A 679,821-nucleotide genomic window follows, 5' to 3' on the forward strand; every position below is an offset into this window, starting at 1 on the left:
GTTTTTATCGAGTTTGAAGAAAATTCTTTCTCTTCAGGAGATTATAAAAATGTTTGAGAATCTATTTTGGAGGATGGCAAGAAAGAAGCTTGTCCCAAAGAGAAAAATTTCAAGAACACACCGTGAAAGAAACGGTGTGAAAAGGGTGGTTTGTGTTTCGTTCCCTCTGAATCAAACGTTCAGGTCCGCTGACGAATTCATAGATTCTCTCATGGAAATCATAAAGGAAGATTTGTTCTTTATCGATCTTTTGATATTTCCAAGACTAACTGGTAATCTCCTTATGGGCGTTTTTCCTTTCAAAACCGGAAAATTCGAAAAGCTAGAACCTTTCTATACGGATCTGCTTCGTTACATATCAAGAAATTTAAATGTTCCTGTGATATCACCTGGTGTGGAAACTTTCAAGATGCTTTCTGATGTCCTTGTGGTGAGAAATGGAGAAATCGTAAAAAGATACATTCCACAAAGCAAACGAGTAATCGTAGACCTGGGAAATTGGTTCGTATCGATCCTTGGAAAAGAGGATATCTTCTCCTCCAAGGTCTTGAGACCTATGGTAGAAAAAGAGGTGTTCACATTCATACACTTCGATTTGGAAACAGAAGAGAAAGACTGGTGGGAAGAAAAGAAAGGATTATGGGCCAGGTCCCAAAGTCTTGAAGTATTCGGTGTGAAACTTTCTCCTAGAGGGACATTTTTCAACAATTCGTATCACGGAAAGAGTTACATAAGTGCTCCAATACCTCTAACTCCAAATTTGACAGGTTTTTTGCGGCAGAATGGTGGTGTAAAGATATCCGCTGATCTCGAAATCAATCTTCTAAAAGAGAGAAGACATAAGATAGATGCAGTGAGGTATTTTCTGTTCAGAAGGTGAAAAGAGTTGGTTTTTCTTTATTTCGATGGATCAAGTAAACCCAACCCCGGGAAAATGAGAATAGGTTTTGTCATATTGGATGAAAACGGAAACGTCTTGAAAAGATGCTCGAAAACTCTCGCCTATGGAACCAACAACATGGCGGAGTATTTAGCTCTCTTGGAAGGGCTGGAAGAGGTATTGAGATTTGGAGAAAAAGAAGTGGTAGTTCGAGGAGATTCTCGACTTGTGATAAAGCAATTGAAAAATGAATACAAAGTGAAATCAGAGAATTTGAAACCAATCTATGAAAAAGTAAAGAACATCTTGAAAAAATTTGAGCGTGTTCACCTTGAGTGGGTAAGCGAGAAAGAGAACAAACTAGCACACGATCTTGCAAACATGGAGGTGTAAAACATGTTGGTGGATCTCATTAGAGAAAAAGTCACAAAAGTAATCACAGAGTTATACCAAGTGAAAATCGATTTTGAGGTTGAAATACCACCTAAGAAAGATTTTGGGGATCTCTCCACCAACGTTGCTATGAAACTTGCCAAGGTTTTAAAAAGAAACCCACGAGAGATAGCCCAAGAGATAATGAGAAAACTTGAGAAAGATCACACATTCAGCAAAACAGAAACCATGGGACCTGGATTCATAAACTTTTTTCTATCGAATGAAGTGTTGCAAGAAGTTGTTGGAACGATTCTCGTCCAAAAGGAAGCTTATGGGAAAGAGAATGTTGGAGATGGAACGAAGGTTCAATTTGAATATGGTAGTGCCAATCCTACGGGACCTTTCACGGTGGGTCACGGTAGGCAGATCGTGATAGGAGATGTGTTGTCAGAGGTATTCAAAGAGCTTGGTTACGATGTCACGAGAGAGATGTACATAAACGATGCCGGAAAACAGATAAAACTTTTGACACAATCTTTATGGGTACGGTACAACCAACTTCTTGGAGTTGAAAAAGAGATTCCAGAAGGAGGTTACAGAGGAGAATATCTCGTGGGGATAGCGAAAGATCTGATAAAAGAAGTGGGCGATAAGTACAAGAACATTTGGAATGAAGAAGTGGAAGCACTTTTCAGAGAAATAGCTTTGAACAGGATACTTTCCAGCATGAAAGATACTTTGAAAAGAATAGGTTCTTCGTTTGATGTTTACTATTCCGAGAAAAGCCTAATAGAAGATGGTACTGTAGAGGAAGTTTTGAGCTTTCTAAAAGAGAAAGGTCTGGTTTATGAGAAAGAGGGTGCTTTGTGGTTGAAAGTGTCTGTCTTCATAGAAGAAGACGACAAAGTTCTCGTTAGAAGTGACGGAACGTACACATATTTCATGACGGATATAGCCTACCATTACAAGAAGTACAAAAGAGGATTTAAAAAAGTCTACGACATATGGGGAAGTGACCACCACGGTCATATTCCTCGTATGAAAGCCGCTATGAAGGCTTTGGAAATACCTGATGATTTCTTCAACGTAATACTCCATCAATTCGTTACGTTGAAACGTGGTGGAGAAGTAGTTCGAATGTCTACAAGGGCTGGAGAGTTTATCACACTGGATGAGCTCCTAGATGAAGTTGGAAGAGATGCAACTCGGTATTTTTTCGCGATGGTAGATCCAGATACTCACATGGTATTTGATATAGATCTTGCCAAGGCGAAAACCATGGATAATCCTGTCTATTACGTTCAATACGCTCACGCAAGGATTTCGAATCTCTTCGTCAACGCAGAGAAAAAAGGTATCACATTTGAAGAAGGAAAACATCTTGAGCTTCTCGGAAACGATGAAGAAAGAACATTGATGAGGAACCTTGGAATGTTCAGTACCGCGTTGAAGGAAACCGCTACGATGTTCTCTCCCAACAGACTAACAAACTATCTTCAGAGATTGGCAGAATCGTTTCATGTGTTTTACACAAAGCATGTCATCGTCGATCCTGAGAATATACCTCTTTCAAATGCGAGGTTGAATCTCTCACTCGCAACTAAGATCGTCTTAAAGAAAGGTTTGGATTTGTTAGGAGTTTCAGCACCGGAGAGGATGTGACAAATGTTGGAACGAGTGAAGATAGACAAGATGGTCAACGGAGGATACGGTCTAGCCCATCTCTCCAATGGAAAGATAGTCTTCGTTGAAGGGGCTTATCCAGGAGAAGAGGTATTGGTGAAGCCTGTCCGAGAAAAGAAGGATTTCTCTTTCGGAAAAGTGATTTCCTTCCTCAGAGAATCAAAAAGCAGGGTAAAACCTGCTTGTAAGTACTTCGGGCGATGTGGTGGTTGTCATTGGATGGACATGAAATATGAAAATCAACTTATTTACAAAAGAGAAATTCTCATAGATCTTTTCGAACGTTCGGGGATAGCAGTTAATGTAGAAGAAGTTGAACCCAGTGATCTTGTGTATCATTACAGAACGAAGATGGAGTTTCATTTTCAGGGTAGAAAACTGGGGCTGAAACAACGTAAATCTGATACAGTAATTGATATAAAATCTTGCGAAATTGCACCTGAAGATACTACCGAAGTTTTGCAAACGGTCAGGGAAGCGGTTCAAGTGATGAACATTCCCACTTACAACTGGGCAACGAGGAAGGGGATTTTGAAACACCTTGTCGTCAGATATGCGTTCAGTACAGATCAACTCATGATCATCTTTGTAACGAAGACGGAATCGTTTCCATGGGGTCGAAGTTTGGTGCAAGCAATATTGAGAAAAGTTCCCAAGGTGTACTCTATAATTCATGTTATGAATTCGAAAGATTCTGTCATTTTGAGAGGTCCTTACAGAACTCTTTATGGAGAAGGAATTATTGTTGAAGAATTCGATTGGGAAAGATTTCAAATTCCTCCAACCGCCTTCTTTCAAAGCAATTACTCCGTTACATCCAAATTGATAGACCATGTATACAAAGAATTAGCCCTTCAAGGAAATGAAACGGTTCTCGACCTTTATGCGGGGATCGGAACTTTCTCCATCAGAACATCCTTTTCTTCTTCAAGAGTGATATCTGTCGAATCGAGTAGGATCGCTGTAAAAGCAGGAAAAGCTAATGCAAATGTAAACGGTAGAAGGAACATTGAATATGTGGAAAGCGATGTTTTAGAATTTTTGAGATCCTATCATGGGAGGGCAGACAAAGTAATATTGGATCCTCCCAGATCTGGGACAAGCCTGGAAACGGTTAAAGAAATCCTCAGACTCTCTCCTGAGAGGATCGTTTACGTCTCATGCGAACCTTCCACCCTTGTCAGAGACGTTAAATATTTTCTGGAGGGAGGATATTCAATAGAACGAGTGAAGCCTTTTGACATGTTTCCTCAGACTTACCACGTTGAAACCGTTGTCACTCTAGCGAAGGAGGAACAATGATGTTAGGGATAGGACTCTCTTTGATATTTGCCGTGCTGTCTTGGAAAGACGGTGTCCTCTTGTCAATACTTGTTCCTTTACTTTCTGGTCTCTTTCTTTGGAGCAAAGAAGATAAGAGTAAAACCATATTCAACATCAGTCTCGTTTTTCTTCTAGTTCTTGAAGGTTTTGAATACATAAAGAAAATCAACTACGACACTGCAGAAATGTATCTCGCGTTTTCTTTTATTCCGTTGGTAATGGGTGACTTTATGAAAAAAAGAATAGTCAGATCCGCTTTGAAGATCGTATTTTGGATACTTGTTGCCGTATCCCTTTGGAAAGTAGCGAGCCTAAAATACCCAAAAACTTCTTATCTTGTTTTCCTTGTTGTGGCTTTCATATCTTTGAGAGATATTTTCAGGAGGGAGAAAGATGGTAGAGAGGTACGTTTTGTCACCGATGAAGGATCTGTGGACGGAGGAAGCAAAATACAGAAGATGGCTGGAGGTGGAACTCGCAGTAACGAAGGCTTACGAGGAATTGGGGATGATACCAAAAGGAGTCACCGAGAAAATAAAGAGTAAAGTTGAAATAGATGTGGAATTGTTTAAAAGAATAGAAGAGAAGACCAATCACGATGTGGTGGCTTTCGTGGAAGGAATCGGAACAATGATTGGCGAGGATTCCAGGTATTTTCATTACGGACTTACCTCATCGGATGTCGTAGACACAGCCAATTCTTTGGCTCTCGTTGAAGCAGGTAGGATTCTTCTTAATGTTCTAAGAAAGCTGTGTGAAGTACTTTGGGAAGCTGCAAATCGCTACAAGTACACTCCCATTATTGGTAGAACGCATGGCGTACATGCTGAGCCTACTTCTTTTGGGTTGAAGATACTCGGTTGGTACTCGGAAATGAAGAGAAATACGGAACGTCTGAAGGAAGCAATAGAAGAAGTGGCCTTTGGGAAAATAAGTGGTGCCGTCGGAAATTATGCAAACATACCACCTGAAGTAGAAGAAAAAGCTTTATCCTACCTTGGACTCAAGCGAGAACCAGTCTCTACACAAGTTGTTCCAAGAGACAGACATGCTTTCTATCTGTCAGTTTTGGGCATCGTAGCAGCTGGTATAGAACGAATGGCTCTCGAGATAAGGCATCTTCAGCGAACAGAAGTTCTCGAAGTGGAAGAACCTTTCAAAGAGGGTCAAAGAGGCTCAAGTGCCATGCCCCATAAAAAAAATCCTATTACGTGTGAACGCTTGACAGGACTTTCAAGGATGATGAGAGCGTACGTGTCTCCTTCCTTTGAAAACATTGCTCTCTGGCACGAGAGAGACATATCACATTCTTCCGTAGAAAGATACATTTTTCCAGATGCCACACAAACTCTTCATTATATGATCGTCACTGCAACAAAAGTGATAAAGAATATGAAGGTGAACGAAGAGAGAATGAAGAAAAACATCGATCTAACAAAAGGACTCGTCTTTTCACAAAGAGTTCTTCTAAAACTCATAGAAAAAGGACTTACAAGAAAGGAAGCTTACGATATAGTACAGAGAAATGCTTTGAGGACCTGGAACTCAGAAAAAAGTTTCCTTGATCATCTCGTCGAAGACGTTGATGTGAAGAGGCTGATCACTAAAGAAGAACTCATGGAACTTTTCGATGCATCTTATTACTTGAGACATGTAGATTCCATTTTCAAACGATTTGAAGAGGAGTGAAGTGAATGAACAGAGTGGTCGTTGGCCTTCAGTGGGGAGACGAAGGAAAAGGAAAAGTTGTGACCTATCTCTCCAGATATCATGATATCGTTGCGCGATTTTCAGGAGGAGCTAATGCAGGTCACACGGTGAATTATGGCACGTTCAAAATGGTGCACCATCTTCTTCCTTCTGCGGATTTTACTAAGAACATAGGAATAGCGATTGGAAGCGGGGTTTTACTCGATCTTCAAGTGTTCGCAGAAGAGATAGAAGAACTGAGAAAGAGATTTCCCGATTACTCGGGAAAGATTCTCGTATCCGAGAACGCACACGTTGTTCTACCCGTTCATAAAGAAATGGATAAAAAAATAGACGAGCTGTTAAAAATAGGAACTACGAAGAGGGGAATTGGACCCGCATGTTCCGACAGAGTTATGAGATCAAATGTCAGAATTTCTGAACTCAGCGACGAGAAGAAAGCAAAAGAGTTGCTGGAAAAGAATCTCTCTCTTAAAAAGTTGTACGGTCTTAACTTTGATATAGAAATTGTTTTAGAAGATCTTCTGGAGTTTTACGAACTCATAAAACATTTCGTGATCTCTCCAATTCAGATGAAAAGATATTTAGAGGAAAGTTCTATTCTTTTTGAAGGTACCCAAGGGGTCCTTCTCGATATCGATGCAGGGACGTATCCTTACGTTACCAGTATGAACTGTTCCTCTGCTGGTGTGAGTGCAGGAATGGGATTTCCAGTGAAAGTGGACGAGATCTTAGGGGTCTTCAAGGCTTACACGACCAGGGTGGGTGAAGGTCCTTTCCCAACAGAACTCGTTGGAAAGGAAGGAGAAGCGTTGAGACGAGCAGGACATGAATACGGATCAACAACCGGCCGCCCAAGGAGATGTGGTTGGCTCGATCTCCCTCTCCTCAACTACGCGATAGAAATGGCGAACGTTGACACACTTGTTATGACGAAAGCAGACATTCTGAACGGTTTTGAAGAAATAAAAGTGTGTGTCAGGTACAAAGATGGAAAAGAGCTTCTTTCGCTGAAAGGTCTAGAGAAGAAAGAACCAGTGTACGAGTCTTTCACTGGTTGGAGAACACTTGAGGACAGCTCATTCGAGCGCTTTGTGAATTTCATAGAGAGAGAGACAGGAAAACCGATAAGGTACATATCAACCGGCGAAAAGGTTGAAGATATTGTGGAGGTGTGAAACGTGTCTGTCAACTTGAAAGGGAAGTCTCTTCTCACGCTTTTAGATTTCACCCCAGAGGAGATAAGATATTTGCTCGATGTGGCAAAGCAAGTGAAAATGGAAAGCCGTTCTAGATTGAAACAAGAGAGATTCAAAGGAATGACTCTTGCCATGATATTCGAGAAAAGATCCACACGAACACGACTCGCTTTCGAGACAGCTTTTGCTGAAGAAGGGGGACACCCCATATTTCTTTCCTTAAACGATATCCATCTCGGTGTAAAAGAATCTCTTGAGGATACCGCGCGTGTTCTTGGTAGAATGGTGAATGCCATCATGTTTCGTGGATACAAACAGGAGACCGTCGAAACACTCGCAAGATACTCGGGGGTGCCCGTTTACAATGGCCTCACGGATGACTTTCATCCCACACAGGCACTTGCCGATCTGATGACGATTGAAGAAAATTTCGGAAGTTTGAAAAGAATAAAAGTTGTCTTCATGGGAGATACGAGAAACAACGTGGCAACTTCTCTCATGATAGCCTGCGCAAAGATGGGAATGAATTTCGTTGCGTGCGGTCCAGAGGAGTTGAAACCGAATCCAGAGATACTCAAAAAATGTGAAGAGATAGCCAAAGAAAACAATACGAGCGTGGAGTTTATTCCGGATCCCAAACTCGCTCTGAAAAACGCAGATGTGGTTTACACGGATGTTTGGGTATCGATGGGAGAAGAGAAAGAGGCCAAAGAAAGGATGTCCATTCTGAAACCGTATCAAGTGAACGACGAAAAAATGGATATGACAGGAAATCCAGACACTATTTTCATGCATTGTTTACCAGCTGTAAAGGGGCAGGAAGTAACTTACGAAGTGATTGAAGGAAAACAGAGTAGAGTGTGGGATCAGGCGGAGAACAGGAAGCATACGATAAAAGCGGTCATGATAGCTACTTTACTGTGAGGTGAAAACTTGAACATTCTTTATTCACTCATAGCATTGGCAATTTATTTGATGTTCATGTTTTCGATCAACATTTTCAAAATAAGACGTTTTGAAAGAGCGATCTTTTTCCAATCTTTACTTGGATTGGCAGGTGCTGTAACGGCGTGTGCGGCCTTTCAATATCTTCCATCATTTAAATTGAGTCTAGCTGATTTTCATTGGTTTCTCATACTTCTTTCTGTAAACGTGTTTTTTATGAGAAATGGCGGAGCACATTTTCCTTCGTTTGCAAATTGGCTCATTGTAATGATCTCAGTTTCGTTCATATCCCCCTTATCCGAAGAACTTTTTTTCAGGGGAGTTCTTTTGAAACTGAACAACTACAACATATGGTTGAATGCATTCATCTTTTCTTTCCTACACTTATTCAATGTGATTGTAGGATTCGAAAAATTTTTCATAGTCAACTTGATTTACAGATTCATAGTTGCTCTCATTTTTGCCCATAGTGTGGTCATCAGTGGATCCCTTTTCCCAGCCATTTTCTACCATTCGATGAACAATCTTGTAGCTTTTATATTGATGACCAGGAGGGGAGGCAATGCTTATAAGTTTCGAAGGAATAGACGGTTGTGGGAAGAGCACACAAGCGAATCTTTTGACCCACTATCTGAAGAGAAAGGGACAGAAGGTGATTCTGAGGAGAGAACCGGGGGGGACGAAACCGGGAGAGAAGATCAGAAAGATTCTTCTGGAGGAGGAAGTGACTCCTAAAGCTGAACTCTTTTTGTTTCTCGCCTCGAGAAATTTACTTGTGGAAGAAGTGGTTCGCTATCTCTCCAAAGGATTTGTGATCATTTTTGATCGATACATAGATTCCAGCGTTGCATACCAGGGTTTTGGAAGAAATCTGGGGAAAAGTGTTGTGGAACAATTGAACATGTTTGCGACGAACGGATTGATCCCCGATCTCACCTTTTACATAGATATAAATGTCGAAACAGCACTCAAAAGAAAAGGAAAGCTGAACAGATTTGAACAGAAAGGATTTTTGGAACGGGTACGAGAAGGGTATCTTGTGCTCGCTAAAGAAAATCCTGAAAGAATAGTAATTTTGGACGGGAATAAACCTATAGAGAAGATACACGAAGAAGTGGTTCAGGAAGTTGAAAGAAGGTGGAAACTTGATCCTTAAATTCATGATCGTTGAACTCAAGAGGATTCTCAAAAGAAAAATGTCTCTTCTGACGATAATCGCTATGCCGGTATTGGTGGTGATAATCTCGCTTGTTTTCATGCAGGGATACAATCTCCAAACTATGAAGCTCGGTATATACAACGAAGACAACAGTATTTGGTCGTCGTTGATCATGAGATTCATCGGAACCATTTTGAGACAGGAAAACATCGTCAAGGTTAGTAAAGATTACGAATCTCTTCTAAAAAATGGAGAGCTGAATGCTGTTATTGTTATCCCGAAAGGTTTCGCATCAAAATTGTACACCAAGCAACAAACTCATATGGTTTTCATACCAAGTCCTGTGGATTTACATCTCGCCGCTGCTATATACAACGTCCTAGACTCTGTTTTGGCGGATTTCCAAGGTAGTGCTTTTTTCGATCCCAAGGTCCTAAAATACATTTTCACCGAGTCAGACTATCCTGTACCGAGATTGACTTTGAAAAATTCCGAACTCAAATTCTCAGATCTTGTCTCCCCTTTCATCATTTTTTTCACAGGAATTCTTGTCACAGTATCACTTGCCAGTGTTTCGACATTCTTAGACAGAGAAAAAAATCTCCATGAGATGTTCTTGGTGTACAATTTGACTTGGTGGGAATATGCTCTTGGTAAGATTTTCGCTTACACTGTACTCGGAGCTTCTGTGTCATTTTTGGCGTACATCTTGATAGGAATTATCACCGACAACAGAATGGGATTTACTCTCGTTTTCTCTTTGATAATTTTTAACACCTTTCTTCACACATCCGTTGGGTTTTTGGTTTCCTCTACTTCAACCGATAAAAGTCTTGCCAACATATTCGGGGTTTCTGTGATCGGTCTCTCTCTCTTTTCGAGTGGATTTGCCATTCCTGTGAGCAATCTCCCGGAGACTCTGAAACATATCACTATGATCACTCCTGTTTTTAGAACGATGTACGCCCTCAGGGTCTTTCAACTAGAACACTCGATAGATAAAGGTTCCGTTATCCTCGTCGGAATTTGGACCCTTGTTTTCTTCGTTGTTTCCATTTTTTCAGGGAAGTTCGTCATAAGGAGGGTATGAAATTGAAAATCGTTGTTCTTTCAGACACTCACGGTGAATTTTCAGCAACCAAAAGGGCACTTGAGCTTGCAGGAAAGTTCGATGAAATTTGGCATCTTGGTGATGTTTTGTATCATGGACCTAGGAATCCTCTACCTGCTGATTACAATCCGAAAGAGTTGACATCACTCCTGAAGAGATACCGTGTTAGATACATCCGTGGGAACTGTGATGCGGATGTAGATGTAAGATTCCTTGGTATTCCAGAGATGCCAAGGATAGGAATGGAGTTTCTCGAAGATGTAAAGGTACTTTTGTTGCACGGTGATCAGTTTGAGTACGAAGAAAGTGACACCGTGAAACTTGCCAAAACGTACAGATGTGACGTGATACTCTTCGGTCATACACACGTTCCCCTGATTGAAAGAAAAGAGGGGATACTCATACTGAATCCAGGATCTCCTTCATTACCCAAATCGAGTGTTGGTCCAACATTTGGTATTATCGATACAAAGAGCAAAAAATTTTATCTTTATTCGCTGGAAGGCACAATTTTGGAAGAGGTGAGTTTCGTTGACAGAAAGTGAGAGAAGGATAGTGAAAGAATTTCAAAAAAAATTGGGAATACATTTCAATGATGAAGAACTCCTCTTTCGTGCGTTATGCCATAGTTCCTATTCCAATGAACAAAAACAAGCTGGAAGAGAAAAAGTCGATTCGAATGAGAAATTAGAATTCTTAGGTGACGCAGTTTTGGAGTTGTTCGTTTGTGAAATATTATACCGGAAATATCCGGAATCGGAAGTGGGGGATTTGGCACGTGTGAAATCAGCTGTTGCAAGTGAAGAAGTGCTTGCAAGGGTTTCACGTCGATTGGGACTCGGTGAATATCTATTTCTAGGAAAAGGAGAAGAAAAAACAGGTGGAAGAAATCGAGACTCCATATTGGCTGATGCTTTTGAAGCTTTGCTGGCTGCAATTTATCTTGACCAAGGCTACCAGAAAATAAAGGAGTTTTTCGAAGATGAGTTCGAGTTTTACATCGATAAGATCATGAAAGGAGAGATGCTTTTCGACTACAAAACTGCTCTCCAAGAGCTCGTTCAAAAAGAACACAAGATACCACCAGATTACGTGTTGATAGGAACTGAGAAGGACGACAACGGAAAATTATTCATCGTTGAGGTTCGTATAAATGGTAAAACGCTAGCGATAGGTAAAGGAAGAACGAAAAAAGAAGCAGAAAAAGAGGCAGCAAAATTGGCTTATGAGAAATTGGTGGCTGGAGAAACATGAAGATCATACCGATATTTCTTCCCTATGCAGGATGCAAAAGGAAATGTGTTTTTTGTGATCAAATCAAAGCGACGGGGCAAAAGAAGGTCCCGTCTTTTAGCGATATTGCTCAAACTATTGCGGAGTACTCCAAGACATCCCAAGAATACGAAATAGGATTCTATGGTGGGACATTTACCGGTCTTTCAGAAGAAATGATGGAGAAGTATCTTAGATTCGTTAGAAAATTTCCAGTAGTGAAATCAATAAGGGTTTCTACACGTCCCGATGAAGTAAATGAACAGAAATTGATGATATTGAAGCGATATGGTGTAGAAACGATAGAAATAGGTGTTCAATCGTTTGTGGATGAAATTCTGGATGCTTCAAAACGAGGCTATACTGCGAAAGAGGCAGAAAAAACCTGCAAGTTGATAAAAAAATATGGTTTCACCTTGAGTGTTCACTTGATGGTGGGACTTCCAAGAAGCAAAAAAGAACATGAAATTCTTTCAGCTTTGAGAACAGTGGAATGCGGTGCCGATTTGGTGCGGATACATCCTACCCTTGTCTTTGAAGGCACAGAACTTCATGAGATGATGGACAGAGGAGAATACAGTCCACTAGATTTGAGAGAGGCAGTGGATGTTTGTTCAGACCTTGTAAGTATTTTAGAAGGATGGGGGATTAAAGTGATCAGGGTAGGCTATTACGTTCCCGTAGAACTCAGAAAACATGTGATCGGGGGACCTTTCGACCCTTCTCTTGGTGATAAGGTCAGAAAAGCTGTCATTACAAAAATCGTTGAAAGAATGAAACCAAGGAGGATAGTAGCACCGAAAAGGTATTTTTCTTGGTTCGACAAAGAAATAGCAAGAACGAGGATAGAAACAGGAGAAACTATCTATTTTGATGATCTTTCCTACACCGATGCTCTTTTTCATATTGGAAAAGAGGTGGTGGAAAAATGCTTGAACAACTGAGTTTGACGATAGTTTTAATAGGACTTTTAGGGATTTTCATCAATAAAGATCTCATAAAAAAGATCATATCGCTTGACATTATGGGAACAGGAGTAGTTAGTTTTTTTGTTGTCGCGTCGAGAAAACAAGGAAAGGAGGTCCCAATACCATTTCATGAAGGAACAACGGATCCCATACCACAAGCGTTGATAATCACCTCAATAGTGATAGGATTTGCAACAATATCGCTACTCGTTACGATAGCAAGTGTAATTTCCGCAAAATATTCTTCTCTTTCCTCCGACAAACTTGACAAAAATCAAGGGGGAGAGGAAACATGATTTTTCTTTACTACAATTTCTTTCTTATATCCCTTGGTATCGTCTGTCTTTCTCTCAAGAAAAAGGTTCCGAAATGGATTACATTTGTGAATCTTTCCTTTGTGCTCGGGATCATTTTATTCAACTACAGATTCGATATCACGTTCACGGGAGAATTTGGCGTTCATCTTTTGTTAGATCAAACATCACGATATTTTCTTCTTCTCAGCGCATTAGTTTTTACGGCAGTTTTCATGAAAGGAATGAGTTCTACTCTCTCAGGACTTTCTTCAATTCTACTTGGAATTCTCAATCTCGCGTTTGTAAGTTACGATTTGTTCAACATCTATGTTGTCGTGGAGGCAGTGTCCCTTGTCACTTTTCTAATGATCGTGGAAGGAAAAAGGAAAATTCAATATTGGTCTGCCTTTAAATATCTTGTTATAGGGACAGTTGGAATGAATTTATTCCTTATCGGTGTGGCCATTCTGTACTCGGAGAACGGTACACTTTCCATCTCGGATATATCGCGAGTGTCTCCCCTCGCATCTTCTCTGATTTTAGTGGGGCTTCTTTTGAGATCGGGTGTCTTTCTTTTTAGCATGTGGCTTCCTCAGGTTCATGCAGAATCAGAAACTGTGGTGTCCGCTCTTCTCTCCGGAGTTGTTGTAAAAAGTACAGTTTACGGACTTTTGAGGGTTCAAAATATTGTGAATTGGCAAGTGGTGAAAGATCTCGCTTTGTTTTCTGCTATATTTGGAGCTGTATTGGTTTTTCTATCGAAAGATTACAAGAGAATGCTTGCGTACAGTACACTCTCTCAGGTTGGAATCATTCTTGTTTCTCCCATCACTGCACCTGTTTATGCTCTTGCGCATGGCATCTCAAAGGCATGGCTTTTTCTGCTGAAAGATGATCTTCCTGGAAGAGATGTAACTAAGTGGAAGAAGATAAGTTTCCAAGTGTGGTTTTTCCTTGCAATAGCTACCTTATCTATCATGGGACTACCAGGGTTTGCGGGTTTTGTGAAGATATTGGTTCTTGATCAACTCCAGAGTTGGGAGAAATTCGTCTTGGAGCTAGCTTTCATCGGCACTGCCGCTTCTTTCTGGAGACTTCTCCTTAAAACTCCTGATTTTTCGAAACAGAAATTCCTTGGATTCTACAACCTGGTGTTACTTGTTTCATCCGTGTTGGTTGGCATCAGTTATGCCGAATGGAACGAGTCTTTTGAAACAATCCTTTCGATGGGGATAGGTTTTCTGATACATCTCGGATTCAACAGGTACAAAATAGATAAATATCCGTTGGAAGATTTCGAAGCCATGATGGGAAGTTACTTTTTAGGAGTGGTGATAGTATGTCTTTTGTCTCTGCAATTATAACTGGTACGATCTTTTTCATTGTTCTGACCCAAAAAGTAACATTCTCAACGATTTTTCTGGGAGTCCTCGTTAGTCTTATCGCTTACATGTTCACAAAACCCGTTTATTTCGAACGGTTTCCTATCCTTGTACTCAAACTTTTCTTCCACATTCCCAAAGCGGTCTTGGAAGCCGTATCTGTTCTTGCATCACACAAAGCAAGAAAAGTTTTTGAAATGCGTGTAAAAGACGAATGGGAAGAACTCGAAAAGACCCTTACTATTACTCTTACTCCAAAAACCTTGGTTGTTGTTTCGGAGGAAGGGTACATGGTAGTTCACAGAATGGGGGAAGAAGAATGAAATGGTTGATAATACTCCCTATCGTATTGAGTGTTTTTCAGGTACTACTAGGGAAAAATCATTGGGAAAAGCTTCTTGGAATCTCTTCTCTTTCCACAAAAGCGGGAATTGTGATATACGCTTTGTCCTACATATTTCCTACTCTTTCCCAAGTGAGGGATGTTGCGATCTTCTACTTCCTTGCAGGAGGAAGTGGTGTTGTCTTCTTCTCTTACTTTTTGAGGAGGGAGAAAGAATGATCTACATTGGGATGACTCTGATGTGTATAGGAACACTCTTTGCGATTCTAAAAAAGGACTTTTATCTGAAAATACACTTTGTAGGTATCTCGGATACAATAGGTTCTATCTTCGTAGTCCTCAACTTCCCAGAGGATTTGTCCAGAACGATACTCATGATCATTCTTCTTCTCATCTGGGGACCGTTTATCTCACATGTGATAGCTCGTATGTACACGGAGGGATCTTCTTGATAGAACGAATTGTTTTTCTTCTAATGATATTGATATCTCTCTATACTGTTTTCACACCAATAAAATTGAGTTCGGTTGTGGGGAGGACCGCCCTCAGTATTCTGGCGGTTCTCCTCTACGTGGTTCTTTCTGCACCAGACGTGGCAATAGCAGAAGCGTTACTTGGAGCTTTGCTAACAACGTTGGTTTATATCACCGCGCTCAAATCCAGAAGCGAGGTGAAAATAGGTTTTGTTCCCGTGAGATTGCTTTTTGAAAAGCTCGGCGATGCTTTCAGTGGTTTTGAATACGAGTTGTTGAAAAGTTTTTGTGAAAAGTACGACTATAAGATGGGATTCGTTGAATTCTCCTCTATAGAAGAATTACTGGATGCTTTGAATGAAGAAAAAATTGATATAGGTTGTGGAGGTATTTTCAGAGAGGATAACAAAGGGTATCTGAAGACTAAGATCTTTTACCTTGAAGACGGCAAACTGGATCTCTTAAGGTACGTTGAAAGAAAGTACAGAGGAGAAGATTTATCTCATATTTTTCAAAAAGATGGGAGTTATCACATCCTTTTCACCGACGATGAATTGAAAGTCAGGTTCAGAGAGTTTCTCAGGACAGAAAAAAATTTGGTTGAAAGGTTAAAAAAGAGGTATTTTGGGGAGGAAAAATCGTGAAAAAGTGGATGTGGGCAATTTTCCTTCTTGTTTTCGGATTCCTTCTGATCTATAATGGTTCCTTTGAAAAAACTCCGGTAGAACTCAAGAAACTCATTGTAAAAAATCCGGTTACTCAGGTGTACCTTTTGAATAGGGTTTACGACACTATCTTTGAAGTGTTGGTGTTTTCTCTTGCTGTGCTAGGAGTCTCCCTTCACATGTCACATCTTCCCACACCAGACAAAGTAAAAAGCATCTCAGACGTCTCCATCAGAATATTTACGAGATTCATAGCTTTTTTTCTCTTTGTTGGATCACTCTACCTTGCTGTTGAAGGACACACAAGTCCCGGTGGAGGATTTTCAGCAGGAGTGGCAGGTGGAACTGCTCTTGCGTTGATCGCAATGATAGAAGATTTCGACTATTTTGAAAGAAAATTCGAAAAGACACGAGCATATCTTTTGGAAAAATTCATTATGATACTATTTCTCATTCTTACGAGTTTTATACTTCTCGGAGAAAACCTCATAGTTTTTGCGAACGTAGTTGTTTATTTGAAAGTGATGCTAGGCAGTTGGATAATAGTCTATTTTTTTATAAAACACAGAGGGTTACTCTGAAACGCCAAGATCGTATGTGATATCACCTATAACTATAGAAAACACCTTACCATCCTGGGAAAAGTGAACTTCCTTTTCCGTTTCAAACAGATAATTGTTACCCTCACCGCTTAACCCTATTCGAACAACCCTGTAAATCCCGTCTTTGAGAATCACGATGTAGGTGATTCTTCCTTTCTTTCCTCTGTGATTTACATTGTAACTAAAACTATCTTTTGAGATGAAAAGAGATGGAGAGTTCGATCTCTTTACTTTATACTCATGTTTCATGAAGTCTACGGCGTAAAATTCATCGAGTGTCTTGTCGACATCCAATGTGAGACGAGCACGGGTTTCTGAAGCGAGAGCAACTGAGAGAAATCCGATCGCTATCACAATACAAAAACAAAAGATCAATCCTAAAAGCTCTACTAGGACATAACCACCAAAAAGATGCACCACGCACCCACCGTCGACTCTCCCGGACCGAGGCGTACGTGGTTGGAAAGCTCCGACCGGGCACCCCCACGGCACACGGAGGCACCTGCTTATGGCTGCTCCCTCCCGGGCCTGACCAGGTTCACAGGGCTCCGTTGCGTGGGACCCGATCTTCATCGCTTCCAAACCACGCCGTTTCCCGACCCGAGAGGCCTCGGGTGGGAATTCGGCCCCGCGTATGGCGGATTTCGGGTACAGGGGACCGCCAACCCCCCGCCTAGCGTGGTGCATCTCTATTTTATGACACTTCCCATGCCTTTTCAAGTTCAAAAAAGATTGTAATGTTTCCTCACCGGTTCTAGAACCTTCCACCTACATCTCAATCCTTTCGGAAAAGTGACGAGATCACCTTCTCCTATTACATACTTCTTGCCATCCTCTGTTGTCACTTCCACCTTTCCTTCGAGAATGTAACACGTTTCATTGGTGTCATAATACCAATCGAATTCGCTGACTTCTTTCTCCCATATAGGCCAGTTTTCCACTCCGAGCTCCCTGAGCTTCTCTGAAGTCGGCTTCTCTATCTTGACCTCCATACTTTTCACCTCCTCATTCGTTGAGTGTATCAATTTTCATTGTTTTTTTATTGAATACTCATTGAAAATTTCTTTGTTTTTCTTCCTAGTTTGACCGAAAAGAATAATGTTTTAGCTGTGGGAGGCGAATTTTATGCGGAAATGGGGATTGGGGGCCATCGTGTTCTTTCTTCTTTGCTCTGTATCATTCTCCATCACCACATACAAATATAACAAAGAAACCGGGAGGTGGGAACAGAAAGTAAAGGAAGATGTCCTGATGTTCCCCAGTATTCCAGAAAACATGTCGAGTAACGTTGTAACTTTGGAGGATACCAAGCGGGGTCAATGGTATTACTACATGGAATACGAATTGGGGAGTGGGGAAGAGCTGTTCAGTTTTTGGGCAGGGCAGACTACCAACGTGGGAACAGTTATCGTTTGGAACGACGACGAATACCTGTACAACAAGCTTGAACTGGGAGGAGGATGGCTTCTGGAGGAGGCACACTTGAATATCTTGTCGGAAAAGCCGCAGGGAAATCAAGCTCCAGGGCAGTTTCCTTATAAGAAAGAATTCGAAACACCCACTGCTTCTTACACATTTAAAATTCCCCTTTCAGATCTATTCAAAATTAGTTTAAAGAACACAAGAAAAGTAGAAAAGGTATATTACATACTTTTTCACGGAGTTGTTTCGAATGGTTCCAAGGAAGAAACCGCTTGGGCAGGAAGATGTTCAAATAGCGTATGGATCAAATTGAGTGCAACGAAAGTCAAGTGGTTGGTCAAAAAACCAGGAGTTTACGTGTCAAAAGTTCTGGAAGTTGAGGCGAGCAAAGACTTATCCATTTTTGTCAGTTTACCTAATCCTACGGGCGTGAACGAAGAAACATCTGTGGAATTGAAAATAGCAACTGGGGAAGAGATTCCAACAGAATGGTTTGACGAACTTGCGTTTACGGATGACGTCTTCTCGTTGTGGCAGAGGATCGATATTTCAAGGGATCTTCCCGCCGGAGATTACAAAAGTGTGGGTACCATAACCTTCACCATCAAAAACACAAAGTTGTATGTTGATATCTCACCGAAAAAAGGTGAGTAGAAGGAGGGGTTTGTATGAGAAAGTTACTCTGGTTAGTTTTGATGGGTGTACTGTTTTCTTTTGTCTTGGCACAGAGTCCATTAGAAGTTTGGAAGTACGAAGATGGGGTGTACATCAGCCTTCCCGCAACGAACGATCTTGCTAGAGCGTTCAGTGCGTTTCCAGCAGACGGATCTTGCAACAAACATCAATGGGAGATTGAATTTACAACAGAGGTTCAAGTTGCACAGTGGCTCGAATGGAGTCTCAACGCGACAAAATGGACATGGTTTGTTAGGAAACCTGGCGACTATTACGCGAATGCCATCGTTGGAACGGTTGCCAGCAACGGTGATGTTTTGATAACTTTCAGCGGTTTCGACGATCCGACGTACACAGGAACCTCGAGTGTGAACCCGACAATCGAAGCTTACTACACCGTACTGACGGGAGACGCGACACCAGATCTTGACGACTGGGTAAGAGCTCCAGATGTCAACAATCTCTCCTATACCCTCGAAGACAGTCAAGAACTTCATAATGGTATGGAATTCCACTTGTGGAACAGAATAAAAGTGGTTAATTGTAACTCTGCTTCCACTTACAGAGACACGGGATACATCTATCTCACGCTTCAAAACCAAAAACCGTGGATAGATGAAGAAGGAAATTACGTGGAGAATCTCGAGGACTTCGTAACTTCTGACAGATGGGAACGCGGAGAATACTGATATGAGTTGACATGATCTAATGTGTGTTCAGTTACAAACAATTGAGGAGGGGATTGGTATGAGAAAGTTTTTATTGATATTAATGGTTTTGATGATCAGTTCGTTATTCTTTGCTGAAGAGGTTGCAGTATATGCATATGAAGGCGACACCGGAAACGCTAGAGCTTTTATCAGTGATCCCATGAGTGGAAGCTGTAACAAACATCAATGGGAAATTCCTATGACGTTAGAAGTTCAAGTCGCCCAGTGGGTAAGATGGCAATTGACTGGTACAAAGTGGACCTGGTTTGTGAGAAAACCAGGAACTTATGTTGCGAACTGTATATCTGCCACTCTTCAAAGCAACAGCGATCTTGAAATCACCTTTAGCGGTTTTGATCACCTGAAGTACGCAACTGGTACGAGTGTTAATGACACTATACAAGTAGAATATGCTTTTGGACCTCAGCTACCGATACCAGAAGATATATGGACCCCTGCACCCGATCTCAACAATGTGACCCTAAATGTTCCCGACAGCCAAACCCTGCACAACGGAGTTGTATACAAACTTTGGAACAGAATTCATGTCGTAAGATGTAACTCTGCCTCCACTTACAGGGATTCAGGATATATCTATCTTACTCTGAAGAATCAAAAACCATGGATAGATGAAGAAGGAAATTACGTAGAAAATCTTGAAAGTTACGTTGACAGTTCCAGATAAGAAGAATCTTAAAAAAAAGACGGGGGTGTTCTCCCCCGTCTTTCATTTCTTTTGGGAGAGTGATGGGGATGAGAAGGATAAGTTTGATAATTTTGCTTTTAGCAGGAGTTTTTTTACTTGGTCAGGGTGTATCTGTGAGGATGGACCCAATTGTCGTTAGTAAAACGGTAAGTCCGGGCACGAGCTTCAATTACGAAATTTTTCTGGAGAACGATAATGAATTCAATCCAGTAACTTTCAAGGCTTTCGTTATGGACGTTGTAGAGACAGCTGATGGGGCCTACGATGTGAGACAGCCAGGAAGTACAAATTATTCGATCGCTCGATGGGTGAAAGTAGAGCCAGACATCATTACCGTGCCTCCAAAGACAACGAAATCAGTTTTGGTCACTGTGAATATTCCGCGTGGGGTATCCGGGGGACTTTACGGTGCCGTTGTTTTCGAAATCCAACCTCCACAAGAGCAAACGCAAAGACCTGCAGAAGAGGGAGCTTACGGTGAGGTTGAGTTTAGATACAGGATGGCGAGCTTTTTGGAAGTTGTTCTTTCAGGAACAAGACACAGAGTAGAGGCCTTCCCTGCGTATTTCAAAGTGGAGAGATCGGACGATATACCTTCGATAAGAATGCAAATAGGAGACGGTGCGCTCGTTTTTACTCTCGGTGTGCTCAACAAAAGCAACGTTCATATCGTTACCAAGGGAACTCTCACCATAAAAACAAAGGATGGAAGAACTATCGCCAGGATGCCTTTAGGGGGAGGAAGGGGAGTGATTCTACCCGAAGCAACCGTTGGGATGCGTACCATAACGAGAAGGTACTTTCCTCCTGGAGAATACATAGCAAGGGCTGTTGTGGACTACGGAGGAAGAAGACCGATAGTGGCGGAAACTCCTTTCACAATCACCGAAGAGAAGATAGAAACAGAAGAAGAGAAAACCGAGTCCGCTCCTGTCATGTTGAGCATAGAACCAGCAGATGTCGAGATCAAAGCAATCCCAGGTTCTTTCAGATCAGAAATAGTGAAAGTATCAAATTTAGGTAATGAGACGTTGAGTGTGAACGGAAAGGTATTACCTCTCAAATATGATCTCTACGGTGAATTATTGCCGGAAGAGGATAGAGGAAAAGCTCCCGAGTGGATCAGTCTCAGACCCTCTTCGTTCACTTTAAGACCTGGTCAATCGAGAAACGTACGTCTCTCTGTGAAAATTCCCAAGGATTTCACAGGAGCGTATTACGCGGACGTTCTTTTCCGAACAACGAAAGGACTCCAAACCGAGGCAGGTGCAAATTTATTGATATTCGCTGGGAAAGAGGAAAACATCACCAAGAGTGCTAGCGCGAGCGTATCTTACGAGATAAAGGAAAACGGAATTTACGTGGACATTGTCTTTGAAAACACCGGTAACTACCATCTCAACCCTCAAATTGCGTTTGGTTTGAACAAGATCATTCCTCAACAAGTAACAGATGAGGGTCTCATCATTCCAGAAAAGACGGAAGTGCTGATTCAGGAAAATATATCTTCTACAAATCCTGTTTTGCCAGGAACTAAAAGAATTTTCAGTGTGTTCATACCCATGATTCTCGAAAAAGGAAAGTATGAACTGCTCGTAAGGTGTGACTACGGTTCCAACCCGATACTGATCAAGGAACCTTTCCAAATAGAAGGGGGGAATGGGGAATGAGAAAAGCATTCCTTATATTCACAATCGTGTTTACAATTTTAGCACTTGCTCAAGAAGAACCGCTCGTGACGAATATATTCCAAGACACTTACATCTTAGACGCTTTGGCGGATATATCTGCCCAAACAGGTGTTCCCATAATAGCCGATACCACGGTGACGGGTTTTGTTACCATGGAATTGAATGAAGTTCCGCTTGAGCAAGCTTTGAGAATGATCCTCATGCCAGGTGGTTACGTCTTCAAAAAAATGGACGGTTTCTATCTTGTAGGATCTCCTGATCCTACGAATCCTGCGTTCAGATACCTTGCGGAAACGAAAACGTACAAATTGAAGTATGTCACAACTGTGGATGTTGAGGATCTTCTTCCTCCCATCTACAAGAATTACGTGAAATTCAATGAGAAGAACAACACTGTGTCTATTACCGCACCAGAAGAAATTATCAGAAGATTCGAGGAAGATTTGAAAAAAATAGACGTTCCAACTCCTCAGGTAAAAATCAGTGTGATAGTAACGGAAGTTTCGAAAGGTTACTCCAACGAACTGGGCCTCAGCAATTTGAACTATTCGTTCTCTGCCAACCAGCAATTCAACGAAAACTGGTCTACCGTGTTGGGGCTTGTAACCGGGTTACTGGATGTTCAAACGGATGTGTTCGGACAACTCCTCGCGCGGCTTAAGCTTCTTGAAGAAGACCAGAAAGCGAAGATCACTGCGGACCCTTGGATAGTTGTAAAAAGTGGTGAAAGTGCTTCTCTGTTTCTCGGTGAAAGACAAGTGGTCCTTTTAGAAACAGAGGGTGGAGGAAGCAGGATAGAGTCTATAGATGTTGGTGTAAGAGTGGACATACAACCTCGAGTAATGGATTCAAACGAGATCGAGCTGACGTTTTCTCCACGTGTGAGTCATTTTGCTGGTGAAAAGTTGGGAACGTTCACAGTAAAACAAAACGAGCTCTCCACCACTTTGCTCTTAAAAAATGGCCAGACGGTCGTGATATCTGGTGCAACAATAGAAGATACCTCACAAACTAGCTCGGGTATCCCCATTTTGAACAAAATACCACTGATTCGATACCTTTTTGGAGGAACAACTAAGAAAGATTCAGAAAAAGAACTTTACATATTCATAAAAGCAGAGATTCAGGGAAGTGAATGATCATGAAAGGAATGATCGTTCTCTTTTTAATACTCGCAACTATGGTAACAGGACAGATGGTCATGTATCAGCTCGTTGTTGCCGAAATGACCGACTCAAAGAGTCAGGATGTTATTTTGAAAGAATTGACTCTATACACAGAGAAATTCAATGAAAAGACTTTCTCTTATACCAACAACTCTTTTGAGTTGAAACTTTTTCCATTTTCGTTGAAAATCAGTCTTCCCGAGATCAAGAAATACTACAGAACGCTGTTTAAACCCTGGATCATTACACTACTCGGAAGAAACTCAACGATGAGAATGGGGAGAGATGAGCTTTCGCCAACACAAGAAATAATCACCACTCAAGAGATCTTTCTTTCCCTTACACCAAAAAGAATCAACGACGAAGGAGATGTCTTTTCTGTGATACAGGTGAGACTCAATGGAACTCAGTTGAACACCACACTATGGTTGTCGCAAGAAGATTTTCAACCGATCTTCTACGCAAATTTCAAATCTAACGAAGGAGAGAAAAAAGTTGTAGTTTTTTCCAGGGCTTTGGTTGTGAAATCACCCCCTGAGGAAAAAATCTTTGTCGCCGGAGATCTTTCAGGATTGGAAGAATTTCTTCCAAAACAAGAAGGAAGAGAGAAAAACAACATCACTCTTTCTTCCAAACCGGAGATCGAAATAGGTGTGTGGTTGAACAAAGATATCCACCTCTTTCTATCATCCTCCGAGGGTTTACTGTTAGAAAGCAAAATATTTGGAGAACCAATGAGAGCGGGTGTGATATTCTGGCGCTTTCAAAGATGGGGTGTTGGTTTTTCGGATTACTCGAAAATTGGCAAACTTCTTCTCTCCTCAGGAGTTTATGCACTGTTCAACTATGAAAACTTTTCAGGTGCGTTTTTCTGGGGTAGGGGGGATCTGCTTCTTGAAAATTTTTCAATATCCATGTCGTTCAAATCGCATTGGACGTTGAAAGAAATCAACAGTGAAATCGGATTGAGAGTAGGTTACAAGTTGTACTCTTGGTTGAATATTTTCGTTGGAGTAACGTACAACGTTCTTCAGAACACTGTATTCTTTGGGATAGAGTTAGAGTTTTAGCCGATCGTATATTGATCCTTCTCTATCCCCATTTCTCCCAATACATTTTTTAAGCGACTTTCCAAGACTGGGCGCCGCTGTTTCGCACAGTGTGCTAAAACACGAATCGAGTCATTTGTAAAGGTTATTATGTCTCCCTTTCGAAACAGCGGCGCCACTTTTTGCACCAGTTCTTTCATTGCTTCATTGATACTTCCTCTGAACTTCAGCTCCAATACCACAAAACCTTCTCCTCTTTTCCTAGTCTCAAGAAAAAGGATCTTCTCGAAAAAGTTGTTATCAACTATCAATGCTCTGTTTCCGTTCACCAAAGGATTTCCAGGAGTCTGTCTGGTTTTGACTAGGAGATCTTTGAATACAAACCTGGGTTTTATGCCTATCTCTCTCAGTCTCTTTGAAAGTCTATCGTATAATTTCTTAGCTCTGGAAATTTGGCCGCTCTTTGCAAACGCTTCGATTGCTTTGTAGTACACCTCTTCATCGTATGGTTCTCTATTCAAATAGGTTTTGATAACCTCGAAAGCATCTTCGTAATTTTCTTTTGAAAGGTAGAGCTCGAAAAGACTTTTTAGAACGTTTGAGTACCAAGTTTCGTACATTTCTCTTGCTTCTTGAACCCATTCAGCGAATGCATCCTCGATCAAAAAGGGGCCTGTGTAAATTTCGTACATCTTCTTCAAAAGTTTCTCACCTTCCATAACAGAAGGGATGCTTTGAAAAGATCTATAATATTCTTCGAACATATCGGCATCAATCGTCACTCGCTCGCTAGGACGAAAAACACACAAACTCCCTCTTATGTAAAGCTCTTCGGTTGATATTCCTGTTGTCCTTCGAATGAGATATAGCGTGGTGTTCAAGTTAGATCTGGCGAATGTTTCTTCCATTCCTTCCCAAAACAAGTCGTACAACTCTTCAACAGAAATTTCTTCGTTTCTTCTGAAAATTAAGTATCTGAACAAAGAAAAAGCTTTTTGCGATGGCCAATCTTTAGCATTGATGAATTCGTTTCCTTTGATGACTTTTGTTCCCCCAAATGTCTTTATGAGAATCTTCACACTCCCCTCTCCCTATTTCTTCCATTTAAGTTTTTTTCAATTGTTTTTAAATCTTTTTGTTATTATAGCACAATTTTCAGTAAAAGAGAAGTAAAAAAATAATAAAATGCAAAATAACCACTTAGATGATTATCGAAAATTTTTTTGTAAAGTTTCTCTTATAGTCTCTTGACATTTGCAACATTGATGTTATAAAATATCGATGCTGAGACAAGGGGGAGAGCTCAAGAGAAGCAACCCTCTCAAGGGTTGCTTTTGTATTTTTCGAAACTCCATAGTTGCTTTGTCGATTTCAAAATTTCAAGGGGGGTGTTGTTATGAGGAAATTTCTCGTCTTCGTGATGATACTATTCGTAATTATCGCTGCAGCAAAGGTCAAGATCCAGTTCTGGCATGCTATGGGTGGATGGAGGATCGAACTTCTTCAAAGCATGGCAGAAGATTTTATGAAGACACATCCTAATATCGAGGTAGAAGTTCAGTACACAGGAAGCTATAGAGATACTTTGAACAAACTGATAGCGGCAGTGAAGGGTGGAACTCCTCCACACGTTGTTCAAATTTACGAAATAGGAACTCAGTTCATGATCGACAGTGGAATAGCCGTTCCCATTGAAGAACTCATTGAAAACGATCCTTCCTTCGATATTGGAAAATTCCTCCCACAAGTTCTCGATTATTACAGAGTGAATGGGAAGCTCTATTCTATGCCTTTCAATTCATCGAATCCAATCCTTTACTACAACAAGACGCTCTTCAAAGAGGCGGGTCTCGATCCAGATAAGCCACCGAGAACGTTCAAAGAACTTATAGAGTATTGTCGAAAACTCACTGTCAAAGACGAAAACGGGAATATAGTTCGAGCAGGTATAACTTGGCCTCTTCATAGCTGGTTCTTTGAGCAATTTGTTGCTTTACAGAACGCACCACTCGTTGACAACAACAACGGAAGATCTGGTAGAGCAACAAGGGCTGTTTTCAATCACGAAGCTGCCCTAAGATTCTTGAAATTGTGGGATACTCTTACCAAGGAAGGACTCATGATCAACACCACAAAAGAAGACTGGACTGGAGCTAGACAACTTTTCATTTCTCAAAAGGTTGCTATGTTGATAAGCTCTACATCTGATGTGAAGCTAATGATGGATTCAGCAAAAGAGAATGGTTTTGAACTAGGAACAGCGTTCCTTCCAAGACCTGAAGGTGTAGAACTTGGCGGAACACCAATCGGTGGTGGCAGTTTGTGGATAATTGGTGGTCATCCTGAAGAAGAAATCAAGGCCGCATGGGAATTCGTGAAGTGGATGGCGGAACCTGAACAGCAAATTCGCTGGCATCTTGGGACGGGTTACTTCCCCGTAAGGAAAGACGCTGTGGAAATGCTTCTGTATCGTGGTTATTATGCTGAATACCCGCACCATCTTACGGCGATGCTACAACTGCTCCTATCTGTGCAAACTCCGAACACGAGAGGAGCCATCATAGGACCATTCCCGGAAATAAGAGATATTATAGAAACTGCCATAGAAAGGATGATAAACGGAGAAATAACACCCGAGAAAGCTCTTGAATGGGCTGAAAAAGAGGCAACAAAGGCAATACAGGAATACAACGAACTCTACGAGTGAGGGGGAAGCCCCCTCGCTCCTTTCTTCTTCCAATGGGGGGATTGAAGTTGAAAAAGCTGCTGCCTTATTTACTCCTTTTACCTACTTTCCTCATCATATCTCTTTTCATCTATTGGCCTGCTGCTTATTCCTTGAGGTTGAGTTTTTACAGGATCACACCTCTTGGAAACAGAATGGTGTTTGTTGGTATTAAGAATTTTCAAAGATTGTTTCAAAACCCTGAATACATCAATTCTATAAGGGTCACAGTTATCTATGTTTCTTCCTCTTTGATCGCGACCATCTTTCTTGCTTTCTTCATAGCTCTTCTTTTGAACATGAGCTTGCCGGGAAATAAAGTGTTTAGGGCTTTGATATTTACTCCTTATGCCATCTCTCCTGCAATAGCGGGTGTTCTTTGGTCTTTCCTGTTGAATCCCGTTGTGGGTCACGTAAATTATATCCTTTCCAAACTTTTTGGATTACAAATAGAATGGCTCACCACAAAACCTTACGCACTGATAGCGGTTATCGTTGCGACTGTCTGGAAAACTCTTCCTTTCGACATCATTTTTTATCTTGCAGGACTTCAAGATATTCCCCAAGAACTCTTGGAAGCTTCTATGGTAGAGGGAGCAAACTCTTGGATCAGAACCTGGAAAATAGTATTCCCACTGCTTTCACCGATTACTTTTTACCTTATAATCATGAATCTTGTAAGTTTTATGTTCTCCTCTTTTGCCATCATCGACGTAACAACGAAAGGTGGACCCGGGAATTCTACAACCACAATGATATACAGACTATATTTGGATGCGTTCGCCTTTCAGAAAACAGGACCAGCGGCTGCTCAGAGTGTTATTCTTTTCATTATAATGGCCGTCGTGACAATCTTTTACTTCAAATTCGGTGAGAGAAGAGTCCATTACCAATAATGGAGGAGGTAGGGTATGAAAAGAAAAAGAAGTCTTGTGATTTTCTACGAGGCGATACTCATACTGGTAACGATTGTTATGGCTTTACCCCTCTTTTTGGCTATAACGATCAGCTTACAAAAACCTGAGGTGGTTTTTTCATACCCTCCAAAATTCTTTCCTACAAGTTTTTACTGGAAAAACTATGTTGAGGCATTCAAATATGTACCACTTGCAAGGTTGCTCTTGAACAGTTTGATAGTTGCAACCCTTATAACACTGGGAAAACTCGCGACTGGAACGCTTGCAGGATTCGCTTTTTCACACTTCAATTTTAAAGGTAAAAGAGTCATGTTTGCAGCCTTGTTCGCGACTTTATTCTTACCAGCCGAAACCGTAATGATACTTCCCCTTTTCTTGATCATGAAATCTTTTGGATGGGTTAACACCTATTGGGCCTTAACGGTTCCTTTCATGGCAAGTGCAACCAACACTTTCCTCATGAGGCAACACTTTCTCACGATACCAAAGGAACTTCAGGATGCTGCGTTAATAGATGGTGCGAGCTACCTTCAGTTTTTCTGGAAGATACTCATACCACTTTCGAGACACATGTTGGCAGGAGCTTCCATCATAAACTTTGTGTACGCTTGGAACATGTATCTGTGGCCATTGATAGTGACTATGGAGGATAAGATGAAAACCGTCCAAGTTGGTGTAAAAATGCTTATGCAGTCAGAATCGGCAAACAATTGGGGAGTGATAATGGCCGGTACGGTAGTCGCGTTGGCACCAACTGTTATTATGTTTCTCGCCCTGCAAAATTTGTTTGTCAGAAGTCTTGTCCGAAGCGGAATGAAAGGCTGATCTTGCTTGTTATTGTTTGTTGTTTCCTTGAAGAGCCTGGGCGATCCAACTGCCCTGGGATTGAAGTTGTGCTATTACATCCTCCATCGCCGAGAACTTTCTCCAAAGTTCCTGTTCTCTACGGGAAAGCCGTTCAATCCAGTCAGCTATCTGGGTGGCAAGAAATCTCTGTTCTCTTTCGATTCTCCCACTAATTCCAGCAATTTGATCTATTCCACCGTTAAATTTTATCAATTCCCATAAATAATCGTCGAGCTGTGTGGCGAATCCGTTATCTCCTCCAAAGAATTCCCAAACCTTTTCTGGGTCTTTCTCGATGATTTCTCTCAATTTTTCTTCGTCTACTTCCAATCTGCCTTTCATCATATTTTCATAACCCGTTCCTATTTCCCCCGTTGATATACCGAGCTCCCATAGGTAATTTATATCTCCACTGACCTTGTAGGTGATGAAGCTTCTTAGTCTTCTGAAAACTCCTTCGAGAAAATCGTCTCCTTTCAAAACACCTTTCATTTTTTCTTCCTCTGACATCTCCTCTTCCGATTTGTCAGTAACGGGTTCTTCTGTCAATTTTTCGTTCAAATAATCCATTATTTCGTTCCATTTATCCACAAACTCTCTTATCTTCTCAACGATAGCATCGGTATCTACTTTGACGTCCACTGTCACAGTTTCTGAAGACATCCCCGAAACATGAAAAGTCACACCGTTGTATACCACATCGTTCGTATCGGAGTAGACATCTACCCAATTTGTACCATCGGTGCTTATCTGAAGGTGAGCCTTCTGTCCTACATAGAGACTATGAGTCTCTATCCCTAAGAGAGAAAAGACACCCGTTCCGTCGGTATCTTCCAACGTAATCGCTTGGGGACCCGAAGTGTCTGCCGTTATAATCAATTTGTTCATGTGGTAGTCGTAACTTGCAATCACTCCTGCACTGCTGTTGTTTATCTTCTCGATTAAAGAAGAAAGTGTATCGTTCTGATCTACACTGATTTCTACGTTGTTTATTTTTACTATTCCATTTATAATAGTTTTCGACGTGTAGCTAGCAATTTGGGTGAGTGTTTTCGAAGTTGAAAGAGAGCTCACGGAAGCAGTACTAGTCAGAGAGTAAGTGCTTCCATCGTAGTTCACAACAGATTCATCAAGATGGAATACCTTTGTGAAATTACCGGAGATATCTACAATCGAGAAATTTTTATCCGATGTGACGCTTAGTTTTCCTGTACTTGCGTCGTAGCTTGCGTTCCCCACTATTCCTAAGGAAGAGAGAGCGTTGTTCAATTTGTTCACGATATCATCTATTGTATCAGTTGAAAGAATCTGTACATCGTTGTAACTTCCCGTCTCGTTGTTATATATCCTCACCGTCCCTTCCTGTGGAATGTGCATATAGTCGAGTTCTCCAAACGTTTTTGTGGAATCCGGTGGAGGGACGATCTCGTTCGATCCTAAAAGAGTGGTGTAAGTCGCTGCTTGCACGATCCTTATATGGTAAATTCCTGTAACGGCTGTGGGGGAAGGAGTTGCAGATAAAAGGTTTTCGTTCGAAGAAGTTGCCGTTTTCTGAACAATTGTACTTTGAAGCTTGAAACTGTATACTAGATCCCTGAATTCTCCAAGTTTCGTCTTCAATTCTTCATACGCTTTTTGCATGAGTTCGTATTTCTCGTATTTCTCGGTAAGGCTTTGAAGAGGTTGACTTTCCGCCTCTAAGATGGCGTTTATGATGGACTGAGTATCGAGCCCACTAACGGCCCCCCCGACTTGAAATCCTCCGAGCTGGGAGTAATATCTCATATTTATGGTGCTCGCTATTTTGCTCAGATCCATATCATCACACCCTTTCGTCCATTAAGATACCTAGGAGCTCGTTTATACTCTTTGCAAGCTTCACCATCACTTCTGGAGGGATCTGTCGAATGAGTTCTCCTGTTTCAGTATCCCGTATCTTCACGATCACCATATTTATCTCTTTGTCGTATTTGAATTCTGCCTCTCCTCTGAATATCTTCCTCAATCTTTCCATCTTTTTAGAAAACTCTTCGATCGCTTTTTGAACATCTTCTTCTTGCTGCTTTTTCATAGCAACAACAGGTGTTTTTTCATCGTTTACGTGTATCTCCCTTCTTGTTATTTCTCCATGAAATACCATGTTTCCTCTCCCATCCATGGGATCAATTTTCATTTTGGATCCCTCCACAACTTACTTCTCCTGTCTTCCATACTTATATATCGATCATATTTTTGAAATTTTTAGATACCGATTATCACTGTTCTCTCAACCACTGTGTTTTCGTCCACTCTTATCTTTAGAATAACCTTTTTGTAAGTAACTTTCCCGTTTTTAATAGATACAGTTTCTTCCTGAACAGAATCCAGGCGGGGATAATTTCTCCCATTCCACTCTTTTCCCCAAAAGGCTGCATTAATATCTTGATAAATATCTTGAGGTATTTCGTTACCCACTCGAAACTCTGAGAGATAATCGTACGCAAAATTCAAAAGAAAAAAGGTCTTTGTTGCCTTCTCAGAAAGGGAAACATTTTTTGCTACTGTCAAAGCAGTTGTCATGATAATCATGGCAATTACCGTTGCCATGATCAAACTCACGAGTGTCTCCACAACCAGACTTCCCCTCATTTTCAATACACCTCTCTCAGCAATAAAACTAAGCTTTCCTCTTCTGTCGCGGGAGTTCCCGCTGCTGCTATCCCTTTTAAAACTCTCCAATCATAAACGTAATTTTTCCGATAACCTGTTAAAATTTGAGGTTTTTCTTTTTCCCAATAGAAGGTTCCAATAGGTCCCCTGACGTTTTGCATGAGGGACCCAAAAATGGTGAGCTCTCCTTTGGGTTTAATTGTGTCATAACCTTCTACATAAAAACTTCCATCGAAGGCGTATATACTAGCGAAGATCTTCATGTTTTTTCTCTTCTTTTTCACAACAACGTTTTCCATCGCGACGAGATTGAGAAAGTCATCAGATTTGTGATTCTTCAAAAGTTCGGCGTACTCTTCAGTTTCCACGTTTCCGTTTTTGTCCAAAGGTCTTATAACCGTCTCATCGGCTATTTTTTCTTCGGAAGAACTGTTTATACCTTGAGACGCAGCTATGGTTTCTAAAACCTCTCTGAAATCGTTGTATATGATGTGATCCATCACATAAATGTTTTTCGCAACGATCGTGTATTTTCCTTCGACGAACATGGGTTTTCCCGAATTACTCATGTTCTTTATGTAAACATCGGTATCCGTTTTGAGAACGCCGTTGAAATGTATATCGTAAGTTCCTTTATCCAAACCCAAAATTTCTCGAGCTTTTTGTCCAGTTACAACAAGATGATATTGATCACTGTTCGGTTTGGGTTTGATATGAAACAATTCTCTGAGATTGCCTTCTTCAGAACTAACAAACTCCCAGTTTTGTCCATCGGAACTTCTATAGGTTTTGTAAATCTCTTTGTATTTAACTTTTATGAGGTAATCGTTATCACTCTGCCCCCTGGGAGTGTTGAATTCTATCACATAAACTGGTTCAAAATATTTTCTGTAATACCACCAAAAATACTGCCATTCGTCAACCAACTCTCTTATTGTTGGCAGCTCTATACCCACATCTGAAGGGTAAACCACTGCTTCACTTGCGGGTTTCACTATCTCCCGAATTTTGGTTAAATAGTAGTTTTTTATTCTTTCCATGTTGTATTTCTCTATGTCTTCTTGTGTCAAATATTTAGGTGGAGGATTCTCATACCTGGGACCATTCCCTTCTTCTACGTCTATATCTTTGAATTCAACGCTTCCTTTGAAGAGAGGTTCCCCACTGACGTGTATCACATCGTTAGACCTGAAAGGACCATCGATGACGTCCTGCGTGATGAAGTGGATCTCCTCCCCGTTCCTTGTCTCTTTTTCGGTGAAATACACGTACTTGTTCAAGAAGTTCGAGGAGAGAAGAGCGTACTTATAGACAACAGCTCTTCCAACTTGAGACCTTGCAACGAGGAGTGTGTAGTAAGAATTTTGAAAGGGTAGAGCAATAACTTCCGTTTTTGAGAGTTCGTACTTCGACATTTCCTCTGAAAATCCTTCTTCCAAAGCAAGATCGTAATATTTATCTTCTTCCACCAATTCAAACATTTTCTTCCAAGCATCACCATCTGTCTGGGAAAAGACTCTCTTTTTGAAATCCTCGAGCCACTGGACTTTCCCGTTTTTCCAATCAACATCGATTCCTAGAATACCTTCGAAATGGACTTTTAAAAAGGATATACCCAAATTCAGAGCATTTGAAGCTCTGTAAGCTGCTTCGAGTCTTTGAGAAGTGTATTCTGCGTTCTTTTTATACTGCTGAAAATAAATGACCATCACCGTTGAAAAAACAGCTACTATCAACAACACAACGAGAGTCGTGATGAGTATGGAACCTTTCCTCATGGAAATCACCTCACTTTACGTTTGGCAGCGAAACGGAGACATAGAAAACTCTTTCGATATTGTTCTTTTTCTTCCCTATGAAAAACGAAACGGTACTAGAAGTCTGCGAGTAGAATGTACATGTGGAAATGTCAGTAGCGATCACTTTCTTCTCGTTTTCCTTCCAAATTTCTATTTTCGAATCCCTATAGATAATCGAGTATTTGTATTCTTTGGGGTAGTAGTTTTCATCTCCAAAAGGAACGTTTACAAAAAATTCAACTTTGTCTGGGTAGACGTTTATCTTTTCCACTCTCGGCCCCGCTTTTATGATCTCTTTTCTCAGTTCCATAGCAGTTTTCAGAAGATCATCTGAAAGTTCTACAACCGTTATGGATTGGGCGGTGGTGATCATAGCTCTTCCTAGAAGACCAATTGTAAAGAGAATCACTGTCAAAAGAATCGTCATCGTTATCAACATCTCCGTTATGGTGAATCCACTCTTCACAATTCCACCTCCAGTTTAATCATTAACAAAAAAATGTGGCAAAAGTGTGGCAAGTGATAGAATCTATTAAGAGGAGGTGAAAAAATGGTTATCTCGGAAAGGATCAGAAAAGCTCTCAACAATCAATTGAACAAGGAGATTTACTCATCTTATCTTTATCTTTCCATGGCAACCTACTTCGACGCGGAAGGTTTCAAAGGATTCGCTCACTGGATGAAAAAGCAGGCTCAGGAAGAGCTCAATCATGCTATGAAATTTTACAGTTACATTTATGACAGGGGAGGCAGAGTGGAACTTGAAACCATAGAAAAACCTCCATCAAAATGGGAAGGTGTAGAAGAAGCTTTTAAAGCTGCTTTGGAACACGAAGAATTTGTTACAAGGTCTATTTACGACATTTTAGAACTTGCCATGGAAGAGAAAGATCACGCTACCGTGAGTTTTCTCAAATGGTTTGTCGATGAACAAGTTGAGGAAGAAGAACAGGTAAGAGAGATTCTGGATCTCCTGAAAAAAGCAAGTGGCCATATTTCTTTGATATTCCAGCTCGACAGATATCTTGGACAGAGAGAATGAGGGGCAAAAAGCCCCTCATTCTTGTTCGGAGGTGAAAATGTGATACTGGTATTGGGTGTATTCAAAATAGAAGTAGAACCTATGCTGGAAGAGATGGAAGTACTCGAGAAGGGAAGAATCTTGAAAAGATATTACCAAAGGGGAATTGTCGGTAGAAATGAGGTGGTTGTGAGCTACGGCTTCATTGGAAAGGTAGAAGCGGCTCTCGTCACGCAAGCTTTTTTAGACAAATTCAGCATAGACGCTGTTTTTCTGACAGGAAATGCAGGGGGGTTAGAGGGCACAAAAGTGGGAGATGTGGTGATAGGTGATGCTTACGTGGAGTACGACTTTGAAACAGCTCTTGGTGATAAAGGTATCGAGATTTTAGGGAATGAGGAGCTAGAAGACAAAATTATTGCCTATTCGAACAGAGAGATTAAAACAGGTTTGATAGCTAGCGGTGATTCTTTTGTGACTACTGATGAAAGAGCAAAAGAGATAATGGAAAAAACAGGCGCGCTCTGTGTAGACATGGATTCTGCCGCTGTTGCAAAAGTGTGCCATGAAAACGAAAAAAAGTTCCTCGCGATAAAAACGATTGTAGATGTGTGTGGTAAAAACACCGAGGAAGAGTTCAAGAAGAATTATGAAAAATACGGCTTTCTTTCAAATCTTCTTCTCCTCGACGTTTTGAAGAAATGTGTGTTCTAAGCAAACAAAGAAGAAAGAACGATCGAATAGTATTTGGTCTCCTCCGAATCTGCTCTTGAAGTAAGAACAACCGGAACTCTTCCACCGAGAATAGTAGATGCCGATCTGGCTTTCGCTAAGAACACAAGAGCTTTATAAAAAATGTTGGCAGCTTCTATATTCGGAAGAATCAATATGTCCGCTGTTCCCGCCACGGGACTTTCTATTCCTTTCTTCTGCGCCGCTTCTTTCGATACTACATTGTCCAAAGCGAAAGGACCATCGACAATACAGCCCTTTATCTGTCCCCTTTGGTTCATTTTCGAAAGAACGGCCGCTTCCATAGTGATAGGCATTTTAGGATTCACCACTTCTATGGCCCCTACGATTGCTACTTTCGGGGTCTCTATTCCCAAAACCCTTGCTACACGAACACAGTGATCTATCATATCGATCTTTTGTTCAAGAGTTGGATTTATAACCATTCCAGGATCGGAAACAATGAGCGGTCTTCCAAAATCCGGGACTTCCATTACACTCACCATGGAAATGGTTTTCCCCGTTCGAAGACCGTATTCCTCTTTCAAATAAATCTTCATAAGATCACCCGTTTTTATCTTACCCTTCATCAGAAAATCACACTCACCCTCGGAAACAGCCTCCACAGCGAATTTTCCAGCGGTTTCTACTTTGCAGTCTACGATGTTCGGATCGATCCATTCGGGAGTGAATTCTCTTACGATTTTCAAAATCTCTTCTTTTGGGCCAAAAAGAACGGGATCACAGACGTTTTCTTTCCATGCTTTGAAAACAGACTGGATCACATTCTCGTCGTTTGCTACCGCAACCGCGAGTCTTTTATTCCTCCCCCGTGCCTTTTCAACCAACCTTTCCAAAAACATGCTACCATCCCCTCAGAAAATCTTCTTTGTTCTACCGTACTCAAGAACCACTTCCCTCAGTCTCTTCACACCTTCAACGATCTTTTCGTCGGGTGGGAGGCAGAAAGAGAGTCTCATAGAGGGACTGGGTTCATCGTACACTTTGAAAACTCTTCCAGGAACGTAGAAGATCTTCTTCTTTTTTGCATATTCGAACATCTCCCAGGTATCGAATCCTTCGGGAAGAGACAACCAAACGAAAAGCCCTCCTTCAGACTTAACCCATTTTGCTCCAGGAATGTCGGAGAAATTCTCTTCGAGGGCTTTGAGCATTACTTTCCTTTTCCTTCTGTAAATCTCTATAGTGGGTTTCAAATGTTCAAAAAGATCATATCTCTCAAGGTAACGAGCTGCAAGACGATGAGTGATCGCTGGACTACACAGATCAGCCGACTGTTTCGCTTGAACGATTCTTTTGATGAATTCTTTATCCCCCACCACCATACCAATTCTGAGACCAGGTGCGAGAACTTTACTGAAAGTGTTCAGCATAACTACCCTTTCTGGACCACCAATTTTGAAAATGGGATCGATCGTTTCTCCTTCGTATCTGAGGGCACCGTAAGGATCGTCCTCTATGATAAAAAGATCGTACCTCTCCGCGATTTCAACGAGCGCTTTCCTTTTTTCTAAAGAGGTTGTAACACCAGCAGGATTATGGAAATTAGAAACAACATATATGAATTTAACTCGCTTGATCTTGCCTCTCCTGTCCAACTCAGAGAGTTTCTTCTCTAAAACATCGATATTCATACCATCGTCCTCAAGGGGTACAACTATGAAATGTGCAAGGTATTGTTTAAAGGCGTTGATCGCTCCGAGATACGCTGGATCATCCAACACACAGTAACTTTCATCATCTAGGAAAATCTTCCCTATGAGATCTAATGCTTGTTGTGAACCAACGGTGAAAACTATGTTGTCCTCATCCAATCCTGTAATTCCGTACATTCTCTCCAAGAGTTTCAGAATTTGATGTTTCAACAACGGATCTCCTTCTGTTGTAGAGTATTGAAGTGTATAATGATACTCCTTTTCTATGATTTCCTTTGCGATCTCTGCGAGTTCTTTTCTTGGGAAAGTTTCGGGATCCGGTACCCCCCCACCAAAAGAAATTGCCTCTTCATCTGACGCAAACTTCAAAATCTCTCTAATGATGGAGGATTTCATGTTCCTACCTATCTTGGAAATCTTATTCTCTAGATTCACACGGAAACACCCCCTGTTTTTGGCTCGTCATCGGAATTATACTATAATTCATTCAAAATACAGAATACTCGGTCGATGTTTCAAAATTTTTGCTCTTTGGACCTGTTCTCTATTCTTCTCCCTCTGCTTCAGTAATCTTCTTGGGACTCTGCAAATAGGTTTTGACGACAGTTATGATTGTTGAGGGAACATTCATTTTCTACACTGCCGTAAGAGTTTTTCTAGAGGTGAAAAGATCTCGAAAAACATACGAAGAACAACTAAAAAATTTTGAAGAAATCCCAGTGAAAAAAAGAAAAAACAACGCATTTTTGGACATTCATACAATAGAAGGGACCCTCAGATGACTCTTTATGAATCGGTAAGGTTAGGAGACCTTTACTATTTCAAAATCCTCACAGAGAAATTCGTTGAGGAAAAATATGCAAAAAAGAGAATAAATCTTCCAAGGAAGGAGTTGATGAGAGTTTTCCACAAAGCTCTTAGAGAAATGAATAACAAGAAATTTAAGCAAGAGAAAAGTTTGAATTAAGATTCAAAAGGATTTCTTGACTTAGACGAAGCAAAGCAATAGAATACTTTAAAAAGACCATATTCTATGAGGGGAGGGAAAGAGCATGAAAAAGGTCATTTCGATGTTCCTGATTGTTTTGGTGGTTGCAAGTCTTTTCTCTGCCGTCAAAATCGGGGTTATTCTTCCTATGACAGGAGGTATTTCTGCGTTTGGAAGAATGGTTTGGGAAGGAATCCAGATAGCTCATGAAGAAAAGCCGAGTGTCCTTGGTGAAAAAATTGAACTGGTTCTCCTCGACACAAGAAGCGAAAAGACGGAAGCTGCAAACGCAGCCGCGAGAGCTATAGACAAAGAAAAAGTGCTCGCAATAATTGGAGAAGTCGCAAGTGCACATTCTCTCGCTATAGCGCCACTCGCTGAGGAGAACAAAGTGCCCATGATTTCACCTGCCTCCACAAATCCGCTTGTAACACAAGGAAGAAAATTTGTTTCTAGAGTCTGTTTCATCGATCCGTTCCAAGGAGCTGCAATGGCCGTCTTTGCATACAAGAATCTTGGCGTCAAAAGAGTCGTAGTGTTTACCGATGTCGAACAAGACTATAGTGTTGGTCTTACGAACTTCTTCATAAACAAATTCACCGCTCTCGGTGGGCAAGTGAAAAGAGTATACTTCAAGAGTGGAGATCAAGATTTCTCAGCTCAACTTTCTGTTGCAATGGCTTTCAATCCAGATGCCATTTATGTAACAGGTTACTATCCTGAGATAGCCTTGATCGCAAGGCAAGCAAGGCAACTTGGCTTTACTGGATACATACTTGCTGGTGATGGAGCGGATGCTCCAGAACTTATAGAAATCGGAGGAGAAGCTGTAGAAGGTCTTCTCTTCACTACTCATTATCATCCAAAAGCGGCGAGCAATCCTGTTGCTCAGAAATTCGTCGAGGTTTACAGAGAAAAATATGGCAAAGATCCTGCTGCTCTCAATGCGCTTGGATACGACGCTTACATGGTCCTCCTCGATGCAATAGAAAGAGCAGGGAGCTTTGATACGGAGAAAATAGCAGAGGAAATCAGGAAAACTAGAAATTTCGAAGGTGCAACCGGTATCATCAATATTGATGAGAATGGGAACGCTATCAAATCCGTCGTTGTGAATGTTGTAAAAAATGGAGCGTTCGATTTCGAAGCCGTTATAAACCCATCTGATATTGAGTGAACTAAGGATTTGAACTTATATTAGGCGAGGCCCCGGTCTGGGGCTTCGCTTCGTTTAGTTGAAGAAGGGAAGGTGAAAAGGTGGTATTCTTTCTTCAAAATCTTTTCAACGGGATAATGCTCGGTGGATTGTATGCATTGATCGCTATTGGATACACCATGGTCTACGGTATCTTGAGACTAATAAATTTTGCTCACGGTGACGTAATGATGATGGGAGTGTATTTCGCTTTTTATGCGGCTACCCTTCTTTCGTTGAGTCCGTTTTTTTCCGCGATAGTAGCGATTCTCGGAGCAGCGTTGCTTGGCTTCTTAATTGATAGAATCGCGTACAAGCCTTTGAGAAACGCCCCCAGAATTTCTGCTTTGATAACTGCAATCGGTGTTTCTTTCTTCCTGGAAAGTCTCGCTGTGGTGATTTTCGGTGCCATACCGAAATCCTTCCTCAACGTTTTCAGAGACAGAACAATATTGAACAAGGTGTTGATTGTTGCTGGTGCTCGAATTCCTCTCCTCACCTTCCTTGTAATTTTTATCACCGCAGCCATATTGGTGATTTTGTTTTTCATCGTCTATAAAACGAAGATAGGAATGGCTATGAGGGCGATTTCGATGGACATTCCAACAACAGCGCTCATGGGTGTGAATGTGGATGCGGTTATCGGTTTCACCTTTGCACTCGGGTCAGCACTCGCAGCTGCGAGCGGAATCATGTGGGCGATGAGATTTCCTAATGTGCATCCTTACATGGGTTTCATGCCAGGACTCAAAGCCTTCATAGCGGCAGTTTTCGGTGGAATAGGTTCAATTCCTGGTGCTGTGCTCGGGGGTGTTTTACTTGGATTGATCGAAATTTTCCTTGCTGCATACTTTCCTTCTTTCATGGGATACAGAGACGCTTTTGCCTTCATTGTACTCATAATAATACTCCTCGTCAAACCTTCTGGACTTCTCGGTAAAAAAATCACGGAGAAGGTGTGATAAAGATGGAGAAGAGATTGTCAAAACGCGCAAGTCTCACTCTCACGATAATTTTCATCCTTTTCATGGTAATCCTTCTCTATCTTGCCAATGAATATATGGACAGTTACAAGCTCAGAGTGGTAAGACTCATTGCAATATATGGAATCATGGCGGTGAGTTTGAACCTAATCAATGGAATCACGGGAATTTTCTCTCTTGGTCACGCGGGATTCATTTTGATAGGTGCATACACTGCCTCTCTGCTTACCCTTTCACCGGAACAAAAATCTATGTCTTTTATAATAGAACCTATTGTACCATGGCTTGCAAACGTGCACACTGATTTTCTGACGGCTACGATCACAGGAGGAGTTGTGGCAGCCATTTTTGCATTCTTGATAGGATGGCCAGTGTTGAGACTTTCAGGAGATTATTTGGCAATAGCGTCTCTTGGATTCGCAGAAGTAATAAGAATTGTGGCATTGAACGCCATAAGTATCACCAACGGGCCTTTAGGCTTAAAAGGCATACCGGAATACTCGAATATCTGGTGGTGTTATGGATGGTTGTTTGTCACCGTTTTGTTCGTTGCGAGTCTCGTAAACAGCAGCTATGGTAGGGCTTTGAAAGCTATAAGGGAAGATAGGATTGCCGCTGAGATGATGGGGATAAACGTCTTCAAACATCAGCTCCTTTCCTTTGTCATCGGAGCATTTTTTGCGGGAGTTTCGGGATCACTGTATGCTCATTGGCTTACCACAATAGATCCTAGAATAACAACACTTGGACCTATGCTCACTTTCTACGTTCTCATCATGATCGTTCTTGGAGGGCTGGGAAGCATTTCGGGATCACTTATAGGAGCTGCACTCTTTGCGATACTCTTTGAATGGCTAAGAGATTTGGAAGAACCTTTTACATTCTTCGGGATCCACGTCCCAGGTATAAAGGGAATGAGAATTTTGGTGATATCTGCTATATTCATTCTTGTTATGATCTTTTGGCAAAGGGGAATAATGGGAAGAGAAGAATTGACATGGAACAACCTCTATAAATGGATTTTCGCCCGCCGCAAAGGTGGTGATAAAGAATGACGATAACTGACCTTTCGAAGAGACCGCTTCTCGTATTGGATCACGTAACAATGCAGTTTGGAGGACTCGTGGCAGTCGATGACTTCACAAACGAGATAAGAGAAGGGGAACTCGTTGGTCTCATAGGTCCGAACGGAGCAGGAAAGACCACAGTCTTCAACGTGATAACGGGAATTTACAGTCCCACGAAAGGAAGAATAATCTTCGATGGAATAGACATAACCGGTTTGAAACCATATCAAATAACACATCTTGGAATAGCCAGAACCTTTCAAAATATTAGATTGTTCTCTGATATGACAGTTTTAGAAAATGTACTTGTAGCTCAACACCATGTTCTCTCAAACCCTGATGCGGACAGAATACTCATGAAGCATGAAAAGCCGAGAAAAGGAGAAGGCAGATTCTGGTTTTGGAAAGCGGTCATCAAGATAGGATACATGAAGAAAGAAAAAGAGATGTTAGAGAGAGCAAAAGATCTCTTGAAGAGGGTAGGGTTGGAAAAAGTAATGTTTGAAAAGGCTTCTTCTCTTCCGTACGGAGATCAAAGAAAATTGGAAATAGCCAGGGCCCTTGCCACAAATCCAAAATTGATTCTCTTGGATGAACCCGCTGCAGGTATGAACCCGAGAGAAACGGAAGATTTGATGGAGTTCATAAAACAAATTAGAAAGGATTTCAACCTGACGGTGTTTCTGATAGAACACGATATGAAAGTAGTAATGGGTATCTGTGAGCGAATCATTGTGATGGACTATGGTAGGATCATATCGGAAGGAACACCCAAAGACGTTCAAAATGATCCCAAGGTGATAGAGGCTTACCTTGGAAGGGAGTGGGAGAGTGTCTGACCTCGTTCTCGAGGTAAAATCTTTGCACGTTTATTACGGAGCGATTCACGCTCTGAAGGGAATAAATTTGGAAGTCCCAAAGGGAAAGATAGTCACACTCATCGGTGCAAACGGTGCGGGAAAAACTACCACACTTTCTTCTATAGCAGGATTAGTTCGATCGCAGAGGGGAAAGATTTTCTTCAATGGTCAAGATATTACAAATAAACCACCGCACGTGATAAACAAGCTCGGGATAGCTCTCGTTCCGGAAGGTAGAAGAATCTTTCCTGGGCTCACCGTTTATGAAAATTTGATGATGGGGGCATACACCAGAAAAGACAAAGAAGGAATAAAAAGAGATCTAGAATGGATATTTTCACTTTTTCCAAGGTTGAAAGAAAGACTGAAACAACTTGGAGGAACTCTTTCAGGCGGAGAACAACAGATGCTCGCCATAGGAAGGGCTTTGATGAGCAGGCCTCGTCTTCTCATGATGGACGAACCATCACTTGGTCTTGCTCCTATATTGGTTTCAGAAGTTTTTGAAGTGATCCAGAAGATAAATCAAGAGGGAACCACCATTCTCCTTGTGGAACAAAATGCCCTCGGTGCTCTTAAAATAGCTCACTATGGATATGTGCTTGAGACGGGAAAGATTGTTCTTGAAGGAGAAGCGAAAGATCTTTTGAATAATGAAATGGTTAAAAGAGCATATTTGGGAGTTGCATAAGGGGGGAATTGTATGTTGGTCAAAGACTTTATGACGAAAAATCCTATCACTATCGCACCCGAAACATCCTTTTCCGAAGCACTTAAACTCATGAAACAGAACAAGATAAAACGTCTCATCGTTATGAAAGATGAAAAAATAGTAGGGATAGTGACCGAAAAAGATCTTCTCTATGCTTCTCCATCCAAAGCCACCACTCTCAACGTGTGGGAACTCCATTATCTTCTGTCCAAGCTGAAAATAGAAGAAATCATGACAAAGAACGTGATTACGGTAAACGAGAACACCCCCGTTGAAGACGCTGCAAGAATCATGGAGGAGAACGATATAAGTGGACTCCCAGTTCTTAACGATATGGGACATCTCGTGGGAATAATCACTCAAACCGATATATTCAAAGTCTTTGTAGAAATATTCGGTACAAAGAGAGAAGGAACGATCAGGTACACCATGGAAATGCCCGACAAACCAGGAGAGCTTCTCGAAGTTACAAAGAGAATTTACGAAGCGGGCGGAAATATTATTTCAATTGCCACTCTCTTCGAAGAAGGTAAGGATTCTTATCTTGCAACACTCAGAGTTGAAAACATCGATCACGAAAAATTCGTAAATTCGTTAGAGGAAACAGGTGCAAAGCTTCTTTATTTCCACACAAACTGAAGGTTTTCCTTCTAAAGAGGGGGGAAGTTGTGATATAATTATTTTAGACTTTTTTGGTCGAAAAAGGAGGAAACCCATGAGTTTTGCCGTTGTAAAAGTGAGTTATTTGATGGCTTTGGGATACGGTCTGCTTGCTTTTTTTAGTCCTTGCGTATTACCACTGATTCCCGCCTTTCTGGGAGTTTTATTTGCCACAAAGGGCGATTTGATGAAGATCTTAGGATTTTTTGTTGGTATTTCTGCGCTTTTTTCCTTAATGGGGGTTGTTTTTGGAATTTTCGGGAATTTTGTACCCTCCTACGTACTGACTTGGATCTCTGGGACGGCTCTCTTGACATTCGGATTACTTTATCTATTCGATGTCGAAATTGTGAAAATGAAAAGGGGTCCCAACGTTTGGAAATTCAAAGGCGGAGGATTCATAAATGGATTTCTTCTCGGGGGAAGTGTAGGACTAGTTTGGATTCCATGTTCTAGTCCCATTTTAGGAAGCATTCTTGCAATCGTAGCGAGTGGTAGAGAACCATTGAAGGGAGGAATTCTTCTTTTCTTGTACTCTCTCGGAATATCGATACCGTTCATTCTGACCGGGGGAGTTGTGAGAAAGCTTCTCAATCAAATGAGTTTCAAGAAACCAAAGTGGATGAAATTCTTGAAAATCGTCGGTTCATTCTCTCTCATATTGGTAGGTATACTTGTCTTGACCGGCAAATTCATTACGTATTGACAGGAGGAGGAATTATGAGAAAAATCTTAATTTTTAGTTTGGTTCTTCTGAGTGTCCTATCTTCGGCTATCAGTCTCGATGAAGCTTACAAACTGGCAAATATAACGCACAGAAAGTTGGTAATCATGTTCTCGAGCCCAACTTGTTACTATTGTAATCTCTTCAAAAAAGAGGTATATCCCAAAGAAGACTTTCAAAAAATTTTGATACCGAATTTTGTTTTCGTTGAACTGTATGCTACAAACGAGAAATCGATCGTATTTGCAAAAGAAGTTTTGGGAGAAGATTCTGTCACATACAGAGAGCTTTTTCAGGGATTTGGTGTGAGAGGAACTCCCACGTTCTTTTTCTTCGATGGAAAGAAAGGGCTCGGTTATCTTCCTGGATACGTGGAAAAGGATCTTTTCATAAAGATACTGAAATATGTAGCCCAGGAGTTACAAGAAGATTTCGAAACATATATAAAGAAAGAGGATCCGTTCAAAGGTGTTCCGATGATAATCGAAATATCAAGATCCGACGCAGATTTCGTTCTAGAGAAAGACGAAAACGCATTGAGGATAGAGAAGGTTCCCGAAGAAGTTGAACTTGACAAAATATACATAACAGAAGATCCACAGGTAGCAGACGAATTGAAAAATAAAGGTGCAATAAGGGTTCTGTTGATTGTAGATTAAAATCCTCCTAACGACTTTGTACATCTGGTATCATTTGTACTAGAAAATGTCGCCGAAAAGGAGGTAAACAGTGTGGAAAAAATCAAAGTTAAAAACCCGATCGTCGAACTCGATGGAGACGAAATGGCTCGTGTTATGTGGAAAATGATTAAGGAACAGCTCATTTTTCCCTATCTCGATATTCCTCTTGTCTATTTCGATCTGGGGATAAAAAAGAGAGATGAAACAGACGATCAGATAACAATCGAAGCAGCAGAAGCTATAAAGGAATATCGTGTAGGCGTGAAATGTGCCACAATTACCCCAGATGCTGAAAGAGTAAAAGAATACAATCTTAAAAAAGCATGGAAGAGTCCCAACGCCACGATCAGAGCATACCTTGATGGAACTGTCTTCAGAAAACCTATTATGGTTAAGAACGTCCCTCCTCTTGTAAAAAGATGGAAAAAACCCATAATCATTGGCAGGCATGCCTATGGTGATATTTACAACGCAGTTGAAGCGAAAGTAGAAGGTCCCGCTGAAGTCGAACTTGTGGTGAAAAACACGGAAAACAAAGTCCTTCTTGTTCACAAATTCGAAGGTAACGGTGTTGTGCTGGCGATGCACAATTTAGAAAAATCTATCAGAAGTTTTGCGCAATCTTGTATAAATTATGCTATTTCTGAGAAAGTAGATATTTGGTTCTCAACGAAAGATACTATTTCCAAAATTTACCATGCTTACTTCAAAGATATTTTCCAGGAAGAGGTGAACAAGCGAAGGGAAGATCTTGAAAAGGCAGGTGTGAGCTATAGATACATGCTCATCGATGATGCAGCCGCTCAAATTTTGAGAAGTGAAGGCGGTATGCTTTGGGCGTGTATGAACTATGAAGGAGATATCATGTCAGATATGATCGCTTCCGGCTTTGGAAGTTTGGGCCTCATGACCTCCGTTCTAGTGTCACCAGACGGTGTCTACGAATTCGAAGCAGCGCATGGCACGGTTAGGAGGCATTACTACAGGTATCTAAAAGGTGAGAAAACATCCACTAACCCAACGGCCTCCATATTTGCTTGGACAGGAGCGATAAGAAAGAGAGGAGAATTGGACGGTACCCCGAAGGTGTGTGAATTTGCTGAAAATCTCGAAAAGGCTGTCATAAACACGATAGAATCTGGCGTTATCACAAAAGATTTGCAACCTTTTACGGAACCTCCGATCGGCAAGTACGTAACTCTAGAGGAATTCATAGCAGAAGTGAAGAAAAATCTTGAGAAACGTCTTTAAGCGGGGAGGTTCCCCGCTCCTTTAATATCTAACTCTAGGATCTATGAGAGCGTTTATCACATCAACCAAGATGCTTATCACCACAACAATCAAAGCAAAGAACACGACCGTTCCTTGAATAGCTGGAAAATCCCTGTATCTGATCTTCATAACGAGATAGCTCCCCAATCCAGGCCAAGAAAAGGTGGTTTCGGTGAGGACAGCTCCACCCAGAAGCAGAGCAAATTGAAGCCCCATCATCGTAAAAATAGGTACTAAAGCATTCTTTAGAGCGTATCTGAAAAGAACTACTCTCTCTTTCAAACCTCGAGCACGTGCAGCTTTAACAAAGTCCTGCCCTAGAGTTAGAACGGTGTTATTTCTCACCATTCTAACAAACACACTCGATATAACTAAACCCAAAGTGAGACCAGGAAGAATCAAATGCTCGAGAATATCCTTCAAAGCTTTCCAATTGCCTGTGAAAAGAGAGTCTATCAAGAAAACACCGGTGATCACTTTCAAGTTAACAGTAGGAGATATTCTACCTCCCACAGGAAGCCATCTCAGAACTATTCCGAAAATATACTGCATCATCAAACCAAACCAAAATACGGGAACAGCGTACATCACCATTGAAAACATGCGAGCACCTATATCTATTCCACTGTCCCTTTTGTAAGCAGCAAAACTACCCCAAAAAATTCCCACAAGAACAGCTATCACGAAAGAAAAAAGTGTCAATTCCAACGTCGCTGGAAATCTTTCTTTTATCTCATCCCAAACGGGTCTTCCAGTCAAAGTGGATTTCCCCAAATCTCCCTTCAGAAGATCTCCGATGTAATCGAAAAACTGAACAATTATGGGTTTGTCCAAACCGAGTTCGTGTCGCTTTTGTTCTATCACCTCTTTGGGAGCTTTACCACCCAATATAGCGAGTACAGGATCTCCTGGTATGATCCTGAGTACCAAAAAAATAAGAGCGAGCAAGATGAAAATCATCGGTATCGCGAGCACGATTCGTGTTATCACATAATTCTTCAGCGACATCCTGGCACCTCCAAAAGCCGTCCCCCTTAAGGGGACGGCGGGAAATCATTCTTCCCAATAGAGAATGTAGTATCTAAAAATCTGCGTAGGTTCGAGCAGTATTCCCTTCACTTGTTTTTTAGCAGCACAGGTTGCAACACCCTGCCAAAGTGGAATGTACGGTACATCCTGGGCAAGAATCTCCTGAACTTTATAATAGATTTCTGCTCTCTTCTCTTGATCAGTGAGTTTTCTCGCCTCGATCATGAGTTTTTCCACCTCAGGATTCGCGTAAAAACTACCCAAAGATTTTGCCCCGCTTTCACTCAAAAATGGCCACACGTAATCATCTGGATCAAGATAGTCGGGATACCATCCCAATAAGAACAAACCCATCGTACCGTTTAAGAAATATTCAACATAGGTTGACCACTCAGCGTACTTCAAGTTCACTTTTATGACACCTGTCTCTTCGAAGGCTTCTTTCAATACTTGAGCAACATCTGCTTCCGTTGTTCCATAGTGCGTTGGCGTGTACCACAAATCGATAACGAGAGGGTTGTTTTCATCGTAACCTACTTCTTTGAGAAGCGACTTTGCTTTTTGCAAATCTCTTTCTGGGAACACCGATTTGTGACCCCACATACCTTCAGGTATCATGGAGTAGAGCGGTTTTGCAAGTCCTGCAAACACGTCTTCTACGATCACAGATCTGTTTACCGCATAAGCAAGGGCTTGTCGCACATTCGCGTTGTCAAAAGGTGGCTGGGTTACGTTTATTACCAAATATCTAATTTGTGGACTGTTTCCTTTGTAAACAACGATATCTTCACGCCCTTCAAGATCTATGATGTCCCTTGGGTCGAGATGCCTATAAGCGACATCTACTTCTCCCGTCTCAAGCGCCAATCTGAGCGTAGAAGCACTTTCATAGAAATTTATGACAATCCTTTTGGTTTTCGGTTTTTCTCCAAAATAGTTTGGATTCTCCTCTAAAACTATCCTTACGTCCCTGATCCATTCCTTGATCCTGTACGGCCCAGAAGCAGAAGGGATTCCTTCATAGAAAGAGTCCACGGGATAGACTTTGGGATTAACAGGATACGCAACGGTGTATCCAAGGACAGAAACGAAAGCAGAGAAAGGATATTTCAATGTAACACGGAACGTATAATCGTCGACCACCTCTGTTTTTTCGATTATGTCCGAAAGCAAGAAAGCGGGATCTCCGTTGAGCCTGATAACCCTATCAAAGGAGTACTTGAACACATGAGCATCGATGGGTGTTCCATCCTCAAACTTGGCGTCTTTCCTGAGGTAGAATGTGTAAACGGTACCTGTCTCGTTCACTTCCCATCTTTTTGCTAGAACAGGTTTCAAATTACTGGTGCCGATCTCGTAGTCGACAAGACCGACCATGACATTTTGGAGAATGTTCGAAGAGAAGTAATCGTAACAATTTGCTGGATCCAGAGTTCTGATTTTATCCGTAGTTCCCACTACGATGACGTCTCTAGCTGCAAAAGACAGAGTTACCGCCAAGATCAGAAACAACCATACAAACCTTTTCATACCCACTACCTCCCTTCAGTTATAAAGGTGACATGCCACCTTATGGTTCTTTTCTAAAGTCCGGAGTTGCGGTTCTTCTTTCTCGCAGATATCCACCTTAAAGGGACATCTGGGATGAAATCTGCAGCCCGATGGTACCTCTATTGGATTGGGCGTTTCCCCTTCAGGTATGAACTTCTTCTTTTTTGTGAGTGTAGGTTCGGGAACAGCTGAGATCAACGCTTGTGTGTAAGGATGTTTAGGATTCAAGTAAATATCTTCAAAATCACCAATTTCCACAATTTTTCCTAGATACATGACCGCTATTTCGTCACATATGTACTTCGTAGTTGCAAGATCGTGTGTGATGAACAACATTGTAAGATTGAACTCTTTTCGAAGCTCCTGAAGTAGCTTCAGGAGTTGGGATCTTACGGAGACATCAAGCATGGCAACGGCTTCATCTGCAACCACGAATTGAGGCTTCAAAATCAAAGCTCGAGCTATAACTACCCTTTGCCTCTGACCTCCAGAGAGCTCTTTTGGATATCTTCTATAGAAATCCTCAGCTGGTTCTAGATTAACTCTTCTCAACATTTCAAGAACCATTTCTCTTCTGGAGGGTTTATCTCCTATTTTGTGTATTTCAAGAGCGTGTTCTATCGCCTTTCCTACTCTCATATAAGGATTCAAAGAAGCCATTGGATCTTGGAAAATAATTTGCATATCCTTCCTCAGTTTTCTCAATGCCTCTTTCGAAAGGTTTGTTATGTCTTTTCCACCGAATATGACACTACCGGATGTTGGCTCCTCGAGCCTTAATATCACTCTCCCAGTTGTTGTTTTCCCAGAACCAGATTCTCCAACGAGTCCTAGACTTTTTCCTCTCTCGATTTGAAAACTTATCCCATCAACAGCTTTCACGAACTTTTTTGGCTTTCTCAACATCACATCTACGAGTCCTTGTTTTACGGGAAAATATTTTTTCAAGTTTCTCACTTCAATTAAGGTCATCGGGATCTCCTCCATAAAGCCAACATTTCACACGTGTACCGTCAACCACAAAATCAGGAGGAACCTTTTCCCAACAAATTTTCTTTGCTTTCTGACATCTTGGAGCAAATCTACACCCTTTTGGTGGTCTTGAAAGATCCGGTGGAGAGCCGGGTATGTACTTTAGATCTCTGTCAGTAATGTTTGTGTTCGGTATGGATTCTAAAAGTCCAACAGTGTAAGGATGAAGAGGCTCCATGAAAATTCTTTCCTTAGTTGCCAATTCTACCAAATGACCCGCATACATTACTCCCACTCTATCTGCCGCTTCCGCTACTAGTCCCATATCGTGCGTTATCAAAACCATGGCAGTGTTGTGTTCTTTCGAAAGTTTTTCTAAAAGATTCATTATCTGCGCTTGAACTATTACGTCCAAAGAAGTCGTGGGTTCATCCGCTATAAGCACATCGGGATTCAACACAATAGACAAGGCTATCATCACTCTCTGCCTCATTCCCCCACTGAACTGAAATGGATAGTCTTTCAGCCTGTTCTTATTTATACCGACATCCTCTAAGGCTTTTGCTGCAAGTTCTCGAGCTTCTTCTCTGCTGATATCAGATCGATGCGCGAGAATCATTTCTACGAAGTGATCTTCTACCTTTAGAATCGGGTTGAGGGAGGTCATAGGATCCTGGAAGATCATCGAAACTTTCGAACCTCTGATTTGACGCATTCTATCTTCTGAAAGCGAGAGAATATCTTTCCCGTCCACCTTTATGCTTCCTTCCACAATCGTCCCTTTTGGGAGAAGTCGCATGATGGAAAAGCCGAGGGTGGATTTTCCGCATCCAGATTCACCTACCAAACCAAGGGTTTCTCCCTTTTCCAAATAGAAAGATACATTTTCAACGGCTTTCACAAAACTATTTTCCGTTCTATACGTCACATTGACATCCTCAAGTTCCAATACTTTCATTTACTTCTCTCCCCAACATTTGGATTGATGATTTCACTCAATCCTTCGCTGAACATAGAAAATCCAAGAACGGCCGTTACGATGGCAAGGCCAGGGAAAAGAACTCCCCACCATGCTTTGCTCAATATGAATCTCTGACCGTTACTCAAGTCAAATCCCCAATCTGGGGTGGGAGGAGCTATTCCAAGTCCGAGAAAACTGAGCCCCGCCTCCGTCATGATTGCGTCTGCAAGATTCATGGATAGAACAACTACAACGGAAGGGAGCACGTTTGGAAGAACGTACTTCAGAAGTATCTCCCAATCTCTGGCTCCCAACGCCCTGGCAGCCTCCACGTAAAGTTCACTTTTCACACTTGCAACCTGATTCCTCACAACTTTGAAGTAAGTAGGAGCGTAAACAACCGCTATTGAAATCGCTATGTTCATTATCCCAGGCCCGAGAACAGCAGCAACTGCTATCGCAAGGATCAGGCCAGGGAAAGAATATACAGCGTCCATGATCAACGTCAGTACACGATCAAAAATTCCTCCAATGTAGCCGGAGAAAAGACCAAGGGGTATTCCAACAGCAGATGCTATGAGAACAGCAAAGAATGCTACCATCAAAGCAATTCTAGAGCCGTATATAACTCTGCTGAGGATATCTCGCCCAAGATTATCTGTTCCAAACACATATTTCTCTGAGGGTGGTTGCAAAGATCTACCCACTCGAACGGTGGGATCGTAAGGTGCCAAGACAGGAGCGAAAATCGCCAGAAAAATGTAGAACATCAGAATTATCATTCCAATAAAGGTGAGAATACCGGTTCGGCGTTTAAACAATTTGAACATCGGTTTGAAGACTTTTTCAGAAATCACACTGACCAACTCCGTGCATCTTTTTCCAATAATAATACCATACAAAAGCATAAGGTTCAAATTCCTAATCATCTCTGATCTGCATCTTAGGAAAAATTCCCAATTCTTTTGAAACATTATAGTGTGCTATGATAATTTTCAGTATCATTTCTTCAGTTTACGCATACCGTGTTAGAGAGGTGATTAAATGAAAGTTGTTTCGCTCGTAGGAGCTAGACCTCAAATCATAAAGGAAGCAATACTTCACAAAAAATTCAAAGAAAGAGGTATAGAAGAAATTTTGGTTCATTCTGGTCAACATTACGATTACAACATGTCTGACGTGTTTTTTGAGATTCTTGAAATAAGAAAACCCACATACAATCTCAACGTTGGATCTGGAACACATGGAGAAATGACTGGAAAGATCATGATAAGGTTTGAAAGAATTCTCACAATGGAAAAGCCTGATCTTGTTCTAGTTTATGGTGATACAAACACAACACTTGCCGGTGCCATCGTTGCCGCGAAATTGAAAATTCCCGTTGCTCATGTAGAGGCTGGTATCAGACAACACCCAAAGAGCATGCCAGAAGAAATAAACAGAGTTGTTACAGATCATGTTTCTCAACTTCTTTTCTGTCCCAGTCGTCTCGCTGTTGAAAATTTGAAAAAGGAAGGTATAGAATCCGGTGTTTATTTCGTGGGAGATGTGATGTACGATCTCTTTCTGAAAATGGAGAATATGTTCAAGTATGAAACGTTCAAAAAGTTGAATCTAGAAGAAAACGGATTCATTCTCGTTACTCTTCACAGAGATTTTAATGTGGATAATCCGAAGAAGCTGAAGAAAATCCTTCTTCAGTTGGAAAGGTTAACAAAAATTAAGAAAATCGTCTTTCCTATTCACCCCAGAACAAAGAAAAGAATAAAAGAGTTCGGATTTGAGAGATTTCTTGAAAGAATGGAGATAATAGATCCTGTGGATTATTTAAACTTGATGGGGCTTTTAAAGAAATGCTGGAGAGTTATCACGGACAGTGGCGGATTACAAAAAGAAGCTTATTATGCGGGAAAAAAGGCAATTGTTGTTATGCCGGACACAGGTTGGAGAGAACTAATCGAACTAGGATGGAACAGATTGGCCAACGAGGAAAATCTTTTCGAAGTGACGATAGATGATTATGAAGTTGAATATCCAACTGGTGTATACGGCGACGGAAACGCTTCCGAAAAGATTATTGATGTCATAGAAAAAAGTGTTTAGTTAGAGAATCTTGAAATCGACTGCAATGTGTCAAACAATCAACTGGCGTTGAGAAACCACACTGTTTTCAATTGACCTTTTACGAAACTTGCAGGAAACTTTTTGCCATTCAGTATATCTACCAGTCTTCTTCTTTTCTCTGATCCTCTTATGATGAAAAAGACGTACTGCGATGTGTTCAGTGGGGTGAAAGTCATGGTGATTCTGGGCACATTCGGATTCCCTTGCGCGGGCACAGGAACCACCCATTTATTTTTTCTACCCGTTTCCAAGTCAAAAATCGATGCGACATGTCCATCTGGTCCCATTCCCAGAATTGACATATCAAATCGAAATGTAATTCGTTTTATTTCTTCCTCGTACCTTTTGCACGCTTTTTCAATAGGGAGAGATGTTTCGACAAAGTGAATGTTACTTTTGGGAATGTCTATCCTTTTGAAGAACGATTCTTCTATGTTCCTAAAATTACTGTGTTCAGAGAGCAAAGGCACGTACCTTTCATCACTCAGAAAAAAGTGTATTTTTTCCCAAGGAAGATTCGATTCTCCGAGTTTTTCATAGACTGGTATGGGAGTATTCCCGCCTGCAAGAACCACGAATATTTTCTCTTTTTCTCTCAAAAGTTCTTTCATCTTCCCTACAATTTTTTCTGTGACGAAATCCACGAAATTCTCTTCGAGAATGTATATTACGGTTTTCGCCATTTTCTTCCATCCCTCTCTATCAATTCATCGGCTGCCTTTGGCCCCCATGTCCCTGCAGGATAAATGTGCGGAGAAAAACGCTCTGGATTATTTTCCCATGTTTTCAATACGGGGTCCAAAAGTTTCCAGGATACTTCCAAATCATCTTTTCTCATAAAGAGCGTCGGATCCCCCAATATCACATCAAGAAGTAGTCTTTCGTAGGCTTCTGGTAACTTTACTCCAAAAAAATCTTCGTATTTGAAGTTCATGCTGAGCAATTGTGAGTACATTCCAGGACAAGGTCTCTTCACTTGAAATTCTAAAGCTATGCTCTCATCGGGTTGAATGGTAAACACGATTGCATTCGGTTCTATTTCTTCTGAAGGAACTTCGGGAAAGATAGAATGCGGGATTTTTTTGAAGATCACAGCCACTTCTGTTACTTTTTTGGGAAGCCTTTTTCCAGCCCTCAAGTAGAAAGGAACACCACTCCATCTCCAGTTGTCTATGAAAAGTTTCATAGCTACAAATGTTTCCACTGTGGAATCCTTTGCCACTCCTGATTCTTCTCTGTAAGCGGGTACAAATTTACCATTTACCGTTCCTCTTCCGTATTGTCCCCTAACTATCCACTCTTCGAGTTTTTCTAACGGAAATGGTCTTATCGATTTGAAAAGTTTCACACGTTCGTTTCGGAAACTTTCCCCATCAAAAGAGGCAGGAGGCTCCATGGCTACCAACGCCAGAATTTGAAGCATATGATTTTGAAAAATGTCCCTCAGAAGACCTGTGTTTTCAAAGTAACCTGCTCTGTGTTCCACTCCGATATCTTCCGCTATGGTGATCTGAACGTGATCTATAAATTTGTTGTTCCAAACCTCTTCAAATATGAAATTTGCAAATCTAAACACCAATATGTTTTGAACGGTTTCTTTCCCGAGATAATGGTCTATTCTGAATATTTGATGCTCTTTGAACGTTCTCTGTAGTGTTTCCTCGAGTTTTGTAGCGGAGTCCATGTCCTTCCCAAAAGGTTTTTCTACAACGATACGCGCCCATTCATGATTTAAACCAACTTTTGAAATGTTTTCCAAAATGGGAATGTAAAGATCCGGCGGAACTGCAAGATAATAAATGACACTTTCCGCGTTCGTTTTTTTCTTCAATTCCATAACTTTTCTTTTCAGCGTTTTAAAACTGGTAAGATCAGAATAGTCTACTCTTGTGTAATGGCAGCGTTTGGAAAATTCTGGTTGAACCTCAAACCTTTCCCTGAAATTTTCCTCACTCATTTGAGTTCTGGCAGATCCGAGCAGGAAGAATTCATCGGGGAAAATTTCGGCTTCGAAGAGTCGATGCAGTGCAGGAACTAGTTTTCTCTTAGTCAAATCTCCAGAAGCTCCAAATATCACTATTCCAAATGGTCTCCTCACCTTTGGAAAACACTTCAATGTTCCTAAAGAATCCTTAGGACACTTTTTCAACCCTAAATTACACTTCACAACACCACCTTCTTTCATTTAGAGATTTTACCACAGAAATAAGTTAAAACTTAGTAAAATCGTGTTAGAATTGATCTGAGAAAGGGGGAATTGTTGTGAAACAACTCAAACGTTCCAAAAAGAACAGGATTATAGCGGGAGTTTGTGGAGGAATTGCTGAGTACTTCGATGTTGATCCTACCCTGGTAAGGCTTATTTGGGTTCTTCTTACCCTCGCTTGGGGGGCAGGAATCCTATTGTACATAATCGCTTGGATAATCATGCCAGAAGAAGAGAGCGATGAAGAACAGAGAAGGGAAACGGTGTTCCAAAACATGGAGGGTTTAAAAGTGCTCCTTGGGGGACTTCTCATTCTGTTGGGATTGATCTTGTTTGTTTCAGCTTTTTTTCCCATTCTATTCAGCATTTCGTGGAAGATTCTACTGGCGATTTCTCTGATAATTTTTGGGGCTCTTCTTCTCTGGAGGAGGAATGAAAAATGAGGATGATCTTCGGAATTTTTCTCATCCTGGTCGGTATCTTGTTTCTTTTGTCAGTGTTCTCAGATATAGCTGGTTTTTCCCTCTTCTTAAGGATAGTTCACAATTTCCAGCTTTTCTGGCCACTCATATTGATAGTGATAGGGGTATACATCATCTATCTTGGGGTAAAAAAGAGATGGATATACTTTTTGAGCGTTGGTGTGTTTGTTGCCTTTCTTTTGTTTCTTCTAGTTTGGCCAAACGAAGATGTGTCTTACAAAGAACAGATGACTTTCAATGGAATAGGATCTATTTCTTTCGAAGGAGGAATAATGAAAGTGTACATTCTCGAAGGGGAAAATTTCAAAGTTCATACCTCCGAAGGAATAGAGGTTAAAAAAAGCGGGTCGAAGCTCTTGATAAAAGACTCAACCTGGCGAAAATTCGCCTCGAAGCTTGTAAAATTAGAGTTACCTCCTGATATATATGAAATATCTTTTGAAAATGGAGCTTTTACAGTGAACGGTGAATTGAATGAGAACCGCTTTTCTAGGATTCTAGTCAGAGATTGTGTCTTGAACATGAATTTCGAGTTTCTGAAAATGGACGTTCCACTCTATTTCAAAGCGGAAGATTGTGTTTTGGAATCGTCTTTAGAAGTGCCTGAAGGGACTTCCTACTTTGTGGAAAAGGGTGATGGCATTCTTTCAAAAACAGTAAGGGGAAAACTCCTCGAATCAAGTTTGGATCCAAAAATTCTCTTCGATTTCAGAGAAGGTGTTTTTCGAGTTCATCTCGAAGGGAGGTAACAGTCTGAAAGCATCAGCCATACGTCATGTAGAGATAGAAGATCTCGGCATAATGGAAGAAATCTTCAAGGAAAAAAAAGTGGGGTTTTGAATATCTCGATACACCCAAGGGAATGTACATTGAGAAGCCTTTGGAAGAGTATTCCCTAGTTGTTCTTCTCGGAGGGCCGATGGGGGCGTATGAGGAGGAAAAGTACCCATTTCTAAAATACGAATTTCACTTGATTGAAGAAGTGTTGAAAAAAGGAATTCCATTTCTTGGAATTTGCCTAGGATCACAAATGTTGGCCAAAGTGCTAGGATCGAATGTTTACAAAGGAAAAAAGGGAGAAGAAATCGGGTGGTATTCAGTCGAAAAAGTTGGAGAGCATCGGTTTTTCAAAGATTTTCCAGAAAAGATTCTTGTATTCCAATGGCACGGCGATACCTTCGATCTGCCAAAAGATGCTATTAGAGTTTTCTCGTCAGAAAAATACGAAAATCAGGGATTTGTTTACGAAAAAGCGGTGGGCTTACAGTTTCACATAGAAGTTGATTCTAAAACGATAAACCGTTGGGTAAAAGCCTACAAAGAAGAATTATCGACAAGGAGAATTGATCCCGAAAACCTGTTAAAAATCGCTAAACATGAAGAAAAAGACTCAAAAAAGATGTTGGAAGGTTTGATAAACAGAATGGTAGAAAGTTGAGGAGGTGTCGGAGATGACACCTCTTCGTGTAAACATTTTGGATTTGGATGGGGTGTATGAGGGACAAACCATCTTGAAATCGTTAGCATCTACCGTTGTTTCTGCGAAAATGAAGGGAGTTAGGTACATGCTGCTCCCAGAGAAACTGATAGAAATGGAGAAATTGATTTCTGGACTACACGGGATAATCTTTTTGGGAGATAGCGAATACCACCATTTTACCTATCTTTTCATCAAGAAACTCAAAGAACCTTTTGTTCTCCTAGTTTTCGATAATCATTTTGATGCGGCAGAAGGAGAAATCCTTGCATGTGACAACTGGATCAGAAAGGGTCTCAAATTGAAAAACTTGCGCAGAGTAATTGTGGTGGGGTGCCGAAGGGAGGAAAAAAAACACAGGGTATTGTTTGTAGAGGCAGATCCTTTGAAAATCAAAAAAGTAATAGGGAAATATCCTGTTTATCTTAGCATCGACAAAGACGTTTTGACTTTGGAAGTAACAAAATGGGGAAAAGGACAACTTCCTTTGGAAAGCTTTCTCGAAATAATTCTAAGCATCCCAAAGAGGAAAATTTTAGGAGTTGACATTTGTGGGGAACCAGATCCCACTGAAATATGGAAGATAAAAGAAAGTGAGAGGGTAAATCTTTCAATCCTTTCCGCCTTGCTTTTCGATGAGTCGAATTACAAATCGAGCCGCAAACATTTGGAATGGGAGCCAGCTTACGTGACTTGAGGGAATTCTTATTCTTTTGGGTTTGCCCAAATACTCCCATAGTATATCTCTTGTACTCTTTGGAAGTGCTTTATCGAAGATCGCCTCCAGCAACACGAATTTGGAGGAATCGATGAATTTAGCGTAAGCGATTGGATCGAGCTTCAGAAGTGGGTGTATATCAGAAGCTAACATCTCTTGAACTGTAGAAAATTCCTTCAATTTTTCTAGATTCCTCTTGTACACGTTATAAAAATCATTTTCAACGTTCATTCCATGCTCCCTTCCTTTTCCTCTTCTAAGTTCTCTTCTCACAAAAGACAGAGTGGGCGATTTCCAAAATAACGTGGCAAAATCCCCACCACTCATCATGAGCACCGTTTTCCTAAAGTCATCATTTAAAGCGTTGATCAGAACCGCTATCATTCCTCCCAGACAATATCCGAACAAGCAGTTTCTCTCGTGCCACATGTTCTGCTTTTTGAGAAGTTTTATTAAACTCAGTAAATCAACAACGGCATGTTCCCAAAATCTTGTCATTTTCTCTAGGTTTGAAGAAAAATAATCCTTTCCACTGACAGAGCCGTGAGCAACGCGGGTGAAATTTCCAGGAAGAATCGGAAGAAACACTTCTATTCTATGCTTAGAAAGATAATGTGCCATTCGAATAAGATAAATAACGTTTCTACTCCCAAGTCCTTGTAACAGCATGACAGAACCCTTTTTTTCTTTCCTGGGGGAAAAAACATAAACTTCCGCTGGATTCGTTCCTTTTTCGGCCCTTGGATAAGTTGATTCAAATTTCAAGAGAGAAATACGAGTCTTTTTCCCTCTGTGAACGTATCCCATCGAAAAATCGGAAGGAAGATCAACGTATTCAAACACCATTTTCACCTCTTCAGGAAAGAAATCGTTTCGTAGAGAAATCTTACTGTCAAGGAATCTTTTAGAACGAATTCGAAGCCGTGCTTTCCTTTGGGATGAAGGCAGAGCCGTGCTTTTACTTTGTTTTCTCTCAGTTTTTTGTACATTTTAACAGAAGAAATGTAGGGTACGACATCGTCTTTCATTCCATGAACCAAGATGGTAGGAGGCGCCTTTTCACTCACCCACGTTACCGGTGAATAGAACACATAATCTTCCTTCTTCCTGATGGGTGTTCCTTTCAACGTTGTTGTGACGGAAAATCTTGCAAACAGAGACGTTGTCTCCAAACTCCACAAGTCGAGAAGATCGCACGGAGCGTACCACGCTGCCACATGTCCGTCGAAGTCAGGGTACCTTTCCTTTGAAGATTTCATCGCATGAAGAAGTACCAAATGTCCTCCAGCGGAGAGTCCCATGAGGTTTAAAGTCCGAACCCTCAGTTTTTCTCTGTTTTGATTCAGAAAGAAAATGGCATCGTTTAAATCCTTGAGGATATCTTCTATGAAGTGAAAATATCCGTATCTGTAATCAAAAGTCGCAACAGCAAAACCATTCGCATTCAAAAACCTGTACCATGAAACATTGTTGGGTTGCCTTCTATAACCAGAGATCCATCCTCCACCGTGTGCAAAAAGAACAAATGGATAGCTTTCTCTTTTTACAGATGGATAGTAGATGTCCATTTTCAAACCAGTTTTGTACTCGAAAGTGAAAACCTTCCTTGTTACATTCCTTTTCAACTTCACTGGAAGTCTGCCGAGAAACACATTTCTGACAAGAGGAAGGGAAAGTACGAGAAAGAAAAACAGCCCTAGGAGGGCGTTGAAGAAAAAGATTACTACTGAGAACATAAAAAACGCTATCTTTAAAAGATTTTTCACCATTTCTCTCACTCTTCACGTTAAAATACTATGGACTACATAAAAGTATATCATTATCCCGCTAACATCGACTATCGTGGTGAGCAGCGGTCCAGCCATGAAAGCAGGATCTATCTTAAACACCCTAGCTACAAAGGGAAGGATTGCTCCCATTACATTTGCATACACTATCAATACTAACAAAGCGGTTGCAACGGCGAAATTCAAAAGTGAATCTGTGGATATCAAAAATGCTCTAAGGTAGAGAACGCCAGCCAAAATTAGACCAAGAACACCACCTATCATCAACTCCCTGAAAAGCACCTTCCACCAATCTCTCCCTTTCACCTCGTTCAAGGTGATTCCTCTTATCATGAGGGCAGAAGCTTGCGCTCCCGTATTACCTGCAGAACCAATCATCGTCGGAATGAAAGCTGCTATTACAGGTATGGAAGCCAAAAAACTCTCATATCGGGATATGATATTGCCGTTCACACTTTCAAGCAAGAGCAAAGCAACAAGCCAAGGTGATCTTTTCAATATCAATTTCCACCATGGAGTATGGAAATAAGAAGTGTAAGTAGCGCTCATGGAAGCCATCTTTTGTATATCTTCTGTCACCTCTTCTTCTATGACATCCACTATATCATCGAAAGTGATGACACCTATCAATCTCTCCTCACTATCGACAACGGGTAAAATCATCAAGTCATACTTTTTCATCAATTCTGCTGCAAGTTCTTGATCGTCTGTTGCATGAACAAAAATAGGTTCTTTATCCATGATTTCAGAGACCCTTTGACTGGGGTCAGCAATAATAAGATCACGAAGCTCAACAGTTCCTTTCAATTTCCTGGTCTTGTCTATCACCATGAGAGAGTAGATGTTTTCTTTCTCTTTTCCTTCTTTTCTAACTTTCTCTAGAGCCTTTTGAACTGACATGTCCTCGTATAGTTCCACATATTCTGTTGTTGCAAGTCTTGCTGCGGAGTCTTCAGGATAATTCAACACCATGAGGATATTTTCTCTTTCATTTGGAGGCAAATACGAAAGTAACTTTTTTACCACATTAGCCGGCATCTCTTCAAGAAGTTCCACTCGATCGTCGGGATCCATGGATTCAAAGATTTCTTTCAAGCGTTCCTCTCTGAAGAGTTTTATGAGTTCCATTTGATCATCCGGTTCAAGTTCACTGAAGACTTCAGCAGCTTTGTCTTTTGGAAGAAGTCTGAAAACAATTATCTTCAAATCGGGCGGGAGCTTTTCAATCATGTCTTTTACATCGGCAGGATCTTGTTGTTCCAAAACTCTCTTCAACGTTTTGAAATCTCCCTTTTCGATCAATTCTTGGAGATCGATCTCTACTTTGATCCTCATCCTCACACCTCCTCATTTTCGACTCTACGGAGGAAGACTAGTACTTTCCACTCAGGACTCACCTCCTAAAATAGTTTTCGCAAATCAATTCTAACACTACAGAATGGAGTTTACCAGTTAATAGAAAGAAATGGTTAATTTAAAAAAAGAGTATAATTTAGAATAGGAGGTGGGAGAATGAAAGTCACGTTTCTCGGTCATGCGGCTGTGTTGATCGAAGATAAAAAGAACATCATCATTGATCCTTTCATAACTGGTAATCCTGTTGCCTCTCTGAAGCTGGAAGATCTTCCAAAAATAGATTACATACTGGTAACCCATGGTCACGGAGATCATCTGGGTGATACCGTTGAAATCGCAAAGAAAAACGATGCAACGGTAATCTCCAATTACGAAATATGTCAGTACTTAAGCAAAAAGGGGTTAAAAACTCACGCTATGCACATAGGAGGCAGCTATTTGTTTGATTTTGGGAGAGTGAAGATGACCCCAGCCGTTCATGGCTCCAGCATAATTGAAGGAGAGAAGATAATCTATGGTGGAAACCCAGGAGGTTTTCTTGTAACCATCGATGACAAAAAAATATACCATGCTGGGGACACCGGTTTAACGAAAGAAATGGAACTTCTAACAAACGAAAATATTGACCTTGCTTTTCTTCCTATTGGTGGAAACTTCGTGATGGATGTTGAAGACGCTGTTTTAGCCGCTTCTATGATCAAGCCGAAAAAGGTGATTCCCATGCATTATGGTACTTGGGAGATCATCTTCGCAGATGTAGAACTGTTCAGGAAAAAAGTTGAGGATGAGGGAATAGAGTGTGTAATTTTGGAGCCCGGTGATTCGCTAGAGTTATGAGGAGTTGGAAAAGTGTACGTGTATCTATTGCTTGCTATTTCCCTTAGTATGCTCACGACAGCTGCGGTCCTTTTCTTCCTTATGAAGAAGAAAATAGCTTTCTATACAAGACTTGAAAAGAGTTTTGACATCATTGTAGAAGGATTGTCAAAACTTGATCCTGAAGCTCCAGAAGAAGAATTTTTCCAAAATATCCTGGATATCGCAATGAAGGTGGTACCCGAAGCGAACAAAGGTAGTGTGTCAAGAATCACCGAAGAAGGAGATTGGATCTTCGTCGCTTCAAAAGGACATACGGTTGATCTTTTTGGGAGAAAGTTTCCTGCCCGCTACCTTTTTCGAGCGGGAAAGGAACCCGTCGAAGTGAATTTTCTTGAGTATGATAATGGATTTCTCCCCGATGAGATGTGGGATTTTTTTAAAAAAACACTCCGTGGTACGAGGATGAGTCTCGTGGTGGGATTATTTGCAGGTGACGAATTTCTTGGAAACATCGCGCTCGACAGTCCTCGTGAGCATTTTTCTGATCTTTCAAAAAAGGTGCTCAAATCTCTGGGAAATTTGGCCAGTACCTATCTTTTATTGAAAAATACCTTGAAGAGGGAACAATATCTCCAAAGAGTATTGAAAACTATTTTCACACTCCTTCTTCTCTTCAGAAAACAAATTTCCATAGAAGATTTCTTGAATGAGGCACTCCAGAAAATCTTAGAATCCACTCACTATTTCGTTGGAGGTGCTGTCTTCAGGGAGAACGAAGTAATCTCATCCGTAGCTTTAGAAGAAATCCCGCAGATGATTCTCAAAAGTAAAGAAGGTACAGGGAAAATAGAAACTATAGAAGAAGGCGGTAAGTACTACGTGATCGTTCATCTGGAGGTAGAGGAACTTCCATCTTACTCGATTATCTTCACTTCCAAAACGAGTGTCGAGCCTTCTTTTTTGGGTGTGTTGAACACCTTTGCCGAAATAACAACTATTTACATTAAAGAACACCAACTCCATCAGAAATATCGGGAAATAGCCCTTCGAGACACTCTAACTGGAGCATACACACGTCACTACTTCAACGAATGGATCTACTCTCACATGGCATGGCTCAGGAGAAATCAGAAAACCTCCGTATTAGTCATCTTCGACTTAGACGGCCTTAAGATGATAAATGATACTTACGGGCATCTCATGGGAGACAAGACTTTAAAAGAGTTCGTCAGAATTTTGAAAGAGACAGTTCGAGAGTCCGATCCCATCTTCAGATACGGTGGAGACGAATTCCTCCTCGTTCTCGTTGACTCAAAAAAAGAAAACACACCTTTTACTATCAATAGGCTGAGGAAAAATTTGAGAAAAATTAACCTTCCTTTCGAAGTAGACTTCTCCGTGGGATACGAGGAGATAGATGGCTTTATACCAATAGAGAAAGCATTGGCAAGAGCAGATGATCTTCTGTATAGAGATAAATTCAGGAAAAGGGGTGAAAACAAATGAAAGACATCAGTATCGTCTTGAGTGGCGAAGCAGGCCAAGGAATACAGACCGTTGAATATATACTCACCCGTGTCCTGAAAAACTCTGGTCTTCATGTGTTTGCCACCAAAGAATACATGTCACGTGTAAGGGGTGGAAACAATACCACGGAGATCCGTGTTTCCTCCAAAAGGGTACGCTCTTTCGTGGAACGAATTGATGTGCTCGTTCCTTTGGGAAAAAACGCAACAGAAAGATTGAAAGAACGAATCACCGAAAAGACATTAGTGGTGGGGGAAAGGCAATTCATCGAAGAGACGAATGGTGAAAAAATAGTTGTGCCGTTTCTGGAGATAGCAAAACAAGCCGGGAACAGACTATACGTGAATTCAGCTGCCATAGGTTTCCTCTCTGGTTTACTCGGAGCTGACAAGAATGTCCTTGAGAATCAGATCAAAAAACAATTTGAAGAGAAAGGTGAAAAGATCGTCAAGGAAAATATTCAAGCTGCATTGGAAGGATACAAAAGAGGACAAGAACTTTCCCAGAGAATAGATATCATTGTTGAAAAAAATCCTGATGTAAGAGAAGAGATTCTACTGAACGGTGCAGAAGCGGTGGGAATTGGTGCCATTGCGGGTGGTTGTAATTTCGTTTCGTCTTATCCTATGTCACCCTCTACTTCCGTTCTGGTGTTCTTAGCCCAGCATAAGAACAACTTTGGAATTGTGGTTGAACAAGCGGAAGACGAAATAGCTGCCATGAACATGGTTATCGGATCATGGTACGCAGGAGCGCGCGGCCTTGTGACAACTTCCGGTGGAGGATTCGCTCTAATGGAAGAAGCACTGAGTCTTGCAGGAATGATCGAATCCCCTGTTGTTATACATCTTGCTCAAAGACCAGGACCTGCAACAGGCCTTCCCACGAGGACCGAACAAGGAGATTTGAACCTCGTACTTTACGCCGGCCATGGAGATTTTCCAAGAATCATCTATACACCGGGTAATATAGAAGAAGCGTTTTACCTGACTCAGAGGGCGTTCAACATGGCAGATAAATATCAAGTGCCCGTTTTTGTTTTAACGGATCAGTATCTCGTCGATTCGTTTTACAATCTGCCCGAGTTCGATCTGAGTGGTGTGAAAATCGAGAAACACATCGTCAAAACTTCCAAAAATTACGTAAGGTACGCCATCACCGAAGACGGTATTTCACCCCGCGGTGTCCCTGGATACGGTGAGGGCCTCGTAAGAGTGGACAGTGACGAACATGATGAATTCGGTCATATTACAGAGGATTTTGATACTCGAGCGAGAATGGTAGAAAAGCGCCTGAGAAAAGGAGAAACTATCAAGAAAGACATCGTAGATCCGAAACTGATAGGAGATGAAGATTATCGAACTTTGCTTATAGCTTGGGGATCAACATTAGAGGTTGTGAAAGAAGCAATAGAAGAAATGGAGGGAGTGGCTTTACTTCACTTTTCACAGGTATGGCCCATCAACGAATCTATAAAGAGATATTTTGAAAGAGCGGAAAGGGTTGTGGCTATAGAGGGAAATGCAACGGGACAGTTCGCAAATCTCATTCAACAAATAACGGGCTTCAGAATAAAAGATAGAATTTTGAAATACAATGGCCTTCAATTCTCTGTGGAAGAATTGAGAAAGAAGATTTCGGAGGTGATATAAATGAAGCTCACCGATTATATAAATCAAGAGATAGCATGGTGCCCGGGTTGTGGAAATTTTGGAATAAGAACCGCCCTCATGAAAACTCTTGAGGAAATGAACGTAGATCCTCGTAATGTCGTCATAGTCTCCGGAATAGGACAGGCAGCGAAAATGCCTCAGTATATTGGTGTGAACATGTTCAACGGACTCCATGGAAGGGCTCTCCCTGTGGCCACAGCTATAAAGACAGCGAATCCCAATCTTCTGGTTATCGCTGAAAGCGGAGACGGATGCATGTACGGTGAAGGCGGAAATCATTTTATTCACACCATTAGAAGAAACCCGGATATCGTAAACATAGTCCACAACAATCAAATTTACGGACTCACGAAAGGACAGGCGTCCCCCACAAGTCTAAAGGGTTTCAAAACGCCAGTCCAAGTTGACGGAGTGATCTTAGAACCTTTCAATCCCTTAGCAGTTGCTATTGCCCTTGACGCATCTTTCGTTGCGAGAACTTTCATAGGTGACATTGAGTTCACAAAGGAGATTTTGAAAGAAGCAATAAAACACAAAGGTTATGCACTTGTAGACATATTCCAACCGTGCGTTACTTTCAACAAGCTGAACACGTATGAGTGGTATAAAGAGAACACTTATTACCTTAAGAATCATGATCCGACAGATAGAGAACTTGCGTTCAAGAGGGCAACGGAAACCGAGAAATTCCCGCTTGGAATATTTTATATCAACAAAAATAAAGAAACTTTCGAAGAAGCAGCAAGAAAAGGTAATAGAACACCTCTCTATGAATATGAGGTGGATTTCAACAAATTGAAAAAGGTGATCGAAAGTAAAAGATCATGAAACTGGCGATCTATGTACACATCCCCTTTTGTAAGAGCAAGTGCCTATATTGCGATTTCTATTCGATTGTTTCCGACAGGTTTGAAGACTATCTTTTTGCTCTTCTCAAAGAGGTAGAACTTTATAAAAAAGTTTTGGAAGAGAGTGAAGTAGAGACCGTTTATTTTGGAGGGGGAACACCCTCTGTTGTTCCTCCTTCTTTTCTGTTGAAAGTTCTAGAATCCTTAGCTAGATTTTCCAAGAGATTCGCACCTTCAGAGGTCACAGTCGAAGTCAATCCCGAATCTATTGATCAGAAAAAGCTGAAAACTTACAAGAAAATTGGTATAAACAGAATCAGCCTGGGAGTTCAATCGTGCGACGACGACGTTCTAAAAAAGATTGGAAGGCTTTACAACGAAAAAACTCTCAGAAAAAAAGCAGATATCGTACTTTCATCCTTCGAAAATGTCAATTTCGATTTCATACTCGGTTTACCTGGTGAAACCGATAGAACGTTGGATAAAAACCTAAAGTTTCTGGAAAAATTCACCCCACAACACACTTCTCTCTATTTTCTAGAAATTGACGAAGGCACAAGACTTTTCAACCTTCTCAAGAAGAAAATAGTCGTCCTACCTGATGAGGAAGAAGTGGAAAAAAGGCACGATATCTTCGTTGAATTTTTGAAAAGAAAAGAATTCAAAAGGTATGAAATTTCAAATTTTTCGAAACCAGGCATGGAATCACAACACAACCTGTTCTATTGGAGAAATTGGAATTACCTTGGTCTTGGCGCCTCTGCCGGCGGACATATTGGAAAAGAGCGATATACAAATGTCTCCGATATCAAAAAATACGCGGAAATGGTAAATAGAAAGATTTTTCCGCGAGAATATTACCATGTAAATTCGGAAAAGGAAGAAGCATTAGAAACAATTTTTATGGGATTGAGAACGATAGAAGGGGTGGATTTAAAACGGGTGAAAATTCTACTTCCTTTGATTGAAAGGTTACAAGAGAAATACACTTGTTATGTGAAGGTGAAAAATGATAAAATTTTTTTGAGTGAAAGGGGAATGGACTACTCGAAAAAGATTTTCTCAGATCTCATCGAGTGGTACCAGGAGGGTGAGAAATGACACATATTATACACAAAGGACTCGATTTTTTCGTAAAACCAACAAAAGTTTTCCTTAACCTCAATATGAAAGTTGGAAGTGCGAAACTACATCCTGAAGATTTGAAAGTCTTGATGAAAAAAGTTCCCGTTTTCATGATGAGTTACTACGACGATAAAGCGTTTATGGAAAGAGAACTTGAAATTTCTTCAGCCGATTTTCCCAACGGAGTGATTTTCTTTTCGTATTACGAACCTGTACCTCCAGAGTTGAGCTGGGACATCGACAAAAAGCTTATTTTACAGCTTGCTAAATACTTTCATCTTTACGATTTGGTTTCTTCTATAAATTCACTCATAGATGAAACTGAAAGTTTCTCGATACACATAGGAACATATGAAGAATGGCTCGAAAAAACGATGGTCAAAGTGCCAAATGAAAACACAGAAAATTTAAGGAATTTACTCTCAAAATTTTCTCTGTTGTACACAACCAAAATCCTTTGGAAGATGTTCAAGGGGAACTTTGAAGAGTTGAAAAAAAGGACTCATGAGGTTGCGTACAAGTTCTATGAGATCTCCGGTTTTTGATTCCCTCCTTTTTCGATCCTCAAATTTGGTTAACACTGACATTATATTTTTTTACAAGAACATTTTTTAATTGACACCATCTTATAATCAACGTAGAATACTTGTGAAAGAAACCTCTCTGAGAGGAGGAGAAATTGTGTTGAAGAAATTGCCCGAGAACTTAAAGGAGATTGAAAAATTGGCCTACAATCTTTGGTGGAGTTGGTCTAGGCCAGCTCAGAGACTCTGGAGAAAGGTAAATCCTGAAGGTTGGGAAGAACATAGAAATCCCATTAAGATCCTGAAAGAAGTGTCCAAAGAGCGCCTTGAAGAGCTTTCAAAAGATGATGATTTCGTTGCTCTCTACGAACTCACAATCGAGAGGTTCAAAAATTACATGGAAGAGAAAGATACTTGGTTCAGTGTCAATTACCCCGAATGGGACGAAAAAATAGTCTATATGTGCATGGAATATGGGTTGACAAAAGCTCTTCCAATTTACTCAGGAGGATTGGGTATTCTCGCTGGTGATCACCTCAAGTCAGCAAGCGATCTCGGGCTTCCTTTAATTGCTGTAGGCCTCCTTTACAAACACGGTTATTTTACCCAACAAATTGATAAAGGCGGAAAGCAAATAGAGATTTTCCCAGAATACAACCCTGAAGATCTTCCTATGAAGCCTTTGAGAGACGAAGAGGGAAGACAAATAATCGTGGAAATTCCTATTGACAACAGCATTGTGAAAGCAAGGGTGTTTGAAGTGGATGTTGGAAGAATAAAATTGTATCTGTTAGATCCAGATTTGGAGGAGAACGATGATAAGTATAGAAAAATATGTGACTATCTTTACAATCCAGAACCCGATGTAAGACTCTCCCAAGAAATTCTCCTAGGTGTTGGTGGTATGAAACTTTTGAAGAAATTGAAAATAAAGCCTGGCGTGATTCATCTGAACGAAGGGCATCCCGCTTTCTCTTCTTTCGAAAGAATAAAAGATTACATAGAAGAAGGATTCACTTTCACAGAAGCCCTCGAAATCGTTAGACAAACGACCGTGTTCACTACTCATACTCCTGTTCCAGCAGGTCACGACAGATTTCCATACGAGTTCGTGGAAAGAAAATTCTCAAAGTTTTTCGAAGGATTCGCAGAAAAAGACCTTTTAATGAATCTTGGAAGAGACGAAAGTGGAAATTTCAACATGACCTATCTGGCATTAAGAACCTCCTCGTTTATAAACGGTGTAAGTAAACTCCATGCAGACGTCTCTAGGAAAATGTTCAAAAACGTATGGCGAGGCGTACCAACCGAGGAAATTCCCATAGAAGGGATTACAAACGGTGTACACATGGGAACTTGGATTAGCCATGAAATGAGAAAACTTTACGATAGATACCTTGGAAGAGTGTGGAGAAATCACACCGATCTTGAGGGAATATGGTACGGTATCGACAGGATACCAGATGAAGAACTTTGGGAAGCACATCTGAAAGCAAAAAGAAGATTTATAGACTACATAAAGGAATCCATTAAAAAGAGAAACGAAAGGCTGGGGATACAAGACCCCTTACCAGAAATCAACGAGAACGCACTCATTATAGGTTTCGCTAGAAGATTTGCAACTTACAAAAGAGCTGTGCTTCTCCTCACCGATCTAGAAAGGCTCAAAAACATATTGAGTGATCATGAAAGACCTGTTCACATAATTTTCGCAGGTAAAGCGCATCCAAAAGATGAAGCAGGAAAAGAGTTTCTGAAGCGAATCTACGAGGTCTCTCAGATGCCAGAATTTAAAAATAGAATAATCGTTCTTGAGAATTACGATATAGGAATGGCTCGTTTAATGATAGCAGGTGTGGATGTATGGCTCAATAATCCTAGAAGACCAATGGAGGCAAGTGGAACGAGCGGAATGAAAGCCGCAGCGAATGGTGTGTTGAACGCGAGTGTATACGACGGATGGTGGGTAGAAGGTTACAACGGTAGAAACGGGTGGGTAATAGGGGATGAAACTGTCCTTCCAGAGACGGAAGCCGACGACCCAAAGGATGCAGAATCTTTGTACGAACTTCTCGAAAATGAAATCATTCCCACGTACTATGGGAACAAAGAAAAATGGATCTTCATGATGAAAGAAAGTATAAAAAGTGTAGCACCCAAGTTTAGTACTACTCGGATGTTGAAAGAATACACAGAGAAGTTCTACATAAAAGGTCTTGTGAACAAGGAATGGCTCGAAAGAAAAGAAAACGTCAAGAAAGTTGGCAATTGGAAAGAGCGAATTCTTAAAAATTGGGACAAAATATCTATAGAAAGAATCGTGCTCGAGGATACTAAAAGTGTTGAGATAACAGTGAGACTGGGAGATCTAACACCAGAGGATATTTTCGTAGAACTCTTAATAGGTAGAGGAGATGATATTGAGACATTAGAAATTTGGAAGGCGATTCAGGTCAGACGATACAGAAAAGAAGGAGACACCTATGTGTACGCTTACACTAACGGAGCACTTGGTCACCTAGGTTCTCCCGGATGGTTTTATGCTGTGAGGGTTGCTCCTTACCATCCGAAACTTCCCATCAAGTTTCTTCCAGAAATACCCGTCGTATGGAAGAAAATACTCGGTTGAGGGGGCTGCAGCCCCTTGTTTCTATTCACAAAGGAAATTTTGAAATACCACCGTCTACAACGATAGTTTGTCCCGTAAGGTACGAGGCTCTCTCAGAACAAAGAAATGTTACAACACTCGATATCTCTTCCGGCCTTGCCATTCTTCCCATAGGGATCTGCTTTTCAACTTGTTTTTTCTTTTCCTCGGTTAACAGTTCTTTTACTCTTTCTGTTTCCGTCCATCCTGGTGCCACACAGTTTACCGTTACATTGTAAGGTGCTACTTCGAAAGAGAGAGTTTTTAAAAATCCTGTTAAGGCCAATCTGGCAGAATTCGATGTATAAAGATTCTCCAGAGGAGACACTACAGAAAACGAAGTGATAGCGATTATTCGTCCCCATCTTCTTTTTTTCATTCCAGGAAGATAGTTCTTCACCACCTTAATCATGTTCAGGAATAAACCTTCCACAGCTTCTTTGAAATCTTCCACCGTGAGATCATCCAACAAGCCTGGTTTGGGGCCACCCATGTTCAAAATCAATATGTCCGCCTCTTTCACACTCGAAAAAAGCTTCTCAACATCCTTTTTCAAATCGCAAACAACGTAATTGTGACCTGTCATTTTCAATCTTTCTTCATTTCTTGCACAAACTGTCACTAAAGCTCCTTCCTCCCGCAACGCATTTGCTACAGCTTTTCCAATACCCTTGCTAGCTGCAAGAACCAATGCTCTTTTACCCTTGATGCCTAGTTCCAAGATCCCCACCCCTTTCCAGAAATTCAACGAATCTTCTGACGATTTCAGGATCAAACTGTTTTCCAGCTTTATCTAAGAGTTCCTGAATGGATTCTTTTACGGTTCTTCCTCTTTTGTAAGGTCTGTCACTTCTCATCGCCTGATAGGAGTCAGCTACACACAGTATTCTGGCTTCAAATTCAATTTCTTCTCCCTTCAATCCATCCGGATAACCTTTCCCATCCCATCGTTCATGATGATGTCTTATCCAAAGTGCAACATCCTCAAATCCTTCTATTTCCTTGACTAACTCATATCCTTTCACAGGATGAATCTTTATAACATCGAACTCTCGAGCATCTAACTTCCCTGTTTTGTTCAATATGGCTTGTGGTACGTATATTTTACCTATATCATGAAGAAGTCCGGCCCAATAGAGTTTTTCAAGTTTTTCTCCGCTCAATCCAAACATCTTACCTATTTCTACCGCGTAGCGTGCAACTTCCTCCGAATGACCGCGTGTGTAGTAATCGTAGTATTCTAGAGCCTTCACCCATGTTCTGACGATATCTCTGTGAAGTTCCCTTTCTTTTTTTACAAGCTTTTTAAAGGCGTAAATAGCAGAAATAATTGTAAAAAGTGATTTCACCGTTTTTCTCTCTTCAATGGACAGTTCGCCTTCTATTTTAACTCGTCCATACTTCTCGTTACCATAAGCAATGTCAAAGGTTTCTCCATCCGCCTCTCCAACAACAACATTTTCAAGTTCTATCTTCACACCTTTAACTTCTAACAGCTCTTCCATCATAAGAAAAAGTTTTTGAGCAAAAATATTTGGATCTTTAACGAAAACAAGCTTTGAAAGTTCTCTTATTGAATTTCTGAATCTCTCGCTAAGTTCTTTCAGTTCCAAGTACAGCTTCTCTATCTCCTCCTGACTCGCAGATATCTCTTCATAGAGTGCTTCTATCTCTTGATTTTGAGCCCTTAATTCCTCGTTCGCCAACTCTAATTGTTCCGTCCTTTCCGCAACTTTTCTTCGAAGCAAGTAAACAAAAGAAAGAACCACACCCAACGCAATAGTGAAAAACGCTCCACTGTAAAGAACAAATTTGGTCACCCAAGATGGAATCACCAGAGCAACGGGTACGTAGTTTCCCAAGATTTCTTGTTTTTCTTTCTCTGATATCTTTGACAGACCAGAGTTAATAAGATCCAAAACGGATTTCTTTTCCTTCAAAGTAGCAACGTAAAGATAATTCGTTCCTAGATGAAGGGAGGTGAATCCGGAAGAGATGTTTTCTTTGGCCAAGTAGTAACGTGCCACCAAATCGTCTCCTAAAAACACAGAAATTCTTCCTTCTTTGAGCGCTTTCATGATAGAAGAATAATCTTTGAAGAATTCGAATCTCACATTGGGATTTTTTTCTTTCAGAATCCCAACCATACCTTCGCCTTTCAAGACACCAACAATATAGGAGGAAAGATCATCAAAATTTTTTATAGGAAGGTCTTTCTTGAAAAATACACAAGATTTCATCTCGAAAATCGGTTTGGAGAAGGAAAAAATTTTTTCACGTTCCGGTGTTTTAAAGATTTGATCAACGGCGTCAACGCGTCCATCCACAACCATTTGTTGCGCCGTTTGCCATTCTACGGGGACAAGCTCGATTTTTATTCCTGTTTTCTTCGAAAAGAGTTTCCAAAAGTCGACAGATATACCGACCAATTCTCCTTTTTCGTTGTAAAAGGAAAAAGGAGCATAATCTTTGTCCAAGGATATCCGAAGAGACTGAGAAAAGACAAAGATTGGAAAAATAAGAAGAAAAGAAAGGATACCTCTGATTTTATCACTCCCCTCCATCCAATGCTAAATTTTAACATCCTAGTGAGGAGTCTTCAAAATTTTGATCTGTTTCCCCTTTCTTCTTATGTACCCCTCCTCCTCAAGTTCTCGAAAGACTCTGGACAAAGCAGGCCGGGCACATCCAAATATCTTGGAGAGTTCTTCTATACTGACAGGAAGAATCACCTCTTTTTCGTCATTCGCGTGGTGCAGAAGATATTCTATGACTTTTTCTTTCAAAGTCTTCGTGGTGAGAAAGAAAAGTTTTTCTGAAATTATTTTGAAGTGTTCGGACACATCTTCGAGAAAGAACAGAAGAAGTTCTTCGTCGGACATGAGAAGTTCTAGAAATTTCTTTTTGGTTACGATAAGAATTTTCACATCGTTTTCTGCAACGATGTTCACTGGAAACCTTGGATTTTTAGAAAAAATGAGGCCAGATGCTACTATTTGAACGGGTTTTATTATATCAATCTCTAAAACTTTTCCACTTTCCGAAACGTGTTCCGTTTTCAAAGAACCCTCAATCAAAATCATGACATCATTTATCGGGTCTCCTTGATGTACTATCATCTGGCCTTTTCTGTAGGAAAAAATTTTTCCGTTTCTAAACAGTTTGTCTACGACCATTCTGATCACCCCGTAACAATTGTTACGGACATGATTATTCTAACCTAATTATACTCTAAGTGAAAGACTTAACAAAAGGAGGTACAAAGCATGCAAATGTTCTGTTACCAGTGTTCTCAAGCCGCCAAGGGTGTTGGTTGTACGGAGTACGGTGTGTGCGGGAAAAGCCCCACACTTGCCAGACTACAAGATAACTTGATATTCGCCATAAAAGGAATTGCCGCTTACTACTACCATGCAAGAGAACTTGGTTACGATGATACAGAAATAGCAGGATTCCTTGATGAAGCTCTTTACAGCACATTGACCAACGTGAACTTCGATGCCCAAGACTTTGTAGAGTACGCACTCGAGGCTGGAAGAATGAATCTGAAAGCGATGAAACTTCTGAAGAAAGCGCACATCGAAACTTATGGAGAACCTACGCCTGTCGAAGTGGAAACGGGAACGAAAAAAGGAAAGGGAATCATCGTCACTGGTCATAATTTAAAAGCTCTGGAAGAGCTTTTGAAACAGGTTGAAGGAACAAATGTTTACGTCTACACACATTCCGAGATGTTACCAGCCCACGGTTATCCTGGTCTCAGAAAGTACAGGAATCTTGTTGGAAATTTAGGGAAAGCTTGGTACGACCAAAGGAAACTCTTTGCTGAGTATCCTGTTGCTATACTTGGAACATCCAACTGTGTTTTGATACCGTCCGAATCTTACAAAGACAGAATGTTCACAACGAGTATCGCCAGACTCCCTGGAGTGAAGCACATCGACGGATACGATTACACTGAAGTTATAGAAAAGGCTAAAAGTTTGCCCGATCTTGAGGAAAAACCTGGTGTCTACAAACTCAAAACAGGGTTCTCCACCTCGGTTGTGGTTTCACTAGCAGATAAGATAAAGGAACTTGTCGAAGCAGGCAAAATAAAACACTTTTTAGTTGTAGGTGGATGCGATGTACCATTCAAGAGAAATGAATACTACAGAGAATTTGTACAGAAATTACCCAAAGAAACTGTTGTTATTACACTCGCCTGTGGAAAATTCAGGATAAACGACTTGGATCTTGGAGAAATAGAAGGTATTCCAAGACTCATCGATGTGGGACAATGTAACGACACGATCGTTGCCATCGAAATCGCCGAGGCTTTGGCAAAAACCTTCAATGTATCAGTTACAGAACTTCCTCTTACCCTCGTTTTAACTTGGATGGAGCAAAAAGCAGTTGCTATCTTGTGGACACTTCTCTCACTAGGATTGAAAAACATCTACATTGGCCCCGTGCTTCCAGCTTGGGTGAACGAGGATATTTTAAGGGTTCTCACCACAGAGTACGGAATAAAGATGATTTCGGAACCGGAGAAGGATATAAAAGAAATTCTGAAAGTCTGATTTACCCCGCCAGAGTGGCGGGGTTTCTTTCTATCTAAGAGTTTCTATAATATCTTTCAGCTCTTCAAAATTTCTAGCCACATGGCAGTTTTCGACAATAATGTTTATCTCAGGTGAAAAAAGAATGAAATCAATCCCTGCATTTCTCGCACCTTCTAAATCACTTTTCAGATCATCTCCCACATAGACGATCTCGCACTTTTTCAGATTCATTCTTTCGAGAGCTAACCAGAAGATCCTCGGATCTGGTTTTTCGAAACCGGCTTCCTCTGAGGTTAGAACGAACTCGAAGAACCTATCGAGATTTAACTTTCTACTTCTGTTTTCCTGGACGAACCTAATACCGTTCGTAACAGCGGCCATTCTGTAACCTTTTTCTTTCATCTCCTCAAGAAACTCTTCGGCTCCCGGCAAAAAATAGGCCTCTTCCGAAAGAGCTTCCAAATAATCAATTGCGATTTCTCTCGGATCGAACGGAACGTTTAGCTCTTTCAAAAATTCTTTGAATCTCGCAACCACCACTTTCTCTTTGGACATTTTACCTTCTGCTAGCATATTCCAAAATTTCCTGTTTATTCTAGTGTACAAAAAAACTTTCTCCTCATCGAGGAGGACTTTTCTTTTCAAAAAAACTTTTTTTAGTGCGATTTCTTCGCTCTTTTTGAAATCGAGGATGGTACCATCCAAGTCGAAAAGGATCGCTTTCTTCAAACAAGCCTCAGCTCCATTTCGTATTGTGTAAGTACCTTTTGAAAACCGTTTTTTTCTAAAGAGTGAGATAAGGGGTCATCCTCTGGAACGGCAGCACACGTTACAATTGTCTTTCTACTTTTTCTTTGTATATGATCAACACACTCTCTAACAAATTCGTCCATATCACCCCGAAGAGCAAAAGCATCAACTATGAAAGCACTTTGAGGAGTTTCACCCCACACGAGGTAACCTTCTCCATTCTTCCAACTGGCCCTCTCCATTTTGTATCGTCCATCAGCAAGAAGCAATGTTGTACACTCTCTCTGCCAGTTGGGACTCCTCCCGAAATCCGTCCTTGCCTTCAGAGAATACATGTGAATTCTTTTTTCATCCGTTTCGAAAAATCTCACACTACCCGTTCCCTCTATATTTTTGTCAAGGGCATAGCTGTAAAGTTCTCTTCTCTGTTTGAAGCCATTTTTCTCATAGAATCGTATGGCTCTTTGATCGGTCGAAACTACCTCGAGAACAACACTTTTCACGCCTTTCCACACAAGATGTTCCAAAGCGTGTTTCAATATCATGTCTGCTAGTCCTGTTCCTCTCTTTGGCTTCACCACTCCCATGGAATCTATCCTTCCACGATCTTTCCTTACACAAACCAAAATGAAACCCACTGGTGTATCGCCTTCGAAAAAGACGAAAGAATCTTCCAACGATATAGAGTTCTCTTTCACATCCAAACTGAAATTGTACACATCCCAATTCACTGGAACAGCATAATCTTTGAAGATTTCGTTCACCAAGCTGACGAGATCGATAACAGATACATCACTGGCTTTCTTTATGCTCACCCCATTAGATTCAGTCCCCCTTCTTTTTTCTTATTTGGGGTAGTAGTCACATTCCCTGCCTTCTTCATCGCTTCTTTCCATACTTCCAAAAGCTCCGATAGCATTCCTTCAACCTCTTCGATTTTCTCGATATCTTTTTTTACGTTCCCTTCCACCAGTCTCTGGAACATGTAGTTGTAGAGCGCTCTCAAATTTTGAGCAATTGTTCCTCCTTTTTCCATGTTCAAAGAAAGGTTGAGTTCAGTTATTATATCTTGAGCTTTTGCGACTCTCTCACTGAATTCCACGAATTTTTTCTCTTTCAAGAACTTTTTTGCCTCTTTCAAAACTTCTATAGCCTTTTCGTACAGCATCTGAACGAGTTTTGCTGGACTGGCTGTCATGATCATGTTTTCAAGATAGGGATTTTCTTTCATCATTTCACCTCTCATGATGGATTATTTTCAAGAAGGGTCTGAATTTTCTTAAAAAATTCCTCATAGTAAGCGAAAACATCCCTCAAATCACCGTCTATCAAATCGGCTATTTTCACCAGATCCTTATTTTGGAGTGCGTTTACAAAATCTGTGAGGATGTGAACCACCTTTTCTTCTTCCACTTTTAACCCTAGTTCTTTTGAGTTTATTCCCGTGATTTTTATTGTGTTCATTCTAACATTCTCCATCGCGTTGAGTCCCTCTGCAAGATCGTTTATACTTCTGTAACCCTCGGCAGTTCCTGCAACAACAACGTCCGCTACTCCTTTCAAAAGGGGCTCAACTCTTTTTATGTACCTGAGCACCTCCTTTATCGTCTCAAGAAGAAAGTCTTTCAAGGAAGAGAGCTCCAATTCTATCATCATGTCTTCTGTAAGTTCCATCTGTTTCAACTCTTCCAATCTAGAAAGAGAACATTCTTCACCGTTTATGACGATTTTCTTGACAACCCAATTTTCTTTATTTTCTCTCACTTTTCCAAGAAGATCACCGAAAGTTTTCACATTGTCAACTGTCAGTTCCTCACCGTTCACCCTGATCTTCATCTTATCACTCCCTTCGAAAAGAAAAAGCGTGTCAAAGCACAAACAGTCTTCGAGTCCTCGATTTCCAAATTTTTCAACATAGCGAGTACTTCTTCAATTGGTACCATCTTCACTTCGATGAATTCATCTGGATCTGTGTTTTGAACCGTCTTCTCTAGATCTTCTGCCACGAATATGTGTATAACTTCAGTGGTAAATCCAGGAGTTGTGAATATCTTCCCAAGATAAGAGAACTTTTTTGCTCGATATCCCGTCTCCTCTTCCAACTCTCTTCTTGCACAAATTTCTGGTGATTCTCCCGAATCCAGTTTTCCCGCTGGAAGTTCCAAGAGTGTCCGTTCAATCGGATACCTGTACTGTTCCACAAAAAGAAGTTTATCTCCCAGCACGGGTACAATCACCACCGCTCCGGGATGATCAACCACTTCTCGGATAGATTCTTTCCCATTCGGAAGTCTTACACGATCGACTCTCACACTTATCATTTTCCCTTCGAAAACTCTTTTACTATCTATCCTCTCTTCATAAAATTTCACCGTTACACCTCCAAAATTTTTTCTATTTCCACGGGTACGATAGCAGATACACCGTTTACCATTGTCACTCCATGTAGAAGATCAGCCGCCTCCATCACAATTTTATTGTGGGTGATCACCACAAATTGCGTTTGTTTCGAATTCTCTTTGAGCAATCTTTTGAATCTCTCTGCGTTGTAATCATCGAGAGGAGCATCAACCTCATCGAGTACATAGAAAGGACTCGGTTTAATTTCCATGAGGGCGAAAAGAAGGGCAATTCCAACGAGTGCCTTTTCTCCGCCAGACAATAAACTCAATTTTTGATCTCTTCTACCCGGCTTCCTTATGGATATTTCGAATCCCGCTTCGAGTATGCTTTTGGATTCCGAGATGATGCTAATTCTTCCTTCTCCCCCGAAGAAAAGAAGTGAAATCAAACGATTGAAACTCTCGTTTACTCTTTGATACACGTCAAAAAGTAGACTTTCCGCTTCTCGATCTGTTTTCTCTATGATATCCTCGAGTTTCCTTTTTGCTTCTTCGAGGTCTTCTTTTTGTTTGAGAATCTCTTCGTATTCTCCTCTTAGTTTTTCGTATTCATCAATGGCGGTGAGATCCACAGGGCCGAGGTACTTTATCTTGTTTTCCAAATCCCCCATGCTCTTATATATCTCTTCAAGTTTGTCATCGGGAAGATCTTCCACTTCCTTTTCTGAACCGTTGAACTCACCGAGAACATTGGATATCTTGAGTCTGCTCTCTTGCATAGCAAGCTCTATCTGATGAAGATGGTTTCGCAGCTTTTCTTTTTCATCTTTGAGTTCGTTCATCCTATTTTCTACGTCCTGTAATTCTCTCATTTTTTCCTCTTTTCCAACCCTGTGAAGTTTCATTGTTTCGAAAATATCGTCCATTTCTTTCTTAAGATGCTCTATTTCTCTTTCGTGTTCTCTTATAAACCTTCTGTACTTTTCTATTTCCTCTTCGAGATCAACCAGTTGATTTCTCAGAAGATCCATTTCTTCGCCAAATCTCTCGATCGCTTTTCTCACATCTTGCATTTCTTTTTCGTAACGTTCTTTTGTTTCAAGTAAACTCCCAACTTCCACTCGAAGGGTGAATATCTTTTCATTGAGCTCGTCCAGGGCTTTTCTCTCTTTCTCCAGCTCTTCAGAATACTCGGACAGAGACTTTTGTAGAATACCTTTTTGCTCTTTGAGTCGATCTATGTCTTCGAATATCCTTTCTCTTCGTGCATTGAAACCATTTTCCTTCGCTCTGTACTCTGCGAGCAGTTTTTCCAAGTTCTGTATTTCCTCTTGTATTTGGTTTATGCTTCTCAATATTTCGGAAAGAATTGTTTTCGTTGAAGACGATCTTTTGGAAAGTTCGAAAAGTTCTCTCTGAACTATCGTCTCTTGCTTCTTCAGGTCTTCTTGCTCCGTTTTTAAAGAAGCGAGCTCTTCTCTTTTCTCGAGTACGGTTCTTTCTATGTTTTCTATCTCTCCTTCTATGTGTTTCAACCTTATACGTCTCTCAAAGACGTTGTTGGTTCTCTCTTCTCTTCCTCCTGTGATCGCTCCTCTGCCGCTAACAAGTTCCCCGTCCAAGGTCGCTATTCTAGAACTGAGGTTATACTTTCTTTTCACTCTTATCGCGTCATCCAAGGTTTCAACTACGATGGAATTCCCGAACAGAAAACCGGCAACCACTTCAAGGTTTGGTGGGAGCTTAACCAAATCAACTGCATAACCGACGAATCCCCTTTCTTTTTCCAAACCCGGTACCTTTCGGAAGCTTCCATCTATCAAATCGAGCGGAAGAATGGTAACCCTTCCTGCCTCATTTTGCTTCAGAAACTCCACGATCGATTTTGCAGTTTCTACATCCTTCACGACAATGTTTTGGGACATCCCGCCGAGCAAGACACTGATCGCCATCGAATACTTTTCCTCCACTTCCAAAAGATTAGTCACAACGTCGATCAAACCTGGAAAATTCTCCCTTTGTTCGAAAACCGTTCTAACCGCTCTAGAAAATCCTCTGTACTCCCTTATATCTCTTTCGATCATCTCTTTCTCAAACTGAAGCTCTCTGGAGCGCTTTTCCAGACTCTCGATTTCGTGGGACAAAGTTTCTATCTTTCTTCCAATCTCCTCTATTCTCTCGCGAGTCACATTCAGCTCCTCAGTGAGTTTTCTTTCCTCTTCATCGAATTCTTCTATGCGCTTTGATATCTCTTTGAACTCTCCTTTTTTTTCTTCTAACTCCCTCGTTCTTGCGCTGATCTGGTTCTCTGCCATTCTCTTTCTCTTTTTCAAGTCCTCAAGTGCTTCTCCTATTCTCAAAAGCTCGTTTTCCAATTTGAGAATTTGTTTTTCGATGCTAGAGATTTCTTCTCTGATTTTCAAAAACTCCTTTTCCTTTTCACTGAACCTCGACAAGAGAATTTCTTTTTCTTTCTCTAGCTTGCTAAGTTCACTTGCTTTTTGTTCGTATTCACCCATTACACCTTTGAAAATGTATTCCATCTCTTCGAGACGTTTTCCGTACTCTTCCCTTCTCCTTTCTAACTCTTCGAATCGCGTGGAAACTTCTACATATTTATTCTCACCGTTCGCCAATTTGGAACTATAGAGATTCTTCATCTCCATAAGATCATTCTGCCTCTTCTTGTAATCTTCCAAGAGCTTTGTGTATCGATCTATCTCTTGATCCATTTCTCCGAACTCGTTTTTCAGAGAACTCCATCTCGTTTCAAGTTCGATCAATTCTTTCTGAATACCTCTTATCTTTTCGTTGGTTTTTCTCTCCTCTTCCTGGTAAAATTCGAGTTTTCTCTTCTCTCTTTTCAACACATTGCCGTAGTAGATTCTTCGAAGTCTCTCAAGTTGAGAAGAATATTCCTTGTATCTTTCAGCTCTCTTTGCCTTAAGATAGAGGGATTTCATCTGACGTTCCCTTTCGAAGAGAACATCCTTCACTCTGTCAAGATTGAGCTTCGTTCTTTCCAAGTTTACCTCTGTTTCCTTCTTCTTCTCTCTGTAGATAGAGATACCCGCCGCTTCTTCTAGGAGGAGTCGAAGTTCTTCAGGAGAAGCGTTGACGATTTTATCTATTTGGCCTTGGCCGACTATCGAATAAAAATCGACTCCAAGTCCTGTTCCTGCAAATCGATCCCTGATATCCTTGAGTCTAACAGGAACACCATTCAGATAGTAAGTGTTTTCACCGGTTCTTTTCAATTCACGCGCAACCGTTATCCCTTCATCTCCGTCTTCGAAAACGAGCTCCACGTAGGCAGACCCTGAAGGAGGAAGATTTTCAGAACCGGAAAATATCATATCGAATTTTTCGCTTGCCCGCAGTTCCTTCTTCGATTGCTCACCGAAAACCCATTTTATGGCATCTATGATGTTGGATTTCCCACTTCCGTTCGGGCCAACTATGGCGGTGATTCGATCTGAAAAAGTAAGGGAAGAAGGCCTTCCGAAAGATTTGAAGCCTTTTAAAAAAAGTTTCCTCAATCTCAAACCGATCCCCTCCCATATGTTAGATTTTATCATCTTGAAGTGTTAAAATTAATGCGTGAGGAGGTGTAAATATGCAGTATAGGGATTTCGGAAGAACTGGTGTAAAAACGTCCCTTCTTGGGTTTGGAGCGATGAGACTTCCTATCGTGGGGGAGGATCATTCTCTAATCGATGAAGAAAAGGCTATTGAGATGATTCGCTATGCGATCGATCATGGTGTAAACTACGTTGATACCGCCTATCCCTATCATGGTGGAAACAGTGAAAAAGTCGTGGGAAAGGCATTGAAAGATGGGTATCGTGAGAAGGTTTTTCTTGCCACCAAATCTCCTGTATGGCAAGTGGAAAAGCATGAGGATTTTTACCGTTATCTTGACGAGCAGCTCGAAAAACTCCAGACCGATCACGTTGACATGTATCTCATGCATGCCCTCAACAAGGAAAGATGGGAGAAAATAAAAGCCTTAAGATTTTTTGAGTTCTATGAGAAAGCGAAAGCTCAAGGAAAGATTAAGTTTGCAGGCTTTTCTTTCCACGACAAGTATCCTGTTTTCAAAGAGATCGTGGACGGTTATGATTGGAATTTCTGTCAAATTCAACTCAACTATATGGATGTCAATTATCAAGCTGGGTTGAGAGGGTTGAAATACGCTGGTTCCAAAGGATTGGCGGTTGTGATCATGGAGCCTCTCAAAGGTGGAAAGCTTGCAAGACTTCCCAAAAGGGTATTGGATATTCTCAATCGAAATGGCAAAAACTGGTCTGCTGTGGAATGGAGTTTCAGATGGATCGGTCACCATCCAGAGGTTTCTGTGATACTCAGCGGAATGAGTACACTAGAACAGGTGAAAGAAAACATTGAAATAATGAGTAAAATAGTTCCCAACAATCTTTCCGAAGAAGATCTGATGTTGATCGAGGAGGCAAAAAGAACACTCGAATCCTTCGCAGTTATAAATTGTACAGAGTGCGGATATTGTATGCCGTGTCCGAACGGAGTAGATATCCCTGGAAACTTCAGATTGTACAACGAGACCATCATGTTCGAAGATTGGGAAGGTGGTAGAGGAACTTACAGATGGTTTGAGAGTCAGAAATCTGCCGCTTCTTTCTGTGTTGAGTGTGGCGAATGTCTCAGCAAATGTCCACAAAAACTTGACATTCCAAATCTCCTCAAAAAAGTTCACAAGGAGTTGTCAAAAGCGAGATGAAACTTGCTCGTTGGATAATTCTCTTTCTGGGCATCATACTCATTTTTCTGTACAACTTGTTGAGTGGCACACCTTTACAAGTCAATCTGGATGTTCGGTGGGGAGAGATACTTTCCAGATCGATATTTCTTTTTGCGGCCTTCCTTTTGAACATCTTGTTTGCGAAGATCGATATGAACGTAGCTTTCTGGGGTTCTTTCCTTCTCTTTTTAGGAGCTTGGGAGCACTTTTTAGAAATTTTTTATCTCTTTCCGAATTGGATCGATATGTTGAAGATACTTCTCTACACGGCTGGTTCAGTGTTTATATTCGTGGAGATGTTCAAAATACTTTTGAAAGCAAAAAAGCTTCTCATCATGTTCAAAGGGCTTTTTCAAGAGAACAACGACATGGTCTTCTTCTACACTCCAGAAGGAAAAATCGTTGAGGTGAACCCCATTACAGAAAGGTTTCTCAAATATAAAAAAGAGGAATTGATCGGAAAAAATATCGAAGAAATAGCATGCCAAAACAGTGAAGATTCTTCAGCGAGAACTATTAATCTTTTTCAATTAAAAGATGCGTTTTTCATACCGGAGAAGATTTTTTTAAGCAAAGATGGAGAGATGCTTTTGTGTGAAAGCAAGATAATTCCTTTGTACGAAGGAAAGCAATTGATTTTGATACAAGAAATCGCAAGACCGATTATTGAAAGAAAAAAAGCGGAAGAACAACTGAAAGAAGAACGAAAAAAATTTCTTGCTTACTTCAACTCTCTCCCCATTCTAGGTATCATCTTGAATTATGACGGCACAGTAGCGTCAATAAACGAGACGGCCCGATCGTTTCTGGGAATAGACGTAGGAGCCAATTGGTTCGAAAAATTCCCCGAGAGTTTTCCACAGGAGATCCTCGAAAAAGCATTCAGAGAAAAGGTTGTTTACGAGGGAAATATCAGCACCAAAAAAGGTGAAAGAATTGTAAAATGGTTTTTCATACCCCTTAAAGGACAGTTATTATTGGCTGGTATAGATATCACTGAAGAGACTAGTAATCTGAGAAATCTCGAGAGAGACAGGAAATTCTACGATCTTCTCTTGAAAATTTCTGGGAATCTCCTTTCACTTGGCTGGAGCAATCTAGTGATAAAAGAATACTTTCCTTTGATCAGCGAAGTTTTCGAGGCAGAAAGCATGGCATTTTATGAAAAAGAAGACGGTATCCTTACTCTGAAGATCGCCTACAAAGGGGTGTTTGACTCTATCATATCGGATGTTCCAAAAGAAATCCACTTCTCCCATGGTATTTTGAACATACCCCTTGAATACGAAAGTGATATCTTCGCTTTGTTTTTAATCAAATACAAAGCGATTTCTAAAGAGATCATTGAAATTGCGGAAATTTTCAAAAATCAGCTTGAGTTGATTTATTGGAAGTTGAAAGGTGAAGAGAGAATTCTCTGGCTCGCTGAGCACGATCCATTGACACAGCTTTACAACAGGAAAGCGTTCGAAAGCAGACTGGCTTATCTGATAAATCTGTCGAAAAGATATGGGAGGAAACTCTCCTTTGTGTTCATAGACCTCGACAACTTCAAGAAAGTGAACGACACAATGGGACATCTTATAGGAGACCAGGTTTTGAAGGAATTTGCAAAAATTCTTTCTTTGCAGATGAGGAAATCTGATATCGCTGGAAGGCTTGGTGGCGATGAATTTGGACTGGTTCTTCCTGAGACTGACTATAATGGTGCGGAAAAACTGATGAACCGATTACAAGAAATACTAGAAAAACCTCTCAAAGTGAATGGAAAAGAATTCAAAATAGATTTCAGCTACGGAATAAGTATGTTTCCTGACGACGGTGAAAATATTGAGGAGCTCCTAAAAACAGCCGATGAAAGGATGTACACGAATAAATTCAAAAAGAAGGGGGAAAGAAGATATGTCCGACAGGCCAAGGAGATACAAGATATTCATGGAAAAAAAGAAGAGGATAGCTCTCATCGCACATGACAGAAGGAAAAGAGACCTTTTGGAGTGGGTGAGTTTCAATCTAGGAACTTTGTCACAACATGAGCTGTACGCCACCGGTACAACGGGCGCCCTTCTCCAAGAAAAGCTCGGTTTGAGGGTCCACCGATTAAAAAGCGGGCCCCTCGGTGGAGACCAACAAATAGGAGCGATGATAGCCGAGGGAAAAATAGATGTTCTCATCTTTTTCTGGGATCCTCTGGAACCACAAGCTCACGATGTGGATGTAAAAGCTCTTATCAGGATAGCGACTGTGTACAACATTCCTGTTGCTATAACAAGATCCACGGCAGATTTTCTCATCTCTTCTCCTCTCATGAACGATGTATACGAGAAAATACAAATAGACTATGAAGAGGAGTTGGAAAAAAGAATCAGAAAAGTCGTTGAAGGGAAGGAGGATTAACTACAACCAGAACATCCCCCACAGTTTCCGCCACACGAAGAAGAACTTGTGCCTCCTTGAACGGTGAAAGGAACTTTTTTGTACACCCTTTCTTTTTCTTTGGAATTACATTTAGGGCATTTTGCCTCTCCAATTTTGCTGTAAAATGTGAATATCGTGTAGACTTCTCCACAGTTTTTGCATTTGAAAGTGTAAGTGGGCATCGTTTTATCCCTCCATCACATAGTGTTTCCAGTAATTCTTTAGGAATATCAGAAAAGGAAGTGCTATGAGAACACCACCAAAACTGAAAAGATCCCCAAGAACGAGTATGGTGATCAGTATGATGAACCAATGGATATTAAGAGCGTTACTCTGTATCTTCGGTGCGAGTACCCACATCTCCAACTGATTAGCAGCCACAAGAATTATAGTCCCTATCAAAAGACCGTTCAAGCCGTGTACAGAGAACGCCAGCATTAAAAGTGGTATGGCTGAGATTATAACACCAAGATAAGGAACGAAATCTGTTACAAAAGCGAGCATTCCTAAAAAGAAGGCGCTGGGGATTTTGAACAAAAACGCTCCAAGTCCCACAAAAACGCCTACAAATATCGCGACAAGCACTTGTCCCCCTACGAATCTCTCGAACTCTTTGTAAGTTTCTACCATAAATCGTTTCCCGTCTTCAGGATCTTTCGGAAAGAGATAGAACACGTTTTCATTGATGAGCCTCTTGATAGATGACACGATAAAAGTTGTGATGACTATAACCACAGCAGATGTTATGAAAGATGGCACGTAGCCGATGATTTTGTTCACAAGGGAAAGAGCACCTTCGGAAAAGGAAGCACTGAGATTACTGAGGAGAGAAGTTATCCAATCAGGTATTTCCAAATTACCAAGTCCTGTTCTGATCTTATCTATCTCTGAAAAGACCTTCTGCGCTTCTTTAACGACGACAGGGAAGAAATTAACGGCGGAGTACGCAATCATCAGGAACACAAGGACGTTTGCGACAATTCTTGGGAGTGAAGATGGCTTCTTCATGAAAACGCCAAAGAATTTAGCCACATAATCAACGATTATGGATAGGTACAGACCCATGATCAAAGCGGTTATAATGAATGGGGAGAGCTTTGCCAACACCAAAAACATAATCAAATACAAAAGCGCAAAATGTTTGTTTTTCACTGTTTCACTCCTTTCGATATTTATTTTATCAGAGGTGAGAAATGTGGAATCACTGAAAGGCCTTTTGATTCTTTTTGTTGTATCTGCACACGCCATAATGAGCGTCTATGAAGATCTAACTCCTTTTCTCCCTGTTTTACGATTCATGGGACCTTGCGTTTTTGTTTTCGTATATCTCTTTGGTTACTCTCAAGGAAAAGTGAAAAAGAATCCTCTGAAAATTTTGAAAAAAGCGCTCATGTTTTTTCTTTTTTATTCGTTTTGGGCGTCTCTTTCTTTTTTGCTGTACACAACGCTCGGTGGTAGATACTCCGAAGTTTGGACCACACAAAGAGTTTTCAATATAAATGACTCTCTTTTGAAAAAGTACCTGATCACTCTTTTTTCTTTCACAGGATCCTGGCAGTACTACTTTGTCTTTGTCTTCCTCGTCTTGGTCATTCTTTCGATCTTAATAAACAATCCTGTGAAAATTTTCCCGCTCTCATTGATTGGAGCCCTTTTAAATTCGGCTTTTGTGAGTTTTTGGTTTTTAACCAAAGACAAACTCTTACCTCCCATTGAAGGAGCTTTTATTACCTATCTTAGCCCTGTCCATTGGTCTTTTCCCTATTTGCTTGGATACAGAGACGCTTATAAGGGAGAGCGCCCCTCTTTGAAAAAGAGAGTTCTGTTTTTTTACGCGGTATTTCTTATAGTTGGTTCTTTGGAATATTGGAACGCGTATCGAAAATTTCATTCTCTTGTTGGAATCGATCAATTTTCTTTACTTGGAATCGCTCTTGGAATCTACAGTGTGGGCATCTTTTACTGGATTGCACAGAAGATGAATTTTCGCGTTTTGAGGAAAGTAGGAAGATATTCTTTCTTACTCTTTATGATACACATGCCGTTCCAATGGATGGTGTACGTGTTTTTAGACACTTTCATTGATCTTCCAAGATTTCTCTGGGTGATACTCATGGTAACATTTTCTGTGATGATGATGGATATTCTTTTGAAAATCTCTCGGCATCTTCCAAAAGCTGTAAGAAAATTGATCGTAGGAGTTTAAACCACCCCCTTGAAATCCCTCGAATCATATAGTACAATTATCCCTGGAGGTTCCGGCGTAGCTCAATCGGTAGAGCGCCTGGCTGTTAACCAGGTGGTTGCAGGTTCGAGTCCTGCCGCCGTTGCCATAGCCATCATTTTGTACGCGGTGGAATCATATCGACCTGAGATAGTTACTAAGAGATCTTTGAACTCCCAAGAATTTAACAAGTAACCCTGTATTCAATTCAATGGTATGCTCGTCGGCGAAATTTGGGCGAGCGTAAGCGAGTCACATATCCGCCTGTTATATGACCAGAACGGAGTGAGGGCGAGGAGCGAAGCGACGAAGCGTTGCGAAGAGCGGGTACTCATTTTACATCTACTCCTCTATTTCTTAATTCGCGTATTGCACCATCTAAATCATCAAATACTACAAGATGATTTCTGAACATACCCTTTTTTAGAACGACTTTTAATGCTTCGGTTCTTGGAGGACATTTCCCCCATCTGATAACATCCCAAGATATTCTTCCGCCACGATATATTTCTCTGCTGATAGACTCAATATTCTTAAATTTGTAAAATTTTTACAATACCGCGGAGAAATGTAATCAAAATACCATCATCTGTTATCGTGCTTTTATATCCAAATACATAACCAATATTTGGATCCGGAAATTTCATAATTCATATCCCTCCTGTAAGTTTGAATACCGAATTATTCCGCTCTGAGCAATGTCGCCTAACGTTCTGGGGGTATGCGAAACCCGTAATAGTTTGGGTGAGTGACGTCGAACCGCATACCCGCTGTTAAGTGACCCCGATAGGGGCAAGGTGCGAAGCACCGCAGAGTGCCCAAGTCTGCCGATATTATATATTGACTCCAACATCTACTTTACCAGCTCCTCTACTTTTTTGTCCACCTAATTCTCTTATATTATTTATTGCTGGAATTAGTACTTCTTCAATTAGAATTTTCGCTCTTTTTTTCTTATCAGTTTCTCTCCAACTTTCCAACCATTTATCAATTATCACACCATCAATCTTTCTTGCATCACCAAACTGTATTCCCTGCATTTCCAATACCGGTTCGGAGATTACAATGCTTATATTGCCCTTAAATACTGTTCCCGGTTTTACTTGTTCACCCTCAACTTTTGCACCAGGGGCTGCAGTCTCTGTTTTTCTATCAATTCTTATATTTGTCTGGTCTATTACACTACCCTCACTTTCAGGATAGAAATTGCTAAATCTCAAGAATCCCATTAGACCAGCAGATCCCATAAAATAACATACAGGACAGATTCCAACATTTTGATCATTTATTTTAGGAATCCATATTTTATCATTATCAACACCAATTTGGCACCCTGCAATTTCTTTGTTTCCCAATTTTGCCTTTTTTCTATATTTCCCCAAGTTAATTAACTCTTCCTCAGCCTTTGTCGGTCTCGGAGATGGAATACAGGGCTTTAGTAGATTTTTTTTATTATCAGGTATATTAAATAGCTGTGCAAATTCATCAATTTTTTCAATAAATAGCAACTCTAACTGATGTCTCAATGCTCCTTTAAAGCTTGTTGCCGGTATTACAGGAGTTCTATCCACTTTAAAAACAGCACCCTTTTTCTCAGTCAATGGAGATGGCGCTGCACCAATATGTAAAAAGCTATCTTCAGCAACCTCTATTTTTACTGGAAGCTCCAAGACTCTCATTTTTCCTTCTCTTTTCATTTTAAATTCCTTTTCTTCTCCACCAACTTCTATTTTCATTATCTCACTCATTCTATCACCTCCCAATATTTTGTTAATGAATCAATTTTCCTTACGAAATATGCTATTTCTTCTGAGGAAATTCCTGCTGTATAAAGTTCTTTAACATATTCGAGGACTTTCTCCAATGCTTTATTTCGTGGATAAGAGGTTCTTTTTATTTTATCAACAAAATAATGTTCAACGACAGAAATATCATATCTCTCAATAACTCTTCCATACTGATCCATATTAGGCAATTTACACTCTACCACGCCATACCACTCCAGCTTTTCAAATAATTGTTTTAAAAGATGTGGTTTACTTTCAAATGCTGATTTTAACCATTTTGCTCGTTGCTTTAGCTCCTTAATTCTATCGTGACGCCATCTATTAGATCTTCCTTCTTGATTCTCTATTTCCCTAATTCTGCTGTTAATTTTCTCTATAAATTCATCCTTCCTACCTTCATTAAATAATCTCTCCAGTTCTTCCCAGCTCCTTCCTTCAAAGAGTTTTGGAATAGGTTCCCTTGTATCCCTATCATATGGACTATCAAATATTTCTCTATCATTCAACACTTTTTTAAATACTTCATCCATCTTACTCATCATAGTATGTCACCTCCTCTAATAAAATCTCAGGAGCTTTTACTAAACTGCCGGGGAATAAAGCTCTTTTGTAAACACCCCCAATAGAAAACTCATCAGGTTTGAACAGATAACCATAAATTGGAGAAATCGGAGTAATTTCAAACTCTCCAGCCTCCTCTTCAAATACTTTAACTTTTAAAATTCCTTGTTTTACCTTTGATTCTATTTTCTCTATTTGAACAATTTTCGTTTTCCCAAATCCTTTACTCTTTAAAGCACCCATCTGAAATTCAGCATTGTTTAGCTCGTTCTTAAAACCTGCAACTTTATCATAAGGAATATACACTTTTGCCTTAATTTTTCCATTCACATCTTTTGATCTCAAATAACATGTGGTTATAGGAACTTTTGATATATTAAGAAACTTATCCCTAACAGAGTATGTAAATTCATCAAATTCATAAGTGTCTTCTTCAAAAAATCCAACAGCAGGAACTTTAATACCAAAATAGTGTTTTAATGCTCCCTCAATAGTAGAGGAAGGAATTGTAGTCTGACAAGGTCTAAATACGCCACCTTTGAATCTTTCACCAATGATAACAGAATCAATTTCCAGATGTAATTCAAACAATTTAATGCCATTCATTTCTTCTCACCCCTTAGAAGCTTATAAAGACTCAAGAATTTTGATGGCTTTATTCCTTTTGAAAATAATTCATAAATTTCAGGGTATTTCTTCCTATTATTAAATATCTCAACAGACATATGAATCTCAGATCCAATCTTTTCCTCTAATTGAGCTAGTTTATGTAAAAACGAACTTGAAGTCTCTGTATTGATAACTTTATCCATGATAATCCTTAATTGCTCTTTTGCATACTTTTCAACAAATACTTTATGATATCTAATATTCAAGAAATTCTTATTACCTTCTTCAAAAAACCTCCAATGCTCTCTTATTGGATACTTAATATTAGCGATGCTCAGGGACAAACTTATAAGGGATTTCTCATCACTGGCACAATCTGGGAAATACTGCTCAAAGAGATTAAGGAAATTCTCAATAACCCTTTTTGTTAATTCCGGAGAATATTTAAATACACCCAGCTCGTCATATTCAGCAATTGGTTTTTTAACATCTTCTATTCCATCAAAATTTTCCCAGAACTTTTTCAGCATTTCTTTATAGTCTTTATTGAAATCTACCTGTAACGCAAGGGGTCTAAATTCATCTTTTAAAACATTTCCTTGCCTGAAATTGTAACTGTCAACATACTCTCCAAACGCCTTTTGCAGCCATTTTTCTAATTTATTTTGATCCAGAGAAAACTTAAACCAGCAAACTTTGACATTCTCTTCCTCCCACACAGTTGTATACTTTCTAAATGGTTCACCTAGGTCTCTTATTTCCTGACATTTATCGCAGATCCACTCCCTTATGGTTTCTTTTATTCGTTCTACTCCTCTCCTCTGCTGGCATATATCGCAAATAGGTGGATGTATTTCATCTGGAAGTTCGGGCATAAGATATTTTTTGTACACTTTGGTGCTTCTATTGTTTAGAACATTAAGTCGCTTCTCAAAATCTTCTTTTGGCTTTTTCTTACATTCCTCCCATTCTTCATGTTCTTCAACACATTTTCTTGCTTGCAGGGTTTTTTTATCCAATATTGAGCTCAATATTCCTAAATCAGTAAAAGTTTCCTCTACTTCTATGTAAAAACCCCAGTCCAGAAGTGGTTTGAGAATATTATTTAAGTCTTGATTTAATGGAAGAAACAAAGTGATAAAATCTGAAGTTGAAAATATAACCTCATCCTTATATTTGTTTGAAACAGAATTTATTAATTCTTCTCTTTTTCTGAGCAAGTTTATATCCTGTAATCTCACAAATGAGTGTGGAAACTTTATCCAGCATTTTACTATCCTTGCCTGCCATTTACCTTTATCAACATCTATGTTTCCAGTGGTTCTCTTACCACCCTCAGCCTCCTTTATTTTCTTTACCTTATCGCCGGAATACTCAATAGAAATAGAACCGTCTGCTTCCTTTACTAATCTTGTATTTTTCTTTAATACTCTAAAAATTTTACCCACAAGTTCAACATGTGTATAAAGTGATGTAACATTTCTTGGAATTGATTTGTCTTCAGGAGTAAGCAAAAGGTTTTCTTTGTATTTGTTTAAAAATGCCTCTCCAGATTGACAATTTTCAATTTCATCAAAAAGAGTCCTCAAATCATCTGTTGTTTTAAACGCAGCCCAATATTTTCCTTTTTGCTCCTCTCGTTGATAGAAATTTTTATTCCATAGCTTTAAGACTCCATCTTGAGGTGCCTGTTTTCTTTCAAGTTCTAAAGTTGCTCTTGAAACAGAAGATGCCAAATGATCTGCAAGTACGAGCAAAAATAGGTTGTATTTGTCTTCTTCTGAAGGAGTGTTTCCTAAAGTATCTTGCAAATTCCAATTGTTAATGTCTATTTCATTAATGCTTATGTGTACCCCCTGTTTTTGTTTTCTACGATCACAATCTACCCATTGGTTGGCACGATTATCATAACAAATATGGTGATATTGCCCCCACCAGGATGGAGACGTTGGTTGTGTAATTCCAAGATTTTGAAAATTAAAGTTAATGAATACATGACCTCTCCATGAATTTCCAAATTGATTTTGTAATCTATCTTTTACTTGATCATCAACCAATTTTCCAATATCGTGCAACTCGGGAATGAACTTTTTATCTACCATTATTTATTACCTCCATAAAGGCGGGCTTGGGCATTTCACTTAACGGTTTGGGGATATGTGAAGTCGCCGAAGGCGATTTGGGTGAGGGCTGAAAACCCGAACCAGATACCCGCTTGTTAAGTGAGGGCGTAAGCCCCCAGCAACCCGAAAGGTTGCGAGAGTGCCTGCCGTCGCCAGTCATTTTAGGATCCTTCTTATAAGTTCCAACATTTTGTGACCAACTCCATAATAAATCTCATCAGGCATACAATATCCAAACGACTGATGTAACTTTTTTTGTTGTAATATCCTATCTAGTCCTTACTCACCTCTCTTACATCTCTCGGTGTCGCAATCTCCTTCAAATACAGACATTCGTACTTGTACGTCCTTCGAAACCTCTCCATATATATGTTGTCTTTGTATCCTTTATTACCGTAACTCGCCTTTGAAAGTACTTTTACCATTCTCGTCCATAAATGCTCATAAATACTCTAAAAAATCCCTACTTAAAAATTGTTCCCCTATCATCTTTTCTTCTTTGATAGCTTCAATTTAGGTCTTTGTTTTAAATTCCGGTGAGTAGTTCTTCTTCTACCCATATGGCCCCCTTATTCACTTGGTATTTTAACTTATACCCCGGTACAACTTCCGAGGTTCACCTCAAATTGTATCACCATTTCCCCAATTTTATTGCACCTGAAGCTTAAACATCAAACATACAGATTCTAACTTTGAGTGTGTGTAAAATAAATGGATAGGAGTGTCAAGAGTGGAAGTTAAGAAGCTACTTGAACTTTCCAACTTTCTGTCATTTCGAGTCTTTCCCACCTATGTCATTTCGAGCGAATGTGAGAAATCTGGTATTGGCGTGTGGCTGGTAGCTTGTGTCACGTAGAAGTGTGGCAGGTAGCGGGTAGAATAAGATTTCTCCTCGCTAACGTTCGTCGAAATGACAGAAGAAGGGAGTGCTTGTTGAAATGACAGGAGAGGGGAAAAACTCGAAATGACGAAGGAGAGACCTCGAAATGGCAGAGGGGAAGGGCTCATCGAAATGATGGGAGAAAGGACGCGGAATGGAAGAAACTAAGGTATCATCCATTTTCTTGACAGAGACCGAGGGGCGAAAGTAGTTGACATGTTCTACACCTTGTGCTAAAATACAATTCGAAAGGTGGGGATTTAGAGGTTCCGGCGTAGCTCAATCGGTAGAGCGCCTGGCTGTTAACCAGGTGGTTGCAGGTTCGAGTCCTGCCGCCGGAGCCATTTTCTTTTTTTATAGGCTAGGCCGTTTCAAACTCTTTTAAAGTGTCTTCAATGAAGCCTAACCGCACCCGCCCCGAAAAGGAAAAGTTTTTTGAAAATTTGACTTTTTACTTTTCTTTGCTATATATTATTATGTGATCTTAAACGATGATAAACTCTGACAGGTTAAAAAGGAGTTAAACCTATGATGAAAGGTTTTCCTGAAATAATGACCCTTGAGGAGACCGCAAAATAGTTAAAAATTTAGGAAAATCTACCCTTAAATGGCAAGGGAAGGAAAAATCCCTGCTGTTAAAATTGAACCTAGAAGAAATAACAGGGTTATTGTCAAGATTCCATACAATCAGGAATTGGTAGATAAAATAAAGACAGAGAAAATATTAGGAAATTCCGTATGAAGAAGGTCTAATATCAAAGCTTAAAGCGAAAATCTTTCTATTGATCCATATAAGAAGGAGGAATTGACATGAATTAAAGAAATAGGAACACTGAAAGAGATGTTTTAGGTCGAGAGGTAAAAGATTTGAGCAGCACTCCCTGGTGGGGTATAGACAGAAAAGAAATAGAATGGTGGTATCCATCAATCAATTATGATAAATGTGCAGGCTGTGGTATATGTTTTATAAGTTGTGGTAGGAGAGTTTTTGATTGGAATATGGATGAGGATAAACCAATAGTAGCACGGTCATACAATTGTATGGTGGTATGTTAAACATGTGCGAATTTATGCCCTTGTGGAGCTATTGAATTTCCAGATATATCGGATATTAAAAAATTGATTGCAAAAGCTAAATTGGTTAAAAAGGCATTTGAGATTCTAGAACCCATAAGGAATAAAGAAAAAATAAACATAAAACAAACTCAAATGAAACCAAAAATGGAAAATGATTAAATGTCGCCCGCAACTCTCCATTTCGTTTCGGTGCTATCGCACTCGAACAACAGGCGGGTATTTGGTTTTGTACCTTCAACATCTCACTTAAATCTTTCCGCAACTTCTATAACCATGCTATCAGTTCACAGCTTATGAACGGAGAGACTTCAGGTACTCACTTGGACGTTGTCTGAAATTCGGATCGGCGGCTTTTAAAAAAGAGGTGGAAAAATGAAAGTGTTGATATTAATGATTCTATCCTTTTTACTAGTGGTGGGGAGTGCAAAGGGTAACTCGGGGGGTAACGGTCTTAATATCATATAGTTGATACCAACTAGAACCTTTGTTTCGATACAGTCAAGGTAATCCCATGCCCGGATCCAGGAAAACCCTTTTATGGACAGGATGTCCAATATCAAGGTAACCAGCCATGTTATGTGGACAATGGGAACGGTACCGTTACCGATTTGGTAACTGAACTAATGTGGACAAAAAGTCCGAACTGGAATGGAGATGGGGTAATCAATGCCTGACTTATTATGAAGCCGTTGAATCCATGAAAAAGTTAAATGAAGAAAGATACCTGGGATACGATGATTGGAGGTTTCCCACAATAAAGGAATTGTACTCTCTCATAGACTTTTCCGAAACAGACCCAAGTGGATACGTGGGCAAAAAGGTGCTAAAGTGGAACCATTTAAGGCCCCTTAAGGGTGTGGATTAACCTCTCAAGCTCCTCGGCAAAAACCCTTGCTTCCCCTTCCAGCCTTTTTCTGACCTTCACCCTTTCCATGAGGACTTCCTTCCCGTATATCTCCTTCATCTGCTTCAGGCACTTTCCCGGCCTCCCAGCACACGTGACAAAGAAAACGGCGTTCTTTATCTTTTCCCGATTTTGAAGGAGGTAGGTTCTTATGGCCGGCGTTAAACGGCCGTTCCACACAGGAGTGCCTACAACAACGAGGTCATATTCTGATGGATCCTTTGAGAATGTTATCTCGGTGGTCTTCTCCATTGTAGCGTCGTATCCAGCCCTTAAAAAGCCCAGAATTCCCTTGCGGTTCTTATTATCCACTACTTCATCGAGGTCCGCATTCAGGATCTTCCCGAGTATGTCAGCTGCTTTTCTCGTATGTCCGTCTCTGGAGTAAAAAGCAATGAGTATCTTCATTCGAATCCCCCCGATTCATTATTTCCTCCTTTTTGCTATGATATCAGACAAAAGTTCGTCGTCAACCCCAACGTTTTCAGAATCTGCCTCATGGATTATCACGCTTACGTGGTGCACCTTGTAGATCTCCCTAACGACCTCTGTGATCCTCTTCACGAGATTCCTTTTGATTTCCACGTCTACCCTTGGGCCCTTCAATTATCACGGTCGGCATGGGGAATCACTGGTATAAGTTTGTATCGAAGCTTAAAAAGCTTTTCAAAACGAAGAGGTTTCGTGAGAATTTTTCTTAACCTGAAAAGGATCCTGAATGATAAGGTAGATGCTGAATTTCTTGAGGGCGCCCCTTGCTCTTTATCATTTCTATTTCCGGTTCGTCCCTGAAGGTTCGCAAAGTTTCATACGAGTGAAATCATTTTCTTTTTTTATAGGCCGTTTCGAGGTCATTAAAAGAATCTTTCTGAGTTATCTACTTTAAAGAAATGCCCCTAATCTGTCCCTGTTTGTAACAATTCAATATAAACGAGCTGATTTTGATCATTGTTTTTGTCAATACTACCGCATCCAGTATAATTGCAGTGACAACAATAAACATCGAAGGTGATAAACATGGGTGTGATGAACAAAATACCTATTGAAGGCTTAATCTGCTTGGAAGCTGGAACGGGTGCAGGTAACATGACACGCTACCTTGTCGAAAGAGGAGCAAAGTTAGTTTATTCAATTAGTAACAATCAGGAACATCTTGATTACGCTCAAAAAAGGCTTCCCAAAAGATATCTCGAAAAGGTTGAGTTCATCAAAGCAGATTTGAGAAAATTGGACTTCTTGAAAGAAGGGGAAGTCGATCTTATTACCGCTCACATGCTTATTAATGTTGTCACAGCCGTGGATTTATTTTTCATATTCAAGGAATTAACAAGGGTAGCAAAAGATGGAGGAATAATGGTGATAAACGACTACAACCCCTTATCGAGCTATCGATCAGAGAGATCCCATCTCGTGGAGAAAATTTTTAAGATCGAAAATGCTGTCTCCTACCTCGTAGATGGTAAGCCTGCATTGGTATGGTATCCATTCAAATATGTTACTGATTTACTTGAACTTTTAGGCTGGAAAATCGAAAGTGTAGAGTTGATGTACGATAAAACACCCTGGAACAAAGATTTGCTCGAAGAACACCTCGAGATAATAGAAGAAAAATGCACAAAAATTAGCAACGAAAATCTGAGAAAAGCCTTACTGTGTGAAGCATTCGAAACCTTTAACCAGATTGATGAGGAGAAAGTAATATACGCAGGTACCATCTACAGCATCAAAGCAAGGAAAGGAAAATAACACAATGCTGCCTAACACCAAAAGGGGTCAACTATCAACTATTGTCGACAACGATATATCATTCTTCCGTGAAATAATCCAAGTCTATTTTTTTAATTTCATACGTTGCTACAGTGGAAACCCCCACGTTATATTCGATCATCAAATCGGCCAGTTTTTCACCATCTATGAGTATAATTTTGCTATCTATTTTGGAAACATACTCGATTGCAGACTTTGAAAAACTTGACGTCGTTATGAATACGCCTTTTTTCGCCCTTTGACCATGTAATGCCCCCACGAATTTCTGGATTTCCGGCCGGCCCACCGGATTGTTCCAACGTTTTGCTTGTATATAAATAATGTCTAATCCTAGCCTGTCTTCTTTTATAATTCCATCGATTCCTTCGTCACCCGTCCTTCCAATTGCCTTTCCTGCCTCTTCTCTCGAACCTCCATAACCCATCTTGACCAAAAGATCCACAACTAATTTTTCAAAAAAGCTTGGAGAACAGGACATTACTTTATCTAATAACTGTGCCACCAGCTCTTTACGCAATCTCTGATAACCTATGGCAATCAACTCTTCGGGAGTATTTTTGCTTGAATTTGATTCTTCCTTTGAAATTCCTCCCTTTTTTCTAAATTCAATAAATTCTGGAAATCTCAATAAATATTTGACATCAATCTTCTCAGGAGGATTTTTCAAAACCTCCAAACCTCTTTCTGTGATTTTGAAATAACCACGCCTAGTGGTGCAAAGCAATCCAGCCTTAGTTAAATATACCTTTGCCCATCCTACTCTACTTTCAAAGATAGTTTGTTGCCCACTGGGCAACATTATCTTTCTTTCCTCTTCAGTTAAACCGAATTTCCCCGCAAGATAATCTATTGCCTCTCTTCTACTGTGCTCTTTACCATCACTCGCAAACTCCAACAAAGGTAGCATTATAGTTTGGTAATCGGGAATCATACATCTCTACCTCCAGAGATTTTCCTAGCATTCCCTGTTAATAATACTAACACACAACGTTTGGCGAACAACTATTTTTATGTTGTATACTAATACACAGTTCAAGAGAGCAAAACGATGAGTGTGAGGATTTACGGTGGGGAGATCAAATGAATAGCAAACGAAATCAGTCAGAAAGAGAAGCTTTAGAAAAATTCATCTCTGACAATCCCGAACTAGAATTGTTAGAAGAAATCATCGACAGATTCAATATCTTTGCAGCGTTGAATATAGTAAATTATGAAATAAGATATTCTGCTTTCCTATCGTGGTTACTGAATCCCCAAGAGAATCATGGCCTAAGAGATTATTTTTTAAAAATTTTCCTTAAAAAGTTGATCTTAAAAGCTTCTATATTGGGGATGGAGAGAGTTTCGGTTTTTGACATAGACAGCTGGGATTTGGACGATACAGAAGTACTACGAGAGTGGCGAAACATTGACATATTAATAAAACACGATGAACGAAAGTTCGTGTGTGTAATAGAAAACAAAATGTACTCAAAAGATATAAAAGGATTATCAACAGCGAGTATTCATCGTATAGAAAAATGTTTGTTTATTTAACTATTGAAGGGAACATTCCATCCGATAGCGACTACATTCCTATGAGTTACAACGAAATAATCTCGCTAATAGAAGATCTCATAGAAAGAAAAGAAGAAAAGATCGGCCCAGAAATATTGATCTTTATAAAGCATTACAGAGATATGTTAAGGAGGTATATTGTGAGAGAATCTGAAATTCAAGAATTGTGTAGGAAAATTTACCAGAAGCACAAAAAGGCACTGGACTTAATCTTTGAATACAAATTGGATGATCTATTAGAAATATCAAGAATCCTGACTGAGATGATCGAGAAAGATGAAAATCTGATTCTAGATTCATCGAGCAAGTCCTATATAAGGTTTATCTCAAAGAATCTAGATTTTATTCCAAAAAAAGGTGAAGGATGGACAAAATCAGGAAGGATTTTGTTGTTTGAATTCCAGAATTTCAAGGCAAGATTGTCATTGAACTTGATCATCGGTCCCGGTCCAAGAGAAATCAGAGAAAAACTCTACGACAAAGCATGCGAAAAACCACAGTTGTTTAACGGGATCGCCAAAAGAAAACTAACCTCTCAATGGTTTACTGTCTACTCCTGTTTATTCTTAAGAAACTACGAAGATAAAAATCTTGAAGAAATAAAAAAGATCATCGAGGAAAAATTCGAAAAATTCAAGAAAAACGATCTTCCCCGCATTGAAAAAGAAATAAAGGTGTTGGAAGTAGAATTTCAAGATGAATCTCCATAAAATTACAAACAGAAATGTCCAATGAGAACAACACAATTTGATACTTTATTTAATTTAGTCAAGAAGTGATAACATGCACGGATTACCGTTTGAATCAAGAAATATCAAAATCTCAGGATTAGTAGATGATATCAGAAAGGGAATAATTGCTCTTCCCGACCTTCAAAGACCTTTTGTTTAGGATGCAAAAAAGGTTAGAGATCTTTTTGATTCTCCCTACAACGGGCTTCCCATAGGCACCATTATTCTATGGAAAGTTAGGGATGCAGAAAGTTTCAAAAAGATCAATTTAGAAGAGAACACAGTACCGGAATACTTGGTTATAGATGGACAACAAAGGTTAACATCGCTCTATTCAGTGATATACAACAAGCCTGTTTTGACGAAGAATTTTAAAGAAAAACCGCTGAATATCTCGTTCAATCCCATAATGGAAAAATTTGAAGTTACAAACGCAGCTATAGAAAAGGATCCAAGATGGATAAAAAACATAAGTGAGATACTACTACCTGAAAATTCAACTTACAAGGTGATCCAGAAATATCTGAGAGATCTTAAATCAAAATTGAGTGACGAAAGATACGATGAGGAAATCATAGCATCAAGAATAGAAAAATTGAGAAGAATTCTATCATATCCTCTCAATGTTATAGAACTTTCTCATACCCTAGATCCCGAAACCGTTGCAGAGATATTTGTAAGAATTAACAGCACAGGGAAATCTCTCAACCAGAGCGATTTCATTCTGACTCTTCTTTCCTTATACTGGAATGAAGGGAGGAAAGAGCTCGAAAAATTCTGTGAATCGTCAAGGATGTTCCCAGAAGATAACACAAGCTCTTCATACAACATAATAGGCATTAAGCCAGACCCTGAGTACCTGGTGAGAGCAACTGTGGGATATTCCTTTAGAAAGGGAAGACTGAGATACGCATATTTAATACTGAAGGGAAGAGATTTTGAAAATAAAACGATCTCTGAAAATTTGAGAGTTAAGAATATAAACCTCTACAAAGAAGGTCATCAAAAAGTTGTGAATCTAACGAATTGGCATGACTTTGTAAAAATAATTTACAGTTCTGGATTTGTCAACGATCGGCTGATAAATTCCAAAATAGCATTTTTTGTTTCCTACACCCTTTACCTTATCGGAAGATACGATTTCACAATTCATCACAAGGAGTTGGAATCAATAATAAGAAAATGGTTCGTCTTTTCTGTTCTGACGCAAAGGTATAATACATCAACCGAAACCTTAATAGAACAAGATTTTTCATCTCTGAAGAGTGATTTTATAGGAGATCTCAAGAAAATAATGGATGCAGAACTAACTCAAGATTTTTGGGGAATTACTCTTCCAGAAAGGCTCAATTCCTCCTCGATAGAGAATCCTGCGTTCAGGGTTTATACAGCAGCTCTTGTTTACAATGATGAGAACGTATTCTTGTCCGACATAAAATTGAGAGATTACTTAAGCCCTGCGGTTAAAAACGTTAGGAAAAAGATGATAGATCTTCATCATATATTCCCAAAAGCCTATCTGAAAAGAATAGGTTACAAAGAAAATAAGTTGATAAATCAAGTGGCCAATCTTGTTTATATAGAATACAAAGACAACTTAGAAATAAGCGACAAGCCACCCTATGAATATTGGAAAGAAATAACAAAATTTTATCCTGAAGATAAGATCGAAAATCACATAAGATCTCACGATATACCCAATGGGTTTTGGGGAATGACCTATGAAGAATTCCTTGCTGAAAGGCGAAAGATGATGGCTGCAAGAATAAGAAAATACTTCACCAAACTTTGAATATCACACCTTATATATTCTTTACAGTCCGATCAGTGCGGAAAAGATCAAGAAATGATTGACAATTATATTGAACATGGTGCTATATTACTCACAGTGAGTATGTTTTTTATTCTTAACAAAAGTGAGGTGAGAATATGAAGAAGAAAAGACGTTCAATAAAAACAGGGTTGCCACCAGGTACCCCCGTATACACAGGAATCGTAGAAAGAGAGACGGAGATTTCCATTATAGAGTACGATTCAGAAAATTATCGTGAAATGAAAGTAGAAAACATCGAAGAGAGTTTTCTTCACAAAAGCAAATCAACTGTTTCTTGGATAAATGTTGTAGGACTCTCCAACACAGATATTATTGAGAAGATCGGAAAGAATTTCCAAATACACCCACTTGTGATCGAAGACATCTTGAACGTCCACCAACGTCCTAAGTTAGAAGATTACGGAGATTACATATTCATTGTTCTGAAAATGATAACTTATGACGACAAAATTCATGAAATCGAATCCGAACAGGTAAGTGTGATTCTTGGTGACAATCTCGTTCTCACGTTTCAGGAGAAAAAAAGTGATGTTTTTGATCCTGTGAAAATTCGTATAAAGAACGACAAAAGCTTGATAAGAAAGATGGGGGCAGATTATTTGGTTTATGCTTTGATCGATGTCATCGTTGATAACTATTTTGTAGTTCTCGAAAAAATAGAAGAAGAGATAGAGGATCTCGAAGAAAAGGTCCTGATCGAACCAACCCCTGAGACATCCCAAAGAATCCACAGAGTTAAGAGAATCCTGATCGATTTTAGAAAAGCAATTTGGCCATTGAGAGAAGTTCTCAGCAATATTGGAAAGATAGAATCCAATCTGATCAAAAGTGCATCTTTATATTTCAGAGACGTGTACGATCACACGATTCAAGTTATAGATACTCTCGAAACGTTCAAAGAAATGGTGACCGATCTTTTGGACGTTTATCTGTCCAGCATAAGCAACAAAACTAACGAAATAATGAAAATGCTAACGATAATAGGGACAATCTTCATTCCGCTCACATTCATCACGGGGATCTACGGAATGAATTTCAGGTACATGCCAGAGCTCGAATGGAAATATGGCTATCCCACGGTCTTAGTCGCAATGTTTGTTATAGGAATATTAATGGTGTTATACTTTAAGAAGAAAAAATGGTTGTGAGTTCCAGGGCGGCAGAACTTGTGTGATTCCTTCCTTTTGCTTCATCCTACCAAGTGTACCTCCCGTACATCGAGTCCTGTCGTCTTGTGAAAATTCAAGGAGGCGACATTATGGAAAAGGCAAAATCCAGAAAGAGATGGATTACAGACTGGTGGCCAAACAGACTAAACCTGAAGATACTGAGGCAAAACTGTCCTACATCGAATCCGTACGGTGAAAGTTTCAACTACTTCAAAGAGGTCCAAACACTCGATGTTGACGCGGTAGTAGAAGATTTAAAGAATCTGATGAAGAATCCACAAGATTGGTGGCCTGCAGACTTTGGACACTATGGACCCCTCTTCATCCGACTTGCTTGGCATAGTTCGGGAAGTTACAGAATATACGATGGAAGAGGAGGAGCCAGAAACGGTAGTATCCGTTTTCCACCGCGAATAAATTGGCCGGACAACATAAACCTCGACAAAGCCATAAGACTACTTTGGCCTATCAAAAAAAAGTATGGCAAGAAACTCTCGTGGGCAGATTTGATCGTTCTAGCAGGAACTGTGGCATTGGAAGATATGGGTGTCAAGATCCTCGGATTCTCTCTTGGAAGAGAAGACATCTATGAACCCGATGAAAGTCCAGATTGGGGTGCTGAAGAAGAAATGCTCACGGGTGAAAAACGTTTCGATGGTAAGGAACTCAGAAAACCCTACGCGGCAACAGAAATGGGTTTGATTTACGTTAATCCCGCAGGACCCGGAGGGAATCCTGATCCTGTTGGCTCTGCGAAAGAAATAAGACTCGCTTTTGCAAGAATGGGGATGAACGATGAAGAGACCGTTGCTCTGATTGCAGGTGGACACTCCTTTGGGAAATGTCATGGAGCTGGGCCCAGTAAACATCTTGGACCAGATCCAAGTTCTTCTCCCATAGAACAGCAGGGATTGGGTTGGAAGTACGATTATGGAAGCGGAAAGGCCTCACACACTTACACATCTGGTTTCGAGGTCACATGGTCTTCAACCCCGACGAAATTCGGTTTGCAGTATCTTCAATTTCTCTTTAGATACGACTGGGAACTGGAGAAAAGCCCAGACGGAAAACCACAATGGGTAGCGAAAGACGCCCCAGAAATAGTACCCGATGCACATGATCCCAACAAGAAACACAAACCGAGAATGTTGACAGCAGACCTTGCTTTGAGGTTCGATCCCATTTATTCCAAGATAGCAAAAAGATTTCTCGAAAATCCTGATGAGTTCGAAAAGACTTTCGCAAGAGCCTGGTTTAAACTTACACATAGAGATATGGGGTCGAAATCATGTTATGTCGGCCCTTACGTTCCAAATGAAGAATTCGTTTGGCAGGATCCTCTACCAAAGCTAGATTACGAGCTAATTGAAGAGAAAGATGTTGAAGAACTGAAGAGAAAGATTCTAGAGTTCGGATTAGGCATATCCCAGCTTGTGTACACAGCTTGGTCCTCAGCTTCAACCTACAGAGATTCAGACAGAAGAGGTGGAGCAAACGGAGCCAGATTGAGGCTTTATCCAATGAACGAATGGAAAGTGAATCATCCTGAGGATCTGAAGAAAATAATCGAAATCTACGAGAAAATTCAGCGAGAATTCAACGAAAAGCAAGAAAAAGAAGGAAGCAACAAGAAAGTTTCCATAGCCGATTTGATCGTCCTTGGGGGATGTACAGCTGTAGAAGAAGCAGCTAGAAAAGCGGGATTCGATGTGAAAGTTCCTTTCACATCCGGCAGGGTGGATGCAACACAAGATCAGATCGAAGTAGAGTTTTACAAAGAAATCGAGCCTTTCGCTGATGGTTTCAGGAATTATTTCAAGAATCCAGCGGAATTCGATGAGAGCGATGTCTACACAACACCAGAATACTTCCTCGTGGACAAAGCTAACCTTCTGACGTTAACAATACCTGAAATTGTGGTACTCGTTGGAGGAATGAGAGTCCTGGGTGCTACTTACAAATATCAGAATTATGGAGTTTTCACAGACAAACCTGAAACGCTTACAAACGATTTCTTCGTGAATCTTCTTGACATGGGAATCGAATGGAGACAAGCAGACGATCATCGATACTTGTTCGAAGGGTATGAGAGAAAAAGCGAGAAGATCAAGTGGAAAGCAACGAGGGTTGATCTAGTTTTCGGACACCATGATGAATTGAGAGCAATCGCGGAAGTCTATGCGGGTGATGATGCGAAAGAAAAATTTGTCCACGATTTTATAAAGGCATGGGATAAAGTGATGAATTTGGATAGGTTCGACTTGAAATTCGGAGGGAGGTAAATGCGTTCATTGTCCTGAATCGATACTTTTTTGGTTTTTTTTTCATCTTGTACATAAGGTTATCCACTACTTCTAGAGTTTTCGCGAGAGATCCTTGGAATTTTGTTATTCCGTAGGAAAATGTGGGACGTGAAGGATGAGAGCAGTTGAAATCGTCGAGTATCTTCTGAAATATTCCGTGTGCTTTCTTCGTATTACAATTTCTCAAAACCACCAAAAACTCGTCGCCCCCCATTCTGATTATCAAATCGGAGCTTCTTATGTTTTCTTTTATTTTCTCCACAAGAAACCTCAGAATCTGATCTCCTACGTCATGACCATACACATCGTTTATCTTCTTGAAATCGTTTATATCTATGAAAACAAATGTATCATCGTCGCTGAATTGTACCTCTGTTAAGATCCCTCTATTGTAACCCCCCGTCAGAGGATCTATAAGGCTTTTTACGTGATCAACTGTTGCCTTGACATACATTTCTTTGTACTCGTTCACGAGAAAGTAGACGAGTCCAAAAAACATACCAATTACTCCGTAATTAGAGATGAGTTTCGATTCAATGGAAAGAGAGAGCACCATTCCATCGTGAAGTATACAAAGCGAGAAGAAAAAAGCGGCACCAGATAGAATTTTTGAGTAAGAAGCAAAACTATCAATCAGCAAATAAATACTGTCTACAAACAGTAAAATTGAAACAGTACTCGTTATTTTATCCAAAGCAACAAAGTCTCCGGTTATCCATACAATAATTCCTGATGTAAGGTTCAAAATCGCAAGAATTCTACCTACCTTCCTCATTTTTCCAAACAAAATCCTTTCGATTCCAACGATCAAAGCCGACAAACCAAGGTAAGCGGAACTCACAAGAAGTTTTCTGAAGAATAAAAGAAAATCCGAACCACCAACATCGATGAAATCCACTAAATCGAACATCCAAACAGCAGACAGAAATCCAGCAATAGCCAAATGAATGTAGTTTATTCTCTTTCCTTTGTGTAGGGATAAAGCTATTATGAGAATTATTGAGGATAAAGCTATAGAGAAACCGATGATCATCGGTGAAACGGTGTTGGTTAAAAACAATAAAGCGAGGTACCTCGAAAGATTCGAACGATCGATCAAATAAGCGCTTTCAATTCCTACTTCGTATATTCCACTGAGTTCAATGGAAAGCTCCCTGACACGGTTGGGTAACTCAAAAAACACGGGACGATACCAAAAATGTCCCGAACGCTTTTCTTCAAGACCCATTGCTCCGATTTTCAAGTCGTTCGCATAAACGGCCAAATACGAAAAATATGCCTGCGGGATGTAAAGGTATCTTTTTGAAGATTCAAACGCTTTTTCAGGGAGATTAGCTTTTATCAAAATCTCAATGGGTGTTTTGGAAACCAATCTAAAACCTGTGTTCAGATACCTAGATGTATTGATTGAAGATCTGAGTACTCTCCAAGTTTGTATTGGATATCCTCCCTCAGGATGCATCGTGTACACGAACAGAAAAGCCAACAAAACGAACACTGAAATTCCTGCTATCAAAGAAACAATGTGATATCCGACATGATACAAAAATTTTTTCAATAACACCACCTCGTTGGATGAAGAAACATCCTGAAAACAATTATAACAGTCACCGTAATATTACAGCTGGTTCTATCGTGTTTTTCTAAGGTGAAATGACCATTTTGGACTCATACTGAAAAGAAAAAGGGAGCACAAGCTCCCTTCAAATCTTTTGAACACCGTCTGCGCTTTCTATTTTATGGAAGGTGAGATCTATTTCAAAACGCTTCTTGTAGGATCTCGCCAAGTCTTCCTTTATTTTTTCGAAAACACCTTTCTTCGAGAGAACGATCACTCCTCCACCAAACCCACCGCCCACCATTCTGGCACCGAGAACGCCTTCTTTTTTTCTTAAAAACTCGACGATAAAATCTGTCTCCTCACAAGAAACTTCGTAAAGATCACGTAAGCTTTCATGAGAAGAAAAAAGCAGTTTTCCAAGCATTTCAAAGTCTCTTTTTCGTAAGGCTTGAACACTCTTTAAAACCCTCTCATTCTCTTCCAAAACGTGTTGGGCTCGTTTTTTTAACGTTCCAGGAAGTTTGCCCAGCTCTTCTAATTTCACTTCGCGAAAACTTTTCTTCCCAAGAATTCTCAACACCTCTTCACATTCTTGCCTTCTCTTGTTATATTCGGAAGATGAGAGTTCATGTTTTACGTTGGAATCGACTAGATTAATCTCAACTCCCTCCAGTTCAAGTGGGACGTATTCGTAATTCAAAGTCATGGTGTCCAGAAAAATTGCGTGACCTTTTTTTCCAAAAGCTGATGTGAACTGATCCATGATACCACATTTCACACCTACAAATTCTACTTCCGCTTCACGTGCGATTCTCACAAGTTCAAGTTTTGTCACGTTGAAACCAAAATGTTCGGATATCGCATACGCAGCGGCGACTTCGAGGGCTGCGGAACTCGACAATCCCACTCCAACGGGAAGATTGGAAGAGATCACAATTTTCACAGGAGGAACTACAAAACCTCTTTTCTCGAACGCTCTTATCACCCCAGAGATGTAATCAGTCCATTTGTTGAGCTTTTTTGGTTCATCCATTTCCACAGTCTCATTCATAGTTTCTGAATGAAAGATAAACTTTTTTGTCCTTTCTAGAGAAAGAAAAACGAACTTGTTAACTGCAAAAGGTAAAACGTAGCCATCGTTGTAATCAGTGTGTTCTCCGATGATGTTTACACGCCCTGGTGCCTTTACTTTCATATCTTCACCTCCACCTCTCTAAGTCGCTTTGCCGCTTTTTCAGGAACAACTGGGTTTATGAACGCCCAAGTACCCGTTTCAACGCTGGCCATCCATTTCAATTTGTCCTTGTCACGTTTCGGAGGATTGAATTCCACGTGGAAGTGAAAGAAATGTGAAACGTCTTCCCCATTGAAAGGTGCCTGGAAGAACATCATCATGTATGGAAATTCCTGCTCGAAAAGTTTGTCATATTTGGCAGTCACTACTTTTAGAACCTCTGCAAATTCCTTTTTTTCTTGTTTAGAGAGTTCCAAAAGGTTACTGACGTGTCTCTTCGGATAGACGTGGACCTCATATGGAAAGCGTGCATAAAAAGGAACAATCGCGAGAAAGTTGGCCGTTTCGTAAACTTTTCTCTCTTCTCCTTCGTTCTCAATGATCTCACATATAGTACACATTTTTTTCTTTTCATACCATTTTCTCATCGCTTCTATTTTCACTTCTATTCTTTTCGGAAGAAAAGGGAAAGCGTAGATCTGACCGTGAGGATGAGGAAGTGATGCTCCAACTTCTTTTCCACGGTTTTCAAAGATGAAAACGTACTTCACAAAATCATGCTGAGAAAGATCCCTGGTTCTGTCTACCCACATCTCCACGAGTTTTTCAATCTGCTTTATAGGCATACCCGGAAGTGCCGTGTTGTGATCAGAAGTGTAAACTACAACCTCGCAAACTCCACGAGATTCTTCTTTTTTGAAAGGGCCTCTTTCTTTCCAATCAACAGGTGGCGGATCCTTCTTGAGAGAAGGGTACCTATTTTCGAACGTCACAAGGTCGTATTCCTCAGGAAGTTCCAACCCTCCCACACATATGGGACACTCCGTCTTTGAAGGCTGAACGGGCCTTTTCTGGGTGGCCGCAGAGACGATTACCCACTCATCCGTGAGAGGATTGTACCTGAGCTCCATCATTCTTTATCACCCTCTTCGTAAAAATAGAAATTTCTTCCATCTTCTCTTCTTACGATTCTTTTTTTCAGCAAGGACTTTCCTTCCTTTTCCAGGTGGTATTCTCTATTTTCCAGGTCTACTGAAATCTTCACGTTTCCCGAATTTGTCCCAGATGAGACAATCTCGTATTTCATATCCGTTGTCAGAATGTCCTGAACACGAGGCTTCCCACCGAGAAGATCGAGAGTTTCTCTTAAAACCTCCCTCCCGTGGTCTTCCACAAGTGAAAGATCGTCACTTTCTACGATCATATTATCGAGAACCCCACAGGTGTAAGAGTAAAGTTCTCTCTCCTTCAGCGTTAGTTCCGTCTTTTCTTTTCTGAGGATGAGACAATCTGGATCATTGAGCCAGAGTCTATCGTGCATGAAATATCTTGTAATAGCGTTCCTCAAGGCCCATTTGGCAGCCGGTGTACCGTTGTCTTCCACATGGTCACCCCAGAAGGGAGCGGTATCGGGTCCTATTCTCATCCCATCCACGTAACCCACCGCAGGAAGAAGGGGGGAACCACAACCGAGAACAAAGGAATCCTCTCCAACTGCTTTTCTAATGGTTTCTATTCCCTTCCTGAAAGCTTGGATTGGCGTGATACTTTCTTTTCTTTCTCCAGGAATTGCCCCCGCGAAGAGGAAGTCTATCTTGAAATATCTGTATCCCATATTCTTCAAAGACTTGAAAATATCGAAAACCCAATTGAGCACTTCTTCATTTGAAAGATCGAGGGCGTATATCTTTTTGTTCCAATTCCTATAGGCTATCTTGGGTTCTCCATTCTCTTTTACTACCCAATCTGGGTGGGCATTGAATGTTTCAGAAGTTTCTGAAACGCTGAACGGTGCAGTCCATATTCCAGGAATGAAACCGCTTTCTTTTATTGTCCTAGCCATCTCTTCAACTGTAGGAAAACCATCCTTTGTGACAAGCCAATCACCGATATCCTTTTCGTAAGCGTCATCTATTTGAAAGACTTCAAACGGGAAACTTCTCGCAAGTTTCAGATTCTTCAAAGTTTCTTTCCAAGTGAGATCCAAAAAGTAATGATACCAGCTACACCAACCAACGGGAGTGTGTCTAGGAACTTTCGCTTTGTTTTCAAAACCAACAAGTTCTGCATATTTTTCCAAAAGAAGAGAGGTATTTGGATCTTCGAAAACGACGAGAGGTTCAAGTGGTACGAAATCATCAAAACGGGAATCGAAGTATTCCAGGTATGCAATTAAGTCTCCATTTTCTATGGTGAAAAACGGGTGGGCTATCTTGGAACTGAGAAAACCGTAAACCTTACCTTCTTCTGCGACAAAATAATCACTCTGAAGACTCTTTGTGAGAACATCTGGTACTATCGATGCAGTGTAACGCCAATTGGGATCTATTTCAGGCGGTGTGAAAGAATCAACATTCACTACCTTGCACGGTCCCCATGATTGCCAGTTGTTCACAAGAAGTTTCATAGGGACTTTTGTTCGAAAAATTTCCAGTCGTCCAGGGGCTCCTTTTACCCTTCCAGATACTTTGTATCCAAGATGAATCTTTTCCACCTTCCACTCGACAGTGTAGCCTTTTTCATCGAGAACGAAATTTCCCTCTTTGAGTATTTCCCCGAATATCCTCACACAGATCACCTCACGTAGATCGTTTTTCTTGTGTTCAAATTGGTCGAAATCAGGTGATCTCCCTTCGTTAATCCTTCAACTTCGAATCCAACAATCTCACTTCCGAAAGGAGGAACACCAACTCTCCTCGCTGAATATTCCTTCTCATCCACAAAAAGCGTGACAGATTCTTCTCTGCTCACAAACGAGTCGTTGGACACAATCAGAAACACTTTCAAGGCTTCGTTTTCTTCAGCAAGTTCTTTGTTCACTTTCATCTCCACACGAAGGTTCTCAGAGAATGAAGGAAGTTCTCTCCAAATTGGAATGTCACTACACACCTTCATCCTGAAGGTATAATGATAGAATCTTGGGAGAAGTCTATACTCGGGGTGCGGAAGTGCTCCCCAACTGTCATCTCCACCGAGTCCCATTTGCTTGTAATCGATGTTCACTGTGAGAAAGTTTCTCTCTGGAAGTTCGTTCACGTGTTCTGCAACTTCTAAATCTTCCATGGAGAAGGGCCAAACACTGAAGTCTATCTCTGGTATCCCTGAGACAAAGAAAAACACCTTTCCATTCGAGATAGAAAACCATCTCACTTCCGATCTGTTTCCTGTTTCCTGGGGTCGTACGTACCTATGTATCATTTCCGAAATTTCCTTCTTGTGAATCGCGAAAAAACCACTCTCCCTTCTGTCCCAGTACGTTTCGTGAGGTCCTCTTCCATACCACACAACTTCATTGAAATTTCTTCGCAGTTTAAACTGAACACCTATTCTGGGTATCTCAGGAACGTCCTCCCCGGGAATTAAAGAAAGGTCCACAAGTACATCCCCGCTTCCAAAGAGGGTGTAGGAGAGATAAACCCAGGAATTTCCAGGAACCTGATAAACGCTTTGAACGAACATTCTGTTGTTCTCTTTCCGCCAGAACATATTATGAAGTCTCTGTTTGTACGACGCTTCTTTCCAAATTGAAAGTCTTTCCGGCATCTTGTTTCCAAGATCGTTATCGGTGGGGACTCTCCAAAAATTCGGTTTTACAGGACTTTCAAGCAAATTTTCTCCTTTGTAGGCGATCTGCTCAAGAAGACCTGAAAGTTTTGAAAATACGAATTTCGCTTCGGTTGTTTCGATCTCAAGATGAGAGCCACGTTCAAAAAGATCAACTTTTTCATTGGTTAGAACATTTTTCAACTCGGCGGCCTTCAGTTGAAATTGTTCCCAAGCAACGACGTGTCCTTCTTTCGCCCAGAGAGTGTCTTTAGAAAGGGCAAAACATATTTCAAGAAAGTACTCTGCGTCGTCCATTTCGGGAAGATCTATTTTCATGATTTTCTTCCCCAAAGGTTCGATAGAAAGTTTGAAATCTTTCTCCAGCACTACTTCCCCATCTCTTCTGACTCTATAAATGCCATTGAATTCCTCAAGATTTGTAAACAAGTAACGATTCTCTATCTCGTAAGAATCATTTTTTAACTGTCGAATTTTTATGTTTTGGTATATCTTTTTCACCTCAAACAGTTCTGGCTCAGGTGTTCTGTCGGGAAGAACAACTCCATTACAGCAGAAATTCCCATCGTTTGGTTCATCTCCAAAATCACCACCGTACGCCCAAAATTCTCTTCCCTTCTCGTCAAACTTTTTTATTCCTTGATCTACCCAATCCCATATACATCCACCGTGAAGGTACGGATATTTCTCTATCACATCCCAGTAATCTTTTAGATCCCCCACACTGTTTCCCATAGCGTGAGCATATTCACACATAATGAATGGCTTTTTGCGCTCTTTTGAGGCATATTCGAGGAGAGTATCCACCTTGGGATACATCATCGAAAAGACATCGGTGTAGTAGCATTCTCCCTTTCGTGTAGCTCCTTCGTAGTGAACCAATCTTGTGTTGTCCTTGCTTTTTATCCAGAGAGCAGCTTTTTCAAAATTCACCCCGTCTCCTGCTTCGTTTCCAAGCGACCAAAAGACAACTGAAACATGATTTTTGTCACGTTCTACCATCCTCTGAACTCTGTCAAGATGAGCCTTTCCCCACTCTGGCCTGTTTGCGAGCGTCACATCTGGATCCCAACCGATTCCATGAGACTCGACATTTGCCTCATCTATCACGTAGATACCATAATAATCACATAGATCGTACCATTTCGTTTGATTAGGATAATGCGATGTTCTCACAGTGTTTATGTTATTTTGTTTCATCAGTTTTATGTCTTCTATCATTCTATTCACTGTTACCGCATGACCTCTTTCTGGATCGAACTCGTGTCTGTTCACTCCTTTGATATAAAGAGGTTTCCCATTCAAAAGAAGCTCTCCATTTTTGATCTCAACTTTTCTGAAGCCGAAATTGACTTTCTTTTCATCTTCTCCCGATCGTATTTTGAGAACGTAGAGATAAGGCTTTTCTGCAGACCACTTTTTTGGATTTTCAACGTCGAACGAGAAAGAAAGGGAAGAACTCTCTGGTTCGACTCTTTCCTTTATCAAGGTGACTTCGTTTCCTTCGGGATCTGTGAGTGTAACTTCGAGATACTTTCCGCGATCTTCGCCAAAATTTCTCAACTCTATGTCTACGAAAATTCTTCCATTTTTGTAATTCTCGTCCAGATCTGTTCTGACAAAGACGTCCCTCACGTGAAATTTGGGAAGTGTGTGCAAATAGACATCTCTGTAAATTCCTGCTAGCCACCACATGTCCTGGTCTTCTAGATAACTTCCATCGCTCCATTTCAGAACTTCAACGGCAATCAAATTTTTTCCAGGTTTCAAGTGCTCAGTCACTCTGAATTCTGCAGGAGTACAACTGTCCTTGCTGAAACCTATCCTTTTACCGTTTATCCATAAATAAAAGAAGGATCTCACCCCTTCGAAATGAAGAAATATCTCTTTCTCAAACCATTCTTTTGGGACTTCAATCCATTTCCTGTAGAGGCCGGTTGGATTGTCATCCTTTGGAACAAACGGGGGATTCGGTTCGAAAGGATAAACAACGTTCGTATAAATGGGCTTGCCGTAACCTTTCATCTCCCAGTTACTCGGGACTTCTATCTCATGCCAGTCTGTGTCGTCAAAACTTTCAAGGAAAAAGTTCTCAGGAACTTCGAAAGGATTTTTTGCAAAAAGAAAGCGCCAATTTCCATTCAGAGATAGAAAATCCTCTGGATATTCCCAGTCTCCTTTAAATGGATCAAAATACGGTATGAAAGTTGCATGGGGTTTTTCAGTTCCTTCACTCACAAGCTGCGGATTTTCCCACTCGTAATGCATGTTCTAACCTCCCACATGAAGGCATGAAACCCTGTGACCAGGTTTCACTTTTTGCGCAAATTTCACAAACGAGTGTTAGTCCACAGTTTCTAAAATCGTTGATGATTCGCTAATATTATCCAAAGTCACTGATCTATTGACATACACCAGTGCACATTTCTAAAATACCGCTGAGAAAGAGAATTTGCTTTCAAATATTTGGTTACCATTCTTAACTTGTTTCTTCCCATATAACCAAATCCATAGGTTCTATCTTTTCGCTACCTAGAACAACACGTGTATCCTTTGGAATTTCCAAAGGAATTTCTTCGGATGTGAAGTTGAAAACGAAAGTAAACCTTCCTCTTTTTTGCAGGCAAATTCCTTCTGGAAGTTTCTTCACAATGAGTCCTCTCTCAAGTGCCAGTTTTTCGAAGAAATCAGTAAGAAATTCCACGGGTGGCCAAAAACTCAAATAGAACACATTCTTGTTTTTGAACACTCCTCCTAAATTGTCTTCGAAACTCGCCAAAGTTTCAGGTACATCTGACCTCACCATTTCTCTCCATACATTCACGGAGTAGCTCTTTCCACCCCACCTCAAAGTTTCTGTGTGTTTCAAACCCATACTTTCCACCTGGATTACTTCGAGAGGTATTAATTTTTTCAAAGGACCTGGTGGCATTTCTTTGGGTATTCGAAAGCTTTCTGTCTTGCTTCCACTCCTTGGACCGAAAACGAGTAACCCTCCAACTTTCTCGAAAACGCTGAGATACTCTTCCCTTACGATGGGCAGACTGGGCACAACAACTAGCTTATAATCATCCAAAGAGACTCCAGGAGGAACCACATCAACGTTCAATCCGAGTCTCCTCAAGGCCGTGTAGAATCTTAAGACAAGATCGAGATAGTGCACGCCTTCACCATGAGGTTGTATGGAAAAAACCCAATCCGCTTCGTAATCGAAAACGAGCGCCACGTCGCTTTTCACAGACTCATGGAGATCGAGGGTGTTCAACTCTTCGAAGACCTTTTTTATTTCCTGGAAATACAATGTTGGTGTTGAATCCGGAGTTAGCAAACCTGAATGCATCTGTTCCTGTGCAAAGGGGGCTTGTCTCCATCTGAAGTAAGAAACGACTTCTGCCCCATGCGCAAACGCTTGCCAAGTCCAAAGACGAATAGCACCCTTCCCCGGCCAAAGATTGTAGGGCGCCCAATTCACTGGTCCCGCTTGTTGTTCCATCACCCAAAACTTTCCTTTCCCCATACCACGATAAAGATCATGCGAAAAAGAAATCAAATCGGGATAACCCGTTCTATCGAAAGGATTCTGCTCCATCCCTTTAAGCTTCATGAAAACAAGAGTATGTCCCAATGGATAGTTATCCCAGGAAGAAAAGTCCAAATCTCTGGAGAGTTTGTAATGATCGAAATCCGTAAACCCCGCCATAAAATTGTGTGTCACAAATCTTCCCGGTGAAAACTCCCTGATGATTTCTACCTGAAGTTTGTTGAACTCAACTACTTGATCGGAGGCAAACCTGTAATAATCGAGAACATGTGAAGGATTGGGATCCGCCGGTGTAAGATTAGGAAGTTCAATCTCCCTGAAAGATCTATACTCTTGACTCCAAAATACAGTTCCCCAAGCTTCATTCAACTTTCTAATGTCTCCCTCGTATTTTTTTTCTAACCACTTTTGAAAGGCTTCTTTACATTCTTGACAGTAACACCTCACTGTATCATGACAACCGTATTCGTTGTCCGTTTGCCACCCAACAACTGCAGGATGTTTTCCATAACGTCTGGCAATTATGAAAACTATTCTTTTTACCTCTTCACGATAAATTGGGCTGGAAAAACAATAGTGCCTTCTAGAACCAAAATTCTTCTTGTGACCGTATTTGTCAACGGGAAGAATCTCCGGGTGTTCGTCTATAAGCCATTTCGGGGGAGTCGCTGTGGGTGTTCCAAGAATGATCTTCAACCCCACTTTCTCGGCTATATCCAATGTCTCATCCAACCACTCCCAATTGAACTTTCCTCTCTCCGGTTCTATCCTGCTCCATGCAAACTCCCCTATCCTCACATACTCTATGCCGAGTTCTTTCATTCTTCTGAAATCCTCTTCTACCTTCTCTATCCCCCAATGTTCTGGATAATAACAAACACCCAGCATAGAATCACCTCATTCTTTTAATTTTTGGAGACGTCATCCTTTCACACTACCGATCGTCAAACCTTCTATGAAGTATCTCTGGAAGAAAAGGAACACCACAATGGGTACCAAAGCCGCAAGATTTGCGCCCGCAGCTATCACGTTCCAACTTGTGACCCATTGTCCTTGAAGTGTGGTAAGTCCCAGAGTAACAGGTTTCAAATGGTCACTCTGAATCAAGACAAGGGACCACAGGTAGTCGTTCCATATCCAAGTGAATTCCAATATTCCCAAAGCAGCGAGGGCAGGTAAAACAAGAGGCATAATTACCTTCCTGTAGATAAGAAAATCACCAGCTCCGTCTATCTTTGCGGCCTCGAATATGCTCTTTGGAATCGTTACCATGAAATTTCTCAGAAAGAATGTACAGAATCCTGTTTGAAAAGCAATGTGAAGCAAGATGACCCCCCAATAAGTGTCATATATTCCCAATTTTATTGAGAGCCTATAAACCGGGATCAGCAACATTTGAAAGGGTATAAGCATCCCTGCAACAAACATGATGAGAATAGGTCTACTCAGTTTGAAGTCGTACCAAGACAAAGCAAAAGCACTCAAACTAGAAACAAAAAGGGCTCCTACGACTGAAATTCCAGTGATTATGAGTGTATTCACAAAGTATCTTTTCATGTTGGCTTCTCTCCACGCAATCGCATAATTTTCAAGAGTGGGATGTTTAGGAGGATACCACCATCTCAATTCCAACATAACTTCGTCCATAGGTTTAAGAGAGGTGAACACAGATATTATGAATGGTGCCATCCAAATTAAAACCAGCAACGTAGAGAGAGAATAAAATACAATGGCCACAATCAATTTTCTTTTGTTCATACGACTTTTTCCTCCCTTCTAAGCGTGTAGAGAAGATAAACTATTATGAATCCCAAAGTAATGAGGAACTGAATAACTGCAATTGCAGAGCCGTATCCCATTCGATAATTATGGAAGGAATGAATGTACATGTAGTTCGCCAAGACACTCGAGGAATAAAACGGTCCTCCTCTCGTCATTACGTAGACAATATCGAATGCTCTCAAAGAGTCTATTATGTTCACCGTAATCGCTATGACCATAGCTGGCCTAAGGGAAGGAAGTATGACGTACCAGAATCTTTGCCATGCGTTAGCACCGTCCACATAAGCTGCTTCCACCAATTCCGGGGGAACGTTTTTCAAACCCGCAAGAAACAGAACTATAGCGTAAGCTATTTGCCTCCATAAAGCTGCCATTATAAGAGCATAAGTCACTATCTTCGGATCGCTCAACCACGGTTTTGCCAAACTTCCTAGACCTATCGTTCTCAAAAATTCATTCAGAGCACCATGTCTGGGTTCCAATATCCAAGACCATATCTGTCCTATTACAACAAAAGAAAGTGTCATAGGTAAATAAATGAGTGTCTTAAAAACCTTGTTACCGGGAAATTTCTGATCCATCAGCATCGCCATTCCCAAACCGGCAGGAATTGCTATCACAACAAAAGAAACGAGCCATTTTATATTGTTTTTTAAAGAAAGCCAGAAGTATGGATCGCTGAAAAGTCTTTTGTAATTATCCAAGCCTATTATTTTGAAACTCGAAGATACTCCATCCCAATCAGTGAAGCTCAGGTAAATAGTTTGAAAAATCGGGAAAATCACCCATATAAAATAAAGAGTCAACGGAAGAGCCAGGAAAGCGTAAGGAACCCATTTTCTTTTCGACACAAGTGTACGCCTCCTTATTATTGGTATTTGGTATGAGAATATTTGAAATGAGAATTCAAAAAAGGGAGGGCAGGTATTACTGCCCTCCGAATATTCTCTGTCTTTCTTTCTCAAGATTTTCGAGTATCTGATCCAACCTTTCAGGATAGATCATGAATTCAACAAATCCATTCATTCCAACGGTAGCCATTTCCGGATTAGTGTCTCTGTCGTAGAACTGTGTGACTCCATCAGATTCCAAAATCATCTGGAGACCTTTTCGAGCATGTTCGTCTGGTGGTTCAACATTCTTGTTCGCTGCGAGTCTTCCAAGTTTTTTGGCGAAGTACTCTTGAACATCTTTTCTCGCAATGTACTTCATAAAGACTTTTGCCCCTTCCTTATTCTTTGCTTTTGCGGGTACCATGAAGCCATCGATAGGTGTTTCTTCGAACAACCCTACATTCGGATCTATTACCGGGAATCTGAAGAAGTCGAGATCGTCTTTAACACTTGCTGGTGCAACATCCTTTATGAACTGACCAATCAAGTACATACCTGCCTCTCCTCTGAAAAGGAACGCCGCAGCTTCCTGCCATGTGTAAGATGAATGATTCTCTAGGAAGTAACCTTTTTCCACAAGTTGTTTCCAATATTCGAACACTTTTTTAACACGTGGATCGATGTATGGAATCTCTCCTGCAGTTAGTTCGGTGTGGAATTCAATTCCATTAACCCTTAAGTCGAGATAGTCAAACCAACCTGCTGCAGGCCAGAGATACTTCGTTCCGATCGTTATAGGTGTTATTCCGTTTTCTTTAAGAGTTTCGCAAACTTTCAAAAATTCGTCCCAAGTTTTTGGAGGAGTTATTCCGTACTTTTCAAACACAGACTTTCTGTAATAAACTCCCCACCAGTACCAGCTTTGAGGAATGAAGTAAATTTTTCCGTCGTATTCACAGGCACTCCTGAAAGCAGCTGGGAAGTAATCCTCGAAGGTTTCAGGTGCAAATATGTCATCGAGAGATGCTAAAAGACCTTTGCTGGCAAAATATCTCATTCTTTCTCCAGCAAACCAAGTAACCACATCCGGTGCTTCATCGGAATTCAACCAGGTTCTCAATAGAGTTTTGAAGTCTTCATGTGGGAAAGTGTTCACAACAACATCGTACTCTGGATGCTCTTTCTCGAACATCTGAACAAGTTCGGCAAAAACGATCCTAGGTACTGGGTCTGAGATGTACGAATTCACTACTATCTTTTCTTTCGCGAGCACGAAAAGACTTAGAAGAACCAAGGAGATCACCAAAAGAACACGATACTTCATGAGTACCACCCTCCCTTTTATAGAAGTGTTGGTTGATATTCCACATTGCGTTAATGATACCGTGAACGTTTAAGATTGATCAAATGTTAAAAAAGGTTGTTCAACGGAGAAATTTCCAAACAATCACTTATAAAAGATCATAATCGGTTACAAATCGAAGAATCCAAGGAAATCTACTTATGTGGTTTCCCGGACGACAAGTTCCACATCAAGGATGACTCTCTTCCTTCTTTTTCTTCTTCCTTTAATCTTTTGGAGAAGCATTCTGAAAGCTTCGAATCCCATTTCAAACTTCTTTATCCTTATTGTTGACAAAGGTGGACAGACTAAAGAAGAGTAAACAATATCATCGTATCCTATAACAGCCACATCCTCTGGTATTTGAAATCCTCTTTCTTTCAACGCTTTTATTACCCCAAAAGCCATCAAATCGTTGTAACAGAAAACCCCATCAAATTTGAGGCCCTCATTTAGAGCTTTTTGAACAGCCTGATAACCGTTTTCTATGTCTATATCCGTTACTATCACCATATCTTCTCTAAAAGGCATCCCGTGTTCTCTCAACGCTTTTTTATAACCCTCCAGTCTCATGTATGCAGCTGACTTGAAGAGATATCCGCTGATCATCAGAATATTTCTCTTTCCACGTTCGATGAGATGCTTTGTTGCTAAGTAACCACCCTTTATCTCGTCACTGTGTATCTCATCCACCTCAAATTCTTCGAAATGTCTTCCCACGATAACGAAGGGTACGTTCCTTTGCATCAAGGCTTTTATGTCCTCGGCTTTGTCTTGGACAGGAGTTATCAGAAGACCATCAACCCTTCTTTGAAGCAGTACATCGATGGCCTTTTCCTCGTTCTCATAAACTCTCTCGGTGTTCATAAGCATGATCTGATAACCATACTTTCTTGAAGCGGCTTCAATTCCTTTGAGGACCTCCGCATAGAATGGATTCGCACTGTCCGCAATAATCACACCCACGATATTCGTTTGTTTACTTCTAAGGGAAGAGGCCGTTGCGTTCTTCACATAACCAAGTTCCCTTGCTATTTTCAAGATTTTCTTTCGTGTTTCCTCACTGATATCTGGTTTATTGTTCAAAGCTCGTGAAACTGTGTTTATCGATACTCCCGCTCTTTCCGCTATATCTCTTATAGTAACGTACTTTTTTTTCATAAATCTTTCCTCCTTAGAAAACACATAAACACAACATACATGCTATTTATGATATCATACGTAAACGTTACCGTGAAAGTTATCGAAAGTCAAATCATATTTTACACAGATTTTTACCTTTAATCGATTTTAATCATCCATAAATGGGATTAATCATCGATATTCGCTGATTTTCATGTACTTTATTAAAAAAGTGGATCAATTTGGTTGAAATTCAAGCGCGCATATGGTATTCGTGCTGTTTTAATCTTTACTAATTAGGTTGACATTATACCATCGAAAGTTATAGAATTATTTCTGGATTGTTCTTGTGAAAACTTTCTCTTTCTTTCTCGAGGAGGTGTAAAGAGTGGGTGTTTTCGTCACCAGCTTGCTTGTGTGGCTTATGCTCACTAGATTTTCTTATTCTGAACTCGTTGTCGGAATAATAGTTTCACTGATTGCTTCCATGACGTTCCGTAAATTCCATGAAATAAAGTTCGATCGTAAGCTTCCGATGAGAGTTTTGTATTATTTGGTTTTCTTTCTTCCGGTGTTCGTGGTAGAAATGATCAAAGCTAATATCGATGTGGCTCTTAGAGTTTTGAATCCCCGCCTCCCGCTCAAACCTGGGTTTGTAAAGATAAAAACCAAACTGAAAGGAGAAGCTTCAAGATTGTTTCTTGCGAACAGCATTACTCTCACTCCCGGAACATTGAGTGTGGATGTAAAAAAGGATACCATATACGTTCATTGGATTGATGTAAAAGATACTCAACGGAAAGAAAAATACATCTCCCAAAGATTCGAAAAGTCTATCAAGGAGGTGTTCGAATGAGTCTTCTTTTTTTCATACTCATCGGTATAGGTGCAATTTTAAGTTTCATCAGAGTGATCATCGGTCCCACTTCTCCCGATAGAGTGGCTGCGTTGGACACAATGAATGTAATGCTCACAGGTCTTATAGTTGTTTTAGCGTACATCTTCGACAGGGCGTTGTACCTCGATATAGCCCTCGTTTACGCTTTGCTTTCCTTTTTAGAAACGATCATCGTATCCCGATACTTGGAGGGGAAAAAATGAACGTGATGATTGGAGAAATTCTCATAGCTATAGGAGCTTTCTTTTATTTTCTTGGAGGGCTGGGCGTGTTTAGAATGCCAGACGTGTACAACAGATTGCAAGCTGGTACTAAGGCTACAACACTTGGAACTTTTTCTACCGTTCTTGGTGTAGGAATATCAAAACCGGAATTTCTTTTGAAGGCGATTGTTATTATCGCCTTTGTTGCCCTCACAAATCCTGTGGGTAGTTCTGTCCTTGCTCGTGCTTCCTACTTGTCCGGTGTAAAACCATGTGAATGCACCACAATCGATGAGTACGAAGGTGGTGACGAAAAGTGAACTTATTGCTCTGGTTGACTGGTGGGATGATGCTAGCCGCGGCTATTTTCGCTGTCGAAGCGAAAAGTATGTTGGACAGCGTTATTTCAATATCCGCTTTGAGTTTGTTATCTGTTTTCTTTTTCCTTGTAATGAAAGCCCCAGACGTTGCTATAACCGAAGCATCTGTGGGAGCAGGTTTGGTTACAGCTGTTCTTCTCATCGCTCTTTTCAAAATGAGAAAGGGTGATGAAAGATGAAAAGATTCTTCGCTATTTTACTTTCAATCCTCTTTGTTTATATGATGATGACTTTTCTGAGTAATTTGGAACCTTACGGAAAAATAGATCTCTCCAAGAGAGTTTCTATCTATTTTCTAGCGAAAGATGTGAACAGTGTAGATCCAGATAAATGGGTCAAGGGAATGGAACAACTCCCCACCGAGAGAAGGATCTTCGGTGAAAAAAACTTGGAAGAAGGCAGTGCTAACACGGTTACCTCAATAGTTGTTAATTACAGATCTTTCGATACTTTAGGGGAAGTCACCGTGCTTTTCGCCGCGGCAATCGGTGTAGGACTCGTCTTGGGAGGAACCAAAAGGATGAGATACGGTAGAGAACCGAATTTCATTCTCAGAGTGAGCACCGGTATTCTCCTTCCTTTGATCATCATGTTCGGTGTTTACATATTCGTTCACGGACATCTTTCACCCGGTGGAGGTTTCCCTGGAGGTACCGTTTTAGCAGCTTCTGTTTTGCTACTCTATCTCTCAAACGAAGAATTTTCGGTTGGAAAGAATATCACCAAATTTTTGGAAGGTTTCTCAGGATCAATCTACATCATCGTCGGATTACTGGGATTGGTGCTTGGTGGTGCTTTCCTCTACAACTTCCTCCCCAACGGAGAAGTGGGCAGCCTCATCAGTGCTGGTGTCGTACCTGTTGTGTACGCAATCATAGGTCTGAAAGTCGGATCGGAATTGTCTGGTGTTATAGCTGAGATCCATCAAGAGAGGGAGTGATGAAGGATGGTGTTTTGGATATCCGTCTCATTAATCGGTGTGGGTATCTACGGCCTTCTCACACAAAAGAATCTTTTCAAGCATTTGATTTCTCTTTCCATAATAGATACCGCTGTAAACATTCTCATAGTCGCTTTAGGATACGTGGACGGTGGAGAAGCTCCTATATACACAGAAAAATTTTCGAATTTTTCTTTGAACAATTTTGTTGACCCACTACCCCAAGCACTTGTTCTAACTGCAATAGTTATCGGTGTGGGTGTCTTGGCTTTGGGAGCGTCACTACTTGTTCGCATCGAAGAGAAACACACTTCAATCGATGTTGAAGACATGAAAGGAGTGGAAAAATGATAAGCCTGCTCGTGGCCACTCCGCTTCTTCTGGCTTTCCTGTCTATCTTGTGGAAAAAACAAGCAGAGGTTATGTTATTTTTCGCTGCAGTTGTAAACGTACTTCTTCTCCTCGTAAAAGGATTCCCAAATGGCGTTGAAATACACGCCATGGGTAGTTGGAAGCCTCCTTTTGGCATAAATCTCGTTCTAGATAATGCAAGCTTTTATGCAGTTTTGGTAGTGAATCTTTTCTTTATGATGATTTCTATCCTCCCAGGAAAAATGAAAAAGAGTTACACAACATCTCTTCTACTCCTTTTGACAGCTGCCAACGGTTTCATTCTGACCGGTGATCTGTTCAACTCATTTGTTTTCATGGAGATAATGACGATAACAGCCGTCACAATAGCGTCAAAAAGAGATAACTTCTACAACTCCTACAAGTATTTGATACTCGGAGGTGTAGCTGGATCATTTTACCTTTTGGCAACAGTGTTCACCTATGCGGCAGCAGGAAGTCTGAACATGGCACATGTTGCGACATTAACCCTATCTTCGGGTGCCCTTCTGGCAGTAACCACCCTTTACACGGTCGGATTAGGGGTGGAAGCGAAACTTTTCCCGCTGAATGGTTGGGTATCAGGTGTATACAGTGGAAATGAACTCGCTCCACTTGTCTTGGGAACTTCCGTGACATTCGCCATTCTTTACATGGTCGGAAGATTGTTTGGAACAGTATTTCATGGGAATGGGTCGGAGACCCTTTACGTTTTAGCCTTAATAACGATTCTTGCAGGAGAGACAGCAGCCCTAAGACAAACCAATCTTCTAAAGACTTTTGCCTATTCCAGTGTTGCGCAAGCGGGAATAGTGATAGCGATGATTTCAAAAGGAACAGAAGAGGCCATTAATCTTGCTTATTTTCACCTGAGTAACGATGTTGTAGCGAAATTCACCATATTCCTCGTAGCTGGGTACCTAATTTATAACTACAAAGATTTGGATGGTGTTTTCAAAAAACACAAAGTTCTCGGAGTTGCATTCAGTGTAGCGAGTTTCTCTCTGATCGGGTTCCCCTTATTCGCTGGATTTCAAAGCAAGATCAGAATCATAATGGAGGCTTTTCTTTTGAAAGATTATCTACTGCCCGCCGTTGTTCTTCTCGGAACAATAATAGAGATCGGATATGTGATCAGATGGAACATGAGACTTTGGTTTGATGAAGAAAAAGAGGAAGAGAAAGTGAAAGTTCCCTTTGTTATAGGTTTCATTTCGATAATGCTAGCGATAATACTCGTCGTCGTCTTTCTGAATCCCAACGTGTTTCTTGAAGGAACTCAAAAGATGGCAAAAGCGATCGTTGATACGAAAAGCTATGCTCAAGGTGTTCTCTCCATAGCTAAAGGAGGGATGTGACGTGACAATGAGTGCCTTCTTAATAACACTTTTGCTATCGTCGATCGTTGTGTACTTTCTTTCAAAAGCGAGTTGGAAAGTGGGAGCTTTACTGAATATTGCGATAAGCCTATTTGCGCTCTTTTACGTATTCACTGTAGATGTGGGAACAACGGAGAAAATCGGCAATTTTTTTGGACAAAACCTCGTGCTTCAGTGGACAAATGTTTCCTTTTATTTTTCCTTGGTAAGTCTTTTGGTAATAATTTCTGTAATGATATTCTCTCTAAAATGGCTTGAAAGTCAAAAGTACAAAGCTTCCTTCAACATGTTCTTACTAATGGTAACGGCGAGTTCCATCGGTGTTTTCGCTGCAGGAGACCTTTTAACGCTGTACATCTTTTGGGAAATAGCTGTTCTTTCATCTTTATTGATCGTTCCCATGGGAAAAAAAGGATCCAGGAAGGCCTCCGTTCAGTACGCCGTTATGAGCGCAGTGGGAACGTACATGTTCATCTACGGTGCTTTTCTGCTGATGCAAAGGTATGGTACATTGAGATTACCTGAAATATCTCGGCATTTGATATCAGATCAATCAATGGGTTTCAAACTCGCAATCTTCCTCCTTTTGGTCGCAGCTGGTGTGGCGAAAAGTGGAATTTTCCCACTTCATACGTGGTTGAGAACAGCCCACGGAAAAGCACCTGATGCTTTTTCCGCCGTTCTTTCAGGACAACTTACAAAACTCGGTAGCTATATCTTTACCGTTTCCGTTGCCGTTGTTCCCTCTTTAAAAATTTTCTCAGACCTCACTGTTTACTCGGGAGTGCCTCTTCCAAATTACATCTTAATCATCTTGGGAAATATTTCCATAATCATTGGAACATTGATGGCCATAAAACAAGATGACATGAAGATGCTCATTGCTCTTTCTTCGGTCGCGAATGGTGGCTACATCCTGATAGGGCTCAGCACAGTGGATCCTCTGGGGTTTGAAGGCGGAATGTTTCACATTCTGAATCACGCTCTGGCTAGTGCAGTCATTTTCATGGCTTTCGCTGCAGTTGTTTATAGAACAAAAACAACAAAGATAAGTGAAATGGGTGGATTGATTCACAAGATGCCTGTTACTTTTCTCGTGTATCTCTTCTCTATAATTTCTCTTGCGGGTATTCCTCCTATGAGTGGCTTTATCTCAAAATGGATGATTTACCAGGCACTCGTTAGAAAGGGAATGTTCATAACCGCGTTTGTAGCTTTCTTCGGTTCAATAGGTTCTTTCTTGTACGTCTTCAGACCACTTGCCGGGGTGTTTCTCGGCCAACTTCCAAAGAAGTACAAAGATGTGAAAGAGGCACCTTTCATAATGCTGACTCCCATGGTGCTTCTCGTTCTTTTAAGTCTCTTTCTTGGAGTATGGCCTTTCCCGGTCCTTCAGCGCATAGAAGATATCAGAATGGATCTTGGAATAACCCCCTCTTTCAAAATAGTAGAGATTGATAAGTGGCTGATAAAAGGTTTTGCAGGAAGTTGGGATCCTGTCGTTGTGTTTTCGCTGTTCATGACAGGTTTCATTGTTGCCTACATCCTCTACTCATTATTCCCAAGGCCAAAGAAAGTTGACCTCCTTGCCCCACATGAGAAAGAAGGCACCCCTGTCAACATTTACACAGGAGGAGAATTCATATACAATCCCGATCTGTATCATTTCAACACAAGATTCTATGCAGGTTTTGAAAGAATGTACGAAAAACATCCATCGTGGGAAAAAGTACTCAACATGTTCGCAAAATTTTTCCATGACATTGGAGAGTGGATCCACAGTTGGTTCTTCAAGCCCTCTCCATCTGTTTATACTCTCTGGATGATCGTAACCATTTTGCTCGTATTCTGGGTGAGGTGGTGATAGAATGATGGCGTTTTACAAAGCTTTATTCAATCTCGTTTTTGCCTTCTTTCTCGTTGTGTCACTCGAAGGAATCGCTAGAAAGATAGTGGCGAGAGTTCAAAGGCGGATCGGCCCACCTTGGTATCAAAACTTCATAGATATATTCAAAGCCCTTTCTAAGCACCCTTTCAGTAATGGATGGATTTTTGACTTCGGTGTGATCATGGCTCTTGGTGGTTCCATAGCAACCGCCATGCTCATGCCACTTGGTTCTTTGAAGTGGACTCCGTTTCCAAACACAGATAATTTCTTCGTTATCGCATATCTGTTCACCGTTGGTGCCCTTGGAATGGCTATGGGTATGGTTGGAAGTGGAAATCCATGGGCGTCAATAGGAATCAGCAGAGCACTTACGCAGATGTTGGGATACGAACTACCCTTCCTCGTTACGATGTCTTCCGTAATATACAACTATAAAACAGCATCAATACATCAACTCATAAACCTTCAAAGCGATAAATGGAATCTGTTCAGTATGCCTCTTGCTGGTATCGTGGCGTTCATTTCTCTCATAGGTATGATGGGGAAGAAACCTTTCGATATAGCGATCGCACCTGCAGAAATAGCATCTGGACCCATGGTGGAACTGTCTGGAAAGTATCTCGGTCTTCTCCAAATAATGCATGATTTCTCTTTATTCAGCGAAATATCCCTCTTCGTCAACATTTTCCTCGGTGGAGGTAGCCTCGGATGGTTCCTTGTGAAGTTCGTAATAGTGTGGGTGTTGGCAGTGTTGATTTCATCGGTACTTCCACGATTCAGAATAGAACAGATGTTGAAGTTTTACTGGGGAGTACCGCTTGGACTGGCTTTTTTGAATGCTCTCCTAGTTCTCTTGGGTTGGACATTCTGAGGAGGTGGTTCAATGAAAGAAAGAACGATTTGGGAAAGAATAGCGGACAATCTTAGGTCAAGATCGATTTGGATGCTTCATTACTGTACTGGATGTGGTGCTGTAGAACTTCCGCCTTCCATGACATCACGATTCGATATGGAAAGGTTCGGAATAATGCCTATGGCAACTCCTAGACAAGCGGATATTCTCCTCATCACCGGATATTTGAACACCAAAACACTTAGAAGGGTAATCTACACCTATGAACAAATGCCGGATCCAAAATACGTTGTTGGGTTTGGAAGCTGTACGATAAATGGCGGTATATATTTCGATTCTTACGCAACGGTGAACAGGCTTGACTATTACATACCAGTTGATGTGTACATCGCCGGTTGTATGCCAAGACCCGAAGCTATTCTGGAGGCTTTCAACTATCTTATGGAAAAGATTAGAAAAGGCGAAGCAAATGGTTGGAAAAGATACAAAGAAAATTACGAATGGTACAAACAGAATCAAATTCGCTCCCTTGGGGAGGTGTACGTTCATGACGAATTCCATGAATGAAGCTATAGAGGCGCTAGGTGCGTTTCAACCGACCATAGAAGTGATAGATGAAAGAGAAATAAAAGTTTCAGTGTCTCCAGATAAAGTTATTTCAACTCTCGAACTTTTGAAATCTTTAGGGTATTCACATCTCTCTCTTTTGACGTGCATAGATTGGATCGATGATAACCAGTTCGAACTCGTTTATATCTTGTTCTCATGGAAAGATGGAGGGAAATTCATCGTTTCAACGAGAATAGACAGGAACAACCCGCGCTTTGTTACGGTGAAAGAAATATGGCCCGTGGCAAGATTTTACGAAAGAGAAATCCACGAATTCTTCGGAGTAAAATTCATTGGAAACGATGATATGAGGCCTCTCTTCCTAGAATTATGGGATGATAAACCTCCTCTGAGAAAAGATTTCGATCCTCTCGAGTACTCAAAAAAGAAATTTCCTGGAAGAGAATACAGGAAGGATGTTTTAGGTGAAGCAAAAAAGATATTCAGAGGTGAGATAAATGGGTGAGACGAAACTCTTTTTTGGCCCGAACCACCCGGGAATGCATGGGAATTTTTCTGTTCATATGTACGTAGAAGGAGATATCGTCAAAAGAGCTAGACCCGTTCCAGGATTCTTACACAGAGGTTTTGAAAAACTCATGGAACGCAGGTATTGGTACTCTAACATATCTCTCATCCCGAGAATATGTGTTCCAGAACCTGATATAAACGAAATTTGCTATGCTATGGCCGTGGAAAAGATCGCAAAGCTTGAAGTACCAGAGCGTGCTCAATGGATAAGAATGATTGTGCTCGAGCTTGCAAGAATAGCGAATCATATTTGGTCGGTTGGTGGTATAGGAGGTCCTCTTGGTCTTTACACCGCTTCCTATTGGGGAGTCGCAGATAGGGATCGTATACTTGACATTTTCGAAGCGCTTACCGGTGCAAGAATATACCACATGTACATCATCATTGGTGGAGTGAGAAAAAACATGACGCCGAAGATAGAAGACATGATATGGAAAACACTCGATTACATAGAATCGAGGCTACCAGATTACGAAAACCTCATTTTTAAAAACAGAATAGTGCATTCCAGACTCAAAGGTCGTCTCATCCTCACTCAAGAGCAAGCCTTAGAAATGGGAGTCACAGGAGTTGGTATAAGAGCCACTGGAGTGGAGTACGACATAAGAAAAGTTGATCCTTATCTTTTCTACGATAAGGTGGAATTCGAGGTCCCAACGGCAACGGATGGAGATGCTTTTAGCAGATTATATCTGAAATTCAAAGAAATTCTGCAAAGCATAAAGATCGTAAGGCAGGCATTGGAAAGAATGCCACAGAGTGATAAAGTAAACGTATCTTTGGGTAAAGGAAGTGGTCTCAGAAGAGTTGTCCCAAGAGGTATGGCTTACGCACACGTAGAATCCACTAGAGGTGAGTATGGTTTCTTTGTCGTGTCCGATGGAAAAAATAAACCTTATCGAGTAGCCGTGAGAGGGGCGTCGTATCCGCAGGGACTCTATGGAATAGAAAAGTATCTTCCAGGTACAAGAATAGAAGACGTCCCGATCTGGCTCGCCACGATGGATGTCTGTGCACCGGAAATAGACAGATGAGGGGTGAGAGAGATGGCAATGCAAAAATTACCTGAGAAGGATTTCTTTGCTCCTCTGAAAGCTTGGAAATTTTTAGGAAAAAAACCCGTTACCATACAGGTTCCAAATAAAGAAAAGAGAGAGGCCTCTGAAAGATATAGAGGATTTCATGTGAATGATTGGGGAAAATGTATAGGATGTGGAACATGCTCAAAAATTTGTCCTACAGATGCCATAACGATGATGGAAGTACCAGATTTGACCCAAGAAGACGGGAAATTGCCCCAGCGCCCTGTGATAGATTATGGTAGGTGTTCTTTCTGCGCTCTTTGCGTTGACATATGTACAACAGGATCACTTAAGATGACCAGAGAATACATTCACATTTCGGAGGATCCAGAGGACTTTATATACATGCCGACAGACAAAGGTTTGAATGCGAAAGGGGGTCTTTACAAATTTGGGGAGGCTCCCCTTGGATGGGTGAGAGACAAGGATTCCGAACTTTTGGATCTTGAAAGAGTCGAGATGCCAAAAGAGGAACCCAAGGTAAGAGTCAAATCCTTCATTGAAATAGTGAAAGGATACAGTAGAGAACAAGCTATGCAAGAGGCCGCAAGATGCGTTGAGTGTGGTATTTGTACGTACACCTGCCCGGAACATATGGATATTCCGCAATATATAAAAGCAATTTATGAAGACAATCTAAAGGAAGGACTCAGATGGCTCTACAAGACTAATCCCCTTTCTATGGTTTGTGGAAGAGTCTGTACTCATAGATGTGAAACTGCTTGTTCCGTGAGTGTTAGAGGAGAACCTATCGCCATTCAATGGCTGAAAAGATACATAGTAGACAGTATACCTCTTGAAGATTATGACAAAATATTGAACATAAGGCCAGAAAGGAAGGAAAAAAGTGTTGGAATAATAGGTTCTGGACCTGCAGGTTTGGCAGCTGCTTATTTCCTAGCAACCATGGGATACGACGTGACGATATATGAAGCAGAGTCAAGGCCAGGTGGAGTCATGAGGTATGGTATTCCGAAATACAGACTCCCAGATGAAGCCTTGGACAAGGATATTGCCTTTATTGAAGCACTTGGCGTGAGAATTCTTCTCAACACAAAGATCGGTCGCGATATACCTTTCGAAGAAGTAACGAAGAGGCACGATGCCGTATTTCTCGCAACGGGATTCGGCCTTGGCAGATCAACCAAAGTACCGGGCACAGATCATCCGAATGTAAAGCAGGCTCTCCCCGTTCTCAAAATGATTAGAGACTACCTCAGAGGAGATGGCCCAAAACCCCCTGTGCCTAGAAAACTCGTGGTTATCGGTGGTGGAAACGTAGCCATGGATATATCTAGATCTATGGCGCGGCTTCAAACTATGGAATATGGAGAAGTGAACATCCAAACGCTGTCCCTAGAAGGATGTTATGACGACATGCCTGCCGACATGGAAGAAATCGAAGAGGCAATCGAGGAAGGAGTTGTCATAAAACCAGGTTGGGGTCCCATAGAAATTGTTATAGAGAACGACGAAATAAAAGGTGTAAGATTCAAAAAATGCGTCAGAGTTTTCGATGATGAAGGACGCTTCAGTCCACAATTTGATGAGAGTAAACAAATATTTGTAGAAGCGGACATGGTAATCGAGGCAATAGGACAAGCTCCAGATTATTCCTACTTGCCGGAGGATATAAGAAACAAATTGGAATTCGTGAGAGGAAGAATCAAGACCAACGAATACAATCAAACTACGATAGAGTGGCTCTTTGCTGGTGGTGACATAGTTCACGGTCCAGATATCATCAATGGAATAGCGGATGGGCACAGAGCGGCAAAGGGGATAGATATGTACTTGGAAAGAAAGTGAAATAGAAGAGCCCCTCCGAGTGGAGGGGCTTTTCATAGTTGTTTCACAGAATCTCTTTCGACAATTTCTACAGGTAAAATTACCCTTCTTGCTACACCTTTCTTTCCCGATAATCTTTCGTAGAGTATCGCAAACGCCATCCTTCCTATTTCTTCTCTGGGTTGTCTTACGGTTGTCAAAGCTGGTACAGTGTAGCTGGATATTGGATCGTCGTCGAACCCCATGACGGAAATTTCGTCCGGTACAGCTATCCCCAAGTCATGAAGAGCTTTCATAACACCTATTGCAGAAAGATCATTTATAGCAAAGACAGCGGTAAAATCTCTACCATGTTTTTTCAAATATTTTTCCACAGCTTGATACCCATGTTCTGGGAAATATCCGCAAGAAACAGCTTTCACTTCCATTCCGTGCCTTGTTGCGTAGTTTATGAACCCTCTTTCTCTGTCTGAGAACGAATACACATCTTTTCTTCCTCTCAAGAGCAGAACTCTTTTATGTCCCTTCTCCAAAAGATACTTTGCGCACATCCTACCAGCTGCATAATTGTCTATTCCTACGTTGTCGATTCTGACTTCAGGTTCTTCCCTGTCCACAACGACCACAGGTATAGCACTTTTTATCAATCTTTCAAGTTGTTCCTCATCTTTTTTCGATGAACAAACAATGATACCGTCTACCCTTTTCGAAAAGAGGACCTCAAGTCTTTCCAGTTCCAAAGAAGTTCTGTGAAAGGTGGTTGAAATCATCAACGTGAAATCTCTTTTTATAGCTTCTTTTTCAATACCTGTTAATATCTCATTGTAATGAAAACCACCAAAGTTCGGCACCAAAACTCCCACTGTTCTTTTAAGAACGGCGGATTTTACAGAATAAACAGGGTGATAGTTGAGTTTTCTGATTGCATCGATGACTCTCTTTCTCGTTTCCTCGGATACGTTGTTGTAACCGTTTATCACCCGGGAAACAGTTGCAATGGAAACACCCGCGAGCTTGGCCACATCTTTGATCGAAGCCATACACTAACCTCCTGCTTTCAAGCAGAGCACCTTGTGATTTTCCTCCACTTCAACGAGTTCTGGTTTTTGAACAAGACATTTTCCATCTTTTATTGGACATCTATCGTAATACTTGCATGGAGCGTTGGAAGATCCAATAAGTTCTGGTATAAACCTTTTTCGGAGATCCCATTTCTTATCGATCTCTGGAACGGATTCGAGAAGCATTTTCGTGTAAGGATGAACGGGATTGTGGAACACTTTCTCTGTGTCTCCCATTTCTACAATGTTTCCCCTGTACATTATGAAAGTTTCGTCACTGATATAATACCCCAAGGAAAGGTCGTGTGTGATGAAAATGACAGACATCCCACGCTCTCTGAGATCACTGAGAAGATTCAATATATCCACCCTTGTGGAAGCATCGAGCATACTTATTATCTCATCAGCTATTAGGAGCTTAACGTTGAGAAGAAGAGTCCGTGCAATGAGTATTCTTTGAAGTTGGCCGCCACTCAACTGATGAGGGTATTTCCCCAAGATCTCCCTAGGATTCATTCCTACAGAAACGATGACTTCCTCAATCTTGGAGCGTCGCTCAGAAAAAGGTGTGCCAGGGAAAAATTCTTCGAAGACCATGTTGAACACTCTGTCTATTTTGTATATAGGATTGAAAGAAGAAAACGGGTCTTGAAAGACTCCTTGAACTTCTTTGTAGTATTCTTTGAGATCCTTTTTCTTAATCTGTGTTATATCTTTACCATCGACCAAAATTCTTCCAGACGAAGGCCTTACCAGTTTCAAAATGAGCTTCCCTATTGTGGTTTTTCCGCTTCCACTTTCACCTATCAAAGAAACTATTTTGGAACGGTCTATCTCAAAAGAAACGTTGTCAACAGCTTTCAATCTTTCACGTCCAAAAAATCCCAATGGAAATTCTTTCGTTAGATTCTGAACTTTCAGAAGACTCAATTTACATCACCTCTTTCGAAAAGCCAACACGAAACCTTTCTTCCATCCACATCGAATACAGGAGGATCTTGCTTACACTTTTCGAATGCATATGGACACCTGTCTTTGAATCTACAACCTGATCCTATGTTCAAAAGGCTAGGGGGATAACCGGGTATTCCTTTTAACTTGGTCTGGGAGTATCTCACACCTATTTTTGGAAGTGAAGAAAGAAGCATTTTCGTGTAAGGATGAAGGGGATCTTTGACGAGATCTTCTATCGGAGATATCTCCGCAACTCTACCTGCATATAAAACCATTACCTTGTCAGCTATCTGATAGAGAACTGATAGATCGTGTGTTATGAAAGCAAGGGACCCCATTATTTCTTTTTCCCTCATCTCGTAAAGCATCTGTATAACTGCTCGCTGAGAACTCACATCTAAAGCAGACGTGATTTCATCAGCGATCAAAATATCAGGGTTCATCAACGTGGATATCACCATAACCATTCTTTGCTTCATACCACCTGAAAGCTCTATAGGATACATATTGAGCACCCTTTTCCCAAGATTCACTATTTCAAGCCTTTCTTCTATGACATCCTTTTTTCTTTCAAAGCTTTCTCCATGTTCGTGCAGGAGGTCATCGATGATTTGCTTTATCTTTTTCGTTGGATTCATAGCATCCATTGCGTATTGGGGTATGATCGAAATCTTCTCGTATCGAATCTTCCTGAGTTCTTTCTGTGAAAGTGTCATTATGTTTTTCCCATCCAAAATAGCTTCTCCACTGATGTACTTCATAGGAGGCTTTAGAAGAATGAGGCCATTTCCCAACGTCGATTTTCCACAACCTGATTCCCCTGCGATTCCAAGAATTTCTCCTCTTTTTATATCGAAGCTTATTCCATCAACAGCTTTTACATAGCCATAAAGAGTTCTGTAGTAAATTTTCAAATCCTTGACATTTAGAACCACTTCTGCCACACCTATCACATCTCCCTGAGCTTAGGATTGAAGATTTCGTCAAGGCCAGCATTCATAACGTAAAGGGTAGCAACCATAAGGGTTATCACAGCACCAGGAGTGATAGCCCACCACCACATACCAAGTTGAATTGCATTCCAGAGAGTGGCCTGTTGCATCATGATACCCAAAGACATTCCTCTCGTCGGCCCCAAACCGATGAAATCAAGGCCTGTAGCAGCGAGAATTGCCCCACCAAATTGAAGAATGAACACCATGAAAACATAGGACATCATATTAGGCATTATTTCACCAAAAATGATCTTCATAGGGCTCCTGGCTGTGATTCTCGCAAGGTCGACAAACTCCCTTGTCTTCAAAGAAAGCGTCTGTGCCCTTACAGCTCTCGCTGTCCAAGGCCAAGCAGTGAACCCTATGATCACACTCTCTATGAAAACCCCTCTGTATGGGAGATAAGCAGCTATTATTATGAGAAGAGCGAGAGTTGGTATCACCATAAGAATGTTCGTAAACATCATGAGTATCTCATCGAACCAGCCGCCTCTGTATCCTGCAACAAATCCAACGAACAAACCTATAGTTGTTGCTAACGTACCACCAAGGAGCCCAACGAACAAAGAGCTTCTCAGACCGTAAACAAGCTGGGTGAATATGTCTTGACCGAACGTGTTGGTACCAAGCCAATGTTCTTTGCTTGGAGGTTGGTATCCTGGTCCTACAAAAGCAAGAGGATCCTTGTAAGGAGAGATGTAAGGCCCTATGAGGGCAAGAAGGATCAATCCTATGTATACACATATTGCAAAAATGACCTTTTTATTTTTTAAAAAGAAGTGGACAAATTCTTTTCGTGTCATGACTATCAAACCTCTCCTGAATAAGATTTTCTGATTCTCGGATCTATGATCACATAGAAAATATCAACTAGAAAATTGGCAAGAAGCACCCCAAGAATAATGAAAAGGAAACATCCCTGTATCAAGAAATAGTCTTGATTTAATATCCCCTGCATAAGTAAGTAACCTATCCCAGGATAAGAAAACACTATTTCAGTTGTGAGAGCTCCTGCCACCACCGTTCCAAGCTGAATAGCAAGCCCTGTCACTTGTGGAAGAATAGCATTTCTGTAAGCGTATCTCCTTATTAACCTCTGAGAAGATCCCAGAGCCTCAAGGTACCTTGAGTAGTTTGCTTCTAATTCGTATATGATCATATTTCTCATTCCAATTGCCCATCCACCTAACATCACAAGGAACAAAGAACCAAATGGAAGCACCCAATGATGAAGGAAATCGAGAATAAACTGCCAAGAAAAAGAAGGTGTTATGCCAAAACTGTAAGCTCCCGCCAATGGAAAAAGAGGAATTACAACACCGAATATCCACGCAAGGAGTATACCAAACCAAAAGTACGGTGAAGCTGTTAAAGTATAGAAAATTGGCAACGCGAAATTGTCAAGTTTCTTTTTCCTAGCAACGAAGGCACCGAATCTATTTCCTATCGCAAAACTCAATAGAACTGCTGGTAAAAGTATCACTAGAGAATACGGTAAGGCTTCTGCTATCACTTTAGCAACCGGTTGGGGATACATATAAATACTTATTCCCAAGTCACCGTTGAAAAGTGCTTTCCAGAAATTTACGTACTGCTCCCAAAGTGGTTTATCCAACCCGAAGGCTTGTGTAAAATAGCTTTGGAGAACCTTTACAGATTCTGGAAGACCCGCAAACCTTGATATCAGAAAATTGATAGGGTTACCTGGCATAAAACGAGGGATTGCCCAATCGATAGTAACAGCAAAAAAGAAGGTTAATATGTAGATCAGTGTCTTCTTGACGAGATATCTTCTCAAGACTCATACCTCCTTCTTTTTAAAACCCCGCCCCTCAGGGCGGGGAAACATTAAATCATTTTGCTTCAATTCCAAACAGTGTCTTGATACCGGTGAGTTGCCACCAACCGTTCCATCCTATGGGTACTGCGTATGGATTCTTTTCCGTTGGCCAGTTCGTCCAGACAGCGTTGGAAGCTTGGAACCAGGCTCCGTTGTACCAAAGTGGTATGAACGGCAGATCTTTGAGTAGGATCTCCGACAGTTTGGCTACCACTTCTTTAATTTTATCATCTTCTTTGCTTCTGTTGAGTTCATCGAGAAGTGTTTCAACCTCTGGATTAGAGTATCTTCCAAAGTTTCCAGCGTAGGAGTATTCGGACTCTACTGCATCTGGATAGAACACACCATTGAAGTAAGACCATATGGTAGCAGCGACTCCCGTTGTAAAGTTGTTAAGAATGAGGTCGAATTTTCCACCGTAGAGATCGTCTGCGTATTTAGAGTAGTCTGGATATTTAGGTTCTACGTTGATACCAACTTTAACGAGATCTTCAGCTATTGACTGAATGGACACCATCCAATCTGTCCAGCCGTAAGGACATTCTATAGTGAGCTTGAACGGCTTTCCGTTCGGATCTTCTCTGAAACCATCGCCGTTCGCATCTTTGAATCCAAGTTTATCAAGGATCTCTTTTGCTTTCTCTGGATTGTATGTGAAACCGTATTTTTCGATGACCTCTTTCGGGTAATACTTCATGTAGCCAGGAAGCGGCAATATACCGGCAGGATTCGCTGCTGTAACCATGTTTTCATATGCCCTATTCACTATTTTCGCCGGATCAATTGCAAAGGCCATTGCTCTTCTGAACTCTGGTATGCTGAGAGGATACTTGTTAACATTGACAAAGACACCTGCTGTGTTGGCAGGAAGCATGTAAGGAGGTTCATCGTACCAAGTAACAATTCCGTACGCTTTTTTCAAAACGGGGACTCCAGGAAGGAAGAAGTTACTCCAGTCGAGTTCACCTTTCATCAACATTCCCACAGCGACGTTGTTACTGAGAACTCTCAACTCAACAACTCTTTCAGGTTTAGGATCATATCCGAGTTCTCTTATACCCCACCAGTTCTCATTCTTCTTGAAAACACATCTGTCTTGTGTCCAACTTTCAACGTAGTAAGGTCCGGAACCAACAGGATATTCATTAGCACTCTGGAGAACTTCTTCTTCCGTTTTTTTCTCCCAAATGTGCTTCGGCACAATAGGAGTGTTGATAAGCATTTGTTTCCATTCCTGATATCTGGGATCGGAAAAGACGAACTTCAAAGTGAAATTGTCAATTTTTTCGATCCTGTCGAGCCAATTCCAAACAGGGCTGTAGCTGATTCCCGTGTACTTTTTGGCAATTTCAAAAGTGAATTTTACATCTTCCACCGTAAGAGGCATACCGTCCTGCCACCTGAGTCCTTTCCTGAGTTTGAGTACGTATTCGTTGTCACTGACCCATTCTCCACTCTCCGCCAGCCATGGTTCGAATTTGTCGTTCAATGGATCGTACAGGAACAAGGGTTCATAAACCAAACCTACCGTTCCAGCCACTGCGTTCCAAGGTGTAAATGGATTCCAGTTGGACGGAGGTGACCACAACGCACCGCCCCAATAAAGTGTTTTGTTTCTTTCGAATGCTTGTCCAAATACTGCAACCAAAGCTGAAACAAGAAGAAGTAATACTAAAAACTTTTTCACGGAGAACACCCCCTTAAAAAAGTTGATGCGATCTTACTCAAATGTAAAACTACTATGAAAATGTTTACATACCAAATTTGGTTACCTACAATTATCCAGATTTATTTCCGAATATTTTCGAAAAAGTTTTCTTAACTCGTTGCTGCTTTTTCTAGACGATTTTCTAATACGTAAACTGCCACACCAAACGCAATTACCGGTTCGCGAACATTTGAGAAACTTATATCAATTTCGGAGGCTTGAGTAGAGAACAATACAGACATAGAAGTTAGAAAATGGCATGCTAAACGGAATGACTTGCTTGTGTAGATCCTTACAGAGAAGGGAACAAGCGCTGGTAAAAATTTAACTCTTGGCAATTTGCTATGTTTTTTTATTAGATCCATGATTTCAACTATCCGGAGGCGAGAACAACACAGGTATCAACTGCCCCGCAACACATAATCCTTCCAGATCTACTCCTCTTCTGTTTCTATTGTTTCTATTTCACAGTTTGCACCTTTGTTGTAACAGCCGAGTTGAAAACTTTGGCACTCTTTGTGAGGATTCTCTTCTAAAATCGGATTTTCTTTACGATTTCATATCGAACTTGTATGACTTCCACAGAGGAATAGGAAGGCTCTCAACAAAAAACTTTCATTCCTTTACCTCCCCTTTTTGTAAAGACGGATGTTATCGATGTAAATGGGCCCTTCGTATTTCAAATGATCTCCTACAACACCTATGTGGAGTTCTTTTACGCCGGAAACCCTGTTGAATTCGATTTTTACATGGAACTTTCTGAATCTCTGTCCGTTGAACAAAACAATCTTTCCTCCTTTGTAATTCATGATGTTTTTATCGAGTCCTATTTTCACCCAACCCGGATTCAGAACGGCATATGGTCTCAGCCTCCCGGAGAGATCTTCCAGATCTGGAATATAAATATCGTACTCAAGAATTTCACATTCAAAGAGATCTTCGAAGTTTCTAGCCACTCTCACTTCTTCCCAATCGTTCTTACCAGACAACTTTACGTTTACTCTCAACGATCCTTCTCCAATCACGTTGCTCCACTCGATATCAGGCTTTTCAAATTCTGCCTGCCAAGTTCCACTATTCCACCATTTCTTTATTTCATCAGGATTAGAAAAATCCACTTTTTCTAAGAGAACGTACCGTGCTTTGTTTACAATTTTTACGCCAACGGTATCAGCCGCAACATCTCCACCAAAGCTAGCTTTGAGAAACAATTCGTACTCACCGTCGAGAAGTTGAGTTGTATCGAAAGTGATCCCATATATTCCGTATCCTAAAGCTTTCATTTGATCATCTGTGAAAACTCGTTCTCCTATCTTTACAACAAAGCTTTTAAGTGAACCATTGTAATCGAAAATTGCCACTCGCACTTTCACCTTTCCCTTGAGTTCTGCTTCATTTTTTGGTATAACGAATAAAGCAGTATTTTCTCTTACGCTTTCACCGTCGCTGAACAACCTCGTGTAATTCCTGAAAAGTGCAGCTTCTTCAGAATCATCGTTCACGATTCTAAAACCATCATAATCTGGATAATACCCTCTTTCGTCCTTATCTCTCCCTTCTCCAACACCAGCCAAAAACCAAAACATCGCACCATCTCCTCCAAGGTCGTATATGACATCATTCCATAATTTGTAAACAGCCACTCTATCAACAGGTGCAGATTTTGGAATCCCGTATTCCTCCAGAACAACTGGTTTCCCTAATTTTTTCGCTATCTTTATGTGATCCTCTATCCACTTTGCTCCCCACTGGGCGTAGTTTTCAGGTTTCACACCCCAATGCGACGGATAAAGGTGGAAAGTTCCAAAGTCTATGGTTTCGATCTCAAGGAGTTTCTTCCAGTCGACACCTGACCAGCCACTGTAAGTCCATCCCGCTTCTCCATCGTAAGGTTCGAACCCTTCATAGTTGTTGAAGAAGCCTTCATCCCCTATTGCTACAAGATGGTTCGGATCCAAATTTTTTATATAAGCGCTCATTTCCTTAACCCATTCTACAAGCGTTTCTCCGGACTTATCAGTTTCGCATCTCGGTTCGTTCGCCAGTTCCCATGCCATGATTGTTGGTTCATCCTTATAAGGAATCCCAGTGTAGATGTTCACCCTGTTTACGATGTACGAAACGTACCTTTTGTATTCTTCTTTTATATTTTTATCTCTATAGAAATCATCATGATGCCTTCCATTTAACCATTTAACATATTGATTCATCCCTCCAAAATCATCCCAATTGTTTACAAGTACAACAATAAGCTTTATTCCCAGCTCTTTTGCTCTCTTAATAGTGTAATCCAAGCGTTCGAAACCGTCTTGAACTCCAGATATATTCTCTGGGATCCCAAAAACACCAGGGGCGGGGTGCATATAGGTATTCTTCTCACGACAATAGTTTTCTCCATCGAGGAATCCCCAAATTCTAAGAACTTTTATTCCCATATCTTTTGCACTCTCAAGGACGTTGTCTATCATGTTGCTACTCTTGTAATGCATGTAGTAATTATTGCTTCCGATGAAGCGAAAATCTTGACCATTTAAAAAGAAGCGTCCATTTTTCACTCTCACAAATTCATCGTTTGAAAACAGGGTAAACGAGATCGTCATGGCCAATAAAATGAACATAATTCTACTCATAAGCATTCCTCCTACTAAGAATCATACTATCCTCCTATGATTAGAGCGAATTTTATCGTCTTCTAGAATCAAAAGCGGCTATGGAGGAGTATTTTCGAATTAGTACACAAAGTCTTAAAATTTCTTCGGTTTGAAAACACCTTCCAAGTTTTCGAAGTGCTTTTTCCTGTCTTGATAGATCTTTTGAAAGGTCTCTTTGAACAACACATCCACAACCGCAATTTCACCTATGTTTTCTCTTAGGAATTCGTAGGTTTCGTACTTAACGGGTGGACTTTGGAGCACAAGGTGGGCAACTTTGGCAAGTTCGGAGGCGGGATTAGTTGTGATGGCGATTGTTCTTGCTCCCATGTCTTTCGCAACTTGAGTGGATTTCACAGTATCTCGAATGTTTCCAGTGTGGCTGATAGAAATTACCACATCCTTGTTGCTCAAATTTACCGCTTCTATTACTTGCACATGTGGATCGTTAGAGAAGAATGTGGAGAATCCCAAAAGAGCGAATTTCAAACTGGCGTACTCCGATACTACCCCAGAAAGTCCTACCCCGAAGAAAAGTACCCGCCGAGCGGCAATAATCCAATTTACTGCTTTTTCCACGTTCTTAATATCTAGAGTCTCTTTCAAACGTTTCAAAATTTCGATTTCCTCATCTATGAAATCATGTTTTTCGAGGGATTCTTCGATTCCGCTCAGTTCTCTAGCAAGAGAAATTTTGAAGGTTTGATAACCTTCGAAATCCAACTTCTTTATCACCCTGTGCACCGTTGTTTCACTCACACCTACTATCTTTGCAAACTCCGTGATCGAATAATGAATGACATCATCTGGTTTATCGAGGATGTAATCTGCTACTTTTCGCTCGGCGGGGCTAAACTGAGTGTAGATGTTCAATATCCTATCTTTTATTTTCAAATCCCCATTCCTCCTTAAGGAACTTTTTCTTTTCCAAGAATACATCGAGCTGTCCATAGACACGTTTTTCGGCTTCTTCATCGGATAGAGATTTTACCTCTTCGGCAAAAGAAGCAGTTCGCGCAAAGTAAAAAGGTAAGAGCTCCTCGATTACTCGTTTATCCCTTGTTTCTCTGTAACGAATTGCACTTTTGAACAACACATCAGTCCATGAAGGGAGACTCAATGTTCCTGTTTTCCTCACCTCGGAAACAATTTCTTCGTCTACGTAATCCAAATTTACAACACTTTCTCTTGCAAGTTTCTTCAAATTTTCGATGTTGATTTCCATCGGCGGCACCTCTTCTTCCGGTGTCTCCCCATAAATGGTAACATCTTCTATCTTCCACACATCCTTCCATTTGTTCTCATAAATGATCATGAGTTCAAAAAGAGTCCCCACCACTTGAAGAAACATACCTTTCAAATGCTTCCCCGGATCTTTGACATCATGAATTTTCGCACCAAGAGCTGCTTGAATCACTTTGCCGGACTCGTTTATAGCGGTTGTTGTCATCCATATGTCGATACCGAATCTTGCTACATCTGTTTCCCATATCTCTTTTGGCTTACTCAAATATATCTCCAACAAATTCCTTCCAACACCGAAATCGCCGCCGATTGGTTGCCTCACCTTCTTCCCATAGAGAACGGCTGTCATAGGGAAACAAACATTATTCGTGATCGTTCCATCAAATCTGTGCCTTAGGTAAAAAGGTGTCACGTAGTCTGCTTCTTTTCTCAAGATAGGTCCTGCGAGTCTCTCAACCCACCAAGGTTTTACACTTCTGAGATCAGAATCCAAGAAAACAACTGCTTCCGCATTGTGTCTTAATGCAAACTCCATGATAGCTTTCATGGCACTGCCCTTCCCTGATATTCCTTCGTATATAAAACTTTCTTTTGGAACACCGAAAGTATCTGTTTCCATAAACCTTTCTCGCGTACCGTCGGATGATCCTCCATCAGAGTTAACAATCATGCCGTTGCCATCGAAGAAATCCACAATACCCTTGGCAGCTGTTTTTGCAACGTGAGAAATGGTTTCTACGTTGTTATAACTCGGTATTCCCACAACGATCTTCATGTTAATACCTCCTCGGCTAAGATTTTCTCCAATCTTTCCAAACTGAAATGTTTTTTTCCAATCTCGAAATTGTGTTCCACTATGTTTCTGTAAAGGATGGAATCGAACAGTATTTGAGAAAGATCATCAGCTGCTTTCGTTAGAACACTTTTCTCGACCCTCACAAACTCTTTCTCTCTCCAATATCTATCTCCTAAACTCGCGTATTTCAAACCTGAGGGTTTTATGTCTGATTTGAATACCTCGTACTCGAACAAAACGATAGGTTTCTTCGCAACCATTGCTTCAAGAAGTTGATTTCCCCATCCTTCGAGAATAGATGGATAAGTAACGAAATCGGCAACGTTGTAAAGTTTCCAAAAGAGCGTAGTATCTTTTTTCACTTCGTAACTCAAAACCATAAAAGGAACGTTCTTTGAAGAAGCGTATTCTAAGAGTTCCTCAAGGTACAATTCATCCTCACATATTCCAGAGAATACGAGGATTACTTCGCCATTGAAAAGGTCCCCATTGTAGAGACGTTCACCCCTCCTCATAACTAGTTTCTCCCTCAATGTTGAAACTAGGTCTATTGAAAGTTCTATTGCCTTCCTTCTATCTATTCTGGTTGCTTGAAGTGCCACAATTGTTCCAGGTTTTATTTGAAAATCCTCTCTCACAACTCGATACATTTTTTCCGATGTGATCGGTTTGCTAAAATCCATCACATTCGGTACCACAATTGAATCGATATTTCTTCGTCTCTTCAACTCCTTTTGAGCAATCGTGTTTATGACAATGTGTTTTATGTTCGGCAAATCAGGAGGGAAGTATCTTTCTAGAATGCTTTTCATCTTTTCGTTTTTCGGAATCAAGTGATTTCTTTCCCACCAAAAATCATGATGATGAGCAATAAATCTTTTGTCCAATCTTGCAAGTGCGAGTCCTAAAGGAGGGAAAAGCCCCAGAGACCAGACATTGTTCGGTACAACGAGATCGTAATCTATAAGTTTTTTATCCAAAATCTGAAAAAGCTCCTCCTCCTTTCCTTTAAGAAAATCCATGAATGATCTCTCATCAGCGAAATCTTCTATCCCTCCAAAGAAATTCCGATTCACCGTTTCAAAATCTGGATTTTCAAATCCGATTTCTTTTACAACAACATCCACACCTTCCTTTTCGTTGCCAGCAACTATGTCAACTTCATGACCCATCTTTGTGAGAACTCTCCTCCATTTCTCCATTTCTAATGAAACTCCATCCATGAGGCCTCCACGATAATGGAGCAACGCGATCTTCATGCTTTCTCCTCACTTTCTAGAAGCTCCAACACGTAGTCATAGGTTCTTCTTCTCATTCGAAACTCATTCAATTCTCTTGCCTTTTCTTTCACATCTTGGAGATACAGCAACGAAAGCTCTATTTCCTTTTTTGTTCTAGTAAGAGAAAGATAACGATGAACTGATTTTGGATCAGTTTCTTTTGCAAGTTCAGAAATTTCTTCATCGAGTTTTGAGATCATATCTTTTAAAGTGTTTAAAACATCCTCTTCTGGTTTTGATGTAATGTTTAGAACCGGAAACTTCGGAAAGTTCAGAAAGAAAACGTTCGATCTCCCTTCTTTTTTCGATAGTACATGCACCCTTCTGCTTGATATCTGAAGCGGCTTTGTACCATCTACTTCTTCGAGATAGGGATTGTAGACCCACAAGAAGTCTCTATCTTTTACACCGATCCACGGTAGTTCCGATTTGAAGAATACCCCTTCTTTTTCGTTTCCACCTGCCTTGACATCCAAAAGAAGGGGGGGATTTTCAAAAAGGGAATACCACCTGAAAAACTCTTTACTTCTTGGATGAAATGGGATTTCCATAAAGGCGAGTTTCACAGAAAAGGTTCCTTCACATTTTGCACCGGGCACATACATCAAAGGCCCAGCATCTCCTATTCGATTTTTCACATCTTTTGCGATCCATTCAACGGATCTCACGAGTGTCACATTTACCTTTCCTTCCTCTACCCAATATTCTCTCAAACCTTGAGCTAAGATAGATCTTGCAAACTTCCCATCGTACAAGGCTATGAATCCCTGGAAAGGGAACTCTCTAACTGCCCCCGTCTCTCTCGCTGCAAGAAGAATTCCTCTCAGATTCTCTGGAAGCACTTCTGGAAGCAGATAATCGTCTTCCTTGGCTCTTTCCACCACATCGAAAGGCATCTTCGATAAGATCTTCCCTTGTCCCGTCTCGTATATAATGGAGAGCTTGTAGTTTTTCCCTTTCGTGATCAAAGTCACGTTCCATTTTACAAGGGGAGTTTCATCGAAGATAATTCTTTCTCTCGTTTCAATATGGCTCGAGTGTGAATCAACGATTCTTTCCATTTCTACTACCATCGAACGACTCGTTCTCAAGATGATCCCGATTTTTTTCAGGGAAACAGAAAAATCTGTCTCTTCAGTGGAAGTTGTGTAAGTGTCTCCTTTTTCTTCAAAAAGCTTTAAGATTCCCAATCTCTTTCCATTTAAAACAAGTACTCCATCTTTCTCAAAATAAGCCTCGTAATAGTCGTTTTTCCATGAAAGTTCTTTTTCACTTTCTTCTCGTTCATCGAGCGAAACTACTTTGAAAAACCCAACTCCACTGGTTTTCAATGGTAAAGTTCTTTCGCCATCACAGTACCAGTGATCATAATCGAAGGGAGAAAGAGAAAACACATAAAGCCCTTTTTCTAGATTCGATTTCGAAGCAAGTTTTTTCATTTTTTCTTCTATGGATCCCTTTAGATAAAAGTACAGCCTTCTGTACGTTCTGTCCATGTTCTCATGAACCTTATCCACACAGACACCACAAATGTTGTCGTGTGCAAGCGTTTTGAGAAAATCTCTCCACAGAACTTCCTGTACATCTTCACCATTCAAAACAGAGAGCAGATCATTTGTCTTTAAAAGCTTTTCAACCAGATCGCTTTCGAGCTTCAAGTAGACTCTTGTGGAAAGTGTTCCAGGAAAAGTGCAGGCGTATCTTCCAGAAAGAAGTTCCCCGAAGAGTACGGAAACATTGTTTGGAAATTTCTCTGGGAAACTTTCAGGAGTAGCAAGTTCAACGTTCACATATTCACTCGGATCTTCTGGTGAAAGATCTATATCGTAGCCGTCCAAGAGGAGGATTTCATCGGATTTTGAAAACTTCTCGAGTTTTTTTATCTCATGCTTCAACCTTTTATCTGCTATATCTCTCGTTTCTTTCAAGTTGTATAAGTTTCTGTATCCACCAATGAGAAAGATTGCTTGAACAGCTGAACCATCACTTCCTTTCCAGATAAATTCCTGTGAAATGTTATCTTCTGGAAAAGAAACTCCTCGCCAAAGGAAAACCTTGTTTATTCCAAATAACCTATGGATTTGTGGCTCCTGGGAAACGTGACCGAAGTTATCAAGAAGCCACCCTACCTTCATGCACTTTCCAAAACGTTCAGCCTCCTTGACTCCGAGTTCCAAATTTTTCAATATTGCCGATTCTCCTGGTATCCTCCAGTCGATTTGAATATAATAAGGTCCGATGAGTATCCTCCCTGTTTCAACAAGTTTTCTGAGATCCTCTCCCAATTCCGGATTCGCTATAAGCAAATCCTCTATTACCGCAGTCTGGCCATCCATTACATAGGTGAACTGAGGATTCTTCTCACAGAGATCCTTCACTTTGATGAATACTTCTTTCAACCAAGAAGAAGTTATATCTTCTGTCGCAAACCATTCTCTATCCCAGTGATTGTGCACGATCACTTTTGCTTTCATAAGATTCTCTCCCCAGTTTTAGGATGGAAGAGATGAAGACGTCCAAGATCGAGAAAGAACGATATCTTTTCACCACTCTTGAAATCAACGTCTCCAGGGATCTTAGCAACGATTTTGTCGTTCCCTATGTTGATATGAAGAATCGTATCCGACATTAGTTTCTCGGCGAAATAAATTTCACCAGTTAGCTTTACAGTGTTGGGCTTTTCTTCAAGATATATGTTCTCCGGTCTGATTCCCATAACAACTTGCTTTACTTTTGGATCTGATTTCACCGGTATATCGATTCCATCTTTATGGAGTAGAATCTTCGTTCCTTCGGATTTCACTGTCATTTCCAAAAAGTTCATTTGTGGAGATCCAACGAATCCAGCAACGAAGATATTCACAGGATGATGATAAATTTCAGAAGGAGTTCCTACTTGCTGTAGTTTACCTTGATTCATTACGGCAATCCTATCTCCCATGGTCATCGCTTCTGTTTGATCGTGTGTGACATAAATTGTTGTGACACCAATTCTCTCTTGAAGTTTTTTCAACTCACTCCGCATCTTTACACGAAGAAGCGCGTCTAGGTTAGAGAGAGGTTCATCCATTAAAAGAACTTCCGGTTCGTGAACAATGGCTCGGGCGACTGCCACTCTCTGCCTCTGTCCCCCTGAAAGTTGAGCAGGATACCTGTCGAGGAGCTCCGAGATATGTAAAAGATCCGCGGCCCAATGTACTTTTTTCTCTATTTCCTCCTTCGGAACCTTCTTGAGTTTCAAAGGGTAGGCAATGTTGTCACGCACCTTCATGTGAGGCCATACCGCGTAACTCTGGAAAACCATAGAAATATTTCTATCTTTAGGAGCGAGGTTAGTCACTTCACGATCGTCGAAGAAAATTTTTCCATCAGTTACCTGTTCTAGCCCTGCTATACAGCGAAGGAGAGTGGTTTTCCCACATCCAGAAGGACCTAGGAGCACGAGGAACTCCCCTTCGTTCACAATGAGATCTATTCCATCGAGAGCTTTCACATTTCCGAAATATTTCTTTACGCTCTCTATTCTTACCCGTGCCAATTCAAATCACCTCTCATTTCAGGGTAATTCCCCACATACTCACAAGATACTTTCTTATGAAGAAGATAAACACCATGGCAGGTATTGCCATGATCGTTCCTGCAGCGAATTTGAAGTAGTCGGGTGATGCCATTGCCGTGTTCAGAATGTGTGCAGGAAGTGTCCTGTTCGTGAGAGTTAGTATGGAAGCGGCGAACACCTCGTTCCAAGACATGATGAAAGCAAATATAGCAGAAGCAGCGAGTCCTGGAAGTGCCAAAGGCAGTGTGATCCTCAGAAAAGCTTGAAAACGACTCAATCCGAAAACCATCCCTGCTTCTTCGTATTCAACAGAGATCCCAGAAAACACACTGGATGTGATCAAAACAACAAACGGAAGTATCATCGAAGCATGTGCAAGAGCTACTCCAAGAGTGGTATCGGCGAGATTCAACCTCATGTAAAGAACAACGAGAGGGACAGCAATTACTATGAGAGGAATAGACCTCGTCATGAGCATGGAAAGCCTGATAATGTTTTTCCCTGGGAAAATGTAGCGCGTCAAAGCATAACCTGCGGGAAGCCCCAATAGGAAAGAAACTCCTATCGAGATAAGAGCTACTTCTATACTCACCAAAGTAGCTTTACCACCACCTAAGGTGACAAAAAGTTTGTAAAGATGTTCCAGCGTGAGTCTACTGGGAAATATCTTGGTTGGATTGTAATAATCGGAAGATGGTGTGAGAGATGCCAAAACGATGAAAAAAACTGGTGTCAAAAACCACAGAGAAATAATAACCGAAAGAAAAATTATGAGGAATTTTTTCATCATCGCGCCCCCTCTAGGTGTTTTGCTCTGAGGAACGTGATGTAAAACCAACTAACGATGATCGTAACGAGGGCTATCACCAAAGCATACGCACTCGCCATGTTGGGATCGTTCATGAAGGTATACCAATAATATGTTTCCCCCGCAAGAACGGGAATATCTCTTCCAGCAAGCAACCATACGACACCGAATATTTGAAATGCAAAAAGAGTTCTCAAAAGGAGGGCAGACATGATTGAAGGTTTGAGAAGGGGTAAGATGATCTTTGTAAATTTTTTCCATTTCGAGAATCCAAACAAATCAGCTGCTTCCAAGTATTCTTTGTTTATCGATTGAAGACCCGCAAGAATAATGATGAACACAAGAGGTGTTGCTCTCCACACTTCCGTAAGAGCCACTACCCAGAATTCTCTGTTTTTGAACAGATATCCGAAAAAGTATATGGGTCTTTCTATCAAATGAAAGTTCATCAAAATCTTGTTGATGTAACCATTCGGTGAAAAGATGGTATAGCTCATGAGTGCCGCTGTCACATCACTCAACGCAAGAGGAATAGCTATGAAATAGAGAATTGTTGTGTAACCCTTGAATTTTTTATTCACAAAAAGAGCAAGCCCCAAGGCGAGAATCAGCTGAATAGGAACTATCACCACTGTCAAGAGGAGAGTATTCTTCATCGCGTTCCAAAATTGTCCACTTTCCACCAATCTCTTGAAGTTTCCAAAAACACCTTCGTTGCTCGTGAAGGCCAACCTAAATGTCTCGAAGAGTGGGTAACCCATCAAAAGCAGAAGATACAAAATTGCCGGCAATATAAGGAGAAAGGGAATCCATTTTCCTCTCATGATACACCCCCAGAAAGGGGCGGGGCCCCCGCCCCGGCTTATCAGAAGAGGCTGGCATCTGGTTCTGGTAGTTCCGCTCCTGTTTCTTTGAACATCTGTCTGATTCGCTCACCAAGCTCCTTCACAACCTTCGCTGGATCTTCACCCTGGAAAACGATCCTTGTGAAAGCCATTCTGTAGGTTTCTGTAAACTCTCCGCTCTTTGGACCCAAGCTTGGTATAAAGGATATGATGGAATCTTTCGCAGCGGATTGATTTATAACTCCTTGTGCCAAAACTTTCAAAGCTCCCTCAGGAATCGCACCGGCAGCCTCTTGTACAACAGGGAAGAATCCGACGTTTTTCAAAATTTCAACCTGCATTTCTGGAGAAGTGAGAAAGTCTATCACTTTAGATGGTTCATCGAAATCTGCACCTTTGGGTATGGCAAGTCCTACGAGAACGATGATGTACCCTCTTCCCATGGGGCCCCTCGGAACAGGAACGACGACGAAATCGTCTGGTTTCTCAACAATGGCGGGTTTCAACCTAGCAGTGTGATCCCAAGCAATCCAAACTTCTTCTCTCAGGAGTGGATCGGCCATTCCATCCCATGTGGTACTGGCAGGATGCACGTATTTGAAGAGTTCTTTCAGATAATTCCACATCTCGACCGCTCTTACACTGTCGAATTTCAAAGCCTGTGCTCCGGTGTAAGACGGATAAATGTAACCATGGAGGAATCTATGCCATAACCCTTTCGGCCCCACAGGAAATCCGAGTAAAGGTTGCCCAGTTTTTTCGTAGATATTCTTAGCCCACGCAAGGAGAGCATCATAAGTCCATTTCTCCGTTCCTTTGATCACATCTTCCTTCGAAAGGCCGCGTGGCAAGTAATCGAACGCCTTCTTGTTGACGGCCATCACGTAAGTTGCCTGGAGCCAAGGAATGAAAATCTTTTGACCGTTGACGTATGCGAATCTTTCAAGGGTTTCAATGAAAGTTTTCCCTTCGAACTTGAGATCTTTAAGATCGCTCAACAATCCTTCTGAAGCCATGATGTAAAGATTACCTTGTAAGTCTGCAACTAAATTCAAAGTGGTTTTTCCTGCCCTTACTTCTGCTTGAAGCCTGCTGAAAAGTTGTGGATACTCAAAATTGAGAAACTCTACATCGATGCCAGAAGATTTAGAAAATTCAGCGAGTTTGTTGAGCATGAACTCCCTCTCTGCAGCTGGTGTCATCTGAGTGGAAGCAAAATTCACTTTACCCAATACAACAGATGCCACAATCAAGAGAACCATCAAAAACAACCACTTTTTCACAGCAAACACCCCCTCAGAAAAAGTTTTTCATAAATTACCATTTTAAAGAAAATTTTCTACATATTTATCATAACAAAAAATTACTCCTTTGTCAAGTGATGTTAACATTAATTGGATTCATCTCACTTCCCACACTTCCACGAGATCCGGAGGTATTCTATCGATGAAATTTTCTCCGCTTCTCATGATGAATCTGTTTCCGCGGTAAGGATAAGAAGTACCGGCGATTTGATAGGATATGTAAAGGTGTTCTTTTGCCCTTGTTATGGCTACGTAAAAGATTCTTTCTTCTTCATCTAAGTTTCCTTCCACAATCGCAAAATAATTCGGGAAGTCACCCGGATTTACCGACACAACAAAAACAACTCTCCATTCGAGACCCTTTGCCTGATGAACAGTTGTTAAAGTAATCTTTCCTTCCCTCTGAAAAACATCTCTTTGAATCTCCACATCCTCTGTCACCGCAAGATCTGTCAAAAATTCCTCTAAATTTCTGTAGCGGGATGCGATCTCGATAAGCCTTTCAATATCCATTTCCCTTTCTCGGTAATCTGGATACCTTGCTTCAAGATACTCGGCGTAGAATGTTGAGAGAACGTGCTCGATCATTTCACCGGGCTGATCTAGTTGTTTCAAATGGTTCAAAATATCCACGAATTTCGTATATTCCCCTGAAAAATTCACCTTTCTTAACTCGTTGAAAGGATCCAATTCCTCTTCCACATAAGCACTCGCAAGATCTGCTATTTTGGAAGCCGTCCTGTCACCAATTCCATAGAAAAGTTTTGCAGCTCTCAACCAAGCGGATTTATCTCTCGGATTTTGAACGATCCTGAGGAACGCAAGAATATCCTTTACATGAGCACTTTCGGTGAACCTCGGTCCAGAAAGCACACGATAATCTATTTTACTTCTGGCAAGCTCCATCTGGAGCTCCAAAGAATGAGAATGCGATCTGTACAGTACTGCTATTTCTTCAGGTTTGAATCCTTCCTCAAAGAGTTCTAATATCCTTTGAGAGACGAACCTGGCCTCTTCGTATCTGTCCCACGTCTTAACAACAACCGGCTTCATTCCATCTTTCTTTACGGGTTTCAACTCTTTGGGAACCGACCTGGATGGAAGCATAGCATTTATGAATTTCACTATGTTCTCTGTGCTTCTGTAATTTGTTTGGATCTTGAAAATTTTGGTATCAGGTGTTTTGATGAAATCTTCCACATTCTCGTACCTAGCACCTCGAAAAGAATAAATGCTCTGTGCATCATCCCCAACAGCAAGAATGTTACCGTGTTTCGAAGACAATTGTTCGATCATCCTGTACTGTACGTAATTCGTATCCTGAAACTCATCGACAAGAATCCACAGAAATCTTTCAGCTTCTCTCTTACGTATTTCTTCATGTTCTTCAAAAAGCCTATACGCATAGAATAGTAGATCTTCGTAATCCACAACGTTTTGTGAACGTTTCTCTTGTTCGTAAAGTTCAAAAATTTCCGCTATCTCTTCCTTGTGATCGAGAAACTTTGGATTTTTAACGATGATACTTTCTCTCAAAGATTTCAGAGTGTTCTTCATGTAAGAATATATTGACATGAGAACCGAAGGTTGAGGGAAGTTTCTTCTTTCTTCCTTGTTTTTCTTTTCAAGAAATTTGCTTCTTGCATGCCTCATCAAGCTTTCTGCGTCCTCTCTGTCCAAGATAGAATAGTTTCTCTCCAAACCAACATAGGGTGCATATTTCCTCAAAAAATAATTGCTTACGTGATGGAATGTACCCGCGAGCATGTTAGAAAGTTCCTTTCCCGTTACCGCCTTTGCCCTTTCAACCATTTCTCTAGCCGCTGCCCGAGTAAACGTAACAAGCATGATTCTGGATGGATCTATTCCACACGCCAAAAGATAGGCGATTTTATAAGTAATAACGCGGGTCTTCCCCGAACCTGGACCCGCTATCACTATACATCTTCCCTTCGACTCAACAACTGCCTTTCTTTGCTCTTCGTCCAATTCTCTCAGAAACGAAAGATCTGATTCTCGAGGTTTTATTCTGTACTCTTTCATTGCTCCACCTCACCAAAGATGAAGACGCGCCGGAAAAAGATAAGCAACAAGCATACCCAATCCCAATCCCGCAAGGGCCTCTAACAAATTATGCCCCAAATCTTTCTTCACAGCTGGCCTTAAAACGATAGCGTCCATGAATACGATTATAAGAAAGATAGAAGCAATCGAAGTGTAAGGAGAATCGAAACCCGTATTTCGCGCAAGTGACCAAGCAAGACCAGATACGGTGGCAACGTGACCACTGGGCATTCCACCGTAACTTTTCAACATTTTCACGTCTCTTTTGATCAAAAATTTTATGAACTGTGCCAGAAGGAAAGATACAACAGCCGTTGTGAACGGCGTGCTGCGGAAGACTTTCCAAACATCAAGCACGGAATAAGAAATGAATCACATCCCCCTCTCTTAGAACGTAATCTTTTCCATGAGTTTCAACGGCTCCAGATTCACGTGCTTTTTTGAGAGAGCCGTACTCGAGGTATTTTTCGAAAGAAATTACCTCTACCTTCACAAAGCCTTTTTGTATATCGCTATGAATAAGTCCTGCTGCTTCGTAAGCGGTAGTTCCCCGCTTCGCAGTCCAGCATTTTGCTTCGTTATGTGTGGCCGTTAAAAATCTTATAAGATCGAGAAGTTTGAGAACCTTTTCGAAGAACTCCTTTTTCTTGTCACCATCGAGATTGTATTCCTCACGAAAAAGTTTTGCTTCTTCCTCCGGTAGAACTTTTAACTCTTCCTCCAGTTTCACATTTATTATAATGTACTCTTCATCCCTCTCTTTAATTATATCCTCTATGGTTCTTTTCTTTTCATCGTTCAATTCATCAACGTTGAAGACGAGTATTTGTGGTTTATCCGTTAAAAGAAAGAGTGAACGAACGATATTTTTCTCGAACTCGTCGTGTCTTGGAAACTTTGCGGCTCTTTTTCCTTGGGAGAGGAATTCTTTGAGTTCCTTTAGAAGTTCAACCTCTCTTCTGGCGTCTTTATCTCCTGCCCTTGCTACTTTGAAGCGTTTTTCCAATCGTTTCTCCACGGTTTCTAAATCTTTCAATATAAGTTCTGTTTCCACTATTTCTATATCTCTTTTTGGATCCACATTTTGATAAGGATGTGAAACTCTCTCATCGTTGAACATACGAACAACATGAGCTATGACATCCACTTTGCTTATATGATCAAGAAATTGATTTCCCAATCCTTCACCCTTGCTTGCTCCTTTTACGAGACCAGCTATATCAACTATTTCCACAAAGGGATGAACTATTTTTTTTGAACCTTCGTTTTTCGCTAATATCTCTATTCTGTTGTCTGGAACAACGAGGATCCCAACATTTGGTTCTATCGTACAAAAAGGGAAACTTTCCGCAGGAACGTTGTTTTCAGTTAGGAAATTGAAGAAAGATGATTTCCCTGCATTCGGAAGTCCTACAATTCCCACCCTCTCCAAGTTATCACCTCAGTACTCGTCTTCCTCGTCGTAGAAGTCTTCCTCGTCTTCCTCGTAAAAATCTTCCTCGTTGAAAAGATCGAAATCTTCATCTTCTTCGAAATCTTCTTCTTCCTCTTCAAATTCCTCAGTTTTTCTCTCTGTTTCTGTTTGATGAATAGATAACGGTTTCCTTGGATCCAGCATTCCATCGAAAACTTTCCTTTCCTTACCGTTGACTACAAGATATCCCTCTGCTTTGGCGGGTTTCCCATAAGCACTTATTACCAACATTATAAGTTCTTCGTCCACGTCGTGACCCGGTTTTGAAACAATAACGAGTGTGTCACCATCGTAATGAAGCTCGTTATGTACTTTCTCGGCATGACTTTGAATCTTCTTGTTTTTGAGTATTTCCTGAGCGGCCTCCTGATCAATGTGCACCCTCAAAATGTACCTGAAATCCACGTTCTTCACTCCCCTTCAGAAATTCTTTTACGCTTTTCGAATTATACAGTAGAAGCATTAAAAGTCAAGAGACTAAGTTGTTAAACCATTGTCCGCTTTATAATCACCATGGTTATGATATAATAACAAAGGTCCCGGGGAGTAGCTCAGACGGCCAGAGCGCCAGAATCGGGATCTGGAGGTCGCGGGTTCAAGTCCCGCCTCCCCGACCAAACGCGGGAGCTTATGCTCCCGTTTTTCTGTTTTTTTCAAAGAGTTTACCTCGAATGTAATTTTCATTCATGATAAAAATATAGAATTTTCAAAAAGGGTGGGGAGGCGAGTATGTGGTCTACGAAGGTAAAACAAAAATTGTTAGGATCGTCGGCGATCATGCTTTAATTGAATTCAAAGATGATATTACCGCCGGCGATGGTTTGAAACACGATGTTATATTGAACAAAGGCTCTATCTGCGCAGAAATAACCGCCATTCTTATGAATTTTCTCTCCGAAAAAGGGATCAAAACCCACCTCGTTGAATTCCTACCGCCAAATATATTAAAAACCGTTCCCCTGAAAATGTTCCCTCTCGAAGTTGTGGTGAGACTAAAAAAGGCAGGATCCTTTGTAAAGAGATACGGGGGAGTAGAAGGAGAAGAGCTACCGTTTCCTCTAGTTGAGTTCTTCATAAAAGACGACGAAAGACACGATCCTATGGTGTGTTTTGATCACTTAGAAATTTTGGGTATCTCTACCAAAAAACAAGCAGAGGAAATGAAAGAAATCTCCATAAAAGCGACTCTTGTTCTGAAAGAGTTTTTCGAAAAGGGTGATTTTGAGTTGTGGGATATAAAGTACGAATTTGGTCTCAGCAAAGATGGACAAATAATATTAGGAGATGAAATTTCGCCGGATACATTCCGATTGAGAAAAAAAGGAGAGATCTTCGATAAAGACGTTTACAGGAGGAATCTTGGAGATCCCATGAAAAAATACGAGGAGGTGCTGGAACTTTGCAGATCTTTAAGTTCGCAGTAGACGTTCAGTACAAGAGCAACGTTAGAGATCCTCGTGGAGAAACCATTGAGCGTGTTCTCAGAGAAGAGAAAAACTTACCCGTCAAAAAGTTGAGACTAGGAAAATCCATTCATTTGGAAGTAGAAGCAGAAAACAAAGAGAAAGCCTATGAAATCGTTAAAAAAGCTTGTGAAGAACTTTTGGTAAACCCCGTTGTAGAAGAGTATGAGGTGAGGGAACTGTGAGACCGAGAGCTTGTGTTGTAGTTTATCCTGGATCCAACTGTGATAGGGATGCTTATCACGCGTTGGAAATAAACGGATTTGAACCGAAGTTTGTGGGGCTAGATGATAGGTTGGACGATTATGAATTGATAATTCTTCCCGGGGGATTTTCCTATGGGGACTATCTCAGGCCCGGGGCTGTTGCAGCAAGAGAAAAGATTTCATATGAAATAGAAAAAGCCGCTGAAAAAGGGAAGTTGATAATGGGCATATGCAACGGTTTTCAAATACTCATAGAAATGGGATTATTGAAAGGGGCTCTTCTTCAAAATTCCTCTGGAAAATTCATATGCAAGTGGGTTGATTTGGTCGTCGAAGACACAGAAAACCCCTTCACAAACGCTTTCTATCCTGGTGAGATAATAAAAATCCCGATAGCTCACGGATTCGGAAGATACGTAAAGGTAGAAAATGTGAACGTCGTCCTTCGATATGTTGAAGATGTAAACGGATCTGATGAACGAATAGCAGGTATTCTAAACGAAGAAAAGAACGTTTTTGGTTTGATGCCCCACCCAGAAAGAGCCATTGAACAGCTCATCGGTGGAGAAGACGGTGTAAAGGTTTTCCAATCCATTCTCAATTATCTGAAGAGGTGATGAAATTGAGATATCTGGACATCTTGGAGAAGGAGCTTGGCAGGAAGCCTTCCTTCGTCGAACTTCAAGCGTTTTCTGTTATGTGGAGTGAACATTGTGGCTATTCTCACACGAAGAAGTACATAAGGAGATTGCCGAAGACTGGTTTCGAAGGAAATGCTGGGGTTGTGAATCTGGACGAATATTATTCGATCGCTTTCAAGATAGAGAGTCACAACCATCCAAGTGCTATTGAACCTTACAACGGAGCAGCAACAGGTGTTGGTGGAATAATCAGGGATGTTTTGGCAATGGGAGCTCGACCCACGGCAATATTCGATTCCCTACACATGTCTCGGATGATCGATGGAATAATAGAAGGAATAGCCGATTACGGGAATTCCATAGGCGTACCAACAGTGGGGGGAGAGCTAAGAATATCTCCTCTGTATGCACATAACCCTCTTGTAAACGTACTCGCTGCTGGCGTTGTAAAAAACAACATGCTGATCGATTCCAAAGCTATCAGACCCGGCCAAGTTATTGTGATCTTTGGAGGAGCAACTGGGAGAGATGGTATTCATGGAGCGTCTTTTGCTTCTGAAGATCTAACAGGAGAAAAAGCAACAAAACTCTCGATACAAGTTGGTGATCCATTCGCTGAAAAAATGCTGATAGAAGCTTTCCTGAAGATGGTAGAGGAAGGTCTCGTCGAAGGGGCACAGGATCTCGGAGCAGGTGGCGTACTATCTGCCACATCGGAGCTTGTGGCCAAGGGAAATCTCGGTGCTATCGTTCATCTCGATCGTGTCCCCTTGAGGGAACCTAACATGGAACCTTGGGAAATTCTCATAAGTGAAAGTCAAGAGAGAATGGCAGTGGTGACATCACCCTCCAAAGTAGACAGAATACTGGAAATAGCTAAAGAGCATTTACTGTTTGGAAACGTTGTGGCAGAAGTAGTGAAAGAACCGATTTATAGGGTTCTCTACGAAGATAGGCTCGTAATGGAAGTCCCCGTTCAACTGCTTGCAAACGCCCCGGAGGAAGAAGCACTCGACTACACTCCTGGAGATTTACCAAAATTCAAAAGAGTGGAGTTCGAGGACGTTAACGCAAGAGAAGTTTTTGAGCAATACGATTACATGGTAGGAACAGACACTGTTCTTCCACCTGGTTTCGGAACGGCTGTAATGAGAATAAAGAGAAACAGCGGTTATTCCCTCGTCACACACAGCAGAGCGGATTTGGCCTTACAAGATGTGTACTGGGGAACGTTCATTGCTGTGCTTGAAAGTGTGAGAAAAACGTTAAGTGTTGGAGCAGATCCACTGGCCATCACCAACTGTATAAATTACGGAGATCCTGATGAAGATCCGGTCGGTCTTTCGGCTATGATGAGAGCTCTGAAAAATGCATGTGAATTTACCAATGTGCCAGTTGCCTCTGGAAATGCTTCTCTCTATAACACATACCAAGGAAAACCCATACCCCCTACCCTCGTGATAGGTATGCTTGGTAAAGTGGACCCCCAGAGAGTTTCTATACCCAAACCTTCGAAGATCTTTGCAGTAGGGTGGCCGGATTTCGACTTGGAGAGAGAAAAAAAGCTTTGGGAAACCATAAAGAATCTCGTTGGTAGCGGAGCATTTGTACTTGCCTCTTCCCAACTCCTGACCAAAACACATGTGGAGACATTCAAAGAATACGGTTTGAAAGTAAACGTAAAACTTCCAAAAGTAGAACCAGCCCATCAAACTGTGCTCGTGTTTTCCACTAGCAAACCATCGGTTGATATCCCTATGAAAGAAGTAGGAACTCTTTCGAGGTGATAACGTGTGCGGAATCGCTGGTGTATGGAATGTGAAAGACGCTTTTTCCGTGCTCCATGATGTACTATTGGGCCTTCAACACAGAGGTCAGGAGAGCGTAGGGATTGTAGTTGATGGCTTCAAAACGATAAAGGGAAAAGGTCTCGTGGACACGGTGTTGACGGAAGATAAATGGGAAGATGCAGAGAAAGGAATAGGACACGTGAGATATTCCACTGCCGGTTCTCTTGAGGACATTCAACCTATTCTCGCTTTCACGAAAAAAGGAAGACTCGCCGTGGCACACAACGGCAATATTCCAAATGCAGACAAATGGATAGATTTGCTCCATGAGAAAGGAGCTGTTTTTCAAAGTACCTTGGATTCTGAAATATTCCTTCACCTTATTTCCATGAACGAAGGAGATTTAAAAAGTTCTATTGTCAAAGCGTTGAAGAAAGTACCACTCGCTTATTCCTTGTTGATACTTCACGAAGACTTTCTTGCAGCTGCACGTGATCCCTACGGCGTGCGTCCTCTCTTTTACGGAAGGTTCGACGAAGGAGTAGTAGTAGCTTCTGAAGACTCCGCACTGAGAGCCATTGGGGTAGAAGAAATAGAAGAAGTTCCTCCTGGAACGATTGTGTTTTTCACAACCGAGGGAGAAGAAAGAATAAAATTCGGCAGTCGGGGGAAGAAATTCTGTTCTTTTGAGTTTATCTATTTTGCAAGGCCAGATAGTCATTTTATGAGCCAAAGTGTTCATATTGTTCGTTACAGAATGGGTGAAGAACTTTTCCGAGAAAATCCCATAGAAGCCGATGTGGTTGTTCCTGTTCTTGACTCTGGTCTTTCGGGAGCAATGGGGTTTTCCAACGCTTCTGGAATCCCGCTGGATATCGGCCTCATGAGAAACAGGTACGTTGGTAGAAGTTTTATTATGCCTGCGAACAGAGAAAAAATTGTGAAGAAAAAACTTGTTCCAATTGAAGATGTGATCCGCGGAAAAAGGGTCGTGGTTATCGATGATTCGATTGTCAGAGGAACGACAATGGGCATCATCGTGAAGATATTGAGAGAAGCCGGAGCAAAAGAAGTTCATGTAGGTATTCATTCCCCCCCTGTTCGATATCCCTGCTTTTATGGAATAGATACTGCGAGAAAGAAAGAACTCGTTGCGGGAGAACATGACGTAGAAGAAATTAAAAAAATTGTCAATGCAGATTCCCTCTTCTACCTTTCGTTGTCTGGTTTGAAAAAAGCCATTAGGAGGAGTGAACTGTGTGTGGCATGTTTCAACGGAGAGTACTTCCACGAATAGTTGTTCTCGCCTCCGGAAACGGTAGTAATTTCGAGGCAATAGCGAATGCAACACAAAAGGGTCTTCTAAAGGCTGAAATACAAGCTCTTCTTGTTGATAGGGAATGTTTTGCTGTCGAAAGGGCAAAGAGGTTGGACATTCAATGGATCAGACTGGAAAAACCTTGGAACTCATCTCTCACAAAATATCTTGAAAGACTGAAACCAGATTTGATAGTTTTGGCTGGGTTCATGAGAATCCTCCCATCTGAAATTGTTAAAGAGTGGCAATGGAAGATCGTGAACATACATCCTTCACTCCTTCCCGCTTTTCCCGGTATGCACGCTATTGAAAAAGCGTACAACTACGGTGTAAAGGTATCTGGTATCACCATCCATTTCGTTGATGAAGGCGTAGACACCGGCCCTATAATCTTTCAAAAAGCATTGGAAATAAAGAGAGATTGGTCACTGAAAAAACTAGAAGAAGAAATTCACAAATTGGAACACCGCTACTATCCACTTGTTATTCAAAAGGTGTTGGAAAAAAAGTGGAAAATCGTAGGAAGGAGGGTTATTCTTGAAGAGGATATTGGTTAGTTTGTACGAAAAAGAAAAATTCCTAGGTGTACTGAAAGATCTCTACGAAAGCGGATGGGAAATATGGGCAAGTTCTGGTACGGCAAGGTTTTTGAAAGAGAATGGAATAAAAGCAAATGACGTGAGCTCTATTACAGGCTTTGAAAATCTTCTCGGAGGGCTCGTGAAAACTCTTCATCCCGAGATCTTTGCGGGTATTCTTGGACCGAATCCAAGGTGGGATGTTGTATTCGTTGACCTTTATCCTCCACCAGACATCGATATAGGAGGGGTTGCTCTTCTCAGAGCAGCTGCCAAAAATTGGAAAAATGTGAAACCTGCTTTCGACATGAAAACCTTGAAATTAGCCATAGAAAGAGATGATGAAGAAACAAGAAAGCGCCTCGCTGGAATGACTTTTGCCTTCACCAGTGTGTACGACTCTGTAAGAGCGAATCAACTTGTTGAAGGTATTTCAATGGCCTTTAGAAGAGAGGAGATTCAACTGAGATACGGTGAGAATCCTCATGAAAAGGCCTCTGTGTACGGAGAGCTTGCTTTCGAAATTCTCCATGAAGGAAAAACGATATCTTTCAACAACATTTTGGATGCAGAGAACGCATGGTTTGTTGCTAAGAATCTTCCAAAAATGGGGGCCGTTGTGGTAAAACATCAATCTCCCTGTGGAGCGGCAGTAGGTGAAAATAAGATCGAAGTTGTAAGAAAGGCTATTGAAGCAGACAGCGAATCGAGTTTTGGAGGAATCCTCGCTGTCAATTTTGAAATAGATGAAGAAATTGCAAGGTCTCTGAAGAAGTATCTGGAAGTAATAGTCGCCCCTTCCTTCACCACTGAAGCAGTAAACATCCTTTCCAAGAAAAAGGTAAGACTTTTGAAACCTAACAACTACATTCCAACAGCGGGGAAGATGGCTTTTGGTTCTCTGGTTTTGAGTGAAAGAAAATATCCAGAAGGAGAGTTCGAATTAGTCGTGGGAGATCCTCTCTCCGAAAAAGAGTTTGAAGACATAGATTTCGCTTACAGAGTAGTAGAAGGTGTAAAATCAAACGCTGTCCTCATCGTAAGAAACGGTGTAACAGTGGGAATAGGAAGTGGTCAACCTTCCAGAAAAAGATCCGCTTGGATCGCCACTGTGATGGCCGGTGATAAGGCAAAAGGAGCCGTGGCAGCTTCGGATGCGTTCTTTCCTTTTCCAGACTCCCTGGAAATATTGGCACAAGCCGGTGTGAAAGCAGTGGTGGCTCCTCTAGGATCGATAAGAGATGAAGAAGTTCTTTCAAAAGCAAAAGAACTCGGGTTGACTTTCTATAAAGCACCAAGCAGAGTATTCAGACACTGAGAGGTGAATGACTGTGAGAGTTCACGTTCTTGGTTCTGGTGGTAGAGAACATGCGATCGGATGGGCTTTTAGCCAACAAGGATACGAAGTCCATTTTTATCCGGGGAACGCTGGTACCAAGAGAGACGGTGTGAATCATCCTTACGAAGGTGAAAAAACGATAAAAAGCATTCCAGAAGAGGACTTGATTCTCCCGGGATCGGAGGAATTTCTAGTCGAAGGAGTAGCAAATTGGAAATCGAATGTCTTTGGACCGATCAAAGAAGTTGCAAGGTTAGAAGGATCCAAAGTATACGCAAAGTTCTTCATGAAAAAATACGGAATAAGAACCGCCCGTTTTGAAATAGCAGAAACTCCTGAAGAATTGAGAGAAAAAATAAAAAAATTTTCTTCTCCTTATGTGGTAAAAGCTGATGGCCTTGCTCGAGGAAAAGGTGTTTTGATTCTCGAAACAGAGGAAGAGGCAGTAGAGAAGGGATCAAAACTCATAGAAGGAAGTTTAATAAAAGGAGTTTCTGGTCCTGTTGTTTTGGACGAGTACATACCAGGTGAAGAACTCTCAGCCATGGCGATAGTCAATGGCAGAAACTTTGTGTTGCTTCCCTTTGTGAGGGATTACAAGCGACTTCTCACAGGAAACAAAGGCCCGAACACAGGTGGTATGGGATCTTGGGGTCCTGTGGATATATCCCCTGACACGGTATCAAAAATCGAAGAACTCTTCGATAAAACTCTTTGGGGAGTAGAGAAGGAAGGTTACATATATCGAGGTTTTTTGTATCTAGGTTTGATGCTCTACAATGGAGATCCTTATATTCTTGAGTACAATGTACGATTGGGGGATCCTGAAACTGAGGTAATTGTGACATTGAATCCTGAAGCTTTTGTTAACACCGTTTTAGAGGGATACAGAGGTGGTAGAATGGAAGCGATTTCTCCAAAAGGTTTTGCAGTAGATGTAGTTCTTGCTTCAAGAGGTTATCCAGACGCTCCGGAAAAAGGAAAAGAGATCACATTGCCAGAAGAGGGTCTTATATTCTTCGCGGGAGTTTCAGAAAAAGATGGAAAACTGGTTACAGCAGGAGGAAGGGTGCTTCATTGTATGGGCACCGGTTCGACCAAAGAAGAAGCGAGAAAAGATGCTTATGAACTTGTTAAAAAAGTGCATTTCGAGGGAAAGATGTACAGGGAGGACATAGCTCTATGAAGTACACTTACAAAAACGCTGGTGTAGATGTCGAAAGGGGAGAAAAGTTTTCCAAGAAAATAAAAGAAACCGTGAATCTTCCTGATTGGTTGCTGAAAGAACCGACGGGATACGCCGCCGTATTAGGAATTTCGAAACCACCCGTGGCCGTCACAGCAGATGGTATAGGAACGAAACTCATCCTTCATCGAAAGTATGGAACGTGGCGCTATGCGGCAGAAGATCTGGTGGGTATGAACTACAATGACTTGGTATGTGTGGGAGCAAGGCCCTTGGCTTTTCTAGATTACCTCGGTGTAGAGAAGATATCCGAAGAACATGAAAAATTCATTGAAGAGTTAATATCCGTCTTGGAAAGTGTGGGAATGAAATTAGTTGGGGGAGAAACTGCAGAAATGCCGGACGTCTATCGCAACGATTGGGATGCTGTTGGATTCGCGGTAGGAATTTTAGAAAGAAACATTCCCATCGATACGATAAAAGAAGGGGACATCATTATCGGTATCCCCTCTTCGGGTTTTCATTCAAACGGTTGGTCCCTGATAAGGAAAATTCTGAAAGAAGAAAATATAAAGCCTGAGAGTTTGCCTTTTGATCTTCTTAAGGGGACACGTATATACAGTGAAGTGATAGATGTGTTTGATTCAATAAAAGGTTTGGCCCACGTGACGGGTGGAGGTGTGTACAGGGCTCTGAAGAGAGTATTAAGAAACTCTGGAGCACACATTTCTCTTCCCAGAAGGGATTTCATCGACTGGATTTTGAGATACGTGGAGTTCGAGGAAGCAATAAACACCTTCAACATGGGAATTGGAATGTTCGTAATTGCGGAAAAAGACAAGTTAGAAAATATACTGAGTAGGTTGGAGAGTGGCATAGTAGTAGGGAAGGTTGATTGCGATTGGAGGATAGAGTACAGCAGCTAGTTAGGGGGGATGGACATGTTTGAAAGCTTTGTGAGAGGATTCCAGGAAGTAGTTCAAAACACAAAAGTCGCTATGGTGAGTATCATAGCAGTCGCTTTAGGAATCGTGGTAGAAGTACTCTATGTTTTCACGGGAAAATACGATTTCTTGGATTTAGACCTTTTCGCCATAAAGCTTTTTGAAGAAACTATGTTGGCTCTGTTTTTAGGATCTCTTGTCGTAAAATGGAAAAAAGAGAATTTGTTTAGCCTCCTTGTTTTCAGTGCATTTTATGGTATGACATTGGCATTGGGCTTTTCTATATTTGTTCTTCCAGGATTCATAGCGTTCATGTTTCTCCTTTTCACTCCTCTTCTTTCTGCCAAGTATGATTCGGTATCCACAGTGTTGACAGAGAGTTACAAAATGGTGTTCAATCAACAAAGGACAATCGAAGCATTCCTCGTCGCTGGAGTTGTGTTCATAGTCTGGTTTATTCCTTTCATAGGTTCCATCTTGTCGAATTTTTTGAGAATAGTTCTTGTGTACACTCTCTTTTCAATCTTGGAGGGATCATATGAAAAGACTGAGAGTAACCCTAGCTCAACTCAATCCGACGCTAGGTGACTTTGAAGGAAATCTAAAAAAAGCGATAGAAGCTTTGAAAACAGCTGAAGAACGGGAAAGCGATCTTCTCATCTTTCCTGAGTTGTTCTTACCAGGCTATCCACCGGAAGATCTCATGTTGAGGTTGTCTTTCCTGAAAGAGAACAAAAGATACCTCCAAAAGTTCGCATCCTATACCAAGAACTGCGAAGTTACAGTGCTCGTTGGTTTCATCGACAGTGATGAAGATGCGTACAACGCAGCTGCTGTTTTGAAAAGGGGAGAAATACTCGGAACGTACAGGAAGATGTTTCTGCCAAACTATGGTGTTTTCGACGAAAGGAGATACTTCAAACCTGGTGAGAATCTTCTCGTTCTGGAAATGGGCGATATAAAAATAGGAGTTACCATCTGTGAAGACATTTGGAACCCAGTGGAGCCGATTGCCACACTCTCTCTCGGAGAAGGAGTACACATCGTAGCGAATCTCTCGGCGTCTCCCTATCATGTGGGAAAACCTGCTTTGAGAAGAAGCTACCTATCGATGAGAGCGTACGATTATCACACAGCAATAGCGTATTGCAACATGGTTGGGGGACAAGATGAACTTGTTTTCGACGGTGGAAGTATAGTTGTAGATGCTTCGGGAGAAGCGATAAGCTACGGAAAGCTTTTTGAAGAAGAAATGATTACTGTGGATCTGGATCTCGACGAAAATCTCAGAACATCTTTGATAGATCCAAGAAGAAGGTATATGAAGACCCACAATTATCCATCGAAAGTCATAAAAGTTGGACACATTCGTGAAAAAACATCTTACTACGAATCAACTGTCAACCCAATTCCTTGCAGGGAAGAAGAGATGTTCAGAGCTTTGGTTGCAGGTGTGAGAGATTACGTAAAAAAGAACGGTTTCAAAAAAGTTCTTGTTGGTCTCAGCGGTGGAATGGATTCCTCTCTCGTCGCTGTCATAGCCACTGAAGCTTTGGGAAAAGAAAATGTTAAAGGAGTTTTGATGCCCTCTATGTACACCTCAAAATCTAGCATAGAAGATGCACAAATGCTTGCAAGAAATTTGGGGATAGAAACATTTGTGATACCAATAACTGAAGTGTTCAAGTCTTATCTCGAAGCTCTGAAAGATGTGTTCGCAGGTCGGGAACCTGACATAACTGAGGAGAACATACAAGCCAGGATAAGAGGAAATTACCTCATGGCCCTTTCGAACAAATTCGGATGGCTCGTTCTGACTACTGGAAACAAGAGTGAAATGGCAACAGGATACGCAACTCTTTATGGAGACATGGCAGGTGGTTTTGCTGTGATAAAAGACGTATACAAAACCGACGTATACAAAATAGGAAGATGGTACAACGAGTGGAAAGGAAAACAAATCATACCAGAAAACGTGTTCATCAAACCTCCTTCTGCGGAACTCAGACCAGGTCAAACAGACCAAGAAAAGTTGCCTCCATATGAAATCTTGGATGAAATACTGAAGCTTTACATAGAAGAAGGTCTTGATCCAGAAGAGATCGCACTCAAGGGATTCGACAAAAGGACGGTAATAGAGGTAACAGAAATGGTGAGAAGAAACGAATACAAAAGAAAACAGGCAGCTATCGGCACAAAAATCACTATCAGGGCTTTTGGAAAAGATTGGAGGATGCCCATAACCAACAAGTTCAAAGAACCTCTTTGAGAACTTTGAGAATTTCCTCAGGCCTTACTACTCTCGTTGCACCTGCTTCGAGCAGAGATTTTCCATCGTTCAAAGAGTGAACTACTCCGTACACTCTTTCTATACCGGCACCCAACGCTGCTTTTACTCCACTTTTTGAATCTTCAAAGACGATCACTTTTGAAGGATTCACTCTCAATTTTTTCAGCGCAAGCAAATATATCTCTGGATTTGGTTTTCCGTTTTTTACCTGATCACCAAAGACCATAACATCGAAGAATTTCTTCAGCTTCAGTTTCTCAAGCCTCTGAAGAGCTTCTTCTTTCGAGGTAGAAGTTGCAAGGGCGAGCTTTACACCTTTGCTTTTTGCGAAACTCAGCGCTTCCTTGATCCCTGGATTTTCCTTCAGCAATTCGGCAAAAACCCGGCTCTTTTCTTCTTGGATCTTTTTTCTGAATGTCTCAACATCCTCTTTTACATCGAGTTCTTTTATCAGGATGACGAGGCTTTCTTTCTCAGGAATTCCCATGATTTTCCTGTGAATTCCTTCCGTGTAAGGTTTCCCATAATTTTCTGCAACCCTTCTGTAAACCTCAAAATAGAGCGGTTCAGTGTCCATGAGCACTCCATCCATATCGAAAATCACAGCTTCCATTTCCAACTCCTCCTTTCGCTTCAAAGGATAACACAGGAAGTTTAAAATGCCTTGAATTCAACATATGTGGTAGTATTAAATATGAAAACACAATCAGGAGGGTTTCAGATGGTATCCAAGAAGATTTCGAAAATACCGGTGTCCAAGACAATGGAGTTGGATGCGAAAGCGAAGGAACTCATTAGAAAAGGAGAGGATGTTATAAATCTCACCGCTGGTGAACCCGATTTTCCCACTCCTGAACCTATCATTGACGCGGCAAAGAAGCTCTTGGAAAAAGGACACATAAAGTACACCGACCCAAGAGGCATCTTCGAACTGAGAAGGGCTATCGCTGAAAAGATAGGAAAAAAGTATGGGAAAGAGATAACTCCAGATCAAGTGATTGTGACAAACGGAGCAAAACAAGCACTTTTCAACACGTTTATGACCTTGCTCGATCCAGGTGATGAGGTGATCGTCTTCTCCCCGGTGTGGGTGAGCTACATACCACAGATTGTTCTCTCGGGTGGAGCAGCCAAGGTGGTGGAAACGTCTCTGAAAAGCGGCTTCCATCCGAGCATAGAAGAGTTGGAGAAGCTTGTCGATAGTAGAGTGAAGGCCGTTCTTATCAACTCCCCCAACAATCCTACTGGTGTGATTTATAGAGAAGATTTTTTGAAAAGACTCCTGGAACTTGCCAAAGAGAAAAATTTCTACGTGGTGAGCGATGAGGTGTACGATTCTTTGGTTTACACCGATGAATTTTCTTCCATCTTGAATGTGGGTAAAGATTTCGAAAGAATCGTTTACATAAACGGTTTCTCAAAATCTCATGCCATGACCGGTTGGAGAGTGGGTTACTTGATTTCCAATGCGGAAGTCGCCTCTGCTGTGGCGAAAATCCAGTCCCATACCACATCTTGCATCAACACGGTTGCACAGTATGCTGCCCTCGAAGCTCTAAATGTAGACAACTCTCACATGGTCCGAACCTTCAAAGAAAGAAGAGATTTCGTTGTGGATAGATTGAAAAAGATCGGTGTGAACTTTGTCGAACCTTCAGGTGCTTTTTACTTGTTTTTTGAAACACCCGGAGACGATCTAAGATTTTGTGAAAGGCTTCTTGAAGAGAAAAGAGTTGCTTTAGTACCAGGTTCCTCTTTTCTCAGGCCTGGCTTTGTAAGACTCTCTTTCGCTACTTCCACAGAAAAGCTCTCGGAGGCGTTGGATAGAATTGAAGACTTCCTCAATTCTCGCTGATTTTTTGAAGAAAAATTGGTATAAATACCTTTTCGGATTTCTGTCTCTTGTTACAGTAGACCTTTTGCAGGTCTATGTTCCTCGTGTAGTTGGAAGAATCGTAGACACTTTGAACACAGGAACCACAGATTTTGCAACGTTGAAGATAATGATAGGATGGATAATGGCAGCTGCTTCCGGAATGTTCATAGGAAGATTCTTGTGGAGATACTTCCTAGGTGGCGCTTCTAGGAAGTTTTTGTTGGAAACGATGAATATGATGTTCTCCAAGATGCTGAGCCTTACTCCAGGTTTCTTCGATAGGATAAAAAGTGGAGAGCTCATGGCAAGATTCACCAACGACCTGAGTTTACTAAGAAGAGTACTCGGCCAAGGGGCTATCTTGCTCTTCGATTCCTTCATTATGATCGTGATGGTCTTCATTTTCATGATAGGAAACGTTGGCTGGAAACTCTCGTGGATTAGTTTTGCTCCTCTTTTGCTCTTGATACCAACTTCCATGTCTTTCGGGAGGCTCATCCACAGAAAAGTGGCAGAGGTTCAAAAGTCTTTTTCAGGACTCTCAGGTTTCACAGAAGAGACGGTAAGTGGTATCCGTGTTGTAAAGAGTTTTTCCTCGGAAGATATTTCATTCAAATTGTTTGAAGAGAAAGCGAAAAAGAACTTCGGAGATACGATAGGATCCATAAAAATTTCCAGCATCTTTCGACCACTCATAAGTCTGATCGCCTTTTCATCATTCTTTCTCGCTCTCCTCTATGGTGGAAGAGCCGTCATAAACGAGACGATTTCCTTGGGTGATTTCATTGCTTTCAACTCGTATCTTGGGATGCTGGTATGGCCCATGATGGCATACGGTTTCATGGTAGATTTGTTCCAAAGAGGTAGGGCTGCTATGAAACGCCTGGATACAATCTTCACCGCTCAGCCTGAGGTAAAGGAACCAGAAAAACCTATCAGGATAGAACACTTCGAAGAATTCGTTATAAGGGATCTGACGTACAAGTACCCAATGTCCGATCGAGTGGTGTTGAAAAACATCTACATGGAGATAAAAAGAGGAGATATGATCGGAATTGTTGGAAGTGTTGGAAGCGGAAAAACCACTATAGCTAAACTTTTGATGAAACTCTACCCAGTAGAAAGAGGTAAGATATTCGTGAACGGGATAGACATAAACGATGTTTCTTCGGAGAATTTGAGGTCGTTGGTAACCCTCGTTCCTCAGGAAACTTTTCTCTTTTCAGACACGATAAGAAACAACATAACAATGGGAATGGAGAATGTTGACGAAGGAAAGATTGAAAAGGCAACGAAACTCGCAGCTGTGTACGACGATATTATGAATTTCCCTGAAAAGTTCGACACTATTGTGGGTGAGCGAGGTGTAACACTTTCAGGTGGTCAGAAGCAGAGGATTACCATAGCCCGAGCTTTGATCAGGGATTTTGAAATTTACATCTTCGACGATTGCCTCTCTGCCGTTGATCCAGAAACCGAGGAAAGAATCATAAACTCCATCAGAAACAAAATGAAAGGGAAGACGATCATAGTGATAACCCATCGTTTGAAAGTTCTGAAAGATGCGGACAAGATATACGTTCTCGACGATGGAACGATCGTAGAGGAGGGAACTCATGAAGAATTGATCAGAAAGAAAGGTGTGTACAGTAAGATGTACAGGAAACAGCTCATCGAGGAGGGATGATATGAAACAGATTGGAGTTGTTACGGGTATTTTTGAATCCAATCCTTACGAATTCTTCGTGAGAATGGTTTCCGAAAGAGGATATCAAGCGAGTGCACAGATAGAAGATATTGTAAAAATCGAGTACTCCACAGGGTACGGAAAAGTTCTCACTTACGGGGTAATTGTGGACATACAAAATAGATGGGACGGGGATTTAAAGAATGGTTACGAGGAAGATGTGGCTCTTGAAGGATTAAAACCCGCTTATCCAATCTACATCGCCAAAGTAAAAGTGACGAGATCTTTCCTGAAAAAAGGTGAACAACTCTCTGAAACAGCACCAGAAATTCCTCCTTCAATTGGTTCTCCCGTCTTTCTCGTTGAGGACGATGAGATAGACATCGCACTCGGCTTCGATGAATTGAAGAGAAAGAACGTGGCACTTCCTGTGGGGATTCTCAAAAACGGTAGACCCGCTTATTTGGATTTGAGATACATCTTAGGAGACAATGGAGCACACATCAATGTTTCGGGACAGTCCGGTGTGGCAGCGAAGACATCTTACACGACTTTTCTTGTGAAATCTATGATGGAGACTTCTAGAAAGCACGAAGGAGAGCTAATGGAACTGCTACGTGAAGCGAGGTATATTATATTCAACGTAAAAGGAGAAAGCTTAATGTTTCTCGATCGCATTTCGAAAGAATGGAAAGCGGAAAGGGAAAAATGGGACGAGATGTACAAATCACTGGATATCGAACCAACGCCGTTTGAAAACGTTGCCTTTTACGCACCAAGCAAGCGTAAGGGATCTTACAAACCAGATGTGAACAAACGAATGAGCGGTGTGAAAACTTACGGTTGGGACACCTTTGACATCGTTGAAATGGGACTCCTGGAACTCATGTTCGATCCCGATGAGATGGCCCGTAACCAGAACTTCCAATTGGCCGTATGGTCACTTCAAGAATTTCTCACCCAAAGAATGGAAGAAATTTATCAAGAATTTCTGAGCAGAGGTTACGTGAAAGACAAGGAACAGCTTCCTTCACAAGCTTTAAGAGAGATCGCTATGAAACACGGTGATGGTCTTATAAAAGACGAGATTCCTCTTGATCTCGACAGTTTAATAGAAGATCTGAAGAGAGACGACGGAAAGGCAAGAAGATATCTTTTGAGCGAACATGTGCAGTCACAAACTATCAGCATGTTAGTGCGTCGTTTGAAAACCGCCCAAAAAATGGATTTCGACAGACTTTGGATGAGACCACCCTTGGGGGTGACCGCAAGTCAAGTGGAATATCGAATAAATTGGAACGTACCAGGACGGGTCACCGTAATAGACATATCGAAACTGAGAACGCGTTCTCAAGCTTTCGTTGTGGGTGCCATTCTTTCCGAAGTTATGAGAGAGAAAGAAACCAACAACAGCTTCGTACATCCCGTCTTCATTTTCTTGGATGAGCTGAACAAGTATGCACCGAGACACGGAGGAGGAGCACTTGCGAACATTTTCAGAGATGTTGCCGAGCGTGGAAGATCTTTCAGAGTGATTCTCATTGGAGCAGAACAAACAGCTTCCGAAGTAGACTACAGAGTTATCACACAAGCAGCTACAGTAGTTGTTGGCAGACAAAAAGGTGCAGAACTCCTGAAACCAGAATACTCACACCTCACAGATCATTACAAGAGAAAAGCGGCTCTTTTGAAACAAGGAGAAGTGATAGTGGATCAACCTTTTCTGAACCTTCCGCTCACTGTGAAGTTTCCATTACCGGCTTGGTGTACGAGAGAGGACGGTTACGTGATGGAAAGCGAAAACGATGAAGACGAATACATCATCTGAATCGCACAGTGAATTCGGATCCTAAAAGCCAACGCGATTTAACTTCGAGTTTATATCCTATCATGTTACAGAGATGTTTAACTATAGAAAGGCCAAGTCCCGATCCGGGTGCCATCTTGAGGGCCTCAGCACCCCTGTAAAAACGTTCAAAAATCCTTTCTCGTTCTTCCTCTTTTATTCCTATTCCTTGATCTTTAACCGTCATTTTTTCTTTGGAAACGATGACTTCTACTTCGGATTTTGGGTAAGAGTATTTAACAGCATTTGAAATTAGATTTTTTAAAATTGTGTAGAAAACAAATCTATCTGTTTCGAGCTCATCAACTTCCAGTAAGAATTTCAACTTTATTTTCTTCGATTCAATCTTTCTTCGAAGATCCTCAAATATTTTCTCAAGAATTTCTTTTACTGAAACACTTTCCATTTTGAGTTCGTAGAGACCAAGTTGTACCATAGCAAGGACTTTGGATTGTCTAATGATGGTTTCCATCTTGTCAAGAGAACGTTCGATCTTTTCCAAAATTTGAAGTTTTTCGGAATCCTTCTCAAGATCTTTTAAGAGAAAAACATTTGCTTTGGAGGCAGAAAGGGGTGTGAAAAGTTCGTGCGATACAGCCATAACAAAATCAAGTTTGGCCTCATCCAATTTTTTTTCTTCCGTGAGGTCGTTCACAATTAAAAGTCCCTTTTTTGGATTGAAGTGGAAAGAGACAAATCTTTTCGCCTGAATTTCGAAAAAGTAGGCGTCTGTTTCAATGGAAAAATCCTTGTTTTTCTGTATTTTATCAACGATTTTGTCCATCTCTTTGCAAGTAAAAACGGAGAGCAAACTTTTGTCCTTTTTAAATCCGTATCTCTCACCTACGGTATTCGAAGCTCTTACTTTCAACCCTTCCAAAATCACTATCGCTTCTTTGAGATGGCTCAGATCCTCAACTTCTATCATTCTCATCACCTCGGGATGAAAACTTATATCCCAATCCCCTAACTGTTTTTATCCAACCTTTCCCAATCTTTGCTCGAATGGCACTTATATGTACATCTACCACCCTATCAGAAACGTATTCATCTTTCCAAACCCTGTCTAGAATCTCCTCTCGAGAGAAGACTTTGTTGGGAGTGATGGCTAGGAGTTTCAAAACTTCAAACTCTTTAGCGGTCATCTCAATGATTTTTCCATCGTACCTCACAAGATAGTCTTCGAGAAAGATCTCAAGTTTTCCAAACTTCAAAACTTTTTGTTCTTTTCCCATTCTTCTCAGGATGGCTTTTACCCTCGCTATTACCTCTCTAGGATTGAAAGGTTTCGTTATGTAGTCGTCTGCTCCAAGCTCTATTCCAAAGATTCGATCAAGATCTCTATCTCTCGCCGAAATTATGAGAATCGCCGTTTCAGGATGAGAAACTTTCATCTCTGGAATTTCATCCATAGCGATCCCATCGGGAAACATAAGGTCGAGAAGTACAACACTGTACACATTTTCCGATAGCTTCTTCTTCAAATCGAAAAGGGTTCCTACTTCATCACACTCGAATCCTTCAGCTTCTAGATATCTTTTCAGGACACTCCTAATATCTTCATCATCCTCAGCTATCAACACCCTTATTCCCACTTTCGACACCTCTCAGAAAGTCCTTCATATTCTTTCCTGTCACTATGTAGATCACTTCTTCACAAAGGTTGTTTGCATGATCACCTATTCTTTCTAGATCTCTGGCAATGAGAATGTAAACCAAAGCAAGTTCAGCGGGTATGCCATCTTCTTTGATTTTCTCGACGACGATCTCTCGGATCCTTTTCTCCATTTCGTCTATCGAATCATCAAACTTCCACAGCTTGAAAGCAGAATCCACGTCTTCATCAACAAAAGTCTTGAAGGAATCCTGTACCACTTTCAGCGTACTTCCAAACATATCTTTCAACTCTTTCAACATCTCAAACTTTATCTTCCTCTTGGAGAGGTACAAACACTTTTCCGCTATGTTACAAGAGAGATCGCCTATTCTTTCAAGGTCGTTGGAGAACTTTAAAATGGTAATGATGTACCTAAGTTGCTTCAAAATAGGGTTGTATCTTGCTATTATCTGATATGCTTTTTCTTCTATCTCCTTGTTCAAATCGTCTATCATATCGTCAGACTCAAGTACTCTTTTGGCCACTGCCGTGTTCATGGTTTCGAGACATTCTATCGCATCGTTTAAAGACTCAGAAACCAAAAAGAGCATCTTTGAAACATCGGATTTCAGAAGTGTCAATTCTCTTTCAAAATGAACATGGTCTACCATCTTTTCGCCTCCGTCATCCAATTTTCCCAGTCAGATACTCTTCTGTGAGACTGTTCTTAGGTCTTTCAACGATTTCTCTAGTGGGACCAAACTCCACCAATTCACCTCTGTACATGAAAGCAATGTAATCGGCTATTCTTATGGCTTGACCAATGTTGTGGGTAACTAAAACTATCGTGTAGTTCTGAGAGAGTTCCTCAAGAAGTTTCTCTATCCTTTGAGTTGCAATAGGATCCAAAGCGGAAGTGGGTTCGTCAAGAAGTATGACTTCTGGCTCTACCGCTATGGCTCTTGCTATGCAAAGCCTCTGTTGTTGACCACCTGAAAGCTTATTCCCTGGCTTGTTCAACTCCGATTTTACTTCATCCCAAAGTGCGGCTTTTTTCAGTGCTTCTTCGACTATTCTATCCAAAACGTGTCTACTCTTCACACCGTGTATCCTAGGGCCGAAGGCTACGTTGTCGTATACGGACATCGGAAACGGTGTAGGTTTTTGAAAGACCATCCCCACTCTTTTTCTATACTCTATCACGTTGAGCTTAGGATCGTACACATCCTGTCCCTTGAAATATATCTTACCTTCCACTCTGAAACCAGGTAAATGATCGTTCATCCTGTTGATACTTCTTAGAAGAGTGGTTTTTCCACAACCCGAAGGACCGATAATAGCGGTTATTTGATTCTTGAAAATCCTCATTGTCACGTTTTTCACTGCTATTTTGTCACCGTAATATGCACTGAAGTTTTCGATATCAATAATTGATTCCATCGTCTCTCCTCCTCAAAAGGAAAGCTATACCGTATACGATAGCAACGATTATCATCAAGAAAGCTGCTGTACCCTTCGCCATCCATTGAGCGGATTCTCCGTAAGCTGCCGTTATGTAATAGATATGAGTTGGAAGAGTCATAACCGGAGAAAGCAAGTTCTTAGGAAGCTGTGTCGAATAGAAGACAGCACCGGTGAGAAGTACAGGAGCAGTTTCACCTAACGCTCTACCACCTCCGACAAACACAGCAGTGAGAATTCCCTTTTTCGCTGCGGGTAATAGTACTTTGAAAATCACCTCTTCTTCCGTAGCTCCAAGGGCCAACGCTGCTTCTCGAATTTCAACAGGAATGGCCTTCAACGTTTCACGAGTTGAGGTCGCAATAACCGGTAGGACCATGAGTGATAACGTTAGAGAAGCTGCTATCATGGAAGTGCCAAATTTGAGAGCTACGCAGAAGAAAGCGAGCCCAAAAAGACCGTATACGACGGAAGGTATGCCACTGAGTGCCGAGAGAGAAACATCTATCCACTTTGCTACTGGATTGTTGCCATACTCTGCAAGAAATACCCCTGTAAACATTCCGAGTGGAACGGATATTAGAAACGTGAGAAGCATGAGATAAAAACTCCCCAATATGGCAGGAAAGATCCCTCCTTCGGTCATGCCGTTTCTTGGGTAATCTAGGAAAAAGGAGGCTGAGAAAAACCTTACTCCATCAACGAGAATCGCCATGAACATGATCAGAACCACAGCAAAAGCGACATAGCTAATTGCTCGAAAAATACCAGAGATGAACGCGTCTTTTCTCATCTTGTTTGCCTCCCCGATATGTATCTGGAAACACCCGTGAGAGTAAGAGAGATGGCTAGCAGGATAACACCGGCAGCAAATAGTACGTGGTAATGCATACTATCAACTGCCACCTCACCGATTTCGCTCGCTATAGCAGCTGTTAGAGGTTTTACAGGATCGAACAGAGATCGCGGAATGATAGCTGCTCCCCCTCCGACCATGAGAACAATCATAGTTTCGCCAACGACTCTGTTCACGGTAAGTACGAAAGCGTTGAGAATCCCGGAGAGTGCGGCTCTGGTTGTGATCTTTAAAGTGGTGGTAAATTTATCAGCACCAAGTGCCAACGCGCTCTCCTCAAGGGAAACATCAACTGAATCAAGGGCTTCAAGTGAAAGAGAAACAGTGTAAGGCAACGCTGTTAAAATAAGTCCAATAGATGCCATAAGAAAGTTCTCTGTTGACCAGATGTCGAAGCGAAGGAGAATTGGGGAAATGTAAGAAAGTACAAAGAGACCCATAACAACTGATGGAGTTCCTGCAAGAAACTCTACAGTGGTCCTTATAAGGTTCTTCTCTGCATTTGAAGCGTAAGTGTGTAGAAAGAACGCTATAAGATATCCAATGGGAAGAAGAATCAGTGAAGAAAAGCTCGTGAGAAGAAGGGTTCCCACGATCATTGCAAGCATACCGTATTCAGGCGGTTCAGACGTTGGATACCAATAAACACTTGTGAAAAGCTCGCCCCCAATTTCCACGAGGGCGGGCCAAGCTTCTTTCATCAGAAAAAACATGAGAAGAAATAACGCGAAAATACCACTTCCTGAAAATACGAGTATCACAATTTTTCTCAGGAAATTCGCCACTTTCCTTCCCAGATCAGATCCCTCCTCATTGACCGTAGGCTGCTATATAACCTGCTTTCTCTACTAGTTCCTGCCCTTTTTTAGAGAAGGCGAACATTATATACTCAAACACGAGACTTCCCATTTCCGGGAAACCTTTCGTTGCATCGACGAACATGAACAGCGGTCTTGCGAGAGGATATTTTCCTTTCAATACGTTCTCTTTCGTTGGATAAACTCCGTTGATTTTCAACACCTTTACACCTTCTGTAACGTAACCTACGCCAACGTAGGCGATCGCATACGGATTTTTTGCCACATTTTCTATTTCAAGTTGAGTACTTTCCACCATTCTGATGTCTGGAGCCATTCTTGCGCCGCCGAGAACTTTGTTTTCAAAAGTCTCGTAAGTTCCGGAAGCGGTATTTCTTGAGTAAACAACTATCCTCTTTTTAGGAAGATTCGGATTCACTTGGGACCAATACCTTATTTCTCCAGTGTATATCTTCTTCAAAGTCTCAATGGATATGTCCTCAATTTCAAGGTTCTTGTTGACGATCACGGCTATCCCATCGAAACCGACCAAGAACGGTATGAAGTACCTTCCCTCTCTGTGCATCCTTTCGATCTCTTCCGCTTTGAGCCACCTACTAGCATTTGCTATGTCCGTCGTTCCGTTGAACAAAGCGGCGATACCGGTGGAAGATCCCGCTCCTTCCAGAGTTACTTGGAGATCAGGATGAAACTTTTTAAACTCTTCGATCCACAATTGAGCGATGGGAAAAACTGTGTTTGAACCTTTGATAACAAGCCTTTCTGCACTTACAAAAATGGAAAAAACTATCAGGACAAACACGAGGAATCTTTTCACAAGGAACACCTCCTATGGTTGATTTTCATCGTTTATTACTCTCCAGATTTTTTTTAGGTGTCTTCTTTTCCTTTGTTAAGAAATGTTAAGTTGAATTACATTCGAAGAGAAATTACTGTTGAAACAATGGGTCACTGTGTGATATAATTTCATCAGAAAGTGATAAAAATCACAAACCTCCTGAGGTGGAGGGAGAAATCCTGACACCGGGGGAGGGGAATGGATAGAAGTATACCCCTCTCCCGGTACGTGGAGAGGGGGTTTTCATTTTGGAAAAAAGATTTTATATACTCACCATCGTCGTGGAAGATAGAGAAAGAGCCTATCGCCAAGTAAACGAACTTCTTCACAATTTTTCTGAAGACATTCTACTCAGAGTAGGTTATCCCGTCAAAGAAGAAAATGTGGCGATTATTTTCCTCGTTCTGAAAACAGATAACGATACGATCGGTGCCCTCTCTGGAAAACTTGGACAGATTTCCGGTGTTCGGGTGAAAACAGTCACTCTGAAGAGGTGATAAGCATGTATGTATTTGTAAGGGAACGTGTGGAAAGCAAGTCTTTCATTCCCGAAGAGAAGATCTTCGAACTCCTGGAAAAAACAAAAAATCCCGATCCTGTCAAGGTAAGAGAGATCATAAAGAAATCATTGGACAAAAACAGGCTCGAACCAGAAGAAACAGCCACTCTCTTGAACGTGGAAGACCCGAAACTTCTAGAGGAGATCTTCGAAGCGGCACGTACCCTGAAGGAAAGGATCTACGGTAACAGGATAGTGCTGTTCGCTCCTCTGTACATAGGGAACGATTGTGTTAACGATTGTGTGTACTGTGGTTTCAGAAGTTCGAACACCCTGGTTGAAAGAAAAACGCTGAACGATGATCAATTGAGAGAAGAAGTCAAAGCTCTTGTCTCACATGGGCACAAGAGATTGATCGTGGTTTATGGAGAACATCCGAAATACTCCCCGGAATTCATCGCAAAGACTATCGACATTGTGTACAACACGAAGTTTGGAAAAGGAGAGATAAGAAGAGTGAACGTTAACGCCGCTCCTCAAACTGTTGAAGGTTACAAGATAATAAAATCCGTTGGAATTGGTACCTTCCAAATCTTTCAAGAGACGTATCACAAAAAAACATACTTGAAACTTCATCCACGGGGACCGAAATCGAATTACAACTGGAGGTTGTACGGATTAGATCGAGCGATGATGGCTGGCATAGACGACGTGGGAATTGGAGCCCTTTTCGGTCTCTACAACTGGAAATTCGAAGTTATGGGTCTTCTCTACCACACAATACACCTTGAAGAAAGATTTGGAGTTGGACCACATACCATCTCCTTCCCGAGGATAAAACCCGCTATAAACACCCCGTACTCACAAAAACCTGAACATGCCGTAAACGATGAGGATTTCAAAAAACTAGTTGCTATCATCAGGCTCTCTGTACCTTATACGGGAATGATCCTCACTGCGAGAGAGCCTGCAAAACTTAGAGATGAGGTTATAAAGCTTGGAGTCTCGCAGATAGATGCGGGTTCAAGGATAGGAATAGGAGCGTATTCCCATAGAGAAGACGACGAAGACAGAAAAAGACAATTCACTTTGGAAGATCCAAGGCCACTGGATCAAGTAATAAGAAGTCTCTTGAAAGAAGGATTCGTTCCTTCCTTCTGTACAGCGTGTTACAGAGCGGGAAGGACGGGTGAGCATTTCATGGAGTTTGCCATACCTGGTTTCGTCAAAAACTTCTGTACTCCCAACGCCCTTTTCACACTTCAGGAGTATCTCTGCGATTATGCAACCACAGAAACAAGAAAAGTGGGTGAAAAAGTTATTGAAAAGGAACTCCAGAAGATGAATCCAAAGATCAGAGAAAAAGTGAGAGAAGGCCTCAAAAGAATAAAACTCGGTGAGAGAGATGTTAGATTTTAAAAAAATACTCGAAGAGATAGCTGAAAAGTACGACTGCAAAATCTGGATTTCGGAAAAAATCGGAAAGAGGTGGTCTTTCTATAAAGATTTGAAAGCGGGGAGAGAAAAATTCCTCCCCGCGGTGCTCCTACTGGAAAATGGAAAATTTGGCGTCTTCGCTGAGGATTTTCCAGAAGAGAAAAAAGGAGAAGTGCTTCCTATTCTGAAGAGATTACTGGAGGGATTGCATGAAGGACATCATTGAGAAACTAGAAAAAAGAGAATTCACTCGCGACGTTTTAAAACAAGCTCTTTCCATAAACGACAAAGTGTTCAACGATGAACTATTCAAATTGGCTGATCAGATGAGAAAAAAATACGTGGGTGACGAAGTGCACGTGAGAGCCATAATAGAATTCTCGAACGTGTGCCGGAAGAATTGTCTCTATTGTGGCCTTCGAAGAGATAACAAAAATTTGAAAAGGTATCGAATGACCCCTGAGGAAATTATTGAAAGGGCGAAACTCGCCGCTCAATTCGGTGCCAAGACGATCGTGCTTCAATCCGGTGAAGATCCTTACTACATGCCTGATGCAATAGTAGAGATTGTGAAAGAAATAAAAAAAATGGGTGTGGCTGTAACTCTGAGTCTTGGAGAATGGCCGAGAGAGTTCTACGAAAAGTGGAAAGAGGCGGGAGCAGATAGATACCTTCTCAGGCACGAAACGGCGAATCCGATGCTTCATAAAAAACTCCGGCCGGACACCTCGTTTGAAAACAGAGTGAAGTGTCTTTTAACCCTCAAAGAACTCGGCTACGAAACAGGTGCGGGATCCATGGTGGGATTGCCGGGACAAACGATAGAAGATCTCGTCGATGATCTGCTCTTTCTCAAAGAACACGATTTCGATATGGTGGGAATAGGTCCCTTCATACCACATCCAGACACTCCCCTTGCCAACGAGAAAAAGGGAGATTTCGTACTCACACTGAAGATGGTCGCACTCACACGAATTCTCATACCGGACTCGAACATCCCTGCAACTACAGCCATGGGAACGATCGTACCCGGTGGAAGAGAGATCACTCTCAAATGTGGAGCAAACGTAATCATGCCAAACTGGACTCCTTCTCCTTACAGGCATCTCTATCAGCTTTATCCAGGGAAAATTTGCGTTTTTGAAAAAGATACCGCTTGCATACCCTGTGTGATGAAAATGATCGAGCATCTGGGAAGAAAACCTGGAAGAGATTGGGGCAGTAGAAAAAAAGTCTTTGAAACTGTATGAACATAGGTTAAAATATGATTCGGTACACAAACACAACAGGAGGCTCACTCATGAACACAGATGACATCTTGTTCTCTCACGGTGAAGGGGATATTCCTTTCAAAGCACTGTCTTTTCCCATCTTTGAGACGACGAATTTCTATTTCGACAGTTTTGATGAGATGTCCAAAGCGTTAAGAAGTGGAGACTACGAGTACGTTTACAACAGGGGGAGTAACCCCACTACAAGACTGGTTGAAAAGAAACTTGCAGCGCTTGAAAAGTGCGAAGATGCCCGTCTCGTCTCTTCCGGTATGAGTGCTATTACGCTTTCCATCCTTCATTTTTTGAAGAGAGAAGATCATGTGGTGTGTGTGAACGAGGCGTATTCATGGGCCAAAAGATTTTTCAGATACCTTTCGAAAAAATTTGATGTCGAGGTTACATTTGTGCCTCCCAACGCCGATGAAGTACTGAGAGCTCTAACGAGAAAGACGAAACTGATCTACCTCGAAAGTCCCACGAGCATGAGGATGAAGGTATTGGATATAAGAAAAATAACAAAAGTTGCAAAGGAGCAAGGAATAAAAACCATCATCGACAACACGTGGGCATCTCCTATTTTTCAAAATCCAAAAGAACTTGGTGTAGATATAGTGGTACATTCCGCAACGAAGTACATTTCCGGCCACGGTGATGTAATGGCGGGAGCGATAGCAGGAAGCAAAGAAGACATGAACGGGATATTTCAAGACGAGTTCAAAAGTATAGGTTCGGTCCTTTCGCCGATAGAGTCGTGGCTCATCTTGAGAGGATTGAGAACGCTCGAAATTCGTATGAAAAGACACTATGAAAATGCACTCGTCGTATCTGACTTCCTGTTTGAACACCCTAAAGTTCTCGAGGTGAATTATCCAATGAATCCAAAGTCACAAGAATACGAACTTGCTTCTTCACAAATGAGTGGAGGATCTGGACTGATGAGTTTCAGATTGAAAACAAACAGTGTGGGAAAGGTGAAAGAGTTTGTGGAAAGTTTGAAAGTATTCAAACTCGCTGTGAGTTGGGGTAGTTACGAAAATCTGGTGGTTCCAAGAGCAGCTTACGGCGATTGTCCAAAAGAAGATGTAAATCTCATTAGGATCCATGTTGGTCTTGGAGATCCTTCAAAACTTGTGGAAGATTTAGAGCAAGCACTCAGAAAAATATAAAGCCCCCAGGCGGGGGCTTTTTCTTCTTTTGCCATGAAGATTACCACCAGAAGGCTTCTATTTTTTTTACAACCGCAACTTTTCCATTACCGTCAACATAAACACCTTCACTAGTGCTAGCATCAAAAGCGGGTGGATAAGTATTCCCACCATCTCCATATGTTTGAACAAGCGTTCCCTTAACAAGATCAGCCAGGGTGCCATTCCCCGTATCGTATTCTACAGCTATCACTATTTGGTTGTTGGCTGTATCAGGTATTGCTTCGGCCGTTCTTAAATTTGTATCGCTTAGTATTTGGGCATCAACAAATCCACCATCAGTCAATTTTGAAGAATCGCTTACAAAATTAATCTCAGTAGCGGGCGGCAACGTCGCCATCAAATACTGCTCGATTCCCTGCTCCAAATTTCTCAGTTGAACCGCTATTCTCGTTGCCCTTGCTTTCCTCATGGCACCCGCTGCAGTTGGAATGAGGACCGCCATCAAAGCAGCAATGATAGCCATGACGATCAAAAGTTCAATCAACGTGAAACCCGCTCTCTTTTTCATAAAATACACCTCCCGGGATTAAAATCTGTTAAATATTTGATTTACTTCTAGTTGATTATATAACAGCTTTTTGTAGAATGTCAAGTTACAAAATCACATAAAAAGTTTTATTAAACACCTAGAAAACTCTTCATTTTTGTTATCGACAATTTCATGACATTCCTTAGTAGACAATTATAACATCATCTTTGTTATAATCTTCCCGAGGAGGTGATCAATTTGGACTTCAGGAATCTAACAATAGAGGAGTGTTTGAAACTTTCAGAAAAGGAGAGAGAAAAGCTTCCAAGGCTTTCTTTGAAGACAATCAAAGAGCTCGACTCACACGTGAAAGCGTTCATCTCGTGGAAGGAAGAAGTTCAAGTAGAGAAGAACGGAGAGTATTGGGGAGTTCCTGTTGCTATTAAAGACAACATTCTCACCCTCGGGATGAAAACGACGTGTGCGTCCAAAATCCTAGAGAACTACGAATCCGTTTTCGATGCCACCGTTGTGAAGAAGCTCAAAAAACATGGTTTTGTCATTGTAGGAAAGACGAATCTCGACGAATTTGCAATGGGATCTAGCACGGAAAGATCCGCTTTCTTTCCAACGAGGAACCCTTGGGATCTTGAGAGAGTCCCCGGTGGTAGTAGTGGAGGATCCGCCGCTGCGGTTGCTGCAGGGATGGTCGTTGCCGCTCTTGGAAGTGACACGGGAGGATCGGTAAGACAACCTGCTTCGTTGTGTGGTGTCGTAGGATATAAACCCACTTACGGTCTCGTTTCAAGATACGGTCTTGTGGCGTTCGCGAGTTCTCTCGATCAGATTGGTCCCATAACCAAAACGGTGAGAGACGCTGCCATCCTCATGGAAATAATCTCAGGAAAAGACGAAAACGATGCCACCACAGTGGACAGAAAAGTGGATTTCCTTTCCGAAATCGAGGAAGGGGTTGCAGGAATGAAATTTGCAGTTCCTGAAGAGATCTTCGAGCACGACATCGAAGAAGGAGTTGCAGTTTCCTTCGAGGAAGCGCTGAAACTTTTGGAAAATCTCGGTGCGAAAGTGGAAAGAGTGAGTATTCCTCACATAAAATACTCGGTCGCCACTTATTACGTTATTGCTCCAGCTGAAGCGAGTTCCAACCTCGCACGCTTTGATGGCGTGAAATACGGTCTCAGGGTGAAAGAAAAGGGACTTAAAGAAATGTACATGAAGACGAGAAATGTAGGATTCGGTGAAGAAGTGAAAAGAAGGATCATGATCGGTACTTTCACACTCAGCGCAGCATATTATGAAGCTTACTTCAACAAAGCTATGAAAGTGAGAAAAAAAATTTCCGATGAACTCAACGATGTTCTTTCACGATACGACGCCATTCTCACTCCCACTTCTCCCGTTACCGCGTTCAAAATCGGTGAGATTAAAGACCCTCTGACTTACTATTTGATGGATATCTTCACGATACCAGCGAATCTTGCAGGACTTCCTGCGATCAGTGTACCCTTCGGATTTTCCAACAATCTGCCCGTTGGAGTTCAAGTGATAGGAAAGCGGTTTGCAGACGGCAAGGTTTTCAGAATAGCAAGAGCCATAGAAAAGAACTCTCCATACAACGAGAACGGTAGATTTCCGTTACCGGAGGTGAAAGCATGAGATACAAACCCGTGATAGGACTCGAAATCCACGTCCAACTTTCGACAAAAACAAAGGCCTTCTGTTCTTGTTCTGCAGACGTTTTCGACTTGCCACCAAACACCGCCATTTGTCCCGTCTGCACTGGACAGCCCGGTGCTCTTCCTGTTCCGAATGAAGAAATGGTTAGATTCGCAGTGAAAACTGCCCTTGCTTTGAACTGTAAAATTCACAAATATTCTCGCTTTGACAGAAAAAATTACTTTTATCCAGACCTTCCTAAGGGATATCAGATAAGTCAATATTTCTACCCAATCGCAACCGAAGGGTATCTCGAGATCGATGGAGACGAAGGAAAAAAGAAGGTTAGAATTAGAAGACTCCACATAGAGGAGGATGCAGGAAAACTCCTGCACGAAGGAGATTCCATAACACGTGCAAGTTACTCGCTCGTCGATATGAACAGATGTGGTGTGCCTCTCATAGAAATCGTTACAGAACCAGATATCTCTTCACCAAGGGAAGCGAGAATCTTCATGGAAAAGTTGAGAACGATCGTGAGGTATCTTGGTGTGAGTACAGGAGACATGGAAAAGGGAGCTCTTCGATGTGACGCGAACATCTCCGTCGTGGACACAGAGACGGGAAAACAAAGCAACAGAGTGGAAGTTAAGAACATGAACTCTTTCAGATTCGTAGAAAAAGCACTAGAATACGAATTCGAACGAATTGTAAAAGCAATGGAAAAAGGCGAAGACGTGGAGAGAGAAACAAGAGGATGGGTTGAATCTACCAAGACCACTGTTTCCATGCGTGGAAAAGAAGAAGAAAGCGATTACAGATACTTTCCAGAACCTGACATACCACCCGTTGTTTTGAGTGATGAGTATCTTGAAAGAGTGAAACAAGAACTTCCTGAACTTCCAGACGAAAAGGCAGAACGCTTCATGAGAGAATACGGTTTGCCGGAGTACGACGCGAAGGTTCTCACCGCTAGCAAAGAACTCGCTGAATTCTTCGAAAAATGTGTGAAAGTAGTTAAAAAGGCAAAGGAGCTCAGCAACTGGATCATGACAGAAGTTCTCAGAGAGCTGAATGAGAGAAACATAGAAATCACAGAATCAAAGCTCAAACCAGAACATTTCGCAGATCTCTTCAAACTGATGGATGAAGGGAAGATTTCCATAAAGATAGCAAAAGAGATATTCCCAGAAGTTTTTGAAACGGGGAAAATGCCATCACAGATAGTAGAAGAAAAAGGATTCGTCCAAATAAACGATGAAAAACTCATAGAAGAACTCGCTAAAAGAGCGATCGAGCAGAATCCGAAAGCAGTTCAGGACTACAAAGCTGGCAAGAAAAAAGCTATGGGATTCTTCGTGGGATTCGTTATGCGAGAAACGAAGGGAAAGGCAAATCCAGAAATCACAAACAGGATCGTGAAAAAACTCCTTGAAGAGGAGTGAAAATATGAGGAAGCTTTTTCTTCCCCTCCTTTTGATAGTGGGGGGACTTGTCTTTTCTCATTCCTTCGTATGGACATCAGATGGATACCGGGTAAAATTCGGTGAAACTCTCTTTCTAGAAGCCTTCAACGGCGGATGGGGCATTGGGGTTGAGCTCGAAAGATCCGCCGCAAATTTCCAAAAAATAGGCTTTTTGAAAGTGAAAACCTCCGAAGTCTCACTGAAAACTCGCCTTTCCTTCGGAAACGGCTGGAATTTCTCGTTCGTTGTTGATCAGAAAGATTTGGTACCTTTCCCAGGAACTCTTCACTACGAATTTTTCATCGGAAGATTCGGAGGGTACGCTTTGCTCGATCAGAAGTACGTTGCAAAGATTGGAGGATACAAACTTTCTACTGAAAATTTCTCGTATATGTCGAAGAATATAGTGATGTTTTGGAGCGGACATTTTTCCATGGGTAGTACCACCTTCTCTTACAGGACTTTGAACGATACTTTCCTTGTCGGGATCTCCGATCCAGACAACGTTGTCTTCCTTGGAATGGGAGGTTTGAATTGGAAACTCGCAGGCGGTGCGGGATTCAACTTTTCCGTTTCGAAGGATGTCGATTTGAAACTCCTTGCTTCGGTGGCGAAGGATGAATTCTCTTACGGATTTATGGTTCGTGTCAAGAAAGAAACGGAAGTGACGCTTGTAGTGAACACAAACAAGTTTTATATAAGCGTGAAATTTTGAGAAAATCCATAATATTTTTCTACAAACAGGGATATCTTCGGATATCCCTGTTTTTTTACTGAAAATCGGGTTTGCTCTTTTATGTAAACTTGACTATAATTCTAGTCAAGGAGTGGGAGAATGAATCTGAACGATCTTTTGTTTTATAGTCTGGCAGAGGCGAAAGCGAAATTTTCCCAGGTAGTCGAAGAAGCAAAGAAAAAAGATGTAGTCGTGACAAAAAATGGGGTACCAGCCGTTGTGATCATCGAATACGACAAATACAGAAAACTGATGGAATTTCTCGAAGAAATACTGGACAGTTATCTCTTGGACATCGGTAACGTGGAGAAATACTTGGAACTCAAAAAGTATTTTGAATTCAACGGTTCTCAGGAGGTGTGATGATGGCTCAGGTTGTGCTTGAAAACGTCACTAAGATCTACGATAACAAAGTCGTCGCCGTGAAAAACGCCAACCTTGTTGTTGAAGACAAAGAATTCGTTGTTTTGCTTGGACCATCTGGATGTGGAAAGACAACCACACTCAGAATGATCGCAGGCCTCGAGGAAATCACCGAAGGAAAGATTTATATCGATGGAAAAGTGGTTAACGACGTTGAACCAAAGGACAGAGACATCGCTATGGTGTTTCAGAACTACGCTCTGTATCCCCATATGACCGTTTATGAAAACATGGCTTTCGGTTTGAAGCTGAGAAAATACCCGAAAGATGAAATCGACAGGAGAGTTAGGGAAGCTGCTAAGATCCTAGGAATAGAAAACCTCCTGGATAGGAAGCCAAGGCAACTTTCCGGTGGTCAAAGGCAAAGGGTAGCAGTAGGAAGGGCGATCGTGAGAAACCCAAAGGTTTTCCTTTTCGACGAACCTCTTTCCAACCTCGATGCAAAGCTCAGGGTTCAGATGAGAAGCGAACTTAAAAAACTTCATCACAGACTTCAAGCGACGATCATCTACGTGACACACGATCAAGTGGAAGCTATGACCATGGCTGACAAGATAGTCGTTATGAAAGATGGAGAAATTCAACAGATTGGAACACCCCACGAGATATACAACAATCCTGCAAACATCTTTGTGGCGGGATTCATAGGTAGTCCTCCTATGAATTTCATCAATGCAAGAGTTGTGAGAGGAGAAGGAGGATTGTGGTTGCAGGCATCTGGTTTCAAAGTCAAAGTACCGAAAGAGTTTGAAGAGAAGCTTGAAAACTACATCGACAAGGAGATCATTTTTGGAATAAGACCTGAAGACATCTACGACAAACTCTTCGCGATAGCGCCATCGCCGGAGAACACGGTCACAGGTATCGTCGATGTTGTAGAACCACTAGGTAGCGAAACGATCCTCCATGTGAAAGTTGGAGACGATGTTATAACCGCTTCCGTCAATCCGAGAACCCAAGCGAAAGAAGAACAAAAGATTGATCTCGTGTTCGACATGACACGAATGCATGCCTTCGATAAAGAAACGGAGAAGGCCATCATCTGAGGGGGCCGGCCCCCTCACTTTTTTATTCTGAATTCCACCACATCTCCATCCTCCAAAGGATCTGTGAACATGGCTTTTTTACCGTTCTTGAGAAGTTCATAATCTTTGAGACCGTCTACCTTTATGTCTTTAAGAAGGTCTATTACCATTGGAGTGAAGTCCTTCACTTCAATTTTCGCCTCATCGATTTTTTGAATCGCTTTCATCGGAATCTTCTTTGGAACACCGTTGAATGTAACAACGATACACGGGATTTCCAAGGCTTCTTCTAAAGTTTTTTCTCCTTTTTCAACCAGAACGATTTCGTCGCCGAGTGATATTTCGTCATCATCTTTCAAGGGATTTCCGTCTTTCACAAGGTCGAATTCTACTATGGAGATCTTCTTTTTCTCTCCATTGATAACAAGTTCAATTTTGCCGTAGGATAATTTCTTCTTTATTTCCTCTACTTTTATTTTCTCTGGAAACGTGATCACGTCTTCTTCGTTTAAGGACTCCTCTGGTGAAGTAGAGCTACCATTCTTCAAAATCTGCGGGAAAATCTCCTCCGTCTCTCCGGTCGGGAGTTTTACCTTCACGGGTTTAACAAAGTCTTTCACAAAGAGTGATGTTGTTTTTTCTTCCACGTGTACATCTATTCTGTCACCATGTTTCACTTTTGAAGAGAGGTTGGCTTCCTCGCCGTTCACAAAAATTCTCACGGAAATCTTTCGTTTCGGTCTAAGGATGGTGTTCCCGTTCACAACAATTGGAACGACATCTCCACCGACGAGGGAAGAAAATTTATACCCCGCTTGTATGAGAACTTGCATGACAGAGTATCTTCCTACCGCTCCTATGAGCCTTACAGGAATTCCGTTCACCACAACCTGAGAGAAAACAGATCCCTTGTTTCTAAAAGCACTATAAGCTATTCCTAAAGGAGTCACGTATTCGCTTCCTCTGACCTTCCCCGTGAGGTCTTCCACTATCCCAGTGCTCTCAACATTTTTAAGAGATACCCTGTCCGCTGGTAGGTTTAGCCTTTTTGCAAGGTGTTCCACGAATCCCGGCACCTTCGCTCCTCCGCCAACAACTAGAACGACGGATGGAACACCACCGTTGAGCTCTATTACAACATCAGATATTTCCGTTGCGATTTGATCTAAGACCGGCTCTATTACACTTGCTACTTCCTCACTTGCGAGCTCAACCTCTCTGTCAAGAACATTCTTCACCTTCACTTTTCCATCGAAAAAAACTCTTCTTTTCACAAATTCCGCGGTTTGGAAATCCAAGAGGAAGTTCTTTCCAATAGCTTCCGTTATTTCATCACCGGCCATGGGTATCATTCCATAAGCGACAACAGTGCCATCTTTGGATATCGCGATGTCACTAGTTCCCGCTCCAACATCCACAAGGGCAATGTTCAGATACCTCAAATCTTCCGGAACTGTCAATTCCATGGCTGCTATGGGCTCCAACGTTACGTGTACGGGAACAAGACCAACTGTTTCTAAAACCCTCATCAGAGAATCTACAACGTGAACCGGTAGAAATGCAGAAACTACTTTCACGTAAGCTTTCCCGCCTCTATGTCCCTCCAACCGTTTCAACCACATTCCGTCCAACTTATATTCAACAACAGAATAACCGACACAGAAGAAATCTTCCTCCACATCTTTCTGGGCATTTCCAACAGCTTCTATTTCCAATTTCATCACATCTTCCTTTGTGATGTGTCCAACCTTTGAAAGATCCATCTCCGCTTCACCGATTTTTGTTTTCAAAAATCTTCCTGCCAACGCAACTGCCACATCTTTGAGTTCCACTTCATTTCGTGATTCAAGCTTTCTTTTCACCTCATCGACAATCTCTGCTACACCCATAACATCGTGAACCTGACCATCGAACATAGTACGAGATCTGTGCTCTATCAATTCCGAATCAACTATTCTCAATATTTTATTTTCCTCAACAACTATCAACCCCGCTATTTTACGGGTACCAACATCTAAAGCAAAGATCATGTTTCCACCTCCACAACTGTGACACCCGTTCCCCCCTCGGAAGGCATACCGAATCTGAAAGACTTCACTCTCTTGTCCTTTCTGAGAATATCCCAAACTCCCGTCGCAAGCCTACCAGTACCCTTACCATGTATTATGTAACCTTTTTTGATACCCGCCATGATCAAATCATCAATAAACTTTTTCACAACAGGTTCCGCTTCTTCCACGGTCATCCCTCTTATATCGATCTCTGTTCTAAAGGAAGAAGGTTTCTGAGGAGAAACGGATTTCTCTTCTTCACTTTTCTTCGCTGCTTTTCTTAGCTTCCCCGCAGGAACTTTCACCCTCAAAAATCCAAAATCTACCAGTGCTGTGTTTCCTTTTATTTCTACCACTCTTCCAACAGATGTTCCACCTTCAACCCTCACATGATCCCCAACACCTATATCTTCTTCGGGTTTCTCTTCCACAACTTTTCTCTCAAGATCCCTCTTCTCCCTCTCCAATGTTTTTGCGGTTTCTCTCATCTCCTCAATAGAACCTTTCTTCGCCACGTGTATCGCTTGATCTAGTTCCTTCCTTACCTTCCTGATATATTCGTTGAGTTCTTTCAATTCTCTGTCGAATTCTTCTATTTTCATTCTTCTGAGCTTTTTGTAGTTCTCTTCATACTTTAACTTCAATTTCAGAAACTCTTCACGCTCCTTCTGAAATTTCCTTTTTTCTTCTTCGAGGAGCGAAATTTTTTCGTGCAATGATCTTATTAGTCCCTCGAGCTCCATCTCTTCTTGAGAAAGTCTAGACTCCGCTCTTTCTATCACACGTTTATCGAGACCAAGTTTTTCCGCTATCTGAAAAGCATGAGAACCTCCAGGTACCCCCACAAGCACTCTGTAAGTCGGTGAGAGCGTCTCTGGATCGAACTCCATAGAGGCGTTGAGAAGCAAGGAATGATTCATTGCAAAGACTTTAACAGGCGTAAGATGTGTGGTGACGAACAAGGTGGCTCCTTTTTCCAAAAGTTCTTCTATTATGGCTATTGCAAGAGCTGCTCCTTCCGCAGGATCTGTTCCAGATCCTAATTCATCGAGTATGACAAGAGAATCACTATCAGCATCTTTCACGATATCAATGATCCTTTTCATGTGAGATGAGAAAGTACTCAAACTCTGTTCAATGCTTTGTTCTTCACCAATATCTGCCATAATTTTGGAGAATATTTTCAACTCCGTTCCCTCATCACACGGCAGAGGAAAGCCACTCATCATCATGGCAGTGAACAAACCAACGGTTTTGACGGTGACGGTTTTCCCACCCATGTTCGGTCCCGTTATCACGACACCCTTTTTGTTTGGAGGAAGTTCCAAGTTTATTGGGACCACCTTTTCTTTGGGTATCAGCGGATGTCTTGCATTTACCAGTTTTATTCTCGACGATGGTTTCACAACAATACCATTGAATTCTTTCGCAAACTTTGCACGCGCATAAAGTGAATCGAACCAAGAGATCAATTCGACGTTCTTTTTCAACTCTTTCATCCTCGAAAGGAGCATGTTCGTCAACCGACGAAGGATTCTGTTTATCTCTAATCTCTCCTCTTCTTCCAAAAGACGCATCTTGTTGTTCAACTCTACAAATTCTTCTGGTTCTATGAAAACCGTTGCCCCAGAAGAGGAGAGATGATGAACAATACCTTTCACGGAACCCTTCATAGAAGCTTTCACAGGAAACAAATACCTACCATCTCTGTAAACATACCTCTGCTCTTGCAAGATTTGTGAGTGAGTGTTCACAAAATTGTCTGCCTTTCTTTTTATCTCATTCGACAACCGTTTCTTTTCGTTCCTAATTTCTTTCAGCCTGGGACTCGCGTTATCCGAAATCTCCCCATCCGTTTCGATACACCTGTTCACTTCCTTTACAAATTCTCCAAAAAGGACGAGTTGTTCGAAGACTTCCTTCAATTTTTGATACTCTCTCCTTTCAAGATCGTTCCTCAATATTTCACAACCTTCGAGAAAATTTGCGATCTTTAGAAGTTCCCACGGCTCGAGGAGAGAACCTGCATCCAATTTTTCTATCTCCGATGTGATATCGTTCAATCCCTTTATAGGGGGTTCCCCAAATCTTATAAGATAGTTCAGAAGTTCTTCCACGAGTTCTAATTCGTCCCATGGATTTACTTTTGGTTTCAACGTGTCTAGGTGCCTTTTTCCAAGATCAGAAAAGGCATATCCCTTCACTAACTCTACAACTTTCACAAAATCGAGAGTATCCAAGTACTTATCCACTCTTTTCACCTCAATCTCAACAAAATGATACAATCGATCTAGAATGCCTTACCGAAACTATTGTACCTCAATGACTATGAACGGGAGAACTGTGTTTCCTCTGCAGGGGGTGAAAAAGTGATACTCCTCGGATGTGATGTGGGAGGAACGAAGACTCTTGCTGTACTCAGTGACGAAAATGGAAATATACTCGCACTTCACAAAGGGAAAGGAGCAAATTACCAAGTTGTTGGTATGGAGAATGCTTTAAAGAACCTCCGAGAGACTTTGAAAGAAGTCTTGAATAAAGCCAATAAAAGTGTTGAAGATATCGACTTCGCTTTCTTTGGATATGCGGGGGCAGATTTCGAACATGAAATGAAAATCGTCAGGAATATTCTCGAACAACTGGGGTTGAAAAAATTCGATTTTGACAACGATGGAAGGATCGCTTTGAGGTCTGGCACTTTCAACGATGTTGGTATCATGGTAAGCTGCGGAACAGGAAGTATATCTTATGCCTCCGATGGAAAGAACGTGAACAGAATAGGTGGACTCTCATTTTCTCTAGGAGAACGACTTGGATCTCATTACATAGCTGGACTTGTAACTTCCGCAGTTGTGAGAGCAAAAGATGGTAGAGACGATTGGACGATGTTGGTAGAAGAGGTGGAAAAGGAAATTGGTTTCGTTGAGAATCTTTTGAGATACGATTATGAAGGTGGTGATACTACAGAGATCGTAAAAAAAGTTAATCAAATCCTCTTCAAATGTGCAGGAAAAGGGGACACGGTCTCTCTCAGAATATTCAACGAGATAGTGACAGAGGTTAAAAAGATCGTCGACGCGCACATGAAGGTTCTGAATTTCTCACCACCGGTGATGCTGATTTTGGAGGGAAGTTTCTTCAAAAACGCTCCTTCTCTTCTTATAAAGATGATAGAGAGTTGCGTCGGGAAAGATTTTAAAATCATTGTCCCAAAACACGATCCGGTGATCGGTGCTTTGCTTTTTGCAATGGAACGATCTGGTGTGAAGATAACGGAAGATCTTTACAACAGACTGATTGAAAACTATCTTATGGAGGTGGAAAAATGAAGATTGCGGTAATAGGAGGAGGAAGTAGTTACACTCCTGAACTCATAAAAGGTCTTCTGGACGTTTCGAAAGAGATTCAAATCGATGAGGTTATATTCTACGATGTCAATGAAGAGAAGCAAAAAATCGTAGTTGAGTTTGTAAAAAAATTGGTCGGTGATAGATTCAAGGTTTTGATCAGTGACACCTTCGAAGAAGCCGTGATGGACGCAAAATATGTGATTTTTCAATTTAGACCAGGTGGATTGAAAGGAAGAGAGAACGATGAAAGCATTCCTCTCAAGTATGGTCTTATCGGACAAGAGACAACTGGAGTGGGTGGATTTTCTGCTGCCTTGAGAGCTTTCCCGATAATCGAGGAATACATTGATACTATAATTAAAACGTCAAAAGCAACGGTAATAAATTTCACCAATCCATCTGGTCATATCACAGAATTTGTCAAAAATTATCTCGGATATGAAAATTTCATCGGCCTCTGCAATGTCCCTATAAATTTCATTCGAGAGATAGCGGAAATGTTTTCGGCAGATTTGGAGGATGTCTTGCTCAAATACTATGGTCTCAACCATCTCAGTTTCGTGGAAAGGGTGTATGTGAAAGGAAAAGATGTCACTGAGGAAGTGCTTGAGAGTTTGAAAATCAAGTTGTCCAATATCCCAGAAGAAGATTTCCCAGCATGGTTTTACGACTCGGTAAGGCTTCTTGTTAACCCGTATTTGAGATACTATTTGATGAAAAAGAAGATGTTCAAAAAAATCACATCGCACGAGCTGAGATCTCGAGAAGTGATGAAAATAGAACAAGAACTCCTTGAAATATACAAAACTGCTGATAGGATACCTGAGGAACTCTCAAAACGTGGTGGAAGTATGTATTCAACCGCGGCTGCCCATCTTATAAGAGATCTCGAAGCAGACGAAGGGAAGATACACATAATCAACACAAGGAACAATGGGGCTGTATCTAACCTTCCAAATGATTACGTTTTAGAGATCCCTTGTTACGTGAGAGGAGGTCGAGTGTATCCTATTTCTCAAAGAGAAGGAGATCTCTTCGCACTCTCATTTGTCCACACGGTAAAAATGTATGAACGACTCACAATAGAAGCGTACATGAAGCGATCGAAAAAACTTGCACTGAAAGCCTTGCTTTCTCATCCTCTGGGTCCGGATGTGGAAGACGCAAAAGATCTTCTGGAGGAGATTCTTGAAAGAAACAAAGAATACGTGAAATTGGATTGAAAAAGTAAGAAAAGGGGGACATCCCCCCTTTCTTATTCATCGTGTGGTATACCACATCTCATTTCAATTGCAGAGAAGCTTTTAAAATACTCTAGGTTTCCTTTTCTTTCAAAACGATTCTCACATCATCGATGATGTAAGTGTTTCCAAGAGCACCCGTTGCACCCGAAAAGCCTAACCCTCCATACGTAGTGTCAAGCTCGCCATGCCACTCCAATATCTTCTTTCCGTCGACGAAGACTAGAACACCTTCCTTGTCGACCGATATCTTCACCCTGTGCCATTTACCGTCGTTTATCGAACCTCCTGCTACCATCAAATGTTTGTCAACACTATCTTTTATAAGTGCCACATGACCTATTGAGCTGTCCCATATGTTCTGCCAATCATCAAACTCGATACCGTATCCTGGAACAGATCCACGCTCTTTTCTTTCGAATCCAAGGTATCCACCTTCATAAGGTTCATAATCTGTCTTTTTGTAAAACATAAAGACCATGCCATCCGCAAAGCCTCCAGCTGTTTTACATTTGAACTCGACAGTGAATGGAGATCTCACAGGATTTTTGAACCAAATGATTCCTACTTCTCCTATACCAGAAACCAGAACAACGTAATCTTCTGTAGTATCTCTGTAAGCACTTCCCACATATCTCCACATTCCCGTATCCACTCTAAAATCATCGAAAAACATCTTGACACTTTCTTTAGATTCCATGACCTTTCTTTCAGCTTCCTCACTTGGAATCGTAACTACAACTTCATTAGAGAGAGGCCCCACGAATCCACTATCTGTTTTAGCAGCCACTGCAAAATAATAAGTTCCCGGTTGAAGTGAGATATCGAACTCATTGACATCCCCAACCTCAATCGATTCGGTGTAACTTTTAGAACCTGTCCCGTAGAACACCACGTATCCAGCAGGTTCCGAGCTTTCTCCAAATTTCGTCGGAACAATTTGCACGTTGTAAATTTTAAATTCATCGTAAGTTCCAAGCATGCTGTGTGGACCGTATGGCCAATACCCTGGATCTTGCCCTAATGAGAAACTCTTCGATGTGCATATGTCTCCTTTGTACTCACCTCTTGCCCATTCTTCTCCGTTAACGTAAAGAATGTTACCTTTTGGTCCCCATGTGACAGTGAACTTGTACCACTTGTTCGGATCCCATAACCATAACCTGTGTTTCGCTGACCAACTTAAATGAACCTTATTTCCAACAACTTTTGCAGAGAGAGTTGGCCTGTTTGAAAGGCCCTTGGAAGCGCTATGCCATTTTTTGCCATCCCACATCTCCCAAACTATACTGGAATTAGGAGAATCTGGTTTCTTCCAATCCAGAGGGACCAAATAAAAGTTGAAAGAACCTCTAGGTGCAGCTCTCCAACCTATGTTGTCGAGTAAGAATAAACCGCTTGGAGGAGTGTAATTTCGATAATTTTTCCAACTCTCGTGTCTGTAGGAGTATATCTCGTATATATTGTTGGGAGGTTTCCAATAAAACTCAATGGATCCCTCAGAAGCAGGTAGAACACGCTCAGGGTATCTTACAAAACTGTCATCGGATTCAAAGTAGACACCCAAACCTTCGTACCCCTCAACAAAGGTGATGTTTCCATTGTCATTACCATAGGTTTCTCCTTCAAAAGAATCGATGAATACAGGTTGTGGGCTCGACAAAACTGTTGATAGAGTTAGAAGTAGTGAAAAGATGAGAAACCTTACCCACATACTTCACACCCCTTTCAAATCTTAAAATTTTCCAGGTGTTGAAAATATATCCCACGTCGCTGATAAAATAGTGTGGTTGCGAAAACCAAAGATAATCTGGTTATTCTCCGATTTGTCCTTTCTTTGACAGGTTTTTCTTGCCTTTTTAGAACAGATTCGGAATCTTGTTAACTATTTCTTAATTATACATTATACTTTTATTATATCCTGTTTGCAAGTTGATGTGTAATATAAGAAAAACAAGGGAGGTGTCTTACTATGGTAGTAAAATCTTCCAAGATCACTTTCGAAAAGGTTTTGAACATGAGAGGAGGAAAAGGTGAAGTCGAAATGGCCCATCTTCTTTCGCAAGAAACTATGAGAAACAAATTGCGTCTTTTTGCACTTATGAAACTCCCACCCAACTCTTCCGTTGGACTTCACAAGCACGAAGGAGAATTCGAAATATATTACATCCTCTCTGGAGAGGGAGTCTTTCATGACAACGGGAAAGATGTACCTGTGAAGGCAGGAGATGTGTGCTTCACAGATTCAGGAGAGTCTCATTCTATAGAAAACACGGGAGACAAAAATTTGGAGTTTCTGGCTATGATCGTGTTACTTTAAATTTTCTCTGCTCTGATCACAACAAAGGCTCCCTTGCCATATCCATCTTTGACAGGTTCAACAACAAGAACTTCGGTTGGGTGTTTGAAAAGAGTTTGGACTATTTTGAAATTTCCAAAGCCGGTTGTTCTCAATAGATCCAAGAGGTTTTCAGTGGAGAAAAAACGAGCGTTTCTGTAGAAAACACTTTTTTCTTTGTTTGCTTCGTACTCTTTTCCAAGAAAACTTTCCCTGTCCACGATCCCAACGATCACATATCCTTCTCTTTTGACAACCCTGTGCACTTCTTCTAATGCCTTTCTTGGGTTGTCAACAAAACAAATAGTTGTCACCATTATTGCAAAATCGAAACTTTCATCTTTCAGCGGCAATTTCTCTGCTGTACCCTTCAAGACAAATATGCCTCTTTTCCTCGCAACCTCGGCCATTTTTTTGGAAGGTTCCACTCCGATCTTTATCCCAAGAGGCACAGCAAATCTCCCCGTTCCAACACCTATCTCGATACCTCTTCCTTTCGGTAAAATCGACTTTACTGCTCTGAGTTCGGAGAGATAAACTAATCTATTTTTTAAGAACCATTCATCGTACTTCTTAACAAATTGATCAAACATGCTCCACACACTCTCACCCGCTTTCTAGTAGAATATTGACTGTTCGAGGAGGTGATGATGTGTTCAAAAAATACGTGATCTTTGTTTCCAAGAATAGGAAAAAGCTTTTGATTTTGGTTTTGTTTCTCAATATAATATCACTCATTGGACTCTTCAGACTCAATTTTTCGGTAGACTTTTCAATATTCATGCCTCAAAACTCACATCAGAAGATGTTATACGAAAAGATGATGAAAACTTTCGGAAGCGGTGAACAAATAGTAGTTATGGTGAAAATGGATATAGATCCCCTCAGCAAAAACGGCATTTCAGAGATCTTCAAAATAAAAGAGTTGCTCTCTTCCGTCGAAGAAGTAAAGGTGGTTATCCCGCCCCTTCCAGAGAAATTTCCAGTGGGCTTCAAGTTGGTTGAGACCAAGAATTTGAGTGATGATCAGTATCGAGAATTCCTAGATTATGTTCAAAATATGGGGGATCTTTCGAATATTAAGAAAACAAAGGAAGGTTTTTATGCTCTTTTTGTGGTTTTACCAAAAGAAACCGTTTCAACGGAGAAGATCGAAAAAGTGTTGGGAGGATACGTTTTTTATCTTTCGGGTACCCAGTACTTGGAAGAAAGAATCTTTCGATACCTCCTCTTCATGATTTTTTCTATCCCTCCCTTTGCAGTTCTCTTACTTTTAGGCGTTTTCAGACTTCAAATGGGGAGTTTTAAATTCGCTTTATTCGCTTTGATACCAGCAGGACTCGCTGCTTTATGGACCTTAGGAACTATCATGGGATGGCTTGGGCAGGATCTTTCTGTGATTACCGTTTTGGTTCCCATCTTTACTATTGTAATGGGAAGTGCCGATGGTTTGCATTTTGTTTCCCACTTTCTAGAGAAGAAGAGAGAGGGAGAAACAACACTCGATGCGTTGGAAAAAACACTTGAAAGTGTGGGACGTGCTATGATTCTGACCACCTTAACCACGATGGCAGGTTTCTTATCCTTCCTCACACTGAACTCTCAATCGATGAAACAGATGGGAGTTCTAGCCGCAACAGGTGTGGGACTTGCCGGAATTTCTACTTGGATCGTGCTCCCTTTGATTCTAATGGGAATAGAAGAAGTGAAAATTTCTGAGAAGCAAAATTTCGTTTTTTCAATTTTTCAAAAATTATCAAAACATGCTTGGCTTGTGACGATTGGTGTGCTCTTACTCTTCATCCCCGGGCTGTTTTTACTGAGAGCTGATTTGAACATCCTGAAACTCTACAAGAGTTACACGGAAGTCAGGAGAAATGTCGAAAAGATAGAAGAAGTCTTTGGAAGAGCGTTACCTGTTTACGTAATATTCGAATCGCAAAACATCTTCGAACCATCCTTCGCGCAAAGGGTGTTAACACTCAGAGAAGAGCTTCGAGATCATGGTTACGCTATGTTCTCTGTTTACGACATTATAGAAAAACTGAACGAACGTCTTTTCAAGGAGAAAGGATATCCGAGATTACTTGCAAGAGCTTTGATCATAAAGAGATTTCTTCCAGAAGAATACCTCGAAAATTTCATCTCAGATAACAAAGGAAGAGCACTTATCTTTTTGAACGATTTGGATAAAGACACCCTTGAAGAAGTTTCAAATATCGTAAAAAAACACGGTCTTGAAGTAACCGGCATACCGTTTATAGTAAAAGAAATGAACGACACAATAGTTCCACAACAGGTTGAATCACTAATTTTGGCAATCGGTATGGTCTTTCTCTTACTCGTTTTGTTCCAGAAAAGCTTAATCCAATCTGCAAAAGCAATAGTTCCTGTAAGCATTTCTCTAGTTTCTTTATTCGGTTTCATGGGACTCACTGGAATCCCTCTCAATCTCATCACAGCCAATATGGGGGGAATCGTAATAGGAGTGGGAATAGATTACGCAATCCATGTTGTTGAACTATACAGGTATTACAAAAATATAGAGAAAACGGTGAGAATGGCCTCCATTCCTGTGCTCACAAACGCTTATGGTCTGGCTGTTGGTCTTTCCGCTCTTCTCCTGTCTCCTTTCACTTTTCATGCATATCTTGTTGCGATCATGTGGATAACGATGACTATAAGCTCCTTTACGAGTCTAGTGGTTTTACCAAAACTTCTTCAGAGGAGATATCGAGAATAAGCGTGATCAGCTTTGGCGTGAATTGTAGCAACCTCCCGAATTTGAGAGAAGGTGATGGATTTGATATTAGCGTGTGATACTTAAAACAAAAAAGCCTTCGGGGTACCCCGAAGGCTTTCAAGCTGGTAGCGGGGGTGGGATTTGAACCCACGACCTTTGGGTTATGAGCCCAACGAGCTACCAGACTGCTCCACCCCGCACCGTCTAATTCCGTTTTTATAATATAGCATCCCCTCTGGGAATTGTCAAGAACCGTACATTCTAAACACCTCTTCAAACGCGTTCAAGGATTCTTCGATGTCCCTTCGTGTTACATCTTTGTGTGTAACCAATCTCACTGTTGTGTCAGAGATCACACTCACAAGAATTTCGAAATCCTTCATAATTCTCTGAAATTCTCGAGCCGTGACCCTTATGTTATCAGTTCTCAGAAGAACTATGTTTGTTTCCACTTGATCTGGATCAACAATGTACCCAATCTTTCTTAGTTTTCCCGCTAAAAATTTTGCGTTCTCGTGATCCTCCTTGAGCCTGTCAACCATCTTTGTTAAGGCAACTATACCAGCTGCTGCTAGAACTCCCGCTTGTCTCATGCCACCTCCAACCATCTGCCTCATTTTTCTAGCTTTTTCAATGAAGTCTTTACTCCCTACCACCACAGAGCCCACTGGGGCACAGAGTCCTTTTGACAAGCAGAACATAACAGAATCAGCATATTTGGCGTACTCCTTAACTGATATCCCAGAAGCCACAGAAGCATTAAAGATCCTCGCGCCGTCCAAATGAACATTGAGGACACGTTCTTTTGCTATTTCGTAGATCTCTTTCATATTTTCTAAAGGAATGACCCTTCCCCCAGCGAAATTGTGTGTATTCTCTATCGCTATCAAAGAAGTTCGCGGACGATGAATATCGTAAAACACAATAGACTTCTTCACCATATCAGGATCCAGCACACCGTTTATCCCTGAAAGAGGATAGGGCATCACACCGCAGAGAGCAGAGATAGATCCCACTTCATACAAGAAAATGTGACTTTTGGCTTCAACAATCGCTGACTCTCCTCTTTGAGTAAGAGCCATGATACTCACCAAATTACCCATGGTGCCACTTGGAACGAAAAGAGCCGCCTCTTTGCCGAAAATTTCAGCAGCCAAAGTTTCGAGTTCGTTCACGGTTGGATCCTCACCGTACCCATCGTCACCAACCTTCGCCTCCATCATCGCTTTTCTCATTTCCAGTGTAGGCTTTGTGACGGTATCCGAACGAAGATCCACCATGATATCCCCTCCTTATAATCTAATCTTAACAGCTCAACTGTGTGATGAATCCCTTGAATCAACGGTTCAACATATGATAAAATACAAATTGAACAAGCGGGTGTAGCTCAGTTGGTAGAGCACCAGCTTCCCAAGCTGGGGGTCGCGGGTTCGAATCCCGTCGCCCGCTCCACTTTCCCGGCATGCGCCGGGGTATATTTTTGTGGTATAATCAACTTCGACCCCAACCTGGGATAAGCCTGGGTTGGAGGAGACTAAAGGGTGGAGGTGTTTTACGGTGGCTCTTGATCCTGAAAGAAAGAGCGAGATCATCAAAGAATTTCAGATTCATGAAAACGACACTGGATCTGTTGAGGTTCAAATCGCACTTCTCACAGCAAGAATTAAACATCTAACAGAACATTTGAAAGTTCATCCCAAGGATTTTCATTCCAGAAGAGGGCTCATGAAGATGATTGGAAGAAGAAGAAAACTTTTGAAATATCTCCGACGGACTAAACCAGAAGTTTATCGGGAACTGATCGCTAAGCTAGGAATTAGAAAATAAAATTCTGAGAAGGGGGAAGCGGGCACCATGCCCGCTTTCTGATTTGAATTATTCGTAGAACGAGGTGATGAAAGCATGAAAGAATGGCGAAGAGAGATTTTGGGAAAAGAACTCGTGGTGCAATATGGGAAAGTAGCAAAACAATCCAGTGGTTCTGCTCTTGTCAGATTCGGAGACACGGTTGTTTTAGCAACTGCCAATATTTCTGACAAAGTGATCGAAGGTATAGATTTCGTCCCACTGACCGTTGAATTTCAAGAAAGATTTTATGCAGCTGGAAAGATCCCCGGAGGTTTTATAAAAAGAGAAGGGAAACCTAGCGAATCTGCAATACTTTCTGCCCGATTGATCGACAGGCCGATCCGACCTTTGTTTCCCAAGAAACTCAGAAATGAAGTGCAAGTGGTTGTAACCGTCCTGTCAGCAGATCCAAACGTTCCGCCCGATGTGGTTGGGATATTTGCTGCTTCGCTCGCTTTGAATTTTTCCAAAGTTCCTTTCGAAGGAATCGTCGCCGGAATAAGAATAGGATACAAAGATGGTCAATTCATAGCATTGCCAAGTGAGGAAGAAGTCGAACAGGGATCAATGGATATCACGGTTGCCGGCACAAAAGATGCAGTTACTATGGTTGAAGGAGAAACCAAAGAAATTTCTGAAGAAGATATGGTCAAAGCATTGCGATTTGCACATTCAGTCATAAAAGAACTTGTCGCCTTTCAAGAAGAGATACTCGCAGGGTTCAACGTCGAAAAACTAGTTGTTGAAGAACCTGAACCTCCGGAAGGGCTTGTTGAAGTGTTCAACAGTCTTCTGAGTAAAGAAGAGATCGAAAAAAGGATTCTTGTGAAAGCAAAAAAAGAAAGGGAAAAAGCATTGAAAGAGTACGAAGAGACTCTCCTAAATCAAATTGCGGAGACATTGTCAGTAACAGATCCAGAGGAAATAAAACCATTCGTCTCGGATCTCTATGAGGAAGCGGTTAAGAAGACAATGAGAAGGATGATTGTGGAAAAAGGAATTAGAGCTGACGGAAGAAAGCCAACGGAAATCAGACCGATAACTTGTGAGGTGGGTCTCTTCCCGAGGACTCATGGTTCAGCTTTGTTCACAAGGGGAGAAACGCAGAGTCTGGGAATTGTAACCCTTGGCGCTCCAATGGATGTACAGATAATCGATACACTCCTCGAAGAGGGTGTGAAAAGGTTTATGCTCCACTACAACTTTCCACCATTTTGTACAGGTGAAGTCAAACCATTGAGGGGACCGAGTAGAAGGGAAATCGGCCACGGTCATTTGGCGGAAAGAGCACTGAAAAACGTGCTTCCCCCAGAGGAAGAGTTTCCCTACACCATAAGAGTTGTGTCCGAAATTCTCGAATCAAACGGATCCTCCTCGATGGCAACGGTATGCTCCGGTTCCCTTGCACTCATGGACGCGGGGGTTCCGATTAAAAAACATGTAGCAGGAATAGCAATGGGACTCATTCTCGAAGAAGATGCAGAAGTCATCCTCACAGATATCATTGGTATGGAAGATCATTACGGTGACATGGATTTCAAAGTGGCAGGAACAAGAGACGGAATCACCGCTTTCCAGATGGATTGCAAAGTCTCAGGTGTTTCCGATGAACTTTTGATGAAAGCACTCATGCAAGCTCGTGAAGCAAGAATGTACATACTCGATAAGATGTACGAAACGATATCTTCTCCAAGGCCTCACCTTTCTAAGTACGCACCGATAATAAAAGTTACTAAGATAGATCCAGAAAAAGTGGCAGACGTCATAGGACCTGGCGGCCGAGTTATAAAGAAGATCATAAAAGATTACGATGTGAAAGTGGAAATCGACGATGAGACCGGTTTGGTAAAAGTTGTTGGAAGTTCAGAAGAAAACGTTGATAAAGCCATATCCCTCATAAGGGAAATAGCGAAAGAAATCGAAGTAGGTGAGATTTTAGAAGGGAAGATCACGAGAATAGAACCTTATGGGTTGTTTATAGAGGTACGACCTGGTAAAATTGGACTGCTTCATCAAAGTAAAGTTGGAGAAGATATGAAGCAATTCTTGAAAAAAGTCAAAGTGGGTGATACGATAAAAGTACAAGTTATCAATATAGACGATCTCGGTAGATTGCAGTTCAAACGCGTTAGAGAGGAGGAAAAAACACTCCATGGAGAGTCACACAATAAACGGCGTTGAAGTTTTTATCATTCCATTCGACAAGGCGCGGACTGTTTCCTGCGCCTTTTTAATTAAAAAAGGGTCAGTTCATGAACCTGACGAACTCGCAGGAATATCTCACTTCATAGAGCACATGGCATTTAGGGGAACAAAAAATTATGACCATTTTTCTTTGAAATATACAGTGGAAGTGGTGGGAGGTAATCTGAACGCATTTACAGATAAACTCGTGACCGCTTACTACGCCAAAGTTCCAGAGTTTCATCTCGAAAAGACCGCAAATGTTTTGAAAGAGATCACGTTTCATCCCATCTTTTCTCCGGAGGACACGGAGATAGAAAGAAAAATCATACTCGAAGAATACAAAATGTCTCAAGACGATCCTACCAGTAAGTTGTTTGATACTCTAATAGAGACTGTTTGGCCAGGAGCGTACGGCAGGCCGGTTATAGGGCGTGAGGAGACAATAAAGAGGATTTCTGCGGAAGATCTCAGGAAATATCATCGAAGAAACTACAATCTTTCGAATACAAAGATTGTCCTCGCCGGGAAAGTTAATAACGATTCCTTGAAAATCCTTGAAAGGGAATTGAAAAATGTGAGAAAAGGTAGGAAAGAAAAAGCACAACCATCTTCTCCTGTTTTCCGTTACACCGATCCTAAATACATTCCGAGGAACGATTTGGAACAAGTGCACATTGCCGTCGCGAAGCCTGTCTGTGGCAGGAACGAAAGAGATTTTTATTCTCTCTTGGTTTTGAATACCGCTTTGGGAAGTGGGATGAGTTCCATTCTTTTCCACGAAATAAGAGAAAAAGAAGGTTTCGTTTATGAAATATTTTCTCAATTTTACACCTTGAAGGAAACAGGAGTTCTTCTCATTTATGCTGCCCTTTCTCCGGAGAAGATCGACGAATTTATGCAGAAGTTGAGGGAGATTTTATCTAAAGAGGAGCTTTTCATGAGAAACTTCGATTATGGAAAAATGAGATACCTTGGAAAGCTCGAAATGATAACAGATAATCCATCAGGAGTGATGAGTTTTGTGATCGACAATGTAACACACGATTCCACCGAAACTCTCGAAGAAAGAGTAGAGAAAATAAAATCCGTTTCACTAGGAGATTACAGGAAGGCTTTCGAACGGTTCATCACGGGAAAGTGGAGTGTATTTGGAATAGGGCCCGATTCCGGAAAAATCCTGGAAAGATACAATTTGATAGTTTAAGGAGGGATGTGATGAAAGAGGCACTAACTTTTGATGACGTTCTTTTAGTTCCTCAGTACAGCGAAGTGCTCCCAAAAGAGGTGAAGATAGATACTAGACTCACCAGACAACTTCGAATAAACATTCCACTTGTGAGTGCCGCGATGGATACTGTTACTGAAGCCTCTCTCGCGAAGGCTTTGGCGAGAGAAGGAGGAATAGGTATCATTCACAAAAATCTCACACCCGATGAGCAGGCTCATCAGGTTTCTATAGTAAAAAAGACAGAAAACGGGATCATTTACGATCCCATAACGGTAACACCTGATATGACAGTGAAAGAAGCGGTTGAGTTGATGGCCGAATATAAAATAGGGGGGTTACCTGTCGTCGATGAGAGTGGAAAGCTTGTCGGACTGCTTACGAACAGGGATATAAGGTTCGAGAGAAATCTTTCGAAAAAGATCAAAGACTTGATGACCCCCCGCGAAAAACTTATCGTGGCTTCTCCAGATATTTCTCTTGAAAAAGCGAAGGACATTTTACATGAACACAGAATTGAGAAACTTCCTCTGGTTTCGAAAGAAGAGAAGCTTGTTGGATTGATCACAATAAAAGACATTCTCAGTGTTATTGAGCATCCCAACGCTGCCCGGGACAACAAAGGGAGACTTCTCGTCGGTGCGGCCGTAGGAACGGGTCCAGATACTATGGAAAGAATTGAGAAGCTTGTTAAAGCGGATGTAGACGTGATAGTCATTGATACCGCACACGGTCATTCCAAGAGAGTCATAGAAACACTCGAAATGATAAAAGCAAATTACCCGGATCTTCCTGTGATCGCAGGAAACGTTGCCACTGCGGAAGGAACGGAAGCGTTGATAGAAGCAGGAGCAGATGCTGTGAAAGTTGGTGTCGGTCCAGGTTCCATTTGTACTACAAGAGTAGTGGCGGGAGTTGGTGTTCCACAGCTCACAGCTATCATGGAATGCTCCGAAGTAGCAAAGAAGTATAATATTCCAATAATAGCAGATGGTGGCATTCGATACTCTGGTGACATAGTCAAAGCTTTGGCTGCTGGTGCCGAGAGTGTTATGGTAGGGAGCATATTCGCTGGAACGGAAGAAGCTCCCGGTGAGACTATCTTGTATCAGGGAAGGAAGTACAAAGCGTACAGGGGAATGGGAAGTCTCGGAGCAATGAAATCTGGAAGTGCCGACAGATACGGACAGGAAGGAGAGAATAAATTTGTTCCCGAGGGAATAGAGGGGATGGTTCCTTACAAAGGCACCGTAAAAGATGTGGTCCACCAACTCGTAGGAGGTCTAAAAGCTGGTATGGGTTATGTAGGCGCAAAAAACATAAAAGAACTTCAGGAAAAAGCTGTTTTCGTTAAGATAACACCAGCAGGTGTGAAAGAGAGCCATCCACACGATATAATCATCACCAAAGAGGCTCCGAACTATTGGATTCAAACTTGAGAAAGCTTTTTTATGATTTCGTATTCTTTCATCGCTTCCTCGTGCATACCGAGCTCTTCATAAAGATGAGCAAGTTTGAGTCTGAGTTTTACGTTTTCAGGATACTTTTGGAGCAGCTTCAGATAAAGAGAAGCTGCTCTTTTTTTTGCACCGAAAATTCTATATATCTGTGCTCTGAAACGAGAGGAAAAAAAGAACAAGAAAGGCAGAAAAAGTATCAAAAGATAATAATAACGATGATCTTCACTATTTTCCCTTTTAACTTTTGAGGAGAAGACAAGCAGTTTTTTTCTGAGTTCCTCTTTGGGAATAGTTAACTTTTCATATTCAGTGACGAGTTCTTCCAACTCTTTAGGAGATGACGAAGCTGATAATTTCGCGGAGAGAAGAAAATAATTCCTGAGTTCTTCTTCCAAATCACTTGGTCGATTGTAACCTAGCATCCTGGCTATTTCAAAAAGTCTTAACATATAAGGATAGTTTTTCTCTTGCAAGGGCATTTTCTCAACGTTAGAAACAATTTTCTCTCCCAATTCTTTCGAATTTTCAATCTTAGAAAGTGCTGTTATGAATTCATAGGAAAGCAAAAAAGGATCCTCAAAAAACCTCTCGATGAGTTTTGAAACGAACGATTCAGGATCTTTTATTCTGAGAGGAATCCCCAATTTCCAAAAAGAAGGATAAATCAAGATATCTTCTACACTTTGAAGATCTTCTATGAACGATTTGAGATCCGGGAAAATCTTTTCTAGCAACTTCGTTTCTTTCGATGAAAATGTTTTGGGAAAAGTTTTTAACTTTTTCAGGAAACCTTTTAGATCCTCCGAAACGATCTCTTTGGCTAGAAAAGGATACTTCTCCACCAAGTGTTTCTTAGCAAACAGAAACTCCCCCACCTTTTCGATATCCGGATCTTTTGGATGTCCCTTCACATAATCAAGAAACATATCGATAGCTTTATCAAGATTTTCTCTCGAGATGTTCTTTATTTTATCAAGAGAAGTGGCAAAAAGAAGAGAAAAAGCAAGAAAAAAGAGAAAAACCACTTTTCTCAAAAAAATCACCCCGTCTCCAAAAGGGGTTCAAGAAATTTCCTCCAAAAAACTTTGAAAAATAGTGCCAAAGGAACTCCTACAAAGGATCCAAACATACCAAAAAGTTTCCCAAAGAACAAGATAGAAAGGATTATGTAAACAGGATTCAATTTCTCCAGTCCTTTCATCATTTGAATGAAAACGACAAACGCGACTGCATGAATGATGATGGCAAAAAGCACTATCAAAAGGAAACCTTTCAAACCAAGTGTGAGTGAAAAAAGCAGAACGGGAACGTATTCGAGAACTACTCCAACAATTGGTATGAAATTCGTCACAAACGCCCAAAGACTGATAATGGCACTGTATTTCAAATCAAAAATCTCAAACACTATCCAATAGGAAACTCCGATGATGAGGGCGTTTATAAATATAACTCTTATGTATCTTCCCATGCTACTGTAGACACTTAACAAGAAATTTTTCGCTTCCGTCCTGGCGCTTTTTGGGTAAATCATAATGAAAAAATCCGCGATTTCTCGCGTGTAAAACAGAGCGTACCCCAATCCAAAAAGTGTGAAAACGATCACGGTGGTAACGGAAAGAAAATTAGTGGTCGCAAGTGAGAAGACGTAGTTTAAAAGATCGTTGAGTTTTGGTTCTAAAAATGACATTATTTTGTCGAAAACAGGTATCAACGCAGGGGATTTTATGTAATCCTTCCAAACTTTATTTTCGAAGACTCCCGTTATGAATTCAATGAAGTTCCCGAATTCGTTGAAAACAGGCGGAATTATAACGTACAAAGAGTAGATCATGACGAAAAAGAACAGAAGAAGAGCTATTACTCGAGAGAAATGCCTCCCAAACTTTATTCTCTCTAGGAAACGAACCACTGGATCTAACAATAGAGTAAAGAACATCATCATGGTAGTGACCATGAACACGTCTGGAAACAACTTGAATATTACGAAAGCTATCAAAATATAAAGCGTGGTGAAGAAAAATGCTTTATCTTCGAGTATCTTTTTGAAAGCTATCAAATTATTCCCTCCCGAGTTTTTCAAGACTCCATTCTACGATCTTTCGATAGAACTCTTTGTGATGCTCTGGATCTTCAAACAATTCGTGATAACCTCCTGGAAATGCCACTAGATCTTTTTCAGTCTTTAAAGCTTCGTAAAACCTTTTACTCCCTTCGAAAGATACCACTCTGTCGTCCGTTCCGTGAAGTATAAGCACAGGAACTTTTATCTTTTCTGCATCGCGGTACACCTTCTTCATATGGGTTAACATATCCGACGCCAGCTTGAAAGAAATTCTATCGTGTACAAGAGGATCCTTTATGTAAGCCTCCACTGCTTCTTTGTTCCGAGAAAGATCGTTCGGATCTATGTTGTTGCTCATCGTGAGAAATGGGACAAAAAGAGAGAAAAACCTGACAAACATCACAAGAAAAGGTGAGGGGTGGTCTGGAAGAGAGAGTGCGGGGGCAGACAGGATTAACCCCTTCAAATTACCAGGCTGAAAAGTCTGAACATACCTCGCACTCAATAACCCCCCAAGACTGTGCCCAAAAAGAACGTACTTTTCGAGATTGCGGGTTATATCTTGGAGCACCTTGAAAACCTCTTCGAAAGGAGTATGACCTCGTTTTCCAGGTGCTTTTCCATGCCCCGGAAGATCGAACGTTATCACCTGAACTCCCTCTGATACGAACTCCCTTACAAGTCTTTTATATCTCCCTGAGTGTTCCCCGAGACCGTGAACTATCACAACGGTTCCTTTCCAATTTTCACCGTGCTTTTGCACGTTCATTTTCATCCCCCCAACGCCTTTTCTAGCCTTCTCATAAAAACATTTTTGCCGAGCAACGGAATCACATTAACGAGTTCGGGTCCCTCGTCCTTTCCTGTTAGGATCCTCCTCAATGTCATATAAAACTCTTTGGGTTTCACATCACTTTGCTTCATAACTTTTTTAAAAACTTTTACGATCTCGTTCATGTTCCATTCAACGTTTTTAATTTCTTCTTTGAGAGAAGCGAAGACGGGTTTGAGCCTTTCAGGAACGGACATGACTTCAGGATCTCTGAAGAAAAAGATCGCTTCTTCAGGTAAATCCGCTAGTGTTTCGGCCCTTTCCCTTGTGATCTCGATCACTCTTTTTAAAAACTCTTCATCTTCTACAATTATCCCTTTCCTCTCGAAAAAGGGTTTTGCGAGTGACACCACCTTTTCTATCGGCAGATTTCTCAAATAATATCCGTTCATCCACTTCAATTTCTGTGGATCGAAAATAGCCGGATTGGGGCTGAGCCTATCAAGAGAAAAGGCGGAAATCAGATCTTCCAAGCTCAGAATTTCCTTTCCTTCTGGATGTGACCATCCTAAGAGTGCAAGATAGTTCACCATCGCCTCAGAGAGGTACCCCATCTCTCTGAAAGCTTCTACCGAGGTGGCGCCGTGTCTTTTACTCAATTTTTTCCCGTCGGGTCCGAGTATGGTGGAAACGTGAGCAAAAATAGGAGGTTGTACACCGAAAGCCTCATAAATCGCCAGTTGTCGCAACGTATTGGAAAGGTGGTCGTCTCCTCTGATAACGTGTGTGATTTCCATAAGCATATCATCCACCACACACGCGAAATTATAGGTGGGAAGCCCGTTACTTCTCATTATCACAAAATCTCCAATAGATCCCCTTTTAAAGATGATCTCTCCTTTTACGACATCGTTTAATTTGTAATCTTTCTGAGGCATCTTGAAAAAGATTGCGGGTGATAACCCTTTTTCACTGTATTCCCTTCTTCTGTCGGGAGTGTTGTACTCTCCAAACATGTCTTGGGAGTAGTGAGGTGGCTTTCCCTCTGAAAGAAGCTTTTCCCTAATTTTCTCTATTTCCTCAGGATAGGCGTAAACGAAATATGCCTTTCCCTCGTCAACCAATTTATTTGCGTACTTCCTATAAATTTCGGCTCTTTCACTCTGACGATAAGGGCCGTAATCACCTCCCACATCGGGCCCCTCGTCCCAATTCAGTCCGAGCCATCTGAGGGAATCCATAAGATTTTCTTCGTATTCTCTTTCCGATCTTTCAACATCGGTATCTTCTATTCTCAAAATGAACTTTCCCTTCTCTTTTCTCGCAAGAAGAAAGTTGAACAAAGCAGTTCTTGCCCCTCCAACGTGAAGAAATCCTGTGGGACTCGGTGCAAATCTAACTCTTACCAATCCAAGCCACCTCCTAACGTGTAATCGCCCAAAAGAATTCCTTTTATAACATCTTCCGGGGAATTAGGATGATCATAGAGATCTATGTATCTTTTTCCTATATCCGACGGAAAGTGTGCATCCGATGTGACGATCACTCTATACCTTTTCTCCTCAGCTTTCTTTTTCCCCTCCTTGCTCACGACCTCTGCCACCGTAACCTCAAGGTCTGGAAAGAACCCGAGTTGGTACAAAACACCGAACCTCTTCTCAACATGTGCGTAAACCGGAAGTCCTTTAAAAGACAGAATTAGATCTACAGCTCGGGAAATTGTGAAATCTGTTGGAAATCCTAAAGGAACATCCTCATAACCTATGTAATTGCCCTTTTCATCAACAAGAAGTTGGTATCCCAATTTTTCATGATCATGTTTAATTCGGGGAAGATGCTCATAAACTATCTCTGTAACCATGAGGGCATCCTCTACTCTTGAAAAAAGCGCTAACAAATGTACATCCTCAACGGTTTGAATCTCGATGCCAGGAACCACGATCTTTTTCATCTTCATGAAAGATGGTGAGTTTCTTGCACTGTTGTGATCAACCACACCCAATATCTCAACCTTAGACGAAGCTTTCTCCACCACCGGAGGTATCATTAAAAGGTCAGCACATGGTGACAAACATGTGTGAATATGCAAATCTGCCCTCATCTCAACCCCAACTCGTACACCCTTCCAGATACCACAAAAGAGTTCTCTTCAGTCCTCAAAAGAACAATCCCATTTTCTTTGGCCTTTTCCACCGTCTCTTTTTCATACTCGTGTCCATCACAAAGAACGATCCCTTTTATTCCCACAACTGTTGCAACGGCAACGATGTTAACATGAGATTGGACTGTGATCCACAAAGTGGAAGGTTGCGCTTTACCCAGAACTTCGCTCAAAAGATCGCAGGTGAAACCGTGTTCCACTTCGGTGCTCAGGTCTCCACACACGTGTTCAAGGTTCAATTTCTCCACTATCTCCCCTATTTTCACATCTATCCCTCCTGAAAAAAACCATCTCAACTATTACACCCTTCCCTACTTCGGAAATGATGACCATCTTGTCAGAGTATCTCCTCATATTTGGAAGCCCCATTCCCGCCCCAAAACCAAGCTCCCTTATGTGATCTGGTGCCGTCGAATACCCTTCTTTCATGGCAAGCTCGAGGTTTTCTATACCCTTTCCTCTATCTTCGACTCTCACCGTTATCTTTTCATCATCTATGAAACAGTATATATACCCATCCGATTCACTGTGAATAACCACGTTTGCCTCCGCTTCATAGGTGGCAATGGCTACTTTTCTTGCTAGCTCTTCTTCTACCCCCTGGCTCAACAGGAATTTTTTCAACTTCGAAGCTCCCACTCCCACCATGTTCACATCGAAATAGTCTATATGAAAAACAAAATCCGCCTTTCCCTTCTCCAAAACTTCACCAGTTACAAGAGAAGTTCCTTTTTCGAGAACCTCTTCCATCCTCTTGTCGTGAAGATACATGATGCCAAGCTTTGCAAGCAAAAAGTAAATTATATCGTGCTTGGTGACGATTCCCACCAACTTTCCTTCTTCGTTCACCACCGGAAACCTGCCGTATCCATACCGCTCGAAAGTTTTCACAGCGTTCTGAAGCGTGTCTTCCTCTTTCAAACACACCACGCTTTTCGTCATACGGTTCCCTACTTTATCCTTTATATAACTTCCCTCCAAAGCTTTTATTATGTCTTCTAAACTGACAATTCCTATAACCCTCTTCTCATCGTCTACAACTGGAACTCCCGATATTCTTTTAATACGCATTATTTCCTTTACATGGAGTAGCGTTTTATCTGGATTCACATATATCACGTCGGGATTCATAAATTCCGAAACTTTGACATCCTGAAAAATCGTTTGAAGCTTATCTATGATGGAAACGCTCATCTTATCCTCTCCTGACAGGTTTTAAACCTCTCATAAAAAGTCTCCCACAGGTTTCGAACATGGAAAGATCGGTTGACAAGAGAGTAATGTTGTTATCTTTTGCGATTTCAACGATGTTCTCGGGGATATCCTTTTTACGAACAAAGAGAACAGCTGGGATGCCTACTACTATAGCCGTTCTCACCACTTGAGGTGAATGAAGACCTGTTATCAAAAGCACACCTGGCTCGGCGAAGGCAAGTACGTCACTCATGAGATCAGTTGCTACAACTCTCTCTACGTTCATGTTCCTATCTCCTGTGAGAATTTCTCCATTCACCACTGAAGCTATCTCCTCTATCGTCACAAGAACACCTCCTAAGTTATTTTGCTCACTATCTTTGGGGATTTCTTGGATTTGCTCCTGAAACGCAAGAGGTAGTAATATACAAACACTCCTCCCAGAGCGCTCAAAAATGTCACCCAATCTTTCCAATTCAGTGTGTATCCGAGTATCACGATACCTGCAAAAATCACGAGGGGAAGAAAGTACACTATCGTTGATATTTTCATAGGATCGTACTCTGGAATGTCCACCATCACGACATCGCCTGGTCTCAATTCTTCACTATTGTTCCACTCTATCTCTAACTTTATCTCTTCCCCGGAAAGACAGATGCTTTTCGCTGGACAGCTTCCACATGCACTCGTTCTGTTTTTGGAAACAACAACTTTACCGTCTTTTATTTCCTTCACAATCATCCTTTCGATCATAATTTCACCCTTTCACCACACCGACCGGCACCATTCGAGCAACCTTTCTCGATATTCCAAGCTCATGAACTATGTGAACCACTCTATCAACATCTTTATAGGCTTCCGGCGCCTCTTCGACAAGCGTTTTCTTGCTTTTGCTCATTACAACAATGTTCTTTCCTTCAAGCGCGCTCAAGACTTCCCTGTAACTCCATCTCTTCAAGGCAGCAGATCTCCCAAGCATTCTTCCCGCTCCATGAGCGGTGGAGCCGAACGTCTTCTCTTCGGCTTTTCTGGTTCCGACCAAAAGATAAGACGCGGTTCCCATATCACCCGGAATGATCACTGGTTGTCCAATCTCTCTGTAAGCTTCAGGAATTTTTTCGTTTCCCGGACCCAAAGAACGGGTAGCACCTTTCCTGTGAACGACCAGTTTCATTCTTTTCCCATCAATCTCGTATTCCTCTAGTTTAGCTATGTTGTGGGCAACATCATAAATGAGAGAGAGATTCGTTTCCCTGCCGAACACCTTCCAAAATGCTTTTCTCACAAGATGTCCGATAATTTCCCTGTTCGCGAAGGCGTAATTTGCAGCACAGTTCATAGCCGAATAGTAAGCCTGACCCAACGGATGCTCAAAAGGGGCGTTTATCAACTGTTTATCTGGAAGATCTTTGTTGTGTTCTTTCAACTTATCTCTCATGAGTCTTATGTAGTCCGTCGCCACTTGATGACCGAATCCTCTACTTCCAGAGTGAATCATTACAGTTACACTTCCAACTTCCAACCCGAAAGATCGTGCTAGCTCTTCGTCATAAACCTCTTCAACCATCTGAACTTCTATGAAATGGTTACCGGCACCGAGGGTTCCAAGTTCATCGCCACCTCTTTCAAAGGCTTCTTCGGACACGTAATTCGGGTCAGCTGGCTGTATCCTGCCATAATCCTCTATCTTTTCCAGATCTTCATCGAGTCCGTACCCTGCCTTTACAGCCCACACAGCTCCTTCCACCAATACTTTCCTGAGACTTTTTTTCCCGAGAACTATGTCTCCCGTTGATCCTACACCGGCAGGTACAAACTCGTAGATAGTCTCAACGAGTTTTCGCATTTTATCTCTTACATCTTCATATCTGAGATCCGTTATCATTAAACGAACTCCACAGTTTATATCGAAACCAACCCCACCTGGTGATATGATGCCTTCTTTAACATCGAAAGCAGCAACACCGCCTATGGGAAATCCGTAACCCCAATGTATATCGGGCATGGCAAGAGCGTATTTCACTATCCCCGGCAAGGTAGCAACATTCACAAGTTGTTTCATGGCTTCTCTAAATTGAGGATCGTTCACGCTCTCAGAATCAGTAAAGACAAAGGCATCTACCTTCATTTTCCCTTCTTTTGGAATTTTCCATACATATTTGTCCACTCTTACCACATTCATAAATTCCCCTCCTTCTAGTTTTTAGTTTATCATTAATGATAGAATTAAATGAGGGAAAAGAAAATGAGAAAATTACGATTTGTCGTCGATGGAAATCTAATACCACTTGCAAGAAAAATGAGAGTAATCGGAGTAGACGTAGCAGTCTTCTCGACAAATTCCCCACACGAAATGCTTCTGTTTTGCAGAAAGGAGCAGAGGATACTTCTCACGAAAAGTAGAACTTTTGCGAAGTTCTTCAAAAAGTACGATCAAAGCTTTTTTCTCATCGAAAAAGAAGAAGGGATCTTGGGGAAAGTAATAGAATACTTTGGCATAAAACCCTCTCACCCAAGGTGTCCTTTCTGTAACGTGGAACTCTCTCCTGTTTGTCATGAAGAGATTAAAGGCAGGGTTCCAATTTATGTGCTTCTGAGTGCAGAAAAATTTGCCCTCTGTAGAAAATGTGGAAGGGTATTTTGGAAAGGTTCTCATTTAAAATGGCTTGAGGAAGTGGTGAAAGATGAAGTTGGAAGAATTGAGGAAAATAGAAGGAATAGAAATTGTGAAAAATGAAAAAGCTGTCCCCAACGGAACAACTTCTGTAAGAGTCGCAAAGACCCTACTACTAGCCCATAATCATGTTGCTGAGAGAGTCGCAAAACTGTATAAAAGAACAGTAGTGTACGAAACGTTACTCTCTCTCTTCAAAACTTCCTGTACTCTTTCGAAAGAAGACTTTCTCAAACGTGCTCTTTCAAGGATAAAACTACTTCTCAACGCTGAAGAGGTATATCTTTTCGACTCCGGAAAATCATACTCCGCTTCAGGTAAAAAGCTTTCCCTTGATGAAGTGAAAAAAGAACATCAGAGTTGTTCTGTGAGAGAGCTGAAAAACAAACTGCATCTCGTTGTAGTAAGAAGAGAGAAATTGGATGAGGAAGATGATCTTCTTTGTAGAAAATTCTTGGAATTAGTCGCAATTTTGAGTGAAAGATTTTGGAATCTCAAAGAAGATGTCCAAAGGCTGAGAAAAAGGCAAGACGATCTAACACGATTGGTAGAAATCCAGAAAGAACATATAAAAAGGATGAGGATAATCTATTACGTCAGTCAAGCTATGAGATCAGTTTACGATTTGAAGAACCTATATCGCGTAATTCTACTGAGCCTTGTCTCTGAAAGAGGTTTCAATTTCGATCGCGCCATTCTTTTGAAAAAGGAGGATAGTACAAATTCTCTTGTAGTCGTCTCGGCGATAGGGGGAGACTCCTTACAAGAACACGAAGAGCTAAAACAGTATCTTAGAAGGAGAAACCTTCGATACACGGATCTCGTTCAATTTTTGAGGGAGGAATCTCTCACTTTTTCCTTTGAAACAAACTTCAACGAGAAAGTAAATGGGAAAAGATTTTACTTTCAAGAACATCCCATTTTTGAAAGGGTTGTCATGAGGAAAGCGATTGTCAGGATATCTAAAGAAGTTCTCAAAAGAATAAGACACGAGGTAAGCGACGTACTCGATATCTTGGAAAACAACGAGTTCGTCGTATTTCCACTTGTAGGGCGTTGGGATACGTTGGGAGCTGTTATAGTGGACAATAAATTCACTCAAAAAACCATAACTGATCTGGATCTCGACGTTCTGAAACTCTTTTCTGAAAGTGCAGGTCTTGCTCTGGAAAACGCTATAAGCTACGGGAATTTAAAAGAAAAAACACTTGCTCTTCAGCGACAAAACGAACTTGTAGAGAAACTGAGGAATTTTAGTGAAAGCATTTTAGAGAACCTAGAAACGGCTGTCATTACTGTGGATAAAGAAGGTCGCATAACGGAGTGGAATAGAAAAGCAACTTTGCTCTTTGGATTTGGAAAGGAAAGTGTCATTGGTAAAAAACTGAAAGATCTGCCTGGTTTCGAAGAAATCGGTGCCATTGCCGAAAGCGTTCTGGAAGAAAATGAACCCCTGTTTCTCAACTTTTACAAATTTGAAGACAAATTTTTCAATATGAGATTTTCCCCTTTAAAGGATACAAAAACACATTTACTTGACGGTGTTATCATTTCGATAGACGATGTAACGGAATTGTACAAATTTGAAGAAGAACGAAAGAGAAAAGAAAGACTCTCCATACTTGGAGAAATGGCTGCCCGCGTTGCACATGAGATAAGGAATCCCATAACCATAATAGGTGGATTCATAAAGCGAATGAGAAAACATATCGATGATCCCGACACCTTAAAGAAGTACATAGACATCGTTACGAACGAATTGGTTAGACTTGAGGGAATCGTGAAAGAGGTTTTAGAGTACAGTAAAGAAGAACAGATCTTAGAATTCACTGAATTCAATCTGAACGAATTAGTAAAAGAGGTATACATATTGTTTGAGGAAAAACTTAAAGAGATGAACATCGACTTTTGTTTCGAAACTGATAACGAAAATTTGATAGTCCAAGCTGATAGATCCAGAATAAAGCAGGTATTGATAAATCTTGTTCAGAACGCAATGGAAGCAACTGGGGAAAATGGTAAGATAAGAATAAAGTCGGAGGACATGTACGAGAAAGTCAGAGTGCAGGTATGGAACTCGGGACCTTCTATACCGGAGGAACTGAAAGAGAAGATCTTTTCACCATTCTTCACAACAAAGACCCAAGGAACGGGATTGGGGCTCCCTATATGCAGAAAGATTATTGAAGATGAACACGGGGGAAAGATATGGGTGGAAAATGTAGAAAATGGTGTTCTTTTTATCTTTGAAGTACCAAAAAGGCCCAGAAAAGGGGTGAAAGAATGAAGAAGATATTGATAGTGGACGATGAACCCAACATGAGAGAACTTCTGAAGGAAGAACTTACCGAGGAAGGATACACTGTGGAAACTGCTGAAGATGGAAAAGAAGCTTTGGAAAAGTTCCTCTCCGGTGATTACGACTTGGTGATTCTCGACATAGAAATGCCTGGAATGAACGGCTTGGAGGTGGCAGGAGAAATCAGAAGGAGGAAAAAAGATGCCAAGATAATCATACTTACTGCTTATTCGCACTACAAGTCGGACCTTTCTTCCTGGGCCGCTGATGAATACGTCGTGAAATCGTTCAATTTCGATGAGCTGAAAGAGAAAGTGAAAAAATTACTATCATGAAATGGGAGGTGTCGAAGAATTGGATTACAAGAACACGTTGAACCTACCGAAAACCAGTTTTCCAATGAGGGCGAATTTGGTAAGCAAAGAAGAAACGTTCTTGAAAAAATGGGAAGAGATGGACATTTACAACTACGTTCTCAAACAGAGAGAGGGAAAGCCTCTCTTTGTTCTCCATGATGGACCTCCTTACGCAAATGGTCATATCCACATTGGAACCGCTCTAAATAAAATTCTAAAAGACATAGTAGTCAAATACAAGACGATGAGAGGCTATAGGGCACCATACATCCCTGGGTGGGATACTCATGGTTTGCCCATAGAACACAGGGTCTCCCAGGAACTCGGCGAGAAAGCAAAAGAAATGACCCCTGCAGAGATAAGAAAAAAATGCGAAGAATTTGCTTTAAAATTTGTTGACATACAACGAGAAGAATTCAAGAGACTCGGTGTGCGTGGTGAATGGGATAACCCATACATAACTTTGAAACCAGATTACGAAGTGAAGATACTCGATGTTTTTAAGTCTCTTGTGGAACAGGGGAACGTGTATAGATCTCTCAAGCCTATCTATTGGTGTCCAAGATGCAGAACCGCTCTTGCAGAGGCGGAGATCGAATATCACGACCACAAATCTCCTTCTATATACGTAAAATTCAGGTCAAAAGAAGATCCTAACTTTTATATAGTGATATGGACTACCACTCCATGGACACTGCCGGCAAATGTTGGTGTAGCTCTCCATCCGGATTACGAGTACTCAGTGGTGAAAGTGGGAAACGAAAAGTGGGTGATCGCAACTGAACTCCTTGAATCTTTTTCAAAGGAAACAGGGATCGATTGTTCTGAAGTCGTTCAAAGAATAAAGGGTAAAGATTTAGAGGGAAAAGAATTTCAGCATCCCATCTTTGAAGAAAAAACATCACGGGTCATACTGGCGGATTATGTGTCATTGGAAACCGGAACAGGATGTGTCCATATCGCTCCAGGCCACGGTGAAGAAGACTACGTGTATGGTCATAAGAAGTATGGATTACCCGTTGTGTCTCCAGTGGACGAAGAAGGGCGTTTTACCGAGGAAGCAGGAAAGTACAAAGGTATGTTCATAGAAGATGCCAACGAGGTCATCATAAGAGATTTGAAAGAGAAAGGTATTCTTGTTCATGCTTCATCGATTACTCATTCATATCCACACTGTTGGAGATGCAAAGGTCCAGTTATTTTCCGAGCGACTGAGCAATGGTTCATTTCTGTGGATCACAACAATCTTCGTCAAAGAGTACTCGAAGAGATAGATAAAGTCAAGTGGGTTCCAGAGTGGGGTCGAAATAGGATCAGATCCATGGTAGAAGAAAGGCCGGATTGGTGTATTTCAAGGCAACGCGTTTGGGGTACACCCATTCCAGCTGTGCGCTGTAAAAGTTGCGGAGAAGTGATCCTTGATCCGAAAGTGATAGAACACTTCATGAGAATTGTCGAAAAAGAAGGCACCAATGCATGGTTTGAGAAAAACGTAGAAGAGTTGATTCCACAGGGTTTCAAATGCCCAAAATGTGGAAACAAATCCTTCGAGAAAATGCTCGATACGTTGGATGTATGGATCGATTCGGGAGCTTCTTTTGAATATATCACCACGAGAGAGGATCATCCATTTCCGCTTGACATGTATCTTGAAGGAAGCGATCAACATCGCGGATGGTTTCATTCTTCCATATTCCTCGCTGTTGCAAAGAGAGGAGCAGCACCGTATAAAGAAGTTTTGACACACGGTTTCATAAAAGACGAACTGGGAAGAAAGATGAGCAAATCTCTCGGGAACGTTGTCGATCCCATGGAAGTAGTGAAAAAATACGGTGCCGAGATTTTGAGACTTTGGCTTGCAAGCAGTGATTATTTCAACGATATAAAGATATCCATGAGAATCGTTGAACAACAAACGGAGGTTTACAAAAAGATAAGGAACACATTCCGATTTCTTCTTGGGAACTTGGAAGATTTCGATCCAGAAAGGGACAAAGTGTCTTTTGAAAAACTACTAGTTATTGACAAATGGGCTCTTGGGAGACTTCAGGATGTCATAAAACGTGCTACCGAATATTACGATGCTTACGAATTTTCAAAGGTCTACAATCTTGTGGTGAAGTACTGTACAACCGAGCTCAGTTCGCTTTATCTCGACATTGTGAAAGATAGACTCTACGTAGAAGCAAGAGATTCCATTTACAGAAGATCAGCCCAAACAGTGATGCACGAGATACTGATCGCTCTGATGAAGATTCTCACACCTATCATGACTTTTACTATGGAAGAAGTGTATTCTCACCTCCATGAAAAAGACAGAAAATACGAAACCGTACAGGCGGAATATTGGCCCGAATACAGAGAAGAACTTATAGACCAGAAGATATTAAGGGATTTCGAAAAGCTCTTTTCCATAAGAGAAGACGTTTTGAAAGCTCTAGAGGAAAAGAGACAAGAGGATATAATAGGTCATTCCCTCGACGCTGAAGTTTTTCTCACTCCGAAAAATGAATCCGTGAGATCGCTTCTTGAGGAATACAAAGATATTCTTGAAGAGTTTTTCATCGTCTCAAAAGTAACTCTGGTGGAAACACCTGGAGAGATGAAAGGAGATCTGGTAGAGGTTACGGTAAAACATGCAGAAGGGGAAAAATGTCAGAGATGCTGGAAATACACAACAGACATTTCTCAATCAGAAGAATTTCCCGGAGTGTGTCCACGGTGCCTTGCGGTTTTAAAAGGCGAAAGGAAGTGATAAGGTGGATGGAATGAGCGTTTCGCTCTTGAAGATCATTACTGAAGCTTATGGAATGAGGGCAACCGACGTGCACATCTCGGTTGGTTGTCCACCTTATTACCGTATAGATGGTAAACTAGTTCCGCAGGAGAAATACAACAGATTCATGAAAGAAGATATTATGAACGGTCTTAAGGAATTGTTCTCAAAGATAGGACATCCACTCCCTCAGAATCAAAAAGAAATAGATTTCTCCTTCTCAGTTGGAGAAGCCATAAGAGTCAGGGGAAATCTCTATTATGAAAGAAAAAATCCTGCTCTCGCCTTCAGGTTGATCCCGAAGAAGATCAGAACTTTTCAGGAATTGGGTCTTCCTGAGATTTTGAAAACTTTCGTTGAAAGAAAGTACGGTCTCATATTGGTCGCTGGGCCTACAGGTAGTGGTAAATCCACAACCCTCGCTGCTATGATAGATCACATCAACGAGAACTTCCCTCACCACATAATAACCATAGAAGATCCAATAGAATACGTCTTCACGAACAAAAAATCTGTGATACACCAAAGAGAACTTGGTTCTGACACAGATTCCTTTTACAACGGTTTGAAGTATGCTCTCAGGCAAGATCCAGACGTGATCCTTGTGGGTGAAATGAGAGATCTTGAAACGATGGCCTTGGCTTTGACAGCGGCTGAAACGGGACATTTAGTTCTCGCAACCGTCCACACAAACTCAGCAGCTTCCGCACCAGAAAGAATCATAGATGTCTTCCCTGCTCACCAACAACGGCAGGTAGCTCTGCAGCTTGCGAACACTCTGATAGCCGTTATATATCAAAGACTCGTACCGAAGGCGAACGGAATAGGATTCACACCTATCCTGGAGATAATGGTAGGGACACCAGCTGTTAGGAACTTGATAAGGGAAAACAAAATACATCAGTTGGAATCCGTGATTCAATCGGGAGCAAAACACGGTATGATTCTGTTCGATGATGCTCTTGTGAAAGCTGCATTGAAAGGAGATATTTCAAAAGAGGACGCGATTCAGTTTGCAAGAAATCAAGAGGAGGTGGCCAGGAGATTAGGAGTGAGAGTCTCATAAAAAAGATAGCCTCGGTCTTGAAAGAGAAAAAGAAAAGATTAGAAGAATTGCTCTCAAAGCCGGACTTAAATCCCGAAGAGATGAAAAAGTATGGTATAGAGTACGCAAGGATAGAAGAGATAGAAAATTTGGTGAAAAAGATAGAAGAGCATCAAGAATTCATAGAATTATTGAAGGAAGAAGGAAACGAATTGGAAATAGAGAAATATGAAAGTGAGTTAGATAAACTGTTTCAAGAACTCTTTTTACTCTTATCTCCACAAACTGGAGATAAGGCAATCGTGGAGATAAGACCGGGAACGGGTGGAGAAGAAGCGGCGTTGTTCGCAAGAGATTTGTTTAGGATGTACATTAGGTACGCTGAAAGAAAAGGATGGAGCGTAGAGATCGCTGAATCTCACGAAACCGATCTTGGTGGTTTCAAAGAGATAATCTTCTTCGTGAAAGGAAAGAACGCCTACAGTACCTTGAGGTACGAAAGCGGTGTTCATAGAGTTCAAAGGGTGCCAGTAACTGAATCGGGTGGTAGGATTCATACTTCAACCGCTACAGTGGCTGTTCTTCCTGAAATAGAAGAAAGAGAGATCGAAATAAAACCTGAAGAATTGAAAATAGAAACTTTCAGGGCATCTGGGCACGGCGGGCAGTACGTGAACAAAACAGAATCTGCTGTGAGAATCACACACATTCCTACGGGAATAGTAGTTTCTTGTCAGAATGAACGGTCACAGTATCAGAACAAACAAACTGCGTTGAGAATTCTGAGAGCTCGGCTTTATCAACTTCAAAAAGAAAAGATGGAAAGAGAGTTATCCCGGAAGAGGAAATCTCAGATAGGTACTGGAGAAAGAAGCGAAAAAATCAGAACCTACAACTTTCCCCAAAACAGAGTCACAGATCATAGGATAAACTACACCTCTTATAGATTACAAGAGATCCTCGATGGTGATCTGGACGAGATCGTATCTAAACTGATAGAACACGACATAGAGAACAATCTCGATGAAATATTAGGAACAAAAACGGTCGACGAAGAAAAGTAATAGTGGGGGTGTGAAGATGTTCAACTCGAACTTTTACACTTTGAAACAAGCAATGGATGTTTCTTTACTTCGCCAGAAAGTGTACTCCCTCAACATAGCAAACGTGAGTACACCGGGTTACAAGAGAAAATATGTGGCTTTTGAAGAGTATTTGAAAGAATCTGAAATGAAACTGAGACTTTCAACTACGAACGAAAAACACATAGACTCTTCCAAAAGAGATATCACACCTCGTATTCTGACTCAGAACAATACAACCATGAGAAACGATGGAAACAACGTGGACATCGATTACGAGATAGTTCAACTTGTAAAGAACGGTTTGAGATATCAAGTTTTAACGAGACTCATGTCTCTGAATATAGACAGGTACAACGCTGTGTTGAGAGGTGTTAGATGATGAATGAATTCGATATAATGAACATCAGCGCGACTGGTATGTCTGCCCAGAGACTTAGAGTGGAGATTGTCTCTACCAACATAGCTAATGCAGAAACTACTCGAACTGAAACAGGAGAACCGTATAGAAGGAAGGTCCCCGTTTTTGCCGAATATTTGAGAAGAGCGAAAAACGGTAGAATAGAGAACGTTGGTGTCAGAGTTGTTCAAATAAAGGAAGATCCCTCACCGTTCAAACTCGTTTACGACCCAACCCATCCTGATGCTGACGAAAATGGATACGTAAGAATGCCAAATGTAAACATAGTCAGAGAAATGGTAGATCTTATCAACGCTCAGAGAGCTTACGACGCGAACGTAGCTGCTTTTAATGTGACCAAAAACATGGTGAGTAGTGCCCTACAGATTGGGAGGGGGTAGTGAAACGTGATTGAGAGAATAGAAGGACTCGGTCCCGTAGAGAAAGGCGGAAAAATTCAAAAAGGAAGTGGAGCTGATTTTTCAAAAGCTCTCAAAGAAGCCCTCGAGAAAGTGAACGATTTACAGAAAAGAGCAGAAAAATTGTCGGATGATTTCGCTCAAGGCAAAATAAGCAACATTCACGAAGTTATAATAGAAGCCGAGAAGGCTTCGATTGCTCTGAGATTGACTGTGGAAGTTAGAAACAGAATAGTCGAAGCTTACAGAGATATCATGCGGATGCAAATTTAACGGTGATTTTGTCACCGTCCTTTATTTTTTTCAAATTCTCCATACCTTGAACGATTCTTCCTATCACGTTTACCGTGCTTGCCGGTCTTATCTTATCATCACTTATCGGGGTTTTCCCAAAGAAGAAGCATAAAGCTTTCCCCGGAGGCCAATAACCAACATCCCCAACTTCTACTGTTTCTCTAGGATTTTCCATCGTTGTAACATCAATAGAGATTGAAAAATAAATCTCCTCTCCCCAGGTGTTTGCCCTACTCTCAAATGGAATTTTCTCTGTAAGCTTTTTCACCACTTCGAAAGATTCCTCTAGTTCAAAAACACAAGTTCCTCCTTCAAATACAAGCTCCAGCTTCAAGGCTTTTCCCTCCCAACAAAAGTTGGAGGCACCTCTGAAGAGGTGCCTCATCCTATGGTGCCGGGGATCGGACTCGAACCGACACGGGGTTGTAAACCCCAGCGGATTTTAAGTCCGCTGCGTCTGCCAATTCCGCCACCCCGGCTCGCTTTTTATTATACCACAATCGCTTTTATTATTTCTTCCTTACAAAATCCATACAATACAGCCATTTATTGGTCTTATGATATAATTAATTAGGAAAACGTAAGAGGAGGGAGTATGATGTTAAAAATCACGGATCTTCACGCGAAGTTGAGAGATGAGGAGAAAGAGATATTGAAAGGAGTCAATTTAGAAATAGAGAAAGGAGAAGTACACATTCTCATGGGCCCGAATGGAAGTGGAAAATCAACACTTGCAAACGTCATAATGGGAAACCCGAAATACGTTGTTACAAAAGGTGATATTCTTTTCGAAAGTCGTTCTATAAAGGATCTTCCTCCAAACGAGAGAGCAAAACTTGGAATCATGATGACCTTTCAAAATCCCTACGAAATCGAAGGAGTCAAGCTCTCCCAATTCCTCATCACCGCTCACAGAAGAATCCATGGCGAAGAGAAAAATTACTTGGAACTGAGAAAGGATCTCGAAGAAATATTGATGAAACTTGGATTCAAAGAAGATTTCCTTGAAAGATATTTGAACGTCGGTTTCTCCGGTGGTGAGAAAAAGAGATCCGAAATTCTTCAAAGTCTTTTCTTGAAACCAAAATTTCTTATTCTCGATGAAATAGATTCAGGTCTCGATGTGGATGCGTTGAAACTCATAGCGAGTACGATAGCGAAACTCAACGACGAAGGAGTGACCCTTCTCATCATCACGCATTACAAAAGACTCTTGAACTATCTGAAAAAGATAGACAAAGTCCACATATATGTGGATGGCCGCATCGTAAGAAGTGGAGGGGCGGAACTGGCAGACGAGGTTGAAGAAAAAGGATACACACTGGAAGGAGTGAGATGATGGAAAGACTTATCATCGACGATTCAAAGTTCAATTTCGTTCCAAAAGTGAAAACAGCCTATAAAGCTCCTCCAGGACTCGATGAAAGGTTGATCGAAGAAATATCGATGGCGAAATCAGAACCAAAGTGGATGCTTGAACATAGATTGGAATCCCTCAAGATTTTCAAAGAATGGCATGATCCAAGATTCGGAGTCGACATTTCCAAACTAAATTTAGGAAAAATCGTTTCTTACATAAAACCCGATGCGAAGAAGGGAACTTCATGGGAAGAAGTACCGAAAGAAGTGAAAGAAGCTTTTGACAAACTGGGAATCCCCGAAGCTGAAAGGAAGTACCTTGCAGGTGTTGGAGCACAACTCGACTCTGAGGTAGTTTATCAAAACATCAGAAAAGAACTTGAAAAATTGGGTGTTATTTTCTTGGACATGGAAAGTGCCGTGAGGGAATATCCTGATCTTGTGAGAGAGTACTTCATGAAACTCGTTCCCAAAACAGATCACAAATTCGCTGCACTTCACGGAGCCATATGGAGCGGAGGAACTTTTCTTTATGTGCCAGCAGGTGTAAAGGTCCCCATGCCTCTCCAAGCGTACTTTCTCATGAGCAATCCAGGTATGGGACAGTTTGAACACACTATCATAGTTGCCGAAGAAGGTAGTGAGGTTACTTTCATCGAAGGCTGCTCTGCTCCGAGATACAATGTCATAAATCTCCATGCGGGAATGGTGGAGATATATGTTAAAAGAGGGGCAAAGGTCAAATACCTGACAATACAAAATTGGAGTAAAAACACCTACAACCTCAACACAAAGAGATCCATAGTGGATGAAGAAGGCTCAATGACATGGGTTTCGGGTTCTCTTGGCAGTCACAAGACGATGTTGTACCCGATGACCATTTTGAAAGGAAAAGGTGCAAGGGCGGAGAGTATGTCAATAACGTACGCAGGCCCAGGACAACATATGGACACAGGATCGAAAGTTGTACATTTAGCACCTTATACAAGTTCTTTAGTCAGTGCTAAGAGTATCTCGCTCGGGGGTGGTTGGGCATTCTACAGAGGACTTTTGAAGATCTCCAAAGATGCAAAAAAGAGCAAGGCCTCCGTGGAATGTGCTGCTCTGATGCTCGATAATAGATCGAAGAGTGATACCGTTCCAATCATAGAAGTAGAAACGGATAGCGCCGATGTAGGACACGAAGCGAGAATCGGTAGAATAGGTGAAGAACAAATATTTTACCTTATGAGTAGGGGACTTTCCGAACAAGAAGCAAAATCCCTGATTGTAAAAGGTTTCGTTGAACCTGTTGTGAAGGAGCTCCCCTTCGAGTACGCTGTTGAGTTAAACAAACTCCTTGAGTTGGAAATAGAGAAGAGCATAGGGTGAGGTGTTAATCATGGAAAAAACGTTAGTGATAGAGCATAATGGAGAAAAAGCTGTTGTTTGGGAACCACCTCAGATATTTTCCAAAAGCGATTACGATCTAAACGTTTTGGAAAAGGCGTTAGAAAAAACCGAAGGTCCTCTGAAGGAATGGAGAAAGAGGAAATTCCAAGAATACAAAGAATGGGGTTTTCCAAAGTGGAAAAGATGTACTCTCGACGGACTGAAACTTCCAGAGCTTTCCTTTGAGTATGTGAACGAGAATGTCAGGTTATCTCTTCTTGAGAACCTCGACTTTGAGGGTTCACACAGAAAATTTGTTCTGCTCGCCGACACATTCTTCACAAGCTTTAAAGTCTTCGGTGATGGTACTCACACAATCAGGTCCGAAAAAGACGGAATAGAAAACTATCTCATCACTGTGGAAAAAAATGCGAAGATTTTCAAGATATCTAAAACTAACAGATTCAAAGATTCCGTGATGAGGATCTTGGTGAAGAGAGGGGCAACTTTAAAATTCGTGAACGTAGATCTTTTCGGCGATTTTTCCTTCGATAACATCCTCATATTCCTAGAAGAAGGATCAACGTTGATATTCAGAGATTTCAAAGCTTTTGGGAACAGGAAAATAGGTCATGTCTTGGTGAAAATGGAAAAAAGAAGCACGGCAGATATGAAGTCATTTTTCTATCAAAACGGGAAAGGTATAACAGACGTTCTGTATCTCATGAGGTTCATAGGAGAAGAAGCGGAGGGAAAACTCAAAGGAAACGGTATTGTGGACGATTCGGGGAAAGTCGTTTTCAGGGGAATCCTTGATGTAAAGAGGGGGGCAAAAAACGCAGTGGCTGAAGAAGTTGAGCACACATTACTTCTGTCCCCGAACGCAAAAATGGACGCAATTCCTAGCCTGTGGGTAGATGAAAACGAAGTCACCGCTTCCCATTCAGCAAGTTCCTCTTCGCTGGACGAAAATGAGTTGTTCTACTTGATGTCAAGAGGCTTAGAAGAATTAGAGGCCAAAAAACTTATTGTAAGAGGTATCTTTTGCGAAATTCTCGATGAAATTGACGAACCTATGAGAGGAGAGGTGGAGGATGTTATCAACAGAATTGTCTGAAGAGTTTCCTTCCCTAAAATTAAAAATAAATGGGAAAAGACTTGTTTATCTCGACAACGCAGCCTCAACACTAAAACCAAAACGTGTAGTGGAGAAACTGAAAGATTTTTACTACAACAGTTACTCTAATGTTCACAGAGCAGTCCATACACTCGCTTCACGTGCAACAGTTGCGCTCGAGGAATCCAGGCAAAAATTTGCGGACTTTTTGGAGGCAAAACCGGAGGAGATTGTTTTCATTTCCGGTACCACAATGGCAATAAATCTTGTGGTCGTTTCTCTTGTGCGAAGTGGACTGTTGAAAGAAGATGATCTTGTCCTATTGTCGCTTGTGGAGCATCATGCAAATTTTGTTCCATGGTTGAGATTATCAAAATTTCATCGCTACAGAGTGGCGTACATAAAACCTTCTGGAAGATTCGGGACACTCGAATTGAATGATCTGATGAAATGGAAAGGAGAAAATCCAAAGATTATCGCGATAACAGGGCTTTCAAATGTGACCGGCCAAAGATTACCTATCGAGGATCTTAGAAACATTTTCCCGAAATCTATAATCGTTCTGGATGGAGCACAGTTGCTGCCACATGAGAACGTGAAACCAAAAGAGTTAGATGTGGACTTCCTTGCTTTCTCACTCCACAAGATGCTGGGACCTACAGGAGTCGGAGTGTTGTATGGAAGACGAGAACTCCTTGAACAGATGGAACCATTCTTGTATGGTGGTGAGATGATAGACAAAGTTACACTAGAGGACGTTACTTTCAATGAACTCCCTTACAAATTTGAAGCCGGAACTCCGAACGTGTCGGATATTGTGGCTTCCAAAGAGGCAATAGAATTCCTTCAAGAGATAGGTTTTGAGAACATACAGAAAAAGATAAAGAACTTGACAAAGCTCACGATCAACGGGTTGAAAGAAATAGACGGAGTGGAAATTTATGGACCGCTCGATGAAAGACAACATGGCATCGTTTCTTTCAACTTAAAAGGCATCCATCCTCACGATGTCGCTCACATCCTTGATCAAGAGTTCGGTGTGGCCTTGAGAAGTGGCCATCACTGTGCCCAACCGTTGATGAATTTGCTGAAGGAACAATCCCAGATGAACTTTCCAAACTCCACGTGTAGAGTCAGCTTCTATTTGTATAATACAGAAGAAGACGTCGAGATATTCTTAGAGGGCATAAAAAAGATAAAGGGGTGGTTCGGGAGATGATATATTCTGAAGCTATTCTGGATTATGCTAACTCAAAAAAGTACAAAGGAAAATTAGAAAACGCCACCGTCGTGGAGGAAGGAAAAAACATATCTTGTGGTGACGAAATAGTTCTTTACTTGAAAATCGAAAATGGTGAGATAAAAGATGCAAAGTTTGAAGGAATAGGCTGTGCGATCAGCCAGGCATCCGCATCCCTCATGATAGAAAGAATTCTAGGAAGGAAGGTAGAAGATGTAGAAAGCATACTGAAAGAAGCTGAAAAAATGGCAACGGGAAGCTCCTTTGATGAAAAGAAGCTTGGTAATGTTGCCATCATGTCAGACATCAAAAATTATCCCGCGAGAGTGAAGTGTTTTCTCCTCTCTTGGAAAACTCTGGAACAAGCCCTTAAAAGGTTCTCACAGCCTTAAGAAAATCAATAAGATAACCTTTCAAGTAAGATGCTGTTTTCCCTATGAGTTCCAAGGTATAACGTTTCAGGTTCGAAAGGTCACCTCTTTCATCTGCTTCTTTGAATTCCTCAACTGAAATCACAGTGAAACTTTCCAATTTTCCTTTTCTTTCTTTCAATTTTTCGCCGAATACTTTCTTTATCTCTCTATGAACTTTTGGGAAGTAAGACAAAGCAAGCTTCCTAATTTCCTGTACGAGATGCCATTCCGATTTCAGGAAAACGGGTTTAGCATTTTCGATAGTCTTAATCGTTTCTTCATCTCCCGAGTATATGAGATACGCAAGATAATCGTCGTAAACATAATGAGCGTTCATTAGCATTCTCGTTATGGAGTGGTCGAAGAGAGCTCGAAAGATCTCACCCAACTCTCCCGGTGTGTTGTGGTAAGGCTGAGAAAGATCTTCTATGTAGTGAAGCGCCCTTGCCAAAAATCTGTATCCCCAGTACCTATCACCTTTCCGAAAAGCTTCTTTAGAAAGATCGTGGAAATAGTAAAAACTCTTATCCGCCTCGAAAAACTCAAGACCCAAAATGCGGTATTTCATGTGTCTTACCCCTTGACTGTTCCCGATTAAGAATTGGTACGGAGAGAGATCCAGTCCCTGATCCATCCCCCAATCCGGTTCAGATGAATACACTGTAAGAATTTGCCAGGCAGGAACCTTCCCGTTCACTGGAGCCGGGTTCGGTGGTATAATGGCACCATCCCAAGCTTTTATTGTGTCCTTCCCACAAACATCCTCGAGGACAAGTTTTGAAAGATTGTAAACTCTTTTTTCCTGATAATTGTAAGGTGTGATTTTTACCAGTTCATCTGGTACAATATCTTTCACGATGTAGTAAGTTAGGCCCTCATGTCCACTCCACGAAAACAAAGAAATAACCATCAATACCAAAAAAACCAACGTAAGTGATTTCATTTCGTTCACCTCCATACAAAGTCTAACACAAAGAGGTGCATTCAGGTATGAAACTCTATTTAGTAAGACATGGAGAGACTTCGTGGAATGAAAAAGGTCTTTGGCAAGGTATAGCAGATGTTCCCTTGAATGAGAGAGGAAGAAATCAAGCAAAAAAATTGGCGGAAAGATTGAAAAAAGCAGACGCTGTGTACTCCAGCCCCCTCATGAGAAGTTTCGAAACCGCAAAAGAGATTGCTGAAAAATTCGAAAAAAAGGTCAAAATCGAAGAAGGATTGAAAGAATGCGAAATATCCCTGTGGAATGGTCTCACCGTTGAGGAAGCTATGAGAGAATACCCTTACGAATTCAAAAAATGGTCCACAGACCCAAACTTTGAGGTAGAGGGGCTTGAATCTATGAAAAATGTGCAGAAACGAGTGGTAAAATCCATGATAAAGATCGTGGCTCGAGAAAGGTTGAATGGATCAAATGATGTTGTAGTTGTGTCTCATTCGCTATCTCTGAGATCTTTTATTTGCTGGGTGTTAGGACTTCCTCTCCATCTTCATCGAAATTTCAAACTCGACAACGCTTCCCTGAGCATAGTAGAAATCGAAAGCAAGCCTAGACTTATTCTTCTGAACGACACGTGTCATTTGGAAAGCTCTTGAACACTTTCGAGTATGTGGTATCATATTTTATGTGGGTGGCGGCGTAGCCAAGCGGTCTAAGGCGGGGGTCTGCAAAATCCCTATTCGTGGGTTCGAATCCCACCGCCGCCTCCAGTGAGCCAGGCATCAAGGCCTGGCTTTTTATATTGAAGAAAGGAGGTAGTAGAAATGAAAAAATTCCTTCTCGCCTTGATTGTTGTAACGGCAACTATTCTCTTGGGAAAGGCAACACTTTACATTTACAACTGGGCGGATTACATTCCCGAAGATGTCATCAAAGCTTTCGAAGAAAAGTACAACTGTCGTGTTGTCTACGACACGTACGCATCCAACGAAGAAATGTATGCAAAATTCAAAGCCGGTGGTGGTAGAGGATACGATCTTATCTTTCCCTCCGGAGATTATGTCTCGATAATGTCAAAAGAAGGAATGCTACAAAAAATCGACCTCTCGAAGATACCTAATTTCAAATACCTCGATAAGGATATCCTTTCGAAAACCACGTACGACCCGAATCATGAATACAGTGTTCCATACATGATGGGATCAACGGTTGTGATAGTGAACAAGAAATACGTCAAAGAGTACGAAAAGTCGTGGTCTATATTCGAAAGAGAGGATCTCAGGGGAAGGATGACTCTTCTCGATGACATGAGAGAAGTACTGGGAGCCGCTCTGAAGTACCTTGGATATTCGGTGAATACGAAGAATCCAAAAGAACTTGAAGAGGCGAAACAGGTTGTTCTCAAATGGAAAAAGAACATCGCGAAATTCGATGCCACCTCTTATGCTGACGGAATTGTAGCCGGAGAATATTGGGTAGTACACGGATACGCCGAGGATGTTTATCAAAGAATACCTGAAGGAGAAGAACAATACTTCGATTTCTTCATACCAAAAGAAGGGGGAACACTCTGGATAGACAACATGGTGATACCTAAGGGAGCCAAAAATGTGGAACTTGCATACAAATTTATCAATTTCATTCTCGACCCTGTAAACGCTGCAAAGATCGCTGATTACCTTGGCCTTCCTTCTCCCAACGTCGAAGCAAGAAAATATATGAAAACAGAACCGATTTATACTATAGAAGAACTCAAGAACTGTGAATTTATCGAAGATGTCGGAGAAGCCCTTGAACTCTACAATAAAATTTGGCTTGAAATCATCATGTGATGGAGTGAAACGAATTGGTTGGCGGGGAAGTTTCTATAAAAAACGTTGATAAGTTCTTCGACGATTTCCATGTGTTGAAACACATTTCTCTTGACATAAAGAAAGGAGAATTTTACTCCATTCTTGGACCCTCAGGATGCGGGAAAACCACTTTGCTTCGTGTCATAGCAGGTTTTGAAGATGTGAAGAACGGAGATGTGCTACTGGATGGAAATTCAATCCTAGGCCTTCCTCCCAACAAGAGGCCCGTGAATATTATATTCCAAAATTACGCACTTTTTCCGCATCTTACAGTTTTCGAGAACATCGCTTTTCCTTTGAGACTGAAAAAGTTTTCCGAAAAAGAGATAAAGGAAAAAGTTGAAGAACTACTCTCGTTAATAAGAATGGAGGAACACGCTCAGAAGAGACCTTCTCAACTTTCAGGAGGTCAAAGACAAAGGGTAGCCATAGCGAGGGCCCTCGCAAACGAGCCGAGGGTCCTCCTTCTCGATGAACCGCTGAGTGCCCTGGATGCAAAATTGAGACAAGAGCTTCTTGTCGAGCTCGACAATCTTCATGATAAAGTTGGTATAACCTTCATTTATGTGACCCACGATCAAACAGAAGCGATCAGTGTATCAGACAGGGTAGCACTTATGAACGAGGGTGAGATTGTTCAAGTGGGAACACCTTATGAAATCTACGAAAGCCCTGCCAACGTCTTTGCAGCAACGTTCATTGGTGAAACCAACCTCATGAAGGTCGAAGTGATCGGCTCTGAGGAAGAATATTACATAGTGAAAAGCCACGGTGTAGGGGAGTTTAAGTGTTACAGAGACAAAGAAGCCAACAAAGGTGATAAGATGATCATCACTCTCAGGCCGGAAAAGATCAGAATTTCGAAGAAGAGACCACAATATGGTGATACCCTCAACATCTTCCATGGAGTCGTCGAAGAGGAGATTTACATGGGTTATCAAACCAAATACTTTGTTCGCCTAGATGAAGGTTATATTTTAAAAGTGTACAAACAGCATGCCAGATATATATTGGATGAACCCATCATAAAGTGGGAAGACGAGGTGTTCGTTAGTTGGGACCCAGATGATAGCTTTATCGTAGAGGTGCTGGAAGAATGAAATATGCATACATTCTTTGGTTGATGATTTTGTTCATAATACCCATTTCTATTATTTTCATTTTCAGCTTTTTGGAACCTCAGGTGTACGGCGGCGTTCGTTGGAGTTTTACTCTGGACGCTTACCGATATCTTCCACGGTACTTGAACCTCATCTGGAGATCCATCTGGATTTCCGGGATTGCCACTCTCATCACACTCGTTGTGGCTGTTCCCGTCTCCTTTTACATAGCGAAGAGCCGTTTGAAAAACTTCCTTCTCCTCTTGACCGTTATTCCTTTCTGGACGAATTCCTTGATAAGAATATACGCTTGGAAAATCGTTCTTGGAAACAATGGAATAGTAAATCAACTTCTCGGTGCTCTCGGGGTGGGTCCCATTCAATTTCTCTACAATCCGTTTGCTGTCATTCTAGTGATTGTTTATACATACCTTCCATTTGCCATCTTACCACTCTACGCTTCCATGGAGAAGATCGATGATAGTATATTGGAAGCTTCATTGGACCTAGGTGCTAGTAAATCTATTACTTTCATGAAGGTTCTTCTACCGAACGTACGGACGGGACTCTTAACCGCTTTCATTTTCGTTTTCGTTCCCGCACTGGGATCCTACGCAATACCAGATCTCGTTGGTGGCGTGAACTCAAAAATGATAGGGAATGAAATCGTCAGGCAACTCATGAGTGTAAGGAATTGGCCAGTGGCTTCTGCGATGTCGAATCTGTTAACTCTGATAGCGTTGATGAGTATCGTCATCGTTATGAAAAGGAGAGAGAAAAGTTGAGGCCAGGTAATTTCATTAAAACCGTTGTTATACTGACGATGATATTCTTTTATCTTCCACTTTTCATCGTGGTTCTAATGTCTTTCAACTCCGCCAAATCACCTGTGTGGAGCGGGTTCACTTTGACATGGTACATAAAGCTTTTCACACGAGAGTACTCGGTGTGGAATGCTTTCAAGAATTCTTTGATCGTCGCCATCATTTCGAGCACAATAGCAACCATCATCGGTTCCGTCACAGCCGTTGAACTTTATTGGAAAAAGACAAAACTCGAGAGTGCTCTCTGGTTCCTCACTTACTTACCCTTCGTGGTTCCTGATGTGATAATAGGAATTTCCCTTCTTTTGTTGTTTTCGACTATGAAAATTCAACTTGGACTCTTCACAATCATTCTTGCACACATAACTTTCTCCATTCCTTACACGATGATGGTTGTTTACTCAAGACTTCAAGATTTCGATAGAAACATTATAGAAGCAGCTTACGATCTCGGAAGTACAGACCTCCAAGTTTTCTACAAAGTGATAATTCCCAATCTTTTACCAGGCATATTCGCTGCCTTTCTGCTCGCCTTCACGCTATCCATTGATGATTTTGTTATCACCTTTTTCGTGGCGGGACCGGGTTCGACCACGCTCCCGATACAGATATACTCCATGATAAGGTTTGGCATTTCTCCCACAGTTAACGCCATATCGACCTTCATGATTCTCGGGACGATCTTTCTGGGGCTAGTTCTCAGAAGGTTCATAAGATATGTCTTCTGATAGAATTGGAATAAAGGGAGGGATAGAATGATCGATATAAAACTCATAAGACAGAATCCAGATATTGTCAAAGATGCCTTGAGAAAACGAGGGGAATCTATGAATATAATCGATGACATCTTAAGGGTCGATGGAGAGTGGCGCGACACAATAACAAAGATCAACGAACTCAGGGCGAGGAGAAACGAAATTTCCAAGAGTGTGGCGAGATTGAAAAAAGAAGGCAAAGATTCCGAAGCACAGTCTTTGATCGAAGAAGGAAAGAGGATCGGTGAGGAAATTAAAAAACTTGAAAGCAAAGAAAAAGAGTTACAATCCAAACTCAACGATCTTCTTTTGAGAATTCCGAACATACCGCATGAATCCGTACCGATTGGATCGGATGAATCACAGAATGTGGAAGTGAGGAGATGGGGAGAACCGAGAAAGTTTGATTTTTCCCCTCTTGCTCATTGGGATCTGGGCCCAGCTTGGAAGCTCATGGATTTTGAAAGGGCTTCTAAACTCAGTGGTTCTAGGTTCACAGTGATGTACGGAAAGCTTGCAAAACTCGAAAGGGCTCTCATAAGCTTCATGTTAGACGTTCACACGAAAGAACATGGATACACGGAAGTATGGGTTCCACATCTCGTTAAAAGAGAGACGATTACTATCACTGGACAGCTACCCAAATTTGAGGAAGAACTTTACTTGACAGAGAAGGATGATCTTTTCCTCATACCGACTGCTGAAGTTCCACTCGTTGCGCTTCACAGCAATGAAATTCTTGAAGAGAAAGAACTTCCAAGAAAATACGTTGCTTACACTCCGTGTTATAGGAGAGAAGCGGGAAGCTATGGAAAAGACGTACGCGGTATGATCAGACAGCATCAGTTCGACAAGGTGGAACTCGTTTGGATAACGACACCTGAAAGATCCTTTGATGATCTCGAACAACTCGTCAAAGATGCGGAAGTCATACTCCAAAAGTTAGAACTCCCGTATCGTATCGTTTCGCTTTGTACGGGGGATCTCGGTTTCACAGCTTCAAAGACGTATGACATAGAAGTTTGGTTACCATCCTACAATGCATACAAAGAGATCTCTTCGTGTAGTAATGTAACGGATTTTCAAGCACGAAGAGGAAACATTAGGTACAGAAGAAGATCCGATGGGAAACTCACGCTTGTTCATACTCTCAACGGATCGGGCATTGCTGTAGGAAGAGCGCTAGTTGCCATTCTCGAGAATTATCAACAGTCGGATGGAAGTGTAAAGGTCCCGGATGTTTTAGTACCATACACGGGTTTTGAGGTGATACCCTAAATGCCTCATCTTTTCTATGGAGTCGTCGAAGGAAATCGGATGTTGTTCGATGAAAGAGAAGCACATCACATGAGGGTCGTTCGTCTCAAGGAAGGTGACACGATCGAGACAACAGACGGGGAAGGATTTTCATACCTGTGTGTCATTGAAAGACTGAAAAAAGATGGAGCAATTGGCACAATATTGAAATCAGAAAAAAAGGAAGAAGAATCTCTCGAAAAGTTAAAAGTGATGGTTCCTATTGGACGATGGGAGAGAACACGACTTCTAATAGAAAAATGTGTGGAATTAGGTGTAGATAGTATTCTACTTCACAAATTTCAGAGATCACAACATGATCCCAATATAGAAAAAGCGAAAATCGTAGTCAGGGAAGCTGCCAAGCAATGCAGGAGGTATCTTTTCCCAGAGATAGAAATTATGAAGGAACTGAGCTTTTCAGGGAAAACCATAACACTCGACTTGTACGCCCAGAAAAGTTTACTCGAGGTAGATCCAGAGGGAGATTTAACGATAGTAGTAGGACCGGAAGGTGGTTTCTCTGAAGAAGAAAGAAAGATCTTGATGTCGAAGACGACAATGATAAATCTCGGGAGAAAGATACTCAGATTTGAAACAGCTGCCATTTTAACGGTAGGGTATATTGCTCTAAAAAAACACAAAATCTGAACGGAGGTGTTCAACATGAAAAAAGGAGAAAAGATGTTCTCGTTTGTGAAATATGAAAAGGAATTGATCGAAGATTACAGAAAGAAACTCCACGATGTGAAGAGAAGTGACGAAGTTGGAGATGTCTTCATCGAGTTCACCCTGAGATTTCTGGAAAAAGTTCTAGAAGATTTCAAAATAGAAGATTACACTGAGGACATCACCTTTGATCCAGAGAATAATAGATACATTCTGAGTGAAAGACTCAAAGAAAGAATAGGAAGAGAACTCCTTGAAAAGAGTGACCTTCCAGCTATAATACAACGCTTCTGTGAAACAGCAACACACAGATGGAGACAGTTGAAAGCAGATGAAGAAAAAACTGATTTCTTCAAAAGACCTGGCCACGAGGTGGGAAGAGAGTAAATGAAGGACGAAAAAATATTGGTTGTTAAAACAGAGGATGTGTTCAGAGAGTTTGGTAAGTTTGAAGGATTTTTAAAGGTCGATTTGGAGGAATTTCTGCGTTTTGTGAAACACTTTGGATTCTTCAGAAACAGATCTGAAGCAGAATATGACGAGACAACAAAACAGATCATACCTTACGTAGTCATATTGGATGGTGATAGAGTTCTTCTCACCAAAAGAACAACGAGACAGACAGAAAGAAGACTACATAATCTGTATTCGCTTGGAATAGGAGGACACATTCGCAAGGAAGATGGGGAAAACCCAGAAGAAGCTTTTCTAAAAGGTTTAGAAAGAGAGATAAACGAAGAAGTCGATGTGAGACTAAAAACTTTGGTTTTCCTTGGTTTGATCAACTCATCCGCCAGTGAAGTGAGCAGGGTACACCTTGGAGCTCTTTTCATAGGAGAAGGAAGGTTCCTCACAATAAGAGAAAAGGATCTGTTCGAATGGGAGCTTGTGAAACTCAGCGACTTGGAAAAGTATTTGGGAGTGATGGAAGGTTGGTCAAAGATAGCAGCGAGAGTTTTGTTGAACTTATCTCCTACGCAAAAATAAATCTTTATCTCGATGTTTTAAGCAAGCGTTCAGACGGTTATCATGATATACTTGGACTCTTTCAAACCATATCTCTTCACGACACACTTATGGTAAAGATCTGTGAAGAGGGTTTTGTTCTAAAAAGCAACGTGGAACTTCCAGAAGACAACACACTCAGAAAATCTTACGAAATTTTCAAAGAACAAACAAACAAAAATTTTGGTCTTGAAATCCTGCTTGAAAAGAGAATCCCAATGGGATCGGGACTTGGAGGTGGCAGTTCCAATGCAGCCGTCCTTCTGAAATATCTCGGCAAGATCTTCAATGTATCGTCCGAAAATCTCCGCGAAATAGCCATAAAAGTTGGAAGCGATGTACCTTTTTTTCTTTACGGTGGTACAGCAATTGTGCGAGGAAAAGGAGAAATTGTTGAAAAAGTTGAAGATATTTCCGGATATTCCGTAGATCTCCTCTTCCCAAATGTACATTCTTCCACAAAGGAAATGTACGATTCTCTCACCATCGAGATGTACAAAAAAGGTCCGAACAATCTGACAGAGCTTCACAAGGCTTACCTTGAAAGGGATTACGAAACGATAAGAAAGCTTTCTTATAACGTTTTTGAAGAAGTATTCTTAAAAAAACATCCCTACATAAAAGAGAGGGTTGAAACTTTTGGGAGAGATGCCATTCTAAAAATGATGACAGGAAGTGGGAGTACTTTCTTCGCCTTGTATCCGTCCGATCGAGGAGATTATTCTTTCGTAGGAGGTGTTTAAATTGGACCTGAAACAATTCATCAGAGATATCCCTGATTTTCCCCAGAAAGGTATTATATTCCGAGATATCACACCGCTTTTAAAAAACAACGAAGCTTTCAAAGAAGCGATCGACAGACTGTGCGATCTTGTCTCAGAAGAGGAATTCGAGCTGGTAGTTGCTCCAGAAGCGAGAGGATTCATAATCGGATCCGCCATGGCTTACAAATTGGGAAAAGGTTTCGTCCCTGTGAGAAAACCTGGGAAACTTCCATACAAAACGGTATACGAGGAATATCAACTCGAATATGGTACCGAGCAATTACACATACACGAAGATGCTATAGAAAGAGGACAAAGAATACTGATAGTTGACGATGTCCTTGCCACCGGAGGAACAGCAGAAGCGCTCATAAGACTTGTTAAGAAGTTAGGAGGAGAAGTTGCCGCTCTCACATTTTTGGTGGAACTTTCTTATCTGGAACCTAGAAAAAGACTGGAAGGTTACAATCTCAAAACATTAATCGTTTACTGAGGGGTGGAACAATGGCATTGAAGTTTGATTTTTCCAACCTTTTTGAACCTAACGTTTCTGATGGACTGACGGAGAAGGATATAAACGACGTCGAGGAAAAAGTATTGGAAGCTGTTGAAAATTTCTCCGAGAACACACCAGATTTTGCAAAATTAGAAAGGAGATGGATTGATTCTGTAAAAGAATTGGAAGACTGGATTGTAAACTTTGATACAGTAGTTGTTCTGGGCATAGGTGGTTCTGGTCTCGGGAATCTGGCCTTGCATTACTCGTTGAGGCCTTTGAACTGGAATGAAATGACAAAAGAAGAGAGGAATGGCTACGCAAGAGTTTTCGTGGTGGACAACGTCGATCCAGATTTTGTGTCATCCATACTAGAAAGAATAGATTTGAAAATGACCCTGTTCAACGTAATCTCAAAATCTGGCTCCACCGCAGAAGTCATGGCGAACTACTCCATAGCGAGAGGTATTTTGGAAGCGTACGGACTCGATCCCAGAGAACACATACTGGTCACAACCGATCCGGAGAAAGGTTTCCTTAGAAAGATCGTGAAGGAAGAAGGCTTCAGAAGTCTGGAGATTCCACCAGGAGTCGGAGGAAGGTTCAGCGTTTTAACACCCGTGGGCTTGCTTTCAGCTATGGCAGAAGGTATCGACATTGAAGAGCTACATGAAGGTGCTGGGGATGCTTTTGAGAAAAGCATGGAAAAGGATGTGTTCAAAAATCCCAGTGCTATGATCGCTCTCACACATTACCTTTATCTGAAGAAAGGTAAAAACATTTCCGTCATGATGGCTTACTCCAACAGGCTCACCTATCTTGTCGACTGGTACAGACAGCTATGGGCCGAGAGCCTGGGAAAGAGATGCAATCTGAAAGGCGAAGAGATTTTTACAGGACAAACTCCCGTGAAAGCGATAGGCGCAACTGATCAACATTCACAAATTCAGCTTTACAACGAAGGCCCAAACGATAAAGTGATAACCTTTTTGAGAGTTGAGAAATTTGATAGAGAGATAACCATACCTGAAACTGGAAGAGAAGAAATTTCTTACCTTTCAAGAAAACGACTCTCCGATCTTCTCCTAGCGGAGCAGACGGGAACGGAGGAATCGTTGAGAGAGAACGGAAGGCCCAACATGAAAGTCGTTTTTGACAAACTCACGCCCTACAACGTTGGACAATTCTTCGCTTATTACGAAGCAGCTACTGCTTTCATGGGGTACCTCCTCAATATCAATCCGTTTGATCAGCCTGGAGTTGAACTCGGAAAGAAAATCACATTCGCTCTCATGGGAAGGGAAGGTTATGAATATAAAGTTAAGGAAAAGTCCAAGAAGGTGATCATAGAATGAGTGTATTTGAGAGGGTAATGCATGAAGGAGAAATGGTTTTTTTCATAGAAGGAGGGCCGTTGGGAGAGGAAGGAACCTATATCATCGTTTCAGATGATCCCTCTGTTGAAGAAAGAATCACGGAAATAGTAGAAAATCTCAATACAAGAAGCATCATTTTCCTCGCAAAAGATGAATACGAAAGATTCAAGGAGGAGTTGAACAAGAAAGCGAAAAGAGTATGGTGATCGGCGTAACTGGAAAGATTGGAACTGGTAAATCTACGGTTTGCGAGATTCTGAAAAAAGAATACAACGCCTACGTCGTGAACGTAGACAACATAGGACACGAAACCTTGGAAGAGATGAAAGAGGAGATCGTGAAATTGTTTGGAACCTCGATCTTGAAAGAAGGAAAGATAGATAGAAAGAAACTGGGCGAAATAGTGTTCACTTCCGAAGAGAAACTGCGGCAACTTGAGCAGTTAATTCACCCTGTCATGAGAAAAAAAGTAGAGAATATCATAAAAGAAAAGAACGGCCTCGTCGTAATAGAAGCCGCACTTTTGAAAAGAATAGGACTCGACAAACTTTGTAATCATATCATTACAGTTGTTTCGAGTGAGAAAAAGATAATAGAGAGAAATAAGCTTGCGAAAGAACGATTAAAATTCCAAAGAGACGTAGTAACTCAAGGAATAGTGATACCAAATAATTCTTCAATCGAGGATCTCAAGAGAAAAGTAAAGGAAGTGATGATGCTTATATGGGAGAAACCCGCCTCACGGGTGGAAAACACAAAGGCCGAAAATTGAAGACAGGAGACTTCTTTAGACCAACCATGGCTTCTGTGAGAAGTGCTCTGTTCAATATGATAGACGTATCAGGAAAAAGCTTTCTTGAACTTTTCTGTGGAAGTTGTGTTGTGAGTTGCGAAGCGCTTAGTAGGGGTGCAAAAGAAGTCGTTTGTGTGGACAAATCCAAGAGAGCGTTGAAAATATGCAAGAAAAATCTTGAGACTATAGGAAAAAATGCTGAAGTGGTTCACGAAGATGCGATAGTTTTTTTGAAAAGGCACGATAAGAAGTTCGATATTGTCTTTTTCGATCCTCCATACGAAGAAATTGGAACAGTGAAGGAAGTTCTTCGACTCCTTCCGAAGGTTATGAAAGAAAACAGTCTGGCGATTCTCGAAAAGAGCAAAAGAGTGACAATCAACTTTGAAGGTTACGAAATAGTCAAAATCAGAGACTATGGAGAGACTGAACTTGTCTTCTTGAAGGTGAAAAAATGCTGTTGAGAGCCTGGGAGTATTACGATAGAGTAGCAGAAAAATACGACTCCATGTACGACAATCCAAGATGGCATCTCTACCATGAGCTCCTTCAATGTTTTTTAAAAGAACATTTGAAGGAACCGTGTAAAATTCTCGATCTTGGAGGTGGTACCGGCAGATGGAGCCTGTTTTTCCAAAACAGAAGATTTGACGTGGTAATGGTCGATCCATCGGAAAAGATGTTGAAAGTTGCCAAAGAAAAAGGAGTCAAAAATGTTATCAAAGCACGTGCTGAGTCGTTACCTTTTCCCTCTGAATCTTTCGATGGCGTGCTTGCTTTGGGTGACGTCCTCAGTTACGTTGAAAACAGAGACAAAGCATTCTCAGAAGTGAGAAGAGTTCTCAAACCAAAAGGTGTACTAGTGGCAATGGTCGATAACTTTTACACCTTTCTTCAACAAATTGTGGAAACAAATGGCTGGAATTGGATTCACCGCTTTGTAAGCACTCAAACGATCGAGATAGGAGATGTTGCGTTTTCTTTCAGATCTTATGCCTTCAAGCCGGAAGATTTTGAAGCTTTGGAAGGATTCGACATGGTGGATATTCGAGGAATCGGGGTGTTTAACTACACAGAAACACAAATTGAGAAGAATCGAGACATTATCATAGAACTGGAGAAAAAATTCTCAAAGGATGAACACATTTTATGGAAGGCTGAGCACATTTTCTTCGTACTAAGAAAGAAAGAGGAGCCGTTAGGCCCCTCAACTGGTGGGTGCGGCAGGGATTGAACCTGCGACCTCTTCCTCGTCAAGGAAGCGCTCTCCCACTGAGCTACGCACCCATCACCGTTCAATAATGATACCACAGTCGAACGATGACGTCAAGACGCAAAAGTGTTTTGAAAACAGAGATAAATTAGCAGCGAGTGACATAAAAGTGAGAACAATCTCATAGAGAAAAACCCTTGTGTTATCAAAAAAATCTCAAGACCTTAAAACTCACCGCCCAAAAATTAGAGATTTTATGTCTTCAAAACATATCGAATAATTCGGTATTATCACATCTGCTTTCGCTCTTAAAAGTCTTTCAACCTTTTTCATATCCCATGTATTTCTCTTGTATTCATCACAAGCAACACCTAATGTTAAAGCCTTGTACTTCCATCCAATCATAATTTCAACAGGGCCATCTCCGACTACAAGGAGTTCTCCCTCATTAAGATTAAATTCGTTTACTATCCTTTCTATAATTTCCCTTTTAGAGATTTCTTTCCTCTCATTCACCTTTTCCTCTAAAGAATCGAAATAATCATAAACTTCTAGGAATTTCGCTTCTTCTACAACATCCGATTTATCTGTTCCAGAAGCAAGAAACAACTTAATGCCTTTGTTCTTTAACAATCTTAGAAAATCTATGATGCCTTCTACTAAATAGTCTTGTTTTTTCTTCTTTCCATTAGTGATTTCCCGCATCCTTTTTTTCACAATTTCTTTCAATCTTTTCGTGTAGATTTTCTTGTACTCGGGAAAAGGCAATATTTCCTTTTCTGGAACCAAACCATATCCTCGAACAAGCTTTTCCAGGACTTTCATTTGAATAGAGGTTCTAACACCAGTGCTTCTATTTATTAAATTGTCCACTCTATCTGATATATCTCGATAAAGAGCATCAGGTATTTTCCTATTACCCATAATTGATTCCACCATAACTTCTTTCATAACGCTTTCCCATCCTCGTCTCAATAAAGAAATTGTTCCATCAAAATCGAAAAGAGCTACTTTTACATTTTTCTTCTTCAGTCTTTCAAAATTCAGCACAACTGTGTTTTCATTTTTGAGGGAAACAAACGGAACTTTCTCATAATTGTCCAGCAAGATATTCCATGTGATTTTCCCCGTCCTCGGCTGTTGAACGCAAATACTTCCACAATTGATTCCCAAATCCAATGCTTTTTGAAAATCACGACTTTGCAGAAAGTTTAAAACGAAACAACTGGTAAAAGCGTCTCCTGCTCCGCAAACATCGATAACATTTACCTTTTTGGAAGGCATTCTGAAAAGACAACCCTTTTCATTGATACCAACTGCTCCTTCATTTGACAAGGTGATCACGATAGGGTTTTTGAATTTTTCAAACAGTTTTTTACCATACACTTGGGAACAGAGTACTGGAGCCACTTTACACGTTTCTTCAACAGTTTCATCAAAAATTTCTTTGGCTATGTTGGATAATTCCTTAATGTTACATTTGATCATACAAAAATCCAAAAAATCTGTTGCCTTCTTTCTTGAATCGGCTATGAAAAGCTTTTTTGGATATTTTCTTTTAAGATCACGCAGATGGTTTATGACCCTAACACTGAATGTTCTAAATTTACCAGTCTCATATTGATCTATCAACAATACCGAATCTACTTCATCCATCAAAAAATTTAATCTTTCTATCAACATATCTTCTTCATCTTTTGTGATAGGAAAGAAATCATACCTGTCAATCCTTGGCTTATCTTCTTTCATGGTTTCGGAATTGAAGAATTTTGTGTAAAATCTAGTCACTCTTTGGGGTGATACGATCATATGAGAAGTTTCGATATTCAGATTTTTCAAGCAGTCGAGCAAGACTCTCCCTTCTTCATCATCACCAATTATCCCCAGCACATAAACTTTTGCCCCTAGCATGGCCATATTTTTTGCAACGTTTCCTGCAGCTCCTGGAGATGGTTCATATTCCGTAACCACGATTGGAGTTATACCGGTTTCCAAGCTTGGTTCCCCAAGTTTTGGATCGTAAATATAATACTTGTCCAGAAAGAAATCTCCCACAACGAGTATTTTCAGGTTTTCAAATCCTTTCAAGATTTCGTTTGTTTCCATACACTTTCACCTCAACCAATACTCCTATGAAGATATTCCCAAAGTGCAATCAAAGTTTCTCGATGATCTCCTTGGACGTAGACTCCCTCCCCCTCGAAAGCTTTCGGAATTCTAACTACGACACTCTTTATGTCTCTAAAGTAATACACGGGATTTCTTTCGTCACCAATTTCCACAGGCCTTACGGACTCAACTGGCTTCATATCGAAAACCGCTGTAAAAAGTTTGGAAGGAGGAGAACCCACATTCGCAGCCATCGATACTGCCTTCAGAAAATTCTCAACACCTATAACTTGGGAACCTATTAGAATACATACTCCTTCCTTTAAATGTGAAACTGTCTCTGCTAGTATGAGAAAATCACGAGCAGAACATCCTCCCGCTGCTTCACCTGAGAAAGAAGGATGCATATGAACAATGTCCGCGCCTATAGCAATATGAACAGTCAGAGGTACGTTATTTTTGTAAGAATTGTAAACAACCGAGATTTCTTTATGAGGAAATTCCAATTTACCAAATGATGGAAGCGTCAATTCATCAGAAAGCAACATTCCTATAGTTTCACCGTACCCAAGTTTCCGTTTGTTTCCTTCATTGATTGCTTCGTTTATAATATCTGCGGTTTCCTTTGCAAAGCCAAACTTCCCTTCTCCCAAAGCATTAGGGATGCTTTCAGATGTTTTCCCCACAAGAGCCAATTCAAGGTCATGGATTATGAACGCACCATTTACCGCTATATGATCAACCAAACCATTTTTTATGAGCCATATCAAAAATGTTCCAAGGCCATTTTTTATTATGTGTGCTCCTGAAATTATCAGAATTTTTTTGTTTTTTTCTTTTGCTTCCAAAATTTTTTCGGCAACTTTTTTGATCGTATTATCGAGTTTTTCACTTAAATTTGGTACCTTCACTTTTTCCAAATCAACAAGATCCTTCAGGCTAACTTTCGAAGGTCTTTCAAAGAGAGAATATCTTTTCAATCTTGAAGTATCAAAGATGCGCCAGCGCCCTTTGTATTCCATGATTTACGATCAACCTCCCATGAGTTCTTCCACAATTTGAGCCAAAACGTGTCCTAAAGTTATATGGGTTTCTTGAATCCGTGGGGTATCAGAACTTGGAACTACGAAGAGATAATCACAGTATTTCTTCATGGATTTTCCTATTTCCCCCGTGAAACCGATTGTCAAAGCCCCTATTTCCTTTGCCCTTTCAAGAGCTCTGATAACGTTCTGGGATTTCCCACTTGTACTTATTCCCACAACAACGTCTTTTTCGGTTGCGAAAGCTTCTATTTGTCTCACAAATGTGTTTTCAAAACCAAAATCGTTTCCAATCTCTGTAAGCAAAGCCCCGTTAGCATTTAAACAAATAGCAGGTATTGGATTTCTTACTTTGTAAAATTTCCCAACCAGTTCTAACGCTATATGTTGAGCATCACATGCGCTTCCACCGTTACCCATGAGGATAACTTTTCCTCCAGATTTCACTTTTTCAACAATTCTCCGGGCAACTTCCAGTATCATACCGGCAAATTCCTCGGCAAATTTTCTTTTGATCTCAGAACTTTCAAGAAATATCTCTCTGATCCTCTTCTCATCCATAGAGATCACCTCAATATTCGATGTTCTTCCAAGCAAATTGCGCAATTAAGAGAGCTGCTATGTCCCCCAATCTATCCTTCAGTTCGCTACGAACGATCCTGCAAACTTTCCTTGAATTTGACAAAGCTTCTTTCTCTACAACTTCAAAAGCCTTTTCTAACCAAATTTGTGGAAGTCTCCAACTCAGATTTCCAAGAACTATGGCATCAGGATTAAAAATATCTATAAGAATGGCAATACCGATACCAAGGTATTTTCCACTTTCTTTTAAAACTTCTATTGCATACTTATTTCCCTTGAAAGCTTGATCTGCTATCTCTTTGGTGGTCACATTCTCTTCGAAAATTTCTGGAAACATGAAATGAGCAAGCTTCGCTATACCTTTTCCGCTGCAGAAGGATTCCCAGGATCCCTCTTTTCCATAAACAATGGGGCCTTTCTCTGCTACACGAATGTGTCCAACCTCACCTGCAAAGCCTGTTGCTCCTCTGTAAAGTTTCCCGTCTATGATCAATCCTGCTCCAAGTCCCGTTCCAAGGGTAAGAAATATCATGTTTTTACAACCTCGTCCGGCTCCATATTTCCACTCTGCAAGAGCACAGGCTTTGGCATCATGTTCCACTTTTACAGGGCACTTAAAGATCTTCTCCAAAACTCCTTTTAAATTAACCTCCCCCCACGGAAGATGTGGAGGATTAAAGATAACCCCCTTTTCAGCGTCAAGAGGTCCCCCTATAGAAACACCTATGGCGTCTATTCCGTATCCTTTTACTATATCTTTAGCTTTACGTAATAACCGTTCAAGGAAATTTTTAAAACCTTTCTCTGGGTTGGTTTGAAAGGTTACTTTCTCAAGTATCTCGAGTTTTTCATTACCAACGATCACGGATGTCTTCGTTCCGCCTATATCAAAACCAATAAACACAATTTTCACCTCGTTACTCTTTCATAGCACCTGCTATAAGACCTTTTATAAAGAATTTTCCAAAGAAAAGAAGAACTAGTATACCTGGAATCGAAACGATGGCTGCACCTGCCATCAACATATTCCACTGTGCAACGTACGATCCTTTCAACCCTGCCACTACTGGTATAGCCAAACGAGTTGTAGGATCTCTACTCAAGGACAGAGCTATTATGAATTCGTTCCATATGTTAACGAAACTTAATACAGCAGCAGACATTAAACCAGATACAGAAATTGGTATAAGAATTTTGAAGTAAAAAATAACAGGCCCACATCCATCTAAAAAAGCAGCTTCCTGCAGTTCTTTAGGAATGGTTCTGAAAAACAGGGAAGTTATTAAAGTGGCCATAGGAGTGTTTAGAATAACGTATGAAAGAATCATCCCTGATAATGTGTTAAAAAGGCCAAGAGAAACTATCAATCTAGTTAAAGGAATTAGGAATATTTGATAGGGCAGAAATGTAACGATTGCAATCATAAAGAACAAACCATTTCTTCCTTTAAATTTGAATCTGGCTAAAGCATAACCACTCCAAGAGCCGATAAACACCGTTATAAAAGTGGCGCATAGGCTTACAATAAAGCTGTTTTTTAAGGGAAGTTTAAGAATATTAAAAGCTTGCTTCCAATTTTCAAATTGGAACCTTGTAGGAAAAGAAAGATAGTGACCGGTACTTACTTCAGCTAATGTTTTGAACGATGTAGTAAACATAACATAAACTGGTAGAATCCATGCGATTGCAAGGAAAACAATTATCACAATGATAACAGCATTTTTTAAAATATTCATTCCTCTATCCACCTCGCCATCATCCACTTTGATAAAGGAATTAAAATAACTATAGACAACATCAAAATAACAACTGCAACGGCGGCTCCCATTCCAACAAGAAGCTGTCTGAAAGTTATCCTATACATTAAATAAGGCAGAACCTCCGTTGCATACCCTGGCCCACCTCTCGTCATTATCCAAACCAAATCAAAGACTTTAAGAGTATAAAGAACTAATAGAGAAAATATTATCAATGTAGCGTGCCCTATTTCAGGGACCACGATATGAAAAAATATCTGACGCATATTGGCACCATCAACTTTTGCAGCTTCTATATGCTCCCTAGGGATTTCTCTTATGGCAGCCGTGTAAAGAACTAAAGCAAATCCCAAATTTTGCCATATACCTGCAACTATCATGCAATATACAGCAAGCTTTGGATCTGCTATCCATCCTGCTTTGAAATTGCTTAGATTAACAAGATCGAGTATTGAATTTAAAACACCCGATTGAGGATCGAAAAACCACGCCCATAGTGTCCCAGCAACAATTGGAGCCACCACTAGAGGGTAAAGATATATAGGCCGTACTATTCTGGAAATGCTAGGGAAGAGCTCCAAAAGATAAGCCAATATCATCCCAAACACACCAGTTGGTACCACAAAAACCACTAGCCAGATTATATTGTTTTTCATATTTACCCAGAATCTTGGCATACTAAAAAGTAATTTGTAATTCTTAAATCCAGCAAATTTCCATGTTGGATTCATACCAACCCAATCTGTCATTGAAACTACAACAGTCCAAAGTAACATGTAATAAAGAACTCCAATTATTACAAAAGCGGGCAATAAGAAGAAGAAAATAGTTCTTCTGCTGACTCTTATAAATCTCCCTCCTTTCTCACCTAACCTTAACAATTGAGGGGGAGAAATCCCCCTCAAATATGAAGATTTTGTGATTGCTATATCACTTTGTTTGCCAATACCACATGCTGTTTTCCTTTACTTTGTAAAATTTCATAGCGTTATCTATTTGGTTTAATACCCTATCAATATCTGGACTATAGAGGAAATTCACAAGAATGTCCTGATATTCACTCAAGAAAGATTCCGGTGCGAGAACACCATGTATAGAACTTGGAACTATCCGAGCATTTCTGAAATCTCTTATGTCTATCCTCCTTACTTCATCAGGATATGCTTCCACTGGTACCAGTTTGTGTGGTGCTATAGATCCCTTTATTATTGTAAATTCCTTCTCAGGTTCGGGTTCAGCTATAAACTTTAACCATTTTCTGGCTGCATCAACATTTTTGGCCTTCTTTGGGAGAGTAAATGTATCCACGATCATTAAGAAAACGTTTGGCTCTGCTGGAAATGGGACAGCCCCCCAATCAACGCCATATTTTTTACCCGTGGCTATCATATACCCAACCGCAAAATCCCCTATTACCATCATCACCCAATCCTTTCTTCCAAGAGCCTGATCCCAGGTTTGAGCACTGTGATATGGATAGATATACGGTACAAGTTCTGCAAAATATTCAAAGGCTTTTCTGAGAAGAGGTTCACTTTTGACATCAAGTTGACCTGTATAGAACTTTTCATAAATGTCAGGACCACCTACAGATAGCAATATAGTATCAAACAGAAATACAACAGTAAACTTGTCTCTTGTTCCGAGCGTTATAGGCCACAAATCCGGTCGTTTTTGTTTTATTGTTTTTGCTACTTCCAAGAGCTCTTCAACGTTCTTAGGTGGTTGTATATTTAATTCGTCGAATATCTTTTTGTTATACAACAACCAATTAGCTCGATGGATGCTCATTGGTATCGCGTAGACATGGCCATTAAATGTCACCATCTTTTTCATGAGAGGCGGGAAGTTTTCATCAAGATTTTGTTCTTTCCAAATATCATCAACAGGTGCTAGGTAGCCACCATCTACATAGTTTTTTAAGTCTGCACCACTAAGCGACTGGAAAGTATCAGGTGGCATACCAGCTGCGAGAAGCCCCATGAGGACGGTTCTTAATGTGGTGCCCCCTCCTCCAACAATTGGATTTTCAACAATTTCAATGTCTGGATAAGCTTTCTTGAACAATTCAAATAGTTTGTCTATAGCTTGCCTCTCACCACCAGCCGTCCACCAGTGATAGATTACCAATTTTTCGGAAGCTGAAACCACAAGCATTGCTGCTATCAAAATGAGTAGAGTTACAAACTTTCTCATGAAATATCCCCCCTTTTAGTATAGAATGGAGAAAATTCTTTTTGGGCTCGTTTTGTACTCTTTCATAATAATAAGTTTCTTCAGATACATAACAACAGCATGTGAGGCAGCTCCTAAAGGTATAGCCATATCTCCCAAATGTGAATATTGAATCTTGATCTTCGTTCCAAAAATTCCGTATTTTTTCACAATTTCTCTTATTTCCTCGATAAAAATATCCCCTAGAAGTTGATATTTTCCTCCTATGAATACATCGGGTATTCCTAGTGTGTGGACCAATGAAAGAATTAAAAGGCCAAAATCCTTAGCTATCTCTTTTATGAGTTCCTCCGCTTTTTTGTCTCCTTTTTTGACTCTTTCCGTTATATCCTGTAACTTCGAAATATTGCCATTTATCTCAGATTTTGCTTTCTCAATAACCACATCCATACCGTATGCATCTTCGAAATACACGAAGTTTCCATTCCTTTCAAGCAGAATGTGCCCTACCTCTCCTGCATAACCAATCTTTCCACGGTACAGGTGGTTGTCCACAATGATTCCAGCACCTACCCCTTCGCTTATATGAATGTATATAAGGTTGTTTATGGTTCTTCCTCCACCGTAACGTTTCTCTCCAAGTGCTGCCATATCTGCGTCATTTTCTATCCAAACGTCTATTCCGTATTTGTCGTAGAGCAATTGAACAAGGGGAATATTTTCGAAGTTAGAAAACTTAGGAGGCTTCAAAACCATACCTTTTATAGGATCCAAGGGGCCTGGTATACCAAGTCCTATTGTCTTCACTTTGAGAGACTCTTTATTTGCTTTTTCTAACAAATTATCGATAACATGCGTGATATTTTTGATGACTTCTTCAGCATTTTTCTTTTCAAACACAGGACTCATCTCATATAATAGAAGCTTCCCTTTAGCATCTATGAGGCATCCTATGGCTTGATGTCGAAGCACACCAACACCAATTGCATAGAGAGAAGAGGGAATGATCTCTAGGGGTATAGGCTTTCTTCCTGCACCTGGTACGTTTTTCCTCTTTCCCCTTTTCTCTTCTACAAAACCAAGATCTATAAATGTTTTCACAACATTTCCAACCGTTGTTCTGGTAAGGCCTGTTATTTCGGATATCTCTGATCTTGATACACTGTGATTCAACAACAACTCTAAAATTTCAAAAGCATTTCTATATTTTGTTGCTTTTCTCACAGAAAACATAATGTTACACTCCCATTTAATATATAAATTTCATTTACTATTGTCTTAAGAAGTGTACCATATATTTAAAATTCTGTCAACTATTTTACAAAGCAAAATGAATCGAACCACTCATTAGAGCAATCGGGCCAAATACAGGTTTTCATTCGAAAAGATATTGGGAACGAATCGTAATTGATCTTAAAGAAGCACAATGGAGTAATGAGCCAACAAGCTAATCCCACGTGTTTAAAAAGATAGTGTGACTAGCATTTTTAATGTATAAGCATTAACATAAGGATACAACATAATTGTTTAGGCAAATCAGATAGAAGATGACAGAGAGAAATGTTCTCGGAGAAAAGTAAAATGCCAAAACATCCTGAATCAAAAAATAAAGTATTGATGAGGTGCTAAGTGAAAACAAACTGCCCCTTCTTAGTTATAAAATTTCATAACGGTGCAGAAGATTACATGCGAAAATGTTCACAAATTTTTTTCTCGTTCTCTACAGATTTTTAACTAATGATCGAAAGATAAATTCTAAGATAATACACGATGAGAACTTTTAATATGGGATGCCGAAAGGGGTGAACTGTGTGAGTAAAGTAAAGGTGGAGATATGCGTTGGAACAACTTGTCATATAATGGGTTCTTATGCCTTGGTAGATACTCTGGAAAGTCTTCCAAGTTGGATAAAGGAAAAAATAGACTACAAATTATCCCCCTGTTTCGACGTTTGTCATGGACACATGAAACCACCTATTGTGAAAGTGGAAGGACAGTATTACGAGAATATGACTCCAGACGATCTGAAAAGAGTGATCATGGAAATACTAGAAAGGGGAGATAAAATTTGAGAAGACTTGTTCTTAATAACATAATAAAAACAAGACGAAGATTGTATATAGAACTGGCCAAAAGCTATTTAGAAGGAAAGTTGAAAAAAGTCCTTCCCAAGCTTCCAAGTATTTTGATACCGGAGAACTCATCTGACAAGGTAAGAATCTTTTATGAAAGGGAGATCCTCAAGGAGAAGGTGAAATTTGCTCTTGGCCTTGACTACTCTAAAGTGAGGGATTTAGAGTTATATGAAATAACAGATTTTCTTGATGAAATCGTTTCCGGAGAATCCGAACTCTTGGAGAAAGAAAATTTTGTGAACGTGATAGATAAAATATGCAGCGAATGTCCTGGTGGTAGATATTACGTAACAGATCTCTGCAGAAACTGCATAGCCCACTCTTGCGAGAACGTGTGTCCTAGGCGTGCAATTTCTATTGTGGATAACAGAGCTCAGATAGATTACAGCAAATGTGTGAACTGTGGTTTGTGTGCTTCTGCGTGCCCTTATCAAGCGATAATAAAACTCGAAAGGCCTTGTGAAAAAATGTGTTATGTCAATGCTATTCATCCATCAGAAGAAGGAAGTATGGAAATCGATCATAAAAAATGTTCTGCTTGTGGAGCTTGCTACATTGCTTGTCCTTTCGGTGCTATAGAGACACCTTCACAGCTTCTTCAGGTACTTCACGAACTTACATCGAACAAAAAGATCATAGGAATATATGCCCCATCTGCTGTTGCACAATTTGGTAGCAAGGTTTCTATAGCTCAATTCAGAGAAGCTTTGAAAAAAGCAGGATTTTCCGATATTTTTGAAGTAGCAATAGGAGCGGACATGGTAGCAGAAGCTGAGGCTGAGCACCTTCTGAAAAATAATGAATTGATGCTAACTTCCTGTTGCCCAGCATTCGTTCATTTTGTCAAGAACAACTTCCCAGATCTTGCAAATAACATATCACCAGTTCCATCACCTATGATCATGCTTTCCAGAAAGCTTAGAGAAGAATTCCCAGATCATAAAACAGTTTTCATAGGACCTTGTATAGCTAAAAAAATGGAAGCCAAAAACGCTGGAATACCAGATTACGTCATAACTTTCGAAGAAATAGGGGCGATATTCACAGCGTTCGGAATCGAACCTATGTCCCTTAAAGGAGAGAAACCAAGACCCGCTACTCCGTATGGATGGAATTTCGCCTACACCGGAGGAGTTGGAGAAGCAGTGCGTTACTATGTCAGGAAACTTGCTGATGATAAAGTTGCAGACTCTTTGATCCATGTGTTTGCAAACGGAATATCAGAATGCGCTCAACTCTTGAAAGACGTAAAAGATGGTAAACTGAAAGTAAATATATTTGAAGGCATGGGATGTGATGGAGGATGTGTGGCAGGCCCTGGCATCCTGATTGATCCCGCTGTTGCCAAAGCAAATCTTAAAAAGATGTTAACGCAGAAGGTGATAATGTGAAAAAGCTTTACGTATGCCTTGGAAGTGCTTGTCATCTCAAAGGAGCGGAAAAGATAGCTAAGATATTCGAGGAGATGATTGAGACACATGGTTTGAAAGACAAAATCATTTTAAAAGGTTCGTTCTGTTTGGGACCCTGTTTAGAAGCAGTTGTTATAAAGTTCGAAGATCGGATTATAAAAAATGTTACGCCAGAAAATGCCAAAGAAGTTTTTGAAAAAGAGATACTACCTCTATTGGAGGATTGAAAATGGAAAAGAGTATTTTGGAGCTGTTCTGGAAGTATGATCCCAACGGTCTTGTCATAGTGGACAAAGATATGAAGATAGTGGAATCAAATCCTTCATTTGAACACATGTTTCAGATAAAACACGAAAATGCCCGTGGTTTCTATATTGAAAGACTTTTAGGAAGAGCAGGTATAGATATTTTCAAAAAAGTCTTCGAATCTGGAGAATCAGTTACAAAAGATAAAATAGTCTTCCCATCGTACGGAGTCACAGTTAGATTCATAGCCTTCAAGATACCCGGTAAAGACCTCGCTGCGGGAATACTGGTCGATATAACTTCCGAAGAAAAAAAGAAAAAAGAACTCGCCGAAATAAAGTTAGGAACTATAAATAAGATAAACGATGTGATCTTGAAGCAAATGGAAGTTGCGCAGGAGATAGCGAGTCTTCTTGGAGAGACTGTTGCAGAAACAAAAGCGTCCCTTTTGAATCTTTTGAAGATAATCCAAGGAGGAAAAGAATAGTGATCAACATAATTCTCACGAATCCAGATAAATGCGTAAGATGTATGAGCTGTGTGAGAGCGTGTGAAGTTAATTCTAACATCGTGGAAGAAAGTCACGTGGATATAGTTCCGCAAATGTGCATTGTCTGTGGCGCATGCATCGAAGTTTGTCCAGAAGGTGCACGATCCTATTTAAAACAGATCGATATCTTCAGAAAGTGGTTGACAGAAGAAAAGGTCGTAGCAATTGTTGCACCATCCTACGTTGCTCATTATGATGAGCCGTACAAGTTCATAACCGCTCTCAAAAAGGTGGGAGCTATCGCAGTGCATGAGGTTGCTACAGGTGCTGAGCTCTCATCTATGGTGATTGCTGAAGAGATAAAATCAGGAAAGAAAGTCATAGCTTCGCCATGTCCAACTGTTGTCAATTACATAAAAAAATGGATTCCAGAACTCATTGATAGATTATCCACAGCAGTGAGTCCTATGATAGCTATAGCAAGGTATGCAAGAAAACAACATCCTGAAGCAAAGATTGTCTTCATAGGACCATGTATCTCCAAAAAATCGGAAATTGTCCAAGATGAAGTTAAAGGTGATGTCGATCTTGCACTGACTTTCGAAGAAGTAGATGAATTTTTTGAAAGTAGCAAGTTGAATTTGAAAATGTTGGAAGAATCTTTCCCAGATGAGTTCAATTCACTCTACGGTCTTTCATATCCTGTTGTGGGCGGACTTGCAAAAACCGTGGGCTATTACCTTCAAGAAGATTTTGATATGGTTCTAGATAAAGATGTTGTTGTTATTGAAGGAAAATGGAACATGGTTAAGTTTCTCAGAAAATACTTTAAGAACATTCAAAAAGGGCAAGATGATGAAAATCCTGTCCTAGCAGAAGTTCTTTACTGCGATGGTGGATGCATCGGAGGACCTGGTATAAGAAATGATCTTGAAATTTTTGAAAAAAGAAAAAGGGTGGTTGAGCATACTTTGAGGAAACTAAATAACAGGCGAGTGGAGTTGAAAAGATTGTATCAAGATCTCAATTTGACGAGGTGTTATAAACCAGAGAAAGTCGATTATAAGATCCCAAAAGAAGAGGAAATAAACGAGATATTGAAAAAAATAGGAATGTTAGAGAAACCCTTAAACTGTGGAGCTTGTGGTTACCATACTTGCAAGGACAGAGCCATTGCTGTTATAAATGGTTTGATACCATGGGATCTCTGCATCCAATATCAGTTCAGAAAAATTGAAGAAGAACACGAAAGGGAGCTTCTAAGAATAAGAGAGGAAACAATAGAAAAAGCGAAGAAAGTCATCAATAAACAAATGGAAATAGCACAAGAAATAGCAGGACTTCTTGGAGAGACTGTTGCAGAAACAAAAGCGTCCCTTTTGAAAGTACTCGATCTGATAACCAAAGAGGAGGAAACTGGATGACGGAAGTGAAGTACGAATGCTATTTCAAAAGTTTGAACAAATATAATGAAGAGTTGTGTGGAGATGTAGTAAAGACTCTCAACTCTCCAAACTCCTTTATAGCGGTTCTGTCAGATGGTCTTGGAAGCGGTGTAAAAGCCAATATTCTGGCAACTTTAACTTCCGAGATAATATCCACCATGCTAAAGGAAGGAGTGGATCTGACCGAAACTGTGGATACAGTAACAAAAACCCTTCCTATATGTAAAGAAAGAGGGATCGCTTACTCTACTTTTACGATCGTTCAAGGTCTTCCAAATGGAAATGTTAAGATAACGAATTTCGATAATCCCGATCCTATGATCATCGTTGATGGCGCTATCATCCTGGAAAAGCCGAAACAAAAAGTTTTCGCGGGGAAGATTGTTAAGATTTGGGAACTCAAGTTGGAACCCGGTGATTTCATAGGCTTGATAAGTGACGGTGTTATGTACGCTGGACTTGGTGAATTTTTAAATTTTGGATGGGGCTGGGAGAATGTTGCAGAATACATCCAAAAACTATTGAGAAAATACGGAAATCCAAGGCTTGTTGTTGAAAATGTTATTGATGTTGTCAACAATTACTACAATGGAAAGTGTGGAGATGATGCAACAGTAGTGGGAATTCTTGTTAAAGAAAAAGAAAATCTCATCGTATTCACAGGTCCCCCACTGAATAAAGAAGATGATGAGAAGATCGTTAAAAAATTCCTATCTCTCCCGGGGAAAAAGGTAGTTTGTGGTGGTACAACAGTCAATATAGTTTCAAGGATTCTTGGAAAAGAACCGGAGATGGATATATCCACAGCAAGGCCTGAAATTCCCCCAATGGGAAAGCTTGAGGGAATTGATCTCGTAACAGAAGGAGTTCTTACCATGACAAAAACCTTGGAATACTTGAAAACATCGGATTTCGACGAACTCAAACTTCCATCCGATAGAAATGCAGCTCTTGAACTTGCAAAACTTTTGATAAACGCAGATACCGTTCATATCATCATGGGGCAAAGTATAAATCCCTTTTATCAAAATCCAGATCTCCCTGCGAGTATTTCGATAAGAAAAAACATAGTCGAGGAGCTCGCAAGGATCCTTAGAGAACATGGAAAAGAGGTAACGATAGAATATTGTTGAACTCAATATTTTGTTTAAACCTGTTGAAAAAGAGTTATCTATTATAGTAGACATTTTTGCATACCAATGCTGATCATCTTTGATTCGTGCGAGAGCAGTACAGTAGAGCTATGAAAGTGCTGTAAGAATAACATCCGCTCAAAATTAAAACGCTGAACACACTTGACAATTTTTCATGGAATAGCCGATCATTTCTCCAAACATGAGGACTTGAAAAGAACAGGAAGATGTGTTAATATATATTCCGGAGTTGCCGAGGTGGTGGAACTGGCAGACACGCATGGTTGAGGGCCATGTGGGCTTCGGCCCGTGCGGGTTCAAGTCCCGCCCTCGGCACCAAAATAGATCAACCGGAGGCTTCTTCCTCCGGTTTTTTTGTTAGTCTGTTGATTCCGAGAAATATTCCGATCACTATGAACAAATAGTAATTGAAGAACCTCCAAACTAGCAAGGATATCATTGCTTCTGCTTTGGAAACGATGTTGGAATAAACTACATAATAAGCTATTTCAACCGCCCCACTGGCTCCCGGAGTGGGAACAAAATATACAACCAAACTCAAGGCAAGTTGAACACTGATAATTTGAAACAAGGACACCTCAACCTGTCCATTCACAGCCTTCAGAGAAAGATAAGTACTCGCGTGAATCAACACTATCATCAAAGCGGAAAGTAAAACGATGAAGAAAAATTTTATTCTTGAATCTTTCCAAAATGCTTTCACGGTGGAGACGTACCCGATGATTCTCTCTCTCACGAAACTTCTCACCTCTTCTTGAGCCTTTCTAGAGAAGAATCTTATGATTTTTAGAACAACTTTGGAAAGAAAGAATCTTTCTAGAAATCTCTGACTGAAAGAAAGAAAGATTATGAAAATGTAAAAGAAAAACGCGAGAACAATACCCACGAAGAAAAAATCCCCGATTATTCCCAAAGATCTGAAAATATCGAGATATAGAAGGAAAAAGACAAAACCAGAAACGATCGTGAAAGAAAATGAAGAGAAAAATCTCATAGCTATGGTAGAAGCGGCCTTTTCAAAGGGCACACCGGACTTCACAAGATGATATATTTGGAAAGGCTGACCCCCTGCCGCGAAAGGTGTTACCGCTCCAGCGTAAAAGCCCCACAGAGAATTCAAAACACACGTTTTGAAAGAAACATCCTTGAGAAGAATTTTCGTCCTGAGAGCATCGATAGAAACAATGGTAAAAAGGTTGAGAGAAAGCCAAAAGAGATAATCTAAGTTTAGATCTTGAAAGTCTTTCCAAACCTCTCTACTACCCGCAAGTGACATTATGAGGACTATCGCTCCAACGCCGATGACCAGCGAGAGTAGAATATTTTTTTTCATGATTCATCCCCTTTCTTTCAAGTTTCAGAACCCACTAAAGAAAAGATTAACACACCGTGGTAATATTTCTCTGGAGGAGGTGAACTAGATGTTCAATCTAGAAGAGTACACAGAAAAGGCTCAAAAGGTGATGATGAGTATACAAGATATAATGATGCGATACAGACAAAACCAACTTTCTAGTGAACACATTCTGCTTGCGATATTGGAGGAAGGAAACAACGTTGGGATAGAAATCTTGAAAGAGATAAACGTAGATATAAGAAGACTGAAAGACGAAGTTGAAACCTTTATAGGAAAATACGGTGTCAGACTCCCAGAAGGAACCACTGTTTCACAAATTTTCATAACACCCGACGCCAGACATGTCATAGAAAGGGCCAGAGAGGAAGCACGCAGGATGGGCGATACGAAAATAGGTACAGAACACCTCATACTTGGTATGGTCCTCTCTCCGGACTCCACAGCTTTCAGAATACTCTCGAGGTACGGTGTAACTCCAGAAAAGGTTTATGAGGCGATAAAACATGTAAGATCAACAGGAAAATCTGACGAAGCCGAAAATGTGGAAGCGTTGGCACGATTTACTGAGGATCTCACTCAGCTCGCTCGTGAAAGAAAGCTGATGCCTGTCGTAGACCGTGAAAGAGAAATCAGAAGGGTGATACAGATACTTTCTCGCCGAACAAAAAACAATCCCGTCCTCATAGGTGATCCAGGAGTAGGGAAAACAGCCGTTGTCGAAGGATTGGCCCAAAGAATTGTTGAAGGAAAAGTTCCACTCTTTCTGAGAAACGTTAGAATTCTGAAATTAGATATGGGAAGACTCATCGCTGGAACACGATTCAGAGGAGATTTTGAAGAAAGACTCAAGCGGTTGCTTGATGAACTCAAGAGAAAAAAAGGAGAAGTCATTCTTTTCATAGACGAAGTTCATACCGTCGTAGGAGCGGGGGCGGCCGAAGGAGCTCTCGATGCTGCGAATATCATGAAACCAGAGTTGACAACGGGAGAGATACAAATAATAGGCGCTACTACGGTTGAAGAGTACAGAAAATACATAGAGAAAGACAGAGCGCTTGAGAGAAGATTCCAACCGGTTTTAGTGGAAGAACCCACTGTGGAGCAAACGATAGAGATACTGAAAGGGCTCAGAAAAACGTTTGAAGAACACCACGGGGTGAAAATAACAGATAACGCGTTGGAAGCAGCGGCAAGATTGTCAGCTAGATATATAACAAACAGATTTCTTCCGGATAAAGCAGTCGATCTCATAGATGAAGCGGCAGCTTATGTGAGATTGGAGTCATCTTACCCCTCAGAAGAACTTCTGAAACTAGAAGAAGAGATGAGAACGCTAGAGGACAAAATCAACGATGCTGTGGTGAAAGGAGAATACGAGGAAGCAGCAAGATTAAAAATAGAGTATCAAAAATTGAAAGAAAAGTACGAAGAGATGAGAAAAACTCAAGAAAAGATAGAACCAGTAGTCGACGAAAGTGTTGTTGCAAAAGTTGTGGAACAGTGGACTGGAATACCTGTATCCCGTATCATGGAATCTGAAAAAGAAAAACTTATGAAGTTGGAAGAATTGATCCATCAACGATTGGTAAATCAAGAAGAAGCGGTGAAAATTGTAGCACGGACCATCAGACGCGCCAGAGTAGGGATAAAAAATCCGAAGAGACCGATAGGTGTCTTTCTCTTCCTCGGACCCACAGGAGTTGGAAAAACAGAGCTCGCAAAAACGCTCGCGGATGTACTTTTCGGTAGTGAAGATGCGATGATAAGATTGGATATGAGTGAATATATGGAGAAACATTCTGTTGCGAGACTCATCGGAGCCCCTCCTGGATACGTTGGTTACGAAGAGGGAGGCCAACTCACGGAGGCGGTAAGGAGAAGACCTTACAGCGTTGTTTTGCTCGACGAAATAGAAAAAGCTCACCCAGACGTATTCAATGTTCTCCTCCAGGTATTTGAAGATGGACGTTTAACTGATGGAAAAGGTAACACCGTTGATTTCAGAAACACGATAATAATAATGACAAGTAATATTGGTAGCGAAAAAATCGTTGAATTTTCAGAAAATGTTCGATTTGAAATAGAAAAAGAACTCCGAAAGACATTCAAACCGGAATTTCTGAACAGAATAGATGCTGTTGTCTTCTTCAAACCACTTAATGTTGATGAAGTTAAGAAAATTGTGGAAATAATGGTGAAACAACTGGAAGATCTTCTGAAAGAGAAGAAGATCACCCTTGAACTCACCGAAAAAGCCAAGGAATACCTGGCAGAGGCGGGTTACGTCCCGTCTCTTGGTGCAAGACCACTAAGAAGAATCATAGAGTTGGAACTCGAATCTATGATAGCAGATAAAATGTTGGAAGGAGAAATTCAAGAAGGTGATCATGTGATAGTGGACGCTGACGATTACGGCTTGAAATTGGAGAGGAGGTGAAGATCCATGGAAGAAAAGAAAGAAAAGCTCACCTTGAAGGATCTTATCCTCCTCTTTTTCAACACCATTAGCGCAAGATGCTGGGCAAGATTGGGACTAACGAGGGACGAATACGGTGACTACTATCAAGATCTAGACGAGGCACGATTGGGTATAGACACTTTGGACGCGGTATTCGGTAAGATCAAAGATCTCGTAGATGAAGAAACGCGCCGTGAAATGGAAGGTATTTTGTCCACTTTGAAGTTAAACTATTTCCATCAATACCAGAAAAAGAAGAAGGAGAAAGAAAAAATATGAATATCGCTGTATTGCTTGCTGCTGGGAAAGGTGAAAGATTTGGAGGAGAAGTTCCCAAACAATTTCTCATGATCGAAGGAAAGATGCTCTTTGAGTATCCACTTCGTACTTTTCTGGAAAGTGAATGTATAGACGGTATAGTGATAGTAACTCTCAAAGACTGGATAGATGTTGTGAAAGAGAGAACTTCTCACGAAAAGGTTCTGGGAGTTATAGAGGGAGGAAACACCCGTACTCAAAGCGTTAGAAACGCTCTCAATTTCTTGAAAAATATCTCACCATCGTACGTGATCATACACGACTCTGCACGTCCATTCTTGAGGAAAAAATATGTTGAAGAGGTTATAAGAAAAGCAAAAGAAACTGGGGTGGCAACACTTGCTTTGAAAAATTCAGACGCTTTGATAAGGGTGAAGAATTCGAAGGTTGAGTACGTATCGAGGGAAGGTATCTACAGGATCCAAACACCTCAAGCCTTTTCCTATGAGATTCTCAAAAAAGCACATGAAAACGGAGGGGAATGGTTCGACGATACCGAACCAGCCGTTCGCCGACTTGGAGTGAATTTTTCCATAGTTGAAGGTGACAGTTTCTGTTTCAAAGTAACTTTCAAGAGTGATTTCGAATTGGCGAGGGTTATAGCAAAGGAATGGGAGAGGATAGTATGATTTATTATGGAACGATCTTTGATCACAAAGTGAGATTTTCGATAGTCCGCATGAAAGAGGTTGTAGAAGAAGCGAGGAAACTCCACGAGCTATCCTATCTAGCAACTGTCGTCCTTGGGAGAGCACTCATCGGAGCCGCCTTGGTAACCCCTTGGCTTGGAGAAAAAGAAAGATGGACACTGGACATAGAGGGAGACGGTCCGATAAGAAGAGTAGTTGCTCAATCAACAAGCGAATTTACAGTCAGAGGATACGTAGCCAATCCTTCTGTGGAACTGCCCCTTAATGAAAAAGGAAAATTCGATGTGGCTGGGGCCATTGGAAAAGGTGTCCTTCGAGTGATAAGAGATCTTGGACTGAAAACTCCCTTCGTTTCGCAAGTTCCCTTGGTGAGCGGAGAAATTGCTGAAGATCTGGCTTATTACTTTACCGTGTCTGAGCAGATTCCGTCTGCTTTTTCACTTGGGGTACTTGTTGACACAACAGGTGTAAAAATAGCAGGGGGATTTGCCGTTCAAATCATAGACAAAACGCTCGAAAATGAAAAAGTGGAGATGATTGAAAAGAACATAAAAAACCTGCCTTACGTTACGAAACTTTTCCAAGAAGCAGAACCATTGGATGTTTTGGAAAGAATATTCGGGGAAAAAGTGGGCTTCGTTGAAATGGCAGAAATAACTTATAGATGCGATTGTAGTAAGGAAAAAGCTCGAGAAGCTCTCCTCGTATTGGATGAGAATGAGTTGGAAGACATGATTAAAGAAGGAAAAGGAGAGGTAATTTGTAAATGGTGTAGCAGAAGATACGTCTTTTCCGAGGAAGAGTTAAGGGAGCTTTTCAAGCTCAAGAAAGGCAATTCGCGTTCTTGAGGAATTGGAAATTTTCAAGAATTCTTCTGTAATTTCGAGTATGACTTTGTCACTTTCGAGACGGGCAAGAACACTTCTTAACTTCTTTGAAGGAAAAACCACCACAAAATTCTTGCCGGGTTCTACGAACAGTTCTGCCGTGTAATTCAGATTGTGTTGTTTCACCATAATCCTCATGACTTCCCCGATTCTTGAAAGAGTAGCATAGGATCCTTTCGAGAGCACAGCTGCTTTTCTTACAAGCTTGCTGAACACATCCTTTCTTGCCACAAGTTCTTCCACAGTTTTTGCGTTTAAAAAGGACTCCAAAGTTCTTTGCTCTTCCAGACTCACTTTGTCACCACAAATTTTCATGATCATCCGCGGGTACTTCACAACCAATTTGTCTTCTTTTTCGTAAAAATCGAGGGTTTGGATGTTCAACTTTTGAAGAGCCTTGAAAACATGTCGAACGGTTACATAAGGAATTTTCAAAGAAAAAGTAACCCTTGGCACAGCAGAAATCTGAGCGAATGTTACAACATCCGAAGATGGTCCAAACATGAAAACATCCTTTTCTTCGAACAGAAGAATCAAAAATTCTCCCTCATCTAAGTTTGCACTGGAAAAATTCAGGGCACTTTCAAATTCCCTTTTCACAAGGGTACAAAGAAATCTTTCTTCTCCATCCTCTTGAGGAACTTCTCCTACCTTGCATTTGACATCTAGGATTTCACTCCCCGCCTTCAAGGCGAGTCTATCTTGAGAGATTGTGATGTGAAGTTCTTTGACTTTTATATCACTCAAGAAGAATTTCACCAAATCAAGAGAAACGATTCTACTTCCTTCGAATTTCGGTATTTTTCCTAAAAATATTTCCAAACTCGCACAATTATCACTAGCACTGATCCAAAGACCTTCCCTGAAGAAAAAACTGATAAACCTCGCACTCGGTTCTGTTGTTCCAACGAGTTTATCAAGCAAATACACCCAATTTTTCAACTCTTCACCATTGACAATCAGTTCCATGAAATTTCACCTCAAGAGGTCCTCTAACTGTTCTAAAACCGTTTTGATCATCTCGGGACGTTTTCCGCCAGCTTGAGCAAAATTTTTTCTTCCACCTCCACTTCCTCCAAGTAGTTTTGCTATGTTTCGAGCGATTGTTGAGGCGTTGTATTTGTCCGTGAGTTCATCTGAAACCTTCACAACAAGTGATACTTTGTTTTCAAATCGACTGAACAGAACGACTATACCCCGATTCTTTTTCAATATGTTATCTGCTATTCCTCCCAAATGTCTTACGTCAACTTCGTCGAAGATGCCATAGTAGACTCGAATTCCATCCTCAAGTCGTCTTTCAGAAACAGTTTCTTCAGAGATCTTCCCCTGCGATAGTTTCTTTTCCAATTCTTTCACCTTTTTCTTCAGATTCAAAACCCTATCGACAATTTCGTCTTCTTTGCTTCCGAGAATTTCTTTCAAATGCGAAATTATAAACTCGTAGTCTCTCACCAACTTCAAGATCTCAAATCCTGTTACTGCTTCTATTCTTCTCACACCTGAGGACACCGATTCTTCCGATAGGATTTTGAAAAGTCCAATCTGCCCTGTGTTTCTAACATGGGTCCCTCCACAAAGTTCTTTGCTCACGCCGGGAACTTCAACCACTCTAACCACATCGCCGTATTTCTCAGTGAATAGGGCGATAACACCTGATTTTACAGCCTCTTCATAGCTGGTGTATCTCACTTCAACAGGGATCGCCTCCATGATCCATTCGTTAACCAAATTCTCAATTTGCATTATCTCTTCCTTCGAGAGAGATTTATAATGCGTGAAGTCGAATCTCAATCTTTCGGGAGCAACCAAAGACCCTGCTTGCCTCACATGAGGCCCGAGGATTCTTCTTAGAGCAGCATGGAGAAGGTGAGTCGCCGTGTGGTTTCTCATGGTAGCTTCCCTTCTCTTCTTATCAACCTTTAAAATAACTTTCTCTCCCTTTCGCAATTTCCCCTCCAATATTTTTATCCTGTGTACAACTATCCCTTCTGAAGCTTCGAAAACGTATTCTACAAAACCTTTCCCGTTTTTCCACTCGGCAACTCCAGTGTCGGCCACTTGTCCTCCTTTTTCTGCATAAAACGGCGTGACAGAGAATATCACTTCAGCTACATCCTTTTCATATGCTTCCTCAACTGTTCTACCCTCTTTAGCTATGAGTACAACTTCTGATTCATCTTCTAATTTTTCGTATCCAGTAAACTTAACTCTGAAAGAGGTAGGGAGTTCATCCAAATAATCGTATCTCTTGGCAAACTCCACATTTCCCGTGGCTAACCTAGATTTTTTCTGCTGTTCCGCCATGTATTTGTCAAAATCCTTCACATCAATTTCTACTCCCTTTTCCTTGGCAATCTCGAGAGTCAGCTCCAGAGGGAGACCGTATGTATCGTACAATTTGAACGCATCTTGAGATTCTATTTTCCCCTTTTGTTCAGCGAGCTCGTCGAAAACTCTCATCCCTTGTTCTAAAGTTCTCAAGAATCTACTTTCTTCCGCCGAAAGAACTTCTTTCACCATCTTCTCACCTTGAACAATTTCAGGGTAGATTTTCCCCATCTTATTCACAACTGCATCGACAATTTTGTAGAGGAACGGTTCGTTCATTCCAAGAAGTATCCCATGTCTCATGGCACGCCTTATGATCCTTCTGAGCACATAACCTCGACCTTCATTAGATGGAAAGATTCCCTCGCTGATCAAGAATGTGATAGCTCTGATATGATCTGCAATCACTCTGATGGAAATATCTTTCTTTTCATCCGTCTTGTATACGGCACTGGTTAAATCTTCTATGCGCTCTATTATTGGTTTGAACAGATCAGTATCAAAATTGCTGTAGACTCCTTGCATCATGGCGCAGAATCTTTCAAGACCCGCTCCTGTATCTATGTTCTTTCTGGACAAGGGATGCAGTTCTCCCTTTTCATCTTGGTAGTATTCCGTGAAGACGAGATTCCAAATTTCCACAAAACGCCCCTCAGAATTCGCAGGTGTGCATTCTTCACCATCTGGACATCCTTCAGAATATCCCGTGTCGTAAAAAATCTCCGTGTCCGGTCCACACGGTCCTGTTGGCCCAGCGGGTCCCCAGAAATTATCTTCCTTCCCCATTCTCAATATCTTCCGCTCCGGAAGCCCTATCTTTTCATTCCATATTCTGAAAGCTTCTTCGTCTTCTTCGTAAACGGATACCCAGAGTTTCTCTTCAGGGACACCGAGCACCTGTGTGAGAAATTCCCACGCCCATTCTATCGCCTCTTCCTTGAAATAATCTCCAAAAGAGAAGTTTCCGAGCATCTCGAAGAATGTGTGGTGTCTCGGTGTCTTTCCGACGTTCTCTATATCAACTGTTCTGAGACACTTTTGACAGGTGGCTATTCTCGTATAAACGGGTTCTACCTTCCCCCAGAAAATTGGTTTAAAAGGGACCATTCCTGCTACTGTAAACAAAAGCTGAGGATCATCTGGTATGAGAGAGGCACTGGGTAAAATCTTGTGACCTTTTTTCTCGAAAAATCTCAAAAAGGCTTCTCTTATTTCTTCGGAAGTCATGTATCTCATCCCATCACTCCCTCGAATATTTTGAAAACTATGTAACTAACAGGTGCAACAAAGAGCAATCCATCTATCCTGTCGAGCATTCCACCATGTCCCGGTAGAGTTTTCCCCGAATCTTTGACACCGTAGTATCTTTTCAAAGCAGACTCGAAGATATCACCGAAAGTATCTGCTACTGCCACCACAGCAGCAAACGGCAGAAAAGTTTTGTAGTTTATTACATCGATCGATAGCAGATTGTTGACGATCAATCGATATAGAAGTGTGTAAATCAAAACTCCTAGGAATCCTCCTATAACACCCTCTAAACTCTTCCTTGGACTGTAGTGAGGAGAAATTCTTATTTTTCCAAATTTAAGACCTGTAAAATAAGCGAAAGAATCGAATACCCATGTGGATGTAAGAACGAGCAACGCATTGGCCGCTCCGAAATCACGATACATCGGTATGAAAAAACTGAGAAAAGAGGCTACGTATATCAAAGCAATGGAGAAAGATGCTACTGTTTTGAACACTTGAGTTGGATTCTTATCGCTGGCTAAAGAGGATACAACTCCCAATATGAAAACGATGGAAAATGGTTGAAATGGTTCTTTAAAAATGATCCCGTACAGAATAGGATAAACTGCTAAAAGAATAACATAGAAGAATCTAGAATCTCTATCTTTCAGTTCAAGTGTGATCAATTCATATCCCGCGAGTATAACGATGGCCGAGACGAGCCCAACGAGACTTTCATAACTCACAAAACACAAAACAACGAACGGAGCAACAACTATTGCTGTTATCGTTCTAGTTTTTAATTCATCCATCGCTCAAACCCCCAAATCGCCTTTCCCGCTTTGAATAACTCTCTATAGCCCTTAAAAAATCTTTCTTTGTAAAATCTGGCCACAGCCTCTTTGTGAAGTACAACTCTGAGTAAGCAGATTGCCAGATCAAGAAATTGCTGAGTCTCATCTCTCCAGAAGTCCTTATTATCAAATCCGGGTCAGGAACGTCCGGTAGATAGAGATATCTTCGAAAAATTTCTTCTGTGAGAATTACCTCTTTTCCATTTCTGACCTCTCCGATTATGGATTCTACTGCATCTAGTATCTCTTTTCTCCCTCCGTAATTGAACGCTATAATGAGAGTCATTCTATCGAAGTTACAGGTTTTTTCTTCGACTTCATTCCACTTTTTCAACACGTTCTCCGGAAGACCTTTTTTTCGTCCAAGTATCTTCACCCTGACTCTTTCTTTTTTGAGAAGCTCCATTTCTCGGTCTACCATTTGAATGAATAGATTCATTAGAAACTCAACTTCCTCTTTAGGACGTTTCCAATTCTCCGTAGAGAAAGAATATGCTGTGAGATATTCTATTCCAAGTTCCAATGACCACTTTACTGTGTTGTGAAGTACCTGGGCACCCCTTTGGTGCCCTTTTATTCTAGGAAGTCCTCTCCTTTTAGCCCATCTTCCATTTCCATCCATTATGATCGCAACGTGACGCGGTATTTTCAAAATTCCATGATCTCCTCTTTCTTGATTTCAAAAACCTCATCCAACTTTTTTATGAACTCATCTGTGAGTTTTTGAATCTCGTTCTCCAGCCTCCTGGCATCATCTTCCGGTATGTTCCCTTCCTTTTGTTCCTCTTTGATTTTCTTTATTATCTCCCTCCGAATATTTCTGACAGCTATCTTTCCTTCTTCAACTATTTCTTTCGCCTTTTTGACCCACTTCTCCCTTTGCTCTGTGGTCGGTGACGGAAAAACGAGTCTGATAGTATTACCATCGTTTATGGGATTCAAGCCCAAGTCTGAAGCATTTATTGCCCTTTCTATAAGGCTTAAAACACTCCTATCCCAGGGTTTGATAACAAGAGATCTTTCCTCGGAAATAGATATCGTGGCGAGCTGATTAATGGGCGTTGGTACACCGTAGTATTCTACTTTTATCTCTTCCAAAATGGCGGGGGACGGCTTGCCTGTTCTCATTTTTTTAAGTTCTTCTTCAATTTTTTCCAAAGTTTTCTTCATTCTCTCTCTGGCTTCTTTTATAAACGGATTCACCATCTTTTCCCCTCCCTTTTGTTCGAAGATCCTGTTTATCATTCTCAATGGGTGTTGTATAATATTCCCAACATCCCTCAAAAATTATATCAGATTAAACTTTCCGTTTTCGAAATCTTTTGATATACGCGATTCATCACCCTGTAAAAATTGTAATGATATAATTAGTTAAAAAAATAACAAACTCACTATCTCAGAAAGGGGGAGTTTCATGGGAAACTTTCTCAAAAAACACTACATAATGGCACCCGGTCCGACTCCTGTTCCGAACGATATTTTAACAGAGGGAGCCAAGGAAACAATACATCACAGAACACCTCAGTTCGTTTCCATAATGGAAGAAACCCTTGAAGATGCAAAGTACATATTCCAAACTCAGAATAATGTTTATGCCTTCGCATCTACGGGAACAGGCGCGATGGAAGCGGCAGTGGCAAATCTTGTAAGCCCTGGTGACAAAGTTATCGTAGTCGTGGCTGGAAAATTTGGCGAAAGATGGAGAGACATCTGTAAAGCTTATGGTGCAGACACTGTTGAAATCGAACTCGAGTGGGGAGACGCAGTTACACCAGAACAAATAGGAGACGCTTTGAACAAACATCCAGATGCAAAGGTAGTATTCACCACCTACAGCGAAACTTCAACTGGAACGGTCATAGATCTTGAAGGTATAGCAAGAGTGACAAAGAACAAGGATGTGGTTTTGGTTACAGACGCTGTCAGCGCACTTGGAGCCGAACCGTTGAAAATGGATGAATGGGGAGTAGATGTTGTTGTTACGGGCTCTCAAAAAGGGCTCATGCTTCCCCCGGGTCTTGCTCTCATATCACTTAACGAAAAAGCGTGGAAACTGGTTGAAACATCTAAATCTCCCAGATATTATTTTGATCTTCGAGCTTACAAAAAATCTTATCCAGACAATCCCTATACACCCGCGGTCAACATGATATACATGTTGAGGAAAGCCATTAAAATGATAAAAGAAGAGGGAATAGAAAACGTATGGGAGAGGCACAGAATTCTTGGTGAGGCGACGAGAGCAGCAGTCAAAGCACTTGGATTAGAACTCCTCTCCAAGAGACCGGGTAATGTGGTCACAGCCGTCAAAGTTCCTGAAGGTGTGGATGGGAAGTTGATTCCAAAGATCATGAGAGATAAATACGGCGTTACTATCGCAGGTGGTCAAGGAAAGCTCAAGGGGAAAATCTTCAGAATAGCACACTTAGGATACATGTCACCGTTTGACACCATAACAGCTATAACCGCTCTAGAATTTACACTGAAAGAACTTGGATACAACTTTGAACTCGGTGCAGGCGTTAAAGCTGCTGAAAGGGTTTTCACCAAAGAATTTATAGGGGAGTGATGTAAATGGCGAAATACCGAGTGCATGTGAACGATCCTCTTGACGAAGAAGCCACGAAACTCCTCATGGGTAAAGAAGAACTGGAAGTGACATCCGAACATCTTGACAAAGAAAAACTGATGGAAATAATTCCAAACGTGGATGTTCTGGTGGTGAGAAGCGCTACAAAGGTTACAGCCGATATCATAGAGGCTGGTAAGAATCTAAAAATCATCGCACGAGCTGGTATAGGACTTGACAATATAGATCTGCAGAAAGCAAAAGAAAAAGGCGTAAAAGTTCTCAATACACCAGGAGCCAGCGCACCGTCGGTTGCCGAGTTAACAATAGGTTTGATGCTAGCCTGTGCACGTCACATTGCAAGAGCCACTATTTCGTTAAAAGAAGGAAAGTGGGAGAAAAAGGTTCTTAAAGGAAAAGAACTTTTGGGAAAGACACTCGGTCTCATTGGCTTTGGGAACATAGGTCGAGAAGTTGCAAAGCGAGCTCTTGGATTCAAAATGAAAGTAATCGCTTACGATCCTGCACGACCAGAAACAAATCTCCCAGTTGAGTATGTAGATCTCGATACTCTTCTCAAAGAAAGCGACATCATCTCCCTGCACGTTCCACTCAGTGAATCAACGAAACACATTATAAACAAGGAAAGTATCGCGAAGATGAAAGATGGCGTGATAATTATCAATACTTCGCGAGGTGGAACTATTGATGAAGAAGCTTTGTACGAAGCCCTTGTGAACGGAAAAGTCTATGCCGCTGGTTTGGACGTTTTTGAAGTCGAGCCGCCAAACGACGAGATCAGGAAGAAGCTCCTAAACCTTGACAACGTTGTGGCAACTCCTCATATAGGAGCTTCCACTGTAGAAGGCCAGAAAAGAGTGGGGAAAGAAATTGTGGAAAAAATTTTCAAGGAATTGGGAATTTGAGGCCGGGATTCGTTTCCCGGCTCCTTCTTCTTCTCTTAAACATTGAAATTACAGCGAACGAGACAATTTCATAAAGAAAGAGGAAAACACAGAAAAGAAGAATGACAAATTCCTTTGCTTTCCCCATTTCCATTTCCCTCCAATTTGTAGACTATTCGAGACCGGTACAAGTTCAAACTTGTTGACAAACTCAAAAGAATATTCTACAATTACACAGGTGTTCTAAAAATATATCTATAGATATATCGGGTGATATTATGAAAGAATTTAAAGGATACTTGAAGTTGATAGTTTTACACATTCTCTCCAAAAGACCCTCGCACGGTTATTCGATTATGAAAGAGATCTCGCAGATGTTAGGTAGTGAGCCTCCCAGTCCAGGAGCGCTGTATCCTGTTTTGGCTTCACTTAGACGTCAGAAATTAATACTGTTGCGCTCCGAGGGAAAGAAAAAGATATACAGCTTGACGGAGAAAGGAAGGGAGTTTTTGGAAAAACACAGCGACGAATACAAAGAAGCATTGGAACTAGCAAAGAAGCTAAGAGAATTCTCCGAAATAGGTGGTAAGGAACTGAAAGATGTAGCAAAGCTTATTTTCGAGAATCTTTCTTCGTTGAATTCTTCTCAAAAGGAAAAATTACAAAATGCCCTGCGAGAGCTGAAAAAAACTGTGCAGAGGATAATATACGGAGGTGAGTAAAATGGAAGATATAATCGTTGTCGAGAAACTCTCCAAAAGATTCGGTGACCTGGAAGCCGTCAAAGGCGTTTCTTTCTCGGTGAAAAAAGGAGAAATCTTCGCATTCTTAGGTCCGAACGGTGCAGGAAAAACCACCACCATAAACATGCTCACCACACTCTTGAAACCAACATCTGGAAAGGCTGTGGTAGCCGGTCATGACGTTGTTAAGGAACCAAAAGAAGTTCGAAAAAAAATAGGCATAGTTTTTCAAGACCAGTCTTTAGATCGAGAACTCACTGCGTATGAAAATATGTATATACACGGAAGAATATATGGCCACAGTGGAGAGAAACTGAAAAAGAAGATTCTAGAACTTCTAGAATTCGTTGAATTGCTGGATTTTAAAGATAAACCTGTGAAGACCTTCAGTGGAGGAATGGCGAGGAGGTTAGAAATAGCTCGCTCACTCATTCACGAACCAGAAGTGCTTTTTCTCGACGAACCCACAATAGGCCTCGATCCTCATACGAGAGCACACATATGGGAGTACATCTCCAAAATGAAAAAAGAACACAATATGACCATATTTCTTACGACGCACTACATGGATGAAGCAGAGCAACTAGCAGACAGGGTGGCAATTATAGATCATGGAAAAATCATCGCGTTAGGGAGCCCGGACGAATTGAAACAGTTAGTGGGAAAAGAAGTAATCTACGTGAAATTCGCCGATTCTGTAGATTGTATTGAAAGTGAAATCATAAAGGAATGCAAAAAACTTTCGGATGGAAGGTTGGAACTGAATGTAGAAAATTCCAGTACAGCCATTCCAAAAATATTCGAGATAGCGCAGAAGAAGGGAATAAGAATAGAAGAGATAACGTACCACAAACCAACCCTTAACGATGTTTTCTTGCATCTCACAGGAAGGGAACTTAGGGAAGAAGAAGCGGAAAATTTCTTCAAAACTGTTGCGCGAATGAGGATGCGGAGGTGAAAAAATGGCAGCTTTCACAACCATGATTTACAGACAATTCATCAGATTTTTGAGATCTCGTTCCAGAGTGATTGGTATGATTATAAATCCTCTGATATGGCTCGTGTTCTTCGGACTGGGATGGAGTAAGGTTTTCGACAATCCATGGGCCAAAGTAATGTTTGGAGGAGTAGATTATCTCACATATCTTGCTCCCGGCATATTCGCAATGACCATTTTCAACATGAGTTTCATAAGTGGAGTAAGTTTAATTTGGGATAAACAGTTCGGATTTTTCAAAGAAGTTTTGGTGGCACCATCCTCAAGAAGATTGAGCATCATAGGAAGAATCGTTGGCGATGGAATAGTTACAGTTCTTCAGGGTTTTATAATACTGTTCTTTACATATTTTCTTGCTGAAAACTTGAAAATATCCGGTTTGATTCCTGCATTAACAGTAGGATTTCTCATGTCGGTGACAATAGCGAGCCTCGGAATAACCCTGGCCTTGAAAATGGAAAGTACGGAAGGTTTTCAGATGATTATGATGACTCTGATGATGCCTTTGATTTTCTTGAGTGGAGCCATGTATCCTATAGACTCCATGCCCGATTGGATGAAAGTGATCGCTTATATTAATCCTTTGACTTACGCGGTTGATGCTTCGAGAGGATACCTGGTAGGAACCAAAACCATGAAATTTTCTTTCGGAGTGGACTGGGGAATTCTGAGTATTCTGATGATAGTAGGAATCATCCTGGCAACTGAAACTTTTGAAAGAGCAAGAATAAACTGAATTTGTATCTTTTTTTAAGTACTTGACATACTCAACACCAACATGTTATGATTGACAAGTACCATCTTTTGGTTAAGGAGGCATGTGTTATGAGAGGAAAGGTTAAGTGGTTTGACGCCAAGAAGGGTTACGGATTCATCACCAAAGACGAAGGAGGAGACGTTTTCGTACACTGGTCGGCTATCGAAATGGAAGGATTCAAGACGTTGAAAGAAGGTCAAGTTGTTGAGTTTGAGATTCAAGAAGGTAAGAAAGGTCCCCAAGCAGCACACGTGAAAGTTGTCGAGTAAAGAAACCAATCAGCCCCCTGACGGGGGCTTAAATTTTGTTTTCTATCTTGATTTTTGATAACATGTGTGGTAGTATTTGCCATGTGAGAAGTAACAACTTTTCTAGAGAGGTGAGGACACGGTGAAAAAGGGGATACATCCGGAAATGAAGCTTGTGACGGTCAAGTGTGCGTGTGGTGCTGAGCACACTTTTTACACGACAGTAGACAACATAAGAATCGACGTGTGTTCCAAGTGTCATCCATTCTATACCTCCGGAGGAAAAGGTGGAGTTCTTATTGTAGACACGGAGGGTAGAGTGGAGAAGTTTAGAAGAAAGTATGGAGACAATTACTGAGAGTGATACCATCTTTGTGAGGAGGGTTTTTTGTGAAAGTCGGTGATTTTGTTAAGGGAAAGATTTCTAAGATCGTGAAGTACGGAGCCTTCGTGGATATCGAAGGGGGGGAAAGAGGTTTTATACACATCTCGAAGATCTCAAAAGATTACGTCAAAAGAATTGAAGACTATCTGAAAGAAGGTCAAGAGATATCCGCGAAGGTAATAGGAAAGGCTCGAAACGGCGGATGGGAACTCTCTCTGAGAGATCTCGCTGAAAAGAATGCCGAGTCTAAAACTGAGAAATCTGAAAAGAAAGATATGGATTTCGAAAAGAAGTTATCGAGATTTTTGAAAGAAAGCAACCAGAAATTTTCCGAATATAGGAAAAGACTGGAGAAAAAAGGCAGAAGAAGTTCTTGGTAAAAAGAAAGCGGGGAACACTCCCCGCTTTCTTTTTTCAGTACAACCTCGTAGGAAAGTCTCCTTCCTCTTTTATCACCAACACCTCGGTTCCCACACCAACAAAAGCGTCTAGCTCCTCCACGTCTCTGTTGAACATTCTAATACACCCGTGCGATATTCTCTTCCCGATCTCCCAAGGTTTTGAAGTACCATGGATAGCATAAGTAGGGTTTGAAAGCTGAAGATATCTCGTACCGAGTCCGTTCAAAGGGGTTCTAGGCGATATGTACTCCCCAAACCAATAAAGAGCTGGATCTATTTCTTTTCGAAGTATCCAGTACTTCCCTGGAGGGGTGGCATCACTCCTCCCCAAAGCCACAGGATAAACTTTGAGAAGCATCCCATCGTAGTAAAGCCCCAGCTTCGAAGAGAACAAGTTCACAACAATAGTGACAGGATTTTCTTGGAAATTCACGCGTCCTATCTTTAAAATTTGCCCTGCCACTATTTTGTCTGGATCTTCTAAACGGTTTATTAAAACAAGATCTCCTACCCTCACACCATACTGATTTGCTATATTCCAGAGAGTTTCCCCTTTTTGTACAACATGTTTCCCGAATACAATGTAGCTGAACGTACCGTCTTCACCGCGCATTGGAACAGCTACACGTTTTATAACGTAAATTTCTTTATTCATGGAAAAGGAGTAACCATACGGTCCCTTGAATTCTATCTCAACAGTGTGGGGGCCATCTTTAAAAAAAGATCGGAAAATGCAGATCCACTTTCTTTCTAGGTTGAAGAATTTAAAGGATTGGCCTGTTGTTTTCAAAGAAACAGGTGCAATATCTTTCGGAGAATCTACCACCGTATAAACGAAAACTTCATTTTCCCTAATATCTGAAAAAATCTTTATCCGAGGTTTTTCCATCGGAAACTTCAAGAATGAAGGCGTAGCACGATTCATTCTTTTTCCAAAGGAGTTCACACCTTCAATTACAGGAACAAAAGGACCGCCGTAGTCCACTTCGAACACGTAATCATCACCGGATGATTTCTTGGGAAAAATGAACCCTGTTGGAGAATAGAGGAAGAATCTGTTTATTTCCCCGTCGTAAAGCCTCTTGACAGAAATTGTTATCTCATGGTCTTTTATATCCTTCAGCTCAAGAATATGATCCGCTTGCAAATAGTTCTGCCACAACATCAAGAATATCAGCAGCCACACCAACCTTGTCACTCTCATCAACCTTCTTGATGAATCCTTTTTTTCCATAGATAAACGCTTCTACTGTTTTTGAAGCAAAAGCTTTTCTTGCATCGTTGACAACTATAAGGTCCAAGTTTTTCTCCTTTAATTTCTTCATAGCATTACTTTCAAAGTTTTCAACTTCGGCCGCAAATCCAACTAGAATCTGATGCGTTTTTTTCTCTCCCAATTCTTTGAGAATATCTTTTGTCCTTTTGAGATGGAGTATCAAATCTTCTTCCGTTTTTTTGAGTTTTCCTTCATAGAACTCTTCAGGTCTGTAATCCCCAACAGCGGCGTTCATGATCACTACATCAAAGTCTTTGTACCTTTTCATCACCTCGTTGTACATTTCTTCCGAACTTTCAACTGTAACGAATTCGTCAATGAAATAAGGAGGTTTCAAGCAAGTTGGTCCAGATATTAAAGATACTTCCGCTCCCATCCGTTTAGCAACGGTCGCCAACGCATAACCCATTCGACCTGAACTCGCGTTGGTGACAAACCTGACGACGTCGATCCTCTCTCTCGTCGGTCCCGCTGTCACAAGAACACGTTTTCCCGTCAACTTTTTGGGGGTGGTGAGTAAATACACCGCTTCTACAATCTTCTCGTTATCGGGGTATCTTCCCTTTCCAACTTCTCCACATGCAAGATGGCCTTCTTCTGGTTCAACTATGAACCAACCGTGCTCTCTCAATTTGTCGAGATTTTCTTGAAACACCGGGTTTTCGTACATTCTGCAGTTCATGGTTGGAACTACGATCTTAGCCTTTTTATCAAAGCTCAAAGCAATCAGTGTGAGCAGATTGTCAGCCAATCCGTTGGCTATCTTCGAAATCGTATTCGCCGTTGCTGGTGCGATTAGAAGAACATCCGTTGTTCTGGAAATCTCCGTATGAGGAATCCAACCGTTTTCTACTCTCAGCCACTTGTGGTAAACAGGGCATCCCCCTACTGCTGAAAACACGGCTGGAGACACCAAACGAGTTGCATCTGGTGTCATCACCACGATCAGTTCGTGTTTTTCCTTTCGGAGTCTACTGACAAGATCAATCGCTTTGTAAATGGCAATTCCACTGCTAACACCCACTACGATTTTCATATCACTTCACCTTTGGAACGAGTGCTCTTAAAATTTCCTCATTCTTTATTCTTATGTATCCCTTGCTCAACTCCATGAAAGCTATACTAACAGGATTTTCGTCATCCGTGATCACGAAAGGTTTGGCATACTCTCTGATGGCTTCCGCTCGCTTGGCCACAACAACTGGTATAGCGTACTTGTAGGGAATTCTCTCCAAAAGTTCGTCGTACTTGATCTCGAGTCTCACAACTTTCTCCATCCTTTCACCTCCATTTTGAATCTTTCTATTTTCTCTGAATTCCTTGAAACACGGGCCCTCTCAGCTATCAGAATAGATACTACCCGCCTTACCGCATCGGAAAGAACCTTGTTTATCACAAGATAGTCAAATTCATCCATGAACATCAATTCCCACTTCGCATTTTCCAATCTTACGAGAATATCCGCTTCTTTTTCCGTTCCTCTTTTGAGTATCCTTTCTTTCAAATCACTATAAGAGGGAGGAGCAACATAGATAAAAACAGCCTTCGGGTAACTTTTCTTCACAGACAAAGCTCCTTGGACATCGATGTCCAAGATCACGTCTTTTCCTTCCTCAAGATGCTTTTCGACGAAAGATCGCAATGTCCCGTAGAGATAACCGTGAACGCGTGCCCACTCCAGAAATTCTCCCTTCTCAACACGATTCAAGAATTCCTCTTCAGTTATAAAAAAATAATCCTTCCCATCCTCTTCATGAGGACGCTTAGGCCTTGTGGTACACGAAACAGAAAAGACAACGTTATCTACGCTTTTGAGAACCTCTTTTATGATACTGGTCTTTCCTGCTCCGGAAGGACCGCAGATGACGAAAAGCTGGCCTTCCATTGTCCACACTCCTACTTCTTGTTCTCTTTCAGAATTCTCTCAATCTCATAGAAGTTTTCCATGAATCTTTGAGCGATCGTTTCAGGTTGTATAGCACTCAAAATGATATGATTGCTGTCTGTGATGATGATTGACCTTGTCTTTCGACCATAAGTTGCATCGATGAGTTTCCCTTCGAGCTTTGCTTCATCTTTCATTCTCTTCAGCGGTGAAGATTCCGGATTCACAATGGCTATTACTCTGTCTCCCGCTATAACATTTCCAAAACCTATGTTGATGAGACCATACATACTTCTCTCCCCCTCACTCGACGTTTTGAATCTGCTCCCTGAATTGGGAGACAAGGACCTTTCCCTCGAGGGCAAGGTTGGATAAATCACTAGAGATCGATTTTGAAAGGATGGTGTTCAACTCCCTCAACATTTCTTGACCTAGGAAATCTAGATTCAACCCCACAGGACCATCACCGTTCTCTACCAACTCGAAAGCCCGTTTTATATGACTTTTGAGCCTCGTTACTTCTTCTCTTATATCGGCCTTTGTTGCAATGAAAGCCACATGATTTTCCAAGATGTCCTCTCTCACCGATATTTCCTGGGGAAGTATTTTTTCAACTTCTTCCTTTATCTTTTCTCGATAAAGATGAGGGAGTTCCTTTGCTTTTTTTTCTATTCCCTCCACCTTGATTTTAAGATCGCTCAAAATTTTCTTCAGATCCGCTCCTATCTTTTCTCCTTCCTTTCTTCGTTCATCTACCAGTTTTTCTAGCGTTTTCCTAAAGATCGGTTCAAGATGATACCACACTCTTTCTACTTCATCATCAGACAGCTCCAATCGAAAAACTTCCTTAAAACTCAAAAGATCTGAGAGTTTCACGGGTTCTGGTAGAGAAAGAGAATTGACGATTTCTTCAAGCACGGAATGGTAGGCCTGTACCATCTTCTGATCTATCTCAAGAGTCTTTGGCGGTTCGAGAAACTTTACATGAATTCTGATCTGTACCTTTCCTCTCTTGATGTACTCTTGAACTATAGTATTCATCTCTATTTCTTTCATAGAAAGATATCCTGGTATTTGATTGATTAAGTTCAAACCTCTAGAGTTGAGGGATTTTATCTCAACTCTAAAACAATAAGGCCCCGCTACTTCCTCCACTCTGCTGAAACCCGTCATACTTTTTATCACTAGATATTCCTCCTTCTGGTTGAAATTATACCATTATCAACGATTATTTCCATTTATGTCCAAAAAACTCAGAATTTCTCTCAATTTTTCCAAAAAATAGTTCACTTCTTCCTCTGTGTTGTACTTGCAAAGGCTTATCCTTATAGCACCTCGGGCTATCTTAGGATCGACATTCATGGCTTTCAAAACATGACTAAGATTTTCATCTCTACTGGTACATGCAGAAGAAGTAGAGACGTAGATGTTGTAACCTGAAAGGAGATTCTGAAGGGTAGATCCCTTTAGACCTGGGAACGACACAGACAGAGTGTTAGGGAGGGATATATCGAGTGGCGTTATAATGTACGCACCGATTTCTTTTAAGCCCATGACAAGTTTTTCCCTAAGTCTTTTCATGTGAGATACTGCACTGTCGAGTTCTTCAACGGCAAATTTCATGGCATAGGCTGTAGCAACTATACCAGGAACGTTCTGCGTCCCCGATCTAAGACCTTTTTCCTGTCCCCCACCATGAACAAAGGGTCTTATGGGAACTCCCTTTCTTATATAAGCTATTCCTACTCCCTTTGGTCCATGGAATTTGTGGGCACTGAAACTTGCGTAATCAATATTAGCCCTTTCAAGAGTGAAATGAATCTTTCCAATAGTTTGTACAGCATCTACATGCACAAGAATATCCTTGTTCTTTCTTTTGACGACCTTCACGATTTCTTCCACCGGTTGCACTGTTCCCACTTCATTATTTGCCGCCATCACACTCACAAGGAACGTGTCTTCATCGACGGATCGTTCGAGTTCTTCCAAGTTGATTACTCCTTTAGAATCAACTGGAATATACTTTATTCTGAAGCCTTTGGTTGAAAGATACTTCAGAGTTTCCAAAACCGCCTTGTGTTCAATTGGCGTTGTGATAATCGTTCTTTTCCTTTTCTCGAATGTCTCCGCAACGGTTTTCAAAATCCAATTTATCGATTCTGTCGCACAAGAAGTGAAAAAGATTTCAGAGGGTGAAACCCCGAGGATCTTTGCCACGGTTTCCCTTGCTCTCTCAAGATGAAGATTGGCCTCTATTCCCATCCCATGAGCAGAATTGGGATTACCAAACTTCTCTCTGTAGAAAAAAACTATTTTCTCGAGAACACGGTCATCCATTTTTGTGGTCGCATTGTTATCGAAATACACCTTCATGTCGATTGCCCCCTCAATTCATCCACCCCTTGTTTGATGATTTCCTCAACATATTTTCTCAACTCTTCTTCATTGGAAAATTCTTCCGGATCGACGGGAGCATGTATCTTCAGATACACCTTCCCCGGGGTGAATGTCAGGCGCTTTTTCGGTATCAAATTATAAGTTCCCCAGATCGAAACGGGAAGGATAGGAACTTTCGCTTTCATAGCGATCATGAGGCTATCCTTCTTAAACGGAAGGACTCTTCCGTCTGGAGATCGCGTGCCTTCCGGAAAAACAATAAAAGTAACGCCATTTTTCAACTTTTGGATAACTTCTCTCAGCGCCTTCACAGCTTTTCTTGGATTCTTTCTATCAAGAAATACTCCGTTCAGGTATCTTATGTACCAATTCACCCCGGGAACTTTTTTGAGTTCTTCCTTTGCAATGAAAGCTCCGGTAGTAACGAAACCAAGAATCAAGGGAATGTCCATCAGACTTTGATGGTTGGCCACAACGATAAAATTTCTGTTCTTTGGTATGTTTTCACTGCCCCTGACGATAACCTCAGAGAAAAGCCATTTAAAAGCTCTTCTTCCAAATTTTTCGATCTCTTTTAATACGTAATCTCTCGCTCTTTTTTTGTCTCTTATCAACAAAGATCTGAACAATACGAATCCTCCGTAAAAGACAATGTATACAGTCGCTATAAAGTAAAAATAAAGGGTTACTAAAAGATCCCTCACTCTTTTCACTCTATCACCTCGACCCTCCTGCTCTTGAAAGCTTCTTCTTCGAGCTCTCTCAGATTTTGAACCCTTTGTTCCAAGTCCTCGAGAATGCTCGGATGGGATCTTGTAGCAGGGTTCTTTGGAGCAAAAAAAACACAGCTATCTTGATACGGTTTTATCGATATCTCGTAAGTCCCTATTTCCCTTGCTTTCTTCACAATCTCTGTTTTGTCAAAACCAGCGAGTGGTCTCACAACAGGCCTTGTTGTTACACTTTCAATGGACCACAAATTCTCCAGTGTTTGACTGGCAACCTGGCCAATGTTTTCCCCTGTGTAGAAGGCAATTGAATTCGTTTCTTCAGCTACTTTTTCTGCTATTCTGAACATCGATCTTCTGTACATGATCAGCGAGTATTTATCAGGCACAACCTTCTTGATCTCGAGTTGGACTTTTGTGAGATTAACCACGTGCAACCGCAAAGGATGTCCTCCGCTGTATTCTCTGAGGATCTTCAGAATATCTCTTACCTTCTCAACAGCTCCTTCTGACGTGAAAGGCGGAGAGACAAACGTAACAGATTCTATGAGCACCCCTCTTTTCAAGGCATACCAACCAGCAACTGGACTGTCTATACCACCTGAAAGAAGAAGGACAGCCTTTCCTCCCGTACCAACAGGAAGACCACCGTAACACTCCACTTTATCGGTGAACACCAAGATGCCTTCAGGTCTCACTTCTATTCCAAGAATAAAATCTGGGTTGTGTACATCCACGGAAAGATCTTTGAAATTTTTCAATATTAAGGCACCGAGTTCACTGTTCATTTCGTAAACGCCTTTCTTGTACTCTTTGAAAGCTTTCTTCGTCTGCACTTTGAAAGTCTTGTAATCTCCTTGCTCAAGCTTTTCCTTAACGGCAAGAAGCGCAGTCCGCTTTACCTCTTCGAAATCTTGGTTCACCAAAAATCCTCTGCTGAAATTCTGAATCCCGAAAACTTTTTTCAATTTTTCGTCGAGACTTGTGTCATCTTCCACGGGTATCAAGAAGCGTCCCCATTGTTTTTTCACATTCATACCAGTTACCTTCTCGATATTCCTCTTCAATGTTTCCTCAAATCTTTTCCTGTTCCTCCCTTTTAGACCAATCTCTGAATACCTTATGATGTAAACTCTCAAATTTTCCACCTCCGAATAGAATTTTAACAGATCGATCTGGAGTGTTGTTGGCTATGAGTGTATAATGTAAAATGAAGGTGAAACAAAAGTTTCAGGAGGGGTGAAGCATGGCAGAACATATAATAACTTTGGTTTTGTCCGATAGAAAAGTAGATATCACCACATCCACACCTTTTGTGGTAGCTTTGAGGGATATTCTTTACGAGGGTGATTGGGAAACTCTGAAAGAAGACATGAAAAAGAAAGAAAATATAATAAAGGAGATTAACACGTGCGAAAGATTAGAAAAAATAGTTCATCTTGATGAAACTGTTTATGAACCACTAATTTTTCAGGAGTTTCAGGAATGGCTTCAGGAGGAACACATAACTCCGAAGGATTTCAAGAAAGTATCCTTGAAAGGATTGTACGACCTTGCTTTGGAATATGCAGATCGGAATCTTTACGATGTGGCACATGAGATAATCAAGTTTATGCTCGATATCGACAATAATTACGCACCGGCTTATGAATTGAAAGGCTCACTACTCGTAGAGCAGGGAAAGATAGAAGAAGGGATAAAATATCTTGATAAAGCTGTAGAGATAGATCCGTGGCTTGTCCAGGCTTACGCTTCCCTTGGTGAGGCATACTACAATCTAAAAGATTACGAAAAAGCGGTTCATTACTGGGAAAAAGAGTTGGATTACGCCCCTGACGACAAACTCACCTACTTTATGCTAGCAGAAACCTATCGAGAAATGGGAAGAAAAGATCTCGCTATCGAAACATTGAAGAGGCTTTTAGAAAGGGATCCGAACAACATACCTGCCATGTACCAGATGGCAGAACTCTATAGGGAAATCGGAGAAGAAGAGAAAGCGCAGGAGATGGAAAAAAAGATCATGGAATGTAAACCTCAATATCTCACCGAATTAGAACCATGGGCTTTGGTGATGCTGAAGCACGGAAAATATGAAGAAGTAGTCCAAGAACTCGAAAAAGTTGTAGAATCTTCCCCATTGAACACCATCGCTCGCTTGCTGCTTGTGATACCCTATGTAAAACTTGGAAAAATAGAAAAAGCGAAGGAGATATTGGAGGATCTTTCACAAACAAATGTTTGGTACTATTATGGAAAGAAAGAAATATTCGATGAATTCCTTACAGAGGAGGAAAAAGCAATTTGCGGTATATCGTAAGTTTCGTACTTGGAATAATTATCGGCAGTTTTTTGAATGTGGTCATCTACAGAACTGCTAAGGAGGGTCTCAAACCATGGGATCCTCCTTATTCGTTCTGTCCCAATTGTAAAAGGAAACTGAAATGGTACGACAACATTCCCATTCTGAGTTATATCCTTTTGAAAGGAAGATGCAGGTATTGCGGTTGGAGAATACCCGCTAGATACCCAGTGGTGGAAATCTTAACAGGAATTACTTTCTTTTTGAACAGTATTTTCATAGATAGAATTCTCACTTTGATATTTTCCTGTATCGCCGTTTCTGCTCTGATTGCTATTTCGTTCATCGATTTGGAAACATATATGATTCCAGATTACTTGAACTTTACATTTCTTGGATCCGCTATCGTCGTAGCCCTAGAAAAATTTTTTCTGGATCATTTGATTTCATTCATTATTTTAACTTTCATATTTTTGCTGTTGAAACTCTTTTATAGAGAAGGATTGGGAACTGGGGATGTAATCCTCGCTATGGGAATAGGCTTTCTTCTTACACCCTTACCGGCTATTTTGGCCGTTTTACTCGCTTCCATCTCTGGTATTCTATTTGTCCTGGTGAAAAACAGGGGAAAGGTTGACGTAAAGGCCAAAATTCCCTTTGGTCCTTTTCTTTCTTTAGGTGGATATCTCTTGTTTCTCGTATCGCACGCAGCGGGGTGGTTGTAAGTGACAAAAGTCTTTCTCAAAAGAGTCAACAGAAGACTCTCGAGAGGTCATCTGTGGATTTACGACAATGAAATATCTAAGACGGAGGGTGATTACGAAAACGGAGACATAGTTGACATCTTCAGGCCAGATGGCACCTTTTTCGGGAAAGGGTACATAAATGACAACTCGAAAATCAGAGTGAGGATCCTCACTTGGAGAAATGACAGAGTAGATCGTTCTTTTATAGAAAAAAGGATAAAACTTGCGATCGAACGAAGAAAAAAACTTGTAAAAGATACGGACGCTTTCAGGGTAGTACACGGCGAAGGTGATTTTTTGCCGGGACTTATTGTTGATTTTTTCAACGGTTATCTGGTTATTCAGATAACAACCTTGGGAATGGAACGGATGAAAAGCTGGATTTTGGATTGCTTGATCAACATTTTCCAACCAAAAGGAATATACGAGAAATCTTCTGGACCTTTCAGAGGAAAAGAGGGCTTAGAGAACAACGAAGGGTGGATCTACGGTGAAGGGCCAGAGTTGATTGAATTCAGAATGAATGGGCTGAAATTTTTAGCAGACACAAGAGGTCAGAAGACAGGTTTCTTTTTGGATCAGAGGGAAAACGCTAGAATGGTGCTCGATATAGCCGATGGAAAAGTGTGTTTGGATGTGTTCTCTTACACTGGAAACTTTGCAGTTCATCTTTTGAAAGGAGGCGCAAAACACGTTACTCTCGTTGATTATTCTGAACGATCGTTGGAAATTGCGAAAGAAATTCTCAAAATGAACGGCTTCAAAGATCATGAAACGATTGTCGGAAATGCGTTCGATCTCCTGAAAAGTTTCGACAAAGATGGAAAAAGGTTTGATTTGGTGGTACTTGATCCTCCCTCTTTTGCGAAGAGCTCAAGAAGTCTTGAGAGTGCAAAGAGAGGTTACAAAGAAGTGAATCTTAGAGCGATGAGAATTTTGAAAAAACCAGGGGTTCTGGTGACTTCATCATGCACTCAAATAGTTTCTGAAGAGATATTCAGAGAAATTATCATGGAAGCTTCCTACGACACGAAAACTATACTGAGCGTTTTAAAAAGAGGTGGACAACCTTCCGATCATCCTGCTCTCATGAATGTTCCAGAAACACAATACTTGAAGTTTTATATCTTTCATGTTGACAAGAGGTGGTAGACGTGTTTTCGAAAAGGGTTTTGGAAACCCCTGAAAGCCCTATAAGAAAACTCGTTCCATACGCTGAAAGCGCAAAAAAACGCGGTATAAAGATATATCACTTAAACATTGGTCAACCGGATTTGAAGACACCGGAGGTGTTTTTCGAGAGTATTCAAAATCACAAACCTGAAGTAGTGTATTACTCGCACTCTGCAGGATTGTGGGAGTTGAGAAAAGCCTTTTCTTCGTACTACAAAAGAAGACAGAGAGCAAAAATCGACCCAGAACAAGTATTGGTTACAAATGGTGGGAGTGAAGCTATTCTTTTTTCCTTCGTAATAGTTGCAGATCCCGGCGATGAAATTTTGGTGCTAGAACCCTTTTATGCAAATTACCAATCTTTTGCAAGAGCAACCGGCGTGAAACTCGTACCAATAACAAGAGAAATGAGGAACAATTTTTCTATTCCAAAAAATTTGGACAAATTTGTATCCTCGAAAACCAAAGCGATTGTATTTTCGAATCCATGCAATCCCACAGGGGTTGTTTATGAAGAGGATGAGTTGAAATACCTTCTGGATTTTGTTGAAAAGAACAACCTCTTCATGATAGTTGACGAGGTGTACAGTGAGATCATCTTTCAAAAAACTTTCTTCAGTGCTTCAAGGTTGGATAGCAACAGGGTGATTGTTGTAGACAGCGTTTCGAAAAAGTTCAGCGCGTGTGGGGCAAGAGTAGGCTGTTTGATCACAAAGAACAGAGATGTAATAAACCATGCCATGAAATTAGCTCAGGGAAGGCTCGCACCCCCTCTCCTTGAGCAAATAGGTTCTATCGCCCTTCTGAACCTCGGAGACGAGTTCTTTGATTTCGTCCGGGAAACCTACAAAGAAAGAGTGAAAGTCGTTGAAAAAAAACTGGAGGATCATGGTATAAAGAGCTTTACGAAACCTTCAGGAGCTTTCTATGTAACTGTCAAGCTTCCCGTGGATGACGCCGAAGAGTTCGCTAAATGGATGCTAACAGATTTTAACTTAGATGGAGAAACAACCATGGTTGCTCCTCTCAGAGGGTTCTACCTCACACCGAAACTCGGAAGAAGCGAAATAAGAATCGCCTGCGTCCTCGAAAAAGAGGAACTGTCACGTGCTGTAGACATATTGATGGAAGGGTTGAAAACGTGGCAGAAAGTTTCTTCCTCAAAGTAACTCTTTTTTACTTAGTGTCTCTCTACCTTTCTTTAATGGAGAGGATCTCTTTCAAACCGAGAAAGTTTTTTCGTGCGCTTTTGACAGCCGCTCCCTACCTCCTTTCGGGAGTGAGCAATTTCTTGATAGTCTTTGCGAGTTCCTTTGCAATTGAAACCATCGGTTCGAACAGTTTTTGGATTTTGGTCGCTCTCCCTTTTGCATGGTTTGGAAAAATATATCTCTTCATTTCCCTCGTTCTAGTGATCTCTGTTGTTTTCATTATCAAATATGCAAGCAACCTGGAAAGAGTTTTATCTTTTCTAGATATTCTTCTCATCATGTTGATTTTGTATCTTTCTCTTTCAAAGTATCCTCAAATCGAGATCGCACTCGTTTCGTGTGTTTTTCTTGCTATTGTCACATATTTTCTCAGAAAGAGATGGAAAACATCATTGAAAAAAGACATTCAAACAAAGAACGAAGAACTTTCCGCCGTGAATCAAGAACTCATCGCTTTGAACCAGGAACTCACCGCTGTGAATCAAGAGCTGGAAGCTTCCTACGAAAGCTTACAAATTCTTTCAGAGCAACTGAACAGAACTATAGAATTTATGGGAAAGATAGACTTGAAATCGGACCCTTTTCCTTTTCTTGAAAAGATATTCCGAGATACTAAGAAACTATTAGAACCTCTTGCAGGGCTTGAACTTAGAAGAATGGATCGAAGGACTCTCATTGGCCAGAAAGCCGAGAAGTTTATACATAAATCATCGAAGGAAATCGAAGTGAAGCTTTTCTTTTTCAGAGATTTGGAAAGAGATGAAGAAAACTTCTTGAACTCCATCGTGAACTTTTCCTTCTTTCTTTTGAATGCGCACAACTCTCATTTAGAAGTTCTTCGCAACAATTCAACCCTTTCCACAATTCTTTCCTCTCTGGAAGAGATCCTTTCTGTTTCAAATAGGACACAACTTTTAGAGAAAGTGCTTCGATATCTCAAAGATATGTTCCCAAAAACTGTTTTATCTTCTCTTTCCATTTTTGAAAAGGAAACCGTAGAGACGTTTTTCATAAGGGATGGAAAGCTGGAGAGAGTTAGCCCCAAAAAGGGTATCGTTGTAAAAGCTCTCAAGGAAAAAAGAGATCTAATCTTAAACGATGTTTCTGATTTCCCCGAATTTTACGATGTCACAAACGGGAGAGCGAAAGCTGCTGCTGCCGTTTTCTTCGAGTACGAGGGTATTCCGGTTGTAATAGAAATAGAGAGAGAAACAGGCTTCACCGAGTTCGAATTTTCAACTCTGAGAATGATGGCAAGGATCTTCGCCATTTTCTTTTCAAGATTAAATCTTTACAGGGAGTTGAGAAAAACCTTCTTCCAAACCATAGAGGCGTTTTCCTATGCTGTGGAATTGAAAGATCCCTACACTAGTGGTCACAGTGTGAGGGTCTCCGAACACTCCCAAGAAATCGCTAGAAGAATGGGATTACCCAAACAAACGATTGAAAAAATAAAAATAGCTGCCCTCCTCCATGACATAGGGAAGATAGGAATTAGAGGGGCTATTCTCAACAAAACGTCGAAACTTACTGAAGAAGAGTACGAGGAAGTGAAAAAACATCCTGAATTGGGAGAAAGATTGATCAGTAAAATCGAAAGCTTCTCTGACATCGCCAAGATAGTAAGGCACCATCATGAATGGTACGGTGGAGGAGGATATCCCGATAACATATCTGGCGAAGAAATTCCCATTGAATCTCGTATAATCGCCGTGGCAGATGCTTTCGATGCTATGACCAGCAACAGACCTTATAGGAAAGCGATGAAGAAAGATGTTGCAATTAAAATTCTTGAAAAGAACGAAGGATTTCAATGGGACCCAAAAGTGTTGAGAGTTGCTCTGAAGTACTTCAAAAAGATCTGACATTGAAAAACTTCATGCCTATTTTTTCACAGACTCCATCGTTCACATCGTCGTCACCGTACATAATACAATCTTCGGGAGAAGCGTTTAGCTTCTCACAGATCTCAAGATAATAACGAGGATCTGGTTTACAGAAATGAAAGTTCTCCATGTCGGTGATGAGATCGAAATCACTCTCGGATAACCCTATCCAGTTCAAACGCTTGATTATGGCAAGCTTTGGGAACACTGGATTGGTCGCTAAAACGATCTTTCCTTCCTTTTTTCTTTCTTTCAGTAATTCCAAAACTTTCCCGATGGGCTTCAATGTTCCTTTAAGAGTATCAAAAAACTCTCCACTGTAAAACTCCATGAAAATTCTCTCCCATTCGCTTGCAATTTTTCCCGTTTTCTTTTCAAGACATTTTGTAAATCTTTCCATGTTCGTGAAACCATTCGGATTTTTCGTTATGTACTCAACACACTCTAGGATCAATTGTTTAGAAACAAAAACGTCTTCTTTCTCGAAAAAAAGCGCCAAGCTCTTAAAATAGCTCTCTGCAAAACCGTTATCTACAGCCAATGTTCCATCGTAATCGAAGAGAAATACCTTCATACAATTCCCTCCTTCGCTACAATTGTAGCATCCCAAGATAGTTCGATGATAGAATCAATTTGGAGGTGACGAAATTGGAAAGGGAGACAAGAGGAACCAAGTTACTGAGAGGCGATCCAACAAAAGCAATAGTGAAACTATCAATTCCCATGATGATAGCTATGTTAGTTCAAACCATTTATAATCTCGCGGACGGCATATGGGTAGCAGGATTGGGAACACGAGCTCTCGCATCTATTGGACTCTTTTTCCCCATATTCATGATCATCATTTCTCTCGCCGCCGGAATAGGAGTTGGAGCAAGTTCTGTTGTAGCTCAAAAGATAGGTGAGAGAAATAAAAAAGGGGCCGATTTTGCAGCTTCGATGTCTATAGCTTTGTCCATTGTCACAGGTTTAATCGGGATAGCAATTTTCTTGCCAACCATTTCATCGATACTCAAGTTCGCAGGGGCACATGGTGAAACCCTTTATTTAGCACTAGAATATTCAACCATCTTAATCTATGCTATTCCACTTATAATGTTCAACAACGTGGCAAACGGTGTTCTTCGTGGAGAGGGTGATACGAAACGTGCCATGATAGCCATCACCGTTGGATCGTTTCTAAACATAGCTCTCGACCCTGTCTTCATATACGTTTTCAAATTTGGAATAAGAGGAGCAGCCTACGCAACAGTTCTTTCTATTGCTTTCTCTTCTTTCCTTATTGCATACTGGTTGTTTTTCAAGAGAGATACATATGTCTCTTTTACTCTGGGATGGAGCGGTAAAATTCTTGGACAAATTCTGAAGATAGGAATACCTGCCTCACTCGCACAAGCCACCATGTCCATCGCCGTTTACGTGCTGAACATCTTCACCGTGAAAGCTGGTGGTGATAGCGGTATAGCGGTTTTCACCAGTGTCTGGCGGGTTATCAACTTTGGAACAGTGCCTCTCATCGGAATGGCCATGGCAGTGACTTCTGTCACCGGTGCCGCTTTTGGAGAAAGAAACATTGAAAAGCTCGAAACTGCTCATCTCTACGCTGTAAAGTTAGGTTTTCTCATAGGTGTTTCTGTCATGATCTTAATTCTTTTCCTTGCTCCACTCATCGCAAAAGTCTTCACTTACTCCCAAGAAGGGATGGAAATTTATAATGATCTGGTGACAGCTCTCAGGATACTCGGTCTTTTCCTTCCTGGGGTTCCGTTTGGTATGTTTACTTCCTCCATGTTCCAGGGTATTGGCAAAGGTTTACAGAGTTTGATCGTAACCATCATGAGAACTATCGTTATGCAAGTTTTTTTCTCGTGGTTCTTTGTCTTTGTTTTGAAAACAAACCTCATTGGAGTGTGGTGGGGAATTGTCCTCGGCAATACAGTTTCTGCTGCTATAACCTTTGTATGGGGAAGATTCACTGTGAAGAGCGTAAAGAAGATGTTTCAAACAAGCAGATCAAGTTGATATCTTTTCACCTCGATAATGTTTCCTTCTTCTATCTCCACAAGAAATGCGTTTCCCCAAGAACAGTTTATGAAATGTATACCGTTCCAAATCTCATGACCTGGAGATTCATGTATGTGTCCAAACGCATGCAGTAAAGGTCTTTTCTCAAAAACAAACTCTCTGATAGCAACGCTACCTAGATGTTTCATACTTCTTCCTCCTACATCCAGTATTCCGAACGGAGGAGCGTGCGAAACAAAGATGAAAGGTGTAGGAGGTTCCATTTCTTCTAACATTCTCTTAAGCTCTTCTTCTGTTTTCTCTCTATTCGTGTTGAACGGTGTGGTAGGTACGTACTCAAAGGGCACGAGCCATATCCCATCTATCTCTCTAGGCTCCGATAAGTGTCTAGGATGATACTCGAATACATAATCGTCGTTTCCAAAGATGAAGTAATGATCTATCCCTAAGGAATCCATGAATTCCAAATATTCCTTGAGATCCTCAGGATGTGTCTTTTTAAATGGACTGGTGATGCCACAAATATCTCCGCAGTTTATCAAAACATCGAATTCTTTCGCTATTCTCTCAAGTCCTCTCAAAAAAACGTGAGTGAAATGGAGATCAGAGACAAACAAAAATTTCACAACTCAATTCACCTCCTGATAAAATGTAACTGAGGAGGGATTTAAATGCTGAAACTAGAAGCTTCCTTTTCCACTATAGAGAAGATCGTCTTGAAAAGTACCGAAGGAATATCTCATTTTTCGCTGTCAAAGGATGAAGAAAGCATAATAGTGAAATTGAAACATGGATCTTTTCCCTTTTCCATATCTCTAAAAGTGAAGGTCCTTTCAACTCAAAAAAAACCAGAGGATCCAGTTATTCTAAAAGTAGGTATTCCTTCCTTCTTGATGGATATGTTCAAACAAAGATTGGAAAGAGAAGGATTAGAGATCTACGGCAACGAGATCTACATATACCCAAGGAAGATATCGAAAATTTTCGAAGATCTTATTGTCTCACGCCTAGAAATAGGGGAAGAGAAACTCATTGTTTATCTTGAAGAAGTATGAATTTGTTCTTCGGCAGCGAGGGGCTCGCAATTCCTGAGTATGAAATATTTGGAAGCTTCTATCTGTTGAATAGCTCTCACGTATCCATCCAAGCATTCTACGTAATTTCCGCCTTCCCCTGTTTTTTTGTTCAGGTAAAAACTCTTATCCAGTCTTCCATCCCACGAAACTATGAACACCCGTTCATCATCTATAAAAGAACCGTCCGGAACGTGATATCTTAGCGCCACAAATCCATGCTTCGTGTTCAAAAGATCTTGTCCCATGAAAAATCCTTCTTTGTACTCTATTCCCAAGATGTTCAAAATCGTGGGGAGAAAGTCGATTTGGCCTCCTACCGTTTCGACAACACGATGAATGTTGCTTCCCGGTACATGTATAGCAAAAGGAATATTGAGTGCTATATCAAAGGAGTATTCTTTACCTAGAAGCTTGGGCATGATTGATTTTACTTCCCGATTGAATGGATACAGTCCTGCATGGTCTCCATACAATATGATCACTGTATTGTCATACAGTCCAGAGCGTTTGAGTTCATCCAAAAAAATTCCGAAAGCTTCGTCTGCATAATGAACAGACTGAAGATAGTGACCAACAATTGTATCCCTGATTTCCTCTGGGAGATCCAATTTTCTGTGTTCTTCAGGTATGACAAAAGGAGTGTGACTGGAAATTGTAATCAAGAAAGCGTAGAAAGGTCTGGGGAAGTTTTTTAGCCTTTCCATTGACTGCTTGAAAAAAGAAACATCAGCCAATCCCATTCCAAATATTTCATCCGGCTTGAAATCCTCGAGACTCACAAATTCGTCAAACCCGATGTGTTTGTAAACTTCTTCTCTGTTCCAAAACCAAGCAACGTTTCCATGGAAAGCGATTGTGTGGTATCCGTTCGCTTTCATTATTTTCGGGAGTGTTGGAAGTTTTATGACGGGATATTCTTCGTAAACCACCGAGTCTCCTAAAGTATGAAGAGAAGTGTTAACAACAAACTCCGCATCTGCTGTGTTTCCACTTCCAACCTGCTGATAGCACTTCGAAAAGTACAGTGTATCGTTGTCTCTCAAAAAAGCGTTTATATTTGGGGTGATTTCCTGACCGTTTACTTCGAGACCAACGAGAAAATTCTGTAAAGATTCCATCTGAACAACTATTATGTTTTTCCCTCTCGCGATCCCGAAGAATCTCTCATGAGAGGATACAGGATTCTTTTCAACGATCGGTGAGCCGGTGTTCTCTTCCTTTTTCTTCTCCGAGAAGAAAAGATCGATTATATCTTGAAGGTGATAGTCGAACACACCGTATCTGTTGAAAACAAACTTCGAATCCAAACTCTGAGAAGTATGAATGGCACCAATAAAAACGAAGGAAAGAACCAAAGCTCCAATAAAAGGAAGGCCGAACTTTTCTCTTCTGGTTTCTTTAAAGAAAAGCCAGACGAACGGAAGATCCGCCAGGAAAAGAAGAGAATAAAAGTCGATGAAATACTTTATGTCTCTTCCCATTTCTCCCACTTGTGGAAGAAGGGTAATCGCCGTTATGGAAGGAAGATTTCCAAAATTTTGAAAATACAAGTAATCAATAAATAGCAAAATGGAGAGCACAGTGTATAGAAGTCTGTGCCCTCCTTTGAAAACCAAGAAGAGAATCGAGACCCACCCGATTGTACTAAAAACGACAGAAATCCCAAAAGAATTAAGTGTTGAAACGTAGAAAAGAACTAATTTTACAGCGAGAAGTATCATCAAAAAATAACCATTCATTTTCACTCACCCGTTGTTGTAGAAGGAGTAGATTCTTCAGTTTTCAATTCTTCTATAAGCGATTCCACCTTGTTGTAGGCAGACTCGTAATCCATGAAATTCGGATCGATTTCTTTCATCTCGTCGAGGTAAAGTTTCGCGGACGTAGGATCCTTCAATGCCACACTCATATCATAGAGCATGTAGTAAGAATCCAGTCTTATATTGGTAGCAGCGTCCGTCGCGTTGGCAACGGTGTAAAGCCCAAGCATAACTCTGAAAATCTGGTTCGTATCGTAACTACCGATTGATAGGTACGGTTTTATCTGGTTGTAAAGATTGGAATAATAGTTGTATCTGATGTTTATATCGCTGGGATTCATTTGATACGCGTACTCGAGAACATATGTGGAAGACGGATAATTTTCATAGAGATAATTCACAACCGCTCTTTTTCTCTCTTCTAACAGCTTCTTTCTGTTTTCTATCTCCGTTTTCCTTGATTTGATCTCGTTAATTGTGAGCTCTCCATACTTCTTTATGAGGTCCTCGTCTGGTCTCTGAGACTTTTCGAGAGAATCCTCATATTGAGTCAATTCTGTCATCTCTCTTGTGAGATTTTGGAGTTCTGTATCGACTAGTATCACATACAACGCTTTTAGTTCATCCGGTGTTTCCTCTACAAGTGTGTTGTTCTCAAAAAGAAGTGTACTCAAGTTCTCAAAAAGATTTTCCTTGTTTTTCAAATATTTCCACCAATATTCCAAGGATTTGTCATTGAACTCATAAGAAAGATTTTCCGATTTCATGAATTCTTCCAACCACTTCTGAAACTTCTCGTGTTCAAGCTGTGTTTTTACTTCATTGTATGCATCACTGTTTTGGAACACATCGTAATCGGAAAGTACGGAAGAAGTCTTTACTTTGAAGACGTACCATTGATCCAAAAAGTTGAAAGGACCAACAATCGATCCTGGAGTCGCACTGAAAAGAACGGCATCGATCTCATCTGGGAAAATACCTCTTGAAGCGTTGGAGAAAGGTTGGACTGTCAAACCTAAAGCCGAGGCCGCTTCATCGAAACCTAGCTCTTTCGCTCTGGATACAAATTCTTGAGCGGTTGAAGTACTATCGAACGAAATAGCTTCCAAGTCCACCTTATCGTATTTGTTCTGAAGAGTTTTCTTGTTTTCTTCAAAGTATTGCTTTATTTCTTCTTCTGACACTTCCCCAACTGTCTCTTGTACCTTCTTCACGGTGAGTTGAATACGTATCTGTGGTTCTAGATAATTTTTTTCATAGTTCGTTAGACTTCCATACTTCATCTTTATTTGATTGAGTTGATTTTGATCTTTCTCTATCGCGGCTATAACGTTCTTAACTTCCTGCTTCACTTCTTTGTCGGAAGGCTTCAAACCACTTTTTTCAGCATAATAAAGCACCACCTTCTGCTGAAGAAAAACATCCGCTATCAGGGCTTTGAGTCTAGGCTCTTCAAAAAGAGGATCTAAAGAGGTGAGCCTGTATGAACTCAGCAAGTTGGAATAATAATCGTTGACCTCCCAAGGCATAAGCCAGTATGTGGGATTGTCAAGAGCAGTACCATCCTTGGTGATGTAGGCGAGACTTTGGTCTATGGTGTAATTCGCTCGACTTCGTCCACTCCTCAAGTTTATTGCTACAGACCACCAAATCATTCCCACAACGAAAGCTATGGCTATTACCCAAATGATAACTCCCTGCCATTTTTTCATCCACCTTCTCATTCTTCGATCCCTCCTTCAAACTCCGCTTCTTCTTCTTCGAACTTTTTGGGTTTAACTAGAGGGAAAGGAATGATATCCCTTATCGTAGGGGAATCTGTAATGAACATGAACAATCTATCGAGTCCTATTCCTAACCCCCCAGTGGGCGGCATACCGTACTCTAATGCTCTCACGAAATCCATGTCCATCATGTGAGCCTCTTCATCACCTTCTTCCCTCATTCTAGCTTGCTCCAAAAATCTTTGGTACTGATCTACGGGATCGTTCAATTCACTAAAGGCATTAGCGATTTCTCTTCCAAATATTATAAGTTCGAAACGCTCTGTGAGCCGAGGATCTTCGCGATGTCTTTTGGCAAGAGGAGAGATCACCACTGGATGATCGATGACAAACGTAGGATTCACTAGTTCTTCTTCAACGATATCCCTGAGCTTATCTATCAAATGGGCCCTGTTCTTGATTTCTACCTCCACTCCATGCTCTTCCAATTTTTTCAAAAGAACCTCATCTCTATCTTCTAAAATGTCAACACCAAGTTTCTCCTGTAAGAATTCTCTCATTCGTACTCTTTTCCAAGGAGGTGTAAAGTCGATCTCTTTACCTTGGTAAACGACTTTCAAAGTCCCACAGGTCTTTTTCACCACCTCCACTATCAATTCTTCTGTGAGATCCATCATATCGTTGTAATCAGCGTATGCTTGATATATTTCAACGCTTGTGAACTCTGGACTGTGCTTGTACGATATCCCTTCATTTCTAAAATTCTTTCCTATTTCGTAGATTTTTTCAAACCCACCGACGATTAACCTTTTGAGATAAAGTTCCGGCGCTATTCTTAGATACATATCGATATCAAAAACGTTGAGATGTGTTACAAAAGGTCTTGCTTCAGCACCTCCCGTTACATAATGGAGTATCGGTGTTTCCACTTCCACAAAACCTCTGCTGTTTAAAAATTCCCTGATTATTTGAATAGCCTTGAATCGCTTCCTAAAACGTTCAATGGCTTCATCGTTAACAATCAACTCCAGATATCTCTGTCGATATATGATTTCCTTGTCCTTGATTCCATGCCACTTTTCTGGAAGAGGACGCAACGCTTTGCTCAAAAGAACATACTCCTCAACATATATCGTCAACTCTCCTGTTTTACTCTTAAAAGGAAAACCCTTGACCCCTATGAAATCCCCTATTTTCACGTGTTTTTTGAAAAGGTTCATCTTTTCTTTACCAACGGTATCACTTCTTATGTAAGATTGTATTCTTCCGGTATCATCCTTCAAATGAAAAAAAGCAGTTTTTCCATGGTGACGAACTGACATTACTCTACCGGCAAAACTTAATTTTTCGTTCTCTAAAACCTCTCCAGCTTGAAGATAATCATACTTTTCCTTTATTTCGCTAGCTGACATCTCCTTGACAAAACGATAGGGATAAGGGTTTATTTTCATAGAACGGAGTTCTTGGATCTCTTTGATTCGTTGTTCTTTGAACTCCTTGAGCACAAAATCACCTCCGTCACTTGCTTGCTATCGCTATAATTTGATATCTCTGTACACCACTTGGCGCTTTCACCTTTACAACGTCTCCAACCCTTCTGCCGAGAAGACTTTTCCCAAGAGGGGAATCCGAACTCAGTTTTTGAGAGAAGAAATCTGCTTCCTGGGGTGTGACTATTCTGAATTTGTGCTCCTCACCAGTATCCAGATTCTTGACGATCACCCATTTTCCCAATGTGACTTCATCTCCTTCTTCTGAATCTTCTATGATCTCTGCATTGCTCAGAATTTGCTCGATTTCCATGATCCTACTTCCTACACGACCTTGTTCGTTTTTCGCAGCTTCGTATTCTGAATTCTCAGAGAGATCTCCGAGTTCTCTAGCCTCCTTTATTCTTTCGGAAATCTCATACATGAATTTCCTTTTCAATTCTTCAAGCTCTTGTTTCAATTTTTCATACCCTTCACGCGTAAGACGGATCTTTTTCATTTTTCTTTGCCCTCCTTCTCCTTTTTGAGTTCTTTCACAATTTCTAGGAACTGATCAATTTCTCTGAAATCACGATAAACCGACGCAAACCTCACATAAGCGACTTGATCCAACCTCTTGAGTTCTTCCATAACCAATTCACCGATTTTTTTCGTCTCCACTTCAAAAAGACCTTCTTCTCTCAGTTTCAAACAAATTCTGTTCACTGCTTCTTCGATTTGTTCGTAGGTAACGGGTCTTTTCTCACAAGCTTTTATCATACCATTTTTTATCTTGTTTCTGTCGAATTTTTCCCTTCTTCCATCCTTTTTTATCACGAGCACGGGAGCTTCTTCGTACCTTTCATAAGTTGTGAATCTTCTCCCACACGCAACACATTCTCTTCTTCTTCTGATAGCAGCTCCATCGAGCGTTGGTCTTGAATCCAAAACCCTTGTATCCATAGACCCACAAAATGGGCATTTCATTTTACATCACCAAACCTTTCAGCCATTTTTATTATTCTTTTCAATTTGGAATACAATTGAGATTTTGTTAGATTCAATCTCTTACCTAGCTCTCTTAAGGAAAGTTCCTTGTTCCTCAATCGAGCCAATGCTACTTTTCTGAGATCTTCAGGAAGCTTGTCTAATCCGATCCTTTTTTTCACTAACTCTATCGCCTTTATCTGACGAGCGGTACTTTCTGCTGTTCTAACGGCGTTAGCCTCTATAAAGTTCACCGTCCTGTTCACATCACTTATTACCTTTCGTTCGGTTACAACTCGTTCTATCTCCTGAAGCTTCCTTTGCACACCGATTATCTCTAGAAAGACACCAATATCTTTTATCGACTTTATGTAAAGCTTATGTGCATTTTGAAGTTCTAAGATACCGGCTTTTATGTTAAAATATTTTTTCAAATGTTCTTTTGTGGATTCCAACACACCTTTTTCGAAAAGATTGATTTCCAAATGATAATGATACCTGGGATCTGTCATCGAACCTCCACTGAGGAACAACCCTCTTAGAAAAGAAGCGAACAATGCTACATCCGAAAACGGATCCACCATCATAAAACTTTCCGAATACTCACTCACAACTTTTATAAATCTTTTTTTTATATTGTGAGTTCTCTCCACAACTATTTCTAAAACAGGTACGGAGAGATGTTTCAGTAAATTCAAAAGCCGCCTTGAGGCGGCAAAAGAATGCAGAGAGAAAATGAGTTGCCTCCTTTTGAGATCGAAGTCGCCTCTCGACTTTATAAAACCGAGCAATTCAGCTCTAATTTCATCTTTGGTTCCAAAAGGAGCCCTCACAAGCTCCTCCTTCACTTCTTCAGAAAAAGTTCGACTCAAAGGTTCACCACCTCGAAATCCGCTCTATTAAGCTTGCCAGTTTCAAAGGATCGTGTCTCACTTTTTTTCTCCCGTCCGATGGATCGACTATTTCAATCAAAAGAGGTTCAGCAAGCACAACGTTTTGGAGATTCTCTACGTCTATTTCAACAAAATCACTGCCCTCATTCTTGTAACTTTCCAAAACTTCTGATGAGGGCTTCCTCGTATTTATTATCACAAAATCGACACTCTTTCCAAGATACTTCTCAAGTTCTTTCACGTGATCTGATACCCTGTATCCTTTTGTTTCTCCGGGTTGGGTCATCAGATTGCATACGTAAATTTTTTTAGCCTTTGAAGTTGCGAGCGACTCCCTAACACCATCTACTAGAACGTTCGTTATGATACTGGTATAGAGACTACCCGGTCCAAAAATTATCATCTCAGCTTCAGAGATGGCTTCAATCACTTCTGGAAGAGCTTTTATAGGCTTGTCAAGACGAACTTCCTCTATTTTCTTACCTTTCTTCACAATGTTCATCTCACCGATGACTTCTTCTCCATCATCGAATTTTGCCACGAGCCTCGCATGTTCTTCACTCACGGGTAGAACTCGACCTTTTAAAGCCAAAACTTTCTCTAGAGTCTTTATAGCCTCTGAAAAACTTCCTTCGATTTTCGTGAGTGCCGCTATGATAAGATTACCCAAACTGTGCCCCTTCAATGAACCTTCTGAAAACCGATAATTCATCAGTTTAGCCAGTAGATTCTCATCCTCTGCAAGTGCCACAATGTTGTTCCGCACATCCCCGGGCGGTGGTACGTTCAGTTCTTTTCTGAGCTTTCCGGAACTTCCTCCTTCATCTGTAACAGAAACAACAGCCGTTACCTCGAAAACAGGAAAGTGTTTCAATCCCTTTAGAAGAGTAGAAAGACCCGTTCCTCCTCCAATCGCAACCACTTTCATATCTACACCTTCTCTAAATCCCTATGTTTTTCAATCACCGAAATCCCTTCCTCTTTCAACATTTCCGATACTCTATGGGCGATATAGACAGATCTATGTTTACCACCTGTACACCCTATCCCTATTGTAACGACCCTCCTTCCGGTTTTCTTATACTCTTCTATCGCTACTTTCAATACCTCAAAGACGCGTTGAATGTATTTCTCAACGATAGGGTAATTTTTGAAGTATTCCTCAACCTCCCTATCTAGTCCTGTTTTCAGAGAGAGAGCGGGTACATAATGTGGATTCGGTAGAAAACGGGCGTCGAATATAAAATCTACGTCCATGGGTGTTCCGTATTTAAAGCCAAAACTCACTATTCTGACAGAAATCTTACCTGAATGGTTCATGAGCGATTGTGCCAATATTTCTCTCAATTGATGGGTATTCAATTTCGTCGTGTCCACAACAAGATCTGCTATTTCCTTTATGGGTGAAAGCACTTCAATTTCCTTCTCTATAGCTTCTTCTAAACCTATTTCCTCCCTTTGGAGAGGATGCCTCCTTCGTGTCAAAGCGTACCTTCTTAAAAGTTCTTCTTTTGTAGCCTCTAGAAATAAAACAAGAGCGTTGGTTGTTTCTTTTATTTTCTTTATCGTTTGAACGGGATCACCAAAGAGCTCACTCCGCACATCCACCGCTATGGCCATCCTTTCGAGATCAGAACTCATGAAGAGGCGCAAAAGCTCTTCTAAGATATTCCCTGGAACGTTATCAACACAAAAATATCCTAGGTCCTCCAAGAAACCCATAGCAGTTGTTTTACCTGCTCCAGAAAGTCCGGATACAACTACCAACCTTTTCAAAGCTTTTATTCACCGTCCTTCAAAAACTGTGAAAGTTTTTTCTTCAAGTTCCTAACTTCTTCCAGCATTTTCATGTTTTCCAACACGGTGTTTGCAAGCATAACAAAAAGTATGTAATCCATTCCCACTTCGTCAACAAACTCTTCGTACCGTCTGAAATCCTTCTCTATTTTCTCAATGGTTTTTCTAACAACTTCTGTATCCTCATCCGTAACCAGACTATAGGTCCGTTTTCCAAGCTTAATCGTTACTTTCTTCTTCATCTTCAATCATCCCCTGATTTGTAGTAAAAGAAAGAAATCTTTGAATCTTTTCCACCAAGGTATTGAGGGAACGTTTGTGATGCTCTATTGTTTTCTCAAGTTGCCTCTTTTCTTCCTCGAGAGAAACGACCTTTTTGTTGAGAGTTTCTATCTTTTCCCATAGCTCTTTGTTCTCTCTCTTGAGATTTTTGTAATCTTCGATTATCGCTTCGATCATCTTTTCCAGTTCTTCGAGCTCTTTCACGATACTCCCCCCTTCGATTCATTCACTATATTAACACATCCCGAACATCTTTTACCTCTATTCCTTCTGGGATTTTGGCACCATGAAGTAACAGTCTCACACCTTTTTCAGTATAAGTTGTTTTCACGAGATCCAATCCTGCGGTTTCGATCATTCTAAAAATATTGTTCAATTCCGAATAAGAAACCTCCACTTCGAACTCCTTTACAAGACTCAGATTCCTTATTCTCGACCCTTTCACGGCGAGTTCTGCAGCGAGGGAATAAGCTTCTATGAGCCCTCTCACACCCAACTTCACACCACCGAAGTACCTCGTGACAACGATGGCAACGTTCATCAGATCGTATTTTTTTAAAACCCCAAGGATAGGTCTTCCAGCCGTTCCACTAGGTTCTCCATCATCCGAAGAATGCTCTAAAATACCGTTTGTCGAGTAAATACGATAAGCCCAGCAGTTGTGAGTTGCATCTCTTCTCGATACCATTTTCAGTTTTTCCCGGAAGTCCCTCTCACCTTCCACCGGGAACGCCGTAGCATAGAATTCCGATCTTTTTATGTTTATTCTCTCGCTGTGAAAATCCGTCACCGTTTTCCATTCCACCAGATCTCTACCTCCGTTTCCAAATCAACACCATATTTTTCTTTTACTTTCTTTTTCACCACCTCTATCAAACGCATCACATCATTAAAAGTGGCATCCCCAAGGTTCACGATAAAACCTGCATGTTTCTCTGAAATCTGCGCGTTACCGATTTTGTAACCTTTCAATCCAAGAGATTCTATAGCACTACCAACGTAAAAGTCTGGTCTTGGACGCTTGAAAACACTGCCGGCGCTTGGAAGGTCAAGGGGTTGTTTCTCCAAACGACGTTTGAGAAAATTCATCATTTTTCTCCTTATCTCTTCTTTCTTGTCTTTTCTGAAACGCATCATAACACGGGTAATGATCACTTTTTCCTTTTTGAAGGAACTATCTCTGTAACCAAAAGATATTTCATTTTTTGAGAGCCAATATCTCTTTCCATCTTTCAAAACCTCAACTGCTTCAACGAATTCTCCAATCTCTCCGCCGTAGGCTCCAGCGTTCATGTACACAGCTCCCCCCACACTTCCTGGAATTCCGTAAGCAAACTCGAGCCCACCAAGCTCTGCTTCCATTAGAAAAAGGCACAATCTTTTTAAAGGAGTCCCGCACTCTACCGTTACTTTCCCTCTCTTTATCTCTATCTGGTTGAGTCTTTCCGTTTTCAAGACTACCATTTCAAGATCCTCGTCTTGAACCAAAAGGTTGGTTCCCAGTCCCATTATTTGAAAAGGGATATTGTTTCTCAGTAATCTTACAACCTTTTCCAGTGAAAGAACGTCGTTAGGAAGGGCAAGGTACTTAACTTTGCCTCCTATTTTTATACTCGTGTGACAGGAAAGCTTTTCAGATGTTTTCACATCACAACCTGATTTGAGAATGTCCACAAAAAGTTTATCCAAAACAAGATCCCTCCTAAACAAATATAGTATAATTTCAAACTGGGAGGTGTTGATTTGAAAAACTTACTCGACTTCTCTTACGAAGAGCTGGTCAACGAAATCACACGTCTAGGTTTAGAACGATATAGGGTAGATCAAATTTTGGATTGGGTATACGACAAAAAAGTGAACGATTTCGATGAGATGACGAACTTATCCAAGAAACATCGTGCGTTGTTGAAAGAGTACTTCGCTATTTCTTTTCTAAAACTCCTAGATAAGAGGGTATCCAAAATAGATGGTACCACTAAGTTCCTCTGGGAACTCGAAGATGGAAACACTATAGAATCTGTCATGCTTTTTCACCCCGACAGGATAACAGCCTGCATATCAACACAAGTCGGTTGTCCGGTGGGTTGTGTGTTCTGTGCCACCGGTATGAGTGGTTTTGTTCGGAATCTCTCGACAGGAGAAATTGTAGCTCAGATTTTATCCATGGAGAAAGAAGAGAGGAAGAAAATTGGGAATGTTGTCTACATGGGAATGGGAGAACCACTGTTGAATTACGAAAATACGGTAAAAAGTATAAGGATACTCAATCATAAAAAGATGGGTAACATAGGGATTAGAAGGATAACTGTTTCTACCGTCGGTATTCCGGAGAAGATCGTCCAGCTAGCCGAGGAAGACCTCGATGTGAAACTCGCCCTTTCTTTACATGCACCAACAAATTTCAAGAGAGATCAGCTTGTACCGTTGAACAGAAAATATTCGATCGAAGAAATCTTGAACGCTTTGAAAATTTATCAGAGAAAAACGGGGAAGAGAGTGACTATAGAGTACGTACTTATAAGAGGAGTGAACGATGAGATCAGCGACGCCAAGAAGCTTGCTGAAATCCTCAAGAATTTGAAGGTGTTTGTGAATCTAATACCTGTGAATCCGACCACGGAGACTATGAAGAAACCTTCAAGACAGAGGTTACTAGCCTTTAAAAGGATACTCCTCGAAAACGGTATAGAAGCCGAGATTAGGAAAGAAAAGGGTAGCGATATTGAGGCCGCTTGCGGACAACTGAGAATAAAAAGAAAATTTTCAATGCCATGAAGACCTTCTTTGGAATAGTAATAGGATTCGTAGCGGGAGGGTTATTTTTTCTTTTTGTAATCAAACTCTATCAAGATCAATTCGTAACAGTTCCCGATGTTACGGGGCTTTCTGGAACCGAAGCTTGTGAAAAGTTGAAAGAATTTGGTTTGATATGTGATAAGGTTGCTTCTGGTACTGTTATTGACACGTACCCTCATCCGGGATCCAAAGTAAAAAAAGGAAGAACCGTGAATCTATATTATGAAAATCCTTTGAAAAGAATCATTCCACATCTTTCGGGCATAAAACTTTCGGTAGCGGAAGAAATTTTGAAGAAATCAGGTTGGAAATACGAAATAATATATTTTCCATTCGGCGAAGAAGAGAGCAAAGTGCTCGCAATTTATCCGACGGAAGGAATTCCTCACAATGGAACCATTACCCTTTTGGTGGACACTGGAAAAAAGGACACGTATTTCTTTGTTCAGAACTACGTCGGGATGAAGTTTGAGGAGTTAAAAACGGAGGATCGCTTCATCTTTATTGGAAGAGGAAGTCGTGTTGTGGGGCAGTATCCTCCTCCAAATTCTATAGCAAAAGAAGTAATTTTGATACTCGGGGAGGAGTAAAGCTTGCGTAGAACAGGTGTAGTGGTGAGCTTCCATTCCAATATGGTGACAGTTGAAGACGAAAAGACGGGGGAAAGACTCCTCTGTAAATTGAGAGGAAAATTTCGTTTACAGAATCTGAAGATCTACGTTGGTGATAGAGTGGAATACACACCGGATGGTACGGGATCCGGTGTAATAGAAAATGTGTTCCACAGAAAGAATTTACTCGACAAACCTCATGTTGCAAACGTGGATCAGGTAATCTTGGTTGTCACGGTGAAAATGCCTGAAACTCCAACCTACATAATCGATAAATTTTTGGTACTCGCTGAAAAAAACAGTTTGGACACGATCATTGTCATTAACAAAATGGACCTTTACGATTCCGAAGATCTCAAAAAAGTAGAAGAGCTGTATAAAGTCTATTCAATCCTCTACCCAATTGTGAAAACCAGCGCAAGAACAGGATTGGGCATTGACGAGCTAAAGGGATATTTGAAAGGGAAAATAAGCACAATGGCCGGCCTTTCAGGTGTGGGGAAGAGTAGCTTGCTCAATGCGATCAATCCTGGGTTGAAACTTAGAGTGAGTGATGTTTCACAGAAGCTGAAGAGAGGTCGACACACTACAACCTCTGCCCAGCTTCTCAAATTTGATTTCGGTGGATATGTAGTCGATACTCCAGGCTTTGCAAACTTGGAAATAAGCGACATACCAGCAAATGAATTGAAGTACTATTTCAAAGAGTTTGAAAGCAGGCAGTGTTTCTTTTCTGACTGTAATCATGTGGATGAACCAGGCTGTGGAGTAAAAGAAGCCATGGAAACAGGAGAAATAGCAAGGAGTCGTTACGAAAATTACGTAAAAATGTTTTACGAGATTCTAGGGAGGGGGAAGAAGTAATGATAAAGGTAGCCGCCTCTATTCTTGCTTGCGATCTTGCAAGACTCGCAGATGAAGTCAAAAGGGTAGAAAAACACGTGGACATGATACATTTCGATGTCATGGACGGACACTTCGTTCCCAATATCTCCTTCGGTCTCCCCGTTCTTAAAGCTTTAAGAAAGGAAACCAAACTACCGATAAGTGTACATCTAATGATCACAAATCCAGAAGATTATGTTGATCGTTTTATTGAAGAAGGATCAGACATCATAGCTGTTCATTACGAAACAGCACCGCATCTTCACAGATTGGTTCACAAAATAAGAGACATGGGGGCACAAGCTTTTGTTGCCATCAATCCACACACGCCTGTTTTCCTTTTATCTGATATCATAATGGATATCGATGGAGTGCTCGTAATGAGTGTCAATCCTGGATTTTCCGGCCAGAGATTCATAGCGAGGAGCCTAGAAAAGATAAGGAATCTACGCAAAATGGTGAAAGAACTAGGTTTAGAGACAGAGATAATGGTCGATGGTGGTGTAAACGAAGAAAACGCTTCTATACTCATAAAGAACGGGGCCACTATTCTTGTTATGGGATACGGAATTTTCAAAAATGAAAATTACGTGGAATTGGTGAGATCCATTAAACAGGAAAGAGGGGAATTTGCTGATTAAACTTTTTCTTTTCCCTCCTCTTTCCATCATTCAGCTTGAAATTCTTTTCTATGATTTCTAGTGCTCTCTTTATAACGTTATCTGGAATACCGGCAATTTTGGCTACCTCAATTCCGTAGCTTTTGTCAGCCACCCCATTGACAACTTTATGTGTGAATATCACCTTGTCTTTCTCTTCCTTAACGAGGATAGTTTTGTTTTGAACTTGAGGGAAGCCCTTTTCAAGGTCCGTTAGTTCGGTAAAATGGGTTGCGAACAAAACTTTACAACCTCTCGAAATCAGTTCTTCTGAGATTGCCCAGGCAATACTGATTCCATCTTGGGTACTAGTTCCTCTACCTACTTCATCTAGTAACACCAGACTTCTTTTGGTAGCTTTCAGAAGAATCAACGCCATTTCGTTCATCTCGACGAGAAAGGTACTTCTGCCACCCGCAAGATCGTCTCTGGCACCCATCCTTGTGAAGATTCTATCAAATATCGGAAGAACAGCTCTTCGCGCGGGCACAAAAGAGCCAATTTGTGCCATGAGAGCTATCAATCCAATCTGCCTTATGAAAGTAGACTTCCCACTCATGTTCGGTCCAGTTATTACTAGAAATCTTTTCTCCTCATTCATGTACACATCATTTTCCACAAAATCTCTTGTGAATCTTTCGACAACAGGATGTCTTCCTCCCTCTATCTTCATTTCATTCTCGGAAAATTGAGGTCTTGTGTAACCATAAAGTATGGCATCATAAGCCAGAGTGGAGAGAGCATCTATTTTTGCAAGTTCATCAGATATGTTTAAAAGAGTTTCTTTATGTCTTTTTACCTCCTCACACACGTTTTTGAAAAGTTCTCTTTCCAACTCCTCAACCTTCTCTTTTGCAGCCATTATTTTTGTCTCAAACTTTTTCAGTTCTGGAGTTACAAATCTTTCCGAATTCACAAGTGTTTGCTTCCTTTCGTAATCATCGGGCACCTTATCCAAGTTGGCTTTCGTCACCTCGATGTAATAGCCAAAGACTTGATTGTACCCTACTCTCAACTTCTGTATCCCTGTTCTTTGCCGTTCTTTCTCCTCAAATTCTTTCAATTTGTCCTCAGAGTGTTCGAGAAGATCCCTATATTCATCCAGCTCTCGCGAAAAACCTCTCCTTATAACCTTCCCTTCGCCGGGGTTTCCTGTAGGATCATCTTCTATCGCCCTTTCCAAAAGATCGAGAAGATCTTTCGGGAACACCAGCTTATGCAAAGAAACAAAGGTAGAAATCTCTTCGTTCAGTTTCGGTAGAACTCTCAGAGTTTCCCTCAATGATACAAGATCTCTTGGAACAGCTCTGTTGTATTCTATCCTCGCAACGATCCTTTCAAGATCTCTCACATTCGAAAGCAACTCTCTTACTCTATCCAACTTGATCCTATCTTCTTTAAACCTTTCAACGATGTCGAGTCTCTCCTCTATCCTGTTTCTGTCAACGAGGGGATGTAAGATCCATTTTTTTAAAAGTCTCGCTCCCATAGCAGTTTCTGTGTGATTCAAAACGTCAAACAGGTTTTTTCCCTTTTCTCCGGGAACGAGAGAAAGATTCTCTACAGTTGCAGAATCTAAAAGCATAAAGTTCTTTTGAGACATGAGAACCGGTGGTTTCAGGTTAGGATTTTCTGTTATCATCGTGTACTTTACGTATTTTATTAACGCTGAAAGTGCTTTCAGAGATACCGCTGAAAGCTCAAAATGGTGAACATCTTCTACACCATACACCTTTTTCACTTCTTCTTCCGGGTTGGAGAAATACCAATCATCGATCACCTCGATATAAACACCTGGGAACCTTTCTCTGAGATCATCTACCAACTCTTTGGGACAGATTATCTCAGAAATGGAATAGGCCTTCATTAGGTCGAATACTTCTTGTTTATCAGTGTTCTCGTGCACCAACACTTCTCCGGTTGAAACATCGCAGAAGACGGCGCAATATTTGCCATTTTCGAATATGAAGACAGTCATATAGTTGTTCGTCTCTGTAAGAAATTCATCCTCTACTAGAGAACCAGGAGTCACAACTCGTGTAACTTCTCTTCTGATGAGCTTCTTAGATTTGGAAGGTTCTTCCATCTGATCACAAATAGCAACTTTGTATCCTGCCTCGACAAGTTTTTTCAAATAAGTGTTCAACGCATGATGAGGTATACCCGCCATAGGAGCATCTTGTCGTTTCGTTAGAACGATATTCAAAACCTTGGAAACCGTGTGTGCGTCTTCGAAGAACGCTTCGTAGAAATCTCCTAATCTGAAGAGAAGTATGGAATCTTTGTAACGTTCCTTTATCCTCAAGTATTGTTCCATGAGAGGAGTTATTTTCATCCTCCCACCACCTTCACCATCTTCACGTGCGGGATGTTCGCTTCGTAAAAAATATCACCTACCACCGTGTAACCAAGCTTCTCATAGAACCCTTTCACTCGTACTTGGGCGTTCAAAACGATTCTTTTTGCTCCTCTGGTCACAATTTCCTTCTCTATCTCTTTCATCAAATGTCTTCCATATCCCTTGTTTCGTTCTTCTTTGAGAATAGCCACACGTTCTATTTTAAAAGTATCCCTGTCGATCTTTCTCACTCTAGCAACTCCCACGAATTTTCCGCTGGTTTCTAAGAGAACGTGTAATGCCTCTGAATCTTTCCCATCCATCTCATCTTCCTCGGATACACCCTGCTCCTCTATGAAAACCTTCCTTCTTATTTTCAACGCTTCCTCAAAAAGATCCCTATTCGATTCAAAGAAAATAATTCTCATCTGTATCACCTCTCAAGATATTTTAACCCTAAGTGGTAGAATTTCCAGGTAGGGGGTGAGATACCATGAGGATTCTGTTGATTGTTTTAGTCATTTCCGGTACAGTTTTCTCTTCTCCCATATTGCTTCTTTTCCAAAATCAAGCGATTCTCATGAACCATGTGAAAGTAAACGGAATTGAAACGTTTCCTTTACCTCATGATTGGAGTGTGATGGATGTTCTCGGAGCGGAATCTTGGTACACAGAACCTGGCGAAAAGGTTGATTGGGAGGAAATTGTAAAAGGTCGTCTCGTGGAAATAGCAGACACCCCTCCTGATAAATGCGAGGTAGTGAGTCTTTCCCCTATCATCTTGAAAAAAGGTACAAAGCATTATTTTTACAACACATCTTTGAGAAAATGGTTAGTTTTTGATTACAGCCAAACCAGGAATGTAGAGGCAAAACTCGTTGTGAAAGCTCGAGGTGAAGTGACCGTTCTTCTTCAGTCTAATGGAAGCTGGAAGGCAGAATACTATCTCTTCGAAAGAAATCTTATAGGGAACGTCTTCCTGAACATTTCTAATGTGGAGAAAGCAGATGTTTTTCTTGTGTCTAGACCAATGACTGAAGAAGGGGGAAGAGTAATGTTCGCCAAAAGTAATTTAGTAGGCGAATCATTTCATGAAGAATTTGAAACAAACGAAGTAAAAATCTTCCATGTGGGTGAAGTAGAAGATATCAAGAAACCTCTCACGGTAGAATTTATATCAACCTCGATTTCCAATATAGATGAGTACTATTTCTACAGTTTTGGCGTGAATGAGGGAAGCTTTGGATTTCAGAAAAGCACTTTTATGAAGAAATTCAAAACTCCCACGGATCTCCCTGGTGGGACCGTAAATGTGGTCTCGAAAGTTTCGGGGGTGGACTTGATCATAGGAAAAACACAGATAAGCGATATCGCAAAAGATGCCGAAATAGAACTTCCAATTGCATCTTCTTGGGATGTTCGTGTCAGAGGTGAACTTGTTGAAGAAAGAGAATACAAAGATCTTCACGAACGCAGTTGGAGGGTGATCGTTCAGAATCTGAAAAAACGAGAAGTAAAGGCAAAGGTGATAATTCATGGAAGAGAACTCGAGATAGTCAAAAGTTCTCTCAAGCCATCTAAAGTCATGTCCGATATGATCGTTTTTGAATTGAATGTTCCGTCATCTTCAGAAAAGACATTCGAATTTACCGTGAAAAGCAGGTGGTAAAAATTGGTAAAGGCAATCCTGAGTCTTCTTTTTGTCACGTTCATATGGGGAGCCACGTTTCCACTTCAGAAAGTAGCATTGGAGGGAGTGTCACCCACTTTTTACATTGCTTTGAGATTTTTCATCGCCGCTTTCCTCTCCCTCCTTTTTTTTGGGAAAGGAAACTTCAAATACGGAATCATTCTTGGAATAGTTCTTGGAGTGGCATACACCACTCAAACCTGGGGGCTCATTTTGACTACCTCTACGAAAAGTGGTTTCATCACATCGTTGTACATTGTTTTCGTTCCCGTTTTTGCTTATTTCCTAGAGAAAGAGATTCCCACACTCTTTCAAATTTTCTCGTTTTTGATAGGAACATCAGGACTCTATTTAATCTCCGGAGGAATAGGAAACTTCAATTTGGGAGATCTTCTGACAGTTTTCTGTGCGGTGAGTTTTGCACTTCATCTCGTGTTGGTGACAAAATTTTCAAGACTCGTTAGCGAGAAAGATCTTCTTTTTCCCCAGTTTCTTGCAGTTTCTATCTTTGGTTTGATATTGAATATTTTCTTCAAAAACTGGAAGATTACCCCTGCCGCCACTGGAAGCGCTCTATTCACAGCAGTTTTCGCCACAATTCTTGCGATATACCTTCAAGCAAAGTATCAAAAGAAGATCGGTAACAATGTCTCGGCACTCGTTTTTCTCGGTGAACCTGTGTTCTCTGCTGTTCTCTCCTACTTCATCCTGGGAGAAACCATGTCACGAAAACAATTTTTTGGTTCGTTTCTCCTTCTGACTTCCATATTATTCTCAAGTCTTGAACGTGTTAAAATAGTTCGTAGTACGAACCAAAAAGGGAGGGATGGATGTGAAGACGTTACTTAAAGGTGCTACAATCTTTCCCATCACTTCGAATCCTTTCAAAGGAGACATTTTGATCTCGAACGGAAAAATAGAAAAGATTGGGGAAAATATTCAAGATCCAAACGCGGAAATCGTCGATCTAACAGGAAAGTTTCTCTTTCCCGGTTTCGTGGATGCTCACTCACATATCGGTCTTTTTGAAGAAGGAGTAGGCTATTACTATAGTGATGGAAACGAGGCAACGGATCCTGTAACTCCCCACGTGAAAGCACTCGATGGTTTCAATCCCCAGGATCCTGCCATTGAAAGGGCATTGGCAGGTGGAGTCACCACCGTTATGATCGTTCCTGGAAGTGCCAATCCGATAGGAGGTCAAGGGAGCGTCGTAAAGTTTAAGTCCATCATTGTGGAAGAGTGCGTTGTAAAAGATCCAGCAGGACTGAAGATGGCGTTTGGTGAAAATCCGAAGAGAGTATACGGTGAAAGAAAACAACAGACTCCCTCAACTAGAATGGGAACAGCAGGTGTGATAAGAGATTATTTTATCAAAGTGAAGAACTATATGAAGAAAAAAGAAATCGCCGAAAAAGAAGGAAAGGAGTTCACTGAAACGGATTTGAAAATGGAAATAGGTGAATTGGTGCTGAGAAAAAAGATACCTGCCCGGATTCATGCACATCGAGCAGATGACATACTCACCGCAATCAGAATAGCGGAGGAATTCGGTTTCAATTTGGTAATAGAGCATGGAACCGAAGCGTACAAGATCTCAAAGATACTGGCTGAAAAGAATATACCCGTCGTTGTTGGTCCACTCCTCACATTCAGAACGAAGCTGGAACTCAAGGATCTAACAATGGAAGTCATAGCAAAACTCGTGGAGGCTGGAGTAATGATCGCGTTGATGTGCGATCACCCTGTGATACCTCTCGAATACGCCACTGTTCAGGCAGCTACCGCTATGAGATATGGCGCAAGAGAAGAAGACCTCCTGAAGATTCTCACAATAAACCCAGCCAAGATCCTTGGCCTGGACAACACAATAGGATCAATTGAAGAAGGAAAAGATGCAGATTTGGTTGTGTGGAGTGATCATCCATTCAACATGAAATCGAAAGTTGAAAGAGTTTTCATCGAAGGGATGGAAGTGTTCAGAAGATGAGGGGCCTCAAATTGCGAGGCCCCCATCCACTACGATGACTTGTCCTGTGATGTAACTCGATTCATCGGAAGCAAGGAAAAGATACACATTAGCAACTTCTTCTGGCTTTCCAAATCTCCCAAGAGGAATTTGAGACAGTGTTGCCTCTCGAATTCTTTCCGGGAGTTTTTCGGTCATAGGTGTTTCTATGAAACCAGGAGCAACCGCATTCACTCTTATGTTCCTCCCCGCAAGTTCTTTTGCCCATGTTTTCGTCATACCGATAACTCCCGCCTTTGTGGCCGCGTAATTTGTCTGCCCTGCATTACCGTGGATTCCCACAACAGAGGAAGTGTTGATAATGGTACCACTTCTCTGTTTTATCATGTAAGGAACCACAGCTTGGGTAACATTGAAAACTCCTTTCAAATTCACACTTATCACCGCATCCCAATCTTCCTCTCTCATTCTAACAAGAAGAGCATCTCTTGTGATCCCGGCATTGTTCACCAGCACGTCAATACGGCCGTACTTTTGAACAACTCTTTCCACGACTTCTTTTACTTGATCCCTGTTTGTTACATCAAGAAGGTAGGGATCCACTTTTCCTGAAAGATCTTGTGCTTCATCAACAAGTACGTCGAGGTTCTCTTTGGAAACATCGCACGCTACGACAATGGCACCTTCCTGAGCGAAGAGGAGGGCTGCTGCCCTTCCTATACCGCTTGCGGCACCTGTAATCATGCACACTTTTCCTTCGAGCCTCATGTGAACACCTCCTACAGTGTTTTCTAAAATTGTACCATGCTTTTTTGATTAAAAAATGGGGAGTATAATTTATTTTCAGTGAGGAGATGAAAAAAATGAAGACATTTTTGACAATAACAGCACTTGCTATGATTGTGATATCCGGTTTGAAATTCTTAGACACCTATTTTTTTGTCGTTTCGGAAAAAGATTTGATATACAAGACCATTCAGAACGTGGAGAAAGAACAATTAGGAGATGAATTCACTTTTATCGTCTTCGGTGATAACAAAAATTCTGTTTCAACCTTTTCTAAGTTGATAGATGCGGTGAATAAAGAGAAAGCGATTGCTTTCGGTGTTAACACAGGTGACATGGTTTTCGATGGTTCCATGTTTAAATGGCAGCTCTACCTGAAGCAATTAAAGAGATTCAAAATTCCAGTTTTTCATGTCCCAGGGAATCACGATCTAGCAGACCATCCAGAGAACTATATGAAGATCTTCGGCCCTCTTTATTATTCTTTTCAGACTGGAAACTCTTATTTCATTGTGGTCAACAATGCCAATGAAGACATCGATGCGTATCAACTAGAATGGCTGAAAAATGAACTGGGAAAATCGCAATCTTGGAGATACCGTTTCGTTTTCATGCACGTACCTATATTCGACCCGAGGGTAAAGAAACAACCTGGCCATTCTATGAAGAATCTAAAGAAGGCTCAAGATCTCTTGAGTCTCCTAAAAAAGTACCATGTTACCAGAGTCTTCGCCGGTCACATCCATGGTTACTTTGAGGGAGAATGGGATGGTGTTCCATACACAATAACTGGAGGGGCCGGAGCAGAACTTTTCGGAATCGATCCTGAACACTACTTTTATCATTTCATAAAAGTTCACGTTACTCCAGAAAACGTGAGCTACGAAATAATAAAACTACCCACTCCCGATTTCAACATAATCGACAGGACAATTCATACCTTTTGGATATACACTTATTCTTTTGTGCTCCAGAATTACTGGATAGTACTTTTAGGAACCAGTCTTTTCCTGTTGAGTGCTGTTGTAGTATCTGGTAAAGAGAGGGAATTATTCGAACACTTGATGAAAAGAAAAATCGTCAGATTTGTTGCGAGAATCTGGCGCCTTCTCGGAAATCAAAAGTGATAAAGAATTAAAATTATAAAAATACTCAACTCGATTTTTTATCAAGAGGGAGGATGAATGTGAGAACGATAAAGATCGAGAGAGTGGTAATGGAGAAAGAAAAAACGATAGCGATCGCGAAAGAAAGTCCTTTTTATCCTGATGGGAAAGGCGGTCAACTGGGAGATAGAGGGAGAATTGGACCGGCAAATGTGATCAAGGTGAAAGAACAAGGAAAATACATTCTTCACTATCTGGATGCCCCGATCGAACCGGGTGAGTACGAGTACGAAATAGATCTCTCAAGGAGAAAAGATATCGCTTGCCAACATACCGCTCAACACATTCTTTCTGCAGCTTTTTTGAAGGTAGCTGATTTAGAAACGGTGAGTTTTCATATGGGGGAGGAGATTTCAACTATCGTTTTAAACGCTCCTTTCGTTTTAGAAGAGGTTTTGGAAGAAGTGGAGGATCTCGCGAACGATGTAGTAAGAGATTGTGAAAGAGTGGAGATCTCGGAGCTGACTTACGAAGAAGTGAGTGAGCTGAACCTTAGGAAGTTACCAATGGTTAAAGGAAAAATTCGAGTGGTGAAAATAGGGGATTTCGACATCACAGCGTGTGGTGGCTTCCATGTGGAAAACACGGGTGAAATCGGTTTGATCAAGATCATCGATTCTGAAAAAGTTAAAAGGACATTTACCAGAGTTTACTTCGTTGCGGGGAAACGTGCCTTGAAAGATTACAAAGAGAAAGATAGGATTCTAAAATTGCTGAGCAAAATACTCACTACATCATCTCAGGAATTGGTGAAGAGAGTGGAGAACCTTTTAAAAAGTGTGAAAGAAAAGAGCACAAAACTTGACAAACTCTCAGAAAAATATGCACAGCTTCTTTCCAAAACGATAAAACCAGAAAAGATAGGACGTTTCGACTTCTACTTTCTCAACAAAGTAGAAGAAGGAAAATTTCTTCCCAAGTTTCTTGCCGATCAAGAAAACGCCGTGATAGTTCTGGAGTATCCGGATCACATCGAGATAGTCTCAAACTGGGTGGATTGCAGGGAGATTTTCAAAAAGGTGAAAGAGAAGATGAACGTAAAAGGCGGAAGTGGTCAGAAAAGAGCTGCGATGTTCGTAGATTCCCCAGAAAAAGCCGTGGAAGAAATCAAGGAGATACTAAGATGGTTCTGAATTTTGTAGGAACTGGGAACCTCACGAGATTTTTTATAGAATGTTTGAAAGAACAATTTGAAATTGGATACATTCTATCTCGTGATCTGAGAAAGGCGACAAACCTTTCCAAAACTTGTGGTGGTCATCCCGCCACAATTGACAACCATCCAACTATGAGCGGTGTTGTTTTCGTGATAGTACCAGACAAGTACATAGAAGATGTTGCGAAACATTTGAAAATGGGGGATGCTGTACTCATGCATTGTTCTGGTTTTCTCAGCTCGGATATCTTCAAAAGAAAAAAGAGGGCATCCCTCCATCCAAATTTTTCTTTTTCAAATCTCAAAAAAGCCCTTGAAATGAGGAAGCAAATCATTTTTGGAATCGAAGGGGACGAAGAAGGAGTCGCCACTGCCATCGAAATTGTGAAAGCGATATCAGGAAAATACCTGCTGATTCCATCAGAGAAAAAAAAGATGTACCATCTTGCTGCTGTCATCGTGTCGAACTTCCCGATAGCTCTCGCTTCCATCTCCAAAAAGATCTACTCTCTTCTTGGAATAGAAAAACCGGAAGAACTCATTCATGCTCTCATGAAAGGAGTCGTTGACAACTTAAAAGAGATAGGTGTAGAAGGTGCTTTGACAGGGCCCGTAAAACGCGGTGATTGGGAAGTGGTTGAAGCAGAAAGGATGGTGTTTGAAAAGATTTTTGGAAGTTATACCCTTTACGACGAAATCGTAAAAATTTTGAAGGAGGTGGCAGGTAGTGAACGTGATGAAGTTAAAAAAGATGAAAGGTAAAGAAAAAATAGTGATGATTACAGCATACGATGCTCCTAGTGCTAGAATCGCTCAAGACGCTGGAATAGACATAATACTGGTTGGTGATTCCCTCGGAAATAACGTTCTTGGGTATAAAGATACAATACCTGTTACCATGGAAGAGATGCTAATCCACGTTGCCGCTGTGAGAAGAGGAGCACCAAATGCTTTCATAGTAGCTGATATGCCGTTTCTCTCTTATCAAATTTCGATGGAAAAAGCTGTAGAAAATGCTGGAAAATTCTTGAAAGTAGGAGCAAACGCGGTTAAGATAGAAGGTGGAGAGGAATTCGGTGATTTAGTCCAAAAACTCGTTGATTCCGGAATCCCTGTGATGGGTCATATTGGACTCACCCCACAATTCGTGAACCGCTTTGGAGGTTACAGAGTCCAAGGAAAGACAGAAGAAAGTGAGGAATACCTCCTTAGAAGTGCCAAAGAGTTGGAGAAAAGGGGGGCGTTCGCTATCGTTTTGGAACTTGTGGTCGAAAGAGTGGCTAAGGAGATCACTGAAAGCATTGCCATTCCCACCATAGGTATTGGAGCAGGTAGATTCTGTGACGGGCAAGTTCTCGTTTGGCATGATCTTCTAGGAATGAATCCAGACTTTTCCCCTCGGTTTTCCAAGAAATATTTAGATCTTTATTCTGTCATTCTAGACGCACTCCAAACTTTCAAAAAAGAGGTAAAAGAAGGATCTTTTCCATCAGAAGAACACATATTCACAGATAAATCCTAAAGGAGGTGTATGTTCATGAGAAAATTCCTGGTGATAGTCCTAATACTCAGTGCACTCATCGGTATCTCACAACAGTTCAAAGATGTTCCAGTGAACCACTGGGCTTATGAGGCGGTAACAGAAATGGCAAAACTCGGAGTACTCACCGGTTTGCCGGACGGTACCTTCCAAGGAAATTCTTACCTCACAAGGTATCAAGCTGCCGTCGCTTTCTACAGGCTCTACAACATTCTCAAACAACCATCTGCAAATATTTCTGGGCTCATAAACAAAGTCAGTACCCTCGAAGATCTCGTGAGCACCGCTTTGATGAAAGTGCAGAATCTTTCTGACAACTTTGGGGGAGTTACTTCCGATCTTGAGACTCTCAAGAACGATGTTGCGAACTTGAAATCCACACTCGTTGACCTCAAGAATCTCAGAATGGAAGTTATGAGTCAGGTTCAGAGTCAGTCCGATAGTATCAAAGAACTCGACAGCAAAGTTGGTGAGGCACTCTCTCGAATTGCCGCTTTGGAGGCCAAATTTGCTGAAGATTACGTCAAAAAGGATTACGTTGACTCCAGAATATCTCAAGTCATGTCGAAATTGAATGATCTTGAACAGAAAACACTGGCAGTTGAGAAAAAATCTACAGATCTCGAAGAACTCGTTGTGAACACAACAACTTCTTTGAAAGCTTACGTCGAAGATACTCTTAAGTCGTACACGAAGACTCTCGATCAAAAACTTTCAGAAGTATCTGCCACCCTCGACAAAAACAACACCATTCTGTCCGGTGAAATCGGGAATCTCAAAGTCCTCGTCTCCAAATTTCAAAGCGATCTTGAATCTCTGCAGAAAACAGCGAAAGCACTTGATGCTCGCGTGAGCGTTCTCGAGGGACAAGTCACTACCATTAACAGCCGCATGGAAAATTTGGAAAAGAGAGTTGCACAAGTTGAGTCCACAGCCGAAAAAGTGACTTCTCTCGAAAGGAATATAGGAGCGATCACCGCAAGGGTCACCAAGATAGAAGAAGAAGTCCAAAACCTCAGTCAGAGCAACACTGAACTCTCTCAAAAAGTCGGTGATGTTGTCTCTTCCAAACCTTGGATGGAAGACGTCAACAGCGTGAGTGCAACTCTCAGCAAGAAGATTTCCGACGTACAAACCATGGCACTGGCAGGAGTTGCCATAGGAATTTTGGGAGTGATAATAGGATTTGTAATGAGCGGCAGTACGAGTGGTGGCGGATGATACATGCTTAATTAAGCATTGAAGGGGCCGAAGGGCCCCTTTACTTTTTGAGTGGTATAATTTTTCAAGAAAAAGAAAAATCGAAGAGGTGAAACGGTGAGTGATTTTCTCACACCAGAGAGAACTATTTACGATTCCGGTGTCCAATTTCTGAGGCCAAAAACACTGGACGAATTCGTGGGACAAGAAAAGGTTAAAAAGAAGCTTTTTCTTGCGTTGGAGGCAGCAAAAATGCGAGGAGAGATTCTGGATCATGTCCTCCTCGCGGGTCCTCCGGGGCTTGGAAAAACAACCCTTGCCCACATCATAGCGAGTGAGCTTCAGACGAACATTCACGTAACGAGTGGACCTGTTCTTGCAAAACAAGGAGACATGGCCGCTATTCTCACCAGTTTGGAAAGAGGAGATGTACTCTTCATCGACGAAATACACAGGTTGAACAAGGCGGTAGAAGAACTCCTTTATTCAGCGATTGAGGACTTTCAAATCGACATAATGATAGGGAAAGGTCCCAGTGCGAAATCCATCAGAATAGACATTCAACCTTTCACTCTCGTTGGAGCCACCACTAGGAGTGGACTTCTGAGTTCTCCTCTCAGAAGTCGATTTGGAATCATTTTGGAACTCGACTTCTACACGATCGAAGAGTTGAAAGAAATCATAAAGAGGGCAGCCAGCTTGATGGAAGTAGACATAGAAGATGTTGCTGCCGAAATGATCGCTAAAAGATCCAGGGGAACACCACGAATAGCAATAAGACTCACAAAGAGAGTAAGAGACATGCTTACCATCGAGAAGGCCGACAAAATAGACATGGATATCGTAAGAAAAACGATGGAAGTACTCAACATAGACGAAGAGGGGTTGGACGATTTCGATAGAAAGATTTTGAAAACGATCATTGAGGTTTACAAGGGCGGACCAGTCGGTTTGAATGCTTTAGCAGCATCTCTAGGCATTGAACCGGATACGCTTACCGAAGTGTACGAACCCTATCTCCTTCAATCTGGTTTTCTCGCAAGGACTCCAAGAGGAAGAATCGCAACGGAGAAGGCTTACAAGCACCTCAACTACAATTTTCCGGAGAATCGCCTCTTCTGAGGTGAAGCCACATGGGATTGAAAGAAAATCTAGAAAACGTAATGAACAGGATAAAGGAAGCCGCACACCGTGCAGGTAGGGATCCTTCGGAAGTAAAACTCGTTGTTGCAACGAAGTACGCAGATGTTAAAAAAATGGAAGAACTCTTTCTTCTAGGTGTCCGAGAGTTTGGAGAAAACAGGGCTCAAGATCTCATCAGAAAGAGTGAATATTTCAAAGACAGGCCTATCGTTTGGCATTTTATAGGAAGGATCCAAACGAACAAGGTGAAGTATATTGTTCCAAGATGTGAATTGATACACTCGGTTTGGAGAGTTGAAGAACTCGAAGAGATAGAAAAAAGAGCGAAAAAACTGGGGAAAATCCAGAAAATTTTGATAGAAGTAAACGTTTTCGGAGAAAAAACAAAGGCCGGCCTATTGCTTCAAGAGGTGGAGGGGTTTTTGAAAATGTGCGAAACTTTCAAGCAAATAGAAGTTTTGGGGTTCATGACGATGGCACCGTACGTGGAAAACCCTGAAGAGGTGAGATGGGGATTTAGGATTCTCAAAGAACTGCGTGATGAACTTTCCAAGAAGTACAACAGTAACAATGTAAAACTGAAAGAACTCTCTATGGGTATGAGCAACGACTTCGAGGTTGCGATAGAGGAGGGAGCAACGATGGTAAGAATAGGAAGCGCTATATTCAAGGGAGGGAGATGAATGTTCGTGATAGCGAATTTTCTCAGAGCTCTGGCAGTAACCCTCAGAGTATTCATATACGTAGAGATCGTTTCTATATTGATTTCTGTGATTTTCAGTTGGGTTATGCCGTACTATTACCATCCCGCAAGGAGATTCTTTGAGGTTCTTTCTTCCCTGATTTTGAATCCTATAAGACGTTTTCTACCACCTATAGGACCCGTGGACATCTCACCGATGATAGCCATTTTTATTCTTCTTTTTTTAGACGGATTTCTTGTTGAAACTCTCTTCGATCTGGCGGTGAGGTTATCGTGAAAATAGCCATTCTGTACAGGGAAGAAAAAAGAAAGGAAGGAGAATTTTTGAAAAACAAGATTTCGAAAGAACATGATGTGGTAGTCTTTGGCGAAGAAAATGTACTAGACGATGTCGAAGCCGATTTGATAGTAGTGGTAGGTGGAGACGGCACAATGCTCAGAGCAGCCAAAAAAGCAGCAGATGGGACTCCTTTGGTTGGTTTCAAAGCGGGAAGACTTGGTTTTCTGACTTCTTACACCCTCGAAGAGGTAGATCAATTTCTCGAAGATCTGAAGAACAAGAGCTTCCGCGAAGAATTGAGATGGTTCATACGTGTAGATAGCGAGTTAGGTTCTCATTTGGCTTTGAACGATGTCGTAATGGAAAGGGATTTGAGCGGAAAAATGGTGGAAATAGAGGTGAACGTAGAACACCATTCCTCCATGTGGTTTTTTGCAGATGGCGTTGTAGTATCTTCTCCCACAGGTTCAACAGCGTACTCTCTGTCCATTGGTGGACCCATAATATTCCCGGAATGCGAAGTGTTGGAAATCTCACCGATCGCCCCACAGTTCTTTCTAACGAGAAGTGTGGTGATACCTTCCAATTTCAAAGTGGTAATCGACTGTCAAAGAGAAATCAATTTGCTGGTCGACGGTATGATGCTAGGAAAAACCAAGAAGGCCATTGTTCAAAAAGCAGATAGATACATCAAGATACTGCGCCCTACTAAATACGATTATGTAACAGTGATCAGAGATAAATTGGGCTATGGGAGGCGTATCGAGTGAATAAATTGCTGAACGAAAGGGTTGAAGAATTTAAGAAAGGTGTCCTAAAAGCGGGTTGGTTCATAGAAAAAATGTTCAGAAATTCCATATCTGCTCTCATCGAAAGGAATGAATCACTCGCGAGAGAAGTGGTTGCCGATGAAGAAGTTGTCGATCAGATGGAGGTAGAGATTCAGGAAAAAGCCATGGAGATATTGGGACTCTTCTCACCAATCGGGAAACCTCTTTTGACAGTGACTGCAGGGATAAGAGTAGCAGAACTCATAGAAAACATAGCAGACAAATGCCATGACATAGCAAAGAACGTGCTCGAACTGATGGAAGAACCTCCCTTGAAACCTCTCGAAGATATTCCTACTATGGCGAATCAAACATCGGAAATGTTGAAATTCGCCCTTCGAATGTTCGCGGATATAAACGTGGAAAAATCCTTTGAGGTTTGCAGAATGGATTCAAAAGTGGATGATTTGTACGAAAAGGTGAGAGAAGAACTTTTACTCTACATGATGGAGTCACCAAAGTACGTAAGAAGAGCCCTTCTCTTGCTCGAAATAGCAGGCTACATAGAGATCATCGCAGATTACGCTACAAACATCGTGGAAGTCTCAGTGTACATGGTTCAGGGAGAACCTTACAAGTGTTATCACGATGAGCTGCTTCTTTTCAAAAAATCCGGAGGGGTTCTCTTTGAAAGTACTGATTAAATACCTGATGAAACTCTCTGTTATTCCTTTTCTCGTTGGTCTAGCTGGATTCATAATCTTCGTCAGTATAGAGATACTCTACCAGCTCTCCGACTTGATAGTTCGTCACAGGGTGGGTATTGAGAAATTGTTTCTCCTTCTTTATTATTACCTACCTTACTTTGTTGCCATGGGTGTTCCCGTTGGGGTCCTTCTTGCTGTTTTCTGGGTTTTCTCGAAACTTTCGGAAGATAGAGAACTCATGGCTATTCAAGTCCATGGAATTTCCCAGAAAAATTTGATAGTCCCCTTCATCTTGTTAGGATCTTTGCTTTCCATCATTGTCTTTTTTCTGAACGACAGGATAGTTCCTGCATACCAATCTAAAGCCGAAGAGGCGATGTCTAAGTACGTTCTCAGAAAACCAGAAGTTTTTGTAGTTGAGAACGTCATATCGAAAATAGGAGAAGATCAATACTTCTACGTAGAAAAGTACGATGAGAAGACGAATACCCTTTGGAATGTTGTAATTTTCAAATACGGAAGTGAGGAGAAAATCGTTACAGCAAAAAGAGTCCAGAAAAAAGATGATAAATGGTATCTATTTGACGGTAGATACTACTCGATTGATAAGGATGGATTTTTGAAACTCGATGTCCATTTCTCCGAAATGGAACTCGATATCACGGAAGACATAGAAAATCTTCTACGAGTTGGAAAGACTCCCAGAGAAATGACTGGAAAAGAACTCAAAGAGAAGATAAACTTCTTCAGAAAGGTTGGAATAAAACCTTCACCTTGGATAGTTGAGCTCCACAGTAGATATGCAAATTCTCTGACCCCGATAGTGATAGTTTTAGTTGGAGTTCCTCTTTCGTTGCTCTTCCAGTTGAGGAGTAAATCCTGGGGTGTGATTTTCACCTTTGTTCTCGTCGTTTTGTATCAAGGGAGTGGAGCATGGTTAAGTGCCATGGGAAAGGAAAATCTTCTTGATCCTCTGTTAGCTCCATGGATTCCAAACATCGTTTTTACTGTGGTGGGAGGTATCCTTTTCATTCTCCTTGATACTGTCTTCGCCTACAGAATCAGGGAGTTTTTCACAAAGTTGTTTGTAGTTGGTGTATTTTTCTTGGCTTCTTCCCTCTTTTCTGCCCAACTCAATATCATAGCCGAAAAGGTGAACAAATATCCAGATACTTTCGTTTTCGAAGGTGGTGTGAAGATTCTCTACAAAGATGCATACGTGGAAGCAAACGAAGTTGTTGTCCATCTGAACGAAGAAGGAAAGGTGAAAGGTTTCGAAGCGACCGGTAAAGTTTCTTACAGAAAAGGAGATACCTTTCTGAAGAGCGAAAGATTGGTGTTCAAAACCGAGAAAGAGCAAAGCATTCTATACTACCTTCGAGGGAATACGAGGATAGAAGTGAACAAAGAGAAAAAGCAGATATATCTGTCTGGAGAAGAACTCACTTCCGAAGGATCGAAAACTGTGATGGAAAAGGGATACATTACCACTTGTTCTTCAAATCCACCACATTACAAACTCAAAGCACAGCACGTGGAAATAGTAGAAAACGAGTACCTTCTTGCAAAAGATGTGGTTTTTTATCTTCTGGGAATTCCCATATTCTATCAACCTATCTTTTTCACAAATCTTTCCGACAAACCCCAACCATTTTCCGTTGAGGTGGGAATGGGAGAAGAACCATATGTGAAAACATCGTACAACATTTCCTACGGTGAAGGGAATGTCTTTTTTCTAACGAAGAACGTGCTGAAGAAAGGAACATGGAAAGAACTCAAATGGAATCATTCTTTTGGAGTTTTCTCGGTCAATCTGGAATACACCGAATCACTTTCTGAACAAGGGGTCAAAGCAAAAATTTTCGACAAAGAGAATTCTTTTCTCTTCGAACAAGAAAACTCTAAAAGAGTCTATCAGTTTGATCATAACGGGAAATTGTTCAATGGAAGCATCAGTGTTAGACTGAAGAGAGAAGCGAATGAAGGCGGGGATGTACTGATCGCTCCACAACTTACTGTTAAAAATCTTTCCATTAAAGCAGATTGGGGAACTTTTCTTGTGAGCAATTTTTACCATGAAACGAAGATAGAGAAAGGAGAACGGACCTTTGGTACACTGAACTCCTCCTTTCGATCGAAACCTTTTTTCCTCATCCAATCTTTCAGTGTCAACACCGCCGGAAAGTATCTTTTCGAAAACAGTCAACTCAATCGAACCACAAGTTTTCTGAAAAGCGATACCATTTTGGATTTTCAAAATTTGTCCTTTGGAAAAATTCTCATTCTAGATGATAAAATATACGCTGGCATTTACGAATCATCTGAGGAAGGTTACCGTATTGGTAATTTCTTCACAACCTCTTTGAGATTACCAATAGGTCCCCTTTCTTTTGAAAGTTATTATAAGCTTTATACCCTTCAAGGAAAGAATCTTAGGAAATTTTCCCAAAACAAAGCTAAAAACGAACTCGATCTGAAATCAAAATTTTCCCTTGGGAATCTCTCTATCTCCGTTGAAACGACGTACGATTTCCTCAAAGAAGAATTTTCTGATCCCTATTTGAAGGTTTCTTCCTCTTTCAAAACCGGTATGATCACAAACGGATTAAACGCAACTACACGGTTCGTCTTGGACGATTTGCAAAAAAGTTACACCAAATGGGAATTCACACAAAAAACAGGGGCGGTTTACAACAAACTTTACTTCATTTATCACTACAAAAAACCACACGTTCAATACATCGAAGATCAGCTCAGAATTTATGGAAAAGAGTTCTTCTTCATGGAAAATCCAAGGATAACTGCCTACTCAAAGATAAAAGTCGACCCCTTTGAGTTGGAAAGATTTTGGATACGCGGAGGTTTCAAAAGAAATCAATCCTCGCACACGTTGAAAGCAGAATTCTATAAAGAGGATCTCGACCTCTCTTATGAAGTAAAAAACGACGATCCAACTTTTTCTGTCTCATTGAAACTAAAAGATTGGAATATAGAATCTTTTTCTTTCTCCATTGAAAAATCACTCCACTGCTTAGGAGCAAAAGCTTCGATGTCTTTTGGGAAGAATCTCTCTTTAAAGAATTTCTCACTATTTTTCTACATAAGAGACTTTCCAAACGAAGGAATCGGATTCGATACGAACGAAGGAATTGGATTGAACATGTTTTGAGAGGTGATAACATGCGCGTTCCTCCCCACAATTTGGAAGCAGAGATCGCCGTCCTCGGTAGTATATTGATCGATCCTTCTGTTATAAACGATGTGTTAGAAATTATCAGTTATGAAGATTTTTACCTCAAAAAACACCAGTACATTTTCAAAGCGATGGAGGAACTTTACGATGAAGGAAAACCAGTGGATGTCGTTTCCGTTTGCGACAAATTGCAGAGTATGGGAAAACTCGAAGAAGTCGGCGGAGACATTGAAGTTGCTCAATTAGCGGAGGCGGTACCGAGTTCTGCACATGCCGTTCACTATGCAGAGATTGTTAAGGAAAAATCCATTTTGAGAAAACTTATCGAAATTTCCAGAAAAATTTCTGAAAGCGCCTACATGGAAGAAGACGTAGACCTTCTTTTGGATAACGCGGAGAGAATGATATTCGAGATCTCAGAAATGAAAACAACGAAATCGTACGATCATCTTCGGAGTATCATGCATCATGTGTTCGAGAATTTGGAAAATTTCAGAGAAAAAGCTAACGTTATAGAACCCGGCGTTCTTGTAACAGGGCTCCCCACAGGATTCAAAAGTTTGGATAAACAAACTACGGGATTTCACAGTTCGGATTTGGTGATAATCGCAGCCAGACCATCTATGGGAAAGACATCTTTCGCTCTTTCAATAGCCAGAAACATGGCTGTTAATTTTGAGATACCAGTTGGCATATTCAGTCTCGAAATGTCGAAAGAACAACTTGCTCAAAGACTTCTCAGTATGGAATCTGGAGTCGATCTGTACAGTATAAGAACAGGATATCTCGATCAAGAACAATGGGAAAGACTCACCGTAGCGGCCTCCAAACTTTACAAAGCACCCATAGTAGTTGATGATGAGACACTTTTGGACCCAAGAACTTTGAGGGCCAAGACCAGAAGGATGAAGAAAGAGTTCGATATAAAGATCATCTTCGTCGATTATCTTCAACTCATGCACTTGAAGGGCAGGAAAGAAAGTCGTCAGCAAGAAATATCGGAGATCTCCCGATCTCTGAAACTCCTCGCAAGGGAATTAGACATTGTGGTGGTTGCTCTCTCACAGCTTTCAAGAGCTGTTGAACAGAGAGAGGACAAACGCCCAAGACTCAGCGATTTGAGAGAATCCGGAGCTATAGAGCAGGACGCGGATACAGTCATATTCATATACAGAGAAGAATATTACAAGAGTAAAAAAGAGAAAGAAGAGAGTAAACTTCACGAGCCCCATAAAGCAGAAATAATCATTGGAAAACAAAGAAATGGACCGGTTGGAACCATAACTCTTATCTTTGATCCAAGAACCGTCACATTCCACGAGGTTGATGTACTACACTCATGATAGAATCTCCTTAGAAAAGGTGGAAGAGGAGGTGTCTAAAGTGGATATAAAAACCTACAAGGAAAGAGTGGAGAAAGCTACCGAATACTTGAGGAATCATGTTGAAGAACCTCCGAAGATTGCCATTATATTGGGGTCAGGCCTCTCTGTGATTGCCGATGAAGTGGAAAAAGAAGGAAATTCCCAAAAAATCCCCTACAGTGAGATTCCAGGTTTTCCTATTTCCACAGCTCCTGGTCATAAAGGAGAATTGATATTCGGAAAGCTTTATGGGAAGAATGTTATGTTGATGAACGGGCGTTTCCATTATTACGAGGGTTATTCGATGAAGGAAGTTACCTTCCCGATCAGAGTGATGCAGCTCCTCGGAGTCGAAGTGTTGATAGTAACTAACGCTGCAGGCGGGCTCAATCCCGATTTTGAAGTAGGAAGACCCATGATCATAACCGACCACATAAACTTCATGGGAGATAATCCATTGATAGGTCCCAATGTGGATGAATGGGGACCTAGGTTTCCAGACATGTCAGAGCCTTACGATAAAGAACTCATAAATCTTGCTTACAACAGTGCAAAAGAACTTGGGATACCTGTCTATCAAGGTGTTTATGTGGCAGTGTCAGGTCCTTGCTTCGAGACTCCTGCAGAACTTAGAATGCTTAGAAGATTCGGTGCAGATGCAGTTGGAATGTCCACGGTCCCAGAAGTTATAGTAGCAAGGCATGGCCAAATAAGAGTCCTAGGAATTTCCGCTATTACAGACAGAGCGGTACCAGAAGACTTGAAGCCCTTGACGGCAGAAGAAGTGTTAGAAGTGGCGGAAAAAACGGGAAGAAAGATCGCACAGATAATATTCGAGGTTGCGAGAAAATTATGAAGGTGAAAGAATGGTTTTGAAAGGAATTCTATACAGTTTTGTTGCGGGAATGGCAACTTCTCTCGGAGCGTTGCCATTCCTTTTTTTAAAACCGCGTCAGACAAGCGATAAAACAATCGACTCGTTTCTAGGATTCGCCGCGGGTGTCATGATCGCCGCAAGTGCCTTCAGTTTGGTTGCTCCCGCTTTAGAAATGGGAGGTGTTATAAGATTCATTATCGGCTTCGTTCTGGGAGGACTTTTTGTCAATCTAGCAGACAAACTTATTCCTCATGAACACTTTCTTAAAGGATATGAAGGTCCCGACATAAAAAGGATAAAAGGAATCTGGCTTTTCATTATCGCTATAACCATACACAACTTTCCAGAAGGAATGGCAGTTGGTGTTTCTGCTTTTACCCCCCAAGCCCTTGCTATAGCAATAGCAATTGGTGTTCAAAACATACCAGAAGGTGCGGCAGTTATGGCTTCTTTGATACCGATGAAATACAAAAAGGGTAAAGCATTTCTGATCACCTTTCTCACGGGTCTTGTCGAAGCAATTGGTGGACTCTTTGGAGCAGGTATAGTCTCAATTTCTCAAAGACTTTTACCGTACATGATGGCATTCGCCGCCGGAGCCATGATTTACGTTGTGAGTGATGAAGTCATACCTGAGACGCATTCTAAAGGAAACGAACTTCTTTCCACATGGTGGATCATGATTGGATTTTTGGTTATGGCCTCCCTCGATGTAATATTGGGGTGATATGAATGCGTGTGGAGAGAATCGAAAACATTCAGAGCGAACTAGAAGAACATGTGTCAGATCAAACTTTTGTCGAAAGATCGAATTTCCTAGAAGATGATGAACAAGGTCAAGGAAAAACGCTCGAACGAATCATATTCGTCGATGGAAAGCGAAGAAGTTTCGTGCGAATAACAACCGATGAAGGATTCAGAGGAATATTTGCTGAACTTTGTGTGGGAGCCGTGATTTGGGAAAAGGATGTTGGGACTCGTCCCTTGTTTTCCCCTCATTCTCCTCCTGTCGTAGAGCGAGTGGTTGGATTTTCACAGAATTTTCCAGAAAGCGGAAACCAAGAAGTAGAAGGATTTGTTTTCAAGGTCATAAAGGATGGAAGGGATGCTATGGATTCGATCGATTCTTATTTACAAACTCTTGAAATACAGGAAGTGAAGAAATATCTCACTGGAAGTTCCCTCGTTGTGAAAGATGGTCCGGCCGTTCCAGAACTTCCTTTTAAAGAAAACGTTGGACCCATTGGACTTGTGAAAAACATAAGTTCCACGGATTTGAAAGGAGAAGATTTCAGAAAACTTCGTTTTCTCAAGAAAGGTGAACGTAGTAAGATGTTTGTCGTAGAAAAAAATACAGAAAGAAAATTGAAGAAAATAGGAACCTATGTGAAACTTGTTAACAGCGAAAGCACAAGAGGACTTGTTAGGTTGGAAACTTACATAGAAGACGATTCACAGATTCTTCACTTGAAAAGCATTTTCGACGATCTCGCAGCTACACTTCCTCTGCTCACTGCTGATTTACCCATTCCAAGGTTGCCAGAAAACATCCTTCCAATCCAGTTTCTTGAGAAGAATCTATCCTATTTTCTTACCGACAAACACTACATGAACACCAAATTGTTTGCATACCTTGGGAGATGACAAGATGGAAGAAATTTTTCGTTTTGACGTGGAAACCCGAAATCTATCGTCGGCTGTCCTAGCTTATATAGGAGATGCTGTTTTAGAACTCATGTTCCGTTTGAAATTCGTCGGAGATTGTAGAGTATCTTCCATTCATGAAAAAGTGAAAGGGTACACTTCGAAACATGGACAAGCCCAGATATTGGATTTTCTGTGGCCTCTCTTAACGGAGGAAGAGAGAGAAGTTGCAAAAAGAGCGATGAATTCGAAAACAGCCAAAAAGCACGGAAATGACATTCTTTACAGAAAAAGTACGGGATTTGAGGCTCTTGTGGGTTTTCTTTTTCTGAAAAGAGACTATCGGAGAATCGAAGAACTTCTACAGGTGGTGTTGAACTTTGAGAGTGTACGGCCGAAAAATTCTTCAGGAAGCTCTCAGAAATAACATTCCAATTAAAAGAGTTTTTTTCCAAAAACTGAAAAGTCCAAGTAGTCACTTTCTCTCGCTCATAGAAGAAATAGAAAGAAAAGGGATAAAATATTCATTCGAGACCGAAGAAAGACTGAGGAATCTTTCCGGAACAAAGAAACATCAAGGAGTTGTCTTCGATATTTATGAATACCGATACTGCTCAGTCGAAGAAATCTTGAAAATCAAATTTCCTCAATTGATAGTGATATTAGATCAGATCCAAGATCCACACAATTTGGGTGCTATAGTTAGAACCTCCGTTGGAGCAGGAGCGAACGGTATCATAATCCCAAAAGATAAATCTGTGAAAGTAACAGAAACTGTAGTGAAAGTATCCGCAGGGACTGTTTTTAGGTCTAGGATTGCAATTGTGACAAACATTGCAAGAACGATAGAAGAGTTGAAAGAACAAAACGTTTGGGTGTATGCGGCGGACACAAATGGTGATACGATATACGAAGAAGATCTCACGTTGCCAACGGCTTTCGTATTTGGGAACGAGGGAGAAGGCATCAGAAGGCTTGTAAAGGAAAAATGTGACAAAGCGGTAACGATACCGATGGAAAACGAAATAGACTCTCTGAATGTATCTGTCAGCGTGGGAATAATTTTGTTCGAAACGGTGAGACAAAGGAGGTTGAAAGGTGCTCGATAAGATAGACCTATTCATTCTGGACATGGATGGAACATTTTACCTGGATGATATCCTTCTCCCTGGTTCACTGGATTTCCTAGAGATATTGAAACAAAAGGGAAAAAGATACGTTTTTTTCACGAACAACTCTTCCCTTGGACCCACAGACTACGTGAGGAAACTGAGGAAAATGGGTGCACCTGTACTGAAAGGCTCCGTGATCACCTCCGGAGAAATAACCGCAGAGTACATATTACAGAAGTACGGTCGATGTAAAATTTTTCTTCTCGGAACACCACAGTTGAAAAGAGTCTTTGCATCCTATGGTCACGTGATGGAAGATGAAAAACCTGACTTCGTGGTTCTCGGTTTTGACAAAACACTTACGTACGAAAAGCTCAAAAAAGCATGTCTTTTTCTCAGAAAAGGAAAAAAATACCTTGCCACCCATCCAGACATAAATTGTCCTTCAAAAGAGGGCCCGATCCCCGATGCGGGAAGCCTTATAGCAGCTATTGAAGCCTCGACCGGTAGGAAGCCGGATCTCGTGTTAGGAAAACCGAACCCTATGGTTGTAGAGGTGATCTCAAGAAAACTCAATGTTCCTAAAGAAAAAATGGCGATGGTAGGTGATAGACTTTATACAGATGTAAAACTGGGAAAAAACGCCGGAATAGTTTCAATACTCGTTCTCACAGGCGAAACCACTCTAGACGATCTATCCAGATCGGATGTAAAACCTGATTTTGTCTTCAAAAATTTGTACGAATTATCCAAGGCTATCGAGTAGTCTCAACTCTTCTTCAGTGAGTTTTATCTTCGTTGAATCGAGGTTTTCTCTGAGATGTTCTATTCTACCCGCCTTTGGTATGGCTACAACATTCGGCTTTGAAAGCAACCATGCGAGCATGATCTGATAAACAGTGGCGTTGTGTTTCACCGCTATGTTTTCAAGTGTTTTCTTTACTCTTTCTGAAAGCAGTGTTCTTCTCAAAGGTGAGTAGGCAACCAGAGTGATGTTGTTTTTCTGACAAAACTCGAGCAAACCGTTTTGTTCAGGATCCCTGTCCTCGACGTTGTACTTAACTTGATCACAAACGATGGGCTCCGATGACTTGTTGATCGCTTCTTCCAAAAGCTTCCTATCAAAATTGGATACACCGATGTATCTTATCATTCCTTGTCTTACACCCTCTGCCATTGCAGAAAGGGTTTCTTCAAGTGGAACTTCAGGATTGGGCCAATGTATCAAGTACAGATCAACGTAATCCGTATCGAGTCGCTTCAGAGTATTTTCCAAAGAACGCAAAAGATCGTCTCTCCTTAAATGAGTTGGCCAAACCTTTGAAACTATGAACAGATCTTTTCTGTTGAAACTTTTAATAGCTCTTCCAACGAGTTCTTCCGTGTGTCCTCCACCGTAGTACTCGGCGGTATCTATGTGAGTGTATCCCATTTCTATTGCTTTTCTAAGAAGTTCTACCATTTCTTCATCCCTTGAGTAATCCGGTGTTTCGAACCCACCTATTCCCCAAGTGCCCAACCCTAAAGCTGGAATCTTTTCTCCCGTGTTATTGAGCTCTTTGTAGATCACCATAAACACCTCCCAAATTAGTCTAGTATTATTATAACTCAAAAACAGATAAATCTAATCCCACTGAATTCTTCACGTTTTTTTCACAATCGACGAGTTAGTATGAAGTTGAAAACCTTAGGTAGGAGGTGGTTGAGATGAGAAAATTTCTCGTGGTGATGATGGTTCTTACTGTTGCAATGGGCCTTTTCGCAGTGGGGTACGGAAACCCTGACAGACAACCGCTCATGGGTCAAGCTTACATGCACAAGCATCCTGAGCCACAGTTTGGAGTTCCCGGTCCCGAAAGAGAGAGAGCAAGATTGGAGAGAGGATTTGGATACGGTCTTAGGTTACAGCTCAGAGACGAAGAACAAATGGAACTCATGTTCAAAACAAGGATAGCAGAAACAATCAACCAACTTGATCTCAGTGACGAGCAATTGAACGAGATCTATGAAACAACAAAGGAAACCAAGGAAACCATAGACTCACTTCGAGAAAAATCCGAACAACTTCTTCAAGAATATTACAACGCTCTGGTTGAAAGAGACGAAAAGGAAGCAAAAGATTTGAAAGACCAAATGTGGGATTTGAAGGATGAGATAAGAGATGCGTACAGGGAGTTCGTAGAAAAAATTGACGATATTATCACGATAGATCAGTACAGAAGATTCAGAGGAATAGAAAAGATGCTTTTCGTTCTGCTCACAGATGAAGGATTCGAAGTACTGGAGGAAATGGTTCAAAGGTGAGTTTTCCCCACCATCCGGCGGGCCTTTCAAGGCCCGCTTTTTTGTTTTCCCAGCCCTCCAAATCGAGAAGAAAAATTTTTTTGAGATGAATGTTTCTATATGGTAATATTCATAATGGAACATCAACTAAAATTTTGTGTAACAAAATGTAAACCATAAAATGCGTCGGACATTTTCCTGAAAAATCGTTTGAAAGACTTAATTTTCTACTGAGATACAAGGCCCAAGCTGATGTTTTCAAATCCTCAAGGGGTGGAACAATGTACAGAATACTGGTTATAAACCCCGGTTCAACTTCAACGAAAGTGGCCATTTTTGAAGATGAAACGAAGATCTGCGAAGAGAGAATCACTCATTCTGTTGAAGAACTTATGAAATACGAAAGGATCATGGATCAAGAACCGATGAGAAGGGCTGTTGTAGAGAGATTCCTTGAAAATCACGGTTACAGTATGGAAGATATCGATGCCATCGGAGCACGAGGTGGAATTCTCGAACCTGTTCCCAGTGGAACTTACAAAGTGGACGAATACATGGTCGATTATCTCCTCCATCATTCCCCCGTTGAACACGTTTCCAATCTTGCAGCGGTAATAGGGTATAAACTTGGGAAACCTCACAACATTCCTTGTTTCATTACAGACCCCGTTTCTGTCGATGAGATGTGTGATGAAGCGAGATTTTCTGGCCTCCCAGATATAGAAAGAAAAAGCTACTCACACGCCTTGAACATAAAGGCAGTTGCCCGAAAAGTAGCAAAAGAAATGGGAAAACCTTATGAAAAGACTAAGATGGTTGTGGTTCATCTCGGTAGTGGAATTTCTGTCACCGCTCATCTCAACGGAAAAATGATAGATGTGAACAATGCTAACGATGAAGGGCCGTTCAGCGTTGAAAGAACGGGTGAACTTCCCGTCGGAGACGTTGTGAAAACGGCATATTCTGGAAAGTACACCGCAAGAGAGTTGAAGAAGCGATTCGTTGGAAAAGGAGGACTTGTTGCATATCTGGGAACGAACGATTTGAGAAGGGCTTTAGAAGAATCGAAAAATTCAGAAAAAGTGAGATTAGTCGTTGAGGCGATGGCCTATCAAATTGCGAAAGAGATTGGAGGAATGTGTGCAGTTCTTGGATCCAAGCCTGACGCAATAATCATTACGGGCGGAATGGCACACAGTTTAGAGTTCGTTGAGATGATAAGACAGTATGTTCGAAAATTTGGATCTTTGAGAATAGTGCCAGGAGAATTTGAAATGGAAGCACTGGCTCTCGGAGTTCTAAGAGTACTCAAAGGTGAAGAAAAACCGAAAGATTACAAAGAGATCGTGTGGAGGAGAAAGAATGCGGAAACTCGATGAGCTTTTCGATAAGATCGGTTCTTTTAAGAAAACCGTCAGACTAGCGGTTGCTGTTGGACATGATGAAGATATACTAAAATCCGTCACGGTAGCTTCTGAAAAGGGAATCGTGGAGGTGGTTCTTTTCGGGGACGCTGAAAGAACAAAATCATTGGCAAATGCTTTGAATCTCGACCTGAAAAAGGTTAATTTGGTTCACGTAGAAGATCCAATTGTAGCAGGAAGAATGGCGGTAGAGTCAATTTCAAAAGGAGAAGCTGATCTTTTAATGAAAGGAAAAATCAAGACTGGGGATCTGATGAGGATATTTCTCCAAAAAGAATACGGTCTCAGAACAGGAAGAACTCTCTCCGCGGTAAGCGTTTTTGAACTTCGAACTTACCATAAGCTTTTGATCGTTTCTGACGGAGGAATGGTCATATCTCCCGATCTTCAACAGAAAGTTGACATTATCGAGAATGCAGTCTTTGTAGCTCAAACCTTGGAAATAGATACCCCAAAAGTTGCGATAGTCGGAGCCATAGAGGTGGTTAATCCAAAGATGCCAATCACTCTAGATGCATCGATCCTATCAAAGATGAACGAAAGAGGTCAAATAAAGAATTGTATCGTAGATGGACCATTTGCCTTTGACAATGCTGTGAGTAAAGAAGCGGCTCTGATCAAAGGAATAAATAGCTCTGTTGCTGGTGATGCGGATATTTTGATTGTACCTGACATAGAATCTGGAAACATTCTCTCAAAGGCTCTCATCTATCTAGCCGGCGCAAAGGCTGCAACGGTAGTTGTTGGAGCCCGTGTTCCTGTCGTTCTTACTTCCAGGGCAGATAATGATGAGACGAAGCTTTTTTCTATAGCGTTGGGAGCCTTAATTTCTTTGAAAACGGGACATAAGGGGTGATATTGTGTTCCGCATTCTTACCATAAATCCAGGTTCTACATCAACAAAAGTTGCAATCTTTGAAGATGAGAAAATGATCAAGTTCCATAAGATTTCTCATTCGGTATCAGAACTCAAAAAATTTCAACGAATAATCGATCAACTTGAGTTCAGAGAAAAACTAGTGAGGGAATTTGTTACATCGTCCGGTTACGAATTATCTTCTTTCTCTGCTTTCGTTGGTCGTGGAGGTCTAATAGATCCCGTCCCGGGAGGAGTGTATCTTGTAGATACCTACATGATAGAAACTTTAAAGAATGCAAAAAACGGAGAACATGCCTCTAATTTGGGGGCTCTTATAGCCCACAACCTGGCTTCGGAAACGGGTGTTCCTGCCTACATAGTTGACCCTGTCGTAGTTGATGAAATGGAAAACATTGCCCGTATAAGTGGGCATCCCGACTATCAAAGAAGATCCATATTTCACGCTCTAAATCAAAAAGCTGTTGCCAGGGAAGTTGCCGAATCTTTTGGTAGGAAATACAACGAGGTAAATCTAATCGTAGCGCATATGGGAGGAGGCATTTCTATCGCCGCTCACAGAAAAGGGAGAGTGGTTGATGTCAACAATGCTCTAGATGGTGATGGACCTTTCACTCCAGAACGTAGTGGTACTCTCCCTTTAACGCAGCTCATAGATTTATGTTACAGCGGAGAGTATTCTTACGAGGAGATGAAAAAACGTATCGTTGGTAACGGAGGACTTGTTGCATATCTGGGCACAAATGATGCACAAGAAGTTCAAAGAAGGATAAAAGAAGGAGACAAATATGCAGAGATCGTCTACAAAGCCATGGCTTATCAAATAGCGAAATGGATTGGTAAGATGGCGGCTGTTTTGAAAGGTGAAGTTGATGCTGTTGTGCTCACGGGCGGGCTAGCATACGATAGAGAGTTTCTCGTTCCGTGGATCAGCGAAAGAGTGAACTTCATCGCACCGGTTGTTGTCATCCCAGGAAGTGACGAAGAAAAAGCTCTCGCTCTTTCCGTGCTCAGAGTCCTGAGGGGAGAAGAAAGGCCTAAAAATTACACACAAGAAGCGAAAGAATGGAGAGAGAAATATGGTGCATATATTGATGGGACCATTCGGTAGCGGAAAAACAGAAATTTCAATTAATTTGGCTCTTCGATTGAGAGAAATGGGAGAAAATGTGTCACTTGTGGACCTCGATGTTATCACCCCTTATTTCAGAATCAGGGATGTTGAGGACACGCTGAGGAAGAGAGGAATTTTAGTTGTGACGGTTGAAAATAGATTGAAGTACATGGACCTCCCCATAATACCCAAGCATATAGAAAGAGCTTTTTCAAGTGAAGAATCTCACGTTGTGATTGATCTGGGTGGAGACGATGATGGAGCAAGAGTCATCAGTTCATTGAAACCTTTGCTGAAAAATCGTGAAACAAAAACTTATTTTGTGATCAACGTCTTCAGACCGTTCAGCGAGAACGTGAGAGAAATAGTTCAGACGATGGAGAGACTCTCGAACCGATCAAGATTACACATCGATTTTCTTGTTAATAACTCCAATCTTGGACCCTTGAGCACAAAAGAAACACTACTGCAAGGAGAAAAAATTCTCACAGAGGTTTCCACAATCACGGGAATTCCAGTGAAATGGACTGTGGTGTTGGAAGATTTGGCTTCACGAATCGATGTTAATTCACTCAAGTATCCCGTTTTCAAAATAAAGAGATTCATGAAGACTTTGTGGGAGATAGGGAGGTGAAAGTATGGCAAAAGCGATGGGATACATTGAAATTGATTCAGAAAGATGTAAAGGTTGTGGATTGTGTGTGGACGCATGTCCAGTTAAGGTAATTGGATTTTCTAAGAAATACAATTCCAAAGGTTATCATCCTGCCGAATACAAGGGTGAAGGATGCATAGCATGTGGTTTTTGTTATTTGAGTTGCCCGGATGTGTGTATAACGGTTTTTCGAGAAGTCCAAAAGAAACTGAAGGTAAACGTCTGAGGGGTGAAATTTATGAGAAAGTTGATGATGAAAGGAAACGAAGCAATCGCAGAATCTGCAGTGAGAGCGGGATGCAGACTTTATTTCGCGTATCCTATAACTCCTCAGAGTGAAATAGCAGAGTACATGTCAAAGAGGCTTCCAGAAGTTGGTGGAACATTCCTTCAAACTGAAAGTGAAATAGCCACCGTAAACATGGTATACGGTGCTGCGTGTACGGGAAAAAGGGTTATGACCTCCACTTCTTCACCAGGTTTCAGCTTGATGCAGGAAGGTATCTCTTACATCGCTGGTGCGGAGCTTCCATGTGTCTTTGTAAACGTTGTTCGGGGTGGACCGGGACTTGGTGATATCCAACCGGCGCAGAGCGACTACTTCCAAGCGACCAAAGGTGGTGGTCACGGAGATTATAGATTGATTGTTCTCGCGCCTTCGACTCTCCAGGAAGCGGTGGATTTAACACAACTTGCTTTTGATCTTGCAGATAAATATCGAAATCCTGTTCTCATATTGGCAGATGGAATGATCGGTCAGATGATGGAACCTGTGGAATTACCTCCTATGAAGGATATTTCTTCTCTTCCAGATCATTCAAGTTGGGCATTAACGGGTGCCAATGGAAGAGAACCTCACAGAATAGCCGCATTCAATATAGACCCTCACGGTTTGGAAGAAATGAACAAACGCTACCAAGAGAAATACGCACGAATTTCACTTGAGGAACAAAGATGGGAAGAGTACAAAACGGAGGATGCCGAATTCCTCATGGTAGGGTATGGAACGATTGGAAGAATTCTTAAAAGCGTTGTAGACGACCTCAGAGAAAAGAATCTACCGGTTGGTTTGTTCAGACCCATAACACTTTGGCCGTTTCCTTACAAAAGGCTCGAAGAACTTTCGAAGAAGGTAAATTTTGTGCTCACCGTAGAGATGAGCAGTGGTCAAATGGTGGAAGATGTTCGACTCGCTGTAAATGGAAAAGCACCTGTATATTTCTACGGCAGGATGGGTGGCATAGTGCCCACACCGAACGAGATTCGATTTGCTTTTGAAAATCTCCTCAAGGAGGTGAAATAGTGGACAAGATGGTGATATTCAGCAGGCCAAAATCTCTCAGTGAAAAAGAATTCACGTATTGTCCCGGTTGTCATCATGGAATAGTTCATCGATTGATTGCTGAGGTCATAGATGAACTCGGAATTCAAGAGAAAACTATAATGGTTGCCCCTGTGGGATGTTCTGTCTTTGCATACGAATTTTTCAATGTGGACGGAACAGTAGCTCCACACGGTCGAGCCCTTGCTGTTGCCACTGGTATAAAAAGAGCGCTTCCTGATCGTGTGGTATTCACCTATCAAGGGGATGGAGATTTGGCGGCGATAGGAATTGGAGAGACAATCCACGCGGCCAATCGCGGAGAAAAGTTGACAACAATCTTTATAAACAATGCGGTGTACGGTATGACGGGTGGTCAAATGGCTCCCACTACCCTCCTCGGTCAGAAAACCACCACTACACCTTACGGGAGAAATCCAGAAAACGATGGATATCCGTTCCATGTTTCTGAGATTCTGAGTACTTTGCCCGGAGTAGCCTATCTCGAGCGAGTTACCGTGAGTACGCCTCAAAATATTCGGAACGCAAAGAAAGCCATTAGAAAAGCTTTTATTGCCCAGATAAAAGGTGTGGGATTCGGTTTAGTAGAGGTCCTCAGCACCTGCCCCACGAATTGGGGAATGAGCCCAGTCGAAGCCCAAAAATGGCTGTTGGAAAACATGACAAAAGAGTATCCTTTGGGAGTATTTGTGGACAAGGTGGGGGATTGAAATGGGATACCATGGGATAATAATAGCGGGTTTCGGTGGACAGGGTGTCATGCTCATGGGGCAAGTGCTTGCTACAGCCGCCGTTATTGAAGGGAAAAATACCACATGGCTTCCTTCGTATGGTCCAGAGATGCGAGGAGGTACTGCCAATTGTACAGTCGTGATAGATGAAAAACCTGTGACATCACCTATCATAGACCATCCAACGGAAGTGATTGCCATGAACCTTCCTTCAATGATAAAGTTTGGGCCAAGATTGAAAGCAGGAGGGATTCTCTTTGTAAACTCATCGGTGGTGGATAAAAAGCTCGAAAGGAAAGACGTAGAAATAATAGAGATACCTGCAAACGATATTGCGGAAGAAATAGGCCTGCAGAAAGTAGCAAACATGGTAATGTTGGGTGCCTTTATAGAAACAACAAAAGTAGTAAGATTTGAATCCATTGAAAAAGCTTTGGAAGAAAAACTCAAAGGGTCCAAACGCATGTTTCTGAGTGTCAACTTGGATGCGATAAGAAGGGGATCAGACTTTGTCAAAAACAAGTATAAAGTCAGAACGTAATCCATAAATCCCCCTTGACAACCACGACTTTTTCTGAGAAAATAGTAACCGGTTCAGGGGACGTGGTGCAGCCCGGTTAGCATGCCGGTCTGTCACACCGGTGGTCGCGGGTTCAAATCCCGTCGTCCCCGCCAAAAAGAAGAAGGGACTCATCGTCCCTTCTTCTTTTTTATTTCTTCCCTCACCTTGAATAATTCATCCCTTAGAATTGCCGCGTCTTCGTATCTCAACTCGCTGGCTGCTCGATACATTTCTTCTTCCAGCAAAGCTATGTATTCCTCGGGAGAGAGATTTTTTTTCAAGGCAAAGATATTCGAAAGCGTGTCTCCATACTTGACTGGTTCTTCCTTGACCATAAATTTTTCAAAGATTTCTATTTCGAGAGGTTTCACTATGGACTTCGGAGTGATACCGTGTTTTCGATTATATTCAAGCTGTATTTTCCTCCTTCTGTTCGTTTCTTCAATGGCTCTCTTCATGGCATTTGTTATCCTGTCTGCGTACATAATGACCTTACCGTTTACATTTCTTGCTGTTCTCCCTATAATCTGTATAAGAGTGGTCTCTGATCTCAAAAAACCTTCTACATCGGCATCCATGATTGCAACAAGCGATACCTCTGGAAGATCCAATCCTTCCCTTAGAAGGTTAACTCCAACCACTACATCCACATCTCCGCGCCGCAATTTTTTTAAAACTTCCACTCTTTCTATCGCATCAAGTTCTGAATGAAGATACAGAGATCTTATGCCAAGTTCGGTCAAATGTTCACTCAAAAGCTCCGCTGTTTTTTTAGTGAGAACTGTAACAAGTGCCCTTTCGCCTCTTCGTTTCACTTTTACAATCTCGTTAACCAAATCGTCTACCTGTCCTTTCGTAGGTCGTACTTCCACTTCCGGGTCAACGAGACCAGTTGGTCTTATGATCTGCTCTACAACCTGCTCAGAAACACTCAATTCGAAATCCCCTGGTGTGGCGGAAACAAAAATAATCTGTTTGACCTTTTTCAAAAATTCCTCGAAAGTTAGAGGCCTGTTATCGTAAGCAGAAGGAAGACGAAAACCGTATTCAACAAGATTTTTCTTCCTAGATCGATCCCCGTTGTACATCGCCCTCAATTGAGGGACAGTGATATGAGATTCGTCAATGAAAACTAGAAAATCTTCATCAAAGTAATCTAACAGGGTGTAGGGTGGTTCGCCTGGTTTTCTTCCATCAAAATGTCTGGAATAATTTTCTATACCAGGACAATAACCCATTGTTTCAAGAAGTTCTATATCGTTTAGTGTCCTCTGTTTGAGACGTTCGTACTCCAAAGTTTTTCCCTGTCTCTTGAGCTCTACAAGCCTTTCGTTGAGTTCTTCTTTTATAGATTCAATGGCCTTTTTCAGTTTCCTTTCAGTTGTAACAAATTCGACAGCCGGGTAAATTATGACCTTATCCAACCTCTCTACAGTAGTTCGATTCATTCTATCGATCAAAGTTATTGAATCTACTTCATCATCAAAGAATTCGATTCTTATTCCTTCATCTTGATAAGTGGGATAAATCTCCACGGTGTCTCCTCTTAGCCTGAAACACCCCGACAGAGAAACATCTTCCGTTCTCCGATAACCTATCTTTGCTAGTTTTTCTGCAAGCTCTAAGGTATCTATGTTATCGCCTACAGAGAGTTTTATGTTCATTCTATCGAAATCATTGGGATCCCCCGTCGCGTAGATACAAGAAACACTCGCAACCACGATCACATCTCTTCTTGTCCTCACCGACTTCAAAGTGGACATACGCATTCTCACAATCACATCGTTTATATCCGCATTCTTCTCTATGTAGAGGTCCTTCGTGGGAATATAAGCTTCTGGTTGATAGTAATCATAATAACTTATGAAAAACTCCACCCTGTTTTCTGGAAAAAAGGTTTTGAATTCTTGATAGAGTTGTGCGGCGAGGGTTTTATTCGGTGAGATAACGAGCGTCGGTCTGTTCACCCTAGCGATCACATTGGCCATGGTGAACGTCTTCCCGCTTCCTGTAACCCCAAGAAGTGTTTGAAATCTCATCCCTCTGTTTAATCCTTCAACAAGTTTTTCTATCGCTTGAGGCTGATCTCCGGTAGGTTCATATTCGCTTACCAGCTTGAACACAATTTTTTTCCTCCCTGAAAACTTTTTAACGTTACAATAATGGTAGAATTCTAAAAGATAATCTGGTCAATTCAATATTATGACCCAATCTCAGGAGGTGAGGTTTAACAATGTCAAGGTTTCCATATGAAAAACTTCCAAAGAGCGAATTAGAAGAATTAAAAGAACTCGGCAAACTCTGTCGGGGCGATATCTTGAAAATGACGTACATTGCCAATTCCGGTCATCCAGGTGGCTCCATGTCTTCTATTGATCTGTATCTAACCGTTTTCAAGTATGCAAAATTGAGGCCCATTGATGATCCAGCAAGAGATAGAGTTGTGATCAGCCATGGCCATACGTCTCCTGGTGTCTACGCCGCAATGTCAAGATTGGGGTTCGTTGATCTTGAAGAAGTACTGATCGGGTTCAGACATCCCGCCTCTGTTTTCGAAGGGCACGTAACAAGAGGGGTAGGGATAATTGATTGGACCACTGGAAACTTAGGTCAAGGTCTTTCTGCTGGTCTTGGTTTCGCGCTCGCCTCTAGATTCACCGGAAACGACTATCATGTCTTTGTTCTCATGAGCGATGCGGAACAAGCGAAAGGGCAGGTTGCCGAAGCGAGAAGGGTTGCAAAAAAATATGGTGTAACGAATCTCACGGTGATAATTGATTACAACGATGCTCAAATCAGCGGACGAGCAAGGGATATCATGCCTGTGAACATAAAGGAAAACTATCTTGCAGATGGTTGGAAAGTTATTGAAATCGATGGTCACGATTACGAACAGATCTACCTCGCTTTGAAAGAAGCTGTTGAAGATGAACTCAATCCCGTCGCTATTCTTGCAAAAACGGTGATGGGCAAAGGAGTTTCCTTCATGGAGAACGAAGTGAAATATCATGGGAAACCCTTGAACAGGGAAGAACTCGAAAGAGCTTTGTCAGAGTTGGGGATAGAAAACGATGTGGATATTTATATTGAGAAAAGAAAACAACTTCCGGTGAAAAAGCACGAAAAGGTTCATAAATTTTATCCGGTGAGAATCGATACGGGGAATCCAATTACTTACACCGAACCGCTTGACAACAGAACAGCCTTTGGAAAAGCGATTCTCGATATCGTCAGAAAGAACGCCAATGATCCAAACGCCACACCGATAGTTGCGGTAGATTGTGACTTGAAAAGTTCAGTGAAACTTGATCTCCTTGATAAAGAATTCCCCGAAAGAGTTTTAGAGGTTGGAGTCCAAGAACACAATGCTGCTGCAATGGCAGGGGCACTTTCTGCAGAGGGTGTAATCACTTTTTTCGCTGATTTTGGAGTATTCGGTATTTCTGAGACCTATAACCAGCACAGACTGAATGCCATAAACAGGACTAACTTAAAAGTTGTTGTTACTCATTGTGGAATCAACGTTGGAGAAGATGGAAAAACCCATCACGGCCTCGACTACATATCCGGTCCTATGAATTGGTACGGCTTCAAAGTAATCGTACCCGGTGATCCGAATCAAACCGACAGAGTTGTGAGATATGCCGCAAAAGAGTATGGAAATTTCGTGATCGCTATGGGGAGATCAAAGCTGCCTATCATCCTAAAAGAAGATGGAAAACCATTTTTCGGAGATAACTACACATTTGAGTACGGAAAAATAGATATTGTGAGGAAAGGTGAAGATGCCGTCATTTTGACCTACGGTTCCACACTTCATGTGGCAGTGGAAGCAGCAGAGGAACTAAAAAAGGAAGGGGTGAACGTGACGGTTTTGAACGTATCTTGCCCAGTAGATCTTGATATTGAGACGCTGAAAATGACTGATGGGAAACCTGTACTCGTTGTTGAAGATCACAACGTGTTTACTGGACTCGGCAGTTACCTTGGAACTGTACTCATCGAAAACGGTATCTTTCCGAAAAAGTACGTGAGGTTAGGATTGTCGGAGTTTGCAGTCTCTGGAAGCTACAAACTACTTTACAAAATATATGGCCTTGATAAAGAAGGTATCGTCTCGAAGGTCAAAGAAATTCTTTAATTGTAATGTTATGATAAAATTCTACGAGGGGAGCGAATCCCCTCGTAAATTTTGTTATAGGAGGTGTTTACATGATAGAAGTAGGTGACTTGAAAAAGGGTATGTTCATCGTTTATGATGGAGAGATATACAGGGTACTTGAAGCAAGCAAGCATTTTATGGGAAGAGGAAGTGGTCTTGTGAGAACAAAGCTCAAGAACGTGAAAACAGGTTTGGTCAGAGAAGTAAACTTTCCAAGTGGTGAAAAAGTACCAGAGGCGGAGCTTTCTTTCAGAAAGGCTCAATATCTTTACAGAGATGGCGATCATTATTATTTCATGACCTTGGATGATTACGAACAGTACGCTCTCAGCGAAGAGGAGATAGGAGATGCCAGATATTACATGATCGAAAATATGGAAGTGGATTTGGTCTTTTACGAAGGATCACCTATAGGTGTTGAGCTCCCAACCACCGTCGAATTGACAGTGGTGGAGACAGAACCATCTTTCAAAGGAGATACTGTATCGGGTGGTGGAAAACCAGCCGTTCTCGAAACAGGCCTCAAAATAACGGTGCCTTATTTTATCGAAGTTGGTGATAAAATAAAAGTTGACACAAGGACAGGTGAATACGTGGGAAGAGCATAAAAAAGGGGGGGGATCTGTATGTCGGAAGAATACAAGAATATCGAAATATCGGATGGAGTGATAAAGGAAATTGCAATCAGAAGCATCGAAGAGTTTCTGGGTGATGTGAGTTCCAAGGTAATCAAAAAAATTAGGAAAAGTCTCGATGTAACAAGAAATCCAGATGATAGTCTCATTATTGAATTCAAGATCGATGTGCCTTACGGTGAGCCAATTCCTGAGTACGTTTCCAAACTTACAGAAAAAGTGAAACACGACATCGAAATGATGACGTCCATGAATGTCGAATCTATAAATGTTGTGGTGGAGAATGTTTTCGAAAAAGAGGAAGAAATAGAAGAACCCGGAGGAGAGGAGGAAGAAAAGACCGAATAAAACGACTAGAAAGGAGTTCAAGATATGAAAACACCGAGGCGAAGAATGAGGCTTGCTGTCTTCAAAACACTTTTTCAGCATGAATTCAGAAAAGACGAGGATGTGGAACAGATTCTTGAGGAAATACTGGACGATAGTTATGATGAAAAAGCAAAAAGTGATGCTCGACGTTACATTCGAGGGATAAAAGAAAACCTAGAAAAAATAGATGAACTCATCTCCCGGTATCTTGAGAGATGGACGTTGGATCGCCTCTCAGCTGTTGATAGAAATATATTGAGGCTTGGTTGCTACGAGCTTCTCTATGAAAAAGATGTTCCTATAGAAGTAACGATAGACGAAGCTATCGAAATTGCCAAAAGATATGGTACCGAGAACAGTGGAAAATTTGTCAACGGTATTCTCGACAGGATAGCAAAAGAACATGCACCAAAAGAGAAATTCGAATTGTGAGGGTGAAAACAATGTTACCAATTGAAAAAATTGCGGAAGAATTGGGAATAGAAAAGGATTATCTATTCCCATATGGTCGTTATATTACAAAAATAGACCACAGACTATTGAAAAACCTCAAAGATAAAGATTGTGGAAAGCTTGTTCTCGTCACCGCAATCACTCCCACACCAGCAGGTGAGGGCAAAACAACCACAAGCATTGGACTCTCAATGGCGCTCAATCTTTTGGGAAAAAAATCGGTGGTCACTCTTCGTGAGCCCTCACTTGGACCCACTCTTGGATTGAAGGGCGGAGCCACTGGAGGAGGAAAATCAAGAGTTCTTCCTGCAAATGAGATAAATCTTCACTTCACTGGTGATATACATGCCGTAGCTTCTGCTCACAACTTACTTTCTGCTATCATAGATTCTCATATAAAACACGGGAATGAACTCGGTATAGATTTGACGAAGATCTTTTGGAAGAGAACAATGGATATGAACGATCGTTCATTGAGAAAGATCGTAGTTGGACTAGGAGGATCTCCGAACGGTTTCCCCAGAGAGGATGGATTTATAATAACCGCCGCATCGGAGATCATGGCGATTTTGAGTTTGGCAAAAGATTTGAAAGATTTGAAAGAAAGGATCGGGAGGATAGTTGTAGCTCTTAACTCGAAAGGAGAATTGATAAAAGCATCTGATCTTAATATCCAAGGAGCAATGACTGTTCTCTTAAAAGATGCGTTGAATCCAAACCTTGTTCAAACATCTGAAGGAACACCTGCCTTTGTTCATGGGGGTCCATTCGCCAATATCGCCCACGGAACAAATTCTCTTATCTCGACGGAGTTGGCTTTAAGACTCGGTGAGTACACTGTGACAGAATCTGGCTTTGGAGCTGATCTGGGAGCTGAAAAGTTCATAGATTTCGTTTCACGTGTAGGAGATTTGTATCCGAACGTAGTGGTGATTGTTGCGACGATCCGTGCTCTAAAATACCATGGAGGAGTCGATTTGAAAAATGTTCAAGAAAAAAATATAGAGGCTTTAGAACGGGGTTTTGAAAACTTAAAAGTACATGTAGAAAATCTGAAGAAGTTCAATCTGCCAGTTGTCGTGGCTTTGAACAAATTTGAAACTGATACCAACAAAGAGATCTCTTTTGTTGCGGAAAAATGTGAAAAACTTGGTGTCAAGGTGGCAATCAGTGAGGTTTTCGAAAAGGGCGGAGAAGGTGGGCTAGATCTTGCAAAGTTAGTTGTGGAGTCGGTGACAAATAGGAAACCCAGTTTTCTATATGATTGGGAAGATCCTCTTGAGAAAAAGATAGAAGTACTTGCAAAAGAAATCTACAGAGCAGGTGCGGTCGAATACACAGATGAAGCACGAAAGGCATTGAGATTCATCAAAAAACACGGTTTTGAAGGGTTGCCTATTATAGTCGCCAAAACTCCAAAGTCTATTTCTCACGATCCGAAACTCAGAGGAGCCCCCAAAGATTACACCTTCGTTGTGAGAGACGCTTACGTTTCTGCTGGAGCGGGTTTCATTGTAATCCTTTCAGGAGACGTGAACTTGATGCCTGGCCTTCCAAAAAATCCCAACGCTTTGAGCATGGATGTAGACGAAGATGGAAACATTCTAAACGTTCTGTGAGGGAGGAAAAAGGTGTGTGGATAGACTGTAAACCCCTGGCGAAGGCGATCGAAAAGAACATAAAAGAAAGAATAAACTCTTTAAACATCACACCGAAACTCGTCAGTGTGGTGAGTAAGGATGATCCATCTATAATGTCTTATCTAAAGTCCCAAGGGAAAAAAGCAGAAAAGTTGGGAATAAGTTTCGAGGTAATAAAAGTTCCTCCGAAAAGTCTTCTTTCCTCATTGAATGAACTTGCTAAAGATAAGAGTGTAAGTGGAATTTTCATTGCAAGACCTCTACCGGAAGAGTTAGAAGAAAAAGATGTTTTCGCCGCTGTACCTGTTGAAAAAGATGTTGAAGGGGTTAACCCTGCAAACCTTGGATCACTGATTTACGGCGAGGAACTTTTTCCACCTTGTACCGCTGAAGCGGTTGTGAAAATACTTGAAAACGTCACTGAACTTCCAGGTAAGAGAATTACAATAGTAGGAAGAAGTGTGACAGTTGGAAAACCCCTTTCGATAATGCTTCTCAAAAGAGGAAGGGATGCTACCGTCACGGTATGTCATTCAAAGACACAAAATCTAGTAAAGCTTACTAAGGAAAGCGATATAGTCGTCGTGGCAGTTGGAAAAGCACACTTTTTGAAGAAAGAGATGGTGAAAGAAGGAGCAGTGGTGATAGATGTTGGCATAAACTATGTGAATGGAAAATGGTGTGGAGATGTTGATCCCTCTGTGGAAAGGGTGGGGTATGTAACACCAGTCCCGGGTGGCGTGGGACAGATCACGACCATCTTACTGTTCGATCATGTCGTGAGAGCGGCAGAGAGGCAGACAGGATGAACGGGTACACTTACTCCGTTACGGAAATAAGTGAGTATATAAAAAAACTTATAGAAGGGGATCCGTACCTCACCAACGTGAGTGTTTATGGTGAAATTTCTAATGTGCGCCCTAGAAAGGGCCATATTTTTTTCTCACTGGTCGATCAAAATGCCAAATTGGACTGTGTCCTGTTCGGCGGAGACAATATGGGGATCCATCTTCAAGAGGGAAGGATAGCAATCGTTGAAGGAAGCATGAGTGTTTACATCCCTCATGGGACGTATCGATTCATCTGTTCGAGTATCAGGTATCTCAATCATATGGGACTTTACCAGATAAAATTTGAAACAACTTTGAAAAAACTTGTCGAAGAGGGTTTGCTTTCTCGTACTAAGAAGGCCCTTCCCAGATTTCCAAAAAGAATAGGTGTCATTACATCGAGAGACTCTGCAGCTTTCCAAGACGTGGTAAGGACAGCAAAAGAGAGAAAAGCCCCTGTTGAGATCTACCTTTTTCACACCTCGGTTCAAGGAGAGTCAGCCAAGGAGGAATTGATAAAGGTGTTGAGGAAAGTAAACGAATACGATTTGGATCTTGTTTTGATAGTCAGGGGTGGTGGTTCGAAGGAAGATCTTTGGGTGTTCAACGAAGAAGAAGTGGTAAGAGAAATATTGAAAGTAAAGCATCCTGTTGTGACGGGTATTGGACATGAAGTAGACCACGTCATAGCCGATTTGGTGGCAGACGTTTCGATGCATACTCCCACAGGTGCCGCCGAATTCGTTCTTCCCGATTTCAGCAGGATTCACGAAGATCTAGAGAAGCTCTTTGAAAGAGCAAAAAACGCTCTTCTTGAAAATATCGATCGGACTGAGGAAAAACTCAACATGTTTTACCGCTATCTTCTTTCGATAGGAAGAAAGAAGAGCGAAATAAACAAATTGCTGTCGGAAAAAGTCAAAGAATTGACTGCAAGGCTCAGAAAATCTCTTTTGAATTTCTTCAAACGAAACCAGGAAAAATTAGATCATCTCTCCAGAATGCTTGAAAATTTGAATCCTTTGAAACCTCTCGAAAAGGGGTTCGTTTTGGTTAGAAAGAACGGCGAAATTGTGAAAGAAGCTTCTAAGTTACAATCTGGAGAAATCGTAGAATTCGTCTTCAAAGACGGTCAGAAAAAAGCGAGGGTGATATGAAGTGGAATTCGAAAAAATGATGAAAGAACTAGAAGAGATAGTGAATAGATTGGAAAATGAAGATTTACCTCTAGAGGAATCAGTTCGTCTCTTTGAAAAAGGAATGAGACTTTACAAAAAATGTAAAGAGGTTCTTCAAAAAGAGCGCTTGAAGATAGTGGACGTTTTAAAAGAATTGGAAGGTGATGAGGATGCTGTTGGACGAAATCAGGAAGATGACTTATGAAGAGTTGAGCGAGCTCGCCGAAAAAATACGAAAGAAAATCGTGGACGTCGTGATGAAAAATGGAGGTCATCTTGCTTCAAATCTGGGAACGGTGGAACTGACTCTAGCTCTGTATCGCGTTTTCGATCCCCGAGAAGATGCCATCATCTGGGATACAGGACATCAAGCCTACACCCACAAAATTCTCACGGGACGCGATGAGATGTTTCACACAATAAGAACATTCGGTGGTCTCAGTGGTTTCGTCACAAGAAGAGAGTCTCCTCTAGATTGGTTCGGAACCGGTCACGCAGGAACCTCCATAGCGGCTGCACTGGGCTTTGAAAAGGCGTTCGAGTTTCTCAAAGAAAAAAAGCAAGCGGTTGTCATCATAGGAGACGGTGCTCTAACATCCGGGATGGCACTTGAAGCACTGAATCAGATGAAAAATCTGGGTTCTAAGTTGAGAATCATTCTCAATGACAATGGAATGTCCATATCGGAGAATGTAGGAGGACTCGCATATCACCTTTCGAAATTGAGGACGAGCCCGGTTTACCTAAAGGGAAAAAAGGCTTTGAAAAGAATTCTCGAGAAAACAGAGATAGGTTTCAGTGTAGAAGAAGAAATGAAGTATCTCAGAGATAGTTTGAAAGGTGTCATACAAGGGAATAATTTCTTCGAAGCCATCGGTTTGAAATATTTCGGTCCGTTCAATGGTCACAACATAGAAATCCTTGAGAAAATCTTGAAAAGAATAAAAGATTACGATTATCCAGTGGTTGTTCATGTGGTGACAAGGAAGGGAAAAGGTTTTCCAACAGCAGAAGAAGATCCTACAAGGTATCACAGTGCTTCTCCTGTTGGCAAGCCAGAACGTCTTTCCTATAGCTCACTTCTTGGACACACTGTTTCAAAGATCGCAGAAAGAGATAAAAGGATAGTAGCTATTACTGCTGCTATGGCTGATGGCACGGGACTTTCTGTATTCCAGAAAAGACATCCTGATCGCTTCTTTGACCTTGGAATAACTGAACAAACGTGTGTCACCTTCGGAGCTGCTCTTGGTCTTCAGGGAATGAAACCCGTTGTTGCTATTTATTCCACATTTCTTCAGAGAGCGTACGATCAACTCATTCACGATGTAGCCCTTCAGAATGCACCTATTCTCCTTGCAATAGACCGCTCTGGAGTAGTAGGAGAGGATGGTCCCACACATCATGGTCTTTTCGACATAAACTATCTTTTACCCATACCAAACGTGAAAATCATCTCCCCTTCATCTCCGCAGGAGTTTGTGAATGCAATCTACACGGTGCTGAAAAATCTTAATGGGCCAACTGCTGTGAGATATCCCAAAGAATCCTTCCATGGAAATCTCGAGGAATTGCTTTCTAACATGAAAGAAATAGACCTCGGGTGGAAAGTAATCAAGAAAGGAAAGGACGCCGCTGTGATAGCCACTGGTACCATTTTGGACGAAATCGTGAAGATTCCTTTGAATGTGACAGTTGTCAACGCTTTGACAATAAAACCTTTGGATATACGCGTGTTGAAAGAAATCGCTCAAAATCATGAACTCATATTCACAGTTGAAGAGGCAATGAAAATAGGAGGATTTGGTTCCTACGTGGCTCAGAGACTTCAGGAAATGGGATGGAAAGGAACCGTGGTAAACATCGGTGTGGATGACCATTTTGTACCTCATGGAAGCAGAAAAGAAGTTTTAGAGATGCTGGGGCTCAACGCAGAAGAACTTATGAAAACTATGCTAACATATATTAAGGTCAAGAGTAGGGAGGGGAAACTATGAAAATCATGCTCCAGAACGGAGAACTTGAAATAACGGTTGAAGCATTGAAAAAGATCGTGTATTTGGCTACTGCAGAAAGTTATGGAACAGTTGGTTTGGGGGATTCTCGATCTTTCTTTGAGAAGATCTTCGGTGGGGACAGAGGTATCAAGATTGAAGAACTCGAGGATTCTTCCTTGAACGTGGATGTTTACATCGAAGTCGAATATGGTGTGAACATCAGGGAGGTTGCCAAAAACATAGCAGACAACGTGGCTCACAAGTTGAAGACTTTAGCTGGGTGCGAGAAATTGAACATAACTGTTCATGTGGTAGGAATCAAGTGAAACGGAGGTAGAGAACTTGAAAAAGATCACAGGAAGATTCTTAAAAACGATTATCAAAAAAGCGACGGAGAATCTCCTAAAACATAAAGATGAAATCAATGCTTTGAATGTGTTTCCGGTTCCCGACGGGGACACGGGTTCCAACATGTCCTCTACCATGTTGGAAGCGTGTAAATATATTGACAACACTGATTCCGAAAATCTCACAGAAGTGTGGAGGGCCATCAAAGAAGGAGCCTTGATGGGAGCTCGGGGGAATTCAGGAGTCATTCTTTCGCAGATATTGAGAGGAATGGCAGATGCGTCTCCGGAAGATTTTATCACCCCACGGGATGTCGTAAGAATGATATCCAACGCCCGAAAAATTGCTTACAGTGCCGTTATGAGACCTGTGGAAGGTACGATGTTGACAGTCATAAGAGAACTCGATGAAAAGCTAAAGAACAAATCTTTTGAAACCTTTGAGGAGTTGTTCGATTGGATCGTTGAAACGGTGAAAGATACTGTGAGTAAAACTCCTCGCATGCTTCCGAAACTCAAAGAAGCGGGGGTTGTGGATGCAGGTGCGAAGGGACTTTATTACATCTTCGAAGGAATGAGAGACGCTATAAAAGGCGATATTGAAGTGAACCTGGAGCAAGTGGAACAAGCGTCCGTCGAAGAACTTCAAAAAATGGCTCTCGAAGAGATTACAAATCAATACTGTACAGAAGTAGCAGTCAGGAGAAACCGGGTGTTTGAAAAATCTGAATTGGAACATTTTCTAAATGAGATAGGTGATTCAGTTGTTCTTGTCGAACAGGATGACCTTTTTAGGCTTCACGTTCACACGAACCATCCCGGTCAAGTCTTAGAAAAGGTCTTGGAGTTCGGTGAAATAGTGAAAGTGAAGATAGATAACATGAAACTTCAACATGAACACATTATCTCGGCCCAAATCGAAAAAGAAGTTGGAGTCGTAGCGGTTTCTCCGGGGAGAGGCATTTCAGAGATTTTGAAGGGTTTGGGGGTAGACGTCGTTGTGCCAGGTGGACAAACCATGAACCCTAGTTTCGCTGACTTGAAAACTGCAGTTGAACAAACGCACGCCAAAGTTGTTTTTCTGTTTCCAAACAATGCAAATGTTCTTCTCACGGCAAAACAAGTGGCAGAAACTATCGATGATCGAGAGGTAATCGTCATTCCAACCTCTTACGTTCAAGAATGCGTAGCTGCGATGATAGAGTACGATCCAGATGAAGAACCCTCCGATCTTGTGAAGAGATTCGAGGAAGCTATAAATCAATGTGTTCCTATTTCCATAACTAAAGCTGTAAGAGATTCTAAATACGGAAGAAAACGTATAAAGAAAGGAGAATACCTCGTCTTTGTGAAAAAAGAACTCGCAGCTCATGGATTCGATCTCACTAAGGCTCTAAAAGCTGTTCTGGAAAAAGAAAACGCAAGAGAAAAAGAAATTCTCACAGTCTTTCTCGGAGACAATTACAGAAAGTCTGAACTCGAGTCGATACAGAAGCTTATTGGTGAAGAGTTTCCAAACTTAGATCTCGAAATCCACGAAGGAGAGCAACCACATTATCCGTTTTTGATACTTCTACAATGAGAGGTGACAAGGTATAAAAGCGATCGTGTATCTTCCTTTGGATCCAGACAAGGCAAAGCAGAATAACCTCCCGATAAAACTCCCTATTTTAGTGGAAGATCTTCCTAGAGTAGTGGAAGAGGACCGTATACCCCTCGATGTGATATTGAGGGGATTAGAAGCCCAGTACGAAGTTTCAAAAGATGAATACTACAAGAGTTATTATGTGTTTTTTCTCTACGAAAAATTCAAACGAGCCCTTCGCGAAGGAAACTTGAATGAAGCCGAAAAAATTTTGGAAAAGGCAAGAAGTGTGGAACACGATTATCGCTATCACTTTTACAAAGGGTTACTCCTGAAGCATCGAGGAGATCTGGGAACAGCAGAGGTAGAAATGAAAATTGCCATTTCAATGAACGAGTATTTTGCACCTGCCTATTTTGAACTTGCGAACATCTTAAGTGAAAAGGATGAGACAGAAGATAGCCTTTTGTTTTATGAAAAAGCTTATGAAGTCAACAAAGAATTTCTTTTACCACTTTTGAAAAAAGGAGATATTTTGCTGAAAGAAGGGAGATTGGAAGAAGCCATCGAAGAGTACAAGAGAATAATCGAAAAAGATCCCAACTTTGTAGAAGTTTACGAGAGATTGGGAGTTATATACAATCAACTACAAAGGTTCAAAGAAGCAGAAAAATTTTTTAGAAAGGCTCTAGAGATAGAAGAAAGAGATCATGTGAAGTTCAATCTTTCCTACACTCTCATAAAGCTTGGAAAACTTTTTGAAGCGCTTGGAATCCTGAAAGAATTACACAAAAAAAATCCTGACGATCCAATGGTGGCAAACGAATACGGCCTCCTCCTAAAAACACTTGGGTTGTACGAAGAAGCCCTAGAAGTTTTTGAAGATGCTTACAGCAAACATAAGGATGAAGAAATTTTGAAATACAACTACGCATCTGTTCTCCTGCATTTCGACAAAGGAACGGCTGTATCAATTCTCTCTGAGATTACCGGAGAGCTGAAAGAAAAGGCTGAACACCTTATCTCCCTTGTGGAAAGTAACGTAAAAATTCCACATTACGAAGAATTCGATTGGTTGAAAGATTACCTGTTCGAAGGAACGCTCGACGTGGTTGCTCTAGCAGAAGATTTGAGTTCTTCCAATGAGGAGGTTCAAAACAGGATAGAGAAACTCAGAAAAGGAGATTTTCCCTCTTACGACACAAAAATAGATACTTCTGAGATGCTGGAAACGATTCTGGGAATAATTTTTGTGTCACCAGATATCTTTAAAATGGAGGAGAACGTTGTAAAATTCGTTTCTGCATTCTTTGGAAGTTCAACCATGATTGCCGCATCGGTCGCTCTTGTAAGAGTTGTTCAATATCTTCTAGCATTCGGTGACATATTTGTAGAAGATCTCATGAAAGAGCTGGTCTTTGAAACACAAGATATAAACTGGCAATTCTCATTGAGGCTTTCAAGATTCAGATACACTGACAAATTCGATCTCAACAAATTTTCAGATCTTCTGATAGCACTGCTGCAATCACTCGAACAGGGCACACCCGTTGTGGACGATGAAAGACTAAAATATGTGATGGAAAAATTACACAGGAGGAGGGATGTCGATGTTTGATAAACAAGAGTTCGTATCGAAACTTGTCACAAAAAATGAAACAAAAATCGTTCTGCTTGTGATGGATGGATTAGGAGATATCCCTGTGAATGGAAAAACACCCCTTCAGGCTGCCAACACTCCAAATCTCGACGATCTTGCAAAAGAAAGTGATTTGGGACAAACAATACCCGTTCTTCCAGGCATAACCCCTGGAAGCGGACCAGGCCATCTTTCATTATTCGGATACGACCCTATAAAGTATCAAATCGGAAGAGGTATCCTCGAGGCACTCGGTATAGGCGTGGAAGTTGATGAAAAAGATGTGGTTGCCAGAGCGAACTTTGCCACATGGGATGGGAAAGTCGTACTCGATAGAAGGGCGGGAAGACCGGCTACAGAGGAATCTGCCAGAGTAGTGCAGCTTCTTTCCGAAAAGATTAAGGAGATAGAAGACGTTAAGATAACTTTTTATCCAGGAAAAGAACATAGATTTGTTGTTAAATTCACAGGTGAAGGGCTTGGAGATAAAGTAACAGACGCGGATCCTCAAAAGGAAGGCCATCCCATGGTTTGGGCAGAAGGCTTGGATGAACCTTCGAAAAAAACCGCTAGAATTGCAAACGAATTGATCAAGAAAATAGCGGAGGTTCTGAAGGATAACCCAAAGATAAATTTTGCTCTCATTAGAGGATTTTCCAAGTACCCCGATCTTCCAAAATTTCCAGAGATTTATAAAATGAAGGCTGGAGCCATCGCTACGTATCCAATGTATAAAGGTCTCGCAAAACTCGTAGGAATGGAGATCATAGAAACTGGACAGACGATCGCAGACGAGATACAAACCTTGAAGGAAAAGTGGAACGATTATGACTTTTTCTATGTTCACGTCAAGAAGACTGATTCTTATGGTGAAGATGGAAAATACGAAGAAAAGGTGAAAGTAATCGAAGAAGTTGATAAAGTGATTCCAGAGATTCTTTCTTTGAATCCAGATGTTTTTGTCGTCACGGGAGACCATTCTACACCTGTGCCCTTGAAAGCACACAGTTGGCATCCCGTACCGATTCTGATCAGATCGAAGTACACAAGGAGAGGGCTCTCTCAAGCTTTCAACGAATACGAATGTGCCCGTGGAACGCTTGGAACGATTCACGCAAGTGATGTCATGACCCTTGCTCTTGCATACGCCGGAAGGTTGGAGAAGTTCGGAGCATGATACTGGTATTCCTTTCTTTATGCTTGGGGGCGCTGCTAAGCGCCCTTTACCATTTTCCATGGTATTGGTACTTGCTGTTCTCCATTGGACTACTTCCATGGTCATTTTTCCGAAGAAAAAACAAGGAACCTTTGCTTATCGTATCTTCTTTTCTCCTCGGGGCTTTTCTTTTTTCTCTCAACGTTTTACCATCTGGAGAGTACGAGATCGTAGGTTTCAAGGTTGGTTCACGTATAACAAGCGGGAGAGTGTTCCGAGATGGAAAATGGAGAAAGGTTCGTTCTATGAAAATCGATTCGTCCGAAGAGGGTTACATCTATGCTGTCGGATATTTTGACGGAAAAGTTTTTCATCCAACTTATGTGAAAACAGTCAATAAACCTTCTTTGAAAACTCTGAAAAAATCCTTTTCTGAGAAATTATCTGGTTCTGCTGTTTCTTTACTTTTCGGAGAAAAGAACAGTGAGATATACAAAAGCGGTTTGGGACATTTTTATGCAGTGTCAGGGCTTCACATTGGAATCGCTTTTTCACTGTACACAACCGTTGTTTCTTTCTTCACTTGGAGGAGAGATATCCAGGAAAGTGTCGCCTTATTACTCTTGATCCCGTATGTGTTTTCTGTGGGAACTCCTTCTGTTATGAGAGCTTATCTGACGCTCGGGATGTGGAAAATCTTTCAAGCATTAGAATTCAAAACCACTTCCTCTTACATTACAGCAACGGTGGGATCTTTCATGATTCTACTGGATCCCACCGTGGTCTTCTCTCCCTCTTTTCTGTTATCGTTTTTTGTAACGTTGTGTATCCTAAACTCAAAAGGCATTTTCGACTTAACAATAAAAGCTTACTTATCTGCTCTCCCTTTTCTTTGTCTATTTTTTGGAGAGACTAACATTTCAACTTTGCTATTTTCCGTTCCTGTCTCCCTCATGATAATACCCGTAACGTGGTTTGCTCATTGCTCTTTCTTTTTGTTTTTGATAGGTCTGAAAGCTCCTGCCGCTCTCATGGCAAAATTTGCAAATGTACTGGCGATACCTTTGGACACAACTGTCAGATTGGCAAACTTGTTTCCTGTTATTCCTCTTCCAAAATTTCTTTATTTTATACTTATCTTGATCCCTCTTTCTCTGCTCTTTGACATTCGGGACATATTCCATAGAATTTCAAATCGTGCCAGTTTATGATGTACCCTGTTTTTTCTGAGATCTCAGACACAATTTTTTCCACTTGATCAGATTGAATCTCCATTATCTTTCCACATTTCTGGCAAATCACGTGTTGATGAGATTCTCGTGATGTCCTATCGACAAGTTCGTATCTATAGAGCCCTTCGCCAAAATTCAGCTTCCTCAAGAACCCAAGCTCCACTAGAAGTTCCACTGCTCTGTAAACCGTTGCTTTGCTTATCCTAACATTCCTGTTCAAAAGTTCCCTGTAGACTTCTTCAACACCCAAATGTTTCCCTCGAGACTCAAGGAATATCTTGAGGATCATCTCCCTTTGTGCTGTGATTCTGTATTTTCGCTTTTTCAGTTCATTTCTGAGTTCTTCGTACATTGGAGCACCTCCTCTACAATTTCATAAGTTCATGATAGGCTTGATATCGATCTTCCATCCCGTTAGTTTTGCTGCAAGTCTTGCGTTTTGCCCACCTTTTCCTATGGCCAAAGAAAGTTGAGTGGGCGGCACTAGAACACGTGCTGCTCTGTTTTCTTTATCGAGAATCTCTACCTCTATGACAGTAGCGGGCGCAAGAGCGTTTGCTATCAACTGTTTGGGATCATCGGACCACTTCAAAACATCGAGTTTTTCGCCTTTGAGTTCCCGGAGTATGGCCGCTATTCTTGCCCCTCCTTCACCTATACAGGCTCCGATTGGATCCACGTTAGGATTGTTTGACATCACAGCAACTTTCGTCCTCACCCCAGGTTCCCTAGCGATAGCTTTTATTTCCACTATTCCATTCTCTATCTCTGGTATTTCCAACTTCATCAAACCCAAAATGAACTCAGGAACCCTTCTACTAACCAGTATTTTGGGGCCTTTGGTGGTCTTTACAACATCGAGTATGTAAACTTTCACCAAATCACCTGGATTTATTTCTTCTCCAGGAATCCACTCTTTCTTTGGTAATCTCGTTTCAAGCTTTCCTATCCTGATGTCCGCCCATTCTCCCGTTACCCTTATAACCTCAGCAGTAGTCACCGTTCCCTTAAGCTCAGAGTATTTCTCAAATTGCTTTTCTTTCTCAAGTTCTCTGATTCTTTGAATGAGGACTTGCTTAGCCGTTTGGGCAGCTATCCTTCCAAAATTCTTGACGTTGAGTTCCTTCTTAACGATGGAACCTATTTCGGCAGACGGTTCAAACTTCCTTGCTTCTTCCAGTGAAATTTGAGTTGTTGGATCCTCCACTTCTTCTACTACTTCAAGAAGCTGATACACCTTTATATTCCCAGTGTTTCTGTCTATCACAACTTCAACGTTTTTCGAGCTTCCAAAATTCTTCCTGTACGCACTCACCAACGCTTTCTCCAATATGGGTATGACTTCTTCCTTGGAGATTCCCTTTTCTTCCTCCAACTGATCGAGGGCTTCGAGTAAACCTATGTTCATAACAACACCTCCTCAAAATTCTATTTCCAGGTTTGCTCTCTTCACGTCTTCGATATCTATCTCGTGCAATCCTTTTTCGTCAGATACGGTGATCGTTCCGTCGGAAAACGACTCAATTCTTCCTATGAACGTCTTACCATCCTTTGTGACTATTTTCGCAAGTTTTCCTACGAATCTGACGTAATCTTTCGGTCCCCTTAGAGGTCTGTCGAGCCCAGGCGAAGACACCTCAAGTGTGTAAGAGTGTGCTATGAAATCCTCTCTGTCCAAAAATTTTTCCAATTCTCTTGAGAATAACTCACAATCCCTTACACTCACGTATCCTACAGGGTTATCTATGATAATCCTGAGCACCCATCCTCTGCTTTCTCTCCTGTACTGGATATCAAAAATCTCCAATCCTTGTTCTTCTGCTATTCTTTCTGCTTCCTTTCTGACTTTCTCCACTACCATTTCCTCGAACACATTATCACCCACCCTTTAGTGAATGAAAAACCGGGACCAAGTAGTCCCGGTCTTTCTCTGGCGGAGAGGGTGGGATTTGAACCCACGGGTGGCTTTTGGCCACCACACGCTCTCCAGGCGTGCGCCTTAGACCCCTCGGCCACCTCTCCTCTCCACACCGTTGAAATATTATACACTCAATCACCGCTCTGTTCAAGTGGACTCATTCCAACCAAATGTTCTTCATTTTGTAAACCTCCAAACTTAGGGGTTCAGCTTTTACATCGATTATGTTGTAAGGGTACCTGGGATGAATTCTGAAGGAAAGCACCATCGAATTGTTTAAAAACACCTCCAGGGAACAACTATCTATGAAAATATCGATGTGATTTCGTTCTTTGAACTTTGCTCTAACTTTTTTCCTATCACCCTCGGAAATGCCGGAATTGGTCGTATCAATTACGAGATCCCCTTCGTTTGTACTTATCGCTATTTCTTCATTCGATTTATTTTTAAATACCACTTCAAGCCTTTCTTGAAAACTACAAACGACCTCGTAACTGTTCTCTTTCACATCTATCTTGTACGAACCCGGTGTCTCTATCTCCAAAATCTTCCTTCTTCTGAGACTCTTCAGTTCCTCAACCGGTTTTACCATCAATTCGCCATCCTTCAAATGCACTTCTCTCGGCAGGCTCATCACACCGTTCCAGCCTTCTTCTACCGTTGGATACTGTGCTTTCCAATTTTGAAGCCAACCGACAACTACTACCTTTTCGATTCCAAAAAACGTCTGAGCTGCGTAGAAATCAGTCCCATAATCCAAAAGATCTCTCTTTTCTGGAAAAAATTTTCCGTCCCTCATTTCCCCCAAAGCGTAAAACACACTGTTGTTTCTTGTCGTTGAGTAGATAAGAACTTCTTTCCCTCCTAGTTTTAAGAGATCAGGACATTCGATTTCCTTAGTACTCTTGTCCTCGAAAAGAATACCCTCATAATACCAGTGGATCAGGTCTTCGGAAAAGAAAAGGAGAACCTTACCTTCTTTCTCATTCATTCCAGCACCGATTACCATTTCCCATCTGTCACCGTTTTTCCTCACCTTCGGGTCACGAAACGCATGTGTTCCTGGTTCCGGGGATTTTGCGATCACTGGATTTCTCGTGTGTTCCTCGAAATTTATCCCATCTTTACTCATCGCTATACATTGAACTTCTTTCTCACCGATGTTGTGGCCCGGGTCCCTGTAATAAGTATAAAAAAGAACCATATTGCCATCTTTTTCAACAGCACTTCCCGAAAATACGCCGTGCGTCTTTTCCTTTGGATAGAGAGCAACAGGAAGATGCCTCCAATGGATCAAATCATCACTTACCGCATGTCCCCAATGAATATTTCCCCATTTGGTTTCCTTGGGATTGTATTGATAAAACATGTGATATTTGCCCTTCCAGAAAATCAACCCATTTGGATCGTTCATCCATCCTGTCACGGGAAAAAAGTGGTAATTTGGTTTGAAATGCATCTATAACTCCCCCTCAATTTCATGAACCACTTCATTGGTGATCTTCAGCACTTCTTCGTGAATGAGCCCATTGGAGAAAATGAAATTCTTTGAAAATACATTCACCTCTTTTCCGGCAAAGTCCGTTATTTTACCTCCCCCCTCTTTTACAATGATAAATCCGGCTGCTATATCCCAAGGATTTATTCTCCACGTAACAAAGAAATCAACCCTTCCTGCTCCTACGTAACATGCGTTTAAAGCAGCACTCCCCAAGATCCTTACTCGTCTTGTTCTTTTTTCCATTTTTCCAATGAATCTACCCGTAAAATCGACGTAACTTCCTGTGGATCCCACACATTCTTCGAGATTGGTGTTCTTTGACACATTTATCCTCTCTCCATTGAGATAGGCACCGTTTCCTTCTTCGGCGTAAAATGTTTCATTGAGCGCGGGAGCGTGAACGACCCCCATTTTCACTTCCCCGTTTTCAATGTAAGCAATGGATATGGAAAAGTTAGGTAAACCGTGAACAAAATTTATTGTTCCATCTATGGGATCTATTACCCAGAGCCTGTTTCCTTTTTCGAATATACCTTCTTCTGCCATTATACTGTCAGATGGAAACTTGCTTCTTATTTCTCTGACTATCATCTCTTGCGACTCTTTATCTATCTTCGTTACTATGTCCTTGAAACCTGTTTTCTTCTCCACCTCATCGACTCTTCCCCAATGGAGCATCAAAAAATGCCCCACCCTTCTCAGAAGTTTTATAGAGAAATTCAGTCTATCCAATTTCGATCCCTCCTCTCAAAAAAATTAATGGCTCCCTTCCCGGGAGCCCCTCTGGTGGGTGCGGCAGGATTCGAACCTGCGACCTCTTCCTCGTGAGGGAAGCGCTCTCCCCCTGAGCTACGCACCCGTCCGTTTATGGATTTTACAACAAATTGTGACTCATGTCAAAATCCCTTTTATTATCATTTCTGTTGCTTCTTCTTCTGTTAAGCCTTTTGCCATAAGAGTTTCAAGCTGTTTAGCATTAACCCTTCCTATGGAGGCCTCGTGGGTTAACTCTGAACTGTCGTTCTTCACCACAAGCACAGGTAAAGCTCTTACATCCACACCTTCTCCTTTCGTGATCTCCACACACTCCACATGTCCTTTCGTGTGAGGAGCATTTCCATAAACTTCGTTTATCACAGAAACTCTTGCTCTATTCAACGCAACTGCGTTCGTCTTTGCCAACCCCCTTGCTTCCTTTCCGTCGAGTTTCAAAACCTCTTTTATTTCCACGTCATCATCTTCTACGGCCTTCACTTTCGTGTAAAGTTCCCCAACAGCGCCTTTTTCCAGAGAAGCATCCATGAAAACCCTTAATGTGCCTATTCTGGTCTTCACGATGGTGAAAGTGTTTCTGTAAAAAGCTTTCTCTTTCACCTTGGCTACGGAACGTGTGATCAAGTTTATAGATCCCGTTTTACTGTGCATGTGTTCATCGTGATACTCCATCCAAGCTCCTTCTTCAAGTTCCACGTTCATCAAAGCATCATGAGTAAAATCTTCCGTCCACGGGAAGACACAGTGAGCCACAAAAATCGCTTTTGCGTTTTTTTCCAGTTTTATATTAAAAACAACCCTTTGAAATCCCTTCTTCTCCAGATATCCCGTGCACACATGAATTGGATACTCAACCACCGTTCTTTCCTTTATTTTCATATCTACCTGTACACCGTTTTCGATTCTTTTCGGAGTGAGCTCAACACCATCGATTCCATTCAATCCAATCACCTTATCGCCGTTTATTATTACCGAAGCGATTCTCCTGTCGAGAAATTTGGATACGTCACCTCCCGCCTTTTCATACGCTTTGGCGAGGGCTTCGAATTCTTTCCTGTAGTCTTTTACTATCATTCGATCATCTCCTTCTGAGGTTCGTTCGGGTGATCACACCTATCACAACTGCTTTTATAAAATTGAACGATGTCATCCGGTACTCCCTCTTTCAGAATAGCTCCGTGACAGATGAGATATGCGTAATCACTTTCGAGGGCTATCTCTTCTCGATGCGTAACCAATATAACAGACCCTCCATTGCTCACAAGTTCACTGAGAACGTTTTCTATCATCTCTAAACTCATGATATCGATCCCAGAATCTGGTTCATCTAAAATTGTGTATCTTGGTTTTAGGAGTAATATGCTAGCAAGTTCTACTCTTTTCCTCTCACCACCACTCAACTTTTCATCCACATATCTTTCTAGATAAAGATGGGGATTCAATCCCACAATTCTGAGTACCCGATAGAGTTCTTCATCAGGTACTGGCCTTCTTCCTCCTAAAGTTAGATAATCCTTGATTTTTATACCAGTGAAACGAGAGGGTTCTTGCCACATGAGGGTGATACCTCTTCTCGCGCGTTCTGTTACAGAGAAATCCGTTATATCCTCACCGTCTAGGAGAATCTTTCCTCTGGAGGGTCGGTAGCCCTCAAGCCCCATAATCAAGTAAGCCAAAGTGCTCTTCCCTGCACCGTTGGTTCCCAAAATTGCATAGACTTTTTGTTCTTCAAATTTGGCTTTTATTCCCTTCAAAATGGCTTTTCCTTCCACTTCATACCATACATCAACAAGTTCTAGCACGTTCATCACCTCAAGAAAAAGTCTAACATGAAATTCAACGATTCAGGAGAAGAAGCTCCACAAACTTTCCCACGGTGTAAATGTAAGATAGTATCGAGACAAAAACAAGAGCCGGGAGATACATTCCGAAAAGCGAAAAGATAAAAATCACAAAGAGTCGGACATCTCTTGAAGCAAAACCGGAAAGTCTTCCCATGAGGGCGGGATGTGTTCCAAAGACTTTTCCGGCACTATGAAGATAACTCACCATCAAACATCCGCTGATAGCAAAAAGCGACCATATTAACAAAGAAATAGTGACCCCACCTTCCATGGCTCCATAGATCGCCAACCCTAGGATGACTAAGATATCGACGAATCTGTCGAGCATGGTATCGAAGAATCCTCCCCAGTTTGAACTCATGTCTTTGGCGCGAGCAAGTTCTCCGTCGACACCATCCAATACGGATGAAATCTGAATCGTTATTCCAGCTAGCCAAGGTAACTTGAGAAGGTAGATGGGAAGCGCAGAAACTCCGATCAGAAAACTTATTAACGACATTTGATTCGGTGTTATATTCCAGTTTCTGCTGAGAATAAACTTCGTTATCTTCGTGGAAAATCTTCTGTTTATGAGAGAGGATACCCAACCATCAGTCGACTTTCTCAGCATGGTATCCCCTCCTTTATTCTCTGCATGAGTTCGAACACTTCATCTTTTAAATCTTTCGGTGAATCTATCTCTGTCCAAGAAACATCTTCAAAATCGAACGCCTTCACAATTAATCCCAAATCAACTGCTTTCTGTAAAACATGATAGAGAGATATTTCTTTTTCCCAGGAGAACGAATCTTTGAGGCGATAAACTTCGCGCGTCATGACGAAAACCCCGGTGTCATAAAAGTTATATTCAGTTATGTTCTTCCCTATTCTGATAATTCTACTGTCTTCGCCGACAAGAACTTTGCTTGCCTCATCTGGATCTATGAGATCCGATTTTTTGCTAACGCCGAGTTTTATATGAAATTCTTCGGGAGTAAAGGCGTTTTTCAAAGCTTCAGGGGGGAAGATAGAATCCCCACAAGCTAAAAAGAATTTGTCACACGTCACATATGGTTCACTTAGAAAGAAGGAGAAGGCGTTTCCAAGTTCTACTTTACTGTTTTCAACAACGACACCTTTCACACCGAGATCCTCTAGAACCTTTTCGCCAAAATTCTTGAACTCTCTTGAAACAACGAGGACGAATCTTTCAACACCGTTTTTTAGGAGTGAGATGATGGGGTATTTCACCAATTCACATCCATCGAATCTGTAAAACACCTTCGGTATATCTTTTGTGAGAGTTTTGAGTCTTTTCCCCATTCCCGATGCGAGTATCACCGCTTCTACCACCAGATCACCTCCACGATCAAAAAAAGGGGCAAAAGCCCCTTCTCACAGCCATTTTGGTTTCAAACCAGCCCAGATTCTCATTTTCTCGTAAGCTATGATCCTTGGTATGTTCTTCGCTTCCAATGGACCTGGATTCTTCATGTAGAAAGCGTTGATTGGGTACACGGTTCCGTACTCTCTTCTATCAAGAGCTATCTTCCCAAGTCTTACAAGATCCACTAAAAGACCTCCCAATGCAGGGCTGTCGTTTATCCTTCCGTTTATCATGAGTTCATCCGTCGCTCCGTTGAAACTCACATACTCTATGTGTACAGCTATGAATTTCTTATCTCCAAGTGGCTCAAGATATCCAGTGGGTTTTATATAGTGAGGAGCATCGTAACCAAGGATGTCCTTTACTATACTGGATTTGGTGAATTCTTTACTTTTGTTCTTTCCTTCGTCCGTGAGAGCCAAGAAATCCATGTTACCTCCTATGTTGAATTGCGCAACATCCTTTACGTACCTGTTTCTCTGGACTAGATGACTCAATACATCCGCTGTGAAGGGTGTGGCTCCCGTTGCTCCATCATCTCCGAGAACGATCAGTTTGTTTTCTTTTGCGAGTTCCACGAACGCCGGGTCGTTCGCTATGTAAGTTGGTATCACGTTTACAAAGACTGCTCCTCCTCTTTTGCTTGCGTATAAAGCTGCAGCATAAGCGTATACCTGTGTTGCGCTAAGTCTCTCTGTTTCGTTGTTTTCTATAGATTTCATCAAATCTTCTTTGTTATCGAACGGTTTGAACGCTTCAGTTGTACAAGTATTCACAATAACGTCTGGATCCAATTTGGTCCATTCGTCGACGAGCCTGTCGACCACTTCTTTCAGAGTCATTTTCTCCTCAAGCCCTTCAGCCTCAACGGGAAGTTTTTCCACACTTCCAAGATGGACACCTTGAGAAATGATAGGATCGTCTGAAAATGATTCCACATCGTTCCAATATCTTTTCACCACTTCACTGAGTTTTTTTCCTATCTTCGATTTGTCCACGTCGTAACTCCCAACGATCTTAATGTCTCCAAAACCAATGGGCAATTCATCGGCTAGAGGAACTCCATAAGGTTCAATCTCACCTTTCTTGAGTTTTTCAAGTCCAGCAACGAAGGTGCTAGCAACGTAACCTTGGCCAAGGATCAAAACTTTGACCATCGGTCATCACCTCCTGCTTTTTCTGATTTCTTCCAAACAGCTATCACGAAAGGGGGGATAAGGGAGAGTGTAATAAAAGCCATTTTTATTATACCATATCTTCACAATCATATATTTCGATTGCTTTTCACAAACGTTATTAAAACATAACAATTATTGTGATGAAAGTAACAATATGTTTTGCTCCTTATGGAGTAGAAAATAGAAGTTTTCGGAACTTTCGTAGAAAGCTGTGGATTCTCTTCACACGTAATTGCAAGTGATAAAATAGTGAGTGAAACAACTTTCAAAAAAGTTCTGGATGAGTTGTCTGAAGATAAGTAATTTACCTCACTTTCCGAGGGCTACTTTCGGATGTACAGAAAAGTGTTGGGATCGGTGCAAAAATCTCATATCTCTTCCTACGAAATAGCGAAGTTTCTTGAATCAATCCCGATCTTGTAAGAAAGGATCTCTCTTATTTGAAATGTCAGGGGAAACCTCGTGTTGGATACGATGTTGAGGAATTGAGAAAAGAATTGAACGAAATTTTTGGAATTAACACCTTCACGAGCATGATCATAGTTGGAGCAAACGAACTGGTGAGAGCCCTTTTGACGCTCGATTTTTCACAAGTGGGAGTAAAAGTGGTCGTACTAATACTGAAAGGGAAAATGTTGGAAAATTCATAGGAGAATTTGTTGCAAGGGAATTAGATGTGCTCGAAAGAGTAGTAAAGAGATTCAATGTAGAGATAGCCACCTTACAATAAAGTGAAGAAGTAAGGAGTCTTTTGACAAATTCTGAAAGGACGTTTCTTTTTTATGTGGTACAATTCTTACTGTAATCTTAATGTATTCTTCATAACTCGGAGAAGGAGGGCTCAGACATGAGAAGCATCGCTTCCAAGGTCCTTTTGGTGGGTGTTGTGGTAGTGGTGGCGTTCATTACAGCACAGTATATACTTTTGAATACAACTGTTTACGAATCGATTATGAACGAGAAGAAAGAAAAAACAAAAAATCTCGTCGAGACTGCATACGGCATTTTGGAAAAAGCCTACGAGATGGAACAAAAAGGAGAACTCACGAGGGATCAAGCTAAAGACTTGGCAAAATCATTGATAGGAAAGATCAGATACGATGATGGCAACTACTTTTGGATCAATGATACCCACCCAAGAATGATTTTCCATCCTATCAAGCCTGAGTTGAACGGCCAAGATCTCAGTGATTACAAAGATCCCAATGGAGTTTATTTATTCAACGAAATGGTGAAAGTCGCACAGGAAAAGGGAGAAGGCTTTGTGGAATATCACTGGCCCAAACCAGGAAGCGACAAACCGCAACCTAAAGTATCTTATGTGAAACTTTTCAAACCTTGGAATTGGATCGTTGGAACGGGAATATACGTAGACGATGTGAAGACAACGGTAAATTCTCTCGTTTGGGAAGGTACATTGATAGTCATCATAATCGGTATTGTCGTGATCGGAGTTATTCTGTTCTACGGGAGAGTCCTTTCAAGAAAAACAAGAACGATCCTTTCTTCGATTGAAAAGGTTGCGAGTGGAGATCTTTCTGTTTCAGTCGATGTGAAATCAAAAGATGAATTTGGTATTATCGCAAAAAGTTTGAACGAAATGGTAGATAACCTGAGAAAAATCGTTTCTGAAATAGACGAATCTCAAGATGAAATTGAAAGAGTCTCAGAAGAGACGTTCGCGCTTTCACAACAAATGAGAGGAGCTCTTGAGGAAATCGCCAGAGCTTCCGAAACGATAAGTAAAGAAGTACAGAATGCGTCTGCCTCAATCGAAGAAGTTACATCCGGTTCGGAAGAAGTTTCTGCAAATTCCCAGAATATTTCGAAATTGATTCAGGAAATCTCGGAAAACGCGGACAACATAGCACATTTTGCAAAGAACGGACAAAAAGTTTTGGAAGATGCCGTGAAAAAAGTAGAGGATGTATCGGAGAACTCCAAAAATACAGCGGAAGTTATATTGGAAGTCACGGAAAACGCAAGAAATATAGAAGAGATCGTGAGGACGATCCAGGGAATAGCAGAACAAACGAATTTGCTTGCTCTGAACGCAGCAATAGAAGCAGCACGCGCAGGAGAAGCAGGTAGAGGATTCGCCGTAGTAGCGGATGAAATCAGAAAGCTTGCCGAGGAAAGCCAAAGAGCAACTGAGGAAATCAGCCAGATATTAGGTAGCATTCGAGAAGGTGTAGAAAGAACGAATGAGATGTCCAAAAAGAATGTGGAACTTACAAGTGTTGCACGAGATCTCGTAGAAGAATCGTACGAGAACTTCAACCAAATTGTGAACAAAATAGAAGATCTCGCCACACGCATTGAGGGAATAGCAGCGAGCGCTCAAGAACTCAGCGCTGCTTCTGAAGAGATGAGCAGTGCCCTCGATGCAGTGGCAAAGACGACAACAACTGTTGCGGACGAGATAGAAGAAGTGTCCACCAACATCATCGAACAGGAAAAAGCGGCGAAAAGAATAGCGGAAATAGGTGAAGAGTTGAGAAGATTATCGGGGGAATTGAAAAAAGACGTGGAAAAGTTTAAAGTTTAACCCAATCTCTGGTAAAATTTCCTTCAGAGAGTAGAGAGAACCCTGGGGATATTTCCCTGGGGTTTTTCACTTTTCCAGGAGGGATGAGGATGGCGTACATTCTTTCTCTCGATCAAGGGACAACAAGTTCAAGGGCCATCGTTTTTGATGAAAGAGGGAACATCCTTTCAAAGGTGAACAAAGAATTCAAGCAGATCTATCCTAAACCAGGATGGGTCGAACACGATCCGTTAGAAATCTGGGAATCACAACTTGAAGTCGCTAAAAAAGCTCTGGAAGAGGCAAACATCAAGCCAGAGGAAATAGCCGCGATAGGTATTACGAACCAGAGAGAAACTACCATCGTATGGGATAAAAACACTGGAAAGCCGGTATACAACGCCATTGTATGGCAGTGTAGAAGAACCGCTCCTATCTGTGACGAGTTAAAAGAGAAAGGATACTCAGATTTCATCCGTGAAAGAACTGGCCTTGTGATAGACGCCTACTTTTCCGGAACGAAAATCAAATGGATTCTCGACAATGTTGAAGGAATCAGGGAAAAGGCAAAAAAAGGTGAGGTTCTTTTTGGAAACGTTGATACATGGCTTATCTGGAATCTCACTGGCGGAAAAGTTCACGTCACAGATTACTCCAACGCCTCTAGAACCATGATTTTCAACATCCATAAACTTGATTGGGATGACGAGATTCTTGAGCTGTTGAATATTCCCAGAGCGATGCTCCCCCAGGTGATGCCATCGAGTTACATTTACGGTTACACAAGCAAAGAACTTTTCGGAGTCGAAATACCCATTGCAGGAGACGCGGGTGATCAACAGGCGGCTCTCTTCGGTCAAGCATGTTTCCAACCTGGAATGGTCAAAAACACCTATGGAACAGGATGTTTCCTTCTGATGAACACAGGAAAGAAGGCATACGAATCCAAAGAAGGACTCCTAACAACCATTGCTTGGGGTATAAAAGATGAAGTCTATTACGCTCTGGAGGGTAGTATATTCATAACAGGAGCAGCTGTCCAATGGCTTAGAGACGGTTTGAAAATCATATCGAATGCTGCAGAAACGGAAGAACTTGCTACAAAAGTTCCGGATAACGGAGGAGTGTATTTTGTGCCCGCTTTCGTCGGTCTAGGAGCACCCTATTGGGATATGTATGCAAGGGGTCTGATCATAGGTATCACCAGGGGGACAACAAAAGAACACATTGTCAGAGCCGTGCTGGAATCTATATCTTACCAGACAAGAGATGTTTTGGAAGTTATGGAAAAAGACACCAACATAAAAGTCGAAACTCTTCGAGTCGATGGAGGCGCTGTCGTGAACAACTTTTTGATGCAGTTCCAGTCGGATATACTCGGTGTCCCCGTTGAAAGACCTGTTGTGAACGAAACAACTGCTTTGGGTGCAGCGTACCTTGCAGGACTAGCTGTTGGCTACTGGAAAGATCAAAACGAAATCGCACAACTCTGGCAATTAGATAGGAGATTTGAACCCTCTATGTCTCAAGAAGAGAGAGAGAGGTTGTATTCAAGGTGGAAAGAAGCAGTTGCAAGAGCATTGGGTTGGGAAAAACGGTGATTATGTAACTGTTGACTACAAACCCCGAAGTCAACAAGTTGTGAAGAGCTGTGGAATTTAATATAATACAAGAGAGAAAGAGAGAGCCATGTCCCACAAAGTGGGATGTGGCTCTTTTTTCTTTGAAAGAGGAGGTGGAAACCTTGAGAGTGGTCGTTATAGGAGCAGGTGTTTTTGGATCTCTCATAGCAAGAGAGCTTACAAAGTACGACGTGGAAGTGATTCTCATCGAGAAAAATCTTGATGTAGGTTGGGGTGTTACGAAGGCAAACTCTGCCATTGTACACGCAGGATATGACGACCCACCTGGAAGTGTTCGTGCCCAGTTCTGTGCGAAAGGAAACATGATGTACGAAGATCTTTCTAAGGAATTGGATTTCGACTTCAAGAGAATTGGATCGTTCGTCGTTGCTTTTAACGAAGAAGAATTGGAGGAGTTAGAGAAACTCCTTAAACAAGGTGAGGAAAATGGTGTACCAGGGCTCACTATATTAGAAAGAGACGAAATATTGTCCATGGAACCAAATTTGAATCCAGAGATCAAGTACGCTTTGTACGCACCAACGGCAGGTATAACGGAACCATGGATGGTCGCCATTGCCGCTGTGGAAAACGGAGTGAAGAATGGATTAAAATTGATCCTCGGTGAAAAAGTGGTAGGATTCGTCAAATCTAATGGAAGGATAACTGAACTCATAACGAATAAATCTCATTATCATGCGGACGTAGTTATAAACTGTGCAGGTCTTCATGGAGACGAAATCTCGAAAATGGCTGGTGCGGAATACGTTCCCCTTCATCCCAGAAAAGGAGAATACATACTCCTTGACAAGAAGCTCCAAGGTCTGGTGAGGAGGGTTATATTCCCTACTCCAACAAAGATATCAAAAGGCATTCTCGTTCTTCCAACTGTAGATGGTGGCATATTGCTCGGACCAACTGCTGAAGATCTTCCAGAAGATATGAAAGATAGACCTATCACCACAAAAGAAGGCTTGGAAAAAGTCCGAGAATTCACCAAAAGACTCGTTCCATCTCTTGATTTCTCACTCACCGTGAAGACCTTTTCAGGACTCAGACCGGAGAGCCCTCAAAAAGACTTCTTCATAAAAGCCAGTGATACGGTAAAAAATTTTGTGAACGTCATCGCCACAAGATCTCCAGGACTCACAGCCGCTCCAGCTGTAGCGAAATACGTTGTAGAAGAGCTCATTCAAGAGAAAATGAAGCTCCCCTTAATCAAGAAGAAAGATTTCGATCCAACGAGAGAGAGAATACCACACTACTCGTCTCTTCCCATAGAAAAATGGCAGGAGGAAATAAAAAAAGATCCACGTGCAGGAAGACTAGTTTGTTTCTGCAATGAAGTTACAGAAAAAGAGATTGTGGAAGCAATAAGAAGAGGAGCAAGAACACTCGATGGAATAAAATTCAGAACCCGTGCAATGTTTGGAAGATGCCAGGGAGGTTTTTGCATGGTGAGAATCCTTAAAATACTCGAGAAAGAACTAGAAGTGGATATGTCTGAGATCAGAATGAAGTCGGAAAACAGTTGGGTTGTAGATGGGAAGGTGAGAGAATGAAGGTAGATGTGATGGTAATAGGGGCGGGAGCCGCCGGAATGGCAGCTGCTTTGAAAGCAAAAGAAGAGGGAGCAGAAGTTCTCCTTGTCGAACGAGATGAAAGAACTGGTGGCATTCTGAACCAATGTATACACAATGGATTTGGTCTCCACTATTTTAAGCAAGAACTCACAGGCCCAGAGTACGCAGAAAGATTCCAGGAAAAAATGGAAAAATTGGGAATAAAAGTCCTGACTAACGCTTACGTAAAGAGTGTTGGAAACAAAGAAGTAATCGTGGTTACAGAAAATGGTATTGAAGAGGTGAGGGTCAAAGCACTGGTGTATGCAACAGGAGCAAGGGAAAGACCCTTCGGAAATCTCATGATTCCTGGAGATAGACCCTCTGGGATATTCACGGCGGGTGTCGCTCAAAGACTCATAAACATAGAGAATCGCCTTCCAGGAAAAAGAGCTCTCATACTCGGCTCAGGAGATATAGGCCTTATCATGGCAAGAAGACTCACCCTTGAAGGAATGGAAGTTGTAGGGGTAGTCGAACGTCTTCCGTACGCCGGCGGGCTCCTCAGAAATGTGATCCAATGTCTTGAAGATTACAACATACCCCTCTATCTTTCCAGTACGGTGGTTGAAGTGAGAGGAAGAGAAAGACTGGAAGAAGTTGTCGTCGCAAAGGTGGACGAACAATATAGACCGATCCCTGGTACCGAAAAAATCTTTAAGGTGGATACACTTGTTCTTTCGGTGGGTCTCATTCCTCAAGTAGAACTAATAGAAAACTTAGTGATAAAGAATCTCACCTCCAAAGGTATAGCAACTTCCAATATAGGTCAAACCTCTGAGGATTGGATCTTTTCTGCAGGGAACTGTACCGTTATATTCGATCTCGTCGATTACGTCAGTTACGAAGGTGAAACTGCTGGTCGATACGCTGCCATGCTCGCAAAAGGTGAGATTTTCGACCATAGAATTCCCGTGAAACCCGGTAAAAACGTTATGGTGGTACATCCCACTTGGTACTCTCCAGTTGATAACCTTACTCTTTATCTGAGAGTGAAAAAACCAATGGAGAGAGGTAGGTTGATGGTGGGTACTTATGAAAAGGTGTTCGAAGATATCGTTCCAAGTGAAATGTTGAGAGTGAAAATTCCGGAAAAAAATATCACAGGACTCGATGAAATCGTGGTGTCCGTAGAGGAGGTGGATTGATATGTTCAAAAATGTTGTTTGCGTTCAATGTCCAATAGGGTGTAAAATTAAGGTAGAGCTAACTGATGATGGTCATATAAAATCTATAACGGGGAACAAATGTCCAAGAGGTCTTGAATACGCAAAAGACGAAATACAAGATCCCAAAAGAGTCGTTCCAACAAGTATAAGGGTGCTAAACGGCGAATTACCGCTCGCTTCTGTAAAAACGGACAAACCGATCCCGAAAAGATTCATTCCAGAGCTCATGAAGATTGTCAAAGAAGTAAAAGTAGAAGCACCGGTTAAAGCAGGTGACGTTGTTTTAAAAGACCTTTTTGGAACAGGAGCAAACCTTGTTGTAACAAGGACCGTAAGGAGGTTAGAAAATGGATCCCAAAAATTTCAAGAAAATCGCGCTGGTGGGGGCAACGGTTAATCCCAGAAAGTACGGAAACATCATATTGAAAGATCTAATATCGAAAGGATACGAAGTTTTACCGGTTAATCCCAAATACGAAGAAATAGAAGGATTGAAAGTGTACAAAAGTGTAGAAAAACTACCGAAGGATGTAGACGTAATAGTGTTCGTTGTTCCGCCGAACGTTGCCCTAGAAGAGACGAAAAAGGCCTATAAGTCTGGATTCAGAAAGTTTTGGTATCAACCGGGTGCATTTTCCTCGGATATAAAGGAATTTCTGAGTAATCTAAAAGATGTAGAATATTCAACTGAAAAATGCATCATGGTTGCAACGTCAGATTCCATAGGTTTCTTGAGCTTGTAGAGATCGCACTGACGTGTTTCAAAATTTCTTGGGCTTCCTGAACGGTTTCAACAAGCCCGGCGGCAATTATCGTTCTGCCGGGTAACTTTTTGGCCACTTTCGGTGCAACAAGCCCCGGCAGAATCTCCACAACGTCGGCGTCGAGAGATTCAATCTGCTCTACACCCCTTTCAACAGCTTTTGAATCAAGAGCAAAGAATCTGAGAACGGCTGGAATTCCTTTCCTTTTGGCAACCATGTAGTTTTTTGGTTTGATTGTGATGATACCGTCAGCACCAGATTTCTTTACGAACAAAACTGCTTCTTCTCCTTCCCCTAGACCTTCTACAAAATCCATATCCACGAAGACCGTTTTTTCTCTGTCTTTCAATATTTTTATGTGAAATTTTAAATTCAATATATCACTTTTTAAGAGAAATACGACGTTCGGTTTTACTTCCCCCAGCGCGTCCATATCCCAAATTGCTGCGATTACTCCTTTGAACATTCAATTCCCCTCCTCCACATTTCATAGAGTTTTATGATTTCTTCCGTTGAAAGTTGTTCGGCCCGCTTTGAAAGATCTACGCCTTCGAAAATCGAGATAAACGGTTTTAGATTGTTTTTAAGCGTTTTCCTTTTCTTGGCAAAAATCATGGAGACGAACTTTCTGAACTTCGAGTAACACAGATTGGTCTGTTTCCTTGTCATCTCGATAACCGTTGAATCTACCTCTGGGTTTGGTATAAAGTGAGATTTCGAGACATCAAAAAGTTTTCTGACTACGTAAAAGGCCTGAACAACAACGGAAAGATATCCAAACACCTTCTTTCCAGGCTGTGCTAAGATTCTTTCACCTACTTCTTTCTGAACCATGATGATACCTTTTTTAAACTCCAGCTCTATGATTCTTTCTATTATCGGTCCTGTTATGTTATAGGGGATGTTGGAAACGCATACTGCTCCTTTGGGAATATCCCTCGCTTCGAGAAAATTCTCATACTTTATTTCCACATTCGAATATTTCGAGAGTCTCTCTTCGAGAATAGGAGAAAGGGTTTTATCTATTTCGTATGCAATAACCCTCGCTCCAGTCTTTGCCAACTCTTCAGTTAATGTACCTGCACCGGCTCCGATCTCCACAACCAAATCTTCAGGAGTGATTTTCGCTTCTCTCACAATACGTCTTGCCACACGATCATCCGACAGAAAAACCTGCCCCAAGTGTTTTTTAAGCTTTATGTTATGTTTTTTCAAGTAATAAGATGTCTTCAAATGACATCCCTCGCCATAACTCTGAAATTTATCTCAGGAAATATGGCATCCACCCATTCGTAATACTCCAAGACTTTTTCGTTTATTCTCCCACTCACGAGCTGATCGTAAAGGTCCAAGAATCTTTTTATATGCAGCCTCGTTCTGTTCACTGCGTATTCCACACTAGTCCTCGTGGTCATTATGAACGCCCAATCGCTCGATTGAGCCAAAAAGAGCTCTCTCAGCATCTGATTCAGAACCCTTTCAACTAGAGGATCTGCACTATTGTAGAACTTTCTAGATAAATCAACCATCCTCTCTATCATTTCGTGAAGATGCCTGTAGATCCAATCGTTTGTCCCGTTCAACCAAGTTTCATAGTAACCTCCTGCTCCCCAACTGGAATCCGCTGGGGTTACTATCTGAACCTCTTCGAGACTGTCTACGACTTCAGAAGCGGTGACGAGCTTCAGAAGCCTGGATTCGTTTACAAGCTCAAAGAATCTTTTCAAGAATTGAACCCCTTCGAACCACCAATGTCCGAAAAGTTCCGCATCGAAAGGTGCCACGATAACAGGTTCTACATCCATCACATTCATCAGATTTTCAACTTGCCTCTCTTTCTTATGAAGAAAATCCCACGCGTGTTCTTCAACTGCTTCCATGGCCTCATCTATATCATAGTAATCCTTCTGCGAAACATCGAGGCTTTTTGAAGTGATTTTGTGATACTTTATTCCCGTGTTCACCCTCACACCCGAAGGATCTATATAATCTTTTATATAATCTAACTCTCTGTCGAAACCGATATCTCTGTAAAATTCTCGATACCTGGAATCTCCAGGATAGCCAACTGTTGCGCTCCACACTTGTTCACTGGACTCAGGGTCTCTTGCGAAAACGAACACTCCATTCGGTGTCATGACAGGTCGATAAACACCATATCTTGGCTGTTCATCGGCGAACCAAAACGCATGGGAATCAACGAAAAAGTATTCTAAGTTATTTTGCGCCAAGTAGAGATCCAACCCCTGATAGTACCCGCTTTCCGCTAACCAAATGCCCCTTGGATGTTGTCCCATATGCTTCTCGTAGTTCTTTACACCAACAGCTATTTGAGCATTCACCACTTCAGGATACATTTGGTACAACGGCAGGAAAGCATGAGTGGCGTTACAAGTTACTATTTCCAGCTTACCAGCCTTCTGATATTTTTTGAACCCTTCCAATATGTTCCCACCGTAAGAGCGAAACACGTCCAAAACTTTCTGAAAGTGCTCTCTGTAAAATTTTGCCATTTTGTGCTTTCTCGGATGCTCAGACTTCGTCCTTTCAATCTCTTTCTCTGAAAGTTCGATGAGCTTTTTCATGTGCCTTTCGTACTTCTCTTGCAAATCTTTGGAAGAAAGCATTTCCATCAATGGAGGGGTGATGGACATTGTGAGTCTGAAATCTTTTATTTCATCAAACATCATCAAAAGGGGTATGTAAGTTTCCGTTATCGCTTCAAAAAGCCATCTCTCCTCTAGAAAATGATCGTGTTCGGGGTGGTGAACATAGGGAAGATGAGCGTGAAGAAATATTAAAATTTTCCCTCGCATAAGAAGATTACCTCCCACTCCTGAAAATTTCCCACATTATCCCTTGGCCCGATGGATTACTTGGGGAAGTCACTCCCCTTAATTTCTCCACATGTTTTATGAGAGAACCTTCGGAAAGAACCACTCTTCTCTTTTTATCTTTCAGGCTGTACCATCTTTCTCTCGAAGAGGTTGACGGTGACGCTGCTGGCGTCCTTACCACGTTGGATCTCAGAACCGGAACGAATTTTCCCTCTTCATCAATGTATCCCATTTCTGAGAGATAGTCTGCTTTCGGCATAGGAACCTGAAAGTAAAAGTTGGCTGCTTCCAACGTTGCTTCATCGAGCCTGTATTCGAATATTCTGTGTGCGTTCGTGCCATCGAACCTTATGAAAGTCACATCGTAGAGTCTAATAATCGCTCTTCCCTCTTTTGACTTTTGTTTCATCATGTGGTATGTTTCTTTATCAAAATCCCAATAAGCGAATACAACGTAAGGATTAACAGGCATTAAAACGAGTTTGTTTTTGTTATAGGTTCTTGGAAGGGTTAGATCTACTTTGATCTCTTTCATCTTGGAAGGAGTGGTTCCAGAAGAAGCGCTTGTCACGCCTGAGAGATTTTCTATATGATCTCTTATGAGTTTTATTACTTCTTTCTTTTTCATAGCCTTCTTTACTCTGAGACCCAAACTCTTAGCAAATTTTTTTAACTCTTGTATCGTGGGGTTTGAATCTAGCCATTTCAATATTTCGTTTTTTTTCATCATTTCACCTCCGTGTTAATCTCTGTTTTAGAAAATTATAACACTAGTGAACTAGGTTGTAAACACAAGATTTTTGAAGATTTTTTGTGTTAATTTCAAATAATTTTAGATAAAAAGCTCTTACAGAGAAAAAACGCTCCTTACAATAAATATTTTTTGAATGAGAAGAAAATTGGGATACAATATTCATAGAGGTGAAATAAGGTGCGAAGAGTTTCAGATTTCTTATATCGAATGAACGTCGAAGGTTCTCAAGAAGTACAAGAATCACTTCTTGATTTCATTGAGAAGAATCATGAAAAACTACTTCCAAACGAAATAGTGAAGGATATAAGAAACTTTTGTGCGAGAAAACCTATGGCAGTTCTAGAAAAAGTCGCTTCTTTTTTAGAAAAGAATCCTTCTAAAGAAGAATTGAAAAAATTCAGAATGTCTATCAAAGCTTCTTTCAATCGAACAGTTGAATACGCTGCTTCTTTCTTCAAGAGCAAGAAGATACTCACTTTGAGCAACAGTAAAACTCTTTTTCAAGTCTTTCTCAAAGCAAAGCCCCTATTTGTGTTCGTTCTAGAATCACGTCCCGGTGGAGAGGGAAAAGTACTGGTACAATCTTTACAGAAAGAAGGGATAAGAGCTGAAGTAATCGATGATCTTCTCGCGTACAAAATTTTGAAAAAAGTAGATCTGTGTGCTGTGGGAGCGGATTACGTGGACGAAAGCGGTAACGTTTTGAACAAGATAGGTTCCTCAGTTCTTGCGGTTCTCTGTAGAGAGCTTAAGAAACCTTTCTTAGTGATAGCGGATCCTTATAAATTTGGATCCAGAGCACTTGAAGATACTGATGTATTCGAAGTAGTACCATCGTATTTAATAACTGCTATTATAACCGATCCTGAAGGAGGGACAACATGTTGAGAACCCATACATGTGGCGAGCTCAGAGTGCGGGACGAAGGAAAACATGTGAAACTTTGTGGTTGGGTGGATCGAATCAGAGATCTCGGCGGTGTAAGATTCGTAGATCTAAGAGATAGGTATGGGGAAACACAGATTGTTTGCGATGTGAACAGCAAAGCCTACGAAGTAATAGATGATCTCACACGCGAATCCGTTATTCTGGTTGAAGGGACGGTAAGAAAAAGACCGAAAGGAACAGAGAATCCCAATATTTCCACCGGTGAGATAGAAGTCGTTGCTGAAAAAATAGAGATTCTTTCTGCGGCTCAACCTCTTCCTTTCTATCCCAATGAAAATCCGAAAGAAGAAATGAGACTCAAGTACCGTTACATAGACCTGAGATCGAAAAGAATGCAAAACAACATAATTTTGAGATACAAAGTGACCAGAACTATAAGAAACTATTTCGATGAATTGGGCTTTCTGGAAATAGAAACACCTTTTCTTACGAAGAGTACTCCGGAAGGGGCAAGAGACTTCCTCGTCCCTTCCAGACTCAGGCCAGGCAAGTTTTATGCCTTACCTCAGTCTCCACAGTTGTTCAAACAACTTCTCATGATTTCAGGATTCGATAGATATTTTCAAATAGTAAGATGTTTCAGAGATGAAGATCTGAGAGCAGATAGACAACCTGAGTTCACACAGGTTGATGTGGAAATGTCCTTCGTCGATGTGGAGGATGTGCTCTCTGTGAGTGAAGGAATGATAGCACGAGTTTTCAAAGAGGTCTTAGACGTGGATCTTTCTCTTCCGTTTGACAGGCTGCGCTACCACGAAGCAATGGAGAAGTACGGAACGGATAAACCAGACAGAAGATACGGTATGGAACTTCAAGACTTCGGCAATGCTTTCGAAGGAACGGACTTCAAAGTAATAAGAAAGGTTTTAGAAGAAGGTGGAAGCGTTAAAGGTTTCGTGGTGCCGAATTTTGCCCCTGAGATGAGCAGAAAAAGAGGAGACGAGTTAATGGAAAGAGCTAAAGAATTGGGACTTGGAGGACTTCTTTGGTTTAAAATCGAAAACGGACTCTCTTCACCTCACTTGAAACATCTCGAATCCGAATTCAAAACAATAGCAGAAAAAGCTGGAATGAAAGAAGGAGATGTTTGTTTGATAGCAGCTCATAAAGATAGGGCTCTTCTCAACGAGGCACTCGGAACGCTCAGATTGGAAATCGGAAAGGAGCATTTCTCTCACTTGGCGAAAGGGTTCGACGTTCTCTGGGTGATCGATTTTCCATACTTCGAGTGGAGCGAAGAAGAGGAAAGGTTTGTTGCACGTCATCATCCTTTCACAATGCCTGTTGAAGAAACTTTGGATAGTGACCACACAAAGGTTCGTGCGAAGGCTTACGACATCGTTATAAACGGTTATGAAGTAGGAGGAGGGAGCATAAGAATACACAAAAGGGAAATACAAGAAAAGATTTTCCAGCTTCTTGGGATAAGCAAAGAGGAAGCACAGAATAAGTTCGGATTTTTCCTTGAAGCCTTCAAATACGGTGTGCCTCCTCACGGGGGAATTGCTTTTGGCTTAGACCGACTTGTAAGTATCATCACAGGTGAGAATTCCATAAGGGAAGTCATTCCTTTTCCCAAAACAGGAAACGGTGTTTGTCTCCTAACTGGAGCTCCTTCAGAGGTCGACGAGAAGCAGCTCAAAGAACTCAGAATACGTGTAGAGGAGGGATAAGATGGATGGGTTAAAGCTTGAGAGAATAGAAGAGGATGACAAAATAGTTGTAAGAGTCTACGGTGAGATCGATGCTTACAACTCCTCAGAATTGAAAGAGCAATTGAGAAATCTAGTTTCATCAACCGAGAAAAAGAAGATCGTTTTGGACCTTTCTTCTGTTTCGTACATGGACAGTGCTGGACTCGGTACTTTGGTTGTGATTCTGAAAGATGCAAAGATCAACGGAAAAGAATTTATCCTCAGCTCCTTGAAAGAGAGTATAATGAGAATTTTCAAACTCACACATTTAGACAAAATCTTCAAAATTACTGACACCGCGGAGGAGGCTTGATATGGGTTTTCAAATAGCAATCGATGGACCCGCTGCCTCAGGAAAATCCACAATTGCGAAACTGTTGGCGATGAGATTGGGATTCGAGCATTTGAATACTGGTGCAACGTATCGTGCTGTCGCTGTTTACTTGAAAGAAAAAGGTTTGACACCCTCTTCTTCCCAAAAAAAATTGGAGGAACTCCTTAGAAATTTGAAAGTGGATTACAAAAACGGTAGAGTTTTTGTAAACGGAGTCGATTACACAGAAAAGATACAAAGCCCAGAGGCTGGAATTCTTGCTTCTAGTTTTGCGAAATTGGAGGTTGTAAGGAAACATCTTGTCAGAATTCAGAGAGAAATTTGTGACGATAAGAATATCGTGGTCGAAGGAAGGGATATTGGAACCGTTGTGCTACCCAAAGCAGCGCTGAAGATTTTTCTCACAGCATCACTCGATGCTCGTGTTGAAAGAAAGTTGAAAGAATACAGAAAAAGAGGTTTGAATGTTAAGAGAGAAGAGGTAGAAAGAGAGCTCATAGCTAGGGATGAGCAAGATTCTAAAAGGAGTGTGGCACCGCTGAAACCAGCGGAAGATGCTGTAATAATAGATACAACGGACATGACCGTAGAAGAGGTACTACAAAAGATCCAAAAACTCGTTGAGGAGAGGATGAAGTCTTGAAGATCATTGTCGCCAAAAGTATGGGATTTTGCTTTGGAGTGGAAAAAGCGATAAAAACAGTAGAAGAACTTTTGAACAACGGAAAAAAAGTTATAACAGATGGAGAAATAGTTCACAACAAACATGTGATGAACCATTTAATCGAGAAGGGATTGAGAATCGTGTCAAAAATATCAAAAGATGCTGACGCAGTATTCGCTGTTAGAGCACATGGAATACCAAAAGATAAATTGGAACAGCTCAAGAGGAACTATTCAAAAGTTGTAGATCTCACTTGTCCCATTGTACACCGACTTTTCAAAACTGCTCAAGAATATTCTTCAAAAGGAAAAATCATTGTTTTTGGGAAGGAAAATCATCCTGAGATGATCGCTCTAAAAGGTTATACTCCTGCGATAGTAACGAAGAAACCTTTCAGAACAACCGAAAAGAAAGTAGTTTTTCTTTCACAAACCACTTCTTCTATCGAAGAATACAAGAAATTCGTTGCAGAAATGATAAAAATGAACGATTTCGAAGAAGTCATCTATCTGAACACCATATGTCCTGTGACAATCGAACGAGAGAAGGAAATAGAAAAACTCTCAAAGATCTGTGACGTTTGTATTGTCATCGGCGGAAAACACAGTTCCAACACGGGGAAACTTTTTCAAATTGCGTCCAACAACACCAAGACCCTTTGGATAGAATCTCAAGATGAACTACCGAACGACGTAGTAAAATATGGTACGGTGTGTGTCTTCAGTGGGACTTCCACACCTATTTCTCTGATAGAAGATGTGATCAGAAAATTAAAAGAGATGGAGGGGAAGGATCATGGAACCAATGGAATTCAATGATGAGATTCTCGATCAATACGAACCCGAAGAGTTTAAGAGGGGGGACACGGTAAAAGGAACTGTTGTTGGTAAAGAAGAAGATGGTATTGTAGTGGATTTTGGTGGAAAAAGTGAAGGGTTTGTGCCTGAAAATGAACTCCTCAAACCAATAACCGAGTATAAAATTGGAGACGTTCTCGTTCTTCAAATACTGAAACTAAATTATGAGGAAAGATCCATATTATCTGAAAGACGTCCTGTTTTCAAAAATACCTTAGAGGAATTGAAAAAGGCTTATGAAGAAAAAAGTATCGTTAAAGCCAGAGTAGTGTCTCAAGTGAAAGGAGGATACACTGTCCTTCTCAAAGGAGTTGTTCCTGCCTTTCTTCCGGGTTCTCATTCGCTTTTGAAGAGAGATGAACCCCTTCCTCAAAAAGAAGTGGATGTTATCATACTCGATATGGTACAAACGCGGCGGGGAGTGAAGATCATTGTCTCGAGAAAAGCAGTACGAGACAAAAAAATCGAACAATTTTTTTCAGAGAAAAAGGTAGGAGACACTTTAGAATGCGAAGTGAGAAGGATCCATCAATCAGGAGTAGAAGTTGAGGTCCCAGGAGGGATAAGAGGTTTTATCCCAAGAAGCGAGTTGAGTTATGACGCAAAAGCACTTCCGGAGGATATCTTACAAACTGGTCAAAGCATAATGGCAAAGATCATAAGAATGGACAAAGACAAGAAAAATGTTATTCTTAGCCTGAAACAACTCATGCCAGATCCTTGGAATAAGATAGAGGAAAAATATCCAATCGGAAAAATAGTGACCGGTGAGGTTGTATCGATTCATCCGTTTGGATTCTTTGTGAGACTCGAACCCGGTGTAGAAGGTCTCGTACCTCGTTCAGAGGTGTTTTGGGGAAACACCAGAAAGAGTTTAGAAGACGTTGTAAAAGTAGGCGATTTGGTAAAAGTGGAAGTCATTGATTTAGATAAAGAAAATAGAAAACTCACTTTGAGTTATAGGAAAGCCAAAGGAGATCCTTGGGAAAATATAGAAGATAAATATTATATTGGTAATGTTACGACCGGGAAAGTCGTTGGTGTTGTGAGAAAAGGCATTTTCGTGGAGTTGGAAGAAGGAATAGAAGGGTTTGTTCCCATCCTCGAAATTTCATGGGAAAGGATCGATAATCCTGAGGAAATTGTGAAAATTGGCGAAAAGGTGAAAGTTAAGATAATGAACATAGATAAAGAAAACAGAAGAATTTCTCTCAGCATGAAGAGAACCCAGGAGAATCCTTGGGAACGTGCTTTAAGAGAACTAGAGAGAGATTCTATCGTCAAAGGTGTCGTGAAAAAAGTGGTGAACTCTGGTGCAGTTGTACGAGTCGAAGGATACGACGTGGAGGGCTTTGTACCAAACAGCCATCTGGTCAGTGAACCAAAGGAAGGAGAAACACTGAATTTGGTCGTTTTGAGAATCGATCCAGACGAGATTTTCGGTGGTAGGATGTTGTTGAGTGAGAAAAGATACGAAGAGCGTATGAATATAGAAGAGTACAAGAAAAAAGTGGAGAAAGAAAAGGCTCAAAAATCCCTAGGTGAATTGTTGGAGAAGAATGGAGAGTGAAGTATGGCAACTGTTTTAATAGTTGGTAAGCCCAACGTTGGCAAGTCAACTCTTTTTAATAAGTTAGTGAGAAAGAAAAAAGCGATCGTTGAAGATGAGGAAGGGGTCACTCGTGACCCCGTTCAAGACACTGTAGAATGGTATGGTAAATCTTTCAGACTAGTTGACACTTGTGGTGTGTTCGATAAACCACAGGATATTATTTCCAAAAAGATGAAAGAAGTTACACTGAATATGGTTAGAGAAGCGGATCTCGTTTTATTCGTCGTCGACGGAAAGACTGGTATAACGAAGGAAGACGAATCACTTGCAGAATTTCTGAGAAAATCACAAGTTGATGTACTCTTAGTGGCGAACAAAGCTGAAAACATCTGGAAATTTGAAAAAGAAGTAAAACCAGAGCTTTGCAGTTTGGGGTTTGGTGATCCTCTCCCCGTTTCTGCGGAACATAATGTAAATCTTGACATTTTAATTGAAACTGTCATAAAAAGGCTAGAAGAAAAAGGCATTGATTTAACTCCTAAACCAGAAATCGCAGATGCGATAAAAGTGGCCATTGTCGGAAGACCCAACGTTGGGAAATCCAGTCTTTTCAACGCCATCCTTAACAAAGAACGTGCCCTCGTTTCACCGATACCAGGTACAACGAGGGACCCTGTGGATGACGAAGTGCTCATTGATGGAAGGAAATATGTCTTCGTAGACACTGCTGGTTTGAGAAGAAAGTCTAGGATAGAACCAAGGACTGTTGAAAAATACAGTACCTATCGAGTCGTAGATAGCATAGAGAGAGCAGACGTTGTCATAATTGTCCTCGACGCTACTCAAGGTATCACAAGACAAGATCAAAGAATAGCAGGATTGGCTGAAAGAAGGGGAAAAGCTAGTGTTGTTGTATTCAACAAATGGGATCTCGTGGAACATAGGGAAAAAAGATACGACGAATTCACGAAACTTTTCAAAGAAAAGCTCTATTTCATCGATTACAGCCCCCTTCTTTTCACATCCGCAAATAAAGGTTGGGGCGTGGATAAGATCTTAGACGCCATCAACACAGCCTACTCTTCTTATACCACAAAAGTCCCATCAAGCGCCCTGAATTCAGCTCTTCAGAAAGTGTTAGCTTTCACGAATCTTCCGAAGGGCCTCAAAATCTTTTTTGGACTTCAAGTCGATGTGAAACCACCTACTTTCTTGTTTTTTGTGAACAACACGGAAAAAATCAAAAATCCGCAGAAGGTATTTCTTAGGAGATTAATCAGAGATTACGTCTTTTCGTTTGAAGGATCCCCAATATTCCTGAAATTCAAAAAGAGTAGGTGATATCGTGGAATGGTGGCTTTTCCCTTTAATTGGTTATCTTGTAGGTTCGATACCTTTCAGTTATTTGATACCCAAATGGTTGAAAGGCATTGACATAAGAAAGATTGGAAGTGGAAACGTTGGAGCAACAAATGCGATAAGAACCACGGGTCCAGCTATTGGTGGTCTATGTCTCCTGCTTGACGCCCTGAAAGGATTCTTCCCTGTATTTTTGACTGGGATTGTCTCCGAGGATCCAAAAATCATTTCTCTCACGGCAATATTCACGGTTTTAGGCCACGATTTCCCCGTATTTATGAGGTTCAAAGGGGGAAAAGGTGTTGCGTCAACTCTCGGTATAATCTTTTATCTAGCATGGCCTGTTGGTCTCGTATTCACTTCAGTGTGGATCCTTATAGTGTCTTTCACGAGATATGCTTCCCTCGGTTCCCTCGTTGGCCTCTACATCTCAGCACTTTTGGGATTTTTCTTCAGAGGATATGACACAGGTATGCTAATACTCATCCTCGCAGTTCTCTCTACTTTGAGACATTCCGAAAACATACGAAGACTTCTGAATGGAACGGAAAGAAAAGTGAGCTTGTTCAAGAGGTGAAACTGTGAGAAAAATTTGTTCTATCGTTTTGCTGGTTCTTCCTTTCCTGATATATTCTCAGAACACCCAGAGTGTGAAAGATATGTTTTCAGAAGCAATAATAGACTGGGCGAACGGACGTGTGAAGAATGCTGCCCAAAAAATGGAGGAGGCCTTTTACAAACCTATACCTGCAGAAGATCTGGCAGAGTTTTGGTATTTGAGAGCGAAAATTATGATAGAGTTAGGACAAGTGAGAGAAGCTTACGAAGATCTTAAGAACCTTCTTGTTGTGGTTCCAGATCAACCGGAAGTCCTCTCTCTCGTTCATAATCTCGAGTTTATCCTTCAAAACCGAAAAGAGAATTCTTTTTACATGAAAAAACTCAGGGATCTGGATGGTTTCAAAAATGGAATAGAGTATTTCTTCTCGCCGACGGATATCGCCGTTCTTGGAAAATATATATACATCGTAGATCCTCCAAACGCTCGACTTTTAATAACAGATGGATACACTTATACGGTGAAAAATCTCTCTTTCCATCCAGAGCAAGTATTCACCGACAAAGATGGTAATATCTTTCTCATATCGAGTGATGGAGAAGTTTACAAAAACGAAAGGAAGGTAGCGAATTTTCATCATCCTATAGGAGCAGGTGTTTTAGATACAGGAGAATTCGCCTTGGCGGACGTTGACAGAATTGTTCTGATCAACGATGGTGAAGTATCAAAAGAGATACCAATCGAAGGTAAACCTTTGATCGTTGACGCAGAGGTTTACAGAAGAAAAGTGATAGTTTTGGATGCATGGAGTAACACTCTCATAATAACTGACGTTGATTCTTCTGAGCAGCAAAGGATTTCCCTTCCTGTTCCTTCCCGGGCCTTCGAAATGTTCTACGATGGTTCCTTTCTTCTACTAGATCTATTCGGAACACTCTTTCATTTCGATGGAAGAACACTCAACGAAATAGGTTCGATGCCTCAGTATGTGAATATAGAGTACAATTATCCATTTCTCTTTGGAATGGATTGGAAAAACAAAAGAGTGGAAATCAATATTTTGAAATCGTTAGAACCCATCTTCGTTCACATTGACTCTTTCAAAATCACAACGGATAGGATGTATCTATTTGTGAGAGTGGAAAATGCTTTCGGAGAAGATATTCACCTTGCACATCTCTTTTCTGATTTACTTGAGGCACGGGGTAGAATCCCTTTCGAAGCATCCCACGAAACGAGGGAATATACGATTTACATCAGTGATGAAGAGTTTCTTCCAAAGAAAATTTTCCAGATAAACGATAGAGGAGGATATTGTGTTCTAGTACCACCTGAAACTCCCTTTTCGACCGAACAGCTTGCTGTTCTCAAATTGAAAAACGTTAAACTTTACACCAACCAGGATGCAACATCTTCTTTCAAGGAATTTTGTTACAAATCGGGTGGTGGGGTTGGTAAACCTCACTTTTTGAAACACAACTTGTGGGTATTCAGTTTCTCTTATGTTAAACCAATTTCTGAGGAAATCATTCCCATTTCTGTCACCTTCAAAACACCAGATATGAACTATTCAGACACCGTGTACGTCACAAAGAGGGTGATAGAACTTGAGCTCAAATGAATTCGAAGAAGCATATTTTGAGATGAAAGAGGGAAAGTTGGAAACCGCTTTGAAAAAGTTTTTGAAGATTGCGGAAAAAGAGTCTTCTGTGGAGATATGGGTTAACATAGGAAACATCTACAGAAGGATGAATTATCTTGCAAAAGCAATAGAGAGTTATAAAAAAGCGTTGGATCTGGATCCAAAAAATGCGATCGCACTTTTTAACATGGGATGCGCATACTATCAAATGGGAAAGTATTTCGAGGCTTTATCTTTAGTGGAAAAGGCGGAATCTTCAGGATTGAACGACTCTAGAGTAAAGGTTGTAAGGGCTCTTTGCAAAATCAAACTCAATTTTCCAAACGCCCTGGAAGATCTTAGTGAAGACCAAAAGAAAATTGTGAAAGACTTGGTGAGTAATGATTGAGATATTTCTAATCCCAAACGAGAGATTTTCCAGCACGAAAGGATACGTTTTCTATCCGTCGAGGGACACTCTACCTTCAGAAGAGATCGATTTGTCTCCAAATGTGAAAAAAAGGAGAATTGAGATCCTCTGGAGACTCTTAAAAGACGAGGATCTGAGGCTTGTTACTACTCTGAAAGCCCTCACTGAAAAATTGTTCTCTCCGAATTTCCTGAAGGAGAATTCCATAAGGATACGGTCGGCCTCGATACTGACTCTCCCTCCTGAGAAACTTGTGAGAATGGGGTATGAGCGTACTTTCACAGTCCAAGCACCGGGAGAGTTCTCCATAAGAGGTGGCATTGTCGACATCTTCTCCCCGGGGTACGATCATCCCATAAGAATTGAGTTGTTTGGAGATGAAGTAGAAGAGATCAGATTTTTCAACGTTGCTACTCAAAGATCCTTCCAGGCTACCAATGAAGTTGTTGTACTTCCGTTTATCGATGGATACGGAGACAACACACTTCTTGACTTCGCAAAGTCAGAAGTTCGTTTTGTATGTGAAGATAATAGGAAGGTATTGGAAGAGTTTAGAAAAATTCGAAAGGAGATGAAAGAACTTCTAGGAGACGAATATGAAAAATTCTTCGATGAGAGTGTTTTGGATAGGGTGTTGAAGAAGGTGGCCAAAAAAACCATCACGTTCGTCATTCCCCAAAATAAAGAAGAAGAGTCTCTTCCTATCTTAGATGTGGATGAAATAGCAGAAGGCGAACTCGTTGTTCATAGAGAACACGGAGTGGCTATCTTTGAAGGCATTGTTCGTTTGAAAGGGGTTCTGGGTGAGCGTGATTATTTGAAGCTAAAATACGAAGATTCCATTCTCTATGTACCTGTGGAAAAGATAGACAGAGTACACAAGTACATAGGTGATCCTTCTCAAGTGAAACTTGATAGGTTGAATAGGGGAAGATGGAAACAAACGTTGAAAAAAGTGAAAGAAAATATCGAACGCAAAATAAAGGAACTTGTCGAGCTTTACATGAAACGACAAGAAGCACGTGGAATACCACTACTTGGTGATCCAGAGTTAGAAGAAAAATTCTCAGAAACTTTTTCCTACATTGAAACCCCTGATCAAGAGCGATGTATAGAAGAAGTGCTAGCAGATTTAGCATCTGAAAAACCCATGGACAGACTACTTTGTGGTGATGCAGGTGTTGGAAAAACAGAAGTGGCACTTCGTGCTGCGTTCCGAACAGTGGTGTCTGGAAAACAAGTTGTTGTTCTCGTACCAACAACTGTACTTGCCAGACAACACTACGAAACGTTCAAAGAAAGGCTAGAGCCGTTTGGAATTAAAGTAGAATTGTTGGACAGCTCTAGGACATCTAGAGAAAGAAAAGAAGTAATTCAGGGATTGAAAAAAGGGGAAATAGATGTTGTAATAGGGACACACTCTCTCCTAAATAACAACGTGAAATTCGCTGATGTAGGACTCGTTATCATCGACGAAGAGCAAAAGTTTGGTGTTGAGCAAAAAGAACAATTCAAAAAGATGAGACTCAACGTGAACGTTCTTTCACTGAGCGCAACCCCTATTCCCCGGACACTTCACATGGCTCTTTCCGGAATGAAAGATTTTTCGGTTATCAACACCCCTCCTCCTGGTCGTAAACCTGTTCACATCTACGTTGCAGAATACAATGAGGATCTTATAAAGGGGGCTGTTGTGAGAGAAATAAACAGAGGTGGACAGGTGATTTATGTTCACAACAGAGTCGAGGAACTTCCAGAGGTTTTTGCAAAGTTGAAGAAGATGTTCCCGGAACTCAAAATCGAGGTAGCCCACGGTAGGATGTCAAGAAAAAACATGGAGAAAGTGATCCATGAATTTTATCAAGGAGAGATCGATGTTCTTCTGTGCACCACTATCATAGAAAACGGTGTGGACATTCCAAATGCAAACACTCTGATTGTCGATGACGCTCACAGATACGGACTTGCCCAGTTGTATCAGCTCAGAGGAAGAGTCGGTAGAAGTGATCGGAGAGCTTTCGCGTACTTCTTGTATCCGAAGAACGTTCCAAAGAACGCGCTGAAAAGATTGAAAATTTTTAGATCCCACACAGGACCAAACAGCGGACTTCAAATCGCCATGAAGGATATGGAATTGAGAGGTATAGGAGATGTCCTCGGACTTGAACAGCATGGAAACGTGGTTTCTATTGGTTTGAAGCTCTACAATGAGATGTTGAAAGAGACTGTGATGAAGATCAGAGGAGAACAAGTAGAATCGAAGCAAGCCATAAATGTCGAGATAGAAAATCCTCCCGGGAGATTCTTCATCCCGGAGGATTATGTACCAAACCCTGTGGAGAGGCTAAGAATGTACAGAAAACTTGCTTTCTCCGCTACAGAAGAAGATTTGGAAGATATTCGTGAAGAAATGAAAGACAGATTTGGAGAACCTCCCGAAGAGGTAAAACTTCTTCTGAACTACTTTAAATTGCGAATAAGGGCAGCTGAGCTTGGAATAAAAAAAATCAGGTTCGATCACTCCATGGTGGAACTTTTCCCGAGCAAAAGCTCATCGTTCTTGAAACATCCAAGATACAATCCAAGATCAGGAAGTGTCGTTCTCTACAAAAGAGGAAACCCTGTAGACTTTCTTCTAAGTTTTCTAAAAAATAACGAAGGGTGAGTTCCCTCACCCTTCGTTTTCATCCATCAGTGAAAGCAAGGATTTCAAATACTTACTCCTTGAAGGATGTCTCAACTTTCTAAGTGCTTTAACCTCTATCTGTCTTATTCTCTCCCTCGTCACGTTGAAATATTGGCCCACTTCTTCTAAGGTTTTGGGTTTTCCATCGAGCAAACCATATCTCATCCTGAGAACCATTGCTTCTCTAGGACTGAGGGTCTTCAACACTTTCTCCAACTCCTCACGCATCAACATCCTCATTGCTTCTTTTTTAGGAGAAGGTATGGATTCATCAGCTACGAAATCTTCTATGGAAGAATCTTCGTCTTCTCCTATTGGAGACTCAAGCGATATGGTTTCTTTTGCAGCTTCTAGTATATCCTTTATCTTCTCAGGTGGTTTCCCCATCATTTTTGCCAACTCTTCTATGGATGGTTCTTCACCGTGTTTTTGATAATATTCCCTTCTGAGCCGGTTCAATTTGTTTATGGTCTCCACCATGTGAACGGGTATCCTGATCGTTCTTGCTTGGTCAGCGATCGCTCTCGTAATAGCTTGCCTGATCCACCATGTGGCGTACGTGCTAAATTTGTAACCTTTTCTCCAGTCGAATTTCTCCACCGCCTTTAGTAAACCTATATTCCCCTCCTGTATGAGGTCTTGGAACGAAAGTCCCCGACCCATATAACGTTTGGCTATGCTGACAACGAGCCTCAAATTTGATGTAATGAGTTTCTCTTTTGCTTTCCTATCACCCATCTGGGCACGTCTTGCAAGCTCTCTTTCCTGAGCTGGTGTAAGCAATGGTATTTTCCCTATTTCTTTGAGATACATTTTTATAGAATCTCTCACATTGCTAGTATCATGAACTTCTGGGGATTCTTTCTCGAGAAGTTCTTCGAGTTCTTCGGTAGAAGTATCTTCCTCTACTGTATCGCTTTCGACAATATTGACTCCGTTCTTCTCTAACTCCTCGTATATTCTCTCTATCAAATTCGTATCGAACCCTTCGAAATCAGGTGGAAAAGCCTTGTCTATATCTTCGTAAGTGATGTAACCTTTCTTTTTGCCTTGACGGATGAGCTTTTTGATTCGTTTTTCTATCTCAGGAGGAAACTTATTCTCCTCTCTTGAATTCGTTTTGGTATTTACTTGTTGGTTTTCATTCATGATGATTTCCTTCTTTTCTGCCATACTCATCACCTCCTTTTCATCTTACGCAAGAGGTCCATTTTCATACTCAGAAGAATCCGCTTTTCTTCTTCGGAGGGGCTCCTTTTGATCCTCTCATCTATCTCCATTAGACGCTTTTCTAATCGTCGATTCTTCAATTTTTCAGAAATATCGCCGAGAAACTTTTCCGGGTCTTTGGGAGGAGGAATCTCTTCTAAAATTTTGAAAATCCAGTCCTTCATCTCTTTTGGGAAACTCTCTACCACGTCATTTGGGTCTTCGCCACCCATGATTTTCTCAAAGAAATCTTTTGCGTTCCCTTCCAGTACCTCCAAATCGAGGCTCAAGATCTTCTCTCTGAGGTCTTCATAATTCAAGAAAAGATAGACCAATGCTTCTTCTTCACCGTAAACTTTTGATATCCTCTTCTCGTGAACAAGCATATTGTTAGACCTATCACTTTCAAAAAAGTTCAACAACTGACTCTCAGGTATCTGTAAAAGAGAAGACACTTCCTTAATAAGATTGTCCACGTTTTTCAGGTATCCTTTTCTTCGCATCTTTTGGATCCATTTTTTCAAAAAAAGAAGGTAAGCTTTCACACCAGTGGAACTGTTTCTGTCGAAAAGCACATCTCCTGCTTTCACTAGAAAATATTCGAATACCACGGAGTTTTTAAGCATGTTTTTTAGAGAACCTTTCCCTTCTCTGGAAAAAAGTTCATCAGGATCTTTATAAGGTTCTGGAGAAGCAACAAGAACGTTGAATTCATACTCTAGAAGACTTTCCAGGGATGACAAAGTTGCTTTGAAGCCGGTTTTATCGTTGTCGAAACATAGAATGACATTTTTAGAATAAGCAGAAAGTTTCGAAATAGCCTCCCGAGAAAGGTTAGACCCAAGGACTGCCACGACGGTGGGAACACCATCTCGCTTGAAAGCCAAAGCGTCAAAGTAACCCTCAGTGATCACGAAAAAACCTACTTCTTTTGCGTGCTTTTTAGCCTCATCAAACAAAAATAATACTTTTCTTTTAGAAAAGTACTTGGTATCTGGGGAGTTCAAATACTTTGGATCTCCATCTCCCAGAATCCGCCCTCCAAAAGCAACAATATGACCACTATCATTTCTTATTGGAATGACTAATCTCCCTTCGAATCTATCAATCAACTGATTCCCCTTTCTCAGAGTTAATCCGTATTTTACTGTTTCTTCTTCTCCTAGTCCCATTCTTTTTGCCACTTCGAGGGCAATTTTTGATCCTCTTGGAACATATCCAAATCCTATCTCTTTCAACTCATTCAGTGTGTATCCTCTAGATTTTAGATACTCTTTCGCTTTTTCTGAACGTTCCAATTCGTTTACATATCTTTTCCATACCTCCTCGTAAAGACGAACATACTTAACATAGTCGGAGGGACCTCTTTCTTTGTAAACAGAGATATCGATACCGACTCTTTTGGCCAATCTTTCCAATGCTTCTTGAAAACTTATACCTTCCATCTCTTGGAGGAACTTTATAACGTCACCGCTTGCTCCACATCCAAAACAGTGGTATATTTTAAGGCCTGGATGTACATAGAAGGAAGGGTTTGTTTCCGCATGAAAAGGACAAAGCGCGCGGTAAGAAGAGCCGACTCTGGTGAGATTCACGTACTCCGAGATAACTTCCACAATGTCGACTTTTTCTTTTATTTCCTCGATCACCTCTCGAGGGATCACACTCTCTCACTCCTTAAGAATGAACAGAAGAAAAGAGGTCCGGGTTCTCCGGACCCCGAATTTTCTCCTCTCGATAGGAATCATCTCTTGGAGAACTGAGGAGCTCTTCTTGCTTTTTTCAAACCATACTTCTTCCTTTCGACTTCTCTTGGATCTCTTGTGAGCATCTTGTATTTTTTCAAAGTGGGTTTCAGATTCTCGTCGTACTGGAGGAGTGCTCTTGCTATTCCTAATCTCACAGCACCAGACTGACCAGAAAGACCTCCTCCGTTGACTCTGATCACAAGATCGAACTTTCCAAGAGTGTTTGTAACTTCAAGGGGTTCTATTGCATGCTTCGTCCAAGCAGGGTTTTTAAAGTAATCAGCTAAACTTTCGTATTCTTTCCCATTGATTTTAACTTTTCCGTCACCGGGTCTCAGATAAACCCTCGCGACAGCCGTTTTCCGCCTACCAGTTCCATAGTAACCAATCACATCAGCCATTCTTCTCCCTCCTTATAACTTACAGTTCAATAACTTCCGGTTTCTGAGCTTGATGTGGATGCTCAGAAGAGGCATAAATTTTGAGTCTTTTCAACATCTTTCTTCCCAGCTTGTTCTTTGGAAGCATTCTTTTAACAGCAAGCCATATGAGTCTTTCAGGATGTCTTTGAAGCATTTGTTTTGCGGTTATCGCTTTGAGCCCACCGGGGTATCCAGAATGTCTGTAGTAAATTTTTTGATCCAGTTTTTTACCGGTTAGTACTACCTTCTCAGCGTTCACAACAACAACATAGTCACCCATGTCAACGTACGGAGTGTAATTAGGTTTATGTTTTCCCATTAAAATCTTGGCTATCCTCGTTGCCAACCTTCCCAAGACTTTTCCAGAAGCATCTACAACGTACCATTTTCTCTCTACTTCTTCCGGTTTCATCATGGTCGTTTTTTGAACAGGGAAATACCTAGCCATTGTTGCTCCTCCCTTCTAACGTTTCTAACTTGAAAATACTGGAGATTTTCTTATAAACAAAGAGAGTCACCACAGAATCAATTCCAAACTTAACCAGATTGAACGCCAAGATAAACGGAAAGAACCTGAGGTAAAGTTCAAAAGGAGCTTTGAAATAAAGAGGAACTATGAAAGCATTCAAGCCGAGAGCGAATGCTGTTGTGAAGAGCGTTGCAAATGTCATACCCTTTACAGCTGAAACTTTACTTTTGTTTTTATGATAAACAAGACCCGCTATTCCTACAAATGACATACCGAGAACTGCGTTCATAGCTATTCCCACAGGATCCCCAGATTTCACAAGAAAAAAGATAACATCTTTGATCAATACAACGAGCATACCCACTCTTGGCCCCAAAAGAAAACTCACAATGAGGGCAGGTATTTCGCTCGGATCATACTTTAGAAAAGCTGCCTGTGGGAATATAGGAAACTCAAGAAACATAACAAGTGTAGCAAGGGCAGAGAATATTCCAACGAAAGAGATACGCTTTATATCGTTCACTTTCTCACTCCTCATAAACGCTCACATACTTCTTGTTGTTCTTTCTTTCAAATTTCACCTTGCCGTCTTTCAAAGCGAACAACGTGAAATCTCTTCCCATTCCCACGTTTTTTCCAGGATGAAATTTTGTTCCTCTCTGTCTCACCAAAATGTTTCCTGCTTTTACAAACTGACCGTCGCCTACCTTTACACCCAAATATTTTGGAAGACTATCCCTACCATTTTTTGCAACGCCACCACTTTTTTTATGAGCCATTCACGATCACCTCCACCTTGATTTGAGAAGGGAAGTCCCGCTCGATCTCTTTCAAAGATCTCGTAAATGCTGCGATCAACTTCAAACCACACTCATCCAAGTTCTTGAACTTGACCTTTAAATAGCCTGATGTTTTCTCCAAAACAGCTTTTCCTTCCGCTTTTAAAAAGTTAGCAACATGCTGGGTGAGAACACTAACTGAGGCACACACTACCTCGTTCGAAGAATGCCCCTTCACCTCAAAAAAAGAATCGGTAACCACCACTTTTATCATACTTCTATCTTTTCGATCTTGATGGCCGTGTACCACTGTCTGTGCCCTTTCTCCACCTTACTGTTCTTTCTGGGTCTGTACTTTACGGTTTTCACTTTTCTTGCTTTGGCATGTTCTAAAACTTTCCCGACAACCTTGGCACCTTCCACATAGGGTTTCCCAACGAGCACTTCATCATCTTTCCGGAGAAGAACCACTTTGTCAAAAACGATCTCGTCTCCTGGAGAGTAATCTGTTTGTTTCTCAGTGTAGAGAATCTTCCCTTCTTCCACTTTGTACTGCCTACCAGAAGTTTCCACGATGGCGTACAAAACTGTTCACCTCCTGTCGTTTTGGTATACAAACGCTGGGGTACGTACCCAAACGGGATTTATGACGCACCCCAAGCGCCAGCGAAGAGTATTCTACTACTCTTTTTTTTCGAATATTTTAAAAAAGAATTACTCTCCTCCTTCTTTGGGTATCAAACAGAGAAACTCAACTTCAGAGTTCGTATTGTTTCTGAAACCGTGTATTTCGTTCGGCTCCACGTAAATGCAATAACCTTCCTCTACTATGTTTTCACCACTCTCATTGAGCACTGTTAGTTGGCCTTTAAGAACGAATATTTCATGTTCCCAAGGATGAGAGTGCCTGTCTATAATCCCACCCGGTTCTACAGTGAAGAGTCTCATAACAAAATTTCTTGCCTCTTTAAGACCTATAAGAACCCTTTTTTGAACCCCTTTCACCTTATCTGTAGAAATTTCATGAGGGGTTACATCATATGCTCTCTTTAATATCATGTTTTCTCCTACCCTCCCGTCTTGAACCGTTGTATTCAATAACAACCCGTCTGTAAGGTTCAACTCCTATTGAATAGCTTATAACACCTTTGTATTTCTTCACCAACTTGTGAACTATCCTTCTCTCAAAAGCGAACATAGGATCGAGAACTACTTTTGTTTTCTCCGACAAAGCCTTCTTGACAGCTTCCTCCACTATTTTTTCAAGAGATTTTTTTCTTTTTTCTCTATAATCTCCCATATCGAGAATCACATTCAACTTCGTATCGCTCAATCTGTTCAGGAAAATCATTGTAATATGCTGAAGTGCCCCTAAAGTTTTGCCGTGTCTACCGATTAGTTTTCCAATGTTTTCACTCTTTACATCCACAAAAAAACTCTTTCCAGATGATTTCACTGACAACTGAACGCCAGGGTCTACTACACTCAATATATCCTTCAAGAACTCTTTCAATCTCCTTTCGAAGTAAGCTCTCTTGATCTGAACCTCGACCACCGCTTCTTTAGAGAAAAGACCAAATATTCCTTGAAATCCCTTTTCCAAAATATTGACCGTGTATTCGTCTTCCTGAAGGCCATATTTTTCGACTACTTTGTCTACAGCCTCATCAACTGTGGAAGCCTTTTCCACTACCTTTTTCATCTAATCCCCCCTCATGCCTTTTTAGGCAAACCAAGGAGTTCCCTTGTAGTGATTCCTTTTATCTTGTATCGTTTGTAAGTGTAATAAGTAACCGCAAGTTGAATCAGAGTGTTCGTTGTGTAATAGAGAAAGAGTCCACTTGGAAGTCCAACGAACAAAAACGGGAAAATGATGGACATTATGAGACCTTGCCACGCTGTTCTCACATCTTGGCTGGTGAGGAGTGTGGTATAGTAACTTGCAACTATGGTAATAACTAAAAAGAGCCAATTATTCGCAAATCCTCCAGCCGAAAGGTCTTTCCAAATGAGAAAACCACCGCTATAAGCAAACTCTTCTACGTAGTACCTGATAACCGACCAAAGAAGAATGAATATTGGGAATTGAATGAGAAGCATCAAACAACCACTAGCTGGATTAACTCCTGCCTCTCTATACAGTTTCAACAGAGCTTCTTGTTGCTTGGTAGGATCTTTGTATTTCTTTTTTATAGCCTCTATGCGAGGTTGGAGTTTCCTCATGTTTATAAGTGATTTGGTTTGAGCATGATAGAGTGGATACAGAATGAGTCTGACGATCAATGTGAACAACACAATTGCCCAACCAAAGCTCTTCGTCAAATCTTTGAGCCACCAGAAAAACCAAACTAACCCGTAAAATACGGAATCGTACCATTTATTGAAGCCGGGAACGTTTCCCAACGTTTTCATGAGGAATTCATAATCTTCAGGAAAAGCTTTTTTAATGAGAGTCCTTTTGTTCGGTCCTAGGAATACAGAAATCCGTTTGTGACCGCTCACTTTCAAAGTCTCTTCAAAGCTCAAACCTTCATCGTGCTTGATCAATACCAAAGTTCGAAGCTTGGGATTGAAAGATGCGAAATAATTCTCCATGTATCTGTCGGTAGAAGAATCGAGCGAAACTCTTGGAAGTGTTATCTCCACGGGTTTAGAGGATTCTATATCTACAAAGAAAAGGTAATTTTCATTGTTTTCTATCGTGAAAATCTTCTTCACGAATCCGTAATTGTACACAATCTGTACCTTGTTCGAGAATCCTTCAGAAGTTCTTCCCTCGCCGGTTATTATAGGTTCCTCAATAACTTTTAGAGGAGTTCCTTCATCCAACACATCGAATCCGTCGCTACCGTAAGTAAACACGTGTTTTCTGCCATCAACAAGAGTATAGAAATCCTTCAAAATACCCTTTTTCAGATCGAAATGGTACTCTTCGAATTTAGTTAAGACAACTATTTCTTCATCCGAACGGGTCACCTTGATAGGTTCAACTGCAAACAAGAACAAGGGAAGTACAGCAAATAGTATTGCTACAACTCTCCTCAAATCTACCGCCTCCTCAATTTGAACGAGAATTCTTCTGGTACTGGGTCGTATCCACCCTTGGAAAGAGGATTACAACGAAGAATTCGCCTGAGGCCCAGGAAAGTGCCCTTCAGAAATCCGTGTTTTTCCAACGCTTGTATGAAATAAGTAGAACAGGTTGGAGTAAACCTGCAAGTTGGAGGTTTGAGGGGAGAAATGTATTTCTGATAGAACCTAACCAACATTATGAGCAACTTTTTCATCGCCCAATCCTCTCTAAAAGACTCAACAATTTTTCCTTTACCGTCCAAAAATCGATTCTTTCAAATTCCTCAGATAATCTTTTCCTTGGAATCACAATTATGTCGAAACCTCTTAGAATCTTGTTTTTGTTTCTTCGAAAGATTTCACGAATCCATCTCTTCAGTTTATTTCTTTTGGTCGCCTTCCCGAACTTCTTTTTCACCACGATTCCTAATCTTGAAATATTCAAGTCATTCTCTTTAAAAAGAACGACGAAATATTCATTTTGAACACTATCTCCCTCTTTAAAAAGAGTTATGAAATCTCTCCTGAGCCTCAGGCGTTCCCTTTTGGTAAAACGTTCTGTCATACAGTGAGTCTCCAGCGACCTTTCTTCCTCCTGTTCCTGAGAACCCTTCTACCACCTGGTGTCCTTTTGCGAGCCAGAAAACCATGTGTTCTCTTTCTCTTTCTTCTCGAAGGTTGGTATGTTCTTTTCATATCATCTTGACCTCCTTCTTCGATGTTTGATTACGAAATTCTACTGTTTAGTATACCACAGATCTGTTCCCTCACGAGGGTTTTAGCTATTTCTCCAGCAAGCTTTGTGTTTTCTTCAAGCAGGGCTAAATTGGCTCTCAAAGTTCTTCCGCCGGTGAGTTCTACGAGTTTTCCAAGGAGTAAAGGCGTAACTTCCTTTCCCCTCACTTTCAAGTCTATTTTGCTCAAGATCCTCTCAATTTCCTCCCTAGGTATTTCGTGTTCCTTTGGAACAGGGTTCAATACCATGAGAGCTTTCCCGAGTTCCAATTCTTTCATCGTTTTGTAGAGCTGCACGATTTCATTCACGTTTTCTACTTTCGTGATTCTATATCCACTTTTTCGAGAAAAGAATAGCGGAAACTCTTCTGTTCTAAAACCCACCATTGGGATCTCAAGAGTTTCCAGCCTCTCGAAAGTGGCTTCCACATCGAGTATAGATTTGACTCCGCTCGATACAAGAATGACTCGCGAAGAAGCCATTTCTGTGAGATCTTGCGAGACATCAACACCACCGGGGTGAACACCACCGGTTCCACCCGTTACCACAACCTCTATTCCGAATTTTTTACACAGAAAAATAGTAGCACTCACGGTAGTTGCTGCGTTGAATTTTTTTGACACGGCAATTGGAATCTCTCTAGTTCCGATCTTCTCGGCGCCTTCTTCAATCATCATCTTCAACTCTTTTTCACTCATTCCAATAATTACTCTTCCCCTCAAAATTCCCACTACTGCGAGTTGAAAATTCATCTTTTTTGAAATCTCATTCGCTTTTTGAAAAAGAAGTAATGCCTCTTTTTTTGGTAGTCCATGAACGAACACAGTAGTTTCCATTCCTACCACTGGTTTCCCATCCGATAAACGATTCTCCACAACCATTTGCTCTCCCCCTAATTTCAAAATTCTATTCCCTTTCTTGCGGAAATTCCTTTCTTGTAATAATGTTTCACTTCTCTCATTTCTGTAACAAGATCGGCCCTTTCCATTAACCATTCAGGAGCGTATCTGCCCGTTATAACGAGCTCTACGTGTTCAGGCTTGGAGTTGAGAAGTGCCTCTATTTCCTCTCTAGAGAAAAACCCCAAATGTATGGCCACACATAGCTCGTCGAGCACAACAATATCATACTCTCCTGAAGAAATTCGTTTTTGAGCATCGTCTAATCCTTTTTTTGCCCTTTCTATTTGATCTTTTCGTGGTTTTCCAAAAACAAAATCTGGTGTACCATATTGAACGATCTCTATGTTTGAAAAAAACTCGTTTATTTTCAACTCAGATGTTTCAGATCCCTTCAAGAACTGACCTATGAATACTTTCAGGCCCGCACAAGCGGCTCTCACTGAAAGGCCGAGTGCCGCAGTTGTTTTTCCTTTTCCGTCTCCCGTATAAACTTGTACATAACCCCTCAATTTGTACACCTCCCTTCTGTATGTTAGCATAGAAAAGGGTGATAAAATGATCATAAAAGATGTGAAATTGGTCAAAGTATCGAAAGTTCCAGGTGATTATCCCCCACCGTTGAAAGGTGAAATAGCGTTCGTGGGGAGGTCGAATGTGGGGAAATCCTCCCTGTTGAATGCTATTTTCAACAAAAAGATCGCTTTCGTCAGTAAAACTCCTGGAAAAACTCGATCAATCAATTTCTATCTTGTAAACTCGAAATATTATTTCACTGATCTTCCAGGGTACGGGTACGCGAAGGTGTCCAAGAGAGAACGTATGTTGTGGAAAAAATTGGTAGAAGATTACTTTGTGAACAGATGGCCTCTTCAAATGGTTTTTCTTCTGGTGGACGGTAGAATTCCCCCACAAGAAAGTGACTTTATGATGATAGAATGGATGAGAAGTCTGAACGTCCCATTCACCATCGTCCTCACGAAGATAGACAAAGTAAAGAAATCTGAGAGAAAAAAGAAGCTAGAAGAACACAAAGAAGCGTTCTCGAGATACGGTGGCTATACGGTAATTCCTACTTCGTCCGTAACTGGCGAGGGCATAGATGTTCTCTTGGGTTTGATTTCCACTCTTTTAAAAGGGAATTGAAATTGCTAAAATAGGATAGGGGCAGGGGGGATTGAAAAGCGGAGTACCGAACAGCAAGAAATGTAGTAAGCGGAGATCCGGTAACAAGCGAAGACCTGAGATAAAGCAATGAAAGGGGGGGAAGCCATGAGAAAGCTCCTGAGGGTGGTCCTCGTTCTTGGAAGCTTGTTTGGAACCCTTCTGGCAATCGTCGGAAGCAATAGGGTTTGGTAACCTCTGATAGTCGGTTCTCGGAAAGTTTCCCCCCTGCTCCTTCATATCGAAGCAAGGAGTGAAATGGTGAAGAGAAGAAGAGAAAGAATCTTTCTTGTATATTCTTTGATAATTTTAAGTTTGTACATATGCTCGATTTTGACTTTTGGAACTTTAAACGTTGAGTTTCACGATTTCAGGTTTACCTTGTTTCTTTTTTTAATAAGTTTTCTCTTTGAAGTTTTGAGCATAAAAACCCTTCAATTCACTCATGGAAAAGTAGAGACATCCGCAAGCCTGATAGCAAACATAGCAGCGGTGTTCCTTTTGAACCCTTTAGAAGCTTCCCTTTTGAGTGCACTTTCTGGTATCACTTACAAATTGATCAGGATAACAAAGGAAAAGTATCCTGTGAGCCGATACATATTCAATTTCTCACAGGTGGCTTTAAGCTCCTATTTTGCAGGGATTACGTACCATACTCTGGCCGATCAAAGTGCAGTGTGGAACATCTTTGTTGTTCTAGTTTCTTCGTTGGTTTATTTTTCTTTCAACAATCTTTTTGTTCTCTTTGCTGTTTACATTCTTTCTGGAGAAGGTATCCATGAAACCATTTCGAAGGTCGTATCAGGTCCTGTCATGAGCATGGGGCTCCTCATACCTGTGATTGCTGTTGTTTACATTCTTTATCAATACGTGGGACTTTTGGCCATTCCTGTGTCTTTGGCTGCCGTGTTGTCTATCCAAATAGGAAACTACTACAGATACAAGTACTACGAGGCAAAACTTGAGCATTTAAAGCTTCTTGCAAAGAGTTTAGAGGAGAAAGATAAATACACTCGCGGGCACAGTGAAAGAGTAGCGGAACTCGCTCGGGCAATGGCAAAAAAACTCGGTTTCTCACCGAAGATGGTGGAAAGGATTTACAATGCAGCTTTTTTACATGATATTGGAAAAATAGGGATACCCGACCACATTTTGAAAAAACCTACCATTCTTTCGAAAGAAGAAATGACGGTTGTAAAATCACACCCTGTTATGGGAGAAGAGATTCTAGCAGAAGTGGACATCTTCAGAAATAGAGAGAGCAAATGGGTGAGGCATCATCATGAAAGATGGGATGGGACAGGCTATCCAGACGGTCTCAAAGGAGAGGAAATCCCTCTTCAATCTAGGATAATAGCGGTTGCTGATGTGTACGAAGCTTTAACCAGCGATAGACCTTACAGAAAAGCATTAACCAGAGACGAAGCGAAAGAAATCATGATGAAGATGAAAGGTACCGTCCTCGATCCAAAACTCGTAGACCTTCTGTTTGAAATACTCGACGAGAGGGAGGAGAAAGATCTATGATGATCGATGTATTTGTAATAGCGCTGATTCTCTCCCTTTTGACAAGAAATATCAAAAATGTCTTGAAGTACAAATATCGAGGACTCTATATTTTCATATTCCCCTTCATACTCCAGCTACTTCCATGGAAAAGCTTCACCGTTCCAATTTCTTTTGTGACACTTCTAATCTTCCTAGCGTTGAACAGACAACTTCCTGGATTCAAGCTCATGACAATTGGTGCCATTATGAATGGCTTCACTATGAGCGTTAATGGAGGTAAGATGCCAGTCTGGGAACCCACTCTTAAGCTTCTCAACTTAGGTCTCGATTTCAAACACAGTTCGTTCACGGAATTCTCCTGGCGAACTATTCTTGCCGATTATATTCCCGTGTATCTACCATGGGGAAGGAAGTTTGTCATCAGCATAGGTGATATCTTTGTGTTCGTTGGAGTTTTCATATTTTTCGTTCTAAAACCTCGATTCCAAAACCAACCGTCCCAGGTCCCACATGAGTTGTAATAACCTTTCCCATTGGAGATATTATTTCGTCGACGACATCATAACTTTTCCTGAGAATATTCAAAAGGTCAACAACACCTGCTTCATTATCTGCATGAACCCCTACAACTCTGAGTTTCGAACCATCAGGAGTATCTTCTCGCAGCTTTTCTATGAGGGCTTCTATTGCCCTTTTGTCACCTCTCACTTTTCTATAAGGTATCAATTCACCATCCCTTATATGCAAACACACCCTTATTTTAAGCAAGTTCCCTACAAACCCTTGAAACTTGGTTACCCTGCCTCCCTTGACGAGATAGTTGAAATCCGAAACATAAAAAATCGCTTTGAAATCGCTTTTCTTCATCCTTTCTTCTAATTTTTTCAGTGTTTCCTCAATGGATAGTCCTTTGTTCAGCATCTCCCGAGCCGAACGTGCGGGGAGAGAGATAACTCCAGAGGCGAGTAATGTATCAACAACATGAACGGGAATATCAACCTCCCTAGAAGCAAGAACAGCTGAGTTATAAGTTCCCGACAGTTTAGAAGATATGGTGAAGACCAAAACAGCATCGTATCCTTCTTCTTTGTATCTCAAATATTTTTTCTTGAAATCCTCCACACTGGGTTGAGATGTTTTCGGTACACTGGTAATTTCTTTTATCCTCCTGTAAAAGCTCTCTATCTCTTCCGGAGTTCTTTCATCGGGTTCGGTAGTTCCATCTCCCCACACAACGTACAACGGGATGCTGTCGATATCGTACTTTTCCATCCAGGAAAAAGGAATATCTGCTGTACTATCAACCAAGATCTTCACTTTCATGGTTCATCCTCCTATTCGTTCCTTGATTATGGAAGCCGCTCCAAGGATACCTGCATCCTCCACGAGTGGACTCGGAACGATCTCATAAGTTCCCACAAAAGAGGGCATGATGTAGTCTATTACCCTTTCCTTCAAAGGCACAAACAAAACGTCTCCTGCTTTGGATATTCCTCCACCTATAATAACCACCTCAGGGTTGAATATATGAATGTAACCTGCTATAGCCCTTGCCAATGCATCGACTACTCTGTCTCTTATCATGAGAGCGAATCTATCACCTTGTCTTGCTGCATCAAAAAGGTGTTTTGCATCAGCTTTCTCTGGTGTTCCCGCCAGTTTGTAAACAAGGGATTCATGATACTTCTTGTAACCTTCTCTGAGAAACCGCCTGATAGCCGTTGCAGAAGAGATCGCTTCTAAACATCCTCTCGTCCCGCAGTTACACATAGGACCGTTGGGTTCAACCACTACATGGCCCAGCTCCGCCCCTATTCCATCTTTTCCCGTCAAAAGATGTCCGTGAGTCACCACTCCACCGCCTATACCCGTTCCAAGAGTTAAAGCAACTATATGATCGTGTCCCTTACCAGCTCCAAACCACTTCTCACCGAGAACAAAAGCGTTCGCATCGTTTTCTAAAAAGACTTTTTTTCCCGTTCTTTTCGATATCTCTTCGGTCAAATGGACGTTATACCAATCAGGAAAATTCGGAGAAAATCTCACAATTCCCTTTTCTCTGTCTATGGATCCGGGAGACCCGATCCCAACATAGGGTGTCTCTTCATCAGACAATTCAAGAATGGCTTCCGATACTCTCCTAATAACATCGTCTTTCCCGTTTACAACCAATGTATCTCGAGTGATTTTTTTCAAAATCTTGCCATCTTCACTGACCAAGCCCACTGAGAACGTTGTTCCACCAAGATCGACACCTATTAGCTTCAAATCCAGCACCTCCTGGTCTGATCAATACCTTGCTTTTTCTTTATCTATTAACTTCAGAAACTCTTCATTCGAGGAAGTTTCGGCGAGTTTGTTCAAAATCAGTGTCAGACCTTCCTCTTCCGTCATAGCAGAAAGCATTCTACGAAGTAGCCAGACTTTCTTCAAGGTTTCTTCGTCCAAAAGCAATTCCTCTCTTCGTGTCCCAGAGAGTAGGAGATTGATAGCCGGAAATATTCTCTTGTTTGCAAGTTGTCTTGAAAGAACTAGTTCCATATTTCCTGTCCCTTTGAATTCTTCGAATATAACTTCATCCATTTTTGATCCTGTCTCTACTAAAGCAGTGGCTATGATCGTTAGGCTTCCCCCTTCTCGTGTGTTCCTAGCTGCTCCGAAGAATCTTTTCGGTTTATAGAGAGCAGCAGGATCCACTCCACCGGTTAGAAGTTTCCCACTCGGCGGTACCACAATATTGTAAACTCTTGCGAGCCTAGTCAAACTGTCTAGCAGAATAACAACATCGTAGTTGAATTCAACCAAGCGTTTTGCCATTTCAAGAGTCAATTCTGCTACCTTTACTTGTTTATCTGGAGGCATATCAAAGGGAGCGGCTATCACTATGGCATTGGTAGATTCCTTTATGTCAGTTACTTCCTCGGGCCTTTCGTCGATAAGGAGGATTATCCTAATGGTATCTGGATGATTTTCCGCGATACCATTTGCAATCTCCTTCAATATAGTGGTCTTTCCCGCTTTAGGAGGAGCCACTATCATACCTCTTTGTCCTTTTCCTACGGGGGCAAAGAGATCTATTAACCTGGTGGAATATATTTTGGGATCAGTTTCGAGTACGAAACGTTCTCTAGGATAATCTGGAGTGAGATTGTCAAAATTCACTCTTTCGTTCGCTGTCTCAACTGGACGATAGTTTATCGCTTCAATCTTTATCATAGCAAAGTATTTTTCGCCTTCTTTGGGCTTTCTTATAACTCCGGAAATGATATCTCCCGTGTTCAAATTGAATTTCCTAATTTGCGATGGAGATATGTATATATCGTCGTTGCTCGGAAGTAGGTTGTCTTCTATCCTTCGAAGAAAACCAAAACCCTCTGGATGTATTTCCAAAACACCTTCTCCGAAAAAATAACCGGTAGATTCTGTTTGCGCTTTTAGGATCGCAAAGATGAGATCTCTTTTTCTGAGAGAAGTATATCGCGGGATTCCGAGAGATTTTGCGATTTCATAGAGTTGTTTTATGTTCATAGACTCCAGCTCCGATATGCTTATAGTTTTCTGTTCTTCCGACAATTTTTCACCCCCTAGGATTATCTGGAAAGAAAGGAAGGTGGGAAAGAAAAAGGAGGCATCAGCCTTCCTGACTGGATGCCTCCACTAATTGAACAAGAGACATTTCAGCTGCGTCTCCCCTTCTAAAACCTATCCTCAAAACTCTTACGTATCCGCCTTTCCTTCCAACATAGTTCTTCGCTATTTCATCCACCAACTTGTTCGTTAGTTTTCTACTGCCAAGCACAGAATTTATCTGCCTTCTCAAATGGACGCTTCTAGCTTTATCCTCAGTTGTAGCAGCTTCCACCGCCTTGCTGATAAGCTTGTCCATAAACGTTTTCAACGCCTTAGCCTTGGCCGTAGTGGTAACTATCGAACCGTGTTCAACAATCTCTCTAGATAGGTTTCTTAAAAGACTCTTCCTATGACTTCCGTACCTTCCAAGCTTATGTTTTTTCATCCTATGTCTCATCGTTCATTCCCCCTTCCTGAGCTCCAATCCAAATTTCTCCTTCAACTTTTCTCTAACCTCATCGAGAGATTTCTGACCGAAATTTTTGATCTTTAAAAGATCTTCCTCCGTTTTACTCATCAGATCACCTATCGTTTCTATTTTTGCCCTTTTGAGACAGTTCAGAGATCTTACTGAAAGTTCGAGTTCATCGATTTTTTTGTTAAGAACATCAGAACCTTCTTTGGTTTCATGATCCTCGCTTTCAAAGGTTACAACACTTTCTTCTTCCTCTTCGGAAGTTATTATGTATTCTTCAGATATCTTCAATTCCGGAAGACCCTCCATGACTATTTTGAAATGATTTATCAGTATATCAGCCGCTTTGCGCAATGCTTCTTCTGGTTTTATGGATTTCTTCGTCCATATTTCGAGAATGAGTTTATCGTAATCCGTTCTCTTTCCCACTCTTACGTTCTCTGTTAGAAAATTCACTTTCATAACGGGACTGAACACACCATCGATGGGTATCCACCCAACTTCTGGCCTCTCTTCCCTTTCAGAAACTGGAACGAAACCTTTACCAACCTCAGCGTAAATTTCGAAGAAAAGATCGGCTTTCGAATTCAAAGTAGCTATGTGGAGATCAGGATTTGCTACTTCGATACCAGCAGGTGTTTTTATATCACCAGCAACTAGCTCTCCGGGCCCTTTCTTTTCCACTTCCATCTTCACCCTATCTTTGACAGTCACATTTACGCGAAACTGGATTTTCTTCAAATTCAAAATGATATCCAGTATATCTTCTTTCACTCCTTCGATGTAATCGTATTCGTGATACTTCTCAGGCTTTATGAATCTTACTCCTACAATCGCAAGAGAAGGTATGGAAGAAAGAAGGACTCTTCTTAAAGCATTACCGATGGTTATAGCGTATCCTCTTTCAAGGGGAGAAAGCGAATATCTTGCATAATAGTAATCCCTTTCTTCTCGTTCCTCTTCCACTTTCAATCTTTTCGGCATCACGAATTCTATCATTCTCATCACCTCGAGTAGAATTCGATAACGGTCTGTAGATCAACTGGAAGATCCGTGACTTCCTCGAGCTTAGGATATCTCAAGAAGATACCTTTGTAATTCTCGTAATCAACCTCTATCCAAGGAACTATATTCCTTTCTTTGTTGAATTCTATCGCTTTTTTGATCACTTCTAAGTCCCTGCTCTTTTCTCTCACCTCAATCACATCACTCGGTCTCAAAAGATAACTGGGTATATCTACTTTTTTACCGTTCACGAGAAAATGACCGTGGTTGACCAGTTGTCTTGCCTGCCTTCTGTTAACAGCAAAGCCCATTCTATAAACTACGTTGTCTAGTCTCGCTTCAAGGATCTGGATTAAATTTTCACGAGTATCACCTGCTTTTTTCATAGCTTTTTCAACATATCTCTCAAACTGCCTTTCTAGAATACCGTATATTCTCTTGACAGTTTGCTTTGCTCTGAGTTGGATTCCGTACTGAGTAAGCTTTCTCCTTCTCTGACCATGTTGACCGGGAGCGTACGGTCTTCTATCGAAAGGACATTTATCGGTGTAACATCTTTCTCCTTTAAGGTAGAGCTTCATACCTTCTCTTCTACAAAGCTTACAGACGGGTCCTGTGTATCTCGCCATCTTATTCCCTCCTCACACTCTTCTTCTCTTTTTAGGTCTACAGCCATTGAAAGGAATGGGGGTAACATCTTTTATCTGATTTATTTCAAGACCTGCTCCCTGCAAGGTTCTGATGGCAGGTTCTCTTCCTGGACCTGGCCCTTTGACAAGAACATCTACCCTTTTGATTCCCATCCTGAGCGCTTCCCTCGCTACTTTATCGGCAGCTAACTGGGCAGCGTATGGGGTACCCTTTCTGGTTCCTTCGAAACCAACCGTTCCCCCACTGGCCCAAGTTAGAGTGTTCCCGTCTTTGTCAGTAAGGGTTATTATGGTGTTGTTGAATGTGGATTTTATATGGACAACTCCATAATCAAAACTGAGTTTCTTTTGCTTTTTTTTGGTCGAAGATCTTTTCCTTGCCATTTATTTCCCTCCTTCGTCAAGACTTCTTCTTGGTCTTTATTCTACTCGGTCTCGGTCCTTTCCTAGTTCTAGCATTGGAACGAGTTTTTTGCCCCCTAACGGGAAGCCCGAGTTTGTGTCTTATTCCCCGATAACAACCTATTTCTATGAGTCTTCTGATGTTTCTTTCGACTTCGCTTCTCAATTCACCTTCAACTTTGAAATGATCTTGGATGTACTTGGTAATCTTGCTTATCTCTTCGTCAGTGAGCTCTCCAACTTTTTTATCTGGGTTTATTCCCGTGTTTTTCAGAATCTCAAGAGATCTGCTTCTTCCGATTCCGTAAATATAAGTCAACGCAACCCAGACTTTTTTGTTGTTGGGAAGCTCGACACCTACGATACGAGCCATTCATTTCCCTCCTTCTCAACCTTGCTTCTGATTGTGTTTAGGGTTGACCTTGCAAACAATATACACTCTTTTCTTCCTTCTAATCACTTTGCAATGTTCACACCTTTTTTTCACAGAAGCTCTCACTTTCATATTTTTTCACTCCTTTCGTTACTCTGGTTTCTTTCTATAAACGATTCGTCCTCGTGTAAGATCGTAAACAGACAACTCAACGATGACACGATCGCCAGGTACCAATCTTATGAAATGTTTTCTCATTTTTCCGGAAACATGTGCCAAAACCTTGTGACCATTGTCTAATTCTACTCTAAACATGGCGTTTGGTAAAGCCTCTATGATAGTTCCCTCCATTCTAATAACATCGTCTTTCCCCATTTCATCCCTCCTCGGTCAGTATAACCGCTCCATCTTCTGCTATCAAGATGGTATGTTCGAAATGAGCACATCTCGAACCATCTATTGTCACCGCCGTCCATCCATCATCTTTCACAACAACTCTCCAATCTCCTTCACTCACCATCGGTTCTATGGCCAAAGTCATTCCCTTCCGCAAGACTATTCCCGTTCCTGGTGTACCATAGTTTGGTACTTGGGGTTCTTCATGGAGTTCTCTTCCTATTCCATGACCAACGTAATCTCTGATCACATCGAAACCAGCAGATTCAACAAACTCTTGAATACAGTACGATAAATCCCCAAGTCTGATACCTGGTTTCACAGTTTCTATGGCCTTTTCAAGAGCTTTTTTCGTAACTTCCACCAGCTTTTGGCCTCTTTCGTCGGTTTCACCAACCACATAAGTAACCGCTGCATCCCCATAGAAACCTTGGTATACCGCTCCGGTGTCTATCGATACGATATCTCCCTCTTTGAAAATTTTTTCCTTCAAGGGTAAACCATGGACCACTTCCTCGTTGACGGAAACACATGTTGCATACCCGTAACCATTGTAACCTTTGAAAGCTGGTTTTACACCCAATCTCTTGAAAACGTCCAATACTAATCTTTCCACATCCCATGCACTCTTTCCCGGGACAACCACTTTCTTGGCTTCTTTCAAAGCAATCGCTACAGCCCTCCCAGCACGCTTCATTTTCTCGATCTCCGAAGGAGTCTTAATTCTTATCATTTACCACTCCACCTTATTATTTCGAGAACTTTTGACACTACGTTATCGATCCCTATGGTACCATCTACCCTTTTGAGCAACCCTTTGTTCTCATAGTATTCTATCACTGGCTCTGTTTTTTCGAGGTAAACTTTGTATCTGTGTCTGACAGTTTCCTCTTTATCATCGTCTCTTTGAATGAGCTTGACTTTACAATCGTCACACAACTCATCTTCTTTTGGCGGGAGAGAGAGCAAATTGTAAATCCTTCCACATTTCGGACATATTCTTCTCGATGTAAGCCTTTGGACAACCACCTCTTCTGGTACTTCAAAGAGAATAGCAGCAGTGATCTTCTTTTCTTGAGAGTCCAGAAAATCTTCCAGAAACTGTGCTTGAGCTACAGTTCTGGGATAGCCATCAAGAATGAATCCTTTCTCACAATCCTTTTCTGAGAGCCTTCTCTTAACCACCTCGTTAACCAACTCGTCAGGTACAAGTTCCCCTCTCTCCATAATTTCTTTTATTTTCTTTCCAAGCTCATCGTTCTCCTTCTTCACAATCTCCCTGAAGATGTCCCCGGTTGATATATGGGGAATGCCAGTAATCTCCTGAATTCTCTTTGCATAAGTTCCTTTTCCTGCGCCCGGAGGTCCTAAAAAGACCAAGTAAGCCATCATCTTCTCCCCCTTATTCTACCCTTCTTGATAAAACCTTCGTAATGTCTCATAACCATATGCGTTTCCATTTGCTGGATGATGTCGAGGGCAACACCAACCGCAATCAAGGCAGACGTTCCGCCTATCCATACATTCACCTTTATAGCTCCCTGAACAAGATACGGCAAAAGAGCTATTATAACTAAGAACACGGCTCCTATGAAGGTAACTCTGTTCAAAACCCTGTGGAGATACTGTTCGGTGGGTCTTCCAGGCCTCAAACCAGGAATGTATCCTCCGTATTTTTGTATATTCCCAGAAATTTCCTTTGGATCGAAAATCACAACACTGTAGAAATACGTAAAGAAGAAGACAAGAAGACCGTAAATGAGAAGATAGAGGAAACTCCCTGCTCTGAAAAGATTTTTCAAAGTCTCGTTGTTAGTCATAGAAGCTATCGCTGAAGGAATGGAAACAATAGCACTTGCGAAAATAATAGGAATCACACCACCTTGATTGACCTTTATCGGAAGATAGGTACTAGCTCCCCCATAGACTCTCCTTCCAGAAACTCTTCTGGCGTATTGAATAGTAATCCTTCTCTCGGCTTGTTGAACGAGTATGATCCCGAACACAGTAATGAGGGCTATTGCTATCAGGAATATCCACTCGATTATGTTAAGTCCTCCAAGGTAAGCTCTCCTGACGTAACTCGGATATCTCGCCACTATCCCAGCAAAAATCAAGACGGAGATCCCGTTTCCTATACCCTTCTCTGTAATCCTTTCACCAAGCCAAAGTAGGAACATCGTACCTGCGAGCATGGATATGGTAGAGAGTATAGTGAATTGAAGCGGTGTAACACCGAGCGCCACCATGTCTGGATTCGATCTTGCCAAAGAAAAAGAAATGAAAAAAGCTTGGAAACCACCTATCAAAAGAGTGAGACGTCTTGTGTACATTGCAAACTTCTTTCTTCCTTCTTCACCTTCTCTGAGCATTTCTTTCAAAGAAGGCATAACAGAGGCGAGAAGTTGCAAAATAATGGACGCTGTGATGTAAGGAGTAACACTCATGGTAAAAACAGAGAAACGACTCAGAGCACCTCCAGTGAAAACATCGTAAAAACTCAAAATACCTGCAACACCGGCCGTCTCAGCTATTTTTTTGAAAATTTCCCCCCATGCTTCCAAATTCAAACCAGGAACGGGGATATAGATCCCCATCCTGAAAACGATCAACGCAAGAAAGGTAAAGATGATCCTACTCCTCAACTCCGGAATTTTAAAAGCATTTCTCAAAGCTTGCCACATTTTATATCACCTCAGCCTTACCACCGGCACTTTCTATCTTCTCTATAGCGCTTTTGCTGAAAGCGTGTGCCTTAACGATCAGTGGCTTGGTTATTTCTCCATCGCCGAGAATTTTTATCCCATCCTTCACGTCTTTCACAATCTTTCTTTCGATGAGTTTTTCGGGAGTAACTTCTTCGTTTGCCTCAAACTTTTCCTCAAGAACTCCTACGTTCACCACAGCATAGACTTTCTTGTTTATATTCTTGAACCCCCTCTTTGGAAGCCTTCTTTGAAGAGGTGTCTGTCCACCTTCAAACCAGAGGTGAACTTTCCCCGTTCCTCTCGCTTTTTGGCCTTTATGCCCTTTTCCACTGGTCTTTCCATGGCCAGAACCCGGACCCCTTCCTACTCTTTTTCTCTTTTTCATCGCACCAGGAGTTGGTTTCAAATCTTCAAGTCTCATGCATCACTACCTCCTTCCTCGATTTCTTCCACTTCTAGAAGGTGCCTCACTTTTCTAATCATGCCTCTGATTTGAGGAGCATCATCTTTTATCACCACTTGATTAAGCTTCCTGAGTCCGAGCCTTTTTACTGTGTCTTTCTGATCCCATGAATAACCGATAGGACTTTTGACAAGTTTTATTCTCAATTTTTTAGGCATTATTCTCCCTCCTCGTTCCTTTGTACACTTCTTCAACTGTTATGTCTCTGAGCTTTGCAACTTTTTTCGGATCGAGGAGTTCTTTCAGACCATTCATCGTTGCCAAGGCAAGATTCAACGGATTGGTGGAGCCGAGTGCCTTGGTGAGAATGTTGTGTATTCCAGCGAGTTCCACAACCGCACGAACTGTTCCACCTGCGATGATACCGGTACCTGGAGCAGCCGGTTTCAAGAGAACTTTCGAGGCATCCTGTCTCCCTATGACTTCGTGTGGAATCGTACCGTTGATCACAGGAACTTCTATCACATTTCTCTTCGCTGCTGCAATAGCCTTCCTGATAGCTTCTGGAACTTCTCTGGCCTTTCCTATTCCCAAACCAACTTTACCATTCTTGTTTCCAACTATGGCAACTACCCTGAAACTGAGATTCTTTCCACCTTTCGTAACTTTGGAGGTTCTTCTGATCTCTATTATCTTTTCTTCGAACTCTTCGTATTGAATTTCCTTCATCACTCCCTGTGTTTCCACAGTACCACCCTCCTTTAAAATTCAAGTCCGGCTTCTCTAGCACCATCCGCCAAGGCTTTGACTCTTCCGTGGTACTTGTAACCTCCTCGATCGAAAACAACTTTTTTAATTCCCTTTTCTAGAGCCCTTTTTCCGATAAGAAGTCCTACTTCTTTTGCAGCTTCAACGTTCCAGGTTTTCTGAAGTTTCTCTCTCAGCTCAGGATCCAGTGTAGAAGCAGAAACGAGAGTGTGGCCTACGGTATCATCTATAATCTGGGCGTATATATGCTTATTGCTTCTGAACACACAGAGCCTTGGTCTTTCGGGCGTACCGAAAACTTTCTTTCTTACTCTTCTGTGCCTTCTGAGTCTCCTTACATTCTTCGACTCCTTCTTTATCATACAACAAACCCCCTTTATGCTTTCTTGCCTTCTTTCTGCCTCACCATTTCACCAACGTATCTTATACCCTTACCGGTGTACACATTAGGCGGCCTGAACGCCCTTATCTCGGCTGCCACTTGACCTACTCTTTGCTTATCGATACCAGAAACAACTATTCTGTTCGGTGCAGGCACTTCTATTCTCACATCACTTGGAATTTGGTAAACGACGGGGTGAGCGTATCCTAAATTCATCACAACGGTATTACCTTGTAATTGAGCCCTGTAGCCTATTCCCACTATCTCGAGTTCCTTTTTGTAACCTTCCGTAACACCTATTATCATATTTCTGATTAGTGACCAGTAGGTCCCTTGAAACATCCTTATCTTGCGCCAATCAGACTTCCTTCTGACCATTTCTTCATTGGGTTTCACCCAAACTTTTTCGTCTTCAACTACAACCTTCACGTAAGGAAGGAAATCCTGACTGAGTTCTCCTTTGGGCCCTTTGACTTTAACAATATTGTTCTGTACTTCAACCGATACACCCTGAGGTATATCTATAGGCTTCTTTGCGAGTCGGGACATTCATGACACCTCCTCACCAAACGTATGCAATTACTTCTCCACCGACTCCAAGCTGACGTGCTTCTTTGTCCGTGAGAACTCCCTTTGAAGTGGTCAATATGGCTATTCCTAAACCATTTTTCACTTTAGGAATATTGTCCTTATCGACGTAAACCCTTCTACCTGCATGAGAGACTCTGACTATTCCATGAATAACTCTTTCCCTATTTTTTCTCCCACCTTTGTATTTAAGATAAATCCTCAATATCCCCTGCTTCCCGTCTTCGATGTATTTGTAGTCAGCAATGAATCCTTCCCTCTTCAAAATCTCACAAATTTTCTTCTTAAGATTGGAGGCAGGTACATCCGTGTATTCTTTGAAAACCATATTGGCATTCCTGATTCTTGTTAGCATATCGGCAATTGGATCACTCCACACAGTAACATCCCTCCCTTACCAGCTTGCCTTCCGGACACCGGGGAGCTTCCCTTCCAAGGCGAGCTTCCTAAAACAAACTCTACAGAGTCCGAATTCTCGATAAACTGCTCTAGGACGTCCACAAATGTGGCACCTTGTATATTCGCGAACCTTATACTTTTTCGGTTTTTTCCATCTCTCTATCATTGCTTTTTTAGCCATTCATCTCACCTCCATTATCCTCTTTTAAAAGGCATCCCAAACAACTCAAGGAGTCTTTTGGCTTCTTGATCCGTTTTCGCCGTTGTGACTATAGTTATATCCATACCCTGTATTCTCCTGACTTCATCGGGGCTCAATTCAGGGAAGACCAATTGTTCAGACAGACCAAAAGAATAATTTCCTCTTCCGTCAAAAGAGTTTGGATCGAGACCCCTGAAGTCTCTCACTTTTGGCAGAACGATGTTTATAAGTTTGTAAAGGAAGTTGTACATCCTCGCTCCTCTGAGCGTGACCTTGACGCCGATTGGCATCCCCTTTCTTATCTTGAAGTTGGAAATACTTTTCCTCGCTCTTGTAATAACTGGCTTCTGCCCGGTTATTTTTGCGAGTTCATTCGCATGTTTCTCAATAAGATCGTAATTTCTTGCACCTTCACCAATTCCCATGTTCACAACTATCTTGACCAGTTTCGGAACTTGATGAATATTTTTGTAGTTGAACTCTTTCATAAGAGTAGGCACGATTTCTTTTTCATACTGTTCCTTCAGAGGAACGTATTCATATCTCATACCGATTCCTCCCTCAGTCCTTGTCAATGATCTCACCACACTTCTTACAGTATCTTACTTTCTTTCCATCATCAGTGAATTTATGACCAACTCTTGTTCTCTTGTCACAGGCTGGACACACAACCATAACCTTGGAAGCGTAAATGGGCGCTTCTCTTTCTATAATCCCTCCCTCACGCAGTTGAGGGATAGGTCTTTGGTGCTTCCTGACCATATTCACGCCTTCAACTATCACCTTATTCTCCTTAGGAAGTACTCTGAGAACTCTTCCTCTCTTTCCTTTGTCCTTGCCAGAAATTACCTCAACCAAGTCTCCCTTTTTTATCCTCATCTCCATATCACCTCACCAAACCTCGGGTGCGAGGGATACGATTTTCATAAATCCTTTTTCGCGAAGCTCCCTCGCAACTGGTCCAAAGATTCTAGTCCCTCTAGGAGCATTGAACTTGTCAATGAGAACAGCCGCGTTGTCATCGAATCTAATATATGTTCCATCTTTTCTCCTGATTTCCTTTTTCGTTCTCACTATAACGGCCCTAACTACATCTCCTTTTTTCACATCAGAATTTGGAATAGCTTCTCTAACAGAACACACAACAACATCCCCAACTGTTCCGTATTTCTTATGGAAACCTCCCAAGACCCTTATGACCCTGAGCTTCTTTGCTCCGGAATTATCGGCCACATTTAGATAGGTTTCCTGCTGTATCATGATTCAGCCCCTCCTTTTTCCTCAACCACTTCTTTCAACTCATCCTGGATCTCTTCTTTCTCTTTCATTACTCTTTCTGGTTCAAAGCGTTTTATGATCCTAACAACTCTCCACCTTTTGGTTTTGCTCAAAGGTCTGGTCTCCTCTATCTCAACGACATCTCCTATCCTACATTCGTTTCTCTCATCGTGGGCATGATATTTCTTTGTCCTCTTTATATATTTTTTGTAAAGCGGGTGCTGAACTAATCTTTCCACAGCGACAACGACTGTTTTGTCCATTTTGTCACTTACAACTATTCCCGTCATTCGTTTCCTGGGCATGAGTTCACCTCCTTATGCCTAGTTCCCTCTCTCTGAGAATGGTTTTGATCCTTGCTATATCTCTCTTTGTAAGCTTGATAAGGGATGTGTTTTTCAACTGTCCCATAGCGAGTTGGAATCTCAATTCCATGAGTTGCCTTTTTTTCTCCTCGAGTAAATTCCTCAATTCCTCATCAGTGTAATTCCTGAGTTCAGAAGCCTTCATACTGCCTCACCCCCAATATGGTGGCGGGGAACTACTTTCGTTGCTATTGGAAGTTTACTTGCAGCATATCTTAAAGCCTCATAGGCTGTTTCTTCATCGACTCCTGCTATTTCAAAGAGTATTTTCCCCGGTTTCACAACGGCAACCCATCCTTCGACATTACCTTTTCCCTTACCCATTCTCGACTCCGCTGGTTTCTTCGTATAAGGTTTGTCCGGAAAGATTCTTATCCAAATCTTACCTGCTCTTTTCATTACCCTCATCATCGCTATTCTACAAGCTTCTATTTGTTGAGCAGTTATCCACGCAGGTTCGAGAGCTTTGAGACCCCATTCTCCAAATTGAACTAGAGTTCCTCCTTTAGCTTTCCCTTTCATCCTTCCTCTCTGTTGTTTTCTATATTTAACTCTTCGCGGCATCAACATGGCGATTACCTCCTTTAAACATCAGCGTCTCCTTTGTAGATCCACACCTTAACCCCGATAGTTCCGTACTTGGTCCACGCAGTGGCTGTTCCATAGTCTATAATCGCCTTTATTTTCTGAAGCGGGAGTCTTCCCCTGAGATACCATTCTCTTCTGGCAATCTCTGCTCCTCCCAATCTTCCAGCAACCATCACCTTTATTCCTTGTGCTCCTTTGCGCATGGCGTTCGTGATGGCTCTTTTCATCGCAACCTTGTAAGAAGCTCTCTTTTCGATACGGGATGCTATAGATTCTGCAACAAGTTGTGCATCGAGTTCGGGCGTTTTTATCTCTTCAATATTTATTATCATTCTTCTATTGAACTTCCGTTCAAGCTCTTCCCTCAAAGTAGTAATCTCTGCACCTTTCCTTCCTATGATGATTCCTGGCCTTGCTGTTTTTACTGTGATGTTCACCCTTTCAGCATCTGGTCTTTCTATGTAGATCTCACTGATTCCAGCATGGTAGTATCTGTTTTTTATAATCTTTCTGATTTCTTCATCTTCCAAAAGCCACTCTTTGTAGTTCTTTTCATTGAACCATTTTGCTTGCCAATCAGCACTCAATCCCAATCTGAATCCTCGAGGATGTACTTTCTGTCCCACTTTATCACCTCACTCCTCAGATGATATTTTCCTTTCAAGTTCCTCCAGGGCTTTTTTATAATCCTCCTCCTTGCTGCGATCCCTTACAACAACAGTTATATGTGACATCCTCTTCAAAATGATATCTGCTCTTCCTCTTCCCCTAGGCCATATTCTCCTCAATCTTGGTCCATCGTTTACATAACACTCAGCAACGTAGAGATTATCCACATCTAATCCAAAATTGTTCTCAGCATTTGCAACAGCCGATCTCAAAACCTTCTCAATGATTCTAGCTGCTTTCTTTGGGGAGAAGGCGAGTATTTGGAAAGCTTCCTCAACAGATTTTCCTCTTATTGTGTTCGCCACTGCCCTAGCTTTCCTAGGAGAGATGCGGACGTACTTCGCTACGGCTTTGGCTTCTATCTTCGGTAAGGATGACAAGAGTTCTTTTCTTTTTCTATGGAAAAGTGAGCGCTTCAACCCGTTTCTTGGAATTTGAAGTTTCATCGTTTCCCTCCTCACTTCTTCAATTCGCCTTTTTTAGCTTTTTTATCGGCATGTCCACCAAATCTCCTGGTAGGCGCAAACTCTCCTAGTCTGTGTCCTATCATATTCTCTGTTATATAAACGGGTATATGTTTCATACCATTGTATACCGCTATCGTATGTCCTACCATTTCAGGTATTATCATGGATGCTCTGCTCCACGTTTTTATTATTTTCTTTTCTCCTGTTTCGTTGAGTTTCCTGATCTTCTCTAGAAGTTTCCTATCTACATAGGGGCCCTTTTTCTTGGAACGACCCACTCACTTCACCCCCTTACACTTCGTTTCTTCTTCTGACAATAAATTTGTCAGAAGGTCTCTTTCCGCGTCTCGTTTTGTATCCTTTCGTTGGCAATCCCCAAGGACTTGTTGGATGATGCCCTTTTCCTCTACCTTCACCACCACCATGTGGATGATCCACAGGGTTCATCGCAACTCCTCTAACATGCGGTCTTCTTCCCAACCATCTTACTCTTCCAGCTTTTCCGTGCACCTCGTTTTTGTGATCTTCGTTACCTACCACACCAATTGTTGCATAACATTTAACATGTATCTTTCTCAACTCTCCTGAAGGCATTCTGAGCAGAGCATAATTACCTTCTTTTGCCATTATTTGGCAAAAGGTACCAGCGGCTCTGGCAATTTGTCCGCCTTTACCAGGAGTGAATTCAACATTGTGCACCAGGGTCCCCACAGGTATTTTTTCCAGCGGCAAGGCGTTTCCAGGCCTTATTTCCGCATCCGGGCCACTCATGAGAGTGTCCCCAACATTTACGCCCTTCGGTGCGAGTATGTATCTCTTTTCTCCATCAGAGTACAGCAAAAGAGCGATCCTAGCGGATCTATTAGGATCGTATTCAATAGCCAGCACCTTGGCAGGTATTCCTGCCTTGTCGTATCTCTTGAAATCTATGATCCTGTATCTTCTTTTGTGTCCGCCACCTCTATGTCTCACAGTTACCCTACCATGATGATTTCTTCCACCAGTCTTTTTGAGAGGAGCGAGCAATGATTTTTCCGGTTCCGTCTTGGTGATATCGGCAAAGTCGGAAATTACCATGAAACGTCTCCCTGGGGTAACCGGTTTAAATCTTTTGAGTCCCATGACTTCACCCCTTTCAATGTTCACCTTCCAGCTCTTTGATTGTATAACCTTCTTTGAGAGTAACTATTGCTTTCTTCCAGCTCCTAGTTTTTCCTTCGAATATTCCTCTCCTCTTTGGTTTTGGTTTCATGTTAAGCACGTTTACCTTCTCTACTTTAACATTAAAGAGCTTTTCCACAGCCTCTTTTATTAGATTCTTGTTTGCAAGAGGGTTAACCTCGAAGATGTACTTTCTTTGTTCACGGAGTGTCAAAGCTTTTTCCGTGATTATAGGCCTGACTAGAACATCATGCAGTGAGAGCTTTTCTTGCTTCATTTCCGAGCACCTCCTCTATTTTGGAAACTGTATCCTTGGTGAGAACTAGATAATCGTATTTGAGCATATCAAAAACGTTGAGTCCATCTATTCTTATTGCTTTCTCGCCGTTCTTGTTATTGTTCGGATTATCTGCGATTATCACTTTCACATTGGGAAGATTACGACCAGAGAGTTTTACATTTTCATAGCCTTCTCTTTTCCATGGAAGAACAATGAGAGCTTTCTTGTCAGCAAGATTTAGACTTTGAAGGACTTCTTTCAAAGATTTTGTCTTCGGTCTTTCAAATTGTAAATCCTCCAGAACCAACAGCTTGTTCTCTCTGAATTTGACAGACAAAGCGGATCTTAGGGCTAACTTTTTCATTTTCTTGTTGAGTTTCTTGCTCCAATCCCTCGGTTTTGGCCCATGAGCCACTCCACCGTGCCTCCAAATAGGAGATCTTATTGAACCATGTCTAGCTCTCCCTGTATGTTTTTGCGGCCAAGGTTTTCTGCCTCCACCAGAGACCTCACCTCTTGTTTTTGTTGAAGCAGTTCCTGCTCTTCTGTTGGAAAGTTGCATATCTACATATCTCCACATCACATCATAGTTGGGATCGATGTTGAAAACATAATCACTTATCTCGAGGGTCCCAATTTTTTCCCCTTTCACATTGAAAAGATCCACCTGAGCCATTTTTTATCCTCCTCCACTGTTACTTTTTCGGGGCTTTGGCACTCCTGATCAAAACCAACCCGCCCCTCGCTCCAGGGACTCCACCCTTGATCGCTATGAGGTCGTTTTCAGGATCGATATCTACAATTTGAAGATTTCTAACTGTTATTCTTTCATTCCCATATCTTCCTGGCATCTTTTTACCTTTGAATATCCTCGCAGGTTCAGTGTGTTGACCAACAGAACCGAGCTCTCTGTGAAATTTAGATCCATGACTCTTTGGTCCACCACTGAACCCCCATCTCTTCATCGCGCCAGCGAATCCTCTTCCCTTAGACCAACCAGTGACATCGACATACTCACCCTTTTCGAAAACATCAACTTTTATTACCTGTCCTGGTTCGTACTCGTCAGGGTTGTCAACACGAAACTCTTTGAGCACTCTCATCGGTTCAACACCAAATTTCTTGAAGTGTCCTGCAAGGGGTCTGTTTACCTTCTTTGCTTTCTCAAATCCGAGTTGGACAGCGTTGTAACCGTCTTTATCGACAGTTTTCTTTTGGACCACAACGCACGGACCAGCTTTTATGACCGTGACAGGAATCGCCTCATTTCCAACAAAAACTCTCGTCATACCGATTTTCCTTCCTATGATCATCTTCATCAGAGACACCTCCGAGGATTACAGTTTGATCTCAACGTCGACACCTGCTGGGAGGTTTATTCTCATCAAAGCGTCAATGGTTTTTGGCGACGGATCTATTATGTCTATGAGTCTCTTATGGACTCTCTTCTCAAAATGTTCTCTGGAGTCCTTATGCTTCATAGGAGATCGTAAAACACAGTAAAGAGTCCTCTCTGTTGGTAAAGGAATCGGACCAGACACTTTAGAATTAGTTGATTTGGCAACTTCTACAATCTTTTTTGCAGATTCATCGAGGAGTTCGTGATCATAAGCTTTGAGTTTTATTCTTATCTTCTGTCTAGGCATATTCTAAGCACCCTCCCTCTTCTCTTAGGAAGGAGGGGGAAAACTCCCCCTCACTCAATAACTTCTGTAACAACTCCAGCTCCAACCGTTCTTCCGCCTTCTCTTATAGCAAATCTCTGTCCCTTCTCGATGGCGACAGGATAGATGAGTTCTATTTCCATCTCAACGTGATCTCCCGGCATGACCATTTCAACGCCTTCTGGAAGACCGACTATCTCTCCGGTAACGTCTGCTGTTCTTATGTAGAATTGAGGTTTGTAACCCTTGGTGAATGGTGTGTGTCTTCCGCCTTCTTCTTTTTTCAATACGTAGACTTCTGCCTTAAATCTCTTATGAGGCTTGATGCTTCCAGGAGCTGCAAGAACCTGACCTCTTTCAACTTCATCCTTGTCGATTCCCCTGAGCAAGCATCCAACGTTATCTCCAGCAATACCTTCATCGAGCTCTTTTCTGAACATCTCAACACTGGTAACAACTGTTTTGGTTATTTCGTAACTGAGACCTATGATTTCCACTTCGTCACCAGGTCTAATTCTTCCTCTTTCTATTCTTCCGGTGACAACCGTTCCCCTTCCTGTGATAGAAAAGACGTCTTCAATAGGCATGAGGAATGGTTTATCAACTTCTCTCTGAGGATCGGGAATGTAGTTATCCATGGCATCAAGCAATTCCTGAATCGGTTTGTATGCTTCATGATTCGGATCATCAGGTGCTTCAAGGGCTTTTAAAGCAGAACCTTTTATGACAGGTACCTCGTCACCAGGATATTCGTACTGGCTGAGAAGATCTCTTACTTCCATTTCAACAAGTTCGATGAGTTCAGGATCATCTACCATATCGGTTTTGTTGATGAAAACGATCATGTAAGGAACCTCAACTTGTCTGGCGAGAAGGACGTGCTCCCTAGTCTGAGGCATTGGTCCATCAGTTGCTGCCACAACGAGAATAGCTCCATCCATCTGAGCGGCACCTGTGATCATGTTCTTGATGTAGTCAGCATGACCAGGACAATCGATGTGAGCGTAGTGCCTCTTTTCCGTTTCGTACTCAACATGAGTGATGTTGATGGTGATTCCTCTTGCCTTTTCCTCAGGAGCCTTATCGATCTGATCGTACGGAACGTACTGAGCGAGCCCTTTGAGAGAAAGATACTTCGTGATAGCAGCCGTGAGCGTTGATTTTCCGTGGTCGATGTGACCTATCGTTCCAACATTAACGTGGGGCTTTGTTCTTACAAATTTTTCCTTTGCCATGTTCTCCCTCCTTAAACAACTTTAATGATCTTCTCGGCAATTTTCTCCGGTACTTCTTGATAGTGTGAAAATTGCATGATGTAACTTGCTCTTCCTTGACTCAACGATCTCAGAGTCGTAGCGTAGCCAAATGTCTCGGAGAGAGGCACTTTCGCAACAATAACCTTCAAGTGACCTCTTGTCTCCAGAGACTCTACTTTTGCTCTCCTCGAATTGAGATCAGATATTATGTTACCCATATACTCCTCCGGAGTAGTGATTTCCAATTTCATAATAGGTTCTAGAAGAACGGGTTGGGCCTTTTTCATGGCTTCTTTGAAAGCCATAGAAGCTGCTATTTTGAACGCCATTTCTGAAGAGTCAACCTCATGGTACGATCCGTCAAGTACTATCGCTCTTATCCTAACGACTGGATAACCCGCAAGAAGGCCCGACATCATCGCTTCTTTGATACCTGCTTCAATGGCGGGCATGTATTCTTTTGGAATGACTCCTCCAACTGTTTTGTCGATAAACTCGAAGTTCTTACCTTCCTCCTCTGGTATGGGCTCGATTCTGAGAATGACGTGTCCGTACTGTCCTCTTCCACCTGTTTGTCTGATGTATTTTCCTTCCGCTTCGGCCGGTTTCTTAATAGTCTCTCTGTACGCAACCTGAGGTTGTCCTACCCTTACATTTACACCAAATTCTCTTTTCAACCTATCAACGATTATTTCAAGATGTAGTTCTCCCATTCCAGAAATGATCGTTTCTCCTGTCTCCTTGTCCACTTTCACCTGAAGCGTGGGATCTTCTTCAGAGAGTGCAAGTAATGCTTTCACGAGTTTCTCCTCGTCTGCTCTCGTAGCTGGTTCTATAGCAAGAGATATAACCGGTTCTGGGAAATCTATCTTCTCAAGAACAACAGGTTCCTTTTCATCACAAAGAGTGTCTCCTGTCTGAGAAACTTTCAATCCCACCCCAGCAGCTATATCGCCAGGCCTAACATAATCAACTTCCTCTCTTTTATCCGCATGCATGAAAACTATTCTTGAAATTCTTTCCCTGACACCTTTTGTCGAATTGTAAACATAACTGCCCTTATCAAGCTTTCCAGAATAAACCCTAAAATACACAAGCTTTCCTATGTAAGGATCCACTTGAACTTTGAAAACGAGAGCGGTAAATGGTTCGTTTTCGTCAGGTTTCCTGTAAACAACTTCTCCATCGGAAATTCTCCATCCTTTAACCGGCGGAAGATCGAGAGGAGAAGGTAAGTAATCTATGATCGCATCTAAAAGCGGTTGAATACCTTTATTGATCTTTGCAGCACCACATAAAACTGGAACGGCTTTGTTTTCTATCGTGGCTTTTCTCAAAACCTTCTTTATCTCCTCCTCGGTAATTTCTTCGCCTTCAAGATACTTTTCAAGGATGGTTTCATCGAGTTCAGCTATCTTCTCGAGCATCTCTTCCCTTCTCAGCTCTGCCTCTTCTTTCAACTCTTCTGGTATATCCCGTTCTTCGTAAACAGAACCGTCCTCACTGATCCAATAAATGGCCTTCATTTTTATGAGATCTATAACTCCCTGAAAGTCTTTTTCGTTTCCTATTGGCATTTGGACAGGTATAGGGTTAGCTCGAAGTTTTGTAACAAGTGTCTCAACAGCCATGTAGAAGTCTGCTCCCACCTTGTCCATTTTGTTCATGAAAGCTATTCTAGGAACGTTGTACTTGTCAGCCTGCCTCCATACAGTCTCCGACTGCGGTTCGACTCCTGCTGTAGCATCAAAAACTGCCACTGCACCATCGAGGACGCGAAGTGCCCTCTCAACTTCAGCAGTAAAGTCAACGTGCCCGGGTGTATCAATTATGTTGATTCGATAACCTTTCCAAAAGCATGTTGTAGCAGCAGACTGTATTGTAATGCCTCTTTCCTTCTCTTGAGGCATCCAATCTGTGGTTGTATTTCCTTCGTCGACATCTCCTATGTAATGCTTTCTTCCCGTATAATACAGTATTCTCTCAGTCGTTGTAGTCTTTCCAGCATCAATGTGTGCCATTATACCAATATTTCTAAGCTTCTCCAGGTCGACATACTTCGCTTCCACACTCTGCATACTTTCTCACCACCTATAATGTGCAAAAGCTCTGTTTGCTTCCGCCATCCTGTGGGTGTCTTCTTTTTTCTTGATAGCTGCACCCGTGTTGTTGTAAGCTGCCATGATTTCATCAGCCAATTTTTCCTTCATCGGACGACCTTTTTTAGCCCTCGCGGCTTCCACAATCCATCTAATAGCGAGTGACGTCCTTCTGGGTTCCTGCACTTCTATGGGAACCTGATAAGTAGCACCTCCGACCCTTCTGGGTCTAACCTCAAGAACCGGCTTCACATTCTCTACAGCTTGTTTAAAAACCTCAAGAGGATCTTTTTTCATTTTTTCTTTGATGATATCAAAGGCACCATAGACAATTTTCTGAGCAATCGTCTTCTTCCCATCCCACATCACTTTGTTTATCAATTTCGCAACCAAGACATCCCCGTAAACCGGATCAGGAGGTACTTGTCTTACCTCGGCTCTTCTTCTACGCACTCACAGTCACCTCACTTCTTTTGGTCCTTTGGTTTCTTTGCACCGTATTTACTTCTGGATTGTCTCCTTCCTTCAACTCCAGCAGCATCTAGAGCTCCCCTAATGATTTTGTATCTAACACCCGGAAGGTCTTTAACCCTTCCTCCTCTGACAAGAACGACGGAATGTTCCTGAAGATTGTGTCCCTCTCCAGGAATGTAAGCTGTGACCTCTATTCCATTAGAAAGTCTTACTCTCGCTATTTTCCTGAGAGCCGAATTTGGCTTCTTTGGCGTCATGGTAGAAACTTTTATACAGACACCCCTTTTCTGAGGATTCCCTTGCAGTGCAGGAGCTTTGGATTTCTTCTTCTTCGGTTTTCTACCGTACCTGATCAGTTGATTAATAGTCGGCATCTCCATCCTCCCTTCCTCGTGTTCACATCAAGCCAGAACTTTATTCTACTCTCCAAATGAAGGATTGTCAACCGGTGTAAACAACCTCTGTTCAATTTATCATAAGTAGTTTAAGAGCCGGTTTAAGAAAAGGTGAATTTTGAGAGAACTATTTTTATGGCCTTTTCAGGATCATTCACATTCAACAACAATTTCTCAAATGGGCACAAATCTTTTCCGTCTTTGGACATTACGTAAGGGATCACTTTTTCATAGGTGAAGGGAATCCTCTGTTCTTTTAACAATTCGAAGGCGGGTTCACTTATGATCCGCGCGTGAACATGCGAAGGTTGCATTTTCAGTAGAAAGAAAGCAGCTGCTTTCCCAAGAAGCTTATCGATCACCGTACAACCTGATAAATCTCCAATCATTTTATACACTTTTATAATTGGTTTCAAGCCACTCTCTGAACTCTCGAAGAGAATATCACTCTCTCTGAACACCAACAAACTCAGTCCTTTTTCATCGAAGATTTTGAGCAGGTTTTTTAAAACGTCGTTCTTCAATTTTCATCCTCTCCTTGTTGTAGTATAATTTCCTTGAAATAGAGTATAACAGAATGGTTTGGAGGTGGAAGTACGAGTACTGTGAAAAAAGTCAGAATACCCCAAGATGTGGCCGTTTTGGAAATATTTGGACAGTACGACAAGCGTGCGAAGTATCTCAAGAAGATGTTCAACGTAGAGCTGTCCGTTCGGGACAGCGAAATTCTCATAATAGGGAATAACGCTGAAAACGTAGATGCAGCGCACCGTGTACTAGATGAGATCATAACTATCACAAGAGATGGCCATCTTTTAGATTGGACCGAGTTTGAATACCTGGTAGAAAAAGTGTCGAACTCTGAAAGTGTGAAAGAAGTTTTCTCAAAAAACAACGGTGGTCCTATTCTTGGTAGGAAAATAAAACCGAAAACTTTAGGACAGAAAAGGTACATTGAGGCGATTGAAAGAAACGATGTAATCTTTGTCATAGGACCAGCTGGCACAGGGAAAACTTATCTGGCAGTGGCCGTAGCTCTGGATTATCTGAAGTTAGGAAAAGTAAACAGGATCATTCTGACGAGACCAGCCGTTGAAGCCGGCGAAAAGCTTGGGTTTTTGCCAGGAGATTTGGCTGAAAAAGTGGAACCCTATCTCAGACCACTCTATGATGCCATCATTGATATCACTTCTCCAGACAAATTCAATAGCTATCGCGAAAGAGGAATCATAGAGATAGTTCCTCTTGCTTACATGAGAGGCAGAACGCTGAACAACTCTTTTATCATACTGGACGAAGCACAGAACACCACTTATCAACAAATGAAGATGTTTCTAACAAGACTCGGTTTCAACTCCAAAGCGATAGTAACTGGTGATATAACTCAGGTCGATATAGAAAAAGAAAGATCGGGTCTTATAGAGTGCCAGAAAATCCTAAAAGGAATACCGGGAATAGAGTTCGTATATTTGGATGAAAGCGATGTTGTGAGGCATCCTCTTGTGAAAAAAATAATCAAGGCATACGAAGAGTACGAAAGGTCGAGAAAGTCATGAAGGGTCGAAAGCGCATTTTAACAACTCTAATAACACTTACACTCACACTTTTGATATCACGTATTCGGATAGGATTCCGACCTCTGAGCTTTGCCTACGAAGTCGTTGTAATCTTCGTAATATGGTTTTCTCTAGTGGAAATGAGTGTCAAACATTTCAGAAAATATTCCTTAAGTGATGTCTTCTTCTACACACACCTGTCGTTGATCACACTTGGAGGAGCATTTATTGGATTGTCTTTACCGGAAATTGGCCCTTTCATGACACCTCTCTACGTACCTGTTGCGCTGATGAGTTTGTTGTTCAATTCTGAAATCGCTCTAACGAGTGGTTTGTTACTTTCCGCTATTGCCATGTATAGATGGCACATGGATGTAATGCTCACACTTCCTTTCTTTTTAACGGCCTTTATAGCCTCAAGAACTCTCTCGAGAGCAGACAGAAGACTCGATGTTTTGAAATCCTCTGTTTTGACTTCTCTGGTGCTTTTTGGAACGCATTTGTTCATGAAATTGGGAATGAAAATAGAGTACACCGACTACGATCTCGTGGCTGCTGTCCTCAACCCAATTTTCTCTGGGATTTTGGTACTGGGAATTCTTCCCTACGTTGAATACACAAGTCGCCTCTACTCCAATCTCGGACTCATCGAGTTCGGAAATTTAAACCACCCGCTGCTTAAGATGCTTGCCATGAAATCACCGGGTACTTATTATCACAGTGTCATAGTGGCAAATTTAGCGGAAGCGGCCGCAGAGAAGATAGGAGCAAACCCAATTTTAGCTAGAATAGGAGCTTATTACCACGACATAGGGAAGATGAAGAGACCTCATTTTTTCACAGAAAACATCAGAGATGGCAAAAATCCTCACGAAGAGATAACCCCTTCGTTGAGTCATCTCATTCTCAATGAACACGTTAAATATGGAGTGGAGCTGGCACGAAAATATCGCTTACCTCTTCTCGTAGAGTTCATAATACCACAACATCATGGGACAAGATCCCAGAAATACTTTTATTACAAAGCTAAGCAGAAATTCGAAGACATTGCTGAGGAGGAATTCAGATATCCAGGACCAAAACCGCAGTTCAAAGAAGCCGCTATCATAATGCTTGCCGATTCCGTGGAGGCAGCTTCGCGAAGCTTGAAAAATCCATCTGTATCCCAAATAAAAGAATGTGTGGAAGATGTCATATCGTCCATTTTCTTTGAAAGGCAACTCGATGAATCGGGAATCACTTTGAGCGAGTTAGAAAAAATCTCAGATGCGTTTCTTCAAGTTCTCGTTAATATTTTCAGTTCCAGAATAGAATATCCGGAAGAAGGAAAGAAACAAAAGGTGGTAAGGATAAATGATCAAAATTCTAGGTGAAGGGAAAGAGCTTTTAGAGAGAGTGAAAGAAAAACTTGAGGAGATAGCAAAGGAAGAGATAGGGGAAGTAAACGTGAACGTGGTTTTCGTAAATAAAAATGAAATAAGGAAAATGAACAAAGAGTTCCGTAATCAGGATTATCCAACCGATGTTCTTACTTTTCCTCTATTTGATGAAGATGTTTACGGGGAGATTTACGTATGCCTCGATGTGGTCAAAGAAAACGCCATCGAATACAATGTCCCTTTCGAAAGAGAATTGATAGAAGTGGTTGTACATGGGTTGTTACACCTTGCAGGATACGATCACGAATTTGAAGATAAAAATTCGAAAGAGATGTTCGAGAAACAGAAGAAATACACGGAGGAGGTTTGGAAGGAATGGAAATCAAACCCTTCAGAGGATTCAGGCCGAGGAAAGATGTAGCCAAAGATTTCGTTGCTAAACCTTACGACGTGATTTCTTTTCTTGAAGCCAAAGAGACTATCAGGAACAATCCGATTAGTTTCCTCAGAGTAACTCGCATTGAAGCAGAAATACACGAAATAGAAATGGATCCCACTCCTGAAGACATGGAAAAGGCCAGGAAAAATTTGGAAGACTTTATAGAAAAAGGAATCCTTGTACAAGAGGAAAAAGAAGCTTTTTACATCTACCGCCAGAAAATGGGGGATCATGTCCAGACGGGTCTGGTTGCTCTCTTTCCTGTGGAAGAGTATAAAAAAGGTCGAATTAAGAGACATGAACTCACCCGCAAAAAGAAGGAAGAAGAAAGAGTGCAACATATTTTAAGAACGAAAGCGCATACAGGCCAGGTTTTCTTGTTTTACAGATCCTTGAACGATCTTGACGAGAAATTGAAAAGACTTTCGGAATCCTTAGAACCACTTTACAGAATAGTCGATGATCTCGATGTTGTCCATGAATTTTTTGTCGTTTTAGACGATGAAGAGATCAGGAAAATAAAAAAACTTTTCGATGAAATAGATGAGCTTTACATAGCAGATGGCCATCATAGAGCAGCGGCAGCCGTTAGAGTAAGTGACATTCTCGATGCAGAAATAGGAAAAGGGCCTCATAACTATTTCATGGCTACCGTTTTCCCTCACAATCAACTCAGGATTTTTGACTACAACAGAGTGGTTCGAACCCATTATAAACCCGCTGAACTTCTAGAGAAAGTAAAAGAAAAGTTTGAAGTTTACAGGTCTTACGTACTACCTGCAAGACCTTCAAAAGAACACGAAATCACTATGTATACAGGAGATAAAAAATGGTACACCTTGACACCGAAGAAAATACCAAAAGACACAGTTGAAAGTCTAGATGTGAACATCCTACAAAAAGAACTGCTCGAACCGGTTTTTGGAATATCCAATCCCCGCGAGGACGATAGAATAGACTTCATAGGGGGAATAAAAGGCCTTTGTGAACTCGAAAGAATCGTTGACAGAGGAGAGTTCGATGTAGCTTTCGCTCTCTACCCTGTGAACATAGAAACACTCATGAGAGTCTCAGACGAAGGGAAAACAATGCCCCCAAAATCTACCTGGTTTGAACCGAAACTTTTGAGTGGTCTGGTGGTGCATGTGTTCGGCTAAGGGAGGTGAAACAGTGTTTTTCCTATTCGATCCGACCTTTATTATCCTCGTACCAGGACTTCTTTTGGCTCTTTGGGCACAGATGCGTGTCCAAGCTGCATACACAAAATATTCCAAAGTGAGATCTTCCCTGGGGCTCACAGGTTATGAGCTCGCAAGGAGATTGCTTGAAAATGCTGGCATTTACAATGTAAAAATAGAAATCGTATCAGGTTTTCTTACCGACCACTACGATCCTGTGAGAAAAGTACTCAGACTGTCTCCACAAAATTTCAAGGGTACTTCCGTCGCCTCTCTTGGAGTGGTGGCTCACGAGGTAGGACATGCCATCCAAGACGCAGAGAAATATCCTCTGCTTGCACTAAGAAACATGATGGTTCCTGCCGCCACAACAGGCTCTTACCTTGCTTGGATAATATTCGTTCTAGGGTTCCTTTTCTATACACCTTTCTTGATAAGATTGGGCATCATCTTGTTCTCATTGGTCGTGCTTTTCACCCTTGTTACACTCCCAGTAGAATTCAACGCCAGCAGACGAGCTGTGAAACTGTTGGAAACATCTATGTTGATGCCTGAATACGAACTGAAAGGCGTTAAAGAAGTTCTTGGGGCAGCAGCTCTCACTTATGTTGCATCGTCTTTAACAGCCTTTCTCCAGTTACTCAGAATGATAATTTTAGCAGGACTTTTCGGTGATAGAAGATGAAAACGAACGTAAGACTTCTCGCCTACCGACTTTTGAGAAAGTACGAAAAAGAAAAGTTCATCAACAGAGAGGACGTAGACAGCGTCCTCTCTGTTTTGAACGATAAAGACAGACGTTTCTTCAAGGAACTCGTTTGGGGAGTTGTGAGGAAAGAAGAGCTGCTGGACTGGTATATAAATCGGTTGCTCAAAAAAACTGACATTCCCCCTGCAGTGAGGGTAGCACTCAGAATGGGAGCCTATCAACTTCTTTTCATGGACAGCGTGCCAGATTACGCGGCTGTGAGTGAAACGGTGAAATTAGTAAAAAATACGAGTTTCAAAGGATTGGTTAATGCTGTTTTGAGAAAACTGAAAGTTCTGCCTGAACCTGAAGATATTCACCTCATATATTCCCATCCACGCTGGATTGTTGACTATTGGATGTCCTTTCTTCCGAAAGAGGCTGTATTGAGGATCATGAAGTGGAATCAAGAACCTCTCCCTGTTACTCTACGTGTGAATCCTCTCACCACTACTCGAGAAGAAGTTGTAAGGATACTTTCATCCGAAAGAAGCACTGCTACACACGGAAAACATGCACCCTTTTCTGTCGTTGTGAAGAAGGTAGGAACACCTTTAAACAATTCGATAGTCATAACGAAAGGACTTGCAAGCGTTCAAGGTGAATCTTCACAGCTCGTTCCTTTGCTCATGGATCTCAAACCGGGTTTGAAGGTTCTAGATGCTTGTGCAGCACCTGGCGGCAAGACCACGGCCATTGCAGAGCTGATGAGGGATGAGGGAGAAATTCTAGCAACTGATGTGACCACGGAGAGGTTACTACTTGTGGAAAAACACGCCAAACGTCTGAAACTTTCATCCATAAAAACGAAACTTGTCGATGCTGAGCGTGCCACAGAATACATCCAAACCAAATTCGACCGCGTTCTCCTAGACGCTCCCTGTTCCTCTTTGGGAACCGCCAGGAATCATCCAGAAGTACTTAGAAGGATGAAGAAAGAAGAGTTCAAAAGATTCGCCGAAAGACAATCCAGAATGATTTCTCAGGTATGGGAACTCTTAGTTGAAAGAGGAATCCTTTTGTACAGTACGTGTACTGTAACATGGGAGGAAAATACAGGAGTTGTAAAAGAATTCGTTGATCGAACAAAAAACGTGGAAATAATCGACGTTAGAGAGGAACTAAGAAGGTACGACGTGGAAGGAATTTGGGATGGATATGGATTTTTGATACTCCCCGACGAAACACTTACACCATTCTATATTTCAGCTCTTAGAAAAATAGGATGAATGGAAAAATCTCTTTCACTACTTCTATCCTTTTCTGAAGGAAAGAAGGAAGAGTAGAAATTCGTTGCTTTTACATCCAGTAAGAGTTGTTCTATGGAAAGGTTTTTATCTATAGGAAGCTCTGTTTTCTCAACAACTTTTCTATAGAGAGACATGTTTGTTATCACGGGAAGTTTAGACCTCTTCCTCATGACCGCCAGAATTTTTCTTCCCTTTTCTGTGAAACCAAGTATCCTGATGTACTGAGGTCCCTTCTTATTGCTCTTTTCAACAAACTCTTTCTTCATGTTAAAAACAGAAAAGAGCGCGAGTCTCCTTATTCGGGAAAAGGTAAATCTTTTCGCCTTAACACACTCGAGAAAATCCTTGTAGGAACCTACACACCTGGAACATACAAAGAATCTTTTCTCCAATCCTTCGGAAAATCCATGAATACTTTCAAAAAACTTCACGTCTTTCAATCTGAAGAAAGAAAGCATGAAATTTCCTACATTTTCAAGAAAGATAGGCCCTCTACCATTTACAATTTCCCTTCTGAGGATTTCATAGGACGTTTTAGGAAGAGAACTTTTCACCTCGGTCCACTTGTTTTCTCGGAGCAGATTCCTTATCGCTGTTGCACTCGAAAATTTGCCTTTGAAGGATGTATCTTTTTCTTCAGCTCCAACTCTTTTTATTGTGTGAAATTTGATTCGGGAACCTATTTGAAGGGCTGCACGCAAATATTCCACTCCCAAAATGTCGTTCGATTTTTCAAGCCTCAGAACATCTTTTTCGTTCCAGCCCTTCAAGGCAAAATATCTCATCAACGCAAATTTCCTGGCGTTCGGAAAAGAATATCCTTTTTTTAGCTCTTCATGGAGAAACCGTTGAAACTCCTCAGGCTGTTCAAAAAGCACATGAGATACTTTTTTAAGGAACTCTATATCATTGGATTCGCTACCAAAGACCACATCTGTTACAACACCAGTGGCATCTAACGTGCTCACCGCTCCCAACGCAAATCCCCCTGCATCTTGAACGGCGAAAACGGTGGGCAATTCCAGAACAACATCTACCCCCATCTTCAAAGCAATCTCAGTACGTGCAAATTTATCTATAACGGCAGGTTCTCCTCTTTGACAGAAATTTCCGCTCATTACTGCAACAACACAATCAGGATTCACCAACTTTTTAGCCGATTCCAAATGATAGAGATGGCCGTTATGAAACGGATTATACTCAACTACTATTCCCAAAACTCTCAGAATTCATCCCCTCCTAACTATCGTCAGAAAGAATGCAAGAGAAATCATTGTGAAGAAAAGTGACAGGAAGTAAAAAAGAGAAAACTTGGACAGGATATTCCACAGAGAATACAATCCGTAAACTTGACTTACAAAGGAGGGAAAAAGGACTAAAAATCCAACGACTACAAGCCATTTGCTTCCGGAAGAAACGTAATAATTCAGGAGCACGCCTGAACAGAAAAACGGTAGGAACCACATCAAAAGAACCAAAGGCAAAATCTCGGGGAAGGAAATGCTAAACAGTGATTGAAGATAAGGTGAAAAGAGATAAAAAACCATCAAACCCAACATTCCTGCAAACCCAATCAGGATGAGAAGAACGGACAAGAGCTGAGTTAAATATCTCAAGGTTTCACCTTCTTCAAGCAGTCTTCACACACTCCTTTTACGATCAACTCTACTTTCTCTCGCTTTCCATTGATTTCACCGAGTTCCAGTTTCTTTATCTCGACATCCTCTATTTTTCCACATTCTTTGCAAATAAAATGAGCATGAGGCTCCGGGTTGAAATCGAAAACTGTTTTCTGGCCATCACTGAAAGAATAAATCACGCCGAGTTCTTCCAAAAGATACAGAACACTATAAAGCGTAGCTATAGAAAGAGAGGGAATTTTCTTCGAGAGAACTGTGAAAAGATCCTTCACTTCAAAGTGCCCTTTTTTCATTTCAGATACAAATTTTATGACTTCCATTCTCTGAGTGGTGAGTTTTATCTTTTTTCTTTTCAAGCGCTCCACAATCTCTTCTAACGTCATATCTCTCATCTCCTCATATCAACACCGCAAGGGCGGTAAGAAATTCTGCGGCCTTTGGTATATACTCATCCTTTGGAAGAAAACGAGGATGATGAAGGCCGAATCTGTTTTTCCCCTCTCCCACCCCAAACCAAAAAGAAAGTGAAGGGAAGACGCGCGAGAAATATCCAAAATCTTCTCCTGTTCTCTTCATCTCACACTCAATAAATCTGAATCCTAATTTTCCACAAACAACTCTTAAAATCTCCAAAAGTTTTGAATCAACTCGAACTTCCGGATAAACACTGCCCTTTTTCAAAGAAAACGTAACTCCTGTTTTTCTTTTAAGAGAGATCAAAACCTTTTCCATCTCCGAGAGAATCGACTCCGTTATATTCAAAGACTCACTCCTTATAGTTCCTTCCAAAATCACTTCATCCGGAACAACGTTTCTGACACGCCCTCCTGAAATTCTGCCAACACCAACGAGAACATCCCACTTTTCGTTGTACAACCAATGCAGAAAAGATACTGCTGTTTTCAATGCATCTCGTCCTCTTTCGAAAAAAGCAATGTGAGCAGGTACTCCCTTAAAGTATACATCGAATTCTGTAGCTGAAGCAAACAAAACTCCTGAACGGGATGCCACTGTACCGAAATCGTATTCATCAGTTACATGAAATCCTATAGCCGCTTTTATATTGTACTCTTCTTTTAAAAAAGTAACTACCTCCTTTGCTCCTCCCCCAGTTTCTTCAGCGGGCTGAAAAACAAAAAGGAAGTTCTTCTTCGTATCTTTTAGACTTTTCATTGCACCATAGAGAGCACTCATATGAAAATCATGACCACAGGCATGCATGTTACTGTTTTGGGATGCATACTCCCAGTTTGTTTCTTCCTCTATGGGAAGAGCATCCATCTCTGCTCTCAAAACGACGTATGGTCCTTCTGTTTCCTTTTTTTCAACTACCAAACCGGTTTTTGCCACTTCCCGTATACTCGTATATCCTATTTCTTCTATCGCTTCCCGCAGTATTTTCTTCGTTTTGTACTCTTCAAACGATAGCTCCGGATTCATATGTAAAAGGTGTCTCAGTTCGATTTCGTTCATTTTCACATCACCACGTTCCTGAAAATGTCCAAGTCCGTTTCCCGCTTTCTTATAAGAGAGATAGTCCCGTCTTTCTTCACCAGAACTTCTGCGGGTCTAGTTGTTGAATTATAATTGTTCGCCATGGAATAACCGTATGCTCCTGTATTTTCTACAACTATCAAATCTCCTTTTTTAACGTCTGGAAGATAACGGTCGAGTGCGATGATATCACCACTTTCACACAAGGGCCCCACAACATCTGCTTTCAGTGAAAAGTTTCCTTTGTCCAATACAAAAACTCTGTGATGCGCTGAATATAAAGCAGGTCGTATGAGCACGTTCATACCACCGTTCACCACGACGAATACCTTGTCACCTCTTCTTTTAACGAGAATCACTTTCAACACGAGAAAACCAGCGGGTGCGATGACGAATCTTCCGATTTCAACAATTACTCTTTTGTATTCACGGAAAAGTGGGACAACACATTTTTTATACTCCTCAAGATCTAACTCTTTACCTTCATAATCGATTCCCCAACCGCCACCTATGTTTATCTCTTCGAAACCATATTTTTTTGACATCTCGACGACTCTTTCGTACGCTTCGAGAAAAGGTTCTACTTCTGTTATTTGGGAACCAATGTGAACATGAAGTCCCTTTATATTCATATCGCAAAACTCTCTCATAAAATCATCCAATGAATCCAAAGGTATTCCAAATTTGTGCTTTCTGAGACCTGTTGATATGTGGGGATGAGTTCGTGCATCTACTTCTGGGTTAACCCTAACGAAAAACTCAACTCCTTTCGGTCTGATCTCTTTCCAAATCTCCATCTCTTCAAAAGAATCTACATTGACAATCTTCACACCCTCTTCTAGAAGATAAAGCATGTCTTCTCTGCTCTTTCCATTTCCGTTCCAGACGATGGAAGTTGATGGCACACCCGCAAGTTTCGTTGCTATGAATTCTCCTCTTGTGACGATATCCATTCCAAAACCTTCCTCTTTCAGTATCTTTAGGAGTACAGGATTGTTGTTTGCCTTCACGGCGAATGTTGGAAAGAGATTCGTTCCTCGGAAAACTTCTTTTACTCTCGAAGCACGGTCACGTATAGTACTTTCAAAGTACACATAAAGAGGTGTGCCATACAAACTAGCAGCCTTTTTCAAAATCTCCATCATGCCACCTCACAGATTAAACTCTTTGATTACAGATTTTAAAGCTTCTTCCACTTTGCCCTCTGGTACGAGACAAGAGATTTTTATCTCGGAGGTGGTAACGAGCTCTGGTGCCACTCCTACTTTTTCCAAAGCCTCAAAAAATCTCGCTGCTACCCCTGGACTTGTCCTCATACCAACACCCACAATAGAGAGTTTGGCAAAACCACCCTCGTAGGAAGATTGCCATCCCTCTACACCTTTCAAAGCTTCTTTCAAAGCCTCGTCTAGTTCGTCTTTATGATCCTCCAATATTGTAAAAGATAGAAACACGTTTCCGTTGGAGGGCACCAACGATATCATGTCTACATTCAATGCTTTCTTTCCGACCTCTTCGAATATAGCAGTTACATACCTAACATCCTTTGGAAGGAAGGAAATGGAAACTTTTATTTGACCATGAGAAATCGCTGCGCCGGTGACAACCGGTTCTTCTAACCATTCGGGGAGCCTCTCTACCACCATAGTTCCCTCCTCTTCAATAAAAGAAGATGCACAATAAATAGGAATACCATACTTTTTCGCAATTTCGATGGATCTTGAATGAAGAACCTTCGCACCGAGAGCGGTGAGTTCCAACGCTTCATCGTAGGTTATATACTTAAGCTTTCTGGCTCTCGGATGAATTTTCGGGTCACATGTGTATATGCCGTCTACATCACTGTATATTTCACACGGTACTCGAAGTTTCGCAGCAAGAGCCACTGCGGAGGTGTCCGATCCCCCTCGACCAAGCGTGGTGAGATCCCCACTTTCGTTGATGCCTTGAAAACCTGTGACAACTAGAACATCGTAATTTTCGAAATTCTCTCGTATCACACTGTCATCTATGTCCATTATCCGGGCACTCGTATGATGAGAAGTGGTTTTTATCCTGATCTGAAATGCGTTAAAAGACTTCGCTTTAACACCAAGATCTTTCAAAGCCATTGAAAGAAGGGCAGCAGAAACCTGTTCTCCAGTTGCGAGAAGCATATCGAGTTCTCTTACATCGGGTTTTGGAGAAACCTCTTTTGCCAATTTTATGAGGTTATCAGTTGTTTTCCCCATTGCGGAAACTACAACCAACACTTTATAACCTTCATCAACTTTTTTTTTCACCCTTTTTGCGACATTCTTTATCCTTTCCGGAGTGGCAACAGAGCTACCTCCATATTTTTGAACTACGATCTTCATTTTCACAACCTCCACTCATTCATTCCAAATTTCTAAGTTCATCAACAATCTTCGTTTTCTCTTTCGTCTTCTCGTCTATTTGCTTGATCACACGAGCGGGAACTCCAGCAACTACAGTGTGGGGAGGCACGTCCTTTGTCACAACCGCACCGGCTGCAACAACCGCCCCTTTTCCGACAGTGATCCCCTCCAAAATCACCGCATTCGCACCTACAATCACCTCATCCTCTATGACGACAGGCTTCGCACTGGGAGGTTCTATAACGCCAGCAACAACTGCTCCCGCTCCAATGTGACATCTCTTCCCAATGATAGCTCTCCCACCGATAACCGCGTTCATATCGATCATGGTACCTTCTCCGATCACTGCTCCAACGTTTATAACAGCCCCCATCATGATCACCGCTCCTTCTCCTATTTCCACCATGTCTCTTATGATTGCACCTGGCTCTATTCTGGCTCTGTATCTCGTGAGATCCGCAAGTGGAAGGGCTGAGTTTCTCGCCTTCACTTCCAAATGGTAGTCTTCTATTCTGTCTCTGTGCGTTTCTAAAAGTTCTTTGAAATCTTCGTACTCTCCAAAAAGGATACCAAAGTTACTATTGCCAAAGAATTTGAATTTAGAAAAATCGATATCTGAGAGAGTCCCCTTTATGTAAGCAATTATGGGTGTCTTTTTCTTTGCTTTAGATATCATCTCTATGATTTCTTTGGCATCCAATTCACTCACCTCCAAACAATACTTCTTCGAAACTGTAAAGACCTGCCCTTCTGTTGACAACGAATTCTGCTGCTTTCAAAGCACCTATAGCGAAAACCGTCCGAGAAATCGCCCTGTGTTTTATTTCTATCGTCTCGCCGATGTTCCCGAAGACAACTACATGATCTCCAGGTACTCCCCCAATTCTCAAAGAATGAATTGTAATCTCTTTATCAAGAGCCTCCTTTAAAAGGATGGCTGTTCCGGAAGGAGCATCTTTTTTAAATCGATGATGCGTTTCCACTATTTCTACATCCCAGTCAGTCAGGATTTTCGAAATCTCCGCCAAAAATTTTTTTAAAACGTTTATACCTATCGAAAAATTGTAAGCCTGAACGACTGGTATTTCATTTGAAAGTTCTTTCAACAATTTGAAATGTTCATCCGTCAATCCCGTTGTTCCTAAAACGAGGCCTGATTTATATTTTCGACACAGATTCACAGTAGTAGTCAGAGCTTCGGGAGACGAGAAATCGACAATAACCTCTGGACTTCCTATTTCTTCTACTCCGTTCACGTCCACTTTCAAAACAAGTTCATGACCTTTTTCCGAAAAGACTTTCTGTATCTCTTGACCCATTCGACCTGAAAATCCAACAATTCCGTACTTCATAACAGACCACACTCCTTGAGAGTTCCCCTGAGCAATTCCATTGTCTTTTCACTTGCGGGGACGAGAGGTAATCTCAATTCATTTTCTATAAATCCCATGAGATAAAGTGCTGCCTTGACTGGTATAGGATTTGTTTCTACAAAAAGAGCCTTCATAAGAGGTCTAAATTTCCTGTGTATCTCTCTGGACTTCTCCAAATTCCCATTGAAAAATTCCGAGCAGAGGTTCACGATCTGCTTTGGAGCCACGTTAGATGCCACAGAAATAACACCATCTCCACCCGCGCACAAAAGATAGAAGGCCCTGTCGTCGTTACCGGACCAAACCATGAAGTCACTCCTGGCAGATTTCGCCAAGGATACTGTTCTGTCTATCTGATCTATATCTCCATTCGCTTCCTTTATTCCAACAACGTTCTTCAGCTCGGCTGCGATCCTTGCAGTGGTTTCCGGCAAAACATTCACCCCTGTTCTTCCAGGAACGTTGTACACGATGATCTTCAGATCCGTTCTTTCAGAGATGTATTTATAGTGCTGATATAGACCTTCTTGTGTCGGTTTGTTGTAGTAGGGTGTAACCACCAAAACACCGTTTGCTCCGAGATCTTCCGCTTGTTTAACAAGTTTTAGGGTTTTCTCTGTGGAATTCGTGCCCGCTCCAACTATCACAGGTATTCTCCCATTCACAAGTTCTAAAGTCTTCAAAATGAGTTTTTCTCTCTCTGTGTCACTCACCGTGGGTGCTTCTCCTGTCGTTCCCAAAACGATCAAGGCATTGATCCCACCTTCGAGTTGGTAATTGACAAGCTTTTCATAAGCTTCAAAGTCAATTTCTCCATTCTTGAACGGTGTGACTATGGCAGTTCCTACTCCTCTGAACATACTCTCACATCCCCCTTTAGAAAGATTTCCCCATTTTCTTCCTTCACATACAAAATGCCGCCTGGAACCTGCACTTTCATCATTTTCATACCTGTTTCATCTCTGTGGACTACAAAAACGGAGGTAATTCCAGTTCCACAGGCCTTCGTCTCTCGCTCAACACCACGTTCATAGGTTCGCACTTTTAAAAAGTCTGGAAACACTTGGTAGAAGTCTACGTTTGCTCCTGTTTTGGACCTGAGATACTTTCCCAATTTCTCTACATCGATTTCATCAACATTTTTCATTCTAATAACAAAGTGAGGTACACCAACTACTACGAGGTAACCACTGTAATCGTCAATGGCCAAACGCTTTTTTTCAGAAACCTTTGGCATTCTAACCCAGATACCATCCTCCACTAAAACCCTGATCTCACCTGCTCTTGAAAGAAAAGTGAACTTTTTGACGTTTATCAATCCCATATCCATGAGGTATTTCGAAAAAGCTCTCGCTCCGTTCCCACAAAAAGTAGCCATGCTTCCATCCCGATTGTAGTAGTCCATAAAGAACTTACTGTCTGCTTTTTCAACGAATATAACTCCATCCAATTCACCAACGTGCTTCTTTACAAAGTCTGGTTTTTCTTCTTCTGAAATGGTATTGTTCGTGTTGTCAACTATAAGAAAAGTGTTTCCATTTGCAGAATAACACCGCATTTTTTCACATCCTTCCGTTCATTTTTGCATGCTTCAAGAGAATTCTCACAGCGTTCGTTGCCGCTCCAACACGAATATTGTCAGCTACATTCCAGAAAAGTATGGTGTTTTCATCCCCTGCTCTCAATCTACAGACGTAAGTTTCATTTTTTCCAGTGACATCTACAGCAGTGATCAGTTCATCCGTCACAACAACATCTTCTCCGGAGGATATAACTTCTCTAACTCTCTCCAACGATTCAAAGGGTTTTCGAAATCGTACCATGATAGCCTCAGAATGTCCATAGAGAACGGGGACTCTCACCGTCGTTGGATAGACTTTTATTGAATAGTCATTCAATATTTTCCTCGTCTCGTTCACCATTTTCATTTCTTCTTGAGTGAAGAGATTATCTTGAATGTCCCCGATCAAGGGAATAACGTTTCTATGTATCGGTTTAGGGAAAACCTTCGAGATATTCTCCCCTCTCTCTTGCGCGAGAAGTTCTTCGATTCCTTTACGACCCGCACCGGAAACGGATTGATAGGTAGCCACAAAAATTTCTTTTATCCCGTAAACCTCATGTAATTTGTAAATGGAAAGTATCATTTGAATCGTAGAACAGTTTGGATTTGCTATTATCCCCGTGTACCCTTCAAGAAGATGGGAGTTCACTTCGGGCACAACGAGAGGAACATCCTTTTCCATTCTGAAGGCTGAGGAATTATCGATAACTGTTGCGCCGTTTTCTGAAGCGATCGGTGCAAACTTCCTAGACACACTGGCTCCCGCTGAGAATAAGAAATAATCACATTTCCATTTCATAGCGTCTTCCGTAAGCAGTTCTACCCTGATTTTTCTACCTTTAAATTCCAATTCTTTTCCTGCAGATCTTTCTGAGGCAAACAATCTTAATTCTGTAACAGGCACGTCGAATTCTTCGAGAACTTTCACCATTGTTCTACCAACTTCACCTGTGGCACCTACCACTCCTACCTTCACTCTCATCCCTCCTTACACCAATGAAAAAAGCGTCTCTTCACTCCCCGAAGAGACGCCCAATCAGGTCTGAAATCTTTTTTTGATTTCAGACCCGACCGGCTCTCCACGGAGAGGACTCTCCGTGACAGTGGTACGGGTATTCCCCGTACCCCCAGGCGTGTAGGGTGGGAGGAACCCTACACCCTTCGGCGCCCTCGCCTTTCAACTGCCCCCTATTCCTCCCCTGAAGGGACAGTCTACTCATCTCAGGCGCTCCTCCGTCGGGTCACTATATCATTTTAGCTCAATTGTATCAGCATTTCAAAAGGAAGACAATTAAAAAGAGGTTAACTTTGATGAAGTTGAATACTTGTCATTATTTTACAGCAGGTGTAAAATATATCTACGGTGATGATCATGAAAGATGTGAAGCAAAGGCGATTGAAAACCATTTTAGAAGTTCTTGAAAAAGCTCAAGAACCGATTAGTGGTTCTCAACTTTCAGAAAAACTCAAAGTTAGCAGACAAGTGATTGTCCAGGATATCGCTTATTTGAGGAGCCTCGGGTACAACATCATCTCTACCCCGAGGGGTTACGTACTCAGCGGAGGAAGGTCCAAAATTTCCAAGCTAATAGCTGTGAAACATTCACCAGAAAGCATAAAAGAAGAGTTACTTTGTATCGTGAGGAACGGTGGAAGGGTGGTAGACGTAATCGTCGAACATCCCGTATATGGCGAAATACGCGGAATAATAGACGTTTCATCCGAAGAAGAAGTTCTAAAATTCGTGAGTCTCATGGAAATGACAAAGACGGAACCCCTTTTAACACTCTCTGGTGGAGTACATCTTCACACTATAGAAGCTCCGGACGAAGAAACTATGGAGAAAATTTTAAAAGAGCTGAAAAAAAGAGGTTTTCTGGTAGGGGAGGAGTGAAAAAATGAGAATAGATGAAATCGTTGAAAAATACGTTGAAAGAAACACTCAGAGAAAGCTTCTGATATTCACTTCGATTGCTTGGATGTTTGATGCAGCCGGTGTTATGCTCCTTTCTTTCGTACTGCCCTACGTGATAAAAGAATGGAATCTCTCCCCCACCCAGGGAGCCACGATAGCAAGCGTTACTTTTATGGGAATGTTATTAGGTGCCCTTTCCGTTGGTTTCATAGCTGATTTCTTCGGAAGGAAGATATCAAATCTTATCTTTTTCATCGTTACCGTTACTTTCACCTTCTTGTCTGGATTCTCTCAATCACCTACCACACTAGCAATTTTGAGACTGTTGTCCGGATTTGGATACGGAGGTCTCATGCCATCTTTCAATGCTTACTTATCTGAATTCACGAGCACCGCTATCAGAGGAAGATATCTGGTTCTTTTAGAATCAAGTTGGGCGATTGGGAGCATTTTGATGGGTTTGTTCGCAGTAAACGTTCTTCCAAATTGGAGATGGATTTTTTGGATATTTGCTGTTGGTTATTTATTCATTCCCGTGTTTTTCAGAATGCCCGAAACACCCAAATATGCTTTTTTAAAAAGAGGAAAGGATGGATTAAGGAAGGTCTTGGGAGTTGACGTGAAAGAGGAAATAGAACTTCCAAAAAGAGAAAGAGTACCATTATTTTCTCTTCTGAAAAAGGAACATTTAAAAGATACGATAGTCATATGGATTACTTGGTTTACCGTTAGTTTTGTTTATTACGCGCTCTTCACATGGGCACCTCGGATATTTGCTTCTCAAGGAGTAAGTGTTGTCAAATCCTCTTGGTTCACCTTCTATATGATGGTGGCACAATTGCCTGGATATCTATCCGCGGCTTATTTTATTGAAAAATGGGGTAGAAAGCCTTCGCTTGCTGTGTATTTCATAGGAACGGGACTCGCTGCTCTGCTCTGGGCCAACGTGCAAAGCAATATTTCTTTACTCGTTTCGGCCATGATACTTTCCTTCTTCTGCCTTGGTGTATGGGGATTGGTCTACGCGTACACCCCTGAACTTTATCCAACGTCCCTCAGAGGAACAGGAAATGGAGCAGCAGGCGTCTGGGCGAGAATAGCAGGTATAATAGCACCCTATTACACTGGCTTTATGATGGAAAAAGGAAAAAGTATCGCAGAAACTCTTATATGGATTTCTGCGATGGCAATAGCTAGCGGAATAATTGTTCTGATTTTTGGAAGAGAGACGAAAGGCAAGTACGTAGATTAATCAGGTAAGATTGTGCTCCCCACTTTTTCCCCCTTTAAAGCCCTTAAAAGAGTGTTCGGTTCGAAGAAGTTGATAACTTTTACCACGATCTTCAACTTTCTACACAGAGCAAAAGCCTCTGCATCCATAACTTTAAGTCCCAGCCTCATTGCTTCTGTGAAAGTCAATCTGTCTATTTTTTTTGCATCGGGAAATCTCTTTGGATCTTTGTCGTAAACTCCATCCACTTTTGTTGCCTTCACTATAATCTCTGCACCCATTTCTTGAGCACGCAAGACCGCTGCGGTATCAGTTGTAAAAAACGGATTGCTCGTTCCACCCGCAAAAATAAGGATGAAATTATCTTGAAGGGCGGCTTCAATGGAATCGTAATTCACCTTTTCGATATCAGGGAGATTCACTATTTGTGAGAAGATTTTTGCTTTCAGTCCATTTTTTTCGAATCGATCTTTCAAGTATATAGCATTCATGATAGTTCCTAAAAGACCTATCTGGTCCGCTCTTTTCATGGAAAGATCCTTAAGCTCAATTCCTCTGAACAAGTTACCTGCACCTGTAACTATCCCAATTTTGTATCCTGCTTTAACTACTTTCTCTATCTCAGAAACCAAATATTTTATTTTTTCCTGATCGAATCCCTTGTTTCCCTCTCCCGAAAGTGCCTCCCCACTTATTTTCACCATCACTCTCATGATCTTACCTCCAAAAAAAGGGTGAGCATCTTGCTCACCCTTCTTCTCCGATTTCGTATCTTGTGAATCTTGAAACTCTTATATTCTCTCCTGTCTTCGCTATGAGTTCGTTTATTAGGTCTTTAACCTTCTTTGTCTCGTCGAATATGTAAGTCTGTTCGTACAAACACATTTGTTCGAAGAATTTCTCAAGCTTTCCTTCGACGATCTTCTCAACAACATGTTCTGGTTTGTCTTTTATTTGTGCCTTGTAAATCTCTTTTTCTTTCCTTATAACATCTTCTGGTACATCTTCTCTTCTAACATACTGTGGTTTCATCGCGGCTACCTGTTTGGCTAAGTTGTAAGCAAGTTCTTTGAACTCATCCGTTCTTGCTACGAAGTCCGTCTCACAGTTCATTTCAAGCAAAACACCGATTCTTCCGTTGAAATGAACGTACGCAACTATTATTCCTTCTCTTGTAGCCCTCCCTGCTTTCTTCTCGGCATAAGCAGCTCCCTTTTTTCTAAGGATTTCCACTGCTTTCTCGATATCTCCATCTGCCTCTTCGAGAGCCTTTTTGCAATCAAGTACACCGGCACCTGTCATTTCTCTGAGCTTCTTGATGAGATCCATGGATACTTCCATTTCACTTTCCTCCTTTCTTAGTCTTTACTATGAGTTCGTAAGAATTTGGATCACTCCAGCTGTAATCGAGTGTTACTTTTACCCTGTACTCTTTTTGCAGTCTTTTCACATCCTCTTTTTTAAAATAACCTGACATGTTAGGATGAACCTTTAAAATGATTTCTTCAGAACCTTTGAATTTTTTTAGATCTTCCCTTATTCTTTTCAGGATGATCCTTTGAGAGATCACTCTTCCTGTTCCAGAACATACAGGACATTTGGTAAAGAGGAGAGCATCCAAAGGTTTAACCGTTCTCTTCCTAGTTATTTCAAAAAGTCCCAAAGTTGTGAATCCAAAGATTTCGATTCTGCCACCGTCCTTTTTCGCAACCTCCCTGAAGTAATTAACTAATCTTTCGTAATTTCTAGGGTCTCGATGCTTGATGAAATCTATCACCACTATTCCTCCGATGTTTCTCAAAATCAACTGTCGAACAATTTCTTCAATTGCTTCCATGTTTGTCCTCAGCGCAAGTTCCTCTTGACTCTCCGCACTCGTGTAACTTTCGGAATTCACATCTATTACTGTGAGCGCTTCTGTTTTATCTATGATTATGTTCCCACCACTTTTCAGTGGGATAGTCCTTGAAAGAAGCCTTTTCAGTCGATCGTAAATGAAGTACTTTTCAAACAGATCTCCTTCTGTATAAATCAATTCTGGTTTTTTGGGAAGATTCTGAATATATTTTTCCAAGATTCCCAACAACGATCTGTCATTGTAAACCAGTTTGTCGATTTTTGAGTTGAGTTTTTCTCTTATGACCTGTTCTATTGGATTTTCTTCATACAAAACTTTGGGTTTTCTCGACCTCCTGAATTTTTGAAGAATGCGATGCCATTTTTCCAAAGTTTCTTGGAAGTTCTTTATTATCTCCTCTTCATCCACACTTTCTGCAGCCGTTCTCACAATAATTCCTACGTCGTACTTTTTCCTTAAATCAACAGCAAGCGATCTCAACCGGCGTCTCTCCATCTTGTCTTCTATCTTTCTGGAGACCCCTATTACTTTTTTGAAAGGAAAAATTACAACAAATCTATCAGCAACACCTATTTGACTTGTTACTTGAGGCCCTTTTTTACCGGAAGCATCCTTTTTCACCTGGACAAGAACTTTTGCCCCTTCTGTTATTTCTTGACCTCTTAAGATCGTTTTCTTGTACGACTCATTTACTTCGTTCAGTTTCAAAAATCCGTTCTTTCCCTTACCAATTTTCACGAAAGCTGCTTCAAGCCCAGGAACTATCCTCTCGACTCTTCCAAGATAAATTTTTCCTGTTATCGTCTCTATCTCATCAAAAAAAACTTCTTCAAGTTCCTCTTCGTTCAAAATAGCGTAGGAAAGGCTATCGGGCTGTACGTTTAATAGAAATTCCTTTATATCTTGAACACCTCCAAACTATTCGACCATTTCGATGAGATGAATGTCTCCATTTTCACCTTTGTAGAGCATGTTTATCTCTCCTGTGTTCACATTCCTAAAAACAAGGAATTTGTGGTTCAACTCTTCCAACTGCATGACGGCTTCGTCAAGATCCAAATTGAGGAGAGAAACTCTTCTTACAGAGGAAATCTTATCGGAGGGTGTAAACTCCCCCGGTTCTTCCGACTTTTTGGGCAACAAGGTTTTCCTATGATCATGATTCTTTATCCTCTCCTTGAGTCTTTTCACTTGTTTCTCGAGGGCATCACATGCATAATCGATCGCTGTATAAATGTCTGGATTCCTTTCCTCCACATTGATGATGTTGCCCTTCAAATTCATGTTGAATTTTACAACGTACTGATTTTTCCCGTCTCTCTCTATCCTAACATTGAAAGAGACAAGTTCATCGTCGTAAATAACCCTATCTACTTTATCGAGACGTTTCTCAAGGTAATTTTTGATGGCTTCCGATATCTCCACACCTTTCCCTGTTATTCTGTAATCCATGTGAACACCTCCCTATTCGAGTATGAGAATCCCTGCTCCGAACATTTTCGGCCCAGAATGCACAGCAAGAGTAGGGGGTAATCTGACCATGTCCACCCCTTTCACATCTTCATCTAACAGCTTCTCTTTCATATCCAAAATTATCTCTTTCATTTCTTCGCCAGCGTAGGCTAATCCTAATTTTTTTCTTCCTTTAACTTTCAAATCTCTCACAATCCTTTCAATCACACTCTTAAGACCCCGTTTTTTTGCAACGACTTTCAGTTCCCCATCTTCTATGCTCAATATAGGATAAATCTTCGCAAGATTACCAAGAATACCAACTACAGTCTTGACTCTTCCGCTTTTTATTAGATAGTTAAATTCGAGGACTGAGAATCGTATCTTTATTCTTCTGTTTATTTCATTTACCACTCTTTCTAAATCGTGCTCCCCTCTTTCTATAGCCTTCATCAACTCCAATAAAACGTATCCTGAACCGATCGATACTTGTCTAGTATCGATCACTTTGAAACTCACTTCTGGAAATTCTTTTTCTAAACGCTTTACCACACTCTTCATAACATTGTAGAAGGCACTCAGTTTGGATGAAAGATGGACACAGTAAATATGGGTGTAACCTTCAGAGATTATATCACGCAACACCCTCTCCATTTCAACCGGAGAGGGAACAGCCGTTCGAAACTCCTTTGCGTTTTTGAATAAGTTGTAAAAACTTTCTGAGTTAAGATCCACTCCATCTGTGTATTCTTTGTCATCCAAGTAAACCTTTATACCGATCGTTCGTATAGGGAAAGGAAGCTCCCAACCATCTCCTATAGTCACAGCACTGTCAATTACAAAGATTGGAAGAATTTTCTCACCCTTTCCACTCTCTCCCTTGCTTCCATGAATCTATCCGGTGAGATATCTTCTTCTTTTCCCGCTTCTTCAGTTATTATGATCACCTCTTTTCCATCACACCGAAGAAATCCCCCTGCAACTTTGAGGTGATATTCTTCTTCACCCGATTTAACCTTCACATCACACACAGAAAGCTGTGCGACTATGGGAGCCCTTTTTGGCAAGATACCCATGGCCCCCTCTATTGTTCGAAAGGACACAAAATCACTTTCCTTGTCGTACACAGTTCCATAAGGGGTTACTATCTTCACTTTCACGGTTTCAACTCCTCATCTCTTTGGCTCTTTCTTTGACCTCATCAATGTTCCCTGCCATGAGAAACGCCTGTTCAGGGACATCGTCAAGCTTTCCATCGAGTATCTCTTTGAATCCCCTTATAGTCTCCTGAATAGGTACGTATCTACCCGGTCTTCCTGTGAATCTCTCCGCAACATGGAAGGGTTGACTGAGAAATCTTTGGATTCTCCTAGCGCGATGAACGATGAGCTTATCCTCAGGAGACAATTCCTCAACTCCGAGTATCGCTATGATATCTTGAAGATCTTTGTACCTTTGGAGTACCTCCTGCACTCCACGCGCCACTTCATAATGTTCTCTCCCCACAACGGCGGGATCGAGTATTTTAGAAGAAGAATCGAGAGGATCGACAGCAGGATACAGACCAAGTTCTGCAATTCGTCTTGAGAGAACAACGGTGGCATCCAAGTGTGCAAAAGTAGTTGCCGGTGCAGGATCCGTTATGTCATCCGCAGGGACATATATCGCCTGAACAGACGTGATCGATCCCCTTCTCGTGGAAGTGATTCTCTCTTGAAGTTCTCCCATATCTGTTGCGAGGGTGGGCTGGTAACCAACAGCAGAAGGCATCCTTCCGAGCAGAGCGGAAACTTCACTTCCCGCTTGAACAAACCTGAAAATGTTGTCTATGAACAACAAAACATCTCTTCCTTCAATGTCTCTGAAATATTCAGCCACTGTGAGAGCTGTGAGGGCCACTCTAAACCTCGCTCCCGGCGGTTCGTTCATTTGACCGAAAACGAGAACGGTGTTTCCTAACACTCCACTTTCTTGCATTTCTAACCATAACTCGTTACCCTCTCTTGTTCTCTCTCCAACACCGGCGAAAACGGAGAACCCCTTATGTTCTATGGCAATATTCCTGATCAACTCCATAACGAGAACAGTTTTTCCAACACCGGCACCACCAAAAAACCCTATCTTACCACCTTTTGGGAATGGTGCTAGCAGATCGATTACCTTTATTCCTGTTTCCAAAATTTCTATTTCAGTCGATTGCTCCACAAGTTCCGGAGCCGGCCTATGAATTGGCCATCTCTCCTCAGCCTTTATCTCTCCCGCTTCATCCACAGGTTCTCCAATCACATTCAAAATTCTTCCAAGCACTTCTTTCCCTACGGGAACTGTTATCGCTTCACCTGTATCGACCACTTCCAACCCTTTTGTGAGACCATCCGTAGAATCCATTGCGACAGTCCTCACAACTCCATCTCCTATGAGTTGTTCCACTTCGAGAACAACCTTTTGACCCGTTTGAGGGTTCACAACTTCTAAAGCGTTGAATATATCAGGCAGATCTTCTTCCATGAATTTCACATCTACAACGGGACCCATAACACCCACTATGTAACCTTTCGAACCTTTAGCCATACAGTATCACCTCATTTTTCAATTTCCTTCAAAGCCTCTGCGCCTGTCACTATTTCCACAAGTTCCTGCGTGATGGAGGCTTGACGTGCCTTGTTGTAGGCCAGTGTCAATTCTCTGATTACTTCCTGGGCGTTGTCTGTTGCATTCTTCATCGCATTCTGCCTAGCGTAATATTCCCCGATCTTCGTTTGAAACATGAGGTCCATCAAGGTGGTTGATAAATAATAATGAAGTGCCACAGGAACGAGCCTTTCAGGTAAAGGTTCGTACTCGAAGTCTTCCTTCAACTTCTTTTCCTCGCGCTTAAGTGGCAAGAGATCGAAAGTTTCTGGTTTCTGAACGAGAATGTTTTTAAAACGACTGAACACCACCTTGACTTTTACAGGTTTGCCTTCCATGAAATCGAGTACATCCTCGACAATCGTTGAACCATTTCTGAAATCAGGTATCTCGTAAAACCTATCGTACATCTTCAGTATATTTCCAGATTTGAAATGATTTATGGCTTTGAGGCCTATAAGGATGAGATGAGGGTTTTTCGACTCAGATATTACTCGCTCAGCCTCTCTTATGATTTCACTGTTGAACGCTCCACAAAGTCCCATGTCACTGGTTATAACCACAATTATCTCTCTCTCTCCTTCTTCGAAGAAGACCGAATCCAAACTCTCCACTGGTACCGAAGCCCACAGTTTTTGGACTTCTTCATAGAAAGGTTTAAATTTTTGGTACTCTGCTTCTATCTTTCTCGACTTCGCGCGTGCCACCATTTCCATAGCACGTGTGATTTTCATTAAAGATTGAGTAGCATTTATTTTCCTCTTTATCTGCAACATTCGTCCTCTGCTCATCGTTCATCACACCCTGAAAGACGATTTGAACTCTTCAAGGGCTTTTTTGAGTTTTTCCTCCGTTTCTGGAGTGAGTTCTTTTCTCTCTTTAATGTCGTTGAGTACGTCTTGATATTTCTCGTGCATGAATCTCAAGAATTCCTTTTCAAATCTTCTGACCTCTTCTACCGGTAAATCGTCAAGATAACCTCTGACTCCAGCAAAAATAACCACAACTTGTTCCTCGACCGGCATGGGATTGTATTGTTCTTGTTTTAGAAGTTCCATGAGTCTCTGACCTCTTATAATTTGAGCGCGTGTTGTAGGATCTAGTTCAGTTGCAAATTGCGCAAAAGTTTCGAGTTCCCTGTATTGGGCCAGTTCTATCCTCAACATTCCAGCAACTTGTTTCATAGCCTTTATTTGAGCAGCACCACCAACCCTGGACACGGACAAACCTACGTTGATAGCAGGTCTCTGCCCAGCGTAGAACAAACCAGGTTCAAGATATATCTGTCCATCGGTAATAGATATCACGTTCGTAGGGATGTATGCAGAAATATCGTTTGCCTGTGTTTCAACAATAGGAAGCGCTGTCAAAGAACCCCCACCAAGTTTGTCGTTCAAACGAACGGCTCTCTCGAGAAGTCTAGAGTGCAGATAAAAGATATCTCCGGGATAAGCCTCCCTTCCTGGTGGTCTTCTCATGAGAAGAGAGAGTTGCCTGTAAGCAACCGCGTGCTTGGAAAGGTCATCGTATACCACGAGAGCATCTCTACCAGAATAGGCAAAGTATTCACCCATTGCACATCCTGCGTAAGGAGCTATGTACTGAAGGGAAGCAGGATCGGAGGCAGATGCCACTACTACCGTGGTGTATTCCATTGCCCCATATTGTTTGAGTTTATCGATGATTCTGGCTATAGCGGACCTTTTCTGACCAATCGCTACATATATACAGTACACTCCTTGTCCTTTCTGATTGATGATGGTATCTATAGCGATTGCCGTCTTCCCGGTTTGCCTGTCTCCTATGATCAACTCTCTTTGCCCTCTTCCAATAGGAATCATGGAATCTATAGCTTTTATACCTGTTTGAAGGGGTGTATCAACAGGTTTTCTGTAGATGACACCCGGTGCTTTAATTTCTATTGGCCTGAACTCCTTGGCATTTATGGGGCCCTTACCGTCGAGTGGTTCCCCCAAAGGATTGACAACTCTACCCAAAAGTTCTTCACCAACAGGTACCTCTATTATCCTTTTTAATCTTCTGACGGTATGACCTTCCTTTATATCCTTGTACTCACCAAGTATGATTATTCCCACGTTATCTTCTTCCAAATTGAAAGCCACACCTTTGACACCTGTTTCCACGAACTCTACAAGCTCACTCACCATCACCTTGTTCAATCCATATACCCGAGCGATACCATCTCCAACTTGTATAACTTTTCCAGTGTCTTCGAAATCTATTCTCTCTTCGAAACTCCTTATTTTTTCCTCGAGTACTTTCGTAATTTCTCCTGGATTTATTCTCAACTTATCTCACCCCTTCTGAGGGCTTCTCGAGAAATTTTTCTTAACCTTCCTCGCACAGTGGTATCCAACCTGAATCCTTCGAATTCTACGAGCGCCCCTGCTATCAAACTTTCATCCACAGAGATCCTGAACACGGGATCTCTGAGAGCGAATTTTCTAACAAGTTTTCTAAGAAGAGAGAGCTCCTTGTCATTTGGTTCGTGCGCCACTTGGAGATCCGCAGGTACTTTCTGCTCCGAGAGAATTTTCTCGTGCTCAAACAAATTTCGTATATTTCTAATGAGTTTCTGTCTCTTTTTCTCGAATAGAAGAATCAAGAATCTCTCTTGGAACTCATCCATTTTCCTTCCAAAATCCGCAAGTACGTTTCTTATCAAGGATACTTTCTTTTCTGGTTTTAAAATAGGATCGTCGAACAACTCATAGTTCGACTCGTAGATATTGCAGACAATTTCTAAAAAATCCAAATATTCATCTTCTTTCCCTTGTTCAATCGCCACGTTTAAAAGCGCTCTTGCATACCTCCCTGCCACTGCAGAAAGTCTCATGACTTCTCTATCTCCTCTTCGAGGATTTTGATTAGATACTCTCTTTTCAATCTCTCATCTTGGAACACCTTCTGCAAAAGCTTGGTAGCTAATACCACAGAGAGTTCCGCAGCACGCTTTTGAATCTCTTCCGTTGCCTTTTTGTACTCGATCTCTATCTGCGCTTTGGCGGAATCTACTATGTTCTGCGCTTCTTTTCTGGCTCTCTCTCTTGCTTCCTCCAAAATCGTCTCTGCCTCTTTCCGAGCACTTTCTACTATTTCATCTGCTCGTTGTCTAGACTCAGTCAAAAACTTTTCTGCTTCTTTCTTCATTCTCTCTGCTTCCTTTTTGAGTTCTTCAGCACTTTTCAAGTCGTTTTCTACTTTTCTTCTCCGTTTTTCTGCCATCTCGATGAACGGATTGTAAAGAAACTTGTTCAGAAAATATACCATCAGGATGAACAACATCAGCATAGCTGCTGAAGTCCAGTTTATCTCCAAAAAACCCAACGCTATCCCTCCTCACACCACGAGGAGGATCATGAAGGCTATAAGAAGTGAATATATACCTGTTGTCTCTGCAACGGCGTCTGCAAGAAGCATTCGTGTGGTTATTGTTCCTACCATCTCGGGTTGTCTCGCCATGGCATCCATTGCGTGAGCTCCTATGTTACCTTCTCCCATACCCGGTCCTATAGCTCCAAGACCCATACAAAGCCCTGCTCCAAGGTATTTTCCAAGAAGAGCCAATCCTTGCGCAAGATCTCCCAGATTCTCCATTTGCAATCCCTCCTCACGAAAGTTGTGAACTGATGTAAGCTACTGCTAACATGCTGAACACGAAAGCCTGAACCAAACCAACGAAGATACCGAAGAATCCCCAAAAGATTATAGGCGCGAAGAAATACTTTGTCATGTAAGACAAAATGTATACAAGGATTGCTCCTCCTCCTATGTTACCAAACAACCTCAAAGAATGTGAAATCGGCTTAGCCAACTCACCAATAAGGTTTATTGGAAACATAACAGGATTAGGGTAAAACCATCCCTTCAACCATTCTTTGAATCCTTTGGATTTTATAGCAAAAACGTGACTGACGACGAGAACAAACACTGCGTAGGTGAGATTGGTATTCAAATCCCCCGTAGGAGCTTGCCAAGTGTCGTTGAAAAGTGCTATTTTCTGAATCGAACCATCTCTGGCTGCGACAACACTTATTCCCGGCACTGCTCCACCGATCACATTGGACACCGCAATGAAGAGAAACAACGTGGTCGCTATTACAAAAGTGGGTTTCACAAACCGTTTGTCCGGAATGGATTCATCTACGATTTCGTAAAAAGTCTCCAGAATAGATTCTATAAGCGCCTGTTTTCTGTTGGGAATGATCTCAAATTTTCTCATCTTGTAAGCGAGTATTATGAGAAAAACAGCAATAATACTCCCCATTATAATCGTCATGGGATTGAACCTGAAACCGTTTATATCCACTATCCATCTCTTTCCGAGGCCTCCAAAGATCTCTTCCATAGGAGTCCTTTTCAATTGTTGGAAATTCAAGATGGACACGAGAATGTACAAAACCAGAAAGATTGTCAAAAATATCTTTTCTTTTCTGGTGAACATGATTTTCAATCCAGCCACCTCCAAGCGATGAAAGAGACGATTTTCAAATTCATCAACCCGACGAAAACCCCGATTAGAGTCTCAAATGAAACTAGACCACCTATCAAAAGCAAAGAAGCACTAAACAAATATCTTCCAAAGAATCCAACCATCCAACCTTTTGTTGTCTTTTTGTGAGCCATCTTTTCTATATCGTTTTTCAAAGAAAGAAGGTTCAACACCGCTCCTGTGCTTCCCAAGATCGGACCCCAGCTTTTTCCGATATCACATACAATCCCAAAAATAAGCGCTTCAATTGCTCCCATTATTATTATCGCCATTGTCATCTTTCTTGTTAACCTTTTCACTTTTATCATACCTCTCAGATTCTTTCAAAAGGATTTTAAAACCGTTATATAAACCCGAAAAAATTCCTAAAATTGTGAAAATGAAGAGTAAAACTCCGTTTTTGAAGGTCCATTTATCAATGTAATACCCCAAGAGAACACCTACAACAATGTTCGAGATCAAAGTAGTTGTGAACATGACGACCATATTGTACTTTCCAAAATCGCGAAAAATATTTTTTGAAATGCTCATCACCCTCCGTTTTTTACGGATAAATGAAGGTCGAAATCCTCCGCTGAGAACACAGAAATCGGCAATTTCAAAACAGCCCCGAAACTCTTTATCTTGAGATCCCTACCACTCACCACAGTGGGTGGTGTGATGTCAACGTGTTTCCCTAAACCTTCGAGTTTCATCGCTAACTTCCCAGCAGTCATGTTTCCGAGTTCTCCTATCGCGCTCATAGCGAGATCATCGAGTTGGTTGTACTCCATGCTCATCATAGCGGAGACGACTTTCAAGGCGGTTTCGGATGAAAAAGAATAAATCAGACTACCATCCAATCCTCCCGTTATTCCAATGACTGTTACCACCGAATGGGGAATACTTATGTGTGTAACAGCGCTTGGTCTTCCAAGTTTTGGCTCTACTCTTAAGACATCTCTTATGGTCTCGTACACCGACCCAATAAGAGCGTTCACAACTTTCGCATCCATGATGCTATAACCTCCTCAGGACCAAGTTTTATCTATGTTCACATCGACTTCTAAGGGAACAGAAAGTTTTACGACATTCGTCATTTTCTCTTTGACCAATTCCACGAGTATATCTTTTTCTTCGTGTGGTACTTCAAAGACGAGTTCATCATGAACCTGTATTATCATCTTAGATCGCATATTCCTCTTTCGTAATTCTCTGTCTATCTCTATCATCGCCAGTTTTATAATGTCTGCTGCTGTCCCTTGAATTGGGGTATTTATCGCTATTCGCTCACCTTCTGACTGAGTGTTTTTGTCTCTTGCCATGAGCTGAGGTATGTCCCTTTTTCTACCAAAAAGAGTTCGCACATAGCCCTTTTCTTTTGCTTCTGCAACAACACGTTGGATGTATTCTCTTACTTTAGGATACAAGACGAAATAGTTAACGATCATTTTCTCAGCTTCTTTTACGGGCACACCGAGCCTCACAGAAAGTCCATACGGAGTCACGCCATAAATTATGGAGAAATTCACCATTTTTCCTACTCGGCGCATCTCTTCTGTCACTTCTTCCGGTTTCACACCGTATATCCTAGAAGCAGTTAAGGCGTGTACATCCACCTTGTCTTCGAAAGCTTTGATTAAGTTTTCATCCCCACTCAAATGGGCTAATATCCTTAACTCTATCTGGGAATAATCCGCACTGATTATCCACCAATCGGGATTTTGTGGCACAATGGCTTTTCTTATCTCTTTACCTTCCTCACTCTTTGTTGGTAAGTTTTGAAGATTTGGATCGCTGCTGCTCAACCTTCCAGTTGCAGTTCCTGTTTGATGAAACGAAGCATGTATCCTGCCAGTTTTGGGATTCACCAGTTTCGGAAGAGTATCTATATAAGTCGATTTCAATTTTTGAATCTTTCTGTACTCCAAAATGAGAGGAATTATCTCGTGCTCGCTGGCTATCTCTTCCAAGATCTCTATTCTAGTAGAATAATCTCCTGTCTTTGTCGTTTTACCACGGGGTTTTATTCCCAACTTCTCAAAAAGAATTTTCGAAACTTGTTTTGGCGAATTGATGTTGAAAGGTTCTCCGGCCACTTTGTAGATATTTTCGGTGAGTTTTTCTAGCTTTTTTCCATATTCTTCAGAGAGCCTCTTCAAATATTCTGTATCCACGTACACTCCGTTCAGCTCCATTCTGGCAAGCACATTCACCAAAGGCATTTCTATCTTGTAAAAGACGTTCTCCAGATCTGCCTCGTGAAGTTTCACACTGAAGACCTTGTACAATCTGTAAGCTATGTCCGCATCTTCACATGAATAGTTTGCCGCCTTCTCTAAGGGAACATCCGCAAAGCTGAATCCGAACAAAGGAGAAGAAAAGGACATCAGTTCCTGGTAAGAGGTCATTCTGTATCCAAGAAACTTGAGAGCCAGATCTTCGAGGTTGAACTTCTTCTCATTGGGTTCCAAAAGGTGAGCAGCCACCATTGTGTCAAAGTGAGGTGGAACAGGATCTATTCCTTTTACCATGAGCACTTTGTAATCAAATTTCAAGTTTTGACCTACAATTTTCGAAGAAGGATCTTCAAGAATCTCCTTCAATACATTCAAAACCTTCTTTTCATCGAGATTTGTTGCATTTTTGTGATGCAGGGGTATGTAGTACCCCGTTTTGACTTTGAAAGAAAGGGAAATCCCTACAATTTCACAATTGAAAGGATCAAGCGAGGAAGTTTCCAGATCCAATGCGAACGAAGGAGCTTCCTTCAACTTTTTAACCAAATTCTCGAACATTCCAGAATCCTTTACAATTTCGTATCCCTTGGGCTCAGACTCTTCGTACAGATTCAATTCTCTCATTATAGAAGCAAATTCCAATTCTTTTAATACGGAGAGGAGTTTTTCTCTGTTGAACCCCTTGTACCGTAATTCTTCCCAATCCAGGTCTATGGGTACGTTGGTTTCCAAAGTAGTGAGTTTCTTGCTGAGAACAGCCGTTTCTCTATTTCTTAAAATGGCCTTTGCTACCTTATTTGGAAGCTCTCGGATGTGTTCGAAGATATCTTCGAGATTTTTGTATTTCTCCAGCAGTTGAGTAGCAGTTTTCTCCCCAACTCCGGGTACACCTGGAATGTTGTCAATATCGTCTCCCACTAAAGCAAGAAAGTCCGGTATTTGTCGAGGCTCAACACCATATTTTTCTTTCACTCTTTTTGCATCGTAAAGCTCCAAGTCAGATATGCCCTTCACAATTCGCCAAACCTTGATTTTCTCGTTTACAAGCTGCAACATATCCTTATCTCCCGTGATTATGAATATCTCGTCGAAAAACGAGAGCCCTTTCACAGCCAGAGTTGCAATGATATCATCAGCTTCATAACCTTCCATTTCAAGTACTTTGAATCCGAAAGCTTCGATCAACTTTTTGATGTACGGAAGTTGCTGAACTAGAAGATCCGGAGTTTTTGGCCTCTGAGCTTTGTAAGTTTCGAGAAGTTTGTGTCTGAAAGTCGCTGCCCTCTTGTCGAAGGCAACAGCTGCATAATCCTTGTCGATGATAATATGATCTTTTATGAATTTGACGATCATGCGTGCCACACCGTAAGTGGCATTCGTGGGAATACCGGTTGATGTGGAAAGAGATTTATCTAAGGCATAGTAAGCTCTATAAGCCAAGGCGGTACCATCAAAGAGAAATAGTCTCGCCATTTTTTTCCATCTCCCTTAACTCCTCTAGAAACTTCACCGCCCTTCTCAAATGAGGAATAACAATCGATCCCCCTACTACGAGAGCGACGTCAAAAGCTTCAAAAAACTCCTCGTCGCTGACACCTTCTTGAACGCATCTCACGAGATGATACTTTATACAATCATCACATCGAAGTACGAGAGACGCTACAAGTCCTATCAATTCTTTGGTCTTTACATCAAGCTTTCCTTCCCTGTATACAGCTCCATCCAAATTGAAAAAACGTTTTGTGTTCAATGTTCCCTTTGAAATCACCTTTTCGTTCAACTCGCGTCTGGTTTCGACAAATTCTTTATATTCCATAGATTTCACCTCAATTTCACAAAGATTTCCACCTCATCGGTAATCACACCATCTATATGATCTTTTATTTCTTGAAAGAATACTGGATCGTTCAAAGTCCAAACGAAAACTTTGATCCCCATATCTCTGAATTTTTTCACCAGCTCCACTGCTTCGTTCATTTCGAACAATTGGTAAGGAAGGTGTAAGGAATAAGGCCTTTCTCTTTCGACACGTTCTAGGAAGAACTCAACAGTGCCGTAGTTTTTATCATCCACAAGGTAACCATACTTCGTTCCTTTGAACTGTTCGTCCAGAAGGTCTAAATCGAAAGAAGAGAAAATAACATTCTTTCTATCTTTTGACAACTCAAGAACAGATCTTGCTACGCTTCTTTCTTTTATTTCAACATTGATGATCTTATCGTCCGAAATATGTGAATACACCTCATCAAGAGTGATTACTTTACCTCCTGTCAATCTTTTCAAATCTTCAACTGTGGCGTCCCTTATTTTCACATCTATATTGAAAAGCCTTCTCAGATCTTCGTCATGAAATACCACAATTTTTCCATCCTTTGAACTCCTCACATCCAATTCAATGCCGTCCGCTCCCGCTTCAATTGCTTTTAAAAACGCTTCCAACGTGTTCTCTAGATACTTCGCTGAGTACCCACGATGCCCTAACACTATCATCCTCTCAACACCTCGTAAACTTCATGAATATGCTTTACAAAATCTTCTACCCCATCTTTACCTTCAACGATGAACAACCAACTCTTTTTCCACCAAGCGACAATCTTTTTTCCTTCCAATATTGTAGAAAATTTTCCCATGTTCGGCAAATCTAGAATGCTTCTCACGGAGAAAAATCCCGTTTTTTTTCTTATCGTTTTCCAGATCTTCTTGGCGTCCTCCCCTTTATAAGCATAGAAGAAAATCACTCCATCTTTGGTTTCAAATACCGCCACCTTTCCAGGCATTGTGACCTCAGCGTATTGATCCACGTTCTTCAAATCCATGAGCGTGTATTCACGATTTTCGAGTATACGTATAGCCGTTTCCAAGGAATAAGATTCTGGTGGAACTTCTATTTTAAATAAAGCACAAGAGGATAAGAGAAACAAGAGTCCCATTAGGAAGACCCGTTTCATCTTTCATCACTCTCCCCTATCTTGAGAAGTGCAAGAAATGCTTCTTGAGGAATGGTAACACGTCCGATTTCTCTGAGTTTCTTTTTTCCTTCTTTTTGTTTTTCCAAAAGTTTCATCTTTCTCGTCACATCACCACCGTAACACTTCGCCAAAACATCCTTTCTGAGAGCTTTTATGTCAGCTCTTGCTATTATTCTACCGCCAGCCTTTGCCTGAATCGGAATCTGAAACTGATGCCTTGGTATCAACTCTTTCAATTTTTCCACCATCCTACGTGCCACTTGATATGCTTTCGACCTATGAACTATGAAAGAGAGGGCATCAACTGGTTCCTTGTTAACCAATATTGTTACCTTCACCAGATCACTCTTCCTGTATTCCTTAAATTCGTAATCCATCGACGCATAACCTCTACTTACTGCCTTCATTTTGTCAAAGAAATCGTATATTATTTCAGCTAAGGGAGCATCGAATCTTAGAATAACACGATTCCTTCCAGCGTTTTCGGTGGCTTTCAATTCACCTCTTTTCTCGTTCTGAACGAGATTAATCAATGCCCCAATATAATCGGTTGGAGTTATTATAGAAAGATCAACGTAAGGTTCATAAACCTCCAATATTTCTCCCTCATCAGGAAATTTCGAAGGATCAGTGATCTCAACCTCCTGGCCGTTTCTCAAGACAACCTTGTATCTAACATTCGGGGCTGTAAGAATGACCGCAAGATCAAATTCTCTTTCTATTCTCTCCCTCACCACATCCATATGGAGAGGCCCTAAAAATCCGCACCTGAAACCAAATCCCAAAGCAGGAGACATAGTAGGTTCAAAGGACAAAGCCGAATCGTTAAGCTTCAACTTTTCAAGTGCTTTTCTCAATTCCTCGTAGTACTCCGGAAGCCCTGGAAACATACCAGCAAACACCATGGGTTTTATCTCTCTGTAACCTGGAAGAGGTTCATCTACGGGATCGTCCGCCGAAGTTATGGTATCTCCCACTCGCGCGTCCACCACTTCTTTTATTCCTGCGATGATGTAACCTACCTCACCTGCACTCAAAGAATCTGAAGACACCATTTCTGGTGAGAAAACCCCAACTTCTTGGACTTCATAAATCTTCCCGTTGGAAAACGTCATTATACGATCTCCCGGCTTTACCTGTCCACCAAAAAGTCTAACGTGTACGATCACACCTTTGTAATTGTCATATTTGGCATCAAAAATCAACGCTTTCAACTTTTCATTGACATTTCCTCTTGGTGGAGGAACTCTCTCAACAATCGTTTCAAGAAGTTCTTTAACCCCAGTTCCTTCTTTTGCGCTCACAAGTAGAATCTCTTTTTCGTCAACCCCGAGGAGATCCTTTATTTCAAGCATCGTTTCCTCTATATTGGCATTGGGAAGATCTATTTTGTTGACCACTGGTATTATCTCTAAATCGTACTCTATAGCGAGATAAGTGTGTGCAACTGTTTGAGCCTCAACTCCCTGTGTCGCATCGACCAGTAGGATTGCACCCTCACAAGCGGCCATACTTCTTCCCACTTCGTACGAGAAATCTACGTGTCCCGGTGTATCGATTATGTTTATCTCATATACGTTCCCATCTTTTGCTTTGTACATAACCTTTACAGGTTGAGCTTTTATTGTGATACCTCTTTCTCTCTCTATGTCCATCATGTCAAGGTATTGCTCTCTCATTTTTCTCTTGTCGACGGTGTTTGTAATCTCGAGGATTCTATCTACAAGAGTTGTCTTCCCGTGATCTATATGGGCTATTATACAAATGTTTCTTATCAAGTCAGGTCTGTACACCTTTCAACCACCTCCGAAAAAATTAACCTCTCTTTTGAATTTTATCATTTTGTTTTTTCAAGGATTTTGTGTTATATATATGCAAGAGCATGTAAAAAAGGGGGCGATGTTGTGAAAAGAATAGGTCTCAACGGTGTGTGGAGAGTTAGAGACAGCGAAGGGGAACACACACTTTCTGGTACCGTACCGGGGGTCGTTCAAGCAGATCTGGTGAGAGAAAAAATTCTTCCTCATCCTTACATCGGAACGAACGAAGATCTTTTTGTAAAAATTGAAGACAAAGAATGGATTTATGAAAGAGAATTCAAGTTCGAGGAAGAACTTTCGGAGAAAGAACGTGTAGAACTTGTTTTTGAAGGGATAGACACCCTTTCCGATGTGTATTTGAACGGAGTTTACATAGGAAGTACCGAGAACATGTTTCTCGAGTATCGATTCGACATAAAGAGACTTTTGAAAAAAGAAAATCACCTGAGAGTCGTCATAAAGTCACCTGTGAGGATTCCCAAAACACTTGAACAAAATTATGGAGTTCTTGGTGGTCCAGAAGATAGCATAAGAGGGTACATCAGAAAGGCACAATATTCTTATGGCTGGGACTGGGGTGCCAGGATCGTCACGAGTGGTATATGGAAACCTGTTTACCTAGAAATCTACGAAGACGCTCGTCTTCAAGACTCAACCGCCTACATCCTTTCTATAGATGGAAAAGATGCTATCGTCAAAGTGAATGGTTTTGTTTATGGCGAAGGGAATTTGAGTGTGGAAGTTATTGTAAACAATGAAAAATTGGGAAATTTTCAAGTTTTCGAAAGGAACGGCGAAAAGCACTTTGAAGGGACGATAAAACTTAAAAATGTTAAACTTTGGTATCCATGGAATGTTGGAGAGCCTCATCTGTACAACTTCATTTTCGTATTGAAGAATTCGGGGAAGGAGATCTACAGGGAAGAAAAAAGGATTGGTCTGAGAAGGGTGAGAATTTTACAAGAACCCGATGAAGAAGGGAAAACCTTCATATTTGAAATAAACGGCGAAAAAGTTTTCGCGAAAGGTGCAAATTGGATACCTTCGGATAACATTCTAACGTGGCTGAAGGATGAAGATTACGAGAAACTGATAAAAATGGCTAGAGATGCGAATATGAACATGTTAAGGGTATGGGGAGGCGGTATATACGAGAACGAAACCTTCTACAGACTTTGCGACGAGCTTGGTATAATGGTTTGGCAAGATTTCATGTACGCGTGTTTGGAATACCCCGATCATTTACCGTGGTTCAGAAAAATCGCAAATGATGAAGCAAGAAAGATTGTAAGGAAACTGAGATACCATCCATCAATTGTGCTGTGGTGTGGTAACAACGAAAACAATTGGGGTTTCGACGAATGGGGAAATATGGCTAGAAAAGTAGATGGTATCAATCTTGGCAACAGATTGTACCTTTTCGACTTCCCGAAAATATGTGCTCAAGAAGATCCGGCGACCCCTTACTGGCCGTCCAGTCCTTACGGTGGGGAGAAAGCCAACAGCGAAAAAGAAGGAGACAGACACGTGTGGAATGTGTGGAGCGGTTGGATCAATTACGATCATTACGAAAAGGACACCGGAAGATTCATAAGTGAGTTTGGATTCCAAGGAGCTCCACACATGAAAACCATAGAATTTTTCTCAAAGCCGGAAGAAAGAGATGTTTTTCATCCTGTAATGTTGAAACACAACAAGCAAATAGAAGGACAAGAACGCTTGATCAGGTTCATATTTGGAAACTTTGGAAAATGCAGAAACTTCGAAGACTTTGTTTACTTGTCGCAAATAAATCAAGCAGAAGCCATAAAATTCGGTGTTGAACATTGGAGAAGTAGAAAATACAAAACTGCTGGCACCCTCTTTTGGCAATTGAACGACAGTTGGCCTGTTTTCAGTTGGTCTGCCGTTGATTATTTCAAAAGGCCAAAAGCTCTTTACTACTATGCAAAAAGATTCTTTACGGATGTTTTACCCGTTGTGAAAAAGAACGATGATAGGGTGGTTTTACTCGTTGTGAGCGATCTGAGAAAATCGAAAAAGGCTAAGGTCAGATTTTCAGCGTACGACTTTTTTGGAAAACAAATGTTCGAGAATTTTTACGAAATTAATCTACCGCCAGATAGTGTTACCATTGTGGACAAAGTTTCTTCTCCTATCGATTTTGTTTTCTTTGCTGAAGTAGAAATTGAAGGAAGTGTCTTCAGAAATTATAAACTTTTCAAAAAATGGAGAGAAGTGAATCTTACGGATCCAAAACTTTCTGTCAGAGATCATGACGAAACATTGGAAATAGTTGCTGAAAATCCTGCTTTCGGAATCAAAATTCTGTCTGAAGAGATTCCAGAAGATGACTTTATTTTCTTGGAACCGGGTAAGAGTTTCATCATGAGAAAACCGGAAGGCTTCTTTGGTGTGAGATCACTTTACGACTACTTGAAATGAAACCCTGAAAGATCACTCTAAAAGAAAAGCCCCCTTGGGGCTTTATTTCACATCCGTTTTTTTCTTTATTTGTGTTATCAGCTGTTTCAAGCGGCTCGCTTTTCTATAATCTTCGTTTTTTATTGCTTCAGTTAATTTTCGCTCCAGAAAGACGAGTTTTCTCCTGTTCAGTATGTTTTCTTTCTCGTGTGGAGACCAGATCTCCCCGAACATTTTTTCCAAAAGTTGTATAGGAACTTCTACGAACACTTTCATTTCTCCATCGAAAGAAAACTTGGTTATTCGCTTGAGTGAGTCCATCGATTCATCTGGTATACGTCTCGGTGAGAGACCATTTTTTAGAACTTCGACAAGACACTCATTACAATATGCTATCTCTCTTTCTACACCGTCTAGATTCACTTTATAAATCCTTGAAGTCTCACGGTTACATTTGAAACATTTCACGGTCTCACCTCTAAGGAATTGTAAATGGACATAGCTTTCTCGATTCCCTCGGTAATGATCACACCCAATGCTTCTTTGATCAATTTGAACACCTTCTGAAGAATCTCGAACTCTGTGTCCGTGAATTCACTCAATACAAAATCTACCAAGCTTACTCCTTTAGGCTTTTCACCTATACCTACCCTTATACGCTTTACTTCTTCCGTTCCGAGTACCTCTATGATGGATTTCATCCCATTGTGACCACCGTTTGATCCTTTTTTTCTGATGCGAATTTTCCCGAGCTTCAAACTCACGTCATCGTACACTATTATTATATCATCCACATTCACACCGAAAAAACTCATAACACTCGGCATGGCTATACCACTAAGGTTCATGTACGTCGTGGGTTTCACGAGAAGAACATCATGGTTCGCTATCCTTGTTTTATTCCATTCGAAGAGTTTTTCAGTTCGCCATCTCTTGGCTTCCAAATAGTCTAAAAACAAGAAACCCACGTTATGCCGTGTAAAGGCATAACGTGGGCCAGGATTTCCCAACCCTACGATAACCATTTATTCCTCTTCCTCTTCTTCCTTTCTCTTTATAACCTCTGGTTCTGCAGTTTCTTCCTCTTCTGCAGGAACTTCTTCTTCCACCGATATCTCTTTTGGAACAAGTACAGCCACAACCGCTTCTTCATCCTCAAAAAGGCACTTCACACCTTCGGGTAGCTTCAGATCTTTAGCGTAGACCACATCTCCCAGATCCAACGAAGAGACATCTATCTCTATCTCCTTAGGAATGTTATCGGGATCTGTTTCAACTGGGATCTCTTCATGGTAGATTTCAAGAAATCCTCCCTTTTCCACGCCAACAGGTTTTCCAACTGTTTTAACTGGCACGTTGATCCTCATTCTGTGACCTTTGCTCGGTTCGTAGAAGTCAACATGTACGACTTCTTCAGTGACTTTATCTCTTTGGATCATTTTCAAGAAGACCGTTTTCTCATCAATCACGTTCCCCGAGTCATCTTTGATAACGAGTTGGATAGGCGTGGTCTCCGTTACGGTATGAAACACCTTCTCAAAAGAGGATCTTTTGATGCTCACAGGGACAGGTTGCGTTGCGGGACCATAAACTATACCTGGTATCTCTCCCGCCTTTCTAAGACGTCTGGCAGTTCTTTTACCTTTCGGTTCTCTTACCTTGACCTCCAAACTTGCCATCTTTTCTCCCTCCTGTAGATCCTCACATTGTCATCTGAAGAGTATACTCACTGACAAGTGTTTTCTAATTCTCATAATAGCTTCGCCTATCAAATTCGCTACTGAAATAACCTTCACTTTACCTGGTAACCTCTCGTGATTTATCGTGTCGGTTATGTACACAGTATCAATTGGAGAATTTTCTATTCTTTCAAGAGCATTTTCAGAGAACACTCCGTGCGTTGCACAAGCTATGATCTTTTTTGCTCCAGCTCTTTTCAGAGCTTCTGCTCCCTTCACTATGGAGTGAGCAGTATCTATTATATCATCGAAGAGAATGACGAGTTTATTTTTCACTTCTCCAATGATGTTAACGACTTCTGCAACGTTGTCACTCGGTCTTCGCTTGTCAAGAATGGCAAGAGAAGTTTTCAATCTCTCGGCCATTCTTCTGGCCCTTCGTACACCACCAACGTCCGGAGATACAACAACAGTCTCTTCTGGAACGATATTTTCCCTTTTCTGAAGCTCTTCAGCAAAGACAGGATAGCTCCAAAGATTGTCAACAGGAATGTCGAAAAACCCTTGAATTTGCTCCGCGTGTAGGTCCACTGTCAAAACCCGTGTGGCTCCTGCAACGGTGAGCAAGTTCGCTACCAATTTGGCACTTATCGGATCTCTTCCTTTCGCTTTTCTGTCCTGTCGAGCGTATCCATAGTAAGGAATAACCACTGCTATCGTGTTCGCTGAAGCCCTCTTGAAAGCGTCGATCATTATGAGGAGTTCCATAAGATTTTCGTTAACGGGTGGTGAAGTAGATTGGATGAGGAATATATCATGACCTCTCACGGTTTCGTTTATTCGTACGTTTATTTCCCCATCCGCAAACCTCCCAACCTCACAGTCTCCAAGCTGAAGATTCAAATACTTGGCGATTCTCTCTGCAAGAGGTCTGTTGGAATTTCCAGCGAAAACCTTCATTTCGTTTGAAAAAGACATATCATTCCTCCTTTCTCTTCAACACCCATCCCTCTTTAACAATCTGACGAGCTCTTCCCAAACCCAAAGAATAAGGTGGAACATCTCGATTTATAACGGATCCAGCTCCCACGAGAGCTCCTTTCCCGATGCGGACGGGAGCTACCAGAGAAGTATTGCTCCCTATGAAAGCTTCATCTTCGATAAATGTGGGATTTTTCTTCTTTCCATCGTAATTACATGTGATGGTGCCAGCCCCTATGTTCACGTTACTTCCTACATAAGCATCTCCTATATAACTGAGATGTTGAGCTTTCGTTCCTTCTCCAATTGTACTTTTTTTGATTTCAACAAAGTTGCCAATCTTTGAAGATTTTTTCAAGATCGTTCCTTCCCGTAATCTAGCAAACGGTCCCACAGAAACACCATTCTCTATGAAACTTTTCACACATTCCGATCTTGTTATCTTCACATTGTTTCCTATCTTACAGTCAACTATGCGGGTCATCGGACCAATTTCACATCCTTCTCCGATTTCTGTCTCACCCTCTACAAAGGTCATTGGATAGATAATCGTATCCATTCCTATTTTCACAGAGTAGTGTATGTAGGTGGTGTTGGGATCGAGTATTGTAACACCTTCTTCCAAAAGTTCCTCTATCTTCCTCTTTCTCAGCTGTTCTTCAAGCCAAATCAGGGTTTTTCTCGTGTTCACTCCTGTTATTTCCAAAATGTCGTTGGTCTCAACAACCCTGACACTTTCCGCAAGGTTTATAGCATCGGTTAAATAGTACTCTCTCTTTGCATTGTTGTTCTTTATCTTTGGAAGTATGTTCAAAAGAAAATCTCCTGAGAAAACATAAAACCCAGTGTTCACGGTTTTAAGATCCTTCATATCTTCCGGCAGGTCCGCTTCTTCGATGATTCGATACTTCCCCCTCTCAAAAACAACCCGGCCGTATCCGTCAGGTGTATCCACATCTGCCACTAAAATTGTGACGTCAGCACCTTTCTTGTGTTCTTCTATCATCCTTCTCAATGTATCAACGCTTATCAACGGAACATCTCCATAGAGAATGATAACATCATCGTTTGGATCCAAGAAATCTCTTGCACACATGACAGCATGTGCTGTTCCCAATTGTTCCTCTTGAATGAAAACTTTCACCCATTCTGGAAGTACTCTTTTCACCTGATCCGCCCCGAACCCAAGAACAACACCTACTTCTCGGGAAAGTTTTCCAGCTGTTTCGACAACCCACTTTATCATAGGTTTCCCAGAAAGTTTGTGTAGTACCTTCGGTATATTAGATTTCATCCGCGTTCCTTTTCCGGCTGCAAGGATGAGGGTCTTCACATTCTTACCTCCTTCTCAACGAAAAGACATCATACCCAGTTTTTCTTTTCGATATCGAATTCATCTATTTCTCCATTCAAGAACAATTCGATTTCTTTTTGTGTTATATCATCTTCCACAAAAACTCTCTTGCTCCTAGGATAATCTTCGAAAATATGTTGAACAATGGGTTTCTGCAAAATTTCCATAGCAAACAAAATCATTTGAATTGCATCGTTTATTTCTTCATCAGAGTATCTCTTTCTGAAATGGTGTATATATTTTCCCATGGTATCTAAGATGTCTTCTTGACTTTCTTCGAGAACTCTCAAAATCTCGTCCAAAATGTTCACATTTTCCCCTCCAACATTTCTTTGAATTGTAAGGCATTTATAGCTGCTTGTCCTTTGTAACAATTGTTGAAAAAAACGTATGTTTCCTCAACTTTCTGTGAAATATCTTTAACATCCTTCAAAAGTAGATTCAACTCCTCTCTGCTGTAAAGATAATCGTAGCGCTCCTCCCCCTCGACTTCGAACCATCTGGGATTCCTCCCATGGAACCTGAAATAAGCCCGAGACGAAGTCACTAAGAGTTTATACGGGAAAAGACCAGAAAGCTTTGGTTCATCAACAATCACAAAAGTTATTCGATTTTCACTTAAAAAACTGTACACTTCTTCTCTATCCCATGAATAATGCCTGAATTCGACGGCAATCTCATGAGGGTAACCATCCCTTATCTTCTTCAAATATTCCATATTCCTAGCCGAGAACTTGAACGAAAACGGAAATTGTGCGAGAGAAGATTTCAACCTTCCTTCTTCAAGAAGTGGCCTTATCTCCTCAGAAAATTTTTCTATTTCACCTCTCGGATCAACACCTTCTTTCCAAAGAACATGTGTCACACTTCCTGGAAATTTTAAGGTAAAATAGAAATCAGGAGGGGTCTTTCTCAACATTTGAACGAAAGAACGCCAAGTTGGTTGTGTGTAATAAGTGAAATTCAGCTCGACGATTCTGAAACCGAGTACTGCCCAATAATATTTCAAGAATTGAGAGGGTTGCAAATATTCGGGATAAACCACTCCTCTCCAATCTTTGAAGGAAAAGCCACTTGTTCCCACGTACACCATCCGATTTTCCCTCCACGGGGATCTTCAACAATATGTATTGTACAACAAACGGAGGAGCATAAAATGAAAAGGTTGAGGTTTGAGCATCTGACAGAGGAACAATTGAAAAGATTGGCTGAAAAGATAGCAAGAAACTTGAGAGGAAGAGAAATTTTAATCCTCGCAGGAGGACTTGGTGTAGGAAAAACAACGTTCGTGAAAGGATTAGTGAAAGGACTGGGATTGAAGGAAAGTGTGGTGAAAAGTCCTACTTTCACCCTCATGAACGTTTACCCCGGTGTGAAAATGGTTTATCACCTCGATCTCTACCGCCTCCACGACCCGGATTTTCTTTTCCTAGATGTTGAAGACGTGTTAGAAGACGAAGATGGGATCCTGGTTGTGGAATGGGGAGATCTGTTTGAAAGTTTTTGGCCAGAGGATGCGATAAAAATAAAACTCGAAATGGTAGACGAAGTCCACAGAAATGTGGAGGTTCTGATACCTGAGGAGGTGAACTACCTTGCCGAAGCGCTCGAAGGATACAGGAAAGAGTTTCAAAATTCTTGAAAGATATGCCAGACAACAGGAAAAAGATCAAGAGATACCGAATTCCTTGCCATGTATACCGTTGAGAAACGGCGTTGGAGTCTTTCCGAACACAGTTGTCCCTTTTTATGTTGGAAGGATGAAGTCTCTAATGGCTTTGGAAGAAGCTATGGAAAAGTATAACAGGTTTCTTTTTGTAACCAACCAGATCGATCCATCGATTGAAGACCCAAAGCCTGAAGATCTTTATAGAGTGGGAACGATTGTGAAAGTGCTTCAAATAATGAAGCTTCCTGATGACACTTTCAAAGTTCTTGTGGAAGGATTGGAAAGAGCCCGTATAGAGGAATTTATGACCGTAGACCCTTTCTTTCTTACGAGGATCAATATATTGAAAGTCAAGTTCAGAAAAACAAAGAAATTGGAAGCCCTCATGAGAAGTGTAAAAGACAAAGCAATAAGATACTTTAACTTAACCCGTAGATTTCCCCAAGAAACTCTGGTTACATTGAAAGAAATGCAAGATCCAGATAAACTAGCTGATTTCATAGCATCTATACTTCCCGTTCCACTTGAGACAAAACAGGAACTTCTGGAAACTGTTCATCCTCTCCACAGGCTTGAAAAGATTCTATCTATTTTGGTGAAAGAGATAGAAATTTTGGAAATAGAAGAAGAAATAGAAAAGAAAGTCAAAGATAGGATAGAAAAAACACAAAGAGAATACGTCCTCAGAGAAAAGTTGAGAGCCATAAAGGAAGAGCTTGGCGCTGAAGAGGAATTAGAAATAAAAGAGTTCTACGAGAGAGTAGAAAAAGGGAATTACCCGGAATACGTCAAAGAAAAGGCCGTAAAAGAGATACAAAGACTCGAAAAGATGTCACCTTACAGTGCTGAAGCAACCGTTGTCAGAACGTACTTAGACTGGCTTTTAAATCTCCCATGGAACACGTTCACAGAAGACAGATTGGACATCAAGGAAGCCAAAAAGATACTGAATAAGAATCATTATGGTCTTGAAGAAGTAAAGGAGAGGATTTTAGAATATTTGGTTGCGAGAAAATTTTCCAAAAACTTGAAAGCTCCTATCTTGTGTTTGGTCGGTCCTCCTGGTGTAGGAAAAACTTCCCTGGGGAGGACAATCGCCGAGGCCATGGGAAGAAAATTCGGCAGGATGTCTTTGGGAGGTCTCAGGGACGAAGCAGAGATAAAAGGTCATCGTCGCACTTACGTTGGTGCACTGCCTGGAAGGATAATACAAATCATCAGAAGATTGGGAACGAAGAATCCTGTTATACTTTTGGACGAAGTGGATAAGATGGGTATCAGTTTCCAAGGTGATCCAGCATCTGCTCTCCTCGAAGTACTTGATCCAGAACAAAACAAGGATTTTGTCGATCACTACCTCGAAGTACCTTTCGATCTCTCGCAAGTCTTGTTCATCACCACAGCAAACGTTCTCCATACCATCCCCCCTGCACTTAGGGATAGGATGGAGATCATAGAAATACCTGGATATTCTGATCTAGAAAAGTATTACATTGCGAAAGACTACATTATTCCAAAGATAGCTAGTATGTACAATCTTTCCAAGGTAACTTTTACGCCGGGGGCTATCAAGAAGATGATCAGTGAATATACCAAAGAGGCGGGTGTAAGAAATCTAGAAAGAATAATAGAGAAAGTCATAAGGAAAAAACTTGTGAAGCATGAGTCAAAGTCTTTGAAAATTTCCTCAAGAGACATAAAAGAGTTGCTCGGTCCTTCCATGTTCAAAGAAGAAGAAACTCTCAGAGAAAATACCGTCGGAGCGGTTACAGGCCTTGCCTGGACACCATACGGCGGAAGTGTCCTCATCGTAGAAAGTCTTTTACTTCCCGGAAAAGGAAACCTCATATTGACTGGTAATATGGGCGATGTGATGAAAGAGTCCGCGCAGATTGCACTGAGTGTGGTAAGAAATATGTGTGGTGAAAAACACAGAGAAGTTTTCGAGAAAAGTGACATACATATTCATGTACCTGAAGGAGCCGTTCCAAAAGATGGACCTTCAGCAGGAATTACCATAACTACTGCTCTTTACTCGGCTGTTACCAAAAAGAAAGTGAGAAAAGATGTGGCGATGACGGGTGAGATTACTTTGAGAGGAAAAATTCTGCCAGTCGGTGGTGTTAGGGAAAAGCTCCTCGCCGCAAAAAGAGCTGGAGTGAAAAGGGTAATCTTGCCCGAGCGAAACAGATCAGACGTGGAGAAGATACCTAAGGAATACTTAAACGGTCTAGAGATCGTTTTTTGCGATGAAATAAAAGACGTTTTGAAGGAGGCAATCCTTGAATGAAGAAAGATATATTTTACGTAGCAATTCTCACAATATTCGCCGTGTTGTTCATTTTTACGTACTTTTCCTACAGATCTTTGGAAAAGAAATACGAACACGCAAAGGAAATCCTCAAGGCTTACGAACTGTATATTTTTTCCGATTACGAAAGTTTTGCAAATTACGTTGAGAAAGAAGGATTGGAAATAGATGGGATAGATATGCTGAAAGACAAAAAAGCTCGTTCTCTTCTTGCACAAGCAAAAGATCTCTACAAACTCGCCAATTACGGAGAAGCATTAGTGTTGTTTGAAAAGGCTATGAATCTTTCATCGAACGAAGAAATAAGGAAAATAGCGAGTTTTTACATCGAAGAATGCAAGAAAAAGTTGGCAGGTGAGTGATTTGAAAGATTTGAGATTGCTACATACTTCCGATTGGCACCTTGGAATAACTTCTTGGAATGGAACGAAACCTGTAGATCGCCGAAATGAGCTGAAAAAAGCCTTGGATAGAATAATAGAGGAAGCAGAGAAAAAAGATGTTGACCTGTTCTTGATAACCGGTGACCTCATTCACAACAGATCGAACCCTGGATTTCTTGCTATTCACGATGTAACCGAGTACCTGAAAAAGATGGTAAAAATTGCACCTGTTGTGGTTTTGTTGGGAAACCATGACTGGAGAGGACTGAAGGCTTTGGGGAACTTGATAAGCTCACTCTCCAGTGACCTTGTATTCTTGAGTTCCTATGAACCTGTAGACGTTGTCGCAAAACGGGGGCAAAAAGTGCGACTTCTTCCATTTCCTTATCCGGAGGAATCAGATTATCTCGAAGCGAAAGTGTTGAAAGGGAAAAGTCTCGACTCGTATCTCGAAACGAGGTTAGCTAAATTAAGAGAGGTGGGGAAAGAGGAGTTCGCCGTATTTTTAGGTCATTTCACCATCGAAGGTTTGGAACCTTACACAAGTAACGAGTTGGGAAGGGAGATCACCATAAAGAGAACTCTCCTTCCCTCTTTCTCGGATTACATCGCTCTGGGACACCTGCACAGTTTTCGAATAGTTCAGGAACAACCCCTCACCATTTATCCTGGTTCGTTGATAAGATTGGATTTTGGGGAAGAAAAAGACGAGAAAGGAGCCGTTTTCGTAACTGTGAGAAAGGGAGGAGAACCCATATGTAATCGAATTGATACACAACCTCTTCCATTGAAAACGTTGTTTTTCAAAACATTGGATACTCTAGCAAGAAAAGAGATAAGAGAATTTTGTGAAGACTTCCCTGGGTACGTACGAATCGTTTACGAAGAGGATCCTTTAAAACTCGCACATGAACTGTTGAGCACGGTAGAAAATGTGGTTAAAGTGGAGAAAAAAGCAGAAAGAATTCTACAAACCGACACGAGTGAAATCAGGGAGGAAATATCGAAGCTGGACTATTTTGAGCTTTTCAAAGAATATGTAAAGAACGAACATAAGGGAGGGGAAGATATTATAAGAATCCTTGACGATCTCCTCGAAGAGGTGAAAAAAGATGAAACCTGAAAAGCTGATCGCAAAGAATTTTTTAGGATTGAAGGAAGTGAACATAGATTTTGAAGAAGGTATCACCGTTATAGAGGGTCCAAACGGTGCCGGTAAATCTTCGATATTTGAAGCTATTACTTTTGCATTGTTTGGAGTGGGTATAAGGTACGGGAGTAATGTATATGATTATGTAAACACCACTTCAGGTAACGGGAAAGCTTACTTGGTTTTTCAATTTGAGCGCGGTGGGAAAAAGTATGAAATCGTCAGGGAAATAGATGCAGGAAGAAACAAACATTCTGCCGTCCTCATAGAAATATTAGAAAACGGAAAAAAAGCGAAGCATTCTGGCAGAGTGAGCGAGGTGAAAAAGAAAATCGAAGAAATATTAGGAGTAAGCCATCGTACTTTCATCAAGACGATATTCCTTCCCCAGGGAAGAATCGATGAACTCCTAAAATCAACTCCCGGGGAAATCTCTGAAATAGTTTCCGATGTATTCCAGGACAAAGAAGTTCTGGAAAAACTCAAAAAACTCCTCGATAGGAAAATGAAGGACTTAAACCAAGAGATAGCCGGGCAAGAAAGTCTTTATCGTCGTTTCTCCGATTTCCTCGATGAAAACAAATTGGATGTTCTGAAAGAGAAATTAACAACCATTTTGCAAAAGAGGGAAAAACTCCGCAAGGAAGAGAGAGAGCTACGCGAAAAAGAAAAGAACCTCTCCTTTCTCGTAGAGATATATCAAGAGCTGATGAACAAGAAAGAAAAGTTGAAAAAACTTCTTGAACGAAAAAAAACACTGGAGAAAGAGCTAGAAATTGAAAAGAGGATAAAAAAGGCGAAGGAAATAGAACCGTTGTTCAGAGAACTCTCAATCGAGGAGGAAAGAATAAAGAAGTTATCTGAAGACATCGAAAAGTACAAAAAACGTCTTGAGCATTTGGTACGGGAAAAAGTGGAAACCGAAAAGAAAGTAAAGGAAAGCACCCACATTCTATCAATTTTGACAGAACAGATCAACGAACTCAATAAAGAAGTGAAAACATGCGAAGAAGTGTTGGAAGCGTCGCAACCGCTCCTCGAAAAGAAAATAAGAATTTCTGAGAACTTAAAGCAAAATGAACAAGCTCTGGAAAGACTACAAAAAGAAAAAGAAATGAAAGAAAAAAATCTCATTTCCCTGGAAAGCGATATGAGAAAAACGAAAGAGAAATTACAGATTGTGGAGGAAAAGCTCTCCGAGTTGAGAAAAGATCGCCTTTCATGGCTCGCATATCAAGTGGCGTCTCAGCTAGAAGACGGTGACATTTGTCCGGTATGTGGTGGAGAGTTTCACGGAGAAGTAAAAGTGATAGAATTCGATAACGACCTGTTTGAGAAATTGGAGGAAAAGAAAAAAGTCATAGAAAATGAATTGTTGAGCCTTGAGGAAAAAGTACGAAATCAAAACGAAATTCTCGAGAATTTACAAAGAGAAATCAACGAAAAGAAACACATCCTGCAAACCTTGAAAGAAGAAAAAATGAAGATAGAAGAAAAACTCGAATCCATAGGCTACAAGGATGGTATCGAAAGAGATCTTAGAGAAAAAAGAAAACAACTTGAAAATCTGGAAAGGAAGAAACAGGGTATCTCTGAGATCATTGTCTCGGAAAAATCCAAGCTCTCTCAACTCGAAAGGCAAATCGACGATACGAAAAACGAAATAGAAACGAAGACAAAAGATCTCGAAGGCTTGAAATCAAATTTTGAAAACATACAAAGAGCCTTTTTAAAGGAACTGGAAAGTGCAAAAATATCTCCAAATGAATTCGAAACTCTCGTAAAAGAAAAACCCAGAGAAGTAGAAAAGGAACTTACAAAGATAGAGACGGAGATTCAATTGCTCAGCGAAAGTGTCGCAACTCTTGAGAGAGAAGAAGTGAAGGATGTGAGAGAGGAATACGAGGAAACAAAGAAACAATTGGATAACATCGCGTCAGAACTTTCCAAACTCGGTGTTGAAGAAGGAAGGTTGAGAAAAATCATCGAAGAAGTTTTGGAAAAAGAAAAAGAAATAGAAAGAATAGAAAAGAATATTCGAGAGTTAAGGAAAAAATACGAAAATCTGGAACTCTTGAAAGAACTCCTGTTCGACAAAAGGAAATTTCCCGCGTTTTTCACGGAAAGAGTTTTAGACACCGTCCTCAAAAGGGCAAACTCCTATCTTGAAATCCTCACTGAAGGAAGATTTGGAGTAGATTTTGTTTCTGGGAAAGGATTTGTTATATATGATAGAGGGGTAGAGAGACCCGCGAGTGGTCTCTCAGGAGGGGAGAGTTCTTTGATTGCCATATCACTCGCTATGTCTCTGGCGGAGGTGGCATCCGGTAGATTGGATGCCTTTTTCATAGATGAAGGTTTTTCAAGCTTGGATACAGGAAACAAAGCAAAAGTTGCTTCCGTACTGAAAGAATTGGAAAAATTGAATAAGGTCATCGTTTTCATAACACACGACAAGGAATTCTCTGAATCTTTTGATAGAAAACTGAAGATATCGGAAGGAGTTGTGATCTCGAATGGATGAAAGCAGGAAAAAGAAGGAAGAATTGGTCGAAAGAATTGTAAAAGAGAAAGGAGAAGAGGCCTTTCCGAAGCTGTTGAAACTTTTAGAGGATGATGATCCAGAGGTGAAAGAAATAGTTTCAGAAGTGTTCTACAGGCTCGGTGACAAGGCAAGGGAATTTCTTTTTGAAGAGATCCGAAAAAGGAGAGAAAAGGGGTTTGAAAAAAACAATATCACGAATCTCTACATAATAGATATTCTGGGAGATCTCGGAGAAAACAGAATGAAAAAAATTCTTTACGAGCTTATGGAAAAATACGATTCAGAAGAGGCTTTGCTTGTGATATACGAGGCACTCGCGAAGATCGGCGAAGGAGAAGTCTTCCTTCCAGAGTTGGAATACTTGATGTTTGAAGACAGCTATAGGAAAGAGATATGTGAACAAGTTGCAATGGTGCTGGCACACATCCCAAACGAGAGATCTTTGAAAATCCTTTTAAAAGCTCTCAAAAGCGAAGAATTTTCCGAAGAACAGAAAGAATTTTTCAGAAGGGCTATCGAAATGATTCTCTTCAAGAATCCTTCCCTTCACAAATTCTTAGGAGAGGAAGACAGGAAGGAGTTGGGACTATAGTCATTGTGGCGGAGAATTTGAAAAAATCCTATGGCAAAAAAGTCGTGTTAGATAGCCTTTCTTTCTCTTTAGAGGAAGGAAAAGCACTAGGTATAGTTGGACAAAATTCGTCTGGAAAGACCACTCTTTTGAAAATCCTGGCGACTATTATAAAACCAGACTCAGGAAAACTATTCCTTTTTGGGAAAAACGCCCTCAAAGATTTCAGAGACGTCCGCCGTGAGGTAGCTTTTGTTCCGGAATTCCCGTCTCTTGTCGAAGAGATATCCATTTACGAAAACCTTCTCTTTTTTTCACACCTTAAAAGAACACACCTTAAAGAAGATATAATAGTAGATCTTATGTTGGAACCATTCCTGGACACGATCGTTCAGAATGCCTCCAAAGGAGTGAAACAACGAACAGCAATAGCAGTTGCTTTGCTGGGAGAACCGAAATTGTTGATTTTGGATGAACCCACCAGTGGATTGGATTCGAAATCAACTGAAATTGTGAGAAATCTTTTGAAAAAGCTGAAGAAGAAAGGGGTTACAATGGTTGTTTCCTCTCACATAAAAGAGGACATAGAAGGTTTATGTGATGTAGTGTTGTCCATAAACAACGAGCACAAGGGGGATTGAAGATGAACGAGATCGTGAAAAAGGAAAAACTTGCGGGGGATATTGTTGATTTTTGGATTCGATCGCCTGTGATCGCGAAAGAATCGCAGCCTGGCCAATTCGTTGTTGTAAGAATTCATGAAAAAGGTGAGAGGATCCCGTTGACGATCGCAGATACGAAACCAAGTGAAGGAATGTTTAGGATGGTTGTTAAAGTGGTAGGAAAAACCACCCACCAGCTTTCGCTTTTAGAAGAAGGGGACACCATTCTCGACGTGGTGGGTCCACTCGGAAATCCCAGCGAAATTCGCCATTATGGGAGCGTTCTACTCGTTGGTGGTGGAGTGGGAATAGCCACTCTCTATCCAATAGCCCGTGCATTGAAAAAAGCCGGCAATCAGGTGACTACGATTCTAGGAGCTCGCTCAAAGGATTATCTGATAATGGTCAGGGAATTTGAGGAAATATCCGAAGTCTTTCTTGTGACGGACGATGGAAGTGTGGGAATGAAGGGAGTCGTCACCGATGCAATGGATATTCTTTTCAAGAAGAGAAATTTTGATATTTGCTGGGCAGTTGGTCCAACGATTATGATGAAGTTCTGCACTCTCAAAGCTAAAGAGTTTGGTGTCCCAATATGGGTATCACTGAATCCCATAATGGTCGACGGAACAGGTATGTGCGGGGCCTGTAGGGTCACGGTAGCAAACCAGATAAAATTCGCGTGTGTAGATGGTCCCGAGTTCAGAGGAGAGGAAGTAGATTGGGACGAATTGCTCAAGAGACTTTCACAATACAAAGAACAAGAAAAGTTGTCTTATGAAATATTTCTCAAGGCGGCAGGTGATAAGCAATGAAAAACAAAAAAACTCCTATGAGAGAACAGCCACCAGAAATCAGAAAAAGAAATTTCGAAGAGGTAGCATTGGGTTACTCTCTGGAAGAAGCTGTTACCGAAGCCCAAAGATGTCTCCAATGTCCAACGCATCCGTGCGTCTCTGGTTGTCCAGTAGGAATTGATATACCTGGATTCATAAAGAAACTAAAAGAGGGGAAACTGGAAGAATCTTATCGGATTTTGAAAAGTTACAACAATCTTCCGGCTATATGCGGAAGGGTTTGCCCACAAGAAGTTCAGTGCGAGTCGAGATGTGTCGTCGGTAAAATAAAAGACAGTGAACCCGTTGCTATAGGAAGGTTGGAAAGATTCGTAGCAGATTGGGCAGCGGATAATCTGAAAGAAGAAATGGAGAGCTCTCCCATTTCCCGAAAGGAAAAAGTAGCGGTCGTTGGATCAGGTCCTTCGGGGCTCACCGTTGCAGCGGATTTAGCGAAACTTGGTTACCAAGTGGATGTTTTCGAGGCTTTCCATAAGCCTGGCGGCGTTCTTGTATATGGAATACCAGAGTTTCGTCTTCCAAAAAAAATAGTAGAAAGAGAAGTGAATTACATAAGAAAACTCGGTGTGAAAATTCATACAAACGTGGTTGTAGGAAAAACCTTGAAAGTTGGAAGATTACTCAACGAATACGATGCCATTTTCATAGGAACGGGAGCAGGTACTCCAAGGTTCATGGGAATTCCAGGTACGAACTTGAACGGTGTTTATTCTGCAAACGAATTTCTCACCAGGGTGAATCTGATGAAAGCCTACTTGTTTCCAGAATATGATACACCGATACGTGTAGGAAAAACAGTGGCCGTAATAGGAGCGGGAAATACAGCTATGGATGCCGCAAGGAGTGCTTTGAGGTTGGGAGCCAAAAAGGTTTACATTGTTTACAGAAGAACGGAGCGGGAAATGCCAGCTAGGAGAGAAGAATACCATCATGCTTTAGAGGAAGGAATCGAATTTCTCTGGCTTACACTTCCAGTACGTTACCTCGGTGATGCCAATGGAAACGTGAGGGCGATGGAATGTGTGAAAATGGAACTCAAAGGCATTGACCGCTCCGGGAGACCCAAACCTGTTCCAATAGAGGGAAGCAACTTTTCTATAGAGGTTGATATGGTCATAGAAGCTATTGGTCAAGGTCCAAATCGGGTTCTACTTTCTGAATTCCCGGGTCTCGAACTCAACGAAAGAGGTTATATAAAAGCCGACAAGGATACCGGTGCAACGAGTGTGAGAGGTGTCTTCGCTGGTGGAGACATTGTTACAGGTGCGGCCACGGTTATAGAAGCAATGGGAGCCGGAAAACGGGCGGCACAGTTCATCCACGCATATTTATCGGGAGAATGGGATCCATGGAAACAAGAGTGATTTTCGTTTTTGCAATGGACTTAACAGGGAAAATAGCCTCTCCTCTGAAAGATTGGAATTCCAAAGAGGACAGAGAGAATTTTAAAGAAATCACCAAAAGAATAGGAAACGTGGTGATGGGGAGGGTAACGTTCGAAGAAATAGGAAGGCCCCTTCCAGAAAGGTTCAACGTGGTTCTCTCTCGCAGGACCTATTCTTCAAAGGACCCTCTTCTTACTTTTTTGAACGCTTCCCCTGAAGATGTGGTACAATTCTTAAAAGATAAAGGGTTCAAAGAGATAGCAGTAATAGGGGGAAAAACCGTGTTCACTGAGTTCCTGAAGAGAGGGATTGTAGACGAAATCTTTGTTACTTTGGAACCGTACATCTTCGGCGAAGGGATCTCCGCGTTTGGAGAATTTGAAAGGTGGTTTCCTCTAAAACTCTTGGAAACGAAGCGATTGAACGAAAAAGGTACGTTGTTTCTCAAATATTCTGTAGAAAAATCGCACCGTTAGGTGCGATACTTTTTTTCAGGAGGTGACGATTTTGAGAAATGATTTTCTTGGAAGAACTCTGGCTGTCATAGAAGATTTGAGTGTAGAAGAACAGATGTTTCTATACGAAAAAACTCGAGAATTGAAACAAAAATGGCACAATGGTGAGGATGTGTCCAGTTTCAAAATAAAAAAGAGAAACGTGGGGATATATATTGTGTTCGTTGAACCGAGTACCAGAACGAAGGAATCTTTCGTAAACGCAGCTAAGTTTCACTCTGGGCCAAATGTGAAAGTGAATGTCTTCAGTTCTGAACATTCTTCTTTCAACAAACAAGAGAGCTATGTGGATACCTTTTCCATGCTAACAAGCTACAGTGATTACTCCATATTCGTGGTTAGAACGAAGTTGGAAGGCGTTTGTAGGTTATTAGAAAGAAAGGTTTCTGAATTCGCTGCTAGAAACAAGATAGAAGTACCATCTTTCATAAATGCAGGAGATGGGAAACACGAACATCCTACTCAGGAACTTCTCGACGAATACACCTTCCTCGAGCAAAACAATTTCGACACCTCGTTCATTCACTTAGCCTTGGTAGGGGATCTACTCCACGGCAGGACAGTTCATTCGAAGGTGAACGGCCTCAAAATATTCAAAAGCGTGAAGGTAGATCTTGTTGCACCTGAGGAACTAGCCATGCCAGATCATTACGTAGAAAAAATGAAAGAAAATGGATTCGAAGTGAGAACATTCTCTTCAATAGAAGAATATTTGAAACAAGAAGATGTCGCCAAAATATGGTATTTCACAAGACTTCAGCTTGAGAGGATGGGAGAAGATATTCTGGAAAAGGTACACAAATTGAGAGAAGCGGTTACTTTCAAAAAAGAATTTTTGGAAAGACTTCCAGAAGGCGTTAAATTTTATCACCCTCTGCCCCGTCACAAACTCTACCCCACCATCCCAAATTTTCTGGATCATCTCTCCTTAAACGGATGGGAAACTCAAGCAAGAAACGGATATTGGGTGAGGATAGTCTTACTTTCCATGTTCGGTGGATCTATCACCGCTCCTTTCGATACTTCGAAAAGAAATGTAGAACCAGAAGACGACTTCATCATACCCGTCCCAGTTGTCCATGGAAACAAAGGTGTTCAAAAGGATGGTAAGAGAGGTATAAAGCCAATAGACAATGGAACGGTTATCGATCACATAGCAAAAGGGAAATCTCCAGAGGAAATATATGCCACAATATTGAAGATAAGGAAGATACTTCATCTGTACGATGTGGACAGCGCCGATGGGATCTTCAGATCAAGCGATGGGAACTTCAAAGGATATATAAGTTTACCCAGCAGGTATCTCTCAAAAAGGGAAATAAAAAAACTCGCCGCCATATCTCCGAACACCACAGTGAACATTATCAAGAACTGCTCTGTTGCAGAAAAGTATAGAATAAAGCTTCCACCGACGATTTACGGATTTGAAGAGCTCAGATGTAAGAACGAATACTGCATAACGAATCCCGTACATGGTGAAAATGTTTCTCCTTCTTTCGTGAGGAACAAGAAAGGGCAATTTATTTGCGAATACTGCGAAACTCCTCATTCATTCGAAGAAATCTGGAGTATTTGATTTTCAAATCAGTTTCAGCTTTTCCAGTGTTAACATCGTTTCAGGTGGTACGATTCTTTCAAGATCTTCTCTTTTTTCGAACGGTCTGTTCAGAATGATTTCTCTTGCGATCGCATTTCCAATACCTGGTATCGAAACGAGTTCTTCAAACGTTAAGGTATTTATAGATGTAGGATAACGAATACCCGTTACAGAACGCTCTCCGTGGGAGACCACAACAACGTCTATGATTTCATCATACTTTCCAGGAGCACCCACAAGAATGGGATAACTTCCCAGTTGTCTTCCGAAAGTGTATTTACCTTCTGAATATTCCGGTATCACTTTTTTCAAAACAGTTCCCACAGGAAAGACTCGTTTCAACATTTCGTGGTCTATCTCCTCTCTTATCTTCCTTTTCCACTTTTGATGGAGATGATTCTTGATTTTATGTTTCCTATTCCGAAAATACTCGTACACCGGTGTTAAGGGATGTACCAAGAGTTTCCTAATGTTGATCCTCCTAAGCAGATATCCAGCGTCCAGGATCTTTTTGAGATAGAGGTAATTTTTTCTCAGAGTGTCTTCCGTTTCTCCAGGAAGACCCAATATCAGATTCACACCAGGGAGAAGTTTGGGAACACCTTCCACACGAACACCACCTATCTCATTTACTATGGCAATCGCTTTCAAAAATTCCTCAGGCGAACCTTGGATATTGTTCTTCTTCAAAACAATTTCGTCAAAAGATTCAATACCGAAAGAAAAAACGTCACCTGGAGTGTTGTATTTCACAATGGTTTCAACGATCTTTTTACACTCCTTCTCGTAGGAAACAAGATAGGAAGGATTCGCATTGTCCGTGTGAAGAACCTCAAGTGAGGGAGCCACTTCTCTTGTACCAGAATAGAGTTCTTCTATCAACTTCGGAGATGGTTTTCCGCCGTTTCTGTCAGAACCATAAGCTAAAATGTTCGCTGTTCTTCCAAAGCGAAACGCTCTACACCCTGCCTTATAGAGAGATTTTATTTCCATTAGAATAGAATCCACACTGCGCGATCGCAATCTTCCGTGGAGGAGGGGTTCGGTGCAAAAAGTACAGAACGTTCTTCTCTCACATCCTTTTGACAATTCTATCTCGCATATCACATGTGGAAAATTCGGGTGTTTTTCAAGAATCACGGAACCGTAAGGAGCCACCATGTTTATAATCTCGTAATTACTCCTCGCGTTGGGATTTGGTTCGCCCTTGAAATATGAAAGGGCGAATGCTTCTATATCTCCAGAGACAACAAAATCCGCGTGAATTCCAAACTTCTTCGCAACCGTTCCACCTTTGAGTGAATATCCTTCAACGATCGGCCCTCCCACGATTTTCAACGGTTTTTTGGCGATACTCAGTATCCTCTCCAATTCAGAGAGACTCAAAGGAGTTCCACCTTTGTATCTTCCGGGTACGGTAAGACCTGCAACCACGAATAGATAATCGTAATCATTCACCCTTTCCCAAAGGTTTTCTTTTCTCAATTCGTCTATTGTTATGTAATCAACTTCCAGGTTGCAGAGAACCAGTGCTCCTGCGAGATATCTGACATAAGGACTCACATAAGGAGGAACACCAAAGACGGCCGGTTCGTCAACATAACCATCGAGAATCAATGCCTTCATTTTTCCAAAATCACCTTTATTTCGTTGAGAGTGTCTTTATCAGCAACTATAACTATTTCTAAACCATTTACAGTGATTTTGAATCCTTTCTTAGGAAGATCATTCCCTATGAAAATTTCCACCTTTTGTCCATTCTTGTAGATTCCTTCTATCTCAAGCCCAGAAGTTCCTTCTCTGATGATAATGAATTTGAAATTCTCAAGCACTTTTGCCAATTCTTTTGGAAATTCTATCTCAGATTCCAAAAACGAATATTCTTTCAACACCTCTTCTTTTGAAAGAGAAAGAGGCCTTATTTCATCGTAAATCAATTTACTCTTGGTGTTCATGTAGTTTCTCTCTATCTCCTTAGGAAGACCATCTTGGGTCAAGAAAACTCGGTATTCACCGGAATCATGAATGTCAATCTCGTACCCTTCCGAGGTCTCTTTTATTGAGAAATCCCTTCCTTGCAGTATTTCCTTGAAAGCCAAATCTTCGAGATCGAGTATCAACATAGGAGACTTTCTCAATTCCTTGGTTGAACCCATATAGCAGTTTGGGCCCAATCTAACCCACGTTACTTCAACAGGTTCGTACACATGGACCATCTTATCGGCGCCCCATTTGTAAACTTCCTCATATCTGAAACGTGTCTTAAGCCCTATTTCGATCATCACTCTTTTGGCGTAATAATTCGAATACATCCAACTTTCTACAACTTTGGGCAGCGCCAACCCAATCGAAGTAAGAAGAACTAGGATGATCAAAGAACATTTCCGCACACTATCACCATCCATCGTTTACCACTTCTACCGTCCTTATGTAATCGATGACTTCGTTAACACTCGGTTTCTGAGATTGAACCACTTCATGAGATGAAGGTGTGGGAAAGATATCGAGAACAAACGAAAGGAGGAGAACCGAAAAAATCGCCCCTGCGAGAATCGCCGACAACACCAATCTACTACGTTTTCGCGCTTTCAATATTTTTTTCATCAACCTGTCGCTCGGAATGTACTCACACCGAATCTTGTAGAGAGAAATGGCTGCCTTGTACATCCTGTACTCTTTCAAAATGTATTCCGGCAGATTCTCCAAAGGTTCCTCACCATCCAAAATTCTGTTCAACCTATCGTCCCTCAACACCTTCACCTTCTTTCAGCAACTCTCCCAGCCTTTTTCTTGCATAGTGAAGCCTACTCTTGACTGTTCCAAGTGGTTTTCGGAGAACGGAAGCTATTTCTTCGTAGCTCATGCCGTCTATGTCTCTGAGTTTTATAAGCAATCTATCTTCAGGTGATAATTTCTCCAAAGCCTTTTGGACTTTCTCCGCAGAAAGCGAACGCCATACCTCTTTTAGAACATCCTCATTAGCTTGCGGTTGTATGTAAACTTCATCTTCGTTGTCCGTTTCCTGAAAGTCTGTCAAGAATTCGTTCCTCTTTTTGTATTTTTGAAGATAATCCTTACAAACGTTCACCGCTATTCTGTAAATCCAAGTGGAAAGTTTTGAGTCTCCCCTGAACTTTTTAATTCCTTTGAATATCCTCATAAAGACATCCTGAACAACGTCATCCACATCATCCGTGTTCAAATAACTCTTCGCTATGCTTCCTATCTTTGGAGCAAATTCCCTGTACAAGACCTCGTAAGCCCAATTTTCCTTTCTTTTCAAGGCTTCTACGAGTCTTCTTTCATTCAAAGCGCTTTCCTCCTTGTATTAGGACTCAGCCGTCAAGGTGACGGTTCATAGATTTTCTCAACGAAGGGAGATGTCATTGCTTTTAAAAGGCAAGAGTAAGTCATTCTGAATCTGAACACGTCCCCTATTTTCACATCACCAATCTCTGTAACATCCAGAACAATATGGTCACTGGATGCATGTAGAACTTCTATACCTTCGTTCATCGGTATGAGACCTCTGCTATCTATATCTTGCTCTCCCAAAGCGCAAATAGCCCTTTTTCTTATACCCTTGTCAACGAACTCTACTCTTCTTCCGAAAACATCCAATCCTCTCTTTCCAACAGGAACAGAAGGTTTCTCTTTAACTTCTATAACTTCTGCTTCGATTATGAACGTATCTTGAGAAAGCCACTCTATAACACGATCGTTGGTAATATCTCTTCCGAGAACGATTGCTTCTCCTATCCTCAATTGATTTATACCTTCTGGAATCTCGTTTCTTTCAAGTGCATACAGAGTAGGGGTATTCCCCCCTGAAACTATTTCTATGTTGAATCCATACTCTTTTTCGAGCTTTTCTTTTACATCGAGAAGGACCTCAAACTTTTCCCTGGTGGGAATTATTCCGCCGTAACATCCAAAGTTCGTTCCTACTCCCGCAATATTTAAACCCTTGCATTGAGCAATTTCCTCAACAGCTCTTTCAAACCATACACCCTCTCTTAAGTCTCCTACATCTATCATGTATATGAGTTTTACGTCCCTTTTCATCTCTTTGGCTATTTCGTCTACCTTCTTAGCTACCTGGGGATCGGAAACCATTATGTAATCGAAGTGTTTGACATCTTCAACCAACTCGCTCATCATTGGAAGCCTCAACAACATGAAGGGTCCATCGATCCCCGCCTTCTTCATTCTTAAGACATTCTTTATCCGAGACTCTCCAAGTATTTTTATGCCGGCCTTCCGTAAAGTTTCTGCAAAACGGGGATCCCCCAACGTCACTTTGGTAACTCCTACCACTTCTATACCTTTAGCACCAGCCATTTCAACAACTTTTCTTGCGTTCTTCTCTATCTCCTTTAAATTTATCAAAACCCTTGGATACATGTTCAACACCTCTTTTGTAGTAGAATAGTTAAAAGGAGGTGATCGTTAAACCATGATAGAAAAAATCGAAATGATGAAAAAAATCGAAGAAGCAAGTTCCTATATAAGAGAGAAAATAGAGATTCCACCAGATATTCTTATTATTCTGGGATCTGGTTTTAGTTCTTTCGTAGATAGCATGTCAGATCCTATTACTATAGATTATAAAGAGATTCCCCACTTTCCACAACCCACAGTGGAAGGGCACAGGGGAAAACTGGTTTTTGGAAAGATTAAAGATCGCTCCGTTATGGTGATGGCTGGAAGATATCATCTCTACGAAGGTCACGAGCCACAAACTGTTGTCTTCCCGGTTTACGTCTCAAAGCAACTGGGAGCAAGAGGAGCGATAATAACAAATGCGGCCGGAGCGATAAATCCCACGTATAAACCGGGTGAAGTGATTTTAGTAAGAGACGTGATAAACTTTATGTTCAGAAATCCTTTGAGGGGACCGAACGATGAGCGGATTGGTCCAAGGTTTCCCGACATGTCTTCTATTGCTGATCCAGAATGGGTGAAGAAACTCAAAGGGAAAATAGATTTCAAGGAGGGAGTTTACATAGGAGTTCTTGGTCCGAGTTATGAAACCCCTGCAGAGATAAAAGCTTTCAAGAAATTCGGTGCGGATCTTGTTGGAATGTCAACCGTTCCTGAAGTGATAGCAGCAAAACATTGCGGATTGAAGTTGATCGTATTCTCTTGTGTAACGAACATGGCTGCCGGTATCACACATGGACGGCTTTCACATGAAGAAGTGGTCAGGACAACCAAGATGGTTCAAGGAAAGATCGAAAAAATTCTGAAAACGGCCGTGGAGGTGTTTTGAATGAACGAAATCATCGATGTAATATCCGGTCACAACAGAATACTCGTTGTGGGACATATAATGCCAGATGGAGATTGCATAAGCTCCGTCCTTAGTTTAACTATCGGATTGGAAAAAATCGGGAAGGAAGTAAAAGCAACTATCGATTACAAGGTTCCATATGTATTCGAAAACTTTCCCCACATAGAAAAAATAGAGGAGAATCCTACTATTGAACCAGATCTTATTCTCGTGGTTGACGCTTCATCACCGGATCGGATAGGGAGGTATCAGTATCTTTTGAAAGATATTCCGTCCGCTGTCATAGATCATCACTCAACGAACACACTTTTTGGAAAATGGAACTGGGTTGATCCATCATTTGCTGCCACTGCTCAAATGATTTTCAGATTGAACAGAGCAATGGGTGTGAAATACGATCCAAATCTGGCTACCTTGAACTATTTGGGAATAGCAACGGATACGGGCTTTTTTAGACATTCGAATGCAGACATCAGAGTGTTCGGTGATGCGTACGAACTTGTAAAAATGGGAGCAGATGCTCACTTTGTTGCAAAAGAGATCCTGGAAAATAAACGATTCGAGCAATTCAAACTTTTCGCAGAAGTCTTAGAAAGGTTGGAGCTCCTTGAAAACGGGAAAATCGCTTATTCTTACATTGATTATGATACTTATTTGAAACACAACTGCACAGACGAAGACAGTTCGGGTTTCGTAGGTGAGCTGAGATCGATCAGAGGAGTGGAAGTCGCTATCTTGTTCATGGAATTCCCAAGGGGAAAGATACATGTCAGTATGAGATCGAAGGATTGGTTCAATGTAAACGAAGTCGCTTTCGAATTGGGAGGAGGAGGGCATCCAAGAGCAGCCGGTGTAACCTTCGAAAATCGACCGATATCGGATGTAATATCGGAAGTCATAGAACATCTTTTGAGGAGATTCAAAGAAGGTGTGAGTCATGAAAGTGAAAAAACTTCTCAGAGAAACCTACTGGGGGGATGAGTTTCTCGTAGAGGAAGACGGTGAGGAAAAGATTCTAAAAATTGTGAACGCTTCAGTAGACAGATCCTTTCTTTTCAACGAGTATGCAAAGCTCAAAAGGCTTGGAATACCGAATGTTCTTATACCGGAAAAACTGAAGATATCAGAAGGGAAGTATTTGTTCTTTTATCCTTATTACGATTTGAGACCCGTTGAGACTCTTAGTGAAAACTTGGCAAAACAGCTCGTTGCTCTCTTTTCGTTTCTGGCAAAAGCGGGAATCATTGTTCCCTCATTGGGCATGGATGATCTGTTGTTGGGGGATCGCTTGTTTTTCGTTCCCGCCTTTGTTGATGATCTATCTAGAAAACCAGATAAAATTGTCTTTTTTAAAGAAAAAGACCCAGAAATAACTCAAAGGGTACTCTTTCGTTTTCTGAAAATTCATGGTTTGGAATACGTTGCACTGAAGGATGAAATTTTCGATTTTGAGGCAAATGTGTTTAAATTTCCATACTTGCACAGGGAAGAGGAAGAAAGAATAAAAGAAGATATAAAATCTTCTCCGCACTTCCCGTTGCTGATATTGGTATTCGGTGAACAAAGAGTAGGTAAAACAAAGATGGTCACCGTTCTGTCAGACAAATTGAGAGAAGATGGGTATTTGGTTCATCACATCACAACCCTTGAAGATCTGAAGATGTGGTACGGGGTCTCCAACGAAATAGATTTGATATCTCAATTGGATGATGGTCAAAGGAAAATATTGATACTTGACGACTTCTCAGAAGGGTCTGATTTGTTTTTGTTTGTAAAAGAGCTATCGCTTATAAAAACAAAAACAGATATAGCTGTCCTGGCCACGTCCACCAAAGAATACGACTTCTTTCATATAAAATACAGACTCTCTCCATTCTCCCTAGAAAAAACTCGCGTGCTCCTAGAAAAAGCCGTTGGCAATATCACGGACGATCAGGTGAAATTGCTTTACAATCTCAGTAGAGGGCTTCCTGGTTACATCGCAGAGATAGTGCGAGCCTTATACAAAACAGATGTAAAGAAATGTAGTATGCTCGAAGTCTTTGAACCCATTCTCAGAGAATGTGACTCCTCGGAAATCAGAGAACTGAGTGTTCTTGGACAAAAATTCTCAGGTTTGGAGGTTCAAGTTCTTGGAAAGATAACAGGGCGAGACTATCTGAGAGCCTTAGCGAAAGCTCAAAACAAAGGCGTTGTTCTCGTGGAGGATGGACTTTACAGATTCTCGCTTAAGGAATTTTGGAAATACTACTACGAAAAGATCGGAAAGAATGAAAGGATTCTTCTCCACAGAAAACTGATCGAGAACCTACCCGAACATCTCATAATAAAACACGTGTTCGCCATTGAAGACAAAGTCACCAGATCTCTTCAGATCTTAAGATACGTGAGAAAACATTTCTGGGATTATGAGAAAACTCGTTCAATGATCGAACATTTGAAAAAATTGGAGGAATTTCTTGAAAAACCCTATTATTTCATCGAAAGTTTAAAGACAAAGCTCCTTCTCAGAATAGATTATAGAAGTCTCGAAAAAGAAGAATTTCACTTTTCAAGGTTCAAAGAACTCAAAAAGAAGATGGTTACGGGTTCAGAAAATCTTTTGAAAAAGAAAGAATTTTCATTCGCCGATCTTTACAAACTCATAGTTGTTTTTCATCAGTACACAAGATTGGGTAAAAAAGTGCCGGAAGAATTAATCGAATCTGTGGAAAAATTGCTTAGGGAGAAAATATTCTCTACAAAAGAGAGGTTGTACCTGAAAGCACGTCTCCTCTGTGAAATGTTCCACATCACAGAAAAGCGAGAAAATCTTAAAGAAGCCATGCGAATCGCCTCCGAAGAGGGGTTTGTAGATGTGCAAATTCTCGGCTATAGAGCTCTTGGGATCGTTTCAAGGACCAGGGCCATGAGCAATTACTACTTCAATCTCTCCCTTGATCTGTCCAGAAAATTGGATCCAAATCTTGCCATTGTTGACGAAAGCAACTTGGTTTGGAGCCTCTTATACGAAGGAAAAATTTCGGAATTTTTGACCCAGCTTCAGCTTCTCAGAAAACAATCCGAACTCTTTGAAAACGCTTCCATTCTTTCATACACGTACTTTTTGGAGGGACTTTACCATCTCCACAGAAAAGATTACAAAAATGCGGAGAAAATTTTCAAGAAGGAACTTGAAATAGAAGAAAAACATCGTATCGAGAGGCGAGCACTTCGTGGTCTTGTGATAAACTACCTTTTCAGTGAGAATTTCAAGACTGCGGAGTCGTTATTGAAAAAAGATGAACCAGAATTCAACAGATTCGGTTTCAACTTTTTGAGGGATATGGTTCTCGCCAAAGATGACGCAGAATTTTTGAACGTTTGGAACAAAAGGAAGGAAAATCCTCATAAATTTTTCAACGAAGAAATCGCCTATATTTTCGCTGAAAGATTGGCAGGACTCGATCCGGAGGGTTTCGAAGAATTCATTCAAGAATTAGAAAGAGAAAACATAGAAAACTCTTCGAATCTTATGCTAGCATTAGTTTACGAAACCATGTACAAGTTCTATAGGTCCCTAAACCAAAATTTCAAAGCAAAACGATTCCTACGCAAGGCAATTCTGATTTACGATTTGATGGGGATGAGAGAAGTTGCAAGGAAGTTGGGAGAAATGGAAAACTCCCATCCTGCGAGAGATAAAAGCTATTTCCACGCATTTCTTTCATCTTTAGAACCCAACAGAGAATTCTCAGAAATCATGGAATTCGCCGCAGGAAAACTTTCGGAATCGATACCGTTCAAAAACTTTTCGATAAAACTAATAGAACGCTCTACGAACAAAGTTCTGGAAGAATTTTCCACATCTTTTTTGGAAACTCCCATCAAATCAGATTTCCTCGAAATTGCGCCTTTTAGAACAAGCATGTCGTTCAATTTGGATATGAAACATAACATGATGATGTATGTCGAGACAGACCTAGAGTGTGACGAGAAAGTAGCATGGGAAATGATAGAAATACTCGAACAGTTTGGGAACATGTTGTCCATCGCTCTCAGAGAACGTCTGTACAGAAGCAGAAGTATAAGAGATCAACTCACCAACGTCTTATCCAGATGGTATTTCATGGAGCGCTTTGAAGAAGAGGTTTACAAGTCAAACAGATACAGAATTCCTGTCTCTCTTATCATGTGTGACATCGATGATTTCAAAAAAATAAACGATCAATTCGGTCACACAATTGGTGACAAAGTGTTGAATTGGGTGGGTAAGAAATTATCTTCCATTCTGAGAAAGAGTGATCTGATCGGAAGGTATGGAGGAGAAGAGTTCATAATAGCGCTTCCCGGAACTCCTTTGGACGAGGCAAAAGTAGCAGCAGAGAAGGTGAGAAAACTCGTTAAAGAAGATGAAGGAAATCTCTACCACATCACCATGAGTTTCGGAGTAGCGGAGTATCTTCCTCCAGAAGATCCTTCTGAAACTATAAAGAGGGCCGATATGGCCCTCTATCTGGCGAAACAGCGTGGGAAGGACAGAGTAGTCACAGAGAAAGAATTTTCTCAACGATTTTCCTGAATTCTTCTTCTATGCTTGTTCCTCTTTTATAGACAACGATGGGTTTCCCCTCATCGGAAAGGGAAACAATATCTGGATCCATTGGTATTCTGGCAAGAAGGGATACATTGAACTCTTGCGCTATTTTCTCGGTTTCACCTTTTCCGAAGACGAATATCTTCTCTCCACAATTCGGGCAGACCAAATAAGACATATTCTCTACTATTCCTATCACCTTACCACCCAGCCTTTTTACAAAATTCATAGCTCTTCTCACATCGTCTCCTGCGACCTTTTGAGGTGTTGAAACAATGACAACACCGTCTGGTTTGATCACCTGAAAGGTTGAGAGCGCTTCGTCTCCAGTTCCTGGTGGAAGATCACAAACCAGATAATCAATCTCACCCCATTCAACGTCGTTTGCAAGCTGCTCTATGGCTTTGTGTTTCAACGGACCCCTCCAAATCACCGGAGCTCCTTCTTGCAAAATCATTGCGAGAGAGAATACTTTCAAAGAACTTCCATACTTTGCCGGTACTATCTTCTCACCTTCGGAGGGTGGAAGGGAAACTCCTAACATCCTTTGAACGTTGGGGCCATGGAGATCGAGATCGAGGAGTCCAACTTTGTAACCCTCTGCAGACAAAGAAACGGCCAAATTCACTGCAATTGTTGTCTTTCCAACCCCACCTTTTCCACTCATCACAGCAATTTTTTTTGTATTTTCCAACATCCAAAACACCTCACGATGCCAGCGCTTCTTTGGCTATCTTCACGTACTCTCTGAAAGCTTCCGGATCGTTAACAGCAAGTTCAGAAAGCATCTTTCGGTTTATAGATACTCCCGCTAATTTCAAACCATGAATGAATTCGCTATATTTCAAGCCTTCGTTTCGAGCAGCTATATTGATTCTTGCGATCCAAAGCTTCCGCATATCTCTCTTTTTCAACTTCCTTCCAACGTAGGAGTACCACTTTGACCTCACATACATCTGTTTTGCAAGTTTATATCTTCTACTGAGGGCACCTCTGTAACCCTTGGCTTCCTTTAAGAATTTTCTTCTTTTCTTTTTGGCATGTACGGATCTTTTCACTCGCATCGTTCATCCCTCCTCACTTTTTTCCAAGAAGTCTGAGAACCCTGTCTTTGTCTGCATTGGATACAACATCTTTTTTCCTTAAAGCTCTTAAAACGTTCCTTCTCTTTTTTCGTGTTTTATGACTTTTGTAAGCATGGTTCCTGATGATCTTTCCCTTTCTTGTAACTCTAAATCTTTTCGCTGCGCTTCTGTTTGTTTTCATCTTGGGCATTTCCAAGACCTCCCTTATGGATTTTTCGGTTTTAGCACCATCCACATGTCTCTTCCTTCAACCTTTGGAGGTTGTTCAACAATCGCAAGATCTTCTGTGTCCTTTATGACTCTCTCGAGGATCTCTTTTCCCTTGTCGGTAAACATCATCTCTCTTCCAATGAACATCACAACAACTCTGACTTTATGACCATCTTCTAAAAATCTTCTTATATGCTTCACCTTCGTTTGATAATCGTGCTCATCGATTTTCAGACGAAACTTCATCTGCTTCATTTGAACTGTCTTTTTCTTGTTTTCCTTCTGTTTTTTGGTAAGTTGATACTTGTACTTCCCATAATCCATTATCTTTGCAACCGGTGGATTCGCATTAGGAGCGACAAGAACCAAGTCCAATCCCCTATCTCTTGCCAGTTCCAAAGCTTTTCTCGTTGGCATGATACCGATTTGCTTCCCATTCTCGTCTACCACCCTGACTTTTGGGAACCTTATCTGTTCATTTCTTGGAAGATCCACGTTCGAACCGATACTGATCGCCTCCTTTACTTATAAAAAATAACGGGCAAAAAGCCCGCTTCCCTTAGAAGCTGTATCCTCGAGGGATATTTACCCTGGAAGCTCTTTGGCTCCAGGGTGGGAAGCCGGGCTGGCCTCCACTTGCTTTCCCAAAAAAATCTGGTGGGCCGTGCAGGACTCGAACCTGCAACCCCCTGATTAAGAATCAGGTGCTCTACCTGTTGAGCTAACGGCCCACCTCAATAACCCTTCCTCGTGGTGCCCCCGGGAGGAATCGAACCTCCATCTGCGGATTAGGAATCCGCCGTTCTATCCGTTGAACTACGGGGGCCCCCGCTGGTGGAGCCGATGGGACTTGAACCCACGACCTCTACCGTGCCATGGTAGCGCTCTCCCAACTGAGCTACGGCCCCACCTCATTCACATATTATAACATAGTCAATTTCTCTTGAAAAGACCCTTCTATCCAAACATGCCGGAAAAGATTATAACATGAAGAAATGTTTCGTTCAACCCTCAAACACTTGTCAATAATTTACAGCAGATGTAAAATTATCTTGGGGGTGTAAAGGATGAAACTCTTGATCATTGGTATGGGTAATATAGGAAAACAAATTTTTAGGATGGCCAGTTTCGAGAAAGCATACATCTTCGACAAGTATCAAAGGTTAACACTTCCGAACGCTTATCAACTTGAAACTTTCCATATCCCACCCGATGTTGATACCGTAATCGAATGTGCCTCACCTGAGGCGGTCAAAGAACTTTCCTTTCAAATTCTAGAAAGTAAAGTAAATTATCTCATCATCAGTACCAGTGCCTTTGCCGACAAAGTCTTCAGAGAAAAATTTTTCGAAACATTGAAACACTCACCAACAAAGGTTTTCTTTCCGTCAGGGGCAATAGGTGGAATCGATCTCATCTCTGCCATAAAGGATTCCGTAAAGCAGGTACACATCGAAACAAAGAAACATCCCAAGAATTTGGAATTGAATATCAAAGGCCAAACGGTTGTTTTTGATGGATCCGTGGAAGAAGCAGCCAAACGGTTCCCAAGGAATATAAACATTGCCTCGACCGTGGGCCTCGTGGTTGGTTTCGAAAAAGTGAAAGTGAGGATGATAGCAGACTCCTCCATTTCACACAACATCCACACTATCGAAGTCGACTCAGATGTGGGAAGATACGAATTCAAAATAGAGAATCTACCTTCTCCTGAAAATCCCAAAACTAGCATAATAACAGTTTATTCTATTCTGAGAACACTGAAAAATCTGGAGTCGAAAATCATCTTTGGCTAAGGAGGAAAAAACAATGGTGAACAAAATTCTTAAATTGAAAAAAGAAAAAGGCTACATCATCCTCGCACACAACTATCAGATACCAGAAATTCAAGATATAGCAGACTTTGTAGGAGATTCACTTCAACTTGCAAAGCTGGCTATCGAATTGGAGGAGAAAAGAATTCTTTTTCTCGGAGTGGATTTCATGGCAGAACTCGTAAAAATCTTGAATCCTGAAAAGAAGGTAATAATACCAGATAGAAATGCAACTTGTCCAATGGCAAATAGACTTACTCCAACAATTATAGAAGAATACAAAGAAAAATATCCTGAGGCATCTGTGGTACTCTATGTGAATAGTACTGCTGAATGTAAAGCCATGGCCGACGTTATTTGTACCTCTGCAAACGCAATAGATGTGATCGAGAAAGTAGATTCAGAAGTGATTCTTTTTGGCCCAGATAAGAATCTTGCAGAGTATGTAGCTGAAAAGACAGGAAAGAGAATAATTCCAATGCCAGCGAATGGGTATTGTCCTGTTCATCAATTTGACCCAACCTCTGTCGAAAAAGCAAGAAAAAAATTTCCGAACGCCAGAGTGGTGGTTCACCCAGAATGTCCAAAGGAAGTGAGAGATAATGCAGATTACGTAGGAAGTACAGGTCAGATGGAACAAATTCCAGAAATCGATCTTTCACAGACCTTTGTGGTAGGAACGGAAATTGGAATGGTACACAAATTGAGAAAGAAGTTTCCACATAAAAATTTTGTGCCGTTGGAAAATACGGTGTGTGTGAACATGAAGAAAAACACCCTAGAAAACTCTCTCTTGGCTTTGGAGACGGAGTCGTTTGAAGTAGTACTCCCAGATGACGTCCTTGAAAAAGCAAAAGCGCCAATTCTCAAGATGTTCGAAATTATGGGGTGAGGACATGGATAGGCTAATTCGTATTCTGATGAAACAAGTGGAAGAAGATGAAGGAAGTATAGACCTTGCCTCCTTTTCTTTGCGAGGCATCAAAACTGAAGCTTCCATAATCTTGAAAACCGAAAACGTAGTTGCCTCCGGAATCGAAATTATTCAACAGTTCACCGAAAGACAGGGCATTGCTACCATTTTTTTTGTAAAGGATGGAGATTTTATCACGAGAAAAGGTGAAATAGGGAAACTTTCAGGAGACGCGTACAAAATTCTTCTGACTGAAAGAACTCTGCTGAACACTTTGGCTTTGATGTTCTCGACCGCAACCGTTACCCGGAGATTTGCTCAGAAATTGAAACATGCAAAGATCGCAGCAACAAGAAAAGTGATTTTAGGTAGTAGTCTCTTTCAAAAACTCTCTGTGATCCACGGTGGAGGAGATTCCCATCGTTTCAACCTTAGCGAATGCGTTATGTTGAAAGACAACCATCTCAAAATTTACGGGAGTGTAGAGAAGGCTATTCGTGCAATCAGAAAGATGGTATCCTTTACCAAAAAAATAGAGGTTGAGGTTGAAAACTTGGAAAATGCTTTAGAAGCTGTTGAAGCTGGAGCCGACATTGTCATGTTGGATAATCTTACTCCAGAAGAAGTGAGAAAAATATCTGGAGAAGTTAAAAGAAAGAATCCAAATGTGATAATTGAAGTTTCCGGGGGCATCACGGAAGAGAATTTGACAGAATATGACCTAGAAACGGTGGATCTCATATCCACGAGCCGATTGACTTTTGGAGGCGTATTCGTAGATTTGTCACTCGAAATTCAACGGTAGAGGTTTAAAATCAGACCGTTGATTTCCTCTATTCTGGCGGCAAGATTTATAGTATGCCATTCGTTGCTCATAATTTTTTCGGTGAGTTCTATCAATCTTTCATTCACTTCTTCCACTACAAGATGAAGCTTCACTCTACCGGTGTTTATGTCAAAACTTCCAGAAAGCTTGTAAATCTTCTTTTCGACGATTCTCAAAAATTCTTTTATGGCATCTTTGTATCTCTTCAGGTTCATGGGGGTGGGAGATCTCACCAATTCATTTCCAGCACTTACGACCTCTTCTACCGCTTTTTCGAGAAGCTTTTCGAACTGGGCTTCTTTGAGATCTTCCATTACCTCAAAAAATTCCTTCTTCTTGGAATCCCCCACTCCCGCTGTCCTTTTGGACTTTTTTCCTTTTATTCTTTGATTCTTCAGAGGCTCTCCTCCGAGAGGATCAATTCTCAATTTTTCATCTCCCCGGAAATGACCTTCAATTTTTCTTGGTCAATATACAATCTTTTGTATTCTCTGCCCTTGACTTCAATCGTAACAGGTTTCTTAGTAATCGAGGGGGGGCCAAATATGTCAATAGCGTAGCTTGACACCTTTTCCAGGAGTTTGTACAAAGCGAATCTGTTCAAGTTATTGAATCCAAACTTCTTCACCCAACTTCCAACGAAGATAAAATCAAAGAATCTCATCTTTCTTTTAGAAAGCTCTTTAACAAAATCGGGAAAATCTTCGCAATTCGTATTAAGAATATTTCGGCAGAGATTTTGAAATTCTTCCTTCGACATAACCGAGTAAAACACCCTTTCTGCCTTGACTCCAAGGAGGTTTTCCATTTTTTCCAAATCGCTCAAAGGTCTTTCAGAGAAGAGAGTTTCCTTTCTCACGGGATCGTAGGACTCTTTTGGAAAAGAGACAACGAAAACCATTCTTTTTTCATCATCAATTCTAACAAAGTAACTCTCATCATCAACCCTGAACAAGTAATGAACTGCACTTGCCCTGTAATCGGGGGAAGTAAGAAACGAACGATAGTAAAGAAACGCGACCGAAACAATGGCCACAAATATCAAAACAATCGTCAAGATGATTTTACTCGACTTCTTCATCGACGTGCCCTCCTCTTTTCATGAGAATACTGTTCCAAAGTTCTACGGTCTCTGGTATCAAAAGAAGGTCTCTTCCCACTGCGTAGAAAATTTTGTTCTTCAAAACTTGGAAAAATCCTTCTTCTAAACTTCTGAAAGCGATTTTCCTCAGTACGTCGACTCCTGGAAAATCGCGTGTGTATTCGAGAGAATCAGCTATAAAAAGAATTTTCCCTATTTCTTTGAAACTAACGTGCCCCGAAGTATGATAGGCTACTGCCAGAAGTACTTCTTCATCGTTTACGTTGAATCGTCTTTTGAGGTATTCCGCTGCCACCTTTCCATGAAGCAACACAGGATGTATTCTCTCCAACTCGGAAATTTCCAAACCATACACTTGAGCTATTTTCAAAAGTTTTCGGGGTGGGATATCTCTGAACATGTCGTGCGAAAGAGCCGCCAATTCCAATCTATCTAAATCAACACCGTATATCTCTCCGAGTTTTTTTGAAAAGTCTATCACCGATCTCACGTGAGTTATCCTCCGTTTTGATAGAATCCTGCTTACTATCGTTTCTAATTCACTCACAACTGTGGTCATCGTTACCACACCTCTCTTTCCATCCACTCCACTTCCATGCCAGGGAGAAAGTCCAAATAATCCTCAATGGAATCAAAAACTCTCTCAATCAAAGCCTTGTTCGTGTTTACCATGGCGATTCCTATTTCGAAGAAACTTTTCGAATCATGGGCACCAATTTCGGAAATGGAGATGTTGTACTTTTTTCGCAAATCGTTCATCAACTTTTTCAAAATACTCCTCTTCTCTTTCAAAGACCTCACACCGAAAACCCTGACCCGAAGATTCGCAACACCAACGTTCATTCTATCACCCGCTCTCAATAGAGAACGAAGGAAAGAACCAGAGGTTCTTTTCTAATCTCCAATTTGGCATGAGAATTTCTCACAGATACTCTAAAAAGATCGTTGTTAAAAATGTTTTTGGAATGTATACACACATCACTCCATATTCCTGAAAAATCGAGCGTAACACACAAGTTTTCCAATGAAGGATTCAACACACACAGCAAAAATTTGTTTTCGTGTTTCCAAAGATAGGATATCACTTTTTCAGGTTGATCGTTTTTCAAAAAAATCATTTCTCCCTGCGAAAACACACTCGTTCTGAGCCGATAATTGGCAAATTGCTTGTGGAGGAGAAATATATCATTTTCCTCTGAAGGAATGGGAAGTGTGTACTCGTTGAAGATGTCCAAATCCTCTTCGAGACCGTACTCTTGACCATTATGGATCAACGGAACTCCTTTCATTGTGAAAAGAAAAGCAATCCAATGCAACAGTGCTTCACGGGATAAAAGTTTTGCTATTCGCGGTTGATCGTGATTCTCAAGGAATCTCATTTTCAGATACCCTCGTGGATATATATGATCTTGCATCCTCAAAAAGTCGATGTATTCCCTCAAGCTTCCTTTTCCTTCGATAAAATCTCTGAAACGGTAATAACCATCGTAATCGTAGGTTATATCGAACGCCTGATACATATGAGGGTCGTGGGTTTCTGAAATCCAAATGAGTTTCTTAATTCTATCCAGCTTCGACCTAGCTTGTAGCCAAAAATCGAGAGGCACAAGACCAGCTACATCACATCGGAAACCGTCCACATCGAACTCCTTTACCCAATACTCCATCATCCCTATCATATACTCACGAAGTTCTCCATTGGAGTAATCGAAATCGACGACGTCCGACCAATCCGGGACCTTTCGCGCGAAATTGCCTTTTTCATCTCTGAGAAACCACTCTGGGTGTTTCTTGATCAATACATTGTCAACGGCTGCGTGATTCAAAACCATATCCATTAGAACAAACATGTTCAGCTCGTGTGCTCTTTCAATGAATCTTTTGAAATCTTCTTTGGTTCCTATGTAAGGATCTATCTCATAGTAGTCACGAATCGCGTATGGTGAGCCGAGCGTTCCTTTCCTTCCCTCCACACCAGGAGGATGAATGGGCATCAACCACACAGTGTTGATGCCCATCCCCTTGATTCTTTCCAAATCTTTTGCAAGCGAGTCAAATTTCTTACCTTTATCTCCAGGATAAGCTCTTGCAAACGCTTCGTATATTACCAATTTCTTTATGTCCATCTCATTTCTCCTGTTCTTGCATTTCCCTTTTTCTTTCTTCGATGATCCTCTCTTGAATGTTTGGAGGAACTATTTCATACCTTTGAAATCTCATTGTGAAATATCCTCTTCCGCTGGTGATGGAAGAAAGTTTACTAGAAAAGTCGAGCATTTCTGCCAAGGGAACCTCTGCTTTTACTTTCACCATTCCTTTTCCAGATGGTTCCATACCAAGGGGCCTCCCTCTTCTACTGGAAATCTCTCCCATCACATCTCCAGCGTTCTCCTCGGGAACGAAGACTTCAACTTCCATTATTGGCTCGAGAATCACCGGTTTTGCTGCTTCCATCCCTTTCTTAAAGGCTTGTATCGCGGCTATTTGGAACGAAATATCCGAAGAATCCACTTCGTGGTAAGAACCATCGAAAAGAATTACTCTCACGTCCGTTACCGGATAACCTGCCAGTACTCCTTTTTTCATAGCCTCTCTGATTCCCTTGTCGACGGAAGGAATGAAGTTTCTTGGTATCACGCCGCCAACTATTTTATCGACGAATTCGTAACCCTGACCTCTTGGAAGAGGTTCAAGCTGGATCTTCACGTGCCCATACTGTCCATGACCGCCAGTTTGTTTCTTGTGCTTGTGCTCTGCCACGGCCGTTGTTGTAATAGTTTCTCTGTAAGCTATTTTGGGTTTTCCGACTTCTACATCGACACCGAAAATTTTCTTCAACCTTTCTACCATAACATCGAGATGCATAGCACCAAGACCAGAGATCACTGTTTCACCCGTTTCAGGATCGTATTCCCACACGAAAGTTGGATCAGAATCCGAAAGTCTCGAAAGCCCCCCACTGATTTTGTCTATATCTGACTTAGATTTTGGGTGGACGGAACGAGAGAACATGGGTTCTGGGAAGTTCGGAGGAACAATTTTCACTCTTCTATCTTTGTGTGCGAGAGTCTCACCAACAGCTCCCTCTTTGAGTTTCAAGAGAACCAATATTTCTCCTGGACCGACAGCATCTACTTCTTTTTGTTGCTTGAGAACAGGTAGGTAAACGTGCCCTACTTTTTCCGATACATCTTTCTGAACGTTGATGATTGTATCCCCACCTTTTAAAGTACCCGCAATAACCTTGGCAAAGGTGATTCTTCCAACGAACTGATCGACAACCGATTTGAAGATGTAAGCACAGAACGGCTCCTCTTCAGAAAAAGCAATTTCCGTTTCTGTTCCATCCTCCATCTCCGCTTTGTAAGGAGACGCATCTGCGGGAGAGATCCCAATATCTCCCAAATAGTCAATAAGTATTTCTATTCCTATCCCCTTGAGGGCAGATCCAGATATTACCGGTACAACCTCTCCTTTCCTGTAGCTTTCCCGAAGAACGTTCATCAATTCCTCATAGCTGATTTCTTCTCCATCCAGGTATCTCATCATGAGATCTTCATCTTGTTCAACAATATCTTCGAGTATTTCCGATCTGAGATCATTGAACTCATCCGGCATATCGCTTTCAACTACTTTTCCGCTCTCGTATCTGTAAGCCTTTCTCTTCAGAAGGTCCACTACTCCCTCAAAACTCTCCGCTGCACCTATTGGAACAACGAGGGGAAGTATCTTCCTGGAGAATCTTTCCTTCAATTCGGCCACAACATTGTCGAAATTCGCTCTCTCTTTGTCCATCTGATTCACGAATACCATAATAGGCTTTTTCATTTCTTCAGCCAGATTCCAAGTTCGTTCAGTTTGGATCTCCACACCTGCCACCGCGTTTACCACAGATATTATGTTCTCCGAAACGAAGATGCCATTTATGACCTCAGATATAAAATCACCAAACCCAGGCGTATCTATCAAAAATATCTCCCGTCCTTTCCACTCAAAGGACGCTACATGTGAAGAAAAACTGGCACCTTTTTCTCCTTCCACGGGGTCGTAATCCACATGTTTGGTGTCAGGTTTATCGATGATTCCCAATTTGTAGAGAATCTGTGCCAAAAGCAAAGATTTTCCAGATCCGTTATGGCCAATCAGAGCTGCCGAGCGCACATCCTGCAATTTCCCCATCACTCACCCACCTCCGTCCTTTTTTTCTCCCAAACAACGATTCCCACAGGTATACTAGCTGTACTGCTCTCCGCCTTACCAAAAATACTTCCTCCCACCACCATAACCGATGAGCTCCCTCCATCAACGCACATGGCGTCTTCGAATCCTCTGGCAAGGAGGAAATTAACGAGTTCATCATAATCCAATCCCCTCGTTATATGATTATAACCTTCAAAAACGATGAACCAAAGCTTTCCATCCTTTGTAGCGATAACCGTTCTTGGAGCTTTTGCATAGGCAATCCCACCACCGTATCGTGCTTTCTCTTCCTGAGCGTCGGGAATTGGTGCCCCATTTTTTATCAAAAGCGGACCACCTTCAACCGCATGTCTGATACGGAGGGGAATATTGGGTTGAATGGAAAGGAAAACCTCGTCTCCTTCTTTCAAGTTTGAAAGGTATTTTTCGTATTTCTTGGAAATAGCAACCACGTATTCAGAACCCTCGGCTTTTTCTTTGTATCCTACTTGCTTCACAGCATTACCGTCTACTACGAAATACAGTTTATCTTCTTTCCTAGGAATTTCACGTGAAAATTCCTTTGTGTAAATTAAAACCTCGCCTTCACCGAGCGAATTTATTCCTTTTACAAGGAAAAGCACGTTGTTCACCATCAAAGTGATATCCACAAGTACCCTTCCTATAAAGACGTTCCCTTCTTCCGTGATTGCAAAAACGGGCCTGCCAGAGAACATGGTTGAATACGGTTTCCCATCTATCACTACGAGGCCAATGGGAAATTTCGTCACAGGATCGAAGTAATTCCCGTTTATACCCGCAATACCTCCAACTCTCTCCACCATTCTGTCGAGACGTTCAAGCGACCCAAAACCCTTTTCGGCTACGACAGGTTTGACCAAAACTCTTTTGAGATCCATACTCAGGTAATTGACAACTGTTTTTTCTCCCTCATCGAACTCTTCAATCTTCCGCTCGAAATCGATCCCATCAGCCAACTTCATTTTACCGAAGAAACCTTCTATTAGGGAAAGATTGAGCACCAGTTTTCCCTTTTCAAAAGAGATTTTCACGTCTGGATAAAAATCACCAAGTTCAACAGTAAATGTGACTTCGTGCTTGCCGAGCTTCACTTTTACATACTCTGAAACAGATGGTATACTTTCCACAACAGGGGATATAGTTATTTCTACTTTACCGAAGGTTGTTTCCACGTTTACCATATCCGGCACCAATGTTCCAGTGTATAAAATCGTTATTTTGTTCATCTCCTTAGAGGCAGACAAAATTATCGGAAGCGAGTTGTAAACGAGAACAGTCTCCCCGTGTCTGTAGATTTGATAGTCACTCAACATTTTTTTTACAGAGTCTAGTGACAAAAGAAGGTTCCCATTGAGAAACAAAGGAGAGGACAATTCTTCCACAAAATCTAGTATTACCTTCCCTTCCTTCACAAAAAGAACATGATCGTTGTAAACCACGTAATGATACCCGTTGGCATGGATGTAACCAACACCTATTGGCTGTAAATCTTCCACGTACACATAAATTTCTCCATCTTTTGAAATGGTCCTAATGGGAAATGCCTTTTCGCCACTTATCACATAAGAACCGAAAATTGATGCTGCAAAAAGTAAGAAGACGAGAACCAACTGCCTCATTTAATCACCTCTTCCACTACTTTGAAAGGTCCAGGAGAAGTATCAGATATGAAGTATGCTTCCCTCAAAAGATTCATAGCTGCTTCCAGGTCGCTTTTCTCTGAGAAGAAAACTTTGGCAACGGTTTCCCCTTTCCTTACAAAGTCTCCCAGCTTCTTCTCAATCACGATCCCCACACTGTGATCTATTCTGTCCTCTTTTCTCTTTCTCCCCGCTCCAAGAAGCATCGAAGCGGTTCCGACTTTTTCAGTGTCAATCCAAGACACGTATCCCTCTTTGTCTGCTTTGAACTCTTCCACCCTTTCCGAAACCGGTAAAGTTTCCCAAGGTGCATCTACGATCTTCTCATCTCCACCTTGTGCTTTCACGAGAATCCGAAATTTTTCCAAAGCTTCTCCGTTTTCTATCTTTTTCCTTAAGACCTCTTTCCCCTCTTCAAAAGAGAAAACACCCGCAAGATCTAACATCAAAGCTCCGAGCGTTATAGAAAGTTCTACCAAGTCTTTCGGGCCGTTACCTTTGAGTGTCTCTATTGCTTCTATGACTTCCAAAGAATTACCCACGTATTTTCCCAAAGGTTGATTCATGTTCGAAAGAACAGCGGCCGCTTTCTTGTCATGCTTCTTTGCTATTTCCAGCATCAATTTCGCTAAGCGTCTTGACTCCTCTTTGTCCTTTACAAAAGCTCCCGTCCCGAACTTTACATCCAAAACAAAAGCATCACTTCCAGCCGCTAACTTCTTGCTCATTATGCTCGAGGCGATCAAAGACATCTCGTCGACGGTTGCCGTCGCATCTCGAAGAGCGTATATTTTCTTATCTGCGGGTACCAGATTCCCAGTCTGACTCACTATGGCTATCCCGTACTTCTTTACGTTTTCAATAAACTTGTCAAGTGGAAGTTCTGCCTTGAAACCGGGAATCGATTCCAACTTGTCTATAGTTCCGCCTGTGTGTCCTAGAGCTCTACCAGACATCTTGGCAACAGGTATACCACAAGACGCAACGAGTGGTGCAACAACCAAAGTTGTCTTATCACCAACCCCACCGGTGGAATGTTTATCTACCTTCACTCCTGGAATCTCGGAAAGGTCGAGAATTTCTCCCGAGCGCATCATACTTTCCGTGAGGTAGTAAGTCTCTTCTTCATCCATGTGACGGAAGAAGACCGCCATCAAAAACGCCGCCATTTGATAGTCCGCCACTTCACCTCTTACGTATCCGTGAACCATGAAATTTATCTCTTCTTTAGAAAGTTTTCCACCATTTCTTTTCTTCAAAATGATGTCATAAGCCCTCACCATATCACCTTCCTTTTGGAAGAAAAACACGCATGAGGGTTCCGCGGTTGATTTCGCTGTCCACTTCTATTTTTCCACCATGCCTATCAACAATAGTTTTCACTATCGTGAGCCCAAGACCTGTTCCTCCCATCTTCCTCGATCTTGCTTTGTCCACTCTGAAGAACTTCTCAAAAATCCTATTTTGTGCTTCTTTGGGTATACCAGGGCCTGTATCTTCTACTTCCACAATAGCCCAATCGGGAGTATCGTAAGCTCGAACCCATACTTTCTTTTCTCCTTTCTCCTTCAAGGAAGTGTATTTCACCGCATTGTCTACCAGATTCAATAACATTTGAACGAGCCTTTCTTTGTTCCCTCTCACTATCACACTTTCACAATCGATGTTCAATTCCACATTGTTTTCTTCAGCGATAGGCTGAACGATTCTATAAACGTAATCAACCACTTCACACAAATCCACATCTTTCATTTCGAATTTACCGAAGTTCTCCTCCATTTTTTCTAAATCAAGCAGATCGTTTATAAGGCGCGTCATACGTGCTGATTCTTCCTCTATGATTCTCAAGAATTTTCTAACCAGCTCTTTGTTTTCAAGATCGTCTTCTAAAAGAGTCTCCGCATACCCATGAATAGAAGTCAAGGGGGTTCGAAGTTCATGAGACACCGTTGCTATGAACTCTCTTCTCATCTCATCAAGCTTTCTCTCTTTCGTCACATCGTGGAAAAGGATAACGAATATCTTGTCTCCATTTTTCAGCTCGACAGGTATCACTTTAACATGAAAATATTTTTTGTCGTTTTCTACGTAAGTGATGAACGTACCTTCTTGGGGCTCTGAACTCTTCATCGTTTCTTCGACCATCTCGTTTATGTAGTAGTCTTCGAATATCTCATAGTAACGTCGCCCTTCAGGATTCATCCTATCTTGTAAAAAGTCCCAAGCAGCTTTGTTTAGAAAAGTGATCTTACCTTCTTTATCCAGGATGAAAATTGGCTCACTGAGACTGTTCAAGATAGTCAAAAAGTTGTCTCGGCTTACCTCTATACGCGCAATAGCATCTTTCAAACCGTCGATATACTTCTTCAAACGCTCGAAAAGATAAAGAGGGGGAACCTCCTCTTCCCCCAACAAATTCGCTACTTTTTTTATGAAGATCCTGTATTCGGCCATTTTCTTTCTGAAGAACGAAATCACCAAAATCAATAAAAGAGCTCCTGCTACGATCAGAAGAATTTCCATCGATTAATCTTCCTTTCCAGGGTCTCTGAACTTGTATCCCTTCCCTCGCACAGTGATTATGTACTTCGGATTGGAAGGATCTTCCTCTATCTTCGTTCTCAATCTTCTAATGTGCACATCTACTGTTCTTGTATCACCGTAATAGTCGTATCCCCATAGTTTGTCCAACAACACATCCCTACTAAACACCTTTCCCTCATTTTCTGCCAAGAATCGGAGGAGTTCAAATTCGAGTGGAGTAAGATTCACTTTCTTGCCTCTCACTTTCACCTCGTACTTTTCTACATCGATCTCTAGATCTTTTGCTGTGATCTTTTTCGGCCTCTCCTCTTTGCTTTGAGCGGCTGCAGATAATCTCCTGAAGATGGCTTTCACTCTTGCAAGAAGTTCTCTTACACTAAAAGGTTTGGTTATGTAATCATCCGCTCCAAGCTCTAACCCGAGAACTTTGTCGAATTCCTCACCTTTAGCACTCAGAAAAATAACGGGTGTGTTTCTGTATTTCTCCATAGATCTAATCTTCCTGACGAGTTCGAAACCGTCCATTCCGGGTAACATGATATCCACTATAAACATGTCAACGTCTTCTTCGTTTGCAAGTTTAAGAGCTTCTTCACCATCGTAAGCTTTCAGAACGTCGTATCCCTCTTTGGAAAGGTTGTATCCTACCAACTCCAGTATCGCGGGGTCGTCATCGACAACCAGAATCTTCTTCTTCGCCATCTCTAATCCCCTTAGAGGGGTACACCTCCTTTCATGTGATTTCTATTCTATTTTAACATTATCGTTCAGTTTTTGGAGAAGATACCTTCCTGAAGGTAAACCAGGCAGCAATAAACAAAAAGAGAAGAAAGAGGGATACATAGAAAAATACCATAGACTTGTTCTCAAAAAAATTCTCCGGATTAAACTCCACGTTGAACAGTCCGGATAAGTACCAAAGAACTAGAGCGGAAAAAACAGCAGCTCCCACTAAAATCGAGAGTATCTTTGCAAAATCTCTTTCCCTTCTGTAGGCAGTTAATCCCGCTAGCATTCCTACAAAAGCAGACAAACCTAGTGTTATCCAGTTCATATACTGCACGTTCTGTATTCCAAAGGAATTTGTCATGAAATTTATCACGTAGTATGCTAGGAAAGATATCGTCACAAAAGCTGCTAGAAATACAAGATACTTGTACAGAACATAGATCACAACTGCCGTTAAAACACCAACGGCCACCATGACCACCATCTTTACATTTTCATTGGAAAGATACTCTTTCAGTGCTTCAAGACTAGCGAGAAATGGGAACACGAAATTGATACCCAAGATGAACCCTAAAACAGCAAAAGCAATGTTCTCCACGTATCTGGATGCGAACATCAAAAAGAGTGCTGCGGGAAGAGAAAAATACCAGTTATCGATAACCACTTTCAGAAATCCCCCTATCACATTCTCCATAGTGATTTCCCCCTTTCTTAAAAATCAGAAATGCCCCACACGGGGGCTAAAAAATCGCGATCAAATAAACTTCACTCTTGTGAGGTTTCCAATGTTTTCAAATAATCGTTCACTTTCTTGAACAGCCTTTCCTTCCTTCTTGCACCCTGATTTTTGTGAATGACTCCTTTGGAAACTGCCTTATCTATGGCAGCTTGCGCTTTCTTTGCCAGTTCTAAAACCACTTCTTTCGATTCTTTGTTCTCAATGGCCTTAAGCACTTCTTTTATTCTGTTCTTGAAAAACGTTTTGTACGCTCTGTTCCTAATTCGTCTTTTTTCAGAAACCCGGACTCTTTTCTTCGCAGACCTCGTGTTAGGCACTCCTCAATCCCTCCCTCACATGTTGAAAACTCTTCTCAGTTCATCGACCATATCCAACTTTTCCCAGGTGAACTCTTCTTCGTTCCTACCAAAATGACCGTAAACCGCTGTTTTTTTGTAAATCGGCCTCAGAAGATTGAGTTTCTTGATGATCGCACCCGGCCTGAAGTCGAACATTTCAATGATGACTTTATGGAGTTTCTCCTCATCTACTTTCGCCGTTCCAAACGTATCTATGAGGATGGAAACCGGCTTAGCCACGCCGATTGCATAAGAAAGCTGTATCAAGAATTTGTCAGCGAGTCCGGCAGCCACAACGTTCTTCGCTACATATCTTGCCATATAATGAGCGGACCTGTCAACCTTGGTAGGATCTTTCCCGCTGAACGCTCCTCCACCGTGAGGAACCCATCCTCCGTACGTGTCAACTATGATTTTTCTTCCAGTAAGACCCGTATCTGCCATCGGACCTCCAAGAACGAATCTTCCAGTGGGATTGACAAGTATTCTCATTTTGTCGTCTCTGTACTCCTCAGGAATTACAGGATTTATAACATGTTCAATTATTGCTTCCCTGAGATCATCCTGAGAAATATCTGGATCGTGTTGCGTGGAAATGAGGACGGTATCAACTCGAACAGGCTTATCATCTTCGTATTCTACCGTCACTTGCGTTTTCCCATCTGGTCTCAAAAAAGGAAGAATACCGTTCTTTCTAACTTCAGCGAGTCTCATGGCCAATTTATGTGCCAAAGTTATTGGAAGGGGCATATATTCAGGTGTTTCATTTGTAGCATAACCAAACATAATACCTTGATCGCCGGCTCCAAGTGCTTCGAGCTCGTCAGCAACCTCTTCACCACTTTTTACCTCAAGAGCTTTGTCAACACCGAGAGCTATATCAGGAGATTGACTATGAATGCTCGTGAGAACACCACAGGTTTCACCATCGAATCCATACTTTGCTCTTGTGTATCCTATTTCCAGTATCGTTTTCCTAGCTATATCGGGTATCTCTACATACGCCCTCGTTGTAACCTCACCTGCTATTATGACCAATCCAGTTGTGACAAGAGTTTCAACGGCCACTCTGCTTCTTGGATCCTGTTCGAGCATAGCATCGAGTATGGCGTCAGAAATCTGATCGGCGACTTTGTCGGGGTGACCTTCCGTAACACTTTCACTGGTGAAGAATCTCTTCATTTCCCATCCTCCTTTCTCAGATCGTATGACAGCTTTGATAGTTTATCACAATTTTCCTTAAAAAAAGGTTACATTACTGTTTTTGAGATTCTTCAAATTCCTCTTTAGTAATGAAGGTTCCTCCTTCGATCGAAACAGAAACGGGTTTGTAGGAGGAAGTGAAAGTTGCCGTGAGGCGGATTCTGTTAGGGCATTTCGATCCGACGTAAAGTTTGTCTATCTTATACGGCGTAGACGGGCTGTCATAATCAACTATGAAATCGTAGCCTCTTCGTAGATGGCTTCTGAAAACCTCGCCACAACGATCACATTTTATGTAAACAACAAGAGCCCCTTTCTCCCTATAGAAAGGATCTCGCTCCAAATTTTTCTTTTTTCTTCCAAAAAAGAGAAACAACACTGTTTCACCTCCTCTGTAGATAGAAGGAATACTCTTTTTTCATCCCCCATATATCTTCAAGAACGATCTTGTACCTTGCGAAATCCGGGAATTCCCCTGTTTCTGGGAACTTGTTGACCTTTACAAGTGAGGAGAAGGTCTCTGGAAACAACTTGTACCAAAGCTCAAACCTATAGGCTTCAGAAATGGATTTTCTATCGTAAACCGCCCAGGCGTTTGTAAATTCAGACCAAGGAATCTTATCGAAAGAGATCCGATAAATCTCTTCGTCTTCCAAAAATAGTGAGATACTTTTGAGGCCCAGAGTATTGTTAAATCCTTTAGAATAAGCTTTTATAGATAGAGCAGGAAAATTCCCCTTGAACGGATAAGTTCTTCCTTCAGCGAAGTCATAAACATCATCTCCAATTTTCAATTTTTCTAAACGAATGTCTTCATCTATAGGCTTGGGAAGGTTCAAGAAATTCGACGGATCGTAGGATATTTCCTCATCTTTATCCCTTATTTCAAAGTGTGCGTGTGGTATGGGAGCTTCTCCGGTGGTACCGGAATAGCCAATTACCTCTCCTTTTTCGAACCAGATCTCTTTCTCTGGGAATTTCACCACGATTCTCACGTTCCCAAACTCTTGCTTGAGCGAATCGACGATCAATTCAAGTCTCTTAGCGAACTTACTCAAATGGGCATACAATGTTCTATATCCGTTTTCATGCTCCAAGACCACAGTGTAGCCGTATATGTCATCTTCATCGATCTCAATTCTGACGAGCCAACCTCTTTCCGCCGCGTAGATTGGTTCTCCTTCTTTCAATCCCGTGGAAAAATCTATACCCATGTGAAAATGAGGCCCTCTGTTACCACTTCCTCTGTACTCACCAAAAGTCGCTGAAACACGTGGTGAATCCACAGGAGGTGAAAAAGAAAAAAGTATGGAAACCATTAAAAATATTGAAAGAATGGTGAACAATCTTTTCACCGTTGTTCCCTCCTTATCTTCTAGCAGCTTTGGTTATATCCATCAGCTTCTTTCTGAGAAGCAACCTCTTTGCGGGACTTATTCTGTCTATGATGAGAACACCGTTCAAATGATCGAATTCGTGTTGAAAGACTCTTGCAGGATACCCCTCCAACTCTTCTTCCACAAATTCTCCATGAACATTCTGATACTTCACCCTTATTCTCTTGCTCCTCTCAATCTCAACGAATATGTCTGGAAAACTTAAACATCCCTCTTCAGCAGTTTCCGTCTCATTACTGGTTTCAAGAATCTCGGGATTTATCACCGCAAGAGGGCCATCCCCAACATCCATAACAAAGAACTTTTGAGATATCCCAACTTGCGGAGCGGCAAGCCCTACTCCATCGTAATAGTACATCGTCTCTATCATTCTCCCTATGATTCGCTTCAAATTCTCATCGAACTTTGTTACAAGTTTTGTCGGTCTTCTGAGAACGGGGTCACCAAAAACTCTTATCTTGTACATCAACCGTACACCTCCTTCAATTTCTTTAGACAACCTTCGTTTGTGAGGAAAGGATGGATGGGTGTCACAGAAACGTATCCCTGCTCAACCACCTTGTAATCGATATCGTCACGTTCATCATCCTCTATGACTTTTCCCATCATCCAATAGTACCTTTCTCCGAAAGGAGAGACGCGTTCTTCGAAATAATCGTTCCATCTTCTTTTACTCTGTCTTGTCAACTTCCAGCCCTTGATCTCTCCTACTGGAACGTTTATGTTCAGCATAGTAAAAGGATCGAGTAAAGACAAATCGAATTCTTTCAAAAAATCTATAAAAAACCGGGCTGCTCCTTCAAAATCTGGACTTTCATAATTGGCGCTGGAGATCGCAATCGAAGGAATATTCATCATAGCACCTTCCATGGCACCAGATACAGTACCAGAATACAGAACATCCATACCCATATTAGGCCCCCTGTTTATCCCGCTCACTACAAGATCGACTTCTTTTCCCATAACCACGTTATAACCCAATTTCACACAGTCAGCAGGGGTCCCCGTCGTCGAATACGCTGTGACCTTTTCACTCACAAACACTTTCTTCATCCACAGAGGAACATGAATGGTTATACTATGTCCCGTCGCACTTCTCTCTTTATCGGGAGCCACAACGAAAACTTCGTGTTCTTCGGACAAGTATTCAGCAAGCAGGATGATTCCTTTGGAATTTATTCCGTCATCGTTCGTCAAAAGAATTCTCATATCGATCCTCCCACCTAACTTTCTCACCACATTTTTTCCAAAGCTTCCATTTGAAAGGTATTTCCACGTCTTCGAAACCTTTCATCATGAAGTCTTCCCAACTTCCACAAAAATCAATTGTACCATCCGATATGTGTATAATCGAGTCGATATCCTCGAGATATTCCAACTCGTGCGTTACAAGTACTATTCCCTTTCCTTTCTTCTTCAAATTCTCCAATACCCTAAATATCTCTTTCTGCGACGGGGGATCGAGCATAGAAACAGGTTCATCTAGTGCAAGAAAACGTGTGTTTCGAGCCAACATAGAAGCAATGGCAAGCCGCTGCTTCTGTCCACCCGAAAGGTTCAAAGGATCTTCTTTTTCCAATCCAGAGAGTCCAACTAAATTCAATACTTCCTTTATTCTCTTTTGCATTTCTTCCTTGTCTAGTCCCAATATTTCTAGGGAGAACGCTATATCTTCTTCCACAGTGGCTCCAATTATTTGGGATGATGGATTCTGAAAAACATAACCTACGTTCTCTCTCAACAACAACGGATCCGCACAATCGTCATCTAAAAAAATGGTACCCTCAGGTTCCAAAAGTCCCGCCAGCACCTTGAGAAGGGTGGTCTTTCCGGAACCATTTCTCCCTACCACAACGTAGATCTTCCCGGTTTCGAACTCCACGTTTACTCTATTCAGCACGTACTTTCCATTGTATCTGAAGGATACATCATTGAAGACTATCTTCATCTTCCTTCAATCCTTTTACAGATCTGTAGACTCTTATTCCTCCTGTTTTACACAATTCTTCCACGTTTCCAAATACTTTTTCCATGTACTCCTTTATACGCCTTCCACCTTTGTTGTGGTACGCTACCATCTGAAGGCTTCCACCTTCTTCTAAAAACTCAGGAGCTCTTTTCACAATCTCCATCCATACCCTTTTACCAGCGACTATGGGAGGATTGCACACGATCATGTCGAACTTCATACCTTCCCACGGTTCGTAGAGATTCCCCCAACGAATTTCCACTTCAACGTTGTGATTTTTTGCATTTATCTTAGCAAATTCCACAGCACGCTTGTTTATATCGCTCATATAGACATCCAAATCTGGATATTCTTTCTTAAGAACCACACCTATCACACCGTAACCACACCCCAAGTCGAGGACTTTCTTCCCGTGGACCCTCACATTCTCTATCAAAACCTTCGTTGCCTTGTCTATCTTGCCGTAAGAGTAAACTCCCGATGGCGTTTTGAACACATATTCGTGACCGTTTTTAAGAACCAATTTTGCCTCTCTTACTTTTAATTTCGAGGTGGGTTCAACTGTGTAATAATGCTCGAATTTCTTTTCACTCACTTTCTTCACCTCTCTTCAGCTCCTCCTCCAAACTTTCAAGAGTCTCGAACAAAAAAGATGCAAAAGCGGGATTGTCTGGACTCCAGAGCCCCGCCTCTTTCAGCTTCACCGTATCTATTTCGTAACCGCTTTTACCTCTTTTTCTCACAATGTACCAATTCACCTTCGGATCCGAGAGTATCAAGCTTGCCAAAGTTGTTGCCACATTTCCTATAGGTTGACAATCCACACTCTTGAGATTGAACCTGGCTTCCACTTTCGTTCCCTTGCCCGGTTGAGTTTCCAACTTCACCCAACCTCCGGATTGTTCAGCTGCCTGCTTCAGAAACGGAAGACCAAGCCCCACTTTCCTCAAACGAGGATTCCTCGTGGTGAAAAACGGATCAAAAACTCTCTCAGGATTCTCTATACCTGGACCATCATCTTCCACGATGAAGGTGAACCACTCATCCGTTTCATCTATCATTATCTTGATATTTTTTGCACCAGCTTTTACGGAGTTCTGAGCAATGTCCATAAGGTGATCTGCGATCGTTCTGAGTGCCAACCCTTTCACCTCTCGACTCCAAGCAAAGCGAATACTTTCGCATCTTCTACCATATGATCTATTCTTCTGTACTCGTTGGGTTGATGTGCTGTTTCGTCTATGGTACTCCAAACAACAGCGGGCCACCCTTTCTTCCTGAAGAATGCCGCACACGTTCCTCCGCCTATTCCTCCAACTCGGGCTTCCAGATTTCTCTGGCTCTTCAACACCCTGGAAAGTTTCACAACCAACTCGGAATCGGGTGGAGTTGGCTGTGGCGCAGGTTGTTTTACAACAATCTCAATACTCGCACCTCTTCCTTTCAACACGGACTCCACGATTTTTAAAATCTCGTCCAAGTCATACTTAGGAAGCACTCTGCAATCGAAGTAAAACGTATACTTTCCAGGGATAGTATTCACGTTGTCGACAGTCTTTTCTGAACGAGTGGGCTCAAAGGTGCTCAATGGCTCGTCAAAAAGATCATCCCTGTCAGGGCACTTTCTGCGGAGAATCTCGTCTATTTCGATCATGAGCTGTGCTCCTTTTCTAAGTGCATTCTCAGCCATTCTTGGCCGGGAGGCATGTCCTTGCTTACCTTCCACCGTCACTTTGAACCAAAGAATACTTTTCTCAGCTATTTCTATGAAGTCTCCTTTTTCGTTTCCTGCGTCGGGTACCAGAAACATATCCTCGGGATTGAAAACATTCTTCTCTATCAAGTACTGAATTCCATAATCGCTTCCCGCTTCTTCGTCAGCTACAAGAGCCAAACCGAAGTTATACTCCGGGACGATTCCAAGATCGATAAGAGATTTCCCGGCATATATAGAAGCTATCATGGAACCTCCGTTATCTTCCGCTCCTCTTCCGTAAACTTTTCCGTCTTTTACCACAGGGTTGAACGGGTCCGTTTCCCACAGGGAAAGGTCTCCTGGGGGGACGGTGTCTATGTGTGTTACTATCCAAAGAGTACGTCTTGTATCCTTTCCCTTTATTGTTGCAAGTAGATTCGATCTCAAAACACCGTTTTGATCTTTCACATCATAGCGCTCGACTTCATACCTAAAATCTTTCAGAAGATACTCCAACCAATCTGCCTTTTCCTTCTCTCCGGGACCGCCAAAGGCAGGATTGACAGAGTTGATAGAGACGAAAGTTTTCAAAGATTCCACCATTTCATCTTTCAGTTCTTCTATTCTTCTCAAAATCTCCTCCATTGAAAACACCTCCCAAATTCAAGTATATCTCTTCATGAGAAATATTTGAAATATCGACTCATTTTTGTATATAATTGATTGATAGAAAAAAATTAGGGAGGTGTTCACATGACAGAATTTTTCCCGGAAATTCCAAAGATACAGTTCGAAGGGAAGGAAAGCAATAACCCTCTTGCCTTTAAGTTCTACGATCCAGACGAAGTAATCGATGGAAAACCTCTGAAGGACCATTTGAAATTCTCCGTTGCTTTCTGGCACACTTTTGTAAACGAAGGTCGAGATCCCTTCGGTGACCCCACTGCTGAAAGACCCTGGAACAAGTATTCGGATCCCATGGACAAAGCGTTTGCAAGAGTGGATGCTTTATTCGAATTCTGTGAGAAACTCAATATTGAATACTTTTGTTTTCATGACAGAGACATTGCACCCGAAGGGAAAACTCTGAGAGAGACGAACAAAATTCTGGACAAAGTTGTTGAGAAAATAAAAGAACGAATGAAGGAAAGCAATGTGAAACTCCTTTGGGGAACTGCCAATCTGTTCTCACATCCTCGGTACATGCACGGTGCGGCAACTACTTGCAGCGCCGATGTTTTTGCATACGCTGCTGCACAGGTGAAAAAAGCGTTGGAGATTACGAAGGAACTTGGAGGAGAAGGATATGTTTTTTGGGGCGGTAGAGAAGGATACGAAACCTTGCTCAACACGGATTTGGGATTGGAACTCGAAAACCTCGCGAGGTTCCTCAGAATGGCCGTAGAGTACGCAAAGAAGATAGGTTTTGATGGACAGTTCCTCATAGAACCCAAACCAAAAGAACCCACAAAACATCAGTACGATTTCGACGTAGCGACCGCATACGCCTTCTTGAAAACTCACGATTTGGATGAATACTTCAAGTTCAACATAGAAGCTAATCACGCAACACTCGCTGGTCATACTTTCCAGCATGAATTGAGAATGGCCAGAATCCTCGGAAAATTCGGAAGTATCGACGCAAATCAAGGCGATCTTCTGTTGGGATGGGACACCGATCAATTTCCAACGAACGTATACGATACAACTCTTGCCATGTACGAGGTTATAAAAGCAGGGGGTTTCACAAAAGGTGGTCTCAACTTCGACGCCAAAGTGAGACGTGCTTCTTACAAGGTAGAGGATCTCTTCATCGGGCATATAGTAGGAATAGACACTTTCGCACTCGGTTTCAAGATAGCCTACAAACTTGTAAAAGACGGCGTATTCGACAGATTCGTTGAGGAAAAATACAGAAGTTTCAGAGAAGGTATTGGAAAAGAAATATTGGAAGGAAAAGCAGATTTTGAAAAACTAGAATCGTATATAATAGACAAAGAAGATGTTGAACTTCCATCTGGAAAACAGGAGTATCTTGAAAGTTTGCTCAACAGCTATATCGTGAAGACCGTATCAGAACTGAGGTGATCTGGGGCATGAGGCCCCTTTCTCCGAATAAACAAAAGAAAATAAAAAAAATTGTTCTACCCATCTTGATCATAATTGGAATCACCGTGATCGTCGTTGCAACTGGAAGAAAAGAGGGAATAAGGTTCCCAAAAGGAAAAATCGTGATCACCAATGAAAGGAAATCACTAGAACTGAATGTGGAAATTGCGAACACTCCTTTTTTGCGTTCCGTTGGTTTCATGTACAGAAAGAGCATCCCAAACGATCTTGGGATGCTCTTTATTTTTGATGAAAACACCAGAAGCGGTTTTTGGATGAAGAACACTCACGTTCCACTGGAAATCGCTTTCATAGACGAAGATGGCATTATATTCTCCGTACAAGAAATGGAACCGTGCGAAGAAGAACCTTGCAAGATCTACTACGCCCCAAAACCGTTCAGGTATGCACTGGAAGTGAAGAAAGGTTTCTTCGAAAAATACGGTTTCGGAGTGGGAAGCAAAGTTTTCATAGAACATTAAGCTCATCAAAGACCTATCATGAACATTGGATACCATTTCACATCTGTTGAACCGGGGGTATCACCCTCACCGACGTATAAAGTGAAGAAATAAGAATTTCCTTCTACGATTATCATCGGAAGTTGAAGAACGGTTTTTGTACCATCTGTGGTTGTTTTCTCCAGTGTAAGGAAATAGACCTCGTCAATGAAAGACGGTTTGTCGTCCACCCGATAGTTTATAAACCTTGTTCCCTCCACAGGAGTGATATCAAGCAGATCGACACTGGTGGGAGTTGCAGGAACAAAGAAGGCTAGTCCCAAGAGTTCAGAAAAGAGATCAATCCAATACTCAATATCTGCATCTCCCTCACTTTCTGGAGGAACATAGACCACAGAAGATGCAAGGTTCGATAGTTCTGCAAAAAGTTCTTCATCACTTAAACTGCCACTGCTCTCTATGAAGTTTCTCACCTGGTCGAGTAACCCTTCTGCTTTTTCCCGAACCGTATCTTCAGGAGAACCCAATATACCTGGAATGCTACAACTTGCAACCAGAAAACCCACAAAGACCATACTCGTTAGTATCACCACTCGAAAACCCTTCATAAAAGCCCCTCCTTTCAATAAAATAAAAAGCCGGGATGAACCCCGGCTTTTTCGAAATCTCAGTGAATATCATCTGGTAGCCCCACGGGGAATCGAACCCCGACCTCCGGACTGAGAATCCGGCGGACTGGCCGTTATCCTATGGGGCCATCCGTGGTGATTTTAAACCATTTCTTGAAAAAAATCAAGCCCTTTCACCTTTTCGGCTGTATATCTTCCACAATGTTGATCTCATCGAGAAGAAGATCCGACTCCGCCGCGTAAGGAACGTATCCCTTGTTTTTTGCCTGTCGATAGAAATTTTTTATTCTCTCTAAATTTTCAAAAGAATTTCCACCGTCATCAACGTAATCGACTACCAATATAAACTTTCCATGGACTTTCAAGGTGTCTAAATATTTTATTCTCTCCCTCGTTTCATTGAAAGGCAGGGGAGTTGTTTTGAAATAGAACAAATGTTCCACTGCCCATCCAGAAACAGACGAGATCAGTTCTCCGTTATCGAAATCTATGATACTTTCCGCATTCTGTGGTATGACGATGAAATCCGGATCTTTTTCACGAGTATACTCAATGATATTCAGAACGAAATCTATCATTTCAAGCGCTGCCTCTTCTTTCCGAATTTCACCTTTTATGTCCGACCAATATTCGAACGAATCTACCCTATCCAAATAAACACCCTTGAATCCTTGAGAAATAATTTTATCAATGTACGAAAACACTATTTTTTGCCACTCTGGATACCAATATCTTACAAAAAAGTTGCCGGGCCAATGAGGATCTTCCTCCCCAAGCCAATCTGGTGGGTTTTTATCCCATTCTTTTTTCCAATAAAAACGATAGTTTTCCGCTTGCCCTATGCTTACGTACGCAATCGGTGTCGTACCAGCTTCAAAAATCGTGTTTATTTCCTCGAAAGAGAACTCTCCATCCTCGTTACCATTCCTTGAATAATCTATAACCGCCAGGTCGAAACCCGCGGACGCTATATCTTGAGGTTCTACATTTTGAAGCTGATAAACCCAGCTTTGGTAAGGGCTTTCGAAGAAAGCTCTGTGAATACATGATGTTACAAATACTGATATCATAGTTACTACTGTTGTAATGACCATTATAATGAACCTAGAGGTTTTCTTTGCCAAGAAAATCATCCCTTTCTCAGGAGGAGTGAATACCATGGTAAAAAAAGCTTTCCTGATGATTTTGATTATAATTGTTTTCCCACTTTTTGCAAGGACCTTGCTCCTCTACAAAGGTTCAGAGAACGGCTACGGCTACAACATACTGGTTTCTTATGTGGTTCCCTCGCTCGAAAACGCGGGAGAAGAGTACAAACTGGTGGATATTGAAAAAGACTTCCCTAACTTCGAAGAATACGATCTCATAGTGAGTTGTTATTACTCCTCTTCAATGCCAGAAGCAAAGCGATATTTGAAGGAACTTTCTAACTTCATATTGAATGGTGGTAGGCTCTTTGTAATAAATAACTTAGGGGCTTTTGAGGGAACCTCCCTTGAAGAAATAAACGCTGTTCTGAATTTACTGGGAGTTCGTTTTGAATACAACTGGCGGACAGAAAGGGTTATCGAATACGAAATTAACAAAAACTATCTTCTGTCCCCACCTGTGACACCCGTTCTCAAATCTTTCGATGGCTTTGAAATCTTTTCAAATACAACAGAAGTTGTCGCTTGGGCAAAAACCTCTACGGGGAAGTACCCTGTCGTTTTCTACAACGAGCAGGGAGGAATGGCACTGTTCGACCACGCGTTCAACGAAAAAGGAGAACCTGTTCTAGATCTGGGAAAAATCGTGAGTAGGATTCTTCTAGGAAGACCTACCAACAGAATTTTAACGCTTTTCAACGATCCTAACATTTTGGCGATTTTCAAAAACGCTTTCTTCGAAATAGAAACTACTCCGAGAAAACCGTTGATCCAATACAAAGCAATCGTTTTATCGAACTTGAACACCTTAAACGATAAAGTCATGAAGAGGTATCTGGAAAGCGGCGGTGTCGTAATTTTGGTAGGTAGTGGACCGAGAACGGTTCGTGGGAAGGTTGTTGTGAAAAAGGACCATCTTGATATCCCCATGGATCTTTCACTGTTTGAAACCACCGTCAATTACACAGAAGCCCCTGAAACGGCGATTCCTTTTATAACTGTAGATGGCACTCCCGTTTCTTGGATGATGAAGGTGGGAAAAGGCAGTCTTGTTTTCTTCCCAAAATCGTTGAACGAAAAGCTAACGAGAGGATTTTTGTTCGATGAGTTTCTCGCTGCTTCAAATTCTTTGATAACACCCATAGTAAATTCTTTTTCTATCTTCCTCGATGATTTTCCACTACCAACTTACAATTTAAAACACGAAATAGCGAAATTTAAGGACGTTACCTTCTACTACAAAATCTGGTGGCCCGATTTAGAGAAGATCTTCAAAGATTTCTCCGTGAAACCCATCACTGCGTTGGTAACTAGCTACATGAACACTCCGTATTATGTGGGATTTTCAGAGTTTCTTCTAAACACAGAAAACGTTGAATTCTTGAAAGGCATAATAAATAACGATGGAGTGGAACTGGGATTGCACGGTTACAATCATCTTTCGCCCCTTTCAAAAAATTGGGATCCATCGGAACTCGAAAAATCCTACAGAGCTTTGAAAATATTCCTGAAACATCTGAAGGAAGGCTGGACCCCGCTGAGTTTCGTGGCTCCAGACAACAGAATAGATAAACTTGGACTCAGCGTGTTAAAAAAAGTCTTCCCTCACATTCTCGTTGTTGGCACCACCTTTCTCTCCGACGATGAGTTTTCCGAGTTCAAACTCTTAAACGGAACCCTTGTACTACCTAGAAACGTGAGTGGCTTTTATCCCCTCAGTAAACTTCTAGTCCAAACGACTTCTACCTTGTTGAACATAGGTACTTTCAACTATTTCGTTCATCCCGACGACGTGTTTTCTAAAGATAGAAATCCGCAAGGATTATCGTGGGATGAAATGAAAAACTCTATGAGAGAATTTTTGAAAGTAGTGAGAGATTACTACCCATGGGTAAAAAACTCCGATTCATCTCAAACTTACGAAGTTTTCAAAGAATTTTTCGAAAATCCTCCAAGTATAGTCTACTACGACGACAAAATAAAGGTATGGCTTCCAAGAAACGCAGAACTTCCCCGATATTTCTTTTTGAAAAACAGCAGTCGCGAGATGAACGTAAAAGGTGGCAAAATACTGCACAAGTCGAAAAATTTTCTAGTCTTGGAAATGACAACTCATGAAATGGAAATCACTGGACCAACGACTTCGTTCTGAGGTAGAATAAACATCGAGAGGTGGAATTGTGAATGTAAGGACTCTTCAAGAGACAATAAAAGATGTGATTTACAGAAGAAATCTGCTTTTTGTTCTTATCATATCAATAGCCGTGTCTATTGTAGTAACGTTGATCACTTATCATATAGAAAAAAGAACTGTATTAGAAAAGTTAAATTTTATAGAAAAAGAATGGAGCAAAACGATAGACAATTACAAAGACATCCTAAATTTTCTTGCAAATAATCCTAGTAATTTTAGAAATCCCGGTGATATTTTGAAAGCGCTAAAGTTGATTCGTGAGTATTTCAGTGACTATACCGCGTACCCCATCTTCGCTACCCCCGATGGGAACTACTACATATACCCTTCTGCCACTTTACCACCAGGTTACGATCCAAGAGAACGACCTTGGTACAAATCTGCTGTTGAAAATCCTAACGTTGCGGTTATTTCCCCTCCTCTTGTGCACAAGATTCTCAACGTTGTTACGATTGGAATTTCGAGAGCTGTATTCGATGAAAATGGGAAATTTTTGGGAGTTTTGGCTGTAGACATAGTCCCTGAAAAAATTATGAAAGACGTTCTTCCCATTGGGGTCTACGTTATGAACAAGGGTGGAAAGGTCCTTCTTCAAAACGGGAAGATCTTCGTTCACGTTTCTCCTGAAAACGAAGATACAGGCGTGAAATTTCAAGCCTCTTATATTGCTTTCTTCAAGAGATCGATAGACGACACCGTGTTCGTGATGCAACTACCATTCTTCAAAATTCTAAGAAATTCTCTACTCCACATAGGCTATATATTCGGTCTTTCCTATCTTCTTGGTATGATTATTTTGACAAAGATTAAAAGGGTTCTCATCAAGGAATTGAACGAACCGCTGAAGAAATTTTCCCGATCGGCTGAAGAATACTTGCGTTCGAGAGTTTTCGATGTATCGGGAATCTCTTCCAACATCCTGGAGATCAACCAACTGATTGATGATGTAGCAGACATGATTACGATCATAGAATCTCAGCGTGAAGAGTTGGAAGCGTCGTACGAAGAACTCGAGGCCTCTTATTCCGAACTGCAAAAAATGGCACAAGAGATCGAAGAGAAAGGTCGAGCACTCGCTGAAGCTTACGAGTTCTTCGCATATAAAATGGCAGACATCGTTGAAGGATTCGACGAGCCTACGGGAGCACACGTAAGAAGAGTACAAGAGCTTTCTAGATTTTTCGCAGAGAAATTAGAACTTCCCGAAGATTTGGTGAGACAAATCTATCTTTACTCACCTCTTCATGACATTGGAAAGATTAGAGTTCCAAAAGAAATTTTGAACAAAAAAGGAAGACTTACCCCGGAAGAGTGGGAAATCATGAAAAAACACACTGTCTGGGGTGGAGAGTTGCTTTCCGGAAGAAAGGAGTTGACGGTAGCAAAGAACATCGCTCTCTATCACCATGAAAACTACGACGGAACAGGTTATCCTTTCGGTTTGAAAAACGGTGAGATCCCAATAGAAGCTCAGATCGTGAAATTAGCGGATGTTTACGACGCGCTTCGCTCGAAAAGACCATACAAGCCCGCTTTGGATCACGAAACCGCTGTGAGGATCATCCTAGAAGGAGACGGAAAGACCTTACCTTCCCACTTCAATCCGGAACTTCTAAAGATACTCAAAAAATATAGCGAAGAGATAAAAAAGATTTGGGAGAGTGCGCAATAGGATAAGAGAGATTACCCATTCTCTTGACTGTGCTTCCATATATATGTATAATACATATATGGAGGTGAGAGCATGTGGTGGGGCGGCGGTTTCGGTTGGAGAAGAGGATGGAGAGGAGGTTTTGGATTCGGTTTCGGTCCCTGGTGGATGTACGCTGAATTTCCACCATATTCAGTCGAAGATGAAAAGGAAATGTTGAAAGAGTACAAAAGATTTTTGGAAGAGGAACTTAGATACGTTGAAGAGAGGCTGAGAGAATTGGAAAACAGGAGGTGAGAATATGTGGTGGCTGAGATGGCCAGGCTACGCGTGGAGAGGATTTAGGTGGGAACGGATGAGGCTGTGGCCAATATGTTTGGGTGGATTCGGACTGGGATTGACTTGGCGTCACAGAAGAGGATGGGGTTGGAAAAGCTGGTGGTAAACCGTGCTCGTGCACGTTATATGTGACGACTCCGCTTTAGAAGGATTAGAACACGAACATGGTTTTTCAGCGGTTACGAACACAATACTCTTCGACACGGGAAAAACTGACGTTTTTTTAAAAAACTTAAAGAAAATGCACATGGAAGTTCCAAAAAATGTTGTGATCAGTCACGGACACTACGATCACATTGGTGGTCTTGCTTTTCTTTCCAACAAGAGAATCTGGATTCGAAAAGAAGCCCTCTTTCCAAAGTATTCTGGAAATAAGTATGCTGGATACCCTCACGATTGGAACGATGTTGCTACAAAAAACGAAGTCATTTTCGTTGAAGACAGGTTACTTGAGCTCGAACCCGGTGTCTTTTTGATCGGACCGGTGAACTTGAGAAATGATGTTTCTTTTGGGGAATTTTACGTAGAAAAAAGCGGCACGAAACAAAAAGATCTTTTTGAAGATGAACAAACGTTGATTTTAACCACAGAAGAAGGTCTAGTTGTTATAACTGGGTGTTCTCATCGTGGGATCGACAACATAGTACTGGATATCTCGGAGATTTTCAACAAAAGTATTCAGTTGCTAATAGGCGGTTTTCATCTTTTGAACGCTTCCGAAAAGAGAATAGAGAAAATCGTCAAGGTCTTCAACGATCTAAGAATAAAAGGTATCGCCCCTTGTCATTGTACCGGAAACAGAGCGATAGAGATTTTCAAAGAAAAATTCAGTGGAACGGTGTTAACATGCAAAGCAGGTGTTAAGTTGAGGGTTTGAGATTTTTGATCTCAGAAAGGTGAGTTGCCAGAATTTCAACAATTTTCTGATCTAAAGGCATTTCCTTCATGAGGTTTACAGCATCTTCTGGCTTCAAGCTTTTTCTGTACGGTCTGTCACTGGTGAGGGCATCATACACATCCGCAACTGCTATAATCCTTGCAAAGAGAGGTATTTCATCGTTTTTCAAGCCTTCTGGATAACCAGAACCGTCGATCCTTTCATGGTGGTAAAGTACAGCAGACACGATAGAAGAAAGCTCAGGGTATTCCCTCAAGATATCCGCTCCTATTTGCGGATGTCTTTTTATCACTTCAAATTCTTCATTTGATAGCTTCCCGGGTTTGTTGAGAATGTGTTCAGGTACTGCTATTTTCCCGATGTCGTGGAGTTTTCCAGATGCTTCTAGAGCCTTCAAGTCTTTTCTTTTGAGTCCCATCTTTTCTCCCAAGAAAACAGCTATTTTTGATACGTTTCTGGAGTGGATAGCTGTGTAATGATCTTTCCTCCCCACAATGTTCACTATCCTTTCAAGACCCTCTGTTTCGTAATGTGCTTTCAGAACAGAATTTACAAAGAACACATGAAAAGCCATCATAAGAATCATTCCAACGATGGTTCCTTGGAAAGAAACGAAAAACCAGTCGTTTTTATTCGATACATACTCCAATCCCCAAAAGGTTTTCTTCCCACCTTTTTTAAACCTCACGCTTGCTCCTATCGAATTGAGAATTCGGTTCGCATCCCATTCAACCAAAGCCGTTTTGTTTGGTATCATATCTTCTCCCATGCTATCGTAGATCTTGAAACGAACCCAAATTCTCTCACCGTCCGACTCTACATGATAATATCCTTCCTCAAAATTCGGAGGTTGATCCAGAATCTCTATCTTCTTTATGTAAGGATCGAGAGATTTGATTTCTTTGAAAGCCTCCTCTATGAATTCTTTATCATTTTGCTCTATTGCCATCTTCAGTTCTGTCCATTGGAAATACCCACTGGACACCAAATCTATGGAACACTGAGCAATAACTCGGAAAACCTTCAGTTGATAGGTTTCTATCTTCTTTTGATAGTGTAGCTGAACAAACACGAATCCGAGAAATATGAGAATGGCGGCTCCTACAAAAAACCATCTATGACGTGAGAGATACCACAATTCTTCTTAGCCCTCCTGATCCTTATGCCTGTTCACGAGCAGGAACGGAGAAAAACCCTATCAAGGCGAGTATATCACCGATAAACATCAAAATGAGCCCCACTCCAAAAACAATCATGAGAATGGCTCCCCATTTGTAAAAAGACGCAGCGATGTTGAAAATAGGAACTTTGAGAACCTCGGCGAGCAACCTGTACGCTTTCACTTTGTACACCAAAGCTACTATACCTAGAACCACAATGACCAAAAATCCAAAAAGAGCCACACCACTTGCAAAAATCCCTCCTACAAACAAGGCAGCTGCTAGAAATACACCGTATACAAAAGAAGCTATGAGTAGCAAAATGGCGGGTATCAACAGAAAATTGAAAATTCTTCTTTCACCGGTGATCTGAGAAATGTTGTAGATGCCCATCAAAAAGAAAATCGTTCCAATCAGCGAAAAGATCCATCCCACAGCTGGTATCGCTCCAAAGAAACCCAGTATCAATCCAACCCCTGCCATGATCTTCGCTGTCGACAAATTCATTCTTTCACCTCCCCTTCAGATTGTACCAGAGAATTCCAATCCATTCGTATACGGCACGCGAGTTCAGATAGAAGGAGGTTGAATTCGGAAAGAAATCGATAAATTCAGGTGTGCCGAAGTAACAACCTGCTGGATAGGGTACAACCGTTTTGAAAAATCTTTTGAATGTGAAAAGAGCCCTTCTCATGTGTATGGAATCGGTTACAAGTATTATCGGCGTGTCGCCACCCAATATCTCTTTCGTGAAGATGGCATTCTCGTACGTATTTTTTGATCTGCTCTCGACTAAAATATCTTTTTCTGAAACGCCGAGAGAAAGAAGATATTCTTTCATCACCACTGCTTCAGGTTTAATTTGTGAAAAACCACCACCACTGAGAAGGACAGGAAAACCAGTCTCTTTATGAATTTGAAAACCGGCCATGAGCCTTCTCAAAGTAGAATCTTTCAAACTATCTCCCAATCTCGTCCCTCTCTCTACTCCACCACCAAGAACCACGATTACCGCGTTTCTAGGCAATGTTGAAAACGTCAGGTTTTTTTCCAGAGGTCGAAGAAGAAAAAATTCTCCGGGATAGCTACTTAAAAGGTACAAAAGCACAGCAAGAACCAAATAGAACCATTTTTTTCTCTTCAACAAAAAAGCACCGAAGACAAGGAACAAGATCAAGATTCCGGGAGGAATCAGAAAACTTCCAATGATTTTTTGAAGCAAAGCTGACCCCCCTTTTGTGAAAAACATGTTTTAATTATAACTAAGGAGGGGATCCAGAATGAAAATAGGTATCGTCTCGGAAGGAAGTTATCCGTACGTTCAAGGAGGCGTCTCAACATGGGTTCATGAACTTATATCCAACCTTCAGGAATTTGAATTCGAGATTTATTACATAAAACCTGACTCAGAGAAAATGGTTCCTAAGTACGAAATCCCAAAAAATGTTACGGGAATTTACGAACTCAACATCTTCGGATTCTACAATCCATCCTTGCCTGATGATTTGGATCTATCTCCTGTTGAACAAATAGTGGATGCAATAACTCGAAAGGAAAGTTTGGACACCATCTCCAAAAATGTGATTGAACTCATCCGAAAAAATGCAGGAAAAGCCTTTGGAAAATTTTTCGAAAGCAAAATATTTTGGGATGCAACGGTAAAAACCTACGAGAAATTCTTCAACTATCGAGGATTCACGGAGTATTATTGGATGGTCAAGAATCTCCTTCTTCCTATATTCAATTCACTTCAGTTCATCCCAGACAAATGTGACATTTTCCACGTTCCGAGTACGGGTTACGCTTCACTCGTTGGAATCGTCGGAAAGTTCATCCACAACGCTCCTCTAATCATAACAGAACATGGAATTTATCACCGCGAAAGAGAAAGAGAAATCATCATCTCCAACTGGATACCCGATGATTACAAACCAATGTGGATAAATATGTTTAAGATTTTGAGCAAAGTCGCCTATGAAGTTAGTGATGTGTTAATAACATTGTTCGGAAGAAATCAGATGTTTCAACTGGAGTTGGGGGCAGATCCCAAGAAAATGATGATCATTCCTAACGGGGTGGATGTAGAAAAATTAGTCTCTTTAAAAAGGGAAAAACATGAAGGATTCAGTGTGGCTTTCGTTGGAAGAATCACCAGGATAAAAGATATTAAAACGTTGATAAAAGCTTTTGAAATTGTCAAAGAAATCGTTGGAGAGAGGAGAATAAAACTTCTCCTGATAGGACCCATAGAAGACGATAGATATTACAAAGAGTGTGCTCAACTGATAGAAGAATTGAATTTGGAAGATTACACAGAATTTCTCGGGCATCGCGACGTCAACGATTATTATCCGAGAATCGATCTGTTGGCCTTGAGCAGTGTTTCAGAAGGACAACCTTTGGTTCTTTTAGAGGCTATGGCGATGGGTATTCCAATCGTAGCAACAGATGTGGGTGCGTGTAGAGAACTAGTTTACGACGAAATAGGACAATGTGGTATTATCGTTCCTCCGAAAGATTATATAAGCATGGCAAAAGCTATCTTGAAAATCTATGAAGACAAGGAGATGAGAGAAGCTTTCTCAAAAAATGCCAGGAAGATCGTTGAAAAAAAGTACAGACTGGATCTTGTGATCGAGCGTTACAGAAACTTATATCTCAATCTCCTGAAGAGAGAAACTTTTTCAAAGATCTGAATTTTTCATATTCTTTGTTCTTCACAAGTTCGACCAACAAAAGCCCGAGAATCTCCCTTGATTTGGTTTCCTTCAAGCCTTCGAAAAGAACCGAAACATCCCCCTGAACTTTATACTTCAAGACGAAGTACTCTGGTGTTTTACCCAGAGTTTCTATCTTTTTAATCAAAAATTCTTTGTAACGTCTTCTTTTTTCACCACTCCAAAAATCCGACTTCAAATAATCCTCCACAGCATTGTTGAGCTCTTCTATCATAAGAGGAGTGTTAGTAGATTCCCCAAAGAAACTTTCTATTTCACCGATCGATTCTGAAGCGTAGAGAACCACATCAGGATGGGGATCCAGAACCAGTTTTTTAAGGAAAGGAACAATTTTATCAACTTTCACTTTTCCCTTTTTTAGATCATCTACTAACTGCAGAATCAGACGTTTCTTTTCTTCTGGTGATCCGAAATAACACACCGCCTTCGGATGAAGAATGTTTACATTCTTTTTTCTGAAAACAAAAAATTTCTCATTCTGACCTTCTTCGGGGAATCGTACGTTCAATATTTTCGTGAAGGTGATCAGTCCAAGGGGGTACGTTAGGAGGGCAACGAGTGTTTGCACTGGATCCCTGTTCACTAAGAAGTGAACGACAAGATTTGCTCCAAACACAAAAAAGAAGAAATCGTTTTCTCCTTTCAGCCAGAAAAGTATGTTCACTAAACCTATGGCAAAATTTATAGAATTAGCAGTTAACAAAATCGATGTCTTCGATTTCATGTCTCAACCTCTCCATAACAGATATTTTCCCTATCTCATCACAAAGAGGAAGTAAAATTTTTAATTGAACGCTCTCAACATCTTCAAAGATTTTCGCCACAAGGTCATCCTTCCTCAGAGCATTCAAAACGTTTCTTAATTCGTTACTAGGTACTTTTACACAGATTTCCGAGAAAGGGAGACCATACTTTGCATAAAGATTTTGATACTTTTGTCTCTCCGAGTTGTAGCGATTCAGATCGTATGTGCCATCGGGAAGTTTGTACTCTTCGATCTTTCCCTTTTCTTCCCTTTGAAACTCTCTAACACTGATGTAGAACCATCCTGCCAACGCCTTTAGATGGTTCTCCACTTTGTCGAGTTCACCCGGGTTCATTCTTTCAACGACAATCACCCCGAATGGATCTTTTTCATTTTCACCTATCCTGATTGCAAGCCACGGCTCTCTGAATCTTTCATCACTCAGACTGTCAATGATTTCCACTATGGAGCAACTGCCGTTTCTCAAAGCGTTTTTTACAACCAAAGAGTCGTTCAATAGAGTGGAAAAATGAGAATCAGGAAACGAAGGCACGCTCGCAAAGATTCTCAAAAAACCTTGATTGTAAACCCATATGGAAATTCCTTCCAAGTCGAAAAATTCAGCCACAATCTCCAAGAATCTATGGGCAAACAACCTCAGATCGTCTCTCGGCAACTCCGTCAACTTCAAAAATAAAGAACTCACTCCTTCAGTTTCGTAAGCAAGCTTGGTTTTGAGAGTATCGATGACGTTTTCAAAATAATTCGCTTGTCTCTCCAACGTCTCCAGACTCGATTCTGCCCGTCTCAATTTCTCTTCATAATCACGCAAACTTTCGAGCCGAGCTTTGTTTATCAAGGCCACTGCAAAGGAGGTACTCAAGATGACAACGTGTGATGTGTACGCACCAAAAGAGATTTCACTTTCAGCTAGAATTATCGCAAAGATTGTGTAAAGAAGCATGTTGAGTATGTGGTAAAGTATATCGTATCTAACGGATATAACGAACAAAGGAACGTAGAAAAAGGCGGTGAAGATGTCTTGATCGTTTTCAGGAAGAAGATGGATCAATAGGAAGATACCAAGATAAGTGCCTATTATTTCCAGAACTCGAACGAACTTTCTCATACGTTCATTACCTCCTCGGTTTCCAATGAAGTTTCTCTACTTTCTCTAATTTCCACGATTGTTTAGTGTAGATCTTGAAAATAACATTTTTCGTGTTGAATCTAAGCACAAAAAAGACAACTCCGAAAAGAAAAGAAAGGAAGAAACTCAGTCCCGGAACTTCTCTGATTGTAAAAATAGAGAGCAAAAGGTTCGATACAAAAACAACAACAGATGCTTCAAAAACCAGCATGTACTCTTCAAAATGAAGGCACATTATAAGGAAAAACATGAACAGAGAGTTGAAAAAACCACCGAAAAGTGCCATTCTGAAAATATTCACTGATCTTTCGGAAAACTTCAACCATTTTCCTATAAAATCACTCGACAAAAGACCAACGATCAAAATCAATGCGTTCATCGTCAACAATCTTGTAAAAACACCTTCCATCGCACGCTGAGTGTCTTTCAGTTTTATCTTCACATATTCCAAAGGTTTGTTGTTCTTTATCGCGGAGAGAAAGGCAAGATAATTTCTCAAAAATCGTGTTTCAACACTTACGCTGAGTAGAACCATTGGAAGGACGAAAAACAACAATGCTGAGAAGAAAGGGAAATCGTACTCTGGATAGATCACTACGTGAGGTGTCACTTCTTCGCCCATCGCCCACCATGCAACCATGTTATCCGTCCAATAGGACAAGTAATAGAAAAAACCCATAAAGAACAACATTGGATATCTCTTGATCAATTTCATAAAATCGAAACTCATTCTGTTCGTCGTCCTAAAATACACAGATATTATGAGATTTATCAAAAACACTACCAAACTTATTGCAAGTGAGAAGATTATGAGAAATTCTCCTTCATTCAATTTACCCTGATGTGTCTCTACAAAGATCACAGCGGGGAGAAAACCGAGGATGAACGACAAGATGATGAAAAAATTCCTTTCTATTATGCCAGCAAATTGAAGGGAGAGCTGCATCAGTGTTAGAATCACAAAGAGATAGACTGCCACGTTCCTATATGGATACCCTCTGAACAGAATCAAACCAATCATCAACGATACAACAAATGCCAGAAGAAAAGATCCTGAATAATTTTTGTAGATTTCTTCAACTTTTCTGGAATACACGAAGTCCGAAAGCGTTCTAAGAATCGCATACAAAACACTTCCGGAGAGTATAGCAGAGAATATGAAGGAATAAGTTAAAACACCGAGAGCCGAAGGAGGAATAGATATCTTCCTGTACGACCATAACACAAAAATAAAAGGAAACAACCAAGGGGAAGAATAGATAAAAGTGGAGTACACTAACGCCACTACGTTACCGAAAAATGTGTTTCGATAGAAAGGAAGGTCAAAAGTCTTACCTGCCATTTTTAACACTCCCGTACTTGAAAACTCGTTATATATAAATTATTTTAGCAACTCTTTCTGATAACACAAATTGTTCTCACAGTTTCAATTGAAATGTCGATAATCGTATTTGGAGGGGGAGCGAATGGACGTCTGGAAAGTTATAGGAAGGTACAACAATGTTGTAGTACTCTCAAAAAAACACAACGTTCTTATTTTAGAAATAAATGGAAAACCACCAAAAGTGGGAGAAAGTGTTAGAGTGTGGAACAACAGAATTTTAACGGGGAAAGAGTTAAAAGCAAAACTGATCGCCCATTTCGGTGAAGATCTCGCCTTGAAAATTTTCAAGACCCCAGGGCTTCTCAGTTTTCTCAATGAAATTTCTCGGGGATTTGAAAAAAGCTACGTACACTTCCTGAAAATGCTTGTGAAACATCTCGTGGTTCGACGTTTTTTGGAAATGTCTGATGAAGACAAAAAATCCTTATCAAGCTTCTTTCCGAAAGCTCTAGAGGCAAAATGGACGGAGTTTCCTAAAAAATTTTCTTTTCAGATATTCATCGAATTCGTCAAGGAAAATTTTCAAAGCGAAAAAGATTCACCGGTCGATGTCGATGTAGAAAGAATGATATCAATGAGAAGGCCCGATATACACACTGAAGAACACGACGTCTATCAAATTGATTTTCCCGCGATGAAAAAGGGTATCGTGGGAGAGAGTTACATGATCATTCCACTTCAGAGAAAAATCATCCTGATCGTTTTTAAAAAAAGGAAACTTCCAAAATTGTCTTTTCATGTAAAAGAAAATCCAAGTTTTCTCTTTTTAGAAGATTTCTTGAAAGATAAAGTTACCGTTGAAAAAAGGAATTCTACGTGGTTCCTGATATGGAAAGGAAAAGAAATGTTAGAGTTTGAATTACCTGACAAAGAGATACTCCCCAAACCAAACCGATTGCCGATGCCTAATATACCGGACGCTGTTTTTCTACTGAACAATCTTTTGGATGAAAATGTTAAGTTTCTTTCGTTACCGTCACTCGGCGTATCAGAAATGTGGTGGGAAAAGAAAGAAAACAGGATCGTAGTTGTGGTGAATACCTTCAAATTCGGCAAAGTTGTCGCAGACGTTCTTTTAGATGGCAGAAACCTCTCCATAAAATTTTACGCAGAGAGACATTCCGAAGAACTGCAAAAGCACGGTGAAGAACTGCAAAAGAATTTGGAGAGGCTCGGTCTGAACACACAAATTTTCTTCTCTAGGAAAGATCCCATGATCTGGGAGGGATTCAATGCGTATGGATGATATAAAAAAAGCTATAGCACTGAGGTACGACCCCTCTCGAATGAGAGCACCAGAGGTTGTTGCAAAAGGAGTCGGGGAGATTGCAGAAAGAATCATAAAGATGGCACAAAAATATGGAATTCCTATAGAAGAAAGGCCGGATTTGATAGACGATCTGATGAGATTGGAGCTTTTTTCGGAGATACCCGAAGAGATGTATTTAGTTATAGCAGAGATATTTGCTTTCCTGAAAAGATACGATAAATAAGAAATGCCCTCGGCAAGCCCGAGGGCATTGGTCGGGGCGACTGGACTTGAACCAGCGACCTCTTGCGCCCCATGCAAGCGCGCTAGCCACCTGCGCTACGCCCCGCCGTTTTGTAATTTTATCACATCTATTAAAGATTTCAACCCCTTGAATAACACATCGAAGTTTCCAAGAAATATTCTTCAATATTCAGTCCCAATTCTGGATAAATGAAAAAAACGAGAATTTGATTGTAAATGTTTTCATAATATACTGTTTTTTGGAGGTGAATTGAATGATAGAACTGAGAAAACCGGGAACAAGGGATTTTATTTGGAACGGGATACCTCTCTCAATGGAGTTGAATCTGTGGAATGTGAAGCATTATGAAGGAAATGCTTCCATGAAATTTGACGGTGCGACACTCTCTTTTAACGCGGATCTTCACAATCTTTCAGCTTTGAAACCTGAGCGCTTCATTCTCGGCTATCCAGAATTTTACTACGGTTACAAACCCTGGGAAAAACATAGTGCAGAGGGTACCATTCTTCCCGCGAAAGTAAAGTCTGTGAATTCTCTTGTAACAACTATCGCCTTTGAAATAGATCATTCCACAAATCTTCCTTTGAATTTCGCACCAGAAACGTGGCTTACGAAAGAAGAATATCAAACCGGAGCATCCATAGGAGACGTTGAGATTATGATTTGGTTTTATTCGAACAATCTCACCCCCGGTGGTAAGATGATCCGAACAATTCAAATCCCTTACATCTTAAACGGTGAGAAGAAAACACAAAATTGGGAACTCTGGCATGCGGAATGGGAATGGGACTACTTGGCCTTTCGACTGGAGAATCCGGTGAAAAACGGAAAAATTACCTTCGATTTGAAACCATTTCTAGAAGCTGCTAAAGAAGTTCTGTCTGAATCTTCACGTGTAAGAAACTTCGATGAGCTCTACTTCACAGTTTGGGAAATTGGAACGGAATTCGGTGGTCCTGATTCAAAAGAAGCTCGATTCAATTGGATGTTCAAAGATTTCTTTTTGGAGGTGAGACCATGAAGTGGGGTATATTTTTAATGCTGGTGGTTTCAACTTTTCTATTCCCAGTTGAAGTGGTCCTTACAAGCGTCGGTTCAGCGGATATCGCTTTCAACAACCTTCCACTCACAATGGAGCTGAACTTTTGGAACATTCAATCTTACGAAGGTGAAACATGGCTGAAATTTGACGGGGAAAAAGTTGAATTCTACGCTGATATCTCCAACATAGTGCTTAGAAACCCGAGTAGTTGGGTACATGGATACCCAGAAGTTTATTACGGTTATAAACCTTGGGCAGCCCACAGCAGCGGAGTAGATTTTCTCCCTATTAAGGTAAAAGACCTACCCGATTTTTACGTGACACTCGGTTATTCCATCTGGTATGAAAACAACCTACCGATAAACCTGGCCATGGAAACTTGGATCACGCGTCAGCCAGATCAAACCTCTGTCTCCTCTGGAGATGTGGAAATCATGGTTTGGTTCTACAATAACATATTGATGCCCGGCGGCAACAAAGTAGGTGAATTCACAACAACTGTGGAAATAAACGGTGTACCAACTCAAACAACTTGGGATGTGTATTTCGCCCCATGGGGTTGGGATTACATTGCCTTTAGGATACACTCACCTCTTCAGGAGGGTAGAGTGAAGATCAACGTTAAGGATTTCGTACAAAAAGCAGAAAAGATCTTGAGTTTATATTCCACTCGTGTTCAGAATTTCGGTGAAATGTTCTTCAACGTCTGGGAAATAGGAACGGAGTTTGGCGACCCCAACACCACCGCAGCAAAATTCGGTTGGACTTTCAACGAGATTGCAATTGAAACTGAGTAAGCAAACAAAACCACATGCTACGAGATGACAGAAAGAGGGGCAGTGCCCCTCTTTTTGCTTTAGGTGTAGAATACACTCAGGGGTGATCATATGAAGATCCTTCTTGTCAATCCCTATAGTGGCGGTTACTACTATAGGCTCGGGGCGGTTTATCCTCCTCTTGGTCTCATGTACATAAGCTCCTCATTGAAACAAAAAGGACACAAAGTAGAACTGATTGACATGAACGTCGAAAAATTACTGTGGAAAACTTTTAACTTCAGAGAATACGACGTGATAGGAATTTCCACTGATACCGTTCGTTTCCCGATTGCGAAGGAAATAGCAAAGAGAGCAAAATCTCAAGGTGTAACGGTGATAATAGGAGGACCTCATGCTACAGCTTTCCATAAGGAAATCTTGCGAGAAGAAATATGCGATTACGTCATACTGGGAGAAGGAGAAAAGACTCTCCCATCGCTTTTGGAGGTTTTGAAAGCAAGAGAAAGAAACATTTTTTTACCTGGCGTTGCTTATCTAAAGGATGGTGAAGTCATAGCCCACTCACCTTCCTTTATAGAGAATTTAGATGAGATCTCCTTTCCCGATAGAAGCAAAGTGAACCTTTACAGAACGAAATTCGCTGGCAGAAAAGCTACAAGTCTCATAACATCGAGGGGATGCCCTTTCAATTGTGAATTCTGTAGTGCATCTCAATTCATGGGAAGAAAGATCAGGTGGAGGAGTATTGAAAACGTTATAGAAGAACTTGAACTGCTGAAAAGAATGGGGTACGGTTCTGTTATCTTCTTTGATGACAACTTCACGATAAATCCAAAAAGAGTAATGAGGCTCTGCGAAACGATGATCGAGAGGAATCTCGGATTCAAATGGTGGGCTTTTTCGAGAGCGGATGAACTTTTAGAGAAAGAAGATATGGTTGAGGCGATGGCGAAGGCAGGTTGCAAGATGCTCTTCATAGGTTTCGAAAGTGCTAGTAATGAAGTGCTTGAAGAATACGGAAAAGATATGAAATCCGAGATCGCTTTCGAAGTCGTAAAGATTTTGAAGAAGTACAAAATAGACATTTTCGCAAGTTTCGTGATAGGTGCGTTGAGAGAGACAAAAGAAACGATAGAAAAGACTATAAAATTTGCCAAAAAATTGAAGGCCTCTATCGTTCAATTCTCCATTCTCACACCTTATCCTGGAACGGCTTTGTTCGAAAAGTTGAAACGCAAGATTCTGGAAAAAGACTGGAGGAGATACGACGGAACACACTTGGTATTCAAACATCCGAGCTTCTCACAAAAAGAACTTCGAAAACTTTTTATCAAAGCGTATTACTCTGTGTACACCTCTCCAAGGTTGATTTTCAGAAGGGGAATTCCATTCTTGTTCCGTTTGATTTTCCATAAAGAAGCTTACTCCCTTTGAGGAAAGTTAGAGAACACTTTTTCTCCCAAACTTTTCAACACCAGGTCCGTCAATTGACTCTGCTCTGCAGCATGCTTTGAGTACTCTCGCAAAAGCATTTCTCTGAACCACTTCTCTGCCGTTGTTTCTGGGATCAAATCGTACTTTGGGATAGATTCATACATTTCCTTGAAAATTTTGTAAAAAAGATCACCAACGAATTCTACACTGGCATCCCGAAGACTTTTTATATTTGAAAGTATCCCTGATACAAACACTTTCTCACCTCACATGATGATGAGTTCTCCCGTAATATATCCAGATTCATACAACACCTGAAGAATAGCAATGATGTCTTGTGGCGTGGCACCGGCCGCTTTCAAAGCGTTAACAAGATTGGCAACTGTGGCATCTTTGTCACCTATCTTACCCGAAGATACACTTATGGTGAAATTGCCATAGGAAATCACAAAATCCGCAATCTTCACATCTCCACCAAAAAGAACAGTTCCTGTCCTTTCGTTCACCACAATCCTCGCAGGGAGATCAAACTGAACCTCTATACTTTCAACCAAGGAAAGAAACGTGATCAGATCGTTTTGGAATGCACTCGGAATGGTCAATTTAATTGCAGAAGGATCGACCGCCTTCGCCAGGTCCATTTCGAATTTCTCGTTTATTGCCTTCTCAACTCTCGCAGCAGTGGTAATATCCGGTTGTTTCAGGAGAATCGTCACGGTGTCTCCTTCTAGCATATCAGAAGGAATGTCTCTTTCAACGATAGCTCCCCCTGGAAGATAACCAACGACTTTGTATCTCTTTTGAAGATTCGCAGAAAGCTTCACATCCTCACCACCGAGACTCACTGATCCTTGAGCCACAGCGTAAACTTTACCGTCAGCACCGTAAAGGGGCGTTTGAATGAGATACCCTCCTTCTAAAGATTTGGCATCAGCTATAGAGGCCACAACACAATCAATTCTCATTCCCTCTTTTGCGAAAGGCGGAATATCGGCGAGTACCATCACAAGAGCAGTGTTTTTAGATTTCAAATCTTCCTCCGGCACTTGGACACCAAATTTCTTCATCATTTCCAGAAGGAGCGGTGAACTCACATTCCCAGAATCACCAGTCCCGTTGAGACCCACAACGAGACCTATGCCAAACAACTGATTGTCACGTGCACCTCTGAAGAAAGCTATATCTTTTATTCGCGTTGTAACAGAAAAAATAGATCCTAAAACTAGAATTATCAGAAGCAGTGAAGTTATTTTCCTCACGGTTCATCACCTCACGTGAACAATCCTGCCAGGAATGAAAGAACTTTGTCAAAAAAGCTTTCTTTCCCAGGCTCTTCGCTGAAAACAAGTTTCCCGTTCACCCATATTTCCGAATCGGCGAGTTTGGAAGAATCCACCTTGTTTCCTATCTCTATGTCGTCCGGCCTCACTTTTCCCTTTATTATGATCTCCTGAAAATCCTTATCTACTTTTATGGTCTTTCGGCCCTCTATCACAAGGTTTCCGTACGGATCTACATCTACAACAACTGCGGATATCTTGGCCACCACTGCCGATTTCATCTCACCACCGCGCGTGGTCTGAGGAGATGGATTGTTGTTTATAGGAATGAAATTGTTGAGATTGAAGTTAGTAGCTGCTCTCACCACGTTTCCCAAAATACTCAAAATAGTTTTTTGTATCTCCAAACTCTCCCTTTCCGAAGACATGTTGTTTTTCTCGTAAATTACTATGGTAACAATATCTCCCACTTTGGAAGCTTTCCGAATCGAAAGCAAATTTTTGTACTCCGATTCACCTGCGGAATTCCATATGGAGAACGAGAAAATAACAACCGATACCATGATGAAAATTAAACTGGTCATTTTTTCTTTCATTCTGCCACCTCCAGAAGTATCCTCAAGACTGGTCCTCTTTCTACTTTGCCGTAAACGTATTTTCTACTTTCTACATTCATTGCTCTGATCGTTTCACCCAAATAACCATTTTCTAAAACTTCTACAAAGGTCGATACTTTTATACCTCCCAAAGCTACGTAAGCGGGTACAATTTGTCCTCTCACAACCTCTGGTGGATCTTTCAACATCTTCTTAGTGAGAACAGTTCCTTCTCTTAGATATCTTTTTGACACTTTTCCCACCACATCTGAAACATCGTAGAATGGTTCATCGTAGAGTTCGAAAACGTTTCTTTTCTCCAAAGCAACGAATTCTTCCTTTATAACGTCTCCCACATTTATATTTCTTTTCAAAACAACGACATTCCTTTCTTTCTGAAGAACCATGTTCAGAGTCACGTAAGAATCTGGAAATCGTAAAAAAACACTGAAAAGATTCCTTGAAATTCTAGTAACTCTCACAGTGGAAATCTTAAACGTCTTCGGAAATTTCCCGAAAGTTTTCACAACGAACGCTTCAAAATCTTTCATCCCCACCTTCTTCTCTATTTCATTGAAAACTCTCTCCTCGAGTTCTTCAGGGCCGCTCACCACAATCTTTACCTGCTCTGGACCGGTGAATTCGCAATCGGGAAATTTTGTTTTGAGGAAGTCTTGAGACACAAGATAAGTGAAGCCAGGTAAAAGTATCATCAAACCTTTTTCTGAATTTGATTTTTCCAACGTGATCTCATCTAAGGAAAGAACTCCTGGCGAAGCCAGGAGTGTTTCTACAAGCGTTAAAGTTTCAGAAAGGAGGAAGGAGGAGAATATTAAGAGCAGGATTATAAAACACACTTTCATAACTCATCATCTCTTCACATTGGTAGCAGTTCGCAACATTTCGTCAGCAGTTTGAATAACCCTGGAATTGAATTCGTACGCCCTCTGAGCAGTTATCATATCTACCATTTCTCTAACCACATCAACGTTGGATTTTTCCAAAAAACCTTGCTTTATAGAACCAAATCCATCTTGATTCGGTACTCCTTCAATGGGGTCTCCAGATGCAGGCGTGGCAATGAAGAGATTGTCACCTATTGCCTTCAACCCAGAAGGATTCACAAATCTTACGAGTGTGATCGTTCCAAGCTCCTGTATGGTTCCATCCTGAAGCTCCGCGGACACGATTCCATCTGGAGAAACATTTATCGAAACAGCGTTCTCCGGAATGGTGATTTCCGGTACCAGAAGAAGGCCATTAGAAGTAACGATTTTTCCTTCACTATCCACCTTAAAACTTCCATCCCTCGTGTAGGCAACTCTCCCATCCTGAAGCTGTATCTGGAAGAAACCATCACCAGCTATGGCGAGGTCCAAAGCGTTCCCCGTCTGCTCGAAATTACCGAGAGTGAATATTCTAGTGGTTGCGGCTGTTCTAACACCGTGTCCAACGTATAAACCTGTCGGTAGAGAAGAAGTGGCCGCCGTAGGAGTCCCTGCGTTCTTCACATACTGATAGAGAAGATCTTGAAATTCCGCTCTGACTTTTTTGTAACCTGTGGTATCAACGTTTGCGAGATTGTTGGCAATGGTATCGAGCTTGAATTGCTGAGCAGACATTCCCGTTGCTGCAGAGTAGAGAGAGATCATCATGATGAAAACACCTCCGAATCATTTCAGATTAGCCAAGGAGTTTATGAGTTTTCCGTTCAACTCATCGTTGACAAGAAGGGCTCTCTGTGATAATTCGTAGTGTCTCATCGCAGAAATCATGTCCACCATTGCCTTCAACGCATTCACATTTGATTTTTCTACGTAGCCTTGAAAAATCCTAAAGTTTTCTGAGAGGATAGGATTCTCTCCTGTAAAGAGTGTATTGCCGAATTTTTGAGGGTTTTCGATATTGTAAACACCTATTTTGGTTATAACATTCCCATTTTCATCTTTCACATATCCGCTTTCATCAACTGTGAAACCATCGAAATACTTGATTCTCTCTCCGTTTTCATCGAGAAGGTACCCACCGAAGTTCGTCACAATGTATCCTTCACCGTTCACTGCAAACTCACCATTTCTGGTGAAGTATTCCTTCCCATTGAATTCCACTCTGAAAAACCCCTCACCATCTATTGCTAAGTGGTAAGGTAACCTCGTCTCTTCCATCACCCCTTGTGAAAGATCCACCCTCACCTCGTCCAGAACAACCGCGTGCTCCAATGGGCCTATGGGAATCTTTTCAACCATTCCTTTTTTAGGATTAGGTTCCAATCTGACCACTTCTTTTCTCAAATAGGCCCTAAAAGCCTCCCTATCCTGTTTGTAACCCGCGGTATCCACATTCGCTAGGTCGTTGGCTATTCTGTTGAGTTTAGCCATGTCTATCAACATTCCCATCGCAGCGTTGTAAATTCCCCTCGTCACACACATCACCTCGAGAAAGTTTCACAGACAGTTTTCAGCAATTTTTCGTCTTCCAGAAGAAGTCCTGTTCCCCTGGCAACACAGGTTATGGGATCTTCCGCAACTATCGTCTTAACATGTATTTCATCGTAAATGGTTCTATCCAATCCTCTGAGAAGAGCTCCACCACCTGTGAGGTGTATTCCGTTGTTTATAATGTCCGCCGAAAGTTCTGGGGGAGTTTTTTCTAAAACATTTTTTATCTTTGTCAGAAGAGAATCAATAATGGGTTCTATAGCCTCTCTTACATCTTCTGAGCTCACTCGGTCTGTTCTTGGGAGCCCCGTTACCACGTCTCTCCCTTTTATCTCTATCTCATAATCTTCGAAAGAAGGATGTGTTTTTCCTATTCTCTTCTTTATTTCTTCCGCTGTGGATTCGCCTATGATAAGACCGTATTTTTTCCTGATGAATTTTACGATGGCTTCGTCCATGGCATCTCCAGCCATTCTCACAGATTCTCCCACAACAATTCCACCGAGACTTATCACTGCTATATCCGTGGTTCCTCCACCTATGTCAACCACCATGTTACCTTCAGAAGCCATGACATCTATTCCCGCACCAATTGCAGCCGCTATAGGTTCGGAAACTATGTGCACTCTTTTCGCCCCAGCGTTGAGTCCTGCTTCAAAAACTGCTCTTTTTTCCACTTCGGTAATTTTCGTTGGAACGCCTATAATGAGAGAAGGTTTCACAAAGCTGAACCTACCTACTATGCGTTTCAAAAATGTCCTTATGATCGCTTCTATTGTCTTGTAATCAGCTATAACACCATCTTTCATGGGCCTTATTGCCTTCAAACCCTCCGGAGTTTTACCGAGCATTTTCTTTGCTTCCTCTCCTATCGCGACTATCTCACCCGTTTTCTCCGAAATTGCAACGACAGATGGTTCATGCAGGACTATTCCTTCTCCTCTTTTGTAGACAATTATGGAGGCCGTACCTAAGTCTATACCGATGTCTCCTTTCGGCATTCTAAAACCTCCTCGTCTTGATTATTCTTTGTTTCGAAAGGATTCTCCTAAAAAAATCTGGTGTGCCTGGCGGGACTCGAACCCGCAACCTCTGGATCCGGAGTCCAGCGCTCTATCCGTTGAGCTACAGGCACACCAGTTTTCCTCTTTCAGTTGTATAATTCACCAATTCACCACAGTTTTTCCCTGAAAGAACTAGATCATACTTCTTATTGGGAATACTTCTCTCAACGAAGTATCCTTTTTCATAGTAGAAATAAGCCAATACAGGATCTCGAGTCACTACATAAATTTCTTTCGCCTCTATCCTCAAAGAAGGATCAGGAAACTCATAAAGAAGAACTCTTTCATAAACTGCGTTGCCAACAGTTATATCTACCTTCTCTCTTCTATCTTCAACCTTTACACAACTGAGAGGATTCTCCACGAACAATTGAAATATGAGAGCCGCACTCACTGCGTCGTCCCTCTTCGAGATCTTAGTGGCAATCTTGGTGGTCAACCTTTCATCGCATAAATACGTTTCATACTCCTTGGAGAATTTAATAGCAACCTGGATCGTTTTGAAAGTCTGCTGCGAATACCGTCCACTCATTGATAAAGGCAATCCGAAAGCAATTTTTTCTGGGCGCAGCTTTTTTATAAAATCTTTAAGCCGACCTGTCGGAACCACAACACTTTCCCTCGGAAGAAACTGACCATAAGCCACTCCACACTTTTTTTCTCCGTAATCTACAGCAACTATCACCTTACCACCTTACTCTTAAAGAAAGAAAACAGCTCTTTCAAGTCTTTTGTAAGAATGCGAACAGTATTTTCGAACATTGTCTTTTCAATTTCACCTTCTATTACCCTCCACGGTACGTTATCCGATCCTTTATAGCTCCACGTCTTAAGATCCAATCCCATGTCTTCGAGAAGCTTTTCGTAAATTCCCTTCAAAACACGTCCTTTTATCCCAGAATTTTCCAAAAATTCTTCCAACTCTTTTATGTTTTTCACACTCAGAATAATTTCCATCAATTTATCTCGACTGGGAAAAAGCTTTGACAGTTCATCTCTACGTTTTTCTATACTCTGATTAGAGTAACAAAGGTTGATAACAGCACCTTTTCTAAGCAGATCGATCACCTCGTAAATACTGAGAGGGAAATCATAGAAAAATATGTCACCTTTAATGTAAGTTGGCAGACCGTCAGAGTTGCTTGTGAGAATTGCCTTTTGAACGGAACCGTTTTCTATCATACCTATCACTTTCATCTTTTTTTCCAAATCCATTCCCCCGTAATATACGAGGACATTCCTACCGAGCTTTGAGTAAACCACCGGCACTAATTTTTTTTCAGAAACAACGACGGAGAAACCACTGTATTCTTTCAAAGACTCAAGAGAAAAAGAACCACGTTGATCCGAAATGAAAAATTCTTCCAATTCGTCGGTTCTGAATTCTAAAGCTTCGTATCCTGTCCCTTTTAAAAACGTTTCCAATTCCAGAGTATTCATCGAAGATATCAGGACAAATTTTTCGGGATATCTTTCCACAATATCCAAAAACCTCTGAACCTGTTCGTTGCGGGCGAAAGACACAAAATCTTGAAATTCACTAATAACGAACAAATTGAAATCATCCAATGGAAGATGCTTCAAGAACCCCATCAGGGTTAAGACTACTATTTCGCTTTCTCTGTTCTTTGAAAGTGTGGAATTCACGAATCCTGGTAACTTTGTGGTACTGTATCTAGTTAAACAACCAGATACGTTCTGTGCTGCTGCATTTGTTAACGAAACAACAGCGAGCCTTCCACCGACTTCCTCTTTGACAGAAAGTAGAAATTTAGTCTTGGAAGGATAAGGAACCTTCACAACCGTCCTTTTTCGGGATCCTCTCAGAATGTTTTCTACTGCTTTATTTTTCACGTGGAAGCTCGGTTTCACTTCCAAAGATACAAGGTAATAGTGTAGACTACCTCCCATGGGTCTCACATTGACAACGACATTGCCCTTCGTTGGACAGACAGGGAGGGTAGAGAAACTATCCGCTAGATTTTTAAAACCGTAACCAACAATCTCCAGTTTTTTTTCTCCATTTCTCAAGTGAAGGATGACGTTGCTGTTCTCTTCACCGAAAAAGTGTATCTTTTCTATGATCAAGTCACTGAAGAGAAGAACAGGCTCTGGATTGCCTTGGCCAAAAGGCATGAGACGTCCTATGTCATTGACAAACTGCCCGTTTATATCCTCAATTTTAATTTCCGCATCAACTATAACTTTTTCTTCCCTTTCCTCTAAAACGAGGTTTTTCACGTGTTCTCTGAAAACATTAAGTTGCTCTCTCCTGAGAGTGAATCCTGCCGCAGAAGCGTGTCCTCCTATTTCATCGAATATCTCCAACGTCTGATCGGAAAAAACGCTCATTATATCGTAACCGTTGTAGCTCCTAATGGATCCTTTTGCAAATTCATCACTTAAAGAGACCACTGCAACAGGTTTTTCATATCGATTTGCCAGTTTTGCCGCTACGATACCTATAACTCCAAGATGCCAATTTTCTTTTGCGACCACTATGATAGGCTCCTTCCAAAGGTCATTTGCCTCGATGATTTCAACAGCTTCCCTGTATATCTCTCTTTCAGTTTTTCTCCGAATGTTGTTCAATTCCATTAATCTATCCACAACATCATTTGCCCTTATCGGATCGGTCATCGTCAACAACTTGAAAGCATCTATCGCACTTCCCATCCGGCCTGCAGCATTAAGCCGAGGAGCCACTTTGTAACTAATATCATGGGATGTCAACCCTTTCAAACCGAGCCTTTCAAGGAGCTTTCTCAATCCGATTCGTCTCGTCTCTTTCAACAGTTCTATGCCTTTTTTCACGAAATACCTGTTCTCATCCAGCAGGGAAACCATGTCTGCCACAGTTCCCAGAGCCACTAATTCTAGAAATTTTTCTACTCCGGAGTACTTTATAACTCGGGCGAGAGCTTGGACGAGTTTGTAAGTTACTCCTACACCAGCCAGATCTCTGAAAGGATATTTTTCCCCAGGCACTTTTGGGTTCACCACAGCGTCGGCTGGGGGTACCTCGTTGTTCACTTCGTGGTGATCTGTTACGATCACTTTCATACCAAGATCCTTTGCAAGGGCGATGGACTCGAAAGCAGTGATACCACAATCGACGGTTACCAAATAAGATACATTTTCTTCTCTAAAAGCGGTAATGTTTTCTGGTTGGACACCGTATCCCTCTTCTATACGGTGCGGAATGTAAACATCAACCAACCAACCGTTCTCTTCAAGAAACTCTTTCAATATCGCTGCGGATGTTATTCCGTCTACATCGTAGTCACCATGAATCAACACACGAGATTTTTCTGCACGAGCCTTGAGCAAGATTTCCACAGCTTTTTCCATGTCCTTGAAAAGGAAGGGATCATGCTGATGCGACTCGTCTATAAACAGAAAGGATTCAACAGCTTCTTCAGTATCGATTCCGCGATTCACCAGTATTCTGGCCGCTATTTCGGTGAGACCAAAATGCTGTGAAATCCTCTTCACAGCTCCTTCATTGGGTTGTGAGAGTTCCCACTTTTTCATCCTCCGTGATCTCCTTTTCTTTTTTTAATAATTTTACCATACCTTATGAGTGATACAATTTAACTTGAGAGGTGATGGGGATATGTTGAAAAAAGTTTCGAGAGATCCCATTCATTCGGAGATATACCTGTATCCTCTGGAAATACTCGTTACTGATACAAAGATAGTTCAGAGATTGAGGTTTCTTTCCCAACTTGCAGGAGCAACGATCGTATACCCAGGAGCTACCCACACTCGATTCGCCCATTCTCTCGGAGCCATGCACATCGCTGGAATATATGCCAGGAATCTGTTCACCGATCCACATAGAATCAGACTCGTTCGTTTGGCTGCCCTCTTGCATGATGTAGGACACGGTCCTTTCAGCCATCAATTCGACGATGTGGTTTTCAAAAAGTACGGTTATGAAGATGGCCATGATGAATTCAGAAACAAAATCGTTTTCGAAAAGCTTCCAGAAGAAATGATAAGGGTTTTCAGCTCTTACAATTCGCGATTGAAACAAGCAGTAGAAGAGGACATCAGAGAAACTTTTGGAGATCTCTCCGTGGAAGATGCGTTTGAAAAGTTGGCAAGAGAAATAGTGGACGTGTTCAACGGTGAGGGAACAGGGAGCGTAGATTTCAACATCATTCAGGGTCCCCTCGGTGCAGACAGACTCGATTTTCTACTGAGAGACTCTTATCACAGTGGTGTAGGACATTTCACTCCTATGAACGTGGACAGAGTTTTAAGAAACTCGCTCGTTAAAATGAAAGAAGGAAAGGAGATCCTGTGTTATCACGTAAAAGTCATCGACAACATCTACTCCATACTTTTTAGCCGTTTCATGATGTACAAAAACGTATACTTCCACAAGACATCAAGAGCAGCAGATCTCATGATTCAAGAGATTCTCTCACGCGCCTGTGAGATTTTGAATTTGAAAGAACGTTTGGAAAATTTGGACGAATTTTTGGAGTTGACGGATTATTCCATTCTCAAAGAACTGGAATTGAAAGGAGACGCTGAGACCAAAAAACTCATAGAACGCTTTAAAACTCGAAATCTTTGGAAAATGGTAGTCGAACGTCCGTTCTCAACGGAGGGTTTTGATCCATCTGAGTTGAGCCTCTCAGCTGCAAAGAGTATCATAGACAAGATGGTGGAAAACATAGAAAACCTTTTGAAGAAAGACGAAGAAATCGAAGAAACGGATAGAAAGATACTCGAGGACATCCGTGAAAGAAGAGAAGATTATTTCAGAATAGACACACCTTACAAGCTCACGATCTTCCATCCGGATGAATTCCTACAAAACAACGTCTTTCTTTACGATCCAAAAATTGACGAAGTGATCACTGTAGACGATTACGTGAAAAAATACCCTGCTTATAAGCTCATGGTGAGTAACATGATACAGATCGTCAGGATCTATGTCACAGAAGACGTTCGAGAGACACTATACAAATATAAAATCGTACCCGAAGATGGAAGAAAGGCGGTTACGAGATGGTGAATGCGAGGAAATTCGTGTTGTTTCTTTTGGATGTTGGTTTGACTCTCTTTTCTGGTGTGATCGCTCTTTTCGCAAGGTTTGGTTTTGATTTCCAGGAAATGAGTCGTTACAACGAATCAATTCTCGTGTACACTCTCATTGCCTCTGTCATCTATATCTTGAACAGAAATTATTCTGTTGTGTGGGAATACGCGAATGCTAGAGATTTCCTCCTTCTCATAAGGGGAAGTGTCGCCTCATACATTGCAAATCTCGTCTTTTTCTATTTCTATCGGAGTATCATCCTTCCACGTTCGGTGGGGTTTGCTACCTTCTTAGGTTCAATGGTTCTTATCGTCCTGAGCAGAATAACATGGCAATGGTTGATTTTGAACAGAAGGAAGAAAAAAACCGGTGAAAAGAGGATATTGATCATTGGAGCAGGTGACGCCGGGGTATCTATATTAGAAGAGTTTGAGAAACATCCACACCTCGGAAAAGTGATTGCCTTCGTAGATGACTCTCCGAGAAAAATCGGGAGAAGGGTGAGAGGAATCCCTGTTTTCGGACCTGTAGACAGAATCATGGATCTGGTAGAACAATTCGTCATAGACGAAGTAATTGTGGCCATTCCTTCTGCAACCAAGCAACAGATGGAGCGTATTTTGGAAAAAATAGACCTGAAAAGAGTAAAAGTGAAAACGTTACCGAGCATAAGAGAACTTATGGAGGAAAAAGTAAAGCTTTCACACTTGAAAGAAATCTCGATAGAAGATCTCTTAGGAAGAGAGGAAGTGAAAGTCAATATCCGTGAGATAGAAAATTTCTTGAAAGGAAAAAGAGTTCTGGTCACCGGAGCCGGTGGAAGTATAGGATTCGAACTCTGCAAACAAATAGCAAAGATCGATCCAGAAGAGATAATTCTTTTAGGACACGGTGAAAACAGCATTTACCTTATAGACGAGTTCCTCAACGAAAACTTTCCCAATCTGAAAAGAAAAAGGATAATAGCGGATGTTGCTGAAAGAAAAATCTTAGAATATTGGTTGTCTAAGCTGACTCCCGAGATTGTATTCCACGCAGCGGCTCACAAACACGTTCATCTGATGGAAGAAAATCCTTTAGAGGCTTTCCGAGTAAACACTCTTGGAACGATAAATCTCATAGAACTTTCAAAAAAGACGGGTGTGAAGCACTTCGTTTTCATCTCTACGGACAAGGCAGTGAATCCTTCCTCGGTAATGGGACTCACGAAAAGAATTTCGGAACTATACATCCTATCACAAAACAACACCAGAACAAGATTCTCTATAGTCAGATTCGGAAATGTACTTGGAAGCCGCGGTAGTGTGGTGGAGAAATTCAAGCGTCAAATAGAAAAAGGTGGTCCTGTAACTGTAACAGATCCGAGAATGAAACGTTACTTCATGTCCATTCCAGAAGCGGTTTCTCTCATCCTCCAATCTTTACTCTATTCGTCGGGAAAAGACCTGTTCATACTCGATATGGGAGAGCAGATTCCAATCGTCAAACTCGCGGAAACGATGATCATGCTTTCCGGATTCATTCCTCATCAAGATGTAAAAATTGTATTCACAGGCTCTAGACCAGGAGAAAAGATTTACGAAGAACTCACCTACCCTTATGAAAAGAAAGAACCCACTCCTCATCCTAAGATCTTCAAAGTGCTTTCTGAGAAGGACTTTTCAGAAAAAGAAGTTCGAGCTTCAATTGAAAGGATGAAAAATGCTTACGAAAGGATGGACATGGAAAGGCTTTTCGAAGAGATGAAGAAGCTCGTTCCGGAGGCAAGAATAAATGCTGGAATTTTTGGTTAGTTTTTTTGGAACTTTCACTCTGTTCTTGATAGGAAAAAGGACAGGCTTTCTCGATCATCCTTCCTCCAGAAAATTACACGAAAGCGCTGTCCCGCCGGTTGGTGGTATTGCTATTTTCCTGACGTTACTGGTTTTTGGAAGGGACAATCCTGTTTTTGTCTACTCGATTCCCATGTTTGTTCTTGGAATACTGGACGATATCTTCGATCTTTCGTACAAGGTAAAACTCACTGCCACCGCTTTCGTTTCTCTTTGGTATGTTCTTTCCGTGCCACTCGAAACATACATTTTTGGTACAAAGGTTCCCCAAATTCTTCTCCTCATTTGGATTCTTGGAATGGTGAACGCCTTCAATGTCATAGACGGAATAGACGGTTTGATGGGAGGGATATCTTTCCTGATGGCTCTTTTGCTAGGGGAAAAGAGCCTTGCTTTTTCCATCTTGGGGTTCATCCCTATGAATCTTCCACCAGCAAAAGTGTTCCTCGGAAACAACGGGTCTTTTTTTCTCGGTACCTTCCTTTCATTGGCAAGCTTCCAGTTCTTTGACGGAGACATTGGATTCGCAACGCTTTTCCTTGGTCTTCCCTTTTATGAAATAGTTTTCAGTTTTTTAAGAAGAGCCTGGAAAAGGAAAAATCCTTTTTCACCAGATAAATTTCACACCCATCATGTGTTTTGTCGAAGACTTGGAAAGTGGGGCTCTTTTATTACTCTTCTCTCGATTTCTGCTTTCTTCAATCTCCTTGGGTTATCCGAGAAGTTCCAGACCTTCTTCCTTTACTTGGTGATCTGTATTATCCTCTTTTTCACTTACAGCCTGTTTCAAAGCGACTATCGCGGTTTCGATCTGTGAGTCATCTGGCTTTGCCGTAGTCAAGTACTGAAGAAGATAACCCGGAAAGTACAAGACTTTTATCCATCCCTTTCCCTCGAAGAAGGCGGCAAGTTTTAGAAACTCATAAGAAATTCCTGCCGCGAACGGGAGTAAAATCAACCTTGAAATTATTCTTGTCCACACAGAGAGCTCTATAAGCGCTCCAAAAACGCTGAGCAGAACGATAGCGACTATCAGAAAAATCATGACGAAGTTGGTTCCACACCTTGGATGTACAGTGGAATATTTCCTAACATTCTCCACTGTTAACTCTTCGCCGTGTTCGTACGCGTGTATCGTCATGTGCTCTGCTCCATGATATTGAAAGACCCTCTTCACGTCTTTGAAAAGAGAGATAATCCAAACATAGAGAAGGAAGAGACCTAACCTAATAAATCCCTCGACGATCGAATAAAGAAACTCATCTTCCTTTTTAATCAGAAAATTTGTCAGGAAAATAGGCGCTACGACAAAAAGACCCACAGCGAGTCCAATCGCCAAAATCAAAGAGAAAAATTTCTCACTGCTTTTCATCTCTTCACCCGAAGAGATCTCTGAGGAAAGGTTGAGAGCCTTTATTCCAAAATACAAGGAGATGAAAAGAGAATAAAAACCTCTCAAAAAAGGGACCCTTGCCCATTTTGGGAATCTTACACTTCCCAAATCCTTTACCACAATCTCCCCAGAGGTTTTCCTAACAGCCAGAGATACTCTCTTCGCTATCATGAGAACTCCTTCAATAACCGCCTGTCCACCTACTTTCACTGTATCCTCTCCTTTCCAAATTTAATGATACACCAAAATGCTATAATTATCTTGTGGTGGTGAGAATTATGATAGGTGAGCATCCTTATGTGAAGTGGGCAATCAGGGTTATAGAAAATTACGTAAGATATGGGAAAATAATAGAACCTGACGAAAATGTACCAAAGGAGCTTTTTAAAAGAAAAGCAGGAGCTTTTGTAACTCTTCATAAAACGGACGGTTCATTGAGAGGATGTATAGGAACTTTTCTGCCCACGAAACCAAATCTTGCCCTTGAAATAAGAGACAATGCCATAGCTGCTGCTACTCAAGACCCTCGTTTTCCCCCGGTTACTCCTGATGAACTGGATGATATAGAAGTCCACGTCGACATTCTCAGCACACCTGAACCCGTGAGAGACCTCTCGGAGCTCGACCCCAAGAAGTACGGCGTGATAGTTATGAAAGGTTGGAGAAGAGGGTTACTCCTTCCAGATATAGAAGGTGTCAACACCGTGGAAGAGCAACTCAGAATAGCCAAACTGAAAGCAGGTATCCCGGAGTGGGATGACGAGGTAGAAATATACAAGTTTACAGTCGAACGTTACAAGTGAGGAGGAGGAGACATGGAGAAAATGGCGATACACTTTGAACCTCTTGAAGGAAAAAAGGTGAAATGTCTTCTGTGTCCACATGAGTGTCGCCTCGATGAGGGACAAGTGGGACTGTGTGGAGTTAGAAAAAACAAAGGCGGTGCGTTAGTAAGTTTGAACTATGGAGAAGTAACTGCCATAGCTATGGATCCAATAGAAAAAAAGCCACTTTTTCATTTCAATCCAGGCGAACAGATTTTTTCTGTTGGAACATTCGGATGTAATTTCAAGTGTGGATTTTGTCAAAATTGGGAGATTTCACAGATGAAGCCTGAGACAAAAAAAGTGACACCAGAACAGCTCGTAAAAATTGCCTCTATAAATAGAGAATCCAAGGGTATTGCTTTTACGTACAACGAGCCCCTCGTCTGGTTCGAATTTGTCCTAGACACTTCCCGAGTAGCTGTAAAGGAAGGAATGTACTGCGTCTTGGTAACGAACGGATATATAAATGAGGAACCACTGGAGCTGTTGTTTCAATCCATTCATGCGATGAACATTGACCTCAAGGGATTCAACAGAGATTTCTACAGGGAGATCGGAGGAGATCTGGACGTGGTCCTCAGAAACATTGAAAAGGTGTATAATGCTGGAATCCACATTGAGTTGACTACACTCATTATTCCGGGGAAAAACGATGACAGAGAAGATTTGAAAAGAGAATTCGAATGGATAGCAAATTTGGACAAAGACATTCCTTTACATATCAGTCGATACTTTCCGAACTACAAATACACCATCCCTCCTACCCCTATAGAAGAACTCATTGAGATATATGAATTGGCGAAAAAGTATCTAAACTTTGTGTATCTAGGAAACGTTTGGGATGAAAGATTCGAAAGCACTTTCTGCCCTGATTGTGGCAACCTTGTTATTAGAAGGCGAGGATATGAAGTAGAGAAGATTGGATTAGATGAAGAAGGGAAGTGCAAAAAGTGTGGTCGTCAAATAGCAACAATCATTGGATAACGAAGGGGAAAATTTTTCTCTTTTCTCTCCTCCTTCTCGGAACTATTGGAACTTTCCTCGTTTTTGTTCTCTTTCGTTCGAACGAACAGTATTACGAACTCAGAGGATTTGCTCTAGGAACGAGTGTGAGAATCGTCGTTGCTTCAAAAAAGATCAACCCCAAAACTATAGCGGAAGCTATACTCGAAGACATGAAAAGAATCACCTACAAATTTTCTACAACCGACAACAGAAGCGTGATAAAGAAGATCAACGATCATCCGGAAGAGTGGATCGAAGTCGATGAAGAAACCTACAGTTTGCTGAAAGCCGCCTATGCTTTCGCTGAACTAACAGAAGGCGCTTTCGATCCGACGGTAGGTGGACTTTTATCACTCTGGGGATTCGTTGGAAATTATGAGAATCCACGAGTACCATCGACAGAGGAAATAGAAAAGGAACTGGAACATGTTGGATACAACAACATTCTTTTCGATGATGAAAACATGAGGATAAAAGTCAAGGATGGCACAAAGATGGATCTCGGTGGAATAGCAAAAGGTTATGCATTAGACAGAGCAAGGCAAATAGCTCTCTCGTTTGATGAGAATGCAACGGGTTTTGTAGAAGCGGGCGGAGACATTCGTATCATCGGACCAAAATTCGGAAAATATCCGTGGGTAATAGGTGTGAAAAATCCCCGTGGTAACGACGTGATAGATTATATCTACTTGAAGTCCGGTGCAGTAGCAACTTCCGGCGATTACGAACGTTACTTTGTGGAAAATGGAATTCGATACCACCACATATTGGATCCATCAACTGGTTACCCTGTAAAAGGTGTTTGGAGTGTCACGGTGATAGCAGAGGACGCAACAACGGCAGATACTCTCTCTACGGCTGGTTTTGTTCTGGCGGGAAGAGATTGGAGAAGAGTGATTCTTGATTTTCCAAGAATGGGAGCACATCCCATGATTGTTCTCGAAGGAGGCAAAGTAGAGAAATCGAACACTTTCACTCTCTTTGAGAAAGAGTGAGAGAATGAGAAAGTTTCTTGAGAAAAAAGATCTTCTTGTGTTTTTCGTTTTCCTTGCAATCGTGATTTTTCCTTTTATCGTTCCAAAAAACATCGGAAACAAAGTAGTTGTCGAAGGAAGAGATTTCAAAAAGATTCTGTCAAAACCTGGGATTTACGACATAGTGGAAAACGGAAAGTTTCTCATGAAAGTGGAGTTCACCGGGGAAAAAGTCAGAGTGGTGGAATCGACTTGTCCATTGAAAATATGCGTAAAAACTGGTTGGGTGGGACCTGGTGGTACCATTGTATGTGTCCCAAATGAGGTGATAATATACTTCGAAGGAAAAACAGATTACGATATCGAAACTTGGTAAAACGAATTGCTTTACTTTCTGTCTTGACGGCTTTATCCTCGGTTTTGTACACCGCAGAAAATCTTCTTCCTTTTCCGGTACCTTTTGGAAGATGGGGTTTTTCCAACTCCGTTGTACTCTTTATAGCTTCAGAGATAGGATTTGCAGATGCCTTGATAGTATCTTCCGCTAAAAGTATCATCGGAGCCCTTTTCAGCGGCCGATTTCTTTCCCCATCTTTTTTGACGGGATTTTTTGGGGCAATTTCCGCGGCAACGATAGAGTCTTTATTAGCAAGATTCGGATTCGGATACCTCGGTTTGAGTCTCTCAGGAGCATCCATGAACAACTTTGTTCAATTAATTGTGATCTCTTTCATCTTGGAAAACACCAAAGCTTTTTCTCTTCTTCCTGTGATGATGAATCTTGGACTGATCTCCGCTACAGCTAACGCTTTCATCGCCAGCAAGATGGGAGGGATCTTATTTGAAAATCGTGCTAGCTTCTTCTTCACCGAGGAGACAGCAGTTGATGAAACTCCTGGGAATAGACTTCGAAATCGAATATCCCAACATCGATGAAAATATTATCGGTGACCCTCTTACCACCGCAAGGGAATTGGCTTTGAAAAAAGCGGAAGACGTTTTTCAAAGGCGAAAAGACAAAAAGGAGATCTTGGTTATTGGCTCGGACACGGTGGTGGAACTGAACGGAGAAACTCTTGGAAAACCAAAAGACACTGAAGAAGCTGAGGAATTCCTCAGTAAACTCTCAGGAAAATGGCACATGGTACACACAGGTGTGGCATTCGTGTCTTTTTCGGCAAGTGATGTTTTGATTTCTTCCACCAAAGTTAAGTTCAGAGAATTGCCTGACGAAATCATCCGGTACTATGTGCAACAGTACAAACCGCTTGACAAAGCGGGAGCTTACGGAATACAAGATTTTGCCTCTGTTTTCGTGGAAAAGGTGGAAGGAGATTTCTTCACTGTTGTCGGCTTTCCAATAGGTTTGATTTGGCAATATCTGTACGAGAAAGGTTGGTGGAAAGTTGTTACCAAGGGAAAGGCTGATAAAAGCAGGGCCTGAAGCACTTTCAAAAGAAGAATTGATCGCCATTCTTTTGAGAACAGGAAGGAAGGGCAAGCATGTACTCGAATTGGCCCGAATTCTATTCGAAAAGTTCGACTCATCCCTGGTAAAGCTCACGAACGCCAATATCGAAGAAATAGCCTCTGTAAACGGCGTAGGAATTGTAAAAGCAGTCACATTGAAAGCTGCTCTCGAACTTGGAAAAAGATTGCACGAAGAGCTAGAGGGAATCCCAAAGAGATTGGATTCACCTGAAAAAGTTTATCGGCACTGTAAAGACATGATCTATCTTGAAAAGGAAGCTGTGAAAGTGATATGTCTTGACAGAAAACTCAACCTTATTTCTGAAGTTGTCATAACCGTTGGGACTTCTGAAAAGAGTCTCGTTCATCCAAGAGAAGTCTTCCGAACAGCTATCAGAACAAACGCTTCGGGAATAATAGTGGCCCACAATCATCCTTCTGGGGATCCAACTCCCAGCAGAGAGGACAGATTGATCACGAAGAATCTAAAAGAGGCAGGAAAAATTCTTGGTATAGATCTGGTTGATCATGTGATAATCTCAAAGAGAGGGTACTTCAGTTTCAAAGAGGGGGGAGAACTTTGATTACCCGAGAAAGAGCTCTGGAACTCCTGAAAGAACATGTGAAAACAAAAAACCTCGTTAAACACTGTCTCGCAACCGAGGTCGTGATGAAGTCTCTCGCGAAAGTACTCGATGAAGACGAAGAAAAATGGGGAATCACAGGACTTTTACACGATCTGGATTACGATTATACAAAAGAAAATCCAGATGAGCATGGTTTAAAGACCGTGGAAATTTTGAAAAACGAAGACGTACCCGAAGATGTGATCAATGCCATTCTCGCTCACTGTGGAAAAAAAGAACCAGAAACCTTGATGGAGAAAGCACTTTATGCAGTGGATCCAACCACCGGTTTCATAGTGGCAGCAGCACTCATAAGGCCGGAAAAAAAACTGGAAGTTCTTGACGTTGACTTCTTGCTGAGGAGATTCAAGGAAAAAGCCTTTGCAAGGGGTGCAAATAGAGATCAAATAAAATCTTGCGAGGAAATAGGCCTTTCTTTGGAAAAGTTCCTCGAAATATCTTTGGAAGCGATGAAGTCGATATCTTCCGAGCTTGGATTGTGAGGTGGTGTTCATGCTGGAATACAAGATTGAAGAAGCGATCGTTCGATACAGAGAATCCTATGAGTTCAAACCCTATAAGGATAAAATTTCCCTTGAAGACGTGAAAGGAGCAATAGAGCACACCAATTTGAAACCTTTCGCCACTCCCGATGACATAGTAAAACTCTGTTCGGAAGCAAAAGAATATGGATTGTACGGAGTGTGTGTGAATCCTTGCTATGTCCCGCTTGCAGAAAGAGAACTTGAAGGAACAGATGTAAAAGTGGTGACCGTTGTCGGATTTCCACTTGGTGCAAACGAGACAAGAGTCAAAGCCCAAGAAGCTTTTTTTGCTTTTGAAAGCGGGGCAGATGAAGTGGATATGGTTATAAACATCGGCATGTTGAAAGCCAAGGAATGGGAATACGTATACGATGATATAAGAAGTGTGGTTGAAGCCGCTCGCGGGAAAACTGTCAAAGTGATTATCGAAACTTGTTATTTGGATCTGGAAGAAAAAATGGCGGCTTGTGTTATCTCGAAAATTGCAGGAGCTCACTATGTTAAGACGTCAACGGGTTTTGGTCCAAAAGGAGCAACGGTCGAGGATGTACACCTGATGAAGTGGATCGTCGGTGAAGATATGAAAGTCAAAGCTGCCGGTGGAATAAGGAGCTATGAAGACGCTGTAAAAATGCTTATGTACGGTGCGGAAAAAATAGGTACGAGTTCTGGTCATAAAATCGTACTGGAGGGGGAAGAAAAGTATGGAGATTGAAAAGCTGTCAATCGAAGAGTTTTGTAACAAGGTTGCGGAGAGAAAACCGACTCCAGGTGGGGGAGCAGTCGGATCCATCGTTGGTGCCCTGGCCTGTGCGCTGGCTGAGATGGTAGCAAATTTTACAAGAAAAAAGAAAGGTTATGAAGACTTCGAAACCGAAATGGAAAAAATCGTTGAGAAAATGGTGGAAGCAAGGGAAAAGTTGTTCTTGCTCTCGAAAGAAGACATGGAAGCGTTCGAAAAGGTTATGAAGGCGTACAAATCCTCAAATGAAGAACTTCAGGAAGCTCTCAAAGAAGCAGCGTCCGTTCCTATGGATGTCATAAGACTCATGAAAGATCTTGGTCACGAGCTTGAAAAACTAGCTGAATTCGGAAACAAAAACTTGGCCTCGGACACATTGAACGCCATGGATCTATGCAGAGCAGTCCTATTGGTAGAGAAAGTGAACGTCTTGGTAAACTTGAAAGGAATTACAGACGAAAAATTTATAAAAGAGATGCTCGAAGAATTGAGCGAACAAGAATCACAAATAGAAGGTAGTTACAGAAGAGTCAAAGAGTTATTGGAGGGAGTTGTGTGGAATTTGAAGTGAAGAAAAGACTCAAAAACGCACGATTGGGCGTCTTGAAACTTCACCATGGAACTGTTGAAACGCCGGTTTTCATGCCTGTTGGTACGAACGCAAATGTGAAGTTACTCACCCCTCGTGATTTAGAAGAAGCAGGTGTTGAGATCATCCTATCGAACACATTCCATTTGATGTTGAAACCAGGAGTGGAGATAATAAAACTTCACAATGGACTTCATAACTTTATGGGTTGGAGAAAGCCAATCCTTACGGACAGTGGAGGATTCCAAGTTTTTAGTCTCCCAAAGCTGAAGATAAACGATGAAGGAGTCGTTTTCAAATCACCAATCGATGGTTCAAAGGTTTCCCTCAATCCAGAAATCTCTATGTCAGTGCAGATAGAACTGGGATCCGACATTTGTATGGTCTTCGATCACTGCCCTCCTCCGAACGCTAGTTACGAAGAAATGAAAGAAGCAACCGAAAGAACTTATAAATGGGCCATCAGATCTAAGAAAGCTTTTAAAACTGAGAATCAAGCCTTGTTTGGGATTGTACAAGGAGGTACATACCCCGATTTGAGGAGAGAGAGCGCTCTTCAGATAACGTCCCTTGGATTCGACGGTTATGCAGTAGGAGGACTTAGCATCGGCGAGGAGAGGATCCTTACACTCGAGATGACCGAAATCACCGTGGAACATCTTCCCGAAGATAAACCCCGTTATTTCATGGGAGGAGGTTCTCCAGAACTCATTCTAGAGTTGGTCGAACGGGGTGTGGATATGTTTGACAGTGTTTTTCCAACAAGAATAGCTCGACATGGCACCGCTCTCACTTGGAAAGGGAAATTGAACCTAAAAGCATCTTACAATAAGAAATCACTGGAACCAATAGATCGTGAGTGTGGGTGTTATACTTGTAATAATTTCACACGCTCTTACATACACCATCTTATATCCCGCGGCGAAGTTCTTGGACAGATTTTGCTTACAATTCACAACGTGAACTTCATGATCTCCTTTATGAGAGAAATCAGACGCTCCATAGAAAACGGTACTTTTGGAGAATTCAAAAGTAGGTTATTAGAGGCTTACTTAGGGGGTGTGAACGTATGAAAAAATTTCTCGTCTTTTTTCTAGTTTTGACAGGTCTTGCGATTGCAACGCAGTTGGAGATATTTTCATCCTCCGGAGAATGGGCATATTTAGAGAACCCAGCGAGAGTGTTCTTTTTGACAAAGCAGGGAATTATGGGAGCGTACCACGTTTTGTCAAGCGAGAGTGGTTCACTTGGAACTTTTCAAATCGGCTTGTTTCAGCCTCCATCGTCCAATATAGCTGGCGTTTTGTTTTTAAAGAGGACAACTTTGGAAAACGCTCAATACGTTACAACCGCTGAGTACGATATAGCGCTCTCCCCACAAGAAAGTATAACTATTGGAGTGGGAACATCTTTTTCGATGGATCAAGATTCGAAGAAAGAACTTAATCTTCATGCAGGAGTATTTGGATATCTTACAGAGAATGTTGAATACTCCGTAGGTGTTAGAAACTTCACGCTGTGGAGCGAAAAAGGATCATACATGGGAGGAATCTACTCTCTGAAGCTTCTCTACGATACGCCAAGAAAGAATAGATTCTCTTACACCTTGAAATTTGACCAACGAGTGCTAGAAAACAAAATAGACTTCTCTATAGGAAATATTCAAAAGGCGGGTTTCGGTATATCGATGCTCACCAACACAGATTCTGGAGAAAACGCCCTCAAAATATCTCTTGGTTTTTACGCAACCGTGAACAACGTATCGATAGGGTTTAACACGTTCATCGCAAGTTCCTCTGTAAGTTCAGATTCACTCTCCGAGTATTATTACACAAAAGGGGTAGGGCTGAGGTTCGCTGTGAGGTGGTGATATGCTTCTGACACGGTTGATACTAACCTCAATAACCGTAGTTGTCTCTTATTTGGTGTTCAAATGGATTTTCAAAATCATAGAGAAAAGCGTTGAAAGGCTTGGAAAAGAACTTCAAATGAGAAACACTATAAGGTTTTTCCTGGGACTCATCATAGCGGTTATAGCAATCATGGTGATCCTTGATATTTGGGATCTAAATCTCGCGCCTATGTTGGCAGGGGTGGGAATTGGCGGCCTTGTCGTAGGTCTGGCTCTCCAAGAACCCCTCTCTAATTTCTTCTCTGGAGTATTCCTTTTGATTTCAAGAGCCATAAAAGAAGGAGAAGCAGTAGAAGCAGGTGGAATTTCTGGAACAGTTGAAGTGGTGAATCTCAATCACACCGTGATCAGAACATGGGATGGACGGAAGGCTATGATCCCAAACAAAACAGTTTGGAACGACAAAATCATTCATTTCTGGCCTTCGAACGTGAGGAGACAGGAAATCACGGTAGGTGTCCCCTACTCCGCCAATCTCAGGAAAGTAGTGGAAATCTTCCAGAAGGCTCTAGAGGATGAAGAAACTGTTGAAAAAGATCCTGTCCCCGCCATAATTTTCTCTGCTTTCAACAGTTCTTCCATAGACTTCATAATAAGATTCTGGGTGAACAGGGATAATTACTTCGAAGGTGTGAAAAGACTCGCCTTCAGAATCAAAGAATATCTGGAGAGAGAAGGAATATCCATTCCTTTCCCTCAACTCGACGTACATTTTGATGATGACTTTCTGAGGGTGTGGGAACGTGAAAGCGATAAAAATAAGAGTTGAGGGGATCGTTCAAGGCGTTGGATTTAGATATTTCACGAGGAGAGTTGCGAAATCTCTAGGTGTGAAGGGTTATGTAATGAACATGGACGATGGATCTGTTTTTATTCACGCCGAGGGTGAAGAGAATGCTCTACGTCGCTTTCTAAACGAAGTGGCAAAAGGGCCTCCAGCAGCTGTAGTAATGAACGTGAGCATTGAGGAAACAACACCAGAAGGGTACGAAGATTTCGTTATCAAGTATTATTAATATTACATCACGTTTATCAGGTGCATTAAGTTAATACACCTATTCTTCGAAACTATATTGTAACATTTATTACTAGACTCCTTACGTGATTAGAAACCTGAAATTAATGGGGGACGTCTAATATCAGAGAGAGACTCGTTGGAGGTGTTTGAATGTTCGAGAATCTCCAAGAAAAACTATCCAGAGTGTTTAGAAATCTTTCCGGTAGAGGAAAGATAACTGAAAAGAACGTTAAAGAAGCTGTCAGGGAAGTAAAGCTTTCTCTGTTGGAAGCTGATGTAAACTACAAAGTTGTGAAAGAATTTGTCGATCATGTCCTCCAAAAAGCGTTGGGTGAAGAAGTTCTCAAAAGTCTAACACCCGATCAGCAGTTCGTGAAGATCGTAAGAGATGAATTGATAAAGATAATGGGAGAGAAAAACGAACCTTTAAAGCTTATACACAGACCTGCCCCTGTGATGATGGTTGGTCTCCAAGGGAGTGGAAAAACAACTACTTGTGCGAAACTTGCAAGACTTCTCAAAAAAGAAGGTCGGAATCCCTTACTCGTTGCGGCTGATCTGTACAGACCAGCAGCTATCGATCAACTTGTCAAACTGGGAAACCAATTAGGAATCGATGTTGTTCATGACTACAAGAAATCGCCCGTGGAAATTGTAAAAGAAAGCATCAGGAAAGCTGAAGAGACGGGAAAAGATGTCCTCGTAGTCGATACCGCTGGTCGTCTCCACATAGATGAAGAGATGATGAAAGAGCTTGAAGAAATAAAATCCGTCCTCAATCCTGATGAGATTTTGTTGGTTGTAGATGCGATGATGGGTCAGGATGCTGTTAATACCGCCAAAGTCTTCGATGAGAGGTTGAATTTGACAGGATTCGTTGTAACGAAAATGGACGGTGATGCCAGAGGCGGTGTGATCCTTTCCATAAAATACATAACGGGGAAGCCTGTTAAATTCATAGGAACAAGCGAAAAACTCGATGGCTTGGAGCCTTTTTATCCTGACAGAGTTGCAAACAGAATTCTCGGTATGGGAGATGTGTTGTCTCTGATAGAAAGAGTGGAAAGGGAATTAGATCAAGAAAAGATGAAAAAAAGTGCGGAAAAGTTTCTCAAAGCAGAGTTTACGTTGGAAGATTTCAAAGAACAACTTCAAGAGATGAAAAAGTTAGGACCTCTCTCCTCCCTTTTGGAGATGCTCCCAGGATCACCCAAAATAGACGTTGAGATGAGCGAAAAGGAATTGAAAAAGATTGAAGCTATCATCAATTCCATGACTGTAGAGGAAAGAAAAAATCCCCACATCATAAACGCAAGTAGAAAAAGAAGGATTGCAAAAGGTAGTGGTACCACTGTTCAAGATGTAAATAAACTCCTCAAGAGTTACGAGCAGATGAAACTTCTTATGAAGAGGATGAAAAAAGGAAAGTTCAAAATACCCTTTGGATTGTAGGGAGGTGTAGTTCGTGGTTAGGATAAGACTCACAAGGATGGGAAAAAGAAAACAACCCTTTTACAGAATTGTGGTCGTTGATAGCAGAAAAAGGAGAGATGGAGCGTACATTGAATCCCTCGGTTATTACAACCCTTTAAAAGAGGGAGAAATAAAGATTAACGTTGAAAAAGCAGTGGAATGGATTTTGAAAGGTGCTCAACCGAGCGATACGGTGAGGGACATTTTCAGAAAATTCGGAGTGATGAAAAGGGTACACGAGATAAAGTACGAGAAGAAAAAAGAAGAGGAGGCAACTTCTGAATGAAAGAGTTGGTGGAGAAAATACTTCGGGGAATAGTAAAACACCCCGAAGAAGTTGTTGTCATGGAATTCGAAGAAGAAGGAAAAAAAGTACTCGAAATAGTAGTGAACGAAGAAGACATTGGGCAAGTCATAGGTAAAGATGGTAGGACTATAAAATCTTTGAAAATCCTCCTGAGTGCCCTCATGGGTGATTCCAAAGAGATCACCATCAGGGTGGTCAGGTGAGAAAATGATAAAAACTCTTCAAGATTTGATCAACGAAAGAATACCGATCGGAAAAGTTGTGAATACGCACGGTTTGAAGGGAGAAGTGAAGCTTTTTCCCTACACGAATTCAGAGGAGATTTTGGGGAATCTCTCGGAAGTCGTTCTATACAACAAAGAGAAGAAGGTGTTTTATCATTTATCCGTAGAATCTATCAGGAGGATGAACAAACTTTTTCTTGTCAGATTCGATACTATCGATACAATAGAAGCAGCAGAAAGAATAAAGGGATGCGAGGTTTTTATAAAGTACGAAGAACTTCCGCCTCTTCAAGAGGATGAATATTACTTCTACGAAATTCTGGGATGTGATGTATTCTACGATTCGGGAGAGAATGTAGGAAAAGTTGTCGACATCATAGAAACAGGATCTAACGATGTACTAGTCGTGAAGAATCAAAAAAAGGAAACACTGATTCCCATGACAAAAGACTGGATCATAAAGATCGATAAAGGTGAAAAAAAGATCGTTGCCAGAAAATTGGAGTGGATTTGATGAGGATCAGTATAGTGACCATATTCCCAGAAATGGTCGAAGTTGTGAAGAAGTACGGTGTCATTGCTCAAGCTGTTGAAGAAGGTATCGTGGAAATAAACGTGGTGAATTTAAGGGATTACACCACTGACAAACATAAAACAGTGGATGACTATCAATACGGTGGAGGATACGGAATGGTTATGAAACCAGAGCCGTTCTTCAGATTCTACGAAAGCTACGTTGAAAAGTACGGCAAACCGTACGTTATTTTGACGAGTCCACAAGGAAGAGTCTTCAACTACAAAATAGCAGAAAAACTCTCCAAGAAACGAGACATCGTGATTTTTTGCGGAAGATATGAAGGAATCGACGAGAGAGTAATGAAAATAGTCGATGACGAGATTTCAATAGGAGATTACATACTCACGGGTGGAGAACTACCGGCCATGGTAATAACAGATGCTATCGTAAGACTCGTACCCGGCGTCGTGAAAAGAGAATCCGTGGAAAGAGAATCTTTTCATCAAGGTCTGCTCGATCATCCAGTCTACACCAGACCTTACGAGTACAAGGGAATGAAAGTACCGGACGTGCTGCTTTCCGGAGATCATCAAAAGGTAGAACTTTGGAGGAGGAAAGAGAGCATCAAAAAAACCATCATGAAACGGCCTGATCTGTTTTTGAAAAAGGAATTGGACGAGCTCGACAAACTGGCTATAATAGAATTGTTCAAGGAGCTGATGAAAGGGTGCTAGATAAGATTTATGTAGCCTTGATTCATTATCCAATAAAAGGAAAAGATGGCAGCATAATATCAACAGCGGTCACCAACCTTGATGTTCACGATATCGCTCGAACAGCGCGTACTTACAATTTAAAGGGATATTACGTGGTCACCAATCTTAAAGCACAACGAGATATGGTAGAAAAGATGCTCAAATTCTGGAGAGAAGGTTTTGGGAGTCAATACAATCCTTCACGAGCAGAATCCCTTAAACTAGTCAGATTGAAACCCTATTTAGAAGATGTGTTAGAAGATATAGAAAACATCGAAAAAGAAAGGCCTTTGATACTCTTTACCTCCGCAAAGAAACGTGAAAACAGTGTATCATTCGAAGAGGCCAAGAAGATTATTCTGGAAACGGAGAAACCTGTTCTCATACTCCTCGGAACAGGTTGGGGATTACCCGACGAAATTCTGGTGATTTCCGACTATGTGATAGAACCCATAAGGGGAAAGTCAGATTTCAATCACCTGTCCGTCAGGGCAGCAGCGGCTATAATAATTGATCGACTGATAGGAGAAAATTATACGAGGAGGGATTAAGGAATGAGTATGGATCATATCGTAAGGATCATCGAAAAGAAATACGAAAAGAAAGAAGTTCCAGATTTCAGACCTGGTGATACAGTGAGAGTTCACGTAAAAGTGGTTGAAGGTGACAGAGAGAGGATACAGGTTTTCGAAGGGATAGTGATCGCCAAGAGAGGTTCTGGAATAAACAAGACGTTCACTGTGAGAAGAATCGGAAGCCACGGCGTCGGTGTGGAAAGAATATTCCCAATACATTCACCCGTTGTCGAAAAGATAGAAGTTGTGAGAAAGGGTAAAGTGAGAAGAGCAAAACTTTACTATCTCAGAAATGTGAGGGGCAAAATCAGGATCAAGGAGCGCAGAGATTAATGAATCTGAAAAAAGAATCCATAGAATGGATCAAGGCGTTGCTTTACGCCTTGGTAGCCGCAACTATTGTGAGGTTGTACATATTTGAAACCATGTTGGTGCCCACAGGATCAATGATTCCCACAATACAGATCGGTGATCGGTTGTTTGTAGAAAAAATCACCTACACTGTTCGAGAACCCGAAATCGGAGAAATTGTTGTATTTTGGTCTCCCTTTGTAGATGAAAGAGCGAGTAAAATGCTTCGCCTTTTTGACAGGTTTATGGATCTTTTTTCACCTGCTAAATTCAGAGGTCATGTTAAATATGTGAAACGCCTTGTTGGAAAAAGTGGAGATGTTCTGGAGATAAAGAATGGCAAATTGTATGTCAACGGGAAAATTCCAGAAACTTTGAAAAATCTGCATTACACTCCTGAGGGAATTTTCAAGTACGAAGATTTTTATGAATGGCTTTACACCGCGAGCAAACTGAGAAAAGACAAAGAATCTTATAGGAAGTACATCTACTCTCTTGCCGAAAAGTACGGTAGAACAGTAGCTGTTTTGGTTTTCTCTCTTATCGGGGAGGAAGGGTTGAAATATGGGGAATACTTCCTCCCCGGTTTACTGAATTACTTCGATCCTTCGATGGTGTACTACGATGAAGAGACAAAATCTTACTATATTCCCGGTATGATCTATCACACGTTTTATGAAGAATACTACGCTAGTTTGGATCTGAAAAGATATATCGAAAGGACAGAGGATGGAACGATAAGGATAAAGGTCCCGGAGGGTTTTTACTTTTTGATGGGGGACAATACAACCGAGAGTCTCGATTGCAGATATTTTGGATTCGTACCAAAAGACCATATCATCGGTTGGCCGATTCTGAGAATATGGCCCTTTGAAAGATTCGGTCCAATTCAACAGCGTTATTGAGAATAAACTTTATCGAAAAAGCAATAAACGATTCCTTCACGTGTAGCAACCACTACCCTTTCTTCTCCTAATGCGGGAGCAGAGTTTGTTTCCCCCACTCGTTCCTCCCATCTCTTTTGACCATCGAAGGTGTAAGAGTAGAGAATACCATTTGAAACAAAGAAAAGATATCCCTCTTTCGAAACGACTACGGGTGAGGGTGATACAGCAGAAATGATTTTATTCACTCCCCCTTGTAAGTCCACAATGTAGACACCTTCTTCAGTGTTCATCACCAAATGTTTCCCATGTGCGAAAAGCTCGGTATTCAGTGTCAAAGGAAATTTCTCTTTCCAAATTACTCCTCCAGTTGATCTGTCCACACAGAACAACCATCCAGAGTTGCTCCCGACAAACACATAATCTTCTATAACTACAGGTCTGGTAGTGAGGAGATATCCAATGTCCGTTTTCCACCTCACAGTCCCGTTGGGATAGAGGGAGTAGAGGCTTCTAGATGTTCCAAAATAAACAGTACCTCTATCATCCACAGCTATGCCTGTAGAAATCCAATCATCATCTTTGAACTGCCAAAGTATGTTCGATTCGTGATCTATTAAATATGCTTCCCCTCCATCGGTTGATACGTAAACTCCCTGGGAATTCACCTCAAAAGATTTCGAAACGTCCGCATCTAACCTCACTTTCCATAAAAGATGCCCGCTTAAGGACAAAGCATACAAATGATCGTCCCAGCTCGTGACATACACTCGTCCCATAAAAACTCTCGGTGGAGCGGTTATTACAAATCCCGTTTTGTAACTCCATAGCTTCTTTCCACTGATCGACAAAACGTGAACAAGTCCCTCAACATCTGCCAAAACAATAAAGCCATCTCCTACAGTGACTGGGGCTCTTACTTCAGAATCCAGATCTATTTTCCAAAGCAGTTCCCCTGGTACAGTTAATTTACTTGAAGGGGCTGAGACTAAGAAAATCTTCCGAGCGACTCCGAGTTTTTTCATCAATAAAGAGACATCCACCCTATAAAGCGTGGTACCCGCTGTAAAGAAGAGAGAATCGTCTGTTTTCACAATGGAGGAAACCATACTTGACAAGGTGTATTCTTTCACGACCTTCAGAGAATTTAACTTGATAGTACTCATAACCAAGATCTTATTTCTAGAAAAAACGAAAAGGAAATCTCCAAGCCATTCAACCTCTCTTAACTCTTCAATATCTGTAAAATAAACCACCTTTGGAGTTAACGGGTTTTCTAAATCAACAATAAACAGAGTGCCTCCTTTTGTTATTCCAGAGAGTGATTTTTTTCCTTTGTTCACAGAGATTCCAATAATATCGGAATTAGATTCTATCTTCCAATATTCCTCATCATTCCTGATAAGGGAAATGTATCTTCCATGGCTCACTATCCAATAATCCTCGAATCTTTCCACATCAGTGGGATCTTCTTGTAGATCGATCGTTTCATAGTCGAATGTGATTGGATCTACTATCAAGACCTTTTTCTTTGAAAGGACAACCAATTTTTCATCTTCCCACTTCAGATTCTCCGCCCGTATTTTCAGTTCACGGTCGATTTTTTTTCTTTTCAAGTCGTACTCTACAATTCCTGTAGTTGTTACAAAGTAAGCTTTATCAGAAAGCACCACCCCTTTCATCGGTGTGAAGGGAAGAACAAGATCAAGGGTACTTTTCAGAGACTCCCCTTCGATCTCAACAACCGACACGAAATTTTCCTCAACCGTCATCAACTGAACGGCGAGGGAAAAAGATATCAAGAAAATCAAAACAAGAATGATCATTCCCTTTCGCACAACTTTCAGCTCCCATTCGTGGTGTTCTGATGCTATTATAGAATAAACGGGACAACAAAAAAACAGCATAGGACGAGGTGAAGAAGATGAAACGTGTGGCCGCAGTTATCGAGTACGACGGAAGCAATTTCTTTGGCTTCCAAGGACAACCCGATGTTAGGACCGTACAGGGTATTATAGAGGATGCCTTAGAAAGGATCTTCAAACAGAGAGTCTATACACAAGCAGCAGGAAGAACGGACGCTGGTGTTCATGCAAACGGCCAATTGATCGCTTTCAATTGTCCCAATGACAGAATGAGTACCGAAGATATCAAGAATGCTATGAATGCCAATCTTCCGGATGATGTGTACGTTAAGAAAGTTTTCGAAGTTCCAAAAAATTTTCATCCTCGCTTCGATGTTACAAAGAGGATCTACCATTATTTCATAGATACTTCCAAAGAGAGGAACGTCTTTTCCAGAAAATACGTCTGGTGGTTTCCCTACGAATTGGATTTGAACGCGATGAGAAAAGCCGCGAAGTATTTGGAAGGAACACACGACTTTACCTCTTTCAAAACCGGGAGTGATGAGAGAGATCCGGTGAGAACTATATATAGAATAAGAATTTTGAAACTCAAAAGGAACATCGTACTTATCAGAGTTGAGGGAAGGTCTTTCTTGAGAAGAATGGTTCGAAACATAGTCGCAGCACTGGTTAAGGTAGGGCTAGGTCATTGGAAACCTGAGAAAATGAAGGAGGTGCTCGAAGCACGAGACAGAAGTGCAGCAGCAGGTACCGCACCTGCACATGGTTTGTACTTCTACAAAGTGTTGTTCTGATGTTTGCATTTAACTACAAAATAGAAGAAAATGGGATTCTGTATTTTCTTGGTGACTCCACACCCACAACCTTGGAACTCGAGATCGTTCAGGAATGGAAAAAATTACCAGTGGTTACTCTTGTGTACGACGGGCCCGTAGAATACAAAGGGATCGTCGAGGATCTCTTATCACAGGAAGGTATTCTGACTGGTACAGGAACCCCCCTTATTGTGAAAATCCGTACCAAAGATGAATATGTAGCCTTTCAGATTGTTTTCGAAGACAAATCGATTGATAATTTTGAAAATTTAACAACCAAAGATTTGTTTCCAGAACAGTTCAGAAAGACTGTGAGAGAAGTTTTTCCGTCGATACAGATTCCATCGGAATTTTTCCTCATCGAGTATAAAGACGGTGTCTTCGAGAAAAAAATAGCTTATACAAAAGACTATGAGAAAAAATCTCCGGTGATCTTTCTTCCTCTTTGGAGCGAGGAACATATTCTAGAGATAGGAGATTACAGAAAAGTCGTGAAGGAAGGATTTTACCAGATAGGAGGAAAGACGGTGTATGTGGGAAGAGACATATCTATGGAAAATGTTCCCGGACTCTATAGAAACGTTGAAATGGTCTTTCTAGACGGTGAAAGAGAGTATCTCTACAAAGATGGATTCCTCAGGTTAGGAGAGAAAGTTTTGAAGATAGAAGAACCGGTGGATATCGTCAATGGAGTTGTAATAACCAGGCATAGGATAGGTTATAGAAAAATTGAAGACACCATTATCTTCAGATGGAACGATTTTGTGCTCACCGCATCGGGATCTTTGATGGGGATAAACGGAAGGTGGACTTGGAAAGTTTCAAAGACACCTGTAGAGTATTCGATTTTTGGAAGCATGCTCTACATATTGGATGTGTGTGGTTTCTTAAGGAAATACGATATCAAAACAAGACAACTTGTTTGGGAGAAAAAGATAGAAGGTGCATGGGGAGTCGATGCAACCGAAGACAAAGTATTCGTTGGTTCGGAAAACACGGTAATGATTTTGAACGCACAAGACGGAGAAACGATCGAAATATTGGAAGCCGATGACTTCGCTGTATGGAACGGAAAATTACTCGTTTACAAAAACGGTATTCTCAATGGAGAAAAAATAGAGGGATTCTTTATAAGGAACTTCGGAACTCCTCTCTTTGTTTCGAAAGATAAGATTATAATGTTCGGGGACGAAAAGAAAGTTTATGAAAATGCAGAAAAAATACGTGTCTTTCAATGGGGAACCGTTATAAAAGCGGGGGATAAGTTATGGCTGATAAAAAGAGATTAGATCAGATAGTTTTAGAAAAAGGCCTTGTTGAAAGTAGAGAAAAAGCAAAAGCCCTGATCTTGGCTGGCAAAGTTTTAGTGAACGGTGAAAGAGTAACGAAAGCGAGTAAAATCTTCTCGGAAGATGTTCACGTCGAACTTGTAGAGGAACAAAAATATGTGAGCAGAGGTGGATACAAACTTGAATCTGCTTTCGAAAGTTTCAAAATAGACGTTTCCGGGAAAGTGGCTTGTGATATAGGAGCATCGACGGGTGGTTTCACAGATTTTCTTCTGAAAAACGGTGTAAAAAAGGTATATGCCGTGGATGTGGGATATGGTCAACTCCATTGGAAACTTCGAAATGATCCAAGAGTAGTGGTGATGGAAAAAGTAAACGCTCGATACTTGAAGAAAGAAGATTTAGGAGAAGCGGTCGATTTGGTAACCTGTGATGTTTCCTTCATTTCTATAAAGAAGATCCTTCCCGCTATCTACGATATATTGAAAGAAAGTGGTGAGGCGATTTTGTTGGTAAAACCCCAATTCGAAGCTCCGAGAAAATTCGTCAAGAAAGGCATCGTGAGAGATCCGAAAGTTCACGAAAAAGTCTTGGAAGATGTGCAAAAAAGCTTAATGGAAAATGGGTTCTCAGTTAAAGGATGTTGCTTTTCCAAACTAAAAGGAGCAGAGGGAAACATAGAGTACTTTTTCTGGGTTCGTAAGGATGGAGAACAAAGCGATATAGATCTTCAGAAAGTTGTGAAAGAGGCGTGGGAATTTTTTGGGGAGATGAAAAGATGAAATATGTAACAACGCTACTTTTGTTTGTGGTCGCCATTGCTCTTTCTGTACCCGTTCTTCCAGATTACGACTACCTTATCCGGCTTGAGAACACTGAGGAATTCTATTCAAAAATAAAAGAACTCCCTCTTTTCGAGTTTTTATTGTCTGGAGAAAGAGTGGGATTTGAACAGACGATTCGAAGATGGGTTGAAACTCGCTTGGAAGATCCAAGTGTTTTCTACCGAGGACTGTCGAAGGAAATTGTGATTTCAGGAAAAGGTGATGTAAAAGATCTACTCAGTTTTGACGTCAATTCACTTCTTTCTACACCGGAAAAGCTCACTAATGGCTTCATAGCTTTCAGAACAGATTCTCCACAAAAATTCGTAGAATCCCTTGCAAAAATAAAGGCTTCAGAATATTACGAAAAAAATGGCGTTTTCGTTATTGAAGGTGCCACACATCTGTTTTCGAAAGTGATGGGAGAATACGTTTTAGTTTCACCCAACCGAAAGATCTTAGAGGAAGTCCAAGATCAGAAAATGGATCTGGCGAAAGCACCTGTTGCGATTCACGTGAGAGATTTAAATTTGTTTGGAAAGATTGGTGAGGCGACGCTGAAAGCGGAAATGAAACCGTCCCATCTCACAATAGAAGTTTCTCAAAAAGCTCCTCCGTTTTCGGTTTCGAAAAAAGAGGACATGGGGCAACTTCCTTACTTGGGAGATTTGTTCGCATTTACAAGTAGTCACGAAATACTGAAAATCATTCTGAATCAAATTTTCAAAAATGATGACGTTGAAGAGTTTTACCATGAATTTTTCTCAAACGGAGAGAGTGTTACTTTCCTGACCACTCTCTACGAAACACCCAAATTTGTATTTCTCATAGGAAACAAAACGCTGAAAGGAGTGGAATCCTTTCTCATCAGCAGGGGTGCAGAAAGAGTAGGAGACGAATGGCAGCTTCCGGTTAGAAACACAGTTTTACACTTTTTCGAGTACAAAGATAAACTCGTGGTATCTTCTATGAAAAGAGCGGAATACGTTCAAGCAGTGAACAGAAGAAGACTCGAGAATCATCCAACTTTCGCTTTTCTTGAAAAAGAATCACCCGAAGAGGTGTTTTTGGAAATGTTCCTCGATTTGAATTCTTTCATCAACAAGATTCTTGGATTCTCTCCAAAATCCAGTCTTCTCTTGATAGGATATATCGAGAACGGGCTAATAAAGTACAGATTGGAGGTAATGTGATATGTCTTTGTTCTTGTTTGACAAAAACAAAAGAATTTTAAAGAAATACTCAAAAATGGTGGAGAAGATAAACCACCTAGACGAAAGTATGCGATCTAAGAGTAACGAAGAATTGATTGCCCTCTCCAAGGAACTGAAGGAGAAAATAAATTCGCTCGAAGATGCCGACAAGAACCTTCTCGAAGCATTTGCTTTGGTGAGAGAGGTGGCTCGAAGGACTGTCGGCATGAGGCCTTTCGATGTACAAGTAATGGGAGGAATAGCCCTTCATGAAGGAAAAGTAGCAGAAATGAAAACAGGCGAAGGAAAAACTCTCGCCGCCACCATGCCCATTTATTTGAACGCTCTGATTGGTAAGGGAGTTCACTTGGTCACAGTAAACGATTACTTAGCGAGGAGAGACGCTCTTTGGATGGGGCCTATTTACCTCTTTCTTGGTCTCAGAGTGGGCGTTATAAATTCTCTAGGAAAATCTTACGAAGTTGTGTGGAAGAATCCTGATTTGGCTGAAAAGGCCATAAAAGAGAACTGGAGTGTCTGGCCAGAAAATTTCAACGGAGAGGTTTTGGACGATGAACACAAGAATATAGAGGCTACAGAGGCTTTCCAAGTAGAGCTCAAAGAAATTACGAGAAAAGAAGCCTATCTGTGTGATGTTACCTATGGAACGAACAATGAGTTCGGTTTCGATTACTTAAGAGACAATCTCGTTCTGGATTACAACGATAAAGTACAAAGAGGTCATTTCTATGCTATTGTGGATGAGGCAGACAGTGTCCTCATAGATGAGGCAAGAACTCCCTTAATTATTTCAGGTCCCTCCAAGGAGAGTCCCTCCACCTATAGGAAGTTCGCTCAAATTGCTAAAAAATTTGTTAAAGACAAAGATTTCACAGTTGACGAAAAGGCGAGGACCATAATCCTAACTGAAGAGGGTATAGCTAAGGCCGAGAGGATCATAGGGGTAGATAACCTCTACGAGCCCGGGAACGTTTCTTTACTTTATCACCTTATAAATGCCTTGAAGGCTTTGCATCTTTTCAAAAAGGATGTCGATTACGTTGTTATGAATGGAGAAGTCATCATCGTTGATGAGTTCACGGGAAGACTCTTGCCAGGAAGACGTTACAGTGGAGGACTTCATCAAGCTATAGAAGCAAAAGAAGGGGTTCCTATAAAGGAAGAATCGATCACATATGCGACCATTACTTTCCAAAATTACTTTAGAATGTACGAAAAGCTGGCTGGTATGACAGGAACAGCCAAAACAGAAGAAAACGAATTCGTGCAGGTTTATGGTATGGAAGTTGTAGTTATCCCCACCCATAAACCCATGATAAGAAAAGATCACGACGATCTAGTTTTCAGGACCCAAAGGGAAAAGTACGAAAAAATCGTGGAGGAAATTGAAAAACGCTACAAGAAGGGACAGCCCGTTCTCGTGGGCACAACCTCCATCGAAAAAAGTGAGCTCCTCAGTTCTATGTTGAAAAAGAAGGGAATCCCTCACCAAGTCTTGAACGCTAAGCATCATGAAAAAGAGGCAGAAATCGTTGCCAAAGCGGGCCAAAAAGGAATGGTAACCATCGCAACCAATATGGCAGGTAGAGGAACAGACATAAAGCTTGGACCGGGTGTCGCAGAGTTGGGAGGTCTTTGTGTCATCGGTACTGAAAGACACGAGAGTAGAAGAATAGACAATCAACTTAGAGGAAGATCCGGCAGGCAGGGAGATCCAGGAGAATCCATCTTTTTCCTCTCCTTGGAGGACGATCTTCTGAGAATATTCGGGGGAGAACAGATCGGAAAAGTGATGAACATTTTGAAAATAGAAGAAGGGCAACCTATTCAACATCCTATGCTCTCAAAACTCATCGAAAACATACAGAAAAAGGTTGAAGGAATCAATTTCTCAATTCGGAAAACTCTCATGGAAATGGATGAGGTTCTCGACAAGCAAAGAAGCGCAATATATTCCCTCCGTGACCAAATTCTCCTCGAGGAAGATTACGATGAGTATTTGAGACAAATATTTGAAGACGTAGTGAGTACAAGGGTTGAGGAGTTTTGTTCAGGCAAAAATTGGGATTTAGAGGGTTTGAAAAATTCACTCTCTTTCTTTCCAAAAGGTTTGCTCGATTTCGAAGGGAAACGATTCACATCCTCAGAAGAAGTTTACGATTATCTCTTGAACAGAATGTGGGACGAATATCAAAGAAAGAAGCACGAGATAGGTGAAGAATACAAAAGAGTGATCAAATTTCTCATGCTTCGAATCATTGACGAACATTGGAGAAGGTACTTGGAAGAGGTAGAACACGTTAAAGAGGCAGTACAACTCAGATCGTACGGTCAAAAAGACCCGATCGTTGAGTTCAAAAAGGAAACGTACTTCATGTTTGACGAAATGATGAGGAGGATAAACGATACGATTGCAAACTACGTTTTGAGAGTGGTCAAGGTTTCAGAAAAAGATGAGAAAGAAGCAAAAGAAGAGCTTGGTAAAATAAGACTTGTACACGAAGAATTCAATCTCGTGAATAGAGCCATGAGAAGAGCTTACGAAAAGAAGAAAAAAAGTGGGACTCACGGCCTTGGTAAAATAAGAGTGAAGAGGTGATGAATCATGATCAGTTTTGAAACAAAGACGAAAATAGAAGAATTGGAAAAGAAGTACAAAGATGTTTTGTCGATTATCAATGAAAAAGAAATCGAAGAAGAGTTAAAAAGCATTGAAAAGAAGCTTTCGGATCCCTCTGTCTGGGACGACCAAGTGAAAGCCCGTGAGTACACTCAAAAATTGAAAAGGTTGAAAAACATATCCGAAGATTTGAAGAAAGTAAGATCTCTTTTCGAAGATCTCGAAGTCGCAATAGAGCTCTCAGAAGAAGATGCAGATATGGTACAACAGGTGGAGGAGATTGTCCACGAATTGGAACATGCCGTAAAAAAGTTGGAGCTAGAAATCATCTTGAATGGCAAATACGATCCAAATAATGCTTATCTTTCGGTCCATCCAGGAGCGGGTGGTACAGAATCGCAAGATTGGGCACAGATGCTCCTCAGAATGTATATGAGATGGGCAGAAAGGAAAGGATTCAGTGTAGAGATCGTGGAATACCAGCCCGGTGAAGAAGCAGGTATAAAGGACGCCACAATATTGATAAAAGGTGATTATGCGTATGGATATCTGAAACACGAGTCTGGGGTTCACAGATTGGTCAGAATCTCTCCTTTCGATGCGGCAAGAAGGAGGCACACTTCCTTTGCCTCTGTGAACGTGGTACCGGAAATAGAAGACGATGTAGACATAGACATAAGGCCCGAGGATCTAAAAATAGAAACTTTCAGAGCTTCTGGTCATGGTGGACAGCATGTGAACAAAACGGAGTCTGCTGTGAGGATCACTCACATACCAACGGGAATAGTAGTTACTTGTCAAAATGAAAGATCTCAACATCAGAACAAACAAACCGCTTTGAAAATCTTGAAGGCGAGGTTGTATCAACTGGAGATGGAGAAAAAAAGAAAGGAGATCCAGGAAATACAAGGAGAATTGAAAGACATCTCTTGGGGAAACCAGATCAGGTCCTATATTCTCCATCCGTACACTCTAGTCAAAGATCACAGAACTGGAGTGGAAACGTCGAATGTCGATGCGGTGATGGACGGAGATATCGATCTTTTCATAGAGGCAGAGCTGGTCTATTTTGCACAGAAGTCAACTTAATCCGTATTTTTTCATTTTATATGAAAGCGTTTTGTAGTTCATTTTCAAAATTTCACACGCCTTTTTACGGTTGCCCTCACTCTCTTCGAGGGCTTTTTCTATCATCTTTTTTTCTACGAACTCAACTACAGACTCAACGAACCGTTTCAAATCGATTCCCTTCGTTCCACTCATATCCTTCACAATAGCTTTCATCTGCTCTGCGGGTTCTTTCAGTGTAAAAATTTCGTACACTTTTTCTATAAACTCCTGTGTGTTACCTGGCCAATGGTAATCAGTCAAAGCTTTTATCAGATCATCATCAACCTTTATGGTTCTCCCTTGAAGTTGTAACGATCGAAGAATACCATCCAACATATACGGTATATCCACTTTTCTTTCTCTCAATGGTGGTATTACGACGAAAGGAACTTCTCTTTCTGGAAAAGAATCCATCCCCAGTATCACTTTCTCACCGGAGAACCTCGGTGGAACAAAATCCGATGGGGCATCGTCGATGAAGAGTGTCCGAGAGTTTATGTTCACTGGAAGATCCTCATGGTATGTCAGAGAAACGTAATTTCCTCCTGTTACAAAATCCACATAAGCATGTCTGTGGATTCCCCGTTCAGATACAAGCGCAAACACAGAATAGGAATTGTAGAACTTCTGAATCTTGAAAAGTGTTGATTTGATCTTCGCGCCTTGAAGCTCTGGAGTGTAGAGAAGTAAATTGAACTTTGCTCGCAAGGATTCATTCTCTTTCTTAACTGCGACGTAGTTCAAAGCCAAATATAACTCGTTCAGACTCTTTACAAACAGTGTATCTTCAATTTCGAGAATCCTGTCGCCGAAAATCACATCCCACTTTTCAGCGAGAACTTTGTCTCTGTAATCTTCTCCTTCGTACAGATCCCAATCCACATCGTGAGATATTCTTGTTATCATATCTTTGAAGACATTAACGATGTCTTTCCTCACAAGCACTCTAAGCACTTTATCATCCCCACATGATCATTTGATTCTGTACTAAATCTTACAGAAAGGAGGACCATCTAAATGAAACTAGAAAGGCTGGAAGACGATCTACTCTATCCTGATTATACCGGAAATTCTATCGTCAATTTCTCAAACACGATCTTGAAAATATACGATGAAAAGCCCCTACACGAACCTTATAAACTGCCGAAAAAAGTGATTGAAAACCTCCGAAAGGTAATCGTTTTGATTGTTGATGCGCTCAGTTATGAAGCTTTCTCTTCCACCATTTCCGACGACGACGTTCAAGTGTTTCCAGCCTCATCAGTTTTTCCTACAACAACGGCCGTTGCGTTGCCGAGCATTTATTCTGGATTGACTCCTTTGGAACACGGATTTCTAGGATATATTCTCTATCTTCGAGAGGTGGGAAGTCTCGTGAACATGATAGAGATGACACCTCCAGGCTTTCCAAGAGACAGCGTTCTCAAAAGTCATGAGATCCATTTCATCACAATTTTTCAACGATTACAAAAAAACGTTCAAAGTTTCTTTCTCATTCCAAGATATTTGTTGGGAAGCGGATTTTCCAGGATAATGTCACAAGGTGCTGAACAGATCGGTTTTTCAAGTTTCGGTGATATGATTGAAAAGATCCTAGAACTGGTGAATCTTAAGGGAAAGATCCTGATTTTTGCCTATTGGTCATCTCTGGATTCAATAGCTCACAAAAGTGGTGTTGAAAGTGCTTATTTCAGAGAACTCAAATGGATTTATAGGATCTTGAAATCCGAACTAGTTCGAAAACTGAAAAAAGATACTGTCTTCTTCATGCTAAGCGATCATGGTCAGATCACAACATCAAAGGAAAAGGAAATTTGGTGGGATAAAAACTCGGAGATCTCAAAATTTTTTGAAAAGCCCCCGGCTGGTGAGCAAAGAATGATGTATCTTTACACAAGGAGAAAAAAGTCTTTGGTAGAATATCTTATGGAAAAGTATTCGGATTTCGCGTTTTTCTTAGATCCAAGAGAGTCAACAGCCCTTTTTGGTGTAGGAAAGAGGCATCCAGAATTTTTCTACAGAGTAGGGGACGTGATTTTGATAGCGAAGAAGGACTTCTCTTTCAATTACAGATACACGGGTAAAGAAGAGAGCCTTTTGGGTAGGCATGGAAGTCTTTCTTACCAGGAATTGGTAGTGCCCTTAATAGTGTATCGGAGGTGGTAAGTTCCGTTATCTGAAAAGTCCCACCTGGGGAAAAGTTGATCATCAAAAGGTGATTGAACTGATTAAGAAATTCACTAGCGGGTATGAATACGCAATTTTCGTAGGTACGGACAGTGATGTAAAAGACGGAGAGGTAATTTATGCCACAGTACTTGTGGTGTACAGGTTGGGGAATGGGGCCACATACTTTTACACCGTGTATAAAGATGGAAACAGAAAAGATCTTTACACAAGAATATTCAAAGAAGCTGAAATGAGTTTAGAAATGGCGAAGTTTGTGGAAGAAATCCTGAAGTTGGGAAAACCGGTGGTACATCTTGACATTGGATACGAGGGCCTGACGAAAGAATTAGTGTCCAGTGTTATTGGTTACGTGAAAGGGATGGGATATCCTTACCAGGTGAAACCCAATTCGTTTGCCGCCACAAAAATTGCTCATAAACACACCAAATGAGGAGGTTTCGGGTGTGAGAATTCTTTTGAAACTATCAAAGATCGAAAATGAACTAGTGAATGTTTTGGAAAGCCTCGAGGAAGGATATGAAATTGTGGTGGATAAAAGTATCTTTGAGGATTTGAAAAGAAGAGTGCCCAATGTTTCCTTGTACAAAAATTTACAAGATTTCGATTTACTCTACATGGATTGGGAGAAAATACCCTCGAGTAAAAGGGAGACAGATATCCTTTCTATTGTGGACATAAACAAAATCAACCTCTTTTTTGAAACCATTAAGAATTATCGTGAAAAATTAGTGGTAACGACCCTTGATAATCTGAAAACGGCTCTCTCGGAGATAGAACAGACAGGCGATATATCTTTACAAACGAGGCGTCGCTTGGTATTGAAAGAATTAGCTCGTTTTTTGAGCATCCTGTCCAGATTGCTAGAAGATTTGTCCGATCTCTTTTTCATAAAAGAATGGAAGGCATTGGTTTTGAAAAAAGTCTCAGAGCAAGGAGCAGAGTCGATTGTCAATCTGTTCCCCGTGGAGGCCCCTGAAAAATTTGTGTTGGACATAAGCCTCGCTGTCCATTTTATTCGATACCTTCCTAAAAACGCCTGTGTTTTGATAAGAGATCAAAAGGTTATCTATGCCTCTTCAGAAGGTAATCTTCCAGATCTCAAAGGGGGAGTCTTAGGATACAAAGGCACTTTCCACGAAAAGAAGAAATTCGATTTTATTGTGGCAGAAGACTTTGTAAACGGTGTGGAAGGGATCAGGTTGGACGACGTCGAATCACAAGAAGATGGCCTCGTACTCTTTGGAATCTCTGGTCTCTCCAGAGAACCCATTCCAACAGATGATTTCACGGAAGCTTTGGCACTTCATCCCGTTTTTAACTGCTGTGCAATAACGAAAGAGGGTCGCTTGATTGCCCATCTGGTTGAACTTCAAAGTGAAAAAATCTTTATGAAACTGGAACAAATCGATCTTTCAGGAACGAGAGTTGCCTTCAATTTCTCAATCGAGGAATCTTTAGCAACCGAGATAAAAAAGAAAGGTGCAGAGAGAGTGTCATGGATAGATTCGAGAAAGACTTGGAGAAGATACTGAAATATCTGTTCTTGAACACGTGCGTCCTTTGTGGAAGAGAAACTTCTCCACTGTCTGTTCTCTGTGAAGAATGCGAAACGAAAATTTTGAAAAAAGGTCCTTCGTTTTACAGCGAATCTCACAGAAATTACGAAATGTTTGTGTATTCCGACTACAGAGACGAGCTAGAACAGTTGATAAAACTCTACAAATATCGCAAAGAGCGACAACTTTCAAAATTTCTAGTGAGGGTTTTTGTTAAATTGTACAGTTACTTCCCAAGACAGGCAGATATGGTAACCTGGATTCCCTCTTCTTTGGACTCGCTGGAGGAAAGAGGATTTGATCATATGGAACTCATCGCGAAAAAGATCACCAAATTTCTTAAGATCCCCGCCGCAAAGCTCTTAGAAAATATTTCAAAAGGAAGACAAGTTGAAAGGCGGAGAGAAGAAAGAAAAAAGATGGGACGTTTCGTCTGCCGGAAAATTCCTCCCCGAAATATCATCCTTCTGGACGATGTAATGACAACAGGAACAAGCATAAAAGATTCCGTAAAGGTCCTACTCGAAAATGGAGCAAATAGGGTTTTCGTTTATATTCTGGCAAGAACTACGTGACCAAACCAACTATCAGATCGTTGACGTTAGTCCCCGTAGGGCCCGTTATTAAAAGTGAACCTGCTTTCTTCAAAGCGTTATAAGAGTCATTGTTTTCCAGATATAAGTTAGGATCCTCTCCCATTCGCTTCAAAATGAGTGTGGTTTCACCATCGACAACACCACCAGCTGCATCCGTAGGTCCATCGGTTCCATCCGTTCCAACAGCACACAAAGCCACACCATCTAATCCTTCAAGGGTAATCGCCGCTGAAAGTGCGAGCTCTTGATTTCTACCACCCAACCCCGTTCCTCTAACATGAACAACGGTTTCACCACCAAAGATCACAGCTGCTGGCCTCCTCAACGGTCTGTTCGCGAATTTGATTTCCCTCATCACACTGGCAATAAACTTTCCTGCTTCCCGTGCTTCACAATCTAGTGTTGTCGTAACTATTTCTGCATTGAATCCTTCTTCCGAAGCTGCTTTTTTTGCCTCCTCACACACCTTTTTTACGTTGCCGATGAGATGAATCTCCACATTGGAAAGATGCTTGGGAGTTTCTTCCATAAGAGCTTTTTTCACTCCTTCATTCACTTCAACACCGTACTTTTCCAAAACTCTCAAGGCATCTTTCGAAGTTGATCGGTCCGGCCACGTGGGTCCTGAGGCTATCACATCGAGTTTGTCACCTAAAACGTCTGAAAGAACGAAAGTGATCACTCTCGCTGGATAAACTCTCTCTGCAAACCTTCCGCCTTTCACTTGTGAAAGGTGCTTTCTCACCGCATTTGTCTCTTCAATATTCGCTCCACTCTTGAGGAGAACATCGGTTATTTTTCTCAGCTCTTCAAGAGAAACTCCCTCCATAGGCAACTCGAACAGAGAAGATCCTCCACCAGACAACAAAAAAAGGATCTCGCAGTTTTCTTTTAGTTCATTTGCCAACTCTAGTACCCTTCTGGTTGCTTTTATAGTGTTTTCATCCGGAACAGGATGCCCAGCTTCGTATATTTCGAATTCATCGATGGGACCCTCACTATGACCGTATTTCGTTATTACGATACCTTTCTCTATCTTCTCTCCTAGAATTTCATAGGCAGCGTTCGCCATTCTCCATGCCGCTTTTCCTACCGCTACGAGAAAAACTCTATCAACATCGACATTTTTCAAGGTTTCTTTTACTGCTCTATCGGGCAGTACAGAATCTATTGCCTTTCTCACTATCCTGAGTAATACATCCTTCAAGGATTCAGAATCAAACAATACGTATCCTCCTTTCTCTTCAGAATTTCAGGTTCTCTTTTGTAAATTTCTCTGGCAACGAGAAACGCGTGAGAAAGAGCTATTCCGAGATCCACTGGCTTCCTTGAGGAGATGCAAAGTTCCCTGCCAGTGAATCTAAACCTCCAAGGTTGTCCATTGAGAGCCGATGGAGCCAAGATGGTCAGTTCGATTATCCTGATGATCTCGGGTTGTAGCTCTTCTATATCGTTTTCGAGAAACGAACTGATGGGTTTCCTCTTCCTGCTGAAATCCCTGTTTTTTGGATATCCAAAAGCGATTATGTAAGGAACATTCGGATGAGGGGAACGAGCCATCCAACAAGTCCCAAGCCCTTTCATTGTTAAAAAGAGTACAATTTGCTCTCCCTGAAAACCATAATCGACAAGTTCATCAAAACTTTTTTTAGTTGTTGCATAAATGTAATGTGGAAAATCCTGAAAATTTGCTTTCCAATCATACTTTTTTGTGATAAACTTTATGCTTGAAAAGATTTTCAATTCTTCTTTTAAACTATCTGGTAGATTCCTCCTCAGAAAGTTCCGCACCGAGTGTCTGCTCTCTATGGCCTCAAAGATATCCATCCACTCACCTCTGGGGGGTGTTAAATGTGGAAAAATTTTTGTTTGTGGTTTTGATTTTCCTCTCTTTTTCTCTTTCGTTTGGTTCTTTTTTGTTTTTTACGGAATTGAATGTGGAATTTCCTGAAGAAATGTATGAAACCCTCGGAACAAAATCATTCCTCGTAAAATATTTTACTCTTTTCGAAAACGAAAGGCAAAAAGGGATTATTTTCTCAGGGTGGATTTTCTTGCCCACCTCTCAATCGGAAAAATTCGTGGAGCTCCGTGTGGAAGGAAAGGAAGAAACGCACACTTTCAAAGTAAAAACCAGGCGAGATGGATTCTATTTGGTGATACCTCCTCATCTTCTAATAGTTCCAAAAGAAGCGAAGATTTTCCTTGAGGAATATGAAATAGGGAGTGATCCTGTTGATTAAAGAAATGGTTTATGTTCTTGCGGCTTTTCTCCTTCTGTTTTTTATCTTTCTTGTGAGAAAGTATGTGAAGAATTTTGAAGGTGAAGTCTTGTTAGAAACGGGTGTAGCGATAATAACAGTTGGACTTTTTATCAATTTGTTTTACGAGTTCATAGGATACAACATTATGATTTTGGGGATTCTCGTTTCATTTTTCGGAGTGACCAAGATATTCAAATCTCTTAAAGAAATAGCCATCAAAGATCATCTTACCGGTCTTCACACTCGATATTATTTCTTCGAAGAGTGGCTTCCCCAAGAGATGGAGAGGCAAAAGCGAAAAAAGGGAAGTGGAATCGCCTTTCTAATAATAGATCTAGATGATTTCAAAGAGATCAATGATCGGTATTCTCATAAAATTGGTGATAAACTTTTGAAACACGTTTCCCACGAAATATTGAAAAACATCAGAAAAACGGATTGTGCAGTAAGATTTGGTGGTGATGAAATACTAATTGCTTTCCCAGACATAGATGAAAAAAGTGTGCTCAACATAGTTAAAAGATTAGAAAAAAGATTGAAATTCAATCCAATCGGCCTGCCTATAAACTTCTCTTACGGTATAGAAACTTGGAAACCTGGAGAAAACATAGAAAATATCATACAAAAGGCAGATATTCAAATGTACACCTTGAAAAATATGCGAAAGCAATATCGAGCACTGACAAAAGAGCCAGATGTTGACTAAAACTGGATTTTGATGTAATATATTTACTGCGGTGGGAGCGTAGCTCAGGGGGAGAGCGCCTGCCTTACAAGCAGGAGGTCGTAGGTTCAAGTCCTGCCGCTCCCACCAGAAGCACAAGGTGGCCAGGTAGCTCAGTTGGTAGAGCACTGGACTGAAAATCCAGGTGTCGGCGGTTCGATTCCGCCCCTGGCCACCAGTTTTGCTGAAGGTTCGTAAAAAGATATCTATGTCATCCAAGCCGGGAGACAACAGCTCCCGGATTTTTGTTTTTACTTTCACAGAGAAACAAAACTTTGCTGTTTATGATACAATGTTGGTGATATATTACATAGACCTAGAAGATCACACGTCAGTATTCAGAGAAGAAAATTTCACGGTATGGGGGAGATTTTACTATGGGATACTACAGAAACACTCGATACAAATTAATCCGAAGAATTTCAAAGTTTCTCTCAGATATAGTGGGAGTGGTTGTTTTAATTGGTAAAGATGGAAACTTCGTTGTCGACTTCTCCGATGGAAACATACCACCCTTTTTCAAAGAAGGAGTTTCTTACACATCAAATGAAATAAAGGATATTTTGAAATTACAAAGAAAAAGGGTAGCTGAAATATTCGCTGTTAAAGATGCAGCACATGATGAGCTTTTCATTCTCTATTTGAAAAAGGATCTAGAAAAGGAAACTCTTCACTTGATACAATCTCTGATGTTTTCAGAAAGTGAAGACTCTTCCCTTGAATACATAGCCTACCATGATCCTCTTACGGGGCTACCCAACAGAAGATATTTCCACGAGTTGGGAAATAGGTATCTTGCCATAGCGAAACGGGAAAACAAAAGTTTGTACGTTCTGTTCATGGATCTGTCTGGATTCAAAAAAATAAACGATACTTACGGTCATATGTTTGGTGATGAAGTATTGAAGACAGTGGCAAAAAGAGTTCTGGACAGAATAAGAAGAAGTGATATCGTATCACGAATCGGAGGAGACGAATTTGCTATCTTACTCTACGATATGAAGGAAAGTTATTTGGAATCTTTTTTGAAAAGGCTTTTCTCGGCTTTTGATGAATCCATCGAAATTGAAAACACGAAAGCTTTCGTATCAGCAAACGTAGGAATATCAAGATTTCCGGAAGATGGAGGAACTTTAGAAGAACTTTTGAAAATCGCAGATGAAAGAATGTACGCAGCAAAAACACAAGGGAAACCCTTCATACTTCCTTTCTCACGAGTATCATAGTTCCCTCATCAGGTATTGCACAAAACAAAACCGGCCAGAAGGCCGGTCTCCAGAAGATCGAAGGTGTATTTTTGATGGCGCCCCCAAGGGGATTCGAACCCCTGCCTCTGGCTTGAAAGGCCAGTGTCCTAGGCCGCTAGACGATGGGGGCAAATAACGTACACCAGAAAGAAATATACTATAAAATGAGAAACTGTTCAAGAGGCTCAGAGAGTAAACATACTGTTACAAGAAGAGGTGAAGAGTTTGAAACCTGCTTTTTACCTTTTGGGAAGTGTTGTTATTGCATCCTTTTCTGGTATACTCATAAAATCCTCTTCTCTTCCACCAGGAACTATTGCTTTCTACAGATTGCTCATCGCTTCTTTACTCTTTTTGACCGTTAAAAGAAAGAGGTGCGCCTTTTCCTTTCATGATGAGATGTTGTCGATACTCTCCGGTTTTCTACTTGCAATGCACTTTTACTTTTGGGTGTCTGCTTTCAAACACACAACCGTAACGGGAGCAGTCATACCTCTTACACTTCAGCCTGTCGTCACAAGTTTTTTTTCGTATCTTTTTTACAAGGAGAAACTCACCTTGTTCCAATTGCTCACTGGTTCTACGGTTGTACTGGGTGTTTTGATCGCTGTCTTCGATAAAGGAAGCATTTCAAACGTTTCCAAAGGCGATCTTATGGCTATCGTTGGCGTTTTGTTCTTCTGTGGATATCTAATCGTTGGAAGATCGCTGAACAAAAAGATGGGGAGTTTCAATTTCAGCATGAGAACTCATATTGTGGCCACTATGATACTTCTGGTTCTTGGAACTCCCAGTTTTAAGATCGTGGATGTGAAGGAATGGTTCATCTTGATAGTCCTTGGAGCAGGTTGTTCTTTCCTTGGATATTTGCTAATAAACATCTCTCTAAAATATTTCCCTTCAAGTGTGGTCAGCATAGCTCTCGTGGGAGAACCCGCTTTAGCTATATTGTGGTCCTCACTGATGTTAAGAGAGAGTGCTACACTTTTTCAAATCCTAGGCTTTGCCATTTCTGTAATTGGCCTCTTACTGTTTCTGATAAAAACTTGAAATCTGATAAAAACTTGAAACAAGATAAATAAGGCATTATAATATGTTTAGAAAGAGCGAAGCGAAGAACCACCGAGAAACTCTCAACTACTCAGAAGGGGGAATCAACATGCCGTACGTATACAAATGCAAAAAATGTGGTGCTATATATTATTCTGCGACCTCTATTGAGTTTCAGTTGAACAAAACTTGCGAAAAGTGCGGGGGAGAATTAGAACAGCTCGGTGAAGAAGGAGAACTGATGAAAAAAGAACGAGAAGAAAATGAAGAGGATAAAAAGGAAAAAAGAAAATAAGGGAGGCTGCGCCTCCCATTAAATTTTTTTCAGCGCTTCTCTCAGGATTCTGACGGCAATGTCGATCTCTCCGTATTCTACAATCAGAGGAGGAAGAAACCTAACTGTGTTGTTACCAGCCGGAACCACCAATAGTCCTTCTTCGAAACATTTCATGGCGATCTCCCTGTTGCTCACATCCTCAACAAATTGAATCCCTATCATCAAACCTACACCTCGAATTTCTTTCACAATATCGGACTGTTTTTTTATTTCCATAAGTTCTTCTATGAGGTAATTTCCCTTCCTCTCCACATCTTCTAGAAAACCTTCCTTTGTCAATTCTTTTATCACGGTAACGCCCGCTCTACAAGCAAGAGGGTTGCCTCCGAAAGTCGTCCCGTGATCTCCCGGTTCCAAAACGTTTGCCTTCTCACTCACTATAACCGCTCCAATAGGGACTCCTCCACCAAGGCCTTTTGCAACGGTGAGGATATCCGGAACCACCCCGTACTTCTGGTATGCGAACAACGAACCCGTTCTTCCCATTCCACATTGAACCTCATCAAAAATGAGGAGAGCATCGTACTCATCACACAACTTTCTTGTTTCTTCAAGAAACTCTTTCGTTGAAGGAATTATCCCGCTTTCACCTTGAATAGGCTCAAGAAAAACAGCGCACACATCATCCGACATTTTGTTCTTCAAATCCTCCACATTGTTGAACTCGAAGTATTCAAATCCCGGTACAAGAGGTTCAAAAGGTTTTTGATATTTTGGTTGTCCGGTTGCTGTGAGGGAACCTAATGTTCTCCCATGGAAAGAATTCCACGCGGAAAGGATCTTGAACTTATTCTCCTTTTTTCTCCTACCATACTTTCTCGCAATCTTTATTGCTGCCTCGTTCGCCTCCGTTCCTGTGTTCGCAAAAAACACTTTCCCGCCGAAAGTATTTCGTGAAAGAAGCTCTGCCAACTCCATTTGCGGCAGATTCCAATAGAGGTTCGAACAATGGATCAATTTTTCGGCCTGATCTTTTATCGCTTCAACAAGTTTAGGATGAGAATGACCCAACACGTTCACTGCTATACCAGACGTGAAGTCGAGATAGGCTTTCCCTTTGATATCGTAGACCCAAGAACCTTTTCCTTGAACCAAGGTTGCAGGAAATCTGTTGTAGGTGTTCATGAGATACATGATCATCCCTCCGATTCTTTGATCATAGTACCTATACCCTTCTTACTGAATATTTCAAGCAAAATGGCGTGTTCCATACCTCCGTTTATGATATGGACTGCGCTTACACCCCCACGTACTGCAGAGATAGCGCATTCCAACTTCGGAATCATTCCACCGGTCACAGTCCCATCTTCGATCAATCTTTCCGCTTCTTCGGGTGTCAAGGTGGAAACAAGCTCTCCATTTCTCAACACACCGTCAACGTCCGTGAGCAAAATCAACTTCTCCGCCATCAAACTCTTTGCGATCTCCGCTGCTACTGTATCGGCGTTTATGTTGTAAGAGAACCCATCCTCGCCTATCCCAACCGGCGCGATAACTGGAATGTAATCGTTTTCAATCAATGCATGGAGTATTTCAGGATTGATTTTCTTCACTCGACCAACGTATCCTATATCTCCATACTTCGTTTCCCTTTCCGCTACTATGAGCTTGGAATCTTTCCCGCACACTCCCACAGCACGTCCGCCGTGAAGATTTATATTCATAACGATATCTTTGTTCACTTTTCCTACGAGAACCATTTCTACTATCTCCATGGTCCTTTCATCCGTTACCCTGTGTCCATTCTTAAAGACTGGCTCTATCCCCAACTCTTTCATCATCTGGGATATCGCTGGTCCCCCACCGTGAACTATGATCGGCTTTATTCCAGTGTACTTCAAAAGTATAATATCTTGTATAAATGCCTTCTTTGCTTTCTCCAACTTCATCGCACTTCCCCCGAATTTCACTACGAAAGTTTTTCCATAGAATTCTTTTATATAGGGAAGTGCTTCCAGCAGGACATTGACAGTGTCGATTCTCATGTCCTGTACCTCCCATTTATCTCCACGTATTTCTCTGTCAGGTCGCAACCCCAAGCCCTTGCCGATTCCTTCCCTTGCTTCATATCGAGAACTATTCTTATCTTCTTTTCACTGAGAATATCTTTAGCCTCTTTTTCGTTGAAATCGAGACCTTGACCGTCTTCGGCAACCTTTATACTTCCCGCCTCACTTTCAAAGAACAAATCGAGTCTGTTCGGATCGAACTTGGCTCCAGAATAACCCGCCGCTGCCAAGACTCTACCCCAATTTGCGTCTCCTCCGTAAATAGCCGTTTTCACAAGGTTCGATGACACGATAGAACGAGCTATCAACCTGGCAGATTCCATGTCGGGGGCGTTGATTACGTTTACTTCAATAACTTTTGTGGCGCCCTCGCCATCTTCGACAATCTTTTCGGCTAGAAATTGATTAACTTCGTGAACAGCTTCGTACAATTTCCAAAAACCATCTGTCTCTTCTTGGATGGTTACGTTCCCCGCTAGACCGTTTGCGAGTATGATCACCATATCGTTTGTGCTCGTATCTCCATCAACGTCTATCATATTGTAAGTATCGTCAACAGAAATCTTCAAAAGTTTTTTCAAGGCGTTTTCAGAAATACTGGCATCCGTCACCAAAAAAGCGAGCATCGTTGCCATGTTCGGATGTATCATCCCGGAACCTTTCGCTATTCCAAGAACGGTGATTTCCTTTCCATCCAGTGATATTTTTTTGCTGTGAAGCTTCGGTTTTGTATCCGTGGTCATGATCGCTTCGGCAAAAGGTAGAGGATCTTCAGAAAGATTCCTCACTGCTTCCTCTATACCGCTTTCCACCTTATCCATTGGAAGTTGGACTCCTATGACCCCGGTAGAAGACACAAGGACACTCTCTATTGGAATACCCAGCTCTTTCGCTGCCTTTTCCGCCATTTTCTTTGCATTCGTCAAACCCTGTTCACCAGTACACGCGTTGGCAATACCACTGTTAACAACAACAGATCTGATACCTTCTGGATTTTTTTTCAAAATTTCCAGATCGTAAACTACCGGTGCCGCTTTCACCACGTTCTGAGTGAAAACACCGGCTGCAATGCAAGGTACTTCCGAAAAGATGAGCCCCAAATCCTTTCTTTTTCTTTTTATCTTACAATGTACCCCTGAAAAGCGAAATCCTTTTGGAACGTACACTTCTTTCCAACCCCTTTCATGGATATACGGGTGTGAATTCCAAACCTTTCGATTCATCCAAACCGAACATAATGTTCATGTTCTGAACAGCCTGTCCTGATGCCCCTTTCACAAGATTATCAATTGCACTCATCAGAATCAACATGTTCGTCCTTCTTTCTATCTGCATTCCTATGAAGACATGATTCGATCCATAGCACCATTTTGTTGAAGGATATACTCCAGGAGGAAGAACGTGTACGAAAGGCTCTTTCTTGTAGAAAGAGAGGTAAGCTCTATGTATTTCTTCGAGAGAAACATTCGTTTTCACGTAAATCGTCGAAAGAATACCGCGTGTCATGGGAACAAGATGTGGTGTGAAAATTACTCTCACATCTCTATCAGAGATTTTTTTTAACTCCTGTTCCATTTCTGGAACGTGGCGGTGTTTTGCTACATTGTAAGGTCTCAAGTTCTCGTTTATCTCACTGAAAAGGTAATCCATCTTTTCTTTTCTTCCCGCCCCCGACACACCGGATTTGGCATCCACTACGATAGTATCCGAATCCACAAGGCCGTATTTGAGAGCAGGAGTCAGAGCCAGAATCACACTCGTGGGATAACATCCAGGATTTCCTACAATACCAGCCTTTTTGATCGACTCTCTGTAAAGTTCAGGAAGTCCGTACACCCTGTTTATCTCATCGTACTTCTCGAGTTCGCTTCCATACCACTCTTTGTAAGTGTTCGGATCGTCAAAACGAAAATCTGCACCAAGATCTATGATTTTTACATTTTCCATCTTTTGAACAAGCCCGTAAGTGACTCCAGCGGGTAGAGCTGTAAAAACCACATCGCAGAGTTTGGATATCTTTTCAGGATTGAATTCCTCAAGTACTGTATCCTCAAGTGTCGACGGATACACTTCGCTCATCTTCTTCCCAGCGTAAGTTTTAGAAGACAGGTAAGTAATTCTTACGTCTGGATGATTCTTCAGAATCCTCAACAGCTCTAATCCGGTGTAACCTGTCGCTCCAATTATTCCCACTTTGATCAATCTCTTTCCCTCCCATACTTTTCAGCCACCATCCTGTAAGCGTCCCGAAACGGTATCCCCTGTTTCACGAGCTCGTACACTCGGTGAGTCGCCAGAACTTCCTCAGTAATACTATCTTCAGATTTTTCTTTGTCTACTTCAATGCGATCAAAAATTATTTTCATTATTCTTAAGATATTCTTAACGATATCAAACGCTTCTATCATCGGTTTCTTCAAAAGCTGATAATCTCTATGATAGCCAAAAATCAAATTAGACGGAAGGGTCACTGCCATCACCATTCTCGAGACAATCGAGTGGTGGTAGGCCCTCACAAGTTCAAGTGGATCTGGATTTATCTTTTGTGGCATTATGGAACTCCCCGTGCAAATATCCTTTGGGAGTTTCAGGAACCCAATATCAGGAAGAGAAAAGAAGATGATATCTGAAGCGAATCTGTTCAAGTCGTACGATATCTGAGAAAGTGTGTGTAAAATTAGATATTCAAATTTTCCTCTACTGTTCTGCGTGTAGATAGGATTCCATTGCACTCTAGAAAAGCCGAGTTCCCTAGCCGTGTACTCCCTGTCTACATCTATTGGAACACCGTATCCCGCTCCCGTTCCTAAAGGAGATTGATCTACGATCTTGTAAGTAGTTTCAAGAAGCTTCAAATCGTCTTCCAAGGCATCTTTTAAAGCTCCAGCCCACGTTGCAAAATCTGTTGGCATTGCCTTTCTTGTGTGAGTGAATCCTGCAAATCTCACTTCACCAAACTTCCTTGTAAACTCGTCTACGCTTTTTTGAAGATCCTTAATTAGTTGTTCTATTTTCTTCATCTCTTCTTTGTACATGAGTCTGAGTGCTGTGAGAACTTGATCGTTTCTTGAGCGAGCAGTGTGAATCTTCTTGCCAGTTTCACCCAGTTTTTCCACAAGAAAGTTCTCTATAGCGGTATGACAATCCTCTTCCTCTGGTTTTATCTGAAACTTTCCCTCTTTCACGAGTCCCAAGAGTTCCTCAAGCGCTTTTTCTATCCTTACTTGTTCCTCCTCCGTTAAAAGGCCAACTTTTTGAAGCATACGAGAGTGTACAATGGAAGCCTTTATATCGTACTCTATTATTTTCATATCAACAAGGTAATCATCTCCGACGGTGAACTTTTCGATCTCTTCATTGATCTTGTATCCTTTTTCCCAGAGTTTTTCACTCATTTCTGACTCTCCTTTTTCGCAAGTTGGTAGACTTTCAATCTCAAAGCGTGTATATTGATGAAGCCTTTCGAATCTGTGGCATCGAAACCTCCTTCAACGTCCATGCTGGAAAGTTTTGGATTGTAAAGAGAACAAGGCGAATACCTGGCAACAGGCATGATGTTTCCTTTGTAAACATAAACAACCACTTTTCCTGTGACATTTTCCTGTGCCTTTTTGAAGGCAGCGAGAAGAAATTCCATCTCAGGCGAGAACCAGAAACCGTTGTATATGAGTTCAGCAAACCTCGGTGCAAGCATATCCCTGAGGTGCATTACCTCTTTATCCATGGTGATGCCTTCAAGATCTCTGTGAGCAACCCAAAGAATCGTCGCACCTGGTGTCTCGTAGACCCCCCTGGATTTTATACCTATAAATCTGTTTTCGACCATGTCCAATCTTCCTACTCCGTTCCTCGCGCCTACTTCGTTGAGATACTCAAAGAGTTCGAGCGGATCCGTCTTCTCGGTCTTGTCTTCCAAGTTCACAACTTTCACAGGGATTCCCCTCTCGAAATGAATTTCAAGATACGTTTCTTCGTCAGGGGCTTCTTTCGGAGAAACTGTCCACGTGAACACATCTTCATCCGGTATGTACATGGGATCCTCCAACTTGCCTGCCTCGTGTGAAATATGCATCAGATTTTCATCCTCACTGTATGGTCTCCTCCTGGAAACCTTCACGGGTATTCCCTTCTCCATTGCGTAGTTTATCAGATCCGTTCTTCCTTTGAATCGAGAAAGGAACTCTGGATCTTTCCAGGGAGATATCACTTTAAGGTTTGGATTCAAAGCCGCATAAGTGAGTTCGAATCTGACTTGATCGTTCCCTTTTCCAGTTGCACCGTGTGCAACATACTTTGCTCTTTCTTTCTCTGCTATTTCCACCTGCCTTTTCGCTATGAGGGGCCTTGCTATCGATGTTCCAAGTAGATACCTTCCTTCGTACGTGGCGTTTCCAAGAAGAGCCGTGAATATGTAATCCGTTACGAATTCTCTTCTGAGATCCTCAACGTAGACTTTCGACGCACCCGTTTTCAACGCCTTTTCTCTTATCGCTTCAAAATTTTCCTTCTGTCCCACGTTCGCCACATAGGCTATCACTTCAAACCCCCTTTCACAGAGCCACTTGAGAATAACAGAGGTATCGAGCCCTCCACTGTATGCAAGAACCACTTTTTCTTTCATATATAAACCCTCCTTTGATTTCTTGATAGCATAATTATAAAATTCTTGATCATACTTTTCATGAAACGTTTTTTCACTGTTATTTGCTTTTTTGTAAAAATGTATATCAGCATATTTTTTTGGAGATGTAGAATATTCGTGATGTAATATGTTAAAAAGCATGTTAAAGATTGTAAAAGATTGTTGTTGAGAATGTATCAAAGAATAAATTTAATTGAAGTTGTTTAGATAAAATGATATAATTTTAAATCAAGGGGGTGTGATCATGAGGAAAGCTCATTTTTTTATTATCGTGGCGATTGCTACAACACTTACGATTTTTCTCGTTGGGTGTATGAGTCCTATCGCTGGAAATATCGGTGGAAATGTTCCTGGAGGTGGAACCACTCCAACTACTGATGATGTGCTTTCCAACTTGAATCAGGGAAACATCGATGAGGCTAAAGAACAACTCGAACAGGTTTTACAAGACAACCCGGATGATCCAGTAGCGAGAGCACTGAAAGGTATCTTGGAAACACGCGATGCTCTCGTTCAATTATCAGAACTAACATCTAATTCAAAAATGTTCTCACCGTACTCCATCGATTCTCTTAAAAAACTTCCTGTCTCCCTGATGAAAACACCTTCTTTGATGGGATTTTCTCTCTTTATGAAAAATATAGTACCTATGACTCGTCAACCCTCAACAGTTGACGTACAAGGGTTCTACGACTACTACAACCAGGAGTTGATTCCTGCTCTCGAAGAACTTCATGAACTTCTCGAAAGTGCAGAGGAAGATCTTTCTGTGGCAGTAGATGCAAACATAGAATTTCATTTACAGGTAAACACACTAGATTGGGACAACGACGGTACAGCTGAACCAAATCAACCTTTGATCATCACCGATGGCATAATATCCGTAGAAGCATACAAGATCATCTTCGGTTTAGAGGAACCGGTGTTCTCTTCCACACCAACTATCGATCCAAACGGTGGAGACGCATGGTTCGATATAGAAACTCTCGATGCATTGGTTCAAGGAGGCCAAATCCCTGATCCACCAGAGTTCAACGACAATGATTACATACAGATCGACAACGGTGAACTCGGCCTCTTACTCACGATCGTCACCTCACTCAAGGCCTTGATCGATCCTATTCTCACCTGGAACTTGAACATACCACAAGATTTATACGATGAAGTGGAACTCTACCTAACAAATCCATCCACCATGACACTGTATCAGATATTCGACTTCATTGACACCAGTGATGATGCTACCATCACAGGAAGCGAATGGGAGGACAGACTCGATCCTTTCTTGGAATTTCTACCTGGTGGAGCAGACTATCTTGTAGATTTTGTTGACAGTCTGGTGAGTGCCGCAAATGGCTTGTTGAGGAGCATAGAAGACATAGAAAACGACTTGGACGCTTCGGATGTACACGATCTAACAAGTGGGTATTATTTCGTCGACCCATCAATGGATTTCGATGAAGTGAAGACACAACTTCAAAACTTCATAGATACCGAGGACGTTCCAGATCTCTTGATTACAACAGACGCAACCGTCACCCTTCATTTCGGTGCTCTCAGAAACACCGACAATTATCAAGATCTGAAAGACTACTTCCCAGATGCCCACTGGGACGAAATAGAAGGAATCATGTTCGATGAAGAGCTACCAGACCCAACCTTCGGAGGTTTTATAGAATATCCTCCAATGTAAAAGTGCACTAAGAAAACAAAGCCCCAGCTCTTCGCTGGGGCTTTTCCTTTACTCTCTTGTATACCTCTGAGAACTATCGTATTCTTCTACCACACCGTTTAGAACTTTTTGGATGTATTCAATCACCGCATCTGACATGAGGAAACCTGTATCGTAACCTCCCCATTCCTTCAACATGGTGTATCCATCTCCACCTCCAGCCATGTAGTTGTTCGTCACGACTTTGTAGACCTTTTTCGGATCGAGTGGTTCACCGTTCACCAACACTTCTACAACCTTGCCATCTTTGCTCCTCCAAGTGAGACCAGAAACCTGCAAGAAGGCACCCTTCCCCTCAGGAACGGTAGCAGCATACTCGAGAACTTTCATGATCTGTTCTCCTGTCAAGTTCAGAACGTAGAGGGTGTTTCCAAACGGCAGAACTGTCAGTATGTCTCTCACCGTTATTTTTCCGGGTCTTATCGATGCCCTGATTCCACCACCGTTAGTGAGGGCAATGTCCGCTCCGACTCTCCATCTCATTGCATCCGTTATTAGATTTGTGAGATTGGTACTCCTGGATCTCACATGCTCTCTCTCGCCGTCGAGCAAGATTTTTGTTTCACCGATTACGGTGTCGAGTTTTTCATTTCCGATCTTCTTGAAGTACTCAAGAGCCTTCGCAACGTATCTATTCTCGAGATAGGGCTTCCCCACGTACCTGTATTTTCCATTCTCGTACACCTTCAGATTCACAGGGATCGCTTCCCAATGCCATGCAACGATCTTTCCGTTTTCTATATCGAGATCAAGCCTTCCAACGTACTTTCCGTAATCACCCGCCGAGGCAACAATCTTTCCATCCACCACTTCCGATCCTAGGTAATGACTGTGTCCTGCTATCACAACGTCTATTCCTTCAACCCTTGCAAGCTGATGGGTTGTGGTCACTCCTTCTTTCGCTTCTTCACCCCAGTCGAGGTGAGCGAGGGCTACAACAACATTCGCTTGTTCCTTCAATTCTGGCGCGAGTTTCTGGGCTATTTTCAAAGCGTTTTCAAATTTCAATCCTTCAAGGTAAAGCGGTTCTAAGATGGTAGTCTCTTCCGTTGTGAAACCGATTACGGCTACTTTCAATCCTCCAAGATCTTCAACCACGTAGGGTGTGAAGAACGGCTCTCCATCTTCTTTGACGATGTTTGCGGAGAGGAACGGAAAATCGGCAAATTTCATTTGTTTGAGAAGAACCTCTCTAGGATTATCGAACTCATGGTTTCCAACTGCCATAGCTGCGAGTCCTATCATGTTGAATCCCACTATGTCTGGGATAGCATCTTGAAGATCGGATTCAGGTACACCCGTGTTGATATCGCCTGCGTGCAAAAAGATCACATAACCCCCTTGTGACTCAACTTCTCTCTTCACTTCCTCTACAATTGTTGCGATTGCGGCGAGACCTCCTATCCCAGGATTTCGGTACTCGTCGAATGCCCAGGCGTGTCCATGAGTATCGTTGACATGAAGGATTGTGAGTCTTACTCCAACTAAAAGAACACTCAGGAGAATCACTAGGAAGACAATCAACAATTTCCTCATCCTACCACCTCCCTTGAGATTTTAACTCTAAATTTTAATTCCAAGTATAATTTCTTTTGGTTACATCAAGGGGGTGTTGTACTTGACGATAGATCCATCTCACACGATACCGGTGAGTGTTACGAAATCCTTCTGTTCGTTGAATTGCCCTCACTGTGGTGGGCATTATCTGAAACACATGGCAACCGTCGAAGAGATCCCTTCCTACGTGGAGAAGGGATACAGAAGTTTTCTGATAAGTGGAGGAATGTTGCCGGATGGTTCGATCCCTTTCGAAAGATACAAAGAAATTCTTGAATGGTACAAAAAGAAGTATAACCTTCTGTACAACTTTCACGTGGGATTTAAAAAGTCGAGAACAGCGAAAGAACTTGCGGATGTTGTCTCGATGGATTTCTTCGGTGATTCAAAGATCATGAAAAAAATATACGGTATTTCCCTGAGTCCCTATGAGATCTTGGAGATCGCTCGCTTCTATGAGAGGGTTGTTTTCCATATAACTGTTGGAATAATGGGTGGGGAAATATCTCACGAGGAGAAAGCACTCGAGATCTTATCAAACGAGACCGATTCGATAGTTTTGAACGTGTTCATTCCAACGGTTGGAACCGTGTTCGAAGAAAAAGAACCTCCGATTTTGAAGGATGTTCTCAAGGTGTTTGAAAAGGCCAGAAAGCTTTTCAAAAGAGTGATTCTCGGTTGTATGCAACCGAAAGGAGCGTACAGAAAAAGTCTTCAAGAATCACTGAAGGGAATCGTCGATGATATAACGAAACCCGTTGAAAGTAAAGGAAAGTTCAAAGGATGTTGCGCGTTCATACTTTACAGGAAGAACTCGGGCTTTCCGGGCCCCATGTCGAACGTTTGACCCAAAGCCAAAACCGTGGCTAGCTCAACGGGAAGGCCGTTTTTCACTATCTTCTCCACCGTTTTCTTCACATCGTACGAAACTCTTACAAATTCGAACCAAACGACTCCTTTATTCACTTCAACAATGATATAAGATGCCCGAGAATCTCCATCTTTGGGCCTTCCTACACTTCCTGGGTTCAAAATCAGTTTTCCCCCAACCCATTTTGTCATTGGAAGATGCGTGTGACCGTTCACAACGATATTCTCTTCAACAGATTCGATGATTTCTTTCAACCTTTTGGCAGAAGTAGTCGGCTTCACATATTCGAGAAGCTCGTTAAGAGGGCTACCATGAACCAGAAGAAATCTCACCCCTTCCACCTCAAAGGAAAGTCTTTTTGGAAGAGTCCTCAGAAAATCCTTAGTATCTTCCGATGTGTGCTCTATGGTCCACTTCAGAGAAATATCACCAACTTCCGATTCTCTTCCAGGTGCGTAAGAGCAACCACAATTCTCTCTTGAAAACCCAACCGCATCATCGTAATTTCCCATAATCGTCTTTATTCCTTTTGCTTTAATCGTTTGAACAACAGCTTCAGGATCCGGCCCATAACCAACCAGATCTCCAAGACAAAAGATCTCATCTATCCCTCTTCCTTCGATATCTCTCAAAACCGCTTCCAAAGCCTCCAAGTTTCCATGAACATCCCCCAAAAAAGCCAATTTCATTTTTTCACCCCTGGAACGATCCTTCAGAGTCTTTTTAAAAGTTTTAGAGTTCTCTCGAGTCTTCTAAGTGTCCTTTCCTTTCCGAGAACCTCTATCGTTTCGAACAATCCTGGAGTGACGAGTTTCCCGGTCACCGCTCCTCTCACGGTTTGGAAAATCACTTTTTTCGATGCGATTCCCCTGGCGGCAACTTCTCTCAACACCTTTTCGATTTGCTTCATATTCCACTCACTTAACTTTTCGAACTCATCTTTCACTTCATTCAACACTCTTTCTGCTTCTTCCCTTTTCAAAAATTTTTCGATGTACTCTTTTTCGTATTCGTACTCCTCACTCAAAAATGGATACAAAATGTCGTAAAGCTGTGATAGAGTGTTGATCTTCTCTCTGCATATACGTAAAGCGTCGAGGAAATATCTTTCCTCTGCTTTCGGTATCTCTTTACCCACGTACTCTGCCCAATTGATGAATTCCCTCTTCAAATCATCCAATTCAATTCTTCTTATATGTTTTCCATTCACCCATTCAAGCTTCCGATAATCGAATATCACTCCCTTGTTGGATATATCTCTAGGATCAAAGGATTGGATTTTCTCCTCTATTGTGAATATTTCATCACCTTCTACTCTCCAACCGAGAAGAGCAAGGTAGTTCATTAGTGCTCGACTCAAAATACCTTCCCTTCTGAAGTGATCAACCGAAGTTGCTCCATGTCTTTTACTGAGAGGAGTTCGGTCGGGTCCGAGTATCAGGGGAATATGCATGAAAACGGGAGATTCCCAACCGAACGCTTCATAAATCATAATCTGTTTCGGTGTGTTGGACAAGTGATCTTCTCCTCGGAACACGTGAGAAATCTCCATTAGATGATCATCCACAACAACTGCGAAGTTGTAAGTGGGAAAACCGTTCGATTTCATGATGATGAAATCCTCGATCGTTGAATTATCGAATTCCATATCGCCTTTCAAGAGGTCATGGAACACCGTCTTTCCTGGAACAACTCTGAACTTTATAGTAACAGAATGTCCCTTTCTGACGAATTCTTCAGGATACTCATAAGTAGTGAAAAGTTCCTTAGTAGGATCTTCACGGTCGTAAACCACATAATACGCTCTTTTCATGTTCACAAGTTCTGCGGCGTATTTTCTGTATATGTCAATCCTCTCACTCTGGCGATAAGGACCGTGATTGCCTCCTACATCAGGCCCTTCATCCCAATCTAATCCACACCATTTCAGAGAGCCGAGTATCTGTCTTTCAAACTCTTTTGAGCTTCTATCTAGATCTGTGTCTTCTATTCTCAGAACGAATCTTCCACCCTCTTTTCTGGCGAACATCCAATTGAACAAAGCTGTCCTGGCTCCTCCAACATGAAGATGACCTGTTGGACTGGGAGCAAAACGTACCCTGACCAAATCCAGCACCTCCTCATATTACGAGATCTCCTAGAAGAATATACCAAAAAAGGCCCCGGCTTCACCACCGGGGCCTGGATTTGTTTTTGGTTTCTATCACCTAACAGGCTTCACATTGACTGCTTGGGGCCCTTTACTACCCTGCTGAACTTCGAACTCAACCTGTTCGTTTTCCCTGAGGGTCTTAAAACCATCCATCTGGATCGCCGACCAGTGAACGAAGATGTCCTCTCCGTTTTCCATGGTGATGAAACCGTAACCTTTCTTAGAATCAAACCACTTAACCGTACCTCTCATGAAAAAATCACTCCTTCTCCAAAATCTTTCCGCTTTCAGCGGCACTTCATAAGTGTACACCTTGGAAATCGAACTGTCAAAGTGTCCGCCGATCATCATCCCAAGCAATCTTAAGCTGCTTTGAAACGAAATAAAATTATGATCTTTACAATATGTTAACAATATAGATCTCTCAATCTCCGGTTCGTGAGCTTGTTAGCTGGGTGATCTTCATACTTCTGAGTAAGATCTGGGCTCGAAACCATTCAACTGTGTCTTTCAAAGTTTCAATAAGGGGCCTGGGACGATATCCAAGTTCGATTTCCGCTTTCTTGTGGGAGAATGCATAATTTCTCGTCAACGTATGAACGGCGTATGGGGTGAAAATGGCCTCATGTCTCCCGAAACTTGAGAACATCAAGGAGAATCCTGAAACAACCCAAGCCAGATGAAGAGGCAAATACACTCTGGGAGCGGGAATTCCGGTTATTCCCTCGAGCATTGTCATCATTTTTCTCATGGTTACAGAACGATTTCCAAGAATGTATATTTCACCTTTCTTACCTCTTTCTGAAAGTTTCATAAGCCCATCGACCACATCTCTGACATCCACAAAATCGAAGGATCCGTCGATACAAATTCGCAATTTCCCTTTGAGAAACTTCATGAACACCTTGCCCATCTCTGAAAGTTTGTAGTCGTAAGGACCTATCACTCCCGTGGGACATGCCACAACAACATCTGCTCCTTCGCGAGAAGCTTTCAAAACTTTGAGTGTGGCGATAGCCTTCGTTTTCCCATAAAAACCAGTTGTTCTTTTTGGATCCACAGGGATGTTTTCATCTATCACAGCTCCCGGTTCCGGCTCGGCAAAAGCATGAACGGATGAAACGTAAACCATCCTCGCTCCATGTTTCGTTGCTTCTCTCAAAACGTTTTCAGTTCCTTTCACATTCACTTCATAAAGCAACTTTCTCTTCCAAGGTGTGATAGAAATCACCGCCGCTAAGTGATAAACCAACTCAATCCCTTTCATAGCCTTTGCAACAACTTCCTTATCTCTAACGTCACCGTACACAATTTCCACGTCTAAATTCTCCAAGGGTGTGAGATCATCTTTCGGTAGAACCATAACCCGGACTTTTCGCCCTTCACGAACTAGTCTTTTAGTAAGCACATTACCCACATGACCTGTGGCTCCAGTTACAAGGACCATCTTCATTCACCTCCTTTCAAAAACAACCGTGTCATACGTTCGAATCCATCTGATATCACTTTCAGGTCATCATCGGGAATTTTCGAAACAACATCTTTTATCACACTTTCGAAATTTTTCAGGATGATCTTGAAAAGCTCCTCGCCTTTTCTCGTTAGGGATACCATCACCACCCGTCTATCGTTTTTTGAGCGTTCTCTTTTCAAATATCCCTTCTCCTCCAATTTGTCCACTGTTATCGTGACGTTGCTTTTACTGACGGACAATTCCTCAGCAATCTTACTCATTGAAGAGGGACCTTTCAACGCGACGAACATGAAGAGATAGAACTCGAGTGTGTTCATGTTTTCCGCATCCGGTAAAAAAGGCATGAGTCTGGAAAATGCCCTCACCAGATCAAAAACCATGTTTAGAATTTCCTTACTTTCTGGCATCTTCTTCATTGTTTCACTCCTTTTAATTCAAATACTAAAAATTTTATATCCTGAACTATTATATCATATTGTATAATAGCTGTTAACAGGGAGGGGATATCATGAAACGGTGGATGTTCTTTGTTTATCTCCTTCTGTTGGGAACTCTCACTCTTGGCCAATACGAAGGCTTCTTCCCCAATCAAAATCAGATACTCGAGCAAATCATTCCACGAATTGGAGCGAAGTATCCGCTACCAGAATGGGTATCGCCAGGCCTCGTTGTGCTTTACAGTGTGCAAGCGGGGAACAGAACGGCAGGTGAAGAAGGGCAAAGCGGTTATTATGCTAATGGTTACAGTATACTTCTTGTAACAAACGTTGCCAATAACATATCGTATGGGATATGGATAACCATTTTGTCGGATTTAGAAGGTATGACGCAAGTTAACACTTCTTCGACCGCTTTGCCGATTTACATCAATCCCGAACAGATTCGTGATATTCTTGCACAGAGTGCAGAACTGGCTAAGCAAAATATTATCGTAAGCGGCGGGCAGAATCCAGATGGTAGTTTCCTCCTGAGCTACACTTTTCAAAGTGATCTTTATGGAGCATCTTCCTACAATTTCATAGTTTCACAAGAAGGAAGAATTCTGAAATTCATCTTCTTGGAAAAACAACCGACGGGAACAAGTCTTGCTGAGTACACCTTTTTGAAAACTTTCCATGTGGATTGGCCAAAGTTGGAGTTCCCTGAGGTAGCTCAAGAAAGCCACAGTTACACAATTCTTTCCTCGGCCTTAGGATATTGGACTCCTATAGGAAAAACTATTGTGAATTTCAACGGTTTTCAAGGTCCTCTTGCTGTCTACGATGTTTCTTATCAACTTTATGATGTTCCTTATTCAAATCCAAATTCAAAACTAACAGCAATTCCTGAGGTAGGTCCTTTTTATATTCATCCTTCCCTGCTTCAAAAAGACACAATTCTTGAAATTCCGGATATTGCCTTTTCGTGGGTGAACGAGATAGGAGAAGATGGCACCATCTATTCGACCATTTATTTCAACGGTCAGGCGCTCTATCGAGCGATATGCGATCCGCGGGGATTGGCTTTGAGCATGCAAACCGCCATCGGACCGATGACCATTCTGCAGCAACTGGAAATGTAGAGTGGGGGATGTCCCCCACTTTAATAAAACAAAGCTATATTTTGAAGTTTTCTACATGTCTAACAAAGTCTTCAGAAAGTGCGGACAGTTCTTCCGCGGTTGCTGCTACTTGTTGACTTGCAGTTGCTTGGTCTTTCGCTGCACCAGTTGCTTCTTCTATCTCTTGAGCAATCCTTGTTACAGATTGTGTGATATTGTTTACAGCACTGGATATTTCCTCTATTGCTGCACTCTGTTCTTCAGCACTAGCTGCCAGATTGTTGATCATATCCGTTATTTCTCCGACTTCCTTTAGAATGTTCTTGAGCTCACCAGCCACATTTTCAGCTTGTTCACTTGCTTTTCGAACCGCTTCAACGGTTTCCTTGGTCGCTCGATTTGCATTTTGTGAAAACTGCTGGATTTCTCCCAACGTTGCCGCTATTTTATCCGTTGCAGATTGACTTTCCTCTGCCAACTTTCTGATCTCATCAGCCACTACGGCGAATCCCTTGCCGGCTTCCCCTGCACGAGCTGCTTCAATAGCAGCGTTCAAAGCAAGAAGGTTCGTTTGTTCTGCTATAGATCTGATAGTCTCTGTTATCTCCTCTATTTGTTCGGCTTTCTCAACTAAGGCCAACACGATTTTCTCTGTTTGGTCAGCTTTGATAGATGTATCTTCTATGATATTCGTTATTATATCTACAGCTTCTTGACCCTTGTTTGCCGCATTCGAAACCGTTGTGGCTTTTTCAGCTAGATCCTGTGCCGCATTCGATACGGTTTGAGCACCCGCTGCAACCTCTTCAACCCCCGAGTTCACTTCTTCCACAGATGCAGATACATTCTGTATCTCCTCATCAACGTTTTCTAATCGTGCTGTGAATTCTTCCACATTCGCGCTGAGCTCCTCCGCCGTTGATGCCAATCCATTCGCGGATGCTGACAATTGAGAAGCAGAATCACGTACTTCTTTCACGCTCTTTGCCTGTGCCTCGATCGCTTTGTTAATGTTGGAAGCGATCTGTCCAAATTCATCTTTGCCTTTCAAATCAACACGTACCGTGAGATCTCCTTGACTAAATTTCTCCAGCGCTCCTACAATTTTTCGAATTTTGTTGACGGTCATTCTCGCCGCTGGAACGAGTATTGCTAAGAGAGCCACCACTACACCGATACCGGTACCCAAAGCAACAGATTTGTTCTTGTTTATTTCACCTGCAATTTGGCTTGCACTGTATCTGCTCAAAATCGCCGCTACATATTTCCCAGAGAAATCCTTCAGTGGCGTGGCAACGAAAAAGTATTGTCCTTCGAATCTGTAGTCTTTTTCACCCCGCAGTAGTTTTTCAAGGTCGAACTCATCCACAAAGTTTTCTATATCCTCCTTCTCCTTGACAACAAGATCAACGCGATTACCTGAGTTGTCATAGAACACGTATAAGATATCTTCACCGGGAAGATTTGAAAGAAATTCCTTTCCCAAACTAGCACCCAGTTCCACCGTTCCTATGTGTTTTCCATGATAGTTAATCGGCATTACAACGCGCAATCCCAATCCTGCAACACCAACTTCTAATCCTTTCACCAATCGTTTCGTTTTGTTGGCTTCAACAACGGTTTTTCTAAACGCTGAAAGATCGTCTCCGTATTTTTCCGGATTGTGGACGCGTAGGAAACTTCGATTATTAGGTGTATGAAATTGAAACTGAGCAATTCCGTGATCCTTTAGTTCCTTGAAAATGTCCTTTGTGAGAGTGTAGAGCTTATTTCTGTCACCTTGTGCAAACGCTTCCACAATTTCTCGGTTTGAGACAATTACATGTAAAGCACTTTCAAGAACCTTTGCTTCAGACTCAACGGCTGTTTCCACAAATCGCTCAGAAGTTTCACCGAAGTTAGACACCCAACCTTCATTCAATTTACCGGTAGAAAATGTTACCGTAAGATAGAATACCACCACTCCTGCTGCAACAATGATAGGTATCACCAAGTACATCAGAGTGGAGAGTTTCATCTTCACATCCCTCCCTCCGGGATTTTAGATCACAAACTGATTCTATAAAATCATGTTATGTTCTGTCAAGAAAGCCATTCAAAGCCTATTGTTATTTAAGTAACTTAGTCTATGTATAATTTCGAAACGATCCGATTTGTAAAAAAGTTTTTACCGAAAGTTGCTTTATGCCACTTCCTTTTTTTCCTATCCTTTATTCGTGCTGAATCTTTTCCACAAAGAGGGGGATTGCTGATGGAATATTGGGTGAGGAGAGCTCTCGAAGTTGTGAAAACTCCCTTCCTGCTCTTTGATCTTTCTATAGTTGAGAAGAAATATCTTGAAATGAAATCGGCTTTGAGGAAAGCTGACATATACTATGCCGTAAAAGCCAACTCGCATCCGCGGATTGTTTCTCTTCTTTCGAAATTGGGCTGTAATTTCGATGTAGCGTCGAAAGGTGAAATAGAAAAGCTTCTCGCCCTTGGAATAGATGGAAAAAGGATGAGTTTTGGAAACACTATCAAGAGAGAAGAAGATATCGCCTTTGCTTACAAAAACGGAATCAAACTCTTTGCTGTTGACAGTGAGATGGAAATAGAAAAGGTGGCTATAAACGCACCGGGAAGTTTCGTGTTCGTGAGGATATCAACGGACGGGGAGGACGCGGATTGGCCACTCTCTCGGAAATTCGGAACGGATCCTGATCATGCTCTAAGACTCCTCTTCTACGCCGCGAAAATGAAGCTGAGGCCGGTTGGAATAAGTTTTCATGTGGGATCACAGAATTTAAACCCAGAAAGTTGGAAAAAAGCCATAGAGGTTGCTGGGAAGATTTTCAAAAAGGCTATGAGATCTGGATTGAACCTTTCTTTGCTGAACGTCGGAGGAGGGTTTCCGGTTCAACATCGAAAGCCCATACCTTCGATAGAAGAAATCGGCAGAGCGATCGAGGAGGCAATAGACGAACACCTCTGGTTCGTTCACAACCTGAAACTCATAGCGGAACCCGGGAGATACATGGTTGGGGAAGCAGGATGGTTGGTCACGAAAGTCCTTCTGAAAAGCGAGAGGGCGGGAGAGAAATGGATTTACATCGATGCAGGAGCATTTCACGGTCTTGCAGAGACTCTTCAAAACTTTGAATACGAACTGAGAGTCTTGGGAAAGGAAAAAGACGAATTAGAAGAATATCACCTCGCCGGTCCAACCTGTGACAGCATCGACGTGATCTACGACAAAGTGCTTCTCCCAAAGAGTGTGACCCTCAACGATCTTGTGTGCTTCATCAACGCAGGAGCCTACACTGTAGAATACAACACCCAATTCAATGGAATAGAACCACCAAAGATAATCTTTATAGATGATCTTACGGAACTTTCCTTGGAAGAGAAGATGAAACTGAGAATCCTAGACTAATCTTCGAGTATCTTCACGTAAACACTTCTGGTACGCGGTCCGTCGAATTCACAAAAGTATACGCCTTGCCACGTTCCAAGGAGAGGTCGGCCGTTTTCGATGATAAGCGTAACCGATGAACCCACCAAAGAAGCTTTTATATGGGAGTCAGCATTTCCCTCCAGATGCGTGTAATTCGCTGAGGCCGGAACAAGGCCGGATAGAGTGGTGATTATATCGTGTCTAACACTGGGATCCGCATTCTCGTTGATCGTAATTCCAGCAGTGGTATGAGGCACAAAAACCACACAAATACCATTCTTCACCCCCGATTCTTCTATCGCTCTGATGACATCCGAAGTGATGTCAACAAACTGAACGCGCATAGAAGTCCGAATTGTCAACTTTTTCAGCATCTTTCGCACCTCCTATTTAAAGAACACGTTCGTTATGATCACAACGTGCCCTTCTCGTTCCTCTAAGTCTATCTTTATTTTGTCTTTTTCGACATTGAACGTTTCAGAGAGCCAGCTCGCAATTCTTTCCTTTATCTTATCCGAATTTTTATCGAGAACCTCTTTCGGTATGATTTCGGCTATGTTCATTTGTTTTCTTTTAGTTGTTCCGACGATCTGTTCCAACCTTTTCCTTGCAGTTTCTCTGCTCTTTTTTTTCTTTCCAAACTCCCAAAATAGGAACTTCATCGTATCATCCCCTCTTGAATTTTGAGAAGAAATCTCTTAATGAATCGAGAAAACTTTTTGAGACAGTCGCAAAATCTTCTTCCAACGGGATCTTTTCTCCTCGTATTCTCTTCGCAAGATTCTCAAAGTTTTTTGAAATTCTGGAGTTACCATTTAAGGAAACTGGTACTCCCGTGTTGGAAGCAACAATTATATCTTCAGAATCGGGTATGACGGCAATAATTTCCAGGGAAAGCGTATGTTTTATATCGTCCGTTGTGAGCATCTCTCCCTTCCGTACCATATGGGGTTTGAACCTGTTGATAACAACGTGAATGTTCTCATCCGAGAAACCAAAATTTTCCAGAAGACCGATTACTCTGTCGGCATCCGATATGGCGGGAACTTCTGGAGTGGTAACCACAAGGATCCTTTCTGCCGGTGCTACTGCGTTTCTGAAACCTCTTTCGATGCCGGCTGGAGAATCGATAATGATATAATCAAAGTTTGGGATAAGTTCTTTGACGATCGATTTCATATCGTTGGGAGAAACCATCTCTTTCGTGGCTATCTGAGAGGCTGGAAGCAAATAAAGGTTCTTCAATACCTTGTGTCTGACGAGAGCTTCTTGGGGAGAAACTTTCCCATTCACGACATCGATCAACGTGTAGACAATTCTGTTCTCCAGACCCAAAACTATATCGAGGTTTTTCAAACCAATATCTGCATCGAGAAGACAAACTTTTTCCCCGAGTTTTGCTAGAGCGCAACCGAGATTGGCAGTTATTGTGGTCTTACCCACGCCTCCTTTACCTGAGGTCACAACTATGACATTTCCCATTGATCTCACCCTTTCTCGTTTCAGTTGATTCATCCTCTCTTCGATTATTGTACAATAAAATGTGATCGAGTAAAAAATCTTCCTAATCTCGATCACACAAACGAGAGGAGTGAAAGAATGATTAAGAAAATAAAGCCTGAGGAAATAAACAACCTTGATCTTGATTTTCTGAACTTCCAAACCACGGCAGAAATTCCTCCCAGTGAGGGATTCATAGGTCAAAGAAGAGCCAAAGAAGCTCTAGACTTGGGAATAAAAATAAAAGAGAAGGGATACAACATCTTCGTCACAGGTGTAACGGGTACGGGCAGAAGGACCTTCGTTCAGACTATGCTCCAAGAGACTGCAAAGAAACTGCCCACACCGAACGATTGGGGTTATGTGTTCAATTTTGAAAACCCTTATGAGCCGAAAGTGATATCTTTCAAGGCCGGGCAGGGGAAGAAATTCAAAAAGAGTCTCGAGAACCTGATAAACGAAGTAGTCGAAGTTTTGAATAAATCTTTTGAAAGTGAAGAATTCGCAGGAAAGATTTCCGAGATAGAAGAGAGATATTCTCTCATGAAAAAACAACTCTGGGAAGATCTAGAAGCGAAAGCGAAAGAACTTGGATTTGCCGTCCAACTTACTCCTGCCGGTGTGGTCATGCTTCCTATCATCAACGGGAAACCTCTCCCACCCGAAGCGGTGAATGCCCTTCCAGAGGAAGCGAAGAAAGAGATCGAAGAGAGACAGATTAAATTGAAACATCTCGTGGACGGTACGCTATACAGAATCAGAAAGTTGGATGTAGAGTTCAGAAAATCTTTGGAAGAATTTCACAGAAGAACTGCGCTCTTCGCTATAGAACCCCTTTTTGCTGAGATGAAAAGCGAGTTTGAAGGAGACACCATCAAAAAGTTCCTGGAAGACGTGAAAAAAGACATCGTTGAAAATCTGGTGGAATTCCTCAAGATGGATGCTAAGGAACGAAAGGAAACGTACATGAGAAAGTACTCCCTGAATCTGATAGTAGACAACTCCGACCTCGAGGGTGCTCCCGTCGTCTTTGAAATGAATCCAACGTATTCAAACCTTTTCGGGAAGATAGAGTATTATGTGAGAAGTGGTTTCTTACAAACCGATTTCACCATGATAAGACCAGGTAGCATTCACAAAGCAAACGGAGGATTCCTGATCTTGGAAGCAGAACGCTTGTTGAGTCAACCTTACGTATGGCACAACCTGAAAAGAACTCTCATGGAAAGTCAGATCACAATTGAAAATCTTGAAAGCTCTCTGGGAATTTCCAACACCATAACTCTGAAACCCGAGAAAATTCCCCTTGATTTGAAAGTTATAGTAATAGGAACACCTCATTTGTACGAGCTTCTCTACGAACTGGACAGTGATTTCAGAAAGCTCTTCAAGATAAAGGCAGATTTTGATTGGGAAATTCCAAAAAATGAATTGAACATTCAAAAATACGCTTCTTTCGTTTCCAACGTGTGTCGCGAAAAGAACCTCCCTCATTTCAACAAAAAAGCTTTGGAAAAGGTTATTTGGTATTCCATGAGAAATGCAAAAGACAGCACGAAACTATCGGCAATTTTTGGAGACATTGTGAATCTTATCGTCGAATCCGGAGAAATAGCGAAGATGGAAAATTCTACAATCACCGACTCTTCTCATGTGCTCAAAGCCTTCCACGCCATGGAGAACAGAAAGAATCTACTCGAAGAAAAGTACGATGAAATGATAAAAAGATTTGATCTCATGGTTGAGGTGACCGGATCAAGAGTGGGACAGATAAACGGTCTAACTGTTCTCGATCTTGGAGATTATTCCTTCGGGGTACCTGTAAAAATAACCGCAAAAGCCTATCTCGGTAGGCCGGGTGTTGTGGACATTCAACGAGAAGCCGACCTCAGCGGAAAGATACACAGCAAGGCGGTTCTCATACTCGAGGGATTCCTCGGTAGCAGGTATGCTCAAGAGTTCCCACTCTCCGTCAGTGCCTCAATAAGTTTCGAACAAGTTTACAGTGAAGTGGAAGGAGATAGTGCTTCTCTCGCCGAAATTCTTGCACTTCTATCGGCTATCTCAAAGGTACCGATAAAACAAGGAATAGCAGTGACAGGATCTATAAACCAACACGGAGAGGTTCAACCTGTCGGCGGAATAATCGAGAAAGTAGAGGGTTTTTTCAGAGCCTGCAAGAATCGTGGTTTCGATGGTGAACAAGGTGTAATCATACCGAAAACCAACGCGAAGAATCTTGTGTTGAAAGATGAGATCATCCAAGCCATGAGAAAAGGACTCTTCCACATATGGACTGTAGAAACGGTAGACGATGCCATAGAACTTGTGATGGGAATGAAAGCGGGAAAACTCACGAAAACAGGGAAATACGAGAGAAACAGCATCAATTATCTCGTTTGTCGCGAGTTGAAAAAGATGAAGAAACTGCTCGATGGTACTCTTAAAGAAATTTCATCAAAGAAGAAAGCGAAAAAGGGTAGAAAATGAAGCTTCCAACGGTTCTCATTGGGCGATATATACCTACGAATTCCATCATTCATAAATTGGACCCTAGGGCAAAGCTTGTGGGAATGGTTCTTCTAATAACCTCTATTTTGCTCGTACCCAACATTCTGCTATACATTGTTCCAGCAGCGATGATCTTTGTCCTTATGACACTCAGCAAAACTGGCTTGAAAGTGTACATAGCTGGATTGAAAAGCTTATGGTTCTTTCTCATTTTTGCTGTTCTAGTCCAACTCTTGACTCCTTCAGATGGAAAGAGGATTTTTTGGATAGTAACGGACAAAGCCGTTTTGTCTGCCGTTTACATAATGCTAAGGCTTGTCTTGATAATTCTTCTTGCCGAGAACTTTTCGGCAACCACTCCACCTTTGTTGTCAGCGAGAGCAATAGAGAGTTTCTTTTCCCTGTTTGGAGCAAGAAAACTCGGTCACGAGATCGGAATGGTTATGACTATAGCCATGAGATTCGTTCCAATTCTAGCCCTCGAAGCAGATAGGATATTGAAAGCACAGATTTCAAGAGGAGCGAACTTTGAAAGAGGGAAACTCGTAGACAGATTGAAAGCCTTAGTGGTTATAATCGTCCCCTTGCTGACTTCTGCTCTCAGGAAAGCCGAGGAGTTAGCAACGGCAATGGAGGCTCGCCTTTACACAGGCGAGCCCCCAAAAACAAAATTCAAAGATGTGGAATGGAAATTTTATGATACGGTCTACGTCGCTTTATCCGCGCTCGTTTTGATCTCCATAATCGTTAGCCGTAATTTCGTTAATGGCACTCTTTAATATGTTCGCTGAGTTTCTGAAGGCCTCTAATTCTTCCTCATCGAGTTCTATCTCAAGAATCCTTTCCACTCCGCTTTTTCCCAGAGTAACAGGAACACTGATACACACATCTTCAACGCCAAGATAGTTTTCGAGATAAACAGATAGTGTTAATACCCTTTTTTCATCGAAGAAAATTGTTTCAACTATATCCGAAACGGCCAAAGCTATTGCATAATGTGTTGCTCCTTTCCTCTCTATGATCTCATACGCTGCACGTTTGGTTTTTTCTGCAAACTCTTTAAGAATGTTCGCATCACAACGGTTACAGATTTCACACATATTTTTGAGAGGAATGCCTCCTATCATCGCCCCACTCCACACAGGCACTTCTGAATCTCCATGTTCTCCTATCACGTAAACATGGACGCTCTTTGGAGAAAAGCCACAATGTTGAGCGATCAACGTTCTGAGCCTTGCGGTGTCTAAAACTGTACCGGAACCGAACACCTTCCTTGGATCCATTTTCGATTCCTTGAGGAAAAAGTAAGTAAGAACATCGACTGGGTTGGTAACCACGATCACTATGGATTCTGGTGAATACTTCGACACATTTCTGGCTATCTCTTCCATCACCCTTGCATTCCTTCCAAGAAGTTGAAGTCTGGTTTCTCCCGGTTTTTGCGGAACACCTGCAGCAACGATAATCACATCGGAACCCTTTAGATCTTCATATTCACCAGCGTATATGTTAGCTCGCCTTGTGAAGGGAGTTCCATGTATAAGATCGAGAGCATCTCCTTCAGCTCTTTTTTTGTCCACGTCTATCAAAACCATTTCTCTCGCAAACCCTTTCATCAACAATGCGAATGCGGTACTGGATCCTACCCTTCCAAGACCTATGATACCCACTTTCATAAAAATCACCTCCGTGGTGATAGAATACGATCAGGGTGATGCCATGTTGAAAAAAGTGTTCTTGTTTCTTTCAATTAGTTTAGCCTTCTTTTTAATTATATCATTCCTGTTTTTACTAAACAGATCTATATCGTTTCTTTTCTCAAGTGAAAATGTTGAGAATCCCTACGTATTCCTCGTTCTCGGAAAAGACGAGGAGATCGAACATACAGTTAGAACTGACGTAATCGTTCTTGGAGTTCTTGATTGGAAAAAGGGTATCCTTTCGTTCATCTCCATACCCAGAGATCTGATGGTGGAAAACATAAAGGTCAACGCCATCTTCAACTCTTATGGAATAGAGAAATTGTGCCAAGTTGTGAAATCTCTCCTTGGGATAGAGCCATCCTCGTATGTGATTTTCAATTACGAAGCGTTCAAAGTGTTGGGAGACGAACTAGGGCCGATTGAGGTGATCCCTAACGAAGTGATGTTCTATGAGGATCTCTCCCAAAATCTGGTCATAGATTTTAAACCTGGGATTCCGTACAAACTGTCTGGCGAACAGCTCCTAGCATATATAAGGTACAGAAAAGACTCCATGGGTGATCTCGCTCGAATAGAACGCCAAAAGGAAGTCCTAAAGAAACTTCTCAACAAAGCTTTGAAAAAAAATCCCTATGAAATCGCAAGATTGTACAAAAAAGTAGAACCGTACATCGAAACAAATATAAGACTTCCAGAACTTCTCACACTGCTTTCGAAGGTAAAAAAAGGTATTGAATACCAATTTTTCACTCTTCCCTACATAATCGATGAAAACGGTAAAGTCTTCGCTGATGAAAAGGAAATTAGTTCGTTCAAAAAAGATCTCTTCGGGAAATCCGTAGAAGAAGCACCTTCTATGAATCTAGTAATCGTGAATATTTCATCCCTTGTATCTAGAGTTTTCGAAGCAAACATGAGAGGTGTATGGAAAGAAAGAGTGGGATTCGAGCCGAACGAAGTCATTTGGGAAGATATTGGAATATCCAATAAAATCGAAGGAGATCATGTGTTCATAGCGCAGCCAGAGGAAGAGGAATACATATTGAAAGTTTTGAGAAAGGCTCATCCGTCGAGGAAGTTTACGATACACAGGTTCAATTCAAAAGACGATTATGAAATCTACTACACCATAATAGAAAACCTGGGAAAAAAACGGATATATCTCGATTTTCCCATATCAGCGTTGGTGTTGATAGATGATTTCAAGGAGTGAGAGAAATGGTGTACAAAAAACTGCACGAATGGAATCTATCACCCAAGGAAGCTGTAGAGATACAAAGAGAACTCAGAAAAAAGTTGCAATTCATACCTTTCGAAGGAGAACCGAAGTACGTGGCGGGGGTAGATCTTTCTTTCCCACGATCAAAAGAAGGACTCGCAGTAGTAGTGGTACTGGAATACCCTTCGTTCAAGATCGTGGAGCTCGCAACGGAGAGAGGGGAAGTACCCTTTCCCTATATTCCTGGCCTCCTTGCTTTCAGGGAAGGGCCGTTGTTTTTGAGAGCGTGGGAAAAACTCAAAATACGTCCCGATGTAGTAGTTTTCGACGGGCAAGGAATAGCTCACCCTAGAAAACTTGGCATTGCATCCCATATGGGACTCTTCATAGAAATTCCGACGATCGGAGTGGCAAAATCCAGACTCTACGGTTCGTATGCTGAACCAGAAAATAAAGCGTGTTCTTGGAGTTACTTGTACGACAATGAAGGCATCATAGGTTGCGTAATGAGGACCAAAGAAGGAAGTGCACCCATTTTTGTCTCACCAGGGCACCTGATAGACGTTGAAAGTTCCATGAGACTCATAAAATCCTTTACACTGCCTGGAAAGAGAATCCCAGAACCTACTAGGCTGGCTCATATTTACACTCAACGACTGAAAAGAAGCCTTTTCTAAACACTTTCCCCGCTGTGATAAAATAAATTCAGCCCTCAAACAACCAGACGGGTGTCTGGAGGCGATTGTTTTGAGCGAAAAATGGAAGGAACTTGGAGAAACCTTCAAAAAGAGAAGAGAAGAGAGGAGAATCACTCTTTTAGATGCTTCCCTGTTCACAAACATAAATCCTAGCAAATTAAAGCGCATTGAGGAAGGTGATCTGCAAAATCTTGATGCGGAAATTTATGTGAAGAGTTATATAAGGCGATACGCAGAGTTTCTAGAATTGCCTTCAGAAGAGATGCTGCAAATGTACGAGGAAGGGAAGAAAGAAACAACTCTCGAAGAAGGACTGAAGAAGGAAAAAAAGAAAGGAAAGGAAAAAGAAAGAGGTCCACAAAATGTGGTTCTGATATCATTCTTAGTCGTAGGAATTGTTTTGCTCATCTTTTCAATTAGCGAAAACATAAAACTTCGTCGTACTCCACCTGCTTACCTTGTCAGCTCGAAAGAGATTATCTTGAACGGGACTCCTGTAAAGGGTGAGGTGCCATTGTTTGAGGGGAAGTATACGGTGGAAACTGAGGGTGATATTGTTCTCAGAACCTCTTCAGAAGAGTGGACGGTGAAACTCAAAAAATTCGAGGTGATGGTGTCATGGGAGAAATAAAAACTCCAGATTTGGTCAATTTGGTGATGTTCATCTTCGCGTCTCACATAGATTACTGGTTCAGCGAGGTGAGACCCGTCCTTGAGGAAAGATTCGGTCCGATAGATTACGTATCAAATAATCTTGATTTTGAAAAGTACACCCTCTACTATTCAGAAGAAATGGGACAAGGTTTACAAGGCAAACTGGTTAGTTTTGAAAGACTCATACATCCTTATCAACTTGCAGACATAAAGCTTGAAACTAATTCTATAGAAAAGATGTTCGCTGTGGAAGGAAAGAGGAAAGTGAATATAGATCCAGGTTACATCCACCACACTCAATTCGTCTTGGCTTCGACGAAACACTGGGGGAACCGTATTTATTTAGGAAAGGGTATATATGCAGAAGTAACATTAGTTTACGTTCGAGGAGAATTCAGACACATGGAGTTCACTTATCCAAATTACAGAGAAGCAGAGTACAAAGAGCATTTGGAGAAAATCAGGGAGAGATATTTGAAGAAGAGGAGGAAAATCATAAAAAAATGAAAGTGGGAATAAAGGTTCTAGGCTGCCCAAAAAACGAGGCCGATTGTGACGTATTGGCAGGGATTCTGAAGGATAAAGGGCATAAAATCGTAAAAAGTGTAGACGAAGCAGACATTGTTGTTCTCGATACCTGCGCTTTCATTGAAGATGCAAAAAAAGAGGCAATAGAAGAAATTTTCTCTTTCATCGAAGCAAAAAACAACGGGTACAAATTCAAACTAGTTGTAAAAGGATGTCTTGTTCAAAGGTATTACAAAGATTTAAAGAGAGAAATACCTGAAGTTGACCAGTGGATAGGTGTGGCAGCCCCAGAAAAGATAGTGGCGGCTTTAGAGAGAGGAGAAGACTTGATACCAGACCGTCCCGAAACCGTTTACAGTTATAGAAGAAGATTCAGCTTGGAAGAAAAGCCTTTCGCTTACGTGAAAATATCCGACGGATGTGACAGGGGATGTACCTTCTGTTCCATCCCGAGCTTCAAAGGAAGACTGAGGAGTAGAGAGATAGAGGATGTTGTTAGAGAAGTGGAGGACCTTTTGAAAATGGGAAAGAAAGAAATCATTTTGGTTGCTCAAGATACAACTTCTTACGGTGTGGATCTTTACGGGAAACAAGTTCTACCCGATCTTCTGAGAAATTTGAACAGTCTAAAAGGTGATTTCTGGATCAGAGTGATGTACCTTCATCCAGATCATCTGACAAAGAACATAATAGAAGCCATGTTGAACTTGGAGAAAGTGGTAAAGTATTTCGATGTGCCAGTGCAACATGGAAGTGATAGAATTTTGAAACTCATGGGGCGAGCCAAGGGATCGGAAGAATTGAAGAGGATGCTTTTTTATATAAGAGAAAAGTTTCCAGATGCTATCCTCCGAACGAGTATAATAGTTGGATTTCCATCGGAAACTGAGGAAGATTTCGAAAAGTTGAAGAGATTTGTTGAAGAAGTGCAATTCGACAAACTCGGGGTCTTCACTTACTCAGACGAAGAAGGAACGGTTGCATACACACTGACGAAAAAGGTGGAACCAGAGACGGCACAGAGAAGACAAGAAGAACTGTTGATGATTCAATCGGAAATCTCTTACAATCGTTTGGAAAGGTTTCTCAACAAGAAGATGAGATTCCTCGTCGAAGGAAAGGAGGGGGAATACCTAGTAGGAAGAAGTTGGACAGAAGCACCAGAGGTGGATGGGATTGTCCTTGTAAAAGGCGAAGGGAACATCGGTGATTTCCTTGATATAGTAATAAAAGAACATGACGAATATGATATGTGGGGGTTACCTGTATGAACTTGGCCAACTTTTTTTCCATACTGAGAGCGGTCCTTACGATACCGATCGTTTGGTTTTATCTAGAAGGATGGGACATCGTTTCCTTTGCTGTTTTTCTCTTTGCAGCGTTTACAGACTATTTGGACGGTTTCTTCGCACGGAGAAAGAACCAAGTGACAGATTTTGGAAAGGTTTTTGATCAAGTTTCGGACAAAATCCTGATAATCTCTACGGCCGTTACCATGTTGGATGTTCTACCTATTTGGTACGTGCTGACTGTTTTTGCAAGAGACACACTCATAAACGGCCTCAGAATCCTTGCAGCCAGTAAAGGAATAATCGTGCCAGCGAGATGGATAGGAAAGATAAAAACCGTTTCTCAATTTGTAGTCTTGATAGGCGTTTTCCTGCTCAAGATGGGCCTTCTTACATTTCCCATCTTGATGTTCCTTGTAATACTTTCATTCATCGTAACAGTTCTCTCTGGGATTTTCTACACGATGGATCTTGCAAGAATCACAAAAATGGAGGGATAATCTATGAGAACTTTTATTGCCATCGACGTGAACGACGAAGTTAAAAAACAAGCTTCTGAAGTTATAGAAAAACTCATGAGAAGAGGATTTGGAGCAACGTGGGTGTCTGAGGAAAACATGCACCTTACTCTTTTTTTCCTTGGTAACGTAGAAGAACAAAAGATTGCAGAAATAGCGGAACATCTCTGTCGTAGAGTGAGAGGATTCCCATCTTTTTCTTTTACTGTGAAAGGCTTCGGATTTTTCAGAAGGGGAAGATCCCCGCGAGTCTTTTGGTTGGGAGTGGAAAACACAGATCGTTTAAACAAGCTCTACGAAGAATTGAGAAACGAACTCTCACACCATGGTTTTTCCTTTGAAGAAAGATTCGTTCCACACATCACCATCGGAAGAGTGAAGTATTACCCTGACAAATGGGAAAAATTACTTGGGGACATTGACTTTCCACCCATAGAGGTGGCGGTGGACAGCTTCAAAATTTTCTCGTCCACTTTAACACCAACCGGCCCTATTTACAAAGTTCTTTACGAATGTCACTTTGAAGGAGGATTGATCAAACATGGCTGAGGAAAAACAGAAAAAGAGTGTTTTAGAAAAAGCTTTGAAAAGAATAGAAGAGAACTTTGGAAAAGGATCGATAATGATACTGGGTGATGAAACTCAGGTCCAACCTGTAGAGGTTATCCCAACCGGCTCTCTTGCTATAGACATTGCGACGGGAGTGGGAGGGTATCCCAGAGGAAGGATTGTGGAAATTTTTGGACCAGAGTCCAGTGGTAAAACTACTTTGGCTCTTCACGCCATCGCTGAAGCACAAAAGATGGGTGGAGTTGCAGCGTTCATAGATGCAGAGCATGCCTTAGATCCAGTGTATGCAAAGAATCTCGGTGTGGATCTGAAAAGCCTGTTGATCTCACAACCAGATCATGGAGAACAAGCCCTTGAAATAGTTGATGAGCTTGTAAGAAGCGGAGTAGTAGACCTAATAGTTGTTGATTCCGTAGCCGCTTTGGTACCGAGGGCTGAAATAGAAGGTGCCATGGGAGACATGCAAGTCGGGTTGCAAGCTCGTCTCATGTCTCAAGCCCTGAGAAAAATAGCAGGAAGTGTGAACAAATCGAAAGCGGTGGTAATATTTACTAACCAGATACGAATGAAAATCGGCGTGATGTTTGGAAGCCCGGAAACAACCACGGGAGGACTTGCATTGAAATTTTACGCCACTATGAGGTTGGAAGTCAGAAGAGGCGAAGCAATTAAAGAAGGAAAAGATGTAATAGGAAACACAATAAACGTAAAGATCGTTAAAAACAAAGTCGCTCCTCCTTTCAAGACCGCACAGACTTACATCATATACGGCAAGGGTATAGACAGAGAGTACGAACTCTTCAATATAGCCGTGAGTGAAGGTATTGTAATCAGAAAAGGTAGCTGGTACTACTACACCACCTTGAAAGGTGAAGATATCTCACTCGGTCAAGGAGGAACCAACGTGGTCCAATTCCTCAAAGGAAATCCCAAGATAGCCGATGAAATCGAAAGGAGAATAAAAGAGAAATATGGCCTCTTACGGTCGGAGAAAAAGCAAAAAGAACCAGAGAAATCCTCTTAAGTACGCCTTGAGACTTCTAAAGTACCGAGTGAGATTCGAAAACGAACTCCGAAGGCGTCTGAAAGAAAAGGGATTTGCTGACAAGGAAATAGAGAGTACTATAAATACATTGAAGAAACAAGGTTACGTAGATGACGAAAAAGCCGCGTTTCTTTTTGCGATAGACGAAATGAGGTTGAAACTTTTTGGGCCACGAATAGTGAAAATGAAACTGAAAGCACTCGGTGTGGACGAACACGTAATAGAAAGCGCTATAGGGAAGGCATTATCAGAAATCGATTTTTCTGAGGAATTGAAGAAACTGAAGATACGTTTCAAGGACAAACGAGCCATTAAAGATTACCTTTACAAGAGAGGATTCGATATTTTCATGATCGAGGAGATACTCGATCAAATAGATGGAGGTGAGAAATGATGTTGTGGTACATACTAGCAGGCATCGGCGGTCTCTTTTTTGGATATCTAATAGCAAATTATCAGATAAATCAAAGATTGAAAAAAGCAAAAGAAGATGCAAAAACTATTATCGAAAGCGCGGAGAAAGAAGCAAGCGAAATAAAGAAAAAAGCGATAATAGAAAGTAGAGAAGAAATACATAGGCTCAGAGAAGAGTTCGAAAGAGAGCGCTCTCGAAGGGAGGAAGAGCTCAGATCCCTTGAAGAAAGACTTTTGAAAAGGGAAGAGCTGCTAACCAGAAAAGAGGAAAATCTAGAGAGACGAGAACTTCAGGTAGAAGAGTTGAAACTGAAACTTGAGGAGAAAATGAAAGAACTCGAAGAAAAAGAAACAAGAATTGACGAGGAATTGAAAAAGCTTGCCGGAATGACCGTGGAGGAGGCTAGAGAACTCGTTTTAGAAGAAGCTAGGCAAAAATATGAACACGATCTCGCAAAACTTTACAAGGAAATGAAAGAACAGGTGGAAGAAGAAGCAGAGAAAGAGGCTAAGAAAGTGATCGCGTTCGCAATACAAAGATATTCTCCAGAATACGTAGGAGAGATCACCGTTTCAACGGTTTCTCTACCTTCGGATGACATGAAAGGACGAATCATAGGAAGAGAAGGAAGGAACATTAGAACATTTGAAAAAATCACGGGAGTCGATCTGATAATAGACGATACTCCAGAAGTAGTGGTCCTGTCATGTTTCAATCCCTTGAGAAGAGAAATCGCTCGAATAACACTTGAAAAACTCGTTGCGGACGGTAGAATTCATCCTGCGAGGATAGAAGAAATGTACGAAAAGGCGAAGGCAGAGGTAGAAAAAGCAATCAAAGAAGCTGGACAAGAAGCAACTTTCAAGGCAGGTGTTATGGGATTGCATCCCGAACTCATCAAGTTACTTGGAAAACTCAAGTACAGAACAAGTTACGGTCAAAACGTTCTCAGTCACTCAATAGAAGTAGCCCTTCTTGCTGGTTATATGGCATCTGAACTCGGTCTCAACGCTGATAAAGCAAGAAGAGGTGGTCTTCTCCACGACATAGGTAAAGCAGTTGATCAAGAATTGGAAGGGTCTCATACTACTATAGGAGCGGAACTCGCACGAAGATACGGCGAGAAGGAAGACATAGTGAACATGATACTCAGCCATCACGGAGAAGAAGAACCGAAAACCCCCGAAGCAGTGCTTGTGGCTGCTGCCGATGCTTTGTCAGCTGCAAGACCGGGGGCAAGAAGGGAAAGCTTGGAAAATTACATAAAACGTCTTATGAAACTTGAAGAAATCGCGAAGAGCTTTAAATACGTGGAAAAAGCCTACGCCATTCAAGCGGGAAGAGAAATCAGGGTTATCGTTGAGCCAGATAAAGTTGACGATGCTCTCGCAGAAAAACTCGCTTACGATATATCAAAGAAGATAGAAGAAGAACTAGAGTATCCAGGAGTCTTGAAGGTGGTTGTCATAAGGGAAAAAAGAAGTGTTGCCTACGCGAAATGAAACATTTTACCTAGAAAAGAGCCCCCTATGGGGGCTTTTATTTTTTTTTAAATTCGATTTTCGATAATAATTCGATATAATTTCCTCTACTCAAACATATTGGCCTATATTTGGAAAAAATAGCGCTTGACTTAACATTAAGATTTTTAGTATAAAGTGTATGTAAGCGCTTACAGGAGGTGTAGGATATGCCAACAATAGAAGATGTAGCAAAACTCGCCGGAGTTTCAATCGCCACCGTTTCAAGAGTGATAAATGGTTCTGGATACGTTTCAGAGAGAACCAGATACAAAGTTTGGAAAGCCATAGAGGAGTTAGGATACAAACCGGAAATCTCTGCAAAAATACTGGCCTCAAAAGGAAAACTGTTCAATGTCAGCATCTTCGCAAGCAAGAGAATACTTTCTCCCCTCCAGAACAATGGTATCATAGGAGAATTCTACGGAGTGGTTATAAGGGCTATCGAAGAAAGTTGTGAAAAGCTCGGCATGAAAGTGGATGTCAAACTTCTTGAGGATTTCTCAAATTCAGACAATTCAGATGGTTATATATTCGTTGGAGGAGATGTCTCAAAAGAAATTGTGAAAGAAACGAAGTCTAGAAAAAAACCCTTCGTTCTCGTAGATCACTACATACCTGGCGAAAGGGTAGATTGTGTGATAAGTGATGGATACGATGGAGCTCTTTATGCGACAAATTATCTCATCTCAAAAGGATTCACAAAAATTGTTCATATTCACGGCCCTTTATGGCCTTACGGTTTCAAGATGAGATACGACGGGTACAAAGACGCTATGGAAAAAGCTGGATTGATGCCAAAATTCTATGAATGTGATGACACAGAAGACGGCGCAAAAAAAGTGGTGGATATAATGTTGAATTCTTATGGAGTTCCCGAAGGAATATTCACATCAAACGACAGTATAGCATTCTGGGTTATCAACAGGTTGAAGGAACACGGATTGAAAATCCCGGAAGATGTGTCCGTAATAGGATTCGACGATATCGTTGACGCGGAAAATTTTGATCCACCTTTGACCACTTTGAGGGTTTTCAAATACGAAATGGGATGCCTCGCATGTAAGCGCTTACATGAGTTGTTGACGAAAGTCAATCCACATCCTGTTCGAATACTTGTTTTCACCCAATTTGTAAAAAGAAAAAGCACGAAATAGTTCCTGTAAATCTTCTATAAAGGGAGGGATCTGCATGTGGAAGAAGGTTCTTATTCTTGCGTTGGTAGTCTTATCTGTAGTTGCACTAGCAGAAGTCAAAAAGATAGTCTTCTGGACCGCTCCAAATCCAAACCAAGAAGCCTTCTGGAAAGCACTAGTTGAAAAGTGGAACGCAGAACATCCAGACGTTCAAATCGAGTGGTCCGTCATACCAGCCGCTGGAAGCTCAGAAGAAGCGATCTTGAACGCAATCGCAGCAGGAAACGCTCCTGACATCTGTACGAATATTTTCAGCGGTTTCGCCGCCCAACTCGCTCAGGATTTAGAAGTACTCGTCGCTTTCGATGAAGAATTCAAGGAAGAATTTTGGAATCTCGCCGAAACAAGGAAGATGAGAAACATTCTTGAGGGTTGGAAGCTCAACGGTCATTATTACGTGATTCCTATCTACTCTAACCCAATGCTCTTCTGATGGAGAGGAGATCTTTTGAAAGAACTGGGATATGATAAACCTCCAAGAACATACTCAGAAGTTTACGAACTTGCACAGAAATGGGTTGTTCCAAAAGAAAAGTACGTCATCAGAGCTGTTGCTGGAAGAAACTGGTGGGATAGATGGTTCGATTTCATAACGTTCTATTACGCAGCAAGCGGTGGGAAACCGTACATAGAAAATGGAAAAGCTGTTTTCAACAACGAATACGGAAAAGCTGTTGCAAACTTTATCTACACGCTTTTCAAGAACGGATGGACAGCTGTCGATCTTGGACAGGATCCGTTTGAAAACGGAACAATCCTTGGCCAAATCACGGGACCGTGGCACTTGCGTTACACAAAAGAACATTACCCAGAGGTTTACCCACACATCGTGATGACGCCTCCACCCGTTCCCGACAATTATCCTGCTGATAAACCGATCTACACCTTTGCCGATACAAAAGGTCTTGTCATGTTCAAGCATTGTAAGTACAAAAAAGAAGCCTTTGAATTCATAAAATGGGTGTTCTCCAACGCCGAAAACGATGCTCGATGGATTGAACTCACAAAAATGCCACCTGCACGAGAAGATTTGAATTCGAATCCCGTGTTTGCAGAATATATGAAAGACCCGTACTTCTCAAAGATAGCAGAATACGTAGCTTACGCAATCCCGCCCGCTTTGATCACCAACACGATCGATGTTCAGAACACTATGACAACATATCTCATAGAACCTCTTATGTACCTGAAGGCAACTCCTGAAGAAGCAGTCGAAAAAGCTGTGAAAGAAATCAACAAATTACTTTGGTAACAAATTATTTCGGTGAGGGGAGCCCCCCCTCACTTTAATTATTTTTAAAAGGGGGAGAAAATATGCGGCAGATTTTTCTTTTTTTAATTGTTATTTCGTCAATTGCAATAATGTTTGGCGGGACATTTTCTATACCTATAGATGCAGGCTCCATGGAAGTCCCCGTAGTAATCCGAATGTCGGATCTTTTGGATTTCATTCCAGAAGATTTTGAACCTGTTTGGAGTAGTTTGAAAGTGACTTTTGAAGGAAAAGAAGTTCCTTTCCAAATTGAAGATGTAGACGGAAACAGCAGAATTTCTTCAAAAGATTTTCTCGTCTTCCTAGCAAAAGGTGAGGGAAAAATTGTCATAGCAGATCAATCTATAGAGAGTATCTCCTACAAAAAGGCGTTTGAGATTACAAAAGTTGATTCAGGATGGCAGATAAAAACAATCGATGGAAGGTTGGAAGCTTTTGTAAATGATCATGGTCTTGCAAAAATCACAAAGTTTGGTGATGTTGAGGCAACTTTGCTTGATGAGATAGGCATAGCACGTGTTAGTGGTTGGCCGGAGTCAACCTTTTACGTTGATGGTAAACTGGGAAAGCATTACGAAGAAACTTCTGGTGCTTTTAGAGTGGTCTCAACGAAAGTTTTGGAACCCGGACCTTTAGCAGCTGGAATCATTGCAACCCTTGAATCTGAAAAGTTTAAGGGATTGGTTCAGGAACTTGTCGTTCATATATTCAAAAATGGAGACATACTCGTTGACAACACTTTCAGATTCGAAAATTACGCTGATATGATGAAGGTTCAAACTATGGTAACGAGACCAATAGCTCCAGCTCTTGAAGATGCGGTCCACATTCTACCTGTGTTTAGAAGGCTTGTTTGGGCAGATCAATTGGGCATAACTCCTTATGAATATTGGCTCGAAAGAAATGCGATCACTCTAGTAGATAGAATACCTTATATTGTCTTTCCAGCTACTGATCCCATGAAACCACTTTGGTGGGGAGCAACTTACATATTTGCCTCCATGGAGAGATGGAGAAGTAACTTCTCACCGGGAAAGAAAATAGGTATTGCTGAGATACTGCCGGAAATCCCTGTAGTTCCTGCGGTATACAAAAAATGGATCGATGGAGACACATGGGTTTACGAAAGCTTGGAATTCAGGGATGGCGTTTTCAAATGGATACCCAGTGAATTCGATGTTTATCCAGCAACAAAGGGCGCTTATTCTCTGAAGCTTGAAAACATGCCGAATCATTACAAACACGGTGACACTGTGCGTCATCTGAGGCTTTTCACGCTGTATAGCGCAGAAAACGTGACGGATGCCATAAAACTCCTCGAGAAAAAAAGTGAATCCTTCAGGAAATTGAAAATAGGGGAAAAGCCTTTCAAGGAATTCTAGTATTTCCAGGGGGCGAAGAGATGAAAATAAGGATTGCTTGGATTTCGTTGTTTTCTCTGGCAGGCATCCTTTTCACATTAACGTTGAACACTACGCACCTAGAAAGACTTTCAGTTTGGTTCATGCTGGGGAATGAGAAAGTAAAGGGATACTGGGTTTATGCAGAAAAAATAGACGGGGAATATAAAGGAATAGGTGCAAAAAACGAGGGAGACTTCTGCGTAGATGATGCCGCCAGAGTCATCCTTTTCTATTCCGAAGCATATGAGATCACAAAGAATGAGAAATATCTGACCCTCGCTATGGATGCAGCAAAGTTTGTTATAAAGATGCAGGCATCCGATGGAAACTTTTATAACTTCGCGTATCTTGACGGTACCATTAATAAATACGGCCCAACGAGCGCCAAAAAAACCTCTTCTTGGTGGACTTTAAGAGCATTCTGGGGATTGTCCAAATTGGCTCAATTCACGAAGGATGAAAACATAATAAAAGCTGTACAAAAAGCGTACAATGCCTTGAAAAAATCTCCTCCTAAGTCTGGAGACAAACTCGCTCTCTATATTTTGGGATTATCGAGCTACAACAAGATCCAAAACGTAGAAGATGATATAAAATTCTTCAGTGATGAGCTCCTGAAATTCCAAGTCACCAATGGTTGCTTCCAGGGATTCTTTTCTACTGAGAAGGAGCACTTCAGATGGCATGGTTGGGGGAATAGATACGCCGAAGCTCTTGTTGAGGCTTATAAGATAACAATGGATCCTAAATATCTTGAGGCAGCGAAAAAATCCTTAGAGATTCAAATACCTATTTTACTTGGAACTGGACTGATATATTCAATAGAAAACCACTTGAAACTCTTTCCAGAGCTTTCGTACTCACTAGATTGCACTGTAACTCCTGCTGTCAAAATCTATAGACTCACTGGTGAAGAAGAATTCGCATATCTAGCTTCTTTGGGTGCTTCCTGGCTTTTTGGAGGTAACAGATTAGGTGTTCCAATGATGGGACCCAACGGCGAAGGATACGATGGCCTCGAATACATGCATGTTAACCAAAATGCTGGTGCTGAGTCAACCGTGAGTGCTTTAAGAGTGGTGCTTCATTCGCTCACTCTACCGGAAAAATTCATAAAGCTCATTGAATCACCCACAATCGTCTCCCGAAACGGTATCACCGTCATAGAAGCAGAAGGAATGGATCCTGGTATTTCTCCTGTTGAACTCGTCTTGGGGAATTACGGTGGAGGAGCTGCTTTTAAGTTTGAAGAGGGAACCAGACTTAAAAAAGAACTAAGCGTACCATCAGGTACCTATCGTTTACTTGTTTCTGGTAACTTTTCCCCCACGTCAATCATTGTGATTTCTAATGATTCAAAGCTGAGATCCTCCCTCACTGGTCAAGGATTGTTCGACATTGGTTCTCTTGATGTTGATAAAAATATAAGGGTAGTGCTCTCTGGAAAGGGGATTTTAGACCAGATCATAATGATCCCCAACATTGTTGGGGTAAGCTTCAAAGAAGGAGACAGAACGAAAAGTATTGTTTACGATTTCAAGAGTAGTGCTTTAAAACTGTTGAATTATCAAGTTTTCGAGAAACAAAAGCAAAGAAAAGAGGAGGTAGTCCAGATAAAAACAGTCAATATGGATAATTTTATACTCCTTGATATTAAACCCTTGTTCAACAACGACGGATTTGGTACACCCTCATCCCCTGGAAACTTCGACAATCTTGGCGGTATTGTGGGAGCATATTTACCCGCTCAGGAGATGTCTGAGGGAATAGTGAAAATAAACGACATACCCTTTATATTACACGTAAGTGGCTTAGACAACGTGAGATGTGTTGGACAGAAAATCATTCTACCAGAGACTTTAAAAGTGAAAAACGCATATTTACTTGCAGCATCCAATCATGGAGATTATGAAATAAGAGTATCCTTTGAGGATAAAGCTATTTTAGAAAAAATAACTGATTGGTGCAAACCAGACAAAACTATCTCGTTCGATTATCGCTTCACAGCGAGCGGAGAAAAGCAGTTCATAAAATGTGGAATAGATTTATACGTGTTTCACGTAGATTCAAACGTGAAAGAAATAAAGTTACCAGAAGAAGTAAATGTCCATATTTTTGCTATAACACTCGAGGTTGATACGCGGTAAAGCGTTGGGAGGGATAACATGACGCTGAGAAAACGTGAAGCCGGATTGGGATGGGGCCTGGTATCAATTTATTTCACCTACACCGCCATATTTTGGGGATATCCTTTCGTGTGGATGTTGATCTTGGCTTTTTCGAAATGGAAATTCGTTGGATCTCCCAGATTCATCGGCCTTCAGAATTTCTTTCGAATATTTGAAGACAGCATGTTTTGGAGAGTCTTCATGAACACAATGAATTTCCTCTCTTACTTCATTCCTATGGTATTTGCGGCATCTATTTTGTTTGCCATCGCTTTGAACAGAATGAAATACTTCAAAACCTTTGTCACATTGAGTTTTCTGGTAGCCTATGTGTCTTCGGGTGTTGCTTACTCCATCATGTTTCAGAGAATATTCTCCGAGATAGGGCCTATAAACAGATTCCTTTACAACGCGTTCGGGATCACCATTCCTTGGTTCAACGATCCTCAACTCGCCATGCTCACTATAGCCATCATGGTTACGTGGAAGTTCGTTGGTTACTATGGTCTAATTCTCTATTCAGGCCTTCAGGCTATTCCCAAGTCCATTTACGAGGCAGCTGAACTAGATGGTGCCACTCCGTGGGTGAGATTTTGGAAAATCACCCTTCCCCTTCTGAACCCTGCCATAGTAACGGTTTTGATACTGGCTGTGAATCTTTCGTTCGGTATATTCACAGAACCGTACATGATTACCGGTGGTGGCCCAATGAACAGAACTCTAACTTTCATGCTTTACATGTACAACACGGCGTTCCAAAGGATAAATCCAAGTTATGCTACGACTATAGCAGTTATGACTGCTTTGATAAACTTCTCCATCGTGATCTTCATTAGAAAAGTCATAGAGAAAGAGGTGACCTTAGTATGAGAAAAAAAATAAAAGAAATTGTATTCCACGGTGTAATGGTGTTCTTCGCCTTGATATGGATCTACCCATATGTATGGCTTTTCCTTTCATCAATAAAGCCGCCTGAGGAAATATTCACCAGATTTTTTCCAACAAGAATCACCTTGGAACACTACAAGTACATCTTCACCATGGCCGAGAAAATGGAAAGACCTTTTCTTAGAGCTTTCTTTAACAGCTTGTTCGTGACCCTTACTGTAACTTTCTCTGTGGTCTTGAGTTCCGCCGTCATAGCTTATGGTCTGTCGAAAGTGAGGTTCAAGGGAAGAAATGTGGTGTTCAACTTTATCATTTTTCAGATGCTTTTTCCCGGCTTCATGTTCATCATCCCTCTATTTGTTCTCATAAAAAAATTGGGGCTTTACAACACGTATCCTGCTATGATCGTTCCGTTTCTTATGAGTGCATGGAGTCTTTTCATGCTGACTCAATCTTATAAAACTATTCCCCAGGACTACATAGAAGCAGCGAAGATTGACGGTGCAAGTACTTTGTGGATAATATTTAGAGTGATGGTACCCCTTTCCAGAAGCACACTCTCTATTGTGGGTCTTTTCACATTTATAGGGATCTGGGACAACTTCCTCTGGCCTCTTATGGTGATAAAGGACTATAACAAAATGCCTCTTTCCGTTCTGCTTGCCACCTTCAATCACGAATACGCCGCTTATGTTGGGCCGTTGCTAGCAGGGTCTGTGATCCAAACTATTCCGATGGTTTTGATCTTTTTGATTTTCAGAAAACAATTTCTCCAAGGAATATCGATGTCCTTCAAGTAGAGGAGGGAGAGAGTATGGAGCTAAAACTGGAGAGACATCCTGCAAACCCCATTCTGGAACCATCACCTTACTTTCTCTGGGAAAGCAGATTTGTGTTCAATCCGGCTGTGGTCTTCGACGGAGAACTCTTTCACATGCTCTACAGAGCTCAAGGAGAAGACATGGTATCACGAATCGGTTATGCTGTAAGCACTGATGGAATACATTTCAACAAATTCGAGAAACCTGTTTTTTCCCCAAAAAACGATGACGAACTTTACGGTGTGGAAGACCCGAGGATAACGAAAATAGGGGATGAATATTATATGGCCTATACGGCATATTCCCCACGCGGTGTGAGAATCGCTTTGGCTTCCACTAAAAATTTCATAACATGGAAAAGATACGGTGTTGTGATACCGGATGTGGATAACAAAGACGCGGCACTTTTTCCTGAAAAAGTCAACGGAAAATATGTTATGTTCCACAGAATTCCTCCCGATATATGGCTTGCTTTCTCAGACGATTTGGTTCATTGGGACAATTTTGTGAAGATTGCATCACCGAGACCAGACATGTGGGACAATCTGAAAATCGGTGTCGGTGCTCCTCCGATAAAAACAGAATACGGTTGGCTCGTTTTGTACCACGGTGTGCAAGATACGGGAGCATCTCGTCCAATTTATCGTCTCGGATTCATGTTACTCGATTTGGAAGATCCAACGAAAGTGATAAAAAGATCACAAGAACCCATTCTCGAACCGGAAGAAGATTGGGAAAAATTTGGAGGAGTTCCAAATGTGGTTTTCAGTGACGCGATGGTAGAATACAACGGTTATTATTACGTGTACTACGGAGCGGCCGACAATTGCATAGCTCTTGCAACGATCCCCGTAGAAAAGGTGATGAAGTGGTGTAGGGAGTGAAAAAAGAAAAGCATGGCAGCTATGCTGCCATGCTTTCATTATTTGAACCCAGACAACTTTATTCCCTCTATCAGATATTTTTGTGCAAATAAAAAGAAGACAATTGTCGGTATCAAAGTCAATATTGATGCTGCAGCTGCTTGATTCCAATAAGTACCATATCTACTCATAAAAGTTGGCATACCCAAAGCAAGTGGATATTTTTCCTCACTCATTAAATAAATCAACGGTCCCATATAGTTGTTCCAGCTTCCCACAAAAGTAAACACCGATATTAAAGCTAACACAGGTTTTGACATTGGTAGCATTATCCTAAAAAATATCTTTAAATCACCGGCACCATCTATTCTTGCAGCCTCCAACAACTCATTGGGTATAGTATTGAAGAATTGTCTTATCAAAAACACATTCATTGCCCCGCCACCCAAAAAAGCTGGAACAACAAGCGGCAAAAATGTGTCTATCCAGCCTAATTTCCTAAAAATTAAAAACACAGGTATCATAGTGACGGCCCCTGGCAACATAATTGTAGACATCATTATTCCAAAAAATATCTCTCGGCCTTTCCAATTTATTTTTGAGAATCCATATGCAACTAAGGGAGCAGATATTAAAACACCTATAACGTTCCCTACAGTTATAATCACGCTATTTTTCAAGTACATAAGGAATGGGAACTTCTTAAGTGCTTTTGCGTAATTAGACCAGTCGGGATTCTCTGGAAAAAACCTGGGAGGATACTCCAAAAGTTCACGATCTGGCTTCAGAGAGGTTCCCAATGTCCAGATAAACGGAAGAAGATAGATAAAAACTATCAAAATTAAAAGTGCTCTTCTCACTATGTAGAACTTCTTCATTTTCTCCCTCCCTAAAACTCAGTACTGATAATGTACCCACCTTTTTGAGGTAATGAAATAGATAGCAATAAATATGGCTGTCAAACCAAATAATACCCATGCCATGGCAGAAGCGTATCCCATGTTAACGTAAGTAAACGCATGCCTATAGATATACATGGTGAGAGATAAACTGGAGTTCGCGGGGCCTCCGTTGGTCAATAACATAGGAAGATCAAATATCTGAAGAGCACCAATAGTGGATGTGACTAAATAATACAAAATGGTTGGCGTTATTAGAGGCAGTGTTATTTTGGTAAACATCGTGAAAGGTTTAGCACCATCAATTAATGCACTTTCATAGAGTTCTTTAGGTATATCCTTTAAAGCAGCCGAAAAAATCAACATCGCCCCTCCTACTCCCCACTGGGAAGCTATTATTATGGTAGGCTTTACCCATTTTTCACTACTCAGCCAAAGCGGAGCAGGTATTCCTATAGCTTCAAGAATTTTATTAACAAAACCTAAGTAAGGATGAAAGAACCATGTTACTACCGCCGCAAATGCAAAAGCAGGTACTATTGAAGGCATATATATAGAAGCCCGATAAAAAGCTACTTCTTTCATTGGTTTGTTCAGTAAAATTGCTATTCCAAGAGCGACCACCAATCCAATGGGAACCAAACCAGCTGCATAAATGAGAGTGTTTTTTAAACTCTTCCAGAAAAGGGGATCATTGAACAACTTTATGTAATTTTCAAAACCAACCCACTTAGCTTTCATGGTTACGTTATACCGTGTCAGTGATAAATAAAAAGACGAAAATAAAGGATAAGCTGTGAATATTATGAAACCTAACAACCAAGGAGAGATGAAAAGAATACCTTTAAAAAAATTTCTCAAGTCTTTCTTGGTCATATTGTAAGATTCCCTCCTTTTTTTAAAACCCTGGGGGAAGAAAGACCCCCAGGGTTTCCTTCACCATTCTCAAAAACTTTCTAGACCGTAAACTTCAACTTCATAAATTCTGGCGGCTGTGTCGCCCACCTGTGTTGGTGTTTCTACAAACAACCTGAGATATCTAGCTTTCACCGGTGGGAAAGCATGCTCAGTAACACTTTTAGTGTTTCCTTTGACAATCACCACATCTTTCCATGTTTCTAAATCATTACTTACTTGAATTCTGTAATCCTTAGTGTTCCAATCTGGACTCTCGTGTCCCTCTTCCGCGTGTTTTATAACAACTCTGTTCACAATAACTTCCTTTCCAAAGTCAATGACCAGCCAATGAGGAGGTTTACCTACTGCACACCACTTACTGTTGTTTTCAACTGTACCATCAACCGCTAATTCAGGTTTTTCTGCAGGAACATGTGAGCTTGCAAAAGCTCGTTTCCCAAGAGCCAAATTCTTTACTTCTTTCGCTCTAGTTGTTACAACAATCATGGGATTCACCAACTTTGCATCTTCACCTTCAGTATTAATTGCGATCAATGCTGCTGGATAGATTCCCTCCTTGAGATATTTCACTGTTGGGTTCCATTCTCTAGAGACAGAAGGAGTAGCACCTGGAAGGATCCAAACAACTTTTTCTGTAACCTCAGAAGAGAGATTCCTGAAACTCACAGTTTCTCCCGGAGCAATTATAGTGTTGCTCACTTCAAAGTCTGCTTTTGGCGCAGGATAAGGTGGCCATTCAAAAGTCACTTCTCCTGGCTTTCCTCTGTTTCTATCTTTTGAGACAGCCACCACTTGGAGGGTTGTCACCTTTTCCTTTCCGAACCTTTTCATATGAGCAATGTAAGTATAGTTGTTGTATGTAACCCATACAAGCTCTTTGTTACCGTTAGGATACAACCTGTATATCTCATAGTATTCAGCTCCTTTAACTGGATACCAATGTAGTCTTATTTGTGCGTATATCCCATTCTCAAATTCAGTGGCATCGATTTTTATATTTTTCACCTGATCTGGTTCAGTAGTCATTCGAGGCACAATTTTTATCATGCCAATATTGAAAGCGTATTCCGTATCTATCAATCCCTTTATCTTCAGGGATATGTACCTTACAACCCCCTTGATATCGAGAATGTACTTTGTTATATTCCAATCTTCAGAAAGAATGAGCGGATATTCTTTCTGGAGACCATCTTTCATTGTGAGAACAAGACTTACAGAAATGTCACCTTTTCCTTTGATAGCACTTTCTAAAGTGACAGGTTGGTCTATATTCAAATCTGCTAGGTAAAGTGTTACAATCGTTGTTTCATCCTTGCTGAGCTTTCCAGAGATCCGGAGTGATGAACCTCCATAATAAGCTGTTGAGTAATCAACAGAAATTGTTGGTATAGGTCCCTCTACTTTCCATCTATAGGTTGGAAAAACATCCATCAAACTTCTGTTGTTCCACTCGCTACCACTTAACTTTTTCCCATTCACGAAAAAGCTTTTACCATGTCCAGCACAGAAATAAGTGACAAAAGGAAGTTCGGTAATTGGGGATTTTTCCACAACAAATTTTGCTGGAGACTGCCACCTATACTGAGGATAATCTCCCCAATCCTTGTTGATAAACTCTTCTTTGTAACTGTAAACAAGAGTTGGATGATCTGCTATCCAAAGTGTTTCTTCTTTCCTCCAAAATTCTTCTATGGTTTTTGAGGAGTAATAAGACCAGCTTGGACAGTACAAAGCCAAAGGAAGTTTCAAAGAACCATCTTCATTTTGATTCTTAGGGAAATTGGCGTACGTGTTGTATCCGTTAGCCTGTAAATCTATCCCCAGAAAGACTCTATCTGGATTTATTCCATATTTTTCCATAGTTGAGAGAGTATTCTCTATCGTTTTCTCCCTCTTCAAAGATTGCCATCTATAGTCTATAAAAATTGAATCAGCTAATGGAGATCCATCGTCATCTACGAGAAACACCACGTTTTTCTCGTTGAGTTCCCCCTGCCATTCTATTTCGCCAGTTTTTGTCATGGCATCGTACCAAACTATTATCATCCAAGGAGCTTTTGTCTTTATATACCTTATAAACTCTCTCATAAGTTTCGCATGCTCAGGTTTGCAACCATTGGTTTCCTGGTTAATGAACCATCCATCGAAACCGTAATATTCAGCAACTTCTATTAATTTGTCCGCTATTGGAAACCTTCCGTCTTCTTTTCTTAAAAACTGATCTACCCAGTTTCTTCGTCCACCATATACGTTTGGAGGGAAGAAAATTGTTCCAAGCACTGGTACCCCATTCTTGTGGGCAACGTCGATTACATCAGCACTTGGCGGAACTATGATTCCTTCACCAGCGGATCCTGCCCATGCTACTAGGTAATCCACATATTGCCAAAAACTGAAAGGATACGTTTTGAACGAATTGTTCAACCCTTGCGATGGCATACCGCTCGTTGAAGGATTCATTATTGATAAAACCATAATTTTCATGTCTTTTCTAGCAACATCCGTAATAGGATCACCAATAATTCTCTTCGCTAATGGAACATGAGATCGATTGTATACAGCATTTGGATCATTGCTTGGAGACCAATCTAAAAGATCGTTTGGGAACCAATAAGATGATTCGGGAATATTAGAGAAAATCATAGAAACAAAAAGAATTGAGAATACAAGAAGAAGGAACTTAGATTTCATTAAAAAACACCTCCTGTATTAAACATGATGATCACTATAAGGGAGGGTAGCACCCTCCCATAGATTTTATTCTCTCGACTCAACTTCTTTCATAATTTCATCATATGCTTCCTGGACCTCTTTTTGCGCATCCATTAATGCCTCTTCAACCGTTTTTTTACCGGTTAAAACATAATCACGAGCTTCAACAAGTTTATCCCAAAGCAACGCACCAACTGGAACAGGAGGTCTTATTTTGGCGTTTTGAAGCAGATCAACAAATACTTTCTGGTCGGGATCTTTTTTCAAAAATTCCTCGACAGCTGGTTTGTAAGTAGGAATGTGGAGAGTATCCACTGCGTATCTAACCTGTCCTTTGGTTGCGATAAAAAGTGCAAGCCTTGCAGCTTCCTTTGGATGTTTTGCTCCCCTCGGTATTGCAAGACTCCATCCTCCACACCAAGTAACGTTTTTCCCACTCTTGGTAGGGATACCTGCTATTCCATATTTGAAATCCGGGGGGGCAAACAAGCGAAGACCCGAAAGAGTCCAATTCCCATCGACAAGCATAGCGAGTTTTCCAGCAGTAAAAACGTTGAGGTCGCCTATTTGCATGGACGCAAAAGCATTCAAAGCTTCATATCCAAATCTATCAGCCCATTCCTTCTGCCATTTGTAAGATTCAATCACACCAGGATCGGTCGCAAAAACGAATTTCCCAGTCTTTTCATCGAAGACCTTTCCTTCAAATGCAAATATCCAAGTGTACGGCCAACCCTGGGCATACCAAGGAATGAATCCAACAGTTTCGTATCTTCCCCTCTTTCCCTCAACCGTTAATTTTTCTGCAACATCTATGAGTTCATAAATGGTTTTGGGAGGCTCTTTATAACCAGCTTTAGCGAGCAAATCAGGATTGTAGAACAAAACTCTTACATCTGTGTCAAAGGGAAGTGCCCACATTTTTCCATTGAATGTACATTCTCTAATTGCGAAATCGTAGAAATCCTTTTTCAAATTCTCAACATCCACTCCTAACTCTTTAAGGTAATCTTCCATAGGCTCTAAAACATTTTGAGCGGCTCTTTGTGGAATAGTGAACCTATCCAAGTAAACAAGATCGGGCCCTGTCCCAGCTGCAACAGCCGTAATGAGCTTTGTAGCATCTGTTTCTCCGGCAGGCACAACTACAACTTTCACTTTAATATCTGGATTTTCTTTCTCAAATTCCTTCACGATGGCGTCGATACTACTCTTGTCTGGATCTCTAGGAAGGGTGTGCCAGAACACGATCTCTGTTGCCGCTATCAAATAAGCGGAAAACAGCATCATCAAAAAAACCAGCAGAAATCTCTTCACGAAAACCACCTCCCAAATTGAAAATGATGTTTCTCCACCCTAATTCTACATGATCAAACCGGTATATACAAGTTATATCAAGTAAAAATAATAAGAACACAACGTTACTAGAAAGTTTCTCAAAAATAAACGATCACTTACACCCACAAGATTCTCTAATAACTAATTCTACATCCACTCTTTTTATTTTTTCTACTCTTTCTTTCTTGAGAATACTTATCAAAGTTTGAACAGCTTCTTCACCGACTTTTTCCAAATATTGTCTTATTGTAGTTATTGAAGGCAAAGTGATTTTTGAGAACGGTTCGTCGTCATAACCAAATACTTTGACATCATTTGGTACTTTTATTCCAAATTTGAGAAAATAACAGATCCCTCTTAAAGCAATCGTGTCGTTACAGAAAAAAACTGCGTCTATTTCTTTATTTTTCACGTAATCAACCAAGTTGATAAGATCCGCTCTCAAAGAAGGAAGCTTGAAGATCTCCGGCTGGTAACCAAGAGCTTCCGAAAGCCCACTGTATCTTTCCCTTACACTTATTATTGATAGATCCTCATGACTAACAAATAAAACTTTCCTGACATTATGAATTTGCACCATATGTTTTCCTATGAGAAACCCTCCTTTGTAATTGTCCGATAAAATGGTCGGGGTTGAAAAATTGCCAGGAATCGTTCGATCAACAAACACGACAGGAAATCCCTCATCAATTAGTCGACTGAGAAGCTCGTTGGCAGCAGAAGTTGCATAAGGCTCTATGATCAAACCATCTATCCCATATTTCAGAAGTTGAGATAAAGACTCTCTTTCTCTGTTTAAATCACCTGTTTGGTCGAAAACAAAATACTTCATATTTTCCATTGTAAGAGCTGATATTATTCCATACATGATTCTCCTATTGTGCACTATAACCCCAACTTTTTTATTCGAGAGAATGTTAGAATCATAAATAAAAGTCCCCACTCCAGGAACCCTTTTTATAATCTGTCTTGCCTCAAGCTCTTTGAGAGCTCTTCGTACCGTCATTCTTGTTGTGTTGAACTTTGCGGCTAATTCATTTTCTGAAGGGATTTTCTCACCAGGTTTTATTTCACCTTTCAATATTATCTCTTCTAAATAATTAATTATCTTCACGTATTTAGGAAGCATTTCAAACACTCCTTTCTATTCGTTTTCAAAATAAATTTTATCATTATGTTATGACGATTAACCAAATGTACAACAAGATGAAACATGTATATACTGGTATAATCCAGAAAAAAGATGTATAATTTTAACATCCGAATTAATTTTTTCGAAGGGAGGAAACAGCTGTGAATTATCATCTACTGAAAATGATATCAGAAATGTTCCCCTACATATTTGTTAAAAAAGTTCCCCTCACAAACTGGTTCTTTAGTGAAAACTCCTGCGATAAAAAACCTAGCAGATATGAAAAAACAGTCAACCCCGGTTTTGAGTGGAACTTTCATGCTGCCCCGGTGTGGTTCAAAAAGGAGTTAGAACCTATTTCAATTGAGGACGATCAAAAAGTTTACCTTAAATTGTGGTTTGGTGGTGAAACTCTTATCTTCGTGGATGGGAAACCCTACGGTGAGATCAACGAACACCACAGAATGCTGAATATAACTCCCTTAGCGGATGGGAAAACACATTTGATAGAAGCACAAACGGTTCCCAGAGGACTTTTCGGAAAGCCCGAGCATCCCATTTTTTCTGAAGCATACCTCCTTGTTATTGATGAGAAAATAAAAGAAGTGTTGAAGACACTCGAACTCACGATAAAGACAGCCGAAACAATCGATGACGAAGTACTTTCTAGAAAACTCATCAGATTGACTGAAAATTTCCTTTCGAAGATATGGATTCCGCGTGACACACAAACTTATCTGAAAGCTTCTCAAGAAGATCCAGGAATAAAAATGGAAATCCAAAATGTTTGGTCCAGCCCTGATTTTGGAGAATTCACCGGTATGAAACTCCCAAATGATTTGAAAAGAAACCTCATCGAAGAATTCGAAAAATTCAAAATCGAACTGGAAAAAGTGAAAAGGAATGGTCCTGGTTATGGAACGGTTCACCTCGTTGGGCATGCTCATATAGATTACGCATGGCTCTGGCCAGTTGAAGAGACAAAAAGAAAAATCCTTCGTACCTTCGCCAACTCGGTGTTGCTTTCAAGATTGTATCCAGAATTCGTCTACACTCAATCTTCTGCCCAGATGTATGAGGATCTCAAGAAGAACTCGCCGGAGCTCTTCGAAGAAGTCAAGAAACTGGTGAAAGACGGTCGATGGGAACCCGTCGGCGGCATGTGGGTAGAGGCAGATTGCAATGTTCCATCGGTGGAGTCTCTGGTGAGACAGTTCTACTATGGACAAAAGTTCTTCGAGAAGGAGTTCGGTAAAAAGAGCAAAGTTTGCTGGCTCCCTGACGTATTTGGGTTCTCTTGGATCCTGCCGCAAATTCTTAAAGGAGTTGGGATAGACTATTTCGTCACTACAAAGCTCAATTGGAACGATACGAACGAGTTTCCGTATGATATATGCCGTTGGAGAGGAATAGACGGATCAGAGGTTCTTTACTACAGTTTCAAAAATCCGAACGAGGGCTACAACGGAAAAATAGATCCGGACACTGTGTACAAAACATGGAAGAATTTCAGGCAGAAGGATCTCTTAGATAGTGTGCTTCTTTCTTTTGGTTACGGTGATGGTGGCGGAGGTCCAACGGAAGATATGCTAGAAAACTACAGAATAATGAAAAAGATACCCGGAATTCCAAGACTCGAAATAGGAAGCGTTGAAGAGTTCTTTGAAAAAACAAATCTCACCGAAGAACTTCCTATTTGGGATGGTGAACTCTATCTCGAACTTCACAGAGGAACTTACACTTCACAATCCAGAACGAAAAGATTACACAAGGAATCAGAAGATGCCCTTTACAAAGCCGAATTGATTTCTTCCTTGACAAACAAGGATTTCTCCGAAGAAATAGATGAGCTTTGGAAGATCCTTCTGAGGAACGAATTCCACGACATTCTACCGGGTTCTTCCATAAAAGAGGTTTACGAAACCACCGAAAAAGAACTATCCTACGTTGAAAAAAGAGCCAACACAATCGTAGAAGAGTCATTGAAAATACTTTCCGATGGTGATAAGAAAACACTTACACTTTTGAACGTCTCTTCTTTTCCAAGAAAATGCTACTTTTTCACAAACGAAAAATTGAATCTTTCCTCGGAGATCGGACCAGTTCTGAGACAGGCAACGCATGATGGAAGATACGTCTACTTTTTAGATTTTGAGTTGGAACCTTTCTCGAAAATCGAGTTGAAAGTCCAAGATGAGGAATCGCACGAAAAAATGCCAAAAAGAAACGATCTTTCTATGGAAAATGAATACTTGAAAGTTTCCGTGAATCCGGATGGAACGATCCAAATTTACGACAAGGAAGCAGACAGATACGCATTTGAAGATAGAGGAAACTATCTGAAACTTCACAAGAACATTCCGCCTCATTGGGATAACTGGGATATAGCCGAAGGTGTAGAAAAGACTGGATATCCTCTGAAGGCAAAAAAGATAGAAAAGATTGAATTCGGTCCTGTGAGGGAGGTTATTCGTGTCGAATACGAAGCAGAAGGCAGTAAAATTTTTCAGTACTACGTTCTATACAGGAAGAGCAAAAGACTTGATATAGAGACAAAAATCGACTGGCATACAAGAAGGGCTCTCCTCAGGGTGTATTTTCCCATCAACGTTCTGTCAAGAATCGCAAAATTCGATATCTCAGGTGGATTCATCGAACGGCCAACTCACAAGAATACGAAATTTGAACAGGCAAGGTTCGAAGTTCCGGGTCACAGATGGATGGATCTCTCACAAACAGATTTTGGTGTTTCTACTTTGAACGATGGAAAGTATGGATACAGTGTTCAAGAAAACATGGTTGGGCTTTCCCTTATAAAGGCCGGAATTTTCCCTGATTTTCTTTCTGACGAAGGACAGCATGAATTCGTCTACTCCGTCTACCCTCATCTTGGAAACGATTTGAGAGGTACTATAAAAGAAGCCGAAGAATTGAACAAACCACTTCTTGTTCATTTTGGAAAGCTTGATATTCCGTCACCTCTCCTAGAAATCAAACCTAGAAGCTTCAAGCTTACATCCTTTAGAAAAGCAAACGGAAAATTCATCGTAAGACTCGTTGAAATCTTTGGAACAGCCGGCAAACTTTCTATTAAGCTCCCTTGGAACAAGAGAATATACCTCACTGATCTTTTGGAGGAAAAAAGAGAGGATGTTCATTTTCCCATGAATTATCGTCCGTTCAAAATCTACACTTTCATTGCTGAATAACTATCCAATTTTCGCAGAACCAAAGAGCAGGGGTAACCCTGCTCTTTGTTATAACTAATTAAACTTCGTAAAATCCTATAAATAATACCTTAAGAGACTTTTTTGAGAAATTTTCTCAATTTGTCTCAAAACTATGCTATAAAAAGTTATGGAAAATCAAGGCGAAAAATCACAGAAAGGGAGGTGAAACTATGATGATCTTCTTGCCACCAGAAGTTGTAAGGGAAATACACGAAGAAAAGGTGAAAAAAGCGTTAGAAAATTTCAAAGCACAGGAACTTGAAAAATTTCTCTTAGAGGAGGGAAAGAAGGAAGAGAAGATTTCCTCTAGAAAAAGGAGGAGAAGAAGAGAAAAGGAGAGAGTGGAAGTATGAAAACTTCCACCCTCCCTTGTATTCTCAATCATCAAGTTCAAGAGTGATGTAGTTAGAATTCCAATAAGTTGTTATGGTCGCGTCATGAAGATAGAACACCTCGGATGCCTGTGGAGTTAAACTTTGTAGTTCAAGAGCAATTTCTTGGTTTACACCTTCTAAGTAATCTTCATCTATTTCCATTTCTTCCTCCCCAGTTTCTGAAGACTCGCTTGTTTCCTCACTGAAAATATTATCAAAATTGTCGTACACATAGATTGTGTAGGTTGCTTCCTTCAAATCTTCAAAGCCAAACTCGTCATCCGTTATCTCAAGATCAACGAGAGTTCCAGCAGGAGTGTTACCTTCAAAGAGCGCAACAAGATACATATTCTCTCCTTCTAGTGCTACACGTCCCTCAACCTCGTATCTGTATCTGTGTTCTTCTTCTTGTTCGTATTCATGTCTTTCCCGATGGTAAGGTACAATAACGGGCCTGAGAATATACTCGCTGTTGTTTCCTGTTTGAACAATCTTCAAAGATCTTGCAACATCGAAGTCCAAAACGATTTCACTACCATTTTGAACTATTACAGGTTTCACGATCTTAATTTTTTCAGATGGTATCCTGACAGAAATTGTTCCACTGGATGTTACCGCAGTTGCAGAAGATTGCAGGTTTATCTTTATCCATTGCAACATCGCTCCTTCTGGGAGTTCCATTTCAAAAAACTGTGTTTCGGTGCCTGCAAGTGAGAGAAGATCGAATTCATCATTGAAAAGGGTAGCGGTTGCTGTGTAACCTTCATCGTTTAAGGAATAATGATACTCTACATCCGAAACCTTCACCCAAAGCGCTTGAAGATCAAAGGCTGGATTGTCCGTGAGATACACAGGAACCTTGGTGAAACTGCCTCCACTGTTGAGCAAGACGCATCCAGATACCAATCCAAGAATTAGAATACTCCACAGAACGTACCTCATACTTTCACCTCCTTTCGTCGGTTATTTTAACTCTAAATAATTATATTTGTCAATAGTTATCAACACTATGATGTATAACGGTCGTTGTATTACTTTATAATAAACTTTATTTCTGTATCTATAAATTTATCAATATTAAATATATCTAAGTAACACTAGAAAGAACCATACGAAAATAGAAGAAAAAGATTTCTTTTCGATGATATTTGTCTTTATTTGTTTATGATATGATGCCTTTAAATTTCGTATGAAAATATTTTCAGAGTACAATTGTTTCGATGAGAAAACAAAGAAAGAAGGTGATAGTCATGAGATTCGGGTGTTTTGATGATGAAAACAGAGAGTATGTCATCACAACCCCGCAAACCCCTTATCCTTGGATAAACTACCTCGGAACGGAAGACTTTTTTTCTATCATCTCTCACATGGCAGGGGGCTATTGTTTTTATAAAGACGCGAGACTCAGAAGAATTACAAGATTCAGGTACAACAATGTTCCAACGGATGCAGGCGGAAGATATTTTTATATAAGGGAAGAGAACGGAGATTTTTGGTCTCCCAGTTGGATGCCTGTGAAGAAAGAACTTTCCTTCTTTGAAGCGAGACATGGTCTTGGATACACAAAGATTACGGGTGAGAGAAACGGATTGAGAGCCATCGTGACTTTCTTTGTTCCCAAAAACTTTACAGGAGAAGTTCACCATTTGGTTCTTGAGAACAGAACAGGTGTTCCAAGAAAGGTGAAACTTTTCTCGTTCGTAGAATTCTGTCTTTGGAACGCCTTGGATGATATGACAAATTTCCAGAGAAATTACAGCACAGGAGAAATAGAAATAGAGGGTTCTGTTATCTATCATAAGACAGAATACAGGGAAAGAAGAAATCATTATGCGTTTTATTCTGTAAACCATCCTATCGATGGATTCGACACGGATAGAGAATCTTTCATAGGTTTGTATAACGGATTCGAAGCTCCACAAGTTGTTGTGGAAGGGAAACCGAGAAATTCTGTGGCGAGTGGTTGGTCACCGATTGCTTCTCATTACTTAGAACTTGAAATTTCTCCTTTTGAGGAAAAAGAGCTCATTTTTATTCTTGGATACGTTGAAAATCCCGAAGAAGAAAAATGGAAAAAACCCGGTGTTATAAACAAGAAACGTGCAAAAGAAATGATTGCAAAGTTCAAAACGAGTGAAGATGTGAGAAAGGCTTTAGATGAATTAAAAAAGTATTGGGACGATCTTCTTGGACGTATACAAATAAAAACACATGATGAGAAGTTAGATAGAATGGTAAACATCTGGAATCAATATCAATGTATGATTACCTTCAATATTGCAAGAAGCGCTTCTTATTTTGAATCTGGAATAAGTAGGGGAATAGGATTCAGGGATTCGAATCAAGATATACTCGGTTTTGTTCACATGATTCCAGAAAAAGCCAGACAGAGAATCCTCGATCTTGCCTCTATTCAATTCGAGGATGGGAGCACTTACCATCAATTTCAGCCACTCACGAAAAAAGGAAACAACGAAATCGGTGGAGGATTCAACGACGATCCATTGTGGCTCATCCTTTCAACGAGCGCTTACATAAAAGAAACAGGAGATTGGAGTATCCTCGACGAGGAAGTTCCTTTCGACAATGACCCAAACAAAAAGGCAACCCTCCTCGAACACTTGAAACGGTCTTTCTACTTCACAGTGAACAACCTTGGGCCCCACGGACTTCCACTCATTGGGAGAGCAGATTGGAACGACTGTTTGAACTTAAACTGTTTCTCCAAAAATCCGGACGAATCGTTCCAAACCACAGAAAACGCTCTTGATGGAAGGATAGCGGAATCGGTCTTCATAGCCGGCCTTTTCGTCTTAGCAGGAAAGGAGTTTGTAGAAATCTGTAGACGTCGTGGGCTTAAGGAAGAAGCAGAAAAAGCTGAAGAGCACGTCGACAAAATGGTAGAAACAACTTTGAAATACGGATGGGACGGAGAATGGTTCTTGAGAGCGTACGATGCATTCGGGAGAAAAGTGGGTAGCAGAGAATGCGAGGAAGGAAAGATATTCATAGAACCCCAGGGAATGTGTGTCATGGCTGGGATAGGAGTAGATAATGGATACGCCCACAAAGCTCTCGATTCTGTAAAAAAATATCTGGATACTCCTTACGGTCTTGTACTTCAACAACCCGCCTACAGTCGTTATTACATAGAACTCGGTGAAATATCGAGCTATCCCCCAGGCTACAAAGAAAACGCTGGTATTTTCTGTCACAACAACCCTTGGGTGGCGATCGCCGAAACTGTTATAGGTAGAGGAGAGAGAGCTTTTGAAATTTACAGAAAAATCACTCCAACTTATCTTGAAGAAATCAGTGAAATTCACAGAACAGAACCCTACGTCTACGCACAGATGGTGGCGGGAAAAGACGCTCCAAGGCACGGTGAAGCAAAAAATTCTTGGCTTACAGGAACAGCAGCCTGGAGTTTTGTGGCAATAACACAGTACATTCTTGGCATCAGACCTACATACGATGGACTGATGGTAGATCCCTGCATCCCCAAAGACTGGGATGGGTTCAAAGTCGTGAGGAAATTCAGAGGAACTACTTACGAAATCACGGTGAAGAATCCTGCCCATGTATCCAAAGGAGTTAAAGAAGTATTCGTTGACGGGGAAAAAATAGAGGGAAAAATCCTGCCTTTGTTCGATGATGGCAAAGTGCATAAAGTAGAGGTTGTAATGGGATAATTACGCACTTCCAAGCTTTCCGATATAACGAAGGGGAGATCCCCTTCTTTTTTTGTCTCAAATCATGGTAAAATAGTTTGGTAAACGAACCATACCAAAGAACGAGGTGATGAGCATGAAAAAATTTCCCGAAGGTTTTTTGTGGGGAGTAGCAACCGCTTCTTATCAAATCGAAGGATCACCCTTGGCGGATGGAGCTGGTATGTCCATTTGGCACACATTTTCTCACACACCTGGAAATGTGAAAAATGGAGACACAGGGGACATCGCTTGTGATCACTACAACAGATGGAAAGAAGACATCGAGATCATGAAAGAGTTGGGAGTAAAGGCTTACAGATTCTCAATCAGCTGGCCTCGAATCCTTCCTGAAGGAACTGGAAGAGTGAATCAAAAAGGAATAGATTTTTACAGTAGGATTATAGATACTCTTTTGGAACAAGGAATTACACCATTTGTGACCATTTATCACTGGGATCTACCTTTTGAACTTCAACTGAAAGGCGGATGGGCAAACAGAGAAGTGGCAGATTGGTTCGCCGAGTACTCGAGAGTTCTCTTCGAAAACTTCGGTGATCGTGTGAAACATTGGATAACATTGAACGAACCTTGGGTTGTCGCCATCGTTGGCCATCTCTACGGGGTGCACGCACCCGGAATGAAGGATATCTACGTAGCCTTTCACGTTGTTCACAATCTTTTAAGAGCTCATGCAAAGTCGGTGAAGATTTTCAGGGAAATAGTGAAAGACGGAAAGATAGGAATTGTCTTCAACAACGGATACTTCGAACCTGCAAGTGAAAAAGAAGAAGACGTTAGGACCGCTGAATTTGCTCACCAGTTTACCAACTATCCGTTGTTCCTGAATCCAATATACAAGGGAGACTATCCCGAACTAGTTCGCGAGTTCGCCAGGGAATTTCTTCCAAAAGATTACAAGAAAGACATGGAAGAAATTCAAGAGAGAATAAATTTCGTCGGAATAAACTACTACTCGGGTCATATGGTGAAGTACGATCCCAAATCACCTGGCGGAGTTTCCTTTGTGGAAAGAGATTTACCAAAAACAGAGATGGGATGGGAAGTCGTACCAGAAGGATTGTATTACATCTTGAAAGGTGTAAAAGACGAATACAACCCAGAGGAAATATATGTTACGGAGAATGGTGCCGCATACAACGATGTAGTAAGCGAAGATGGAAAGGTTCACGATCAGAACAGAATAGATTATCTGAAGGCGCACATCGGACAAGCTTGGAAAGCGCTTCAAGATGGGGTACCACTGAGAGGATATTTCGTTTGGTCTCTCTTAGACAACTTCGAATGGGCAGAGGGATATTCGAAAAGATTTGGAATCGTGTACGTAGATTACCAAACCCAAAAGCGCATCATAAAAGACAGTGGACACTGGTACGCTAACGTTATCAAAAATAACGGTTTAGAAGATTAAAAGCGGGGGTTCCCCCGCTTTCTTTTCTAACATACCTGATTTCCCGAGGTATTTATCCATTTCCACCAAAAACTTCCGATTATTTTCAGTTAATGAAGAAAATCTTTCCCGTTCTCTCGATTTCTCGTTTTACATTTTCGAGTGAGTATGGCAAAATATCAAATAGGTTAATTTGATTACAACGTCATTTAACTGATACTTAAGGAGGTGGTTTCATGAGAAAGTATTTAGCGTTAGTGCTCGTTGCTTTACTTGTTGGTGGGCTCTTTGCTGTAAAAATCACCATGACATCTGGAGGGGTAGGAAAGGAGCTCGAAGTCCTGAAAAAACAGATCGAAATGTTCCACCAACAGTATCCTGACATTGAAGTGGAAATCATTCCAATGCCTGATAGCTCAACGGAAAGACACGATCTCTACGTCACTTACTTCGCAGCTGGGGAGACCGACCCAGACGTCCTTATGTTGGATGTCATTTGGCCAGCGGAATTTGCTCCATTTCTCGAAGATTTGACAGCAGATAAAGATTACTTTGAACTCGGTGAATTTCTCCCGGGAACTGTGATGTCAGTTACCGTTAACGGAAAAATCGTTGCCGTTCCATGGTTTACAGATGCGGGTCTTCTCTACTACAGAAAAGATCTTCTGGAAAAGTACGGCTATGATCATCCACCACGAACATGGGACGAACTGGTTGAGATGGCGAAGAAGATCTCCCAAGCTGAAGGTATTCACGGATTTGTGTGGCAAGGTGCGAGATACGAAGGGCTCGTTTGTGACTTCCTCGAATATCTATGGTCCTTCGGAGGAGACGTTCTCGATGAGAATGGAAACGTAGTGATTGATTCCCCACAAGCCGTTGACGCTCTCCAATTCATGGTGGATCTCATTTACAAACACAAGATCACTCCTGAAGGCGTCACCACTTACATGGAAGAAGATGCAAGGAGAATTTTCCAAAACGGTGAAGCCGTTTTCATGAGAAACTGGCCCTACGCTTGGTCTCTCGTAAACAGCGATGAATCTCCTATCAAAGGAAAAGTCGGTGTATCACCTCTCCCAATGGGACCTGGTGGAAGAAGAGCCGCTACACTTGGTGGATGGGTGCTCGGTATAAACAAATTCTCTCCACCTGAAGAAAAAGAAGCAGCAAAGAAACTTATAAAGTTCCTCACAAGCTATGATCAACAACTTTACAAAGCGATCAACGCTGGACAAAATCCAACCAGAAAAGCCGTTTACAAAGATCCAAGGTTAAAAGAAGCAGCACCCTTCATGGTAGAACTTCTTAGTGTCTTCATAAATGCCCTCCCAAGACCAAGAGTCGCTAACTACAGTGAAGTTTCTGATGTGATTCAAAGGTATGTACACGCTGCTCTAACGAAACAAACAACCCCGGAAAAAGCAATAAAGAACATCGCAAAAGAGCTGAAATTCCTTCTCGGTCAGTAACCGGAAGCGAGGGGGAATCCCCTCGCTTCTTTGAACCATCGATCAAGGAGGAAAATAGAGATGGCAAAAGCGATAACGTTGTTGTTGTTGTCTTTCCTCGTCATACTGGCATTTTCCTTTTCTTGGAATGATCTTGTTTTGTACGAAATAATGATAGACAGATTCAACGACGGTGATCCCTCCAACAACAATCAAGGATACTATGAGTACGACCCAACTAATCCCGCGAAATACAGCGGGGGGGATTTGAAAGGGATTCTCGAAAAAATAGAGTATATAAAAGGGCTCGGAGTTGACGGAATATGGATAACCCCTCCCGTAGCCAACCAATGGTGGGATCCCTGGGTAAACTACGGGGGATATCACGGTTATTGGGCGAGAAATTTCAAACAGGTGGATGAGCACTTCGGGGATTTGGAAGTCTACAAAGAACTCTCTCGGGTTCTGCATGAAAATGGAATGGTTCTCATCCAAGACATCGTGGTGAACCACGTGGGAAACTACTTCAAATTCGTTAACGGTCATTTCATCCTAAACAAAGGTAGCGTTCCTACCTCAGCTCCAACACAGTTTCCTTTCAACATGAACGATTACAACAATCCTGAGCATCGAGAAAAAAACATCTATCACTGGACTCCCGATATCACCAACTATTCAGATCCCAAGCAGAGACTTTACTATCAATTAGCGGGGCTTGATGATCTCAACACAGAAAATCCCTTGGTCAGAGACGCTCTGAAAGATTCTTATGTTTTTTGGATAAAAGAGGTTGGCGTTGATGGATTCAGGGTGGATACCGCTATGTACGTACCAAAGGATTTTTGGAGAGATTTCTTTCTTGGAGAAAACGGAATAATGAAACAGAAAGACGATTTCATCGCCTTCGGTGAGGTCTGGCTTACTTCTCCACCAAAAGATGATACCGCTGAAAGAGAAATAGAAACATATTTCGAGTACGGTTTCAATGCAATGCTAGACTTTCCTCTCGCCGAAGAAATAAGACGCGTTTTGAAAGGTGGTAAGCCCACCTCCTGGCTTGCTTACAGAATAGAGAGGAGAAACGAGATTCTGAACAAGGGATTGCTCGTTACTTTCATAGACAATCATGATATGGAAAGATTCGCTAAGGGGACAGATCTACCAACGCTCAAAATGGCTATAGGTTTCCTGATGACACTCCCTGGTATGCCTGTGATCTATTATGGAACAGAACAAATATTCGAAGAAACCCGTGCTTCCATGTTCGCAAATGGATGGGGCTCAAAGGGGAAGGATCATTTCGATCAAAATAGCCCTATGTACGAGTTCATAAGAGAGGCCATCAATTTTAGAAAAGATCATCCTGCAACAAGATACGGCAAGGTAGTACCCATTCTCTCCAACGATGAGAACGCAGGAATTCTGGTTTATGAGCTTCAAAGTGAGGAAGAAAATCTTCTTGTTGTCATGAATACATCCGGCGAAGATAGAATCAGAGTAACTCCTTCTTCTCTCCCCAAAGTAGCGGAATCTGTGTTTACAACATCCTCTGAAAAAGCTAGAATAGTGAATCAGAAAGATTCGACCGTTTTCATCGTTCCAGCAAAGAGCTTGACTGTTTTTAAGGTAAAATCTGATATTTCCAGTATTGGAGAAACCAAAATAAAACTGTCTGCCAACGTAGATTTCACGGGAGATAAAGTGAGGGTATGGGGAGATACTAACGGCAGAAGAGTGTACATCTATGTTGACGGAACTTACAAGATACCTGGTGAAAAACTCGATCTGAGCAATGGTAAGTTTGAAGTTTTCATCGATCCCTACAAAATCGGTCCTGGAAAGCATTTTGTGATTTTGAAAACCTATGGAAGAACTCCCAAAGAAGTGCTTTACTCCGAAGAACTCTGGTTCGAAATCATCATACCAACAAAAAAGCTTCTAGAACTCAACGATCTACCAGGTGACGATCATGGGCCGTATGGAAGATATTTGTACCCAACAGATTCCACTTTCAAACACCAAATGGATGTATTAGGGATAAGAGTCGAAAAAATGGGTCCAAATCTCATCATTTGGATAAAACCTCGAGAAATAACGACCAGCTGGAATCCTCCACTCGGTTTCGACCATGTCACTTTCCAGATCTTTCTTGATGATCCTTCAAAAACCGGAAAGAAAGTATTACCGTTCCAAAACGCTTCAATAGACGACTGGGATTACGAAATTTTTGTAACTGGTTGGAATTCTGCTCTTTTCTCTTCAGAGGGAGCGGACGAAGAGCATTTTGGAACGCAAATTGGTTCTCCGGAAGTCGTAGTCAAAGACGGCTGGATCAAAATTATTGTAAAAGGCAAACAAATAGGCTCACCGTCGACCTTTGAGGGATGGAGGATATACGTCACCACCTGGGATTACGACGGTGTTGAAAACAGGTTCAGACCGATCGAAAAAGAACCCAAGGCTTACATATTTGGTGGTGGTAGTAACAAAGATCCCTACATTATGGACGACATATGGATACAAATCGAGGAGGATTGAAAAAGATGATGGAAAGAAGAAGTGGTTGGACAGCGTTTTGGATGATTTTGCCGACCATTCTCATAATCTCAGTGGTAGCGTTCTTTCCACTCTTTAAAACCTTTTACGATAGCTTTTACAGCTTTGGGTTGAGACCGGGTATAGTAAGAAAGTTCGTGGGACTTCAGAATTACTTTAGATTGTTCCAAGATACAAGATTCTTGATGGCGTTGAAAAATACCGTTTTCTTTACCGTCGTTTCCGTGGCTCTGGAAACTGTTCTTGGTGTCCTAATCGCTCTGGTTGTTCATCAAAAATTCGCTCTGAGAGGTGCTGTGAGGGCTGCTATGCTCGTCCCATGGGCAATTCCAACGGCTATTTCCTCCCAAATGTGGCGATGGATGTTCCACGATCAATACGGTATCATGTCGAGACTTTGGGAAAAGCTGGGAATCGTGGAACCTGGAACACCAATCCTTGGAACACCGGGTTTAGCCATGTGGGCAATCATATTTGTTGATGTGTGGAAAACAACTCCATTCATGGCTCTTTTGATACTGGCAGGGTTACAAGTGATTCCCGAAGATATATACGAAGCAGCCAGAATAGATGGTGCGAATACCATCCAGCGATTTTTCAGGATCACACTTCCTCTTATAACTCCAACAATAGGTGTTGCGTTAATATTCAGAACTTTGGATGCTCTACGTGTGTTCGATGTCGTGTACATCATGACACGTGGAGCGGTAAACACAGAAACACTAGCAGTTTACAACAGGCACGTACTAATGGATAGAGCGTTTACAGGTGCATGGTTTGGATACGGCTCTGCCATTTCTGTGTTCATATTTGTCCTCATATCCATATTCGCAATCATTTACATAAAGTCTTTGAGACTCAAGTTAGACTGAGGAGGGAAAACGCATGAGTCTTTCAATAATGCAAAAGATTCTTCTCTACATAGCAGTTGCTCTTATCCTCGTTTGGTGCGTGTTTCCACTTTATTGGGCTTTCATCTCCTCGATCAAACCCGATCAAGATTTATTCGAGAAGAATCCTAGTTTGTTTCCAAAAAGAGTTACCTTCGAAAACTACGTAAAAGTCTTTAAAGAAAGGCCTTTTCACATAAACATAAAGAACAGTATCATAGTGGCTGGAATAACGACACTGCTGGCACTTGTTGTCGGATCTCTTGCTGGGTACGCAATTGCAAGACTGAAATTCAAAGGGAAAGTCATCGTAATGTCTTTAATCCTTGCGGTAAGCATGTTTCCACAGGTGTCCATTCTCGGATCACTCTTTCTGATACTCAGAAGCTTGAAGTTGATCAACACCTACACAGGATTGATCATTCCCTACACAGCAATGAATTTACCCTTGACAGTCTGGGTACTCCAAAGCTTCTTCAGAGAGCTTCCAAAGGAGGTTGAAGAATCCGCCTTCATCGACGGAGCATCCAAGTTGAGAACATTGTGGTCGATAGTGCTCCCTATGTCCGCTCCAGGACTCGTGGCAACAGGCCTTTTAACTTTTATTGCCGCATGGAATGAGTTTCTCTTCGCCCTCACTTTCATGCAGAAACCCAGCCTTTATACTGTTCCAGTGGCGGTTGCTCTCTTCAAAGGAGCTTCCCAGTACGAAATACCTTGGGGACAGCTCATGGCAGCCGCGGTCATTGTTACGCTCCCGCTTGTAATACTAGTTTTGGTGTTCCAGAACAGAATCATTGCAGGACTGAGTGCCGGCGCGGTGAAAGGATAAACATTCCCAGAAATTTTATAATCTTTTACTTTTACAGACAACTACGAATGATTATTCTTAATTACGATATAAATTCTCCTCTTTTCTATCAAAAATGACATTTGTAATGATAGTGCTCAAAATAGGATAATATACAATGTATTAATTCGATTCTGTTGGAAATTAACTCTACGCGATGCTGAGAAACGCTTTTATCCGTTAGCAAAACAAGAACTCCATCAACAAACAACAGAAACTGTTAATTAAATGTTACATTCCAATTTCAAGGAGGTGTTTTTCATGAAGAAAGGGTTACTTGTTCTCGGATTGATCTTGTTGATCTCGGCATTTGCTTTTTCTGAAGACATAACCATATTGCTCTCCCCCAAATCTCTCAATAACCCGTATTGGTTTGCAGTGGAAAATGGTATGAAAGATGCAGCAGAGCAACTTGGAATCAAAGCGATTTTCGATGCACCGGTTGAAGCAGATGCTGCAAAGCAAGCAGAAAAGATTTTGAGTTACATCGTAAAAGGTGTTGACGGAATAGGGATCTCACCAAACGATCCTGAAGCTATCAAAGTGGTGATTAAAAGAGCTCTGGATAAAGGGATCCCTGTTATCACCTTCGACTCCGACTCTCCTGACAGCGGAAGATACGTGTACATAGGAACCAACAACTACAATGGAGGATACGAGGCAGGAAAGCTCATGGCACAACTGATAGAAAAGTACAAACCAGAGAAAAAAACCATCAAACTCGCCATTCTCACAGGAGGACTCGCTGCTCTCAATCTGAATGAAAGAATTAAAGGTTTCAAAGACGCTTTGGAGGAATATTCTAAACAGAGCGGTCGGGAAATAGTCTATGTTGCGGATCCATTCCCGTGTAACGACGATTCAGCTAAGGCTATCCAAATCATAAGAGATGTGACCAGAAAGTACACGGATCTCGATGGTTGGTTCATGTCTGGTGGTTGGCCACTTTTTGCTCCGAAAGAAACTGTTATTTCTGCTCTTGGCGGTCCAAAGAAAATGAAAGATCTGTTGGTTGTAGGATTTGACACCCTTCTTCCTGAGCTTGAACTTGTGAAAGCAGGGGCAGTAAAAGGTCTTGTTGGTCAGAGACCTTATGACATGGGCTACCTTTCCGTTCTTGTCCTCTACAACATGGTGAAAGTAGGAGTAGAAAACACATTAAAAATGCTTCCAAAAGTCGTTAGAGAAGATGGAACGGTTGACTACATCATCGATACAGGTGTTGACGTTGTGACAGAAGAAAATGTCGATCAATTCTACGAATACGCCAAAAAGATCTACAGCAAACGCTGATGAACCAGAAGAGGGGGGATTCCCCCTCTTCTGTTTAAATCGTAAAATTCAGGATTCAAAGGAGGCTTGATTGAGTTGTGGAAGAAATTGTTTAAAGCAAAAGAAGCAGGAATATTTTTAATACTGGTAGCCATTGTGATATTTTTAGGTATAACAACAAAAGAGTTTTTAACAGTTGAAAACATATTCACTGTAATACTAAATGTATCCTTTATAGCGATTATGTCGTTTGGAATGACAATGGTGATAGTAACAGCGGGAATAGACCTGTCGGTAGGATCAATACTGGGAATATCCAGTGTTGTGATGGGTCTGTTGATGAACGAAAAGGGAATATCACCATTCTGGAGTGTGATAGTAGGTTTACTTGTAGGAGTAGGATTTGGACTCGCTAATGGAATGTTGATAACAAAAGCAAAACTCGCACCGTTCATCAGCACTTTAGGAATGCTCAGTGTAGGAAGAGGACTTGCCTACGTCTTAAGCGGGGGATGGCCGATATCACCCTTCCCGGAGAGCTTCACAGTACATGGTCAAGGAATGATAGGTCCAGTGCCAGTACCCGTAATTTACATGGCAGTGATAGGAGTGATTGCTCATATATTCCTGAAGTATACAGTAACAGGTCGAAGAATCTACGCGATAGGAGGGAATCTGGAAGCATCGAAACTAGTTGGAATAAAAACAGACAGGATACTTATCATGGTATATACAATAAACGGATTTCTAGCTGCGTTCGCTGGTTTCCTGTTAACAGCATGGTTGGGTGTTGCGCAACCGAATGCGGGTCAAGGATACGAATTGGACGTTATAGCAGCAACGGTGATAGGAGGAACAAGTTTATCCGGTGGTGAAGGAACGATATTAGGAGCTTTCCTGGGCGCCGTTATCATGGGGGTCCTCAGAAATGGAATGATACTTCTCGGAGTGTCATCATTCTGGCAGCAAGTTGTAATAGGAATAGTGATTATCATAGCAATAGCAGTGGACCAGATCAGGAGGGCGAAAGAAAGATGAAACCAATACTTGAAGTGAGAAATATACACAAAAGGTTTCCTGGTGTACACGCGCTGAAAGGAGTCAGTTTAGAATTTTACCCCGGCGAAGTACACGCGATAGTTGGAGAAAATGGTGCAGGCAAGAGCACTTTAATGAAAGTGATATCAGGGGTATATCAACCAGATGAAGGAGAGATTATCTACGAAAGGAAAAAAGTGAGATGGAATCATCCTAGCGAAGCGATAAAGGCAGGTATAGTAACGGTTTTCCAAGAACTTTCGGTTATGGACAATCTGTCTGTAGCGGAGAACATGTTCATGGGCGATGAAAGAAAAAAATTCATGTTTGTCAATTACAAAAAGATGTATGAAGAAGCGAAAAAATTTATGAAAAATGAACTCGACATAGATATAGATCCCCAGGAGAAACTCGGGAGATATTCTATAGCAATTCAGCAAATGGTAGAGATAGGAAGGGCACTGTACAAGAAAGCAAAAGTACTCATACTCGATGAACCAACATCATCACTCACACAAAAGGAAACCGAAAAACTATTCGAAGTAGTTAAAAAACTCAAAGAAAGAGGAGTGGCGGTTCTTTTCATCTCCCATCGATTGGAAGAGATCTTTGAAATATCCGACAGGGTAACTGTTCTTAGAGATGGAGAACATATAGGAACAGATAAGACAGAAAATCTTACGAAAGAAAAAATAGTAGAAATGATGGTAGGAAGAAAATTGGAGAAGTTCTACATAAAAGAACGACATGAACCCGGAGAAGTGATATTGGAAGTGAAAAACCTTTCAGGTGAAGGCTTTGAAAATGTATCCTTTAGTCTGAGAAAAGGAGAAATTCTTGGTTTTGCAGGATTGGTAGGAGCAGGAAGAACAGAACTCATGGAGACGATATTTGGATTCAGACCGAAAAAATCCGGAGAAGTGTACGTAGAGGGGCAAAAAGTGGAAATAGATCATCCATTGAAAGCTATAGAAAATGGTATAGGTTTCGTGCCAGAGGACAGAAAAAGGCTCGGACTTATACTCATAATGAGTATTATGCACAACGTATCGCTACCCAGTCTGGATAGGATAAAAAAAGGACCGTTCATATCCTTTAAAAGAGAAAAAGAACTCGCGGAATGGGCTATAGAAACCCTTGACATAAGACCTCCTTATCCAGACAGGAAAGTTCTATACCTTTCCGGCGGGAATCAACAAAAAGTGGTAGTAGCGAAATGGTTAGCTTTAAAACCTAAAATATTAATATTGGACGAACCAACAAGGGGAATAGACGTGGGAGCAAAGGCAGAAATATACAAAATTATGTCGGAGCTTGCAAAAGAAGGTGTAGGAGTTATCATGGTATCTTCAGAGCTCCCGGAGATTCTCCAAATGAGTGACAGAATAGCAGTGATGAGTTTTGGAAAGCTCGCTGGTATAATCGATGCTAAGGAAGCCACTCAGGAAAAAATTATGAAGCTTGCCGCAGGTGTAGAAGTTCAATGAAGGAGGTTGTCTAATTGAAAGATATGGAAGTCTACTCTCCAAAACAAACAAGAATTATAAACAAGTTGAGAATACTCAATATTATAAGATTCGAACCAGGTGTAACACGCAATATGATCTCGGAGAAGACGGGACTTGATCCTAGTACCGTCACAAAACTTGTAAACGAGATGAAGAAAAAGAAGATGATTTACGAAAAAGGCATTCTGCCATCAAAACTTGGAAGACATTCCAAAAGGCTTTACGTAAACAGAGATTTTTCAAAGGCAATTGTTGTTGATCTGGGAGTAACACACTCCCTCATTGGACTTTCGTTCTTCGATGGTTCGGTGGAAGTCATCGATGAGTTCGATACACCTGATACACCCGAAGAATGTTTCAGAGTATTAACAGAACGAATATCACGATTCCCAGGCGTTTTTCCCCTCATCGTCATTGGAGTTCCCGGTTCTGTCGATAAAACTCATAAAAAGCTTGCTTTTGCTCCGAATTTGAACAGATGGCGTGATGTGAATGTGGAAAAATACTTCAAGGTTTTTGAAGTGTACCTTGAAAATGACGCAAACCTCGCCGCACTCGCCGAAACGATGAGGAACAAACACTACGGTGATAGAAAAAACATTGTTTACATACTCGTGAGAGAAGGAATAGGAGGAGGGATAGTAATCGAAGGGAAGCTCTATAGAGGATCTTTCAACGCAGCAGGCGAAATAGGTCACATGAAAATGTACGACAGAGGACCATGTTTCTGTGGAAGGATAGGATGCTGGGAAGCAAATACTTCTATTTCTCACTGCGTTCATCAATACGAGAAAGAAAAATCTCTCCCTGGGAAAACGATGTATGAGAAATTCGAAACTCTTTGCAAAATTTACGATCAAGATGAAACCGCAAAGAGAATTTTAGACGAATTCACCACCATTTTGATAGATGGCATCGTAAATCTTGTGAACATATTGAGCCCAGAGATTGTAATTGTAGGAGGAGAAGGTGTTTTTCTGCCACCGAAGATTTTTGAAAAAATAGTTTCGGAGACGAGAAGACAAGTTCATCCCATGAACAAGGAAGTGATTGTGGAGAAGGGGAGCTTATCTAACAAAGAAGTTGTTTTGGTAGGAACATCCATTCTTTCTTCTATGATGATAAGTGAGAGGCTTGTTTAAAAGAAAAAGAGGGGGAACCCCCTCATTCTTTTATCCTGAAGATTCTAATCTTTCCATCACCACACGGAACAAACAATTCGCCTTCCACAATACAAAGCTGCCCAATCTTTTGATCTGACACCTTCGAAGTTACTACCGGAGTGAGATTTGGAAAGTCAAAAACATGTAGATTTCCGTTCCATGTTCCGATGAAGGCAAGATTCTCATGCACATAGATCGAAGATATCGGCTCCTTTAGAGAGACCTCTCTCATCTTAGATTTGTTTTCCAAATTCCAAAGAACGATTTTTCCATCTTCCCCTCCAGTTAGAAGAAGATCCCCAACCATCTGCAGTACGTTGACGTTTCCGTTGTGAGCCTTGAATGTTGTCAGCTTTTCACCAGTTTCGACATCGAAAACTTCTACGTAACCTATCTTACCTTTAGGATCAGAATAGGATACACCGTACGCCAGAAATCTGTCATTCACATCAATAGTTTGAACAATTTCGTGACCGGTGTCAATTCGCCATATTTCTTCAAAAGATGGATAACTAAACAACGCGACACTTCCATCGTAAAAACCAACAGCTAGTTTTCCATCGTACACGGCAACATCCATGGTACTTGTAGTCCCCACTTTCACTCTTTTGACTAGTTTCCCAGTGTTCATGTTATATACCTTTACCGCGTTACTATCCAAACAAGCGAGGATCTCTTCTTCGAGAACCATTATCTTTCTGACGGAGGAAAGAGCCTTTATCTTGCGCTTTGGAACACCTCTGTCCATATCCCACACTATTATTTCTCTGTCGTCCCCACCGCTTAATATAGTTTTTCGATCACTAGAAACAGCAATGGCGTTAACAGCAAGCTTGTGGCCAAACAGTGAGTATTGCAGTTCGAACTCTGAGTTCCAAACTTTCACCACTCCATCCATTCCATAAGTTACAATTACACCATTATCTGAAGAAACGAGAAGAGCAAAATTATTGTGAGCATTTACAGATTTCACTATTTCATTCTTCTCCACGTCCAAAATAATCGCTTTATAATCATCCGTTACAAATACGAGACGTCTCTCGTCAATGAAATCGATGTCGTTTATCGTTATAACATAATCTTTTTGAAGAATTAATTTTCCATTCTGGGGATTCCATACTTTTACAGAATTCCCACCACAAGTTGCTACAAACCGACCATCATTTGAGAACACTATCTCTTTCATCCCCTCCGGGTGAGCCCTCAATGGCACAGCAAAAGAAGCATTAGAAAGGTCTTTTATCACGGCCAGACCGTTCGCCAATCCAACCACATATTTGTTCCCAAATGTCGCTATCCGAACAACAGGTGGTCCGAAACGCTGAAGAGCAATTTCTTTTCCATCGGAAAGTGACCAGATTCTAACCGTTCCGTCGAGCGATGCGCTGAAAATTCTATCGCCAGAAATAGCAACGGACGAAACCCCCTTTTTGTGCCCTTTCAAGAATTTAATCTCGCCAGTCTCGATATTCGTCAAACCAATTGTTCCATCATCCGAAGCACTTACGACAAATTTATCTTTAAACTCCACATCGTTTACTCTGCCTCCGTGGATCTTGAAAGCCTTGAAATACGTTCCATCTTTGAAAATCACTATTTCTCCGCTTCCCGTACCAAAAATGAGATATCCATTTTCAAAACTCAATGCTGAAACATCGCTGAAACCAAGTATTTTCTCCAATTGAAACTGTTGAGGAAAAAGTACAATCGCTGCGAGAAGGATAAAAATGATACTCATCGATCTTTTCATACTTTTCTACCCCCTTAGATTCAAAGCCCCAGCAGTTGCTGGGGCTTCTTCTTCCTCCTTAAAACTCACCTTCCTTCACTCTCTGTACAGGACATACGCAGAAAGTGGCTCTAGCTTTATTGTTCCCTCTACCTCTTCTATAACATCAGTTCCCGCCCTTTGACCGTTTACGACGAGATTCCATCTTCCTTCAGGAAGCTTGTAAGTCACTTCCTTCGGATTTCCGTTGTATATAACAATTATGTCCTTCCATGAATCACCACCTGCATGATCCTTGAGCATGAACGCTACTATCCTTCTACCACCAGGGAGAAATTCAAGATGTTTCTTTATATCTTCAGCACTCTTTAACCTGAAAGCTGGATGTTCTTTTCTAAGTTTTATGAGACCTCTGTAGTAGTTGAATACGTCTATGAACTGATACTTCCTTTGGTAGTCAAACCCATTTATTGATATCGGTGCGTTGTAGGAATTATCGTTGAAATTCTTAGTTCTACAGAAGTCCTGTCCTCCGTGAAGGAAGGCCACACCCTGCGAAGTTAAAATGATAGCCCCTGATAGTTTCTGAGCGTTCTTTAACTCCTCCTCTGTCCATTTCTTTCTCTTATCTGCTTTAGCGGCGAGATAGTTTTTGTCCCAAAGTGTGTGATTGTCGTGACAAGCGACGTAGTTGATCGTTTCCTCAGGATCAGAAGCGAAACTCTTTATGAGTTTTCCATCGTAGTTTATACTTCCAACAACACCTCTCTTTATCTTCGTTTCCTTTCCGTATGCTCCCATTGCGAAACCTTTTACACTCGGGTTGAAGACGGATCCCCTGACAGCATCTCTGAACTCATCGTTGAACACTGCTATGTGTGTGCCCGCAGCGTCCGACTTACCAAATCTAATAGGAGCACCCCAACCGCCCCAAGGTTCACCATAAATTATGATGTCTGGATTGATGCTGTGTAACACTTTCTCTACTTCTAGCATAGTCTTTTTATCTATGAGCCCCATTTGATCGAAACGGAAACCGTCAACGTGATATTCTCTTACCCAATACGTAACTGTATCCACAATGAACTTTTTCATCATAGGTCTTTCGCTTGCGATAACATTACCACACCCACTTTCGTTGAGGTACGCTCCTGTTTTATCCATTCTGTAGAAGTAGTAAGGCACCGTCTGATCGAATGCTGAAAGTTCTCCTATACCAAAAGTGTGAGGAAAGACTATATCCATGATCACACCAATACCGTGTTTGTGAAGCGCCCTGATCATCTCCTTTACTTCCTTGATTCTTACGTAAGGATTCGCTGGATCTGTTGCGTATCTTCCCTCTGGGACCATGAAGAGATATGGATCGTATCCCCAATTGTAATACTCTTCGAAATTCTTGTTGGTTTCATCACCAGTGTAAAAGTCGAAGAAAGGTAATATATGAACGTGCGTCACACCGAGTTCCACAAGATGAGAAAGTCCAGTTGAAACACCACCCGGCCCTTTTGTGTTCTCCTCCGTAAGACCAAGGTAAAGGCCTCTGTGCTTCACGCCGGAATTTTCAAGTCCTGTGATGTCTGCCACGTGTATCTCGTAAATTATGGCATCCTCGTAACCATTGATATCTGGCCCTTTATCTTCTTTCCAACCTTCGGGATTCGTTTTCGAAAGATCAACAACTGCACTCTTTTTGCTGTTAGTGTAGACTGCTTTGGAATACGGATCAACTGTTGTCCTCACTTTTCCATAACTTTCAAGTTGGTACAGATAGAAAACACCATCGAGATCACCTTCTACAATTGCTTCCCACACACCGTTGCCTTTGTACTCCATATCAACCGTTTTGTAAGGTTCTTCGTCGTCGCCACCCTTGAAAAGAAGGACTTTTGCCCATTTTGCCACCGGTGACCATACTCTGAAAATCGTCTTATCAGGAGAATAGATGGCCCCAAGATCCCCATCGTAGTAATATTCATCGAGGATTTCCATCATGATAACTCTTGCAGATTTGTATCCCTCGATCGACAATTCAACGTTCTTCCTCAAGTCTTCCTCCTTCAAAGGTTCTGCCAGAACAATTCTCACGTAGTTTGTGACGTCGACATCAGTAGGATCCGCCTTTTCTACCTTAGAAATCGGTATCTCGTTTCCGTCAACCGTAACTTTGAAGAGATTCTTTTTCTTAGTATCAACCGGATTTGTGAGAAACGCCTCTATCACCTTATTTGAACGAGCTTGAGCAAAGAAAATTCTCGGTGAAGTGTCCGGTTTCGAATAGAAAATTTCTTCTACACCCTGGAGAATCCATATTTCCGCTTTGCCATTCTTGATCTCTACAAACCTATCTTTCGCAACATCTTTCGCCTGCCACTCGTTCAATCTCACGATTATCCCCACCTTTGTGAGATCTAAAGGCAGTTTTACTACAGCCACTTTACCAAAATCATCTTCACCTGTAAATTGATAAGCTTTTCCTTCCTGTGATACTGGCTCCACTGGCCATATCCAAAGATTCCATCCCTCGTATTTCCCATCGTAACGATGATAATGGACTATAATGGTCGTCTCCGAGAACACAAAGGCAGAAATTAAAAGAACCACTAATATCCAAAGTTTACTCCTCACATCAGATCACCTCACTCAACTTTATTAGAAAGTTACTTCACCATGGAAATTCAAGAATATATTCTTATAAGCATCGTAAGTGACTCCTAGCCTTGCTTTTGCTGTATCGTTTCTGAGTTCACCGAAAACAGTTATCTTGTCAGGGTCCTCTTCAAAGTTGTTGTAGTCACCGTACCTGTAAGCAACTCCAAGGGCGTACGTCTCTTTAAAAACATATGACGCACTCACGGTGTAGGTGTTGTTGTTGAAATTGTAGTTTCCGTAAAGTTCCAAGTCGAAAACGCGCATTTTCCCTTCGAGGAAACCTTTCTCAGATTCTGATGTCTTCGAATAGCAGAGATACGTCAAGTCGAAAACATCGTTTTCAGAGGTGACGTTCACAAAGAACAACGGAGTCCCTGGGAAAGTCACTCCAGCCCAAACGGTGTTTTTCGTCCCAAAAACATCGAAGGAAAAAAATCCAGAGATACTCTCCGTTTCTGCTCCAAACAAGTAATTCACACCAAAGTATGCACCAAAATTTCCTGTTGAGGCACCTACTAAAAATCTATCCTTTGTTGCATCTGTATCAAACCCTACATCTGCAAGCATCTTAACTTGGGAGAAAGACACTTCAGCTCCAAAACCTGTGCCATGGAACTGTGCGTTGAACGGAAACTCACCAAGAATGGGAGTGTTGTAATGACCTACTACTCTAAATCCTTCTGTTCCTGCATAGATCAATCCACTCTGTAAAAAAGAGCCGGTAGGTTCGAATGTGAGATATGCCTTCAGAAGATCCGTGCTCACACCGAGTGTCAGTTGGTGAGATCCAGCCAACGACTTTAGAATGGTATCTGTTGCATATTCGTATTCCAAATCAATCGTGTACTTTCCGAAAAAAGGAACGGTTCCTTCGGATTTCTCTTCGAGAGGCTTTATAACAAGTTCACCATCTTGTTCCTCAAGTTTGAACGCACCATTTTTTCCTCCAAAACCATCTGGAACATAAGAAGGAGCATAAGGATCTTCTTGCCATACTTGATTCCCAGAGATGATGAAGACGTACTTGTACTGATAAGTTCCTGGATCTAGCTTGATTTCAGCAACCCAATAATCGCCTACCCTCTCCATAGGATTGGCGTTTGTACTCCAATTGTTGAAACTACCTGCAACATACGCTTCCGAAGCGTCTGGTTTCTTCACAACAAAGACAACATATCCATCCCGAACACTCACACCCTCTTTAAAACTTTCTTCGACTTTCTCAGACGCTGTTGGTTCGCTAATTGCTGTTTCTTCCACGGGTGATTTAACCTTCAAAACGCCGTCCTCTTCATAGACTTCGAACACTCCGTTTTTTCCACCAAAACCATCGTCTACAAAGGCGAAAGCGTTCGGATCGGTTACCCATTCCTCACCGTTCACAACGAACTTATATTCGTATATACCAGGGCCAAGTTCGAGAACTCCTTCCCACCACCCATCACCTATCTGGTACATTTCTATCTCTTCGGAGTTCCAATTGTTGAAACTACCTGCAATTGTTACGTATTCCGCATCCGGATTGTAGTATCTCAAAACAACCACATTGTCTTCAACAAAGATCGTATCTTTTCTGTTCGGGTTGGGCTCGTATTTCTTTTCACCTCCTTTCTTTTCAGGACCAACGATGAACAGTTCTCCCTCTTTCTCAACAAGAGTGAATATTCCGTTGTATCCTCCAAAACCATCATCTACGTATCCTGGAGCATTCGGGTCTTCCCTCCACATGGTTCCATCTATAACGTATTTATATTGATAAGTTCCCGGTTCCAATTCCAACTCTACTCTCCAAAGTCCTGGCTCCACTTCCTCCATTGGAAGAGCCGTTGGGCTCCAGTTGTTGAAGGTTCCTGCCAGATAAACTACTTTCGCTCCTTCCCATTCGAACGTGAAGACAACTTTGCCGTTTTCAACAAAAACATCTGAAAAAGCAAATACACTCAACAACAAAGTGATCAGCACTAGAATCTTTTTCATGCTCTACGCACCTCCTTACCACCACGTTGAAAATTCGAAAGTGAATTTCTTTACGAAATTCACGTTGTTGGAGAAATCACCGTCTCCAAGAGCCAACTTGAATTCTGAATTACCCGAAGAAAGCTTGAGTTCGTAATAAGCGGTATAAGCTTCCGTGTAAAGTGTGTTCAAATACTGCCACTTCGCAAAGAAGTTCATATTTCCAAAAGATCTCGAAAGTTCTGCATAGAAAACTTCACCCAGTGAAGTGGTGGAATCGTGAGCTGGTTTTCCAAAGGAATAGGACACTTTTCCATTGAATCCTATGAAATTGAAATTCTTTCCAACCTCTAGCTTGAAATCATCCCAGTTCAGTATGTCAGCATCGATTCTCGTTCCTTGCTTCCAAACTTTGAACCACACATCTCCTTTCGAGTATTCCAAACCATACTTTGGAATTTGATCCTTCCACTTGTAATCGAACCAAAGTTTGAAGTCTCCCAAAGTGGTCCAGAGGTTGACAAGTGTATCCCCTTTTATAGAGTAGTCATTCACAAAGCTACAATAATCAAGATGAGTTTCCGATCCCACACCTGTAATTCTGATTCCGTGCTTCCAATCCGATGTGGAAACTCCGACCATGTAAAACAAATTGTTCACGTCTGCTTTTTCCAAGTAACTAGCACCTAGCTCTCCAAAGTAGCGAAGATTTGGCTCCCACGAAAAGTCAAAATAAACATCGTTCACAGTATTTCTTTTTCCCAACATGGTACTAAAGAAAAAGTTAGATATGTTGCCCCTATACTGGAGATAGAGCACATCACCTGTTGTAACAGCCCTGAAGCCGAACGCTTGCAATTCAATACCGTTTCTTCCAGAAGATATGTTGTATACCCCTAACCAATCTCCCGTCGAACCGAACACTCTGTTGTAGTAAGCACTTAAATCCATCGTATCTGTGTCGAGTTTTATGTAACCCGAATCTAATCTCAAATCCTTTGTTGTAAACTCTCCGGAAAGGTTGGAACCAGAGAGATAAAGTTCAGAATAGCTACTGCCAACCTGTGAGTCCAAGTCGTAGTTGTAACCTATCTTCAAAGAATCGGACGGCGAGAACGCGAAAGAAAGAGAGAACAAAAAGATCACTAAGCTTGTAAATGAGAGTACCTTTCTCACATTCATCACCTCACTTCACGTACGCTTTTAGAAGACTGAACCTGGGATCGAATTCTATCACGAGTGTTCCGTCTTTATCTGCAACAAACACCGCATTTTCTCCGTATCCAGCGTTGTAAGAGACTCCATCGAATTGCTCTTCATACGGAATCCAATCGGAATTCCTCGCTATTTTGTATTCGATAGTTTGACCACTTGTCACAAAGCAGCCAGTCTCGAGGACGAATTTGCCGTTTTGATAAGTCATCTCTTCAAGAGTCCAGTTGTTGAAATTCCCCGCACAGTACCAAGGACCCGTTTCTTTCTCACTGTCTCCTACACCCTTCGCAGTACCATCTTCCATCAAATCAGAAGACGCGTATATTGTTATAGTGTCTCCTATTTTTTCGCTCCAGATGGGAATCCCAGAAGATGCCTTCATTGGTTTTCCGTCCACTACCATAACAACTTGGTACCAAGCTATGTTGTTTTCAAATGTTAAGACGGAGGAAGAAAGCTCCAGGGTGTAAACTCCACCCTGAAGCTCCATTTTGTATTCGGGTTTCGGAACACCGTTAGTGAAATCTCCCACCACGTAGACGCCATCGGGGAGTTTTATGTTGAGAAGTGTCATACAACCGGAAAAGAGAAACATCACCAACAAAGCGGGTATTAATTTTTTCAAAACATTCACCCCCTCAATTCACTTGAAGAAGGTACAAATTCGTGAAGGTATCCTCATCGGTCCATTCGCTGTCACTATTGCTTAAAACTTCAACAGTCGAGTCGTAAGGCACACCGTCAACCGCTGAGGAACCATCTCCCCCTGCGACCCAAACTACAACGGCAACGCTTTGTTTTCCGCCGAGTGCTGTCCATGGAATCGCAATCTCCATCGTCTGAAGCCCATTTGTTGTATCACCAGTGTAAGCAAAGCTACCACCGATATCAGATATGGCATGATAATCCCAACCACCGCCATTCCAAACACAGAAGTTGTTCGATCCAAGTCCAGAATCCCAACCCCACCAGAAGTATATTTCGTGATCTATCGCGTATCCAGCATCGAAATTCACTTTTCTTCCCCAAGCATCCGAACTGCCCGTGTAATATCCACCTGGTCCAACATCTATTCCTATACCGTAAGCAACATCCCAGGATCCCGTATTTTGAGTATCAAACCCTATGTAAAGGTACGTGGCGTCGTATGTGAGATAGAGTCTGTAGAGATCTGCACCATTTCCTCCACCTGTATAAGTGTTAGTTGCAACAGGAGTCCCTAAATCGCTCAAATCACCGTCCACCACAATTGCTTCTTGAGAAATCTGATTCTCTGATGCTGGAGTCTCAGAGGAGGTTGGCTCGGTTTGGTTTGTTTCTTCTGAAATGTTTCCTTCACTATCACTCACAACAAAGTTTCCAACATTGGCAGGTTCTGTCATTCCACCGTCGTTCGTTGCATCGTGATCAGGCTGCGAAGGATAAAAATCTCCGACCCACTGTTTTCCTCCTCCAGTTCCGCCGCTAATTGCAAAAACTCCTTTCACTTGCGTAGCACTCTCCGTAATTGGTATTTGAACTTCAACAACAGTTGAACCTGTTCCTACCTGAACATTCACTTGATCTGTGATCTCCACAAGACTTCCATCGTTGTTCACTTCCCAGACTTTGTACTCGCTACCGTCTTGATTCGCTTCAAATATAATGTCTATGTCTCCTGTTGAAAAACTGTAATGTCTCGTAGAATTGTTCAGGCCCGTATAATTGACTTCGCTGGCACCGGTTCTACCAACGATGTCTATTAGTGCAAGAAATACATTTTGATTTCCTTCCCCTCCTAGGTAATATTCGCCTGCAACGTAAATGTTCGCCCCGTCGAACAGAAGTCCCACTTTCAAGAGCTCGTTATCAGATCCCCACTTTGAATCGTCACTCGCATCTGACACGAGCTTGTCTCCCCAATCACTCAAATCTCCGTCCACGGTGACAAGAGAGAGATTTTCGAGAACAGGTGGTTTTCTCAAACAGCCAAAGAGCACCAACGATAAGATCAAAAGCACCAGAAAAACCTTCTTCATTTTCGCACCTCCTCACTCGCTTTTGAATACGTAAAGCTTCATAGGTGGTACTTCAAAATTCTGCCCTTTGGAGTAGCTTTCCATTTTCTCCGACCATGTGAAATTTTCGAAATCCACTTCTAGAATCAAATCCATGTTCCCCTCAAAAAAGAAGGAATTGGACCAATAAGGATCGGGATTTGCAACTATCAAGAGCTTTTCAAAAGAAGTGATTCTGTAGAAAGCTATTAAATTTTTCCAATCTTTAAAAATTCGCTGTTCTCCGTTCATGAGAGCATCGTGAGTATGTCTGAAATCCAGCATGAACTTAACGAAACTCAGCAAACTCTTTGGATCCTTCTCTTGTTCTTCAACAGAAAACCCATCGAACGGATCGTCGTACACGCAACTGTCTTCACTTGCATTTCCAAAAGTCACACCCGCGTTTTGATAAACCTCTTTCGTCCAGCTTGTTTGTCCCGGCCCGTCACCCGATGCGTACCACTGCATAGGCTCTCTAACTGGCTCATCATAAACTGGTCCATGCCATTTAAAACCTCTTGTTCCAATTTCTCCACCGTAATAGATGGTTGGAGATCCTTCGAGCGTAAACAACAAAGCGTACCAAAACGCGAGACGTTTTTTAATGAACGGATAATCTTCTTCAGAAAACTTTTCATAGTATTCTTGTAAGTGCGAAAACATTCTGACCAAATCATGATTTTCCAGAAAAAGGAAGGAATTCTCTACCCAGTTATCGATAATCATTCCATCGATACCTTCAGGATGGTTTCTTATTCCAAACATGAGGGCAAAATTGAATACAGGAATTGTGAAAACAGACAAAGTGGAAGCATTCCCATCGTATACCTCTCCGACTATTATGGCATCAGGTTTCTTGGATAGAACGTAGTCTTCAAACCATTCCAGATAATTTGCCGATTCATGGATTCCATCGTCCCAAGACCATCCGAATATGTGCTTTGCTGCGTCTATTCTGAAACCATTTATTCCCTTGGAGATCCAAAAATCGGCGATTTTTTTGATTTCCTCTTTAACATCTGGATTATTATGATTCAAATCTGGCATCGATGGGCCGAACAATCCAAAATACCACACTTTTTGTCCTTTACTGTTTACTTTCCAATGCCAATGGTCCCACCCAGTTCTATCTTCCAGAGTCATTATGTAGTAATTCCAATACTTAGAAGATGTGGTGTTCTCTATCGCATCGAGGAACCAAGGGTGCTGATCCGACGTGTGATTTATAACGAGATCCATGATGACTTTTATCCCTTTTGAATGAAGGGTTTGTATCATCTCTACGAGATCTTCAAGGTTACCATAGTCGTTCTCCACTTCGTAATAGTTGACAACATCGTAACCGTGATATGAAATCGACTCGTTGAAAGGCATAAGCCAAACAGCATCTACTCCCAGCTCTTTCAAATAATCAGCCTTCTCAGTGATACCATTTATATCTCCAACACCGTCACCGTTGCTGTCAAAGAACGATCTTATGAATATTTGATACACAACAGGGTACTTGGGATACGAAACAGAACTTGTCTGAAATGATTGGTGGTCTCCTGAATCTCCTTGGAATAAGTCGTTTACTGGCCCAACACAGGAGGAGATGAAAGCCAAAATGATGAAAATCGAAACGACGTAGAGGATTTTCCGCAAGGAGGATCACTCCTCGAACGAAACATTATTACGTCAATAAATTAACACTAGACTGCTCATTTATATTAACTCACAATTTACATCATGTCAAGAGGATTAACAAACAACCAAGCAAAAAATAGAAACGATTCCTTATATAAATAAAAAAATGACAAATTCCTCGCTTCGTTGAAAAAATTGACATTCTGCGAAAGCAGTGTTAAAATTTCGGTGGAATCATAATGTGAATTTTGTGATTTTAGAACTTTTATTAACTTATAAGGAGGTGTCCAAAGTGAGGAAATTTTTGGTTTTGATGTTGGTTGTGGTTTCTGTTTTGATGTTAGCTCAAGTTAAACTCACTATTTGGTGTTCTGAGAAACAGGTCGATATTCTTCAGAAGCTCGGCGAAGAATTCAAAGCTAAATACGGAGTCCCAGTGGAAGTACAGTATGTTGACTTCGGAAGTATAAAGTCCAAGTTCTTAACAGCTGCTCCCCAAGGTCAAGGTGCAGACATCATCGTTGGAGCTCACGACTGGGTTGGAGAACTTGCTGTCAACGGTTTGATTGAACCCATTCCAAATTTCAGTGATTTGAAATATTTCTACGACACCGCTCTCAATGCTTTCACCTACAACGGTAAACTCTACGGATTACCCTATGCTATGGAAGCTGTGGCCCTCATCTATAACAAGGACTATGTTCAAGAACCTCCGAAAACCATGGAAGAACTCATAACACTAGCCAAACAAATCGATGAGGAATTCGGAGGAGAAGTTAGGGGATTCATTTACGATGTGGCAAATTTCTACTTCTCTGCACCTTTCATATTCGGTTACGGCGGATACGTTTTCAAAGCTACTGAACAAGGTCTCGACGTAACAGATATTGGACTTGCAAATGAAGGTGCTATCAAGGGTGCCAAACTCATCAAGAGAATGATAGACGAAGGAATTCTCACACCTGGCGATAACTACGGTACCATGGATTCAATGTTCAAAGAAGGGCTTGCTGCAATGATCATAAACGGTCCTTGGGCTATAAAAGATTACAAAGATAATGGTATAAACTATGGAGTCGCTCCGATACCAGAACTCGAACCAGGCGTTCCTGCCAAACCTTTTGTGGGTGTCCAAGGTTTCATGATCAACGCAAAATCACCTAACAAGTTGATAGCCATCGAATTCCTCACAAATTTCATCGCTAAGAAGGATACCATGTACAAACTCTACCTTGCGGATCCAAGACTTCCTTCTAGAAAAGACGTTCTTGAACTCGTAAAGGACAATCCAGACGTTGTGGCGTTCACACAGAGTGCCGCTATGGGAATACCGATGCCGAACGTGCCAGAGATGGGTCCCGTTTGGGCTGCTATGGGTGACGCACTCAGCATCATAATAAACGGCCAGGCTACCGTTGAGGAAGCTCTGAAAGAAGCAGTCGAAAAGATTAAGGCACAAATAGAAAAGTAATTAATGTATAATATGTACATCGTAGAGGGGGAGAATTTCTCCCCCTCTTTTTAAAAGTTTTATTTAATAAGCCCACCTGAGGAGGTCTGATTACTGTGAAAGGAGTTTTAAAAGCATTTCTAATATTATTTCTAGCAGTTTTCAACGCAGGCATGGTGTGGTCTGGTGTTTTTTTGTTTCAAAATGCCTATTATGAACTGGGAATCGTTCTTTTGACTCTCCTTGTGTTGATAGATTTCTTCATTTTCAATCCCAAGGCTTATCCCTATAGATACACTATTCCTGCGTTGATACTGCTCTTTATCCTCGTTCTTTATCCCATCTACTTCACAGTGAAGATAGCTTTTACAAACTATGGAACGGGTCACTTGATGACCAAACAAGAAGCAGTCGAAAGACTCCTTTTCGATCCGAACTTCACGTACGTTCCAAAAGGCGTTCAACCTATTCCTTACAGGGTTTTTGCCGTGTTCGATGGCTTAAAGCCAACGGAAGATTTTCTCATTCTATTCGAAATCGATGGGGCACTTTATCTATCTGAAAAACCCGTTGTGACAAAGAAAAGCGGAAAGGAAGTTCTTTTGAGAGAATCCACTCTTCATCGAATAGAAGACGGCACCGTTCAGCTTGATAGTAAAACGTACGAGATCGTTCCGTGGCCTTCATATTTCGAAAATATAGACGCGATAACTGCAAATGGAAAAACTTACAAACTCCTCTACTCTCCCGATGATGCATCCTTGAAAAGATACGAACCGTTCTTTAAAGTAAACATCGCACAGAAATATTTGAACAGGGCAGAACTTTGGTATGGAGATCAAACCCTTATGATGAGAATAAGTGAAAGCGGTAAATGGTATTTTTATCCTGTGAAAAGACTCTATTCACTATCTTTAGAGGAGTCTTTTGAAAATGGAAAAGTAACCACAAAACTCGTTGTCAAAAACAATCTCACCGGAAGAAATCTCGTCGAAAGGGAAGGTGCTTTCTACGACTACGACGAAAATGGACGGGAAACTTTCGTCGTTGGATACATGGATTACATAGGCTTAAAAAATTTTGCCAGAATATTCACCGATCCCAAAATTTCTGGACCTTTCTTCAAAGTTTTCGTGTGGACTTTCACCTGGGCTGCTTTGAGCGTCTTGTTCACCTTCGCGATCGGCTTGTCTCTTGCTTTGGTGTTGAACGATAAAAGCCTTTTGGGTAAAAACGTTTACAGAACGCTATTGATTATTCCCTGGGCTGTACCTGCTTTTATCTCCGTTCTAGTTTGGAGGAACGGTATGTTCAACGAAACTTATGGTATCCTGAATCGTTTCGTTTTGCCACTCCTGGGTCTCGATCCTATAAAATGGTTCAACGATCCTTTCTGGGCGAAAGTGGCCGTTCTCACTGTGAACACATGGCTTGGTTTCCCTTACATGATGGCAGTATCACTCGGAGCTCTTCAGAGTATCCCAGAGGAGTTATACGAAGCTGCAGCAATAGACGGCGCCGGAAAATGGAGAAGATTTTGGACAATAACGTTTCCCCTTCTGATGACCACCGTGGCACCCCTTCTTGTTGGAAGTTTTGCTTTCAATTTCAACAACTTTGTTAACATATACCTTCTCACAGGTGGAGGACCGGCTATGGCAGGTGCCACAACACCAGTAGGTCACACCGACATTCTCATCTCCTACGTTTATAAACTTGCCTTCGAAGGTGGAAGAGGACAGGACTTCGGATTTGCCAGTGCGATATCCATCATCATATTCTTCCTCGTCGGTGGAATAAGTTTTGTAAACTTCAAACTCTCTGGATCATTTGAAGAGGTGAGTGAATGATGGTGCGAAAGAAGAGTAGATGGCTAACCCATGTTCTACTGGTAATCTTGATAATCGTCGTTCTTTTCCCAATCGTATGGGTTGTTTCCACTTCGTTCAGAAGGGACGAAGCTGCTTTCTCACCAAAACTCTTTTCTTCGCGTCTTACACTTCAACACTACAAAGATTTGATCGCTCCGGAGAAGAATTTGCCCGTTCTCGTTCAAGAAATGCAAAGTCTCGTTTCCAGGGCAGAACCGTTCAACAAAGTCTCGAGAGAAAAAGCAGAAGAACTGATAGAAGATAGAATAAAAAAATTCGAAAACTACCTTAACGAAACGGAAGAACTCATACAAGACTCTTACGATGCGTATTCCAAAATATCAAATGCGCTCTCTGAAAGAATAGAGGATGTTAAGTTACATATATCCAGCGTTTTAGAAAAAATAGAGGATACCACCAAAAAAGAATTGGAAAAATCTCCAATACCCGAAACTAGGAATCTCTCTATCGCTATTTATGAGAAACTCAACGGCAAAAGCATTCGGACTACGGAATACCGAGCTTTGAAAGATGATCTGGAAAGACTGGTAGGTTATCCGGTTGATGATACCTCTAGCTTCAAGGAGGCTTTGTTTGATCTCGAACTCATTTACAACAGAGAAATTGGATTACTCAAGGATGACCTGAAAAAACTAGAAGGAGAGATTTCCACCCTTCAAAGCGAGTTGTCCAAATTCGAAAGGCAAAAACTCGAGGTTGAGGAAGAAATCATTGAAAGGCAAAAGATCCTGAACGTGTTGAAGCCCGATGTAGAATCCGTTGTCAGTATTCTAAAGGACCTCGAAAGAATGCTCCAAAAAATTCAAGAAAGCGAAGTAGAATCAACTTTCTCATACGATGACGCAACTTTGAGAAATTCCCTGTCAACTTTGATTCCAAAACTCAAAGCCATTTACACAAAAATTTCTGGCTATTCAGATTTAGAGGAACTTTCGTTCAAAATCGAAGAGATGACAAACCTTCTAGAAAGAATGGCAAAATTACTCGAGAACGATGAAAACCTAACAAAAAAAGTGCTTTACAAAAACTTCGTTCAGTCCTTCGGAGAAGTTGTACCCACTGTGGAAGGAATAATAGAAAAGTTGGATGATGGAATAGAGGAATTTATCAACAAAGCGAAGAAACTCAAAAGCTTAAACAACGAAATCGTTTTTTTGAAAGCCAAAATCGAAGGTTTGCAGAAAAAAGTTAGATTAATGGAGGAAGCTCTCTCTGAGAAAGAACAAATGGTGTCTCAAGCAAAACGATATGTAGATTTAAAAGTTTTTGTGCTCTCTTTAGAGGAAAAGAAGGACACCCTTGAGAGTATAAAATCTTTCAACAACGCAACTCAGATAAAACTTCTTTCTGTGTACAAAGTACCTAAAGGGTTTGTAAGCTATTATATTTCCGAGCATGGAAACGATGACTTCATAGGGAAAATAAGAGAGATGACCAAGAAACTCTCCTGGGTAGAAGATTATAGGGAATTCAGTCGAAGAATGGAAACGGGATACAAAAATGCACTGAAAGTTTTAGAAGATTCAAGAAAAGTGCTCAATGATTTCAAAAACGGTTATTCTGAGCTTTTAAACCTCTCGTTCAAAGGTGTGTTTGTCTCTTCCGAGCATCTTCAAATGTTGTACGATCTTGTGAAAATGGATTTTGTTCAGAAAGTTTTGACAAATACCGCTGTTGCTTCTAGGAAAGCGGGCACACTTATGGATACCTTTCCACTGAAAGAGTTGAAAGATGATTTCAAGAAAATAGATGGGAATCTTTATAGGATCGCTCAAATGTGGGAACAAAAGACGAAACACTATTTCTTGAGGTGGGTAATGAATTCGGTGATTGTGGCCGGCCTCGTTTCTCTAATCACAACCACTGTTTGTGCACTCGCAGCGTATCCGTTCAGTAGAATGAGGTTCTGGGGAAGACAGTATGGTATCATGGCGTTGCTTCTCATACAGATGTTCCCCGCAATAATGTACATGGTCGCTATATATGGACTTTTGAAACTCATAGGTCAGTTCTTGCCTTTCCTTGGGTTAGATTCTCTCGGTGGTTTGATTTTCGCTTATCTGGGTAATATAGCTTACAATATGTACCTCATAAAAGGCTTCTACGACACCATCCCTTCATCGCTTGAAGAGGCAGCAATGATCGATGGCGCAACTAGATTTCAAACCTTCTACAAAATCGTTGTTCCACTAGCCCTCCCAATACTTACGGTTATCGTGATATTAACTTTCATCGGCACCTTTAACGAATTCGTTCTTGCAAGAATAATCCTTCAAGATGTGAAAAATTATACCTACGCACTAGGACTGTGGACCTTCTCAACAGGTGCCTACGAAACAGAATGGGGACTTTTCACTGCTGCTGCACTTTTGGGAATGACACCTATGGTGATACTCTTCCTCTCACTCCAGAAGTACATCGTTGGTGGCCTGACAAAAGGATCGGTGAAAGGATGATGTATCCGATACCGAGCTGGGTCTACGATAGCGTAATTTACCAGATATTCCCGGATCGATTCTTCATAGGAAAGGGAAAAACAGTTGAAGACAAGAAAGATCTTTACCTGAATCGGGGAGGGACAATAGAAAAGTGGGGAGTTCCTCCCCAGAAACTTCCCAAGGCAGCTCATGTAAGAGTTTTCTATGGAGGAGATCTTTGGGGTATCGCAGAAAAAATAGATTATCTAGAAGAGCTTGGTGTCAACGGAGTATACCTGACACCCATTTTTCTCTCGAACACGAATCACAAGTACGATACCATTGATTATTTCAAGATAGACCCACAATTTGGTGGAAAGAGAGCTTTTCTATACCTCGTGAAGGTGCTACATCAAAGAAACATGAAACTCATACTCGATGGGGTTTTCAATCACATAGGAAGCGAACATAAGTGGTTCAAAAAAGCAAAAAGGAGAGATCCAGAATATGTGAACAGATTCTTCCTCTACAAAGACAAGCACAGATCTTGGTTTGATGTGGGGAGTCTTCCTGAACTCAATGTGGAAGTTGAAGAGGTGAAAGAATACATATTGGAAGTAGTTCAACACTACCTAGAGTTGGGTATAGACGGATGGAGACTGGATTGTGGTCATGATCTTGGGCCAACAGTGAATCTGTGGATAAACATGAAAGTCAAAGAATTCTCAGCAGAAAAATATCTGGTGAGCGAGATATGGACTTACCCCGAGGGATGGGAAATGGTCGATGGATTGATGAACTACAATTTCAGAAGTCTCGTTTTAAGCTATGTCAATGGAGAGACAGATTCTATAGGCTCAAAGCTCAAAAGAGTTTACGAAAGCACCAAAAACATCTTTGGATGCTGGAATATGCTCGACAGCCACGATACACCGCGACTCGCTACGATTGTTCCGGACAAAGATCTTAGAAAACTTGCCGTGGTTCTTCAATTCACTTACCCGGGAGTCCCTCTCGTTTATTATGGAACAGAAATAGGTCTTACTGGTGGAGAGGATCCCGAATGTCGCGCAACAATGGAATGGAACAGAGAAAAATGGGATCTAGATCTTTTTGAGTTTTACAAAAAGATGATCAGATTGAGAAGGAAAGATCCAGGTTTGAGATTCGGAGAGTTCATACTCCTCGAAGAAAAACCACTCGCCTTCCTGAGAAAAGCTCCTCACCCTCTTCAAGACACCATTGTGATCGTGAATCCGGGTTGCGAAAAAAATGTTGTTCTCTCCATTCCTGACGGGAAAATTATGAATGCCACACCTCTTTTAGATTTGTTCACAGGAGAAACATTCCACGTCGATGGTGGGGTCACAAAAGTTCATGTTCCGGAAAGATCTTTCAGAATACTGAAGCCCGTTGATCTAAAAGTGGGGAAATACAGACTCTACAAAAGGGTTTAAAAAGAATTGAGACACTCGAGCCGGTTCGATCACCATTTTCTTACATCCAGAAGCGACTAGCAGGTGAAATTCTGACGATCTGTGTTTGTTGCAAAGAGATGTTTTCATGTATAGTTTACTAGGTAGCGAATATTCAAGAAGGAGGGTTACAAATGCCGGCGGTGAAAATCGGAATTATCGGAGCAGGAAGCGCTGTCTTTTCATTGAGACTTGTGAGTGACCTTTGTAAAACTCCCGGACTTTCAGGTAGTACCGTGACACTCATGGATATTGATGAAGAAAGGCTTGACGCTGTTTTAATACTCGCACGAAAGTACGTCGAAGAAGTAGGAGCAGAGTTAAGTTTCGAAAAAACCACGAATCTCGATGATGCAATAGTTGATGCAGATTTTGTGATAAACACCGCCATGGTTGGTGGCCATACGTACTTGGAAAAGGTCAGAAAGATAAGCGAAAAGTACGGCTACTACAGGGGAATAGATGCTCAGGAATTCAACATGGTTTCCGATTATTACACTATCTCAAACTTCAATCAACTCAAATACTTTGTTGAAATCGCTAAAAAGATAGAAAAACTCTCTCCAAAAGCTTGGTATATTCAAGCAGCGAATCCTGTTTTTGAAGGAACAACTTTGGTAACAAGAACCGTTCCTATAAGGGCGGTGGGCTTTTGTCATGGGCATTATGGAGTGATGGAAATAATAGAAAAGCTCGGCTTGAATCAAGAAAAAGTGGACTGGCAAGTTGCGGGTGTGAATCATGGCATTTGGTTGAACAGATTCAGATACGAAGGAGAAGACGCTTATCCTCTCCTTGATGAGTGGATAGAAAAGGAATCGAAAAATTGGAAACCCGACAATCCTTTCAACGACCAACTTTCTCCAGTTGCGATCGATATGTACAGGTTCTACGGTATCATGCCGATAGGTGATACGGTGAGAAACGCTTCCTGGAGATACCATAGAGATCTTGAAACCAAGAAAAAGTGGTATGGAGAACCTTGGGGTGGAGCAGACTCCGAAATAGGGTGGAAATGGTATCAAGATACACTTGGAAGGGTCACAGAAGTAATGAAGAAAGTGGCAAGATTTGTCAAGGAAAATCCAAATATCAGCCTTACTGATCTTAAAGACCTACTGGGTGATAACCTCTCTGAAAAGCAATTTGTGTTGGAGATCGAGAAGATACTAGATCCAGAAAGAAAAAGCGGAGAACAACACATTCCATTCATCGATGCTCTGCTCAACGACAACAAAGGAAGATTCGTGATCAACATACCTAACAAAGGGGTAATTTCTGGTATCGATGATGACGTTGTCGTAGAAATCCCCGCTGTCGTCGATAAAGAGGGAATACATCCGGAGAAAATCGATCCTCCTTTGCCAGAAAGAGTCGTGAAATACTATCTGCGACCAAGAATTATGAGGATGGAAATGGCGCTCGAAGCTTTTCTTACGGGTGATATAAGGATTATAAAAGAGATACTCTATCGAGACCCCAGAACGAAAAACGATGAGCAAGTGGAGAAAGTACTCGAAGAGATATTGTCTCTACCCGAAAACACGGAAATGAGGAAACATTATCTGAAAAGATAATTTCATCTTTTCGAAATCAAAAATCGATACAATGGAAAAAACTAAATATTAAAAAAGAACGCTCTCGGGGCAGGGTGGAATTCCCGACCGGCGGTGAAAGCCCGCGAGCCCCTCTTCAGGGGTTGACCCGGTGGAATTCCGGGGCCGACGGTAAAAGTCCGGATGGGAGAGAGCGTGGAGTGTAAAACCAATTAGGGGCCCGAGAGGGGCCTCTTTTCTTTTGATGAAAGGGGTGTGAAACTGTGTACGAATCTTTCATGAAAAGAGCAATAGAACTTGCCAAGAAAGGTCTCGGGAGAGTAAATCCCAATCCACCTGTGGGAGCCGTTTTGGTGAAAGATGACAAGATCGTATCAGAAGGCTATCACCCCTATTTTGGAGGCCCGCACGCCGAAAGAGTAGCGATAGAAGAAGCTAAAAGAAAGGGAATAGATCTTTCAGATGTTACTCTTATAGTCACTCTTGAACCATGTGATCATTATGGGAAAACCCCTCCGTGTACCGATTTGATAATCGAAAGCGGAATAAAAAAAGTCGTTATAGGTATGAGGGATCCCAATCCTATTTCAGGGAAAGGAGTAGAAAAGCTCAAAAGAAATGGCATAGAGGTAATAGAAGGGGTCCTGAAATCCGAAGTTGAAAAAGTATGTGAGTTCTTTCTCACTTATGTATCCAAAAAAAGGCCATTTGTTGCTCTAAAATATGCTTCAACTCTGGATGGAAAGATCGCAGATGTGAATTCTCACTCCAAATGGATTACTCAGAAACTAAGACATAAAGTTCAAGAGATGAGAAACATCTATTCGGCGGTGCTCGTTGGCGCCGGAACTGTTTTAAAAGACAATCCGCTCCTAACATGCAGACTCAAAGATGGAAGAAATCCAACACGTGTGATTCTCGACAGAAAAGGATTCCTGAGTGAGAAAAATTTCAGAGTGTTTGAAAGAAACGCAAAGATCATAGTGTTCACTGAGAACGAAAGAGCAAAATACCCAGAACATGTGAAGAAAGTTCTCATGGATTGTTCCACTGAAAACATTTTGAGAACACTTCACGATGAAGGTATAGATTCCCTTCTCGTTGAAGGTGGTGCAAAAATGTTCAGTGAATTTGTGAAACATTGTGATGTGATTTACGCTTTCTACTCGACCAAAGTATTTGGAAAAGGAATCGATATCTTTCAGAATGTTCTCGCTACCGTGGAAGATCCTCCTAGGTTCAAGATTTCCCATATTGAACACCTGGATACAGAACTCTTCATGGAGTTGAGACCATGTTCACAGGGATAGTACAAAAAGTGGAAAGAGGACTACTGAGAGACAAAAGACTCTTTTTCAAAAAGACATGGGAAATTGAGATAGGAGAGAGTATCGCCGTGAATGGAGTTTGCTTAACGGTGACTGGCGTCTCAGAAGATGAGTACTGGTTTGAGTTGGGAGAAGAAACGAAAAAACGAACCAACCTCGCGGTGAGTGAATACTACAATCTCGAAAAGTCTTTGAGAGTAGACGGGAAAATTGATGGTCATCTCGTGACTGGCCATGTAGATGGAACGGTTAGATTCTTGCGGAGCGAAAGACACGGAAACAGCTATTTTATGTTCTTTTCCTTGCCAAAAGAAAGGTGGGCAATAGTTCCGAAGGGATCAATTGCTTTAAATGGAATAAGTCTAACGATCGTCGATGTTTCATTCGATACGTTCTATGTTCAGGTGATACCTCATACGTTACAAAATACGAATTTTAAATTCCTGAAAACCGGTGACCCAGTCAATTACGAAATCGATATCATCGCTCGCTATTTGAAGGGAGTGATAGAAAATGGAAAAATTGAAGGAAGCTTTTGAGAACAAGAAACCTGTTATTCTCCTCGACAGAGAAAGAGAAAACGAAGCAGATTTCATCTTCCCAGCTCGAATTATCACGCCAGAGATAGTCAATCTGTTCGTCTCCTACGGGAAGGGACTTTTTTGTGTAACCGTAGACGAGGAAGACCTCTTAAAAAGAGGTTTCCCGAAGCTTCCCAGTAACTACAACGCCAATTATTTCCTCTCCGTAGACTGGGGCACTGGAACGGGAATTTCCACAGTCGAAAGAGCAGAAACATGCCGGAAAGTAGCTGAAGGGCGGTACTTCTACGAGTTTCGGTATCCTGGTCATGTTACCGTGATCGGTGGTGTGGGGTTTCAGAAAAGGCGAGGACACACAGAAGCTTCACTGGAGATCGCGGAAATGGCTGGATACACAAGACACGCTGTAATCGTAGAGATTCTCGACGATCATGGAAATTCACACAACTTGGAACACGTTACCTACATTGCGAACAAACTTTCCATTCCGATGATCGAGATGAAAGACGTTTGGATTGAATTTGTAAGTAGGAAAGAGTTAATAACGGTGAAAGCAGAGGCATTTCTCCCAACAAGTTTTGGCGAATTCAAAATCGTCTCGTTTGAAAACCTCCTAGATGGAAAAGAACATTTTGCAATTGTGAAAGAACCGTTCGTTGAACCTGTACACGTAAGAATTCACTCAGAATGCGTAACTGGAGACGTTCTATCATCGCTCAGATGCGATTGTGGTTCGCAGCTTGAAAGTTTTCTAAGACATCTTTCAAACCAGGGCGGTGTGTTGATCTATTTGAGACAGGAAGGAAGAGGCATCGGTCTTTCAAATAAAGTGAAGGCATACCGTTTCCAAGATGAGGGAATGGACACTGTGGAAGCTAACAAAGCTCTGGGGTTTTCAGAAGATGAAAGAGACTACGCCGCGGCTGCCCAAATCTTGAGGGCTTTAGGAATAAAGAATGTGATTCTCCACACCAACAATCCGAGAAAGATACAAGAACTAGAGAGATACGGAATCGAAATCGCAGGAACAAGGAATTTGTATGGGAGAGTAACGGAATACAACAAGTTTTATCTGCTTTCCAAGATGGTAAAGCTCGGCCACAGATTGGAAGATGCTCTTAGGGAGGTGTTTCAATAATGGTGATTCAAGGCGGTTACAACGGAGAGGGCCTGAAAGTAGCCATTGTAGTTCCAAGGTTCAACGATCTTGTCACATCCAAACTTCTTGAAGGAGCGTTGGATGGCCTTATGAGACACGGAGTGTCAGAAAAAGATATCACTGTTGTGAAGATCCCAGGAAGTATGGAAGCGATTTACACCTTGAGAAAACTCTTAGACCTCGAACTACACGATGCTATAATTGTTCTCGGTGCTGTGATAAGAGGTGAAACGTATCATTTCAACGTTGTAGCAAACGAGATAGGAAAAGCAGTGGCACAATTTAATATGAAATCCGATATACCCATAGTATTCGGTGTTCTAACCACCGACACTTTAGAGCAAGCTCTCAACAGAGCAGGAGCCAAAAGCGGAAACAAAGGATTTGAAGCCGCAATGGTGGCGATCGAAATGGCAAACTTGAGAAAACAACTCAGGAGGGACCTCTTTGAGACATCTAATAGCAACGGCAGGGAACGGTAGGATAGAGAATTTTCTAAAAAATGACTGGTACAAATCACTCAAAGAAAACGTCGATTTGTCGAAGACAGATGTTTTAGTCATAGATTACGGATTGAACAGTGTACCCGAAGGAGTGATCGTTTTCAAAGCTGTTGAGCGTGATGGTCTCATAAACAACACGAGGTTTTTAAATCTCGCCCTGTTCTTGGAAGAACATCCCGAATACGATCAAATCCTTTTTTGTGATGGTGGAGATGTGATCTTCCAGAAAGATATATCTCACCTCTTCGAAGAACACAGAGATTCTTTTCGCGCGGTCATAGAACGATTGAGCCCTCCCATAGATCTTCTCGTGAAAGAGGAAGACCTCATAGATGGAGAGGAAATAAAATCTTTTCTCTCAAAAAAAAGGCTCTTCAACGTTGGGGTGATCTTGGCTCCAAGAGATGGATTTCTCAAATTAGCAGCTGAGATGAAGAAACGATTGAGAAACATGAATGTTTGGGGCGGAGACACCGTGATAGGGAATTACGTGATTTACAAGAATCGTCACGTTGTACTTCCACCGAAATACAACTTCATTCCATCAACAGCTCGCGAGAGATTCTATGTTAAGAACTCAAAATTCTATCTCTGGAATGGTGAGTTGATACCGATAGTCCACAACGCAGGAAGGTACAAAGTTTTAAGGCCTATTGTTAACTTTGGATACGGCGAAGGAAAAAACAAGATAAACAGAATAAACGTATGGCTTTTCAAAGTGTTGTTCAGCTTGGCAAACTTGTTCAAAAGAAAATGAGGGGGCTGGCCCCCCTCATTTCGATATCAAGTATCTCAACGCATCGAGTTCGTCTCCCACAAGTAGGATACCGCCCTCGATAGATTTGTAAACCTCCATGGTTCTCCAAAATTCGTAGAAATCCTTATCCTTCGAGAAAATCTCTGCGTATATCTTCACCGCACTTGCCTCTCCCGTACCCTTTATCTGCTCTGCTTTACTCTGCGCCTCTGCTATTAAGACCTTGGCCGTTTTGTCCGCCTCTGCGCGTATTTTTCTCGCTTCTTTTTCACCCTCTGCTCTGATCTGGGCTGCGATACTGTACCTTTCTGCCCTCATTCTTTCATACACAGCCGCTTCGTTTTCCTCTGGAAGATCCGCATGTTTCACCCTTACGTCCACCACCTCTATTCCGAATTCCTTGAGATCTTCTCTGGAGAGTTCCGTCACTTTCTTCAGAAGATCTTCTCTCTTTTCAGAAATGATTTCATCGAAATTTGCTTTCGCGAAAATGTTTCTGACGTGGGAGTACACAACGTCGTCGATTCTTGGAAGGGCGAGATTGACGTTCTTCAAAGATCTTATGAACGCTTCCGGATCCTTTATCTTCCAGAGAACATAAGTGTCTATCACAAGAGTTTTCTTGTCCGCAGCTATGATCTTTTCTGGCTCTATGTCGTACAAAAGAATCCTTTTATCGAAACGAACGACGTTATCAACGAACGGCTGTTTGAAATGAACGCCTGGCTCCGTCTCAACCGCCACAATTTTTCCGAATCTGAGCACCACTGCCTGTTGTGTCTGATCCAACACGTAAAAAGCCGACGAAGCAAGAATGACACCAATTACTATCAAAACGATGAGGAGAGATAAAACCCACACCTTCATTTTCCCATCTCCTTTAAAATATCAGAGATGTTCAACACGTTCAAAGATCCCGCGTTACCGACAAAAATGATCTTGTTTTGAACTTTTTCAAGAATAGACTGAAGGGCATCCAAGAGCATTCGCTTCCTTGTGATATCCGGTGCTTTGGTATACTCTTCCAAGATTTCATCGAATCTTTTTGCCTCACCAAGAGCCTTCAAATAAACTTCCTGAGCGTAAGCTTCCGCTTGCCTCAATATCTCCTGAGCCTGACCTTGTGCCTTCGGAACTATGTCGTTGGCATACTTCCTCGCCTCGTTTATAAGACGCTCCTTGTTCTGTCTGGCGTTGTTCACGTCATCAAAAGCATTCACTACAGGCTCCGGGGGTACGACCTCTTGAAGGTACACGTTCTCAATCTTTATTCCGCAATCGTAAGAGTCCAGAATCTTTTGAAGCATTTTCGCTGTTTCAAGTCCAATTTCGTCTCTTCCCACGGTGAGAACATCGTCTATGTTCCTCATGGCAACTTTTTCCCTGAGAACAGATTCTGTGGTGAATCTGACAATTGAATCTGCCTCGGTTATGTTGAACGCGTACGCAACAGGATCTTTCACTCTGTATTGAACCACCGCCTCAACGCTGACGAGATTGTTGTCACCAGTTATCATGATGGATTCTCCTGGAACAGATTCGTAGCTAATTCTATCTCCTCTCTGAACGCTTCTGAAACCTATCTCTATCTTCCTAACCGTCGTGACATCCACTTTCACATGCGATTGGAATGGATAAGGTAGATGATAATGAATCCCAGAGGGAACAACCGCCGTAAATTTCCCGAAAGTTTTGAGAAGGGCAACCTCAGATGGTCCCACTTGATAAACGCCGGTTAGAAAGTACACTGCCAGAATCACTCCGATGATTATCCACACATACTTTCTCACTCTTTCACCTCCTCATTTGTCAACTTTCTTCTTCACAAGATACCAAAGATAAAGATCGAGTTTCCCTAAAGGTTCACCGAACTCTCTTGCCACTTTTCTCAAGATGTCCTCTGCGTACAGATACCTTTTTTTACTCCATCCTTTCGGAATTTCGTGAATCAGCCCGTGATTTTTCATTAATCTCAAAACGTGTTTGTCCAAGATAGCAAGGTCCTCCACTCCTGTATTTCTGAGAAAATGACTCGCTTCCTTCCAACCTATACCTTTCGCACTTTTCACCAAGAATTCCCGAGAAAGAAAAGGATCTCCCTTTATGAGATCTCGAAGTCTGCCGATCAACCACCGGTTTCTCACAATGAACTCTGCCCTTTTCTGGGGATATCGATGCCCCACTTCCCTCAATGCTTTTTCGAGTTCTTCTTGTGACATATAGACAAATCCCTTTCCAATTTTCCCTTGTGCTTTTATTCCCCCTTCTGCGCTCCAATTTGCGGTGAGTACACAAAAGGAAAGTTCGCAAAATAAATCTTCCTCCGTTCCGCTCTCACCAAGTTTCTTGAACTCCTCAAATCTCTTCTCGACTAATAGTCTTGCTTCTTCACGAATCTTTTCAAGCTCTGTCAAAAGTGACTGCATCTCATCACTCCCATTCGATAGTCGCGGGAGGTTTAGAAGTTACATCGTAAACCACTCTTCCTACTCCTTCTACTTCCCTTGTGATCCTCCTTGCCACTTCGTCCAACACATCGTAGGGTATTCTGGACCAATCCGCAGTCATTCCCTCCACACTGTTGACAGCCCTGAGAGCTATCACATATTCGTAAGCTCTGGCATCACCCTTGACACCCACACTCCTTATTGGAAGGAGGACAGCGAAAGCTTGCCAGACCTTATCGTAATAGTTATATTTCCTGAGCGTTTCTATGAATACGTAATCTGCTTCCCTCAACATTTCTAGTTTCTCCTCTGTTATCTCCCCCAAAACTCTCACTGCAAGACCGGGACCAGGAAAGGGATGCCTGTTTATTATGTGGTCCGGTATTCCGAGATATCTTCCTACTTTTCTCACCTCGTCCTTGAAAAGATCCCTCAAAGGTTCTACAAGTTTCAGATTCATCTTTTCGGGAAGCCCTCCCACGTTGTGATGGCTTTTTATCTTTGCCGTTGTTTTCCCAGATGCGGCACTTTCTATAACGTCTGAATATATCGTTCCCTGCACAAGGAATTCCACATCATGCTTTCTCGCTTCTTCTTCAAAAACCCTTATGAATTCCTCCCCTATGATTTTTCTCTTCCTCTCAGGATCCGTTACTCCTTTCAATCTCTCCAAAAAACGTTTCCTCGCGTCGATTACCACTAGATTCATATCGAAATGTTTCTTGAACACTCGTTCCACTTCTTCCCTTTCTCCCTTTCTCAAAAGACCGTGATCCACAAAGACACACACAAGATTTTTTCCAATAGCTCTGTGTGTGAGAACGGCAGCCACCGAAGAATCGACTCCACCCGAAAGAGCAAGAATTGCCTTTTTTCTTCCCACGGTCTCCCTTATTTTCCTTATTTTCTCTTCAACAAGATCACCTATTTTCCAATTCTTCTCTAACTTACACACCCTGAACAAGAAGTTGGAAATCATCTTCTCACCGAACTCAGTATGATGTACCTCGGGATGAAACTGTAAAAGCCAAAATCTCTTGCCATCCGTTGCGCCAGCTATAACGCCAGTTTCAGAAAAAGCTATCGGATGAAACCCCTCCGGCAACCTCACCACTTCATCCCCGTGACTCATCCACACATGAACTCTTTCCGGTATCCCTTCGAAAATCGGATCATCAGATATCTCCACGAGAGTTCTTCCGTATTCTCCCTTCCCTCTCTTCACCTCTCCGCCGAATTCTTTCACCACCAACTGCATACCGTAACAGATGGCAAGAACGGGTCCTTTATAATCCTTGAACCACTTTGGAAGATTCGGAGCATCTTCCTCATAAACACTCCTTGGCCCTCCCGAGAGAACAACAGCATCCACCTCAGACAAGCTAACTTCATCGTCAGGAAAAACTACTTCGGAGTACACTTCGTTTTCTCGGATTCTTCTTGTGATCAATCGGGAATACTGAGAGCCGTAATCTACCACAAGAACCAACTCTATCCCTCCCTGGCCTTTTTAATTCTATTAAATCATATTCAAATTTAACTTAAAGGAAATTTGTATTGAAAAAAGAGAATTCTAAAATCAACACTGGAGGTGATTTGATTGGTGATGAAACTTTTCTTTCTTTTTCTCAGAATTTCCGCTTTAACAATCGGTGGAGGATACGCTATGATTCCAGTGATGAAGTGGGAGTTGGAAAAATCAGGGCTTTTGACAGAGAGAGAATTCTTTCGAATAGTTGGAACCGCACAGGTTATACCCGGACCGATTGCTTTCAATACTGCCGTTTTAGTCGGAAGAAGATTGTCGGGTCTTCCTGGAGCCGTCGCGTCCGGTACAGCCGTTATCTTACCACCTTTCTTCGCAATCATCTTAGTTGCCGAGATTCTTAGATCACTCTCTGGGAACGTTTACGTTCAAGGCTTCCTCAAAGGAGCTTACGTTGCCATAGTGGGACTGGTGGGAAGTGTGTTGTTTCGTCTCGTAAGAAATCAGCGCTGGAACTTCTTGAGAATCACCTTGGTTTCACTATCTATAATACTCCTTATTTTGAACAGCTCCCTGGTTATATTGGTGGTTATTCTACTTGCCTTTGCGCTTTATATGAGGGAGGGTTAAATCTTGTGGAAACTCGTCATCGTATTTCTAAAAGTGGGCTTTCTCTCGTTTGGTGGAGGATGGGCAATAGTAGGAGTGTTAAAAGAGGAGCTCGTTTCAAAAGGATTTCTCACACTCGAAGAGTTTTCCCACGCCGTTTCTATCGCTCAGATGACACCTGGCCCCGTGGCGATAAATCTTGCCACTTACACCGGATACAAATTCTTCGGTTTGATCGGTGCCATCTTGAACACTCTTGCCTTCTTGATAGCCCCGATTTTGGTACTCTCCATTGCTACGATACTTGGAAGATACGTAAAAATCACAAGAAGAAAATTGATGAAAGCCTTAGAAGGAGTTACAACAGCACTGATGACCGTTACTCTTTTCTCCTTGACTACCACAATCAGAAATCCCTTGATGATCCTTTTCTCCATCGTTGCCTTTTTGTGTTCCTTCACAAGAGTTCATCCTCTGATAATCATATTCGGCTGTGGCGTTGTGGGAGCTTTGCTCAGGTTTTGATAAAATATCTCAAGAGAAGGAGGTGCTGAGGGTGGCAGAATTAACTACCAGATACAATCCTGCGGAGATAGAAACAAAATGGTACAAATACTGGTTAGAAAGAGGATATTTCACTCCAAAGGGAACGGGAGAGAAATTCTCCATAGTGATTCCACCGCCCAACATCACTGGAAGAATCCATATGGGACACGCTTTGAACATAACGCTTCAAGATATCGTTGTTCGCTACAAAAGAATGAAAGGCTTCGATGTCCTTTGGGTTCCCGGGGAGGATCACGCCGGTATAGCCACTCAAAACGCGGTAGAAAAATTTCTCCTGCAAACTCAAGGAAAAACTAGGGAAGAGATAGGAAGAGAGAAATTTCTTGAGATCACCTGGGAATGGGCGAACAAATACAGAAAAGAAATCAGAGAGCAAATAATGGCGCTCGGCGCTTCCGTAGATTGGACACGCGAAAGATTCACGCTTGATGAAGGTCTTAGTAGAGCTGTGAGAAAGGTTTTCGTGGAACTTTACAAAAAAGGACTCATATACAAAGGAAAATACCTGGTAAACTGGTGCCCAAGGTGTAAAACCGTTCTCTCCGATGAGGAAGTGGAACACAAAGAGCACCAGGCAAAGCTCTATTACGTGAAATATCCTGTGAAAGATTCCGACGAATACATAGTGATTGCCACCACAAGACCAGAGACAATGCTGGGAGACACGGCCGTTGCGGTACATCCCGAAGACGAAAGGTATAAGGGCTTTGTTGGAAAGATCCTCATTCTTCCACTCGTCAACAGAGAAATACCTGTCATTGCTGATAAATACGTCGACCCGAAATTCGGTACCGGTGCCGTGAAGGTAACACCCGCACACGACCCGAACGATTATTTAATCGCTCAAAGACACAATCTCCCAATGATCGAAATATTTGATGATAACGCGAGGATAAATGAAAATGGCGGGAAATACAAAGGGTTGGATAGATACGAGGCGAGAGAAAGGATCGTCAAGGACTTGGAGGAGAAAGGTTTTTTGATGAAGGTGGAGGATTACACTCATTCGGTGGGGCACTGTTATAGGTGTGATACCGTTATAGAACCAAAACTTTCCGACCAGTGGTTCGTGGCCACCAAACCACTCGCAAAGAAAGCCATAGAAGCCGTTGAAAAGGGAGAAGTGAAATTTTTCCCAGAAAGGTGGACGAAGATATACCTGAACTGGATGTACGAGATCAGAGATTGGTGCATCTCCAGACAACTCTGGTGGGGCCATAGAATCCCTGTGTGGTACTGTCAAGAATGTGGTCATATGAACGTTTCCGAGGAAGACGTAAAAAAGTGTGAAAAGTGCGGATCCACCAATTTGAAGCAAGACGAAGATGTACTCGATACGTGGTTCTCTTCCGCTCTGTGGCCATTCTCCACTCTCGGCTGGCCAGAAGAGACGGAGGATTTGAAGCGTTATTATCCAACAGATCTGCTTGTTACCGGTTTTGACATCATCTTCTTCTGGGTTGCCAGAATGATAATGATGGGATACGAATTCATGAAAGACAAACCTTTCAGTCACGTTTATATCCACCAGCTCGTCAGAGACAAGTACGGAAGAAAAATGAGCAAGTCCCTCGGAAACGGAATAGATCCCCTGGAAGTGATAGACGAATACGGAGCGGATCCTATGAGGTTCACTCTTGCCATTCTCGCAGCCCAAGGAAGAGATATAAAACTAGATCCCAGATACTTTGACGCTTACAAGAAGTTTGCAAACAAGATTTGGAACGCTACAAGATTCGTTCTCATGAATTTGGATGACTACGATAAAGTACCTCTCCAAAATCTAAAAGAAGTAGACAAATGGATTCTCACACGACTCAACAAGACAGTTGAAGAGGTAACAAAAGCACTGGAAAGTTATGATTTCAACATCGCTGCAAAATCCATATACAACTTCTTCTGGGATGAATTCTGCGATTGGTACATAGAGGCATCGAAACCAAGGCTCAAGACAGAAGAAAGAAAGCTCGTCCAAACAATTCTTGTGAAAGTCTTAGACACTTCTTTGAAACTGCTACATCCTTTCATGCCGTTCCTCACAGAAGAACTATGGCAGAAACTCCCAGTGGAAGGAGAGTCTATAACAATAGCGAAGTGGCCTGAAGTGGAAAGAGAGTTCATCGATGAAGAGGCAGAAGAATCTTTCAAAAAACTTATGGCCATCGTGCGCGGTGTGCGGAACGTAAGGGCAGAAATGAACATTCCCCAGTCCAGGAGCGTGAAAATTTTCATAAGAGGTTGGGAAGTTTCGGAAGAGACAAACCTTCTCTTAAAGACATTGGGCAACATAGAGGAGATTTCCTTTGTCTCTGAGAAGCCTTCGAAGACGGCAACGGCATACGTGGAAGAAACTTTGGAAGTCTATGTGGATCTCGGCGGACTCATAGATTTCGACAAAGAGAAAGAAAGGTTGAAGCAAAACATGGAGAAGTTCAGAAAAGAGATCGATCGACTCGAGAAGAAACTTTCCAACAAAGATTTCTTGGAAAAAGCACCAGAAGATGTGGTTGAAGAAACCAAAGAAAAACTGAACACTTACAAAGAAAGGTTATCCCGCCTTGAATCGATATTGAAAGACTTAGAATGAAAAAGAGGGGCTGAAGCCCCTCTTTTTGTTACTGCGATGCTTTCATTTTTCTCTAAAAACAGAATCACATTCTAAAATGGTTATCACTGCTGATACGTGATAGTTAAGTGCAAACCATGTTCATAATTCCACAACTCTAATTTAGTTACTTCGACAAAAAGAGGAATAACGTTTTCTCCTAAATCTATATAGGCAGTTTCATACTTAGATGTGCCAGGCAGTATGCTGAAATCGCCATGGCTTCCTGATATTTTCGTAATTTCTGTTCCGGACTGGCAAGTAACTATAAAGTACACTGTATAAATATCGATTTCGTACTTTCCAGTGTTTGTTATCTTATAATCAACTTTTGCGGTGTTAAGATAGTCATCAAAAGTTAATTCTATTAACTCGATTTCAGCGTCAAGATCGCGGTTGACTTGAGCTGAGGTCGAGGAAGAACTCGTAGATGAAGAAGGTCCAACACAACCTTCAAGTAAAAACACAACCACCACAAAGATCATCAGATACACGTACACACTCTTCTTTCTGAGTTTCACTTTCTTTCCCTCCCTTTTCAAATGGTTTTGTAGAAATTTGGCAAAAAAATAAGGCCGCTTCAAGCGGCCTGATATTAGTTCCTTATAACCCTCCAAGGAAATATTGAAACAAAGAAGCGAAAAGCATCGGAGAGTTTTGGAAATTGTGTTTCCATTCCTCTAAGGAAGTATTGAAACGACACGAAGACCTCGCAAAGATCGTGTCAAATCTTCTGTTTCCATCCCTCTAAGGAAGTATTGAAACTTTTTGGAACTCTCAAAACTTTATTGATCACTTCATGTTTCCATCCCTCTAAGGAAGTATTGAAACGAGAGGGCGACGGGTTTATCCCACTCGCCGTCACACAGTTTCCATCCCTCTAAGGAAGTATTGAAACACAGTTAACAATGGTATTCTAACAATCACTGTTATATAGTTTCCATCCCTCTAAGGAAGTATTGAAACTTTGGTTGAATATGTATGTGGGACTTATGACCAACCGTTTCCATCCCTCTAAGGAAGTATTGAAACACTTAGCTGAAGGGGGTTGTTAAAATGCCAGGTTCAGTTTCCATCCCTCTAAGGAAGTATTGAAACTGTAATTTAACGCTCAAAGACGAGTTAGACGATATTTGTTTCCATCCCTCTAAGGAAGTATTGAAACTGGTGTAACTCATCTCTGTTAAAGCATCTCGAAACTGTTTCCATCCCTCTAAGGAAGTATTGAAACTTGAGGGGGGTGAATGTTGTGAGGTTGGTGGTTGCGTTTCCATCCCTCTAAGGAAGTATTGAAACTAAGGACTTTCTAAGGGAGAGAAAGGAGGTTAAACTAGTTTCCATCCCTCTAAGGAAGTATTGAAACAAGGGAAGCGATCGTTGGAGTGAGCTTCACATGGAATGTTTCCATCCCTCTAAGGAAGTATTGAAACGATTACCCTGTAACGATATACATGTATTACATCAGGTTTCCATCCCTCTAAGGAAGTATTGAAACTGGGTAAAGTTTGGAGGGAACTGATAGGAGAACAGGAGTTTCCATCCCTCTAAGGAAGTATTGAAACTTAAACGATCTATCGAATGTAGCTGATACAATAATCTGTTTCCATCCCTCTAAGGAAGTATTGAAACGTGTCAAATCGCAGTCAAACACCATCGGGAATCCTCAGTTTCCATCCCTCTAAGGAAGTATTGAAACCAAAGCGAGAATCAGAAAGTAAGGGCAAAAAAGAATAGTTTCCATCCCTCTAAGGAAGTATTGAAACGTGTCAAATCGCAGTCAAACACCATCGGGAATCCTCAGTTTCCATCCCTCTAAGGAAGTATTGAAACTGGGTAAAGTTTGGAGGGAACTGATAGGAGAACAGGAGTTTCCATCCCTCTAAGGAAGTATTGAAACTTAAACGATCTATCGAATGTAGCTGATACAATAATCTGTTTCCATCCCTCTAAGGAAGTATTGAAACTAAAGCTACCTAGATAGAATCCTTGATCAAAGGCTTGTTTCCATCCCTCTAAGGAAGTATTGAAACCGCATTTTGACGATGGGACATATCAGGTAGTCTTCAAAGTTTCCATCCCTCTAAGGAAGTATTGAAACTGCGATTATTTTCCACAACTTGAAGCTCAATACAATTGTTTCCATCCCTCTAAGGAAGTATTGAAACTCTTCTAAACATCAGAATTAAAAGTGCAATTGTTAACAGTTTCCATCCCTCTAAGGAAGTATTGAAACCCATCTGATTCGTAAGAAATTATAGAACATAGATGAGTGGGAAGTCAAGGGAAGAAGGAAAAAAAGGACAAAGTGGGAAGATGAGACACAAAAACAAAAGATGATACCGGAAGTTGTATGTGATGGCAAAATTGAATAATGGAATACGAAGCGAATATCCTATCACAAGAGATAAAAAACACTATGAATTATCAACACCTAAAACAGGCTGTTTTTGTTCAAAAAGGTCTCTTTCAAAAAAGTTC

The 679,821-nt window shown here is 41.3% G+C and carries 689 protein-coding genes, 20 tRNA genes, 1 other RNA gene, 4 pseudogenes, 1 CRISPR repeat array and 2 riboswitches (1 of these 717 cut by a window edge); of the genes and pseudogenes, 371 read left to right on the forward strand and 343 right to left on the reverse strand.

The window, feature by feature from the left end; genetic code table 11:
* The 22 genes in view from AS005_RS00565 to AS005_RS00665 are tightly spaced (at most 9 nt apart) and all read left to right on the forward strand, a layout consistent with a single transcriptional unit that may run on beyond the window.
* Positions 1–57 carry the end of a hypothetical protein gene (locus AS005_RS00565; protein ID WP_101509763.1) on the forward strand. The gene continues 465 nt to the left of window position 1, outside the view, so only the last 57 of its 522 coding nucleotides appear in the window; the start codon falls outside the window, past its left edge; it ends in the stop codon at positions 55–57.
* Entirely contained in the window at positions 50–880 is an 831-nt protein-coding gene (locus AS005_RS00570; RefSeq protein WP_101509764.1) for a hypothetical protein, read from the forward strand. Before AS005_RS00565 ends, AS005_RS00570 begins: the two co-directional genes overlap by 8 nt.
* Positions 881–886: 6 nt before the next feature.
* Positions 887–1,273 carry a ribonuclease HI family protein gene (locus AS005_RS00575; RefSeq protein ID WP_101509765.1) on the forward strand — a complete coding sequence of 129 codons (387 nt, stop codon included), beginning with the start codon at positions 887–889 and terminating at the stop codon, positions 1,271–1,273.
* Between the two features lie 3 nt (positions 1,274–1,276).
* Positions 1,277–2,917 (forward strand): arginine--tRNA ligase, encoded by a 1,641-nt coding sequence (argS, locus tag AS005_RS00580; RefSeq protein ID WP_101509766.1) that lies wholly within the window; start codon positions 1,277–1,279, stop codon positions 2,915–2,917.
* 3 nt (positions 2,918–2,920) lie between these two features.
* Positions 2,921–4,240: a 23S rRNA (uracil(1939)-C(5))-methyltransferase RlmD gene (rlmD, locus tag AS005_RS00585; protein ID WP_101509767.1), complete on the forward strand. Its 1,320-nt coding sequence runs from the start codon at positions 2,921–2,923 to the stop codon at positions 4,238–4,240.
* The gene (locus AS005_RS08850) at positions 4,240–4,806 is read left to right on the forward strand and encodes a hypothetical protein (protein WP_233186181.1); all 567 of its coding nucleotides are present in this window, start codon (positions 4,240–4,242) and stop codon (positions 4,804–4,806) included. Before rlmD ends, AS005_RS08850 begins: the two co-directional genes overlap by 1 nt.
* On the forward strand, positions 4,691–5,950 hold the full coding sequence (gene purB / locus AS005_RS00590; RefSeq protein ID WP_233186232.1) for an adenylosuccinate lyase: 1,260 nt from the start codon (positions 4,691–4,693) through the stop codon (positions 5,948–5,950). The genes AS005_RS08850 and purB overlap by 116 nt, the downstream gene beginning before the upstream one ends.
* Positions 5,951–5,955: 5 nt before the next feature.
* A complete protein-coding gene (locus tag AS005_RS00595) occupies positions 5,956–7,149 on the forward strand; it encodes an adenylosuccinate synthase (protein WP_101509769.1) in 1,194 nt (397 codons plus the stop codon).
* A 3-nt stretch (positions 7,150–7,152) separates the two neighbouring features.
* The gene (gene argF / locus AS005_RS00600; RefSeq protein WP_101509770.1) at positions 7,153–8,094 is read left to right on the forward strand and encodes an ornithine carbamoyltransferase; all 942 of its coding nucleotides are present in this window, start codon (positions 7,153–7,155) and stop codon (positions 8,092–8,094) included.
* A gap of 9 nt (positions 8,095–8,103) precedes the next feature.
* The gene (locus AS005_RS08855) at positions 8,104–8,850 is read left to right on the forward strand and encodes a CPBP family intramembrane glutamic endopeptidase (RefSeq protein WP_101509771.1); all 747 of its coding nucleotides are present in this window, start codon (positions 8,104–8,106) and stop codon (positions 8,848–8,850) included.
* Entirely contained in the window at positions 8,735–9,271 is a 537-nt protein-coding gene (gene tmk / locus AS005_RS00610) for a dTMP kinase (protein ID WP_233186182.1), read from the forward strand. The genes AS005_RS08855 and tmk overlap by 116 nt, the downstream gene beginning before the upstream one ends.
* Complete coding sequence (locus tag AS005_RS00615) at positions 9,261–10,364, forward strand: ABC transporter permease (protein WP_233186183.1); 1,104 nt, start codon at positions 9,261–9,263, stop codon at positions 10,362–10,364. The genes tmk and AS005_RS00615 overlap by 11 nt, the downstream gene beginning before the upstream one ends.
* 2 nt (positions 10,365–10,366) lie before the next feature.
* Positions 10,367–10,930, forward strand: coding sequence for a phosphodiesterase (gene yfcE, locus AS005_RS00620; protein WP_199203783.1), 564 nt, complete (start codon positions 10,367–10,369; stop codon positions 10,928–10,930).
* Positions 10,917–11,639 carry a ribonuclease III gene (rnc, locus tag AS005_RS00625; RefSeq protein ID WP_101509774.1) on the forward strand — a complete coding sequence of 241 codons (723 nt, stop codon included), beginning with the start codon at positions 10,917–10,919 and terminating at the stop codon, positions 11,637–11,639. Before yfcE ends, rnc begins: the two co-directional genes overlap by 14 nt.
* On the forward strand, positions 11,636–12,601 hold the full coding sequence (locus AS005_RS00630) for a radical SAM protein (protein WP_101509775.1): 966 nt from the start codon (positions 11,636–11,638) through the stop codon (positions 12,599–12,601). Before rnc ends, AS005_RS00630 begins: the two co-directional genes overlap by 4 nt.
* A complete protein-coding gene (locus AS005_RS00635) occupies positions 12,586–12,921 on the forward strand; it encodes a cation:proton antiporter subunit C (protein ID WP_101509776.1) in 336 nt (111 codons plus the stop codon). The genes AS005_RS00630 and AS005_RS00635 overlap by 16 nt, the downstream gene beginning before the upstream one ends.
* Positions 12,918–14,285 carry a cation:proton antiporter gene (locus tag AS005_RS00640; RefSeq protein ID WP_101509777.1) on the forward strand — a complete coding sequence of 456 codons (1,368 nt, stop codon included), beginning with the start codon at positions 12,918–12,920 and terminating at the stop codon, positions 14,283–14,285. The genes AS005_RS00635 and AS005_RS00640 overlap by 4 nt, the downstream gene beginning before the upstream one ends.
* On the forward strand, positions 14,261–14,626 hold the full coding sequence (locus tag AS005_RS00645) for a Na+/H+ antiporter subunit E (RefSeq protein WP_101509778.1): 366 nt from the start codon (positions 14,261–14,263) through the stop codon (positions 14,624–14,626). Before AS005_RS00640 ends, AS005_RS00645 begins: the two co-directional genes overlap by 25 nt.
* Positions 14,623–14,865, forward strand: a complete 243-nt coding sequence (locus AS005_RS00650; protein WP_101509779.1) for a hypothetical protein — start codon at positions 14,623–14,625, stop codon at positions 14,863–14,865. Before AS005_RS00645 ends, AS005_RS00650 begins: the two co-directional genes overlap by 4 nt.
* Entirely contained in the window at positions 14,862–15,098 is a 237-nt protein-coding gene (locus AS005_RS00655; protein ID WP_101509780.1) for a monovalent cation/H(+) antiporter subunit G, read from the forward strand. The genes AS005_RS00650 and AS005_RS00655 overlap by 4 nt, the downstream gene beginning before the upstream one ends.
* On the forward strand, positions 15,095–15,763 hold the full coding sequence (locus tag AS005_RS00660; RefSeq protein ID WP_101509781.1) for a hydrogenase subunit MbhD domain-containing protein: 669 nt from the start codon (positions 15,095–15,097) through the stop codon (positions 15,761–15,763). Before AS005_RS00655 ends, AS005_RS00660 begins: the two co-directional genes overlap by 4 nt.
* Positions 15,760–16,365, forward strand: a complete 606-nt coding sequence (locus AS005_RS00665; RefSeq protein WP_233186184.1) for a Na(+)/H(+) antiporter subunit B — start codon at positions 15,760–15,762, stop codon at positions 16,363–16,365. The genes AS005_RS00660 and AS005_RS00665 overlap by 4 nt, the downstream gene beginning before the upstream one ends.
* Here AS005_RS00665 and AS005_RS00670 read toward each other — a convergent pair.
* From AS005_RS00670 to AS005_RS00680, 3 genes are all read right to left on the reverse strand, one after another.
* A complete protein-coding gene (locus AS005_RS00670; protein WP_233186185.1) occupies positions 16,357–16,803 on the reverse strand; it encodes a hypothetical protein in 447 nt (148 codons plus the stop codon). The two genes, AS005_RS00665 and AS005_RS00670, sit on opposite strands and share 9 nt — an antisense overlap.
* Positions 16,803–17,068, reverse strand: an RNA gene (gene ffs, locus AS005_RS00675) — signal recognition particle sRNA large type. The genes AS005_RS00670 and ffs overlap by 1 nt, the downstream gene beginning before the upstream one ends.
* A 40-nt stretch (positions 17,069–17,108) precedes the next feature.
* Positions 17,109–17,378, reverse strand: coding sequence for a cupin domain-containing protein (locus AS005_RS00680; protein WP_101509782.1), 270 nt, complete (start codon positions 17,376–17,378; stop codon positions 17,109–17,111).
* A 133-nt stretch (positions 17,379–17,511) separates the two neighbouring features.
* Here AS005_RS00680 and AS005_RS00685 point away from each other — a divergent pair, with 133 nt between their 5' ends.
* From AS005_RS00685 to AS005_RS00710, 6 genes are all read left to right on the forward strand, one after another.
* A complete protein-coding gene (locus AS005_RS00685) occupies positions 17,512–18,462 on the forward strand; it encodes a hypothetical protein (protein WP_101509783.1) in 951 nt (316 codons plus the stop codon).
* A gap of 14 nt (positions 18,463–18,476) precedes the next feature.
* Entirely contained in the window at positions 18,477–19,172 is a 696-nt protein-coding gene (locus AS005_RS00690) for a hypothetical protein (protein WP_101509784.1), read from the forward strand.
* 58 nt (positions 19,173–19,230) lie between these two features.
* Positions 19,231–19,878, forward strand: a complete 648-nt coding sequence (locus AS005_RS00695; RefSeq protein ID WP_101509785.1) for a hypothetical protein — start codon at positions 19,231–19,233, stop codon at positions 19,876–19,878.
* Positions 19,879–19,940: 62 nt separating this feature from the next.
* Entirely contained in the window at positions 19,941–21,569 is a 1,629-nt protein-coding gene (locus tag AS005_RS00700) for a DUF916 domain-containing protein (protein ID WP_101510403.1), read from the forward strand.
* Positions 21,566–22,729 carry a type II secretion system protein GspD gene (locus AS005_RS00705; protein ID WP_101509786.1) on the forward strand — a complete coding sequence of 388 codons (1,164 nt, stop codon included), beginning with the start codon at positions 21,566–21,568 and terminating at the stop codon, positions 22,727–22,729. The genes AS005_RS00700 and AS005_RS00705 overlap by 4 nt, the downstream gene beginning before the upstream one ends.
* A 2-nt stretch (positions 22,730–22,731) precedes the next feature.
* Complete coding sequence (locus tag AS005_RS00710; RefSeq protein ID WP_101509787.1) at positions 22,732–23,826, forward strand: hypothetical protein; 1,095 nt, start codon at positions 22,732–22,734, stop codon at positions 23,824–23,826.
* Here the strand turns inward: AS005_RS00710 and AS005_RS00715 are convergent.
* Positions 23,823–24,884, reverse strand: a complete 1,062-nt coding sequence (locus AS005_RS00715) for a BTAD domain-containing putative transcriptional regulator (RefSeq protein ID WP_101509788.1) — start codon at positions 24,882–24,884, stop codon at positions 23,823–23,825. The two genes, AS005_RS00710 and AS005_RS00715, sit on opposite strands and share 4 nt — an antisense overlap.
* Positions 24,885–25,201: 317 nt before the next feature.
* Between AS005_RS00715 and AS005_RS00720 the strand changes: the two genes are divergently transcribed.
* From AS005_RS00720 to AS005_RS00730, 3 genes are read left to right on the forward strand one after another with little or no spacing between them, the layout of a single operon-like run.
* On the forward strand, positions 25,202–26,512 hold the full coding sequence (locus tag AS005_RS00720) for an ABC transporter substrate-binding protein (RefSeq protein ID WP_101509789.1): 1,311 nt from the start codon (positions 25,202–25,204) through the stop codon (positions 26,510–26,512).
* A gap of 47 nt (positions 26,513–26,559) precedes the next feature.
* The gene (locus tag AS005_RS00725) at positions 26,560–27,426 is read left to right on the forward strand and encodes a carbohydrate ABC transporter permease (protein WP_199203784.1); all 867 of its coding nucleotides are present in this window, start codon (positions 26,560–26,562) and stop codon (positions 27,424–27,426) included.
* Positions 27,427–27,441: 15 nt separating this feature from the next.
* Positions 27,442–28,272, forward strand: a complete 831-nt coding sequence (locus tag AS005_RS00730; RefSeq protein WP_101509791.1) for a carbohydrate ABC transporter permease — start codon at positions 27,442–27,444, stop codon at positions 28,270–28,272.
* Between the two features lie 9 nt (positions 28,273–28,281).
* Here the strand turns inward: AS005_RS00730 and fliD are convergent, their stop codons facing one another.
* From fliD to AS005_RS00755, 5 genes are all read right to left on the reverse strand, one after another.
* Entirely contained in the window at positions 28,282–30,111 is a 1,830-nt protein-coding gene (fliD, locus tag AS005_RS00735) for a flagellar filament capping protein FliD (RefSeq protein ID WP_101509792.1), read from the reverse strand.
* 4 nt (positions 30,112–30,115) lie between these two features.
* Entirely contained in the window at positions 30,116–30,466 is a 351-nt protein-coding gene (locus AS005_RS00740) for a flagellar protein FlaG (protein ID WP_101509793.1), read from the reverse strand.
* A 68-nt stretch (positions 30,467–30,534) separates the two neighbouring features.
* Positions 30,535–30,921: a hypothetical protein gene (locus tag AS005_RS00745; RefSeq protein ID WP_101509794.1), complete on the reverse strand. Its 387-nt coding sequence runs from the start codon at positions 30,919–30,921 to the stop codon at positions 30,535–30,537.
* A gap of 2 nt (positions 30,922–30,923) precedes the next feature.
* Positions 30,924–32,720 carry a type II secretion system protein gene (locus AS005_RS00750; protein ID WP_101509795.1) on the reverse strand — a complete coding sequence of 599 codons (1,797 nt, stop codon included), beginning with the start codon at positions 32,718–32,720 and terminating at the stop codon, positions 30,924–30,926.
* A gap of 10 nt (positions 32,721–32,730) precedes the next feature.
* The gene (locus AS005_RS00755) at positions 32,731–33,207 is read right to left on the reverse strand and encodes a type II secretion system protein J (protein ID WP_101509796.1); all 477 of its coding nucleotides are present in this window, start codon (positions 33,205–33,207) and stop codon (positions 32,731–32,733) included.
* 84 nt (positions 33,208–33,291) lie between these two features.
* Here AS005_RS00755 and AS005_RS00760 point away from each other — a divergent pair, with 84 nt between their 5' ends.
* A complete protein-coding gene (locus AS005_RS00760) occupies positions 33,292–33,783 on the forward strand; it encodes a ferritin (RefSeq protein ID WP_101509797.1) in 492 nt (163 codons plus the stop codon).
* Positions 33,784–33,822: 39 nt separating this feature from the next.
* The gene (gene mtnN, locus AS005_RS00765) at positions 33,823–34,476 is read left to right on the forward strand and encodes a 5'-methylthioadenosine/S-adenosylhomocysteine nucleosidase (RefSeq protein ID WP_101509798.1); all 654 of its coding nucleotides are present in this window, start codon (positions 33,823–33,825) and stop codon (positions 34,474–34,476) included.
* Here mtnN and AS005_RS00770 read toward each other — a convergent pair.
* Positions 34,473–35,357 carry a bifunctional enoyl-CoA hydratase/phosphate acetyltransferase gene (locus AS005_RS00770; protein WP_101509799.1) on the reverse strand — a complete coding sequence of 295 codons (885 nt, stop codon included), beginning with the start codon at positions 35,355–35,357 and terminating at the stop codon, positions 34,473–34,475. The genes mtnN and AS005_RS00770 overlap by 4 nt on opposite strands.
* A 12-nt stretch (positions 35,358–35,369) precedes the next feature.
* Positions 35,370–36,605 (reverse strand): PLP-dependent aminotransferase family protein, encoded by a 1,236-nt coding sequence (locus AS005_RS00775; RefSeq protein ID WP_199203785.1) that lies wholly within the window; start codon positions 36,603–36,605, stop codon positions 35,370–35,372.
* Positions 36,606–36,766: 161 nt separating this feature from the next.
* Here AS005_RS00775 and AS005_RS08795 point away from each other — a divergent pair, with 161 nt between their 5' ends.
* The 11 genes from AS005_RS08795 to AS005_RS00825 all read left to right on the forward strand — a co-directional run bounded on the left by AS005_RS08795 (position 36,767) and on the right by AS005_RS00825 (position 45,290).
* Complete coding sequence (locus AS005_RS08795; protein ID WP_158241058.1) at positions 36,767–36,952, forward strand: hypothetical protein; 186 nt, start codon at positions 36,767–36,769, stop codon at positions 36,950–36,952.
* Positions 36,949–37,137 carry a hypothetical protein gene (locus AS005_RS00780; protein WP_101509800.1) on the forward strand — a complete coding sequence of 63 codons (189 nt, stop codon included), beginning with the start codon at positions 36,949–36,951 and terminating at the stop codon, positions 37,135–37,137. The genes AS005_RS08795 and AS005_RS00780 overlap by 4 nt, the downstream gene beginning before the upstream one ends.
* An 85-nt stretch (positions 37,138–37,222) precedes the next feature.
* Positions 37,223–38,335 carry an ABC transporter substrate-binding protein gene (locus AS005_RS00785; RefSeq protein WP_101509801.1) on the forward strand — a complete coding sequence of 371 codons (1,113 nt, stop codon included), beginning with the start codon at positions 37,223–37,225 and terminating at the stop codon, positions 38,333–38,335.
* An 80-nt stretch (positions 38,336–38,415) separates the two neighbouring features.
* Complete coding sequence (locus AS005_RS00790) at positions 38,416–39,315, forward strand: branched-chain amino acid ABC transporter permease (protein WP_101509802.1); 900 nt, start codon at positions 38,416–38,418, stop codon at positions 39,313–39,315.
* Positions 39,316–39,320: 5 nt separating this feature from the next.
* The gene (locus AS005_RS00795) at positions 39,321–40,391 is read left to right on the forward strand and encodes a branched-chain amino acid ABC transporter permease (protein ID WP_199203786.1); all 1,071 of its coding nucleotides are present in this window, start codon (positions 39,321–39,323) and stop codon (positions 40,389–40,391) included.
* Positions 40,388–41,242: an ABC transporter ATP-binding protein gene (locus tag AS005_RS00800; protein WP_101509804.1), complete on the forward strand. Its 855-nt coding sequence runs from the start codon at positions 40,388–40,390 to the stop codon at positions 41,240–41,242. The genes AS005_RS00795 and AS005_RS00800 overlap by 4 nt, the downstream gene beginning before the upstream one ends.
* Complete coding sequence (locus AS005_RS00805; protein WP_101509805.1) at positions 41,235–41,954, forward strand: ABC transporter ATP-binding protein; 720 nt, start codon at positions 41,235–41,237, stop codon at positions 41,952–41,954. The genes AS005_RS00800 and AS005_RS00805 overlap by 8 nt, the downstream gene beginning before the upstream one ends.
* A gap of 12 nt (positions 41,955–41,966) precedes the next feature.
* Positions 41,967–42,614 carry a CBS and ACT domain-containing protein gene (locus AS005_RS00810; protein ID WP_101509806.1) on the forward strand — a complete coding sequence of 216 codons (648 nt, stop codon included), beginning with the start codon at positions 41,967–41,969 and terminating at the stop codon, positions 42,612–42,614.
* A gap of 76 nt (positions 42,615–42,690) precedes the next feature.
* Complete coding sequence (locus tag AS005_RS00815) at positions 42,691–43,341, forward strand: cytochrome c biogenesis CcdA family protein (RefSeq protein ID WP_101510405.1); 651 nt, start codon at positions 42,691–42,693, stop codon at positions 43,339–43,341.
* A gap of 14 nt (positions 43,342–43,355) precedes the next feature.
* Positions 43,356–44,018: a thioredoxin fold domain-containing protein gene (locus tag AS005_RS00820; protein WP_101509807.1), complete on the forward strand. Its 663-nt coding sequence runs from the start codon at positions 43,356–43,358 to the stop codon at positions 44,016–44,018.
* A 72-nt stretch (positions 44,019–44,090) separates the two neighbouring features.
* Complete coding sequence (locus AS005_RS00825) at positions 44,091–45,290, forward strand: NADP-dependent isocitrate dehydrogenase (protein ID WP_101509808.1); 1,200 nt, start codon at positions 44,091–44,093, stop codon at positions 45,288–45,290.
* Between the two features lie 21 nt (positions 45,291–45,311).
* Here the strand turns inward: AS005_RS00825 and AS005_RS00830 are convergent, their stop codons facing one another.
* Genes AS005_RS00830 through AS005_RS00850 form a run of 5 tightly spaced genes read right to left on the reverse strand, consistent with a single transcriptional unit; the run spans position 45,312 to position 50,681 of the window.
* Positions 45,312–46,319, reverse strand: a complete 1,008-nt coding sequence (locus tag AS005_RS00830; RefSeq protein WP_101509809.1) for an ABC transporter permease — start codon at positions 46,317–46,319, stop codon at positions 45,312–45,314.
* A gap of 45 nt (positions 46,320–46,364) precedes the next feature.
* On the reverse strand, positions 46,365–47,870 hold the full coding sequence (locus AS005_RS00835) for an ABC transporter substrate-binding protein (protein WP_199203787.1): 1,506 nt from the start codon (positions 47,868–47,870) through the stop codon (positions 46,365–46,367).
* A gap of 15 nt (positions 47,871–47,885) precedes the next feature.
* The gene (locus tag AS005_RS00840; protein WP_101509811.1) at positions 47,886–48,863 is read right to left on the reverse strand and encodes an ABC transporter ATP-binding protein; all 978 of its coding nucleotides are present in this window, start codon (positions 48,861–48,863) and stop codon (positions 47,886–47,888) included.
* Entirely contained in the window at positions 48,850–49,821 is a 972-nt protein-coding gene (locus tag AS005_RS00845) for an ABC transporter ATP-binding protein (RefSeq protein WP_101509812.1), read from the reverse strand. The genes AS005_RS00840 and AS005_RS00845 overlap by 14 nt, the downstream gene beginning before the upstream one ends.
* Positions 49,818–50,681: an ABC transporter permease gene (locus AS005_RS00850; RefSeq protein WP_199203788.1), complete on the reverse strand. Its 864-nt coding sequence runs from the start codon at positions 50,679–50,681 to the stop codon at positions 49,818–49,820. Before AS005_RS00850 ends, AS005_RS00845 begins: the two co-directional genes overlap by 4 nt.
* A 187-nt stretch (positions 50,682–50,868) precedes the next feature.
* Between AS005_RS00850 and wecB the strand changes: the two genes are divergently transcribed.
* Entirely contained in the window at positions 50,869–51,927 is a 1,059-nt protein-coding gene (gene wecB, locus AS005_RS00855) for a non-hydrolyzing UDP-N-acetylglucosamine 2-epimerase (protein ID WP_101509814.1), read from the forward strand.
* Positions 51,928–51,965: 38 nt separating this feature from the next.
* On the opposite strand, the gene pgl is transcribed toward wecB, so the two are convergent.
* Together pgl and zwf are read right to left on the reverse strand one after the other, a co-directional pair.
* Complete coding sequence (gene pgl / locus AS005_RS00860) at positions 51,966–52,631, reverse strand: 6-phosphogluconolactonase (protein ID WP_101509815.1); 666 nt, start codon at positions 52,629–52,631, stop codon at positions 51,966–51,968.
* A complete protein-coding gene (zwf, locus tag AS005_RS00865) occupies positions 52,616–54,115 on the reverse strand; it encodes a glucose-6-phosphate dehydrogenase (RefSeq protein ID WP_101510406.1) in 1,500 nt (499 codons plus the stop codon). Before zwf ends, pgl begins: the two co-directional genes overlap by 16 nt.
* 95 nt (positions 54,116–54,210) lie before the next feature.
* Between zwf and AS005_RS00870 the strand changes: the two genes are divergently transcribed.
* The 4 genes from AS005_RS00870 to AS005_RS00885 all read left to right on the forward strand — a co-directional run bounded on the left by AS005_RS00870 (position 54,211) and on the right by AS005_RS00885 (position 56,810).
* Positions 54,211–54,597 (forward strand): PspC domain-containing protein, encoded by a 387-nt coding sequence (locus AS005_RS00870; RefSeq protein ID WP_199203789.1) that lies wholly within the window; start codon positions 54,211–54,213, stop codon positions 54,595–54,597.
* Complete coding sequence (locus AS005_RS00875; protein WP_101509817.1) at positions 54,594–55,385, forward strand: DUF5668 domain-containing protein; 792 nt, start codon at positions 54,594–54,596, stop codon at positions 55,383–55,385. The genes AS005_RS00870 and AS005_RS00875 overlap by 4 nt, the downstream gene beginning before the upstream one ends.
* A gap of 170 nt (positions 55,386–55,555) precedes the next feature.
* Complete coding sequence (locus AS005_RS00880) at positions 55,556–56,074, forward strand: type 1 glutamine amidotransferase (protein ID WP_233186187.1); 519 nt, start codon at positions 55,556–55,558, stop codon at positions 56,072–56,074.
* Between the two features lie 13 nt (positions 56,075–56,087).
* On the forward strand, positions 56,088–56,810 hold the full coding sequence (locus AS005_RS00885) for a hypothetical protein (protein ID WP_101509818.1): 723 nt from the start codon (positions 56,088–56,090) through the stop codon (positions 56,808–56,810).
* Here AS005_RS00885 and AS005_RS00890 read toward each other — a convergent pair.
* From AS005_RS00890 to mgtE, 3 genes are read right to left on the reverse strand one after another with little or no spacing between them, the layout of a single operon-like run.
* Positions 56,724–57,674 (reverse strand): alpha/beta hydrolase, encoded by a 951-nt coding sequence (locus AS005_RS00890; RefSeq protein ID WP_101510407.1) that lies wholly within the window; start codon positions 57,672–57,674, stop codon positions 56,724–56,726. The genes AS005_RS00885 and AS005_RS00890 overlap by 87 nt on opposite strands.
* Before the next feature lie 5 nt (positions 57,675–57,679).
* Positions 57,680–58,600 carry an alpha/beta hydrolase gene (locus tag AS005_RS00895; protein WP_101509819.1) on the reverse strand — a complete coding sequence of 307 codons (921 nt, stop codon included), beginning with the start codon at positions 58,598–58,600 and terminating at the stop codon, positions 57,680–57,682.
* A gap of 12 nt (positions 58,601–58,612) precedes the next feature.
* Positions 58,613–59,953, reverse strand: a complete 1,341-nt coding sequence (mgtE, locus tag AS005_RS00900; RefSeq protein WP_101509820.1) for a magnesium transporter — start codon at positions 59,951–59,953, stop codon at positions 58,613–58,615.
* Between the two features lie 177 nt (positions 59,954–60,130).
* Between mgtE and AS005_RS00905 the strand changes: the two genes are divergently transcribed.
* From AS005_RS00905 to malP, 7 genes are all read left to right on the forward strand, one after another.
* Positions 60,131–60,811 carry a metal-dependent hydrolase gene (locus AS005_RS00905; RefSeq protein WP_101509821.1) on the forward strand — a complete coding sequence of 227 codons (681 nt, stop codon included), beginning with the start codon at positions 60,131–60,133 and terminating at the stop codon, positions 60,809–60,811.
* A gap of 12 nt (positions 60,812–60,823) precedes the next feature.
* Entirely contained in the window at positions 60,824–62,299 is a 1,476-nt protein-coding gene (locus tag AS005_RS00910; RefSeq protein ID WP_233186188.1) for a sensor domain-containing diguanylate cyclase, read from the forward strand.
* The gene (locus AS005_RS00915; RefSeq protein ID WP_101509822.1) at positions 62,296–63,972 is read left to right on the forward strand and encodes a 2-oxoacid:acceptor oxidoreductase subunit alpha; all 1,677 of its coding nucleotides are present in this window, start codon (positions 62,296–62,298) and stop codon (positions 63,970–63,972) included. Before AS005_RS00910 ends, AS005_RS00915 begins: the two co-directional genes overlap by 4 nt.
* The gene (locus tag AS005_RS00920) at positions 63,973–64,821 is read left to right on the forward strand and encodes a thiamine pyrophosphate-dependent enzyme (RefSeq protein WP_101509823.1); all 849 of its coding nucleotides are present in this window, start codon (positions 63,973–63,975) and stop codon (positions 64,819–64,821) included.
* Positions 64,818–65,942 carry a radical SAM family heme chaperone HemW gene (gene hemW, locus AS005_RS00925; RefSeq protein WP_101509824.1) on the forward strand — a complete coding sequence of 375 codons (1,125 nt, stop codon included), beginning with the start codon at positions 64,818–64,820 and terminating at the stop codon, positions 65,940–65,942. The genes AS005_RS00920 and hemW overlap by 4 nt, the downstream gene beginning before the upstream one ends.
* Positions 65,939–66,511: a hypothetical protein gene (locus tag AS005_RS00930; RefSeq protein ID WP_101509825.1), complete on the forward strand. Its 573-nt coding sequence runs from the start codon at positions 65,939–65,941 to the stop codon at positions 66,509–66,511. The genes hemW and AS005_RS00930 overlap by 4 nt, the downstream gene beginning before the upstream one ends.
* A 136-nt stretch (positions 66,512–66,647) precedes the next feature.
* Positions 66,648–69,119 (forward strand): maltodextrin phosphorylase, encoded by a 2,472-nt coding sequence (gene malP, locus AS005_RS00935; RefSeq protein WP_101509826.1) that lies wholly within the window; start codon positions 66,648–66,650, stop codon positions 69,117–69,119.
* A 25-nt stretch (positions 69,120–69,144) separates the two neighbouring features.
* On the opposite strand, the gene AS005_RS00940 is transcribed toward malP, so the two are convergent.
* The 3 genes from AS005_RS00940 to AS005_RS00950 all read right to left on the reverse strand — a co-directional run bounded on the left by AS005_RS00940 (position 69,145) and on the right by AS005_RS00950 (position 72,313).
* Positions 69,145–69,858: an SDR family oxidoreductase gene (locus AS005_RS00940; protein WP_101509827.1), complete on the reverse strand. Its 714-nt coding sequence runs from the start codon at positions 69,856–69,858 to the stop codon at positions 69,145–69,147.
* Complete coding sequence (locus tag AS005_RS00945) at positions 69,836–71,614, reverse strand: HD domain-containing phosphohydrolase (protein ID WP_233186189.1); 1,779 nt, start codon at positions 71,612–71,614, stop codon at positions 69,836–69,838. The genes AS005_RS00940 and AS005_RS00945 overlap by 23 nt, the downstream gene beginning before the upstream one ends.
* Before the next feature lie 108 nt (positions 71,615–71,722).
* The gene (locus tag AS005_RS00950; RefSeq protein WP_101509829.1) at positions 71,723–72,313 is read right to left on the reverse strand and encodes a Crp/Fnr family transcriptional regulator; all 591 of its coding nucleotides are present in this window, start codon (positions 72,311–72,313) and stop codon (positions 71,723–71,725) included.
* Between the two features lie 90 nt (positions 72,314–72,403).
* On the opposite strand from AS005_RS00950, the gene hcp reads away from it, so the two are divergent.
* Entirely contained in the window at positions 72,404–73,699 is a 1,296-nt protein-coding gene (gene hcp, locus AS005_RS00955; protein WP_199203790.1) for a hydroxylamine reductase, read from the forward strand.
* A 30-nt stretch (positions 73,700–73,729) separates the two neighbouring features.
* Here the strand turns inward: hcp and AS005_RS00960 are convergent, their stop codons facing one another.
* Genes AS005_RS00960 through smc form a run of 6 tightly spaced genes read right to left on the reverse strand, consistent with a single transcriptional unit; the run spans position 73,730 to position 80,318 of the window.
* Entirely contained in the window at positions 73,730–74,410 is a 681-nt protein-coding gene (locus tag AS005_RS00960; protein WP_101509830.1) for a YjjG family noncanonical pyrimidine nucleotidase, read from the reverse strand.
* The gene (locus AS005_RS00965) at positions 74,407–75,246 is read right to left on the reverse strand and encodes an N-acetyltransferase (protein WP_101509831.1); all 840 of its coding nucleotides are present in this window, start codon (positions 75,244–75,246) and stop codon (positions 74,407–74,409) included. The genes AS005_RS00960 and AS005_RS00965 overlap by 4 nt, the downstream gene beginning before the upstream one ends.
* Positions 75,243–75,662, reverse strand: a complete 420-nt coding sequence (gene fliS, locus AS005_RS00970) for a flagellar export chaperone FliS (protein WP_101509832.1) — start codon at positions 75,660–75,662, stop codon at positions 75,243–75,245. Before fliS ends, AS005_RS00965 begins: the two co-directional genes overlap by 4 nt.
* A gap of 11 nt (positions 75,663–75,673) precedes the next feature.
* Positions 75,674–76,267 (reverse strand): hypothetical protein, encoded by a 594-nt coding sequence (locus AS005_RS00975; protein ID WP_101509833.1) that lies wholly within the window; start codon positions 76,265–76,267, stop codon positions 75,674–75,676.
* Positions 76,264–76,803, reverse strand: coding sequence for an NUDIX hydrolase (locus tag AS005_RS00980; RefSeq protein ID WP_101509834.1), 540 nt, complete (start codon positions 76,801–76,803; stop codon positions 76,264–76,266). The genes AS005_RS00975 and AS005_RS00980 overlap by 4 nt, the downstream gene beginning before the upstream one ends.
* Positions 76,804–76,805: 2 nt before the next feature.
* The gene (gene smc / locus AS005_RS00985) at positions 76,806–80,318 is read right to left on the reverse strand and encodes a chromosome segregation protein SMC (protein WP_101509835.1); all 3,513 of its coding nucleotides are present in this window, start codon (positions 80,316–80,318) and stop codon (positions 76,806–76,808) included.
* 71 nt (positions 80,319–80,389) lie between these two features.
* On the opposite strand from smc, the gene AS005_RS00990 reads away from it, so the two are divergent.
* Genes AS005_RS00990 through AS005_RS01000 form a run of 3 tightly spaced genes read left to right on the forward strand, consistent with a single transcriptional unit; the run spans position 80,390 to position 83,947 of the window.
* On the forward strand, positions 80,390–81,529 hold the full coding sequence (locus AS005_RS00990; RefSeq protein ID WP_101509836.1) for an aldo/keto reductase: 1,140 nt from the start codon (positions 80,390–80,392) through the stop codon (positions 81,527–81,529).
* Positions 81,526–83,523: a diguanylate cyclase gene (locus AS005_RS00995; protein WP_101509837.1), complete on the forward strand. Its 1,998-nt coding sequence runs from the start codon at positions 81,526–81,528 to the stop codon at positions 83,521–83,523. The genes AS005_RS00990 and AS005_RS00995 overlap by 4 nt, the downstream gene beginning before the upstream one ends.
* Positions 83,453–83,947 (forward strand): methylglyoxal synthase, encoded by a 495-nt coding sequence (locus AS005_RS01000; RefSeq protein ID WP_101509838.1) that lies wholly within the window; start codon positions 83,453–83,455, stop codon positions 83,945–83,947. Before AS005_RS00995 ends, AS005_RS01000 begins: the two co-directional genes overlap by 71 nt.
* On the opposite strand, the gene AS005_RS01005 is transcribed toward AS005_RS01000, so the two are convergent.
* Positions 83,944–84,150 carry a zinc ribbon domain-containing protein gene (locus AS005_RS01005; protein WP_101509839.1) on the reverse strand — a complete coding sequence of 69 codons (207 nt, stop codon included), beginning with the start codon at positions 84,148–84,150 and terminating at the stop codon, positions 83,944–83,946. The two genes, AS005_RS01000 and AS005_RS01005, sit on opposite strands and share 4 nt — an antisense overlap.
* Positions 84,151–84,154: 4 nt before the next feature.
* Positions 84,155–85,120, reverse strand: a complete 966-nt coding sequence (locus AS005_RS01010; RefSeq protein ID WP_199203791.1) for an AI-2E family transporter — start codon at positions 85,118–85,120, stop codon at positions 84,155–84,157.
* A 43-nt stretch (positions 85,121–85,163) separates the two neighbouring features.
* Between AS005_RS01010 and AS005_RS01015 the strand changes: the two genes are divergently transcribed.
* Positions 85,164–86,174, forward strand: a complete 1,011-nt coding sequence (locus AS005_RS01015; protein ID WP_101510410.1) for an acyltransferase family protein — start codon at positions 85,164–85,166, stop codon at positions 86,172–86,174.
* A gap of 851 nt (positions 86,175–87,025) precedes the next feature.
* On the opposite strand, the gene AS005_RS01025 is transcribed toward AS005_RS01015, so the two are convergent.
* The 4 genes from AS005_RS01025 to AS005_RS01040 are packed head-to-tail and all read right to left on the reverse strand — an operon-like array spanning position 87,026 to position 91,251.
* A complete protein-coding gene (locus AS005_RS01025; RefSeq protein ID WP_101509841.1) occupies positions 87,026–87,940 on the reverse strand; it encodes an RAMP superfamily CRISPR-associated protein in 915 nt (304 codons plus the stop codon).
* A complete protein-coding gene (locus tag AS005_RS01030; protein ID WP_101509842.1) occupies positions 87,937–88,521 on the reverse strand; it encodes a hypothetical protein in 585 nt (194 codons plus the stop codon). The genes AS005_RS01025 and AS005_RS01030 overlap by 4 nt, the downstream gene beginning before the upstream one ends.
* Positions 88,511–89,146 (reverse strand): hypothetical protein, encoded by a 636-nt coding sequence (locus AS005_RS01035; protein WP_101509843.1) that lies wholly within the window; start codon positions 89,144–89,146, stop codon positions 88,511–88,513. The genes AS005_RS01030 and AS005_RS01035 overlap by 11 nt, the downstream gene beginning before the upstream one ends.
* Positions 89,143–91,251, reverse strand: coding sequence for a hypothetical protein (locus tag AS005_RS01040; RefSeq protein ID WP_101509844.1), 2,109 nt, complete (start codon positions 91,249–91,251; stop codon positions 89,143–89,145). The genes AS005_RS01035 and AS005_RS01040 overlap by 4 nt, the downstream gene beginning before the upstream one ends.
* A gap of 1,169 nt (positions 91,252–92,420) precedes the next feature.
* Here AS005_RS01040 and AS005_RS01045 point away from each other — a divergent pair.
* A tRNA-Asn gene (locus tag AS005_RS01045) sits at positions 92,421–92,496 on the forward strand.
* Positions 92,497–93,854: 1,358 nt separating this feature from the next.
* A complete protein-coding gene (locus AS005_RS08875; protein ID WP_101509845.1) occupies positions 93,855–94,094 on the forward strand; it encodes a DUF1566 domain-containing protein in 240 nt (79 codons plus the stop codon).
* Here the strand turns inward: AS005_RS08875 and AS005_RS01060 are convergent.
* Complete coding sequence (locus AS005_RS01060; RefSeq protein ID WP_101509846.1) at positions 94,068–94,541, reverse strand: flavodoxin domain-containing protein; 474 nt, start codon at positions 94,539–94,541, stop codon at positions 94,068–94,070. The genes AS005_RS08875 and AS005_RS01060 overlap by 27 nt on opposite strands.
* 18 nt (positions 94,542–94,559) lie before the next feature.
* Positions 94,560–94,718: a tautomerase family protein gene (locus AS005_RS01065; RefSeq protein ID WP_199203792.1), complete on the reverse strand. Its 159-nt coding sequence runs from the start codon at positions 94,716–94,718 to the stop codon at positions 94,560–94,562.
* A gap of 432 nt (positions 94,719–95,150) precedes the next feature.
* On the opposite strand from AS005_RS01065, the gene AS005_RS01070 reads away from it, so the two are divergent.
* On the forward strand, positions 95,151–95,879 hold the full coding sequence (locus AS005_RS01070) for a class I SAM-dependent methyltransferase (protein ID WP_101509847.1): 729 nt from the start codon (positions 95,151–95,153) through the stop codon (positions 95,877–95,879).
* A 58-nt stretch (positions 95,880–95,937) separates the two neighbouring features.
* On the opposite strand, the gene AS005_RS01075 is transcribed toward AS005_RS01070, so the two are convergent.
* Positions 95,938–96,831, reverse strand: coding sequence for a restriction endonuclease (locus AS005_RS01075; protein ID WP_101509848.1), 894 nt, complete (start codon positions 96,829–96,831; stop codon positions 95,938–95,940).
* 149 nt (positions 96,832–96,980) lie between these two features.
* Here AS005_RS01075 and AS005_RS01080 point away from each other — a divergent pair, with 149 nt between their 5' ends.
* From AS005_RS01080 to katG, 5 genes and pseudogenes are all read left to right on the forward strand, one after another.
* Complete coding sequence (locus AS005_RS01080; RefSeq protein WP_101509849.1) at positions 96,981–97,436, forward strand: PD-(D/E)XK nuclease family protein; 456 nt, start codon at positions 96,981–96,983, stop codon at positions 97,434–97,436.
* The gene (locus AS005_RS01085) at positions 97,421–98,167 is read left to right on the forward strand and encodes a hypothetical protein (protein WP_145998119.1); all 747 of its coding nucleotides are present in this window, start codon (positions 97,421–97,423) and stop codon (positions 98,165–98,167) included. The genes AS005_RS01080 and AS005_RS01085 overlap by 16 nt, the downstream gene beginning before the upstream one ends.
* 196 nt (positions 98,168–98,363) lie before the next feature.
* Positions 98,364–99,980 (forward strand): annotated as a pseudogene (locus AS005_RS01090) (DUF262 domain-containing protein); the annotation flags it as partial.
* Positions 99,981–100,117: 137 nt separating this feature from the next.
* Positions 100,118–101,170, forward strand: a complete 1,053-nt coding sequence (corA, locus tag AS005_RS01095) for a magnesium/cobalt transporter CorA (RefSeq protein ID WP_101509852.1) — start codon at positions 100,118–100,120, stop codon at positions 101,168–101,170.
* Between the two features lie 110 nt (positions 101,171–101,280).
* Entirely contained in the window at positions 101,281–103,473 is a 2,193-nt protein-coding gene (katG, locus tag AS005_RS01100; protein WP_101509853.1) for a catalase/peroxidase HPI, read from the forward strand.
* Here the strand turns inward: katG and AS005_RS01105 are convergent.
* The 10 genes from AS005_RS01105 to AS005_RS01150 form a co-directional block, all read right to left on the reverse strand.
* Positions 103,409–105,052: a diguanylate cyclase gene (locus AS005_RS01105; protein WP_101509854.1), complete on the reverse strand. Its 1,644-nt coding sequence runs from the start codon at positions 105,050–105,052 to the stop codon at positions 103,409–103,411. The two genes, katG and AS005_RS01105, sit on opposite strands and share 65 nt — an antisense overlap.
* Positions 105,053–105,197: 145 nt before the next feature.
* Positions 105,198–106,250, reverse strand: a complete 1,053-nt coding sequence (locus AS005_RS01110) for a galactokinase (protein ID WP_101509855.1) — start codon at positions 106,248–106,250, stop codon at positions 105,198–105,200.
* Positions 106,247–107,203, reverse strand: coding sequence for a galactose-1-phosphate uridylyltransferase (gene galT / locus AS005_RS01115; protein ID WP_101509856.1), 957 nt, complete (start codon positions 107,201–107,203; stop codon positions 106,247–106,249). Before galT ends, AS005_RS01110 begins: the two co-directional genes overlap by 4 nt.
* The gene (gene galA, locus AS005_RS01120) at positions 107,200–108,858 is read right to left on the reverse strand and encodes an alpha-galactosidase (RefSeq protein WP_101509857.1); all 1,659 of its coding nucleotides are present in this window, start codon (positions 108,856–108,858) and stop codon (positions 107,200–107,202) included. The genes galT and galA overlap by 4 nt, the downstream gene beginning before the upstream one ends.
* Before the next feature lie 5 nt (positions 108,859–108,863).
* A complete protein-coding gene (locus AS005_RS01125; protein WP_101509858.1) occupies positions 108,864–112,121 on the reverse strand; it encodes a glycoside hydrolase family 2 TIM barrel-domain containing protein in 3,258 nt (1,085 codons plus the stop codon).
* Between the two features lie 211 nt (positions 112,122–112,332).
* On the reverse strand, positions 112,333–114,282 hold the full coding sequence (locus AS005_RS01130) for a beta-galactosidase (RefSeq protein WP_101509859.1): 1,950 nt from the start codon (positions 114,280–114,282) through the stop codon (positions 112,333–112,335).
* A gap of 33 nt (positions 114,283–114,315) precedes the next feature.
* Positions 114,316–115,152: a carbohydrate ABC transporter permease gene (locus tag AS005_RS01135; protein ID WP_101509860.1), complete on the reverse strand. Its 837-nt coding sequence runs from the start codon at positions 115,150–115,152 to the stop codon at positions 114,316–114,318.
* The gene (locus tag AS005_RS01140) at positions 115,149–116,027 is read right to left on the reverse strand and encodes a carbohydrate ABC transporter permease (RefSeq protein ID WP_101509861.1); all 879 of its coding nucleotides are present in this window, start codon (positions 116,025–116,027) and stop codon (positions 115,149–115,151) included. Before AS005_RS01140 ends, AS005_RS01135 begins: the two co-directional genes overlap by 4 nt.
* Before the next feature lie 76 nt (positions 116,028–116,103).
* The gene (locus AS005_RS01145) at positions 116,104–117,333 is read right to left on the reverse strand and encodes an ABC transporter substrate-binding protein (RefSeq protein ID WP_101509862.1); all 1,230 of its coding nucleotides are present in this window, start codon (positions 117,331–117,333) and stop codon (positions 116,104–116,106) included.
* Positions 117,334–117,510: 177 nt separating this feature from the next.
* The gene (locus AS005_RS01150) at positions 117,511–118,512 is read right to left on the reverse strand and encodes a LacI family DNA-binding transcriptional regulator (protein ID WP_101509863.1); all 1,002 of its coding nucleotides are present in this window, start codon (positions 118,510–118,512) and stop codon (positions 117,511–117,513) included.
* Positions 118,513–118,861: 349 nt separating this feature from the next.
* Here AS005_RS01150 and AS005_RS01155 point away from each other — a divergent pair, with 349 nt between their 5' ends.
* Genes AS005_RS01155 through AS005_RS01215 form a run of 13 tightly spaced genes read left to right on the forward strand, consistent with a single transcriptional unit; the run spans position 118,862 to position 129,435 of the window.
* Complete coding sequence (locus AS005_RS01155) at positions 118,862–119,329, forward strand: Na+/H+ antiporter subunit E (protein ID WP_101509864.1); 468 nt, start codon at positions 118,862–118,864, stop codon at positions 119,327–119,329.
* Entirely contained in the window at positions 119,326–119,574 is a 249-nt protein-coding gene (locus tag AS005_RS01160) for a cation:proton antiporter (RefSeq protein ID WP_101509865.1), read from the forward strand. Before AS005_RS01155 ends, AS005_RS01160 begins: the two co-directional genes overlap by 4 nt.
* Positions 119,571–119,894: a monovalent cation/H(+) antiporter subunit G gene (gene mnhG / locus AS005_RS01165; RefSeq protein ID WP_101509866.1), complete on the forward strand. Its 324-nt coding sequence runs from the start codon at positions 119,571–119,573 to the stop codon at positions 119,892–119,894. The genes AS005_RS01160 and mnhG overlap by 4 nt, the downstream gene beginning before the upstream one ends.
* A complete protein-coding gene (locus AS005_RS01170; protein ID WP_101509867.1) occupies positions 119,891–120,133 on the forward strand; it encodes a hydrogenase subunit MbhD domain-containing protein in 243 nt (80 codons plus the stop codon). The genes mnhG and AS005_RS01170 overlap by 4 nt, the downstream gene beginning before the upstream one ends.
* Positions 120,130–120,894, forward strand: coding sequence for a Na(+)/H(+) antiporter subunit B (locus AS005_RS01175; RefSeq protein ID WP_101509868.1), 765 nt, complete (start codon positions 120,130–120,132; stop codon positions 120,892–120,894). The genes AS005_RS01170 and AS005_RS01175 overlap by 4 nt, the downstream gene beginning before the upstream one ends.
* A gap of 6 nt (positions 120,895–120,900) precedes the next feature.
* Complete coding sequence (locus AS005_RS01180) at positions 120,901–121,245, forward strand: sodium:proton antiporter (RefSeq protein ID WP_101509869.1); 345 nt, start codon at positions 120,901–120,903, stop codon at positions 121,243–121,245.
* Positions 121,242–122,642: a complex I subunit 5 family protein gene (locus tag AS005_RS01185; protein WP_101509870.1), complete on the forward strand. Its 1,401-nt coding sequence runs from the start codon at positions 121,242–121,244 to the stop codon at positions 122,640–122,642. The genes AS005_RS01180 and AS005_RS01185 overlap by 4 nt, the downstream gene beginning before the upstream one ends.
* A 7-nt stretch (positions 122,643–122,649) precedes the next feature.
* Positions 122,650–124,527, forward strand: coding sequence for a proton-conducting transporter membrane subunit (locus AS005_RS01190; protein WP_101510411.1), 1,878 nt, complete (start codon positions 122,650–122,652; stop codon positions 124,525–124,527).
* A 7-nt stretch (positions 124,528–124,534) separates the two neighbouring features.
* Positions 124,535–125,422, forward strand: coding sequence for a respiratory chain complex I subunit 1 family protein (locus tag AS005_RS01195; protein WP_101510412.1), 888 nt, complete (start codon positions 124,535–124,537; stop codon positions 125,420–125,422).
* A gap of 12 nt (positions 125,423–125,434) precedes the next feature.
* Positions 125,435–125,971, forward strand: coding sequence for an NADH-quinone oxidoreductase subunit B family protein (locus AS005_RS01200; protein WP_101509871.1), 537 nt, complete (start codon positions 125,435–125,437; stop codon positions 125,969–125,971).
* Positions 125,952–126,479, forward strand: a complete 528-nt coding sequence (locus tag AS005_RS01205) for an NADH-quinone oxidoreductase subunit C (RefSeq protein ID WP_101509872.1) — start codon at positions 125,952–125,954, stop codon at positions 126,477–126,479. Before AS005_RS01200 ends, AS005_RS01205 begins: the two co-directional genes overlap by 20 nt.
* On the forward strand, positions 126,472–127,578 hold the full coding sequence (locus AS005_RS01210) for an NADH-quinone oxidoreductase subunit D (RefSeq protein ID WP_101509873.1): 1,107 nt from the start codon (positions 126,472–126,474) through the stop codon (positions 127,576–127,578). Before AS005_RS01205 ends, AS005_RS01210 begins: the two co-directional genes overlap by 8 nt.
* 12 nt (positions 127,579–127,590) lie before the next feature.
* The gene (locus AS005_RS01215; protein WP_199203793.1) at positions 127,591–129,435 is read left to right on the forward strand and encodes an FAD-dependent oxidoreductase; all 1,845 of its coding nucleotides are present in this window, start codon (positions 127,591–127,593) and stop codon (positions 129,433–129,435) included.
* Between the two features lie 32 nt (positions 129,436–129,467).
* Here the strand turns inward: AS005_RS01215 and AS005_RS01220 are convergent, their stop codons facing one another.
* From AS005_RS01220 to AS005_RS01315, 19 genes are all read right to left on the reverse strand, one after another.
* Positions 129,468–130,454: a LacI family DNA-binding transcriptional regulator gene (locus tag AS005_RS01220; RefSeq protein WP_101509875.1), complete on the reverse strand. Its 987-nt coding sequence runs from the start codon at positions 130,452–130,454 to the stop codon at positions 129,468–129,470.
* Positions 130,455–130,457: 3 nt separating this feature from the next.
* A complete protein-coding gene (locus AS005_RS01225; protein ID WP_101509876.1) occupies positions 130,458–131,405 on the reverse strand; it encodes an ABC transporter ATP-binding protein in 948 nt (315 codons plus the stop codon).
* Complete coding sequence (locus tag AS005_RS01230; RefSeq protein WP_101509877.1) at positions 131,402–132,382, reverse strand: ABC transporter ATP-binding protein; 981 nt, start codon at positions 132,380–132,382, stop codon at positions 131,402–131,404. Before AS005_RS01230 ends, AS005_RS01225 begins: the two co-directional genes overlap by 4 nt.
* Complete coding sequence (locus tag AS005_RS01235; protein ID WP_101509878.1) at positions 132,379–133,227, reverse strand: ABC transporter permease; 849 nt, start codon at positions 133,225–133,227, stop codon at positions 132,379–132,381. Before AS005_RS01235 ends, AS005_RS01230 begins: the two co-directional genes overlap by 4 nt.
* A 5-nt stretch (positions 133,228–133,232) precedes the next feature.
* A complete protein-coding gene (locus tag AS005_RS01240) occupies positions 133,233–134,222 on the reverse strand; it encodes an ABC transporter permease (protein ID WP_101509879.1) in 990 nt (329 codons plus the stop codon).
* Between the two features lie 55 nt (positions 134,223–134,277).
* Positions 134,278–135,951, reverse strand: a complete 1,674-nt coding sequence (locus tag AS005_RS01245; protein ID WP_101509880.1) for an ABC transporter substrate-binding protein — start codon at positions 135,949–135,951, stop codon at positions 134,278–134,280.
* Between the two features lie 644 nt (positions 135,952–136,595).
* Positions 136,596–138,602 (reverse strand): cellulase family glycosylhydrolase, encoded by a 2,007-nt coding sequence (locus AS005_RS01255; protein ID WP_101509882.1) that lies wholly within the window; start codon positions 138,600–138,602, stop codon positions 136,596–136,598.
* A gap of 114 nt (positions 138,603–138,716) precedes the next feature.
* Positions 138,717–139,517, reverse strand: a complete 801-nt coding sequence (locus tag AS005_RS01260) for a MurR/RpiR family transcriptional regulator (RefSeq protein WP_101509883.1) — start codon at positions 139,515–139,517, stop codon at positions 138,717–138,719.
* Entirely contained in the window at positions 139,501–140,643 is a 1,143-nt protein-coding gene (locus AS005_RS01265; protein ID WP_101509884.1) for a glycosyltransferase, read from the reverse strand. The genes AS005_RS01260 and AS005_RS01265 overlap by 17 nt, the downstream gene beginning before the upstream one ends.
* Positions 140,640–141,923 carry a mannosylglucosylglycerate synthase gene (mggS, locus tag AS005_RS01270; RefSeq protein WP_101509885.1) on the reverse strand — a complete coding sequence of 428 codons (1,284 nt, stop codon included), beginning with the start codon at positions 141,921–141,923 and terminating at the stop codon, positions 140,640–140,642. Before mggS ends, AS005_RS01265 begins: the two co-directional genes overlap by 4 nt.
* Complete coding sequence (locus tag AS005_RS01275) at positions 141,920–144,418, reverse strand: alpha-mannosidase (protein WP_101509886.1); 2,499 nt, start codon at positions 144,416–144,418, stop codon at positions 141,920–141,922. The genes mggS and AS005_RS01275 overlap by 4 nt, the downstream gene beginning before the upstream one ends.
* Positions 144,415–145,482: an ABC transporter ATP-binding protein gene (locus AS005_RS01280; protein WP_101509887.1), complete on the reverse strand. Its 1,068-nt coding sequence runs from the start codon at positions 145,480–145,482 to the stop codon at positions 144,415–144,417. Before AS005_RS01280 ends, AS005_RS01275 begins: the two co-directional genes overlap by 4 nt.
* Positions 145,483–145,495: 13 nt before the next feature.
* Positions 145,496–146,293: a carbohydrate ABC transporter permease gene (locus AS005_RS01285; RefSeq protein ID WP_101509888.1), complete on the reverse strand. Its 798-nt coding sequence runs from the start codon at positions 146,291–146,293 to the stop codon at positions 145,496–145,498.
* On the reverse strand, positions 146,290–147,135 hold the full coding sequence (locus tag AS005_RS01290) for a carbohydrate ABC transporter permease (protein ID WP_101509889.1): 846 nt from the start codon (positions 147,133–147,135) through the stop codon (positions 146,290–146,292). Before AS005_RS01290 ends, AS005_RS01285 begins: the two co-directional genes overlap by 4 nt.
* A 41-nt stretch (positions 147,136–147,176) precedes the next feature.
* Positions 147,177–148,439 (reverse strand): ABC transporter substrate-binding protein, encoded by a 1,263-nt coding sequence (locus AS005_RS01295; protein ID WP_199203794.1) that lies wholly within the window; start codon positions 148,437–148,439, stop codon positions 147,177–147,179.
* Between the two features lie 117 nt (positions 148,440–148,556).
* The gene (locus tag AS005_RS01300; protein ID WP_101509890.1) at positions 148,557–150,503 is read right to left on the reverse strand and encodes an ATP-dependent helicase; all 1,947 of its coding nucleotides are present in this window, start codon (positions 150,501–150,503) and stop codon (positions 148,557–148,559) included.
* 9 nt (positions 150,504–150,512) lie between these two features.
* The gene (locus AS005_RS01305) at positions 150,513–150,881 is read right to left on the reverse strand and encodes a divergent PAP2 family protein (protein WP_101509891.1); all 369 of its coding nucleotides are present in this window, start codon (positions 150,879–150,881) and stop codon (positions 150,513–150,515) included.
* Positions 150,874–151,956, reverse strand: a complete 1,083-nt coding sequence (gene ychF, locus AS005_RS01310) for a redox-regulated ATPase YchF (protein WP_199203795.1) — start codon at positions 151,954–151,956, stop codon at positions 150,874–150,876. The genes AS005_RS01305 and ychF overlap by 8 nt, the downstream gene beginning before the upstream one ends.
* Before the next feature lie 9 nt (positions 151,957–151,965).
* On the reverse strand, positions 151,966–152,403 hold the full coding sequence (locus AS005_RS01315) for a hypothetical protein (RefSeq protein WP_101509892.1): 438 nt from the start codon (positions 152,401–152,403) through the stop codon (positions 151,966–151,968).
* Positions 152,404–152,538: 135 nt separating this feature from the next.
* On the opposite strand from AS005_RS01315, the gene AS005_RS01320 reads away from it, so the two are divergent.
* The 12 genes from AS005_RS01320 to AS005_RS01375 all read left to right on the forward strand — a co-directional run bounded on the left by AS005_RS01320 (position 152,539) and on the right by AS005_RS01375 (position 163,732).
* A tRNA-Pro gene (locus tag AS005_RS01320) sits at positions 152,539–152,615 on the forward strand.
* Between the two features lie 114 nt (positions 152,616–152,729).
* Positions 152,730–153,422 (forward strand): phosphoribosylaminoimidazolesuccinocarboxamide synthase, encoded by a 693-nt coding sequence (locus AS005_RS01325; protein ID WP_101509893.1) that lies wholly within the window; start codon positions 152,730–152,732, stop codon positions 153,420–153,422.
* The gene (gene purS, locus AS005_RS01330) at positions 153,398–153,646 is read left to right on the forward strand and encodes a phosphoribosylformylglycinamidine synthase subunit PurS (protein ID WP_101509894.1); all 249 of its coding nucleotides are present in this window, start codon (positions 153,398–153,400) and stop codon (positions 153,644–153,646) included. The genes AS005_RS01325 and purS overlap by 25 nt, the downstream gene beginning before the upstream one ends.
* Positions 153,643–154,284, forward strand: coding sequence for a phosphoribosylformylglycinamidine synthase subunit PurQ (purQ, locus tag AS005_RS01335; protein ID WP_101509895.1), 642 nt, complete (start codon positions 153,643–153,645; stop codon positions 154,282–154,284). Before purS ends, purQ begins: the two co-directional genes overlap by 4 nt.
* Positions 154,284–156,095 (forward strand): phosphoribosylformylglycinamidine synthase subunit PurL, encoded by a 1,812-nt coding sequence (purL, locus tag AS005_RS01340; protein WP_101509896.1) that lies wholly within the window; start codon positions 154,284–154,286, stop codon positions 156,093–156,095. Before purQ ends, purL begins: the two co-directional genes overlap by 1 nt.
* 4 nt (positions 156,096–156,099) lie before the next feature.
* A complete protein-coding gene (gene purF / locus AS005_RS01345) occupies positions 156,100–157,395 on the forward strand; it encodes an amidophosphoribosyltransferase (RefSeq protein ID WP_101509897.1) in 1,296 nt (431 codons plus the stop codon).
* Positions 157,356–157,973: a phosphoribosylglycinamide formyltransferase gene (gene purN, locus AS005_RS01350; protein WP_101509898.1), complete on the forward strand. Its 618-nt coding sequence runs from the start codon at positions 157,356–157,358 to the stop codon at positions 157,971–157,973. Before purF ends, purN begins: the two co-directional genes overlap by 40 nt.
* Positions 157,954–159,312 carry a bifunctional phosphoribosylaminoimidazolecarboxamide formyltransferase/inosine monophosphate cyclohydrolase gene (locus AS005_RS01355; RefSeq protein ID WP_101509899.1) on the forward strand — a complete coding sequence of 453 codons (1,359 nt, stop codon included), beginning with the start codon at positions 157,954–157,956 and terminating at the stop codon, positions 159,310–159,312. Before purN ends, AS005_RS01355 begins: the two co-directional genes overlap by 20 nt.
* A gap of 13 nt (positions 159,313–159,325) precedes the next feature.
* The gene (gene purD, locus AS005_RS01360; protein WP_199203796.1) at positions 159,326–160,519 is read left to right on the forward strand and encodes a phosphoribosylamine--glycine ligase; all 1,194 of its coding nucleotides are present in this window, start codon (positions 159,326–159,328) and stop codon (positions 160,517–160,519) included.
* The gene (locus AS005_RS01365) at positions 160,516–161,445 is read left to right on the forward strand and encodes a phosphoribosylformylglycinamidine cyclo-ligase (protein WP_101509901.1); all 930 of its coding nucleotides are present in this window, start codon (positions 160,516–160,518) and stop codon (positions 161,443–161,445) included. Before purD ends, AS005_RS01365 begins: the two co-directional genes overlap by 4 nt.
* Before the next feature lie 15 nt (positions 161,446–161,460).
* Positions 161,461–162,051 carry a hypothetical protein gene (locus tag AS005_RS01370; RefSeq protein WP_101509902.1) on the forward strand — a complete coding sequence of 197 codons (591 nt, stop codon included), beginning with the start codon at positions 161,461–161,463 and terminating at the stop codon, positions 162,049–162,051.
* Positions 162,002–163,732 carry an NAD+ synthase gene (locus AS005_RS01375; protein ID WP_101509903.1) on the forward strand — a complete coding sequence of 577 codons (1,731 nt, stop codon included), beginning with the start codon at positions 162,002–162,004 and terminating at the stop codon, positions 163,730–163,732. Before AS005_RS01370 ends, AS005_RS01375 begins: the two co-directional genes overlap by 50 nt.
* Here AS005_RS01375 and AS005_RS01380 read toward each other — a convergent pair.
* Positions 163,716–164,366 (reverse strand): HAD family phosphatase, encoded by a 651-nt coding sequence (locus AS005_RS01380; RefSeq protein WP_101509904.1) that lies wholly within the window; start codon positions 164,364–164,366, stop codon positions 163,716–163,718. The two genes, AS005_RS01375 and AS005_RS01380, sit on opposite strands and share 17 nt — an antisense overlap.
* Positions 164,367–164,474: 108 nt before the next feature.
* Here AS005_RS01380 and aspC point away from each other — a divergent pair, with 108 nt between their 5' ends.
* The 3 genes from aspC to AS005_RS01395 are packed head-to-tail and all read left to right on the forward strand — an operon-like array spanning position 164,475 to position 169,144.
* On the forward strand, positions 164,475–165,608 hold the full coding sequence (gene aspC, locus AS005_RS01385; RefSeq protein ID WP_101509905.1) for an aspartate aminotransferase: 1,134 nt from the start codon (positions 164,475–164,477) through the stop codon (positions 165,606–165,608).
* Positions 165,583–167,316 carry an ABC transporter ATP-binding protein gene (locus AS005_RS01390; RefSeq protein ID WP_101509906.1) on the forward strand — a complete coding sequence of 578 codons (1,734 nt, stop codon included), beginning with the start codon at positions 165,583–165,585 and terminating at the stop codon, positions 167,314–167,316. The genes aspC and AS005_RS01390 overlap by 26 nt, the downstream gene beginning before the upstream one ends.
* A 1-nt stretch (position 167,317) precedes the next feature.
* The gene (locus AS005_RS01395; RefSeq protein WP_101509907.1) at positions 167,318–169,144 is read left to right on the forward strand and encodes an ATP-binding protein; all 1,827 of its coding nucleotides are present in this window, start codon (positions 167,318–167,320) and stop codon (positions 169,142–169,144) included.
* On the opposite strand, the gene AS005_RS01400 is transcribed toward AS005_RS01395, so the two are convergent.
* From AS005_RS01400 to AS005_RS01430, 7 genes are read right to left on the reverse strand one after another with little or no spacing between them, the layout of a single operon-like run.
* Positions 169,137–170,090 (reverse strand): sensor histidine kinase KdpD, encoded by a 954-nt coding sequence (locus tag AS005_RS01400; protein ID WP_233186193.1) that lies wholly within the window; start codon positions 170,088–170,090, stop codon positions 169,137–169,139. The genes AS005_RS01395 and AS005_RS01400 overlap by 8 nt on opposite strands.
* Positions 170,077–170,757: a response regulator transcription factor gene (locus AS005_RS01405; protein WP_199203797.1), complete on the reverse strand. Its 681-nt coding sequence runs from the start codon at positions 170,755–170,757 to the stop codon at positions 170,077–170,079. Before AS005_RS01405 ends, AS005_RS01400 begins: the two co-directional genes overlap by 14 nt.
* Positions 170,732–171,430 carry a phosphate signaling complex protein PhoU gene (gene phoU, locus AS005_RS01410; RefSeq protein WP_101509910.1) on the reverse strand — a complete coding sequence of 233 codons (699 nt, stop codon included), beginning with the start codon at positions 171,428–171,430 and terminating at the stop codon, positions 170,732–170,734. Before phoU (AS005_RS01410) ends, AS005_RS01405 begins: the two co-directional genes overlap by 26 nt.
* 13 nt (positions 171,431–171,443) lie before the next feature.
* Positions 171,444–172,199: a phosphate ABC transporter ATP-binding protein PstB gene (pstB, locus tag AS005_RS01415; protein ID WP_101509911.1), complete on the reverse strand. Its 756-nt coding sequence runs from the start codon at positions 172,197–172,199 to the stop codon at positions 171,444–171,446.
* The gene (pstA, locus tag AS005_RS01420) at positions 172,183–173,013 is read right to left on the reverse strand and encodes a phosphate ABC transporter permease PstA (protein ID WP_101509912.1); all 831 of its coding nucleotides are present in this window, start codon (positions 173,011–173,013) and stop codon (positions 172,183–172,185) included. The genes pstB and pstA overlap by 17 nt, the downstream gene beginning before the upstream one ends.
* Positions 173,010–173,837, reverse strand: a complete 828-nt coding sequence (locus AS005_RS01425) for a PstC family ABC transporter permease (protein WP_101510415.1) — start codon at positions 173,835–173,837, stop codon at positions 173,010–173,012. Before AS005_RS01425 ends, pstA begins: the two co-directional genes overlap by 4 nt.
* 49 nt (positions 173,838–173,886) lie before the next feature.
* Positions 173,887–174,711 carry a phosphate ABC transporter substrate-binding protein PstS gene (locus tag AS005_RS01430; protein WP_101509913.1) on the reverse strand — a complete coding sequence of 275 codons (825 nt, stop codon included), beginning with the start codon at positions 174,709–174,711 and terminating at the stop codon, positions 173,887–173,889.
* A 269-nt stretch (positions 174,712–174,980) separates the two neighbouring features.
* Here AS005_RS01430 and AS005_RS01435 point away from each other — a divergent pair, with 269 nt between their 5' ends.
* The 5 genes from AS005_RS01435 to AS005_RS01455 are packed head-to-tail and all read left to right on the forward strand — an operon-like array spanning position 174,981 to position 179,108.
* Positions 174,981–175,229, forward strand: coding sequence for a TM1266 family iron-only hydrogenase system putative regulator (locus AS005_RS01435; protein ID WP_101509914.1), 249 nt, complete (start codon positions 174,981–174,983; stop codon positions 175,227–175,229).
* 5 nt (positions 175,230–175,234) lie between these two features.
* Positions 175,235–176,650, forward strand: coding sequence for a [FeFe] hydrogenase H-cluster radical SAM maturase HydG (gene hydG / locus AS005_RS01440; RefSeq protein ID WP_199203798.1), 1,416 nt, complete (start codon positions 175,235–175,237; stop codon positions 176,648–176,650).
* The gene (locus AS005_RS01445) at positions 176,637–176,894 is read left to right on the forward strand and encodes a hypothetical protein (protein WP_101509915.1); all 258 of its coding nucleotides are present in this window, start codon (positions 176,637–176,639) and stop codon (positions 176,892–176,894) included. Before hydG ends, AS005_RS01445 begins: the two co-directional genes overlap by 14 nt.
* The gene (hydE, locus tag AS005_RS01450; RefSeq protein ID WP_101509916.1) at positions 176,878–177,918 is read left to right on the forward strand and encodes a [FeFe] hydrogenase H-cluster radical SAM maturase HydE; all 1,041 of its coding nucleotides are present in this window, start codon (positions 176,878–176,880) and stop codon (positions 177,916–177,918) included. The genes AS005_RS01445 and hydE overlap by 17 nt, the downstream gene beginning before the upstream one ends.
* A gap of 50 nt (positions 177,919–177,968) precedes the next feature.
* A complete protein-coding gene (locus tag AS005_RS01455) occupies positions 177,969–179,108 on the forward strand; it encodes an aminotransferase class I/II-fold pyridoxal phosphate-dependent enzyme (RefSeq protein WP_101509917.1) in 1,140 nt (379 codons plus the stop codon).
* Between the two features lie 40 nt (positions 179,109–179,148).
* Here AS005_RS01455 and AS005_RS01460 read toward each other — a convergent pair whose 3' ends face one another.
* A complete protein-coding gene (locus AS005_RS01460) occupies positions 179,149–179,658 on the reverse strand; it encodes a prepilin-type N-terminal cleavage/methylation domain-containing protein (RefSeq protein ID WP_101509918.1) in 510 nt (169 codons plus the stop codon).
* A gap of 219 nt (positions 179,659–179,877) precedes the next feature.
* Here AS005_RS01460 and gatA point away from each other — a divergent pair, with 219 nt between their 5' ends.
* The 5 genes from gatA to AS005_RS01485 all read left to right on the forward strand — a co-directional run bounded on the left by gatA (position 179,878) and on the right by AS005_RS01485 (position 184,967).
* Positions 179,878–181,296 carry an Asp-tRNA(Asn)/Glu-tRNA(Gln) amidotransferase subunit GatA gene (gene gatA / locus AS005_RS01465; protein ID WP_199203799.1) on the forward strand — a complete coding sequence of 473 codons (1,419 nt, stop codon included), beginning with the start codon at positions 179,878–179,880 and terminating at the stop codon, positions 181,294–181,296.
* Positions 181,293–182,741, forward strand: coding sequence for an Asp-tRNA(Asn)/Glu-tRNA(Gln) amidotransferase subunit GatB (gene gatB / locus AS005_RS01470; RefSeq protein WP_101509920.1), 1,449 nt, complete (start codon positions 181,293–181,295; stop codon positions 182,739–182,741). Before gatA ends, gatB begins: the two co-directional genes overlap by 4 nt.
* Positions 182,742–182,745: 4 nt before the next feature.
* Positions 182,746–183,477: a hypothetical protein gene (locus tag AS005_RS01475; RefSeq protein ID WP_101509921.1), complete on the forward strand. Its 732-nt coding sequence runs from the start codon at positions 182,746–182,748 to the stop codon at positions 183,475–183,477.
* A 120-nt stretch (positions 183,478–183,597) separates the two neighbouring features.
* Positions 183,598–183,861 carry a type II toxin-antitoxin system Phd/YefM family antitoxin gene (locus AS005_RS01480; RefSeq protein ID WP_101509922.1) on the forward strand — a complete coding sequence of 88 codons (264 nt, stop codon included), beginning with the start codon at positions 183,598–183,600 and terminating at the stop codon, positions 183,859–183,861.
* 2 nt (positions 183,862–183,863) lie between these two features.
* Positions 183,864–184,967, forward strand: coding sequence for an ABC transporter ATP-binding protein (locus AS005_RS01485; RefSeq protein ID WP_199203800.1), 1,104 nt, complete (start codon positions 183,864–183,866; stop codon positions 184,965–184,967).
* Positions 184,968–184,981: 14 nt separating this feature from the next.
* Here the strand turns inward: AS005_RS01485 and AS005_RS01490 are convergent, their stop codons facing one another.
* Together AS005_RS01490 and mutS2 are read right to left on the reverse strand one after the other, a co-directional pair.
* Positions 184,982–186,976 (reverse strand): cell division protein FtsA, encoded by a 1,995-nt coding sequence (locus AS005_RS01490; RefSeq protein ID WP_101509924.1) that lies wholly within the window; start codon positions 186,974–186,976, stop codon positions 184,982–184,984.
* Positions 186,973–189,249 carry an endonuclease MutS2 gene (gene mutS2, locus AS005_RS01495; RefSeq protein WP_101510417.1) on the reverse strand — a complete coding sequence of 759 codons (2,277 nt, stop codon included), beginning with the start codon at positions 189,247–189,249 and terminating at the stop codon, positions 186,973–186,975. Before mutS2 ends, AS005_RS01490 begins: the two co-directional genes overlap by 4 nt.
* Before the next feature lie 117 nt (positions 189,250–189,366).
* On the opposite strand from mutS2, the gene AS005_RS01500 reads away from it, so the two are divergent.
* Both AS005_RS01500 and AS005_RS01505 read left to right on the forward strand, forming a co-directional pair.
* Positions 189,367–190,326 carry an N-acetylglucosamine kinase gene (locus AS005_RS01500; protein ID WP_101509925.1) on the forward strand — a complete coding sequence of 320 codons (960 nt, stop codon included), beginning with the start codon at positions 189,367–189,369 and terminating at the stop codon, positions 190,324–190,326.
* On the forward strand, positions 190,323–191,570 hold the full coding sequence (locus AS005_RS01505; RefSeq protein ID WP_101509926.1) for a 6-phospho-beta-glucosidase: 1,248 nt from the start codon (positions 190,323–190,325) through the stop codon (positions 191,568–191,570). Before AS005_RS01500 ends, AS005_RS01505 begins: the two co-directional genes overlap by 4 nt.
* Before the next feature lie 91 nt (positions 191,571–191,661).
* On the opposite strand, the gene AS005_RS01510 is transcribed toward AS005_RS01505, so the two are convergent.
* Entirely contained in the window at positions 191,662–193,302 is a 1,641-nt protein-coding gene (locus AS005_RS01510) for a LamG-like jellyroll fold domain-containing protein (protein ID WP_101509927.1), read from the reverse strand.
* 258 nt (positions 193,303–193,560) lie between these two features.
* Here AS005_RS01510 and AS005_RS01515 point away from each other — a divergent pair, with 258 nt between their 5' ends.
* On the forward strand, positions 193,561–193,908 hold the full coding sequence (locus tag AS005_RS01515; RefSeq protein ID WP_101509928.1) for a cupin domain-containing protein: 348 nt from the start codon (positions 193,561–193,563) through the stop codon (positions 193,906–193,908).
* On the opposite strand, the gene AS005_RS01520 is transcribed toward AS005_RS01515, so the two are convergent.
* On the reverse strand, positions 193,905–194,519 hold the full coding sequence (locus tag AS005_RS01520; protein WP_233186195.1) for a class I SAM-dependent methyltransferase: 615 nt from the start codon (positions 194,517–194,519) through the stop codon (positions 193,905–193,907). The genes AS005_RS01515 and AS005_RS01520 overlap by 4 nt on opposite strands.
* Before the next feature lie 59 nt (positions 194,520–194,578).
* On the opposite strand from AS005_RS01520, the gene AS005_RS01525 reads away from it, so the two are divergent.
* Positions 194,579–196,669, forward strand: coding sequence for an RND family transporter (locus AS005_RS01525; protein ID WP_101509930.1), 2,091 nt, complete (start codon positions 194,579–194,581; stop codon positions 196,667–196,669).
* Between the two features lie 123 nt (positions 196,670–196,792).
* Here the strand turns inward: AS005_RS01525 and AS005_RS01530 are convergent.
* Positions 196,793–196,869 (reverse strand) — tRNA-Met (locus AS005_RS01530).
* A 45-nt stretch (positions 196,870–196,914) separates the two neighbouring features.
* Positions 196,915–197,949: a low-specificity L-threonine aldolase gene (gene ltaE, locus AS005_RS01535; RefSeq protein ID WP_101509931.1), complete on the reverse strand. Its 1,035-nt coding sequence runs from the start codon at positions 197,947–197,949 to the stop codon at positions 196,915–196,917.
* Positions 197,950–198,045: 96 nt separating this feature from the next.
* Here ltaE and AS005_RS01540 point away from each other — a divergent pair.
* The 5 genes from AS005_RS01540 (at position 198,046) to guaB (ending at position 203,368) form a co-directional block, all read left to right on the forward strand.
* Positions 198,046–198,121, forward strand: a tRNA-Gly gene (locus AS005_RS01540).
* A gap of 105 nt (positions 198,122–198,226) precedes the next feature.
* Positions 198,227–198,496, forward strand: coding sequence for a 30S ribosomal protein S15 (rpsO, locus tag AS005_RS01545; RefSeq protein ID WP_101509932.1), 270 nt, complete (start codon positions 198,227–198,229; stop codon positions 198,494–198,496).
* A 75-nt stretch (positions 198,497–198,571) separates the two neighbouring features.
* Positions 198,572–200,698: a polyribonucleotide nucleotidyltransferase gene (pnp, locus tag AS005_RS01550; RefSeq protein WP_101509933.1), complete on the forward strand. Its 2,127-nt coding sequence runs from the start codon at positions 198,572–198,574 to the stop codon at positions 200,696–200,698.
* Positions 200,670–201,908 (forward strand): pitrilysin family protein, encoded by a 1,239-nt coding sequence (locus AS005_RS01555; RefSeq protein WP_101509934.1) that lies wholly within the window; start codon positions 200,670–200,672, stop codon positions 201,906–201,908. Before pnp ends, AS005_RS01555 begins: the two co-directional genes overlap by 29 nt.
* Before the next feature lie 11 nt (positions 201,909–201,919).
* Positions 201,920–203,368: an IMP dehydrogenase gene (gene guaB / locus AS005_RS01560; RefSeq protein ID WP_101509935.1), complete on the forward strand. Its 1,449-nt coding sequence runs from the start codon at positions 201,920–201,922 to the stop codon at positions 203,366–203,368.
* Here the strand turns inward: guaB and AS005_RS01565 are convergent.
* Genes AS005_RS01565 through AS005_RS01610 form a run of 10 tightly spaced genes read right to left on the reverse strand, consistent with a single transcriptional unit; the run spans position 203,359 to position 211,760 of the window.
* Complete coding sequence (locus AS005_RS01565; protein WP_233186234.1) at positions 203,359–204,414, reverse strand: lipopolysaccharide assembly protein LapB; 1,056 nt, start codon at positions 204,412–204,414, stop codon at positions 203,359–203,361. The genes guaB and AS005_RS01565 overlap by 10 nt on opposite strands.
* A 14-nt stretch (positions 204,415–204,428) precedes the next feature.
* Positions 204,429–205,445, reverse strand: coding sequence for an AI-2E family transporter (locus AS005_RS01570; protein WP_101509936.1), 1,017 nt, complete (start codon positions 205,443–205,445; stop codon positions 204,429–204,431).
* 1 nt (position 205,446) lies between these two features.
* On the reverse strand, positions 205,447–206,220 hold the full coding sequence (locus tag AS005_RS01575; RefSeq protein WP_199203801.1) for an alpha/beta hydrolase: 774 nt from the start codon (positions 206,218–206,220) through the stop codon (positions 205,447–205,449).
* Positions 206,221–206,222: 2 nt separating this feature from the next.
* Complete coding sequence (gltX, locus tag AS005_RS01580) at positions 206,223–207,632, reverse strand: glutamate--tRNA ligase (RefSeq protein ID WP_101509938.1); 1,410 nt, start codon at positions 207,630–207,632, stop codon at positions 206,223–206,225.
* The gene (locus AS005_RS01585) at positions 207,626–208,324 is read right to left on the reverse strand and encodes a PHP domain-containing protein (protein ID WP_101509939.1); all 699 of its coding nucleotides are present in this window, start codon (positions 208,322–208,324) and stop codon (positions 207,626–207,628) included. Before AS005_RS01585 ends, gltX (AS005_RS01580) begins: the two co-directional genes overlap by 7 nt.
* Entirely contained in the window at positions 208,321–208,650 is a 330-nt protein-coding gene (locus tag AS005_RS01590) for a DRTGG domain-containing protein (RefSeq protein WP_199203802.1), read from the reverse strand. The genes AS005_RS01585 and AS005_RS01590 overlap by 4 nt, the downstream gene beginning before the upstream one ends.
* A complete protein-coding gene (locus AS005_RS01595) occupies positions 208,613–209,578 on the reverse strand; it encodes a CBS domain-containing protein (protein WP_101509940.1) in 966 nt (321 codons plus the stop codon). Before AS005_RS01595 ends, AS005_RS01590 begins: the two co-directional genes overlap by 38 nt.
* A 1-nt stretch (position 209,579) precedes the next feature.
* Entirely contained in the window at positions 209,580–209,924 is a 345-nt protein-coding gene (locus tag AS005_RS01600) for a DRTGG domain-containing protein (protein ID WP_101509941.1), read from the reverse strand.
* Between the two features lie 11 nt (positions 209,925–209,935).
* A complete protein-coding gene (locus tag AS005_RS01605; RefSeq protein ID WP_233186196.1) occupies positions 209,936–210,331 on the reverse strand; it encodes a SoxR reducing system RseC family protein in 396 nt (131 codons plus the stop codon).
* A 4-nt stretch (positions 210,332–210,335) separates the two neighbouring features.
* Positions 210,336–211,760, reverse strand: coding sequence for an RtcB family protein (locus tag AS005_RS01610; protein ID WP_101509942.1), 1,425 nt, complete (start codon positions 211,758–211,760; stop codon positions 210,336–210,338).
* 63 nt (positions 211,761–211,823) lie between these two features.
* Between AS005_RS01610 and AS005_RS01615 the strand changes: the two genes are divergently transcribed.
* Genes AS005_RS01615 through fliE form a run of 9 tightly spaced genes read left to right on the forward strand, consistent with a single transcriptional unit; the run spans position 211,824 to position 220,902 of the window.
* The gene (locus tag AS005_RS01615; protein WP_101509943.1) at positions 211,824–212,315 is read left to right on the forward strand and encodes a Mut7-C RNAse domain-containing protein; all 492 of its coding nucleotides are present in this window, start codon (positions 211,824–211,826) and stop codon (positions 212,313–212,315) included.
* Positions 212,263–214,539, forward strand: a complete 2,277-nt coding sequence (locus AS005_RS01620) for a sensor histidine kinase (protein ID WP_101509944.1) — start codon at positions 212,263–212,265, stop codon at positions 214,537–214,539. The genes AS005_RS01615 and AS005_RS01620 overlap by 53 nt, the downstream gene beginning before the upstream one ends.
* Positions 214,536–214,886: a response regulator gene (locus tag AS005_RS01625; RefSeq protein ID WP_101509945.1), complete on the forward strand. Its 351-nt coding sequence runs from the start codon at positions 214,536–214,538 to the stop codon at positions 214,884–214,886. The genes AS005_RS01620 and AS005_RS01625 overlap by 4 nt, the downstream gene beginning before the upstream one ends.
* Positions 214,887–214,905: 19 nt before the next feature.
* Positions 214,906–217,662: an isoleucine--tRNA ligase gene (gene ileS, locus AS005_RS01630; RefSeq protein WP_101509946.1), complete on the forward strand. Its 2,757-nt coding sequence runs from the start codon at positions 214,906–214,908 to the stop codon at positions 217,660–217,662.
* A gap of 4 nt (positions 217,663–217,666) precedes the next feature.
* On the forward strand, positions 217,667–218,749 hold the full coding sequence (locus tag AS005_RS01635; protein WP_101509947.1) for a type IV pilus twitching motility protein PilT: 1,083 nt from the start codon (positions 217,667–217,669) through the stop codon (positions 218,747–218,749).
* 17 nt (positions 218,750–218,766) lie between these two features.
* Complete coding sequence (gene prfA, locus AS005_RS01640) at positions 218,767–219,792, forward strand: peptide chain release factor 1 (protein ID WP_233186197.1); 1,026 nt, start codon at positions 218,767–218,769, stop codon at positions 219,790–219,792.
* Between the two features lie 16 nt (positions 219,793–219,808).
* Complete coding sequence (gene flgB, locus AS005_RS01645; protein ID WP_101509949.1) at positions 219,809–220,192, forward strand: flagellar basal body rod protein FlgB; 384 nt, start codon at positions 219,809–219,811, stop codon at positions 220,190–220,192.
* Complete coding sequence (gene flgC, locus AS005_RS01650) at positions 220,189–220,611, forward strand: flagellar basal body rod protein FlgC (protein ID WP_101509950.1); 423 nt, start codon at positions 220,189–220,191, stop codon at positions 220,609–220,611. Before flgB ends, flgC begins: the two co-directional genes overlap by 4 nt.
* A 6-nt stretch (positions 220,612–220,617) precedes the next feature.
* On the forward strand, positions 220,618–220,902 hold the full coding sequence (gene fliE / locus AS005_RS01655; RefSeq protein ID WP_101509951.1) for a flagellar hook-basal body complex protein FliE: 285 nt from the start codon (positions 220,618–220,620) through the stop codon (positions 220,900–220,902).
* On the opposite strand, the gene AS005_RS01660 is transcribed toward fliE, so the two are convergent.
* Together AS005_RS01660 and AS005_RS01665 are read right to left on the reverse strand one after the other, a co-directional pair.
* Entirely contained in the window at positions 220,883–221,257 is a 375-nt protein-coding gene (locus AS005_RS01660; protein ID WP_101509952.1) for a cyclophilin-like fold protein, read from the reverse strand. The two genes, fliE and AS005_RS01660, sit on opposite strands and share 20 nt — an antisense overlap.
* A gap of 55 nt (positions 221,258–221,312) precedes the next feature.
* A tRNA-Leu gene (locus AS005_RS01665) sits at positions 221,313–221,402 on the reverse strand.
* A 119-nt stretch (positions 221,403–221,521) separates the two neighbouring features.
* Here AS005_RS01665 and sufC point away from each other — a divergent pair.
* Genes sufC through sufU form a run of 5 tightly spaced genes read left to right on the forward strand, consistent with a single transcriptional unit; the run spans position 221,522 to position 226,402 of the window.
* Positions 221,522–222,262: a Fe-S cluster assembly ATPase SufC gene (gene sufC / locus AS005_RS01670; protein ID WP_101509953.1), complete on the forward strand. Its 741-nt coding sequence runs from the start codon at positions 221,522–221,524 to the stop codon at positions 222,260–222,262.
* Positions 222,259–223,653: a Fe-S cluster assembly protein SufB gene (gene sufB / locus AS005_RS01675; RefSeq protein WP_101509954.1), complete on the forward strand. Its 1,395-nt coding sequence runs from the start codon at positions 222,259–222,261 to the stop codon at positions 223,651–223,653. The genes sufC and sufB overlap by 4 nt, the downstream gene beginning before the upstream one ends.
* A gap of 10 nt (positions 223,654–223,663) precedes the next feature.
* Positions 223,664–224,770 (forward strand): SufD family Fe-S cluster assembly protein, encoded by a 1,107-nt coding sequence (locus AS005_RS01680; protein WP_101509955.1) that lies wholly within the window; start codon positions 223,664–223,666, stop codon positions 224,768–224,770.
* A complete protein-coding gene (locus tag AS005_RS01685) occupies positions 224,748–225,989 on the forward strand; it encodes a SufS family cysteine desulfurase (RefSeq protein WP_101509956.1) in 1,242 nt (413 codons plus the stop codon). Before AS005_RS01680 ends, AS005_RS01685 begins: the two co-directional genes overlap by 23 nt.
* The gene (gene sufU, locus AS005_RS01690) at positions 225,986–226,402 is read left to right on the forward strand and encodes a Fe-S cluster assembly sulfur transfer protein SufU (RefSeq protein ID WP_199203803.1); all 417 of its coding nucleotides are present in this window, start codon (positions 225,986–225,988) and stop codon (positions 226,400–226,402) included. Before AS005_RS01685 ends, sufU begins: the two co-directional genes overlap by 4 nt.
* Here sufU and AS005_RS01695 read toward each other — a convergent pair.
* Positions 226,380–227,366, reverse strand: a complete 987-nt coding sequence (locus tag AS005_RS01695) for a hypothetical protein (RefSeq protein WP_101509958.1) — start codon at positions 227,364–227,366, stop codon at positions 226,380–226,382. The genes sufU and AS005_RS01695 overlap by 23 nt on opposite strands.
* 47 nt (positions 227,367–227,413) lie before the next feature.
* Here AS005_RS01695 and AS005_RS01700 point away from each other — a divergent pair, with 47 nt between their 5' ends.
* From AS005_RS01700 to AS005_RS01780, 17 genes are all read left to right on the forward strand, one after another.
* Entirely contained in the window at positions 227,414–228,019 is a 606-nt protein-coding gene (locus AS005_RS01700; RefSeq protein ID WP_101509959.1) for a histidine phosphatase family protein, read from the forward strand.
* Between the two features lie 37 nt (positions 228,020–228,056).
* A tRNA-Cys gene (locus AS005_RS01705) sits at positions 228,057–228,133 on the forward strand.
* Between the two features lie 54 nt (positions 228,134–228,187).
* Entirely contained in the window at positions 228,188–229,195 is a 1,008-nt protein-coding gene (locus AS005_RS01710) for an extracellular solute-binding protein (protein WP_101509960.1), read from the forward strand.
* Between the two features lie 14 nt (positions 229,196–229,209).
* Entirely contained in the window at positions 229,210–230,316 is a 1,107-nt protein-coding gene (locus AS005_RS01715) for an ABC transporter ATP-binding protein (protein WP_101509961.1), read from the forward strand.
* On the forward strand, positions 230,313–231,101 hold the full coding sequence (locus AS005_RS01720; RefSeq protein WP_101509962.1) for an ABC transporter permease: 789 nt from the start codon (positions 230,313–230,315) through the stop codon (positions 231,099–231,101). Before AS005_RS01715 ends, AS005_RS01720 begins: the two co-directional genes overlap by 4 nt.
* On the forward strand, positions 231,098–231,868 hold the full coding sequence (locus AS005_RS01725; RefSeq protein ID WP_101509963.1) for an ABC transporter permease: 771 nt from the start codon (positions 231,098–231,100) through the stop codon (positions 231,866–231,868). Before AS005_RS01720 ends, AS005_RS01725 begins: the two co-directional genes overlap by 4 nt.
* A gap of 27 nt (positions 231,869–231,895) precedes the next feature.
* Positions 231,896–233,173 carry a serine--tRNA ligase gene (gene serS / locus AS005_RS01730; protein ID WP_101509964.1) on the forward strand — a complete coding sequence of 426 codons (1,278 nt, stop codon included), beginning with the start codon at positions 231,896–231,898 and terminating at the stop codon, positions 233,171–233,173.
* The gene (locus AS005_RS01735; protein ID WP_101509965.1) at positions 233,174–233,842 is read left to right on the forward strand and encodes a 16S rRNA (uracil(1498)-N(3))-methyltransferase; all 669 of its coding nucleotides are present in this window, start codon (positions 233,174–233,176) and stop codon (positions 233,840–233,842) included. It begins immediately after the preceding gene.
* 15 nt (positions 233,843–233,857) lie between these two features.
* Positions 233,858–234,247: a hypothetical protein gene (locus tag AS005_RS01740; RefSeq protein WP_101509966.1), complete on the forward strand. Its 390-nt coding sequence runs from the start codon at positions 233,858–233,860 to the stop codon at positions 234,245–234,247.
* Positions 234,248–234,847 carry an NUDIX domain-containing protein gene (locus AS005_RS01745; RefSeq protein WP_101509967.1) on the forward strand — a complete coding sequence of 200 codons (600 nt, stop codon included), beginning with the start codon at positions 234,248–234,250 and terminating at the stop codon, positions 234,845–234,847.
* A complete protein-coding gene (gene ispE / locus AS005_RS01750; protein ID WP_233186199.1) occupies positions 234,793–235,608 on the forward strand; it encodes a 4-(cytidine 5'-diphospho)-2-C-methyl-D-erythritol kinase in 816 nt (271 codons plus the stop codon). Before AS005_RS01745 ends, ispE begins: the two co-directional genes overlap by 55 nt.
* Before the next feature lies 1 nt (position 235,609).
* A complete protein-coding gene (gene apt / locus AS005_RS01755) occupies positions 235,610–236,122 on the forward strand; it encodes an adenine phosphoribosyltransferase (protein ID WP_199203804.1) in 513 nt (170 codons plus the stop codon).
* Positions 236,123–236,133: 11 nt separating this feature from the next.
* Positions 236,134–237,480, forward strand: a complete 1,347-nt coding sequence (locus AS005_RS01760) for a glucose-6-phosphate isomerase (protein ID WP_101509970.1) — start codon at positions 236,134–236,136, stop codon at positions 237,478–237,480.
* Entirely contained in the window at positions 237,477–237,707 is a 231-nt protein-coding gene (locus AS005_RS01765; protein WP_199203805.1) for a hypothetical protein, read from the forward strand. Before AS005_RS01760 ends, AS005_RS01765 begins: the two co-directional genes overlap by 4 nt.
* The gene (coaE, locus tag AS005_RS01770) at positions 237,701–238,273 is read left to right on the forward strand and encodes a dephospho-CoA kinase (RefSeq protein ID WP_101509971.1); all 573 of its coding nucleotides are present in this window, start codon (positions 237,701–237,703) and stop codon (positions 238,271–238,273) included. The genes AS005_RS01765 and coaE overlap by 7 nt, the downstream gene beginning before the upstream one ends.
* Positions 238,270–238,758 (forward strand): RsmD family RNA methyltransferase, encoded by a 489-nt coding sequence (locus AS005_RS01775; protein WP_233186200.1) that lies wholly within the window; start codon positions 238,270–238,272, stop codon positions 238,756–238,758. Before coaE ends, AS005_RS01775 begins: the two co-directional genes overlap by 4 nt.
* A complete protein-coding gene (locus AS005_RS01780) occupies positions 238,749–239,528 on the forward strand; it encodes a class I SAM-dependent methyltransferase (protein ID WP_101509973.1) in 780 nt (259 codons plus the stop codon). Before AS005_RS01775 ends, AS005_RS01780 begins: the two co-directional genes overlap by 10 nt.
* Here AS005_RS01780 and AS005_RS01785 read toward each other — a convergent pair.
* The 9 genes from AS005_RS01785 to AS005_RS01825 form a co-directional block, all read right to left on the reverse strand.
* Positions 239,507–239,581, reverse strand: a tRNA-Val gene (locus tag AS005_RS01785). The two genes, AS005_RS01780 and AS005_RS01785, sit on opposite strands and share 22 nt — an antisense overlap.
* Before the next feature lie 157 nt (positions 239,582–239,738).
* On the reverse strand, positions 239,739–241,613 hold the full coding sequence (locus AS005_RS01790) for a PfkB family carbohydrate kinase (protein ID WP_101509974.1): 1,875 nt from the start codon (positions 241,611–241,613) through the stop codon (positions 239,739–239,741).
* 11 nt (positions 241,614–241,624) lie between these two features.
* A complete protein-coding gene (locus AS005_RS01795; RefSeq protein ID WP_101509975.1) occupies positions 241,625–242,638 on the reverse strand; it encodes a hypothetical protein in 1,014 nt (337 codons plus the stop codon).
* Between the two features lie 9 nt (positions 242,639–242,647).
* Positions 242,648–243,220, reverse strand: coding sequence for a D-sedoheptulose 7-phosphate isomerase (locus AS005_RS01800; RefSeq protein ID WP_101509976.1), 573 nt, complete (start codon positions 243,218–243,220; stop codon positions 242,648–242,650).
* 10 nt (positions 243,221–243,230) lie between these two features.
* Positions 243,231–244,145, reverse strand: coding sequence for an ROK family protein (locus tag AS005_RS01805; protein WP_199203806.1), 915 nt, complete (start codon positions 244,143–244,145; stop codon positions 243,231–243,233).
* A 13-nt stretch (positions 244,146–244,158) separates the two neighbouring features.
* A complete protein-coding gene (locus tag AS005_RS01810) occupies positions 244,159–244,977 on the reverse strand; it encodes a carbohydrate ABC transporter permease (protein WP_101509978.1) in 819 nt (272 codons plus the stop codon).
* The gene (locus AS005_RS01815; RefSeq protein WP_145998120.1) at positions 244,974–245,879 is read right to left on the reverse strand and encodes a carbohydrate ABC transporter permease; all 906 of its coding nucleotides are present in this window, start codon (positions 245,877–245,879) and stop codon (positions 244,974–244,976) included. The genes AS005_RS01810 and AS005_RS01815 overlap by 4 nt, the downstream gene beginning before the upstream one ends.
* A 49-nt stretch (positions 245,880–245,928) precedes the next feature.
* Positions 245,929–247,194 carry an ABC transporter substrate-binding protein gene (locus AS005_RS01820; protein WP_101509980.1) on the reverse strand — a complete coding sequence of 422 codons (1,266 nt, stop codon included), beginning with the start codon at positions 247,192–247,194 and terminating at the stop codon, positions 245,929–245,931.
* A gap of 15 nt (positions 247,195–247,209) precedes the next feature.
* Positions 247,210–248,406, reverse strand: coding sequence for an ROK family transcriptional regulator (locus AS005_RS01825; RefSeq protein ID WP_101509981.1), 1,197 nt, complete (start codon positions 248,404–248,406; stop codon positions 247,210–247,212).
* Positions 248,407–248,984: 578 nt separating this feature from the next.
* Here AS005_RS01825 and AS005_RS01830 point away from each other — a divergent pair.
* From AS005_RS01830 to AS005_RS01860, 7 genes are all read left to right on the forward strand, one after another.
* Entirely contained in the window at positions 248,985–249,245 is a 261-nt protein-coding gene (locus AS005_RS01830) for a (2Fe-2S) ferredoxin domain-containing protein (protein ID WP_158241059.1), read from the forward strand.
* Positions 249,242–250,699: a monomeric [FeFe] hydrogenase gene (locus AS005_RS01835; protein WP_101509983.1), complete on the forward strand. Its 1,458-nt coding sequence runs from the start codon at positions 249,242–249,244 to the stop codon at positions 250,697–250,699. The genes AS005_RS01830 and AS005_RS01835 overlap by 4 nt, the downstream gene beginning before the upstream one ends.
* The gene (locus tag AS005_RS01840) at positions 250,696–250,947 is read left to right on the forward strand and encodes a (2Fe-2S) ferredoxin domain-containing protein (protein WP_101509984.1); all 252 of its coding nucleotides are present in this window, start codon (positions 250,696–250,698) and stop codon (positions 250,945–250,947) included. The genes AS005_RS01835 and AS005_RS01840 overlap by 4 nt, the downstream gene beginning before the upstream one ends.
* Positions 250,948–250,949: 2 nt before the next feature.
* A complete protein-coding gene (locus AS005_RS01845) occupies positions 250,950–251,453 on the forward strand; it encodes a PAS domain-containing protein (RefSeq protein WP_101509985.1) in 504 nt (167 codons plus the stop codon).
* Complete coding sequence (locus AS005_RS01850) at positions 251,453–252,880, forward strand: [Fe-Fe] hydrogenase large subunit C-terminal domain-containing protein (protein ID WP_101509986.1); 1,428 nt, start codon at positions 251,453–251,455, stop codon at positions 252,878–252,880. Before AS005_RS01845 ends, AS005_RS01850 begins: the two co-directional genes overlap by 1 nt.
* On the forward strand, positions 252,877–254,034 hold the full coding sequence (locus tag AS005_RS01855; protein WP_101509987.1) for a SpoIIE family protein phosphatase: 1,158 nt from the start codon (positions 252,877–252,879) through the stop codon (positions 254,032–254,034). Before AS005_RS01850 ends, AS005_RS01855 begins: the two co-directional genes overlap by 4 nt.
* A 252-nt stretch (positions 254,035–254,286) precedes the next feature.
* Positions 254,287–254,373 (forward strand) — tRNA-Leu (locus AS005_RS01860).
* A gap of 7 nt (positions 254,374–254,380) precedes the next feature.
* On the opposite strand, the gene AS005_RS01865 is transcribed toward AS005_RS01860, so the two are convergent.
* Positions 254,381–255,388 carry a lysylphosphatidylglycerol synthase transmembrane domain-containing protein gene (locus tag AS005_RS01865; RefSeq protein WP_101509988.1) on the reverse strand — a complete coding sequence of 336 codons (1,008 nt, stop codon included), beginning with the start codon at positions 255,386–255,388 and terminating at the stop codon, positions 254,381–254,383.
* Between the two features lie 88 nt (positions 255,389–255,476).
* On the opposite strand from AS005_RS01865, the gene AS005_RS01870 reads away from it, so the two are divergent.
* Genes AS005_RS01870 through hslO form a run of 4 tightly spaced genes read left to right on the forward strand, consistent with a single transcriptional unit; the run spans position 255,477 to position 259,686 of the window.
* A complete protein-coding gene (locus AS005_RS01870) occupies positions 255,477–257,849 on the forward strand; it encodes an ATP-dependent Clp protease ATP-binding subunit (RefSeq protein WP_101509989.1) in 2,373 nt (790 codons plus the stop codon).
* Positions 257,850–257,855: 6 nt separating this feature from the next.
* Positions 257,856–258,149, forward strand: coding sequence for a DUF1844 domain-containing protein (locus AS005_RS01875; protein WP_101509990.1), 294 nt, complete (start codon positions 257,856–257,858; stop codon positions 258,147–258,149).
* Positions 258,146–258,817 carry a 2-C-methyl-D-erythritol 4-phosphate cytidylyltransferase gene (gene ispD / locus AS005_RS01880; protein WP_101509991.1) on the forward strand — a complete coding sequence of 224 codons (672 nt, stop codon included), beginning with the start codon at positions 258,146–258,148 and terminating at the stop codon, positions 258,815–258,817. Before AS005_RS01875 ends, ispD begins: the two co-directional genes overlap by 4 nt.
* Entirely contained in the window at positions 258,814–259,686 is an 873-nt protein-coding gene (gene hslO, locus AS005_RS01885) for an Hsp33 family molecular chaperone HslO (RefSeq protein WP_101509992.1), read from the forward strand. The genes ispD and hslO overlap by 4 nt, the downstream gene beginning before the upstream one ends.
* On the opposite strand, the gene AS005_RS01890 is transcribed toward hslO, so the two are convergent.
* From AS005_RS01890 to frr, 5 genes are read right to left on the reverse strand one after another with little or no spacing between them, the layout of a single operon-like run.
* Positions 259,642–260,694: a hypothetical protein gene (locus AS005_RS01890; RefSeq protein ID WP_101509993.1), complete on the reverse strand. Its 1,053-nt coding sequence runs from the start codon at positions 260,692–260,694 to the stop codon at positions 259,642–259,644. The two genes, hslO and AS005_RS01890, sit on opposite strands and share 45 nt — an antisense overlap.
* A gap of 6 nt (positions 260,695–260,700) precedes the next feature.
* Complete coding sequence (alaS, locus tag AS005_RS01895; protein WP_101509994.1) at positions 260,701–263,292, reverse strand: alanine--tRNA ligase; 2,592 nt, start codon at positions 263,290–263,292, stop codon at positions 260,701–260,703.
* Positions 263,289–264,101 carry a phosphatidate cytidylyltransferase gene (gene cdsA / locus AS005_RS01900; protein WP_101509995.1) on the reverse strand — a complete coding sequence of 271 codons (813 nt, stop codon included), beginning with the start codon at positions 264,099–264,101 and terminating at the stop codon, positions 263,289–263,291. The genes alaS and cdsA overlap by 4 nt, the downstream gene beginning before the upstream one ends.
* Positions 264,094–264,795 carry an isoprenyl transferase gene (locus AS005_RS01905; RefSeq protein WP_101509996.1) on the reverse strand — a complete coding sequence of 234 codons (702 nt, stop codon included), beginning with the start codon at positions 264,793–264,795 and terminating at the stop codon, positions 264,094–264,096. Before AS005_RS01905 ends, cdsA begins: the two co-directional genes overlap by 8 nt.
* Positions 264,792–265,349, reverse strand: a complete 558-nt coding sequence (gene frr / locus AS005_RS01910; protein WP_101509997.1) for a ribosome recycling factor — start codon at positions 265,347–265,349, stop codon at positions 264,792–264,794. The genes AS005_RS01905 and frr overlap by 4 nt, the downstream gene beginning before the upstream one ends.
* Positions 265,350–265,557: 208 nt before the next feature.
* Between frr and AS005_RS01915 the strand changes: the two genes are divergently transcribed.
* The 8 genes from AS005_RS01915 to AS005_RS01950 all read left to right on the forward strand — a co-directional run bounded on the left by AS005_RS01915 (position 265,558) and on the right by AS005_RS01950 (position 271,127).
* Entirely contained in the window at positions 265,558–266,712 is a 1,155-nt protein-coding gene (locus tag AS005_RS01915) for a serine-pyruvate aminotransferase (RefSeq protein WP_101509998.1), read from the forward strand.
* A gap of 5 nt (positions 266,713–266,717) precedes the next feature.
* Positions 266,718–267,638 (forward strand): hydroxypyruvate reductase, encoded by a 921-nt coding sequence (locus AS005_RS01920; RefSeq protein ID WP_101509999.1) that lies wholly within the window; start codon positions 266,718–266,720, stop codon positions 267,636–267,638.
* Positions 267,639–267,895: 257 nt separating this feature from the next.
* On the forward strand, positions 267,896–268,339 hold the full coding sequence (locus tag AS005_RS01925) for a PadR family transcriptional regulator (protein WP_101510000.1): 444 nt from the start codon (positions 267,896–267,898) through the stop codon (positions 268,337–268,339).
* 1 nt (position 268,340) lies between these two features.
* Complete coding sequence (locus AS005_RS01930) at positions 268,341–269,318, forward strand: ATP-binding cassette domain-containing protein (RefSeq protein WP_101510001.1); 978 nt, start codon at positions 268,341–268,343, stop codon at positions 269,316–269,318.
* A gap of 4 nt (positions 269,319–269,322) precedes the next feature.
* The gene (locus tag AS005_RS01935; protein WP_101510002.1) at positions 269,323–270,093 is read left to right on the forward strand and encodes an ABC transporter permease; all 771 of its coding nucleotides are present in this window, start codon (positions 269,323–269,325) and stop codon (positions 270,091–270,093) included.
* Positions 270,094–270,182: 89 nt separating this feature from the next.
* Positions 270,183–270,383, forward strand: coding sequence for a cold shock domain-containing protein (locus AS005_RS01940; protein WP_101510003.1), 201 nt, complete (start codon positions 270,183–270,185; stop codon positions 270,381–270,383).
* A 121-nt stretch (positions 270,384–270,504) separates the two neighbouring features.
* Positions 270,505–270,720, forward strand: coding sequence for a 50S ribosomal protein L31 (rpmE, locus tag AS005_RS01945; RefSeq protein WP_008194646.1), 216 nt, complete (start codon positions 270,505–270,507; stop codon positions 270,718–270,720).
* A 32-nt stretch (positions 270,721–270,752) separates the two neighbouring features.
* Positions 270,753–271,127, forward strand: coding sequence for a S1 RNA-binding domain-containing protein (locus AS005_RS01950; protein ID WP_101510004.1), 375 nt, complete (start codon positions 270,753–270,755; stop codon positions 271,125–271,127).
* A gap of 34 nt (positions 271,128–271,161) precedes the next feature.
* Here AS005_RS01950 and AS005_RS01955 read toward each other — a convergent pair whose 3' ends face one another.
* The 9 genes from AS005_RS01955 to thiI are packed head-to-tail and all read right to left on the reverse strand — an operon-like array spanning position 271,162 to position 278,573.
* On the reverse strand, positions 271,162–272,313 hold the full coding sequence (locus AS005_RS01955; RefSeq protein WP_199203839.1) for a L,D-transpeptidase family protein: 1,152 nt from the start codon (positions 272,311–272,313) through the stop codon (positions 271,162–271,164).
* Positions 272,273–273,460, reverse strand: a complete 1,188-nt coding sequence (coaBC, locus tag AS005_RS01960; RefSeq protein WP_101510006.1) for a bifunctional phosphopantothenoylcysteine decarboxylase/phosphopantothenate--cysteine ligase CoaBC — start codon at positions 273,458–273,460, stop codon at positions 272,273–272,275. The genes AS005_RS01955 and coaBC overlap by 41 nt, the downstream gene beginning before the upstream one ends.
* A 1-nt stretch (position 273,461) precedes the next feature.
* A complete protein-coding gene (rpoZ, locus tag AS005_RS01965) occupies positions 273,462–273,701 on the reverse strand; it encodes a DNA-directed RNA polymerase subunit omega (protein ID WP_101510007.1) in 240 nt (79 codons plus the stop codon).
* Positions 273,686–274,309, reverse strand: coding sequence for a guanylate kinase (gene gmk, locus AS005_RS01970; protein WP_101510008.1), 624 nt, complete (start codon positions 274,307–274,309; stop codon positions 273,686–273,688). The genes rpoZ and gmk overlap by 16 nt, the downstream gene beginning before the upstream one ends.
* A gap of 11 nt (positions 274,310–274,320) precedes the next feature.
* On the reverse strand, positions 274,321–274,599 hold the full coding sequence (locus AS005_RS01975; RefSeq protein WP_101510009.1) for a DUF370 domain-containing protein: 279 nt from the start codon (positions 274,597–274,599) through the stop codon (positions 274,321–274,323).
* A 13-nt stretch (positions 274,600–274,612) separates the two neighbouring features.
* Positions 274,613–275,494: a YicC/YloC family endoribonuclease gene (locus tag AS005_RS01980; protein WP_101510010.1), complete on the reverse strand. Its 882-nt coding sequence runs from the start codon at positions 275,492–275,494 to the stop codon at positions 274,613–274,615.
* Positions 275,495–275,530: 36 nt separating this feature from the next.
* On the reverse strand, positions 275,531–276,682 hold the full coding sequence (locus AS005_RS01985) for a cysteine desulfurase family protein (protein ID WP_101510011.1): 1,152 nt from the start codon (positions 276,680–276,682) through the stop codon (positions 275,531–275,533).
* Positions 276,679–277,419, reverse strand: a complete 741-nt coding sequence (locus AS005_RS01990) for a 1-acyl-sn-glycerol-3-phosphate acyltransferase (RefSeq protein ID WP_101510012.1) — start codon at positions 277,417–277,419, stop codon at positions 276,679–276,681. The genes AS005_RS01985 and AS005_RS01990 overlap by 4 nt, the downstream gene beginning before the upstream one ends.
* The gene (gene thiI / locus AS005_RS01995) at positions 277,416–278,573 is read right to left on the reverse strand and encodes a tRNA uracil 4-sulfurtransferase ThiI (protein ID WP_199203807.1); all 1,158 of its coding nucleotides are present in this window, start codon (positions 278,571–278,573) and stop codon (positions 277,416–277,418) included. The genes AS005_RS01990 and thiI overlap by 4 nt, the downstream gene beginning before the upstream one ends.
* A 107-nt stretch (positions 278,574–278,680) precedes the next feature.
* Here thiI and AS005_RS02000 point away from each other — a divergent pair, with 107 nt between their 5' ends.
* Genes AS005_RS02000 through AS005_RS02020 form a run of 5 tightly spaced genes read left to right on the forward strand, consistent with a single transcriptional unit; the run spans position 278,681 to position 284,731 of the window.
* On the forward strand, positions 278,681–279,754 hold the full coding sequence (locus AS005_RS02000) for a lipopolysaccharide assembly protein LapB (protein WP_101510014.1): 1,074 nt from the start codon (positions 278,681–278,683) through the stop codon (positions 279,752–279,754).
* On the forward strand, positions 279,739–280,461 hold the full coding sequence (locus AS005_RS02005) for an A24 family peptidase (RefSeq protein WP_101510015.1): 723 nt from the start codon (positions 279,739–279,741) through the stop codon (positions 280,459–280,461). Before AS005_RS02000 ends, AS005_RS02005 begins: the two co-directional genes overlap by 16 nt.
* The gene (locus tag AS005_RS02010; RefSeq protein WP_101510016.1) at positions 280,462–281,634 is read left to right on the forward strand and encodes a class I SAM-dependent rRNA methyltransferase; all 1,173 of its coding nucleotides are present in this window, start codon (positions 280,462–280,464) and stop codon (positions 281,632–281,634) included.
* A gap of 2 nt (positions 281,635–281,636) precedes the next feature.
* Positions 281,637–282,824 carry a pyridoxal phosphate-dependent aminotransferase gene (locus tag AS005_RS02015; RefSeq protein ID WP_101510017.1) on the forward strand — a complete coding sequence of 396 codons (1,188 nt, stop codon included), beginning with the start codon at positions 281,637–281,639 and terminating at the stop codon, positions 282,822–282,824.
* The gene (locus tag AS005_RS02020) at positions 282,797–284,731 is read left to right on the forward strand and encodes an HD-GYP domain-containing protein (RefSeq protein WP_233186201.1); all 1,935 of its coding nucleotides are present in this window, start codon (positions 282,797–282,799) and stop codon (positions 284,729–284,731) included. Before AS005_RS02015 ends, AS005_RS02020 begins: the two co-directional genes overlap by 28 nt.
* Here the strand turns inward: AS005_RS02020 and AS005_RS02025 are convergent.
* Complete coding sequence (locus AS005_RS02025) at positions 284,718–285,326, reverse strand: HAD family hydrolase (RefSeq protein ID WP_101510018.1); 609 nt, start codon at positions 285,324–285,326, stop codon at positions 284,718–284,720. The genes AS005_RS02020 and AS005_RS02025 overlap by 14 nt on opposite strands.
* 74 nt (positions 285,327–285,400) lie before the next feature.
* Here AS005_RS02025 and AS005_RS02030 point away from each other — a divergent pair, with 74 nt between their 5' ends.
* Entirely contained in the window at positions 285,401–286,774 is a 1,374-nt protein-coding gene (locus AS005_RS02030; RefSeq protein ID WP_233186202.1) for an MATE family efflux transporter, read from the forward strand.
* Here AS005_RS02030 and AS005_RS02035 read toward each other — a convergent pair.
* Positions 286,753–287,403, reverse strand: coding sequence for a metallophosphoesterase (locus tag AS005_RS02035; RefSeq protein WP_101510019.1), 651 nt, complete (start codon positions 287,401–287,403; stop codon positions 286,753–286,755). The two genes, AS005_RS02030 and AS005_RS02035, sit on opposite strands and share 22 nt — an antisense overlap.
* 45 nt (positions 287,404–287,448) lie before the next feature.
* On the opposite strand from AS005_RS02035, the gene AS005_RS02040 reads away from it, so the two are divergent.
* Entirely contained in the window at positions 287,449–287,832 is a 384-nt protein-coding gene (locus tag AS005_RS02040; RefSeq protein ID WP_101510020.1) for a hypothetical protein, read from the forward strand.
* Here AS005_RS02040 and AS005_RS02045 read toward each other — a convergent pair.
* The 12 genes from AS005_RS02045 to murB are packed head-to-tail and all read right to left on the reverse strand — an operon-like array spanning position 287,814 to position 298,454.
* A complete protein-coding gene (locus tag AS005_RS02045) occupies positions 287,814–289,592 on the reverse strand; it encodes an LTA synthase family protein (protein ID WP_101510021.1) in 1,779 nt (592 codons plus the stop codon). The genes AS005_RS02040 and AS005_RS02045 overlap by 19 nt on opposite strands.
* Before the next feature lie 2 nt (positions 289,593–289,594).
* Entirely contained in the window at positions 289,595–291,337 is a 1,743-nt protein-coding gene (locus AS005_RS02050) for a peptidyl-prolyl cis-trans isomerase (RefSeq protein ID WP_101510022.1), read from the reverse strand.
* Entirely contained in the window at positions 291,334–292,842 is a 1,509-nt protein-coding gene (gene lysS, locus AS005_RS02055; protein WP_101510023.1) for a lysine--tRNA ligase, read from the reverse strand. Before lysS ends, AS005_RS02050 begins: the two co-directional genes overlap by 4 nt.
* A 13-nt stretch (positions 292,843–292,855) precedes the next feature.
* Positions 292,856–293,326, reverse strand: a complete 471-nt coding sequence (gene greA, locus AS005_RS02060) for a transcription elongation factor GreA (protein ID WP_101510024.1) — start codon at positions 293,324–293,326, stop codon at positions 292,856–292,858.
* The gene (gene nrdR, locus AS005_RS02065) at positions 293,323–293,793 is read right to left on the reverse strand and encodes a transcriptional regulator NrdR (protein WP_101510025.1); all 471 of its coding nucleotides are present in this window, start codon (positions 293,791–293,793) and stop codon (positions 293,323–293,325) included. The genes greA and nrdR overlap by 4 nt, the downstream gene beginning before the upstream one ends.
* Complete coding sequence (whiA, locus tag AS005_RS02070; protein ID WP_101510026.1) at positions 293,790–294,665, reverse strand: DNA-binding protein WhiA; 876 nt, start codon at positions 294,663–294,665, stop codon at positions 293,790–293,792. Before whiA ends, nrdR begins: the two co-directional genes overlap by 4 nt.
* A 4-nt stretch (positions 294,666–294,669) precedes the next feature.
* Positions 294,670–295,614 carry a YvcK family protein gene (gene yvcK, locus AS005_RS02075; protein ID WP_101510027.1) on the reverse strand — a complete coding sequence of 315 codons (945 nt, stop codon included), beginning with the start codon at positions 295,612–295,614 and terminating at the stop codon, positions 294,670–294,672.
* A 2-nt stretch (positions 295,615–295,616) separates the two neighbouring features.
* The gene (gene rapZ, locus AS005_RS02080) at positions 295,617–296,462 is read right to left on the reverse strand and encodes an RNase adapter RapZ (RefSeq protein ID WP_101510028.1); all 846 of its coding nucleotides are present in this window, start codon (positions 296,460–296,462) and stop codon (positions 295,617–295,619) included.
* Between the two features lie 5 nt (positions 296,463–296,467).
* Positions 296,468–296,725 carry a cell division protein ZapA gene (gene zapA, locus AS005_RS02085; protein WP_101510029.1) on the reverse strand — a complete coding sequence of 86 codons (258 nt, stop codon included), beginning with the start codon at positions 296,723–296,725 and terminating at the stop codon, positions 296,468–296,470.
* A complete protein-coding gene (locus AS005_RS02090; RefSeq protein ID WP_101510030.1) occupies positions 296,703–296,969 on the reverse strand; it encodes a hypothetical protein in 267 nt (88 codons plus the stop codon). The genes zapA and AS005_RS02090 overlap by 23 nt, the downstream gene beginning before the upstream one ends.
* A 25-nt stretch (positions 296,970–296,994) precedes the next feature.
* Positions 296,995–297,570 carry a YigZ family protein gene (locus tag AS005_RS02095; RefSeq protein WP_101510031.1) on the reverse strand — a complete coding sequence of 192 codons (576 nt, stop codon included), beginning with the start codon at positions 297,568–297,570 and terminating at the stop codon, positions 296,995–296,997.
* Positions 297,552–298,454: a UDP-N-acetylmuramate dehydrogenase gene (gene murB / locus AS005_RS02100; protein WP_101510032.1), complete on the reverse strand. Its 903-nt coding sequence runs from the start codon at positions 298,452–298,454 to the stop codon at positions 297,552–297,554. The genes AS005_RS02095 and murB overlap by 19 nt, the downstream gene beginning before the upstream one ends.
* Positions 298,455–298,508: 54 nt before the next feature.
* On the opposite strand from murB, the gene rlmN reads away from it, so the two are divergent.
* From rlmN to rpe, 4 genes are read left to right on the forward strand one after another with little or no spacing between them, the layout of a single operon-like run.
* Positions 298,509–299,540 carry a 23S rRNA (adenine(2503)-C(2))-methyltransferase RlmN gene (rlmN, locus tag AS005_RS02105; protein WP_101510033.1) on the forward strand — a complete coding sequence of 344 codons (1,032 nt, stop codon included), beginning with the start codon at positions 298,509–298,511 and terminating at the stop codon, positions 299,538–299,540.
* Positions 299,498–300,151, forward strand: a complete 654-nt coding sequence (locus tag AS005_RS02110) for a PASTA domain-containing protein (protein ID WP_233186203.1) — start codon at positions 299,498–299,500, stop codon at positions 300,149–300,151. Before rlmN ends, AS005_RS02110 begins: the two co-directional genes overlap by 43 nt.
* A gap of 3 nt (positions 300,152–300,154) precedes the next feature.
* The gene (gene rsgA, locus AS005_RS02115; protein WP_101510035.1) at positions 300,155–301,036 is read left to right on the forward strand and encodes a ribosome small subunit-dependent GTPase A; all 882 of its coding nucleotides are present in this window, start codon (positions 300,155–300,157) and stop codon (positions 301,034–301,036) included.
* On the forward strand, positions 301,036–301,698 hold the full coding sequence (gene rpe, locus AS005_RS02120; RefSeq protein ID WP_101510036.1) for a ribulose-phosphate 3-epimerase: 663 nt from the start codon (positions 301,036–301,038) through the stop codon (positions 301,696–301,698). The genes rsgA and rpe overlap by 1 nt, the downstream gene beginning before the upstream one ends.
* Here rpe and mutS read toward each other — a convergent pair.
* Together mutS and AS005_RS02130 are read right to left on the reverse strand one after the other, a co-directional pair.
* Positions 301,667–304,051 carry a DNA mismatch repair protein MutS gene (gene mutS / locus AS005_RS02125; protein WP_101510037.1) on the reverse strand — a complete coding sequence of 795 codons (2,385 nt, stop codon included), beginning with the start codon at positions 304,049–304,051 and terminating at the stop codon, positions 301,667–301,669. The genes rpe and mutS overlap by 32 nt on opposite strands.
* The gene (locus AS005_RS02130; protein ID WP_101510038.1) at positions 304,048–304,482 is read right to left on the reverse strand and encodes a GNAT family N-acetyltransferase; all 435 of its coding nucleotides are present in this window, start codon (positions 304,480–304,482) and stop codon (positions 304,048–304,050) included. Before AS005_RS02130 ends, mutS begins: the two co-directional genes overlap by 4 nt.
* 65 nt (positions 304,483–304,547) lie before the next feature.
* Between AS005_RS02130 and AS005_RS02135 the strand changes: the two genes are divergently transcribed.
* Genes AS005_RS02135 through AS005_RS02145 form a run of 3 tightly spaced genes read left to right on the forward strand, consistent with a single transcriptional unit; the run spans position 304,548 to position 307,734 of the window.
* The gene (locus AS005_RS02135) at positions 304,548–305,723 is read left to right on the forward strand and encodes a hypothetical protein (protein WP_101510039.1); all 1,176 of its coding nucleotides are present in this window, start codon (positions 304,548–304,550) and stop codon (positions 305,721–305,723) included.
* 3 nt (positions 305,724–305,726) lie between these two features.
* A complete protein-coding gene (locus AS005_RS02140) occupies positions 305,727–306,593 on the forward strand; it encodes a DMT family transporter (RefSeq protein ID WP_101510040.1) in 867 nt (288 codons plus the stop codon).
* Positions 306,571–307,734 carry an amidohydrolase gene (locus AS005_RS02145; RefSeq protein ID WP_101510041.1) on the forward strand — a complete coding sequence of 388 codons (1,164 nt, stop codon included), beginning with the start codon at positions 306,571–306,573 and terminating at the stop codon, positions 307,732–307,734. Before AS005_RS02140 ends, AS005_RS02145 begins: the two co-directional genes overlap by 23 nt.
* 6 nt (positions 307,735–307,740) lie before the next feature.
* On the opposite strand, the gene fabG is transcribed toward AS005_RS02145, so the two are convergent.
* Positions 307,741–308,481, reverse strand: a complete 741-nt coding sequence (gene fabG / locus AS005_RS02150) for a 3-oxoacyl-[acyl-carrier-protein] reductase (protein WP_101510042.1) — start codon at positions 308,479–308,481, stop codon at positions 307,741–307,743.
* A gap of 95 nt (positions 308,482–308,576) precedes the next feature.
* Between fabG and AS005_RS02155 the strand changes: the two genes are divergently transcribed.
* The 18 genes and pseudogenes from AS005_RS02155 (at position 308,577) to AS005_RS02240 (ending at position 326,120) form a co-directional block, all read left to right on the forward strand.
* Positions 308,577–309,626, forward strand: a complete 1,050-nt coding sequence (locus AS005_RS02155; RefSeq protein ID WP_233186204.1) for a metallophosphoesterase — start codon at positions 308,577–308,579, stop codon at positions 309,624–309,626.
* Positions 309,627–309,679: 53 nt separating this feature from the next.
* Positions 309,680–310,798, forward strand: a complete 1,119-nt coding sequence (locus AS005_RS02160; RefSeq protein ID WP_101510043.1) for an alanyl-tRNA editing protein — start codon at positions 309,680–309,682, stop codon at positions 310,796–310,798.
* Positions 310,789–311,583 carry a Rossmann-like and DUF2520 domain-containing protein gene (locus tag AS005_RS02165; protein WP_101510044.1) on the forward strand — a complete coding sequence of 265 codons (795 nt, stop codon included), beginning with the start codon at positions 310,789–310,791 and terminating at the stop codon, positions 311,581–311,583. The genes AS005_RS02160 and AS005_RS02165 overlap by 10 nt, the downstream gene beginning before the upstream one ends.
* Positions 311,549–312,362 (forward strand): annotated as a pseudogene (gene panB, locus AS005_RS02170) (3-methyl-2-oxobutanoate hydroxymethyltransferase). The gene AS005_RS02165 and the pseudogene panB overlap by 35 nt, the downstream one beginning before the upstream one ends.
* Positions 312,359–313,582: an S-layer homology domain-containing protein gene (locus tag AS005_RS02175; protein WP_101510045.1), complete on the forward strand. Its 1,224-nt coding sequence runs from the start codon at positions 312,359–312,361 to the stop codon at positions 313,580–313,582. Before panB ends, AS005_RS02175 begins: the two are co-directional and overlap by 4 nt.
* Before the next feature lie 96 nt (positions 313,583–313,678).
* The gene (gene ruvB / locus AS005_RS02180; RefSeq protein ID WP_101510046.1) at positions 313,679–314,683 is read left to right on the forward strand and encodes a Holliday junction branch migration DNA helicase RuvB; all 1,005 of its coding nucleotides are present in this window, start codon (positions 313,679–313,681) and stop codon (positions 314,681–314,683) included.
* Between the two features lie 11 nt (positions 314,684–314,694).
* Positions 314,695–315,387 (forward strand): YggS family pyridoxal phosphate-dependent enzyme, encoded by a 693-nt coding sequence (locus AS005_RS02185; RefSeq protein ID WP_101510047.1) that lies wholly within the window; start codon positions 314,695–314,697, stop codon positions 315,385–315,387.
* On the forward strand, positions 315,388–315,684 hold the full coding sequence (locus AS005_RS02190) for a YggT family protein (RefSeq protein ID WP_101510048.1): 297 nt from the start codon (positions 315,388–315,390) through the stop codon (positions 315,682–315,684). It abuts the gene before it with no gap.
* Positions 315,681–316,457, forward strand: a complete 777-nt coding sequence (locus AS005_RS02195) for an NAD(+) kinase (protein WP_101510049.1) — start codon at positions 315,681–315,683, stop codon at positions 316,455–316,457. The genes AS005_RS02190 and AS005_RS02195 overlap by 4 nt, the downstream gene beginning before the upstream one ends.
* Complete coding sequence (gene phoU / locus AS005_RS02200; protein WP_101510050.1) at positions 316,454–317,161, forward strand: phosphate signaling complex protein PhoU; 708 nt, start codon at positions 316,454–316,456, stop codon at positions 317,159–317,161. The genes AS005_RS02195 and phoU (AS005_RS02200) overlap by 4 nt, the downstream gene beginning before the upstream one ends.
* Positions 317,145–320,333, forward strand: coding sequence for an LptF/LptG family permease (locus AS005_RS02205; RefSeq protein WP_199203809.1), 3,189 nt, complete (start codon positions 317,145–317,147; stop codon positions 320,331–320,333). The genes phoU (AS005_RS02200) and AS005_RS02205 overlap by 17 nt, the downstream gene beginning before the upstream one ends.
* Positions 320,334–320,344: 11 nt before the next feature.
* Positions 320,345–321,700: a replicative DNA helicase gene (dnaB, locus tag AS005_RS02210; RefSeq protein ID WP_101510052.1), complete on the forward strand. Its 1,356-nt coding sequence runs from the start codon at positions 320,345–320,347 to the stop codon at positions 321,698–321,700.
* Positions 321,701–321,740: 40 nt separating this feature from the next.
* On the forward strand, positions 321,741–322,577 hold the full coding sequence (locus AS005_RS02215; RefSeq protein ID WP_199203810.1) for a purine-nucleoside phosphorylase: 837 nt from the start codon (positions 321,741–321,743) through the stop codon (positions 322,575–322,577).
* A gap of 10 nt (positions 322,578–322,587) precedes the next feature.
* Positions 322,588–323,325, forward strand: a complete 738-nt coding sequence (locus tag AS005_RS02220) for a ZIP family metal transporter (protein WP_101510054.1) — start codon at positions 322,588–322,590, stop codon at positions 323,323–323,325.
* A gap of 5 nt (positions 323,326–323,330) precedes the next feature.
* Complete coding sequence (locus tag AS005_RS02225) at positions 323,331–324,242, forward strand: DNA double-strand break repair nuclease NurA (RefSeq protein WP_101510055.1); 912 nt, start codon at positions 323,331–323,333, stop codon at positions 324,240–324,242.
* A gap of 4 nt (positions 324,243–324,246) precedes the next feature.
* The gene (locus tag AS005_RS02230) at positions 324,247–324,669 is read left to right on the forward strand and encodes a Mini-ribonuclease 3 (protein ID WP_101510056.1); all 423 of its coding nucleotides are present in this window, start codon (positions 324,247–324,249) and stop codon (positions 324,667–324,669) included.
* Entirely contained in the window at positions 324,623–325,351 is a 729-nt protein-coding gene (gene rlmB / locus AS005_RS02235; RefSeq protein WP_101510057.1) for a 23S rRNA (guanosine(2251)-2'-O)-methyltransferase RlmB, read from the forward strand. Before AS005_RS02230 ends, rlmB begins: the two co-directional genes overlap by 47 nt.
* Positions 325,341–326,120: an HAD-IIA family hydrolase gene (locus AS005_RS02240; RefSeq protein WP_101510058.1), complete on the forward strand. Its 780-nt coding sequence runs from the start codon at positions 325,341–325,343 to the stop codon at positions 326,118–326,120. The genes rlmB and AS005_RS02240 overlap by 11 nt, the downstream gene beginning before the upstream one ends.
* Here AS005_RS02240 and AS005_RS02245 read toward each other — a convergent pair.
* Positions 326,100–326,927: an aldo/keto reductase gene (locus AS005_RS02245; protein ID WP_233186205.1), complete on the reverse strand. Its 828-nt coding sequence runs from the start codon at positions 326,925–326,927 to the stop codon at positions 326,100–326,102. The two genes, AS005_RS02240 and AS005_RS02245, sit on opposite strands and share 21 nt — an antisense overlap.
* A 134-nt stretch (positions 326,928–327,061) precedes the next feature.
* Here AS005_RS02245 and AS005_RS02250 point away from each other — a divergent pair, with 134 nt between their 5' ends.
* From AS005_RS02250 to AS005_RS02295, 10 genes are all read left to right on the forward strand, one after another.
* Entirely contained in the window at positions 327,062–327,658 is a 597-nt protein-coding gene (locus tag AS005_RS02250; RefSeq protein WP_101510060.1) for a hypothetical protein, read from the forward strand.
* Between the two features lie 260 nt (positions 327,659–327,918).
* A complete protein-coding gene (gene buk / locus AS005_RS02255) occupies positions 327,919–329,016 on the forward strand; it encodes a butyrate kinase (RefSeq protein ID WP_101510061.1) in 1,098 nt (365 codons plus the stop codon).
* Positions 329,000–329,917, forward strand: coding sequence for a bifunctional enoyl-CoA hydratase/phosphate acetyltransferase (locus AS005_RS02260; RefSeq protein WP_101510062.1), 918 nt, complete (start codon positions 329,000–329,002; stop codon positions 329,915–329,917). Before buk (AS005_RS02255) ends, AS005_RS02260 begins: the two co-directional genes overlap by 17 nt.
* A 4-nt stretch (positions 329,918–329,921) precedes the next feature.
* Positions 329,922–331,049, forward strand: a complete 1,128-nt coding sequence (gene buk, locus AS005_RS02265) for a butyrate kinase (protein WP_101510063.1) — start codon at positions 329,922–329,924, stop codon at positions 331,047–331,049.
* Complete coding sequence (locus tag AS005_RS02270) at positions 331,018–331,686, forward strand: hypothetical protein (protein ID WP_101510064.1); 669 nt, start codon at positions 331,018–331,020, stop codon at positions 331,684–331,686. The genes buk (AS005_RS02265) and AS005_RS02270 overlap by 32 nt, the downstream gene beginning before the upstream one ends.
* Positions 331,687–331,690: 4 nt before the next feature.
* The gene (locus tag AS005_RS02275; protein ID WP_101510065.1) at positions 331,691–331,933 is read left to right on the forward strand and encodes a ferredoxin family protein; all 243 of its coding nucleotides are present in this window, start codon (positions 331,691–331,693) and stop codon (positions 331,931–331,933) included.
* A gap of 12 nt (positions 331,934–331,945) precedes the next feature.
* Positions 331,946–333,010 (forward strand): 3-methyl-2-oxobutanoate dehydrogenase subunit VorB, encoded by a 1,065-nt coding sequence (locus AS005_RS02280; RefSeq protein ID WP_199203811.1) that lies wholly within the window; start codon positions 331,946–331,948, stop codon positions 333,008–333,010.
* An 8-nt stretch (positions 333,011–333,018) separates the two neighbouring features.
* Positions 333,019–333,759, forward strand: a complete 741-nt coding sequence (locus AS005_RS02285) for a thiamine pyrophosphate-dependent enzyme (protein WP_101510425.1) — start codon at positions 333,019–333,021, stop codon at positions 333,757–333,759.
* Position 333,760: 1 nt separating this feature from the next.
* Entirely contained in the window at positions 333,761–334,321 is a 561-nt protein-coding gene (locus AS005_RS02290; protein ID WP_101510067.1) for a 2-oxoacid:acceptor oxidoreductase family protein, read from the forward strand.
* 56 nt (positions 334,322–334,377) lie between these two features.
* Positions 334,378–334,455 (forward strand) — tRNA-Asp (locus tag AS005_RS02295).
* A gap of 15 nt (positions 334,456–334,470) precedes the next feature.
* On the opposite strand, the gene uvrB is transcribed toward AS005_RS02295, so the two are convergent.
* Entirely contained in the window at positions 334,471–336,465 is a 1,995-nt protein-coding gene (gene uvrB / locus AS005_RS02300; protein WP_101510068.1) for an excinuclease ABC subunit UvrB, read from the reverse strand.
* A 110-nt stretch (positions 336,466–336,575) separates the two neighbouring features.
* Between uvrB and AS005_RS02305 the strand changes: the two genes are divergently transcribed.
* From AS005_RS02305 to AS005_RS02370, 14 genes are all read left to right on the forward strand, one after another.
* A complete protein-coding gene (locus AS005_RS02305) occupies positions 336,576–338,483 on the forward strand; it encodes a transketolase (protein ID WP_101510069.1) in 1,908 nt (635 codons plus the stop codon).
* A gap of 71 nt (positions 338,484–338,554) precedes the next feature.
* Positions 338,555–339,112 (forward strand): elongation factor P, encoded by a 558-nt coding sequence (gene efp, locus AS005_RS02310; RefSeq protein ID WP_101510070.1) that lies wholly within the window; start codon positions 338,555–338,557, stop codon positions 339,110–339,112.
* Positions 339,113–339,130: 18 nt separating this feature from the next.
* Entirely contained in the window at positions 339,131–339,487 is a 357-nt protein-coding gene (locus tag AS005_RS02315; protein ID WP_101510071.1) for an Asp23/Gls24 family envelope stress response protein, read from the forward strand.
* A 24-nt stretch (positions 339,488–339,511) separates the two neighbouring features.
* Positions 339,512–339,940 (forward strand): transcription antitermination factor NusB, encoded by a 429-nt coding sequence (nusB, locus tag AS005_RS02320; RefSeq protein WP_101510072.1) that lies wholly within the window; start codon positions 339,512–339,514, stop codon positions 339,938–339,940.
* A gap of 11 nt (positions 339,941–339,951) precedes the next feature.
* Positions 339,952–341,580, forward strand: coding sequence for a formate--tetrahydrofolate ligase (locus AS005_RS02325; RefSeq protein ID WP_233186206.1), 1,629 nt, complete (start codon positions 339,952–339,954; stop codon positions 341,578–341,580).
* A 14-nt stretch (positions 341,581–341,594) separates the two neighbouring features.
* Positions 341,595–342,410, forward strand: coding sequence for a bifunctional 5,10-methylenetetrahydrofolate dehydrogenase/5,10-methenyltetrahydrofolate cyclohydrolase (locus tag AS005_RS02330; RefSeq protein WP_101510074.1), 816 nt, complete (start codon positions 341,595–341,597; stop codon positions 342,408–342,410).
* Complete coding sequence (gene xseA, locus AS005_RS02335) at positions 342,407–343,588, forward strand: exodeoxyribonuclease VII large subunit (protein WP_101510075.1); 1,182 nt, start codon at positions 342,407–342,409, stop codon at positions 343,586–343,588. The genes AS005_RS02330 and xseA overlap by 4 nt, the downstream gene beginning before the upstream one ends.
* Position 343,589: 1 nt before the next feature.
* Positions 343,590–343,814, forward strand: coding sequence for an exodeoxyribonuclease VII small subunit (locus AS005_RS02340; protein WP_199203812.1), 225 nt, complete (start codon positions 343,590–343,592; stop codon positions 343,812–343,814).
* Positions 343,780–345,606: a 1-deoxy-D-xylulose-5-phosphate synthase gene (dxs, locus tag AS005_RS02345; RefSeq protein ID WP_101510076.1), complete on the forward strand. Its 1,827-nt coding sequence runs from the start codon at positions 343,780–343,782 to the stop codon at positions 345,604–345,606. The genes AS005_RS02340 and dxs overlap by 35 nt, the downstream gene beginning before the upstream one ends.
* The gene (locus AS005_RS02350) at positions 345,603–345,932 is read left to right on the forward strand and encodes an Asp23/Gls24 family envelope stress response protein (RefSeq protein WP_101510077.1); all 330 of its coding nucleotides are present in this window, start codon (positions 345,603–345,605) and stop codon (positions 345,930–345,932) included. The genes dxs and AS005_RS02350 overlap by 4 nt, the downstream gene beginning before the upstream one ends.
* Positions 345,933–345,948: 16 nt before the next feature.
* On the forward strand, positions 345,949–347,535 hold the full coding sequence (locus AS005_RS02355; protein WP_101510078.1) for a DAK2 domain-containing protein: 1,587 nt from the start codon (positions 345,949–345,951) through the stop codon (positions 347,533–347,535).
* Between the two features lie 25 nt (positions 347,536–347,560).
* Positions 347,561–349,156: a tetratricopeptide repeat protein gene (locus tag AS005_RS02360; protein WP_233186207.1), complete on the forward strand. Its 1,596-nt coding sequence runs from the start codon at positions 347,561–347,563 to the stop codon at positions 349,154–349,156.
* Complete coding sequence (locus tag AS005_RS02365; RefSeq protein ID WP_101510080.1) at positions 349,149–350,354, forward strand: 2,3-bisphosphoglycerate-independent phosphoglycerate mutase; 1,206 nt, start codon at positions 349,149–349,151, stop codon at positions 350,352–350,354. Before AS005_RS02360 ends, AS005_RS02365 begins: the two co-directional genes overlap by 8 nt.
* A complete protein-coding gene (locus tag AS005_RS02370; RefSeq protein WP_101510081.1) occupies positions 350,351–351,544 on the forward strand; it encodes a ComEC/Rec2 family competence protein in 1,194 nt (397 codons plus the stop codon). Before AS005_RS02365 ends, AS005_RS02370 begins: the two co-directional genes overlap by 4 nt.
* Here the strand turns inward: AS005_RS02370 and AS005_RS02375 are convergent.
* The 12 genes from AS005_RS02375 to AS005_RS02430 form a co-directional block, all read right to left on the reverse strand.
* A complete protein-coding gene (locus AS005_RS02375; protein WP_101510082.1) occupies positions 351,468–351,917 on the reverse strand; it encodes a Fur family transcriptional regulator in 450 nt (149 codons plus the stop codon). The genes AS005_RS02370 and AS005_RS02375 overlap by 77 nt on opposite strands.
* A gap of 21 nt (positions 351,918–351,938) precedes the next feature.
* On the reverse strand, positions 351,939–352,973 hold the full coding sequence (gene nusA / locus AS005_RS02380; RefSeq protein WP_101510083.1) for a transcription termination factor NusA: 1,035 nt from the start codon (positions 352,971–352,973) through the stop codon (positions 351,939–351,941).
* Positions 352,974–352,985: 12 nt separating this feature from the next.
* Positions 352,986–353,438, reverse strand: coding sequence for a ribosome maturation factor RimP (gene rimP, locus AS005_RS02385; RefSeq protein WP_101510084.1), 453 nt, complete (start codon positions 353,436–353,438; stop codon positions 352,986–352,988).
* A 58-nt stretch (positions 353,439–353,496) separates the two neighbouring features.
* Positions 353,497–353,587, reverse strand: a tRNA-Ser gene (locus tag AS005_RS02390).
* Between the two features lie 53 nt (positions 353,588–353,640).
* Positions 353,641–354,942, reverse strand: a complete 1,302-nt coding sequence (locus AS005_RS02395) for a glycoside hydrolase family 32 protein (protein WP_101510085.1) — start codon at positions 354,940–354,942, stop codon at positions 353,641–353,643.
* The gene (gene suhB / locus AS005_RS02400; RefSeq protein WP_101510086.1) at positions 354,943–355,716 is read right to left on the reverse strand and encodes a bifunctional fructose-1,6-bisphosphatase/inositol-1-monophosphatase; all 774 of its coding nucleotides are present in this window, start codon (positions 355,714–355,716) and stop codon (positions 354,943–354,945) included.
* A gap of 52 nt (positions 355,717–355,768) precedes the next feature.
* Positions 355,769–355,843: transfer RNA gene (locus tag AS005_RS02405), tRNA-Val, on the reverse strand.
* 32 nt (positions 355,844–355,875) lie between these two features.
* The gene (locus AS005_RS02410; RefSeq protein ID WP_101510087.1) at positions 355,876–356,832 is read right to left on the reverse strand and encodes a SufD family Fe-S cluster assembly protein; all 957 of its coding nucleotides are present in this window, start codon (positions 356,830–356,832) and stop codon (positions 355,876–355,878) included.
* Positions 356,829–357,560 (reverse strand): ABC transporter ATP-binding protein, encoded by a 732-nt coding sequence (locus tag AS005_RS02415; RefSeq protein ID WP_199203813.1) that lies wholly within the window; start codon positions 357,558–357,560, stop codon positions 356,829–356,831. The genes AS005_RS02410 and AS005_RS02415 overlap by 4 nt, the downstream gene beginning before the upstream one ends.
* A 34-nt stretch (positions 357,561–357,594) precedes the next feature.
* Positions 357,595–358,212 (reverse strand): CDP-alcohol phosphatidyltransferase family protein, encoded by a 618-nt coding sequence (locus AS005_RS02420; RefSeq protein ID WP_101510089.1) that lies wholly within the window; start codon positions 358,210–358,212, stop codon positions 357,595–357,597.
* A complete protein-coding gene (locus AS005_RS02425; RefSeq protein WP_101510090.1) occupies positions 358,206–358,934 on the reverse strand; it encodes a sugar phosphate nucleotidyltransferase in 729 nt (242 codons plus the stop codon). Before AS005_RS02425 ends, AS005_RS02420 begins: the two co-directional genes overlap by 7 nt.
* A gap of 42 nt (positions 358,935–358,976) precedes the next feature.
* Complete coding sequence (locus AS005_RS02430) at positions 358,977–360,125, reverse strand: inositol-3-phosphate synthase (protein ID WP_101510091.1); 1,149 nt, start codon at positions 360,123–360,125, stop codon at positions 358,977–358,979.
* Positions 360,126–360,479: 354 nt separating this feature from the next.
* On the opposite strand from AS005_RS02430, the pseudogene AS005_RS02435 reads away from it, so the two are divergent.
* The 7 genes and pseudogenes from AS005_RS02435 to AS005_RS02465 form a co-directional block, all read left to right on the forward strand.
* Positions 360,480–360,870: pseudogene (locus AS005_RS02435) on the forward strand (redox-sensing transcriptional repressor Rex); the annotation flags it as partial.
* Between the two features lie 123 nt (positions 360,871–360,993).
* Positions 360,994–362,694 (forward strand): methyl-accepting chemotaxis protein, encoded by a 1,701-nt coding sequence (locus AS005_RS02440; protein ID WP_101510092.1) that lies wholly within the window; start codon positions 360,994–360,996, stop codon positions 362,692–362,694.
* 89 nt (positions 362,695–362,783) lie between these two features.
* Positions 362,784–364,274, forward strand: a complete 1,491-nt coding sequence (gene glpK, locus AS005_RS02445) for a glycerol kinase GlpK (RefSeq protein WP_101510093.1) — start codon at positions 362,784–362,786, stop codon at positions 364,272–364,274.
* Positions 364,275–364,417: 143 nt separating this feature from the next.
* On the forward strand, positions 364,418–365,857 hold the full coding sequence (locus tag AS005_RS02450) for an NAD(P)/FAD-dependent oxidoreductase (protein ID WP_101510427.1): 1,440 nt from the start codon (positions 364,418–364,420) through the stop codon (positions 365,855–365,857).
* Positions 365,854–367,065, forward strand: a complete 1,212-nt coding sequence (locus AS005_RS02455) for an NAD(P)/FAD-dependent oxidoreductase (RefSeq protein ID WP_101510094.1) — start codon at positions 365,854–365,856, stop codon at positions 367,063–367,065. Before AS005_RS02450 ends, AS005_RS02455 begins: the two co-directional genes overlap by 4 nt.
* A 1-nt stretch (position 367,066) precedes the next feature.
* Entirely contained in the window at positions 367,067–367,483 is a 417-nt protein-coding gene (locus tag AS005_RS02460) for a DUF1667 domain-containing protein (protein WP_101510095.1), read from the forward strand.
* Positions 367,434–367,829 (forward strand): CoA-binding protein, encoded by a 396-nt coding sequence (locus AS005_RS02465; RefSeq protein ID WP_101510096.1) that lies wholly within the window; start codon positions 367,434–367,436, stop codon positions 367,827–367,829. The genes AS005_RS02460 and AS005_RS02465 overlap by 50 nt, the downstream gene beginning before the upstream one ends.
* Here AS005_RS02465 and AS005_RS02470 read toward each other — a convergent pair.
* From AS005_RS02470 to AS005_RS02485, 4 genes are read right to left on the reverse strand one after another with little or no spacing between them, the layout of a single operon-like run.
* On the reverse strand, positions 367,786–368,316 hold the full coding sequence (locus AS005_RS02470; RefSeq protein ID WP_101510097.1) for a glycerol-3-phosphate responsive antiterminator: 531 nt from the start codon (positions 368,314–368,316) through the stop codon (positions 367,786–367,788). The two genes, AS005_RS02465 and AS005_RS02470, sit on opposite strands and share 44 nt — an antisense overlap.
* The gene (gene rsmA, locus AS005_RS02475; RefSeq protein WP_101510098.1) at positions 368,301–369,083 is read right to left on the reverse strand and encodes a 16S rRNA (adenine(1518)-N(6)/adenine(1519)-N(6))-dimethyltransferase RsmA; all 783 of its coding nucleotides are present in this window, start codon (positions 369,081–369,083) and stop codon (positions 368,301–368,303) included. The genes AS005_RS02470 and rsmA overlap by 16 nt, the downstream gene beginning before the upstream one ends.
* Entirely contained in the window at positions 369,080–370,666 is a 1,587-nt protein-coding gene (locus AS005_RS02480; protein WP_101510099.1) for a glycoside hydrolase family 57 protein, read from the reverse strand. Before AS005_RS02480 ends, rsmA begins: the two co-directional genes overlap by 4 nt.
* Positions 370,667–370,673: 7 nt before the next feature.
* Positions 370,674–371,414, reverse strand: coding sequence for a DUF4912 domain-containing protein (locus AS005_RS02485; RefSeq protein WP_101510100.1), 741 nt, complete (start codon positions 371,412–371,414; stop codon positions 370,674–370,676).
* A gap of 204 nt (positions 371,415–371,618) precedes the next feature.
* On the opposite strand from AS005_RS02485, the gene AS005_RS02490 reads away from it, so the two are divergent.
* The 11 genes from AS005_RS02490 to mfd are packed head-to-tail and all read left to right on the forward strand — an operon-like array spanning position 371,619 to position 384,124.
* Entirely contained in the window at positions 371,619–372,329 is a 711-nt protein-coding gene (locus tag AS005_RS02490; protein WP_233186208.1) for a translation initiation factor eIF-2B, read from the forward strand.
* Positions 372,323–374,062, forward strand: coding sequence for an aspartate--tRNA ligase (gene aspS, locus AS005_RS02495; RefSeq protein ID WP_101510101.1), 1,740 nt, complete (start codon positions 372,323–372,325; stop codon positions 374,060–374,062). The genes AS005_RS02490 and aspS overlap by 7 nt, the downstream gene beginning before the upstream one ends.
* Position 374,063: 1 nt before the next feature.
* Positions 374,064–374,396 carry an STAS domain-containing protein gene (locus AS005_RS02500; protein ID WP_101510102.1) on the forward strand — a complete coding sequence of 111 codons (333 nt, stop codon included), beginning with the start codon at positions 374,064–374,066 and terminating at the stop codon, positions 374,394–374,396.
* A gap of 1 nt (position 374,397) precedes the next feature.
* Positions 374,398–375,060, forward strand: coding sequence for a (d)CMP kinase (cmk, locus tag AS005_RS02505; protein WP_101510103.1), 663 nt, complete (start codon positions 374,398–374,400; stop codon positions 375,058–375,060).
* On the forward strand, positions 375,057–375,899 hold the full coding sequence (gene ispH / locus AS005_RS02510; protein ID WP_101510104.1) for a 4-hydroxy-3-methylbut-2-enyl diphosphate reductase: 843 nt from the start codon (positions 375,057–375,059) through the stop codon (positions 375,897–375,899). The genes cmk and ispH overlap by 4 nt, the downstream gene beginning before the upstream one ends.
* Complete coding sequence (locus AS005_RS02515) at positions 375,877–377,508, forward strand: 30S ribosomal protein S1 (protein ID WP_101510105.1); 1,632 nt, start codon at positions 375,877–375,879, stop codon at positions 377,506–377,508. The genes ispH and AS005_RS02515 overlap by 23 nt, the downstream gene beginning before the upstream one ends.
* Before the next feature lie 3 nt (positions 377,509–377,511).
* On the forward strand, positions 377,512–378,831 hold the full coding sequence (gene der / locus AS005_RS02520) for a ribosome biogenesis GTPase Der (RefSeq protein WP_101510106.1): 1,320 nt from the start codon (positions 377,512–377,514) through the stop codon (positions 378,829–378,831).
* A gap of 4 nt (positions 378,832–378,835) precedes the next feature.
* Positions 378,836–379,426: a glycerol-3-phosphate 1-O-acyltransferase PlsY gene (plsY, locus tag AS005_RS02525; RefSeq protein WP_101510107.1), complete on the forward strand. Its 591-nt coding sequence runs from the start codon at positions 378,836–378,838 to the stop codon at positions 379,424–379,426.
* A 4-nt stretch (positions 379,427–379,430) separates the two neighbouring features.
* Positions 379,431–381,029, forward strand: coding sequence for a hypothetical protein (locus tag AS005_RS02530; RefSeq protein ID WP_233186209.1), 1,599 nt, complete (start codon positions 379,431–379,433; stop codon positions 381,027–381,029).
* Entirely contained in the window at positions 381,016–381,438 is a 423-nt protein-coding gene (locus AS005_RS02535; protein ID WP_101510108.1) for a tetratricopeptide repeat protein, read from the forward strand. The genes AS005_RS02530 and AS005_RS02535 overlap by 14 nt, the downstream gene beginning before the upstream one ends.
* Positions 381,431–384,124: a transcription-repair coupling factor gene (gene mfd / locus AS005_RS02540; RefSeq protein WP_101510109.1), complete on the forward strand. Its 2,694-nt coding sequence runs from the start codon at positions 381,431–381,433 to the stop codon at positions 384,122–384,124. The genes AS005_RS02535 and mfd overlap by 8 nt, the downstream gene beginning before the upstream one ends.
* A 6-nt stretch (positions 384,125–384,130) precedes the next feature.
* Here mfd and rpoD read toward each other — a convergent pair whose 3' ends face one another.
* From rpoD to cobO, 16 genes are all read right to left on the reverse strand, one after another.
* A complete protein-coding gene (gene rpoD, locus AS005_RS02545; RefSeq protein ID WP_101510110.1) occupies positions 384,131–385,318 on the reverse strand; it encodes an RNA polymerase sigma factor RpoD in 1,188 nt (395 codons plus the stop codon).
* A 5-nt stretch (positions 385,319–385,323) separates the two neighbouring features.
* Positions 385,324–387,018 carry a DNA primase gene (gene dnaG / locus AS005_RS02550; protein WP_101510111.1) on the reverse strand — a complete coding sequence of 565 codons (1,695 nt, stop codon included), beginning with the start codon at positions 387,016–387,018 and terminating at the stop codon, positions 385,324–385,326.
* 80 nt (positions 387,019–387,098) lie between these two features.
* Positions 387,099–387,503 (reverse strand): 30S ribosomal protein S9, encoded by a 405-nt coding sequence (rpsI, locus tag AS005_RS02555; protein WP_101510112.1) that lies wholly within the window; start codon positions 387,501–387,503, stop codon positions 387,099–387,101.
* 19 nt (positions 387,504–387,522) lie between these two features.
* The gene (rplM, locus tag AS005_RS02560; protein ID WP_101510113.1) at positions 387,523–387,972 is read right to left on the reverse strand and encodes a 50S ribosomal protein L13; all 450 of its coding nucleotides are present in this window, start codon (positions 387,970–387,972) and stop codon (positions 387,523–387,525) included.
* Positions 387,965–388,516: an ECF transporter S component gene (locus AS005_RS02565; RefSeq protein WP_101510114.1), complete on the reverse strand. Its 552-nt coding sequence runs from the start codon at positions 388,514–388,516 to the stop codon at positions 387,965–387,967. Before AS005_RS02565 ends, rplM begins: the two co-directional genes overlap by 8 nt.
* Before the next feature lie 4 nt (positions 388,517–388,520).
* On the reverse strand, positions 388,521–388,772 hold the full coding sequence (rpmA, locus tag AS005_RS02570; protein WP_101510115.1) for a 50S ribosomal protein L27: 252 nt from the start codon (positions 388,770–388,772) through the stop codon (positions 388,521–388,523).
* A complete protein-coding gene (locus tag AS005_RS02575; protein ID WP_101510116.1) occupies positions 388,762–389,046 on the reverse strand; it encodes a ribosomal-processing cysteine protease Prp in 285 nt (94 codons plus the stop codon). The genes rpmA and AS005_RS02575 overlap by 11 nt, the downstream gene beginning before the upstream one ends.
* Positions 389,043–389,357 (reverse strand): 50S ribosomal protein L21, encoded by a 315-nt coding sequence (gene rplU / locus AS005_RS02580; protein ID WP_101510117.1) that lies wholly within the window; start codon positions 389,355–389,357, stop codon positions 389,043–389,045. The genes AS005_RS02575 and rplU overlap by 4 nt, the downstream gene beginning before the upstream one ends.
* 129 nt (positions 389,358–389,486) lie before the next feature.
* Positions 389,487–389,831 (reverse strand): cupin domain-containing protein, encoded by a 345-nt coding sequence (locus AS005_RS02585; protein ID WP_101510118.1) that lies wholly within the window; start codon positions 389,829–389,831, stop codon positions 389,487–389,489.
* Complete coding sequence (gene jag / locus AS005_RS02590; RefSeq protein WP_101510119.1) at positions 389,809–390,474, reverse strand: RNA-binding cell elongation regulator Jag/EloR; 666 nt, start codon at positions 390,472–390,474, stop codon at positions 389,809–389,811. The genes AS005_RS02585 and jag overlap by 23 nt, the downstream gene beginning before the upstream one ends.
* An 11-nt stretch (positions 390,475–390,485) precedes the next feature.
* Entirely contained in the window at positions 390,486–391,817 is a 1,332-nt protein-coding gene (gene yidC, locus AS005_RS02595) for a membrane protein insertase YidC (RefSeq protein WP_101510120.1), read from the reverse strand.
* A gap of 2 nt (positions 391,818–391,819) precedes the next feature.
* Complete coding sequence (yidD, locus tag AS005_RS02600; RefSeq protein ID WP_101510121.1) at positions 391,820–392,059, reverse strand: membrane protein insertion efficiency factor YidD; 240 nt, start codon at positions 392,057–392,059, stop codon at positions 391,820–391,822.
* Positions 392,056–392,409 carry a ribonuclease P protein component gene (gene rnpA, locus AS005_RS02605; RefSeq protein WP_101510122.1) on the reverse strand — a complete coding sequence of 118 codons (354 nt, stop codon included), beginning with the start codon at positions 392,407–392,409 and terminating at the stop codon, positions 392,056–392,058. The genes yidD and rnpA overlap by 4 nt, the downstream gene beginning before the upstream one ends.
* Complete coding sequence (gene rpmH / locus AS005_RS02610; protein WP_038067454.1) at positions 392,406–392,540, reverse strand: 50S ribosomal protein L34; 135 nt, start codon at positions 392,538–392,540, stop codon at positions 392,406–392,408. Before rpmH ends, rnpA begins: the two co-directional genes overlap by 4 nt.
* Positions 392,541–392,570: 30 nt before the next feature.
* Positions 392,571–393,461, reverse strand: a complete 891-nt coding sequence (locus AS005_RS02615; protein WP_101510123.1) for a pseudouridine-5'-phosphate glycosidase — start codon at positions 393,459–393,461, stop codon at positions 392,571–392,573.
* 17 nt (positions 393,462–393,478) lie between these two features.
* Positions 393,479–393,991 (reverse strand): cob(I)yrinic acid a,c-diamide adenosyltransferase, encoded by a 513-nt coding sequence (cobO, locus tag AS005_RS02620; RefSeq protein WP_101510124.1) that lies wholly within the window; start codon positions 393,989–393,991, stop codon positions 393,479–393,481.
* Positions 393,992–394,037: 46 nt separating this feature from the next.
* On the opposite strand from cobO, the gene yihA reads away from it, so the two are divergent.
* From yihA to AS005_RS02635, 3 genes are all read left to right on the forward strand, one after another.
* Positions 394,038–394,625 (forward strand): ribosome biogenesis GTP-binding protein YihA/YsxC, encoded by a 588-nt coding sequence (gene yihA, locus AS005_RS02625; RefSeq protein ID WP_101510125.1) that lies wholly within the window; start codon positions 394,038–394,040, stop codon positions 394,623–394,625.
* A 276-nt stretch (positions 394,626–394,901) separates the two neighbouring features.
* Positions 394,902–396,170 (forward strand): HD-GYP domain-containing protein, encoded by a 1,269-nt coding sequence (locus AS005_RS02630; RefSeq protein WP_101510126.1) that lies wholly within the window; start codon positions 394,902–394,904, stop codon positions 396,168–396,170.
* The gene (locus AS005_RS02635) at positions 396,167–396,673 is read left to right on the forward strand and encodes a DUF5317 family protein (RefSeq protein WP_101510127.1); all 507 of its coding nucleotides are present in this window, start codon (positions 396,167–396,169) and stop codon (positions 396,671–396,673) included. Before AS005_RS02630 ends, AS005_RS02635 begins: the two co-directional genes overlap by 4 nt.
* On the opposite strand, the gene AS005_RS02640 is transcribed toward AS005_RS02635, so the two are convergent.
* The 39 genes from AS005_RS02640 to AS005_RS02830 form a co-directional block, all read right to left on the reverse strand.
* Complete coding sequence (locus AS005_RS02640) at positions 396,609–397,475, reverse strand: DegV family protein (protein ID WP_101510128.1); 867 nt, start codon at positions 397,473–397,475, stop codon at positions 396,609–396,611. The genes AS005_RS02635 and AS005_RS02640 overlap by 65 nt on opposite strands.
* 3 nt (positions 397,476–397,478) lie before the next feature.
* Complete coding sequence (locus AS005_RS02645) at positions 397,479–398,420, reverse strand: ROK family protein (RefSeq protein WP_199203815.1); 942 nt, start codon at positions 398,418–398,420, stop codon at positions 397,479–397,481.
* Positions 398,421–398,441: 21 nt separating this feature from the next.
* Complete coding sequence (gene rho / locus AS005_RS02650) at positions 398,442–399,725, reverse strand: transcription termination factor Rho (protein WP_101510130.1); 1,284 nt, start codon at positions 399,723–399,725, stop codon at positions 398,442–398,444.
* A gap of 58 nt (positions 399,726–399,783) precedes the next feature.
* A complete protein-coding gene (rplQ, locus tag AS005_RS02655; protein ID WP_101510131.1) occupies positions 399,784–400,179 on the reverse strand; it encodes a 50S ribosomal protein L17 in 396 nt (131 codons plus the stop codon).
* 3 nt (positions 400,180–400,182) lie between these two features.
* Positions 400,183–401,196 (reverse strand): DNA-directed RNA polymerase subunit alpha, encoded by a 1,014-nt coding sequence (locus AS005_RS02660; RefSeq protein WP_101510132.1) that lies wholly within the window; start codon positions 401,194–401,196, stop codon positions 400,183–400,185.
* Between the two features lie 5 nt (positions 401,197–401,201).
* The gene (rpsD, locus tag AS005_RS02665; protein ID WP_101510133.1) at positions 401,202–401,831 is read right to left on the reverse strand and encodes a 30S ribosomal protein S4; all 630 of its coding nucleotides are present in this window, start codon (positions 401,829–401,831) and stop codon (positions 401,202–401,204) included.
* 12 nt (positions 401,832–401,843) lie between these two features.
* Positions 401,844–402,236: a 30S ribosomal protein S11 gene (gene rpsK, locus AS005_RS02670; RefSeq protein WP_101510134.1), complete on the reverse strand. Its 393-nt coding sequence runs from the start codon at positions 402,234–402,236 to the stop codon at positions 401,844–401,846.
* Positions 402,237–402,252: 16 nt separating this feature from the next.
* Entirely contained in the window at positions 402,253–402,627 is a 375-nt protein-coding gene (gene rpsM, locus AS005_RS02675; RefSeq protein ID WP_101510135.1) for a 30S ribosomal protein S13, read from the reverse strand.
* 15 nt (positions 402,628–402,642) lie between these two features.
* The gene (rpmJ, locus tag AS005_RS02680; protein WP_101510136.1) at positions 402,643–402,759 is read right to left on the reverse strand and encodes a 50S ribosomal protein L36; all 117 of its coding nucleotides are present in this window, start codon (positions 402,757–402,759) and stop codon (positions 402,643–402,645) included.
* An 18-nt stretch (positions 402,760–402,777) separates the two neighbouring features.
* On the reverse strand, positions 402,778–403,002 hold the full coding sequence (gene infA, locus AS005_RS02685; RefSeq protein WP_101510137.1) for a translation initiation factor IF-1: 225 nt from the start codon (positions 403,000–403,002) through the stop codon (positions 402,778–402,780).
* A gap of 1 nt (position 403,003) precedes the next feature.
* Complete coding sequence (gene map, locus AS005_RS02690) at positions 403,004–403,756, reverse strand: type I methionyl aminopeptidase (protein ID WP_101510138.1); 753 nt, start codon at positions 403,754–403,756, stop codon at positions 403,004–403,006.
* The gene (locus tag AS005_RS02695; RefSeq protein ID WP_101510139.1) at positions 403,753–404,415 is read right to left on the reverse strand and encodes an adenylate kinase; all 663 of its coding nucleotides are present in this window, start codon (positions 404,413–404,415) and stop codon (positions 403,753–403,755) included. The genes map and AS005_RS02695 overlap by 4 nt, the downstream gene beginning before the upstream one ends.
* Positions 404,412–405,707 (reverse strand): preprotein translocase subunit SecY, encoded by a 1,296-nt coding sequence (gene secY / locus AS005_RS02700; protein WP_101510140.1) that lies wholly within the window; start codon positions 405,705–405,707, stop codon positions 404,412–404,414. The genes AS005_RS02695 and secY overlap by 4 nt, the downstream gene beginning before the upstream one ends.
* A 1-nt stretch (position 405,708) precedes the next feature.
* Positions 405,709–406,152, reverse strand: a complete 444-nt coding sequence (rplO, locus tag AS005_RS02705; RefSeq protein WP_101510141.1) for a 50S ribosomal protein L15 — start codon at positions 406,150–406,152, stop codon at positions 405,709–405,711.
* Positions 406,149–406,352, reverse strand: coding sequence for a 50S ribosomal protein L30 (rpmD, locus tag AS005_RS02710; protein WP_101510142.1), 204 nt, complete (start codon positions 406,350–406,352; stop codon positions 406,149–406,151). The genes rplO and rpmD overlap by 4 nt, the downstream gene beginning before the upstream one ends.
* The gene (gene rpsE, locus AS005_RS02715) at positions 406,345–406,863 is read right to left on the reverse strand and encodes a 30S ribosomal protein S5 (RefSeq protein ID WP_199203840.1); all 519 of its coding nucleotides are present in this window, start codon (positions 406,861–406,863) and stop codon (positions 406,345–406,347) included. Before rpsE ends, rpmD begins: the two co-directional genes overlap by 8 nt.
* Before the next feature lie 32 nt (positions 406,864–406,895).
* Positions 406,896–407,264, reverse strand: a complete 369-nt coding sequence (gene rplR, locus AS005_RS02720; RefSeq protein WP_101510144.1) for a 50S ribosomal protein L18 — start codon at positions 407,262–407,264, stop codon at positions 406,896–406,898.
* A gap of 14 nt (positions 407,265–407,278) precedes the next feature.
* Positions 407,279–407,833, reverse strand: a complete 555-nt coding sequence (rplF, locus tag AS005_RS02725) for a 50S ribosomal protein L6 (RefSeq protein ID WP_101510145.1) — start codon at positions 407,831–407,833, stop codon at positions 407,279–407,281.
* Positions 407,834–407,846: 13 nt separating this feature from the next.
* Complete coding sequence (gene rpsH, locus AS005_RS02730) at positions 407,847–408,251, reverse strand: 30S ribosomal protein S8 (protein WP_101510146.1); 405 nt, start codon at positions 408,249–408,251, stop codon at positions 407,847–407,849.
* Positions 408,252–408,266: 15 nt separating this feature from the next.
* Complete coding sequence (locus tag AS005_RS02735; protein WP_008195018.1) at positions 408,267–408,452, reverse strand: type Z 30S ribosomal protein S14; 186 nt, start codon at positions 408,450–408,452, stop codon at positions 408,267–408,269.
* Between the two features lie 14 nt (positions 408,453–408,466).
* Positions 408,467–409,021 (reverse strand): 50S ribosomal protein L5, encoded by a 555-nt coding sequence (gene rplE, locus AS005_RS02740; protein WP_101510147.1) that lies wholly within the window; start codon positions 409,019–409,021, stop codon positions 408,467–408,469.
* 13 nt (positions 409,022–409,034) lie between these two features.
* Positions 409,035–409,358 carry a 50S ribosomal protein L24 gene (rplX, locus tag AS005_RS02745; protein ID WP_199203816.1) on the reverse strand — a complete coding sequence of 108 codons (324 nt, stop codon included), beginning with the start codon at positions 409,356–409,358 and terminating at the stop codon, positions 409,035–409,037.
* 6 nt (positions 409,359–409,364) lie between these two features.
* Positions 409,365–409,733, reverse strand: a complete 369-nt coding sequence (rplN, locus tag AS005_RS02750) for a 50S ribosomal protein L14 (RefSeq protein ID WP_101510149.1) — start codon at positions 409,731–409,733, stop codon at positions 409,365–409,367.
* On the reverse strand, positions 409,730–410,056 hold the full coding sequence (rpsQ, locus tag AS005_RS02755) for a 30S ribosomal protein S17 (RefSeq protein WP_101510150.1): 327 nt from the start codon (positions 410,054–410,056) through the stop codon (positions 409,730–409,732). The genes rplN and rpsQ overlap by 4 nt, the downstream gene beginning before the upstream one ends.
* A gap of 4 nt (positions 410,057–410,060) precedes the next feature.
* Entirely contained in the window at positions 410,061–410,261 is a 201-nt protein-coding gene (gene rpmC, locus AS005_RS02760) for a 50S ribosomal protein L29 (protein ID WP_015919494.1), read from the reverse strand.
* Positions 410,258–410,686 (reverse strand): 50S ribosomal protein L16, encoded by a 429-nt coding sequence (gene rplP / locus AS005_RS02765; protein WP_101510151.1) that lies wholly within the window; start codon positions 410,684–410,686, stop codon positions 410,258–410,260. Before rplP ends, rpmC begins: the two co-directional genes overlap by 4 nt.
* Positions 410,687–410,700: 14 nt before the next feature.
* Positions 410,701–411,330 (reverse strand): 30S ribosomal protein S3, encoded by a 630-nt coding sequence (gene rpsC / locus AS005_RS02770; RefSeq protein WP_101510152.1) that lies wholly within the window; start codon positions 411,328–411,330, stop codon positions 410,701–410,703.
* A 9-nt stretch (positions 411,331–411,339) separates the two neighbouring features.
* On the reverse strand, positions 411,340–411,819 hold the full coding sequence (gene rplV, locus AS005_RS02775) for a 50S ribosomal protein L22 (RefSeq protein WP_233186210.1): 480 nt from the start codon (positions 411,817–411,819) through the stop codon (positions 411,340–411,342).
* An 11-nt stretch (positions 411,820–411,830) separates the two neighbouring features.
* Positions 411,831–412,118: a 30S ribosomal protein S19 gene (rpsS, locus tag AS005_RS02780; protein WP_101510154.1), complete on the reverse strand. Its 288-nt coding sequence runs from the start codon at positions 412,116–412,118 to the stop codon at positions 411,831–411,833.
* Between the two features lie 13 nt (positions 412,119–412,131).
* Positions 412,132–412,962, reverse strand: a complete 831-nt coding sequence (gene rplB, locus AS005_RS02785) for a 50S ribosomal protein L2 (RefSeq protein WP_101510430.1) — start codon at positions 412,960–412,962, stop codon at positions 412,132–412,134.
* Positions 412,963–412,975: 13 nt separating this feature from the next.
* The gene (rplW, locus tag AS005_RS02790; protein ID WP_101510155.1) at positions 412,976–413,278 is read right to left on the reverse strand and encodes a 50S ribosomal protein L23; all 303 of its coding nucleotides are present in this window, start codon (positions 413,276–413,278) and stop codon (positions 412,976–412,978) included.
* Positions 413,250–413,957, reverse strand: coding sequence for a 50S ribosomal protein L4 (rplD, locus tag AS005_RS02795; RefSeq protein WP_101510156.1), 708 nt, complete (start codon positions 413,955–413,957; stop codon positions 413,250–413,252). Before rplD ends, rplW begins: the two co-directional genes overlap by 29 nt.
* Positions 413,958–413,976: 19 nt before the next feature.
* Complete coding sequence (gene rplC / locus AS005_RS02800; RefSeq protein ID WP_101510157.1) at positions 413,977–414,600, reverse strand: 50S ribosomal protein L3; 624 nt, start codon at positions 414,598–414,600, stop codon at positions 413,977–413,979.
* An 18-nt stretch (positions 414,601–414,618) separates the two neighbouring features.
* Positions 414,619–414,927, reverse strand: coding sequence for a 30S ribosomal protein S10 (gene rpsJ, locus AS005_RS02805; RefSeq protein ID WP_101510158.1), 309 nt, complete (start codon positions 414,925–414,927; stop codon positions 414,619–414,621).
* A 50-nt stretch (positions 414,928–414,977) separates the two neighbouring features.
* Positions 414,978–416,180: an elongation factor Tu gene (tuf, locus tag AS005_RS02810; protein WP_101510159.1), complete on the reverse strand. Its 1,203-nt coding sequence runs from the start codon at positions 416,178–416,180 to the stop codon at positions 414,978–414,980.
* Positions 416,181–416,191: 11 nt separating this feature from the next.
* Positions 416,192–418,279 (reverse strand): elongation factor G, encoded by a 2,088-nt coding sequence (gene fusA, locus AS005_RS02815; RefSeq protein ID WP_101510160.1) that lies wholly within the window; start codon positions 418,277–418,279, stop codon positions 416,192–416,194.
* A 6-nt stretch (positions 418,280–418,285) separates the two neighbouring features.
* Entirely contained in the window at positions 418,286–418,753 is a 468-nt protein-coding gene (gene rpsG, locus AS005_RS02820; protein WP_101510161.1) for a 30S ribosomal protein S7, read from the reverse strand.
* 11 nt (positions 418,754–418,764) lie between these two features.
* Positions 418,765–419,148 carry a 30S ribosomal protein S12 gene (gene rpsL / locus AS005_RS02825; protein WP_101510162.1) on the reverse strand — a complete coding sequence of 128 codons (384 nt, stop codon included), beginning with the start codon at positions 419,146–419,148 and terminating at the stop codon, positions 418,765–418,767.
* Positions 419,149–419,270: 122 nt separating this feature from the next.
* A complete protein-coding gene (locus AS005_RS02830; RefSeq protein ID WP_101510163.1) occupies positions 419,271–419,693 on the reverse strand; it encodes a DUF1893 domain-containing protein in 423 nt (140 codons plus the stop codon).
* 81 nt (positions 419,694–419,774) lie between these two features.
* Here AS005_RS02830 and AS005_RS02835 point away from each other — a divergent pair, with 81 nt between their 5' ends.
* Genes AS005_RS02835 through AS005_RS02860 form a run of 6 tightly spaced genes read left to right on the forward strand, consistent with a single transcriptional unit; the run spans position 419,775 to position 425,698 of the window.
* Positions 419,775–420,725: a PhoH family protein gene (locus tag AS005_RS02835; RefSeq protein WP_233186211.1), complete on the forward strand. Its 951-nt coding sequence runs from the start codon at positions 419,775–419,777 to the stop codon at positions 420,723–420,725.
* Entirely contained in the window at positions 420,722–422,098 is a 1,377-nt protein-coding gene (locus AS005_RS02840; RefSeq protein WP_101510165.1) for an HD family phosphohydrolase, read from the forward strand. Before AS005_RS02835 ends, AS005_RS02840 begins: the two co-directional genes overlap by 4 nt.
* Positions 422,079–422,525 carry an rRNA maturation RNase YbeY gene (ybeY, locus tag AS005_RS02845; RefSeq protein ID WP_101510166.1) on the forward strand — a complete coding sequence of 149 codons (447 nt, stop codon included), beginning with the start codon at positions 422,079–422,081 and terminating at the stop codon, positions 422,523–422,525. Before AS005_RS02840 ends, ybeY begins: the two co-directional genes overlap by 20 nt.
* Positions 422,480–423,700 (forward strand): DUF1015 domain-containing protein, encoded by a 1,221-nt coding sequence (locus AS005_RS02850; protein WP_101510167.1) that lies wholly within the window; start codon positions 422,480–422,482, stop codon positions 423,698–423,700. The genes ybeY and AS005_RS02850 overlap by 46 nt, the downstream gene beginning before the upstream one ends.
* Positions 423,701–423,713: 13 nt before the next feature.
* Complete coding sequence (locus AS005_RS02855) at positions 423,714–424,406, forward strand: zinc metallopeptidase (protein ID WP_101510168.1); 693 nt, start codon at positions 423,714–423,716, stop codon at positions 424,404–424,406.
* Positions 424,403–425,698: a 16S rRNA (cytosine(967)-C(5))-methyltransferase gene (locus tag AS005_RS02860; protein WP_101510169.1), complete on the forward strand. Its 1,296-nt coding sequence runs from the start codon at positions 424,403–424,405 to the stop codon at positions 425,696–425,698. Before AS005_RS02855 ends, AS005_RS02860 begins: the two co-directional genes overlap by 4 nt.
* Here the strand turns inward: AS005_RS02860 and AS005_RS02865 are convergent.
* The 11 genes from AS005_RS02865 to AS005_RS02915 are packed head-to-tail and all read right to left on the reverse strand — an operon-like array spanning position 425,668 to position 435,144.
* Positions 425,668–426,945: a nucleotidyltransferase gene (locus AS005_RS02865; protein ID WP_101510170.1), complete on the reverse strand. Its 1,278-nt coding sequence runs from the start codon at positions 426,943–426,945 to the stop codon at positions 425,668–425,670. The genes AS005_RS02860 and AS005_RS02865 overlap by 31 nt on opposite strands.
* A 3-nt stretch (positions 426,946–426,948) precedes the next feature.
* Positions 426,949–427,335 (reverse strand): hypothetical protein, encoded by a 387-nt coding sequence (locus AS005_RS02870; protein WP_199203817.1) that lies wholly within the window; start codon positions 427,333–427,335, stop codon positions 426,949–426,951.
* On the reverse strand, positions 427,332–427,742 hold the full coding sequence (locus AS005_RS02875; protein WP_101510172.1) for a Fur family transcriptional regulator: 411 nt from the start codon (positions 427,740–427,742) through the stop codon (positions 427,332–427,334). Before AS005_RS02875 ends, AS005_RS02870 begins: the two co-directional genes overlap by 4 nt.
* A gap of 13 nt (positions 427,743–427,755) precedes the next feature.
* Positions 427,756–428,832, reverse strand: a complete 1,077-nt coding sequence (locus AS005_RS02880; protein ID WP_101510173.1) for a M20 family metallopeptidase — start codon at positions 428,830–428,832, stop codon at positions 427,756–427,758.
* A 2-nt stretch (positions 428,833–428,834) separates the two neighbouring features.
* A complete protein-coding gene (gene lysA, locus AS005_RS02885; RefSeq protein ID WP_101510174.1) occupies positions 428,835–429,995 on the reverse strand; it encodes a diaminopimelate decarboxylase in 1,161 nt (386 codons plus the stop codon).
* A gap of 9 nt (positions 429,996–430,004) precedes the next feature.
* A complete protein-coding gene (locus AS005_RS02890; RefSeq protein WP_101510175.1) occupies positions 430,005–431,210 on the reverse strand; it encodes an aspartate kinase in 1,206 nt (401 codons plus the stop codon).
* A gap of 19 nt (positions 431,211–431,229) precedes the next feature.
* Positions 431,230–431,931: a 2,3,4,5-tetrahydropyridine-2,6-dicarboxylate N-acetyltransferase gene (gene dapD / locus AS005_RS02895; protein WP_199203818.1), complete on the reverse strand. Its 702-nt coding sequence runs from the start codon at positions 431,929–431,931 to the stop codon at positions 431,230–431,232.
* Between the two features lies 1 nt (position 431,932).
* Positions 431,933–432,583: a 4-hydroxy-tetrahydrodipicolinate reductase gene (dapB, locus tag AS005_RS02900; RefSeq protein WP_101510176.1), complete on the reverse strand. Its 651-nt coding sequence runs from the start codon at positions 432,581–432,583 to the stop codon at positions 431,933–431,935.
* On the reverse strand, positions 432,580–433,464 hold the full coding sequence (gene dapA / locus AS005_RS02905; protein WP_101510177.1) for a 4-hydroxy-tetrahydrodipicolinate synthase: 885 nt from the start codon (positions 433,462–433,464) through the stop codon (positions 432,580–432,582). The genes dapB and dapA overlap by 4 nt, the downstream gene beginning before the upstream one ends.
* The gene (gene dapF / locus AS005_RS02910) at positions 433,449–434,162 is read right to left on the reverse strand and encodes a diaminopimelate epimerase (protein ID WP_101510178.1); all 714 of its coding nucleotides are present in this window, start codon (positions 434,160–434,162) and stop codon (positions 433,449–433,451) included. The genes dapA and dapF overlap by 16 nt, the downstream gene beginning before the upstream one ends.
* Positions 434,163–434,166: 4 nt before the next feature.
* Positions 434,167–435,144, reverse strand: a complete 978-nt coding sequence (locus AS005_RS02915; RefSeq protein WP_199203819.1) for an aspartate-semialdehyde dehydrogenase — start codon at positions 435,142–435,144, stop codon at positions 434,167–434,169.
* 87 nt (positions 435,145–435,231) lie between these two features.
* Positions 435,232–435,412, reverse strand: a riboswitch (Lysine riboswitch).
* A 122-nt stretch (positions 435,413–435,534) separates the two neighbouring features.
* On the opposite strand from AS005_RS02915, the gene AS005_RS02925 reads away from it, so the two are divergent.
* A complete protein-coding gene (locus AS005_RS02925) occupies positions 435,535–436,062 on the forward strand; it encodes a transcription repressor NadR (RefSeq protein ID WP_101510180.1) in 528 nt (175 codons plus the stop codon).
* 4 nt (positions 436,063–436,066) lie between these two features.
* Positions 436,067–437,335: an MFS transporter gene (locus AS005_RS02930; protein WP_101510181.1), complete on the forward strand. Its 1,269-nt coding sequence runs from the start codon at positions 436,067–436,069 to the stop codon at positions 437,333–437,335.
* Here the strand turns inward: AS005_RS02930 and pyrH are convergent.
* From pyrH to lepA, 21 genes are all read right to left on the reverse strand, one after another.
* A complete protein-coding gene (gene pyrH / locus AS005_RS02935) occupies positions 437,332–438,027 on the reverse strand; it encodes a UMP kinase (RefSeq protein ID WP_101510182.1) in 696 nt (231 codons plus the stop codon). The genes AS005_RS02930 and pyrH overlap by 4 nt on opposite strands.
* Positions 438,028–438,061: 34 nt before the next feature.
* Positions 438,062–438,655, reverse strand: a complete 594-nt coding sequence (tsf, locus tag AS005_RS02940) for a translation elongation factor Ts (RefSeq protein ID WP_101510183.1) — start codon at positions 438,653–438,655, stop codon at positions 438,062–438,064.
* Position 438,656: 1 nt separating this feature from the next.
* Entirely contained in the window at positions 438,657–440,021 is a 1,365-nt protein-coding gene (locus tag AS005_RS02945; protein ID WP_101510184.1) for a ribonuclease E/G, read from the reverse strand.
* Positions 440,022–440,090: 69 nt separating this feature from the next.
* The gene (gene hpf / locus AS005_RS02950; protein WP_101510185.1) at positions 440,091–440,624 is read right to left on the reverse strand and encodes a ribosome hibernation-promoting factor, HPF/YfiA family; all 534 of its coding nucleotides are present in this window, start codon (positions 440,622–440,624) and stop codon (positions 440,091–440,093) included.
* Between the two features lie 12 nt (positions 440,625–440,636).
* On the reverse strand, positions 440,637–441,413 hold the full coding sequence (locus AS005_RS02955; protein ID WP_233186236.1) for a DegV family protein: 777 nt from the start codon (positions 441,411–441,413) through the stop codon (positions 440,637–440,639).
* 47 nt (positions 441,414–441,460) lie between these two features.
* A complete protein-coding gene (locus tag AS005_RS02960) occupies positions 441,461–441,784 on the reverse strand; it encodes a F0F1 ATP synthase subunit epsilon (RefSeq protein WP_101510187.1) in 324 nt (107 codons plus the stop codon).
* Between the two features lie 4 nt (positions 441,785–441,788).
* A complete protein-coding gene (atpD, locus tag AS005_RS02965) occupies positions 441,789–443,195 on the reverse strand; it encodes a F0F1 ATP synthase subunit beta (RefSeq protein WP_101510188.1) in 1,407 nt (468 codons plus the stop codon).
* Positions 443,196–443,206: 11 nt separating this feature from the next.
* Positions 443,207–444,031 carry an ATP synthase F1 subunit gamma gene (gene atpG / locus AS005_RS02970; RefSeq protein WP_101510189.1) on the reverse strand — a complete coding sequence of 275 codons (825 nt, stop codon included), beginning with the start codon at positions 444,029–444,031 and terminating at the stop codon, positions 443,207–443,209.
* A gap of 21 nt (positions 444,032–444,052) precedes the next feature.
* Complete coding sequence (gene atpA, locus AS005_RS02975; RefSeq protein WP_101510190.1) at positions 444,053–445,564, reverse strand: F0F1 ATP synthase subunit alpha; 1,512 nt, start codon at positions 445,562–445,564, stop codon at positions 444,053–444,055.
* Positions 445,561–446,112 carry a F0F1 ATP synthase subunit delta gene (locus AS005_RS02980; RefSeq protein ID WP_101510191.1) on the reverse strand — a complete coding sequence of 184 codons (552 nt, stop codon included), beginning with the start codon at positions 446,110–446,112 and terminating at the stop codon, positions 445,561–445,563. The genes atpA and AS005_RS02980 overlap by 4 nt, the downstream gene beginning before the upstream one ends.
* A complete protein-coding gene (atpF, locus tag AS005_RS02985; protein WP_101510192.1) occupies positions 446,109–446,603 on the reverse strand; it encodes a F0F1 ATP synthase subunit B in 495 nt (164 codons plus the stop codon). Before atpF ends, AS005_RS02980 begins: the two co-directional genes overlap by 4 nt.
* A gap of 12 nt (positions 446,604–446,615) precedes the next feature.
* Entirely contained in the window at positions 446,616–446,873 is a 258-nt protein-coding gene (locus tag AS005_RS02990) for a F0F1 ATP synthase subunit C (protein WP_101510193.1), read from the reverse strand.
* 13 nt (positions 446,874–446,886) lie between these two features.
* Positions 446,887–447,729, reverse strand: coding sequence for a F0F1 ATP synthase subunit A (atpB, locus tag AS005_RS02995; protein WP_199203820.1), 843 nt, complete (start codon positions 447,727–447,729; stop codon positions 446,887–446,889).
* Positions 447,726–448,076, reverse strand: coding sequence for an ATP synthase subunit I (locus AS005_RS03000; protein WP_101510194.1), 351 nt, complete (start codon positions 448,074–448,076; stop codon positions 447,726–447,728). The genes atpB and AS005_RS03000 overlap by 4 nt, the downstream gene beginning before the upstream one ends.
* A complete protein-coding gene (locus AS005_RS03005) occupies positions 448,012–448,299 on the reverse strand; it encodes an AtpZ/AtpI family protein (RefSeq protein ID WP_101510195.1) in 288 nt (95 codons plus the stop codon). The genes AS005_RS03000 and AS005_RS03005 overlap by 65 nt, the downstream gene beginning before the upstream one ends.
* Positions 448,299–448,763, reverse strand: coding sequence for a chemotaxis protein CheX (locus AS005_RS03010; protein ID WP_101510196.1), 465 nt, complete (start codon positions 448,761–448,763; stop codon positions 448,299–448,301). The genes AS005_RS03005 and AS005_RS03010 overlap by 1 nt, the downstream gene beginning before the upstream one ends.
* Positions 448,764–448,778: 15 nt before the next feature.
* On the reverse strand, positions 448,779–451,460 hold the full coding sequence (polA, locus tag AS005_RS03015) for a DNA polymerase I (RefSeq protein WP_101510197.1): 2,682 nt from the start codon (positions 451,458–451,460) through the stop codon (positions 448,779–448,781).
* Positions 451,438–451,803 (reverse strand): carboxymuconolactone decarboxylase family protein, encoded by a 366-nt coding sequence (locus AS005_RS03020; RefSeq protein WP_101510198.1) that lies wholly within the window; start codon positions 451,801–451,803, stop codon positions 451,438–451,440. Before AS005_RS03020 ends, polA begins: the two co-directional genes overlap by 23 nt.
* A gap of 5 nt (positions 451,804–451,808) precedes the next feature.
* Entirely contained in the window at positions 451,809–452,477 is a 669-nt protein-coding gene (locus AS005_RS03025) for a glycerophosphodiester phosphodiesterase family protein (RefSeq protein ID WP_101510199.1), read from the reverse strand.
* Entirely contained in the window at positions 452,474–452,935 is a 462-nt protein-coding gene (locus tag AS005_RS03030) for a DUF3242 domain-containing protein (RefSeq protein WP_101510200.1), read from the reverse strand. Before AS005_RS03030 ends, AS005_RS03025 begins: the two co-directional genes overlap by 4 nt.
* Entirely contained in the window at positions 452,932–454,749 is a 1,818-nt protein-coding gene (gene lepA / locus AS005_RS03035; protein WP_101510201.1) for a translation elongation factor 4, read from the reverse strand. The genes AS005_RS03030 and lepA overlap by 4 nt, the downstream gene beginning before the upstream one ends.
* Positions 454,750–454,860: 111 nt before the next feature.
* Here lepA and AS005_RS03040 point away from each other — a divergent pair, with 111 nt between their 5' ends.
* Positions 454,861–457,221 (forward strand): glycoside hydrolase family 2 protein, encoded by a 2,361-nt coding sequence (locus AS005_RS03040; protein ID WP_101510202.1) that lies wholly within the window; start codon positions 454,861–454,863, stop codon positions 457,219–457,221.
* Between the two features lie 42 nt (positions 457,222–457,263).
* Here AS005_RS03040 and AS005_RS03045 read toward each other — a convergent pair whose 3' ends face one another.
* From AS005_RS03045 to AS005_RS03075, 7 genes are read right to left on the reverse strand one after another with little or no spacing between them, the layout of a single operon-like run.
* Complete coding sequence (locus tag AS005_RS03045; RefSeq protein ID WP_101510203.1) at positions 457,264–457,668, reverse strand: UvrB/UvrC motif-containing protein; 405 nt, start codon at positions 457,666–457,668, stop codon at positions 457,264–457,266.
* Positions 457,665–458,225 carry an aminoacyl-tRNA hydrolase gene (gene pth, locus AS005_RS03050; RefSeq protein ID WP_101510204.1) on the reverse strand — a complete coding sequence of 187 codons (561 nt, stop codon included), beginning with the start codon at positions 458,223–458,225 and terminating at the stop codon, positions 457,665–457,667. Before pth ends, AS005_RS03045 begins: the two co-directional genes overlap by 4 nt.
* Positions 458,226–458,879: a 50S ribosomal protein L25 gene (locus AS005_RS03055; RefSeq protein WP_101510205.1), complete on the reverse strand. Its 654-nt coding sequence runs from the start codon at positions 458,877–458,879 to the stop codon at positions 458,226–458,228.
* A 30-nt stretch (positions 458,880–458,909) separates the two neighbouring features.
* Positions 458,910–459,857 carry a ribose-phosphate pyrophosphokinase gene (locus tag AS005_RS03060; RefSeq protein ID WP_101510206.1) on the reverse strand — a complete coding sequence of 316 codons (948 nt, stop codon included), beginning with the start codon at positions 459,855–459,857 and terminating at the stop codon, positions 458,910–458,912.
* Between the two features lies 1 nt (position 459,858).
* Positions 459,859–461,193 (reverse strand): bifunctional UDP-N-acetylglucosamine diphosphorylase/glucosamine-1-phosphate N-acetyltransferase GlmU, encoded by a 1,335-nt coding sequence (gene glmU, locus AS005_RS03065; RefSeq protein WP_101510207.1) that lies wholly within the window; start codon positions 461,191–461,193, stop codon positions 459,859–459,861.
* A 29-nt stretch (positions 461,194–461,222) separates the two neighbouring features.
* Positions 461,223–461,525: a hypothetical protein gene (locus AS005_RS03070; RefSeq protein WP_101510208.1), complete on the reverse strand. Its 303-nt coding sequence runs from the start codon at positions 461,523–461,525 to the stop codon at positions 461,223–461,225.
* Positions 461,522–462,307, reverse strand: coding sequence for a DUF72 domain-containing protein (locus AS005_RS03075; RefSeq protein ID WP_101510209.1), 786 nt, complete (start codon positions 462,305–462,307; stop codon positions 461,522–461,524). Before AS005_RS03075 ends, AS005_RS03070 begins: the two co-directional genes overlap by 4 nt.
* A 63-nt stretch (positions 462,308–462,370) precedes the next feature.
* Between AS005_RS03075 and tsaE the strand changes: the two genes are divergently transcribed.
* Genes tsaE through AS005_RS03130 form a run of 11 tightly spaced genes read left to right on the forward strand, consistent with a single transcriptional unit; the run spans position 462,371 to position 474,838 of the window.
* A complete protein-coding gene (gene tsaE, locus AS005_RS03080; protein ID WP_101510210.1) occupies positions 462,371–462,856 on the forward strand; it encodes a tRNA (adenosine(37)-N6)-threonylcarbamoyltransferase complex ATPase subunit type 1 TsaE in 486 nt (161 codons plus the stop codon).
* The gene (gene lon, locus AS005_RS03085) at positions 462,810–465,173 is read left to right on the forward strand and encodes an endopeptidase La (protein ID WP_101510211.1); all 2,364 of its coding nucleotides are present in this window, start codon (positions 462,810–462,812) and stop codon (positions 465,171–465,173) included. Before tsaE ends, lon begins: the two co-directional genes overlap by 47 nt.
* Positions 465,170–465,556: a hypothetical protein gene (locus AS005_RS03090; RefSeq protein WP_101510212.1), complete on the forward strand. Its 387-nt coding sequence runs from the start codon at positions 465,170–465,172 to the stop codon at positions 465,554–465,556. The genes lon and AS005_RS03090 overlap by 4 nt, the downstream gene beginning before the upstream one ends.
* Positions 465,549–466,700 carry an exonuclease SbcCD subunit D gene (locus AS005_RS03095; protein ID WP_101510213.1) on the forward strand — a complete coding sequence of 384 codons (1,152 nt, stop codon included), beginning with the start codon at positions 465,549–465,551 and terminating at the stop codon, positions 466,698–466,700. The genes AS005_RS03090 and AS005_RS03095 overlap by 8 nt, the downstream gene beginning before the upstream one ends.
* A complete protein-coding gene (locus AS005_RS03100) occupies positions 466,690–469,251 on the forward strand; it encodes an AAA family ATPase (protein ID WP_101510214.1) in 2,562 nt (853 codons plus the stop codon). The genes AS005_RS03095 and AS005_RS03100 overlap by 11 nt, the downstream gene beginning before the upstream one ends.
* A complete protein-coding gene (locus AS005_RS03105; RefSeq protein WP_101510215.1) occupies positions 469,244–469,864 on the forward strand; it encodes a HEAT repeat domain-containing protein in 621 nt (206 codons plus the stop codon). The genes AS005_RS03100 and AS005_RS03105 overlap by 8 nt, the downstream gene beginning before the upstream one ends.
* Positions 469,865–469,881: 17 nt before the next feature.
* On the forward strand, positions 469,882–470,484 hold the full coding sequence (locus AS005_RS03110; protein WP_101510433.1) for an ABC transporter ATP-binding protein: 603 nt from the start codon (positions 469,882–469,884) through the stop codon (positions 470,482–470,484).
* Positions 470,485–470,486: 2 nt separating this feature from the next.
* Complete coding sequence (locus tag AS005_RS03115; protein ID WP_101510216.1) at positions 470,487–471,320, forward strand: sulfide/dihydroorotate dehydrogenase-like FAD/NAD-binding protein; 834 nt, start codon at positions 470,487–470,489, stop codon at positions 471,318–471,320.
* The gene (gene gltA / locus AS005_RS03120; protein ID WP_101510217.1) at positions 471,317–472,726 is read left to right on the forward strand and encodes an NADPH-dependent glutamate synthase; all 1,410 of its coding nucleotides are present in this window, start codon (positions 471,317–471,319) and stop codon (positions 472,724–472,726) included. Before AS005_RS03115 ends, gltA begins: the two co-directional genes overlap by 4 nt.
* Positions 472,711–473,223 (forward strand): dihydrofolate reductase family protein, encoded by a 513-nt coding sequence (locus AS005_RS03125; RefSeq protein WP_101510218.1) that lies wholly within the window; start codon positions 472,711–472,713, stop codon positions 473,221–473,223. The genes gltA and AS005_RS03125 overlap by 16 nt, the downstream gene beginning before the upstream one ends.
* A gap of 31 nt (positions 473,224–473,254) precedes the next feature.
* Positions 473,255–474,838, forward strand: coding sequence for a bifunctional aspartate carbamoyltransferase catalytic subunit/aspartate carbamoyltransferase regulatory subunit (locus tag AS005_RS03130; protein ID WP_101510219.1), 1,584 nt, complete (start codon positions 473,255–473,257; stop codon positions 474,836–474,838).
* Between the two features lie 3 nt (positions 474,839–474,841).
* Here AS005_RS03130 and AS005_RS03135 read toward each other — a convergent pair whose 3' ends face one another.
* Genes AS005_RS03135 through AS005_RS03155 form a run of 5 tightly spaced genes read right to left on the reverse strand, consistent with a single transcriptional unit; the run spans position 474,842 to position 479,263 of the window.
* Entirely contained in the window at positions 474,842–476,485 is a 1,644-nt protein-coding gene (locus AS005_RS03135; RefSeq protein ID WP_101510220.1) for a radical SAM protein, read from the reverse strand.
* A complete protein-coding gene (locus AS005_RS03140) occupies positions 476,482–477,264 on the reverse strand; it encodes a hypothetical protein (RefSeq protein ID WP_101510221.1) in 783 nt (260 codons plus the stop codon). Before AS005_RS03140 ends, AS005_RS03135 begins: the two co-directional genes overlap by 4 nt.
* A complete protein-coding gene (locus AS005_RS03145; protein ID WP_233186238.1) occupies positions 477,254–477,613 on the reverse strand; it encodes a hypothetical protein in 360 nt (119 codons plus the stop codon). Before AS005_RS03145 ends, AS005_RS03140 begins: the two co-directional genes overlap by 11 nt.
* The gene (locus tag AS005_RS03150) at positions 477,597–478,169 is read right to left on the reverse strand and encodes an RNA polymerase sigma factor (RefSeq protein WP_101510223.1); all 573 of its coding nucleotides are present in this window, start codon (positions 478,167–478,169) and stop codon (positions 477,597–477,599) included. The genes AS005_RS03145 and AS005_RS03150 overlap by 17 nt, the downstream gene beginning before the upstream one ends.
* 32 nt (positions 478,170–478,201) lie before the next feature.
* Positions 478,202–479,263: a lysine racemase gene (locus AS005_RS03155; RefSeq protein ID WP_101510224.1), complete on the reverse strand. Its 1,062-nt coding sequence runs from the start codon at positions 479,261–479,263 to the stop codon at positions 478,202–478,204.
* Between the two features lie 70 nt (positions 479,264–479,333).
* Between AS005_RS03155 and AS005_RS03160 the strand changes: the two genes are divergently transcribed.
* The 3 genes from AS005_RS03160 to AS005_RS03170 are packed head-to-tail and all read left to right on the forward strand — an operon-like array spanning position 479,334 to position 484,713.
* On the forward strand, positions 479,334–480,131 hold the full coding sequence (locus AS005_RS03160) for a purine nucleoside phosphorylase I, inosine and guanosine-specific (RefSeq protein WP_101510434.1): 798 nt from the start codon (positions 479,334–479,336) through the stop codon (positions 480,129–480,131).
* On the forward strand, positions 480,132–481,133 hold the full coding sequence (locus AS005_RS03165; RefSeq protein ID WP_101510225.1) for a bifunctional oligoribonuclease/PAP phosphatase NrnA: 1,002 nt from the start codon (positions 480,132–480,134) through the stop codon (positions 481,131–481,133). It begins immediately after the preceding gene.
* The gene (locus tag AS005_RS03170) at positions 481,090–484,713 is read left to right on the forward strand and encodes a tetratricopeptide repeat-containing diguanylate cyclase (protein WP_101510226.1); all 3,624 of its coding nucleotides are present in this window, start codon (positions 481,090–481,092) and stop codon (positions 484,711–484,713) included. The genes AS005_RS03165 and AS005_RS03170 overlap by 44 nt, the downstream gene beginning before the upstream one ends.
* Here AS005_RS03170 and AS005_RS03175 read toward each other — a convergent pair.
* The 7 genes from AS005_RS03175 to AS005_RS03205 all read right to left on the reverse strand — a co-directional run bounded on the left by AS005_RS03175 (position 484,679) and on the right by AS005_RS03205 (position 486,931).
* A complete protein-coding gene (locus AS005_RS03175; RefSeq protein ID WP_101510435.1) occupies positions 484,679–485,422 on the reverse strand; it encodes an Mrp/NBP35 family ATP-binding protein in 744 nt (247 codons plus the stop codon). The genes AS005_RS03170 and AS005_RS03175 overlap by 35 nt on opposite strands.
* A 13-nt stretch (positions 485,423–485,435) precedes the next feature.
* Complete coding sequence (gene rplT / locus AS005_RS03180) at positions 485,436–485,792, reverse strand: 50S ribosomal protein L20 (protein WP_101510227.1); 357 nt, start codon at positions 485,790–485,792, stop codon at positions 485,436–485,438.
* Positions 485,793–485,805: 13 nt separating this feature from the next.
* On the reverse strand, positions 485,806–486,003 hold the full coding sequence (gene rpmI, locus AS005_RS03185) for a 50S ribosomal protein L35 (protein ID WP_101510228.1): 198 nt from the start codon (positions 486,001–486,003) through the stop codon (positions 485,806–485,808).
* A 14-nt stretch (positions 486,004–486,017) separates the two neighbouring features.
* Entirely contained in the window at positions 486,018–486,518 is a 501-nt protein-coding gene (infC, locus tag AS005_RS03190; RefSeq protein WP_233186214.1) for a translation initiation factor IF-3, read from the reverse strand.
* 160 nt (positions 486,519–486,678) lie between these two features.
* Positions 486,679–486,754, reverse strand: a tRNA-Lys gene (locus tag AS005_RS03195).
* Positions 486,755–486,774: 20 nt separating this feature from the next.
* Positions 486,775–486,849: transfer RNA gene (locus AS005_RS03200), tRNA-Arg, on the reverse strand.
* A 6-nt stretch (positions 486,850–486,855) separates the two neighbouring features.
* Positions 486,856–486,931 (reverse strand) — tRNA-Ala (locus AS005_RS03205).
* Positions 486,932–487,090: 159 nt separating this feature from the next.
* Between AS005_RS03205 and nadX the strand changes: the two genes are divergently transcribed.
* Genes nadX through nadC form a run of 3 tightly spaced genes read left to right on the forward strand, consistent with a single transcriptional unit; the run spans position 487,091 to position 489,555 of the window.
* The gene (nadX, locus tag AS005_RS03210) at positions 487,091–487,819 is read left to right on the forward strand and encodes an aspartate dehydrogenase (RefSeq protein ID WP_101510230.1); all 729 of its coding nucleotides are present in this window, start codon (positions 487,091–487,093) and stop codon (positions 487,817–487,819) included.
* A gap of 13 nt (positions 487,820–487,832) precedes the next feature.
* Positions 487,833–488,729 (forward strand): quinolinate synthase NadA, encoded by an 897-nt coding sequence (gene nadA / locus AS005_RS03215; RefSeq protein WP_101510231.1) that lies wholly within the window; start codon positions 487,833–487,835, stop codon positions 488,727–488,729.
* 4 nt (positions 488,730–488,733) lie between these two features.
* Positions 488,734–489,555, forward strand: a complete 822-nt coding sequence (gene nadC, locus AS005_RS03220) for a carboxylating nicotinate-nucleotide diphosphorylase (protein WP_101510232.1) — start codon at positions 488,734–488,736, stop codon at positions 489,553–489,555.
* Here nadC and AS005_RS03225 read toward each other — a convergent pair.
* The 21 genes from AS005_RS03225 to AS005_RS03325 all read right to left on the reverse strand — a co-directional run bounded on the left by AS005_RS03225 (position 489,546) and on the right by AS005_RS03325 (position 507,799).
* Complete coding sequence (locus tag AS005_RS03225; protein WP_101510233.1) at positions 489,546–490,004, reverse strand: YaaR family protein; 459 nt, start codon at positions 490,002–490,004, stop codon at positions 489,546–489,548. The genes nadC and AS005_RS03225 overlap by 10 nt on opposite strands.
* On the reverse strand, positions 490,001–490,657 hold the full coding sequence (locus AS005_RS03230) for a hypothetical protein (RefSeq protein ID WP_101510234.1): 657 nt from the start codon (positions 490,655–490,657) through the stop codon (positions 490,001–490,003). Before AS005_RS03230 ends, AS005_RS03225 begins: the two co-directional genes overlap by 4 nt.
* Positions 490,641–491,237, reverse strand: a complete 597-nt coding sequence (gene yqeK / locus AS005_RS03235) for a bis(5'-nucleosyl)-tetraphosphatase (symmetrical) YqeK (protein WP_101510235.1) — start codon at positions 491,235–491,237, stop codon at positions 490,641–490,643. Before yqeK ends, AS005_RS03230 begins: the two co-directional genes overlap by 17 nt.
* Before the next feature lie 2 nt (positions 491,238–491,239).
* Positions 491,240–491,521: a DUF503 domain-containing protein gene (locus AS005_RS03240; RefSeq protein ID WP_101510236.1), complete on the reverse strand. Its 282-nt coding sequence runs from the start codon at positions 491,519–491,521 to the stop codon at positions 491,240–491,242.
* A gap of 14 nt (positions 491,522–491,535) precedes the next feature.
* Positions 491,536–492,804: an alpha-amylase family glycosyl hydrolase gene (locus AS005_RS03245; RefSeq protein ID WP_101510237.1), complete on the reverse strand. Its 1,269-nt coding sequence runs from the start codon at positions 492,802–492,804 to the stop codon at positions 491,536–491,538.
* A gap of 1 nt (position 492,805) precedes the next feature.
* Positions 492,806–494,857 (reverse strand): elongation factor G, encoded by a 2,052-nt coding sequence (fusA, locus tag AS005_RS03250; RefSeq protein ID WP_101510436.1) that lies wholly within the window; start codon positions 494,855–494,857, stop codon positions 492,806–492,808.
* Positions 494,857–496,518: a phosphodiester glycosidase family protein gene (locus AS005_RS03255; RefSeq protein WP_101510238.1), complete on the reverse strand. Its 1,662-nt coding sequence runs from the start codon at positions 496,516–496,518 to the stop codon at positions 494,857–494,859. The genes fusA (AS005_RS03250) and AS005_RS03255 overlap by 1 nt, the downstream gene beginning before the upstream one ends.
* A complete protein-coding gene (locus tag AS005_RS03260; protein WP_101510239.1) occupies positions 496,515–497,819 on the reverse strand; it encodes a pyrimidine-nucleoside phosphorylase in 1,305 nt (434 codons plus the stop codon). Before AS005_RS03260 ends, AS005_RS03255 begins: the two co-directional genes overlap by 4 nt.
* A 4-nt stretch (positions 497,820–497,823) precedes the next feature.
* Positions 497,824–499,062 (reverse strand): cell wall metabolism sensor histidine kinase WalK, encoded by a 1,239-nt coding sequence (locus AS005_RS03265; RefSeq protein WP_101510240.1) that lies wholly within the window; start codon positions 499,060–499,062, stop codon positions 497,824–497,826.
* A 3-nt stretch (positions 499,063–499,065) separates the two neighbouring features.
* Complete coding sequence (locus AS005_RS03270) at positions 499,066–499,785, reverse strand: response regulator transcription factor (protein ID WP_101510241.1); 720 nt, start codon at positions 499,783–499,785, stop codon at positions 499,066–499,068.
* Positions 499,786–499,843: 58 nt separating this feature from the next.
* Positions 499,844–500,506 carry a hypothetical protein gene (locus AS005_RS03275; protein ID WP_101510242.1) on the reverse strand — a complete coding sequence of 221 codons (663 nt, stop codon included), beginning with the start codon at positions 500,504–500,506 and terminating at the stop codon, positions 499,844–499,846.
* Between the two features lie 71 nt (positions 500,507–500,577).
* Positions 500,578–500,868, reverse strand: coding sequence for a 30S ribosomal protein S20 (gene rpsT, locus AS005_RS03280; RefSeq protein ID WP_101510243.1), 291 nt, complete (start codon positions 500,866–500,868; stop codon positions 500,578–500,580).
* A gap of 15 nt (positions 500,869–500,883) precedes the next feature.
* Positions 500,884–502,071: a methionine adenosyltransferase gene (gene metK, locus AS005_RS03285; RefSeq protein ID WP_101510244.1), complete on the reverse strand. Its 1,188-nt coding sequence runs from the start codon at positions 502,069–502,071 to the stop codon at positions 500,884–500,886.
* Between the two features lie 73 nt (positions 502,072–502,144).
* Complete coding sequence (locus AS005_RS03290; RefSeq protein WP_101510245.1) at positions 502,145–502,471, reverse strand: hypothetical protein; 327 nt, start codon at positions 502,469–502,471, stop codon at positions 502,145–502,147.
* Positions 502,472–502,475: 4 nt separating this feature from the next.
* The gene (locus tag AS005_RS03295) at positions 502,476–503,447 is read right to left on the reverse strand and encodes a M23 family metallopeptidase (RefSeq protein ID WP_101510246.1); all 972 of its coding nucleotides are present in this window, start codon (positions 503,445–503,447) and stop codon (positions 502,476–502,478) included.
* Positions 503,448–503,460: 13 nt separating this feature from the next.
* Complete coding sequence (gene def / locus AS005_RS03300; protein ID WP_101510437.1) at positions 503,461–503,955, reverse strand: peptide deformylase; 495 nt, start codon at positions 503,953–503,955, stop codon at positions 503,461–503,463.
* Positions 503,955–504,698 (reverse strand): 5'/3'-nucleotidase SurE, encoded by a 744-nt coding sequence (gene surE, locus AS005_RS03305; RefSeq protein WP_101510247.1) that lies wholly within the window; start codon positions 504,696–504,698, stop codon positions 503,955–503,957. The genes def and surE overlap by 1 nt, the downstream gene beginning before the upstream one ends.
* On the reverse strand, positions 504,673–505,437 hold the full coding sequence (gene ecfA1 / locus AS005_RS03310; protein ID WP_101510248.1) for an energy-coupling factor ABC transporter ATP-binding protein EcfA1: 765 nt from the start codon (positions 505,435–505,437) through the stop codon (positions 504,673–504,675). Before ecfA1 ends, surE begins: the two co-directional genes overlap by 26 nt.
* Positions 505,418–506,053: a class I SAM-dependent methyltransferase gene (locus AS005_RS03315; RefSeq protein ID WP_101510438.1), complete on the reverse strand. Its 636-nt coding sequence runs from the start codon at positions 506,051–506,053 to the stop codon at positions 505,418–505,420. The genes ecfA1 and AS005_RS03315 overlap by 20 nt, the downstream gene beginning before the upstream one ends.
* Positions 506,046–506,570: a HAMP domain-containing sensor histidine kinase gene (locus tag AS005_RS03320; RefSeq protein WP_101510439.1), complete on the reverse strand. Its 525-nt coding sequence runs from the start codon at positions 506,568–506,570 to the stop codon at positions 506,046–506,048. The genes AS005_RS03315 and AS005_RS03320 overlap by 8 nt, the downstream gene beginning before the upstream one ends.
* 35 nt (positions 506,571–506,605) lie before the next feature.
* On the reverse strand, positions 506,606–507,799 hold the full coding sequence (locus AS005_RS03325) for a M20 family metallo-hydrolase (RefSeq protein WP_101510249.1): 1,194 nt from the start codon (positions 507,797–507,799) through the stop codon (positions 506,606–506,608).
* 108 nt (positions 507,800–507,907) lie between these two features.
* Between AS005_RS03325 and xylA the strand changes: the two genes are divergently transcribed.
* Both xylA and AS005_RS03335 read left to right on the forward strand, forming a co-directional pair.
* Positions 507,908–509,242 (forward strand): xylose isomerase, encoded by a 1,335-nt coding sequence (gene xylA, locus AS005_RS03330; protein WP_101510250.1) that lies wholly within the window; start codon positions 507,908–507,910, stop codon positions 509,240–509,242.
* Between the two features lie 8 nt (positions 509,243–509,250).
* A complete protein-coding gene (locus AS005_RS03335; protein ID WP_101510251.1) occupies positions 509,251–509,745 on the forward strand; it encodes a DUF192 domain-containing protein in 495 nt (164 codons plus the stop codon).
* A 5-nt stretch (positions 509,746–509,750) separates the two neighbouring features.
* Here the strand turns inward: AS005_RS03335 and AS005_RS03340 are convergent, their stop codons facing one another.
* The 3 genes from AS005_RS03340 to AS005_RS03350 form a co-directional block, all read right to left on the reverse strand.
* Positions 509,751–510,332 carry a hypothetical protein gene (locus AS005_RS03340; RefSeq protein ID WP_101510252.1) on the reverse strand — a complete coding sequence of 194 codons (582 nt, stop codon included), beginning with the start codon at positions 510,330–510,332 and terminating at the stop codon, positions 509,751–509,753.
* A 74-nt stretch (positions 510,333–510,406) separates the two neighbouring features.
* Positions 510,407–510,481, reverse strand: a tRNA-Glu gene (locus AS005_RS03345).
* 45 nt (positions 510,482–510,526) lie between these two features.
* Positions 510,527–511,477, reverse strand: coding sequence for an MJ1477/TM1410 family putative glycoside hydrolase (locus AS005_RS03350; RefSeq protein ID WP_233186216.1), 951 nt, complete (start codon positions 511,475–511,477; stop codon positions 510,527–510,529).
* A gap of 34 nt (positions 511,478–511,511) precedes the next feature.
* Between AS005_RS03350 and AS005_RS03355 the strand changes: the two genes are divergently transcribed.
* The 4 genes from AS005_RS03355 (at position 511,512) to AS005_RS03370 (ending at position 516,562) form a co-directional block, all read left to right on the forward strand.
* A complete protein-coding gene (locus AS005_RS03355; protein ID WP_101510253.1) occupies positions 511,512–513,653 on the forward strand; it encodes a DUF2194 domain-containing protein in 2,142 nt (713 codons plus the stop codon).
* A gap of 28 nt (positions 513,654–513,681) precedes the next feature.
* On the forward strand, positions 513,682–515,367 hold the full coding sequence (locus AS005_RS03360; RefSeq protein WP_101510254.1) for an HD domain-containing phosphohydrolase: 1,686 nt from the start codon (positions 513,682–513,684) through the stop codon (positions 515,365–515,367).
* A 72-nt stretch (positions 515,368–515,439) separates the two neighbouring features.
* On the forward strand, positions 515,440–515,643 hold the full coding sequence (locus AS005_RS03365) for a DUF5320 domain-containing protein (RefSeq protein WP_101510255.1): 204 nt from the start codon (positions 515,440–515,442) through the stop codon (positions 515,641–515,643).
* Between the two features lie 151 nt (positions 515,644–515,794).
* Positions 515,795–516,562 (forward strand): MBL fold metallo-hydrolase, encoded by a 768-nt coding sequence (locus AS005_RS03370; RefSeq protein ID WP_101510256.1) that lies wholly within the window; start codon positions 515,795–515,797, stop codon positions 516,560–516,562.
* Here the strand turns inward: AS005_RS03370 and AS005_RS08825 are convergent.
* Genes AS005_RS08825 through AS005_RS03385 form a run of 3 tightly spaced genes read right to left on the reverse strand, consistent with a single transcriptional unit; the run spans position 516,546 to position 518,965 of the window.
* Entirely contained in the window at positions 516,546–517,721 is a 1,176-nt protein-coding gene (locus tag AS005_RS08825; protein ID WP_199203823.1) for an HD-GYP domain-containing protein, read from the reverse strand. The two genes, AS005_RS03370 and AS005_RS08825, sit on opposite strands and share 17 nt — an antisense overlap.
* A 22-nt stretch (positions 517,722–517,743) precedes the next feature.
* A complete protein-coding gene (locus tag AS005_RS03380) occupies positions 517,744–518,250 on the reverse strand; it encodes a DUF996 domain-containing protein (RefSeq protein WP_101510257.1) in 507 nt (168 codons plus the stop codon).
* A gap of 4 nt (positions 518,251–518,254) precedes the next feature.
* The gene (locus AS005_RS03385) at positions 518,255–518,965 is read right to left on the reverse strand and encodes a YdcF family protein (RefSeq protein ID WP_233186217.1); all 711 of its coding nucleotides are present in this window, start codon (positions 518,963–518,965) and stop codon (positions 518,255–518,257) included.
* A gap of 58 nt (positions 518,966–519,023) precedes the next feature.
* Between AS005_RS03385 and pelF the strand changes: the two genes are divergently transcribed.
* On the forward strand, positions 519,024–520,439 hold the full coding sequence (gene pelF, locus AS005_RS03390) for a GT4 family glycosyltransferase PelF (protein ID WP_101510259.1): 1,416 nt from the start codon (positions 519,024–519,026) through the stop codon (positions 520,437–520,439).
* On the opposite strand, the gene AS005_RS03395 is transcribed toward pelF, so the two are convergent.
* The 3 genes from AS005_RS03395 to pelG are packed head-to-tail and all read right to left on the reverse strand — an operon-like array spanning position 520,402 to position 523,718.
* Positions 520,402–521,205, reverse strand: a complete 804-nt coding sequence (locus tag AS005_RS03395) for a hypothetical protein (protein ID WP_101510260.1) — start codon at positions 521,203–521,205, stop codon at positions 520,402–520,404. The genes pelF and AS005_RS03395 overlap by 38 nt on opposite strands.
* Complete coding sequence (locus AS005_RS03400) at positions 521,171–522,355, reverse strand: hypothetical protein (protein WP_101510261.1); 1,185 nt, start codon at positions 522,353–522,355, stop codon at positions 521,171–521,173. Before AS005_RS03400 ends, AS005_RS03395 begins: the two co-directional genes overlap by 35 nt.
* A 7-nt stretch (positions 522,356–522,362) precedes the next feature.
* Entirely contained in the window at positions 522,363–523,718 is a 1,356-nt protein-coding gene (gene pelG / locus AS005_RS03405; RefSeq protein WP_101510262.1) for an exopolysaccharide Pel transporter PelG, read from the reverse strand.
* A 124-nt stretch (positions 523,719–523,842) separates the two neighbouring features.
* On the opposite strand from pelG, the gene AS005_RS03410 reads away from it, so the two are divergent.
* Complete coding sequence (locus AS005_RS03410) at positions 523,843–525,006, forward strand: flagellar hook-length control protein FliK (protein ID WP_101510263.1); 1,164 nt, start codon at positions 523,843–523,845, stop codon at positions 525,004–525,006.
* A complete protein-coding gene (locus tag AS005_RS03415; protein WP_101510264.1) occupies positions 524,993–525,253 on the forward strand; it encodes a FlhB-like flagellar biosynthesis protein in 261 nt (86 codons plus the stop codon). The genes AS005_RS03410 and AS005_RS03415 overlap by 14 nt, the downstream gene beginning before the upstream one ends.
* 28 nt (positions 525,254–525,281) lie before the next feature.
* On the opposite strand, the gene AS005_RS03420 is transcribed toward AS005_RS03415, so the two are convergent.
* A tRNA-Pro gene (locus tag AS005_RS03420) sits at positions 525,282–525,358 on the reverse strand.
* Between the two features lie 169 nt (positions 525,359–525,527).
* Here AS005_RS03420 and AS005_RS03425 point away from each other — a divergent pair.
* From AS005_RS03425 to AS005_RS03435, 3 genes are all read left to right on the forward strand, one after another.
* A complete protein-coding gene (locus tag AS005_RS03425) occupies positions 525,528–526,295 on the forward strand; it encodes an endoglucanase (protein ID WP_101510265.1) in 768 nt (255 codons plus the stop codon).
* Positions 526,292–527,113 (forward strand): endoglucanase, encoded by an 822-nt coding sequence (locus AS005_RS03430; RefSeq protein WP_101510266.1) that lies wholly within the window; start codon positions 526,292–526,294, stop codon positions 527,111–527,113. Before AS005_RS03425 ends, AS005_RS03430 begins: the two co-directional genes overlap by 4 nt.
* Positions 527,114–527,203: 90 nt before the next feature.
* Entirely contained in the window at positions 527,204–528,529 is a 1,326-nt protein-coding gene (locus tag AS005_RS03435; protein WP_101510267.1) for a radical SAM protein, read from the forward strand.
* Here the strand turns inward: AS005_RS03435 and AS005_RS03440 are convergent.
* From AS005_RS03440 to recJ, 10 genes are all read right to left on the reverse strand, one after another.
* Entirely contained in the window at positions 528,517–528,786 is a 270-nt protein-coding gene (locus AS005_RS03440) for a rod-binding protein (protein ID WP_101510268.1), read from the reverse strand. The genes AS005_RS03435 and AS005_RS03440 overlap by 13 nt on opposite strands.
* A gap of 9 nt (positions 528,787–528,795) precedes the next feature.
* Positions 528,796–529,788: a flagellar basal body P-ring protein FlgI gene (locus AS005_RS03445; RefSeq protein ID WP_101510269.1), complete on the reverse strand. Its 993-nt coding sequence runs from the start codon at positions 529,786–529,788 to the stop codon at positions 528,796–528,798.
* Positions 529,789–529,799: 11 nt separating this feature from the next.
* Positions 529,800–530,393 carry a flagellar basal body L-ring protein FlgH gene (locus AS005_RS03450; protein ID WP_369819470.1) on the reverse strand — a complete coding sequence of 198 codons (594 nt, stop codon included), beginning with the start codon at positions 530,391–530,393 and terminating at the stop codon, positions 529,800–529,802.
* 8 nt (positions 530,394–530,401) lie between these two features.
* Entirely contained in the window at positions 530,402–531,268 is an 867-nt protein-coding gene (flgA, locus tag AS005_RS03455; RefSeq protein WP_101510271.1) for a flagellar basal body P-ring formation chaperone FlgA, read from the reverse strand.
* Positions 531,269–531,274: 6 nt separating this feature from the next.
* The gene (flgG, locus tag AS005_RS03460; RefSeq protein ID WP_101510272.1) at positions 531,275–532,060 is read right to left on the reverse strand and encodes a flagellar basal-body rod protein FlgG; all 786 of its coding nucleotides are present in this window, start codon (positions 532,058–532,060) and stop codon (positions 531,275–531,277) included.
* An 18-nt stretch (positions 532,061–532,078) separates the two neighbouring features.
* A complete protein-coding gene (locus AS005_RS03465) occupies positions 532,079–532,828 on the reverse strand; it encodes a flagellar hook-basal body protein (protein WP_101510273.1) in 750 nt (249 codons plus the stop codon).
* A gap of 5 nt (positions 532,829–532,833) precedes the next feature.
* The gene (locus AS005_RS03470; RefSeq protein ID WP_101510274.1) at positions 532,834–533,844 is read right to left on the reverse strand and encodes a rod shape-determining protein; all 1,011 of its coding nucleotides are present in this window, start codon (positions 533,842–533,844) and stop codon (positions 532,834–532,836) included.
* Positions 533,845–533,902: 58 nt separating this feature from the next.
* A tRNA-Arg gene (locus AS005_RS03475) sits at positions 533,903–533,978 on the reverse strand.
* Positions 533,969–534,592, reverse strand: coding sequence for a RuvX/YqgF family protein (locus AS005_RS03480; RefSeq protein WP_101510275.1), 624 nt, complete (start codon positions 534,590–534,592; stop codon positions 533,969–533,971). Before AS005_RS03480 ends, AS005_RS03475 begins: the two co-directional genes overlap by 10 nt.
* Positions 534,589–537,441 (reverse strand): single-stranded-DNA-specific exonuclease RecJ, encoded by a 2,853-nt coding sequence (recJ, locus tag AS005_RS03485; RefSeq protein WP_101510276.1) that lies wholly within the window; start codon positions 537,439–537,441, stop codon positions 534,589–534,591. The genes AS005_RS03480 and recJ overlap by 4 nt, the downstream gene beginning before the upstream one ends.
* A gap of 82 nt (positions 537,442–537,523) precedes the next feature.
* On the opposite strand from recJ, the gene AS005_RS03490 reads away from it, so the two are divergent.
* From AS005_RS03490 to AS005_RS03500, 3 genes are read left to right on the forward strand one after another with little or no spacing between them, the layout of a single operon-like run.
* On the forward strand, positions 537,524–538,939 hold the full coding sequence (locus AS005_RS03490) for an HD domain-containing protein (RefSeq protein WP_101510277.1): 1,416 nt from the start codon (positions 537,524–537,526) through the stop codon (positions 538,937–538,939).
* Positions 538,933–540,756 (forward strand): nucleoside-diphosphate sugar epimerase/dehydratase, encoded by a 1,824-nt coding sequence (locus AS005_RS03495; protein ID WP_101510278.1) that lies wholly within the window; start codon positions 538,933–538,935, stop codon positions 540,754–540,756. Before AS005_RS03490 ends, AS005_RS03495 begins: the two co-directional genes overlap by 7 nt.
* On the forward strand, positions 540,737–541,612 hold the full coding sequence (locus AS005_RS03500; protein ID WP_101510279.1) for a glycosyltransferase family 4 protein: 876 nt from the start codon (positions 540,737–540,739) through the stop codon (positions 541,610–541,612). Before AS005_RS03495 ends, AS005_RS03500 begins: the two co-directional genes overlap by 20 nt.
* Here AS005_RS03500 and AS005_RS03505 read toward each other — a convergent pair.
* Positions 541,508–542,398 carry a DUF1385 domain-containing protein gene (locus AS005_RS03505; RefSeq protein ID WP_101510280.1) on the reverse strand — a complete coding sequence of 297 codons (891 nt, stop codon included), beginning with the start codon at positions 542,396–542,398 and terminating at the stop codon, positions 541,508–541,510. The two genes, AS005_RS03500 and AS005_RS03505, sit on opposite strands and share 105 nt — an antisense overlap.
* Positions 542,399–542,466: 68 nt before the next feature.
* Here AS005_RS03505 and amrA point away from each other — a divergent pair, with 68 nt between their 5' ends.
* From amrA to lepB, 22 genes are all read left to right on the forward strand, one after another.
* Positions 542,467–542,991 carry an AmmeMemoRadiSam system protein A gene (gene amrA, locus AS005_RS03510; protein WP_101510281.1) on the forward strand — a complete coding sequence of 175 codons (525 nt, stop codon included), beginning with the start codon at positions 542,467–542,469 and terminating at the stop codon, positions 542,989–542,991.
* 12 nt (positions 542,992–543,003) lie between these two features.
* A complete protein-coding gene (gene amrS, locus AS005_RS03515) occupies positions 543,004–543,999 on the forward strand; it encodes an AmmeMemoRadiSam system radical SAM enzyme (RefSeq protein ID WP_101510282.1) in 996 nt (331 codons plus the stop codon).
* A complete protein-coding gene (locus AS005_RS03520; RefSeq protein WP_199203824.1) occupies positions 543,966–545,015 on the forward strand; it encodes an FAD:protein FMN transferase in 1,050 nt (349 codons plus the stop codon). The genes amrS and AS005_RS03520 overlap by 34 nt, the downstream gene beginning before the upstream one ends.
* Before the next feature lie 4 nt (positions 545,016–545,019).
* Positions 545,020–545,370 (forward strand): NusG domain II-containing protein, encoded by a 351-nt coding sequence (locus AS005_RS03525; protein WP_101510442.1) that lies wholly within the window; start codon positions 545,020–545,022, stop codon positions 545,368–545,370.
* Positions 545,364–545,930, forward strand: a complete 567-nt coding sequence (locus AS005_RS03530; protein ID WP_233186219.1) for a Gx transporter family protein — start codon at positions 545,364–545,366, stop codon at positions 545,928–545,930. The genes AS005_RS03525 and AS005_RS03530 overlap by 7 nt, the downstream gene beginning before the upstream one ends.
* The gene (locus tag AS005_RS03535) at positions 545,836–546,438 is read left to right on the forward strand and encodes a Maf family nucleotide pyrophosphatase (protein ID WP_101510284.1); all 603 of its coding nucleotides are present in this window, start codon (positions 545,836–545,838) and stop codon (positions 546,436–546,438) included. Before AS005_RS03530 ends, AS005_RS03535 begins: the two co-directional genes overlap by 95 nt.
* A complete protein-coding gene (gene radC, locus AS005_RS03540) occupies positions 546,374–547,048 on the forward strand; it encodes a DNA repair protein RadC (protein WP_233186239.1) in 675 nt (224 codons plus the stop codon). Before AS005_RS03535 ends, radC begins: the two co-directional genes overlap by 65 nt.
* Entirely contained in the window at positions 547,045–547,593 is a 549-nt protein-coding gene (locus tag AS005_RS03545) for an HDIG domain-containing metalloprotein (RefSeq protein ID WP_101510286.1), read from the forward strand. Before radC ends, AS005_RS03545 begins: the two co-directional genes overlap by 4 nt.
* 10 nt (positions 547,594–547,603) lie before the next feature.
* The gene (gene deoC / locus AS005_RS03550) at positions 547,604–548,350 is read left to right on the forward strand and encodes a deoxyribose-phosphate aldolase (RefSeq protein WP_101510287.1); all 747 of its coding nucleotides are present in this window, start codon (positions 547,604–547,606) and stop codon (positions 548,348–548,350) included.
* Positions 548,340–548,948 (forward strand): cyclodeaminase/cyclohydrolase family protein, encoded by a 609-nt coding sequence (locus AS005_RS03555; protein ID WP_101510288.1) that lies wholly within the window; start codon positions 548,340–548,342, stop codon positions 548,946–548,948. Before deoC ends, AS005_RS03555 begins: the two co-directional genes overlap by 11 nt.
* Positions 548,933–550,039: a tRNA guanosine(34) transglycosylase Tgt gene (gene tgt / locus AS005_RS03560; protein WP_101510289.1), complete on the forward strand. Its 1,107-nt coding sequence runs from the start codon at positions 548,933–548,935 to the stop codon at positions 550,037–550,039. The genes AS005_RS03555 and tgt overlap by 16 nt, the downstream gene beginning before the upstream one ends.
* On the forward strand, positions 550,036–550,836 hold the full coding sequence (locus AS005_RS03565; protein WP_101510290.1) for a hypothetical protein: 801 nt from the start codon (positions 550,036–550,038) through the stop codon (positions 550,834–550,836). The genes tgt and AS005_RS03565 overlap by 4 nt, the downstream gene beginning before the upstream one ends.
* 1 nt (position 550,837) lies before the next feature.
* A complete protein-coding gene (locus tag AS005_RS03570; protein ID WP_101510291.1) occupies positions 550,838–551,647 on the forward strand; it encodes a mechanosensitive ion channel family protein in 810 nt (269 codons plus the stop codon).
* Positions 551,622–551,894 (forward strand): acylphosphatase, encoded by a 273-nt coding sequence (locus AS005_RS03575; protein ID WP_101510292.1) that lies wholly within the window; start codon positions 551,622–551,624, stop codon positions 551,892–551,894. Before AS005_RS03570 ends, AS005_RS03575 begins: the two co-directional genes overlap by 26 nt.
* A 152-nt stretch (positions 551,895–552,046) precedes the next feature.
* The gene (ffh, locus tag AS005_RS03580; RefSeq protein WP_101510293.1) at positions 552,047–553,348 is read left to right on the forward strand and encodes a signal recognition particle protein; all 1,302 of its coding nucleotides are present in this window, start codon (positions 552,047–552,049) and stop codon (positions 553,346–553,348) included.
* Between the two features lie 13 nt (positions 553,349–553,361).
* Positions 553,362–553,655 (forward strand): 30S ribosomal protein S16, encoded by a 294-nt coding sequence (gene rpsP, locus AS005_RS03585; RefSeq protein ID WP_101510294.1) that lies wholly within the window; start codon positions 553,362–553,364, stop codon positions 553,653–553,655.
* On the forward strand, positions 553,652–553,879 hold the full coding sequence (locus AS005_RS03590) for a KH domain-containing protein (RefSeq protein ID WP_101510295.1): 228 nt from the start codon (positions 553,652–553,654) through the stop codon (positions 553,877–553,879). The genes rpsP and AS005_RS03590 overlap by 4 nt, the downstream gene beginning before the upstream one ends.
* 4 nt (positions 553,880–553,883) lie before the next feature.
* Positions 553,884–554,414, forward strand: a complete 531-nt coding sequence (rimM, locus tag AS005_RS03595; RefSeq protein ID WP_101510296.1) for a ribosome maturation factor RimM — start codon at positions 553,884–553,886, stop codon at positions 554,412–554,414.
* Complete coding sequence (trmD, locus tag AS005_RS03600) at positions 554,414–555,151, forward strand: tRNA (guanosine(37)-N1)-methyltransferase TrmD (RefSeq protein ID WP_101510297.1); 738 nt, start codon at positions 554,414–554,416, stop codon at positions 555,149–555,151. Before rimM ends, trmD begins: the two co-directional genes overlap by 1 nt.
* Complete coding sequence (locus tag AS005_RS03605) at positions 555,145–555,723, forward strand: RNA methyltransferase (RefSeq protein WP_101510298.1); 579 nt, start codon at positions 555,145–555,147, stop codon at positions 555,721–555,723. Before trmD ends, AS005_RS03605 begins: the two co-directional genes overlap by 7 nt.
* A 9-nt stretch (positions 555,724–555,732) precedes the next feature.
* A complete protein-coding gene (gene rplS, locus AS005_RS03610; protein ID WP_101510444.1) occupies positions 555,733–556,080 on the forward strand; it encodes a 50S ribosomal protein L19 in 348 nt (115 codons plus the stop codon).
* On the forward strand, positions 556,080–557,003 hold the full coding sequence (gene lepB / locus AS005_RS03615) for a signal peptidase I (RefSeq protein WP_101510299.1): 924 nt from the start codon (positions 556,080–556,082) through the stop codon (positions 557,001–557,003). Before rplS ends, lepB begins: the two co-directional genes overlap by 1 nt.
* On the opposite strand, the gene AS005_RS03620 is transcribed toward lepB, so the two are convergent.
* Positions 556,997–558,820 carry a PQQ-binding-like beta-propeller repeat protein gene (locus tag AS005_RS03620; RefSeq protein WP_233186220.1) on the reverse strand — a complete coding sequence of 608 codons (1,824 nt, stop codon included), beginning with the start codon at positions 558,818–558,820 and terminating at the stop codon, positions 556,997–556,999. The genes lepB and AS005_RS03620 overlap by 7 nt on opposite strands.
* An 86-nt stretch (positions 558,821–558,906) precedes the next feature.
* On the opposite strand from AS005_RS03620, the gene truA reads away from it, so the two are divergent.
* The 6 genes from truA to prfB are packed head-to-tail and all read left to right on the forward strand — an operon-like array spanning position 558,907 to position 566,701.
* The gene (gene truA, locus AS005_RS03625; RefSeq protein ID WP_101510300.1) at positions 558,907–559,644 is read left to right on the forward strand and encodes a tRNA pseudouridine(38-40) synthase TruA; all 738 of its coding nucleotides are present in this window, start codon (positions 558,907–558,909) and stop codon (positions 559,642–559,644) included.
* Entirely contained in the window at positions 559,644–560,954 is a 1,311-nt protein-coding gene (locus AS005_RS03630; RefSeq protein WP_233186221.1) for a hypothetical protein, read from the forward strand. Before truA ends, AS005_RS03630 begins: the two co-directional genes overlap by 1 nt.
* Complete coding sequence (locus AS005_RS03635; RefSeq protein WP_101510302.1) at positions 560,933–561,736, forward strand: TlyA family RNA methyltransferase; 804 nt, start codon at positions 560,933–560,935, stop codon at positions 561,734–561,736. The genes AS005_RS03630 and AS005_RS03635 overlap by 22 nt, the downstream gene beginning before the upstream one ends.
* Positions 561,733–562,971, forward strand: a complete 1,239-nt coding sequence (locus tag AS005_RS03640) for a hypothetical protein (protein WP_101510303.1) — start codon at positions 561,733–561,735, stop codon at positions 562,969–562,971. The genes AS005_RS03635 and AS005_RS03640 overlap by 4 nt, the downstream gene beginning before the upstream one ends.
* Before the next feature lie 7 nt (positions 562,972–562,978).
* Positions 562,979–565,591 (forward strand): preprotein translocase subunit SecA, encoded by a 2,613-nt coding sequence (secA, locus tag AS005_RS03645; RefSeq protein ID WP_101510446.1) that lies wholly within the window; start codon positions 562,979–562,981, stop codon positions 565,589–565,591.
* A 6-nt stretch (positions 565,592–565,597) separates the two neighbouring features.
* The gene (gene prfB, locus AS005_RS03650; protein WP_101510304.1) at positions 565,598–566,701 is read left to right on the forward strand and encodes a peptide chain release factor 2; all 1,104 of its coding nucleotides are present in this window, start codon (positions 565,598–565,600) and stop codon (positions 566,699–566,701) included.
* On the opposite strand, the gene AS005_RS03655 is transcribed toward prfB, so the two are convergent.
* Positions 566,693–567,676, reverse strand: a complete 984-nt coding sequence (locus AS005_RS03655) for a helix-turn-helix domain-containing protein (RefSeq protein WP_233186222.1) — start codon at positions 567,674–567,676, stop codon at positions 566,693–566,695. The genes prfB and AS005_RS03655 overlap by 9 nt on opposite strands.
* 63 nt (positions 567,677–567,739) lie before the next feature.
* Between AS005_RS03655 and AS005_RS03660 the strand changes: the two genes are divergently transcribed.
* The 4 genes from AS005_RS03660 to AS005_RS03675 are packed head-to-tail and all read left to right on the forward strand — an operon-like array spanning position 567,740 to position 571,043.
* Positions 567,740–568,888 (forward strand): alkaline phosphatase family protein, encoded by a 1,149-nt coding sequence (locus AS005_RS03660; protein ID WP_101510305.1) that lies wholly within the window; start codon positions 567,740–567,742, stop codon positions 568,886–568,888.
* 49 nt (positions 568,889–568,937) lie between these two features.
* Entirely contained in the window at positions 568,938–569,342 is a 405-nt protein-coding gene (locus AS005_RS03665) for a ribonuclease H-like YkuK family protein (RefSeq protein ID WP_233186223.1), read from the forward strand.
* A 13-nt stretch (positions 569,343–569,355) separates the two neighbouring features.
* Positions 569,356–570,444: a hypothetical protein gene (locus AS005_RS03670; RefSeq protein WP_101510307.1), complete on the forward strand. Its 1,089-nt coding sequence runs from the start codon at positions 569,356–569,358 to the stop codon at positions 570,442–570,444.
* Positions 570,408–571,043 (forward strand): ComF family protein, encoded by a 636-nt coding sequence (locus AS005_RS03675; RefSeq protein WP_233186224.1) that lies wholly within the window; start codon positions 570,408–570,410, stop codon positions 571,041–571,043. Before AS005_RS03670 ends, AS005_RS03675 begins: the two co-directional genes overlap by 37 nt.
* On the opposite strand, the gene AS005_RS03680 is transcribed toward AS005_RS03675, so the two are convergent.
* Positions 571,036–572,289 carry a glycerate kinase gene (locus AS005_RS03680; RefSeq protein ID WP_101510308.1) on the reverse strand — a complete coding sequence of 418 codons (1,254 nt, stop codon included), beginning with the start codon at positions 572,287–572,289 and terminating at the stop codon, positions 571,036–571,038. The genes AS005_RS03675 and AS005_RS03680 overlap by 8 nt on opposite strands.
* Positions 572,268–572,891, reverse strand: a complete 624-nt coding sequence (locus AS005_RS03685) for a nitroreductase family protein (protein ID WP_101510309.1) — start codon at positions 572,889–572,891, stop codon at positions 572,268–572,270. Before AS005_RS03685 ends, AS005_RS03680 begins: the two co-directional genes overlap by 22 nt.
* Before the next feature lie 26 nt (positions 572,892–572,917).
* Between AS005_RS03685 and AS005_RS03690 the strand changes: the two genes are divergently transcribed.
* The 5 genes from AS005_RS03690 (at position 572,918) to AS005_RS03710 (ending at position 575,278) form a co-directional block, all read left to right on the forward strand.
* Positions 572,918–573,307 carry a hypothetical protein gene (locus AS005_RS03690; protein WP_233186225.1) on the forward strand — a complete coding sequence of 130 codons (390 nt, stop codon included), beginning with the start codon at positions 572,918–572,920 and terminating at the stop codon, positions 573,305–573,307.
* The gene (locus tag AS005_RS03695; RefSeq protein WP_233186226.1) at positions 573,291–574,034 is read left to right on the forward strand and encodes a GGDEF domain-containing protein; all 744 of its coding nucleotides are present in this window, start codon (positions 573,291–573,293) and stop codon (positions 574,032–574,034) included. The genes AS005_RS03690 and AS005_RS03695 overlap by 17 nt, the downstream gene beginning before the upstream one ends.
* A 33-nt stretch (positions 574,035–574,067) precedes the next feature.
* Positions 574,068–574,142 (forward strand) — tRNA-Val (locus AS005_RS03700).
* Positions 574,143–574,154: 12 nt separating this feature from the next.
* Positions 574,155–574,230 (forward strand) — tRNA-Phe (locus AS005_RS03705).
* A 199-nt stretch (positions 574,231–574,429) separates the two neighbouring features.
* Positions 574,430–575,278 carry a GGDEF domain-containing protein gene (locus AS005_RS03710; RefSeq protein ID WP_101510311.1) on the forward strand — a complete coding sequence of 283 codons (849 nt, stop codon included), beginning with the start codon at positions 574,430–574,432 and terminating at the stop codon, positions 575,276–575,278.
* Positions 575,279–575,353: 75 nt separating this feature from the next.
* On the opposite strand, the gene AS005_RS03715 is transcribed toward AS005_RS03710, so the two are convergent.
* Positions 575,354–575,429: transfer RNA gene (locus AS005_RS03715), tRNA-Glu, on the reverse strand.
* 86 nt (positions 575,430–575,515) lie between these two features.
* Between AS005_RS03715 and AS005_RS03720 the strand changes: the two genes are divergently transcribed.
* Both AS005_RS03720 and AS005_RS03725 read left to right on the forward strand, forming a co-directional pair.
* Positions 575,516–576,349, forward strand: coding sequence for a DMT family transporter (locus AS005_RS03720; protein ID WP_233186227.1), 834 nt, complete (start codon positions 575,516–575,518; stop codon positions 576,347–576,349).
* Positions 576,350–576,458: 109 nt separating this feature from the next.
* Positions 576,459–576,644 carry a hypothetical protein gene (locus tag AS005_RS03725; protein ID WP_101510313.1) on the forward strand — a complete coding sequence of 62 codons (186 nt, stop codon included), beginning with the start codon at positions 576,459–576,461 and terminating at the stop codon, positions 576,642–576,644.
* 18 nt (positions 576,645–576,662) lie between these two features.
* Here the strand turns inward: AS005_RS03725 and AS005_RS03730 are convergent, their stop codons facing one another.
* The 6 genes from AS005_RS03730 to AS005_RS03755 are packed head-to-tail and all read right to left on the reverse strand — an operon-like array spanning position 576,663 to position 583,316.
* On the reverse strand, positions 576,663–577,820 hold the full coding sequence (locus tag AS005_RS03730; protein WP_101510314.1) for an acetylornithine transaminase: 1,158 nt from the start codon (positions 577,818–577,820) through the stop codon (positions 576,663–576,665).
* A gap of 2 nt (positions 577,821–577,822) precedes the next feature.
* A complete protein-coding gene (gene argB, locus AS005_RS03735) occupies positions 577,823–578,671 on the reverse strand; it encodes an acetylglutamate kinase (RefSeq protein ID WP_101510315.1) in 849 nt (282 codons plus the stop codon).
* The gene (gene argJ / locus AS005_RS03740) at positions 578,668–579,861 is read right to left on the reverse strand and encodes a bifunctional glutamate N-acetyltransferase/amino-acid acetyltransferase ArgJ (RefSeq protein WP_101510316.1); all 1,194 of its coding nucleotides are present in this window, start codon (positions 579,859–579,861) and stop codon (positions 578,668–578,670) included. The genes argB and argJ overlap by 4 nt, the downstream gene beginning before the upstream one ends.
* A 16-nt stretch (positions 579,862–579,877) precedes the next feature.
* Positions 579,878–580,897: an N-acetyl-gamma-glutamyl-phosphate reductase gene (gene argC / locus AS005_RS03745; RefSeq protein WP_101510317.1), complete on the reverse strand. Its 1,020-nt coding sequence runs from the start codon at positions 580,895–580,897 to the stop codon at positions 579,878–579,880.
* A complete protein-coding gene (gene argH / locus AS005_RS03750; RefSeq protein WP_101510318.1) occupies positions 580,894–582,090 on the reverse strand; it encodes an argininosuccinate lyase in 1,197 nt (398 codons plus the stop codon). Before argH ends, argC begins: the two co-directional genes overlap by 4 nt.
* A complete protein-coding gene (locus AS005_RS03755) occupies positions 582,087–583,316 on the reverse strand; it encodes an argininosuccinate synthase (RefSeq protein WP_101510319.1) in 1,230 nt (409 codons plus the stop codon). The genes argH and AS005_RS03755 overlap by 4 nt, the downstream gene beginning before the upstream one ends.
* Positions 583,317–583,581: 265 nt before the next feature.
* Between AS005_RS03755 and AS005_RS03760 the strand changes: the two genes are divergently transcribed.
* Complete coding sequence (locus AS005_RS03760) at positions 583,582–585,030, forward strand: tetratricopeptide repeat protein (RefSeq protein WP_101510320.1); 1,449 nt, start codon at positions 583,582–583,584, stop codon at positions 585,028–585,030.
* Between the two features lie 48 nt (positions 585,031–585,078).
* Here the strand turns inward: AS005_RS03760 and AS005_RS03765 are convergent, their stop codons facing one another.
* Entirely contained in the window at positions 585,079–586,605 is a 1,527-nt protein-coding gene (locus AS005_RS03765) for a bifunctional UDP-sugar hydrolase/5'-nucleotidase (RefSeq protein ID WP_101510321.1), read from the reverse strand.
* A gap of 82 nt (positions 586,606–586,687) precedes the next feature.
* Between AS005_RS03765 and AS005_RS03770 the strand changes: the two genes are divergently transcribed.
* Positions 586,688–587,473 (forward strand): radical SAM protein, encoded by a 786-nt coding sequence (locus tag AS005_RS03770; RefSeq protein WP_101510322.1) that lies wholly within the window; start codon positions 586,688–586,690, stop codon positions 587,471–587,473.
* On the opposite strand, the gene AS005_RS03775 is transcribed toward AS005_RS03770, so the two are convergent.
* From AS005_RS03775 to AS005_RS03795, 5 genes are all read right to left on the reverse strand, one after another.
* Positions 587,428–588,186 carry a metallophosphoesterase gene (locus AS005_RS03775; protein ID WP_101510323.1) on the reverse strand — a complete coding sequence of 253 codons (759 nt, stop codon included), beginning with the start codon at positions 588,184–588,186 and terminating at the stop codon, positions 587,428–587,430. The two genes, AS005_RS03770 and AS005_RS03775, sit on opposite strands and share 46 nt — an antisense overlap.
* Positions 588,187–588,209: 23 nt before the next feature.
* A complete protein-coding gene (gltX, locus tag AS005_RS03780; protein WP_101510324.1) occupies positions 588,210–589,604 on the reverse strand; it encodes a glutamate--tRNA ligase in 1,395 nt (464 codons plus the stop codon).
* Positions 589,605–589,700: 96 nt separating this feature from the next.
* Positions 589,701–589,901 carry a cold-shock protein gene (locus AS005_RS03785; RefSeq protein WP_101510450.1) on the reverse strand — a complete coding sequence of 67 codons (201 nt, stop codon included), beginning with the start codon at positions 589,899–589,901 and terminating at the stop codon, positions 589,701–589,703.
* Between the two features lie 172 nt (positions 589,902–590,073).
* Positions 590,074–591,102, reverse strand: coding sequence for an NAD-dependent epimerase/dehydratase family protein (locus AS005_RS03790; RefSeq protein ID WP_233186228.1), 1,029 nt, complete (start codon positions 591,100–591,102; stop codon positions 590,074–590,076).
* Complete coding sequence (locus tag AS005_RS03795) at positions 591,099–591,539, reverse strand: MarR family winged helix-turn-helix transcriptional regulator (RefSeq protein WP_101510326.1); 441 nt, start codon at positions 591,537–591,539, stop codon at positions 591,099–591,101. Before AS005_RS03795 ends, AS005_RS03790 begins: the two co-directional genes overlap by 4 nt.
* 92 nt (positions 591,540–591,631) lie before the next feature.
* On the opposite strand from AS005_RS03795, the gene AS005_RS03800 reads away from it, so the two are divergent.
* On the forward strand, positions 591,632–592,684 hold the full coding sequence (locus AS005_RS03800; RefSeq protein WP_101510327.1) for a hypothetical protein: 1,053 nt from the start codon (positions 591,632–591,634) through the stop codon (positions 592,682–592,684).
* A 34-nt stretch (positions 592,685–592,718) separates the two neighbouring features.
* On the opposite strand, the gene AS005_RS03805 is transcribed toward AS005_RS03800, so the two are convergent.
* Positions 592,719–594,680: a methyl-accepting chemotaxis protein gene (locus tag AS005_RS03805; RefSeq protein ID WP_233186240.1), complete on the reverse strand. Its 1,962-nt coding sequence runs from the start codon at positions 594,678–594,680 to the stop codon at positions 592,719–592,721.
* Between the two features lie 234 nt (positions 594,681–594,914).
* Here AS005_RS03805 and AS005_RS03810 point away from each other — a divergent pair, with 234 nt between their 5' ends.
* Complete coding sequence (locus AS005_RS03810; RefSeq protein WP_199203826.1) at positions 594,915–596,078, forward strand: type III PLP-dependent enzyme; 1,164 nt, start codon at positions 594,915–594,917, stop codon at positions 596,076–596,078.
* On the opposite strand, the gene AS005_RS03815 is transcribed toward AS005_RS03810, so the two are convergent.
* Genes AS005_RS03815 through minD form a run of 3 tightly spaced genes read right to left on the reverse strand, consistent with a single transcriptional unit; the run spans position 596,075 to position 597,581 of the window.
* Entirely contained in the window at positions 596,075–596,473 is a 399-nt protein-coding gene (locus AS005_RS03815) for a secondary thiamine-phosphate synthase enzyme YjbQ (RefSeq protein WP_101510329.1), read from the reverse strand. The two genes, AS005_RS03810 and AS005_RS03815, sit on opposite strands and share 4 nt — an antisense overlap.
* A 12-nt stretch (positions 596,474–596,485) precedes the next feature.
* Positions 596,486–596,761 (reverse strand): hypothetical protein, encoded by a 276-nt coding sequence (locus AS005_RS03820; protein WP_101510330.1) that lies wholly within the window; start codon positions 596,759–596,761, stop codon positions 596,486–596,488.
* Between the two features lie 4 nt (positions 596,762–596,765).
* Positions 596,766–597,581 carry a septum site-determining protein MinD gene (gene minD / locus AS005_RS03825; protein WP_101510452.1) on the reverse strand — a complete coding sequence of 272 codons (816 nt, stop codon included), beginning with the start codon at positions 597,579–597,581 and terminating at the stop codon, positions 596,766–596,768.
* Positions 597,582–597,698: 117 nt separating this feature from the next.
* Here minD and AS005_RS03830 point away from each other — a divergent pair, with 117 nt between their 5' ends.
* Both AS005_RS03830 and ecfT read left to right on the forward strand, forming a co-directional pair.
* Positions 597,699–600,089, forward strand: a complete 2,391-nt coding sequence (locus tag AS005_RS03830; RefSeq protein ID WP_101510331.1) for a Lon protease family protein — start codon at positions 597,699–597,701, stop codon at positions 600,087–600,089.
* Positions 600,086–600,889, forward strand: a complete 804-nt coding sequence (gene ecfT / locus AS005_RS03835; protein ID WP_101510332.1) for an energy-coupling factor transporter transmembrane protein EcfT — start codon at positions 600,086–600,088, stop codon at positions 600,887–600,889. Before AS005_RS03830 ends, ecfT begins: the two co-directional genes overlap by 4 nt.
* Here the strand turns inward: ecfT and AS005_RS03840 are convergent.
* A complete protein-coding gene (locus AS005_RS03840) occupies positions 600,827–601,786 on the reverse strand; it encodes an L-lactate dehydrogenase (protein WP_101510333.1) in 960 nt (319 codons plus the stop codon). The genes ecfT and AS005_RS03840 overlap by 63 nt on opposite strands.
* Positions 601,787–601,829: 43 nt before the next feature.
* Between AS005_RS03840 and AS005_RS03845 the strand changes: the two genes are divergently transcribed.
* The 17 genes and pseudogenes from AS005_RS03845 (at position 601,830) to AS005_RS03925 (ending at position 618,902) form a co-directional block, all read left to right on the forward strand.
* Positions 601,830–603,026: an LCP family protein gene (locus tag AS005_RS03845; protein ID WP_101510334.1), complete on the forward strand. Its 1,197-nt coding sequence runs from the start codon at positions 601,830–601,832 to the stop codon at positions 603,024–603,026.
* Positions 603,027–603,031: 5 nt separating this feature from the next.
* Positions 603,032–603,709 carry an endonuclease V gene (gene nfi / locus AS005_RS03850; RefSeq protein WP_101510335.1) on the forward strand — a complete coding sequence of 226 codons (678 nt, stop codon included), beginning with the start codon at positions 603,032–603,034 and terminating at the stop codon, positions 603,707–603,709.
* Positions 603,710–603,779: 70 nt separating this feature from the next.
* Positions 603,780–604,361 (forward strand): RodZ family helix-turn-helix domain-containing protein, encoded by a 582-nt coding sequence (locus AS005_RS03855; RefSeq protein WP_101510336.1) that lies wholly within the window; start codon positions 603,780–603,782, stop codon positions 604,359–604,361.
* Positions 604,349–604,891 (forward strand): DUF4416 family protein, encoded by a 543-nt coding sequence (locus tag AS005_RS03860; RefSeq protein ID WP_199203827.1) that lies wholly within the window; start codon positions 604,349–604,351, stop codon positions 604,889–604,891. The genes AS005_RS03855 and AS005_RS03860 overlap by 13 nt, the downstream gene beginning before the upstream one ends.
* Positions 604,888–606,183, forward strand: coding sequence for a 30S ribosomal protein S12 methylthiotransferase RimO (gene rimO / locus AS005_RS03865; protein WP_101510337.1), 1,296 nt, complete (start codon positions 604,888–604,890; stop codon positions 606,181–606,183). The genes AS005_RS03860 and rimO overlap by 4 nt, the downstream gene beginning before the upstream one ends.
* Entirely contained in the window at positions 606,180–606,701 is a 522-nt protein-coding gene (locus AS005_RS03870) for a CDP-alcohol phosphatidyltransferase family protein (protein WP_199203828.1), read from the forward strand. Before rimO ends, AS005_RS03870 begins: the two co-directional genes overlap by 4 nt.
* A 3-nt stretch (positions 606,702–606,704) precedes the next feature.
* A complete protein-coding gene (gene thpR, locus AS005_RS03875) occupies positions 606,705–607,268 on the forward strand; it encodes an RNA 2',3'-cyclic phosphodiesterase (RefSeq protein WP_101510339.1) in 564 nt (187 codons plus the stop codon).
* On the forward strand, positions 607,261–608,313 hold the full coding sequence (recA, locus tag AS005_RS03880; RefSeq protein ID WP_101510340.1) for a recombinase RecA: 1,053 nt from the start codon (positions 607,261–607,263) through the stop codon (positions 608,311–608,313). Before thpR ends, recA begins: the two co-directional genes overlap by 8 nt.
* A complete protein-coding gene (locus AS005_RS03885; RefSeq protein ID WP_101510341.1) occupies positions 608,261–608,728 on the forward strand; it encodes a regulatory protein RecX in 468 nt (155 codons plus the stop codon). The genes recA and AS005_RS03885 overlap by 53 nt, the downstream gene beginning before the upstream one ends.
* Positions 608,728–610,251, forward strand: a complete 1,524-nt coding sequence (gene rny, locus AS005_RS03890; protein WP_199203829.1) for a ribonuclease Y — start codon at positions 608,728–608,730, stop codon at positions 610,249–610,251. Before AS005_RS03885 ends, rny begins: the two co-directional genes overlap by 1 nt.
* 188 nt (positions 610,252–610,439) lie before the next feature.
* Positions 610,440–611,426, forward strand: a complete 987-nt coding sequence (locus tag AS005_RS03895) for a LacI family DNA-binding transcriptional regulator (protein ID WP_101510343.1) — start codon at positions 610,440–610,442, stop codon at positions 611,424–611,426.
* Between the two features lie 34 nt (positions 611,427–611,460).
* Positions 611,461–612,717, forward strand: a pseudogene (locus tag AS005_RS03900) (extracellular solute-binding protein).
* A gap of 62 nt (positions 612,718–612,779) precedes the next feature.
* On the forward strand, positions 612,780–614,120 hold the full coding sequence (locus AS005_RS03905) for a hypothetical protein (RefSeq protein WP_101510344.1): 1,341 nt from the start codon (positions 612,780–612,782) through the stop codon (positions 614,118–614,120).
* Positions 614,121–614,140: 20 nt separating this feature from the next.
* A complete protein-coding gene (locus tag AS005_RS03910) occupies positions 614,141–616,288 on the forward strand; it encodes a hypothetical protein (RefSeq protein WP_101510345.1) in 2,148 nt (715 codons plus the stop codon).
* A gap of 18 nt (positions 616,289–616,306) precedes the next feature.
* Positions 616,307–617,179, forward strand: coding sequence for a carbohydrate ABC transporter permease (locus AS005_RS03915; RefSeq protein WP_101510346.1), 873 nt, complete (start codon positions 616,307–616,309; stop codon positions 617,177–617,179).
* Complete coding sequence (locus AS005_RS03920) at positions 617,176–617,997, forward strand: carbohydrate ABC transporter permease (protein WP_101510347.1); 822 nt, start codon at positions 617,176–617,178, stop codon at positions 617,995–617,997. The genes AS005_RS03915 and AS005_RS03920 overlap by 4 nt, the downstream gene beginning before the upstream one ends.
* Positions 617,998–618,011: 14 nt before the next feature.
* Positions 618,012–618,902, forward strand: coding sequence for a glycosidase (locus tag AS005_RS03925; RefSeq protein ID WP_101510348.1), 891 nt, complete (start codon positions 618,012–618,014; stop codon positions 618,900–618,902).
* A 38-nt stretch (positions 618,903–618,940) separates the two neighbouring features.
* On the opposite strand, the gene AS005_RS03930 is transcribed toward AS005_RS03925, so the two are convergent.
* The 5 genes from AS005_RS03930 to AS005_RS03950 form a co-directional block, all read right to left on the reverse strand.
* A complete protein-coding gene (locus AS005_RS03930; protein WP_101510349.1) occupies positions 618,941–619,759 on the reverse strand; it encodes a carbohydrate ABC transporter permease in 819 nt (272 codons plus the stop codon).
* An 18-nt stretch (positions 619,760–619,777) separates the two neighbouring features.
* On the reverse strand, positions 619,778–620,656 hold the full coding sequence (locus tag AS005_RS03935) for a carbohydrate ABC transporter permease (protein ID WP_101510350.1): 879 nt from the start codon (positions 620,654–620,656) through the stop codon (positions 619,778–619,780).
* A gap of 69 nt (positions 620,657–620,725) precedes the next feature.
* Complete coding sequence (locus AS005_RS03940) at positions 620,726–623,389, reverse strand: discoidin domain-containing protein (protein ID WP_101510351.1); 2,664 nt, start codon at positions 623,387–623,389, stop codon at positions 620,726–620,728.
* 66 nt (positions 623,390–623,455) lie between these two features.
* Positions 623,456–624,727, reverse strand: a complete 1,272-nt coding sequence (locus AS005_RS03945) for an ABC transporter substrate-binding protein (RefSeq protein ID WP_101510352.1) — start codon at positions 624,725–624,727, stop codon at positions 623,456–623,458.
* A gap of 133 nt (positions 624,728–624,860) precedes the next feature.
* Positions 624,861–625,877, reverse strand: coding sequence for a substrate-binding domain-containing protein (locus AS005_RS03950; protein WP_101510353.1), 1,017 nt, complete (start codon positions 625,875–625,877; stop codon positions 624,861–624,863).
* Positions 625,878–626,062: 185 nt separating this feature from the next.
* Between AS005_RS03950 and AS005_RS03955 the strand changes: the two genes are divergently transcribed.
* Both AS005_RS03955 and AS005_RS03960 read left to right on the forward strand, forming a co-directional pair.
* On the forward strand, positions 626,063–629,089 hold the full coding sequence (locus AS005_RS03955; protein ID WP_369819471.1) for an alpha-mannosidase: 3,027 nt from the start codon (positions 626,063–626,065) through the stop codon (positions 629,087–629,089).
* A gap of 191 nt (positions 629,090–629,280) precedes the next feature.
* A complete protein-coding gene (locus AS005_RS03960) occupies positions 629,281–629,463 on the forward strand; it encodes a hypothetical protein (RefSeq protein ID WP_101510355.1) in 183 nt (60 codons plus the stop codon).
* Between the two features lie 24 nt (positions 629,464–629,487).
* Here the strand turns inward: AS005_RS03960 and AS005_RS03965 are convergent, their stop codons facing one another.
* Positions 629,488–630,426 (reverse strand): DUF4382 domain-containing protein, encoded by a 939-nt coding sequence (locus tag AS005_RS03965; RefSeq protein WP_101510356.1) that lies wholly within the window; start codon positions 630,424–630,426, stop codon positions 629,488–629,490.
* Between the two features lie 308 nt (positions 630,427–630,734).
* On the opposite strand from AS005_RS03965, the gene AS005_RS03970 reads away from it, so the two are divergent.
* The 10 genes from AS005_RS03970 (at position 630,735) to AS005_RS04015 (ending at position 645,312) form a co-directional block, all read left to right on the forward strand.
* Positions 630,735–633,176 (forward strand): GH36-type glycosyl hydrolase domain-containing protein, encoded by a 2,442-nt coding sequence (locus AS005_RS03970; protein ID WP_101510357.1) that lies wholly within the window; start codon positions 630,735–630,737, stop codon positions 633,174–633,176.
* A 109-nt stretch (positions 633,177–633,285) separates the two neighbouring features.
* Positions 633,286–634,626: a GH1 family beta-glucosidase gene (locus AS005_RS03975; protein ID WP_101510358.1), complete on the forward strand. Its 1,341-nt coding sequence runs from the start codon at positions 633,286–633,288 to the stop codon at positions 634,624–634,626.
* 215 nt (positions 634,627–634,841) lie between these two features.
* Positions 634,842–636,077: an ABC transporter substrate-binding protein gene (locus AS005_RS03980; protein WP_101510359.1), complete on the forward strand. Its 1,236-nt coding sequence runs from the start codon at positions 634,842–634,844 to the stop codon at positions 636,075–636,077.
* 60 nt (positions 636,078–636,137) lie between these two features.
* The gene (locus tag AS005_RS03985; RefSeq protein WP_101510360.1) at positions 636,138–638,594 is read left to right on the forward strand and encodes an alpha-amylase family glycosyl hydrolase; all 2,457 of its coding nucleotides are present in this window, start codon (positions 636,138–636,140) and stop codon (positions 638,592–638,594) included.
* Positions 638,595–638,602: 8 nt separating this feature from the next.
* The gene (locus AS005_RS03990; RefSeq protein ID WP_101510454.1) at positions 638,603–639,484 is read left to right on the forward strand and encodes a carbohydrate ABC transporter permease; all 882 of its coding nucleotides are present in this window, start codon (positions 638,603–638,605) and stop codon (positions 639,482–639,484) included.
* Between the two features lie 13 nt (positions 639,485–639,497).
* Complete coding sequence (locus AS005_RS03995) at positions 639,498–640,334, forward strand: carbohydrate ABC transporter permease (protein ID WP_101510361.1); 837 nt, start codon at positions 639,498–639,500, stop codon at positions 640,332–640,334.
* Positions 640,335–640,613: 279 nt separating this feature from the next.
* Positions 640,614–641,645 (forward strand): sugar-binding protein, encoded by a 1,032-nt coding sequence (locus AS005_RS04000; RefSeq protein WP_101510362.1) that lies wholly within the window; start codon positions 640,614–640,616, stop codon positions 641,643–641,645.
* A 75-nt stretch (positions 641,646–641,720) separates the two neighbouring features.
* The gene (locus tag AS005_RS04005) at positions 641,721–642,662 is read left to right on the forward strand and encodes an ABC transporter permease (RefSeq protein WP_101510363.1); all 942 of its coding nucleotides are present in this window, start codon (positions 641,721–641,723) and stop codon (positions 642,660–642,662) included.
* Entirely contained in the window at positions 642,659–644,149 is a 1,491-nt protein-coding gene (locus AS005_RS04010; RefSeq protein WP_101510364.1) for a sugar ABC transporter ATP-binding protein, read from the forward strand. The genes AS005_RS04005 and AS005_RS04010 overlap by 4 nt, the downstream gene beginning before the upstream one ends.
* A gap of 14 nt (positions 644,150–644,163) precedes the next feature.
* Positions 644,164–645,312, forward strand: coding sequence for an ROK family transcriptional regulator (locus AS005_RS04015; protein ID WP_101510365.1), 1,149 nt, complete (start codon positions 644,164–644,166; stop codon positions 645,310–645,312).
* 22 nt (positions 645,313–645,334) lie between these two features.
* Here AS005_RS04015 and AS005_RS04020 read toward each other — a convergent pair whose 3' ends face one another.
* The 7 genes from AS005_RS04020 to AS005_RS04050 form a co-directional block, all read right to left on the reverse strand.
* Positions 645,335–647,083, reverse strand: a complete 1,749-nt coding sequence (locus AS005_RS04020) for a WD40 repeat domain-containing protein (RefSeq protein ID WP_101510366.1) — start codon at positions 647,081–647,083, stop codon at positions 645,335–645,337.
* 75 nt (positions 647,084–647,158) lie between these two features.
* A complete protein-coding gene (gene pulA, locus AS005_RS04025; RefSeq protein WP_101510367.1) occupies positions 647,159–649,690 on the reverse strand; it encodes a type I pullulanase in 2,532 nt (843 codons plus the stop codon).
* Between the two features lie 24 nt (positions 649,691–649,714).
* On the reverse strand, positions 649,715–651,691 hold the full coding sequence (locus AS005_RS04030; protein ID WP_101510368.1) for a glycogen-binding domain-containing protein: 1,977 nt from the start codon (positions 651,689–651,691) through the stop codon (positions 649,715–649,717).
* 15 nt (positions 651,692–651,706) lie between these two features.
* A complete protein-coding gene (locus AS005_RS04035) occupies positions 651,707–652,846 on the reverse strand; it encodes a hypothetical protein (protein WP_233186229.1) in 1,140 nt (379 codons plus the stop codon).
* Between the two features lie 10 nt (positions 652,847–652,856).
* Complete coding sequence (locus AS005_RS04040) at positions 652,857–653,519, reverse strand: hypothetical protein (RefSeq protein WP_101510370.1); 663 nt, start codon at positions 653,517–653,519, stop codon at positions 652,857–652,859.
* 4 nt (positions 653,520–653,523) lie between these two features.
* Positions 653,524–654,903, reverse strand: coding sequence for a hypothetical protein (locus AS005_RS04045; RefSeq protein ID WP_101510371.1), 1,380 nt, complete (start codon positions 654,901–654,903; stop codon positions 653,524–653,526).
* A 12-nt stretch (positions 654,904–654,915) separates the two neighbouring features.
* Positions 654,916–656,568, reverse strand: coding sequence for an alpha-amylase family glycosyl hydrolase (locus AS005_RS04050; RefSeq protein WP_101510372.1), 1,653 nt, complete (start codon positions 656,566–656,568; stop codon positions 654,916–654,918).
* A gap of 274 nt (positions 656,569–656,842) precedes the next feature.
* Between AS005_RS04050 and malE the strand changes: the two genes are divergently transcribed.
* The 10 genes from malE (at position 656,843) to AS005_RS04100 (ending at position 669,629) form a co-directional block, all read left to right on the forward strand.
* Positions 656,843–658,021, forward strand: coding sequence for a maltose/maltodextrin ABC transporter substrate-binding protein MalE (gene malE, locus AS005_RS04055; RefSeq protein WP_101510373.1), 1,179 nt, complete (start codon positions 656,843–656,845; stop codon positions 658,019–658,021).
* Positions 658,022–658,116: 95 nt separating this feature from the next.
* The gene (locus tag AS005_RS04060) at positions 658,117–659,850 is read left to right on the forward strand and encodes a DUF4896 domain-containing protein (RefSeq protein WP_101510374.1); all 1,734 of its coding nucleotides are present in this window, start codon (positions 658,117–658,119) and stop codon (positions 659,848–659,850) included.
* On the forward strand, positions 659,847–662,348 hold the full coding sequence (locus AS005_RS04065) for a sugar ABC transporter permease (protein WP_101510375.1): 2,502 nt from the start codon (positions 659,847–659,849) through the stop codon (positions 662,346–662,348). The genes AS005_RS04060 and AS005_RS04065 overlap by 4 nt, the downstream gene beginning before the upstream one ends.
* Positions 662,345–663,766: a cyclomaltodextrinase gene (gene aglB, locus AS005_RS04070; protein ID WP_101510376.1), complete on the forward strand. Its 1,422-nt coding sequence runs from the start codon at positions 662,345–662,347 to the stop codon at positions 663,764–663,766. Before AS005_RS04065 ends, aglB begins: the two co-directional genes overlap by 4 nt.
* Before the next feature lie 152 nt (positions 663,767–663,918).
* Positions 663,919–665,361 carry an alpha-glucosidase AglA gene (aglA, locus tag AS005_RS04075; protein WP_101510377.1) on the forward strand — a complete coding sequence of 481 codons (1,443 nt, stop codon included), beginning with the start codon at positions 663,919–663,921 and terminating at the stop codon, positions 665,359–665,361.
* A gap of 56 nt (positions 665,362–665,417) precedes the next feature.
* Positions 665,418–665,539, forward strand: a riboswitch (FMN riboswitch).
* 64 nt (positions 665,540–665,603) lie between these two features.
* Positions 665,604–666,650, forward strand: coding sequence for a bifunctional diaminohydroxyphosphoribosylaminopyrimidine deaminase/5-amino-6-(5-phosphoribosylamino)uracil reductase RibD (gene ribD, locus AS005_RS04080; RefSeq protein WP_101510378.1), 1,047 nt, complete (start codon positions 665,604–665,606; stop codon positions 666,648–666,650).
* The gene (locus tag AS005_RS04085; RefSeq protein WP_101510379.1) at positions 666,635–667,207 is read left to right on the forward strand and encodes a riboflavin synthase; all 573 of its coding nucleotides are present in this window, start codon (positions 666,635–666,637) and stop codon (positions 667,205–667,207) included. Before ribD ends, AS005_RS04085 begins: the two co-directional genes overlap by 16 nt.
* Positions 667,182–668,348 carry a bifunctional 3,4-dihydroxy-2-butanone-4-phosphate synthase/GTP cyclohydrolase II gene (locus AS005_RS04090; protein ID WP_101510380.1) on the forward strand — a complete coding sequence of 389 codons (1,167 nt, stop codon included), beginning with the start codon at positions 667,182–667,184 and terminating at the stop codon, positions 668,346–668,348. Before AS005_RS04085 ends, AS005_RS04090 begins: the two co-directional genes overlap by 26 nt.
* Complete coding sequence (gene ribH, locus AS005_RS04095; protein ID WP_101510381.1) at positions 668,345–668,851, forward strand: 6,7-dimethyl-8-ribityllumazine synthase; 507 nt, start codon at positions 668,345–668,347, stop codon at positions 668,849–668,851. The genes AS005_RS04090 and ribH overlap by 4 nt, the downstream gene beginning before the upstream one ends.
* Entirely contained in the window at positions 668,817–669,629 is an 813-nt protein-coding gene (locus AS005_RS04100) for a hypothetical protein (RefSeq protein WP_101510382.1), read from the forward strand. The genes ribH and AS005_RS04100 overlap by 35 nt, the downstream gene beginning before the upstream one ends.
* 15 nt (positions 669,630–669,644) lie before the next feature.
* Here AS005_RS04100 and hflC read toward each other — a convergent pair whose 3' ends face one another.
* From hflC to guaA, 4 genes are read right to left on the reverse strand one after another with little or no spacing between them, the layout of a single operon-like run.
* Positions 669,645–670,496 carry a protease modulator HflC gene (gene hflC, locus AS005_RS04105; protein WP_101510383.1) on the reverse strand — a complete coding sequence of 284 codons (852 nt, stop codon included), beginning with the start codon at positions 670,494–670,496 and terminating at the stop codon, positions 669,645–669,647.
* The gene (hflK, locus tag AS005_RS04110) at positions 670,493–671,419 is read right to left on the reverse strand and encodes an FtsH protease activity modulator HflK (RefSeq protein WP_101510384.1); all 927 of its coding nucleotides are present in this window, start codon (positions 671,417–671,419) and stop codon (positions 670,493–670,495) included. Before hflK ends, hflC begins: the two co-directional genes overlap by 4 nt.
* A 12-nt stretch (positions 671,420–671,431) precedes the next feature.
* Positions 671,432–672,055: an N-glycosylase/DNA lyase gene (locus tag AS005_RS04115; protein ID WP_101510385.1), complete on the reverse strand. Its 624-nt coding sequence runs from the start codon at positions 672,053–672,055 to the stop codon at positions 671,432–671,434.
* A 4-nt stretch (positions 672,056–672,059) separates the two neighbouring features.
* Positions 672,060–673,565 (reverse strand): glutamine-hydrolyzing GMP synthase, encoded by a 1,506-nt coding sequence (guaA, locus tag AS005_RS04120; RefSeq protein ID WP_101510386.1) that lies wholly within the window; start codon positions 673,563–673,565, stop codon positions 672,060–672,062.
* A 111-nt stretch (positions 673,566–673,676) separates the two neighbouring features.
* Between guaA and AS005_RS04125 the strand changes: the two genes are divergently transcribed.
* The 3 genes from AS005_RS04125 to AS005_RS04135 are packed head-to-tail and all read left to right on the forward strand — an operon-like array spanning position 673,677 to position 677,325.
* A complete protein-coding gene (locus tag AS005_RS04125) occupies positions 673,677–674,192 on the forward strand; it encodes a chromate transporter (RefSeq protein ID WP_199203831.1) in 516 nt (171 codons plus the stop codon).
* A gap of 3 nt (positions 674,193–674,195) precedes the next feature.
* The gene (locus AS005_RS04130; protein WP_101510387.1) at positions 674,196–674,696 is read left to right on the forward strand and encodes a chromate transporter; all 501 of its coding nucleotides are present in this window, start codon (positions 674,196–674,198) and stop codon (positions 674,694–674,696) included.
* Between the two features lie 31 nt (positions 674,697–674,727).
* On the forward strand, positions 674,728–677,325 hold the full coding sequence (locus AS005_RS04135; protein ID WP_101510388.1) for a valine--tRNA ligase: 2,598 nt from the start codon (positions 674,728–674,730) through the stop codon (positions 677,323–677,325).
* Between the two features lie 83 nt (positions 677,326–677,408).
* On the opposite strand, the gene AS005_RS08785 is transcribed toward AS005_RS04135, so the two are convergent.
* Complete coding sequence (locus AS005_RS08785) at positions 677,409–677,864, reverse strand: hypothetical protein (protein ID WP_145998121.1); 456 nt, start codon at positions 677,862–677,864, stop codon at positions 677,409–677,411.
* 80 nt (positions 677,865–677,944) lie between these two features.
* A CRISPR array of direct repeats spans positions 677,945–679,576; the repeat unit is 30 nt; unit sequence GTTTCCATCCCTCTAAGGAAGTATTGAAAC.
* Positions 679,577–679,821: the final 245 nt, after the last annotated feature.

The sequence above is a fragment of the Thermotoga sp. KOL6 genome (assembly GCF_002866025.1).
Taxonomy (GTDB): Bacteria; Thermotogota; Thermotogae; order Thermotogales; family Thermotogaceae; genus Thermotoga.

Coding starts and splice junctions, on each gene's coding strand:
- AS005_RS03980 (WP_101510359.1), top strand. CDS start 634,842: ATGAGAAAGTATTTAGCGTTAGTGCTCGTTGCTTTACTTGTTGGTGGG.
- AS005_RS03815 (WP_101510329.1), bottom strand. CDS start 596,473: ATGCTGAAAAAGTTGACAATTCGGACTTCTATGCGCGTTCAGTTTGTT.
- AS005_RS01025 (WP_101509841.1), bottom strand. CDS start 87,940: ATGAGTGAGATAATGAAAATAGAAGTTGGTGGAGAAGAAAAGGAATTT.
- rny (WP_199203829.1), top strand. CDS start 608,728: ATGTTGTGGTACATACTAGCAGGCATCGGCGGTCTCTTTTTTGGATAT.
- dapF (WP_101510178.1), bottom strand. CDS start 434,162: ATGCGGTGTTATTCTGCAAATGGAAACACTTTTCTTATAGTTGACAAC.
- polA (WP_101510197.1), bottom strand. CDS start 451,460: ATGGCGAGACTATTTCTCTTTGATGGTACCGCCTTGGCTTATAGAGCT.
- AS005_RS03565 (WP_101510290.1), top strand. CDS start 550,036: ATGAAAAAATTTCTCGTCTTTTTTCTAGTTTTGACAGGTCTTGCGATT.
- AS005_RS02270 (WP_101510064.1), top strand. CDS start 331,018: ATGGTGCATATATTGATGGGACCATTCGGTAGCGGAAAAACAGAAATT.
- AS005_RS01205 (WP_101509872.1), top strand. CDS start 125,952: ATGACGAATTCCATGAATGAAGCTATAGAGGCGCTAGGTGCGTTTCAA.
- ecfT (WP_101510332.1), top strand. CDS start 600,086: ATGAAGCTTCCAACGGTTCTCATTGGGCGATATATACCTACGAATTCC.
- yqeK (WP_101510235.1), bottom strand. CDS start 491,237: ATGACCACAGTTGTGAGTGAATTAGAAACGATAGTAAGCAGGATTCTA.
- AS005_RS01210 (WP_101509873.1), top strand. CDS start 126,472: ATGGGTGAGACGAAACTCTTTTTTGGCCCGAACCACCCGGGAATGCAT.
- AS005_RS01380 (WP_101509904.1), bottom strand. CDS start 164,366: ATGGAAGCTGTGATTTTCGATATGGATGGAGTGCTCATGGACACTGAA.
- AS005_RS03725 (WP_101510313.1), top strand. CDS start 576,459: ATGCCGTACGTATACAAATGCAAAAAATGTGGTGCTATATATTATTCT.
- AS005_RS01505 (WP_101509926.1), top strand. CDS start 190,323: ATGAAGATTGCGGTAATAGGAGGAGGAAGTAGTTACACTCCTGAACTC.
- AS005_RS01710 (WP_101509960.1), top strand. CDS start 228,188: ATGAAAAAATTCCTTCTCGCCTTGATTGTTGTAACGGCAACTATTCTC.
- AS005_RS00875 (WP_101509817.1), top strand. CDS start 54,594: ATGAGGATGATCTTCGGAATTTTTCTCATCCTGGTCGGTATCTTGTTT.
- rplW (WP_101510155.1), bottom strand. CDS start 413,278: ATGAAGCAAGAAAAGCTCTCACTGCATGATGTTCTAGTCAGGCCTATA.
- AS005_RS01160 (WP_101509865.1), top strand. CDS start 119,326: ATGAGTCTTCTTTTTTTCATACTCATCGGTATAGGTGCAATTTTAAGT.
- AS005_RS02230 (WP_101510056.1), top strand. CDS start 324,247: ATGGAAGAAATTTTTCGTTTTGACGTGGAAACCCGAAATCTATCGTCG.
- AS005_RS02260 (WP_101510062.1), top strand. CDS start 329,000: ATGCGGAAACTCGATGAGCTTTTCGATAAGATCGGTTCTTTTAAGAAA.
- rnpA (WP_101510122.1), bottom strand. CDS start 392,409: ATGACAGAACGTTTTACCAAAAGGGAACGCCTGAGGCTCAGGAGAGAT.
- AS005_RS00745 (WP_101509794.1), bottom strand. CDS start 30,921: ATGAGGGGAAGTCTGGTTGTGGAGACACTCGTGAGTTTGATCATGGCA.
- dapA (WP_101510177.1), bottom strand. CDS start 433,464: ATGTTCAGAGGAGTAGGAACTGCCATAGTCACACCGTTCAAGAATGGA.
- AS005_RS03055 (WP_101510205.1), bottom strand. CDS start 458,879: ATGGCAAGTTTGGAGGTCAAGGTAAGAGAACCGAAAGGTAAAAGAACT.
- AS005_RS00720 (WP_101509789.1), top strand. CDS start 25,202: ATGAGGAAATTTCTCGTCTTCGTGATGATACTATTCGTAATTATCGCT.
- AS005_RS00810 (WP_101509806.1), top strand. CDS start 41,967: ATGTTGGTCAAAGACTTTATGACGAAAAATCCTATCACTATCGCACCC.
- def (WP_101510437.1), bottom strand. CDS start 503,955: ATGTACAAGATAAGAGTTTTTGGTGACCCCGTTCTCAGAAGACCGACA.
- AS005_RS04030 (WP_101510368.1), bottom strand. CDS start 651,691: ATGAAAAAGATTCTAGTGCTGATCACTTTGTTGTTGAGTGTATTTGCT.
- AS005_RS03430 (WP_101510266.1), top strand. CDS start 526,292: ATGAAGTGGGGTATATTTTTAATGCTGGTGGTTTCAACTTTTCTATTC.
- AS005_RS03805 (WP_233186240.1), bottom strand. CDS start 594,680: ATGAAACTCTCCACTCTGATGTACTTGGTGATACCTATCATTGTTGCA.
- AS005_RS02500 (WP_101510102.1), top strand. CDS start 374,064: ATGGATGGGTTAAAGCTTGAGAGAATAGAAGAGGATGACAAAATAGTT.
- AS005_RS00950 (WP_101509829.1), bottom strand. CDS start 72,313: ATGGTCGTAGACAAACTGTTTAGAAACGGAAAAATTTTTTCCTACAGA.
- AS005_RS00630 (WP_101509775.1), top strand. CDS start 11,636: ATGAAGATCATACCGATATTTCTTCCCTATGCAGGATGCAAAAGGAAA.
- xseA (WP_101510075.1), top strand. CDS start 342,407: ATGAACGGGTACACTTACTCCGTTACGGAAATAAGTGAGTATATAAAA.
- AS005_RS03845 (WP_101510334.1), top strand. CDS start 601,830: ATGTTGAAAAAAGTGTTCTTGTTTCTTTCAATTAGTTTAGCCTTCTTT.
- AS005_RS00650 (WP_101509779.1), top strand. CDS start 14,623: ATGAAATGGTTGATAATACTCCCTATCGTATTGAGTGTTTTTCAGGTA.
- AS005_RS00760 (WP_101509797.1), top strand. CDS start 33,292: ATGGTTATCTCGGAAAGGATCAGAAAAGCTCTCAACAATCAATTGAAC.
- buk (WP_101510061.1), top strand. CDS start 327,919: ATGTACAGAATACTGGTTATAAACCCCGGTTCAACTTCAACGAAAGTG.
- AS005_RS01605 (WP_233186196.1), bottom strand. CDS start 210,331: ATGATCGAAAGGATGATTGTGAAGGAAATAAAAGACGGTAAAGTTGTT.
- AS005_RS02315 (WP_101510071.1), top strand. CDS start 339,131: ATGTCGGAAGAATACAAGAATATCGAAATATCGGATGGAGTGATAAAG.
- AS005_RS03785 (WP_101510450.1), bottom strand. CDS start 589,901: ATGAGAGGTACGGTTAAGTGGTTTGATTCTAAGAAAGGTTACGGTTTC.
- AS005_RS01150 (WP_101509863.1), bottom strand. CDS start 118,512: ATGAAAAAAAAGTACGTTACTATAAGAGATATAGCGGAAAGAGCGGGA.
- AS005_RS01180 (WP_101509869.1), top strand. CDS start 120,901: ATGGTGTTTTGGATATCCGTCTCATTAATCGGTGTGGGTATCTACGGC.
- lepB (WP_101510299.1), top strand. CDS start 556,080: ATGAATCTGAAAAAAGAATCCATAGAATGGATCAAGGCGTTGCTTTAC.
- AS005_RS01870 (WP_101509989.1), top strand. CDS start 255,477: ATGTTCAATCTAGAAGAGTACACAGAAAAGGCTCAAAAGGTGATGATG.
- hpf (WP_101510185.1), bottom strand. CDS start 440,624: ATGGATTACAGAATAACAGGGAAAGGTGTGGAGATATCGGAAGCCATC.
- AS005_RS02160 (WP_101510043.1), top strand. CDS start 309,680: ATGAATGTGAGAACGATAAAGATCGAGAGAGTGGTAATGGAGAAAGAA.
- AS005_RS02465 (WP_101510096.1), top strand. CDS start 367,434: ATGGATCCCAAAAATTTCAAGAAAATCGCGCTGGTGGGGGCAACGGTT.
- AS005_RS02990 (WP_101510193.1), bottom strand. CDS start 446,873: ATGGAGAATCTGGGAGATCTTGCGCAAGGATTGGCTCTTCTTGGAAAA.
- AS005_RS03255 (WP_101510238.1), bottom strand. CDS start 496,518: ATGAGGCAGTTGGTTCTCGTCTTCTTACTTTTTGCAGCATCAATTTTC.
- aglB (WP_101510376.1), top strand. CDS start 662,345: ATGATGTATCCGATACCGAGCTGGGTCTACGATAGCGTAATTTACCAG.
- AS005_RS03030 (WP_101510200.1), bottom strand. CDS start 452,935: ATGAAACGGGTCTTCCTAATGGGACTCTTGTTTCTCTTATCCTCTTGT.
- gatB (WP_101509920.1), top strand. CDS start 181,293: ATGAGATACAAACCCGTGATAGGACTCGAAATCCACGTCCAACTTTCG.
- wecB (WP_101509814.1), top strand. CDS start 50,869: ATGAAAGTTGTTTCGCTCGTAGGAGCTAGACCTCAAATCATAAAGGAA.
- AS005_RS02850 (WP_101510167.1), top strand. CDS start 422,480: ATGGAAATCAAACCCTTCAGAGGATTCAGGCCGAGGAAAGATGTAGCC.
- AS005_RS03170 (WP_101510226.1), top strand. CDS start 481,090: ATGAAAGTGAAAAAACTTCTCAGAGAAACCTACTGGGGGGATGAGTTT.
- AS005_RS01615 (WP_101509943.1), top strand. CDS start 211,824: ATGAGAAAATTACGATTTGTCGTCGATGGAAATCTAATACCACTTGCA.
- pstB (WP_101509911.1), bottom strand. CDS start 172,199: ATGGAATCAATTATTGATATCGAAAACTTCAGTGCATATTACGGTGAC.
- yvcK (WP_101510027.1), bottom strand. CDS start 295,614: ATGAAAGTGGTTGCGATTGGAGGAGGAACGGGTCTTTCTACTCTTCTA.
- prfB (WP_101510304.1), top strand. CDS start 565,598: ATGATCAGTTTTGAAACAAAGACGAAAATAGAAGAATTGGAAAAGAAG.
- AS005_RS02165 (WP_101510044.1), top strand. CDS start 310,789: ATGGTTCTGAATTTTGTAGGAACTGGGAACCTCACGAGATTTTTTATA.
- AS005_RS00830 (WP_101509809.1), bottom strand. CDS start 46,319: ATGTCGCTGAAGAATTATGTGATAACACGAATCGTGCTCGCGATACCG.
- nfi (WP_101510335.1), top strand. CDS start 603,032: ATGGTGTACAAAAAACTGCACGAATGGAATCTATCACCCAAGGAAGCT.
- AS005_RS02860 (WP_101510169.1), top strand. CDS start 424,403: ATGAAAACGAACGTAAGACTTCTCGCCTACCGACTTTTGAGAAAGTAC.
- AS005_RS02440 (WP_101510092.1), top strand. CDS start 360,994: ATGAGAAGCATCGCTTCCAAGGTCCTTTTGGTGGGTGTTGTGGTAGTG.
- AS005_RS01510 (WP_101509927.1), bottom strand. CDS start 193,302: ATGTGGGTAAGGTTTCTCATCTTTTCACTACTTCTAACTCTATCAACA.
- AS005_RS01185 (WP_101509870.1), top strand. CDS start 121,242: ATGATAAGCCTGCTCGTGGCCACTCCGCTTCTTCTGGCTTTCCTGTCT.
- AS005_RS03795 (WP_101510326.1), bottom strand. CDS start 591,539: ATGAAGAAGATGCCAGAAAGTAAGGAAATTCTAAACATGGTTTTTGAT.
- AS005_RS01200 (WP_101509871.1), top strand. CDS start 125,435: ATGAAAGAAAGAACGATTTGGGAAAGAATAGCGGACAATCTTAGGTCA.
- AS005_RS03500 (WP_101510279.1), top strand. CDS start 540,737: ATGCTGGAATTTTTGGTTAGTTTTTTTGGAACTTTCACTCTGTTCTTG.
- rpsD (WP_101510133.1), bottom strand. CDS start 401,831: ATGGCGAGATACACAGGACCCGTCTGTAAGCTTTGTAGAAGAGAAGGT.
- AS005_RS01520 (WP_233186195.1), bottom strand. CDS start 194,519: ATGTTTGATCAATTTGTTAAGAAGTACGATGAATGGTTCTTAAAAAAT.
- amrS (WP_101510282.1), top strand. CDS start 543,004: ATGGAGAAAATGGCGATACACTTTGAACCTCTTGAAGGAAAAAAGGTG.
- AS005_RS00800 (WP_101509804.1), top strand. CDS start 40,388: ATGACGATAACTGACCTTTCGAAGAGACCGCTTCTCGTATTGGATCAC.
- AS005_RS02695 (WP_101510139.1), bottom strand. CDS start 404,415: ATGATGGCTTACTTGGTCTTTTTAGGACCTCCGGGCGCAGGAAAAGGA.
- AS005_RS02660 (WP_101510132.1), bottom strand. CDS start 401,196: ATGATAGAATTCGTGATGCCGAAAAGATTGAAAGTGGAAGAGGAACGA.
- rpmD (WP_101510142.1), bottom strand. CDS start 406,352: ATGCCTAAAAAATTGAGAATAAAACTTGTCAAAAGTCCTATCGGTTAT.
- AS005_RS00915 (WP_101509822.1), top strand. CDS start 62,296: ATGAAAGACATCAGTATCGTCTTGAGTGGCGAAGCAGGCCAAGGAATA.
- AS005_RS01365 (WP_101509901.1), top strand. CDS start 160,516: ATGAAGTACACTTACAAAAACGCTGGTGTAGATGTCGAAAGGGGAGAA.
- AS005_RS00895 (WP_101509819.1), bottom strand. CDS start 58,600: ATGGTGAAAAATCTTTTAAAGATAGCGTTTTTTATGTTCTCAGTAGTA.
- AS005_RS01935 (WP_101510002.1), top strand. CDS start 269,323: ATGGCAGCTTTCACAACCATGATTTACAGACAATTCATCAGATTTTTG.
- AS005_RS00740 (WP_101509793.1), bottom strand. CDS start 30,466: ATGAAAATTGATCCCATGGATGGGAGAGGAAACATGGTATTTCATGGA.
- AS005_RS01075 (WP_101509848.1), bottom strand. CDS start 96,831: ATGATTCCCGATTACCAAACTATAATGCTACCTTTGTTGGAGTTTGCG.
- nusA (WP_101510083.1), bottom strand. CDS start 352,973: ATGAACATAGGTTTACTCGAAGCCCTCGATCAGTTGGAGGAAGAAAAG.
- AS005_RS01875 (WP_101509990.1), top strand. CDS start 257,856: ATGGAAGAAAAGAAAGAAAAGCTCACCTTGAAGGATCTTATCCTCCTC.
- rimM (WP_101510296.1), top strand. CDS start 553,884: ATGATAAAAACTCTTCAAGATTTGATCAACGAAAGAATACCGATCGGA.
- AS005_RS03365 (WP_101510255.1), top strand. CDS start 515,440: ATGTGGTGGGGCGGCGGTTTCGGTTGGAGAAGAGGATGGAGAGGAGGT.
- rplD (WP_101510156.1), bottom strand. CDS start 413,957: ATGGCTCAGGTGGATCTTTTCAATGTGAAAGGGGAAAAAATTGGGACC.
- rpsQ (WP_101510150.1), bottom strand. CDS start 410,056: ATGCCCAGGAAACGAATGACGGGAATAGTTGTAAGTGACAAAATGGAC.
- AS005_RS03935 (WP_101510350.1), bottom strand. CDS start 620,656: ATGACCAAGAAAGACTTGAGAAATTTTTTTAAAGGTATTCTTTTCATC.
- AS005_RS02375 (WP_101510082.1), bottom strand. CDS start 351,917: ATGTACGAAGAACTCAGAAATGAACTGAAAAAGCGAAAATACAGAATC.
- AS005_RS04065 (WP_101510375.1), top strand. CDS start 659,847: ATGATGGTGCGAAAGAAGAGTAGATGGCTAACCCATGTTCTACTGGTA.
- rpsI (WP_101510112.1), bottom strand. CDS start 387,503: ATGGCTGATGTGATTGGTTACTATGGAACTGGTAGGCGGAAAACGGCT.
- AS005_RS01460 (WP_101509918.1), bottom strand. CDS start 179,658: ATGAAAAAGAGAGCGGGTTTCACGTTGATTGAACTTTTGATCGTCATG.
- rpmJ (WP_101510136.1), bottom strand. CDS start 402,759: ATGAAAGTGAGAGCTTCTGTGAAAAAAAGGTGTGAACATTGCAAAGTG.
- sufB (WP_101509954.1), top strand. CDS start 222,259: ATGATGGAAAGACTTATCATCGACGATTCAAAGTTCAATTTCGTTCCA.
- AS005_RS02365 (WP_101510080.1), top strand. CDS start 349,149: ATGTTTGATAAACAAGAGTTCGTATCGAAACTTGTCACAAAAAATGAA.
- AS005_RS01275 (WP_101509886.1), bottom strand. CDS start 144,418: ATGAAAGCAAAAGTGATCGTGCACAATCACTGGGATAGAGAATGGTTT.
- AS005_RS01030 (WP_101509842.1), bottom strand. CDS start 88,521: ATGATGAGTAAGATGGATGAAGTATTTAAAAAAGTGTTGAATGATAGA.
- fabG (WP_101510042.1), bottom strand. CDS start 308,481: ATGAGGCTCGAAGGAAAAGTGTGCATGATTACAGGTGCCGCAAGCGGT.
- AS005_RS01765 (WP_199203805.1), top strand. CDS start 237,477: ATGAGTGTATTTGAGAGGGTAATGCATGAAGGAGAAATGGTTTTTTTC.
- flgG (WP_101510272.1), bottom strand. CDS start 532,060: ATGATGATCTCTCTCTACTCTGCAGCAACGGGAATGTCTGCTCAGCAA.
- AS005_RS00770 (WP_101509799.1), bottom strand. CDS start 35,357: ATGTTTTTGGAAAGGTTGGTTGAAAAGGCACGGGGGAGGAATAAAAGA.
- AS005_RS01005 (WP_101509839.1), bottom strand. CDS start 84,150: ATGCCCACTTACACTTTCAAATGCAAAAACTGTGGAGAAGTCTACACG.
- rpsM (WP_101510135.1), bottom strand. CDS start 402,627: ATGGCTCGTATCGTAGGTGTCGAGCTTCCCAACAACAAAAAAGTCTGG.
- fliD (WP_101509792.1), bottom strand. CDS start 30,111: ATGGATCTGAGCAAAATAGCGAGCACCATAAATATGAGATATTACTCC.
- AS005_RS02455 (WP_101510094.1), top strand. CDS start 365,854: ATGAAGGTAGATGTGATGGTAATAGGGGCGGGAGCCGCCGGAATGGCA.
- AS005_RS02225 (WP_101510055.1), top strand. CDS start 323,331: ATGCGTGTGGAGAGAATCGAAAACATTCAGAGCGAACTAGAAGAACAT.
- AS005_RS01145 (WP_101509862.1), bottom strand. CDS start 117,333: ATGAAGTATCGTGTTCTTTTGGTGATCTCCTTGGTTCTTCTAAGTCTT.
- AS005_RS01920 (WP_101509999.1), top strand. CDS start 266,718: ATGGCGAAATACCGAGTGCATGTGAACGATCCTCTTGACGAAGAAGCC.
- AS005_RS03860 (WP_199203827.1), top strand. CDS start 604,349: ATGGGAGAAATAAAAACTCCAGATTTGGTCAATTTGGTGATGTTCATC.
- AS005_RS02635 (WP_101510127.1), top strand. CDS start 396,167: ATGATGATCGATGTATTTGTAATAGCGCTGATTCTCTCCCTTTTGACA.
- rplP (WP_101510151.1), bottom strand. CDS start 410,686: ATGTTGATGCCGCGAAGAGTTAAATATAGAAAACAACAGAGAGGAAGG.
- AS005_RS02515 (WP_101510105.1), top strand. CDS start 375,877: ATGGAACCAATGGAATTCAATGATGAGATTCTCGATCAATACGAACCC.
- AS005_RS00780 (WP_101509800.1), top strand. CDS start 36,949: ATGACTCTTTATGAATCGGTAAGGTTAGGAGACCTTTACTATTTCAAA.
- AS005_RS03685 (WP_101510309.1), bottom strand. CDS start 572,891: ATGGATATCTTTGAGGCCATAGAGAGCAGACACTCGGTGCGGAACTTT.
- mgtE (WP_101509820.1), bottom strand. CDS start 59,953: ATGAGGATCAAAGTAGAGATCGATCTCCAAGAATTGATCGAAAAGGGA.
- AS005_RS03005 (WP_101510195.1), bottom strand. CDS start 448,299: ATGAGCATTTCAAAAAATATTTTTCGCGATTTTGGAAAGTACAATATG.
- AS005_RS03915 (WP_101510346.1), top strand. CDS start 616,307: ATGACGCTGAGAAAACGTGAAGCCGGATTGGGATGGGGCCTGGTATCA.
- AS005_RS03925 (WP_101510348.1), top strand. CDS start 618,012: ATGGAGCTAAAACTGGAGAGACATCCTGCAAACCCCATTCTGGAACCA.
- AS005_RS01395 (WP_101509907.1), top strand. CDS start 167,318: ATGAAACAGATTGGAGTTGTTACGGGTATTTTTGAATCCAATCCTTAC.
- rpsK (WP_101510134.1), bottom strand. CDS start 402,236: ATGGCAAGGAAAAGATCTTCGACCAAAAAAAAGCAAAAGAAACTCAGT.
- AS005_RS02370 (WP_101510081.1), top strand. CDS start 350,351: ATGATACTGGTATTCCTTTCTTTATGCTTGGGGGCGCTGCTAAGCGCC.
- AS005_RS03895 (WP_101510343.1), top strand. CDS start 610,440: ATGCCAACAATAGAAGATGTAGCAAAACTCGCCGGAGTTTCAATCGCC.
- aspC (WP_101509905.1), top strand. CDS start 164,475: ATGGTATCCAAGAAGATTTCGAAAATACCGGTGTCCAAGACAATGGAG.
- AS005_RS01625 (WP_101509945.1), top strand. CDS start 214,536: ATGAAGAAGATATTGATAGTGGACGATGAACCCAACATGAGAGAACTT.
- AS005_RS03995 (WP_101510361.1), top strand. CDS start 639,498: ATGAGTCTTTCAATAATGCAAAAGATTCTTCTCTACATAGCAGTTGCT.
- flgA (WP_101510271.1), bottom strand. CDS start 531,268: ATGAAAGTGTGTTTTATAATCCTGCTCTTAATATTCTCCTCCTTCCTC.
- AS005_RS03230 (WP_101510234.1), bottom strand. CDS start 490,657: ATGAAGAAGTCGAGTAAAATCATCTTGACGATTGTTTTGATATTTGTG.
- AS005_RS03400 (WP_101510261.1), bottom strand. CDS start 522,355: ATGAGAAAGTTCGTTCGAGTTCTGGAAATAATAGGCACTTATCTTGGT.
- AS005_RS02735 (WP_008195018.1), bottom strand. CDS start 408,452: ATGGCTAAAAAAGCAATGATAGAGAGATGGAAAAAACCGAAAAAGTAT.
- AS005_RS03495 (WP_101510278.1), top strand. CDS start 538,933: ATGGTGAATGCGAGGAAATTCGTGTTGTTTCTTTTGGATGTTGGTTTG.
- rpmI (WP_101510228.1), bottom strand. CDS start 486,003: ATGCCCAAGATGAAAACAAACAGAAGCGCAGCGAAAAGATTTAGAGTT.
- glpK (WP_101510093.1), top strand. CDS start 362,784: ATGGCGTACATTCTTTCTCTCGATCAAGGGACAACAAGTTCAAGGGCC.
- AS005_RS01110 (WP_101509855.1), bottom strand. CDS start 106,250: ATGAAAGTAAAGGCACCAGGGCGTGTAAACATCATCGGAGAACACACT.
- rplS (WP_101510444.1), top strand. CDS start 555,733: ATGGATCATATCGTAAGGATCATCGAAAAGAAATACGAAAAGAAAGAA.
- greA (WP_101510024.1), bottom strand. CDS start 293,326: ATGAAAAAGATCCGTCTTACGCGTGAAGGGTATGAAAAATTGAAACAA.
- AS005_RS02430 (WP_101510091.1), bottom strand. CDS start 360,125: ATGGTCAAAGTTTTGATCCTTGGCCAAGGTTACGTTGCTAGCACCTTC.
- AS005_RS01575 (WP_199203801.1), bottom strand. CDS start 206,220: ATGAACGTGCAAAAGCACGGTGAAAATTGGAAAGGAACCGTTGTGATA.
- serS (WP_101509964.1), top strand. CDS start 231,896: ATGATCGATATAAAACTCATAAGACAGAATCCAGATATTGTCAAAGAT.
- efp (WP_101510070.1), top strand. CDS start 338,555: ATGATAGAAGTAGGTGACTTGAAAAAGGGTATGTTCATCGTTTATGAT.
- AS005_RS04045 (WP_101510371.1), bottom strand. CDS start 654,903: ATGAAGAAGGTTTTTCTGGTGCTTTTGATCTTATCGTTGGTGCTCTTT.
- ybeY (WP_101510166.1), top strand. CDS start 422,079: ATGATCAAAATTCTAGGTGAAGGGAAAGAGCTTTTAGAGAGAGTGAAA.
- AS005_RS03710 (WP_101510311.1), top strand. CDS start 574,430: ATGGGATACTACAGAAACACTCGATACAAATTAATCCGAAGAATTTCA.
- AS005_RS03155 (WP_101510224.1), bottom strand. CDS start 479,263: ATGTATCCAAGGGTTTTGATAAATTTAAAGGAGATAGAGAAGAACGCA.
- mggS (WP_101509885.1), bottom strand. CDS start 141,923: ATGAAGATCGCGTTGCTCCATTATCGTGGAGGCCTCATGGATGGAGTT.
- ecfA1 (WP_101510248.1), bottom strand. CDS start 505,437: ATGAAGATAGTCTTCAATGATGTATCCTTCAGATACAATGGAAAGTAC.
- AS005_RS03340 (WP_101510252.1), bottom strand. CDS start 510,332: ATGAAGGGTTTTCGAGTGGTGATACTAACGAGTATGGTCTTTGTGGGT.
- AS005_RS01735 (WP_101509965.1), top strand. CDS start 233,174: ATGCCTCATCTTTTCTATGGAGTCGTCGAAGGAAATCGGATGTTGTTC.
- jag (WP_101510119.1), bottom strand. CDS start 390,474: ATGAAAAAGGTAGTGGAAAAGGCTTCCACAGTTGATGAGGCTGTAGAC.
- AS005_RS02875 (WP_101510172.1), bottom strand. CDS start 427,742: ATGACGTTAGAAGAGATTGTGGAGCGCTTGAAAAGAAAAAAGATAAAA.
- AS005_RS03470 (WP_101510274.1), bottom strand. CDS start 533,844: ATGCCGAAAGGAGACATCGGTATAGACTTAGGTACGGCCTCCATAATT.
- minD (WP_101510452.1), bottom strand. CDS start 597,581: ATGGGAAATGTCATAGTTGTGACCTCAGGTAAAGGAGGCGTGGGTAAG.
- AS005_RS04085 (WP_101510379.1), top strand. CDS start 666,635: ATGTTCACAGGGATAGTACAAAAAGTGGAAAGAGGACTACTGAGAGAC.
- AS005_RS03820 (WP_101510330.1), bottom strand. CDS start 596,761: ATGAAGTTCCTATTTTGGGAGTTTGGAAAGAAAAAAAAGAGCAGAGAA.
- der (WP_101510106.1), top strand. CDS start 377,512: ATGGCAACTGTTTTAATAGTTGGTAAGCCCAACGTTGGCAAGTCAACT.
- AS005_RS02890 (WP_101510175.1), bottom strand. CDS start 431,210: ATGAAGATCGTAGTTCAAAAATATGGAGGTAGCTCTGTTGCCACTCCG.
- AS005_RS00680 (WP_101509782.1), bottom strand. CDS start 17,378: ATGGAGGTCAAGATAGAGAAGCCGACTTCAGAGAAGCTCAGGGAGCTC.
- rplE (WP_101510147.1), bottom strand. CDS start 409,021: ATGAGATATGAATACGTTCCTCTGAAGGAACAGTATGAAAAAGAAATC.
- AS005_RS03755 (WP_101510319.1), bottom strand. CDS start 583,316: ATGAAAGAAAAAGTGGTTCTTGCATACAGTGGAGGGCTCGATACCTCT.
- AS005_RS03910 (WP_101510345.1), top strand. CDS start 614,141: ATGAAAATAAGGATTGCTTGGATTTCGTTGTTTTCTCTGGCAGGCATC.
- AS005_RS01215 (WP_199203793.1), top strand. CDS start 127,591: ATGGCAATGCAAAAATTACCTGAGAAGGATTTCTTTGCTCCTCTGAAA.
- yidD (WP_101510121.1), bottom strand. CDS start 392,059: ATGAAAAAGTTGCTCATAATGTTGGTTAGGTTCTATCAGAAATACATT.
- rpmC (WP_015919494.1), bottom strand. CDS start 410,261: ATGAAGGCTTCTGAACTCAGGAATTACACTGATGAGGAATTGAGGAAT.
- AS005_RS02460 (WP_101510095.1), top strand. CDS start 367,067: ATGTTCAAAAATGTTGTTTGCGTTCAATGTCCAATAGGGTGTAAAATT.
- hslO (WP_101509992.1), top strand. CDS start 258,814: ATGATTTATTATGGAACGATCTTTGATCACAAAGTGAGATTTTCGATA.
- AS005_RS01235 (WP_101509878.1), bottom strand. CDS start 133,227: ATGACACGAAAAGAATTTGTCCACTTCTTTTTAAAAAATAAAAAGGTC.
- AS005_RS03010 (WP_101510196.1), bottom strand. CDS start 448,763: ATGGATGCGAAAGTTGTGAACGCTCTTATTGGGTCGGTGTACGAGACC.
- AS005_RS03425 (WP_101510265.1), top strand. CDS start 525,528: ATGATAGAACTGAGAAAACCGGGAACAAGGGATTTTATTTGGAACGGG.
- AS005_RS01745 (WP_101509967.1), top strand. CDS start 234,248: ATGAAGGACGAAAAAATATTGGTTGTTAAAACAGAGGATGTGTTCAGA.
- rlmD (WP_101509767.1), top strand. CDS start 2,921: ATGTTGGAACGAGTGAAGATAGACAAGATGGTCAACGGAGGATACGGT.
- AS005_RS01780 (WP_101509973.1), top strand. CDS start 238,749: ATGCTGTTGAGAGCCTGGGAGTATTACGATAGAGTAGCAGAAAAATAC.
- AS005_RS01845 (WP_101509985.1), top strand. CDS start 250,950: ATGGAAAAGAGTATTTTGGAGCTGTTCTGGAAGTATGATCCCAACGGT.
- AS005_RS01810 (WP_101509978.1), bottom strand. CDS start 244,977: ATGAATATTTTAAAAAATGCTGTTATCATTGTGATAATTGTTTTCCTT.
- AS005_RS01195 (WP_101510412.1), top strand. CDS start 124,535: ATGGCGTTTTACAAAGCTTTATTCAATCTCGTTTTTGCCTTCTTTCTC.
- rplO (WP_101510141.1), bottom strand. CDS start 406,152: ATGAGACTTGAAGATTTGAAACCAACTCCTGGTGCGATGAAAAAGAGA.
- argB (WP_101510315.1), bottom strand. CDS start 578,671: ATGAGAATCGACACTGTCAATGTCCTGCTGGAAGCACTTCCCTATATA.
- flgC (WP_101509950.1), top strand. CDS start 220,189: ATGATGAATGAATTCGATATAATGAACATCAGCGCGACTGGTATGTCT.
- AS005_RS01400 (WP_233186193.1), bottom strand. CDS start 170,090: ATGATAGAAGTTGAGGATCTGAGCCATCTCAAAGAAGCGATAGTGATT.
- AS005_RS01490 (WP_101509924.1), bottom strand. CDS start 186,976: ATGATCTTTGCTTTAGATGTTGGTACCCGTAAAATAGCGGGGTTGATA.
- dxs (WP_101510076.1), top strand. CDS start 343,780: ATGCTGTTGGACGAAATCAGGAAGATGACTTATGAAGAGTTGAGCGAG.
- AS005_RS01060 (WP_101509846.1), bottom strand. CDS start 94,541: ATGAAGATACTCATTGCTTTTTACTCCAGAGACGGACATACGAGAAAA.
- dapB (WP_101510176.1), bottom strand. CDS start 432,583: ATGAAGTACGGAATTGTTGGATTTTCAGGTCGAATGGGTCAAGAGATA.
- rplM (WP_101510113.1), bottom strand. CDS start 387,972: ATGGCTAGGTATTTCCCTGTTCAAAAAACGACCATGATGAAACCGGAA.
- AS005_RS01820 (WP_101509980.1), bottom strand. CDS start 247,194: ATGAGAAAGTTTGTAACTCTACTCATTTTGATAGCAGCAATGCTTGTG.
- AS005_RS01220 (WP_101509875.1), bottom strand. CDS start 130,454: ATGGCTTCGATCAAAGATGTGGCCAAGCTCGCGGGTGTTTCCATTGCA.
- AS005_RS03060 (WP_101510206.1), bottom strand. CDS start 459,857: ATGTCTTTTTCAAACGAAATGAAGGTTTTCGCTGGAAATTCCAACAGA.
- AS005_RS00645 (WP_101509778.1), top strand. CDS start 14,261: ATGTCTTTTGTCTCTGCAATTATAACTGGTACGATCTTTTTCATTGTT.
- gmk (WP_101510008.1), bottom strand. CDS start 274,309: ATGGAAGGCCAGCTTTTCGTCATCTGCGGTCCTTCCGGAGCAGGAAAG.
- yihA (WP_101510125.1), top strand. CDS start 394,038: ATGATCATAAAAGATGTGAAATTGGTCAAAGTATCGAAAGTTCCAGGT.
- zapA (WP_101510029.1), bottom strand. CDS start 296,725: ATGAAGAAGAAAGTAACGATTAAGCTTGGAAAACGGACCTATAGTCTG.
- rpsJ (WP_101510158.1), bottom strand. CDS start 414,927: ATGCCTAGACAGAAGATAAGAATAAAACTCAAAGCTTATGATCACGAA.
- AS005_RS03395 (WP_101510260.1), bottom strand. CDS start 521,205: ATGAAATCGAAGACATCGATTTTGTTAACTGCTAATTCTATAAATTTT.
- AS005_RS01890 (WP_101509993.1), bottom strand. CDS start 260,694: ATGGAACTGATTGTCAATGGTGAAGAGTTGAAAAATTGGGTGTATTTG.
- AS005_RS04020 (WP_101510366.1), bottom strand. CDS start 647,083: ATGAAAAGATCGATGAGTATCATTTTTATCCTTCTCGCAGCGATTGTA.
- AS005_RS03125 (WP_101510218.1), top strand. CDS start 472,711: ATGGAAACAAGAGTGATTTTCGTTTTTGCAATGGACTTAACAGGGAAA.
- AS005_RS00820 (WP_101509807.1), top strand. CDS start 43,356: ATGAGAAAAATCTTAATTTTTAGTTTGGTTCTTCTGAGTGTCCTATCT.
- AS005_RS02305 (WP_101510069.1), top strand. CDS start 336,576: ATGTCAAGGTTTCCATATGAAAAACTTCCAAAGAGCGAATTAGAAGAA.
- AS005_RS03930 (WP_101510349.1), bottom strand. CDS start 619,759: ATGAAGAAGTTCTACATAGTGAGAAGAGCACTTTTAATTTTGATAGTT.
- dnaB (WP_101510052.1), top strand. CDS start 320,345: ATGCGCGTTCCTCCCCACAATTTGGAAGCAGAGATCGCCGTCCTCGGT.
- flgB (WP_101509949.1), top strand. CDS start 219,809: ATGTTCAACTCGAACTTTTACACTTTGAAACAAGCAATGGATGTTTCT.
- AS005_RS03760 (WP_101510320.1), top strand. CDS start 583,582: ATGAGGAAAGCTCATTTTTTTATTATCGTGGCGATTGCTACAACACTT.
- pgl (WP_101509815.1), bottom strand. CDS start 52,631: ATGGCGAAAACCGTAATATACATTCTCGAAGAGAATTTCGTGGATTTC.
- hemW (WP_101509824.1), top strand. CDS start 64,818: ATGAAACTGGCGATCTATGTACACATCCCCTTTTGTAAGAGCAAGTGC.
- AS005_RS00750 (WP_101509795.1), bottom strand. CDS start 32,720: ATGAGGAAAGGTTCCATACTCATCACGACTCTCGTTGTGTTGTTGATA.
- AS005_RS03840 (WP_101510333.1), bottom strand. CDS start 601,786: ATGAAAGTGGGTATCATAGGTCTTGGAAGGGTAGGATCCAGTACCGCA.
- AS005_RS03960 (WP_101510355.1), top strand. CDS start 629,281: ATGATGATCTTCTTGCCACCAGAAGTTGTAAGGGAAATACACGAAGAA.
- fusA (WP_101510436.1), bottom strand. CDS start 494,857: ATGGGGAAATTGCAGGATGTGCGCTCGGCAGCTCTGATTGGCCATAAC.
- AS005_RS03730 (WP_101510314.1), bottom strand. CDS start 577,820: ATGTATCTCATGAACACCTACAACAGATTTCCTGCAACCTTGGTTCAA.
- AS005_RS03415 (WP_101510264.1), top strand. CDS start 524,993: ATGCGTATGGATGATATAAAAAAAGCTATAGCACTGAGGTACGACCCC.
- AS005_RS01585 (WP_101509939.1), bottom strand. CDS start 208,324: ATGAGGGCAGATTTGCATATTCACACATGTTTGTCACCATGTGCTGAC.
- AS005_RS01855 (WP_101509987.1), top strand. CDS start 252,877: ATGACGGAAGTGAAGTACGAATGCTATTTCAAAAGTTTGAACAAATAT.
- aspS (WP_101510101.1), top strand. CDS start 372,323: ATGTTGAGAACCCATACATGTGGCGAGCTCAGAGTGCGGGACGAAGGA.
- AS005_RS02480 (WP_101510099.1), bottom strand. CDS start 370,666: ATGCGAGGGAAAATTTTAATATTTCTTCACGCTCATCTTCCCTATGTT.
- AS005_RS01555 (WP_101509934.1), top strand. CDS start 200,670: ATGGAGAGTCACACAATAAACGGCGTTGAAGTTTTTATCATTCCATTC.
- ffh (WP_101510293.1), top strand. CDS start 552,047: ATGTTCGAGAATCTCCAAGAAAAACTATCCAGAGTGTTTAGAAATCTT.
- AS005_RS02925 (WP_101510180.1), top strand. CDS start 435,535: ATGATCATGAAAGATGTGAAGCAAAGGCGATTGAAAACCATTTTAGAA.
- map (WP_101510138.1), bottom strand. CDS start 403,756: ATGATAAGAATTAAGACTCCTTCGGAGATCGAGAAAATGAAGCGTGCT.
- surE (WP_101510247.1), bottom strand. CDS start 504,698: ATGAGAATTCTTTTGACGAACGATGACGGAATAAATTCCAAAGGAATC.
- AS005_RS03025 (WP_101510199.1), bottom strand. CDS start 452,477: ATGATAGTGTTAGGGCATCGTGGGTACTCAGCGAAGTATCTAGAGAAC.
- rplT (WP_101510227.1), bottom strand. CDS start 485,792: ATGCGAGTGAAAAGATCCGTACATGCCAAAAAGAAAAGAAGAAAATTC.
- AS005_RS01085 (WP_145998119.1), top strand. CDS start 97,421: ATGTTTGTTTATTTAACTATTGAAGGGAACATTCCATCCGATAGCGAC.
- mfd (WP_101510109.1), top strand. CDS start 381,431: ATGATTGAGATATTTCTAATCCCAAACGAGAGATTTTCCAGCACGAAA.
- AS005_RS02285 (WP_101510425.1), top strand. CDS start 333,019: ATGGTGATATTCAGCAGGCCAAAATCTCTCAGTGAAAAAGAATTCACG.
- AS005_RS01760 (WP_101509970.1), top strand. CDS start 236,134: ATGGCATTGAAGTTTGATTTTTCCAACCTTTTTGAACCTAACGTTTCT.
- AS005_RS00595 (WP_101509769.1), top strand. CDS start 5,956: ATGAACAGAGTGGTCGTTGGCCTTCAGTGGGGAGACGAAGGAAAAGGA.
- AS005_RS03660 (WP_101510305.1), top strand. CDS start 567,740: ATGAAACTAGAAAGGCTGGAAGACGATCTACTCTATCCTGATTATACC.
- AS005_RS01695 (WP_101509958.1), bottom strand. CDS start 227,366: ATGAAATCACTTACGTTGGTTTTTTTGGTATTGATGGTTATTTCTTTG.
- pnp (WP_101509933.1), top strand. CDS start 198,572: ATGAAAGAATGGCGAAGAGAGATTTTGGGAAAAGAACTCGTGGTGCAA.
- sufC (WP_101509953.1), top strand. CDS start 221,522: ATGTTAAAAATCACGGATCTTCACGCGAAGTTGAGAGATGAGGAGAAA.
- AS005_RS01080 (WP_101509849.1), top strand. CDS start 96,981: ATGAATAGCAAACGAAATCAGTCAGAAAGAGAAGCTTTAGAAAAATTC.
- AS005_RS02585 (WP_101510118.1), bottom strand. CDS start 389,831: ATGATATTAAAGAGAGCATATGATGTAACCCCTCATGAAATTTCTACA.
- AS005_RS03905 (WP_101510344.1), top strand. CDS start 612,780: ATGCGGCAGATTTTTCTTTTTTTAATTGTTATTTCGTCAATTGCAATA.
- AS005_RS02135 (WP_101510039.1), top strand. CDS start 304,548: ATGAGGATTCTGTTGATTGTTTTAGTCATTTCCGGTACAGTTTTCTCT.
- AS005_RS01375 (WP_101509903.1), top strand. CDS start 162,002: ATGAAAAGACTGAGAGTAACCCTAGCTCAACTCAATCCGACGCTAGGT.
- AS005_RS02290 (WP_101510067.1), top strand. CDS start 333,761: ATGGGATACCATGGGATAATAATAGCGGGTTTCGGTGGACAGGGTGTC.
- AS005_RS02145 (WP_101510041.1), top strand. CDS start 306,571: ATGGATGTGAAGACGTTACTTAAAGGTGCTACAATCTTTCCCATCACT.
- AS005_RS02280 (WP_199203811.1), top strand. CDS start 331,946: ATGAGAAAGTTGATGATGAAAGGAAACGAAGCAATCGCAGAATCTGCA.
- AS005_RS00845 (WP_101509812.1), bottom strand. CDS start 49,821: ATGAAAGTATTGGAACTTGAGGATGTCAATGTGACGTATAGAACGGAA.
- AS005_RS04010 (WP_101510364.1), top strand. CDS start 642,659: ATGAAACCAATACTTGAAGTGAGAAATATACACAAAAGGTTTCCTGGT.
- AS005_RS03115 (WP_101510216.1), top strand. CDS start 470,487: ATGAACGAGATCGTGAAAAAGGAAAAACTTGCGGGGGATATTGTTGAT.
- AS005_RS00975 (WP_101509833.1), bottom strand. CDS start 76,267: ATGAAGATCAGGGTGAACGGTGAGGAACTGACAGTTGACAATGTGAAA.
- lysA (WP_101510174.1), bottom strand. CDS start 429,995: ATGGAGATTTTGAAAAAGGCTGCTAGTTTGTATGGCACACCTCTTTAT.
- AS005_RS02190 (WP_101510048.1), top strand. CDS start 315,388: ATGTTCGTGATAGCGAATTTTCTCAGAGCTCTGGCAGTAACCCTCAGA.
- nadC (WP_101510232.1), top strand. CDS start 488,734: ATGGATAGGCTAATTCGTATTCTGATGAAACAAGTGGAAGAAGATGAA.
- AS005_RS01255 (WP_101509882.1), bottom strand. CDS start 138,602: ATGAGTAGAATTATGTTCATTTTATTGGCCATGACGATCTCGTTTACC.
- AS005_RS01035 (WP_101509843.1), bottom strand. CDS start 89,146: ATGAATGGCATTAAATTGTTTGAATTACATCTGGAAATTGATTCTGTT.
- AS005_RS03990 (WP_101510454.1), top strand. CDS start 638,603: ATGGAAAGAAGAAGTGGTTGGACAGCGTTTTGGATGATTTTGCCGACC.
- AS005_RS01940 (WP_101510003.1), top strand. CDS start 270,183: ATGAGAGGAAAGGTTAAGTGGTTTGACGCCAAGAAGGGTTACGGATTC.
- pelG (WP_101510262.1), bottom strand. CDS start 523,718: ATGGCAGGTAAGACTTTTGACCTTCCTTTCTATCGAAACACATTTTTC.
- AS005_RS03380 (WP_101510257.1), bottom strand. CDS start 518,250: ATGAATTTGTCGACAGCGAAGATCATGGCAGGGGTTGGATTGATACTG.
- AS005_RS03160 (WP_101510434.1), top strand. CDS start 479,334: ATGATGAAAAAAATCGAAGAAGCAAGTTCCTATATAAGAGAGAAAATA.
- metK (WP_101510244.1), bottom strand. CDS start 502,071: ATGAAGAGATTCTTCACCAGTGAAAGTGTTACGGAAGGTCACCCCGAC.
- katG (WP_101509853.1), top strand. CDS start 101,281: ATGGAAAAGGCAAAATCCAGAAAGAGATGGATTACAGACTGGTGGCCA.
- AS005_RS00905 (WP_101509821.1), top strand. CDS start 60,131: ATGAAAGTCACGTTTCTCGGTCATGCGGCTGTGTTGATCGAAGATAAA.
- AS005_RS03885 (WP_101510341.1), top strand. CDS start 608,261: ATGGCCTCTTACGGTCGGAGAAAAAGCAAAAAGAACCAGAGAAATCCT.
- AS005_RS04090 (WP_101510380.1), top strand. CDS start 667,182: ATGGAAAAATTGAAGGAAGCTTTTGAGAACAAGAAACCTGTTATTCTC.
- AS005_RS03140 (WP_101510221.1), bottom strand. CDS start 477,264: ATGGATGGTGATAGTGTGCGGAAATGTTCTTTGATCATCCTAGTTCTT.
- rplF (WP_101510145.1), bottom strand. CDS start 407,833: ATGTCCCGACTCGCAAAGAAGCCTATAGATATACCTCAGGGTGTATCG.
- AS005_RS03830 (WP_101510331.1), top strand. CDS start 597,699: ATGATTAAGAAAATAAAGCCTGAGGAAATAAACAACCTTGATCTTGAT.
- rplV (WP_233186210.1), bottom strand. CDS start 411,819: ATGAAACTTCAAATTCCAAGAAACGGGTTGAAGCGCTCACTTTTCCAT.
- alaS (WP_101509994.1), bottom strand. CDS start 263,292: ATGAGATACATGACTTCCGAAGAAATAAGAGAAGCCTTTTTGAGATTT.
- AS005_RS02155 (WP_233186204.1), top strand. CDS start 308,577: ATGAAGACATTTTTGACAATAACAGCACTTGCTATGATTGTGATATCC.
- AS005_RS03020 (WP_101510198.1), bottom strand. CDS start 451,803: ATGGAATATAAAGAATTTGTCGAAACCAGACGCGAGTTGAACGAAAAG.
- AS005_RS01865 (WP_101509988.1), bottom strand. CDS start 255,388: ATGAAAAAAAATATTCTACTCTCGCTGGTCATCGGCGTTGGAGCGATA.
- AS005_RS01125 (WP_101509858.1), bottom strand. CDS start 112,121: ATGCATTACGAGTGGGAAAATCCGCAGCTTGTGAGTGAAGGAACTGAA.
- AS005_RS00995 (WP_101509837.1), top strand. CDS start 81,526: ATGAAACTTGCTCGTTGGATAATTCTCTTTCTGGGCATCATACTCATT.
- AS005_RS03765 (WP_101510321.1), bottom strand. CDS start 586,605: ATGAGGAAATTGTTGATTGTCTTCCTAGTGATTCTCCTGAGTGTTCTT.
- AS005_RS01955 (WP_199203839.1), bottom strand. CDS start 272,313: ATGTTGTGGCAGAACTATTTGCAAGCGGATCATATTCTTGAGCTGAAG.
- AS005_RS01300 (WP_101509890.1), bottom strand. CDS start 150,503: ATGAAAGAGTACAGAATAAAACCTCGAGAATCAGATCTTTCGTTTCTG.
- AS005_RS01485 (WP_199203800.1), top strand. CDS start 183,864: ATGGCTCAGGTTGTGCTTGAAAACGTCACTAAGATCTACGATAACAAA.
- AS005_RS00815 (WP_101510405.1), top strand. CDS start 42,691: ATGAGTTTTGCCGTTGTAAAAGTGAGTTATTTGATGGCTTTGGGATAC.
- phoU (WP_101509910.1), bottom strand. CDS start 171,430: ATGGTAGACCATGTTCATTTTGAAAGAGAATTGACACTTCTGAAATCC.
- AS005_RS02615 (WP_101510123.1), bottom strand. CDS start 393,461: ATGGTTGTGGAGAATCGTTTATCGGATGGGAAACCAGTGGTAGGAATG.
- AS005_RS00840 (WP_101509811.1), bottom strand. CDS start 48,863: ATGACCTTAATTGAAGTGAGAAACTTGAAAAAATATTTTCCCGTAAAA.
- cdsA (WP_101509995.1), bottom strand. CDS start 264,101: ATGGATGAATTAAAAACTAGAACGATAACAGCAATAGTTGTTGCTCCG.
- AS005_RS01610 (WP_101509942.1), bottom strand. CDS start 211,760: ATGAATGTGGTAAGAGTGGACAAATATGTATGGAAAATTCCAAAAGAA.
- coaE (WP_101509971.1), top strand. CDS start 237,701: ATGGTGATCGGCGTAACTGGAAAGATTGGAACTGGTAAATCTACGGTT.
- AS005_RS03165 (WP_101510225.1), top strand. CDS start 480,132: ATGAACGAAATCATCGATGTAATATCCGGTCACAACAGAATACTCGTT.
- tuf (WP_101510159.1), bottom strand. CDS start 416,180: ATGGCAAAGGAAAAATTTGTAAGAACAAAGCCCCACGTTAATGTTGGA.
- AS005_RS02325 (WP_233186206.1), top strand. CDS start 339,952: ATGTTACCAATTGAAAAAATTGCGGAAGAATTGGGAATAGAAAAGGAT.
- gltA (WP_101510217.1), top strand. CDS start 471,317: ATGAAAAACAAAAAAACTCCTATGAGAGAACAGCCACCAGAAATCAGA.
- nrdR (WP_101510025.1), bottom strand. CDS start 293,793: ATGAAATGCCCATTTTGTGGGTCTATGGATACAAGGGTTTTGGATTCA.
- AS005_RS03870 (WP_199203828.1), top strand. CDS start 606,180: ATGAACTTGGCCAACTTTTTTTCCATACTGAGAGCGGTCCTTACGATA.
- rplN (WP_101510149.1), bottom strand. CDS start 409,733: ATGATACAGCAGGAAACCTATCTAAATGTGGCCGATAATTCCGGAGCA.
- AS005_RS01825 (WP_101509981.1), bottom strand. CDS start 248,406: ATGTTTTCTGTGAGAAAAGCAACAAAATATAGAAATGCTTTTGAAATT.
- AS005_RS02000 (WP_101510014.1), top strand. CDS start 278,681: ATGGCAGAACATATAATAACTTTGGTTTTGTCCGATAGAAAAGTAGAT.
- hcp (WP_199203790.1), top strand. CDS start 72,404: ATGCAAATGTTCTGTTACCAGTGTTCTCAAGCCGCCAAGGGTGTTGGT.
- AS005_RS03450 (WP_369819470.1), bottom strand. CDS start 530,393: ATGACCAGTTTAATTTTCATCATGGTATCGGTTGTTATTTTCTCGTTC.
- AS005_RS02640 (WP_101510128.1), bottom strand. CDS start 397,475: ATGAAAGTGAAGATCTTGGTTGATAGTACAGCAGATATTCCTTTTTCC.
- AS005_RS01680 (WP_101509955.1), top strand. CDS start 223,664: ATGGAAAAAACGTTAGTGATAGAGCATAATGGAGAAAAAGCTGTTGTT.
- rpe (WP_101510036.1), top strand. CDS start 301,036: ATGATAAAGGTAGCCGCCTCTATTCTTGCTTGCGATCTTGCAAGACTC.
- AS005_RS01480 (WP_101509922.1), top strand. CDS start 183,598: ATGAATCTGAACGATCTTTTGTTTTATAGTCTGGCAGAGGCGAAAGCG.
- recJ (WP_101510276.1), bottom strand. CDS start 537,441: ATGAAAAAGTGGGAACTCTCACAACCCAATGAAGGAGCTGTGAAGAGG.
- AS005_RS03265 (WP_101510240.1), bottom strand. CDS start 499,062: ATGGAAATTCTTCTGATCGTAGCAGGAGCTCTTTTATTGATTTTGGTG.
- AS005_RS02630 (WP_101510126.1), top strand. CDS start 394,902: ATGGTGAAGAGAAGAAGAGAAAGAATCTTTCTTGTATATTCTTTGATA.
- pth (WP_101510204.1), bottom strand. CDS start 458,225: ATGGTTATCGTAGGGTTGGGAAATCCTGGCCCACGTTATGCCTTTACA.
- AS005_RS02350 (WP_101510077.1), top strand. CDS start 345,603: ATGAAAATCATGCTCCAGAACGGAGAACTTGAAATAACGGTTGAAGCA.
- AS005_RS00880 (WP_233186187.1), top strand. CDS start 55,556: ATGGGGGCGTATGAGGAGGAAAAGTACCCATTTCTAAAATACGAATTT.
- AS005_RS03630 (WP_233186221.1), top strand. CDS start 559,644: ATGTTTGCATTTAACTACAAAATAGAAGAAAATGGGATTCTGTATTTT.
- AS005_RS01455 (WP_101509917.1), top strand. CDS start 177,969: ATGAACACAGATGACATCTTGTTCTCTCACGGTGAAGGGGATATTCCT.
- atpD (WP_101510188.1), bottom strand. CDS start 443,195: ATGGCTAAAGGTTCGAAAGGTTACATAGTGGGTGTTATGGGTCCCGTT.
- pstA (WP_101509912.1), bottom strand. CDS start 173,013: ATGAGAAAAGACGCGTTCATCTCTGGTATTTTTCGAGCAATTAGCTAT.
- AS005_RS02220 (WP_101510054.1), top strand. CDS start 322,588: ATGGTTTTGAAAGGAATTCTATACAGTTTTGTTGCGGGAATGGCAACT.
- AS005_RS03675 (WP_233186224.1), top strand. CDS start 570,408: ATGGATAGATTCGAGAAAGACTTGGAGAAGATACTGAAATATCTGTTC.
- AS005_RS01915 (WP_101509998.1), top strand. CDS start 265,558: ATGGGAAACTTTCTCAAAAAACACTACATAATGGCACCCGGTCCGACT.
- fliS (WP_101509832.1), bottom strand. CDS start 75,662: ATGAAAGAAAATCCCTATCTTGAAAACATGATCATGACAGCCAGTCCA.
- AS005_RS00930 (WP_101509825.1), top strand. CDS start 65,939: ATGACACATATTATACACAAAGGACTCGATTTTTTCGTAAAACCAACA.
- AS005_RS01070 (WP_101509847.1), top strand. CDS start 95,151: ATGGGTGTGATGAACAAAATACCTATTGAAGGCTTAATCTGCTTGGAA.
- AS005_RS03355 (WP_101510253.1), top strand. CDS start 511,512: ATGGTAAAAAAAGCTTTCCTGATGATTTTGATTATAATTGTTTTCCCA.
- AS005_RS02250 (WP_101510060.1), top strand. CDS start 327,062: ATGAGAAAATTTCTCGTGGTGATGATGGTTCTTACTGTTGCAATGGGC.
- AS005_RS01925 (WP_101510000.1), top strand. CDS start 267,896: ATGAAAGAATTTAAAGGATACTTGAAGTTGATAGTTTTACACATTCTC.
- AS005_RS00785 (WP_101509801.1), top strand. CDS start 37,223: ATGAAAAAGGTCATTTCGATGTTCCTGATTGTTTTGGTGGTTGCAAGT.
- AS005_RS01930 (WP_101510001.1), top strand. CDS start 268,341: ATGGAAGATATAATCGTTGTCGAGAAACTCTCCAAAAGATTCGGTGAC.
- AS005_RS02485 (WP_101510100.1), bottom strand. CDS start 371,414: ATGAAAAAAAACGAAATATTGAAATGGCTAGATTCAAACCCCACGATA.
- AS005_RS01475 (WP_101509921.1), top strand. CDS start 182,746: ATGAGGAAGCTTTTTCTTCCCCTCCTTTTGATAGTGGGGGGACTTGTC.
- AS005_RS03570 (WP_101510291.1), top strand. CDS start 550,838: ATGCTTCTGACACGGTTGATACTAACCTCAATAACCGTAGTTGTCTCT.
- AS005_RS00635 (WP_101509776.1), top strand. CDS start 12,586: ATGCTTGAACAACTGAGTTTGACGATAGTTTTAATAGGACTTTTAGGG.
- aglA (WP_101510377.1), top strand. CDS start 663,919: ATGCCGGCGGTGAAAATCGGAATTATCGGAGCAGGAAGCGCTGTCTTT.
- rpoD (WP_101510110.1), bottom strand. CDS start 385,318: ATGGCAGAAAAGAAGGAAATCATCATGAATGAAAACCAACAAGTAAAT.
- pyrH (WP_101510182.1), bottom strand. CDS start 438,027: ATGAGAGTGATGGTGAAAATAAGTGGGGAGGCACTTTCGGGAGAGGGA.
- AS005_RS00570 (WP_101509764.1), top strand. CDS start 50: ATGTTTGAGAATCTATTTTGGAGGATGGCAAGAAAGAAGCTTGTCCCA.
- AS005_RS01370 (WP_101509902.1), top strand. CDS start 161,461: ATGTTTGAAAGCTTTGTGAGAGGATTCCAGGAAGTAGTTCAAAACACA.
- xylA (WP_101510250.1), top strand. CDS start 507,908: ATGACAGAATTTTTCCCGGAAATTCCAAAGATACAGTTCGAAGGGAAG.
- AS005_RS01790 (WP_101509974.1), bottom strand. CDS start 241,613: ATGGAAACAAACGAAATCTTGAAAGGATTTGAAAACCTGAAAATACTC.
- rpoZ (WP_101510007.1), bottom strand. CDS start 273,701: ATGGAGAAAGTTGTGAGACTCGAGATCAAGTACGACGAACTTTTGGAG.
- ltaE (WP_101509931.1), bottom strand. CDS start 197,949: ATGGTGGATCTTCGTTCGGATACCGTCACAAAGCCTACACTGGAAATG.
- AS005_RS02175 (WP_101510045.1), top strand. CDS start 312,359: ATGAGAAAATTCCTGGTGATAGTCCTAATACTCAGTGCACTCATCGGT.
- AS005_RS03940 (WP_101510351.1), bottom strand. CDS start 623,389: ATGAAATCTAAGTTCCTTCTTCTTGTATTCTCAATTCTTTTTGTTTCT.
- AS005_RS02245 (WP_233186205.1), bottom strand. CDS start 326,927: ATGGTGATCTACAAAGAGCTCAATAACACGGGAGAAAAGATTCCAGCT.
- AS005_RS02040 (WP_101510020.1), top strand. CDS start 287,449: ATGCTGAAACTAGAAGCTTCCTTTTCCACTATAGAGAAGATCGTCTTG.
- amrA (WP_101510281.1), top strand. CDS start 542,467: ATGATAGGTGAGCATCCTTATGTGAAGTGGGCAATCAGGGTTATAGAA.
- rpsL (WP_101510162.1), bottom strand. CDS start 419,148: ATGCCGACTATTAATCAACTGATCAGGTACGGTAGAAAACCGAAGAAG.
- AS005_RS01685 (WP_101509956.1), top strand. CDS start 224,748: ATGTTATCAACAGAATTGTCTGAAGAGTTTCCTTCCCTAAAATTAAAA.
- AS005_RS00705 (WP_101509786.1), top strand. CDS start 21,566: ATGAGAAAAGCATTCCTTATATTCACAATCGTGTTTACAATTTTAGCA.
- AS005_RS02470 (WP_101510097.1), bottom strand. CDS start 368,316: ATGTTCAAAGGAGTAATCGCAGCAATTTGGGATATGGACGCGCTGGGG.
- AS005_RS00730 (WP_101509791.1), top strand. CDS start 27,442: ATGAAAAGAAAAAGAAGTCTTGTGATTTTCTACGAGGCGATACTCATA.
- AS005_RS01595 (WP_101509940.1), bottom strand. CDS start 209,578: ATGAGCGTTTCCATCATAGATAAGCTTCAAACGATTTTTCAGGATGTC.
- AS005_RS02930 (WP_101510181.1), top strand. CDS start 436,067: ATGAGAATAGATGAAATCGTTGAAAAATACGTTGAAAGAAACACTCAG.
- AS005_RS02130 (WP_101510038.1), bottom strand. CDS start 304,482: ATGAGAATTATTTTCTTTGAATCGAATAGGGATCTTTTTGAGGAAGCG.
- AS005_RS00685 (WP_101509783.1), top strand. CDS start 17,512: ATGCGGAAATGGGGATTGGGGGCCATCGTGTTCTTTCTTCTTTGCTCT.
- AS005_RS01135 (WP_101509860.1), bottom strand. CDS start 115,152: ATGAACAAAAGAAAATTGATTGTGGCCATTGTATTTTATTCTCTCTCT.
- AS005_RS03270 (WP_101510241.1), bottom strand. CDS start 499,785: ATGGCGAAGAAGAAGATTCTGGTTGTCGATGACGACCCCGCGATACTG.
- AS005_RS02420 (WP_101510089.1), bottom strand. CDS start 358,212: ATGCTGAGAAAGTCGACTGATGGTTGGGTATCCTCTCTCATAAACAGA.
- AS005_RS00795 (WP_199203786.1), top strand. CDS start 39,321: ATGGAGAAGAGATTGTCAAAACGCGCAAGTCTCACTCTCACGATAATT.
- thpR (WP_101510339.1), top strand. CDS start 606,705: ATGAGAACTTTTATTGCCATCGACGTGAACGACGAAGTTAAAAAACAA.
- AS005_RS00885 (WP_101509818.1), top strand. CDS start 56,088: ATGACACCTCTTCGTGTAAACATTTTGGATTTGGATGGGGTGTATGAG.
- corA (WP_101509852.1), top strand. CDS start 100,118: ATGAAGAAGAAAAGACGTTCAATAAAAACAGGGTTGCCACCAGGTACC.
- rplQ (WP_101510131.1), bottom strand. CDS start 400,179: ATGAGACATAGGATGAAAAAACATAAGCTTGGAAGGTACGGAAGTCAT.
- trmD (WP_101510297.1), top strand. CDS start 554,414: ATGAGGATCAGTATAGTGACCATATTCCCAGAAATGGTCGAAGTTGTG.
- rpmA (WP_101510115.1), bottom strand. CDS start 388,772: ATGGCTCATAAAAAAAGTGGTGGCGTTGCAAAAAATGGTAGGGATAGT.
- recA (WP_101510340.1), top strand. CDS start 607,261: ATGGCTGAGGAAAAACAGAAAAAGAGTGTTTTAGAAAAAGCTTTGAAA.
- AS005_RS02840 (WP_101510165.1), top strand. CDS start 420,722: ATGAAGGGTCGAAAGCGCATTTTAACAACTCTAATAACACTTACACTC.
- AS005_RS01795 (WP_101509975.1), bottom strand. CDS start 242,638: ATGGAATACAAAGGGCGCTGGCGCATCTTTGATACTTCAAGATTGAAA.
- mnhG (WP_101509866.1), top strand. CDS start 119,571: ATGAACGTGATGATTGGAGAAATTCTCATAGCTATAGGAGCTTTCTTT.
- AS005_RS03790 (WP_233186228.1), bottom strand. CDS start 591,102: ATGAAGATGGTCCTTGTAACTGGAGCCACAGGTCATGTGGGTAATGTG.
- AS005_RS00690 (WP_101509784.1), top strand. CDS start 18,477: ATGAGAAAGTTACTCTGGTTAGTTTTGATGGGTGTACTGTTTTCTTTT.
- AS005_RS03325 (WP_101510249.1), bottom strand. CDS start 507,799: ATGGAGGAGATTTTGAGAAGAATAGAAGAACTGAAAGATGAAATGGTG.
- frr (WP_101509997.1), bottom strand. CDS start 265,349: ATGGTGAATCCGTTTATAAAAGAAGCCAGAGAGAGAATGAAGAAAACT.
- fusA (WP_101510160.1), bottom strand. CDS start 418,279: ATGCAGAGTGTGGAAGCGAAGTATGTCGACCTGGAGAAGCTTAGAAAT.
- rplC (WP_101510157.1), bottom strand. CDS start 414,600: ATGAAGATGATCATAGGAAGGAAAATCGGTATGACGAGAGTTTTTGTT.
- pelF (WP_101510259.1), top strand. CDS start 519,024: ATGAAAATAGGTATCGTCTCGGAAGGAAGTTATCCGTACGTTCAAGGA.
- AS005_RS03955 (WP_369819471.1), top strand. CDS start 626,063: ATGATATCAGAAATGTTCCCCTACATATTTGTTAAAAAAGTTCCCCTC.
- AS005_RS03075 (WP_101510209.1), bottom strand. CDS start 462,307: ATGGTGTACGTGGGAACAAGTGGCTTTTCCTTCAAAGATTGGAGAGGA.
- AS005_RS03435 (WP_101510267.1), top strand. CDS start 527,204: ATGAAGATCCTTCTTGTCAATCCCTATAGTGGCGGTTACTACTATAGG.
- AS005_RS01620 (WP_101509944.1), top strand. CDS start 212,263: ATGAAGTTGGAAGAATTGAGGAAAATAGAAGGAATAGAAATTGTGAAA.
- rpmH (WP_038067454.1), bottom strand. CDS start 392,540: ATGAAAAGAACATACCAACCTTCGAGAAGAAAGAGAAAGAGAACACAT.
- AS005_RS02050 (WP_101510022.1), bottom strand. CDS start 291,337: ATGAGAAGGTGGATGAAAAAATGGCAGGGAGTTATCATTTGGGTAATA.
- AS005_RS01445 (WP_101509915.1), top strand. CDS start 176,637: ATGTTAGATTTTAAAAAAATACTCGAAGAGATAGCTGAAAAGTACGAC.
- AS005_RS01285 (WP_101509888.1), bottom strand. CDS start 146,293: ATGATGAAAAAATTCCTCATAATTTTTCTTTCGGTTATTATTTCTCTG.
- rimO (WP_101510337.1), top strand. CDS start 604,888: ATGAAAGTGGGAATAAAGGTTCTAGGCTGCCCAAAAAACGAGGCCGAT.
- secY (WP_101510140.1), bottom strand. CDS start 405,707: ATGTGGCAAGCTTTGAGAAATGCTTTTAAAATTCCGGAGTTGAGGAGT.
- AS005_RS03800 (WP_101510327.1), top strand. CDS start 591,632: ATGAAACGGTGGATGTTCTTTGTTTATCTCCTTCTGTTGGGAACTCTC.
- AS005_RS00990 (WP_101509836.1), top strand. CDS start 80,390: ATGCAGTATAGGGATTTCGGAAGAACTGGTGTAAAAACGTCCCTTCTT.
- AS005_RS00700 (WP_101510403.1), top strand. CDS start 19,941: ATGGGGATGAGAAGGATAAGTTTGATAATTTTGCTTTTAGCAGGAGTT.
- AS005_RS01265 (WP_101509884.1), bottom strand. CDS start 140,643: ATGAAGATCGTTGTGGGAATACCGAGTTATAACAACGTAGAAACCATT.
- AS005_RS03525 (WP_101510442.1), top strand. CDS start 545,020: ATGAGAAAGTTTCTTGAGAAAAAAGATCTTCTTGTGTTTTTCGTTTTC.
- AS005_RS01000 (WP_101509838.1), top strand. CDS start 83,453: ATGTCCGACAGGCCAAGGAGATACAAGATATTCATGGAAAAAAAGAAG.
- AS005_RS03640 (WP_101510303.1), top strand. CDS start 561,733: ATGAAATATGTAACAACGCTACTTTTGTTTGTGGTCGCCATTGCTCTT.
- AS005_RS01175 (WP_101509868.1), top strand. CDS start 120,130: ATGAAAAGATTCTTCGCTATTTTACTTTCAATCCTCTTTGTTTATATG.
- infA (WP_101510137.1), bottom strand. CDS start 403,002: ATGGGGAAAGACGATGTTATTAGAATGGAGGGAACTATCATAGAGGCT.
- AS005_RS03410 (WP_101510263.1), top strand. CDS start 523,843: ATGGACGTCTGGAAAGTTATAGGAAGGTACAACAATGTTGTAGTACTC.
- mutS (WP_101510037.1), bottom strand. CDS start 304,051: ATGAAAATAACTCCTCTCATGGAACAATACTTGAGGATAAAGGAACGT.
- AS005_RS00655 (WP_101509780.1), top strand. CDS start 14,862: ATGATCTACATTGGGATGACTCTGATGTGTATAGGAACACTCTTTGCG.
- AS005_RS01190 (WP_101510411.1), top strand. CDS start 122,650: ATGAGTGCCTTCTTAATAACACTTTTGCTATCGTCGATCGTTGTGTAC.
- AS005_RS01515 (WP_101509928.1), top strand. CDS start 193,561: ATGGTAGTAAAATCTTCCAAGATCACTTTCGAAAAGGTTTTGAACATG.
- AS005_RS01975 (WP_101510009.1), bottom strand. CDS start 274,599: ATGTATGGTCTCATCAACATAGGTTTTGGAAATGTTATAGCGGGAGAC.
- nusB (WP_101510072.1), top strand. CDS start 339,512: ATGAAAACACCGAGGCGAAGAATGAGGCTTGCTGTCTTCAAAACACTT.
- AS005_RS03490 (WP_101510277.1), top strand. CDS start 537,524: ATGTTGAAAAAAGTTTCGAGAGATCCCATTCATTCGGAGATATACCTG.
- AS005_RS03100 (WP_101510214.1), top strand. CDS start 466,690: ATGAAACCTGAAAAGCTGATCGCAAAGAATTTTTTAGGATTGAAGGAA.
- hydG (WP_199203798.1), top strand. CDS start 175,235: ATGTATGTATTTGTAAGGGAACGTGTGGAAAGCAAGTCTTTCATTCCC.
- AS005_RS03635 (WP_101510302.1), top strand. CDS start 560,933: ATGGCTGATAAAAAGAGATTAGATCAGATAGTTTTAGAAAAAGGCCTT.
- AS005_RS00710 (WP_101509787.1), top strand. CDS start 22,732: ATGAAAGGAATGATCGTTCTCTTTTTAATACTCGCAACTATGGTAACA.
- cmk (WP_101510103.1), top strand. CDS start 374,398: ATGGGTTTTCAAATAGCAATCGATGGACCCGCTGCCTCAGGAAAATCC.
- hydE (WP_101509916.1), top strand. CDS start 176,878: ATGAAGGACATCATTGAGAAACTAGAAAAAAGAGAATTCACTCGCGAC.
- AS005_RS02410 (WP_101510087.1), bottom strand. CDS start 356,832: ATGATAGTAAAAGACTACAGGAAAGAATTCGAAGCCCTCGCCAAAGCG.
- AS005_RS02395 (WP_101510085.1), bottom strand. CDS start 354,942: ATGCATTTCAAACCAAATTACCACTTTTTTCCCGTGACAGGATGGATG.
- AS005_RS03275 (WP_101510242.1), bottom strand. CDS start 500,506: ATGGAGAATGTGATAGGGGGATTTCTGAAAGTGGTTATCGATAACTGG.
- AS005_RS02045 (WP_101510021.1), bottom strand. CDS start 289,592: ATGAATGGTTATTTTTTGATGATACTTCTCGCTGTAAAATTAGTTCTT.
- AS005_RS03320 (WP_101510439.1), bottom strand. CDS start 506,570: ATGGACATTGCTCAGAACTCCGTAAAAGCTGGTGCAAAAAATATCAAG.
- AS005_RS02275 (WP_101510065.1), top strand. CDS start 331,691: ATGGCAAAAGCGATGGGATACATTGAAATTGATTCAGAAAGATGTAAA.
- ispD (WP_101509991.1), top strand. CDS start 258,146: ATGAATATCGCTGTATTGCTTGCTGCTGGGAAAGGTGAAAGATTTGGA.
- AS005_RS02185 (WP_101510047.1), top strand. CDS start 314,695: ATGGGATTGAAAGAAAATCTAGAAAACGTAATGAACAGGATAAAGGAA.
- AS005_RS01720 (WP_101509962.1), top strand. CDS start 230,313: ATGAAATATGCATACATTCTTTGGTTGATGATTTTGTTCATAATACCC.
- AS005_RS01800 (WP_101509976.1), bottom strand. CDS start 243,220: ATGGATGAGAAGAGGATCAGAGAGATATTTCTTGAAAGTTCTGAGATC.
- purL (WP_101509896.1), top strand. CDS start 154,284: ATGAAATTGAGATATCTGGACATCTTGGAGAAGGAGCTTGGCAGGAAG.
- AS005_RS03135 (WP_101510220.1), bottom strand. CDS start 476,485: ATGAAGGCATTGATTCTCGATGGTTATGTTGACGAACCGGCCGTCTTT.
- AS005_RS08850 (WP_233186181.1), top strand. CDS start 4,240: ATGTTAGGGATAGGACTCTCTTTGATATTTGCCGTGCTGTCTTGGAAA.
- AS005_RS03245 (WP_101510237.1), bottom strand. CDS start 492,804: ATGGACATAAAGAAATTGGTAATATACGAAGCGTTTGCAAGAGCTTAT.
- rplB (WP_101510430.1), bottom strand. CDS start 412,962: ATGGGACTCAAAAGATTTAAACCGGTTACCCCAGGGAGACGTTTCATG.
- truA (WP_101510300.1), top strand. CDS start 558,907: ATGAAACGTGTGGCCGCAGTTATCGAGTACGACGGAAGCAATTTCTTT.
- sufU (WP_199203803.1), top strand. CDS start 225,986: ATGATATATTCTGAAGCTATTCTGGATTATGCTAACTCAAAAAAGTAC.
- AS005_RS04000 (WP_101510362.1), top strand. CDS start 640,614: ATGAAGAAAGGGTTACTTGTTCTCGGATTGATCTTGTTGATCTCGGCA.
- AS005_RS00695 (WP_101509785.1), top strand. CDS start 19,231: ATGAGAAAGTTTTTATTGATATTAATGGTTTTGATGATCAGTTCGTTA.
- AS005_RS02880 (WP_101510173.1), bottom strand. CDS start 428,832: ATGAACGAAATCGAACTGAGACACCTTTTACATATGAATCCGGAGCTA.
- tsf (WP_101510183.1), bottom strand. CDS start 438,655: ATGGAAGTATCCATGGATCTCATCAAGAAGCTCAGAGAAATGACAGGT.
- AS005_RS01290 (WP_101509889.1), bottom strand. CDS start 147,135: ATGAGAGGAAAATGGATTCCCTTTCTCCTTATATTGCCGGCAATTTTG.
- rplR (WP_101510144.1), bottom strand. CDS start 407,264: ATGATAAAGAAGGAGTCGAAGAATGTAAGGAGACTCAGAAGGCACAGA.
- AS005_RS02575 (WP_101510116.1), bottom strand. CDS start 389,046: ATGATAAAAGTGGTGGTTACCGATTCTTTTTTTGAGGTGAAGGGGCAT.
- rpsE (WP_199203840.1), bottom strand. CDS start 406,863: ATGAAGGAAATTCAATACGAAGAGTTCGAAGAAAAGATAATAGAGATC.
- AS005_RS03975 (WP_101510358.1), top strand. CDS start 633,286: ATGAGCATGAAAAAATTTCCCGAAGGTTTTTTGTGGGGAGTAGCAACC.
- nadA (WP_101510231.1), top strand. CDS start 487,833: ATGGTGAACAAAATTCTTAAATTGAAAAAAGAAAAAGGCTACATCATC.
- AS005_RS02025 (WP_101510018.1), bottom strand. CDS start 285,326: ATGAAGGTATTTCTCTTCGATTACGATGGAACATTGGCTGTAGATAAC.
- AS005_RS01130 (WP_101509859.1), bottom strand. CDS start 114,282: ATGCTGGGTGTTTGTTATTATCCAGAACATTGGGGGATAGAGAAGGTA.
- argS (WP_101509766.1), top strand. CDS start 1,277: ATGTTGGTGGATCTCATTAGAGAAAAAGTCACAAAAGTAATCACAGAG.
- AS005_RS03810 (WP_199203826.1), top strand. CDS start 594,915: ATGGAATATTGGGTGAGGAGAGCTCTCGAAGTTGTGAAAACTCCCTTC.
- AS005_RS03965 (WP_101510356.1), bottom strand. CDS start 630,426: ATGAGGTACGTTCTGTGGAGTATTCTAATTCTTGGATTGGTATCTGGA.
- deoC (WP_101510287.1), top strand. CDS start 547,604: ATGCTGGAATACAAGATTGAAGAAGCGATCGTTCGATACAGAGAATCC.
- AS005_RS03555 (WP_101510288.1), top strand. CDS start 548,340: ATGGAGATTGAAAAGCTGTCAATCGAAGAGTTTTGTAACAAGGTTGCG.
- AS005_RS00835 (WP_199203787.1), bottom strand. CDS start 47,870: ATGAAAAGGTTTGTATGGTTGTTTCTGATCTTGGCGGTAACTCTGTCT.
- AS005_RS03590 (WP_101510295.1), top strand. CDS start 553,652: ATGAAAGAGTTGGTGGAGAAAATACTTCGGGGAATAGTAAAACACCCC.
- hflC (WP_101510383.1), bottom strand. CDS start 670,496: ATGAAGGTGTGGGTTTTATCTCTCCTCATCGTTTTGATAGTAATTGGT.
- AS005_RS03920 (WP_101510347.1), top strand. CDS start 617,176: ATGAGAAAAAAAATAAAAGAAATTGTATTCCACGGTGTAATGGTGTTC.
- coaBC (WP_101510006.1), bottom strand. CDS start 273,460: ATGAAAATCGTAGTGGGTGTTAGCAGTGGAATTGCCATTTACAAAGCG.
- rplX (WP_199203816.1), bottom strand. CDS start 409,358: ATGGAGATGAGGATAAAAAAGGGAGACTTGGTTGAGGTAATTTCTGGC.
- AS005_RS03105 (WP_101510215.1), top strand. CDS start 469,244: ATGGATGAAAGCAGGAAAAAGAAGGAAGAATTGGTCGAAAGAATTGTA.
- AS005_RS03335 (WP_101510251.1), top strand. CDS start 509,251: ATGAGGCCCCTTTCTCCGAATAAACAAAAGAAAATAAAAAAAATTGTT.
- AS005_RS00640 (WP_101509777.1), top strand. CDS start 12,918: ATGATTTTTCTTTACTACAATTTCTTTCTTATATCCCTTGGTATCGTC.
- AS005_RS01740 (WP_101509966.1), top strand. CDS start 233,858: ATGAAAAAAGGAGAAAAGATGTTCTCGTTTGTGAAATATGAAAAGGAA.
- AS005_RS01040 (WP_101509844.1), bottom strand. CDS start 91,251: ATGGTAGATAAAAAGTTCATTCCCGAGTTGCACGATATTGGAAAATTG.
- AS005_RS03000 (WP_101510194.1), bottom strand. CDS start 448,076: ATGATAAAAGTGAAAAGGTTAACAAGAAAGATGACAATGGCGATAATA.
- atpG (WP_101510189.1), bottom strand. CDS start 444,031: ATGTTGCAGATAAAGAGGAAAATAAATGCTACTCAATCTTTAATGAAA.
- guaB (WP_101509935.1), top strand. CDS start 201,920: ATGAAAGAGGCACTAACTTTTGATGACGTTCTTTTAGTTCCTCAGTAC.
- AS005_RS02980 (WP_101510191.1), bottom strand. CDS start 446,112: ATGAGACTTTCTGCAGTGGCAGGGAGGTATGCAAGAGCGCTTTTAAAC.
- AS005_RS04115 (WP_101510385.1), bottom strand. CDS start 672,055: ATGCAGTCACTTTTGACAGAGCTTGAAAAGATTCGTGAAGAAGCAAGA.
- AS005_RS01700 (WP_101509959.1), top strand. CDS start 227,414: ATGAAACTCTATTTAGTAAGACATGGAGAGACTTCGTGGAATGAAAAA.
- AS005_RS01985 (WP_101510011.1), bottom strand. CDS start 276,682: ATGAAGGTGTATTTCGATAACAATGCGACCACAAAAATGGATGACCGT.
- AS005_RS03775 (WP_101510323.1), bottom strand. CDS start 588,186: ATGAAATTGGCTTTTTTGGGGGATGTTCATGGAAACTTGGAGGCTTTG.
- nadX (WP_101510230.1), top strand. CDS start 487,091: ATGAAACTCTTGATCATTGGTATGGGTAATATAGGAAAACAAATTTTT.
- AS005_RS03970 (WP_101510357.1), top strand. CDS start 630,735: ATGAGATTCGGGTGTTTTGATGATGAAAACAGAGAGTATGTCATCACA.
- AS005_RS03240 (WP_101510236.1), bottom strand. CDS start 491,521: ATGAACGTTGGTGTTGCGAATCTTCGGGTCAGGGTTTTCGGTGTGAGG.
- AS005_RS03950 (WP_101510353.1), bottom strand. CDS start 625,877: ATGCTTCCTAAATACGTGAAGATAATTAATTATTTAGAAGAGATAATA.
- galT (WP_101509856.1), bottom strand. CDS start 107,203: ATGATGGAGCTCAGGTACAATCCTCTCACGGATGAGTGGGTAATCGTC.
- AS005_RS03090 (WP_101510212.1), top strand. CDS start 465,170: ATGAAGAAAGATATATTTTACGTAGCAATTCTCACAATATTCGCCGTG.
- AS005_RS00920 (WP_101509823.1), top strand. CDS start 63,973: ATGAAGCTCACCGATTATATAAATCAAGAGATAGCATGGTGCCCGGGT.
- argH (WP_101510318.1), bottom strand. CDS start 582,090: ATGAGTGAAAAACTCTGGGAAAAAGGATACAAGATCAATGAAGAGATC.
- AS005_RS03985 (WP_101510360.1), top strand. CDS start 636,138: ATGGCAAAAGCGATAACGTTGTTGTTGTTGTCTTTCCTCGTCATACTG.
- tsaE (WP_101510210.1), top strand. CDS start 462,371: ATGAAAAGGTTGAGGTTTGAGCATCTGACAGAGGAACAATTGAAAAGA.